Here is a 915,624-nt window from a genome sequence, read left to right on the forward strand (position 1 = left end):
TCATGCGATCCTCCCCGGCCATTGGCCGGGGAGTTCAACTGAAGAAAATGAACCATTCACAACGGATCGTCCGGCACGTACCTGCCGGTGAAGGGATTGATAACTGTGGCTACAGTTACTTTTGATAACGCTACGCGTCTGTACCCGGGCACAGATAAGCCCGCCGTCGATAAGCTCAACATCGACATCGCCGATGGCGAATTCCTGGTCCTCGTTGGACCCTCCGGTTGCGGTAAGTCCACCTCCCTGCGCATGCTCGCAGGTCTTGAGGACGTCAACGCAGGCCGCATCCTGATCGGCGACCGCGACGTCACGGACGTTCCGCCGAAGGACCGCGACATCGCCATGGTCTTCCAGAACTACGCCCTGTACCCGCACATGACTGTTGCGGACAACATGGGCTTCGCACTGAAGATCGCCGGCGTCTCCAAGGAAGAGCGCGCCGAGCGTGTTCGCGAAGCCGCCAAGCTTCTTGACCTTGAGCAGTACCTGGACCGCAAGCCGAAGGCACTCTCCGGTGGTCAGCGCCAGCGTGTTGCCATGGGCCGTGCAATCGTCCGTAACCCGCAGGTCTTCCTCATGGATGAGCCGCTCTCCAACCTTGACGCCAAGCTCCGCGTCCAGACCCGTACGCAGATCGCATCCCTGACCCGCCGCCTCGGCGTCACCACGGTCTACGTGACCCACGACCAGGTCGAGGCAATGACCATGGGTGACCGCGTCGCAGTGCTGAAGGACGGTCTGCTCCAGCAGGTCGACACCCCGCGCAACCTTTACGACCGTCCGCAGAACGTCTTCGTTGCAGGCTTCATCGGCTCCCCGGCCATGAACCTGCTGGAACTGCCGGTCGTCGACGGCGGCGTACAGTTCGGCGGAACGGTTTACCCCGTGCCGCGCGACGTTCTCGAAGAGGCTCACGGCCGGACCGTCACCGTCGGTTCGCGTCCGGAAGACCTTGAGACGGTCGGCAACGGCGAGGGCCTGCAGGTTGAGGTTGACGTGGTTGAAGAACTCGGCGCCGACGCTTACGTTTACGGCCACACCATCCTTGATGGCAAGAGCCACGACATCGTTGCACGCGTCGACGGTCGTCGTCCCCCGATGAAGGGCGAGTCCATCTTCGTTCGTCCGCAGTCCGGCCACGTGCACCTGTTCGACACCAAGACCGGCCTCCGCCTGGGCGACTAGTCCAGGCCGGCGCTGACGCGCCATTCATTTCCGCATCTTGATAGCGGCCCGACCCCTCCAGGTCGGGCCGCTCTCGCGTTAACCTTTCTCCCGGAAAGAACGGTATGAACACCACAGATAACCTGGTCCCCCGCCCCTCCCACGTCGCACTCCAGGAAACCCCTGCCTTCACCCTCGCCCCCACAGCACGGATCGCAGCGGCAGACTCAGCTGCCGCGGTCGCTGAACAGCTGGCCCTGGTGCTGCGCGCCGGCACTGGTTTCGAGTTGCCCGTCGTCGAGGACACCCGCACCGGGGACATTGCCCTCGAGTTGGCGGACGCGTTCGACGGCGGCCCGGAAGCCTATACCCTCAGCGTCACCGAAAGCGGAGTCGGGCTCACGGCTTCCACTCCGGCCGGACTTTTCAATGGAGTCCAGACGCTCCGGCAGCTTTTCCCAGCCACTCTCGAGAGCGGTAGGCCAGACGGCGACTGGGTGATTCCCGCCGTCGAGATTGCCGACGCACCCAGGTTCGCCTACCGGGGCCTCATGCTTGATGTTGCCCGCAGCTTCTTCACCGTGGAGGAGGTCAAGGAACAGATTGACGTCATGACCCAGTTCAAGCTGAACGCCCTCCACCTTCACCTCACGGACGATCAGGCGTGGCGCATCGAGATCCACGAACCGGAACAAAACCCGTCGGGATTGCCGTACGCGGATCTCACCGTTGTGGGAGGACAGGGTGCCGTTGAGGTCCCTACCGCGGCTCCTGCCCGTGGCCGCGAGGGCTTCTACACGCAAGAGGATTTCAAGGACATCCAGGCCTACGCCGCCACCAAGAACGTCCTGGTGATACCGGAGATTGACCTGCCCGGGCACGTCAATGCCGCCCTCGCAGCGATTCCGCAACTTAACGCCGATGGCCTGGCCAAGCCCATGAGCACCACCGCCGCCGTCGGTTGGTCGACACTGGACGGTTCCCTTCCTGCCACGTACGAGTTCGTCCGCGAGGTCCTGGCTCAGCTCGCCGCGATCACTGCAGGCCCGTACATCCATATCGGCGGTGACGAAGCGAAGGTCACCGACCACGACGACTACGTTGCCATGGTGCAGGAATTCGCAAAGATTGCCGCCGCGACCGGCAAGACAGCCATGGGCTGGAACGAGTACGCCGCGGGTGAGCTCCCCCAAGGTTCAGTCATCCAGTATTGGTTCGGCGATCTCACCCCGGTGGTCAAGCAGGCAGAGACCGGTGGTTCGCCGGTGATCATGTCGCCGGCCGCCAACACGTATCTGGACCAGAAGTACTCCCCGGAGAGTCCTGTTGGGCTCGAATGGGTGGAAGGCGGGCCGTTCACATGGGCGGAGTACTACAACTGGGATCCGGCCCAGGGCGGCCTGACGGACCAGCACATCCTGGGCATCGAGGGCCCCTTGTGGACTGAAACCGTCCGCAACAACGCCCAGGCCCAGTGGCTCCTCTACCCCAGGGCTGTCTCGTTGGCGGAAGTCGCGTGGTCGGGCCAGGAGGTCCGCAACGCAGGTGACTTCCGACGTCGGCTCGGCGCCTTGGGCGAGCGGCTCGCCTACCAGGGCGTCGCTTTCGAAGCAGCGCCCGACGTCGAATGGTCAGCAACGTCGAGGTGGCCGTTCCCGGACGCCGGGACGGCGGCCACCGCTGAGTACGGAACAATTGAGGCATGAGCGAGCAAAACGGAGCCCAGTGGCACGACGAACCGACCGACTACGGGCAGATCGGCAAGCTCCCCCGCACTGAAGCGGCGAGTGCACAGGACACCGCGCCTCCCGCCAGTGTTATCGGTTCCCTGAATATCACAGCGGCGTCTGCGGACCCGGAGCTGTTGGACCTTCCGTGGCATATCGCCTTGGAGGATTGGCCGGCCGAAAACCTTGCGGCACTCCCCCGCGGTATCTCCCGGCACATCGTGCGTTTCGCGCACCTGGGTGGTTCGGTGATCGCCATCAAGGAAACCTCCGAGCACGTGGCCCGCCATGAGTACCACATGCTCCGGAAGCTGGCCCGGCTGGATGTTCCCTGCGTGGAGCCGGTGGCTGTGATCACCGGACGCACCACCGCGGATGGCCGGCCGCTGAACCCGGTGCTGGTCACCCGGCACCTGAAGTTCTCCATGCCGTACCGTGCACTGTTCTCCCAGATGCTCCGCAAGGACACCTTGACGCGCCTCATTGACGCCCAGGCACTCCTGCTGGTTCGCCTGCACCTTGTGGGCTTCTACTGGGGAGATGTTTCACTGTCCAACACCTTGTTCCGCCGCGACGCCGGCGCGTTCGCCGCCTACCTGGTGGACGCTGAAACCGGCGAGCTCTACCCGGACCTGTCCATGGGACAGCGCGAGTACGATCTCGAGATCGCCCGAGTGAACATTGCCGGCGAACTGATGGACCTGCTGGACGGCGGGCTCATCGAGGAGAAGGTGGACCCCGTGGCCACCAGTGAGCTGATTATGGACAGCTACCGCCGGCTCTGGACTGAGCTGACGGAGAAGGAGTCCTTCGAACTCGGCGAACGGTGGCGTGTGGCCGCCCGCATCCGCCGCCTCAACGAGCTCGGCTTCGATGTGGAGGAGTACGCCATCAAGACCACGGCGGACGGCTCCACCATCCAGCTCCAGCCAAAAGTCGTCGACGCCGGCCACCACCAGCGTCGTTTGCTGCGCCTGACCGGCCTGGACGCCCAGGAGAACCAGGCACGCCGGCTCCTGAACGACATGGACCAGTTCCGGGCGGACAACAACCCGGAACTGGACGAGGAGATCAGCGCCCACATCTGGGTCAGCCAAATCTTCGAGCCCATTGTGCGTTCCATTCCGCGTCACTTGGCCGGGAAGCTGGAGCCGGCCGAAGTGGTCCACGAGGTCCTGGAGCACCGCTGGTACATGAGCCAGAAGCAGGACAGGTACGTCCCCTTGGCCGAGACGGTGCAGTCCTACCTGGATACGGTGCTGCAGCACCGCCGCGACGAGGCCGCCATCATGCTGAACCCGGACACTGAGCTGCTGAAGATCCTTGAGGTCGAGGTGGAGGAATCCGGGCGCTACGACGATGAAGACGAGGAAGAGTACCCGGACGCCGACGACTAGCGGAGTTTTTGTACAGATAACGCCCGGAAGAGGGCCTCTAAAGGGCGTTATCTGTACGAAAACTCACGGTTCCAGGGTTTCGGCCAGGCCGGCCAGGACCGGCTCACGGCCCAACTCAATGTGCGAGTACGCCAGGGAGTACGCCAAATCCGGCTTGCCCTTCAGGATCGCGTTGCATAATTCGGTGTGTTCATCACGCTGGAGTTCGTTGCTGCGGTTGTGGGCCAGTCCGAAGATCCAGCGCATCCGGCCAAAGAGGGGCTTCACGGACTCGATCAGCAGCCGGTTGCCGGACAGGCGCACAATTTCGGCGTGCAACTCGGCGCTGATGACGGCAACGTCGTCAGTCCGGTCCTCGTCAATGGCAATCTTGGACGCTTCCATGAGTTCCTGGAGACGTCCGCCGTCGCTTCCCTCGGCAACCCTGGTGGCAGCCATCCGTGCAGCAAAGGTCTCCAGGCACAGGCGGATGTCGAACAACTCGTTGACATCGGTCAGGGTCAGTTGCCGGACCACAGCACCCCGGCGTGGGAACGTCGCCACGAACCCGTCCTGTTCCAAGCGCTGGATGGCCTCCCGGACCGGAATGCGGGAGACGTTGTAGAGCTCGGAAAGCTCGCGTTCGCGCAGCCGCATACCCTGCGCGTAAGTCCCCGTGACAATGCCTTCCAACACCAGTTGGTAGACGTTCTCCGCACGGGCCTCATCATCACGGCCGTTTCCGTTGTCCGGCATCGCCTCAGCCACTGTAAAACTTCCCTTCATGCCGGCGTCCGCTCCCTGTGCCGGACGGCGCCGGTCAGCGTTCCAACCGAGCATACACGGGAGGAAACAGCTCATCGGCCGGTCGGTTCCGGGCATCGCGGACTGTGTAGGCGCGGCGCATCTTGTCGAAGAGTTCCTGGCCCTTCGCCCGCCAGAAACCCAGGTCCACACCGTCGATTTCGCCGTCCGCCATGATGGTCCTGCCGGCCACCACGGAAAGCACCGCCTGGCGGGCCGTACCGTTCAGGATGAGGGTCCGCAACGGGTCCTCATGGACGCCGTCGCGGATGTCTCCGAGTTGGAAGGCCACCATATCTGCTTGGGCGCCGGGCTCGAGGCGACCCAAGTCAGGACGGCGTAATGCCTGTGCCCCGCCCAAGGTGGCGGCGTCGAAGTATCCGGCGACGTCACCGGCGTCGTTCCTCCCGGCCAGGATTTTGGCGAGTTGCACGCCGGCGTCAATTCCCCTGAGGAGGTCCGGTGGGAACGAGTCCGTTCCCAGCGAGATGTTGATGCCCGCTTCCTTGTAGGCCTGGAAGGAATCCAGCGTGCTGCCGTAACGCATGGACGTCAACGGGCAGTGGATGATGCTGGCGCCACTGTCCGCGAGCTTTTTGAGATCACCCCGGTCTTCACCGAACACCGCAGGGTTCCGGTCAGTGTAGGTGGCATGCGGGATCAGGAGCCGCTCGTTGAGCAAGCCCGTCTGGTCCAACAGTTCCAAGGGCGTCACACCGTGCCATTGCAGGATCAGCTCGCGTTCCACCAGGCCCTGGAGCGAATGCAGGCGGACCAGGACATCCCGTTGCCGGGAAGCCACGGCGGTCTCCTTAAGCAGCCCGACGTCCAGGGTCTCTATGCGGCACGGGAGCAGGACACCGTTGACCAGGGGGTCGTTGAGTTCCGTTGCATGGTCCAGGAAGCGCAAGGCGTCCGCCAGCCCCTCACAGCCGCGGTCGTCGTCGAACATGACCGAGCGTTCGCCGTTGTCCAACACGACGTTCACGCCCGAGCGGTAGGCGGGGCCAAGGTAGCCACGCAGGCCCAGGCGTCGGCTGGTCTCTGCCATCCCCGCCAGTTCCTCGAAGGACTCGGCCCATTCGGAATGCACTTCGGAGGCAATCGGCATGTACGTGGTGACGCCGTGGAGGAGAAGCTGGATCAACGCATACTCGCGGATCTCCTGGCGTTCCTGGGCGCTAAAGACATCCGCCCGGTGGTTGCGGAAGTAGTCCTCGGACCACTGGTGGCCCTTGGCCTGCTCCGGGCTTGCCCAGCTGTCCAGGATGAGGTGGTCGATGTCGGTCAGGGCATCGAGGTCGATCAATCCAGGCATCAGCAGGGCCTCCCCTGTGTGGAGTTCCTCGTCCACGGGCCCGTTGTAGTCATGGCCGACGTACTCAATGACATCCCCGCTGTAGACAACGCACGCGTCATCCAGCAGCACATGGCGTCCGTGGTGATGGCCCAGCACATAGCGGGCAGTGACCTTGGTGCGCACGGCAGCTCCTCTTCCTGTTTGTGGTTCAGATCCCAAAAGAGAAGTCTCTGGTATTCCAAACAGTACATTATTTGTGATTTACATCGCATGAATCCTGCTCTAGTCTATTTTGGTATACAAGAACTCCGGAGCCAGCTCCTTGGATCATGAATCGAGCAGAACCGTTGACCCAGTTACAGTCAGAACCAAGCATCGGCAGCCCGCCGCCTCCTCCGGCAACGTCGCCGGAGGGGAAAGCGGCCGCGCCCGCCGAGGCCCGCTCACTGCTCGCCACCGCCTGGATGCGGATCCGGCGGAGCAAAATCGCTTTCCTTAGCCTCTGCGTTGTTGTGGCCATCATGTTGTTCGCCATCCTGGCTCCCGTCCTCAGCGCCATGTCCGGCAACGATCCCTTCACGTCCAACACCAGCCCGGATGTCCTGGACGACTTTCAGACCCCGGGACTTCCATTGCCCGGCTACATGTATCCGTCCGCCCAGCACTGGTTGGGCGTGGAACCCGGCCTGGGACGCGACCTCTTCGCCCGGCTTGCCTACGGCGGACAGGTCTCCTTGACCATCGCGTTGCTCTCCACAGCAGTCTCCGTGGTCCTCGGAACGGTCCTCGGCGCGGCGGCAGGCTACTTCGGCGGCAAGACCGACGCCATCATCAGCCGCATCATGGACTTGTTCCTGGCATTCCCGCACCTTCTGCTGGTGCTGTCCCTGACCCCCATTTTGCAGTCACGGCTCCGGGACACCCCCTTGGGCGAAGGCAGCTTCCTGCCCATGGCCTCGCTGGTGATCATCCTGGGTTTCTTTGGCTGGGCCTACCTGGCACGAATCGTCCGGGGACAAGTGCTCAGCCTCCGCGAGCGCGAATTCGTGGAAGCTGCCCGGTCCTTCGGCGCTTCCCACCTCAGTGTCCTGTTCCGGCAGATCATTCCCAACGTCATGGGCGTCGTCCTGGTTTATGCCACCATGCTGATCCCCACCAACATTTCGGCAGAAGCCGCACTGTCCTTCCTGGGTGTCGGCGTCAAGGACCCCACACCGTCGTGGGGCCAGATGCTCAACGCAGCCCAATCCGGCAACTGGTACCTCAGCGATCCGTGGTTCCTCGCCGTTCCCGGCATCATGCTCATCGTCACCGTCCTGGCCTTCAACCTCCTGGGCGACGCAGTCCGCGACGCCCTTGACCCCAAGTCCTCCCGCTAGCAAATTTCGCACTGACCCTCATCCCCGCATCGCCTTACACCCTCACAAGGAGCACCATGAAAACCCCTGCAAGAGCTCTGGCACTTTCGGTGTTGATCGCCATGGCCGCCACCGGCTGCGGAGCCGGCCAAAGCCAGCCCGGCAGTTCACAGACGGCCGGCTCAGTCACTGAGTTGGCCCCCAACGTGGTCAAGTCCGGCTTCAACGGCAAGGGCGGCAACATCAACGTCCTCATGTCATCAGACTTCCAGACCCTGGACCCGGGCAACAGCAACTATGTCCAGACCGCCAACGTCGGCCAGTTGTACTACCGAACGCTGACCATGGCCAAGGAAACGGCCGGCCAGCCACCAACAGTGGTCCCGGACCTCGCCACGGATACCGGCAAAGTCTCCGACGACGGCCTCAGCTGGACCTTCACGCTCAAGGAAGGCGTGAAGTTCGAGGACGGCACGCCCATCACTTCGGCCGATATCAAGTACGGCGTGGAGCGCACCTTTGCCCAGGACGTCTACACCCAGGCGCCCCAGGAATTGAATGCAGCGCTCGACGCCGGTGGGTACAAGGGGCCGTACAAGGATCCTTCCGCTGTGCTCAAGGCGGTGGAAACACCCGATGACCGCACGGTGGTCTTCCATTTGAAGAAGCCGTTTGCGGAGTTCCCCGCCCTGGCATCACGCTCCAACACGGCCCCGGTGCCCAAGGCCAAGGACACCAAGCTGGACTACACCAACCACCCTGTGTCCTCCGGGCCCTACATGGTGGAGTCCTACAACCGCGGCAAGTCCCTGAAGCTGGTCCGCAACCCGCACTGGGATCCGGCCACGGACCCCAACCGTTCGGCACTTCCTGACACGTTCAGCTTCTCGCTCTCCACGTCCCAGGCCACCATCAGCCAGCAGCTTTTGGCCGACTCGGACCCCAACGCCATCACCTTGGACTCCAACGGTGCGCTTCAGACCTCGGATTCTGCCAAACTGGCGGACGCCAAAGTCAAAGACCGCGTGGCCTCGGGCCTGCTCGGATGCAACGATGTCCTGAGCCTGAACACCGAAAAGATCAAGGATCCGGACGTCCGCAAGGCCATCGCCTTGGCGCTGGACCGCCAGTCCATCCTGGTCCAGTACGGTGGACGACGCTTTGGTGAGCTCACCCAGAGCCCGTTGAACTCCAAAATGCGCGGCTATGTGGAGACCGAGCTGGAGCTGGACCCCACCGGCAAGCCCAAGCTGGAGGAAGCCAAGAAACTCCTCGAAGGCAAGGACTACCCCAAGAGCCTGACCTATGGTTACGCCAACAACCGGGATGCCTTCAAGAACACAGGCACCGTGGTGCAGCAGAACCTGAAGGCCCTGGGCATCGATGTTGAACTGGTGGCGATTCCGGCACCCAACTACTACTCGGTCCTGGCCAGCGAACAGCTCCCGGACATGGGCCGATCCGGCTGGTGCGGCGGTGCCGACCCCGCGTCCATCCGTACGTCCGCAGATCCCTTGCTGGGTCCGAACAACGAGGGCACCAGCTACGGCTTCTCCAACACGTCCCGCTACTTCGATCCCGTAGTTTCCAAGGCCATGTTCGATCTCCGCAATACGGACGGCACCTCCGAGGAACTGGGCAAGAAGTGGTCCGAGGCCTTCGGGTCTGCTTTGAAGACCTACCCGATCGTCCCGCTCATCCGCAGCCACACCAACAGCGTGGTGGGCTCGAATGTCCGCAATGCCCAAGTGGGCTACTTCTTCGGCGGCATCGACCTCTCGATCGTCGGCGTCGAGCAATAACCGGACTACGAAAAACTATTCGGGCATAGTCCAGAAGGAGAAGCGGGCCGCCTGCACCAACGGGCGGCCCGCAACCACCACCATGATGACTTTCATTCTTCGCCGGACCGGATCACTGGTCCTTCTTCTCGCCGCAGTCAGCTTCATCACCTTCACGCTCTTCCAGTTGGGCCCCTCGGATCCTGCCGCTGCTGCCTGCGGACAGGAATGCACGCCCGAGCGCGTTGCCGAGGCCCGCGTTGCCTTGGGCATGGACCAGCCTTTCCTGGTCCAGTACGCCGACTACATCCGGGGGCTCTTTTCGCCGCGGATGATTGGTGCTCCCGGCGCACAAACGCTGTGCGAATGGCCTTGCCTTGGCAAGTCCTTCCAGACCAATGAGAACGTAGCGGACATCATTGCCCGTTCACTCCCTTACACCTTCTCCATGGCTATCGGCGCGTTGGTCCTGTGGACCATCACCGGCGTTGGCCTGGGTCTTTTGGCTGCCCTGCGGAAAGGAACGCCGATGGACAAGTTCATTGTTGGCGCGGCTTCCGTGGGCGTCTCACTGCCCATCCCCGTGACGGGCCTGTTCCTGCTGCTCCTGTTCGTCAACCAACTCCACTTGCTGCCGTTCACCACCAACGAGATCAACAGCCCCTTTGGCCCCCAAGGCCCCGGAGCATGGGTAGCCAACTACCTGTTGCCGTGGATTGCGTTGGCTGTCCTCTTCAGCGCGTCCTATATCCGGGTCACCCGCACCAACATGATCGAGACATTTGGCGAGGACTTCATCCGGACAGCCCGCGCCAAAGGCCTGGCACCGCGCACTGTCACGTTCAAGCACGGCGTGCGGGCAGGCATCACCCCAGTGGTCACCATGCTCGGCATGGACATCGGCCTGCTGCTGGGCGGAGCGGTCCTGACCGAACAGATCTTCTCCGTCCCCGGCCTGGGCTTCACGGCAGTGCATGCCGCCATCTCCGGTGACCTCCCTGTCACCATGGCCATCACCATGCTGGCAGCGTTCTTCGTGATCGTCGCCAACGTTGTGGTGGACCTCGCCTACGCCGCCATCGATCCCCGAGTGAGGCTCCAATGACCCCAGCACACAGCACAACCCAGACCGCTGGTGCCCGGCCCGGCGGTCCTGCAGCCGGCACTGCTCCCTTCCTGGAGATCCGCGACCTTACCGTGAAATTCCCAACGGACGACGGCGTAGTCTCCGCAGTGAACGGCATGGACTTTACGCTCGAACGTGGGCAAACCCTTGGCATAGTCGGCGAATCGGGATCGGGAAAATCCGTCACCAGCCAGGCCCTCATGGGCCTGCTCAAGGGCACCTCGGCGCAGGTAACTGGCCAGGCGATGTTCCAGGGCAAGGACCTTGTTGCCCTCCCCGAGTCCGCCATGCGCCAGCTCCGTGGCCGCAACATCGGCATGATCTTCCAGGACCCGCTCTCAGCACTGCACCCTTTCTACACCGTGGGCCACCAGATCGCCGAGGCATACCTGGTCCACAACAAGGCAAGCAAAAAGCAGGCCCGGGCGGCCGCCGTCGACATGCTGGGAAGGGTGGGTATCCCCAGCCCCGATCAGCGCTATGACGAGTACCCCCACCACTTCTCCGGCGGCATGCGGCAGCGTGCCATGATCGCCATGGCGTTGATCTGCGAGCCGGAGTTGTTGATCGCCGATGAGCCCACCACAGCCCTGGACGTGACGGTCCAAGCCCAGATCCTGGATTTGATGTCGGAGCTCCAGGAGGAAACCAACTCCGCGCTGATCCTCATCACGCACGACCTCGGGGTGGTGGCCGAGGCATGCAACGACGTCCTGGTCATGTACGGCGGCCAATGCGTGGAGTCCGGCCCGGTTGATGACATTTTCTACGACACCCGGCACCCCTACACCCTGGGCCTGCTCAACTCGATGCCCACGCTGACCAGTTCCTCCGGCAGGCTCGATCCCATACCCGGCCAGCCGCCGTCGCTCCTTGACCTGCCCAAAGGCTGCATCTTCAGCGCGCGGTGCCAGTACGCCGAACTCGCCGGCGACGGCGTCTGCGTCAGTCAACGCCCTGAGCTGCGGGTCGAGGACGGGCACGGCAAGCGGTGCCACTTGAGCGGCCCGCAGATCATCACCATCCGGAATTCGCGTTAGGACCCGCCATGGAACATCAGCCCATTCTCCAGGTGGAGAACCTGCAGAAACACTTCCCGCTCAAGGGCGGCTTCCTCCCGGGGACTGCCAAACGCTCAGTCAAAGCGGTCGACGGCGTATCGTTCAGTCTTGCCCGCGGCCAGACTTTGGGGCTCGTGGGCGAGTCCGGGTGCGGTAAGTCCACCACTGGCCGGATGGTTGCGCGCCTTTTGGATCCGACCGGCGGACGGATTGTGATCGACGGCGTGGACATCAGCGGGTTGCGTGGCAAGGACCTGTACAACTTCCGGCGCAAGGTCCAGATGATCTTCCAGGATCCTTTCGCTTCCCTCAATCCCCGGCAGACCGTGGGAACGGCCATCGCAGCGCCCATGGTGGCACAGAAAATCAACCCGCCGGGCGGACTCAAGAACCGGGTCAAGGAGCTGCTGGAGCAGGTGGGGCTCAAACCCGAGCACTACAACCGGTTCCCGCATGAATTCTCCGGCGGACAACGTCAGCGCGTGGGCATTGCCCGGGCCATTTCCTTGAACCCGTCAGTGATTGTGTGTGATGAGCCCGTATCCGCGCTGGACGTCTCCGTTCAGGCACAGGTGGTCAACCTGCTGCAGCAGATCCAGCGCGATACCGGTGTTTCCTACATCTTCATTGCCCATGACCTGTCCGTGGTGCGGCACATCTCCCATGAGGTCGCGGTGATGTACTTGGGAAAAATTGTTGAACAGGGGCCGCGCGAGGCCTTGTTCAGCGACCCGGGACACCCCTACACCAAGGCGCTTCTCTCCGCGGTGCCGCTGCCGGATCCCCGCGCTGCACGGGAACAAGTGAAGATCCGGCTTCGCGGCGATCTGCCCTCACCCGCCAACCCGCCCAGCGGCTGCGTCTTCCGGACCCGCTGCCCGCTGATCGGCACCTTGCCTGAGGATCAGCGGCAACGCTGCATCGACCAGATCCCCACTCCAGCCACGCCCGCTGCCCCCGCCTGCCACCACACAGGTATGGCGGAATCGGTGCTGGCAGGCGTGCAATAGATTCACTACCGAAGGAGTACCCATTGAACACCCTGATTCTCGCCGCCCGTCCTTGGGGTCAAGGGCTCAGCGACGTGAGCATCGCTGACGGCAAGATCACCGCCGTCGAACCCCATGACCCGGCCCGCAGCGTTCCGGACGGTGTCACGCTCATCTATGGCCGGGGACGGATTCTGGTGCCGTCCTTCTCCGACGTCCACGTCCACCTGGATTCCACGCGCATCGGCTTGCCGTTCCGGGAACACACCGGCGGACCGGGCGTGTGGACCATGATGATGAACGACCGCCAAAACTGGCGCAACGCGGAGGTTCCCCTGCAGGATCGCGTGAACGACACCCTGGGACGGATGATCGCACGCGGCACCACACGGGTCCGCTCCTACGCCCAGGTTGACGTGGACTGCCGGCTGGAACGCTTCGACGCCGTTGCTGCCGCCAAGGAAAAGTTTGCCGGCCAGGCGTCGGTGGAGATCATTGCCTTCCCCCAAGCCGGACTCTTGCTGGAGGAGGGCACTGTTGAACTGATGGAAGAGGCGCTCAAGGCCGGGGCCAACGTGATGGGCGGCATTGATCCGTGCACCCTGGACCGTGATCCAGCCAAGCACCTGGACATCGTCTTCGGCCTCGCGGAAAAGTACCAGGTCCCCATCGACATCCACTTGCACGAACCCGGCGAGCTGGGGGTCTTCAGCACCGACCTGGTGCTTGAGCGCACCCGTGCACTGGGCATGCAGGGCAAGGTCACCATGTCCCACGCCTATCAACTGGGCAGCGTCAACGAGGCCACCACCCGCAGGCTGATTGATGCGTTCGCGGAGCTGGACGTTTCCCTGGCCTCTGTTGCTCCTTCGGCTGCCGGGCAGTTGCCCATTCCCCTGCTGACCGAGGCCGGGGTACGGCTGGGCCTGGGCGAGGACGGCCAGCGCGATTACTGGTCCCCCTACGGCAACACCGACATGCTGGACCGCACCTGGCAGCTCGCCTTCACCCACGGCTTCCGCAAGGACGAGCTGATCGAGCACTGCCTGGCCATCGCCACCATAGGTGGCGCCAGCATCCTTGACCCGAACGCCACCAGGCTCAAGGACATAACCCACCGCCCCGGCGTCGAGGTTGGCGACCCCGCGGAACTGCTGCTGGTGGACGGCGAAACAGTGGCCTCCACCGTCATGGACCGTGGCAAGGACCGGACAGTAATCCACCAGGGCAAGATCGTGGCTGACCAGCTGGAGCTGGTCTAACCTCTGCCGAACCGCCCTTGGCCGATCCCCCGCAGTTGAACGCGGGGGATCGGCCAAGGGCGGGTTTCGTCGTTAAGCGCTACTCGCTCCGCGCTGTGGGAGCATCGTCCAGCGGCGTCCACCAGGTTACTGGCGGCGTCACCTTGAAGCGGCGGCCCGTCACCGCACTGGGTGTGATCCGGATGAACTGGTCCTTTTGCCCTGCCTCCCAGGGGAAGAGGAGGAGCCCCACGGTGTCGAGGACGTCCTGGGTGAGCTTCACAGCGGCTGCCTGGCCTTTGACCACCACGCTCCACGCCACACCCGTCTCCGCGTTAACACCGTCAGCCTCTATCGCGACGGGAGCATCGCTGAGGGCTGCGTGGAGTTTGGTGCCTTCACCTGTCCGGAACACCATGGTGCCGTGGTCTACCTTGTAGTTCACAGGAAAGATGTCCGGATGGTCCTCCACCCACACCGCGAGCCGGCCTACGGAGACACCCCTGAGGAGCTCCCAGCATTCGTTGGTTTCCAGGACTTCGGTGGCGGGCTTGCCTGGCTGATCGGTCCCCGATGGTGAGTTCGTCATACCGCCGAGGATACGCCGCGCAGGTGCGCCCGGACAGGGCAGGGCATACTGGATGGGTAGGGCTACCGAACCAAGCTGTGTTTGGACGCAAGGTCAGCTGGTGCCGGTGCCCGCCCAACACTGACCAGCGGCCCGCGGATGGCGAGGAACCCGGCGATGGCCAGCACCACGGCTTCAGCGGCGAGCGCCAGGAACGTCACTTCCCAACCACCGGTCATGGTGTGCAGCAATCCCGCTCCCAGCGGGCCGAGCGATGCGACGGCGAAACCTATCCCCTGGCTCATGGCGGAGAGCCGTCCTGCCGATTGGGGTCCGGCCGAGCGGATCACCACCAGGGCCATGGCGAGTCCGAAGCCTGCGCTCTGGACTACCCCGAGGATCCCGACCATGAGGAATTGCAGTTCAGCCGGCGCTGCCAATACGCCCACCAAGGCAAGCGCCACTGACAGCCCGAGCCCCGGCGCCATGATCCTCAAGATGCCGGGCCTGCCTGCGAGAACAGGGGCCAGCAAACTGGCCGGCAGCCCTGCGAGGCTGAACCACGCGAGCAGGGCGGCCGACTCTGCAGCCGGGATTCCCCGGGACACCAGATACACCGCCAGCCAGGAAGTGATGGCGAAGTACAGCATTGCTTGAAGGCCGAAAAACGCCGTCACCGCCCACGCGGTGCGCTGCTTCCTGAGGGGCAGCGCCGACTCAGCGAGGACAGGCTCGGTGTGGCCCGGCTTCGTGGTGATAGCCGACGACGTCGTGTCCCCGGCCGCCGCGCGGTTGGCACCTTCCGCTGGGGTACCTGCCGTCGGAGTACCTGCCGCCGTGGAACCTGCCACCGTGACGCTTCCTGAACGTTGGATGAGGAGGGCACCCAGGAGGGCGGGCAGCGCCCATATGACCAAAGCCCAGGGCAAGCTGCCACCGAGGAGGTGCTGCAGTGGCTGGACCAGTCCGGCACCAAGGGCTGCACCCAACCCGAATCCCATGGTGCACAGTCCTGTCCACCATCCCGTGCCCCGGTTTGCTTTGACGATCTGCGGTACCAATACGCTGGCACTCATGATGGCCATGCCGGCCAGGAAGGTTCCCGGCAGGAGAAGGGCCGGGACCAGCACACGGACGATCAGCGCCAAGGCCAGGACCACCAATGCAAGGGCAACGGCCCGTCCGGTACCCAGGCGCCTGGCCAGCCACGGCCCAATGGGACCTGAAACCCCAAAGGCCAGCACAGGCAGAGTTCCCAGCAGGGGCAGCAAAGCGGCGTCGAGCCCGAAGACCACCGGCACCTGGTTCATGACTCCGGCAACGGTGGTGATTGCGGGTCGAAGGTTAACCGACACCATCACCAGCGCAAGCAAAACCAACCCCGTTGTCAGCCGCGGACCCAGTCCAGCACCACCCTGCCGCTTCTCGCGCACGTCATTCCCCTCATAGCAACTTTGGTATACCAAGCAAGCCTAAGAGGAGAACAGGAGAAAGTAAATACCGCCAAACAAGGCAACAGGGTACAACAGTGATCCACGCCCGCCGACTTTGGAATACCAAGAAAGCCTTGCGGGCATGAGAGAACGCCCCAAACCGCCCGGGGACCTGAGAGAGCGTCCCACAAAACCCCCGGGGACCTGAAAGAGCGTCCGACCAAACCACCAGGGGAAGTGAGAGAACGTCCCCCAAAACCCAAGGGGATGTGAGAGAGCGCGGCCCGCAGGGCCGGAACGCGGCAGCGCGCGTCTAAGGGAGGAACGACCGAGCGCGCCGAGCGTTGCGGCCCTGCGGGCCACTGGCCCCACCCCACAGGCCCCACCCCGGGCATCACCCCGGGCCACACCCAAAAAAGCAGGCCTAGATAGCCTTCCCCGGGTTCAGAATCCCCTGAGGATCGAACAACTCCTTGATCCGCCGCTGCAGCTCCCGCACAGGCTCCGGCTGCTCCAGCCCGAGCCAGCGGAGTTTGTATTGGCCCACACCGTGTTCCCCTGTGATGGTCCCGCCCATATCCAGGCCCACCCGGATGGATTCATCAAGGGCAGCGTTGAGGCGCACCAAGGCGTCGGCATCGGTGGCTGGATCTACGCGGTCCATCCAAAACGTGGGGTGCAGGTTGCCGTCGCCTGCGTGGGCCACCACCTTGAGGCGTACCTGGAACCGCGCGGCCATGGCTTCGAGTTCGGCAACGAAGTCCACCAGACGGGAGCGCGGGACTGCGATGTCTTCGCCCACCCTGAATTCGTCGTCTACCTCTACGCCGCGGCTGTTGCGCCTGAGTTCCACGAGCATTTCGGCTTCGGCACTGGCTTCGGTGGTCACGGTGGCGCCGCCGTCGGCGAGTACTTGCCGGACGACGTCGGCTTCTGCCGCCGCCCCGAAGCCGTCTGTCTGGATGAGCAGGAGGGATTTGCCGCGCTTTTGGAGGTCGCCGCCGTGGAGTTCGTCGAGCTGGACCAGGGTCCCGTTGTCCAGGAGTTCCATGATGGCGGGCTGGACACGGGCCCGGCCAACCGCGAGCACGCCGGCGGCGGCGCTGCGGAAGTCCTGGTAGAACGCGGCAATGGTGTGCACTTCGCGGGGCAGGTATTTCAGGCGGACGGTCACGCCCACCACGATTCCCAGGGTCCCTTCGGAACCTACCAGCAGCGCGGTGAGGTCGTACCCGGCAACCCCTTTGAAGGTTAGGTGGCCGGTGTGCATGAGGGAGCCGTCGGCCATGACAACGTCCAGGGCCAGCACGGAATCGCGGGTTACTCCGTATTTTGCGCAGCGCAATCCGCCTGCGTTGGTGGCCACGTTGCCGCCGATGGTGGACATTTTGTAGCTGGCCGGATCGGGCGCGTACATCAGGCCGTGCTTGGCTGCTGCGGCGTTGAGGTCAGCGTTGATGACACCGGGTTCGACGACGGCGGTTTCGTCGTCGGGATTGAGCTCAAGGATACGGTTCATCCGTTCAAGGCCCAGCACGATGCATCCTTTGGTGGCGTGCGCACCTCCGGAAACGCCGGTTCCCGCGCCCCGCGCGACGATCGGTACCTGATGTGCGGCACAGGTGCGGACGATGTGTTGGACGTCTTCCACCGATTCGGCCCAGACGACGGTCAGGGGCAGATGCCTTTCCAGCATCGGGCCTTGGTCGATGGAGTAGATGGTGAGGGTTTCTTCATCATCGGCCATTTGCCCGGCCCGAAGCCCGGCCGCCAACTCCTGCAGGAAAGCCCGTTGCCCGGTTGTCGGCCGGGTCTGTTCAGCATGCCCGACCGTGCGGTCTTTGATGCGTTCCTCTGATGTACCGGCTACAGCCGTTTCGTCCGACAAAGCACTACCTCCACATGGGTGCCGCGGACACGCCAAACCGGCAGTCTTCGCAGCGTTTTCAGTGCTCACAGTCTAGCCAGAGCGGCATGGGGTCGATGCCGCGGGCTTCAGTGTCACCAGCAGGGATCACCAGGCAGGGGTCACCAGGCAGGGATAAACAGGCGGGCCTTTGCTATGGTCCGGCTCAGGGGGTGGGAAACGTTGTCCCCGGCATCGCCCAGAATCCTGCGGAGATACCACCGGCACGCACAGGCAAACACCGGCACGCAGGCAAACACTGTCGCGCAGGAAAACACCGTCGACGCCGGATGGCCCGGCAGGTGCCGAGGTCACCTTTCCGGTCCCGTACTGTGGGGCGGCAAGCAATGCCTGTCGCTGGGCAATATTGAGCATGGCGTCGGGAAGGGCTCCAAGGCCACTCCAACGCTGGTGATATGGCTCACAACTGCAAGCGCTTCCACAGCCCATCATGCGGATATGAAAACCCCACCCTGCGGAGCGGTCGAAAAGCCAGCACCCTTAGGACTGGAAACGTTTACAATTTTCCAAAATCTCTTTTACGATGTGTTCATGTCCGTTGATTCAATGCTCTCGGTTGCGACCCAAGAGCCCACTGCAGCTTTCACCCAGCTGACCCCGGTCCACGACGCCTCCACGGCGCACGGATGGTGGCGTTCGGCTGTGATTTACCAGATCTACCCGCGCTCGTTCCGCGACCTCAACGGCGACGGCGTCGGCGATCTGGCAGGGATTACCGCCGAGCTCTCCCAGTTGGCCGGATTGGGCGTCGACGCCGTGTGGTTGTCGCCGTTCTACCGCTCACCCCAACGGGACGCAGGCTACGACGTCAGCGACTACTGCGACGTCGATCCCCTGTTCGGCACCCTGGCCGACTTCGATGCCCTGATCGCCGAGGCCAACAGGCTCAACCTGCGCGTTATCGCGGACCTCGTTCCCAACCACTGCTCAGACCAGCACGTGGCCTTCCAGGCAGCACTCACTGCGGGCGCCCACAGCGCCGAGCGGGACATGTTCATTTTCCGCGACGGCCAGGGACCTAACGGCAGCGAGCCACCGAACAACTGGCAGTCCCATTTTGGCGGCCCGGCATGGACACGCATCACGGAGCCAAACGGCCGGCCGGGGCAATGGTTCCTCCACCTCTTCGATTCCTCGCAGCCTGACTTCAACTGGGACAACCCGGCGGTGCACGCTGAGTTCGAACGCGTCCTCCGCTTCTGGCTGGACCGCGGAATTTCCGGGTTCCGCGTCGACGTCGCCCACGCGCTGGTCAAGGCAGCCGGACTGCCCAACTGGGGCGGACGCCCCGACGGCAACAGCTCCGATGGCTTCCCCGGCCAGGATGCCCCGATGTTCGGCCAGCCGGCCCTCCATGACATTTACCGCCGCTGGCGTTCCATCCTGGAAGAATACGGTCCTGACCGCATCCTCTGCGCCGAAGCAAATGTGGATCCGCTCCCCCGGCTGGCCCAGTGGGTCCGCCCCGATGAAATGCACCAGGCGTTCAATTTCCCCTACCTGCATGCCGGGCTGGACGTTAACCGCCTGCGCCACATCATCACCGATTCCCTGGTGTCCCTCGACGCCGTGGGCGCTCCCAGCACCTGGGTTCTGTCCAACCACGATGTTGTCCGACACGTCTCACGGTTCGGGTACGACGGACCGGGGCCCCGCGACGGCGACGGCATCGGCCCGGACGACGCGCAGCCCAACGAAGAACTCGGACGACGCCGGGCTGCCGCGGCAACGTTGTTCATGCTCGGGCTCCCGGGCGGTGCCTACCTCTACCAAGGCGAAGAACTGGGCCTCCCCGATTCCTCCAGCATTCCAGGCAGCATGCGCCAGGACCCAACCTTCGTCCGCACGGGCGGAGCCCGCATTGGCCGCGACGGCTGCCGGGTGCCGCTGCCTTGGCGTTCGTCCGAACCCCACTCCGGGTTCGGCAGCGGCAGTGATCCCTGGTTGCCCCAGCCCGAGTCCTGGCCCGCACTGGCAAGGGACAAGCAGGAGTCCGATCCGGCGTCGCACCTTAACCTTTACCGTGCCATGCTCGCTGAACGCGCCACGCACCGGCTCGGCGAGGGCTCCCTCGCCTGGGTGGAGGACTACTGCACGGAGTCCGCACTGGCCTACCTGAACGGGAACACGCTGGTGGTCATGAACGTCGGTGCCGATCCGCTGCCACTCCCGGATGGTGCCACCATCCTGCGCAGTGCTGCGGCACTGGGTTCAGATCAAGCAGGCCCGGATCAACTAGGCTCAGGGGAGACAATCTGGCTGACAGTCAGCTGATTTTTCACCAAGGAGCGGCATGACGGGCATCAAGGACGTAGCCGAGCGCGCAGGGCTGTCCGTTGCCACGGTTTCACGGGCGCTTAGCGGCAAGGGCAACGTATCGCCCGCAAGCCGTGAGCGTGCACGCGCAGCCGCCGCCGAGCTGGGCTTTGTTCTGTCCTACCATGCTTCAAGCCTGGCCTCCGGGCGCACGCACAACGTCGGCTTGGTGGTGCCCTCGGTCCACCGCTGGTTCTTCTCAGCGGTGATCGAGGGCGTCTCGGCCGCGCTTCTCGAAGCCGGCTACGACCTCACCCTTTACAACATCGGCGAAAATACCGAGCACCGGCACAGCGTCTTCAACGACTTCCTCCTGCGCAAACGGGTTGACGCGGTGATCGCCGTGTCACTGGAACTGAGCGAAGCCGAACTTCAGCAGCTCCACGCGATGCACCGGCCAATCGTCGGCATCGGAGGTCCTTTGCCCGGAGCCTCTACCATCAGGATCGACGACTCCGCTATCGCGCGAAAGGCCACCAACCACTTGCTCGGCCTGGGTCACACCAAGATCGCGCACATTACCGGCAACGAGGCCTACGACCAAGACTTCCATCTTCCGGGAACCCGCCGGAGCGGATTCGAAGACGCAATGAACGACGCCGGATGTCCCGTCAGTCCCGAATGGATCGTTTCCGCTGACTTCACCATTGAAGGCGCCTACGCCGCAGCCAGACAGCTGCTTGCCGGCGCCCCTGACAGGCCCACAGCTGTTTTTGCCGCTTCCGACGAGATGGCCATCGGCACTATCCTGGCTGCCCGGGACTTCGGGCTCCGAATTCCGGATGACCTTTCCGTCATGGGAATCGACGGACACGACCTTGGCAACGTCCTTGGCCTGACCACCATTGACCAGGATGCCAAAGGCCAGGGAGCATTGGCTGTCCGTACACTTCTGGGTGCGATCGCCGAGGGAATGGTCCTGGAACCAGCTGACACCGAACATCCCACTAAGTTGGTGGTCCGCTCAAGCACCGCTGTTCCCAGGGCAGGGACCTCCTAGGCGTTCAGTCCTTGCCGGGATATGCCGGTGGCTCCCTCAGCAAGCCGCCGTTCCATGGTGAGCTCGCGTTTGGACGTGTCTTGCGGATAAGCCCGGCTGGCGCCTGTTGCCTCAAAGCCATGACGCCGGTAAAACGCCAGAGCCCGTGCATTGTCCTCGTGGACCCCGAGCTCGATAGTCTGTGCCCCGAGTTCTTCCCCGGCCGCTTTGCAGGCCTCGTTGAGGAGCTCATCGGCCAGACCCAAGCCGCGGAGCCGCGGAGCCACGTAAACGCTGATGAGCATGGCCTGCAGCGGCTTCTCCGGGCTTTGGGGGTGCTTGAGGACCACACGCATCAACGCGCAGAAATTGCTGCCTTCATGACCGGCATCGGCCACCAAGGTCAAGCTGTTGTCCCCGGACATGGCCGCGGCACGTTCCTGCCACTGGGTGTCGGTCTGCCGGCGTGCTGACTCAAGGCTCTCAATGTAGGCCATGGGGGTGTCCGCGAGCATTTCCAGCCGAACCTCACGCAGCAACTGCCAGTCACTCGAATGAAGCCTGCGGATCCTAGGCAATGGCTCCGCCCATGAACCTGGCGTAGCGATCCAGAACACGCGGCCAACCTTCGGCGTAGGACGCACGCGAAGCCGCGGGATCCTCGGCGCCTTCCCACCCGTCGTGGATCAGACGTACTTCGGTCCCGTCCTCCACAGCGCCAAAGACCACGCGGATCTCGGTGGACCACAGCGGAGTGCCGGCCGGATACCAGCTGGCATGGAAAGACAGTGGGGGCTGCCAGTCGTCGATGGTGCCCCAGACCGAGGTACGCCCGTCCTCGGCCGTCTCAAGAATCAGGTTCTCTTCGAACTCCACATGGGACCCAACGCCGTAGACACTCTCTTGCTCCAGCGGCCACCACAGGTGCGGATGATCGGTGAATCCTTGGAAAGCGTGCGAAATGTTGGTGGGCACTACAACGCTGAAGATGAGAGGCTCCAGTGCACCGCCCACTGGCTGTGACGGCTCGGACTCAGAGGCTGGGTGGCTGAAGAGGTTTTCCATGACCACCAACTCTACCGGTGCCGGCAGAAAGCTACCTGGCCGGTGTTCTGGTGGCGACCGGGGCCGTGCTGGTCTGGTCCGGTCCGGTCCGTGAAACGGTGGTTGCGAGGGTGGTCCGTAAAAGGTGGTTGTGGTGGTTAAAGGGGAAGAGCCCCGACCTGTGGTCGGGGCTCTTGCCTAATGTGTGTCCGGCGGTGTCCTACTCTCCCACACCCTCCCGGGTGCAGTACCATCGGCGCTGTGGGTCTTAGCTTCCGGGTTCGGAATGGGACCGGGCGTTTCCCCCACGCTATGACCGCCGTAACCTTTTTACCCGTCCCGGTCTGACCGGACACCCTGTGTTGGGGGTGTGGTTGTCCTGGGTGGGAAGTTTGTGGTTACAACTGTGGTGCTTGGTTGTTATTCAGTTGTTTGGTTCCTGTGAACGGTTGTTGTTCGGGAACCACATAGTGGACGCGTGCAGTGTGTTTGTGTGGTGTAAGTTGTTGGCCTATTAGTACCGGTCAGCTTCACGAGTCTTTAGTCCTCGCTTCCACATCCGGCCTATCAACCCAGTGGTCTGGCTGGGGGCCTCTCACACATAATGTGTATGGAAATCTCATCTTGAAGCGAGCTTCCCGCTTAGATGCTTTCAGCGGTTATCCCATCCGAACGTAGCTAATCAGCGATGCACTTGGCAGTACAACTGACACACCAGAGGTTCGTCCGTCCCGGTCCTCTCGTACTAAGGACAGCCCTTCTCAAATTTCCTGCGCGCGCAGCGGATAGGGACCGAACTGTCTCACGACGTTCTAAACCCAGCTCGCGTACCGCTTTAATGGGCGAACAGCCCAACCCTTGGGACCTACTCCAGCCCCAGGATGCGACGAGCCGACATCGAGGTGCCAAACCATGCCGTCGATATGGACTCTTGGGCAAGATCAGCCTGTTATCCCCGAGGTACCTTTTATCCGTTGAGCGACGGCCATTCCACAATGTACCGCCGGATCACTAGTCCCGACTTTCGTCCCTGCTTGAGATGTCTCTCTCACAGTCAAGCTCCCTTGTGCACTTACACTCGACACCTGATTGCCAACCAGGCTGAGGGAACCTTTGGGCGCCTCCGTTACTTTTTAGGAGGCAACCGCCCCAGTTAAACTACCCATCAGGCACTGTCCCTGACCCGGATCACGGGCCGAAGTTAGATGTCCAAAGTGACCAGAGTGGTATTTCAACGATGACTCCACCCGAACTGGCGTCCGGGTTTCAACGTCTCCCACCTATCCTACACAAGCCACTCCGAACACCAATACCAAACTATAGTAAAGGTCTCGGGGTCTTTCCGTCCTGCTGCGCGTAACGAGCATCTTTACTCGTACTGCAATTTCGCCGAGTTTATGGTTGAGACAGCGGGGAAGTCGTTACTCCATTCGTGCAGGTCGGAACTTACCCGACAAGGAATTTCGCTACCTTAGGATGGTTATAGTTACCACCGCCGTTTACTGGGGCTTAAATTCTCAGCTTCGCCCACAAGGGGCTAACCGGTCCTCTTAACCTTCCAGCACCGGGCAGGAGTCAGTCCGTATACATCGTCTTGCGACTTCGCACGGACCTGTGTTTTTAGTAAACAGTCGCTTCCCCCTGGTCTCTGCGGCCCACACCCGCTCACGGAGAGCAAGTCTCCATCACGGGGCAGGCCCCCCTTCTCCCGAAGTTACGGGGGCATTTTGCCGAGTTCCTTAACCATAATTCTCTCGATCGCCTTGGTATTCTCTACCTGATCACCTGTGTCGGTTTGGGGTACGGGCGGCTAAAACCTCGCGTCGATGCTTTTCTTGGCAGCATAGGATCACCGGATCCCCCCTTACGGGAGTCCCATCAGATCTCAGGCACGTGCTCGAAGCACACAGGAACGGATTTGCCTATCCCTGACCCTACATCCTTAGACCGGGGCAACCATCGCCCGGCCCGGCTACCTTCCTGCGTCACACCTGTTAATACGCTTACCTCCCAGGATCAGGTCCCGCGCTCGGCCAAAACCCACAACACCACAAGGGTGAGCGGGCAGGCTCCGGGCGGTTAGTATCCCCCGCTTGGCATGGGCGGTTTTTCGCCGGTACGGGAATATCAACCCGTTGTCCATCGACTACGCCTGTCGGCCTCGCCTTAGGTCCCGACTTACCCAGGGCAGATTAGCTTGACCCTGGAACCCTTGATCATTCGGCGGACGGGTTTCTCACCCGTCTTTCGCTACTCATGCCTGCATTCTCACTCGTGTAGGCTCCACCGCTGGTTTACACCGCGACTTCACTGCCCACACGACGCTCCCCTACCACTCCACACCCCTGAACCACGAAGGCTAGGGCAATGTGTGAAATCCACAACTTCGGCGGTGTACTTGAGCCCCGCTACATTGTCGGCGCGGAATCACTTGACCAGTGAGCTATTACGCACTCTTTCAAGGATGGCTGCTTCTAAGCCAACCTCCTGGTTGTCTTCGCAACTCCACATCCTTTCCCACTTAGCACACGCTTAGGGGCCTTAGTTGGTGGTCTGGGCTGTTTCCCTCTCGACTATGAAGCTTATCCCCCACAGTCTCACTGCTGCGCTCTCACTTACCGGCATTCGGAGTTTGGCTGACGTCAGTAACCTTGTAGGGCCCATCGGCCATCCAGTAGCTCTACCTCCGGCAAGAAACACGCAACGCTGCACCTAAATGCATTTCGGGGAGAACCAGCTATCACGGAGTTTGATTGGCCTTTCACCCCTACCCACAGCTCATCCCCTCCATTTTCAACTGAAGTGGGTTCGGTCCTCCACGACGTCTTACCGTCGCTTCAACCTGGCCATGGGTAGATCACTCCGCTTCGGGTCTAGATCACGCCACTACACTCGCCCTATTCAGACTCGCTTTCGCTACGGCTACCCCACACGGGTTAACCTCGCGACGTAACACTAACTCGCAGGCTCATTCTTCAAAAGGCACGCCGTCACCAGAATCAGACTGGCTCCGACGGATTGTAAGCACACGGTTTCAGGTACTGTTTCACTCCCCTCCCGGGGTACTTTTCACCTTTCCCTCACGGTACTGGTCCGCTATCGGTCATTAGGAAGTATTTAGGCTTATCAGGTGGTCCTGACAGATTCGCACGGGATTTCTCGGGCCCCGTGCTACTTGGGATACTCTCCAGGCTGCACACAACATTACGGTTACGGGGCTCACACCCTCTCTGGCCGGCCTTTCAAGACCGTTCACCTATGCACGCACATCACCCCACTGGTCCGGCAGAACCAGAACGGAAAGTCCCACAACCCCGCCCATGCAACGCCCGCCGGCTATCACACATGGAAACGGTTTAGCCTGATCCGCGTTCGCTCGCCACTACTAACGGAATCACTATTGTTTTCTCTTCCTGCGGGTACTGAGATGTTTCACTTCCCCGCGTTCCCCCCACGCACCCTATGTGTTCAGATGCGGGTCACACAATCACCTTGCAGCGTTGTGCGGGGTTTCCCCATTCGGACATCCTGGGATCAACGCTCGGTTATCAACTCCCCCAGGCTTATCGCAGATTCCTACGTCCTTCTTCGGCTCCTAATGCCAAGGCATCCACCGTGTGCCCTTAAAAACTTGACCACACAAGATCAATAAACTTACTCGAGAGAACCACGAGCCACTTGGGCCCAAGGTTCATTCATAAGAAATTGCTGTAGAAACACACACACCAACCACCCCCACCCACCCAAAAAAGGGAAGGACAAAAGGATAATCAGCCACCGTGCATGTTTCAGATGCTCGCGTCCACTATGTAGTTCTCAAACAACAACCCCATCAACCAGCCCCCCACCCACCACAACCCACACACCAACGTGCACGGACCATGACAAACAGACAAGGAAAACCGGAAGCAGGAACAAAAGAAACACCAGAAGATGCCCCCCTGCATTGCTGCAAAAAGGTCCTGTTGCCTCAGGACCCAACAGTGCGCCAAACACAACCCACCAACCACGCCCCAGCAGCGTTCCACACACCCCACACCCCCCAAAAGAGGACACAAGATGCCGTACTAACACCAGGACACAACCAGCAAAGGCCATGCCAAAAAATGATTTGTTGATATTCCACCCATGAGCACCCACCGCAGAACAAACGCCTGCGCAATGGGCAACACTGGCAACCCGTCATCCACCCATGCAGGCAAACAACACGACTGCTAGCAGCTCCTTAGAAAGGAGGTGATCCAGCCGCACCTTCCGGTACGGCTACCTTGTTACGACTTAGTCCCAATCGCCGGTCCCACCTTCGACGGCTCCCCCCACAAGGGTTAGGCCACCGGCTTCGGGTGTTACCAACTTTCGTGACTTGACGGGCGGTGTGTACAAGGCCCGGGAACGTATTCACCGCAGCGTTGCTGATCTGCGATTACTAGCGACTCCGACTTCATGGGGTCGAGTTGCAGACCCCAATCCGAACTGAGACCGGCTTTTTGGGATTAGCTCCACCTCACAGTATCGCAACCCTTTGTACCGGCCATTGTAGCATGCGTGAAGCCCAAGACATAAGGGGCATGATGATTTGACGTCGTCCCCACCTTCCTCCGAGTTGACCCCGGCAGTCTCCTATGAGTCCCCGCCATAACGCGCTGGCAACATAGAACGAGGGTTGCGCTCGTTGCGGGACTTAACCCAACATCTCACGACACGAGCTGACGACAACCATGCACCACCTGTAAACCGACCGCAAGCGGGGCACCTGTTTCCAGGTATTACCGGTTCATGTCAAGCCTTGGTAAGGTTCTTCGCGTTGCATCGAATTAATCCGCATGCTCCGCCGCTTGTGCGGGCCCCCGTCAATTCCTTTGAGTTTTAGCCTTGCGGCCGTACTCCCCAGGCGGGGCACTTAATGCGTTAGCTACGGCGCGGAAAACGTGGAATGTCCCCCACACCTAGTGCCCAACGTTTACGGCATGGACTACCAGGGTATCTAATCCTGTTCGCTCCCCATGCTTTCGCTCCTCAGCGTCAGTTACAGCCCAGAGACCTGCCTTCGCCATCGGTGTTCCTCCTGATATCTGCGCATTTCACCGCTACACCAGGAATTCCAGTCTCCCCTACTGCACTCTAGTCTGCCCGTACCCACTGCAGAACCGGAGTTGAGCCCCGGTCTTTCACAGCAGACGCGACAAACCGCCTACGAGCTCTTTACGCCCAATAATTCCGGATAACGCTTGCGCCCTACGTATTACCGCGGCTGCTGGCACGTAGTTAGCCGGCGCTTCTTCTGCAGGTACCGTCACTTTCGCTTCTTCCCTACTGAAAGAGGTTTACAACCCGAAGGCCGTCATCCCTCACGCGGCGTCGCTGCATCAGGCTTGCGCCCATTGTGCAATATTCCCCACTGCTGCCTCCCGTAGGAGTCTGGGCCGTGTCTCAGTCCCAGTGTGGCCGGTCACCCTCTCAGGCCGGCTACCCGTCGTCGCCTTGGTAGGCCATTACCCCACCAACAAGCTGATAGGCCGCGAGTCCATCCAAAACCACAAAAGCTTTCCACCCCCCACCATGCGATGAGGAGTCATATCCGGTATTAGACCCAGTTTCCCAGGCTTATCCCAGAGTCAAGGGCAGGTTACTCACGTGTTACTCACCCGTTCGCCACTAATCCCCCAGCAAGCTGGGATCATCGTTCGACTTGCATGTGTTAAGCACGCCGCCAGCGTTCATCCTGAGCCAGGATCAAACTCTCCGTTGAAGTAAAACAAATCAAACAGACACAACCACACCCACCGGAAATAACGACAGGACGCGGCTGCACAAAATTCGAAACCAGCTGAAAACCAGACCACCACACACGGGGGTGCGCAGCAATCCGGCCATAATTTCAACCAATCAATAAAACAATCGGCATCAACAAACTTGGCACACTATTGAGTTCTCAAACAACAGACACTACCGGCACCACCCACACCCACCAGGGTCCAGGATCGCTCCGGAGCAACTTTTCAAACTTACCGGCTAGCTTCACCTGAGTCAAATCGTCAAGACTGACTTGATTTTTCCTTGCGGTTTCTTGTCAGTTTGCGGTCTCAACCAGTGGAGCAGCGCGGGTACTAACTATACCCACACTTTGCCCCCGTTGGCAAAGCCACCTTGGTGAGGGCCGCCGTCGTCGGACGTTTGCCCCTGAACCGGGCCGCAAACCAAAGCCGGGCGGAACCAGCAACGCTCCCCCACCTGAGTGAGAGAGCGTTGCTCGAAAGCGGCCGTTATGTGAGAGAGGGACGCTGGAAAAGGGCGGTGACGTGGGAGAGGGTCAGTCCGCCAGGGTGAACCACGAAGCGCCGAGCGGTGGCAGGGTGACTGTCAACGCTGCGGGCTGCCCATCTGCTCCGGGAGTCGATGCCGTCAGGGATCCTGCATTCAGGACTCCGGAGCCGCCGTAGGTTTCGGAGTCGGTATTGAGGACTTCGGTCCATTCCCCGGCAGCAGGCACACCAAGGATGTAGTCCTTGTGCGGAGCACCGGAGAAGTTCACTGCGCACACCAAGGGTTTGCCCTCGTGGTCCCAACGGATGAAGGTGAGGACGTTGTGGTCAGCGTCCGCGCCGTTGATCCACTGGAAACCGCCGGCCTCGTTGTCCCGCTGGTACAAGGATGGTGTGGAGGTGTAAAGCCCGTTCAAATCCTTGATCAAGAGTTGCAGTCCGCGGTGTGCGGGAATGTCAGCGAGGAACCAATCCAGTCCGTACTGTTCGGACCACTCTGCTTCCTGGCCGAACTCGGTACCCATGAAGATCAGCTGCTTGCCCGGGTGCGCCCACTGGTAGGCGAAGAACGCACGCAGGTTTGCCAGCTGCTGCCAACGGTCCCCTGGCATCTTCCGCAGCATGGAGCCCTTGCCGTGAACTACTTCATCGTGGCTGATGGGCAGCAGGAAGTTCTCGGTGAAAGCGTAAACCAGGGAGAACGTGATGGTGCCGTGGTGCCACTTGCGGTTGATGGGGTCCTCTGAAATGTACTTGAGGGAATCGTGCATCCACCCCATGTTCCATTTGAGTCCGAAGCCCAGCCCGCCGTGGTTGGTGGGAGCGGTGACGCCGGGGAATGCCGTGGATTCCTCGGCAATGATGATGGCTCCCGGGTGCGACTTGTAGACCGTGGCGTTGACTTCCTGCATGAAGGAAATCGCTTCAAGGTTTTCGCGGCCGCCAAACTTGTTGGGCCTCCACTGGCCTTCCTCGCGGGAATAGTCCAGGTAAATCATGGACGCCACAGCGTCTACGCGCAGGCCGTCGATGTGGAATTCCTCCAGCCAGTACAGCGCGTTGGCCACCAGGAAGTTCCGGACCTCGCTGCGTCCAAAGTCGAAGATCAAGGTTCCCCAGTCCGGGTGCTCCCCCAGCGCGGGATCGGAGTGCTCATAGAGCGGCTGGCCGTCGAACTGCGCCAGGGCCCAGGAATCCTTGGGGAAATGGGCGGGGACCCAGTCCAAGAGCACACCAATTCCGGCCTGGTGGAGGGAGTCCACCAGGAACCGGAACTCATCCGGATGGCCGAAGCGTGACGTCGGCGCGAAGTAGGAGGTCACCTGGTAACCCCACGAACCACCGAAGGGGTGCTCGGCCACCGGCATGAACTCGACGTGCGAGAAGCCAAGCCATTTGACGTAGTCAACCAGCTCTTTGGCGAGCTCTTTGTAGCCAAGGCCCAGCCGCCATGAGCCCAAGTGGACTTCGTAGACGCTCATCGGCGAATTGTGCGGGTCCTTTTGGGCCCGGGCCGCCATCCATTCCGCATCCTTGAAGCGGTAGCCGGGTTCAACCACGCGCGATGCCGTCAACGGCGGGACCTCGGTACCGAACGCCAGGGGGTCGGCCTTCTCTATCCAGTGACCGGCCTTGGTCAGGATCTCGTATTTGTAGCACGCCCCTGCTACAACGCCCGGAATGAAGATTTCCCACACCCCGGAGGAGCCCAGGGACCGCATGCCGTGGGATCGACCGTCCCACCCGTTGAAATCGCCCTTCACCCGGACGGCTTGGGCATTGGGAGCCCAGACGGCGAAGGAGACACCGTCCACCTCGCTGAGCGCGGAGCGATAATGCTGGACGTGCGCACCAAGCACATCCCAGAGGCGCTCGTGGCGTCCTTCGCCGATCAGGTGCAGGTCCACCTCACCCACGGTAGGCAGGTAGTGGTACGGGTCATCGATGGTGACGGGTTCGACGTCGTACACCACTTCCAGACGGTAGTCCGGCACGTGGCCCGCCTGCAGGGGTTCAAGGACGGCAGTCCAGACGCCGTGGGACTCGTGCGTGGCCTCGGTACGGCCCGCCTCGGTCACCACTGCCACGGACTTGGCGAGGTGCTTCACAGTACGGATGGTGACGTGTCCGTGGTCGTCCAAGTGGGCGCCGAGGACCGAATGCGGCGCGTGGTAGGCGCCGGCTGCCACGCGTTCCAAGGTCTCGGAGTCCACGTGCAGGGGAACTCGGGGCCGTTCGGTGCGTGCAGAGCCAGTCATGTCATTACCTTCCGCTATAGCTGCCGCGTGCTTTCCGCGGTTTGTGTTGTCGAGGATTCGTCGCGATGCATTCACCGGGATGGCCAGCCAATCCGGCCGGTTCCGCAGCTCGTACACCACCTCGTATAAGGCCTTGTCCAGCCACAATGCCACAAAGAGCGGCGAGCGGCGGTCTATGGTTCCCGGGGTGACATCGCTGTACCCCTCGAGGAACGCTGCAGCACAGTCATCCACCCAGGTTTCGGGCACCTTGGCTGCGGTTTCCTCGTTTTCGCGTTCGGCAGCACCGGCGGCGTAGTCGAATGACCGCAGCATGCCCGTCACGTCGCGCAGGGGAAGATCGGGGCTGTTGCGCTCGTCGATGGTCCGGAGCGGCTCACCCTCGAAGTCGAGGATGGCCCAGCGGCCGGCCTGCCCATCGCTGCCGGACACGGACCCTTCGCCGGGAACCAGCAGAATCTGTCCCAGGTGGAGATCACCATGGACGCGCTGCAACTGCCCTACGTCCCTGGGATCCAGAGCCGCCAGCAGTTCCTCAAGGTTCCCGTCATAAGGCCCGACGGCGGACGCGGCCTCCGCCCAGGACTGGCGGACGCGCCGGGCTACAGTGGCAATGATGTCCGGGCCCTGTTCCTGTCCGTCCTGGGTGCCGAAAGTTTCTGCAAGCCTGGCATGAACGGTCGCCGTGGCGGCTCCGAGACCCCGGGCCTCTGCAGTGAAATCCTTGCCTGCAGCGGCCGCTTCCACCGCCAACCGCCAGGCATCCAGCCCACCGAGCAGGAATTCGTGCGCCACGGTCAGTTCGCCGGTGGCCACCGTGGATCCGCTCGTTCCCGGCCCATCCCAGGAACCGGTGATCCAACCCAGCGTGGCGGGAACCTCACTGGTCCCGGCTGCGGTCAGGGCAGCGCCAAGTTCAACCTCAGGGTTTTTTCCGGCCGCCAGCACGCGGAAGATCTTCAGGATGGCGGCAGAGTCACCGTCGTCGATGATGACTGAGGTGTTGGACTGCTCACCGGACAGGACACGGACCGAGGTGGGGTCTCCCGGTAGCGAAACGCGGCCACGGGTCAGGTGCCCCTGGGCGCCGGCCGTGCCTTGGCCCGGAACAGTTCCTTCGCTCCGCATGAGCTTCAGCCACGCGGTGACGAATTCCGAATCGTAGACGGCGTCGTACACCAGGCGCAGGCCGGAATCGTCAGTAAACTCGCCCAACAGTGCTGCCGGAGCATCCACCAGTGGTTGTTTCCTGTAACTCAGCGGAACCTGCACCACGTCAGTCCGGGGACCGCCGTCGGCCGTCCGGTAGGTGACCGCCAGCAACACCACCTCAAACGCGGTATCGCCGTCGGCACCGGGCAGCCTGAAGCCACCCACCTGCTTCAGGGCAAAGTCGGGGCTCTTGACGGGGAACCAGCGCTTGCCTGGCAGCCAGGTCAGGAGAAGTCCTTCAATGGAGGGGTTCAAGTTGTCCTTGCTCATCTCATCCTTTGGAGGTCACCACGGGAATCGCCTGGGTAAAAGGCGACGAGGGATTGGAAAAGGCCGAGCGCACCCGCAGCCAATAGAAGCTGTGGCTGCCCAGCATCACGGTCAGGTGACCGTTGTCTCCGACGGCCGGGAAGGGCTGGCCGCCGAAAATATCGCGCAGGCCGCGGCCCGCGAATTCGGGGATGTCCAACGTTGCCGCGACTGGGTGCTGCGAGAGGTTGAAGACGCACAAAATGGTCTCTGCGTCCTCGCCCTCGGGATTGCCCGCCGGCAATTCCCGTACGTAGGCCAGCACCACTTCATGGTCGGCTTCGATGTGCCGGAAGCCGCCCAGGCCGAACACCGGATGGTTCTTGCGGACGCTGAGGATCTGCCGGGTCCAGCGCAGCAGTGAACCGGAGTGCGCGGCCTCGGCCTCAACGTTGGCCATGCTGTAGTTGTAAACCAGGGACTGGATGACCGGAAGGTACAGCTTGCCCGGATCAGCTCCGGAGAACCCCGCATTGCGATCCGGGTTCCATTGCATCGGAGTCCTGACGGCATCGCGGTCATCGAGCCAGATGTTGTCCCCCATGCCGATCTCGTCGCCGTAGTACAAGAAGGGACTGCCCGGAAGGGAAAGAAGCAGGGCATTGATGAGTTCGATCTCGGAACGGGAGTTGTCCAGCAACGGCGCCAGTCTCCGCCGGATGCCGATGTTTGCCCGCATCCGGGGATCAGGGGCATACCATCCCAGCATGGCGGCCCGTTCCTCGGCCGGCACCATCTCCAGCGTGAGTTCATCGTGGTTGCGAAGGAACGTCCCCCACTGGGCACCCTTGGGAATTTCCGGAGTGTCCCGCAAGGTCTCGATGATCGGAGCGGCTTTCTGGTCCCGGAGGGCGTAGTACAGCCTGGGCATGATGGGGAAATGGAACGCCATATGGCACTCAGGCGCTTCCTCCGTGCCGAAGTACTCCACCACTTCATGCGGCGGCTGGTTGGCCTCGGCAATGATCACCCGGCCGGGATAATTCGCGTCCACCATGCGGCGAAGATCCTGCAGGAACGTGTGTGTTGCCGGCAGGTTCTCGCAGTTGGTGCCGTCTTCCTCGAACAGGTACGGAATGGCATCCGCACGGAAGCCATCGATCCCCTGGTCCAGCCAGAACCGGATCACGTCATAGAGGGCTTCAATGACCTTGGGGTTCTCGAAGTTCAGGTCCGGCTGGTGGGAGAAGAAACGGTGCCAGAAGAACTGGCGCCGGATGGGATCGAACGTCCAGTTGGATTCCTCGGTGTCAACGAAGATGATGCGGGCGTCCTGGTACTTCTCGTCCGTATCGCTCCATACGTAGAAATCTCCATAGGGACCCGTGGGGTCCTTCCGGGATTCCTGGAACCAGGGATGCTGGTCCGAGGTGTGGTTCAGCGGAAGATCGATGATGACCCGAACGCCCCTGGCGTGGGCCTCGGCCACCAGCCGCTTGAAGTCGCTGATGGTGCCGAACTCGTCCAGGACCGAGGTGTAGTCCGCAATGTCATAGCCGCCATCGCGCAACGGGGAATGGAAGAACGGCGGCAACCACAGGCAGTCGACGCCCAGCCACTGCAGGTAGTCCAGTTTCTCGATCAAGCCATGGAAATCACCGGAACCATCCCCGTTGGCATCCGCAAAGGCCCGCACCAGTACCTCGTAGAAGACTGCCTTCCGGTACCAGTGTGGATCATGCTGGAGACCGGGGGCGTTCAACTCGAAGGTGTTCTTCGGAGTGAAGTACTGGCTCGGGTTCTGCGGAGAAAAACTCACTAAGGCTGCCTCCGGATGCTCAGGATGTGCGCGGGTTCACCATGGGCATCCAGCCGGACGTAGTTGTGCTCGCCCCACTCCCAGCTCTGGCCGGTGATCAGGTCATCCACCCAGAACCGGCCGTCCTCGTTGAGGTCGCCCGGGTCCAGTTGCAGGGCGGCAAGATTCAGCGAAACCGTGCTTTCGCGGGCGCTGTGCGGATCCACGTTGACCACCATGATCAAGGTGTCCTTGGTGCCGTCCGGCAACGTCTTGTGCTTGGAGTACACGATCGTGGCGTCATCTGTGCTGCTGTGCAGGGTCAGGTTCTGCAGGTCACCCAGGGCTACGTGATCCTTGCGGATGGTGTTGAGCCTGGTGATGTACGGCGTCAGGGTGCGCCCGGATTCCGCTGCGCCTTCCCAGTCCCTGGCCTTGTACTCGTACTTTTCGTTGTCGATGTACTCCTCGGCGCCCGGGCGGGCCACGTGCTCGTAGAGCTCGTACCCTGCGTAGACGCCCCAGAGGGGGCTGGCCGTTGCAGCAAGTGCAGCCCGGATGCGGAAGGCTGCCGGACCGCCATACTGCAGGTACTCGGTGAGGATGTCCGGGGTGTTCACAAAGAAGTTCGGCCGGAAGAACGCCGCGGTCTCACGGCTGACCTCGTGGAAGTACTGCTCCAGCTCAGTCTTGGTGTTCCGCCACGTGAAGTAGGTGTAGGACTGCTGGAATCCGGCACGGCCCAGGGCGTGCATCATGGGCGGACGGGTAAAGGCCTCCGCCAGGAAGACAACCTCGGGGTTCTTTTTGTTGATCTTGCCGATCAACCATTCCCAGAACCACACGGGCTTGGTGTGCGGGTTGTCCACACGGAAAACCTTGACGCCGTGGCTGATCCACAGCTGGACGATCCGCAGGATTTCCTTGGAAAGGCCGGCCGGATCGTTGTCAAAGTTCAGCGGATAGATGTCCTGGTACTTCTTCGGCGGGTTCTCTGCGTAGGCGATGGAACCATCCACGCGCGTAGTGAACCACTCAGGGTTGGACGTCACCCAAGGGTGGTCGGGCGCCGCTTGCAAGGCAAGGTCCAGGGCAACTTCGAGTCCAAGCTCATTGGCGCGTGCCACGAACGCATCAAAGTCCTCAAACGTCCCCAGCTCCGGGTGGATGGCGTCATGGCCGCCGTCCTTGGAACCGATGGCCCAGGGCGAACCCGGATCCTGCGGTCCCGGCGTGAGCGTGTTGTTGCGTCCCTTGCGGTGCTGGAAACCGATCGGGTGGATGGGTGGCAGGTAGATGATGTCGAAGCCCATGTCCGCAACGGCGTCGAGCCTCCTGGCCGCCGTACGGAAATTGCCTGACGTCCACGCTCCGGTGGAGTGATCCAGCACGGCACCCTCGGAGCGGGGGAAGAACTCGTACCAGGAGCCACGTCCCGCGAGGTCGCGCTCCACCTGCAGCGGGAAGCGCTCGGACACGGTCACCAGTTCGCGGATCGGAACGCGTCCGACGGCGGCCTGCACCTCAGGGCTGAAACCGGCGCCAAGGCGCTCCTCGGCGGTCTTGGTGGTGTCGCCAAGCACAACGGAAGCGGCACGCAAGGTGCGCTTTTCCGCAGCGCTGCGTCCGGCGTCGTCATCGGCTGCTTCGGCCAGGAGGGCAGCGCCCTCGGCGAGCATCAACTCGACGTCGATGCCGGCTCCGACCTTGACTTCGGCATTGTGGTGCCAGGTGCCGTAGCGGTCATGCCAGGCTTCAATGACGAAGGACCAGGCTCCGGTGCCGGTGGGCGTGATCAGGCCCTCCCAGCGGTCCAGGCCCTTCCACTGCTCGCCCTCGGCCGGGGACAGGCGGACGCGCTGGCGCTCCTTGCCCCTGGGATCGAGCAGGACAGCGGACACGCCGAGCTGGTCATGGCCTTCCCGGAAGACCGTGGCGCCGACAACGAGGTCCTCTCCCGGCAATGCCTTCGCCGGGAAACGGCCACCCTCAACCACCGGCTGCACGGCAGTGATGGGGAACCGGCCGAAGCGGAGTCCCTGGGTGATGTCCGTAGTCGTCTTGGATTTCAGAGCGGTGATGGTTCGCGCGGTTTTCGTCACAACCACGACGTTAGCGAGAAAAATCACAGAATGCTAAGCACACGACCTATCTACCCGACGCAAGATGACTTTTACCTAAAAGAAACCCAATCCAGTTCCGGCTGCCATGTGAGTCCGTTAGTGTGGCGCTCGTGAAGGCTATTCGAAGGTTTACAGTCCGTACCGTCCTCCCCGAGCCCATCCGGCCCCTGGCCCGATTGGCGACCAATCTGCGCTGGTCCTGGCACCGGCCCACACGGGAACTTTTCGCGAGCCTCAACCCGGCTCTCTGGGAGGCCTCGCAGCACGACCCCATAGCGCTTCTGGGGTCCATCAGCCGCGAACAACTGCAGGACCTCGCAAACGACGGCGAACTGGTGGGCCGCGTCCAGGACGCCGCCTCCGACCTGGACCGTTACCTCAGCGAGCCCCGCTGGTACCAGGGCCTCGGTGAAGATGCACCGGCCTGCATTGCGTACTTCTCCCCCGAGTTCGGCATCACTGAAGTTCTGCCCCAGTACTCCGGCGGCCTTGGCATCCTCGCCGGAGACCACCTCAAAGCCGCCTCGGACCTCGGCGTGCCGCTGATCGGCGTCGGGCTCCTCTACCAGGCCGGCTACTTCAAGCAGTCCCTGTCCCGCGACGCCTGGCAGCAGGAAACATACCCGGTACTGGACCCCGACGGATTGCCGCTGACCCTCCTCCGCCACCCCGGCAAGGACGGCATGCCCGGCAAGCCCGTCCACATCTCCCTTCCCTTGCCCAACGGCCGCGAGCTCCACGCGCACGTCTGGCGTGCCGACGTCGGGCGCGTTCCGCTGCTGCTGCTGGACTCCAACGTTCCCTCCAACGACGAAGCCGCCCGCGGCATCACGGACCGCCTGTACGGCGGCGGAGGCGACCACCGGCTCCAGCAGGAACTGCTCCTGGGCATGGGCGGCGTCAAGGCCCTCCGCGTCTACCAGGAACTCACCGGCACCCCCGCGCCGGAAGTGTTCCACACCAACGAAGGCCACGCCGGGTTCCTGGGCATCGAACGGATCCAGGAAGCGATGTCCGATCCCGCCGAGCCCCTCAGCTGGGACGAGGCCCTGGCCGCCGGACGCGCATCCACCGTCTTCACGACGCACACGCCCGTCCCCGCCGGCATTGACCGTTTCGAGACCGTCCAGATCAAGCACTTCTTCGAAGCCGGCCTGGCTCCGGCCGTGCCCACGGACCGCATCCTGGAACTCGGCCGTGAAAACTTCGACGGCGGCAACCCTTCGGTCTTCAACATGGCAGTGATGGGTTTGCGCCTGGCGCAGCGTGCCAACGGCGTGGCCAAGCTTCACGGCGTGGTCTCCCGTGAAATGTTTGCCGGCCTGTGGCCAGGATTCGACCACTCGGAAATCCCCATCACCTCCGTCACCAACGGCGTCCACGTCCCCACCTGGGTGGACCCCCGCATCTCCACTCTTGCCCGCACCCAGTTCGGTGCCGAAGCCGAGGCGTTGGGCCGCTGGGACCTTGCCTACAACGTCAGCGACGAAGACGTCTGGGCACTGCGCCGGGAGCTGCGCGCCCAGCTCATCGAGGACGTCCGACGCCGGCTCCGGGCCTCCTGGAAAAAGCGCGGCGCAGCCGACGCCGAACTCGGCTGGACCGACTCCGTACTGGACCCGGACGTGCTCACCATTGGCTTCGCACGCCGCGTACCCACCTACAAGCGCCTCACCCTCATGCTCCGCGATCCCGCCCGCCTGAAGGCCCTCCTGCTGGATCCCAAACACCCCATCCAACTGGTCATCGCCGGCAAGTCGCATCCCGCAGACGACGCCGGCAAGAAAATGATCCAGGACCTGGTCCGCTTCACCGACGATCCCGAAGTCCGGCACAGGATTGTGTTCCTGCCCAACTACGACATCGCCATGGCACGGACCCTGTTCCCCGGCTGCGACGTGTGGCTCAACAACCCCCTCCGCCCGCTCGAAGCCTGCGGCACTTCCGGCATGAAAGCCGCCATCAACGGCTCGCTCAACCTCTCCGTCCTGGACGGCTGGTGGGACGAAATGTTCGACGGCGAAAACGGGTGGGCAATCCCCACCGCCAACAACGGTGCCTCAGCCGACGAACGCGACGACATCGAAGCGTCCGCGCTCTACGAACTCCTCGAAAACCAGGTAGCCCCGCGCTTCTACGGCACCACCGTGGCCCAAGGCGCCGGAGCTGCAGGACCGTCCGAGTCCAGCCGCGAAACAGTGCCCACGCACTGGGTGTCCATGATCAAGCACACCCTGGCGAACCTCGGCCCCGCCGTTTCCGCTGAACGCATGCTCCACGATTACGTCAACAACCTCTACTGCCCCGCCGCTGTTTCCGGGCGCAGGGCTGTTGCCGAAGCCTTCAAGGAAGCCAAGGAACTCGCCGCCTGGACCACCAAGGTCCGGAACGCCTGGCCCCAGGTTGTGGTGGAACACGTTGACTCCGTGGGCGTCTCCGAGGAACCCCAAGTGGGCGACAGCCTTCAGGTCAACGCCTACGTGGCCCTCAACAGCCTCACCCCGGACGACGTGTCAGTGGAGGTAGCTTTTGGACGCGCGGAGGACTCCGACGAGCTCGAGGACGTAGTGGTTGCAGAACTGGACTCCCTGGAAGACCTCGGCGGCGGACGCCACCTCTTCCACGGCTCCCTGGTCATCAACCGGTCCGGCTCCTTCGGCTACACCGTCCGGGTGTTCCCGAAGCACTCGGCGCTGGCATCGAAGGCTGAACTGGGATTGATCGCGAACGCCTAAGCCCTAACCAGACGACATCCGCCGGATGTCAGTCATCCTCCGCGTGCTGCTCCTTCGTCGCTTTGACGCACGCTTCCGGATAACTGGCATCCGGCTTGTTGTTTGGCGGGCCGCTACGGTTGGGATCCATAGGGCCCGTTGGCGCGACTAGTTTTCGAAAACGGCGATCACTGCGAGGTCTCGGCCGGCGTAGCGCTCGGCGTCCTGGAGTACTTCGCAGACCACGCCGAAGGAACGGTCCGTGCGGTAGGCGGCCGGGACCTGCCAGATCATGGTGACCGGGCTGCCGTCGTCCTCTGAAAGGGCGTCTGCGTAGTCGTGCAGGGAGTCGTTCAGGGCGTCGAGGTTCACGCCGTAGTACTCAGGGAAGTCCAGTACCTGGGCGAAGACTTCCAGCACGGCCTGCTTGGTGTTTGCCGGCGGGACCATCACTGTCCTGCGGCCGGCGTCGGAAATTTGTTCCTGCAGTTCTTCCAAGGTCCAGGTGTCTGCGGAATAGATCTTCATGGGCTCCTACTTGTCTTCGACGATGAACTTGAACGACTCGTAATGGTCCGCGGTGTAGTACTTTGCTGAGTCCTTGCCCACGATGATGCGGCGGGCTCCACGGTCGGACTCTCCTGGTGTCCTGACCGTGTACTCCTTATAGAAGCCGCTGGTCTTCTTGGGCAGGAGGCCTTCAAGATTGCGGAAATTTCCGTCGTCTTCCCTGTATGGATACGGGCCGCCCTTGGCGATCAGGGCCAGGGTTTGACGGGCTTCCCTGGGCAGCTGAGAGGCGTTGATGGCCGGCAGCGTTGAGGGGTTTGCCACGGCGGCAGCCGACGACGGGAACGCAGGGCCAGGTGACGGCGTCGTGCTTTGCGCTGTTGTTTCTCCGCCGGATGGCGGCGCACTGCTTGGCGCCGTCAGCGAGCCTCCGCCCACCATGGCGACAACCAGCACGACGACGGCGATCACCAACCCCGCGAATGCCACCAGTTTGCTGCGGCTGCGGTTCATCTGAAGTGCTCCTGGGGTAAGTGCCTACGTGCGGTAAATGTTGATGGTGTTGGCTTGCAGGATATCCCGCTCGCCGGAGGCCACCAACGCGCCCTTCCGGCGCTCGTGCAGCACAGATGTAGTGAAGCGGAGCTCGAACATGCGCTTGCCGATTCCGGTTTCGCTGAGGATCTCCGGCAGGACCATCTTGACGTCCTGGTTGCTGCCGTTTACCGAGATCAAGCCACGGATTTCGCTGTCCTCATGCCCCATCAGGAGCTGGACGGAACGCACATTGGGATCATTCCAGCGTGCTGGAGTCATCTGCTGGCCTTTGTCGTCAAACCACTGGAGGCTGGAATTGTTTGCGTTGCCAGGGAAACTCTCGGGCTGGTGACGCAGGAACCAGCGGCGGAGCCGGACCAACTCCCGTGTGGTCTTGAACATGGCGTTGGCTTCCTGCGTGCGGCTCCAATCCAGCCATGCCGTGGGATTGTCCTGGCAGTAGGCGTTGTTGTTGCCCTGCTGGGTCCTGCCGATTTCGTCGCCGGCCGTGATCATCGGGACGCCGAAGGACAGCAACAGGGTAGCCATCAGGTTCCGGACGGACAGGGCGCGGGCAGCCACAATGGCCTCGTTCTCGCTCCGGCCCTCCACGCCGTGGTTGTAGCTGCGGTTATCGCCGTGGCCGTCGCGGTTCTGCTCACCGTTGGCCTCGTTGTGCTTACGGTCGTAGCTCACCAGGTCCTTGAGCGTGAAGCCGTCGTGCGCCGTGATGAAGTTGACGCTGGCCAGCCGTGTACGCCCTGATGATGCGAAGAGATTTGCGGAGCCTGCCATGAGTTCAGCCAACGAGGCCACGGAACCACCTTGGCCACCGGCCTCAATCGCAGCGCGGTCGGACAGCCAGAAGCTGCGGACGCCGTCACGGAAGTGATCGTTCCAATCCGACCAGCCCTGCGGGAAACGCCCCGTCTGCCAGCCCCCATAGCCAACGTCCCACGGCTCGGCGATCAGCTTGACCTCGGACAACACCGGGTCCTCCGCAATCGCCTGGAGGAAGGGGTGCCGGGGGTCAAAGGTGTTGCCGGCGTCCCTGCAGAGCGTCACGGCCAGGTCAAAGCGGAAGCCATCGACGTGGAAGTCGTTCACCCAGTACCGCAGGGAATCGAGGGCCAGGTCCACCACTACAGGATCACTGAAGTCCAAGGTGTTGCCGCAGCCGGTGGTATCCAGGTAGCGCCCGTGGGCATCGTGCCGGTAGTAGCGTTTTTCCGCCAGCCCACGGAAGCTCAAGGCCGGCCCATCGGGACCTGCCTCGGCGGTGTGGTTGTACACAACATCGAGGATGACCTCGATTCCCGCCGCATGGAGCAACTTGATCATGCCCTTGAGTTCATCCTGTACCGCGTGGGGGCCGGCGTTGCGGGCAGCCTCCGTGGCGTAATCCGCATGAGGGGCGAAGAAGGCCGCCGTGTTGTAGCCCCAGTAATTGGTCATGCCCAGGTCCTGCAAGTGGGACTCGTCCAAGTGGAAATGGATGGGCAGGAGCTGGACAGCGGTGATGCCAAGTTCCGTGAGGTGCTGGATCATCACCGGGTGGGCCATGCCTGCGTACGTGCCCCGGAGGTGCTCCGGGATGTCCGGATGCAACATGGTCTGGCCGCGCACGTGCGCTTCGTAAATGACGGAAGTCCGCAAAGGGACGCGGGGCGGCTGGTCATCGCCCCAGTCAAAACCTGTTTCCACATGCACGCTGGTGAGGAACTCTCCCCGCTGGTCCACAGCGCGGCCGTAAGGGTCCAGCAGCAGGCGGTGTTCGCCGTCGTCGTCCAGGTCCACCGCCGGCAGGGACATAGGGAAGGTGCCCTCGGAGGGAGCCGCGCGGAAACCATAGCGGGTACCCGGCGGCATACCGCTGACCACTCCGAAGTGCACGCCGTCCTCAGCGTTCGGAAGGATGTGGGCCCGCCAAGGTTCTCCGGGGGCTTGGAAGGCGATTTCAACCGCTTCCAAGTCGGGTGCGAAAACCGCCACGTTCACCTGGTGGTCCTGCGTTTTTTCGGCATCGTCAAGGCCGGGCTGGGGCAGGCTCAGTCCGAGGGGCCGTGGCCGGGAGGCGTCGACGGCAGCTGCTGTGTCAAAAATAGGCATAACCATTGCTTGCAAGTTTAGTTCCACGCAGAGTAAGTGCCGCGCCGACCCCGCATGTGACGACGTTCCCCATCGCGATTTGATTACTTGCCTGGGGACGGCCGGATTCCTCGGGCCGTTCACGTGCTGCAACGCGGTTTCAGCCTGCGCATGCATACATTTGCAGTTGCGCGAATAAGTCGCAGGCTCAGTCTTTCGGCGCGAGCACTTGGCATACTGGGACGGAGACAACTGGAGGTTCTATCGTGCGTGTGGCACTCGCCCAAGTCATCACCGGCAGGGACGTTGCCGGCAACCTGCGGCTCCTGGAGGAGTACGCCCGCCTGGCAAAGGAGGGTGGAGCCGGGCTGGTGGTCTTCCCTGAGGCCATGATGCGCGCATTCGGGAACTCGCTGCTGGATATCGCCGAACCACTGGATGGACCGTGGGCCAGCCGGGTCCGCGATCTCGCCCAAGAACTGCAACTGGTGATCGTGGCAGGCATGTTCACTCCCGGCGCTCCCTCATCCTCAGGGTCGCGCCGTGTGCGGAACACGCTTCTGGCCACTGGACCCGGAGTCGAAACAAGCTACGACAAGATCCACCTCTTTGATGCGTTCGGCTTCGCGGAATCAGACACTGTTGAGGCGGGTACTGAACCTGTGACGTTCGACGCCGGTGGCCTCACCTTTGGCTTGGCCACCTGCTACGACATCCGTTTCCCTGCCTTGTTCACGGCCAACGCCGACCACGGAGCAGTGGTCAACATAGTCTCGGCCTCCTGGGGATCCGGGCCTGGCAAAGCAGAGCAATGGCAACTCCTGGCCCGTGCACGCGCCGTGGACACCACCACATTCGTGCTCGCCTGCGGCCAGGGTGATCCGGCAACGCAAGGTGTTGAGGCCAAGGGTTCCGCGCCCACAGGAGTGGGGTACTCCGCCGTCGTGTCCCCCTTCGGCCAAGTGCTGGAAGCCCTCGAGGGCGAACCCGGCCTCATCTTCCACGACCTCGACTCCGCAGCGGTGGAAGAAGCGCGTGCGAAGCTGCCGGTGCTGGCCAACCGCCACCACTTCTAACCCTCTCCCACATCCCCCACCCTTCACCGGAACGCTCTCCCACATCCCCCACCCTTCCGGCCACAAAACCCGAGGGACGTGAAAGAGCGACCGGCCCAACCCCAGGGGATGTGCGAGAGCGTCCAGCCCACACCCAGGGGAACTGATAGAGCGTCCAGCCCACACCCAGGGGAACTGATAGAGCGTCCGGCCCAAACCCAGGGGATGTGCGAGAGCATCCGCCCCACACCCAGGGGATGTGCGAGAGCGTCCAGCCCACACCCGGGGGATGTGCGAGAGCGTTGGGCACGGAAAAGGCGCCGCAAGGGCCATCCGGAAGCATGCGTCTAAGCGAGGTACGAGCGAGCATGCGGAGGATGGCGCTTGCGGCGCCTTAGCCAGGTGGATGGCGCTTGCGGCGCCTTAGCGAAGACTACTTGGCGGCGCGCTGCCTCGACACTTCGTACAGCGAGATACCAACGGCCATGGACGCGTTGAGCGATTCCATGGCGGAGTCGATCGGGATGGAGACGATCTGGTCGCAGTTTTCGCGGACCAGCCGGCTCAGGCCCTTGCCTTCGGAGCCCACCACGATGCACACGGGCTCGGTTGCAACGGTGAGGTCGGGCAACGAAACGTCGCCGTCGCCATCGAGGCCAAGCACGTAAATGCCCATGTTCTTGAACTGCTTGAGGGCGTTGTTCAGGTTCGACGCGCGGGCCACCGGCACGCGGACAGCGGCACCGGCGCTGGTCTTCCAAGCGGACGCAGTGACGCCGACGGAGCGACGTTCGGGCACGATGACGCCGTGGCCGCTGAACGCGGACACGGAGCGGATGATCGCACCGAGGTTGCGAGGGTCCGTAATGCCATCCAGTGCCACGAAGATGGGTGCGTTGGAGATGTGCCCCTTCTTCCACTTGGCCAGCGTCGTCTCGGCGAGGTCGTAGGCGTCCTCGTACTCGTACGGCGGGATCTGCAGGACCAGGCCCTGGTGGACGGCGTCCTCGGTCATGCGGTCCAGTTCAACCTTGCCGGTTTCGAGCAAGGGGATGCCACGCTCGGCCGCAAGCTTGAGGGATTCCTTGACGCGGTCGTCCATCTCAATGCGGATGGCCACGTGCAGTGCCTTGGCCGGGATGCCGGCGCGGAGGGCTTCGACCACCGAGTTGCGGCCGGTGACCAGTTCTTCGGTTGCACGGCCCTTGGGGCCCGAGCGCGCACCGGCGCCACCCTGACGGGGACCTGTGCCGCGCTTGGCAGCTGAGCGCTCAGCCAGCTGCTTGTTCTTGTATGCCTTGTGGTAGGTGCGGTCCTCCGCCTTGGGCGTGGGACCCTTGCCCTCCAGGGCCTTGCGGCCGTGGCCACCGGTTCCGGTGGAGGGGCCCTTCTTCTGCTTGACCGACCGGCGACCGTTGTTGGCCATGAGATTCCATCCTTGATTTTGTGAGTAAGTCTGGAATCAAGTCTACTGACCCGATGCAATTCGGCCGCCGCGGCCTTTTGTCAGTCGCGTTTGAGGCTCCAGGTTGCCCCGTCCGCACCATCTTCGACCACGACGCCCGCGGCAGCCAGGGTGTCCCGGATCGCGTCCGAGGCAGCCCAGTCCTTGGCGGCCCTGGCAGCAGCCCGGGCGCCGAGTTGGGCATCGATCAGCACTTCCAATGCGGCGTGCTCGCGTCCTTGAACAGCTTCGGGGCGCTTGACCGCATCCAGGCCAAGCACTTCGGTCATGGAGAGCACGCTGTACAGGGCAACTTTGGCAGCGTCGAGATCGCCCGAAGCCAACGCCGTGTTGCCTGCCCGCACCGTTTCGTGAAGTACGCCGAGGGCCTGGGGCACGTTGAGATCGTCGTCCATGGCCGCAATGAAAGCAGCGGGCATGTTGGCCTGCGGGGAAACGTCCGAGACGGCTGCCCCGACTTTCGCCGACGCCTTGTGGATGAACCCGTCAATGCGTTCGACGGCGGCCGCAGCCTCCTGCAACGACGTCGGCCGGTAATCCAGGATGGAGCGGTAGTGCGCCTGGCCCAGGTAGTAGCGGACCACGCGGGGCGATGCGAGCTCCAGCATTTCGGCCGGGCTCACCGTATTGCCGATGGACTTGGACATCTTTTCACCCTCGTAGGTGACCATGCCGTTGTGCATCCAGAAGTTGGCGAAGTCGTCGCCGGCCGCCTGGGACTGGGCCATCTCGTTCTCGTGGTGCGGGAAGCGCAGATCCAATCCCCCACCGTGGATATCGAACCGGGACCCGAGGTATTTAGTGACCATCGCAGAGCACTCGAGGTGCCAGCCGGGACGTCCGGCACCCCAAGGGGACTCCCACTTGGCGGTGACGGGTTCACCGTCCTTGAAACCCTTCCACAGCGCGAAGTCGCGGGGATCCCGCTTACCGCGGGGGTCCGCGTCGGCGGCTCCCTGCATGTCATCAATATTCTGCCGCGTCAACGAGCCGTACTTGCTCCAGGAGCGGACATCGAAGTAGACGTCGCCGGAATCGTCCAGTGCGGGGTAGGCGTGGCCGCGGTCGATGAGGCGCTGGATGAGCGCGTGCATTTCGGGAATGTGGCCCGTGGCCCGGGGTTCGTAGGTTGGCCGTTGAACACCAAGGGAGTCGTAGGCGTTCTGGAATTCCTGCTCGTAGCGGTAGGCCAGGGCCCACCACTCTTCAGCCTGGCGCGCGCTGGGCTCGGCGTCCCAGTCCGGTCCGAACGACTGGGCGGACTTGGCAAGGATCTTGTCGTCAATGTCAGTGACATTGCGCACCACTGTGACGCGGAGGCCGCGGAATTCAAGCCACCGGGTCAGTTGGTCAAAGGCGATGGCGGACCGGACGTGGCCCACGTGCGGCATTCCCTGAACAGTTGCCCCGCAGTAGTACACGCTGGCCTTGCCGTCTTCGAGGGGAACGAAGTCACGGACTTCGGCGGAGGCGGTGTCATAGAAGCGCAGGGTCACCGCTCCAGATTAGCCGATGACGCGGCGTGACCTGCCTACTTGCAGTATTCGCCGATCTTATTGAACTGAACCTTGAGCTTTTCCTGCTGGTCCTTGGTGGCCGCACCGAGCGATGAAGCCGCAGCGTCATCCATGATCGCCGCCATCTCCTTGATGGGGTTTCCGATCTCCGGAGCAAGCTTGCCCGCGATCTCGTGGTAGTGCGCTGCGATCTGTTTGGACTGCTGTTGCTGGTTGCCATCGGGCTTGAAGGTGTCGTTGTTCAGGAATTCGCAACTGGCCGCCACGTCCATGGTGGAGGAACCCGCACAACCGCCCAGCAAGAGCGCGGCCGCAAGGCCGGCGGAAAGCACCACCGCCGAACGCACGACGCCGGCACGCGGCTTATCCATGCGGCGCACCTTTCGCCGGTCCCGGCTCCGCTACGGTGGCCTCGTGTCCGGAAACCGGATACACCAGGGCTGTTGCAACAGCGGAGATCCCGTCCCCACGGCCGGTGAAACCCAGTCCGTCGCTGGTGGTGGCGGTGACGCTGACAGGAGCGCCGGCTGCTTCGCTGAGGACGCGTTGGGACTCTTCGCGCCGCGGCCCGAATTTGGGACGGTTGGCCACAAACTGCACTGCGACGTTGCCAATCGCGAATCCGGCCTCGCGCACAATGCGCGCCGCTTCCCCGAGCAACATCACTCCCGAGGCGCCGGCAAACTCGGGGCGGTCCGTGCCGAAGTGCGTGCCGAGGTCACCGATTCCGCAGGCGGAGAAGAGTGCGTCCGCCGCAGCATGGGCCACGCAATCGCCGTCGGAATGCCCTGAAAGTCCTTGCTCACCTTCCCAGAAGAGCCCGCCAAGCCAGAGCGGCTGGGGGTCGTCCGCGGGGGCAAATGCATGGACATCAATGCCGATACCGGTGCGGGGCAGGATCACGTTGCGGTCCGGTGCCATCAGCCCTCCACCCAACGAATACCCAAAGGTCCCTCCAGGAGTCCTTCGGCGATGATGAGGTCCAATGGCGTGGTGATCTTCAGGGACTGGCTGGCTCCCCGGACGGCATGGACCGGAACACCCAACAGCTCAACCAGCATGGCGTCATCAGTGACGGACGCGGCTTGCTTGTCGTCAAAGACTGCAGCAGCCTCGTGGGCACGGCGCAGAGTGGCCCACTCGAAGCCTTGCGGAGTCTGTACGGCCCTGAGCTGTTCGCGTGGCGCCGTCCCAGTGACAACTTCCGGAGCGATGGAGGAGTCAGCCTCGGACGTCCCGGAGACTGTCTTGATGGTGTCCACCACGGGCATGGCGGGAATGACGGCTTTCGCACCCGCAGCCAGGGCGTCGGCGACGCGCTGGAAGACGCGCTCCGGGGCCAAGGCACGGGCAGCATCGTGCACGAGGACGAATTCCGTGCCGTCTTCCAAAGCACCCAAAGCGGAGCGGACGGAATCCGCGCGGGACGATCCGCCGTCGACCACGGAGATCTCCGGGCCGCCGTCCACCAGATCAACGGTGAAGTCGGCGATCAACTCACGGAGCTCCGTGTCGCCTTTGGGGACGGCGATGCAGATCTGCCGGGCTACGTCTGCTGCCACTACTCCCCGAAGGGCATGCATCAGGATGGCTTCACCGCCGAGCGGGACCTGGGCTTTGGGCATGCCGTAGCCCAGACGCTCACCGGAACCGGCGGCAACCAGGATCACGGCCGTAACGGCGCGCTTGGAAGGAGTACTCATGCGCCCAACGTTACTGGGAAAGTACCTGCAGATACTTGATGATCATGCGTCTCCGGGCACTTTTCCGCCTGAAGATACTTGATGATCAAGTACCTCCGACCCTATTTGGGCAAAAAGAAACCCGGCGGCGCTTTCGCACCACCGGGGCTCAATTCTTAGGAAGCCAAGACCTCGTCAAGAACGCTTGCAGCCTTCTCTTCGTCCGTCTTCTCCGCCAGGGCCAGTTCTGAAATCAGAATCTGCCGCGCCTTGGCCAGCATCCGCTTCTCGCCTGCGGAAAGGCCGCGATCGTGATCACGACGCCAAAGATCGCGAACGACCTCCGCCACCTTGATGACATCGCCTGAAGCAAGCTTCTCCAGGTTCGCCTTGTAACGACGTGACCAGTTGGTAGGCTCTTCAGTGAACTCGGCGCGGAGAACGTCAAACACGTGCTCCAAGCCTTCTTTGCCCACTACGTCCCGGACCCCAACAAGGTCAACGTTCTCTGCTGGAACTTCAATGGTCAGATCACCCTGAGCCACCTTGAGCTTGAGATACATCTTCTCTTCGCCCTTGATGGTGCGCATCTTGATTTCCTCAATTTTTGCTGCACCGTGGTGAGGGTAAACTACTGTCTCGCCGACCTCAAAAACCATGTGGACTTTCCCCTTTCCCGCAGATTAGTCTATCACGATTAAGGCATACGACTGGCACCCGGAAGGCGCTTCTGCCGCGCCAATACAGGGGGAAAGGCCTTAAACGACTTCCTCCAAGGTCTTGACGTATTCGCCTAAAGATGCTTCGAGGAAGCGAAGTGCGAGCAAGATCTCCCCCGCAGGCCGCGCCATAATGCCTCCTCGAATCCTTATTTCGACCTGTTTGCCGATAGGCTATGGCTGAAAAGTGTTCCAATGACTCTTGAGGAGTAGGTGTCGTGCGCAATACTGCGATGAACCCTGTCCAGCGCGGCAAGCTGGCAATTGCGGCGGCTGCAATCGGCGTCGGTCTTCTGTCCGTCACCGGCTGCGGATTCGTCAACGCCCAGCAGACTACCCACCAGTACTCGGCATCGGACGGGGTCAAAGCTGATCTCGGCAAGCTGCAGTTGCGCAACATGCTGATCGTTGCCTCGGGTGAGAACGAGCCCGGCCGCGTTATCGGCGCTGTGTTCAACCAGTCCAGCTCGGATGCGACGCTCACCATCAGCGGTGCGAACGGCGCCCAGACCGAGATCCCGGTCAAGGCAAACTCGGAAACGTACCTGAACGACTCCGCCGACGCCGCCATCCTGAGCACAGCAGGCGTGATCCCCGGTGGTCTTACCCCGATCACGATCCGCAGCGGATCCGACTCCGCCACGATCAACGTCCCGGTAGTAGACGGCACCCTGCCCGAGTACGCCAAGTACCTGCCCGCCACGGCCAGCTCATCGGCAACGCCTACGTCGACGGAGTCCGGTACGCCGACGTCGACGTCGTCCGCGACGCCCTCCGAGTCTGCAGCAGCCGGACACTAGCAGGCAATACGCTACAAGCCTTACAACAAAGGAAGGGTCCCGCCTCGGCGGGACCCTTCCTTTGTTGTTGCAGCTGTTATTGGCAGGAGGCCTTTACGGCTCGAACTTGTAGCCCAGCCCACGCACCGTGACCAGGTAGCGTGGAGCAGAGGGATCGGGCTCAATCTTGCTGCGGAGCCGCTTCACGTGCACATCCAGGGTCTTGGTGTCGCCAACGTAGTCCGAACCCCACACGCGGTCGATCAACTGGCCACGCGTCAGCACCCGACCTGAATTGCGAAGCAGCATTTCCAGCAGTTCGAATTCCTTCAGCGGCAACGACACCTGTTCGCCGTTGACGCTGACCACGTGCCGCTCAATGTCCATGCGGACCGGCCCGGCCTGGACGGTGGAGGTGATGAGTTCCTCCGGTTCACCCTGGCGTCGCAAGACCGCGCGGACACGGGCCACGAGTTCCCGGGAGGAATACGGCTTGGTGACGTAGTCGTCGGCGCCGAGTTCCAGGCCTACGACCTTGTCGATCTCGGAGTCCTTGGCAGTCAACATGATCACAGGCACACTGGAACGCTGGCGCAGCTGGCGGCAGACTTCGGTGCCCGGGGTGCCGGGCAACTGCAGATCCAGGAGGACCAGGTCCGCTCCGTTCCTGTCGAACTCCACCAAGGCATCACTGCCGTTGTCCACTACCTCGACGTCGAACCCTTCCTTGCCCAGGAGATAGGACAGGGGGTCGCTGAAGGACTCTTCGTCCTCCACAATCAAAATCCGGCTCAAGCGCTGGCTCCTTGCTCTTGGACGCCGCTGGCGCCCCTTTGTTGACCCGCGATAGGGGTTTGCTGAATCGCATTGTTGGCTTGGTGAACGGTCCGCTGGGGCTCGACGGCGACGCCTGGTGCCGCAGGTTCCGCGGCGGAAACCGTTGTTGCAGCGGCAGCCGGCTGGCCGCCGTCGTCGTCCTGGCCTTCCATTTCCGGAAGGCGGATGGTGAAAGTGGACCCCTGGCCGGGCTGGGACCATACGGTCACCTCGCCGCCGTGGTTGGAGACCACATGCTTGACGATGCTCAGGCCAAGGCCGGTGCCGCCGGTATGCCGGGAACGGGCGGCGTCAACGCGGTAGAAGCGTTCAAAGACCCGTTCCTGGTCCTCGGGGGTCAGGCCCTCGCCCTGGTCAGTCACGGAGATGGCGACGACACCTTCCCGGGTTCGGATACCAACCCCCACGCGCGTGTTTTCCGGTGAGTAGCGGATGGCGTTGTCGATCAGGTTGCGCAGTGCGGTGACCAGCAGGTCCCTGTCGCCGAAGACCAGCGAGTCCGAGTGGCCGCCCACCACAATCTGGATGTTCTTGCTCTCTGCCGGCAGCTGCGAACGGTCCACGGCCTCGGTAATCACAGTGTTGATATCCACCGAGTGACCTTGCTGGGCGACGTTGGCACCCTGGAGGCGGGACAGTTCAATGATGTCCTGGACCAAGGCTGCGAGCCGGCCGGATTCCTTGTGCATGCGCTTGGCGAAGCGGCGTACTGCTTCTTCGTCGTCCGGCGAGGCTTCAAGGGCCTCAGCAAGGAGCGAGATGGCGCCAACGGGAGTCTTAAGCTCATGGGAGACGTTGGCCACGAAGTCGTTGCGGATCTCTTCGGTACGGGTAATTTCGGTGCGGTCATCGGCCAGGAGGACGATGTATTCCTGACCCAGCATGGCCGCACGCACCTGCACCACAATGGTGCCCTTGCCCAGCGGACCGCGGGGAAGCTCATACTGCTCCTCCAGGATCACGCCATCGCGGCGTACCTTGGCAGTCATGTCCAGCAGTTGCTTATGCACCACCGTGTGCCCGCGGACCAGCCCGTAGGCGTATGCGGCGGGACTGGCACGGACGACGCCGTCGATCACGTCCACTACGACAAACGCACGCCCGACGACGGCAAGCACCTCGGCGGCACCCTCAGGCAGGCGGGGCTCGGTAACGTCAAGGTCCACGATGCTCCGCTGACGTTCGCTGATCCTGAACGCGAGCATGCCAAAGACGCCCAACGACAAGCCAACGAGGCCGGCGACGACACCTATGAGCAATGGATCCACGGCTCCAGCTTATGCTGTGGAAAGACGGGCAAGCAGTGATCCGGCGCCAAACGCGGACGGTTCAACTAACGTTCATCTAAAGGTGCCGAACAGTTCACTGGGCCCTGACACAGTTACTGGTTGGACTGCCAATGGTTTTGAAGTCCGGCCCATCCCCCGGGAACCGGATTTCCAAGGAAAGGACGCCTTAGTGCGCAAGGTTTTTCAGGAGGAACTCACCCAGGTAGGTGACGACCTCATCGAGATCTCCAAGCTGGTTCACGAAGCAATCACGAAGGCCACAACATCCTTCGAAGGTGCCGATGTGGATCTGGCACGGATCGACTTCCTCCAGAACAGCCTCGACGAACGCGCCATCGACATCCTTGCACTGCAGGGTCCGGTGGCCAGCGACCTCCGTATGATCGTAGGTTCCCTGCGCATGAGTGCCTCGCTGGAGCGCATGGGCGACCTCGCCCGCCACGTAGCCCAGCTGGCCCGACTGCGCTACCCGGCTACTGTGATCCCCGCTTCGCTGACCCAGACCTTCAAGGCCATGGCCCAGCACGACATCGAGATCACCGCCAAGGTCATCGAGCTCCTGGAAACCCGGGACCTCGAAGTGGCCCGGGACATCCTCAAGATCAACATCGCCGTGGACGACCTCCACCTCAGCGTTTTCAAGGCCATCGCCGCCCCAGAGTGGAGCGAGAGCCCGTCAACCACCGTGGACGTTGCCCTGGCAAGCCGCTACTTCGAGCGCTTCGCCGATCACGGCGTCTCGGTTGCCCGCAAGGTCACCTACCTGGTGACGGGCGAATGGCAGCCTGAAGGCTTCTAGCCTCACCCGCAAAAAAACGACGGCGGCCGGTCACGTAAAGTGACCGGCCGCCGTCGTTCAATCCAGCTCCGTAGCAGGTGCCGCGGGCGAACTGCGTCCAAGGGAGGGACGACCGAGCAGTCGCCGCGGCAGCAGCGGAGGAATTATTTCTTGCCCTGGTTCGCCACCGCGAGGATGGCCTGCGCTGCTGCGTCGGGGTCCAGGTATGTTCCACCGGGGTTGACCGGCTGGAAGTCCTCGTCCAGTTCGTACACCAGCGGGATGCCCGTGGGGATGTTCAGTCCTGCAATGGCTTCATCGCTGATGCCATCCAGGTGCTTGACCAGGGCCCGCAGCGAGTTACCGTGGGCGGTGACCAGGACGGTCTTGCCCGCCTTGAGGTCTTCCTTGATGTCCGATTCCCAGTAAGGGAGCAGGCGGACAAGGACGTCCTTAAGGCACTCGGTGCGCGGCAGGGCGTCGCCGAGATCCGCGTAGCGGGGATCGTGCGCCTGGGAGAATTCACTGTCGTCGGACAGGGGCGGCGGCGGGGTGTCGTAGCTCCGGCGCCATTCCATGAATTGCTCTTCACCGAACTCGGCGAGGGTCTGGGCCTTGTCCTTGCCCTGCAGGGCGCCGTAGTGGCGCTCGTTGAGCCTCCAGTCGCGCTTGACGGGGATCCAACCGCGGTTGGCCTTGTCCAGCGCCATGTTGGCAGTGTTGATGGCCCGCTTCAGGAGCGAGGTGTAGAGGACGTCCGGGAGGATGTTGTTCTCAACCAGCAGTTCCCCACCGCGTACTGCTTCTTTGCGGCCTTGATCGTTCAGGTCAACGTCCACCCAACCGGTGAACAGGTTCTTGGCGTTCCAGTCGCTGTGGCCGTGGCGCAGCAGAATCAGCTTGTAAGTCATGGTTTTCATCCTAGCTGAGCGGTTCCGTTGCCTGCCCGGCGTTACGAAGAGCAACGCGGGGTCACTTATGGCCCCTTTGAAAGCCCTCAAGGGGCCATAAGTGACCCCGGGTTGCAGGATAAAGTGGTGGCCGTGGTGCAAAAGGCGGAACGGGTGGGCTCTCCCCGAAGCAGGGGCGGCAAGCCGGTTGGCAACATCACCCGGGGTACCACCAACCCCAACCGCATGCGCCGCTTGGACCGATGGCTCGCCGGTCCGCAGTCTTGGCGGCTGCGCACCGCCGTCGACCCCCTTGTAGTGGATCTGGGCTATGGCGCCTCGCCCACCACAGCGGTTGAACTTTTCGAACGGCTGCAGGCCGTGCGTCCGGATGTGCGGCTCTGCGGCATCGAGATTGAACCGGAGCGGGTCCGGAGCGCCATGGCTCTCGAGCGGCCCGGGCTGAGCTTCCACGTGGGCGGTTTCGAGATTCCGGTGCCGGGAAAGCCCGTGCTGGTCCGCGCCTTCAACGTGCTGCGGCAATACGAGGAAGCCGACGTCGCCGGGATCTGGCATCTGGTGCAGTCGCGGCTCGCGCCGGGCGGACTGTTCATTGACGGCACGTGCGATGAGATCGGCCGCCGCGTCACGTGGGTGGCCCTGGACTCCGAGCGCCCATTGAGCCTCAGTTTTTCGGTGCGGTTCGGCAGTTTCGAGCTGCCTTCGGAGATAGCTGAGAGGCTGCCTAAAGCCCTGATTCACCGGAACGTTCCCGGCGAACCCATCCACGCGTTCCTCCAGGCGATGGACAAGGCCTGGCTGGAGGCGGCCCCGCTGGCATCGTTCGGGAACCGGCAGCGATGGACCGCCATGTGCCATTCACTGCGTGACGCCGGGTGGCCGCTTCAGGATGGTCCGGCGCGGTGGCGCCTCGGTGAAGTGACAGTGGCGTGGGACGCGGTGGCGCCCAGGTAGAGCCTTCTACCAGGGACCGTAAGGGCCCACATTGCGGTTGCCGCCACTGCCGGCCTCGCGCAGGGCGGGACGGACATCGGCGAGGTACACGCAGGCCGCGGTCACGGCTGCGATGCCGAAGAGGCCCAGTCCGTTTCCGCCGGTGAAGACCGTCAGCGCACCGATAGCAAAAGCGATGCCGGTCAGCGCAGTCCAAAACGTCTTGGTCCGCTTGGAAGCAGCCACGAAGAGCGTCGGACGATGGCGCAGGCAGTCCGCGAAGGCCCACACTTCCAAGGCAAGGGCCACCAGCCCAAGGATCAAGTAGATCCCGCTGGTGACAAAGCTGATCAAGAGTTTTCCGTCCACGCCCTTTAGCCTATATGTCCAGCGACTTCAGCGCTTGCTCAAGGTCGGACCAGAGGTCTTCCACGTTCTCGATCCCAACGCTCAACCGGACCAGATTCTCCGGGACGCTCAGCGGCTCGGCCGTGTGCCGGCGTCGGCGTTCAATCAATGATTCGACTCCGCCCAGGGATGTTGCAGGCAGCCAGAGCTGCAGGGCGCGGACCAGTTCGTCCGCGGCGTCGGCACCGCTGCGCTGCTCATCACCGGCAATCTGGATGCAGAGGATGGAACCGAAACCCTTCATCTGTTCTTTGGCGCGCTGGTGCCCGGGATCGCCGGGGAGGCCCGGGTACCGGATTGTTTCGACGCACGGGTGGCTGCTGAGCCGTTCGGCAAGGGTTGCCGCCGAGGCCTGCGAGCGCTCAATCCGCAGCGCCAGCGTGCGGAGGCCGCGCAGCGCGAGCCAGGCCTCGAACGGTCCGGCGATTCCGCCGTGGATGATCCGGTGGTGCAGGAGCGTGGCGCGCAGTTCCGGGTTGGAGGTCACCAAGGCGCCCAGCACGACGTCCGAATGTCCGGCCAGGTACTTGGTCACCGAGTGAAGTACGACGTCGGCACCCAGGCTCAGTGGCTGCTGCACCAAGGGCGTTGAGAAGGTATTGTCCGTCACCACGATTGCGCCCACCGCGTGCGCGGCATCTGCCAGTGCCTGGATGTCGGCGATGCCGAGCATGGGGTTGGTGGGGCTTTCCAGCCAGAGGAGATCGGCTGCCTTGCCGTTTTCCGGGCTGATGAGGGCCTTCACTGCGTCCGTGTCCGTGATGTCCACCGTTCGCAGCTCCAGGAATCCCTTCTCTGCCAGCTCCGTTGCCATCACCAACGAACCGGCGTAACTATGCGAGGGCATCACCACGACGCCCCCGGCCGGCACCAGGGACAGTGCCGAACTGACTGCTGCCAGCCCGGACGCATAAAGCAGGCCGGGGAGGGTGGCACCCTCAAGCTTGGCCAGTGCGTCCTCGAAGGGATCCCACGTGGGGTTGGCGTAGCGTCCGTAGCCACGGTCACCGTCGCTGAGGGAGCCGGTACCGAAGTATGTGGAGGACAGGACGATGGGCGGATTGACCGGCTCATCGTGGGCGCGGTCCGGGCGGCCGGCTGCAACAACCACGGTTTCCGGCGACAATTCGGCGGCATGCTGATCGGAAAGGCTCATGGTGTCAGCGTAGTAGGGGTGCAGGCTGTGGATGAAAGGCATGACGCGCTTGGAAGTCAGTGAAGCTCGGTAGGCTAGACGGGTGAGTATTCAGAGCCCAGGTCTATTTATCGCCTTCGAAGGCGGGGACGGAGCGGGTAAGTCCACGCAGGCGGCCCGGCTCTCTGAGACCCTCCAGTCGCGGGGACTTTCCGTGCTGCGTACCCGCGAACCCGGCGGCACTCCCATCGGTGAAAAGTTGCGCTCCCTGGTCCTGGACCACGGGCACGGCACGATCGATGCCCGCACCGAAGCCCTCATGTTTGCTGCTGCACGCGCCGCCCATGCAAGCCAGGTGATCCGTCCGGCCCTCGCAGAGGGAACTGTGGTCATTACTGACCGCTACATTGACTCCTCCGTCGCCTACCAGGGTGCCGGACGCGGCCTGGGTGCCGAAGGAGTTCTTGCGCTGAACCAGTGGGCGACGGAAGGCCTGCACCCGGACCTGACGGTACTGCTCGACGTCGACCCCTCCGACGGCCGCCGACGGCGGACCGCGGGGGACGCCACGGAAGACCGGCTGGAGTCCGAACCTGATGAGTTCCACTCCGCCATCCGCCAGGCTTTCCTGCAACGTGCCGGGGCCGCGCCCTCGAGCTATCTCGTCTTGCCCGCCAACGCCGATATTGAAACACTCGCAGCGCAGATCCTGGAGCGGGTGGAATCCCTCCTGGCCGGCCACGGTGATGGTGAACCCGTGAACCCTGTGTTGCGCACCGGCGAAACTGTTCCAGGCGACCGTCCGTGAGTGTCTGGGACGACCTCCAGGGGCAGGCGCCGGTTGTAGCTCAATTGAAGCAGGCGGCTCAGGGTGAAACCGGGCTGACCCATGCATGGCTGTTTACCGGTCCTCCCGGATCCGGCCGTTCGAACGCAGCAAAGGCCTTCGCCGCTGCCCTGAACTGCCAGCAGGATGATGTAACCCTTCGCGGCTGCGGAGAATGCGCGGCCTGCCACACGATCCTTGGCGAAACCCACTCCGACGTCACGTTCGTGCGGACCGAAAAAGTCACCATCACCATCGACGAAGCCCGGGAACTGGTCTCCAAAGCCGGCGACAGGCCTGCCACTGGCCGCTGGCGCATCATCGTGGTGGAGGACGCGGACCGCATGGCCGAGCGGACCACCAACGTACTACTCAAGGCGATCGAGGAACCGACGCCCCGCACCATTTGGATGCTGTGCGCCCCCTCCCCCGCCGACGTCCTGGTCACCATCCGTTCCAGGTGCCGCCCGGTAAGCCTCCGTCTCCCACCTGCCTCCGACGTCGCCGATCTCCTGGTGAGGCGCGACGGCGTCGAACGTCAACTCGCTGACCGCGCAGCCCGGGCTGCGCAGAGCCACATTGGCATCGCACGGCGGCTGGCCCGCGACGCCGATGCCAGGCAGCGCCGGCTGGATACCGTGAGGATTCCGCTGGGTTTGCGGGGCGTCACGGCAGCGGTAATGATGGCCGAGAAGCTGGTGAAGATCGCCACCGAGGAAGCCAACAGCTCCAATGACGAACGCGATGCCGCGGAAAAGATTGCGCTGCTGGCAAGCCTGGGCGCTCCGGAGTCGGGCACGCTGCCCCCTTCCATGCGCAGCCAGGTCAAACAGCTTGAGGACGACCAGAAACGGCGGGCCAAGCGGTCCATTACCGATTCCCTGGACCGTACCCTGACGGATCTTTTGTCCTTCTACCGCGACGTGCTGATCATCCAGCTGGGGAACGCCGTGGAGCTGGTCAACGTTGAGCTCAAGAGCGAACTGGAAGACTACGCCGGCAGTTCAACCCCGGAAACCACGCTGGCCCGGATGGATGCCATCAACAAAGCCCGTGTCCGAATCACCACCACCAACGTGGCTCCCTTGTTGGCGGTCGAGTCCATGGCCACGAGCCTCATCCAGCAATAGGAGAACCCCATGACGTCCGCACCCCGCCGGTTCGCCGGTGCCCCTTCAAGGGACCGGTCCGCCAAGCGTGGGGCCGGTCGCGGCTTCGTGGCTGCCTGTGTTGCCGTTGCGGCCGCGCTGGTTCTGAGCGCGTGCACTGTGCCGTTCCTTCCGGCGCCTACGGCCAAGCCGTCCACCAGCACGGTTGATCCGTCCATCGCAGCTTCTGCACCCAAGGGCCTGGAGAAGTTCTACTCCCAGCCGGTGGAGTGGAGCTCTTGCGAAAACGGCTTCCAGTGCGGCAAAGTCCAGGTACCCAAGGACTACGCCAACCCTGGCAATGGTGAAATTTCGCTCGGCGTCATCAAGTTGGCCAGCACCGGCAACAAACAGGGGTCCATCCTGGTAAATCCCGGTGGTCCCGGTGGCTCGGGCGTGGATTACCTCAAGGATGCGGGCAACACCAATTTCACCGAGAAGCTGAAGAACAACTTCGATCTGGTGGGCTTTGATCCCCGCGGTGTGAAACGCTCCGCTCCTGTCACCTGCATGACCGACGCCGAACGTGACGCTGCCCGCGAAAAGGTATTCCGGAAAAACACGGACGAAGGGTTGGAAGCTGCACTGGCTTTCAACAAGTCCTTCGCGGAGCAGTGCTCGGAGCAGACCGGTGATGTCCTGGGGCACATCGATACCGTCAGTGCGGCCAAGGACCTGGACGTCCTGCGTGCGGTGCTAAATGACGCCAAGCTCAACTACCTGGGCTTCTCCTACGGCACCTTCCTGGGATCCACCTACGCAACACTGTTCCCGGACAACGTCGGCCACCTGGTGCTCGATGGTGCCGTGGATCCCTCCATCAGCAACGAGGAACTGACGGCCGGGCAGGCCCGCGCCTTCGAACGGGCCATCCGCACCTACGTGGCCAGTTGCCAGGGCCAGAACCAGTGCCCGCTCAGCGGCTCCGTAGACAACGGGGTCCAGGAAATCCGTGAACTCATCAACGCCGTGGACCAGAACCCACAAACGGCCAAGGACGGCCGGTTGGTGACGGGCAACGACTTCGTCAACGGCTTGATCCTCCCCCTCTACAACGACCAAAGCTGGCCCGCCCTGACCCAGGCATTGGAGAGCGCATTCTCCGGCGACGCCTCCCAGATGATGCGGCTCGCTGACCTTGGCGCCGACCGCGAGCCAAACGGCACCTACAGCTCAAACTCCGCCTTTGCCTTCCAAGCCATCAACTGCCTGGACTACCCCATGGTCACTGACACCGCAGGCATGCGCGCAGAGGAAGCCCGACTGATCCAGGACTCCCCCACCTTCGGCGCTTTCTTTGCCTACGGCGGAGTCAACTGCAAGGACTGGCCGTACAAAAACACCCGGACCCCTGCACCGGTTGACTACAAGGGCTCCGCTCCGATCGTGGTGGTAGGCACCACCGGCGATCCCGCCACTCCCTTGGAGTGGGCCCAGTCGCTGCGGAAGCAGTTGGAGAACGCCTCACTGGTCACGTGGGAAGGCGAGGGGCACACCGCCTACGGCCGCTCGAACTCGTGCGTCAGCACCGCCGTCGACGAGTACTTTGTGGACGGAAAGCTGCCGCAGGACGGCCTCACCTGCTAAAGGCGGCTGGCTTCCCGCTTCTCCACCAGCAGCGGGAGGTGCTTGATGGAATCCACGACGGCGGTGGCGCCGGCCGCGCGCAGCGTCGCCTCGGAGTGGGATCCTGTCAGGACGCCCGCAACAAGGGAGGCTCCTGAACGGACGCCGGAGAGCATGTCCGAGCTCGTATCGCCCACCACGGCCACCTCGCGGACGTCGTCAAGGTCCAGGGCGAGGACGGCGGTCAGGATCATGTCCGGGTAGGGCCGCCCGCGCCCCGCATCCGCCGGGCACAGGCTCAAGTCCGCCAGGCCCATCCACCCCAGGGATTCCAAAACCATGTTCTGCGTATGCCTGCCGAAGCCCGTGGCCAGGCAGACCTGCATCCCGGACTCACGCATCCACAGGATGGCGTCCTCAGCACCGGGAATGGCCCGGACGCCGCCGTCGTCAATCATTTCGTCGTAGGCCTTCTCGAAGACCTTGTTGGCGCTGGCTGCCACCGCAGCGTCGTCGAAAAGGTGGCCGAACACGGTCATTTTCGAGAAGCCCATGGTGTCCCGGGCATAGCCCAGCATGCTCTCGAAGGTGGTGCTGCCGGGTTCGACGCCGTGCTCCACCAATGCCCGCGACATGGCCCGCTCCGTGCGGCCGTCATCGGTGATGGTGGTACCCACCATGTCCACTACCGCCAGCCGCAGCCGGTTGGTGGTGTGGCTGGCGTCCCTGGTCAATGCGTCCCCGGTCATTGAGCGGCTCCTTTGGCTTGTCTGTGTGGCGGGTGTACCCGCCCAGTTGATTCCCCAGCTTCCGGCGGCAGGGAAACGCCCGCCTGAACCCGGCCCGACGCGTGAGTGAACATCCCCGCAACTGCCGCCACCGCCCTCGTTTTGACCCGGGTGCGGTGCCTCTATTACAGTTATGTCTTGCGTGATCGCCGGGAAACCGGGGATGGACGCGGTGCTTCCTTAGCTCAGTCGGTAGAGCGTTTCACTCGTAATGAAAAGGTCATCAGTTCGATTCTGATAGGAAGCTCGGGCCAAGCCCCGGACAAACCTTGTTGGGTAGTCCGGGGCTTTTCGCTTTAAGCCCGGCCCGCGCGGCAGAGGTGATGTTGGAAATATCGAACATTTACCGTAATTTACAAAATGTTCGAGATATAGGACATTTCAGGAAGTGGGCCGGGCTGTCGACGCCGCCTCCCTAGGGAGGTCCATCGCAGATGCGCGCAAAGAAGCCGCAATCACGCAGCAGGATCTCGCCGTGAAACTGGGCGTCACCCGGGGAACCATCGTACGTCTCGAAGCCGGCGGAGCAGTCTCCGTCGTCGTTGCCATGCAGGCCATCAGGGCAGTGGGCCGCGACGTGGCTTTGGTACCGCGCTTTTCCAAGCTGGAGGTGCGGCCGTGACCTAGGCGGGTGCTGGCCCCGAAGCACGAATAGGGGTTCTGCTCCCCCTGGGTTGCCACGCCCTCCATCCATTCGGGACGTCCTGCAGCCGCTTCTCAGCAGCGGCGAGCTGATCAGGTGAGGCCGACCGAGGACCCGAACCGCTGCGGCTGCCGGATCCATCGGCAGCAAAGAGCGCATACTCCGCCCAGCGCTTCCGGCCCACAGGATAGCGCTCCCCGTAACCGCCTGCTGCAACGCCAAGGACCAACTCCTCCAAACGCGGAGCTTCGCTCTCTGCGGTCTCGTCACAGGCGTCGCAACCGCAGATGGGGAACGGAAAGTCGTGCAGCACTCCAGCACGGACCACCACTGACGGAAGACTGGTCAGCACGAACGTCAATGGGGCCGCAAGCGGGTCCCGGGGTGCCAAACGAACGACGTCGATCACCTCACCGGCGCTCACTGACACCTCCGCCGCGTGTGCCGGGACCTGACTGACATCTACGTGGGGTCGCCGTAGTAACCAGGAAAAATCGGGCGGATATGACTGGGTAGGCTTCTGATCAGGGGATTTTTTGGCTCTGGTGGGAGGTTGCTGGGTGGTCGTTCAGTTTTTCACGGATGAGGAGCTGGAGGGGCTGCGGCGGTTTCCGGAGATCGGCCGGGAGGAGCTGTTCCGGTTCTTCACCTTGACTCCGGCTGATGTCGCGTTCATCGATCCTGGGCGGGGTCGGGGCCCGTCGGACCGGTTGGGGCTTGCTCTGGCCGTTTGCACGTTGCCGTGGCTGGGATTTGTGCCGGACGAGGTGGTGTCGGCGCCGTGGGCTGCAGTGGTGCGGCTGGCCGGGCAGCTTGGGGTGGATCCGGATGCGGTCCGGTCATACGGGCGTCGGGCGAAGACCCGGACCGATCATTTTCGGCTGGCGGCACGGTATCTGGGGTGGCGGGCGCCGGCGAGCCTGGAGTTGAAGGAGCTGGACGAGTTCCTGCTGGCGCGGGCGATGGAGCATGACTCCCCGACGTTGCTTGTCCGGCTGGCGTGCGAGTATTTGATCTCGGCGCGTGTGATCCGGCCGGGGCCGGTGACGGTGGTGAAGCGGGTCGCCCACGCCCGGGAGGCCGCGCAGCGGGAGACGTTCGACCGGCTGGCGCACGAGTTCACCGACGAGCGTCGCGTCGGCCTGGACGGGTTGTTGGTGGTGGACGCGGGGATCGGGATGACGCGCCTGCGGTGGCTGGGCACGGGGCCGGTGGAGGCCTCGCCCGCGGCGGTGAAGGCCGAGATCGCGAAGTTGGAGTTCCTGCGCGGGATGGACGCTCACACCCTGGATTTGTCGGTGTTGCCGGCGGAGCGGCGCCGGTTCCTGGCCACGGTGGGCCGCCGGCTGACGGCGCAGGCGTTGACAAGGCGTGAGCCGGAGCGCCGGTACCCGATCCTGCTGACGCTGTTGGCGCAGTCTGCGACCGAGGTGCTTGACGAGGTGGTGCAGTTGTTCGATCAGGCGGTTTCCGCCGGGAGAGCAAGGCCGCGCAGAAGATGCGGGACGCGCTGGCTGAGCGGGGCAGGGCCGGGGAGGACCGGCAGGCGCTGCTGGATGCGATCCTGGCCGTCGTCGCGGACCCGGCGGTGCCGGACGAGGAAGTCGGCGGCCTGATCCGCGGGGAACTGATCGGGTGGGAACGGCTGCGTTCGGCGCAGTCGGCCGCCCTGCCCCCGTTGCCGCGCGATCATGGGCATCTGGTCGCTCTGGATGGCTCGTACGGGTATCTGCGGCAGTTCACCCCGCAGGTGCTGGAAGCGGTGCGGTTCGCCGGCGGTACCGCCGCGGCCGAGCTGGTGAAGGCGGTGGAGATCCTGCGGGAGCTCAACGTGACCGGTGCCCGCAAGGTCCCCGAGGACGCGCCGACGGGGTTCGTCCCGGCACGCTGGTGCGGCTACCTGGAGACCGCGGCGAAGACGGGCAGCATCACCGCGTACCGGCATTACTGGGAGTTGTGCACGCTGCTGGCGTTGCGGGACGGGCTGCGCACCGGGGATGTGTTCGTGCCCGGGTCGCGCCGCTACTCCGACCCGGCCGCCTACGTGCTCACCCCGGACAAGTGGGCAGATCAGCGGGTGGAGTTCTGCCGGTTGGTCGGCAAACCCGCTGACGCCGCCACGGGGCTGGCCGAGGTCGAGCAGGAGCTGCACACGGCGCTGGGTGAGCTGGAACATGCCCTCGGCGAGGGCGACGGGCCGGTCCGCCTGGACGAGGCGGGCGACCTGGTGATCTCCCCACTGAGTGCCGAGGACATCCCGGCCGAGGCGGTGTCGTTGAAGGCTGAGCTGACCGAGATGCTGCCGTTCGCGCCGATCGTGTCGCTGGTGATCGAGATGGACAAACGCACCGGGTTCCTGGACTGCTTCACCCACGCCGGCGGCAAGCAGACCCGCAGCCCGGAGGTGAAGCGGAACCTGATCGCGGTGCTGCTCAGCCACTCCACCAACCTTGGACTGACCAGGATGGCCGACGCCTGCGGCATCTCCTACGACATCCTGGCCTGGACCGCCGAGTGGTACGTGCGGGAGGAGACGCTGAGGGCGGCGAACCTGGCGCTCATTGGCTACCACCAGAAGCTGCCGCTGACCCCGGTTTTCGGTTCCGGTACCTTGTCCTCATCGGACGGTCAGCGGTTCCCCACCCGCGGGAAGTCCGTCACGGCCAGGGCTTTGAGCAGGTATTTCGCCCATGAAGGGCTGAGCACCTACACGCACGTGACCGACCAGCACACCACCTACGGCACGAAGATCATCGTCGCGACGAAACGCGAGGCACACTACGTCCTCGATGAAATCCTGGGCAACGCCACCGACATTCCCATCACCGAGCACGCGACCGACACGCACGGGGTGACGCTGGTCAACTTCGGCCTGTTCGACCTGCTGGGATTGCAGCTGTCCCCGCGCATCCGGGACCTGGGCAAGATCACCCTGTACCGGACCGCGCAGAAGCCGGAGATCGAGTCGGCGTTCCCCCTGGCCGGGCTGTTGTTGACCCGGCGGTGCAACATGGATCTGATCGCCGGGCACTGGGACGACCTGCTCCGGCTGGCCGGGGCGCTGAAGTTCGGGCATGCCACCGCGTCGCTTCTGGTCGGCAAGCTCTCCGCATCCGGCCGGCAGAACGCACTGGCCGCGGCACTCAAGGAATACGGGGCGCTGCGGAGGACGATCTACGCCGCCCGGTACTTGGCGGACCCCGCATATCGCCGCAAGATCTCGCGTCAACTAAACAAGGGCGAGACACTCCATGCCCTGAAACGGGATCTGCTCTACGCCCACGAGGGCACCATCCGGGCCCGCCACCTCGAACAACAAACCGAGCAGGCCTGGTGCCTAACGCTCGTGACGAACGCCGTGGTGACCTGGACGACGGAGTACTACGGACTGGCGGTGGAATCGATGCGACGGTCCGGGCGGCGCGTCGACGAGGAGGTCCTGGCCCACATCTCCCCGGCCCACAGCGAGAACATCAACTTCTTCGGCTCCATCGACGTCGACATCGAAGGCGAGCTGGCCCAGCTCGGCCCACCGGATACCGGCCGCTGCGGGTGCAGGACACCCTGTTCTGACCCCTGACAGCGGTGTTGAGTGGCGGCGAGTTGCGCGGCCGTAGGCGTGTCTCGCGCGCCCCAAAAGCCGCCCATCCCTCTCCCAAACGGTCCATTCTGAGACAATCTCGCCACGCCGCCCGGAGGACAGTCGCGAGACCCTGATTTGTGGACGTTGGCACTAATTGGCGGTCTCTTTGCGTCGGTTTGTGTCACTTAGTCTTCTACGACGCCAATGCTGGGAGCAGAGGTTTAACGCTTGGTGCTCAAGGAGCGAGCACCAGTCTCCCACTTGATCCACGAAGCACCAGACGCGTGTCGATGTGGAGAAAGCTGGGTGGAGTTCCTGTTCCCGCGAGCATGCTGAGCAGCAGTGTAACTGCCCAAGATCCGCACTCGCCCAGTGGCGACCGGATGGTAGTCAACGGAGGAGTGGTGAAGCCAGCGCCAAATATGTCATCGAAACCCACTACGCTGATTTCGTCTGGTATCAATATTCCGGCAGCCTGCAACTCGTGCATGAGACCTATCGCCAGCAGATCGTTGTAGGCTAAAACGGCTGTAGCTCCGCAAGCGCGGATGTCCGGCGCTACCCGTCTGCCGCCGTCGACCGTGGGTTTACTCGACGACAGTCGAACCGCTTCGAGGCCCGATCGCTCGCAGGCGAGCTGCATCCCCTCCCACCGCTGGATGGACATCCAGGATTCCGCGGGGCCTGCGACAAAGGCGACCTTTTGATGCCCATTGGCAACCAGGCTCCGTATTGCCTCACCGATGCCTATATTAACGTCCGGCACTACGCGGGGAACGTCATTGACCTCTCGGTTTATGACAACCACTGCACGATCTTGGGCCAGTGCTTGGATGTCCACATCATGCATACGGGGACTGGCGAGAATAAGCCCGTCCACCCTAGATATGATACGGCGGGCTGCCGTAAGCTCTGCGGGGGCCCGTTCAGCGGATTCCGCCAACACGAGCGCGTAGCCATGTCTTGCGGCTGTCGCTTCAGCGCCTCGAATGACGTCAAAGAACGTGGGGTTGGTCATGTCCGCAACGATTAGCCCAAGGGTTCTCGTTTGTCCGGTAAGGAGTGCCCTAGCGTATGGATTGACATGGAAATCTAGTTCTTGTGCAGCTTCCTGCACTTGTTCGCGAGTTTTTGCGCTTACCCGGCTCGGCTCGCTCAGGGCCCGGGAAACAGTGGAAGGATTGACGCCGACAACCTTGGCAATATCGTAGATCGTGGCACGGCCAGGTTGAAATCGATTCGGAGCTGGCACAATTGAGGCCGAGTTATCGGTCCCTATAGGTTCCTCCATTAGGAGGGTCGCGAGTTCAACCTGCTTCGACTGGACGGTGCGCGTGGATCTCCGGCTGCTGCGCCCTCGTGCAAGCTCCGATGCTGCGGAGGACGGGACGTACCCTAGGTTGGCTGCGATCACCTCGATTCTTTCCCTGGTGGCCGTTGCAACACGCGGGAGCCGGCGGAGGGCCCGTGAGACTGTAGCAGTAGATACCCCAGCAGCGGCCGCTACTTCTCGGATGCTGGGTGCGGGCAAAGATTGGCCGGGGCAGGTGTCGGACGCCGCGGCCGCGTGCTTGCCAAAGTCGGTCATGGAACTATCCCTCCTCTAGCCTAATAAAGCCACTGAGCAATTCCTCTCGGCCCCCATCCTTCAAGAACGCCGGCAACGAGTGTTTTGGCGTTCTTGACCGGGTCTGGATTGCCGATCGGAACCATCAGTAGCCAGGTGCGTTAGCGGTGAAACGTGGGCATGAGTTGGCCGCCGTACCTCTTTTCGCCCGAGTAGTAGGATTGGACCCTCAGCCTAGATTCCAAGTACGAATGTGTTCCCACGTCATGTTCGTCCACCAGCGGCCGGCCCAGTCCCTGCTTTCGGTGCGGTACAGGGCAACCTTGCGCGCTTTGAAGTCTGAGGGAACCGGTATCTCCAGTTCTCTGATGTACTCACCTACCTCAGCCGTAAGATCCGGCCGGGTGAAGAGATCATGTGAGGCCAGCGACAAATGGCCGGAGAAGGTGCGGGGATCGAAGTCATTTGTTGGGGAACCGGGATCATTGATTCGAAGCGGTGCAACCGCGGCTTGGATCCTCTGAGCGAGATCATGGAATGGTTCGTTGACCGAGCCATCTTCACGATGGTTGACATCAAAGACGAAACCGCGACCGTGCTGCACTGCGCCGGCATTGTGTACGTCGAAAGAGTGAACGTTGGCCAGCGCGGTTGTAATCCGAGAGATTATCGCATCTTCATCGAGCCGGAGATGTTGTCGTCCCACAAGGGTGGCATGTGGAGGAAAGGCGCCGGCAGAGACAAGGCCGAATTGCGCGCGCAACTGCGTGGTGACTTCAGTGACCGCGCGGCACGTACGTGCATCAGGTACAAGATATACCCCGTATCTGAAGGGATCCCCTACTTTGCGTGGTTGCATGGCTGGAAGCCGGGGGTCGTTAATCAGGTGGGCATGGTCGCTTGTCGATCCGCCCTGGACAGCTTGCCTTGTTTCAGTTGTCACGCACGTACACCTTAATTAATCAGAGTTGCCTAAGTTTGGAGTAGCCACCAGCATATAGGGAACGTTCCCTAAAGGGAATTTCGTGAGAAGCAATGCTGTGAAGACTCGTGAAGGACGGCTACCGAACGGGGGGAGGGCCGCCGGTACGCCCGACGATGAGTTCCCCATTTAGAGATTGATGGATAGGGTGCGAGAGGGCACCTTCTATCTGGTCGGCGATGCTGTTGATGGCCAGGACGCCGATCTCGCCCACTGGCTGACGCCAGGTCGTGAGGCCGATGAGATCCGTCGTGAATGGCCATATGCCGTCGTAACCTGTGACGGAGAGATGCCCTGGTGCAGTCAAATTACGTGACCGCATGTTTTCCAGGACCGCAATGGCCCATCGGTCACTGGGAGTGAGGAGTGCCGTGTATTCCGGGTGTTTTAACATCTGCGAAACGACGGCGGGAGCGCCAGCGATTCTAGCCTCTGAATATTCTTCTGCCGACAGTCGCAGTGTTTCGATATTTAGGTCTCCTAGTCGACGGATCATCGCTTCGGACCGCATGAATTGCGGAATGGATGTCTCCCTGGCCAACGACAGGACCGCGACTCGGGTGTGGCCCAGTGCAGCGATGTGATCTGCCATGGAAGCACCGCCTACGTTTTCATCACAGTAAATGCTGCTGAACGTGGGATTTTGCTCCGGGCGCCCGGCAAGGACTATGGGAATCCGGCTTGCGTATTGGGCAATGAGTTCAGACGGGAGAAGGCCTGAGCTCACCACGAGTCCTTCGACCCTAAGTGACACCAGCCGGGCGATGGCAGTATTCTCGTCCGGACCTGCGAACCGCCCGGCGCCTGTAGCGGTGACCACCCCGTAGCCGCGGATAGCTGCCTGCTCCTGAAGAGAAGTTAGGAGCTGACTGTAAAACGGCGCGGCGGCATCGCGGACGAACACGCCAATGGTCCGGGTTCGGTTCGTCACCATACTTTGAGCAACGGAGTTGACAACGTATCCCAGTTCTTGCGCGGCTGCCCGCACTTTGTCCCGGGTCGCAACCGCAACGCCATACTCTCCACGTAAGACACGGGAGACTACTGACTTGGACACGCCCGCCCGCGCGGCAACGTCAAGGATGGTTGGCGCGGAGGGGGTGTTAAGCATGGCTCTAGTCTCCAAGAACTCCTCTGGCGCGGAGGTAGGTCCTCGCGTCTTCGGGACCATCCCACAGGCGCGCGTGCCAACCACGCAATGTCGCCGCTTCCACGTTGACCTTACGGTCATCGAAGAACACGATAGCATCCTGGGCAACGCCGAACGTTCGCTCGGTTTCCTCGTACATGTGTGGGTCCGGCTTTGCACTGCCAACCTCGCATGAGAACAACAGATGGGTGAGCCGGTCGGACCACGCAGCTTGACGGACTACTTTCGCGAATGTGTGCGGGGCATTGGATAGGACGCCGGTAAGAACTGTGGTGGACTCGATGACGTCTTGGAGAAGTGATCGTGCGCTTGGAACGACTTCGGCCCACCGTGAGCTGTCCACTAGGTCCAATTCTGCTGACAAGTCGGGGCCGATGGGGATCCCGAGGTGGTCTCCGACCGAGCGCCAGTAGGCCTCGCGGTCGGATCCTTTATCGTAAGCCCCGCGGTCGGCCCAGTAGGCCGGAGCCACAACCTGGGGATCAAGCCCCAGCACATCGGCAACTTCTTTGATTCCCCCCTCGGGAGCGGAAAGGACTCCGCCGATGTCGAATACGACCGCTTCGATCGCCTGCGGGCAACTGTTCATTGGTGGTACCAATCGTTCGTAACTAGAGGGTGGCCGGGCGGACACCCTCAATTGGCTGTCTTCTCGCCATTTGGTTGAGGTTCGGAAGTGGGCGCCGGGGTGCTCTCCCCCTTCCGAGGCATTACTTGACTCGCTCGTTCTAGGCGTCTAGCGTCTTCCCTTCCCTCGCGGCGACCGTTTTCAGCATCTGTTCACCGTCGGCGCCGTTCGCGGTGGACTGGACTCAGAACATCCAGTGCCTCTCTGCGAATGCACCGCTGTGACGTGCCTACCGGGATCGGAATTGCCTCTCCCGCGAAACCGGCGCCCTTCAGCGTTGCCCCAACATTCGCAGACGAAGCCAGATATACGGAAGAACCCTGCCCGGCACCGTCAGGAGACCGCCCTGTGCCGTGAACGGGGAGGGCGGCACGGCCCAACCCGGCCAACGGGGGAAGGCGCCGTAGCGGTATGGGTCTGCGAGATTCTCAAGTACTCGCCGGCGCCTCCTCCAGGGCATTGGCGGTGGCCGCCGTCATTTTCCGGCCCGCGCGTTGTAGGTCTCTATGGCGCTTGTGGCTTTGGCTTCGGCCTGCTGGAAGGCGGCCTCGACCGGTGTTCCTGCCGCGATCTGTTCGAGCACTGGCTGTAGCTCCAGCCGGATGCTGTTCAGCGCCCCGCTGTGGCAGCCCGCGGTCACCACGTTGGATTTGGTGACGGCGACCTGATCAAGGAGGACCTTCTGCGCGGGGGTTGCCGACGTTGCTGCGGTTGCCTGGGCGTCCGTGGATGCGGGCAGGTAGCCGGAGCCCTGGAAGCTCGCCACCTGGCTGTCCGGGGAGGCCAGGAAGGCTGCAAAGCGTGCGGCGGCTCGTTGCGTCGCGCCGGACTTGTCCTTCCCGATGATCCAGACGGAGTTGCCGCCGGGGACGGCGCCTCCCTTGGCGGCGTCATCGACCGGGAAGGGCGCGGTCAGGAAGTCAGTGCCTTTGGCTTTCACCACATTTCCCAGGCTGCCGGAGGATGACAGCAGCATGGCTGCGCTGCCCCCGGTGAACGCGTTCTGTGCTGCTGAGCCGTCCTTTCCCACATTGAAGATGGCCTTGGACGTAAAGAGTTCCTGGATCGTGTTCCACACGCCCACCTGGCTGGCTGCCGTGTAGCGGACGGCGTCCACCGGTGCGCCCGTGGTGCCGTTGCCGGGCGTGCAGTACTCGATGCCGGCGCTGGAGGCAAACTCTTCGTTCCACCAGGGATTGAGGTGGAACGTCAGTCCGGCCACGCCGGTCTTTTCCTTGATGATCCGGGCCCAGTTGAACAGTTCGGCCGTGGTTGCAGGCAGCTTGGAGGCATCGAGTCCGGCCTTCGCGATCAGGTCCGGGTTGAAGTACACCAGGGGCTGTGAAACCTGGAAGGGAACGGACCACAGCTTGCCGTCAATAGTGTAGTAGTTCTTTACAGCGGGGGAGACTTTCTCCGCTGCGTAGGGCACCTGGTAGGCGGCCATGGCATCTTCGGCGGGCGTCACGAGACCGGAATCCACCATGAATGAGGTGTTCACATCGCTGGCCTGCATAAGGTCCGGAGTTCCTCCGGACGTCACGGCATTGGTGAACTTGGAAATGGCATCTTCGTAGCTGCCCTGATAGATGGCCTTGACGGTGACGCCGTCGGTGTTGCTGGCGTTGTACTTGGCAACCAGGTCCTCCACGACCTTCCCGGCAGCGCCGGAGGACGAGTGCCAGAAGTCGATTACCACGGGACCGTCCGTGGCCGCAGGGGCCGATACGGTGTTGGTGGCGGACCCCGCCCCGGTCCCGGCTGAGCATCCGGTGACAGCCAGTAGTGCTGCCGTGAGCACCGCAGCTGCCACCCTGCGGCGCCTGGTCGCGGTGGTTAGAGGGTTGGGAATCATTTGCCTGCTCCTTGGGTGAGTCCTTTTGCAAGGAATTTCTGTCCGAAAATGACGAGAAGAATGGTGGGGATGGAAACGAGAATGAGACCCGCCAGAACGGATCCGATGTCAACGCTGGCCTCATCAGCAAGACTCGAAACACCGACCTGCACCGTCCGCATCTCTGGTGACTCGGTGACGATCAGCGGCCACATGTACCCGTTCCAAGCGCCGATGGCGCTGGTCAGGGCGACCGTCATGAGCGCTGGACGGCACAACGGCACCAGAAAACGGAACAGGAAGCCGAGTGGGGACGTGCCGTCGAGGATGGCGGCTTCATGGATCTCCCTGGGGAAATTCAGGAAGGCCTGCCGCAGCAGGAAAATCGCATAGCCTGAGGCGCCGAAAGGGATGAATACAGCCAGAAGGGTGTCGAACAAACCCATGGACCGGATGGTCAGATAGTTGGCCACCACGTTTGTTTCGCCGGGAATCATGAGCGTGACCAGGAAGATACCGAACCACAGCGAAGGCCGTTTGAGGTTGCCGAAAACCAGTGCGTAGGCGGCCAGGATGGCGGTGAGTAGCTGCAGGCCGGTCTGGGCCAGTGTCACGACCGCCGAGTTGAGCCCCTGCCGGAGGAGCGGTGCGCGCTCCAGGGCCGTGGCAAAGTTCTCGAGTCCCCAGCGCCCCAGGCCGCCGGATCCCGGCACGGTCTGGAAGGCCCCGACCGCAGCGTAAACCACCGGGAACACCACGAGGACCGCGGTTACCGCGACATAGGCGTAGAGCGCTGCGCGGGGTGCCTTCTTGAGGAACGGGGCTTTCATGAGTAAGTCACCTTCTTCTCGAGTACGCGGAACTGCACGACGGAGATCGCCAGGATGATGAGCAGCAGCACCACACCGCGTGCCGAGGACGCGCCGTAGTCTGCAGTTCCACCCCCAAATGCCGTGCGGTAGATGTCGATGACGAGAGTGTGGGTGGCGTTGGCCGGGCCACCGCCGGTGAGAATCTGGATGGCAGTGAACTCCCGCAGCCCGCTGATGGACTGTGTCACCACGATAAAGAACAAAGTGGGGCTGATCAGGGGAAGAGTCATGTGCCAGGCCTTGCGGACCGGGCCGGCACCGTCCAGGCCGGCCGCTTCCATCACGTCCTCAGACACACCGTCCAGGGCAGCCAACAAGAGGAGCACCGTGAAGCCGATCCCGGTCCAGGCATCCAACGCGATCACCGAAACCATGGCCACGTCAGGACTCGTCAGCCAACCCACCTCGCCGCCGCCAAAGAAGGCCGCGATCCTGTCGCCGGCCCCGAGCTGCGGCTGGTAAATGGCCTTGAAAATGAGGCCTGCCACTGCCACCGAGACGGCCATGGGCACCAGTACTGCGGCCCGCAGGAATCCGGTTCCTCGCAGCCGCTGGGCCAGCGGGAGCGCTATGGCCAGCCCGATGATGAGTTTCGCGGCCACCGAACCGATAGTGAACACGAGAGTCACCCACAGCGTGTGCCGGAAATCGGTAGAGACAAACATTGAGGCGTAGTTCGCCAGACCCACAAATCCCGTGGGCTGACCGAAAATGTTCGTCCCCTGCGCCGACATGTACAAAGTGCGCAGCAGCGGCCAATAGTCGAACGCGATGACAAACACCAGTGCGGGAAGCAGGGCCAGCACCGGCCATAGCTGCCGCCGCCTGCCGCGCCGCGTGGCCAGACGGGGGCCTTTGAGCCGGCGCGGCTTGCCAAGGTCTGAGGCCCGTATGGCGGTTGATTCAAGAGTCATGGGGAATCCATTTGAGTAGGGGCCAATAATCGAAGTTGGCTACAGAAGCCAGGCTAGGCAGTAAGAAAAGTGGAACCCAGCCAGCGAGACGAGCACGGCGCCGGCGCGGGGGTATGGAAGTTCTCAGGCGTTTACGCGGGGGCGCGATTGTTGTCATGGTCACTCCGTTGGGATAGCCGTCCATTAGAGTGTAGGGAACGTTCCCTACGCGTGGCAACCCCTTTTTCGTTCACTCGGGGAAACAGTAAACGAACAATAAAAGTTCTCATCACCATCAGGAGGCCGCGTGCTGCAAGTGGAATGGATCTCTCCCTCGACACTTACCGAAATCGTCCTACTGGTCCTGGCATTCGTGTTGTCCGCTATCGTCGGCTTGGAGCGTCACCGACAGGTGAAAAGCGCAGGACTCCGCACTCATACGCTCGTCGGGCTCGGTGCAGCCACTTTCACTCTCGTCTCCAGCTATGGCTTTAGTGCCATAATCGGGGCAGATGTTGTCCTCGACCCGTCTCGCATTGCAGCGCAGATCGTGTCCGGCGTCGGCTTCCTCGGCGGTGGCGTCATATTCGTGAAGCAGAACATTGTCAGCGGACTGACGACGGCCGCTTCCATCTGGGTCGTGGCTGCAATAGGCATGGCGTGCGGTGCAGGCATGCCTATCCTCGCAACGTTGGCGACAGCTCTACACCTATGTGCAGTGACAGCACTATCGTGGGTTGGCCGACGCATTCCGGTCGCGGGAACCGGCCGAGAACTGATCGTCACCTACAAGGACGGTCGTGGAGCGCTTAGGGACATATTGACTGAGGCGACAGGCTTGGGTTACGAAGTCGCGCTGAACAGCACTTCCCGGATCGATTCTGTTCCCGGTCCTGATCTAATCGAGGCGCGTATGCGGTTCAATCGCGGCAGGGCACGGATAGATGAGCTGATCGTTCAGCTCCAGGCTGTATCTGGCGTACAGATGGTCCGCGCGGCAAATGACGACAGCGATTGAACCGAGACCTTAGACAAGTCGCCTAACAGTGCGTAAAGCATGAATCTTCACGGCATGGTTGCGCGTGAAAGCCAGCCCGGCTACTTCAGAACAACGAGTCGAACGTGCACCCTCTTCCAGTAAGCGTTGTCTCGAAAAGCTACAGTTTTTCAAGACACGGACGTCATGTCTTTGAGGATCGAAGGAATCGGCGGCGTGCCGGGCCGCCCCGCGTCTTGGAAAGGTGTCTCACCGTAAATCGTCTCAGGCGGGTGCTGACTGAGGGTTTCTGAGGCACAATGGCCGGGTGAGACATCTCGGGTATACGCGTGTGAGTACGTCGAGTCAGGATGCGAAGTTGCAGCTCGACGCGCTCGTCGACGCCGGGGTGCAGAAACGCGACGTGTTCGCCGACCTCACCTCCGGAAGCAAGACGGCTATTGAGCGACCCGGGATGAAGAAGCTCCTCGCGTATGTGGAGCCGGGCGATACCGTCGTCGTGTGGCGGGTGGACAGGCTCGGCCGATCCTTGATCGATGTCTTGAACACGGTGAACCTGCTGCGGGAACGCGGTGTGCACTTGAGGTCCATCTCGGACGGGATTGACCCCACAACAACGTCGGGCCGCCTCATGCTGAACATGCTCGCGACCCTTGCTGAGTACGAACGGGAGTTGATCGTCGAACGGGTCAACGCGGGCATCGCCGCTGCGAGACAGGGCGGAACCCGCTTCGGCCGGCCCTTGTCCGACCCGCTCGTCATCGCCGACAAGCTCGCGATCGCCCAAGACGCTCGCGCGAAGGGACGCACCGCTGAGGACGCGGCCCGACTCGTCGGCTGGAGCCGCGCGACGCTCTACCGCCACCGGCAGGCGGCCGAAGACCTCCGGTCATGAAGCACCAGCTGTCGGCCGAAGACCGCGCGGCACTGCTCCGGCAGCACCTCGACGACGGTGTTCCCCTCGCCAGGATCTCCAGTCAGGCCGGCATCCCCCTCCGCACGCTGCAACGGTGGACGGCAGGATTCCGCGCCGGCGGCTCTGTCGAGGCCCTGGGCCGCCAGCCACGCTCGGACCGCGGGAGCCATTCGCTCCCGCCCCAAATAGAGCGATCGAAGGCTCGCGCTCCGCCACCCGCAAGGGACACCACGGTGGCCGGCCGCCCGTGTTCACCACCGACATGCTGCACACCGAACTCCGCCCCGGCGAGAACGGCGAATCCATCGAGGACATCCGTCCGGACCTGATCAATCCCGCCGGCCAGCGCAAAGGTCACTACCTGATCGCTGCCGCTGGCCGACCGGACCATCACCGGTCAGCGATATCCGCCCGATTTTTCCCGAGAACTACGGCGACCCCTACGTCATAGGTTTTGTCGAGGAACCCCATCAAGGCCCGGGCAACCAAGTGCAGCCCTTCGAAGCGTTCGCCGTGGGTGTCAACGCTGTAGGAGTCCTCCGGAGGGCTGTCCGAACCCCATCTGCTCCCGTATTCGATCGCCTGGCCGTTGATGTCCCGGTACTCGCGTGATGGCAACTCCGGCCGTATGAAAAGCTCAGGAGCTTGCCCCGTGGGAACCGGCCGCAATTCGGCGGGCGCGGGACCGTCCGGCTCTTCGCTGGCCCACTCCATAAGGTGGGCCAGGAGGCCGGCCACCATCTCGTCGTCGGCCTTCCGCAATCCCTCAACCAAGCGGTCCACCGTCACCACCATGCCGCGGTCTCCGACTTCGCGGGAACCGTCCGGCATGATTCTCCAGGATGCTGCCGGGCGCATGGCCGCAATGGCGTTTCCCACGAATATTGTGGCGGCCTCGCTCAAACCCGGTTCAACGGAGATATCGCCGATAGTGGAGCGAAGGAATTCCAGCAACGCTGATATGTCCACGGCAAGCCGGCCGCCGGGGACTCCCTTGCTTCCGCAGAACAGCACGAACGGCGCGTACCCGCCAAGGTGCCTAACCGGGGCTGCTTCCTCCTGCGCCGGCAAGTACCCGGCAGTGCGTCGATTCAGCACGGCCTTGCTGGAAAGCGCTGCCGGCAATGCAGATGCCGGCCCGTCAAAAAGATCCTCGGTATCCCCCATGCGCCCATCCTAGGCCGAGCCCGTAGGTTTGGCCCTGCGTCCGGATTATGGGCACCGGATCAAAGGCTGACTCCCAGCCGGGACATCAACACTGCGACGGCGGCCGCGACTCCTCCGGCCAGCGAACCTTCCAACTCCGGTGCGAAGAACGGCGAATGGTTGACGGGAATTGAGCCGGGGCCTTCGTGCCCGGAGGCAGGGGTACCGCCGAACATCCAAAACACTGACGGGACCCCGATAGCGGTGCCCAAGTGCCCGAAGTCTTCGCTGCCCATCATGGGCGGAGTGATTTCAACTGCCTCAGTCCCCAACGCCAGCCGCAGTGCCTCAACCACGTCAGGGACGGCGTCGGGGTCGTTGAAGCATTGGGGGAAGCGGTACATTTCCTCGATGACCGGCGCCGGCGCCCCGGATGCTGCGGCCTCTGCCTCAATGATTCGGCGAACGGCGGAGAGAACCTGCCCGCGGACGTCGTCGTCGAAGGTGCGGATGTTGAGCGTGAACTCGGCCGAGGCGGGAATGATGTTCTCTTTCAGTCCTGCGTGGAAGGTCCCCACCGTGACGACGGCGGACTTGCGTGGGTCAAGTTCCCGGGAAACTATCCCCTGGAGCCGCGTGACCATGTGCGCGGCCATGACGATGGGATCGATGGAGTCCTGCGGCTGGGATCCATGGGACTGTTGGCCGTGGACCGTCACCCGGAGCGAATCCGCCATGGCGGCTACCGGACCGTTGGAGATCGCGACAGTACCCACAGGCCGGGGCATGACGTGCTGTCCGAACACCACCTCCGGACGCGGTGCTTTGTCCCAAAGCCCATCGTCCAGCATGGCAAGTGCTCCTGCTGCAGTTTCCTCGCCGGGCTGGAAGATGAGTACCAGCGTGCCGGACCAGGACTCCAGGTTGCCAGCGAGGACTTCGGCGGCACCCAGCAGAGACGCAACATGGGTGTCGTGCCCGCAACCATGCATGACGGGCACCACCGTGCCGTCCGGAAGGGTGCCGGTGTCCGTGCTGGCGTAATCCAGCCCCGTGGCTTCCTCGATGGGAAGCCCGTCCGAGTCGGCGCGGAACGCCACTACCGGACCGTCGCCGTTCCGCAGGATGCCCACCACCCCTGTCCCGCCGCACCGGAAGTGCTCGATCCCCAGTTCGTCCAGGTGATCTTCAATCAATCCTGCTGTGGCGAACTCCTGCATGGACAGTTCCGGATGCGCATGCAGGTGCCGGTACAAGGAGTGCAGTTTGGCGGTCTGTTCGGCATCGAGTGGCGTGGCGGTGGCGGTGGCTGTGGCTGTCTGGGTCATTGGCCTGTCTTCCTGGGTGGTTTTTAGGGCTGCTGCGTGTGGCGCTGGAGGGTGCTATTCCATGTGGATCGGCTTCGCTTCGGTGAAGGATGTCTTGCCGCGGAAGAACCACCCCAGCAAGATGGTGCCCAGGACGGCGATGGCGGTGGAGACCATGGCCAGCGCGGGCACCAGCGGCAACACCACGAACACGACCACGGCTGAGACCAGCAGGGCGAATACCGTAGTGCGGGGCTGCTTCAGGGACACGATGGCCTGCACCAGCACCGCGCCAAGGACGGCGGGCAGCACGTATGAACGCGTCACCAGCAGCACCGACGGCGGGATGACGCTGATCAGCCAGCTCCCCAGGAGGCCCACGAAAATGGCGAGCGAAACCAGATGCACTGCTGCGGCACCACAGATAGCGACGACGGCGGCCAGCTCGGCGCGCTTGCTTCCCGGCTTGGCGCCGATGTTGGTTTGGGCGATCAGGGCGGCGGGCAGGAGTTTGTTGGAGATGTTCCCGATCATGAAGGCCTGGTACATCGCTGCAGGGCCAAGGATGGGGTAGTAGGTGAGGGGCTCAACGATCCAGATGATGCCGAAGGTTGCAGCCACTGCGGCGAAAGCGATCCACAGTTGCGCGGGTCCTATATCCAGGCCACTGGCGAAGACGAGAAACAGGGGCCCGGCTACCGAGATCAGCAGGCCGCAGATCATGGTGATCTGGCCCCAGCGGGAGGTGGTGCGGTTGAAATCAGCCATTGTGGAGCTGCTGGTACTGGCAGGAGCGGAAGTGATGGAGGACATGAGGGTGTTCCTTTCGTGCTCAAGAATCAAGGCTTTTGACCGGAAGCGCGATCACGCGGACGGGATCACGCAGGCGGGATCACGCAGGCGGGATCACGCGCCGACGGCGAGGTAGGCGGCTCCCAGCCCGATGACGATGGAGAAACCAAGCCCCCACTCGCGCAGCCAGCTCTTGCCGAGTTTCCTGGCCAGCAGCAGGCACAGGCCCATCACCGCGGCCGAGACCATGAACGACAACACATGGACACCGGATTTGGGGAGCTCGGTGAAGCCCAGGCAAGAGAAAGCTCCAATCAGGGCAGCGGCCGGAACAATGGCCATGGCCGCAGGATTTACCGAGCGGATCTTGGCGTCTCCTTTGCGGAGCAGTGGCGTCAGGATCAGGGTGGCGAGCATCCACATGGCACCGCCAATGCTCATGGCAAAGAAGGCCACGGCGAAGACGCTCTGTGTGTAGCTGGCATCACCGAGCTTGGCCCCCATGGAGCCTGCGGCAATGCCGGCGGCCGATACGTCATAGGCTGCTGAACCGATGAGGCCGATCCTGGAGAGCACTGCGGGAGCACCAAAGAGGCCCAGCAGGGCAATGGCTACGAGCGACACCGCCAAGGAAGGTCCGATCGCGGAGACCGCACCGGAACGGAACGAGGTCTTGATGTCCTGCGGGCTCATCTCTACCGACGGCGCTGCCCGGCGGGCGGCCTTCATGAAGATGACTGACTGGATGATGATGACGCCGAAGACGCCGGCGACGCAGATCCACAGGACGGGATTGTTGGCGACGGACATGATGTCGGTTGATTCGGTGGGCACTTGCAGGGCCGCTTGTTGGGCCAGGAGTCGGTGCATGGAAACCTCCGGTGTGTGCCCCGCAGCACTTCCACCTCCGGACGACGTTGTCCGGCGTGTGGCGCAATGGGGCAAATCCATTCCCACCAGCCGGATCGGCCGTGGGGTTACCAACACCTTTGACTATGAGCCTGATCACCTTCAATAGCTGACGGAATCAGCCTGAATCATGGCCGAATCCGTCATACCCTTGTTTCGCTTCGCATGGGCTTCCGGCAGCGCGGTGTGACGCGGCACACTTCAAGCAGTACACATCCAGCAAAGGAGCACCATGCCCGAGTCCATTGGCGAGCTGTCCGCCGTCGAACTTTCCGCAGCGATCCGCAACAAGAAGATCTCGGCACGCGAAGCCCTGGCCGATCACCTGGAGCGGATTGCCGCGGTCAACCCCGTGGTCAATGCAGTGGTCACCCTGGACGCCGAAAGTGCCCAGGCCTTGGCGCATCGTGCGGACCAGATGACCGCAACGGGAGCAGAGCTGCCGCCGCTTCACGGTGTGCCGATGACCCACAAGGACACCAACAACACCGCTGGAATGCGCACCACGCAGGGCTCGCTCGCCTTGCGCGACTTCGTTCCCGACGCCGATGACCTCATCATCGCGCGGTTGAAGGCGGCCGGCGTGGTCAGTACCGGAAAGTCGAACGTTCCCGAGTTCGGAGCCGGCTCCCACACATTCAACGACCTCTTCGGTACCACCACCAACCCCTACGCGCCCACCCTCAGCGCCGGCGGCAGCAGTGGCGGGGTGGCCGCCGTCGTCGCATCCCGCGTCCAAAGCATCGGCGACGGCAGCGACATGGGCGGCTCGCTCCGCATCCCGGCCTCCTTCTGCAACGTGGTGGGTTTCAGGCCCTCGACGGCGGTGATCCCCATGCCGTCCGACGTCAACGCCTACGCGTGGTTGGGAAGGACTGGCCCCATGGCTCGGAGCGTGGAGGACATCGCTTTGTTCATGTCCGTGACTACGGGCAAGGATTCCCGCGTTCCGCACCCTGCGGTTCTGGAACCGGGCGTTTTCCGGGCAGGGCTCGAGGCGGACATGCGCGGGGTCCGGATCGGCTGGTCCAGGGACTTCGGAATCGGAGTTCCCGTGGATCCCGAAATCCTGGAGCACCTCGAACGGCAACTAAAGGTCTTCGAAGGCCTGGGCGCAATCGTGGAAGAAGCCACCCCCGATTTCAGCGAGGCAGACCTCGTGTTCGGCAATACCCGGGCCATGGACTTCGCCGCAGGGCTGGGACCGATCCTGGAACGCGCCGGAGACGTCATCAAGCCCGAGGTGCATTGGAACGTCCGGAAGGGCTTCGATCTCACTGCCCGGGACCTGATTGAGACCGCGGCGGCCCGAACACGGCTGGAACAAAGCGTCCAGTCATTCTTTGGGCAGTACCACCTCTTCGCCAGCCCGTGCGCCCAGGTCCTCCCCTTCGATGCCTCGCAGCGGTACCCGGCGGACATTGCCGGGGTGCCTTCCGAAACGTATCTGGACTGGATGCGCTCGGCCTGCCTGTTGTCGGCAACGGGGCTGCCTGTGCTTAGCGTGCCGGCAGGCTTTGGACCTTCCGGCCTCCCCATCGGGCTGCAACTGGCCACCAACCACTACACGGACATGCAGTTGCTCCGGTATGGCCGCGCCTTCGAACAGCAGACCGGCTACGCCGCCGTCGCACCCGTTGTTACCCCGGCCCGGGAGCCACTGACTACCGTGAACGCATAACCCGGCCGCCGCGTTTTCCAGCGTCCAGCAGGATGGAAACATCAACCGTGACAGCATGCTGTGCCCACTCGGAGTCGGTGATGAAGCGGTAGAGGGCGGCCATGTCCTCCACCGTCACATCCGCCATGATCTGGTAGTCGCCGGCAATGGCCGCTGCATAGCGGACGGTGGGCAGCTCGGCCAAGCTCCGGCCCACTTGTTCGACATGTTGGGGAGAAGCCCGGACCCACAGCAATGCCTCGACGTCCAGCCCAAAGGATGCGGGCTCGACGATCGCGCGCAGGTGAACCTGGTTGTTGGCCAGGAGCCAGTCGGTGCGGCGGCGGGCTGTCGCTTCCGAAACGCCGACCCGCCGGCCCAACGCTTCAAAACTCATCCGACCATCAGCGCAGAGGGCGTCCACGATCTCGTGGTCCTGACGGCTGAGATCCTGCCGCGCCACCAGGCTTCCTGAGTCCGGCGTGAGGCTCGAGCGGAGCGCCTCCGCCTTGTCATTGCCGAGGATTTCCGGCCGCCAGCCGCGAATGGTGCGGAAGTACCGGAGCACAGGGTAGCTGGTGGAGTCACGCAGGCCGATGGTGGCGGGCAACCCGTCAGAGAGGACGTCGCCCATGCGTGAAGGTTCCGTAAGGATCTCCGCCACGCAATCCCCGGCACCGGTGGTGGTGTATACGAAGGTGGTGTCCAGCCGTTGGCACAGGGCATGGCTTGCCGCCCGCACCGTACCGGGCAGGCAGCGCATCTGCACCAGGACCACGGCCGGCTGGGGCCGGATACCCACCACCGCGACGGCACCGGACTCCAAAAGCTGTGACCCACGGCGGGCGACAGTTCGCTCCGCCTCGCCCAGGACGGCTGCCATTTTCCGCCAGGGGCAGCGGGGATCAAGTTGGAGCGCAGCAACGATCTGCCGTTCCAGGGCGTCAAAGACCACCATGCAAGTTCCGTCCTTCGTGGGCTGGGTTTGCTCAATTTCACCACGGACTTTGGTGCGGTGCGTCACGACGCCGAGTGCCGGCGTCGTGCGTTAACGGCAAGTGCCCCGCCCCCGGCGAGGGGGACGGGGCACTGATGACCAGGCTTCGGCTCTAGGCGAAGTCGGAGACTGCCGGGTCGGGTCCAATGCGTCCTTCGGCACCGCGGTCAAGACCGTTGATGGCCTCGATGTCCGTGGCGTCCAGCGTGACATTGAGCGCCGCGAAGTTCTCCTGGATGCGGGACTCGGTGACGGACTTGGGAATGACCACGTTGCCGATGGCCAGGTGCCAGGCGATGACCACCTGGGCGGGGGTTGCCTGGTGCTTGGCGGCAATCTCAGCAACCGTGGCGCTTTCGAGCAGCTCGCCACCCTGTCCCAGCGGGGACCAGGCCTGGGTCAGGATGCCCTTGGACGCGTTGAATTCGCGAAGCTCGGCCTGGTTGAAGAAGGGGTGAAGCTCCACTTGGTTGATGGCCGGAACAACGCCGGTTTCATCGATGATGTGCTGCAGGCCTTCCTTGGTGAAGTTGGAGACACCGATGGACTTGACCCGGCCGCGCTTCTTGAGCTCGATGAGGGCCTTCCAGGTGTCAACGTACTTTTCCTGCTTGGGCTGCTGCCAGTGGATCAGGTACAGGTCCAGCGTCTCGAGGCCGAGGCGGTCCATGGACTCCTCGAAGGCAGCCAGGGTGGATTCGTAGCCTTGGTCGGCGTTCCACAGCTTGGTGGTAATGAAGATGTCCTCGGCTGAGAGGCCGGAGGAAGCAATGGCGCGGCCGACGCCTGCCTCGTTGCCGTAGATCTTGGCGGTATCGATGTGGCGGAACCCGGCGTCGAACGCTTGGCGTACTACCTTTTCGGCTACATCGTCTTCAACTTGCCACACCCCGTAGCCGAGCTGGGGGATGGTGTTGCCGTCGTTGAAAGTAAGTGTTGGTGACGAAGTCATGTTTGCCATCCTGCCAGCAAGAAGCTCCCAAAAGCTCGGTTTGTTACGCATATAAGCTATGCGCTTAACTTCTTGCACCTGAGGAATATCGGCGCACGCGTGTAGTTGCGCACGCGCTGCTTATTTCTCCGGCCTACTCCGCAGCGAGCAGACGCTCCGCATCAGCAACCTGCTCGAAAACTGACTCCGCACGCCGCCGGACGGAGAGCGCACCCACTGGAACAGGCCCCACCGCCAACCTCAACATGGCAGCAGCCTCGGCAGTGGTGGCGAGGGAATTTCCGGCTTTCGACAACGCCCGGTGTACTCCCGCCAGAGCCCCGGGGACATCCAGCCCATCACTGGGCGAGCGCCTCTGCGCCTCCACGCAAATGGTCCTGACACGGGGCGACAACTCCGCGAGTTCGTTCGCGATCTGCACCAACTCGTTGTAGAGCTGGTCGTCATCGACGCCCTCGAGGACCTGGTGGTACCGATCCAGGCCACGGTGGAAACGGTCGTGCGCGCGGCGCCACAACCCCTTGCCAAGCTCCAGATCGTCTTTTCGTCCTTGGCGGACTGCCCCAAAGAAACCCACCTGGGAACTCAGAGGTACTGACCCGGACCGTGATCGGGGTCTTCCGGCCGGCCGTGCTGGGGAGCAGCACCGGGAGCTCCCGGGGCAGCGGCGCGCTGCGGCTGGCCATTCTCGCCGATGACGATTCCCGGAGCAATCATGGTCCCCGGCGGGAGCTGACGAAGCTGCATCTGTGCCGCGGCATGTTCCTTGGCAGCCTGCTGGGCCGCGATCGCCGCTTGAATGCCGTGGAACAAGCCCTCCAACCAGCCAACCAGTTGTGCCTGGGCGATACGCAGCTCAGCATCCGAAGGCGCCTTTTCATCAGGGAAAGGCAAGCTGATGCGCTCCAGCTCCTCAATAAGTTCGGGCGCGAGCCCGTCCTCGAGTTCCTTGATGGAGCGCTCGTGGATTTCGGCGAGGCGCCCACGGGCAGCGTCATCCAAAGGAGCGGCCTTAACTTCCTCCAAGAGCTGGCGGACCATGGTCCCGATCCTCATGACCTTGGCCGGCTCATCAACAAGTTCGTGAAGATTCCCACCCTTGGGCTTGGCAGTCTTCCCGGACTCTCCCCCGCCCGATTGCTGCGCAGGGGACGTCTCAAGGCCCTCTTCCAGCATGGTTCCCTCCACGGGGGTGTCATCCGAAGCGTCATCCGTGGGCTGAATGTTGTTCAGATCGCTCATTCGTTCATACTCTCATGGGGTTCCCCGGAACCGCCGTCCGGTCCCTCAATTTGGACTTCGTTCGTAGCGAAACCTGGTTTCCGCTCAGCAGCACCGCCCCTGGGGGTTGCTGTCCTGCCGGTCCATGCGGTCCCGCCAGAACTCACGCTCCGTCATGGCGGGACCGGCATGGCCACTGGCGTTGAAGTGTTCAAGGTACTTCCGGTACGCATCCGCCCCCATGAGTGAGCCCATGTAGGCAGCGAACCCGCGGAGCCCTTTGGCCACGGCCTTCATCAGTGGTGTCCGGCTGGTTGCGTTCGCTTCTCCGCAGGCAGGGCATTCCACTCGGCCAGCAGTGCCTTCTCCGCGGCTGTGGGAATCAAGCCCGCGGGCGCATACACCTTGGAGGGCACGGCGGGGTCTTCATGGTCCTGTCCGCCACCGGCACGAATGGCCTTGACGGTTGCCAGCAGGGCCGCCACGATCACGATGATGCTCAGGGTCACGAAGATGACCGACAACACGCCCTGGATCATGGTGTTCCGGACCACCGCCTCCATGGCGGCCACGGTCTTGGCGGTGCCAAACTCCGTCTTGCCATCAGCCAGGGCCTTGGAGAACGCCTGGTTGTTGGCGAAGTAACCGACTGCCGGAACCGGCGAGAAGATCTTGTGGAAGCTGGCCGTGATGGTCACCACTGCGGCAAAGGCCAGCGGCACAGCAACGATCCACAACCACTTGAACACTCCCCTCTTGGCCGTGATGGCCATGCACACGGCCAAAGCGATTGCGGCCAGGAGCTGGTTGGCAATCCCGAACAGCGGGAACAAGGTGTTGATGCCGCCCAGCGGATCCGTCACGCCCATGATCAGCACCGCGCCCCAGGCTGCCACCATGATGGCGGTGCACAGCCAGGCACCGGGACGCCAGGAGGCTTCCTTGAACTTGGGAACAAAGTTGCCGATGGAGTCCTGCAGCATGAAGCGGGCAACACGCGTGCCGGCGTCCACTGCGGTGAGGATGAACAACGCTTCGAACATGATGGCGAAGTGGTACCAGAAGGCCATCATGCCGGGCCCGCCGATGAACTGCTGCATGATGTGCGCCAGGCCCACCGCCAAGGTGGGTGCGCCGCCGGAACGGGAGATAATGCTTTCCTCGCCCACGTCCTTGGCTGTCTGGGCCAGGACGTCGGGAGTGATGTTCACGTTGGCCAGGCCGAGGCTGTTCACCCATTGCGCCGCGGATTCGACCGTTCCGCCGGTGAGCGCAAGGGGTGCGTTCATGGCGAAATAGATGCCACGGTCGATCGAAATGGCAGCCACCAGGGCCATGATGGCCACGAAGGATTCCATCAGCATGCCGCCGTAGCCAATGAAACGGGTCTGCCGTTCCTTCTCGATCAACTTGGGCGTGGTGCCGGAAGAAATGAGGGCGTGGAAGCCTGACAAGGCACCACAGGCGATGGTGACGAACAGGAACGGGAAGAGCGCACCGGAGAAGACCGGACCGTTCTCGCGGCTGGCGAACTCGCTGAACGCCGGGACGTTGATTTCGGGCCGCACCACGATGATGGCGAGGGCGAGCATCACGATCACGCCGATCTTCATGAAGGTGGAGAGGTAATCACGCGGCGCCAGGAGCAGCCAGACCGGCAAGATGGCGGCAATGAAGCCGTAAACGATGATGCCCCAGGCGATGGTGACCTTGTCCAGGTGGAAGAAGGCCGCACCCCATTCGGTTCCGGCCACTGCCCCGCCGCCAATGATGGCAGCCATGAGCAGGACAAAGCCGATGATGGACACTTCCATCACCTTGCCGGGCCGGATGAAGCGCAGGTAGACACCCATGAACAGCGCGATGGGGATGGTCATCCCCACGGAGAAGACGCCCCAGGGGCTCTCTCCCAAGGCGTTGACCACCACAAGCGCCAGGATGGCCACAATGATGATCATGATCAGCAGCGTGGCTACCAGGGCCGCCGTTCCGCCAATGACGCCCAGCTCTTCACGTGCCATCTGGCCGAGGGAACGGCCGCCGCGGCGCATGGAGAAGAACATGACCAGGTAGTCCTGGACTGCGCCGGCAAGAACGACGCCGATGATGATCCAGATAGTGCCTGGCAGGTACCCCATCTGGGCTGCGATGACGGGTCCCACCAGCGGACCTGCGCCGGCAATGGCGGCGAAGTGGTGACCAAAGAGCACGTTGCGGTCAGTGCGGACGTAGTCCTTGCCATCGGCCTTGTATTCGGCAGGAGTGGCGCGCCGGTCATCGGGCTTGAGCAAGTAGCGCTCAATGACCTTGGAATAGAACCGGTAGCCGATCAGGTAGGTGCATACCGCGGCGAAAACGAACCAGATCGCATTCACGGTTTCGCCCCGGACCAGCGCCAGCATGAACCATGCCACCGCACCCAGCAACGAAATTGCTATCCACAGCCCGATTTTGGCCGGAGTCCAGTTCCGCTCTTCGGCCTCCCGTGCGGCGTCGTCAACGGCCGGCGAAGGAAGTGTGGGGTCCAGTCCTTCCGCGGGTCCGGTCTTGTCAGGAACCTTGGCCATATCTCCTCCTTGAGAACCACTGCGCTGCCGTGGCACGGGCGCGTGTCACGGGCAAGCTAGCAATGAGGTACCCCTTGGAGGGACAAAACCCACCGGAACACCGATGCTGTTGCGACGAGCGGTATCCCTGGTGCGACGAACGGTCCTTAGCTGGCGCCGGACTCCCCCGGACGTCCTTGGGCCTGCACCATGCGCGCCTCGCACAGGTCCAGCCAGCGCACTTCGGCTTCGGCCTGGAAAATCAACGAGTCGAGGACCAGGAGTCCGGCAGTATCCACAGCGCGCTGATTGGTGGTCACTGACTTCCTCGCTTGCGTATGCTCCTGCAGCGCCCTGACGGAGACCTCCCGCTGGGACTGGATCACAGCGGATGTATCAACACCAGGCAAGGTCACGGCAAGGGCCAGCTTGATGGCCACCTCGTTTCGCGCTGGAGTGCCGCGCTCCACGGCGCCTGCAAACCAAGCCACCACTTCCTCAGCCCCGGCGTCAGTGATGCTGTAGATGACGTGGCCACCGCCGTCGTCGCCGTCTTTACTGACCAGGCCATCGCGCTCAAGGCGGTCCAGGGTGGTGTAGACCTGCCCGATGTTCAGCGGCCAGGCGGCGCCGGTCCGGTCTTCGAATTCGACCCTGAGCTCATAGCCGTACCGGGGCTGGTCCTGGAGCAGGGCCAGCAGGCTGTGCCGGATGGACATAAAGCTCCTCGCTGCGGATTGGACGGACAGGTCAGAGAAGCAGCAGGACCTTGCCCACATGCTCACCGGAATCAAAATACCGGTGGGCTTCACGGACTTGGTCCAGCGGGAAGGACTTGGCTACCAGGGGCTTGATCCTGCCATCGGTGAGCATCGGCCACACGGACTCGCGGACGGCGGACATGATGATGCCCTTTTCCGCCACCGAGCGCGGCCGAAGCGCTGTGCCAATCACCGCAGCACGCTTGCTGAGGAGTTGTCCAAGGTTGATCTCGGCCGTGGTCCCGCCCTGGAGGCCGATGACGATGAGCCGGCCGTAGTCGGCGAGCGCCTCAATGTTCTGCTGGAGGTACTTGGCACCCACGACGTCGAGGATCACGTCCGCGCCTTTGCCCCCGTTTTGTGCCTTAAGGCTTTGGGCGAAGTCCTCTTCGGTGTAGTTGATGGCGATGTCCGCACCCAGGAAAGCCTTGGCGGTTCCCACCTTCTCGTCCGTTCCAGCGGTGGTGGCCACTGTTGCGCCGTACGCTTTGGCCAACTGGATGGCCATGGTGCCGATGCCTCCGGTGGCACCGTGGATGAGTACCGTCTCCCCGGGCTGCAGCTGAGCGGTCATGATGAGGTTTGAGTAAACGGTGGCGGCCACTTCGGGCAGGGCAGCGGCAGTAATCAGGTCCACGCCCTCGGGAATTCGCAGCACTTGCTCAGCGGGAACGGCCACCTGCTGGGCGTAGCCACCGCCGGAGAGCAGCGCCACGACCTTGTCTCCCACGGAGAATGCCTTGGTGACTCCGGGTCCAAAGGCTGCGATGCGTCCGGAGACTTCAAGGCCGGGGATCTCCGAAGCTCCCGGTGGCGGCGGATAGAAGCCGCGCCGCTGCTGGACATCGGCACGGTTCAGGCCGGCAGCGACGACGTCGATGAGCACCTCGCCGGTGCCCGGCACCGGCGCAGGGACCTCGCGGATTTCGAGGACTTCGGGCCCGCCTGGCTCTGGGATGTAGACGGCTTTCATGACGAACTCCCGGTTTCTTGCTGGTCCTCGGGCCCCCGGGGCAGGGGTTGGAGGACGTGATGTTTTGGAACAGCCAACTCCCTATGAAACACTACTAGGCGAGGAAGGTTGTCCGAGCGGCCTAAGGAGCTGGTCTTGAAAACCAGTGTGCGGTAACCCCGCACCAAGGGTTCAAATCCCTTACCTTCCGCCAAGACCGAGCATTTATGCAGGTCAGAGGCCGGTTGAGTCGATCTGAGTGGATTGATTCAACCGGCCTTCTGCGATCCTCAAGGTAAATTTGTGGCCGATCCGTGGCCGCTGGTTTTCCTCCCAGCGTTTCGCGGAATGAGTGCGGCGCGCTTGTCTGCCGCCTCTTCCCCCACGCCAGGGAGTAAGTGACCGTAGGAATCCACGGTCAGTTTGATGGTGGAGTGACGGAGCACCTTGGACACGATGGCGATATCGACACCGGCCGCGATCATCAACGATGCGGTGCCATGTCGCAGATCATGTAGGCGCACCCTCCTCACGGGCCGCAGTGCGCTGTCGGGCTTTCGCGAATCGGTTGGGACCAGGATGCCTCCCTGAAGGTCTTCGAAGTGGCGGGAGACCCCGTTGGGCACGAGCGGGTTTCCGTCCTCCTTTGCGAACACCAGCCCATGGTCTACATATGCGTCGCCCCATTGAGCGCGCTCGTCGCCTTGGCGCAGTTGCTCCCCAAGTAGAACGGCCACTGTGCTGGCGTCCAGATGAACAATGGCAGAGCTGTCTTCTGTCTTAGGGCTGTCAAACTTCAACCCGCCATGGACAACGCCGCAATAGGGACACGGAACCTCGGACGCGCTCCGGTTTACTTGGACGATCTGCTGCCGGATGGTTAGCGTCCGCTTAACCAGGTCCACGTCATCCCAGCGGAGGCCGATGCCCTCGCCACGCCGGAGCCCACAGTACGCGACGACGTGAAACAGGCCAATTAGGCGATCCTCCTGGTTTCCATCGAGGAACGCGCCTATCTCCGCAGGCTCCCAGGGGTGCACTTTCCGCCTAGTCTCTTTTGGCATCTGCAGATCACGGGCGGGATTCCACGTCAGCAAGCGCTCCTTCACTGCAGATGCCAAGGCCGTACGCAATGTAGAGCGGACCCTATGGACCATGGCAGCACTTCGGCCAACAGCCACGACGTCCAGCATGGAGTAGACGTGCTCCGGGCGCAGCTCTCGCAGCTTGTAGTGGCCAAGTTCCGGCTTTAGATACTTCTCTAGGTGAGTCCGGTAAGTGTCGGCAGTAGTGGCCTTCAGTGCCAGAGATTTACGCGCCAGCCACCTGTCAAGATACTCGGACACGGTTTGCCTACCATCATCAGTCCAAGTTCCGGCGTTCACCTCAGAAATCTTGCGACTGAGCGCTTCCTCAGCGTCTTCTTTGGTTGCGAAGCCACCGGCGGACGGTCGTCGGCGCTTTTGTGATTGCGGATCCAGTCCAGCGTCCAGGCGATAGGACCAGGTGCCATGCTTTTTCTTGCAGGCCAGAACCTGCCCCGCAGCGTTTCGCTTTAGGTCGGAGGGTGGGCATGGGCAGCGCTTAAAGACCGATCCCTTCACAGCTGGTCCTCGAGGATCGCATGAAGGGTGGACTTGATGCTTTCCATCGATGAGCGGGCTTCATCGTCCCAGGAAGCAAAAGCTTGATTATTCAGGCGCCGCGAATAAGCCTCAACTTCAAAGTCCTCGCGGAGGGGATACATTTCCACGCGGAGTTCGCGAAGCGTGCTGTATCGCCTGTGCAGATCTGCGAGCTTCGAAGCTATCTGCATTAGTGTGCTCTTCTGCCTCGCAGTGGGTGGCGTAGATTCGTCAACTTTGTCCAGTAAGGATATGAGGTCGTCCAAGATATTGAACGACCGTTCGGCTTCGCGCCTTTCATGCAGCGATATCCAGGCGTCCTTCGAAGAGTCCGTGAGCCGGTCATCCTCAAGTCGGAAGGTGCTCGCCCAAGGATCGGCGTTGAACCAGTTGACGAACTCATAGACCTTTCCGGCCTGGCCTGGGAGGCCTTCGATGTCGGCAGTGGGCGTTTGAGCCGGGAAAGCCAGGTAGACGGGCGGGATTTTCAGGGCATGGGCGAAGATCAGGAGCTCAGCGACCGTAACGGTGTTCCGCTTGCCGGTCTCGATACCGGTGATGATGTTGCGCGTTATGTTGACCCCCGAACCGAAGGCGTTACAAAGCGACGCCAGTTCCTCTGCGGATAAGCCTGCGCGCTTTCGCATGAACTGCAGCTGTTTGCCAACCGAACGATGGAAATTTGCAGGCCACTCACCATGTGTCATATCGGCACAATACCAAACTTCGGCGTGTCAGTGTGTGCCGTTTTGAATCTTGTAGGTGCTACGCTGTTTCTATCGTTCCGATTTGGAGCGAAACGCAGTGACAAGAGGAGTTATGTTCTGATATGACACAAAATATGAGTGTTGCCCCCACTGAACCGAGGGACATGCCCCTTACCCTCTCGGTTTGGCCAGACGCTGCCAGAGCTCTCGGAATTGGCCGCGCTACAGCATATGACCTGATCAAGCGGGGTGAGTTTCCAGTCCGGGTTCTTCGATTGGGGCGAAAGTTTCGGGTCAGTCGGGCAGACCTGCTTTCATACCTCGGGGAAACGCAACCATGAGCTCATCAGCCAAGGTCCAGCAGGTGCCACTTAAAACAAACGACCGTGACGCTCTCGCCAAAGAACACGTCACGGCCCTAGAACCAACCACTACCAAGTAGGAGATTCACTATGCAGACTATCAAAACCCTCACGCTCTTGCAGAACAATTCAGGCAGCATCCCTACCGACTTCTATGACGAGGACGAGCGCAGCCTGTGGCTCCGTGAAATCGAATCTGCCGCCCATCATTGGCAGGTGCGTCAGATGACGGAGTGGTTGGCTAGGCCGATCGGGCGCAAGGTCACTCCCGGAGATGAGGTGCATAGAGTCATCTGCGCTGTTCAGATTATCCGGGAGCAGGTGCCCGCATATTCCATCAACAGGCTGGCGGCGGAAGCCGGGATCCCGCGATCCACGCTCAAAGACAGGCTGAACGGCAATAGTGTGCTGACCGTGAAGGACGTCTTCCTGATTGCCAGGGCCCTGGACGTCAGCGCAGTGGACATCCTCCAACTCTCAGCTAAGGGGACCAAATGAGCACGCCACCGGTCGGATATGTTTTGGCAGAAGGATGCGCTGATCATTGGGTCGGACCCGAGGTGATGAACCGAGGATGGATCATCACTCCCGCGTGGAATGCGACCACAGATACCCATTCTGTCGAGTTCTGGGCTGCTAATCATGAGCCGCCAGACTACGCCAACCTCTCACTTGCAGATGCCGTGCAATTGGCCGCGGATCTTGCTGCCACAGCTGCGGCTGTGCTTGCCGCAGGATCAACGGGCACTACTACTGTCGAAGGGACGAACTGATGCTCAGAGTTGAAATTGACGCCGTGTTGGGGAAGCTTGAATTGCTCGGAGCTCGAAAGTTCACGGACGCTCAGGCCGATGCCTGGTTTGAAATCCTCGGGCAGCACGCCCCCGACGATGCCATGGACGCTGTGTTGAAGTTTCATTCCAAACCCTTCAAGCGCCCCGCCTATCCCGGGGACATCAAGTCTTTGATCGAAGAGGTGGAAGACATTCGTCTTCGCCGGTGCGGCACGGTGGAGGCCAACGAAGCCGACCTTGACGGGGCCGGTCGAAGGGCAGCCAACGCACGTCTACGCACTCTGATCGCGACCGGCCAGTGGTCGGCCACGGACTACCGGGAGTACCGCCGATCCAAGCTTTCAACTGACGGGTTCATGTCAGAGAGGGGAGCGCTGCCTGTTGGCTAGGGACCGTGCAAATATTCGTGTGGATCTGTGGGCGGACGGTGACTGGCGCGGCCTTTCAATGGGCGCTCAGCATCTTTACCAGCAGATCCTTACGCACCCGACCTTGAACTATGCCGGTGTGGCTGACTGGCGGCCTGGGCGGCTTGCCGCACTCACCAAGGACCGGTCAGCGGCCGATGTGCGGCGGGATGCTTGCGAGCTGGCTGAAGCCCACTTCATTCACGCTGACGACACCACTGAGGAGGTGCTTGTGCGCTCTTTCGCTCGCCACGACGGAGTAATCAGGCACCCTCGCCTTCATGTCACTATGGCGAACGCATTCGCCGGGATCGCCTCGGCGGACATCAAGGAGTTCTTCGCCTTCGAGATCCAGAAGCTTTACAAGGAGCAGCCGGAATTGGCTCTCTGGAACCACCCAAAGGTGCAGACCATCCTCAAGTCCAAGGCAACGGACATGAAAGGCATGACACAAGGGGTTAGGCAAGAGGTTGCCATAGCTTTTGGAAGCTCTACGGCTAAACCTTTGGCAAAGGATTCGAATAGCGTTTCCATGCGTACAGCTACTGCTACTGCTACATCTTCTAAAGAAGATACTCCTTCGTCGGAGATTTCTGACGAAATCCCGCGACCCGAAGTTGAGGAACTTCTTGATCTCCTTGATTCCTGCTTGGTGGCTAACGGATCCAAGAAGCCCTCGAGGAACAAGAAGAACCGCGACGCAGCTCGGCTGCTGCTCGACCGGGACGGTTACAAGGTCGAGCAGGTCGTTTGGATGATCCGATGGGCTACGGCTGACGAATTCTGGCGGGCCAACATCCTGTCCATGTCCAAGCTCCGCGAGAAGTTTGATCAGCTCAAGCTCAAGGCGGGAGTCGCTACCACGACACCATTGGCCGGGTTCCACGGAGAGATCGACGTCGAAGCCATCTTGGGCCGAGACGTGTGGACGCCCGGGACCCCGCCTGAAGGTATGGATGTCGCCGGCGAGATTGCTTGGAAAAAGGAGCAGCGGAACTTACACAACGCCGAACGGCTGGCCGAGGCCAAGCAGAAACTGGGGATCTCATGACGAACGACGTGAAACTGCGGCAGGACATCGACGCTGAGCGTGCAGTCATCGGCGCCGTGCTTCTGGATCAGCGAACCCTGGACGAAGTCGAACTGAAAGCAGAGGACTTCTACCTTCCACAGCATGAGCATCTCTGGCACATGATCCTGACGGAATCGAGGGCCGGGCGACCTGCCTCAGCGCTGGCCATGTCCCAAAAGCTTGTGTCTAACCCAATCGTCGGCATGGAGCCGACGTACCTGCATCAGTGTTTGGAGGTTGCGCCCGTCCGCTCGGCAGCGGCCCACTACGCGAGCATCATCACGGGGACTGCCAGGCTTCGAAGGTTGGCAGAGGTTGGCCGGAAGCTGCAGCAGATGTCTGACACTGCGGGTTGGGACGAAGCGGAGGCTGCGCTGGACCAGGCCCGCGTGGCCCTGGATGCCGCAGCCAACGAAGCAACAGGCATCAGAGTCCGGACGTTCTCGGCGGCGCTGGAGGATGCCGTGAATCTTTGGTCGGCGCCCCAGGGTAAGAGTTACCCCACTGGGTGGTCTGAGCTCGATCACAAGTTCAACGGCGGATGGCACCCAGGGCAACTGACCGTCATGGGCGCTCGTCCAGCGGTTGGCAAGTCCTTGGTCGCAGGTTGCGCGGCTGTGGCGGCCGCGAAGTACGGCGCCGGGTTCTTCTCACTCGAGATGAAAGAACACGAAGTCGTAGGCCGTATGGCCGCTGCCTCCGAAGGAATTGACCTCCACAAGATCAACTCACACAGCCTCGGGGACGCTGACTGGGCGAAGATCGCACGCCTAACGACGAAAGCCGCGGACTGGCCGGTCTACATCGAAGAGGCCTCCCGAATCACCATGGCGCAAATACGGGCCACGGTCCGCACATGGGTTCGTCGGCAGCCGGTCCCCCTGATCATCATCGACTACCTGCAGCTATGCGCCCCAGCAGATCCAAGGGACATGCGCGAACGCCAAGTGTCCCGGATCGCTGAGGACTGCAAGCACCTCGCAAAGGAATTCGATACCCACGTTCTGGCCCTCGCCCAAGTCAACCGCGGATCCACTCAGCGGGCGGATACGCGCCCCACAATGGCCGACCTCCGAGAGTCCGGCGGTATCGAAGCCCACGCCGACAACATCATCCTTCTCCATCGAGACGACCAAGAGATGGAAGGCGAGCTCGAACTCATCATCGAAAAGAACCGCCACGGCCAAACAGGCAAGATACGTCTCGCCTGGCGCCCACACTTCGCCTCAGTCAACAGTATGTCCCTCGGCCCCAACGACTACCGCTACGGAATGGAAGCATCTTGAACATCGATACTCTCAACGACAACGTTCACCGTCTGACCCGGGAACACCGTGCCATCCACATCGATAGCGAGACCGGTGCGAAGTCGTTCCCGACCGAGCTGAGCCTCTTCGATCAGCTCCGGCAGGAAATCCAATCCGGCCGGCGTGCAAACGGCGGTGGTGGAGGTTCGGGATCCCGTTCACCCATCGCAATCCCCGCATTCAGTCTCTGGTCCGAAATCCGCGAAATCCTCGCAACCATGCACATCGCCACAACAGGCAAGGATGAGCCCACGCTCAGCCCGGAAAGCAAGCTCCAAAAGTGGGCTGTGTGGACGCAGCTCGACAACAGTGGGCAAGCTGCAAGGAAATGCCTCGAGAACACCACCAAGTGGATGCTCGCCATTCAGCAGATGCTGAACCCCGTCCGGCGCACGGAAATTGTCGGAGCTTGCCCCCAGGCTGACTGCGGAGCCACCCACGCATGGACCTGGGACGAAGACGAATACGTCCGCAACACCGCCATCACCGCAACTGGAACTGAGGCCCAGTGCGGGGCTTGCGGAGCGACATGGGTGGGCATCGAACTGCACGAACTCGCATTCCAACTCAGGAAGGACGCAGCATGACCCCGAATCTTCCGGAACCAATCTACAAAGCTGGGCTAACCCGTTGGGAGGAGCCCCGCGATATGCAAGCCGGCGCGAGAGCACCCCAGGTCCCTGACGACCCCGGGCCAATCCACGCAGTTCGTCCCACAACCAGAGAGCTGACAATGCTTGGCCCTTCCTTCTTGGAAGACACGTACAACTACCGGGCAGCACTCTGCGGCGCCAGAGTAAAAGTCGTCATGCCAAACTCCTTCAAACCAACCGAAACGGGAGCCTGCCAGGATTGCGTTGAAGAGGCCAGCAAACCGGTACCAAGCAAGTTCGTACACCCCAAGGGCGGGATCACCACCGCGTTCACCGACCGCTGGAACCCAGCGCGATGGCGCCGGCTCAGCCGGAAGCGACAAGGGAAATGACACGCTTGTAAGTAAGCCGTTTATTTAATACACTGGTGCCACAGCCCACAGCTGTAACCAAATCCTTTCAGAAGCCCCGGACGCTGACCGCTCCGGGGCTTCTGCTTTTTCGCTCAGACTGCCGCTTGAGTTCGACCTGTCGTGGGCGTGGGAGGGCATCAGCCAACACGCGCCGGGTCCCACAAGTCAGGCTCGATTCGATTGACTCTTGTTTTGTAAGCGATTTCAGGACGCCAAAGAGGAGCACGAACATGGCAGTGGACAAATTCCCGGCGGTGCGCGTAAAGGCAACCGGCGAGGTTGGGCGAATCTCGGAGAAGAGCGGCGCGACATTCTTCATGCACACCCATATTGAGTACAACGCGACATCAGTCTGGGTCTTTTTCGAAGAGACGGGAGAGTTTCGCGTTTACCGCAAAGATTCTCTTGAGTACCTGACTGAGTAAGAACGCCGCAGTCCAGCGAAACGGACACCGCCGCTCGTCGTGACGACGCCGGCAACACGGGGAATTAGCTCAACTGGAAGAGCAACGGTCCTGCAAACCGTAGGTTGCGAGTTCGAATCTCGCATTCTCCACGGAAGCTCCATAGCTTCTGAATGAGGTGTTCCCTCAACACAGCGTGCGCCCGTCAACGGCATCACTTCGAACCGAAGGTTGAACCGGGCGCCTCTCGGATGTGCCTGCAATGGGACCTCCTGCGGGCGCACGCAACACCCACACAGCATCCCCAAGAACACTTGATGGTCAGCCCAACAGGGGCCCACCGGAACTGGTACGGGGCAAAGACCTTGGAACGTCCGGCCCGTTGTGGATCCCCGGCAAGCCAAGGCACCACAACCGGCCACCGTCTCAGGCAAACCGGAAGCACAACCAGAGACCCTGCCCCAGAGCTGACGGATGGGTAAGACCGCAGCAACGCTGGGCGGCGGTTCGGTGCACCTGCCGCCGTCTGGCACCAATGCCAGGAGGTGGACAACCTTGAGCTCCCCACGTGATGGCCGCGGACACCGCGCCTACCGACGCAAGCAAGCCGCACTCAAACGTAAAGGGCTGGACTGCACATGGTGTGGCAAGCCTATCGACTACACACTCCCCAAGACAGACGCCATGTCATTCACAGCTGACCACCCAGACGCAGTGAACAACGGCGGACACCTGTACAAGCAAGACCTCAAACCAATGCACCGCAGCTGCAACTCAAAGAAGAGCGACAGTGCAGCACCCATCATCAGACCAGCACAGTAGGAGCACACCATGGCAGCAGCCCAGTACCGCAAGAAGCCCGTTGTCATCGAAGCTATGCAGTGGGACGGCAGCGCAGAAAGTGCCACACCCATCATCGACTGGGCACTTGACTCAGACGGCGCTGCAATCCGCTACCACGAACACCTCATGGACGGCGACCTCATCGGCCATCCAGATCCATACCTTTGGGTGGACACACTCGAAGGCCGCATGATCGCGAACCCTGGTGACTGGATCATCAAGGGCGTGAATGGAGAGTTCTACCCGTGCAAGCCTGACATCTTCGAGAAGACCTACGAAGGGGTGGGGGTAGGCCCCCAAGCCTGATCTCCTGCCCACCTCCCGCCTGGTCTGGGCATTTTTTCCTGCACACCAAATCAGGCACTTCACACCAATTCAGCCTTCACACCAATTGGAGGTGTTCGGATGCCGCGCCCACCAGCTCCGTGCGGTTCCTACACCGCCTACAAGAGGCACCTTCGCAAGGGTGAGCCCGTGGATGAGGCTTGCCGGCGAGCTTCCGATGAGCGGGTAGCTGAACAGGCCGCATCTCGGCGGTGGGATAAGCCGCAAGAGTCCGAGCCCACGCCAGTCGATGAGTTTGAGGGCTGGGAAGACTTCGATTCGGAGCGCAGGGATAAGCCTGAAACTCCACCGGCCCATCGCACTCGGGCTGAACGCCTCCAGTGGGGATTGTCCCTTGTGGAAGCTGCGATGGCGCATGTTGCCGATGACGATCCAGCCAAGCTGGCGCCGCTGTCCAAGCGTCATTCTGAGCTGCTGGCTGAAATTGAGTCGCTTGCAGGTCCTGCCGCGGCTAAGGAGGTTGACCCGTTTGATGAGTTCTTCAACGGTGACCTTTCAAATGTTGCCCGGTTCCCAACGTCCTCGGATCGAGAAGCGTCCTGAGGCGATTGGCACTCTTGGTCCGAAGGTGACTCAGTTCGCCAGGTTGTGTGGCGTCGTCCTGGATGAGTGGCAGTCATATGTGATTGACGGCTTGTTCGCTGTTGATGAGGCGAATGAGTGGGCCGCGACCGAGTTTGGTGCTCTGGTTGCTCGTCAGAACGGCAAGGGCGAGATCCTTGTCGCGTATGACCTCGCGCACTTGTTCTTGTTCCCGCGCTTGGACCGCCGGCGTAAGTCCATTCTGCACACGGCGCACGAGTTCAAGACGGCCATGGACGGCTTCGACCGTCTCCGGGGTGTCATTGAGTCTGTACCGCGCCTGAATGACCGTGTTGAGCAGATTTACCGGGGAAATACCGCTGAGATCCTGCTGAAGCGTGCGCCAGGGCAGAAGAGCTTGGGTAACCGCATCAAGTTTGTGGCGCGGTCGAAGAACTCCGGCCGTGGCTTCTCCGCTGATGTGATCGTGTATGACGAGGCCCAGGAACTGAGTGTTCCGGCCCGCAATGCGCTGACTTACACCCAGTCGGCTGTCCCGAACCGTCAGGAGCTCTACACCGGGACCGTCCCTGAAGAGGGATTGAATGATTCCGAGGTGTTTGAGGGTGTCCGCGACCGTGGGCGTTCATCGGAGCCGAACAGGACGGGCTGGGCGGAGTGGTCGCCAGAGGGTTCGGAGGATCCGGACCTTGCTGAGCTCATTGATTTGGGTAGTGAGAAGGTTTGGGCTGACTCGAACCCAGCCAAGGACATTCGTATCCGTACGGAGACCATCGCTGAGCAGCATGACCGTGACAAGAGCCTGAACAAGCAGGACTTCGCCCGTGAGCGTTGCAGCGTGTGGCCCAACCGGCGCCCGGTGCAGGACGTCAGCCATAACGAGGTCAGCCTGCCGACGTGGAAGGCTTCCGCTGACGCTGAGGCGTCCTTGGGTGACCGTCCGGTCTTGGCCGTGGCTCTGGGGCGCGGTGGAGGTTATGCAACCATCGCGGCGGCTTCTCGCGCTGGCCAGAAGATCTTTGTCGAGACTCTGGACACCCGCATGCAGACGCTTTGGGTGCCATCCGCGCTGAAAGAGCTTGTTGATTCCCTCGGCCCGGCCCTTGTGGTGCTGGATGAGAAGAACTGCGCGCCGATTCTCACAGACCTGACTGCCGCTGGCATCAAGTACATGGCCGTGAACGCCGGTGAAGTTGCTGGCGCGTTCGGCCTGATGGTCGAGTCCATCAACCAATCGCTCGTGGTCCACCGCGGCCAGGACGACCTCTACCAGTCCCTGAAGAACGCGACCACCCGCCCACTGGTGGGTGGCCAGACGTGGGACCAGTCAGACCCCTCGGAACCCATCACGCAGATCCAGTCCGGCACTCTGGCGCACTGGGGCGTGAAGAAGTCCGAATCCAGCCCGGCGAAAGAAGAAGCCGTCATTACAGGAATCAGGTGATCACGTGGTGCTGAGTGCAGTTGAGCTTTCCCAAGTAATCACTGACGAAGTCCTTCCCGAAGCCAACAAAGAATGGGCGCGGCTGCGCTTCCTTCAGAAGAACATTGACGGCGGTCTTGCCCGGACGTGGATGCCGGACCACGCGGACCTTGAGTACAAGGACATGTTCCGGAAGGCGTCCACTCCGTGGCTCCAGTTCGTCCGGGACTGCATCGCTCAGGGCCTGATTGTTGACGGTTACAGTGACTCTGATGTTTGGCGTGAAGCATGGCAGGCCAATGGCATGGACGGACGCCAGGGCGCGCTGCACCGTGAGGTGATCGGGCTCGGCTACAGCTACATGATGGACCTGCCGGCGGCCAACGGTGGCGTGGTCATGCGTCCGCTGTCCTGCCTCCAGACCTTCCAGGTCAAGGCGGATCCGTGGGACGAGTTCCCCCAGTACGTCCTTCACCGAGTGTCCAAGGACAGTTGGCAGTTCCTCGATGAGGAAGCCCGCTACGTCATCAAGGGCACGCCGAAGAGCATCCAGAAGCTTGAAGTTGCCCCGCATGACTTGGGATTCACTCCCGTTTCGATGATCGCCAACGAGTTCGCTATGGACGGGCTGCCGAAATCGCAGCTCGCGCCGGCGTTCCCCGTCTACAAGCGCATCGTTGACGCTACTTTCACCCTGCAAATGGTCCAGCGTTACGGCGCATTCCCGCAGAAGTGGCAGTCCGGTGGCAAGATCGGCACCGACGCCAACGGCAATGCGTTGGTCAGGCCGGCCATTGACTCGCTCCTGCACGGATCCGGCGAGGGTGAAGTGCGCTTTGGCGACTTCGCAGCTGCGAACATCACCCAAGTTGCCAACGCCGTGGATACGCACATCAAGCACCTGTCCGCTGTGTGCCAGGTTCCGCCGCATTACCTACTCGGGGCCATCGTGAACATGTCCGCTGAAGGCATCGCAGCCGCCGAGTCGGGATACTTCCGCAACATTGATGACCACAAGGTGGTCATGGGTGAAGGTCACGAGCTCAACATGCGCGCTGCGGCCGCGATCCTCGGCTATGAGGACGCAGCTCAGGATTCATCGGCGCAAATGCACTGGCAGGACACCTCGACGCGGTCGCTGGCACAGATCAGCGACTCCATGGTGAAGCTCCGGACGCTGAACGCGCCTCTGGAGATGCTTTTCGCGATGATTCCGGGCTGGTCGAAGGCTGACGCCCTCGAAGCAGCGGATTTTGCGCGGAAGAACGGTGATCAGTCCATCCCGGCCCGGATTCAGGCCAAAACGGACGACACCATGCGTGCCATTGGTGCGCAACTACAAACCCCACCCGAATAGCGGGGACGCAGTGACGGCAACTGCTCATTTTGCCGGTATATCGACGGATTTACGGAGGAACCCATGACTGGAGCAGCCCCAGAAGGTGCAGCAACGACTGAAGACAGTGGTGCAGGCGCGGAAGGCGCTGGCGGAGAGAGTAACTACACTCCTCCCGCAACGCAGGCCGACCTGGACCGGATCATTCAGGACCGGCTGAAGCGTGCCAAGCCTGCTGATTACGACGACCTGAAGTCGAAAGCAGCCGAGTACGACAAGTACAAGGAGTCCAGCAAGACCGAGCAGCAGAAAGCAATCGACGCTGCACGAGCTGAAGGCGCCCAGGAGGTCACCGGCAAGTTCACGACACGAATCGTGAACGCCGACATCCGGGCAACCGCCGCAACTCTCGGCTTCTCCGACCCGCAGGACGCCATCGCGCTCTTCGGGGACATTTCCAAGGTTGAAATCAACGACGACGGCCCTGATGCGAAAGCTATCAAGGCCCGCCTCGATGAGATCGCCAAGGACAAGCCTTACCTGCTCAAGTCCAGCACGGGTCCCAAAGTCGTCACGAAGCCGAAACCGGTCAAGGGCGAAGAATCTGACGCCGACAACAAGCCTGGCAAGTCCAAGGCTGCTGCTGCTTTGCGGCAGTTGGGCGCTGCACGCCGCGGCGAATAGAGCCAACGCAGTCATTCATCCCGGCCGCCACAAGGTGGCCTCAACGCTTGAAGGAGCGAAACCATGGCCGATATCTCTCGCGCCGACGTCGCCACTCTGATCCAGGAGGAGTACAGCAGCTCGCTGCTGACCACCGCCGCGGCAGAGTCGGCCGTCCTGTCCGTCTTCGAAAATGTCCCGCTGGGAACGAAGATCACCAACCTGCCCGTCCTCGCGGGCCTCCCGGAAGCCTCTTGGGTCACTGAGAGCGTCTCCACGTCAGCCGGCACCAAGCCGACGTCCGAGGCGATCTGGGACAACAAGAAGTTCGTCGTTGAGGAAGTCGCCGTGATCATCCCGATCCACGAAGACGTCCTTGAGGACTCCACGGAGAACCTGCTTGAGTCCCTGACCCGGCTCGGCGGTGCCGCTCTCGGCAAGAAGCTTGACCAGGCTGTGCTGTTCGGCCTGAACAAGCCCAGCACCTGGACGGATCTGGACCTGCTCGCCGCTGCTACGGCTGCTGGCAACATCTTCCAGATCGGCGCCACCGCGGGAACGAGCGACCTTGGCGGTCAGATCCTCAACGCCGCTGGCGCTGTGGCTGATTCCGGTGGTGAGCCTTCGGCCCTGCTGTCCGGCTCCGGCCTGCGCTACCGCCTCGCGAACCTTCGCGACTCCCAGGGTGGCGCAGTGTTCACCCCGGGCCTGTCCAACGCTCTCGGCTCCGATGACGTGTTCGGCCTGAAGGCTGGCTACGCCAAGAACGGCTCCTGGAACAACACTCTGGCCACGGCCATGGTTGTTGACGCCGGCCGCGTGAAGATCGGCGTCCGTCAGGATGTCACAGTCAAGTTCCTCGACCAGGCGACCGTCAACGGCATCAACCTTGCCGAGAAGGACATGGTCGCACTGCGCTTCAAGGCACGCTACGCCTACGCGCTGGGCAACGTGCTCACGGCAAACGGCACCGCGGCTGAGCCTGTCGCTGCCATCACCCCGGCAGCCTAAGGAGGCAACCAGTGACTGTTCTCAAGCATGAGAAGTCCGGCCTGACCGTAGACGTCAGCGGAGACGTATTGAAGCTCTACACCAAGCACGGCTGGAACGCCGTGGAAGAGTCCGAAGCTACCGACCCGGAAGCCGAAGCCAAGGCAGCTGCCGACGCGCAGGCCAAGGCAGAAGCGGAAGCCGCAGAAGCAGAAGCAAAGGCCAAGGCGGAAGCCGAAGCCAAGGCAGCTGCCGACGCCAAGAGCGAGGCAGGGGACGCTGATGGATCTGACGCTGGCGAAGGTGACACCTCTGCTCGCCAAACCACCAAGCGCGGCACAAGCACCAAGGGTTGAGGCCTGGCTCGCCGGACTGAAAGTTCTTCTGACCAATCGGTACGGCGACACCCTGACCACTGATGTTGAGCCGCTCTTCCTGGTCTACGTCGCAGACGCCGTCCAACGGCGCCTCGACAAGATGCGGCAGATGCTCGAATCCGAAGGGGCTGGCCCGTTCTCCGCAAGGTGGAGCGCGGCCAGCTCGCTTGGGGCGTGGTTTCTTCAGGCGGAGCTGGACGAAATGGACGCAGTTACAGGTGGGGGCGGTACGCGCACGTATCGCACGGCCGCTCCCGACGCGGTCCGCTACGGCAACCTTTCCCGCGCCACTATCTGGGAGGAAGAAGGCATCGATGTTCCCTTTAGCTGACGGCCAGACCGTCATCAGGGAACGCCGACGCCTCATCACGGATCCTTATTCGGAGGAAGCCACGCTGGCGGACTGGTCCGACCCGCTGGAACTCACGCTGGAGGGCGTTGCTATTGCCCCGTCCTCCAGTGTCGAGTCCACGGCCGTTGACCGCAATCAGGTCATCACACAGATGAGTATCTACTGCGGGCCCGATGAGGACATTCTCGCTGGCGACCGCATCCGCGACGGGGCAACACTCTGGGATGTTCAGGGTGAAGTCGCGAACTGGAAGAACCCACTCACAGGCTGGGCCCCGGGCGCAGAATTCCGCATCAAGAAGGTGGCCGGCTGATGGAGTTCAACGACAAGTTCTTTGAGGACATCGGCAAATCCGCCGGCGTGACGCAGATGTGCCGCGACGTCGCTGACAAGGTCCTTGCCGCGGCCCAAGCCTCGGCCCCTGTGGATGAGGGCGACTACCGCGACGGCCTGCACATTGAGGAAAAGACGGTGGAGAAACGCAACGTGGCTCTCGTCGTCGGCAGTGACCCCAAGACAATGCTTATCGAGTCCAAGACCGGCAACCTCGCCCGGGCGCTGAACCAGGTGAAGAAGAGTGGCTGACCGTGTCATCTACTCCGATCTGGAGCTGTTCCTCACCGGGTATATCCGGCGAGAGCTGGCCGCGATGCCGGGGCAGCCGTCTCCAGGCGGCTTCATCTCCAATGAGTTCTGGGTGAACAGCCCGACCGTCCCGAAACCTGCGCCGCCGTTCCAGATCATCGTCAGGGATGACAGCGGTCCCCGGACCAGCAGAGTCACCAAGGCCCCCACCGTGGGAATCACCATCCTCGGCTCGGATACGGTCAACAAGATCATCATCACGAACCTCGGACACACGGTCTTCGCCATCATGGAAGGCTGCGCACGCGTGGAGCCCGGCAACCCGGTTGCCGCCGTGCTGGACGCCACCGGCCCCTACAAAGTCGTGGACGAATCCGGGCAGCCCCGCCGGTACATGACCTTCGAGCTGTCCGTTGTGGGAACACCCTTCCCCTAAGCACTACCCAAACCAATCAACCAGCCATTCACGCCTGTGGATGGTTTTTCTATTTGGAGGCAAATAATGGCTGCTGATGAACTCGGCAACGATGTTTCCGCCGTTGGTGTACCGGTAACCGGTCACATCGGCTTCGCACCTGAGGGCACTACTGGCCCGACCCCGTCCGCTGGGGCTTCCCGCTCCTACGTCCTGCCCGCGGCGTACAAGGTCCCGGGCCTGTTGACGGAGGATGGCGGCTTCGAGTGGACGCTGGAGCCGGACGGTGACCCCATCGTGTTCTACCAGGAGGGCTATTCGCTCCCCACCGGCATCGCGACCGCCGAGCTGGTCCTGAAGCTGGCCCAGACGGACGAGATTGTCCGTTCGATCATCCGCGGCAAGACAGCGGACGAGAACGGCTACATGACCGTTGACGCCGGCGGTCACGCTGTGCAGTACTCGGTGTTCACTGAGGAGATCTTCAAGAACGGTGTCATTCGCCGTCGCTGGGCTCCCAAGGTCAGCATCAAGTCCGTCAAGGAAGACAAGAGCGAACGCGGCAACGTGCTCGGCTACGAAGTCACCCTGACCATTCACCGCTCCCCGCTGGTGGGCAACGAGCACTTCGGTGAGTGGCTTCTCCCGGCTGGCAGCCCCGCCGCTGCGGCTCCTGCCATCACTGCTGTGGAGGGTGACCCGGATCCGGCTGGCGCTGGCGAGCTGATCACCATCACCGGCACCGGCTTCTTCACCGCCACCGCGGTGACTGTTGGCGGCACGCCCGTGACGGACTTCGACGTCGAGTCGGACACCCAGATCACCGCCGTGATGCCTGCCGGTCCTGCCGGGTCCGCTCCGGTCATCGTGACCAACCCGCTCGGCTCCTCTGCCGCGAAGGCATACACCCGCGACGTTTAGTCGCCCAACGAACCTGTGGTCCTGCGCTCCGTGATGGGTGGGCGCAGGACCACAGCACCAACCCATCACCACCCATCGGATAGCGAGACAAGAAATGACTGCTCCCAAAGCCTCCGCAGTAAAGCCCCGCTTCCTCGTGGTCGAGGACAAACTGATGTGCCAGACCACCGAGGGCGAGATCGCGCTTCCGCTGCGCTTCAAAACCAAGCTCCTCCGCCAGTTCGGCAGCCTGGACCAGATGGACGCCTTCTTCCTGATCCTGGACGAAATCGCCGGCGAGGAAACCGTGGCCACCGTCGATGAACTCGACATCATGGAGACCACCGAAATCATGGTCGAGTTCTTCAAGGTCTTCGAGAGCAAGGTGCAGGCGACCATGGGGGAATTGCAGGGCTCCTTGAAGTAGTCGAGGAGCACCGCCCCGCGCTCACATACGACTTCCGCCACCGGCTCCACTGTTCCATCGAGGACATCGGAGGATCGGTGGGCTACCGCGAAGCCATTGACCTGATAGCCCAGCTCCGCACGGAGATGGGCTCGCACCTGTTCGCTTCCATGAGCGGCTGGGCTTTCCCGATGGACCGGGAAGGCTTCCACACGGCCCTGCTGCTCACCAAGGTCGTCAACGCTCTCGCATCCCGAGGTGACCCGCAGTTCAAACTGCAATGGCCCTGGGACGACGTCGCGACTCCCGAAGCGGAGCAGGTCACCCCCGAAGAGCGCGAGCACCTGACGTCACAACTGAATCAGAGCAGCGCCTTCGGTCAACTACGCACATAGAGGAGGGCGGATGACTGCTGAGGTTGGGTCCGGCCAGGTAGCCATCTTCCCCACTTTCCGGGGTTTCCGCAGCAAAACCAATGCTGAAATGTCCGGCGCTGGCCGCGATGGCGGGAAGACGTTCAACTCCGCTTTCAACGTCGGCGCCGGCGACCCCGGGCAAGCCCTCATCAAGAAACTCAACGCCCAGATAGCTTCCGGCTCAAAGGCACTGTCCAGTGCCCGCCTTGCTGAGCAGGACGCGGCCGGTAAAGTCCGTGTTGCCGAGACGGCACTGGCTGAGGCCCGCGCTAAGGGCGGCGAAACCAGCTCACGCGCCGTAGCTGCTGAGGAGCGGCTGGCAACGGCCCAGCGCAAGCTGGTGGACGCCCAGGCCAAGACCCGCCAGTCCACAGACCAGCTCAAAGACTCACAAGCCAAGCTGGCAGAAGCAACAGGCGCGGCAGGCAGCTCCGGCGAACAGTCCGGATCACGCTTCCTGCGGGGCTGGCAGTCGGTCAAGCAGAAGCTCTCCTCCACTGTCCATGGTGCCGTTGATGAGGCTGGGGACGCGGCCAAGAAGTCCGCTGATGGCGCCGGCAAGAAATCCGGCGGCGCTTTCAGCTCCGGATTCAAGGGTGCCATGGGCGCTCTGGCCGGCGTCTTCGCTGTGGATAAGGTCTCAAGCTTCTTCTCCAGCGCTGTCCAAGGCGCCGGTGAGCTCGAACAGTCCGCCGGGGCTATCCAGTCTGTCTTCAAGGGCAGCGCCTCGGACATGCTCAAGTGGTCCACCCAGGCGCAGAACTCCGTGGGCCTGACGCAGAACGAGTTCAACGAGCTCGGAACGCTGATCGGCGCGCAGCTGAAAAACGGCGGCACCGCCATGGACCAGCTCGCCCCGAAAACAAACGAGCTGATCGGCCTGGGCGCTGACCTGTCGTCCATGTTCGGCGGCACATCCCGCGAAGCCATCGAGGCCCTGTCCTCGGCGCTCAAGGGCGAACGTGATCCCATCGAGCGATATGGTGTCTCGCTCACCCAGGCCAAGATCGACGCTGAAGCCCTCGCTATGGGCGCCCAGAAGGTCGATGGCGCTTTCAGCAATCAAGCTCAGCAGGCAGCAACCCTGTCGCTGATCATGAAGCAGACCTCCGACGCGCAGGGCAACTTCGCCAAGGAATCGGACACCCTGGCAGGGCAACAGCAGCGCGCCTCGGCCGGCTGGAAGAACATCACCACCTCCATCGGTGGGCTGTTCCTCCCGATCCTGACCAAGGCCTTCGGCTTCATCAACACCAGCGTCCTCCCAACGATTCAGAACCTTGTGGACAGGCTGGGCACCGGTGGCCTTGCCGGGATCTTCCCGCAGCTTGGTGGATTCATCACTGAGTTCACCGGCGGCATCCGTGCCTTTGGTGCTGCTTGGAAGGCCAACGACGGAGACATAACCTCCAGCGGATTCCCGGGCTTCATGGAGATACTGGCCAACGGGCTCAGGACAGTGACCGGGTTGCTGGGGCCGTTGTTCCAGCACTTCGGCTCTGTGTTCGGCGGACTGGCGCCTACAGTGCTTCAGTTCCTTTCTGCGTTCTCACCCGTTGGGCTGATCTTCGAAGCGCTCATGCCGGTCCTGCCACAGATTGCGTCTCTGCTCAGCAGCTTGGCAACCGTCATCAGTGCCGTGCTGACGCAGGCCATGGTGCAGCTGGCACCGCTGGTGCAGCAGCTGGTCACCATGCTGGCGGAGAACTTCGTCAGCATGATGCCGCTCGTGACATCACTGTTCACGCTGTTCGAACAGGTCCTGGCTGCGATCATCCCCGTGGTGATGGGGCTGCTGGCTGCGATCCTGCCACTGGTCACAACCCTGCTGACTCAGCTGGCGCCGATCTTCACCCAACTGATCACCGCTGTCCTGCCCCCGCTGATTTCGATCATCGGGAACATCGTCACGGCCATCGCACCGCTGATCACCACCATAGCCAGCCTGCTGATCCCCATCATCCAGGCACTGATGCCCATTATCGTCACCGTTTTCGGTGTCATCGTGGAAATCATCACCGCGGCCATGCAGATCGTGCAGGGCATCATCGAGGTTGTCACCGGGATCATCTCGGGGAACTGGGCGCAGGTCTGGTCCGGGATCCTGAACATCGTCGGTGGCGTCTTCAATCTGGTCATCAGCATCATCTCTGGCGCGATCCAGCTGGTGATGTCGGTAGTGATCAACGGGCTGAATGCTCTGGTGGGATTCTTCTCCGCAGCGTTCACGGGCATCGTCAACTATGTCGTGACCTCGTTCATGTCCATTGTCACCGGCGCCCAAGGGATGCTCAACGACCTGCTGGGCTTCTTCGGCGGCATCGGTGACGCGGTTCTCGGCGCGCTGGGCAACATCGGAAACCTGTTGCTCGACTCCGGCAAGGCCCTGATCCAAGGCTTCATTGACGGCATCATGGGCATGGCCGGCGCCATCGGGGACGCTGTCGGCGGGGTCCTGGAGGGTGTCGCGGACTTCTTCCCGCATTCACCCGCCAAGCGAGGCCCGTTCTCCGGATCCGGGTACACCACCCATTCCGGCAAGGCGCTGGCAGGCGACTTCGCCAAGGGCATCGTCAGCGAACAGGAAAAGGTAAACGCGGCCGCGAACACCATCATGACCGCGGCTTCATTGACCAGTTCACCGACCACGACCGCCGGGCAGCGTTCCTCTCAGCAGGCCGCTGGCACTTCCGCTTTGGCTGGGGCGCAAGTCACCGTCAACATGCCGATCAGGGATCAGATGACCCCCGATTCGGTGGCGCGGGCGTTCGATAACCAGTTCAACTACAAAATGAGGACAGTGAATGCGTGACGAACTGTACGTAGTGGTTGATGGGCTGGAGTTCCATGGGCGCCCGGGGCTGGGTCCTTTCGCGATCACCGCTGAGGGTATTGATGGCTGGGACGATAGCGTGCCGCTGCGCGGCGAGAAACTTGCGTGGCCGCAGGGGCATGGCTCGCTGGTCCTGCCCCGCTACCAAGAGTCCCGGACAGTCACGATTCCCGGCGTGGTCCTCGGAAAGAACTACGAGGACCGCGAGATGCAGAAGAACCTGCTGTCCGGGCTGCTCGCTTACGGGCAGCTCGGACGGTTGCAGGTCACCAAGGGAGGCCTCACCCAGTGGGCGGACGCTTCCCGCGACAACCTCAGCATCGATGACGTACGTGGCAGCGGCAAATACGCCACCTTCCAGTTGCAGCTTTGGTGCCCGGACCCTCGGAAGTTTGGTGAAGCGCGGGGCCCGTTTGTGGCGTCCGTGGGATCAAATGCCCTCAACGTGCACCACAAGGGCAACGCTGGGGCGACCGCTCTGTTTGAGGTGGCTGGCAACATGCCGGGCGGTTACATCCTCACCATCAAGGGGCAGGTCTTTACGGTCATTCAGCCGCTCGTACCGGGTCAGCCGCACACCGTTGACTACGGGGACGGGCGGGTGCGGATCAACGGGGTGGTCATCCATGGCGGCATTGGCTACGGCTTCACGCCGCTGGTGACGCCTGGCCTGCCCACGGCGGTATCAATCGCACCGCGGCCCCCGTTCACTGGCACGGCCACAGCCACGCTGACGCTTTTTGACACCTACATCTAGGAGGCACGTGTGTGGAAGTACTACTCCATCAGCACGGCCAACTGGGCTGACAAGATCGAGCTCCCAGCGATGGCGTTTACCGGCGGGCGGGCGCTGAATACGGGCAGCCGAGGCTCAGCAACATTCAAGGTCAAGGAGCCGTCCGTTGCCGAGGTATTGAGCTTGTCCTCGATCCAGCTGATGGAACGTGCTTTGGTGGCCACTTGGAATGAGAATGCAGTCTATGCGGGCTTCCTCGTGGACGCTGACGAGGACCAAGACGCAGGAACACTGACCGTGCAGCACGAGGACATCTGGTGGATACTCGCACGCCGGTATCTCCTGTCCATACGCGGCAACGGGGATCAGTCAGCCCCACCGATCAAGTGGAGCAACGTCACGCTTGCCTCATTGGCGAACCTCATCGTGAAGAGGCTCCTAACCGGCGAACCGGCAGCCCGCTACAACCTGCCCGTCATCACCACGGCAACGGTAGCCGGCAGCGAAACCCGGGAGTACTTCGGTTACGAATTCCTCAACGGCGCCGCGGCCCTGGACGACATCATTACCGCTGACGGCGGCCCGAACGTGGAGTTCGACTGCAACTGGAACGGGCCAAGCCTTGAATGGGTGATGCGCTCCGGTCTCCTCAACGCTGGGCTGTGGGAATGGGACTCCACGGCTGCGAAAACCGAAGTGCACAAGCTGAAACTTCAGACCAACGCCCAGAACATGGTGAACAAGGTCATCGGCACTGGTGAAGGCTCCGAACGTGACCGGCTGGTGCGCGATGCAGCTGACTTCAGCCGGCCTATCCCGGCGCTTGAGCGCGTCACGAACTTCGGCAGCAAGACCGGCGAGGAACTACAGGCACGCACCACATCCGGCTTGCTGGCCAGCAACGACCCGACGCAGCAGCTCAGCTTCAGCATCCCCACCACAGGCACGGTTTCAGTGGCTGACCTCCGACTAGGGGGTACAGCGCGGGTGAAGTCTTCCGGCTTCTACTACCTTGACGCCGGCTGGCATGACTGGCGCCTTATCTCCTTCGACTTCGACAAGGACTGGATCAATCTCCAGTTCCAGCAGATAGGCGGTTGACCTGTGGCAGCGATCGATAACCTGGCTGATGCCATGCGGGCAATCCAGATGCTGGTACGGCGAGTTGAGCGCCTGGAGAACGTCACGCCACTAGCTAGCTCGTCCATTGGGCGCGGTGGACTCCGCGTCTACGACGGCGGCGTGATTACCATCGAGAACGGCGGACTCAGGGTCACCGGGACGGCAGAAATTATCGGACGCCTCATAGCCTCCGGTCTCGTGACGTTTGTCGGAGAAGTCGTTATCTCGGGACCATTGGACGTGTCAGGAACGGTGGATGTTTCCGGCGTTATGACCGTCCTCAACAATCTGGAGATTGCATCCGGCGGGTTGTTCAAGGCCGGTGACATCGAGCTCCGGCCCGATGGATCCGCAAAGTTCGGCGGCATGGAGATCGACCCTTCGGGAAAGATCACCAGCGGCTCAGCCACGATAAACCCAGACGGATCGGCTACATTCGGTCAGTTCACTATTGCAGCCAACGGTGACTTGGAATCTGACGGCAGCTTGGACATCAACGGCCCAGCAACCTTGAACAATGACCTGACGGTTGCGCCTGGCAAGACAATCAAGCTAGGCGGATTGACTCTGGAGAACACTGGAACTGGCGGTGGAACTGTGAACTTCCCCAACGGCTCAGTGTCTTCCAGCGCGCTCTTGGGAATGCTGATCGTGAGTTCGGTGGCCATTCAGATAGGCGCGCCTACGATCAAGCTCAGCGGGTTGCCTCAGATCTCGGACGTCACTTCAAATGTCTACCTAGACAACAACGGCAACCTGAAGAAAATCGTTTAGCTGAACCTGTTGTATTTCGTGCACAGATATCGGCCAGCGTAGGCGGCCACGGCGTACGCGTTGTCGCCAGTAATGCTGTCAGGCCCAGCAAGTGCGGAGATCTCCTCAGTCGTCTTGCCTTGTTCATAGAGTCCGCACGAGACTTCTGCGCCCTTGAGAAGTTCATCGTCTGAGGGTATGACGCCGTCACGCCAGGCGTTCACGGCTTTCTTCACGCCGGCAAGGTACTGACCGCGAGCGCTGTCGTCGTAGAACTCGGGCGGCAGGCTGGCCGTTGCCGTGGGTGTAGCCGAAGCGCTCTCTGATGGGATCGACAGCAGTGGGGCGATCTTCGACGCCGAAGCGGATTCCGTGGCAGTTGCAGTCGGCGCGGCATCCCCGGCGGGCGCAGAGCATGCCGTGAGTCCAAGCAAGCCGAGCAGGACGAGGCCCCCAATTTTTCGCATGCGCTGATTTTATCCGGCAGCCACCGACATTAATACATCCAAGGTCCCACAATCGGGGCCATTTTTATGCCCAGGAGGCAGCCCATGGCAACTGTAACCGTCAGTGGCAAGCTCTCGGATTTTGAACTTGAACCCATCGCGGGTCTATCTCCGGAGATCGAGTTTCTGCCGAGTGAGCCTGCGGTGGGCAACGGTGGCCGCCTGTTGGCTACGAAGCCGATCCGTGTGCCGCCTGACGCTAACGGTGAGTTCGCGGTGCAGCTGCACACGACCGATGACCTGCTTCCCTTCGGCGTCTACTACCAGATTGTCATCCGGTGGCTTGACGGCGATGGGAGGTTCATCAAGGCGGATAACCCGAATTGGAAGCTTCGCGTTCCTGCCGGCGGTGGCGCCATTGCGGATTTGATTCGACTTCCGGTCAGCCCCGGGTTGGTGATCACTTCACCAACCGCGCCGCCGCTCTGGGTGGGCCTCGCTGCCATGTGGCTCCAGATGGACCCCAACGACCCTGACAACCCTGATAACCCGGCGAACACGGGCGACCTTTACGAATTGGAGAACATCTGATGGCGCTGCAATGGGTGAAGATCGGGAATCTGAAGGGGCCCAAGGGGAATCTGGGTACGTGGTTGCAGGGTCTGCTTCCGGATGGCACGGACCTGAACAGCGTCACTCTGACGACGCAGACCGGCCTCTGGTACATCGCGAACACCGCAGCCGTGTTGACGATGACGAACCTGCCCCCGGGTGTTGTCACTGGCCCGGGCACTCTGGTTGTTGAGCGCGGCCCGGCCAGCTACGGCTACACCACCCAGACGTACACCGTCATGGGTACTGGTCCGCAGCGGTGGTGGCGGCAGATGCTCACCAGCTCGACGTGGTCTGCATGGAAGCGCCTGGATAACGGTTCGACAGTCTTGGCCGACGGCACGGACCTGAACACCCTCACCGGGTACAACGGCGCTGGGCAGTACTACATCCCGAACGAGGCGACCGCGACGACGCTGGTGAACAAGCCGGCCGGGGCCGCCAACAAGGCTTCCTACCTTGTAGTGCGTTCTGGGAACGCTTCGGGGTCCTCGTACACGGAACAGGTGTACACGGTCCTGCAAACCACCCCGTCGCGGTGGTGGAGGACGCTAATTGCGGCCGGCGTGTGGTCCGAGTGGGAGCGCATCGACGGCGCCGGGTACTTTGTCCTGGACTCAGGTCACTACGGCACCCCTAACGCTTACCTGATTGACGAGTTCAACGCCCGCCACCCCGTGGTCTCCACTGGGGGTAAGGGTGTCGTGACGATCCGCCTTGACCATGGCTTGACGGTCATCAAGTCCACGATCATGCCAATGCTTAACTCAGGCGGCCGTAACTGGAAGTGCTTGATCGCGATGAACTCCCGCAACTGGGCCAAGGCGGAGAACTCTGGAGCGTCTCAGGCGGACGCTACGGCGTGGATTGACGCGGGGCACGAGTTCGCGAATCACACCGCGGACGGGAACGCCACCGGCACTCACAAGGACCTGGACACCAAGGCCGCACTGTGGGACGGCATCGTGGTGGGCAAGCAGGAGCTCGAAGCGCAGCTTGGTCGGCCTGTGGAGCACTTCATCATGCCAGGCACAACCAACGGCTTGGGTGGTCTCTCGACCGGGGCCAGCATGAACGCTTTCTCCAGCACCTACGCGGGTTCGGTGATCATGGCCTTCCACGCGGTGTTCTCAGGGTCCATCCCGAACACGCGGTTCCGGGTGCTGGATGGCCGGATCAAGCAGGGCGCACAGCACTACACCATCGAGGACCAGACGGTCACGGCCATCAAGGCCCAGATCGACATCGCCGCGTCCACGAAGACCGCGCTTCAGCTCATGCTCCACCCGCGCAACCTCGATCAGCCCGGATACCTCACGACGGCGAACCTCACTGAGATTTTCGCGTACCTCGACACCAAAATTGCGGCCGGGCAGCTTGTCGTGCTGGGCGCGAGCGACACCCACCGGGCAACTCTGGAGCCTGTCGGGGCAGCTCTCGTGCGCTAACCCACCACAACCCACACATCTTCGGGGCGGATCCATAACGGGTCCGCCCCACGCATTTAAGGAGGCCATCCGTGGCTCATGTTGCAGGAATTCCGGGCCTCATCCGGTGGGTGCCCAACTTGGCTGTCAAGGCTGGTGAAAGGGTGGCGGCCCCGAATGGTGACATCGTTACCGCAAACATCGACTTCATCACTGGTGCAACCTATAGCGCCACGAATTTCACGCAGTCCACCCAGTCGGCACGAATTGGCACAGTGGAAGTGGCTGCCAGTAGTGCCCTCAAGCATGTTGGCGTGCTTCCTGATGGTACGGACATCAACACGTTGCGCACTCCGGGTATTTACACCATTGGTTCGTCGGCTTCCGCGGCGACTATGCTGAACCTTCCGTTCGCTGTGCCTGCCGAGCTTCGGGTTAGCAAGAATGACGCGGCTACTCTGACTACCCAGCGGCTGACTGGCATCCCGTTGTCTAACGGGAATTTTGAGTTGTGGACCCGCACCACACGGTCTGCTTCCACTTGGGACACGACGTGGACGTCTGACAGGTATGGGCAGGGGGTCCTTCCTGACGGAACTAACTTGAACACGTTCCGTAAGCCTGGGGCGTATCTCATTAGCACCGCCACTTCGGCGGCGACGATGACAGGTATGCCGACCATCAATGGGGTGGCGGTCAATAATACGGCTGCGTTCCATGTGATGACGTCAACCAACTCCAGCGCCGGTGAACAGCGCATCGAGATTTATCAGGCTGACGGAACCTACGCGAAGTTCAGCCGGATCACCCGGTCTGCGTCTTCGTGGCCTGCATGGCAGAACGATACGCCCGCCGCGGTAACGCCGACGCCTCCTTCCGCACTGGCTAACGCTGGCACTCGGCACGCAATGCTCCAGCAGTTGGCCTACGCTCGCCGCGGCCCGTTGGGGATCAAGGGCAAGATCGGCGTCTCTATACGGATGGACCACTGGCTGAATGACACCTTCGCCAAAGCTCTTCCCCTGTTGGATAAGCACGGGCTTCCCGCGAGTATCTGCCTCAACGTAGACAACATGGCTGACCCCCAGAACAACCAGATCACGTGGCCAATGGTTACTGACATGGCGCTACACAAAGGCGTCGAGATTCAGAACCACGGCGGGGATCATCTGGATCATACGACGCCCGAGTCAATCATTGACGCCATCGTAGGTGGTCAGCAAAGGCTGCAAGCCGCTGTGGGTCCGAAACTGGTTGTGGACGGCTGGATGTCCAACGGGTCTTCCTACTACGACAACTTCACGTTCGGGCGCACCTTCGCAGCATGGACTGACACCGTTGCGGCTAGGGCGATCATGTATGCCCATGCGTTCGCGGATGGTAAGAACTCTGGGTTCTTGCAGCCGCTAGATGGGCGGATCAAGCTTGGAGGTTCGCACTACAGTGCCGAGTCTGGTGGCTCCGTCCCGACGATTGCCCGGATTGAGGAAGCGAAAAAGGTTGGTCGAGGGATTACCATCTACTTCCATCCCGGCCTGATTGATCAGCCTGGAGGGTTCACCTTGACCGACCTCGACAACCTGTTTGCCTACCTCGCAGCGGAAAGAGACGCAGGGCGAATCGAAGTCCTGACGGTCTCCAGCATGGCAGTTGCTGACACAACCCATGACCGCCGCGAGAACCTGCTGACTAATACCCAGTTCGCGGACGGGTGGACGGGCTGGACCAAGAGCCCCACGGGCTACACCACTCGAACTGTTGGTACAGGAGAGAACACTAAGACTCTTCTCTCTGCGTCTGACACCGCCACCACGTTCTACCAGAACATCACCACCAGCAACAACGGGTGGGCAATGGGCGGAATGTTCGAGCTCATAGTCCCAGCAAGGGCCTCCAGTAACGTCCCGGCGACGTTGCGGCTGCAAGTGCATGACGTAAACGATGACACACGCCTCAAGCGAGAGAAGCTTTTCACTCTCCCAGCAGATGGAGACTTGTCAGCCGAGGTGCCCGTGCCTAACTCGCAGGTGAATGCGCGCATTTTTGTGACGATCCCCGCAGATTTTGACGCTGAGGGTAAACCGATTACCACGAATATCCGGGCGACCCTCCAGCGAGAATCTGGCGGCTCAATCGACTACATGGACGAGCCGTTCTTTCGGCCGGTTTAGGAGGCCCCATGATTGACGGACTCCCCGCATGGGTTGGCCTCGCCTCCCCGGTAACCGCAACGCTCGTGGTGTTCTGGCTGGTATTCACCCACCGGCTGGTCACCCGGGCGGCGCACACCGAAATGGTGAAGGTTCTACAGGAGCACAACGCTGAAGTCATCAAGCAACGTGACCTGTGGCAGTCAGCCGCCAACTTGGCCAACAAAACCAACGGCGACCTCGCAAAGACCAACAGTGACTTCATCGAGAACGCGAAGTTCTCGGCGCATGTCATGTCCGCTATCCAGGAGAACGCGGCTGGGGGTGGTGCCCATGCTGTTCAGCAAGCTACGGGCTAAGTGGACGGCCGCTCGCCAGCTTCCGCAATTGGAACCGGTTGACCACACGTTGGCTGAAGCTGCTCTTGAGCAAGCCGTGGACGCTCATATGGCTGCTCAGGAGCAGCGAGCCGAAGCAACCCAGGTGGTCACGAATCTCCGTGAGGTGAACATCCGCAATGGATTCGCGCCGGCCATCGAAGCACAAATCATGAGGAAGTTAGGAGGGGCCACGTGAAGCGGACCATCTTCAAGGCGTTCACTTGGGCCCTGATCGGAGCAGCGTTTCTGACCACGTATTCGATGCTCGGCCTCCCAGGCTTGTACATCGGCTACGTGGCCGGATCGTTCTGGGTTGCCCTGCCAATCATCTACTGGATCACGGCGCCGGACTGGTGGAAAACGCGGACCGGCCGGGCGCTCATGATGCTGCTGGCGTCCTTGGCGTCCCTGTTCATCCTGATCATCACCAGCGGACTCTTCGGTGCCACACCTTTGCGGGAGGTCTTCCGCCTCGTGATCTACAGCGCAGTTCTGGTGGCCGCCGTCCGCCTGGCTGTCCTGTTCTTCCAGCTCCGCCTCGGCGCCGAATGGAACTCAAACGATAAGGACAAGCGATGAAGCAGCTGATCACCCCGAATCCGCACATCAAGTGCTACCCGGGCTGGTGCCTGATGTACGTCCGCCAGGCGTTCGGACTGAATGGCCTCTACCCCAGCGCAACTGCCGGGTGGAACGCGGCCCGGTATAAGCACCGTGACCGCAACTTCCCCGCCGGCCGGTGGGTTCCCGTTTGGTTCCACCTCGGGGAGGAACCACTGGGCCACGTCGCCCTCATGGCGCCTGACGGGTCGGTGTTCTCCACCAGCGACCCCAGCAATACCCCGCACCACCACCCAAACCTTGACCATCTCCTGTCCTACTACAGGGCACTCCGCCCCACGTATCTGGGCTGGACGGAAGACATCGAAGGCGTAGCCGTAGTCAAGGCTGCCGACACCATCAACCTCTCAGGCTCCACCACATCAGAAGGAGACGCCGACATGGCCGCACTCGATTACATCCAGGACATCGCCTACGAAGGCTGGACTGACAAGGACGGTAAGAAGCATCCCGGCTTCATGCTGGTCATCGAAGAGAACCAGCGGCGTCTGGACGGCCTCACTGAGCTGATCCTCCCGGGCGTGAGTGGGGAACGTAACGCCGGCCCCATCCCCGCGATGCTGGCTGAGCTGCAGGGTGGGCAGGCTGCCATCCTCTCCGCCTTGGAGAACCTCGGCAAGGGCGAACCCGTGGACGTCGAAGCCATGCGGGAAGCGGCCAAGCAAGGCGCCAAAGAAGCACTGGCCGGACTGGAAGCCATCGCCACCGTCACACTGAGCCAGGAAGGCTAACCATGTTCACGTCCATTCTCCGCACCATCGTCCCGGCCCTGTGGGGCTCGTTCATAGCATGGGCCATTGGGCTCCTGCCCGCTCTTGAGCCACACCGTGAAGCCCTACTGGAGTACGGCACCCCACTTTCCGCGATCATCGCGGCCGTTCTGATTGCTGCTTGGTACGCTTTCTGGCGCTGGCTGGAACCGCGACTGCCCGACTGGTTGACCCGCGCTGTTCTCGGATCCGCCATGACTCCTGAATATGGGAAGCACGAAGTTGGGCGGCCCTCCAGTTCAGTTCAAATCAGGAACTCGGGAGAAGCACGCACGCCCGAATAGATCAGAGCAGGTGGAAATCTGCCGGTATTGTGTCTGGGGCCGACTCCCGAATCTGCCAAGTAAGGGAGTCGCTCCAGGCCAGTTCACCGTCAATAAAGACGTCAATGAACGTCTGCCCATCTGACTTCGCAAGCACCGGCAAAACCAAGTGCTCCTTCCAAGGCTGGATTCCGTTTGGGAACCATGGAGCATCCCAATGTCGGATTACTTTGCCTGTGGCGGTCCGGCCTTGGGCTTGGCTATCAATGAGCAGTGCCCCGCCAGCGTTGTCTCGGAACTCGGCGTGCACAGTCTTCGTGCTTCCAGCATCCACAGAGAACCAGTTGATTTTGACGATAGCCACAACCGGCCCCTTGATTGGCCTTTTGTTGACTGAGAACCCTTGGACGGGAACAAAATAGGAAGTATCGCGAGGGTGTGGGTTTTGAGGGTTGAGAGACGTTCCCCCTGGTAAGCCAAGGAGGCCATATTGAATCCTGTCGGAGGCCTTTAGCCTGTTCTCTTCCAGCCACTCTGCAACCTTCGGAGACTCGAACTTGGTCTTGTCGCTTGCGACCAAGAGCACCATGGATTCATAGGTGATTGTCGGCATGTCCAGCAGTTCATAACCGTTGAGTCCGAGGAAGGCTTCCATTGCAAGCCATGCAGTGCGTTTGTTCCCGTCGGTGAAGCACTGAGTGGTGGCGATTGCGTGCAAGAGCACCGCGGCCTTTTCCCAGATGGTCACGTATTCCTCGTGATCACCCCACCCTGCAGACGGTCGATCAGCCGCGGCAAAAACGCCGAGCCGGTCGAGAACGCCTGCGCCGGCACCTCCGTGCTCTGCATTGATTGCAATAATTGTTTCAGCGGCGAGGTACTTCGTCACTGCTCAGCCAGCCGGTCCAGCAGTTCTTTGCGCTTGACCGCAATCCTGCGGACAAGCTCCAAGGCATCATCCTGATCGACAAAAGTGCGGCCGTCAGGGCTGCCATAAGTCCGCGCCGTCGCGAACTCGACCGGAGGCCTAACGTCGTTCTGAATGATGGTGACCATTACAACAGGTTAGCAAAGCCATGAAAATTGAGCCCCACCTTCACCGGGTGGGGCTCTTCAGCCATTTAAGGGTTCGTCCGGATCGCGAGAGCTTTGCAGCCCTCGGGCATAAGCGCCCGTGCTGCTTCGTAGGCAGTGGGATAGTCCTTGCCTGTTGCGGAGACGGTTCCCCGCTCCCCCTTTGGCGTCTTCAATGGTCAGTGTGACTTCCATGGTCTATCGTCTCCCGTCCCTGATTTGGTAGAGCCTTGATCTAGATAGGCCGGTGGCTTCGATGATGTCTTTGAGGCGGATGTTGTCGTCTGCGATGGCATGCCTGACGAGCTCACGGAATTCCTCATCAGCACGCTCGGCCTCAGCGGCGGCCTTTGCTTTCGCTTCGGCCGCCGCCTTGATCTGTTGCATATCAACCATGCCAGCGCTTCTTCGCGAGGATGACGCTAGCGATCACTGCAGCGACAACCCATGCCGCCAGGAAACCTAGGCTCAGCGCCGGGTACTTGCTGCCGGAGACGATCGCGCCAGCCCCGATAGCGATACCTGCGCACACGATGGTGATGAAAAGCGGATCCTTGGTGATCTTCATATGCTCTCGAATGGTCGGTAGTCTGGGAAGGGGCCGGACCACTTACCCTAACCCGCTTTCAATATGGCTTTCTCCTAGGCGCATAGCCTCTCCGTTGCGAGCCCGATCTTATGCTCGTGGACGAATCGCTGCCACATTCGTAATCGGAAGACGCCAAATCCCGTGGTCTCACAGAGGGCATTAACTTCTCGGGACCCGAGAGTCGAAACATCGTCCTGTGAGCTCCCGGTAGTATCCGATAGGTGGCTAATGGACAGAACCAACAAGACGGCGCAGGGCTTGAAGCCGATTCGCAGCCGAAGCGCCTCCATGAACTGGAAGTTTTTCTTCAGCAGGACCTTGACGAGATCGCGTCCGAGTACTCACGCATATTCTCGAGAGCCACTGAAGATCCGGGGACAGCGGGCGACGAAGGTGAAGAAAACTGGGCGCACCTACTAAGGGAATGGCTTCCCGCGTCTTACACGGTCGTTACTAAGGGCAGGATCCTGGGCACCGACGGCAAAGCAACCCGACAGATTGACCTCGTTGTGCTAAAGCCCTCATACCCCAAACGGTTGATCGACAAGAAGATGTACTTGGTCACCGGGGTGGCTGCTGCGTTTGAGTGCAAGACCACGCTCAAGAGGGCTCACCTCACACAAGCCGCATCAACTGCACGGGATTTGCGCCATTTGACTGCACGAAGGACTGGTTCTCCGTATCGCGAGGTAACGGGCCTTCCACTTTACGGCGTCCTTGCCCACAGTCACGTCTGGAACTCACCCAATTCGACGCCCCTCAGCAATGTTGACGAAGCCCTCTACGAGGAAGCGCAGAAAGCCGCTCATCCTCGTGAGCTCCTGAATCTCGTTTGCGTGGCCGACCTAGGAACCTGGAACCTGATGACGACAACCTATATGGGTCGGGCAGTCATGGGCGATAGCTGGACAGAAATGCATAAGCGGTACGGTGTTGGCGAGGCCGGCGGCCCGGTCACCTCCTTCATGGGCCCGATGGCCGGCATGCCGGACAGCCAGTCAAATCCCATCGCGGTGGTCATTTCGCAACTGCTGCAAACCCTGGCCTGGGAGGACACGTCCGTGCGCCCAATGGCAGACTACTTCCGCTTGGCTGGTGTATCCGGTGCCAGCAGTGGGATACAACACCACTGGCCGGTTGCTGATGTGTACTCACCCGCAGTTGCGGAGCGATTGATGAACGGCGAATATGTCCAGCCCTTCGAGTGGAGCGAATGGCAGCTCACACTTCCGTAAACTCCTAGAACAGCTCAATTGCCACCCAGCACCCGGGCGCCGAACAGCTCTCACTCAGCATGCATCGCGAAGATTTCTATATGACCACTGCGCTGCGCCCAGGATCGGGCGACAAACTTGCCGACATCCATCAGTTCGCCGAAGACCTCAAAGCCTCCGGGGACGCCCATGAGGTTTCGATTGGGCTGAACCTAACCCTGATATTGAAGGGTAAGAATAGATAGCGCTGGTGGTCGGACTTAGGGGCGACTCCGCATACTTTCCCTTCGCAGATTCCGCCATGGTTGAGCATCCGTAAGTATTATCAACTCGCTTTCTACTGGTGCGGCGAGGCAGAGATCAGGCGGCCCATACCAAGTGAGAGACTCAGCGTATGGGTCTTGATTTCTCGGAAGCCGGCAATGGTCCGGAGGTTCTTTGGGCTGGAGTCTTCACTCTTATCGCTGTTTTCGGATCCGTCTTGCTGAGTCTCTGGTCGCAGCGAAGAGACTTTCGGAGACGGGAAGACGAGCTGAAAGCAACATTCGCCGCCCAAGAACAAGCCGCATGGGCAGACTGGCGAAGGCACATTGCTGAACGTGCCTTGTTGCTGGTGTCAAAGGCGTGCGACGCGGTATTTCACCTCGAGGAACCAGATGCGGAAGTGTTCCGATTGCACCAGGAAACAAGCGAACTTGAGGCCCTGATGAGCCTTGACCGTAGCGGCTCGGGCAAGATCCTGGGGGGATGGCTCCGGTCCCAAGTATTCGAACTGCTACAGCTCGGATACGGCGACGACATGGCCAAAACTATGTACGACGTTGCCGCCGACACACGACAACGCATCGTGAAATGGTCCTTGGATCCGTCCTCAACACTCCTTGATTTCAAGACCAGTTCGAAGCTGGTTTCGGGAGTCTCCGGTGTCTGATCCCGGCATTTGGACCGCGGTGGGGGCCACTGCCGCTACGGCCAGCGCCCTCACCGGCCTGACGATCCATGTGATCAACAAGGTCGCGGAGGCCCGGTCGCGTCCTGAAGCTGATTGGATCGTTCAGCTTTGGGCTTGGGCTTTGGAGGACGATCCTCACAGCCCAGAAGTTGTGCCACCCGACATGATTTCTTTCCGCGGTGAGGCGATGAATTGCGGCGACGCTAAGGCCTTCAGTGTCGTGGTGACGACCTCTGATGGTTCGAAGGTATCGATGTCCACCCCACTGTCCAAAGCCTCAGCCTCTGGCGTTACAGCTTCCTATCATGAAGCCTTTGCCGTGCTAGAGCCCGGCGACAAGTTCAATTTCACGGGGCGCATGCACAAATCGGAATGGTCAAATGCCGGCATCGTCATAGATTGGATCACGTCCCCGACGCGGCTCAAGAAACACCTCACGCACGCTACGAGATGCTCCGACCAGGTCCCGGAGCCTGGCGGCCTTTACGACGATGCTGAGTAACCTCCCCTAAGGGGCACCCGACTGATAGATTCCACCAATGGTCAAACAGCCCTCTGAATTGCTCCTCGGCTCTAACTGGGCTTATCGGGCTCGCAAGAACGCCGACCTCCAAGAGGTGCGGGTAGTCAAGCTTGGCGTGAAGCATCCGAAACGTGCCTACATCGCCTTTGTGGACATTGAAGAAGAAGGCGAAGAGATGTGGGCGCCTATTGGCAGGCTCAAATGCCGGTGGGAGGACGTTGACCACTTCAAGCAGATCGAAGCGAACTGGGAGGCGATAGCCGGCGTGTCAGACCACGCATCGGACGTGGATGCTGAAGTCGCTGAACTGGTATTCGGGTGCTTCGACAAGACGAACTCGCTCAACTACTGGGCTTGGAATTACGCCGGCGTTACAGCAGTGAGTGACCCCGCGGCCTTCCAGAAACTTCACTCGATTCATTGGGAAGAGTTCCTAGATAGTTTGTGCTTCGAGGACGACGGCGAGTTGATCCTGTCGTTGGAGGCCTCTCTGGAACTGGCTCGAAGGCTGGCCATGAATGATCCGTCGAAAGTTCAGTTGGAGCTCACAAAGGTGCTGGATGAGGCCCGGGAAGAGCACCTTGAACTGGTCTCCCTAGGCAGGTTGGGAAAGAAGAGATGGACGGTCAGCGGATCGTCTACCCGGCCGCGCATCGAAGATCTGACCGAAGCAGCTCACATCATCGAAGGATGGCTTGGTGCATCGCAAATCGAGGATTGGAACGAGGTCCAGGCCCTGCGATCAGAGATCGTCCGGCTCAGCTCCATCATTTCAAAAGCCTCCGGGGTGCTCCACGACCACGGGCTGACTCGTGACGCGGCCATCATCCGCCGTCTCCACGGGCTGACCCGGTACCCGGTACCCAAGCTCAAGTCCTACTACGAGATGACGAAGGAAATGGCACGAGATATGTCGTCCAGCCAATAGCATGGTTGCATTTCTTCTAGTCCCAATTGAACGCCGACCTATGCAAGCACTGACAAGCAACGGGGCCACGGGGTCGCGACTGTAGTGACAGGACGACGGATTGAACCGTTTGCAACCCTGAGAGGAACTTCCGAAGCATGGCAAAGGCACCACCAACAGAGCTTCAGGTTGAGGTCTTGAAGTGGATCGCTGACGGATGTCCGCCGGGTGCTATGACGGATCCCAAGTTCAAAGTAAGCGTCTATGCGCTGGATCGTCGCGACCTTGTTCGAGTCAAGCGCAAAAGGAATCCGTGGGTTGTTGAAATCACCGACGCCGGCAAGCAGTTTCTTGCCAAGAGGGAAGATGTCTCATCAATACCTGTCAAGGTGCCGAGCGTCCGCGCCAAGAGTGCTACGCAACAGATGGTGGATCGCCTGATGGTGCAAGACACTATCGAATTCGCCAGGGCGGAAACCGGGCGGTATAGACAACTCGCCACGGTAGCCCGAAGGAAGAATCTGCTTCCGGAAGACATGGAACTTGTCGTCACAACCAGCTGGAAAGAACCATGCAGCATTGCGTTGAAACGACGCCCGGAGTGGCAGCTGGTGGTTCTTGCTCCAATCGACGTGCCCTCGGTTGTCCGTACGCCCCATCCCGTAGTGGTGGAACTTATGGAACAGCGCCAGGACCGCTTAGGCATGGATAGACCCCGCTGGCGCTGGACCCTGCGTCTCATCCAAGGGCTGACGACGGAAGCTGAACGGCGGGGCTACGCAGTAACAGCGGTACCAGAGCCGAAGCCCGATTACTGGGGGCGCATTAGCCGCGAAGAGCAGAAGAACGGTCAAGTCAAAGTCAGCCGCCTAGACCACGAAGTTCATTTGAGCTTTAGTCGGGCCGCCGAGACCGACAAGCACGTCAAGGAGGAGTCTCTCACCATCCGGCTCACGGGCCTTGAACCGCCGTTTTGGCAGTCTGAATGGACAGAAACTGAAGCCAGCCCGGCAGATTTGCTGCTGCCACGAATACTTCAAGAAATCGAACTGCGGGTCGAACGGGCGGTCGAGCAGCGAAAGGCGAAGCAGCGCCGTGAAGATGAAAAGCGCCGTCAATGGGAGCACGTTCGAGAGCAGGCCATAGAGCGCCTCAACGAGGACCATCGCGCAGCCGTGCTTCTAGACCAAGCTGACCGTTTCCAGAAGGTGAAAGTACTCACCGAATACATAGCTGCAATGCGGCGCCACATCGAGTCCATGAACGCTACGGAAACTGCAGCCCCCATTGACTGGGTGCAATGGGCCGAAGCTCATGTAAGGGCCATCGATCCTTTGCTAGGTGAACTCCGCGTGCCGCAGGATCCGAGGCCAGATGCCGAAGCTATCAAGCCGTATATGAACGGCTGGAGCCCACATGGGCCAGAGCGTACCTTGTGGCGTTAGCCGAGTGGCACACCGCGATAGATATCGCGGGCTCTTCCTCAACCGCTCCATCGTGGCCAGTGACCTTAGAGGCCGCCCACCGGCTGTTAGATGCCGACAGTCGAATCGTCATCCCAAAGTGGTAGTTGGCTGGTTGAGGCAACCTCCGGGTGTACTTGGTCAAGCTTTCCCTTGAAGTCAATCCAATTGTTGCTGAGCTTCATGATTGTTGTGACCGATGCTATGTGCTCTCGCAGCTTAGGATGTCCAACTTCGGCAGTCAGTTGTTGGTGGAACTTTGCCTTCCGCTTCTTTTCGTCAATCGCCCTCTGGGATTTGATCTCATCGAAGATGCCAGGAGCCACACGCTTGTAAACGACATCGTTCGTCAGGTGCCCAAAGTAGGCCGGGCGCTTCACGGATGACGGGTCAAACTGGATTCCTCGTAGCCTGAACATTTGCTTGTAGAACTCAACGTCGAATGTCTTCACCCAGGGCTGCAGCTCGGCAGCCACATAGGCCTCCAGGATTTTCGCCAGAGCATCACGTGCCCGCACATCTTGATAGCCAGTGGCCTCATCAACAAGAGCGATGATTCCTACACGCGACAACCCGCGCACAAGAATCTCGGCATGTTGTGCCGTGGGTAGCTGCTGCGGCGTGAGCACGCCAGCTTCCCTAGCTGCAAGGTAAACCTCGCAGACCAATGGAAGGATCTCAGCCTCATAGCCCAACCGAGTGCCCTTGACCCCATCAAGCCTGTACTCCACCCGCTCAAACTTACTCATGAGATCTTCTGTGAAGAACGGCACGAGATTACCCGCCTCCACAAAGGGTGGGCGGTTGTCGTTTCTGGTCCGCCTGCCGCTGGAATCGGACCGTCCCAGAGACGAGAGGATCGAGCCTTGGGAGATGACTCGGCGTCCATCGGAAAGGACGACGCACTCGAGACTAACGTCCGCGACTGGAAGCGTCCCCACGTACTCTGCGTTCATCACCGTCTTCCCCCAACGAGCGTCAGCAGCCTTCCGAGCTACTTCGCTGCGCTCGGCCGAGGTCAATTGCTGAGCCCTCGCCTTCCCACCCTTTGATCCGTTCGCTACCGGATCTTCATCCACGCCATGCTTAGCCTGCAAGCGACTCCCCCATCTTGTTGTCAGCGGCACGCTGCGCGTCGCATATTTCCCAGTATTGCCGCAGAGGGTCGGGTAAACAGCCCATTCCTGCGCGGCATGCTTAGCCTAGCCAAGCATGCCGTTTAGGTCAATGCGTTTCGGGGCGTCCATCCGATGTGACGGGCTACTTGGGGCTTGTCGGGGCCCCTGCCAAAGCCGGCCTTCCTCCCGGATGGGTCTATGGAAGTAAACCGTAGGCCCTCAAGCTCGGGTGTTCTTGACTCACCTCGGCCCGCTGACGACTGCTCTGCTGTGGCCAAACTGTGGCCGGACGATGCAGTTGGAGCAGGAATAACCCATCATCAGACAGCACCAGGAGGCCGCTAGATTCCGATGAAATCAGCTGTTTCGGACTGGAGCGAACCGAAGCGGAACACAACCGACAAAACTTGAAAACCAGTGTGCGGTAACCCCGCACCAAGGGTTCAAATCCCTTACCTTCCGCCAAGCAGGTGCCCCGGGTCCCAGGACCCGGGGCATTTTTGTGCCCTCGGAGCACTTTTCTTCCGGGTGTCCGAGCCGTCTGCGGGTCCTTTTGCGGGCCGCCTGCGGGCGTCTTTGCGGGCCCTTACAAGGCCCTTACAAGGGCGGCGAAACCCGGAAGCGGGAACTGGCTCCCGGAAGATCATTGAAACTGTCTGACCCCCCGCATAGTGTTCTGTCTGTCTCCACACCACTGACATATGCCGTAGCTTCCGCCGCGGAAAGACAACAGGAGCCTGACCCATGCCTAAGCCTGACATCACTCCCGGCGCACCCTGCTGGATTGATCTGATGACGTCTGACACCGAGAAAGCGAAGACGTTCTACAACGCGCTGTTCGGGTGGACGTACGAGACCGGGGACGAGGAAAAGTACGGCGGCTACATCACGGCACTCAAAGACGGCCGGATGGTGGCAGGCATTATGGCCAAGCAGGCTGACATGGGAGCCATGCCGGACGTGTGGTCCACTTACCTGCGCACAGACGACATCAAGGCAACCACCGAGGCAGCAGCTGCCAATGGCGGACAGGTGTACCTGGAACCCATGGAGGTCCCGGAACAGGGCAGCATGGCCATGTACGGCGATGCCTCAGGTGCCTCAATCGGCGCCTGGGAGTTCGGTGAAATGACTGGCTACGAGCTCGCGGCTGAGGCCGGTGCTCCCGCCTGGCATGAACTCCTTTCCAAGGACTACGACGCCGCGGTCACGTTCTACCAGAAGGTCTTCGGCTGGAACACGGATGTCATGAGCGATACCCCGGAGTTCAGGTACACCACCCTCGGCGCCGGGGATGAGGCCAAGGCGGGCATTATGGATGCCTCCGGTTTCCTCCCGGAACAGGTCCCTTCCATGTGGAGCGTCTATTTCGCCGTTGAGGACACGGACGCCGCCGTGGAACAAGCCACAGCCTTGGGCGCAACCATCACACAGCCCGCCGAGGACACGCCCTTTGGCCGTTTGGCCACTCTCCAGGACCCCACGGGCGCTGTCTTCAAGGTCATTCAGGACCTGGGCCAAACCGTCTAGATTTAACCCATTGGGCCCGGCCGTCTGCCTCCTACCCAGGGGCGCCGGCCGGATCCGCTCATTGTCGGCGTTGGGGGATCCGCCGGCGTGGGTCCTTGTCTGGTCCCTCACTGCCGACCATAGGCCTGGCGCCTGTGATCATTTCGGGAACGAGGACCCATATGCACCACTTTTCACGAGGCCTGAAGACTGCCGCCGCACTTGGCATGGCATCGATCGCGCTGGCGGGCTGTTCGTTGATAAGCAGCGGCGATGCCAAACGGGACGAATCAGGAAAGCCCACGGAATCGTCCAAGGCCGATGCCTTCAAGGTCAAACTTGGCGACTGCATCGCCAATCCGGACAGCCAGGAAGTTGTGGATGTCACCATTATTCCGTGCGATCAGAGCCACGACCTTGAGGCCTACGGGGTAACCAATATGGACGCCTCAACGTTCCCCGGCGACACGGAAGTCGGTGCCGAGGCCGAAAAGTACTGCGGTGCCCAATTCACCACCTTCGTTGGCTTGCCGTTCGACGAATCCGAGCTGGAGGTCACCTTCCTGCACCCCACCAGTGATTCCTGGAAAAACGGCGACCGCGAAATCGTCTGCCTGGTCGGCGGAGCGTCCGGAGCCGCCACCACCGGGTCACTCAAGGGCGCCGCCAAATAGTCCTTGTGACCCAAGGAACCGTCCGGCCACCCCCGGTCCACCTCCCATTCATTCCACCGTGTTCTGCTATGCCCGAGCAACAGGTTTACCCCGGAGTAACTTCCGGAACAACGCCCACTTCACAAGAGCGTGGGCGTCGTCCAAAGGGCCCCACAGGGCCCCCTAATGAAAGTTAGAGCGGATGCACCAACAACATTGGAAAGTACTGGCAGGATCGGTCCTGTCGGCGGGGTTGCTTGCGGCCCCGCTGACAGCCGCTCCGGCTATGGCAGCGGATGATCCCTCGGCGTCTGCCGGCGGGTCGCCGGTGGTCATCAACGAGGCCTACCTCAGCGGTGGCAGCGCCGGTACCGCCTACAAGAACAAATTCGTGGAGCTCTACAACTCCTCCGACTCTCCCGTCAGTCTGGCGGGATGGTCGCTGCAGTACCGGTCCGGCACTGCCACCGCTGCTCCCACGGGGATCACCCCGCTGACCGGCAGCATCCCCGCCAAGGGCTATTTCCTGGTCCAGGGCGCCACCAACAGCGGAACCTCCACAGCTCCGGCCCTTCCCACGGCCGATGTGCAGGCCACCGGAACACTGAACCCCAGTGGAACCACCGGAACGCTGGTCCTGGCACGGCAGGCCACCGCCGTTAACCCGCTTCCTGCAGGCCCGATAACAGAGAACGCATCAATTGCCGACCTTCTGGGCTACGGTACCTCCAACACTTTCGAAACGGCTGCGGCAACTGCACCCACCGGCAACTCGGACGTCAAGAGCCTGAACCGCACCAACGGCGTTGACACCAATTCCAACGCGGCCGATTTCAGCCTCAGCGCCACCATCACCCCCACTTCCTCCAACGGCGGCGGAACTCCGCCCGTTGACCCGGGCCCTGACCCGGAGCCCGGTGTCAAGACCATTGCCGAGGTCCAGGGAACCGGCACGGCCAGCCCATTGGTGGGCAGCACGGTCACTACCCGGGGCAAGGTCACCGCGGTGTATGCCACGGGCGGCCTTAACGGCTACTACGTCCAGACTCCCGGAACCGGCGGCGGGACCGCCGGGGCGGCCAGGCCGGCGTCGGACGCTGTATTTATCTACTCACCGTCAACGGCCACCACAGTCCAGGCAGGCGACTATCTGGAACTCACAGGCGTGGTCAGCGAATTCGCCAACCAGACCCAGCTCACGGTTGAAGCTGCCGGTTTGAAGAAGCTCGCTGAGGCCGCCCCCGAGGTCAAGTCCACACCGTTCACGTTGCCGGCCAATGAGGCCGCCAGGGAAAGCCTCGAAGGCATGCTCGTGGCACCCCAGGGCGACTTCACCGTCACGGACAACTACTCCTTGAACCAGTACGGCGAAATCGGCCTCGCGGCCGGGAAGTCGCCCCTGGTCCAGCCCACGGCTGTGGCCGCTTACGGCTCGGCCGAGTACGCGGCACTCGTGGCGGACAACGCCCTCCGGGCCATCAAGCTCGACGACGGCGCGTCCACCAACTTCCTCAAGGACGCAACCACCAAAGCCCAGGCCCTGCCGTACCTGACAACCACAGATCCGGTACGCGTCGGTTCAGCCGCGCAGTTCCGCACGGACGTCATCCTGGGCTACGGCAACAACTCCTGGAAATTCCAGCCCCTTGCTGCCTTGAGCCCGGCCAATGCTGAGTCCGTCCAACCGGCCGGCTTCACCGCCAGCCGGCCCGACGGTCCGTCCGATGTTGGCGGCAACCTCAAGTTGGCTTCGTTCAACGTGCTGAACTACTTCCCCACCACCGGGGACCAGCTCACGGGCTGCAACTTCTACACTGACCGCGACGGCAACCCGATCACTGTCAAGGACGGCTGCAATGCTCGCGGCGCTGCCAACGCAGAGAACTTTGAGCGCCAGCAGGACAAAATCGTAGCGGCCATCACCAAGTCGGGTGCCGACGTCGTGTCCCTTGAGGAAATCGAGAACTCGGCTCAGTTCGGCAAGAACCGTGATGACGCCCTGTCCAAGCTGGTGGACGCGCTCAACGTCAAGACACCTGGGGTGTGGGACTACGTGCGCACTCCCGCAAACGCTCCGCCGTTGAGCGATGAGGACATGATCCGGACCGCATTCATCTTCAAGAAGGCCGCGGCAGAGCCTGTGGGCGAGTCAGTCATCCACAACGACACCGTGGCATTCGCCAGCGCCCGCAAGCCCCTCGCGCAGGTTTTCAAGCCGGTGGGCGGAGCCGATGACAGGAAGTTCATCGCGATCGTGAACCACTTCAAGTCCAAGGGCTCGGCCGCCACCGCGGACGATACCGACAAGGGCCAGGGTGCCTCGAACATTGCCCGCACCAAGCAGGCCGAATCATTGCTCGCTTTCTCCAAGGACCTCCAGGCCTCAAAGGGCACCGATAAGGTCTTCCTGATCGGCGACTTCAATGCCTACGCCAAGGAAGACCCCATCAACGTCCTCACCGGAGCCGGGTACACCGACCTTGAGGCAGGCACGGGCAAGCACTCGTACCTCTTTGGCGGCATGGTGGGTTCTTTGGACCACATCCTCGCCTCCCCGGCCGCCCACAAGGTGGTCACCGGCACCGACATCTGGAATATCAACTCCGTGGAGTCCGTCGCACTGGAGTACAGCAGGTATAACAACAATGTGACCAACTACTACGCCGCGGACGAGTTCCGGGCCAGCGACCACGACCCCGTGGTGGTGGGCCTGAACCTGGCCACGGACGCACCGGCAAGCGTTGACCTGCAGTTCCTGGGGATCAACGACTTCCACGGACGCATCGACACCAACACGGTGCTTTTTGCCGGAACGGTTGAAAAGCTCAGGGCCGCAGCCGCCCCCGGCGCTACGGCCTTCATCTCGGCCGGTGACAACATCGGAGCCTCACTCTTCGCCTCTGCGGTGGCAAAGGACCAGCCCACCATTGACGTCCTGAACACTTTGGAACTGCAGGCCTCTGCTGTGGGCAACCACGAGTTCGACGGCGGTTGGCCGGACCTGCGCGACCGCGTCGTCGCTGGAGGCGCCAACGCGAAGTTTGCCTACCTCGGAGCCAACGTGTACCAGAAGGGCACCACCACACCGGTCCTGCCGGAGTACAAGGTCCTGGACATGAACGGGATGAAGGTGGCCGTTATCGGCACAGTCACACAGGAAGTTCCTTCGCTGGTGACACCCGCCGGAATCGCGGACCTCGAATTCGGCGATCCCGTGGAGGCCATCAACCGGGTGGCGGCCAAGATCAAGGCCGGCAACCTCGCCGACCTCATCATCGTGGAAAACCACGACGGCGCGGCTTCCGGGACCCCCGAGGGTGCCACGTTGGAGCAGGAAGTCGCAGCGGGCGGTCCGTTCGCCAAACTGGTCAACGAAACCACTCCGGACGTGGCGGCGATCTTCACCGGCCACACGCATAAGGAATACGCCTGGGACGCCCCGGTACTGGACTCCAACGGCCAGCCGACCGGCAAGACCCGCCCCATCGTTCAGACCGGCAACTACGGCGAGAATGTGGGCAGCGTGACGCTCACGGTGGATACCGCAAGCAAAACTGTGACTGCTTACAAGGCAGCCGTGGTGGACCGGACCACCGAAACCGCGGAGGCCTTGGTGGCTGCCTACCCACGGGTTGCCGCGGTAAAGACGATCGTGGACAAGGCACTGGCCCAGGCAGCGGAAATTGGCAACCAGCCAGTAGGCGCAGTCACCGCTGATATCACCACGGCGTTCACTCCCGATCCTGCCGGCGGGGCCCCTAAGCGCGACGATCGCGCGAACGAGTCCACGCTGGGCAACCTGGTGGCGGACTCCCTGGTGGATACGCTCAAGGCGCCAGAACTGGGAGCCGCGGAGATCGGCGTCGTCAACCCCGGCGGCCTGCGCAACGAGCTCTACTACGCGCCGGACGGCACCATCACCTACGCCGAGGCCAATGCGGTCCTGCCGTTCGTGAACAACCTGTGGACCACCTCCCTGACGGGCGCACAGTTCAAGATCCTTCTTGAGCAGCAGTGGCAGACAAACCCTGACGGAACCGTACCCAGCCGCCCCTACCAGCAGTTGGGTCTGTCCAAGAACGTCAATTACACCTACGACGCCGCACGCGCTGCCGGAGACCGGATTACGGGCATTTGGGTGAACGGCGCCGTGATTGACCCCGCCAAGCAGTACAGGATCGGCACCTTCAGCTTCCTGGCTACCGGTGGTGACAACTTCCGGGTCTTCAAGGAGGGGAACAACACGAAGGACACCGGGCTGGTGGACCGTGATGCGTGGATCAAGTATCTGCAGGGGCACAAGCCTGTGTCGCCGGACTTCGCCCGCCGTTCCGTCGCCGTGGTGAACTCCACCGCAGCAGAGGTCAAAGCAGGTGGATCCATCACGCTGGCTGTCTCCAAGCTGAACCTCACCTCGATCGGCAGCCCAGCCAACGCAACACTGAACGCAGTCTTTGTTGACAGCAAGGGTGCCACGTTGGCCCTCGGATCCGTGCCGGTAACAGCAGGGGCGGCCACCGTGGACCTCAAGGTGCCCACAGCGGCGGCCGCAGGTACCGGCACCGTGGTGCTGACCGCCGTCGAAAGCGGGACCGTGGTGAAGGCACTCGTGAAGGTTGCCGCGACCGGCCCGAACCCGCCCCAGTGCACCGCACCCACCAAACCCTCCAAGTGGTACGACATCGTGGGCTGGCTCAGGTATGGGTTCGCCTGGTTGGAGTACCAGAGGTGCCTGAGGGGCTAACCGCTTCCGGGCATGAACAATAAAGGCAGGGCCCCTCACGATCTTGGTCGTGAGGGGCCCTGCCTCGTGCTTGGGAGATACTTGTGCTTGGGAGATACTTGTGCTTGGCAGCCACTTGGTGGCCGGGTACATTCCACCCGGAGAACCGCACGCGTTGAAGGGCGGGTGCCCCACAACCTGAAGCCGTCAGCGACCCAGAATGCTTCGGGCGATCTCGTCGGCATCGCGCAGGGTCCGCTGTCCGCTGGCGTAGGCGGGGCCCTTCTTTGGCCGGGCCTCGGCAGCAATGGCAGTGCCCCACTGGGTTGCGGACAGCTGAAGGCCCAGGACGTACAGGTTCCGGGTGATGGAACCATTCGCGGCCAACGGCCTGTACGGATGTGGTTCCACGTCCAGTCCGGTGGTCTGCACGGGCGCACCCTCACCACCCATCATGATCTTGGGGCGTACCAGGCCATCGGCGAGCATCTGCTCCAGCAGGGGGGAAACATTCATGGCCACCCGGTTCGCCGGCGACATCGCCTCAATAAGGGTGGGGGCTTCCACCGGAGCGTCATGCACCCACGGGGACGCGGCCCGGAAAACCTTGGCGGTCCGGTCCACGCTGAACTTCGGATCCGGACCGACAAAACTCACGACGCCGGCACGCGCCAAGGCTGCCAACTGCTCCGAACGCAGCGCAGGGGCTCCGCTGGCCAGTCCTTCCACGAAGGACTCGAACCAGCCACGCAAGCCGGAGAGCCATGATTCGTCAGTGATGCCGCCATCGGCCACCACCGATTTGAGGATGGCCCGGCCGGTGTGGAGCGCTCCGATGGCCATCTTGACGGGGTCTGCCTCGCCGAGGGCGGAGCGCCGGGCATCGTCATCCAAATAGGCCGTGATGGCAAGGTCCAGCTCGTGCCGGGAGGCAAACGTCCGTCCCGCTAGCGGTGCGGCCAGCCCCCGGAGGTTTAAGCGGCGTGAGGGGACAACGTGTTTTTCGACGAGGTCGCCCACGCTGCTTTCCCAATGCGTGGTGGTATGGGCGTGGACCTGGAGCGCATCCTCAAGATCGGCCAGGAACTGCGCGGGATCCTTGATGGCCGCGGGCTGGGAACGGGCCAGGGTTGAATAGTAGGCCCACAAAGCGTCACGGTGCAGCAGCGGCCACAGATCATGGTCAAAACCAGGCTGGATTCCTGCTGCCCGGAAAACATCCACGGCATCTTCGGTCAAGTACCTCATGGTGATGCTGGCCGGATAGTAGCCATCAAGGCCCGCCTTGGCCCGGTACGGCGTGCCGCGGCGGGAAGCTGCGATGATTTTGGGTTCCCTCCCCGACGCCCGGTACTCCAGAACCCCGGCTCCCGGGGCACCGGCCTCAACAAACTTCCCGCCCCGGCCTTCCGTCAACTGGCCCATGACGTCAAAGAAATTCAGGCCCATGCCGCGGACCAGTACAGGCTCGTTGTCCGGCACCCCCTGCCAGTCCACGTCCGCCGGCGGGGCAGGCGGGAAATACAGCAGGCCCTGGTCCTCGGCTGCGCGCTGGAAAGAACGCTGCTCCGGATTCAGGCGGGACTCAATGTGCCCCAGCGCGAGGACCAGCGAGCCGACGGTGAGGGTGTCGCCGTTGGCGAGTTCGACGTCGAATCCGTCCTGCGTGCCGCGGCTTACCGGCCGCGCAGCAACGGCGAGCGTTTGATGGAAGGTGACTTCGACGCCGTCGGGCAGCCGTTCCAGCACGCCCGCCAAAGTCTGGCGGAGGTACCTGCCGTACAGGGCGCGGCTGGGGAAGTCGCGCGATTCCAGCGTGGCCAGCTCCGCCTTTTCGGCCTCGTTGAGTCCCTCGCCATCACGACGCCGGGCTTCACGCCATTGGTCGAAGGAACCACCCGCCAAGGGCTCAGCCAGCTGCGGGTCTTCGGGGATGAGCGTCGGATAAAACGATTGGGTGTTCATCAGGTACAGGCGCGACTGCTCCGGCTGCCACACGTGGCCCGAACCGGCAGGAAAGGGATCCACCACATCGATCCGGAGGCTTGATCCCCGTGGTGTCGCTGCAGCCCAATTCGCAAGCAGCCGCTCAAGGACACTGGTGCCCCTGGGGCCGGCCCCTACCAGGGCAACACGGATGGTTTGCGATTTAGCCACGCTCAAGCCTAACTTCTGTGTGACTTGCTTCCAGTCGAACACTGTTGCTTGGATGGGGCGATGACCACCACAGAAGCTGATCAGACGCCACTTCCCGGGACGGGCACCACTACCTCCGGGCCGCGCCATGCCGCAGACCTCGCGCCTGAGCCCACCGATGAGAACGTCTGGCTCGAGGACATCCACGGCGAAGAACAGCTGGCGTGGGTCCGTGAACAGAACGCCCGCACCGAGGAACTGCTCGAAGACGCCGGGTACGCCGCTGTTGAAGCCGGGATCCTGGAAGTCCTCGACTCAACGGACCGCATCGCCATGGTTTCCAAACGCGGGGACTACTACTACAACTTCTGGAAAGACCAGGAACACCCGAAAGGCCTCTGGCGCCGCACCACCTGGGAAAGCTACCTCACTGAGCAGCCGGAATGGGATGTCCTGCTGGACATCGACGCTCTTTCCGCCGCCGAAGGCGTGGAGTGGGTCTTCCACGGCGCCGGCTTCCTCCGGCCGGCCGACGGCGGGGAGTACCGGCTGGCCATGGTCTCGCTCTCCCCCGACGGCGGGGATGCGGACCGGCACCGCGAGTTCGACGTCGAATCCCGCACCTTTGTGGAGGGCGGCTTCGACCTCCCCACCGCCAAAGGAAATGTGAGCTGGCTCGATGCGGACACTTTGCTGGTATCCAGCACAGCGGACGGGCTGCCTGCAACGACGTCCTCCTACGCCCGGACCGGCGTAAAGCTCCGACGCGGCCAAACGCTGGCCGAGGCGGAGCGACTTTTCGAGATCCCCCAAGACCACATGCTGGCCATGGTGGCCCACGACTCAACCCCCGGCTACGAGCGCACCTTCGCCGTGGACTACATCGATTTCTACAACAGGAGCACCTGGCTGCTGCGCGATGACTCGTGGGTGGCAATCGACGTTCCCACGGACGTCAACATCAGTGCACACCGCGACTGGTTGCTGTTCCGTCCGCAGAAAGACTGGGAGCTGTCCGGTTCCCTCTACCCTGCCGGATCGCTGTTGGCTGCCGATTTTGAGTCCTACCTGGCCGGGTCCCGTGCACTGCTGGTCCTGTTCACACCGGATACCCAGACCTCGCTGCAGTCCTGGAGTTGGACCAAGGACTACCTGCTGCTGAACCTCCTGCGTGACGTTTCTTCGGAGATCCGGGTACTGGATCCTTCCACGGTTGACTCCGCAGGTGCCTGGGCGTCCACCCTCCTGGACGCCTGCCCGCCCCTGCATGACGTCAACGCCTACGCCGTGGATGACGAAGACCAAGGCCCTGCCGGCAATGACTTCTGGCTGGTGGCCACCGGCTTCATCACACCCACCACCCTGACCCGGGGAACCCTCACCACCGCCGGGGACAAGCAGTCCGGCGGCGTGGTGAGCCGGCATGCGGAAGTGAAGCGGTCGCCGTCGTTCTTCAACGAAGCCGCGTACGAGGTCCAGCAGCACTTTGCCGTCTCCGCGGATGGAACAAAGGTTCCGTACTTCCAGATAGCGTCCAGGGATCTGGTGCTCGACGGCCAAAACCCCACCCAACTCTCCGGCTACGGCGGATTCGAAATCTCCCGGACCCCGGCCTACAGCGGAACCATCGGCCGCGCATGGCTTGAACGGCGAACTGCTGGTCCTTCCGCTGGAGACGGCGCCGGACCACACTCGCGCGGCGGCGTATATGTGGTGGCCAACATCCGGGGCGGCGGCGAATACGGACCTTCCTGGCACCGGGCTGCACTCCAGGAAAACCGTCACCGGGCCTATGAGGACTTCGCTGCCGTGGCCCGCGACCTGATCTCCCGCGGGGTCACCAGCCGGGCACGCCTGGGATGCGTCGGCGGCTCCAACGGCGGGCTGCTGGTGGGGAACATGCTCACCCAATACCCCGAACTGTTCGGTGCCGTGTCCTGCGGAGTGCCGCTCCTGGACATGCGCCGTTACACCAAGCTCTCCGCCGGTTACTCATGGATTGCCGAATACGGGGACCCCGATGTCCCCGCACAATGGGAGTTCATCCGAACCTTCTCGCCGTACCACCTCCTTCGCGATGGCGTGGAGTACCCGGAGACGTTCATCTGGACTGCCACTTCCGATGACCGGGTGGGACCCGTCCAAGCCCGCAAGATGGCTGCCCGCATGCAGGCCATGGGCATCCCGAACGTCTGGTTCCACGAGGCCCTTGAAGGTGGCCACGCCGGCGCATCTGACAACAGGCAGGCCGCGGCGTTGCAGGCGCGGAGCAACCACTTCCTGTGGCGTTCGTTGGCTGGAAGCGACTGACCCTCCCATTTCGTGGGAGAGGCCCTCCCCGTTTCGGGGGTTCCCTGCTGAGAGTGCCGAGCGAACGGCACGGCTGGCAGGGAACCATCGAATTGGGGAGCTTGGCAAAGGCTGTTTTGCGCTGGACGCCACGTTCTGCGTATCCTTGGTGGGCTAGCAATAGCAAAGGGAGACGTGCCAGAGCGGCCGAATGGGCTTCACTGCTAATGAAGTGTGGGGCACAACTCCACCGGGGGTTCAAATCCCCCCGTCTCCGCGAATTGGTCCCGGTTTTTCGAAACCGGGACCTTTTGCGTTTAAGCGTGCTTCCTCCGGCCGAAATCCGGAGGTATAGCCGACGTGCATGAATTCCGGATGCGCAAAGGGCAGGAGCTCAGCCGCGCTTCACTCTGCCGCCGGGCTTAGCTCCCCCGCTGTGCTTTGCTGGTTTTGCCTCTTCCGGTTTTGACGCCGCCACTGACCTCAGCCCCCGCATGGCGGTGCAGGGTGAGGCTGTCCACGGTGCTGATCAGCATCAAGGCAGCCATGGCCACGAAAGCACCCTTGTACGCCGCCACCTGGTCCGGGCCGAAGGCATCAGTGGCCTCGAACAAGCGCAGGAACAAAGCGCCCACCGCAATCCCGGCCGCGGCCGCCAACTGGACAAGCGTTGCCGAGATGGCGTTGGCGGAGGGCAACTGCCCGGGAACGATGTCCGCGTACTGAACCGAGGCGTAGGCAGAGAAACCGATGGAACGGAAGGCGCCGCTGAACAGCAACAGGGCGAAAATGAGGGGCTCTGGTGTCTGGGCGTCAAGGAAAGCGCACAGGGCAAACGTCACAGCCGAGGCGAACGAGGCGAAGACCAGCACCGGTTTGAACCCAAAACGCCTGATCAAAGGCGTAGTCGCCGGCTTGATTCCTATGTTGCCAACAAACACGGCCGCCACCATCACTCCTGCTTTCAGGGGATCCCAGCCAAACCCGTCCTGGAACATCAACGGCAACAGGAATGGGACGGAGCTGATGGTGAGCCTGTAAATAAACCCACCCGTGGAGGTAGCCCTGAAGGTCCGGGTGCCAAAGACGCCGAGGTTGAACAGGGGTACCTTCGCTTTCCCCATCCACCAGACTGCGCCTGCAAGGGACAGGACCCCCGCGAAGACCACTCCTGCGGCAAGGAGGTTGGATGCATGCCCACCCAAAGTCTCCAGGCCCACCACCAACGCACCTACGCCCAGGGTCGTCAGGAGGAGTCCGAACCAGTCCAAACGCCGTTTCCCGTCAAGCTGGGTCCGCGGTACCAGCCTCAGGGCGGCGATGAAAGCAGCCAGGCCGAGTGGAACGTTGATGATGAAGATCCAGTGCCAAGACAGGAAGGTAGTCAGTGCCCCGCCCACCATCGGCGCCAAGACAGGTGCAAGGAGCCCCGGCCACACGAGGTAGGCGGTGGCGCGCAGAAGCTCGGACTTGGGTGTGCCCCGAAGCACCACCAGGGTGCCCACGGGTACCATCATGGCTCCGCCCATCCCCTGGGCTACCCGGCTGAGGGTGAGCATGGTCAGGTCGGTGCTGATCGCGCAGAGCAGGGAGGCAATGGTGAAGACCGAAATTGCGAGACAGAAGATCCTACGGGCACCAAAACGCTCCGCCAGCCAACTGCTCAAGGGGATGCCCATGGCCACCGTCACCAGGTACGCGGTCATGGTGATATTGATGTCGGCCGGCGCTACCCGGAAATCGGAGGCGATGCTGGGAATGGCCGTGGTGAGGATGGTCCCGTCCAGGAACTCCATGAAAAACGTCGCAGCCACCAGCAGTGCCAGGCGCGGCCGCCACGTCGTATGTTCGGTGGCGTCGACGTCGGTATCGCTCGGGTTTGCGCTCATGGCTCCGGTCCGGGTTCTGGCGTAGGCCTGCGACGGGCAGCAGGCTGTTTGCTCGATCCTATAGATGCAGCGTGGGAGCGATCACAACATGACGTAGTTCTACCGGTGAGCGACCAGTGCACCACTCTGTTTGGGCGGCACTACCCGGGATGGGTCGGCACTACCCGGCTTGGGCCAGCGCGAGCGGCAGCACCGCGCCCACTCCGGCCTGGCGCAACGCTCTGGCCGAGACCGTCATGGTCCAGCGGCTGTCAATGAGGTCATCGACCAACAGCACGGGTTGGCCACCGAGACCTGCCAAAGCCTGGGCGAGGTCCGGTCCGACCTGGAGCCTGTCCCACACCCCTGCCAAGCGGTAAGCACTGTTGCCGCCACGTGCGCCGGTGGGCCCGCCATGCTGGGGTTGGAGCTGCCCGAGGTACGGCATCCGCCCGATGCCCGCTATTCCTTGAGCCAGGGATTCGACCAACTGCGGCTTACTTCGTGAAGGAATGCTGACAACTGCCGCCGGACGTCCGGCTCCGCTCCACGGGGTTCCGCCCTCCGCTCCGGACCATTCGCGAAGGACCTGGACACACGCTTGCAGCATGGCAGGGTCAACGGGCCGATCAGGGGCACCGGCAGCAAACAACTCCCGCAATGCTCCACCCCAGCCAAGGTCGGTGAGCCTGGCCAGAATCCGCCCCTCGGCCACGCTTTCGTCCGGCTTGATCTTTCCCTTGACCGGTACTCCGAGACGGTCCATGCCACTTGGCCACTGCAGCCGTGGTTCCAACGCTATTCCTGCACGGCGCAGGGTTTGCCCGGCGGCGTCGGATGCCGAGGCCGCGACGTCCACGGGGAACCACCGGCCGGCGCAGTTGTCACAGCGCCCACAAGCGGCAGCCGTTTCGTCGTCCAGCACCGAGGTGATGTATTCCATGCGGCATCCCGCGGTGTCCTGGTAGATCACCATGGAATCCTGCTCATCCACCCGGGCCTCGGCGATACGGGCGTAGCGCTCGGCGTCGTAGTTCCACGGCAAGCCTGTGGAACGCCATCCTCCGCCAACGCGTTCCACAGCCCCATCTACCGCCAGGACCTTGAGGAGGAGTTCCAAAGGCGTACGGCGAAGGTCCACCCTGGCTTCCAGCGCCACCGTTGACAGGGCCGAACCGGCTTCACCGAGGACTGCCAGTACGGCGTTCGCCTTCTCGGCGGACGGCATGGATGCCGTGGCGAAATATTGCCAGATCTCACGGTCCTCGGAGCCGGGAAGCAGCAGGACATCGGCGTTGGCCGCCCCACGTCCTGCACGGCCAACCTGCTGGTAATAGGCAACTGGCGACGATGGCGCGCCAAGGTGGATGACGAAGCCCAGGTCCGGCTTGTCGAAGCCCATTCCCAGGGCGGAGGTGGCCACGAGGGCCTTCACCTGGTTGTCCTTGAGGAGCTGTTCGGCACGCTCCCTGTCTGCTGGGTCCGTCCTGCCAGTGTAGGAAAGGACATTGTGTCCGGCTTCAGCAAGGAGCCTGGCAGTATCCTCGGCCGCCGAGACCGTGAGTGTGTAGATAATCCCGCTCCCGGGCATGTCCGCAAGGTGGGTCAACAACCAACCAAGCCGGTCCCGGGAATCGGGCAGTGTCAGCACTCCGAGCCGCAGCGATTCACGGCCCAGCGCACCACGGATGGTCAGCACGCCCTCGCCAAGTTGCTCTTCGATATCGTGGACCACCCTGGAGTTGGCCGTAGCGGTGGTTGCCAGGACAGGCACGGATGGCGGCAGCTGGGCTATGAGGTCTGCGATGCGGCGGTAGTCCGGGCGGAAATCGTGTCCCCAGTCCGATATGCAGTGGGCTTCATCGATGACCAGCAGACCGGTACGCCGGATGAGCTCCGGAAGCTGGTTCTCCCTGAAGGAAGGGTTGGTCAGCCGTTCGGGCGAGACCAGGAGAACGTCAACCTCGTCAGCGGCCAACTGGGCCAGTACGGTATCCCACTCCAAGGCATTTGCGGAGTTGATGGCAACAGCCCGCACTCCAGCCCGGGCGGCTGCGGCGACCTGGTCACGCATGAGCGCCAGCAGGGGCGAAACAATCAGGGTAGGGCCCGCTCCACGCTTTCGCAGCAACAAGGATGCAACGAAGTAGACAGCGGACTTTCCCCACCCCGTGCGCTGGACCACCAAGGCCCTGCGCCCGGCATCAACCAACGCTTCAATGGCCTCATATTGGCCATCATGGAACCGGGCTTCGGGGTGCCCCACCAACTCCCGCAGGCAGGCCAATGCTTGCTGCTGGGTGGGTGATTGCACGGAAACTGCAGTGTTTTGGGGTTCGTTGGCCATCACCCCAGTATTCCAGCCGGCCCTGACAGCCATCACCCGCAGACCCCGCTATGTGGACAACAATTATCCACAAGGAAGGTCCGTGCGTGCCTGCCCGTTTGCGTTGCCACAGTAGGATTGAGCGCGTGACTAGCGAGCAGAACAAGACATTCGACCTCTCGGCCTCCTTCAAGGCGTATGACGTCCGTGGGATCGTGGGTGAATCCATTACGGCTGAAATCGTCGAGGCCGTCGGTGCTGCCTTCATCGACGTCCTCGGACTTGAAGGCCAGACGGTCCTGGTCGGTGGCGACATGCGTCCGTCCTCCCCCGAGTTCAGCCAGGCATTCGCCAACGGTGCGGCCACGCGTGGCGCTGATGTCCTTTTGCTGGACCTTATTTCCACCGATGAGCTGTACTACGCGTGCGGCGCCTTGAACGCAGCAGGGGCAACGTTCACCGCCAGCCACAACCCTGCCGAGTACAACGGCATCAAAATGGCCAAGGCCGGCGCCCAACCCATTTCCTCGGAGTCCGGCCTGAAGGAAATCCAGGCCCTGGCCGAGCAATACCTGAACTCAGGCACCATCCCGGACGCGGGCACCCGCGGTGAAATCGGCGTGCGCGATGTCTTGAAGGATTACTCGGAATACCTGCGCCAGTTGGTGGATCTCTCCGGTTCCCGTCCACTGAAAATGGTGGTGGACGCCGGCAACGGCATGGCCGGACTGACCACTCCCGCAGTCCTCGGCGACAAACTGCTCCCCGCCCTGCCGTTCGAGATCGTCCCGCTCTACTTCGAGTTGGACGGCTCCTTCCCCAACCACCCGGCCAACCCCTTGGAACCGGAAAACCTCCGGGACCTGCAGGCCGCCGTCATCAAACACGGCGCGGACATTGGCCTGGCGTTCGACGGCGACGCTGACCGCTGCTTTGTGATCGATGAGAAGGGTGAGTCCGTCTCCCCGTCTGCGATCACCGGAATGGTGGCCCGCCGGGAAATTGCCCGTGCACAAGCTGCGGGCGAAGAAACCCCTGTGATCATTCACAATTTGCTCACCTCCAAGGCCGTGCCCGAGCTTGTCGCCAAGGATGGCGGCCGTGCGGTACGGACCCGCGTGGGTCACTCCTTCATCAAAGCGGTCATGGCCGAGGAAGGTGCGGTCTTCGGCGGAGAGCACTCCGCCCACTTTTATTTCCGCGATTTCTGGAACGCTGACACCGGCATGCTTGCCGCCATGCACGTCCTGGCCGCCCTCGGCGAGCAGGACGGTCCGCTGTCCGAATTGGGCCGCCAGTACGAGCCCTACGTATCCTCCGGCGAGATCAACTCGGAGATCGAGGACAAAGCAGGCGCCGTGGAACGCGTTCGCGTCGACTTTGAAACCGAGGACGTCGAGATCGACCACATGGACGGCAGCACCTTCACGGCCAAGGATGGCAGCTGGTGGTTCAACCTGCGCCCATCCAACACCGAGCCCTTCCTCCGACTGAACGCAGAAGCCAAGGACCAGCCCACCATGGAGAAGATCCGCGACCGCGTCCTCGCACTGGTCCGGGCGTAGGTCTGTCATGAACCACCAGTCCACCAACGAGGGCGTCCCGGAGGAATCAGACCAGGATCGCGAACTCCGCGAAACCCTGGGCACTGCTTTGGGAACCGCCCAGGAGCACATCCAGCAAAATGGCGGCTTTTTCCCGTTCGGAATCACGATGTCCAATGATGGTGAACTCCGGATAGTGATGATTGCCCCCGGCGAGCCGGATGAAAACGGCGACGTCGATGCCGGCCAAATGCTGAATGATGTTCATGACCTGCTGCGCCAGGGCCGGGATGATTTCCGGGCCATAGCCGTGGTCAGTGACGTCAGCCTGCCCGACCATGGGTCAGACGGCATTCACGGCGCAGCCGAGCACCGGAACGGCGACGTCCTGGCGGCTATCATTCCCTACTCTCCTACCGCCGACGGTTTTGCCTTCAGCGCAATGGAACCTGATACACACGAGCCATCCATCTGGGTGGACTAGACCCTGACCGTTAGCCGGACCCTAGCCGGAAGTTGATGCCATGAAAATCAACGCGTTTGCAGATGTCAGCCTCCGGGCCATCATGGTGTTGGCCGCCGCTCCAGAAGGTGTGCTCCTGACCACCCAAGCGGTGGCAGACGCCGTGGGAACACCGTACAACCATGTCAGCAAAGCGATGGTCCGCTTGCGCGCACTGGGCTACATTGACGTTGAACGGGGACGCCTGGGCGGTTCCAGACTGAATGAAACCGGACGCAAGGCTACCGTTGGCGAAGTCTTGCGTCATTTGGACAGCAGGCAGGACCCGGCAGAGTGCCAATCCCCCACCAAGAGTTGTCCGCTCATCACGGAATGCGGCCTGCGCCACGCGATGAACCGGGCCAGGGAAGCCTTCTACCGCGAGTTGGACACCGTGGTCATTGCTTCGCTTCCCCACGCCCGCCAGATGAATCCGGTGTTCCATTCCATTGGGCTGCGTCCGGAATTCAGGTTGCCGGCTACCCAGCCTTAGGGCTCCCCAAAGCGCCTATCAGGGACCTCCCTCCCAGTTTGCACATCACTTCTACGAGGTGTAGAAATTGAGGTATCAATATAAGCATTTCAAATGCTTATATATTTTGGCCGGCAAGCCCTGCCCCTAACACCCAGGAGAACCATGCTCTCGGAAAAGTCCCGCCCCATCATCGAAGCAACCCTTCCCTTGGTGGGCTCACGGATCGGCGCGATCACCGTGGACTTCTACCAGCGGCTTTTCTCGGCGCACCCCCAGCTGCTTGACGGCCTCTTCAGCCGTTCCAACCAGCGTTCAGGTGACCAGCAACGGGCACTGGCCGGAAGCATCGCAGCTTTCGCCACCCACCTGGTCAACAACCCAGGCACCCTTCCGGAGAAAGTCCTGTCCAGGATCGCGCACAAGCATGCCTCCCTCGGAATCACCGAAGAGCAGTATGACGTGGTCTACGAGCACTTGTTCGCCGCGATCGCCGCAGACCTGGCAGAGGTCATCACGCCCGGGATCGCTGAGGCCTGGACTGAGGTCTATTGGCTCATGGCTGACGCGCTGATCAAGCTGGAAAAGGACCTCTACGCCTCGCAGGCAAACAGCAAAATGTGGATGCCCTGGCGTGTTACGGCCAAGGAACCGGCAGGCACCGACGCCATGACCTTCACTCTGGAACCGGCCGATGACACCCCGGTCACCCCTGCGGTTCCCGGTCAGTACATCAGCGTCAAGGTCCGCCTCAGTGACGGGCTCCGTCAGGTGCGCCAGTATTCGCTGTCCGGCGACTCGGGCACCAGCCGGACCTTCACTACCAAACTGAACGACGGCGGTGAGGTATCCACGGCCCTGCACGCCGGCGTCGAACCTGGCGACATTCTGGAAATCTCCAACCCTTACGGCGAAATCACCCTCAAAGAGGGAGCGGGACCGGTCATTCTCGCCTCGGCAGGCATCGGTTGCACCCCGACGGCGTCCATCCTGCGTTCACTCGCCGAGGCTGGAACGGACCGGCAGGTCCTGGTCCTCCACGCCGAGAAGGCCATGGACAACTGGGCACTCAGCGGGCAAATGACGGCAGACGCCGCGGCAATCGACGCAGACCTGAAACTTTGGCTGGAAACTCCGTATGCCGCGGCCACGCAGGGTTTCATGTCACTGCGGGAAGTTGACGTCCCTGCCGATGCCTCGTTGTACCTCTGCGGACCGCTTCCCTTCATGAAGAAGATCCGCGACGAAGCCATTGAGGCTGGAATTCCGGCCACGCGGATCCACTACGAGGTCTTTGGCCCGGACGTTTGGCTCGCCAACTAGGTCTGGCTCGCAAGCACACTGGCCAGGGATCGGAAACGACGGCGGCCCGCCACCTTCCAACGGAAGGTGACGGGCCGTCGTCGTTCACTTAAGAACGCCGTTGTTCCTAAGAGGTCTAGCCCAGACGGGTCTTGAGACCGTCCAGTTCGGACTGAAGCGCCGCCGGGAGGGACTCGCCAAAGTTGGCGAACCATTCCTCGATGGACGCCAGCTCGGTTGCCCATTCCTCCGGGTCCACACGCACAGCCGACTCAACCTCAGCCGGTGTCATGTCCAGGCCCTCGAGGTCGATTGATTCGCCGGTCGGAACAAAGCCGATCGGGGTCTCAATGGCGTCGGCCTTGCCTTCAAGGCGCTCGATGGCCCACTTGAGCACACGGGCGTTGTCCCCGAAGCCAGGCCAGGCGAAGCCGCCTTCAGCCGTGCGGCGGAACCAGTTGACCAGGAAGATCTTGGGCAGGCGCTCGGGGTTTGCCTTCGCGGACAGGTTTACCCAGTGGTTCAGGTAGTCCCCTGCGTCGTAGCCGATGAACGGCAGCATGGCCATGGGATCGCGGCGGACCACGCCTACGGCACCAGCGGCAGCAGCGGTGGTTTCGGAGGACAGGGTGGAACCCATGAAGATGCCGTTTGACCAGTCGCGGGCTTCGGTGACCAGCGGGATGGTGGTCTTGCGTCGGCCGCCGAACAGGATCGCGGAGAGCTCCACGCCTTCCGGGCTGAAGTATTCCTCTGCCAGCATGTCGATCTGGTCGATCGGCGTGCAGAAACGGGAGTTCGGGTGGGCCGCCGGGGAGTCGGAGTCCGGAGTCCAGGACTCACCACGCCAGTCGGTCAGGTGTGCCGGAGTTTCCTCCGTCATGCCTTCCCACCACACGCCACCGTCGTCGGTCAGCGCCACGTTGGTGAAGATGCTGTTGCCCTTGGCAATAGCGCGCATGGCGTTGGGGTTGGTGCCCCAGCCGGTGCCCGGCGCAACGCCGAACAGGCCTGCCTCGGGGTTGACGGCGCGGAGTTCGCCTTCCTTGCCGAAGCGCATCCAGGTGATGTCATCGCCAAGGGTCTCAACTTTCCAGCCCTTGATGGTGGGGTCGAGCAGCGCGAGGTTGGTCTTGCCGCAGGCGGAGGGGAAGGCTGCAGAAACGTAGTACGTCTTCTGCTCCGGGGAGGTCAGCTTGAGGATGAGCATGTGCTCGGCCAGCCAACCTTCATCGCGGGCCATGACCGAAGCGATGCGCAGTGCGTAGCACTTCTTGCCCAGGAGGGCGTTTCCGCCGTAGCCGGAGCCGAAGGACCAGATGGAGCGCTCTTCGGGGAAGTGCACAATCCATTTGTCCGTGTTGCAGGGCCACGCGACATCAGCCTGGCCGGCTTCCAGGGGTGCGCCCAGCGAGTGGAGGGCGGGGACAAAGAAAGCGTCGGTCTGGGTGATGCGGTCCAGGACGTCGGTTCCAATGCGGGCCATGATGCGCATGGAGGCGACAACGTAGGCGGAGTCGGTGATCTCGACGCCAAACTTGGGATCTTCTGCATCAAGGTGGCCCATGACGAACGGAATGACGTACATGGTGCGCCCACGCATGGAGCCGGCGAACAGGCCGCGCAGCTTCTGCTTCATCTCGGCCGGGGCCATCCAGTTGTTGGTGAAGCCTGCGTCGCGTTCGTTCTCGGAGCAGATGAAGGTCTGCTCTTCCACACGGGCGACGTCGGCCGGGTCCGAGAACGCCGCGAAGGAGTTCGGGAACGTTTCCGGGTTGAGCCTCTTCAGTGTGCCGGCCTCAACCAGCTCGTCCGTGAGTTTCTTGTTTTCTGCTTCGCTGCCATCGACCCAGTGGATGCGGTCCGGCTGAGTCAGCTCGGCAACTTCCTCAACCCAGGCCAGCAGGCGTGCATGCGTAGTAGGTGCCTTCTCAAGCAGCGGCAGTCGCGCCAGATCGCCCATTGCGGTTCCCTTCCTCGGGTTCAGTGGTGTGTCCTAAACGATAGGGGCCGCGGACCAGACCAATCCGCTGTCAGACATCGGACATCCAAAGCCTTCAAAAGCAAAAACCGCTAGAAATAAGGGGTTGGCATCCCAGACGAGTGAATTTAAGTGACTAAGGTCACGTAGACCGGTCTAGTTGCGCAGATTACAGCTTTTCGATTTGGAACTTCTCATGAACTTCTGTAAAGTTTATTGAGGTTCGAGGGGGTCAGAGAAACAGACCGCCGAGAATCACACGAAATGCGCCCATAGCTCAGCTGGATAGAGCGTCTGTCTACGGAACAGAAGGTCAGGGGTTCGAATCCCTTTGGGCGCACAAATGAAGACCCGCACCGGTTCGCCGGTGCGGGTCTTTTTTCATGCCCGGCGAGCCCAATTACGTAACAGCAGATGCTCTATTGAGCGCTCATAACGACATGTGCTGTTACTTGGTTGGGTGGGCGCGGCGGCAGGTGACCCGCGCTCAGAACGGAAAGGGCCGCCGTCGTACTTTTCAAGAAGTACGACGGCGGCCCTTGCGTTAAGTGCCGAACGCTTAGTCGGCGACGGCCTCGCTGATCCGGCGGCGGATCCCATCGAAGTGGCGGTTGAGCAGCTCGGAGGCCAGGACCTTGTCCCCCGAGGCTACGGCGGCATAAATTCCCCGATGCATCGCGGCAGTCTTCACCAAGTCCTCGTTGCCCGGGCCGATTTCCACGTGGATCTTCCGGTAGACCTTCCAGAAGACGCCCATGAGGTTGATCAGGAGTTCGTTGTTAAGGGGTTCGAAGAGCCGGCGATGGAACTCGGCGTCCGCAGCAACAAAGTTTTCGCCGGCAGCGGCGAGCTCTTCCATCTGCTTCACGGCTTCTTCGATGGAAGCGAGCTGCTCCTTGGTCATGACGTCAATGGAGGATCCAATCAGGCCGGACTCCAACGCCTGGCGGACATCCACCAACTGCAGGGCCTCCAAGCCCTGGTGCCGCAACGACAGCCGGCCGCGGAATGTCAGGCCATCGGCAAGGGCGTCGAAGTTGCTCGGTGCAACGAACATGCCAAAGCCGTGCCGGATTTCGATGACGCCCAAGGCCTGGAGTACTTTGAGCGACTCTCGCAGGGTATTGCGCCCCACTCCCAGCGCGCCGGAAAGCTCGCTTTCGGTTGGCAATGGATCGCCTGCCTCGAGCTCGCGCTCAAGGATCAATTCCATAATGTCCGACTGCAGGGCGCGCAGCCGGGCCTGTGCACTGAACCGCGCCTGCGGAACCACACCGGAAGTTGTCATGGCTTTCTCCTTGCCGATGCACCTGCTTCGATAACCCGGCGGAGACCGGTCCTTATGCATGTGCGGTGTTAATATTGAGGCGAGCCTAGTGCCCACCCAAGAATGAGTGACTCGCAACATACAATATCGGATGTCCCACCTCCGGCATAGCTATGTACGGTGAAATCGCTGGGATTTCCCGCCAGGACCGGCCGCAGCCGGCACACCGTCAGCGCGCGACGGCACCTCAAACGCTCCTTCTCACTTGACGTTCCCTTGTGACCGCCCTTACAGTTTCCATACGAGCATCGGACGTCCTACATCCGATAACCCACGAAACGCGATTGGTGAGGCACCCTATGAGCAAGACGATCCAAAGCCTGCCGCTGGTCAACGACGCCAGCCGCCGGAACTTCCTGAAGATAAGCGGCGCAGTTGGTGCAGCAGCCGCCTTCACGGCAACACTCTCTGCGTGCGGCGGCGCTGCCAGCACCACAACCGGAACCGCTGCCAACACTGCCGCAGTCAACAAGGACCTCACCATTGAGGCCGGCATCTCCTACGCCTTGTCCACCGGTTTCGATCCCCTGAGTTCCTCGGGTGCCACCCCGATGGCAGCAAACCTGCACATCTTCGAAGGCCTGATTGAGCTCCACCCGGCCACACGCCAGCCCTACAACGCCTTGGCTGCCACGGATCCCAAGAAGGTCAACGACACCACTTACCAGGTAACCATTCGCGATGGGGCCAAGTTCCATGACGGCTCCCCCGTCACCACCGAGGATGTCGCGTTCTCCTTCACCCGCGTGATGGATCCGGCCAACAAGTCCTTGTTCTCCCAGTTCATCCCCTTCATCCAGGACGTCAAGCCACTGGATGCAAAGACGGTGGAGTTCACCCTGAAGTACGCCTTCCCCGGTTTCGGCCCCCGCATCTCCGTGGTGAAGATTGTGCCCAAGGCACTCGCTACGGACCTGAAGGCCTTTGACGCTTCACCCATCGGCTCCGGTCCCTACAAACTGGTCTCCGCCGTCAAGGACGACAAGATCGTCTTCGAAGCTTTCGCCGACTACAACGGCCCCAAGCCCGCACTGGCCAAGGGCATGACCTGGCTGCTGCTTTCAGATGCAGCAGCCCGCGTCACCGCTGTACAGTCCGGCCGGGTCCAGGCAATCGAAGACGTTCCCTATCTGGATGTCGACGGGCTGAAGTCCAAGGTCAAGGTGGAATCGGTCCAGTCCTTCGGCCTGTTGTTCCTCATGTTCAACTGTGCAAAGGCACCGTTCGACAACAAGCTTGTCCGCCAGGCCCTGCACTACGGCCTGGACAAGGAAGCCATCATCAAGAAAGCACTGTTCGGCAACGCAAAAGCCGCTACTTCCTACTTCCAGGAAGGCCACCCGGACTACGTCAAGGCCAAGAACGTTTACGGCTTCGATACCTCCAAGGCTGAGGAACTGCTGAAGCAGGCCGGCGTTACCAGCCTCGAGTTCGAGCTCCTCACCACGGACACCGCCTGGGTCAAGGACGTTGCACCCCTGATCCTCGAATCCTGGAACAAGATCCCGGGCGTCAAGGTCACCGTCAAGAGCCTTCAGTCCGGAGCCTTGTACAGCGACCGTGTTGGCAAGGGCGATTACTCGGTTGTCGCAGCCCCCGGCGATCCGTCCGTGTTTGGCAATGATGCAGACCTCCTCCTGAGCTGGTTCTACTCAGGTGCAACCTGGATGGACAAGCGTGCCTTCTGGACAACCCCCGAACGCGCCAAGCTGCAGGAACTCATGAACAAGGGCTCCCAGGCTTCGGGCGAAGAGGCGAAGAAGATCGTTGGCGAAATCGTGGACATGGTCTCGGACGAAGTCCCCCTGTACCCGATCTTCCACCGCCAGCTGCCCAGCGCCTGGGACGAGAAGAAGCTCAACGGCTTCAAGCCGCTGCCCACCACCGGCTTGTCCTTCGTCGACGTCGGACGAACCGCCTAAGCACCCTTCGAGTTGCGGGGCCCGCTCTGCGGCGTAAATCCCCCGAATAACCCGCAGAGCGGGCCCCGCAACCAGCAGCACCCCAACCAACCGGAGAACAAATTGGTCACGATATTGCGTTTGCTTGGCCGCAGACTCGCAGCACTGCCATTGATGATCCTGGGCATTACGTTGCTCGTCTTCCTCGTCCTGCAGGCCGCTCCCGGCGATCAGGCAAGCTCCGCCCTCGGCGACGGCGCCAGCGAAGAAGCGAAGCAACAGTACCGCCAGGACAATGGCCTGAACGATCCCCTGGTCCTGCAGTACTTCCGCTTCCTCGGAAAGCTCCTGCAGTTCGACCTCGGCGTTACCACCCCGCCGGCAAAGTCGGTGGCCTCCATGATCGGCTCGGCCTTCCCCCTGACGCTGCAGCTCACGTTCCTGGGTGTCCTGATCGCGATCGTGCTCTCGCTCGCGTTCGGCATCCTCGGCGCCCTCTACCGCGACAAGTGGCAGGACCAGTTGGTCCGTGTCTTCTCCATCGCCGCGATCGCCACGCCATCGTTCTGGCTGGGCATCCTGCTCATCCAGTGGTTCGCGCTCGGTGAGAACCCGATGTTCCCCTCAGGCGGAATTGCGACGCCGGAATCCGGCTTCGGCGGTTGGCTCAACTCCATGGCCCTCCCGGCGCTTGCGCTCGGCATCCCTGTCTCGGCGTCGCTGATCCGTGTGGTCCGTACCTCCATGGTGGAAGAACTGGACCGCGACTACGTCCGCACCGCCATCGGCAACGGTGTCCCCTACCGCGAGGTTGTCTCCAAGAACGTCCTCCGCAACGCACTCGTCACCCCGGTGACCGTACTGGGACTGCGCGTGGGCTACCTGCTGGGCGGCGCCGTCGTGATTGAAATGATTTTCGCCCTCCCTGGCATGGGCCAGCTGATCCTCAACGGCATCACCAACCTGGACGTCAACCTGGTCCAGGGCGTGGTGCTCACCATCTCGGTCACCTTCGTTCTGGTGAACATCGTGGTGGACCTTCTCTACCTGCTCATCAACCCCCGAATCAGGACGGTATAGCTCATGCGCAGCAAGCTCGCAGAACGGCTGAGTGCCCCGGGCATTCGCTTCAAAGCCCTGCCCTGGGGTTCCCGTATCGCCCTGCTCTTCCTCATCGTGATTGTCCTGGCGGCCATTTTCGCCCCGGTCATTGCCCCGCACGATCCCTTGGAGACCTTCATCCCGGCCACACCGCCGGGCGCTGAACACTTCTTCGGCACCGACCGTTTGGGCCGGGATATCTTCTCCCGCCTCCTTTTCGGCGCACAGTCGTCGTTGATGATCGGCCTCGGCGCCGTGGCTTTGGCCATCCTGGCCGGCGCGCTCCTTGGCTCCTTCGCCGCAACGTCCAGCAAGTCCGTGAACGAAATCATCATGCGGCTCATGGACATCCTCATGGCATTCCCCGGCATCGCGCTGGCTGCCGTGCTGCTGGCGGCGTTCGGCAACTCGGTGCCCACCATCATCATCGCGATTGCCATCATCTACACACCCCAGCTGGCCCGCGTGGTCCGCGCCAACGTGCTGGCACAGTACGGCGAAGACTACGTCCGCGCCGAGCGCGTGATCGGTGCAGGCCGTTTCTACATCCTGGTCAAGCACATCGTCCGCAACACCGCCGCTCCGGTGCTGGTGTTCGCTACCGTGATGGTTGCCGACGCCATCATCCTCGAAGCCTCACTCTCCTTCCTGGGTGCCGGAGTGCAGGACCCCGCGCCGTCATGGGGCAACGTGATTTCCTACGGCCGCAACTTGGTCCTTTCCGGTGGCTGGTGGGCAACCACCTTCGCGGGCCTGACCATCCTGTTGACCGTGCTGTCACTGAATATCCTGGCCGAGGGCCTCACCGACGCCATGGTCAACCCGAAGCTGCGCCGCGCCCCGGCGGTGAAGGACGACGACGGCGCGTCAGCCGCCGTTGCTGTCGACGCCGAAGTGGCAACCTCCGTGGCCCAGCCCTCCGTAGTGGAGGAACACGAGCTCGACGGCGTCCGTGCCGCTTCCGGCGACACCGTCACCTCGGATGCAGGCACCTCAGCCGTCCTCACCGACGTGAAGGTGGCCGCCGCCAACCCGCACCTCCTCCTGGACCGTGAACTGGAACTGTTGGCCGCCATCGAAGCCAAACGCACCGACAGGCTCCCGCAGGTTTCCCCTGGCGCCCGCAACGTCCTTGAGGTGAAGAACCTGTCCATTCGCTTCCCGGGCCGTTTCGGCGAAATTGCGATCGTGGACAACGTCTCCTTTACAGTCCGCGAAGGCGAAACCATGGGTCTGGTGGGCGAGTCAGGTTGTGGCAAGTCGATCACCTCTCTGGCTGTCATGGGCCTGCTGCCCAAGACAGCCCAGGTCACCGGATCCATCACGTTCGATGGCAAGGAACTCCTGGACTCCAGCACCAAGCACAGCAGTCCCAAGGCCTATGAGGGCCTCCGCGGCGAGCAGATTGCCATGGTCTACCAGGATGCGTTGAGCTCCCTGAACCCGTCCATGAAGATCAAGGACCAGATGGAGCAACTCACCAAGCGTGGCGGCCGCAAGACTCCGGCAGAGCTGCTGGAGATGGTGAAACTGGATCCCGTCCGGACCCTCGCCAGCTACCCGCACGAGCTCTCCGGTGGGCAGCGCCAACGTGTGTTGATCGCCATGGCCCTCTCCCGCTCGCCCAGGATTGTGGTGGCCGATGAGCCCACCACTGCGTTGGACGTCACAGTCCAGAAGCAGGTGGTGGACCTCCTCAACGAACTCCGGGAGCAGCTCGGATTCGCCATGGTATTCGTCAGCCACGACCTCGCCCTGGTGGCTTCCCTCGCCCACCGGATCACCGTGATGTACGCCGGCCAGGTAGTGGAATCCGCACAGGCATCCGAGCTCCTGCAGAACCCCAAGCATGAGTACACCCGCGGCTTGCTCGGCGCTGTGCTCTCCATCGAGGCCGACGCCGTCCGGCTCCATCAGATCCCCGGCACGGTTCCCTCGCCCCGGGACTTCGCCACGGGCGACCGCTTCGCGGCCCGCTCGCTGAGGCCCGACGCCGATCCCCACCAGCCACTGGTCCTCACCAAGGTTTCTTCGGTTGACACCGTCAACGGCGGCGATGCCGACCACTACTGGGCAAGCCACTTGAAGGAGGACGCGAAATGAGCCTCTCAATCCAGCAAGACCCTAAGCCGGTCATCGAACTCAAGGACGTCAAGGTCTACCACCGCGCACGGACCGGTGGGCTGTTCCGTCCGAACATCGTCAAAGCCGTGGACGGCGTGGACTTCACCATCAGCCGTGGCGAAACCGTGGGCATCGTGGGTGAGTCCGGCTGCGGCAAGTCCACGCTCGCTTCAGTGCTTGTGGGACTCCAGCCGCCGACGTCGGGCGAGGTCTTGTTCCACGGAAAGCCAGCCATCAAGCGGAACGCGGCAATGCGCAAGGAATTCGGACGCTCGGTTTCGGTGGTGTTCCAGGACCCGGCAACAGCATTGAACCCGCGTATGACCATCCAGGACATCCTCACCGATCCCCTGCAGATCCACGGCATCGGCAACGCCGCCTCCCGCGCTGCCAAGGTCAAGGAACTGTTGGCGCTGGTTGGCTTGCCGGAATCGGCAGCCGAGGTGACGCCGTCGCAGGTCTCTGGTGGTCAACGCCAGCGTGTGGCGATCGCCCGCGCACTCGCGTTGGACCCGGACATCATCGTGGCGGACGAGCCGACGTCGGCCCTGGACGTCTCGGTCCGCGCGCAGGTCCTGAACCTGCTGTCCGACCTGAAGAAGCAGCTGAACCTGGGCATGGTTTTCATTTCCCATGACATCCAGACCGTCCGCTATGTCTCGGACCGCATCTGCGTCATGTACTTCGGCAAGATCGTGGAGCAAGGCACAGCCAGCCAAGTCTTCGACAACCCGAGCAACGACTACACCAAGAAGCTGCTGGGCGCCGCGCCGAGCCTGCTCCACATCTAGTTTTTCCCTTCACAAGCTACAAACAACGGAGAATTCTGTGTCCACTCAGTTCCAGGGCGTCATCCCCCCGGTCATCACCCCCCGCCACGCCGACGGCAGCATCGACACCGCGTCGCTGAAGAACGTCACCAAACACCTGATCGACGGCGGTGTGTCCGGACTTTTCGTCCTCGGCTCCTCCGGCGAAGTGCCCTACCTGACCAACGACGAGCGTGAGCTGGTGGTCTCCACCATCGCCGATGCCAACGCAGGAGCCGTCCCCCTGATCGTGGGGGCCAACGAGCAAACCACACACCGCGTGATCGAAGAAGCGCGGAAGGTAGTGGACCTCGGCGCCGACGCGATCGTTGTCACGTCCATGTACTACGCGATCGGCAATGCCGCGGAAACCGAGACCCACTTCCGCGGCATCCACGCCGCCATCGACAAGCCGATCTTCGCTTACGACGTCCCGGTCCGCACACACTTCAAGCTGCCCACCGACCTCTTGGTCCGCCTCGGCCGCGATGGAGTCATTGCCGGCGTCAAGGACTCCTCCGGGGACGACGTCTCCTTCCGCCAGCTCCTGCTCGCGGCGAAAGACATCCCCAACTTCTACATCTTCACAGGCCACGAAGTAGTAGTGGACGGCGCCCTCCTGGGCGGCGCGCAGGGCGTTGTTCCAGGCCTTGGCAACGTTGATCCGGCCGGTTACCGTCGGCTGTTCGACGCCGCCCAGGCCGGTGACTGGACTCTTGCTGCAAGGGAACAGGACCGCTTGGCCGATGTCTTCGAGATCGTTTACACCCCCAACGGCCGTGTCTCCGGAGGTGCTGCAGGCTTGGGCGCGTTCAAGACCGCTTTGCAGGTGATGGGCGTCATCGAGTCCAACACCATGAGCTCGCCGATGCTGTCTTTGAATGATGCTGAGACCGCCGCGATTCGCGAAATCCTGGAGCGGAACGGGCTGGTCTAGGTTTCAATGACCGCTCCCCTGACCCAAGCCGCCCACGTGATCGGCGTTGACCTCGGTGGCACCAAGACAGCCGCCGGGGTTGTCTCCCCTTCCGGCGACGTGCTCATCTCGGAGACCATTCCGACGTTGAACGGGGCCGGTGGCGAAGCCATCCTCGACGCCACCGCTGCGCTGATCACGGGCTTGGCGGAGCGCGCTGCCGACGCCGGAATTTCGGTTTCCGGCGTCGGCGTCGGCTCCGCGGGGGTTATTGACGCTTCTTCCGGGGTTGTTGTGTCAGCGACCGACGCGATTCATGGCTGGGCCGGGACTGCACTTGTCTCCGGGCTGTGTTCCCGGCTTGCCCTGCCGGGCGCCGCGGTGCGGGCCGTCAACGATGTCCATGCGCACGCCCTGGGTGAAGCCTGGCTGGGCGCGGCCGCTGGTTCCTCCAGCTCGCTCATGGTGGCGTTCGGTACGGGCGTAGGCGGCAGCTTTGTGGTGGACGGCGCTCCCGTTTTGGGGCACCGGTTTGTGGGCGGGCATGTTGGACATTTCGCTTCCCCTTACGCCTGCGCTGACGGTGCTCCCTTGCCGTGCGTCTGCGGTGCTTCCGGGCACGTCGAGGCCATTGCTTCCGGCCCTGCCTTGTATCAGGCCTACCTTCGCTTTGGCGGTTCGTCCCTGGACGCAGCCGACACGCGGGGCGTGTTTTCACTGGCGGCTTCGGCCTCAGACACGCACGACGACGGTGCTGCCGCAGCGTCCGCGGACAGCCGGGCCGCCGCTTTGCGTGCCATCGAGGTTGGCGCAGCAGCGGCAGGACAGGCCGTGGGCGGACTTATCAACATCCTTGATCCCGAAACCGTGGTGGTCTCCGGTGGTTTGGCCGATGCCGGCGACCCCTGGTGGAAGCCCATGGAGTCTGCCCTGCGTTTGGAACTACTTGCACCCCTGGCTGCGGTGCCCGTCATCCGGGCAACCCTTGGCAACACCGCTGCCATTGTTGGCGCCGCGAAACTCGTCCTTGAAATAAGGGAAACATCATGATCCTCACGCCCGAAGGCCTCGAAGCCCTCCGTTCCCAGCTGATCGTCTCTTGCCAGGCGTACCCCGGAGAGCCCATGCGCGATCCCCGGACCACGGCGCAAGTGGCGGCATCAGCGGTCATCGGCGGCGCGGCGGCGATCCGCGTCCAAGGGTTGGCCGACGTACAGTTCACGCGCACCGCCGTCGAGGTCCCTGTTATTGGCCTTTGGAAAGACGGTCACGACGGCGTTTTCATCACCCCGACGCTTCGGCATGCCTTTGCCGTTGCGAACGCCGGGGCCCATGTTGTTGCGATTGATGGAACCCGGCGTCCCCGGCCGGATGGGCTGTCCCTATCCGATACCGTGGCGGGTATCCACGCAGAATCACACGCGCTGGTCATGGCAGATTGTGGCTCGTTTGACGATGCCGTGGCAGCCGTCGAGGCCGGGGCTGACTTGATCGGCACCACGTTGTCCGGCTACACCGGCGAGCGCCCCAAGACGGACGGCCCGGATGTGGAGCTGTTGGAGCAGATTGCTTCTGCTGGGTTGGACAAGCCGCTCATCGCTGAGGGCCGGATCCACACCCCTGCCCACGCACGGCAAGCCCTGGACGCCGGAGCGTTCGCGGTGGTGGTTGGTACAGCGATCACCCACCCGGCGAGCATCACGGGCTGGTTCAAGGGTGCGATGCAGGCTTAACCCCTCGCGTTGCCCCTCGCGTTGCCCCTCGCGTTGCCCCTCGCGTTGCGGGGCCCGCTCTGCGCCCTAAAAGGCATGCGAAGCCCGCAAAGCAGGCCTCACAACGGGGCGTCAGGCTGGATCGTGGTCGCCACGGGCCTCTCCTGCGCGCGCGAGTACTGGGACCATCCGCCGACGAACAGCTTGCCCTGGCCCATTCCAAGCTGTTCCATCACCAGCAGGTTGTGGCAGGCCGTCACTCCGGAACCGCAGTAGGAGATGATGTTCTGCGCGGACTCGACGCCGGCGCGTTCAAAGTTGGCGCGAATCTGAAGCTCGGGAAGCAGCTGTCCCGAGGGGTCAAGGTTTCCACGGCAAGGGACATTCACGGCGCCGGGTATGTGCCCCGGACGAGGGTCCACAGGATCCTGACGCCCTTCAAAGCGGTCGGTGTTTCTCGCATCCAATCTCAGGTACGCGGTGGAAGAAGCCTCGGAGATGTCCGCCAGCAGGTGCGCCGGCCACGCGCGGGATGAGAAGTTTCCCTTCGGTCGGGACGAGGATTCCGTGCTGAGGCCGCCCGGATAAGCGGCTATGCCCCCGTTAAGGATGGCGGCTTTGTGCCCCGTGGACCGGAGCATCCAGACGAGCCTGGCGGCAATGACTCCCCCGGCGTCGTCATAGACAACCACCGTGTCAGCATCGCTGATGCCCGCATCCCGCATGCCTTGGGCAAAGACCTCGGGATCAGGCAACGGGTTTCTCCCGGCCCCAGGAGACGCAGGGCCGGACAACCACTGATCCAAGTCGATGAAAACGGCCCCGGGAAGATGGCCGCTCTCGTAGGCGTCCTTCCCTGAAGATCCATCGAGGTACCACCGGGAATCTGCGAGAACAAACGTCCCAGGGTTGGCCGCGCACCAGCTCCAGTCTACGAAAGGCTTCAGTTCTTCTTCCATGCACAGCAGCCTAGGCAGGAAATCCATATTTTGAGATATGTATCCCAATATATGGACAGAGGCGAGTTGCGAGGCCCACTCTGCACCCTCCAACGTACGCAAACCCTGCACACCGGGCCTCTCAACACACCACCCACACTTGCCAGGCCCGCTCTGCGCCCTCCAACCCACGCGAACCCTGCACACCGGCCTCCCAAGACAAGGGTGCGTCTTGCCAGGCCCGCTCTGCACCCTCCAACGCACGCAAACCCTGCACACCAGGCCTCTCAAGACAAGGGTGCGTCTTGCGAGGCCCGCTCTGCACCCTCCAACGCCCGCAAACCCTGCACACCAGGCCTCTCAACCGGCAGGGAGCGGCTGTAGGCTTTCCCCATGACTGCCGAGAGCTCCCGGGAATTCGACGTAATTGTGATCGGCGCGGGCGCCGTAGGGGAAAACGTGGCGGACCGGGTGGTCCGGGGCGGCTTGAAGGCGGTGATTGTTGAGAGCGAACTGGTAGGCGGCGAGTGCTCGTATTGGGCCTGCATACCCTCCAAGGCATTGCTCCGACCAGGGAATGTCCTCCACGCAGCGCAGGTGGTGCCCGGCGCCTCCGAGGCTGTGACCGGAGTGGTGGACCCCCAGGCCGTGCTGAAAAACCGGGACTGGTTCACCAATAACTGGCAGGACGGCAGCCAGGTCGAATGGCTGGACAGCGCCGGCATCGAGTTGATCCGTGGACGCGGCCGCATCACAGGCCCACGTGAGGTTCAGGTGGATGGGATCGATGGCACCAACTACGCGCTCAAGGCCCACCATGCCGTGGTCATCGCGACGGGGTCGATCCCCACCATCCCGGACATTGAGGGCTTGAAGGATGTTCCCTTCTGGACCACCCGCGGCGCCACGGCAGCCAAGGAAGTTCCCCGGCGATTCACAGTCCTCGGCGGTGGCGTGGCCGGTGTGGAGATGGCCCAGGCTTTCGCCCGCCTCGGCTCGGACGTCACACTGATTGCCCGCGGCCGCTTGCTGAGCAGCTACCCGGAAGAGGCCGCCGACCTGGTCATGGCCGGGCTCCGCGCCGATGGGGTGACAGTCCACGTCCACACCGATGTGGAGAAAACAGAGAAGAACGACGACGGCTCAGTGACTGTGACGTTCGACGGCAAAAAGGTCACAGCCGACAGACTTCTGGTCGCTTCCGGGCGGCACCCGGCCCTGTCCAATCTGGGACTGGACAACGTGGGCGTCGAAGCCCGGGACGGCAAACCGCTCCGCCTCACCACCGATCCAAGCGGGCTCGTGGAAGGTCCTGCAAGCGATGGCACCAGTGGGCTCTGGCTGTATGCCGCCGGAGACGCGGCCGGCAAGGTACTCCTGACCCACCAAGGTAAATACGAGGCCCGGGCCACCGGCGACGCAATCGTCGCCCGGGCCAATGGCAAGCTCAAAGGATCACCCGAACCGTGGAGCCCATGGGCCCACACCGCCAATGACCATGCTGTCCCAAGCGTCGTGTTCACCGATCCCGAAGTTGCCGCAGTGGGCCCAAGCCTTGAGCAGGCGCTCCTGCAGGGCAGGAATGTCACCGGAGTGGAACTTCCCATCAACGTCTCCGGCTCCCAACTGTATTCACCGGACTACAAGGGCTGGGCGCAGATCGTGGTGGATGAGGATCGGAAGGTGATCCTTGGAGCCACTTTTGTGGGCCCGGGTGTCGCCGAACTGCTCCACTCGGCCACCATAGCCATTGTGGGCGAAGTGCCGCTGGACCGCCTGTGGCATGCTGTTCCGTCGTATCCCACCATCAGCGAAGTGTGGCTGCGACTTCTGGAAAAGTACGGACTCTAAATCTCTATTTGAACTGACTGGTCAGTTTAGTTAGACTTTCTGCAGACACTATTTCTGCGAAAGGCTTCATTGTGCTGTCCGTACAGCAACTCCAGATCAACGGCCGCCGGGGCGATCTCCTTCCGGCAACGTCACTTCAAGTCCGCCGGGGCGAACTCCTGCTCGTCGCCGGAGAGGGCCAAGACCAGCGGACCGCTTTGGCGTTGGCTTTGAGCGGCCGCATGAAGCCAAGCAACGGCATCCTCAGCTGGGACACCACCACCAAGACCAAGAAGATCCGCCTGGCCAGCGCTTTGGTGGATTCCCCGGGCGTCAACGAGCCCGAGCAGCATCTCAGCGTCCGCGACCTCGTTACCGAGGATTTGTCCCTCATTCCCCGCCGTTACCGCGGCGCCCTGCTGAGCAAGCCCTGGCTGAAGGTCAACAGCTTTGAAGACATCGCCGGGCTCTGGATTGAACAAATTCCCGCCGCCCGGCGCCTGGAACTCCTGACGGCATTGGCCCTGGCAGATCCCGCCACCGACCTCCTCGTGGTGGACTCTCCCGACCGCCACAGCGCAGACCCCGCTGCCTGGCTGCCCCGGCTTCAGGCCTTGGCGTCCGACGCCGGGCGGCCGCTTGCCGTCGTCGCCGTCGTCGGTGCCCTCCCGGACAACTGGACCGGAGCCGCTGCGGTCATCGGCAACTCAGTGACGCATCCGCCCGAACCGGAGGCGGAGAGCACCGCCGTCGAGCCAGCCACCGCCGTCGGACCAGCCGAGCCCGAGCCAGCCACCGCCTTCGGACCAGCCGAGCCCAAGCCAGCCACCGCCGTCGAGCCCAAAGCAAAGCACGCTGCCGCAACGGCACTCGACAAGCCGGAAACGCCCGCAACATCTACAACACCTACGGCGCACCAATCAGCCGCCGACCCTGAAAACGAAACCCTTCAAAGGACTGTAAAGTGACTGTTCTGCGGCTCGCCCGCTCCGAACTCAAGCGCATGACCGGCGGGCTCCTGCCCAAGCTGACCATCCTCGCCCTGACCATGGTTCCGCTGCTCTACGGAGCCGTGTACCTCTACGCGAACTGGGATCCATACGGCAACCTGAACCAGATCGACGCTGCCCTGGTGGTCGAAGATACGGGGGCCACGTCCTCTGACGGCACGGAGCTTCAGGCCGGTAGGAAAGTGGCAGACAGCCTGGTTGAGGGCCACGTCTTCAACTGGAAGCAAGTCTCCAGCGCCGAGGACGCAGATGCCGGTGTCCGGACAGGTGAGTACGCTTTCGCCCTGCGGATCCCCAAGGACTTCTCCGCCAATCTGGCCTCCCCCGGCAGCTTCGACGCTGCCAACCAGGCCATGCTCCACGTCACCACAAACGATGCCAACAACTACCTCCTGAGCACCATCGTGGACAAGCTCACCACCGCAGTGCATTCCACCGTGGCCAAGGAAGTGGGCGAGGAAACAGCCAATCAGCTCCTCACCGGATTCGGCACCATCCACGCGTCCATCGTGAAGGCAGCCGACGGAGCCTCCGAGCTGGCCACGGGCGTGGGAAAACTCAGTGACGGCGCAGCTACCCTCCATGGCGGAACCACCCAACTGGTGACCGGCGCCGATCAACTCGTGGCCGGACAGACCCAATTGCGCGATGGTGCCGTTCAGCTCAACAACGGTGCAGGCCAACTCAGCTCAGGCCTCACCGAACTGAAAAACAAAACGGCAACCCTGCCTGCCGACTCCAAAAAGCTTGCCGACGGTGCCGCCCAGGTAGCTGCCGGAAACGCGGAGCTGAACGCGAAAGTCCAGGACGTCGTCGGGCAGTTGGAAGCGGCGGACAAGGGCCTGCGCACCAGGGTTGTTGAGTCCAACGCCCGGCTGGTCGCCGCCGGCGTTCTGACGCAGGAGCAGGCCAACAAGGTCCTGGCCGATTTCGATGCCGCCGCAGCATCGAGTCCGGTCACAGACGCCAAGGCGAAGATTTCGGGTGACGCCGCCAAGATCCAGCAACTCTCCGACGGCTCGGCCGCCGTGAGTGCCGGTGCCTCCAAGCTCGCCGCTGCCACGCCAACACTCACCGATGCCATCTCGAAGGCCGCTGCGGGTGCGGGCCAGCTCAGCACCGGCGCAGCAACGCTCACGGCCGGACAGCAGTCCGCTTTGGACGGCGCAGCCAAGCTCGACGACGGTGCCCGCCAACTGGACGACGGCGCAGGCCAGCTCGCCACGGGTGCAGTGACGGCAGCAGACGGTTCGCACACCCTGGCCACGGAACTTGCCAAGGGTGCCGGAGATATCCCCAATCCGAACGATGACCAGAAGAGCAGCGTGTCCAAGGTGATCGCTGATCCTGTAGCCGTGGACAACGTCTCGCAGGCCAAAGCGGGCTCCTACGGCGCAGGCCTGGCACCGTTCTTCCTGACCCTGGCCTTGTGGATCGGCGTGTTCATGCTGGTCCAGGCCATGCGCCCCATCACCCAGCGGGCCTTGGCGTCGAACGCCCCCGCGTGGAAAATCGCCGTCGGAGGCTGGCTGCCGTTCTTCGTGGTCTCGGTACTGCAGGCCACCATCCTCACCCTCGTGGTGAACCTGGGACTGGGGTTGAACCCCGCCCACCCCATCGGAATGTGGCTGTTCATGCTGGCCGCCGTGATGGCCTTCAGCGCGATCATCCAAGGCATCGTGGCGCTCATGGGAACACCCGGCAAGTTCGTGGTGCTGATTCTGCTGGTCCTGCAGCTGGTGTCCTCGGGCGGTACGTTCCCGTGGCAGACCACACCTATGCCGCTGCACGTGGTGCACGAAGTCCTGCCCATGGGCTACGTGGTCACCGGCATGCGCCACCTCATCTACGGTGGTGAGCTCAGCATGATCTGGCCTACTGTCCTTGGCCTGCTTGGATACACTTTGCTGGGAATGGCGTTGTCCACGCTCGCCGTCCGCAAGCACAAGGTGTGGACCCTCAAGACGCTGAAGCCGGAGATCGCAGTATGAGCACCACCGAGCCGGGCACTGCCGAGCCGGGCGCCGCCGAGGCAGGCGCCGCCGCCGCGGCCGTACCTGCCGAGCCGGGCGCCGCCGCCGCGGGAGAGAAGAAGCTCCGGCCCGGCCGCACCAACGCCACCAAGCAGCGCCTGTTCGAAGCCTCCATGGAACTGATCGGCGAGCGCGGAGCCGCCGGGGTGACGGTGGACGAGATCGCAGCCGCTGCCGGTGTGTCCAAAGGGACTGTCTATTACAACTTCGGCAGCAAATCGGACCTGATCGCCCAGTTGCTGCGCCATGGTGTGGACATCATGCTGGTCCGGCTCCAGGACGTTCGCGGCAAGGCCAACGATCCCCTGGAGTCCATGAACAACATGGTGGCCCAGGCCATGGAATTCATGGACGACTACCCTTCCTTCGCACGACTCTGGGTGAGCGAGAACTGGCGCACTCCCGGGGAATGGAGTGCTGTCTTTGCCGAACTCCGTGCCGAACTGCTTGCCGTGATCGGTTCCGCGGTGGAGAGCGTGGCATCCGGATACAAGGTGAACGAGTCCATTGCCCGCGGTTCGCTGGAGGCGGCAATTTTCGGGGCCATCTTTGTGGTGGGACTGGATCGCCAGACATACAACCCGGAACGGACCCGCGAGCAGAGCGTGGCGGCCGTGATGACCATCATGCACGGTTACGTCATCAAATAGCCTTGGCCGCCCCGTTGTGGGGCCCGTTCTGCGCACTCTCACTGGTGTTTAGGGCGCAGAGCGGGCCTCACAACGGTATCCAACTGCAATGTACGACGGCGTGGCGCGGCGACTGGGTCGGCGATGATTAACCTCATGCGTCACATGGGGAACAGCGGAAAGCTTGCGGTAGTGGCCGCCTTTGTATCCCTCGGGCTGTTGGTCCTGGCAGCCGCAGTCCTTGAAGAACTGGTGTTGTACCTGTTTTTGGGCTCCATGCTGGTCTGCTATCTGGCATCGCTCGTCCAGGTCTTCAGCCGCCGTCGTTACTTGGTGGTCCTGCTGGCCGCGGCGGGGACCAGCCTGTTCATCGGTTGCAGCATCGCTTTCCTGCGGATGTGGGGAATTGCCTTCAACCAGGATGCCAACGCTTTGGGCAGTGCCGTGGGCACCAAGGATTCGGACATCTACTTCTACCTTGCCGCCGCAGCCGGGCTGGGGACCCTGGCGGTGCTGTTCCTCGGAGCGGTGGTGCCGTCCTTTGGATCCCGTGCCCCCGCGCCGGGCAAGCGAACACCGGCTCCGGCAAAGCGTTCGGCTTCGGTGCGCAAACCCGTGCCTCGCGCGGGTACCCCCACCAAGCGCCCGGCCGGACCCCTTCCGCGTACTACCACTCCAGCTAAGGCTTCGACTGCAACGAAGAACCCTGCCGTGAAGCGCCCAGCGCCCCGTACGCCAACAGCACCAGGCAAGCGACCGGCGTCGAGCGCTCCCTCCCAACGCAAGCCAGCTCCCAAGCGCTAACCACCCCCACGTTGCGAGGCCCGCTCAACACCCATCCCCGCCACCAAACCCCGCAAAGCAGGCCCCACAACGCAACCACCCCCACGTTGCGAGGCCCGCTCCACACCCATCCCCGCCACCAAACCCCGCAAAGCGGGCCCCACAACGCAACCACCCCCACGTTGCGAGGCCCGCTCCACACCCATCGCCGCCACCAAACCCCGCAAAGCGGGCCACACAACGCAACCACGCGGCGGCGAGGTCAGGAGTCGAAACCCAGCCCCACGGCGTCGAGCGCTTTGAGGATGAGGTTCCGCTTTCCCTGGTTGTGGTCGGCCCTGTCCATGGACCATCGGGTGAGGTTGATGCCCAATGAAGCCAGCGGCTCGGGAGGGAACGGGAGCGGCCGTTTCCGGACCATCTCCACACGGGTACGCTCAGTATCCAGCCCGGCCAGCAGGTCCAGCAGAACGTCAGCGGCGAACGCTGTGGCGCCCACCCCGAGTCCCGTGAAGCCCGCCGCATAAGCCACCCGTCCCTTCCGCGCGGTGCCGAAGAAGGCGCAGAACTGCGTGCTGGAATCGATGGGACCGGCCCACTTGTGCGTAAATTTCACACCCTCCAATTGCGGGAACGTGGTGAAGAAGTGTGAGGCGATCCGCTCCCACGTCGCCGGTTGGTACTCGTGCCGCTGGTCCACGCGGCGGCCCCGGAAGTAGAGGGCGTCGTACCCGCCAAAGAGGATCCTGTGGTCCTTGGTGATGCGGTAGTAATGGAACTGGTTGGCCATGTCCCCAATTCCTTGGCGCTTGGTCCAGCCAATGGACTCCAACTGCTCCGCGGACAGGGGTTCGGTCATGAGCGCGTAGTCGTACACCGGCACGGTCATGAGTTGGTTCCGCTTGAGCAGGGAGGGAAAAACGTTGGTGCCAAGGACCACATGCCCGGCTTCGACGTTTCCCCGTTCCGTCACCACCGTGACACCGTCTTCGTGGTCCTTGAGTTCACGGACGCGGGTGCCCTCGTGGATCACTACTCCCAGCTCCGTTGCCACCCGCGCCAGTTCAAGGCCGAGTTTGTACGGATGGACCATGGCCACGGAGTCCTTGTGCCAGCGGCCCGCCAAATACGTGGGGGAATTGACCTCGCCCCGGACGGCCTCCTGGTCCAGGTAGACGCTGCCGGGGCTGTCGTCCTCCTGGAGCCAAGCCACCTGGTGCGGTTCGACGGCGACGTTGAGCTCCCCGGTCCGCTCCCAATCACATTCCATGCCGTACTTCTGAACGGCTTCCTCCATGCGGTCCAGGTTCTCCATGCCCAGCCGGTCCAAAATCTCCAGCTCATCGGGCCAGCGGTTCTTGCCGTTCTCATGGCCGTGCGTGAGGCTGGCCTCGCAGAAGCCGCCGTTGCGGCCCGACGCCGCCCAGGCCACGTGCTCTGCTTCCAGCAGGATCACAGTCCTGCCGGGGTCCCGTTCCTTGGCACGAAGTGCCGTCCACAGGCCGGTGTAGCCGCCGCCGATAATGACGAGGTCGGCGGCAGCATCGCCGTCGAGCCGGGGGTAGTGCGTTGCTGAGTCCTTCAGGTCGTCGATCCAGAAGGGCCGGTGGGCGGCACCTTCCAGCGCATGGGATACGACGGCGGCCTGCGGGACGTTCCGTTCGAAAACGGTGGTCTTCACGGGAGGTTCTCCTGTTTCAATCAGCGATATCTGCGTGCCGGTCAGGCAATGACCGGCTCGGCGTCCCACAAGGGCCGGGGACGGGAGGCGATGAGGTTCCGCGTGTACTCATCTCCGGGGTCCTCAAGGATCCGGCCTGTGGGACCTTGCTCCACGATCCGGCCCTGGTGCATCACGATGAGCCCGGCGCAGAGCCGGGACACCACAGCGAGGTCGTGCGTGACGAAGAGGAGGGTCAACCCGAGTTGTTCGCGCAGCTCCTCCACGAGTTCGAGCACTTGGGCCTGGACGGAGACGTCCAAAGCGCTGGTGGCTTCGTCCAGCACCAGGAGGCGCGGACGGGCTGCCAGCGCCTTTGCCAGGGCAACACGCTGCCGCTGGCCGCCTGACAGGGCGCGGGGCCCGGCATCGAACCGCTCAGCACCGATGCCCACGCGTGCCAGAAGGTCGCGTGCACTGTCCCTGGCCTCCTTGCGCCCTTGCTTTTGGTGAAGCCGGAAGACATCGGCCACAGCGTGGCCTACAGCGATCCGGGGGTCCAGTGACAGGTAGGGGTCCTGGAACACAATCTGGACTTCCTTGGCCAGCACCTTCCGCTCGGATGCCTTCAAAGGCCGGCGCGGCCGGGGGATACCGCGAAGGGTGAGTTCACCTGCTGTGGCAGTTTCGAGGGCCACCACCAGCCTGGCGAGCGTGGACTTCCCGGAGCCGGACTCGCCCACGATGCCCAGGGAACCGCCTTCGGGCAAGCTGAAGCTGACGTCCTCCAATGCTGCAATGACCTCTCCCCTGGGCAGTTCATAGCTCTTGGACAGCCCGGAGACCTCCAGCAGGGAAGACCCCGACGACTCAGGTCCTGGAGACACAGCCGGGACAGAACCGACGCCCACCTCAATGACAGGAGTCGCCTCCACCAACTGCCGCGTGTAGTCCTGCTGCGGTGTCAGGAAGACTGTCCTGGTTGGCCCGTGCTCCACCACTTCCCCGCGCCGGAGCACGTAGACCCGCTCACACAGGCTGGCCGCAAGGTTGAGGTCGTGGGTAATGAAGAGCATCCCCATCCCCCTGGACTGTTGTTCTTCACGCAATAGCTTCACGATCCCTGCTTGCGTTGTGACATCCAGGGCGGTGGTGGGCTCGTCGCACAGCAAGAGATCCGGTGAGTTCAGGAGGGCCGCGGCAATCATGACGCGCTGGAGCATGCCGCCGGAGAGCTGATGCGGGTACTGGCCCATGAGCTCCTTGGCCCGCCGAAGCCCCACCTGTTCCAATTGTTTGACGGCACGTTCGGTGGCCTCTGCCCGGGTCAGCCCGTCGAAGCGCACCAGGGTTTCGGTCAGGAAGTCCCCCACGGTCCGGACCGGGTTGATGCCCGCCCGGGGGTCCTGGAAGATCATCGAAGCATGCCTGCGGCGCAGCTCCATGAGCCGTTGCCTGGTGGCTGTCAGGGTGTTCAGGCCCTGGACGGAGACGCTGCCCGAGGACTCCGAGCCGCCGGGCAGCAACCCGAGCGCGGCACGCGTTGTCAGGGACTTACCTGAGCCGGACTCCCCCACCAGGGCGACCGCTTCGCCGTCGTCCACGTGCAGGGAAACGCTGTCCAGCAGCGGCGGCCTGCCGGGAAAGCCGAGCGTAAAGTTCTGAATCTGCAGCAGCTGGCTCATGAAAGTTTTCCTCCGATGCGGTCCGAGAGTTCCTCGCCGATGACGTTGACGGCCACTACCACCAGGACCACTACCAGTGCGGGCCAGAATGCGGGCAGGAGATATCCGCCCAGCAGTGCGCCGCGGGATTCCTCGATCATGGCGCCCCAGTCGCTGGTGGGCGGCTGGACCCCGAGTCCGATGAAGGACAGCGCCGCGAGGTCGGCCAGCACGTAGCCGAAGTTCAGTGTTGATTGTGCGCCGACAGTGGGAACCAGGTTGGGCAGAACGCGTCCCAGCACCACCCAGGGCGTCCGGAATCCGAGTACCCGGTAGGCCTGGACATACGGCCGGCTACGCTCGGCGACCACCAGGGACTGCGCGAGCCTGGCAACGTAGGGAACATAGGCGATGGTCATGGCCAGGATGGGTGCAAAGAGTCCCTTGCCGAACAATGCGATGGCAAGCATGGCCATGAGCAGCGCCGGGAATGCGAAGAGGAGGTCGAACAGGCGGCCCAGGACCTTGCCCAGCCAGCCTTCGGACCAACCGGCCACCAAGCCCAGGAGCAGCCCCAGGACCGTTGATCCGATCACCACGATGGTGGGTCCAAGCAGCGAGGTCCGTCCGCCATGCATGATCCGGCTCAAAAGGTCACGCCCCAGCGCGTCGGTCCCCAGCAGATGCTGTCCGCTGGGACCGGCAAGGACGTTGTTGAGGTCCACATAGTCAGGGTCGTACGGCGCCAGGGCCGGGGCGAACAAGGATAGAAGTACGACGGCGGCGGCAACAGCCAGCGCGCCCCACGCCATGGGTGAGAGGAGGCTGCCATAGCGGCGCAGGCCTGCCTGTGGCAGCTGGATGGCCAACGTCATCGGGACTCCGTTCCGGCCGCGATCCGCGGATCAATGAGGGGTTGGATGAGGTCCACCACGGTGTTCACTACGACAAATGCGGCAACCACCACCATGACGATTGCCTGGACGACGGCGAAGTCCAGGCGGTCGATGGACTGCACCAGGAGTTGTCCGATGCCGGAGAGGCCGAAGGTCCGCTCGATGATGGCGCTGGAGACCAGGAGCCCGGCCACGAGCACGCCGCTCACTGTCAGGATGGGTCCCAGGGCGTTGCGCAACACATGGCGTGCCACCACGGATCCGCGGGTCAGCCCACGGCTGGTTGCCACTTCCACATGCTCACGGAGCAGTTGTTCGTTCATGGAGGAGCGCGTCACCCTGGCCACCATGGCGATGTAGGTGATGCCCAAGGCGAGCGCCGGGAGGGTCAGGTGCCAGATCCGGTCCGCTCCGCCGTCGCCGCTTCCGAAGGAGGGGAACCAGCCCAGGCCTACGGAGAAGAGCGCAACCAAGGCGATGGCTGCCACGAACGGAGGCACTGCCCCGGCCGCGGTGAGGGTGATGAGGATGAAGCGGTCACCGAAGCCCCTGTTCAGGCTGGCCACGATGCCCGCGAACAACCCGAGTATGGTGATGAACACCGCGGCCAATGCCACGAGTTGCAGCGTGGTGGGCAGCCGGCCCAGCAGGACGTCGGAAACATCCTGGCGGTAGGTCAGGGAGCGGCCCCAGTCGCCGTGGAGTATGCCGCCGAGCCAATTAAGGTACTGTTCCCAGGCCGGTTTATCCAAGCCGAATTGGCGGGTGATTTCTTCGAGTGCTTCGGGCTTGGGGCTGCGTCCCCTCAGCAGGAAGCGGGCCGGATCTCCCGGAACGAGGAAGCGTGAGAAGAACACGGCCAGGGAGGCAACAAACAGTGTCAGCACCAGGGCCAACAACTTTTTCACGATATACATGGCCGGGCGTGCGGTGCCGGCTTTGGCCCGTTGACGGGTGGGACCTGCCGGGGAGGAAGCTGCCGGGAGCTTTTCTGCAACGGTCACGTCAGCGACCTCCTATCTGGGCTGCCCACGGGAAGTACATGTAATTGATGGACGGGTCCGCGCCGGTGATGCGCTTGCCCAGCCACATGGAGGTGACGGTCTCGTACAGCGGTCCCCAAACCACGTCTTCGCTGGCCAGCTTGGCCGCTTTGCCCGTGAGTTTTCCGCGGGCATCAGGGTCCTGCACTCCGTAGGCGGAGTTCACCACGTCATCGAATTCCGGGTTGCTCCACCCTCCGTAGTTGCTGAAGTCCCCGGTACGCAACACGCTGTACATCTCCAGGGGCTCTGTGCTGGACAGGTACCAGGAAGTGACCAGGAGATCGACGTTCCTGCGGGCCTCGGGGTCGGAGAACAAGGTGGTGTATTTGTCGTTGGACATGGTCTGGATTTCCGGTTCCAAGCCGATCTCCTTGGCCGCGGAGGCTATGGCCCGGGCTGCGATGTCGAAGGCTGCATTGAGCGAGGCCGTAGCGAAGACGAAGGTGCTGCCCTCGGCCCCCGCTTCCTTGATGAGCCTCTTGGCTTCGGCAAGGTCATAGGGCGTGGACAACAGTCCGTCGAAGGCCTCGTCCGTTGTTCCCGGTTGAATGTCCTTCCATACGCTTTTGGTGGTCAGGGCATCTGTCTTCTTCGCGTACCCCTGCTCCGCGGCCTTGATCAGCGCGTCCCGGTTGATGGCCATCATGAGCGCTTTGCGGACGCGGACATCCTTGAACGTTCCGGCCAGGTTGGTAAAGACCATGCTCTGCACAGAGGTGTCCTTGCCGAAGTAGAGGGATCCTGCGTCTTTGTTGGCTTTGAGGATGTCGATCGCGTTGGACGGGATCGCGAACCCGCCGTCGATTTCGCCGGTTTGGAAGGCGTTGATGCGGGAGGTGGCGTCCGGGAGGATGGTGAAGGTGACCTGCTTCGATTTGGCTTTGAGGTCCGGATCCCAGTAGTCGTCGAAGCGTTTGAGGGTGATGCTCTCCCCCGCTTCCCATTGATCGAACTGGAAGGGTCCGGTGCAGTTCACGCCGGCTTTGGAGTTGCCGTAGTCCTTTCCAGCGTCCTCAAGGGTTTTGGCTGACTCCACAACCCCAGGGGCACCAACCAGGGAAGCGTTGAACACGTAGTCCGGACGCGTGGTGGTAACAGTGACCTGGTAGTCGCCGGTCTTTACGATCGATTCCACATTTTGGTAGGACGACGCCCAGAACGAGCCCACTTCCGGATCGAGGTGGCGGCTCAAGGAAGCTACGACGTCGTCCGCCGTCATCTCAGTGCCATCGTGGAACTTCACCCCTTGGCGGATGGTGTAAACCCATGTCAGGGGATCAGGATTCTCTACTCCCGTGGCCAGGCCGGGAGAGGACGAGAGGTCCGCGTTCCATCTGAAGAGCGATTCGCACACGTTGGACAGGACCGTGTTGTCCGGATAGTCGAAGGCGTAGGCGTAGTCCAGGGAGAAAGGCTCCGCGTACATGGCCCAGGTGAAGTTGTCGATTTCCTTGGTGGGAGGCTCGGTGGAGTCCGACACGGTGTACTTGGCACCGTCGGCTGCGTCAGTCACGCCGGCGGGCCGCACGCCGCAGCCGCCCAGGACCAAGCCGAGTACGACGCCGGCGACCGTCACCGCGGTGATGCGCGACGGCGTCGTCCGCTGTTTGGGTCGTACGGCGCCCTGCGAAGGTGTGGGTGCAGGTGTCTGCGCTTTGGGCTGCCTCACTGCGTCACCGCCGGTTGATGGCTACGGCGTGTTTCCGTGAGTGGGCTTTGGGCTGCCGCACGGTCATAGACGCACTCGCCCCCAATCCACGTCTGCGTCACCACTGCCCGGTGCAGTTCTTCCTCGGGGAGTTCGAAGATGTTCAGGTCGAGCACCACCAGATCTGCGAGTTTTCCAGGTTCAAGGGTGCCTGTCGCGGCATCGAGGTGGTTGATCCAGGCCGTACCGTGCGTGTAGGCGTCCACGATCTGCTTGAGGCTGAGCTTTTGTGACGCCGGGCCAAGGGGAGGCAGGTCCTCGCCGGGAGCAGTGCGGTTGACTGCCACGTGAATGGCCGCGATGGGATCGGCAGTGGAGACCGGCCAGTCGCTGCCCGCCACTACAGTGGCCCCGGCGCTGGCCAGCTGGCCGAGGGGATAGTGCCGGTCCTCTGCGCCAGGCTCCAGGAAGGGGAGGGTCAGGGTGTCCATCTGTTCCTCATGGCAAGCCCAGAGCGCTTGCACGTTGGCGGCTGCGTCGAGCGCGGCAAAACGGGGAAGGTCTTCGTCCCGAACCACCTGAAGATGCGCAAGGTGGTGCCGGTGATCGTTGGCGCCGTTGGCCTCCCGGGCAGCCTGCAAGGCATCCAGTGCATCCGTCACAGCGCGGTCCCCGAGCGCATGGAAATGAACCTGCATGCCCTCGGCGTCAATGGCGGTCACGAACTCCTTCAGCTCCTCCGGTTCGAAGAACTCGATCCCGCGGTTGTCCGTGTGGTGTCCATGGTGGTCCAGGTAGACGTGGTGCATGGCTGCCGTGTAATTCTCCGCAACACCGTCCACCATCACTTTGACGGTGTTGGCATTGAGGCGGAGGGGGTCGAAGGCGCCGGCGACGCTGTCCCGGCGTTCCACGATTGCGTCCAGTTGGGACATCCCGGCGGTCCTGTCCCACCACTGGCATGCCGTGACCCGGACCTTGAGGTCCCCTGCCTTCGCGGCGTCCTGGTAGACCTCAAGGTGATCGGCATGCCCGCCTTCCGGGATGGGAACCCAAGCGTCCTGCCAGGCGGTGATGCCCTGGGCGAGAAGTAGTTTCTGGGAGGCCATGAGGCCCTGGTACGCCAACTCATAAGGGACCTCCGGCTTCACCGGATTGAACAGGTCCATGGCGCCCTCGTGAACAGTGCCAGCGGGTGTGCCATCTTCCTCACGCTCCAAGCGGCCACCCTCCGGATCACGCGTTTCCTTGGTGATCCCGGCGGCTTTGAACGCCGCAGTGTTGGCCCACGCCCCGTGGTGATCCCTGTTGACGAGGTAAACAGGGCGGTCCGGCACCACGGTGTCCAGCAGCTGCCGTGTGGGGGTGCCACCCGGAAACAGGTCCATGGACCACCCTGCGCCGAGGATCCATGGCTGGTCCGGGTTGTCCGCGGCGTAGCGGGCCACTGTTTCCACGGCTTCTTCGGCGCTGGCCACCTCGGTCAGGTCGCACTGGAGCAGCTCTATTCCGGCGAAAATGGGGTGGATGTGGGCATCTTGGAAACCGGGAAGCACCAGCTGTCCTTGGAGGTCCACGCGGCGGGTGTGCGGGGCGATGGTCTCCTGGATCCCTCCGGCGTCTCCTGCGTCCTGGGCATCCCGGGCATCCCGGGGGTCCTGGGCGTCCCGGGCGTCCTGGGCGTTTTCGACAGCGATGATCCGGCCGCCCGCAATTGCTATATCCGCCCGGATGGGTCCGGCGTCTTTGCCGGTGTACACCCATCCGTTCTCCAACAAAATCTCTGCGTGCACGATTCGAGTCCTTTCAAGGGAAATTCAACTCTGGAGACAGACTATGAGCCGGATCACATTAAAGTCAACAGTGTTGACATCAGTGATGACAAAGACTTTGACTAGTCCTCGAAAGGAGGTGGCCATGAATCATGTAGGTTGATAGTCAACCGGGGAACGCATGGAAGGCGGACAAGCAGATGGTGCAGCCAGCACAGTCGACGGACCGCCGCACACGCCTGGATCCAGCCACCATCATCGACGCTGTCCTCCGGATTTCCAGCCAGGAACCCGGAGACCGGCTCACTGTCCGGCGGCTGGGACAGGAACTCGAGGTCGACGCCACTGCTGTTTACCGGCATTTCCGGAATAGGGATGCGATTGTCAGGGCCGCCTTGGACAAGCTGTTCATGACCTCGGTGGAACGCACACTGGCAGTGACACGGGATAAGGACTGGCGCGCCCGGCTGGAGGCATACCTGGACGAACTCCTCAGGGTCTTCATGCAGCACCCCGCCCTGGGCAGCGAATCGTTCGCTACGGACACTTACGGTCCCGGCGAGTTGAAGGCCATCGAGTTCGTCCTCCAGTGCCTGACGGACGCCGGGCTGGAAGAAGACCGCGTGGTGCACTACTACGCAGCCCTTGAAAGCTACACCCTTGCACTCGGCGCCGGCATTGCCGTTGAAATCCAACGGCTTCCCGACTCCGAAGGCCACGATCCTTGGCTCAACCCACGGGTCTTCACCCGCATCACCGGTCACCCCCTCCTTGAAAAGCATCACGCCGCACTGCAAAACCTCGATTCCCTGAAGGCATTCCAGGCAGGCCTCGCCGCCATCCTGGACAGCGCCGAGCGCGAAAGCACTCAGGCCTGACGCACCGCCTTTCGGCACCTTCGCAAAAGCCCCCGGACTTTCACCGGGCTTTCAGCCCCGAACTTTCACTGCACCGAACCTTTACCGCCCGGGACTTTCACCGGATCCTCACCTCGCTGCGCCAGATTTATTGCCCGTTTTCTGACCGGCTTTTTCGAATAGCCGCCCCGAAACGCAACCCATCCTCCGCACGCACGCCGCCACCCGGCGTCGTTCCTTCACCACTGTTCCTTCACCACTGCCGGACAGCGACGCCCGGCAGGGAAAGCACGGCACACCATGCATCAGTTCATCAATGGACAACTACTGCCCGGCACGTCGGGCACCACCCTGGACGTCATCAATCCGGCAACCTCCGAAGTGGTTGAAACCGTGAGCCTGGCTTCCGTGGCGGACCTCGAATCCGCGGTCGCAGCAGCCCGTTCCGCTTACCCCGCGTGGTCCAGGACCACGGCCGGGGAACGGGCCGGTATGCTGCAAAGGTTTGCCAGGATCATGGAGGAACGGGCCGCAGAGTTCTCGCGCGTCGAGAGTTCCCAGACGGGCAAGCCGTTGCGCCTGACCCGGGAGTTCGACGTCCCCGGAACCATCGACAACATCGACTTCTTCGCCGGGGCAGCCCGCCACCTGGAGGGCAAAGCCACAGCTGAATACTCCCCTCAGCACACCTCGTCCATCCGCCGCGAATCCATTGGCGTGGTGGGCTCCATCGCTCCCTGGAACTACCCGCTGCAGATGGCGGCGTGGAAGATCTTGCCCGCAATCGCGGCCGGCAACACCATGGTCCTCAAGCCCGCCGAGATCACACCCTTGACGTCCCTCCTCTTCGCGCAGGCGCTCACTGATGCGGGATTGCCCGACGGCGTGGTGAACGTGGTTGTGGGCGACGGCGCCACTGTTGGAGCTGCCCTCATGCGGCATCCGGACGTGGATATGGTGTCCTTCACGGGTTCCACCGCTGTTGGCCGCACGGTTCTGGAAGCTGCTGCCGTCAATGCCAAGCGCGTGCATCTTGAATTGGGCGGAAAAGCACCCTTCGTGGTGTTCGACGACGCCACGCTGGACGCCGCAGTGCATGGCGCTGTTGCTGGTTCGCTCATCAATACCGGGCAGGACTGCACCGCAGCCACCCGCGCCATTGTGCACCGGAGCGTGTACGAGGAATTCGTGGCCAAGGTCGCAGCCCGCTTCGAGGGGATCACCCTGGGGGTTCCTGGGGATGAGGACGCGGACCTTGGCCCACTGGTGTCCTTCAAGCAGCGGGACCATGTGGCGGGGATGGTGGATCGCGCCCGGAGCTACAGCAAGGTGATGGCCGGCGGCTATGCGCCGACGGATGGGAGTTTGGGAAACGGCGCCTTCTACCGGCCCACCCTGGTGGTGGACGCAGGCCCGGACTCGGAAATCGTCAAGGATGAAGTGTTCGGCCCGGTCCTGGTGGTCCTTCCGTTCGATACGGATGACGAAGCGATCCACTTGGCCAACCACACCGTCTATGGACTGGCAGCGTCGGCCTGGACCAACAACCTGCAGCGGGCCATGCGTGCCACCCGCGAGATCAACGCCGGCTGCGTCTGGGTGAACGACCATATCCCGATCATTTCCGAGATGCCCCACGGCGGCTTCAAGCAATCCGGCTTCGGCAAGGACATGTCCGCCTACTCCTTTGAGGAATACACGCAGGTGAAGCATGTGATGGTCGAGCTGGACGGCGTTGTGGAGAAGGACTGGCACCGGACCATCTTCCGGCTGCGCTGATCCCCCACGTTGCGAGGCCCGCTCTACACCCATCCCCGCCACCAAACCCCGCAAAGCAGGCCCCACAACGCAACCACCCCACGTTGCGAGGCCCGCTCTGCGCGCTTTCCCGAGGTCTAAAGGCGTAGAGCGGGCCTCGCAACGGGAGTTTCCTTGCGGAAATTGCCTCGGGCGCCCAGCACAGCGATGGCCACTCCGAGGAGCAGTATCAGCCCGCCCATGATTTCGGTCAGCGTGGGAATCTCGTTGAGGACCAGCCACGCGGCTGTCATCCCTATCACCGGGACCAAAAGCGTGAAAGGCACGACGTCGGAACCCGGGTAGAGCGACAACAGCCGGTTCCAGATGCCGTAACCAACAAGGGACGCAAACACGGCAGTGTAGATCGCACTAAGAATGGTGGCCGGCTGCAGGTCCGTGAGCGTAGCCCAGACCGTGCCCGGGCCGTCAACCACCAGCGACAACCCCGCCAGGGGAACAGGTACCACCGCTCCCGACCACACCACCAGGCCCAAACCGGAGGCGGCTTTGGAATGCCTTGCCACCACGTTGCCGACAGCCCAGGACAAAGCCGCGGCCAGGACAATCATGAGGGGAAGCACCGGTGCCACAGCACTGCGCCCCAGCGCCACCACTCCCAGCCCTGCGATGCCGAGGACCACGCCGGCCAATTGACGCCGGCTGGGCCTCTCCCCCAGGAACTTCGAGGCCAGCAGGACGGTGAACAGCACCTGCGCTTGGAGCACCAGCGAGGCCAAACCTGCAGGCATCCCGAGCGCCATGCCCAGATACAGGAGGCCGAATTGTCCGGCGCTCATGAACAGTCCGACGCCGAGAATCGGCTTCCAGCCCACGTCCGGTTTTCGGATGAACAGGATGAAGGGGAAGACGACGAGGACAAAGCGCATCGCGACAAAAAGCAGTGGAGGAACTTCCCTGCCGTTGGTGTGCAGGCCGAGGTCGATGGCAACGAAATTGATGCCCCAAAGGACGGCGACCAGGACGGCGAGAGCAGAATGGCGAAGGTTCACAACTACACTCTGACTTCATTTAGCGTGAAGCACCAGCGTTGAATTGTGCATCCAACAGCGTAGATTTGCTTCATGATTGATATCCCCGCCTTGAGGGCGCTGGTTGCCGTTGAACAGCATGGCTCGGTAGTGGCGGCGTCCGAGGTGATGGGATTCAGCCCATCGGCGGTGTCGCAGCAGATCAAGAAACTGGAAAAGCAGACCGGCGTTGCGGTTCTGGAGCGGAATGGCCGCGGCGTGCTCCTCACTGAGCGCGGACTGGCACTGGCCGGGTATGGGCGCCGGATCATGGGCGAACTGGAAGAACTTCAGGCCACCTTGTTGGCTGATCCTGCGAAGCCGTCCGGCCTGCTGAGGCTGGTGGCATTCTCCACCGCGTGCCGCGGGCTCGTGGGGCCGATGCTCGGGCGCATAGCGGCCACCCATCCCGCTGTGAAGGTCACGGTGCTGGCAGAAGACCCCCGCGAAGCGGTTCAGAGAGTGGCCAGTGGCGAGGCGGAACTCGCAGTGGTCCACAACTGGAACTCGGTGCCGCTGGTGATACCGGAAAACCTGGTGCACGAGGACCTCTGCATTGACCAAGCCGATGTCCTGGTCAACAGCACCCACCCGCTGGCGTCCCGCACCGCCGTCGAGCGTGAAGACCTGCTGGATGAGACGTGGATCAGTACCCCGGCGGGGGCTATCTGCAACGAGGCCCTGCTGCAGATCTTCGCCGGACTGGGCCGCGTTCCCGACATCCGCATTTATGATCCCGACTTCTCGACGCACATTGCCATGGTGGAGCAGGGGGTGGCGGTGGCACTCGTCCCGCGTCTCGGAAGGCCGGAGCTGCCGCCGGGCGTCGTTGCGATTCCGGTCATCAACCCAGTGCAGCAACGATCCGTGGGCTTGGTCTACCGGAAAACGATGACCGCCAGCCCCACCATCCGGCAAGCAGTGCGCATGTTGCAGGAAGTCGCCGCTGAAGACTTGCCGCTGCCACCAGTTTGATCGAAGTCACACACGGGAACATTCGACGCCCGGCCAGTTGTTAGCTTAGGCTAACCTTACCTAGCTGTCCGCGCTGCTTGGAGCGCGATCGTCGAAACTCCTGAAGGGGCCCAACTGTGGAAGCAATCCTCTTTCCCACGGACATGAACCACCATCACACCTATGGCTTGGTCAGTTACCTCATGATCGATGACGGACTCTATCCGAGCGCCCACAACCGGCGGGACCCCTACGCCCTGCCGGCGTTCGATATCCGCGGGCAATGGGTCTATCCCAGCCGCTACAACGAATACATGGCACCCCAGTTGCCGGTGTACATGTTCGACGGCGAATACCTCGTCGCCACCGGACACGGCGATGAAGCAGCGGGCCTGCCCGTCTTTGAAATTCGCTGCATGTGCATGCCCCAGTTGGCCCACGGAGATTCGGGCAGCCAACAGTAGCCGGGGGCTGGGGGCTGGGGGCTGGGGGCAACGCCGCCGCTCCAGCAAGCACCGGCGCTTCGGCTGCGGCTTTGCTGTAGGCGCGGCCTCGCTCCAGCCACGCGCGCCGTCCTTGGGGAGTCCGCTAGGTGCGGGGAACCGCGAAGTGCGTCAGCCGCGCGTCCTGCCCGTCCAGTTCAGCCCAGGATTTCTCCGTTTCCATTACCGTCAACGCACTCGTTGGGTAGCGGGTGGCGGCGTCCATGTACGCGTCGTGGTCCGAATCGCGCGAGGCCAAGTGCATGGCGAGATCCTGGACCCCGGGCATGTGCGAGATGATCATCAACGTGGTGACGGTATCGGGGACATGATTGATGACCGTCAACATACGGTTCGCTGAGGCTGAGTACAGGCCGTCCTCAAGTTTGGGCGTCGGCGCTTTGTCGCCCAGTTCATCGCAGACCCATGTGCATGTTTGCCGGGTCCTCAGCGCAGACGAGCACAGGATGAAGTCGGGCACCACGCCTTGCTTGAGCAACCATTTGCCGGCAAGCGGGGCCTCCCTGTGGCCCCGTTCCTCGAGGGGACGCTCGTGATCAGGCACCCCCATGGGCCAATCAGCCTTGGCGTGCCGCATGATCACAAGGCGCTTGATGTGGTGATCGCTCATGGATCAACCCTATCCGCCCGAGGCCCCGGAGGTTCCTGACCTTCTTTGAGAGGGAACCGGCCCGATAGCAACCGGATGCGGTTGCCTATGGGCTGCCGGCGCATCAAAGAGGGTCACGGCCCCAGGCGCCCCGGTCCCCCACCACCCACTTTGAACTCCGTACGCCCCCAACACGCGGAGGCAGCGGGCGTGCCAGGGGGCTTCCCCAGCCAATGTAGGTGGTAGCCGCACACACACCTGGCGCCCCGGACCCTTCAGCCGCGGAGGCCAATCCTCGTCAGGGCACGAAAAAGCCGAAAGGCGGCATATCCGATAGCGCCGTTGTCGCAAGAAGAACGAGCGCTGGCGCAGGGGATGTTGCCGCCTTTCGGCTGCGGTGCTGCTTAGATCGAGTATTCCGGAGCGGCCCAGACGATGACCTCGGGGTGCTCGTAGAAACGGTAGCCCTGGCCGCGGACCGTGCGGACGGTGTTGGCAAGGCGGCCCAGCTTGGAGCGGAGGCGGCGGATGTGGACGTCGATGGTGCGCTCGTTGGGGACCTCTTCGGCGTTGCGCCACAGTCCTTCAAGGAGTTCGTCGCGGCCCACGGTGCGGGTGCCGTTCTCCACGAGGTAGTTGAGGAGTTCGAATTCCTTGAACGTCAGGTTCAGCGATTCGCCGTCCAGGTGCACTTCGCGGCGGGCGAGGTCGATCAGCACGCCGGAGGGGCGGGATTCCTGCTGCGGTGCCGGGCGGGCGGTTTCGGTGCGCTGGCGTGCGGCGACAGTCGGGTCACCGAAGGTTGAACGCACGACGTCGAGTGCGGACCCGGGCGCGCCGGCGGGGGCTACTGCCACGGCAGCATAGCTCTCTGCTCCAGTTACGAGGGACTGGGCGTAGGCACGGATTTCCTGGGCCAGCTTGGCAATGGAGGTGCCTGCGGCCGCTGCAGTTTCTTCGTCAATGCCCATGTAGAGCACGAAGCCACGGGCTACGTTGTCGTTGGCGACGGGGCGGAGCCTGTCGGACTGGGCAATGACCGGCGTAGGCGCAGTCATGGGTGCCGGCTCGGCAGCGGGCACTGCCCGCAACTGGCCATAGGAGTTGGGGTTGTAACCCTGCGGAACGTAACCGGGGGCCTGCTGGCCTGCGCCCTGCTGGGAGGGAGCGTAGCCGGGGCGGTTGCCGAAGCCGGGGCGGAGCCCTGCGTTCGATGCGGCCTTGTTGGCGTTACGGACGGAGATGTGGACGTATCCAGATGCAACTGACATGGAGTGCTTACCTCAAAAGTGAATAGCCGTCATCGCGGCTTCGAATGCTGGTTGTCCCCGCAATGAGTTTGGGGAGGGGCGCCCAACGCTGGGCTAGGGGGCGAATGCCTGAAACTTCTTGGGGTGGAAAGTTAGGCTTGCATTCGACAACAGCGGTCATCATGGCCAGCGGGTGTGCTGGGCCAGGTTGCTGCGGCTGCAGGTGCTGTTGAGTTCTTGTTCACATTGGAAGTGTGCAACGTAACAATGGCAACACGCAAGTAACAAAGCGCAGAACCGTCCACATTTTGAGACGGAGAGGTCTATTGTGCCGTAAATCACAATTCAGCCGAGGGGATGAATGAACGCCATTTCATTCGGCCCGGACAAGAAATAATCGCAATCCAGTGAACATTCTTCGGCCAATGGGGCATCATGTGCACGGACATTCCCGGGAACAGCCCGGCTGCGGAATCTCACGATCTGAAACACTTGTTGTCCAATCGTGGACGGCCCACTTCCGAAAAATCCGGACAAAAATCTGCTACAAGCCGTAGAAACAGGATTGCCAAGCGTTTCGGACACGCTGACTCCCACCTCGCTAGTGTTGACTTCACAGCATCCTCACAGGACGGGCAAAGCGCTGGCTAACCAGCAGAACGGAGAGTTGTCCCATGGCCTCCTCGCACTCCATGACCAACAACCTGCCCCAACTCTCCCACCCTGATGGTTCTCCGATCCGCGCCTTGGTGGTGGACGACGAACCCAGCCTCGCCGAACTCATGAGCATGGGACTGCGCATGGCCGGTTGGTCTGTGTCCGTTGCCGGCGATGGTCCCGAGGCCGTGAAGCTGGCCAAGGATTTCCGGCCCGACGTCCTGGTCCTTGATGTCATGCTGCCCGGTTTTGACGGCGTGGAGGTCCTCAACCGCATCCGCGCATTCGCCCCCGAAGTGCCCGCCCTCTTCCTCACCGCCAAGGATGCCGTGCAGGACAAGATCGTCGGATTGGCTGCCGGCGGCGATGACTACGTCACCAAACCTTTCAGCATGGAAGAAGTCCTCCTGCGACTCCACCGACTGGTCCAGCGTTCGGGCGTCGCTGCCATGGACACCGCGGAGCTGGTGGTGGGTGACCTCACCCTGAACGTGGACACCCGCGAAGTTACCCGTGCCGGAGAGGACATTCCCCTCACGGCAACCCAGTTCGAGCTTCTGCGCTACCTCATGGAGAACCCCAAACGGGTCATCAGCAAAGCCCAGATCCTGGACCGCGTGTGGGATTACGACTTCGGTGGGCAAGCCAACATCGTGGAGCTCTACATTTCATACCTTCGCAAGAAAATCGAAGCCAACCATCCGCCGATGATCCACACCATTCGCGGCGCCGGCTACGTCATCAAGCCCGCGGACTAGGCGTTGAGCACACTTTCAGGAGTGGCCAGAAAATCCGGCCGCAGCTGGCTGAACCCCTCCACGTGGCATTTGCGTACCCGGCTGGTCCTGGTGGCGATGGCACTGCTGGTCGCTATCTGCGGGGCGGTAGGTGTGGTCAGCTACGCCTCCATGGACATGGTGTTCAACAAGCAGCTCGACAGGCAGCTCGAGCAGGCGTCCAGCCGCGCGAATGACTTCGGCAGGCCGCCGTCGAACTTTCCCTCCTCACCTTCGGGGAAACCGGACCCGCTGGAGGCCAGGGGTCAGGCCGCCGGAACACTCAACGCCAGGATCGACGGGTCCACTGTCCGCAGTTCAGGGCTCATTGACGCCCAAGGCAACCGTGTTGGGCTGTCCCCCGCGGATGAGCAAGTGCTGTTGGCGCTGCCCAAGAGCGGTGATCCGGTGGATCGTTCCCTCTCCAACGGGGACTATCGGCTGGTAGCGGTCGAGGCACCCTATGGCGACGTGATCGTCACGGGTCTGCCTCTCGCGGACAAACAGAGCGCCGAGGCCTCACTGGTCTGGACAATGGTGTTGGTCTCGCTGGGCGGACTGGTGGTCATCGGCCTCGCCGGCACCGTCATCATCCGCCGGACCATGCGGCCTCTGGAGCAGCTCTCCGAGGTGGCCACCAAGGTTTCACGTCTTCCGCTCGACGCCGGTGAAGTGGCACTTGCGGTGCGCGTACCGCCGTCGGCCGCCCATCCCGGAACGGAAGTGGGCAGCGTAGGCCATGCCCTGAACCTGATGCTGAACAACGTCTCCAGCGCTTTGGACGCCCGCCAGGAAAGCGAAACCAAGGTACGCCAGTTCGTCGCGGACGCCTCACACGAGCTCCGAACGCCGCTCACTGCCATCCGCGGTTACACCGAACTGCTGAGGATGACCGAAAGCTTCACTGACGACGGCCGCAAATCCCTGGCCCGCGTGCAAAGCCAGTCAGAGCGGATGACAACGCTGGTGGAGGATCTCCTGCTGCTCGCCAGGTTGGACGAGGGCCAACCGGTCAAGGTTACCGATGTGGACCTCACCCAGTTGGTGATCGAAACGGTCAGTGATGAGAAGGTCATGGCGCCGGACCACATATGGCAACTGCAACTGCCGGACGAACCCGTCACGGTCCGCGGCGACTCCACCCAGCTGCACCAGGTCCTGGCCAATCTTTTGTCCAATGCCCGCAAACACACCGATGCCGGCACTACCGTGGTTACGGCCGTCATGCTGTCCGCCGATGGCAGCGCAGTGGTGACCGTGACAGACAACGGGCCGGGCATTCCAGAGGATTTCCAAGGCCGGATCTTCTCCCGCTTTGCCCGGGCGGATGCCGCGAGATCGGGGTCTGAAGGGACGTCGGGGCTGGGGTTGTCGATCGTGGAATCCATCGTGGAAGCGCACGGCGGTAGCGTGGAGGTCACGTCGCGTCCGGGTCGAACCGAATTCGCCCTGCGGCTACCTACCGTCACCGCCGAAGAGATGTAACGAACACGGCAAGGCGACTCACCGGCGCCGTGATCTCTGTTACCTAAATGTGACTTCTGCGAATTCCTCCTGTACCGTCGAAAGGGTGGGTCGCCCCAACTGGCCCGCATCCGGGATGCGCCGAGCTCTGCCACTTCCCGGAGTCCGTTCTTACTCCGAGGCAGAGACGGGGGACCCAGAGTCTCCGGGCCCAGGCATCATGCCGGGCCCTTGGGGTGAAGCCGCAGCGACATGCGCGGCCGGATGACCTCATCCGAACCCGACAGCTAACTCCGCAGGCGCTGAGAGGTAATCACACATGTCTGAATTTAACGATCAGACGCGCCCTTCCGCGCGTCACCGCGATGAGCACAACGCACCGTTGACCAAGTCGCAAACCGTCCTCAAGAACGCTGCCCGCCAAGGTAAGTCCGGCCACCGCATGTCGGTTGTTGCCGGCGTCGTGGCCGCCGCGTTGGGCGTCGCATCGCTCGGTACTGCTGCCAACGCCACCCTGAACCTCCCTGAGGCCAGCCGCGTTGCAGAGACCCAGGCAGCTGCCCAGGTCAGCACCAACAAGACAGCCGAAATCTCCGCTTCCTTGGACGCAGCCGCCGCAAAGGGCGCTGCCGACCGGGCCGCCGTGGACAAGGCCGCTGCTGAAAAGGCTGCCGCCGAGAAGGCCGCCGCCGATCAGGCTGCTGCTGAAAAGGCTGCCGCCGAGAAGGCCGCCGCCGACCAAGCCGCTGCGGAGAAGGCAGCTGCTGACGCTGCAGCCAAGCAGGCCGCCGACGCCGCTGCTGCCGCCGCCGCCGCCGAGGCCGCTGCTGCAGCCCCGAAAGCCGTGGATGACCCCGCCGCTGCCAAGGCCTACGCCGCAAGCATCCTGGGCAGCTACGGCTGGAGCGCCGGCGAAATGACTGCCCTGAACACCTTGTGGGAGAAGGAATCCAACTGGAAGACCACTGCCACAAACGCTTCCAGCGGCGCGTACGGCATCGTCCAGTCCCTGCCTGCTTCCAAGATGGCCTCTGCCGGTGCTGACTGGCAGACCAACTACCAGACCCAGATCAAATGGGGCCTGAACTACATCAAGGAGCGCTACGGATCCCCGTCGGCCGCCCTGGCCTTCCACCTGGCCAACAACTGGTACTAAACCAGGCAGTTTGAAGACCGCGCCGGTTGCCGCCGATCGCACCAGTCCCCACTGGAGCGAACGGCGGGAACCGGCGCGGTTTTTGCATTTCACAGGTGACCGCCGTAGCTCACAGTGACGTCACAGCTTCCGCCTAAAGCCCTCATAATCGGCCAGCCCATGCTGGAGATATGACGCTCACAAATCCAACCACCAGCGCTCCCCCACGACGGTTCCACTCCGCGCGCTTCGGTGGCGGGGCGTTGCTTGCTTCGCAGCCGGAACTCCCCAACGTAAGGCCGGAGAACCCGCAGTTGCCAAGGCGCTCCCCCGTGGACACCGGGGCCGGCGTCCCGGTCCTCGATCTCACCGTCCCCGTGTTCAATGAGGAAGCGCACCTGGAGAAGAACCTCCGCACGCTTCACGGCCATCTCTCCGGCACTTTTCCGCACACCTTCCGGATCACGGTCGCTGACAACTCCAGCACGGACAGCACCCTGAGGATCGCCGAACGCCTGGCACGGGAACTTCCGGAACTGCGGGTGGTCCGGTTCCAGGAAAGAGGGCGCGGAAACGCCCTCCGCCGCCTCTGGCAATCCTCACCGTCACCCGTGCTGGCCTATATGGAAGCGGATCTGTCCACCGACTTGTCCGCCTTGGCTCCCCTCCTTGCGCCGCTGCTTTCAGGCCACTCCGACCTGGCTGTCGGCACGCGCCTGGCACCTGCCTCGCGCGTGGTCCGCAGTGGTGGCCGCGAATTCACCTCCCGCAGCTACAACGCCCTGCTCCGCGCCGTCCTGGGCACACGCATTTCCGATGCCCAGTGCGGATTCAAAGCCGTCCGCGCGGACGTTGCGCACCTTCTCCTCCCGCATACCAAGGACGACGGCTGGTTTTTTGACACCGAGCTCCTCGTCATCGCCGAACGCTGTGGTTTACGCATTCATGAAGTCCCGGTCGACTGGACCGATGACCCCAACTCAAGTGTCGACGTCGTACGAACCGCGCTTGCCGACCTGCGGGGCATGGCGCGGCTGACCCGAGACCTTCGCCCCGGACGTTTTCCCGTCAGGGAGCTTCGGCCAGGACGGGACCGGACGGCTCCCGGAACCGGCCTTCCCGGGCGTGTGCTTGGTGCGGTGGCGTGGACGCTGCTTTATGCCCTGTTCTTCGTGCTGCTCCGCAGTGTCGTGGATCCTTTGCCGGCGAACTTCATCGCCCTTGCCCTCATGGCCTCGACTACCCGCCTGCGCATCCAAGGACCGGTCATGCTTCTCCTGACGACGCTGCTGAGTACGGCTGCGCTTGCGATCCTGCCGGTAATGACGACGGCGGACCGCTGGCTTGAAGGAGCCGTGATGGCTGCCGCTGGACTCGCCGGGCATATCGGCGGGTATGTGGCTGGCCGAAGAAGGCTTGCACCTGACGTTACGTGAGGATTTAGCGTAGTTCCCATGGGAACAGCGGAGAGCGGACAGTGGAGTATCGGCGAACTCGCCAAAGCCTGCGGAGTCAGCGTGCGGACGCTCCATCACTACGATGAGATCGGCCTGCTGACCGCGAGCGGCCGGACGCCTTCCGGTCATCGACGGTACGGGGAGGGCGATCTTCGACGACTGTACCGGATCAGGGCCCTTCACATGCTCGGGATTCCGCTTGCTTCCATTACGACAGCGCTGGATGGACCCGGGAACGATGATGATGATCTCGGTTCCATGCGTGTCCTGCTGGACCGGCAATTACGGCATGTTCAACAGCACGCCCAACAAGTCCAGGCGCTTCAGGACCGGCTGGGTGAGCTGCTCAACCGACTGGACGCTCCAGCCATGCCCACCGCCGCCCAATTCATGTCAACTTTGGAGATGATCACCGTGTTCGAAAAACACTTCACACCGGAACAGCGTCAACAGCTTGCGGAGAAACGCCAGGAGCTGGGAGCAGAGAAGATCGAGGACTCAAAACGTCAATGGACCGCGCTGGTGGAAGAAGGCCTGGAGCATGTCCGGGCCGGTACTTCCATCTCGGATCCGGCAGTGCAGGAGTGGGTGCATTCCTGGGACCGCATCGGGGAGATGTTCCATTCGGGCGAGGATACAAAAACCGCGGCCCGGGCAGCCTGGCAGGAGAACGCCCAAACGATCAGCGCAGACCTGCCCTGGAGCGCCGAAGACCTGGCCGGCCTGATGGGGTACCTGCACAAAGCGAGGGCGCACGAGCCCCAGGCCTAAACTTCGGGCTCGACCTCCACGGCACCCCTGACGGCTGCAATGGAGGCGGCAACATCTCCGGCGTCGGTGGTCCAGTTGCTCACGGAAATACGCAGGATTTCACGGCCACGCCACGAGGATCCGGACATCCATACCGCGCCCTCGGCCATGAGCCGCTGCGTCACCCGGTGCGTCCGGTCGTCGCTGCCGAAGCTCACCGAGACCTGCGTGAACACCACATCGTTGAGCACCTCGACGCCCGGAATGGCGGCGAGTCCTTCGGCCAATGCCCGGGCGTTGGCCGCGAGGCGCTCAACCATGGAGATCACGCCATCGCGGCCCAGTTGCCTGAGGGCGGCCCATACAGGAATGCCGCGGGCCCGGCGGGACATCTCAGGGACTTTCTCCAGCGGATCCCCCAGCCCGGTTTCGGTGGCTATGAGATAGCTGGTGTGGACACTGAAAGCACGCCTCAGGGATTCTGGCCTGGAGACAATCGCCAGGCCGCAGTCATAAGGGACGTTCAACGTCTTGTGGGCGTCCGTTGCCCAGGAGTCCGCTTCCTCCACTCCCGTCAGCCGACCCCGCAAGGTGGGGCTCACAGCGGCCCACAAACCGAACGCTCCATCCACGTGCACCCAGGCTCCCCGATCATGGGCCACCGCAATGGCTTCCTCCATGGGATCAAACGCACCGGAATGCAGATTTCCCGCTTGGAGGCAGACCAGCGAAGGCCCGGGCTGTTGGTCCATGGCCTCAGCCAGGGCATCGGGAAGGATCCGTCCTTGGTGGTCGGCATCTACCGGAACGCACGCCCCCAAGCCGAGGTACCGCAACGCCAAATCCACTGCGGCGTGCCGCTCCCGGCCGGCAAAGGTGGTGATGCGCGGGGCGCCGGTCAACCCAAGAGCCTCCAGGTCCCAGCCCGCCTCGTCCATCAGGTATTGGCGTCCTGCCGCCAATCCCACGAAGTTGGCGGTGGTGGCGCCGGTGGTGAATCCGACGTCGGCGGTGGCGGGCAGTCCCAAGAGTTCCAGCAGCCAGGCGGCTGCAGATTCCTCGATCGCGGCAGCGGCAGGGGTGGCGAACCGAAGCCCCGTGTTCTGGTCCCACGCCGAAACAAGCCAATCCGCGGCCATGGCCGCAGGCAGGGTTCCGCCCATGACCCACCCAAAGAACCGTCCGGACTGGATGGCCATCAGGCCCGGCTCGGCCAGCGCGGCGAGCTCATCAACTACCTCGGCCGCATCTGTCGCTTCATCCGGCAGGCGCGGCAGGATGCTCTTGGCCACCTGGTCGGCATCGGAGGACGGGCGGACTGGACGTGTTGGGACCGACGCAAGCCAGTCACCGGCGTGGACCATGGCCCGCTCCAGTGCAGCACGGTACGCCTCCGGCATCGCAGACATGCGCACAGCCTACGCCCGCTTGGTCCCTCGTGGAACAGTCTTTCGCCCGGCGGTACCAGCTGCGCTACTGGAGGGTCAGCGTAATGAGGTGCCCGCCGTCGTCGTCCTTGACAGCGGTGACGGTCACGGCCGAGTAGTCCGGAATCTGCCACATGCCAGGCTCCAGGTCCGAATTGTGAACGGCAGCGGCTTTGCCCACCACCACGGTCCGCATCCCCGCCGCGCGCGCAGCAGCGATCCCGGCGGGTGCGTCTTCGAAAACCACGACGTCGGCCGGGTCGGCTCCCAGGAGCGCCGCCGCCTTCAGATAGCCCTCCGGATGCGGCTTGCCACGGCTGACGGACTCTGCAGTCACAGCAGTGGATGGCATGGTGAGTCCGGCTGCCTGCATGCGGATATCGGCAAGGATTTGATCTGCCGAGGTGACCAAGGCGATGGCATCATCCGGGAGGCCCGCCAGCAGGGCTTCAGCACCGGGAAGGGCAATGACACCGTCCGTCCGGGAACGTTCCATCTCGCCAAGTTCGGCCGTCAAAGCGGCGAAGTCGGCTCCTTCGGGCGCGTAGCGTCGCACGGTATCGCCTGCTTGGACACCGTGGGACGTGCGGAGGATTTCGTTGTAATCCAGGCCGTAGCGCTCCGCGAACTCGAGCCACACCTGCTCCACGACGGCCGTGGAATCCACCAGCGTGCCGTCCATGTCGAAGAGGACGGCACGGACAGTCAGCACGGGTGCGGCAGGATGGCTCATGGTTCCATCCTGCCGCACGCTCATGGGGTGGTGCTGAAGTGTGACTTAGCCATTGGGCCGCTGTGGGAGGTACTGCACCGCCCACTGGTTGCCGTCCGGGTCGGCAAAGTACACAAAGTGACCCCAGTCCTGGACGTCGACGTCGCTGACGTCCACGCCGTTGGCCTTGAGGTGCTCGTGGGCCTTGTTGATGTCCGCCACCACCACTTGCAGGTTGGGAGCCGAACCCGGAGGGGCGTCCGTGAGGCCCTCGCCGATAGCGATGGAACACGCCGAACCCGGCGGCGTCAGTTGCACGAAGCGGATGCCGTCCGTGGGACGCTCATCGAAATCGGCGTTGAAACCGACCTTGTTGACGTAGAAGTCCTTCGCGCGATCGACGTCGGAGACAGGGACAAATACCAGTTCAAGTTTCCAGTCCATGCGCCACAGGCTAACGGGCTGGGTGGGAAACCGGTAGGGGTCAATCGTTCCCTGTGAAGACTAGCCAGCCACGCCGTAGAGGCGGTCTCCGGCGTCGCCCAGGCCCGGCACGATGTATGACTTCTCGTTGAGTTTCTCGTCAATCGATGCGAGGACAATGTTGACGTTTGCGTCCGAGAGTTCCTCTTCCAGCTTGGCCAGGCCCTCGGGAGCGGCCAGCAGGCAGATGCAGGTGACGTCCGAAGCGCCGCGCTTGAAGAGGAACTTGATGGCCTCACGCAGGGTGCCGCCGGTAGCGAGCATAGGGTCCAGGACAAAGATCTGGCGGCCGGTGAGGTCCTCGGGGAGGCGCTCGGCGTAGGTGATGATGTCCAGGGTTTCTTCGTCGCGGGCCATGCCCAGGAAGCCCACCTCAGCGGTGGGGACCAGCTTGGTCATGCCCTCGAGCATGCCGAGGCCTGCGCGCAGGATGGGAACCACCAGCGGCGTGGGCTTGGTGAACGCCGTGCCGATGGTCTTGGTGACAGGGGTCTCGATCTCCACTGGCTGCGTCTTGACCTCGCGGGTGGCTTCGTAGGCCAGGAGGGTGACGAGTTCTTCAGTGAGTTGCCGGAAGACCGGTGAAGGGGTGTTCTTATCCCGCAGAACGGTGAGCTTGTGGGCGACCAGCGGGTGGTCCACGACGAGTGTGCGCATCCCCCAAAACTATCATTGAGACATGAGCGCCACCGAGCCGTATCACGCAGACCAAATGGCCTGGATGGGCCTTGCCCTGGACGAGGCCCGGTTGGCGCTGAAAACGGACGACGTACCCATTGGCGCGGTGGTGTTGGGTCCCGACGGCGGCGTACTGGGTTCCGGACGCAACGAACGTGAGGCGCATGGGGACCCGACCGCCCACGCGGAAGTGGTGGCCATCCGCCAGGCGGCTGCTTCGCTGCGACTTCGCGCTCAGGCTATGGGCGGCTCGGGTGACGGTTGGCGGCTTGAGGACTGCACCCTGGTGGTGACCCTTGAGCCGTGTGCCATGTGTGCCGGTGCCATTGTCCTGGCGCGTATCCCCCGGGTGGTGTTTGGTGCCTGGGATGAGAAGGCAGGAGCGGCGGGATCAGTGTTCGATATCCTTCGCGAGCGCCGCCTCAACCACTGGGTGGAGGTCTATGCGGGCGTCCGTGAAGAGGAATGCGCGGCGCTTCTCAGGGAGTTCTTCGCCTCTCACCGGCTGCCGCCACCGGAGCACCGCCCACCCGCCTGACGAAGCCGAACATTTCGGGAGCAAGCCATGCCTGTCAGTTTCAACCACACCATCGTTTACGCCACGGACAAGCACCGTTCCGCGGAGTTCCTCGCCCGTATCTTCGGCCTTCCGAAGCCGCAACCCATGTGGTCCTTCGTCACGGTGGCGTTGGACAACGGTGTCACGTTGGACTTCCTTGAGGCGAGCGGTGCCATCGCCCCGCAGCACTACGCCTTTCTGGTGAGCGAAGAGGAATTCGACCAGATCTTCCTGCGAATCACCGCGGAGCACATTCCCTATTGGGCGGACCCTGCCCGTTCCCGAGCAAACCAGATCAACCACAACGACGGCGGCCGTGGAATCTACTTCTGCAACCCCGATGGGCATTTCCTTGAGGCGATCACGCGGCCGTACGGTTCGGGCTGACTTTGACCGTTTTGCCCGCGCGGCCGACGGTTGAGCTTAGACTGGCCCATGCTCGAAAAGTCGTGGGGAGCTTTTTGTCTTGCTGCTGTGGTGGTCGCAGGAACTATGACGGCATGCGGACAACAGGCATGCGATTCGATGCTTCGGCGCACTGACGTGAGCATCGATTTTTCCCGGCTTGGCGCGTCGTGGGAAACCTTGGAGTACACCGTCAACTGTCCGGGGCAGGAAGCATGTGTGTACACGCCGGACTCTGACACCAAGCGCCACGCCGCTGTGGCCGACAACCCCCTATGGATCGCCGCCGGAACAAAAACCATGGAAGTAACGGTCTACCTCACGGGCTCCACCACGCCCCTTGCGAAGACGACCGCCAAGTTGGAGTGGGATCCGCCGTTCGATCCCTCTGCCTGCTCGACCAGTGCTACAGCAAACTTTGTGGTTTAGTCGCCAGCGCGCTGAGGACAGTCGCGGCAGTGGCGTCCCAGCCTTGTAGATGCTCGCGGGCTTGGAGGGCATTGTTGCGCCAGCGCTTCTGCAGGGCGGGGTTGGTGAGCCAGGCGCGGAGCTTGTCGGCGAGAACTTTGGCGTCGGTGACAGCGCCAGCCCCGCTATCGCCAAGCGCTTCCTCCGCGCCCGTTCCCTGTCGTACCAGAACCGGAACCCCGTGGGCCAGCGATTCGGTGACCACCATGCCAAAAGATTCGGACTGCGACATGAGAACACTGAGGTCGGCCTTGTGCCACTCCTCATCGAAGGCGTTGCCGGTCAGCTCGCCGGTAACGCTGATGCGGTGGTGGAGCCCGTAGTGCTCGACGGCGGCCCTCACCTCAGCTGCGTACATCGGGTCTGCGTCCAGGGAACCGACCAGGGCTGCTGTCCAGGGCAGGTCCTGGACAGCGCTCAGCGCGTACACAATTGCGGTTTGGCTCTTGTTGGGGAGCAACGCGGCGACGGCCACGATGTGCTTGGGCTCTGAGCCTTGGCTGACCTGCCCTGGCTCTGCGCCCGGCCTGGCCACCACAACGTCCCGCATCCCATGCCTGGCCTGCAGTACCGCCGCGGAGTGGGCGCTCGGGCAGATGATCCCCGTGGCGGCAGCCAGCGCCTTGGCCTCAAGCTCGCCATGGTCCGCCAACGCCATATGGGACAGGATCCAGACTTTGGTTCCTTTGCCCACGGCACCGGCGACCTCCTCCGGTGCCCCACTCGCCACCAAGCCGTCGGCAATCACCGTTGTGCCGCCGTCGAGCGCTTCCGCGAATCGCTGCTTGTCCGCCGGGCTCCCAACCGGCCAGCCGCCGTCGACCTTTAGGGTCTCAACGTCCGCGCCCAGGACGGTCAGATGCTCGGCGAGCTTGGCGTTGTACTTGTTGCCGCCGGAGCCGTGCCTGACGTTCCCCGGGACAAGGAAGCGGATGCGCACCTACTTGACCGGGAGCTCCAGCGAGTAGCCGGCCCAGGCGTCAGGGTTTTCACGGAGGACGACGTCGATGCCGCTGAGCGCCGGCCCGTCGGCGGTGTCCTGGATCCGGGTGGCCATGGCGTCGGCGATGTGCTTGGCCAGAGCCTCCGTGGTGGAGAGCTTGCCCTTGAATGCCGGGTGCTCGTCGAGGTTCTTGTAGTTAAGGTCCTCCAGGATTTCCTCAAGGATTCCGCCCGCTGCGCCAATGTCCAGAACGATTGCGTCGTCATTGAGGTCCGGGCGACGGAAACTGACTTCGGCCACAAACGTTGCACCATGGAGGCCCTGGGCCGGGCCGAACGCTTCGCGGGGAAGGCTGTGGGCGATCATGAAGTGGCGTCGGACGGTCAGGCTGAACATGTACTAATCCTCCGGGGTGGGATAGGCGACCACGTGGCAGAAACCGCCGGGCCGTTCGAACAATTTAACGAGTGTGGTGGGCAGGTTCCGGAACTGGCATTCGCTGGTCAGGAATGTGTCGAACAGCGGGTCTTTCAGTTCTCTTGCCGCTTGCTCGAGTCGTTGGGCGTTGGTGCGCCTGTGCCGTCGCGGGAGCGCCACTGCACCCACCTGGCTGGAACGGATGTTCAGGCGGCGGGCATGGAAGTCCTCGCCGAGCGGCAGGGTAACTTCCTTATCGGCGAACCAGGAAAGCTCGATGACGTCGGAGTCATCGCCGGCCAGTTGCAGGCTCAATTTGAGGCCCTCGTTGGAAGCGGAACAGTGGAAGACGATGTCGTTATCGCTTTTTGCAACCTCTGGTTCGGCGAATTCGATGTTGATGGTTTCCGCCAGCTTTCGCTTCTCCGGATCCGCATCCACCAACTGCAGGCGGCCCAGCGGATACTTCCGCAGCAGCGTCGCCAGGACGCCGCCCACCAAACCACCACCGACGACGGCGACCCGGTCACCCAGCCTCGGTCCGGCTTCCCAGAGGGCATTGATGGCGACCTCAACGATGCCCGTGAGCACCGCGCGGCGGGCTGGGACGTCCTCGGGGATTGCGGTGAGCTGGCTGGTGGGGATCACGTAAAAGTCCTGATGGGGGTGCAGGCTGAAGACGGTTTTTCCTACCCATTCCTCCGGTCCTTGCTCGACCGTCCCCACACTCAGGTAGCCGTACTTCACCGGGCCCGGGAAGTCGCCCTCCTGGTGCGGGGCCTGCATGAGGTCAGCCACGCGCTCCGGGACCCGGCCTTCGTGGACCACGCGCTCCGTGCCCCGGCTGACGCCTGAGTACAGGGTCCTGACGAGGGCTTCGCCTTCCTGCCTTTCCGGCAGGGCTTCCTGGCGCAGCTCACCATCGCCCGTCTCAGTGACCCAGTAGGCGTGGGCTTCGTGCCCGTGTTTCCGTTCGTGTTCCTGCGAAATCGTCATGATGCTTACGAATCTATCGGTGCGGAGCTGTGGACGGAAGTTGGCGTGGATTGAAGGGTACGCCACCTGCCTTTTGGGGAGGGTCCAGAGGGGCTCGTTTTGGGGAACGGGGCCAATCTCGGGTAGCCTATTTCAGTTGGTGACGTGTCCGAGCGGCCGAAGGTGCAACACTCGAAATGTTGTTTGGTGTAAAAGCCAACGTGGGTTCAAATCCCACCGTCACCGCCAAATAGAGAGGCCCTGGTTCCCTTGTAAATCAAGGAGACCAGGGCCCTTTTACTTTGCCCGAACTAGGGCCGTGCCCACATTTTGCCCACACTGGCCCGTGATACCGCCTGATCCAGTGCATCCGAAACCGCGTCAAGGTCGCCGTCGAACAGGTCAGCATAAACGTCTAGCGTCATGGCCGCGGAGCTGTGCCCCAGCATCTTCTGCACGGCTTTAACGTTCGCTCCCGCCGACACCGCGAAGCTAGCCGCCGAATGCCTCAGATCATGCGGGGTAATCCGCGGGACGCCGGACCGCTTCACGGCTCCGGCGAACCAACTCATGTTGGCTGATAACTCAAAACCGCACGGAGGAAGCCGCCGTCATGCTGAACGAATCCGAAAACCCCGTGGAGCTGGCCCACGCCGCATCCAGCATGGCTGCGGCGCTACTGGTCACGCTGGGCCGCGGCAAAGCGGAAATGATCCTAGACAACTACACCCAGGCCGCGCTGCGGGAACAGCCATGACACCCCCGGCGGTGGGCTCCGCGGTATTAGCACGAGCGGGTTAAGATAGGGCTAGCAGGACAGCCGGGCGCTGAACAGTCAAGGAACGAGGAACCTTAGCGGGTCAAGTTCTGAGGAACCGGGAAGCGCCCGGCCCCTCCTGCCAGGGGCACGGCCAGCGGTCATACCGGAGTTTTTTTCCGGGTCAACCCGTCCGTCTATAAGGTCCCGCCGTGGAAAGTGTGCCCACCAGCGGTACTGGCCCGGTCACCAACGAGGGCGCGAAAGCGTCAAGTTGGACGATCCGGTCCTGAACCCGCCCGTAGGAGCCCGCCCGGTTTCCCCGTTCATTTTGTGCGCCCCGAATCAGCGCACGCTCCTGCCCAGGAGGGCATCCCATGGAAACCACCACCCGAATCGAAAACTACCGCGCCGCCGCAGCCACCGCCGCCAAGAGCGCCCCCGAAATCATGGAAAAGGCAGAAGCCGAAGGCAGGCAGCTCGACGGCCAGACGTTGGCCGACTACTAGGGCCACATGAAGACCGCCCGCGAAAACCTGGACAAGCTCAAGACAGCCAAGGCAGAGGAATCCTTCTACGCCGAAGCCAAGGCCATTAGCCGGGAGATTGACGGACCGGCAGGCCCGGACCGCCGTGGCGGGCGTGGGAAGGCCGCACGCGGCCAGTGGCTAAGGCCACCGCGGAACGCATGTCCAAGGTCATGACCTCGGAGGTGGACGGCCAGAAAGCCCTGGTCAGCGGCTCCATCGGCGTCCCCGTCCCGATTGAGACGGACATCGTTGCCATGTCCGACGCTCCCCGGACGCTGCTGGAGCTTATTCCCGTCCGGCCCCTTACCGGCGGATTCGGCACCGGCAACAGCTACAACTTCCTACGCCAGACCGTGCGGAATCACCAGGCAACTGTCGTCCCGGACGGCGCGGTGAAGCCCACGAGCATTTACACCATCCAGGAAATCGAAGACCGCGTCCGGGTCATTGCGACACTGTCGGAACCGGTGCCGGAGCGCTACCTGGCCGATTACGGCAACCTCCAGGATTTCCTGGCCTCCGAGATGGAAGCCGGTATCCAGCTCGCCCTGGAAGACCAGGTCCTCAACGGCGATGGGACCGGCGAAAACCTGAACGGCATTTTGGCCACGTCCGGTCTCATCACCCAGGCGTTCGCCACGGACCGCCTCACAAGCATCCGCAAGGGCCTGACGGCCCTCCAGGTGTACGGAATCACGCCCACGGCCTGGTGCTCCACCCCACCGATTTTGAGGCCTTGGACCTGCTGCGGGCGGACGGCGCAACCGGGGCGTTCCTGCTGGGGGACCCCGCCGGGGACTCGGCGGCGAACATCTGGCGTGTCCCGCGTATCCCCTCCACCGCCGTTACCCCGGGCACGGCGATTCTGGGCGACTTTGACCAGGCCGAAATCATCGTCCGGGAAGACGCCACGCTGGCGGTGGACCGGTCCGGGGAACTGTTCACGAAGAACCTGGTTGTCCTGCGGCTGGAGGGCAGGTTCGGCCTCGCGGTCAAACGGCCCAACGCGTTCGTGGAAATCGACCTGACCGCATAGCGGGCAGGAACAGGCGTCAACCTCACCCGCCGCAAAGTCGGTCCATCGCCCGCGGCGGGAAGGATGGATGATGAGCCCCTATGGCATGAGGGGCTGGGAGTCATCCAGCGCCCGTCTGAAGCCCTGCCGGAGGACCCCTCCACCGGCAGGGCTTCAACCTCAGCGGCGGAGGTACTCCAGCATGCCGGGTGTAGTCAGTAATACGCGCGGGGATGAGGCTTTGGCCTGGATGACAAGGCCGCTGAGCTCCTCCCCACCGTCCAACAATTCAGCCACCCACTTGGCGCGCTGCTTATTCACGTAACCAGCTTTCTGTGCTGCACGGCCAACGACGATCGCCACGGCGTTTGCGTCGTGCTCATTGCCCGGCTCACGCATTGCGGTAATTTTCTGGCCCACCCGGAACTTGAACGGTTTCTCCGGGTCCTCATAGAAGCCCATGCCGACCATGCGGAAAGCAAAGATGTTGAAGTGCCGCAACGCTAGGGTGTTGTAGTCCACGAGCGTGCCATCCGGAAGGGCGAAGTCCAGGCCGTTATTAGAGGAAACCAGTCTCAGCGGAGGCAGTCCATCCGGTCCGGCCACCAGAAGGGCCTTGGCCTCTTCCGCTGAGATGTAGCCCGCCCGGTATCCCTTCACGGTCTGACCCGCCGCCCGCGCTCGTGCCTTCTCCGCTTCATAAAACCTTTTCGTGGCCTCGGATTGCCGGAATGGTTCCGCGGCTCGTGGCTCCACCGGAGCGGGACGGGCAGGTGGAGCAGGGCGGGGCGGCTCTGCGGGCGGGGTGGATAGCTGCCTATCTGGAGAGGTTCCGCTGGTGGTGTCCACGCCGACAACTGCGTTCTTCAACCGCTCCCAAATCCCCATGCCCCTGACTATATAGGCCGTCCGCTGGCGATAGTGCGGGTCATCACGGAACGACCGGGGCGAGTCACCTAGCATGGCGGCATGACCATAACCGTGGACCCCAGCGGAAACTTCTACTCCAACATGGACTGCTTGCACTGTGACAACCAAGGCCCACACGCTCACTACGACGTGCGCGGCGACCAACACGTTTTCCAGTGCGGTCGCTGCTTTGGCATGTTTACGGATGCCTCGCCTGCCCCGTCTACTTGGTTACCGGGACCACGGGGGTAGGGGCGTCCTAATCTCCCGCTGCTTGCGGTCAGGGCCCCTTTGCCGGCAGTGGTCCCTCTCCCCCCGCTGACCCACCGGGGTCGCGCGCGCGAGGGCACAAGCGTCTAGATTTCATGGACGCCGGTATAGGCTCTCTTTGATACGGGCTTTCTATGGTCCGTTGCGGGGGACCGGGGGGCAAGAATCATGGGCTTATGGGCCAGACTGCGACAGGCCAAAAGCGGGACGCGTGAAGATGAGTCCATCATGGACGTCACCCCGGAACCAGCGGAAATTTACGCCAGCGAGCTCTTGGACGAACATACGTGCCAGAAGTGCGCCGCAATCGACGGTCACGAGTACGAGACGCTGGCGCAGGCACGAGCGGATTATCCGGATGGCGGCGGCTACAAGGATTGCGAGTCCGGATCGGGCTGCCGGGGATCCTTGATTTCCATGTATGACGAGTGAGAATTTAGTGCGAATTGCGGGGGAAATGAAAAAATTGTTACCGGTACTGGCCGCTACCTCATTGGTGCTGGTCGGGTGTGGAACCAGCGTCCAGAAGGATGCCAGCTACAAGAGCGCGCTTGACCTTCGTGATGCCTATGTAGCCTCGGGTGCGGTCAAGGAACCGGATTGTGACGAAAAGATCACCCAGGACGCTAAGGCGAAATGGGGATGGCAGACCGTAAATTGCGGCATGAACACCGTGCTCCTAGTTGCCGACTCCCAGAGCGCGCTCGATGAGCAGGTGGCGAAAGACCTAAAGTACGGGACCGCCCGGCAGGCGATTCTCGTGGGGCCAAACTGGCTGGTTCGCGGCCCCGAGTTCGAGGTCAAAGATGTCCAGAAGAGCCTCGGCGGTCAAATCAAGAGTTAGGTGTGTGCAGGACTAAGCGCCCACACGAGACCCCTCAAGAGGTCCTTGCACGCACCGTCCATGATTGCTATTGTGGTGAACGCAGGACGCGGAAACGTCTCCCGCATAAACCGAAACCCCGCTGCATGAGCACGGGGTTTCGCGTTTTAAGCCGGGCACTTCTGTTAGGTCACGGCCAGACGTAGCTCCACCTCGTTGCTCTGTCCAGGTTCCCCTTGATGTCCTGCATGGCCTTCTTGGCAGCCGGATGCTTCTCCGTGATGGTGACTGAGCGGTTGGTCAAAAACGTGGCCATGTCGGCCGCCTGGAGTAGCCGGCTGTGGTTCGACGGGCCGAAATAGATGGTGTCTATGAGGTCCCTCAAGGCGATGCTCGTAAATCCTCGCTGAGCAGCGGCCCTCATACCCCGGAACCTAGTCCTGCTATCCGGTGCCGTGTGATGCTCGTCGGCAAGAACCAGGACACTTTCGTCAGTGTGGTCAAGGTTGAGGACATGCTGGACGGACTCGAGTGCGTGCGAGAGTGCGAGGGCATGGGCTGGATGTGGATTTGTGTACTTATCGCTGAGCTTCTGAACATCGATTCCACGGAATACGAATTTCGCGCCGGAGTCGTGTATAGCTTTGGCGACTTGCTTACAAACCTTCACGGTGAGCCACACCGGGACGCCGTCCCAACCCTCCTTCTGGTGGAAGACTTCGTACCCATGAAGCTCCGTGGCAGGATCAAAACCAGGGACAGCAGCGGCAACGTCCGCAACAATCTCGTCTAAGCTCTTCTCAAGCTTTCTTGCTTCAGCAGCGCCCACCATCAGTGCGCCCATGTAGTAAAGCTCACCGCCCCGAGCGGATTCATCTAAAAATGCAAGGATCATGGGCTGATCCTATAGATAGCAAAACGAAGTTACTAAACAGCTACCTGTCCGAGGCCGGACGGCGACCGCAGCTTGCCCACGCTGTGCCCACATTTTGCCCACATATACGTTGAACTTGTGTGATCGCGGTTGATAAGAATCCGCGGATTACCGGCACTATATGATCCCAGCGTTGGTGTTCGAGAGGTTTCATATCCCACCGTCACCGCCAATGAGAAAGGCCCTGCTTCCCTTTGTTTATGAAGGAGGCGGGGCCTTTCTTCATGTCTGGACTACGCGTCTCGCGCTTTGGCGACTAGCCAGCCGGAGGAGTAAGGGTGAAGGTTGCAGCCTTGTTCCCGATGACATTGGTAATCACGATGGTCACTGGAACATTCTTGGTGTCCCACACAAGGTACCCACGGTTGCTTTCTCCAGCAGGCACGTCGGCGTCCAAGTGGAAACCATTCTCGTCGGGAGATGTGCCGGTCAACTTTTGGCCGCTAGGATCTGAGGCCTCGAAGTACGCGGGATTTGCGGGCGTAGTGCCAGTGAGGGTCTCCCAGGAGAACTCGACCATGAGGAAACCACCATTCATGGGCGTGTACCACTCTTTGCCCGGGTACTCGGTGACGTACTCGGACTTCAGAACAGTTACCCGGGCCGTTCGGCCGTCGTCCATGCGAACGGTCACGGCGCCAGCATCGCCTGCTGCTCCTGGCATGATGGACCGGTTTTGTTCAGCAGCCTGGGCAGCGGCGGAGCTCTCAATCCTGCTCGCCACGCCAGCCGCGAATGCTGTCGCCACGAGAATGCTCGTGGCAATGCTCACGACCCACACGATCGCAGTGATGATCCAGGCCTTCTTCTTGTGCTGCGGGAAACCTTCCAGCGCCCGGCCATCTTTGCTCGTTGCGTTTCCGGTCAGGGTGATGATCATGTCAACGAGCGTCCAAATGCCAAGCCCCCCGGCGGTCAGCAGCTTGGCGATTCCCGTGCCGATTTTGCCCAAGTAAAAGCGGTCCACACCAAGGTTGCCGAGCAGGAGGGCCAAGAGCCATGTCGTCAAAAACGATTTTCCCGGACCACTGGCATGGGAAAGATGCTGAGTCTGAGGGGACTGGTATCCCCCCCGGGTTTCGCCGGTCGAAGCCGGTGGGCGCATCCGCCTTGGATGCAAGGTTGTCTTCCTGCTGTGCATGGGGGTCACTGGGGTGGCTCATAGAACACTCTTCCTGTTGGAGGGGTGATGCCGCGACCGGCATGTTTTATCCATCGACCAGACTAACCAAATTCCCGCCCGGGGAGCGGTTTCATGACACTTGTCCACACCCTGATGGACAACTGGGCAGGTTTACCGGACTAGCCCGTGCTCCCATGCAGAAGGGATACCCTTTCTGGCCTTCGCGGAGACCATTTTGCATCGCAGACTCTCCACAGCGATGGAATCCAGCGCTGGCATCATGGCATAAAAGCCGTAAGTGCCAGAAGTGCGATACAAGGCCACTTCCGGTACCACTTCAATTTTGGCCTATCCGAACGACGCTCCGGGCTGTTGACTCCGTCCATCCCTTCGCCCCTATTTCCTGCGCGAGGACGTGCAATACGGGGAGGTCGCAGATCGGGGCTCCCTGCCGAAGCCTACTTATCCGCAATGACTATTGCAGCCGGATGCCCATCACTACCTGTCGAATATGCTTCAATGTCAAAGTCATTTGTTACCGAAGTAGCCGCCCGCAGTGAGAACCGATTCGCCCAAAACCAACTGCCCAACTACACACCCCAGGATCATGGCTGTCCCCAAGATGTAGGTCCCCGCTCGAGACCCTTTTCGCATACGGTGAGCATCAGGCTTTCTACCTGAACGCCAGAAAAGGAATAGAACGGCAAACACAATCAGCATCGCCATCTGCATCGGAATCCCACTTCCGGAGCGGTCAAACCTTCCATCGTAGGGCATTCTCGTATTCCACGGAACGTGAGCAAACACAAACCATGCAATACCCGCACACACAATTGCAGAAATTAAGCACAGGACGTCTACGTATTGGCAGGCTTTCCTACCCAACCGCAGGTCTTCATCCGTGAACTCCTCATCGGGAACCGAATTCTGCTTGGCATTATTTTCATCGTCATTTAATCCCACAATGAAATGCCCCCTCTCCTTTAGCACTGTAAAATACTCCACAGCAGGTTCCAGTGCGCTCCACAGCGACGATCAGTGTCCCGTCCACCGACGAGGACGATTCCCGCCCGGCAGCGTCACAGCTCCAAGTGATCGCGTGCCGGTCCGGCCCACCCGCGAGCTGCCACCCGACCAAGTGGGCTGCGTCTTAGGTCCGCACTCGCTTGGCCAGAACCCGGGGTAAACGCAGTTAGCTTTCCCGGGTGCAAGTCCTGTTCACCCCAGACGATCAACCGCTCTGGCCGTACCCAGCCCATGGTCCCAGATCCACCCCTATCGTCGAAGCCACAGCCGAGTCCGCAGACCCTACCCTGGCTGCGCCCGACTCTACCGCCGATCCTGCACGGCCCATGGCCGGCAGTAACTGCGTAGTTGCCGCCGTACCTGCCCGACCTGCCCCGGCCGTAAGAATACTGCTGAGCTCTCCGGCCCACGGCCCAGCCACCAGATCAACAGCACCTCATCGCCAAGTATTAGCAATCAAGGTCAGTTGGCGTGTAAGCCCGCACTCAGGCGTATTTTCCACTCAACTACCAACAACTAGTATCGCAATCTGCCGTGGTTGTTCTTCGGAAGTACCCGCCCTCTCCCAAGACTGTCAGCGAAAATTTCCACCGAACCTCAGGGCATTGACAGCGGCACTACGTGTCCCTGAGAAAGGCCCTGCTTCCCTTTGTTTATGAGGGAGGCAGGGCCTTTCTCTTTGCCCAAATCAGGCGGGTGGGCACATTTTGGGCACACCCGCCAGAGATACAGCGTGATCTAGAGCGTCTGAAACTGAGTCCAAGTCCCCGTCAAAGGGATCCGCGTAGACGTCCAACGTCATTGCGGCCGAGCTGTGGCCAAGCACTTTTTGGACGGCCTTCACGCTGGCGCCGGCCGACACGGCTAAGCCGACAGCGGAGTGCCGGAGATCGCGCGGAGCGATCCTGAGGATCCCGGAACGCTTCACAGCGCCAGCAACCAGCTCATGTTGTCCTCGTGCACTCGTGGCAGCCGCATATGGTTACCGTCTTTGCCCGGGAACACCAGGTCATTGCGGCCTTTCCCTTCACACCGAGCCGCCAGCTGGTCGCTGAGGAATCGCGGGAAAGGGACAGTACGCTTCTTGTGATTCTTCGGGCCCGTCAACGGGGGTCGAAGCGCCGACCTTCCGCCTTGGAGGGCATAAGCGCCAGAATCAAAACAGCCAGTCCGCCGACTAGGGGAACAAGCCCAACGAACGCAAGCGGACCCGCAAGATTTGCGTCGTGCAAACGCCGCCAAAGCAACGACAGCTGCGGCACCAAAATGGCCAGCCCCAGAATAACGACGAGAATGAAACCTACCACCATGAGACTTCCAGTCGGGGCATTCACGATACCAGGAGCGGCCTCATAGAACACTTCTTGCCCGGTGGCCGGATCGAAACCCATGGATTGCACATTAGGGTTCTGTTGAGCCCAGGCAGTACTGGCCACGAACCCGACCGTCATCACGAGGTACGGGACCACCATCACCAGGAAAACGAAAAGCTGACTCCACCAGAACTCACTCCGCGAGGCGCGACCAGAGAACTTCGCATACTTGGCAAAGAACCGCTTCACCGACCTACCAAACGACGCACCATAGAGAGGACCAGCCAGCTCACCCGAACCTTTAACCTCCGCAACGCCTCCGCCTGCAGGATCAACAGTCTTCATATCCATCTGTCTTCATGTCCTTCCCAGAAATATATATAGAAACCAACAAACAACCATCTTCCGAACGCAAACGTTCCGCGCCGCAATATTCTCACCCGTAGAAGATAATATGAATGAACAGAACGAATAAACCACTGACCAGAAATGGAAACCTCACGCGCCCAGAATCGAATACTTTCTTCCATTAGAGCTCCCCGCGAAGGCTGCGCTTTACGGCAGCTCAAGCACCTGGGGGCATTCAACACAAATCACAGTCACCAACTCAATGCTAACGACGTTCGCCTGCAGTCAGTGTCAGACCAATCAATAGACCGGCTGCTGCACCCGCCCATAACGAACCGTAAGCGACTACGATGACCGGCACAACATGGGAGAGTCCGGCGACAGCCAAGCTTCCTCCTATGATTACAACCCCAAAAGCAACCGCAGAAACAAAGTTTGATTTCAAGTAAGTCAGCCCGCCCACACATAATACGGCGACCGCAAAAACCACAATGTTTGCAACCCAGACGGAAAACCCAAACTCCGACGCTCTTCTAATACACGTAATTAGAACCAGGGCACCTGGAAATAGAACCCCCAACCAGTAGTACCATTCGGGGGCTACCCGTTTAGTTGGAACATACGCCTTTTTCTTGGACACTAATTTAGTTCACTTCCACGACTCGTCAACAACAGCATTTGCGGTCAAACCAATTGCTCCATTCAATACTTCAGTACTCACATTAGTCTTAGTGAAGTAGTCGATGGGAGCAGAGGTACTTGTTCCAACAAGTTCCCTATACCCTTGCGGAGCAAGGCCTCGCAGGGCGGACGCCGTAGAGGCGCTGGTACCCGCCATGCTAGATGAAAGCAGAGCCTTTGCCGGGTTAAAGGCTTCTCCATTCACCCCGCTCTTCACCATCTCACCCGCAAATCCAGCGCCTGTGTTGATGCCCATAGATGAAACAACCTGAAGTCCTTTTGTAGCTGCGTGCCCAGCCGCAGGACTCAGTGCCCCGCTGATGACACCCGTGGAGGCACCTCCAGCCGCGCTACCCAACAGTCCTTGGGCTGTCCAGGGACCGCCCTTCTGAACGCGTTCCCGGACATAATCTACGGTTCCGGCTACACCTCCTGCTGCACCACTGCCGACCATGTCTTTCAACAAATTAGCGCCGAACCTCCGTGCAATGACTGCGGCATTGCCTGTGGCACGAGTCAACGTCGAAGTCGCAACATTTGAAGCCATACTTCGCGCAGCTTGGCCCGCCACCACTCTTCCAACAACCAGTGAAGCAGACTTAGTAACCATCATTCCCACGCCACCGCCGGCCACACCCATAACACCGCTCCCGATGGCATTACCCCAGTTGACTTGGCCGGTGGTTGCTTTTTGGATGACGACGTCGGCGCCGAAGCTCATCAATCCCATGCCCGCGAGTTGTCCGCCGGGGACGAACATCAACACGGCCCCGCCGACCACAGCGGCCCCTCCGACGACGTATTCCCAGTTGTCTCCGAGCCAGTCTCCGGTGGCGGCGATGGCGCCGCGGGACGACCCGTCGTAGGCTTTCAGGTCGGCATCGGTGAGGGGTTTCAGGCCGGTGGGGTCGGTGGTGTTGAGGGGGTTGTTTCCGGCGTAGGAGTAGGGGTTCCCGTCCCAGCCCGCGCCGAGGACGGGGGCGAGGGGGTCGGTGGAGAGGAATCCCCGGGTGGCCGGGTCGTACGCGCGTTTGCCGAGCCATTCGAGCCCTGCGATGTCGATCCCGCCACCGGCGGTCAGGCCGATACCGGCGGGCAACACACCACCGAACCCAGCAGCGGAACCAACCCCGGTACTGGTTGTTGCGGGGCTGCCCGGGTTGGGGGTGGTGGGGGTGCCGAGGACGGCCCAGGGATCGTGCTGATCAGTGGGCCGGGCGGCACGCCACCCGGGCGCGGTCCACGCGTCGCCGATGCCGGTGACACCGCCGGGCAGGGACACCACCTGGGTGCTGTTGGCACCGGCGAGGGTCGGGACGGGCGCTGCGGTGTCCCACCACAATGGTGTGCCGTCCACGGTGGCGAGTTCACCGAGCGCGTCGACGTGGAGCCGGTGCCGGTTTTGTTCGGCCCCGTCCGGGTCTTTTTCGATGGTGCCGGTGAGGTACCCGGTGGGGCCCCAGGCGTATTCGGTCCAGGACCCGTCCGGGTCGATCACCCTGACCCTGCGGCCCAACCCGTCATACACGTACTCAGTCCGGGCACCGTCAGGGTCCGTGACAGCAAGTAACTGCCCTGCGGCGTCATAGGCGAAGGTGCGGGCCCCGGTGGGGGTGGTTTCGCGGAGAAGCCGCCCACCGGCGTCGTACTCCCACCCCACCACCGAACCCGACGCCTCCGAGCCAGTCATAGTGGTGGTGGCGGAGACCATTTGCCCGGCAGTGTCGTACCCGTACCTGGTCACGACTCCGCCCCTGGACAGACCGGTAATCCGGCCGCCGTCCTCACGACCGATCAACGTCACATCAGCAGCACCCGGAGGGTTGGTGCCGTTGTCGGCGGTGGTGGTGCGTGTGTGCTCGCTGAGGTTCCCTCCTCGATACACCCATTCCTGTGAGTATTGGCCGGCGGTCGCAGTAGTGATCCGCCCGGAGGCGTCGTGGGTGAAGGCCGCGTCCCCGAGCAACGGGTTCGACACCTTCACGACCCGGCCCGCGGCGTCGCGGGTGTAGCGGGTGGTGGTGCCGGTGGGGTCGGTGAAGGCGGTGCGGTTCCCGTCACCGTCATACTCCCACCCCAACACCTGACTCCCGGTCCCGGTCCCGTTGGACTTTCGGGTGAGGAGGCCGCGGCGGTCAAAGCACAGTTCGTGCTCCACCGCATACCCCGCCCCACTCAGGTGGTCGGTGATGACCACCCGCCGGCCGGCCAGGTCACGTTCGATCGCGGCGATCAGGGCACCGTCCACCGAGGTGGACGCTTCCCGGCCCGCGGCGTCGTAGGCCCAGGTGGTGGTGTGCCCGTCAGGGTCCGTCTGCGAGAGTTGCCGGCCTGCCGCGTCGTAGGTCGCCGTGGTCACCCTCCCGAGCGGGTCCGTCACCGAATCGACTTGGTCCGTGGCCGTATACGTCCGGGTGGTCACCCCACCGGTGGGGTCGGTGATGCGGGTGAGCCGGCCGCGGGTGTCGTACTCGAACTTGGTCCTGCCACCCACCCCGTTGATCGTGGCCACCAGTTCCCCGGCGAGGTTGTATTCGAAGCGGCGGGTCCCGTACCAGGAATCCTGGGCAAAACTCAGCCGCCCAACCTTGTCGTACCCGTACCGGGCCGTCCCGTCCCCGGGGGTGTGCTTCGCGGTCAACCGGCCACACGCGTCGTAAGCAAACGTTTCGACCTCACCGGTGGGCAGTCTCCTCGCGGTGAGGCGCTGGTCGACGTCGTAGGACAGTTCCGTGACCGCCCCGACCGGGTCAATGCTCTTCCACGGGCGGCCGCAGTGGTCGTACTCGAACCGGGTCACCGCCCCCGTCGGTGAGGTAATCGAGGTGATCTTCCCCGCAGCGTCACGGCCCAGGACCGTCAACCCGCCCTCACCATCGACCAACTCGACAGGATTGCCCGCACCGTCATACGTGATGAGTTCCGCGGACCCGTCGACAGATTCGATTTTCGTGGGCCGGCCGTACTCATCAAAACTCAACGTCGACGACGCGAAGGCGTCGGTCAGGGACGCCGTTCCGGCCGCCCGGTCGGTGACCGCCCCGGTCCGGACCCCGGTCGGATCCACGACGGCGGTCAGGGCACCGACCGTGTCGTACTCCCGCACCCAATCATGCCCCGCCGGGTCCGTGACCCCGACGAGCCGGGAGAGGTTGTCATGGGTGAACCCCCACCTGCCTCCGTCCGGCAACACCGCGCCGGTGAGGTTCCCGAGCTCATCAACCACCCGCTCGATACTGCGCCCGAGCGGGTCGGTGGTGCGGGACAACTCGCCGTTGGGGGCGTACTCGAACACCGTCCGGCCCCCATCCGGGGCGACCACCGCGGTGGTCCGGCCCGCGGTGTCGTGCTCGAACGCCCACACCGCCCCGTCCGGGTCCACCCGACGCACCAACATCCCGGCTTCGTCATAACCGAACTGTGTCTCAGCCCCCGACGGGCTCACCGCCGTCACCGGACGGCCCGCCCGGTCCCGCACAATCCTCGCGGTGTCACCTGCGGCGTTGCGGGTTGCGGTCAGGTCCCCGAACTCGTCGTACTCAAAACCAATCATGACCCCGACCGGGTCAGTGACCTGGGTCAGGAGCCCGTCCCGCCACTGAAGCTCGGTCCGGCCACCCAACGGATCCAGAACCACGGACGGGTCCCGGGACAGCTCATCGGCGTACTCATAGGTCACGGTGGCACCGGACGCGGTCACCAGGGTGGTGATACGGTCCTGCTCGTCCCAGCCGTAGCTCAGGTCCGCGCCTTCCGGGGTCACGGTCCGGATCTTCCGGCCCCGGGTGTCGTAACCGTGGACCGTGACCGCGCCGTCGCGCTCGGTCAAGGACACCAGGTTTCCGTGCCCGTCATAAGACATGGACTGGCGCCGGTCCTCGGCATCCAGCACCCCCACCAGGCGGCCCTTCGCGTCGGCGACCCAGGAATTCGACCGGGACCCGTCCTCATCAGAGACCACCGTGACCCGGCCCGGCAAATAGGCGAACCGCGTCCGCCGCCCATGCTGTGTGACCTGCATGATGACCCGGCCGGCCTCGTCATACGTGTTTTCGGCCTCCACCACACCCGCGGCCGAGACCACCGACCCGATCAAGCCTTGCTCGTTCCACCCATACCTACGGGTGCCGGTCTCCGTGCCCACGGTGACCAAACGGCCCTCGGCGTCGTACCCGTACTCAACCCGGCGCCCATCCGACCCCCGAACCACCCCGACCACACCATCAACGTAATCAAAATCCACGAACCGGCCCCGCACATGCACCAACCGGCACACCACACCCAACCCATCACCATCGACCGCAGTCTCCGCAACAGAAGCAGCCGGTTCACTGCGGTGGGCGGAGATGGTCCGGCCGGGCCCTGCCCCGGTCCCGAGCCACACCCCGGCAGTGGTGTAAGCCCACCAACCGCCCTGATTGTCGGTAACGACCAGCACCTCGGTAACACCTTCGGGGACCGAGGTCAGCTCCGCCAAGCACGGTTCCTCGACCGGGTGGCGGGTGAGCCAGTAGTTCTCCCCGACGGCGCGGGCCCAACCCGCGCCCTCACGGGGGAAGTCCACCGCCCGGCCGTCGGCCATCACCCACCGGCACCCCTCATCAGTCAAGGCCAGGTGCTGGTCCAGCACCGAGGCCCACCCCGGACCAAACACCCCAACAGTGTCCAGGCCCGAGCCGAGAGAGTTATACATCCTTGTGACCGCCAGGTCCGCGGCCGCCCCGGCGAACCCCAGATCCGTTTCGGGTTCAATGAAGTTCCCCGTGGCCGTGTTCACCGGATCATTGGCATACCCGGACGAGGGCATCGCCCCGGCCGCCGTGGGCGGGTCAATGACCAACCCCGTCCGGGTCCCCGAAACTCCCGCCGCGGCCAACGCCTCGTTCACCGCAGCATCCGACAGGGTCGAGACCGCACCCTCAGCACCGGCGGCAGCGAACGCGTCCGCGACCACCAACGCCCACCCCGCGTCCGCCTCATTGGCCTGCAAATACTGCCGGAACGCGCTCACCACACCAGCAGCGTCGATCCGGCCCCACCCGCACCGGTCCGCGAACGAGGACAACTCCGACTCCAAGGACCCCGGCACCGACGCAATCCCCTCATCCAGACCACGGGAACCCGCAGCGAAAGTCCGCAACGACTCCGGACGCGCCGAGGACACCCCGCCCCCAAACCCGCCACCCGGGCCAGGAGTCTCCCGCGACCCCGACGCCGGAGCCTCGGACGGGAACGACGGCCCACTCCCGGGCTCCATATTCGGACGCGCCTCCTCACCCCACAGGCTGTCACCAAACTGCTCAAGCCAGTTGCGGTTGTTATGCCGCCGCACCCACTCGTTGTTCTCCCGACGCCGGTCATCCTCTTCCCGCGCACGCTCGATCATGGTGCCCACATACTCCGCGACTTTCCGCAACGCCGCGGCCAAGGACTCCGCGTCCCGGGACGCCGTCACCGCGTTCGCCGCGAACACCTCCGAAAAATGCCCCCGGAAATCCTCCCCGGCCGAGGACACCAACGGCGTCCGCGATCCCGAATGCTCATCAACCCGCGACGCTGCGGACTCAAAAGCACCCTTCACCGACTCAGCAACCCCATACACAAACCGGCCACCATGGGCACCATCGGAATCCGGCAACAACGGCATCTCAACGAACTCGGTCACAACCACAGCCCCCCACAGAACAAGAACGCGAACAAAACCCAACAACCCACAAAAACCCGCACCACAACCCACACGGCACGACCCCGCACCACAACCACACGGCACGACCCCACACCACAGCCACCGGCGCTACAGCAACACAGTGCAACGGCCGGGCAACCCCACCACGCATCAACGCAGCACGATCACCCGGCCCCCACACTCACACCAAAAAAGAATCAGGCCCCGCCACCAGCAGAGAAAATATCCTGCGAAATCTTCTGCAACTGACCCCGCAACTGCTCCAGCTCTTCCTTGGCCTTATCCAACGCAGCCTTCGTCTCCGGCCACGTCGAACCACGGAACTCAGCAGCCAACGGACCATCCCACACATTCGGATCCGACAACACACGACCCTGCGCATCCAACGCCGAAATCTGATCCGTAAACCCACCAGTAATAATCGACTGCACCTGACCAATAGCAGCCTTGGCCTGCTCAGTAGACAACACACGCGACATAGAACTTTCCTCCCAATAAGAACAATCGCAACACCCAAGCCAAACCAGCCCAGGCAACCAGACGCCCCCAAACTACCAACACCAACCAATAAATCCAACAAACAGAGAAACGATTGTGGAAAAACATGAAACTGCCTGCCACCTGCGGTGATACTTAGTAGATGGATTAGTCCATTCGGGAGCGCAACCTTATGATACTCAAGGCACCGTGAACGGAAAGAGGGGGACGATCCATGCCCAGGCAGGCTAGTTTTAACCAGTACAAACCGGGGCGTCGTATCCCCCCGGTCCGTGCTCTGGGCATCGCCCTGATAGCGCTGGGACTGATCGCGACCACGTCGTGCACCCAGCCACCTGAGCCGGAGCCGGTGTCCAACCCGGTCAAACTCTTGCAGAGCGTCCGCGTGGGCCTGTCCCCGGCCGCCGGCGTGCAGAAGATCGAGGGCACCACCATCTCGGTGTCCGCTGCGGGTGACTCCTCGGCGGAAAACACCACATATGACACCGCCCAGGTTGTGGGCGAACTCCCGGTGCGCGTGAGCCTGCAGTACCGCGCCGGCGAGAAATCGGGTTCCGACCTCGCCGACTTGAAAGGCCATACCGGCCCGGTGGAGATCAACCTGACGCTTGAGAACCTCACGGTCAAACCACAGACCATCCAGTACGATGCCGCCGGCCAGGCCCGTTCTGACACGGCTTTGGTCGGTGCCCCGCTGACAATCGCCGCGTCTACCAAGCTCCCCGGCATCCGGGCGGACGACGTAACACCCGGCTCGGGCGACGGCACCACGGGTACCAACGGAGTCCTGAGCAGTACTGAAGACGGTGCCACCGTAGTCCAGTGGGCCACCGTCCTGGCTCCCCCGCGTTCCGGCGCCAGCACCACGCTGCGTCTCGCCGCCGACGTGAAAGACTTCCAGGTCCCCGAATTCGATGTCGCCGTCCAGCCGGGCCTCAATACAGACCTCAGTGCCAACGGTGTTCTTGCCAGCGCCTTCTCGTCCGGAACAGGCTCGGAGATGGAATTGCAGCGCCGCACCATTTCGCTGGTCTCTGATGTCAACACCGTCCTGGCGAAAGCCGGATCCACCATCACCGATGTCCGCCGGAACCTCCAGGCAACCTCGCAGACCCTTGGCGCAAAGACAGCCGGTGAACTGCGGGACAACTCCAAGGCCCTTGCCGCGACGATGTCGGACCTGAAGCAGCAACTGCAGGTTCTGGGCTCCGACCTGGAGTCTTCAACCACGGCCACCCAGTCCACCACCATGTCGCAGCTGAAACTGACGGTCTCCGCGGTGGATGCAATGCTGGGCGACACTTCCGCCACACCGCCGGTCACCCCCATTACAGGCGACGGCTGCACCGCTGAGGTGGCAACGGCCGCGCCCGCATCCACCGTCTATTCCAGCGTTCTCACCATGTCCTCGCAGCTGGATGCCTATGCAAAGGTCAGCGCTGGTTGCCGTGACACCGTGGCCGGCGCCCTCAAAGCGACGATGGGACCCGAGAACCCTACCCCTGCAGAGTGTGCTGAACAGGGTTCAATGACCTGCTCCCTCTACGGTTCCGCCGTCACTGTCACCGGAGCACTACTGGGCCTGGTCCAAGAAGGCGACAAACTCATCTCCGGCCTTCAGCCGCAGGTCGTGGAAGGTGCCATTAAAGACCAGGCGACGTCCGCCGTCGCACTTGAAAAGGTGCGCACGAACCTCGGTGCGATGCTTGACGGCTCCGGAACTTCGGAGGATTACAGCAAGGCACTCGCAGCGCTGGATGCAGCCATCAAGTCAGCCGAGGACTCTGGAACCGCAACCCGAAAAGCAGCCACCGCGGCGCAGAACAGTGTTGACACCCTCCGGCAGAAACTCATCGCTATCGCTTCCAATGCCAAGGCAGCAAAAGGCGAACTCGGTCAGGGAACCTGGCTGAACGGCTCCATGCTGCAGCAAAACCAGAAACTGGCCGACGAACTCTGCAAGCTGTCCGATGACGGACTCATCCCTGGCAAGGGCAAACTGTCCGCCAAGGACGTTGAGAGGTTGCGCTCCTACCTGACGTCTGTGCCGTGCGAACCGACTGATGAAGACGGCAACCCCTCACCTGCGCTGAATCCGCCGCCGGGGTTCAAGGAGCCTCTGGACGTTCGGCTCGAAGCTCAGTCAGCTGCCTGGGACGAAGTGCTCGCAGCGACTGACACCACCGCCGCCGACCAGGCAATTGGCCAGGCCTTCACGGCCTTGGAGACGACGTTCGACGCCGCCGACACCAAACTGGAAGCGATCAAGACCGCCGTCAAGACGCTCGACGGCGCCGCAACAGGAAACGTGAACGGAACCAAAAAGGGACTCGAGGCGCTCGACGCTGCCCTGGCTGACGCGATTGAATCTTCCGGCACGGTGACCACTGCACTTGCGAAATTGAAAGAGCAGCAGGATATGCTCGGCGACAAGATCAAGGAATCACTGCGCGACGTTTCGGCTGAAACTGCTGCAGAGGTCTACAAAACCGTGGACGAGCAAGTGCGGCAGGTTGCCGATATCGGCGATGCCAGTTCCGAAGCCGTGACGTCAGCGTTCAACCGGTCCATTTCCGGGCTTAAGTCCACCTCGGACGACGTTGTGAAAGACGCCGAGGGAACGGTCAATAAGCAGCGTGACGAACTCCTGGGGCAGAGCGGTGATCTGACAGCGGCGCTGTCCAAGAGCACGCAGGCGTCCTTGGACAACATCGCAGCCAGCACGTCGGGCTCCACCCGCGACGTCGAAGGTGCCAGTGCGCTTCTCGCGTCCAGCCTCAACAAGGTGATGCTGGACCTCGGGGACAGGGCGGTGAACGGTTCAGGCCTGCTCGGCTCGATGGCCACCAGCGCGGCAAAAGCGGACACCGCGGACTTCCAGTTGGCCCTTGCCTCGCAGAACGCCGAAGGCTACGCAAACATCCGTTCCCGGGACGTGGCAGGACTCCTGCTGCGCCAGGCCCAGTTCAAGGCCTCGCTCACCGCGGTGGATGAATTGCCGCCGTTCCAACTCGAAGTGCCGGCTGGCGCTACGTCTCAGACGCTTTACACACTGAAGATCGGCGGTGCAGCATGAGCCCCCGCGCACGTCTCATCGCTCTGATTGCTGGGGGAGCCGCCGTCGTCATTGCTGCAGCGGCAGTCCTGGTGATGACGCTGAACCGTCCTACGGAAGCTCCCCGGCCCGATCCTGTGGCCGCAACCGTTCCTGTTGCACTGAAGGCTGATGGCCTGCCAGCGGACCTTTCGATCGGCGTCGTCATGACGTTCGGCCAGTCCGGCGAGCCAGGTACCGAATACAACCGAGCAGCGCAGGGCGCCGTGGTGGCCGCGCAGCGCTTCGCCCAAAGCGGCGCAAAGGTCACCCTGCCCACCCAGAACGACCAAGGCACCGAAGACGGCGCACGTGCAGCCGTCGGCGCCCTTGCTGAGCAGGGTGTGTCCGGGGTCGTTGTTGCAAGCACCGGGCCTCAGGCCCTTGCCGCAGCGAAGGCGGCCGAGGAGCGCAACCTCCCGGTCATCCTGCCGTACGCCGAAGCATCCCAACCCGCTCAAACCACGTGGACCACCGGACCCACGGCAGCGTCAGTACAGGCCGCCCTGGGAACCGTACTTGCCGGCAAAAGCCGGGTGCTGCTGGTCAGTGACGGAGGCCAGGCCCCCGCGTCCGTGACGGCGGCTGACACCCTTGCGCTCGAGGGTTTCACTGAGGTAGCCGACCTTGCCCAGGAAGCAGCCATCCGTACAGGCGACCAGCTCCGACCTCCGGCCAAGGACGCGCCGGCGGATGCTGAAGGCATACGGATAGCCAACCCTGCTGACGCTGTTGTGGTGTCGGCGGCAACGCCGCAGCGCCTCGCCCGGCTGGTCCAAGCCCTCCAGTCACGCGATGTGTCAGTTCCGCTGGTACTTCCCGACGGCGCCATCACCCCCGCGTTCGCATCCTCGCTCGCGGAGCTGGACGGCACCGCTTCAGGACAACTCGTCAGCGTTGCCCCGGCCACCGGAGATGCAATCGCACTCCAGCAGGATGCCCAAGGGCGGGGAATGTCCGCGTTCCTCTCCGGCATCAGATTGGCTGGAGGGAATCCGGAGGTCAAGAACCTGACGGTCGATACCCCCTTCTCCGCGGATGCGTGGGCCGCGGACGCCCGAAGCCATGATGCCGTGGTGGCCTTGGTTCGGGCAGCTGCATTGGCCGGGAGCAAAGAACCGTCAAAGGTCGCAGCGTCGCTGCGCACCTTGTCCCTCGGCCCTGGAGAAGGCCTCGCCGGACCCACACTGGACTTCTCGCAATCCCAGGCACTGACCGCTGATGCAATCCCCGTCTTCGCGTCCCCACAGGACCTCGGTCTTCGTCCGGCAGACGAAAACGCTCCACGGCTCGTCTGGGTTCCGGCGCCTGCCAGCCCCTAACAACCCTTTCTGTCCCCACGCCTGAGGGGAACAGTTCCACTACAGGAGGAGCGCCCGGTGCGTGTGCTGATCGACCTGGACGATCGTCGTTTCGAGTGCGAGGTTGCCCACGCTGCGCCCGCCATCACGTTGTCCGACTTAGTGGAAGCCGCCGGAGGACCCCGTGTTGGCCCTGAGGAACCTGTGTTCGTCAATGAAACAGAGGTTCGTGGGGCCACACCGCTGTCCGAGCTGATTCTGCTGGAAGGCAGCCGCATCTCACGTGCACCGTGGGCAATGCCGCACCGCGTGAGTGATTGGAGCCTCACACTGGCCGGCGGTCAGCGTACTGGGGGCGTGGTGGACGTTCCGCAAGGACGCGACATGCTCATCGGCAGGTCACCCCACGCCGATCTCAGCCTCCCCACTGAAAGTGCCTCATGGGACCACTTCCGTCTTCGCCGTGAAGAGGAGGGGCTCCGCGTGGTGGATGGCGGGTCCACCAATGGCACTTTGGTCAACGGGGAACCTGTGGGCGAGGACGGGGTCCTGGTCACTCAAACGGCCACCATCACGGCAGGCGGCACGGTCCTTCTCCTCCGCCCTGCCTTGGACGAGACCCCGGCTCCCGCGCCAGGCAGCCTGCACAACCTCACGCCAGCAGCCACTGCACCCTTTAACAGGCCACCGCGTCCAGGGCGTGCACCGGCCGGTGATCCCTTGGTCCCGCCGAGCCGCAAGGACGTCCCCCCGGCCAACAAGTTCAGCTACATCACGGTGCTGGCTCCGCTGGTCATGGCGGTTGCGATGGTGATGATCCTCCGTGACATGCGGTTCGCCATGTTCGCCATGCTCAGTCCGGTGATGGCCGTGGGCATGTGGTTCGAGCAAAAGCGCCGCCATGCCCGTGGCTTGAAGGAAGAGGCCGAGCGCTTCGACGGAGCGCTCAAGGAGTTTGAGAAACAGATCCGCACTGCCGCCGAGGTGGAAACCGCCCGCCGGCACAAGATGGTCCCCGATCCCGCCACAGTGGTCCGTCGACCTGCGCTTCCGGCAACGTCACTGTGGCAGCGGCGTGCGGACTCGGACGACTTCCTGGCCCTGCATGCGGGCACCGGCGATGTGCCGTGGAAGCCGGAGGTGGACCGTGCTGCGGGCTCGCGCCCAGACGAAAAGGTCAAGGAAACCCTCACGGCAGCCCGTCTCCTGGCGGCACCCGTACTGGTGGACCTGACCGACGCCGGAGTAGTGGGCATCGTTGGCTCGCGGGAAGGCGCCCTGGCATTGGCCCGTTCCCTGGTGGCCCAAGCCGCCGTGCATGTTGGTCCGGCAGATCTGACAATCGGCGTTTTCTGCGACGCCGGACGGGCCGACGAATGGGAATGGGCCTCGTGGCTCCCCCACACGCGCCAAACCGGCAGCAGCACGGGTGAACGCTGGATGTCCGCGCACCGTGAGACCAGCCTGGCCATGCTGCGCATGCTCAAGGACTCAGTGGAAGAATTGCCCACTCCTGCACTGATGGTGGTCCTCGATTCCGACGTATTAACAGAGGGCAGGGATGCCCCGGCACGGGCCTTGCTCGGCATGGGACGTTCCCTGCCCGGCAGCCACGTCAACCCCCAGCAACGCCCACCCCGTGTGGCGGGCATCGTCATAGCGACGTCCGAGGAGCAGTTGCCAGCCTCCTGCACCGCCATCATCAGGGTTGGCACGGATGCTGCCGCGACCGTTGAGCAGCCTGAGGACCTCACTCGCGTGGAGGATGTGATTCTGGCAGGCCTCGACCAGGAGGAAGCCCTGCGCTGCGCCACGCGACTGGCACACTTCGACGATCCTGAACTCAGCGTTCCAGGGGCATCCCTGCCCGCTTTGGTGCGGATGCCGGGCCTTCTTGGCTATGAGCGCCCCGACGCCGCGACCATTCGCAGGCTGTGGCAGGCCCCCACCGGGATTTCCACCCCCATTGGTACCGGCGAAAACGGGCCACTCACCCTGGACCTGGTCAAAGACGGTCCACACGGCTTGGTGGGCGGTACCACCGGCTCTGGAAAGTCCGAGTTCCTACGGTCCCTGGTGGCCGGACTCGCGGCCCGCAACGATCCCACCCGGTTGAACTTCATTTTGGTGGACTTCAAGGGCGGGGCCGCTTTCAAGGCCTGCGAGCGTCTGCCGCACACTATCGGAACCATCTCCAACCTGGACGAACAGCTGGCCGACCGGGCCCTGATCGCACTTGAAGCAGAGATGGAGCGCCGCCAACGGGTTTTCGCGGAGGCAGGCGAGGGCATCGATAACCTCAACGCCTACCTGGCCACCAACCCGGCCGAGCCGATGCCACGCCTGCTGCTGGTGGTGGATGAGTTCGCCATGCTGGCCAAGGATTTCCCGGACGTCCTGACCGCCTTGGTCAGCATCGGCGCCGTCGGACGCACCTTGGGGGTGCACATGATCCTGGCTACGCAGCGCCCGGCCGGTGTGGTCAGTGATGACATCCTCGCCAATACCAACCTTCGGGTAGCGTTGCGCGTCCAGAGCCGCGATGACTCCAACAATGTGATTGGCGTTCCCGCTGCCTCGGCCATCGGCAGGGCCCAAATGGGCCGTGCCTTCGTGAAACTCGGCCAGGACGACATCACGCCCGTCCAGACCGCGCTGGTCACCGGACAGGCACAGCTCGACGGCGGTCCCGTCGTCGATGTCCGCGACATCCGGCAATTCGGTGTCCCGGCCCCCGCGCCTGCGGTAGCCCGGTCCGCTGCTATGGACGAGAACGACCTCGACCTGCTCATCGACGCCGTGGTTGATGCCAATGCTGAAGCCGGATACGCCCCTCCGAGGCAGGTCTGGCCGGAAGCGTTGGGCGAGCGGGTGGAACTGGAGGGATTCCTGACGGATGAGTCTCCGGAGGGCGCCGTGGCAGCCAGCCATCCAACAGTCGGCAGCGTGCAGGGGTCCACCGTTCTGGTGACCCTGCTGGACGAACCTGAGCTGCAGCGCCAGTCGCCCGCCGGCTGGGACTTGTCCGTGGGCAACCTGATGCTCATGGGCGTGGCAGGCTCAGGTACCAGCACAACCTTGGCGACCATCGCATTGACCCTTGCGAAGGACGCAGATCCGGCCGATTTGGACCTCATGGTCCTGGACATGGGTTCCGGTGATCTTGAGATGCTTAAACGCCTGCCGCACACAGTGGCCTATGTGGGGACCGGCGCCGGCGCGAAGGAGCAACAGGCGCGGTTCCTGCGGCACCTGAACACAGAGTTGGAAAGTCGCAGGGCGGCACCGGGTACGCATCGGCGCACGGTGGTCCTGCTTGACGGCCTGGCCTCCCTGCGCGATGAATTCCAGGACTTCGAAGGACAGCAACTCCTGGGCCTGTTGTACCGGGCCTATGCCGACGGACCGGCGCTGGGGCTCTCCTTCGCCGTGACCACCACCCGGGCCAAAGCAGTTCCTTCTGTGATGAACGAAGTGACACTGCAGAAGTGGCTCTTCCGTCTGGCCGATACCTACGACTACTCGTCGCTAGGGGTGCGGGCGAAACACGTCCCGGCTGCCCTCCCGGGACGCTGCGTGGATCCGCGGACCTCCCTGCAGATGCACGTTGCTACTCCCGGCATCGGGTTGGAGGCCGCTGTGGACCGTGTCCGGCAAAACTGGGCAGGTTCGCCCGTCAAGACCACGGCAATCCGGAGCCTGCCCACCAACGTCACCATGGCGGATCTGGGTGTGAAACCGCAACTGGAGACCGAACCGTGGCACATCCCTGTGGGCATCCGCGAAACGGACCTCTCGCCGGCCTTCCTGGAAATTTATGAGGGCGAGCATGCCCTCATTGCCGGCCCGGCCCGTTCCGGGAAGTCCACCGTGCTTCTTGCTTTGGCCGAGGCTGTCCGTGGCGTAGCCACTTCCCGGGGACCGGCCCAGGTCTGGGGCATTTGCGACCGCCGATCCCCGTTGGCCGCCGCTGATCTGGACCGGGTAGCCGTAGGCGCGGACGAAGTGCCTGCGTTGCTGGCTTCCCTGCGGATCGAGAGGGGCACGGTGTTCCTGCTGATCGACGACTCCGAACGCTTCGAGGATGCCGATCAGTCCATTGCGGGGATTATCGCTTCAGGGCCTCCGGGGCTCTGCATCGTTGCCTCGGGACGGGCTGCTGACCTGCGTGGGCTGTACAGCCACTGGACCAAGTCCATCCGCAAATCGCGCTTGGGCGTGGTGCTCCAGCCCGACGTCAACTACGACGGCGAACTGCTGGGCGCCACCCTTCCACGGAAGGCACCCGTGGCGCTGACCGCCGGTCGAGGCTACCTTGGCGTCGGCGGGCAGATGTCGCTGATCCAGTCCCTGAGCCCCGGGAGCTAGCTTTGCAGGGGACCACAGGATGGCCTCGGGAATCAGATCGATAGCTTTGGAGAGTACGGACATGCAATTGGCACAAACCGGTCAGGCACTGGGCGCGTCCTACCGCTTCGGCGAGCGCGTGGGCTCTGGCGCTGTTGGTGAAGTCTGGACCGTCACCTCCACCGATGGCCGCACCCTGGCAGCCAAAGTGCTGCGCCCGGAACATGCCGACGACCCCTCCCTGGTGGAACGGTTCGTTCGCGAGCGGTCCGTCCTGCTTGGTCTGCAGGACTCCGGCATCGTCACCGTACGTGACATGGTGGTGGAGGGTGAACGGCTGGCCATCGTCATGGACTACATCGCGGGTGGCTCGCTGCGAGACGTCGTCAAAGATAGTGGACCTTTGCCGTCCGAGGACGCCGCAAGAGTGGCCGCGGAGATTTTCGATGCCCTCGCCTTTGCCCACTCACGCGGCGTGACACACCGGGATATCAAGCCGGACAATGTGCTCCTGGCCCGCCCGTGGACTGAGTCTGAAAGCGGCGACGTGCGGGTCTCCGACTTCGGCATTTCCGACGTCGTGGGTGAGAAGATCCGTCAAACGACCGGCCTGATCGGCACTCCGCAGTACATGCCGCCCGAACTCATCAGCCAAGGGCGGTCCGGCCCCGCCGGAGATGTCTATTCCGCGGGCGTCCTGCTCTACGAGCTCCTGGCCGGCCGCACGCCCTTCGCAGGTCCGGGCACGGACTTTAGCGTGGCTTACCGCCATGTCTCTTCGCGACCGCCCCGTATTCCCGTCGACGATGCCTTGTGGGGCGTCCTCGAACGGATGTTGTCCAAGGATCCCGACCAACGCCCAACAGCGGGTGAGGCGGCTTCGAACCTCCGACGCTTGGCACCTGGACTTGCGGGCAAGCCCGCTCTCCCACGGAGTACAGCGCCTGAAGAGTTCGACGACGTCGAGCGCCCGGCTACCGTCGTCCGCGGCGCCTTCACAGATGACGAACTCACCGCGTTCGCGGCTGCCCCACCTGCCGGCGTCGATGTGGTTGCCCCGGACCTGGGACAAGCAGGCAGCGCTACTATTGCCCGTCCCATGCCGCGCCGCGAAGTCCGTCCCCAGGCTGAGGAGCCGGCAAAGGAAGAGGACGCGACCCCGTTCTGGCGGACACGCAAAGCGTTGCTTCTGGGCGTCGGCGCGATCTTCCTGATAGTGGCTATGGTGGTGGGCTTCATCCTTCTATCCCCCACCAGCACGCAGCCGGCCCCCACGCCGCCTGGACAACAGTTGTCGGCCCAGTTGCAGGACCCTGCCCTGCCGACCGGCCTCACCATTTCACGAAGCGCCACGTACGATCCTTCGTCCGGTCAGGTCCGTTTGACGGTGTCCTACTCGGCGCAGAAAGCGCCGTTGTCCGGTGAGTTCCTGGAGGTCATTCCAGGTCTTGCCGATGGCGAAACCTGCCCGGCTGTGACGTGGGATGGCGGCACCGTGAGCCGCAACCAGGCTTCCATCACTGGCCTCGATGTTGAGTGCGGCTGGAAGGTCTCCGGGGTGGAGATTCCTGCCGGAGGATCTGTGCAACTGACCGCAAAGGTACCTGTTCAACCCGCTGACCAGAAGGCAACGGATGCCTGGATTCGCAGCGGATCGGCCGCAACCACGGCTGCCACGCAAAATCCTGTAGTCAAAGGCACCGCGTACCCGGTGCAACGACTCAAGGGCGTAGAGGTCCGCACCCCTGCACGCGTTGTCACGCCCAGCCCCCTGAAAATCACGCTTGTCCCTGTGTGGGCCGGCGGTGCCGATGAACTCAATCCCCTCTACGTCAGCCCGGCCTCAGGTAAGGCATCCCAAATGCTCGCAGCCGTCACCGGTGGTGAGCAGGGGGTGCGGTTCGCCGATGGCTGCGGCGGGGCGCTGGCAGTGGACAGCTCAGGGCTCACCGTCACCGCCCTGCAGATCACGCCCCAATGCACGGTCCGGGCCAGCGTGGGAAACTTCACCGAGCTCAAGTCAGCCCCGTTCGGCATCACCTCGCGGGAGAACTCGGGCGAGTAGCTCCCCATGCGTCTCCGCCGAGGGGCGGGATCTCACCCCTTTCATGAGCTCAAAAGGCCGAAAGCTAACCCCTCGGCGAAGGGTTAGATCTCACCCCTTTGGGCCACTCAAAGAGACGAAAGCTAACCCCTCGGCGAAGGGTTAGATCCCACACCTTCCACAACCGCCGAGGGGCGGGATCTCAGCCCTTCCACAACCGCCGAGGGACGGGATCTCACCCCTTTCACGCCCGGCGAGGGGCGGGATCTCAACTCTTTCACCCACTCAAAAGGTCGAGAGCTAACCCCTCGGCGAGGCCAGGAGTAGATTAGCTCCGGATGCCATCAGACACCCTCGGAACCTGCCCACCTCGGAGGCAATAATGGCCGGGCCCAACAGAACGGGCAAAAGCACGGACTACGAGTTCGTCACCGTGTGGCGCGGGAACACGCCAGGAAGTGCTGGACGTCCTTGCCAACGCAGCGACGCTCCCCCAATGGTGGCCCTCCGTCTACCTGAAGGTCACTCCCGTGACCCCGGGCGGACCCGACGGCGTAGGCGCCACCTTCGACCTCCACACCAAGGACGGGCTTCCGTACACACTGCGTTGGCGGCTTACCGTCACCGAACCGGTGAGCCTCGACGGCTTCGCCCTCACCGCAGAAGGGGACCTCAACGGAACGGGTCACTGGACATTCGAGACCGACGGCCCGGAAGTCGTCATCACCTACGACTGGCGGGTCAGCGCAGCCAAACCACTGCTTCGGCGGCTTAGCTGGCTCCTGAAACCAGTGTTCTCGGCCAACCATCACTGGGCCATGGCGCGGGGTGAGGAGAGCCTCAAACTGGAGCTCCGCCGTCGTCGTTCTTCATCCGGTGTGAAGGTCCCCGAACCCCCGCAACCCACCTTCGTCCGACGTGCAAGGGGTTAGCTCTCACCTCTTTCAGCGCTGCCAAAGTGCCGAGAGCCAACCCCTCGGCGCGAGTATCCACATAGCGACCCATCCGAGGCCAGAGCGGCGCCGAACTCCCGATAGAATCAAGACGCCGGCAATCGAGCAAGCAAATAGGCCAGAGCGGCCACCGAGACCAGGGAGGACCACGTGCGCACATCGCGGACCCGTGCTCCCTTCCATGCGCTGCGATCGGGTGCCATCTCGCTTGTAGTGGTCCTGCTCGCCGCCGGCGCGCACGTGGTGGGCGGCGGAACGCTTCCAGCTGTTCCGGTCTTGCTTGCCCTTGTCGCATTGACGGCATTGGTTGCCACACTCGCTACGCGCTTCAAGCTGAACCTCGTCTTCATGGCGGGCCTCTTGGGCGCGGGACAATTGGCGCTGCACGAGGCCTTCACCGCCTTGGGGCCCATCAGAGCCACGGGTCCGGCAGCGAACCACCACCTCGGCGCCGAATCCTTGAGTCCCGGGATGGAGATTGCAGCAGCCCACACCCATGAGCTTGGGACCGCTTTTGGCACCCTGATGCTGGTTGGCCACGTGATCGCCACCCTCGCTTCTGCCGTGATTCTCACCAAGGGTGAGGAAGCCCTTTGGCAGTTGGCGGCCTGGCTGCGGCCCCTGCTCGCCCTTCCGGCGTTGGTCTTCAGGCCCGACGCCGGTGCCTCGCCTGTCGCAGTTGGCGCACCCGATGTCTTCATCCCCCGCCCCTGGCGGAACCTGAGGCAAGACAGCCGGCGCGGCCCGCCCGCCGTCGTCGTCGTACTTCCTTAGTTCCGCCCGGCACCAAGGCGACGCATAAGCGCCGCAAACGCGAAGCCTTCGCGAGGTGACGGGCTCCCAAACCCGTACCCGCGCCGCCTCTGCCGGCGCCCCCGAAAGGCATTCCCATGAACAAGTCCGCTCTCCGCCGCACCCTTTCTGCTACCGCCGTCGCTGGCGGAACCGCCGCCCTGATGATGGCAGGCCTGGCCGGAGCCTCAGCCCACGTATCCGCCGATCCGAACAAGACCGCTGCCAATTCCTACGCTTTGGTCACCTTCGGCATCCCCCACGGTTGCGACACGTTCGGCACCACAAAAGTTGCCATCTCACTCCCCGAAGAGCTGAATGACGCACAGCCGACCGTCAACCCGAACTGGACCGTTGAGAAGGTCACCGAAACCCTCGCCGAGCCCAAGAAGCTGGACGATGGCACCACCATCACCAAGCGCACCAGCCAGATCGTCTACACGGCCAAGGCGCCTTTGGATCCGCACCTGCGTGACGCGTTGGTCTTGTCGGTAAAGCTGCCCGATGCAGCCGGCAAGACCATCTACTTCCCCACCTTGCAGACTTGCGAGCAGGGCCAGACTGACTGGTCCGAGATCGCCAAGGAGGGGCAGGATGAGCATGAGCTTAAGGCACCGGCACCGTCGGTCACCATCACCCCCGCGGCAGCAGAAGGTGACCACCACGCCGCGACAGCTGTGTCTACTGAGCAGGCCGCCGCAGTAACCTCCGACGACGGTTCGCAGGCCCGCAGCTGGGCCGGCCTGATCGCCGGCGTCGCAGGCCTTGCCCTGGGCGGTGCCGCATTCTTCCGCAGCCGTGCTGCCAAGCCCGCAGTGGCCAAGGCTGATTCCGGCAAATAGCCGGCTCCGGGTTGGCGTCCGGAAGATTACGATCCGGACGCCAATCCAGGCTCTTGGCCGTGGCTCAATTGACTCCCGTCACAGCCGGGGCAAGGCTGGTGCCCATGTGGACTCAGCGCATCAAAACCGGACTTGTGACGACCACGGCAGCGGCATCACTGCTGCTTCTTGCAGCTTGCGGGCCAAGCCCCAGCCCCGCGGGAACCAGCAGTCCCCCGCCCACTTCCTCGACGCCGTCAGCGTCGTCGACGCCCAGTTCTCCTTCTGCGACGGCCACCACCACGCCATCGACTGCCCCTACGTCGGCTGCTCCGGCAGGCGCCACGGCATGCAAAGCAGCGTCCCTGACTGTGGCTACCGATTCAACCGGGGGCGGAGCAGCGGGCAGCATTTACGAGAAACTGATCCTGACGAACTCCGGCACCGCTCCCTGCATACTTGAGGGCTTCGCGGGTGTCTCACTGACCGCAGATGCCAACGGTGAGCCAATCGGCGAGCCGGCTACCCGTGAAACCACCACCCCCGTTACCAAGATCGAACTGGCCCCGGGCAAGTCGGCTTGGGCGGAGATCCGTTACACACAGGCCGGAAATTACGGCGATTGCACCAAGGTCCCGGCTGCCGGCTTCCGTATTTACCCGCCTAACGACACCGCTTCGCTGTTCGTCGCCGAGCCCCACGATGCCTGCAGCAACGCCGGTATCAAGCTCCTGACCATCACGGCATTCCAAGCAGTCTGACGCTGTCCCCACGGCTCCGTCTTATTCTGTCGGGGCCGTGGGGCATGATGGAGGAATGCAGGAGCCGCAGGCGTCGGATGGCGCCATCAGCCGTTTCAGCCAAGCAACCAGGGAATGGTTCCTCGGCGCTTTTTCCGAGCCCACGCCAGCGCAGGACGGGGCATGGAACGCCATCTCCTCAGGCTCGCATGCCCTGGTAGTAGCTCCTACCGGTTCCGGTAAAACCCTCGCAGCGTTCCTTTGGGCCTTGGACCGCCTGCACTCGACTCCATCAGACACCCTCCCCGGGCTGGAGAGCGTCCCGGCCAACGGCAAGGGCCGGGCCAAACGCCCCAAGACCAAAACCCGCGTCCTCTACATTTCACCGCTGAAGGCTCTGGGCGTGGACGTTGAGCGGAACCTCCGGGCACCGCTGATCGGTATCACCCAAACCGCAAAACGCTTGGGGCTGCCTGCACCACTGGTAACGGTCGGTGTCCGTTCAGGAGATACGACGGCGGCAGATCGCCGCACGCTGTTGACGAACCCACCCGATATCCTCATCACCACGCCGGAGTCCTTGTTCCTCATGCTGACCTCCCGTGCCCGGGAAACGCTCAGCGAAGTGGACACCATCATCATCGATGAAGTGCATGCCGTCGCGGGCACCAAGCGCGGGGCCCATCTCGCCGTCTCACTGGAACGTCTTGATGCCTTGCTGCCCAAGCCTGCGCAACGCATCGGACTCTCGGCCACGGTCCAACCGCGCGAGTTGGTGGCGCAGTTCCTGGCAGGCCAGGCCCCGGTGGAGATCGTGGCTCCGCCGTCCAAGAAGAACTGGAACCTCACCGTCACGGTGCCTGTGGAGGACATGTCAGACCTCCAGGGCGCTGCCGGCGCGTTCGATTCCGGCCCGGCTTCCGGACTGCAGCCCCAAGCCTCCATCTGGCCACATGTGGAGGAGCAGATTGTTGATCTGGTCCTTTCCAAGCAATCGACCATTGTGTTCGCCAATTCCCGCCGCCTCTCAGAGCGTCTAACGGCGCGACTGAACGAAATCTACGCCGAACGGCAGTTGATGGCTGTGGGCGGCGGGGAGTGGGCAGCACCAGAGGCTGGCCCCGGCACTCAGGCATCCACAAGCCCCGCGTCCACAGGCCCCGCGTCCGCAAGCACCGCGTCGACAGCTCCAGCCTCCACTGCCACTCCGGCTCATATGATGGCCCAGGCCGGCAGCACAACCGGCGCCGATCCCGTACTGGCCCGCGCCCACCATGGCTCGGTTTCCAAAGACCAGCGGGCCATGATCGAGGACGACCTTAAGTCCGGCAGGCTCCGGTGCGTGGTGGCAACATCCTCACTGGAACTTGGCATCGACATGGGCGCTGTGGACCTGGTCATACAAGTGGAGTCTCCGCCGTCGGTGGCCAGTGGCCTGCAGCGGGTAGGTCGTGCCGGACACCAGGTGGGCGAGATTTCCGAAGGCGTGCTGTTCCCCAAGCACAGGGCGGATCTCCTGCACACGAGCGTCACGGTGGAACGTATGCTCAGCGGGCAGATTGAACGCCTGAGCATCCCGACGAATCCCTTGGATATCCTTGCCCAGCAGACCGTGGCCGCAACTGCCTTGGGGAGCATCGACGTCGAGGACTGGTTCAGCACCGTACGGCGGTCAGCACCATTCGCGAGCCTGCCCCGGTCAGCTTTTGAAGCAACACTGGACCTGCTGGCGGGACGTTACCCGTCGGATGAGTTTGCGGAGCTGCGGCCACGCATCATTTGGGACAGGCACGCTGGAACCATCGAGGGCAGGCCCGGAGCCCAGCGCCTGGCGGTGACCTCCGGTGGAACCATCCCGGACCGCGGACTCTTCGGTGTCTACATCATCGGCACGGAAGTTGAGGGCTCCGCTTCCACTGGAAGCGCTGACGGCAGTGAGCCTACAGCCTCGGCCCGGGCGGCCAAGGGTGGGCGCCGTGTGGGTGAACTCGACGAGGAAATGGTCTATGAATCCCGCGTGGGTGACGTCTTTGCGCTGGGCGCCACCAGCTGGAAAATTGAGGACATCACGCACGACCGCGTGCTGGTATCCCCTGCCTTCGGCCAACCCGGCAAGCTCCCCTTCTGGAAAGGTGATTCACTCGGCAGGCCTGTTGACCTCGGCCGGGCCCTGGGAGCTTTCATTCGGGAGCTCTCGGCAGCGGACGAGGCACCAGCCATGGAACGCTGCCAAGCCAGCGGCCTGGATGCCTTCGCAGCAAGCAACCTGCTTCAGTACCTGCGGGAACAGAAGGACGCCACGGAGATTGTTCCCAGCGACAGAACCCTTGTGGTGGAGCGCTTCCACGACGAGCTTGGCGATTGGCGGGTAGTCCTCCACAGCCCCTTCGGGATGCCGGTCCATGCTCCATGGGCTCTGGCCGTAGGGCAACGGCTCCAACAACGGTACGGACTGGACGGCTCCGCAATGGCGGCCGACGACGGAATCGTCTTGCGGGTGCCCATGATGGAAGACGAACCACCCGGTGCTGAACTGTTCCTCTTTGACCCGGAGGAACTGGAGCAGATTGTCACAGCGGAAGTAGGCGGCAGCGCACTGTTTGCCTCACGTTTCCGCGAGTGTGCAGCCAGGGCTTTGTTGTTGCCCCGCCAGAATCCCGCCAAACGCCAGCCGCTGTGGCAGCAGCGGCAACGTTCAGCCCAATTGCTGGACGTCGCCCGAAAGTACCCGTCATTCCCCATCGTGCTCGAAACGGTGCGTGAATGCTTGCAGGATGTTTACGACCTCCCCGCACTCAAAGACATTGCCGCTTCTGTGGAGCGCCGTGAGCTAAGAATCGTGGAAACCACCACGCAGCAGCCTTCCCCGTTCGCGAAGTCGCTGTTGTTTGGCTACGTGGCCCAGTTCCTCTACGAGGGCGACTCCCCGCTGGCAGAACGCCGGGCTGCTGCCCTGGCCTTGGACTCGACGCTCCTCAATGAACTCCTGGGGCGTGTGGAACTGCGTGAGCTCCTGGACGCCGCGGTCATTGATTCCACGGAAAGGGAATTGCAGCGGCTCGCCTCCGACCGCAGGGTGCGCGGGATGGAGGGCGTAGCTGATCTGCTGCGTTTGCTCGGTCCGCTCAGTGTTGAGGAAGTCGCGGAACGGCTTCAAGGCGTGGAAACGGCTGAAACCATACAGCAGCTTGTCAGCGCAGATCACCCTGTCACCGCAGATCACTCTGACAGCACCGTTTCCCCGGACGGCACACTTCACCCTGACAGCACCGTTCCCCCGGACAGCACAGAGACGCTGGAGGGAACCGAACACTTGGACGCAACTCCCCCGGCCCCGCCGGGCACGGTCAAGGACGCCGGATCCCATCTCGCCGCGCTCCAGAAGGCCAACCGTGCACTCAAGGTGACCATCGGCGGCGTCGAGCGCTTCGCTGCGGTGGAGGATGCCGCGAGGCTCCGCGACGCAATCGGCGTGCCCCTGCCCATGGGTGTTCCGCTGGCGTTCATTGAGCCGGTCAATGATCCTTTGGGCGATCTGGTCTCCCGGTATGCCCGCACGCACGGACCTTTCACAGCCTCGGAAGCTGCCGCGAGGTTGGGGCTTGGCGTGGCGGTGGTCAACACAGCACTGAAGCGCCTGGCCGGGGACGGCCGGGTGGTGGAGGGCGAGTTCCGTCCGCATGCTGTTGCCGAACCCCAGCCCACGGCGCAAGGAACAGATCCGGAACTGATGTCGCCGGACGCACCACCGTCCAGCGAGTGGTGTGATGCGGAAGTCCTCCGAAAACTGCGTCGGCGTTCCCTCGCTGCACTCCGCGCCGAAGTGGAGCCCGTGGACACCGCCGCTTACGGGCGGTTCCTGCCGGCGTGGCAAAACATCACCGCTCCCGGCAAGTCCCGCAGCCAGGCGCTGCGCGGACTGGACGGGATCATCACGGCTGTGGACCAGCTCTCCGGAGTTCCCATCCCCGCCTCAGCCTGGGAGCCGCTGGTGCTGGCAAGCCGGGTGGCGGACTACAAACCGGCCATGCTGGACGAACTGATGGCCGCCGGCGAACTCCTCTGGTCCGGAGCGGGGTCGCTGCCCGGAAATGATGGCTGGATCAGCCTCCACGTGGCCGACTCCGCCGAACTCACGCTCAACCCCTCCCCGGAGTTCGAACCCGGCGATGCCCAGCAGCGGCTCCTGGAGCACTTCAGCGCAGGCGGTGGCTACTTCTTCCGGCAACTCACCGACGTGGCCGGTGGCATGGACTCAGTGTTGAGTGACGACGCCGTGGTCTCGGCGCTGTGGGACCTGGTCTGGGCCGGCCGGGTCACGGGTGACACTTTCGCTCCCGTACGCGCCATGATCGCCGGTGGAAAGACAGCCCACCGGCAAGTCGCGAAAGCACCAAGGGCACGGGCGCCACGGCTGAGCCGCCTGGGCCGCTCCCATGGCACAGGTCTGCTGGGCTCCCCCGGACTTACAGGTGGCCGGTACGGGGCGGTTTCAGGCGGAATAGCTGCTGCGCCGCCGTCGGCCGTGGGCCGCTGGTCCGCCCTGCCTGCCCCGGAACTGGATCCCACCATCCATGCCCGTGGCACGGCCGAACTGCTGCTGGACAGGTATGGCGTGGTCACCCGCGGTTCGGTCATGGCGGAGAACATCATTGGCGGCTTCGGGCTCATGTATAAGGTGCTGGCCCGGTTGGAGGAAGCAGGCCGTTGCCGCCGCGGCTACTTCATTGAACATTTGGGAGCTGCCCAGTTCGCCGTTCCTGCAACAGTGGACCGGTTGAGATCCTTCACGGAGGACGCCCGCATTTCCAAAGCGGAGCCGTCGGCCCTGGCGTTGGCAGCAACGGATCCCGCGAATCCGTACGGAGCGGCACTTCCTTGGCCTGCGTTGTCCGTAGATGCCGGCTCCGGGCACCGCCCCGGACGCAAAGCCGGTGCGCTGGTGGTGATGGTCGACGGCGCGTTGGTCCTTTACGTCGAACGCGGCGGCAAGACGCTGCTCACCTTCAGCCAGGACGATACCGTGCTCACACTGGCAGCGCAGGCGCTGGTGGATGTGGTGCGCCGGGGCGCGGTGGACAAGCTCTTCATGGAGAAGGTTAACGGCCATGACCTCCTCGAAACCCCTATAGCCGTCGCACTGGCTGCGGCCGGTGCCTACTCCACTCCGAAAGGACTCCGGATCCGTGCCTGAGGGCGATTCCATTTGGCGCGCTGCGTCCCGGCTGAACGAGGCCTTGGCCGGGCAAACCATCACAGCCTCCGACTTCCGTGTGCCCCGCTTCGCCACCTTGAACCTTGCGGGCTGGACCATGACCGAGGTGGTCCCCCGGGGAAAGCACCTCCTGATGCGCCTCGCCGGCCCCGTGGATGAGGAACCCGGTGCCAGCAAAAAGCCGCGCGCCCTGACAATCCACTCCCACCTGAAAATGGAGGGGAACTGGATGATCTATCCTCCGGGGGGACGATGGACCAAGCCCGGCCATACGGCACGGTGTGTGCTCCGCACAGCTTCGGCTGACGCGGTAGGGTTCTCGCTGGGCATCCTGGAAGTGGTGCCGACTGCTGAGGAAGACAAAATTGTTGGACATTTGGGGCCGGACCTCTTGGGCCCTGACTGGGACGAAGAAGAAGCCCTGCGCAGGCTCCGGGCCGAGCCGGACGTCACCGTCGGTTTCGCATTGCTGGACCAGCGGAAACTCGCTGGCATCGGCAACATCTACCGTTGCGAAGCCTGCTTCCTCTCCGGCATTCACCCCACACTCCCGGTTCGTGATGTTCCGGACCTGGCCAAAACAGTCAACGACGCCAAGCGACTCCTGGGTGAAAACCTCGGTCCCGGTCGGCGCACCACCCTCGGCCCGCGGGCCATGCGGCCCGGATACTGGGTTTACGGGCGGGAACGCCAGCCGTGCCGCCGATGCGGCACCACTGTCCGTCGCGCTCTCCTTGCTGCGCCGGATGGGACAGAGGAACGGGACATCTACTTCTGCCCGCGCTGCCAGCCGGCCCCGTAGCTTGTTGGGCGGATGGATTGACGGGCGTGGCTGGCTTGTGGGGCGCACCGCGGCTGGCTTGTTGTGCACGGCTAGCTTGTTGGGCCCGTAGCTTGCTGGGCGCAGCTGGCTTGTTGGGCGCACCGTGGCTGGCTTGTTGGCGGCACCGCTGGATTGACGGGCGCGGCAGGCTTGTTGTGCGCAGCTAGCTTGTTGGGTGCCGTAGCTCGTTTGGCCCCGTAGCTTGTTGTGCACGGCTGGATTGACGGGCGCAGCTGGTTTGTTCGCCGGGGCTACCTGTCGGGCCGGCCAGCGCCGCAGGCCAGCGCCGCAGGCCAGCGCGCCTCGAAGCAGCCTCTTCACGACGCTGTAGGAGCTGCCTCAACGGTTTCCACGGGGTCTGTTGCCGGACCAGAAGCCATGCCGTCAGTTGTCTTGGCCCGTTCCGGCACCATGAACTTCGGCAGCAGCACTTGCACGATCGGGCCAATCGCTACGGCATAAACGACGGTTCCCACGCCGACGGAGCCTCCCAACAGGAACCCCACGGCCAGGACCACCACTTCGATGCCCGTGCGCACCAACCTGACGGACCATCCGGTGCGGCGGACCAGACCCGTCATCAGGCCGTCGCGGGCACCGGGGCCAAGCCTGGCCCCGATGTAGCAGGCAGAGGCGATGCCGTTGAGTACCACGGCTCCCGCAAGCATGGCGATCTGGCCGCCAAGGTGGGTGACCTCAGGAATGAGCCACAGTCCCAGATCGGCGAAGAGTCCTACGAGCACCGCGTTGGCGATGGTTCCGATCCCCGGCATCTGCCGCAACGGAATCCAGAGGAGCAGGACCAGGAAGCTGACCGCGATGACCACCACTCCCATGCTGAAACCGGTCTTCTGGGACAGGCCTTGATGGAATACATCCCAAGGATCCAAGCCCAGGCCAGCCCGGATGAAAATGGCCAAGGAGATGCCATACATCGCTAGGCCGATCAGGAGTTGTGTGATTCTTCGGGTCATCATGGTGTCCATCTTCCAAGAGAACTGGCCTTGTAATCCATAGCCAGTTTGGAATACTGGTCTTATGTCCGGCTCACTGAACCCCACTGCCCTCCTCCGCCTCCTGGGCGCTTGGAATTCCGGCGTCCTGCCCGCCTACCGCGAGTTGGCCGACGTCGTGCGTTTGTTGGTAATGGATGGGCGCATCCCGCTGGACGTCGCGCTGCCCAGCGAACGCGCGCTGGCCCAGACACTTGGCGTCAGCCGCACCACGGTCACGGCGGCCTATGCGAGCCTGCGCGAGCAGGGGTTCCTCACCGCCGGGCAAGGCAGCCGCGGACGGACATGCATCCCGCATCGCTCAACGCCGGTCAGCGCGCCGGGGCTTGCGGTTCCGGACGGGCTGCTGGACCTCGCCTATGCATCGCTGCCCGCCGCGGGTGAAGTTGTGCACAGGGCATTCGCGGAAGCACTGACCGAACTCCCTGCGCTCTTGCCGGGTTTCGGGTACGACGCCGTCGGAGTACCCGCCCTGCGTGAAGCCATTGCGGAAAGGTACACGGCCGAGGGCGTACCCACCACGGCGGGTCAGATCCTGGTCACCTCGGGCGCCCAGCACGCCCTGAACATCGTGCTGCGCACGCTTGCCGGAAAGCAGGACCGGGTCATGGTGGAACACCCCACCTATCCCAATGCCTTGGACGCCATCCGCGCTGCCGGCTGTAAGCCTCTTCCGGTCGCGCTACCGGCATTGGAGTCAAGTACCTCGCCGGCCTGGGATATCGATGCGATGGTCGCCACCATGAACCAGCAGCGACCCGCCATGGCTTACCTCGTGCCGGACTTCCACAACCCGACAGGACGCATTATGTCGGATTTGCAGCGGAGGCGCCTTGCCCGCGCCGCAAGCGCGTCCGGGACGGTGCTGGTGGTGGACGAGACGCTGCGCGGGTTGAACCTCGACGGCGCCCGCACCGCTCCGATGTCATCGTTCAGTTCGTCAGTGGTGTCCATTGGGTCGCTGAGCAAGTCCCATTGGGCAGGTCTTAGGACCGGGTGGATCCGGGCTGACGAAGCCATGATTACCCGTTTTGTTGCGACGAGGACAGTCATGGACTTGGGCGGACCCGTGGTGGAGCAATTGGCAGCGGCACGCTTGGTGCGGGCCTACACCGAGCCCTTGGATGCCCGGCTGGAAGAACTTCGGCACAACAGGGACGCGTTGATGGGGTTGCTCGCCGAACACTTGCCGTCATGGGAGGTAGAGCGGCCACGTGGCGGCCTGACTCTCTGGTGCCGGCTTCCTTCGCCCTGCAGCACTGCATTGACCGTTCTGGCGCCGGACTTCGGCCTCCGCCTGGCCGCGGGCCCCCGCTTCGGAGTGGGCGGGGCGTTCGAGCAGTACATGCGCGTGCCCTTCACCTTGCCGCCTGCGCAGTTGGAGTTTGCCGTCGGTGCGCTCCGCGCCGCCCAGGACAAGCTCGACGCCGCTCCGCACCTGCGCCGGACCCTCAGGGCCGAGCGGCCCGCCGCCGTCGCGGTCGCCTAAGGGGTGGCCCGCACCACCTCCGAAGTGACCCAACTGAGTCACAGTTGATGCCGTTTTGAGGGTGCAAAACGGCATGTGCTGCTACTTGGTTTGGTTTGTGGATCGCGCCCGCGCGCCCATGCGTTGCTTCGCCGTGTTGCTGCCGGGGCCTACGGGAATATGCGAGGTTGCCTTGGCCAGGCCAAACTCCGGCATCCCGTTGTAAACCACTTCAATGCCCGACGCCGGAACCTGGTACGTCTCGTGCCATACGCCGATGTCCCCGCTGCCCGCGATCTCCTTCATGAATTTCCGCCAAGGGCCCAGATGCGGCGAGTCCCTGTCAGCGGCGAAGGCGCGGAGATGCTCCGGGCTTTCCCAATAGCTGAGCAAAATGGTGGTCCGCCCAAACCACTGTTCGCTTCCCAGCAGTCCAGCCTCTGGGTTCGACGCCAAGTGGCGCATCATCACGGGCATTGCGGAGGCCACCTGTGCCAGACGGCCCATCTTCCACCACCTGTTGGCACGCATTCCGATGAGGAAGACGGTCACGGCGTCCCGCTCGATGTCCGCGGTGTAGCGCCCGGGGAAAATCTCCTGTGCCATGTGCATCCTTCCAGGGTGCTGGTTTCATAACATTGTTATGAAACCATGTTATGAAACACTTGGAGACATGGCAAGACCCATCGTTCATGATCAACAGGTTCAGCAACGGCTTTTGGATGTCACCGCCGAACTCGTGGACCGGGAAGGACCTGCCCGCGTCACCCTTCGGGACGTCGCTGCCGCGGCGCAGACCTCCACTACCGCGATCTACTCCCTCTTCGGCGGGAAGGCGCAACTGCTGACGGCCGCCGTCGACGACGGTTTTCGCTCCTTCGGCGAGTCCCAAAAGGAAGCCGCCAAAGACGGACTCCTGGGACTCGGGCGGGCATACCGGGTGTGGGCGTTGGAACATCCGGCCCTGTACCGGCTCATGTTCGGCGGCGCCCTGGCCGCCTACGTGGATTGCAGCCCGACGCCGGAGGTCGCCTCGGATTCGATGCTCCCCCTGGTGGAGGCGGTCATGGCCGCCCAGTCAACGGGCACCCTGGGCAAGGAGGATCCCAACGTGGTGGCCATGGCCATCTGGGGGCAGGTCCACGGGCTGGTCAGCCTTGAACTGGCGCAAATGAATGACCCCGCCACGGACTGGGCCGGCATCTACGAGGCGGCCCTGGGATCCGTAGCACGGGCCTGGGCCGCCTAGTCGCGCAGGAAAACCGCCCGACTTATACGTACACCTTTTCAAAAAACGCACCCCAGGCCTTGGCCGTGAGTTCGGAATCTCCGGAACCACTGAAGTCGTGCACCGTCATGCCCACCGGAGCACCGAAGGCATTACGGCCAAAGAAGCGGTAGAGGGCATCGCCCGTCCGCAAGCCCAGGAAGTTCTCGTTGGAGAAGTCGACCTCGCCGCTGAGCCGCCCCACGCCTTCGACGTCCACGTCAACGGCCGTCCCTGCTGCAGTGCCATCCACGCCCAAGGCCCGCTTCAACTGCACGAAACCGTCGGAAGTCTGGGAGGCGGCGGGGGCCTGGATATCCGTGAAGACCACCGGCTTGCCGTCGAAGTACTGAAGATATTGGGCCAGCGTGTGGAGGTAGAACGCCGTGTGCTTGCTGGCGCCGTCGTACTGCTCGTCCCAGTTGTCAGCAAAGATGCCGCTATGGACGTAGTGGAGCTTGGCGCGGCCGCCTTCGAGCGGCTCCAGAACATGCTCCAACTGGTTGAACCAGCCATCCGGGCCGTCCATCCGGGACACCAAATGCGCGGGGAACTCCTCGGTGGTCTTCACGGCCGGCCACTGATCGGTGGGGAACATCCACGATGCCGTGTCTGCGGTGACGGCATTCCACACCCGCTCAGGGGTGCCGGGCAGTTCGGTGTCCGCCACGATTTCGAATTTCCGGTTGTCAGTCATTGCTGTGGTCCTTATCTGCTGTGTGATCGGTTGGGGTCTCTTGCTGCGATGTTGCTTTGAGTGCGGGATGAAGCACGACGACGAGCCGGTGCTTGCGCGCCCCGCCCGCCTCTGCGGCAGCGCCGCCGTCGTGGTACTTGTCCACCAGCCGGGTCACCGCCACCCCCAGCTCTTCGGCAAAGGCGGCGCGCTCCGCGGCAGAGCGGAAGGTAATCTCGCCGTCGATGGCGAAGCTGGCCAGCTTCTTCTTGGCCAGGGCTGCGCCGGAAATAAGCTTGCCCATTTCCTGGACGGTTCGCGAGGCCAGGGAGAGCAGCCAGAAGGCGGAAAAGCGGTCGGCAAAGCGTCGGGGGTCCGGCGCCACGGATGCCAGGGCGATGGGCGAAATCAGGTACGAGGCCGCCGTCGCACGCACCACGCGCTCGGTGACGTTGCCCTTGCGGCGCTCCTCCACCAGCTCAACCAGGCCGTGCCGCTCGAGCGACTTCAGGTGGTAGTTCACCTTTTGCCGCGGCAGGCCGACTTTGAGGGCCAGTTGCGTGGCGGACGCGGGCTCGGCGAGCTCGTGGAGGATGCGGGTACGGATCGGGTCCAGCGACGCTTCCGCCGCGGCCGGGTCCTCGATCACTTCAATGTCCAACATGCTTCAAGTATGCTCACCGACAACTTTTCTTGTCAAGAACTATTTTCTCGTCGGTGGTCCTAGCGTTGTGAGGTCCGCTCTCCACGCTTTAGCGCAGCCAAAGCACGCAAAGCGGGCCACGCAACGCAGCCACAGTAGAATTGTCCGGTGATGCAATCCCCCCTCCCCGTGCGCGACGGCGTAAACGCCACCCGCCTCCGCCTGCCGGACGAGGGCCCGTGGATCACCACCATGGACTACATGATGCACCGCTGGGGACACATAGATCCCCAAGGAATTGAAGATCGGTTCGACGCCGGCGAGATCGTTGGCGAAGGCGGCGTGCCGCTGGACCGGAGCACCAAACTGGAGGACCACACCTTCATTTGGTACTACCGCACCCTCCCGCCCGAGACTCGGCTGCCCGTGGAGATCAACATCCTCCACCAGGACGAGCACATCCTCGTAGTAGACAAGCCGCACTTCCTGCCCACCACTCCCGGGGGTACCTACATCCAGGAATCCGCCCTGGTCCGCCTCCGGAACCTGCTGGACCTCCCGGACCTCATCCCCATGCACCGCCTGGACCGCATGACCGCCGGACTCCTGCTCCTCTCCACCAACCCCGAAACCCGGGGAAAGTACCAGGTCCTCTTCGAGAAGCGCCAGGTCCAGAAGGAATACGAGTGCGTGTCCGCCGCGACGCCCGCCGCAGGGTATCCCGCCGTCGAATTCCCCGCCGTGGTCCGCAACCGCATGACCAAGTCGCGCAGCTACCTGCTTGCCGAAGTCATTGACGGCGAACCGAACGCAGAAACGCGCATCGAACAGACAAAAACGTTCGACGCCGGCACTCACCAGCGCGCGCTGTACCGGCTGGAGCCACACACCGGAAAAACGCATCAGCTCCGGGTCCACATGGCATCGTTGGGCCTGGGCATCATCAACGATGCTTTCTACCCTGAACTGCTGGACAAGGCTCCGGACGATTACACCAAGCCGCTCCAGCTTCTGGCCCGTGGCATCCGGTTCGTCGATCCAATCACCAGGCAACCCGTGGAGTACCGCAGCCGGTTGGAGCTCAGCGAAGCCCACGGCTAAGGAACCGGCCGCCGGCGTGGGGCGCCCGCGTTACTGCCTCCCGCGTCACGGCCGCCCGCGTCACTGCCCCGGCGTCAGGTGGTCGAATACCAGGTTCGTTTGAGTGTTTGCGATGGCCGGATCCGAGGCCAGATGCACTGCGATGAAATCCCTGAGCTCCTTGGGAGTGCCGCAGGCTACGTGCATGAGGAAATCTTGGTCTCCGGCCAACAGGAAAACGCTCTGGACGTTGGGCAATGCCCGCAAACGCTGACCAATGGCCAGCATTTTGTTGCGAGCTTGGGAATTCACCCGTACCGAAATCAACGCGTACACCAGGAGCCCCAGGGCCTCGAGGTCCACCGAAGCATGGAATCCGCGGATGATCCCGGCGTCACGCAAAGCCCGCACCCGCCCGAGGCACGTTGAAGGGGCGATCCCTGCCTTCGAGGCAAGGACATTATTGGGGATCCTGGCGTCCGCCATGAGTTCTTTGAGGATCAGCCGGTCTGTCTCGTCGAGCCGAACCCGGTTCGGAAGAGACCCGTGAGTCCGGGCTATCGGTGAATCGGGCACGAACACTCCTCCAATTATTTTGTGATGCTTCGAAATCCTTGGTAACTACCTGAGCTGGATTCTATCTTGAACCGATTTGCAGAATCGACGAGGAGGTCGCGATGGGCAGTTTCAACAAGATCCAGGAACGTGAAGGTGGGCTCAAACGGCAGCTCACATCCCGGCAGATGACCATGATTGCCCTGGGCGGTGCCATCGGCACGGGACTCTTCCTGGGGAGCAAGTTCGCCATCGGCCTTGCCGGCCCCAGCGTGATCATCAGCTATGCCATTGGTGGGCTGATTGCCCTGCTCCTGATGGGCAGTTTGTCGGAGATGACTGTGGCCCACCCGACGTCGGGCTCGTTCGGTGCGTTCGCAGAGCACTACGTGAGCCCGCTGGCCGGCTTCCTGGTGAAGTACATGTATTGGTCCTGCATTGTGCTGGCGGTGGGAACAGAGGTTACCGCCGTAGGTGAATACATGAAGCTCTGGTTCCCCAACGTGCCCTCACTACTCTGGGTCATCTTTTTCTCCGCGGTTCTGATCGCTGTCAACACCATGAACGTCAAGGTGTTCGGAACTCTGGAGTACTGGTTCTCCAGCATCAAGGTCTTCGCGATCATCGCCTTCATCGTGCTGGGCGCTTACATCGTGTTCGGCACCCGCACCGAAGGAACGGGTTTCCAGAACTACACAGCCGAAGGCGGCTTCTTCCCCAACGGCTTGTCCGGCACCTGGTTCGCCGTGATCGTGTCCATCTTCAGCTACCTCAGCATCGAAATGATCGCCATCGCGGCCGGGGAAGCAAAAGACCCCGCAACAGCTGTGAAGAAGGCCTTCCGCACCACCATCGCCCGGTTGCTTTTGTTCTACATCGTTACGCTTGCTCTCATCCTCGCCATCGCGCCAGTCAGCCAGATCCTGGCGGGCGGCAGCCCCTTCGTCACCGTCATGCAGAACCTTGGCATCCCCTTCGCGGACAGCCTGCTGACCTTCGTGGTCATCATCGCCGCGCTCTCGGCCATGAACAGCCAGCTGTACATCTCCACCCGGATGATCTTCAGTCTTTCCCGCAGCGGCGACGCTCCGGCCGTGTTCGGTAAGCTGCGTTCCAACGGGGCCCCCGTGAATGCCCTGGTGCTCTCCACGGCAGGAATCGCCATTGCCACGGTGGTCTACGCGATGTTCCCCGAGACTGCTTTCACTTTGATGATGGCCATCTCCATGTTCGGGGCAATGTTTACCTGGTTCATGATCTTCGTGACCCACTGGTTCTTCCGCCGCAGCATGAAGCGCAGCGGCACGGAACTTTCCTACAAGACCCGTTTCTACCCCGGCGGCACCATCCTCGGCGCCGTACTCATGCTCGCCATTGCCATCAGCACGCTGGGCACCTCGGCCTTCAACATGACGCTGGTCTTTGGCCTGCCGTCGTTGGCCCTCTTCACGGTCCTGTTCTATGTGGTCAAACGCCGCAAACGCCACTCCGAGGCTGGCACGTCCTCGGATCAGGGTGAGGAGTCGAACACAGTCCGGAAGACCGCCGTCGTTCCTTCCGAAAACAGCACGAACTCCACCACCTCAAGCCGGCTGTCCGCTGGCGCACCTGAGGAAGACGGCGACGAAAAGGACCTGACGGCGTCGAACGCTACCTCTGCGACCTGACGGGCGTCCCAGCCGTAGATACCGGCGCTGATCGCTGGGAAGGCGATGGAACGGGCACCAAGGCCGGCCGCCACCTTCAGGCTTTCGTGGAAACAGGACGCGAGCAGCGCCGGGTCCGTCTGTCCGGCGTGCCGGTTTGGGCCCACGGTATGGATCACCCACGTGGCAGGAAGCAAGAACCCGGGGGTCGCGACGGCGGCACCCACCGGCAGCCCGTCCGGCAACTCCGTGCGTCGTAGCTCGCGGCACGCGGCAAGGAGCTCCGGGCCCGCGGCCCTGTGAATCGCGCCGTCCACTCCCCCTCCACCGAACAATGAGGAATTGGCGGCGTTGACGATCGCATCCACCGTGCGGGTGGTGATGTCTCCTTGCAGGACTTCGATTTCCATGGCGCCAGTCTCCCGCCGAAGCGGCAGGAGCGGCAAGTGCGGTACCTTGTGCCCATGGACATCACCGCCCCGGCTACATGGGGATCCGCTATCTACCTGTGGATCGTTCCGATGGTGCTGGGCGACGCCTTCTTCCCGCCCATTCCCTCAGAGATGGTGGTGATCACCGGAGGCGCACTCGCCGCCGACGGCCACGCCAACTTCTGGCTGATCCTGGTGCTCGCCGCCTTCGCATCCTGGCTCGGGGACATGGCGGTCTATGCGTTGTTCAAGCGGCGCATCAGCCACGTCCTGGACCGATGGTCATGGGGTCGGCGTGTCCACCGCGGAATTCACGAGGCCATCGCCAAAGCCGGCCGATCCTCCACTTACGGCGCCATCATCGGCGCGCGGTTCATCCCCGGCGGCAGGCTCGCCACCTCGTCCGCCGCGGGCATCGCCAACGTTTCGGTCCGCGGTTTCAGCCTCTGCGCCGGCTTGGGCGCAGTCCTCTGGGCCGTATGGCAAGTCGGCCTTGGCTACTTCACCGGGTCCACCACCAGGCTTCCCTTTTGGGCGAGTTCGCTGATCGGAGTGGGTGTAGGGCTGGTGATCGGCGTAGTGGTTGGCCTGATCGTCACACGGCGTCGCGGGAGCCGCTCCCCCGTGGAAGAACCGTTCGACGCCGACAACCCCGGCGACGTGCCCCAGCCTGACTAAAGCCGCGGCGTTCCTAGACCGGAGACCAACGTCCGCGGTTGCGGCGCAGGACGTACAAACTTCCTGTAATGGCCACACGCTCCACGGCGTCACGCATCATGGCTGCCGACGTCCGGGCTTCGTCGTTCTCACCGCTGTAATCACGATCGCCCACGGTGAAGCGGAGGCTGATCTGGGGGACGCCGCCCACGATGTCCAACTGGTTCGACTCCACGTGGTGGCGGGTTTCCAGGGCTTCGACAGCTGCGGCCATCACTGATTCGGGCGCATTTCCCGGTCTGAGGCCAGTGATCTTCAATTTGGTTTGGAACGACGGCATCCCACCACCCTAACCCTCTGTCACATCCCCCACCCCAGGGCCGAACCCTCTGTCACATCCCCCACCCCGGGGCCGAACCCTCTGTCACATCCCCCACCCTTGGGCGGAACCCTCCGTCAGCAGGTGATATAGGGATCCGTCCGAACCCCGGGGGATGTGGGAGAGCGTTGCCTAGCCGGTGTTGCGAAGGCCTGCGGCCACGCCGTTGACGGTAATGAGCATGGCGCGCTGGAGCCGTTCATCGATTTCGGCCCCGGACACGGACTCTTCACGTACGCGGCGGAGCAGTTCCACCTGAAGGTAGCTGATCGGGTCCAGATACTGGTCACGGATTTCCAACGAGCGCTTGAGTGTCGGTTGAGCATCGAGGAGTTCAATCTCGCCGGTCAGCCGCTCAATCTCGGCCACGGTGAGCTCATACTCGTCGCGGATCATGTGGAACAAGCGGTGCAGCTCTTCCGGCACCAGAGAGGACACGTAATGTCCGGCGATCTCCATGTCGGTTTTGGCCAGCGTCATCTCCACATTCGAGATCACCGAGCGGAAGAAGTGCCAGCGGTCCATCATTTCGATGAGCTGATCGGTGTTGCCTGCCTCCCGGGCGGCCTTCAGCCCGGAGCCCACGCCGAACCAGCCCGGAACGATCTGCCGGGACTGGGTCCAGCCGAAGACCCAAGGAATGGCACGCAGACCACCCAGACCCGCGCCGGAGTCCGGCCGCTTGGACGGTCGCGACCCAATGTTCAACGAACCCAACTGCTCCACCGGAGTTGAAGCAAGGAAATAGGCGGGCAGATCGGGATCGTCGATCAGGGTCCGGTACCGGTGGAACGCTGAGTCCGAGATGGTTTCCATGACATTCGCGTAGCGCTCGCGCTCGTCCTCGGACGTACGGGGCGTCCGGTGCAGGGCCGAGCCCTGCATGACAGCTGCCAGGGAAAGTTCAAGATTTTCGCGGGCAAGTTCCGGCAGGGAGTACTTATCCGAAATGACCTCACCCTGCTCAGTGAACTTGATCTCACCTTCAAGGACACCATTCGGCTGGGCCATGATGGCGTCGTAGGTCGGTCCGCCACCGCGGCCCACGGAACCGCCCCGGCCATGGAACAGACGGACACGCACACCGTGTTTGGCCGCCACATCACGCAGTTTGCGCTGGGTCTTATGGATTTCCCACTGACTCGTCATGACGCCGGATTCCTTGTTGGAATCGGAGTAGCCCAGCATCACTTCCTGGACATCGCCGCGAAGGCGAACGAGTTCCCTGTACGACGGATCGGACAGCAGCTGGTCCACAATTTCCGCAGATGCGCGCAATTCCTCCACGGTTTCCAGTAGCGGGGCGAATCCGATCTTGGCGTGCGGTTTCGCGCCGAAGAGGTCGATCAAGCCGGCCTCACGGGCCAAAACCGCTGCGGCCAGGACGTCATCGGCTCCACGGGTCATGGAGATGATGTAAGTCTCCACAACATCCGGTCCATACGTGTGGAGCGCTTGCCGGATGCTCCGGAAGACGTCGTAGGTGCCGTCAGCGGTGCCCTCAAGCTTAATGGGGTGCCCCGAAAGTGGGCGGTGGGAAGCCAATTCAGCTCCCAGGAACGCGAAGCGCTCCTCACGGCTCAGGCCGCCATAGGGCTTTTCCGTGCCGAGCCGGTCCACGAGCTGACCCACGGCATCATGGTGGTAATCGGCGTGTTCGCGGATGTCCAGCGTGGCCAAGTGAAGGCCGAAGGCGGCGAGCGCCCGGCGAACGCGGGCCAGCGCGCCGTCGGCCACCAGCGCGGCCGAATGGTTGCGCAGCGAATCCTCGAGCAGCCCGAACTCTGCCAGCAACTCGGACGTGGTGGCATAGTCGCGGCCGGGCTCATGATAGGTCGAGGCAGAAACGCGGCGCCCGGTGTTGATGAGCTTGGCCTTGATGCACGTCAGTTTGAGCCTGTACGGTTCCTGCGCGTTCAGTTCAAGAATGCGCTTGTCCAGCCCGGGCAGGTTCTTGAGGTCCTCCGTGATGGAGTCCAACAGCACCTGGTCGGCGCCAAAGAGTGCCGTGGAGTTGGAGAGCACAGAAATGAGTTCGTCGATCAAGGCAATGCTGATGCGCACGGCGTTCTGGTTCTGCAGTTGCAGGATTTCGCGGGTTACAGCGGCCGTGACGTTCGGGTTGCCATCGCGGTCTCCGCCAATCCATGAACCGAAACGCAATGGCGCAGCCGCTGCCGGAAGTGTGACCCCGTGCTCAGCCAGAAGCTCAGACAAGTCCGTCAGCATCTCCGGCATGGCGTCGGTGAGAATGCTGTTCAAGTAATAGATGGCGTTTCGCGCCTCGTCCACGGGCGTCGGGCGTACCTGGCGCAGCTCATCTGTCTGCCACATCTGGTCGATGATTTCGGCGAGTTGCCGGTCCTGTCGACGACGTGCGGAGGTGCCCTCAGTCGTCGGCTCCGCCAGGACATCCGAAAGCTTACGGACCTTGTCCAGCACGGAACGGCGGGAAGCTTCGGTGGGGTGCGCCGTGAATATGGGGCGGACGTCGAGTTCATTGATCACGTCCTGCAGGACCTGTGGACCAGCCTGTCCGGCAATCTCAGAAACAGCCTTCGCCAGCCAGCCATCCTTCTCCTGCCGGGTGCGGAGTCCGCGAACGCGATGAACCTGTTCGGCTGCGTTGGTGAGGTGGAAGTAAAAGGCGAAGGCCCGTACAAGGTCGGTCGCCTGGTCCAGCGGCAGGGAGGCGAGCAATTCACGGACCTGGGCGACGACGTCGTGCGCGCTCCAAGGCCCGGTGGCATCGGCACCGCCGCGCGCCGCTTCCTTGGATTCCTTGGTCAGCAAACGGACCTGCTCTACGAGGTCGAGCAGTTCGGGACCGTGCTGACGGACCAGCGATTCGCCCAGGAGGGTGGAAATGCGGCGCACGTCCGCTCGCAGTTCGGCAGCGAGATCAGTGTCTTGCGGGGCAGTGTGAACCATGGATGCATACCTTCGGGATCTGGTTTTGGCCCGTACACTGCGCTGGATACTGTGAGCCGGATTACTAGGGTTTCCTACGGGATCTTACCCGCACCGAACTCCACCCATGGAATGCGTCTCAGATTTTGGCGTCACGCTGCGGGGTCCGTCCTGTCCGGCAGAACCACCTTGCCGCTCATGAGCTCTTCGTGCGCGGCAGCAGGCCCGGCGGAGAGTTGTTCGTGCCGGCGCTGGCGCATCTCTTCAATCGCAGCAGCAGCCTCCACCCTTGTGGGCGCACCGGTTGCAGGTTCAATCATGGACAGGACACTTCCCAACGTTCCTGTTGCACCCTTCGTTGGAACTCCTCGTTGGACAAGCCGTGTGCCGGCCCAAATCGAGCCAAGTATCAGGGCACTGCTGACCACGATTGCGACCACTGCATCCATCCCCATGCGGTCAGCGTACTCCCCGGGGAATCGGCTCAACAGCCCGCACCTCCCTGGTCCAGGCCTTCCTCAGTTCCTCCCAGTGCTGGTCCTCCATGAGGCTGGCCGGAGTCACAGACACCGAAGTGGCCCCGCCGAGCGCCGCCTCCCGCAAAGCTGTACCGAACACCCGCGCCGATATCCGGCCCTCATTGGACCAAAGTCCCACCGACAACGACATGCGGGAGCCCGCACGGCGGTTCATTGATTCAGCTAATTCCCTGGTCTTTGGTGACCGTTCGCTGTTGAGCCCCACGTACTCCCACACGTGAAGCCGGTCCGCCTCCGTGAGCAGGAGATCGTAGTCATGTCCGCTGTCCGCCCGGTCCCCGGACGGTGAATCGCGCGGCGAGCGCACGTCCATCTCCACCTTGACGCCGTGAGGTTCGACGGCGGCACTCACCTTGCGCACGATGTCCCCCATGGCTTCGCTGCGCCAGGTGTTGATACGCGGGTCTGACGCATCGATGGATCCGTCACCGTTCCGGGGCCAATCCGTGGAGCCGGTGGTGGCTTTGAAGTCCTCGAGGTCGTCGCGGCCAAACGTGAAGTCGTCGAACATGAGCTCAGTGATGTTCACCGCCGTGGGCGTGTACTTCATGGCGACTGCAGCAGCCAGGGAAGCCAGTCGTGTTCCGGCTTCTCCGTGCCTCAACGAGTTAACGCTCGCAAAGGAATCGGAAGCCGTCCCGTCAACACTGCGCCCCGCGATGGCGGGGTCGTCCTTCAGCGCGCGGCCCAAAAGGGCGTCGATGGTCAGGACGACATCGCGCTTGCTTCCGTCGTTCGCGGTCTCAAGCGCCGTGATGGACTCCGCCACAAAGTCCCGTCCTGATTGGGAGACCTCACTGGACTCCGAACCTGCGTGCCCGGGCCACGGGAAGGCCGTCCAGTCGGTGCGTCCAACGGAGATGGATACCGCCGTGGCACTGACTGAGTCCAAACGTTCTGAGAGTTTGCCAAGGTAGCCGGGCTCACTGTTCACCACGTCCTCAAAGCCCAGGTTGACCATGCGATCCCCTGGTACCGCAACTGGTTGGCCGGCACACCCGGCCAGCACCAGGCTCGAGGCCAATAGTGCTCCCGTTAACCCGGTAGCCGATCCGCGTTTCAAGCGCTCACCCCTTCCCGGATTTTGGCCTCTGCCGCTATCACGCTGACGACGCCGGTCCGCTGCAATTTGTTCCACTTGGCCGGGCTGCCCCTTATTTCCTTGACGATGGCGCTGGTCAGGGCCATCCCCACAAAGACTGAATAGAAGGGCCACAAAGGGAGGGTCCACAGGAAACGCAGATCCCGCCAGGAACGGTTGAGGCCGATGGAGAAACAGACCAGTGACAAGGACACGAAGAGTCCCAGCCAACCAAGAATCGCGAACACCTGCCCTGACACCGGACCCACCCCGGCGATATACAGGAAGGGCAGGACAGCCAGGATGGCCAACTGCAGAACCGGGATTACCACCATCGTGATGGCGTTGAAGACAAGAAACATGCCAAACAGCCCGTAACGGCGCCGCCCGAGCATGCCCGCATGCATTCGCAGTGTTTGCAACAGCCCGCGCGACCAGCGAACGCGCTGACGCCAAAGTCCGCCCATGGTGGAAGGTGACTCAGCGTAGACCAACGCATTGGGTTGGAATCGAACACGGAAGCCTGCCTTGTAGACCCTCCACGTCAGTTCAAGATCCTCGCCCAAGGTGTCCTCGTGGAATCCGCCCAACTGCCGGACCAGGTCACTCCGGAAGGCGCCGATGTTCCCGGAGACTATCGGGAGGCAGTGCAGCAATGAAAGTGCCCTGCGGACAAGGCCCGTTCCAACATGGCTCAGGACAGCAAGCATCATGGTTTGGATACGATCAAGATTAACGGGCCGGTCATCACCGCACACCGCACCAACCTTTGGATGGTCAAAACCTTCCAACATGTTCATCAGGGTGTCCGGAGCAAAGATCCCGTCGGCGTCAACGAACATCAGGATGTCGCCGTGCGCTGCGGCGATTCCATGGTTGAGCGCGGCGCCCTTCCCCGCGTTCGCCTGCGACAAAAAGCGCACTCTGTCGTACTGCTGCGACAGGCCCTTCATGATCTCTGCGGTGGAATCGGTGGAACCGTCATCCACCAGAATGACCTCAAGCCGCAGGTATCGGCTCGCCAGGATCGACTCCACACACTTGGTGATAACCACGGCCTCGTTATAACCGGGGACGATCACAGACACCAATGGCCGCTGGCTGAGGACAGAGTAGCGATGTTTTGGAGGCTTGGCGCGGTGGAACCAATTGAAATACAGGGCCAGCGGAACGTAGGCGATCTTGACCACTCCGAAGCTTAGGATCAGCAAGCCGCCGCACTGGACGAACATCAAAGCCGCGTCCAGCAATGTCACACAACCCGTCCCGCCAATGGACCTCTGGCACAACTCCGCAGGACCCGCTCCAGCAGTTCGGGAACGTAGGCGCTGTTGGCGCCGAACCTGGCGTTGACTTCCAGGACTACCGGCGTTCGGTCCCACATGCGGCGAATGTCAATGTCGACCGGACCCACCAAGCCCAGCGCGGCGGATGCTTCCTGCGCCAAGCCTGCGACGTCGGTGGTCTCTTGCCCATCCACTCTTTTGACCGATAGCGCATTTCCAATCCGCCCCTGTTTGAGCTCCACCTTCTCCAGCACACCCACGAGCTCTTCCTGCCCGGAGTCTTGCCAGGGCCGAAAAACCACGGGCGCGTACTCTGTACCCGGCGCAAACCGTTGCACTATCCAGGAATCATCCAGAAAGGACCACGCCTCAGCGGCTTTCCTTGCGCCGTCGGCAGTCCTTTCCAGCAGCTGGACTCCGCGGCCACCTCTCGACACCCTGGGCTTCACCACCAACGACCCGCCAAGGCGGGCCATTGCCTCGTTGATGGAGCTGAAGTCCCCGGGCAATGCGAAATCCGGAACAGACACATTGGCGTTGGCCAGGCACTTCATAGTGAGGTACTTGTCGTTCGCGATCCGCACCGGTGCCGGGTCTGCAATCATGACCTCTACCCCCGGAGCGAAACCATCCCTGGCGTCCGCCACCATCACCAGTTCGTCGCTGACCGTCGGCACTACCAGGTCTATTCCGTGGGCAGCGACGAGCCCGCGGAGTTCCCACAAGTAGCCGGGCGCGCTTGAGGGAGACACCACGGACAAGGCGTCCGCCGTCGACGCGGGAAACCGCTTCATATCGACACCCAGAACCCAGTGTCCGAGGTCCATCAATTGACGTGCCAGCGAGAAGCCTGCCGGCCCGCCAACACCCGTAACCAGCACGCGCACCATTAGAACTCCCCTACGGCTGAGCCGAGCAATCGAACAGGTTCGAAACCTTCTGCATACGCCGTCTTCACCTGTGAACCCCGGAAGGCCGCCAGACTGCGGACCCTTTCGGCGCTCATGTACGGCTTGCCCTTTTGATTCCGGTGCATGCCGACAGCATGGATTTTCACATCCACATATCCGGCGATGTCTACAAAAACGCTGGGATCAAACTGCCTGGTAGATGAGGGGCTCTCAAAACACAGGATCGAGGAGTGCCGCCGTGCCGCGCGCATGGTGGCGCTGTGGACCGCCTGATGATCCTGGTGGTAATCATGGCGGGAATGCGTGATGACGACGTCGGGATGGAAGTCCTCGATTGCTTTCTCGATCGCTTTCACCATCTCCTGCCCGTGCTCTGACAAGTTGGTGTCCTGGAATTGATGGACGTGAACTGCCGTTGCCCCCATGAAGTCCGAGCCTGCAGCAGCCTCAATCACCCGGATACTGCTGTCTCCGCCCTTGCTCCCAGTGCTCATCACCATGGTTCTGACGTCATGGCCGGCATCGGATAGCTTGGCGATCGTGGCTCCACAGGCCAATTCCAGATCATCAGGATGCGCGCCGATGGCGAGGACCCTTCGGGGTTGGAATGCCATTCTGGAAGGAATCCGGAACGCCGGTGCAACCAGGCACGCAAAGATCAAAGCTGTGCCTGCAACCACAACTACCGTGTTCAGCCAGGAAGGATGCGGCCGTCCGACGGCACACCCCGCCAGCGCCGCCAGCAGCAGAATGCCCAGCCCGGCCAGCGTCCAACGAAGCCGATGCGGTGAACTGAACTTCCGCACAAACCAGCTCCGGCCGGGCGGAATCAAAGCCCAGCCAGCCACCAGAATCCCCAACAATCCAGCAACGGCGAACAACGTTGCCTCCATAGTGCCCCCATAACGCATATCGAATCAGCACGGTTTCAATCTCCGAAGACCGCCGTAGAAGTAGTGGGTAGGGAAGAAAATTCGTGACGCCGCACGCCCAACCCGATTAGTAGCGGTAGTCAAACTCCCCCTTGGCCAGCCCGCTCCCGCTCAGGGAGTATGTCAGTACACCGTCGGTCTGGTGGCGCCTGGATTGCACAGTGACATGGAAGTGCAGATCGCTGCGCTGGACTGAATCCGTTGTGCATGTGACTTCAGCGCCGCCCGCCATGGAACAGGACCATCCGTCCGGCGCTTTGATGGAATCCTCCACGATCCGAGAGTCCCTGCCGACGGAAAAGACCGCCGTGCCCGCCCCAAGGGGCCCGGAGCCTGAGGCCTTGAAGTCTATTTCCATGGCCACACCGCGGAAGTAGCCTTCATCAGTGCGCCTGGCAGTACCGGAAACCTTTGCCGGTCCGGGCGCCGACGGCACCTCCGAGGGTGTGGGCGCCGGCGTGGTTGGAGTGGACGTGGGCGTCGGCAGCGGATCCGGAACAAGCGGCGCGACTGGCTCCGTTGGCGGCTCCGGTTGCGGCACTGGTGCCATGGTTTCGAGCGGCAGGGGCGGAACCAAGGCCGAAGGGGCTGGCTCCGATGTGCTTGTTGTGGACGGCGATGGGGTAGCCGGCACCGGGACCTTCTCCAGTGCCGGGGCGCCTGTTTCAACGGCACGCTCTTCCATATAGGCATCAGGGGTCAGTTGATCCACTATGCCCACGGCTCCCAGCGCCAGCCCCACCCCCGCCGCAGCAATGATGGCCATGACGGCGGGTTTGGCCAAGGCAGGAACGGCAAACACCGCTTTTGTTGGCGCCATTCCCCCGAGGACGCCGAGTCCGCCCCCATGGACGGCCCAGGCAGCAGCCGGTATGCCCGTCACCAGGGGAAGAAGGACCACCCTCATGCTGTTCTCAACGTCCTTGAGCTCCGCAAGGGCTGCTGTGCACTTGGAGCAACCATTCAAGTGTTCGCGGACTTTGCGCTCCGTCGCTGTGGAGAGCCCGCCCCGGAGGAAGTTTCCCAGCTTGGTGACGAATGCGGCGCAGCCGTCATCAGGCTGGTCGGCAATGTGGAACTGGAGGTAGTGCCGCCTCAACCCCTCACGCGCGCGAAGTGCCAGTGCGGAAACTGCGTTGGCGGAGAGCCCAAGAATCGGTGCGACCGCCGCGGGCTTCATGCGCTCAACGTCCAGGTACCACAGCACGGCCTGCCACCGTTCCGGCAGGGCCCGGAAGGCTTTTGCCACTGTGTGTGATTCAAAGGCGCTGACTGCAGAATCGGAGTTTGGCAACATTTGGTCCAGGACGGATTCGTCGCTGCTTGGGAGGACCCTGCCGGCCTTTCGATTCCTTTGGTGCGACAGCCTGGTCACGGTGGAGAGCAAGTAGGCCCGGAAAAAGGTATCCGGCCCCTTGCCGGCCACCAGGCTTTGGAGCACGGCTTGGAATGCCTCCGCAACAACGTCCTCGGCATCGCTGGGATTGTCAACGTTGCGCTTGGCTACCGTGGAGGCAATGGATATATGCCGCTCATAAAGCCCGTCGAATGCGGACAACTCGCCGGCACGGACCAACCCGATGAGGTGTCCGTCGCTGTCGACGTCGACATCCATCTGGCTGCCCGTTTGTGACCTTCGTGCCATCTAAGGCGCCCCCAACCCGTTAATAATCCTGCCCATATGTATTGAGTGGGGGTAGACGGCAAGACGTGACGCGATTTATACACTGTCTTTAGCAACGAATTGTGCTCTCTGCTTCGTCACGAAACGGCTTTTCTGCACACTCTTCGGATATGACATCGTTCCGGACAAAATCATTCGCAGAGTGTACGTTCTCGCGGCACCTTTTGCTGCGTAGATGGCAGACCACCAGTTACCAAACAGGTTGGCGGTTCCGCGCCGACTGGTTCCTGCCCGAGGTCCGGAGCGTCGTCACTTCGCTCGCATCCAGCGCAACCGTTCCGGCCCCTGCTGCCAAGTCGCTCGGCGCAGCCCGCGCCAGGAATGGCGTGAGCATCAGCGAAACGATGACCGATTTCCGGGCATTGTTCTCCGCTGCGGAAAGAGCATTGGACATCGATGCCCTGCAATCGCTGGCGGAAGGCTGGGCAGAAGTTGCAGAAATGGCGCCGTCGATCTCCTGCACGGATGTGTACACAGGGCTGGCCACCCAGGCGCATTTTCAGCGACGCATCCACGAAGTGTCGTCCATGGGGACAGGACCGGACTGCAGGGGTGCCCATGCCTTGGCCATCATCTCCCTTGCCGGGCCACGTGACAGCCGGAGCCATTGCTGGACTCTGCTGGCCCGCTTGGGAGAAGCCGTCAAAGGCCAACTGCACGGCACTGGAGCGATGGCCATGTACCAAAACTCGGCCGTGCATGTGCTCTTTCCCTTCAGCGAAAGCAACCTTTGCAGGTTGGTGGAGTGCAAGGCCGCCCTGGAAGCTTTAGGGGATGGCGCCATGGGTCCTGCAAGGCTTCGGTTCTACCCGCTGTCTTCGGCAGCTGCAGCGGCGGCTTCCGCCACGGCAACATCGGCACAGGACTCGGCTTGCTGAACAAAAGAAGCCGGTTTTACGTGACACCGTCACGAACCGGCGAGGCCCCCCACTCATCTATTGACGGAGCATCTCACCACGGATTTTAAGGACCATCCAGCACATGAAAAATCAGATCCATCTAAAAACCGCGTCATTGATAGCCGCCGTTCTGGCGGTTGTCATGGCCGTCCTGGGGCTGGGCATGTCCGCTTTGCCCGCCAATGCTGCAGAGCTGACGGATGCGGAAATCACCTTGACGACGGAATCAGTGGTTTCCAGTCAATGGGACCAAGTGGATCTGACATGTGAATGGTCCGTGCCGGACAATTCCCAGCCAGGTGATACTTTCAGCCTCCAGCTGCCGACGCAACTGCGCTGGTTTGGGGTCACGTCATTTGATCTGCAGAATCCCGACGGCGAAACGGTGGCCACCGCCACCGCAAACGACTCCGGCCTGGTGGTGTTCACCCTGACCGACTTCGTGGCAGAACAGCCACTCAATGTTGGGGGAACGTGTTCCTTCAGTACCCAGTATTCGGTTGATCCAGGCGACGGCGGGGTTGAAGAACTGAGCTTTACCGTAGGTTCCTCAGTGCTGCGCGTTCCAGTGGTTGTCCAGCCCTGCACGTCGGATTGCGGCCCCTCCGTCCCGACAGAGGCAGGCAAGGCGATGTGGTGGGTTGATCCCGCCCAGACGGTTCTTGAGTCGGTCTTCTACATGCCGCCCATGTCCGCGAAGACCAATGACGTGGTGGTCATCGATACCCCGTCCGCAGGTATGGAGATCGACTGCAGCCAGGTAACACCGCGCGTTGGGCGCGTGTTGAACGACGACGGGAACATCACCGAGCCTTACGCCAACGAAAAGTACCCGGCTACCCTCGACTGCACTCCGCAAAAGCTTACTGCGAGCTGGACCGGCCTTCCCGAAGGTCTTCACGTGGAGCTGTACGTAGTGACGCGCGTGACCGATCCGGCATTGGATGTCTACGAGAACAGCGGAATTGTCACGATCTCGGGCCAGGAAACACCTGTGGGCGCCCAAACCCGGCGGAGCAGCGGAAGCGGTACAGGCGACGGCAGCCCGACGCCCACCCCCACACCAACCCCAAGCACCACCACCCCCACGGCAACCGCGACGCCCACGCCTACCCCGAGCCCAAGCACCACCACCCCCACGGCAACCGCGACGGCCACGCCTACCTCGACGCCCACAGCAACAGTCAGCCCGAGCCCAACCCCGAGCCCAAGCACCACCACGGCAACCCCCACGGGTACTGCAACGCCCTTACCTAGCTCGAGCACCACCGAACCCATCGCTGTGGTGCCGACGGAAGCCCCATCGGCACCTGCCACGCCTGAGCCTGAGGAGCCGCTGGCAAACACGGGAGCGGAGGGAACGGCATTCGTCTTTATCGCGGCCGCCCTCTTGGCCCTTGGATCTTTGCTCGCCTTCGCGGGATCACGTTGGTCCGGCCGTAGGTCGCACTAACGCCGAAGGTGCACTAACAAGGCCCACTAAGGGCTGTATCGACTGATGGGCTGGGCACAAGTTGTCCGCCCATCAGTCGATTTCTTAGTCTCGGCCCGCGCTGGCATGAGTTGGGGGCCAGCGCGGGCCGTTCCACTCCACCGCCGTTCCACTTCAGGACCGTTCCACTTCAGCGCGGTTCCACTCCTGCGCCGTTCCACTCCGCAGCCGTTCCACTCCAGGGCCGTTCCACTCCAGCGTCCACCCCGCCACGCCATGGCCCCGGCTCAAATTCAGGGAATGTCCACGCCCGGCCCATAGTTGAGGGAAGTGCAGCACGCGATGTGACATCAAGACCAGTCCGAGGAGACCCATGAGCTCGCCCACCACAGCAACCGATGCCCAGCTTGCCCGTTGGGAGCGGTTCCGTGCGGGCCGGCACTCGGCGCTGGCTTCCGGGCATGGCTGGCTGACCTTGACCTCGTTCCAGTGGCTGGAGCCGGACCCGAGCGAAGTAGAACTCGCGCCCGGTCTTTGGTCTACCGACGGAACTACCGCCTTTCTGTCGGCGAGCGCAGCGGACGGCTTAACGTTCGTGGCCACAGGAGAGCCTGTCGAAGGGACCATCAGCGCAGCTCTTGAGGACGAAGAGTCATTGATGTGGGTTCAGTATGGTGGCGCCGACGGCAAGCAAGTGGTGGTTGAACTCGCCATGCGTGCGGACAAGTACGCCATCCGAACCCGTGACAACAGCTCTCCCGTGCTGACGGAGTTCAAAGGTGTTCCCAGCTACGACTACAACCCGGATTGGGTCATTCAGGGACGTTTCGAAGCGTATGACGAGCCCCGGGATGTTCCCATCGGCACTGCCAACCCTTTGGTGGACGGGGTCCACCGCTCCGTGGGTGAAGTGGTTTTCCGGGTCCCGGGTGTCCCCCATGAAGTCCGGCTCCATGCGGAGGAAGAGAAACTGGGTGCCCTCAACGTGACCTTCCACGATGAGACCAATGGCCAAACGACGGACGAGTGGCGAAAGGTCTTCATTCCGAAGCCCCGCCCCGATGGCTCGGTGGTGATCGATTTCAACCGCAGCATCAACTACCCCAGCGCCTTCACTCCGTACGGGACGTGCCCTATGCCGGTGCGGGGCAATTCAATTGATGTACGGGTGGAAGCCGGCGAGAAACTTCCCCAAGAGTGAAGAACCCGACCATGGCCGCCCGGACCCTAGGTGATCGCTGAAACCCCGGTTACTGCCCTGCCCACAATCAGCGAGTTGATCTCGTAGGAGCCCTCGTAGGTGTAGATGGCTTCGGCGTCGGCAAAGATCTTGGCGATCCGGTAGTCGGTGACGATTCCGTTCCCACCCAGAATGGACCGGCCCAAAGCCACGCTCTCCCGCGTCCGGGCGCTGCAGTAGGCCTTGGCGAGAGCCACTTGGGCCATGTCTGCCCCGCCGTGGCGAACGCCTTGCGCGTCCGTGGAGATGTCTTCCTGAAGCTGGGCGATCCTGACCATCATTCCCATGCTGGCTACCGCGTTGCCCAGCATGTCCACCAAGTGTTGTTGGATGAGTTGGAACTTGGCGAGCGGCTTTCCGAACTGCATGCGTTCGACGGCGTACTGCCGGGCGACGTCGAACGCGGCCAGTTGTTGGCCTACTGCTTGCCAGGCAACCATGATCCGGGAGCCGCGCAGCAGGTGGTTGGTGTCGGAGAAGCTGCTGATCCCGGCAAAGCGGTCAGCCTCGGCGACCTGCACGTCAACAAAGCGAATGTCAGCGTTCTGCACGGTCCGCAATGCGATTTTGTTCTCGATGCGGCTCCGGGTGATCCCCGGCAAGGTTGCGTCCACAATGAATGCGCGTACGGCTCCGTCGGCCTCGTCTTTGGCCCACACCAGCATGTAGTCGCAAAACGTCCCGTTGCCTATCCAGCGCTTGGCACCGTTGAGCACCCAGTAGTCGCCGCCGTCGGAAGTTGCCTGGCGGATCCTCCGGGCCGTGGTCTCCATGCCACCTGCGACGTCGGACCCGTGGTTGGGTTCGGTGAGCGCGAAGGCGCCGGTGGTGCGCAGGTTGGAGGCGTCGTCGAGGTAGCGGTCCTGTTGTGAGTCGCTGCCAAAGTCGTAGAGCGACTCCACGAAAAGATCGTGATGGACCATGAAGAACGTGGCAATCGAGGTATCTACCCGGGTCATTTCGGCGATGACCAGGCCGGCGAACAGATGGGTGTAGCCTCGCTGTGCCGGCGCGCTGAGCCGAAGCGCTGCGAGCTTGGGCAGGATGTGTTCCGGGAACTCGGCCTTCTCCCACCATTGCCCGGCGTAGGGTGCGATCTCAGAAGCCAGGAAAGCCCGAAGTTCGTTGAGTTTCCGCTGTTCCTGGACGCTGAGCAAGGACTCGAAGTCGAAGAAGTCGGCGGTGGGCAGGTCTGCCACCGAGGAAGGAGACACGCCACCGGCGCTCCCGGCAGTGCCACCGGCGCCCCTGATATTGCCCCCGGCAGGGGCCCCGGCGCTCCCGGCAGACGTGTCGCCGCTGTAGTCGCCCATCATTTGAGACCCATGCGGATGGCGCCGTCCAGCCGGATTGTTTCACCGTTGAGCATGGCGTTCTCCACGATGTGGGCGGCCAATTGGGCGTATTCGCCTGCACGGCCCAGCCTCGCGGGGTGTGGGACCTGTTGGCCCAGGGAGTCCTGCGCAGCCTGCGGAAGTCCGGCCATCATGGGTGTTTCAAAAATCCCTGGCGCGATAGTGGCCACCCTGATGAGCGAACGCGCGAATTCGCGTGCCAGCGGCAGGGTCATCGCAGCCACCGCACCTTTGGAGGCAGCATAGGCAGGCTGTCCGATCTGGCCTTCGAAGGCGGCAACCGAGGCGGTATTGATGATGACGCCCCGCTCGGGCCCGCCCAGTTCAGTGGCTACCGGCTCGGTTTCGACCATGGCTGCGGCGGCGAGCCGGATCACGTTGAAAGTTCCCACCAGGTTGATCTGGATGACTTTGTTGAACGTTTCCAGGGGCAGTACGCCGTCGCGTCCCAAGACCTTGCCGGGGGTGGCGATTCCGGCGCAGTTGACCACGATCCTCAGCGGTCCAAGGGCTGCGGCAGCGACGACGGCGGCCTGGACTTGTTGTTCATTGGTGACGTCGGCGGGGACAAAAACGGCGCGGGCATCGGCGCCGGAGGCATTCAGTTCTGCCGCGTAGGTCTCACCCGCTGATTGCGGCAGATCGACCAGCACTACCGACGCACCGGCGTCGAACAACCGCTTTGCGGTGGCGGCTCCCAGCCCTGAGGCCCCACCCGTAACCAGCGCGACCGTACCCTTGATGTCCATCCATCCTCCTTGATGCAGACTTGATGCAGAGCCAAAATCCGTTAATGCATGTTAACTGGAATTGTGAGCCAGCGCACCCTCGATAGGCTGGGGCCATGCCAGCCGACGCTTATCCTGCCGACCAGCCGCTCCCCTCCATAGAACCGGGCGAGTGGGCATCGCGCGCCAACCAAGCCGCCCGTTCAGTCACGCGGACCTTCGGCCGGCGCCTGTGTTTCCTCCCCGGAACGCACATCGGGGCGGTCACCCTCCCCACCAAACCCCTCCGCCAAATCGCCGGTCCTTGGCATTACTGGTGGCAGGCACACTATGTTGACTGCCTGGTGGACGCCGGCCGCCGCGAGCTGGCTGCGGCAACAAAGTTCGACGGCGCCTCCCGCCCCAGCGCGGGCCGGCTGGCTTCGCGGCTGGTCACCACCATCCGGCTGCGGAACCTGTTGAGGTTCGAGAACCACTTTTACGACGACATGGCCTGGCTGGCGCTCTCGACGTTGCGGTTGGAGAAGCTGGCCGAGGAAACCAGGAACCCGGGCCGTCGACGCAATGCCTACGTCCGCAAGAGGCTGACGTTGCAGTTCGATTCCGCCTCTACGGACGACCTCGGCGGAGGAACTTTCTGGAGCACCGCACGGGACTTCAAGAACACCCCGGCTACAGCTCCCGTGGCGCTCTACTTTGCGCGGACCGGCCGCAGCGAACGGGCCCAGTCGCTGGTGAACTGGCTCAACAGCAGGCTCTTGAACCCCCAACGGGGGGTCTACATGGATGGCCTCCGGATCCGCCGGGGTGAAACCGTCCTCGAGGAAGCCGTGTACACCTACAACCAGGGCCCGGTTCTTGGTGCCTTGCTGGAACTCGGCGGTCGGGAGAACCTGGAGCGCGCCGCCCAGCTGGTGCAGGCAGTGTCCCGAGAGCTGACAGTTCCCGGCACGCGCGTCATCCGTGGAGACGGGACCGGCGACGGTGGACTGTTCACCGGCGTCCTGGTCCGCTATCTGGCAGTTGCAGCGCGGGATCAGCGATTGCCCGCAACGGCCCGGGACACTGCCCGGGAGCTGGTGCACGCAACGGCCGCCGGTTTCTGGTCGGGCCGCCGCGAAGCTCCTGAACTGCGCGGCACCAAAGACGGCGACGGAGAACCGGCGGTTCTTTTCTCTCCCGACCCCCTTCGGCCGGCGGCCGAAACGTATCCGCCGGGTGCCGCCGTCGAACTTTCCACCCAGCTTCAGGCGTGGATGACGTTCGAAGCAGCAGCTACCCTCACGCCGGCTGCGACGGGCTAGGCCGGACGTTTCTTCTGGGGGTACGGCGTTTCGTGCCTGGCCAGCATCTCCACGAACCCTGCGATCTTGCGGGCCCGGGTTTCTGCCCGCTTCACGCCGTTGGTGCGGTGGATCAGGGCGAAGCGGTTCTGGGAGGTCAGGACGTCGAACATCGCCTGGGCTTCGGGCACGGCGGCGATGGCTGCGGCGAGGTCCTCCGGAACAACGGCGTCGGCAGGTCCGGCGTAGGCAGCTTCCCAGCGGCCATCGGCCTTGGCAGCGGCGACGGCGGCGCGTCCGGCGTCGGTCATCTTGCCCTCGGATTCCAGCCGGGCAATGTGCCCCACGTTCCGGGCCGACCAGATGCTTTTGCGGCCCCGCGGGGTCATCCGCTGCATGTAGCTTTGGTCGTCGCGGCTTTTCGACTGGCCATCGATCCAGCCGAAGCACAGGGCCTCATCCAGGGCGGCGTCGTAATCCAATTCGGTGATGCTGCCGCCCTTCTTGTGCAGGATCAGCCACACCCCGGGGCTCTCGGCGGCGTGCGCTGAAAGCCATTCGCGCCACGCGGCGCCGTCTTTGACAAGGAGTTCCGGGAGCTCAAGGGGCATGGGTCCATTCTGCTGCGAAAGAGCCCGCCCCCGACAAGGCCACGCGGCATAGGCTGGGAACTGACCGCCCACTCCAGGAGGACCCATGCTGCGATCCCGCCCCACCCACTACACGTCCCGCCCCGAGCTCTGGGTCGCGCTCCTCCAAGCACTGGGTTTGGTCAAGACTGTGGATGACGCCGGCTGGTGGGAGTTCGACGCCGGTTCGGGTCGCCTCGCGGTGGGGGCCGTAGAGCACGGACACCCGTTGGATGGCTCCACGATCTTCGGGGTGGAGGTGGGGAACCTGGAGGAGTTCGCGCGCCGCACCGAGGAAGCCGGCACCCAGGCAGAGGTCCAGGAAACCCCGGACGGGCCCACGGTGCAGATCTCTGCCGAGGACGGATTCGGGTTTTTCGCCTTCCCCGCCAGCCGTGCAGTAGATGGCACGTGGGCAACCTCCGCCGACGCCAACTCCGCCCTGACAGTGGTAGCCACCTGGGTCAGCCCCCTGGTTGGCCTGGCAGCGAACGACCTGCGTAACATCGGAGCCCGGCCCCGTTCGGAGGACGATGAATCAGCCACCTTCACTACCAAGAACGGCGGGATCCTGAGGATCATCCACGGTGCAGCCAGCACCCATGGCGACCTCGCTTTTGAGTACGACGGCGGCCTGGAACCGCTGCTGCGCCGGCTCAGCGAAGCGAACATCGAGGCCAGGATCAGCGACGACGTCCTGTACGTCGCCAACCCGGATGCCTCAGGTGGCGCTGCGCCGGCGTCGATTGTGATCGAACCACTCCGGCAGGCACCGGCGGCGTAGAATCCTTGCGCGCATAGCATCCAGGGAACCGCCCGCGTCCATTCCGGCCCTCCAATACCGCCGAGAGCGTAACCCCGCAGCTACGGCGACGCCTCCAAGGAAGTTCGGCGGGGGATGGGGTAGAACTTAACCATGAGCGTACGTACACCCGACCCGTATCCAGGCTGGCTTTCAGATGAAGACCTCTTCGAAGCCCGCGGCCGACTCCCCATGGTCTACGTGGAGGCTGTTCCGGTCAGGTTGGATCCGCTCGGTTATGTGAACGAGGTTGGCACGCTTCTCCAGGGCGACGCCGACGGAAACATGGTCCGCTACCTCGTCTCCGGCCGCGTCCTCTACCGCGAGACCATCCGTGCCGCCCTCCTGCGCCACATGGAAAAGGACCTCGGCCCCCTCGCATTTCCGCAGTTGCCCATCAGCCCCGTTCCCTTCACGGTGGCCGAGTACTTCCCGGCCCCGTCGCAGACAGGCTTCACCGATGACCGCCAGCACGCTGTTTCGCTTGCCTACATCATCCCCGTAACCGGCGAATGCGAGCCGCGCCAGGACGCCCTGGAACTGACCTGGATGACGCCGCAGGAAGTGTTGGGCGAGAACGTCCAGCAGGAATTCGACGGCGGCCGCGGGAACCTCGTGCGCCAGGCGTTGGCTTTCTCGGGCATCGTTCTCTAGCGGGTCCCGGCCCCCGCGCCGGCTGGTCTTTGTAGACTGGACGGCGGACCCCAAGAGAACCAAAGGACTTCCGATGACTCACAGCCCAGCCACACAGCAGTACAGAGAGAAGCAGGCTGGGGACCTGCGGCCCGGAGATTTTCTCTACCCGCCAGGGGACGGGCCAGCCGCTGAAATCGCCGGCATCGAGGTGCAGGACGACGACTACGGCGTTGCCGCAATGCTGTTGGTGACAATGGTCGACGGCGGCACGGTGCGGATCGCTGTTGGGTCCAGTGTGCCCGTGGGTGACGGAGCAGGGGTTGGCCCTGCACTGGACCCGGACGGCTCCGACGCCGCAGGCTCGAGCACCGCAGGCTCAAGCACCGCAGGCTCAAGCACCGCAGGCTCAAGCACCGCCGACGCAAGCACCGTCGACTCGAGCACCGCCGACTCCGACGTCGCCGGCTCCAACACCGCCGACGCAAGCACCCCGGACTCCAGCACCTCCGCAGGGCGCGACGAAGACACCCAGGCCGGACCCGCCGTCGTCGTGCCTCCACGCCCGGAAACGCCACCGTCGTACACCGGACCCAGCCCCGAAGAACTTGCCCTGATCCCTGAACCGGAGGGCACTCCGGAGGCCGTGGTGAGTGCCGCGGCCGCCAACCACAAGGGCAAAAACGGTGTGCAGGTCCTCGCTGACCGCCTGACGAAGGGCATCAACACCAAGTCCGGAAGCTGCCTCCGGGACCTCAGCAACCTGGCGTTCGACCTCTGCATCGTGCTGCGGGACCCGGACCATGCGCTGGCCGTTGCCGATCTGCTGAACGTCCTTCCTTTCGACGGCAACCTGGACCGATGGGCATCAATTGAACGTGCTCTGGCGCTGTCCAGTTTCATCTGCCGCGAAGCGGGCCAAAGCGATCGTGCAGCCGTTTACGAGAAACTGCTGCGGGCCCCCGAATCCCAGGAGGAAGATCCCTTCAAGGCCAGGATCAACGCCCGGGTCAGGCAGCGCTCACTGAACGAACCCAATCTCTATGACAAAGAAATCTTCCGCGCGATCGATAACGGCAACCACGAAGCCGAGCGTGAATGGCGGTTCCTCAGGCTCGAAGCACTCATGTTCCTCCGCGCGCACGGTGGATCCAAGACCATCGGTGAGGAAGAGTTGGCCCGTCGGATCGGCAACGAACTCGAATCGGTCCGCGCCTGACTTCCCCTGCCCGGTTTATCCAGGAAGATCAAGGCCTGTTTTGTGGACACGAACGGCGGTAGATTCGGGGCCATGACGAACAATCTGAGCGTTGTAATTAATGCCGACGCGCAGCAGGTTTGGACAATGCTGCGCGAACCGTCGCTGGTGGCTCAATGGCACGGCTGGGAAGCTGATGACCTCACCGACGAAATCAAACAGATCTACTTCAACACCGATGTCGTGGAAGGGCCGGATCACACCAGCCTGACCGTCAACGGCGGGGATGTCTTCGAACTCCACCCCGTTTCCGGCGGCACGGAAGTGAAGATCACCAGGGCCGCCCTGGACCACGATTCCGAATGGGCTGAGTGGGACGAAGACATCACCCAGGGGTGGCTCACGTTCCTGCATCAGCTCCGCTTTGCCTTGGAACGGCATCCCCACGGGCAGCGCCGGACCCACTTCATCTCCGTTCCAGGCAAAGGCGGGCCGGCCATTGAAAAACTCGGCATGGGCGATTTGCCGCCCGTTGGGGAGGAGTACTCGCTCACGCTTGCCACCGGAGAGAAGATATCCGGCAAGGTTTGGTTCAAGAGCCGGCACCAGGTGGGCCTCACCGTCCACAGCTACGCGGAGCACGGCGACGGACTCTTGATCGTCGCGGAGCAGTTGCCGATTCCGGAAAAGAGGCCCGACGGCGGATCCATGGTGATTGCCTCCACGTACGGTTTGGGGGCGCACACCTTGGCTGACATCCGGTCATCGTGGGACAACTGGAAGGCCGCGAACTCCGGGGCTTAGGGCTTTTTCGACAGGCTGCTCCCGGTAAAGCTGGCACACTTGATACCGTGCCAGCTTCCGTTCCTGCCTCCGCTTCTGCTTCTGCATCTTCCACGACCCCGGCCTTGCCTGACTTGGCTGGCTCGCCTGGCTCGCCTGGCTTGGCTGGCTTGGCGGGACCGTCTGGCTTGCCTGGCTTGGCTGCCCGGCAATCGGAGTTCTCGTTCTCGGTGGGCAAGCGCCTGACGGAAACGTGTTCGCCGTCGGACGCCCAAGTGGACGCCAACGGCGGCGCTTTCCTTGGCCGCACCGGCACCATCACCACCCCGCACGGGACCATCAAGACGCCCGCCTTCATTGCCGTCGGGACCAAAGCGACCGTCAAAGCCGTGCTCCCGGAGTCCATTGCCGAACTCGGTGCACAGGCTGTCCTTGCCAACGCCTACCACCTCTACTTGCAGCCGGGACCTGAAATCCTCGACGCCGCCGGCGGACTCGGTGCGTTCATGAACTGGTCGGGCCCCACCTTCACCGACTCCGGTGGATTCCAGGTCATGAGCCTTGGCTCCGGGTTCAAAAAAGTGATTGACATGAAGAACGTGGATTCTTCCGGGCCCGACGACGCAGTGGCGCCCGGCAAGGAACGGCTCGCCCACATCGACGACGACGGCGTCTGGTTCAAATCCCACCTGAACGGGGACAGGCACCGTTTCTCCCCCGAGATTTCCATGCAGGTCCAGCACCAGATCGGAGCGGACATCATGTTCGCCTTCGATGAGCTCACCACGCTGCAGAACTCGCGGGCGTACCAGGAGGAATCCCTCGAGCGCACGCGGCTCTGGGCCTTGCGCTGCCTGGAAGAGCACGCTGCGTTGACGTCATCCCGTGCGGGCAAGCCATACCAGGCTTTGTTCGGCGTGATCCAGGGCGCCCAGTACGAGGACCTGCGGCGCAAGGCCTGCCAGGATCTGGGGGCCATGCCGTTTGACGGGTACGGGATCGGCGGGGCGTTGGAGAAGGAAAACCTTGGCACGATTGTGCGCTGGTGCAACGAGGAACTGCCCGAAAACAAGCCGCGCCACCTGCTGGGTATCTCCGAACCGGATGACATCTTCACGGCCATCGAGAACGGCGCCGACACCTTTGACTGTGTCTCCCCCACACGGGTGGCGCGGAACTCTGCGTTCTACACGCCGTTTGGCCGGTTCAACTTGTCCGGGGCCAAGTACAAGACCGATTTCGGCCCCCTGCAGGACGGCTGCGACTGCTACACCTGCCTGAACTATTCGCGGGCCTACATCCACCACCTGTTCAAGGCCAAGGAAATGCTCTCGGCAACCCTGATCTCCATCCACAACGAGCGCTTCGTGGTGAAGATGGTGGACGACGCCCGCTTGGCCATCGAATCCGGGGATTTCTTCGAGTTCAAGGCCGAGACCTTGGGGCGGTACTACTCCTAGCACGTCCAGGCGCGCCGAGATCGCCGGAGGTGAACGGGATCGCCGGGCCTGTCCGGCTATCCCGCACAGGCCCGGCGTCCCCGGTAAAGGTCCGGCGATCTCGCGCGTTGTCCACATAACGACGGCGGGGGCTACTTTCGGCTGTGCGCGTGACCGAGGCTGGGTAGATGAGTCAGAAACAAGCTACCGCCCTCCCACAGCTGGGAACGCTCTGGCGCACCCAGCAGCTCAATGAACTGGGACTCAGTTCACGCGCAATCGGCGCACTGGTGCGGCAAGGTGACCTCCTCCGTGTGCGGCAAGGGTGCTATATACGTCGCGCGGCGTGGGACAAGCAGCCGGACGACGTCCGGGGAAAGCAACTGATCCACGCGCATGCACACGGAACGTTAACCACGTCCAACGGTGGCTACGTCTACAGCCACACGTCCGCGGCCAGGCTGCACGGGCTGTTTCTTTGGAACGTGGATCAAACCATCCACGTCGCGCTTCCGTCCAACCCATCCAGCGAGCGACTCGGCAAGGATGTTCGCGGACACAAGCTGCGATTGACTCCCTCGCAGATCACCACAGTGGAGTACCTAAAGGTCACCGATCTGGAACGAACCACCGTGGACTGTGCCAGGACCCTGAACTATAGGCAAGCGTTGATCATCATGGACCACGCACTGCGGCTCGGAGCGGACAAGCATCTCATGCACGCCCACGCGAATTCCTTGTCCGGACGCCGAGGAGTCCGAACCCTGCAGAGGTGCTTGGCTAATGCTGACCCCCTGTCCGAATCCCCTGGGGAGACTTTGACCCGCGAACTGCTTGCCCGCCTCAAATTGCCCATGCCCGCGGCTCAGGTGGAGGTGCAAAGCAGGATTGGCCGCCACCGGATGGACTTCGCATGGAAAAAGGAAAAGGTTGCCCTTGAGTTCGACGGTGAGGTCAAGTATTTCAGGTACGAACGCACGGACCGCGTGATCTTTGAGGAACGACGCCGGGAAAAGGCACTTGTTGAGGACGGATGGTCCTTCATCCGCGTCGAATGGCGCGACCTTTTTCAGGAGCAGGAGTTCAAAGCGCGGGTTCTGAAGGCCCTCCGTAGGTGACAGGAGCCGGGCGTCCTTCGAGAGTCCTGCGTCTCACTGGTTTTCGAGAACGCCGGACTGCGCGAACACGCGGGAGCCGCGCGAGGTCGCCGGGCTTTTCCGGCGATCTCGTACAGCTCCCGCGTCCTGGGCGTCTTCCGGTGAACTCAGCGCCGGGCCAGCCCAAGCCTAGGCTGCCGCTGCCCCGTAGCTCGGCTCGCGCTTCTTGATCCAGCCGACCACCAGCACGGTAACGGGTACGAACAGGAACTCCACGGCCGTCTTGTAGACGAAACCAGCCAGGGCGTAATTCAGGAATGAGCCGAAGTCCGTGATGCCGATGACCGACGCCGCGATGCTGCAGAAGATCAGGGTGTCCACCAATTCGCCCACCACGGAGGAGCCCATGAGTCGTGCCCACAGGCTCTTTTCACCGGTGCGGGCCTTCATCCTCACCAGGATCCAGGAGTTGATGGTCTGTCCGGCAAGGAAGGCCAGCAGCGAGGCGAGAACGATCTGCGGTACGGGTCCAAGCGCACCTTCGATGGCGGCCTGCTTGCTTGTGCCGTACTCGTCGCTGAAGCCGGGGAGCACAATGATGATCCAGTAGCAGAGGGAGGCAAACACCGAGAGTGCGAACGAGGTAATGATGGCCTTGCGCGCAACTTTGAAGCCATAAACCTCGCTCATCACATCGCCCAGGATGTACGCGATCGGGAACAGGAAGAACCCGCCATCGGTGATGATCGGTCCGAGAACCACCCCTTTGGAAGCGCCGATGTTGGACAGGATCAGCACCACGGCCATGATGGCCAGCATGATGCCGAAATACGGGGAGCCGATCGAAGCGAAGCGCGGCGCGGGCTTGCTCAAAGTACTGGAGCCTGAGGGCGAGGGCATGGGTCATCCATTTCTTAGTGGTTCGCGCAGGCTCCTTTCCGAAAGGGCGCCCCGCTGTATTAGCACTGTGGTTGGTGGGGCATCCGGCCCGGCACCGGTTCCATTCTCCCACTCCTTCAGCCAGCGCTCACTCACATCCCCCGGGCATCCCCACCCACCCTCACTCACCTCCCCCGGGCATCCCCCCCAACGCTCACTCACATCCCCCGGGCATCCCCACCAACCCTCATCCACCTCCCCCGGGCTTCCCCACCAACCCTCATCCACCTCCCCCGGGCATCCCCCCAACGCTCACTCACATCACCTTTTGAACACGTTCAGAAATGTGGCATACTCAAACTTGAACACGTTCAAAAACTTCCTGAGGAGCGACTCCATGGCAGCAAAGAGTGAGCAAACCCGCCAACTGGTAGCCGACGTCGCGCTGAAGATGTTCCGTGAGATCGGCTTCGAAAAGACCACCATGCGTGCCATCGCGCAGGAGGCCGGGGTGTCCGTGGGGAACGCCTATTACTACTTCGGCTCGAAAGATGAGCTCGTCCAGGAGCTCTACCTCCAGGTACAGGATGAGCACGCAGTCGTTGCAGCACAGGCACTGGAAGGCGTTCACGACCTCGGGGGCCGCCTGAAAGCAGTGCTGCACACCGGCATCGACGTCATGGCGCCCTACCACCAGTTCGGTGCCGATTTCATCGCGACGGCGATCCGGCCGACGTCGCCCGTCAACCCGTTCGGCGAGGCTTCCACCGCCGCCCGCGAGGCCTCGCTCGCGATCTTCCGGTCCGCCGTCGAAGGTTCCTCGCCCGCCGTCGCGAAGAAGCTGCGAGGGGATCTGCCCGAATTGTTGTGGCTGGCGTACATGGGCGTCGCACTGTTCTGGGTCTACGACCGCTCCCAAGGGCAGCGCCGCACGCGAAAGCTGATCGATGGCGCGGCTCCCCTTCTGGCTCGGGGCTTGTCCCTGGCGAAAATCCCCGGAGTCAGCAAAGTCTTCGACGACGTTCTGGGGCTCGTGCGCAGCGTCAAGGAAGACTCGTGATGCCGCGGACTGTGGTGATCGCCGGTGCTAGCGGGTTCATTGGCAGCTACTTCACGCGGCGGTTTATTGCTGACGGTTGGCATGTCAGGACGGTTGGGCGGGACGCCTCGGCTGACGCACAATGGGACGACGACGGCGCTATCGCCAAGGTGCTGAACGGCGTCGAACTGCTGGTGAACCTCGCCGGACGATCCGTGAATTGCCGTTACGACGAGCGGCACCGGAGGGAGATTCTGGACTCCCGGGTTTTGACGACACGTGCGTTGGGCCGGGCGGTTGCTGCGTGTGCCGAACCTCCCCGGACATGGATCAACTCGAGTACGGGCACAATCTACCGGCATGCTGAAGACCAGCCGCAGTCTGAGGCTTCGGGCGAGTTGGGTACTGGGTTCTCCGTCGACGTGGCCCGCGCATGGGAGGACGAGTTGGCGGCGGCCGGTGTTCCCCGTACAAGGAAAGTGCCGCTTCGAATTGCCATTGTGTTGGGAGCCGGGGGCGTCATGGAACCCCTCCACAACCTTGCGCGGTTGGGTCTGGGTGGGCATATGGGGCCCGGCACGCAGAAGTTCAGCTGGATCCATGTGGAGGACTTGTACCGCGTGGTGCTGTTCGTTCACGATCACGCCGAGCTGTCCGGTCCTGTGAACGCGGCGACGCCTTACCCCGTGGACAACCGCGAATTGATGTCGCTGGTCCGGAGGAGTTTGGGCGTACCTTTTGGAATTCCGACGCCCGCCTGGCTGCTCGAGGCCGGAGCCGTCCTCATCCGGACCCAGACCGAGCTGGTGCTGAAGAGCCGCTGGGTGGAGCCTCGGAAGTTGCTCGACGCCGGCTTCGCGTTTGAATACCCAACCCTGGCCGGTGCCCTCAACCAGATCGGGCATCGGCAGCCGAGACCCTCTCGCAGATGACCACCCCTCCAGCCCAAACCCTCTCGCACATGATTACCCCTCCAGCCCCAACCCTCTCGCACATCCTCGGGGACTGCCGATCTCCATCGCGCTCGCAGCCGGTACCGACCGCCTGGCATCTGGAAGCTCGTCCACATCAACGGACAACCATCGGTCTGCTAATCGAGCCTTTAGCCAAACCGTCTCTCATATGATCGGCGCCTCAGCCGATCCCCTCTCCCCTCACTTGGAGGTACTTATGAACCAGGAACCATGGACCGACGAGGACGAGTACGGGCTTGCGAGGCCACACACCGCGGCCGGGTGGCGGTACGCGTCCAGGGACCGGGTAGTACTCGGCGGCAAGGGGCTGGCCACGGGAATCGCCATAGCGCACGTCACCTTTTGCGTATTTTGGGGAATCCAAGCACCGGGATGGGCCATTATTTTCTTCGTTTACAGCCTGCTCCCGGCCTGGGCAATCGGCGCGGCGGTAGGGGCCCTTCTCGGCGTGGTCCTGCGTCCTGTCCGGAATCAGTGGGTTCACGTTTCCGTGTTTTTCGGCGGAGCCTTGCTCATGTGCGTCCCTTTTGGGGGACTTTCATCGACTGGTGCGATTCTCTTCTCGTCGTCAATTGCTCTGGCAGCCGGTGTTGGCCGCCTCGCCGCGTGGAAGCTCGTGCGCATCAACGAAGCGTCCACGCTTATCGTGTAGTTCGCCTTTGACTCATCGAAACCTGTGGATCCCCAGCGCGGGGACCTGAGAGAGCGACGCACCCCAACCAAGGGGATACGAAAGAGCGACGCACCCCAACCAAGGGGATGCGAAAGAGCGACGCACCCCAACACCGGGGATGTGAAAGAGCGACGCACCCAAACCAAGGGGATGCGAAAGAGCGACGCACCCCAACACCGGGGATGTGAAGGAGCGACGCACCCAAACCAAGGGGATGCGAAAGAGCGACGCACCCCAACACCGGGGGATGTGAAGGAGCGACGCACCCAAACCAAGGGGATGTGAAGGAGCGACGCACCCAAACCGGGGGGATGTGAGAGAGCGATCGATCCCAACACCGGGGATGTGAGCGAGCGTCGGCAAAGCGACCACGGGGCGGCGGTGACGACAGGCCGCTGGCCGACCACCGCCGTCGAGCCTTCCAGACGCAAGCCCGTCCAGACGCAAGCCCGTCCAGACGCAAGCCCGGTCCAGACGCAAGCCCGTCCAGACGCAAGCCCGTCCAGACGCAAGCCCGGCCAGACGCAAGCCCCGTCCAGACGCAAGCCCGGTCAGACGAAGCCCGGTCAGACGAAGCCCGGTCCGGACGCAACGACGGCTCGAACGCCAACTCCGAAACCGCCCCCACCCCAGCCGAAAACCTAAGGAAGTGTTAGGAAATCCCTTCCAGGCTAGGGCTGTGCCGTGCATCACCCATAGTTTGGAACATGTCCTCTTTCACCTTGGAGGACCTTTCTTAGTCGACGAAGAGCCATGCGCAAGGACGCCATGAGCACCCGCTTCATGGACAGAACGAACTCATGCAAGACACGGCCGCGGCAAAACGCTGCCGTCCAGGAAGGTTCATTGATGAGCACCCAACAAGCTGCGCCCCTGAGCGAAGCCGCCCAGACACGCAAGGCCGTGAGCAACATCCTCAAGGGCTCCGCGGGCAACCTCGTGGAGTGGTTCGACCTTTACGTCTATACCGTTTTCGCGGCGTATTTCCAGTCACACTTCTTCAACTCCTCGGACGATCTCCAGGCCGGGCTTGAGGCGATGGCTGTCTTTTCGACGTCGTTCCTCATGCGTCCCATCGGAAGCTGGTTCTTCGGCCGTTACGCCGATCGGAAGGGCCGCAAAGCTGCGCTGACGCTGAGTGTGACCATGATGTCGGCGGGCTCGTTCGCCATCGCCGTCTTGCCGACGCAGGACGTGATCGGCTTGTGGGCCTTGATCCTGCTGGTGTTCATCCGCTGTGTGCAGGGCTTCTCCGTGGGCGGTGAATACGGCACGAGTGCCACCTACATGTCCGAGGCCGCGACGGCCAAGCGGCGTGGTTTCTTCTCCAGTTTCCAGTACGTCACGTTGATCGGCGGGCAAATGCTTGCCCTCTTGGTGCTGGTGATCCTGCAGAACACCATGAACAAGGAAGACCTCACTGCATGGGGTTGGCGGATTCCGTTCGCCATTGGCGGCGTCGCTGCGCTGGTTGTTCTTTGGCTGCGCCGCTCAATGGAAGAGACCCTGTCCGCAGATCAGCTCCGTGCTGCACACGTCAAGGTTGAGGGCGAGGCACAGCCAGGCACCTTGAAGCTGCTGTTCACCAAGCACTGGAAGCCGCTGCTCATCTGCATCGGCATCACTTTGGGCGGCACGGTGGCGTTCTACACGTACACCAACTTCATCCTGAAGTTCATGAACGATACTTCGGGCATCGCCAAGACCGACACTTCCGTCATCAACTTCTGGGCGCTGTTCATCTTCATGCTGCTGCAGCCTGTGTACGGCATGCTCTCTGACAAGATCGGCCGGAAGCCGCTCCTGGTCTGGTTTGGTGTGACCGGGGTGCTGTTCACTTGGCCGCTGCTCTCCACGCTGGCCGGCACCAAGGATCCCTTCATCGCTTTCCTGCTGATGATGGGTGGGCTCCTGATGGTTGGTGGTTACACGTCCATCAATGCGTTGGTGAAGGCTGAACTGTTCCCGGCATCCATCCGTGCGCTTGGCGTGGGGCTCGGCTACGCGATTGCCAACTCGCTGTTCGGCGGCACGGTCCCGCTGATCGGCGCAGCTCTGCAGAAGTCGGGCCAGGTGGACATGTTCTTCACGTATGTCACGGCGGCCATTTTCATCTCGCTGCTGGTGTACATCTTCGCGCTGAAGAACAAGAAGGCCACGCATTTGGATACTGAGCAGGGCCATGCCTGGGTTGCGAAGGGCGCAGCGGACGACGGCGGCGCGAAGGATCGCGTCGACGCCTGACTTGGGTGCGTTGCGAGGCCCGTTCTGCACACTTTGGCTACTCCGAAGGGCGCAGGGCGGGCCTCACAACGTTAAGCTCTAGTAGCGAACCCCGCATGAACCACCCATAGCGACCCCCGCACCAACACCATCAAGCCAAAGGAACCCAGGACAGTGCACGTGCTCATCGTCGAGGATGATGACGCCATGGCGTCGGCCTTGAGCGCAGCCGTAGCCTCGGCCGGGCACAAACACACACGGGTGTCCCGGGGAGAGGACGCACTCCTGGCGCACCGGCAGCACGAGGTGATCCTGCTGGACCTTGGCCTCCCGGACCTTGATGGTTTGGATGTGCTGCGCAAACTCCGCCAGGTCACCCAGATCCCCATCCTGATCCTGACCGCGCGCGACGACGAACGCAGCGTGGTGCTGGGCCTGCGGTCCGGGGCTGATGACTACCTGGTCAAACCCGTGAAGCTGGTGGAATTGCTCGCCCGAATCGAGGCAGTGACGCGTCGCAGCAACCGCTCGGGGCCCGAAGCTCCACACACCATAGTTCTCGGGGAACTGGAAGTGGACCTCGACCGCCGCGTCGCATCAGTCAGCAACAAAGAGCTCGCCCTCACCGCAACCGAATTCGACCTCCTCAGCCTCTTGGTCAGGAACGCAGGGTCAGTGGTGACCCGTGAGCAAATCCTGGATGCACTGTGGGGTGACGCATTCCTGGCGCATTCCAGATCCTTGGACGTACACCTCACAGGATTGAGGTCCAAGCTCCAACTTCCCGGCTTCATCATCAACGTCCGGGGCGTCGGCTACCGGGTTGAACAGCCGTGAAAGTCCGGGTCCTTGGCATCCTGAGCCTGCTGGTGGTGATCATTGTGGCAACGGTGTCCAGCGTGATCCTCACATCTGCCGGCCGCGAACTCACCCAGGAGCTGCAAATCAACCGGGTGGCCGCCCTCAACCGCTTCGCCCAGCTCGCCAGCGACGCCGCCGAGGACAACAACACCACCCAACTCCAGCGGGAAATGGACCGGTACTCCGAGCTTTATGGTGAAGGACTCCTGATCCGCCTCCAGGAGAAAACCCTCCGGTCAGGGGACCTCAGCGAGGACCAACCCGAGGTCAGGGACGCGCTCAACCGGGCCAGCCTGAACCTCAGTGACACCACCCTGAATCCGGTCCGCGCCTTCGGCACCGGCAACGACTTCATCTCCAGGTCGTTCGGAACAGCCAGCCAGGTACTCGGGGAGGTAGTTCTTGAAGTCAACCTCGATGCAGCCCGGCAGAAACTACGGGAGCGTTGGCTCGTCGTCGTGCTTGCTGCCGTGGCGCTGGGGGCGCTGCTCCTGCTGGCCGCCGCGCGTATCACGGCTTGGGTTTTGCGCCCGGTCCACCGGCTGGGCAAGGCAGTCCATGAGCTCGAAGCCACCGGCAAAACCAGTCAGCTGCCCGAGGCTGGCCCGCCCGAGCTTCGCGAGCTGAGCCGGTCCTTCACGGCCATGGCCGCGACCGTCACCCAGAGCATGGAGTCCCAGCGCCGGCTCATTGCTGACACTTCACATCAGCTCCGGAACCCGGTGGGTGCGCTCCGGCTCCGGGTCGACCTGCTGCAGCTCGCCCTGCGGTCTGCGCCGGAGAAGGAAGCGGCGGCCGGCGTCGTGGCCGAACTTGAGCGAGTGGAGGAAATGCTCGACGGCGTGCTGAAGCTGGCTACCGCCGAACACCGCGCCTCGGAAGGATCTGCCCGTGAGTCGCCTGAATCCGAGCACAAACGCCTGTCCGTCATCGATCCCTACCCGGTCCTGCAAGGTGAAGTGGAGAGGGCTGCGCCGGCTGCCCTTCGGGCCGGTTCGGAGCTCACCCTGGAAGGCCCTGCGCCCGAAAGCCAGATCGTCTGCGATCCCGACGAGCTCGCACACATGGTCGGGGAACTCCTCGCCAACGCCATCAAGTACGCCCCCGGGGCCCGCATCAGCGTGGCGACCCGGCCGGCGCAAGGAGGCACCGCCGTCGAGATTTCCGACGACGGTCCCGGCCTCCCAGCCGATCAACTGGCTGCCTCCACCACCAGATTCTGGCGGGCTCCTCAGCACAGCAAAATTCCAGGCAACGGCCTGGGCATGACCATCGTGGAACGGTTGGCGGAAGCCAACGGGGCGCGGCTGGTCCTGGAAACCCGAAGTCCCCACGGCTTGATGGCCCGTCTGGAATTCGCGCGGCCGGGGGACGGTTCGCATGCCTGATCCAGCTGCAGTATCGAGGCGGAACGCCCTCAAAACCGCCGTCACTCTGGGGCTCGGTGGCGCCCTGCTCGCAGCAACAGCCGGCTGCACCACGGAGGACCGGCCACAGGAAATCACGGTCGCCGGTGGCGAATCGGGCGGCTTTTATCTGGAGTTTGCCACCCTCCTGGCCCACCTGCTGCAGCGGGAAGGGGTGGCTGACAGGGCCGTGGCGCAAACCACCGGCGGAAGTTTGGAGAACATCCAAAGGGTCCTCTCCGGTGAGGCCACGTTGGCGATCGCGCTCGCGGACGCCGCCGCGCAGGACACAGCCCGCGCTCAAACCTTCCCCGCCGGCACTGACGCCGGGCAGCTCGTGGCGCTGGGAAAGGTGTATCAGAACTATGTCCACTGCATCGTCCGGGAGGACAGCGGGATCCGTACTTTCGCCGACCTCGCCGGGAAGACTGCCGCCGTCGGCGAAGTGGGCTCGGGAACCACACTGACGGCCGGGCGAATCATCGCCGCGGCCGGACTGTCCGACCCGGGCCGCGCCATGCAGCAGGTCAACCTCGGTTTGAACCATGCCCTGGCGTCGCTGAAGGACCGTTCCATCGATGTGATGATCCAGTCCGGGGGTGTTCCCACTGCCCCCATAGCCGCCGCGGCGCAGGATTTTGGAGTGCGGCTCCTGGACCTTTCCGAGCTCATTCCCGCGACCCGGGGCAATTCGGGGTTCTTCTACGACCGTGTCCTCATCCCCGCCGGCAGCTACGGAACCGCTCCCGCTGTGTGGACCGTCGGGGTGGCCAACCTGCTCCTGTGCCGCAAGGACCTGGCCGATCACGTTGTCCGGCAGACCGTGGAACTCCTGGTGGAACAAGCACAGGACCTGGTTCCGAAATCCAGCACAGGCGTTCAGTTCCTTAGCCCGGAAACCTTGATCAACACCGCCGGCGTGCCCTTGCATCCGGCAGCGCAGGCCGCGTACCGGGCGCTGCACGGTTAGCGTACCGGGCGCTGCACAGTTAGCGGACCAGCCCGAAATCGGCACGGGGCCGCGCGAATGGCAAAATGGAGGACATGACTTCAGCCGTTGCCCCTGCCATTGCCCTGACCATCGCCGGCTCCGAAGCGACCGGTGGCGCCGGCGCGCAGGCCGACCTCAAAACCTTCCAGGAACTCGGAGTGTTCGGCATCGCGAACCTCACCTGCATTGTTTCCTTCAACCCGAAGGACAACTGGAACCACCGCTTTGTGCCGGTAGACCAGCAAGTTATCGCCGACCAATTGGAAGCCACGACGGCGGCCTATGGTGCCGCTTCGGGCGCACCGTCAGTGCTGGATACAGTGAAGATCGGCATGCTCGGAAGCCCGGCAACCATCAGCACCGTGGAGAAGGCCCTCGCCGCTGGCTCGTTTGCCAACGTGGTCCTGGACCCCGTCCTGATCTGCAAGGGCCAGGAACCCGGCCACGCACTGGACACGGACCAGGCGTTGAAGGCGCAGATATTGCCGCTGGCTACGTTCGTTACCCCGAACCACTTCGAGGCCGAGTCGCTTTCGGGCCTGACCATTACTGACGAAGAATCCCTGAAAGCCGCCGCCATCCGCATCCACGAGATCAGCGGCGCAGCAGTCCTGGCCAAAGGCGGGGTGCGGCTGGAAGGCCCCGACGCCGTCGACGTTTACTACGACGGCGAAACGCTGGAAGTCCTGCGCGCTCCGAAGGTGGGCGAAGTTGCCGTGTCCGGCGCTGGTTGCTCGTTGGCCGCTGCTGTGACGGCGGAGCTGGCCAAGGGTGCCACTCCTCTGGAAGCTGCGCGCACGGCGAAGGCTTTCGTGACGGCCGGCATCAAAAACCGCGTGTCCTCGGGCGCTCCGTTCGATGCCCTGTGGCAGGGCGGCGCAATGTCCTAGCTGTTCGAACTCAAACGAAAACAGCCGCCCCGGAGTGATTCCGGGGCGGCTGTTTTGTGTCCTTGTCAGCGCGAAACCTTGCCCATGAGCGAGGCGATCGGGCGCAGGAACAGGGGCCGGGCAAGGAACCACGCAGCCGCCGTGAAGACGATGGATGCCGCGAAAATGCCGAAGCCCCACCAGCTGTAGTCGTTGTTGGAGGCGTACATGTGGTTCAGGTTGTTCAGCGCGCCGGTAGCCAGCACCAGCGTTACGTGGACAATCACGAACGCCACGAAGTAGATCATCACCGGGAAGTGGACCTTGCGGGCAAGTTCGATCGGGTAGAACTTGTTGATCGCCGCCTTCTTGGGCCAGGCGCCGGACATCCGGATGCCGGTGATGATGGCCAGCGGGGCGGCGATAAAGACCGTGATGAAGTATGTCAGGAGCTGGAGGCTGTTGTAGTTGTTCCAGCCGTTTTCGACCGGCCAGTTCAGCGATGCATATTGCAGGCCCGCAGAGACAGCGTTGGGGAAGACGTCCCAGCTGGTGGGAACGATCCTCAGCCATTGGCCCGTGGCGAAGAGCAGCACTATGAAGATGATGCCGTTGAGCACCCACAGTGCATCCAGGGTCAGGTGGAACCAGAGGTCCAGGCTGATCTTTGTTGGCGGGTTTTTGGTCTTGATGAGTCCCTTGTTGTTCCGGGTCCAGTTGGCCGCCGGACGGGTGGTGGTGCGCACCTGCCAGCCGGACCGGATGATCAGGACGATGAAGAACATGTTAAGGAAGTGCTGCCAGCCAAGCCATGCCGGGAATCCGGTGGGAGTGCCTTCCGGAACGGCAGAGTGTCCGGGGTAGTCAGTGAGGAACTGTTGCACGGGCTGGAGGGTCCTGAGCCATTGCGCAACGAGCACCAGGATCAGTGCCACCACCAAAGCTCCTGCGGTGACGGCGACGGGTTTGAACCACCTGTTCGACGTGATCCCGGACGACTTGCTTGAAACGGACATCAGGCCGCGTTCCTCTCTGGCTTGTTTGGCTGCGACCAGTTGGCGCTATACAGCGATTCAACCAGTTGAAGCCCGACGGCGAAAACGGCACCCGGGTTTCGGGGCGTCAGACGTCAAAAATCGCAGCATTCGGATACATGCTGCAATACGTATTTCTAGAACAGACTTCCAGAATTATTTCCCGTACTGCATGAGTCAGTCAAGACCATATGTTGGCTACGTGGATTCTTTCAGGAGTAGGATTCCAAAAAATAGCCGGTCGACACTCCGGTGTCTGTTCTACCGCCGAGAGGAGCCCGCGTGGTTCGCAAAACATCCGAAGCCGCCACCACTACAGGCTCCTGGCAGTGGACCCGGACCGCCGCTACCCAACGCAATCTGCTGGATGCGGCCGCCGCCGTGTTCGTTGAGCACGGCTTTACGGATGCGAGCATCTCGGACATCGTGGCCCGCGCAGGTTCCAGCGTTGGCAGCCTCTATCACCATTTTGGCGGGAAGACCGAACTCTTCCTTGCCCTGTGGGATGACTACCAGAACGAGCACGAAAGGCTTGTTGCGGCAGCCGTAGCCAAGGCACGCAAAGGCGGCGAGGACGATCCCCTGGCGCTGTTCAATGTGGGCAGCCGCAGCTACTTCGAGTACACCTGGAAGCACAGAGACCTGGAACGTGTATTCATCGAGGGCGACACTCCCCCCGGCTTTGAACTCCTCCGACGCGAACGCGGGCGTGAATGGGTGCGCCAGAATTCCGTGCTCCTCGGGACCCGGGACGACACACTGGGGCGTTTGACGGTCGCTGTGATCACCGACATCGTGACCGTTTCCGGGCAGGAGGTTGCGTTGAGTGCCACCAAGCGTGCGGCCGATGAGGTTGTGGATGCTGCGGCGGTGCTGGTGGCCCGGCTGGTCCGCTGAGGCCCACTCCCGTTTGTTGCCGCGTCAGCGGTTCGCGGGCGGGATGTCTTTCAATCGTTCCGCAAAGTCCTTGATTTCACTGATGCTGAAAGAAAGGCCACGGCGCACGTCAGATGCCGGTTGCCTCTCCAGCGACAAGCCTTCACGCCACATCCGTGCCGGCCTAATCGGCCGGGGCGTGAACCCGCCACCGCAGTTCGGGCAAACATTCAGCAGCAGGTCATCCACGCAGTCAGCGCAAAACGTGCACTCGTAGGTGCAGATCCGTGCATCCAGCGACGCCGGCGGCAAATCCCGATCGCATGATTCGCAATTGGGTCGAAGTTCAAGGGCCATGTGCCAAGACTGCTGCACGCGCACAGGATAGGCAAACTACGGGCAAGAACTAGGGCAGTTTTGCCTTGAGCGCGAGCAAATGCTCTCGCGTGAGCGTGGCTGCCGCTGCCGCATCCCTGCCGGTAATCGCATCGAGGATGCGCATGTGGGTGAGTTGATCGGCGTCGCTGCCGTGTTCGCCGCGGCGCCGGAGCAGTTCGATCATCGCTTGCCTGCTGCGCGGGGTGAAGGTGTCGAACAATTCGGTGAGGATCGGATTATGTGCAGCCAGGATGATGCTGCGGTGAAGGACCGTGTCCGCGTCGACGTGTTCCTCCACGCCCGAGCGGTTCAGATCCCGCTCCCCCGCCGCCCGCCTCATGGCCCGGAGGTCGGCAGGGGTGCGCCTTTCCGCGGCCAGCGCCGACGCTTCAACCTCGATCGCGATTCGCGCCTCGATCACCGCGGCGATGTCCGCGCGTCGAAGGACCTGGTCCCAATCGTCGGGCTCGTCGAGCGCCGTGACGAAGACACCGGCACCTTGGCGGGAGGCGAGCACGCCGCGGCCGGCCAGGTGCCGTATGGCTTCGCGGATTGTGGACCGGCCTACGCCGAGCTGCGGAGCGAGCGTCGTCTCTCCCGGCAGCTTTTGACCGAGTGCCCATTCGCCGCCGCGGATACGTTCCAGAAGTGCTTCAGCGGCCTGTTCGGCGAGCGGTTCGCGGCGCAGTTGTGTCATGGGACCATCATCCCTTATCCCCCAAACTTATCTACTTGTCTGAGGAGTTGTGCTAGCGTAAACCCATGCTTTACGGACCTCTTCTTCTTCGCCGCCACGGCGGGGCATAGCCAGACCGGCTCCCCGACGTGGAGTCGAAACGCGCGCCGGTCTTCGGACTACAACGAATGAAGAAGGACCCACGTCATGACCACCAATGATTTCCCCCGCGTTTGCACCCCCGCCGGGCCAGTACCCGCCGTCGCGCCCTTTTGGAACCGCCAGCGAACCTCGCAAATGCCATCCCACCGCTATCGCGATGTCTATTCCCGCGTGGAGGTTCCGCTCACGGAACGGGACTGGCCTACCCGTCGCCTGGTTCAGGCGCCGTTGTGGGTACCCGTGGATTTGCGTGACGGCAACCAGGCCCTGGCCGAACCGATGGACCCGGAGCGCAAGCGCCGCTTCTTCGAGCTCATGGTGAAGATGGGCTACAAGGAGATCGAGGTCGGTTACCCATCCGCGTCGCAGACCGACTACGACTTCGTGCGCCTGATCGCTGAGACTGACATCGCGCCCGAGGATGTGACGATCGTCGTGTTCACCCCAGCCCGGCGCGATCTGATTGAGCGCACCGTCGCATCGATCCGCGGCATCCGCAACCAGGTCGTGATCCATATGTACACGGCCGCCGCACCCGTCTGGCGCGATGTGGTCCTCGATAAGGACCGGGACGAGCTGCGGGAGCTGATCCTGAACGGTGGGCGCGACGTGCTCGAGTTCGCCGGGCACCTGCCTAACGTGCGGTTCGAGTTCTCCCCCGAGGTGTTCAACCTCACCGAACCCGACTACGTCATTGAGCTCTGCGACGCCATGACTGAGCTGTGGGAGGCGACCCCCGATCGTCCGGTGATCCTGAACCTGCCCGCCACCGTGGAGATCGCGACACCGAACGTCTATGCCGATCAGATCGAGTACATGCACAAGCGCCTCGCCCGCCGGGACGCTGTGATCCTCTCCGTACATCCGCACAACGACCGAGGCACCGGCATCGCCTGCGCCGAACTGGCCATACTTGCCGGCGCCCAACGGGTGGAGGGCTGCATCTTCGGCAACGGAGAGCGCACCGGTAACGTTGATATCGCCACGCTTGCCCTGAACCTGCATGCCCAAGGCATCGATCCGATGATCGATTTCTCCGACATCGACGAGATTCGCCGCACGGTCGAGTACAGCAACCGCCTCGAAATCCACCCACGCCACCCCTACGTGGGCGACTTGGTGCACACCGCGTTCAGCGGAACCCACCAGGACGCGATCAAGAAGGGCTTCGCCGAGCACCGTGCACGGGCGGCTGATGAGGGGCGTCCCGAAGGCGGGCTGGAATGGCGGGTGCCCTACCTGCCGATCGACCCGGCCGACATCGGCCGCAGCTACGACGCCGTCATCCGCGTCAACTCCCAATCCGGCAAAGGCGGCATCGCCTATCTGCTCGAAACGGACTATGGCATCGAACTGCCGCGCCGCTTGCAGATTGATTTCGCCCGACGCGTACAGGAGCACGCCGACAGCACCGGACTCGAAATCAACGCGGCAACGCTGCTGGAACTCTTCGAAGACAACTATCTGAACCCGGGCACCGACGTCATCGAATTACTCGACCTCGGATCCCTGAGTGAAAACAACAAGACCACTACACGCGTCAGCGTCCTCATCGACGGCATCCAGCGGAGCGGCAGCTACGACACCATCGGCCCAGTGGAGGTGGTCACTCAGCTGCTCGGCGAACATGGAATCCCGATCGATGTCCTTTCGCTGCACCAAACTTCCCTCACGGCCGGCGCCGACAGCGAGGCCCTGACACTCATGGAGTACCGCGATGCTCAAGGCACACGCTGGGCGGCAGGCAAAGATCGCTCCATCCTGACGGCGAGCGTGAAGGCCGTGATATCGGCAGCTTCCAGCTCGGCCGCCGTCGCCGCCTCATGAAACAGAGGCAAAGGCACTGCCCGGTCCCCTACCCGGTTTCGCGCCGGCTACCGGCGCATCTTCCGGATCGAATAATCCTTGGTCGCGTAGTCCCCGCCCTGAGGCACGCCGGGATCGAAGTCCTCCCGCACTGCCCATTGGGCGGCATCGTCTTCGGGGAGGAACCCGACGTCGTATCCGGCCTTTAGGTCCCACCACCGGTCGGTGTTCGCGGACACTGCATAGAAGACGGCTGCGTGTTCGGTTGTCGTCATTGCGGCGAGGAACGCCCGGACCGCGTCTGATGGGCTAAGCCAGGTCCGCTGCTCACGCGCGGATCCTGGCCGGACCTCGTAGCTGCCAATGCGCACCGCGATGGTGCTCATCCCGAATTTGTCCGCGTACAGTCGGCAGAGAGCTTCGCCGGCCACCTTCGACACTCCATAGAAGCCATCCGGCCGGGGCGGCATCCCAGGTGAGACGGCGACGCCGGCTGGATACATACCGGTCAGGCGGTTGCTGCTGGCGTAGACCACACGGGACACACCAGCTCGCCGGGCAGCCTCAAGAACATGGTAGGTACCGACGATGTTCACCTCTGCCAGGTCGTGAAAGTCCGCCTCATCCGGGATCCCGCCGAGGTGGATCACACCATCTGCGCCCGTGAACATTTCCTCCAACAAACCCAGCTCGCTGAGATCCGCCGTCACGATTTCATCATGTGGGCCAGCCGGCAACACCGGGCGAATATCAGTGGATACCAAGTCAACCCTCAGTTCGGAAAGGGCAGTGCGAAGGGCAGCGCCGATCGTTCCAGCAGCACCCGTGACTACCCAGCGACTCCCCGCAACATCAAGCATGCTCCAACCGTACTGCGGCTTCATGCGCAGTACCGGTTGGACATTCCGCGTGAAGGAGCGTCTCACTCGAGCGCGGGGGATGTGAGCGAGCGTTGCACTCGAGCGCGGGGGATGTGAGAGAGCGACGGGGTCAGCGCTCGGAGTGGGCGGCCAGGAAGGAGTACACCTCGGTCTCGTCCACGCCGGGGAACGCGCCCGGAGGCATCGCGGCAAGCAGGTGCGAATGTGCGCGCGCGGAGGGCCAGGCGTTACCGGCCCATTCATTGGCCAAGGACTTCGGCGGACGCTTGCAGCAGTTCGGGTCCGGGCAGTTGGAGGTTGCCCGGGCCGTGGTTTCCCGGCCGCGGAACCATTTCACGTGCTGGTACGGCACTCCGATGCTCAACGAGAATTCCCCGGCAGCGGAGCGCTCCGTCCGCGCCGTGCACCAGTAAGTGCCCGATGGCGTGTCCGTGTACTGGCTGTAGGCGCTGAACTTGTCCGGCACGTCGAACACCGCGCGCGAGGTCCACGCTTTGCACGACGGCTGCCCCTCAATCGCACCGGTGTGGTCCTGGGGGAAGGTCACGCCGTCGTTCTCGTAGGCCTTGTAGATGATGCCGGACTGGTGGGTCTTCTGGAAATGCGTGGTGATGCCCAGGTGTTTGGTGGCGAGATTCGTGAAACGGTGCGCGGCAGTTTCGTAGGACACCGCGAAGGCATCCCGGATATCTTCCACGGCAATTTCCTTGGCGGCCTTGGCTTTCTGCAGGAACTCCACCGTGGCCTGCTCAGGCAGCAGCAGGGCCGCGGCAAAGTAATTGGTGGCCACCCGCTGCGCCAGGAAATCCCCGTAGTTGCGCGGGGTTTCGTGCCCCAGGACGTAGTGGCCCAGAGCCTGGAGGAGCACTGAGCGGGGATCGTGATCCTGGCGCTGGTTCTGCGTCAGGTAAATTCTGCGGTTCTTCAAATCAGTTACGGACCGGGTGGAGTGCGGCAAATCGCCCACATGGTGCAGGGAGAATCCAAGGTTCTCGGCGATGTCCGCAATGACGTGCTGGCTGAGCGGACCGGTGGTGTAGCCCACCCCTTTGAGGACCTTCTGCGCCTCGGCCTCATACTCGGGGAAATAGTTACCGCGCTCACGCATCATGGCACGCAACTCGCCGTTCGCGCGGCGGGCCTCCTCCGGCGTCGCGACTTGCTCATTAAGTTTGCGTTCGAGCTCCTGGAGCAGCCCCACCTGCGACTCGAGCACATCGAGCGGAAGCCGCGAGCTGATGCGGATTTTGGGGAGGTTGAGGGATTCGTACAGCGGCCCGCGCTGGTACCGTTCCAGCTCGATTTCCAGCGCGGCCCTGCGGCTCGGCGGCTCCGCTCCGAGCAGCTGATCGATGGTCACGTTCAGTGACGCAGCGAGCTGCTGAAGCAGCCCCAATTTTGGTTCGCGCTTACCGTTTTCGATCAGGCTCAGCTGGCTTGGCGCGGTCCCGACGGCGGCACTCAAGTCGTCCAGCGTCAGCCCGGCCTGCTTGCGAAGATGGCGCACGCGGCGGCCAAGGCTGATGACGTCCAGTTCAGGGGACGCAGCGGACAACGACGGCGATGCTACTTCGCGATTCCAGCTCACAGGCGACATTTCTTGAGAATACGCGAAGAAGTGCATTTCTTTCCATAGTTTTCCTCTAGTAACCCTCTTGGAAGTGCAGAAAAGTAGGACTTACGAAAAAGAAATACAGATCCCGGACAAGCCGGCCGACGCAGCAACGGCGCAGCGGAGGCCGGCCCGGGCACCACATAGGAGATAAAAATGACCGCATCATTTGTACCCGCAGAGCAGTCCGCAGAGCAGCAGGCCGCAGCGCTGGAACTTGAATGGTCTGCCAACCCGCGTTGGGAAGGCGTCACCCGTGATTACTCGGCCACCGACGTCGTCCGCCTCCGCGGTCGCGTCTCCGAAGAGCACACCCTGGCCCGGCGCGGTTCGGAGAAGCTCTGGAAGCAGCTCACCGAAGAAGCACCCAACGGTGGCTACACCAACGCTTTGGGTGCACTGACCGGAAACCAGGCAGTGCAGCAGGTCAAAGCGGGTCTCCGCGCCATCTACCTCTCCGGCTGGCAGGTGGCCGCAGACGCCAACCTCTCGGGCCAGACCTACCCGGACCAGTCCCTGTACCCGGCCAACTCGGTCCCCCAGGTTGTCCGTCGCATCAACAACGCCCTGCTCCGCGCAGACCAGATCGAATATGCAGAGGGCGTCAAGACTGTTGAGGACTGGTTGGTCCCGATCGTCGCCGACGCCGAAGCCGGCTTCGGTGGCCCGCTGAACGCCTACGAACTCATGAAATCCATGATCACAGCCGGCGCCTCGGGTGTTCACTGGGAAGACCAGCTCGCATCTGAGAAGAAGTGCGGCCACCTCGGCGGCAAGGTCCTGATTCCCACCCAGCAGCACATCCGGACCCTGAACGCAGCCCGTCTGGCAGCCGATGTCGCCGACACCCCCACCGTGGTCATCGCCCGTACCGACGCCGAAGCAGCAACCCTGATCACCTCGGACGTTGACGAGCGCGACCAGGAATTCATCCTCCGCGAAGGTGGACAACCGGTTCGCACTGCTGAAGGCTTCTACAAGGTCCGCAACGGCATCGAACCCTGCATCGCCCGTGCCAAGGCCTACGCACCTTACTCCGACCTCATCTGGATGGAGACCGGAACCCCGGATCTGGAACTGGCACGCAAGTTCGCCGAATCGGTCAAAGCCGACTTCCCGGACCAGATGCTCTCCTACAACTGCTCCCCGTCCTTCAACTGGCGCAAGCACCTGGACGACACCACCATCGCCAAGTTCCAGCGCGAACTCGGTGCCATGGGCTTCACGTTCCAGTTCATCACCCTGGCCGGCTTCCACGCCCTGAACTACTCGATGTTTGATCTCGCCCACGGATACGCCCGTGAAGGCATGAGCGCCTACGTCGAACTCCAGGAAAAGGAATTCGCCTCCGAGTCCCGCGGCTACACCGCCACCAAGCACCAACGCGAAGTCGGTACCGGCTACTTCGACGACATCGCCACCGCGCTCAACCCGAACGCATCCACCCTGGCCCTGGTGGGATCCACCGAAGAAGGCCAGTTCCACTAACCACTTCCGACGGCGCCTTGCCCTCGCTGGCCGCGGTTATCACCTCCGGCCTACGGACCGGCAACGCTCTGCCTGCTATCCCCAGATCCGCCCTTTGACCTCGTAGAACTCGGTCGAGGGCGGATATAGGGCCCCTTTACGCAGGCTGCCGCATTACCGGCCCTCCGGCCTCGTGCGGATCGCGCCTTCCGGACCATACCGACTGCCGGGTTGGGTGATCCGGAAGCGTGCGTAAAAGGGGCCCTGTCCCGGACGCCGGCCGAGCTCTGCGAGGCCAAGCGGGCGGGATGGGGAATAGCACGCGGAGGATTACCCACTCCGGCACCCCAGGTGACCCCCAGCCCGACGCGGCACCGCCGTCGAACTTTTGCTTCTCATAGGAGAGATTGAAATGAACAGCTTCACTGACAACTTCACTATCAACGGCATCACCATCACCGCGCAGCCCATTTGCCGGCAGAACGAGGTCTTGACGCCGGACGCCCTTGAGTTCATTGGCAAGTTGCACCGGGCTACGGCTGATCGTCGTCAGGAGCTGATGCAGGCACGGCACGCCCGCCGCAACCAGATTTCCGGTGGCCAGGATCCCCGGTTCCGCCCCGAAACCGAGGGCATCCGGAATGACCCGTCGTGGCGCGTGGCTCCCCCGGCTCCGGGTTTGGAGGACCGCCGCGTGGAGATCACGGGTCCGGTGGATAAGAAGATGACCATCAACGCCCTGAACTCGGGGGCGAAGGTCTGGCTCGCTGACATGGAAGACTCCTCCACGCCGACGTGGCGGAACGTGATCCAGGGTCAGCTGAACCTGACTGACGCTTTGGAGCGCCGCATCGATTTCACCTCTCCTGAGGGCAAGGAGTACAAGCTCAAGGCCGCAGAGGACCTGCCCACCATTGTGGTTCGTCCGCGTGGCTGGCACTTGCCGGAGAAGCACATGCTCGTGGATGGCAAGCCGATCGCCGGAGGAATCGTGGACTTCGGTTTGTTCTTCTTCCACAACGCCCGCCGCCTGCTGGCCCAGGGTAAGGGCCCGTACTTCTACCTGCCGAAGATCGAGAACCACCTCGAAGCCCGGCTGTGGAATGACATCTTCGTCCTGGCGCAGGATCTCTTGGGCATCCCGCAGGGCACCATCCGCGCCACCGTGCTGATCGAAACCATCACGGCGGCGTTCGAGATGGAAGAGATCCTGTATGAACTCCGTGACCACGCCGCGGGTTTGAACGCCGGCCGCTGGGACTACATCTTCTCTCTGATCAAGAATTTCCGTACCCGCGGACCCCGTTTTGTTCTCCCGGACCGCGGCCAGGTGACCATGACCCAGCCGTTCATGCGCGCATACACCGAGCAGCTGGTCAGGGCCTGCCACCGACGTGGTGCCATGGCTATTGGGGGCATGGCAGCAGCTGTTCCCAACCGGAAGGACGAGGCCGCCAACACTGCTTCGTTCGAGAAGGTTCGTGCGGACAAGACCCGCGAGGCCAACGACGGCTTTGACGGTTCGTGGGTGGCCCACCCGGATCTGGTGCCGGTATGCCGGGAAGTTTTTGACTCAGTTCTCGGAAACCGCCCCAACCAGCTGGACCGTTCCCGCGAGGACGTCACCCCGGATGACCGCGCGCTGATCGACATCGCCAGCACTGAGGGAACCATCACCGAGGGTGGGGTCCGCCTGAACATTGAGGTAGGCATCCGCTACATCGAGTCCTGGCTGCGGGGCAACGGGGCCGTGGCCATCCACAACCTCATGGAAGACGCCGCCACCGCGGAGATCTCCCGCTCCCAGCTGTGGCAGTGGATCCACGCCCACGCCATCACTGACCACGGCGACATCATCACCCGCGAATGGGTGGAGGACATGTTGGACGAGGAATACGCCCGGCTGGAACGCTTTGACGGAGACCGGTTCGCGGATGCCCGCGCCATCTTTGAAGAAGTCACCCTGGCCGAAGAATTCCCCACCTTCCTGACCATCCCCGCCTACGCCCGTTTCCTCACCGAGGCCCGTGAAGAGGCCACGGAGGAGGAACTCGTCGCCGCCTAGGTCCAGTGACCAGAAAGCGACACAAACAAGCCCCGACGCTGGGCTGCCTGCACTCTTCGCAACAAGTGACCCCGACCGCCGGGGAGGCAGCCCAGCAACGGGGCTTACCCATGCCCAGCCCGCACTGACCCCTGCTCCCGCCCGCACCACTTCGATGCCCCGCTGCACACCATGCCGTGCGCACGGCACACCCAGCAGGGAACCCCCGAATCAAGGGCCAAGGAAGCAGGAAGCGCACGACGACCCCACCCAGGGACCACGGACCACCCGCCACCTCGATGCCTCGCTGCACACCATGCCGTGCGCACGGCACGTTCTGCAGGGAACCCCCGAATCGGCGAAGAAACCAGGGACCAGACGCCAGGGACCAGCCTCGGCTCAGACGGCCCGCTGCCCACAGCTACCCGCGAAGATGCGAACGCGAGGGCAGACTCCACCACCGGACCACGGACCACCCGCGACCTCGATGCCCCGCTGCACACCATGCCCTGCGCACGGCACGTTCTGCAGGGAACCCCCGAATCGGCGAAGAAACCAGGGACCAGACGCCAGGGACCAGCCTCGGCTTAGACGGCCCGCTGCCCGCAGCTACCCACGAAGACGGGAACGCGAGGGCAGACCTGCCCAGGGCCACCGACCAGCCACCGCTTCGATGCCCCGCTGCACACCATGCCGTGCGCACGGCACGTTCTGCAGGGAACCCCCGAATCGGCGAAGAAACCAGGGACCAGACGCCAGGGACCAGCCTCGGCTCAGCCGGCCCGCTGCCCACAGCTACCCGCGAAGATGCGAACGCGAGGGCAGACCCACCGGACCACGGACCACCCGCGACCTCGATGCCCCGCTGCACACCATGCCCTGCGCACGGCACACCCAGCAGGGAACCCCCGAATCGAGGGCCAAGGAAGCAGGAAGCGCACGACGACGGCCCCCACGCGCGCAGCCGGCTCACCCACCTCGCGCAGACAGCCCACCGACCCGCACCCCTACCGCTGTCGGGCCACCCATCGCACGGACAACGTGGTGCACACGCAGAACATGAGCACCGAACCGAGGATCACGAGCAGCGGCACAGTCCAGCCGTCGGTCACACTGTGCACGAACCCAACAACCGTGGGTGCCAGCGCAGCGAAGCAGTAGCCCACCCCCTGCACCACGGCGGACATCTTCCCGGCTGCGGCCTGGGACTGGGCGAACTTGATGATGGCAATGAAAATCACCGTGATGCCGCCGCCCTGGGCAACTCCGCCCAGCGAAGACCACAGCCACCACCATGAAGGTGCCAGCAACAAACCAACGGGAACCGTCAGCCACAGCGCGCTCAAGGTGAACGCCACCGCCGTCGTACTGGCGAAACGGGCCAGGAGCGGCACGCCCAGGCCGCCCACAATGGCGAAGATCTGGAACAGCGAGGAGCCGGCACCGGCGTCGGCGGTGCCCATGGCGAGTTCATCGGACAGGAAACTGGGCAGCCAGGCGGTGACGCCGTAGTAGGAGAAGGCCTGCCCGGCGAAACCGAGGGTCAGGCCGACTGTCAGCCAGCGCACCCCCGCAACCGGTCCGGACAACGAGGCCGGTGGAGCGGGAACCGCACGGGGAACAAACGCCCGCCGCGCACCCACGGTTGGCACCCAAAAAAGGATCGCGGCCAACGCAAGCAGGGCACTGGCCGCAAGGGCAAGCCGCCAGCCCACCAGGTCAGCCAAGGGTGCGGTGACCACGGAGGTCAGGAATGATCCAATGTTGAGCGCAGCCGTATAGACGCCCATGGCCGTGGCCTGGCGCCGCGGGGCGAAGTCGCGCCGGATGATCAGCGGCACCGCGATGTTCCCGATGGTGATGGCCACGCCAATGACCACCGTGCCCACCATGACCGATGCCCCACCCCCACTGGAGCGGACCACCACTCCTGCCAGCACGCCAAGCAAGGTCAGCATCACGGCGAATTCGGCCCCGAACCGGCGCCCCGCCAGCGAAGCCAACGGAGAAGCGAGGGAGAAACACAGCACAGGAATGCCGGTCAGCAGGCCGAGTTCAACAGGCGAGAATCCAAGGTCCTGCTGCAGTGAATCGACCACGGGGGCCACCGCTACAAAGGGACCACGCATGTTCAGCGCTATGAGGCCGATGCACGCAAGAATCAGCCAACCGCGTGGAATTTTCGCGAGGAACTGGCTCACCGGATGGACCGATGCGGGGCAGGAAGCGTTTTCATCACTTTCATTGCTATCACGGCGCTACCCGCCAACGGGCATCGAGCAACCCTTAGCCCGCTGCTTGGAGCGTGGCCTCAATCACTGCCGGCGACAGGACATGCTGGGTGACCATCTGGCTGGCACCGAGGATGGCGGCGCGGTCACCGGCCATGGAAATACTGATGCGCAGGTGGGTGGTGGCCAGCGGCAAGGACCTCCGATAGACCACTTCGCGGATGCCGGCCACCAGGTGTTCACCGGCCTCCCCCACGCTGCCGCCGATGATGATCACGGACGGGTTCAGCAGGTTGACTACCGTGGCCAGTACGTCGCCGACATCGCGGCCGGCTTGCCTGAGCGCCTGGATCGCCTGCAGGTTGCCGTCGCCGACAAGTCGCAGGACATCGGCGCCGGTGGACGCTTCCAGCCCTTGGGACTGGAGGTGACGCGCGACGGCGGGCCCTGAGGCCAGCGCCTCAAGGCACCCATGGTTGCCGCATCGGCAGAGGACGTCGTCGCCGCGGGGGACGCGCACGTGCCCGAGGTCACCGGCTGTGCCGTTGGCTCCACGCTGCAGTTGACCGCTGCTGATGATCCCGGCACCGATCCCCGTGGCGACTTTGACGAACACGAAATTCCGATTGTCCGGCCAGTAGGCGGTGCGCTCGCCGAGGGCCATGATGTTGACGTCGTTGTCCACCAGGACAGGGACGTCGAGGGACTGCTGAACGTACGACACGACGTCGAATCCGTCCCAGCCCGGCATGATGGGCGGCTTCACGGGCCTCCCGGTATCGTGCTCCACGGGCCCCGGGAGTCCGATTCCGATGCCGGCGAGGTCGCCGGGTTCGCGCCCGGCTTCGGCCAGGAGTTCACGGCCGGCAGCTACCACCCGGCTGAGGACTGCGCCCGGCCCTTCGGCAACTTCCTGCGCCAAACGCCGCTCGGCGAGGACGCTGCCCCCGAGGTCGGTGACGGCGACAATCACGTGGGTGGCTCCGACGTCGACGGCCAGGACGACCCGCGCGGCGGGTTTGAACGCAAAGCGCGACGGCGGCCTGCCGCCACTGGAGGAGGCCTCACCTGCCGGGCCCACGAGGCCAGAAGCAATGAGGGCATCGATGCGGGAAGCCACCGTGGAGCGGGCAAGTCCGGTGGTTTCGGCGAGCTCGGCGCGGGTACGGGCTTTGCCGTCGCGGAGAAGCTGGAAGAGATTCCCGGCCCGCGAGAGATTACCGGCTTCTGGCGCGGAGCTGTTTCCGGCGTCAGATCCGGCAGTCGTAGTCATCCAATTAGTGAAGCATGATTGCTTATGCATGTCACCCAGTGGAAGTTTGTCGGAATTATCGTAACTTTTGCTGGACGCTCGGCAAAAGTCCCTCTAGGCTGAAATGAGTGCATGACCAGCCCATTCATGGGTGGAATCGGTGGCTCCCTGATAGGGCGCTCACTAGACTGGCGCCAAGTCCCTGATCTGCCGGAAATACCCACTCCCGAAAAGGAACCCGAATGTCTTACTCACTTCAGCTGTACACCCTCCGCGATGCCATCGGGGAGGACCTGCCGGGAACCATCAAGAAGGTGGCCGAGATCGGCTTCACGCAGGTGGAGCCGTATAACTTCGTGGCCACGGCCAAGGAGCTCGGCGCGGCGTTGAAGGAGAACGGCCTGACCGCGCCGTCCGGACACGCCCCGCTGCTGTCCCAGGACCAGGACGAGATCTTCGCCGCAGCCAAGGAACTGGGCATCACCACGGTGATCGATCCGTTCCTTCCGGCAGAGCACTGGCAGTCCGCCGAGGACATCCAGGCCACCGCCGCCAAGCTCAATGCTGCAGCGAAGAAGGGTGCCGGGTACGGCATCCGCGTCGGCTACCACAACCACGCCTGGGAGCTGGAGTCCACCATTGAGGGCAAGACCGCCCTGGAATACTTCGAGGGTCTGCTGGATCCGGAACTGGTCCTGGAAGTCGACACCTACTGGGTTGCCGTGGGAGGCCAGGACCCCGTGGAGCTCCTGGCCCGCTTGGGCGACCGCGTGAAACTCATCCACATCAAGGACGGCCCGGCCACCACCGACACCAAGGCCCAGCAGCCCGCCGGACAGGGCAGCATCCCTGTCCTGGACGTGATCGCCGCAGCGAAGTCCCTGGAGGTAGGAGTGGTGGAGTTCGATGACTACTCCGGCGATATCTTCGAAGGCATCACCCAGAGCCTGGCCTACCTGACCGCCGCGGCCAGCGCCGACGCGGCCGGCAAAGACCCAGCCAGCGCCGACGCAGCAAGCACAGAAGCAGCAGAAGGAGCGCAGGCATGAGCTACGCACCGTCAACCCGCAAAGGCCCCGTAGGGGTTGCCGTCATCGGTGCGGGCAACATCTCCAAGCAGTACCTGGACAACCTCACGGTCTTCCCGGACCTGAAAGTCCTGGTCATCGCGGACCTCTTTGTCGAGGCCGCCGAAGCCCGTGCCAAGGAATACGGGATCGCCGAATTCGGTACGCCCGAGCTGGCACTGAACCATCCCGACGTCGAACTCATCGTGAACCTGACCATCCCGGCAGCCCACGTCGAGGTGGCCACGGCCGCGGTCAGCGCCGGCAAGCACGTCTGGACAGAGAAGCCCTTCTCCCTGGACCGCGAATCCGGGCTCGGTCTGCTCAAAGCAGCCGACGCCGCCGGCATCCGCCTCGGCACCGCCCCGGATACGTTCCTCGGTGCCGGGCTGCAAACCGCACGCCGCATCATCGAACGCGGGGACATCGGCACCCCGCTGACCGGCATGACCACGTTCCAGACCCCCGGCCCGGAATCCTGGCACCCGAACCCGGCCTTCCTGTTCCAGCACGGCGCCGGTCCCCTGTTCGACATGGGCCCGTACTACCTCACCGCACTGATCCAGACCTTCGGCTCCATCCGCAAGGTGGCCGCTGTCGGGTCCTCCGCCAAAGCAACCCGCATCATCGGTTCCGGGCCCAAGGCCGGCGAGGAATTCGCCGTCGAGGTCCCCACGCACGTCTCCGCGATGGCGCAGTTCGAAGGCGGCCAGTCCAGCCACAGCGTCTTCTCCTTCGAGTCGCCGCGCCAGCGCATGGGCTTCGTCGAAATCACCGGCTCCGAAGCAACCCTGTCCCTTCCGGACCCGAACTATTTCGACGGCGACCTGAAACTCTGGCGGCCGGGCGCGGAAGAACCCGAAATCATCCCTGCCACCGGGCCAGCCAATGGCCGCGGCCTGGGCGTGCTGGACATGGCCCGCGCTCTCCGCGCAGGTACGGCCCACCGCGCCACAGGTGACCTCGCCTACCACGTGCTGGACAGCATGGTCTCCATCACCGAGTCCGTGGAATCAGGCACTTTCGTGGATGTCACCAGCAACGCTCCCACCTCCGCCGCCCTCCCCGAGGACTGGGCGCCCGAAACGGCGACCCTGTAGGGGCGGGGAACACTATGACTACCTCTGGAAACACCCCGCTGGGTGTTGCGGCAATCGGCTACGCGTTCATGGGCAAGGCCCACTCGAACGCATGGCGGAACGTCGCCAGTTTCTTCGACGTCCCGGCCTTCGAACAGAAAGTGCTTGTTGGCCGGGACGCAGACGCCGTTGCTGAAGCGGCCGCCAAGTACGGCTGGGCAGAATCGGCAACCGACTGGCGGTCGGTGATCGAACGGGACGACATCCACATCATCGACATCTGCGCACCGGGCTGGATGCACGCCGAAATCGCCATCGCGGCGTTGGAAGCCGGCAAGCACGTGCTCGTGGAGAAGCCGCTGGCCAACACTTTGGGTGAAGCCGAGTTGATGACCGCAGCCGCCGCGAAGGCCCGGTCCCGCGGTGTTCAGTCCATGATCGGCTTCAACTACCGGCGGGTTCCGGCCTTGGCGTTGGCACGCGAACTCATTTCCGAAGGCCGCCTCGGCACCATCCGCCACATCCGCGCCGCTTATCTGCAGGATTGGTTGACCGACCCCGAATCCCCTATGAGCTGGCGCCTCCGCAAGGAAACCGCGGGCTCCGGAGCCTTGGGCGACATCGCCTCGCATGCCATCGACCAGATTCTCTACCTTCTGGGTGATGACGTCACGGAGGTTTCGGGCCGCCTGCGCACCTTCGTGGACCAGCGCCCCGGCGCAGAAGGTCCAGAGGATGTCACGGTCGACGACGCCGCCTGGGTCAACCTCTCGCTCGCCTCCGGGGCAATCGCTTCGGTGGAAGCCTCCCGGGTAGCGACGGGCCAAAAGAACTCCCTCCGGCTCGAAATCTACGGTTCGCTCGGTGCGCTGACCTTTGACCTCGAGAACCTGAACGAACTGAACTTCCTGGACACCACAGTGCCCGTCCGCGAACAGGGTTTCCGGCGGATCCTGGTCAACGAACCCGAGCACCCGTACTTGGGCGCGTGGTGGCCTCAGGGACACATCATCGGCTGGGAGCACACGTTCACGCATCAGATCCGGGACTTCCTCACCGCGATCGCGGCCGGCGAGTCGCCGTCGCCGTCGTTTGAAGAGGGCCTGAACGTCCAGCACATCCTGGCCGCTGTGGAAGAGTCCGCAGCCGCAAACAGCTCACTGATCCAGCTCAACGCATCCGTTCTTGAAGGAGCCTGACATGCCCCGCCCGTATACCCTGTTCACCGGCCAGTGGGCCGACCTCCCGTTCGAGGAAGTCGCACGGCTGGCTTCCGGCTGGGGATATGACGGCCTGGAAATCGCCGTCTCCGGAGACCATTTGGACGCCTGGCGTTGGGATGAGCCCGGCTACGTCGAATCCAAGCTCGCCGTCCTGGAGAAGTACAACCTGAAGGTTTGGGCCATTTCCAACCACCTCAAGGGCCAGGCAGTTTGCGATGACCCCATCGACTTCCGCCATGAAGCCATTGTTGGTTCCAAGGTGTGGGGCGACGGCGATCCTGAAGGCGTCCGCCAGCGCGCCGCCGAGGAAATGAAGCACACGGCCCGCCTCGCCAAAGCGCTCGGGGTGGATACCGTCGTCGGGTTCACCGGTTCCTCCATCTGGCAGTACGTCGCCATGTTCCCGCCGGTACCGGAAAAGGTCATCGACGCCGGTTACCAGGACTTCGCCGACCGCTGGAACCCCATCCTGGATGTCTTCGACGAATGCGGTGTCCGCTTCGCCCACGAAGTCCACCCCTCCGAAATCGCCTACGACTACTGGACCACCGTCCGGACCCTCGAAGCGATCGGCCATCGTCCTGCGTTCGGCTTGAACTGGGATCCTTCCCACTTTATGTGGCAGGGCATCGACCCCGTGTCCTTCATCTGGGACTTCAAGGACCGGATTTACCATGTGGACTGCAAGGACACCAAGCTCCGCCCCACCGGCCGCAACACCGTGATGGGTTCCCACCTGCCGTGGGGCGATCCCCGACGCGGCTGGGACTTCGTCTCCGCAGGACGCGGCGACGTTCCGTGGGAATCGTCCTTCCGGGCCCTCACCGCCATCGGCTACGACGGCCCTATCTCCATAGAATGGGAGGACGCAAGAATGGACCGGCTCCACGGGGCCCCCGAAGCCCTGGCCGCACTGAAGAAGTTCGATTTCCCGGCGTCGCAAACCTCCTTCGACGCCGCGTTCAGCAGCAAGGACTAGACACGTGACCCTCAGCAACGGCACCTCCGACGGCACCATCCGCTGGGGCATCCTCGGCACGGGATTCATTGCCGGGCTCCAGGCCAAGGATTTGAAGGAGAACGGTTTCACGGTCCAAGCCGTGGGGTCGCGCTCGTTGGAGTCGAGTGGGTCGTTTGCTGGGGAGTACGGCGTGGCCACCGCCCACGGCAGCTATGAGGACCTGGTCGCCGACCCCATGGTTGACGTTGTGTACGTGGCCACGCCACACCCGTTCCACCACGCGAATGCCCTGCTGGCCTTGAACGCCGGCAAACACGTACTGGTGGAGAAGTCGTTCACCATGAACGCCCGCGAGGCACAGGAGATCGTTGACCTGGCCGGGTCCAAGGGGCTGGTGGTCCTGGAAGCGATGTGGACCAGGTTCCTTCCCCACATGATCCGCATCCGTGAGATCATCGCGGCCGGAACCATTGGTGAAGTGCGCAAGGTGGTGGCCACCCACAACCAAAGCCTCCCCAAGGACCCCGCCCACCGGCTGAATGATCCGGCACTGGGCGGCGGCGCACTGCTGGACCTGGGTATTTACCCGATCTCCTTTGCCTTCGACATCCTGGGTACGCCGGCGTCGATCAAGGCCAGCGCCTCGATGTCTGCCACAGGCGTTGACCGCCAAACGGCGGCCGTCTTTGAGTACCCCAACGGTGCCCAGGCGATTGTCGATTGCGAACTCGACGCCGCCAGCGCCAACCGTGCCATGGTCATCGGAACCGACGGGTGGATCGACATTGAACACACCTGGTACAACCCGGTGCCCTTCACGGTTTTCGCCGTCGACGGCACCGTTGTGGAGCGTTACGAGCAACCGGTCAACAGCCGGGGCATGCAGTACCAGGCTGCCGAGTTGGAGCGTCTGATCCGGGCCGGTTCCACTGCGGGCACCATCCTGCCGCCGGGTGAAACCGTGGCCATCATGGCGGCCATGGACGAAATCCGTCAGCAGATTGGGCTCCGCTACGCCGCTGACTCTGAAGAAGCAGGCTCTGAAGGAGGCCCACAATGACTGACTCCCCGCGCATCGCCGAGCTGAAGCAGCAGGAGGAAGAGCTGGTTTTCGCTTCCTTCGACCACCACGACGCCTGGCGTTTGGGCTCCTTGATCGCGAACCATGCGATCTCGTCAGGGTTCGGCGTGGCGATCGATATCCGCCGGCACAACCTCGTGCTCTTTCGGTGCGTCCTTCCCGGCGCCACGGCGGACCAGGAAGAGTGGATCCGCCGGAAATCCGCGTCCGTACTGAGGTTCGAGCACAGCACGGCCTTGTTGTCCGAGGAGTTCTCGGTCCGCGGGCACAGCCCACTGGGCGGCGGTTGGCTAGCCCACGAGGACTACACATTGGCCGGAGGTTCTTTTCCCGTCCGTGTTCGTGGGGCCGGCGTGGTCGGGGCCATCACCGTGTCCGGGCTGAGCTCTGACGAGGACCACCAAATGGTGGTGGACGGGATCCGGAATTACCTGAAGACCGTGGGAGCTTAGGCTTACAGGGACTTTTACTTGACAGTTCAAGCTTCTGCATCTATATTTAGTTGTAGCTTCAACAAACAACCACAGCAGAGCAGACTCCATGAAAAATTTCCTCGCCCGCATCCTCGGAAAGAAGACTCCCATGACCAACCTGACCATCATCGGTAACGGCAACATGGCACGTGGCATCGCCACCCGCGGTCTCGCAGGCGGCCTCACTGTGGAGATTCTCGGACAGGACCCCATCAAGGCCCAGGAACTGGCCGCTGAATTGGGCGCCCGCGTCACCTCCGGTACCACTGCGGCGGCTCCGCAAGGAGACATCGTGGTTCTCGCGGTTCCTTTCGACGCCGCCAAGACCATCGTCTCCACCTACGGCGAAGCCCTTGCCGGCAAGACGATTGTTGACATCACCAACCCGGTGAACTTCGAGACATTCGATTCCCTCGTGGTAGAGCCCGGCACGTCGGCCGCCGAGGAAATCGCCCAGCTCGCCCCATCCGGCTCCCACGTTGTGAAGGCTTTCAACACCACATTCGCCGGCACCCTGGTTGCCGGTGAGTCCGGGGGCAAGCCCTTGGACGTATTCATCGCGGGCGATGACGACGCAGCAACGGCCGCCGTCAGCGGCTTGGTCAGCGCGGGCGGCATGCGTCCCCTGGTGGTCGGACCCCTGAAGCGGGCTCGTGAACTTGAGGGCTTCCAGTTCGTCCTGATGACCATGCAGGCCAACCCGGCCTTCGAGGACTTCAACTGGGACACCGGCCTCCTGGTCACCAAGTAACGCGCGCCTGGAAGCACCCAAAGACAACTGAAGCGGACGACGCCGGGTTCCCACCCGGCGTCGTCCGCTTCAGTCGTTTTGTTGTCACCAACAGCTCACCGCCCCTTCAGGACGTATCGCCTTTCAGGACGCCCGACGCCGTACTTGAGCCTGACCTCCAGCGCACCTTCGTCGTGGAGGTACTCAAGGTAGCGCCGGGCACTGACGCGCGAGGTGCCAAGTTGCTCTGCGAGCTCAGCAGCTGAGAGGTCACCGGGCGCTGATTTCAGCGCCGATTCCACCAGTTCCAGTGTCTCCACGCTGCACCCCTTGGGCAGGGTCCGCTCGGAAATGCCCAGCCCGAAGACGCGGTTCACATCCGATTGCTCCGCCTCTACCTTGGACGCATCCAGGCCTTGGTAGGCGCTGAGGTAGTGCTGCAACCGTTCCTGCAGGTCGGACTGCGAAAACGGCTTGATCAGGTAGTGGACGATTCCGCCGCGCAGCGCCTTGCGCACGGTTTCCACCTCCCGGGCGGCGCTGATAACCAGAACGTCCAGGTCCGGAGCAACGTCGCGCAGTTGGTGCATGAGTTCCAACCCGTTGATATCGGGCAAATGGATGTCCAGCAGCACCAAGTCAGGCTGGAGCCGCCGGGTTTCGATCAGTGCCTGGGCGCCCGTGTGGGCAACCCCTACCACTCCGAAGCCGGGTGTCCGTTGAATGAATCCGGCGTGGACCTTGGCCACCATGAAGTCGTCATCGACAATCAGTACCTTGATCACGGCTGCGTTGCCCCTTTGTTGGAATTCCTGTCTTTCGTGGCTGGACCGGTTGCCCCTGGACCGGTCGTGCCTGGACCGGTTGCGCCGGCCTTGCCTGGACCCGTGTTGCCTGCGCCGGTCCTGCCTGGGTCGGCCGGGCCCGGATCCGCCTTCCTGAACCGCGCAGTGAACACTGCCCCGTTGTCGTTGGAGAAGGTCAGCCCGCCTCCGGAGCGCCGGCAGATCACGCGCGACAACGCCAACCCAAAGCCCCTTGCATCGCCGGGCCCGGGGTCTTTGGTGGAAAAACCCTGCCGGAAGATCTCCTCCGTTGCCCCGGAAGGGACTCCAGGCCCGTTGTCGCGGACGGTGACCGTAACGCCGTCGTGCGAGTCGACCACCAGCACCCGGACCAAAGCCCCGGCGCGGCCAGTCACGGCGTCGAACGCGTTGTCCACCAGGTTGCCCACCACGGTGGTGACGTCACGGGACAATTCCTCATCCACCCGGGGTAGGGCGGACTGCGGATCCAACTGCAGCTCAACGCCGCGCTCAGCGGCGAGGCTGGCTTTGGCGATGAGGAGGGCGGCGAGCGCCGGGTCTTCGATGCGGCTGGTGACGTCGTCGCTGAGCCGGGTGCGGTCCACGGTGGCGCCGTTGACGAATTGAACCACGGAGTCGTATTCGCCAATTTGGATGAGGCCGGAGATGACGTGGAGTTGGTTGGCGAACTCGTGTGCTTGGGCCCGCAAGGTGTCCGTGACAGTGCGGGTGGCACCGAGTTCGCTTTCCAACGAGGACAGCTCCGTCCGGTCCCTCAGTGTTGTCACGGAGCCAATGTCCCGTCCGTGGGAGTGCAGTGCCACCCTGTTCATGACCACCAGCCGTTCCCCGACAAGTACCAGTTGGTCCGGGTCTGATTGTTCGCGGGTGAGGACGGTTTTCAACGCCGGGTCCACGTGAAGGGAACGGAGTTTCTTTCCGACGCAGTCGGCGGGCAACCCGAGCAGTTGGCGGGCGCTCTGGTTCGCCACGGTGATCCGTTCGTGGGGGTCCAGGGCCACCACGCCTTCCTTCAAGCCCTGCAGCATTGCTTCCCTGTTTTCAACCAGGCCCGTGATTTCGCGCGGTTCCATACCCAGGGTCTGCCGTTTGACGCGCCGCGACAACAGCAGGGAGCCGGCCACTCCCAGGATGCTGGCCACACCAAGGTAGGTGAGGAGGTTTGGGACGGCATCGCCGAGTCTTTCCAGTGTGGAGGGGTAGTTGCGGCTGATGGAGGCGATGCCGATCATGTTTCCGGAATCGTCAATGACCGGCACGTGGGCCGAAAGGACTGCCCCGTTGCTGCCGTTGAGGACTCCGGTCCAGGCCCGTCCTTCCATGACCCTGCTCTCCCCCAGCGGCAAGGGCCGGCCGATCAGTCCCGGATCCGAGGCCGTGATCACGGTTCCGTCCAGTTTTGCGAGCGCAACGTGCGCTGAACCGGAGACCGTCCTGACCGATTCGGCCACGGCGGGCAGCGCCGATCCGCCGCGTGGTTCGGCGGTGGGCAGCAGCGCTCGCACGGTGGGGTTGTTCCCCAGCGCTTCTGCCGCGGACAATGCCCGGCGGCCTTCGGTCCGTTCGAAGGCGGCGGCCGACTGGGCCAGGGAGATCGCTACCACTGCCACCAGAACGGCCAGGACAATGAGCAACTGCAGCACCAGGTATTGCCCGGCCAGGGACATGCCTCTTCTTCGAGACAGTCGGGTCAGTCGAGTCACTGCTGAATCCTTTGATGGCGCCGGAGTAAGGAGTGGTCCGGGGTTGCTCCGCTTGGCGTATCGGAACTATACCCCAGAGCTCCACGGGGCCTTCGAAGACCGTGAACGCAATGAACTTAAAGATCACTGCGAACACAAGAGTGATAGCCGTCACGTGCGGACCTAGCATCAAATCAACGGGGCACAACGCTGATTGCCCTGCACCGAATTTTCGATGATGAGAAGAGGAACACCATGCGCCAGATCCGCGCATTGCGAATCGCCGCCGTCGCCGCCGGCATCGCCCTGATGGCCACCGGCTGCGGTGCCACAGGTAAGAGCTCCACCGGTACTGAAAGCTCCGGCGCTGCTGCCGGACCGATCACCGGCCTGCAGATCATGGTCCCGAATACTCCCGGTGGCGGTTATGACACCACCGCACGGGCAGCGGCCAAGGTCCTGGACGATGAGAAGATCGCCAACAACACCGAGGTGTTCAACCTTGCCGGTGCAGGCGGCACAGTGGGCCTGGCCCGTGTGGTGAACGAAAAGGGCAATGGCGACCTCACCATGCTCATGGGCCTGGGCGTTGTGGGTGCCAGCTACACCAACAAGTCCCAGTCCAAGCTGACGGACACCACTCCTTTGGCCAAGCTGATTGAAGAGCCCGGCGCCATCATGGTCAGCAAGGACTCCCCTTACAAGACCATTGATGATCTGGTGAAGGCATGGAAGGCCGATCCCGCTTCCATCTCCGTCGGCGGCGGCTCCTCCCCCGGCGGCCCGGACCACCTTCTGCCGATGCAGTTGGCAGGTGCTGTGGGCATTGACGCCACCAAGGTCAACTTTGTCTCCTACGACGGCGGCGGCGATCTCCTTCCCGCCATCCTGGGCAACAAGCTCGGCTTTGCAGCCTCGGGTGCCGGCGAGTACCTGGAGCAGATCAAGTCCGGAGAAGTCCGAGTCCTTGCCACCAGCGGCGAGAAGCGGCTTGAAGGCGTGGATGCCCCGACGCTCAAGGAATCCAACATTGACCTGGTGTTCAGCAACTGGCGCGGCGTTGTGGCCCCTCCCGGCATCAGCGATGCCGACAAGCAGTCCCTGATTGCCGCACTCGAGAAGATGCACGAGTCTGCCGGCTGGAAGGAAGCACTGAAGACCCACAGCTGGACCGATGCCTTTGTCACCGGCGATGAGTTCAAGACCTTCCTGACCGACCAGGACAAGCGGGTGGCGGACGTCCTCACCAAGCTTGGTTTGGCGTGAGCTCTCCAGCAACAGGCTTGAAAGGCCGCGCCGAGCTGGGGGTAGCCCTCCTGCTCGGCGTGGTTGGGGTCCTCGTCTTCCTGGACGCCAACGGCCTGGTAACCCCGTACTCGAAATCGGACCCCGTGGGTCCAAAGACTGTCCCGTTCATTGTTGCCGGGATTCTCCTGATCTGCGCTGTGATGCTGGCCGTCAACGTCCTCCGTGGCGGCAAAGGTGAAGCCGAAGAAGGCGAGGATGTGGACCTGACCCACCCTGCGGACTGGAAAACCATCCTTCCGCTGGCCGGCGCCTTCCTGTTGAACATCCTGCTCATCGACTGGGCCGGCTGGGTCATCTCCGGGACCATCCTGTTCTGGGGCAGCGTCCTTGCCTTGGGCAGCCGCCGGTACATCCGCGACGGAATCATCTCCGTGGCGCTTTCCCTGCTCACCTTCTACGGCTTCTACCTCGGCCTGGGCATTGCTTTGCCGGCCGGGCTCCTGGAAGGAATCCTCTGATGGACGTCTGGTCCTCCTTGATGGACGGTTTTTCCACCGCCCTGACCCCCTTGAACCTCATGTACGCCATGATCGGCGTCATCCTGGGCACCGCCGTCGGTGTCCTTCCGGGACTCGGCCCGGCCATGACCGTGGCTTTGCTGCTGCCGGTCACCTACGCCCTTGAACCCACCAGTGCCTTCATCATGTTCGCCGGTATCTACTACGGCGGCATGTACGGCGGCTCCACTACCTCCATCCTGTTAAACACTCCCGGGGAATCGTCGTCGGTGGTCACCGCTATTGAAGGCAACAAGATGGCCAAGGCGGGTCGCGCCGCCCAGGCACTTGCGACGGCGGCCATCGGCTCGTTCGTGGCGGGCACCATCGGCACCACCCTCCTTGCGGTCTGCGCGCCGATCGTTGTGAAGTTCGCCGTCAGCCTGGGCTCCCCCAGCTATTTCGCCATCATGATGCTGGCCTTGCTGGCCGTCACTGCCGTACTGGGCAAATCACGGCTGCGCGGCTTTGCCTCCTTGGGCCTTGGCCTGGCTATCGGCTTGGTGGGCCTCGATTCCGTGACGGGTCAAAGCCGCCTCACGTTCGGCATTCCGCTGCTCTCTGACGGACTGGACATTGTGGTGGTGGCCGTGGCCATCTTCGCCGTGGGCGAGGCACTCTGGGTAGCCGCCCACTTGCGTCGTACCCCGTTGCACATCATTCCGGTTGGCCGTCCTTGGATGGGCAAGAAGGACTGGCAGCGTTCCTGGAAGCCGTGGCTTCGCGGCACAGTGTTTGGGTTCCCGTTTGGGGCTTTGCCCGCGGGCGGCGCCGAGATCCCCACCTTCCTCTCCTACGTCACGGAAAAGCGCCTCAGCAAGCACCCCGAAGAATTCGGACACGGCGCCATTGAGGGTGTAGCCGGGCCGGAAGCTGCCAACAACGCAGCGGCGGCAGGCACTCTCACCCCCATGCTGGCGCTCGGCCTGCCCACCAACGCAACGGCCGCCGTCATGCTTGCAGCGTTCACGTCCTATGGCATCCAGCCCGGACCGCAGCTGTTTTCCAGTCAGGGACCCCTGGTGTGGGCCTTGATTGCCAGCCTTTTCATTGGCAATCTCCTGCTCCTGCTGATCAACCTGCCGCTGGCACCCCTGTGGGCCAAGCTCCTGCAGCTCCCCCGCCCGTACCTGTACGCAGGCATCCTGTTCTTCGCCACCCTGGGGGCCTACTCGGTGAACCTGCAGGCGTTCGACCTGGTGATCCTGCTGGTCCTCGGTGCACTTGGTTTCATGATGCGGCGGTTCGGCCTCCCCGTCCTGCCACTCATCCTGGGCGTCATCCTTGGCCCCCGTTTGGAAGGCCAGCTGCGCAAGACACTGCAGCTCAGTGCAGGCGACCCGGCAGGGCTCTTCAGTGAGCCGATCGCCATCGGAATCTACGTCATCATCGCGATCATCCTGGCCTGGCCGCTGGTCCTCAGGCTCATCCGCCGGAACCGCCCTGCAGCAGTTTTCGCAGGACCGTCCGAGCAGTTCGCAGGACCACCTGAGCAGGCAGCTCCCGTGGAAACAGCAACGGCTGCACCCATCGAACCGACAACAACAACCCACCGGAACCAGGAGAAACCATGACCATCGTGGTGGGATACGTCCCCACGCCGGAAGGCGAAGCGGCATTGACGCAAGCCATCGCCGAGGCCAAGAAAAGCAACGACACCCTGCTGGTCATCAACTCCTCCAAGGGTGATGCCCTGGTGGACAACCGTTATGCCCAGGAACCGGAGATCCAGAGCATCGAGGACCGGCTGGCGGAGCATGGCATCCAGCACATCATCAAGCAGCCCATCCGCGGCCATGATGCGGCAGCCGAGGTACTGGACGCAGCCGAAGAGCACGACGCCGGGCTGATTGTCATCGGTCTCCGCCGCCGCAGCCCGGTGGGCAAGCTCATCATGGGCAGCGTGTCCCAGCGGATCCTGCTGGAGGCGGACTGCCCGGTCCTGGCGGTCAAAGCCGACTAGGAGTTTTCATACAGCCAATGCCCTTAGGATTCCTTCTTAGGGGCATTTGCTGTGTAAAAAATCCAAGGGGGACCCACGTGACTGAAACCATCCGTACCGCAACAACGCACGACGCCGGGAAGCTGGCTGAGCTTGCGGCCGTCACCTTCCCGCTGGCGTGCCCGCCCGGCTCGTCCCCGGCGGATATCCAGGCCCACCTGGAAAAGACGCTGAGCGAAGCCAACTTCAAGGACTACCTGACCGACGCCAACATCACCATCCTGGTTCTCGATAACGACGGTCAGCTCACTGGGTACACCATGCTGATTGCCAAGCCGGCAAGCGACCCCGATGTCGCCGCAGTGCTTTCCGCGCTCCCTTCCACGGAGCTGAGCAAGTGCTACGTCCACCCCGACCATCATGGCAAGGGTGCAGCAACCCAGCTCATCAAGGCCTCACTGGCCCACGCCGCGGACAGGGGCGCAGCCGGCGTGTGGCTGGGCGTCAACAGCGAGAACGCGAAAGCCATCCGCTTTTACGAGAAGAGCGGCTTCCAACGGGTGGGCACCAAGTCATTCAAGCTCGGCAACACCGTGGAACACGACTACGTGATGGAACACCGGCTCTGAAAATCAGCTAGCCGAACATCTCCCCCGTCAACGGCGGCCTGGGATCTGACCGCAGCTCGAGCCCTGCCGGCAGTCCGGTCACCGTCCCGGAAGAACCGGCGGCCTGAACGGTAATACGGGAGTTCCCCAGCAGCACGTTGTCCGCGCGAAAGGACCCATACGCGTCGGGCAGAATCGGGGCCAGGTGCAGCACGTTCCTGGTGAAGTCGGGATCGAACCGCAACAGGATCCGGGCCAGTTGTACCGGCGCCGCAGCCGCCCACGCTTGGGGGGAACACGCCGTCGGATACGGGACCGGCTCGGAAAAGTCTCCCCGGTCGAAGCCGCAGAAGAGTTCGGGGAGCTGACCGCCGAAGTGTTCGGCGGCGTCGAACAATCCGCTGGCAACCCGGCTGGCTTCCTTTACGAAGCCGTATCGCATGAGTCCGGTGGCGGCGAGCGCCGTGTCGTGGGGCCATACGGAGCCGTTGTGGTAGCTGACGGGGTTGTACGCACCCATGTCGGAGCCCAACGTGCGGATGCCCCATCCGGTGAACATTTCCGGGGACATCAGTCGCTCGGCCACCAGCGGCGCCTTGTCCTCGTCCACGATGCCCACCCACAGGCAGTGCCCCATGTTGGAGGTGCACGAGTCCACGGGCTTCTTATCCTTATCCAGCGCCAGCGCAAAATAGCCGCGGTCCGGGAGCCAGAAGGCCTCGTTGAAGGCCTCTTTCAGCGTTTCGGCCCGGTCCGCGCAACGGCGTTCGACGGCGGTGTCCCCGGCCGCCCGGGCCAGCAGCGAGCGGCCCACGTAGGCCGCGTAGGCGTAGGCCTGCACCTCGCAGAGGGCTATGGGCGTCTCGGCCATGCGGCCGTCGGCGAAGTTGATGCCGTCCCAGGAGTCCTTCCAGCCCTGGTTGACGAGTCCGTGCTCGTTGGGCCGCTGGTATTCGATGAAGCCGTCGCCGTCGCGGTCTCCGTACTGTTCCATCCATTCGATGGCACGGTCGGCGTGCGGCAGGAGTGAGTCGATGATGTCCGCGCCAAGTCCCCACCTGCTCAGTTCGCCCAGCGTGGAGACGAACAGGGGTGTGGCGTCCGCGGTCCCGTAGTAGGCGGTCCCACCGAGGGACAAACCGGCAGTCACTCCGAGCCTGACTTCGTGGGGCATGCGGCCGGGCTCTTCCTCGGAGTCCGCATCCACTTTGCTGCCTTGCAGGGCCGCGAGTGTTTGCAAGGTTCCGGCGGCCAGCCGTGGATCCACCATGAGGGACATGTAGGAGGACAACAGCGAATCGCGCCCGAACAGTGCCATGAACCAGGGCGCCCCGGCTGCCACTGCTACGCGGTCGGGATGGGCGGGATCGAAGATGCGCAGGGAGCCCAAATCACGTTGACTCCGTTCCAGGACCTCTTCCACGTTGGTGTCTGTCACCGAGATCCGGGGGACGTGTTCTTCCCACGCAATGTGGCGGCGGACCCCTGGGGTGTGGTGGAGCGGTGTGGTTTCGGTGAAGGGATCAGTTGGCCCTTCACCGTTCACCAGTGGAAGGGCGATCACGCTGGTGGACCACTGGCTGCGCGCGGGGATGCTGACGTGGAACCGTAAACCATCCTCGGACACCGCCGCGCCGGAAGCCCTGAAGGCTACTCCCCGCCGCTGTCCGCTGGAGTGCAGGGAATCGATGTGAAGTTCATGGCCGTGGACGTTCCTGGTGGGTGCCCCGGCCTTGTTGGTCCGGCCACCCTTGACGTCGAAAAGGTCCGCCAGGTCGGCGTCGAGCAGCAGTTCAACCTCGCAGGGGGCGTCCATTCCGGAGTAGTTCCTGATGGTGATGTCGTCCCGCAGGCCCGCGCCCACGTTCCGTTGGTGCTGCACCACCAGTGGGCTGTCGAACCGGCCGTCCGCAGAGCAGGCCCGGCCCACGTATTCGGCTTGGAAGGCTGTGGGATTCCGGGCCACCAGCGGTTCCCTGAGCGCGCCGTTGATCCGCAGGATCCAGCGCGAGACGATCCTCGTGTCCTGATAATAGGAACCCTGGGAGCCGCCCCCGTGGATATCGCCCGAGTGCGAGGAAATACAGAAGGATGAACCTTCGACGACGGTAACGGCACCGAGCTCTGACGCTCCGGCTTCGGTGTCTTCGTTCCAAGCGGTCATGTCTGATTCTCTTGCAACAGGCTCCCGTCCGGAAGTGCCTTTTCCTTGAATTCTTCGATGACTCTGGCGTAGAGGTCCAGGTGGTCCGCAGCCATTCGTGCTGAGCTGAAGGACTCTTTCACTGATCGCCGGCAGGCATCCCGGCTGAGGAACGGAACCCGTTCAACACAGGCCGCCAACTCGCGGGGCGACCCCACAAAGCCCGTGATCCCATGCCGGACAATCTCCGGGGCGGCACCCATCGGCGTTGCCAGGACAGGGGTTCCGGTGGCGAGTGCTTCGATCATCACCAACCCAAAGGGTTCATGCCACTGAATGGGGTTGATCAGGGCGAGCGCATCGCCCATCAGCTCGAATTTCTCCGGATCCGAGAGCTCTCCCAGGAACTCCTCCTGATGACCCAGGGCCGGCCGCACCACGTCACGGAAGTACTCTTGCTCGTCCTTGGCGTGCATCTTTGCCGCGATCTTCAGGGGGACTCCGGCTTCCCGGGCAACGGCCACCGCTTCAAGGAGTCCTTTGTCCGGGCACATGCGGCCCACAAAGCAGGCATATCCCCCGGCGCCCCGGCCCACGCCCACTGCGGACAGGTCGATCCCGTGGTGGATGACGGCAGTTACCGGAACGTCCCGGGTCCTGCTGCATTGATCGTGGGAGATCGCAATGATGGCGGTGTCCTGTGCCATGGCCCGGTAGAGCGGTGTATACACGGGCGATAACGGCCCGTGAATGGTCGTAACCACGGGAATACCAGGTGGCCGGTGGGCGTAGAGCGGGCCAGCCAGGGTGTGGTCATGGATGATATCCACCTCCTGCATCCCTGCATAGGCCCGGATGACGTGCCCAAGTTCGCTGAAGGTCTGTCCCAGTTCCTCCGGGGCTGAGGGGCCAAAGCCGGGTACCTGGGGCACCGGGCAGGTGCTGTCCGAGGCGGTTGCCAGCAGGACATCGTGTCCCGCATCCGCCAGTGCCCGCGCGAGGGCATCAACTACGCGCTCTGTTCCGCCATATTTTTCCGGTGGCACGGTAAACCACGGGCCAACGATGAGTCCGATGCGCATGCTGGAGCCTCCGCGCAAAAACCCCCAGTCCAAGGGCTGGCTTCATAACCCATTCCAAGAGTATGAGGGCTGCGACCGGACGGCAACGGGTGAGCAAAATAACAGCCGTGTAAGGAATGCTCAGCCGGCGCAACGGGTTGACCAAAGCATGAAGATTGAGATCTGGTCAGACGTCGCGTGTCCGTGGTGCTACATCGGCAAGCGCCGTTTTGAGACTGCGCTGGCACAGTTCCCGCACCGCGATTCCGTGGACATCGAGTGGAAGAGCTACCAGCTGGATCCTTCCCTCCCCGAGCATTATGACGGCACGGAGCTGGACTACCTGAGCAAGCGCAAGGGCATGGCCCCGGAGCAGGTCAAGCAGATGTTCGCCCATGTCACCGAGACCGCCAAGGCCGAGGGCCTGGACTACCACTTCGACAAGGTGGTGGTGGCCAACAGCTTCACCGCCCACCGCCTGATCCACCTTGCCGCTACCCATGGCCGCCAGGATGCCGCAAAGGAGCAGTTGCTCAGCGACCACTTTGAGCACGGCAAGGACATCGGCAACCAGGAGTACATCACGGAACTCGGCGCCGCCCTTGAGCTGCCCGCCGATGAGGTTGCCGCGCTTTTCACCTCCGACAGGTTCGCCGAAGAGGTCACCCAGGACATTAACGAGGCCCGCGCCATCGGTGTCACCGGTGTTCCGTTCTTCGTCATCGACCGCAAGTACGGCATCTCCGGCGCCCAGCCCGCAGACCTCTTCAGCCAGGCGTTGAACCAGGCATGGCAGGAAGCAAACCCGCTGATCCCCGTGGGCGCCCCGGACGCCGAGGCCTGCGGCCCGGACGGCTGCGCGATCTAGCCAGCCAACCGCCGTCGGGCGTTAGCCCAACCAGGTAACAGCAAACGTCGCTATGAGTGCTCATAGCGACGTTTGCTGTCTCTCAGTTGGGTACGGGGCTAGCCTTTCACCACGTCAAGCTCGACGACGGCCCAGGACAGCGCGGGCAGCGTCAGGCGGAGTTCGGACCCGGTGGCCTTCACTCCTTCCAGGGCCGTCAGGCCAACACGGTCCTGCTGATCCTGGGAATTGATGGTCAGGCGGTCGCCGCCCTCAGGAATTTCGAGGACTTCGGCGCGGAGCACCTGCCGGGCGTCGAAACCGCGCAGGGCCACCTCGACGTCGGCCGCTTCTTCCAGGCCGCGGTTCGCGAAGAAGAGTGCCACGCGGCCCGTTTCCTCATTCCACGTAGCGCTGACATCCACCAGGTCCGTGTCGCCGAACCGTGCATTCGAGTACTTGTCCGAGTCCACGGACAGCCGCAGGATTTGGCCCTTGGCGAGTTCGGCCATGCGGGCGAACGGGTGGAAAATGGTCTGCTTCCACGCCGGGCCGTTTTCCTCCGAGAGGATCGGCGCGATCACGTTGACCAACTGCGCCTGGTTCGCGATCTTCACGCGGTCCCCATGCCGGAGCAGCGAGTTCAGCAGCGTCCCCACCACCACGGCATCGGTGACGTTGTACTTGTCCTCGATCACGCGCGGGTGCTCACGCCAACCGGCCTTGATCACGTTATGCGGCTGGTCCTCGGTGTCCAGGCCGCGCTGGTACCAAACGTTCCACTCATCAAAGGACAGGTTGATGTGCTTCTTGTGCTTGCCCTTGGCCCGCACTGCGTCTGCCGTGGCGATCACTGACTCGATGAAGTAGTCGGTGTCGACGGCGGAAGCCAGGAAGCTGCCGACGTCGCCGTCGTGTTCCTGGTAGTAGGCGTGGAGGGAGACGTAGTCCACCTCCTCGTAGGTGTGGGTGAGGACCGTCTGTTCCCAGGCGCCGAACGTCGGCATTCCGGAGTTGGAGCTGCCACAGGCTACCAGCTCAAGGGAGGGGTCCACAAAGCGCATGGCCTTGGCGGCTTCCTGCGCCAGACGGCCGTACTCGTCTGCGGTTTTGTGGCCGATCTGCCAGGGCCCGTCCATCTCGTTGCCCAGGCACCACAGCTTGATATCGAACGGGTCCTTGTGGCCGTTTTTGGCGCGGAGATCGGACCAGTAGCTGCCGCCGGGGTGGTTGGCGTACTCCACGATCTCCCGGGCAGCCTCCACTCCCCTGGTGCCCAGGTTGATGGCTTCCATGATTTCGGTGCCGGCCTGCTTGGACCAGTCCACAAACTCGTGCAGGCCAAAAGCGTTGGTTTCAACGGTGTGCCAGGCACCGTCGAGCCGGCGCGGCCTGGTGTCGCGGGGACCGATCCCGTCTTCCCAGTTGTAGCCCGAGACGAAGTTGCCGCCGGGGTACCGGATGACGGTGGCGCCCAGTTCCTTGACGAGTTTCAGGACGTCCTGGCGGAAGCCGTTCTCGTCGGCTTCGGGGTGTCCGGGTTCGTAGATGCCGGTGTAGACGCAGCGGCCCATGTGCTCCACGAAGGAGCCGAAGAGTCGTCGGGGTACCTCGCCAATGGTGAAGTCGCGGTCGAGGGTGATGCGTGCGCGGGACATGGATCTCCTTGGTTGTGTTCTGAAAACCGTTGTTCTGAATCTTTTGCTTGGCTAAAAGGTGCCGGTCAGGTTCCGGCGAGTCCCGTCGTCGCAACGCCCTTGATGATTTGGCGTTGGAAGAACAGGAAGACCACGATCAGCGGCAGCGCGGCAAGCAGTGCGGACGCCATATTCTGCGCGTACTGGATGCCGTAGGCGCTCTTGATGGTCTGCAGGCCCACCGGCAGGGTGAGCAGGTTGCCGTCGTTGGTGGCGATGAACGGCCACAGGAAGTTGTTCCACGCGCCGATGAAAACGAAGATCGCGACGGCGGCCAGGATGGGCCTGGACAACGGCAGGATGATTTGGGTGAAGATCCGCAGGCGGCTGGCGCCATCCATGATGGCCGCTTCTTCGAGCTCACGCGGGATCTGGTCGAAGAACTTCTTCAGCACGAACACCATAGCCGGGTGGATGACCTGGGGCAGGATGATCGCCCACGAGGTATCGATCAGGTGCAGGGCCAGCATTTGGTAGAACAGCGGAATGATCAATACGGGCGGCGGGATGATGATGGACGCGATGATCACTGTCATCAGCACCTTCTTGCCCCTGAAGTCGATCCTCGAGAGCGCATAGGCAACCAGCGCGGAGATCACCAGCGTGATGGCCGTGATGGCCGCCGAGGTGTAGAGCGAGTTCCAGGTCCACAGCGGGATGTTGCCGTCCTGGAACACCTTGACGAACGCGTCGGGGGTGAAGCCCGACGGCGGCAGCCAGGTCACGTCCGGGGCTGCGGCGTCCGTTTCGGTTTTGAAAGCGGTGGCGGTGGCCCAGGCGAAAGGAATCAGCCACAGCACTGCAATGAAGGCTGCAACGACGATGGCAGCGATCCTGCCAACTGTCAGCTTCTTGCGTGGCTGGCGGAGCTTGGGGTTCCTGGCGGTGGTGGAGCCGGGTGCGGGACGGGTCAGTGTAGGGGTTGCCATGGCTATGCGCTCCTGCGGCGGGTGATGACGAACTGCATGACCGAAACAACCACGATCAGTCCGAAGAAGATGTAGGAGATGGCTGCCGAGTAGCCCAGCCGGTATCCGGTGAACCCGGTTTCGAAGATGTACTGCACCACGGGGCGGGTGGATCCTCCCGGACCGCCGGCGGTCATCTGGTACACCTGATCGAAGATCTTCAGCGATGCCAGGATCTGGAGCAGCACGATCATTACGGTGGTGGGGGTCAGTTGCGGCAGCGTGATGGAAAAGAACTGCCGCCACGCTCCGGCGCCGTCCAAGGAAGCGGCCTCGTAGTGCTGGGCGGGAATGTTCTGCATGGCCGCCAAGTACAGCAGGAAGTTGAAGCCCACAGTCCACCAGAGCGTGGCGATCACGATCGCCCACATGGCCACGTTGGGGTCATTGAGCCAGGCAACCCTGGGGAGCCCGATTCCTGTCAGGAACTCGTTGATCAAGCCAAGCTGCGGGTTGTACATCCACGTGAAGAACAGTGAAACCACCGTGGAGGCCAGCAGGTAGGGCGCAAAGTAGGAGAGCCGCCACAGCCACTGGGCCGGAAGTCCGATGTTGAGCAGCGCGGCCATGACAAGGGCCACGAGGACAAGTGGAACAGTGCTGATCACCGTGAAGTACAGGGTGTTGCCCAGGGACCGCCACATATCGGCGTCGGCCAGGGCTTCGGCGTAGTTCGCAAAACCGATCAGGTTGTCATTGGCGCCAGTGAGGGATTTGCCCGTCAGGCTCATGTAGAAGCCGTAGATTATGGGCCAAACAAGGAAAACAAGGAAGAAGACGAGGAATGGTGCAGCGAATCCCCAGCCGCTGAGGTTGCTTCGGGTGCGGCTCCCGGATTTGCGCAGATTCTCCGGCCTCGGCCGGGACAGCGTAGAGGTACTCATTGAAGAACTCCTTTGTTCGCTCGGTACGGGGTCCGGCTAAACCGGGTTGGGACGGGAGAGGAGGGTGTTGGTGCGATGCTCGAAGGCATCCCACCCTGCGGCTGCCTTGTCCCTTCCCAGGAGGACGTTCTGTACCGTCTCCGCGAAGTAGGTTTGCCAGTCCGAGCCGGATCCGCTGAACCAGGATTCGGGATCGTAGGCGATGATGTCCGCCGCGTTGGCGTAGTGGATCTGCGGCGTCAGCTCGCGGTACGCCTGGGACCGGACCACGGGCTGGTAACCCGGGATGTGCCCGGCCTCCGCCCAGGACAGTGATCCCTTGAGGACATCGGTGACGAACTTGTAGACGTCCCGGCGCTTGTCCTCGTCCAGGTTCAGCTGGCGCGGGAGTACAAAGGAGTGCGAGTCAGCGTAGGAGGCCGGCGTCCCGTAGAGGGTAGGAATGGTGGCGGCGTCCACAGGTATTCCGGCCTTCTTCATGGTGGGCAGTTCCCACACGCCGCTGAACAGCATCCCCGATCCGCCGCGGGCAAACTCCGCGATGCCAGTGCTGATGTCTCCGGCCTGGGCGGCGATGGTGTCATCAAACAGGGATGCCATGAATTCCAGCGATTCAATGGCCGCGTCCCGATCCACTTCCATGGGCCGGCCTGGTGTGAGCACCATGTCCGCGCCGTGCTGCTTGTAGAGGGTGTAGAACAAACGCCACATTTGCGATCCACTGCCGAGGTAGCCGAAGGACAACCCGTGGGCCTTGGTGACCTTCTGCATTTCCAAGGCCATGGCTTTGAACTCGTCCGGAGAATTCACTTCCTGCAGTTGCCCGTTGCTGCCCAGGACACCGGCTTTTCCTGCAATGTCCGTGTTGTAGAACATGACGAACGGGTGCGAGTCCAAGGCAATGGAGAAGACCTTGCCGTCATGCTGGCTCTTCTCCCAGATCCTGGGGGCGAAATCGGACGCCGTAACGCCGTTCTCCGCCAGCAGGTCCAGATCCCACGGCTCAATAAGTCCGCCCGGTGCATATCCGGGAACCCGGCTTGCGTGCATGATGGCTACCTCGGGAGGACGGCCACCTGCGGAGGCCATAGCCAGTTTGGTGTAGTAGGGCGGTCCCCAGGCGAGCACTGTGGGGTGCACCTTGAAGCCCGGATTGGCCTGGTTGGCGGCGCTGATCATGGCCTGCATCTTGATGCCATCACCGCCGGAGAGGAGGTGCCAGAAAGCGATGTCCTGTACCGCTGCCGCCTGGGCCGCTCCTCCGCAGCCCGTGAGGCCGGTGGCCAGGAGGCCTCCGCCAAGAAGGGCCGAACCTGTTAATAACTGTCTCCGGGACAACCGCTTCCCGGTCAAAGATTCAAACTGCTTCACCCGTCACTCCTTTGGATGGGTCCGCTGAAAGGTCACTGCTGCATTGCTTTGTTGAATGCGTTATTGAAATGCGTGTTGAAAATGCAGGCAAAAGTGCGTCGCGTGCCTGCGTTGTTGCTGCAGCGCGTTGCGCGCCTGTGTAGTTGCTGCAACTGCTTCGCCGCTGCACTGCTGCGCTGCATAAAGTCCGGCTCCGGTGCGTCCCCGTTTCGGGTAATTGGTGGCCCGGGGGTGACGCAGGTCTCACATTACATCGTTGTAATAGGCAGGGCAAGAGAAAATTGTTAGCGCACACAATTTAGTGGAAGACTCTCGGATCAGCCCTTGCTGCTGTCCCGTTCCTCAATGGTGTAGTCGATTTCAACCAAACGCTGCCCGTGGGACCTGTCGGACATGCGCTCAGTCAGCAGGCGCAGGGCCTGGGTGGCAATGGCTCGCTTGTCAAAGGAGACGGTGGTCAACGAAGGCACGGCAAAACGCCCGTCGATCACGTCGTCGAAACCCGCCACGGCAATGTCATCCGGAACGCGGACTCCCCTTTTCCACAACGTGTTCAAGGCACCCAGGGCCATGGAGTCGGTGAAACAGAACAGTGCCTCGGGCAAAGGATTGGCATCCAAATACTCCGCCAGTGATTTCGCGGCTGAAGCGGGCGTCCAGCTGTCGCAAGAGATCATCAGCGATTCATCCTTGGCGATTCCCAGTGTTTGGAGCGCGGCTTCATAGCCGCCTGTCCGCTGGATCGCCGTGGCTGATTGCCTTCCCCGGTTGACGCCCAGAACAGCGATACGCCGGCGGCCGGGCCTGGCCAAGGCCAGGGTCATATCGCGTGCTGCGGCGAAGCTGTCCACAAAGACGCGGTCGGCCAGTTGCTGGGTAACCTCACCCAGCAGTACCACCGGAGGCAAAGCCACACCCATCTGAACGGCGCTCTCCTTGAGCACCACGGGATTAAGAATCAGCCCATCAATGAGGTTGGCCCGGGCGCGGGTCATCAGCTCATGCTCACGGTGGGGGTCGGAGCCGGTCTCCTCGATCTGAACGCTGAACCCTTGGGCGTGGGCAACCTCCACAATGCTCTGCGCAAGTTCAGCCGAGAACGGGGTGGCAAGGTCCGGCAGCGCCAGGCCAATAACACCCGACCGGCCATTTCGCAGTCCGCGCGCCGAAAGGTTGGGTACGTAGTCGAGCTCCTGCATGGCCTGCTCCACCCTGATCCGGGTGGGACCACTGACCGGAACGATCCCGTTCATGACGTTTGAGACCGTTTTAGGCGAAACCCCCGCACGGCGCGCTACGTCCTTGACCGTTGCGCGCAATACGCCCCCTTGCAGCAGTGTTGACCGGCGATGCGATTGACCGGGTTCCTTGATGCTACGCGAATTTCGCCGGTGAAGTCCGTGTTCCCCGCCCGCGGAGACCGCGCTCCCCCGCTCACTAAGGCTGCACCCCGCCGACCGGGAACGCGCTTCTTTGCCCGCACGCCCATGGACGCAGTGACGCCCTTCCGCATTGGCCGGCCATGGGCGCAGTTCCGCATTGGCCGGCCTTGGCGGAGCAAACGTTCCGCCAGCCGACCCGGGCCGCTGCTGCCGCCTAGTTCTCGGAGGCTGCGTTCTCGAAGACCGCGCTCTCGGAGACCGCGCTCTCGAAGGCGGCGCGGAAGGCAGCGAGTGCCGCATCGCCTGCGTCCACGCCGGCTCCTCCGGCGGCATTCGCTTCCAGGCCGACGACGCCCGTATACCCGACGTCCTGGAGAGCAGCCGCGACGCCCGGGTAGTTGATCTCCCCTGTCCCCGGTTCGCACCGGCCTGGAACGTCGGCCACCTGTATTTCTCCCACCCAGGGCAAAGCCGCCCGGACCAGTTCGATCAGGTTCCCCTCGCCGATTTGGGCGTGATACAGGTCCAGCATCATCCTGACGTGGGGGTGATCAACCGCCGAGACCAGCGCCAAGGTGTCTTTGGCCCGCGCCAACGGGATTCCCGGGTGGTCCAGGACGGTGTTCAGGTTCTCCAACGCGAAAACCACCCCGTACTTTTCACCCAACACCCCCAAACGCTCAAGGGTTCTCCTGCCCGTCAGCCACATTTCGCCGGTAGAACGATGAACGGGCCGGACAGCCCGGCCACCCTCGCCCAGTTCCGCAGGGTGGACCACCATGCGCTCGATGCCGAGTTCCAGTGCAGTCGGAATTAACTTCTCCGCCGATGCCAGCACTTCATCGGCGCTTTCAGGATCGGTGAGGCTACCGCCAAAATAGCCGCTCATTGAGGAGAACCGGGCTCCCGTGGATGCCAAAGCCGCGATGTCCCGGCCGCGGGTGTCCCACAACTCCACCTCGAAGCCTTGCCCGTGAATCCTTTCCACCCGCTCCGTCAAGGGCAGCTCCCCGTAGAGCATTTCGGCGCAGGCAGCCAGGCGGAAACTCACGCGTTTCCTCCTACGTTCAGAAGTGCAGGCTCCGCCGGCTGCAGTAAGGCAATTGCTGCCACCTCAACAGGCAGCCCTGTCTGAGCCGAACGGGAGGCGGCCAGGGCAACAGCCAGCGCGTTCCGTGCGTCGACCGCACCGGCCGCGCGGACGGTTCCAGCGGCAGCCCCCGCCGCGGCTTCACTACCGTCGCGGTCCGCCTTGACGGCATCCACAAAGTGCGCCAGTTGGGCCGTATAGGCGTCATGAAAGAGGTCTACGTTCAGGCGGACCGTATCCGAATGGATACCGGCGGCCGTGTAGCTCCTAGCCGTGCTGGCTTGGGGGCCTCCGGCCGTCACCATTCCGGCGGAGCCGAACACTTCTCCCCGTATGTCATAGCCGTAGAGGGCGTTGAAGTTGGCTTCGGCCACGGCTATGGCTCCATTGCTGTAGGTCACGGTGACCACGGCGGTGTCCAACAGCCCACCCTCCTTTGCTTCAGGGGCTACCAGCGCATCAGCCACGGCATGGACGCGAACGGGGACAGCCCCCGGGTTCAGCCAGTTCAAGGTGTCAAAGTCATGAATGAGGGTCTCAAGGAAGATGGTGCCCGGGGGAATCCGCTCAGGATTGGCAATCCCCTCCAGGCTGCCCGGATCACGGGTCAAGGAGCGCAGCAACTGCGGGGTTCCCACAGCCCCCTGGTCAATCAACCTGCGGGCGGCAGCGAAGTCCTCAGCGTAGCGCCGGTTGAAACCGAACTGGACCACCACGCCTGCAGCCTCTGCCGCTTCCATAGCCTCGTCGAGTTCTTCCAGGGTCCGGCCACCCGGCTTTTCGCAGAAGACATGCTTTCCAGCACGCGCTGCCGCGGCTATCAGCCCGGAATGAAAGCGGGCCGGAGCAGCAATGAGAACAGCGTCCACCTCGGGGTCATTCAGGACATCGGTGGGGTCAGTGCTGATTTTCCCGACGTCCAGGCGGTCGGCTAAGGCCTCGACGGCGGGAAGGGACGGATCCGCTATTGCCTCCAGTCGGGCATTGTGAATGCGCCGCGCGACGGACTCGGCGTGGAATCTCCCAATCCACCCCGCCCCGATCAGGCCAATGCGAACGGGCCGGTCTTCACTGACCGGATGCTGAAGGTATCCCATGGTAGCTCCTGAAGATGTTCATCTAGATCGTTCTAGTTCGACTATATTGACATGCGGTTGACGTCCCGTCTAGATCGTTCTATACACTGGTTGCAACTGGAGGAAATATGTCAGAACTGCAGCGCCGCCCCACCCTGATGGACGTAGCCGAAGCGGCCGGCGTCTCGCGCGCCCTGGTGTCCATCGTCATGCGGGGAGCTCCCGGAGCGGCCGAATCCACCCGGCAAAAGGTGCTTCAGGCAGCTAATGACCTTGGATACCGGGCAGACTCCCGTGCAAGGCTGCTGCGGAGCAGCCGGACCAAGCTCCTGGGCCTCTCTTTCTCCACCGCGCAGCCCTTTCATGCCGAAATTGTTGATGCCGCCTATGCCGAGGCGTCGGCCAAAGGCTATGAAATAACTCTTAGCGCCGTCGCCAACGGCAGGCCTGAGGCCCGCGCCATCGAGACCCTGCTGGATGTGGGCGCCGAGGCATTGATCGTCATAGCCCCCACCCTTGGCATGGAAGATCTCTCGCTGCACGCCCGCTCGGTGCCGGTGGTAAGCCTTCTGCGTGACGACGTGGGGCAGGCTGTGGATTCGGTCAGCAGCGACGACCAAGCCGGCATCGCCATGGCCGTTGACCACTTGGTGAGTTTGGGCCACCGGAGGATCGTTCACGTCGACGGCGGCACTGCGGTTTCGTCGGAAAATCGCTGGGAAGCCTACCGCGCGGAGATGATCCGGCGCGGACTGACCCCCTGGGTTGTTCCGGGTGGTCCTGGAGAGGAAGACGGCATGGACGCGGGCAGGATCCTCCAGGCTGACCTTCCCACGGCCGTCATCGCCTTCAACGACAGGTCGGCGCTCGGAATTATGGAGAGTTTCAAGGCCGCAGGGATCAGCATTCCTGCGGATGTGTCATTTATTGGCTACGACGACAGCCACTTCGCCAAGTTGAGCTACGTCCAACTGACCTCCGTCAGCCAGGACGCTCCGCTCCTTGCCGCCGCCGCCGTCGGCCGCGCCGTGGACCGGATCGAAGGAGTCTCGACGCCGGGCAGCGTGGTCCGGACGCCGCACTTGGTGCTTCGTAAAACGACTGCCCGGGTTCCTGAAGGAATCAGCAACACCTGACAAAGCCCCCTCTTAGTGACAGATAACTGTAAAGTGTCTATATGCCCAGGATCACGGCCGCCACGAACGCTGCCCAACGCGCCGAGACCCAACGGAGGATTCTCACTGCCTTCGGTGAACTCCTCTTCACCCACGGCCTCCCCGGCCTCACCATGACAGACGTCGCCCGCCACGCGGGCGTTGGCCGCACCGCCGTCTACAACTACTACGCGGACATGGAACAACTGCTGATCGCGTACGCCCTGGACGAGACCGAGCGCTTCATTGTTGATCTCCGGGAGTCACTGGCCGCGTTGGAAAACCCCGTGGACAGGCTGGCCCTTTACGTCCGCGCGCAAGTGGAGGACCTGAGCCGCCGCCATCTGCCCCCGGGACCTGCCATGGCCGCAGTCCTCTCCCCCGGCTCCTTTGCCAAGCTCGCGGACCACGTGGGCGATCTCAATATCCTTCTGCAGGACATACTTCAAGACGGCGTCCGCCAGGGCTACCTTCCCGACGTCGACGTCGCCCAGCTGGCTCGACTCATTCACGGAACGCTGTCTGCCAGCGCCGCACGACGCAACCGAACGCCCGACGGCGGGACTACCGCGCCTGCCCAGGCCTCCGACGTCGAGGTCAAGTCAGCTGTTGAAGCACGCGCATCTGTTGAAGCCCATACTGCGCAGACCGTACATTTCATCCAGCTCGGGGCCGGCGCACGCTTCGACGAAGCCGGGCGGCCGATCCGGCTTGAAGCAGCCGTCCAGGAAGCACCGATCCATGACGCCCTGGCGGGCTAGTGCAGGGTCGGCGGCCTGCCGTTACTGCCCCGCTGGAAGCGTCGGGATGATGGGCCACTTGGAGTTATCGGCAATACGCAGGTCCTCGCGCGGGCACAGCAGCTTCCCCGGAGTTTGATCCACCAGTTCCGGTTCCACCAGGCCTTCGTAGTCTGAGGTGAGGATGACATCCACGGACTCGTCCTCACGGTTGTCCTGGAAGTAGTCCGTGCCGGCAAGGTTGCGCTGGACATTGAACGCAGCCGCCTGGCCCTTGACGCCCGAAACCACCACGGCCACTCCGGCGTAGGCGGTCTCGCTGTTGTCCACCGAGGCCACTTTGAAGCCCCGGGCAGTAAATTGCTCAGCCACGGTACCTGCCAGGCCGCCGCGGGAGGTGGCGTTGAAGACGTTGAGGTTCACCGTTTCGTTCGGAACGTAGTCGAACGTGGTGGTGGGGCACAGGCTCACCGGGGCTTTACTGGCGATCGCGGTGGGGACTTTGATTACGCCGTTCATGATGGCCCAGGCTCCCACCGCCCCGGCAGCGATCACACCCACCAGCAGCACCAGGACAATTCCGTGGAGCAGCCGGCGCCGGAAACGGCTCTTCTGGGCCGCGGCATCCTCGGCAAAGGTGGCCCGGAGCTCCGGGCCGGTGACCACGTGGTGGCCATGGAGCAGCGTCACATCCTTGGGACGCTTACGTTTTTTTGCTGGGGGCTCCTCCGGACTGGTGGGACCCGTCCGCCTAGCCATCGATCACCAATACACGTGCGTGGATCGCGGTCCTCTGGTGGAGCGCCGTGCGGACGGCCCGGTGGAGTCCGTCCTCGAGGTACATGACGCCCTGGTACTGGACGACATGGGGGAACAGGTCGCCAAAGAAGGTTGAATCCTCAGCCAACAATGCCTCCAAATCCAAGGTCCGTTTGGTGGTTACCAGTTCATCGAGGCGGATAGGGCGCGGAGGCAAGGCAGCCCAGTCCCGCGGCGCCGAGTATCCATGGTCAGGGTACGGGCGTCCCTCGCCCACAGCTTTGAAGATCACCCTGCAAGCCTATGGAAGTTGGCGCCCTAACGGAACTTGTGACCCGCGGCACAGGCAGGTTGTAGCCAAAAGGTGACTTCCGGTTCCTGCTCCAAGGCCCCGGACCTGGACGACCGCAGATCACCGGCTCAAGCAACACCTTGCTCCGATTCACTGACATATTCAGTTCCTGGGCCACCCGCTCTGTCGTCAGGAACCGGTGCATCTTGGCATCCTCCGGCATACATAACCTCCTAAAGCCGTCCAGCACTACGACGTTCCCGTTGCTCAAACAGCAGTTATGCTAGTCGTTGGATTTATTGTTCCGGTTTGGGGGCAGGCATGGGAATTGCTTTTGATGAAGGCGCAGCCGACGCGCTGGTCAGTGCCGCGAACTCTGCCGACGAGGTTCTGCGGGCCGAGGGAGGCTTCCTCTGCGGGGCCATAGAGCAGGCAGTACAGGACTTCAACGGCGGCTACGGGCGTCTGTTCAAGGACGCCTGCGGCATCACCGGCGGCACGGACGGCATCTACGGGTACTTCGACAGGAGAACCGAGTCATGTAAAAACCAGGCCAGGATCGCCTTGGGCTGGGTCGAACAACTCACGAACGCGAAAACATGACAACCACACACCGCAGCCGGCACAGGCGAGTCCTTCCCGCGGCAATCCTTCTTCTCACCCTTGCAGGGTGCGGGACAGCGCCGAGCACCAATCCTCCTACCAGCACTGCGGAGCAGACCATGGGATCAGAACAAGCCCGCAAGGAATATCTCGACCTCTTCACCAAGATTCAAGCCCACGCCCCGGGCGACTGGTCAAAGGTCACGCCAGACAAACCCGGAGGGGTCTGTGATGGCCCTCTCGGCACTGAAGGCACCCAAGTCTCTTTCGATGCCACCCGAAGCCCGCTGAGCCGGGAAGAAATGGACGCTCTCCACGACAAGGTCAAGGCTGAGTTCGAAACCACAGGGTTCACCGTCACGCAACACACCGACGGAGGCGAAAACTTTGTCAGAAGAACCGACGTGTTCGGCCCCGAAAAGTTCGTCATGGGAATCACCACCGGCAAATACGGCATCGCCCTCGGCGGAAATACCCGCTGCGTTCCCGACCCGGAAAGCAAATTCCGGTAGGAAGCAATGACCACGACACACCGCCGCCGGTACTGGCGCGTCCTTCCCGCGGCAATCCTTCTTCTCACCCTTGCAGGGTGCGGGACAGCGCCGAGAACCAACCCACCTACCAGCACCGCGGAGCAGGCCATGGACCCGGAACAAGCCCGCAAGGAATACCTTGACCTCTTCACGGAAGTCCAAGCCCTCGCCCCCGACGACTGGACAAAAGTCACTCCAGAGGCACAGGGGGACGTCTGCCATCTGCCTCTGGGCATGGAAGGGACTCAATTCAGCTCCGACAGCACGCAGGGCGCGATCTCAGAAGATCAGGCTGAAGCGATACATAAGTCGGTAAAGGAAGTCTTTGAAAGCAATGGGCTAAGAGTTGTTCAAACCCAGCCTTCGGGGGCGAACCGAGACCAGACGACCACTGGCTTTGGCGATGGCAAGTTCTCCATGCAGCTTGGAACCAGCAGCTTGGGCACCACGCTCGGCGGCAACACCCGATGCTCGCCGGATCCCGAAGGAAAATTCCGGTAGGTAGCAGTGGCCTGCAAAGTCCGCCGGTACTGGCGCGCCCTTTCCACGGGTGTCGTCTTTCCCTCGTGTGGCGTCACAGACGTCACAGCTGTGAGCGCACCCGCGCGGACTGACAGAATAGGGGCATGACTCAACCGCTCCAAGGTACTGACCGGACCGCTGCCCACACCACGCCTGCCCTGGCGCTGCTGTTGGATGTCGACGGCCCCATCGCCAGCCCTGTGACGCGGGACGTCAAGCCGGACATCATCGCGGACCTGGTTGCCCTGGCCTCTGCCGGCATTCCCGTCATTTTCAACACGGGCCGCTCGGATGCGTTCATCAGCGAGCAGGTCATGGAGCCCATGATTGCCGCCGGGATGCCGTCCAACACCGTCATCCACGCCATCTGCGAGAAGGGTGCTGTGTGGTTCAGCTACACCGCCGAAGGCCCCGGTCCCATCCATGTGGACCACGAACTCGCCGTGCCCAAGGCCTACGGGGACGACATCCGGAGGCTGGTTGCCGAAGACTATTCCGCCCACATGTTCTTTGATGAGACCAAGCGCGCCATGGTTTCGGTGGAGCAGCACCTGAACGTAGCCAGCGCTGACTATTTGGCGGAAAAGAAACTCTTCGACGCCGATGCCCTGGACATCATGGGACGCCACGGCCTCAACGCGGCGATTCTGGACCACCATGCACCGGAATCCGATGACACGGCGGACTACCGGCTGGACCCCACCATCATCTCCACGGACATCGAATCCGTCCGCCTCGGCAAGGACCTCGGTGCCAGCCGCGCCGTCGAACTTCTCGCAGCCCAAGGCATTACGCCGCTTGCCTGGCGGACCGTGGGTGATTCCCGCACGGACTACGCCATGGCAGACTGGCTTCACCACAACGATCACGACGTAAAGCACGTGGACGTCCGGCCCGCAGACGGCGTACCGGTGAAGCCCTACACCATCCTGACGGCCGCTGACCTTCAACTGGCGGACGATGTCATCCACGACGACGCCGGCGGCGCTTTCCTTCGCAGCTGGCGCGAGGCGCTTTCCATCTAGCAACCAGTGAGACCAGTTCCACGCACCGACGATCCCGGAGAAACAGCCATCACACAAGCACAGGTCGATCCGATTTACCACGGCAGCCCGTCCATCGAAGAGGACACGATTGCTGAGGCGATTTCGCCTGCCGTCGTAGCGCATCTTAAACACAGGCCCGACGTCGTCCGTCACCGTGGGCGGTACGCCCTGGTCAACGCCGACCTCACCCCGCAACAAGCCATGGTGTCCGATCTTCTGGCTGTGAGGGCGGCGCTGGACGCTGCCGGCGTCGACTTCATCCTGGTGCGCGGCAACGATGAGCGGCCCGTCATCGCGGTGGACTGGGAGTCGCGCAAGGATGTCCGTGAGGCGCTGGTGTCAGCGTTCCGCAACGAGCCCTTCTACTCCATGACCGTGGACGCCAAGAAGAAGACCTCGGTTCTGGTAGCCGACGGTGAGTTGTCCGCCAACCGTAAAGCCCGCATCTTCCGTTTGTACCGCCCCCGCGTCGAAACCGGCGGTGGCCTCTGGTACGGCCCGGCCCTGGGCGTCCAGCTGGAGCTGTGGCGCTTTGAAGGCGACCACCTTGAGCTGCCCGTGGAGAATTCCCTGACCCGCCGCACCATGCTGCGGCAGGACGCGGTCCGTGGCACCGTCCAGCGGCACGGCCTGACCTGGCCCACCATCGAGAACATGTTTGCCGACCACGCCAGCGACATCGACTTTGATATCGACATGGTGTTCTCGTGGGTAGACGGCAGCGACCCCGAGTACATTGCTCGGCGCCGCGCCCAGCAGGCTGAGGCAGTGCTTGGCGAAGGCGATGACCATGAGGCACGCTTCCGCCAGATCAACGAACTGAAGTACGCGCTGCGCTCGGTGCACATGTTCGCGCCCTGGGTCCGGCGGATCTTCATCGCCACCGACTCCCCCGCACCGGAATGGCTGGCCGACCACCCGTCCGTCACCATTGTTCGGAGCGAGGAATTCTTCGCCGATACCTCGGTCCTGCCCACGCATAACTCGCAGGCCGTCGAATGCCAGCTCCACCACATTGAGGGACTTTCGGAGCATTTCCTGTACTCCAATGACGACATGTTCTTTGGCCGCCCCGTGGGCCCGGACATGTTCTTCACGCCCGGTGGCATCACCAAGTTCATTGAGGCTGACACCAGGATCGGGCTGGGCGAGAATGACGCCGAGCGCAGTGGCTTCGAAAACGCGGCACGCGTCAACCGCAAACTGCTCTGGGAACGCTTCGGCCGGATCACCACACGGCACCTCGAACACACTGCGGCTCCCCTGCGGCGCAGTGTGGTGGCTCAGATGGAGAAGGAATTCCCGGCCGAGTTCGCCAAGACCGCCGGAAGCCGTTTCCGCGCGGCGGACAACATCTCGGTCACCAACTCGTTCTACCACTACTACGCGCTGCTCACTGGCCGGGCAGTCACGCAGACCAGTGCCAAGGTCAGGTATGTGGACTCCACCATGTGGGCCGGCCTGCACTACCTGCCCAAGCTCCTGGCGAAGCGCCACATGGACTTCTTCTGCCTGAATGACGGCAGCTTCCCGGAGGTTGAGGCGAACGAGCGCGCCGACCTGGTGACGGACTTCCTGGAGAAGTACTTCCCGGTCAAGGCGCCTTGGGAGAAGTAAAGCCGCTGGGAGCAACAAGCGGCATCGAGGAGGTGTGCGTGCCCGGCGAAGTATGGGCACCCACCCGCGATTCGTGGGGAATGCGTATGCCTGCCTCAGCCAGCCTGCGCTGAACCTCGGCTGCGTCCACGGGCTCACCCACTGTGACGCCCCCGGACATGGGCACCACCGAGTGCACAATCGTGTGTTCGTACACGTGGATCATGTTGTACGACTGCGCGCCGTCCCTGCCCCGCTGTCCGCCCGCACGGACCCCAAGGTCCTGCGTGTAACACGTGGCCGAGGCGACCGATACCGGAATGCCGGCGAAGCCCGCCGTCGTGGAGTAGTGCAGGTGACCGGCCAGGATGGTGCGGACATCGGTATTACGCACGACGGCGGCCAGCGCGGCTTGGCCGCGCAGCTCCACCAGCACCGCGAGGTCCTGGACGCACGGGACGGGCGGGTGGTGCAGGGCCAGGATGGTGCCGTCGGGCGCCGGGGTGGCCAGTTCGGCGGCGAGCCATTCCAGCTGGGATTCGGAGAGTTCACCGTAGTGGTGTCCCGGAACGGTGGTGTCCAGCGTGATGATGCGCAGTCCGTTGACGAAGTAGCTGCGGTCCACCGGATCCTGGGGTTTGCTGGCCTCGGAAGCGTCGGCGAAGGCGGAGCGGAAGTTCGCACGGTTGTCGTGGTTGCCCATGGCCCAGATGGCCTTGGCTCCAAGGGCTTCGCAGACCGGTTCGATCATGTCGCGGAGCCGGTTGTAGGCTTCCAGCTCGCCCTTGTCCGCGAGGTCTCCGGTGAAGATGATGGCCTCAGGCCTGATCCTGGAGGCGACGATCTGGTCACAGATCTCCTGGAGCCTGGTGGCGCTGTCCACGGAGCCGTAGAGCGTGCCTGGACCACCCACCAGGTGCAGATCACTCAGGTGCAAAAGCACATGACCTGGTTTGGGGTACTCGGCCTCGATGAGCTCCATGGCTGCCTTAGCGTTTGGTGGGAGACGGCGCCTCCCGTGTCAATCCAGTAGGGCCAATCCAACCAGACAACCAGCCAACATCTGGCTAACATCCGGCGGAATGTTGGAAAATTACTTTCCTCCCTTCCAAATTGATGGCCTTATGCCAGCGCCTTTTCCACTGCGTTCACAAGGTCTTCGGAGTCAGGCTCCACTGTGGATGGGAACCTCGCCACAAGTTCACCCTCCCGGTTTATGACGAACTTCTCGAAGTTCCACTTCACCTTGACCGGCTGGCCGTCCTCATCCTGGGTCAACTCCGCGAAGAGTGGATGTTGCTCCTTGCCCAGGACGTTTGCTTTGCTGGTCAGTGGGAAGGTCACACCGAAATTCCGCTCGCAGAACTCCGCGATCTCCGCATCCGCGCCTGGTTCCTGGCCGCCGAACTGGTTGCAGGGCACTCCGAGGATCTCCAGGCCCTGCCCGCGGTATTTTCCATACAGCTCCTCGAGCCCGGCGTACTGGCGGGTGAAGCCGCATTCGGAAGCGACGTTGACCACCAGGACCGCTTTCCCCTCGAACCGGCCGAAGTCCGCTTCTGAGCCATCGTTGAAGGTGAGGGGAATGCTGTACAGGCTGGTCATGGGATTCGCTTCCTGACGTCGTCGGCTGGCGGGCTTGCCGCCATCGAGCTTACGGGAGCCTGCTTTGGGGCGCGAAACGCAGGAGCCTCTAGGGCGTCGGCGGCAGGACCAGGGTGGAGAGCAGAACCACCGTTCCGTTGGGCAGGCGGACCTTGTCCGGTGCCACCAGGACGTATCCGGGCGGAAGAACCACCGCCGGCGGGGTTGACGGCAGGACAGCAACGGGCGTTGGAGCCGGAACGGGAGCCACTGGTGCCACGGGGGCGGGAGCAGGCGCCACGGCCTGCGTCACGGCTGGGGCAACAGGCGCTGGAGCGACCACTACAGGAGCTACGGGAGCTACAGGAGCCGGGACTACTGCGGCGGGTGCTGCCGGGGCAACTACGGCCGGGGCCGGAGCGGGCGCGGCTGGCGCTGCGGGAGGCACGACGGCGGCCGGGGGTGCCACCGTTTTAGCGGCAGGTGCCGTGGTGGTGGTCGTCGCTGACGGAGCCGAGGTGCTCGGCGACGGTGTGGGAGTCGGGGTGGCGGTCTTCGTCGGGGTTGCGGTAGCAGTCTGCGTCGGCGTGGGCGTCGCTGTGGCAGTCGGGGTCGGTGTCGGCGTGGGCGTCGCGGTGGCGGTCGGCGTCGGGGTCGGCGTCGCCGTCGCGGACGGTGAGGAAGTCGCCGTCGGCGTCTGCGTTGCGGTTGGTGTCTGCGTTGCGGTTGGTGTCGTGGTGCCCGGCGGTGTGCTGGTGACAGGCGGCTTCGTGGTGACCGGTGGAACAACTACGGGCAGTGGCTCCGGCTCTTCGTGCTCTCCGCCGATGACGGCGCGGTTGGTGCCGTCGGCTACCGGAACAGCCCATACCGGGGCTGCGGACGTACCTGTTCCAACACCGGGTTGGTAGTTGACCATGGTGATGTTCTGCAGCGGATCAATCTGCCGCATCGGCAGGTAGGTCCAGCCATTGGGATTGGTGTGCAGGCCGTTGACGATTGTCTCGAAGTGGAGGTGGCACCCGGTGGACCAACCGGTGGTTCCGACCTCGGCAATTACTTCGCCGACGCGGACCGATTGTCCTTTGGTGACCCCGATGGCCTGCAAGTGGTTGTAGGTGGTGACCAGGCCGTTGCCGTGTTCGATTTCCACGCGGTTGCCGCCGCCCCACACGTGCCAGCCAACGGCCCTGACCACACCGGCGTCGGCAGCGTAGACGCGTGTTCCGCAGGCGGCGGCGTAGTCCTGTCCCCAGTGGAATTCGCCTGCAAGACCCGTCAGCGGGCTGTAGCGGTATCCGTAGGGCGAACTCGGGTTGAGGACTTCAAGGGGAGCATACAAAGCGCCGGCAGGAGGGCGGGACAGTCCGGCTGAAGCCACTGTCAGGCCTGTTGAGCCGTCTTTGCTGACGGTCCGGACCATGGCGCGGTCGAAAAATACCATCGGGGTGCCGGGGAGTTGTTCCGGGGGTTCGGGCGCGGGATCAATGACCAGAGTCTCGGCCTCGGGCGGCACCAGGCTGCCCAACGCTGCCGGCCCCACCACACCCTGTGCCAGGGAAGTATCAACGTTGCTCGAGAGGACCGCGTTCAGCGGTTGGAAGCCAAAAGCGAAGAAGGCCAGAACGGCCAGGCTCCCCGCGATCAGCACGCGACGGAAACCTCCGGCACGGATCAGGTCTATTGCCCGGTCTGAATCATGATGCTTGCCCACAAAACACTCCCCAAAAGCCAGCGGCACCAAACCCCAGCCTGGCGTGCAAGCACCATTGTTGCGGGTATCAGAGAAGAAATAAAGGCTTCGTGGGCGCTTGCCGCGGAAAGGTTGCATCAGTTTTTGCTCAAGATGTCTTGAGCAAGGTTGGGACCTGACGGAGGTTGGCGGCGCCTACACCCATAACCCGGGTCGGGCCATATTCGGAGGGCACGCCATGACCCGGAATGACACCTTTGCCATCAACCCGGGCGGAGACCTCCCGAAGTACTCCGGATTCGTTCCCACCGCCGAAACCATTGGAACGGGCTGGGACATCATCAGCTCACTGATCCAGGCGGATTCAGCCTCTAGCCCAGGTTTTCCTTCAGCAGGGCACGGTGCTCGACGGCGGCCGTGGAGTGGAGCGCGCGGCCGGCATCCGTCAATTCCAGGAAGAGGGAGCGGCGATCGTCAACGCAGGTTTGGCGCGACACCAGTCCTGCCTTTTCCAATCGGTCAACCACCTTGGACACGGCACTTTGCGTCATGGGGGTGCGCTCCCCCAAGGACTTCATGCGGCACGCGGACTCTTCGCTTTCGGCCACGAGATCCAGGATTTCGAACTCATTGAGTCCAATGTCGAACTTCGCTTCCAGGGCGCGGTCGATCGCTCCTGCGGTTCGGAAGTAGGAGCTCTGGATGCTGCGCCACTGCTCAACCAGTTGACGGTCACGCGTCGTTGCCATGTGCCTGATTCTAGTTCATGACGCCGTTTGAATCCACGTCATACGATTCTGCGTCATAAAATGACATGTCATCGTAGTCCTTGTCATTGAATGACGCGTCATATAGATTGAGCGCATGACATCACCCACCACCCTCAAATCCTCAACTGAGCCGCCTTTGGTTTCAGCCGTTCACTGGACCCGTGCCCAGTGGCTGCTGCTGATGGTCGTCTGCACCGTTTTGGCCCTCGACGGGCTGGACGTTTCCATGGTTGGCGTTGCCCTGCCTTCCATCGGACAGGAACTGAACCTGGGAACCGATTCCCTGCAGTGGATCGTCTCCGCCTACGTTCTCGGCTACGGGAGCCTGCTGCTCCTGGGCGGCCGACTCGCGGACCTGTTGGGCCGCCGTCGTATCTTCCTTATCGCCTTGTCGGTGTTCGCTGCTGCCTCGCTCCTGGGCGGACTGGTGGACGACCCCGCCATTCTAATCGCCACCCGGTTCGTTAAGGGACTTGCCGCCGCTTTCACCGCACCCACCGGCTTCTCCATCATCACCACCAACTTTGCAGAGGGACGCGAGCGCAACAAGGCGCTGTCCATCTTCACCACGTTCGGCGCCAGTGGGTTCTCGCTGGGCTTGGTGGTGGGCGGGCTGATGACCAGCCTCAGTTGGCGCTGGACGTTCCTGGTTTCGGTGCCGATCGCCGTGGTGGTGGTCCTCCTGGGCATGAAGTTCATTCCCAAGGACAAGCCCTCCGTTGAAGACAGCGGGCATGACGTCTGGGGCGCAGTCACCCTCGCGTTGGGCATGCTCGGCCTCGTGTACACCCTGGTATCAGCACCGGAACAGGGCTGGGGATCTGTGGCAACAATCGCCGGATTCGCAGTTTCCGTAGCCGTGCTGGCCGCCTTCGCTGTCATCGAGAACAAGGTCAAGCACCCCCTGATCCGCTTCAGCATCCTCAAGGAAGGCTGGGTAGCGAGGGCCAACCTCAGCGCGGTGGGACTGTTCGGGTCCTACCTGAGCTTCCAGTTCATCGTCACCATGTACCTGCAGTCGGTGCTCGGCTGGACACCGCTGGGCATGGCGCTGGCCCTGTTGCCCGCCGGCCTGTTGGTGGCCACCAGTGCCCCGTTCGCGGACCGGCTTATTGAGAAGTTCGGCGCCACGCAATTGATCCTGGCAGGCCTCACAGCCATGGGGTTGGGCTATGTCCTGTTCCTCCGAGTCGGCACCACGCCCAATTACGCCCTGGACATCCTGCCGTCGGTGGTGCTGCTGGGCGTCGGCTTTGCCTTGGCTTTCCCGTCCATCAACGTTCAGGCCACCGCAGGAATCAAGGACTCCGAACAGGGTCTTGCCGCCGGTTTGATCCAGACCAGCACCCAGGTGGGAGCCGCCCTCGTACTGGCGGTCACGACGGCTTTGGTCAGCGGTCACGGCCAGGCGGCCGGAACCGTCAGCGCCCAAGCCATGCTGGAACAGTACCGGCCGGGGCTGATCCTCAGTGCCGCCGTCGCGATCGCCGCCCTGTTGGTGGCAGCGGCCCCGAAACGGCGCCGCGTGCATTCCTGACTCCGCCTATTGCGCCGGTGTATTCCTGCTCTGTACACCGGCGCTAGACACCGCCTCTGTACACCGGCGCAATTGCGGGGTCGAATGGGATGCATGAGGAATTACCTCACCGAGTACAGGCACGAACTGCAGCGCACCTTCACAGGGACGTCGGGCACGCCTCCGGAGTGGGTGCCGCGTCTGGCAGACGGGAACGACGCCGGATATCACCTTCCGGGGTCGGCCGTCTGGGCGGTTCACGGGCACGTTGCCACCATCGTGGCCGGGATCAGGGTGCTGCTGATGCAGGCCCTGCATCCCGGTGCGCTGGCTGGTGTGTACGAGCACTCCGGATTCCAGAAAGACCCCTTGGGCCGGCTCGCCAACACCGTCCGCTGGATCTTCACCGTGACCTACGGCTCCACGGAAGCCGCCGAAGCCGCGACCGCCCGGGTCCGGAAAATCCACGAACGCGTCCGGGGAAGCTACCTTGACGGCAACGGCGTGAAGCATGACTATGCCGCCAACGACCCCGAACTCCTGCGCTGGGTCCACGTCACCTACGCGGACTCCTTCCTTACCGCCAACCGCATCTGGGGCAGGCCGATACCCGGGGGCGCGGACGCCTATGTCCGGGAATGGGCCGCAGCGGGACGACTCATGGGAGTTCTGGATCCGCCGCTGACCGAAGCCCAGGTCCGCGCCGAACTGGAGCAGTGGTACGCCTCAGGGGTCCTGCGGGCCGACGAACGCCTGGCCGAGACGGTTTCCTTCATCCGCAACCCGCCCCTGAGCCCCTTGCTGGCGCCCGGCTACCGCATCCTGTTCGCGGCCGCCGTCGCAAGCCTTGAGCCCAAGTATCGGGACTTACTCGGCCTGCGCGCCCCGCGGGTCGGGCCAGTTCCTTTGCCGGTGGTCACCGCTGCCAGGGCCGTGCTGGGCATGGTCCGGTTTGCCTTGGGCTCCCACGGACCGAGCGAGCAAGCCGCCCGCCGAAGATTGCAAAGGCTGGGGTACGCAGAAGCTTAAGTGCCTTTTCGCTCTCCCCACCTCCGCCGAGGGGTCAGCTCTCAACCCTTTGAAGCCCACTTACTGCCGAGAACTCACCCCTCGGCAGAACCCCTTAAAGCCGAAAGCCAACCCCTCGACGCAAGTCCACGCCATGTGGACCTCGCCGAGGGGTCAGCTCTCAACCCTTTGAAACGCACTTACTCCCGAGAACTCACCCCTCGGCAGAACCCCTAAAAGCCGAAAGCCAACCCCTGGACGCAAACCCACGTGGTGTGGACCTCGCCGAGGGGTCAGCTCTCAACCCTTTGAAGCCCACTTACTCCCGAGAACTCACCCCTCGGCAGAACCCCTAAACCCCCGGGAGCTCACCTCTTAAAGCCGAAAGCCAACCCCTCGACGCAAACCCACGTGGTGTGGACCTCGCCGAGGGGTCAGCTCTCAACTCTTTGAAACGCACTTACTCCCGAGAACTCACCCCTCGGCGGACGCCCTTGTGAACCCTAGATCAGGTGATCCGACAGGTGGTTCGGGGTGCCGAAGCGGTGGGCCGTGATGGACACAGCCTGTTCGCGGAGGAACGGCAGCATCTCGATCCGGCCGGCCTGGGTCACAGCACCGTGGTAAACGGCCACATCCGGCCGGCCACCCATGGCTGCACTCAGCGCGGCGAAGTCGCCACCGATCAGGCGGATCCGGCCGGCGTCGGAGTTGGCCGCACGGGCCAGCCACGCGGCGTCGTCCTCGATCCTGACGCTGACGCCCAGGTTCGCGAACACGGTCACCACAGCGTCGGGAAGTACGACGGCGGAGCTCACGGTGAGCTTCGAGCCCGCCACTGCGCCGGCTGCTGCCACGCGGAGCAGTTCGGCGAGCGGCTCGCCTTCGGAGAGCCGGATGGTGACAGGAAGGGAGCGGTAGCGGAAGACGTTGCGCTCTGCGGACAAAGCGGAGACGTCCTTGCGGGTGCCGAACTCGGATTCCCAAGCGGCGGCATCGCTGAAGAGCGACTGCTCGAGGGTCTGCAGCTCAACACCAGCAACCCCGGCGGACTTCGCAGCAGCGAGAACCTGCGCCGCCGCACCCTGGAGCACGGTGCCGCGCTTGGCCTTGGCTTCGGCGGGGAGCCAGCGGCCCAGGCCGATCAAGTAGTTCGGTCCACCGGCCTTGGTGCCGGCGCCGACGGCCGACTTCTTCCATCCACCGAACGGCTGACGCTGGACAATAGCACCGGTGATGCCACGGTTGACGTACAGGTTTCCGGCCTGGATGGTGTCCAGCCAGACACCCATTTCAGTGGAGTCCAGGGAGTGCAGGCCGGCGGTGAGGCCGTACTCGATCTCGTTCTGGATGGCGATGGCTTCCTCAAGGGTCTCAGCGGTCATGACACCCAGGACCGGGCCGAAGAACTCGGTGAGGTGGAAGTAGGAGCCGCGCTTGACGCCGGAGCGGATGCCCGGGGACCACAAACGTCCGGTTTCGTCGAGGCGCTCAGGCTTGATGGCCCAGGTCTCGCCGTCGCCCAGGGTGGTGAGGGCGTTGAGGAGCTTGCCGTTGGCCGGTTCGATGATCGGCCCCATCTGCGTGGTGGCGTCCTCCGGGTAGCCCACCGTCAGGGAGCGGGCGGCATCAATGAGCTGATTGTGGAAGCGGGCGCTCTTGGCCACCGAGCCCACCAGGATCACCAGCGAGGCTGCCGAGCACTTCTGGCCTGCGTGCCCGAAGGCCGAGTACACAACATCCTTGGCAGCGAGGTCCAGGTCGGCACTCGGGGTGACGATGATGGCGTTCTTGCCGGAGGTCTCCGCGAGCAGCGGCAGGTCCTGGCGGAAGGAACGGAACAGCTCAGCCGTTTCGTAGCCGCCGGTGAGGATGACCCGGTCAACGCTGGGGTGCGAGACCAACTGGGTGCCGAGCTCGCGCTCTTCGAGCTGCACCAGTGCCAGCACTTCGCGGGGCACGCCGGCTTCCCAGAGCGCATCCACCATGACCGAACCGGAGCGGCGGGCCTGCTTTGCAGGCTTGATCACGACGGCGGAGCCTGAGGCGAGCGCTGCAAGCGTCGAGCCTGCGGGGATCGCCACCGGGAAGTTCCACGGCGGGGTCACCACGGTGAGGTTGGCTGGGACGAACGTGGCGCCGTCGACCGTTTCCAGGTCCTTGGCGCGCTCGGCGTAGTAGTGCGCGAAGTCGATTGCTTCACTCACTTCGGGATCGCCCTGGTCAATGGTCTTGCCGGTTTCGGAGGCCATGACCTCAAGGAGCTCGGCGCGGCGGGATTCGAGGACCTCGCCGGCGCGGTGCAGGATCGCTGCACGCTCGGCGGCCGGACGTGCACCCCAGGCCTTGCCGTGGTCCACGGCGGTGGCGATGATGCGGTCAAGTTCAGCGGCGTCGGAAACCTTGGTGGATTCGACGATCTTGTTGCCTGCGGTGGAGCCCGGGATGCGGCTGAGGATGTCGCGGCCCCAGGCCCGGTTGGCAGGGAGGGCGGGGTCGGTGTCCGGGGTGTTGCTGAAGCCCTCGAGCAGTGCCGGCTCCGCGGGGAGACGGCGGTCCTGCTGGCGGTTGGGGCCTGGGACCTCGTCCTTCATGTTGGCCAGGGAGTCCAGGAAGCGCTTCTGCTCCCGCTTGAACAGGGCTTCATTTTCGCTCAGCTCGAAGACTGCGCTCATGAAGTTTTCCTGGCTGGCGCCCTCTTCGAGGCGGCGGATCAGGTAGGCGATGGCGACGTCGAACTCGCCCGGGTGAACCACGGGTGTGTACAGCAGGAGGCTGCCGACGTCCTTGCGGACTGCGGTGGCCTGACCGGTCGCCATGCCCAGGAGCATCTCGAACTCAATGGCCTTAGGCCCCTGCTGGGCGATCCCACGCTGCTTGGCGAGGAGCCAGGCGAAGGCGACATCAAACAGGTTGTGCCCGGCGACGCCGATGCGGACGGCGTCGATGCGCTCGGGGGTGAGGGCGTAGTTGATGACGTTCTTGTAGCTGGTGTCGGAGTCCTGCTTGCTACCCCAGGTAGCCAGCGGCCAGTCGTGGAGGGAGGCCTCGACCTGCTCCATGGGCAGGTTTGCGCCCTTGACCACACGGACCTTGATGGGAGCGCCGCCCTGGGCGCGGCGGGCGGAGGCCCACTCCTGCAATTCCTGCATGGCACCGAGTGCGTCCGGGAGGTAGGCCTGGAGGACGATGCCGGCCTCGAGGTTCTTGAACTCGGGCATGTCCAGGATGCGCTTGAACACCGCGATGGTCATGCTGAGGTCCTTGTATTCCTCCATGTCCAGGTTGATGAACTTGGGCTTGGGGAAGGAAGCGGCAAGGCGGTACAGCGGGGTGAGCTTCTCCACCACGTGGTCCACGGCTTCATCGAAGGCCCATGGGGAGTGCGGTGCCACGGTGGAGGATTCCTTGATGGAAACGTAGTCCACGTCGTCGCGGGCCAGGAGTTTCAGGGTGCCTTCGAGTCGACGCTGGGCCTCGTGTTCGCCCAGGACTGCTTCGCCAAGGAGGTTCACGTTCAGATGGACGCCGTCCTGGCGGATCTTGGCGATGGCGGGGCCAAGCTTGGCATCGGTGGCATCCACGATCAGGTGGCCCACCATTTCGCGGAGAACCCGGCGGGCGATCGGGATGACTACCTGCGGGAGGATCGGAGCCATGACGCCACCCACGCGGACAGCGCTGCGCATGTACCACGGGAGGAACTTGGGCACCTTGGGCGCAAGCTCGGCGAGTTTGCGGCCGGCGACCGACAGGTCTTCAGGGCGGATGACGCCGTCGACGAATCCGACAGTGAAGTCAAGGCCGTTGGGGTCCTTCAAGACGCCGGCGAGGCGCTGTGCGGAGACGTCCACGGGGATCTTGCCGGCTTCTGTCAGCCAGTGCCGGACCAAGGCGATGGCCTCTTGCGCCAAGGCGTCGAACTGTCCGGAATCCTGGGTGCTCGGGGCGGTGGCATCCGGGATGGTGCTGGTCATGGGGGCTCCTTCTGAGGCGGAGAAGTTTGTTTGTTTCCATCAGTATGGATCTACAATCACGTTAGGAAAAGCGATCTTTTCTGACGAATATTGATTACCCATCCCGACCTTTTGGAGGCCGCCGTGCTGGACGTCCGCAGGCTGCGTTTGCTGCACGAACTTAAAATCCGCGGGACCCTCGCGGAAGTGGCCGACGCTATGCAGTACAGCCCTTCTTCGGTGTCCCAGCAACTGACCCTGCTGGAGAAGGAAGCGGGGGTTGAACTGCTGCGAAAAGCCGGGCGCCGGGTGCAACTGACACCCCAGGCTGAGATCCTCGTGGCGCATACCGCAGCACTCCTGGAGACCCTTGAGCGCGCCGAAACCGAGCTCGCAGCGTCGCTGTCCATGGTGACCGGAACCGTTCGCCTGGCAGTCTTCCAATCCGCCGCCTTGGCGCTGCTGCCCGATTTCCTCACCATCATGCGCCAGGAGTATCCCGAAGTGCGGGTGGAAATGACCCAGCGCGAACCCGAAACCGCACTCTACGAAACGTGGGCGCGGGACTTCGACCTGGTGGTGGCCGAGCAGTATCCCGGCCATGCTGCCCCGCACCACAGCGGGCTGGATCGAGTCATCCTCACCAGCGACGCGATCCGGCTGGCCACTCCCCCCGTTGGGCTGGGGGGCGAAACCGTATCCTCCCTTGCCGACACCGCCTCGATGCCGTGGGTCATGGAACCCCGCGGCGCAGCGTCGCGGCACTGGGCTGAGCAAGCCTGCCGGTCTGCAGGCTTCGAGCCGGACGTGCGCTACGAAACTGCCGACCTCCAGGCACAGATCCGGCTCATCGAATCCGGTAACGCCGTGGCACTGATGCCGGACCTTGTGTGGACGGGGCGCAACCTGACCGTCCAACTGCTGGATCTTCCGAGCCTGCCGAAACGGACCGTCTTCACGTCCACCAGGACAGCTGGCCGTATCCACCCCGCCACCGCAGCCTGCCGTGAAGTACTGGAACGGGTGGCGGCCGCACAACAGCAGGATGCCGAGCAGCAGGCAGACGCCGGATAGCTTCCGGGAACGCAAAAGGCCCCAGTCCAAGGACTGGGGCCAACCGCGGAGAATGGGGGATTTGAACCCCCGAGGGCGTTAACCCAACACGCGTTCCAGGCGTGCGCCATAGGCCGCTAGGCGAATTCTCCTTGCTTCCGATTCGAAAGCAGATACTACTGTACCTGAGAATTTCAGCATCGTGTAATCGGGCTAAATGACCACCCCTGCGAAGCCTCGGAAACTCCCCGGATGCCGCCTCAAACACCCCCGTTAACGGAAAAATGGACGCCCCCAACGCGCCCATTCTTGCGGTACATCGTTGAGCTACCGGGTCCGGCCCCTCGCCCCCAGGCCCCGCAGCTCACAATCTTGAGATTGCCCCAATCGGTGTACATACCCATGGTCCGCTGTGGCTCCGGCTTTTGCAATGGTTGAGACCTGTTTGTAGCCGAACTTTATTGACACGATGTCTCCATGACGCAGCTGCACACCCTGGTTGTTTACGTTCCCGAGACACATATCGAGGAGGTTCTTCTGGCCATCGGCGACGCCGGCGCCGGCCGGATCGGCAACTACTCCCACTGTGCTTTCACCTCGCCCGGCACCGGCCGTTTTATGCCTTTGCCCGGTGCGCGTCCCGCTGTTGGCCAGGTGGGGATTGAGGAGCAAGTGCCCGAAACCCGGGTTGAGTGCGTGGTGGAGGAGGACAAGCTCGACGCCGTCGTGCGGGCTCTGCGGTCCGCCCACCCTTACGAGGAGCCGGCTTTCATGACGTGGCCGGTGAATGGTTGGCGATGATTCGGCGCAACCAAGCCACCCGCCGTCGAGCGTTATCCACAGACCTCCCGGCCGATTCGAACCCCAACCCAAGTTCGGGTAAGCTTGTCGACGGCCCCTCATGTGGCGTCATCCTGTTGAACTCCCCCAGGACCGGAAGGTAGCAAGGGTAGATGGGCTCTGGCGGGTGCATGAGGGGTCACTTATTTAAATGTCAGTCTCTATAGGTAGGTTTCACTTGTGACTGTTACAACTGCCCTGTATCGAAGGTATCGCCCGGACTCTTTCGCGGACGTTATCGGGCAGGAACACGTCACGGAGCCGCTGATGACAGCGCTCCGCAAGAACCGCGTGAACCACGCCTACCTTTTCTCCGGCCCCCGCGGTTGCGGCAAGACCACGTCCGCGCGCATCCTTGCACGCTGCCTGAACTGCGCCGAGGGCCCCACTGACACTCCCTGCGGCAAATGCCCCAGCTGCATCGAACTCGCTCGAGGCGGGTCCGGTTCCCTGGACGTCATCGAGATTGACGCGGCCAGCCACGGTGGCGTCGACGACGCCCGCGACCTCCGCGAACGCGCAACCTTCGCCCCTGTCCGCGACCGCTACAAGATCTTCATCATCGACGAAGCCCACATGGTCACGTCGGCAGGCTTCAATGCGCTCCTGAAGATCGTCGAAGAGCCGCCGGAACACATCAAGTTCATCTTTGCCACCACGGAGCCGGACAAGGTCATCGGCACCATCCGGTCCCGCACTCACCACTACCCCTTCCGGTTGGTGCCGCCGGAGCCGCTGATGCAGTACCTCGAGCTCCTCTGCCAGCAGGAGAACGTTCCCGTGGCACCCGGCGTGCTCTCGCTCGTCATCCGGGCAGGTGGGGGTTCCGTTCGAGATACTTTGTCCGTCCTGGACCAGCTGATGGCAGGCGCGGGCCCCAACGGCCTGGACTATGAACTCGCTGTTGCGCTGCTCGGTTACACGCACGCTTCACTGTTGGATGACATCGTGGACGCCGTTGCAGCCTCCGACGCCGCGGTGGTCTTCAAGGCTGTGGACCGCGTCATCCAGACCGGTCATGATCCCCGGCGGTTCGTTGAGGACCTGCTGGAACGCTTCCGCGACCTCATCATTGTCCAGGCGATGCCCGAGAGCGCCCAGGCGATCCTTCGCGGCATGCCGGCGGACCAGATCGCCCGGATGCGCAACCAGGCAACCAACCTCGGTGCGGCCGAGCTGTCCCGCGCAGCCGACGTCACCAACACCGCGCTGACGGAGATGACAGGCGCAACCTCGCCCCGGCTGCATCTCGAGCTGCTGTGCGCGCGGATCCTGCTCCCCAGCGCCGAACAAACCGAGCGCGGTATCGCCGCCCGGATCGACCGCGTCGAACGCCGCCTCAATTACGGGGCCGACGGCGGCACCCTGGCTGTTGCTGCTGCCCCACAGTCTGCTGCGGCTGCTGCTGCCCCGGTAGCTGCGACTGCGGCGGCACCGGCCAGCCAGCCGGCACCCGCGGTTCAGGCAACACCGGCCAGCCAGCCGACACCCGCGGTTCAGCCTGCACCAGCGCCTGCGGGTGCTCCCCAGCACAGCACCCCAGCCCCGCGTTCGGAAAGCGAACCCAACGAGGCAGGGTCCCGTGGCGCCCTGACAGCTCCGCGGGTCTCGACCAACGATTGGCCTGTTGAGGACCGACCCACAGGTGGTCGTCCTACGCAGGGTCCTTCAGCGGAAAGTGTCACGCAGGCCCCGCCCGCTTCGACGCCAGCGCAGCGGCCACAATCCGCACAGGCTCCAACAGCTCCAACGAAAACTGCCCAGCAAGCACAGCCTGCGGCAGCCCCGGAGCAGTCCGCACCAGCGCAAGCACCGGCAGCGCAGGCCCCAGCACCCCAAGCACCGGCAGCGCAGGCGCCGGCACCCCAGGCCCCAGCACACCAAGCACCGGCAGCGCAGCCGAACGCGGCCGGAGGAGCGCCTGCTCCCGCCCACGCTGGCGGGGGCGGAGACGTGGAGGCCCTGCGTCGTGCATGGCCCGATGTCCTGCAGACTCTGACCAAGATCAAGCGCAGCACTTGGGCATTGGTGGAACCCAACGCCCAGGTTGCGCAGTTCGACGGCCAGGTTCTGACTCTTGCCTTCACCACTGGTGGGTTGGCGGGTGCTTTCGGCCGTGCTGATCACTCCGAGAACCTTCGCCAGGCTATTCACAAGACCCTTGGCATCGACTGCCAGATCATGGCAGTCGCTGGCGGCAACAGCTCAGCGAGCTCTGAGCCAAACCCAAAAGCGCCTACTAGCCGGCCGACGCCGGCTGCTGCACCTGCGGGCGCCCCTCCGTGGGTTGGTGAGGAATCGCCCGCGGCAACAGCAGCAGGTGTAACGTCAGCGCCCGCTGAAACAGCAGTAACACCGGCACCGGTGTCAGCTGTCGACTCCGCGTGGGGCCTCGCACCGGCTTCCCCGCCTGCAGTAACTCCGCATGCCCCCGTCGCAGGAGCAGCAGCCCCGCATGCCCCCGTCGCAACGGCATCCGGGCAGCCAGCAGCAGCCCCGCATGCCCACGCCGCAGGAGCAGCCGAGTCAGCTGCGGCCACCCCTGCACGGGAAGAGCCCAGCGCTTCGGTAGCTCCCACCGCCACCGCGGAACCGAAAGCACCCGCGCAGGCTCATGCTGCTCCCGCTGCCTCCGCTCCCCCGGCTGCTCCGGCCGCCTCCGCTCCCACGGCTCCCCCGGCTCCCGAGCCGTCGCATCCGGCCGCCGAGCCGTCGCAGCCGTCCGGCGATTACTCGTACCCTGACGACGATTGGGGTCCACCGCTCGACGAGGATGCGCCGCCTCTGGATGAAGAGCCGCCAGCGGACTGGGAGCCGCCATCGGGCTATGGCCGTATGAGCTCACAACCGGCGACCTCCCCAGCGGCGAACCCCGTGAACACAGCTTCCCCGTCCACACCTCCGGCCTCAGCACCGGACAAAAACCCGGCCGCAAACACGACTCCGAGCGCAACCACGACTCCGCGCGCCTCGAGCGTCAGCACGTCCGACGACCCCTGGTCGCGGGCAGTCGAGCAGACGCCGGGCACATGGGTTGTGACCACCGAATCCAACGTGGGCAAGAACCCCGCCCAAACGGTCGAAGAGCCCTCACCGGCAACGGACACCCCTGACTACGCACCCGCGGCAGCCCAGGTCCCGGAGCAGGAGCGGACCCCGGAGCCGGAGCGGACCCCGGAGCCGGCCTCCGGAACTTACGGCCATCCGACCACTGCGGAGCAGAACCCAAGCTCCAGCTGGGACGTCGCACCGGCGTCGAGCTGGCCCGGCACGCAATCCATGCCCGCGGCGGCAACCACCAGCGTTTCCGGGGCGAGCCCCAGCGTCGCCCCTGCACCGTGGCCGTCCCTCGCCGCCCAACCCGAGGAAGCGCACGGTTCGGTTGCCACGCTCGAGGAGGACGCGCCGTCGGGCAGTCCGAATGGCCGCCAAAGCTTGTATCAGCGGCTGACCAACAGCCCCGAGGCCCAAGCCGGACGTGTCCAGGCGCCCGCGCGGACCCCGGCAGCACCCGCCGCCGTGACTGAGGACATCCCCAGTCCGGAGGACGAAACCATTGAGGAATCGAGGGTCTTTGGGCGTGCTGCGGTGGAGCGTATTCTGGGCGGAAAGCTGATCGAAGAGCGCGCCTTGGACGGTTCTCCCCTGCAAACCCGCTGACTCCAGCATTGATTTCAAACGAACGAGGACATTGTGTACGAAGGTGCAGTTCAAGAGCTGATTGATGAGCTTGGCCGGCTTCCCGGTGTGGGCCCTAAATCGGCACAGCGCCTGGCGTTCCATATCCTTGAGGCCGATCCGGAGGATATGAAGCGCCTGGTCACAGCGATCACCACGGTCAAGGAACGCGTAAAGTTCTGCTCCGTTTGCTTCAACGTTACTGAGCAGGAAACCTGCAATATTTGCCGTGATCCGCGCAGGGACCCCTCGGTCATCTGCGTCGTGGAGGAGTCCAAGGATGTCCTTGCCGTCGAGCGCACCCGGTCCTTCCGCGGCCGCTATCACGTGCTGGGCGGGGCCATTAATCCCATTGCGGGCATCGGGCCCGAGCAGTTGCGGATCCGTGAGCTCCTGACGCGCCTGAATGACGGCGCCATCCAGGAAATCATCATTGCCACGGACCCCAACCTTGAGGGTGAAGCCACAGCTACCTACCTGGCCCGCATGCTCAAGTCGATCGGCATCGCTGTGACCCGGTTGGCCTCCGGTTTGCCGGTGGGCGGAGACCTTGAGTACGCCGATGAAGTGACCCTCGGCAGGGCCTTCGAGGGCAGGCGCAACGCACTGCTCTAAAGGACGGAAGCGTCAGCTGGTTCGGGCCTTCCTTGCCCTCCACCAGCGGGCTGGAACGAGCACCGCTGCAGCCACCAGGGCTTGAAGCATGAGGCCGGTGATGGCCACCGGGACTGTCGGCGCAAGCCCTTCGCTGGACTCCCCGCCGAGGCAGGGCACGTCGCGGGAGGGGCCGTCGGCGGTCCATTGCAGCCCGGACAGCACCCAGCCCAGTTCGTTATCGGCCGGGACCATACCGGCGGCGACGCTTCCCAGGAGCAGCCCGGGGTTGGATGCGGCCAGCCATGCGACCCGCTCAGTGTGGGCAACCTCCACCGGGCGAAGATCGCCGACGCACTCGTAGGCATTGATCCTGCCGGAATCGTCGCGTTCCACGTTGACCGGCACGGAGGCCTGGTCAATGACGGTGGTTCCAGGCAGCAGCAGGATAGTCAGAACCACATTGCCTGCGCACAGGAAGGCGACCACCACCACAGCCAAGGCAGCGCCTGGCCCCACGGCGGCAAAGCAGCCCCTGGCGCCCGAACCGATCAGCCCGAACAGCACCACTTCCAGGACAATAACGACGACGGCGGCACCCGCCAGCGCGATCGGGCCACCAACGGTGAGGCCCACCACGAGCAACGCAGCGCATGCCAGGAAGGCCAAGGCCACGCCGCGCATGGCTCCGGAGAGAGCCAGGACAAGAATGCTTCCGGGGAAATGACGGAAACCCCAGAGGGTTCCCAGGATTGCGGCTGCCATGGCCAGGAACACCGCCATGATCAGGTGGACGGCGCTTCCGATCCTTACCTCGAACCAGCCGTTCGATTGCCCCAGGGTAGCCACTGCCAATGCCGCGCCCCAAGCGAGGGCAATCCCCAGCAGGCAGGCAAGCCAAAACCACCACGAGGCGAAAGACTTCCGGGTGTTCCCCCACGCCTCACGGACAGCAACAATGAAAGGACCCGGAGTTCCCGGCGGCCCGGGATCGCCCTTTGGGCCTGACCGGCTGGACGGTTGATCGTCGATCACGCCGCCGATCAGCTCATATTCGGGCTCGTTCCGTCCCGGGCCGGAGCCGCCCGTTTGTTCAGGTACGCCGGCCATCGCCGCTCGCTAACCTCATGAAGTGGATGGTACGCCCGGCGCGTCATCACGGATACGCCGGCAGGTTGAGGTTTCACGGGAAGATCCCAGCCGGGGGTGCCACCATAAGCCCATGGTCTCCAGCAATGGTCTGTTCAGGCGTCCCCGTCCCATCAAGCCCGCCCCGGGTCAGGAATCGGTGTGGGATTACCCGAGGCCGCCCAGGGTGGAGCCACGATCCGAGCGTGTTGTGGTCCGGCTTGGAGGACAGGTCATTGTTGATACCACCGATGCCGTGCGGGTCCTCGAAACCAGCCACCCTCCGGTCTACTACCTGCCCTTGGATGCTTTCCCTGCCGGGGTGCTCATCCCTGTTGAAGGCACCACTTTCTGCGAGTTCAAGGGGCAAGCCAGCTATTTCACCCTCACTGCCGGGGGCATCGTTGTTGAGCGTGGAGGCTGGACGTATCCGAGTCCCACCCGCGGCTTCGAAGCGCTGGCCGGCAAGGTGGCGCTTTACCCCGAACATATGGACTCGTGCGAGGTGGACGGAGAGCGGGTGACGTTCCAGGAGGGCAGCTTCTATGGAGGGTGGATTACCCGGGGAATCGTTGGTCCATTCAAGGGCGGTCCGGGCACTGCCGGATGGTAGTGATGGCAGGTGGCCGCCATGTGGTCACAATTCCTGCCGGGGCAGTGCGCGGCGATAAACTGGGCAAATAAGCTACGCAGGCGTGCCTGAATTGGAGCATGCCGCGTTCGAACCCTATTGATGCAGTGAGGGTGCGCGCATGACTATGCCCACTACCGAAGTGAAGATCGAAGAGCTCTCCAACGAGGCTGCCATTACCAAGCAGCTGATCGTTCAGAAGTTCGGCGGCTCCTCGGTTGCCGATGCTGATGGCATCAAGCGGGTCGCACAGCGCGTCGTGGATGCGCAGAAGGCCGGCAACGAGGTTGTGGTTGTTGTCTCCGCAATGGGTGACACCACAGATGAACTCCTGGACCTCGCGGGGCAAGTCACCGACTCGGCTCCCGCCCGCGAAATGGACATGCTGTTGTCCGCCGGCGAACGAATTTCCATGGCCCTGCTCGCCATGGCCATCAACAAGTTTGGCGCCTCGGCCCAGTCCTTCACGGGCTCCCAGGCCGGCATGATTACCGATGGCATCCACGGCAAGGCGCGGATTATCGACGTCGACCCCCACCGCATCCGCACCGCGCTGGACAAGGGCCACATTGCCATCGTGGCCGGTTTCCAGGGCATGAGCCGCAGCACCAATGAGATCACCACCCTGGGCCGCGGCGGCTCGGACACCACCGCTGTTGCTTTGGCCGCAGCGCTGGAAGCCGATGTCTGCGAGATCTACACGGACGTGGACGGCATCTACACCGCTGACCCCCGCGTGGTTGCCAGCGCCCAGAAGATCGACCGTATCTCCAGCGAGGAAATGCTGGAGCTGGCCGCTTCCGGAGCCAAGATCCTGCACTTGCGGTGCGTCGAGTACGCACGCCGCTTCGGGGTTCCCCTGCATGTCCGTTCGTCATTCAGCCAGCACGAAGGCACCTGGGTCATCCCGGGTGCCGAGGAAAAGTTCACCATTGAAGAGGGAGTTGCTTTGGAGCAGCCAATCATCTCCGGCGTTGCACACGACCGGTCCGAAGCCAAGGTCACCGTTGTGGGCGTACCGGATATCCCGGGCAAGGCTGCCGCGATCTTCCAGGTGATCGCGGATGCACACTCGAACATCGACATGATTGTCCAGAACGTTTCCACCCACGGCACGGGCCGCACGGATATCTCGTTCACCCTGCCGATCGTTGAAGGCGCAGATGCCCTGGCCGCCCTTCGCGCTGCCGAGGGCCAGATCGGCTTCGAGAGCATCGAGTACAACGAGAATGTTGGCAAGCTGTCCCTGATCGGCGCGGGCATGCGGTCGCACCCGGGCGTTTCTGCCACGTTCTTCAAAGCCCTCTCCGACGCCGGGATCAACATCGACATGATCTCCACCTCGGAAATCCGCATCTCCGTGGTGACCAGCGCCGACGCCTTGGATGACGCCGTCCGGGCCATCCACAATGCGTTCGAGCTCGACGGCGATGCCGAGGCTACCGTTTACGGCGGCACCGGCCGCTAAGCCAACCGCGGGCAACCGCCCCCAAAGTAAGTACCAGTTAAGGCCGTTCCGAGCTCTCGGAACGGCCTTAACTTTTACTTACTTGGATGCTCAGTTGGGTGGGCGGGGGCCAGCAGGACGTCGATGAGTTGCCGGAGCCCGTCAGCCATGTCCACGTTCTTGTCATACAGCCATTGCAGCTGAAGCCCGTCGAAAGCCGCCACTGTCAGCCGTGCCAGCATGACGGCGTCGACGTCGGTGCGCACCGCGCCGGAAGCCTGCCGCTGTGCGATGTCCTCGGCGATGTCGCTGACCACCGTCTGGTATCGCTCTTTGAAGTACCCGTGTGAGGCGTGTTCGGGATCGTTCGCGGTAGCTGAGGCTACTGCGTAAAGGGTTGTCAGTCCGGGTTCACGCACGTTCCGCTCCGCGATGGGCGGCATCAGCCCAAGGCCCACCCCGGCGTCGCCACCTACGGCCAGTGACCGGCGGTCCCGTTCGGCGAGGACGGCGGTGAGCAGTTCCTGCTTGCCCTTGAAGTAGTGGAACAGGGTTGCTTCCTTGACACCCACCAATTCGGCAACGCGCTTGAGGGCGGTGCCCTCAAAGCCCTCGGTGGCGAAAACATCGGTTGCCGTTTGGATGATCTGTTCGCGGCGTTCGGCTCCCTTGGCATACGGGCCACGGGCCTTGGACGTAGACATTTGTTCAGTCTATTTCACGGTTTGAATATCGAGGGTCACTCGACTTTTTCGACAAAAACCTAGTCACACTAGGTTTTTGTCGCTAGAGTCATTGCAGCGGCCTAACGGTGGGCCACCCGATTCATCAGGAGGCAATGTGGCCCTCAATCTCGATCAGCACACGGCCGGCACGGAAGCCCCCCGGGGCTGGAAACACCCCGCCAAAATCCGCTTCGCGCGCTTACGTCATCGGCATGCCCATCGCGAGCGCCGGCTTGTGGATGGCCGTCCTTGCACCAGCCTTGGTAGTTCTCGCCATCAAGGTTTCAGAGATCACCACCCCGGACACCCGCGCCGGGGCACTGAGCCTGGTGGCCGGCGTAGGAGCGGCAGTCGCTTTGCTCGCGAATCCCTTCGTCGGCCGCCTCAGTGACCGCACCACCTCCCGTTTCGGCATGCGTAAACCGTGGATCGTGGGCGGTGCCCTGGTGGGCTTGGCCGCCCTGTTCCTCCTGGGCTCGGCGACGAACGTGGGCACGGTCCTCATCGCCTGGGTAATAGCACAGCTGGGCTTCAACGCGGCACTGGCTGCCCTGGTCGCCACCCTTCCGGACCAAGCTGCCCCCGCCGAGCGCGGGCTGCTCTCCGGCCTGATAGGCATGACGCTGCCCATCGGCATGGTGGCGGCGGCTTTCTTCGCGCAGATGTTCGATAACGCGCTGCAGATGGCAGTAGTCCCCGGCATCGTGGGGACAGCCGTTGCCATCGTGTTCGCCTTTACGTTCAAGGACCGCGTCCTTGCCGAGAAACCTGCACCGCTGAATTTCAGGGAAATCGTGGGGTCCTTCTACTTCAATCCCAAGGCCCACCCGGGCCTGGGCTGGGCCTGGGTCACCAAGTTCCTGATCTACGTCGGCTACTGTGCCGGCCTGCTCTACCTGCCGTACTTCTTCACGGACCACCTCCATGTCCCCGAAACCCAGGTGACCACCTTGGTGTTCCAAGCAACTTTGGTGAGCTCCGCAGGCACAGTGGTCACCAGCCTTGCCGCCGGATGGATCAGCGACAAGCTCGGCAAGCGCAAAGCCATGGTCATCCTCTCTGCCTTGATCATGATGGGCGGCCTGATTGTCATCGCCACCAGCACCACCACCGGTCAAGTACTGGTGGGCCAGGGCATCCTCGGGCTGGGGGTCGGTGTCTTCAGCGCCGTCGACGTTGCCCTCATCACGGACCTCTTGCCCAAGGACCAGTCTGAGAACGCCAAGACCTTTGGGGTCTTCAACATCGCCCAAGCCCTCCCCCAGTCCTTGGTGCCCGCTATTGCCTTCCCTGTCATCGCCATGGGCGGCTACCCCGCATTGTTCCTCGGTGGTGCTGTTGTTGGCATCATCGGAGCCCTCCTCGTCACCCGAATCAAAGGAGTCAAGTAAATGAACCTATCGGCAGCAGTCACAGCACCGGAAACAGGAGCACCGAATGCTGAGGCCAGGATCCAGGAACTCGCCCGGAGCCTGACCCTCGAGCAGCAGGTGCAACTCCTGACCGGCGCAGATGTGTGGTCCACGCACGCCATCCCTGGGATCGGCTTGTCCCGCGTGGTCCTGTCCGACGGACCGGCAGGCGTCCGGGGCGAAGACTTCGATGAGCGCCATGACTCCATCTCCTTGCCGTCGTCGTCGGCCTTGTCCGCCACCTGGAGCGTCGAAACAGCTCACCGCTACGGGCAGGTCCTGGGCCAGGAGGCCCGCCGTAAAGGCGTGCATGCCGTGCTGGGCCCCACCATCAACTTGCACCGCTCCCCGTTGGGCGGCCGCCATTTTGAGTGCATGAGCGAGGACCCCCGGCTCACGGCCACCATGGCTGCCGGGTACGTTGCCGGCGTGCAGTCCATGGGTGTTGGTGCCACGCCCAAGCACTACCTCGCCAACGAGGCCGAAACCGAGCGTTTCACCGCTGACTCCGTAGTGGACGAACGGCCGCTGCGCGAGCTCTACCTGGCGGCCTTCGAGGACGCCATTGCAGAAGCCCGCGCCTGGCTGGTGATGAGCTCCTACAACTCCATCAACGGCACCACCGCAAGCGAGAACAAGCTGCTGGAGACCCCGCTGTCCACTGAGTGGGGCTTCGACGGCGTCGTAGTGTCCGACTGGACCGGCGTGCGCTCCGTGGAGGCCGCAAACGCCCACCAGGACCTGGAAATGCCCGGCCCCGTGGGCCACTGGGGTCCCAAACTCCTGGCAGCGGTCAATGATGGCCGCGTCAGCCGGGAGGCGATCCTTGAGAAGGTCACCCGGATCCTGCGCCTCGCAGCCCGCGTGGGCTCCCTCGAAGGCTTCGAACCTGCAGTATCCCAGCTCCCGACGCAACTGGACGGGGCCGCCGTCGCGCGTGAAGTGGCCGTCCGCGGCGCCGTACTGGTCCGCAACAAGGGCATCCTGCCGCTGGATGCCAGGACGCTCGGCAGCGTCGCCGTGATCGGCCACAACGCCGACGAAGCCCGTACCCAGGGCGGCGGTAGCGCCACCGTCATGCCCAAGTACACCGTCTCGCCCTTGGAAGGCCTGCGGAAAGCACTGCCCGACGACGTCACGGTCACCTACGCGCGCGGCGCAAAGGTGGCCGAGGGCATCCAGCCCTTCCCCCGCACGTCCCTCCACAACCCGGTTACCGACGTGCCCGGGCTTCGCGTGACATTCCTCGCCGACGACGGCACCGAAATCTCCGGTGAGGACCGTTTGGCCTCGCACCTGATCTGGTTCGGCATTGGAATTCCCGACGGCGCCGCCTCCATCCGCATGGAAGCGGACTGGACAGCCGAAACAGCAGGGGTCCATCACCTGGGCGTCGGCACGGTGGGCCACATCCGTTTTGTCCTGGACGGGACGGAAGTGTTCAACGACGAGATCAAGGACGATACCGAAGTTTTGGGCGCCGCCCTGTTCGATCCGCCCAAGACCGTCCATGCCGTGGAAACCACCGCCGGTCAGAAGGTCAGGATCGAGGCCGAGTACCAGTTGCCCAAGGAGCAGGTCATTCCGTTCACGGCCATCCTCCTGGGCGAGGAAACAGTGGTGGCGGATCCGCAGGCCGAGATCGATGCCGCCGTGGACGCTGCCCGGAACTCCGACGTAGCAGTGGTGGTTGTCGGCACCAACGCAGCCATCGAATCCGAGGGCTTCGACCGCAAGGACCTGGACCTGCCGGGGTACCAAAACCGCCTCGTTGAAGCTGTGGTTGCGGCCAACCCGCGCACGGTAGTGGTGGTCAACTCCGGTTCGCCGGTGCTGATGCCGTGGCTGGACACTGTGGAAGCAGTCCTGCTGGGCTGGTTCGGCGGCCAGGAGTTCGGCAATGCCATCGCTGACATCCTTCTGGGCATCGAAGAGCCCGGTGGCCGTCTTCCCACCACCTGGCCTGCCGCCCTGGAACACGTTCCGGTCCTGAACACCACTCCCGTTGACGGCAAGGTGGTTTACAGCGAAGGAATCCACATCGGCTACCGCGCGTGGCTCAAGCAGCAAGCCGCAGGCGGCGCCGCTCCGGCCGTGCCGTTCGGTTATGGACTGGGCTACACCACCTTTGAACTCGGCACGCCCCACGCCTCCCGGGTGGTCACTGCCGGTAACGGCGTGGTGGTGCACGTTGCGGTCAGGAACACCGGGACCCGTACCGGGCGGGAAGTCGTCCAGGTCTATCTGGAGCGCCCGGAATCGGACGTGGAACGACCTGTCCGCTGGCTTGCCGGCTACGCCGGAACGCACCTCGCCGCCAACGGCACCGAGAGCGTGGAAATACATATCCCCGCCAAGGCGTTTGGACATTACGACGGCGGCTGGCAGTTTGAGCAGGGCACGTTCCGGCTGTTGGTGGGTCGCCATGCGGCCGACCAATTCCAGTCCTTGGACATCGAACTCCGGTAATACATGAGTAAAATCACGCCGGGTGGCGGGCTTTTTTGGCCGTCACCCACGTGGTTTTCGCCACAAGCGATGGAACTGGGGTATGGTATGGAATTTTCGTGGCATGCTGTACGTTGCATACCCGGTAACCCCCTAACACGAAGAGGCATTAAAAAGTGGCAGCCGATTACGACGAACTCCGTACCGATGTAAAAGAGAACCAGGAGCAGTCCCTCCAGGCTCTCCAGTCCGCCAGCGCTCCCACGGCCAAGAGTGTCGTGCTTGAACTGGACGAAACCGATGGCCTCGACGCCAACGGCCCCGGCGGCGAAATCGTCGCCGAAGAATTGGTGATCCAGGTTATTCCGCAGGCCAGTGACGAATTCACTTGTCATTCCTGCTTCCTGGTCCGCCACCGCTCGCAGATCGCACGCGAAAAAGATGGCGTCGCCTACTGCACCGACTGCGAAGGCTAAGACAGCCCACCCACCCCGGCGGAATCAACATCGTCAGGGAGTGCCGCCGTCGGGATTAATTGCGGAAGGACCGGAGCAAACGCTCCGGTCCTTCCGCAATTAACGGCCCCTAAGGCCCAACTCCGGGACCGCCCATTGCCTTCTTACGGCGGTGGTTGGCGATCCTGAGTTGCAGGATCCTGGCCCCGCCCGCCAAGGCCACCAGCACGCCGCCGCCCACAGCAGCTATGAACAAGGTGGTGCCAAGGGCGAGCGTGCCTTCCAGGCCAAAGAACCGGACCGTGATCATGTCCTGGTTCTGGACGAAGAACACGATCAGCATCACCAGGACCACCAAGCCAACGGCCACGGCAACCCACAATGCGGCAGTACGTGTTGGCCTGTCGCGTCCCGTTGCCGGCGGCGGTATCGGGCGGCCCTGGTGCTCGGAACTACCTCGATCCGGGCGGGCGGAACTGCCCGGAACCCGTGCTGCATCTTCTTGGAAACTCATTGCGGCCCCCTCTGGACATCAGCATTTACCGTGCTTCCAACATAATAAGCATGCTGATTAGTTGCTCAACAGTGGCACGGTGGATTGACCGGGTCAAGGTGGCCCCAAAGCACAAGAGGAAGGGCCGGAGTTCGCGGTCCGGCCCTTCGGCATCTCACGCCCTGCTAGACGCTGTAATCGGTACTGGTGGGCCCGGGATCATTGTTCCGGACTGCATAGTGATGGCCTTCGGAATCTGTCTCGACGTCGAAGTTCTTCAGGTCCGCCTCGGAAGCGGTCTCGAAATCATCGTGCTTGTGCACCACGGGGCTGCCCGTGTCGCCGTGGGTCGCCGGTCCAAAAACAGACTGCAGCCGCTCGGTAACGTGGACGAAGCCTTCCATTCTGCGTCCCATGTTTCCACCTCCCTTCTTACCGGAGAGCGAAAAGCGGCAGGGCTGGCGCGTGCCGTTCAGTGAGGCAATATTACGCCCAAAACGCCGCTCCGAGGAGGGGTAATGCGGGGCCTACCGGAGGGACTTGTCGTCCGGATTGCGGGGCACAACGTAGGTGCTGCCATCGGGGCGCCGGAGGGTTTCCCACTGCTGGGTCTCGGCCTGGCGCTGGGCGAGCAGTTTCCGGTTGGCCTCCGTCATCTCATGGTCAAGGGAACTGCTGTGCGCGGGGCCGAAGACAACCCTGAACTTCCCCGTGGCACGCATGAACTTCCGGGTAAGAGATTCCTTGGCCACTGAAGATCGACTCCTTTTTAGACGGGTTCAATGAGTCCATAGTACGCTAATGATTAGTACACTAACTAATCAAGCAATCGTTCGGCGTAAGCTGATGGGTCCGCAAAAACAGGAGGCAGCCGTGACGGCCGTAGACGAGACCATCCAGGAAACAGACGACCTCCTGCTGGAGCGCCAACTGTGCTTCGCCCTGACTGTGGCGTCCCGGAGCGTGGTGGGGGTCTACAAGCCCGTGCTGGAACGGCTTGGCCTAACGCACCCCCAGTACTTGGTGATGCTGGCTCTGTGGGAGCGCAGCCCCCGGACGTTGAAGGACATCAGCGACAGCCTCCTCCACGAGCCCGCAACGCTCTCCCCGCTGCTCAAACGCCTGGAGGAAGCCGAGCTCATCACCCGCGAGCGCGTTCCGGGGAACGAACGCGCCCTGGCCATCACCCTGACGGAAAAGGGCGCCGCCCTCCGGGGACAAGCAACCGCCGTGCCGGGTGAAATCCGCGAGCGCCTGCAGCTCAGCAGGGCGGAAGTGGCCGAACTGCACCAAGCCATGACGGGCCTGATCGCGGCGACCCAGCGGCACGATCGACCCTAACGGCGGCAGGCCGCCCGCGTGGCCCCTAGCCAAGCACCCCGCGCCGGTGGTCTTCTTGAAGCGAACACAGACGCGGGCATCACAAGGGCCCCGTAAAATGGACGCAACCTAGGAGATTCCATGCGCATGCGATTTGTTCGGCCCCTGTTGGCAGTCCTGGCCGTCGCCGGCCTGGCCGCATGCTCCGGTTCCCCCACACCTGGTTCCACCAGCAGCGCAAGCCAAGCGCCGTCGTCGTCCGCCCCTTCGAGCGCGACCCAAAGCGCCACCCCAAGCGCAACCCCGTCGAGCAGCGCAACCGCAGCACCGGGAGCCGGCAACGCCGAACTTTCCATCACCCTGGTCGAGTCCACCGAAGCTGCGCCGCAGACTTTCACGCTCGTCTGCAAGGACGGCGTACCGGCCGCTGAAAGCAACCACCCGTCGGCCGCAGAAGCCTGCACCACCATCAAAAACAGCCCGGCCATCCTCAGCCCCGCCCCCACCGAAACGGATCAGGCCTGCACCATGCAGTACGGCGGCCCGGCCACGGCCAAGGTGACCGGCGCAGTGGACGGAAAGGAAGTCACAGCGGCCTTCAACCGCACCGACGGCTGCCAGATCGCGCTGTGGGACGCCGCGAAGAGTGTCCTCGGATCAGATGGCGGCCTCTAGGCTCCGGCACCTCCCCCAGGAGCAATGGCTCGGGCTGGAGGCAGCCCATCACGCCCGGGTGGCGCGTTACGCGGACCCCTACCTGGCGAGGCGTTCGGCCGGCAAAAAGCACCCCGTTGAGGACTTCCTGTTCACCTACTACACCCAGAAACCGGGGCAGTTGCTGCGCTGGCATCCCGGCGACGGTTCCGTCCTCAGCGGTCCGCGGGCCCTTGAGCGGGCGTCGTGGAAGTTCTACAGGACCCTCGACGACGCCGAACTCGCCTCACTGGGGCTGCCGGCAGGAACACCGGCGGTCACCTTTGATCGCGGCAGCTTCCTGGCCGACCGCGCCGAAGCTGTCCGCTTCGCCGGAATCATCCTTGCGGGCACGGCGAAGCGCCCAGCCCAGTTTGGCTGCTTCGGCCTGCACGAGTGGGCCATGGTGTACCGGCAGGAGAAGTTTGAACTCCGCCATGAATACCTGAAGCTGAGGCTTGGTGGTGAGGGCACGGATACCGTGGTGGAAGAGAACCGTATCCGGTGCTCGCACTTTGACGCGTTCCGCTTCTACACGCCGGACGCTACGCCACTGAATGAGCTCACCCCCACGCGCGAAAACCAACGGACCATGGAGCAGCCGGGCTGCCTGCATGCCAACATGGACCTTTACAAGTGGGCCTACAAGCTGGCCCCTGCGCTGCCCAGCGAGCTGGTGATGGACTGCTTTGAGCTCTCGTGGCGGATCCGCGCCATGGATATGAAGGCCTCGCCGTACGATCTCGAAGAATGGGGCTACCCGCCCATCAGGATCGAGACACCGCAGGGCAAGGCCGAGTACGTTGAATACCAGCGGGCTTTCGCGGCCGAATCCCAGGAGCTGCGGGCCCGCGTGCTGCAGGCAGTAGATCCGCTCCTCACCGAGCTGGCCGGATTGGCCGCCTGAGCACCCGACGCCACCAGCGAAAGGTCACTATGGTTTCCCCCACGAGCGAGTCACCCAACAGCGAGTACGACGTCGACCTCACCGTCACGCTGACGGAGGCACCTGACGCTGAACCACGCGAGTTCCGCCTTCGGTCCGCCGCCGGCGTCCTGTCACCGGACCCTGACTCCCTGGACTCAAACTTGCCGGACGCAGCCGCGGCGCTGGCCGCCGTCGAGCAATTCGGTGAGGAAGTCTTCTTTCCCGAGCCCCGCCCGGACCGGATCTGCACCCAGCAGTATGGCGGCCCGCAGGTAGCGGTGGTGACGGGTTGGTTCCGTGGGCGCAAAGTCCAGAGCCATTTCAGCCGCACGGACGGCTGCGAGATCGCACGCTGGAAGGCCCTGGCATCGTTGCTCGGGAACACCGGAGGCTCCACAGGCAACATCTGATACACGCAACAGTGGCCGGCGGGAATCCCGCCGGCCACTGTTGTTAAGGCATCAGTTACTGGAACAAGCGAACACTAGCCGGCGTTGTTGCTCTGCGTCGGCTCGTCACCACGGATCTTGCCGTGGTTCTTTTTGTCCTTCTTGTCCTTCTTCGGGTCTTCCTCATCCGGAACCACTACGGCCCCGCCCGGGTTGACCAGGACGGTGACGAAGCTCGGCTCGCTGGTACCGGCGAAGGTGAGGCGGCCGATGTAGGAACCGGGCTCCAGGTTCTTCCAGTTCAGCGAAATCTGGCCCGTCTTGCCGTTGGCAAGGCGGATCGGATTCGGCGTCACGGTGGCGTTGCCCTGGTTGGCGCCGAGGACTGCGGCATCAACGGTGGCCTTGGTGGCCTGGTTGTTGGGGCTCGCATAGAGGTTGGCGAAGATGTAGTAATCCCCTGCTGCAGGGTTGGGAACGGACAGCGTTTCACTGGCCGATGCCGTGGCTGCCGGCAGCTGCTGGCCGGAAGGCGTGAGCACCAGCATGTCGAAGTCCGCGGCATCGTTGGAGGAGATGACCGAGAACTTGGCCAAGGCACTGCCCTCGCCAACTGTCACCTTCTTGACGTAGTTCGATGCGTTGGTCTCACCAGCGAACGGGCCGGGAACCAGCTCGACAGCCGAGGAATCGGCCTTGGACAGGCCATCAACGGTGACGCCGACCGGCAGGTTGGTGCCGGAGGTGATGTTGATGGCAGCGGAGCCGTTGGGACCCGTTCCCGTGAAGGCCAGGGCCTTGTCCGCAATGACGGACTGCGGCCGGACGGCGATCGGCGAGGTCACGGTCTTGTTGGCACCTTGCCAGCTCAGTGAACCCATGGCGAACTTGCCCAGGGCTGCACTGTTGTTTTCGAACTGGACCTTGAACGTCTTCTTCTCTCCTGCTGCCCCAAAGTTCAGGACGGAGGGGGTGACCTTGACGTTGACGCCGGGTACGTTGGCCGTGGCCCGGTAGAGGCCCGGAGTCAGGGCTGTGACCGTACGGGTGACCTCAATCTTGCCTGCGAGGTTGCCCAGGGCGAACGAAGGAACGTTCATGTCACGCGGCGCCGTGGTGCCGAGCCCTTCCATGCCCAGGTCCATGCCCGTGCCCTGGATGAACTTCAGGTAGTCCTCGGTGGTGGCGTCATAGACGAGGCCCGGCGAGAGGACCTTGGCCGGATCAACCTGACCGGCACCTGTGGCGAAGACGTCCTTGTTGACTGAACCGTTGGCCAGCTTGACCGGGCCGGCGGTGGTCATCATGGCGGACTTCACCGTGGCCGGGGACCACTTCGGGTTCTTGCCCAGGATCAGCGCGCCGAAACCGGCGACGTGCGGTGAAGCCATGGATGTTCCGGACAGGAAGCCGAAGTTGTCTCCACCGGTTCCGATCGGCGAAACACCGGCGAGGATTGCGACGCCGGGAGCGGACACATCGGGCTTCAACAGGTCCGAGTCGGTGGCCAGCAGCGGGCCACGGGAAGAGAAGCCGGCGATCTGCGGCTGCGCTTCGGCAGGCAGGCCAGTAGTGTCGCGGTTCAGCAGGGAAACGGTGATGGCCGGGTTGGCCGTGACCTTGTCCTTGATGGTCTGCGTTGCCGGCGGATTCACGTGGACCGTGGGGATGACGTGCTTGTCCGTGTCCAGCGACGAATCAGTGAGGTTGACCAGGATCATGCCGACGCCACCGCCGCGCAGGACCTCAGCACTCTTGGCAGTGCGGTCAACCACGCCACGGTCGCAGACAACAACCTTGCCGGCTACCTTGGCCGGGTCCAACGAACCCGGGGCGCACAGTGCCGCGTTTCCTTCACCGCTTGCAGCGTTGGTGGACAGCACGACGCCGGCCCCGCTCACCTCACGGTTCATGATGGACGCTCCGCGGAATTTGCTGCCATCGGAGAACTCAACGGTGCCCTGGAGCTCCTGCGAGAACGAGGTCGCCGCAACCGTGGTCAGCCATGGGGCACCATGGTTGACGGTGCTTGCGGTCGGGCCGGAGTTGCCGGCCGAGGTAGCCACGAAGATACCTGCGGACGCTGCGGAGAGGAATGCCAGCGAGACCGGGTCGGTGGTGCTCGTTGTGGAACCGGAGATGGAGTAGTTCAGGACGTCCACACCGTCCAGGATGGCTTGCTCGATCGCGTCCACCGAGGCGGAGCCGTAGCAACCGCCCGTAGCAGGATCGGTGTCTTCCCAGCAGACCTTGTAGATGGAGAGTTTGGCGGCGGGTGCGATCCCGCTGGTGGTCCCGAAGCTGCGACCGTCCACTACGGCGTCCACGTTGGCGTTGCCGGCCGCGGTGCTGGCGGTGTGGGTGCCGTGGCTGTCCACGTCCACGGGGGAAATAACTTCCTCGGGAGCGCGGTTTTCCGGGGCGACGGTTTCGAGGAAGGCGTCTGCGAAGTAGTGGGTGCTGAGGACCTTGGAGTTGCAGGCGCTGCCATCGTAGTCGGCACCGGTGTCCTTGCCGGGCTGGCATTCACCGATGAAGGTGTCGCCGTCGGCCTTGAGCATGGCGATCTTGCCGTCGGCGGTGCGGTAGGGCACGCCGACCTGCGGATTGCCCACCAGCGGGCCTACAGGCTCACCGGCGAAGAAGGGGTTGGAGGGGGTGTAGCCGGTGTCGATCACACCAACAACGGTTCCCTTGCCGGCGTTGTCCTGGCCACCGTACTGGGTGGCCCAGGTGCCGTTGGGGCCGCTGAGCTTGAGGAAGTCGGTGGTGGAGTAGTCCGGCGCATACTGGGTGTCCGGTGCCACCATGAGGACTTTGGGGTCCTTGGCCAGGTTGATGGCCTGGTCTGCCGAGAGGTTGGCACTGAAGCCGTTGACGGCGGTGGTGAAGTCACGCTCAATGGTGATGTTTTCCTGGCTGGCAATTTCCTGCTGTTTCGTCTGCAGGTGCTGCTGGTATTCCTTCACCGGGGCGCTGTCGGCGTCGAGCTTCTTGCCTTCTTCCGGCTTGGTGGGGGCAAGGCCTGCCGTTCCGCCGTCGTAGGTTGCTGCAGGTTTCTCCGCCAGGACAACCATGTAGCGGCCATCCTTGTAGGCGCTGGGGTCAAGGTTCTTCTTGGCCACGCCTGCAACGTTCCCGGGCGTCTCCGGCGTGGGAGCGGCCTGGGCCGGCATCGCCATTGAAGAGAGAAGCAACGGCAAGCCCACGGCCAGTGCCGCGGCCTTTCGAAGCCCCCCGCTTCTGACGAAGCTCTTTCCTTGTGATTTCACGAGTGGTTGCACCTTTCACTGAGGGAGGACCAGGCTCCATCGCCTGGGCCTGTCAACTTTTAGTTGGTTGAACCTTTGACAGTTCTTGTCAAAGCCGCGCAACCAGCCGAGTCACAGAGTACCTAGTGAGAGACGAATATGACATAGAGCACATTTTGGGAAATTTGTCTTGTCACAATCACCCGGTCCTCCCCCGGAAAAGTGCTAGCCCTTGGGTCGGCGGTCACATTGCCAGAGATGACTTTTGGTCAACACCACCTGCCACCAGCCGGTAGCCTCAAAGACAAACCGCCCTCGCCCTGCGATCACAGGAGTTGCCGTGAAAATCCTCGTCCCCGACACCATCGAGTTGGACCTCGCCGACCTCACCGCGTCAGGGGATGAGGTTGCGGTTTACCAGGTAGACAAGCCCATTCCCGGCGAACTCCGGGACGCCGAGGTTCTGGTGGTGTGGCGCAACACTCCGGAGAACCTGGCCGACGCTGCACAGCAGATGGCATCGCTCAGGCTGGTCCAGACCCTCGCGGCCGGGCCGGACTCCGTCCTGGCGGCAGGCTTCGCAGAAAACGTGGCCATCACTTCAGGCCGCTCACTGCACGATGGCCCCGTGGCCGAACACGCGCTCGCCTTGGTCCTGGCTGCCGTCCGACGGCTGGACGTCCTGCTCGAATCCCAGAAGGACGCCACGTGGAACGCACCGTACAACGCGGCGCAGTCCAGCCCGGAGACTGAACAGCTCTACACGCTCGACGGCGCCAACGTCACCATCTGGGGCTTTGGTTCGATCGCCGGACGCCTCGCTCCCCTGCTGGCGGCTCTGGGAGCAAAGGTCACCGGGGTGGCCCATTCAAAGGGCGAACGTTACGGCTTCCCGGTGGTTTCAACGGACGATCTGACGGAAGTCCTGCGCACCACCAACGTCCTGATTTCCATCCTGCCGGCCACTGCGGAAACGGCCGACGCCCTGAACGCACAAGTCCTGGCCGGCCTGCCCGCAAGCGCCGTCTTTGTGAACGTGGGCCGTGGGGCAACGGTGGATGAGGACGCACTCCTGGCAGCGCTGCAGGAAGGCAGGCTGCGTGCGGCAGCGCTGGATGTGACCAAAGAAGAGCCCCTGCCCGAAGACTCCGCGCTATGGAACGCCCCCAACCTGATCATCACGCCCCATGTGGCAGGCAATCGGCCCAAGGGTTCGGCCAAGCTCGTCACCGCCAACATTGCGGCGCTCAAAGAAGGAGCAGCGCTGACCAACCGGGTGGCCTGAGAGTAGGGGTGGCCTGAGACGCAGCGGTGGCCTGAGACGCAAAAGGCGGGCCGGTCCCCCACGGGAGACCGGCCCGCCTCAGCGGAAGAGTCAGGGCATCAGGCGTGCTCGTACGTCAGGCAGTCGGCAGCCTCGCGGCCCGGACCAACCCGCACGTTGTGGGCCTCGCACATGAGGTTGTTGTTGTGGACGCATTCGGACCGCTGGCAAGCGCCCACGTGGGCGAGGACCTTGGGAAGGCCGCCCATGGCATTGGTGTCGATGAAGGTCGCGCAGGAAGCGTGGTCCTGGGTTCCACCAATGGTGATTCCAAAGGCGGTGCAGCCATCGTGGTTGAAACCGCAGCTGCCAACGCTACAGGCGGATACTTCGGCAATGTGTTCGGTCATTGTTCCTCCTGGTTGGATCCTGGAAAGTACTGGGGCTGAACCCCGCGTGTAATTTCCAAGCTACGCCGGAATGTGGCCATTTAACCGCTTTGAATAGCGCATTTGTATGTGCCGTAATCCGCGCCATTGCACCAAAAAACGGCCCTTGCCAGGTAAGCCTTTACTTACTTGGTGTCCGCAAAGCGTCGCTGATTTTGGCCCGCGTCTCCGCGTCCAGGGGCGCAGTCACGCGGCTGTTCCGGGCCGACCGGTCCGCCTTGATTTTCTGGATGACCATGCGGCCCAAACCAGCAAAAACTGCCGCGGCCACAACGCCCAGCACCATCGATTTCGGTTTCTCAGCCATTCCGCAATCCTAGTGACGCCGGCCACCCCCTGCCAGTACCTCCAGCGGCCGGGGACCAGCGCCGCCGTCGAGCCTTCACTTGGGTCTTTTTGCCCCGCCGCGGCGGGGTGCCCTCGCACAATCCGGCTGAATAGGGTATGTGCGCTGCTCCCGGTAGAATAGATGTGCAAGCTCGCGGAGCGCCCCCCATGCCGTTCAAACAATGCAGTTCACATCGTGGTCAGCCCTGTGCTGACCCGCTGTTTGAATGCGGCTGAACGGCGTGAGACGGCACCTCCGCGGCAGCCTTATTTAAGGTTCACCCAACTCACGCACAGGAGTTACCGGATGCCCCGGATCGTCGTTGACGTCATGCCCAAGCCCGAGATTCTGGACCCCCAGGGGAAGGCCATCGTGGGTGCACTGCCCCGCCTCGGCTTCAACAGCTTCAGCGCAGTCCGCCAAGGCAAGCGCTTCGAACTGACCGTCGACGGCGAGGTGACCGACGCTATCCTGGCCCAGGCCCGCGAAGCTGCCGAGACGCTCCTGTCCAACCCGGTGATCGAGGATGTTGTCAACGTCGAGGTCGTCGAGGCCTGATATGACGTCGATCCCCCTGATTGGCGAGGCTGTAGCCGTCGCCGCAGAACCCCGCCTCGCCGGCGCGAAGATCGGCGTCGTGACCTTCCCCGGCACCCTTGACGACCGCGACGCCGCCCGTGCAGTGCGGCTTGCAGGTGGCACGGCGGTGCCGCTGTGGCACGGAGATTCCGAACTCGGCGATGTTGACGCCGTCATCATCCCCGGCGGGTTCTCCTACGGTGACTACCTCCGCGCAGGCGCCATTTCGCGTTTCGCTCCGCTGATGTCCAAGATCATCGACGCCGCAAACTCCGAGGCGAAGCTCCCCGTGCTGGGTATCTGCAATGGCTTCCAGATCCTGACCGAATCGCACTTGCTCCCCGGTTCCATGATCAAGAACGACCACCTGAAGTTCATCTGCCGCGACCAGACGCTTCGCGTGGAGAACGCCAACACTGCCTGGACCGTGGACTACACGGACGGCCAGGAAATCATCGTGCCGTTGAAGAACCAGGACGGCCAGTACATCGCCGACGAGAAGACCCTGGATGCCCTTGAGGCTGAGGGCCGTGTGGTGTTCCGCTACGTGGGCTTCAACCCGAACGGCTCCCGCCGCGACATCGCCGGCATCTCCAACGCCGCCGGCAACGTGGTGGGCCTCATGCCGCACCCCGAGCACGCAGTGGAGGCCGGCTTCGGCCCCGAGTCGCTTGATGGTGCGCCCCGCGACACCGACGGCCTCGGCTTCTTCACCTCCGTACTGACCAAGATTGTGGGAGGCGACAAGTGACCACGGAAACCACCAAGAAGTTCAACATCGACACCGTTGAGCACGCTGCGAAGACCCCGGACACGGAACTCCCGTGGGCCGGGCTGGGCCTGAAGCAGAACGAATTCGACGAGATCGTCAAGGTCCTTGGCCGCCGCCCCACCGGCGCCGAGCTGGCCATGTACTCCGTCATGTGGAGCGAGCACTGCTCCTACAAGTCCTCCAAGAACCACCTCCGCCAGTTCGGCGAGAAGGTCACCGAGGAAATGAAGAAGGACATGCTGGTTGGCATCGGCGAGAACGCCGGCGTCACCAACCTCGGCGACGGCTGGGCCGTGACGTTCAAGATCGAGTCCCACAACTCGCCGTCGTTCGTTGAGCCTTACCAGGGTGCCGCTACCGGCATCGGCGGCATCGTCCGCGACATCATCTCCATGGGCGCCCGCCCGGTTGCCGTGATGGACCCGTTGCGTTTCGGCGCGATCGACCACCCGGACACCGCCCGCGTCATGCACGGTGCCGTTGCCGGCATCGGCGGCTATGGCAACTGCCTGGGCCTGCCGAACATCGGTGGCGAAATGGTCTTCGACTCCGTCTACCAGGGCAACCCGCTGGTCAACGCACTGGCAGTGGGCGTCATGCGCCACGAGGACATCCGCCTGGCCAACGCATCGGGCAAGGGCAACAAGGTTGTCCTGTTCGGTGCCCGCACCGGCGGCGACGGCATTGGCGGCGCCTCCGTGCTGGCCTCGGAGTCCTTCGATGACACCAAGCCCTCCAAGCGTCCGGCCGTCCAGGTGGGCGACCCCTTCGCTGAAAAGGTCCTCATTGAGTGCTGCCTGGAGCTCTTCAAGGGCTCCTTGGTTGAAGGCATCCAGGACCTGGGCGCTGCAGGTATTTCCTGCGCCACGTCCGAGCTTGCCTCCAACGGCGACGGCGGCATGGAGGTGGAGCTGACCTCGGTCCTGCTGCGCGACCCCACGCTGACCCCGGGCGAGATCCTCATGTCCGAGTCGCAGGAACGCATGATGGCCGTGGTCACCCCGGAGAACATCGCAGCGTTCGAAGCTGTGATGGACAAGTGGGCCGTGGAGTACTCCTGGTTGGGTGAGGTCACCGACACCGGCCGCCTCATCATCACCTGGGAAGGCGAAGTAATCGTCGACGTCGATCCCCGCACCGTTGCTCACGACGGTCCGGTCTACGACCGTCCGTTCGCCCGCCCGGAGTGGCAGGACTCGGTGCAGGCCAACACGTTCAGCGGTTCCGTTGAGGACGCCGGCCGTCCGTCGGCTCCTTCCGAGCTGGCCGCAGCCGTCACCGAACTCGTGGCATCGCCGAATATGTGCTCCAAGGCCTGGATCACCAACCAGTACGACCGCTACGTTGGCGGCAACACCGCCATGGCGTTCCCGGACGACTCCGGTGTGGTCCGCGTTGACGAGGAAACCGGCTTGGGCGTTGCCTTGGCCACCGACGCCAACGGCCGCTACACCTACCTTGAGCCGTACCAGGGCGCACAGTTGGCTTTGGCTGAGGCCTACCGCAACGTGGCCACGTCCGGCGCTGTTCCGATGGCTGTGAGTGACTGCCTGAACTTCGGCTCCCCCGAGGACCCGGACGTCATGTGGCAGCTCGCCGAGGCCATCCGCGGCCTGTCCGACGCCTGCATGGAGCTCGGAATCCCGGTCACCGGCGGCAACGTCTCCCTGTACAACCAGACCGGCACCACGCCCATCCACCCCTCCCCTGTGGTGGCAGTGCTGGGCAAGCTCGACGACGTCGCCCGCCGCACGCCGTCGGGTTGGCGCGAGGACGGCCAGGCCATCTACCTGCTGGGCACCACCGCAGCAGAGCTGGACGGTTCGGAATGGTCCAACCTCCGCGGACACCTTGGTGGCTTGCCGCCGAAGGTTGACCTTGCGGCCGAGCGCGCATTGGGCGAGATCCTGATCAACGCTTCACGTGACGGCATGGTTGACGCAGCACACGACCTCTCCGAGGGTGGCCTCGCGGCTGCGCTGGTGGAGTCCTCGCTGCGTTACGGCGTGGGCGCCCGCATCGCCCTTGAGGAACTCATGGAGCGCGACGGCGTGGACCTGTTCACGGCCCTCTTCTCCGAGTCCCAGGCCCGTGCGATCGTCTCCGTTCCGCGTTCGGAGGAAGTCCGTTTCAAGGACATGTGCACTGCCCGCGGCTTCGCCCACCTCCGGATCGGCGTCGTTGACGCTGCCGGCGGAAAGCTGGAGATCAACGGCGTGGACGAGCTCTCTCTGGACGCCCTCCGCGAAGCACACGAAGGAACCCTGCCGAAGTACTTCGGCTAAGGACAGCTGACATCGCAAGGCCCCGGCGCTCGTAGAGTGCCGGGGCCTTCGCGTGTCTGCGGGGGTTTCAGGCCGGCCAAACAGTCTGCCGCACCAGCTGCTCCGTGAACTCCGCCTCGGGCAGTGGCCTGCCGAAGTAGTACCCCTGCCCGCTGGCGCAGCCGATGCTGCGGAGCGCTTCTGCTTCTTCAGCGGTTTCGATGCCCTCCCAAACCCCTTCCAGCCCACAGGAGCGGATGACTTCCTGGATGGCTGCCAGGAACTTGAGCTGGGAAGGGTCCTTCCCCAGGTCCTTGACGAATTGCCGGTCCACTTTCACCCGGTCGACGGGCAGCTTGCGCAGGTATCCCATGGAGGAGTAGCCGGCACCGAAGTCATCGATTTCCAGTCCCACACCCAGTTTGTGCAGGCTCGCCAAGGTATAGCGGTCCAGCTCGTTGTTCTGGATGATGGCGCTCTCCGTCAATTCCAGGACCAGCGCCTCCGGGGGCAGGCTTTCCTCGGCAAGGGCCTCGCTGACATCGTCCACGAATTCCAGGCTTTGCAGGTCCGCGGCGGAAACATTGATCCGCATGGAGAAAAGGTGCTGTGCGGTGGCCGGGTTGTTCCGCCAGTGCCGCAACTGTCCCACGGCAGTGCGCAGGACCCATCGTCCCAGCTCGGCAATGAGCCCGGTAGCCTCGGCAACGGGGATGAACTGGTCCGGCATGATCAGGCCATGCACGGGGTGGTTCCAGCGGACCAAAGCCTCGCAGCCCTCGATTTTTCCGGTGGCCAGCTCCACAATCGGCTGATAGTTCAGGACCAGCTGGTCCGATCTGATGGCCTCGCGGAGTTCACCAACAATCTGCCGCTGAAGTTGGCGGGCATGCACCGTGGCAGGATCGAACATCTTGAGCTTGTTCCGGCCTTCGCTCTTGGATTCCTCCACGGCGAAATCGGCCTCCTGGAGCAGGTCCTCAAGGGTGTGGTGCGGCTCTGCGGTCCGCAGGCCCATGCTGGCGCCGCAACGGACGCTGTTGTTTCCCACGTCGATGTTCGGTTCAAGCGCGGCCAGGATCCGGTTCCCGACGGCGGTGGCCCGGGTTGGCGGCGTGGCGGGCAACAACACTGCGAATTCGTCGGCACCCAGGCGGGTGACGACGTCGTCCTCCCGGACGGCGGACTGGATGCGCATGGCCACGGCGACCAAAACCTGGTCTGCTGCGGCGTGGCCAGCCGAATTCTTCAGTGCCTTGAACCCGTCAAGGTTGATCAGGAGAAGCGCAGGCTGGGCGGATCCTGTTGCCGCGGCGTTCCGGGCTGCGGTGAAAGCGTCCATCAAGGCGTGGCGGTTGCCAAGTCCGGTGAGGGAATCGGTAAGGGCGTCCCGCCGTTGCTCGTTCCGGACGTGGTGAAGCTCTTCCATCAGGGCGCGGACGCGCTCCTCCAGTTGTTCAACACGGGAGTCGCTGGAAGCGAGCATCCTCCGGGGCTTCGTGCTGGTCACGACTCTTCCAGGCGTCGCAGCGTTGTGTCAGCGACTGCCTGGGGCATGGCGACCGGATTGCGCCGCTCGTCCAGGAACAAGCGGTAGGAGGCAACGTCCAACCGTCCGTTGGGCTCCACCTTCTTGCCGGCGCGGTAGACGTGCGTGATCCAGGAGCCTCCCATGATGGCCTCGATCCAGGCATCGCATTCGGCCAGCGGGAGGTGGACCCGGGTGCCGGTGTTCCTGCGGTGCCCTGCGATGGAGACTGTGATGCAGCTGCCCAAAAGGCCTTTGTCGGCCGTGAACCAGGCGAGTCCTTCGACGTCGGCCACGATGGTGAGGTTGGCGTTCGCATCCTCTACCGACTGGACCGGACCCATCCGGACCGACCGGCGGTCTGCATTGAGCAAGGTGGGCGTTCCCGCCATGTAGGGCGCACTGGTGATGTTCTGCCGGAAAGCGGACAGCTCCTGGGTGTGCTGGATCTGGATCCTGGTGGTGAGTTCGTTGAAGGTCATGATCGTGCCTCATCCGCAATAATGGCCGCCTGGGGACGGTCCGCTCCTACAATCCGGTTTCTTCCTTGTGCTTTGGCGCTGTACAGGGCGGCGTCGGCCACCTCAATCATGAAAGTCAGGTCCGAGCCGGCGGGGATGCTGGAGGTAACCCCGTAGCTGATGGTCGGGAAGGCCACGCCCTCCGGTGCCGGGGCGGCTGCCATTCGGCGGCTGATTTCGGCCGCGATGTCCTCTGCCCGTTCCTGGGTGGCCCCTGGCAGGAAGAGGATGAATTCCTCGCCGCCATAACGCCCGATCAGGTCGGTGGACCGCACCGAGTCGCCGCAGGCTTCCGCGAAGGCCTGCAGGGCCAGGTCCCCTGCTCCGTGGCCGAATTCGTCATTGACTGCTTTGAAATGGTCCAGGTCGGCCAGGACTATGGCGGCTCCGGAACCAGTGGAGTGGAGCCGGTGGAGTTCGGTGGTGGCCATGTCCAGGAAAGTCCCACGGTTGAGCAGGCCCGTCAGGTGGTCGCGGTCGGCCCGTTCCTTGAGGCCCTTGATGAGCTGGTCACTGGTCAGGGCGGTCATGCTGAAGGACACGGTCACCAGGAGGACCATGGAAATCAGGGCAGAGGGAGCCGGCCCAAAGTAGGTAGTGAAGCTCTGGCTGTAAGGACCTTCAAGGGTGTAGACCATCCACCGGCCCAGGTAATAGGTGGCCAGGAGACCGGCGGCAAGGGAGAGTGCCTTGTGGACCTGGGAGTGCGAGGACTTGATGAACCAGAGGTCGTAGGCGGCCAAGGCGATGCCCGCGGTCATCATGGCCAGATAAACAAAGCCACCGGACCACACGTTGCTTGCCGGGCTTTCCAGGACTGAGGCCACAGCCGTAACTGCCGGGCCTACTGCCAGTTGCCAGGGAGCGGCTTTCCTGTCCCGGAGGGTTTTTGCTCCAGCCCAGACGCTGAAAGCGCCGGCCACCACCAGGACGTTGCCCAACGGATTGGCCCACTGCTGGTGGGGGCTGCCATTGAGCAGGAAGGCAGTGTTGCCCACCATGAATTCGAGGAGGGCCAGGCTCCACCAGCCGGCATACGGCGAACGCGTGCGGTGGAAAGAGGCGCAGAACAGGATCAGGAGGGTCACGGTTATCACGCCTAGAGCAACCCGTACCGAGAAAGCATCGAGCACTGTGTCCAACCCCCTCAGCTGGTCATCCTGCAGCTTTGAGTTCAGTGTGGCGAGGCTTAATCAACCTCACTGCGGCATTTGCTCAAGATTTGATCAAGATCAGCTGTGGAACCCGGCCGGGTCCCGCTTAAGCGAGCCCGCCCTCACCCAACCCAGTGGCCGTCGTCGTGGTATTCGGCCTCAAGGCCGTGCGGCGTCTTCTCCCACTTGTGGGGGCTGGTAAGCATCTGCCATGCCGCCCGCCAGGCCGCTATGGAGTGCAGCACCCAGTAGAACGGATTGAGCAGGGCGAAGATGGCAATCCGCCAACCATGCCGGCGGAGTGTGGCCACGCCGGAGACGATGATCATCATGGCGTTGCCGAACAGCATGGACACCACGCCGCCCACCAGCAGCCATGTGGGCAGGACCAGTCCAACAATGTCGTAGCCGATGTACGTGACTACTGTGAAGCCCACCACCAGCGGGTAGGCCAGGAATGCCAGGGGCGTGCCCAGGATCAGGCCAAGGAACCCGACGGCGCCTGCAACGCCGGTGCTCTTGATGTAGCGCACCGTGTTCCGGGTGTTGACGGCCGAGGTCACCATATAGCCCTTGATCCAGCGGGTGCGCTGCTTGATCCATGCCGGAACCTGCGAGCACGCTTCTTCCCAGGTGGTGGAGTCGATCACGCCCACGCGGTATCCCTCCACGGCAGCCCGGAGCCCCAGGTCGGCGTCCTCCGTGACGTTCCATGGATCCCAGGCGCCCACTTCCTTGAGCAGCGAAGTGACAAAGTGGTTGGAGGTGCCGCCCAGGGGAAGCGGTATGCCTGAGTTGTCCAGGCCGGGGAGCATCGAGTCGAACCAATGCGTGTATTCGATGGTGAACATCCGGGTCAGGACATTCTGGTCCGCGTTGAAGTAATTCAGCGCAGCCTGGACGCAGATCAGGGGCTTACGGTCCGGGTTGAGGTGTTCGCGCTCGAAGGCGTCCTGCTTGAACGCGGCGATGGATGCACGCAGCTGGCCGGGTTCGGGCCGGTCCTCGGCGTCGTAGATGACCACATACTCACCGCGGGCGAACGTCAGTCCGTAGTTGCATGCCCTGGGCTTGGTCTGCGGTTCACCCTTGGGCACGATGAGGATCCGGACGTACTCCGGTGGCCGTGACGCTTTCGCGGCGGCAATGGTCTCGGCGTCGTCCTCTTCGAGGAGTACCAGGACGTCCAGCTTGGACCGGGGGTAGTCCAACTGGCCCAGGTTGGTCAGGAGTTTGTCAATGATGTTCGCTTCCCGGAACACCGGTACCAGGATGGTGTAGACGGGCAGTTCGCCGTCGGGAACCCGTTCCTCTGCCAAGGCCGGCAGGCCGCGGCTTACTCTTTCCTTGTCCCTGGCTTTGGCCACGGCTGCTTCATTCCTCCGGTCAAAGGGACTGCGAAGACTGGCCAGTGTCTTGAACCCGATGCTCACCAGGAACACGATGTTTGCTGCTGCCAACAGCACGATGACCGCCGTCAGCGGGGACAGCGCGAATCCTGCGGCAATTCCCAGGACCAGGACCACCGGAAGGACGCGCTGCCACTGGGTCAGCGCGGTGCGGGCAGATTCTCCCGGCCGCTCTTCGGCCAGTCGCTCGGCGGATTCGTAGAGGAGATGGCGGCGGAAGGACCGCTGGATTGACTGGTTGATGTCCCAATCGGTGGTGGTTCGGAAAAAGACCTCCCGGGCACCGAACGCCAGGGCCGCTTCCTCTGCGATGGCCGCGGAAGGAGCCACGGCAGTAGCCACCGTCAGCACTCCCGCGTCCATCTGCCATGGCAACCATTGCGGTTCGCCCACGGCGCTGTAGCCGAGCATCTCCATCAGCCGGTCATCCACCGGTTCGGCCACCAGGTCCACCAGCGGCGCGTCCCAGTGCTGCGCCAGGACTTCATAAATCCGACGGCGGTCCAGCCCGGCTTCCAGGATCAGGTGCCGGCCCAGCAATCCGCCCTCGCTGGCGGCCCGGTCCAACGCACGCTGGAGCTGTTCCGGGGTGACGAGTCCGGCTGCGAGCAGTGCCTGGCCGATGGATTGCCGGTTGAGCGTGCCGTCCGCAACGGGCGAAGAAGGCGTCATCAGTAGGAGGACCTTTCATAGATCCGGTGGGTGGGAGTCGAGAAAACCACGGAGTAGCGGACAGTGAACGATTTGTTCGCAGCGATTGCCTGGTACACCAGGTCCGTGGGCCCCGAATCCCGTGCCCCTGTTCCGGCTTCAACGTTGACGAAAACCCAGCGGGCGAATTTTGCGGGGTCCTCCAGCGCCGGGGAAAAGTAGTCTCCGGAGGCCCGGTTATAGATTTCCTTGAGCGGAATTCCCATGACGGGGAGCACGGCGTTGCCCCTGGCGCTCTCATCCATGAGGATTCCGCCGGACTGGTAATGCTCGTTGAGCCATCGCGCGGCGGCGGTGGAGTTCGCGGTGGATTCTGCGGACATCCGGCCCTCTGCCAACACGGCAAGCCGGCCTGCCGGGTCCGCACCCCACCACGCGTTTTGCATCACCAGCCCGGCCAGCAAAGCGCCGATCACAACGGCCCTGAGCCGCAACGGCCGGGTGACCTCCTCCACCAGGACAGCCACCAGGATGGTCACCAGGGGCAAGGCCGTCAGGGCGAACCGGTTGTTCCACCAAGTCGAGGGCAGGGAGTGATCGTTGTTGATGGCGGTCTGGCCCAGGAACAGGCTCAGCAGCGCAAAGGCGTACGCGCTGCCGGTCACCGCCACCAGCAGGGTGCTGTTGGAGAAGCCGCGCCGGAAGACCAGTACGATCGCGCCACAAGCCGCCAGGGCAAGGACGACGACGCCGGATGTCTCCAGCAGCGACCAATGGAAAGTAGACAACGTGAGCCCCAGGTTGCCCTTGGTAGGCAACAAGCCGCCGTCGGTGATGTTTTTTTGCTGGGCGTAAGCGGAGTATTGCCCGAACATGAACTCCAGCGGGTTTCCATAGATGGCCCAGTTGTAGGAAATCCACCAGAGAACTGCCGCGGCCGGGATCATCACATAGCCGCCGGCCATGATCAACGCTTCCCGCCAAGCCCGGGTACGGCGCATGGACACGACCAGGACAAAGATGGTCCCTGTCATCACCAGCGCCCAGCCCTCGTACCGTGACAGCACTGCCGCGGCCGACGGAATACCGGCGAAGACAGCCAGCTCTCCGGCACTCATTCGACGCCGGCTGGTTGCCCAATGCGCCAGGCCGGCCATGCCGCCCACCATGCACATGATCAGCACCGGTTCGGTCAACGCCGTGGTGTAGACGTACAGGATTGCGGGGTTCGCGAGCACCACCAGAGTGGTGGACAGTCGTCCGGCCCGGCCCAATCCGAGCCGGGCCGCGATCAAGTAGAGGCCGGTGGCAGTGGCGGACAGTGCCAGCATTCCCAGGATTCCCGCGGCCCAGCCTGTGCTGAACAACCACATGTTCAGCACGAACGGGGCCAGCAGCAGGTGTGGCATGGGCAGCCAAACGGTGCCCAGCTGTTCAAAGCCGGGCGCCTTGCTGTCAAAGATGCGCCGGGCGATGGTCAGGTGGCTTTGCGCGTCCGAATAGTCCAGGTTGGTGCCGTGGCCGATCGTGTACAGGCAAGCGAGGTAGCCCACCAGCAGCGACACCACCGCGACGATTCGAGTGCCGGGAACCTTGCGGCCCATCACAGGAGCGCCGAGCCGAACCCAGCCTTGCCGGACCAGCAGAGCCGCCGATCCCAGCAGAGCCGCCGGGGGCTGCCGGTGGGCTGCTCCCGGCCGGGTGGCGACGCTAGTTGCCATGATCCGGATTGCCCGCCGCCTGTTCAGCATCCACGTAGGCCCGCGCCGCCCGGGCACGCCGCCTCAAGAGCACGGTCCGTGCAGCATACGCCAGGCCGAGCACCACCACTGCCCCGGCGATCCACCAGGCATAGGGACGGTAATCGTCGGTAACGGCCTTCTGGGGAACCACCACATTGCTCTCCAGCAGGACGGGCGTTCCGGACGGCTGGGTGACCAGGAGGTTCCGGGACAACGATGCCCAGCCGCCTTCAACGCCACCCACGTGCGAGGCCAGAGAGGCCTGGAGCGTGCCGGCCGCAGCCGTGTCGCCCTCAGGCGCCCAGGCCCCGAGCAGCAGCAGGTCACGCCCACCCTGTTCAAAGGCTTCGAGCACGCCGTACGGAGCAGAAGCACCCACGCCGAATTCGACGTCGTCGGGCGAGATGGTGCGGAACTCCGCCAACCGCAGGGGTGCGGAAAGCTTGTTGGCAACCTCCGCGGTGGCACCCACCACCATCCCGGACTCGGTGGAGCCAGCCAGGGAGTCGATGCCCACCACCTTGGTCTCCAGCAGGGAAGCACTTCCACGTTGCAGGGAGGCTACCAACGTGGCCGCATTGATGGTGTTGGCTTGGGCGTTGCCATCGCCGAAGGCCACCGGAACGCTCTGGCCGAGGACCTGGGGGAACCGGGCGAAGCCGGCTTTGGTGGAGCCGCCACGGACAGCGGTGAGGGTGGATCCCGCGGTGTCCACGGTGACTTCCATGGGCATGACGCCGGCGGGTCCGTTGCAGTCGCCGCCGGCGGGAAGTGCCGCGAGCCGGATACGGAGTCCGTTCCTGGCCTGGAGCTGTCCAGCTGGAACGTCGGCATCCACCGTGAAGGTGTCACCGCCGTCGAGGTTCCTGGAGCTGAGCAGGTAGTCGTTCCAGAAAACCGAGAGCTGCGCCTTGGCGTTTTCCGGGACTGCGGTGTGTGTGCCTTTGAGCTGGACTTTTACGGAGGAAACGGGCCCACCGAACTGCGACTGGGTGACGCCGACATAGGATTCGGGCGTGCCGTAGCCGGACAGTTTGAGGGTGGTGCTGCCCAGGTCCTTGAGGCTCTGGGTCAGCCCGGCAGCGGCTGGCAGCGCAGAGGTCAGCCCGGTTACCGATGACGTCACGGCGAGCGCCGTCTTGTCACTGGCCAGGGCCCTGGCGGCGGTGCGGAGTTCGTCGTCGTGGCCGCTGAGGACCAGCTGCGGGAGGCCGGCCGCGGTGGCCAGTTTGGTGGCGGTTTCGCCTTGGTCGGCGACGACGCTGAGGATGCGGCTGCCCGCCGGAAGGCCGGCTGTGCGCGCCTCGAGTTCGGATTCGGGAACCGTGGTGATGGCAGCGTCCGGGTAGCGCTGGGCCATGGCGGCCGACGCCGTCATGATCGCTGCGGAGACATCCGCGCCGGGATCCGACGGCACAGGAAGTACGACGGCGGGCACGGAGGCCGGGAAGAACTCGCCAACTGTGGTGGGAGCCTTGGCTGTTCCGCTGAAGTCCACCTGGAGGTTGTTCAGGGTGGCGGTGGCGTTGGAGACGACGCACATGGTCTGGGTCACCGGGACGAACTGCAGCCCCACCGTGAGCTGCTGGCCCACGACGTCGGCGTTGCTGACTGCCTGGTCCAAGGCAACGGTGGCAGCTGCGTTGCTTTCAAGGACAATCCTGCCGTTGACTGTTGCCCGGACGGTGCCCTCGGGCTTCCCCGACACCGCGATGGTCCCCTTCACCCTGGTGGGTTCCAGCCCTGCCGTGACGGGCACCACGATGGTCTGCTCGGCCTGGCCCGCCAGGGCTGAGACGCTCGATGATGCCCGTACAGCTGCTCCATCAGCCGGTGCGCCGGCCGCCGGCGAGGCGGTGGCGGGTGAAGCGGCAATCCCCAACGCGCTGACGGTGGCCAGCGTGAGCGTTGCGGCGCAGGCGAGCAGGATCCTGACCGGGTGGGGTCGGGACAGACGGTGGAGGTGTGGTCCGGCGGGCGTTTGGGGCACGATTGCAGTCCTGGGTAGCTAGCAGCGAATGAGTCCGTCAGCCGTTGTGGGGCCAACCTCATAGACACTGCCGAACGGAACTCAAGGCCCCTTGCTGCATTGGCTCAAGATTCCCTCAAGAACGCATTCCTCCCGCCCTGACCTGCGGTGATAATGAATTATGTGGATCGGCTGGGTTGAATTCGATGTCCTTTTGGGAGATATCCATAGCCTCAAGGAGAAGCGCTCCCTGGTGAGGCCGCTGCTCGCCGAGTTGAAACGGCGCTTCGAGGTCTCAGCTGCCGAAACCGGGCTTCAGGACCAGCATCGGCGGGCACTGATCGGGGCTGCGCTGGTAGCCCCGGATCACGCCCACCTGCAGCAAATGCTCGACGCCGTCGAACGGTTCGTGGCTGCCCGGCCGGAGTTTGAGCTGCTCAGCGCACGGCAACGGGAGATCCACAGCGAGGACTAGTTAGTCGATGGTCAACTCGCCCATGCGGTCCCAGCCGCTGCCTTCGAGCTGGCGGCTGATGATGTGCGGAGTCTCCGCGAGGGCTTGGGGCATGTCCGCCATGGCCTTCTTGAAATGATCGCTGTTGACGTGGGCCTCCGCGGCGTCGTCCTGGAACGCTTCGAGCAGGACGAATTCGTGGGGGTTGTCCACACTGCGGGACCAGTCGAACCACAGGTTGCCGGGTTCAGCCCTGGTTGCCTCGGTGAAGTCGGCCACCAGGTCCAGCCAGCGCTCGGACCAGTCGGGCTTGACGTTGAACTTGACCACAATGAAGATCACGGGCTGCTGCCTTTCGTTGCACTACAGATTCCGTTCCATCCTGACAGAGTTTTTGTACAGGAAATGCCCTTAAACGGCCTTCTAAAGGGCGGGAGCTGTACAAAAACTCGACGGCGGCCCCCACCAAAAGGTGGGGACCGCCGTCGAACGCTGCTTGTTAGCTTGGGTGCACTACTTTTCGAACTACTTGGACGTGCCCTGCGAAACGGATCCCTGCAGCTGGCGCTGGAAGATCACGTAGACAATGAGCACCGGAATGACGGTGACGCTGACGGCTGCAAACAGCGCGCCGTAGTCCACCGCGTAGCCCATCTGGCCGGCGAAGGCTGCGAGTTCCTGGGAGAGGACACGCGGGCCGGCGGCGTTGATGGACACCGGAATCAGGAACTGGTTCCACAAACCCAGGAAGTTGAAGATGGCAACCGAGGCCAGGCCCGGCTTTGCCATCGGCAGCATGACCTGGAAGAACGTCCGCCACTCCCCCGCGCCGTCAAGGGCTGCTGCTTCGGTAATTTCGTGCGGCAGCGACTTGAAGAAGGAGAACAGGAAGAACACGGTGAACGGGAGCGCGAAGCCCACGTACACCAGGATCAGGCCGGGCAGGGTGTTCAGGAGTCCCATGTTCTTCAGGACGAAGAACAAAGGCACCATGGCCAGGAAGATCGGGAACGTCAGGCCTGCCAGCATCAGGTAGTAGATGGCCCTGCTGCCCCGGAAGGTGTACCGCGCCAGGACATAGGCACACATCGCGCCCAGGACCATGACGATCACCAGCGCTGCTGCCACAACAATGATCGAGTTCAGGAAGGCGCTGCCGATGCCGGCTTCGCTCCAGGCCTTGACGTAGTTGTCCAGCTTCCATTCACCGGGCAGGGCGAACGGCGAAGCGAAAATCTCGCTGGAGGTCTTGAAGGAGGACATGAACGTCCACAGGAGCGGCAGGATAACGATCAGCGTCCAGATGGTCAGCGCAGTGTGGGACACCGCTCCCACCACTTTGTCACCCTTTGTGGTTGCCGGGGTCCGGGGCTGGAAGTGCAGTGACTTCATTTCCGGAGTTGAGACTTTGGTACTCATTACAGGCTCACATCCTTATCGCCGCCGGTGAGCCGGTTGACCAGGAACACCAATCCGGAGAAGATCAGCGTGGCAATGGCCAGCACAACGCCCATGGCGCTGGCGAGACCGAACTGTCCCTTGCTGAAAGCCGTGAAGAACAACTGCTGTGCCATGACCAGCGTGGAATTGTCCGGACCACCGCCGGAGTTCAGCGCGGCCATGTAAACGAACGCGTCCAGTGCCAGGATGCCCATATAGATGTAGGCGGTCTGGATGTTGTCGCGGATCAGCGGGATGGTGATGGACATTGCGGTCCGGAAGCGGCCCGCGCCGTCGATCCTGGCGGCCTCGAAAAGCTCCGCAGGAATGCCCTTGATGCCGGCGACGAACAGGACCATATAGAAGCCTACGAAGCCCCACACAATCACGAACATCGTGGCGATCATGGCGGTGTTCTTGTCACCCAGCCAAGCGAAGTCCTTGAACTGGTCCAGGCCCATCCCGGTGAGGATGCCGTTCAGCAGCCCGCCGGAGGGATCGTAGATCTGCCCCCACATGATGCCGATGGCCACTGCGGGAATGGTGTACGGGAAGAACGAGACCACCCGGTAGAAGCTGGAATTGCGCAAGCCCTTGATCTGGCCTTTGCTGCTTCCGCCGACCGTTACCAGCGAGGCAAGGACCAAGCTGAGGATGATGGTGATGATCGGGAGGAAGATCACCAGGACGATGTTGTTGGACATCGCCTTCATGAAGATGTCGTCGGTAAAGATCTTCACGTAGTTTTCAAGGCCGATGAAGTTCTGGTTCGGCGAAAAACCGGACCAGTCCGTCAACGAATATCCGAACGCCTGGATGAACGGCCAAATGACGAACAAGAGGTAGATCGCCAACGGCAGTCCGAGGAAGACGGCAAAGAAACTGACCTTGTCCCACGTCAACGGCTTCCGCCGCCGCTTAATCACTTGCGGTGGAGCCGGCGCCGGAACGACGGCGGCCAGGCCGTCGTCGTTCCGGCTCTGCTGAGTTTTCACTGAAGTCACTTCACTTCGATCTTCTTGACCGAGCTGTCATTGCGGACCTTGTCGGTGATGTTCTGGAGTGCCGAGGTGAGGGTTGCAACGTCGGACTTGCCGTCCAGGAAGGTGTTCCAAACCACCAGCTGGTCCTTGTTGGTGCCGTACAGGTCGATGAAGTTCCAGGTGTAGATGTTCTCGCCGGCGTCGCTGAGCATCTTCGTCTGCGAAACCAGGGCCGTGGACCCGAAACCATCGGCCGGGACGGTGTCCTTGACGATCGTGGGTGCGAGCTTGGTTTTGGCGAAGTTGGTGGCAGCTTCCTTGGAGAGCATGATCCGGAGCAGCTCCTTGCCACCGGCGGCGTTCTTGCCCTGGCTCGGAACAATGAACGGCTCGCCTGCAGCGCTGTGAAGTGCTGTCTGCGGCATCTTGGGGCTGGCGCTCACGGACGGGGCCGGGGCACCCATCATGTTGAAGCCGGCCTTGGTCTGGTCCTTCATTTCGTTCTCGATCCAGGAACCCGAGGGGTAGAACACGGCCTCCTGGGCGTTGCTCCACTGTGCCTGGGCGGCTGTGAACTGGGTGCCGGAACCACCGGGCTTGAAGAAGCCGGCCTTGACGATCTTGTCCAGGGCCGTGAAGACGGACTGGATGGCCGGGTGCGACCAGCAATCGGCCTTGAGGTTCTCCAAGGCGAGGCGAACGTCGTCGCCGCCTTCCTTGATGGCGGAGGCAATGGCCAGTTCCTGGTAGTACGTGGCAGCTTCCTTGCCCCAGACAAAGAGGTACTTGCCCTTGGCTTTGGCCTGCTCGCCGAGTGCGTACATCTCATCCCAGGTCTTCGGAACGGTCCAGCCGTTTTCCTTGAGCAGGGAGTCCGAGTACCAAACAGCAAAGACGGTCAGGACGTAGTTCAGTGCAGCAAGCTTGCCGTCGAAGGTGCCCGGAGCCAGTACGCCTGTGTACAGGGTGTCCTTGATGACCTTGCCTTCAAGGTTCTTGGCCTCCACAACGCTGGTGAGGTCCTCGAGCTGGGCAAGGATGGTGCTGAAGCCAATGGCCTTGGCGCCGGAGTTGTCGATCAGGTCCGGCGGGTTGCCACCGACGAAGCGGGGCTGGAGTTCTTGGGCGATGTCCGTTGACGGGGAAATCTTGGCTGTGGAGCCCTCATGTGTCTTTTCGAAGATCTTGCCGGCGAACTCGACGTAGTCGATCCCGTAGCCACCCTTGAAGATCACGGCGTCGAGGGCGGCCTTGTCAGCCATGCCGAACGGGTTGGTGTCGGAGACGGTGCCCGTGGGGCCGGCGGTGGTGGTGCCGCCACCCGCGGCGCATGAAGCAATGGTTCCCCCCATGGGCACGAGCACGGCTGCAGCGAGTGCTCCACGCAGGAATCCACGGCGACCGACGGACTGGTGCTGAACGTTCATTTCTAAACCCTCCAGTGACTCGTAGTGTCGACTGTTGCGGCAGGAAGGCCGTTCAGTCAGACAGTCTGGGTTGGCGCTCTGGCAGCACCAACCTTCTGTGACATAATTCACCACGAATGATCGAAAATCAATATTTCGCGGCAGTTTCGATCAACATTTGTCAAAGCGTGATCTTTCTACGGGCCTTCGGCGAGGGCCTTTCCGCACTCAGTGATGGCTTCCCGGGCCAACGCCCCATGGGCCTCGGATCCCAGTCGTTCCGCCCATTGTTCGGCTAATTGGAACTCCACCAAGGCCTCCGTGAGCCGGTTTTTACCCCGCAGAAACGTCCCCAAGGCAACGTGCAAAACAATCATCCAGTGCTTGGTTCGCTCATCGTAGGCCGTGGAGGCATATTCCAAGGCACTTCGCATCCACACCTCGGCGTGTGCGGTGTCCGCAAGCGCGAGCATATGGAGTGCATCCACGGCCAGGAATTCCTCACCAAGGTGGTCCGCCAACTCGGCAGCCTGTTCCAACAACGGAACGGCCATGGCAGAGCGGCCACCGGCATTCAAAACCCGGCCACGCTCCAAAAGGATGCGTACGCCCACGGTGGGTTCGTCGTCGTCGATCCCGTCCAGGAGCGCGTCGGCTTCCTCGAAGCGGCCTTGCAGACTGATGGCCCGCCCAAGCTGGGTTGCGAGCTCGGCGCGTTCGTCGGCGTCGTACTTTTCCCCGGTCATCGCGGCCCTGAACGCGGCTTCCGAGGCTGCCGGATCGCGGAAATTCCATAGGTGGTCCAGTGTCTTCTGATCCAGCATCAAACCGCTCCTGACCAGCGCTTGGCTGAGGTCCTTAGGTATGCAGTATCAATCTAGTCCCATGTCAGCGCCGTGGGGAGGGTGTGCGCGGGTGTGTCAGCTGCCCTGCGGTTTTGCCAGCCGCGCCCAGCCCAGTTGCTCCTGCTGTTTGCGGCTGAGGGTGGCCACCACCAGGTCATAGGAGTCCTCCACCATGTCCCGCACCATGGCATCGGACAGCGCCCCATCCAGCCGCACGCCGTTCCAGTGGGTCTTGTTCATGTGCCAGGCGCCGGTGATCTCAGGATTTGCTGCCCTGAGTTGCTCTGCCAGCGCCGGCTCGCACTTGAGGCTCACAGACCAGTTGTCCGGATCCATGGTGGAGAGTGCGAACATCTTGGCTTCGTGGCGTGCACCACCGGCGACGGCGGCACGGACCTTGAAGACGGACGTTTCGGGTCCGAACGGAAAGTCTTCAAAGGCGCCGGGAAAGCCGAGGCAGATCGCACGGAGGGTGGAAACGTCCATGGAGCGAGCCTACTCAACCCCCAGGAAGTCCTCCAGCAGCACCACTTCCAGTCCTGCAGCCAATTGGGCGGCACGGAAAGCGGCGAGGTCTGCGGCAAACTCAGCACGGAAATGCATGAGCACAATGTCGCCGGGGCGCAAGGAGTTGCCCACCTGGTAGTCCATTTTTCCGGCGTTGGCCTTCGCTTCCCAGGTGATGATCGCTTTCATGCCCGACGCCGCAACGGCCTGGCGCATCACGGTGGAGTAGGCACCTCCCGGAGGCCTGAACAACGTGGGCCGGCGGCCATAGTGCGCGAAGGCGTACTCCTGCATTCCCACCATGTCGTTCACCTGCTGCTGGTAACCCCACTGCCGGACCATGTTGATGTTGTGGCTGACCGTGTGGTTCTCAACCAGGCTGCCCTGGGCCTTGAACGCGTTGAAGAAGGCCGGGTTATCGGCCACCGTGTCCCTGGTGAGGAAGAGTGAGGCGGGGTAGTCGTACTCCGCCATCAGCTTCACCGACTCCGGCGACTTGATGTTTCCGTCATCGATGGTCAGGAACACCACCGGGTGCTTGGTCTCGATCTTGGTAATCACGGGCGCCAATCCGCCCACGATCGGCGGCAGTTGGTAGTCCGGGATGAAGGTGCGCCGGATGCGCTTGGCCGGGGTCGGGCTTGGTGTGGCAGTTGGTGTGGGAGTAGCGGACGACGTCGGAATCTCGCCTCCGACGGCCAGCGCACCATTCGGACCCGGCGCTTCGGGCGAGGCGGCAGCGCCACTGGGCGTCAGCGCCGGCGTCGAACTTTCAGGTGGGGTGCTTTCAGGCGGCGTGCAGGCAGACAGGCCGGCCACCATGGACGCACCCAGGAGTCCGAAGGCCGCCCGTCTGCTGGGAGTGGAAAGTGGCACCGCAGAATGGCCGCCCGGCATGGCTGTCCCCCAAGACTCAAAAAATGATTCAGGTGCAATCTAACAGAGGAACAAGGCGCGGAATCACAAGCCGTAGTGCCAGCCTTCGCGTGCCGGACAGGAGTTCACTACCACTTCCAGGCCCGCGTCCTTGGCGCGCTGGGTGGCTTCGTCGTCGAATACGCCCAACTGGAGCCACACCGCCTTGGCGCCGATCGCAATGGCTTGGTCGATCACCGCGCCAACCCGCTGGGAATTGACGAAGCAGTCCACAACGTCAATCGGGTGCCTTGACTCCGGGATGTCGGCAAGGGTCTTGTATCCCTTCTCTCCGTGGACATCCTCCCCTTTGAGGTTGACGGGGATGATCTCCATGCCCATCTTGTCCCGGACGTAGAGGGAGACGTCGTAAGCGGAGCGCCATTGGTTGGTGCTGAGGCCAACGATGGCCCAGGTACCTTTTGTTCGCATCAAGCGTTCCACTACCGCCGGATCGTTGACATGCATCATGACCCAAGCCTACTCCCGCCTGTCAGTGAGCGGCTTTGCCGAATAATCTGCATCTTTTTGCGCCCAAGCTGCTTAGCCGCTGAATATTACGCATCGAGACCGGCCAATTAGGAGCCAAATGATCGATCCGGTTGAGTGGACTTCGACCATCCCGGCGGACCCAAGGGCGACCATCCCTTGACGCGCCCTGCGCCAATTCCAGGCATGGAGATTACGCATGACTTCTGCCGTACCCAAAATTACACATTCCACTTCGGACGCGACGGCCTCCGAAGCAGGGCTGCTTGACGCGCCCGGTTCCTCTCTTGGCTCTTCGGGATGGTCCTCGACTGAGCCTGCGGACGGCGCTGTGCACGGCGCCGGTTCCGGCGGGCGGGCGCGTCACGGCAGTTTCGACCAAGCCGGGTCCGCAGTGGATTTCTGGGAAGAGCAGGCCCGGCGATTGCACTGGGCGGCGCCTTGGCACACAGCGCATAGCTGGAAGCCGGTGGACGTCGAGGCGGGCCACGGCCCGGAGATCCGCTGGTTCGACGGCGGCAAGCTGAATGTTGCGTACAACTGCGTGGACCGGCATGTACTGGCCGGACGCGGTGGCAAGGTGGCTTTGCACTTTGAGGGCGAACCCGGTGACCGCCGCGCCATCACGTATGCCGAACTGCAGCGTGAAGTTTGCAAAGCGGCCAATGCCCTCCTGGATTTGGGCATTACCAAGGGTGACCGCGTGGTCATCTACCTCCCCGTGATTCCTGAAACCGTGATCATCACCCTGGCTGTGGCCCGCATCGGCGCGATCCATTCACTGGTCTTCGGCGGATTCTCCGCAGAGGCGCTGCGGTTCCGGGTGGAGGACACGGGGGCAAAACTCCTGGTCACCACGGATGGGCAGTACCGTCGCGGGGTTGCCGTGCCCGTCAAGGACAACGCAGATGCCGCCGTCGCCGGTGACAACGCGATCGAACACGTCCTGGTCATCAACCGGACCACCCCTGCCGGGGATCTCGCTTCCGTCCCTATGGAAGGAGGCCGTGATGTCTGGTGGCACGACGTCGTAGACACCGCCTCCGACGTTCACGAGCCCGAAGCCTTCGACGCCGAGACTCCCCTGTTCATCATGTACACCTCCGGGACCACCGGAAAGCCGAAAGGCCTGGTCCATACCTCCGGCGGCTACCTGACCCAGGCGTCCTGGAGCTTCGAGTACCTTTTCAGCAACCCGGATCCGGCCCTGCGGGACGGTGACGTCCATTGGTGCACCGCTGACCTCGCCTGGGTGACGGCGCACACGTACGAGATCTACGGGCCGCTCTCCAACGGCGTGACGCAGGTGATCTTCGAGGGTACACCCAACACCCCGCACCCGGGCCGCCACTTCGAGATCATCGAGCGCTACAAGGTCACCCAGTATTACACCGCTCCCACCTTGGTACGGTCCCTCATGGGCTGGTTTCCCGACGGTGTCCCTGACAGCTACGATTTCTCGTCCATCCGTGTCCTGGGAACCGTGGGCGAAGCGGTCAATCCCGAAGCCTGGCGCTGGCTCCGCGACAACATCGGCGGCGGCACCGCTCCCATGGTGGATACGTGGTGGCAATCCGAGACCGGCGCCTGCATCATGTCGCCTTCACCCACGGACACGGACTTCAAGCCTGGTTGCGCCGCGCGTTCATTGCCGGGTGTGAGCACGCGGGTAGTGGACCAGGCCGGGGTACTTTCAGCACCGGGCGTCCAAGGCTTCATCGTGGTGGACCGCCCCGGCCCCGCTATCGCCCGGACCGTGTGGGGCAACCCGCGCCGCTACTTCGATTCCTACTGGAGCCAGTACCCGGAGCAGGGGTGGTTCCTTGCCGGTGACGGTGCAAAATACGATTCCGACGGCGACATCTGGATCCTCGGGCGCGTGGACGACACCCTCAATGTTTCGGGCCACTTGCTGTCCACCATCGAGATCGAGTCCGCCCTCGTCTCCCACCCGGACGTGGTGGAGGCCGGAGTCTGTCCCGTCGCCGATCCCACAACCGGGCACGCAGTGGTGGCGTTCGTGGTCCTCCGCAGCAATGCCGTCATGGCCGCGGACGGCGACGCCACCGGCGGGCCGGCTGCGGACGTCACCAACGACCTCCGCAACCACGTTGCCAAGGAGATCGGCCCGATCGCCAAGCCGCGCGACGTCGTCGTGGTTGCCGACGTACCCAAGACCCGCAGCGGCAAGATCATGCGCCGGCTGCTGACCCAACTGTTCGAGGGAACCGCCCTGGGCGATACCACCTCGCTCCAGAACGAACCGGCGATCGCCGGCATCCAGGACGTCCTGCGCGAGCGGGCATTAGTAAAGGAAAATTCATGACCGAGATCAGCAACGTCGCCCGACTCTCCGAGCCGCTCAAATTCGCCTACTGGGTTCCCAACGTCTCCGGCGGCCTGGTGGTGTCCACCATCGAGCAGCGCACCGGCTGGGACTTCGACTACAACAAGAAGCTGGCACAGATCGCCGAGAACTCCGGCTTTGAATACGCGCTCACGCAGACCCGTTACGCGGCTTCCTACGGTGCGGACAAGCAGCACGAAGCTACGTCGTTCAGCCTTGCACTGCTGGCTGCGACGGAGCGACTCAAGGTCATAGCCGCCGTCCACCCGGGCATGTGGCACCCCGGTGTGCTGGCCAAGTACATCATCACCGCGGACCACATCTCCAATGGTCGAGCCGCCGTCAACATCGTCTCCGGCTGGCTCAAGAGCGAGTTCATCAACTTCGGCCTCGAATGGCTGGAGCACGACGAACGCTACGTCCGCACCGAGGAATTCATCAACGTCCTCCGGGGCCTCTGGACCGAACAGGGCTACAGCCAAGGCGGCAAGTACTACAACATCACCGACTTCACCCTGAACCCAGCACCCGTTGACGTTCCCGGCCGGACGCACCCGGAAATCTTCTTCGGCGGAAACTCGACGGCGGCACAGGCCACCGCGGGTCGAGTAGCGGACTGGTACTTCTCCAACGGCAAGGACCTTGAGGGCTTCAAGGACAACATTGCCGGCGTAGTTGCAGCGTCCGGCGAGACGAAGCGCGGCACCGAAGGGGCCCTTGCCGCCCCGCGCTTTGGGCTCAACGGCTTCGTGATTGCCCGCGACTCGGAGAAGGAAGCCCGCGATACCCTCCGCGAGATCGTGGAGAAAGCACACAAGCCCGCAGTCCAGGGGTTCCGCGATGCCGTGCAGGAAGCCGGCGCGTCCACCAAGGACGGCAAGGGCATGTGGGCCGACTCCACGTTCGAGGACCTGGTCCAGTACAACGACGGTTTCAAGACCCAGCTGATCGGAACGCCCGAGCAGATCGCCGAGAGGATCGTGGAATACAAGAAGATCGGCGTGAACCTGTTCCTCACCGGCTACCTGCACTTCCAGGAAGAGATCGCCGCGTTCGGGCAGGACATCCTCCCGATCGTCCGCGAACTCGAAGCCGACCTCGCACGCAGGAACGGCACCGAGCTGGACCTCTCCTCCACACCCGTCGCCTCCACACCTGTCGCAGAGTCGGTGGCCGTCTGATGGCTGACCGTACCTTTGGCTTCCGCACCCGCGCCCTGCACGCCGGCGGCACTCCCGACGCCGAGCACGGCGCCCGCGCGGTACCCATCTACCAGACCACGTCCTTCGTCTTCAAGGACACCAACGACGCCGCCAACCTCTTCGCGCTGCAGAAGTACGGCAACATCTACTCACGCATCGGCAACCCCACCGTCGCAGCTTTCGAAGAACGCATCGCATCCCTTGAGGGCGGAATCGGGGCGGTAGCAACGGCGTCGGGCATGGCCGCTGAATTCATCACCTTTGCCGCCTTGACGCAATCAGGTGACCACATTGTGGCCGCTTCGCAGCTCTACGGCGGCACCGTGACGCAGTTGGACGTTTCGCTGCGCCGCTTCGGCGTGGACACCACGTTCGTGCCCGGAACCGACCCGGCGGACTACGCTGCCGCCATCCAGGAAAACACCAAGGCACTGTTCGTCGAGGTGGTGGCCAACCCGTCCTCGGAAGTCCAGGACCTCGCGGGGCTGGCCAAGGTAGCGCACGACGCCGGTATCCCCTTGGTGGTTGACGCCACCTTGAGCACGCCTTACCTCGTGCGGCCGTTTGAGCACGGCGCCGACATTGTGATCCACTCGGCCACGAAGTTCCTCGGCGGCCATGGCACCACCCTGGGCGGTGTCATTGTGGAGAGCGGCCGCTTCAACTGGGGCAACGGTAAATTCCCCATGATGACCGAGCCCGTGGCGTCCTATGGGAACGTCTCGTGGTGGGGCAACTTCGGTGAGTATGGTTTCCTCACCAAACTCCGCTGCGAGCACCTGCGTGACATCGGCCCGGCGCTCTCTCCCTTATCCGCATTCCAGCTCCTGCAGGGCGTTGAGACACTCCCCCAGCGACTGGACGAGCACCTGAAGAACGCCCAGGCCGTGGCGGAGTGGCTGGACGCAGATCCCCGCGTGGCCTACGTGAACTACTCCGGTCTGCCGTCCCACCCGCACTTTGAACGGGCCCGCAAATACCTGCCCAAGGGGCCGGGATCGGTGTTCTCGTTCGGTGTTGCGGGTGGCCGTGCTGCCGGGCAAAAGTTCATTGAGTCCTTGCAACTGGCCTCCCACCTGGCCAACGTTGGCGACTCACGAACCCTCGTAATCCACCCTGGCTCCACCACGCACCAGCAACTCAGCGCCGAACAGCTGGAGTCTGCAGGCGTTCCGGAGGATCTGGTCCGTATTTCAGTTGGCTTGGAGGACCTGGAGGACATCCTTTGGGACCTTGACCAGGCGCTGACTGAGGCCCAATCTGCGGGCGATTCTGCAGATGATGAGGCCCTTGAAGTCCAGGGTGCCCTCGAAGCCCAGGGTGCCGGCTTTCACGCTGCGGGCGATTCAACAGTAGGAGTGAAGGCATGAGCACCGCTGCACGCACGTGGGAAGGCCCCTCCGCTCCGGAACGCCTGGCGCTCCTCCGGCAGGCGAAGTCCATCGCGATCGTTGGAGCCTCGGACAAACCGTCCCGGGCCAGTTACTTCGTGGCAACCTACCTTCAGTCGTCCACCCGCTACAAGGTGTACTTTGTGAACCCGGTGGTCAAGGAAATCCTGGGCCAGCCGACGTACGCCTCCCTGGCCGACCTCCCCGAATCCCCGGATATTGTGGATGTCTTCCGCAAGCACGACGACCTCCCCGGCGTCCTCGACGAAGCCATCGCGGCGGGAGCGAAGACCCTGTGGCTGCAACTCGGTTCGTGGCATGAAGAGGTTGCCCGTGATGCCGAAGCAGCGGGCCTGAATGTGGTGATGGACCGGTGCGTGAAGATCGAGCACGCCCGTTTCCACGGCGGCCTCCACTTGGCCGGCTTCGACACCGGGGTTATTTCCTCCAAGCGCCAGGTTCTGGCGTAGGGCCGGAGCCACGCACCGGGTTCTGGCATACGGCTGGAGCGACGCGCCGGGTTCTGGCGTACGACTGCAGCCCCGCGCCAAGTTCTGGCCTACCGCTGGAGCCACCCGCCAAGTTCTGGCCTACGGCCGGAGCCACGCGCCAAGTTCTGGCCTACGGCCGGAGCCACGCGCCAAGTTGTGGCGTACGGCTGGAGCCCCGCGCCGAGGAGCCTAGCGGTGACCCTGCTTCAGCCGCTTCTTCCATTCGTCGATCGCGGCCTGAAACTGTTCCTCGGTACTTTTTTGGGACACCGGAGGAAGCTGCGGCCCTTGCTTGACGTTGGTCCCGGGCTTGGCCGGCTTCCCGGCGTCGGTTTTTGGTGTTTCCGCCTTAGTGGCCTCCGCGCCTCGGCGAGTGACCTGGTTCAATCGTGGCTGGGGCTCGGGGGCTGGGCCTTGAACTAGTTGGTGTGGCAGGGCAGGGTTCGGGTTGGCATTGTTCGGCAGGGCAGGCTTCGGCAGGGCACGGTTCGCTGCCTCCTGCGAGGGATCTGCCGGCACGGGTGCCTGTGCCTGTGCCTGTGCCTGTGCCTGTGCCTGTGCCTGTGCCTGTGCCTGTGCCTGTGCCTGATTATCAGTGGGCGCTGCCGTGGGCACGGGAATTGACTGTGTCTTTGAGGCCGACGGAACTGACGTGGGATCTGAAGCAGACGCAGGATCCGGGGCGGGGGCCGGTTCCGTACTGACTCTGGGGGCGTCGGGCAGGGGCATTTCCGGGGCCGCTGCTGGTGACCGGGGTTGGAAGTTGCTGATGAGCTGGTCAATGAAGGACGGGTTCCGGGTGAAACCAGAGCTGGCGGCGGCAACGCCACTGACCCCAAGCCCCATGGCAGCCACAACAGCAATACTGACCACCGCGGTCCGGTGTTGGTGACGCCAACGGCGCTTGGACAATTCATCGTGTGGGCCTGCGATCATCGCAGCAAGCTCAGGACCGGGGGCAGGAGCAGGAAATGTTGCAAAGGCGCCCAGCGAAACCAGTGCCCGCCGCACGTCTGATTCGTCGGCAAGATCGGCGTCGAGCAGGAGCTCGTCCACGATCTCTTCGCGTTCAGTATCCCTGGATGTCATGGCGACACGTATTCCTTTACTGCCGAATGCTCACGGAGCGTTATGAGGGCCCGGCGCTGTAATTGCTTGACTGCGCCGGATGATTTCCCCATGATGTCGGCCACCTGTTCAACCGTCAGGCCGGCCACGATGCGGAGGTTCAGGACCTCCCGTTGCTCGTCACCCAGGCTGTCCAAGAGTGCGGCGACCTCAGATGGTGCCAGCCTGGACAGCGCTTCGGCCTCTGCGGAGCTCGATTCGCGGGTGTCCCGCTCGGGCTCGAACTCGTGCTGGATTGGCGCTCGACTTTGTTTCCTGTGCTCATCCACCATGCGTGCATGAGCAACTGAGAAGATGAAGGTCCGCAAGCCGTTGACCCCACCGCTCAAGTCATCAAGCCTCGGCAACACCGCCAGGAACACGTCCTGTGTACTTGCTTCAGGATCGGGCACGCCTTTGGCCGTCAGGTACCCGAGAACCTGGCCCGCATAGGCCTGGTAAACGGCGCTGAACAACTCCGCGGTATTGCCCTTGAGCGCATGCAGCGCTTCGTCGGTCAACGCGTCAGTCACAGTTGTGGGACTTTCGATCGGCGGCAGGTCCGTGGCTTTCCAGCCAGGTCACCCGACGTGTGCGACGGACGACCCCACCAAGGGTAACTGCTATGACGGGTCATCCCCAGGGAAGACCCGCTTGTCCGGAAAAACTGCTATGGACAAGGAAGAGCCGAGCTGGAACATGATGGGGGACAAATTCCAGCTCGGCCCTTTCACAGACGTAATCGACGGGACAACCCAAAGGGTTACGGCGGTGACAAACTTTTTTTGAAAACTTTTGCCGGGTGCTTCACGGCAGCCCGCCGGCACCCCGTGCAGTGTTTTCACAAACAGGCGCAAGGCCCCGAAACGTGTCCCGGCGCATCGGCATGAGGGCAGCCGCGAGTAGCACTTCAATAGCGCGAACTGCGCTTCATCATGTTCTGGAGGGTCGGTGTCCGGGTAGTGGTGGGGCTTTGGATTGGTAGGTGTGTCCGGTGGGGGTGCTGATACTCAGGGTGTGGGTGTCTTCGGGTAGGGGTGTGGCGGCCCAGCCGGGGTTTTCTTTGGTGTGGTTGCATGCTTCGCAGAGCCCTGCTGCGTTGTCCAGGGTGGTGGCCCCGCCGGAGTGCCACGGTACGACGTGATCGATGTGCCGGATGGGCGCGTCGCAGTACGGTGTCCTGCAGGTATGGTCGCGGGCTTCGATGAATCGTCGGTGCCGGTGCGGGAAGAGCCTGGCTTTGGAGTCCATGGCCAGCAGCTCACCGCTTTCGGGCGCGGTGTAGAGCCGCCGGAGCCAGACCTTGAACTCCTGGTCCTGTTCGGGTGTCGGCTGTAGGTCCTGTGCGGGGGCACCTCGTGCTGGTGTCTCTTCTGCTGCGCCGATCAGGGTTCGTGCCCAGGGTGCGGGGACGATGCCGTAGCCGTGGAGCCGGGCGGGTTCGGAATCGCTTTGGAACAGGGTGCGGTCGGTCATGACGACTTGGAGTTCAACCCCGGAGATCCCGCCTGGGGTGCCGGTGGTCCGTTCAACGAGGGTGTCGGCCATGACTTGGCCGCGGGTCCTGGGGTCACCGCTGGACCGGGCAGAGTCAGCGGTCCGGGTCAGTGCCGCGTACACGGCGACGCCTTGGGCGACCGGAAGCAGCGCGGTCAGATAGGTCATGGTGTCCGGTGCCGGGCGCAGGCTGACGGTTCGTTCCGTCGCGGCGTGGCTGGCGCGTTGGGCCACGGACCGTGGGTCACGGCGGTAAGCGGCAGCTTTCGCGGCGGCGATGATGGCTTTGTCTCCAGCACCCTCGAACGTTCCGGTGTCGGGGGCGAGTTCGGCGTCCACCGCCGCTCGGTCTTCCACGGACAGGCAGGCTGTTTCCTTGACCAGCAGCGTGGCCCGCCACTCGTTGAGCAGGCCTTTGTTCAACGCCGCCAGGGTCCGAGGCATCTCCGTCACCAGGGCTTTGGCAAGTCCCAGCAACCGTGAGCCGCGGTTCGGTGATTCCCGACGCGCCAACGCCACCTGCGCACCGACACCCTTGCCACGCTCGGCGGGCGGGACTCCCGCTTCGGCCTGTTCAGCGCGTTGGGCCAGATCAAAGGCCACGGCAATCTGGGCCTGCAAACCGGAGATAGCCGACTTCATCTCCTCCAGCACCCGCAATTGACCAATAAGGTCACCGCTGATGGTCCCGGGCTGAGCCACACCACGGGCCGAGGAAACAGCAGGCATAACAGGCACAGCAGAGACTGCTGCCAGTGCCCGCCCGTCCCCAAGATGCTTCATGCCCCAACTCTCGCAGGAGGCACTGACATTATTAGACCGGCCGCCAGAGACTGAGCTCGCACCATCCGGAGAAGCCCCTGGGCCGCAATGGTCCCTGGCTGAGCCACACCACGGGCCGAGGAAACACCAAGCACAGCAGGCATAACAGGCACAGCAGACACCGCTGCCCTTGCCCGCCCGTCCCGAAGATGCTTCACGCCTCAACTCTCGCAAGAGGCACCGACATTATTAGACCGGCCGCCCGGGACTTTCCTCGCACCATCCGGAGAAGCCCCTGGGCCGCAATGGTCCTTGGCTGAGCGACACCCCGGGCCGATGAAAATGCCGGGCGCAGCGCGGGCACCGTTGGGTCGCCCCGCCAACACAACAGGCACTCCAACCGGGTACCCCAGCGTGCACCCACCCCAGCACCAACGGGTACTCCACACCCACGAACCTTCCAAAGAAGGCGGGAACGCTAGTCTGGCGCGTCCGTAGGGGCCTCGTATCCTTCGGGGATCGTGGGCACTCCAGCATCCAGGGCTCCGGTGTAGACGCGCGCCGACTTAAGCCTTCCCCCGCCGCCCGTGCCCCCGCCCGGAACACTGCGGGCAACACTGCTGGCAAGACCGCCATCAGCTCCGGTATCGCCCGCTCCAGAAAGTTTCACGTGCAACCTATTTGCGGTGACAACGGGCAGTTGGTGGATGCGCCGGTTGCCTACCGTCTTCCCCTCACTAAGGACACCCCCATCACCAACATCACCAGCAAGGACGCCCCCATCACCAACGCCACCGGCAAACACCTCGTGCTGTGTGATCCGCTGCCCCGACCCCAGGTCCTCCACCAGCTCGAGGTGATTGAACGTCACCGCAGCGGGAAAGGTCAGGGTCGCTCCGCCGTCGTGATGTTCCACGGTTGCCTCTACAGCGCCGGAAAGGCGACGGTCCAGCTCAACTTTCCACTCCCGGAGCCTGGCCACATCCTGCTCAGGAATGAGCCCACGGGTGTCCGGCGTCAGGTTCAGCAGGAGGTTCGCCCCCATTCCCACCGATTGGTAGTAGATGGCGAGTAAGTGTTCCGTGGATTTGGGTTCATCGTCGGGGTGCCAGAACCAGCCGCGACGGAGTGAAACATCGCACTCCGGCGGCAGATAGTGTTCGGTCCGCAGCCCCGAGGTGGAATCGGTGTACTGGGTATCGGACGTTCGGTCCACCACATAGTTCACGGGGTCCGACGCCAGGCCGTTCTCGTTGCCCACCCAGCGGATGGTGGGTTGGCCCATGTTGAAGATCATGGCGTCGGGCTGATGCTCCTTAACGACGCCGATGATCCGGTCCCAGTCGTACTCCCGTCCCACGGACCCGGCACCGTCGAACCACAACTCCATGAGGGGCCCATAGCCGGTGCAGAGTTCCGTTAGTTGTTGGACGTAGAAGTCGTCATACGCTGCCGGGTCGCTGTAGCAGTCCGCGTTCCGGTCCCAAGGGGACAGGTAGAGGCCCAGTCCTACGCCCTGTTCTGCACAGGCCTCGGCAACCTCGCGGACGACATCGCCGGAACCACCGCGCCACGGGGACGACTCCACCGAGTAGTCAGTGGTGGCAGTGGGCCAGAGGCAGAATCCGTCGTGGTGTTTGGCTGTGAGGATCAAGTACCTCGCGCCGGCCTCCTTTGCCGTGCGGACCCAGCTGCCGGCGTCGAGCCCTTCAGGGTTAAACAAAGACGCCGGAAGGGTTCCGTCGCTCCACTCCTTGCCGGCAAAGGTGTTAATGCCGAAATGGATGAAGGCACCGAATTCGAGTTGTTGCCAACGGAGCTGTGCGGGAGTAGGCGTCAGGAGGGTCACTGGGCGGTTTCCTGTCCGTGGATCAACCACTGTGCGGTTCGGATGATGGCTTCGTCACCGGAGGCAGTCCGCAACCCGGCGATCTCGGATCGGGTGACGGCTGCTCCCTCAAAAAGGCTGACGATCGCGGCCGCCACCCCAGTGGGTGAGGACTCCGGCAGCTCCGGCCTTCCGCGCCTGACCACGCCTTCTACGTGCCCGGTGTACTGGGCGTAAAACGAACGCAAAGCACCGGCCGCGTGCTCATCCGAGGCCGCCAGCGCCCAGATCTCAAGGTGCATCCTCACCTCGGCCATCGCGGAATGCTCCTGAAGCAACGCTGTGAGCAGTCGATGGGAATCCTCGCGGGAGATGCTGCCTGTCGCATCGGAGCTGAGCTCGAATCCGGCCGTCTCCTCCAGCCGCCGCAGCGAGCGTTCCAAGGCCCGCTCAAGGACAGCCCGGAGGAGGTCGGAACGGGTTGGAAAGTAGTGCTGCAAATGTCCGATCCGCACCCCGGCGGCAGCGGCAAAGTCCCGCATTGCAGAGTTTGCGTTGCCCTTGCTGACCAGCACTTCTTCAGCGGCGTCAAGGAGCGCCGCCTTTCTCAGGGCGCCCTTGCTTTCGGTCATGACCTCAATATTGTCACACCGTGCGTTTCAAGCTTTGCGAGGGAAGCGCCCGGATCCTTATCCGATTCCGGGAACGAAACTCCCGGTGTGGCCCCGGCGGCCAGGACGTTGTGCAGCCCCAGCAATCCGCCCAATGCGGTCAGATGCGCCTGGCCCTGCGGATCTGAAATGACGGCCGTTCGCAGCCCTTTTGGCCCTTTCACATCGACTCGGATGTGGGCGGTTCCGCCGGCACCGGGCGAGTACAAAAGGGAACGCCGCAGCGGCGCCCACCGCTCACCGCTCCCCCAACGGAACAGTCCCACCGCGCCGGCGGCGAGCAGCGCCGTCGTGGATGTCTTTGAACTGAAACCGATCCTGGTGGCCACCGAACCTGCGCCGAGGGTGAGCGGGAGGGTGAACTGTTCGGGGGTGTCGAGCCTGGCCACTTTGGTGCGGTGCCCGGCGATGTCCACCCAGCGGGTATCGCCCAGAGGACGCACGACGGCGGCCTTACCGCCTTTTCGTACTTCGAAGTCCAGTCCCAGCCTGTCCATGAAGTCGACGGAATCGACTCCAGCGGTGTCGTTGATGTCGTAGCGGATGGCGACGTCGATTTGGTCCCCACCGCCGGCGTCCTGGGCCAGAGCTGCTGCCACGATGTTGACCACCCCGCCCATCCAGCCCGAGCTCAGCAGGACCGGAGCAGTGGGACGCATAAGTGTTGCCTGCGCGGTGGCCCTGGTGACGCGGCTGGTCCATCGGGTGACGTCAACATAGGGAATTCCGGCACTGACGGCTGCGCGGAGCACTCTGTCGTCAGGGTCGTTGACGGTGCTGATGACGGCCCTGGCTTTTGCTGCGAAGGGTTCCGGCTGGCCGAGGTCCCACCTTTCAACCGTCACGTTTCCGCCCGCAAGGTGGCTGCCCCGGCCCGGGTTCCTGCCGGTGAGGAGCAGCGGCCACTGCGTCCCGGCGAGATGCGTGAGTGCCGTGCCAACTGTGCCGTAGCCGCCCACGATCAGCACTGGACCGAGGGGATCAAGTTCTAGGAGATCATTCATGATGTTAATTCTAGGTCATATGACCTAGAAATATGCATTCAGGCAGACCTACAGCTGACGAGCCGCCCGGAGTAGGCTGCCGGTATCTGCCCGAAGCAAGACACCTGAGTGCGCCAAGGAGAGATCATGACCCTTCCGCCAACACATGAGCCCGAGCCGTTTCCCCCGGATCCGGGGCCGGTGCCACCGCCGCCGGACCCCACCACACCGTTCCCGCCCAGCCCCATTCCGGATCCAAACCCCACTCCCGGGCCCTCCCCCGTTCCGGACCCCGGGCCGATGCCGCCGCACCCGGACCCAACGCACTAGGCGGGGCGTCTAGGCGCAACGCGCTGGAGGCCCGCTACCCCACGGCCCTCTTGATCAGCTCCACGATCGTCGCTTCAACCTCCGGGGTGATCTCCTTGACGGCAAACGAGGTGGGCCACATGTCGCCGTCGTCGAGTGTGGCGTTCTCTTCGAAGCCGAGCGTGGCGTAACGGCTCTTGAATTTGTCGGCGCTCTTGAAGAAGACGATGTTCTTCCCGTCCCTGGCGTAGGCCGGCATTCCGTACCAGGTCTTGGGCGTGAGTTCCGGTGCGTGCTCCCTGACAATCGCGTGGAGTCGCTCCGCCATGACCTTGTCCGCCTCCGGCATCTCCGCGATCTTGGCCAGGACGTCAGCTTCTCCGTCCGCCGCGGATGCCTTCTTGCGCGGGGCTTTCTTCAGTTCCTGCGCGCGCTCCTTCATTGCGGCGCGCTCTTCCTCCGAAAAACCGTCGTAGGACTTGGTCTTGTTGGTGGTTCGTGTTTCAGCCATGGCGGGCTCCTCTTCGCGTACTGCTCGATAGTGATTGGATACTCCAAAACTACGGCGCCCCGGAGCTGCGGGCTTCTCCAAAACTGCTCATTTGGGGCGGTGCGGGAGTCTTGAGTTTTTCCTGAGGAAGTGTTGCGGGTTTGCAGGATTTGTTCTTGATCCTGCCCCGGCACAGTAGTTCTTGTCAGCCAGTCAGGCAGACACCAAAGAACAGGCCGGCCGGTCCCACGGTGGCCCACCGAAAGGACACTGATTCCCATGGCCATCAGCCTCAAGACCACCTCCGGCAAGATCCTCGCTTCCGTCGCACTGGTCGGCACCGCAGCCGCCGTCGCCGGAATGGGCACCTACGGCGCATTCACCTCCTCGACCTCCGCCTCCCAGGCCGTCACCGCCGGCACCGTCACCATCGCCCTGGGCACCGGCGCCGCGAACACCCTCAACGTCCCGGTCACCGGAATGCTCCCCGGCGACAAAGCCGAAAAACTCGTCACCCTGGCCAACACCGGCAACTCCGACCTGAACAACGTCACCCTCACCACCTCCGCCGGCGCCACCGCCTCCCTGCTGACAACCGACCCCACCAACGGCCTGCAACTTAGCATCGAGAACTGCTCCGTAGCCTGGACCGGTACCGCAGCGCCCTACACCTGCGCCGGAACCAAAACCACCGTCCTGGCCAACGGCCCGGTCATCACAGCGAACAAGGTCCTGAACAACCTGACCTCCCTGACCTCCACCAAAACCGACAACCTCAAAGTCACCACCACCCTACCCGCCACCGCAGACAACACCTTCCAAGGCGCCACCTCCACCCTCGCCTTCTCCTTCACCGGCACCCAACGCACCGAAACCACCAAATAACACCCACCAGTAACACCAAGAACACCCAGCAGCACCCGGCAAACCCCAGCCCTACCACCACCAAGCACAGGCAAGGAGAACGATCACCATGACACCGCGGAAAGGCTTCCTGCGCACCCTGGTGATCGCCGCCGCCGTCGTCCTGGGCCTTGCAGCGGCACCCACAGCCGCATTCGCTGCGTTCACTGGTACCGCACAATCCGCCCCGCAGTTCAGCACCGCCAGCCTGGCGGCTCCGGCCGCAGCCAACGTATCCATGGCATGCTCGTTCGGTATCCGCGCCACCATCACGGTCAATTCCTTCAGCACCGTGACCAACGCGAACTACCACGATGTCAAGATCTTCGACCGCTCCGGGAACCTCGAATTCACGGGTGATTTGAGCAAGGCCGCCGGCAAGACCTACACATCGGGTTACGAGATCATCGGAACGTGGAGCTACGAGATCCGCGGTTACTACAAAGTCCCCGGCACCACCAACACCTGGACGGGCAAAGTCCTCAAAGGCAGCCTGAGCTGCTGAACCGCCCTGGGACACCAAAAACTCCAACGGCCCCGACACGCTTATGCAGATGGCGTATCGGGGCCGTTGGCCTGTTTGGGAAGCGCGCCTAGGAGAAGCGCCCCGGCCGGAATGTGGCCAGCATCGGGTGCTTTTCACCGCTGAGGATCTCACCGGACAACAGTTCACCGGCAATCAGGCCCAGCGTGGCTCCCGAGTGCGTGAACGCAACAAAACAGCCAGGCACCTGGCCGAGCTCACCGAATACCGGTTCGCCGTCACCGGGAATGGGCTTGTAGCCGATCTTCCATGAGGCCGGCTTCAGCTCGGGGTTGCCCGCAATCAGCTTGGAGGACTCGTCCGCCAATTCCTGGACAATGTCATCGGGAATCGTGAAGGACCCGTCAGCGTGCTCAGTGATGCTCTCTTCGTACCAGTCGTGGTCCAAGGCAAACGTGTTGCCGGGGTTGGGGCGGACTGCGGCACGCGGCGTATTCATCACGGCGGTGACGTGGTGTTCCACCGGTTTGGTGACCACCAGCATGGACACGGGGGAACCGTTGGGGATCTCCACTCCCAAGGGCTTCACGACGGCGGGCGTCGCAGCACCGCAGGCAACCAATACGGCGTCCGCGGGGTACGTTTCACCGCCGGCAGTTTCGACGCCGGTGGCGCGTCCGCCGTCGACCATCACTGAGGCTTTTCCGGCGTTGAGGACCAGTTGGCCGCCCAGGGCGTGGAATTCCTCCATCAGGAAGTTCACCAGGTCCGGCAGGCTGACCCACCCTTCGCCGGGATTGAAGATGGCCTTCCCGGGGACTGCGCCGGAGTCGATGCCCGGGGTGACGCTGGCGATCTCTTCGGGGGCCAAGAGCTTGGAATCGTAGCCAATGGATTTCTCGTAAGCGTGGCGGGCTTCGGTGGCCTGGTCCTGGCCGGACGCGTTCCACATGAGCCCGCCACCGAACTGGAGCCATTCACGGCTTGGGTCCGCGGCGAACAGCGTGCGGTACCGGTCAACCCCGGCGACGCGCAGCTGGTGGTAGGGCGTGGAACGTTCCCCGGCTGAATTGAGCCAGGACAGGGACCGGCCGGTGGCTTCGCTGGCCAGCCCCTGCTCCGTCAGCAAGGTGACGGAAGCTCCTTGGCGGAGCAGGTGGACGGCAGTGGATACGCCCAGGATGCCGCCTCCGATGACGGCAACGTGCTTGGTGGAGGACATGGTTCTCCCTTTCTTTGGTGTTGAAGCTGTGAAATGCGCCTAGGCGAAGGCGTGGATGTTTTCGATGACTTTGAGGGTGGCCAGTGCTTCGGCCGGCTGCACGGGAAGGGGCCCCTGGCCGCGGAGCGAGGCGGCAAGCTCCCGGTAGAACTGTGGGTAGGCGCCCTTTTCCGCCGGGACTGGCGTAGCTGTTCCGTCCACACCCAGCAGCCCCCAAGACTCCTGGGGTTCGCGGCCGTAAGAGGCGTCCGACGGCGTGATGCCGGCGGCGAGGGCGGGTTCCTGGCTGTCCAGTCCCCACTTGGTGTACGCGGCTTTGGAGCCGAGGACGTGGAAGCGCGGGCCAACCTGGGCGGCCATGCCGTTCATCCACAACCGCGAGCGGACACCGGATTCATGGCGCAACGACACAAAGGCTTCAGTGTCCGCGGCATCAGGATGGGGGCCATGGTTGGCGGTCTCGCCGTAGCTCTCCTCCACAGGCCCGAACAGTTGGATGGCCTGGTCGATCAGGTGGGCGCCGAGGTCGTGGAGAATGCCTCCGCCTTCGGCCAGGGTGGCCGAATCGCGCCAGTTGCCGAAACCTTCGGGACGCCACCATTCAAAGCGTGATTCAAAGGTTCGCACCTCGCCAAGGGCGCCGTCCTTCAGCAGCTTTGACAGCGTCAGGAAATCGGCGTCCCACCGGCGGTTCTGGAAGACCGTCAGCTGCACACCGGCGTCGGACGCCCGCCCTGCCAGTTCCTCACCATGGGCGACCGTAGTGACGAAAGGCTTGTCCACCACAACGTTCAGGCCATGGGCGATCGCCGTGGCACCGAGCTCAAGGTGCGTCAGCGGCGGTGTTCCCAGCACCACGAGGTCCAGGTTGCCTGCAAGGGCGAACATGTCTTCCGGCGTGGGGACAATCCTTGCCTGCGGGTAGAGGCGTTCCGCTTCGGCTTTTCGTCGTGGATCCGCGGTCACAATGACATCCAGGGAGTAGTCCGGGTCCGCTTCGATGAGCGGCGCGTGGAACACCTTGCCCGAGACGCCGAACCCGACGACGGCGGTCCGGATGGGTGCCGCTGTTACCTCCCCCATCACAGGACCTCCGAGAGGAAGCGCTGCAGGCGTTCGCTGCGGGGGTTGTCGAAGAGTTCTGTGGGAGTACCGATTTCCACTACTTCGCCCTCATCCATGAACACCACCTGGTCAGCTACCTTCCGGGCAAAGCCCATCTCGTGCGTGACAACCAGCATGGTCATGCCGCGTCGGCCAAGGCCTGCCATGAGGTTAAGGACGCCTTTGACCAGCTCCGGGTCCAGGGCGCTGGTGGCCTCGTCGAAGAGCATCACTTCGGGCTCCATGGCCAGTGCCCGGGCGATCGCGACGCGTTGCTGCTGGCCGCCGGAGAGGTCGCGTGGCCGGTGGTCGGCCCGTTCGGCGAGCCCGACTTCGGCGAGACGGCGCCGGGCACGTTCCCGGGCTTCGGCCTTGGACATCCCCTTGACGCTCCATAGGGCCAGCGCCACGTTCTCAAGGGCAGTGTGGTCCGGGAAGAGGTTGAAGTGCTGGAAGACCATGCCGATCCGGGCGCGGAGGATGTCCGGCTTGACCTTGAGGGCACTTTCACCGGCCAGGAGGACGTCCCCGCTCTTGGGTTCGTGCAGGCGGTTGACGCCGCGCAGGAGCGTGGACTTCCCTGATCCCGAAGGCCCGATGATGCAGGTGGTGGTCCCCGGGGCGACGTTGAGGCTGACGTTCCGGAGCACCTCGACGTCGCCGTAGGCCATGGTCAGGTTCTGGAGTTCGAGGCTCGAGCCGTTGAACTTCTCAATATCCTGTGCTGAATTCTTGGTGCTGGTGGCGCTGCTGCTGGTGAGGTTCACGTGTTGCTCCCGGTGATGAGCGGCGAGGCCGCGTCGAGTTCCTTGACTTCCTTCAGTCCGCTGGTGGGTGCCGTGGGACGACGGCGGCCGGTGCGGAACTTGTTGTCGAAGTAGTTGACCAAGTGGGTCAGCGGCACGGTGATCACCAGGTAGAAGATGCCGGCCATGACCAACGGCGAGAGATTGCCGGACAACACTGCTGCGTCCTGGCCCACCCGGAACAGTTCGCGTTCACTGACGAGGAGTCCCAGGAAGTAGACCAGGGAGGAGTCCTTGACGATGGCGATGAACTGGTTGACCAGGGCCGGAAGCACCCGGCGTACACCCTGCGGGACTACCACCAGGGACATGGACTTGGCGTAGCTCATGCCCAGTGCGCGGCAGGCTTCTCCCTGGCCCTTGTCCACGCTGAGGATGCCGGCGCGGAAGATCTCTCCGATGTAGGCACTGGCGATCAGGCTCAGCGCGATGATGCCCAGGGGATAAGGAGAGGGGCCAAAGACCGACTGGCTCAACCGGGCAAAACCCTGGCCGATCAGCAGGATGGTCAAGATGGCGGGCAGACCGCGGAAGAGGTCGGTGTAGATCCTTGCGGGAATACGCAGCCACCTGGAGCGGGAGATGCCCATGACGGCCACCACCATTCCCATCACTACGCCGAGGATGGTTGCTGCGATGGAGATGATCAGGGTGTTCAGGAGGCCAACTCCGAGGAGTTGGGGCAGTACTTCGATCATGGCGTCAAAATCGAAGAACGTGCGGCTGATGGTGTTGAGCCAATCCATTGAGTGCTCTCAGACGTTGGTTGTTTGGTGCGGTTACTTGCTGGCGGTCGGGGCCGGGCTTGAGGTCTGCTCGGCTTTGGGGAGGTACTGCTCCGGCATCGGCGAGCCCGGGAACCACTTCTGGTAGAGCGTCTTCCACGTGCCGTCTTCCATTGCTTCGGCCAGGCCCTTGTTCAAGGCCTCTTTGAAAGCGGTCTTGTCCTTGGCAATGGCGAATCCGGCGGGGGCGTCGAACGACGGAATGTCCGCGGCGCTGACCAGTCCAAACTGCTCCTGGTATTCCTTGGCTGCCTCGTAATCGAGGAAGTGGGCGTCCACGGCCCCGCTGTTGACTGCGGAGATTGCCGTGTTGTTGTCCGGGAAGCGGACCAGCTGCGCAGAGGTGAAGTTCTTCACTGCGTAGGCTTCCTGCAGGGTTCCCTGGACAACTCCAAGCCGCTTGCCGTTGAGTGCGTCCGCGTCCTTGATGCCGGAGTCCTTGGTGGTGATGACCGTCAGGTAGCCGGCGAGGTAGCCATCGGAAAAGTCAACGGTTTCCTTGCGCTTGTCCGTGATGCCGATGGCAGCGACACCGACGTCGAACTGTCCGTTGGCCACGGCCGCGAGGAGCCCTGAGAAGTCCTGTCCGGTGAAGACCACGTTGTCTACGCCGGCGCGGTGGGCCACGTCCTTGAAGAGTTCCACGTCAAAGCCGGTGAAGTTTCCGGAGCCGTCGGTGAAGGTGTACGGCTTGGAGTCGCCCAGGCTGGCCACGCGGATGGTGCCGGGCTGGATCAGGCCATAAGGGTTTTCGGCGGACGGGGAGTTGGCGGCGGGCGACCCGCCGCAGCCCGAAAGCGCGAGGAGAGCCGCCACTGCTGCGGCTGCGAGCGCTGCCGGGCGGAAGTTCAGTTTAATCACAGCGTTGTCCAATCGTGGGAGGTCTAAGCGGTGCTGTCAGGAGCCGCTGGAAGTTATTTGCTCGATGCGGGGTCTTGTTGAGTCCGGTCTCAGCCCCTAAGATTGAGACCGGACTCACATCGATTGATAAGAAATGTAGCGGAACTCACAAAGCCGCGTCAACACCCCACTGAAAGGTGAACATGAGCACTGACGGATCCCGACGGCGGGACGTAACGGTTGCCGACGTCGCCAAAGCCGCAAAAGTGTCCAAGGCGCAAGCCGCCCGCGCGTTGGGCAACTACGGAGCAGTCAGCGACGACGTCCGGGAGCGTGTCCTGGCCGCGGCGGAAGAGCTCGAATACCGGCCCAACGAGCTGGCGCGGAGCATGAACACTGGAAGGTCCAACACCATTGGCGTGGTGGTGGGCGATATCGAAAACCCGCACTTTGGGCTCGCCATGAGGGGCATTACTGACACCGCCAAGAAGAGCGGCTACAACGTCATCCTCATCAATACCGACGAGGAAAGGGCTGCCGAGGTCGACGCCGTCCGCGTGCTGCTGGACAAGCGCGTGGACGGACTCATCGTGGCCCCGGCATCATCCGTGGAGACTTCGCATCTGCAGCAGGTCCAGGATTCGGGCCGCTCCCTGGTGCTCCTGGACCGCGCCGCCCAAGGGCTGGACGCAGAAACCTTCGCCGTGGACATGGGCGGCATTTCCTATGAGTCAACCAAGTACCTGATCGAGTCCGGGCATCAGCGGATCGCGTTCGTTTCCACTCTGAAAACAGACCGGCCTTACGAGGAAGGGATGGTGCTGGACTCCTCCCAGATTTCGGACCGCCTGGAGGGAATCCGCCGCGCGTTCAAGGACGAGGGACTCGCTTTACCCGCCGATCTGGTCCGCCTTAACGCCGGTGACTCCGAATCCGTGAAAGCCATTACCCGGGGGCTGCTCGAAGGGCCGGACCCGGCCACCGCCATCATCGCTTCCGACGGACTGATCGCCTTGGGCGTGGTGGAAGCCATCCAGGAGGCCGGACTTGCCATCCCCGCCGACGTCTCTTTCCTGATGTACGACGACTTCGCCTGGACACGCCTCACCACTCCCCCGCTCACCGTCATCGCACAGCCCGTCTATGACATGGGCATCGCGGCGGCAACCGCCCTGATCCGTCGGATCGAAGGCAGGAAAGCCGCCGCGCCAGCACCGGAACTGGTGGCCCGCTTAATCCAGCGCGGTTCGGTGGGAGCGCCTCAGCGGACGGCGGTCAGGGCGTCGTCGTAAATCGCCAGCGCCTGGCGTACTTCTTCGGGGGTCACGACGGCGGGAGGCACCACGTGCACGCGGTTGTCCGCCATAAAGGGCAACAGTCCGCGGTGGAGCAGTTCCGCTTTAAGCTTGCCCATGAAGGCGGCGCTGACCGGTGTGCGGCTTTGGCGGTCTTCGACGAGTTCCAAAGCCCAGAACACGCCGCGCCCGCGCACTTCGCCGATGACGTCGTGCTTGGCAGCAAGGGCTTTCAGGCCCGGTTCCAGGTGGTTGGCGCCAATGCGTGCGGCGTTCTGGACGATGCCCTCCTCCTCGAAGGCTTCGATGGAGGCAACGATCGAAGCTGCTGCGAGGGGATGGCCTGAATACGTAAGCCCGCCCGGGAAGACGCGCTCATCAAAGGTCCGGGAGATTTCTTCGGAGATGATGACGCCGCCTACCGGGACGTAGCCGGAGTTGACGCCCTTGGCGAAGGTGACCAGGTCCGGCCGGACGTTGAAGGCGTCAAGGGCCAACCAATCACCTGTGCGTCCAAAGCCGCACATGACTTCGTCCAGGATCAGGACGATTCCGTGCTGGTCGCAGAGCGCGCGGACACCTTCGAGGTACCCCGGCGGCGGAAGCAGTATCCCGGCGGTACCGGGAACGGTTTCCAGCAGCACGGCAGCAACGGAGTGCGGACCTTCGAGTTCGATGGTCCGGCGCAGGTGTTGCAGTGCCCGTTCTGCTTCCTGCTCCGGGGTTTCGGCCCAGAATTCGGAACGGTAAAGGTACGGCCCAAACACGTGGACGTGGCCGCGGGAGTATTCGTTGGGAATGCGGCGCCAGTCCCCGGTCGCCACGATCGCTGCCCCGGTGTTGCCGTGGTAGGAGCGGTAGCGGGAGATGACCTTGTCCCGGCCAGTGTGGAGCCGGGCCATCCGGATGGCGTTTTCGTTGGCGTCCGCGCCGCCATTGGTGAAGAACACCTTGTCCATGGTCTCCGGCGCATGGGAGAGGATCTTCTCGGCCGCCATGGCGCGCGTGCGGTTGGCGTGCGCGGGAGCAACGGTGGTGAGCGTGTCCAGCTGTTCCTTGATGGCTTCGATAAGCCGCGGGTGCTGGTGGCCGATGTTGGTGTTGACCAGTTGGCTTGAGAAGTCCAGGTAGGTCCTGCCCTCATGATCCCAAACCGTGCTGCCGGAACCGCCGGCGATCGCCAGTGGTTTCAACGAACCCTGGGCAGACCACGAATGGAACACGCTGGCGGTATCCCTTTCTGCGACCTCGGAGTTGCTTGCTGCCAAGGAAGCAGCCGGGGCGGTGCGGGTGGGTGACATGGGAGGGTCCTCTCTCTGGCGGGGCTGGATGTCCCTTCATCATGCGCCGGTGATAGCCGCAGTCCCTCTCGACATTTGTATAGTGAACTCCTGACGGAACTACGTTTTTCCAAGGAGCCCCGAGTATGCCACCGACCCTCAACGCCATCGTCCGCGACAGCACTTTGAACCTGCGGCTGGTAACGCCGGAGGCGGGCGATGCTGCTGCGGAGGTGCCGGTATCCTGGGTCCACAGTTCCGATCTTGGGGACCCCACTCCGTTCCTCGATCCAGGGCAGTTGCTCCTGACGGATGGGACACAATTTCCGGTGGGCGATGCTCCTGCTGCGCTCTATGGCGACTACGTGGAGCGGCTGGTGGCCCATGGGATCAGCGGCCTTGGTTTTGCCACCCAGGTGATCCATGGGGTGCTGCCTGCAGGGCTGGTCGAAGCCTGCAGGAACCGGGGTTTGCCGTTGCTTGAGGTCCCGGACAGGACTCCGTTCATCGCCGTCATCCGTTTCGTGGCCGATTGGCTCGCAACCGAACAGCATGCGCGCTCCGAGTGGTCGCTCCAGGCCCAGCGCGCCATCGCACGGGCTGCACTTCGTCCCGACGGCCTCAGGTCCATCCTGGCCGAACTCGAGCGCCAACTGCACGGCTGGGTTGCCCTCTTTGACGCCGCGGGCAACCACATCCTGATGCCCAACAACCGTCCCGTGCCATCGGCCCTGATGCCGGGTGTGGAAGAAGCCGTCCGAAAATCGCTGGACAAGGGATCGCGGTCGGTATCGCAACTGACCATCGACGGCGGACACGTCACCTTGCAGACGCTGGGCCGCAGGCACCATCTGCGTGGCGTCCTGGTCTTGGGCGCCATCGAGCCATTGGACCCGGCCCGCACCGACATCATCAACAGCGTTATCGCCTTGGCCAGCCTCGCCCTGGAGCAAACCCGGACCCTGGACACTGCCCGCCGCCATCTGCGTGCCGGCGTCTTGGAGCAGTTGCTGGCCGGCAGCTTCGATGTTGCCGAACGTACCGCACGCCAGGTTTGGGGCCGACTGCCGGCACAGCCCCTGCTGGTGACCCTGGCGCAGCCTCCCGGACAGGGACAGAACCTGCTCGAAGCGCTCGAACTGCTGTCCGATGACCACCGGGGTGCCATCTTCTACGCCCAGCGGAACGAAAACATCGTGGTGCTGGCCGGACCCGCCCTCCAGCCGAAAGTCAGCACCCTCCTGGACAAGTACGCCGCAACGGCGGGGGTTTCGGCCGAAACGGACTTCGCCCACCTGCCCAAGGCATTGGCGGAAGCCGAGCGGGCACTGAAACGCGCCACGGAGCTGAGCCGGCCCCTGGTGGCTTTCGAGGACATCTCCCAAGGCGGGATGCTCGGGCTGCTCCGACGTGACGAAGCGGCCTCCGTTGCCCGCCGGCTCCTTGAGCCCTTGACCAGGCATGACGACACCGAACAGACGCAGCTGCTGCCCACGGTGACGGCCTGGCTGGCCAACAACTGCGTCTGGGACCGCACGGCGAGGGAGCTGGGGATCCACCGGCACACCCTCCGGAACCGGATCGACGCCGCCGGGAACGTCCTGGGCCTCAACCTCGACAACCTGCGCGACAGGCTGGAACTGTTCGCCGCCGTCGAGTTTGTGGAAGAGCGCCCGCAGACATCGTCCTAGTTCTGCGGGAAGCCCAGGTTGATGCCGCCGTGGCTGGGGTCGAGCCAGCGTGAGGTGATGGCTTTTTCGCGGGTGAAGAACTGGAAGCCCTGCAAGCCGTACGCTTTGGAGCTGCCAAAAATGGAGTCCTTGAATCCGCCAAAGGAGTAATACGCCACCGGCACGGGAATGGGCACGTTGATGCCCACCATCCCCACCTCAACCTCGGTCTGGAAGCGGCGGGCTGCCCCGCCGTCGTTGGTGAAAATCGCCGTGCCGTTGCCAAAAGCGCCGGAGTTGATCAGGTGCAGGCCTTCTTCGTAGCTCTTGACGCGCACCACTGACAGGACCGGTCCAAAGATTTCCTCGGTGTACACACGGGAGGTGACCGGGACGTCGTCGATCAGCGTAGGCCCAAGCCAGAAGCCGTTCGCATCCCCGTCCACCTCGATGCCGCGGCCATCCACCACAACCTTGGCACCGTCCTCGAGGGCAACGTCGATGTAGGACGCCACCTTGTCGCGGTGCTGGCGGGTGACCAGTGGGCCCATGTCGCAGTTGCGGCGGCCGTCGCCGATCTTCAGGGTGGACATCCGGGCAGTGATCTTTTCGATCAACGCGTCAGCAACCGGCTCCACGGCCACCACCACACTGATCGCCATGCAGCGCTCCCCCGCCGAACCGAAGCCTGCGTTGATGGCGGCATCGGCGGTCAGCTCGAGGTCGGCGTCGGGCAGGACCAGCATGTGGTTCTTCGCACCGCCAAGGGCCTGGACGCGCTTGCCCTTGCGGGCTGCGGTCTCGTAGATGTACTGGGCAATCGGAGTGGAGCCGACGAAGGAAATGGCCTTCACATCGGGATGTTCCAGCAGGCCGTCCACTGCTTCCTTGTCGCCGTGCAGGACGTTGAAGACTCCGTCCGGAAGGCCCGCCTCAGTGAACAGGGCAGCGAGCCAGTTGGCCGCCGTCGGGTCCTTCTCGCTCGGCTTGAGGACCACAGTGTTGCCGGCCGCGATGGCGATCGGCAGGAACCACAACGGCACCATGGCAGGGAAGTTGAACGGGCTGATGATGCCCACCACGCCCAGCGGCGCTTTGGTGGAGTAGACGTCGACGCCGGTGGAGACGTTTTCTGAATGCTCGCCTTTGATCAGGTGAGGGAAGCCGGTAGCCAGTTCCACGACTTCCTGGCCCCGGGTGATTTCACCGAGGGCATCGGAGACTACTTTGCCGTGCTCGGAGGTGATGATCTCCGCGAGCTCACCCTTGCGCTCGTTCAGCAGCTCCCGGAAGCGGAAAATGATCTGCTGGCGTTTGGTGATGGACATATCCCGCCAGGCAGGAAATGCCTTGTGGGCCGATGCGATGGCCGACTCGATGTCCTCGGCGTTGCCAAGGTTGACCAGCTTGGTTTCACGGCCGAGGGCGGGATCGAATACGGGGGCGGTGCGGCCGCCGGCCGATGGCGAGCCGGCGCCTCCGATCCAGTGCGGGACCACGGGAAGCTGGTTGATGTCAGACACTGCGTTCTCTTCTCTTACGGGGGATGGATGTGTTCCACCGTAAGTTCGCAGGCTCGCCCACGTGTCAGTACATTGAGCGAAAGACAACGAGCTTGTTGGACATATGTCTATGGGGCGACTTCGCCTTCCTCGGGATCATCGGCGGAGCGGACTTCGTTCCGGATAATGCCGAGTTCCTCAAGCTGTGCGGACATCCCCGCTCCATCCGGTGCGTAGATCCACGGGACACCCGGCGTGGGTTGACCCCCGGACTTTGAACGGCCACCCGCCAGTACTGCTTCACCTGCCGAGAGTTGGCGGATGGCGATTGCCCGGACGTTTTCCGGATGACGCTGGGCGAATTCGGAGTAGATGGCTTCATCGTGCTGGCCGTCGTCGCCCACCAACAGCCATTTCATGGTGGGAAACTCCTCCGCCAGGCGTTCCAGGGAGTTCCGTTTGTGCTCCTGGCCGCTGCGGAACCAGCGGTCGGGAGTAGGACCCCAGTCGGTCAGGAGCTTGGGCCCGGCCGGGTACAAGTTGCGGGACAGGAAGCGGGACAGGGTTGGGGCGACGTTCCAGGCCCCGGTGGACAGATACAGCACAGGGGCAGAGGGCGCCGTCCTGGCGATCCGCTCATACAGCACAGCCATCCCCGGGGTGGGAGTCCTGGCGTGCTCGTTGAGCACGAAAGTGTTCCAGGCCGCCAGGAACGGACGTGGCAGCGCGGTCACCATCACGGTGTCGTCAATGTCGGACACGACGCCGAAGTCAGCGTCGTCCGCGACGATCTCCACGGGAGCCTCCACAGTTTCCGACTCCCCGGATTGCAGCGTGATGGTGTGCCAGCCGGCATCCAGGGCCACTGGAATACGGGCATCCACTACGCCGCCGCGGTCCGCCCGCACAGTGAAAACGGTACCGGCGACGGTCACGTTGACATCGGCGTGAGCCACAGGAGCACTCGTGAAATTCCGCCATCCGCGCATACTCTCCTGCAACGGCTTTGCATGCCCTGCCGCATCCCGGGGGTCACTGCGGACAACGCGCGCCAGCACCCGCACCCACTTGGTACTTCCATAGCCGGTGTAGGGAATCACCGTTTCCACCCGTCCACGCCGGATGGCTAGCTGCGTCTGGAAACCAAGCCACGCGTCATCGAGCCTCAACGCGAGGTGGCGGCGGGTTTTGCCGGGCTGCCTGGTGCCGCCGTTATCAACGGCGTCGGATGTGGGGCGCGGTTTCAGGGGACGGGAAGCCATGCGTCCAGTCTTCCACGACGACACACCGGAGCGTCACACCCCTTGTCACACGGCGGTAGTCGGCGCCCTGCCTTCGTCGCCGTGCAGCTTGCGCGCTTCAGCCAGGCGAAGGCGGTCCAACCGGTTCATCAGCGGTGCCGTGGTGGCGCCGTGCACCACAATGGACAACGCAATCACCAAACCGATGAAGGCCCAAAGTTGGTGTGCCTCGGCGTCAAAGTTGCCGTGGGTCAGCGCATAGCCGACGTAATAGATTGAGCCGATCCCGCGGATGCCGAAGTAGGAGATGGCCAGCCGTTCGCGCGGTCCGGTCTTGCCGCCCATCAACCCGAGCCATCCGGCCAGGGGCCTGACCAGGAGGAGGAATGCCAAGGCCACCACAAGCTCCGCCCAACCGATCCCCTCCAGGAGTCCACGGGCTATGGCTCCGCCAAGGAGCACCAGGATCACCACCGTCATCAAACGCTCGAGCTGCTCCACGTAGCCATGGAGAACCTGGTGGTAGCTGTGGTGGCGCTCGGCGGAACGGATGGTCAGAGCACAGACGAAGACCGCTACGAACCCGTAGCCTTCCAGCATTTCCGCAGCGCCGTACGCCAGGAATGTTGCTGCGAGTGCCACGAAACCCTCAGCGTGTTCGGACAGGCGGAAGCTCTTGCCTTTGGCGGCAAAGAAGATCAGGCTCAGGAGCTTGCCCGTTCCGAAGCCGAGCAGGACGCCGACGCCCATACGCCAAAACACATCCAAACCCACCCATTCCCCAAACCAGGCGCCCGGTGATGCGCCCACCACGCTGATGAGGATGGCAAGGTACACGAAGGGGAAGGCGAGCCCGTCATTCAGGCCGGCCTCGGAGGTCAGGGCGAACCGGACCTCGTCCTCGTCCGGGTCCTCTTCGGTATCGGCTGGCCTGCTGACTTGGACCTCTGAGGCCAGGACGGGGTCTGTGGGGGCAATGGCAGCGGCCACCAGGATGGCGGCCGCGAGCCCCAGGCCCAACACCCACAACCCCAGCAGGGTCATCACCAGGATGCACAGTGGCATCACGATGCCGAGCAGGCGCCAGGTGGTGGACCATCCGCGCCAGCGGAAGGGCCTGTCCAGGGCCAGCCCGGCGCCCATGAGGGAGATGATGACGCAGACCTCGGTGAGGTGGGTGGTGAAGTCCGCGTGCAGGATGGGGTCCGGGTCCGGAAGATCGGGCAGGAGGGTGAACGCCAGCATTCCGCTGCCGAGGAAAACCATCGGCATGGAGAGTGGCGTTTGCCGCAACAGTTTCGGCAGGACCGCTGCGGCCAACACGGCAACTCCTGCCGCGAGAAACAGGATGCTGGGGGCTTCAAACAAAATGGTCTTCTTCCTGCCTGCCGTTGGGCGGTGTCAGAAAGCCTAGTCCGCAGGCGGGGCTGCGTCGATCATGGCTGCCTCGATGAGGACCTGGGCGGCTTGGCGCGCCTGTCCGGCGGCCTCCGCTGTTCCTGCGATGGCGGCTGTGGTCTGGGCTCCTTCGGCGAGGATTGCCAGTTGCGGTGCAAGGTAGGCCGGGGCGCCGGCATCGAGGGCGAGCCGGGCCACGTATTCCTGGAACGATTCCTTGTGTTTTCGCGCGTACTCGGCCACCTCCGGGCTGACGGCTCCGAGTTCGGCGAAGCTGTTGATGAATCCGCACCCCCGGAAGGAGTCCTGGCAGAACCATCCTGCGAGGTAGTCGAAGATGGCGAGGAGCCGTTCCTTGGGGGTCGCGGCTTGTTGGACGGTGGCGTCCAACCCCTCGGTCCAGGACTGGTGCCGGTGTTCCATCACCGCCATGACGATGCTGCTCTTTGACGGGAATTCCCCGTAGAGCTTCTTCAGCGAGACCCCCGCCGCGGAACGGAGTTCATCCATGCCCACGGCTTGGATGCCCTTGGCGTTGTAGAGCTCGTCGGCAGTGGCAACGATTCGTTGGCGGACCTCGGAAATATCCATGTACCCATACTACTTGCATTGAGAACGAACGTTCTCTACTATGGAGAACACAGAGGGAGAACGATCGTTCTCCACTTCGAGAAAAGGGACACATCATGGGTTTCATCAAGGTCGGCACCGAGAACACCACGGACATTGAGCTCTACTACGAAGACCACGGAACGGGTCAGCCCGTAGTCCTGATCCACGGCTACCCGCTGGACGGCGGCTCCTGGGAAAAGCAGACCGCAGCCCTCCTCAACTCCGGCTACCGGGTCATCACCTACGATCGCCGCGGATTCGGCAAGTCCAGCAAGCCGACCACCGGCTACGACTACGACACCTTTGCAGCCGACCTCAACACGGTCCTTGAAACCCTGGACCTGCAGGACGTAGTGCTGGTTGGTTTCTCGATGGGCACCGGCGAAGTTGGACGCTACCTCGGCACCTACGGCGAAGCCCGCGTAGCCAAGGCCGCGTTCCTGGCATCCCTCGAGCCGTTCCTCCTCCAGACGGACGACAACCCCACCGGCGTTCCGTCATCAGTGTTCGACGGCATCCGCAACGCCGCCATTGAGGACCGCTACGCCTGGTTCACCAACTTCTACAACGACTTCTTCAACACCGATAACTTCCTGGGCAACCGCCTCAGCGAAGAAGCGCTGCGCAATTCCTGGAACGTCGCCGCCGGCTCTTCCTGGTACGCATCCTTCGCAGTAGTGGATTCCTGGCTCACCGACTTCCGCTCCGACATCGAGAAGGTCACGGTCCCGTCCCTGATTGTCCACGGCACCGATGACCGCATCCTGCCGATCGATGCCACCGGCCGCGAGTTCACCAAGCGCCTGCCCTCTGCCGAATACGTGGAGATCGAAGACGCGCCGCACGGCATGCTCTGGACGCACGGGGCTGAAATCAACGAGATCCTGCTGCGCTTCCTGGCCAAGTAGGCCAACACCGGACAAGACCTCAATAACGACGGCGGCAGCCCGCCTTTGGTTCCAACCGAACCAGAGGCGGGCTGCCGCCGTCGTGCGTTGACGTAGCGCACGTCACGACTTATGATTTATGAATCGATTCAAGATGTAACCTTCCTCACGCTGAATGACCACTTTGTTCAGTCCTGGATGGGAAGAGTTCTTGTTCCTTGCCAACGACGCCAGAGGAGTACAGCGACGTGACAGTCACGCACCGGAGGGATCTCAGCACCTCCCCCGAACCCAGCACAGGTCCGGAATCCAGCACCGGCGGGAAAGATCCGAAGAAGGCCGCCATGAGCGGCTGGATCGGAAGCGCGCTGGAGTACTACGACTTCGCGCTGTATTCCCTGGCAGCAACGCTCCTGTTTCCCACCATCTTCTTTCCCACGGAAAACCCCACGGTGGGCATCATCGCCTCGCTGGCAACCTACGCCGTGGGCTACGTTTCCCGCCCGCTCGGTGCCGTGATCCTGGGCGCCTACGGAGACCGGCACGGGCGCAAGAAAGTCCTTGTCTTCGCCATGCTGCTCATGGGCTTCGCCACGTTTGCGGTCGGCCTCCTGCCGACCTACGGACAGGTGGGCCTCCTGGCTCCCGTCCTCCTGGTAATCCTCCGCCTGATTCAAGGATTCGCCGTGGCAGGTGAACTCGGCGGTGCCAGCGCCATGATCGTGGAGCACTCCCCCGACGCCAAGCGCGGCTTCTTCGCGAGCTTCAGCCTCCAAGGCACGCAGGTGGGTTCAATCCTTGCAACCGCCGTCCTGATTCCGCTCGCCGCCTTCCTCCCTGACGAGCAATTCCATGCCTGGGGCTGGCGCCTGCCGTTCCTACTCAGCGCAGTAGTGATCCTGGCCGGGTACATCATCCGCCGCCGCGTGGACGAGCCCCCGGCCTATCTGGCCCAGTCCGGGGACGCCGGCGCCAAGCGCCGCTTCCCGCTGGTGGACCTCCTGCGTACCCACCCCTGGGTTCTGGTCCGGTGCGTCATCATGACCTTTACCAACGTGATCGGCATGGCCACCCTCATCTTCGGGGTCTCCTTCGCCACCCAAAAGGGCTACGGCATCGGCTTCTCCAGCAGCGAGTTCCTCTGGGTTACCTTGGCGGCCAACGTCGCAGCAGTGCTGACCATCCCGCTGTTCGGTGCGCTTTCCGACAAGATCGGCCGGCGTTCCCTGATGGTCGCCGGTGGCCTTGCGGGCGGACTGCTCACCGTGGGCTACCTGTGGGCCATCGAACAGCGCAGCCTGCCTTTGGTATTCGTCTGCGTCGTGATTGTCCAAGGCATCCTCTTCCAGATGTGGAACGCCACCTTCGCTACGTTCTTCCAGGAACAGTTCCCCATGCGGATGAGGGTCACCGGCTTCGCGGTCTCCCAGAACATCGGCCTCATGATCGCCTCGTTCTTCCCGAGCCTGTTCACCGCCATTGCTCCCCCGGGCTCAGCCAACATTCCCCTGGTTATTGGCCTGACCACCCTGGGAATCTGTGCTGTGTCCGCTGTGGCAACGCTCTTGTCCTCTGACACCCGGGGCAAGTCGCTCGAGGACCTTGAAGCGCGCTAGATCGCCGAAATCGCCTCTTGTGCACCGAGATCGCCGGAACGGCTCCAGCTCGCTGGTCCCTTCCGGCGATTTCGCGCGTTACCGGCGATCCCGTAGCTAGTCGCCGACCAGCTCTGTGGCACGATGACATACAGCTTGCAAACCCCAACGGGTACCCCGGATCAGCAAGGAGAACGTGACATGAGCACGCCCATCAAGATCGCTGTGACCGGCGCGGCCGGCCAGATCGGCTACAGCCTCCTTTTCCGGATCGCCAGCGGCGCCTTGTTCGGCGCCGATACTCCGGTGCAACTGAGGCTCCTGGAGATCACGCCCGCGTTGAAGGCACTTGAAGGTGTTGTCATGGAGCTCGATGACTGTGCGTTTCCCGCGCTCGACTCCGTGGAAATCGGCGACGACGCCGATCACATTTTCGACGGCGTGAACCTCGCCTTGCTCGTTGGCGCCCGTCCGCGCACCAAGGGCATGGAACGCGGCGACCTGCTCAGTGCCAATGGAGCTATTTTCACAGCACAAGGCAAGGCGCTGAACCGGGTCGCGGCCGACGATGTCCGCATTGGAGTGACAGGCAACCCGGCCAATACCAACGCCTTGATTGCGATGAGCAACGCCCCTGACATCCCCGCTGAGCGGTTCAGCGCCCTGACCCGGCTGGACCACAACCGCGCCCTTGGACAGCTCGCCAAAAAGCTCCAGGTCCCCGTACGGGATATCCGCAAAATGACGGTCTGGGGCAATCATTCCGCAACGCAGTATCCGGACATCTTTAATGCAGAGGTCGCCGGCCGGAACGCGGCCGAGGCGGTGAACGACCAGGACTGGATAGAGAACGAATTCATCCCCACGGTTGCCCGGCGGGGTGCGGCGATCATCGATGCCCGGGGTGCGTCCTCCGCGGCATCGGCAGCGTCGGCGACCATCGACGCAGCCCGCGACTGGCTGCTCGGCACACCGGAGGGCGATTGGGTTTCCATGGCCGTTGCCTCTGACGGATCATATGGAGTGCCCGAAGGCCTCATCTATTCGTACCCGGTGACAACCTCAGGCGGGAACTGGGAAATTGTTCAAGGACTGGAAGTGAACGACTTCAGCCGCAAAAGGATGGATGCGACAGCCGCCGAGCTTTCTGAGGAGCGGGCCGCCGTGGCTGAACTCGGCTTGATCTGAACTCGGCTTGATCTGATCTCCGTCAGTGACGTGCCGTTGGCGTGACCAGCCGGGCAAGCTCGGTGCCCGGCGCCGCCAGCCGGTCAACAGTGCTGAAGATGAACTCCTGCATTGCTGCGGTGGCTGCTGAAGGACCAATGTCATTCCGCCGGGCCAGATTGACGGTCCTTCTCAGCGAGGGGTTGACCAGGCGGACACTGCGCAGTCCGGGCCTGCCGATGACAACCATCGCCGGCACCACTGCCACGCCCAAGCCACGTTCGACGAACCTCAACACTGCGTCCATCTCGGCGCCCTCGACGGCGATCACCGGTTCCAGCCCCTTGGCGGCGAACGCGGCTTCCGTGGCCACCCGCAGGTCATAGCTTCGATTGAAGGCCACCTGGGGAATGTCCGCCAATTCCTCCAAGGTGAGTTCTTCCCGCCACGCTGATCCGGCGGCGGAGACAACCACCAGCTCTTCGGTCAGCAGCGGAACCAGTTCGGTGCCCTGTACTGCGGGATCTGTTCCGCGGGTGACCACCAGGGCCAGGTCCAGGGCGCTTTCGTTCAGGGCATCGACCAGGAAACGCGAGCCGCCTTCGGTGATATGCAGTTCCACCCCAGGGTGCGCACTCCGGAAAGCTGCCAGGACATCGGCCACCAATGAGACGCACAGCGTGGGCGGGGCGCCCAGGCGGACGCGGCCCCGGCGCAAACCCGCCAGCTCATTCATCTGCTCCCGGGCGGTCTCCGCGTCACCGAGCATGCGCCGGGCGATGGGCAAGAGCAGTTCTCCCGCATGCGTCAGCGTGGCTCCGGCGGGTCCACGGTGGAACAGCGCCGTTCCCAGATCTGCTTCCAGCGCAGCGATCTGCCTGCTCAGGGATGGCTGCGCCACGTAGAGTTGCTCGGCCGCGCGTGTGAAATGCCCCACCCTGGCAAGGGCCTCGAATGAGCGCAACTGCTCCAACTTCATCTTCATAGCATAAACACATCAGGTTGAACCAAATAATTCATTGGATACATGAAGAGGACCGTCCTAGCGTTGATGCCATGAACTTCAACGCCACTCCAGAACGACTCATGTCCACTTCGGTGCTTGTCATCGGCACCGGCGGCGCAGGCCTGCGCGCCTCCATTGAACTCGCCCAGCGGGGTGTGGAGGTACTGGCGGTAGGCAAGCGACGCAAACACGACGCCCACACCAGCCTGGCCGCCGGGGGCATCAACGCTGCCCTGGGAACGATGGATCCCGAAGACAGCTGGCAGCAGCACGCAGCCGACACCTTGCGGGAGTCGTACTTCCTTGCCGACCCGTCCATCGTCGAGACGGTAGCCCGGAACGCCGCCCAAGGCATTGAGGATCTTGAACGGTGGGGAATGCCCTTCGCCCGGGAGGATGATGGACGCATCTCCCAGCGTTTCTTCGGAGCACACAAGTATCGCCGCACCGCCTACGCCGGGGACTATACCGGGTTGGAGATCCAGCGAACGCTGATGCGCCGGGCCGCAGAGTTGAACGTGCCCATCATCGACACCGTCTACATCACGCGGTTGCTCGTGGCCGACGGCACCGTCTTCGGCGCTTATGGATTCGACGTCGTGGACGGCACTCCCGTTCAGATCCACGCCGATGCGGTCATCCTGGCTGCAGGCGGACATACCCGTATCTGGCGGCATACCTCCTCCCGGCGCGATGAGAACACCGGGGATTCCTTCCGGTTGGCAGCCCTGGCCGGGGCCGGCATCCGCGACGCCGAGCTGGTCCAGTTCCACCCCTCCGGCCTGTTGGAGCCCGACGACGCTGCCGGAACCTTGGTCTCCGAGGCCGCCCGCGGAGAAGGAGGCATCCTCACCAACGCCCTCGGCGAGCGCTTCATGGCACGTTACGACCCCGAGCGCATGGAACTTTCCACCCGGGATCGGGTTGCGCTGGCCGCATATACCGAGGTGGCCGAGGGGCGGGGCACGGCGAAGGGCGGCGTCTACCTGGACGTTTCGCACCTGCCGCGGGAAACCATCATGGAAAAGCTGCCACGGGTCTACCGCACCCTGATCGACCTGCAGATGCTGGACATCACCACCACCAAAATCGAAATCGCTCCCACAGCGCACTACTCCATGGGCGGGGTCTGGGTGGCACCGGAGGACCACGGAACAGGAGTGAACGGCCTTTACGCAATCGGCGAAGCCTCTTCCGGGCTTCACGGTGCCAACCGTTTGGGCGGCAATTCACTCATTGAGCTGCTGGTTTACGGCCGGATCACCGGTGGGCACGTTGCTGACTACGTCCATTCGCGCACGCACATCTTCCGGGATACTGCCGCCGTCGAGATCGCCCGCCGGGAAATGCAGACCCTGCTCAGTGAACGAGGAACAGAGTCCGCACGGCGGCTGCAGCGTGAACTCCGCAACCTCATGACCGAGCACGCAGGGGTAGTGCGCACCGAGAAAGGGCTGGAGCTGGGACTTGAGAAGTTGACCGCGTTGGAGGAACGCGCCCAACTGGTCACAGCCCATCCGGACATCGCAGGGTTTGATGACCTGGCCCACGCCTACGACCTCCTGGGCTCCCTGCTCGCGGCACGGGCCACCCTGGAGTGCGCGCTGGAACGCCGCGAAACCCGCGGAGCCCACAACCGTGCCGACTTTCCAACGGCAGATCCGGCATTGCAGGGGAACTTCATCTGGTCCACCGATGAGGGAGTCAGGTTCGAAAGCCTGCCGCCGGCTCCGGATTCGTTCCGGGCACTGGCCGAGGCCAATGCGGACGACTCCGTTGCCGGCAAGCTCGTGGAGTGAACCTTAGGGAACGGTGACCACGATCTTCCCGCGGGTGTGGCCCTCCATGTTGAGCCGGAAGGCATCAGCTGCCTCGGCCAGGGGCAGCGCGGTGGCTACTTCCACGCGGATCTTGTGCTCGTCCACCAGGTCAGCGAGTTGTTGCAGCTCGGCGCCTACGGGATTGACCCACATCCAGGTACCGCCGTGGGCCTCCACCTCGTTGTCGGCAATGGAGGCGTGGCGCCCGTTTTCGGCCAGGACCTCAAGCGTGGCTTCAAGGTTGCCGCCCACGAAGTCGGCCACCACGTCCACGCCTTCGGGACGCAGGGCCTTCACCCTGGCGGCAAGGCCTTCACCGTAGGCAACAGGTTCGGCACCCAGGGACCGCAGGAAGTCGTGGTTCTTTTCAGATGCCGTGGCGATCACCTTCGCGCCGCGCGCCACGGCGATCTGAATACCGAGGGAGCCCACCCCGCCGGCCCCGCCGTGGATCAGGACTGTCTCGCCCGACTGAAGGCCCAGGCGGTTGAGCACCTGGTACGCGGTGAGTCCGGCCAGGGGCAGCCCGGCCGACTCATTCCAGTCCAAGGATTCCGGCTTGCGGGCAAGCAGCCGCTCCGGCAGGGCGATGTACTCGGCGAAACTGCCGCCGTGGACATAGTCCTTCCGGCCGTAGGAGATCACTTCGTCGCCGGGCTTGAAGTGGGGAGCGTCAATACCAACAGCTTCCACAACGCCCGCGACGTCCCACCCGGGGATCGCCGGAAATTGGAGGTCCATGAGCGGATCAAGGTGGCCTCCCATGATTTTCCAGTCCACCGGATTGACGGAGGATGCCTTCACTTTGACCAGGACCATTCCCGGCCCCACCTTGGGCATTGGTTGCTCTGTCAGTTCAAGGACGTCGGGGTTTCCGTATTTGCTGTAAGTCATTGCCTTCATATGAGCGACAACTCCCGTTTAGCGCAGCGTATTCCTAATCGAAGAAGCCAACAATGTAGCCGATGAAGTACAGCAGCGAGAGCAGGACTCCGGCGCCGATGGCGGCAAGCCATAAGGCCTGGGTTCCCTTCCGGGGGCCGCCCTCGTCATGGCCTTGGGGGGGGTGCGGTGGAGGATTCGCCCGGAGGCGTTTCTCCCGGTGGCACTCCGCCGCCGGGCTCAAGGCCGGTGATCTTGTCCTCATACGGATCGGGATTGGGTCCTGACACGCTCACTCCCCTTGTAGCAGTGGTGACGCTTTGACCCAGCGTATCGAACCGGCACGGCCAGAACCACAGCAACCTTACAAATCCGGTGAAACTCTCAGCGACCCCACACTGTGTCACGCGTCGCCGTCCGCACACGATACAGGGATGTGGTGGCCGTGATGTAGAGGTCATGCCCGTCGACTCCGCCGAAACAGAGATTGGACACCCTTTCCGGAAGTTCGACGGCGGTCACCAGCCCGCCGTCGGGCGCGTAAACCCGCACCGAGGCCCCGGCCGAAGTCCACACCCTGCCCTCGACGTCAACGCGGAAACCGTCGGAGGCCCGGTCCTCTTCAAGTTCCACAAAGGTGGTTCCGGCCCCACACCGGCCATCCTCAACCGGATAGGCGGCAATGCGGAACGGGACTCCGTGGGACGCGCCGGCGGTATCGGAGACGTACAGCCGCGATTCATCCGGTGAAAAAGCCAAACCGTTCGGATGGACCAAATCGGTAATCACCGGCGTCAGGTCATTGGTTGCGGGGTTGAACCGAAACACGTAGCAGCCGCCGTACTCCTGCTCGCCCTCGTGGCCTTCCACCGTCCCGGGCAGGATTCCGTAGGGCGGATCCGTGAACCACACCGTTCCATCGGCGGCCACCACAACGTCGTTGGGCGAGTTGAGCCGATGCCCACCGAACGCTTCAACGATCGGTGACACGACGCCGTCGTGGTCCCGTTCCACCCGCCTGCGGCCGTGGCTGCACTGCACCACGCTGCCGTCATGGTCCAGCGTCCGGCCATTGGTGTATTCGACGCCGGTGGCGTACTCACGGGTTGCACCGGTTGCCGGGTTGAACTCCAGGCTGCGGTTGTTGGGGATGTCGCTCCAGCGGACTGTTTGCGATTCCGGTATCCAGGCCGGCCCTTCTGCCCACACGGTGCCTTCGAAGAGCTTTTCCAGAGTGCCGGTGATCAGTTCGTCCATGCGTTAGAGACTAGTCCTCCACAGGTCCCACTGCGGCCTTTGCGTCCGACGGGGTGTTGCTGTCCGCCCGCTGGGCAGCAGGCATGGCGATCACGGCCACAACAGTGAGGACGGCACTAACAAGCACGGCCAGGAACACCGCTGCGGAGGCGTTCACAGTTGTTTGGGGATCGACACCGCCGCTGGGACCACCGGCGTAAATGGCGTTGGCGATTGCACCGAAGACCGCCACACCCAAGGCGCTGCCGATCGAACGGGCAAACAGGTTTGTGCCCGTGACCACGCCGCGCTCGTTCCACTCCACGCTCGACTGGGCGGCAATGAGGCTGGGGGTAGCAACCAGCCCGAGCCCCAGGCCCACAATGAAGCAGGCCAGTGCCACCAACACCACATTGGGCGAGGACGCCGTGAAGGCAAGCACTGCCGCGCCCGCCACGGAGATGACGATTCCAATCAAGGCGGTGCGTTTGAAACCGATGCGGAGATAAAACCGTCCGGCCTGGGATGCGCTGATCGGCCAGCCCAGCGTCAGGGCAGCCAAGGCAAGGCCGGCGAGGATGGGAGAAGTCTTCAGGGCCCCCTCAAGGAACGTCGGAACATAGGACGTCAGGCCCAGCATGACCGCACCAACACCAAATGAAATCAACGCCGTTGTTGCCAGGAGCCGCCGGGAGAGCACCCATGCGGGCAGGATCGGCTCCGCCGCCCTCCGCTCGGCCAGGACGAAGGCCGCAAACAACAAACCACCCACCGCGAAGACAGTAATGCTGACCGGAGAGTTCCATGCCCACGCCTGGCCACCTTCCAAAGCCCCGAGAATCAGCAGGCTCAAGGAAACCGTGAGGAGACCGGCGCCCAGGTAGTCGATCCTGTGCTTGGCGCCCTCAATATTCTCGTGGAACGTCCTTATCAGCATCCAGCCCGCAAGGAAGCACAACGGAATGTTGATGAAGAAGATCCAGCGCCAAATTTCCAGGGAAGCGAAAACCCCTCCCAAAGTTGGCCCCACTACGGAAGAAATGGCCCACACGCTGGCCAGATAGCCCTGCACCTTGGCCCGCTCGGCAAGGGTATAGATATCCCCCGCGATGGTAATAGCCACCGGCTGCACCGCCCCCGCGCCCAAGCCCTGAAGGACGCGGAAGGCAATGAGCGCCGGCATGCTCCAGGCGAACCCACACAGGATAGATCCCAGCAGGAACAAGCCGATGCCGCTGAGGATGATGGGCTTCCGGCCTACGACGTCCGAAAGCTTGGCGTAAATCGGCACCGACACAGCCTGTGCCAACAAGTACGCGGAGAAAAGCCAGGGGAAGGAACTGAATCCGCCGATGTCTTCCACCATGGACGGAACCGCCGTGGCCACAATCGTCGAGTCGATGGCCACCAGGCCGGTAGCCAGCATCAGGGCAATCAGGATCGGTCCGCGCCGGGACCGGAATCCGACTCCTTCGGTGGTTTCCGTTGTCATGGTGCCCTCATTCCGTCATCATCACTGGTTTCGCTCCAAAAGGAGTAACCCCACGGGCCTGGAGATTAGTCCCTGGAAGGAAAGACCTGTGCGAACTGCTTCACTCGATGTAAGTTAGCCAATAATTAGGCTAGTTTCTGGCCTGAAGTTTGGCTAAAATACAGCTATGAGAACAGTGCCACTGAGTGAAGCCAAGGACAAGCTGTCCGCCTTGGTCGAAGAAGCAGACTCAACGCACGAGATCATTCAAATTACGCGACACGGCCATCCATCTGCCGTTCTCATGTCCGCGGACGACCTGGAATCTTTGCAGGAAACCATCCACTGGCTCTCGCAGCCAGGTATCCGTGAAGACCTGGACCAGGCTAAACGCGACATCGCCGCGGGCAACACCACCAGCGGGGACGATCTCCGCCGGGAGTTTGGACTCCCGGCCCGGTGACCGATTCGGCCGGCACCAGTCCAAGTCCATGGACGATCGAAGTCACAAGCCCGGCGTTGCGCGGCTTCAGGCGCTTACCGGAAAAGGCCGCTACCGCGATCATTGAGTTCGTCACCGGACCCCTGGCGGAGAATCCGCATCGGCTCAGCAAGCCTTTGACGAACGAACTCCTCGGACTCCGCACCGCTCGGCGAGGCGATTATCGGGTGCTATTCACTCTGGACCTTGAAGAACATGTCCTTTTTGTCCACCGCATCGAACATCGATCTGATCTTTACAAACCCCGATAAGCTCCACGCAGGATTATCGGCAGTCGCACCGCCCGAACCGGGATAAGAACGACGACGGCGGGTCACCTCCGGTTCCGTGAGGAACCAAGGTGACCCGCCGTCGTCGTGAATTGGCTGGTGGTGTCAGTCGTTGATGAGGTCGTGGACCACGATCGTCTGGTCGCGGTCCGGGCCGACGCCGATGGCCGAGAAACGGGTGCCGGAGAGCTTTTCCAGGGCCAGCACGTAGTTCCGCGCGTTCTCCGGGAGGTCTTCCAGGGTGCGGGCACCGGTGATGTCCTCAGTCCAACCGTCGAAGTACTCAAAGATGGGCACTGCGTGGTGGAACTCGGTCTGCGTCATGGGCATTTCGTCATGGCGCACGCCGTCGACGTCGTAGGCAACGCAGACCGGGATCTGCTCAATGCCCGTGAGGACGTCCAGCTTGGTGACGAAGTAGTCCGTGAAACCGTTCACGCGGGAAGCGTGGCGGGCCAGGACGGCGTCGTACCAACCGCAGCGGCGGGGGCGCCCGGTGTTCACGCCGAACTCGCCGCCGGTCTTCTGCAGGTACACGCCCATGTCATCGAACAGTTCCGTGGGGAACGGACCGGCGCCAACACGCGTGGTGTACGCCTTGATGATGCCGATGGACCGGGAAATGCGGGTGGGGCCAATGCCCGAGCCAACCGAAGCGCCGCCGGCGGTGGGGTTGGAGGAGGTGACGAACGGGTAGGTGCCGTGATCGACGTCCAGGAACGTTGCCTGCCCGCCTTCCATGAGCACAACCTTGCCCTCGTCCAAAGCGTTGTTGAGGACCAGTGTGCTGTCGATGACCAGCGGGCGGAGCCGCTCGGCGAAGGAAAGGAAGTACTCCACGATTTCGTCCGCAATGATGTCGCGGCGGTTGTAGACCTTGACCAGGAGTTCGTTCTTCTGACGCAGCGAACCTTCCACCTTCTGGCGGAGGATGGACTCGTCAAAGACGTCCTGGACACGGATACCCAGGCGGGCCACCTTGTCCATGTAGGCCGGGCCAATGCCGCGGCCCGTGGTACCGATGGCGCGGCTGCCAAGGAAGCGCTCCGTCACTTTGTCCAGGACCTGGTGGTACGGGGCAACCAGGTGGGCGTTGGCCGAAACGCGCAGGCGCGAGGTGTCCGCGCCACGGGCTTCAAGGCCGTCGATCTCCTGGAACAGGGCCTCGAGGTTCACCACGCAGCCGTTGCCAATAATGGGAATGGCGTTGGGGCTCAGGATGCCCGCGGGAAGGAGCTTCAGCTCATACTTCTCACCGCCAACAACCACGGTGTGCCCGGCGTTGTTGCCGCCGTTGGGCTTGACGACGTAGTCAACGCGGCCACCGAGCAGATCGGTTGCTTTGCCTTTGCCTTCGTCGCCCCACTGGGCTCCGACGATCACGATAGCGGGCATGGGATCCTCCCCCATTCTTTCGGGCGAGACACTGACCGGATGACCAGGACTCGACGCCGTACATGAGAATGCCCCGACGATACCGGTGCAGCCTGCCACGACGGCCGGCATACGCAAGAGTTCGGGGCTCTTACCAGCCAAGTTTAGCCGATGGGACCGCTTTCTCTGGTGTCAAGGTGTCTTGAACGGCAGCCTGGTGAAGTTTTCCCCAGGGAAACCCGGGCGCGCCGACGTCAGGCAGCGGGCAGATTGCGGCAGCTTCCGCCAAGACCGGCCACCAACCCTGCATTTGACGCCACGGAAGCAGCCTTCGACGTCCATCCTGACACCGGGTCCTTGACCGTAATCGCAATCTGGAGCTCGGTTCCCAGCCCCAGGAGCCCGCCCAGCAGGTTTGCCTGGACTTCGGTGCTGTACCCCGAGGCCGCATTTCCCGTGGTGTTGGCCGCCAGGTTGTACCCAGTCAGCGGGGCCAACGCCGAGCCCAGTCCGCTGGTGGATACCTGCAGTTCGGCATTCGCCAGGGAGTACCCCGCCGGCGCTTTCCACAGGATGCGGACATACGCCCCCAGGCCAAGAACGCCTGGGTTGTAGGTGCACTGGCCATTGAGTGTGGGAGCCGGAATGGTCACCGTCCCGAAGCTCCCGGACGCAAACTGTCCGCGCTGCCACGCCGCCTCCGTGGCAGCCGGCGGGTTCACCACGGAAAGCACCACGGCGAGTGGCACAGCCAGCACCAGCCCCGACCGCACTTTCGCCCATACCCTCACCGGCCACCACCCCGCAGGCGCGCCAGCCCAAAACCTGCCATGACCGCCACAATGCCGAGCAGCGCAAACCCGCCCAGCCTGAAACCCGTGTGGGCAAGAGCGTCCGACGGCGGTTCCGCCGGGTTTCCGGGTGAGCCTCCTGAACCAGCGCCGCCACCGGAACCAGCACCAGCACCAGAACCAGCACCAGCACCGTCACCGGAACCGTGAAAGCCCAGCACAATTTGTGTCCGGCTCCCCCGCACTTCAGGCGGAACATCCTCGGCCAGTGTTGCCCGCACCAAAACGTGGGCATGGGTGGATTCCAAAGCTCCTGGGCTCATGAGGTCCACCCGCACGCCGTCGGCCCTGTTCAGGGGCGTCCGCTTCATCAGAACACGGGGACCTTGGGCGCAGGAACTTCCCGTCCAGGGTTCGGAGCAGCCCTGGAGCTCCACGCTCAGGAAGTCACGCAGGGCCTCCGCATCCGCGGGACCGGGCTCCATGCCCACCTCCAGGGATGAGGCGGGTTCACCACGAACCTGGACATCCACCACCCAATCCGCGCTTCCACCAGGGGTGAGGCGATGCACTTGGCCGGTGGGTCCGGCGTCGAGCTCCAACCAACCGTCGGTGGCAACAGCCGGTGCGACTGCCGGTGCAGCGGGCACGGCGCCAAGCATTAATACGCCAGGAAGCAGCACGCCCAGCAGCCCCGCCGGACTAGGCCGCCACATGTTGTCCGGTCCTGCGTCGGCGAGTGCTCCTCGGCCACAGCACCCACGTCACCAATGCGGACACGGCAACCGTGGTGGAGCCGAGGACCACGGGGTTGGCCGCAGCCGCCAACGGGTGTGCGAGCCCCGGCGCGGACCAGATCACCAGACGGACTTTCTCCACCACGTAAGGGGCGGGATCGGCTTCAGTGTTGGCGTCGCCTTTCATGGTGATGGTCCGGGCGGCTCCCTCCGCAGGCTCCACGGATTGGACCCGGTGCGTGATGGGCAGCTTGCCGGGCCTGTCCACGGTGACTACATCCCCGATGCCGATATCAGCTGCCGGGATTTGGCGGACCACCGCCAGTGATCCGGCCGGAATGGCCGGGGACATGGACCCCGTTTTGAACATGACCAAGGTGATATTGAAGAGCAGGGCACACACCACCGCCAGGATGCAGACGGCGCCGCCCGCGGCAGCAAGGTTCAGCAATGTTTCACGCAGCCTGCTGCGGAATCGGCGGCCGCTCATGAGCTCGAGGTGGCAGTAAACTGCCAGGTTGCAGTAGCAGTCTGGCCTTGGAGCGCGTTGTTGGCACCAGCCGGCAGAGTGACCTCAAAGCAGAACTGCGTGGGCGTTCCAGGCAGCGTCGCCGACGCTGCCGACAAGGGATTGACGACGCCGGCCGCCTGCCCTTGCGTCAATGGCTTGGCGCCGTCGCTGCCCACCACGAAGGTGGGTGTTCCGCTGAAGGACGCAGCATCGCAGGTAGCCGAGCGGACCACCCTGTAGCGCAGGGCGGCGCCCAGGTCAGCGGTTCCCGTGCCGCTGCTGGTTACGGCCGGAATCCCGAGCACCACCTCGCCTGCCACCGAGTTTGCCTTGGTTCGGAGGGTGAAGGGGGCATAGACCACACTGCCCGGGCTCATGGAAGTGGCCGTGAACACCAACGCTGCACCGGGTGCAACGTCGTTGGCACTCCACGTCCCTGACGCGTTGTACGGTTTGGTGACGTTGGACTCGGTGACGAATACGCTCGCGCCAAAGGCACCGGTGGCAAAGTCGCTGTCAGTCCACGAAGCAAGGGTCACGGAACTGCCCAGCCCCAGCACCAAGGCCCCTGCCAGCAGTGCACGAATGCGGATCAGCGCCGCACCGCGCTTGGTTTCGGCTTCTCGTCTGCCCATGGGTTATTGCGATTGTGCGGCGAATTCCCAGGTGGTGGTCCCGGATTGGGATTGGACGAGGCCATCATCTGCGGTAATCCGGAAGCAGAGGTTCACGGCGGCGCCATTGGCCGTGCCGCTTCCCTGCACCAGGTCGAAGGTGACACTGGCCGGCGTGGTGCCCAGTGCCTGCCCGGCTGCCACCAACGTTTCCGTGACGGGTTCTCCACACCCGAAGCCAGCGGACTGCGTCAGTGCGTAGGTCAGGCCGGTGAGGGCTCCGGTGGAGGTCTCCGTAGTGACTGTGACGGTGGCGTCGTTGCTCGTGGTGTCGTCCAGCCTGACTGCGAAAGGCGCCGTGACGACGTCGCCGGGTGCCAGGTTGGCCGGCGCGGCAGTAAAGCCGAGCGTTGCCGGGTCGTCGACGGGGTTCTCTCCGAACGATGTCCCATCCGTGCTGCCCTCGAGGTTGAAGGCACCTGCCGTGAAGGTTCCCTGGGCGAATTCGGAGTCATTCCAAGCTGCCAAGGTGATGGCTGCGCCAACCCCCAGCACCAGTCCGCCGGCAAGGATGGCACGGATTTTCGGTGACTTTCGGGACCCGATGTCACGCTGGCCCGGGTCCGTCTCCGGCGACGCTGTTGATGCAACCACTATTACCCCCACGATTGTTGTTGCTGACGATCAAGGGATCGTCAGTCCGGAGGTGGGGGTCCCCGGTTGGTTTCCCCCAAAACCTTGGTTCCAACTGATCATTCCCGTGAAGGTATGTCAACGCTTTGACGTGGACAAATGCTTTTAGGTCCCCTGCTCCCCCGCGACGAACTCCAGGGCGGCTTCGGCGAAAGCAGGCCAATCTTCATGCTCGGCGAAGGGCAGCTCCACCCAGTCCTTGAAGGGACGGCCCATGCGTGAAGGGTCGAAGAGGACGGCTCCGGGAAGGGACAGTGCGCGGGCATGCTCCGCGGTGTCACGGCCCAATTTGAAGACCACTTTGTCGCCGTTCAAACAGGCCAGCGCCTTCTTGTTGAGCATGAGGGAGGTGGCGCCGAACATCTTTCCCATCACCACACCTGCCGGCGCCAAGTCCTCCCCCAGCCCCTCGAATGCGGCAACGGCAGCAGCCGACGATTCCTGTTTCTCCATAGGGCGCATCATGCACCATGCCGCGGGCCTTCGTCGAGACCACGGCTCCGGCCACGGCTCCGGCTCCTGCTCCTGCAAGGAGTTGGCCCCGCTGTCCGAGACGCCGGACACGTTTCCGGGCAACACGCCGCGTCGCATTTAAAGGGCGCGCCGGAGCAGGACCCGTTAACCCCCATAGTCCGGTAAGGTTAGTTAGCCCCCAACAGCACCCTTTGAGGTTCGGCCGCGGCATGCCCGCGGCCCCTTGGAACGGTGCGCTGTAACACCTAGGAGACCTAACCCCTGATGCAAGAACTGGCGACTGAATCACCCGAAGAAATCCTCTGGAACCGCCGCTACGAACCGCACATTGCCGAGGTCAACGAGCTGTGCGACTCCATCAAGGAGCAGAAGCCGGGCAGCGAGGTCCTTTACATCGACCCCGCCCACAGCATGGATGACTGCCGCATCGTCAGCCTTTTCTCCAACCAGCGCACCACCACCGGCGAGGGCTTCATCACCCCCGGCGACGAGGAAGCCGCCACCCGTATGCTCGGTATGCAGTGGCAGCTGGGCCTGCGTCCCGCGCTCATGATGCCCTGGAACGCGTACCCCTGGATCGAACCCAACGAGGAACCGGGCAAGCTCACACCTGCCAACATCACCGAGGGCTTGAAGCCGCTCCTGCGCCTCCTCCAGCTCCTGCCGCGCACGTCCGCCCTTGTGGCACACGGCAACGAGGCACACCGTCTGGCCGACCAGCTCATGAAGGCCGCACCGGCAAGCATCGCCCGCCGTGGCTTCAAGACCTTCAAGGTCCGCTCGCTCGGTGGCCGCTCCTTCGCCGGCACCCCGGCCCGCCAGCAGGAATACCTGGATGCCATCCACGGCGCCTACGCCGAGGCCATGGCCCGCACGGGTATCCCCCGCAAGGCCTAATTTCCTTCGTTGCGTGGCCCGCTTTGCGCCCCAAACCTCCGGGTAAGCGCGTAGACCAGGCCTCACAAAGCACACACCCTTCGTTGCGTGGCCCGCTTTGCGCTCCAAACCTCCGGGTAAGCGCGCAGACCGGGCCTCACAACGCACGCACCCTTCGTTGCGTGGCCCGCTTTGCGCCCCAAACCTCCGGGCAAGCGCGTAGACCGGGCCTCACAACGCACGCACGACGGCGGCCCCCACCTTTTGGTGAGGGCCGCCGTCGTCGTTGGGGTGCTTGTCGTTGGGGTGCTTGTCGTTGGGGTGCTTGTTGTTGGGCGGCCTTAGCCGGCCAGCATGCTGCGGAGGTCCTTGAGAATCAGCTGTGCGCCTGTCGGGCCAAGGCCCAGGAACCAGACGTCGTCGCTGACGGCCTTGGCCTGGCCGGCTTTGACTGCGCCGAGCTTGGGCCAGACAGCGCCTTCAACCACGGAGGTTTCGCCCGTGGCAGCGGGGTCGCCGTAGCTGCTGTAGAAGATCCAGTCGGCATCGCCCTGCTCGATGTTCTCGGCCGAGATCTCGGCTGCGAGTTCATCGATGTCCTGGTTCTCCGGACGGGCCAGACCGGCGTCCTTGAGGATCACGCCGATCAGCGACTTGTTCGCGTACAAACGGATCTTGCCCGGGAGGAAGCGCACCAGGGAGATCTTGGGATCGCCCTTCACGTCAGCCTTGAGCGCATCGGCTTCGGCCTGGTAGTCATTGAGTGCCTTGACGGCTTTGTCTTCCTCGCCCAGGGACTTGCCCACCAGCAGGAAGTTTTCCTTCCAAGGGAAGCCGGGGCGGATGCTGAATACCGTGGGAGCAATGGTGGAGAGCTGCTTGTAGAGTTTGTCGGCCCTGAGTTGGCTGCCCAAAATGAGGTCCGGCTTCAGCGCAGCGATTGCTTCAAGGTTGAGGTCCTGGATGGTGCCTACCGACGCCACATCCTTGACCTTGTCGGCCAGGTAGGTGGGGACCGGGTTGGCACCTTCGGTGGTTGCCATGCCCACCGGAGTGACGCCAAGGGTTACGACGTCGTCCAGTTCACCGGTGTCCAGAACCACCACGCGGGTGGGCTTCTTCTCCAACGTGGTTTCACCGTTGGCGTGCTTGAGCGTGCGGGGAAAGACACCGGGAGCGGCGTCGGTGCCCAATTTGGCCGTCTCCTGGTCCGCGGTGGTGAACTTGGAGCCGCCCGTGGCAACATCGGCGTTGCCGGCAGCAGACCCTGAGCCACCACTGGTGCCGCAGCCCGCGATCAGGCCAACCGCCAGGACGGCACCTGCCGCCTTCAGCACAAGCTTGCGCACTGCCATCCGGCGCTGGGGGGAAGCCTTGCCCGGCTGCACTTCAAAATCGTCATTTTTCACTGGGTAAGGCTAACCTAATTAAGGCACACTTCTGTGACGTTGTGACGACAGTCACCACAATGCCCGTCTTATTACCGCCCCTCTGCGAAATGGTCCCTGCTGTGTCCCCATCGACGGTGTCATGTCCCCGGTAGCCGCTCCTGCCCTTCCGGCTGTCCGCGCGGTTGCCGGTTCCGGCGTCGTCAATAAGTCCCGGTGGAGGGTCCTCTTCCTCGCCCTGGCAGCGGCCGCCCTGGTGGGTGCGGTGTTGCTCAGCCTGGGCGTTGGAGCCAAGTTCATCCCGGCATCGACGGTCCTTGAGGCCTTCACCAACCCACAGGACTCCGCCGATCACGCGATCATCCTGCAGAACCGGCTCCCGCGCACCCTGATGGGCATCGCCGTTGGAGTTTCGCTGGGTGTGGCCGGTGCGCTCATCCAAGCGATCACGCGCAATCCCTTGGCTGATCCGGGCATCCTGGGCGTCAACGCCGGTGCCTCGTTTGCCATTGTGGTGGCGATCGGAGTTTTTGGGATCGGCTCCCTCAGCGGTTACATCTGGTTTGCGTTCGCCGGCGCCATCCTCACCACGGCTGCCGTGTACCTGATTGGCACCTCCGGCAGGAACGTGGTGAATCCCATCAGGCTCACCTTGGCCGGTGTTGCCTTGGGCGCCGTCCTCACCGGCATCGGCTCAGGGCTGACGCTCCTGAACCCCAAGGCTTTTGACCACCTGCGCTCGTGGAGCATCGGCTCGTTGGACACCCGCAGCATGGAATCGGTCCTGACTGTGGCGCCGTTCATGGGCCTGGGCTTGGTGATCGCCGTGTTCTGCGTGGGCGGGCTCAACGCCATGGCGCTGGGCGACGACCTCGCCACTTCCTTGGGCGCCAACGTCAACCGCACCCGCATCCTGGGCGTCGTGGCCATCACCCTCCTCAGCGGAGCGGCAACAGCCGGTGCAGGTGCCATCGGTTTTGTGGGCCTCATGATTCCGCACGTAGCCCGCTGGATTGTCGGCCCGGACCAGCGGTGGATCCTTGCAACCACCGTGGTGCTCTCCCCCATCCTGCTGCTGGTGTCGGACGTAGTGGGCCGGATCGCTGCTCCCGGGGAACTCCAAGTGGGCGTGGTGACCGCATTCATTGGCGCGCCGGTGCTGATTGCCCTTGCACGGCGGCGGAAAGTGAGTGGGCTGTGACGCGCCTGGACCAGAGCAACCGCACCGACTTTGGCCGGTCCACCGCTGTGGTCCGAAACCGTTGGCTGAGCTTCCGTGTCGACATCCGCAGCATCCTTGTCTGCATCCCGTTGATCCTTGCCGCGCTGGCTGTGGCCGTGGCCAGCCTGGCAACCGGCGACTACGACGTCTCAGTCCAGCAAGTCCTCCAAGCCTTCGCCGGTGACGCACCGGGTCTTGCCCAAACCATCGTCATGGAGTGGCGGCTCCCGCGCGTCCTGGCAGCACTGGTCTTTGGTGCAGCACTTGGCATGAGCGGCGGAATCTTCCAATCCATGACCCGCAACCCACTGGGCAGCCCGGACATCATCGGCTTCAACACCGGCGCCTACACCGGAGCGCTGATCGTGATGCTGACCATCGGCGGCGGATATTTAGGCATCGCTGCAGGGGCCTTGGTTGGCGGAATCCTCACCGCGTTGGCCGTCTACTTGCTCGCCTACCGCCGCGGCTCCCAAGGTTTCCGGCTCATCATTGTGGGCATCGGCATCAGTGCCATGCTGGCCGCCTTCAACCACTGGCTGATCCTGCAGGCCGAGCTTGAGGCCGCGCTGGCGGCCGCTGTCTGGGGAGCCGGGTCCCTCAACGGCATCACCTGGGAGCAAGCGGCGCCCGCCGCCGTCGTGGTTGCAGTGGTTGGCTTGGGCACGCTGGCAGCCGCCCGCCGGATGCAGTTGCTGGAAATGGGCGACGACGCCGCACGCGCCTTGGGCGTCCGGGCGGAACCCACCCGCTTGCTGCTGCTGGTCCTCGGCGTCGCACTGACGGCTGCTGTCACCGCGGTTGCCGGTCCCATCGCTTTCGTTGCCCTCGCGGCACCGCAACTTGCGCGGCGGCTCACTCGAAGCGCGGGCATCACGTTGGTTCCCTCTGCCGTGATGGGAGCCTTCCTGCTGGCAGCGAGCGACCTCGCGGCCCAACGCCTCTTTGCCCCGATCCAGCTGCCAGTGGGCGTTGTGACGGTATGCATCGGCGGAATCTACCTCGTTTGGCTGCTGGCCAGGGAAGCAAGGAAATCATGAACCTCACCACCGCTGCCCCGCAGCTCCACGCCGAAGCACTCACCATCGGCTACGAGCAACGCGTCATTTCCGAGAACCTCAACGTCCGCATTCCGGAGGGGCAGTTCACGGTGATTGTCGGGCCCAATGCGTGCGGCAAATCAACGCTGTTGCGCGCCCTCGCCCGGCTCATCAAGCCCCGGAGCGGCAAGGTGCTGCTGGACGGGAAATCCGTGACCGCGCTTCCCGCGAAAGAACTTGCCCGGCGCCTCGGGCTGTTGCCGCAGTCGTCCATAGCCCCCGATGGCATCACCGTGGCGGACCTCGTGGCCCGTGGACGGTACCCGCACCAGAAGCTGCTGCGCCAGTGGTCCGAGGCTGACGAGAAGGCCGTTGTCGACGCCATGGAGGCCACCGGCGTCGCAGCCTTGTCCGGCCGGCTCGTGGACGAACTCTCCGGCGGCCAGCGGCAGCGCGTCTGGGTGGCGATGGTCCTGGCCCAGCAAACACCGCTGATGCTGCTCGACGAGCCCACCACTTTCCTGGACATCGCGCACCAGATCGAGCTGCTGGAACTCTTCCGCGAGCTCAACCTGGACAAGGGCCACACCCTGGTGGCCGTGCTCCACGACCTCAACCATGCCAGCCGCTACGCGGACCACATCATCGCCATGAAGGACGGCGTGGTGGTGGCCGAGGGCGCTCCCGCTGAGGTGATCACTGAGTCTTTGGTGGAGGAAGTGTTCGGCATGGCCTGCCGGATTATTGACGACCCCGTGACGCACACGCCGCTGGTGGTTCCGCTGGGGCGGCCGCGGCACTCCGCTGTTACTGACTGAGCGCTGTTACTGACTGAGCGCTGTTCGACTAACGCCCCTAACGACGACGGCGACCCTCGCCTTTCGGTGAGGGTCGCCGTCGTCGTGTGCTTTGTTGAGTCCGCTTTAGCGGGCTTCGAGCGCTGCCTTGGCCTTGGGGTCCGAGTCGTTCAGGAACTTCTCGATCCGCTCCGGCTCTTCAGCCTCGCCGATAGCCGATGCTGCCCGGCCCAAGGCGTAGAGGGCACGCAGGAAGCCCTGGTTGGGCTCGTGCTCCCACGGGATGGGTCCAACTCCGCGCCAACCATTACGGCGCAGGGAGTCCAGTCCGCGGTGGTAGCCCACGCGGGCGTAGGCGTAGGACTCGATGGTCCGGCCTTCGGCCCAGGCTTCCTCGGCGAGGATGGCCCACAGCAGGGACGACGTAGGGTTTTTGGCCACCAGGTCCAGCGCTTCGTTGCCGAGCGCCAGGTGCTGGTAGATCTCGGTTTCAGCGGGCAGGAGCGTAGGCTCCGGCCCCATCAGGTTCTTGCGGAATTCGTCAGACATTAGAAGGTCTTGCCCACCGAACCGAGCTGCTGTGCGGCTTCGACGATGCGCGCGGCCATGCCGGCTTCGGCCGAAGCACCCCAGACGCGGGGGTCGTAGGTCTTCTTGTTGCCCATTTCGCCGTCGACCTTCAGGACGCCGTCGTAGTTGGAGAACATGTGGCCGGCAACCGGGCGGGTGAAGGCGTACTGGGTGTCGGTGTCGATGTTCATCTTGATGACACCGTAGGAAACGGCGTCAGCGATTTCCTGCTCGGTGGAGCCTGAACCGCCGTGGAACACGAGGTCGAACGGGTTTTCCTTGCCGATCTTGGCGCCAACCTCGGACTGGATCTGCTTGAGCAGTTCCGGGCGGAGCTTGACGTTGCCCGGCTTGTAGACGCCGTGCACGTTGCCGAAGGTGAGCGCGGTGAGGTAGCGGCCGTGCTCGCCGGCGCCGAGTGCCTCGATCGTGGCGAGTGCGTCCTCGGTGGTGGTGTAGAGCTTCTCGTTGATCTCGTTCTCAACGCCGTCTTCTTCGCCACCAACGGTGCCGATTTCAACTTCGAGGATGATCTTCGCAGCAGCTGCACGTTCCAGCAGCTCGCGGCCGATGCGCAGGTTCTCCGGGAGGGTCTCGTGCGAGCCGTCCCACATGTGCGAGTTGAAGATGGGGTCGTTGCCGGCCTTGACGGCTTCCTCGGAAGCGGCGAGCAGCGGCAGGACGAAGTCCGCCAGCTTGTCCTGCGGGCAGTGGTCCGTGTGCAGGGCGATGTTGACGTTGTAGTTCTTGGCAACTTCACGGGCGAACGCGGCGAAACCGAGCGAGCCGGCAACCATGTCCTTAACCGAAGCGCCGGACCAGTAGGCTGCGCCACCGGTGGAAACCTGGATGATGCCGTCCGATTCGGCCTCAGCGAAACCGCGGATCGCAGCGTTCAGAGTCTGCGACGACGTCACGTTGACCGCGGGGAAAGCGAATCCGCCTGCCTTTGCGCGGTCGATCATCTCGGAGTAAATCTCTGGGGTTGCAATGGGCATGGTGACTCCTATGCTGAATTCGTCTGTGGGTTGGTAACCCTGGAGTAGACCGCTTACGGCTAGCACCCATCCTAGCGATATCCGCCCGGCCGCCGTGTTTCGGGTCACTGGTGGCTCTTAACACTTCCGCCGGATTCACAATCCGCCAGCTACCCCTGATTCATCGAGACGGTGGATATACTGCCGGAATGGAGTTCCCCCCGAGCGCAAACCATCAGCCCCGCCCAACGCCACCCCTGCCGCCCCAGGGCGGTACTTTTCCGGAAGCGCACCCCGGGCGGAAGCGGAGGATGATTATTGCCATTGCAGCTGGCGCGGCGGTAGTCCTCACCGCAGCCATCGTTGCTCTGGTTCTCCTGGTTTTACCGCTGTTCTCACCGGACCGGGGCATGAGCGTCACAGCAAAAACATACTTCCAGGCCCTGATCGATGGTGACGGTGAGAAAGCCCTCAGCGTATCGGACCCCGGCGTCCCGGAGAATGAACGGGCTCTCCTCCAAAACAACGTGTACAAAAATGCAAAGCAGCACATTGACGGTTACCGGATCCTGGAGGCAAGGTCGGAGTTCGTCACTGCCGAAGTCACCCAGAACGGCCGCAAGCAGGAAATCATTCTGAGGATGACCAAGTCACGTGAAGGCGAGTGGAAGGTTGGGCCCAAAAACTTCCAGAAAATCCGGATCAGTTCCAACCGTCCCGTGGGGTTGTTCACCGTGAACGGCGTGGTTGTTGCCGCCCCTGACTCCGGAACCGCTGCCACTGATTCCCTGCTGATGCCGGCCTTCCCCGGCGAGTACACCCTCGGCATTTCCGGAGACAAGTACACAATGGCAGAAGAGCAGAAGGCCTTGATCAGCATTGACCGGGCGATTTCCAAGAACACCGAACGTTTGAAAGTGTTACCCACCCAGCTGCTCCTGGACGAGACCCGGACACTTCTTGAGAACAAACGGACTGAATGCACTGCCTCCGCTCTGGCTAGTACCGCCGAAGCGACGCGTCGTGGCTGTTCCGGGTTTGCGATCTCCGAATACCGACCTACCCGCAACGTGAAATGGACCATCGAGAAGGAGCCCACCTTCACTCTCCTTCGCGGCGAGGACAGTTGGATCATTCAGTCGGCGCAATCGGGCGCGGCTTCGGTGAGCTACGAAGTGAACAGCGGCCGTGATGACGCCCCACAATGGGAGCCGAAGGTTGAGCTTGTAATACCCAGAGCCTCAGGTGAGATCCACATCGTCGACGGAAAAGCGACTCTCAAAGACCAATAGAACGGCAGCTGCCCGGGGTGATACTGACAGCTCGCCTAGCTCACGGGCTGTTGGAACACGTGGCGGCGGACCCAGGCGTGCATGGCGATGGCGGCCGCGGAAGCAGCATTCATGGACCGGGTGGAGCCGAACTGCTCGATGGAAAGCGTAGCGACGGCGGCATCGTGCACCTCGGGTGTCAGGCCGGGGCCTTCCTGCCCGAACACCAGCACGCAGTTCTTCGGGAGGTCGTACGTCTCCAACGGCACCGAATCCGGGAAGATATCGATGCCGATCACGGCAAGCCCCTCCCCCTCGGCCCACTGCACGAAGTCCTCGACCGTGGGGTGGTGGCGGACATGCTGGTAGCGGTCGGTGACCATGGCCCCGCGGCGGTTCCACCGGCGTCGTCCAATGATGTGGACCTCCTTGGCGAGGAAAGCGTTGGCGGTCCGGACCACCGTGCCGATGTTGAGGTCGTGCTGCCAGTTCTCTATGGCGATGTGGAAATCGTGCCGTTTGGAATCAAGGTCCGCGACGATCGCCTCGTGCTTCCAGTACCTGTACTGGTCCACCACGTTGCGGCGGTCACCATCCCTCAACAGGTCAGGGTCCCAGTGGTCGCCAACCGGCAGCTCACCTTCCCAAGGCCCGACGCCGACCTCGGGCTTCGCTTCCGCCTCGCCGTCCCCTGTGGTGTCGGCCGAGGACAGGGCAGGGGTGGGCAGGGCTGTAGTGGGGGGAAGGTCAGTCACCCCTCAACTTTAGCCCTGCCGCTTGGACCCGCCGGGACTAGCCCATCTTCCACTTGTTGATGCGGTAGGAGTTCGCCAGCTGCTCAAAGAGCCCGGGGTGCGCGTCCCAGTATTCCTTGTGGCCGCTGACGCCAAGCATCTGCGGTGTGCCCCAGGGAGTTACGGAGAACAGGTTGACGGCCTGGATGGCTTCACCACGGGCGTTGGCGCAGGTGAAGCCGACAACAACTGCTGCACCGCGGCGGAACTCACGGATTTCCGGCATTGAGGTCTTGAAGTTCGAAGCGCACTTGTGGCCCACCAGGTTCTGCGGCAGCTCGGTGGCCGACATGCCCTTGTAGCGGGCTTCAATGTCCTGGATGGCTTTCTTGACCTCAACAGGATCCTTGCCGAACTTGCCCTCCTCCGACTCGGCGAAGAACGCATAGGCGAGCGCGATGCCGTCACCGTCGGTCTCCACCGTGCCTTGGGCCTTCTTCTGGATTTCTTCACCCGTGGTGGGGTCCTTGGTGATTCCGAACGATTCGTCGTGGGTCCATTCGGCCAAGTACTGGAAGGATGATTCGCCCGTCACCCACCTGTTGAACAACGGATCACCGTCGGCGGGTACGTTGCTGGGGCCGGCGAGTTGCTCCCACACGGACGGCAGCGGGATGGCACCGGCGGGCATGGTGGAGGACGCCGAAGCCTCCCCCGACGGTTCGGAGGACGGTTCAGCGGACGGTTCAGCGGCTGCATCCGAGGCTTCATCCGAGGACGTCACCGACGGCGACGGGGACTCCACCGCGGTGGGCTTGGTCATGGACGGGATCAGCCACGTGAACGCCACCACCAGGGCAATAATCACGACGACGGCGACACCACCCAGGATGAGGAACAACGACTTCCGGTTGTGGTCGCCCGGGTTCTGGCCGGGTCCGCCGGGCTGGCCTGGGTAGCCGGGCTGGCCTGGGTAGCCGGGCTGGCCGGGCTGACCGGGGTAGCCTGCTCCGGGTCCGCCGGGCTGCGCCGGGTAGCCTGCGCCCGGGTAGCCTGGCTGGTCCTGCTGCGCTGATGGACCCTGCTGGGCCTCAGGGTAGCGGTGCACGGTCTCGGCATACTCGCCGTCGGGGTGGCCCGGCTGGTTCGCCTGCTGCTGGGTGGGATACGCCTGCGTCGGATAGGGCTGGGCCGGATACGCCTGCGTCGGATAGGGCTGGGCCGGATAGGCCTGCGTCGGCGGCTGCTGGGTGGGGAATACCTCGGTCTGGCCCTCGCCCGGCTGGCCCTCACCTGGCTGGTATTGGCCGGGCTGGCCCTGCCCTGGCTTGTACTGTCCGTACTGGCCTTGGCCGGTGTCGTAGCGGGGCTGCGGCACGCCGTCGGGGTTGTAGGGAGGCTGCGGCGCTCCGTTGTTGTTGCTCATGACAGGCCCTTTCGAAAGCAGTGGGTCACCGGGATGTTTCTGGGACATCCGGTGGATAAACCGTAAGAGGGGACCTGCTGAAGCGTGGACGACGCATAAAAACCACCATGTCGATCCCCCGACCCACGGTGGTGGCACGCCTGCGCCGCCACAAGCGTAATCGAGTTCGAGGCGCCGGGCGCAAGTCACAGCCGTTATCCACATGGGCAGAACTACCCACATAAGCGGGCTTCCAGGATGTTCGGGCCGCGGATTGATGGAAGACTGGTGGAAGTGCATGAACAACCCCAGCCGGAGGCAAATATGGCAGAAGAAACCACGTCCACATCGGTTTATCGGAACGGCCACGAAATCGAGTGCTGGCTCACGGACATGGACGGCGTCCTGGTCCATGAGAACCAGGCAATCCCCGGCGCGGCTGAACTCATCCAGCGCTGGGTAGATACGTCCAAGCGGTTCCTGGTCCTGACCAACAACTCCATCTTCACTCCCCGCGACCTCGCAGCCCGCCTGCGTGCGTCCGGCCTGGAGGTACCGGAAGAGAACATTTGGACGTCGGCACTGGCCACGGCCCAGTTCCTCAAGGACCAGGTCCAGTCCTCGGATTCGGGCAACCGCGCCTACACCATCGGTGAAGCCGGGCTTACAACCGCGCTGCACGAGGCCGGATTCATCCTCACGGACACCGATCCTGACTTCGTGGTGCTGGGTGAGACCCGCACCTACTCCTTCGAAGCGATCACCATGGCCGTCCGCCACATCCTGGCCGGTGCCCGGTTCATCGCCACCAACCCGGATGCCACCGGCCCTTCCAAGGACGGTCCCATGCCCGCCACCGGAGCCATAGCGGCCATGATCACCAAGGCCACGGGCCGCGAACCGTACATCGTAGGCAAGCCGAACCCCATGATGTTCCGTTCCGCCATGAACCAGATCGACGCCCATTCCGAGACCACTGCCATGATCGGTGACCGCATGGACACGGACATCGTTGCCGGCATGGAAGCGGGCCTGCACACGGTCCTGGTCCTCAGCGGAATCACCCAGCGTGAAGAAATCGTGTCCTTCCCGTTCCGGCCCAACCAGATCCTGAACTCTGTGGCCGACCTCAAGAGCCAGATTTAGGAACAAGAGATGGCTGTGCTCAATCTGCGTCCTCTGGCCGGTGGCCGGATACTCAGGGGGAGCCAGCCGTTCGGCTTGGATGCCGCTGCGACGTCGGCTTTCCTTGCGGAGCACGGCATCCAGGCGATCATGGACCTGCGCAGCGAGTTGGAGCGCTCATTGGTTCCCTGGCTGATCAATAGCGACGGTTCGACGGACGGCACCAGCTCAGCAGGCTCCGCCATGCCCGGCGTCGAACTCGTGAACAACCCGCTGGATCCCAACGCAATCGCCGGCTCGCTCCATGCTGTGGAGACCCCCGAAGACCTGGGCGGGCTCTACCTTGGCTGGATCAAGCTACGGCCGGAGTGGGTTGCTGATGCTCTCCGTCCCGCCGCCCGCGGTAAGCGCACGCTGGTTCATTGCTCCCTGGGCAAGGACCGGACGGGCGTGGTGTCGGCCATCGCGCTCCTAGCGGCGGGGGCCGCCGAGGACTCCATAGTGGAGGATTACACCGCCACTACCCTCAACCTTCCCACCATGCTGGACATCATGGCTGAAACATGGCGGTTGCATGTCCCTTCCACTCCTGCGGCATACTTCAGCCCCGAACTGATGGTCCTGCAGAGCCCTGAAGCTGCCATGCGGCACTTCCTGGCCGCTTTCGCAGAGGAGTTCGGTGACGCACGGAGCTTCCTGCGCGAGGCGGGCCTGACCGCCGTCGAGGTTCAATCACTGGCTCCGTAGCCTAGGCCGGACGGATGATTTTGCCATTCGGCTGCTCGTAGGAGGGTTCCTCGGGCTCCGGTGGGAGCGGCTGGAGCTCGTTCTGGATCCGTTCCAGCAAGGGCCGGTACACGCCGCCGTTCCATTGCGGGCTCGCGTGGGCCGGCCGGGCACCCTCTGTGCTGAGCGTGGGAAGGGCCATGTTGGCTCCGAAGACTTTGCTCCAGCCGGCCCGCGCCGACTCGTAGTCCACGGTGCCATCTTTGGCGTTGCCCATGAACGCCATCTTGGCGCCACCGATCTTTCCCGCCAACCTGAGCCCGTCGAAATGGTAGATGTACGCCGACTCGGTCTGGATGAGCACGCTGGAAGGGGCGATCGGAGAAAGCTGCTCCAGGCTTTGATCCAGGATTTGGCGCCATGTCCGCTCATCCTTGTGCGCCACACGCTCCCCCAGCTCATAGCCACCGCGCAGCACCGATGGGATCCGGAAACCGTTCTCGTACAGGAACACCACACCGTCGAACCAGCTCTGGTCCAGGACGTCGGCGCGGCTGAACGGGCTCGAATCCAGGACGATCAGTTGTGTTTCCACCCCGTGCAGTTCCAGCAGGCGGGCGGCCACCTGCGTGGCGAGCATGCCGCCGAAACTATGGCCATAAAAGTAGAGCTTCTCCAGTTCCAGTTCGCGGACATGGAGGATGATTTCGCGGACGATCTCGTCAACGTCCAGTCCCAGGTTGGAATAGCCGACGGCGGCAAGGCGGCCGCGCTGGTGCATGGCTGGGCGCAGTGAGTTGAGGATCCACTGGGCCTCTTCCCAGCTGGTTTTATACCCGGGGAACAGGATCCAACTGGCTTTGGGGAAGTACAGGTCCGAGTACGGATCCGGAACCCGGAGGATCTTGGTGGCTCGCCGTTCGGCCTGGACACGGCGGGTGAAAAGCATGTCCCCTGCCAGCGCTGCGGACGCTCCGGCGGTGATGAGGAAGTTGCGGCGGGATCTCTTCTTGACGCGGGCAGCGTAAGGCAGGATCCGGGCCCAGTCACCCGGATCCTCTGCCTCCTCCGGCTCGGGAGGGGCCGGCACGGCGGGGTTTTCTTCCACCTCCGCCGGTGCCGGGAACTTCCCTACTTGAACGTCCACGCAGCAAGCATAGGCTTCGGAAGGCGGTGACTCACAGCCCCGTAGTTTGTGTACAGCTGATGCCCTTAAGATGCGCCTATAAGGTCAAGTGCTGTACAAAAACTCCTTAGTCGAGGCCCAGCTCGCCCTTGCCGAAAGCGAAGAGGTACGGCACACCGGTTTCGGCTTCGATCTTCTCTTTGGCGCCGGTGTCGCGGTCAACGATCACAGCCACGGCCACAACATTGCCGCCGGCCTTACGGACACCTTCGACGGCGGTCAGCGCGGACCCGCCGGTGGTGGACGTGTCTTCCAGGACCACAACGTTTCGGCCTTCAACGGAAGGGCCTTCCACCTGGCGGCCCATGCCGTAGGACTTCTGGGCCTTGCGGACAACGAATGCGTCCACTGCGCGGCCGGCATCGGCGGCAGCGTGCATCACGGCGGTACCTACGGGGTCGGCGCCCATGGTGAGGCCGCCGGCGCACTCAACGGAAACGCCGGCGTCGTCGATCATGCCCAACATGACCTGGCCCACCAGCTTGGAGGCCTCGTGGTGCAAAGTGATGCGGCGGAGGTCGATGTAGTAGTCCGCTTCCTTGCCGCTGGAGAGGATCACCTTGCCGCGGACCACCGCCAGTTCTTTGATGAGTTCAAGAAGGCGGGCGCGGGCAGCTGCAGTGTCAGGCGAGGAAGTCATGGCTCCTAGTTTAGTAGGAGCGGAGTTCAGCGCGGCGCAGGGGCAGCCGTGGTGGAACGGATCACCAGGCGCGGGTTGACCATCTGTTCGTCACTTGCCGGTTCTCCGTCCAATTGCTGAAGGACAGCTTCCATGCAGCGGCGGCCGAGTTCTTCGAAATCCTGTTTGACGGAGGTCAAGGGCGGCATGAAAAATTCAGCTTCGGGTTGGTCGTCATATCCCACCACACTGATGTCGCCTGGCACGTGGCGTCCCGCTTCCTGGACGGCGCGAAGGACCCCCACGGCCATCTGGTCATTGGCGACGAAGACGGCAGTGATGCTGCGGTGATCCAGCAGATCGCGTCCGGCCCGATACCCCGACGCGGCATCCCAGCCACCCTCCAGAAGGACCTCGGCATCCAGCCCGGCCGTGCCCAGCGCCTCCTGCCAGCCTTTGATACGTTCCGCGGCGTCGATCCAGTGCGGCGGACCGGAAATGTGGGCAATATTGCGGTGCCCCAAACCGATCAGGTGCTCAACGGCAAGGCGGGCTCCCAAGCGTTGATCCAAGGAGGCCCCCGTTAATTGGTTGCCGGCTCCTGCGCCCACCGCCACGATCGGTACAGGCACGGAAACACCGCCCAGTACAGCCAGGACATCGGGGTGGGGAACCAGGATGACGATCCCGTCCACCGACTGGTTGCGGAAATGGGCAATGGCGTCGTTGATGCTCTCGCCGGTCACTTCACGGAGGTTGGCGATACTGACGAAGTACCCTGCTTCCCTTCCCGCTTGTTCTACTCCCAGCAGTGTGTTCGCCGGGCCGAACTGTCCCGTTTCGCACGCCAGCACGCCGATGGTCCGGGACCGCCGCGTTACCAGGCTGCGGGCTGCGGTGTTGCGTCGATAGCCAAGCTGGGCGATGGCCGATTCCACGCGCTCCCTGGTTTTCCCGCTGACGTTCGGATGGTTGTTCAGGACACGGGAAACAGTTTGATGCGAGACGCCCGCCATCTTCGCGACGTCGCCCATGACCGGAGGCCTCACCGGCGGGGCCGCCGAGCCCGGCGGGGCCCCGGACAATGCCCGGGACCCCGCTGGTGGCGGTTGGTCGCCGCGTGACATCCGTTCCTACTTCGCGTCCACGCCCACAGGCTCCACCTTGGCAGCCGGAGCTGCCTCGGTTGCCGGAGGCGTGGTCTTCCACTTGAAGCGGCGGCCCATGCCGGATCCGCCACCGGCACCGGTCCGGTTCTTGTTGAAGATGTCGAACCCGACGGCGAGCAGGAGCACAAGGCCCTTGATGAGCTGCTGGTAGTCCGTGCCGAGGCCGAGGATGGACATGCCGTTGTTCAGCACGCCCATGATCAGGCCACCGATCATGGCTCCGGCCACGGTGCCAATACCGCCTTGGACTGCCGCACCACCAATGAAGGCCGCGGCAATGGAGTCCAGCTCGAACCCGGTACCGCCGGCAGGCTGCGCCGAGTTCAGGCGGGCCGTGAACACCAGGCCTGCCAGTGCGGCCAGGACGCCCATGTTGACGAACAGGCGGAAGGTGACCTTCTTGGTCTTGATGCCGGAGAGCTCGGCGGCGTGGAGGTTGCCACCAATGGCGTAGGTGTGGCGGCCGAAAATGCTGTTGTTCATCAGCGCCGAGTAGAGGATCACCAGGACGGCGAGGACGATCAGGACAATCGGGGTTCCGCGGTAGCTGGCCAGCAGGAAGGTGATGATGAGCATCAGCACAGCGATGAAGCCGTTCTTGACGGCGAACCATGCCATCGGCTCGTTCTCGAGGTTGAACTTGCGGCGGACACGGCGTTCTTTCAGGGCCTGGAAGAGGATGGCGGCCGTACCGCCGACGCCGAGGATGACCGTCAGCCACTCAAGGACGGACGTGCCGCCGGTGAGGTCCGGAAGGAAGCCACCGCCGAGGGCCCTGAGCTCGCTGGGGAACGGGGTGATCTGCTGGTTCTTGAGGGTGATGAGGGTCAGCCCGCGGAAGATCAGCATGCCGGCCAGGGTGACAATGAACGCCGGGATGCCCACGTAGGCGATCCAGTAACCCTGCCAGGCACCCACCAACGCTCCGACCAGGAGGCAAGCGGGGATGGCGAGCCACCATGCCCAGCCCCAATGGACGATCATTACACCGGCTACGGCCCCGATGAAGCCTGCAATGGAGCCGACGGAGAGGTCGATGTGACCGGCGATGATGACCATGACCATGCCGATGGCCAGGATCAGGATGTAGCTGTTCTGGACCACCAGGTTGGTGACGTTCTGGGGTTCGAGCAGGATGCCGTTGGTCAGCACCTGGAAAAGGATCACGATGAGGATCAGGGCGACGAAGATGCCAACCTGGCGGAGGCGGCTTGTGAGGAAGCCAAGGGATTCTCGTAGGGCGGACATGTTCGCTATTCCTTCTCTTTGGTCATGTAGTGCATGAGGGTTTCCTGGGTGGCTTCGGCGATGGGGACCTCGCCGGTGATGTGCCCTGCGGACAGTGTGTAGATCCGGTCGCAGATACCCAGGAGCTCCGGCAGCTCAGAGGAGATCACAATGACTGCTTTCCCCGCCGCTGCGAGTTCAGCGATGATCGTGTAGATCTCGAATTTGGCGCCGACGTCGATTCCACGGGTGGGTTCGTCCAGGATCAGGACGTCGGGGTCCGAGAACATCCATTTACTCAGCACCACTTTTTGCTGGTTTCCACCGGAGAGCTTGCCGGTGATGGCAGCAACGGAGGGCGCTTTGATGTTCATGCTTTGGCGGTAGTGGTTGGCTATGGTGGTTTCCTTGTTGCCGTCCACCCAACCGCGTTTGGCCAGCTTGTTCAGCGCAGCCATGGAAATGTTCCGCTTGATGTCCTCGATCAGGTTCAGGCCGTAGTGCTTCCGGTCTTCGGTGGCGTAGGCGATCCCGTGTTCGATGGCGTCGGAGACGGTGGAAGTGTTGATTTCCTTGCCGTATTTGTAGACCTTGCCTGAGACGGCACGCCCGTAGGTCCGGCCGAAAACGCTCATGGCGAGCTCGGTCCTGCCTGCACCCATGAGCCCGGCCAGGCCAACTACTTCACCCTTGCGGACGTTGAGGCTGGCGTTGTTCACCACCATGCGGGAATGGTCCTGGGGGTGCTGGACAGTCCAATCCTCAATGCGGAGGACTTCCTCGCCGATGTTGGGGGTCCGGTCAGGGTAGAGGCTTTCGAGGTCGCGCCCCACCATTCCGCGGATGATGCGTTCCTGGGTGATTTGGCCCTGGTCCAGGCGGAGGGTCTCAATGGACTTGCCATCGCGGATGATGGTGACGGCGTCAGCCACTTTGCGGATCTCGTTGAGCTTGTGGCTGATGATGATGCTGGTAACGCCCTGGCCCTTCAGGTGCAGGATGAGGTCCAGCAGGTGGTCTGAGTCTTCGTCGTTCAGCGCCGCCGTGGGCTCGTCCAGGATCAGGAGCTTCACTTCCTTGGACAGCGCTTTGGCGATCTCCACCAGCTGTTGCTTTCCCACGCTGATGTGCTGGATGGGGGTGACCGGGTTTTCGCTGAGGCCCACCCTGGCCAGCAGCTTGGCTGCTTCCAGATTGGTTTTCCGCCAGTCCACCCAGCCGTTGTTGGCCAGCTCGTTTCCGAGGTAGATGTTCTCGGCAATGGACAGGTACGGGCTCAGCGCCAGCTCCTGGTGGATGATCACGATGCCGCGCTTCTCGCTGTCCGTGATGCTGGAAAATTCGCAGGGTTCGTTCTCGAAGAGGATGTCGCCGTCGAAGGTGTTGTGGGCGTAGACGCCGGACAGCACTTTCATCAAGGTGGACTTTCCGGCGCCGTTCTCGCCACAGATGGCATGAACCTCACCGCGGTTGACGTCCAGGGTGACGTCCTGCAGGGCTTTTACCCCGGGGAAGGTCTTGGTGATTCCTCGCATTTGAAGAATGGGTACGTTCATCGTCAATTCCCGCTGACTGGTTGAAACTTGGCCGGGCCGAGGACTCGACAGGCTCTAGGGGGAGGCTGTGGCCCCACCGCTGCGCATTCAGCACAAGACAGTGGGGCCACAGGCCAAGGAGTTACTTGACGTCGGCATCCTTGTAGTAGCCGGAGTCGATGAGTTCCTTCTTGTAGTTGTCCTTGGTGATGATGACGGACTTCAGGAGGTAAGCCGGAACAACCTTGACCTTGTTGTTGTAGGTCTTGGTGTCGTTGGTTTCCGGCTCGTTGCCCTTGAGCACGGCGTCTACCATTTTCACGGCCTGAGCGCCGAGCTGGCGGGTGTCCTTGAAGATGGTGGAGTACTGCTCGCCGGCGATGATGGACTTCACGGAGCCCTTCTCCGCATCCTGCCCGGTCACTACAGGCAGCTTGCCGGTGGAGTAGCCGCCGGTGCTGGTCAGTGCCGAGATGATGCCGATGGACAGGCCGTCGTACGGGGACAGGACGCCGTCGAGCTTGGTGCCGGAGCTGTAAGCCGAGGTGAGGATGTCTTCCATGCGCTTCTGGGCTACGGGTGCCTGCCAGCGAAGGATTGCTGCCTGCTCAAACTTGGTCTGGCCGCTGGGGACCTTCAAGGTGCCTGCGTCCATGTACGGCTTGAGGGTGTCCATGGCGCCGGTCCAGAAGAAGTTGGCGTTGTTGTCATCCGGGCTGCCCGCGAACAGCTCTACGTTGAACGGGCCTTTGCCTTCAACCTTCTTGCCGCTGGCGTCAACCAGGCCCAGGCCGGTCAGCAGCGAGGTGGCCTGCTGGACGCCCACGGTGTAGTTGTCGAACGTGGTGTAGTAGTCCACGTTCGGCGTTCCGTTGATGAGGCGGTCATAAGCGATGACCTTGACGTTCTGCTCCTTGGCCTTGGCCAGGACATCGGTCAGGGTGGTGCCGTCAATCGCAGCGATGATCAGGGCCTTTGCACCCTTGGTCAGCATGTTCTCAATCTGGGAAACCTGCGTGGGAATGTCATCGTTGGCGAACTGGAGGTCAGTCTTGTAGCCAAGGTCCTTCAGCGACTTCTCTACGTTGGCGCCATCTGCGATCCAACGCTCGGAGGTCTGGGTGGGCATCGAAATGCCTACCAGGGAATCGCTGGGATTGGCGCTGCTGGTGGATTCGGCGGTGCCACCGCGGCTGCCGCAGCCTGTGGCTCCCACCGTCAAGGTAAGGACAACCGCGACGGCGCCCAGGAGTTTCTTCAATCTCACGATGCTCTCCTTCCGCGGCAGCATTGCCGCGAACTCTGATGCAGCCGGAGCATCTGCGCGTCCGGCACGGTAAAGCGATGTGGGCTGCGCCTGCTGGGGGCAACACGAGCCACTGAAAGGTAATGCGAATGCCATTGTGAACGCTAACATTACCGTTGGTCAAGTGCCGTGGATCACGAAATGGTTGCAGACTTCCAGCACCCTTGAGGCTATTGACTTGAAACGTTGTTAGCGTTCACAATTGGCGCTCCAGCCCGGATGCCGGGAAGCCCAGATGCAGGAAACAGAAAAGCCCGGCACCGCCTTGTGGGCAGTGCCGGGCTGACGCCCCAGCCTGGTTTCTGAAGTCAGAGGCGGGTGTCGAACGAATCGCAGAACACGTTCTGGTTGAACGTTCCCTGGAACCCGGACTTGCCTTGGATCTTTTGGATGGTTGCGCGGATGGCCTCGCGGGTGGCTGCGTGCGCATGGATGGCCGTCTTGACCATGGGCACGTCGATCAGGTGGTTCGGCTGGTTCAGGGAAACAAACACCGTGGGAACTTCCGTGGCGTACCAGGGAATTTCGGCGGCCATGGGCGAGGACCACTTGATCCTGATGGAAGCCTCCTGCGCGAAACCCTTCACGTTGGCGAACACGAAGGCGGCGTCATACCGTTCCGCATAGTCCCCCGTAGCTTCCTCGGACACGACCCTCATGAAGTTCACGCCGGTCTCCCCCGCGGCTTCGCGCTGATCGGCGGTCTTGAACACGCTGACCTCAAAACCTGCCGCTTCCAGCTCTTCCCGGACAATGTCCAGGTAGGCCAGAGGATCCGCACGGGTGAAGTCGGCGCCGCCCGAGATCCCGTAGAGACGGATCCGCGGATGCGTTTCAGGGGTGATCGGCAAATTGTCCGCCGTGTCCTTCACCAGGGTGACGGTCTTATCAGCAATGTCCGCGGCAATAGCCCGGTGGGCCTCACTGCCGATAACAGCCAAGGCCCCAGCCGCCGGAAACAACGATTCCCGGGAAGCACGGTGCAGCCCCAGGCTGGCTTTCAACCCAAGAATCCGCCGCACAGCATCCTGCAAACGTCCCTCACTGATGATCCCGGACTTGTAGCCATCCAGCATGTAGCCGAAGTCCTCCTCCGGATTCCGGAAGAACAGGAACATGTCGCAGCCGGCCGCGATGGTTGCGGGAACCAGGTCGCGCCGCTTCATGGTTTGCGTCAGGCCAACCATCAAGGAAGCATCCGTGAGGACCAGCCCGTTGAAGCCAAGCTCACCCCGGAGCAGGTCCTGCAGGAGTTCCGGAGCAAGGGTCGCGGGCAGGATGTCAGCATCGGACAGACCTGGCCGGAAATGCCGGGACACCTCAGGCGCTCCGATGTGGCCCACCATGATGGACTGCACGCCGTGCCCGATCATTTCGCGGTACACATGCCCGTAGCTGGCATTCCACTCCTGGTAGCCAAGGGTGTTGTAGGAGGTCACCACGTGCTGGTCACGCTCATCAATGCCGTCGCCGGGAAAGTGCTTCATGGCGCAAACCGTGGGCGATTCGCTGATGCCGTCGAAGTACTCCTTGGCCCGTTCCACCACGATCTCGGGAGTGTTGCCGAAGGCCCGTGTGGAGATGACCGTGTTCCGCCAGTTGTAGTGGATGTCCACGATAGGCGCGAAGGCCCAGTTGCAGCCCAGTGCAGCAGTTTCGACACCGGCCACCTGCCCCATCTGCCGCGCAATGGACTTATCCGGATGCGAACCTGCCTGGAGATGCGTGGACACGAACGTGCCGTCGTCGCAGCTGCCCGCCCCACCCATCTCGGGATTGGACGCGATCAGGAGCGGGATTCGCGTTTTGGACTGCGCGTAGCGAATGTGCTCCTGCACCGCCGCCGAAGGGCCGGGCCGGTACCGCATGCCGCCCACATGGAAGTTCTCCAGAATGTCATCCAGGTACGCCGGGGAGTAGTCATTGTTGTGGTTGATGAACAGCTGGCCGATCTTCTCTTCCAACGTCATGGAGCCGAGGGTGCTCTCCACCCATTCCACGGCGGCGTCATCAAGGTTGTATGGAGCCGCTTTGAGGTCCACGAGGTACGCTCCATCGGGCGCCTGGGCCGAGCCGTTCAGCCCAGCATGTACGTCCTTCACTATGTCCTCCACAGTCAGTGCAATGTCCACAACGATCCCGGCTTCGTCATCCTGCAACGGTTCCAGCGTGGCCAGTTGCGAGTCCAGCAGCGAGGCAGGCATGAAGTGTCCGGGCCGGGCAGTCATGCGCGCGTTCAGCAGCTCGCGGCTGCCGTGCAGGTGAACAAACACCACTGACGGATCGGCGCTGCGGATGATGTCCCGGTAAGAGCGTTTGAGCGCGCTGCACGCGATGACAAGGGCAGAGTTCGACGCCGGGAACCGCCTGCCGATTTCGGCCAGCCATGGTGCGCGGTCGTCGTCGTTCAGCGGCGTACCGGAGGCCATCTTGTCGATGTTCGCCTGCGGGTGCAGCGAGTCGCCGTCGAGAAATCCAGCGCCGATGCGCTCGGCGAGGGCGGCACCAATAGTGCTCTTGCCGCAACCGGCCACGCCCATCACCACGATGTGGTGACGGGGCGCAACTCCAGCGGCAGCTGCCTCACCAATCATGAACAGTGCCGTCCACGAGGCGGTTGTAGGGCAGGTAGGCCTGCTGGTACGGGAAAGCGGCTGCGGCTTCTTCGTTGAATTCGACGCCGATGCCGGGGTTGTCGCCCGGGTGCAGGTAGCCGTCCTTGAAGGTCATGGACTGCTGGAAGACCTCGTTGGTCTTGTCCGAGTGCTGCATGTATTCCTGGATGCCGTAGTTGTGGATGGCCAGGCCGACGTGCAGCTGGGATGCGAATCCCACCGGGGAGATGTCCGTGGGGCCGTGGAAGCCGGACTTGATCTGGTACTGCGCGGCGAAGTCCATGACCTTTTTCAGTGGTGAGATGCCGCCGAAGTGGGTGGAGGCTGCGCGGACGTAGTCGATCAGCTGTTCCTTGATGAGGGTCTGGAAGTCGAACACGGTGTTGAAGATTTCGCCGATGGCCAGCGGGGTGGTGGTGTGCTGGCGGACCAGGCGCAGCCCTTCCTGGTTCTCGGCCGGGGTGCAGTCCTCGAGCCAGAAGAGGTCGTAAGGTTCCAGCGCCTTGCCCAGCTTGGCAGCCTGGATGGGGGTCATGCGGTGGTGGCCATCATGCAGCAGGGGGATTTCGGGGCCGAACTCGTTTCGTACGGCTTCAAAGACGGTGGGCAGGTGGCGAAGGTAAGCGCGGGTGTCCCAGTCTTCTTCCAGGGGGAAGTTGCCGCGGCCGGCGGGCTCGTAGTCATAGCGTTCACCCGAAGCCTGGGCCTGGGCGGCCACCCCATAGACAGCCTTGATGCCGGGGACTGCCGTTTGGATCCTGATGGACTTGTAGCCCAGCTCCAGGTGCTCCCGCACGGAGTCGAACAAGGACGGAATGTCGGCACCGGATGCGTGCCCGTAGGCGCGCAGCCCGTTCCGGGATGCACCACCGAGCAGCTGGTACACCGGCATTCCGGCAACCTTGCCCTTGATGTCCCACAGCGCCATGTCGACGGCGGCAATGGCCGCCATGGTGACTGGGCCGCGGCGCCAGTAGGAGCTGCGGTACAGGAACTGCCAGGTGTCCTCGATCCTGTGCGGGTCCTTCCCGATCAGCAGCTGCGCCACGTGTTCTTTGAGGTACGCGGCGACGGCGAGTTCACGGCCGTTGAGGGTAGCGTCACCGATGCCTGTCACACCGTCCTCCGTGGTGATGCGCAGAGTGACGAAGTTACGGGACGGGCTGGTCACAAAGACTTCAGCGGCAATGATTTTCACAGCTTTCCTTCCGGGATGTGGCTGGTGGTTAGGTTGTTAGTTCGGATTGCCGCTGGTGGCAACCGATTGCACGCGGGATGCGAATGCCTGGCTGAGGCGATGGACCAGCTCCACTACGGAGGGGTCCCCCGCGAGCCCTGTATCCAGCAGCGACACCAGTGCTGCTACGCGGTCAACGCCGGCCAGCCTGTTGGCCTGCTCCACGCCTGCAGCTTGGGGATCCTGAAGGCCCGGGTTGGACTCCACATAGGCAGCCCACACGGCGATCATCCGGGCTGCGGCTTCACCACTCCGGCCGGCCTCACGCTCAGCCCGCAGCACGGGAACTGCCCGCATTCGCAATTTGGTGCTGGCGTCCATGGCAATCTGGGCCAAGTGGTGGGCGATCCGGGAGTTGCCGAAGCGCTCCAGGAGTGCGGCCCTGTACTCGGGAATGTGGAGATCGTCACCGGAGAGGTGCCTGGATGCTTCGTCCCAGAAGTCCTCCACAGCCTGCAGGCACACCGGGTCGGCCAGTGCTTCGGCCACCGTGGAGTGTCCGCGCAGCTGGCCGGCATAGGCCAGGATGGAGTGCGCGCCGTTGAGCAGCCACAGCTTGCGGTTCTCGTAGGGCTCGATCCCGCCCACAAACACAGCCCCTGCGTCTTCCCAGCGGGGTCGCCCGGCAGGGAAATCACCGCTGAGCACCCAGTTGCGGAACGGCTCGGCAACCACGGGCGCCTCATCCCGGTAGCCGCACTCGCGGGCCACCAGCGCAATGTCGTCAGGGGTGGTGCGAGGCGTAATCCGGTCAACGGAGGTGCTCACGAAGCTGACGTTCGCCTCGATCCAGGCGGCCAGGCCGCCGTCGAGGTCCCGGGCGATACCCAGCACCCCTTCCTTGGCCACGTTGCCGTTGTCCGAGAGGTTGTCGCAGGAAACCACGGCGAGGGGTCCGGCGTCGGCGTCCTTGCGTGCGGCGAGGCCCAAGACCAAGCGGCCCAACGGCGTCGTGGGTTCCTGGCGGGCACGAAGCAACTCGACGTCGTCCGCACCGAGGCCGTAGGCCGCTTCCGTGATGGTCAGGGTGACCACCGATGTCTGCGGCGCGGCAAGCAATTCAACCAGGCGGCCAACGTCGGCGCCATCCACGGCCTCCACGATGCTGCCCACCACCTCAAAGGTGTCGCCCGAGTCCGAGCGCTCCACCACGGTGAACAAACCGTCCTGGGCGGCCAGGACCTCGGCTGCGTCCGGGCGTCGACCAGTGAAGGAGGCGATGCCCCACTCCCCCGCGTCACCGGCGTGCTGGGTGAACCAGGCCTGATGCGAACGGTGGAAGGCGCCAAGGCCCAGGTGAACGATGCGCACTGGCGCTTTGGGGCGGGGCGCAACGTCGCGGCCCAGGCGCGGAAGTCCGGCGGTCATAGCTTGAACACCCGTCGGGGCGAGGAATCGACGACGTCGAGGATCAGCTCATGCGCGCGGTCTTCAGTCACGCGGTGCTCGGCTACGAGACGCGCGAGGAAGGCGGCTTCGATCCTGCGGGAGGCGTCGTGCCGTGCCGGGATGGAGCAGAAGGCCCGGGTGTCATCAATGAACCCCGAGGAGCGGGAGAATCCGGCGGTTTCAGTGACGGCCGAACGGAAGCGCAACATGGCGTCCGGTGCGTCGAGGAACCACCAGGGGGCACCGATGTAGACGGATGGGTAGAAGCCGGCCAGAGGCGCCAGTTCGCGGGAGAACACCGTCTCATCCAGGGTGAAGAGCACCATGTGGAAATCCTTGGCCGTGCCGAAGTCCTGCAGCAACGGACGGACGGCCTCGGTGTAGTTCACGGCAAACGGAATATCGTGGCCGGTGTCGGCGCCAAAGTTCTCGAAGGTGGGCCCGTGGTGGTTCCGGTACGAGCCTGGGTGGATGGTCATGACCAGGCCGTCCTCCACGGACATCCGGGCCATCTGGTACATCATGTGGGCCTCGAACGCATCGCGGTCTGCGGCCGTTGCCTTGCCGGCGCGGGCCCGTTCGAAGAGCGCTTCAGCGTCGGCAGGGTCCAGCTTGAGCGTGGCCGGGGTGCGGACGCCGTGGTCTGCGGAGACAGCGCCATGCTCCACGAAATAACGACGCCGGTTTTCCAGCGCTGCGATGTAGCCGGCGTAGCCGGTGGCGCCGTCGGCAGCGGCCTCGATAAGCCGGTCCACGTTGGAGCTCCAGCTGGGGTGGGCCACGTTCAGGTAGGCGTCCGGGCGGAAGGTGGGCAGGACGCGGCCGTTGAAGCTCGGGTCCTCGGACAGGGCTTTGTGGCTGGCCAGGTTGTCCAGGGGATCGTCCGTGGTGGCCAGGACCTCGATGTTGAAGTCCTTGAAGAGTTGCCGCGGGCGGAAGTCCGGTTCCACCAGCTTGGCGGCAATGGCGTCGTAGCTTGCATCGGCAGGAAGCTCGCTGAGGTCCGCGCCGAGCTTGAAGACGTTGTCGAATTGCGTGCGGAGCCAGTAACCGGATGCCGTTCCCTCGAACAGGGGCCAGGCCTCCACGAAGGTGCGCCAGATCTGCCGGGACTCCGGTGCGGACGCGGTGCCGGCAAGCAGCTGATCCATCGGAACACCGTTGGCGTGGATCAGGCGGGTGACGTAGTGGTCCGGGCTGACCAGGAGGGCAGCGGGATCGGGGAACGGCGTGTTCTGCTCGATGACTGCGGCGTCAACGTGGCCGTGCGGGGAAATGATGGGCAGGTCCTGGACGCGCTCCAGCAAGGACCGCGCGATGCTGCGCGTCCCGGGATCTGCGGGCAGGAGCCGGTCAGGGTGTGCTGCGATGGACTGTGACATAGATCAATCTTGGCCGCCATGTCCAACTTTTGTCAACCGGTTGCCAAAAATTGCCAACTAGTTGCGACAGAGCTGTTCACACCACAGCAACTGTTGGGGAAACTACGCCAGCAGGCGCCCACTGGAGCCGCGCACCACGAGTTCCGTTTCCACCCGGACAGCTTCACCGGGTGCGTCATGGCCTTGGAGCATGTCCAGGAGGATCGTCACGGCGCGGGTGCCGCACTCCCCCAACGGCGAACGGACCGTAGTGAGGGCGGGAGTGGTGAAATCGGCGCCAAAGATGTCATCAAAGCCAACAATGCTGATCTGGTCCGGAACACGCATGCCGCCGGCCTGCAGTTCCTGCATCAGACCGATGGCCAGGAGGTCGTTGTAGGTGATCACCGCCGTCGCCCCGCTTTCCAGGACGTCGCGCGCAACCTGCCGGCCGCCGTCGACCGTTGGTTTGGACGACTCAAGGCGCACCGCGCTGAGCTTGGACCACTCGGCGGCGGCTTTGACGCCGTCCCAACGGCGGGCCGTCATCCAGGACTGCTTGGGGCCGGCCACGTACGCGAGCTTTTCGTGACCGTTGGCAGCCAGGCTGCGCACGGCCTCGCTGATGCCCTTGTTGACGTCCGGAACCACGCACGGAACGCCTTGGATCTCGCGGTTGATGACGGCGACGGGTTTGTCCGCAGCCAAAGCACGGATGTGGTCGTCGTCCATGCGCGGGCTGGCCAGGATAAGTCCGTCCACCGTGCTCAGGAGCCGGCGGGCCGCGGTCACTTCCGTTTCCGGCGACTCCGCTGACTCAGCCAGGACCAGAGTGTAGTCCCGGGCCGAACCAGTGGTTTCAGCGCCGCGGATGATGTCGAAGAACGTGGGGTTGGTGATGTCCGCAACGATCAAGCCGATGGTCTGTGTACGGCCTGTAGGCAGGGCACGTGCAAAAGGGTTCACCTGGTAGTTCAGCTCAGCGGCAGCATCCTCAATGATCTTCTGCGTCTTGGCGCTGACACGGCCGGGCTTGCTCAGGGCACGCGAGACGGTGGAGGGATTCACCCCCGCCAGCTTGGCGATGTCATAGATCGTGGCAGAAGACTTCTCCCCCCGCCCTCTTTTGGCAGGGGCGGGTGCTGCTCCGTTGCTCGTCACGTCAGTCACCGCTCCATCGTAGACCGCATGGCAACAAAAACAGGCCGGTTGCCAAAAGGAATCGGCAACCGGCCCCGCCCTCTGTGAAACGTCCCGCTTAGGATCGTTCGGCGAACTTGCCCTCTTCGGCGATTCGCTTGTTCAGTTCGTGCAGGAACTCGTCCTCGTCAAAGTCCAGCGCCACTTCCTTGCCCGTCCAGGCCGAGAGGTGGATGGCATTGGCCAGGCGGACACCGTTGATGCCATCGGAGCCCGGGGCCAGCAGCGGAGTACCGTCCAGGATGTTGGCAGCAAAGTTCTCCAGGACCCCTGCGTGCTGGCCGCCCCAGACGGACTCGAACTCAATGACTTCGGTGCTGTAGAGCTCTTCCCGGTTCAGCTGGCCCATGAAGAGCTTGCGGACATCGTCCATGCCCATCGAGTCGCTGATTTCCCTCTCCGGCTTGACCAGGCGGGTAACCGTGGCCACTTTGCTGTCTTCCACCACGATCTTGCCTTGGTCGCCCAGGATTTCGAACCTGTCGGTTCCCACGATGTCGTGGGTGGCCGTGACGAAAACGCCGGTGGCGCCGTCGCCATAATCCACGACGGCGGTCACTTCATCCTCGACGGCGATGTCACGGCGGAAACCGAACGCCACCTTCGAGTACACCGACTTCGGGACGCCACAGATCCACTGCCAGAGGTCCAGCTGGTGCGGGGCCTGGTTGACCAGGACGCCGCCGCCTTCGCCGCCCCACGTGGCACGCCATTCGCTGGAGTTGTAGTACCCCTGCGGACGCCACCAGTTGGTGATGATCCAGTTGGTGCGGCGGATGCTGCCGATTTCGCCGTTATCGACGATTTCCTTGAGCTTCTTGTACAACGGGTTGTTGCGCTGGTTGAACATGATGCCGAAGGAGAGCTCCGGCTTGGAGGCCGCGAACTCGTTGAGCTCCTTCACCTGCTTGGTGTAAACGCCGGCAGGTTTCTCCACGAGTGCGTGGATGTTGCGCTTGAGGGTTTCGATGGCCATTTCCGGGTGCAGGAAGTGCGGCACGCAGGTAACTATCGCATCCACCGCACCGCTCTCCAGCATCGTGATGTAGTCCTCAAAGAACGGGACACCCGGGTACTGGGAGGCTGCGAGCTCCTTCTTCGCGGGATCGATGTCGCAGATAGCGGCGATCTCCATGTTCGGGACCAGCCCATCATTGATGAACCGGGCATAGGCGCCGCCCTGCTGGCCAAGGCCGATGATGCCGAGGCGTACTTTTTTACTCATGAACGAAATCTCCTGTGTAGGAATCTAGAAAAGGTCGGCGTGGCCCATGGCCACCAGGTTGTCGTACGAGGTCTGGAGGGCATCCCACACAGTGCGTCCGTACAGTTCGTCCTGCTCCACCAGGAGGTACCGTGCGCCTGCAGCCACGGCAGCAGGAACGATCGAGGGGAAGTCCAGGTTGCCCTCTCCTACTTCGGCGAACTGCACCACGTTCCGGAACTCGGCATTGAACCCCGCGAAGTCGCCCTTCTCCAGCAGCCCGAAGGACGCTTCCGGCATTTGGCCGATCCTGTAGTCCTTCAGGTGCACCATCGCTGTGTTGCCGGCGTACTTCTCCAAGGTCCGCACCGGATCCAGGCCTCCACGCTGCACCCAGTGGACGTCAATCTCCATGCCCATGGCCGGGGAGTTTTCGGCGATGATGTCCAGCATGTACTTGCCGTCGAACTTCGCAAACTCGATGTGGTGGTTGTGGTAGTACAGGCTGATGCCGTGTTCCTGCAGCCGCTCCGCATAGCCGTTGGCCTGCTTGGCGAATTCAATCACTGAGTCCAGCGATTTCATGGCCCCGAATGGAAGCATGCCGATCCGAAGCAAAGAGGTGTCAAGGCGCTTGGCTTCGTCCACGATCTTGTCGAAGTGGTCAGCCAGCGTTTCCACCGCGAATCCTTTGCGGCCCTCCAGGTAGACCGAGAGGGCGGCGATGTCCATTCCCAGCTCCGCGCGGGAGCGGTCCAGCTCGTCCACGTTCGCAGGGGTCATGGGAATCTGGGAAATTTCGACGGCGTTATAGCCGATCGCGCTGACCTTGCGGAGCGTTTCGAACGCTCCAATGTCAGCAAAACTGTCCTTCAGCATCATGGCTTGGACGCCTATTGTGGCCACTTTTTCCTCCGGGGTTCTTGGGCCCTTCCGGACCCGGGGTCGCTGTTTGGGGTGCCTGGCTGTTCAGGCCACGGCACCTTGCTGTTCGATTTGGCTGTGCTGGTTCGCGAGCAAGCGGTGGCGGTCTGCCCGGCGCTGTTCCTGCCGGTCGGGATCGGGCACTGGCGAGGCCAGCAAGAGCCGCTGGGTGTAGGGGTGTTCGGGATCGCGGGTGACTACCTCGGCGGGGCCCTGCTCCACGATTTCGCCGTGGTACATGACGGCCACGCGGTGGCTGATGTGCCGGACCACGTCAAGATCGTGGGACACGAACAAGTACGAAACGCCGGTGTCCTTCTGGATTTGCAGGAAGAGGTCCAGCACGCGGGCCTGGGTGGAGAGGTCCAGCGCACTCACCGGCTCGTCACAGACAATCAACTTCGGGGACAGGGCAAGCGCCCGGGCAATCGCAACGCGCTGGCGCTGGCCGCCGCTGAACTCCCGCGGGAGCCGGTGGATCGCGTCGGTGGGCAGGCCCACCTGGTCCAGGAGTTCCTTGACACGCTTCTTCGCAGCGCCCGCCTCCATGCCCTGCACGCCCAGCGGCTCAGCGAGAATGTCGCCAATTTCCAGCGCCGGGTTCAGCGAGGTGTACGGGTCCTGGAAAACTACTTGCAGGTCCCGGCTCAGCGTGCGGCGTTCCTTTCGGGACGCGTTGCTGATGTCGTTGCCTTCGAAAATCACTTTGCCGGCGGTGACCGGGGCCAGGCCCAGGACGGCGCGGCCAAGGGTGGTCTTGCCCGAACCGGACTCCCCCACCAAACCCAGGGTCTCCCCCTGGCCGATGGTGATGTTGATGTCCGTCAGGGCGCGGAAAGGCTTGGCCCGGAACCGCTTGCTGGGGTACTCCACCACCAGGTTCTCCACGGACAGCAGCGGGGACTTGCCTGTTGACTCAAGAGAGGCACTCATGCGACAGGCTCCTTCTGTGCTGCTGATCCAGGCTGTGCTGCTGATCCAGGCTGTGACACAAGCATGGTCATGGGGGTCTTTCCTTCGAGCATGGACCCCAGCAGGGTCTGCGTGTAGGGCTCTTTGGGGTTCCTGAGGATCTCGCGGACCGTTCCTTCTTCCACGAGCCTGCCGTTCTGCATAACCGCTACGCGATCGCAGAGATCGGCAACGACGCCGAAGTTGTGGGTCACCAGGATCACGCCGATGTTCAGGCGCTGCTGCAGTTCGCGCAGCAGGTCCAGCACATCTGCCTGGACGGTGACGTCCAGCGCCGTGGTGGGTTCGTCAGCGATCACCAGGTCCGGTTCGCAGCTGATGGCACCGGCGATCAGCACGCGCTGGGCCATGCCGCCGGAGACCTCATGCGGGTAGGCGTTGAAAGTGCGTTCCGGGTTGGTAATTCCGACGTCGGTGAGCAGCTTGAGCGCACGCTGGCGGGCTTCTGCCTTGGAGATTCCCAGCACGCGGACCATGGGCGTGACCAGTTGGTAGCCGATGGTGAAGGCCGGGTCCAGGTTGCTCATGGGTTCCTGCGGGATGTAGGAGATCCGCTTGCCGCGCAGTTTGGACAACCGCTCCTGGCTGACGCGGTCCTCGCCCGGCGCAACGGTGTAGTTGCCGTCGAACTGGATGGAACCGCCCACAATCCGGGCGTTGTCCGGCAGCAGGCCAAGGATGGAGAACGCGGTCTGGGACTTGCCCGAACCCGATTCCCCCACGATGCCCAGGATTTCGCCGCGGTCAACATGGAAGGAAACGTCGTCCACTACCTTCTTGATGGACCCATCTGCCTGCGGATAGCCGACGCCGAGGTTGGTCACCTTGACCAGGTGGTGTTCGGTTCCGGCGTCGACGGCGGCCACGGACTTCCGTGACTGGCGCGCCTTGGCGGGGTCCGCCGTCGTGCTTGCAGCAGTGACAATCTTCTTGCGGTGCTTGATCTTTTCGCCGTCTTCGAGGGCGTCGCGGATGGCGTTGCCCAGCAGGACCAGGCCGCCGATGGTCAGTGCCATGGCAAGCGCCGGCCAGAGCAGCAAAATCGGGGTGAGATAGACGTTCTTGAAGCCTTCGGAGAGCATGACGCCCCACGTGGCTTTGGTGGGATCGCCCAGGCCCAGGAACTCGAGTCCGGACTGGATGGCGATGGCAACTCCGGCGATGGCGGCGGTTTGGATGATGATGGGTGCGCGGACTACGGAGAAGATGTGGCGGGCGATGATGCTGAGGTCGGACAGGCCCGAAACCCGGGCGGCGTCGACGTAGAGCTCGTTCCGGACCGACTGCACGGCGGTGCGGGTGAGCCGGAAGTAGGAAGGACTGATGAGGACGCCGAAGGCGATCATGGAGATCCATACCGAGGGGCCGAAGGCTGCACGGATGGTGAGCAGGACGATCAGGCCGGGCAGGCTCATGAGGATGCTGACTACCCAGTTGGAGACGGCTTCGAATTTGCCTGCGTAATAGCCGGCGATCAGGCCTGCCGGGAGCCCGATGGCAATGGCGACGCCGGCACACAGGAGCGCGGACAACAACGTCAACTGTGCGCCGAAAAGCAGCCGGCTCCAGGTATCGCGCCCCGCACTGTCCGTGCCCATGATGTTGACCGAATCCGGGGCAGCCAGGGTTTTGGAGATATTGGCGAAGTTCTCTTCGAAAGGCGCGATCACCGGCGCAAGGATGGCCAGGGCCGCAATGGTCAGCAGGATCACCAGCGAAGCGATGCCCATGGGGTTCTTCAGGAGGCGGCGCATCACGGTGGAACGGACCACTGTGCCGCTCTGTCCTGATCCCTGCTTCGCTGCGAGGTCGGCACTGGCCGTTGTTACTGCAGCTGAATCTACGGAGTCGCTCATGAGACACGTACTTTCGGGTTGAGCCAACCATTGAGGATGTCCACCAGGAGGTTCACGACGATGACCACCACCACGGTGTACATCACCACTCCCATGACCACGGGAAGATCGGTTTGGGTAGTAGCGGCTACAGCCAGCGGGCCCATTCCGGGGAGGGCGAAGATCTGCTCGATGATCACCACGCCTCCCAGCATGCCGATCAGCTGAAGGCTCAGGACGGTCAAGCCTGCCGGTGCGGCGCTGCGGAGCACGTGCTTGAAGAGGATTTCACGCTCTCCAATGCCTCGGCTGCGCAGCGTCCGGACGTAGTCGCGCTCGAGCTGCTTGATCACGGCGGAGCGGATCTGCTGGGCACCACCGGTCACGCCGTTGATCAGCAAGGCGATGACGGGAAGGGTCATGGAGTAGACCCAGGCCTCCGGCCCCACCTCCGGGGAGATGGTGCTGGTGGCGGGGAAGAAGCCGAGCTGGATGGCCAGGATGGTTACCAGGAACACGCCGATCACGTAGCCGGGGATGGAGTCCCCCACGATCGCGCCGATCTGGACCACCCTGTCCACCCAGCCGCGCTTCACGGCTGCGGCAACACCGATCAGTGCTGCGCAAATGGCGATCAGGATCATTGCGGTGAAAACCATGGTCATGGTCACCGGGATACGGGTGGCCAGGGAGTTGGCCACCGGCTCCGAGGTGAACCAGGAAGCTCCAAGGTTGCCTGTCAGGGCGTCGCCCAACCAGGCGAAGTAGCGGACAAAGAGGGGCTGGTCGAGTCCGAGCTCCTGTTCCTTCAGGGCCACCTGTTCAGGCGTGGCCTGATCACCCAGGATGTTCTGGGCAATACTTCCGCTGGAGGTATACAGCAGGGTGAAGGTGAGGACCGAGACGACGAACAACACCACCAGACCACTGCCCAGTCTTTTCGCAATGAACTTGATCATGGGGTCCTACTTGGCGGGCGAGTAGTTGTAGATGGACGGAACGGCCTGCTGGACCTGCGGCGTGACGTTCACTTTGTCGTTGTGGTAGTACATCTGGTTCACACGGAACAGCGGGGCGAACCAAGCCTGTTCCACCACATATTTGTTCACTTCCTGGGCCAGCTTGCCGGCATCCGCACCACCGGTGCGCACGGCGGCGATCTTGGCCTCCAGTTCCGGGCTGGTGGTCTTGAACGGGTTGTAGAGGGCCTTGGTGGAGACGATCTGGTCGATCGCCACGGTGGGCTGTCCCTGGAAGAGGTTGTAGAAGAGTGCCGGGTACTTCTGGGCGGCAACATCGGAGGTGAAGGTGTTGGTGATTGCCGCACCCGGGTTCAGGGTGATGCCAACATCTGCCAGTTGCTGCTTCATGACCGAGATCAGGGTTTCACCACCGGGGAGGGTGGGAACGTCGATGCTGACCTTGCCCTCGAAGCCGGACTCCTTCAGGAGCTGCTTGGCCTTCTCGGGATCGTAGCTGTAGTAGTTCTCCAGCTCCTCGGTCCAGGCACCACTGTCCTTGCCGAACGGCTGCGAGGTGGGAGTGCCCTGTCCCAGCATGACCTGGTCCAGGATGGTCTTACGGTCAAAGGCGTGGTTGATGGCCTGGCGGACCTTGACGTTGGCCAGTGCCGGGTTTTTGGTACCGTCGCGGTCCAGCAGAAGCAGGCCGGACCAGTCAACCTGGTTGGTTTCAAGCTTCATTTTGGCGCCCTCGGCCTGCTTGCCGTTCTTGGGATCCAGCAGGGTGGCGTCAATCTGGCCGGACACCAAGGCGTTGGTGCGGGCCGTGGGATCGAGGAGGATCTTGAGCGTGAGCTTCTTGAACTTCTGGAGGTCCTTGTTCCAGTAATCCTCGCGGGCGGTGAACACGGACTGGGAGTCCTTCACCGAGGCTGCCTTGTCCATCACGTAAGGGCCGGAACCTACGGGAACGGTCTTGATGGCGTCGGTTCCCAGTGCGGCGGGGCTTCCCATCAGGCCTGCAGCCTGGCTGAGGAAGAATTCCAGGGCGGGCTCGGGTGCGGTGAGGTTGATGTCGATCGTGTCGGCATCCACCACGGCGACGTCGGAGACTGAGCTCAGCTGGGCCATCTGCGGACCGTTGGCCTTCTTGAAGTGGTCCATGTTCGCCTTGGCCGCAGCGGCGTCGAACTTGGCTCCGTCGCTGAAAGTAACGTCCGTGCGGAGGTCAACGGTGAGCTTGGTGTTGGTGTCGTTGTACTTCCACGCGGTGGCGAGCATGGGGCTGAGCTTGCCGTCCGGTTCGCGGAGGATCAGGGAATCATAAGCTGCTTGGTAGGGCTGGAGTGCGTGGCCGACGTGGGCCTGTGCCGGATCCCATGAGGTGAGGTCCCGAAGGGTGCCCAGGGTCAGGGCCGTGACGGTTTTGCTGCCGGCAGTGGAGCCATTTCCGGCGCCGGCACCCCCGCCACCACATGCGGTGAGCGCCAGGGAGGCGCTAAGGACGATGGCGGCTGCTGCCGCCTTGGGACCTAACTTCATTGTCGGCTCCTACTGAGTCTTTGCCTGATGCGAGTCAGAGCTTGGAGTGTGTGGCCTGGACCACATTTTTATTGGGTGTGGGATTTACAGTACGGACTTTGCCTGGTCTTGGCAACCGATTGTCAAAAGTTTCTTATATTGTTGCCAAACGTCGGGGCGGGACGTCTGGATTCATCACCGTGGTGGGGTGAAAACGGCGCGAAATCCTTGGATTTCAGGCGTTTTTACGCGGTTTTTGCTGGGTTAGCTGGGTTGGCTGGGGTTGGCTGCGGTTGCCTCAGCCCACCCGGTCCAGCATGTCCGGGTAGCTCTGCGCGTAAATGTCCTTGATGATGCCCAAGGACTTGCCTGCCTCGGCAGGGTTGATCCAGAACTGGCCCGGCTCCCCCAGCGTTGCGTAGAAGTCGGCGATCAGCAGCTCATGGGATACGCCCCAGTACGACCTTCCACCGGTTTCCGCCACCCGCTCCTGGATGACGTCAACCCTTCCGTCCGCATAGGTCACAGTGAGGTCGCCCCGCAGGCTGAGCGTCGCCTTCTCGGTAACGATGTCCAAGGTCACCGGAGCGTTGGCGGCGTTGGCCAGGGTCGCGTAGAAAACGCTCCGCGCACCGTTGACGTGCTCGGCAACGAACTCGGCAGTGTCTTCCACTTCGATCACTCCACCCAGCGAGCGCGTAGAGGCGTGGCCCTCCACTTTGGCTACATCACCTACCAGCCATTGGAGCAGGTCTACCGTGTGGATGGCCTGGTTCATCATCAGGCCACCCCCGCCTTCAGCCCAGGTGCCGCGCCATGGGCGGCTGCGGTAGTAGCTGCCGTCCCGGTGCCACATCACGGTTGCCGAGGCGCCGACCACCTGACCCAACGTGCCGCCGTCGAGCAGTTCATGCATTGCTTGCGACGTCGCGTTGTAGCGGTTCTGGAAGCAGACGCCGATCCTCGCCGGACTGCGTTCGGCCACCTCGACCAGCCGCCGCCCCTCCTCCAGCGTATGGGCCAGCGGCTTTTCGACGATCACGTTGACGCCGCGCTCCAGGCAGTCAGCCGCCACCGAGGCATGGAGGTGGTGCGGTGTACAGACATGGACGACGTCGGGACGCACCTTCTGGATCATGTCCAGGTAGTCCGCGTAGCCGGGGACGCCATGGGTGGCTGCCGCCGCTTCCAGCCTTTCGGGGTCGGTGTCGCAAACGGCCACCAACTCCACGTCCCCCAACGCCGATAGTGCCTGGAAATGGACGGTCGAGATGTCGCCGCAACCGATAACTGCCGCTGTAGGCATGTCCTGCTCCTTCGAAGGATGATGCTGAATTGTTGGGGGCCGGCCGTCAGGCCAGGGTCACGCCGCTCTTGCTTGCCAGGCCGGCAAAGGCCCGGGCTGCGATGCCGAACGCCACCGGGCCGGAGTATCCGCCGAGTTCGTGGGCGCTGGCCAGATGAGGCTCCAGGGAAGCGAAGCCGGTGTAGCCATCGGCTGCGAGGGCAGCAATGGTGGCGTCCAGTTCGCCGTCGCCTTCGCCGGAGGGAACAACTTCGCCTGTAGTGGCGATCGCATCCTTGACCTGCAGGTATTCAAGGTAGGGGCGGAGCAGTGCATAGCCCTCGGTGTACGGCTTGACGCCTACCTGGACGAAGTTGGCGTTGTCCCAGGCGACCCGCAACGCCGGCGAGCCAACTGTTTCCATGATGTCCAGGACTCGTTCAGGGGTATCGCCGTAGATGCCCTTTTCGTTTTCGTGCAGCAGAACCACGCCGCTGGCCTCCGCTTCAGAGGCCAAGGCGGTCATCCGTTCCATCACGGCATCCCGGACCTCTTCCTGGCTCTGGTCCTCACCGCGGTAGAAGGAGAAGATGCGGACGTACTGGGTGTCCAGGGCTTTGGCGACGGAGATGATCTGGCGGAGCCGGGTGAGTTCGTGCTCCACTGGCAGGCTGACATCCACTTTGCCGATGGGGCTGGCCACGGCCGAGACCTTGAGTCCGTTCTGGTCCAGTATTTCCTTGAGTCGGTGGACAGCATCAGGCTCCAGCTCGGACACATTGGTGCCCCAGGCGCTGCGGACTTCAATGTGAACTGCGCCGAGGGCCAGCAGCACAGCGGCCTGGACAGAGGGATCTGGATCTACTTCGTCGCCGAAACCGGACAGGCTCCACACGGCTTGGGGGTGGGTCACGAATTCTCCTAGGTAGCCCGTGATGCCACCGGCCGGAGCACGGTGACGCAGTTCACAGGAGTGTCTTGTCCCCACGAGTTTAGCCATCTTGGCACGAAGTTGACAACCGATTGCCATATTCGGCCAAGCTGTGGCATTCTTGACCCACGGTGTGGCAGTGGTCACAGCCGGATGATCTTTTGTCGTTCCGGAAGGAACGCCCATGTTTGCTGTTCAGAGAGGAACGCCCATGGCGACGCAACCCATGGCGACAGGCCGGCCTGCCACCATCCATGACATCGCTGCGCTGTGCGGCGTTGCGGCGTCCACTGTTTCACGGGCCCTCGCCAATCCTGAGCGCGTCAATATCCGCACCCGGGAGCGGATCCAGGCTGCCGCCGTCGAACTCAACTACACGCCGAACTCCCAGGCGAAAGCCTTGAGTTCGGGGAAGACCGGAGCTGTTGGCGTCCTGGTTCCGGATATCACCAACCCCTTCTACTTCGACCTCATCCGCGGTACCCAGTTGCAGCTCAAGGCCGCCGGTTACACGCAGTTGCTGGTGGATACCGAGGAATCGGACGAAGTTGAGGCGAGCACGCTGGAGCAGCTGCGCAAGAGCGCCGACGGCGTCATTGTGGCAGCATCGCGACTCAACGACGACTCGCTTGCCGCTGCCGCCGCCCTGATGCCGATGGTCACCGTCAACCGCGACGTCGACGGCGTCCCGGCAGTCATCATCGACACCCCCTCGGCCATGCCACAAGCCCTGGACCACCTGATTTCCTGGGGCCACACATCCGTTGCCTATGTCTCCGGTCCGGCCGTGTCCCAGTCCAGCGCCCGGCGATGGGACGCACTCTCCGCAGCCGCGGAGGAACGCGGAGTCGAGGTCCGCCGGCTTGGACCGTTCGCGCCCAAGACCCAATCAGGCGCAGCCGCGGCCGACGCCGCCGTCCACAGCGGGGTCACTGCATGCATCGTCTTCAACGACCTCATTGCCATTGGCATGCTGCAACGGCTCCGCGAACGCGGCCTCCGGGTGCCCGAGGACATGAGCATCGTGGGCTGTGACGACATCTTCGGGGCGGATTTCTGCAATCCGCCGCTGACCACCATGAGCTCGCCCATTGAGCAGGCCGGCCGGGTGGCTGTGTCCATGCTGCTGGCCCAGTTGAATCCACTCGCCGGGGGCGGGAACCGGAACCGCTCCGTCATGCCCACCCACCTCACGGTCCGGGGCTCAACGGGTCCCGTGCCCACCACTTAGGGTGAATCGCCGCCCGTCTCCTCCACCTGAGCGAATCATCAGCGCAGCCGAATCACCAGCGCAATATGGTTGAGCGTTCGTGACACGGCTGACTAGTGTTGGACCATGCGCGAACTCCAGGAAAAGATCATTGAAGAAATGGGCGTCCAGCCCCGGATCGATCCCGCGGAGGAGATCCGGCAACGGGTTGCCTTCCTGAAGGATTACGTCAAGGCAACCGGCACCAAGGGCTTTGTCCTGGGTATCTCCGGAGGCCTTGATTCAACCCTTGCCGGGCGCTTGGCACAGCTGGCAGTCGAGGAGCTCCAGGCCGACGGCGTGGAAGCGAACTTCGTGGCTGTCCGGCTCCCCTACGGCGTCCAGCACGACGAAGACGACGCCCAGGCCGCACTGGACTTCATCAAAGCCAAGACCGAGTGGACCTTCAACATCGCCCCCGCCGTTGACGGTTTCGAGGACGAATTCCAGAAGACCACCGGCGCCGAAATTTCAGACTTCCATAAGGGCAACACCAAGGCCCGTGCCCGCATGATCGCGCAGTACGCTTTGGCCGGCGAACACAATTACCTGGTGATCGGTACCGATCACGGCGCCGAGTCCGTCACGGGCTTCTTCACCAAGTACGGCGACGGCGGTGCCGACATCCTTCCGCTGTTCGGCCTGAACAAGCGCCAGAACCGGACCCTCCTTGCCGAATTGGGCGCTCCCGCCCGCCTATGGCAGAAGGTTCCCACCGCCGACCTCTTGGACGACAAGCCCGGCCGCACCGACGAAGACGAGCTCGGCATCACCTACGACCAGATCGACGACTACCTCGAGGGGCGCGACGTCACCGACGCAGTGGCCGAACTCATCGAACAGAAGTACCTCCGGACGCGCCACAAGCGCACCGTTCCAGTGACCATCTTTGATACCTGGTGGAAATAGGCGCACCAAAACCACCGCATTCAGAACCACCGCGTTCAGAACCACCGCGCTGACAAACCACGACGGCGGGTGCCGGCTTCCGTACGGAAGTCCGCACCCGCCGTCGTGCTTTAACAAACCCTCTCGCACATCCCCCACCCCTCCGGCCAACCCTCTCGCACATCCCCCACCCCTCCGGCCAACCCTCTCGCACATCCCCCACCCCTCCGGCCAACCCTCTCGCACATCCCCCACCCCTCCGGCCAACCCTCTCGCACATCCCCCACCCACTTCCCCACGCTCAGCTCTTGACGTCCCGATAGTTACCGATATATCGTTAACTATCGCCGATACTTCTTCGGTGATTCACAACCGAAAGGACGATGCTGCTATGAAAGGCATCAACGAAAACAACAACTCATTCCCTGAGCACGACCACGGACATCCCGAACACGGGCATGGCAGAGGCCGCTTCAATCGAGGCAAAGGCCGGCGCGGTCCGGGCGGTCACGGTGGTGGCGGATTTGGTCCGGGCTTCGGTCCGGGCGGTTTCGGCCCAGGTTTTGGCCCCGGCTTCGGACCAAGGGGCTTCGGTCCCGGCGGTTCACGTCGAGCCAACCGTGGCGACGTCCGGGCAGCGATCCTCTCGCTCCTGGCAGAGGCCCCGTCCAACGGCTACGGCCTGATCAAGACCATCGCGGAGAAGACATCCGGTGCCTGGCGTCCCAGCCCCGGCTCGGTCTACCCCACGCTGCAGCAGCTGGTGGACGAGGAACTGATCGTCGCCGTCGGCGAAGGCCGCCGCACCGAGTTCACGCTTACTGACGACGGCAAGGCCTACGTCGCCGAGCACGAGGAAGAACTTGCCAACGCCTGGAACACCGAGGCCGATGGAACAGGGGCGGCCTTCCACCAAAGCGTCGGCAAGCTCATGGGAGTCATCCACCAGTTCCGCTCAGCGGCTACTGAGGAACAGCGGCAGGCAGCGATCGAAAAGCTCGACGAAACCCGCCGGGCGCTCTACCTGATCCTGGCCGACTAATGCCTGCTGAGGTCCTCTTGACCTTGACGTAACGTCAACCTCTACTGTCGAAGTACAAGCACAGAACGGGGGACGCATGGACTGGTCAATCCAGGAAATCGCCAGGATCGCAGGAACAACCAGCCGCACGCTGCGTCACTACGACGACATCGGGCTGCTGAAACCAAGCCGGACCGGGCATAACGGCTATCGCTACTATGACGGTCCGGCGCTGGTTCAGCTCCAGCGCATCCTCCTGCTCCGGGAACTCGGACTTGGCCTGCCGGCCATCGCCGAAGTACTGGATCGCGAGACGGACACCGTCAAAGCGCTGAGCAGCCATCTGGATTGGCTCGCACAGGAGCAGGACAGGCTGACCCGGCAGATCGCCTCCGTTCGGCAAACCATCGACACAATGAAAGGGGATGGAAAGTACATGGCACAGGACATGTTTGACGGCTTCGACCACACTCAGTACAAAGACGAGGTGGAGGAGCGCTGGGGCAAGGACGCCTATGCCGCCAGTGATTCATGGTGGCGCGGGATGAGCGCAGACCAAAAGACGGAATGGAAGGACCGCGTCCAGAGGCTTGGCGCGGACTGGATGTCTGCAGCAGAGTCCGGAGTTGCACCTGACAGCGCCGAAGCGCAGGACCTGGCTCGCCGTCACGTCGAGTGGCTCCGCGGCATCCCGGGAACCCCGACGGCGGTACCTGGCGGAGACGTCAAAGGTTACGTCACGGGACTCGGTGAAATGTATGTAGCGGACCCCCGGTTTGCGGCCAATTACGGCGGGGAAACGGGAGCGTCATTCGTCAGGGATGCCCTGCGGATCTATGCCGAAAAGAACCTCTAGGCGCTCAGGATGCGGTGACCGGGGTTAGGCAATAGTGTGGCGGAATGGGTACAAGCACCGCGAAGTCCGGCCAACAGGTAGACAGACAGAAGCGCATTCTCGAAGCGGCACTGGAGCTGCTGTCCCGCCACGGCATTTCGGGCATCAACATGCGGGCTGTGGCACGTGAAGCCGGCGTCGCACTCGGGCTGGTCAATTACTACTACGAAGACAAATCGAGTTTGATCCGCGCGGTGCTCCACCAGATCGAAGAGCATGACCTCCTGCTGGTGGAGCCGTCGCCTACCTCAACCCCGGACGAACAACTCCGCGGCTCCCTTCGTCGCGTTGCCGACCCGGGGCTCCTGACCACGCCGTACCTTTCACTCCGCCTCCACTTATGGGCCCTCGCCCAAGCCGACGAGGAGTTTGCCCGGATCAACGCCGCAGCCTTTGACAGGTATCTGCAAGGGCTTGCGGCATTGATCGGCAATGCCATTCCCGGACTGTCACCTGATGAGGGCCGGGAGCGGGCGGCCGACATCGTGGTGGTGCAGAACGGGATGTGGCTCACCACCCTCCTGGGGATCGACAAGGCAGCAATCGAGCGCGGAATTGCCCGCACCGAAGAGATTGCTTTCGCCCCTTCGCAGCACCAGCCCGGGTCTTAGTCCTCCGGAAGAAACGACGACGGCGGCAGCACCGCCGTCGTCGTCTGCCTTCCAAGGCGCGCCCATGGGCAATTCCGAGGTGACAACGCTGTCCAACTCGTTCTATTTCTTGGGATCAAATTCGAATACCGCCTAGACCGTTGACTTGTCCAGCGGACATATCGTAGCTTTCCAAGCACTGACAACGTTGTCTATTTGGGGATAGGCACGCGCGATGAAGGGCGCCTGGAAGACCATGACTAAATCAACGATGAATAGGGTGCGGGCAGCGACGTCTGCGCTAACGCTGGCGGGCCTGACGCTTTCCGGCATCATGGCCGGTGTTGCTCCGGCCTCTGCGGCATCGGAAGTGGGAAGCGAAGAGTTTCGACCTGCTTACCACTACACCCCCGCGAAGAATTGGATGAACGACCCCAACGGGATGGTTTTCCATAAGGGCGTTTACCACCTGTTCTACCAGCACAACCCTTCCGGGAACACATGGGGAAATATGTCATGGGGGCATGCGACCTCGAAGGACCTGGTGCACTGGGAGGAGCAGCCCCTTGCCCTCTCCACGGATGCGCAGGAGGACGTCTTCTCCGGCAGCATAGTGGTTGATAAAGACAACACATCGGGCTTCGGGACCAAGGAAAACCCGGCACTGGTAGCCATCTACACCAGCGCCTATAAGGAACCTTCCCCGTACCGCGGCCTGCAGGCCCAGTCCCTGGCCTACAGCGTCGATGATGGCCGGACGTGGACCAAGTACTCGGGAAACCCTGTGCTGAACCGCAATTCAGCCAACTTCCGGGACCCGAAGGTGTTCTGGTACGACAACCCGTCCGGCGGTGGCTACTGGGTCATGACGGCTGTCGAATCACAGGATCACAAGGTTGTCCTCTATAAGTCCGGCAACCTCAAGGACTGGACTGCCCTGAGCGAATTCGGGCCCGCCAACGCCACCGGCGGGCAGTGGGAATGTCCGGATCTGTTCCCGCTGGCGGTGGATGGGGACAAGAACAACATCAAGTGGGTCATGGTGGTCAATATCAACCCCGGCGGCGTCGCCGGAGGCTCGGCCGGTCAGTACTTCGTGGGGAACTTTGACGGCACCACCTTCACTTCCGAAACCACCGAGCCAGCGGCCGAGGCACCGACCGGCACGCCCCTGGCAGGCTTCAACGACGGCACCTATAACGGCTGGGCCCTCAACAACGAGGCAGGCAACTGGAAGAACGGGCCTTTTGGTGATGCTCCCGCTGCAGGCTCCCTGCCCGGGCAGAGTCCAGTGACCGGATTCGCCGGACCAGGGCTGATCAACTCATTCAACGACGGCGATTGGCCCATGGGTTCCATGCAGTCACCAACGTTTACGGTCACCGACGACTACCTGAACTTCCTCGTCGGCGGCGGCAAGCACCCCCGCGTCTCGGACAAACTGGACAACACCCCGCCCCCGGGAGAGTTGAAGTTTGACGGCTTCGAGGTTCCCGACGGCACAACGCTGGCCACTGCCGGCTGGACCGGAACAGGCGACCTGACCCCCAATTTCCAGCCAGCCACCAGCGGCGGGGATTACTACATCGGCGCCAAGAGAATCAACACGTTCGAAACCGGCGCCGTGCCCGGCGACGACCGCCAGGGCACCCTTACCTCCCCCGCCTTCCCGATCACAAAGAACTTCATGTCCATGCTGGTGGGAGGCGGCAACCGTGCGGCGGACTCCGGCCAGACCCTGGCCGTTCAGCTGCTCGTCAACGGCAATGTGGTCCGCTCCCTGGCCGGTGACAACGCGGGATTGCTGAACTGGAAAGGCTGGGACGTCTCGGAGTTCGCGGGACAGAATGCCCAACTGCGGATCGTTGACCAAGCTACGGGCGGGTGGGGCCATCTGACCCTTGACCACGTCATGTTTACGGACACCGCCGCGGTCCTCCGGTCCGACGAGGAGACGGTGAACTTGGTGGTCAACGGACAAGTTGTCCGTAGCACCACCGGCAACGACAGTGAAAGCCTGGATTGGGCCTCATGGGATGTGAAGGAATTCGTTGGCCAACAGGCACACATCAAGGTGGTCGACAACAACAGATTCGGGTGGGGGCACATCCTCGCTGACGAGTTCACGGCCAGCTCCACGGCAGCCAAGTCCCGGCTGGAGTCCTACGACTGGCTGGACTACGGCCGTGACTACTACGCGGCAGTGTCCTTCTCCAACATGCCCGATAACAGGCGGGTCATGCTCGGCTGGATGAACAACTGGGATTATGCCAACAACATCCCCACCAACCCTTGGCGCAGTGCGATGTCGCTGCCCCGGGAGGTGCAGCTGACCCAGACACCTGACGGGCCACGCCTGGCCCAAAACGTGGTCAAGCAAGTGGACAAGCTCGCGAAAAAGCCCAGCTACACGGACAAGAAGGGCGGCGCCATCAAGGCCGGAACAACCCCGCTGCCCGCGGCCACATCAGGTCAGGTACAACGCGTGGACCTCACTTTTGCGCCCGGCACGGCGAAAAAGTCAGGCATCACAGTACTGGGCGACGGCAACTCCTCCACCGTCATCGGCTACGACTCCAGCACCGGCAAAGTCTTTGTTGACCGCACAAAGTCCGGAAACACCACTTTCCATCCGGCCTTCCCTTCGGTTGAGGACGCCCCTGTCACCCTGGACAAGAAGGGCAATGTCACCCTGCAGGTGTATGTGGACCGCTCATCGGTGGAAGTATTCGCTGGTGACGGCCTCCGGACCATCACCGATCAAGTATTCCCCAACCCCGGAGCGGACAAGATGGCGCTCTTCGCGGAGGGTGGAAGTGCGCAGCTGAAGTCCCTCACCGTGACCCCCATGGAAGGATCGATGTTCCTTCCGGGAAAGAAGTAACACTCCCCGCATGACAAAGAAGGCGGCCGGCATTTGCCGGCCGCCTTCCTTTGCATCATGGCTATGCCAGTGGTTTCAGCCAGGTCAGCTCAGAGCCATTGCCTTCGATGTGTTCGGCCAGTTCCGCATTGAACTCCCGGCCGTAATCGGCACCGATGTGCTCCTGGAATGCTTGCTCGTCCTTGTAGACCTCGAAGACAAAGTACTCGCGCGCGTTGGTTTCCCGCGTGTAAGGCAGGAACATCACGTTCCCCGGTTCGTTCCGAACGTGCTCCGTGAGCGTAGCCATCATTTCCGCGACGCGGGATTCACTGCCTTCCTTGACGGTGAACTCTGCATACAGTGTTTTGGTCATAGCCAGTCCTTTACTTGGTTGCTGTGGGATTGTTTTTCTGGCCTGGAGGAGTATTTGTCCGGATCAGCTGAGGGGACGGATTTCACCGGAGCCACGCTGTATCAATTCGGTGGGGATGACATAGGTCCGGGCGGGGTTCGCGTCGCCGTCGATCCGTGCAAGGATCCGCTCAGCTGCAAGCTTGCCGATGCGTTCAGGGTGCTGGGCGATCACGGTGATCCCGGGGTCCATCATGTCGGCCAGCGTGAAATCATCGAACCCGATGAGGGCAATCTTGTGATGCAGTCCAAGGGCTTTAAGGGCCCGCATTGCGCCAAAGGTCACCAGGTTCTGACTGGAGAAAATCGCCGTCGGAGGGTTTTCCGAGGTGAGTAGTTCGTGAGCGGCCCGAAAGGCGGTTTCCTCATCGTGCAGGTTCTCCCGAACTGCGACACCGGAGGTGGAAATGCCTGCACGCCCGACGCCGTCCAGGAATCCGGTCCGGCGCTTCCCGGCAGTCTGGATATCCGTCCGGTCACCAAGGTAGGCCAGCCGGGTATGTCCGTGCTCGATGAGGTGGGCCGCCGCGTTTGCCGCACCGACTTCGTTGTCAGTGACTACCGCGTCAGCTTCGATACCCGCCGGCTCACGGTCAATGAATACCAGTGGCAGGTCCCGGGAGTGCTCCGGGATCATGTAGGCCTGGCTCTTGGCAATGGTGGTCAGGACAAGCCCGTCAACCCTGCGGCCCAGGAAAGCTGAAATAAGCTTCTTCTCCCGCTCGGGATCGTCATCCAGGCTGGCGGCGAAGACGGCAATTCCGCGCACAGCCAGGGCGTCTTCCATGGCCCTGTGGATTTCTCCACTGAACGGGTTGGACACGCTCGGGAGCAGCAGGCCTATGGACTGGGTCTTGCGTCCGGAACGCTTGAGGCTGCCCGCGGTGATGTCCAATTGGTACTGCAGTTGTTCGGTGGCCCGGATGACGCGCTGCCGCGTGGCCTCGGAGACCCCCGGCTCGTCGTTGACTACGCGGGAGACCGTCTTGATCCCAACGCCGGCAAGATCCGCCACGTTCTTCATCGTTGGGCGCTTGCGCCCGGAATCCGGTTGGTAACGATTAGACACCGTTGTCAACTTGCTGCTCCTCACCTTGATTTAATACTTGACTCTATCGTGTGAGCTTGCTTACATGTTACCTGACAACGTTGTCAGCCGCAGAAGATGCGCCGCCAACAGCCACAAAAACAGGAGTTTCAATGTTGAGTTCCACAGTCAAGCAGTCCGCCCGGACCCGCCTTCTTGCCGCCGGCGCAGTCCTGACGCTCGGCGCACTTAGCCTCACAGCCTGCGGAGGCGGCTCCACCCCTTCAGCCAGTGGGGGCTCCGATGAAAAGATCGGCGTTTCGCTGATCGTCAAGACCACGTCCAACCCGTTCTTCGTTTCCATGCAGGATGGCGCGAAGAAGGCTGCAGAGGCCGACGGCGTCGACCTCAAGCTTGCTGCTGGCAAGGCCGACGGCGACGAGGACACCCAGATCCAGGCTATTGAAAATGCTATTTCCAAGGGTGACAAGGGAATCCTCATCACCCCCAACGGCCCGTCCGTCGTCGATGCCCTGAAGAAGGCCAAGGACGCCGGCCTGTTCGTTATTGCGCTCGACACTCCCCCGGACCCGGCCGACGCCGCGGACATCACCTTCGCCACGGACAACTTCAACGCCGGCGAGCTGATCGGCAAGTGGACCGCTCAGCAACTGGCGGGCAAGAAAGCCGTCATCGCCCTCATTGACCTCTTTGACGACAAGGTGGTCTCGGTGGATTACAACCGCGACCAAGGCTTCCTGACCGGACTGGGCATCGACACCGCGGATAAGAAGAAGAACGGCGACGAAGCCAAGGCCGGAAAATACACCGGCGGCAAGGGCGGCGAGTACGAGATCGTCGGCAGCCAGGCATCCCAGGGCGCCGAAGACGGTGGACGTACGGCAATGGAAACCCTGCTGGCCAAGAACCCCAATGTCAACGTTGTCTACACGATCAATGAGCCGGCTGCAGCTGGCGCCTTCGAGGCCCTGAAGTCCGCCGGCAAGGAAAAGGATGTCCTGATCGTCTCCATTGACGGCGGCTGCACCGGCGTAAACAACGTCAAGTCCGGCGTGATCGGCGCAACTGCGCAGCAGTACCCGGTCAAGATGGCCGAGCTGGGCGTAAAGGCAATTGTTGACCTGGCAAAGACGGGTAAAAAGCCGGCCAACTCCGATGGCCTGGACTTCTTCAACACCGGGGTGGAGCTGGTCACTGACAAGCCCGCCGATGGCGTCAAGAGCATCACCACCACCGAAGCATCCCAGATCTGCTGGGGCAAGTAACCCCATTCCACCCCGGGGAGGCGCACGAAGCAGCGCCTAAAGCAGCGCCTCCCCGGGTACCAGCAGTTACAGAACATGGAAGTTCAGGAGCAACCTAAAGTGACCCAGCAACAGACCGCCGGCCCCCCGAGCGCCGGGCATGCTGACTTGGCCGAGGAATTCCTTGACCGACAGACCCCCCTCAGCAAAATCCGCAACATCCTCCACCGCTACCCGGCCCTCAGCCCGGCCATTGTCCTGCTGATCGCCGTGGTTGTCTTCGGGCTCCTCAATGACCGGTTCCTCCGCGTTGAGAACCTTTCCCTGATCACCCAGCAGGTTGCCGTGGTCGGCACCCTGGCGATCGCCCAGACCTTGATCATCCTGACAGCGGGAATCGACCTCTCCGTGGGCGCAGTGATGATCCTGTCGTCCATGGTGATCGCGCAGCTTGCCGTCAGCAACGGCCTCCCGGGTCCGATTGCGCTGTTGGCCGGCCTCGTCGTCGGGCTCGGTTCCGGTGCCCTGAACGGATTCCTGGTAACAAGGTTCCGGCTGCCCCCGTTCATCGTCACGCTGGGAACACTGAACATCTTCATCGCTTTGACGCTGCTTTACTCCGGCGGAAGCACCGTGCGTGGCTCGGCAATGCCGGACATGCTCACCTGGCTCGGAAGCACCTTCCCGATCGGGCCAGTCCGGATCTCAACCGGTGTGGTCATGATGCTGCTCCTGTATGTGGCCGTTGCCTTCATCCTGGGCAAGACCGCCTGGGGACGGCACGTCTACGCTGTGGGTGACGACAAGGAAGCGGCCCGCCTCGCCGGCATTCCCGTCAACCGGGTCCTGATGAGCGTCTACCTTGCCGCGGGTGCAGTCCTGGCTGTCGGTGCCTGGATCCAGATCGGCCGCACCAACGCTGCAAGCCCGAACGCCGGCGTCGATTTGAACCTGGACTCCATCACCGCCGTCGTGATTGGCGGCACCAGCCTCTTCGGTGGGCGCGGCTCGATCTGGGGCTCGTTGCTCGGTGCGCTGATTGTCGGTGTGTTCCGCAACGGCCTGTCCCTCGCCGGCCTGGACGTCCTCTATCAGACCCTCGCTGTAGGCATCCTGATCATCATTGCCGTGTCCGTCGATCAGTGGATCCGAAAGGTCAAGTCATGACCACCACAGAATTTGAAGCTCCCCGCACCGAAATCCGCGAGCCCATCCTCAAAGCGAGGAACCTCGTCAAGACGTTCGGCCGCGTTGTAGGTCTCGACGGCGTCAGCCTGGACCTCTACCCCGGCGAAGTCCTGGCCGTCATCGGCGACAACGGCGCCGGTAAGTCCACGCTCATCAAATGCCTTACGGGCGCTGAAGTTCCCGACACCGGGGAGCTTTTCGTCTCCGGACAACAGGTCCACTTCAAGCGGCCCCAGGACGCCCGCGTCCACGGCATCGAAACCGTCTACCAGAACCTGGCGGTTTCACCGGCCCTCGATGTCGCCTCCAACCTGTTCCTTGGCCGCGAAGAGCGCCTGCCCGGACTGTTGGGAAGCCTGTTCCGAATGCTCGACACCAAAGGCATGCGCAGAAAAGCCAAGGAAGAGCTGACCCGGCTGGGCATTTCCACGCTGCAGGACGTCACCGTACCGGTAGAGAACCTCTCCGGTGGCCAGCGTCAGGCAGTCGCCGTGGCCCGTGCAGCGGCGTTCGGATCCAAAGTGGTGGTTCTCGATGAGCCGACAGCCGCTTTGGGTGTCCGTGAATCCAACCAGGTGCTCCAACTGGTCCGGGACCTCCGCGACCGCGGCCTGCCGGTTATCCTGATCAGCCACAACATGCCGCATGTGTTCGATGTTGCAGACCGCATCCACATCCAGCGCCTGGGCAAGTGCGCGGCGACCATCACCCCGCAATCCCACACCATGACCGACGCCGTCGCCATCATGACAGGTGCGGCAAAAGCCTGACGGCCGCACCGGGCTTTCCGTTCCACACGGAACCCCTGTCCCCGTCCGCGGACCTGCCACCAGGTCCGCGGACGGATCCATCCCTGCCGCCCCACCGATCAGGCGGCAACCCGACGAAAGAACCAAGATGCACAACCCTTACCCGGGCGGATCAGCCCAAAACCCACTGGACGTCCTCGTTATCGGCGAGGCCTTGGTGGACATTGTGAATACCCGGGAAGGACGCATCAGCTACCCTGGCGGGTCACCCGCCAACGTCGCCTATGGCCTGGGCCGCCTCGGGGTGCCCACCGGGCTGCTCACAGCGATCGGCGAGGACGAACACGGCGCCGCCATCACGTCCCACCTTCACAGCGCCGGTGTCCAACTGCTTCCCGGATCTACTTCCCTCACGCGCACCGCCACAGCCACCGCCACCCTCGCAGCGGACGGCTCGGCCAGCTACGAGTTCGACATCCTGTGGGAACTCCCACCCGTGGCACCAGCCATGATCCCGAAAGTCCTGCACACCGGATCCATCGCCACGTTCCTCGCCCCGGGAGCGGCCAGCGTACGAACCCTCCTTGAGCAGAGCCACGACTCATGCCTGGTCACTTACGACCCCAACATCCGTCCAGCGCTCCTTGGCAGCCACGCCGAAGCACAGCAGACATTTGAGGACCTGCTCCCCCTCATTGACGTCATCAAACTCAGCGACGAGGACGCGCAGTGGCTCTATCCCGAATCCTCGCCGGACGACGTCGCTTCCCGCCTGCTCAACCACGGCGCCCGGATGGCCGTCATCACCCGTGGTGCCGAAGGTGCACTCCTTGCCACTCCGGGGGCGCGCGCCACCATTCCCTCTGTGAAGACCAACGTCGCGGACACCATCGGTGCCGGTGACTCCTACATGGCCGCCCTCATCTTTGAGCTGCTGGCCCGGGGTGAAAAGGCGTTTGCACCAACAGCCCTCGGCGACATCGGACAAACAGCAGCCGTGGCCGCAGCGATCACCGTCAGCAGGCCCGGCGCCAATCCTCCTACCTCCGCTGAACTTCAAGCGCGTTTGGAAGGGCTCAAACAGCAGCCGCTGGCCGTCGTCTAAGCCGGGGCAGAACTCCCCATGGCACTGCTGCGGGCCGACGCCTACGATGTCAGTGGACCACTCGGTCCCCTTTAGTCACTTTTTTGGGGAAAAGGACCATACCCATGCCGTTGCAGCGACGTGCCGCCCACCATCCGATTCGAAGTACGCGGCAGGGGGTGTGGGCCATCCTGACGGCAGTCGTCCTGGTGGCTGCGGGCCTCTTCGCCGGCGCCGCGCCCGCTTCGGCCGCGACGTACACCTTCAAGGGAGTCGTCAAGGGAAAACTGACAGCCACCGCAACGGCAACTCCGCTGGGCGACGTCTGGGTGGGTGCATACACCAACGACGAACGGGCCTCCTACGTGGCCGGCGCCTGGTCCGCGGCCGATGGCTCGTACAGTTTCACCGTGCCTGCGGCCGGCAGCTACAAGATCTGGACAACCTGCAGCACCGGGCCCTGTTCGGCCACCTACGCGGATGAGTGGAACGGCAACCAGTCCAGTTCCTACGGTTCGACGCCGGTTGCCGTCACCGACGCTGCCCCCACCACCACTTTCAACCCGCAGTTGGAAGCCTTCGGCAGCATGACCGGGCGGGTCACCAATAAGGCCGGCCAGCCACTGACTGCTGTGTCCGTTTCAGCCTCGCCCAACAACGGCGGACAGATCAGCAGCACCAAGCCCGATGCCAACGGCTACTTCACCCTGACAAAGATCCCGCCCAACCAGGCATACATCAGCGTCCGGGACGAGTCCGGCCAGCGCCTCTACCTGGAGCAATACTGGACCGGCACGGCAATGGTGGATACCTACACCGTTGCCACCGTCCCCGCGGGGGTCAAATGGACCAACGTGAACTTCGTCCTCAAGGATGAAACCGTCATGGAGGCCACCGTCGTCGATCCCGCGGGTGCGCCGATTGCCGACGTCGGCTACAGCCCGTACGTCTACAACGACGCAACGGCAGCATGGGAAGGTCCCCAAATGGGACCGCTGACCTCGGATGCGCAGGGCAAGATCTACTGGCGCATGACAGTAGGCAGGAAGTACAAGCTCTGCGTCTCGGACACTGTCTACGAGGGCGCACCCCGCGAAAAGCGATACAAGGCCGAGTGCTATGACAACACTGCCACGCTGGACACGGCCACCGTCCTGACGGCAACTGCTGCCGGACAGCGCATCAAGCTGACCATGCAGCTGGACGTTGCAGGGTTGTCGCTGACACCTGACAGGCCGTTTGTTTATGGTTCAGCCCAGGCCGGACAGAAACTCACGGTCGATCCCGGCGTTTGGGGTCCGGCTCCGGTGACGCTCGCCTACCAATGGCAGCGTTCCAAGGACGGCGCAGTCGCCCAAGACATTCCCGGCGCCACCACCACTGTCTACATTCCCACCGCCGCCGATGCCGGCTACGACATCTGGGCCAAAGTCACCGGGACCAAGACCGGCTATGCCTCCTACACCACCTCGGTTCACGGCGGTAAATCGGGAGCCGAGGCTGTCACGGCTTCGAAGCCCTTCACCCTTCTGGGCACCCCGGTCGCCGGGAACACCCTGACCGTTGACCACGGAACCTTGACCCCTGCACCTGATTTTGGCCCCTACTACGACTGGTTCGTCAACGGCGTGCAGGACCATAGGACCAATGGCCCCGCGTTCCTTCTCCAGGCTTCCGACGCCGGCAAGAAAGTCACGGTACGGCTCAGCGTCCACGACTGGCCGTTGCAGCCCTACTATGGCCAGGCCAGCGTCACTGTCGCCGCAGGGACCCTGACTGCTCCTGTTCCCACCGTTTCCGGAACAGCGAAAGTTGGCTCGACGCTCACCGCTGTTCCCGGGACATGGGGACCTGCCCCCGTGACGCTGGCCTACCAGTGGTTCCGCAGCGGCGTCGCCATCACAGGTGCCACGTCAGCTACTTACGCCTTGGCTGCCGCGGATCTGGGCAAGACCATGACCGTCAGGGTCACCGGAACCAAGACGGGATTCACGACGACGGCGAAGACTTCCGCTGCGACCGCAGCCGTCGCGGCGGGCACGTTGACCGCACCGGTGCCGACCGTATCCGGAACAGCGAAAGTTGGCTCGACGCTCACCGCTGTTCCCGGCGCATGGGGACCTGCCCCGGTGACGCTGGCCTACCAGTGGTTCCGCAGTGGCGTTGCGATCACAGGTGCCACATCGGCCACCTACGCCTTGGCTGCTGCCGACTTGGGCAAGACCATGACCGTTCAGGTCACGGGAACCAAGGCCGGATTCACCACCACGGCGAAAACCTCCACTGCCACTACTGCCGTGGCGGCAGGCACGCTGACCGCTCCCACCCCGACGATCTCCGGGACGGCAAAGGTGGGCTCTGCGCTCACAGCTGTTCCAGGGGCGTGGGGACCGGCTCCCGTAACGTTGGCTTACCAGTGGTACCGGACTGGTGTTGCCATTACCGGGGCTACGTCTGCCAGCTACACATTGACTGCCGCCGACCTTGGTAAAACCATGAGCGTCCGGGTCACCGGCACCAAGGCAGGATTCACGACGGCGGCCAAAACCTCCGCGGTCACCGCGGCTGTGGCGGTGGGAACCCTGACCGCGCCGACGCCGACGATCTCCGGGACGGTGAAGGTGGGCTCGACGCTTACGGCAGTGCCAGGAGCCTGGGGCCCAGCCCCTGTGACTCTGGCCTATCAGTGGTTCCGGAGTGGCATCGCGATCACGGGTGCCACCTCAGCTACTTACGCATTGACTGCCACCGATCTCGGCAAGACCATCACTGTCCGGGTCACGGGAAGCAAGACCGGATTCACGACGGCGGCCAAGACCTCCGCGGCGACTGCGGCCGTGGCGGCGGGCACGCTGACCGGGCCCACCCCAACCATCGCTGGTACCGCGACCGTGGGCAGCACGCTCACGGCGACCCCCGGTGTGTGGGGTCCGGCGCCTGTCACACTGACTTACCAGTGGTTCCGGGGCAGCACTGCGATTACCGGCGCCACCGCCCAGACGTACAAACTGGTTGCCGCGGACAAGGGAAGCGCCATCAAAGTACGCGTGACCGGGACCAAAACTGCTTACACCGCATTGGCCCGCTACTCTGCGGCCACTGCCCTGATCGGCTGATGTTGTCAATCTCCGGAAATTGAAAGGTCTACCAATGAAAATCATCAAGCGAATCACCGGGACCGTGTCATTGCTTGGATTGGCAGCAGGGGCGTTCCTTGCCGGCGCACCCGCGGCTCAAGCCGGCTCAACTTGCCCCTACGAGAGGCTGTGCTTGTACTTCAACAGCAACTACGAAGGGGCGCGCGCCGACACCCAGTACTCCGACGGTTGGCTGGGTGACGAACTGTTCAACAACGGCCCCGCCGGCGCGAACGGATGGAACGTCCAGGTCAACAACAACGCCGCCTCGATCATCAACAACACCAGCGAAACTGTCTGGGTCTACGACGATTCCCATTGCGGCGGAAACCCACTCAGCATCGGACCCGGCGGACGATGGAACCTCGAGGCCCTGGGATTGAAGAACAAGGTGTCCTCGTTCTTCATCGACAACAGAGGCAACTGCGCAAACCGATGAGTACCACAGCGAGAGGCCTCGAGCCGATGTCCGCATGGAACCTGGCCTTTCGCTGTGGCGACGGCGTCGGCAACGCGCCAGGACGAACTGCCGTTGCTGCACTGCCAAGCCAGCCGCCTTCAGGGTGGACAGGAGGCCATGGTCCGGGCGTTCGTTGGGAACACTGGCCGCGCAGCCTCAACACTGGGTTGCCCATGATGCATGTGCTGACTCTCTGGCTGCCCGCAGACTTCCTAAGGCGCGGGCCACAGTTCCCTGGGATAGCCATCTTTGCCGGCGAGGGCCAGTTTGCAGTGGAAGACACATCTGCCATTCCCAGCGCGGAATCAGCCGATCCTTTCCTGCGTGACCTTGCAGCAGCCCAGGACCATCCCGGCCTGCTGAGGCGAAGAGACGTGATCGACGGAGAATTCGCGATCCTTTGGCTCACCCACGATGAATTGGCAGCCGGACCAACAGCGCCCCGCCCGGATCTTCGTGCCGGGGGTGACCATGCGGATGAGTCAGAAGGTACAAACGCCTGGGACAACGTCGAGCCAACCACCGACATTTGGCTGATCCCGCGCGCCGATCCCAATGCCGGCAAGGCCCCCGTCGAACTCTGGGGAGATGAAGTTGGCCCGGATGGATATGTCAGTCCCTCAACAGGCGACGGACTCACAGACTGGGCAGAACCCCTGTTTGCCATGAGCCACCTGGGCGGGACGGCCTTTCCCATCCAAGCAATGCCTGACGGGCTTACTCCTTGGTACCTCGAATTGGAAGAAATTTCAGGGCTCAACTTTGGCGGTGGCGGCAATGCGCAATTCGACCTGGAATCCGCTACGTTCGACTGGGCTTGCGGATAGTACAAAGGTGGACGCTCACCCCTTGAGGCAGAAATACGCCATCCCGAGTACGCCCCGATAGCCCTCTTCATAGGCAGCGCGCTGTTCCTCGTATTGCCGACGGACCTGATCTGCGGCGGGATGGTCGGCATCATGTGCTTCCAGCCAGCGGGTAAACCGGTCGCGATATCCGGCTTCGAAAACGTCCCACTCCTGAATGCTCGCCTGGTCCTCATCCACCACCTCGAAACCGGCGGCGCGGATCTGCTCGCGTAACGCCTCGGTTGTCAGGTACTCGTCATCACGGCCAGCCAGAGGGGCGGTAGCAGCCGGGTGCGGTGTTGCCGACCAGATCGCTTCTCCGTAGACGAGCCGGCCGCCAGGAAGAACCAGAGTTCGAAGGGCACGGAGTGCTGCGGCGTAGTCGAGGGGCTGCGCGTCCTCTACCGGCGGTCCCCAGATCTGGCTCGCGCCGATGCAGATGACAGCGTCTGCGGGGCGGTGCTGGCCTTCTGCCCCAGGATTCGAATCAAACGTCGCCCTATCCAGCAGTCCACGGATGGATGCCTGCTGCGTCGCCCGGTCGATGAATGCGGAGGCACGGTCCACTCCGCGTCCCCGAGCCAGCGGGGCCGACGCCAAAACCCGAAGAAGCAGTTCTCCCCATCCGCACCCCATGTCCAGAACCTCAGCCGGCGCCGGGTTGGACAGGAACGCCACGAGGTGAGCGGCACGTTCCTCGGAAAGCGGGGTGAGCCAGGTGAGGGACTCATGCAGGGGCGGCAGTTTAAGCGAAGTGTCGTCGGTCACTCCATGATGCTCTCACGACTCAGGGATGCGAAACCTACTCCACCGTCACCATCACCGACGGCCAACCCGAGGCTCCATCGGGCACGGGATCGGCGAGCTTGTCGGTCTGGGTTTCGCCGGTGCCGTCGGTGGCGCGGGCTTTGACGTAGTGGAGGCCGGGTGTTGCGTCCCATTCATAGGACCACTGGCGCCAGGTGATGGTGGAGGCTTCGTCGGAGAGGGTTGCTTCCACCCATTCGCCGTCGTCGATCTGTACTTCCACTTTGGTGATGCCGCGGGTCTGGGCCCAGGCTGTGCCGCCCACGGCGACCTTTCCGGGAGGGAACTTGGCAAAGGATTTGGGTACGTCCACGCGTGCCATCGTCTTGATGGGGCCACGCTCGGACCAGCCGCGTTCGGTCCAGTAGGCCTTGCTGTCAGCGAAGCGGGTGACCTCCAGCTCCACTACCCATTTGGTGGCGGAAACGAAGCCGTACAGCCCGGGAACCACCATGCGCACGGGGTAACCATGCTCCACCGGAAGTGGCTCACCGTTCATGCCGATGGCCAGCATGGCATCACGGTCGTCCTGCAGGACGTCCAGCGGAGTGGAGGCGCTGAAACCGTCGATGGAGCGTGAGAGCACCATGTCCGCACCATCCTTGGGCTTGGCCCTTTTCAGGACTTCGCGGATGGGAAGGCCCAGCCATTTGGCGTTTCCAGCGAGCTTTCCACCCACCGGGTTGGAGACGCAGGTGAGGGTGACGTGTGATTCGATCAGGTCGGCGTCGAGCAGGTCCTGGAAGGTGAGGGTGACCTCTTCCTCGACCATTCCGTGTACACGCAGCGACCAATCGTTGACGTTGATTTCGGGGACGCTCAGGGCCGTATCAATGCGGTAGAACTCGTTGTTCGGCGTCAGCCAGGGGAAGACTCCTGCCACCGGGGACTGGACACCCGCCGGCACGGGAGCTGCCGCCTTGATCGGTGCCGGCAGCCGCAGCGCATCACGGGCCTGGGCAACGTTGTTCCGTGCTGCGCCCAAGAGCCGCCCACCGGTGGCCGCAATTCCGGCAGCAACGGCGGTGACTCCGGCAGCGGCGAAGAAGCGACGACGGCTGGTTCCGGCCCCGCCAACCTGCTTGTCGGCGTCGGCCGCCACGTCAGCCGGAGCCTCCGGCCATGCTTTCAGCCTCCACAGCGGCACTATGAGTCGGCGGAGGGCGACCAGGCCGGCGATGGTTCCCAGGACGGAGGGGATGGCGTCGACCAAGCCGACGCCTGCGCGGGTTAGAACGGCGGCCACAATCACGGCACCCATGAACAGCACGCCGAGGACGCCCAGCGCCCACTTCTTGTAGGCCACTATGCCCAGGACACAGGCCAGCAGAGCGATCGTCAAGCCCATGCCCACGAAGAGCGCGGCTTTGTCGTTGGTGCCGAACGTGGCAATCGCAAAGTCCTTCATCCACGGTGGAGTGAAGTCGATGAACGTTGATCCCAGGGCGAATACGGGGGTCGCCCTGGCGGTGAAGAAGGCACCGATCAGCTCGGCGACGGCCAGCACGACGGCGGCAGACACCACGCCTGCCAACGCTGCCATGGTTTCGGGGCCTTTGGTCCGGAGTCCGAGCTTTTTCATGCCAGTAGTTCGTAGCGCGCGGGAGCAGGGATGGGTGCAGCCAACTGATAGATTAATCCAGTCGATAGATATTCTCCCGAAGTAAATAACTTGCCTCGGGGTAAGCGCACAGGAAAAGGAACCACATGACCTCGCCAAGCCCATCCCGCACGCAGTTCTTTGCACTGTTCTCGTCCATTCTTGCCATCACGGCACTGGCAGGCTGCAGCATCGGAGCGCCGGCTCCAATCAACACCTCCACCCCCGTTGCAACAAACTCCACCGGATCACAGAGTCCGGACCCAAGCGCAGCTTCAGCCAGCGGGGAGGCAAAGACTGACAGCGACACCGCCACCGGGAGGCTCGATCCGGCAACCGAAGATCTTTCCTGGACCAACGGCAACAGAATCATGGGCGATGAAAATGGTGGACACACCCCCGATATCGCCAGCTCACTGACCGACCCAACTGCCGGCTGGGAAGCCGACTACAGCCGCATGGCAACGGACGGGATGATGACCTTCAGCTCCGGCAACACGCGCTGCAAGGTACGAACGGTCCAGGCACGCAACAATCCCGCCGAGCTCGTTGCCGGCGACGACAAGGCATCAACCCAGGAGATCCTCGCCATCCTCTTCCCCGGCAAGACGGACCTCATGGCCAATGCCAAGGACGCGACGCTGGGCTATGGCATCGGCGGCAGCCATGAAGTGGACATGCTGGCCGTGACATACACATCTGGCGACGCTTATGGATACACCGCGGTCAGGACCTTCAACAAGCCGGCGGTCACAGTCAGGGTTGAAGCCCTCTGCCCCACCCTCGACACCCTCAAGGCCACCCTTCCCGAGATCCGAAAGAGCATTTCCATCAATGCCCGTTGAGGCCTGCAGGGCCGCGTCACTTTGAACATTTGTTCATAATTTTCCTTGAACAGATGTTCAAGATGCACTAGCCTGCTTCGTATGACCCAAGCCACATTTTCCGATTCCGCCTCCACGCTTTTCATCAACGGCGCGTGGGAACCGGCCGCTTCCGGTGCGGTGCGCGCGATTCACAACCCGGCCGACGGCGAACTGGTCGCCACAGTGTCCGAGGCAGGCCGCGAGGACACCGAGCGTGCCATTTCCGCCGCCCGGGCAGCCTTCGATTCCGGCGTCTGGTCGAACGTTCCTGCCCCCGAAAGGGGTGCGTTCCTGCTCAAGGTCGCCGCTGAACTGCGCGAACGCCGGGAGAAGTTCGCCCGCGCCGAATCGCTGGACACCGGCAAGCGGATCATCGAGAGCCGCATCGACATGGACGACATCGCTGCCTGCTTTGAATACTTCGGACGCCTCGCCGGGCAGTCAGCTGGCCGCGTAGTTGACGCCGGGGACCCCGCCGTCGTGAGCAAAATCGTTTACGAACCCGTGGGCGTGTGCGGCCTGATCACACCATGGAACTACCCGCTGCTGCAGGCCGCCTGGAAGATCGCACCCGCACTGGCTGCCGGCTGCACCTTCATCCTGAAGCCTGCCGAACTGACCCCCTCCACCGCTATCCTCGCCATGCAGTTACTCCAGGATCTCGGCCTGCCGAACGGCGTCGCCAACCTGGTGACCGGCCCCGGTCCGCAAGCGGGCGCACCACTGTCGGATCACCCCGACATCGACCTGGTTTCCTTCACCGGCGGCCTGGAAACCGGCAAGCGCATCGCGGCTGCCGCAGCGGGCACCGTGAAAAAGGTGGCGCTGGAACTTGGCGGCAAGAACCCCAACGTGGTGTTCGCTGACGCTGACTTCGACGCCGCCGTCGACAATGCGCTGAACGGCGCCTTTGTGCATTCCGGGCAGGTCTGCTCTGCCGGGGCGCGGCTGGTGGTGGAAGAATCCATCGCCGGGCGCTTCGTTGACGAACTTGTCCGCAAGGCCAAGGACATCCGCCTCGGCGGTCCTTTCGATGAGTCCGCCGAAACCGGTCCGCTGATTTCCGCTGCGCATCGGGAGAAGGTGGACGCCTACGTCCAGCGCGGCGTGGCCGAAGGCGCGCGGCTGCGGTGCGGCGGCGCGGCCCCGGAAGGCGAAAAGTTCGACGCCGGGTTCTACTACCAGCCCACCGTCCTGGACCGCGTCCAACGGGGAATGTCGGTAGTCATCGACGAAGCCTTTGGCCCGGTAGTAACGGTGGAAACCTTCCGCACGGAAGACGAAGCCGTAGCTACAGCGAACGACACCATCTACGGGCTCGCGGGCGCCGTGTGGACCCAGGATGCCGGCAAAGCCCAGCGGGTAGCGGGCCGTTTGCGGCATGGCACGGTCTGGATCAACGACTACCACCCCTACCTTCCGCAGGCCGAGTGGGGTGGCTTCGGCCAGTCCGGCGTCGGCCGTGAACTCGGCCCCACCGGACTGGGCGAATACCAGGAAGCCAAGCACATCTACCAGAACACCAACCCCCAGGTGACCGGCTGGTTCGCAGATCACGGCAAGGAGAACTAAATGCACGTGGACAACATTGAGAACCTCAGCGAGCGCGGGTTCGATTACGTGGTCATCGGCGGAGGATCCGCTGGAGCTGCCGTTGCCGCCCGGCTTAGCGAAGATCCTGCCGTCACCGTGGCGCTGGTGGAAGCCGGCCCGGATGACCGGAACCTGCCGGAGATCCTGCAGTTGGACCGCTGGATGGAACTGCTGGAATCCGGCTACGACTGGGACTACCCCGTGGAACCGCAGGAAAACGGCAACTCCTTCATGCGCCATGCCCGCGCCAAGGTGATGGGTGGCTGCTCCAGCCACAACTCCTGCATCGCGTTCTGGGCTCCCCGCGAAGACCTGGATGAATGGGAGTCGAAATACGGCGCTACCGGCTGGAACGCTGCTGCTGCCTGGCCTGTCTACCAGCGCCTGGAAAGCAACGAAGACGCCGGTCCGGACGCTCCCCACCATGGCGATTCCGGTCCCGTGCATTTGATGAACGTTCCCCCGAACGATCCCGCCGGTGTCGCGCTCCTTAACGCCTGTGAGCAGACCGGCATCCCCCGCGCAAAGTTCAATGACGACACCACCGTGATCAACGGCGCCAACTTCTTCCAGATCAACCGACGTTCGGACGGCACCCGGTCCTCCAGTTCCGTCTCCTACATCCACCCCATCATGGAGCGTGAGAACTTCACGCTGCTGACCGGCCTGCGCGCCCGCCAACTGGTATTCGACGCGGATAAGCGCTGCACCGGCGTCGATGTCGTCGATTCGGCGTTCGGCCGGACGCACAGGCTGGACGCACATCGCGAAGTCATCCTGTCCACCGGCGCCATCGACTCCCCCAAGCTGCTCATGCTTTCCGGCATCGGCCCGGCCGCCCACCTGGCGGCGCATGGCATTGAGGTGTTGGTGGACTCACCGGGTGTCGGCGAGCACCTGCAGGACCACCCGGAAGGCGTGGTGCAGTTCGAGGCCAAGCAGCCCATGGTCCGGACCTCCACCCAGTGGTGGGAGATCGGTATCTTCACTCCCACCGAAGATGGCCTGGACCGCCCGGACCTCATGATGCACTACGGTTCGGTCCCGTTCGACATGAACACCCTGCGCTACGGCTATCCCACTACGGAGAACGGCTTCAGTCTCACTCCCAACGTCACTCACGCACGTTCCCGCGGCACGGTCCGGCTCCGCAGCCGGGACTTCCGCGACAAGCCCATGGTGGATCCCCGGTACTTCACCGATACCGAGGGCCACGACATGCGAGTGATGGTCGCGGGCATCCGCAAGGCGCGGGAAATCGCCGCGCAACCTGCCATGGCTGAATGGACCGGACGGGAGCTCTCCCCCGGCATCGAAGCCCAGAGCGACGAGGAACTGCAGGACTACATCCGCAAAACCCACAACACTGTGTACCACCCCGTAGGCACCGTGCGCATGGGGCCGGTGGAGGACGATATGTCGCCGCTGGATCCTGAGCTGAGGGTCAAGGGCGTCACTGGGCTGCGTGTGGCCGATGCCTCCGTCATGCCGGAGCACGTCACCGTAAACCCCAATATCACCGTGATGATGATCGGCGAGCGCTGCGCTGATTTCATCAAGGCCGACCTCCTCCGGGCCCACGGGACGGAGGAAACCACGACGGCGGAAGCCGGCTTCAGCTTGTCCCTCGCCTGAACAGGGACCCTGCTTTTAGACCCACGCAACAAAAAATGGGGGAAACAGCCGTTGGCACACCGTGGTGCCCGGCTTTTGATATACACCGCGTCCAATGACGGCCGCGGGCTATCACCATTCATGCATGTCTGAACTAGGAGTTCGAATGTCAGAACCCAGCAAATCAGGACCCTGCAAGAGCGATGCGAGCGGTATGGACGAGTTTGGCTATGCCCAGACCCTGGACCGCAGCATCGGCAAGTTTGCCAGTTTCGCCGCCGGCGTCAGTTACATCTCCATCCTCACCGGCGTTTTTCAACTGTTTTACTTCGGATTTTCGACGGCGGGACCCGCCTATGCGTGGTCGTGGCCCATTGTCTTCGTTGGCCAATTGATGGTGGCCTTGTGTTTTGCGGAATTGGCCGGGCGTTATCCGGTGGCCGGATCGGTCTACAACTGGGCGAAGAGGCTTTCGACAGGAACGTGGGCTTGGCTGGCGGGATGGCTGCTGCTGCTTTCCTCCATCATGGCCCTGGGTTCGGTTGCCTTGGCCCTCCAGATCACGTTGCCCCAGATCTGGGACGGCTTCCAGCTGGTGGGCGATGGCACGGGTCCCTACGACTTTGCCGTCAACGGGGTGATCCTGGCGAGCATCATGATCGGCATTTCCACCCTTATCAACGCGTTCGGCGTGAAGCTCATGACCATGATCAACAGTGTTGGCGTGTTCGTGGAGCTGGTGGCGGCCGTCCTGCTCATCATTGCGCTCATTTGGCACTCGGTCCGCGGGCCGGAAGTCCTCCTCGATACCGCCGGCTTCGGCGAAGATCATCCGCTGGGGTTCTTCGGGGTCTTCCTCATTGCCGCCATGGCATCCGGGTATGTCATGTACGGCTTCGATACCGCCAGTTCCCTGGGAGAAGAAACCAAAGACCCCAAACGCACCGCTCCCAAAGCGATCCTGCGTGCGGTCACGGCGTCATTCCTTTTGGGAGGGCTGCTTCTCCTGGGCGGAATCCTGGCGGCGCCGGATCTTTCCGATCCCAAGCTTGGAGCCGCTGACGGCGGTCTGCAGTACATCGTGTTGTCGGTGCTCGGTGGCCCGTTCGGCAAGGCGTTCCTGGCGTGCATCGTGGTAGCCGTAGTGGTCTGCACCTTGGCCGTCCACGCAGCTGCCATCCGAATGATGTTTGCCATGGCCAGGGACAACAACCTTCCCTTCAGCAGGCAACTCAGCAAGGTTCACCCCACGCGGAAGACCCCCACCGTGGCTGCGATCGTCATCGGTATAGTGGCCGTCATTCCCTTGATCGTGAACATCTCCCAGCCGGCCATCTTCACCATTCTCTCCAGCATCAGCATTGTCCTGATCTACCTGTCCTACCTGCTGGTGACGGTGCCCCTGCTGCGGCGGCGCTTCCTGAAGAAGTGGCCCTTGAAGGACGACGGATCAGAACCGGGATTCAGCCTGGGCAAATGGGGGCTGCCCGTGAACATCCTGGCCGTGCTGTGGGGAGGCGCCATGACGCTGAACCTGGTGTGGCCTCGGCCCGAAATCTACAACTCGGTGCCGCCGTTCGAGTGGTACCTGCAATGGGGTGGCGTGATCTTCGTCGGCACAGTCATCATTGGCGGAACGCTCCTCTACCGTCTCCGCATCCGTCACAAGACCGGAGTCCTGGCCGAGCACGCCGCCGTCGCTGCACCGTCCGGCGCGGGTCCGGAGGCTGATCCGAGCACAGACCCGGACGCCGATCCGGCCTTGGTGGCAGCACAGAACTCCTAGTCAGCCCAGCCCCCAACCATGGAGCATCCCCTCGCCTGTATTGATCCGGCGAAGGGATGCTCCTTTCGTTTCAACTGAACCGGCATCTCTAGACGAACGCAGACTTCCCCGTCACTGCACGGGCCACGATCATCGAGTTGATCTCGTAGCTGCCCTCATAGGTGTAGAGGATCTCGGCGTCGCCAAAGAGCTTGGCCATCTCATAGTCCGTGGTGATCCCGTTCCCGCCCAACAGCGACCTGCCCATGGCCACGGATGACCGGGCCAGCCGGGTAGTGGTGGCTTTGCACATTGCTGCCTGCACCATTTCGAGCTTCCCTGCCTGCTGGATCCGCGCGAGCTCCACCATCATGGACAGTGAGGCGTTGGCATTGCCCAGGATGTCTGCCAGCTGCTGCTGCACCAACTGGAAACGGGCCAACTCCTTGCCGAACTGTTTGCGTTCCAGAGCGTAGGAACGGGCAATATCGAAGGCCGCCAGCTGGATTCCTGCCGCTTGCCATCCCACCCAAGCCCGGGAATCACGCAGGAGTTCATTGGCCCGCGAGAACTCCGTGGCCCCCGGCAGGAGGTTTTCCACGGGGATGCGGACCTCGTCCAACACGATGTCCGCATTTTGCATGATGCGCAGGCCGATCTTGTGGGAGATCTTGGTGGCGGAGTACCCGGGGCGGTCACTCTCCACAATGAAGCCTTTGATGTGTCCGTCGGATTCGTCACGGGCCCAGACCAACGCGAAGTCGGCAATCGTCCCTGCCCCGATCCAGCGCTTGGCACCGTTGATGACCCATTCGCCGCCGTCGCGCCGCGCCGTCGTCGAGAGTCCTCCGGCGATGTCCGAACCGTGGTCCGGTTCGGTCAGGGCGAAGGCGCCCAGTTGGGTAAATGCCTCCAACCCCGGCAGCCATTTACGCTTCTGCTCCGGTGATCCGAGCTCGTCAATCATGCCGACGATCAACTCATTGTGGATGCCTACCAATGCCGAAAGTGAGACGTCCGCCCGGGCCACTTCGGTGTACATGAGGCCCTTGAACAGCTTGGAGGAGCCGTCGGTCTGCAACCCGCCCAGGCCGAACTTGGCCATGTCGGCCAACAGCCCGAACGGGAACTCCTCCCGGTTCCAGTAGTCGATGCTCGCAGCCCGGATCTGCGCCTGCAGGAATTCCCTGATCTCCAGGTAGCGCGCACGCTCGTCCGGGGGCAGCAGGTCCAGGACGTGCATTAAGTCCGCCTCCGGATAAGGAGGCAGGACGTGTTCTGGTGCCGCACCGCTGGTAACGGTGCCGGCAGCTTTATGATCGAGCATTTGACCCCTTCGTCATGTCCCGCGCAGGCTCTTCCAAACCCTTGGATGTCCTAGTATATTGCAAGGTGATGTGGATCACTAGGCGGGATGCTTCGGCAAAGGTGCCGGCATTACCCGAAGGCGAAAGGCGGACTATGACAGTCACAGAAGACTTCCGTGCGGCCCGCGACCGGCTGCTGGAACTACGCGAGGACTACAAGCAGGCGCACGCCGGGTTCCAATGGCCTCGCTTTGAGGAGTTCAACTTCGCCCTCGACTGGTTCGATCACATCGCGGCAGACCCGGCCCGGGGCGACCAGCCGGCCCTGGTGATCGTGGAACAGGACGGCAGCTCCACCCGCCGCACTTTCAAGGACCTCTCGCGCAGGTCTTCACAAGTGGCCAACTGGCTGCGCGGCCAAGGCGTCCAGCGTGGCGACCACATGATCATCATGCTCGGCAACCAGGTGGAACTCTGGGAACTCATGCTCGCCGGCATCAAGCTGGGCATCGTCATGATCCCTACCACCACCCTCATGGGCGCCCGCGATCTCCAGGACCGCGTGGAGCGTGGAGGGGCTGCCTGGGTGACCGTAGGAAGCGCCAACATCGGCAAGTTTGCCGACGTCGAGGGTAAATACACCCTGATTGAGGTCGGTTCCGAGCGCGCCAATGCGGACGCCATGCAGTACTCAGACTCGAACGACGCCGGCACGGACTTTACGCCCGACGCCCCCACCAAAGCCGACGAGACCCTCCTGCTCTACTTCACGTCCGGCACCACCTCCCGGGCCAAATTGGTGGAGCACACCCACACCTCCTACCCCGTGGGCCACCTCTCCACCATGTACTGGATCGGCCTGGAACCCGGCGACGTCCACCTCAACGTCGCCTCACCAGGCTGGGCCAAGCACGCCTGGTCCAACGTCTTCACGCCGTGGATTGCTGAAGCCACCGTTTTCATCTACAACTACCAGCGCTTCGACGCCGCCGCACTGATGAACCAGATGGGCCGGGAAGGAGTCACCAGCTTCTGCGCCCCGCCCACCGTGTGGCGCATGCTCATCCAGGCCGACCTCACGCAGCTCACCAGCCCGCCGTCGAAAGTGGTTTCGGCCGGCGAACCGCTCAACGCCGAGGTCATCGGCCAAGTGGAAGAAGCCTGGGGTGTCACCATTCGCGACGGCTTCGGCCAGACCGAATCCACCGTCCAGATCGCCAACACCCCTGCCCAGCCGGTGAAGATCGGCTCCATGGGACGGCCGCTGCCAGGATACGACGTCGTGCTGGTGGACCTGCTCACCGGACAGGAAGCCGACGACGGCGAACTCTGCTTGCGCTTGGACCCCCGGCCCGTGGGACTCATGAAAAGCTACTTCGGCGACGAAGCCAAAACGGCCGAGGCCTTCCGCGATGGCTACTATCACACCGGGGACATGGCGAGCCGTGATTCCGACGGCGTCATCACCTACGTCGGCCGGGATGACGATGTCTTCAAGTCCTCCGATTACCGTTTGTCGCCTTTTGAACTCGAGAGCGTCCTGATCGAACACCCCGCAGTGGCGGAGGCCGCCGTCGTGCCTTCACCAGATGCCGTGAAGCTGTCGGTGCCTAAGGCCTTTGTGGTGTTGGCCGCCGGATATGAAGCCGGACCGGCTGTTGCGGAGGACATTTTGAAGTACTGCCGCGAGCATCTGGCACCGTTCAAGCGCATCCGCCGCCTGGAGTTCGGCGAGCTGCCCAAGACCATTTCGGGCAAGATCAGGCGTGTTGAACTGCGCGGGACGGAAGTCGCCCGGCATGGCGATGGTCCATTGCCCGCTGGTTTGGGCGTGGAATACACCGAGGAAGAGTTCCCGAATCTGAAAGACTAGCCAACCGAACAGTAGGCCAAGCAAGCGGTAGAACTTGCAAGCGGTAGGCCAAGCAAGCAAACAAAGGAGGCCCATGGGCACGCCACTCCCCCGCGACCCCATCGCCGATGCCCAACGCAACTGGGAACGGCATGGCTGGGGTGATGTCGCCGCGCCCATGGCCGCCATTACCGCCATCATGCGGACCCAGCAGATCCTGCTTGCGCGTATTGAGACGGTCCTTAAGCCGTTCGGGCTGACCTTTGCACGCTACGAACTGCTCGCACTCCTGAGTTTCGCCCGCAGCGGCGCGCTGCCCATGAACAAAGCCAGCGCGCTCCTGCAGGTGCACCCCACCTCGGTGACCAACGCCGTCGACCGCTTGGAAAAGGCAGCCCTGGTTGCCCGGTCACCGCACCCCACCGATGGGCGCACCACCCTGATCGAGCTCACCCCTGAAGGCCGAACGCTCGCCAAGAAAGCGACGGCGGCCCTCAACGCCGAGGTCTTCGGACAGTCGGGATTCGCACCCGACGACGTGGACCACCTCATCCGCGTGCTGGGCAGCTTCCGCAGGGACGCCGGAGATTTCACCGAGGAATAGGGATTTTGCCGGCCTACGTTCTGGAGGGATCGTGGCCGGGCAGTGGTGGAGCCTTTGACTGGTATGTGTGACCGGTAGGGGTGCTGATTTCCAGGATGTGAACGTCCCCGGGCATGACCTTGGTGCTCCAACCGGCGTTTTCCTTGGTGTGGTTGCACGCTTCGCATAGACCGGCGCCGTTAGCCAGGCTGGTGCCTCCTCCGGAACGCCACGGAACCACATGGTCAATATGCCGTATGGGCGCATCGCAATAAGGAGTCCGGCAACTATCGTCGCGGGTTTCAATGAAGCGCCGAAGCCCACCCGTGAAGAGCCGGGCTTTGGAATCGGTAGCGAGCAGTTCCCCTGTGCCCGGCGCGGTGTAGAGCCGGCCAAGCCATACGGTGAACTCTGCGTTCAGCCCTGCCGGGGGACCTTGGCTGGGGTGCCCTGCTCTAGAGGCTGGGTTCACGCCCGCCTGACCCACGGCTGAGTCTTGCCCTGTTCGAGAGGCTGGGTTCACGCCCGCCTGACCCAGAGGTGCGGCTTGCCCTGTTCGAGAGGCTGGGTTCACGCCCGCCTGACCCACGGCTGAGTCTTGCCCCAACGCGAGCAGTTCCCTTCCCCATTCAGCGGGGACGATTCCGTAGCCTTTGAGCCTTGCTGGTTCGCTGTCGCCTTGGAAAAGGGTGCGGTCAGTCATGACGAGGTCCAGGTTGATCCCCGAAATCCCGCCCGGGGTGCCCGTAATGCGTGCGGTGAGGGTGTCGGCCATGAGCTGGCCCCGACCCCGGGTATCCCCGCTGGAACGGGCAGAATCAGCCGCTCGAGTCAATGCGGCGTAGACCGCTACGCCCTGGGCTACCGGAAGCAATGCCGTCAGGTATGTCATAGTGTCCGGGGCTGGTCGGAGGCTGACGGTCCGCTCGGCCGCAGCACGGCTGGCCCGCCCGACCACTGACCGCGGATCCCGTCGATATGCGGCAGCTTTCGCGGCGGCAATGATCGCCTTATCGCCTTTGCCGTCAAAGGTCCCGGTGTCTGGTGCTAGCTCCTCGTCCACCGCACAACGGTCCTCGACAGACAGGCAGGCCGTCTCCTTAACAAGGAGCGTGGCGCGCCATTCATTCAAGTTCCCCGATTTCAGGGCCGCCAAGGTGCGGGGCATCTCCGTGACAAGGGCTTTCGCCAAGCCCAGGAGACGCGACCCACGGTTCGGTGACTCGCGCCGGGCCAACGCAACCTGGGCTCCCACACCTTGTCCACGCTCGGCCGCAGGAACGCCTGCCTCGGCTTGCTCGGCACGCTGGGCGAGATCAAAGGCCACGGCTATCCGCGCCTGCAAAGCGGAGATGGCAGACTTCATCTCCTCCAGGACCCGCAACTGTTCAATGAGGTCGCTACTGACGGTGCTGGCGGGTGCAGATCGCGCTCCGCCCAGGGAGTGGGCGGACGTGGCAGCAGCAAGCGGACCCGCCACCCCGGCGGCCGCTCGCTTCTCCCCAATTCGCTCCATGCCCTAACTCTGGCAGCAGGCACCGACAAAATAACGTCGGTCATCCAGCCGAAGCCCAATTCAGTGGCCGCGACGTGAGGGAGTCCCTCGGAGGACCTCCCTTAAGCGGGACTCCCCCACGCTTAGAAAACCTGATGTTCTGGAGTCATGACCACAACTCTCCCCAGTACCAAGACCCGGCGCTTGCCTCTAGTGACCTACGTTCTGGCGGCGGGCGTGTTCCTGATGGGAACCACCGAGTTCATTGTTGCGGGCATCCTGCCGGAGATCGCCACTGATCTTGGCACGTCCGTAGCCGATGCGGGCCTCATGATCACGGTCTTCGCGGTGGGGATGATCGTGGGCACGCCCACGATGTCCATTTTGACGCTCAAGCTGCCACGCCGCCTGACGCTGAGCCTCGCACTGGTGGTCTTCGCCGTGGGCCACGTCATCGTGGCGCTAACCTCCGATTTCACGCTCATTCTTGGCGCACGTTTCCTCACTGCTTTGGCGACTGGCGCATTCTGGGCGGTAGCCGCCGTCGTGGGTGCCAAAGCGGCGGGTGCGGCTTCAGCGTCCCGGGCGCTGGGCGTTGTCCTCGGCGGTGGCATGCTCGCCAATGTGGTGGGTGTACCCCTTGGATCGTTTGCCGGGCAGGTGGTGGGCTGGCGGGGGCCGTTTTGGGCGTTGGCTGTCCTCGCGCTGGTGGCCTCCGGTGTTGTGTACCGGCTGGTCCCGGTCACCCCGGAATCCGGCGCTGCTCCGTCAGTGCGGGCCGAGCTTGCCAGCATGCGTGATGCCCGGGTCTGGCTTGTCCTGGCGGGCTGCGCGATCGTGTGCGGATCGTCCTTGGCCGCTTACAGCTTCATCGCTCCCCTGCTGACGGTAAATACCGGACTTGCCGTTACCGTGGTGCCATTGGTGCTGGTGGCCTACGGCGTGGGGGCGTTCATAGGCTCGAATTTGGGAGGCCGCTTCGGCGCCCGCCACCCCTATCCGGCGCTCTTCATCCCGGCCGGCATGACATTCCTGGTGCTGGGTGCCCTTGCACTGTTCTCCCGCTACGCGCTGGTCACCGTGGTGCTGATCTTCCTGCTGGGGCTTTTCGGCATGGCTACCAATCCGATCCTGATCAGCAAAGCCGTTGGTTATGCAGGCAACGCACCGACTTTGGCGTCGGCGTTGAGCACCTCAGCATTCAACTTCGGTACGGCAGTGGGCTCGTGGATCGCTGGTTACGCCTTGGAGTCGGCGCTTGGTGTCACAGGTCCTGTGGTGGTGGGAACAGTGATCGCCGCACTGTACTTAGTGCCCCTTACCTTGCTGATGCTCAAGGATCGAAAGGCAGGTGATTCGGCATGAGGCGCTCCATTCCTGGGCTGCAGGTGCCGGCAATAACGGTTACATTTGCCCTTGCCCTGCTTCTGGCACTGCCCGGTTGCAGCCCGGCACCAAAGGACGGGCCAGCTCCGCGACCAGACGATGGGACAGCACGACCCCGGGAAACAGCCACCACCGCAGGGACATCAGGACCCTGGGAGTCACCCACCACCGCCGTGGACAGCGTGGCAGGTACCGTGGTCCGCTTCAGCACCCATTCGGAAACACTGAATGTGACCATCGACGAGGACAGCCCCGCCACCCGGGACTTCCTGAGCATGCTGCCCCTCACCCTCACCATGGAAGAGTTCGCCGGCCGGGAGAAGATCGCGGACCTGCCCAGGCCTCTCCGCCACGAAGGCTCACCCGGATCCGACCCCGGGGACGGCGACCTCATCTACTTCATCCCTTGGGGAAACCTGGGGTTCTACTACAACGCATCGGGTATCGAATTCTCGGACCAAACCGTGCACCTGGGACGCTACGACGCCACCCCGCAAGAGCTCGCGCGTTTTGAGGGCCAGGAAGTGCACGTGGAAGTCGTGCGCTGACCCTCGCAGGCACCGCAGCCTGCGGCAGCGCGGGGCGGCAGCACCGCCGTCGCACGCTGTCCGGCGGTCAGCTGTCCGTTCGAGTCTTTTCCGACGCCGGGTGGGCGCCTTGCCGGTATTCGCTGGCCGCCCATGATGCCAACAGTTGCAGGCGCTCGGCCGACGGCGATCCGGGTTCCGCCGCGTAGATGGTGAGGGTCAATCCAGGTTCTGCTGCCATCTCCAGACCCTCAAACGCGAGCGTCATCTCGCCGACAACCGGGTGGTTGAACGTCTTGAACCCGGTGCCGTGATGGCGGACGTTGTGGGCGCCCCAGCGGGTGCGGAATTCCTCGCTGCGGGTGCTGAGCTCGCCAATGAGGTCGTGAAGTTCTTTGTTGTGCGGGTCGCGGCCAGCCTCAGTGCGCAGGATGGAAACGGTGACCTCGGCGAAGGCGTCCCAGTCCGGATAGAACTGATGGGCACGCTGGTCGAGGAAGGTGAACCTGGCGATGTTGGGTGACTGGCCGGGCATGTCGTAGCAGTCCTTATAAAACGCCCGGGCCAAGGGGTTAACAGCAAGCAGGTCCATCCGGCCGTTCCTGACGAAGGCGGGGCCGGCCGTGACGGCGTCCAGTGCCCATTGCAGGCTCTGGTGGGGAACATAGGACGTGGAGTTCCGGCGCCTCGGGGGCCGCGCTACGGGACTGGCGGCGTGGGCGAGATCGAACAGGTGCGCCCGCTCGGCGTCGTCCAGGTTCAGTGCCCTGGCCAGGCTCTCCAGTACTTGCGGCGAAGCTCCGCTGATGGCTCCGCGCTCCAAACGCGTGTAATACTCCACGCTCAGACCTGCAAGCGTGGCAACTTCGCTGCGACGCAATCCCTTGACCCGACGGTTGGATCCCGTGGGCAAACCAACCTGTTCCGGTGCCACCTGTGCCCGCCGGGAAATCAGGAATTCGCGTACTTCTGCCCTGTTGTCCATGCCCTCCATGCTAGGGCGGGCCCTTCACGGGAGGGAGTCCCTGAGAGGGCCTCCACCACGGCAACGCCGGAAGGGGACGGTTACGTCTCCTCGGAGGCGGCTTTGCGGCGTGAAACCAGCACGGGACTGTGGGCGTGGTGGAGCACAGCGTGGGCGGTTGAGCCGATGGTGCCTTTGATGAGGCCATGTCCTTTGGTCCCCACCACCGTGAGCCGAGCACTTTGTGAAGCTTTGACCACGGCACGGGAGAAGGATGAGTCCACCAGCAACTCGCCGGACACTGTGATCCCGGGGGCTTTGTGCCGGGCATGGCTCAGCACGGAGTCGAGCATCGCTTCAGCGTCCGGGTATGCCTCCACGGGCTCGCGCAACCGCCTGTAGCCCTCGGGCTCGTGCAGTACGTGAACGATCATGAGTTCAGCACCCGTTGCTTCAGCGAAATGGCAGGCATCCTCAAGTGCCGCCGGTGATCCAGCGTCATCCACGGCAAGCAACACAAAACCATCAGGGTTGTCGTCAGCACGGATCACTGCCACCGGGCACTCTGCCGTTGCGGCCATCTCCAGGCTGACGGATCCCACCAGCAAACCCATGAACCCGCCAAGTCCCCGGCTTCCGAGCACCAACATCGCAGCGCCGGCCGAAACGTGGGCCAGGTGATCGCGAGGCATCCCGTGCAACAAGGTGGTGTGGACTTCCAGCTCGGGGACGGTCTCCTTGGCGAGGGCAACACCTTCTTCCAGGACTTTCTGGGCAGCCCGTTCCAGGCCGCTGTCGGCAACCCCGGGAACGGGTCCCCTGTTGTGGGACAGCAGGACCCACAAGGAGCAGTGCACTACGTGGAGGGAACAGCCGCGCAGGATCGCATGTTTGGCGGCCCACTGGACGGCACGGTGCGATTCTTCGGATCCGTCATAGCCAACCACGATCGTCTTCGATGCGCCCTCGTTCGTCATGGCCAGAGCCTACGCCGGCACCGGGAGCGGCACCATAGCGTAACGCCCGACGCCACAACGCAACACGCTGCTAGGCTCCGATGCTGACACTTCAGGAGGAAACATCGTGGGCTTTGCCGAAGAACTCAGGAACCAGTCGGCCATTGATTGGGACGCAGCAGTGAACCATCCGTTCGTGGACCAGCTGCTGGACGGATCCCTTCCTGATGAGCGGCTGCGCCAGTACCTGGTGCAGGATTACCAGTTCTGCGATGCCTTCACCGCCCTGCTGGGACAGGCCGTCGCCTCAGCACCTTCGCTCCCTTCACGCCTGGTGTTTGCCCGGGTTCTGGGGGCTTTCGCCTCTGACGAGAACACGTACTTCCAGGACTGCTTCGATGAACTGTACGTCCCGGAAACGGAGCGGACATCGCCTGCCCTCGGAAGCGCCACCCAGGCCTTCGACGCCCTCATGCGGGAAGCCTTGGCGAGCCGCTCCTACCCAGAGGTCATCGCTGTGCTGCTGGTCGCTGAGTGGCTTTACGGAGAGTGGGCCGGCCGCGCCGGAGGTCCCGCGCAGTGGCCCTCCGAACCCAAGCACTCCGAATGGATCCGGCTCCACAACAACCCTGAGTACAACGCGTGGGTGACGTGGCTGCGCGACGAGTTCGACGCCGTCGAGCCTTCACGCCCGCAGGAGCGGCAACGCGTTGCCGTGGTCTTCGCCGAGGCCGTGCGGCTGGAGCGGGCGTTCTTCGACGCGGCGCTTGTCCCGGACGAGGCCTACGCCGCAAAGTAGGAGCGGACGGGCCCTTGCTTTTCGGCCCCGTGTTCATCAGAACCACGGCAGGCCTCGGGACTTCCCGTCAGGTCAGTCCAGTGCCAGCTCTCGGGGCAGTAATCGTTGTCGCAAAATTGCCAGGTCATGGGTCCCTCAGTCTCGCCTGCTTGTGTCTCCCTCAGTAGGAGCCGCGGGCAGGTGGAACGTGACGGAGGACGGGCCGTGAGCTGCGCCGCAATCTACGGACAAATGCAGCGGACTAAAGCAGCGGAACTCCCGGCACTACCCGGTAAACGCGAAGATCAGCGCCGAGCCGAGGGACAAGAGACCTATCCCGTAGCCCACCACCAAAGCGGCGATGGCAAAGCCCCGTCCACGTTCACCGCGCTGCTCGATCTGGTTCAGGGCCACGTGCCCCGCCCCGACTACGAAGACCGCGATCACTGCCATGCCCGCGAAGAACAGCCCCGCGAGGGCAAGGACGGCCATGGCCGCGGCAACCAGGGCCTGCCGGTTGATCGGCTGGGTGGACGCTTCAGTGTGGTTAGCCTGAACGATCTCCGTTGACATGTTCTCTCCCCATTTGTAAGTGCCCCGAGTCTATCCCCCGGCACGCCCGAAACCCGCGCGAATTACCGGTGTTTGAACTCCGGTTGGCGCTTCTCGCTGAATGCGGCCATGCCTTCCTTTTGGTCCTCGGTGGCGAAGAGCGAGTGGAACACGCGCCGTTCGAAGACCACCCCCTGGGACAGGCCCATTTCGAAGGCCGCGTTGACGGCTTCCTTGGCCACCATGGCGGCGGGTTTGGACTTGGAGGCGATGACTTCCGCTGCCTTGACCGCTTCGTCGATGACCTCAGCGGCGGGCACCACCCTGGAGACCAGGCCGGAGCGTTCGGCTTCATCAGCGTCCATGAACCTGCCGGTCAGGACCATGTCCATGGCCTTGGCCTTGCCGACGGCGCGGGTCAGCCGCTGGGAGCCTCCCATTCCAGGGATCACGCCCAGGTTGATCTCCGGCTGGCCGAACTTGGCGTTGTCCCCGGCGATGATGAAATCGGCCATCATGGCCAGCTCACACCCACCACCCAAAGCAAAGCCGGACACAGCCGCAACAACAGGGATCCGGAGGCGGGTGAGGTCCTCCCAGCGCCGGAACCAGTCCGCCGCGTACATGTCCATGTAGCTGTTGGAGGACATTTCCTTGATGTCGGCACCGGCAGCAAACGCCTTGGCCGATCCCGTGATTACTACTGCGCCCACGTCGGGATCGGTGTCCATTGAAGTGACGGCATCCACGAGTTCATTCATCAGTGCAGTGTTCAGCGCGTTCAATGCCTCCGGCCGGTTCAGGGTCACCAGCCCAACGCGTCCCCGACGCTCCACCACAATGTTCTGGTACTGCTCCGTCATACTCTCCCTCTCGCCAAGCTCCATCAATCCCTTACCCTTTCAAACCTCTCACGCGGACTTGTCGCGGATCTCCGTAATGATGCCGGAGAAGTCCCTTCCGGCGCCTTCGCCTGCAGCAAAGGCATCGTAAATCCGTGATGCCAGCGGCCCCATCTCCGCCGCGACACCCGTGCTTTCCAACGCGTTCAGGGCCAGGCGCAGGTCCTTGGCCATCAAAGCTCCGGCAAAACCAGGCTGGTAATCGCGGTTGGCCGGGCTGGTGGGCACAGGTCCCGGAACGGGGCAGTTGGTGGTCAACGCCCAGCATTGCCCCGAGGCGTTGGAAGCGACGTCGAACAACGCCTGATGCGTGAGGCCCAACTTTTCACCGAGAACAAACGCTTCGGCCACCGCAATCATGGACACTCCCAGGATCATGTTGTTGCACACCTTGGCAGCCTGCCCTGCGCCGTGGTCTCCGCAGTGGACAATCCGTTTGCCCATCAGTTCCAGGATGGGCTTCACGGTCTCGAAGTCCTCCGGCAAAGCACCCACCATGAACGTCAACGTGCCGGCTTCGGCCCCCACCACACCGCCGGAAACCGGGGCGTCCACTGAGCGGTGCCCGGCTTCAAGGGCAACGGCGGCAGCTTCCCGGGCTTCGTCCACATTGATGGTGGAACAGTCCAGGAAGAGTGTGTTTGGCCGGGCAATGGAAAGCAGTCCCGGGCCGTCAACTCCACGATAGGCATCCAGGACGTGCTTGCCGCTGGGCAGCATGGTCAGCACCACTGCCGCCTCCGCAGCAGCTTCATGTGCCGTGGCGGCCATGGGAATCCCATGGCCCACCGCTGCCTCGACGGCTGCCGGAACGGGATCATAGCCAATGACGTTGTGCCCGGCCTTGATCAGGTTGGCCGCCATCGGCCCACCCATATGTCCGAGTCCAAGGAACGCGATGAGTCCCGTTTCCGATCCTTGGATATCTGCCATGGCTGCATTCTCTGTCATACCGTCTCCTTCGACTCGCTGCCCAGTGTGGCCAAACCCAGTTCCCGTTCCCCGAGCGGCGCAAAGTAGCCCTCGACGTCGGACGGGCGGACGTCTGCCAGGATGGGCGGCTTCCATTGCGGATTCCTGTCCTTGTCCACCACCTGCGCCCGGATGCCCTCACGGAAGTCAGGACCGGCCAGGCAGCGAAGCCCCACGCGGTATTCCTGATCCAGCGCTTCCTCGAGCGGGAGTCCTCGGACCCGTCGCAACGACGCCAGAGCGACCTTCACGGACGTCGGTGACTTCGCCTCGATCGTGTCCGCCGCAGCGATCGCCTGATCGCCCAAAGAGCGAAGGCTCCGCACAATTTCTTCGGCGTCGTCATGCACGTATGCGGCGTCGATCCACTCGCGCTGTGCCGCCAAAGCTGACTCCGGCGCGGCTTGGGCAAAGCGCCCGACGGCGGCTTCCGGCGTCGAGCTTTCCAGCGCTTCGGCCAGTGCGGGCAGGTTTTCGGACGGCACGAAGTAATCGGCGAGCCCCATGAACAGGGCGTCGGCTCCCGAGAGGTGGGCGCCGGTCAGGGCTGCGTGGGTTCCCGTCTCCCCCGGCGAGCGGGACAGCAGCAGCGTGCCGCCGACGTCGGGCACAAAACCAATGGTGGTCTCGGGCATCCCGGTGCGGGTCCGTTCGGTGACAATCCGGACCGAGCCGTGGGCCGAGATTCCGACGCCGCCACCCAGCACCAGGCCGTCCATGAACGCCACATATGGTTTGGGGTACTGCGAAATGAGCAGGTTCAGGCGGTACTCCTCAGCCCAGAACTCCGCAGTTTCAGTGCCGCCGTGCAGCATGTCCTTGTAAATGGCCACGATGTCACCGCCTGCGCAGAGCCCGCGGTCACCGGCGCCGCGCACCAACACCGTGGCAACGGCGTCGTCGCCGGCCCAATCGGTCAGCTGCCGGAGCATGGCTTCCACCATTCCCGCGTTCAGCGCGTTGACCGCCTTGGGGCGGTTCAGGGTGACGATCCCCAAGTGGCCGCGACGCTCGAACAGGACTTCTTCCTCTGCCGCTTCGGCCCCCATTAGCTGCCTGCCGGCATGATGAAGCTGGCGCCCTGGCGGATGCCGGAGGGCCACCGCGACGTCACGGTCTTGGTCTTGGTGTAGAAGCGGAAGGCGTCTGCGCCGTGCTGGTTGAGGTCGCCGAAGCCGGAGGCCTTCCAGCCGCCGAACGTGTAGTACGCGATCGGCACCGGGATCGGCACGTTGATGCCCACCATGCCCACCTCCACGCGGCTGGCAAAGTCGCGGGCGGAGTCGCCGTCGCGGGTGAAAATAGCGACGCCGTTGCCAAACTCGTGCTCGCTGCAGAGCCGCAGCGCTTCGTCGTAGTCAGCGGCACGCAGCACACTGAGGACCGGACCGAAGATCTCTTCCTTGTAGATCTTCATGTCCTTGGTGACGTTGTCGAAGAGGGTGGGGCCTACCCAGAAGCCGCCGTCGTAACCGTCCACGGTCAGCCCGCGGCCATCGGCCACCAGGGTTGCGCCTTCGTCCACGCCGGACTGGATGTAGCCCTCAATCCGCTCCTTTGCAGAAGCTGCCACCACGGGACCGAAGTCTGAATCCTTATCCAGGCTGTGGCCCACCTTCAGGTCCTTGACGCGCTCGGTCAGCTTGGCCACCAACGCATCGGCAGTTTCCTGGCCCACCGGTACGGCCACGGAGATCGCCATGCAGCGTTCGCCGGCGGAACCATACCCGGCACCAATCAGCGCGTCGGCTGCCATGTCCAGATCGGCGTCGGGCATGATCACCATGTGGTTCTTTGCCCCGCCGAAGCACTGCGCCCGCTTGCCGTGCGCGGCCGCTGTGGCGTAGATGTACTGGGCAATGGGCGTGGAGCCGACGAAGCCGATGGCCTTGACCCGTGGATCCTCGAGCAGTGCATCCACGGCTTCCTTGTCGCCGTTGATGACGTTGAAGACGCCGTTGGGAACCCCTGCCTCGCTGTACAGCTCAGCAAGGCGAAGCGGCACTGAGGGATCCCGTTCGGAAGGCTTGAGGATAAAGGCGTTACCGGCGGCGAGCGCGGGACCGGACTTCCAAAGGGGAATCATGGCGGGGAAGTTGAACGGCGTAATACCTGCCACCACGCCCAGGGGCTGGCGAAGCGAGTGGACGTCGATCCCCTGGCCTGCGTTGTCCGAGAACTCGCCTTTGAGCAAGTGCGGCGCACCGGCCGAGAACTCCACAACCTCGATGCCGCGTTGGATATCGCCCTTGGCGTCGGCGAAGGTCTTGCCGTGCTCAGAGGACAGGAGTTTTGCCAGTTCATCCATGTTCTCGTTGACCAGGTCCACGAACTTGAGCAGGATGCGTCCGCGGCGTTGCGGGTTCATGGCCGCCCATTCCAGCTGGCCCTTCTCGGCATTTGCGACGGCGTTGCGGACCTCGTCCGCGCTGGCCAGCGGAAGCCGGGCCTGGACTTCGCCTGTGCAGGGATCGTAGACGTCACTGAAACGGCCGGACGTGCCGTCCACCCTTTGGCCGTCCATGTAGTGGGAAAGTTCGCGCACCATGGTGAAATGCTCCTTTGCATCGTGAATGACTGCCGTGCCGCTGGTTCTGGGACCACTGCGGGGAACACGTGACCAACTGTGATCCAGGTCATCTCTGAACCTGAATATACTCGGACTTCCTACTAATTTCCAGAGGGTGCCCTGAAGGCGCTCAGTGGACCTCCTTCATCCCCTTGTACGCCTCCAGGGCATCGGCCCGGGTAGCTTTCAGGTCAACGATTTCCTCCGGATAATCGGGCGTTCCGAACTCGGGAAGCCAGTGGGCAATGTACTTTCCCTGCGGATCGAACCTGGTCCGCTGGGCCTCAGGGTTAAAGATCCGGAAGAAGGGCGAGGCATCCGCCCCGGAGCCCGCCACCCACTGCCAATTGGCAGGATTCGACGCCGGATCGGCATCCACCAGGGTGTCCCAGAACCACTGCTCACCGAGCTGCCAATGGATGCCCAGGTTCTTGACGAGGAAGCTGGCAGCCACCATCCGGACACGGTTATGCATCCAGCCGGTGTGCCACAGCTGGCGTTGCCCGGCGTCCACCATGGGGAAGCCGGTGCGGCCCTGCTGCCATGCGCGGAACTCCTCCGGCGCGCTCTCATGCCCGGGGTGTTTCCCGTTTGCTCCGTTACTACCGGGCCAAGCCCACGGGAACCGGTCAAACTCGGGGCGAAGGTTGGCTGTGGCGATCTCCGGGTTGTGGAAATACTGATGCCAGCAGAATTCGCGCCAGCCGAGCTCGGAGGCATAGATGCTTGCACTTTCGGAACGTTTGGATCCCAGCGCATGCCACACTTCAAAGGGGCTCAGCTCGCCCCACCGCAGGTAGGGAGACAAGCAACTGCTGCCATCAGTGTCCGGGCGGTTCCTGCCCTCGCTGTAGTTATCCAGTCCGTCCGCCACGAACGCAGCGAGCCGCTTGTGCCCGGCAGCTGACCCAGGGGTCCACATCTCCGCCAATCCACCGGACCAGTCCGGGGTGGTGGGCAGCAGCTGCCAGGAATCCAGGTCATCGTACGCCGGCAATTTTCCGGTGAATCCGTGGCCTTTTGCCGGGACGGCCAGCGGTTCACGGAATTCCTGGGCTGACACTGTCCGCCAGAAAGGCGTAAAAACCTTGTATTGTCCGCCCGTTCTGGTGGTGACATTCCACGGTTCATGAAGGAGGGAGGCCTGGAAACTAGCCACATGCAGGCCGGCCTCGCCCGCCCAAGCCTTGAGTCCGGCGTCGACCGTCCGCTCGGCTGCACCGTAGCGACGGTTCCAGTACAGCGCGCCCGCGCCCAGCGTCGTCGCCGTTTTCTGCACGATGTCCGCGGCAGGACCGCGGCGGAGCAGCAGCGGGATGCCGAGTTTGTCCAGGTCCTCACGCAGCGCCGTCAGCGAATGGTGGAGCCACCAGCGTGCGGCGCCCCCGTGGGCCCGGATGCCCGGCGACTCTTCGTCGAGGACGAACAAAGCCACGGCTTCGCCGTCGTCGACGGCGGCCCGCAAGGCCGGATTGTCGGCGACCCTCAGGTCGTCCCGGAACCATACGATGGACGGTTTCATCAATTCCTTTCAGCGCACACTCCGGAAACGGGAACAGCCCGTGCCCCCTATGAAATCCTAGGGGCACGGGCTGGACGCTGGCTGTTGAATGAAATCAGGCGATGGACGGAACTGCTTCCTCCGCCATATCCGAAAGGGCGGCGGTGCTGGCCTCAGTCTCATGCCACATGGGAACGCTGTTCACCACATAGTCCCTGGCGGCCGGGCCTACCATGCTCATCCCGGCGTAGATCCTGTGGCCATTTTCTTTAGTGGGCCTGAGCCCCTCAAGTTCCAGGGCTGTCTTGAAAGCGGAGTCGGGAATGGGAATCTTACGTCCAAGAACGCACCAGCTGATGTACAGGCCGTAGAAAGTGTCAAAATCCAAGCCGTTCTCAGTGTCGTCCTCAAACACCACACAGTCGCGAATAAAGCTGCCAATTTGGGTGTCGGTCATTACGGGCCTCCGGCGTCGGAAGAAAAAGCGGGCCGCCGGGCTGCATCAGCGAATGTCCTATCCCTCACTATAGACCCGTTCGGGTTACCCGGACGACGAAATGAGGTTAACTCTGGGTTGAGGGGTGGAAAATCCCGTGTCGTGGCGGGAGATTATTGAATAGCTGCCTTAAGCTCTTTCGCCGCCAGTTCCGGGTCGGCCGCGCTGTAGATCGCGCTGCCGGCAACTGCCACGTCCGCACCGGCCAACTGCACGGCTCCAATGGTTGAGGCATTGACTCCTCCGGCCACGGAGAACGGCACGCGGGCCTCTTCACCGGCGTTGAGCAGGCCGCGGAGGTCGAAACCGGGTTGGGCCTGCTCATCAAGGCCGGCGTGGAACTCGACGAATTTCGCGCCCAAAGCCCGGGCTTCCTTGGCGCGGGTCACCTTGTCAGCCACACCAATGAGGTCCACCACGATGCCCTTGTTGTGGGATTGTGCAGCTTTTACTGCTCCGGCAATAGTGGAGTCGTCCGCCGTTCCAAGGACAGACACCAGGTCGGCGCCGGCCTTGAACGCGATATCGGCTTCGAGTTCCCCTGCGTCCATGGTCTTCATGTCTGCGAACACGATCTTGCCCGGGTGCGCTTCCTTGATTGCTGTCACAGCGGACAGGCCCTCGGCCTTGATCAGAGGCGTACCCAGCTCAATGATGTCCACGTGCGCGGCCACTTTGCCGGCCAGTTCCAGGGCGTCTTCGATGGTGAGGAGGTCGAGTGCAACTTGCAGCTTCATGGGGTGATGTCCTTCGTTGGATGGTTGGTAAATCTTGCGGGAACGGGAGCCTGGTGACGCCCTATTCGAGGTTGGCGTGGCGCAACCAGAGCTGCTCCGCAGGCTCCTTGGTGGCACCCCACAAAGAATGGAAAACAGCCTCTGTCACCAGGAAAAGCGATTGTTCAAAGAGGCTGCCGGAGTACTGCAGCGAAAGATCCGAACCATGGTCCGTCTTTTGGGCGGCAGGGATAATAACCACGGCATCGGCAAGACCTGCCAGGGGAGAAGATGCATCCGTAGTGATGGCGGCAAGCTGCGCCCCGGCGGAGAGTGCAGTTCGGGCCGCTTTGACCACTCCGGACGTTGTACCGGAACCGGAAGCGACCACCAGCAAATCCCCGGCAGTTATGGCCGGTGTTGTGGTGTCGCCGGCTACGTGGACAGTTTTCCCGAGGTGCATCAGGCGCATCGCCGCCATCCGCAGGACCAAACCACTCCGGCCGGCTCCGGCGAGGAAGACACGTTCAGCAGTACTGATCTTCTCCGCAAGACCTGACACATCGGCGTAGTCAATGCCTGAGGTGGTGCCGGCAAGCTCGCCCAGGATCAGGGATACGTTGCCGGCCACATCGTCATGGGTGCTTGCCGCTGGTTCTGCGGTGATGCTCATCGTCACTCCTTTTGCAGGTAGGTCATTGCCGTCTTTGAGGGGCTACCCATGATTCTTCCGGTCAGTTCAGGTAGGGGAAACGCTAAAAAAGGACGGTTGTCGCTACTCTTTTGGGTAGTCAGATCCGATGTCATTGGCCTAAGCTGCATGACATGTCCCATCCCACCGAGTTCCACTGGCCCCTCCTGGAGGCGGTTGCGTCCATCGCCAAAGCCCCCTTGACGGGCATTGCCGAGGAGCTTCGCGCAGGGATACATCCCTATCTGGAGTCAAGTGCCTTGGTCATCTTTACCGAGGACTGCACTGGCCGGCCGCAGAAGAAAACAGGCGCCGAGGACATCGTCAGCAGGGTCTCCATCCCCGAGCTGGAAGGCCTGCGCGCCGCCATGGAGGGCGACGGACCGTGGCGGGGGTCGGCCCGGATCGCCGGTGGGCCCAGGGAGGTCCTCGCTTTCCGCTACCCACCCAGCAACGCCCTGCTGGTGCTTACCGATCCGGCGCCAGTTGAGCCGGATGCAGGGGAAGGATCCCTACGGTTGATGGCCTACCTCTGGGGGCTTGCAGCGGCGCGGATCCAGGAAAAAGTCAGCGACGCACCGCCGTCGTACCTCTTGGAATCCCGGGCCGCATCCGCGGAGCGTGTTCGCGTCACCGGCGAGCTGGTAGACCAGCACTCGACAACCCTGGAGACAGTCCTCGCGGCGCTCAGGTCAAACTCGCTGGATGATCGGGCCGCCCGCACCTTCGTCACCGATCTGACTGCCAAAGCCCTGGTGGGGCTGCGGACCCTCAGTGACCACACCAACAACCTGGTGGAAGAGCCTGTGGCCAAAGCGTTCGAACGGCTCCGGGAAGACCTCCGGCCACTCATGCACTTCAGCAACATCGACATCCAGTTCATCGAACCACCGGCGAACGGCAGGGCACTGCCCGGAGAGGTGGCCCACGCCGCCAGGGCTGTGGTTCGGGGCTTGGTCCTGGCGATCGCAGAGCAGTCGGAGGTTCATCGGGTCCGGGCCCAGTGGGACTGCGACGGCGAGAACCTGCTGATCAATGTCAGGGACGACGGCGGCGGTGAGCTTTCCGCTCAGGGACCCAACCTGGAACGGTTGCTTCAACGCGTGCAGGCTGTGGACGGGACCATGAACGTGGAGATCATGCAGGGATGGGGAGCCGACATCTCCGTGGTCCTGCCGCTCGATCCGCCATCAACTCCGGCAGGGGATGCTGCCGGATGGGGGCTGGCCGCCCGGGAACTTGAAGTTCTTCAACTGCTGGCCGCGGGCCAGCGTAACCGGACGATCGCGACGGACCTCGGCATCAGCGAAAATACCGTGAAATTCCATCTCCGGAACCTCTTCCGGAAACTGGACGTCAGGTCCCGCACTGAGGCCATTGCGCTGGCCCACAGTGCGGGACTCCGGTAGCCGTACTAGGCGTCGATCACCATGTCGGTGAGCGCGGTGGAACAGCAGGGCAGGAACTTTCCGGCGTCGATTTCCCGGGCACGGATGCCGCCTTGGTGGTTCATCTCCACATCCCCTGAAAGCTTGACCACTTTGCAGGAGCCGCACATGCCTTCCTTGCAGTTGGCGCCGATCCTGACGCCCGCACGCTGGGCCGGGCCGAGGATGTGCTCGGTGGGGTCGACGCGCACGTTAATGCCCGTCCGCAGGAAGGACAGGGTGAGGCTTCCCGTTCCCACAGTGTCAAAGCTCGACGCGTCAGGGGCAGCGGCCTCCTGCCCGGCGTCCGGACCGGCGTCGGAAGCTTCAGTACCTGCCGCCTCCGGATCGGTGGTTTCCAGCGGCAGGCCGGTGGCCTTCAACGTTCCCTCGGCGTCGTAGCCTGGCTCGTAGAGTCCGAACGCCGTGGGCTGGCTTTCGTAGTAGTCCTCGGCGGAATCGGCGATCTCCTCGGCTATTTCCTCCGCAATGTCCGCTGCAAGGGCCAACTCCGCCTGGTATTCGAGGATGGTCTGGCGATCACCCGTGAAGAACTCCATGTGGATGGAGGTGTCGTCCACGCCCACCTTCCCCAGGAGCTCCGTGGCAGTGTTCAGGTAGCCTTCAGGACCGCAGGCATAGACCTGGCGGCCGTTGGCATCGGGTGCCACTTCCTCGAGCATGGCGGCCGTCAGCCGTCCCGTCAGGCCCTCCCAGTCCTCGGGCTTGCCGCGGTCACCCAGGGAATAGAAGACCTTGATGCGCGAGTCCACCGAGGCAATGTAGGCAAGCTCCTTATTAAAGGCAAAGCCTTCGGCTGCCGCGCCGTGATACAGCACCACCACATCGGCCTGTCCGGGCAAAGAGTGGATGGTCCGCACCATGGACATGATGGGCGTGATGCCTGCACCGGCGGCCAGCAGGAGGTACCGCGCCCGCCTGTCTGCATCAGGAAGGTGGAAGGCACCCACAGGCCCCAGCATCTCAAGGACCGTGCCGGGTTTGATGTTCTCGTGTACCCACGGCGAAACCAGCCCGGTGGGGTCCCGTTTGACCGTAATGTCAAAGGTCCACGGCTTGGTGGGCGCACTGGACAGCGAGTAGCTGCGGTCCGCAGGGTCCTGGTCCCCGCCGTTCACCGGGAAGGCAACATTGACGTACTGGCCGGCACGGAAGGCCAGGGGTGCGCCGTCGGAACGGCGGAACACGAAGGTCATCATGCCGCCCACTTCGGGAACAACTTCCACGCATTCGGCCATGAACTCCTGCGGATGCCAGGGACCCAGGGCACGGGCGGCACTGGCTGGCCCCTCGGTGCTGCCCATGACCCTGTTCCATGGCATTTCAAGACCACGGATGCGATGGGGCTCCTGGACCACTGTCTCGGTGAGGACTTCGGTCATGCCAAGTGCTCCTGGACACGCTGGACGTACCAGTTGATGAAGGCCTCCACCTGGTACTCGCTCTTCATGTACGGGCCGGGCTCGTAGGCAGGGCTGCCGGCACCGGTCTGGCACAGCTCCACGAACGCCTTGTCCTGCAGGTTGGTCTGCTTCCAGGTGTAGGTGAGCTTCTCGAGGTCATAGTCCACGCCTTCCACGGCGTCATCGGCAACCAGCCAGGTGGTGCGCACCAAGGACTGGTGTTCATTGATGGGGAAGACGCCGAAGGTGATGACGTGGTCGCTCTGGAAATGGAACCAGCTGTTGGGCTGCAGGTGCATCGAGCAGCGGCCCAGGCGGAAGTCCCGCAAGTCGCCGAGCAGCTTCTTGGAGAGCCTGCGGCCATCGGGCGAGAACGACTCGCCTTCGCCGTCGAGCGATTCGCGTGAAATGCGGATGCCGGCGATCCTGGTGTCGAGCTCCTCCACAACCTCGTACGGAAGGCCGTAGCGGCGGCAACGCTCCTCGAGGGAGGACTGTGCTTCCTTGTTGCGGTCCCACACTTCCTCAAGGTGGGCTGGAATCAGGCCCTCGGTCAGTCCCCACGTGGGGAAGAGCGAGCACGCGAGCTCCGGGTGGCCGTCGCAGTGGTAGCACTCACGGTTGTTTTCCATGACGAGCTTCCAGTTGCCCTCTTCGATGATGTTCTGCTGGTAGGCAATCTTCGTCTTGGACAGATCGTGGGGTGCGAGGTAGGGCTCGAAGATCTTGGAGGTCTCGTCAAAATCGGTGGGCGGCTCGTCCGCTACGCAGACGAAGATGAGTCCGGCCACTACCCGGCTGTGGGCACGCTTGAGGCCGAAGCAGCTCTTGTCAAACTTGGTCTCGCCCGGCGCCGAAGCGTGGATCAGGTTCCCTTCCGGTGAGTATGTCCAGGAGTGGTAGCCGCACACCAGGTTTCCTGTGGAGCCCGCGGTTTCGGTCAGGACGCGGGCACCGCGGTGGCGGCAGACGTTGTGCAGGACGTTCACGCCGCCGTCGTCATTGCGCAGCACGATCAGGGAGTAGGGACCATAGTCGACGGTGACGTAGTCGCCCGGCTCCGGCAGTTCGGCGATGCTGGCGGCGAAGATCCAATGTTGGCCAAAGATGGCCTCCATGTCGATCTTGAAGATCGTGGAATCGGTGTAGAAGGGCGCGTCCAGGGAAAATCCCTTACGCCGGAACTCGAACAAACCGCTGATCTCTGCCAGCTGCTCTGCAGGCAAGGATGAAGCGAGTTTTCCACGTGAGTTGAGGGGCAAGACTGGTGCAGACATATGTTTCCTCCCGGGAGGCGTGGGTCAGAGTGTGTTTCGTGGGGAGCACGGCTGCGTTTGGGGCGAGCGGCGTTGTCGAAAACCTTATAGTCATGAGATTAGGGACGATTGAACCGCAACAAAAGCGCAAGATTCAGAAGATAACCGTGCACAATAGGTGCATGATCGATGCGAGGCTCATCACACTCCGGGTGTTTGCCCGCTGCGGCACCATTGGCGCCACTGCGGAGCTCACCGGCTACTCCCCCTCCGCCGTCTCCGCGCAACTCCGCGAACTCCAGCGCATGCTGGGAATGCAGCTGCTGACCAAGGACGGCCGGGGCGTTCGATTGACCGCCACGGGACGCTTTCTGGTGACGGGTTCGGACGCCCTGATCGCCGAGTGGGAGCGCCTCCGGGCAGCGGCAATGGAAGCCGGCGATCAAGTACAGTCACGTTTCGGCCTGGGCGGATTCTCGACGGCGGCCGCACAGTTGCTGGCGCCGCTCGCCGCCACGCTGCGCTCGACGCGTCCCTTGCTGGAAGTCCAGGTGCTCGAGGCCAACCCGGCCCGTTGCTTCGACTTGTTGGTGGCAGAACGAATCGACCTCGCCGTGATCGTTGCCATGCAGTCCGAAACCTACGGTGAGGACGATCCCCGGTTCGAACAGACCGTACTGCTGGACGATCCCCTGGATGTGATCATTCCGGCGAACCATCCACTGGCACAGCAGGAATCGGTAACGCTCGAGGAGCTCGCATCGGAACCTTGGATTACTGAGGCCGCCGGCTCCACGTACCACTCCCTCTTCACGGCCGCCTTCACGGCCGTGGGGGTAACCCCGCGGGTGGCCCACGAGGCAGTTGAATGGGAAACCCAGATAGCGTTCGTGGGCGCGGGCTTGGGCGTCGGCCTGCTTCCAAGGTTGGCACCCCTGAACAACGCGGAGAATGTTGTCCGGTTGCGCATCACAGGCAAGGGCAAGCCCACCCGACGCATCGTGGCTGCAGCACGGCGGGGCAGCATCGCCTCACCACTGATCCAGGAATCCCTCAGCATCCTGCAGGAGAGCGCTCAAAGGATCCTTACGGCCCGGCCGGAAGACGAGCGCTGAACCCAAGAGCCGCCTAAGCCCACACCTGGTAGCCCGTGGACTTATCGAAGAGCTTCCGGGTGGACAGCCCCTCGCGCCCAACACACCAAAAACGGGACGGTGGGCGCTGATCCGGCAGTGTGCGTAAAAGGGCCCCCGCCCCAACCACCGCGAAAGTGGCGGCAGCGGTTGCGGGGAATAGCACACAGAGGATCAGCGCCCACCGGGCGCAGTGGAAACTTACCATCCACGTTCTGCGAGGCGGTGGGGCTGCGGGATGTCGTCCACGTTGATGCCCACCATGGCTTCGCCGAGGCCGCGGGAGACCTTGGCGATGACATCGGGGTCGTCGTAGTAGGCGGTGGCGTTGACGACGGCGGCGGCGCGCTCTGCCGGGTTGCCGGACTTGAAGATGCCCGAACCAACGAACACACCGTCGGCGCCGAGCTGCATCATCATCGCGGCATCAGCCGGAGTAGCGATGCCACCGGCAGTGAACAGCACGACGGGGAGCTTGCCGGTAGCGGCAACTTCCTTGACCAGCTCGTACGGGGCCTGCAGTTCCTTGGCCGCAACGTACAGCTCGTCCTCGGGGAGGGCTGCGAGCTTGGCGATTTCCGAGCGGATCTTGCGCATGTGTCCGGTGGCGTTGGAAACATCGCCGGTGCCGGCCTCGCCCTTGGAACGGATCATCGCCGCGCCCTCGTTGATGCGGCGCAGCGCCTCACCAAGGTTGGTGGCGCCACAAACGAACGGGACGGTGAAGTTCCACTTGTCGATGTGGTTGATGTAGTCGGCCGGGGTCAGGACCTCGGACTCGTCGATGTAGTCAACACCGAGGGACTGCAGGACCTGGGCTTCGACGAAGTGGCCGATGCGGGCCTTCGCCATGACCGGGATGGAGACCGCGGCGATGATCGCATCGATCATGTCCGGGTCCGACATGCGGGACACGCCGCCCTGGGCGCGGATATCGGCAGGCACTCGCTCGAGCGCCATGACAGCCACGGCACCGGCATCCTCGGCGATGCGGGCCTGCTCGACGTTAACGACGTCCATGATGACGCCGCCCTTGAGCATCTCCGCCATGCCCCGCTTGACGCGGCTGCTGCCCGTGAGCGGTATGTGTTCGAAAAGGTGGGGTCTTGTAAGCACGCGATACTCCAAGGGCTGAAGGCTGTGATTGCATCACAAGCGCCCGAAGGCAGGCGCTGGGAGCACGCCTGATATCCGGGTGATATATTAGTTGGAATCTTCAGTATGCGATCATGGAAGCGCGGAGTCAACAGCCGGATTGCGGTGGGATTCAGGCTGCGAAAAGCGCCTGGCGCACTGCCTGCTCGAAGCCGCTCACGTGGGCGCGGGCCAACTCGGCAGCCCTCTCCTCGTCGCCGTCGATGACCGCACGGAGCAGATCCAGATGCTCGCGCACATGATGTTCCAGGTTGGGCAGCCGGTCCAGCACCATGCACCAGATACGGGTGGCCAGGTTGTCATAGCGGATCAGGACGTCTTCAAGGTGGGGGTTGGCGGCAGCGGCGTAGATGCCCTGATGGACGCTGGCATCGAGCCTCAGCGTTTCAACTACCGACGCCGCCTTCACATCGAATTCCTCCACCGCACGCATCACCGCACGCAGGTGTTCCTTGGTAGAAGCGGAAGCAACCCGGGCAGCACGGGCGGCGGCAAGGGGCTCCAGCTGGGTCCGGATTTCGGAGATAAAGGCCAGATCGGTCACTTCCACCCGAGTGGCGAAAGTGCCACGCCGCGGGTAGGTGATGACGAGCCTGTCGAGCTCCAGCCGCTTCAGGGCTTCACGCACCGGAGTGCGGCCAATATCCAGGTCCTTGGCGAGCTGGTCGTCGTTAAGGAGGTCGCCGGGTTTGATCTCCAGCATCAGGAGTCGGTCGCGGAGGCGCTCATAGGCGACGTCGGCCAGTGACTTCCTGCCGGCGTCGTCCGTTATTGCCAGAGTTCCAAAGGCCACAGCGCCATCCCTTTCTTCACAACCCAAAAACCTATTGACCTGCCTGTGCGTCCAGTATACGCTGAATCCCAATCCTAATATATCAGTTCAGGACCCAGGAATATATCTAAAGGAGGAGACATGACCCTCGTGGCGACAGACTCACCAGTAAGCACCCTGCCAAAGCCCGCCTTGCTCAAAGAAGAGCAAGCACAGAAGTTCGTACTCACATTGTCGTGCGTCGAACGCGCCGGAATCGTTCAGGCAGTCACCACCTTCCTTTTCGAGCGCGGTTTCAACATCGAAGAGCACCAGCAGTTCGACGACGGCCTCCGCCAAACGCTGCACCTGCGGACCGCTTTCTCCGGACCGCTGTCCTACTCACCTGAGCGGCTCGAAGAGGAATTCAGCGCCATCGCTGACCGCTTCGAGATGAAGTTCAGCTTCCATGACCAGACCAAAAAGCGGGTCCTGGTGATGGTCTCCAAGTTCGGGCATTGCCTGAACGACCTCATCTTCCGGTGGCGCGGCGGCAGCCTCGGCGGCGACCTCGTAGTGGTTGCCTCCAACCATGAGACCCACAGGGCCATGGCGGAAGCAGCGGGACTGCCGTTCGTCTACATCCCCGTCGCCCCGGATACCAAGGCAGAGGCCGAACAGCGACTCCTGGACCTGGTGGAGGAATACAACGTGGACCTTGTGGTGCTGGCCCGCTACATGCAGGTTCTCTCCAACGACCTGTGCCGCGCCCTCGAAGGCCGTGCCATCAACATCCATCACTCGTTCCTTCCCGGCTTCAAGGGCGCCCGGCCCTACCACCAGGCCTATGACCGTGGCGTGAAGCTGGTAGGCGCCACCGCCCATTACGTCACCGCGGACCTGGATGAGGGACCCATCATCGAGCAGGAAGTCATCCGCGTCGACCACAGCTACGGACCCACCACACTCTCAACCGTGGGCCAGGATGCCGAAGCCCTGGCATTGTCCCGCGCAGTCAGGTGGCACTGCGAACACCGTGTGCTGCTCGACCAGACCAGCACCGTGGTTTTCCGCTAAGCCACCCGCCGCCCCAGACCCTCACGAACTTCAGCAGGAGAACCCCCATGGCATCCACGCCCCGCATTGTCATCATCGGAGCCGGGATCGTCGGCACCAACCTAGCCGACGAACTGGTCACCCGCGGATGGAACAACATCACCGTCCTGGACCAAGGGCCCTTGAACATGCCCGGTGGTTCCACGTCCCACGCACCTGGCCTGGTCTTCCAGACCAACCCGTCAAAGTCCATGGCCCTTTTCGCCAAGTACACGGTGGAAAAGCTCCTCTCGCTGACCGAGGACGGCCAGAGCTGCTTCAACCAAGTGGGCGGCCTGGAAGTTGCCACCACCGAGACCCGCCTGGCTGACCTGAAGCGCAAGCTCGGTTACGCACAGGCCTGGGGCATCGACGGCAAAATCCTCACCCGCGAGGAATGCAAGGAGCTCTACCCGCTGATTAACGAGGAAGACATCCTGGGCGGCCTCCACGTCCCCACCGATGGCCTGGCGCTGGCGGCCCGCGCCGTACAGTTGCTCATCAAGCGCACCGAAGCCGCCGGCGTTAAGTACATCGGCAACACCGAGGTGACCGGAATCGAGCAGTCGAACCGCCGCGTGACCGGCGTCGAGACCGCCGAAGGCGTCATCCCCGCGGACATCGTGGTTTCCTGCGCCGGTTTCTGGGGCGCCAAGGTGGGCGAGCTGATCGGAATGTCCGTTCCGCTCCTCCCGCTGGCGCACCAGTACGTAAAAACGACGCCGGTGCCCGCCCAGAAGGGCAAGAACGAGCTGCCCAACGGCGCCCAGCTGCCCATCCTGCGCCACCAGGACCAGGACCTCTACTACCGCGAGCACGGCGACCGTTACGGCATCGGCTCCTACGCCCACCGCCCCATGCCCGTGGATCTGGATGAATTGGGCAGCTACGAGCCCAGCAGCATCAGCGAACACAACATGCCCTCGCGCCTGGACTTCACACTGGAAGACTTCCTTCCCGCATGGGAAGCAACCAAGCAGATTCTTCCCGCCCTCCGCGAAAGCGAAATCGAGGACGGCTTCAACGGCATCTTCTCCTTCACCCCTGACGGCGGCTCGCTGGTAGGCGAATCCAAGGAAGTGGACGGCTTCTTCGTTGCCGAGGCCGTCTGGGTCACCCACTCCGCAGGCATCGCCCGCGCCGTGGCTGAACTGCTGACCACCGGCAAGTCGCAGATCGACCTCGGCGACTGCGATATCCACCGTTTCGAAGAGGTCCAGCTGACCCCTGAATACGTCAGCGAAACCTCCCAGCAGAACTTCGTGGAAATCTACGATGTCATGCACCCGCTCCAGCCCAAGCTTTCCCCGCGCAACCTTCGCGTCAGCCCCTTCCACGCCCGCCACAAGCAGCTCGGTGGCTACTTCCTGGAAGGCGCCGGATGGGAACGTCCCTACTGGTTCGAGGCCAACGCCGAACTCCTCAAGGAGATGCCGGATGACTGGCAGCCCCCGGCACGTGACGCCTGGTCCGGCATGTTCAGCTCGCCCATCGCCGCAGCCGAGGCCTGGAAGACCCGCACGGCAGTAGCCATGTACGACATGACACCGCTGAAGCGCCTTGAGGTATCGGGCCCGGGAGCTTTGAAGTTGCTCCAGGAGCTGACCACCGGCGACCTGGCCAAGAAGCCCGGCGCGGTCACTTACACGCTCCTCCTGGACGAGGCCGGCGGAGTCCGAAGCGACATCACCGTGGCCCGCCTCAGCGAAGACACGTTCCAGCTCGGAGCCAACGGCAACATGGACACCGCCTACTTTGAGCGCGCAGCCCGCCACCAGACCCAGAGCGGCGACGCCGGGGACTGGGTCCAGGTCCGTGACACCACCGGTGGCACCTGCTGCATCGGTTTGTGGGGTCCGCTGGCCCGCGACCTCATCAGCACGGTCAGCAGCGATGACTTCACCAACGACGGCCTGAAGTACTTCCGTGCCAAGCAGGTCACCATCGGCGGCGTCAACGTCACCGCCATGCGCCTGTCCTACGTGGGCGAACTCGGCTGGGAGCTCTACACCAGCGCGGACAACGGGCAGCGCCTTTGGGATGCCCTGTGGAAGGCCGGCCAGCCGTTCGGCGTCATCGCCGCAGGCCGTGCCGCTTTCAGCTCACTGCGCCTGGAAAAGGGCTACCGTTCCTGGGGCACGGATATGACCACGGAGCACGATCCCTTCGAGGCCGGCCTCGGGTTTGCCGTGAAGATGGCCAAGGAGAACTTTGTCGGCAAAGCCGCCCTTGAAGGCCGCACCGAGGAAGGCTCTGCGCGTCGCCTTCGCTGCCTGACGGTCGACGACGGCAGGAGCCTCGTGCTGGGCAAGGAACCGGTGTTCTACAAGGACCAGGCGGTGGGTTACGTCACCAGCGCCGCCTACGGTTACTCCGTCCGCAAACCGATCGCCTACGCCTACCTGCCTTCGGCAGTATCAATCGGAGACTCCGTGGAAATCGAGTACTTCGGACGCCGGATCCAGGCCACCGTGACCCAGGATCCGCTGTACGACCCCACCATGAGCCGGCTCCGTGGCTAGCACTGCCATGATCAGCTCAGAAACCATCAATGACTACCTCTCCCGGTTGGCTTCACGTCAACCCACCCCCGGTGGCGGGGCGGCTGCTGCACTGCATGCGGCCCAGGGTGCCGCGCTGGTTGCCATGGTGGCCAGGTACACCACGGGAGCAAAATATGAGCAGCATGCAGGGCTCGTCAACCGGATCACCAGCGCCGCCGACCACTTGGTCGTCCAAGCCCTGCGCCTCGCGGACGCTGATGAACACGCCTTCCAGTCCGTCATCGACTCCTACAAGCTGCCCTCGGACACGGAGGAACTGAAGACCGCGCGCACAGCGGCCATTCAGGACGCCCTGGTCCAGGCCGCCCATACCCCCGCACAGCTGGTCAAGGTTGCCGGTGAAGTGGTGGATCTGGCCACCGAACTTTTCGAGGTGGCCAACCCCAACGTCATCAGTGACGTCGCAGCCGCAGCCGATGCTGCCCGGGCAGCCGCCACCACGGCCCGGGTCAACATCGACATCAATGTGGTCGCCCTCAAACACGGCGAAGCCCGTTCACGTTTGGCGGAGCAGACGGACGGTATTGAGGACAAGGTGGTACTCGCCGCTGATGCCTTGGTGAAGCGCGTCCGGGAAAGGATCCTCTCATGACCACGGCCGTGCTTTCCGGAAAGGGACTCGCTTCCCGCATCCAACAGCAAGCCCGGGATGAGGCCCGCATCCTTCGCTCCGAGGGATTGAGGCCCACCCTGGCCGTTGTTGTCGCCACAGAGGACGAGGCAACCCACTGGTATGTCCGTTCAATCGAGCGGGCAGCTGGACGGGCCGGGATCGAGTGCCGCGTGGTCGATCTCGGGCCAAACGCCGGTGAAGCTGCGCTGGCAAACATCCTCGAGGACCTCAGCGCAGAACCGGCCGTTCATGGGATCATCCTCCAGACTCCCCTGCCGGCCGCCGTACGTGCAGACCGCTTGGTGGGGCTCATCGCCCCCGAAAAGGACGTCGACGGCGCCAATCCCCTCAGTCTCGGCCGTTTGGCCGTGGGCCAGCCTGCGTTCGCGCCGGCTACAGCCCGGGCCGTGGTGGAATTGCTGGACCACTTCGAGGTGCCGGTCGCGGGCCGGAAGGTGGCCGTCGTCGGGCGTTCCGCCGTGGTGGGCAAGCCGCTGTCCCTGCTCCTGCTCGACAAGGACGCAACCGTCACCATCTGCCATTCCAAATCGGGTCCGCTGGAGCGCCATACCCGGTACGCCGACGTCGTGGTTGTTGCCGCGGGCCGTACCGGCCTGCTCAAAGGCAGCGACATCTCCGAAGAGACGGTAGTGATCGACGTCGGGACGAACGTCCTGCCCGACGGTTCCCTGGTGGGGGACGTCGATGAGGCCAGCGTCACCGGCGTCGCTGCCGGGCTGAGTCCGGTTCCCGGCGGCGTGGGGTCGGTAACCACGGCCCTGTTGCTGCTGCAAACGGCCGAAGCTGCGCGGCAGCACTCCCCCGCCGCTTTGCTGACTGCGTCCACTTCCGGGATCTGAAGGGTTTACCCATGCATGCCAAAGCTCCGCGCGAGAACATTGATGAGTCGCAACTGACCGTCACCAAACCCAAAACCAAGGCCGTGGGCATCCCGGCTGTTGCCAACGCCCTGAAAATTTCCCTGGAACAGATGGGACCGCTGCGCAGCGTCCAAACCCTGCTGGCAGTAAACCAGCTGGACGGGTTCGACTGCATGGGATGCGCCTGGCCCGAGCACGAGAAGCGCAATGCAGCGGAGTTCTGTGAAAACGGCGCCAAGGCCGTGGCCGAGGAAGCCACCCGCCGCCGCGTCACACCGGAATTCTTCGCCCAGCACTCCATTGCCGATCTCAAGACCCGGGACGACTTCTGGTTGGGCCAGCAAGGCAGGCTCACCCACCCGATGTTCCTTGACGAAGGTGCTACGCACTACAGGGCCATTGACTGGGAAGACGCATACGACCTCATGGCCAAGGAACTGCGGGAGCTGGAACACCCCGACCAAGCAGTGTTCTACACCTCGGGCCGCACCTCCAACGAGGCAGCGTTTGTCTACCAGCTCCTGGTCCGGGGACTTGGGACCAACAACCTCCCGGACTGTTCGAACATGTGCCACGAATCCTCCGGTTCCGCACTGGTGGAGACCATCGGCATCGGCAAGGGCTCGGTCAGCCTGACGGACCTGGAAACGGCGTCGCTGATCTTCGTCGCGGGGCAGAATCCCGGGACCAACCACCCGCGCATGCTCAGCGCATTGGAGAAGGCGAAGAAGAACGGCGCGGTCATCGTTTCAGTCAACCCGCTTCCTGAGGCCGGGCTCCTGCATTTTGAGAACCCCCAGCATGTGGCCGGGATGATCCAGGGCACCCAACTGACGGACGACTTCCTGCAGATCCGTGCCGGCGGAGACCAGGCCCTCTTCCAAGGCCTGGGCAAATACCTGCTGGAAGCCGAAGCTGCCGGAAGGAACACCCCTGGCCTGCAGACGGTCCTGGACCATGACTTCATCGACAACCACACAGTCGGCCTCGATGACTACCTGCGCTACCTGGAAAAGGTGGAGTGGGATGACATTGTGGAGGCAACAGGGCTGACGTTGGAGCAGATCCATTCCACCGGTGAACGGCTGCTGGCTTCCAGCGCCACGATTGTCTGCTGGGCCATGGGATTGACCCAGCACAAGCACTCCGTGCCCACCCTCCGCGATGTGGTCAACGTCCTGCTCCTGCAAGGCAACATCGGCAAGCCCGGCGCGGGTGTCTGCCCGGTGCGCGGCCATTCCAACGTCCAGGGCGACCGGACCATGGGCATCTTCGAAAAGATGCCCGAGACCTTCCATGACCGGCTGGACCAGGAATTCGAGTTCCACTCCCCCCGGGAGCACGGCTATGACACAGTGGCAGCCATCCGGGCCATGCGCGACGGAAAAGTCCGGTTCTTCATGGGCATGGGCGGCAACTTCGTCCGGGCCGCTCCCGATTCGGAGGTCACTGAGCAGGCCTTGGCCAATACCCGGTTGACCGTCCAGATTTCCACCAAGCTCAACCACTCACACCTGTCCACGGGTCGCCGCGCGCTGATCCTTCCCACGCTGGGACGCACCGAGAAGGACACCCAACGCACCGGCGACCAGCGGGTCACAGTGGAAGACTCCATGAGTGCCGTCCACGCATCCCGCGGACGCCTCAAACCTGCAAGTGAACACCTGCACTCCGAGGTAGCAATCGTGTGCAACCTCGCGCACAGGGTGTTCACCGATGGCCACGGCCGCCTGCCCAACACACCCCAGGCTGCGTGGCTCGCCATGCGGGATGACTACACGCTGATCCGGAAGCACATTGAAGCGGTGTTTGACGGCTTTGAAGACTTTGAAGCACGGATCCAGCACCCTGGCGGCTTTGTGCTGCCCCACCCGCCCCGCGATGCCAGGAAGTTCGACACCGCGTCAGGAAAAGCACACTTCACGGGCAACGAGCTGGAGTTCATCAAGGTCCCGCCGGGCCGCTTGGTCCTTCAAACCTTGCGCTCACACGACCAGTACAACACCACCATCTATGGCAAGGACGACCGCTACCGCGGCATCCACGGTGGCCGGCGGGTGGTTCTCATCAACGCTGAAGACATCACCGGGCTGGGCTTTGCCGACGGCGACATGGTCCACCTGATTTCCGAATTCCAGGGAACAGACCGGCGGGCGGAGAACTTCCGGATCGTGTCCTACTCAACGCCCAAGGGGTGCGCCGCCGCCTACTACCCGGAAACCAACGTCCTGGTGCCCCTCGATTCCGTGGCGGACACCAGCGGCACGCCCACGTCCAAGTCCGTGATCATCAGGCTGGAGAAGGCCTGAGTTCCAACAAAAGTTCCAACAGTCAGATTTTTCACCCGTCAGATTTTTCACCGTTCCAATGATCCGTGAGGGGTGCTTCGGTGACCTGAAACCTGGGGAGGTATTTCTTCATCGAAGCACCGCTTACGGACCATTGGGCAGCATTTTTCAGTAACAGCCAGAGAACAGGGAGTGACCATGTCAGGAAACAGAGCAGTCGCCTACAAGGAACCCGGTGTCGTTGAGATCATCAACACCGACTACCCAACGTTTGAGCTCAAGGACGGGCCGGGCGTCAACCCTGCCAACGTGGGACGGAAGGTGCCGCACGGCGCGATCCTCCGGACGGTAACCACCAACATCTGCGGATCGGACCAGCACATGGTCCGTGGCCGCACCACCGCTCCGCAGGACCTGGTGCTGGGCCACGAAATCACCGGCGAAGTGGTGGAGGTAGGGCCCGACGTCGAGTTCATCAAGGTGGGCGACATCGTCTCGGTGCCGTTCAACATCTCCTGCGGCCGCTGCCGGAACTGCAAGGAACAGAAGACCGGCATCTGCCTCAACGTCAACCCTGACCGCCCCGGCAGCGCCTACGGCTACGTGGACATGGGCGGATGGGTGGGTGGCCAGGCCGAGTTCGTGCTGGTCCCCTACGCCGACTGGAACCTGCTGCGTTTCCCGGACCGCGACCAGGCCCTGGAAAAGATCATGGACCTGACCATGCTCTCGGACATCTTCCCCACCGGTTTCCACGGCGCCGTCACTGCCGGTGTAGGCGTGGGGTCCACTGTTTACGTCGCAGGCGCCGGGCCCGTGGGCCTTGCTGCCGCCGTCGGCGCCCAACTGCTGGGTGCCGCCGTCGTGATTGTGGGCGACATGAACGAGGACCGGCTGGCGCAGGCGCGCTCCTTCGGCTGCGAAACCGTCAATGTCTCCAACGGCGATCCAAAGGAACAAATCGCACAGATCCTCGGCGTTCCGGAAGTGGACTGCGGCGTTGACGCTGTGGGCTTCGAAGCCCGCGGCCACGGCAAGGATGCCTCCCACGAAGCTCCCGCCACCGTGCTGAACTCCCTCATGGACATCACTGCGGCCGGCGGATCCCTGGGCATCCCGGGCCTCTACGTCACCGGAGACCCGGGTGGAATCGACGACGCAGCCAAGCACGGTTCGCTCTCGCTCTCCCTGGGTACCGGCTGGGCCAAGTCCCTGTCCTTCACCACCGGCCAGTGCCCGGTCATGAAGTACAACCGTCAGTTGATGATGGCCATCCTTCATGACAAGGTCCAGATCGCCAAGGCAGTAAACGCCCAGGCAATCCCGCTCGAGGACGCTCCCCGCGGTTACGCAGAGTTCGACGCCGGAGCGGCAACCAAGTTCGTGCTGAACCCCAACGGCTACGTCAAGGCGTAGTACACCACCGGCTCAGTACGCATCAACTGATACCGGGGACTGCGCGGCAAGCATTACGGGAAGGCCGTGCAGTCCCCGGTATCAGTACTTAACCTCATTCCAGGGAGCGAACGATCCATGCTTACCCAAGTAGCCGCCGGCCCTGCCGTTTCAGTGCGGCACGCAGCCACCTGGGCTGAAGCCCGGGAGCTGGCGTACCACTGCGCCGGACCGCTGAACCCGTCCAAAGTCTCCCTCCGCGAAGCAATCGGGCACACCCTGACCCGCGCAGTCACCGCCCCGCGGGACCTTCCGCACTACGCGTCATCGGCAATGGACGGTTGGGCTGTGAATGGCAACGGCGGAAGCGGCAGCTTCGGCCCGTGGAAATTGACGACGGCGGGGCTCCCGCTTGCGCCGGGCGAAGCCAGCACCATTGCCACCGGCGGACTGGTCCCTGCGGGTGCCACAGCAGTCCTGCGGAAGGAAAGCGGAACAGTCGCCGAGGACGGCCGGCTCTTCCTCGCCCATGATGCCAGGCCAGAGGACACACTCCCCGGCCGGCACATCAGGGGAGCCGGGGAAGAAGCCGGAGCCGGCGACGTCCTCATTCCCGCCGGCACACTCCTTAATCCGGCCCACATTGCTCTGGCCGCCGTAGCAGGCCACGATTACCTCCACGTACAGCGCAAGCCGAGGGTCGCCGTCGTACTGACCGGCTCGGAAGTGGTGACCTCTGGTGAACCGGCAGCAGGACAGGTACGCGACGCGTTCGGTCCGCAGCTGGATGCCGTCATTTCCCAATTGGGCGGAACCCCCGGTGGCCAGCGCAGGATCGGCGACTCGTACCAAGAGTGGATGGCGGCGCTGGACGATGCTGATGTTGCCGGGGCCCTGCCGCCGGACGTCACCATCACCACCGGCGGGACCGGCAAATCCGGGACGGACCACTTCCGTGACGCCGTTGCTGCGCTCGGTGGCCGGATCCTCCTGGACGGCATCGACATGAGGCCTGGTCATCCCGCCGTGCTGGCCGTACTGCCGGATGGCAGGTTCATCATAGGTCTCCCGGGAAATCCGCTCGCCGCCATGATGGCGCTCATGACCCTCGGTGAGCCCCTGCTGGCCGCCTTGGGAGACCGGCCCATACCGTCAGCCAGCCTCATGACATCCGGGGCCGACGTTGATCCGGTCCCGGGAAAGACCCGCCTCATACCCTGCAGCGTGATCCACGACGTCGTGTTCCCGGCCTCCCATACCGCTCCGGGGATGATGCGGGGACTTGCCGGAGCCGATGGATACATGGCTGTTCCCCCCGAAGGCGTGGCAGCCGGGGCGCCCGTGCCGGTCCTGCCACTGCCCTGGAGGTAAACCATGCGAGTACCCATGGTGTGAAAGGGTCCGTGCAAAACTCCGTCTAGGATGAGGTCAGACGAGAGCGCAGGCCGGACAACCCAAGCCAGTAAAGGCGGCCTGCCTGGACTAACGACACGAGGCATCATGGCCGCACGGAATAACCCGGACATCGAAAAGGATGCGGACGCCCAAGGCGGTGGCGTCCAGTCCGTGGACCGGGCCCTCCAGATCCTGGAAATCCTTGCCCGTGAAGGTGACGCCGGCGTGAGTGAAATCGCCGAAGAAATGGGCATCCATAAGTCCACCGTGTCCAGGTTGGTGGGGTCCTTGGTCAGCCGGGAAATCGTGCGGCAAAACAGCGAGCGCGGCAAGTACCAGTTGGGCTTTGGGATACTTCGCCTGGCGTCGTCCATCCCCGGCCGGCTCAGCGTGGTCCATGAAGCACGGGAGGTCCTGGAGTCCTTGGCTGCCGAGTACAAGGAGACCGTGAACCTGGCTGTCCTGCGGTCCAACTACGCCGTCAACGTGGACCAGGCCATGGGCCCTTCGACGCTGGCCACCTATGACTGGGTGGGAAGCCTGACTCCCCTGCATGCCACGTCCAGCGGCAAGGTACTCCTTGCCGCGTTGACCGCCGACGAGAGGTCCCAGGTCCTCAAAACGGTGGGCCTGCCCGCCCGGACGCCGCGCACCGTGACCAACCGGGGCGAGCTGGAGAAGCAACTGCTGGACGTGGCCCGCAATGGCTACGCCATAGTCCATGAGGAGTTCGAAATCGGCCTCACGGCCGTGGCCGTGCCCATCTTCAACCACTCAGGAAACGTTATTGCCGCGGTCAGCATCTCCGGTCCGGCCTTCAGGTTTTCACCCGAGGACCAGCCAGGGCTTATTGAGGGGCTCCGAACGGCCGGACTGACCATCAGCGCCCGTATGGGCTACCGGCACAGCTAGGCCGCAGCGAACCCGCTGCTTCCACCAGCCCCAGGGGCAACATGCGGTACAAACACGTCCCCGGACCTCAAGGCCAATTGATATATCAATCTGCTGTCAAAGAGCGAAAAAACCTTGACTTTGGCTGTGACGCAGAGCACTCTGTTGCATAGCGCGAATGTTGTTGATTCATGCGGAACGCTCTCCACCCTTACGGATGGCCACCCCCCTTCAAGGGCCATGTATAAACGCAAGCCCATGACTCTCCGAGCAAAGGACCCGCTCATGGCTATAAACAGTGACACCAAACCCCTTACACCAGAGGAGTTACCTGCCGACGACCAGTTAGTGGACACTCCACCCGACACCTTGGCCGCCCTCGACGCTGAGGACGGAGGCGCAGAAGTCCTTCCCGATTCTGAAGAGTACGAACAGATCATGGAAGAACTGCGCCACGCCAAGACCGAGCAGGCCGTCTCGGCCCGCCGGAACCGCAAACTTACCCTCGACAAAGTCACCTTCGGGATCACGGGCGCCATCGCCGTCGCCTTCGTGGTCTGGGGATTTGTTGGACGGGACAGCCTCTCTGAAACCTCCAAAGGCGCCCTGAACTGGGTCATGGAATACACCGGCTGGCTCTTCATGGTCCTGGCCTCCTTGTTCGTAGTGTTCGTCCTCTGGCTTGCCCTCGGCAAGTTCGGCAACATCCCGCTGGGCAAGGACGGCGAGAAGCCCGAGTTCCGCACGGTCTCCTGGGTGGCCATGATGTTCGCCGCCGGCATGGGCATCGGCCTCATGTTCTACGGCGTGGCCGAACCGCTGTACCACTACATCTCCCCGCCACCTGGAACAGTGGACGGCCGCACACCTGCTGCCATCCAGACCGCCATGGCCACCTCGATCTTCCACTGGACCCTGCACCCCTGGGCCATGTACGCCGTGGTGGGCATCGCCATGGCTTATGGCACGTACCGGCTCGGCCGTAAGCAGCTGGTGTCCGCGGCCTTCACCTCGCTGTTCGGCATCCGCATGGTGGAAGGCCCCATCGGGAAGTTCATCAATATCCTGGCCATCTTCGCCACCCTCTTCGGGACCGCAGCTTCCCTGGGCCTTGGCGCCCTCCAGATCGGCAGCGGAATGACCTCCAACGGCTGGCTCGGCGAGGTCGGCACCCCTGTGCTGGTGGTCATCGTCGCCGTCTTGACCTTCTGCTTCGTTGCATCAGCCGTTTCAGGCATCAGCCGTGGCATCCAGTGGCTGTCCAACATCAACATGGTGCTGGCGGTGGTCCTGGCCTTGATCGTTTTCGTTGCCGGCCCCACCCTTTTCATCCTCAACCTGATTCCTTCCGCCGTGGGCGACTATGCCAGGGACCTGGCCGAGATGTCCTCACGGACCGAAGCTGTGGGAGACGATTCCCTCCGCAGCTGGATGACCAGCTGGACCATCTTCTACTGGGCCTGGTGGATCTCCTGGACGCCCTTCGTTGGCTTGTTCATTGCCCGGATCAGCCGGGGCCGGACCATCCGCCAATTCGTCACCGGCGTATTGCTGGTACCCAGCGTCGTGAGCGTCATCTGGTTCGGCATTTTCGGCGGGGCCGCGTTCCAGGTCCAGCAGGAAGCTGACAAGGCCGGCACTCCGGGGCTGGTGACCATGGTGGACGGTGCTCCCTCCATCAACTTCGACGGCGCCCTGTTCGATCTCGTAAAGAACCTGGGCATGCCCGGGTGGCTGACTGCCGCCGTCATCGTCCTGGCCATGGTCCTGGTGGCGATCTTCTTCATCACCGGCGCCGACGCGGCCTCGATCGTGATGGGATCCTTGAGCTCCAACGGTGCCGAGCACCCGCGCCGCGGCGTGGTGATCTTCTGGGGCAGCCTCACCGGTGCTGTCGCCGCGGTCATGCTCCTTGCCGGCGGTGACAAACCCTCCGAGGCTTTGGCAGGCCTCCAAAGAGTCACCATCGTGGCAGCCCTGCCGTTCGTGATCGTGATGCTGCTGCTCTGTTTCGCCTTGGTCAAGGATCTTCGCCGCGACCCCCTCTCGCTGCACCGCCGTCTGGCCACCTCAGTGGTGGACCGGGCCATCCGGGCCGGAGTTGAGCAGCACGGCGGGGTTCAGTTCGACCTCGTCACCAAGCACGAATGCGCCGAAAAGTGCACTGAGTCCGATTGCGCCGGTGGAACGCCCACGGGAACCATCCCCCTGGTGGGCAAACCAGCCCAGCACTCCGACCCCAAGTAACCGGCCTTTGGCCAGCCCATTCCCCACTTCAGGCCAGCCCATTCCCATTCCAGGAAGGTCCACCATGCCCAACACATCCACCCTCCGCCTCAACGCCAAGGCCGGCCGCAGCAGCCAGGTCGGCTCCAACGACCAGTCCGGCACCGCCAACCAGTCCGGCGAGGACGTGACCCTCACCCTGGACTCCTCCAAACCGGTGACGGTCCGCATTGAGGTTGACCACTGCCCTTGCGGATCCGAACACCGCCGGGCCGGGTCCTACACCGATAGCGACTTCAGCCGCTGACAGAGCACAACAAAACAGGCGACACAACAAAGCAGCACACAACAAAGCAGGCGCCGGATCCCGGCGCCTGCTTTGTTGTGTGGTGCTGTTTGTTGCTGGTTTGTTGCTGGTGATACTTGAGGCCTAAGGCCTATTTGGGCATCAGCACCGAGTCAACCAGGTAGACCGTGGCGTTGGCGGTCTGTACGCCGCCGCAGATCACGTTGGCGCCGTCAACCGTGAGGGCGTCCTTGGTGCCGGCTACGGTCACTTCGCCACCCTGGACAGTCTTGTGGGTGCCGACGATCTGGTCCGGGGTCAGCTGACCGGGGATTACGTGGTAGGTGAGAATCTTGCTCAGCAGGGCATCGTCCGTCTTGAGCGTCTCGATTGTTGCGGGGTCGATCTTGGCGAAGGCATCGTCAACCGGTGCGAACACCGTGAATTCGCTGCCGTTCAGGGTGGAAACCAGGTCAACCTTGGGGTTGAGCTTTCCCGAAACTGCGGCGGTCAGGGTCTTAAGCAGCGGGTTGTTCGATGCTGCTACGGCTACCGGATCCTTGGCCATGCCAGTTACCGAACCGGCACCGTCCGGAACCTGTGCAGCGTAACCGGCGCAGCCGGGGCCTACAAGGTTGGCGGCGGGATCCATCGCGGCGCTGGACATAGCGGACGACGACGGCGACGGTGCCATCGACGACGGAGCCGCCGAGGAACTCATCGGAGCCGGTGATGAAGACGACGGGGTGCTGGAGGTGCTGGAACCACCACAGGCAGTAAGACCGAGAAGGGCGGCTGCTGTGAGGCCAACGAAGGCGAGGGCGGGGCGCTTTGTGGACAACATGTCATTCTCCTTGTTTTTGGAACCAGGGCGTTGGCTCCATTGGTTGGTGGGACCTTGGCTGCTGATGCTGCTTTCGCTTCACCGGCGGTTTGTGTCTCACCATCTATTCGGAGGGTGGCACGGGGTGGATGGGTCCGGATTGAAAAAGTTTTTTTAAAACCCTGGCCGGCCACCCTGCGGCCCCCATCCACCGTTCGCGTTCCACTCAGAAGTACGGCTTGGTGATCAGCTCCAGGGCATGGCCGGATGGATCCTTGAAATAGACGCCGCGGCCGCCGTGCTCCGTGTTTGTTTCCCCCGGGCGGGTCATCTGCGGATCCGCCCAGTGTTCGACGCCGGCGCTCACCAAACGCCCATAGGCACGGTCGAAGTGCTGGTCGTCAACAAGGAAGGCGTAGTGCTGCATCTGGATCTCGACCGGCGGCTCGGCGAATTGCAGCATCACCCCTCCGGCCAGCGTGAGGTTGGTGAAGGGACCCCAGCTGGGAGCTTCCTCCGCTTCAAGGATGGATTGGTAGAACGCGGCGGAAGCGGCGCGGTCCAAGGACGCGATGATGGTGTGGTTGAAAAGTGCAGGCATGGATATCTCCTTTGTGGGTTGTTGTCGATGGTTTGAGGGTCATCGATCCACAAGGAGGTGCCCGAGGGGCAACTGCGCTGTACCTGCCAATGCGGCAGGGCAAAACGCGCGTCAGAGGTCGGCCGGGTAGCCGATCCGTGCAGGGCAGAAGCCCGATCCGGTCATCACGGCAGCCAGTCTAACCCGTTTTGGTCCCGCTCACCGTTGTGCGGCAGCTCCAGCCTTCCGGAGATCGAGGTGGCCCCATAGCGCGCATAGGAACAGAACCACGCTGAGGAAGGCCATGCCGGGAGTGATGCCGTCGACGAGGAGAACCACTACTCCAGCCACGCCACTGACTGCGCCCAGCAGGATCCTTGGGTGTGTGAGAGGACCTTTGCTCGAAGCGCTTACCAGTTCAAGACGTCCCAGCCGCCTCGAAACCGGCAAGAGCGCACATGCAACAGCCACGAGCCACACCGGCCGGCTCAACCACCATTCCCCCGTCCCCGGAACCGGGAGATGTACCGGGACCATGAGCAGCATGCCAGCGAGGGAAACCATCACCGGCATGTGCCAGAGATATATGGTCATCGCTTTGGAGCCCACCAACCTGACCAGGGACATGGCCCTGGACCTTTCGGCCCACCGTCTGATGCGCTTTTGGGCCAGGGAGAAAACCATCAGTTGTGCGATTGCCAGGAGCGCAAGGGCGCCCGTTGGCGGATTAAGGTTGCTGAACATATCCCCCGAATACCAGCCGGATGCGAAGAGATGGACCAAGAGGACCAGGGACAAACCCGCAATCCATTTCCGTGCCGCACGGGACATCCGCCCCACCCGCCCATCGGCCAGCCAGAAGCCCAGCTGCTGGATAAAGAGCCATACGAAGGCAAGGTTGGCGTACCCGAGGGCAGGAAGCTCCATGAACAAACGTCCCGTATCCACCGCAACAATGGCGAGCGCCAGCCCCACCAAAGTCCGGAGCCCCGCCTTCCCGTGAGCGGATGCCATCAGGGGAACAAGCGCCGAACATCCGAGGTAGACGGCCAGGAACCACAAGGGCTGGCTGATTCGATACCCGGCTGCTTCCACCATCTCCCCGGGAACGCCCGCTACGGCAAGTATCAGCAGCCCCGTTCCCACTGAGGCCACCAAGACCACAGCGGGAACCAGCAGCCGCACCAGCCTGAGCCGGACATAGTCACCGGCTGTGCTGCCCCGGAGCTGCATGCGGCGCCATTGCGAGACGGAACTGAAGCCGCCGGCAATGAAGAACAGCGGCATGACTTGAACAAGCCAGGACAGGGAGGAGAACCACGGATTTCCGTCCAGGGCATTCTCCAGTACAGGCCCCTGGGGACCAACGCTCACGCCCACCATCAGGGCGTGGAGTGCCACCACCACCACAAGGCAGAGACTCCGGATGACGTCCACACTGGCATCCCGCGCAGTGCCCGTTCCGTGCGGCCGGGCCATTTGTGCAGTTGTGTCACTTTTCATGCTTTCGACGCTACGGATCAGCGGATTCGGGCACGATGGTGCGGGCCACCCTGTTAAAGGTGGAGCTGGCTATACCGCCAAGGCCCTTGCTGCTGCGGCAGACTGAAGTCATGATCAAACCTCGTTTTCGGCCATGGCTTCGTGCCTACGGCTACCTTGTTGGTGAGCTGCTCGCCAGCGTCATCTCCATGGCCATGTTCATGGTTGCCGCGCTCCTTATCCCCTTGTTCCTTTTCAGCGGCGGATGGCTCGTAGCGCCCCGGGCGGTCGCCGGCCTGCGCTGGTGGGCGGCGATAGCCCGCCGTCGAACATCCAGCTACTCCGGTATGCCCGTGACCGAAAACTACGTTTCCATCCCCCGCAGGCCTTCCTTTGAAGAGCGCCTCCGTTTGGTGTTCTCCCGCAGCACCGGCCGCGATTTGCTGTGGTTGGTGGCTCACGGGCTGGGGATGCCGGTCGTCGCGCTCCTGTGTATCGGATTTCCCTTTGGCGCCTTGAACTCGGTGCTCATTCCCACGTACTGGTTCCTCCTCCCTGCCGACCAGCCTGTAGTCAACCTGTATCCGGTGACGTCATGGGAGGGTGCTTGGTGGATGCTGCTGATAGGCCTTGGATATGCAGTTGTCTCCTGGTGGCTGATTCCCGGAGCCGCTGCAGGCCTTGCCTGGATTCAGGGAAAGATGTTGTCGCTTCCTGCGAGCGCGTACCTGGCCGAGCGGGTGACTGCGTTGACGGCCAGCCGTGCCGCGGCGTTGGATGCCCATTCGGCGGAGCTCAAAAGGATAGAACGCGATTTGCATGATGGCGCGCAAAACCGGTTGGTGGGCGTCGTCATGATGCTCGGGCTGGCGGAGCGGACCCTTGAGAAAAGCCCGCAGGACGCACTTCCCCATGTCCGCAGGGCACAGCAAGCCGCCACCGACGCCCTGGCCGGGCTGCGAACAGCGGTTCACGATATTCACCCGCCCATCCTGGAGGAGCTGGGCCTGGAAGGAGCGCTCTCGGCTTTGACGGGCCGCTCGGCCATTCCCTGCAACCTCATGGTGTCGGACCTCCACCGGGTTCCGGCGGCATTGGAGTCGGCCAGCTACTTCATCGTGGCTGAGGCCTTGACCAATGCCAATAAGTACAGTGCCGCCACCCGCCTGTCCGTGGTGGTCAAACGGGACGGCTCTGCTGACCGGCTCCTGATCTCGGTGGAGGACAACGGCCGTGGCGGGGCGGTGGAACGTCCAGGTGGCGGGCTGGCAGGAATTCGACGCCGGGCGGCTGCTTTCGAGGGCGTCCTGGAGTTCCACAGTCCGGCCAACGGACCAACAACTGTGAGGGTGGAACTGCCGTGCGGGTTGTAATTGCCGAGGATGACGCACTCCTCCGCGAAGGGTTGTCGCTCCTGCTCAAGAGCGAAGGGTTCGATGTCATCGCTGCCGTGGACAACGCCGTCGACTTCCTTGCCGTCCTTGACGACGCCGACGCCGCCGTCCTTGACGTGAGGATGCCGCCCACCTTTACGAATGAAGGCTTGCTGGCCGCACGTGAGGCCCGACGACGACGACCCGGCTTTCCGGTGTTGGTCCTCTCCGCTTATGTTGAGGACCGCTACGCCGGTGATCTGTTGTCCGAAGGTGCTGCCGGGCTGGGGTACCTCTTGAAGGAGCGGGTGGGTAAGGTAGCGGAATTCACTGACACCCTCCGGCGCGTTGCCGGTGGCGCAACCGTCATGGATCCTGAAGTGATCTCCCAGCTGATGAGCCGCCGGGGAGCCAGTGATCCCATCAGTACGCTCACTCCCAGGGAGCGCGAGGTCCTTGGCCTGATGGCCGAGGGCCTGGACAACCACTCCATTGGCTCCCGTTTGGTGGTCACCGAAACGGCTGTCAGCAAGCACATAGGCAACATCTTCCAAAAGCTGCAACTGTCCGCCATGGACCGGGGCCATCGCAGGGTGCTGGCGGTGCTCGCTTATCTCCGGAGCTGAGCCCTGGAACCAAAGGCGGAATCCCGTTGCCTGCACCCGGCCCCGGTGACAGGATGGTCCGCATGGCTATCGAGGTTCGACCCGCGACGGTGTTCGATGACGTGAAGACCATGGTGGGGCCCAAGAGCCCCGATTCCAACGTGTGCTGGTGCCTGAGTTACAGGATCCCGTCGAAACTGAACCAGGAGCTCCAGAAGCAGGAACGCGGAAAGTTCGTGAAGAAGCTGGTTTCCGAGGACCCGCCTCCCGGCGTTTTGGCGTACGACGGCGACGAAGTGGTTGGGTGGGCAGCGGTCCACCCGCGCGCGGACACCAGTTTCGCGAAGAACCGCAAGATCCCCCACGTGGATGATGCCGAGGTCTGGTCCGTGTGGTGTATCCGCGTCCGGCCCGGGCATCGAGGGAAGGGGATCTCCCACGAACTCCTGCGAGGGGCGATCGACTTTGCCAAGAGCCACGGTGCGCCCGCCCTTGAGGGTTACCCGGTGGACAACAGGGGCGGCAAGGTGGATCTGACCATGGCCTACGTTGGCACGCGCAGGCTCTTTGAAAAGGCCGGTTTCAAGAAGGTCGCCGAAACCACCTCTGTATTGAACGGCTTCCCCAGGGTGTTGATGCGACTGGACCTCCGCCAGCCCAACTAGGTAACAGCACATGCTCCAATGCGGGCTCCAATGCGGGCCCATCAGGACGTTTACTGTCACCTAGTTGGGTCGGGCTCCCTGCAGCCTTGCACTCATCCGGTGCGCTTCCTCGAGCAGCAGTTTGCCCAGGAACTCCTGGCGGTCAGGACGGAAGCGCGGTTCGATTCCCGTCAGGGAGAGCGCCCAGGCCGGGCGACCCTGCTGGTCAAACACTGCGGCGCCCATACCCCAGCTGCCTTCGAGGATGAGTCCGGGATTAACGGCGTACCCCGCCAGGCGGGTGCGTTCCAGGTTGTCCCGCACTACGTTTTCAGGGTGGCCCACAGCAAAGTCGCCGGCGTGCGCAGGCCAGTCCCCCAGCAGTGCTTCCTGTTCCTCCGGGGGCAGGAAGGCCATGATCGCGGTTCCGGCCGAGGCCACTCCGAGCGGGAAGCGGACCCCTTCGTGCAGCACAAAGGATCGCACCGGAAACGCTCCCTCTTCGCGCAGGACGCAGATGGTTTCGTTCCCCCGGCGGAGGGAAAAGAACGCACTCTCACCCGTTTCGGCGGCCAACCTTCGCAGCGAGGGCCGGGCGATGTCTTCCATGGGGAAACGGGCGGCAGCAACCGATCCGAGCAGGAAGATCTCCGGCCCCAGCACCCACTTACCCGTGCCGGGATCGTGCTCCAGCAAACCTTCGGCAGCCAGGGATGTCAGCAGGCGGTGAACGGTTGGACGGGTCAGCCCGGACTCGCGCACCAGACCCGCCAAGGATGTTCCACCGGGCTTGCGGCCCACCAAGCGCAGCAGCAGCGCCACCCTGCCCACCACTTGGGCTCCTTGCACTGCCACAGCACCCTCCCTGCGATTTTGTCCACAATATGGATACAGCCAAGTCTAGCGTCCACAGCGTGAGTATTTGGTAAGTGCCTCCATTGATCTCTCACGTTGCCCTGCCTAGGCTCGATTCCAAGAGGAGACTCGTCCACAAAGTGGACCAACCAGCTCAACGAGGAGTTCGCAATGTCAACCATGTACGGGAGTGCAGCCGAAGCGCTGCGTGAGGTGATGGCAGACGGCTTGACCGTCGCCGTCGGGGGATTCGGTTTGAGTGGTATCCCCGCTGACCTGATCGATGCTGTTCGTGACTCCGGCGCCAAGGACCTCACCATCGTTTCAAACAACATGGGCGTGGACGGCAAGGGCCTTGGAGTCCTGATCGAAGCGGGCCAGGTCCGGAAGGTCATCGCTTCCTACGTGGGCGAGAACAAGCTGTTCGCCGAGCAGTACCTGGCAGGGAAGTTGGAGGTCGAGTTCACGCCGCAGGGCACCCTCGCTGAACGCCTGCGCGCCGGCGGCGCCGGCATTCCCGCGTTTTACACACGGACCGGCGTGGGAACCCTGGTTGCCGAAGGCAAACCGCTGGAAGAGTTCGACGGCGTCACGTACGTCCGCGAGCGCGCCATCACCGCCGACGTCGCACTGGTCCATGCCCACACCGCCGATACCGACGGCAACCTGATCTACCGCTACACGGCGCGGAACTTCAACCCGGTGGTAGCTACGGCAGGAGCTGTGACCATCGCCGAGGCCGAGGTCATTGTGCAGCCCGGAGAACTGGACCCCAACCACATTGTGACCCCTGGGGTCTACGTACAGCGGCTGGTCCAGGCCACCGCGCGCGTCAAGGACATTGAACAGCGCACAGTCCGGCAGCGGGCCGTAGCCCAAAACGCCGAAGCACTCACGGTTTAGCAGCAAAGGAGCTCATCACCATGGCATGGACACGAGACCAGATGGCCGCCATCGCGGCCGAAGAACTGAACGACGGCGACTACGTCAACCTCGGCATCGGCATTCCCACCTTGGTAGCCAACAACCTGCCCGACGGCGTGCGGGTGGTCCTCCAGAGCGAGAACGGACTGCTGGGCATGGGCCCGTTTCCCTATGAGGGCGAGGAAGACGCTGACCTCATCAACGCCGGCAAGCAGACCGTCACCATCACTCCCGGCGGCAGCATTTTCGATTCCGCAACATCGTTCGGCATGATCCGCGGCGGGCACGTCAAGGTGGCCATCCTTGGTGCCATGCAGGTGTCCGGTTCCGGGGACCTGGCCAACTGGACCATCCCCGGCAAGATGGTCAAAGGCATGGGCGGGGCCATGGACCTGGTGGCCGGGACACCGCGAGTCGTTGTCCTTACCGAGCACAACGCCAAGGACGGTTCTGCCAAGATCGTCACCGAATGCACCCTGCCCCTCACGGGCCTGAAGTGTGTTGACCGGATCATCACTGACCTCGCCGTTTTCGACATCGAAGAAGCACGGCTGCTGCTGACCCGCCTCGCCCCGGGGGTCACGGTGGAGGAAATCCGCAGCAAGACCGACGCAGAGTTCACCGTGGCGCTTGCCTCTGTTGGACCCACGCTTGTTGAACCCACGCTTGAAGGAGCACCCGCATGAGCCTGAAAGAGCAATTTGGCAAAGACATCCTGCTCACGGGATGGGGTCACAGCAAGTTCGGGAAGCTGACCGATGACACGCTGGAGTCGCTGATCGTCCAGGTGGCCGGCGAAGCCATCGAGAACTCGGGCCTGGACCCAAAGGACATTGACGAGATCTACCTCGGGCAGTTCAACTCGGGAATGCAGCCCCTGGGATTCACGTCCTCGTTGGCGCTTCAGGTATCCGCAGATCTGGCCAACGTTCCCGCAACCCGCACCGAAAATGCCTGCGCTTCGGGATCGGCGGCTTTCCAACAGGGTGTCAAAGCGGTCCTGGCCGGAACTGCCCGCAACGTCCTGGTGATCGGCGCGGAGAAGATGACCGACGCCGGAGCGGACGTCGTGGGGGCGGCCCTGCTGGGTGCTTCCTACGAGATGGCCGGAAAAGCGTCCTCCACCGGATTCACCGGCCTGTTCGCGGAGGTCGCCAAGCACTATGGCAAGCGCTATGGGGCAGGCATCAGCGGCCCGGGCTTCGAAGGCGGACTTGGCGACGTCCTCGGCTCCATCGCTGCCAAGAACCACCGCAACGGCATGGACAACCCCTACGCCCAGATGCACCGGGACTTCGGCGAGGAGTTCTGCCGGACCATCTCCGAGAAGAACCCCATGGTGGCCGAACCCCTGCGACGCACGGACTGTTCGCCGGTCTCCGACGGTGCTGCCGCCGTCGTGCTGTCCACCTCGGCTGCCGGCGGCGCAACCGCGCCTGTTCGCCTGGCCGGTTTTGGCCACGCCAACGACTTCTTCCCTGCGGAGAAGCGCGATCCCACCGAGTTCGCAGCAACCAGGGCTTCGTGGGAGCGGGCGCTGGGTATGGCAGGCATCGGACTTGAGGGCCTGGACTTCGCGGAGGTCCACGACTGCTTCACCATCGCCGAGCTCATCATGTATGAAGCCATGGGCCTCACACCCCGCGGCGAAGGTGCACGTGCTGTCCAGGAGGGCTGGGTATATAAGGACGGAAAGCTACCCATCAATGTCTCCGGAGGGCTGAAAGCCAAGGGACACCCCGTGGGCGCCACAGGCGTATCCCAACATGTCATTGCCGCCATGCAACTCACGGGCACCGCGGGTGACATGCAGTTGCCGAACGCCCGCCGCGGCGCTGTGCAGAACATGGGCGGCGTGGGCATCGCCAACTACGTCAGCGTCCTGGAGGCCTTCTAACCCGGGTAAGCAGCAGATCAGCGGTTCCGGATCAGCGCCGCGATCTCCGTAAACCCGAGCCGCTCTGCGTTCTGCAGGGCGGTTCGGCCTTGGGGGTCGCGGATATCCGGGTTCGCCCCGGCTGCCAGGAGCTGCCGGACCACCTCCTGCTGGTTGGGCCCGCCGTTGTTGAGCAGGATGGCTTCCTGCATGGCGGTCCAGCCAAGGTTGTTGACGTGATCCACCGGCACACCTGCGGCAATGAGGATCCGGACGGTGTCCGTATGTCCGTGCTCGCTCGCCGGGATCAACGCGGTGCCGCCGTATCTGTTGATGCTGCGAACATCCGCGCCCGCGGCCAACGTCAGTTCCAGGACCTCGTCGAAGCCTTCCGCCCCGGCGTACAGGAAGGCCGAGTCCTGGATGTCGTCTTTTGCGTTGACGTTGCCGCCGGCCGCGATCAGTTCACGGACGCGGCCGGCGTCGTTGGCTTTCGCGGCAAGGATCAGGAGACGGTCGGTTTCCAATTGGGCCTCCGGTGGGAGTTTGGGCGGTGTGCCCGGAGCCGACGACGACGGGGCCGGGTTTGAGCCTGGCGACGCCCCGGCCGGCGGGCCGGCCGCCGTCGTGCTTGCATCGGGCGTGCCGGAAGCCGGATCGGCGCGTTCCGACGGTGCGCAGCCGGCTACGAGCCCGGCGATCAGCAAACCCGCACCGATCACCCGGCCCGCCGCCCAGCTGCGCCCCTTCAGGGAATCCATACTGTCGAGGCTACTTTGCTGCCGTGGCCAAGGCATCGGCACCGGCGGTGGCGCAGGCTTCATCAAGGGCGCCATCGGGAGCGCCGCCGACTCCGATGCCGGCAACGGAGACTCCGTTGACCTTCAACGGGACGCCACCGGCAAGGAAGAGCGTGCCGGGAAGGTCGGCAATGGAGGGTCCGTTGCCGTTGATGCGCTTGGCGAGCTCGCTGGTGGGAGCACCGAAGGCAGCTGCTGTGTAGGCCTTCTGCTTGGCGGCTTCGATGGTGTGCTCGGCAGCGTTGTCGCCGCGCAGGAGCGCCTGGACAGTTCCGAATCGGTCCACCAGGGCAACTGTCACGAACGGAAGTTTGTCCGCCTGGCACTTGGCCAGCGCAGCAGTGACGGCAGCGCTCGAGGCGCCAACGGAGATCCTGTTCTGGGCCACCACGTTCTCCGGAGCGGGCTGGACCTCGGCTGCAACCTTCACGGGAGCGGCCTGGGCAGCAGCCGGCGCACCAGCAGGGGACACGGCGTTGGCCACGGCCGTGACACCGCCGGTGAGCAGCAATGCTCCGGCAGCGGCGGCGGCAATCATCTTGTTCGACTTCTTCACGGGGTTCTCCTTGTAGGGCATCGGGACCACAGTTTCGGGTACATCCCCATGCTTCCGTGGACCCACCAACCGCCACATCGCCCGGTTGCCGTTCCCGGACTCAGCCTTTCCGTCGGCGGTATCAGCCAAAAGGTGGACAGACCAATGCCCGCAAAGGGACCTAGCATGGGAGGATGCCCACTGTCCCTTCCCAGCCGGCGCCAGGCGTACGGCTCGATGGACGCATCGATGCTGTGGTGCATCTGGGCTTCGCCGTCCTGATGGTCGCTTCGGCTGTCCGCTATGTCATGCGGCACTCCCCCGCAGACAACCTGTGGACAGTTGCGTTGGCGGGGACTGTTTGTGCCCTCTATGCGGTTACCGCGGTGTTGGCCCGCCGACGGGAACCTGGCAGGCGTCCCCCCGGACCGGCTCGCGGGGTATGGATTCCGTGGATGGCCGCTTTGGTGGCAGCATGGGCGGCGCTTGTTATTGCCGCCCCCAGCTTCGCGTGGTGTTCCTTCGCGATCTTCTTCCTCACCCGGACCGCCTTCCGCGGGTGGGCCGCCTATGTAGCCGGTGGCGCGACGGCGGCCGCCACCGCCGTCGGACTCTTCCGGATGAGCGGCTGGACCGACGTCGCCATGCTTCTTGGCCCGCTCGCCGCGGGTGCGCTGCTGACCTTGATTTACGACAAGATCGAGCGCGACGCGGCGCTGCAACGCAAACTCCTCCATGACGTCACCCAGGCCCAGGAGCAACTCGCGGCGAAACAGCGGGAAGCCGGGATTGCCACCGAACGCGAGCGCGTTTCGCGGGAAATCCACGACACCGTAACCCAGGGCCTGGCCAGCAGCCTGCTCCTCCTCGAAGCCGCACAGCGCTCATGGCCGGCCGAAAGCGCCCACCATGACGTACGAAAGGCAACGGACCTGCTGCGGCGGAACCTCGCTGACACCCGCAGCCTGGTACATGAGCTCTCCGCCCCCGGCCTCGAGACCGGGCCCCTCCCCGAAGCCCTGGAACAGGCAGCACAGCAGTACGTGGACGGCATCCGTGTGCAAGTCACCGGGGATCTGCGGCCGCTCCCTTCGGAGGTCCGGCATGCCCTGCTCCGTGTCGCACAGAGCGCGGTGGCAAACATCAAACTCCACGCCCACGCCGGCCATGCCAGCGTGACCCTTGGCTACCTTCCGGACGCGGTCACCTTGGACGTGTACGACGACGGCCGCGGCTTTGATCCCGGAGCGGTACCTCCGCATTCTGAAACCGGAGGGTACGGACTGCGGGCCATGCGCCAACGCGTGGAACAGTTGGGCGGACAATTGTCGGTGGAAAGCACACCCGGCGAAGGCACCATCATCGCGGCCCAGTTTCCGCTGGCCCGACCTGCAGATCAGGCAAACGCCTTGAAGGAGGCTTTGTGAACACCATCTCCGTGCTGCTCGTGGACGACCACACCGTGGTCCGGAGCGGGCTCAAAGCGCTGTTGGGCACCCAGGGCGACATCGCCGTCGTCGGGGAAGCCGCATCCGGGGAGGACGCGCTGGAGGCGGCCCGGCAACATGCCCCGGACGTGGTCCTCATGGACCTGGCCATGGGTCCCGGCATGGACGGGATCGAAGCCATCAAACAGCTCCGTCGGCGAACCCCCAAACAGGCAATCATCGTCTTCACCACCTACGACTCGGACGCCGACATTGTCCGCGCCGTGGACGCCGGCGCCATGGGCTACCTGCTCAAGGATGCGGCGCCCGAGGAGATCTTCGCGGCCGTTCGTGGTGCCGTGCAGGGCAAGAGCGTCATGAGTGCGCCCGTCGCGTCGCGGCTGTTCCAACAGCTGCGGAATCCGGACGAGATCCTCACTCCGCGCGAGGCCGAACTGCTCAGCCTGTTGACTGAGGGCCTCAGCAACCGCGACCTCGGAAAGCGCCTCTTCATCTCCGAGGCCACCGTCAAGACCCACCTCGCCCACATCTACGCGAAACTGGGCGTCGAAACCCGTGCAGCAGCAATTGCCACAGCTATCCGGCGCGAGGGGATGCGGTAGGACACGCGGTTGGTTACTCTGGCCCTATGTCGGACGTAGCTGATCGCAAGATGTTCAAGAGCCCGGGAACTGCGTTGCTGGTCCGGGGAATCCTCGCCATTGTTTTTGGCCTGCTGATCTTTGCCCTGCCCAGCGCCACGGCGTTCGTGGTGGTCGTCATGTTCGGGGTCTTTGCGATCATTGACGGCATCACCAGCGTGGCCCATTACTTCTACGACCCCGCGGGCCGGTCCCGCTGGACCATTGTGGGTGGCCTCATCTCCATCGCGGCCGGCATTGTGGCCATTGCCTTGCCGGGAATTACGGCCGCGGCGATCGGCGTGCTCATCGGTTTGTGGGCGCTGGTGCTGGGGTTGTCACAAATTGTTTTGTCGCTGGCGGCCCGGACTTTCGTCAGCAGTTGGGGGCTCTGGCTGCTCACAGGCCTGATCACCACCATTTTTGGAATCGTGGTGCTGGTCAATCCGGGCTTGGGTTTCCTGGGCCTGGTGTGGATGCTTGGGGCCTTTGCGCTCGTGACAGGACTGCTGCTGGTCGCTTCCGGCATCGGGTTGCGTAAACTGGCCCGCTCGGAGCTGTTGTACGGCCACTAGGTCACCGTAAATAGTCTTCAGGGGATGCGCTCAGCGCCAAGTTCGGTAAGTTAGTGGCTGTGAAGATAGCTACCTGGAATGTGAACTCCCTCCGCGCCCGTGCAGACCGCGTTGAAGCCTGGCTTGAGCGCAGCGACTGCGATGTCCTGGCTATCCAGGAGACCAAGTGCAAGGACGAGAACTTCCCGTGGGAGCTCTTTGAGCGCATGGGATACGAGGTTGCCCACTTCGGTGTGAACCAGTGGAACGGCGTTGCCATCGCCTCCCGCGTGGGCCTTGAAGATGTCGAACGCACCTTCCTGGACCAGCCGGCGTTCGGCAAGGCCGGCAAGGATCCGGTGCAGGAAGCCCGGGCCATCGCAGCCACCTGTGGCGGCATCCGCATCTGGAGCCTCTACGTTCCCAACGGCCGCTCCCTGGACGATGAACACATGCCGTACAAGATCAAATGGCTGGACGTCCTGCAGGGCCACGCAGCCGAATGGGTCAAGTCCGACCCCACCGCCCAGGTGGCACTGATGGGTGACTGGAACATCGCACCGTTCGACGACGACGTCTGGGACATCGAGCTGTTCCGCACCAACAATTACACCCACGTCTCCGAACCCGAGCGCGCAGCGTTCCATGCGTTCGAAGCCGCCGGATTCACCGACGTCGTCCGTCCTTATACCCCCGGCCCCGGTGTCTACACGTACTGGGATTACACGCAGCTGCGCTTCCCCAAGAAGGAAGGCATGCGCATCGACTTCTGCCTCGCCTCCCCCGCGCTGGCTTCGCGGGTCACGGGCGCTTCCATTGACCGCGAGGAACGCAAGGGCAAGGGCGCCTCGGACCACGCTCCCGTGATTGTGGAGCTCGCAGACTAAAGGATCCAAAACCACCGGCGAAAGGGGCGGCTGCCATGACAGGAAACCTCTATCGGGGCCAGGCAGGGCTGCCGTTCTCTTCGTCGCTGCGCATTTACGAACCCCTCGAAGCGTTCCCGCCCGAGCAGCAGCGCAGGCTCCTGGCGCGGGGCAGCAAGAACGGTTCCCGGGCCGCCGTCGAGAATGCGGAGCTGCAGGCCTCGCTGGGCCGCATCACGCGGTCCGGCGGCGATCCCTTCCCCACCGGCCGCACGGACCTGGTACGCATGACGCGCGTGCCCACGGGCCGGCACGCGGCCACGCCGGACCAACCTGCAGTGGGCCAACCTGCAGCGGAGGACCAACCTGCAGCGACCGCCCAGGAAGGGCACGACGCCGGGCGGCTGCTTTACTGCCCCAGCCAACTGGTGATTCGGGCGGGTTTGGCGGCCAATGCGCTCATGGACGGCGTGCACAGTCCCCTCGCCGACCTCCTCATCCCCGTCTCGCAACGGGACAAGCACCAGGCAAGGATTGATCGGGTCAATGCGGGGGAAGATGCCAAACGCGTCCACACCCGTGCCTCAACATGGGGAATCCCGTTCAGCTGGTTCTCGCTCTTCGCCGAGTCGGACCGGAAGGACGTCGTGGAATCCGACGGGCGCATTCTGACGGTGCGGGTATGGACGCCCCTGACCGAGGCCCTGGACAGGGCACGCTTCGCAGTGGCGCACCTGGCCTTGGCCGCGCCGGACCTGGACATGCTCGATGACCTGACGCAGCTCACCGAATGGCTGGAACTGTTCCACATCCAGTCCATGGTGGAGCTGGACTACGGTGCAGTGGCAGACAAGGTTTACCCGGATGAATCCCCCATGGACGTGCGGCTGGGCATCGAGTGCCTGGCGGAGGGCGACATGACCGGCGCCGCTGCCGCCTACCGCCGGCTTGCCTCCCGGTGGATCCCCATCCGGCAGTTGGCACGGGCTTCCTGACCCGCGCACTTCCCTAGCGTTCGAGGACCACGTCCTCGGTGTTGGGGAAGAACACCTTGTAGGTGACGCCTGCAATGGCAGCCCCGATGACCGGGGCAAGAATGAACAACCACACCTGTCCCAATGCTTCGGGGCCGGCGAACCATGCCACTCCCAAGGAACGTGCCGGGTTGACGGAAGTGTTGGTCACCGGGATGGACACCAGGTGGATCAACGTCAAACCAAGCCCGATGGCGATGGGTGCGAAACCCTTCGGCGCCCGCGAATCGGTGCTGCCCAGGATGATGTAGAGAAAGACTGCGGTCAGGATGATCTCAATGACCAAAGCAGCCACCATTGAATACCCATCCGGGGACCTCTCGCCGTAACCATTGGAGGCGAATCCGGACTTAACAGCATCGAACCCGTCCTTTCCGGAGGCTATCGCAAAGAGCGCCAGCCCGGCCAAGGAGGCAGCAGCGACCTGCGTGACGATGTAGGGGCCAACGGCTTTCCATTCAATCCTGCCGGCCAGAGCGGCGCCGATGGTCACTGCGGGGTTGAAGTGTCCGCCCGAGATGTGTCCCACTGCGTATGCCATGGCCAGGACCGTCAGGCCGAATGCCAACGCAACACCCAGGAATCCGATGCCCATGTTGAGCTTGTCCTCCGAGAGAACTTTCGCAGCCAACACCGCGCTGCCGCATCCTCCGAAGACGAGGACAAAAGTCCCCAAAGCTTCGGCCCCAAGCCGGGACGGAAGTGATTTATGCATGATCCCTCTTTCATTAGACGAGCGCCTCCCGGGCCCAACCTCCAGTTCGGTCGGTGTCCGGATGCTTCGGCGCGGCCGCGGCACAGCAACTGCGCGGCACACAGTCGCGGCGCATTGATGCCGCGGCACAGTAACTATGTGGGCCCCGGAGGGGATTCATGACGGAGGTTTGCAGGTGGGCCCTGCGAAGAGGGTGGCTGCCCTAGCTTTCCGTTGGCGGGGCTGTGGTCTCGCGCACGATCAGCTCGTGTGGGGCAACCTCGGAATGGACAGCACCGGGGTTCCCATCCAGCTCGTCAAGCAGCATCTTGGTGGCGAGTTCAGCCTGGTTGTCGGGGCGTTGCCCCACCGTCGTCAAACCAATGGAAGACGAGAAATCATGATCGTCAATGCCGATCACTGAAAGGTCCTGGGGCACCTTGACGCCGTGGCGCCCCGCCTCGAAGATGACGCCCATGGCCATCTCATCGGACGAGCAGAAAATCGCTGTCGGTTTGCGTCCGGGCTGGTTCCACAAGCGGTTGAAGGCCTCTTGGCCACTGGCAACCGTGAAATCACCCCACTGGTCCCATTCGGGACGGACTTCCAGTCCGGCGTCGGTCATGACTTCCTGGAAGGCGCGGATCCGCACACGGGGAACGTCGAAGTTCAGGTCGGTTTCGTCGTCGCCATGGAGCAATGCGATGTCCTTGTGGCCCAAGTCCAAGAGGTGCCGCACAGCGGTGGACGCGGCGTCGTAATCGTTGATGCCGATATAGGCGCAATCCTCCACGTGCCCGCCTACTACCACCAGCGGAATGTCAATCTTGTGGAGGTGTTCCAGCTCTTCCTCGGTCAAGGACATACAAAGCACCAGCAGGGCGTCGATCTGTTTGTAGACCATGGTGGAGCTGAAGAGCCGCTCGCGGTTGCTGCCGTGGCCACCGAGGTTGAACAGGGAGAGGTTGTACTTGCGCGAATGCAGCTCCCGGTCCGCGCCTTCGATCGCTTTGGAGAAGAACCAGCGGCTGACGAACGGGGCCAGGACGCCGATGGTGCGTGTACGGCCGGTGGCCAGGCCGGATGCCGACGACGACGCGACGTAGCCCAGCGAACTGGCAACTTCGAGAATCTTTTCGCGGGTGGCCGGAGATACCCGCGGCAGGCCCCGGACGGCCCGTGAGACGGTCGCCGTCGAAACTCCAGCGGCAGCGGCGACGTCCTCGATACTGACGCCGGTATGGCCACCGCGTTGGGACCTACCCGTTGTTCGTGACACAGGCTCCCCTCTCCGGCCGCCGTTGCTCCGCCTTCACCTTAAAGGTGGACTTCTGCTTTGCAGCCCTCGGTTACGCAGCGGCGTAATGCGCTGCGCAACCGAGGCTGCGGATCCTAGCCCTTGAGGCCGCCGGAGAGCAGGCCGCGTACAAAGTAGCGCTGCAATCCGAAGAACACCAGGAGCGGGATGATGATGGAGACGAACGCTGCCGCCGGGTTGAGGTAGTCCCTGGCGCCACGCGTACCGGAAATTTCCGCCAAGCGCTGCGTAATGGGGGCCACGTCCGCCGTACCACCGGAGAACACCAGCGCCACCAGGAGGTCATTCCAGACCCACAGGAACTGGAAGATCGCCAGGGATGCCAGCGCCGGAACGGACAACGGGAGGATGATCCGCCAGAAGATGGTGCTGTGTCCGGCGCCGTCCACCCGTGCTGCCTCAATGACTTCACCAGGGATTTCGGAGATGAAGTTGTGGAGCAGGAAGATGCCCAGCGGAAGGCCGAACATGGTGTGGGCGATCCACAGCTGGGCGTACGAGCCCGCCGGAAGGTGCAGTGTCTGCGTGAAGAATTGCAGGAGCGGGATCAGTGCCATCTGGAGCGGAATGATCTGGAGGGCAAAGACGAAGATGAACATCGCGTCGCGGCCCTTGAACTTGCCCCAGGCAAAAACGTAGGCAGCCATGGATGCCAGCACGAGGACAAAGATCGTGACCGGAATGACGATCGCGATGGAATTGACGAAGTACTGGGACAGGTTGGCCGACTGGGAGCCTGCCGGAGTAAGGACGTCGGCATAGTTCTTGAACGTGAACTGCCAGTCGACGAAGGCATTCCACCAGCCGTCGGACCGGGGGCCCACCTGCTTGGCCGCTGGACGGAATGAGGTAACAAACAGGCCGAACGTCGGGACGGACCAGACGACGGCGATCACGATCGCTGCCGCTGTTGCCCACTTGGAGGTCAGTTTGCTCTTGACCCGTCGCATGATCGGCTGGGCGTCCTCCGTGGGGTCGGATCCAGGACGCTGCCGGGTGGCCTTGGCGGCCTCTTTCGGGGCTGGCGTGGCTGTCAATGGATCTCCCTTTGCTTGCGAAGGACTCGGGCGTTGTAGACCACAATGGGCAACACCATCAGGAACAGGATGAGGGCCAACGCGGCACCGCGTCCCGGCTCACCGGCACGGAATGCCTGGGTGTACATTTCGTTGGCTACCACCGACGTGTCGTAGTTGCCGGCGGTCATGGTCCGGACAATGTCGAACACCTTCAACGTGGCGATCGTGATGGTTGTCAGCACCACCACCAGCGCTCCACGAATACCCGGGACCGTGACATTACGGAATTGCTGCCAGGCATTCGCCCCGTCCAAGCGGGCTGCCTCGGTGAGTTCCACCGGGACGCCCTTGATGGCGGCCGAGAGAATCACCATGGCGAAGCCGGTCTGGATCCAGACCATCACGATGATCAGGAAGAACGTGTTTTCCGGCGCATCCAGGAGGAACTGCTTGGGGTCCATTCCCAGGGCGTCGCGGAAGAAGTTGATGACACCTGTTTGTTCGATGCCGGGCCCACGGTAGTCGTAGACGAGCTTCCAGATGATGCCGGCGCCTACGAAGGAGATCGCCATTGGCATGAAGACCAGTGACTTCAACACCTTTTCGCCCCGGGCCTTGTCAATGAACACGGCGTAGGCAAGGCCAAAGCTTGTGGACAGCAAAGGAACCAGGATGGTCCAGATAACGGTGTTTCGCAGTGTGGTCAGAGCCTCGGGCTGCGTGAACATCCACACGAAGTTGTCAAAGCCGTTGGCATTGCCGCCGGCATCCGTGAACGCCAGCATTGACGTTCGGATGGCCGGATAAACCAGGCCCACCAGCATCAGGATCGCGGCGGGGGCCAGGAAGCCGGCAACGGTGACTTTGTCCTTGACCGTTTTGGGTGCCCTGTCCACCAGCAACATGATGAGGCCGATAACCGCTGCGAATATCGCAAGGGCTATCACTACTTGAAGGAGTTTTTCTCCAATAAATTCCATACCCAACCTCCGGGGCGTGAGTGAATCACTAAGTTCCGGGAAAAGCACTGCCTCCCCGGCTGGGCAAACCAGTCAGGGGAGGCAGCACTTTGGGAGTTAGCTCTTGGGCCAGCTGGACTCGATGCTGTTGGCAACATCCTGCGAGGACGTGCCGTTGATCCACTGCACGATGCCCTTCCAGAAGGAGTTTGAACCCACAGCACTCGGCATCAGGTCGGATCCGTCGAAGCGGAAGACGGTGTCAGGGTCCTGGAGGATCTTGACGGTCAGCTTGTCGAGGTCGGACTGTGCGTTGTTCGGGTCCAGGCCCTTGTTTGCACTGACAACACCGCCCAGCTTCACGCGGTTGTTGGCGAAGTCGGCGCTGGCCAGGTAGGCCAGGAAGGACTGAACCTCGGGGGTGTCCTTGTAAGCGCCCACCATTTCGCCGCCACCGGTGACTGCCTTGCCCTTGCTTTCGTCGATCGGCGGGGTGATGAAGGCCCAAACATCGCCATCTTCAGCAACGTTGGTTCCTGCAGGCCAGTTGGCGGCCTGGAAGTTGGCCTGGTGGTGCATGGCGCAGGTACCGTCAAGAACCGGCTGGCCGGCCTGGGCGAAACCGGTGCTCAGGATCGAGCGGACGTCACCGAAGCCGCCGTTCACCATGTCCTGGTTGAGCAGGATGTCGCCGGCCTTGTTGAAGGAGTCGACGATCTTGGGGTCGTTGAACGGAATCTGGTGGGCTACCCACTGGTCGTAGACCTCCGGGCCGTGTGCACGCAGAACCACGTCTTCGATCCAGTCCGTGCCGGGCCAGCCGGTGGCTTCACCGGACTCGAATCCAGCACACCACGGCTTCATGTTCTTGTCATCGGCCGCGATCTTCTTGGACAGGTCAATCATTTCGTCCCACGTCTTGGGGACTTCCCAGCCCTTGTCCTTGAAGGTCTTGGGCGAGTACCAGACAAAGCCCTTGACGTTCGCGAGCATCGGGGCAGCGTAGTAAGTGCCGTCAACGGTGCCGTACTTCTTCCAGTCCGGGGACCAGTTCTTGTCCACGAGGTCGGAAACCGTCTTCGGAGCCGGCTTCAAGTAGCCTGCCTTTGCCTGGGTGGCCAGAAGGCCGGGCTGCGGGAAGATCGCTACGTCGGGCGCGGTCCCGGACTGGGCACGGACGCCGATCTGCGTCTCGAACTCCTTGCTGCCTTCGTACTTGACGGTGATGCCCGTGCAGTCTTCGAACTGCTTCCAGGACTCCTCGAGGTTGGTGGCCTCGATGTCTACGATCGTCGAGTAGACCGAGACGGTCTTGCCATCGTGCTTGCCATAGCTTTCGTAGCTGGCGCAGTCATTCGAGCCGGCGGTGGATCCCCCACCGCCACCATCTCCGCTACAGGCGGAAAGGGTAAGTGCCAGAACACCGGCGGCTGCGACCGGTAGCAGGTACTTGGTTTTCTTCATGCTAAAGACTCCTCGCTGAGTACAAGTGATTCGGCGGCGCAATTGATGTGGTGACGCTCACACTAGCTAGGAAGCGCGTCAAAATGCAAGCGCTTACACAGAACGTAACCGCATCGATACCAAGCAACCTGTTGATCTTGAAAACGCAGCCTTCTTCGCTCCATTTGGCCAACGCCCCATCAGTCCTGCACGCTCTTCAAGCTGCGGATCGATTTGTTTACCCAATGTTGCCTATGGAAAAATAGGAAGTGTGGATGAACTTGAAGCACTGCAGACCATCGGCCGATTGATCAAGGAAGAACGTCTGGCCCAAGGTTTGAGCCAAGTCCAGCTGGCCAAGCAGGCGGGAACTGCCATCAAGACCGTCCGTACGTTGGAATCGGGAACCCGCCGCACGCAGGAAATCAACCAGCGCAAGCTTGAGCACGCTTTGGGCTGGCGTGCAGGATCCGTCTCGGAGGTCCTCAAAGGAAAATCAACGTTTGCCCCGGAAATGATCACTCCTGACGACATGCGCTCAGGAGACGAACCCCGGCAGGGACCACCGCGCATCGCTGTCCCCGCTGCTCCCATCGCCAGGGCGTCACACCTGTCCGACGAAGAACTCCTCGCCGAACTCACCTACCGCATGATGCACCGAAACCGGGGCTAAATTCCCCGGCGGGCCTATGGCGGCTGGCTACAGGGCGGCCGGCTACGGGGCGGCTGGCTATGGGGCGGCTTGGCGCCGCACCATCTCGTTGATCCAAGTGGGCGCAAACGGTGAGGTGCAGTTGGGCGGCGTGGGATAGTCCTTCAGGACCTCCAAGCGCTCGCCAATGTCCAGAGCCCTGGCCCTGTGCTCCGGAAACTCGATGCCGATCATGGCAAGGCACTGGTTCATGGCCCACTGCAGACGTTCCGGTGCGTCCTTCATGGCGGCCTCGATGCTATCCAGCAGTGCCACCAGGTCCAGGCCCTCAGGCTTCTTGACCACGCGTTCCGACGTCAGCGCCCATCCTGCGCTGGCCACCACTGGATCAGCGTCGGCGAACCAGGCCACCCGCAGCTCTTCGCAATGCGGGCTCTTTTTGACCACGTAATTCACCAGCCAGTCGTGGACCTTGGGAGTCCGTGCCTCCCGGAGCATTCTGTCCAGTTCGTCGCGTTCAAAGGCTTTGGGCTTGCAGATCAGCAACGACAACAGCCTGGCAGCGGTGTCGTCCGTAGCCCACAATTCGCGTGAGAGCTCCTGCTGGGTTTTCAGCCTTTTGGCGACTGCCCGTAATTTGCTGAGGTTCACGCCATGGTCATCGCCGTGCTTTTCGTTGATTTCGCGCGCCCGGGGATCTTCGAGGGCGGCCAATTCGGCCATGAGTCCGGCCACCGGGGAGTCCAGCACCGCTGTTCCCGCCACTGGGGCTTCAACCGCAGCCGTTTCAATTACTGCCTCTTTAGCCACTGCAGCCTCCTGTCCATCGCGCATTGACCTCAGGTTACTAGCTCCAGACCGGCAAACGGACTGTCTCGGTTATCGGGCTGGCGGAGTTACCGGGGCTTGCGGAGTTATCGGGGCTGGCGGGGTCACCGGGCTGGCAGGGTCACCGGACTGGCAGGGTTACCGGACTGGCAGGGTTACCGGACTGGGACCGCTACTGGGCACTCACACAGCGATGGCAGCCCGCTCCCGCGCGGGTTTCCGCTGCGGATACGAACTGCCATCCTTTGCTGATGGGGCGTTTGCTACTTATCGCCCTTCAGCAGACCGGCGATCTTCGTGCCCAGTCCCTTGACGTTTTCGGCTACATCACCGGCAATTTCCTTGGACTTCTCCGCCACGTCTCCGGCCAGTTCCTTGGCATTTTCGCCGACATCACCGGAGAAGAATTCTTTGACGTTTTCCGCGGCCTCGCCTGCGAACTCTTTGACGTTCCCGGCTGCCTCCCCAGCGAATTCCTTGACGTTTTCAACAGCCTCGCCCGCAAATTCCTTCGCATTTTCCAGGGCTTCGCCTGCCGCCTCTTTGGCGTTTCCTGCTGCGCCGTTTACTGCTTCGGCTCCCGTGGTCTCTTCACTCATGGTGTTCTCCTCTGTAACGGTCGGATCTGTGACGTGGCGTGCCAAAGGAGGCATTCCCCCTCGGACTCAACTTAGGGGCCGGGACTTGCATTCCGCAATGTCAGCGGACACGTTCCGCCTTGGTAAACCTGGACCGGGCACCCGAAACCATGTGCACCAACACCGGCGTTTTTTGGCCGATAACCAGGTCCAATGCTTCAACGAGCTGGGATACTTCGGCGGCCAGCACGTGTGGCGCCACTCCTTGCCTGGGCTGGATCCGGATGCGCAGCCCCGGCTTCCCCCGCACCTCGTAGGTGGCCACGGAAGCGGCTGCGAGGTCGGTCCGCTCAGCCAGCGCAGCCCTCAGCGCCTGTTCCGCCACGCCTCCACCGATCCGCACTTCTCCATCGATATGGCTGTCGTCATCGCTTGCGACCAACAGGTTGGCCCGGCCCTTGCCCTGCTGGGAGAGCCAGGCGATCATGGCGACAATGACGGCCACCAGGACCGCTCCAGCCACAATCCACAGCCAGCTTTCCTCATGTCCTGGCAAGCGGGTTTGGCGGAAGGCATTTTCCATCCCGGCCCAGACACCGGCAGAGAATCCATGCCACCACGCCGCCACAGCGGGCACGGTCGCCAGCAGCACGAGCAACAGTCCGACGGCCAGGAGTTTCACCCCAATGATGAACAACAGCACACGGTTGAGGGCACGCGGTGTCCCGTTCACGCGCCAATCACCCCCGAGGACGCCACGTTGACCCGCACGGAAGGCATCGGCACCGGCGACATCTCCTCAAGTTCTGCCCGCACAGCAGTCAGCACAGCTTCCTCGCTCACCCTGCTGCCCGATGTAGGCCGGACATTGACCACCACCAATTGCCTGGAAACCACCACCATCACCTGCTCCTGGGTAACGTTCGCGGCAGTTCGCGCACGACGCGCCAGCGCTGAAGCCAGCACTTCGTCATCAACCACGACGGCGGTACGACGGTCCCGGAGCAAATGCCGGGCTCGCCTGCCGGGCAGCACTGCGTGCAAGAAGAAGAAGAGTCCCACCATGGCAACCACGGCACCACTGGCGCCTAGCAGCAAAGGGGAAATACCTTCCGGGAGAGCGATGATGCGCCCGGCCGCAGTGGTGGGGTCGATCAGCCAGGGAGGCTGCCCCACGGCCCGCACGCCCGCCTCGAGAAGTGCGTAGAGGCAGAGCACAATCACCAGGACGGCGGCAATGACAGCAGCACCGGCGCGGGAAGAATGGGTTTCACGCCGAAGGATACGGCTCATCTCAGGGTCCTCGCCGGCTACCGGTCCAGCTCCAGCTTGCTGCTCGATGCTGTTTTGATCCCGGGTTGGGCGGTGGGCTTTCTGGTCCTGCGTCAATGAACCCGGCCTCCTTCGGTGACGTGGGCACCGCTGATTCTGATGTCCACCCTGCTCAACTGGGATCCGCTGAGTCGCGTGACCGTTTCAAGGACAGTGGCTTTCGCAGCAACTGCCCGGTCCCAGATGGAGCCGCCGAAGCCTTGGACGCGCAACGGATCCCGCAAGACTTCGGTCAAAGCCGGGATGCTGATAGGTGCCACGATCGACAAAGCCAGCAGGCCGTCGTCGTCCGCCCAATCAGCACGGATGTCGCTGGCCTCAACGCCGAGGGCTTCAGCGGCGGCGGCGCGCGCCAAGGATGTCAAAGCCTGGGTACTGATCCGGTTGTGGCCGGCCAGGCTGGTGGTGGATTCCACAGCCTCAGCCACGCTCATGACGAGGAGCGCCGGCCCGTAATGGCGTCCAGGACGCTGCGAAGATCCAACTTTCCGTCAGCTGCCCGGCCCAGCAGTGCTCCGATGCCCATGAAGAGCAGTGAGATCAGGAATCCCCACAGCCCAAAGGAAAAGGACATGAAGGCTACGAAGGCGCCGATCGCGATGCCCACAACGGTCATGCTCACTGGAGTGCCTCCCTTTCCACTACGGCGGCCTTGCTTCCCGCGGGTTTAACAGGCGGGGCCACATAGACATCATTGATCTCGATATTGACTTCAATGACCTGCAGGCCAACAAGCTCTTCAACCGCGCGGAAGACTGCGCTGCGCACCTGGTTGGCGACGCCGTGCAGGGGGTGTCCATAGAGGGCTACAAGGTTGATGTCCACGGCCACCTGGGTCTCGCCCACTTCTGCGCGGACGCCCGCTGCATGGTCCGAGCTGCCGACGGCGTCGCGAATCGCGCCGAGCGCGCGGGACGGACCCGAGCCCAACGAGTAGACGCCCGGCACTGTGCGGGCAGCAATGCCTGCAACCTTGGCCACCGCCGCTTCGGAGATGATGGTGCGTCCAGTCCCCAGGATTTCGCCCCCAGGCACAGGATCAAGCTGCACGTTCTGGTCTTCCATGGAGCACTCCCCTTCTCTTGAGTACCACCCTAGCGTCTAGCTCCGACGCTTTGGGAGAAGCGTCTCTTCGGGCGCCTGTTTTGCCAGCAACCCGGCTTAAATGCCGGCTCCGGCAGCCACTCTGGGCGGGTTATCCATAAGGCACAATTCATGGCTAGGACCCGCTTGGCAGCCCACCTAGACTGGCCGAAACATCACAAAACAGCTGCTGGGGAGCCTGTCATGCCACGTCTTTCGTCTGCCATTTTTCCTGTTGCACTCCCACGGACGGCGGCCTTGGCAGTGGGACTGGCCCTGCTCCTCACGGGTTGCCAGGGCGGCACTCCGCCCGGCGCGCAAACCTCCGAATCAGGCTCGACGACGGCGTCCCCCACCTCGAGCAGCGCCGTTCCGGCTGCTTCGGCTACCTCCGGCGCACCGTCGCCGTCCGCCGTGTACAAGCCCGCAGATGCGAAGGGGAAGGCACAGAATGTGCCGGTTCCGGTGATGCCCGAGCTGGCGAAGGAGAACTCGAAGGCGGGGCTGGAGGCGTTTATTGGGTATTGGTACGCGCAGCAGAACTATGCAGATGAGACGGGCGATATTTCCGTCATCAGTACTTTGACCTCGCCAGCTTGTAAAGCATGCACTTACTATCAGCAAGCTTCTGTGGATGGTGCGCGGAACGGCCGGTGGATTGTTGGCGGAAAAGTACGGATCCCAAAAATTGAGATCTCATGGAATGCCGAACGGGTCACCCAGCAGGTCAAAGTCCAAGTAATCCAAGATGCGATCGCCTACTACAACGCAGACGGTACGGAAGGTCGCCCTGCGGATGCGGCCACAAATGATGCGTTTATTGTCGTTGCTTCGTTTGGATCGGAGTGGAAGGTGATGGACACAGGTGTCATTCGCTGACCGCGCTCGACGCCTTATTCTCTGCGTCGCGCTGATCTCTGCCTTGACAGCTGCTTCAATGCCCACCGATTCCGTTGGGCATGAAGATTGGGCTTCAACCAACAAAGCAGCCGGCGCCATAGACGTTGGATCCCGATGGGAGTTCGATCCAGCCACGGGCACGTCGTCTCCGAGCCTCAGCTCAACATCAACCTCGACCGAAACCGAGGACCCAAACCAGTACATGGCCGACACCCACTGCCGCGCCGATGGGCCCGACACCAAGGACCCCGGATGCGATGCCCTCGAATGCCCCGCCACCGAAACCAACACCGAAGCAGGCACCCCGGTCATCTGGAAGGAAGCCCCCAAAGCCATCACCAACCCAGGCTGGACCGACTGGATCCCCGTCACCGGACCCACCTGCCTCTACGCGGCCCAACCCGAGAACGTCCTGGCCAACATCGCAGCCCGGATCCTCAACGACTTCCAACAACTACCCATCAACCCCGGAACCCTCCAAGCCCAACCCTTCCCCCACACCCTCAAAGGCGCACCCACCAACTTCTACACCACCACAGGAGAACAAGACTTCAACCTCACCATCCTCGGCCAAGCAGTCCACCTCACCGCAACACCGGCCAACTACACCTACGCCTTCGGTGACGGCACAAGCCTCGGACCAACACCAGCAGCCGGATACTCCATCCCCGAAACCCAATGGCTCAACACCCAAACACGCACCAGCCACAGCTACACAGAAACCGGCAACTACCAGGCCACCCTCACCACCAGCTTCACCGGCACCTACTCCGTCAACAACGGCCCACCCCTACCCATCAACGGAACCCTGAACCTCACCACACCAGCCCAAACCATCCAAGTCTGGAAAACACAAAGAGCACTCGTCGCCGACACCTGCCAGGAAAACCCCAACTCCTGGGGCTGCCCCGGCGCAAAGTCCGGCTAGGACGAGATCGCCGTCAGGCTGGCCGCAACAGCTTCGAGGCACTTGGATACCGCGGCGCGGGGCTCCAATGAGTAGGAGCCGTCTCCAAAGAGTTCAAACGTCAGGGCCCCGCTGTAATTCAGCCGGCTTAGGTCGCGCAGGATCTCACTGAGATCCAGGAAACCATCACCCCACGCCAAGTGCCCGGTGGGAGTACCGTCAATCAAATGAACGTGTCGGATAGCTTTGCCGAAGGCCTTGGCATAGTCCGTGACGCTTTCCCCTGCCGCTGCCATGGCAACGGTGTCGACCACCACCCCCAAAGCCGGGGATCCGACGTCGTCGAGCATTGACCGGAGGGAACCGACATCAGTGACCAGGTTCGACTCAACACGCTGAAGGGGCTCAAGGACACAGTTCACACCAAGTTCGGCAGCGCGCTGGGTGATAGTCTGCAGGGCTTCGACGGACCTCGCCCACGCCGCCTCAACCGGCTGGTCCTCGTAGCCTCGTCCCGCTGTCAGGAACAACAGAGGCGACTCCAGCTCGCTGCACACTTCCGCGGCCCGCAAGAACAACTGAACGCTTTGATCTCTTAGCCATTTCTCCCCGGAGGCAATATTGACGGGGTAGGCCACCTGTTCGAGGGTAAGGCAATTGACTGCAAGCTCCCGCTCCCGCAGCTGTCGTCTGACTTTCAGCAGGTGTGCAGAATCAGCTTGTGGAATGTAAAGGTGCGGGGCAATTCCCCAAAGCTCCACCTCGGTCCTTCCCAGTTCGACCATGTCATCGAGGCACCGCTCAAAGGTGTGGTGCTGATAGGCGAAGTTCGATCCACCAACCTGGTCCAAGCGCAGTAAACCCATCCCGCTCATAACTACTTACCAACTCCGTCGGCGAGTCCACGGATGAAGTACCGCTGTCCGGCGAAGAAGAGCACAATCACCGGAATTGCCGCGATAGCCATACCCGCGAACACCACGGGATAGTCCGTACCGTGCTTGGACATCAAGTTGGTGAGCCCCACTGGCAGGGTTTGCAGCGCTCCCCCGCTGGTGAAGACCATGGCGAACAAGTACTCGTTCCAGGTGAACAGAATATTCAAGAGAACAGTCGAGACCAGGATCGGCTTACACATAGGCAGAATAACCTGCCAAAAGGCGCGGGCCTTCGACGCTCCATCCACGGATGCGGCTTCATCCACCTCCGCGGGCAGGTCCATCATGTAAGCCCTGATAAGGAAAGTTGTGAAGGGAACCCGAAATGCCGTGTACAGGATGAGCAACGCCCAGAGATTGTTGTAGAGCCCCAGGCTCTGGAACATCTTCACCAAAGGGATCAGGGCCACCGTGGGAGCGAGCATCAGGCCGCCCAGGATGAGAATGAGCACCACCCTGTTGAAGGGGATGTTCACCCTGGTCAGTCCGTAGGCCGCCCATGCGCTGATGAATACTGTCGCGATGGTGGACGCAACGGTCACCAGGACACTGGTGGTGAGGTAGTCGCCCACCCCTCGATTCCATGCAGTGATGTAGTTGTCCCATTTCCACGCAATGGGCAGTGCGAACGGATTGGAGAACAGCTCGGAGTTGGACTTCACACCGTTCAGCAGCATCCAGATCAAGGGATAAACGACGACGACGGCCAGGGCAATCAGGAAGGCTTTGACGAGGACCCGTCCGAGTACCAACAGCAGGGCTGAGCGCGTCACCATTGGACCCTCTTTTTCTTGGAGATACGTAGCTGGACGACTGCCAGGACCAGGGTGATGATGAAGACGGCGGTAGCGACGGCGGCCGCATAACCAAAGTCATTGCGGACGAATCCGCTCCTGTAGAGCCATGTACCAAGGACCTGGCTGGAATTGTTCGGCCCTCCGCTGGTCATCACCATGACTTCGTTGAACACTTGGAAGGCTCCGGAGACGGTGACAATCATCATCAGGCCGGTCATTTCCCTGACAAGCGGCAAGGAAATCGAAAAGAACCTCTGGAAGGGTCCAACGCCGTCGATGGACGCAGCTTCATACAGTTCGGAAGGGATGCGCTGAAGCGCCACCGAGAAGAGAAGCGTGCAGTATCCAAAGCCCTGCCATTGGCTCATGGCGATGATGGCAAAGATCGCCGTGTTTTCCTGTCCCAGCCAGGCTTGGGTGAAGTTTCCAAGGCCCAGGAAATCCAAGGCGGCGTTGAGGATACCCATCTCGGGTTCGTAGATGAAGTAGAACAGGAGGCCGGCAACTGTCAGGGAGATTGCGGACGGTACAAAGTACACGGCCCGGAGGATCCCCTTCCACCGCTGGCTCCGCAGTCCCTCGATCATCGCGGCGAGGATCACCGCCCCGAATACTTGGAAGGCGATTGAGATGACCGCGTACAGCGAGTTGTTGAGGAGTGACTTCCAGAAGATGGGGTCATTGAACATCCGCACGTAGTTGTCCGCACCCACAAAGGTCTGGCGGCCACTGTAGATATCCCACTTGAGGAAGCTGAACCCAAGATTCTGCACCAGGGGCAAGTACGCGAACACGCCCAGCAGCAGGACTGCCGGCAGCACCCACACCACATTGCGCCAGCGGGGACCCTGGACAGACCTGGGTTTGCGACCCTTGGAGTTTCCGGCGGAAACGGGCGCCGTGGGCGGCGCCGCAGGCTTCCAGTCAGTATGCGAAACAGTCATGGCGTCCCTTGCTACTTCGCTGCACTGGAAGCGGCCCGGACGGAGGCAAGTACCTGGTCCGGGGTCTGGGTTCCGGCCACCAGGGCTTCCCCACCGGCCAACCAGGCGTCAGCGACTGCAGGAACAGTAACGGAGTCCAGCCAGGTGATGGCCGCAGATGCTTCGTTTACCTGCTTGATGCCCTCGATCACAGGCCCTGAGGAGTTCTCGGTGGAAACCGCACCTTTGACGGCGCTGGGCTGCCCGTACGGCGGAGCGGAGAGCTTGGCAGCGTTCTGGCTGTTGGTAGCGAATTTCATGAAGTCAGCGGCAAGCGCGGCGTTCTTGGAACGCGCATTGATGATGTAACCCTCCGGGGAACCTTCAATGGCCTTCGGATCGCCCTTGGCGTCTGCTGCCGCCGGAAGCTTGAAAATGCCCAAACCATCCTGCTTGAGCTTCGAATCGGCGGAGGCGGTGGAGTCGAATTCGAGGATCTCCTGGTAGTACATACCGGACTTCCCCTCAGCCAGTGCCTGCTGCGCCGTGGTGTAGAGAACACCGTTCGAATCCTTGCCGCTGCCGGTGCACTCCTTGACCAGGGTGGTGAACTGGTCCATGGCCTTGAGGTAACCCTTGTCCTCGAGCTTGGCTGTTGAAGGGCTGAAATCCCCTTGCAGCGTTTCGGCGGGTACCTCGTAGGCGAAGAGTTGCTGCAGGTAGTGCAGGCCCGGCCAGCCGTCCTTGTTTCCAAACGAGATCGGCTCGTAGCCGGCTCCCTTGAGTACAGAGCACGATGAGATGAGCTCGTCGAAAGTGGACGGCGGGGTCAGTCCCAGTTCTTTGAAGATGCGCTGGTTGTAGCCCATGAACTTGCCGTTGTTGTAGAGGGGTACCGCATAGTACTTCCCGTCCTTCGCGAACGCCTTGAGGGCGGACTCTCCGAAGTTGTTTCCCCACTCGGTACCGGGGGCAATGACCGGGGTCAGGTCTGCTGCGAGGCCTCCGTCAATGAAGTTGTTGGCCCAGCTGCCGGCCCAGGTGAAGTAGATGTCGGGCATGGCCTGTGACGCAGTCAGCGTCTTGGTCTTGTCCTTGATGCTCTGGTCCGTCTCCTGGATGAGGTCGAAGGAAACCTCCGGGTGCAGCTTCTTGTACTCCGCTGCCAGGTCCTCGAAGTAGGGCTCAAGCGGGTCTCCGCCAAACTTCGTGAGGATGCTGAGGGTCCCGGTGTACTGCGGGGCAGCGTTGGGATCCAAGGCAGCGGCGGGCTGGCTGCCGCCGTCGGAACAACCGGTAAGCGCCAATGCGGCGCCGGCCAGCAATGCCATCAGTGATTGGGTGCTTTTACGCATCAGTTCTTCTTTCGGTCGAAGGGCCGATCAGCCGGGACTCCTCAAGGGGAGTAGGAAAGTTATGCCCGCCGTTGGGATGAACTCGGGTACGGGCTGAAGGGGTAACTCTTGATGGGACTTGGGGGTGAAACATGTGATACCGGTACCACAGTGAATCATGATTTGAGGCACCGGGGAAGAGAGCGGAGAAAATTAGGGGCGGGAAATTTCTATTCGCCGCTGGCGGCCCGCACCGGGCCATCCGACGAGCGGGCTACCAACAGCGAAGGCAGGACGTGCTTCTTTGGGGCAGACGTATCGCCGTCAATCCTGGCAATGAGCTGCTGGGAAGCAACCACTCCCATCTGACGCATAGGCTGCTGGATCATGGTCAGCGGCGGTTCCATGACGGCAGCCCACGGGCTGTCATCGAACCCGATCAGCGAGACATCCTTGAGCAGGCGCAGGTTTTTGGCGCGCAAGGAGTGCAGCGCCCCCACAGTTGCCTCAGTCTCGGTAGTGAAGATTGCCGTGGGCGGGTCCGCGAGGGCGAGCATTCCACTGACAGCCCGCGCGGCTTGGCCCTCATTCTTCAAAACGTGGGTGATGAGAGCAGTGTCAAAAGGAATCCCGGCCTCCTCGAGCGCGTCGAGGTAACCCCTCAACCGCTCGCCGTCACTCCAGAGCGCTTCGTCCAGAATGCTGTGCATCTGCTTCAAGTCCGTCGCCGGGCTCAGGGTCACCGGCCCCCACGCGAATGCTATGCGCCGATGACCATTCTGAATGAGCGAAGCAACGGCAGACCTCGCGGCCTCCCGGTTATCGATCACCACCGAGTCCGTCTCCAGTTTGTCCACCAGGCGGTCGATAAGAACCACCGGGGTTCCTCGATCAATGGCATTGGACAGATGCGAGACGTCATCACTTCGCCCCGCAGCTGAAGCCACAACGAGGCCATCCACTTGCTTTGCCAGCAAGACGGCGATCGCGTCGCGCTCCAGCTCAAGCTTCTCGTCAGTGCTGAGGATGATGGCATCGTAGCCGGCCGTTTTGGCGGTTTCCGAAATGCCTTTAAGCACTCCCGAGAAGAACGGGTTGGCCACATCAGCCAGCACGATTCCAAGGGTTTTGGTGACCCCCGTGGTCATGCTTCGGGCCAACGTATTCGGCTGATAGCCCAATTTCTCGGCCGCACGCATCACCTTGGCCCGTGTGGCTTCGCTGACCGACCCATAGTTCCCCAGGGTCCGGGCAACCGTCGCCCTGCCCACGCCGGCGGCTGCTGCCACCTCAGTGATGGTCGGGGCAGCCGGGTGGTTCTGATGATCCGTCGCCATCCGGCCCCCTTCAGTTGTGGAATCCGCGTTTGCGGTCTCCTGCGTTGATTCGTCTCTGCATCAGATCCTAGTAGTTACCTGGCCGGCTGGTAGTTACCTGGACGGCTGCTAGCTACCTCGACTGCCCGGCCGTAACCGAAGGCGCCCTCCACATAGCACTGGGCAGCGGCGGACCGCGCACCTCTGGCCAAGGCTTTTTGACACTCCTCAACCGGTGGCCGACGCGATCGACTCCAACCCGAACCCAACAGACTGACCACGAGTCCCGCCAGGAAAGCATCACCGCAACCCATCGTGTCCGCAAACCGGAGCGGATCGGTAGGTGCCGCCGCCTGCGTCAGGAAGCGTTCGCCGTCGTACATCATTGCGCCCGACTGGCCGCGCGTCCCGACCGCAAGCGAAACGCCCGCTGCGTGGACGCGTTTAAGGTCACTTTCGACGGCGGCAACGGTCATGTTTCCGCACGACAAAAGTGCAAGGTCCACGTAGGGCCCCGTCTGCGCCAAATAGGCGTCCGTCCTACGTTCCGGCTCGGATGAGTAGTCGAAACTGACCAGCGTCCCGGCGTTGCGCAGGGCAGGCAACTGGCTTTCGGAAGCGGAGTAGACGCTCGAATGCACCAAGTCGGCCGAGGCCAGGTACCGGAGGTGTTCATCCTCAAGCACGAAAGGATCACTTGTGGTGACGCCACCTTCGTTCCAGCCAAGGAAAACCCTGTCACCGTCCACAACTTTGATTTCAGTGACACCGTTGAGGCCATCGCGGATGACGCACTGGCTTGTATCGACGCCTTCTGCATCAATGGCATCGTGGACAAATGCGCCCAAGGAGTCCGAGCCAAAGACGCCGAGGTAGCCGGATTCAACGCCCATCCGTCGGGCAAAAACCGCAACGTTGACGCAGTTCCCCCCGGGGTACATCACTTTGCGGTCGAGAAAACGGTCCACAATGTTGTCCCCGAAACCGATTACTTTCATACTCTTCCTGTCTCGAAGCTGCGGGCCCGGGGAGGGCCGGGCCCGCAGCGCATTGCCCTAAGCCCCTCCCGGGTGCGCTTCTGGGTTAGTACTCGACCACGCGGTAATAGCGGCGGAGATCCAGGGAGTGGTTGCGGACGCGTTCGAGGTGCTTGCTGAAACGGTCGAGTACCGTGTCCAGGACCAACGGAGACAGGAGTGCGCGGAACCGCGGGCTAACGCCTGGAAGTTCGTAGGCCTTGCTGTCCAGAAGAGTGGTGTTCTTGTTGTAGTTTTCGGCGAATTTGGCCACACGGTCCATCAGCGGGCGCGTCTCGTCTTCGCCCATGAGCAGCATGAGGCTGGTGTCTTCCTCAATGAGTTCAAGGGATCCGTGGAAGAACTCCGCACCATGCACGCGGGTGGTCCGGAGCCACTGCATTTCTTCGAGGATGCACATGGAATACAGGTAGGTGAGGCCCCACAGATTCCCGGTGCCCACAAGGAAATGGTAGTCAGCGTCCTTGTTCTTCTCAGCGAACGCTTCAGCCACTGATTCTGCTTGGCGGGCGACGCCGACCAGGCCTTCGGGAACGGTCTGCAGTTCTGCGGCCAGTTCCTCATACCCTTCAAATTCATCCCGCACGGCGAGAAGCCGGGTGCTCAGGAGAATCATGGGGATATCGAACGGCCAGGTTTTGGGTTCGGTAACCAAGGCGACGTCCAGGGCTTTGGCGAACGGGCTGTCACCGAAACCCGTGAAGCCGATGGTGTAGGCGCCCTTGGCCTTAGCGAACTCGATGGCCTCGATAACGTCTTCCGTGGTGCCCGAGACTGAGGCGAAGACAGCTACGGAGCCGGGGCCGAATGTGGGATCCTCGGTCAACATCAGCTCTTTGCCGATGGACGCACGGACCGGCAAGGTGGAGCGGGACCGGATGAAGTGCTCGTACGGCAGCATCGCGGCATAGGTTCCACCTGCACCGATAAGGAACAGGTTGGTCATCCCATGCTGCTGGATGGAATCAACCACCGATTCGATCTGCCCCTGCAGTGCCAGTGCGCTGCGGGTCTGCGTGAGGAATTCCTCTTCTTTGAAGCCAAGCACGGATGGTCCTTTCGTATGACGACCTGAGACGGTTGAAACAAGTTGATACCGGTATCAAGATGTGGTCATCATAGTGTCATGGGGAATTGGAGGCGTCAATAGCTTGGCTCAGCCAATCGGAGGCAGCGGGATTCGTTGCAGGAATAAGTGGGAGGTGGAAGGCCAGGATTTACCTCGCTACGACCGCTTCCTGGTGGAGAATCTACTTTCCACCAACAACGCCGCGAACGGCTTCGCCAGTTTCTTCCGCTCGCCGGAGACTCCATTCCCCCCTCGGACACCACCCTCGACGCGCTGTTCGCGGTCTATCTTGAGAACTACGAGCAAGCCTGGGCCGCATTTCCCGACGCCGTGCCCGCCCTGCAGCACTTGCGCTCCATCGGTATCCCGGTTGGTGTCATTACCAACGGGAATCACCAGCAGCAAGTCTCCAAGATCAGGAGAATCGGCCTTGAGCGGCTCATTGACAGCGTCTTCAGCTCAGAGCTCACTGGTTTCGCCAAGCCGGACGCAAGGGCCTTCCTCCTGCCCTGCCGCAGCATGGGTGTGCAGCCGGCAGCGACCCTGTACGTAGGCGACAACTACCTCACCGACATCGCAGGCGCCCGCAACGCTGGCTTACGAGCAATCCACCTCAAGCGAGAAGGGTGCCAGACTCCAGAATCCATCGGCAGCTTGGAGGGCAGTTTGGAAGGAGTGATTAAGCTAACGAGCATCGAAGCGGCCAATTGAGATGCTCGGTATCAAAAGCCGGCGCTTGGGATGCCCGCTAAAATTCCAAGGGGCTTCGGCCGGAGGCGCGAATGTTAAAGCAAAAAACCCCCGGATAACCGAGGGTTCTAGCTGGTGGCTCCGACCGGCGTCGATCCGGTGACCTTTCGATTTTCAGTCGAACGCTCTACCAACTGAGCTACAGAGCCTAGGTGACATGTCACCTTGAGAACCGAATTTCTTCGGCGCTCAGAGCGACCCTGACGGGACTTGAACCCGCGACCTCCGCCGTGACAGGGCGGCGCGCTAACCAACTGCGCTACAGGGCCTTGCGTTTGCAGTATCTCTACCGCGTTTTTTTCAAGGCTTCTAGCTTACCAGACTTTTTTCATCCGGTTTACCACTTCCTTGCGTACCCCCAACGGGATTCGAACCCGTGCCGCCGCCGTGAAAGGGCGGTGTCCTAGGCCGCTAGACGATGGGGGCCTGAACTCAATTCGGATTTCACAAAACAAAAGCGACGCTTACGCGTTCTTTCCGTGTCTCGCTCGTCCGAACTGGACTCTAAAACTTTAGAGCATAGATGGCGATATTCCCAAATCGAGGATTTGCCGAGCACCTAGACCCCAACTCAAACCCCGCCGAGGGGCTGGATCCCAACCCTAAGAGACACCCAAAGAGCCGAGAACCCGCCCCTCGCGAGCAGGCAGGAAGACCCTGGGAGGGGCGGCCGTGGAATTTTGGCAGGATCTTGCCCTGACGCGTCCGAAAACCGCCAGCCGCGTCGGCCCGGCGGCGGCTAGATTTGGCTCTATGACAACCACCACCCCGGCCGAACCCGGCCAGCCCTCCCCGGACCTGCCCCAGCGCATCACCCCCGCGCCGGGAGCAGCCATCAGCAAACTCGGCATTGCCGCCGTGATCGTCACCGTCGTCCTCTGGGCCTCCGCGTTCGTGGGCATCCGCGCAGTGGGCCCCAGCTTCTCCCCCGGCTCCTTGACGTTGGGACGGTTGGTGGTGGCCGCCGTCGTGCTTGGAATCGTGGTGCTGCCCACCCTGAAGGTCTGGCCACGCGGCCGGGAATGGTTGCCGATCGTTGCGTATGGAGTGATGTGGTTCGGCGGCTACAACGTTGCCTTGAACGCTGCGGAGCACGTGCTCGACGCCGGCACCAGCGCCATGCTCATCAATGTCTCCCCCATCCTGATCGCAATCCTCGCTGGAATCTTCCTCAAGGAGGGTTTCCCGCGGTGGCTCCTGATCGGCAGCGGTGTTGCGTTCTGCGGGGTCGCGATGATCGCGTTGGGCTCCGGCCAGCGCTCGACGGCGGACGTCGCCGGTGTGCTGTTGTGCCTGCTTGCCGCTGTGCTCGCCTCTGTGAGCGCGATCCTGCAGAAACCCGTGCTGAGGAAGTTCACCGCTGGACAGGCGACGTGGTTCGGAATCATGGTGGGGGCAATCTGCTGCCTGCCTTGGACCGGGCAGTTGATTTCCGAGGTCCAGGCGGCACCGCTGCCGGCAACCCTGGGACTGGTGTATCTGGGGATCTTCCCCACAGCCATCGCCTTCACCACGTGGGCGTACGCGTTGTCCCTGATCTCGGCAGGGAAGCTGGCTGCCACCACCTACCTGGTTCCGGGCACCACCATCCTGATTTCCTGGGCTGTCCTTCAGGAAGTCCCCACGATCTGGGGGCTGATCGGCGGCGTGGTGTGCCTGATCGGCGTGGGCCTGACCCGTCGCCGGACCCGCCAGCCGTCCCGTTAGCGGACCCGCCAGCCGCTCCGTTAGCGGGCCATTCCCACCAGTAGTTCGCGGTGTGTGGGCGGGTTGGCGCCAGGACGTCCGACGGCGATGGATGCCGCCATGGAGGCAATGGTGCCGATCCGCTCCATGACGGTGGGGGCCAACCCGTCGCTGCCGCGCAGCAGCAGGCCCATGATGAGCGCTGCCATGTAGGAGTCCCCGGCACCAATGGTGTCCGCCACCGTGGCCGGGACGGCTGGGACGTTGAGCTGGATGTGCCGGGTGGCCATGAGCGAACCCTGGACGCCTTGGGTGACCACAACCAACCCGGCCCCCAGGGCGAGGAGGTGTTTGGCCGTGTCCTCAAGAGCCTTGCCCGGGTACAGCCATCGGGCATCGGTGCCGCTGAGCTTTACGACGTCGGTCAGCGGCACGATCTCCTCAAAGAGCGCCAGGGCTTCCTGATGGCTGCCGAGGAGGTCCGCGCGGATGTTGGGATCGTACGTGACCATGCAACCGCCTTGCGCTTGCTCCAGCAGGCTCCGGACAACGCTTGCGCCAGGCTCGAGGAACGTGGCGATGGAGCCCGTGTGCAGGATCCTCGGCGCGTACGGCAGGGCGAGCGGAGCCAATTTCCAGTCGATGTCGAAGGTGTAGTCAGCCGAACCGTCGGCAGCTATCCGGGCGGTCGCCGTCGCGGTCTTGCCTGCTGACATGGATCCGGGCAGCAGCACCACTCCGGCACTGTGCAGATGTGCTGCAATGGCATCGCCACGGGTATCGCGTCCAATGGCCGTCAGCAGGCCCGTTTTGACGTCCAGGCGGCCCAGGCCGAAGGCGACGTTGGCCGGAGAACCGCCGGGGTACTCCACCTGGCCTTCGGAGGACTCCACAATGTCGATCAACGCCTCGCCGACAACGACGACGTCAAGGGGTTCAGGCGCGAGGGAAGAGGTGCCGGTCATGCGGTTCCTGTGTCTGTCGAAGAGGATTGACTTTCAGTATCTCTCATCACACACGGCGCCGATGATGCCTGGGCGGACTAAAGTCGGATTATGCCCGCGAATCTTCCACCCGGCTTGCCCATTGTTCCGGACGGCGAGCGCCCATCATCGCCCCTGCGGGAACGCAACGCGGTCCATAGCCCGGTTGAGCAGACGCCTGTGGACGAGGCCTATGCGGACGGCGTCGCCCGGCCTTTCGACATGTCTGCCGAGGAATTCGAAGAAGCAGTGAGCGATGCCCTCCAGCTGATCCCGCCCAAGGCGGCCAGCGCCATGGACAACGTAGCCATTTTCATTGAAGACGACTACACACCCCAACCGGGTGAAAATCCGGATACCGTGCTGCTGGGCCTTTACGAAGGCGTGCCCCTGACCGAACGCGATTCCTGGTGGGAGGCCGGCTCCCTTCCTGACCGGATCACCATCTTCAGGCAGCCGATTCTGGACATTTGCAGTACGCGTGAGGAAGTCATTGACGAAGTGGCCATCACGGTGGTCCACGAGATCGCACACCACTTCGGGATTGACGACGATCGCTTGCACGAACTCGGCTGGGGCTAGCCTTATAGACATGGGGCACGACCACAACCACTCCCACGGAGTCACAGCAACCGGCAAGCACCGGAAGCGGCTTATTGCCGTCCTCGCCATCACCTTGGGGGTGGTGGGCATCCAGGTGATCGGCGCCGTCGTCTCCGGATCGTTGGCACTGCTGGCAGACGCAGGCCACATGCTCTCGGATGCCGCCGGTGTATTCATCGCCCTGATGGCGGCCTGGATTGCCACCCGCCCGGCCAGTGACCAACGGACGTACGGATACCAGCGGGCCGAGGTCCTGGCGGCCTTGGCCAATGCGTTGATCCTCATTGTGATCGCTGTAGTGATCATGATCGAGGCGATCCGCCGCTTCGGAGAGTCCCCGGAGATCCATACGGACGTCATGCTGTGGGCGGCCATCCTGGGTGCCGTGGCCAACCTTGTCTCGCTCCTGATCCTGCAGGGCGCACAAAAGGAAAGCCTCAACGTCCGCGGCGCCTACCTTGAAGTCCTTGGCGACCTCCTGGGTTCCATCGCTGTCATCATTGCGGCAATTGTGATCATGACAACCGGTTTCAGCGCTGCGGACCCCATCGCCTCAGTTTTGATCGCGGTGATGATCATCCCCCGCGCCTGGCACCTGCTTCGCGATGTGGTGGACGTCCTCCTGGAAGCCACCCCGAAGGGCGTGGACGTGAACATGATCCGCGAGCACATCCTGGCCGTGGACGGTGTGGTGGAAGCCCACGACATCCATATCTGGACCATCACCTCCGGCGTTCCGGTGTTCTCGGCACATGTTGTGGTGGAGGACGACGTCCTCAACGCCAGCGGTGCGGACAGCATCCTTGACCAGCTGGGGTCTTGCCTTGGCCGGCACTTCGATACTGAGCATTGCACGTTCCAGTTGGAGCCGGTGAGCCACTCCGAACACGAGTCACACCAGCATGCCTAGCCTGCCCCGCCAGCGGGGCTTTCAACGCTGACCGTCCCGGCGGCCCCGTCCACGGTGACGCGCTGGCCGGTGGCCAGACGCGACGTAGCATCCGGAACCCCAACAACAGCAGGGATGCCGTACTCCCTGGCCACCACGGCTCCGTGGGAGTTGGGTCCGCCCATCTCCATGACCAGCCCACCGGCCGTGAGGAACAACGGGGTCCAGCCGGGATCAGTTGAGGGTGCGACGAGGATTTCTCCGGGCTCCAGGTGCGCACCAACGGGGTCCATGATGACGCGCGCAGGCGCTGTGACCCGCCCCGCCGACGCCGGACTGCCGGACAAAGTGCCAGGGCGCTGGATACCGGCGTTCCGGGGTGCGGCTTCGGGTTCGGTCCCGTCAGACAAGAGCACACGCGGTATATGCCGCCTCCGCAGTTCTTGCTGGTAGGCTTCCCGGCGCTCAGCGACCAGCCCTTTGAGGTCATCTCCGGCCAATGCTGTCTCGGCTTCATCGAGATCCAGGAAGAAAATGTCCCGGGGATGTTCGATCCGCTGGGCGGCGGCAAGTTCCTCCCCGACAAGGAGCAACTGCTTTCGTGCAGCTGAGAGCCCCAGAACCAGGTTGTACTTGGGTAACTCGCGCAGGCCCGCGAATCTCCGTGTCCGGTCCAATGCCATGCGCACCACGGCCGCGTGCAACGGGCTCTTCAACCGGGCACGGGCGATGAACCGTGCAATCTGTTCATCAGCCTCGTGGGCTGCCCGCGCGAACTGTTGGTCAGGCGCCTCAGCACTTTCGGCCAGCCTCAAATAGTTGGTAACGACGCCAAGAATGTGGGTGGGGTCATCTGACCAGCGGGGCATGCCGAGATCGATCTCGGCCACGGCCCGGTGACCGAACATGGCCAGGAATGAAGTCAATCCGGCCTGGGCAACTGCCGGGAGCTCACCGTTTCGGTACTGCCCGGCCAATTCTGCTGCCGTGGAGCCTGCCATGGAGGCAACGGCGTCGGTGTCCTTCCGAATCCGGGAGGCGAGCTGCCACAAGGCCAGGTCCATCTCCGTGGTGACGTTGTTGGGCAGACCGCGGATCACAGCCTGCAGTTCCCCCTTGGGAGCCTGGTCTCCCAACAGGCGGCCAACCAAGGCCAGCATGGCGAAGCCGAGCGCGGGCAAGGGCAACACCTGCGGAACCGTGGCGAACAGCTCTTGGCCGAGGATCCGCTGGACGTGGCCGATCCTCTGGTGGGGCGTAGCTTGAGGCGGGACGGCCAAGGCGGCCCGCAGGTCCACTCCGAGCCTCTCCACCCGTTTCATGGCTGAAGCCGGGCGGAACAGTCCACGGAACAGTGACTCCGGGACGCGGTACCTGGCCGCGACGGGAGCTATGTGGCGAATCAGCTTCAAGGGCGTCCTTGACGTCACCCTAAAGCGAGGATCGTCAAAGAGGCCACGTATCAGGGTGGCCGAGCGGGCCTCCATGACGTCGAAAACGCGGGGCACGATCGCACGCCCCACCCTGCTCCGCACTACAGCCGTGAGGTCGAAAAAGATGCGCTGCCCGGCCTCGTAATACGGCGGCGGTCCGGAGCGGGGATCGGGGACGTCGAATGCGGCTGTCCTGGCTACCGAGGAGGCAATGAGCCGGATGCCGGCCAGGCCCATGGGCGTGAGGGGTCTGGTCAGTCCTTGGGCGAGGCTGAAGTTCAGGAAGGCGTGCTCTCCGGGTGCAGGAGGGGTTCGCGTGGTTTGCGGGTACAAGGTAGTGATGGGCCTGGCTTGCGTTAGCCATAGTTTTCCGTCTTGATCGATGGCCCATTCAGTGTCCTGCGGGGCCCCGTAATGGATTTGGACCTTCCGGCCCAAGTCCGCGAGCGCCAAAATCTGATGATCACTGAGGCAGGGCTGTGGATCCTCCTGCCCGTCCCGCCCGGATCCAGTGGCCCGTTCAAGGCGTTCCGTGCCGCCTCCAGGGATTGGCCTGATCTCCACTTGCCTGTCCCCGACGGCCCTTTTCACAATGGCGTTGTGGCGAACGTCAACAACGTACTGATCCGGATTCACGGCCCCGGAAACCACGGCCTCTCCCAGGCCCGGGCTGGCGTCAATCACTGTCTCGTGCCGGTTTCCCGTCACGGGGTTTGCAGTGAACATAACCCCAGCGATTGCTGAATCCACCATCTCCTGCACCACCACAGCCAGGGTGACCGATGCGTGATCGATCCCGTTGGTGGTCCTGTAGGTCACCGCACGGTCTGTCCACAGCGAAGCCCAGCAGCGGCTCACCGCGTCCAGAACCGACTCCACGCCAACGACATTCAGGAAAGTGTCCTGCTGGCCGGCGAAACTCGCGAAAGCCAGGTCCTCGGCGGTGGCAGAAGACCTGACGGCGACGGGGACATTGTCTCCCAACTGCCTGTAGGCGGCCCGCACCGCTTCGGAGATGACGGCAGGGAGGCCGGCCTCGAGCACCAGAGACCGGGCATCTGCGGCAAGCCCGTTCAACTGGTCCAGCTGGGAGGCAGAGGTCCCTTTCAATGCCGCAAAGACCTTATCCAAACCAATAGCGGACAAGGCGTAACGGTAAGCCGCGGTGGTCAGGCAGAAGCCGGGCGGTACTGGCAGGCCGGCACCGGCCAGCTCACCAAGGTTGGCTCCCTTGCCACCCACCTCCGGGAGCATTGGCCCCCGGATTCCGGCGATGTCCAGAATGAACAGGGAGCCGTGCGCGTCTGTGACGTGCCGATCCTGCTGCTGTTCCCCGGTCTCCTGACCTTCCATGGCGATGCAGGTTCCGCTCCCCTACGCTGCCCCGAGCATGGGGCCGAACTTGTCACGGTCAGCAAGCCGTGGGTCTTCACGGTCAGGGACAACCAGCACTGGTCCCTTTGCATGGTGCAGTACGCCGTCCGAGGTGGAACCCAGGAGCATGCCCGCGAAACCACCGCGGCCACGTGTTCCCAGCACCACCAACTCGACGCTGCGGCTTGTTTCCACCAGCACGTCCACCGGAGAGCCGTCCCGGAGGTCAGTCTCAATGGCCAACTGCGGGAAGTGGCTCCTGAGCCACGCCACCCCGGCGTCGAGCTGAACCCTGATGTCGGCAAAGAGGGCGTCGCGGTCCAATGGCGCCGGCACCCAGGCCAAAGACCCGCTGTACTGCGGTACGGCGCAAATGACGCGGAGCTTTGCTCCCATACGTTGTGCTTGCTCGGCTGCCTCAAGCACTGCCACACGGGCTTGCTCGGAGCCATCCACACCTACCGCAACCACGTTCTCCACGGTGCGGGACCCGGCTTTGGCGTGCTCGGCCTTGATGTGCTTGTCCTCCGTGTTTTCGCCCAGCCTGTCGGCGCAGTACAACGGGACAGTAACCGTGGGGCACTTGGCGTGGGCGGGCAACGCACTGCTCACAGAGCCCAAAAGGCGTCCCACAAAGCCACCGCGGCCCCGGCTTCCGGAAACGAGGAGTGCGGCGTCTTCCGAGAGATCCAGCAAAACACCGGCAGCGTCGCCGTTTTCCACGGAAGCGTCGACGTCGATGGCGTAACCGGAAACCTTGTCCAAGGCCTGCTTGATGATCGCGTCCGCGCCTTCGCGAATCACCGAATCATCCACGGTTGCGTAGCCACCATCCAGGCCTGACGCGGCAAAGATGGGCACGGAGTAGGCCGTCACGATGTGAAGCGGCAGCTGACGGCGCTCGGCCTCGCGTGCGGCCCAAACCAAGGCACATTGTCCGTGCTCTGAACCGTCCACTCCAACGACAATGCCACCTGGCGCCACTGCCTGGTCCTGGCCGTCCTGTGGCTCTTCAATGTCTCTGCTGTGCTGGTCCATGGGGCCCGCCTTCCACCTGCTGCTTGATGTTCCGGCCATTCTGCCAGAGGTTCTCCACCACGGATTCCCTCACGGCTTCATTGTCAATGGCCGGGGCAGAAGAAACCTGGTAATTCCTCCTCCCAAGGCCCACTATTCTCGGTCGGCACCGCCGAATCAAGGCGACTTTGGGCTATGTGCATAACGGTCCGGGCTCGGTTGCCGCGACCCCATTTTGCGCTGCGGATGAACACCGGAAACACGCAGACGTCCGAGGCTATCCATGGCAGAAAAAGTTCGGTAGTGTTCGAGTCACCGAATGGCCGGCAAACGTGTTCCAAACCACACTCCGGCCATTTATTTGCGGCCGCTTGGGGACTCGGACGCGAGCCCACGCGATGCCGAACGGCACACACGTCAAGGAGGAACCAAGCAGTGTCACTCACGCCTGATTCCGCCACGGAACGCACCACCACCGTGGTCATCGGAGCCGGCCTGTCCGGCTTGGCAGTTGCCAGTGAGCTCAGCCGCTACGGCGTGGGCTCCATAGTGGTGGACGGGTTCGGTGCGTTGTCGGCAACTGGCCCTTCAGTCCACACAGGCATGCTTCAACGCTGTGATGCCGGCGATCCCGCAGCCATGCAGGAACGCAACGAGATCCTCCGCCACCTGCGGAACTACGCCGCCAGCCATCACTTGGACGTCCGCAGCACCACACGGGCGGTGCGCCTTGATTTCCTGGGCTCGGACCCCTCCCAGCAGATTGGCTACGGCCTGGCCGCCAGTATGACCACTGCCGGCCTCAGGACAGGGCTCCACGCCTCCGGCCCCTTGGAATCCACGCGCCGCCAATGGGCTGTGCACACTGCCAGCGGCGTCCTTTTGGCCGACCACATTGTGGTGACACGCTGTGCGCAGAGCCAGTTGCGCCGCATGCTGGCGGAACTGGGCATAGCGATCGGCCAGAACCTGGCCGCGGCCATGCGGGCTGTCGGAATGCACCTCGTCGGAGTCGGCGAACTCATCACGCCCACACCGAAGGAAGTGCTTCGGCAGGCAAAGGCCGTAGGCCAGACGATCTCATCCAGGGTCGCCCTTGCCGCAGGGCCGGGCATAGCCACCGCTTAGCGGACAATGGCTCCGGGGCCGCCCCTGAAGCGCCGTTTGGGCGAAGAAGGCCCCGCCTGCGCCGGGATTCATGGCGCGCCCTACCGGCGTCGAACCTGACTCTGAACTTTTACTCACATAACTTAACGCCAAAGGCCGGTGTCCTCGAAGATTGGTTCTTCGAAGACACCGGCCTTTGAACTGAAGCGTGAGGCTTTATGCGCCAGCGCGTACGTAGGTCAGGGGACCCGTAGCAGTCAACCAGCTGATCGGGTGGATACCGGTCTGGTTGCCGTTGATGCCACCGCTGATTGCCTGGCCGTTGCCGATGTAGATGGCAACGTGGCCGGACTGGACGATCATGTCACCGGGCTGGGGTGAGCTGACAACCTTGCCGTAGTTCATGAACTGCATGGGACCGAGGTCGCCAACAGGGATGCCTGCGGAACCGAGGGCCCGCTCCACCATGGCGGTGCAGTCCTGCATGATGCCGATCTGGGCGTAAGCCGAGGCAACCATGGCAGCGTTGACGCCACCGACAGCCGGGGCAGCAGCTGCTGCAGGAGCAGGAGCAGCGGCGGCCGGAGCGGCAGCAGCAGCCTTGGCAACAGGAGCCGTTGCAGCTGCGGTGGTGACTGCAGCCTTCTTGGCGACGGGAGCCGGAGCAACCGGAGCCGGCTTTTCGATGACCGGAGCTGCTACGGAAGCAACAGCAGGACGCTCGAAGTTGACGGTGGCGGTGGCCAGTGCGGTCACAACCTGGGTGGGAGCCTCGGAAACGGTCTCAGCGACCGTGGCGGGGCTGGAGTCCCGCTGAACCGGAGCTTCAGCTGCGTGGGCAGCAATGGAGCCGGTCAGGACAAGGCCAGAGGCTGCTGCGATGACAGCTGCCTGGCGGCCAGCGCCGGAAGCGTTGCTGGCGACTGCCTTGGAGATCGAGATGAACGGATTAGGACGTACGCTGTCCGCCTTACGACGGCCGCGAAGAATGCGTGAAGACATGAAAGAGCCTCTCCCGATGCCTGCGAGGTTAGCTGTCGGATTCGGATGGGAGTCACCCGGCCACTACGCCCCGCTGTTACGCGGAAGCTTCGTGACTTCACCCCAAGGCACGCTCGAAAGCGACCTAAAATGGGTTCCCCGTCTCTGCCGTAAGGTTTGTCTGCGAACGGATTCCGGACTGCGGCAGAGCTAGGCAATCAGGCCGGAAGTGCCCGCTACGTGGAACAGGCACAGGTACAACCCTACGCGATGATCACGCCGAAGTCACATTTAAGTAACGAGAACCGCGCCTCTGGCGTGTCGCGGTGACCATTTCGAGATCTTCGCAGCTACGTAGAAAACCCCGTTATTCCGCGGCGGAATCGCCCTCAGAGTCGTTTGACGCAGCCAGTTTCCGGCGTGCAGTAACAGCCAGAAAAATAACGAGACCAACAGCAACCACTGCCAGCCCAACAATGCTCCAGGGGAAGGGCTGGGAGGCGTCGGCGGCAGGCTCGCTCTTGCCCGTTCCCGGCGCCCCGGTTCCTGCGGTGGGCACAGCTGCGGAGGATGAAGCCGGGGCCGACGGCGAGGCACCTGCCGAGCCACCCGGCGTCGTGCTTCCTGCGGTGGCGGTGAACGTAAAGGTGCCCTCGATGGGGTGGGAATCGCTGCTGACGACGCGCCACACGACCGTATATTCGCCGGCGGGAGCGCCTTCGCGCAGCTTCTGAACGGCCTGGTTGTCGATGATTTCCACAGGGCCGTCGGCCCAGTTTTCGCCGGCCGCCGTGACCGTCACGCCCGAACCGATCGCGAGCGGCCGGTTGTTGAACGTTATGGAGACCGACGCCGGAACTTCCGCCACCACTGTGCCGTTGGCCGGCGTCGTGGATTCTGCGACGTCGTGGGCAGATGCCGGGGCCGCGGAAAACAGCAGGGCAGAGGCGAAGGCAAGAGCGGCGACGACGGCGGCCAGAAGCGGGCGGATGGTACGCATGGGGCGGTTTCTCCTAGTGTTGGCTTCCTTACAGACTAGGCGAATCGTCCGGAGGCCCTTTACCGGACCGCATAGGATTTGAAAGCACACTCCCCTCGATCCCCGGAGTCCTTCATGCTTAAACAAGGTTCGGCAGTAGACCGCTACTTCAAAATTACTGAACGTGGATCCACGTACTCACGGGAAATTCGTGGCGGCTTCGCGACGTTCTTCGCCATGAGCTACATCGTGGTGCTGAACCCGTTGATCCTCTCCGGGGCTGATTCGAGCGGGGCGTCCCTCGGATTCACCGCCGTCGCCGCCACCACGGCGTTCGTAGCGGGCATCCTGACCATCCTCATGGGCGCCTGGGCAAAGCACCCGTTCGCCGTGGCAACAGGATTGGGCGTCAACGCGTTCGTCGCCGTAACAGTGGCCTCGCACCCGCAACTGACCTGGCCGGACATGATGGGCCTTGTGGTGTTGTCCGGTGTGACCATGCTCATCCTGGTGCTCACCGGTTTCCGCACTGCCGTGTTCAAGGCCGTTCCGGAAGCCCTGAAGACCGCCATCGTGGTGGGCATTGGTCTCTTCATTGCGTTGATCGGGCTGGTCAATGCAGGGTTTGTCCGGCGGATTCCGGATGCTGCCGGAACCACGGTTCCCCTGGGACTTGGCGTGGATGGCAAGCTCATGGGCTGGCCTACCCTGGTGTTCGCAGTGGGCCTGATCCTGACCATCGCGCTGGTGGTCCGCAAGGTCCGCGGCGCCATCCTGATCGGCATTGTGGTTTCCACTGCACTGGCCGCCATCCTCGAATTCACCCTCCACATCGGCCCCAGCTTTGACGGCAAGAACGTCAACCCCCGCGGCTGGTCCCTGGTTGCCCCCACCCTTTCGGAGTGGGGCGCCCCGGACCTGTCCCTCATTGGCAAGGCCAACCCGTTCGGCGCCTTCGAGCACTTGGGGTTCATCGCCGCGGCACTCCTGGCGTTCGTGATCCTGCTGAGCATCTTCTTCGACGCCATGGGCACCATGGTGGGCCTGGCCAACGAGGCCGGAACGGTGGACAAGGACGGCAACATCCCCAACGTTGACCGCGTCCTCCAAGTCGATGCCCTCGGGGCGATCGTGGGCGGCGGCGCTTCGGTTTCCTCCAACCAGATCTTTGTCGAGTCCGGCGCCGGGATCGGCGAAGGCGCCCGCACCGGCCTCGCCTCGATCGTCACCGGCTTGCTGTTCCTGGTGGCCATGTTCTTCACCCCGCTCATCAACCTTGTCCCGTTCGAAGCCGTAGCCCCGGCCCTGGTGGTTGTGGGCTTCATGATGGTTTCGCAGGTGGGCAAGATCGATTGGCAGGACTGGGGCGTTGGCATCCCGGCCTTCCTGACCATTTCCCTGATGCCGTTCACGTACTCGATCGCCAACGGCCTTGGTGCGGGCTTCATCTCCTACGTCCTCATCCGCACTTTCCAGGGCCGCGCCCGTGAAGTCCACCCCCTCATGTGGGCCGTGGCAGCTGCCTTCCTGCTGTTCTTCGGCATCGGAACTGTGGAGGAGTTGTTGGGGGTCAAGTAGGGAAGTCCGGGATTCCGGACACCCGGGTGATTGGATCGCTGGTTTTAGTGCCCGCCTTCGGGTGTGCTTAAGGCATGGAAACCAGCAGCATCCCCACTGTCGACGTCAGCCCCACACCTTGGACGGGCCGCTTTGACGGGGACGGCACCGACCACCGCCGCTGGTGGCAAGCAGTAGCACCCCTCACGTCCTCCGCGTCGGCAACGGCCTCGCGCCCCGCCGTCGTGCTTGGCTTCTGCAGCGACGCCGGTGTCCTCCGCAACAAGGGCCGCGTGGGCGCTGCCGCAGCACCTGCCGCCATCCGTTCAGCGCTGGGGCCGCTGGCGTTCCACCTTGACCGTGACGTGTTCGACGCCGGTGATGTGGTTGTGGAGGACGACTCACTGGAGTCGGGACAAGAGCGCGCTGGACGCGCCATATCGGGATTGCTCGACGCCGGAAACCTCACCGTGGTGCTGGGCGGCGGCCACGAGACCGCGTTCGCCAGCTACCTTGGGGTGGCCGGTTCTGAAGCAGTTCGCGGCAAAAGGCTCGGCGTGCTGAACCTGGATGCCCACTTTGACCTGCGCGATGAGCCCACGCCGAGCTCAGGCACGCCGTTCCTTCAGATGGCCCACGCAGAAGCGGCCGCCGGACGGGAACTGAAGTACGCCGTCGTCGGAATTTCGGAGCCCAACAACACGCGTGCCCTCTTTGACACGGCCGACCGCCTGGGCGTGAAGTATCTGCCGGACGAGCTGTGCACGCCCGAGGCTGTGGAGATTTTTGTTGCCGACTTCCTGGCCGGGGTGGACGTACTGTACTTGACCATCGATCTGGACGTGATGCCGGCTTCGGTGGCACCCGGGGTGAGCGCCCCTGCTGCTTACGGTGTGCCGTTGCCGGTAATCAGCGCAGTCTGCCGCCAGGTTGCTGCGAGCGGGAAGCTGCTGCACCTGGATGTCGCGGAGCTGAATCCGGAGTTCGACATAGATCATCGCACCGCCAAAGTCGCAGCACGCCTGGTGAACACCCTGCTCGTGTAGAGAGACGTTTAGCCGGGCCTGTTCCCGGGAACTTCCTCCGCATAGCCTGTGTGGAGGAAAGGAATGGCGATGCGTGCAGCGTCTGTGCAGGACAAGTGGGCCTGGGTGGCCGGCCTGGTGGCTGTAGCCCTGGGCCTGGTGGCGCACATGGTGGCCGGCGGGAGCGCCCCCGCCATTCCCGTTCTCCTGGCCTTCGCCGCACTCGGCTGTTTGGCCGCCCAGCTGATCGCCCGATGGGTGCACGGGCCCCTGTTGTTGCTGCTGCTCTCCGGCGTGGCCCAGCAGCTGTTGCACCTCGGATTCGACGCCTTTGGTGGCTACTTCCCCGGCAACGGTTTCCTCGACCACTTCCACGGAGGGCAGGCCCTGGGGGACGTACCTGAGGGTGCTGCGAGCAGTGGCGGGGATGTACATCTCCTTCTATACACACACATGGCAGCGGCCATTCTCACACTGCTGGTGGCGTCGGGAGTTTCCAAAGTGGCCCGGCTGCGCTCCCCTGCGGGATGAAGCCAGGGACCCCGCGGGGCCCGGGGCCGCTGCGCCGCTGGAGCCCGTCCGTCACCGGAAGCAACGCAGGGCAACTTTCGCGTAGCGCGGCGACACCACACAGTAGCGCGCCGACACCCTGGGTAGCCCGGCGACAGTCTTCGAAACCAACTTTGCAACGCCCACTTGCCGGACCCTAGTGTCGTTTGCACGTGGTGTACCCAAGAGGCCAGGGAGCTGCCTGCAAAGCAGCGTACGCGGGTTCGAATCCCGCCACCACGTCTCCTGGGCACACAGCAGATCTCCCTCCGTCAGCACGCATCCATACGCAGGCTCCATATGAGACCCACATCACGGGACTGCCGGTCATCTTACAAATTTTCAGCGCCGCCCACTATGATTGATGGGTCGCCCTCGCATGCGGCACGTAATAGGAGGCCCCCCAATGACCCCTGCAATGATTGCAGAACGCGAAATTCGCCTGTCCTTTTCCAAGGCAGACGAGATCCACGACGGCCTTGACCGCGCCGTGGATGCCCTGATCGAAAGCGCAGCAGCTGACGCTAACTGCGGCATTCTGGTGACCCGGCACGAGCCCGGCACCTACACCGTGGCTCTGGACGAATCCGTTCCCTTCGGTCAGACCCGCGAAGTACTCGCTGCCTGATACCCCAACGCATCGCCGGCAGCGACGCCAAAAACCGGGGCCCGTTCCCTTCCGCATCTACTACCCGCGGAAGGGAACGAGCCCCGGTTTCTGTTTAACAAGTACCTCGACGGTAACTGCAGCTACGCCCGGCGGAGAGTGACGCCGTCTGACTTCATGAACAGTTCCTTGCCCTCTTCGGTGACGCCCGAGCCGGAATGCTCAAGCCACACCACGTTTCCACTGCCGGAAACTTCCTCGACCCGGCCCGTCGCGATCACGTGGGCATACTTGACCACTTCCACCGCCTCGCCAACGTTCAGCGTCTTCCAGTCCGAAACCGTAGCCGAGTGAGCGCTTCGCCTGGACAGGACTGCTCCGCGTGCCTTCATTGAACTTCTACCCCTTTGTGGATGTTCTCTGTTGTGTATTGAGTTGTAACGGTTGACCGTCAAGCCCACGACATCGTTGGCGTGGACGTGACGTACACCATAAGTTTTACTACATTTGCCACGCCCCGGTGCTTGCGTTGCGAACAAAGACCGGGGCGTGACAAATATGCCCATCAAATGAGCGTTTTATTCGACGTCAGGCCAAAATCCCGACGGCGGATTCGGCGGCCGCACGGACCGCGCCGGAGCCAACCAAACGGTCAGCAGCTTCCAGTTCCGGCGACAGGAAACGGTCAGTGCCCGGCCCCTGAACTACTTCACGAAGCACCTCAAGCACTGCCGTACCGGCGGGACCCGGGGTGAGTTCGCCGTCGGACATTTGTGTCCGCATGTCGATGGCGCGGGCGCTGGTGACAAGTTCGACGGCGAGTACGCGGCGAAGGTTCTCCACGGCCTTGCGAAGCTTCCGGGCAGCGTGCCAGCCCATGGACACGTGGTCTTCCTGCATGGCGGAGCTCGGAATGGAGTCCACCGATGCGGGCACGGCCAGGCGCTTGTTGTCCGATACCAGGCCGGCCTGCGTGTACTGGGCGATCATCAGGCCGGAGTCAACGCCGGGATCTCCGGCGAGGAAGGCCGGGAGCCCATGCGAGCGTGCGGGATCCAACATCCGGTCCGTGCGGCGCTCGGCGATGGAGCTGAGGTCCGCTACGGCGATGGCCAGGAAGTCCAGGACGTAGGCCACGGGAGCACCGTGGAAGTTGCCGTTGGACGTAACGCGGCCGTCGGGCAGGACCACCGGGTTGTCGATCGCTGCGGCGAGTTCGCGGGAAGCCACCAGTGCGGCGTGGTCCACGGTGTCTCGGACAGCGCCGGCTACCTGCGGTGCACAGCGCAGGGAGTACGCGTCCTGGACCTTGGTGTCGTTGATCCGGTGGGACGCGACGATCGGCGAGTTGGACAGTACGCGGAGCATGTTGTCCGCGCTGGCAGCCTGGCCGGGGTGCGGCCGCAGGGCAGCGTGCAGCTCAGGCAGGAACACCTGATCCGTACCCAGGAGCGCCTCGACGCTCAGCGCAGCAGTGACGTCCGCCGTCGCAAGGAGCAAACGGATGTCGGCGATGGCCATCAGCAGCATGCCGAGCATGCCTTCGGTGCCGTTGACGAGGGCCAGGCCCTCCTTTTCGGCGAGGGTAACCGGCTCGATCCCGTGCTGCGCGAGCAGCTCAGCAACAGGTGCTTGTCCGGCGGTTCCGTACAGTTCGCCGTCGGGACCCATTGCTTCGCCTTCGCCCATGAGGACCAACGCGCAGTGGGACAGCGGCGCGAGGTCGCCGGAGCAACCCAGCGAGCCGAACTCGCGGACCAGTGGGGTGATGCCGGCGTTGAGGACATCCACCATGGTCTGCAGGACCACCGGACGGACGCCCGTGCGGCCGGAAGCCAGGGTCTTGGCGCGGAGGAACATGATGCCGCGGACCACTTCGCGTTCAACGGCCGGGCCCATGCCGGCGGCGTGGCTGCGGATCAGCGACTTCTGCAGCTGGGTGCGGAGGTCGTTGGGGATGTGGCGGTTGGCCAACGCACCGAAGCCTGTGGAAATCCCGTAGGCCGGGACGTCGCTGGTGGCGAGGTCGTCAATGTGGGCACGGACCTTGGCGACGTTGTCCAGGGCGTCCTGGGAGATGGTGACCTTGGCGTTGTGGCGGGCGACGGCGACGACGTCTTCCGGAGTGACGCCACTGGAACCAAGGGTGACGGTGAGCTGTTCGTTCGAGGTAATGGTCATGTTCTTACTTGCTCTCTGCGGATTCGTTCATGGGGATGCGGACGCCGCGTTCGTTGGCGACCTCGACGGCGCGGTCGTAGCCGGCGTCGACGTGGCGGATGACGCCCATGCCGGGGTCGTTGGTCAGGAGCCGTTCGAGCTTCTCTGCGGCGAGGTCGGTTCCGTCAGCAACGGAGACCTGTCCGGCGTGCAGGGAACGGCCAATGCCGACACCGCCGCCGTGGTGGATCGAGACCCAGGTAGCGCCCGAAGAGGTGTTGATCAGGGCGTTGAGCAACGGCCAGTCCGCAATCGCATCCGAACCATCGGCCATGGACTCGGTCTCACGGTACGGAGATGCCACGGAACCCGAATCCAGGTGGTCACGGCCGATCACGATCGGAGCCTTGACCTTGCCCTCCTTCACCAACTGGTTGAACAGCAGGCCGGCTTTGGCGCGTTCGCCATAACCCAGCCAGCAAATACGTGCCGGCAGGCCCTCGAACTCCACCCGGTCCGCAGCAGCGTCGAGCCACTTGTGCAGGTGCTTGTTCTCCGGGAACAGCTCCTTGATGGCCTTATCCGTCACGGCGATGTCTTCCGGGTCCCCGGACAGGGCAACCCAGCGGAATGGGCCAAGGCCCTCGCAGAACAACGGGCGGATGTAAGCCGGGACGAAGCCGGGGAACTCAAACGCGCGCTCGTAGCCGCCCTTACGTGCCTCATCACGGATGGAGTTGCCGTAATCGAACACCTCAGCACCGGCGTCCTGGAACTCCACCATCGCCTGGACGTGGCGGGCCATGGAAGCCTGGGCTTTCTTGGTGAACCCTTCCGGATCCGCCTCAGCTTCGGTGTGCCACTCGGCCACGGTGATGCCCTCCGGCAGGTAGGACAGGGGATCGTGCGCGCTTGTCTGGTCCGTGACCACATCGAAGGTCACTTCCCCGGCCTTGTGGCGGCGGAGCAGTTCCGGGAACACCTCGGCGGCGTTGCCCACGTAGCCCACGGACCAACCGCGGCGCTCGTCCTTGGCCTTCTGGACCTTCGCAATGGCCGTATCCAGGTCCGTTTCGACCTCGTCCAAGTACCGCTTGCCGGCCCGGCGACGCAGGCGGGTCTCATCGACGTCGACAATCAAGCACGCGCCGTCGTTCAACGTCACCGCCAACGGCTGGGCGCCGCCCATACCGCCGCAACCACCGGTCAGGGTCAGGGTGCCGGCCAGCGGGCCTTCGGAGGAACCCGCAGCGGCGGGTGCCGGGTGGCCGGCGGTGTTCTGCCTGGCGGCAATCAGCTTATTCCCGACGGCGGCAAAGGTCTCGTACGTGCCCTGCAGGATGCCCTGGGTACCGATGTAAATCCAGGACCCGGCCGTCATCTGGCCGTACATCATCAAACCCTCAGCCTCGAGGCGGCGGAACTCAGGCCACGTCGCCCAGTCCCCTACCAGGTTCGAGTTCGCCAGAAGAACACGCGGCGCCCACTCATGGGTGCGGAACACACCCACCGGTTTGCCCGACTGCACCAGGAGGGTTTCGTCCTTCTCCATGGTCTCCAGGGTCCGGGTGATCGCATCAAACGCGGCCCAGGACCGGACAGCACGGCCCGTGCCGCCGTAAACCACCAGGTCATCCGGGCGCTCAGCGACCTCCGGATCCAGGTTGTTCATCAACATGCGCAACGGCGCCTCGGTCTGCCATGACTTGGCAGTGAGCTCAGTACCCCGGGCGGCCTTAACCGGACGGGCACCAGTGGTGAAATCGGCGGGTGCCATGGTGACTCCTTCGTCTGTGGGAAAGTGTGGTGGAAAGATCTTCTACCTCTACTAAAGCCCCTTTATCCCGCGGCTGGAACGGGTTTTGGGGTGGTGCTGTCCGGGATTACAGACGCAGCCGAGCCCGGCTTGGTTGGCGCCTTTGGCGTGCCGGGAGGACCTGGCGGAAAGTTACTGCGCGGGCCGGCCGTGGATCCGGACCGAGAGCTCGTCTGCAGCCTTCCGGATCCGCGCAGCCAGCACCGGCCATTGCTCAGCAGGGACTTTGTCCTCCAGGAACGTGACGGCGACTGCCGCCGTCGGCCATCCCACATGGTCCGTCACGGCGACGGCAATGGAACCGAAACCGGGCGTCACTTCACCGTTTTCCGTCGCGTAGCCGCGCTGGCGTACCTGGTCCAGGTGAGAGGAAAGCGTTGAGTACTTCATGATGGGCGACTCCACCTCGTGCCGGGCAGCGAAGGCTGCGGCATTGGGGTACAGCGCCCGGACCTGGGACTTGGGCAGGGCAGCAAGAATGGCGCGGCCCGAAGCGGTGAGGTGGCTCGGCAGCCGGACTCCGACGTCGGTCACCAGACTGGGGCGGTTCTTGGCGCGTTCCTCCACGATGTAGAGGACATCGCGGCCATGGAGCACCGCGAGGTGCGCGCTCTCGCCAATCACGTCCACCAGCGACGCGAGCATGGGCCGGCCGAGCCGGGACAAGGGCTCTTGGCGGGAGTATGCGGAACTGAGTTCGAAGGCACTGATGCCAAGCCCATACCGTTGCTCTTCGTGCAGGTGCAGAACGAAGCCGTTGGCCTCCATCACACCCAACAGGTGATAGACGCTGGAACGCGGCAAACCCAGTGCAGTGGCAATATTCGACGCCGCCATAGGGCCCCGCCTCGAGGCCAGCAGTTTCAGGATCCTGAGGGTGTTTTCGGCGGCAGGGACCTTGGAACTGGCCTTGCCTGGTGCCACTGGCGACGTTGTCATGGTTCCTCACTGCTCGGGTCCGGGACCAGCGGACGCGGGGCTGTCCGGTATCCCGTACTCAAGCGTGCACCCTGCCGGGTCTCGCATCCAAGCCGCATGATCAGCATTGTGTCTGGGATGCCAGAACACTGCGAGGTGCCCGGGGCGGGCGGTGCCCGCGGCGGGCGGTGCCCGGGGCGGGCGGTGCCTCAGGCTCGGCGAAGCCTACGGCTTGGGCGTGGCCTTGGGCGAGGTAGTGCTGGCGGACGCCGGCGCTGTGGCAGGAACCGGAACCTTACGGCGCAGCAGGAAGGTAATTGCTCCCGCAGCCGCCAAGACCAGCGCCACGATCAAGGCGATGGTCCAAGCTCCCAGCCCAGTGGATGATGCGGCCAGGGGCGCGGCTGCCTCTTGCGACAACGACTCCGCCGTGGCCGATTCGCTGGGCCACGTAGCCGCCGGCGGGACACTGGCATCCGTTGCCTCCGGGCGCTCAGCAGCAACGGGCTCACCATCGGGCGCCTCACCTGTAACGTCAAGCGCGACGGCGGGAACCAGCGCCTGCGGCCACGGCACCACCGTGGGAGCTGCTGCGGAGAGTTCGGACGAATTACCCCTCGGCACGTTCAGCGGGAGTTTACCGCGAGCCTGCTCGGCCGCCGCTGCAGCCTCTGCCTGGCGTGCTGCTTCCGCGGCCCTCGCAGCGTCGGCTGCTATACCGGCGTCGAGCGCTGCCTTGTCCGCAAGTCCTGTGAGCTCGGTAAGCATGGCGTCAACCGACGCCACATGTGCTGCGGTGGCTTCGTCGCGCTTGGCGGCAGCAAACTGGCCGCTGGCGGCGAATGCCCGGAGATCCGCGCGACTGCCTTCTAGGGCCACTGTGGCGGCCGCCCGAAGTTCCGGCCCGGCCTTGTCCAAGGATGCGTAGGCAAGGATGCGGTTGTCCAGATCCTGCGCGGTAGCAAACCCGTACTCCAGGAAGTAACGGACATCTGCGTGGCTGGCGGAGCCCAGGGCAAGGTCAGCGGCCTTGTTGACGTGGCTGCCGCCGAGGCTCAGAAGCTGATAAACACGCTGACGGTCCGCACCGAAAGCCGATACTCCGCTTGAATCCCTCTCAATGGCCTCGTCGTGGCCCTTGGCTATAAAACTCTTGATCGCCGGGTCGCCCGCCAACAGGGCCTTTTCGGCAGCCTTTTTCACCTCAGGTGTGCCCACCAGCGCGAGATCCAGCGTCGCTTGACGGGCTTCCTTGATAAGGGCGTCAGGATCAGCATTGGCCGCAGCGAGGACTGCCAAAAGTCCCGGCAGCTCCTTGGCTGCAGCGGCAAACGCTTCCTTGGCAGGCTTCTCTGAAACCAGTGTCACGTTGTCGAGGGCGCCGCGCGGAACAGCATGGGCGCTCAGGAGGTCCCTGTCGGCAACCAAACGGGCCGAGTCTGCTGTGCGGGCAGCGGTTGCGGTGTTCCGCGCTTGCTCGACGGCGGTCTTCGCCCGGGCAGCGACGTCTGCGGTTCCCGCCGGGTTGGCCTTGATGTCAGCTTTGACCTGCTGGAGCAGCGAAGCAACGGCAGCCGATTCAGTGTGGTGGTCGCCTGCGACGAACTGGCCGTAGCGGAGGTAGTCGGCAACCTTCGCGGCATCGGCGGCGGGCTCTGCGGTGGCGAGTGCGGTCTTGGCTCCGGATGAAACCGCGGGATTGGGCGAGGCGATCAGTGCGTACGCCGCCTGCCGGTCCGACACCTGGGCCTTGACCATCCAGCCGCCCAGGACGAACTCTTCGACTGCTTGCTGGCCTTCGTCAAGGCTCTTCTGAGCCTCGCGCTGAACCAGGCCATTGCTGTACTCGGTGAAGTAGTAGGCAACTGTTTTGAGGTCCACCCTCCACGTGCTCTCCCAGCCGGAGACGAGGAATGCATCGATCAACGCGGGGTTGTTGGAGGCCAGAATCTCCTTCGCTTTCGAGCGCACATGCTCACTCCCCCGCTGCGTCAGCTCGGTGACCAACTGCTTGCGGTCCGCTGCCAGCGGAGCGTCCTGTCCGCCGTCGACGAATGCCTGGACGGCCTGCGGGCCTCCAGCCAAGGCGACATCGGCGGCAGCGCGTGTTGCGGGGCCGGCCGTCTTCCACAACTGAACCACGCCAGCGGCGTCAGCAGCCCGCTGCACATACGCCGAGGGAGCCTGGGACTGGGTCGGGACCTCAAAGGCCGGAATCTCGTAGGCCTGCGCAGGGGCGGCAAAGAGCAAGGATGCCCCGGCCACAAGAGCCACGGCGGCAGCGGCCCAACGGCGTCGGGTGTGACGAAGTACAGAAATCAAAGGTCCCCCAGAAGGATGCGATGGCAGCACTAAATTCAAGGGGGGCGACGCTGGAAGCGAGGGATGCCTGACCGGTTTGATGAGCTGTCCGCGGTCATCATATCCGACCCCGGACTATGACTTTGACCACCATCCTGCAAGGCAGCGCCCGCTCACAAAACGCACTGTCTGCGATCAAAGACACCAAACGTCCGTGAGTCCGATCACAAGGGGCCCAAAAGTGATCTGCTGGATAGCGATCCCCTCCCAAAGACGAGAAGGTTTTACTATGCAACAAACCAAGCTGGCCGCGGAGAACTCTGTCCTCCAGGCCGCGGGTACGGCGCTCAGCCGAGGCCTGAACGTCCGCCACATCCGCTTCATGGCCCTCGGATCCGCAATTGGTACGGGCCTCTTCTACGGCTCTGCCTCCGCCATCCAGAAAGCCGGCCCGGCTGTCCTGCTGGCCTACATCATCGGCGGCGCAGCCGTGTTCATGGTGATGCGCGCCCTCGGCGAAATGGCTGTCCGACACCCCGTGTCCGGCTCCTTCGGCCAGTACGCGTCCAAGTACCTGGGACCGTTCGCCGGCTTCGTGACCGGGTGGACCTACGTGTTCGAGATGGCGATTGTGGCTATTGCCGACGTCACCGCATTCAGCATCTATATGGGCTTCTGGTTCCCCCAAGTGGACAGATGGATCTGGGTGCTCGCGATCATCCTGTTCCTTGGCGCCATGAACCTGCTCAGCGTGAAGGTCTTCGGAGAGCTGGAATTCTGGTTCTCGCTGATCAAGGTGGTGGCGATCATCGCCATGATCGTCGGCGGTGCGGCGATTGTCGTGTTCGGTTTCCAAACGGGCGACGGCGGCGGCGTGGCACCGGGGCTGGGGAACCTCGTGAACCACGGCGGTTTCTTCCCGAACGGTTTTGAGGGGCTCCTGGCCGCTTTCGCCGTAGTGATGTTTGCCTTTGGCGGGATTGAAACCATCGGCATTACGGCCGGCGAAGCCACCAACCCCAAGAAGGTCATTCCGCAGGCAGTTAACACCGTGCCCGTCCGTGTGCTGCTCTTCTACGTGCTGACCCTCGGCGTGCTGATGAGCATCTTCCCTTGGAACGAGATCGGAAGCAGCGGCAGCCCGTTCGTGCAGATCTTCGACGGTTTGGGCATCCCTGCCGCGCCCCACATCCTCAACGCCGTGGTGATCACGGCTGCTTTGTCGGCGATCAACAGCGACATCTTCGGGGCCGGACGCATCCTGTTCGGCCTGGCACAGCAGGGTCATGCGCCCAAGAGCTTCAGCAAGATCTCCCGGCACGGAGTTCCCTGGATGACCGTGCTGATGATGGGCGGCATCCTGCTGGTGGGCGTCGTGCTGAACGCCATCATCCCGGAGGACGTATTCGTGCTCATCGCCTCGATCGCTACTTTTGCCACGGTGTGGGTCTGGGTGATGATCCTGGCGTCGCACGTTGCCATGAAACGGGAGATCAAGCGCAAGGGGCTGCCGGCGTCGGAATTCGGGTCGCCTTTGTGGCCCATCGCCTCAATCCTGACCATGGCGTTCATGGCAATGGTGATCGTGATCCTCGGCGTCTTCGAAGACACGCGCATTGCCTTGTACGTAGGTGGCACCTGGCTGGTTCTCCTGTTCGTGGCCTACAAACTGTGGGTCCGCGGGGGTGGCCTTCGCCGGGCAGAACTGGTGGACGAAACGGCCGCCATCCCCGTGGTGAAGGCAAGCTAATTTGTTGAAGGCCTCATATCGTTGAAGGCGCTCCAGCCTCAGCTTCTGAGGCGTGAGGACTTGTGCCCCGGCAACGGTGGTGCTTTGGATTGGTAGCTATGCCCGGTGGGAGTGCGGACCTGAAGTGTGTGCACCTCACCGGGCATGCTAGCGGCGTTCCAGCCCGGGTTTTCCTTGGTTTGGTTGCAGGCTTCGCAAAGACCGGCTCCGTTTTGGAGGTTTGTGCCGCCTTCCGAATGCCATGGAATGATGTGGTCGATGTGCCGGATGGGCGCGTCGCAGTAAGGGGTACGGCATGTGTTGTCCCGGATGTTGATGAAGCGCCGCAACCGTTGCGGGAAGAATCGAGCTCTGGAGTCCATCGTCAAGAGTTCGCCGCTGCCGGGAGCGGTGTAGAGGCGGCGGAGCAACACCGTGAATTCGCTGCGATGATGCTGGTCCTCGGACCCGGATGGTTCCTCAGCAAGAAGCGCCCTTGCCCATTCCGCGGGTACGATTCCGTAGCCTTCGAGTCGGGCCGGCTCGGGATCCCCTTGGAAGAGCGTGCGATCGGTCATGACGAGGTTGAGGTTGATACCTGAGACACCACCCGGTGTACCGGTAATGCGTTCAGTTAGGGTGTCTGCCATGGCCTGGCCGCGGGTTCGCGGGTCTCCGCTGGAGCGAAGGGAGTCAGCCGTCCGGGTCAGCGCGGCATAGACAGCCACGCCTTGGGCGACCGGGAGCAGGGCGGTGAGGTACGTCATGGTGTCCGGCGCAGGACGGAGGCTGACCGTCCGTTCCGTGGCTGCATGGCTGGCTCGTTGCGCCACCGAGCGCGGGTCACGGCGATACGCGGCGGCCTTGGCGGCAGCGATGATGGTTTTGTCCCCGACTCCTTCAAAGGTCCCGGAGTCAGGGGCGAGTTCCTCGTCCACAGCAGCCCGGTCTTCAACGGACAGGCAGGCTGTTTCCTTCACTAGCAGCGTTGCCCGCCATTCGTTCAACTGGCCCGAATCCAGCGCTGCCATGGTCCGGGGCATCTCCGTGACCAGCGCTTTGGCAAACCCTAAGAGCCTGGACCCTTTGTTTGGTGATTCCCGCCGTGCCAACGCCACCTGCGCAGCAACGCCCATGCCGCGTTCTGCTGCGGGAACCCCGGACTGGGCCTGCTCGGCCCGCTGCGTAAGATCAAACGCCACCGCAACCCGGGCCTGCCGAGCCGAAATTGCAGACGTCAGTTCCTCAAGTTCGCGCATCTCATCAATAAGCCCCGAGCTATCGGCGTTGATCGGAAGCCTCCTCAGATCAAAGATGAGCCCCTGAATGCCCGGTCCTCGTACGGCCGCGCCAGGTACCGCCGACCCGGTAGCCGCGGTAGCCGAGGGAGTCAGGACAACGGAAGAAGCTTCCGGTGGCGAAGCCACTGGCGCCTGCTGCGATCCCCGATTTCCGCCCATGAAGCCACTCTTCCAGCGACTCGGGCCGAACATCAGACCCCATGTTGTCTATGTGGACAACCTTCAAAACGCCCGGGAAGGGCAGGAAAACAAAAAGGCCAACAACGCCAATGTTCACGACGAGCATTGGGGCCAGCTGTCACCTCGCAGGCTCAAAATTGAACAGCAGTCCTCGTACCTCCTCCATGGCCTCGGGAAAGCCGGCCACGTCTATCACGCCCAAGGTTGTGTCCAGCTGGATCGAGCGAACACCCCGGCCAAGCAAGCTCGCATCGTTGGGATGAGGGTCCCAGAGATTGGGCTCCGCCCTCCCACTGATGAGGAAAGTGAAGAGCCTTTCTTGCGACGGTCTGGCGGGGCCCGTTCTGACAAAGTCCACCGCTGGAGTGCGAAACGACACCAGTCCGCGCTCCCAGCCCGTCCGGCGGCCGCTTTCCTGTGGCTCGTGGCAGCGGATCCAACACTCCAAACGCCCGCTTCGCAGCAGCCGTTTGAAGCGCAGCCGTGTAACGAATGCGTCGAGATACAGGACCGCGTAAGAACTAAAGACCCCAACAACAGCGAAGGTGACTGCCCAGTGCAGCGGCTTTCCCGTGATAACAAGCATCACCGTGAAGGCAGCCACCGCCGCGAGGTTTATCGCTGTAGCCCCGGCACGCCGTCCCCGCAAAGACATCACTTTAGCCATGCCACACTCTAAGCTTCCAGCCGTTCGCCCAGCGCCACCTACGGCGGGAAGGGACTTGCGCGCCGCAAAGGAGCTACCGGGCCGACCACCCGCCGTCCATGGTGTAGCTCGCGCCGGTGACCATACCGGCGTCGTCGGAGGCCATCCAGGCTGCCAGCGACGCAACTTCCTCCACCTCCACCAGCCGTTTCACCGCGGACTCCGTCAGCATCACCTTGGCCAGGACTTCGGCCTCGGGGATGCCGTGGAGCCGGGCCTGATCCGCGATCTGCTTCTCGACAAGCGGGGTGCGGACGTAGCCCGGGTTGATGCAGTTGGACGTCACGCCCCGCTCGCCGCCTTCCAGGGCGGTGACTTTGCTGAGCCCTTCGAGCCCGTGTTTGGCGGAGACGTAGGCGCTCTTGTAAGCGGAGGCCCGGAGCCCGTGGACGGAGGAAATGTTGATGATCCTGCCGAATCCGTTGGCGTACATGTGCGGGAGCGCGGCCCTGATGAGGAGGAACGGGGCCTCCAGCATCAGGGCCAGGATCCGCCGGAACTCCGCAGGCTCGAACTCCTCGATCGGGGCAACTTTTTGGATACCGGCGTTGTTGACCAGGATGTCGCAGTCCAGGCTCAGCGCAGCCAGGGAGTCCACGTCCAGCAGATCCACCGTCCAGGCTGTGCCGCCCAGCTCATCGGCGAGGGCCGCAGCTCCGGAGGCATCGACGTCGGCCACTACAACTTTCGCCCCCCGGGCGGCGAGCGCACGGGCACAGGCTGCCCCGATCCCGCTCGCCCCGCCGGTCACCAGTGCTTTGCGTCCGTTCAAGGAGTTCTCCATCGGATCAGCCTTTCGAGGTAGCGGTTGTCAGGCCGTGGCGGATCGCGTCGGCTTGGTCCACGTCCTGCAGGGCGATGCCCTTGGTCTCCTTCAACGAAACGACTGCGACGACGGTAATCGCGCAGGCGACCACGAGGTAAATGGCTGTGGGAACCCAGGATCCGGTGTCCTTGAGCCACTGGGTTGCCAGCAGCGGAGCCAGTGAACCGGCGAAGATCGAGGTGACCTGCGAGCCGAGCGAGACACCCGAGTAGCGCATGCGGGTGGGGAAGAGCTCGGACATGATGGCCGGCTGTCCTGCGTACATGAACGCGTGGAGGCAGAGACCGATGGTGACGGCCAGGACGATGACCACGGCGTTCTTGGTGTCGAACATGGGGAAGGCGAAGAACGGCCACGTTGCCCCGGTGATCGCGCCGATGAGGTAGACGGGTTTGCGTCCCCATGAATCCACCAGGCGTCCGATTTGCGGGATGACCAGGAAGTGGATGACGTGGGCGATCAGGAGTGCCAGCAGGAGCGAGGAGGTGTCGTACTTGTGGACGCTCTTGAGGTAGACGATCGCGAAGCTCACTACGAGGTAGTACATGATGTTCTCCGCGAAACGGAGCCCCATGGCCTGGAGGATGCCCTTGGGGTACTTGCGGATGACTTCGCCCACGCCGTAGCTGATTGCCTTGGACTCTTCCACCTGTGCCTTGGCTTCGAGGAAGATGGGGGCTTCGGTGACGTGGGTACGGATGTAGTAGCCCACGAACACGATCACTGCGGAGAGCCAGAACGCTACGCGCCAGCCCCAGCCGAGGAAGGCCTCGCTGCTGAGCGTGGTGGACATGACGAACAGGACCAGGGTGGCCAGGAGGTTACCGACCGGCACTGCTGCCTGGGGCCATGAGGACCAGAAGCCGCGGGACTTGTTGGGGCTGTGCTCAGCCACGAGCAGCACGGCGCCGCCCCATTCGCCGCCGAGGGCGAAGCCCTGGATGAAGCGCAGCGCCACGAGCATGGCCGGGGCCCAGTAGCCGATGTCCACGAAACCGGGGAGGCAGCCCATCAGGAAGGTGGAAACGCCCACGATCACGATTGTCAGCTGGAGAGTGGGTTTGCGGCCCAGTTTGTCGCCTATCTGGCCGAAGACAATGCCACCGAGCGGACGGGCTACGAAGCCCACCGCATAGGTGATGAAAGCCTGGATGATGCCATCCAGTTCGTTGCCGGTGCTCGGGAAGAAGTACTTGCCGAAAACCAGCGTGGCGGCCGTGGCGTAGAGGAAGAACTCGTACCACTCCACCACCGTGCCCACCATCGAGGCCGCGACGATCTTCTTCAGGCCGGAGCCTTGGCCGGCGCCTTTCCCGGCCTTTGACGCGGAGCGCTGCTCTACGCTCATATCCATCTCCTCAGTGTCCTCTTTGACCCTTTTGACCGTGTTGTGATCCACAACACGAATAGCTTCACTGAGTATTGCTGCAGATTCGTTATGCCTCAATGACCAATCAGGCACCTTAGGTGTGCAGAATTGCAGATATGGACCCGAACCCCGACGACCTCCTCATCTTCCTTGCCGTCTCACGTTCAGGAAAATTTACGACGGCGGCCCAGGCCTTGGGATTGAACCACACCACGGTTTCGCGCAGGATAGCGGCGCTGGAGAAAGCGCTGGGCGGCAGGGTCCTTGCGCGGGCTGCCGGTGGGTGGGAAGTGACGGAACTGGGCGCCGAAGCCGCACTGGTTGCTGAGCGGATCGAAGCGGCCGTGGGCTCGCTGGGACCGAGCGACACCGCACCCGACCCCATTACCGGCGTCGTACGCATGACCGCGACCGATGGCTTCAGCGCCTACGTCGCGGCGCCCGCCGTGGCGCGCTTGCGGAGGGAGCACCCAGGGCTGAGCGTGGAGATCGTGACGGTGACACGCAGGGCGTTGCAGCAACGTTCCGGCCTGGATATCGAAGTGGTGGTGGGGACGCCGCAGGTTCACCGCGCCGAAGCCATCAGGCTCGGAGAGTACCGGCTGGGCATGTACGCGTCCCGCGCTTACCTGGCAGACAAGGGCACGCCGGAGAGCGTCGAGGAACTGACGCAGCACCAGCTGGTCTATTTTGTTGACTCGATGCTGCAAGTGGATGACCTGGACGCTCCCCGCCGGCTGGTTCCCACCATGCGTGACGGACTGAGTTCAACCAACGTGTTTGTGCATGTGGAAGCCACCCGGGCCGGGGCAGGCGTGGGATTCCTTCCGTGCTTCATGGCTGACCGGCACCCGGATTTGGTGCGCCTGCTCCCGTCCGACTTCGCCGAGCTTCTCCCCTACTGGATGGTCCTCCGCCCGGACTCCATGCGCCGCCCCGCGGTAGCCGCCGTCGTGCAGGCCTTGCGGGAGGAGACGGAGCAGCGGCGGGAAGAGCTGCTGGGGGCGCAGTAGCGCGCCGAGGTGCGCAGACAGGGCGGGGGTGGGTCCGGGGTGGCGGTACTCAGGAGCCCAGCGGGATCACCAGCGGCGTGTGGCTCACGGGGTCATCGATCACCATGCACGGCAGGCCGAAGACATGCTCCACCAGCTCGGCTGTGATCACGTCGACGGGCCGTCCCTCGGCAATCACGGCACCGTCCTTCATGGCGATCAGGTGCGTGGCATAACGGCAGGCATGGTTGAGATCGTGGAGCACGGCAACCAGCGTGGTGCCATGGTTGTTGAGCCGCCGGAAGAGTTCCAGCAACTCAATCTGGTGTGCGATGTCCAGGAACGTAGTGGGCTCATCCAGCAGGAGCAGCGGGGTTTGCTGGGCCAGTACCATGGCCACCCACACCCTTTGCCGCTGCCCGCCGGAGAGCTCGTCCACCAAACGGCCGGACAGCGAAGTCACGTTTGTGGCCTCCAAGGCCGCCACCACAGCGGCTTCATCCGTTTCGGACCACTGCCGCAACAGCTTCTGGTGGGGGTAGCGTCCGCGCGCTACCAGGTCAGCTACGGTGATTCCGTCGGGGGCAATGGAGGTCTGCGGCAAGAGCCCCAGACGACGCGCGACTTCCTTTGCCCCATAGGAGGAAATGCTTGTCCCATCCAACAACACGGAACCGGTGCTGGGCTCAAGAAGCCGGGACAGCGCCCTCAACAACGTCGACTTTCCGCAGGCATTCGGCCCCACAATGACGGTGAACCCTCCATCGGGAATGCTCACGTCAAGGGCGGAAGACACCGTACGGCCTGCATATCCGAGGCTCACGTTGTGGGCGCTGAGGCGCCCCGACCCCGGCACCGCTGAACCCGGCAGCGCCGACCCCGGCAGCGGGCCAACCACAGCAGCGCTATCCAACACATCAGTCATGACAATCTCCTCGGAATTCATTGCCGCTTCACCTCGCGGGCAAGGAGCCAGACGAGGTAGCAGGCGCCGATGCTGACGGTCACCACTCCCACAGGCAGTTGGATGGGCGCGAACAGGTTCTGCGCCACGATGTCGCTGGCCACCAGCAGGAAGGCGCCCATGGCTGCGGAGGGGAGCATTCCCGCTTGCGCTGGCATCTGTTGTAGCGCAGCCGCTGAGGAGAAGGGCTGCTGATGCCAGGGCCACGACGGCGGCAGACATGGTTTTAGAGCGTGAAATCACTGCGGTCCTCTTGATTCTCAGGGGAGACGGAGAGCTCCCGATGGCTGCCGCGGCCCGTGTGATGGACTCTCGCAGCGGCTGCCGAAGTTAGGTATACCTACCCTAACAACGGCATGGTCTGAGAAACCGGTGGATTCTATTCGGTACCGGCCAAAGAGTGGTGGTTTCCGGCCTTAAGCGATGACACATACCACCCCGGAGTGTGCCCCATGACCTTCCTGAACACCTGCACGAAGGCACTCGGGTTGTTGTAACCCACGCGCCTGCTGACCGAGGAAACGGGGTAGCCGGCAGCGAGCAAACCCAAGGCGACCCGTACCCTGGCATGGATCCGCCATTGGGCAAACGTCATTCCGGTTTCCTTGTGGAACAAACGGGAAAGGTTGCGCACGCTGATGGCAACTTCCGCACTCCACTCCTCCAGCGAACGATCCAAGGCCGGATCATCCAGGAGCGCCCGGGCAATAAGTTCCAGCCGCGGATCAATGGGCATCGGCAGCAACATCGGCCGGGCGTCCACCACGTCCAGGAGTCCCACCACCACCTGCTCGGAACCGGCACGAAGGGAATCCTCCATGTCGTAAGCACTCATGTGGCGCAGCAACTCCTGCGCGGCGGCGGGCACCGTCACCGCCACGGTCCTCTCCGCCAAGTGCGGCATCACCTGGCCATCAATGTTGGAACAGTAGAACCCTGTGCCTTGCGTGGATTTCACGGCATGGACCACACCGGCCGGAATCCACAGCCCCAGTGTTGCCGGAACGGCGAAGAACCCGCCGTCGGCCTCCACAGTCAGGACTCCGCGGGCACCCCACAGCAGTTCGTGGGTAGCGTGGACGTGGTCAGTCCAGGTAGCCGGCGTCGCGCACTCGAAATACTGGGTCGAGATGCCCCTGACGTGGACTTCCACCTCCGGTGTCGCCCGTGGCACGGCCTGTCCGGATTGCGATATAGCTTGGCGGGTCATCTGGCCTTCTTGAAGTTAGGTGAGCCTTACTATGGTAAGCATGCCCTCCCGTTCCGCCATTCCGCCCTGCCCGCCCGGGCGCAACAAACAAGCACCCTGGAAAGCGTCCCGCCTCTTCAGGTTCACGTTGTTCGCCAACGGCCGTTGGAAGCTCTTGGTGGCTGGTTGCGCCGGACTCGCCCTTCACCAGGTCAGCGAGGCTCTGGTGCCGGCAACCATTGGCGCCGCGGTGGACAACGCGATTGAACCCAACGACGCCGGAGCCCTCCTGGGATGGCTGGGCGCCTTGGCCGCGGTGTTCGTGGTACTTGCACTCTCCTGGCGCTTCGGCACCCTGGCCACGGAACGTGCCTTCAATTACGGCTCGCACGACCTCCGCCAGTTGGTGGTGGAGCGGACCCTGCATCCCCGTGGAATGGCTGCCCGGCGCGCCCCCGGCGAAATCGTGGCGATTGCCTCTTCGGACGCCGACAGGGTGGCCGGACTGGCCTGGCTGATCAGCGGCGCCCTTGCTGCAGTGGCCGGTGTGGTGACCTCCGCCGTCACCCTCCTGCTCATTTCCGTCCCGCTGGGCCTTGCCGTCCTGGTGGCCACCCCGATCGTGCTCCTGGTGATGCACCGGCTGACCAAGCCCTTGGAAATCCGCAGCGACGTGGAGCAGTCCACGGCAGCCCGTGCCGGCGCGCTGGCCACGGATTTCATCACCGGCTCCCGCCCACTCAAAGGCCTGGGCGCGGAAGATGCCGCCTTGGCCCGCTACCGCAATGCGAGCCGGACGTCGCTGGCGTCCGCCTTGAAAGCAATCCGTGCAAAATCCGCCTACACAGGTGCAAGCACGGCCCTGTCGGCAGCGTTCCTGGCGGGCATCGCGTTCTTCGCGGCCTGGTTCGCGCTCCAGGGAAGCATCACGGTGGGCCAACTGGTAGCCGTTGTTGGTGTGGCCCAGTTTGTTCAGGGACCCATGACCTGGCTGGGATTCCTCAGCGTTGAACTCGCCCGCAAACGGGCCTCCGCGGCACGCATCGCAGTCCTGCTCGAGGAACCGGACGCGGTACCCGCCACCAGTTCCAGCACGACGACGTCCGCCGGGTCCGCGGCCCAGCCCACCTCCCCCGGACAGCCAGTCCCGCTCCTTGAACTCTTCGACACCCCGGAAAACAACGGATTCCCGCCGTTCACTGCCTCTCCCGGTGAAATCGTGGGTGTCGTTCTTCCCGACAGTTCCCAGGCCCGGCGCTTGGTGGACACACTCGGCTTCCGAACGCCGGCTCCCCGCGGCGTCGTGTCCATCCAGGGCCGCGATGCCGCGGACCTGGACCCCCTGGACGTCCGTGCCAAAGTCTTTGCCGACAGCCACGAGGGCGTACTTTTCCGGGGCAGCGTCCGCCACAACGTCGCAGCAGCCGGCACCCAACTGCAGGAACGGGCCATGGCGGCGGCCGCCGTCGGGGACTTTGTTTCGCAACTTCCGGAAGGCACCGAAACCGTTCTTTCCGGACATGGCCAAAGCCTGTCCGGCGGGCAGCGGCAGCGGCTGGTGCTGGGGCGCTCCCTGCACCAGCGGCAACCGGTGCTGGTCCTGCACGACCCCACCACCGCCGTCGATACCGCCACCGAAGCCGTCATTGCCGAGGGTCTCCGAAATTTCCCGGACAAAGCCCTGGTGTTGGTCACCACGAGCCCCACGCTGCTGGCCGTGTGCCACCGCGTGGTGGTGGGCCGCGCCGATGGGCCACCGGAAACAGGAACCCACCGGGAGTTGCTCGCGGCATCGGCCGGCTACCGCGAGGTGGTGGGCTCATGAGTGCCGGGATCCTCCCAATTGCCAGCCCGCGCGAGACCCGGAAGGCCATGTGGCGCCTGCTGGCGCAACGGCCCGGCAGGCTCGCCCTGACCATCCTGGTGTTGCTGGCGGCGTCCTGCTGTGGTTTGGCCGCCCCGGCAATCCTGGGGGTGATGGTCAATATCGCAGCATCCGGCGGAGACGTCATGTCCCTGCTGTGGCTGGCCATCGGGCTTTTGGTAGCTGGCGGCCTGGGTGCGTTGCTGGGCATTCTGGGCCAGAACCTGCTCGCCCGGATCTGTGAGGAAGCCCTCGCCGGCCTGCGCGAGGAAGTGTTTGCGGCCGCCATCCGCAAACCACTGGCACAGTTGGAAAAGGCGGGGATCGGCGACGTCGTGGCCCGGGTATCCGGCGACGTGGAAGCCGTCAGCGAAGCAATCTCGGGGGTGCTGCCGGCGTTCACCAGCGCGGCCTTCACCATCGGAGTGACCTTGCTGGGCTTGGGCGTCATCGACTGGCGCTTTGCCGTGGCCGTTCTCATTGTTGCGCCGCTGCAAATCTTCACCCTGCGCTGGTTCCTCAAGCGGACCGCGCCTATTTACCGCACCGTGCGGATCACCGAGGCCAACCGGACCGAGCAGATCATCGAAACCGTCCACGGTTCACCGTCCGTCCTGGCCTTGGGCCTGGGCCCCCACCATGCCGGATTGGTGGCAGCAGCCTCACACGAGAACATCGGCCATTCGCTGTACGGCGTGGGTTTCCTGACCAGGTTCTACAACCGCCTCAACCTTGCCGAACTGATTGGATTGTCCGCGGTGTTGGCGGTGGGATTCTGGCTTCACGCCGAAGGTGCCGTGACCATTGGAGCAGCCACGGCGGCGGCCTTGTACTTCTACCGGCTGTTCGATCCGATCGGGCTGGTCCTGGGCCAGTTCGACGAGCTCCAGAAGGCTGCCGCCGGATTGGGCCGCATGTTCGGGCTGACCATGAGTGCAGGATCACCCACCACGCCAGTGCCCTCCGCAGCAGCTGACTCCGGGATCATGGTGGAGAACGTCACCTTCGCCTATCCCGGCCAGCGGCCCGCGCTCCAGGAAGTCTCGCTGACGGTCCGCCCTGGCGAGCGCGTTGCGATCGTGGGGACCTCAGGCGCCGGTAAAACCACCTTGGCCAAGATCATCATGGGCCTGGAACACCCCGAGACAGGGACGGTCCGGGTGGGTGGGCTCGATTCCGTCCGCTCGGCAACGGAAGACCTGCATTCGCGGATCGCCATGGTCAGCCAGGAGGTGCATGTCTTCTCCGGCACGCTGGCCGAGGACCTCAGGCTCGCCAAAGAGGACGCTTCCAACGAGGAACTTTCCCATGCCCTGAAGGCTGTCGGGGCCACTTGGGTTGAAGCGCTCGACGACGGACTGGAGACTTCCGTAGGCGCCGGCGGCCATCAGCTCACGCCCGAGCAGGCGCAGCAACTGGCCCTGGCCCGGCTCATGCTCAAGGATCCGCCCATCGCAGTCCTCGACGAAGCCACTGCTGAAGCGGGAACCGGCTCGGCAGTCTTGCTGGACCGGGCTGCAGAGGCTGCGTTGGCGGGCCGGACGTCAGTGGTGATCGCGCACCGTTTGTCCCAGGCTGCCTCCGCGGACACCGTCGTGGTGATGGACCACGGGATGATCATCGAGTCCGGCCCGCATCAGCAGTTGCTGGCCACCGGAGGCAGGTACGCCACGTTGTGGGATGCCTGGAACAGCTCACTGAGCCGGAATTGACGTGGAGTTTTTGTAGTGCAGTAGCTCACCCCTGGGGGTCGTGCCGCACGGGGGTTCCTTTGGCGAATGCGCGCACTTTGGCGTCGTCCCAGATGTGCGCCGGAACTCCGCCTCCCAGGAGCCGGCGGGCCAATGTGGGGTCGTCGCCGAAAGGCGCATGGCTGCCGGCCATGATCATGTTGCCGTAGCGTCGCCCCTTGAGCATGGCGGGGTCGGCGATGATCATGGTGTGCTCAAACGTGTCCGCGATGGTGGCAGCATCGGCCCGGGCATTCTTGAGGTCAGGCGCATCCCCTGAATTGACCACGTACAGTCCGTCGGCTGCCAGGACAGCATCGGCATGCGCCGTGAACTCACGGGTGGTCAGTGCACGGGGCGTGAAGGCGCCGGCAAAGACATCGCGGATGATGAGGTCCCTGGTATCCGGAGTGAGGGATTCAGTGACTTGGCGGGCTTCGCCCACACGGAGCCTTAACAACGGTGCTTTGGGGAGGTCGAACCACCCGCGTACGTAATCGGCCAGCTTGCCATCGAGCTCCACCACGACCTGCCGCGCTTCGGGGTAGGCGGCGTGGAAGTAGCGGGCTATGGAGCACGCTCCCCCACCAAGGTGCAGTGCGCGCAGCTTCGGTTTCTGCTCGCGCGGCCACCGCGATTCCACTAAGGCGGCAATCCAGCGCATGTATTCAAAGTCCAGGAACAGGGGATCTGCGAGGTCGATGTGCGAGCTCATGACGCCATTGATCTTCAGCAGCCAGCCGTTGGAGTTGTCCTGGTCCGGGATGAGTTCGCAGTCGCCGGTATCGATATAGTAGACCCCCGCCACTGGACCGTCAGGGCGGGCGCCGGAAGGCACCTCGACGACTCCCGCCGTCGACCTTTTACCGCGTTTCGCCACTACTTCCGCCCCATCCGAGTCATGCGTCAAGCCTAGTGGAGCGACACATTTCCCCTAACTTCGCCTCAACACTAAGGGTACTTATGATTTGATGGGATTGGGTCCTATGATCTCTACATGGGTCTCGGAGAAACAGTGTGGGCGGAGGTGCTGACGGTGGCGGTAGCGTGGCTGACCGTCGTTTGCCTCATGCTGGCGCGGGTGCCCAAACCTCCGGGCCTCCTGGATCCACCACTTGATATGGATCCGTCCGACGACCCCGAATCCCGCCAAGCTCCCTAAGTGCTCCCTACCGCGGCAAGGTGCCTCACGCACTCCGGATGGAGGTTGGCTGGTAGATCACCACCGAGCCCTCCACCGCTGCCCGGCACGTCAACTGGCGCTGCGGTGTGCGCAGTGCGCGCAGTTCCACCTCGATACGTGCCGGATGGGGCGGCCGGCCATCGATGTGGATGAGCCACTGATCGCCCTCACGCAAGGCCTGCGTGACCACGTAATCATGCCTGCCGGCGGGCCCGAACTCTCCCAGTGCGGCCGCGACTGCTGCCTGCTGCGGCGGCAGGAGATCCGTGTAGCCGCGTAAATACCGGGCATGGATACGGCCGGAAAGATGCTCCTCTATGGTGGTGACGGAAGTCCCGGCGTCGAGTCCTCCGTAATACACGCCGTCAGGGGCGACCACCGCATTGGCCGCGAACCTGTCACCGCCAACGTGGGAGCATTCCCACACCAGTTCAGGCCAGCGCTCACTCAGGGCAAGCCCCACCGGCCGCCCCCACACCGCGCAGCAAGGGTCGTGCTGGCCATGCGCGCAGACCAGGATGGCCGGCGGCAACCCCGTCCCACCGGGCAGGGCCAAGGCCGAAGCAATCTCCGCCAGGTCCTCGTCCCGCTCCCACGTTCCCCAATGCTGGCGATATGCGCCGGAACTTTCATGGCGAAGGACCGCCCAGCTGGCCACTCCGTGGCGGCGCCGGGGACCGGGCCGCCGCACCAGGAGGACCCGTGCATTCGCCGCCCGCGCCGCAGAGAGGACCATGGCTTTGGTTCCGGCATCGAGGTCAAGGCCTTCGAAGCCGCTGGGCGGCCACGCACCCCGGTACTCCACCAGGACCCACACCAAGGAAGGCGACGCCGTGCCCGCCATTGAGTCTCCGCGAATCCGGGCGTTTTCGGCGCAGAAGAAACGTCCTGTTGGGGCCACCGGCGACGTCACGGCTCAACGGGGATGAGAACGCCTGCGCGCAACAGCCTTTCGACGAGTTCTACGCCAAGATCAGCCGCAATGTGGTCCCCGCCCTCCAGCAGGCGCCGCACCGATGACAGGTGGTCATCATGGAAATCGAGCCACCCCACCCGGGTAGTGAGGCGTGAGTCCTCAAGCCGTGCTTCCAGTGCTTCCCGAAGCCGCACCACCGACTCCGGCCCCAAGCGCTCGATGGCCGCGAGCTGGGCCACCGGACCAAGCGGGGCAGGGCGTCCTTGTCCCCTCCGGGTGCGGTGGAAAAGGGACGTGGTGTCCGCTTCCATGACAGCAGCGGCGAACCGTTCGCGAACAGCAGCGATCTCTTCTTCGGGCCCGCCCACACCCAAAGGCAAAGATCGGCGCATGGCGGGATCCTCACCCAACGCTGCGAGCGCGGCCTGCGCCAAGTGTTCGGCCAGGGCATGGCGGGTCCAGTTATGGACTCCCAGTGTGAGATGGATGGAGACTTTGCCTTGGGCCTGCGCGGCGTGCAACCAGCCTCGGGGCAGATACAAGACGTCACCGGGTTCCAGGATTGTGTCTATGTACGCCTCATCCTTGGCGGCCTGGGCCACTGCGTCGCTGCGATCGGTCCAGGGTTGGCTGCGCAACGGGTCCTCATGGACCGGTTCATGGATGATCCAGCGCTTGGTTCCCTCGATCTGCAGCACGAAAACGTCATGGACGTCGTAGTGGTCATCGAAACCGCGGTTCTGCGGCGGCGTGATGTAGGCGTTGGCCTGCACAGGATGGCCGAGCTCGGTACTTAGCCGCGAACTGAAAGTCGCCACCGGGTCCCACGTGCGGTGGAGGGCCTGCAGGACCAAAGTGGCCCCGTCAGCAAATTTGCGCCACAACGCGGTGTCGTCAAGTTGATCGGAAATGGTGGCGCCCACCCCCGCCTGCGAAGTGAAGGAGGACTCGGGAAGGGTGGATCCTCCCTTGGCGACACGCAGGAACGGTGTCCGGAGCCCGCGGCGTGAAATCAGCTCGTCAACGGCGCTGCTTGAGAACACATCGGCGAAATCACTGACACCCCTGGTCAGCAAGGCCGTCCGCCCCCAGACATCACTGGCGAACTGCTCCCGGCCGATATCGATCAAACGTGTTTCCAGGACCCCGCCGCCTTTCACCGCGCCGGGGTCCTGGAAATCAGTATTGGCAGCGCTCAAATTCAGCTGCCTTGCTGCCCGGCGCCGCCGTCGGCACCACCGTCAGCTCCACCATCGGCACCACCGTCGGCACCACCGTCATGAGTGCCAGGGACGCCGTCCGCGCCACCGTCTGCGGGGCCTTCGGCACCACCATCAGCACCGCCGTCGGCACCACCGTCATGAGTGCCAGGGACGCCGTCCGCGCCACCGTCCGCGGGGCCTTCAGCGCCGCCATCAGCACCGCCATCAGCGCCGCCGTCGGCACCACCGTCATGGGTACCGGGGACGCCGTCCGCGCCACCGTCCGCGGGGCCTTCCTGCTGGCTTGGATCCTGCTCTGGAATAGACATGCTTCCTCCCGGGAATCGGACCGGGCGGACCTCGTCGACACCGCCCGTGATCACCCTATCCAGATGAGTCGGCTCTGGGAACAGTTCAGTGGGCGGGAACTTGCTGCAGCCCGGGACGGACCATCCGATGCTCCGGCAGCGAGTACCAGGATGGGTCACACAGCTGCCGCTTTCCGTCCGGCACAAATCCGTTGCGCCGGTAAAAGGCCTGGGCGCGGGGGTTGTCGTCCAGAACCCATAGGTATGCCGGACCATCGCCGATCAGGGCATCCACCAGTGACTGCCCGACTCCCCTGCCGTGGATTCGCTCCAGGGTGTAGAGCATGAACAGTTCGGTCCCACAGGGGCTGTCCTCATCCCTGCCCGGGCCCGCGGCGCCGAGGCCAACCAGGAAACCGTCGGGGTCGTGGGCCAACATCCGGGTGTGCCCCGCAGCGATGTAGTCCCGGTAGCGCCGGATGCGGTCGGGCAGCGCCGCTTCCTGTTTTTCAAAGAACTCGGGAGGCAGCAGGTGCCCGTAGCTTTCGCGCCACGATTGGACATGCATGAGCGCCATGGCCTCGGCGTCGTCCACCGTGGCTGGGCGAAGCGTGAAATCCATGCGCTACCTGACCCTCGCGATCGCGAATCCATCCCAGCCCTTGCTGCCCACGGTCTGGATGGCAGTGGCGTCCAGGCGTGGATCCTGGCCCATCATTTCCAAGACCTTCACGATTCCAGGCGCGTTCACCTCGTCCCGTCCGGGTTCAAGGATGGCACCGTCCCAGATGACGTTATCCACCACAATCACGGTGCCGGGATGCCCCAGCCGGATGGCCCAGTCGAGGTAGTTGGCGTCATTCTCCTTGTCAGCGTCAATGAAGACGAAGTCGAACGATTCCTGCCCGGCCAGTGCGGGAAGCGTGTCCAGCGCGGCGCCCACGCGGATGTCCACCTTGTGCCCTACCCCGGCAGCATCGACGTTGGCGCGCGCAACATCGGCGTGCTTGCGGAGGAATTCGCACGTGACAATCCGACCGTCGTCGGGCAGTCCTTGTGCCATCCAGATGCTGCTGAAACCCGCCAACGTCCCAATCTCCAGCACACGCCTGGCTCCAGAGACCTGCACGAGCATCCTGAGCAGCTTGCCAGCGTTGGGTGCCACTTCAATCGCCGGCATACCGGCCTCTACCGCGGACGTCAGGGCGCGCCGATGTGCAGGTTCAGGACGCACGACGACGTCGGTCAAGTAACGCTCGGCGTCAACCCAACCAGGCTCTGTCACGTGTTCAATCATGGCCCCCAGTCTTGCACTGGCGGCTTCGGCAGGAAACCCTTTTTGACCCGCTGGTCAAAAATGGCCTAGGCTGCGGACATGGGCCGGCCAAGAAGCTTCGACGACGAAAAAGTGATCTCCGACGCCATGGACGCGTTTTGGACCCACGGCTATGCGGCAACGTCGCCCGCAAAACTCGCCGAAGCCACCGGCATTGCCAAGGGGAGCCTCTACAACGCTTTCACGAGCAAGCGGGATCTCTTCGACCGTTGCCTCACCCTGTACCAAGACCAGATGATGCGCATGGCCCAGGAGTTGCTGGAGCACCCCGGAACCACCAAGGAGTGTCTTCGCGCGGCCCTTCGCACGATCGTTGACAATGACCTGGCGCAGGCCCATCCCCGCGGGTGCCTGATCGGCAACACTGCAGTAGAGCTCGCCGGGCAGGATCCGGCGCTGGCGGGCAAGCTCCGGCTGATGCAGGACGAATCGACCGGATGGTTTGCTGCTCGAATCCAAAGCGGCCAGCTCAAGGGAGACATTTCCCCCGACCGAGACGCGCAGGCCTTGGCCGAGCATCTGGCCACAACCCTGGCCGGCCTTCGAGTGATGGCCATGACGCACGACGCACCAACTCTCCATCGCGTCATCGACACCGCCCTGGCGGTCCTCTAGTTCTCACGGCAAAGCAAAATCTGCTGAAATTTACGCTAATTTTTGACCAACTGTTCCAGAAAAGGATAGGTGCATGGATTACTCACTCAACGGGAAAGTTGCTGTTGTCACTGGCGCGAGTCGTGGCATCGGGCTGGCTACGTCACGGGCATTGGCATCGGAGGGTGTCCGGGTAGTCGGGGCGGCCCGCACCATCAGCCCCGAACTTCGGGAGGTGTGCAGCCTTGGCGTCTCTGTCGACCTGTCCACGAGGACCGGAGCCCAGGAGTTGATCGACACGGCCTTGGCCAAAGAGGGCAGGGTGGACATCCTGGTCAACAACGTAGGCGCCGGGGACGCCAACAGCTTGAAGCTGGGCGGATTCCTCGATGCCGACGAGGATCAGTGGCAGAGATTGCTGGACCTCAACCTGCTCAGCGCGGTACGGACCTCACGCGCTGCCCTGCCAAGCATCGTGGAACACCAAGGCGTCATCGTCAACGTCTCGTCAATCAATGCGCGCATCCCTTCTACCGGCCCGGTCGGATACAGCGAGGCCAAGGCCGCTCTGACAGCATTCAGCAAACGGCTCAGCGAAGAATTCGGACCGCAGGGGGTACGGGTGAACACAGTCTCGCCTGGCCCCGTGGGCACTGGGCTTTGGCGTGATTCCGATGGCTTCGGAGCAAGGGTCGCCGAAATGTACGGGGCAACCCACGAAGAATTCCTCGAAGCAATGCCAGCGACGTTCGGCGTTGCCTCCGGGCGCATTGCGGAACCGGAAGACGTGGCGGCGTTCATCACGTTTCTGGCCTCGCCAATTGCGAACAGCATCATTGGCGCGGACCTGGTCATCGACGGCGGAACAATCAAAACCAGTTGAAACACGTGCCCGCATGATGCCGTGGCGCCTGACACGGCATCATGCGATGTTCACGGCGAACTAGATGTTTTCCTCTTCCGAACCGGCGATCGCCTCTTCGAGCCGCTCCACCTTGCCGGTCAGTTCGCCGCTGTACCCGGGCCGGATGTCAGCCTTGATCACCAGTGAGACACGGCTGCCGTAGCGGCCCACCGCTTCGGTGGCGCGCTTGACGACGTCGAACACCTCGTCCCATTCGCCTTCGATCGTGGTGAACATGGAGTCGGTCTGGTTGGGCAGTCCAGACTCGCGGACGATCTTGACGGCGGCAGCGACGGCGTCGTGGACCGAAGCGTCGGGGGTGGGTCCGCCGTTGGCGGCGGATGCGGGCTGGCCCGAAGGGGCGACTGAGAAGGCAAGCAACATAAAATCCAGTGTTTCACGTACTGGTTTGTCATATAACGGCCTACTCCCGCGTAACAAGAGGCCTTCGACGCTCCGTTGCTACCCTGACAAGCATGGAACAGCCCTCTGAACGCAAGCCCCTCAGGGCAGACGCCGCACGCAATGTGGACAAAATCATCACCGCCGCCCGGCAGTGCTTCCGGGAACACGGACCCGAAGTGCCCTTGCAGACCATTGCAGCCACTGCCGGAGTTGGCCCCGCAACGCTGTTCCGCAACTTCTCGGACAAAGAGCAGCTGGTCCTCGCAGCCTTGTCCCGCCAGCTGCGCCTGCACGTGGACCCCGTCGCCACTGCCGCCCTGGACGGCATGGATGCGGCAGAAGGACTCATCAACGTCATCGACGCCGTGATGCAGGTTGCCAGCGAAGACGCCAACCTCCTTGACGCCGTCGCAGGCCGCAGGGGCCTGCTGATCGGCATCACCCGTGGCATCATCGGCTCCATGGCCACACTGCTGGAGCGCGGACAAGGCCAAGGTTCCTTGCGGCGCGATATCACCATTGAGGATATGGTCCGGCTGGTAGCCATGTTGATCGGTGCCGTTGACACCATGGAGCCGGGCTCCGCTGCATGGAAGCGTCCTGTGGCCCTGATCGAAGATGCCATCCGGAGTGAGCGTCCGTCCCGGCCGCTGCCGGAGCAGTCCGGCATCCCCGGCGTGACTCTGACAGACGCTCCCTGACAGCAACGGCGGGCTCAGCATGGTGAGTCCTGCCCATCGCGGAAGCCTCGTCAGGGCACTAGGCTCGAACGCATGGTTATTCCCTTGAGCTCATACTCATCCAGCGGTTCCGAGTCCGCCGCAGCAGCCGGCCTTGTCCTGCTGCTCATGGTCATTTACTTCGCAGTGGTCTTCGCGATCGTTGGCGTGCTCTACATGGGAATGTTCACCAAAGCAGGGCGTCCAGCCTGGGCAGCTTTTGTTCCGGTCTACAACAGCATCAAGCTCATGGAAATCGCAGGTCGACCCTGGTACTGGTTCCTGTTGACCCTCATCCCGTTCGCCGGAATCTACTTCGGCATCGTGGCCCTGCACGATCTCTCCAAGTCATTCGGCAAGGACGCCGGATATACCGTGGGGCTGGTCCTGCTGCCCGTGGTCTTCGTACCCATGCTGTCCTATGGTTCGGCACCGTACCTGGGACCGGCAGCCGGACGGCAGTTCGTGGCTTACCCGCAGACTTATGGCCAGGGCTACGGACAAGGTCATGGGCAGCCGTACGCGCAGCCGGCTCCGCAGGGGTACGCGCAGGGATATGCGCAACCGCCAGCCCAGCAGTACAACGGTCAGCCGTTCAACGCCCAGCAGTTCAGTGGCCAGCAGTTCAGTGGCCAGCAACCGCCGGCCCAGCAGCCGGATGGCCAGCAGTACCGCTAGCCAGCAACGGCGGCCCCAGCAATCCCTCCGCCCAGCAGCGCTACTCTAACCCCACCCGAGCAACCTGAGGAGCGCCGCTGCAGCAGCGCCCGAGATGACCACCACCAGGAACGGTGCCCTAAGCCACAGCGCGACGGCGGCCGCCACCAAGGCGCCGATACGGGCGTCAAGGACGAGGCCCTGCCCGGAAGCAACGGCATTGACAACTGTCAGGGACGCCAGCAGTCCGATGGTCATGGTTCCGGCCACATGCATGATGCGGGGGCTCTCCAACAGCTTGGCCGGCACGAAGTAGCCCACCAATTTGGTGAGGTAGGCCAGTACGCAGGCAATCAGGATCCACAGCCACAGGCTCATTTGCTGTCCCCATGATCGTGGTGTCGCCTTGCTGCGTAAGGATCCAGGTCCGGCTCCAGCCCTTCGTCAACGCGTGCGTGGCTGAACCATCCGATAACACCGGCCACTACCGCTGCCACCAGGATGGGGACGCCCGAGGGGACAAAGGGCACGGCCAGGATGGTTGCCAAGGCGCACGCAGCAGCGATCGCCCAGGGTTCCCGGCCTTTCAACCGCGGCCACAACAAGGCCAAGAATGCTGCCACAGCGGCTCCGTCCAAACCCCACTGCTTGGGATCACCCATGGCATCACCGGCCAACGCGCCGATGGCGGTAAAGATATTCCAGAGAATGAATATACCGATTCCGGCGGTCCAAAAGCCGCGTCGTTGCTCATCGGGATCGGACTGGCCGGACGCCGTCGCGGTTGATTCGTCGATGGTGACATGCGCGGAGACGTAACGTTTCCAGCCGCCCGGACGGAGCATGGCGTTGATCTGCATACCGTAGATGCCATTGCGCAGGCCCAACAGGGCGCTGGCCGTCATGGCCGCCACCCCGGAACCGCCACCGGCCACCACACCTATGAAGGCAAACTGCGATCCACCGCTGAACAGCAACAGGCTCAGCACCATGGTTTGCCAAAAGTCGAACCCGGATGCCACGGACAGGGCTCCAAAAGACACCCCGTAAAGACCTGTGGCGATACTCAAGGACACGGCCACCTTGAACGCAGGTGACTCCCCCAGCTTCATGGGAGCGGCACTGCCGCTCATTTCCTAAGACTCCAGGACCACAGGATCAGCGGAATCTGCAAGGGCAGGCGGACAGTGTGGATACGCCGTTCGGCCGCCGTTCCGTTGGGGCCATAGGCGCGACGAAGCGCGTCAATATGCCCTGCAAGGAATGCAGTGAACATTGCCGTGGTGGCATCTGCCGCGGCCCGCCGCGTGGCGGGGACCAGGAGTCCTATGGCAACAGCGGCCTCGATCAGGCCCGAGGAGGCTACCCATTCCTCGCGGGACATCACGGCAAGGGGACCGTTTGGGCGGCTTCCAGGCTCGTCCTTGCGGCACAAGTAGTCGGGGACCACCGGGTAGTAGAACTTAGGCGTGCGGAAATGCTTCGCGGCGCTGGCCAGGAGCAGGGCGCTCAAAGCTACTGCGGACGTGGTTCGGGTTGCTTGTGCTGACCAGCGAAATGACATGTGACCACTCAATCACAAGCGCGGTGGCCCCCAAAGTCAGCTCGATACCATCAACTGTTTGAGTACCTGCGCCGGCTTGTTGGTGGTGATCTCATGGATGCCGAGGCCCTGGCACAAGGCCACATCCTTTTCCGAATCGACAGTCCACACGCGGAATATACGTCCGGCATCCAACCACCGTTGGACGTTGCGTGCGTGCTCCCTGATGTAGTCGATTCCCGGGCCTGCAATGACCGCTTCGCCTTCATCCAGAACACGTTCGGCCTCGAGCTGCGTGGCCCGCATGACGTTGGCCACCGCGCTGCCAGTCAGGAAGCCCAGCCCAAGTTCCTCCCGCAACTCTTTGACTGTGAAGTCGTCCACCAATTGGCAGATGTACTCCTTGGGGACGCTGCGGAGCAGCCGCTGGACGGAATCGGTATCAAAGCTCATAAAGGAGATCCTGATGTTCTCCAACCGTGAGTCCTCCGGGGTCCAGCCTTCTTCTTCCAGCAGGGCCAACACCCTGTCCTCGAGCTTGAGCCGGTACGGGCTTGGGTGCTTGAGCTCGATCGCCAAACCGATCTCCCGGCCCGCACCCCGCAGAATGTCCAACAATTCAGGCAACGTCAGGAATTGATCGGACACTCCCCCGTACGCCTCCGGAATGCGGGCACCCTTCCAGGAGGAGAAATCCAGGGACCGGAGCTCTTCCAAAGTGTGCTCGGCTACCGGGCCGGTTCCCGTGGACGTCCGGTCAAGGTCTGCATCGTGGAGGAGCACCACGTGCTGGTCGCGGGTCAAGTGGACATCGCACTCCACACCGTCGGCGCCGTCGGCAATGGCCTGCAAATAGGCAGCCCGCGTGTGCTCAGCGTAGGCCGCACTGGCGCCGCGGTGGGCATAGACCTTGGGCCGGCCCGGGGCGAAGTCGTCGCTGGTCATGCAAACACGGTAGCCCACCTCGCTGCATCTTCGGGGGCTACGCTGGGCTCATGCAGGTGAACTCTGAACAAATCCCAACTGAAGACCTCACCAACCCCCAACAGATGCCGGACCAGTCGCGTTCGGCAGGCTCGACCAGCCCAGATTCTGCACGCGCAGGTTCCGGTCGCGCAGGTTCCGGTCGCGCCAGGGGCGATTCCGCCGTCGTCGACCTCACAACAGGTGACTTGGAAAAGGCGGCCGCGCTGCGCCGGATGAAGCGGTTGGCCTTGGCGTTGCTGATCGGCATGGCGGTGATCTTTACCGTGGCGTTTGCGTTCCAGAAGCAGTTTCCGTGGCTGGAATATGTTCGTGCGGCAGCCGAAGGTGGCATGGTGGGCGCGTTGGCCGACTGGTTCGCCGTGACTGCCCTCTTCAAGTACCCCATGGGCCTGAAGATCCCGCACACGGCCATCATCCCGCGCCGCAAGGACCAGATTGGTGAATCACTCAGTGACTTTGTGGAGAGCAACTTCCTCTCCCAGGAGGTTGTGCAGGACAAGTTGGCCAGCATTGATATTGCCCGGAAGGCAGGCACCTGGTTGTCGGCGCCGGGTGGAGCCGAACGCGTTGCCAAGGAAGGCGGCGCGATCATCCGTGGCGCGTTCACCGTACTGAACGACGACGACGTGCAGGCAGTCATCGAAGGAATGGTCCGCAAGCATCTACTCGCTCCGCCGTGGGGACCGCCCGTGGGCAGGATGGCTGAACGGATCTTCGCCGACGGGCACCACCACACGTTGGTTGACCTGTTGGTTGACCGGGCCGCCGATTGGGTGGAGGCCAACCATGCCACGGTGAACAGGCTCGTCTCGGACCGTTCTCCTTTGTGGGTCCCGACGTTCGTGGACGGTCTGGTGGGTGACAGGGTGTACGTGGAACTCTCCAAGTTCGTCCGCGCCGTCCAGTCGGACCAGAACCATCAGGTGCGTCAGTCGATCGATGCCTACCTCACGGATCTGGCCCAGGACCTGCAACACGATCCCGCCATGATTGAGCGCGCCGAAAGCATCAAAGCCCAGATCCTTGGTGATCCCGAGGTCCGCGAGTTGGCATCCCGCACCTGGGGAACCGTCAAGACAGCGCTGCTCAACGCCGTCGATGATCCCGAGAGTGAACTGAGCCAGCGCTTCAAGGGTGCCGTCCGTGACTTCGGTACGCGGCTGGTCAACGACGACGAACTGGCCGGCAAGGTCAACGCGTGGATCGGAGACGCCGCAGGCTACCTGGTAAACACCTACCGCTCGGACATCGCAGGGGTCATCTCCGATACCGTGGCGCGTTGGGATGCCGAAGAGACGTCCCAGAAGATCGAACTGCAGGTGGGCAAGGACCTTCAGTACATCCGCATCAACGGCACCGTGGTTGGTGCCTTGGCCGGGCTGGCGATCTTCACGGTGGCACACCTGCTGTTCGGCTAGCAGCATCCGCGGTACTGGAGCTATCCTGCGAGCCTTGGTACCTTCAACGCATGCCCATCAAACTTGAAAACGTTGGTATTGCGGTACGGGACCTGGAAGAAACCATCTCCTTTTTCACCGACCTCGGCCTGACGGTCCTTGGCCGGGACACGGTCAGTGGTGAATGGGCAGACACCGCGGTAGGCCTGGATGGAAACCACGCAAAAATCGCCGTGCTCCAAACTCCGGACGGCAATGGGCAACTGGAACTCTTCGAGTACATCCACCCTGACGCGATCGAGACAAACCCCACGCTTCCCAACGAGATCGGCATGCACAGGGTGGCTTTCTCGGTGGACGACATCGATCAAGCCCTGGACATCGCCGCACAACACGGGTGCTACCCATTGCGCGGCGTGGCGAACTACCAGGGCGTTTACAAGCTCACCTACCTCCGCGGTCCCAGCGGGATCCTGGTCATGCTCGCGCAGAAGCTCTAAAGCGAATCCTGCGTTCAGGGCCGGATTCGACGCCCAGCCCTTGCAGCGAAATCGTCCAGCGCTGCAACGATGTCGCTGGCGATCCATGCCCGGACTCCGCGCACTCTACCGGCAGGGCTCAATACTCCAGCCTCTTGGAGCCGTTGCACAGCCCGATATGCGGTTGCCGTTGATACTCCTGCGTATTCAGCGGCCATTTCCGCAGTGATCGCCGGCTCCCGCGGCAGCAACGCCAAGACCTTCAATACTGAGTCCCGTGCCGGCCCAACCCTGGTTCGAAACCCGGACTGGACAGCTTTGATGTCAGCAGCCAACAGGCGGCCATTGTCCACGGCCAGCAATGCCGACTCGGCGAAGCGCTGCACAATGGGCAGGATATTACCCATTCGGTACGCACCCAACGCATCGAAGTACAGGCGGGTATCAGTCAGGAGGCCTGACGACACCGGGATCGTGACATTCTCGGTGACGCCTTTGGCACGCAGCAGTGCGCTGACAATGGCCCTGCCTGTACGCCCATTGCCGTCTGCGAATGGATGGATGGTCTCGAACTGGGCATGGGCCACCGCCGCCTGGGTCAGCGCGGGAATATCGTCCCGTTTCATGAACTCCACCAGGTCGGTCATACCGCCAGGAACCAGATCATGGTGGGGCGGCACGAACTCGGCCGAATGGGGAGAGTTTCCGCGAATCCAGACCTGCGAGGTCCGGTATTCACCCGCGATGACCCTGTCCGATGCGGATAGGAGAGTGTGGTGCATCGCCCCGATATTGTCCACGCTGAGGTCCTCGGACAGTGCGATGGCCGCCTGCATCGCCTCAACGTTGGAAGCCACGAGAGAAGCATTGATACTGGACCTGTCACCCAACTGCGCCAGCACAATCTTTCGGGCGCCGGCCGTCAAATTCTCGATCTGGGAACTCGATGCGGACTCGCTCCTCAGCAGCAAGGCAGCGAATGGCGTGGAATCCTGTCCCAGTTCAGCATCGAAACGAACCATTTCCATCGTGGCTGTTTCAACCAAGGATTGCGTTGCAGAGTCAACACCGGGATCCAGATCAGAGATAGCAGGCGGCACGGCGGCCTCATACGGTCCTCTGGCGAGCAGACGCTGTCGTCTCGACACGCCCGGGGCAGGCTCAGTGGTCCACGAGCGCTGCTCAAAAGTCAGGGGCGGCCAGTCAGTTTCCTTGCTCACGGCACTCCTTGAGAATAATGTTGCCCTATTTTCTCATAGAGTGCTCTTACTGAGAAAATCACCATAGACGATTCTCAGAAGGGCCCCATTCTGAGAAAATCGGCATCACGTTTTCTCAGCCGAGCAAGTGCATCATCTGCCCTGGCCTTGCTTGGCCGATCAAGTCCAGGTCCTCGTCACGCACCAGCGCGATCACCGGCGATTTGGCCGTTGCCGGACGGCCGGCCAACGCAATGACGGGAAGGCCCGACGGCGGCAGCACCACCGAACCCAAGGCCAACGGTTGAGGATGGGCTGCTTGGGCTTTGGCTACTGGAGCCGTTTGGCCCACCTCAAGCGGCCGGCCAAGAAGCCGTGCACCCATGCGGTCCGATTCCTGCGAGAGGGTCCACGGTTCCGTGGTCAGCCGAAGCCACGTTCCGGCGTCGACATTTTGAGCCTGCGGGTCTTTCGGCACGCGTGAAACCCTGGCAACAACCGGTCGTTCCGGGTCCAGTGGCCGCCGGGCAGGGTGGGTGACGGGAGGTTGCCTGACGGTAGAGCGGTTGCCGGCAGAGCCGTTGCCGGCAGGGAGAGCCTGACCGCGGGGCTTCCCGAACGTCACGGCTGCACCGGCGGACAACACCTCACTGGCTTCCTGCACACCACCGTGAACCGCCACGTAGTAACGCAACCCAAACAGCGCCGGCCCGAACTCCAGCACTGCCCCGGGAGCTACCCTGACTGCTGTGTTCAGCGGAAACTCTGCTCCGTTGAGCGTCACGGCCCCGTCGGCTCCAGTGACCGCCACAGCGGACCCTGTCACGAACCGAAGCTTCAAACCGCCCAACAGGACCTCGAGTCCGGCGGTATGGTCGGGATTTCCCAGCAAGGCGTTGGCCAAGTGCATGGACATCCGGTCCAGGGCCTGATTGGGTTCCAGGGCCAGCGTCAACATTCCGGAAGCCACTACCACTGCGCCCATCCGAACAAACCCCTCCCTCAGAACCCGCTGAACCTGGCCCGCCCTGACTCAGGCCTAAGCGAACGCCCCTATCTGTACACCTGCCTCCTCCAGTCCTTCCCGGACAGCAGCTGCCATGCTGACGGCGCCCGGAGTATCTCCGTGAATGCACAGAGAATCAGCCACCACCGGGACAACAGTTCCGTCGATGGCCAGGATTTCCTTGCGGGTAGCCAACCGCACGGCTTGGGCCACCACGGCAGCGGGGTCATGAAGAACTGCACCTTCCTGGCTGCGCGGCACCAGTGTGCCGTCGGGAAGATAGGCGCGGTCCACAAATGCTTCCCGGAACACCGGGTGCCCTGCTTCCTCGGCGAATTTCAGCCACTCAGAGCCCGGCAGGCCAAGTACGGGCAGCCCGGGATCGTACGCGTGGACGGCGGCCACCACGGCTTCCGCTTGCTCGGAGTCATGGACAATCCGGTTGTACAACGCCCCGTGTGGCTTCACGTAATCCACCGATGCCCCCACAGCGTGGGCCATGCCGTCCAGGGCGCCGAGTTGGTACAAGACATCGCCGAAAAGCTCGTCGAACGTCATGTCCAGTGAGCGCCGGCCGAAGCCCGCCAAGTCCCGGTAACCCACGTGGGCTCCCACCCGGACATCCAGCTCAAACGCTGCCCGGCAGCTGTCCAGCATGGTGAGGGGATCGCCGGCGTGGAACCCGCAAGCGACATTGGCGCTGCTGACGATGCGGAACATCGAGGCATCATCGCCCATGGTCCACGATCCGAAGGACTCTCCCAGGTCAGCGTTCAGGTCCACTGTTACCGCCTTCCAGCGTAGGGGTTTCCGGTGCCGCTTCGGGAGCGGCCAGGGTCTGTGGTGCGTTGGGGAGCAGCTCACCGGGGACGGTGTCCGGCAGCGGGCCGAATGCTTCCTTGGCGGTGGCCACCACGGCGCGGCCCATCATCAGGTTGCCGCCACCGCCCACTACTGCGCCGATGCCGAACGGCAGGGCTCGGCCTAGGAACGCAGTTCCCTGGCGCTTCACGAGGTTCTTGAGGAAGGCCCGCTGGATGGAGTCGCGGATGACGCCGAATCCACTTCCCGGGATCTTCTTGGTAAGGGTCCTGCCCCACGCGTTGGTCACGCCCTTGCCACGGCCGAGCGATTGGCCGCTCAAAGCTCCGAGCATGGACGTGCCTTCCTCGCCCAGCATGATGGCCATGACCATGGTCTGCGCCCGCACAGGATCGGTAAGCCGGATGCCGTGGAGCTCGGCCAGTGAAGACGCGTACAGGGCCGTGGTCTCCAGGAAGCCCACGGTAGCCAACGCCGAAAGGCCCAGGGATGCCGCGGTTCCGATGCCGGGGACGACGGCGGTGGCACCCACTGCGGCGCCGCCACCGGAGATTGCCAGCAAGTAATGGCGCTCAAGTTTCGCGGCGAGCTGGGCCGGCGTGTCACGCGGGTGCTTTCGTTGCAGCCTGCGCAGGTTGGCCAGGACCAAAGGACGCTGGACCTCGACTGCCTTCAACAAGACGTTATGGACGCCGGGCTTGGTGTTGCCTTGCTCATCGAAGACAGCGTTGTGGGCTGTCTCCTGGGCGATCTTCACCGCCGGGTTGGGTCGCTTGGGCATCTTCACCTCTCCTTGGCAGCTGGTTCGTCATAAGGGGAACTACTGGATTCAGCCTATGCCACACCCCAGGCGGACGAGGCTTCGCCGGGGGCCTATGTGGATACTATTCCGCGCACAGCTGACCTCGCACCAGCCATTGTGCGGCGTAGACTGGGGGCACTCACGGAAGCAGTCCACGCAAGGACAGGGAGTATCCGCCATGAACACCCCGGACAAGAACGACGACGCTGCCAGGCGCCACGCCGACGCCCCTGCGGAGGGCCAGCCGGAGGGCTGGGTTCCGCACGATACCGGCCTCCATAGCCAGGACCCGGCGGAAGGTGCGGACACCGACGACGGCGACGCCCCGCCGTCGGACGCTTCATAACCGCAGGTTCCTTCCGCCCGCGCCCACCGGCACGAGTGCCTTCCACCCCGCGCCCACCGGCACGGGTGCCTTCCGCGGCATCCACGCGCAGGCATAGGGTGGTGAAATGGCCGCGTTGAGAGCGCTGCGTCCCTTTGCGCACAGGGAATTCAGGGTGTTGATTGCCGCGCTGTCCATTTCCATTTTCGGCTCCGGCATGTGGGCAGTGGCCATGGTCTACGAGGTCATCCACCTCGGGGGCGGCCCGCTGGAACTATCGCTGGTGGCAACTGCGGCCAGCGTCGGCCTGGTGGCTTTCGTGCTGGCCGGTGGCATCGCTGCGGACAGGCTCCCGCAACGGCTCCTGATCATCGCGGTAGAGGGCGCCAACCTGGCCGTCATTGCCACCATTGCGGCGTTGGCCATGGTCAATGTCCTGCAACTCTGGCATCTTGCCATCGGCGCTTTTGTCCTCGGCGTGGGGCAGGCCTTCTTCTTCCCTGCCTATTCGGCGATCCTTCCGCGGATCCTTCCCGCTGACGACCTCCTTGCCGCCAACGGTTTGGAGGGCACCGTGAGGCCTGTCCTCCAACAGGCAGCCGGCCCCGCGCTTGCCGGAATACTGGTGGCCTCCCTGTCCCCCGCCCATGCCGTCGCGGGGGTTGCCATGTGCCATTTGCTGGCGTTTGGAATCGTGAACTTCCTGAGCCGGCAAACCCCGGGGTTTCCGGTCCAGCAGGGCGCAGACGCTGCCGGCATGGTTGGTCCCGGTGAAGCCACGGCAAATTCGTCCCTGTTCAAGGATCTCGCAGAAGGTTTCAGCTACACCATCCGTACACCCTGGCTTCTGTGGACCCTGATCTGGGCATGTTTGTCCGTGCTGTTCCTCATTGGGCCCATTGAGGTTTTGTTGCCCTTCGTGGTGCGGGACCAACTGGGTGGGGACTCCAGGATGTTCGGTTTCCTGCTGGCCATCATGGGGGTTGGCAGTGCCATCGCTGCCCTGGCGACAGCGTCCCTGCGCCTTCCCCGCCGCTACCTGACCGTCATGGTGCTGACATGGGGCCTGGGAAGCCTGCCCGTTGCCGCGATTGGTTTCATGGACAGTTTCTGGATGCTCGGCGCCGCCATGCTCGTCTTCGGGGTTACGGAAGGAATTGGAACGGTTATCTGGGGCACGCTGCTGCAACGGCGCGTGCCGCGGCACTTGCTCGGCAGGATTTCCAGCCTGGACTTCTTTGTCTCCCTGGCCCTGATGCCCGTTTCCATGGCCCTCGCCGGACCCATGGCCCAGGTGGTTCCCCTGTGGCTGATCTTCCTCATCGGAGGCCTGGTGTGCCCCCTCATGGCTTTCGTTGCGCTCTTCGTGGCCCGCATGATGACCGATGAGATCGGAAATCCTTTGACCCCGGATGCCGCACCTGGCGAAGCTGCAGACACCCAGCCCGACGCTGTGTAGCGTGGGCATCACCACGAAAGGACACATCATGGCCGCAGGAACCAAGGACGATCCCTGGCAGCTCACCACTCCGCCGGGATCCTCCGATTACACCATGTACAGGGACGATGCTGCCGATCCCCCCGCCATTGTCTGCCAGGTTGGATCCACCAAGCTGCTGTACCAACTGCGTGCGATCGATGACCTCCATGCCTGGCTTATGGAACAGGGCGACTGGGTACCGCTGGGAGCCGCCGACGAAGGCAAGGAAGCCGCGGCCGGAACGGTGGAGGCTTGGGGCCGAAGCGAGGACAACCCCGTGGGTGGTTGGTACGGGCTGCGCAAGGGCTACCGGGGCCGCTTCGGAATGTACATGCCGCCGCTGCTCGAGGCCCTCGGCCTGGCAGAGCTGACGCATGAGAAGCGGAACAACAGCATGCGGGGCATCGCGCAGTAGCTTTCGCTCAGGCATTCCCGGGCTTGGGCTCCTGCGGATCGGGGATCTCGTGGGGCCGGTACTTGGGCAGCTTGGTGGCGGGAAGAATGGCGACGGCGCTCACGGCTGCCAGGATCAGCAGTCCCGTTTTGAGCGCCCTGAGCCGGGCGTCGGTATTGATGGCGACGGCGGTCTCCACCTGCGCTTCGGTGGCGTCGGTGATGTTGTTGAGGACTTCCCTGAGGTTGTCATTGCTGACGAAATTGACGTTGTCCAGATTCACCTGCTGTTTGAGCGGGTCCGGGAGTTCCACATTGTTCATGACCGCCTGGCCAACATTGAGGCTGAGGATGGTCACCAACAGTGCGCCGGCCAACGCGGTTGTTGAAGCCGGGCGTAAGGGAGACGATGCCCGCACCGATGAGGGCGGCAGCGACGACGTCGATCTTCACATCAGGGTTGCCGCGGTCTGAGCGGAGCTTGAAGCTGAACGCGAAGACCGCCACGGCGAGTCCCAGCACGATGCCGAACACGGGCCGCCAGCCCACCAGGGTGCCCAGGGTGCCGCCGATGAGGAAGGCGCTGACACCGGAGAGGGCACGGGCTGAACCGAGCGAGCCGATGGCGGTGGCCTGCTGGGCGCCGTGATAATTTTCGGCGATCAATGCCACCAGCGAGGGCACGATGATGGCCGCCGACGCTCCCGCGAATGCCTGGGCCGCAATGGCCCATCCCACCGTTGGCGCGAAGATCATCATCAAAGCCGATGCGGCGAACAGCGCCACCACCACCCTGAAGATGACCACCCATCCGATGCGCTGACCGAGTTTGGCACCCACCATGACCAGGGCTGCCACCACCAGCCCATAGGTCACGATGACGGTGCTGACGGTGGTGGGCGGAACACCGAAATCCTGGACCATTCCGCCCAGTGATACCGGGAGCGCTGCAACGTTGAAGGACATGAGGACCTGGGCCAGGAACAACCCGATCATGGGAATCCAGGACGCTTTTTGTTCCGTGCTGGAGGAGACCGCCGTACTAGTGGACATTCGAGGACCTCCCGGTTGGTGTGTGGGCTTGGGACGCAAAAATGTTCAGGCCCAGGACGCGCGACAGATACGCGGTGGCCTGCTGGCCACGGACACTGTTCCCCGCGGGATCAAGCCGGGGCGAAAAAGCGCCGATTCCGGCCTTCCCGGGCGAGATCGTGAGGAGCCCGCCGGACACCCCGGACTTACCCGGGAGCCCGATCTCGAACAGCCATTCCCCTGAGCGTTCGTACAGTCCGTTGGCCGCCAGGACAGCCAGGGTATCCCGGCAAACCTCGGCTGAAACCACCCGTTTGCCGGTTACGGGATTGACGCCGCCATCGGCCAGGGTGGCACCCATAATGGCGAGGTCGCGGGCACTGACTTTCAGCGAGCATTGCTTGGTATAAACGTCGACGACGCCCAGCGGGTCCCGCCCGATCCTGCCGTAGCTTTCCAAAAGCCGGGCAATGGCCCGGTTCCTGGTATTGGTGGCAGCCTCGGATTCATAGACTTCCCCATCCAGCACCAGGTCACGGCCCGCGAAGGCAGACAACCCGGATTGGATGGCGGCCCACTGCTCGTCCGGTGTTGTGCCTGGCATCAGCGCTGTTGTTGCCAGCGCGCCGGCGTTGACCATGGGATTCATGGGGTGTCCATCATTGAGCTCGATGGCTATCACCGAGTTGAAGGCCAGCCCGGTGTTGTTTACCCCCACCAGGTCAGCCACAGCCGCATGCCCGAATTCCTCACAGACCAGGGCGTAGACGAAAGCCTTGGAAATGGACTGGATGGAAAACTCCACGTCGGCATCGCCCACCACGTGCACTCCGCCGTCCACTTCAACCACGCAGACGCCGAACAGTTCAGGGTCGGCCTGCGCCAGGACGGGAATGTAGTCTGCCACCGCACCGTCCGTGCACCCGCGGTTCCGTTCATGGGCGGCCGCAACCAGGGAATCAACCTGCTCCCAGCCGGGCAATGTTCCCGTTGAGGCTGTCTGCTCAACGCCATCAGTATTTGAATCCAACACAGCTACCCCCAAAGATCTCGTTGGAAAACTTCCTGCTGAGGAACTCGCTTACTTGCCGGCGGTGAGCGTGCCGATCAGGTCTTCTCCCTGATCGAAAACCGCAAGCTTTCCGTCTTCCTGGATCTTGGCTGTGGCGGCGTTCGAAAGCCACGCATCTACCCCTGGACATGCCATGCGGGTGGAGGAGAACCCTCCGAACGAGATGGTTTTGCCGTCCTCTTTCCAGGAGCCGACGAGCCTGTTGCAGCCGTCAGTCCCAGTGGCGGTGCCATCTGATTTCAGGTCGAGGGAGGGCTGTTTGGTGTCGCCGGCGTCACCCCACACACCGACGAATGGACTTGTACCGCTTCCCGCGCAGCCGCCCAAAAATGTGGCAGCAAGGAATGCCAGGGAAACAGCGCTAAAAATGCGGATCCGGGTCTGCACCATGCGGCCAGTTTAGGTTTGCAGCCCGGATCTTCACCACCAATTTGTGAATTTATCTGTAAACATTTGATGGCGTTCACAATTCAGCATGCCGGATCGTGCGGCCGGTCGCGACTCAGACGACCGACCGCACTAGCCCGGTTTACGCAGCGACGGCGCCCCGGGCGGGCCCCAGAACCCACCACACCCATCGCTGCTAACTCCGTCCTTGAACCGCAACGCAGCCGAAAAGGGCAACGGCGCAGTCCGCGGTTCAACGACATGGGCACTCATTATGTGCCTTGACCTGCGGAAACGTGACGCGGAGTTTGAAGAAATGTTTGATTGGCGGAAAAGTGCTCTGCAATCCGATGGTGCAAGCCTGCCCCTGATTGAGGGCCGCCCCCTGTTTAATGTCTTCCATGAGCACCGTGGATCCGATCGCCGCCAGGAAACTCCGCGCGAACAAACGCCCGGGTCCGGTGGGCATTGTGCTGGCCCTGGGCTTCCAATTCATCGGAGGACTCGCGGCAGGTTACGGCTGGCCCCATCTGGCAGTACTGGAGGACGCCGAGCCTCCGGTCCTCGCCCTGACGGCCATCATTGTGAGCATCCCGATCCTTGTCCTGAGTTCCATTGCGTGGACGGCCCTGGCCATCAGGAGCAGCAATCTGGGCCTGGCCCTGGGCGGAACCTTGGCTTGGCTGGGTGCCACCTTGGGGGTGGGAACCGCCGCTGCCCAATTGGACTATCCGCCTCTCCTGACGTGGGCGGGCGGTGGCTGCCTGCTGATCTTCCTTCTTCTGGGTTGCCTGGGCATCATCGGCGCCAGGGCCCGCAGGAACGCCGCCCGGCGTGAGGCTGACGTCATGAGAACCGGCACCATGACCCCGGCGAGAGTCACTGACAAGGGCTACGTCTCGTTCAGTGACAGCGCGAAGATCCTGACCACCGTCACGTTCACATTCCATGATGCGGGCGGCGTCCAGCGGTGGGTCCAGAGGGCCTTGCTGATCACTGCCGCAGAGCCAGTGGTGGACGGCCAGGAGACCATGCTGTGGTACGACCCCACAGATCCGGGCAACGACAAGAAGATCGTTGTGCAGCTGGCAAAGGATATGCCCTTGCGCCGGTCCTGAAGAACATTGGGTCCCGGAAACCGCATCATGATTCCGCTGTTCCGCCTACGTATCAGGTGACGGAAGAACAGCCAACGGATGCGCCAGGAGCACGATTGTGAAGTCACCCAACGGAATGGCCCTGACGGCCGCCCTTGCGTCCACCGACGCACCGGATATCCACCTCATGTTCATGGCCGGGGTGCTGGTCCTTGCCGGCGTGGCCGGGCTGGGTACGGTGACCCTCCTGCTGCTCCTGGCACCATTCGCCGCGCTGTTGCTTCCCCGCCCCCACGCGAAAAAGCCCCAGGAACGCACCACCGAACACGGGGTAGTCCCCCTGCAGCTCCAGGGTCACGACGGCGGTGCGATGCGGCTTCCGCCTCCGCACAGCCGGCGGGACGAAGCTGCTTAGCGAGGCACCCACGGTAAAACGCAAGCGGACGACGGCGGGTGATTCCCGGCGTCGTCCGCTTGCGTTGAGGCGTAGTGGGTTATCCGGCTTTTCCAGAAAGGGCTACCAGCACGCCGGCTGCGGCGAAGAACTTATTGCTGCCGAGGTCCCGGACTGTCTTTATGCCCAGATCTGCGAGCAGTTCATTGTGTTTGTCAGTCAGGCCGGCAAGTGCCGATGGTGGGGCGGCGAGGATTTCATCCAGTGTTGAGTTTTCGTAGGCTTTGTCGAGTGCTTTGCCCAATTCAACAGAAACAGCCACAGCATTTCCTTTCATCGATACGGAACAATTGCAAACGTACTAAGTAGCCTGTCAATTTGTGATTTCTCCACATGAAAGGCCACATAACGATCAAGATAGCCCACCATTGCCCGCCTTTGGGGCAATATCCGCAAAGCAAAGGAAAATTCGCGGCGAAGGATCCGCAACCGCTCCCGGCGTGCCGCATAGCTAAGTATGCTTACTATGTCCTCAGGCAGTAACTCACCCCTACTGACGAGGAGCCCAAATGACGCAGCGAACAGTTTCAGACCTCATGGTGGAACGTCTCCAGGCCTGGGGCGTGGACAGGGTCTTCGGCTACAGCGGCGATGGCATCAACGGTTTCATGGGAGCCCTTCGCCGGGCCGAAGACACAGTGGAGTTTGTCCAGGCCAGGCACGAGGAAGCAGCAGCCTTCATGGCCGTAGGGCACGGCAAGTACACCGGCGGCGTAGGCGTCGTGACGTCCACACAAGGCCCAGGCGCCGTCCACCTGCTCAACGGACTCTACGACGCGAAGATGGACAGCGTGCCCGTCGTGGCAATCATCGGCCAACAGAGCACCACGGTTTTGGGCTCGGCCTACATGCAGGAGATCGACCTGCTGACACTGTTCAAGGATGTGGCAGCCCAGTTCGCCCAGCTTGCCAGCTCGCCCGAGCAGGTCCCCATGCTGATCGACCGGGCCTTCCGCACCGCGCTCGAGACCAAGTCCCCGTGCGTTGTGATTGTTCCGCACGATATCCAGTCCGCAGAGGCACCTGAGCTGGAACAACACCACGGCATTGTTGTCACGGCGCCCGTATGGCACCCGGCGCAGGTCATGCCCCGCGACGAGGACCTGGACGCAGCTGCGGAAATCCTCTCCGCGGGGGAACGGATCGCGCTGCTCGTCGGCCAAGGTGCCCGGGGCGCCCAAAAGGAAGTCGTGGAGTTGGCCGAACAACTGAACGCCGGAATCACCACCAGCCTCCTGGGCAAGCCGTGGGTTGACGAGACGCTCCCCTTGGCGGCGGGGACGATGGGCCACCTCGGCACCACTGCCAGCGCCTACCTTATGGAGAACTGCGACACCCTGCTCATCATCGGCTCCAACGATCCCTGGACCGAGTTCTACCCGAAGCCGGGCACCGCCAAGGCCGTACAAATCGACATCGACGGCCGGAAGATAGCCAACCGCTACCCTGTCGAGGTGGGCCTGGTGGGCGATGCCGCCGGAACACTCACCGCTTTGGGCAAGCGCCTTGCGGGCAGGACCCAACCGTCCCGCGCCACGTGGCGGGAGGACGTCGAACACCAGGTGCGTGCATGGCGCCGTCTCTCGGAAGAACGGGCAAACGTCCCTGCCCGGCCGGTCAATCCCGAACTGGTGGTCCGCGAACTCAACGGGAGGCTCCCCGGCGACGCCCAGCTGAGTATCGACGTCGGCAGTTGCGTTTACTGGTACGCCCGCCAACTGGTCCTTCCGCCCGGGGTTCCCGCCCACGTGAGCGGCACGCTCGCCAGCATGGGTTGCGCGATCCCCTACGGCCTGGCGGCGAAACTGGCCTACCCGGACCGGCCGTTGGTGGCACTGGCCGGGGACGGCGGCATGCAGATGCTGGGCGTCGCCGAGCTGATCACTGTTGCACACCGTTGGCGCGAGTGGGCTGATCCGCGGTTCGTGGTCTGCGTGTTCAATAACCGGGACCTTGCCGAGGTCTCGTGGGAGCAGCGGGAAAACGAGGTGGAACCAAGGTTCCCGGCCAGCCAGCAGATTCCCGACTTCCCCTACGCAGCCTATGGCGAACTGCTGGGCCTTGCCGGCGTCCGGGTGGAAGACCCCGCCAAGCTGGGCGAAGCGTGGGACTACGCCCTTGGCATGGACCGGCCCACCGTTTTGGAAGTACTGACCGATCCGAACACCCCGCTGCTGCCGCCTTTCCCTGCCGGCGAAGAAAAGCTTGAGGGCATGAGGTCCGCTTTGTCGCAGGAGGGCCCGGACGGAGAGCATGCGCGCAAGCTGCTGGACACCTATGCGGAGGGTGAATCGGAGTTACGGGGCAAGTAGCCACCAGGCACAATGCAAAAGCCGCCCGCCGTCGTCGTGCGTTGGATGAAGCACGACGGCGGCGGGCGGCTTAAGCGCGAACCGGAGCCTTAGAGGTTCTCGATCAGCGAAACGTCACGCACGGCGCCCTTGTCCGCGGACAGGGCCATGGCGGCGTAGGCGCGCAGGGCCGGGGACACGTGGCGGTCGCGGTCCTTCGGCTTGTAACCGCCGTTTACCTCCAGCTTTTCGCGGCGTTCGGCGAGGATCTCGTCGGAAACCTGCAGCTGGAGGGAGCGCTGGGTGATGTCGATGCTGATGATGTCGCCATCCTCCACCAGTGCGATGGCACCGCCGGAAGCAGCTTCCGGGGAGATGTGCCCGATCGACAGACCCGAGGTACCGCCGGAGAAGCGTCCATCGGTGATGAGGGCGCACTTTTTGCCCAGGCCCCTGCCCTTGAGGAAGGAGGTGGGGTAGAGCATTTCCTGCATGCCCGGCCCGCCCCGGGGGCCTTCGTAGCGGATGACCACCACGTCGCCTTCCTTGATGGACTTGTTCAGGATCTTCTCCACGGCTTCGTCCTGTGACTCGCAGACAACGGCGGGGCCCTCGAAGATCCAGATGGACTCATCCACCCCTGCGGTCTTCACCACGGCGCCGTCCACGGCAACGTTGCCGCGCAGAACGGCCAGGCCGCCGTCCTTGGAGAAAGCGTGCTCCACCGAACGGATGCAGCCACCCTCAGCGTCGGTGTCCAGGGAGGTCCACTGGTTCGACTGCGAGAAGGCTGTGGAGGAGCGGACTCCACCGGGAGCCGCGTGCCACAGTGCCTGCGCTTCCTCGGTGGCCTTGCCGCCGCGGATGTCCCAATCGTCCAGCCAGCCGTCGAGGTCGTTGGAGTGGACGGAGTGGACGTTCTTGTGCAGGAGTCCGCCGCGGTTCAGCTCGCCCAGCAGCGCGGGGATGCCGCCGGCGCGGTGCACGTCCTCCATATAGTAGGTCTTGTCCCCGGCGACGTTCGGGGCCACCTTGGCAAGGCACGGCACCTGGCGGGACTTGGCGTCCATCTCGGCAAGGCCGTAGTCAACGCCGGCTTCCTGGGCCGCGGCCAGCAGGTGCAGGATGGTGTTGGTGGAGCCGCCCATGGAGATGTCCAGGGCCATGGCGTTGTCAAAGGCCTCTTTGGTGGCGATGGAGCGCGGCAGCACGGAGTCGTCGTCGCCGTCGTAGTAACGCTTGACGAGATCAACCACGGTGGCGCCGGCCTTTTCGTACAGTGCCTTACGGGCCGTGTGGGTCGCGAGCACGGAGCCGTTGCCCGGCAAGGCCAGGCCGATCGCCTCGGCGAGGCAGTTCATGGAGTTCGCGGTGAACATGCCCGAGCACGATCCACACGTGGGGCAGGCGTTCTCTTCAATGAGGTTGATGTCTTCATCGGAGATGGATTCGTCCACGGCGTCGGAAATGGCGTTGACCAGGTCCAGGGAGCGCACGGAACCATCGGTCAGGGTTACCCGGCCGGCCTCCATGGGGCCGCCGGAGACGAACACTACGGGGATGTTCAGGCGCAGCGCGGCCATGAGCATGCCTGGGGTGATCTTGTCGCAGTTGGAGATGCAAACCAAGGCATCGGCACAGTGGGCGTTGACCATGTACTCCACGGAGTCGGCAATCAAATCCCGGGACGGCAGGGAGTAAAGCATGCCGGAGTGGCCCATGGCGATGCCGTCGTCCACGGCGATGGTGTTGAACTCGCGCGGCACGGCACCGGCTGCGAGGATCGCGTCGGAGACGATCCTGCCCACAGGGGCCAGGTGGGTGTGGCCGGGGACGAATTCGGTGAAGGAGTTGGCCACGGCAATGATCGGCTTGCCGATGTCCGTGTTGGCAACGCCGGAGGCACGCAGCAGTGCGCGGGCTCCGGCCATGTTGCGGCCGTGGGTAACTGTTCTGGAGCGGAGTGCAGGCATGAATACCATCCTGCTGTTCTTCTACGTCCGGCGGAAGACGGCGCTGCTACTAGTAGTGAAAGTACCAGAGTAATAGTGTTGGTCCGTGAAAGATGAGAGGCGCAAAGAACTGGGACTCTTCCTCAGGACCCGCCGCAACCAAGCCCTTCGCTCCGATTACGGCCTGCCCCCGGTGGGGCGTTCCCGCGAGCGCGGGCTCCGGCGCGAGGAGATCGCGTTCCTCTCAGGGGTGAGCGTCACCTGGTACACCTGGCTGGAACAGGGACGTGACATCAGCCCGTCGCGCCAGGTGCTGGAATCCATAGCGCGGGCCCTCCACCTTTCAGATACAGGGTTGAGTTACGTGCTTTCCCTGGGCGGCTATGCATCTGCCCTGCCCAAGGGGCCGGTGGCGGCCGATGCTCCTGCCCATGTGCAGCGGCTCCTTGATGCCTTGGACCCCAACCCTTCCTATGCCTTGTCGCCGGATTGGGGCATTGCCGGGTGGAACCGCGCCTACGAGGCGCTCTATCCGAACATTGGAACGTTCGACGCCGCCGACAGGAACCTTTTGTGGCTGGTCTTCACCGATCCCTACATCCGGGACCTCCTCCCGGACTGGGATGTGACCAGCAAGCGCTTTTTGGCTGAGTTCCGGGCCGAAACCGGGCAGCGCCTCGGCGATCCGGATGTGGCCTACCAAGTGGAGCGGCTCAAGGCAGCAAGCCCGGAATTCCAGGAGAGCTGGGACCGGTACGACATCCTGGGCTTTGAATCCCGCGAACGACAATTCCATCACCCGGCCGTTGGCGTGCTGCACATGGAACACCACCAGGTCTCGCCCTCGGACAGGCCCGACCTTCACATAGTGGTCTACACCCCCGCGCCGGGGAGTGACGCCGGGGAGCAGATGCAGCGGCTGAGGTCGGCCTCCGGCTAGGGAGAGAGGGCTGCCTCGTCCGAAGTGGCCAGTGTCAGCACAGCCTCTTCCACAGTTTCGTGGTCTTCGAGTTCGCGCTCGATCCTGCGCAGGGCCACGGCGACTTCGTGCTCCGGGTGGTCCCCCTGCAGGTCCACTGCCGCCACAAGGTAGAGCTTCCGCGGACCCACGAATTCCAGGTGCAGATAGGTGAGCCGGGCGATGTCCCGGTGTTCCAGAAGCCTCAGTGCCATGGAGCGCTCAATGTCCGGAGTGACACCCTGGCCCACCAGGAACCGCCGGTTGCGGTCGATCAGCACCACGGCAACTATTGCCAACAGGACCCCAACAACGATCGAGCCCACGGCATCCGGCAGGGGTGATCCGGTGATTTGATGCAGGAAAACACCTATGAAGGCCACTACCAGCCCGATCAGCGCGGCAGCATCCTCGGCGAAGACCGCGCGCAGGGTGGGATCGGAGCTGACCAGGACCTGCTCCAGGGTGCGGCGTTCCAGCTGCCGGGCGGCTTTCCTCGTCTGCCGGAAGGCCTGCGCAAAGGAGAATCCTTCCAGGACAAAAGCCACTGCGAGCACCACATACGCGATAGTGAAGTCCGAGGCCGGTTCCGGCTCAATGATTTCCTGGATGCCGTGCATGATGGACACCACCGCTCCGGCGGTGAAGAGCCCGAAAGCGGCAAACATCGACCACACGTACGCTTCGCGGCCATAGCCCATCGGATGGCCCTTGTCCCGCGGGCGTTGGGAGCGGCGTTCGGCGATGAACAGGAAAACCTGGTTGCCGGTGTCAGCCCAGGAGTGTGCGGCTTCGGCAGTCATCGACGCCGAACCCGTCAGGGCAGCCGCCACCGACTTTGCCGCCGCAACCAGCGCGTTCGCCACGAACGCGATGATGACCGTGAGCAAGGTGGAGCCGGACTCTGTTCGCTTCTGGGATGCCGCCATAGGGAAACCGTACCCAACCGCTGCCGGAAGGTGTCCCGGCGTCGCATATTTTCCTCAGTGGCGGCAGCCGGCACCAAGCGGACTCCGGAGACTGCTCAGTCGTCCAGAACGCGATAGTTGAAGTTCCTGAACCGCGCTTCCCCCGCCCCGGAAGCAAATAGTGCCGGGCGCAGGCTGAGGAGTTCGTCGGCCGTATTTGTGTTGTAACCCTCCACGTTGAAACGAAGTCCATGCCTGGTCCAGTCGATCCCGTCCAGGCTGTAGTACTGGGTGACGATGTGGTTGTCATTGACTATCCGCAGGTGCATGGTCCGGGCTGCAGGGGCTGGTTCACGCCAGTAAGGGATGGCCCTGCCGGCACGGTAACTCGTCATGCGGCCGCCGTCGTGGCCCATGCCGCAGAACAGGCGGTCGCTGTAGTACAACAGCATCCCGCCCTGGGCATCGCCACGCACTTCCATTTCCACCGTGATCTCGTAGCGCTTGTCGCCAACAATGCACGTTAGCGGCGAGCTGTCCGAGGGGGCGGTTCCGCGGGACTGCAGGACCAGTCCGTCGTCGAAGGATGCCCGAAGGTATTCATCCTTGGACGGTGAGTGGAACGACCACTGGGTTCCAAAGCGCTCCGTGGAAAAGTCGTCGGACAAGGGAGCTCCGTGGCCCTGGCCGGATGCCGGTGAGGCAGCCGGAGCTGAAACCGGCACTGGCAGTGGCGCAGGCAACGGCGCTGAAAGGTCTCCCCCGCCTGCCCTGGGCCATCCGTCCCCGTCCCATTCGATGGGTTCCAACAGTGTCTGCCGGCCAAGGGTGGCGAAGCCCTTCTCATAGCCGTGATAAATGCTCCACCATTGACCGTTGGGGCCCTCAAACAACGTGGCATGGCCCTTGCTCCACCAGGGCTCACCTGCATCCCACGTCCTGATGATGGGGTTGCGGGGACAGTCCTCCCATGGGCCATCAATGGAGCGGGACCGGGCCACGGTGACCATATGCCCGGTGGGCGGACCGGAGGTGCCGCCAACCGCCGTCGTGAGATAAAAGTACTCGCCGCGGCGGGTCAGTTTTGGCCCCTCCAGGGCGTAGGCCTCAACAACCCAATCGTCGGGGTAGCGCCAGCCATCGTAGGCATGTTCCACGTGGCCGGCTGTGGCCAATCCGTCGTCGGTAAGCCGGACGCGGCTGACACCGCTGAGGAAAAGATAGCGTTTCCCGTCCTCCCCCACCACATGCCCGGGATCGATGTGCCCTTCGATGCCGAGGCTGATGGGCTCGCTCCAGGGCCCGGCCATGTTTTCGGCATGGATGACATAGGTCAGGACAGGCGCTTTGGGGTCCGGGGAGACGGCAGTGGGGATGACCGGAATGTAGATGAAGTACCGGCCGTCCACCTTGCACATGTCCACCGCGAAGACACAGCCGATCGGCGTCGAAAGGGCCGGGCCCAGCGGTTGCCAGTTCAGCAGGTCCTTCGAGTGCCAGATGACCAGTCCGGGCGTGGATTCAAACGACGAGAAGGTCACGTAGTAGTCGTCACCGTCGCGCAGGATTGCCGGGTCCGGGTGGTCCCCGGCAAAGATCGGGTTCAGGTATGTTCCGTCGCCGAGGTCGGCCTGGCGTTGGCCCTCCAGGGCTGCGGCGGAAGTCATTGCTTGGTTTTTCATGCATCCAGTCTTTTCACTAGTGGGGATCATGGGCGGTCTCCGTAGACCAAATGCAGTGGTCCCAGTAACCCTGCGGGCAGGATCCCGGCTTCATTGTTGAACACGGCGGTCATGGGCGGGAAGAGCGTCCCGGTGCTGCTGCGGGCTTCAGCAATCAGCCGGTTGCGCCACGGGTTGGTGACGCTGATCCGGATGCGGTTCATCCCTGGCTTGAGCGCGTTGGTGGACACCCTGTAAGGAGCGGTCCAGAGAATTCCGGACTCTTCTCCGTTGATATTGACCTGCGCTACATCAGAAACCTCGGCGAACTGGATGGCGTGCGGGAGTTCGGGGCCGTGGAGCTGGAAATCAACCTCGTAAGTGGCCGTTCCAGAGAAGTCCACCGCCCCGATTCCGGGATCTGTCCAGAAGGCGGCGTGGGCCAGCTGCACAGGATCCGAGCCCGGGATGGTGAGGGTCCATTCTCCGCTGACCTCCGCGAGCCACTCCTTTTCGGGACGAGGCCCGGCTTCACCCGTGAGGATGAAGAGCGAACCATAAGGGGGCAGCCATACGTCGAAACCCTCTCCACCTTCCGCGGGTGTGAGGGCATGTTGTTCCAGTGTCACCGGGTTCCAGGCAACGAACGTGCCATCGGAGTCCGGCAGGGTCACGGTGGTGCGCAACTCTTCATTGGCTGGGTTGGCGATGAACAGCAGAGGCTGGTCATCACCGAGCCAACGGGCGATCCGCCTTACGCGGGGGTCCCCAATCGTCACCCGGGGTGGAAAACGATCCCGCAGCACGGATGCCAGGTCTGCGGTGGCGAAAACCTGGCCGCTGTTCCAGCTGCCCCAGATCGCGTCACAGAGCCGTTGATGTTCATGAGGGTCGTCAGCAAGTGAGCGCAGGGCCGTTGGACGTTGCCCAACGACCACAGCCCCCTGTTCCACCAGTCGCAGGATTGCGCGCAGGGCGCCTGTGCTCATCCGGTGGCAGGCGCCGCCCAGATAGAGCAGCTTGTAGCGGGAGGCGCCTGCCCGCAGCTCCCCCTCTTCAACATCCAGGACAGAACCGAGTGCGTCCGGGCCGATGAAGTCGTAGTCGTAGTCAACGGGAACATCGTGGTTGAAGGTGTTGCCGAAGAGGGCGGTGACAGGGGCTTCCTCCCCTATGAAGTAGGCAATATCCACCGCCGGCCTGCCCAAGGACAGCAGATGGGAGCACCGGGCCAAGTAGTCCACCCAAGGCCTGGCACTGGATGCCCAGGTTTCGTTGCGGGTAAAGGACTGCCCGAGCGAGGGCGCCAGGGCGATCCCGGGTGGCGGTACCTGGCTGGGTTGGTGCGGGGAAGTATGGAGGCAGAAGCGGGTCACCCCCAAGGTGAGCTGGAGGTCGGCGACGTGTTTCAACGACTTCGGCGAATCACTCCACGGGTTCCGTCCTGAGGTGAAAGCTTCAGCGCCCGTGTGGCTGCGCCCGTAAACGTGCGCCACCGACGACGCCCCTTTCAGGTCCGCCACGTAGGTGGGTGCCGGGCCTCCTTCAGGACTGAAGGTCCACATGGCTCCCATCGGAACGTCTGCGTGCGAGCGCATGGCAAGATCATCGCCGAGCTGCGGCCTGCGGTCTTCCAACGCCTCGGCATAGTAGATCGCGCCGCGCTTGTGCGCTTCTTCGGACAACGTTCCGTAGTACGACTCAGCGAATACCTCAGCGATCGTCCGCCGGAAATCGGCAAGGAAGAGGTCAGTGGATGCCGGGTCCTCCACCAAAAAGCCGGCCACGGAAAGCATCCAGGGGATCATGTCGTAGCCCCGGCGATCGAAGAACCGGTGGTGGAGCTGGTCCGTGATGTTCTGCAGCCCGGCCTCAATGCTGTCGCTCAGGAGGCCGTCAATCGGGGCGTCACCGAACTGTGCCAGATGGGTGGAGATATAGCGCCGCACCCTTTCGCTGTCGAGTTTGTCGACCTCGAGCCCGGTGGCTTCCGGGAGGGCCGGCCCGTTGGTCTGTCCCGTCAGGGAGGCCCCGAAGCGAATGACCCGCCACGTACCCTCCGGGAGGGGGCTCGAAAGCATTCCCCGTGAAATCCGGCTGCTGACATCAAGGATCCCCGCCAGCGGAACCACCCCGGTTCCTGCCCGCGGATCAGTCTCCAGCTCGTCGTAGTCGGTTGCCGTGGCGAAGCCGCTCTTGGCTTCCCGGTGCGCGGGCATGCCGGCTTCGTAGAGTGCAAAGGTGGTGACCACGTACTCGCTGAGCGGACGGAACACCGGCGGGGGCACCACGCCTTTCTCGAACGCTGCCAGGACGGTCGATATCCCGTCAGCCTCCAGCAGCAACCGGAAGTGGGTCCCGCTGACCGGGGCGAAAGACATGCTCCTGGACGGGCACTGCGTCGCCGGCAGGGTGCAGACGGTGACGTAACCGCCGTCGTCATTCCGGACCTGAAGCGTGGCACTGGCGGGCGGAGCCGCACCGAAGCCGTGGGGGCCAGGGAGCTCGATGACGCACGAACGCACCGTCACCGGCGCGGCAAAGGACTGTTCGACCCAGGCGACCGAATGGTTGTCAGGATCGCGTGCCAGGCGGAAACCTTCGACGACGGCGGCATGGCCGACGCTGACCGCTTCGGCGGGCGAATCGGAGGTGCGCACGAAAGCGGGCTCCAAAGCATCGTGGACGCTGTGGAACGGGATGGCCAAGGCAAACAGGTCTTTCGCATCTCCCGACCCTTCATCCGGCTCAACTCCGGGGCCCGATCCCCATTTCGGGATGTCCTGGTACGGCCCTGCGACGTCCGGCAGATGGTTGAGCTGGGCCGGTTCGCCGCCTTCGACCACAGTCTGCGACCACACCAGCTTGCGCATGGCATCGGCCTTATCAACCCACGGAGCCCCCGAGGCACTCCAACCGGCCGATGTGGCAACAGTGAAGTCCAAGCCGAGCTCGTGGGCGGTAGTGACGGCAACGTCAATGGCTTCGCGCCACTGCTTGCTTCCGGAAATCACGGCTTCCTCCACCACGAGCGGGTTCCCCAGCGCGCCGTCGAAGGCCTGGACGCCCCGGACGCCCACCGAGTGGAGCCAGCGGAGGTCAGCGCGGATGCCTTCATGTTCTACGTTGCCGTCCATCCAGTGCCACCAGGCACGTGGCCGCGCCGAATCCGGGGCATCGACGAACTCACTCCAGAAAACTTCGCCCGATTGATGTTTCCCGGTCATCCCGTTCACGTGCGCATTCCGGATTCGCTCCGGGAAGGTGATGGCAGGCTGAGGCCGGCACCATAGGGGTAGAGCGGATCTTCGGTGTCGTTGGGGACGTCAGGATGCGAAGCTTCGACGGCGGCCATGGACCGGGGAAGCTCAATCGGCAACCGGCCTTTGGGCGGGATAGCGCCCGTTAAGGCGTCGAACAGGGCAGCGTCGGAGGCACCGAAGTTGGCGGTGATGGCCGAGGCAATGTCCACGAAGGGGGTCAGGATTCCTGCCCGTTCCAAGTAGACGTCCAGGATGACAGGGAGTTCTTCTGCCAGGGCCCTCACCCGCGCGATGTCTTCCTCCGGGAAGTCGAGGCTTCCCTGGTGCGTCATGGCGTCCAGGAAATACTCGTTGCGTGGTTCGTAGGGGACCGTGAGGCGGACCAGAGCCATGTCGGCATCCTTCGCGTCATCCACAAGGGTGGCCCGGCCGCCGATAACTTCCGGGTTGACTCCTTCGACATAGACGCGGGTGTCCGCCCGGAGCGGCAGCAACCCATCGTTCTTGAGGATCGTCACTGATTCTGCCTGGGCACGGTGTCCGGCGTCGCGGAACCGGGCCGAACCGACCACCTCGCTGACAGCATCCGCGTCAACGTAGGGATTGTCGAAGAGACCGAGCTCGAATTTAACCCGCAGGATCCTCAGCACAGAAGCATCAACCCGTTCCGGGGACAACCTGCCGTCGGCCAGCAGCTCAAGCACCAACTCCGTGCAGGATTCACCGCCCAGCTGGTCCACACCGGCGTCGAAAAGCTTCTCCACCCGCTCCAGCGGGCTGAGGTGCTCCACGCCCCACGCTTTGGCAGGGAAGGGCAGGCCGAAGACCTCGAGGTCCGTGACCAGCTGCCAGTCAGTGAGGATAACCCCCTCGAAGCCGAGCTGCCCGCGAAGAAGCGAGGTGATCAGATACTTGTTGTACGAAAAGCCCACCTCCTCCACTTCGATACCGTCGATAACCAGGTCTTTCGCCAGTGAGTAGTAAGGCATGATCGCGCTGGTGCCGGCGGCGATCGCCTCCCGGAAGGGGGCCAGGTGCTCTTCGAAGTTGCCGCCGGGGTAGACCTGGGCTTTGCCCGAGGGGAAGTGTGGGTCCTCACCGTCTTCCTGCGCGCCACCGCCCGGGAAGTGCTTGGCGGTGCAGGCGACGCTCGTGGAGGACAGCTTTTGGCCCTGCAGTCCTGCGATGAGCAGCGCACCGTACTCCGAGGCAACCGCAGGAATTGAACTGAAGCTCTGCAGTTGACGGGCCCAGCGGGGATCAGATGCCAGGTCAAGCTGTGGATGAAGGGCCGCGCGGAGTCCGACCGCGACGTACTCGCTCCTGGCCGTCTGTGCGAAGTCGCTGACGACGGCGGCCTCGCCGAGAGCGGCCAGGCCCATGGGCTCAGGCCACTGCGAGAACGAGCCGGCGGCAAAGGCCATTCCGTCATTTTGTGCGAAACCATGGCGGGGATCGGTGCCAAAAGTAATGGGGATCCCGTGCGGGGTGAGCTCGGCGAGTTCCTGCATGGCGTTCTGCCAGCGGGCCATGTGCTCCGCCGAAGGGAAGTGGCCAACGTTGAAGTGGTTGATGGACCTGCCCACCACAAAGTCGCGGGGAGTCTCGGGCCCGAAGGGGCTGGCGGCATCGTGGTCCCCCGGCTCACCGACGACCATGACCGTGTTGAACAGCAGCCCGACTTTTTCTTCCACCGACAAACGCGACAGGAGATCCGCGGCGCGCGTTGCCGCATCCAGGCGGGGATCTTCGTAGGGATCCAGTACACCGTTCCCATTCAAGTCCCGGTACTGGACACCGTCTGCTGTGGTTGAAACAGATCGCCGCACGCGGCCTCCTTGTGTGATGGGTTTCATATAGTTTATCCGATGACCGGTATAAGTTGCTAGACTTTTATTGTTTGGCGACGCGAAGCTGGAGGATGATGGCACGTGGAAGTGCCCGAACGGCTTCGCTTTGCGGACTGGATTCATCACCACGGCACTGACGCGGTGGGCGACGGCATGCAGGAAGAGATCTGATGGCAATAGAGCGATACACCGGACTGGCATCCGTATTGGAAACCATCCGATGGGAAGAGGGCATAACCCAAGCCACCCTGACCGACCAGGTGGGCCTGGGCCGGAGCGTCGTTGCCGAGCGGGTTGCAGAACTCGAACAGATCGGGCTCATCCACTCCCCCGGCCGCGCCCCCTCTACAGGAGGGCGGACAGCAAAGCTCTTGTCCCTCAACGCCCAGGCGGGCTACGTGGTTGGCGTGGACATCGCATCAAATGAAATGGTTGTCAGCGCCTCGGACCTTGCCGGCGCCCTGCTCGGCACCCGCCACCGGGAACTATGCGACGTCGGCGAAGGGCCCGCCCGGATCCTGGACCAGGTCAACGTGATCATCCAGGAAGTGGTCAGGGAACAGGGCAACAACAACATGCTCGGAATCGGCGTAGGCCTCTCAGGGCCGGTCAATTTCGATACCGGCACCCCCGTTGGCGTGCCGGTCCTGCCCGGCTGGGACGACTACCCGGTGCGGGAAGAGTTCGCAGCGCGGTGGCCTGTTCCAGTATGGGTCGACAACCGCGTCAACCTCCTCGCCCTGGCTGAGATAGAGAGCAATCCGCGGGCCGCCAAGGCAAAGCACCTGCTCTATTTCGGAGCCGGAGCTGGAGTTGGAGCCGCCCTCATCACCGACAGCAGGCTCTACAGGGGCTCGCATGGACTGGCCGGCTCCATCGGGCACGTCGCCGTTCCCGAAGCCGGGGTAGTTGCCTGCAGGTGTGGACGCACAGGGTGCCTTGAAGCAGTCACCAGCGGGTGGGCGATCGAACGGGATGGCCTGATGCTGGCCGAAACCGGGCGCAGCCCCTACCTGGCGAAAGTGTTCAAGGAATCCGGGCGCGTTCGCGCCTACGACGTCACGCTGGCCGCCGAGCATGGGGACGCTGCGGCGACGGAACTGCTCAGCCGGACCGCTGCGCTCCTTGGCAGCAGCCTCGCAACGCTTGTCAGCTTCTTCGCGCCGCACATGCTGGTTGTGGGCGGTGGCATTGCCCGGGCGAAAGACATCGTGCTCAAGCCCATCCAGCAGGCGGTCCTGGAGCGACTGCCGTCAACGGGCGCACCTGACCTGATCGTGGAGTTGTCGGCAATCGACGAACAGGTGGGCGGGGTTGTCGGAGCAGCCCAGCTGGTGCTCGGGGAGCTCTTCTCCAAGCAAAACCTTCCCGGGCTCCTCGCCCGGCTGACCGAACCGCTGACGCGGTCCTTGGAGCAGGATCAGGGCCAGGATCAGGACCAGGGCCCGGTCACCGAGGACCTGTCCGCCTAAGTCCGCTCATCGGAATAAGTCATTGACTTATTCCGGTGACCGGATTATCTTTGTAATAGACGCCACAAAGCGTCCACTGAGCAACATTGACCTCGACGGCGAGGGAGACCGGGATGAAGCACACCACCTGCATCCCGTGGCCCTGCGCCAGTACAGCATTCAAGGAATCCGCAGGATTTCCTGTGAAGCAAGGCGCCTTCCAGAGGCATTCCAGCCAGCATTTACCGCCATACCTATCCATCTCCGTTGCGTCGTTGCCGGAGACCAGTCGAATCCCTCGAAGCTGAGCTTTCGACGCCTTGTCTAGGAGAAACATGCGCAAATTAGTCGGCATTGCCGCCGTCACAGCCGTTATGGCGCTTACCGCCTGCACCGGTTCTTCACCTGGCGGTTCCGCCGCCCCCACCGAATTGGACATTGCAGCCATTGCCCCGCCCGAGTCCTTCTCTCCGGGCAACTTCGGAACCGGCCCCACCACCCAGTTCCTCCAGCCCGTCTACGACTCCCTCTTCAGGAACACCAACGAGGGAGAACCGGCCGAGAACATCGTGACCAAGTGGTCTTACGATGACACCCGGACGAAGCTGTCCCTCACCATCAGGGAAGGCGTCAAATTTACCGATGGCACACCCCTGGATGCGGCTGCAGTCAAAGCCAACCTGGACTCGGCCCGCAAGGGGACGGGCGAAGCCGGCGGCCAGCTGCGCTTCATCCAGGAGGTAACCGTCACCGACGCCACCAACCTCATGGTCACCCTCTCCGCTCCGGACCCCTCGCTCGTGCCGAACCTGGGCGGAACCGCCGGTGTCCTTGCCAGCCCGAAGGCCTTGGGAACACCGGCGCTGGACACCACTCCCATCGGTTCCGGCCCTTACATCCTGGACGCAGCAAAGTCCCAGACCGGCATCAAGTACGTCTACACGCGGAACGCTGACTACTGGAACGCCAAAGACTTCCCGTTCGACACCGTCGAAGTCACGGTCTTCAACGACAACAACGCAATCCTCAACGCGCTGCGCGCCGGTGAAGCAGACTTCGCAGTAGTGACCGATAAGGATTCAAACAGCCTCAAGTCCGCCGGCCTGAATATCCAGACCAGCCCCGCCTACACCACCAGCGGCCTCTACTTGTTCGACCGCAAGGGTTCCCTGGTTCCTGCGCTCGCCGAGCCGAAGGTCCGCCAGGCGATCAACATGGCCCTGGATCGCGACGCCATCCACGCGAAGGTCTTCGGCGGTAAGGGCAAGGCCACCAGCCAGGTCTTCAGCTCCACCAGTGATGCGTTCATTCCTGAGCTGGATAAGAAATACCCCTTTGACGTCAACGCCGCGAAGAAGCTCCTGGCCGACGCCGGCTATGCGAACGGCTTCACGCTGCCGATGCCGGATGTATCCCCCGTCTACCCCGACCAGCAGGCAGCGGTGACCGAAGCGCTGACCGCCATCGGCGTCACACCGCAGTACCAGCCTGTGAACGGCCAGACCTTCATCTCGGACCTGCTGGCAGGAAAGTACCCGGCCGCAATCTTCGGACTCAACAGCCCGCGTCCGTGGGATTTCGCGCAGATCGCGCTCACGCCTGAATCACTGTGGAACCCGTTCCACGTCTCCGATCCCACCGTGGTTGACCTGATCAACAAGGCGCAGGGCGAAACCGGCGACGCACAGACCGAAACGTTCCGTCAGCTGAACACCTACTTGGTGGACCAGGCCTGGTTTGCACCGTACATCCAGTCCGACAACGTCTTCGCAAGCAACGCTGAGATCACTGTCACGCCGCAGCGCTATTCCACGCTGCCGCCGCTCTGGGGCTTCACAGCCTCGAAGAAGTAGGTGGGTGGCCGGCCCGTTCCCGGGCCGGCCTCCCCCTGCCAATCCATTCATCTTCCGAAGCCCAAGGAGCTGCCGTGCTGATGTTTATCCTTCGCCGCCTGGCCTCAGGACTGGTGCTCATGTTCGTTATTTCCACAGCGACGTTCTTCCTCTTGAACCTCACGGGGCAGGACCCTGTACGCCAGGTGCTGGGGCCTGTGGCTTCGGCCGAACAAGTGGAGGCCAAGCGCCAACAGCTGGGCCTTGATGAACCGTTGATCACCCAATACTTCCAGTGGCTCGGATCGGCCGTGCGCGGAGACTTGGGCCGGTCCTGGTTCACCAACCAGCCCGTAGGGGAATTGCTTTCCCAAACACTTCCTCCCACTTTGTCCATGGTGATCGGATCGCTGATCCTCGCCGCCTGTTTCGGAACGTTGATTGGTGTTACCGCGGCGTTGCGCCGGGGCCGCCTGGATCGCGGCCTCCAGGTGGCATCCACCCTGGTCCAGGCAATTCCCGGCTTCCTGGTAGCACTGGTCCTGGCTTTGGTTTTCGCTGTTCAACTTCGCCTGCTGCCGGCCACGGGGTTCACGGCCTTCACCGACTCCCCTGGCAAGTGGCTGGCCTCCATCACGCTCCCGGTCATTGCACTGGCGTTGGGTTCCCTGGCTTCCATTGCACTGCAGGTCCGTGGATCGATGATCGATGTCATGCAGCAGGACTTTGTCCGGACGCTTCGCAGCCGGGGCCTCCCCGAGCGAAGCGTCGTGGTCAAGCATGCCTTGCGCAGCGCAGCGGGTCCGAGCCTCACCACCGTGTCCCTGATGTTCATCGTGGCCATCTCCAGTTCGGTGATCGTTGAGAAAGTTTTCAATATCCCCGGAATCGGCACCCAGGCCAACAACTCTGCCGGCCGCGGCGACCTTCCCGTTGTGCTGGGGATTGTCCTGGTCACGGTGGTGCTGGTAGTCGTCGTCAACCTCCTCGTCGATCTGGCACAAGGCTGGATCAATCCGAAAGTTCGTGTCTCATGACCGATAACCTTGTCACCGGCACCCGAAAGTCGCTGGAAGTGGTCGGCTCCGCACCCCAGGCCGACAACCTGTTCAAGAAGTTTCTGCGTGAACCTGCCGCAGTGATTTCGCTGGTGTTCCTGGTCCTGCTGGCCGTGGTTGCGGTCCTCGCACCGTTGATCTCCTCCTACGACCCCACCGCCACGCGCCTCGCTGATGTGCTCGCGCCCCCTTTCACTCCCGAGCATCCGCTGGGCGCTGATGGTGTGGGCCGCGACGTCCTGGCAAACCTCGTGTACGGCGCCCAGACCAGCCTTTTGAGTGCCGCGATCGTCATTGCCGTGAGCTTGCTGATCGGCGTACCCACCGGGCTCCTGGCAGGGTACCGCCAGGGATGGATCGACGGCGTCAGCATGTGGATCAGTGGCGCGCTCCTCTCCCTGCCGGCCATCGTGGTGCTCCTGGTGGTGCTGGCCCGAGTTGGACGCAGTACCTCACTGGCGCTGGTGGTGTTCGGCATACTGATCGCCCCCTCGGTGTTCCTTCTGATCCGTGGCTCGGTCCGGGCCGTACGGGAAGAGCTGTACGTGGACGCTGCCCGGGTCTCCGGGTTGAGCGACATCCGCATCATGGTCCGCCACATCCTTCCGGTGGTCATCACGCCCACCATCATCCAGGCGGCCCTGTTGGCAGGTGCCGGCATCGGCATCGAGGCAGGCATTGCCTTCCTTGGCCTCGGCTCCTCCGACAAAGCCAGTTGGGGCCTGATGCTCAATGACGCATCGCAGAACATCTTCAACGCTCCCTGGTTGCTGCTCTGGCCAAGTGTCGCACTGGTGTTGACCGTCATGGCCTGCACCCTGGTGGGCAACGGCTTCCGCGACGCCCTGGCGAATTACGGCTCTTCGGCCGGCCGCGCCAAGACGGCAAAGACCGCAAAGACGTCAAAGACCGCCAAGCCGGCCAAACGCACCGCTTCCACTCTGGAACCGGCACGGCCGCTGGAAAAGGCACCCGTGGACCCGGGAGACACGCTCCTGGTCATCAACGACCTCCGGGTTTCCTATCTCCGCCCCAACGGTGGGAAGGCCGACGTCGTCAAGGGCATTTCCTTGAGGGTGGAGCGCGGCCAGATCCTTGGCCTGGTGGGAGAATCCGGTTCGGGCAAATCGCAAACTGCCTTCTCGGTCCTCGGGCTCCTGCCCGGACAAGCCGACATGACTGCGGGAACCTTGAGTTTCGCCGGAGCGGACCTGCTGGGGATGACTCCGAAAGAGCGCAACCGCCTGCGCGGCGCCCGGATCGGCTACATTCCCCAGGAACCGATGAGCAACCTCGATCCCGCCTTCCGCATAGGGTCCCAGCTCACCGAGCCAATGCAGCACCACCTGGGCATTTCGGCGAAGGCCGCCAAGGACGAAGCCCTCAAGCTCCTCGCCCGCGTTGGCATTCCCGATCCCGAGCGCGTCTTCAAGTCCTACCCGCATCAAGTCTCCGGCGGAATGGCGCAGAGGGTGCTCATCGCAGGAGCGGTTTCCTGCAATCCGGAGCTCCTGATCGCCGACGAACCCACCACCGCACTGGATGTCACAGTCCAGGCGGACGTGCTGGACCTCATCCGCAGCCTCCAGGCAGAACGCGGCATGGGCGTGGTCCTGGTGACGCACAACTTCGGTGTGGTAGCCGATCTCTGCGACCAAGTGGCCGTGATGCGCAACGGAGAAATCGTGGAAGTAGCCGCAGTCAATGACCTGTTCGCGAACCCCCGGGAAGAGTACACGCGCCTCCTCCTGGACTCTGCGCTCGATTCGACGTCGGACACTCCGGGCCACCACCCCATCGACCCCCTGACCGCCGAGACAGAAGGTGCACGATGACTTCCGTCAGCCAAACCCCAACCCTCGCAGAGCCCCTCCTGCGGATCACTGACCTGACCGTGGACTACAAGGTGGGCGGGTTCGGCCGCAAACGCACATTCCGGGCCTTGCAAGGGGTAAGCCTGGACATCAAGCCCGGCGAAACCCTGGGGCTGGTGGGCGAGTCCGGCTCGGGCAAATCAACAATCGGCCGTGCCGTGCTGGGCCTGGCTCCCGTGAGCGGTGGAGACATCCATTTCGATGGCAGGTCCATCACCAAGCTCAACAAGAAGGAACGCCGGGCCCTGAGCAGCGATATCCAGGTGGTGTTCCAGGATCCCTACACCTCCCTGAACCCTTCAATGACCATCAGCGACATCTTGTCGGAGCCCATGCAGGTATCGGGCACCTCCAGGGCTGATGCCCAACGGCGGGTCCGGGAACTCCTGGATGTGGTGAATCTGCCCTCCAACGCCAGCACCCGCTACCCCCGGGAGTTCTCCGGTGGCCAGCGGCAACGCATCGCAATCGCCCGGTCCTTGTGCCGGAGTCCCAAGCTCATTGTGTGTGATGAGCCCGTCAGTGCACTTGACCTGTCCACCCAGGCGCGGGTCCTCCAACTGTTCGCCAACATACAGGAGCAGACCGGTGTTTCGCTTTTGTTCGTCACGCACGACCTCGACGTGGTGCGGCATATCAGCCAGCGCGTCGCGGTGATGCGACGCGGAGAAATTGTGGAGGCAGGAGCCACGGACCACGTTATTGCCCAGCCGGACCACGCTTACACCAAGGCCCTCCTTCTCGCCTCGCCCATCGCCAACCCGGCCCGCCAAGCCGAGCGTCGTCGGGAACGGCGCCTGTTTCTCGACACTCAACCCGCACTTTCCACAAATGCCGGCTGAGTAATCCCCCAAGGGCCCTGGTGCCCTCCCTCCTACAGACTCCTGGAGAACAGCATGACCACCACAGCAGTACCTTCAGCGCGCCCTTATCCAGCCCGCGTCGACGTCGCAATCATCGGAAGCGGCCCCGCCGGTGCAACGTATGCACGCATCCTTTCCGAACTCAGCCCCGAGGCATCCATTGCCATCTTCGAGGCCGGTCCAACCATCAGCGATCCCCCCGGTTCGCACGTGAAGAACATCGCCAGCGTGGAGGACCGCGAAGCCGCCCAGCGCCGTTCGGAAGGAAAAGTCAGTGCCGTGCCAACAGGAGGGGACCTCGCTGAGTATGCCCGCGATGTTGCCCGGCCGGTGCGGCCAGGCACTTTCCTCCTCGACGACGGTTGGCAGCAGCCGGGCGAGGCCGGACTGCCAGGCCTTGCCTTCTCCAGCAATGTTGGCGGCATGGCAGCGCACTGGACCGGAGCATGCCCCCGCCCCGGTGGAAGCGAGCGCATCGCCTTCCTCCCGGACATGAATGAGCTCCTGACGGAGGCAGAACGCCTCCTCTCCGTGAGTGCTGAGGCCTTGGCTGACGCTCCGCTGGCCGACCTCGTCCGCTCGCGGTTGTCCGCAGCGCTCGACGGCGGCCGCGCACCCGGGCGTCAGGTCCAGCCCATGCCGCTGGCGGTCCGCCGCACCGATGACGGCCGGTTCATCTGGTCCGGAGCGGACGTGGTGTTCGGCGACGAAACGCGAAACAATCCCCGGGCACAGTTGTTCGACGAAAGCGTTGTCGTCCGGGTGCTGACCGCCGGGAACGAGGTCAGCGGCGTACGGGTGCGTGACGACAAGACCGGAGACGAGCACGAAATTGCGGCCCGGTACGTCGTGGTTGCCGCCGATGCCCTGCGCGGCCCGCAGCTGCTGTTCGCCTCCGGTATCCGCCCGGAAGCACTGGGCCGTTACCTCAATGACCAGCCGCAGATTGTCCACGCTGTCCGGCTGACCGGCGTCGGGGACGATACTCCGGCGGCCTCCTCACGCGACACCACCATCACTGCCCAGAGCGGTGTCAGCTGGGTGCCGTTCACCGATGAGCAGCCCTTCCATGGGCAGGTCATGCAGCTCGATGCCTCGCCGGTGCCGATCTCAGGTGACGTCATCCCGGGTTCGATCGTGGGGCTTGGATGGTTCTGCGCCAAGGACCTTCAGGCCTCCGATCGCGTTGAGTTCTCCGAAGACACCACGGACGCATACGGGCTGCCTGCGATGAACATCCACTACACCTTCACCGAACGTGATGAGCAGACGCTGTCTGCTGCGCGCGAATCGGTTGTAGCCGCTGCGCGGTCCCTGGGCGAGCCGCTCGGGGAGGAACCGCTCACGTTCCCTGCCGGGGCCTCTCTGCATTACCAAGGCACCTTGCGCATGGGTACCTCCAACGACGGAACTGCCGTTTGCGATCCCACCGGGCAGGTCTGGGATGTCAGGGGCTTGTTCGTTGCCGGCAACGGTGTCATTCCGACCCCCACGGCCTGCAACCCCACCTTGACCGGTGTGGCCCTGGCCGTCGCCGGCGCACGCCATATTGCTGAATCAATCAACACCACGTCAACAGAGAAGTGAGGAAAACATGGTCCTCGAACGAGAACTGATCCAAAGCCGGGGCTTTCGCAACGTCCAGGAAGGAACGGACACGGTGGGCTTCGAAATAGCCCTGCGCATGCCCAATTACCGGGGCGTCTGGGGAAGCCTCATCGACGGCGTGGCTGTCACCGTAGACGGCCAGGAATGGAGCCGGGAAGTACCGCGCTGGACACTCCAGGGACGAACTTTCAGCATCCAGGAACTGCGCCGGTCCACCGATGTCCGCTGGCAGCTCGATGAACTGGCCACCGTCATGGTGCCGCTCGCAGGCGGCCTGGCCGTAGGTGTCCACGATGTGCGCGTTGATATCGCGCTGCACGCACCCTACATTCCAGCTGAATTCCAACCGTCAATTTTCACGTCCCAGCGAAAGGTCACGGTCCTCGCATGAGCAACCTCAAGTACGGCGTCTCCCTCTACAGCTACACCGGTGATATGAACACCGTCCTCACCCTCGAAGACGCCATGGCACAAATAGCTGACATTGGCGCCACCGGGATCGAGATCCTGGGCGAAGGTCACGTGCCCAACTATCCGGAACCGTCCACCGCGTGGATTGACCAATGGTTCGGGCTGCTCGAAAAATACCAGCTGGAGCCTACCAACTACGGGTCCTGGATCGATTCCAGCATGTGGCGCCACCGTGACCTCACAGCTGATGAGGGTGCTGTGATGCTTGCCCGCGATCTCCGGCTGGCCCATCGGCTCGGATTCACCTCGGTTCGCCCCAAGATCGGTGTGGTGTCCATGGACCTGCGCCCCCATCCGATCTGGGAAGAGGTGATCGAACGCAATCTGGACCTGGCAGCCGAGCTGGACCTCATCATTTGCCCGGAAATCCATGCGCCCACTCCCATCAAGCACCCGGTGGTGGACGAGTACATCGCCTTCATCGAGCGGACCGGGTCGAAGAACTTCCGCCTGCTGATCGATACCGGCATCTTCCAAAGGGCAATCACCACCGCCAAGCATGACGGCCTCAGCGAAGAAGCACAGGAGGAAGGCTGGCGTAAACCCCTCGCCGTCCCGATGTCGGACCTGGTGGATGTCCTACCCTACGTGTCGTTCATCCAGGCGAAGTTCTTCGACATTGACGAGAACCTCGTTGACGGCCAGATACCGTGGCAGGAGATCCTTCAAACCTTGAAGGACAACGAATGGTCGGGCTACCTGTCCAGCGAGTATGAAGGTGACCGCCTGCCGTACCGTTCCATCGAACAGGTGCGCCGGCAGCATGCCCTTCTCCGCCAATTGGACGCCGGAATCGCCGGGGCGCCGTGACCGGAGTCCGCAACAGCACCAGCACCAGCACCAGCACCAAAAGGCTCCCGATCTCCGCCACACGCCTCCGGCTCCTCATGGCAGCGCTCCTGGCGGTGTCATTCCTTGGAGCCCTGGACCACACCATCGTTTCGACGTCATTGGCCACGGTGGCCGGCGAGCTTGGCGCCCTCCAGCACATGAGCTGGGTGGTGGTGGGCTATACGCTGGCCAGCACTGTCCTGCTCCCGGTGCTCGGAGGGCTGGGCGATCGGGTCGGCCCGCGGCTGGTCTTCCTGGCTGCGCTGGCCGGCTTTGTTGCTGCGTCGTTCCTTTGTGGCTTCGCGCATGACATGACGCAGCTGGTTGCGGCCCGGGTGTTCCAAGGCATGAGCGCCGCCGGCCTCCAACTGATGTCGCAGACGATCGTTGCCGAGGTCACCACGCCGAGGCAACGCCCGCAGTACCTCTCACTCATTGGAGCCGCTTTTCCGGTGGCAATTCTGATCGGGCCGCTCCTGGGAGGCCTGATCACGGACAACTGGGGGTGGCCCTGGGTCTTCTGGATCAATGTCCCGGTGGGGTTGGCCGCACTTGTCCTGGCGTTCATCGCCGTTCCGCACATCGAACCGGCAGGCAAAAAACGGTTCGACGGCGTTGGCGCACTTTTGCTTACAGCTGTCCTTGTGGCGGTGGTTCTGGCAGTTGCGTGGTTCAGCTCGGCAAACTCCTGGGCGTGGATCGCAGTGGGTGCCGGCGCCGCGGCGCTGGCGGGCCTGATCGCCGTCGAGCGTGGCCAACGCAACCCGATCATCCCGGTCCGCCTGTTCCGCAACCGTACGTTCAGTGCGGGTGTGGGTCTCTCGGCTGTCATGGGTGCCGGGCTCATCTCGGCCACGGCGTACCTGCCAACATATTTCCAGATGGCTTATGGCGTCAGTGCCACCATTTCAGGGTTGGTTCCCATCGCCACCGTGCTTGGCATGTTGGTGGGCAACCTTCTGACCGGTTGGCTGGCATCGCGGACGGGCCGCTACCGCGTCTTTCCGCTGGTCGGGACAATAATGGGAGCGCTCGGGCTTGGGGCCATGTCCTTGCTCCCGGCGGGCGTCCCGCTATGGGTTCCGGCGTCGATCATGGCGTTCGTGGGCCTGGGCACGGGAGCGTTCATGAGCCTTGCCGTTGCTATCGTGCAAAGTGCCGCACCCCGCAGTGAACTCGGCACCGCCACGGCAACTGCCGGGCTGAGCGGCCAGATCGGATCCACCATCGGATCCGCAGTCGTGGGTGGAGTGGTGGGGTTCGGTGTCGCGTCGCTGCTGCCGGCCGGGCTGGATGCCCACACTCTCACCCCGGCACTGGTCCATGCCGCCGGGCCGTCCGTGCAGGCAGAGATCGCCTCGATTTACCACGACGTGTTCTCTCCCGTTTTCCTGTCCCTGGCGGGCGTCTACGTCCTGGGCTTCATTGCCGCGCTGTTGCTGCCCAATGGACGCCTTTCCGATGAACCCGCGATCCCGGCAGAGGACTCTGGTCTGGACGGCGCTGCTGGTCTGGACGGCCCTGCCGATCTGAACGGCCCTGCCGATCTGGAGGACCCTGCCGATCTGGACAGGGCTGCCGATCTGGCACTGGAAGCAAAGGAATGACGTGCCCAACAACAACACCGTGAGATGGGGGCTCGCCGGCACGGGAACCATTGCCCGTGAATTCGCGCAGGCCCTTGCCGACGTCCCCTCTGCCTCCCTGGCTGCTGCAGCGTCCCGGACCGCCGCGGCCTCAGGGAAGTTCTGTTCCGAATTCGGCATCCCCAAACAGCACCTGTCCTTCCAGGACCTTGCCCATGACCCCACCATCGACGCGGTGTACGTTTCCACCCCTGCAGGATTGCATCACGAGCATGCCAGGCTGTTCCTGGAGGCGGGCAAACACGTCCTGGTGGAAAAACCCTTTACGTCCACCCACGCCGAAGCCCTCGATCTGTCCCAAACCGCCAAGCGAACCGGGACAGTGCTGATGGAGGCCATGTGGTCCCGGTTCCTTCCTGCGTTCGTTGAGCTGAAGCGGCTGGTGGACGACGGTGCGATCGGAAAGGTCCGGAAGGTTGAAGCGTCCTTCGGTTTCCCGATTCCGGAGGCTGGGCCGCGGGCGCGGCCACAGTTGTACGATCCCGCCCTTGGCGGCGGAAGCCTCCTGGAGATGGGCGTCTACCCTGTTCAGCTCTCGCACTGGCTCCTGGGCGATGAACCGGCCGTCGCCGCGTTCGGCCGCAGCAGCACCAGCGGGGTGGACCTGGACGCGACGGCGCTCTTGTCCTTCAGCGACGGTGCAACCGGATACATCAGCTCATCAATGTCCACAGTGCTGCCCAATAACGCACGGGTACTGGGGACCGAAGGCATCATTGAACTGCCGGCCCCGCATCATTGTCCCAACGAGCTGACCGTTTCTCGCTACAACCCCTCAGGGCCGGGACTCCAGCAGTCCCACACCATTCACGCGCCCATTGTTGGCGGCGGACTCAGGTACGAAATTCTCGAGTTCCATGGGCTTATCGAAGCCGGCAAACCCGAGGGCACCGTGATGCCCCTGAGCGACTCCCTGGCCATCATGCGCACACTGGACCTCATCAGGCACCAGATCCACCAACCGTCCCAGGAGGATCCTCACCGTGAAAGTTAGAGTACAGCCGGAACAGATCCTGGCATCAATGACCTACGCCGAGAAGCTCGCGCAGCTCCAGATCGTCTGGAGGCCCGACTCCGCAGAAGCGGGGGACCTTGCACGAAGCGGTGCCGGTGCGCTTTTCTGGCCCCCGTCGGCGAAGGCCACCAATGACCTCCAACGGATCGCCGTTGAGGAGAGCCGGCACGGCATCCCGCTCCTCATCGGCCTGGACGTTGTCCACGGACAGTTCACCATCTTCCCCACCCCTTTGGCGCAGGCGGCCAGCTTTGATCCCGAAGTCGCCGCAACAGATGCCAGGCTCTCTGCCAAAGAAGCCCGGTCCAGCGGGGTCAACTGGACTTTTTCACCCATGATCGATGTGTCCCGGGACCCGCGCTGGGGACGCGTGGTGGAAGGGTTCGGCGAAGACCCCTTCCTCAACGCCGTCTTCGGGGAGGCCAAGATCCGGGGGTACCAAGGTGGGGACCTTGCGTCGAATACCTCCATAGCCGCCTGCGCCAAGCACTTTGTTGGCTACAGCGCGGCAGAAGGAGGCCGCGACTACAACACCACGGACATCTCTGTTCAACGGCTCCGCAACGTGTATCTTGAGCCATTCAGGGTCGCGGTCAAGGCGGGGGTTGCCAGTGTCATGGCGAGCTTCAATGCAGTTTCAGGGGTGCCGATGCACGCCAACCGGGAGATGCTCACCACTGTCTTGAAGGACGAGTGGGGACACGCCGGGATCGTCGTTGCTGACGCCGGTGGCGTCGGCGAACTGGTTGAGCATGGCGTCGCCGCCAACGCGTCCGACGCCGGGCGGCTGGCACTTTCCGCCGGGCTCGATGTGGAGATGGGCGGCTCGTTGCTGAGCGGGGGTGAGCCCCTGATCGAGGAGGGCGCGGTGGATCCCGCGCGCCTGGACGACGCCGTACTCCGTGTGCTGCGGCTCAAGGAAGCGCTGGGCCTGTTCGAGAACCCTTATGTGGACGAGTCCGCAGCCGCAACCGGTCCTGATGAAGCCTCCCTGGCGGCCGCCAGGGCCACTGCCGCGCGTTGCACCGTCCTGCTGAAGAACGACTCCGACGTCCTGCCGTTGAAGCCAGGTGGACAACGCGTCCTGGTGGTGGGTCCTTACGCTGAAAGCAAAGACCATCTGGGCGCGTGGGTGCAGTACTTCGCCAGCCCCACCACCACCTCAATTGCCGAATCGCTCGCCGCAGCCCTGCCGGAGTCCGTAGTGACCACCTTGCCCGGTGCCACCTTCTTTGATTCCGATCCCGGCCTTCAGGCTGAAGCAGCTGCTGCCGCCGCTGAAGCGGACCTGGTGATCGTCGCCGTCGGGGAACCCAGTGACCTTTCCGGGGAGGCGAGCTCGCGGAGTTCATTGGACCTGCCGGGAGACCAGGAAAAATTGATCCATGCCATTGCCGGCTCGGGCACCCCATTTGCCGTAGTCCTGATGACGGGCCGTCCGTTGGTGGTCAGCGGATGGATTGACCAATGTCCTGCCCTTCTCCTGGCATGGCACCTGGGCACAGAGGCCGGAAAAGCGATCTCGGATGTCCTCACCGGCACTGTCAATCCCGCCGGCAAACTTCCCATGTCTTTCCCGCGATCAGTGGGTCAAGTGCCCGTCTATTACAACCACGAATCAACCGGCAGGCCCGCCCGCACGGGAGGCTCCCTCGCCCACCAACGGCCGGACGTGGGGCTGACCGGTCCCAACAACACCGATGACTACTTCAAGTCCAAATACCTGGACCTGGAGTTGGGCCCGCAATTCGGCTTCGGATACGGGCTTGGCTACACCACTTTTGAGCTGGAGTCGTCCCCGGACCAGGAACTATCACTGACCCTGGACGAGCTCAAAGCCGGAGCACGGCTCTCTTTCACAACCATCCTTCGCAACACCGGATCAAGGGACGGCGAAGAGGTGGTCCAGCTCTATGTCTCCGACCTCCTGGCAAGTGTGACCCAGCCCGTCAGGCGTTTGCGCGGCTTCAAACGCGTGTTCGTACCTGCTGGAGAAGAACGGCGGGTGTCACTGTCCGTGGGCTTCGATGACCTGGGGTTCTGGACCAACGATCCCGGGACCGGTTACGTCGTGGAGCCAGGTTCCTTCCGGATAGGAATTGGCGACGGCACTGCCACCCAGCTGTTCGACCTCATGGTCACACCCCCTTCCCCAGGTTTCCCTGCAGACATCCCTACCCGGCCCTCAAGCATTAAGGACTGATCACCATGCCACACCAGAACCTCCCGCACCTCGAACGCACAGGCAGCCACACCCGCCTCATTGTGGATGGGAAGCCGTTCCTCTGCATCGGAGGCGAACTGCACAACTCGAGTGCATCAAACCGGGATTACATGTCGCCCATCTGGGAGAAGCTGGCAAAGGCCGGAATCAATACCGTGATCGCTCCTGTGTCCTGGGAACAGGTGGAACCAGTGGAGGGGGAACTCGACTTTTCGATCGTGGACTGTCTGGTGGAGGACGCCCGGTCCACCGGCGTCCGCCTGGTCATGATCTGGTTCGGGGCCTTCAAGAACGCTTTCTCCACCTATGCCCCCAGGTGGGTTCGGGCAGATCGTGAACGTTTCCCTCGCGCTGACAGGGGCGCCAAACCCCTGAAGACACCCTTCTCCTACCCCGGGTCCATGCCGCGGCCAAGCTTGTCCGTCTTCTCCCGGGACCTTTTCGAAGCGGACCGGGCTGCCTACGTTGCCCTGTTGAAGCATGTGGCCACGATCGATCCGGACCACACAGTCATCATGGTCCAGGTTGAGAACGAAGTGGGCCTGCTGGGTGCGGGAAGGGACCACAGTCCGCTCGGCGAGGCCGCATGGAACGCACCGGTCCCTGAGAAATTGATTGCTGCGGTTTCCCAAGCTCCGGAATCCTTTGACCAGGAGTTTGTGGAGGCCCTTGGCTTCAGTCCGGACAGCAGCAAAAGCTGGGCGGACTGCTTCGGCGATGACAACCCTGTTGCTGAGGAAACCTTCATGGCGTGGGGATTCGCTTCCTTCGTAGGAGGTTTGGCGGCTGCTGGAAAGGAAGTGCTGCCCCTCCCCGCGTACGCAAACGCCTGGATCGGCCCGCAACGTGGCCAGGACCTGCCCGGCCAGTACCCCAGTGGGGGACCGACGGCCGGCATGGTCCCGGTCTGGCGGGCTGCCGCGCCGGCCCTCGACTTCCTGGCACCGGATATCTACGTTCCCAACGCAGAGGAGGTCATGCGCCAATATGCCTCCGCTTCCAATCCGTTGTTTATCCCGGAAGCGCGTTTCCGCGCCGGAGATGCATTCCTGGCAATTGGCGGCTTCGGAGGCCTGGGCTACAACGTCTTCGGCGTGGAAGAAGGCAGGGAAGGCAACCAGTTCAGTGCAGCCTGCTCCATCATTACTTCCCTGACTCCGGAGATTGTGGACGCCCAGCGCGACGACCGGATCTTTGGTTTCGCCCTTGACCCGGACCAGGAGTCCCTCAGTACCACCGTGGCCGGTACCGACATTACTGTCCGTAATTCAAGGAAGCTCCTCGAAGGCATGCTCCTGGACGCAGGTGTGCGGGTCCCCCCGGCGCCGGAACTCCTGGAAGAAACCGTGGCCGCCACCCATGGCCCCACTCCGGGGGACGCACGTCCCTTCGGGATGGTCCTTGCCATCAATCCCACTGAATTCATCGTGGTGGGCCAGGGGGCACAGGTGGACTTCCACAAAGCCGGTTGCGACGTTGAGCTTGACTCTGTGAGGGAGTTGACCGCTACCGGCTCCGGGCTGAAGGAAGGACGGTTCCTTAACGGGGACGAACGCCTGGAGATCCTCTCCGACAAGCACATCACCGCCGTGAGGGTCCGTATCCTCGTCAACGCCGAGATCCAGCCGTAAGCACAAGGACGCAAGCACCAGGAAAGGAACTCCATGCCGTTTCACCCTGACATCGCCGATCGGCTGCCCTTGCTGGACGGAATCCCATCATTGGAAGCCGGGCTCAGCGATCCGTCCATGAGGGCGCAGATGGAGGCCTTTGACGCCTACCCCGATGCGCCTCCCCCACCAGCTGCCACCACCCGGATGGTTTCCGTGCCCGGCCCCCACGGGCCGGTTCCCGTCCGCATTTACACCCCAGCAGGGCAGTCCCCCGCAGGACAGTCCCCTGCAGGGCAGTCCCCCGCAGGACAGTCCCTGGACACTCGTCCAGGACACGCACTGGTGTGGATGCATGGCGGTGCCTTCCAATTCGGGGACCTGGACACCAAGGAGGCCGACTGGACTGCCCGTCAATTGGTCCAACGGGCATCGGCGACGATCGTCAGCGTGAACTACCGGCTGGCAGTTAACGGCGTGCACTACCCGGTGCCCCTTGACGACGTCGTGGCCGCCATCCGATGGGTGCAGGCAAACATGGTGGAATTGGGCATCACGTCGCTTTCCCTCGGCGGTGCCAGCGCCGGTGCCAATCTGGCCGCTGGCGCTGCCCTGAGGCTCCGGGATGAGGACAACTGGGTGCCGGACCAGCTTGTGCTGGTGTATCCGTTGATGCATGCCGTGCCTCCTGCGCCCTCGGCCTCGCTCAGGACCGCATTATCGGAACTGCCGGACGCCATGCGGCTCACGCCGCGGATGATCGACTCTGCATCGGAGAACTATCTGGGAACGTCAAGCGATGTTCCCGCTCCCGGCTACGCCATGCCCGCCAACGCAGACCTGGACGGTCTCGGACCAACCTTGGTACTGAACGCCGAATACGACGAATTACGGGCTTCCGGTGAGGCGTTCAGTGCCTTGCTTGCCGCCTGCGGCGTGGACGTGGAGCAGGTCAGGATTCCGGGAATGCTGCACGGCTTCCTGAACCTGCCGGCAACTTTCGCCCCAGTGAACCAGGCACTGGAACGAATCGCAGACAGGCTGCGCCCGCGGGGTCGGTAACGTCAACTTCCGGAGCGGCCCCGCCGTTCCCGGGGCAAGAGCCGCCTGCCGCCGTCGTACTCCTGCTGGGAAGGCACGACGACGGCGGGCGCCCGCCGTTCCCGCGCGCAAAAGCCGCCTGCCGTCGTCGTACTCCTGCTGGGAAGGCACGACGACGGCGGGCGGCTTCGGCGCGAAAGTCCCAGGCAGGCAGTTGCTGGCAAACCGGAGGGGCGTCGGGAGCCGGCAAACCCGCCGGAAATCCCCGCAGCACCCCTTGGATCCAGGCCTTGATCCGCGCACTATGGGGAGATGAACGCTGGCCGGCACCCGTGGAGCCGTTATGTGGCGTTGGGTGACTCCTTCACCGAAGGCTTGGGCGATCCCGAGCCACGGAGCCCCGGCGGCCTTCGCGGCTGGGCGGACCGGGTTGCCGAGGAACTAAGCGTCGGCCATCAGGACTTCGCGTACGCCAACCTGGCCATCAGCGGGAAGTTGCTCCACCAGATCCTCGAGGAGCAGGTTGGACCGGCACTGGCCTTGAAACCGGACCTCATCACCCTCAACGCCGGCGGCAATGACCTGCTTTTCCATAGGAGCGATCCCGACAAATTGGCCCTGGAACTGGACGCCGGCGTGGAAACGCTCGCCTCCACCGGCGCCACGATTGTCCTGTTCACCGGGCCGGACTGGGGCGCCACCCCGGTGTTGGGGCTGGCCCGCGGCAAGGTGGCCATCTACAACGAGAACATCCGGGTGGTGGCCGCCCGCCATGATGCCGTGGTGGCCGATCTTTGGGCATTGCGGCAACTCACCGACCCGCAGATGTGGGACCCGGACCGGCTCCACTTCTCCCCGCTGGGGCAGCACACCATCGCCATCATGGTGCTCGACACCCTCAACGTCCACCATTCCCTGGAGCCCTTGATTCCCAAACAGTTGCCCGAGCGCAGTTGGCGCCAGGCACGGGCGGGCGACATCGTCTGGGCCCGCGAACACCTCGTCCCCTGGGTGGTGCGCCGCCTGAGGCATCACAACGACGACGACGGCAGGCACCCCAAGCGGCCTGAACCGGGGCCGGTCTTCGGCGCCGGGATGCTTCCCGGAACTTTCGTGGGCAGCGATCCCCACAACATGCCAGGGGGCGCCCTGAAGTAAGCCCCCGGCTTCACGTCAGCTTGCCGGTTGGGCTTCTGTCTGTGCCCGGATGCTCCACGCCGACCAGTCGAGGGGATGAACCGAAGGACGTCCAAGGAGGTATCCCTGTGCGGCCGTGATCTTGAGCGCCGTGACTTCCTCAAGTTCTTCAGCCGTCTCAACGCCAACGGCAATGACTTCGGCCCCGATTTCCCGTGCAAGCTCAACAATCGCCTTGGCCCGGACTCTTTGGCCTTGGCTGCTTTCGATGCCTTCGATCAGGTGGCGGTCCAGTTTGATGATGTCCGGGCGCAACTGTTCCACCCTTTCCAGGGAAACCAATGCCGCTCCGGAAGCGCTGATGGCCAGGCGCAGGCCCAAGGCGCGCAGCGGGCCAAGTCCCTCGCGGCCGGTTTGGCCTCCGACGTCGGCAAGGCTGCCTGTGAGTTCAACGATGATCCGGTCAGGGGCCAGTGCCGCGGCGGCCAGCAGGTTCCGGACCCGGGGATCACTTGAGGTTGCCGGGGTGAGGTTGAGGGCCACGGACATGGTGTGGGGAACGTCGTGCGCCGCGGTAAGGGCACAGTGGAGGGCTGCGATCTCCAGCTCGGTGCCCAGCCCCGCAGCAGCAGCCTCACTGAACCAGACATCGGCTCCGGCGCCGTCTTCACCGACAAACCGGGTGAGCGCCTCCACGCCCACTACCTCGCCGTTGGGCAGGGCATGGACGGGCTGGAATGCTGTCAGCAGGAGTTTGTCCGCAAGGACCGATTGGATTCCTTCGCGGACCTCATGGCTGACGGGGACCGATACCGTACGAGCCGCGTCTGCGGATTCCAGATGCACGCTGGCGGACTCGAGGTGAACCGGCACGGTGGACGCCGGTGGGGTCTCTTTGCGCGTTTCCAGCAAGTGCTCCAACAGTGCCCGCCGGGGGTCCTCGGGATACGCCTCAGTCAAGGCGCGGAGCCTGGTTCTGGCGGCTTCGCTGCGGGGCTCGGTGTCGGCAAGGATGGAGTCGATAATCTCCTCCACCTGCTCCTGCATGGTGGCATCAGCAGGTGGTGCCTCAGGCGTTTCAGTGTGTGGTGACGCTGCAGCAGGTGGTGACGCGCCGGCGTCGTCAGGGAGCGCGGAGTCCGCACCGCCATCCGGTGAAAGAGAGCCCTCTTCTTGAGCCATCAGCTATTCCTTTATGTGTATCCCCCGCTGGCAGAGCCAGACAACTACAAGACCGGCCCATGTGTGGGCCCTGTCACGAATAATACAGAAGAACACTTCGCCGTTGTGTCGCCGCCCCTCCGGAAGCGCAAAACCGGTGCGAGCAAAAACCCGCGCGCGCAAAAACCGGTGGAGGCAAAACCCATGCAGGCAAAACCGGTGCCGTCCAACCACCGGCCCTGAGATGCTTAGGGGGTGACGTCCCTTTCAACGGAAGCACCCAGGACCGCACTCAGCTGGAAACTGCTGCCGGCGGCGCTGCTTTCCCTGTCCGGCATCCCCCTCTTTGCGCTGGAAAATGACCTGCCGGGCTACGGTTTGCTGCTGGCAAGTGTTGCCACCGCCGCGGTTATTGACCGCGAATTGATGCGGCATCTGGCCTTGATCGCGGCAGGGATGACCATTTTCAGCCTGGTCCCGCTCAATGCGGACCTCAGTACGCAGCACATGGCCCTGATGGGTGGCGCGTTGGCGTTGGCAGTCCTGGTGCCGTGGCTGGTGTCCCGCTTCGTTTACCGGGAAGACATCATCAAGTTCCCCGTTAACACCGGACGGAAGTGGCCCCTCGCAGCGAAGCTGTACCTGGTGGGCGTGGTGGCGTTGGGCTACTTCATCCTGCCCGTGTACCTGGTCAGCACCGGCGTCTACCAAAACTGGCCGGACGCCTCGGATCCCGACATCTTCTGGCGGCTCTTCCTGGGCGTCAATGCCGTGGGAATCTGGGATGAGCTGTTCTTCATTTGCACCACGTTCACGCTGCTGCGCCGGCATTTTCCCGACTGGCTCGCCAACCTGCTGCAAGCCGTGGTCTTCTCCTCATTCCTGTGGGAGATCGGCTACCAGTCCTGGGGTCCTTTGCTGACGTTCCCCTTCGCGCTTCTCCAGGGCTACACGTTCAAGCTGACCAAGTCATTCACGTACGTCGTGTCCGTGCACCTGCTGTTCGACTTCGTGTTGTTCCTGGCGTTGGTGCACGCCCACAACAGGGATTGGCTGCCGATTTTCCTGTATTAGCCTCTTGCCGGTACCGGGACTACTGGATCCCTGACCATGCCTCTTCGGAGACTTCGATCTCCTGTGCCATGTCATCGAGGAAGCGCATCACGGTCCTGCGTTCATCCGGAGTGAGCCTGGCTGCAGCGAGGAACCGCTTTGCCTGCTGCCGCCCGACTGTCCGCATTGCTGCCTCGTGTGTTTCGGGAGTGATGGCGATCGCGAGCGCCCTGCGGTCCGAGGGGTGGGCGCGTCGGGTGACGTGACCCGCGCGTTCCAGCCGGTCGAGCAGCTTGGTGGTTGACGCCGTCGATATGTTCAGTCGTGAGGCGATTGCGCCAGGGGTGGCGATCACGCCGTGGTTGGCGCAGACAATCAGGTAGTGCAGCGCCCGCATGTCTGATTGGTTGAGCTTCATGTACCGGAGGGAGGCATCGGTGAGGCGCTGTTCGGCATCGCGGAGCCGCCCGAGCGCCGCCATGAGGTCGCTGATTTGCTGGACGTCCTGGTCCGAAAGTCCGGAGCGGTCCACAAGTTCCCCATGGGGATCGTTGGCGTCCAGGTGGTAGATGCCGGAGGAAACCGGGGTACCGGCTTCTTCAGGAATCTCTTCAGGACTGGACATGTTGAGTATGTTACACCTAACTTCCTACATGGTAGCCTTTCTTCTAGCTTGTCTAGCAATATTCAAGTTTCTCTAAGGCACCGGGTGTAGGAGGTAGGCGCAGGATGAACGCGACAGAGATGGTGGTCCTCCTGGACGACGCCGGAACACCCATCGGGGGGGCAGCAAAAGCGGGGGTGCACACAACCGACACCCCTCTGCACCTGGCCTTCTCCTGCTACCTGATCAACGACGCCGGCGAGGTCCTCCTCACCCGCCGCTCACCGGAAAAGAAGACCTGGCCCGGAGTATGGACCAACAGCTTCTGCGGCCACCCGGCACCCGGCGAGGAGTTCGAGGACGCCGTAATCCGGCGGGCACAGTTCGAACTCGGGGTGGATGCCAACAGGATCGAACTGGTCCTCCCGGACTTCCGCTACAGGGCGGTGGACCCCACCGGCATCGTCGAGAACGAGGTCTGCCCGGTATTCGTCGCCCGGATCAGCGGGCCGCTGAGACCGAATCCGGCCGAGGTTGCGGACTGGGCCTGGATCTCCCCGGCGCTGCTTGAAGATGCCCTGGCCCACACCCCCTCCGCCTTCAGCCCCTGGCTCGGGCTGCAGTTCCCCCAGCTGCTTGATGTGCAGGCCTTGCCGGTCCAGGACGCAGCCCACCTCCACCACGGGTCCCACCTCCACCACGGAGCCCAGGCATGACCGTCACCTCCGGAGCCGTCCGCAGCCGCACAGACCTTTGCGGCGCCATCGAGGACGAGCTGACCGGATTGATCGGGAAGCGGACCAGCGCCGCCACCGCATACGGACCCAGTTTCGCCAGGCTGTGGGGACTGGCCGGTCAGAACGTGCTCGGCGGCAAATTCGTCCGGCCCCTGCTGCTCATGGAAACCTACGACGCCCTCCAGCATGGCAGCTCCACCAGGAACCAGGAATCCGGCCAACGCGAAACCGCCATCAGCATCGCAGCCGCCATCGAGCTCCTTCACTACGCCTTCCTCCTGCACGATGACGTGATCGACGGCGACCTCGTCCGCCGCGGGCATCCCAACCTGATCGGCTCACTCCTTGCAGAAGCCGGGGAACTCCCCCGCCCGGACGGCGGCCTCCATTGGGCCCAGACCGGTGGAATCCTGATGGGAGACATGCTGCTCGCCGCCACCCACCAGGCGTTCGCCCGCGCGGACCTCCCGCACGAATTACGTCTCCGCCTCCTGGATCTCCTGGAACACACCATCAACGAGACCGTGGCCGGCGAACAACTGGACGTTGGACTCGGGGACGGCGTCATCGCCCCGGACCTCGAAACGATCCTGGTGATGTGCGGGTACAAAACCGCCACCTATACCTTCGAGCTCCCGTTGCGTGCCGCCGCGGCGCTCGCCGGTGCGGACTTCGCCGTCGAAACTGCGCTCGCAACTGCCGGCAGGCACCTCGGCCTGGCATTCCAGCTGCAGGATGACCTCTTGTCCACTTTCGGGGATCCCCGCCGCCACGGCAAGGATCCCTTTTCCGACCTGCGCGAAGGCAAGGAAACGGCCATCATCGCCCATGCACGGACCACCAGCACCTGGCCGCACATCGCTCCCCTCTTCGGCAGGCCCGGGCTCAACGGCGAGGAAGGCGAGCACGTTCGCCGCCACCTCACCGACTGCGGAGCGGAGGCGTTTGTCCAGGGCCTCATCGAGGAACAGATGGAGGCCTTCACCCATCAGCTCACCAGCACCATCCCGCAGGGTGCACGCAACGTACTGCTTGATCTCGCCGGGCAGCTGGAAGGACGGCAATCATGAGCGTCGCCACCGATACCTCGTTCACCCATTTCACCCGGACAGCCGAGCGCGCAGCCAATCAGGTGATCGCCGCCTATTCAACGTCCTTCGGCCTGGCCTGCAGGCTGCTGGGCAGCCGGCACCGCCAGCACGTCCGCAACATCTACGCCCTGGTGCGGGTGGCGGATGAACTGGTGGACGGCGTCACTGCCGAAGCCGGCCTCAGTTATCAGGAACAGTGCGATGCCCTGGCGCACTTCATCGATGAGACGCACCGCGCGGTCAAGCTCGGCTACAGCAGCGATCTCATCATCCATGCTTTTGCCCAGACCGCCAGGACCGCGGGGATCGACGAGTCACTCATCGATCCCTTCTTCGCTTCAATGCGGATGGACCTCGGCGAGCGCACCTCGGCCACCGCTTCCGTTCAGGAGCAAGCGCAGCCGCTCCGTTTCGACGCGGACGCCCACGACGGCTACGTGCACGGTTCCGCCGAGGTGGTGGGGTTGATGTGCCTGCGCGTTTTCATGCGGGATGAAAACATCGACGACGGCGACGCCGCCGCGTTGCGCTACGGTGCCAGCAGGTTGGGCGCTGCTTTCCAAAACATCAACTTCCTCCGTGACCTGGCGGACGACACCTCCCGGCTGGGCCGCAACTACCTGGGTACTTCGGACTTCCTTGAGGAGCACGACAGGGTGGAGTGGGTCAGGACCGTACGGGCGCAGCTGGCTGATGCCAACGCTGTTATTCCGATGCTTCCCCGCGACGCCAGGGCCGCCGTCCGGAGCGCGTTGGCATTGTTCCAGGCCCTCACGGACAGGATTGACCAGACCACGGTGGACGAGCTGTACCGTTCCCGGGTCCGCGTGCCGGACGCCGTGAAGGCCGGGCTCGCCGCCCGCGCCGTAGCCTCGACATGGATGGAGCTGCACCGATGACCCGGACCGTAGTGATCGGCGGCGGCATTGCCGGCCTTGCCACCGCCGCCCTGCTTGCCCACGAAGGCCACGAAGTCCAGCTCCTGGAGCAGCGCGACACCGTGGGCGGCCGCGCTGGAAGCCTCGAACGGGACGGCTTCCGCTTCGATACCGGCCCGTCCTGGTACTTGATGCCGGGAGTCTTCGACCACTTCTTCAAGCTGCTCGGTACCAGCGCAGCCGAACAACTGGACCTGCAGACCCTTAGTCCCGCGTACCGCGTCTTCAGCGAGCCAAACCACGACGGCATCCGGCCGGATCCGCTGACAGTACCGCTGACAATCCCGTTGGGTAGCGAACAGGTTCTGAAAACCTTCGAGCAGGTGGAGCCGGGCAGCGCCAAAGAGCTCAGCTCCTACCTCGCTTCTGCGCGGCGCACCACGGAAATGGCTGAACGGTTCTTCCTGTACAACCCGTTCACCAGGCCGCAGGGACTGCTGCATCCGGAAGTGCTGCGCAGCCTGCCCAAGCTGGCGCAACTGCTCCTCACACCGCTGGATAAGTTCGTGTCCCAGCGGTTCCAGCACCCCGTGCTCCGCCAGGTGCTGGGCTACCCGGCCGTCTTCCTTGGCACCAATCCGGCTGCTGCTCCCGCCATGTACCACCTGATGAGCGCCCTGGACCTGGGCGACGGCGTGCAGTATCCGATGGGTGGCTTTTGGGAGCTCGTGAACAGGCTTGAAGCCTTGGCCGTGGACGCAGGCGTCAGGATCCACACCAGTTCAGAAGCCTTGAAGATCACCACACGGGAAGCTCCGCTGACAAGGAAGGTGGGCCGCTTTGACGGCGTGAAGCTCCCGCCTGCGCTTTCAGGCAAGGACCGCCGCGAAGTCACGGGGGTCAAGTGGCGGGATGGTTCCGGCGCCGAGCACTACAGCGTTGCGGACCTGGTGGTTTCCGGGGCCGACCTGCACTACACCGAAACCCAGCTGCTGGGCGTCAGGGACCGGAGCTACAACAACAAGTACTGGTCCAGCCGCACCAGCGGGCCCGGCGCCGTCCTGGTGATGCTGGGCGTGAAGGGCGCAGTGCCGGAACTTCCCCACCATTCCCTGTTCTTCACCAAAGACTGGGAAGCTAACTTCGAGGCCATCTTTGGTGCGGAAACAAGCATCCCGGACCCCGCATCCATTTATGTCTGCAAACCCAGCGAGACCGACCCCGGCGTAGCGCCACAGGGGCACGAGAACCTCTTCGTCCTGGTTCCTGTCCCCGCAGATCCCCAGCTGGGAGCAGGTGGTCCCGACGGCAACGGAGACGCCCTCATAGAACGGACAGCGGACGCAGCGATCGATCAAATTGCCCAATGGGCCAACATCCCGGACCTCCGCAGCAGGATCGTGGTCCGGCACACCATTGGCCCGGCCGATTTCGCCCGGCAATACAACTCGTGGCGCGGCGGCATGCTGGGCCCGGCGCATACCCTGCGCCAAAGCGCCATGTTCAGGGCCCAGAACGCCTCCAAGCGTGTGCAAGGCCTGTACTACGCCGGCGCCACCACCGCGCCGGGCGTGGGAGTGCCCATGTGCCTGATCAGCGCAGAACTGGTCCTCAAGCGAATCCGCGGCGACCACAGTGCCGGACCTACCACTGTGAAGCCTGTAGCCAGCAGGATTGGCTGATGGGTGTTCTTTATCTTCTCTCGCTGCTGGCAGGCATCACCTGCATGCTCCTGCTCGACCACCGCTTCCGCCTGTTCTTCTGGCGCGATGCCACAGCGGCGGCGATCGTCACCGCCGTCGGCGTCTTGTTCCTGCTCGCTTGGGACCTCGCCGGAATCGGCCTGGGAATCTTCCTGCGAGGCCAAGGCACCATCGCCACGGGCTTGTTGATCGCCCCGGAACTGCCCATTGAAGAACCGGTGTTCCTGCTGTTCCTGGTGCTGTGCACCATGGTCCTCTACACGGGAGCCCGGCGGTTGATTGACAGGCGGGTTGCGCGGCATGGCGGGCCTGAGGGGACGACGGGCGGGATCGACACCACCCCCGCTGCCCCCGCAGGCACGACAGGCACCCCCGCCACGAAAGCGCGGGAGAACGTATGACGTACCTGTGGCTTGTGCTCGCCTTCATCGCCGCAGCAGCAGTTGCCGGCCTGGTCTTCGCACGCCGTGGCGCCCGCCCCGGGGAAACGGGCAAGCACTGGAAAGCCGTAGGACTCGCGTTCGCGGCGTTGGCCGTCCTGACCGCCGTGTTCGACTCGGTCATGATCGGCATGGAACTCTTCCACTACGACCCATCCCACATTCTCGGCATCAAAGCAGGGCTCGCTCCGATCGAGGACTTTGCTTACCCTCTGGCCGGCGTCGTGGCGCTTCCAGGGTTGTGGATGTGGCTGACACGCAAGCGGGAGCAACCCAGCGAAGGCCATGCCGAATCGAGTCTCAAAGGTCTCGTCCCCCAGGCGCTCCTCGCGTCCCGGCCCGTCAGCTGGATCAACACCGCCTACCCGTTCGCGGCGGCGATGCTGCTCACTACCCGCGAGATCGACTGGGTACTGATCGTGGGCACCTTCTACTTCCTCATTCCGTACAACCTGGCCATGTATGGGATCAACGACGTTTTCGACTACGAGTCGGACCTGAAAAACCCGCGCAAGGGCGGCATGGAAGGTGCCCTCCTCCAGCCCCGCCTGCACCGGCCCATGCTGTGGCTCGCGGCGATCACCAACGTGCCGTTCCTGCTGGTATTGGCGTTCGCGGGGGGACCTGCCGCGTGGATCAGCCTGGCAGTAAGCGCATTCGCCGTCGTGGCATACTCGGTGGCCGGACTCCGCTTCAAGGAACGCCCGGTCTTGGACTCGCTGACGTCCAGTACCCACTTTGTGAGTCCCGCCGTCGTCGGTTTGGCCATAGCGGGGGCCGATGTGACGCCGGGCCTGGTCATCGTGCTCGCGGCCTTCTTCCTGTGGGGCATGGCCGCGCACGCTTTTGGCGCCGTCCAGGACATCGAACCCGACCGTCAGGCCGGCATCGGCTCCATAGCAACAGTCTTCGGCGCCCGCCGGACGGTGAGGGTCGCCGTCGGGCTGTGGCTTGTTGCGGGGCTGGCCATGCTGGCCACGCCCTGGCCCGGGCCGCTCGCGGCGATTATCGCCATACCGTACATCGTCAATTGCGCGCCCTATTGGAACGTCACGGATACGACGGCGGCACGCACCAATGTGGCGTGGCGGCGGTTCATCTGGCTCAACTACGGGTCAGGGTTCCTGGTGACTCTCGTCTTCATTCTGCAGTGGAGCCTCACCTCATGATTCGGCGGGTTCTGCGGTTCCGGTCTTCACGGGGTGTCCGGTCTGTACGGGGTCGCCGGTCTGTGCAGAGTCTCCAGGCTCTTCATCGATGGTGTCCAATGCCTCGCGCATGTGCTGCAGGAAGTTCACCACGATCCGCGACTCGTCCGGGCTCAAGGCGGACGCCGCATCCAGCATCCGGCGGTGCATTCCGCCCAGGGTGTGCCGTACTTCCTGGTCCGAACCGGGCGTCGCCTTCAGCACCAAGGCACGACGGTCAGTGGGGTGGGGTTCGCGCCGGATATGGCCCGACTCCACCAAACGGTCGATCAGGGTGGTCATGGACGCCGACGTTATACCAAGCTTGTCGCCCAAATCCTTCGGCTTCATCACCGCCCCCGAGGCCTCGGCTTCGAACAGGTAACGCAAGGCCAGCAGGTCCTTCTCACCCATCCCCATGGACGAGCGGGTCCTGCGGCGCATCGCCTGTTCGGAGGCCCGGTAATCACGCAAGGCATTCAGCACGTCGATGGCTATGGCCTTCTGACCTGGGTCTTTGCCGTACCAGTAGCCCTTTGCGTGGCCTTCCGAGTCCATCCGATGTTCCTTTGGTAAGCGTAAAGCTTGTTTCACTAGCAATTTGATAGTAAGTCACGCGGGACCTGAATGCATGACAGTGCTCAGCGGCCCACGTGAACAGCGCGTCCCAGGCACGACCCACGCACGACCCACCCACGACCCCCGCACGACCCACAAGGAAAGAGGCACTGCACATGGCAACAGAACGTTCGGACCTCGCCCGGCAGATCACTGTCACCGCCAGCTTGGTGGTCTGCATCGTTGGCTCGATGATCGGCGTCGGAGTTTTCGGCGGAACCCCCATCGCGCAGGCAGCAGGCGGCGCGCTGGCCGCCGATTCCACCCTCCTGGCGCCCGCGACCCCTGCCTTCTCCATCTGGTCGGTGGTGTACACCGGGTTGCTGGCCTATACGGTGTGGCAGTGGTTGCCGTCGCAGCGGACCAATCCCCGGCAACGGTCCCTGGGTTGGATCGTGGCCGTGTCCATGATCCTGAATGCGGCCTGGATCCTGTCCGTTCAAGCCGGTTGGCTCCTGGTCAGCGTCGTCGTCATTCTGGCGTTGCTTGTGACGCTGGTTCTGTCATTCCTCCGCTACAGCCAGAGCCGTGCCGCCTCGTGGATTGAGGCAGTGGTGGTCGATGGAACGTTGGGCTTGTACCTCGGGTGGACCAGCGTGGCCGTATGCGCCAACATCGCAGCTGCGTTGAAGGCCTCCGGATTTGGAGGGTTCGGTTTGCGGCCCGAGTTCTGGTCAGTAGCGGTGTTGGTTGTAGTGGCCGCCGTGGGAGTCGCGTTGGCCATCAAAGGCCACGGGCGCCTGGCCTTGGCCGCCGCCATTGCCTGGGGCCTTGCCTGGATCACCGTCGGCCGCAGCGCTGACGCACCCGAGTCGTTCCCCACCGCGATTGCTGCGGCCGTCGCTGCTGCACTGGTCCTCGGGGCCGCGATCACCGTGCGTACCCGGGTGGTTCTGGCGGGGGCTGGGACGCGGGCTGGGGCCGGGACTCCGACGTCCGGCCTTAGGTAGCCCAGCTGTCGGAAGCAGAGCCCTCGGAAGCTGAGTCCGGAGGCTTGGCCCTGCTGACCCGGGCCCGGCGGGGGCCTGGACGGTGGTCATCCAGCCTTCCGACGCAAAGACCGGCGGGCTTGGCCCTGCGGTTCTGTTTGCGGGCCTGTGCAACCGGACAAGCACACAGCGGCTGCTGAAGCACGGCCTGTGTCGCTTCAACACCCGATGTTTTCCACATAGATGAATTCACACCTGATGGGCGCTTCCCGTGGCTGGAAGAGTTGGCACATGGAGCGGATTCGGCACGGGCAAGCGGGCGGCAACGAGCTGCCCCTGCCTGTCGAAGCCTCGACGCTTTATGAGCCGGCTCAGCCCGGTGTTGCGTTGAGTGCCCTGGCCGCCGCACTTGCTTCGGTGCCCGCGAGTTCCAACAGCCAAGAGCTCGTCAACGAGATTCGCGTCCTCGAAGACCTGAAATCCGCCATCACCGCCCGGCAGGCCAGGGCAGCTGTCGCGTTGGATCTTGCTCAGCGCAGGGAACAGGCCGAGGCCGGCGTCCCCACAGCGGAGCAGGGCCGGGGAGTCGCTGCGCAGGTAGCCCTGGCCCGGCGTGAATCGCCCAACCGTGGGTCCCGCCTGCTCGGACTTGCCAAGGCTCTTGTCACTGAAATGCCACGAACCATGGCAGCGCTTGAAACCGGTCAGCTCAATGAATGGCGTGCCACCCTGTTGGTCAAGGAGACTGCGTGCCTCAGCGTTGAAGACCGTTTCGCGGTGGATGAAGAACTTGCACCAGACACGGGAACATTCAACGGATCCGGTGACCGGAACATCGTCGCTGCGGCGAAAGCTGCCGCTTACAGGCGTGATCCGCGCTCGGTCACCCAGAGGGCCAGCCACGCCGCTGCAGAACGGAGGGTCAGTCTCCGCCCGGCTCCGGACACCATGACCATCCTGACCGCCTTGCTGCCGGTGGCTCAAGGTGTCGCGGCCTATGCTGCCCTTACCCGGCAGGCAGATTCGGCCCGTTCGACAGGCGACGGCCGAAACCGTGGACAGATTATGGCCGATACCCTCGTCGAGCGCGTCACCGGAACGCCAGGCGGGATCTCAGGGATCGACCTCCAGCTCGTCATGACAGACCGCACCCTCTTCCAAGGTGACAGCGAACCGGCCCGCATCCAAGGGTACGGAATCGTCCCCGCTGAATGGGCAAGAGCCCTGCTGACCGACGGCTCCGGCGGGCATGGAGCACCACCCGCATCAAAGAGGCAGGACACATCCGAAAAGCTGGTCTGGTCGGGCGCAGACTCCGCACGCACGCCGCTCACCACACCCCACGAACAGCCCGAACCCACGCGGCTATCCACATCCCGCGACCAACCCACCCCGCACACCACACCCCACGAACAACCCCAACCCACGTCCCGCAAGAGGGCTGGGTCCACGTCACTGGCCGGGACCCCGCCCGTGCCCTCGAATGCGGCGGTTGCCGGGTCCGCCAGCCAAAGCCATCTGGATACGGATGCGCTGGAGCAAGAAGAGTTCCGGGTCTTGATCCGTCGCCTTTACACCGCGCCGGGAAGTGGCGAACTCCTGACCATGGATTCCAAAGCGAGGATCTTCCCACATCGGTTACGTCGCTTCATCGAGACCCGCGACCACACCTGCCGGACCCCTTATTGCGATGCCCCCATCAGGCATCTGGATCACGTGGTTCCCTGGCACGACGGCGGGACCACCACCATGAACAACGGTGCAGGGCTGTGCGAGGCGTGCAATCACAACAAGGAAAACCCCGGATGGAGTTCGAGTACTTCCAACGGCCAAACGCACACCTTGGAGGTCCGAACTCCTACCGGACACATCTATCAGTCAAAAGCGCCACCGTTGCCGGGGCACGAAAACACCCTGGCACCGGCAGGGCACGGCAGCCTCCCACTGGCAGGGCACGAACACACCCTGCCACCTGCAGGGCACGGCAGCCTATCTCCGGTCGAACATCCCCAGCCAGCACGCGTGCGCCATGCCTGGGAGAACTGCCCAACTGACTCCGCAGGATCTTGAACAGCTTTAAGCCGGGCAAGCACTCTTCAGTGCCTGGACGGACTCGGCCGGAACCTGGTCTCCGGCGTCGGCGATCTGGCGAAGGGGCGTGGTGATGTCCGACGGCACGCCTGCGGCATCGGCAGCTGTTACCAGGCCCGCCAGCACCTGCTTATCCTCGACACCCACCAATCCGTCCTGGACCACGGCGCAGATCTGCTTGGTTACTTCATCGGCAGCTGCGGTAGCGACCTTGGATGCGGCGTCACTGGCCGCGCTGGTGGCTGCTTCCTCCACGGCTCCGCAGCCCGCGAGCAGCAACACGACGGGGACGGCGGACAGGGCTGCAAGGCGACGGGTCATGACTTCAGACTAGCAATCCCACACGCAGGGCCTTTTCGCCAGCGTCGGCTCATCTATGGTCCTCTGTGCCGGCAGCCAAAGCAGACCACCGGCACAGCGCAGCAAACCTCGCCTGTCACGCGGCTTGTCTGGCCTGCAGCACAATCCTCCTGCCCGGCAGCCCAGCCCTATCGGCCCGAAATGAGTTCCTTGACGGGGCCTTCGTGCAGGGCCAGGTAGACATCGTCCCGGACCCGATTCGCTTCTGGATCGGTCATTGTCCTGGCAAGGGGACGCATCACCATCCGAATCAGGGCGTTGGACTGCCCGTCGCGGATACGGAGCCGATTCCTCGCGGCCGCGGGAAGCTCCTGGCTTGGCGTGAGTGCCATCAGTTCCACGCTTTCCAGGTCCTCAGCCCTCTCCCCCAGAGCCGAACGAACCCGGTCTCCGAGCACCTCATCGTCCACACCGCTGTCAACAACAATGGAAAGGTCTCTTCGGATCGAAGGCTTCCTGGAGGACGGTTTCCATGGTGACAGGTCCAGCATTTGCTGTTGGATCCCGGGGTCCGATGACCTGAGCAGCCTGATATCGGGAATGCCTTTGCGGAGCATGAGGGCACGGTCCAATCCCATTCCCAGGGCCAGGCCCGACCACTTTCCCGGATCCAGACCCGCATCCAGGAAGAGCTTCGGGGCCATGAGCCCGCACTCCGCCAGTTCCAGCCACTCGCCGTCGCAGCGGACGTCAATCTGCAAGCCCCCGTACGTGTAAGGGTGCGGAGACGGGACTGCCCTCCATTGAGCGTCCGGGAGTACCGCTGTCACCAAGGAATCGATCATTTCCTGGAGATGCTTGGAGCCCAGGGCAGTGGTGGAACCAACGCGCCACAAGTCCACCTGATGGGGCGTGCCGACGTGGGTGCGGTCTATGGAGTCACGCCGATAGACGAGGCCGGGGATCACCCAGAGCTCGTCCAGGGGCTGGGACGGATCAAGCCCCCGCAGGAGCGCAGGAATGGAAGCCGACGTATGGCTCCGCAACATGACCGTAGGGCTGACGTAGCGGGAATACCGTTGGTCGCGAGTGACGTCCGCCGGGCTGAAACCCAGTCGATCGTAGTTGTCAGCAACACTGACCAATGGACTGTGTCGAACTGTTTGCTGGGGCACGTTCCACTGCTCGCGTAGACCGTGCACCACGTCGCTGAGGAGCGATTGCATTGCATGGTGGCCCTGGTCGGGATTCGAAAGGTCCCGGACGTTCAAGGCTGCGTGAAGCTGTGCAGGGGTGAGATAGGTAGGCATTGCTGGTCCTTGGATTGAGATGGGTGAGGGGCTTCCTCCCCCGACCCGCTCCGCCGCCAGGACCTAGGCGCGCGCCATCCAGCCCTCGCGACCGGAGACCGGTCGGGGGCAAGTAAATCGGCGCGTCGAAGGCATGCGCCGACTCTACCCCTGTCAGGGGAACTGGCACAGCCCCGGAGCGTTTCCTTAACCCGCGGCCTACCCACCCGCGGCCTACCCACCCGCAGGCTACCGACCCGCAGGCTACCGCGGGCTACCTGTTGATGGGTTTGTTGAGAGCCAGGCTGACGGTTTGTCCGGGCGCGAGCACCCCGTTCGGCCGGTCGACAACCTCGTACCAGGAGCCAGCGGTGCCCGACAGGGGCCTGTTCGCTGAACTGAGGTCAACTACGCTGAACCGGAAGGCGACTTGCCGCTCCGTGTCTCCAACCGCCGTCGTGTACGTCAAAGGGATTCCATCAGCGTCTGCGGTGAAGGTGCCCCGGGCGCCCTCGATGGCAAGATCTCCGGGAATCAACCTCATTTTCGTGCCGGCAGGGATGGGCATGCCGGCTGAGAGGGAAGGGTTGTACATCAGCAATTGTTCGGTGGTGGACCTGAACTGGTAGCCGAGGCTGTCAAAGGAATCGCCGTCCACTGTGGTGTAGAAAATGGGCTGACCGAAGGAATTGTGGATGGTGTCGCCGGCACCTGAACGGCTGTCCACGGGCTTCTTTTGCAGCTGGATGGTGTGTCCTGAACGGATGAAGTACGTGTTGCCTTGCTCGTACACGTAAGGGACCTTGTTGGCTTCGGCCAACTGCTTGCCGCTGATTCCGAAACGGTAGGAGATCCCGTCCAGGGTGTCGCCCGCCGCGATGACGTAGCTCGTAGGGATGCCGGATGCATCCTCGGTGGCTTCTCCCGTGGCACCAGTGATTGGCCCGGGTCCCGGGATGAGGCGGAGCTTGGTTCCGGATCCGAGTGGCGTGTCAGCTACGACTCCGTTGAAGCCGGCAAGCTTCGCGGAGGAGAGCCCAAAGGAGGCCGCGACGTTGGTGAGGGTGTCGCCGTCGACCGTCGTGTAAAAGAGCGCGTTGCCGAAGGAATCGGCAACGGTATCGCCCAGCGCAGGTAGGGCGTCGTCGGCAGCGGACGCTGTGGGGGCGTGCGCCGCGGCAGTGGGTGCGTCGGCGGCGGAGTCTGTGGGGGAAGCCTCCGTGGGCATCGGCGGATTCAGGTCAGTGGGTGCATCCTGCGAGGTGCACGCAACCAACCCGGTGGAAAGAACCACCGCGACCAAGGCAGCCTTGAATCTGAATTTCACTATTCCCCCAATACGGCGTGCCGCGGCGTCATGCCCGGCAACCATTCGAGCATACTGCCGCGCTGGTCATCCGCCGCCCTGGTCATCCGCCGCTCAGGTCATCCGCTGGTCAGGCAGCCGATACACGGACACGTGGCTGCGGGACTCTGCAGTGAACTCGCTGCGGTCCCAATCGGCCCAGCGGGATTCGAGCTCAAATCCGGCTATCCGCGCCATGAGGTCGAGTTCGGCCGGCCAGATGTAACGGTGTGGAGTCCGCCCGATCTGTGCTTCGCGCCCGTCCGAAAGTTCGGGGCCGAACTGCACGTGGTGTGAGATGACGTGCTGCCGAAGAACGTCATAGGTGTCCACAAGGAGGTACCCGGGCCGGCTCACTTCCACTGTCCCGCCGTGCCCGGGCGGCAGTGAACGCAACTGCGGTACCCAGAGCTCGACGACGAACCGGCCGCCGGGTGCCAAGTGGCGGGCGGCGTTGTGGAAACACCGGACTTGTTCCTCCTGTGTCAGGAGATTGGCGATGGTGTTGAAAACCAGGAATGCCAACGTGTAATCGGCACCTATCGAAGCCTCGGCCATATCGCCCTGGACCACCGGGATGCGTTCCTCCCCCACTTTCTCGCGCAGGCTCGCGATCATCGCGTGGGATAACTCAATACCGCTGACCGGCACCCCCGCTTCCTGCAGCGGTATTGCAACCCGTCCGGTACCAATGGCAAATTCGACGGCGGGACCGCCCGCCGCAAGTTCCGACAAGACCTCTACAGTGGGACCAAGCACCCCAGGGGAGAACATTCCCTCGTCGGGAGTGTCGTACTGCTTTGCGGCATGGTGGTCCCAGAGTTGTTGCTGGTTGATCATGCTGCGAGTATCGCAGGCGACGGCGGGCAGATTGAAGGGGTCCACCCCCACCTATGCTTGTGGAATGGGAAAAGAGACCGTGGACCATAAGGCCTTGGCCGCCTGCATGATCGACATCTCGTCCGACATCCGGCGCAAGTCGCTCAACGAGACCGGCCTGCCTCCCATTTCGAACGGCATGCTCGAGATACTGCGGGTTGTTGAATCGCATCCGGGCATCACCGTTGCCGAGGTAGCGGCCCGGCTCGGCAGGCAGCTGAGCAACGTGAGCTCGCAACTGCGCGAGCTTGTGGCGGTCGGGATGGTCACCCGGGTCAAGGATGCCACGGACAAGCGTTACGTCTCCCTCCACCCAACAGACGAGTCCCGGCGGATCAAATCGCTCCTGGAGGGTTCTTGGGCGGACGCCCTCAACGCCGCGAGCGCCCGCCTGCTTCCGGAAGAACGGGAGCAGATCGCGGCGAGCCTCCCGGCGTTGGAGCGGCTGGCGTCGTTCCTGGCCGAGCCTGAACAGACGCCTGCGCCAGTTGTCACTGCCGGGGTTGGCACGCCTCCCCGGGACCGAAGCGGAACCAGTCCGGGAGCGCTGCGGTAAAGGAATCACGAATCCCGGGCGCGTTGGTTACGGTCCAATCCACCCGGCCCTTTACTTCCACTTCCTCCTTGTCCCACTCGAACCAGTTGATCATCTTGAGTTGCGGGAATTGCTGATGCGTCCCGGGGCTGAAGAGCTGGCTCCACCACGCTTCCTTGATGGCGGCTTCGGACTCGCCACCGGCTGATGGTGCGAAGAGGGCGGCCGTCTCAGGGATAGCCACGGGTTTGCCACGTTGGGTGCCGTATACGCCGTAGAAATCCGGGAGCAGGCTGTCATCACCATTGGCACCGCGGTAGTTTCCGGTGAGTTGGTCGGCAAACTTGCGGGGTTCGGGGAGTTCATTTTCACCCCATGGATATGTGTTGCCCCAGTGGTACAGCGACATGCCGACCCAGTCCACAGCGTCATCGCCCGGGTAGTAGGGCGCGTAGGAGTCATCGTCCATGGTCAGTGCGGAGTCGCCGTTGGTGTCCAGGGCGGCAAATTCCGGCGTGCCTGGTTTGGCTTCGAACTGCCCTCCGGCGAAGGGGTAGCCGCCGCCGTAGTTGGGCGCCCACATCATTGCCGACCCCGGCGCGGTGGAGTGCACGGCGTTGGCAAGCGTCTGGAAAGCTTCCTTATACGCTTGGGGCTGCTGGGACCAGGCGTACCAGGAACCGTTCATCTCGTGGGCGAACCGCACGATGACGGGGACACCGTCGTCGTTGAATTCGGCGAGGTCCTTCGCCAAGGCTGCGGCGGTTTCCTCAGTGATGGTGGCAAGTCCATTGTGCGGTTCCAGCGTCAAAAGCATCATCTGGCCGTCGGCCCGAATCTGTTCTACTGCCCGCCGGAGATCATCCTCGTCCTTGGTAGTCAGCGGAAAGCCGGTGAACGAGACGCTGACTGCCGGTTTTTGGCCCAGGTCCTTGGCGAAATCGGCCAGCGATTTGTTATGCCAGTCCAGGTTTACGCCGAACAGTGCGCCGGACTCCGGAGCGAGGGCAGCACGGGGAAGGACTTCGCAGGCTTTCAACCCGGATGCGGTTTGGGCTTGCTTTTCCGTCAGGCCATTTGCGAAGTTCACTGCCGCAATTCCAAGGACTGCCAGACCAATCACAGCAGGCAAGGCAAAGGCCCGCCACAGTTCGGCGCGGTTAGCCTTCCGGGCATCCCGACCCGCTTCCGGTTGTTCCCCCACGATAAATCCCAACCCTTTCCCGCCTGCGGTTTTCCCCATCCTAGTAAGGTGCCTGCCTTTGATGGAACTGGGACGCATCTCACTGTCTGATCGCTTACGCCTGCATCTCAAGGTATTTATACTTTTATAAGTATTACTACTTTCAAGAATGGGTGACGCGTGGCATCACAAGTACTGGGGACATCGGGCACTCAAGCCCCAACAAGCAACGGGACCCAGCCGGGCGGGAAAAACAGCAAAAGCATCGGCTGGCGGGCCCTCCCCTTCCTGGCCCTCGCCCAGTTCATGGTGGTCCTGGACGGCACCATCGTGAACCTGGCGCTCCCCCGGCTCCAGCTGGAAATGGGCATCAGCGACTCCACCCGCTCATGGGTGGTCACGGCCTACGCCCTGGTTTTCGGCGCCTTCCTGCTGCTGGGCGGGCGGATCTCCGACTTCTGGGGACGGAAGCGGACCTTCATCACCGCCTCAGCAGGCTTCGCAGTGGCATCGCTCATCGGAGGTCTGGCCCAGCAGCCCTGGGAACTGATCGGTGCCCGCGCCCTGCAAGGCATCTTTGCAGCGCTCCTCGCCCCGGCCGCCCTGGCGCTCCTGACGGTGGCCTTTCCCGGCGGCAAGGACCGCGGTACCGCCTTCGCCATCTTTGGATCCATCAGTGGCGTCGGCGCAGCGGTGGGTGTCCTGCTGGGCGGCTTCCTGACCGAGTTCGTCTCATGGCGGTGGTGCTTCTTCGTCAATGTCCCCATCGCGATCATCGCGCTGATCGGCGTGTGGACTTTGGTGGGTGAAAGCAAAGCCGGAGGTTCCACCAAATACGACTGGCCCGGCGTCGTTCTTGCCGCTTTGGGCCTGGGCTCCCTGGTCTACGGCTTCGCCAACGCCGAGCACGGTTGGGGTGCAGTGGAATCCTGGGGCTTCATCGCGGCAGGTGTGCTGTTGCTGGTCCTGTTCGTCGCCGTCGAGCGCAAGGTCAAGAACCCCCTGCTGCCGCTGCACGTGGCCACCGAACGCAACCGCGCCGCTGCCTTCCTGGCCTCTTTCCTCGCCGGTGCAGTACTGATCGGCGGCATCCTCTTTATCAACTTCTATCTCCAAATTGTCCTGGGCTTCGCGCCGTTCGCGGCCGGAATCGCGTCGTTGCCCATGACAGTGGTGCTGATCATCACGGCGGGCATCGTTGCGAAAAACCTGCCAAAGCTGGGCGCCAAAATCCCGAGCGCACTTGGTCCGGTCTTCATGGCCGCAGCCATGCTGTGGCTCACCCAGGTCACGCCGGATGGGACGTATGCGGTAAACATGCTGCCTGCGTTGATCCTGATGGGCATCGGGCTGGGCCTGGTTTTTGTCCCCATGCAGAACCTCGCCCTCTTCGGCGTCGATAAGGACGACGCCGGAGTGGCCAGCGCCCTGGTCAACGCGTCACAGCAGATTGGCGGCTCGCTGGGCATCGCACTCTTCAGCGCCATCGCAGCCGCAGCCACCGTGGCCGCCGGCGGTGAGCCCCTGGCAGCGCTGACCGCGGGCTACTCGATGGTGTTCCTTTGGGCGGCCGGCGTAGCGGTTTTGATCGTACCGATCGCATTCCTCCTGATCAGGATCGCTCGTAAAACCTTCAGCGGAACAGGCGATACCCCGCACGTCCACTTGGGCTAGCTGCACGGCGCCGGCGCCGCATCGCGGGCGCCGGCGCCGATTTCTGCCTGCTGGGCCACACCAGGAATGGTTATTCATCCCGCCGGCGCGGGGCCGGTTTCCAAGCGGGTGATGCGGTCCGGGAGGGGTTTCGGGATGACGCCCGGCCAGGAACCGTCACGCTTGAAGTTCATGAGGTTCCGGGCCCCTTCGGGGTCGTCAGCGCTGAGTGGGATGATGACGGTGCTGTGTTGCGACGGAGTGGCCGAGGTCTTCGGGCTGACCCAGGCCGAGCCAACAGCTGCGGCTGCAAGGTCGAAAAACGGCTCCCCGTCAGCGGTACTCGCGCTGATCTGGATCTGGGTGTTCGGCATGTAGCCTTCCCCCACAGCCCAAACGTTGCGGATGATGTAGTCGATGAGCAAGTCGCCGTAGACGAGGGTGTATCCGGGTTCAATGGCGAACGCCACGGCGTACCCGGTGTTTCCCTTCACGTTCGGCGGCCCTCCGCCGGTAAAGCTGGTGACCGAAATTCCGGGGATGGCATCTATGGCCCCGCGGGCTTCGGCGATGGTCTGTCCACTGTCCGCGTCGTGTGGGATGGACTGTGAGGACGCCTCGGGCAATGGCACCGGAGCGGCACACGAGACGAGCGACAGAAGGATAACGGCAATCAGGGCAGCCTGGGTAGCGGTTCGGTTGGCGCGGCTCATTGCTCCACTATGTATTCATTGATTTTGAATCCGAGGCCGACCCGCCGACGCGCTCCGGCACGTTGGTTGGCAGCAGGCAATGACCAGATCCCACCGCAAACCGAACGATACTGGGATCATGCACAATCAAGAGCTGCACTACCTGCACGGCTTGGACGAGTTGCTGGCGGACCCCGAATCCCTGACCATGGCGAGGGTAGCGGAATATCTGGCCACAGTTCGCGTGGCAACTGCGAACTGGTTCGGTCGGACCGGCCGCGCCGAACGTTCGGCCTGGATCGATCGCGACGGCACGGGCTGGCGCGTGTGGGACACTGACGAGCGCGCTGGGATCATGGACTTCTCAATACTTCGTACCGAGTCGGAAACAGAGGCGCTCGGCAGCTTTCTCCGCCGGGCCCGGTATCACTTCGATCAAGACAAAACGGCGGTCCGGCGCGGCTTTTGACGCAGGCCGGGTCGCTTCACTGGTCGCCAACGTGGGATTCGGGCCGTAGGAATGGTGCCACGCCTGGACCTCATCACAAGCCCGCCGCAACAGCCCGCGGAACGGAATTGTAGATCACGACGACGGCAGCCTTACGTAATGATTGACATGACATAACTCACATTCTGTAAGCTGATTTCGTAGTCAGGCAACGGCTTCCTTCGCTCTACCCCGGGGAGGTCCCCCATGGCCCCGAATTCACTCAAGGCCGAGAATCTCATGGCCCACGGCGTTGCGCTCTCGGCAGCCAGTATCGCCAGACGACGAGCCGCTGCACAGCACGGAAACCACAACGCGGCAAACAAGCCCGATGCCCTCCTTGGAGCGATAGCAGTCCGGCAGCTGTTCCACCGCTGGCCGTTGGTGCCGTCCCGTGAACTGGAACGCATCCGCCACGTCCTCATTCACTGCGACCAGCTCGGCTCACCGGATACACATCACTTGTCCGAACCGGCACAGGCGCTGCTGGACCTGATCAACTGCGAGCTGGAGCGCCGACGTTTAGTGGGGGTCCAGGGCGTAGCGGGGGTCCAGGGCGTAGTGGGGGTCCAGGGCGCCGACGGGAGCCGGCCGGCTGATTTGGACCAGCCTGCCGGTGGGGATCCGTCTGCCGGCGGGGATCACATCAGCTCCGACGTCGCCTAGTACGGGCATTGGTACCTGCCGGAATGGACTGCTCCACGTCACGGCACGCGCTGCTCCGCCTACTTATTTGCGGTGGTCCGCATGGACGCCTGAAGCTCGCCGAGTTCCGCGAGGACGGCTGAACAGTGGGCGCAGCGTTCAGTGTGCTCCCGCACCCTGGCTTGGGCGTTTCCGCGCAGTCCGTTTCTAACATACCTGCCCAGATACCGCAGGTATTCGGTGCAGGACTGGACAGTGGCCTGGCCGACGTGCTTCTGCAGGTACATCTGGCGGAGGCCCTCGCGCGCCCGTATGGCCAAGGCGGAGAGCGCATTCGGGGTCAGGCCAAGAAGCGGACCAGCCTGCGCGGGTTTCAGTCCTTCGACGTCGACGTACCAGAGCACGTCCTGCCAGCGCCTGGGCAGCTCGCGGAAAGCACGCACCAAAATGATGGACTCGTGGGTCCCAAGGACGTGGTCGTCGCCGGAAAAAGCAAAGGCATCCACGGTACCCGAGTCGATCAGGACCAGCCTTGTTGCTTTCTGGTTCTTCCGGTGGGCCATCCGCCGGATTGTGGTCAACAGGTAGGACCGGAACGACTCCACCGGACCGCGGCCCTCAACGATCGCTTGGAAGACGGCGGCGAACGCTTCGCCCACAATGTCTGCGGCATCGCTGGGGTTGTCTGATTCCGCGCGGGCCACGAAACCTCCCACCCGCCGGTAACGGATGAACAGTTCGCCGAAGGCGGCAACGTCACCGCCACGAACCAATGCCAGCAACTGTTGGTCGTTCAATGGTTGGGCGGAAGCAGGGTCACCGCGGTTTGGGCAGGGCAGGGCTTGGGCGGACATGACGGCCTTTCAGGGTAGGGAGGCATGGATCAGGGTTGGAGGGAACTGCTGTTCTGCAGCCCTGATGAGGGCGCATTCAAGGAAGGCCCCGCCCAATGCGCAATGTCCGGCATCGGACGGGGCCGCGTGAAAGGTGCTGAAATACCCCCGCAAGTACCCCCGGCTGGTACCTCCGCCTGGTACCTCCGCCTGGTACCTCCGGCGGGGGTGGTCGGTTACGGGAGGGCCGCTACGACGTCGATCTCCACCAGGAAGTCTCCCAGGAACGAACCCACGGTGGTCCGCGCCGGGTAAGGGGCAACGACGTACTTTTCGTAGACGGCGTTGAAGCCGTCGATGTCACGGCGTGGGTGATGCAGGTGCACGGTGGCTTTGACCACGTGGGAGAAGTCCAGGCCGTGCGCGCCAAGTACTTTGGCCAGGTTCTCCATGGCCCGGATGGTCTGTTCCTCGATGGTGATTCCTACGCGCTCGTCCGTAGTGGGATCGTGGGGCGTCTGGCCGGCCGTGTACAGGAATCCGTTGGCCACGATGGCCTGGGAGTAAGGGCCGGCCGGGCTGGGTGCGAGGTCGGTGACCACCTGTTGACGCGTCATGTTGGTGATGCCTTTCGTTAAGCGGAGGGGACGTGTGCTGCGGAACGCACACTGGACAAATGTTTGGGGGTTACAGAACTTTTGAGAGGAATGCCTTGGTGCGGTCGTGTTGGGGGCTGCCCAGGACTTGCTCGGGTGGACCGCTTTCCACCACTACGCCGCCGTCCATGAACACCACTTGATCGGCAACCTGGCGCGCGAAACCGAGCTCGTGCGTGACCACCACCATGGTCATTCCGGCCTCCGCCAGGGACTTCATCACGTCCAGGACTTCGCCTACCAGCTCCGGGTCAAGGGCCGAGGTGGGCTCGTCGAAGAGCATCAGCTTGGGCTTCATGGCCAGCGCCCTGGCGATCGCGATGCGCTGCTGCTGACCGCCGGAAAGCTCCTGCGGGTAGGAGTGGCCGCGGTTGCCCAAGCCCACCCGGTCCAGCAGCACCTGCGCCTCCACCACCACTTCACGGCGGGGCCGGCCCAGAACATGCACCGGTGCCTCGATGATGTTCTCCAGGACGGTCATGTGCGGGAAGAGGTTGAAGCGCTGGAACACCATGCCGGCATTGAGCCTCGAGCGGGCTGTCTGGCGTTCCTTCATTTCGTAAAGCTTCCCGTTGCGCTCGGTGTAGCCCACCAGGTGCTCGTCGACGTAAAGCCGTCCGGCGTCGACTTTTTCAAGGTGGTTGATGCACCGCAGGAACGTGGTCTTGCCGGAACCGGACGGGCCGATCAGGCAGGTCACCGATCCCTTTTCAACCCTGAGGTCAATGCCTTTCAGGATTTCGATAACACCAAAGTTCTTCCGGACGCCCCGGGCTTCCACCATGGCCGTTGTCATCATGCTGTCCTTGTCCTGGGCTTGCGGATCCGTCGCGGTGCTGCATCAAAGCCGCGCCCGTACCTGCGTTCGAGTTTGTTTTGGAAGAAGCTCAGGACGGTGGTCATGAGCAGGTACCAGAGGCTGGCAACAATGAGCAGCGGGATGGTTTGGTAGTTGTTCGCGTAGATGATCTGGGCTGAGTAGAGAAGGTCGGAGATCGCAAGGACGCTCACCAGGGACGTGCCCTTCAGCATGGAGATGACCTGGTTGCCGGTGGGTGGCAGCACCACGCGCATGGCTTGCGGCAGGATCACCCGGCTCATGAGCTTCCCGCCGCTCATGCCCAGTGCACGGGCGGCATCGTATTGTCCCTTGTCCACGGAACCGATGCCGCCACGGATGATTTCGGCCATGTAGGCTGCCTCGTTCAAGGACAACCCCAGGAGCGCGGCCCCCAACGGGGAGATCAGGACGTTCGCTGATCCGAGGACCACTGACGGTCCGCCGAACGGAAGCCCGAAGGCAATCACCGGGTAGAGCGCTGCAATGTTGTACCAGAAGATCAACTGGACCAGCAGGGGCGTACCCCGGAAGAACCAGATGTAGCCGCGGCTGATGGTGCTCAGGATGGGGTTGTCGGAGAGCCTCATGATCGCCAGCAGCGTGCCAAGGGCGATACCCACCGTCATTGACACGACAGTGAGCACGATCGTCAGCCCGGCGCCGGCCAGGATCTGCGGGGCGAACAAGTAGGAGGCCACCACGTCCCACCTGTAGCGCTGGTTGACTGCGACGTCCCACGCGGCCCCCAAAGCCACCAGGACGAGGACCACAGCCAGGACCAAACGCACCGGATGTTTCAAGGGCACCACGGGAATCGCATCACCGGAAACCACTGCTGCGGAATCCTTGGTATCTGGAGTTGAGGGTTGCTGCTGCATAGCCACTGCCTCTTGTTTGGGAGTTTTCACTACTGGGTTCGAATTCAACTACTGCGCGACGTTGACGCGGGCTTCGGTGATGGCGCTGGTTTCAAGCCCGTACTTCCCAAGGACCTTGATGTATGAGTCGCTCTTGATCACGGCATCCAGTGCGGCGGAGACGGATTTCACCAGGCCGGATTCCTTCGGCACGCCCACCCCCACGGGAGCGAACTCGTAGGTGTGGGCAATCTCGATCTGCGGATTTTGGGTGGCGGCAAAGTTCAGGATGGGCGAGTCGGCCAGCACAGTGTCCAGTCGTCCGCTTCCCAGCGCGGAAATCGCCTGCCGGGTGTCCTGGAATTCACTCTTCTGGATGGCGTCCTTGCCGGCGGCAGCACAGGCAGCGTCGTAGTCGGGAACGTTGACGGTCAGCTGGTAGGAGCCGGTCAACAGGCCAACCTTCTTGCCGCAAAGCGCGTTCTGGTCCTTAATGCCTGCGGGATTGCCCTTGGGTACGGCGATCGCGCTGCCGATCTGCATGTAGTCGACAAAATCCAGGACTTCCATGCGTTTCTCCGTGGGGGTCATGGAGGACACGGTCATGTCATAACGGTTTGCCGCCAGGCCGGGAATGATGGAGTCGAAGTTGGCCACCTGGATCTCCACCTTGACACCCAATGCCTGGCCGATGAGACGGGCCACGTCCGGGTTGGTCCCGGTCATTTCCTGTGTGCCTTCGCGGTAGAACTGGGTTGGCTGCTCGTTGGTGGGGATGGCCACGCGCAGCACTTTGGATGTCTTGATGGATTCCGGAAGGAGCTCGACGGCGGCCTGGTTCACTTCCAGCGCGGGCACGCCTGTGCCTGCTGCTGCGGTTCCGCCGGAAGAGTCCGACGCCGGTGCGTTGCCGGCGGGGTTGCAAGCCGTCACTGCCAGCATGATCGCTGCTGTCAGAACGACGACGGGTAAGGCACGTTTGGTGCAGCGGGGTGCGGAGACATTCGTCATCAGGGAGTCCTCAGGTGTGCAAGGCCCATGGGGTCGGCCTTGGGGGTTGGTTGGGTGCGGGTGAACGCTTCATTGCGGTGCCGGATCAGGTCCCGGCCTTCGGTACGCAGTTCTTCAACGGTGGATACTCCCAGGAGCATCATGGTGCGGGTGATTTCGGATCGGAACATTTTCAGGACATGGGCCACGCCGGCTTCCCCGGCGGCCGCAAGCCCATAAAGATAGGGGCGCCCGATGGAACAGGCATCAGCACCCAGCGCCAGGGCCTTGACCACGTCCGAACCCCGGCGGATGCCGCCGTCGACGATGATTTCCAGCTGCCCGGCAGCCCTGTCCACGATGTCCGGAAGGACATCCAGCGCAGTGGCCATGTGGTCCAGTTGCCGTCCGCCGTGGTTGCTGACCTGGATGGCGTCGATGCCCAGCGCAACAGCCAGCGCGACGTCGTTCGGATTGACCACGCCTTTGAGGATGATCGGCCCGTTCCAGCGTTCGCGCAGATCCTGGATGTCGTCCCAGTCCGTGGGTTCGTAGGAACCGGCCAGCAGCGTGCGCCACATGTCCGGGGAGCTGGCCAAAGGACCCTCCGGGATGTCGGCATCGAGGTTGGGGAAAGCTATGGCGTCGTTGGCCAGGAACCCCAGCGCCCAGGCAGGGTGCAGCATTCCTTCCACCACGGTTTTCGGTTTGATGGACGGAGGTGCGGTAAACCCGTTGCGGTAGTCCCGCTCCCTGTGGCCGATGGCCCGGCAGTCAACGTTGACCAGCAGGGCTTCGTAGCCGGCCGCGGACACGCGGTCCAGGACGGCCTGCAGCAGCGCTTTGTCCGGCGTGGGCTCCAGGTTGAACCACCGGCGGAGGCCCGGCGCAGCGGCACTGACATTTTCCATGGTGGTGGTGCTGAGGTGGGCCAAGCCGTAGGGAATGCCATCGGCGAGCGCGGCCCGGGCCGCCGCGGACTCACCCTGGGGGTGGAACAGGCGCGTCCCGCCTGTGGGCGAGAGGGTCACCGGCATGGAGACGGGTCCGCCCAAGAGCGTTGAGCTGAGGTCCAGGTTGTCCACGGATCCCCACTTGGGAAGGAAGGACCACTCATCGAACGAGGACCGGTTGCGCCGGAGCGAAACCTCGTCCTCGCCCCCTCCTTCGATGTAGTCGAAGATGCTTTTGGGAAGGCGCTTGGCTGCCAGCTTCCGCATGTCCTCCACGCTGTAGCATTTCCGGGCCAGGCGCTCCCCGGTGGAGCGGGCCGGTCCCTGCACCGAGGCGAGTGCCTTGATGTCTTTGAATTTCATGGGAGTCCTCTGGGTTCATGCCGGGCTTACCGCCCAGCTCCTTTCCCAATAGTGACGTAGATCTCATGTCCTCTATATGTGAAATCCTCCACAAGATCACAAATAGCCCTGTGATAACGTCCAGCTATGGACGCAGCCCAGCAACCCGGGATCCAGCAGGCGGCAGTACGGCTCTCCGATTGCATCCAGCTGATGCAAGCGGACCTGGTCAACGCCAACCCCACCCCGGAAAACCTGGGCCATCCCGTATCGGACGTGCTGATGTACGATCCCCTGGACCACTGGTCCAGCGTGGATGACCGCATCATCCTTGCCGTCGGATGTACCTACGGCTCACCGGACTTCGATCAACTCCTCCACCGGGCAGCGAACAGCAACGCCGCTGCAGTGATCGTCAAAGCGCACGGAGCAAAGATGGAGCATCTCCGCTCGGCCGCCCTGGACTATGGACTTTCCGTGCTGGTGGCACCGGATAACGCGGACTGGACACGGCTGGTGGCACTGGCAAGGGCCTCCGTCATGGGTGCCGCGGCCGACTCAGTGGCCGGGGTCCGGCTGGGAGACCTCTACGCTTTCGCCAACGCCGCGGCGTCCATCACCAACGGCGCCGCCAGCATCGTGGATCCGCTGGGCCGCATCCTTGGCTACTCCACCCTGCCGGGCCAACCCATCGATGAGTTGCGGCGCATCACTACGCTCACCTTGGAAGAGACCACCCCTCCGGCGTTCGACCAGGACTTCAAGATCGTCTACGCCGCCCCGGGAGCGGTGCTGGTGCCGGCGCCCGAGGACGGCATGGCCCGCCTTGCGCTCGCCGTCCGGGCCGGAGGCGAGCTGCTGGGTTCCATCTGGATCATCGATCCCGGCGAGGAAAACCGGGCGGCTGCGCTTAACGCACTGGACCGGATGGCGCCGCTGGCCGGTTTGCACATGCTGCATGCCCGCTCCGCTTCGGACTTCGGGGAGCGACGCAACGCGGACCTGATCCGAACACTCATGGACGACACTCCGCACGCCGCGTTCGCCGCCGCCCAACTGGGACTGGACACTGCCAACGGGCTGGCCGTAGCAGCGTTTTCGATTGTCCGCCCGGAGACCGGAAGCCTGGAATCCGTCCGTGACATCCACCGGCTCCTGCATCTGGTGACCACGGTGTGCAATGTCCAGTTCGGCACCGGCCACAGCGCTCTGCTGGGTTCAGTGGTTTATGCGCTCCTGCCGGGCGGCAAGGGGAACTCGCCCCGGGCGGTGCATGGACGGATCATCCAGGAAATCCAGGCGTACTCGCACACCATCAGCTCCTACCCGGTCATCGCCACGGTAGGGGGCATCGCCGATGGCATTGAGGATCTTCCCCGATCCCGGTCCGAGGCAGTCCAGACGCTGAACCACCTGCTGAACCTGCACACCCGCAGCGGGAAGGGCCGGGGTGCCGGCAACTCGCGCAGTGGGAACGCACGGGTGTCCGGGAATCCGCCGGGGGTTGCCCTCTATGAGGACTTCCAGATCCCATTGAACCTGATCAAAGTGGGGGCGTTCATCGAGGAGAACGGGCTGGACGGCACGGATGAGATCGCCAGGATCCAGGCACGGGATGCCGAGCAGCAAACAGACTACCTGGACACCCTCCGCGCCTATCTGGCGAGCAACGGCAACATCTCGGCCATGGCCGCACAACTCCATGTCCACAACAACACGGTCAGGTACCGCGTGACCCGCCTGGCCGAGGACTTCAACCTGGACCTGGCGGATCCGCAGAAACGGCTCTGGCTGTGGCTGCGCCTGACCACCATGGACCTGGCCTCGAAGTGAGCCCGGTTCACAGTTATCCCACGCAGCCCGCGCCTTAGCGGATGATGGGAAGTCCCGCCGTCGGGAAGAGGCTGGGGAAGATCGACGGCGGTGGCACCGGTACCGTTTCGAGCGGAACAGTAACGGTGTCGGCGCCCACGGTGACCACGTGTTCCCGCACCTCAATGTGCAGGGGTTCGTCGCTGTAGCCGGGTCCGGAGACGAGCGTGAGCCCGATTGAACCCTGTGCCAGGTCTACGGCCAGCAGCCGTCCCTGGACCTTGAGCCGGAACGACAGCCCTTCCCATTCCACGGGAAGGCGCGGATCGAAGCGCAGCACCTCGCCCTGGTCCCGCATGCCCGCGAAACCACAGACCAAGGAGCTCCAGATCCCTCCGGTGGAGGCGATGTGGACGCCGTCGATCGTGTTGCCGTGCGAGTTGTCCAAGTCGATGAACAGGGCCTCGGTGAAGTGCTGGAGCGCGACGTCGCCGTAGCCCACCTCGGCGGCCATGATGCCCTGGACGCAGGCGGACAAGGTGGAGTCGCCTGTAGTGATGGGATCGTAGAAGTCGAAAGCTCGCTGCTTTTCCTCGGCTGAGAAGTCCTGCCACTGAAGGAACATCGCCAGTACGGTATCGGCCTGCTTGAGGACCTGGTGCCGGTAGATGACCAGCGGGTGGAAGTTCAGCAACAACGGGTACTTGGACTTGGGGGTGTTCCAGTCCCACGGCTCCAGTGTCATGAAGTCGTTGTCCTGGCTGTGGAGCTGCAGGTGTGGATCGTAGGGCAGGGACATCCGCTCCGCGGCCTGGCGCCACACCAAACGCTCGGTGTCGGCAATGCCCTCGTGTTCCAACGCAGCGGCGGCGCGGAGGTTAAAGCGCGCCATCACGTTGGTGTACAGGTTGTCATTGACCACCGCCGTGTACTCATCCGGGCCGGTGACGCCGTGGATGTGGAACATGCCGTCCTTGCCGAAGAAACCCAGCGATGCCCACATGCGGGCTGTCTCGATCAGCAGGTCCGCACCCAGTTCGTCGCGGAAGGTGGCATCGGCGCTGGCCCACTCATACCGGTTGGCCGCAAAGGCAATCGCCGCGGCAATGTGGAACTGGGCAGTTCCGGCCGCGTAGTAGGCGCTGGCTTCAAGGCCGTTGATGGTCCGCCAGGGGAATAATGCACCGTCCACGCTGAGTTCCTTGGCCCGTACCCGCGCATCGGGCAGCATGGCGTGCCGCGATTCCAGGACTTTCCGGGCACCACGGGGATTGGTGTACGTCAGGTAGGGCAGGAGGTAGATCTCCTGGTCCCAGAAGTAGTGGCCCTCGTAGCCGGAGCCGCTCACGCCCTTCGCCGGGATGCCCGCCACCCCTGCACGCGCGGTGGCCTGTGCCAGCTGGAAGAGTCCCCAGCGGACCGCCTGCTGCATTTCTGGCTGGCCACCGACCAGGATGTCGGCCGTGGTCCAGTACTCGTCGTAATGCGCCTTGCTCTGGGCCAGGATGTCCGCGAACGGCACCAGGTTCGCTTCGGCGTCGGCCGCCAGGCTTTCGCCCCGGTCTTCGGCGTCAGAGGACCCGGCCACCACGTAACTGACCGTTTTCTCCAAACGGAACGTCTCGCCGTCGTGGATTGCCAGAACGTAGCGGACGGATGAGTCGTCCTCGCCCACCAGGGTCTCGAACGGCTGGCCTTCGGCCGAGATCCAATGGTCCACGGCCATGGCGACGCGCTGGCGCGATTCGGAGGTCTCCCAGGCGAGGCGCAAGGAACCGTCGGCACCTTGAAGGTGCAGGGGCAGCAGCACACGCCCGGCGTGCCGGCCCGAACGGCGGGGGTCGTGGGCCGAGTGGTCCTCCACAGGCTGGTCCTGACGGTTCACAATGCCGGAGGTGATGTCCGCGGACACCACCCGGTCAGCCGTCAGAGACAGTTCCAGGCCCAGGCACCCGCGCGAATCGAATCCCACTGCGCGTCGCTCCACCGTGGTGACGGTAGCGCCCGAGCGGCAGGCCCAGGTGATGGATTCTTCGTAGATGCCTGTGGAAAAGTCGACGCTGCGGTGGTAGTCAACCACGGCAGACTCCGCCAAGCTCAGGGCTTCGCCATCAATGGAAACCGTGAAGTTGTTGGCATCGGGAACATACACAATCCGCTGGCCGGTCCGGGCAAAACCGTAGGCATTCTCGGCATGCTTGATATCCCAGATCTCGTGGAAACCGTTGATGAACGTACCGGGAAGTTCGGAATCGCCCGCTGTTGAATGCGAGCCGCGGATGCCAAGGTGGCCGTTGCCAAGCGCGAACAGCGTTTCCAGCGTCCCCTCGTCACCGGGGACGTGGATATTCTCCACGAGCTTCCAGGGCTCGCAGGGGAAGCGCAGCCGATCGGTGCTGATGAGTGCCATGGGCGGTTGAAGTCCTTCGAAAAAGTAGGGTCAGAGAAGATCGTTGAGGTCGTCGACCACCAGCGTGGCGCCGGCGTCGAGCAGTGTCTGGCGGCCCGCCCCGCGGTCCACACCGATCACGGCGTAAAAATTGGCGCCTGCACCGGCTTGGACGCCGGACACCGCGTCCTCCACCACAATGCATTCCTCCACAGGCACGCCCAGGATGCCCGCGCCATAGACGTACGTGGCCGGGTCCGGCTTACCGGGAAGTCCGACGGCGGCAGCCACCTGGCCGTCCACCACCACCTCGAAGTGGTGGTCAAGGCCGGCGGCCTTCAAGACAGCCGGCGCGTTCCGGGAGGACGAAACTACCGCCACCTTCAATCCAAGCTCCAGCGCGGCGTTGATGAACTTGACCGACCCCTCGTAGGGTTCTACACCGCGGGAGTTGACGATCTCGTTGAAGATGGCGTTCTTGCGGTTGCCCAGGCCCTGCACGGTCTGGTTCGCGGGGTCGTCGTGGACCGGGCCTTCTGGCAAGGTGATGCCACGGGATGCCAGGAAATCACGCACGCCATCGAACCGTGGCTTGCCGTCGATGTGGTCGAAGTAGTCACTCTCCCGGTACCCCTGCGGGTGACCGGCTTTGGCCAGATAGTCATCGAAAAGCTCCTGCCACGCATGCTCGTGCACCACGGCAGTGGGCGTCAGCACGCCGTCGAGGTCGAACAACAGTGCTGAAGCGCCTGTCCAGGCATTACGAAGATCAGTCATGTGCAGTAATCCGTTCAGCGCTTGTGGCGCGTGGTTTTGCGTTCGATGAGCTTGGTATCGAGCAGATGGTTGGAGGGCTGGTGGGGGGTTTCGGTATTCAGGAGTCGTTCGCACAGCAGGTTTGCTGCGAAGGCGCCTTGGTCTGCCACGGGCTGCGCCACGGTGCTCAAACCAAGGAACCCGCTCATGGGGTGGTTGTCCATTCCGATCACTGACACGTTCTTGGGCACGGATAAACCGTATTCGCGGAGCGCCTTCAACGCACCGAACGCGGCTTCGTCGCAATGTGCGAACACCGCCGTGGGGCTCGCGCCGCGGGCGATGAGTTCCGTCATTGCCCGCCGGCCGTCATCGATGCTTGGCCCCGCACACACCACAAGGTCCGGGTGGACGGTGAGGTGGTGTTCATCCAGTGCACGCTTGAAGCCGCGGAACCGTGGAGTCTCCGTCGCAACCGGGTGTTCATTGCTCGAGAGAACGGCCAAGTCCCAATGGCCCAGCCCCAGCAGGTGTTGGGTTGCCTGCCAGGCTGCGTGTTCGTCATCGATAGCTACATTGTCCCACGGAACATTTTCCATGCCCACGCTGGCTATCGCCAGTCCGCACGCCTCCAGCGCGGCCACCTCGCCGGGCACCAGGTCCATGGTGAGCAGGAGGAGCCCGTCCACTCTCTGCGCGAGCTTTCCCAGGTCCGCGAAGAACTGCCGCCGCACGCTGTCCTGGTTGCGCAGGCTGATCAGTACCGTGTCATAGCCGCTGTCGCCGAGGACTTCCTCAGCTGCCTCCACGGCCTGGGCGAAGAACCAGGAGGTGGCAGTGGGTGCCACGATGGCCACTGAACCCGTCCTGCCGGCCGCCGGCCTGGACGCTGCAGCCAGAGCCTTGTAGCCCAGCTTGGCGGCAGCACCGGCTGCCTGTTCTTGTTCCCGTTCGGAAACGTTCGGGAGGTTCCTGAGGGCCCGGGATACCGTGCAAATGGACAACCCGGAGAGGACGGCCACGTCCTGGATTGTCGCCCTGTGAGTGCTAACCATGCAACACGGCCTCAGCCCTTTCCACGCTCGCCTAACGCCTTCGCGTGCGACCCGTACCGGGTCACCAGCCAAAAGTGTAAGCGCTTACAATTTTGTCATTCAATAGAGTGCGGCCGAATGCGAAATTGTGACGCGAATCTCACCAAGAGATTGATTTGGGAGCCCGGATGCCGTCTAATCCGGGGATCAAACCCAGAACATCAACCCGTAACTTCGACCCGGAACATCACCCCAGAACTTCATCCCAAGACGTAGAACTTCAGGAACGCACTGACGTCCACCAGCTCCGGCGGTTCGATCCTGTGGCCCATCCCCGGATAAGTCCGTGCCGTCAACGCGACGTTGGCTTCCAGCCATTCCGCAGTGTGGGCGATCGCGTCCTCGTTGATCACGGGGTCGCCCTTATCCCGTCCCCAGAAGAACGGGGGCGGGCTGTCAAAGGACTCGCTCAGGGCAAGGAGGTCGTTCTCCAGCACAAAGCCGGACAGGCCCACCGTGGCCTTGAAGGCCTGGGGCCGCAACCGCAGGAGCGTACTGGCCATGGCCATACCCTGCGAATACCCCAGCAGGCTAACGCTGCTGTGATTGTCCTTGACCGAGTTGATCCAGTTGAACACCGCGTTGGTGGACGCAATCACATCAGCAAAGTCGTTGGTAAGGAAGTAGTCCAACAGGAACCAGCCGTAGTCATCGCCGATCACTTTCGGACCGCGAAGTGCAGCGCACGTGAACTCGCCGGGAAGATGCGGAAAGAGGTCCACCATGCGTTGCTCGCTGGTTCCATAACCGTGCATCATCACCAGCAACGGAGTGCCCGCGCGCTGGCTTTCGGGCTTTGACCACACCACTGAATCCATGGGCATGAGCCTAGTAGACTGGCGCCATGACTCCGCAGGAACTGGCCAACCTGGCTCATCTGCGGCGCGCCCGCGACTTCATTGACCGCGAGTATGCGCGTCCTCTGGATGTGCCCACCATGGCCGCCGGAGCACTCATGTCCCCCGCGCATTTCTCCCGCCAGTTCAAGGCCGCCTACGGCGAATCCCCCTACAACTACCTCATGACCCGGCGGATCGAACGGGCCATGGCCCTGCTCCGGGCGGGCACCAGCGTCACGGACGCCTGCATGGAAGTCGGCTGTACGTCGCTGGGCTCCTTCAGCACGCGATTCACGGAAATCGTTGGCATCAACCCCAGCGAATACCGCTCGCGCGAACACCACGCCGTCAAGGCCATGCCTTCCTGTATCGCCAAGCAGCACACGCGGCCCGAACGAAATGGGGGCAAAACTTCGGCTCCGGCTTCGGCTCCGGTTTCGGCTCCTGATGGACTGAGCAGGATTGAAGAAGCGCCCGCGCCACAGCTGCAATAGCGTGTGAGTCATGAACATTTCATTGAAGTATGCACATGTCACCGTCAACGATGTGGATGAGTCGCTCGCCTTCTACCGCGACGCCCTGGGTTTCGACGTAAGGAACGACGTCGGCTCGGATGGCCAGCGCTGGGTCACCATGGGCAGCGACGCCCAGCCGGATCTTGAACTGGTGCTTTCCCCGCCGCACGCCGGCCGTTCACAGGCCGACGGCGATGCCATCCAGGAACTCCTGACCAAGGGTGTTATGCCCATGCTGGTGTTCACCACGGATGACCTGGACGCTACGTTCGAGAAGCTCCGCGCGTCAGGAGCCGAAGTTCTCCAGGAACCCATCGATCAGCCCTGGGGACCGCGCGACTGCGCCTTCCGCGACCCATCCGGCAATATGATCCGTATCAACCAGGGCTGACGGGCTTAACGCCAGGGTTCTGCTCCGGCTGTACGCGGCCGGTTGCCGGGCTCAACCCTCGTCTTCCACGGCGGCATTACGACGGCGGCCGGTTGCCGCCGCACCCGAGGCGACCGCCGCCTCGTACTGTCTGCCGGTTGCCGTTCGTCTTCCGCGCTGTCTGCCCGCTGCCGCCGCACCCGCCGTACTTGTTCACCCGCCGGACTTCTTCGCCTGCAGTACTTTCCCTAGTGACTCAGCACCCCGGCGTCGGACCGTTCGCCGTCCTGGTGGGTGGAGGCAATGGCGGCGGATACGACGTCGGACAACCGGCGACGCTGGCTGTACGCCTGGCGTTGCAGCCGTTCGCCGGTGCCCCGGCGGAGAATGTTCGCCACGCCTGCCCGGGCGAGGGCAAGATCACCGGTGGCTGTGAGCGCCGGGCGAACGTGTCGGAGGAGGGCGCCGGCAACATCAGCAGCGGGATAAGGACGCTGTTCCAACGGGTGCAGCAACTGGTGGTTGGTGCCGAAGCGGCTGGCTTTCCAATTCGCCATCCGGATGACCGGCGTGAGCGTGCTTGACGCCGGTTTTCCCTGCCGCCACTCGGCCGCCGAGGTCTCCACCAAGGCCCGGGCAATCACGGCGATGGTGAGGGCGTCCTCGGCATAGAGGCACACGTCCGCTATGCGCAGTTCGACAGTGGGATGCCCTTTGGAGAGCCGGGCATCGAAGTAGATCATGCCCTCATCCAAAGGAACTCCAGTCCCCAGCAGCTCCGAGAGCATGGCTTGATACCCCTCCGCGGAACCGAAAACATCCATGGGACCCGCAGTGGGCCATCTGTTCCAGATCTGCGTGCGATAACTGGAAAAGCCTGTGTCGGCCCCCATCCAGAAGGGAGAATTGGCGCTCAAGGCCAGGAGCACGGGCAGCCAGTGCCGCATCCGGTCCAGGACGGCTACTCCTTCGTCCGGGGATTCGATGGACACGTGGACATGGAAACCGCAGGTGAGCTGCTCACGGGAAATCAGCCCGAATTCAGTCCCCATGGCCGCGTACCGCTGGTTCCCCATGGTGGGTGTGGCGTGGAAAACGGGTGGTGTGGCCAAGGCCGCCACTCGCGCCCCCACGGCCCGGGCAGCTTTGTCGGACAATGCGCGTCCGGCACGGATCTCGGCCCTGAGTTCGGCGGCAGTTCGGCAGGGCCGCGAGTTGACTTCCACCTGCTCCTGCTTGAACTCCGACTTCAGCGTCGCTTTTCCGGCACCGCTTCCATGGGCACCGCCTCCGTCTGCACCGGCGCTGTCCCCGTCCTGCGCCTCATCAAAGTGCGGGGCAGCAACGTCCAGGAGGTCTGCGGCCAGCGCCAACGGCATTCCGTCCGCGGGATCTGCGATCAACAGTTCCTCTTCGACACCAAACGTACGCATGGCCACCCCTCCCGCTGTTGGTTATTCAGAGACGGCGATCATCCAATGTGGCGTGGAACCTCCATTTGGAAACCGCAACGGCAATGCAGCACCTGCGTCTGCAAGTAGACCTCCAGGAGGCTGGGACTTTCCGGATCATCGGTGGTCCGGGGCGCCTCAATCACCCGTTCAGTGGGGCGTCCCAAGGTCATGGGATCGCCGCAGTGGGTGCAGCTGAACCAAAGTCCTGCTGCGGAAGTGGAAAGAAATTCCCGTTGGATCTCAGGCACCAAGGCCACCAGCGGCACAGCGTGGGCATAGAACGTATCGCACTCGCTGCAGGTGTAGCTGACTTCTACTACCTCGGACCGATTCGGTTGGGCCTCAACCACCGTTTCAACAAAAATGTACGAATCAGTGCCGCATACTGTGCACCAGGGCCGCGCTCCGGTTTCACCGGTTGCGGGATCCGTCCCTCTGGCAGGTTTTGGGACGGGCAGGGATCCAAGCGTCATTGCCGTTCTCCTTTTACTTCTCCAAGGAGCCAGCATGCCTGCACGTCAGTGCCGGCCGAAAGCGGCCGCGGCTAAAAGGTGCAGTTCTTGGACCATCCGTGATGGCACCAGGTGACATGAGGCTCCAAGGGCTATCTGCTTAACCCACCTAAAATGTAGATCACCAGTGGTGCGCGTCACAAGTCACGGTCTGGCCACAGGCCGGCCGGTCCTCCGGATCAGGGCTCGAAATGGGCCACGGGAGCCTGCTTGGCCACACTGGTGACCAGGGACTCTGCGACCTCACGCAGCTTCTGGTTCCGGGTGCTGGAGGCCTTCTTGAGGATCTCGAACGCTTCCTCCTGGGTACAGCGGTTCTGCCCCATGATGATGCCGCATGCCAGGTCAATGACGGTCCGGGACTGCATGGCATCCTGGAGGTCGTCGGCGTGCTGCTGCTTTACCCCGATGCGCACGGCCAACCTCAGCGAGCGCTCCGCCTGGCTTGCGTACAGTTCACAGTTTTGGATGGTGGCGTCATCAAAGACACCGGCCTGGGGAGCAAAGAAGTTCAGCGCAGCAGTTGCGCCTTCATCCAGTTCCAGCGGCACGCAGAGTGCAGATAGGTGCCCGCGTTCCGCGATCACCGTGCAGTACTCCTTCCACCGTTCCTCGATGGAGGTGTCAGGAACATGCACGGTGGAATGGCTTCTCATTGCCTCCAGGCACGGTCCGTCCCCGTAGGCCTGCTGGACTTCGTCGATCAGCTTGGCTTCCTGGGTGCTTCCGGCCACCGTTGCGGTGCGTCGACGGCGGCTGACGGTGATCCCGCAATGGACTGGCACGCCAACAGCCCTGGACACGGCTGCCGCCGAGAAGACTGCGAGATCGCCAAGGAACCCGCCCACGTCTTCGCTGTCAATCACCAGGTCCTGCAGCTGCTCCGGCACCGAAATTTCGTCTGGCGCCGACGCAGCATCAGGCAGCGCTAATTCAACGTTCATTTCGTCCATGCCTTAGTTTACGGTCGTACTGCTTCAGCTTGTCACCCCTTTTTGGATGCCTACAAAATCCTTGCATATGCGGTGCACCTATGTGCACAATCTAGCTAACAGTCCCCATCACAGGACCCAGGCTTTCCAGCTCATGCAGACGGGCGTCCCGCATTTTTTCGATGCAGAGGTACAGACCCATGCCGGCCCAGCCAGCGTCCAGAGTTCCAGACGAAGCCCACCAACCGCCTGATGAGCCGTTGTGGTGCCAGCGCTGCAACACCGACAAAGACCTGCTGGTGAACTCCATCCAATCGCACTACCCACCTGCGCCCAACATGGTCGAAGTGACCTACGAGTGCAATGCCTGCAGGTACGCCTATCAGCAGGTGGCATCGGTCCAGCGCGTGGCGCTGATCCTGAACCGTCCGGGCGTGAACCAGGGCGTATTGCAGTTTGGCGGGCAGTATCTGCACTGCGGCGAGCCCATGAAAACCAAGAGTTGTGAGCTTCGCAGGATCCAGGCCCCCTTGGTCCTCAAGCCCGGCGGCCAACTGCGGATATACGAAGTACTGATCAACACACGCATCCTCGGATGCCACTGCGGATTCCGCATGGAGATCCCGGAATGAGGATCAGCGGCCGCAACACCGTATCTGGAGCTACCGGGAGGGATAGCATGCACACGGAATCACAGAGGAAAGAATCTTCATCCACGGCCTCACAGCTCAGGCCGGCCAACAGGCGCAAGCTTCCCGATCCGCCGGATCCGGACAACCTGCCCATCGACTACCGGAGTTCCGGCTGGGATTCCAGCCGCTACCCGTCCTCTGTCCCGGAGAGCCTGAGGCCGCAGCATTCGTCGCGTCGAAGGAGCGCCTGACCATGAGCGAATTTCCTCCGGACCCGTCCCACCCTGGCCCCTCCCGCGGTCCGGGCACGGATCCAACCCGCGAGCCAGGACCTACCCCCGAGCCCGTTCCCTTGCCAGAGCCAGGGCCGCCGCCCGTTCCGGACCCCACGCCTGAACCCCCGACGCCGGGACCTGCGGTTCCGTCGCAGCCCGGCCAGGGCGAGCCACCGACTCCCTTGACCTAGGGGGCACACCACAGACCGGATCCCGGCAAATCCCCCAGTCAGGATCCGAACAAGGGCATGCTGCGCTACAGGGAGCACGGCATGCCCTTTGTTGTGCCCGGAAGTTGCTGCGACCAAAGCGGTGAGGCCTTCAATCTTTGTTTATGTTGGTTTCTCTTGACTTACCAACACAAACAAAGATAGAGTCAAGCAATTCCACATCGTTGTGACAGCAGTCACGGAAGTGGCCGTCTTGAATGTTTGGCTTGACCGCAATGGAGGGTAAGTGTTCGCCGAAGAACGCCAGCAACTGATCTCCGCACTCGTCGCAGAGCGCGGACGGGTGAGCGTCACTGACCTTGCCGACCGTTTCAGCATCACCACTGAGACAATCCGCCGGGATCTCGCAGCCCTTGAAGTTTCCGGGAACCTGCGCCGCGTCCACGGAGGCGCCGTACCCTCGGACCGCCTCAGCACCCGCGAGGAAAGCATCCTTGAACGCGCCGTACAGCGCCAGATCGAGAAACTCCGCATTGCCAACGCGGCCCTCGCCCTCATCCCGGAACCCACAACAGGCAGCATCCTCCTGGACGCAGGCTCCACCACGGAAACCCTGGCGGACCTCCTTGCCCAGCGGGCGCCATCGGTCAACGGAACCGATGAACTCGTGGTGATTACCCACGCCATTCCCATCGCCGGCAAGCTCTCCTCCACCCCCGGCATAGCACTCCAGATCCTCGGCGGCCGGGTCCGCGGCCTGACCCAGGCCGCCGTCGGGCAGTCCACAGTGGAGGCCGCCTACAAACTTCGCCCGGACATCGCTTTTGTGGGAGCCAATGGCATCCACGCAACCTTCGGTCTCAGCACCCCCGATCCTGAGGAAGCCGCGGTCAAGGCCGCCTTCGTCACCTCAGCCCGTCGCGTGGTGGCCTTGGCCGACTCTTCCAAGCTGGACTCCGAAACACTGGTCCAGTTCGCAACGTTGAAGGATGTTGACACCTTGATTACAGACAGCCAACCCTCCCCCGAGCTCGCCGCGGCGTTGGCCGATGCCGGCGTCGACGTGGTGATCGCATGATTGTCACCTTGACCGCCAACCCCAGCCTTGACCGCACGGTGGAACTCCCCGGCGCCCTGGCCCGCGGTGAAGTGCAGCGTGCGGTGGCCGTCCACCAGGAATCCGGTGGGAAGGGCGTCAACGTTTCGCGGGCGCTCGTGGCCTCCGGCCTCGACACCGTGGCAGTTCTTCCGGGCGCAGACTCGGACCCCGTCCTTTCCGGACTGCACGACGGCGGCGTGCCGTTCGCCGCGCTTCCCATCGGCCAGGCGCTGCGCAGCAACGTCACGCTCACCGAACCGGACGGTGTCACCACCAAGATCAACGAACCCGGCCCGGAACTGAGCGGTGAACAGCAGGAAGCCCTGATCGGGTTGCTGCTGGAGCGCTCCCGTGGCGCCAGCTGGGTAGTACTGGCAGGATCGCTCCCACCAGGAGTGCCTGCGGATTTCTACGCCACAATCGCGCGTCGGCTCCGGTCGAACGCGGACGGAACGGCAACGCCCGGCATCGCCATCGACTCCTCCGGGGCACCCCTTGCGGCCGCCTTGGTGGGCGACGCCGCGGGGAAACCGGACCTCCTCAAGCCGAACGCGGAAGAGCTCGCAGAGCTAGCTGCCGCCGCCGGCTTCACCAACGTCTCCACCGCTGACGAACTGGAAGCGGACCCGGCCAAAGCCGCTGAAGCCGCAGCCGCCGTCGTCGCCAGCGGTGTAGGTGCCGTTCTCGCAACACTCGGGTCCAAGGGAGCAATCCTGGTGACGGCGGACGGGGCGTGGCTCGCCACGCATCCGCCCATCAAAGCCGTCAGCACGGTGGGCGCCGGGGACTCTTCACTTGCCGGCTACTTGCTGGCTGCAACCCAAGGCGGCTCTGCGCAGGACTGCCTTCGTCAAGCCGTGGCACATGGTGCCGCTGCTGCTTCGCTGCCAGGCTCCACTGTCCCGGCAGTCCACCAGACAACCCCAGACGCCGTAACCATCACGGCCCTCCAGAAGGACTCACAGTGACCCAGCTGATCACACCCCAATTGGTCACCCTCGACCAAAACCTGGGCGACTCCCCCGCCGACGTCATCCGCGTCCTGGCCGGCAAGGTTGCCGCCTCCGGCCGTGCTTCCGAGGTTGAAGGCCTCTTCGCCGACGCCTTCGCCCGCGAGCAGAAGACAGCCACCGGCGTCCCCGGCGGCATCGCGATCCCGCACTGCCGTTCCGCAGCGGTCCAGGAACCTGCCCTTGCCATGGCCCGCTTGTCCCACAAGGTGGATTTCGGCGCCAAGGACGGTCCCGCGGACCTCATCTTCTTCATCGCAGCCCCGGACGGCGCGGACCAGGAACACCTGAAGCTGCTCTCCAAGCTGGCCCGGTCCCTGATCAAAAAGGACTTCACCGCAGCGCTGCGTGCGGCGGCCACTGAGCAGGACATTGTTGACCTCGTGGACGGCGCGCTGGCCGATAAGCCGGCTGCCGCACCCGCACATGCTGCCGCACCTGCCGCGGTTTCCGGCTCTGGCGCCGGCACGACGGCGGCTTCCGCACCCAAGCGCATTGTGGCCGTGACAGCTTGCCCCACCGGCATTGCGCACACGTACATGGCTGCCGACTCACTGGTGGCTGCTGCCAAGGAAATGGGCGTCGACCTCCAGGTGGAGACCCAGGGGTCATCCGGTGCCAAGCCGCTGGACCCGGCCGTGATTGCAGCAGCTGACGCCGTAATTTTCGCCGTCGACGTTGATGTTCGTGGCAAGGAGCGCTTCGCCGGCAAGCCGGTCATCAATGCTCCCGTCAAGCGCGGCATCGACGAACCCACCAAGATGGTGGAGGAAGCACTCGCTGCCGCCAACGATCCCCGGGCACGCCGCGTTCCCCATGCCGGCGCTGAAGACCAGGCTGAGCGCGCCGAGGAGGAGAAGGGCGAGCACATCGGCCAGAAGCTGAAGCGCGCCCTCCTGACCGGCGTGAGCTACATGATTCCGTTCGTGGCCGGCGGTGGCCTGCTGATTGCGCTTGGCTTCCTGCTCGGCGGCTACGACATCACCGGAGTCGCAGACAAGGTGGTTCTCGAGAACAACTTCGGCAACCTGCCCGAGGGCGGACTCACCATCTACCTCGGCGCGGTCTTGTTCAAAATTGGTGCCCTCTCCATGGGCTTCCTTGTCCCGGCGCTGGCCGGCTACATCGCCTACGCCATCGCCGACCGGCCCGGCATCGCCCCCGGCTTCGTTGCAGGCGCCGTTTCAGGGTTCATGGGTGCAGGGTTCCTTGGTGGCATTGTGGGCGGCCTCCTGGCCGGCTACATCGCGCACCTGATCGGAACCTGGCAGGTGCCGCGCTGGCTCCGTGGCCTGATGCCCGTGGTTATCATCCCGCTGCTTGCTTCAATCGTTGCCTCCGGCTTGATGTTCCTGGTCCTCGGCGGCCCCATCGCCGGCCTCACAGTAGCCTTGAACACTTGGTTGACCGGCATGAGCGGCGCCTCCGCCGTTGTTCTCGGCATCATTCTTGGCCTCATGATGTGTTTCGACCTCGGCGGCCCGGTCAACAAGGTTGCCTACGCGTTCGCAGTTGCCGGCCTGAGTGCCGGCAGTTCAGACAACCAGGCTCCGTGGATGATCATGGGCACGGTCATGGCTGCCGGCATGGTTCCCCCGCTTGCCATGGCATTGGCTACCGCCCTGGACAAGAGAGTCTTCACCCTCAACGAGCGTGAGAACGGCAAGGCAGCCTGGCTGCTGGGAGCCTCCTTCATCTCCGAAGGTGCCATTCCTTTCGCAGCAGCAGACCCGCTGCGCGTCATCCCGGCCAGCATGCTGGGCGGCGCCCTCACCGGAGCCCTTTGCATGGCTACCGGCGTAACGTCCCAAGCACCGCACGGGGGCCTGTTTGTCTTCTTCGCCATCGGCAACCTGCTGATGTTCATTGTCTCGATCGTCGCAGGCATGGTGGTCAGCGCCCTGGCCGTAATCGCCCTCAAGCGCTGGGCCGTCAAGAAGCCGGTGGAAGCAGCGGAACCCGCACCGGCCACAGCAAGCGTCTAGCGTCACCCCGTCCGGGCCTCCACGGTCTAGACTTCCCACAAAGCCACCACCGACAACCGCCACCCTTCACAAAAAGGAGCACCAATGCCAGAACGTACAGCCACCATCGCAAGCCGCGTCGGCCTGCACGCCCGCCCGGCAGCCATCTTCGCTGAGGCAGCCGGAGACCTGGATATCGACGTCACCATCGCACGCCAAGGTGAACCCGCCGATGACGCCATGGACGCTGCCAGCATCCTGTCGCTCATGAGCCTGGGCGCCTCCCACGGAGACGTCGTGGTGCTGCGCGCCGAGGGTGAAGGTGCGGACGCCGCACTGGACAGCCTGGTCAAGATCCTGGAAACGGACCACGACGCCGAGTAGCGATTACTTAATCTTCAGCGCCAAAGAAAGAGCCTGGTGACTTCCTGATGTGGGAGTCGCCAGGCTCTTTCTTTGTGGTGTGGATAAGTCGCGGTGTCGCCGTCATCCGGGATGGGTCTTCGTCCGCAGCCCTGTTTCGTCCGCAGTAACTGCGGGAGGGCTTACTGGTTGGCGAGTGAGTCGAGATGGCGCGCGAGCACACCGGGCATGTGGCTTGAAGCCGGCAACTCCCCGCTCCACAGTCCTTGCATGGCGATTCCATCAAGGAGTGCCCGCAGCCGCTGCGCTTCGTAGCCGGGATCGCGCCCGTTGTGGAACAGGCCCGCCTCGATCAGGATCTGCACAGCTGCGTGGCACGCTCGATCGACTGCTTCGCTCAGCCTGGTCGCCGCAGGACGGAGCTGGCTGTCGGTGAGGGAAAGAATGCCGAGTTGGACCTGCGCCACCAGTTCCAAGCGCCGCTCTTTGTCGAGGGGGAGCAGTTGCAACAGCAGCCCATCAACGAGTTCGCGGCCGGTCAGCCCGAGCGAGGAGATCCTGGCGGTGACCCGATCCTCGATGAGTTGCAGGCAGTACTCCCGAAGGGCGTGCTGCGTAGCAAATGACCGCCGCAACGAGGCAGCAGCAATGCCTGCTTCCGCTGCCACCCCGCGGACTGACAAGCCCACGAGCCCATGACGTTCGAGGACCCGTAAAGACGCCTCCGCTATCTCAGCGGTGCGTGCTTCGGCGTCGATTCTGCGCGGCATGGTGTTTCAGTGCGAAGAGGCAGCAGAGGACAAGGACCGGGCGGCCTTCTTGGGCCAGATTGTGTAACTCACAGCCCAGAGGAAGTCGATGGCAAAGATGATCCCCAGGATGCGAAAGAACCCGGCGAGGGCTGCGGTTCGCTCTGCGTCATTGACCAGAAGGATGATCGCGCCCAGGGTTGCGCCGGCGATGACTACCGCCAACGCAGTTAGAAGCACATCCCGCCAGCATTTGACCGTGTAGCGGGAGCCTGTGACGCGTTCCGGTGCGGGGCCGCCCGCAAACCGGTGGTGGAAGTGCCCATCGGCCCATGCCACCATGCGCTTGCCGTACGCGATGGAGACGCCGATGTAGATCGCCGCCAGCCCGTGCTGCCATGAGGCCGTTCCCCCGCCGAGCAGATCAACTGCCACCAAGGCGAGCAGGACGGCGTCGATCACCGGAGCAAGGATCAGCAGGGCTCCACCGAGTCGGGGCCTCCTGAGCAGGTACCGCGCTGCGAGTCCGGCGATAATCGCCACCCAAAACGCAACTTCGCACACCACGATTGCGACCAGAATCATTCACTGCTCCCCAAGGCTCGTTCATGCCGATCTTTATTAGTACGAGTGTACTCACAAAGCTCCTGGAACAAACCCAGGGCCCGGGACCGCCCTCAGGACCCGGGGCAGTTGGAGGGTGCCGGGGCAGTTGGAGGGTGCCAGGGCAGTTGGAGTGTGCCGGATAACCCTCCGGGCTACCCGCCCGGCGTTTCACCGTTAAGGAAGGCCGCAACCGAAGCTTCGGTGGGCTTGACTTCCTTCAGTTCCCCCTCGAGGTAGGCCTCGATGATGCGCGGGTCCACGTAGGAGGAGCGGGCCACGGACGGGGTGTTGCCCAATATCTCTGAGGCTTCCTTGATGGCCCGGACAATTGCTTGGCGGGGGGTTCCCTTATGGCCGGACTTGATCAGGCAAAGGGCCGCCGCGGCCGTACCCTTCCAGGTCCGGAAATCCTTGGATGAGTAGGCATCGCCGGTGATGCCTCGCAAGTATCCGTTAATCATGGAGGCATCCACGGAGACCCAGGTTCCCTCCGAAAGGTAGGCAAGCAGGCGCTCCTTGCCCGGGCGCTCGGCCAGTGGTTCCAGGAAGGCGGCCAAGGCGGGGTCGTGGATGGATTTGTCCCACAGTTGGCCGCTCTTGCCTGGGAACTTCAGGAAGACGTCCTGCCCTTGCACCCGCGCATGGCGGCACCGGAGTGTAGTGAGCCCGTAGGAACCGTTCTGCTTCATGTACACCTCGGAGCCAACCCGGAGCGCGCCGAGGTCCATCAGCCGCACGGCAGCGGCGAGGGTCTGTTGCCGGGGATCGTCCATGTTTTGCAGGTGGACGGTGACGTTGCGCCGGATCGCCGGCAGCACCAGTCCCAGCTTGGCGGCGCGAATGAATTTCTCGGTGTCTTTCCGCTCCCGCCAGGTGGGGTGGTAGATGTATTGGCTGCGCCCGGCGTCGTCGACTCCGGTAGCCAGGATGTGTCCGTTCTCGAAAGGACTGATCCACACATCGGTCCATGCAGGCGGGATCGCCAGCGCATTAATGCGCTGGCGATCCTCCTTGCTGACCAGACTCCCGTCCGGGTGCCGGTAGCTGAACCCTTTTCCTACCCTGCGGCGCACGATGCCGGGCTTGGACAAGTCACTGCGCTTCAGCCTGGGCACGGCTCTTCCGCCCTACTCGTGATCCACCCGGTCCGTGGCGTTCTAGGCTTCGTCCGGATCCGTGACGGAAGCGCCGGCGTTCATGATTTCTGCGTTGATCATCCACACCAACTGCTCAAGGCGGGAGATGAACGCGTGCAGCAGGTCAGCGGTGGTGGGATCTTCCTCATCCACCTCGTCATGGACATCGCGCATGGTCTGCACAGCCCGCTCTACGCGGTCCGTGACCAGCTTGACGGCGTTCTTGGTGTTGACCAGGCCGGCAGGGAACTCCTCCAGGCGCGTGCCCTTGGCGATGGTGGCACTGCGGCCATCCGGCAGGGCATGGAGTGCGCGCATACGTTCGGCGGTGTCGTCGGCAAACTGGCGCGTGGCCAGGACCAGCTCATCCAGTTGAAGGTGAAGATCCCGGAAGTTCGGTCCCACAATGTTCCAGTGCGCCTGCTTCCCCTGGAGCTGCAGCTCGATGAGGTCGGTCAGGACGATCTGAAGGTTGTCTGCAAGCTGCTGTGACGCTTTCATGTGTTCCTCTCATGGACGTTCATGTGAGCCAAAAATGCGCCGCAAAATTTCTGCGGCAACTGCCCAATCATCAAGTGACGACTGGCATAAGCCTTTCATAAGGATGCTTAGTAGTACAATGAGGAGTGTTAGTGTTCACAACTGGCGAACTTGGCTCCCAGCGGAGCTTGGGGAGCCAAATGCGGTAAAGGCACTTTGAGGCGGCCGAACGCCTTGGAGTACCGGCATAACTCAATCGAAGTAAATCGGAATGCATAGTTGGGAATCCGCGATTCATCAAAGATTCCCCCAGAAAGGAATGTGCTGACCATGAATACACTTCTGATCATTGCTGGTGTAGTAGCAATTGTTCTCCTCCTTGTAGGCGGCTTCTCCCAGGCCCTTAACTGGTTGCTGTGGGTTGGCGTCGTCCTCCTTGTTGTCGCAGCCATCGGCTGGTTGCTGAGCTTCATGTCAGGTCGCAGGGGACATACGGTTTAGGCACCGCTGGACCCCACCCGGACTCAACGGGTACTCCATCTGCACTTAAAGGCCACATCTGCACTTACAGACCACGAGGGCTGTTCCCACCACTGCAAGTGTGGCGGGAACGGCCCTCGGGCATCATCAGCCTCAGCCCGGGGCATCCCCGGTGGCTGAGGGCGGTGGGGCAGCATCGGAGTCCTGGGGTGTGGGAATCTCGTCCACGGCAGTATCGGGGACTCCCTGGGCCGGCCGTTCCGGCGTCTCGCGTTCATCACCCTGGCCAGGCATTTCCTGTTCCGGGGTGGGTGTACCGTAGCCGCCGGGCTCGCTGTCCGGTTCCACGCGGTGTTCGTCCTGGCTCATTGCTTCCTCCTTGGAAATGGCGATGAGGCCCCGATGCAAAATCGAGGAATGCTGACAGTTCGACCGTAGTCCCGTGTATGGTCGTCGTCCACCAAAACCATCTTGGAGGTGCAGAGATGATAGAGCCGGAGCAGGCTCCCAGAACCGGCCGCAACGAATCCGTTGAGGAGCGTATGGACCGCAACTGGATGGAATTGATCCAGGAATTGCGGGTGCTCCAGACCGGGGTCCAGATTCTGGGCGGTTTCCTGTTGACGCTGCCCTTCCAGGGACGCTTCGAATATCTGGACGACTGGCAACGGAGCCTCTACCTGTTCAACGTGATGGTGGCGGCGCTGACTACCGTCCTCATAGTGCTCCCCGTCAGTGTCCACCGCCGGCTGTTCCGCAGGGGCCTCAAAGCCACGCTGGTTTCGACAGCCGACGTCGTCACCAAGTGGGCATTGGCCGGTGTGGCGTTGCTGATCGTTGGATCGGCCACCTTGGTGTTCGATTTCACCGCCGGCCGGACATCCGGACTGGTGGCCGGAGGATTCATCATCCTGGTGCTTCTGCTCCTGGTGGTGGGAACCCCGGTATGGCTGCACCGCCGCGCCGTCCGCAACGGGGAAGGCAATAACGGAACTGCGCGAGAGGTGTGAAAAAGATGCTGCGACCTGCCCAACACGAACAGACATCCGGCAAGGCCCAAAAGCGCAATTGGGTCAAAGACCACGGCCTGCTGCTGGTCAATGCGGGCCTGTTCGTCTTTTTCCTCGGCGGAATGATCCTTTCAGGGGCCGCCAATTACAGCGAAGAACAGCAAGCGCATGGTGAACCGGCAACGAGCCTGACCGATTTCCTGACTTCGGGAAGCTTCTGGGAAGCCGTCTTCGAGAACTGGGAGTCGGAGTTCCTTCAAATGGCCATGTACGTGGTCCTGACGGTATTCCTGTTCCAGAGGGGATCGTCGGAGTCGAAGCCTGTGGATAAGGACGCGCCCCAGGATGAGGACCCCCGTGACGCCAAAATGACCGCAAAGACCCCTTGGCCGGTGCGCCGGGGCGGCTGGGTCCTGAAGGTCTACGAGCACTCGCTTTCCGGCCTCCTCGGCCTGCTTTTCCTGCTCTCGTTCACCTTGCACGCATTCGGCGGTACGGCCGCCTACAACGACGAACAGCGCAGCCACGGCCTTACCGAGGTCTCCACCTGGGAGTACATGGGTTCCAGCCAGTTCTGGTTCGAGTCCTTCCAGAACTGGCAAAGCGAATTCCTTGCCGTAGCCGTTCTGGTGGGTGCCTCCGTATACCTCCGGGAGCGGGGTTCACCCGAGTCAAAGCCTGTTGCGGAGCCCCACTATGAGACGGGCGCCTAGCCACATCCGAGAAAGGAATGCATCATGCCAGGAAAGAAAAACTCCAGTTTGAAAGACCCGGAACTTTATGAAGAGCTCCGCGAGGATGGCGCCTCCAAGGAGAAAGCTGCCCGCGTCTCCAATGCCGCTGCTGCCAAGGGCCGCAAGGAAGTAGGAAGCAAGGGTGGAAAGTCCGGTGATTACGATGACTGGACGGTGGACAAACTGAAGTCCCGCGCCAAGGAATTAGGCCTCAAAGGCTATTCCGACAAGAAGAAATCCGAGCTTATCTCCATGCTGAGAAATCACTGACAGCGGTTAAGAAGCAGCGGCCGCTCGCACCGCGGCCGCTGCTTTTTGGGATCTTGATGGGTTTATTTACGACGCCGGTTCACGCCTTTTTCTTGGCCCGCGCCTTTGGTTTGGTGGCGGTTTTGCCGGCGGCAGCGGCGTCGTCGTCCGCTTTTTCCTTGCCGCGTTTCTTGTCCAGGCTGCGCTTCAGTGCCTCCATGAGGTCGATGACGTCGCCACCCTCCCCTTCGCCTTCCACGGCACCGAAGGTGGCCTCGGTATCCAGGGCCTCGCCCTTTTCCAGCTTGGCCTCGATCAGCGTCTTCAACTGGACCTGGTAGTCATCGGTGTACTCATCGGGATCAAAGTCATGAGCCATGGATTCCACCAGGGCCGAGGACATCTCCAGTTCCTTGTCCGAGATCTTGATGTCGGTCTCCAACGACGGGAACTTGGCTTCACGGACCTCGTCGCCCCACAGCAATGCCTGCAGCAGGAGGACGTCGCCCCGCACGCGCAGTGCACCCAACCGCGTTTTCTGCCGAAGCGCGTACTGCACGATTGCGATCCTGTCCGTGTCCTCCAAGGTCTGCCGCAGCAACATATAAGCCTTGGGCGATTTGGAATCCGGTTCCAGGAAATAACTGCGCTCATACATGATGGGGTCCAGCTGCTCGGCGGGGATAAACTCCACCACCTCGATTTCCCGGCTGTTCTCCTCCGGCAACGACTTCAATTCGGTGGAGGTCAAAACCACCGTGCGGCCCTCTTCTTCGTAGGCCTTGTCAATATCCTCGTAGGCCACTACTTCGCCGCAAATTTCGCATTTCCGCTGGTACCGAATGCGCCCGCCGTCCTTATTGTGGACTTGGTGCAGGCTTATATCGTGATCCTCCGTGGCACTGTAGAGCTTCACTGGTACGTTGACCAGACCGAACGCGATAGATCCCTTCCATATAGCCCTCATGCACCCAGTCAACAGCACAACACAGCAGAGGAGAAGAGGTGGCAGGCAAGCAACAGGAGCGCGTGAACGTGGAAGGCCACGAACTCACGCTCACCAACCTGGGAAAAATCATCTACCCGGAAACCGGCACCACCAAGGCCGAAGTGCTGGAGTACTACGCCGCCGTGGCGCCCTTCCTCATCCCCGCCGCTGCCAACCGGCCCGTCACCCGCAAGCGCTGGGTCAATGGGGTGGGCACCGCCGAAAATCCCGGGCAGGTCTTCTTCCAAAAGAATCTCGAGGACTCCGCGCCCCGCTGGATTCCCCGGGCGGCCATCCAGCATTCGGACCACGTCAACGTTTACCCCATGGTGAACAACCTGGCCACGCTCACGTGGATGGCCCAGATCGCCTCGCTGGAAATCCATGTTCCGCAGTGGCAAGTCGACCCCTCCGGCAAGCCCCTCCGCCCCGACCGCTTTGTCCTTGACCTTGACCCCGGGCCGGGGGCAGGACTGCCCGAGTGCGTCGAGGTTGCCAAACTTGCCCGCTCCATCCTCCAGGACATGGGCATGGACCCCGTCCCGGTGACCAGCGGCAGCAAAGGCATTCACCTTTACACGGGCCTGGATGGAACCTTGAAGTCCGAACAAGTTTCGGCCTTCGCTCACGAACTGGCCCGCGCCTTGGAATCGGACCATCCCGATTTGGTGGTGAGCGATATGAAGAAGTCCCTGCGCCACGGCAAGGTGCTGGTGGACTGGAGCCAGAACAGCGGTAACAAAACCACGATCGTCCCCTACTCGCTCAGGGGCAAGGCACACCCCACAGTGGCCGCCCCGCGCACCTGGCGGGAGCTCGCCTCCGCATCCTTGGACCACTTGGACTTCCAGGCGGTGATGAAGCGGGTCAGGACGGGCAAAGACCATTTCGCGCCCATCTCGGACCGGCACCTGCCGCCCCACGGTGAGGACGACAATGACGACGACGGCGCCGCGGCGGCTTTGAGCGGTTCGGGCACCAGCGGTTCGGGCACCAGCGGTTCGGGCACCAGCGGTTCGGGCACCGACAGTTCCGGCACCAGCGGTTCCAACACAAACCGCGAGCGCGTGGTGACGGTGGAGAACCGTCTCGCCAAGTATGTCGGGATGCGCGATCCGCAGAAGACCCCGGAGCCGTTTCCGTCGTCGTCGGCTGCTGGTTCAGCCGAGCCCCGATCCGGAAACTCCTCCTCCGATCAGCCGAAGCCCGGCGACCCTCCGCCGCCCGGCGGCATCTTCGTCATCCAGGAGCACCACGCCCGCCGGTACCACCTGGACCTGCGCCTGGAGCACGGCGGAGCGCTGGCGTCATGGGCGCTTCCCCGCGGCGTCCCGGAAACACCGGACCGCAACAATCTGGCGGTGCACACCGAGGACCACCCCATGGAATACGCAAATTTTGCAGGCGTCATTCCCAAGGGTGAATACGGTGCAGGGACCATGACCATCTGGGACCGCGGTGAGTACACGTGTGAGAAGTGGCGCGACGGCAAGGAAGTCATCGCCACCCTCACGGGCGAACCCGGCGGGGGCTTGGGCGGAACCAAGCGGTTTGCGCTGATCAATACGGGCCAGAACTGGCTTATCCATCTGATGAAAGAGCAGCCCGGGGGTCGGCGGGCGTCCTCAAATACTGCGCCGAAGTCCGGGTCACAGCCCTCTGTAACCGCGCCTGCCGCTCCCCAACCCATTCCGAATTACAGCCCCATGCTGGCCACTTCCGGGACCACCGCTGATCTCCGTGGCGACGACTGGCTGTTTGAACTGAAATGGGACGGGATCCGGGCGATCATCACCGGCACCGAAGGCAGGATCCGCCTCATGAGCCGCAACGGAAATGACCTCACCGCCACGTACCCGGAACTGACGGACCGTGCGTGCTGGCCCGACGGCGACTTCGTGGCCGACGGAGAGATCGTGGCCCTGGGCAAGGGGTCCCGCCCCGACTTTGGCCGGCTCCAGGCCCGGATGAACCTGGTCAAGTCGGCCGACATAAAGCGCGCACAGGCATCGGTCCCGGTGCAGCTCATGCTCTTTGACCTGCTTTACGACGCCGGCACGGACCTGAGCGGGCTGCCGTTCAGCGAGCGCCACCAGAAGCTCTCCGGCTTTGCGAAGCGCCTGCGCAAGGGTTGCCCCCTGCACTTGTCAGCGGTGTTGGACCACGATGTGGAGGACCTCATGGCCAGTGCTGCCGAGCTTGGCCTGGAAGGTGTCATGGCGAAGAAGGCCGATAGCCGTTATGTGATCGGCCGCCGCAGCAGGTCCTGGATCAAGCTCAAGCTGGAGCAAAGCCAGGAGGTTGTGGTGGGCGGTTGGCGTCCGGGCGCCGGGGCCAGGAGCGGGACGTTCGGTGCGCTGCTGCTGGGCATTCCCGACGGCAACAAGCTGCACTATGTGGGAAGGGTCGGTACCGGCTTCAAGGACTGGCAACTCCGCGAGGTCATGGAGCAATTGGAGCCCCTGGTGGTAGCGGATTCCCCGTTCGCGGATATTCCGAGGGAGGACGCTGCCGGAGCCCGGTGGGTCTCCCCTGAGCTGGTGGCCGAAGTGACATTCGGGGAATGGACGGGCCCCGGCCGGTTGCGCCATCCCGTATGGCGGGGGTGGCGTCCGGACAAGTCCCCCAACGACGTAAGCCAGCCCAACTGAGTAAGAGATAACGCTCTATTGAGGGTTCGATAGGGCGTTTGCTGTCACTCAGTAGGGCTGGCTACGCGGGGTGGTGCGGGTGTTGTCAGGACGAGTGCGGCAGTTGTGGCCGGCTGGTCCTGTGGATCGCCGTTACAGCTGCGCCCTGGCCCATGCGGCCGTGGGCTTGGTCGCGGTCCTTCGGGTGGCGGCGTTTGCCGTTGCCGTCCGGCCACTGTTTAGTCTGGTCACCGCCCAGTGCGACGGCGATGGTTGTGGGCTCGGGCATCGGCGCCATTCCCATGGACTCCACCAAGTGGCTTGCAACCTCAGGATTGATGCGCTCAGACTCGTGATTCGCAGTCATGGTTCTTCCTTTCCAGTGTGCCTGTCTTTTCTTGTGTGCCTGTCTTTTCCAGTGCATGTCCGCCAGGTTTACCAGCGGACCTTCTTCTCGGTCTTGGCCTGCTTGCCGCTGGCGGACGTGGGTTTGTGTCCCTTGCCGGTGCTTTGCCAGCCAGCCGGCGCACCGCCTCCGGACTTGCTGGCCAGCATGGCCTTCTGGGCGTCGGTCAGCTTGGATTTGATACCGCCGGAAGCCGGGGTATTGGCTGCGGGCTCCTGTGCCGGGGTCTCGGGGGTGTTGTTTTCGGAAGGGTTGGCAGTCATATGTGGACTCCTTGAAGTGTGAGTCCTGAAGAGACACGTATCCCATGACGTTGCGGTTCTGGAAAGGCATTCGGGAACGGGAACGGCATGGAGGCAGGGCCTCAACAGGCGTGGATTTTTGTCAGGTGAAACTCGGGCAGTGCCGTGAGGCAAAGGCCGGTCTACTCAAAAATCAGTGTTCCCATGCCTCATACCCTAACCAAGAACCGGGAAGTTTGGGAACCCCTTGGCTAGCATGGCCTTCATGACCCGGGGATCCGACGTTGCCGCCACCCTTCGCGCTGCGGGGTGCGTTTTCGCAGAAGACGAAGCTAAGGTGCTCCTCGAGGCCGCCAACCATCCTGACGAGCTCAACCGCCTGGTGGAACAACGGGTCAAGGGGCAGCCCTTGGAACACATCGTCGGTTGGACGGATTTCTGCGGGACGCGCATGGCGGTCCGGCCTGGTGTGTTCGTGCCACGACGCCGCACGGAGTTCCTGGTGCGCAAGGCGGCCAAGCTCGCCAAGCCGGGTGCCGTCGTCGTTGATCTTTGCTGTGGTTCCGGAGCGCTGGGTGCGGCAGTGAGCGATCAGTTGGGGAGCTGTGAGCTGCACGCGGCGGACATCGATCCCGACGCCGTCCATTGCGCGCGCCTGAACATCGAACCCCGTGGTGGGACCGTCCATCACGGGGACTTGTACGCGGCGCTCCCGGCCGAGCTGCGCGGGACAGTGGACGTGCTGCTCGCCAACGCACCGTACGTTCCCACGGAGTCCATCTCAATGATGCCGGCCGAAGCGCGGCTGCACGAGCCTCGGATAGCGCTCGACGGCGGGACTGACGGCCTGGCGGTCCAGCGGCGGGTTGCGCTGGGGGCGGCCGGGTGGCTTGGGCCGGGCGGGGTGTTGTTGATGGAAACCTCGCAGGAGCAGTCGCAGCATACTGCGGGGATCATGGCAGAAGCTGGGTTGCTCCCGGAGGTGGTTTTCGATGAAGGCTTGGACGCCACCTTGGTTCTTGGATCACGCTCGCAGTCGGGTACTAGCGACTGAACAACCCGGGTCGGCCGTTCGCGTGCAATTTGCCTGCCTGAAGCTGCGCACGGATGTCCGTTGGGGGTGTCTCGTGGCCGTTACGCTGGGATCATCAGGCAAGAGCCTGAGGTGCCGTTAAAGAACAAAAGACCCGAGTGCAATCGGGTCTTTGTTCAGCGCGGTGCGCTCATTGGTGCGGTCAGAGGGTCATATCCTCAAATCCGAACACTTTGAGTGTATGGCCCTACGCACGTGGGGCGCAACGTTGTTGTGCTCCTAGACACGTGTAGCCCGTGCCCTGTTCCTCCGGGAGGAGGTGCCGGCATGGAATCCAAACGGAAACGTGAAGAACCATGGGGCGCCTGGAATCTGGCGGTGAACATCATCCGACTAGTCGTTGATGTCGTCCGCCTGTTCTGGCACAACATCCCCTAACCGGGAGCGGTGGCCATCGGTGTAGAGCCGGTGGCCGCCGTCAATATGCCATCGACTCATTGCTCTCACGCAACCGCTCGTCAGCCGCACTCGTGGGCACGACGATCTGCGCGGCTCCTCCCAAACCGTCAGCTTTTAGGCCCGAATCAGCCCCGTTACGTGGGTGTAGCTAAACAATTTGGTAACAACGCGCTCCGGAGGGCAAAAACGGCCAGACATCCGCATGATTGCAGGGCAAGAGCGGGTAATGAGATGCAACACACCTAGGCAATTTGCACCCTCAAAGAGCCCAAAAATCGGATCTCAACTCGGGTTTTCGGCCCAAAACCCGTAAAATTGAAACCCTGCCCAGAGCGGGGCAGCAGAAGTCGCAAGCAAATGACCTCCCTAGGAGAAGCCCAAATGCCCATAGACCAAAGCACGTCCGTCTCTCCGGATGGCGCAAGGAACGCCACCGGAACCCAGGAAACGGCAGCCCCCACGGGCGCCGCAAACGCAGTAAAGAACGCAACGAAGAAAACGAAGCTTCGCCCGAAGCGCCGGCTCAAAGAGTCCGACGTCAACGTGGTGAACAAGCCGATGCTGCGCAAAGCACTCGGCGGCACCATCGTCGGCAACACCATGGAATGGTACGACGTCGGCGTGTTCGGCTACCTCATCACCACCATGGGCCCTGTCTTCCTGCCCGAAGCAGACAAGTCCGTCCAGACACTCTTCCTTCTGGGCACCTTCGCCGCAACCTTCATCGCTCGCCCCCTCGGTGGCATCGTGTTCGGTTGGCTTGGCGACAAGGTGGGACGCCAGAAGGTCCTCGCAGCAACACTGATGCTCATGGCGGCCAGTACCTTCGCCGTCGGCCTCCTTCCCGGCTACGCGCAGATCGGCATCTGGGCCGCCGCACTGCTGGTGATCCTCAAGCTCATCCAGGGTTTCTCCACCGGTGGCGAATACGCCGGTGCCACAACCTTTGTCAGCGAGTACGCCCCGGATAAGCGCCGCGGCTACTTTGCCAGCTTCCTGGATATGGGCAGCTACATCGGCTTTGCACTCGGCGCCGCACTGGTTTCGGTCCTGCAGCTCACGCTCGGACAGGCAGCCATGGAGGAATGGGGTTGGAGGATTCCGTTCCTGATCGCCGGTCCTCTGGGCCTGATTGCCGTGTACTTCCGCAGCAAGATCGAGGAATCCCCCCAGTTCCAGGCAACTCTTGACGCCCAGGAAGCTTCCGCCAAGGATGCGGCCTCACAGGACGCCGCCGTGGCCAAGGGACCCATCGGCATTATCAAGGCGTACTGGCGCCAGATTGTGCTGGCCATGATCCTCGCAGCCGCAGCCAACACCGTTGGTTACGCCCTGACGTCGTACATGCCCACGTACCTCACGGACTCCAAGGGCTATGATCCCGTCCACGGCACCCTGCTGACCATCCCGGTCCTGGTGATCATGGCCGTGTGCATCCCGCTGACCGGTAAGCTCTCGGACCGCATCGGCCGCCGCCCCGTGCTGTGGGTTGGCGCAGGCAGCACCATCGTCTTCTCGGTTCCGGCCTTCATGCTGATCGGCATTGGCGAAATCTGGTCCACCCTGGCCGGGCTCGCACTGATCGCCTTCCCGGTGACGTTCTACATCGCCAACCTGGCCTCTGCCCTGCCGGCACTGTTCCCGACGTCCAGCCGCTATGGCGGAATGGGCATCGCGTACAACTTCTCGGTGGCGATCTTCGGTGGAACCACGCCGTTCATCGTGCAGGGCCTGATCGAGGGAACCGGCGATGACATGATGCCGGCGTACTACCTGATGGCCACGTCCATTGTGGGCGCAATCGCCATCTACTTCCTGCGCGAATCCGCCCAGCGTCCCCTGCCCGGATCCATGCCCAGCGTGGACACCCAGGCCGAGGCACGCGAGCTCGTCGAAACGCAGGACACCAACCCGCTCATCAACCTGGATGAGATGCCGTTCGACGGCCAGCCGATCGATGACGCAGTGTTCGGTAAAGGCAACAAGGACCTGACGCCCGCTTAGGAACTCTTTGCCTGCAACTTCTGCGCAGCGACGCTTACTTTCAAGCGTTTCGGATAGATCGCGGCCATCCCGCCGCCCACCGCAGCCACCAGCCCCAAGGCGCTCTCCTTGAGGTTGGTGGCTGCGGCTGTTAAAGCCCCAACTGGGCCTTCACTGCTGCGCCGATGATCCGCGCACCTTCCGGAAATCCGCCCGGGTTGGGCCCGGCGAAATTGAGCCGGATGTACGGCCCTTCCGGTTCCGCGGGGAACCACTCCGTGCCCGCGGCAATGAGCACCCCGGCCGCCTCGCAGTCCTTGGTGAGGCGATCGACGTCGAACCCGTCCGGCAACCGCAGCCACAGGTTCAAACCGCCCTTGGGCAGGTGGCTGAGGTGGGCCTGCGGAACATGCTCCCGGAGGCTGGTGACCAGGAGGTCGCGGCGTGACTGCAGCTGATGGCTGAGTCCGCGAAGATGCGTCTGCCACCCGGGCTGGGTGACGACGTCGAGCGCTGCCGCTTGAAGCAGCCCGCTGACGTACATCGATTCGGCGGCCTGTGCACCCATGATGCGTTCCCGGGCGGGCCCCCGGGCGATGACGGCGGCGACCCGGATCGATGGCGAAACGCTCTTGGTCAGCGAGCGGATGTAGACCACGTGGCCGGAATCGTCCCTGGCGGCCAGCGGAACCGACGGGGCCGTGATGCCGAAGTCGTGCGCCCAGTCGTCCTCCACAAGGAAAGCTCCGTGGCGTTGGACGATGCGCAGGACTTCCTCACCCCGTTCCGTCGACCATTGCGCGCCCGTGGGGTTGGCGAAGTTGGGCTGTGCGTAGAACAACCGGGCGCCCGATTCCTCGAACGCCCTGTCCAGTTCTTCCGGGTCCGGGCCTTCAGGACCGGACGGAACAGGAATGACGTTGACGCCGGCCTGGCCCGCCGCCAGCAGCGCACCCCAGTAGCTGGGCGACTCCACCAGCAGCGGTTGGCCGTGGCCCACCAGGCCGCGGAAAATCGAGCTGAGTCCGCTTTGGCTGCCGGGAAGAACCACGACGTCGCTGGGCTGGGGCGGCGTGACGCCCACCGGGGTTGAGGTACTGAGTTCCTGCGCGAACCAGGTCTGGAGTTCCGGAAGTCCTTGGGCCGGGGGCCTGGACAGGGCCGCGTCTCCCCTTGCGGCACGAGTGAGGGCGGCGCGGACGAGTCGTTCCGGAAGGAGTTCACGGTCCGGATAGCCGGAGTGGAAGGCGATAACGTCATTGGCGGCGCTACGCATGGCGGCAGAGTTCAGAGGCCGCGCGGTTTGGGCGGCACGCAATGCCGCTGTCTGCCAGCCGTAATCCGAGGGCCTGGCCGTCCGGTACGCCCTCACGAAGGTTCCAACGCCCGGACGACTTTCGATCAGCCCTTGCGCTGTAAGGGTCCGCAGCGCTTTTTGGACGGTGACCGGACTGGCCTGGTACTCGGTCACGAGGTGTCGGGTGGACGGCAGCCTCGCTCCCGGAGCAGCCCCGGCAATCCATTCCTTCAATCGCGAGACGATCCGGGAACTGCTATCGTTATTCATGAGTCACAATAGTAGCGCTACTACAATTTTACGGCCAGTGATATCCACCCGGACTTCGACCGGTATCTGGTGGGGCCTCCTCGGCGTCGTCGCTTTCTCCTTCACGGTGCCCCTCACCCGGGTAGCCGTGGCCGGCATGTCGCCACTGTTCATTGGCGCGGGCCGTGCAGTGGTGGCGGCCCTTCTTGCAGCGCTTGCCCTCGGCCTGACCCGGCAGCGGTTCCCCCGGGGCAGGCAATGGATTCGCCTGGCTGTGGTGGCCGGAGGAATCGTGGCAGGGTTCCCGCTGCTGACCACCTTCGCCTTGACCAGTACGTCCGCCAGCCATGGAGCAGTGGTGATCGCGCTGCTGCCGGCAGCCACGGCGACTGTTGCGGTGATCCGGGGGCGGGAACGTCCGCGGCTGCTCTTTTGGGCCCTCACGGCAGTGGGCGTGGTGGCCGCTGTGGTGTTCGCACTGGTGCAGTCCGGTGGTTTCGGTTCGCTGCACTGGGCCGACCTTCTGTTGCTGGGTGCCGTGGTGGCGGCGGCCATTGGCTACGCGGAAGGCGGGTTGCTGGCCAGGGAACTCGGGGCGTGGCAGACCATCTCCTGGGCTTTGGTGGTGGCTTCACCCGTCATGATCCTCCTGACGGCGCTGTCCCTGGGCTCCGGAATGCCTGGCGCTACTCCCCTCCAGTGGTTGTCCTTCGCGTACCTGGGCGTGGTGAGCATGTTCCTGGGCTTCTTCGCCTGGTACCGCGGGCTGGCCATCGGACCCATGGCCCAAGTCAGCCAGATCCAACTCGTCCAACCCGTCATGACCATCGCGTGGGCCGGCATCCTCCTGGGCGAGCCGATGACGTGGACCACCGTAGTGGGAGGGCTCGCGGTGATCCTCTGCGCCGGTGCCGCCGTACGTGTCAGGCTCAGGAAGTAGAAAGTACCCGCGGCGACCCGGCGAGCGCAGCGGATGTGGAACAGGCGCGGACCTCGTAGACTCGGCGCATGCATGAGGTTGCTTCGGAATCCCCAAGGCCCACAGGGTCCATCCACCATCTTGAAATCTGGGTACCGATCCTTGAACGGGCAAGGGAAGAGTGGGGGTGGCTGCTGGGCGAGCTCGGGTATGTGCCATTTCAAGAGTGGCCCACCGGGTGCAGCTGGAAGCTCGATGGCACTTACGTGGTGGTGGAACAGACCGATGCCATCACAGGGACAGCGCACAGGCGCACCGACCCTGGGTTGAACCACGTTGCCTTCCACGCAGGAACCCGCCAGAACGTGGACAGGATCCGTGCACTCGGCGCCGATGCGGGCTGGTATGAAATGTTCGAGTCCAAATACCCCCACGCCGGAGGACCGGACCACTACGCCGCGTACCTGCTCAACACGGACAGTTACGAGGTAGAGCTGGTGGCGGACTAACGCCTGGCTGATTGCCGTTTTACCGGGGCTTGCCGTTTTACCGGGCCGTTGACGGGTACATCACCTGCGATGGGCAAAGCACAGTGCGGCTTTGTCCGGGTTGCGTCGGAGGAGGTCCAGCATGTCACAGGTACCGGTCCTGGAACGGGCGAAAGCGACCGCTGGGGAGGTGGGCGCGGCCGGCTATGCCGCAATCCTGTGCCTCCTGGTCCTCGGAGCCGCCGGCCTTGTTGGCTTGATGACACACCTGCCGTGGTTGTTCCCGAGCCTGGGACCCACGGTGATGCTGTTTTTCGAGTCGCCGGAACAGAAATCGGCGCGGCCTCTCAATGCCCTGGTGGGTCACGGCGTCGGCCTGTTGGCGGGCGTGGGCTGTTTCTACGCGATGGGCCTCATGAACGCCGCTCCCGCTCCGGTCGGCGGACTCAATCCCCGCTTTGTGATTGCGGGTGCACTCTCCGTGGCCGTCACCACCATGGTGCTGACGGCCATCAAGATGCCCCATCCCCCGGCCGGAGCCACCACCCTGATTGTGAGCCTGGGGATACTTGCCGCACCAGCCCAACTCCTGAGCATGGCCGGCGCCATAGTGCTGGTCACCCTGCTCGGCTGGGCAATCAACATGGCCTTGGGCACCAAGCCGGCCAAAAAATCCAGCTAGTAGTCAGACCCTGGAGCCAGCTAGGCGCCGGGCCCGGAGTTGATCGGCGGAACCGCAGGACGCCACATCGCCACCCGCGGCCAGCGGGTCAGGCCCAACTCAGCTTCGTGCTCCATCAGGTGGGCCAGCTCCTGGCCCCAACTTCCGGCGTCGAGCACTTCAAAACCCAGCCGGCGGTAATACGGGGCATTCCATGGGACGTCGCGGAACGTGCAGAGGGTTTGACGCAGCATTCCGTGCCCCCTGGTCCACACACGCGCCGCATGCAGCAGTTCACGCCCCAATCCCTGGTGGGCATGGTCCGGGTGGACGCTGACCTGCTCCACATGGCCGTTGCCGTCAACAACGTCCGCCAGGAGGTAAGCCACCGGATAGTCGAGTCCGTCCACAAAAACCCAGGCGCGACCCCCTGCAGCATAAGCGTGCAGTTCCTCGACTGTCAGGGGCTCGTCCTCCGCCACGGAGTCCATGCCGAGCGACCGGAAAGCCTGGCCCGCGGCACGCTCGATGTCCTGCATCATCAGAAGATCGTCCGCATGCGCGAGCCTGATCATTGCCGGGAATCCGGACTGGGCGGAGTTGCAGCCGACGGCGCCTGCGCAACCAGGAATTCGTTTCGCTTCCCGATCAGGTTCTCCATGTAACGGGCCAGGACCAGCTTCTCCGCCAGCCTGCCCAAGGGGCCGAACGGTGCAGCGAATTCCACCGTGTCCACCATGAGCGTCCCGTCGCCGTCCGGCCGGAACTCGTGTGTGTGCCGGAGGTACTTGAAAGGGCCTTTCACCTGTTCGTCAGAGAACGATGCCGGCGCCTCCATGCCCGTGATGCGGCTGGTCATACGGAACCGGACTCCGAGGTGCCATGCCTGCCACGTCACCGTTTCGCCTTGGGAGATGAGGCCGCTGGTCACTCCACCGATTGCCTTCTCGCGGCTCTTGGTCATGGACCCCACATGGGCGTCGATGTTGCGGGAGAGATCGAACAGCTCCTGCGGTGACATGGAACTGCGGGTGCGGCATACGAAAGCTACGGGCATATCTCGATCTTCCCAGACGTTGCCCTGTCCGCGCGCCGGAGTCCGCTACGGCTTGTGACCGGGCTAATGGCGGCAGCTGGCAGGATCCTGATAATTTTCAAGGGCAGACCCTAACTGATCGGTGGTGTTTTCCGGTGCCCGCAATCATCACCCATGCCCGCGAATTGCACCGGCTTGGCCCTGCCAACAATGATCGCCTCTCCGCAGTCCGGGTTGCGCTCAGCGTCGCCGTGCCAGGGGTGTTCCTCATCCTCATCGGCCGCCCGGACCTCATGATGTACGCCGTTTTCGGCGCGCTGACCGGCATGTACGGGCGCAACGAGACGCACCAGCTCAGGCTCAAGCATCAAGCGCAGGCGGCCCTGTTCCTGGTGGGTGGGCTGGGCATCGGCGTCGTCCTTTCGGTCAACCACATTCACTCCTGGTGGCTTGTCCTGATAGCTACGGTGTTCGCAGGTGCCGGCTCGCTTTACGCCGATGCTGTCCGGCTCAAGCCCATTGGCCCGTTCTTCGGGATCCTCGCACTGGGCGCTTGCGCTTCGGTGCCAACCAGCGTGCCACCCACGACGGCGGTACTCATCGGGGCCGGGTCCGCCGCCTTTTCACTCGTAGTCGGCTTTGCCGGGTGGTTCCGGTACCGCAAGTGGGAATCCGGTGCGGCCCGCGATGTTCCCGTCCTCCGCGGTCCCCGGCGCCAGGCAGCGTTGGTCCAGGCTGCCTTGGTCCACGCCGCGCGCTACTCGCTCGCCGTCAGTGCGGCCGGGACCATCGGCGTACTGAGCGGAAGCGGGCATCCCCACTGGGCCATGGCTGCCGCGGCCGTGCCTCTTGCCGGAGCCGACCTCCCCAGCCGCGTCCACCGGGGTGTCCACCGCATCGTGGGGACGTTCCTCGGGTTGGCGGTGGTCGCCGTCGTACTTTTCCCCAGTCCGCTATCGCCGCTTCAGTACTTCCCCGGTCAAACCGCTGTGGTGCTGGCCGTACTGGTGGTCCTTTGCCAGTTTCCCACCGAGCTTTTCATGGCCCGGCACTATGGGTGGGCCATGGTGTTCTTTACGCCGGTGATACTGCTGATCGCGCAGCTGGCGGCGCCCATGGATCCTGGCGTGCTGGTGATGGAGCGCGCCATCGAGACCTTTGTTGGGGCGGTAGTCGGGATCGCGGTGGCGGTGCTGGTCCGGGCGCGACGGGTTCCGCAGTAAGGCCCCTCCCCTTCCAGCAGAGCTAGGGCTCCAGCGGTTTGCGGGGTGGGCCGGATGTCAGCTTGGCCGGGAGAACCCGGGCAAAGAAGGTGACCACTTTGTAGCGGCGCGTCGGGATGGAAACGCCCTTGCCGTTGGCATTGTCCTCGAGTCCTTCGCGCACTACACGTTCGGCCGTCAACCAGAGGAAGCGGGGGGCTACCGACTTGTCCATCCCCATGCGGTCATGGAATTCAGTGTGGGTGAAACCGGGGCAGACAGCAGTGACCTGCACCCCGGACTTCGCATACGTGATGTTGGCCCACCTGCTGAAGGTCACCTGCCAGGCCTTGGCCGCCGAATAGGTGCCGCGGTTGGCGAAGGCAGCAACGCTGGCCACGTTGATGATCCTTCCTTTGCCCCGGGCCAACATGACCTCCAACGCTGCGTGGCACAGCTCCATGGGCGTCTGCACATGCAGCCTCAGGTGCCGCCGTTCCTCGTCCAGGTCATTGCGTTCAAAAGACTTCAGAAGACCTATACCTGCGTTGTTGACCAGCACGTCCACGGGCCGGGCGGCATCCCTGAGGCGGTCGGCAACTGCCGAAACCCCGACGCCGGTGGTCAGGTCAGCGGGAAGGACCTCCGCCGAGATACTGAAGTCGCGTTCGAGCTCGGCGGCCTTTTCCTTCAAGCGGTCCTCGTCGCGGGCCACCAGCACCACGTGATGTCCGGCTTCGGCAAGCTGGCGCGCAAATTCAGCACCGAGCCCGGCCGTGGCCCCCGTGATCAAGGCAGTGAGTTCATTGGCTCGTGTCGTCATGCGCCAAGACTAGTAGGGCTGGAGCGAAGAACGCACCGGTTCAGGGATCGGCCCGGTCCAGGAGTTCGTCCAAAAGGGCGGATTCAGGTGCGGCTGCGTGCGCGGTTTCCGGCACGGATGCCTGCGCGGCTTCAGGGGCGGCTGCCCGGGCGGATTGGGGCGCGGCTGCCTGGGCGGATTCGGGCCGGGCTTCATGCGTGGCTGCATGCGCGGCTGCCTGCGCGGCTTCATGCCTGGCTGCGTGCGTGGCCGTTTCCACTTCCTGATCCTTGCGGGTACGTGGCCGGGTCGCCACCACAGCAACAACAATGATGCCCAGCATGGCCAAGGCCCACCAGGGAAAGCCGGGATCGATCGCGGTACTGGGTAGGACTTGCTGGCCATCACCGGTGGTCGGGGGCTCTGTGCGTTCGCCCCGCACCAGCAACCTGTGGCTGTTGACCCCCTTGGGCGTGCACGTAATGAGGGTGACGTAGTCCTTCCCCTCGACCTTCCGGAGCGCATCTGTCTCGTCCGGAAGGACCGTCAGGATCTGGTCCACCTTGTAGTACAGGGTTTCGTCCAGGGTCGAAATGCTGAAGACATCGCCTTTGGCCATCTGGTCTACGTGGTCAAAGAGGGTGGCGTTGACAAAGCCGGAGTGCCCCGTCAGGACACTGTGGGTGCCTTCGCCGCCTACGGGAAGCGCCGAGCCAAACAGGTGCCCGACTCCCTTGGAGAGCGCGTCCTCGTCGGTGCCGTGAAAAATCGGCAGGTCCGCATGGATGGAGGGAATGCTGATCCGGCCCATCATGCCGCCGGGTCCCACTGCGAGCATCTTCTTGTAGGCCTCGGACCCGGCACCGATGACAGTCTGTTCCCCCTTTTCATTGAGGGAGTAGGGATCGCGGAGGGGCCCTGCCGGGAGGCGGTCGTTGAAGGTGCGGGCCTCGTCCAGGAGCGCCTGCTGCTGGGAGGGATTGAGGTTCTCCACCGAGTCCACGTAGCCGCTGATTTCCGTGGCATGGACCCGGTCAGAGAACCAGGCGGCAGCGGTCGGATACAGGAGCACCCCCACACCGATCACAGCAGCAAGGACTATGAACAGCCGCTGTTTGCTCCAATGGTGGGGAAGGTTGCGGATACGGGCTGGGAGTTGTGGCATCTGAATCCTGGGCAGATAACGGTACATGCAGGAACCAAAGTGGGGGAAAACGCAGTTCATGCGTCTTCCCCCACCCTGTTGTTACCAGGAGCACGGCTTTGGCCGGCCCCAGGTGTTAGCTGTTGGTTGTCCTGCGTGTGCGGACGAACAGCAGGCTGGCACCGGCGACCAGGAGGAGGCCGGCTCCGTACAGCAGACCGGTTCCAACGCCACCGGTCAGCGGCAGCTCGAAGCCGCCGTTGGACGGTACGTTCTTGACCTCGAGGTCGATGCCCACCGCAGTGGTTGCGGCATCCACCAGGAAGGAGACCGGCTCTGCCAACAGCTCGTAGCCGGAGGGAGCGGTGGTTTCCACGAGGTAGTACGTGCGGTAGTCAGCCGAGCCGGGAGCAACAGCTGCGCCGTTGGCCCAACCCGAGTAACGCAGGCCGGAAATGGTCAGCGTGCCATCAGCAGCAACGGTGAAGGTGCTCGTGCCGTTGAGGGTGATGGGGTTGGTTCCGGCCAGGGCGTCAGCCTCGGTGGCGTACACCGAGAAGGAAGCACCAGCAAGTGCAGCACCGGTCTCGTTGACCTTCTGGAGGGTGATCTCGCCCCACTTGGTGACTACGGGAGGGGTGACGATCGGGCCGCCGGGCTGGCCCGGAGCGGTGGTGAAGCTGCCCAGGTTCGGGTAGATCAAGGCTTCGTTTTCGATCTCGCCAATGGTGTTGACGGTGGTGTTCACAACCAGCTGGACGCGGGTGTCGTTGTGTGCTGCAAGCACTGCCAGGCCGGCCGGCGTGAAGACTGCCGAAACAGTGTTCGTGGCGGCATCGAAGTTCACCGTGTAGTCGGTGCCCTTGGTGATGACCGTGCCATCAACCAGCGTTGCCGTGGCATCGACGTAGCTCAGCTTGGTATCGAGCTGATCAACAATCTTGTAGCCGTCGATGACTGCGTCGTTGGGGATGTCACCGGTGATCGTGTAGTCGATCTGGTCGCCCAGCTTGATGTCAGGAGCATCGGTGACAGTCTTCTCTGCACCCGTGACGGAGTTCTTGGGGTACACGTGGACGTCGTAAAGCCAGTTGTCCTTGTTGTCCGGGTCCGTCAACGGAACGGAAACCAGGAACGGTGCCGAAGGCGTGACGCCGGACGGGTACGCCGTTTCCGAGACCAGGTACAGGCCAACAGGGAGGTTTCCGAAAGCAGCAGTGCCGGCAGCGTCGGTGGTGTCCGTCTGCGCGGATCCAAGCGTGAAGCCTGCCCCGGAAATGGAACCTGCCGGGTCGCTTGCCGAGAAGACGCTGCTCAGGTTGTGTGCAGCTTCCCATCCGGCGTTGCTGGACAGGTCGATGGTGTTGACCTGCTGGATGGTGAATTCGATGCCTGCCAGCGGGTTAAGGCCGGTGGTATCAACCACGGTGCCGTTGTTGGGCAAGCCGGTGGGGGTGTCCGGACGTTCAAACTTGTGAACGGTGATGGACCCCGTCTGGTCACCGTCAACAAGGGGAGCGGCCGATGCCGGAGCCATGGAGAACGACATTGCCAGCACCGCCCCCGTAATGGTGGCGGCGGCGGTCTTCAAAAGCCGCCGTGAGCTGTGATTACTCACTTCTGTCCTCTTTCTTAGTGGTGGTGCGGTGTTCGGAGGTGAACATTTTTGGCATGCGTTTCCCCGGAAGCGGTGTCACGCATGGTGCCTTAGGTGGCCGGTTGGTCTTTCCTGCGGCGGAGGTTTCCGGAAGCCAGGACGGCGGCTGCGAGCAGCGTGGCGGAGCCTGCCAAGGCAAATGGCCAATAGCCGATGCCTCCGGTTTCGGGCATCTGCAGGGCCGGTACGTCCCGCACGCTGACCAGGAAGATCCCGTCACCGTCCTGGTCCGCGCTGGTGACCACACCGGAGCCGCTGCCTTGGCCCAGGGTGACAACGCCATCCGCTGCCACCGTGAACCTGACGGCCTCGGCCAACAGGTTGAAGCCGGCAGGGGCCTTGGTCTCTTCCAGCCAATAGGTGCCCGGCTTGATGCCTTCCACCTGGAACTGGCCTGTCTGTCCCGGGATGGCCGTCACCGTGTAGGCGGCGTTGGTTCCGGGCATACCCGCAGCGTCAGTCTTGAGCACCCAGGACGAACCGTTCATGGCAACCCAGGAGGAGTCCGAGGACTCGCCCAGCTTCTCAATCAGGAACTTGGCGGTTACGCGATGGGTGGTGATGCATTCCGGCGCAATCGGCGTCACGCCTGTTGCACACCGGGATGGAGGGACGCTGCCACTGCCGGTCACCGTATTGATCAATTCCTCGCTCCAGGCATCAGCCTTGACCACTACTGAGTAGCTCAGCGTTGCGGTGGCGCCCGCCGGGAGGGTGAAGGCCGCCGTCGTCAGGGTGGTTGAACCGTTGGCCGGATTCGCTACGGGAGTGGCCGCTGCCGTGCCGATCTTCAGCGTGGCTGATCCGGCAACGAAGGTTGCCTGGTCCAGGACGTTCGCCAGGTTGTCTGTGAGGACTACCCCGGTGATCTGTCCGCTGGTACTGGTGGCGGTCACGGTGTAGACGATTGTCTGCCCCGCGCTCACCAACGGATTAGTGACGCCGCCAACGGTGGCACCCTTGCTGATGACCCATGCCGGCGGCGCAGTAACCTGCGCCTTGCTGGTGGCCGTTACCGGGACGCCGACGGGAGGGGTTCCCGTAACCTTCGCGGTGTTGGTCAACAGACCAGACGTGACGTCGGCCTGCGTCACCACATATGTTGCGGTTGCCGTGACTGACTGGCCGGCAAGGAGGGTTCCGGCAATTCCGGGCCAGGTGTAGGTCAAGGAGGACATGGTTCCGGTACCGGAGAACTGTGTCTCAGTGATGACCACTCCGGTCAGCGTCACGTTGCCCGTGTTGGTGGCAACGAAGGTGTAGGTTGCCGTCTGGCCTGCCACCAAGGTGGTCTTGTCCACGGACTTGACCAAGGAAATCGCCGGCGCCGGAGCGGGGGCGATGGTAAAGACGTAGTCTTCCACTTCACCCGAGTTCGATGCACCGATCGGCGACTGGATCTGTGTGGCCGTGTAGCCGATGCGGAACCTGGCGTACGTTGTGCCTGCGGTCATGCCGCCGGGAATGGTGGCCCACGTCAGGGTTGCGGAAGTGGCTCCGGCTGCAAAGGTTGCGCAGGCCCGTTCGGCGGGGTTGTCGAAAATCGCGTCCTTGTCGAAGTCGATCCATCCACAGGTTGTGCCTGCTTTGCCGGCTCCGCTGATTGCCACAGTGGTGGAGTAACTCGTTGCGCCCAAGGTCATGGGGGTGAGCACCACCCCGTTGTCCTGATCCAAGGCAGCGGTGGCACTGGCATTGGGGGAAACGGTGCCGTTGGCCACCTGTGCGTTGTCTTCGGTCACAGAGGGTCCCAGAGTGACGTCGGAAAGGACGGCAGATGCGGCGTTGTTTTGGTCGTAGCTCGTGGGGGCGTCGCCAAAGTCCTGGGGCACGGTAAGAGTCATCACGTAGTTGTCTTCGCTGTGCAGCGAAGATTGGGGGTCGTTGTCCGAGTACCCCGGGAGGGCCGATGTGGTCCTGGTGAAGACGGCGGAGACATTGAAGGTCAGGGTGGACACGAGGCCGTTGATCCGGACGGATCCACAGGCAGCAGTCGCTCCCGCATCCGGCGGTTGCGGCGTTGAGGATTGGACCACGGTGTTGCACCGCGCGGATGTGCTGTCGTTCACGGCAGTGATGGTGTTACCTGACACTGAAAGGTTTCCGCCTGACAGCTTGGTCATGGTCAGCCCGGTGGTTGCGAGCCCAAGCACGGCGTGCAGTTGGGAGATACGGTCAATGCTGCCGTTGAGCCCCTCATCCCAGGCGGAGTTGCCGCCCAACCCTGCGAGGTTCAGCACGGGGTTCCGGACTGGCTGGCTGAAGTTGATGGTGATGCTGCCCAGTCCGGAGCACGGACCAGTGGTGGCGCAGTTGTTGACAGCATCGGTGGAGAATTCCACGGTCGGCAGGGTCCCAACGAGCCCTTGGTTGTAGTCGCTGGGCACGAAGCCTCGACTGCCCAGGGTCGATCCACCAAAGACGTCAGTCAGTCCGGATGCGGAATAGGTCGTAGTAAGCCCGGATCCGGGCATGGTGGTTGTGGCAATGCCATTGGAAATGACGGGGGCCGCGGTGGGCACCTGATATGCCTGGGCCGCCGTCCCGGGGCCAAAGACCCCGAATGACAGCGTCCCAAGTAACACCATGAGCACGGCGAAGAATGCCATTGCTTTCCCAAGGGGAGACTTCAAGGGAGATTCCTTCCAGAACTCGGAGTCATCCACGTCACTGGCAGCCCCCGTTTATTGATCGAACGCCGACGAATGACACAGCTGAATGTGTGTGCAAATCGTGTGCCGCTGCCTTCAGGCAGGCGGCTTCGATCGTCAAGTACCGCAAGGCCGAAAAACGTGTCACAGTTTCTGGAATTTTTTGAGAGTCGACTTCCGGAACCTCAAAAAGTGCTGCCTGGAGTCCCCCATATGGCCGGCGGAAAGCGTTAGGATGGCCTGATTGAAACGATGCAAAGGATGGCTATGGTCAACGATGCCCCCTCCCCGCAGGACGCACTTCTCCTCAACAACAACGGCGCCTGGTGCTGGTTCCAGGATGAACGCGCACTGATAGACCCCGCCAACAACACCCTGTTGCTTGGTTCAGTGGCCTCGCCGGACGGCCCCGGGGGTGCGCGGAGGGGCGGAAACATCGAAATTGCGGTGCTCGATCTTGCTACCGGGCAAAGCCGGGTCCACGTGCTCCATGAACAGCTGGAGGCCGATGACCATAATGCCCCTGCGCTCCTGATCCGGCCGGATGGGCGCTATGTGGCGATGTATGCCAAACATAAAACGGACAACTACTCGCGCTGGCGGGTTTCGGTCCGGCCCCACGACGCCTCAGAGTGGGAGCCGGAGCAGCAGTTCGACTGGACAGAACTGGCGCAGGGCCGTGGTGCCACATATTCCAACCTGCATTTCCTGAGCATGGAGGGCAGGGTTTACAACTTTGTCCGCGCCATCAACGACGACCCCACCATGATGGTTTCCGAGGACAACGGCAGCTCGTGGAGTTACGGCGGCAAGCTCTTCACACGGCCAAAGATCGGTTACGTCAACGGATACACCCGCTATGCCGGGAACGGTGCGGACAGGATCGACCTCATCACCACGGACCACCATCCGCGCGATTTCAACAACAGCATCTATCACGGCTATCTCCAGAACGACGCCCTTCACGACGCCTCGGGAACTGTGGTCAGCAAACCGGTGATCGGATCCGAAGGCATCAACCAGACGGCATTGACCACCGTTTTCGAGGCCGGAACAACGCTCGACGGCGATGTCCTCACCCACGGTTGGACTACTGACCTGCGCCGCCAAGGCAAGGAACTGGCTGCAATCGTCACTTGCCGGGCCAACGACGTCAACGGGCCGCTGCAGCGGGAGCAAATGCTCGACGTCGACGATCACCGCCTGCTGTACGCCCGCTTTGACGGGGCGCGCTGGAAGCTGCACCCCCTCGCCGTCGCCGGTCCCGGCCTGCTGCCGCACGAGCAGGACTACACAGGTCTGGGTGCTGTGGATCCCAATGACCTGAACCGCGTCTACATCTCCACACCCACGGATCCGCGGACGGGCGAAACCACGGAGCACTATGAAATCTATCGGGGCGTCACGGCGGATTCAGGTGCCAGTTGGACATGGGAAGCCATCACTGAGGGATCCGCAGCGGACAATCTCCGCCCCATGGTGGTCCCGGGCGATGAGTCCGTACACGCCGTGTGCTGGTTCCGTGGGTCCATGAAGTCCTCGCAGAGCTACTCCACGGAGATCGTGGCGCTCACTTCATCGCCGAGGGGTTAGCTCTCGACCCTTTCAACCTCCTGAAAGTGCCGAGAGCTAACCCCTCGCGGGGATTCCTAGGCGAACTTGGCCAAGGGGTTGGCCAAGCGTCCGGCCATCTGGAGCCCGCCGGAGGGGTCCGAAATGTCCAGCATCTGCTGGTTGTTCCTCAGCTGGAGGCGGTTGAGGCAGGAGAGCTCGAAGTCCGGCGCAAAAAGATCATGCATGGCGAACTGGTCCGCAAGTTCCGGGTGGCGTTGCTGGTATTCCCGCAGCACGGCGGCCGCGGTACCCCAGAACTCGTCCTCGCGCAGCGTCCCGTCCTCCACAAGGATCGCGCCCAGGAACCGGAAGATGCAGTCGAACACGTCGGTAAAAATGGCCAGGACCATTTCCTCGGCAGGGATCTCAGCCTTGATGCGGGAGACTTCCTCGGGAAGTTCCAGCCGGTCCCCCATCACCACGATTTCCTCGGCGATGTCCTTCATGATCGCCCGGACGGGGACGCCGTCTTCGAGGATCAGGATGACGTTTTCGCCGTGCGGCATGAACGCGAGCTCGTACTCATAGAGGCAATGGACAAGGGGCACGAGGTAGGCCTCAAAGTAGCGGCGAAGCCACTCGGTGGGAGCCAGGCCGGATCGCTGAATGAGCGCAGACACCACGGAGTTTCCGGCAGCATCCACGTGCAGCAACGACGCCATGGTCGCCAGCTGCTGCCCGTCTTTGAGCAACGGCAGCGGACTTTCCCTCCACAGGGCTGAGAGCATCTTCCGGTAGGGCGAACCCTTGGCCGAAGCAGCCTCGTAGTAGTGGTTGTGGTACCCGATGGCTGCAGTCTCACGGATCATGGCCAGGCCCCGGTCCTGGAGCTCTTGGTCACTGCCGATCAGTTCCTGCAGCCAGTCATTGATGGCCGGAGTGGCCTTCATGTACTGCGGGGACAGTCCACGCATGAAGCCCATGTTCAACACGGACATAGCCGTCTTGACGTAGGCCTTTTCCGGGTAGTCGGTGTTGAAGAACGTCCGGATGGACTGCTGTGCCTGGTACGCGTCTTCGCCCGTGCCAAGGTTCACGATGTGGCGCTGGGCGATTTCTGCCGCGAACGTCACCGTGAGCTTGTTGTCCCACTGCCAGGGGTGCACAGGCATGAGGAGGTAGTCCTCGGGGTCCAGGCCGGAGGCTGACAATTCGGCGTTGTACCAGGCGAGGGTTGCCGGACCCAGTTCGGCCTCGAAGTGCGTCCGGTAATCCAGCCCTGCGCTGGAGGTGAATACGGCCTTGCTGCGGTGCACGGCGATCCACTGCAGCTTCACAGTTGCCCCGGTTTCCGGTGCGAACGCATGGTAATCCGCGATCCCGAATCCCAGCCGGCCGTTGTTGGCCACGAAGCACGGATGGCCCTCTGTCATGCTGTGCTCGATGGCCTGGAAGTCCGCGGCCCGGTCAGCACCACCGGTGACACCGGCAGCCAATTCTGCCGAGCCGAAGGGCTTGCCCTGCTTGTAGGCGTGGCTGGCCAGCGTGCTGCTGATTTCCTCCAGGTACACGGGCAGCATTTCCTGGCGGATGGCCAGGGCCTCATGGAATTCGGCAATGAAGTCCAGTGCATCCACCGGAAGCTCTACGGCGTCCCGCAACCGAACGATGGATTCCGCGGGGACTGACCAGTGCTCGAGTTCCAGGATCCGTGCGCGAAAACGGTACTCCGTTGCGTCGTCATCGCTCACTACCTTGTACAGCCCGACGCCGGCGCCCTCCTGCCGGATCAGCTCAGGGACCAGGATGCGCTCGTGCGAGAACTCCGCGATCGCCTTGCGGACCAGGTGCCGGTTGGCGATGGCCCAGCGCTCCGGGGTCAGGTGGGACACAGGCGCGGCTGCCTGGTTCAGGGTCTCTTCGGTGGTGCCGGCGGTGGTGGTCACAGGGATTCTCCTCTGGTCGCCGCGGCGGGCGCGGCCAGAATCGGGGTCAGGGCAGCAAGGAAATCCTCGCGGGTGCAGAAGCTCAGGAGCCCCTGCTTATGGTCTTCGGCAGGATCGACGGCGGGAAGCGTCACCACGCCGTGTGGGCGGAAGCCCACCTTTTCGTTCAGGACGTGGATCTTGTCGTTCCGGGCGTCAGGCTCGACGACGACCCGCTGGGTTGCGGGGTCGGCGAACAGTTCCGCCATAACGGACTGCATGACGGCAGTGGTGAAACCGGGCCGGGGTTCGCCACTGGGCGGTGACACCAGCAGATGCATTCCCACGTCACCGGGCTGGACCTCGTAAACGTCCGCCAATGGCGAGGAACCGGGCCGGTACCGCTCCATCAGGAAGGTGGGAACGCCGTCGTCGAGCCCCAGGAACGCTTGGTGATGATCGGACCCGGCAATCCTTGAGTACTCCTCCACAACGTCCTGCTCACTGGCCGAGACCATGCCCCAGAACCGTGCGTATTCTTGGCTGACCCAGCTGTGGAGGACAGGTGCGTCAGCTACCGGGTCAACGGGGCGGAATGTGAAGTTCATACGGAGGCCCCCGCGGTTTCGGGCAGGCCGGCAGGTTCTGCGGGAGTGGACGGAGCCGGCGCCCCAAACTGTTGGAACGCGATGCTGCGCTCGATCGGGTAGACCTCGCGGCCGGTGATTTCGCGCAGGATGCACGAGTTGCGGTAGGCCGCCATGCCGAGGTCCGGAGTGACGAAGCCATGGGTGTGCAACTCTGCGTTCTGGACGAAGATTTCGCCGGGTTCGACGCCGGTCCCGTAGTTGCGCTCGACGTCGAAGCGACCCTTGGCGTCACGGCGGATCCGGTCCTGGATGCCGGACAGGAAGGCTGGCTCCTTGTAGGTGTAACCGGTAGCCAGGACTACGGCCTCGGACTCAAGGCTGTAATCGCGGCCGTGTTCTTCGTGGCGCAGCTGAAGAGTGTGGGTTCCCGTGGCCGGGTCCCACTCTGCTGCGGTCAGCGAGGAGTGCGTGTGCAACTGGGTGTCCACCATGCCGGAGAGGCTCTTGGTGTAGAGGAGGTCATAGATGTCATCGATCAGGTCCGAGTTGATGCCCTTGTACAGGTTCTTCTGGCTCTTGATCAGCGAATCGCGTTGCTCGCCCGGGAGTGAGTGGAAGTAGTCCACGTACTCCGGCGACGTCATCTCAAGGGTGAGCTTGGTGTACTCCAAGGGGAAGAAGCGGCCGGAGCGGGTGACCCAGTTGAGCTGGTAGCCGTACACGTCAATTTCCTGAAGCAACTCGTAGTACAGCTCGGCCGCACTCTGTCCGCTGCCCACGATCGTGATGCTTCGCTTGGACTGCAGCTCGCTCTTCCTCGACAGGTAGTCGGCGTTGTGGAGGACAAGTCCGCCGGCTTCCACTATTCCTGCGCAGGAATCCGGGACGTACGGCGAGGTGCCGGTACCAAGGACCAGTTTCCGGGCGCGAAGCACCTCAGCGCCGCCCGGGCCCTGCACCGAAAGCCGGTACACGCCGTCGTCGTACGTTACATCCAGCACATCCGTGCTAAAACGAACGGATTCAAGCTGTCCGGCCACCCACTGGCAGTACTGGTTGTACTCGGCGCGCAGCGGGTAGAAGTTCTCGCGGATATAGAAGCGGTACAGGCGGCCGGTCTGCTTGAGGAAGTTCAGGAAGGAGAACGGCGACGTCGGATCGGCGAGCGTGACGAGGTCCGCCATGAACGGAACCTGCAGATGGGCCGGCTCCAGCATCATGCCGGGGTGCCAGTCGAAGGACTCGCGGCGGTCCAGGAACACGCAGTCGAGGTTCTCAACCGGCTCGCTCAAGGCGGCCAGGCCCAGGTTGAAAGGTCCGACGCCGATTCCCGCGACGTCGTAGATGGTCTCTTGGGTGCTCACGCTGCGGCCTCCATGGTGTTCGCCAGCAGGGCGTTGCCCGTTCGGCGGATAAGTTCGATGATTTCCTGGATGTCCCCCAGGCTTGCCTCGGCGTTCAGGAGGGTGAATTTCAGGTAATGGCGGCCAGCGACCTTGGTGCCGGCCACGACGGCCTCGCCCGAAGCGAAGATCGCAGCACGAATGGCCGGGTTGAGGGTGTCTGCAGCGTCCTCGTCGAGCGGGGCACCGTTCACGGCAGGGCGGTAGCGGAACACCAGGGTGCTCAGCTGCGGTGCGGCGGCCAGTTCGAATTCCGCGTCATCGGCCAGCAGCGTTCCCACCCGGGCGGTGAGGTCGATTGCCTCATCGAACAGCGCACCGATGGCGTCGGCGCCCATGATGCGGAGGGTCAGCCACAGCTTCAGGGCATCGAAGCGGCGGGTGGTCTGGATGCTCTTGTCCACTTGGTTGGGGATCTCGGCCTTGGCCGCGCTTTCCGGGTTCAAGTAGTCGGCGTAGTAGGTGACGTGACCCATCATGGAACCGTTGCGGACCAGGACTGCGCTGGAGCTGACGGGCTGGAAGAAGGTCTTGTGGAAGTCCACGGTGACGGAGTCCGCAAGGTGGATTCCGTCCAGGAGGTGGCGGTGGCGGCCGGAAACGATCAGCCCTCCACCGTAGGCGCCGTCCACGTGCAACCAGGAATCGTAGGCGCGGACCAAGGCGGCCATTTCGGACAGCGGGTCAACCGAACCGAAGTCCGTGGTTCCGGCAGTGGCCACGACCGCCATCGGGGCCAGACCGGCGTCGTGCGCTTCCGCCAAAGCAGCCGCAAGGGCGGTGGGATCCATGCGGTGGTCATCGGTGGTGGGTACGGCGATGACTGCGTCGAAGCCCAGCCCCAGCATGGATGCTGACTTCTGGATGCTGAAGTGGCTGTCCACGGAGGTGAAGATCCGGAGCCTGTCCAGCAGCAGCGGCAGGCGGGCGTCCCCATTGGCTGCCCGCAGCTTGGCGACGGCATGATTGCGGGCGATCAGCAGCGCCTGGAAGTTGGACTGGCTGCCGCCGGACGTGAACACTCCGTCAGCGTCGTCCGTGAAGCCAATTCGCTCCGCGGTCCAGTCAATGAGGCGACGCTCGATCATGGTGGCGCCGGCGCTCTGGTCCCACGTATCCATGGAGGAGTTGACGGCAGAGAGGACGGCCTCCCCCACCAATGCGGGTATGACCACAGGGCAATTCAGGTGCGCCGCGTAGCGGGAATCATGGAAGTAGACAGCGTCCTTGAGGTAGAGCTCATCGAGCTCCTCCAGCGCTGCCGCAGTGTCCGGGAGCGGCTGTTCCAGATCGACGGCGCCAACCTTGGCTTTCAGCTCAGCATGCCCGACCCCGGTGAACGGCCGCGCGGTCCTCTGGACTTTGGTGGAGACAGCGTTGACTCCCTGCAGAACCTGCGCGACGTAACTGGGCGAATTTCGGGCGTTGAACAGCTGGTTGGTGGCAGCGAGGGCCAGCTCCACTTTGGAGCCAAAATCCTGCTCCTGAGCGATCCGCTCTTCGACACTGGGTGACGTCACGTCAGCTTCCTTCCATTGCGTTGGGGCGCTTGTTAGCAAGGTAAGCCTTACTTAGGTAAGCCTTTCCGTCAAACTTTTGTGACCTATTTCGCTTGGAAGGCGGTTTCTCGCATTTTTATGGTTCGGCAGCGCGTCATTGACTTTTTTTCGAGCCCCTTTGGGTGCAGAATGTGGCACTCTTTAGTGCAAGGACTATCCGCAGTCAACGGTTGGGGGACCTATGAAGGACCACGTCCACGAGCGCATCGGCTTCCGCGAAATCGACGAGCATGGCAATGCCGTGCAGGCCGTCAGCCCCCATGTGCCGGAGCCTGCGGACCGGGAACGCAGGAGAATCCCCATTAACCCGTTCATCATTGCGTTGTGGGTACTGGACGCGGGCCTTTTGTGGGTGGGAGTGTGGGCGGTGAATGAGACCGGAGCTGCGATGTCAGGTCCCACGATGTTCAATATGTCGGCCCAACTGAACTTCATGCTGATGACGTACACCCCGTACGCGTTTCTTGGTGCGCTGCTTCTGACATCTACGCTCCTGTTCTGGCACGCGGTTCAGTGGCAAAAACAGCGGCCGACCAGGTAATGGATACCTGACCGGCCGCTGAGGAATGGTGCTTGCTGGAACTGCTTTGCTGGAACTGCTTGCCTAGAGGACGGTGGCCCCCAGGACGCACTTGATCTCCGTGGCGGGTTTGGTCACCTCTGCGTTGGCGACCCAGTCAAGGGCCTTGCCCGCTGCAGCGTCCTTGAAGGTTTGCTCCCCGCGGGCGAGGACTGCCGAGGTTTTCGGGTCCACCCAGCTGACGGTGATCTTGACCGTGCCCTTGGTTCCCTCAGGAGGAGTCACGGTCCCCTTCGCCGTCACTTTTCCCTGCGCAGTATCGCAGGAGGTCATCTTGGTGGCCTCGATGATGCCGGTACCGGGGTTGGCAGGTTTTGCCTCACCGGTGGTGGCGGCCTGGGTTGTAGTTGACGACGGCGACGTCCCCGCCTCGTTGCTCGGGGACGACGAACAACCGGCGAGTGCGGCTGCCGAAACAAGCACCCCCGCAATGCACGCAACAGTCTTCTTCATGGTGTGGCTACCTGGTTCTTTCTGGGTTGTACGTTGGTTGAAAATGCGCGGCAACCGGGGTTGGGGCCCCGATTGCCGCGCACTTTTTGTCCTATGCCTCGGAACGCTTGCGGCGTCCAACGAGGAACAGGAACAGCCCCGCGCCAACTACCAGCAGGCTGATGGGCAACACGGTGAGGACAGCTCCCGTGTTGGCCAACGGACCCGAAGGCTGGCTCGGAACCACCGGCGGGAAGGTCACAACAGCACTTGCAGGTGGTGTGGTGACCGGGGGTCCCGTCGGAGGCGTACCCGTTGCGGTTGCCGTGTTGGCAACCTCACCGGCGTTGATATCCGCCTGGGTGATCGCATACGTTGCCGTAGCGGTCACGGTCTCACCGGGCAGCAGGGTTCCTGCAACGCCGGGCCAGGTGTATGCCAAGGCTGAGAGGCCCGGCATCGGATCGTTGATGGAGACGTCCGTCAGCGGGACGTTTCCGGTGTTCCTGGCGGTAAACGTGTACGTGATCACGTCACCCACCTGGGTGGGGTCTCCAACAGCCGAGGCATCGGCCGTCTTGGTGAACTCCAAGCCCGCGCTCGGGGTCAACGGGGTATCCGTTTCACCCGGCGGAGGCGTTACCGGCGGACCGGTGGGAGGAGTTCCGGTGGTGGTGGCCGAGTTGGCCACGTGACCGGCATTGATGTCGGCCTGGGTGATGGCGTACGTTGCCGTAGCCGTCACCGTCTGACCGGGCAGGAGCTCGCCGGGGGTACCCGGCCAGGTGTACGTCAGGGCCGAGAGACCAGCCAGCGGATCCGTGATGGATACGTTGGTCAGCTTCACATTGCCCGTGTTCTTGGCCGTGAAGTTGTAGGTGATCACGTCACCCACCTTCGACGGACCATCCGTTGCCGGAGCCACAGCTGTCTTGCTGAACTCCATGGCCGGAGCCGGGGTCAACGGAGTATCCGTCTCTCCCGGAGGAGGCGTCACCGGAGGACCAACGGGCGGTGTGCCCGTAGTGGTTGCCGAGTTCGCCACGTGGCCGGCATCAATGTCAGCCTGGGTGATGGCGTACGTTGCCGTAGCCTTCACTGTCTCACCGGGCAGCAGTGTTCCTGCTGCGCCGGGCCAGGTGTACGTCAATGCCGAGAGGCCAGCCAGCGGATCCGTGATGGAAACGTTGGTCAGAGTCACGTTGCCCGTGTTCTTGGCCGTGAAGTTGTAGGTGATCTTGTCACCCGCAACGGTGGGGTTCTGAACAGCGGAGACGTCCGCGGACTTGGTGAACTCCATTGCCGGCGCCGGGGTCAACGGAGTATCCGTGGTTCCCGGAGGAGGCGTTACAGGAGGACCAACCGGCGGAGTACCCGTGGTCGTCGCCGAGTTGGCGACGTGACCGGCGTCGATATCAGCCACTGTGATGGCGTATGTTGCCGTAGCCGTCACGGTCTGGCCCGGAAGCAACTCGCCGGGGGTACCCGGCCAGTTGTAAGCCAGTGCCGACAAGCCAGCCAGCGGATCGCTGATGGAGACGTTCTTCAGCGTCACGTTGCCCGTGTTCTTCGCCGTGAACGTGTAGGTGATCAGGTCACCTGCAACGGACGGATCGTGAACAGCCGAGGCGTCAGCCGACTTGGTGAACTCCATTGCCGGCGCCGGGGTCAACGGAGTATCCGTCGTTCCCGGAGGAGGCGTTACCGGCGGACCGGTAGGAGGAGTGCCAGTGGTCGTGGCGCTGTTCGCGACGTGACCGGCGTCGATATCAGCCTGGGTGATGGCGTACGTGGCCGAAGCCGTTACCGTCTGACCAGGCAGGAGAGTTCCTGCTGCTCCAGGCCAGGTGTACGTCAGAGCCGAGAGACCAGCCAGCGGATCCGTGATGGAAACGTTGGTCAGTGTCACGTTGCCAGTGTTCTTCGCGGAGAAGGTGTACGTGATCACGTCACCGGCCTTTGAAGGATCCTTGACTGCCGAGGCGTCAGCGGACTTGGTGAACTCCATTGCCGGAGCCGGGGTCAACGGGGTATCCGTGGTTCCCGGAGGAGGCGTTACCGGCGGACCGGTGGGAGGAGTGCCAGTCGTCGTGGCGCTGTTGGCGACATGACCGGCGTCGATATCAGCCTGCGTGATGGCGTACGTTGCCGAAGCCGTCACCGTCTGACCCGGAAGCAACTCACCCGGGGTACCGGGCCAGGTGTACGTCAGTGCCGAAAGACCAGCCAAAGGATCGGTGATCGTGACGTTCTTCAGCGTGACGTTGCCAGTGTTCTTCGCGGAGAAGGCATACGTGATGACGTCGCCCACCTTGGAAGGATCCTGGACTGCCGAATCATCCGCAGACTTGCTGAACTCCATCGCAGGCTTCGGGGTCAACGGAGTATCCGTGGTTCCCGGAGGAGGCGTCACCGGCGGGCCGGTGGGAGGAGTGCCGGTGGTGGTCGCCGCGTTGGCAACATGTCCGGCGTCGATATCAGCCTGTGTGATGGCGTACGTTGCCGTAGCCGTCACCGACTGACCAGGGAGCAGCTCGCCCGGAGTGCCCGGCCAAACGTACTCAAGGGCGGACAAACCGGCCAGCGGGTCCGTGATGGACACGTTGGTGAGGTTGACGTTGCCGGTGTTCTTTGCCGTGAACGTGTAAGTGATCTTGTCACCTGCAACGGACGGGTCCTGAACAGCGGAGGCGTCAGCGGTCTTGGTGAACTGCATCGCCGGAGCCGGGGTCAACGGGGTGTCCGTTGTTCCCGGAGGAGGCGTTACCGGCGGACCAACAGGCGGAGTGCCCGTAGTTGTTGCCGCGTTCACCACATGGCCGGCGTTGATATCAGCCTGGGTGATCGCGTACGTTGCCGTAGCGGTCACCGTCTGGCCCGGCTGCAACTCGCCCGGAGTACCCGGCCAGGTGTAAGCCAGTGCCGAAAGGCCAGCCAAAGGATCGTCAATGGTGACGTTCTTCAGTGTGACATTGCCGGAGTTCTTCGCCGTGAAGGTGTAAGTGATCTGGTCACCAACAACTGCAGGTTTCTGAATGGCCGAGGCATCCGAGCTCTTGGTGAACTCCATCGCAGGCGCCGGGGTCAACGGAGTATCCGTGGTTCCCGGAGGAGGCGTGACAGGAGGACCAACAGGAGGGGTACCCGTGGTGGTGGCGCTGTTGGCAACATGGCCGGCATCAATATCAGCCTGCGTGATGCCATACGACGCCGAAGCCGTCACCGTCTGGCCCGGCAGCAACTCGCCCGGAGTACCCGGCCAGGTGTAAGCCAGTGCCGAGAGGCCAGCCAGCGGATCCGTGATGGACACGTTGGTCAGCGTGACGTTGCCCGTGTTCTTGGCCGTAAAGGTGTAGACGATGCGATCGCCCACAACCGAGGGGTCCTGAACACCGGAAGCGTCAGCCGTCTTGGTGAACTCCATTGCCGGAGCCGGGGTCAACGGAGTATCCGTGGTTCCCGGAGGAGGCGTCACAGGAGGACCAACCGGCGGGGTGCCGGTGGTTGTCGCCGAGTTGGCGACGTGACCTGCATTGATGTCAGCCTGGGTAATTGCATACGTTGCCGTAGCGGTTACCGTCTGACCGGCTTGCAGCTCTCCGGGGGTACCCGGCCAGGTGTAGGTCAGAGCCGAGAGGCCAGCCAGCGGGTCAGTGATGACCACACCGGTGAGCTTCACGTTGCCCGTGTTCTTCGCGGAGAAGGTGTACGTGATCACGTCACCAACCTTTGAAGGATCCTGGACAGCCGAAGCATCAGCAGACTTGCTGAACTCCATTGCCGGAGCCGGAGTCAACGGGGTGTCCGTTGTTCCCGGAGGAGGCGTGACCGGAGGACCAACAGGCGGGGTGCCGGTGGTGGTCGCCGCATTGGCAACATGTCCGGCGTCGATATCAGCCTGGGTGACGGCGTATGTTGCCGTTGCCGTCACGGTCTGGCCCGGAAGCAACTCGCCGGGGGTACCCGGCCAGGTGTATTCAAGGGCAGACAAGCCGGCCAGCGGGTCATTGATGACCACACCGGTGAGCTTCACGTTGCCAGTGTTCTTCGAGGTGAAGGTGTACGTAATAACGTCGCCAACCTTCGAAGGATCCTGGACAGCCGAAGCGTCGGCAGACTTGCTGAACTCCATCGCCGGAGCCGGGGTCAACGGAGTATCCGTAGTTCCCGGAGGAGGCGTTACCGGCGGACCGGTAGGAGGAGTGCCCGTAGTCGTGGCGCTGTTGGCGACATGACCGGCGTCGATATCAGCCTGGGTAATCGCATACGTTGCCGTAGCGGTCACTGTCTGACCTGCTTGCAGCTCGCCCGGAGTACCCGGCCAGGTGTAAGCCAGCGCCGAGAGGCCAGCCAGCGGATCCGTGATGGATACGTTGGTGAGCTTCACGTTGCCGGTGTTCTTGGCCGTGAACGTGTAGGTGATCTGATCGCCTACAACAGACGGATCCTGGATTGCCGAGGCGTCAGCAGACTTGCTGAACTGCATTGCCGGCGCCGGGGTCAACGGAGTATCCGTCGTTCCCGGAGGAGGCGTCACAGGCGGACCAACAGGCGGGGTGCCAGTGGTGGTCGCAACGTTCGCGACGTGACCGGCGTCGATATCAGCCTGGGTGATGGCGTACGTTGCCGTAGCCGTCACGGTCTGCCCGGGCAGCAACTCACCGGGGGTACCCGGCCAGGTGTAAGCCAGCGCGGAGAGGCCAGCCAGCGGATCCGCGATGGATACGTTGGTGAGCTTGACGTTGCCAGTGTTCTTCGCGGAGAAGGTGTACGTAATGACGTCACCAACCTGTGAAGGATCCTTGACTGCCGAGGCATCTGCGGACTTGGTGAACTCCATTGCCGGAGCCGGGGTCAACGGGGTATCCGTGGTTCCCGGAGGAGGCGTTACCGGCGGACCGGTGGGAGGAGTGCCAGTCGTCGTGGCGCTGTTGGCGACATGACCGGCGTCGATATCAGCCTGTGTGATGGCGTACGTTGCCGTAGCCGTCACCGATTGGCCCGGAAGCAACTCGCCCGGAGTGCCCGGCCAGGTGTACGTCAGGGCTGACAGACCAGCCAGCGGGTCATTGATGACAACACCCGTCAGCTTCACGTTTCCGCTGTTCTTCGCCGTGAACGTGTAGGTGATCAGGTCACCTGCAACGGACGGGTTCTGGATAGCGGAGGCGTCGGCCGACTTGGTGAATTGCATCGCCGGAGCCGGAGTCAACGGGGTATCCGTTGTTCCCGGAGGAGGCGTTACAGGGGGACCAACCGGCGGAGTGCCGGTGGTGGTGGCCGCATTGGCGACATGGCCGGCGTCGATATCAGCCTGGGTGATGGCGTACGTTGCCGTAGCCGTCACGGTCTGGCCAGGCAGGAGGGTTCCCGCTGCACCGGGCCACGTGTAGGTCAGAGCCGAGAGACCAGCCAGCGGATCCGTAATGGACACGTTGGTCAGGGTCACGTTGCCGCTGTTCTTCGCCGTGAAGGAGTAAGTGATCAGGTCACCAACAACTGCCGGGTTCTGGATAGCGGAGGCGTCCGAGGACTTGGTGAACTCCATGGCCGGGCCCGGGGTCAACGGAGTATCCGTAGTTCCCGGAGGAGGCGTGACAGGAGGACCAACCGGCGGAGTACCCGTGGTGGTGGCGCTGTTGGCAACATGGCCGGCATCAATATCAGCCTGCGTGATGGCGTACGTTGCCGTAGCCGTCACGGTCTGGCCAGGCAGGAGGGTTCCTGCCACGCCGGGCCACGTGTACGTCAGAGCCGAGAGACCAGCCAGCGGATCCGTGATGGAAACGTTGGTCAGGGTCACGTTGCCGCTGTTCTTCGCCGTGAAGGTGTAGACGATGCGATCGCCCACAACTGAAGGGTCCTGAACACCGGAAGCGTCAGCGGATTTGCTGAATTCCATGGCCGGAGCGGGAGTCAGCGGGGTATCAGTACCGGCCGGAGGAGGCGTCACTGCGGGACCGGTGGGCGGAGTGCCCACGGTGGTTGCAGTGTTCGCGACATGGCCCGCATTGATGTCGGCCTGGGTGATCGCATACGTTGCCGTAGCGGTCACTGTCTGGCCCGGAAGCAACTCGCCAGGGGTACCCGGCCAGGTGTATTCCAGTGCCGAGAGGCCCGGCAGCGGGTCGTTGATGACCACACCAGTGAGCTTCACATTGCCGGTGTTTTTGGACGTGAACGTGTAGGTGATCTGGTCACCCACAACGGACGGATCCTGGATATCCGAGGCGTCAGCCGTCTTGGTGAACTCCATGGCCGGAGCCGGGGTCAACGGGGTATCCGTCGTTCCCGGAGGAGGCGTTACAGGAGGACCAACCGGAGGAGTTCCGGTGGTGGTCGCCGCATTGGCGACGTGACCGGCGTCGATATCAGCCTGCGTGATGCTGTACGTTGCCGTAGCTGTGACGGTCTGGCCCGGAAGCAACTCGCCCGGGGTTCCCGGCCAGGTGTACGTCAGTGCCGAAAGACCAGCCAGCGGATCCGTGATGGATACGTTGGTGAGCTTCACGTTACCGGTGTTCTTCGAGGTGAACGTGTAGGTGATCTGGTCACCCACAACAGACGGATCCTTGACAGCCGAAGCATCAGCGGACTTGCTGAACTCCATGGCCGGAGCCGGGGTCAACGGAGTATCCGTCGTTCCCGGAGGAGGCGTTACAGGAGGACCAACCGGCGGGGTGCCGGTTGTGGTTGCCGCGTTGGCGACGTGACCGGCGTCGATATCAGCCTGCGTGATGCTGTACGTTGCCGTGGCCGTGACGGTCTGGCCCGGAAGCAACTCGCCGGGAGTCCCCGGCCAGGTGTATGTCAGAGCCGAGAGACCAGCCAGCGGATCCGTGATGGATACGTTGGTGAGCTTCACGTTGCCCGTGTTCTTCGAGGTGAACGTGTAGGTGATCTGATCCCCTACAACGGACGGATCCTGGATAGCCGAAGCATCAGCAGACTTGCTGAACTCCAAGGCGGGGCCAGGAGTCAACGGGGTGTCCGTACCAGCCGGAGGCGGCGTCACAGCCGGACCAGTGGGCGGAGTGCCCGTGGTGGTCGCGACGTTGGCGACATGGCCGGCGTCGATATCAGCCTGAGTGATGGCGTACGTTGCCGTAGCCGTCACCGACTGACCCGGAAGCAACTCGCCCGGAGTTCCCGGCCAGGTGTACGTCAATGCAGACAAACCCGCGAGAGGGTCGTTGATGACCACGCCAGTGAGCTTGACGTTGCCCGTGTTCTTCGAGGTGAACGTGTAGGTGATCTGATCCCCTACAACGGACGGATCCTGGATAGCCGAAGCATCAGCAGACTTGGTCAGCTCCATGGCAGGACCGGCCGTCAACGGAGTGTCCGTACCAGCCGGAGGCGGCGTCACAGCCGGACCAGTGGGCGGAGTGCCCGTGGTGGTCGCGACGTTGGCGACATGGCCGGCGTCGATATCAGCCTGCGTGATGGCGTACGTCGCCGTAGCCGTCACCGACTGACCCGGAAGCAACTCGCCCGGGGTACCCGGCCAGGTGTAGGTCAGTGCCGACAGTCCTGCCAGCGGGTCATCAATGACCACACCAGTGAGCTTGACGTTGCCCGTGTTCTTGGACGTGAACGTGTAGGTGATCTGATCGCCCACAACAGACGGATTCTGGATATCCGAAGCATCTGCCGACTTGGTGAACTCCATGGCCGGAGCCGAGGTCAACGGAGTATCCGTTGTTCCCGGAGGAGGCGTGACAGGAGGACCAACCGGCGGAGTACCCGTGGTGGTGGCCGCGTTGGCAACATGTCCGGCATCAATGTCAGCCTGGGTGATGGCGTACGTTGCCGTCGCCGTCACGGTCTGGCCCGGGAGCAGTTCCCCGGGAGTGCCCGGCCAGGTGTACGTCAGTGCCGAGAGGCCAACCAGGGGATCGCTGATGGACACGTTGGTCAGCGGGACGTTGCCCGTGTTCTTGGACGTGAACGTGTAGGTGATCTGATCGCCAACAACGGACGGGTCCTGGATGGCAGACGCATCAGCGGACTTGCTGAACTGCATGGCCGGAGTGGACGTCAACGGGGTGTCAGTGGTTCCCGGAGGAGGCGTGACAGGAGGACCAACAGGCGGGGTGCCCGTAGTGGTTGCCGAGTTCGCGACGTGACCGGCCGTGATGTCAGCCTGGGTGATGGCGTACGTTGCCGTAGCCGTCACTGTCTCACCGGGCAGGAGGGTTCCTGCTGCGCCGGGCCAGGTGTACGTCAATGCCGAGAGGCCAGCCAGCGGATCCGTGATGGACACGTTGGTCAGCGGAACGTTGCCGGTGTTCTTCGAGGTGAACGTGTAGGTGATCTGGTCACCAACAACCGACGGGTCCTGGATGCCCGAGGCGTCCGCGGACTTGCTGAACTCCATGGCCGGAGCCGGAGTCAGCGGGGTATCCGTGCCAGCCGGAGGCGGCGTTACCGCGGGACCGGTGGGCGGAGTACCGGTGGTAGTCGCGGTGTTGGCGACGTGACCGGCGTTGATGTCAGCCTGAGTGATGGCATAGGTTGCCGTAGCCGTGACCGTCTGGCCGGGCAGGAGGGTTCCTGCCGCACCGGGCCAGGTGTACGTCAAGGCAGACAGGCCAGCCAACGGGTCATTGATGGACACGTTGGTCAGGGATACGTTGCCCGTGTTCTTGGACGTGAACGTGTAGGTGATCTGGTCACCAACAACAGATGGATCCTGGATATCCGAAGCATCAGCAGACTTGGTGAACTCCATGGCCGGAGCCGGAGTCAGCGGGGTATCAGTACCTGCAGGCGGCGGGGTGACAGGAGGACCTGTCGGAGGATTGCCCGTGGTGGTGGCAAGGTTGGCCACATGTCCTGCATCGATGTCCGCCTGGGTGATGGCGTAGGTAGCCATCGCCGTCACGGTTTCACCGGGCAGCAAAGTGCCCGGAGTTCCCGGCCAGGTGTAGGTCAGTGCAGACAAACCGGCCAGGGGGTCGTTGATGGTGACACCCGTCAGCGGCACGTTGCCGGTGTTTTTGGACGTGAACGTGTAGGTGATCTGGTCACCCACAACAGAGGGATCCTGGATGTCTGAAGCGTCAGCGGACTTGGTGAATTCCAACTCCGGGGCCGGGACGGCCGTGTTGGTGAGAACACAGCTGATATCGGCGCCGGCAACCGGAACCAAGGAATAAGCAGAATCCACTACCGCACCATTGGGCAGTCCGGTCTGGAGGCCGTTGGCATCAACACAGGTGATGACCTTGCTGTAACCGGAGAGGTTGGTTCCCGATTCCGTCAGGTAGTAGGTTGCACCTGCGTCGGCGACGTATTCGCCAGTGGTGCCCGTACCTGCGGTAACAGTGGAACCCGCACCGGTGGTGGTGGCGTTGGCAGTGTTGCTCACAACAGGACCCGTGGCCGATCCGGTGCGGATCTCAGTGGTGAACTGATCCGAATCCATCAGGCGGGTGGCATCCAGCGCCTTGGTCAGTTCAAGGCGCGGAGCCTTCACTACCAAAGTGGCGTCTGCCGGCGGGTTCAGGTTGGTGGCGATGTTGGCGGGGCCGTTGACGTAAGTGCCCTCGGCAGCTGCCGTGACATCCACCGTGATGGTGCAGGACGTCATTCCCAGGGCGAGGTCGCCGCCGGTTACCGAGAAGGAATTGCTGCCGGCAACAGCGGTGGTTACCAGAGGATTGGTTCCCGCTGCCTGCACACAGGTGCCGCCAATGTTGGGGGTACCGGCAATAACTACGCCGGCAGGGAGGGAGTCGGTGATGAACCAGTCGTTCTTGGCCATCAGGTCGTCCGTGTTGGTCACTGTCAGAGTGACCTTGGAAATTCCGCGCGGCCCAATAAGGGACGGGGTGAAGGACTTGTCTACCTGGGGGGTGACGTCCACGATCTGCGGAAGGTCAAAGGCTACGTCGTTGCCCGAGCCACTGGTGGCTTCATTCCTCAGTTCGAGACCGAGGGAAGGAGACGTGCCCATGGGAATCTGGAAGGCAGCCGACTGGAGCTTGGTGATTTCCGTAATGGCACCGTTGGTGGTGTTGGTTCCACAAGGATCCAACCCGGTGCTGAGGACCTGCCGCGTGCCGTTAATCAGGAGGCTGAAGGTCTCCTTGGCATGGGTCGAGTGACAGTTGACCTGCGCGAAGTAGGCCGATACTGCGTAGTAGTGGCCCTCAATCGCCGGAATCGTGTTGCCTTCAGTCCGGAACTGCACACCCGGGGTGATGCGGCCCGTGGGGCTGTTGGTGTACTCGGACAGGACTTGGTTGGTGGAGGATTGCGCAGCTGTCTGGCCCTGGGCCAAGCCCAGCGCGGCAGCCATTTGCCGTATCTGGTTCCAACCATCCGGCTGGTTGTTGGTACACCCTGCATCAGAGGTTGGCAACGGCGTGGAAGAGTTCAGGATCCAGCCATCGCACTGTCCGCCGGCCGGAGTGTACGGAGTATCGGCAAAGTACGTTTCGTTGGCAGCGTCAGCGCCGCCGGTGTAGTTGAGGATGCTGATGGCACCGCTGGAGGCATTCTCGTTGGAGAAATCCTCGGTGTAGACAGGCGTTCCTGGTTGGGCAATTCCCGGCGACCCCGGGACTGTCGCCAGGGCCGGTGGCGCTAACGCGCCGCCCACCCCCAGCGACATGATGGCTGTGGCGACTACTGCCGCCAACAGCTTCTGTGGACGTGTGTGTTTCACGGTCTCTCGCTTTTCTTTGTCACGCAAGAGGCCGACTCACAGAAGCGAATCGGCATCGAGCTAGGCTACTCGCCAGTACTCCAGTGGACGGAGACGAGTCTTCGTGACGCAAAAAACGTAGGGAATCCAAAAAAGTTGAAAAGACCCTGTGGAAGGACTTTGAGAAAAGGGGCCCCGACGGGTCATAAGGGTCGACGGCAGCACACAACGCAGGGCCGCCCTGGAGCGGCCCTGCGTTTGGGTAACTTACGGCTGAGGCTTGCTTAGCTGAAGGTGTTGGTGAAGTTCTTGGTCACAACGCCCTGCCCGGAGAACCGGTAGTCCAGCGTTCCTGTCGTGGCGGAAGCGGGCATGGCTACTCCCAGAACGAACGTAAGGTCATCGCCGGCCAGGGACGCGGTGCTGCAGCGGATGTTGCGGTCTCCCGACGAGACCGCGGCGCAGGTCCACCCTGCGGGTGCAACAGTTTTTCCAGCCAGGAATGTTGCCTGGTCCGGCAAGGCGAAGTCCACTTGGCCGGTGGTCGGTGTGCCCTGCCCCTGGAGCGAGAACTGCACTCCAAGTTCCCGTTCCGTAGGGTTCGCCCCCTGCGAGGCCGCGAACGTTGCGTTAACCGTTTGGGTGGCGGGTGCCCCCGGCGCGCCGGGAGGCACGGGGGTGGAGGTCACGGTACCGGAGTCCACCACAACAGCCTTCCGTGGCGCCACAACTGGTGGAACCACGACGGCGGGCGGCTGCGGCAGCGTTTCTACCGGACTGTCCGCGGAGGGCGTTTCCAGCGGAGCCACAACTGCGGGAACCTCCGGGGAGGCGGGCAAAGACTCCACGGGGCTCGGGGTTGCCGTTGGCATAGACGTTTCCTGGGCCGGCGCGAGGTTGAAGATGCCCTCCGACGCCGCCGTGGACTGGGAAGACGGGCTTGGCTGTAGGAACCACATCAAGCTTCCGGCCAAGGCCATGACGCCCACCACCAGCGCAGCAGCCAACTTCCACGCATTGCTGAGGCCCCGGATGCCATGGATGCCACTGTTCCCCGGGATGGCGGTACTTCCGGGGCTTGCGGGGATGCCCGTGCTTGCTGTGCTTCCGGTGGCTGCACCCATGGCGGTACCGCCGAGTCCGATCGCCGCCGCTCCCGCCGGGGTAAAGGTGATTCCCGTCAGCAACGGGAACAGGATGGAGCGCATACCGCCCTGGATGTCATTGAGTTCGATCAACAACGCCGTGCATTTGGCGCAGCTCTCCAGGTGCACACTGACTTTTTCCTTGGACGTACGCTTCAACGCATTCCGCGCGTACTTTCCCAACTGGCTGGCGTATTCGTCACAGGCTTCATCAACGGTCCGGCTGATGTGCTGTTGAAGGTAGGCCTGGCGGAGGCCTTCCCTTGCCCTCAGCGCCAAGGCTGAAACACCGTTCGGTGTCAGGCCAACGAAGGGAGCAGCCGCTGCAGGTTTCAGCCCTTCAATGTCCAGGTGCCACAGGACAGCTTGCCAGCGCTCCGGGAGGGATTTGAACGCCTTGGCCATCATGCTCGACTCGAGATCGCTGACTACTTGGTCGTTGTCGATCACCGGGGCGTCGAGGATGGCGTCTTCTTCCGCCATGGGCAGCCGGCGGGCTTTGCGGTTTCGATCGTGGGCGGTGCGCCGCACCACGGTGAGGAGATAGGACCGGAAGAACTCCTTTGGCCCTTTGCCTTCGGTCAGCAACTGAAAGATGGTGGCGAATGACTCGGCAACCACGTCATCGGCGTCGCTGGGGTTATCCGTTTGCGAGCGGGCCACGAATTGCGCCACTTTCATGTGCCGCTGGTAGAGGACGTCGAAGGCGTTCGTGTCACCTTCGCGGACTAAAGCGATGAGCTGCGGATCGCTGCCGGAAGCCGTCGCCGAAAGTGGTGACGCCGCATCGGCGCTGACCGCAACTACTTGATCCATAAACAATAGTGTGACATCACAAGCCGTGTGACTTGAATCGTCCGTCGCCAGCCTGTAGAGAACTCCCACTTTCGCATCACGTTTCACGCCTTGGCTGCACTAATAAACGTGACCCTGCCAAACCCTGGTGCGAATCGAGGAACCATGGACATCCGCCGCCCCCGCCCCTTCCTGAAACTGTTGCGTGCTGTCCATAAGGACGGAGCGCAGCAACCTGGCGCTATTGTCCGCGGATTGCCGCCCCACCGCTCAGCTCCACTGGCGCGCCGGAAGAATGCCGGACGTGCCACTTTGGTCTACGGAGCGGACCGGCCCGTAGCCATTCCGGGAGATACCGTCATCTTCACGGCGTGGATCACCAACAACTCCACCAGCCACCTCCGCGACGTCACATTGGTCCCCCGGTCCTTCACCAACGAAGGCATGGAGGTGTTGCGCTACAGCTCTGAGCCGGTTGAGCGCGACCTTCTCATCCCGCTCCTGGCTCCGGGCCAATCCGTGATGAGGACCTTCTCTTACCTGGTGACCGACGCAGACCATATCCACGGGGGCAGCCTGGTCAGCGCAATGCAGGTCCATGCCACCTGCCGCGGCCAGGTCGTTTTCGACGAAAACGACGCAATCGTCTCCCTCAGCGGCACACGAAAGGACTGGCCCTTCCCGGCTGAAAGGGCAGGGCAGATGCGAAAACGGCGGAAGAACGTTGAGCAGTCGGTGCCCGCGTAGGGCCTATTCGTTGTCCGGCTGGCCCACCGGCTTCTCGGCGGGCCAATCAACGTCCTGTTCGTAGCCTTCGTGCTTTTTCAGGTATGCAGCGATGTACGGGCAGTGCGGAATGATGCGCTTGCCGGAGGCCACAACATCGTCCAGGGCAAAGTGTGCGAGGACTTTTGCCAGGCCCTGGCCGTTGAACCCGGGCTTGGTTTCGGTGTGGATGAAATCGATGTGACCGGGCCGATCAAGGAACTGGGAAATCACGGCCAGCTCGCCATCTACGTGCAGCTCATAGCGGTGGAATTTGTCGTTGCGCACCGTAGTGACGCCAGGACGGAACGATTCTGCCAGTGAATCCGTGTACTCGGTCATGGTTCGAGATTGGCACTAAAACCTGGCTCTGGCAACGTGGACAGCGCTCCAACGCGCCGCCCCGCCAAGTCCGCGGCAAACGGTAGCCGGATGACCGGCGTCGGGACCCTGCCCAGCAGCAGGACCGAAAGGGCAAAGCACGCCGCTCCCCCACCCAACAATGCAAGCGTCTGTCCGTTGAAGGCTGCGTCTGCGACCGGGACTAAGACGACGACGGCGGCCGTCACCACAGCGGTACGCGAGGGCCCCCGCGCGTGGCTTGCCGCCGTCGGACGGTTCTCCAGGCGGCCAAAAAGCCACACCACCGGCACGAGCACCGCGACCACAGCCAGGAATACAGGGATCCGGGCCCACCACCACTCCCCCGTTCCCGCCAGGGGCTTGGGCAGGTCGGTGAGCAACAGCAGCCCTGACATGCCCACCAGCAGCGGAAGATGCCAAAGGTAGACCGTCATGGACCTGCGGCCCGCCACCGCAATAACGGTACGGACCCACCCGACTCCCGCAAGCCAGGTGATGCCGGGCCGGAGCATGTAGAGCGTGGCGGCCTGCGAGATGCCCAACAGCAGCATGCAAAGGTTGGGTGGGTTGATATTGACCACCATGTTTCCCGGGTACACGCCCACCCCGGTCACGAGTCCCAGCAACAAGTTGCTGGAGACAATGACCCCCACCAGCCACGTGCGGCTGCGGTGTTCGAAGAATCCGTCGGCCATCAGGAATCCCAACTGCTGGACCGCGCACCACACGAAGACCATGTTGGCAAAAGCCAGCACGGGAAGGGCGCCACGGAGGGAGTCGACGGTGATGATGAGCGCCACCAACGCTGCGAACGTCAGCAACGGTGCGCGTTCATGCAGGCGGGCCAGCAGCGGAACACTGAGCTGCGCTGTGAGGTAGGCGGCCAGGAACCATAGCGGCATGGCAGCGCCGGCGGTCATGAGCTGGATGACCTGGGGGTGGACACCCAGCAGGAGCGCCAACCACAAGCTCCCCCACATGACAGCCAGCAGCGCCATGGCGGGGCGGACCAGCCGCAGGAGACGGAGTTGGGCGAAATCGAATCCGGTACCACCGCGGGCTTTCAGGCGTCGCCATGACTGAAGTCCCGTCACGCCACCCAGCACAAAGAACAGCGGAACAATCATGAGGGCCCAGGCCACGGGAGTAAACCAGCTTTGCTCCATGAGCACATTCCCCGTGGTCACTGTCCCGTCCTTCTGCAGGACAGGGCTGACCATCATGCAATGCGCTGCCACCACAAGGAGCAGGCAAGTGAAGCGGACAAGGTCGATCGCCGGATCCCTCTGCGCCACCATGTCCCGGTCCGCGCGGGGCTGCGCTTGCGATTCCCGCTCCACGGCTCTCCCTTGGAATCCACGCCTCTGCGTGCTGTCTCCATTGTCCGCCCGGTGGAAGGGCGGAGCCAGCAGGCACGGGGTTAAGGGGTTTCGTCAATAATCCACAACGGGAAACAAAGGTCTGGACGAGGGGGTAAATCACCGGCAGGATCAGACGCATGACTACGTCGATTTTCGTGAACCTGCCCGTCAGCGACCTCGAGGCATCCAAAGCCTTCTACACAGCACTCGGTTACACCATCAACCCAAACTTCACCGATGAAACTGCCGCCTGTGTGGTCTTCAGCGACACCATCTACGCCATGCTCCTGACCCACGAGAAATTCAGCCAGTTCACCAAACAGCCCATCGCAGACACTAAGAACTCGACGGCGGCAATTGTTGCCCTTTCTGCCGACAGCCGCGAAGACGTGGATGCCTTGGCCACCAAGGCGCTGGAGGCCGGCGGATCCGAAACGTACGACGCCCAGGATCTCGGCTTCATGTACAGCCGCGCGTTCCGCGACCTGGACGGTCACCATTGGGAAGTTCTCTGGATGGACGCTGCCGCAGCGCAGGATGGTCCGCCGGAGTCGTAGCCGCGAGGAGGGCTACTGGCTGGCGGCCAAAGTCCTGCCGGCGGCCGGGTTCCTAGCTGATAGCCAGTGCCAGCACACCCAGCACGACGGCCAGCAAAGGCGTGGTTCCCTGGAGGGTCGCGGCGCGGAGGTACTTTTTGCCACTCGCTGCAAGGACCAGTGCCGCCAGGAGCATGGAGCCGCAACTGCTGAAGACCAAGGTCCAGCCCACCTGGGGTGCACCCATTGCCACGGCGATGATGCCGATCAGGGCGCCAATGGCCAGGAACAGGTTGTAGAAGCCCTGGTTGTAAGCGAGCGGCTTGGTGGTTTCAGCATCGGCTTGGGACGTGATGCTGAACGTCTTCCACGTTTTCGGCTTGGTCCAGGTGATGGACTCCATGGTGAAGATGTAGACGTGGAGCAGGGCAGCTATCGCAGCAAAAATCAGGGAGGCCAGGATCATGTTTTGATCCTAGCCTCCCTGTGATGACGGGCCCGGGCGCCGCGCTGCCGTCAGGTGCTGAGCAGCTCCAGCGTGGCCCCGGCAAACGTTGCTGCTGAGACGTTCCACCGGCCCAGCAGGCCTTGCAGATTCTCGCCATCGGCCCGGTGGGCTGTGGTTTCGGATTCGAGTGTGGCAAGAATCCCGGTGCGAAGTTCAGTGTTGAAGTTCACTTTGCCAACGTTCATGGAAGGTGCCTTTGAGAGCTCATCGGCCGGGATTCCCGAGGCACCGTGCAGCACCAGCGGGACTGCGGTCTGCGCGGCGACGTCCTGCAGGACATCCCAGCGGATGTCGGGCTCGCCCGTGTACTTTCCATGCACGTTGCCCACAGCCACAGCCAGGAGTTGGGCACCCGTCCGCTCCACGAAGTCCGCCACCTGCGCGGGGTCAGTGAGTCCCGCAACGGAAGCACCGGCGTCGAGCGCTGAATCAGCGGCGCTGAAAGCCTTGTCCTCATCGCCCGCGAGGCCGCCGAGTTCCGCTTCAATCACGACGTCGGCAGCACCGGCCGCGTCCAGCGCGGCACGGACTTGGCGGACCAGGGCGATGTTGTTCTCGTAGGGCAAGGACGAACCATCGGCCAGCACGGCGTCCGCACCGGCAGCCACGGATTCGAGAATGACCTCAAGGTCCGAGGCATGATCCAGCTGGACGGAGACCGGGACCGTGGCGTCGTCGGCCAGGCCGCGAAGGGCGGCGATGAGCCTCAAGCCGTTGGCGGTACATGCTGTTTTGGGCGCAACCAGCAGGATCACTCCCAAGCGGGCTTCCTCTGCGGCCGAAACTACAGCCAGGGCGGTGGTGAAGTCGTAGCAGGTGAAGGCGGGAACAGCGGAACCTGACGTCAGCGCCGAGCCAACCAGGTGGTCGAGTTTGGCACGCATCAGTGGCCAAGGCCTCCCACCAGGATCCAGGCGACGTACGTCAGCACGAAGCCGGCGAGGCCCAGGATGGTGGTGAGGACGGTCCAGGTCTTGAGTCCGTCGGAGACAGTGAGGCCGTAGTAGCGGATCACGGTCCAGAAGCCTGCGTCCGTCACATGGGACAGGCCCAGCGCACCGAAGCCGATGGCGATCACAATGACGGCGATCTGGGCAGGAGTGTAACCGCCCTCCATTACCGCGGAGGTGAGCAGGCCGGTTGTGGTCACGATTGCCACGGTGGCCGAACCCTGCGCGGCGCGCAATGCCAGGGAGATGATGAAGCCAAGGACGATCACCGGCAGGCCGAGGCTGTCCAGGGTGTGGGACAGGGCCGCGCCGATGCCCGAGGTGCGGAGGACTTCACCGAACACGCCACCGGCAGCAACAACCATCAGGATCGAAGCGATGGGAGGCAATGCGCCTTCGAAGATCTCACCGGTTTCCTTGAGGGACCAGTTGCGGCGGACGGCGAGCAGGAAGAAGGAGAGTGCCACGGCTACCAGGAGCGCGAAGAAGGGGTTGCCGATGAACGCGGCCACGCCATACCAGTAGTTCTCCTTGGGGATGGTCAGCGTGCCGACGGTTCCGAGGAGGATCTGGGCGATCGGTGCGGCGATCAGGAACATGATCAGGCCGGGACGTGGAGGGGCGATCGCACGGGCGCCGGGACCTTCGTGGCCAACGTGGACCAGGGACTCGGAGCCGAACTCTTCAACCTGCTTTTTGACGCCGGGCAGAAGCTCGTAGTCCTTGCGGTTCATGATGCTGGCAACCCAGTAGGACAGGAAGCCCAGGGGGATGCAGATGATGAGCGAGATCATGGTGATGAGCCCGATGTCCGCGCCGAAGACGCCTGCCCCTGCCACGATGCCCGGGTGCGGCGGGACAGCTACGTGGATGGACAGCATGATGCCGGCCATGGGCAGGCCGAATTTGATGGGGTGCACATTGGCGATCTTGGCGAAAGCGTAGACGATCGGGACCAGGACGATCACGCCCACTTCGAAGAACACGGGGATCGCCACAAGGAAGCCGACGGCGGTCAGCGCGACGGCGACGCGCTTGGCGCCGAGCTTCTGGGTGAAGTGGGTGGCGAGTGATTGCACCCCTCCTGATACTTCGATCATCCGGCCGAGGATGGCGCCAAGGGCGATCAGCAATGCGACCTTGCCCATGGTGCTGCCAACGCCGGTGGTCACCACGGTGAAGATGTCCTTCAGCGGAATCTGGGCTGCGACGCCTACCAGAATGCTGACGGCCAGCAGGGCAACGAAAGCCTGGATTTTGAAGCGGATGATCAGCACCAGCAGCAGGGCAATACCGGCAGCGGCGATGGTCAGCAGAAGGGGTGTTCCCAGCTCCACTGCGGGTTTGATGGGTGGGGCATCGGCCGCCCGGACCATCAAGGAGTTAACGAGGGGATTCATTGGGGGTGTCTCCTTTGACAAACCAGTCTAAAGAAGACCGGCGGGAGGTGGCGGCGACGGCGAAGGGGGGATCGCCGTCGTCGCGCGTTCTGGTGGGGTGCTTAGGCGGTGCGCTTTGAGGGCGCAACAACCTTGATGACGGCGGAGTCGTCTGCGGCGGCGAGGCCTTGGGCCTGGCCGAGGAGGTAAAGCTGTTCTGCTGCGGCGGCAACGGGGGCGGCCAGGCCTGCGGCCCGTGTTGCCTTGCCTACGATCCCCATGTCCTTGACGAAGATATCGAGCCGGCTCAGGACCTCTGCGCCGTCTTCGGAGTAGGCCTCCAGGATGCGCGGGCCGCGGTTGGAAAGCATGAAGGAGCCGGCGGCCCCGGCTTCGAGGGCGGCGAGGGTCTTGGCCTGGTCCAGGCCCAAGGCATCGGCGAGGGCCATGGCCTCGGCAGCAGCGGCAATGTGGACGCCGCAGAGGAGCTGGTTGACCGTCTTCAGCGCTTGGCCGTCGCCGGGCTTGTCTCCAACAATGCTCAGGGTGGATGCCAGCAGCTCCAGTGCGGGACGGGCCTTTTCAAGTGCCTCCGGTTCGGCGCCGACAACGATCAGCAGGTCGCCTTCTCCGGCGCGCTTCGGACCACCGGAAAGCGGCGCATCCACCAGGGCCACCCCGTATTCTGCAAGCTTCTCCACTGTGGCGGGGATGGCGTCGGTGCCTACGGTGCTGCCAAGGATCACTACAGCGCCCGGCTTCAACACCGAAGCGACGCCGTTCTCACCGAAGAGGACGTCGTTGAGTTGTTCGCCGTTGCGGACGGCCAGGAGCAGGGCGTCGGCGCCATCGGATGCCTCACGGGCAGAGGCGAAGGTCTTGATGCCGGCCGCTGCAGCGAGTTCCAGCCTGGGCTCGGCGATGTCGAAGCCGTGAACGGTGAGCTCGGAGGCGAGGCGGGTTGCCATGGGCAGGCCCATGGCGCCCAGGCCCAGGACGGTGACGGTGTAGTTGCTGCTGGTCATGGTGTTCTCCATTGAATTTTTCTGCGGCTGGGGTTCTAGAAAGTGGCGCTGAGCTTGCGGGTGACGTCGGTCAGGGATTGGTCATCGCCCACGTTGCCTGCAAAGACGATGTACGGGATGCCCTTGGCGAGGCCGTCCACCGGCTCCCAGAGCGAGACGATGCCTGGCAGCATGGGGCCGCGGACAATGGCGTGGCGGATTTCCAGGCCGTGCGCGGCCACGTCCGAGGACGTGATGCCGCCCTTGGCGATGACGAACCGCGGCGGGAAGGTCTTCAGAGTCCGGTTCACCACGGCGACGACGGCGGCCGAGACGGTGCGGGCGATCTTCAGGCTCGCTGCGGGATCGTCGGTCTTGATGAGCAGGCGGCTGGTGTGGACGATCACGTCGCCTTTGTGGAGGGCGTCGACGACGTCGGAGACGACGGTTTCGATGTAGGCTTCGGCGTCTGCTTCGCCCGCGGTTTCGGTTCCGGCGATCAGTTTCTCGACGTCGATCTCGATAGTCCGGGCCGAGCTGTGCTCTGCGGTCAGTGAGTTGAGCTGGCGGGTGGTGACACCCACATGGGAGCCCACCACGATCAGGCCGCCGGCTGTGGAGGGAGTGTTGCCTGCGTAGGCTTCCTCCGAGGTCAGCGCGCTGCGGATTTCCTGTCCGATCCGGCCCCTCACGAAGGGCGGGCCCACACGGTACAGGAGCTTCTTGCCGCGGCGTTCGGCTTCTTCGAGACCCAGGGCGAGGGCGCGGAAGTCGTTCTCGGTAACGATGTCGGCCACGATCGGGGTGGAGTTGGTGGCGTGCTCCAGGGCGTCGGCGATGGCCTTTGCGGAGATGGTGGGATCCTGTGCGGAAGCTCCGGCCCGGATGATGTTCAGGTCCAGGACGATCACGTCGGCGGCAGGGAATCGGCCGTGCGACTTCTCCTCCACATACTTGGCCATCTCTGAGTTGGCGAAGCCGAAGCTCGCGTCCTTGGCGAATTCCGTCTCGGCAACAGGGGTGAGGGTGCCTGCATTGTCGCCCGTCCCGCGCATGTAGTGGACGCCGCCGATGGTGACGCGACCGGCGTCGGGAAATGCCGGAACGATCACCACGCCGTCAGTGACTTCACCGGTTTCGGCCGCCACGGTGGCGGCGATGACGTCCGGCTCCAGGGGGTAGTGGCCACGGAGGGTGGAGTCGCTGCGGCTGACGAAACCCAGGCGCAGCCGAGGACCAACCCCATTGCCGGCCGCTGCGGCGAGGGCGTTGCGCACAATCTCCTCATTCCGCGCGGCGGCTTCGGCCGGGTCCAGGCTGCGGGTATTGGTGAGGACGTAGACAGCAGGCTTGGTCTTGTCTTCGTGGATGTGGGTGAAGGCCCAGGTGAAGTCTGCAACTTCCCAGCGGGTGAGCACAGCGAGATCGGCAACGGACTGCGTGCCCGTGGGGTCGTCGTCGAGGACCACCAGGATCCTGGGTGCGGCCGCAGACGACGCCGCAACGGCGTCGGCAACCAACTGGGCGGGAATCTGGACTTCCGCCGGGAAAGCGGCCAAAACGTCGGCTTCAAGGGTCACTGTGCACTCCATCGTGGGAAATCTCTGTAGCGGTTTTGTGAATGTAAGATGTCAGACATCTAACATTTGAATTAGTGTGACACACGGCTCTTCGCGGCGCAAGGTGCTGCGCATCACTAGGCTGGGTCCATGGCTGACAGTGTTGTTCCGCTCCCGTTCGTGAAAGTCCTCACGCCGGCCATTCCCGCAGGTCAGCCGCTTCCCGTGCTGCTGATCCACGGCTGGGCATCCGGCTCGGTGTACTGGGAGCCACTCGCAGCGAAACTGCTCGACGCCGGCCGCGAAGTCTGGATCCTGGACCTCCCCGGCTACCACCCAGGCGAGTCCCTGCCTCCGGATTTCGCGTGGACGCTGGACTCGGCAGCAGCTTCCGTGGCGGCAGCCCTGGACGCCCGAAGACCAGCCCGCGCCGCGCAGGAACCGGTCCACTTGGTGGGCCACTCGATGGGCGGCAGTGTCTCGTTGACCCTTGCGGCAGCCCGCCCCGACCTGGTGGCCTCGCTGACCCTGGTGGGCATGGCGCCGGTGCCGCAAAACCAGGGCTTCAAGGACGTACTCAGAACCCAGCTGAATCAGGGATTCTTCGACACCACGACCAAAGCGAAGCTCATGAATGCCTGGTACGGGGACCTTTCCGCAGAAGACATGGAGCGGCTCAGCACCGGTTTCGATGCCCCCTTCCCGGTTCTGTACGCCAGCGCGCTGGCGGCCATGACCGGCGTCGAGCCTTCAGTCCCCGGCCGCGTCCACGCACCACTGCTGGTGATCGCCGGAACTGATGACCGGGTCCGGCCCATGGAACAGATGCGCGCCTTCGTGGCCGAAGGCCCGGGGCGTCAGTTGAAAGCCATCAGCGGTGCGGGCCACAACGTCCACTGGGAACGACCCCGGGAATGCGTAGAGGCACTCACCGGATTTTGGGAAACAAGCCGGCCACGGCCAGCGTAAGATGTCTGACAACCGCCCGTCCCGAGGGAAATCCGCGGGGAGCCGGACGGTCTGAAGTACAGGAAATGGGGATACATGGCACGCAAGTCACTGGTGGGCGTGGTGGCAGATGAGTTGCTGGACCGCATCATCGCGGGTGAATTTCCACCCGGAACAGTGGTCCCCGGTGAGCTCGAGCTCAGTGCCAAACACGAGGTAAGCCGCATGACCGTGCGCGAGGCCATGAAAACCCTCGAGGCGCAGCGGATTCTCAGTGTGGAGCGCGGCCGTGGCACGTTCGTCAATCCCCTCAACCAGTGGGCTTCGCTGGAAGCCGTACTTCGTGCCGCTTCCGAAGGAACCAAAGACGCCGCCGCGGCGATCCAGCTTATTGAGCTCCGCCGCATGCTCGAAACAGGCGCATGCGAGCTCGCCGCAGAGCGCATTTCCGATGCCGAACTCGCGGCCCTGACCGAACACGTCAATAAGATGCAGGCCGCCCACGACGTCAACGACCTCGCAGGCTTCGTGGAGGCAGACCTGGCCTTCCACGACGTTATTCTGCACGCCTCCGGCAACGTCTTTGTTGCCGTACTTTTCGAACCGCTGCACCGGGTCCTCGAAGCCCGCCGCACGGAGACCTCGGCTTTCCCGGAGATCCAGGAACACGCGATCGGGCACCACCGGAAGATCGCTGCCGCCCTGGAATCCCGCAATCCGAACGAAGCCCGGCTTGCCATGGACGCGCACATGCAGCAGACACTGGATGACCTGAAGACGTACGTGCTGGAGGCGTAGCTGGCACAGGCGTAGCTAGCGGCGCAAGCTCTCGCTGGGCAGCTCGCCGAAGGCCTTCACATACAGCGCAGAGAAGCGCCCTTGGTGCGTGAAACCGCACAACTCCGCAACCGCCGTCACGCTTTGCTCACGGGGACTGGCCTCCAACAGCATCTCCCGGGCCCGGTCCAGGCGGATACTGCGGAGCATGTCCGACGGCGTCGCTCCCGTTTCCGCCCGCAGCGCGGTTTGGAGCGTGCGGACCGAAACGCCCAGGCACTCAGCGATGTCCGGGACAGTCAGTTCTTCGAAAGCGTGCTTTTCCAACAGTTCACGGCATTCCCGGACCAGACGGCTCTCGGAATCCACGTCCCGGGCTTCCCCGACGGCCGGCTCCATCGCCATCAGCAGGCGCGACACCATGCTGTCCGCCAACAATCCCTGCACAAAGGCCGGAGCCGTGGACTGCGGCTGGCTGATCATGTCGTCATGAAGTTCGACGACGGCCCTCAAGAATGCGCGGCCGGCCGCACCTGAAAGGTCCATGCCGTAGCCGAGTCCACCCGGCGCCGTGCCGTTGAGCTGCCAGGCAACCCGCTCCAGTGCTGAGCGTCTGACATACACAATCATGTGCGGACTGCCGCTGTCCCAGCTCATGGAGAAGGGCCTGTCCAGCGGAGGAACGGTGGCCATGGCCGGATTTGAGTCCACGGTGCTGGCACCCACTTGCATGGACGCATGCCCGGCCAAGGGGATCTGCACCAGGTGGAAATCCTGGAGGCCCTCCGGCTCAATCCGAACGTCCGCGCCGTAGTCCAGGAACTCGATTCCCACATCACCGCGGTGAAGGGAGCGTAGCTTCATGTCCACGGAGGCCTGGCGGGCCCTCGGGGCCAGCTCGTGGCTGCAGAACAGCTCAGCAATTTTGGCGTGCGCTTGGTCTACGTCGGTGGTGGCCATGGTTGGCCGCCCCCGCAGTACGTCACGAGGAAGAATCCTCACCATCCGCCACCTGCTTCACCGGTTTTCTGCTGCACGGGTCATTTTCGCTTTTCGGATGGTCCCCGCGCCGAGCGGATATTCCGGAGTCCAGCGACTCTCTAGAGTCGCTTTCAGGACCAGTATGACGCAGCTCACAGAACTGCAACAGTTACGGAAGCGAGGTGAGGACAAGTGAAGAACATCAAGCTGGTGCATGACCGGCGGGACGAATGGGATCAGAGTCACTTCGAACTCTGGGCGCCGGAGCTTCGGGCCAGGGAAACCCACCTCACTTCCGCGGCCTGGGTTGGCTGGCACGAAGAAGAGGAGGACCCTGCGTAATTCGGATAATCCCCGCACCAAATGGATATTCCGAAAGACCGCGCCTCCCTAGAGTCACTTGCAGGACAACTATGACGCACGTCATATTTCCGTAACATCATCGTCGCAGGAAAGGGTTTGGCACATGTCAGCACTCAAGGGCAGGACAGCGATAGTTACCGGTGGGGCCACCAAGGTGGGCCAGGGCGTGGTCACCGCCTTGCGGGACGCTGGAGCTGTGGTGGTGGTTGCGGATATAGACCCCGACGGCGCCTCCCTCGCCGCCGGGTTGGGCGAAGGAGTCCACTACTCCCACACAGATATCACCGACGATGCAGCCGTGGACCGGCTGGTCAGCGGGACCGCGGCCCGGCACGGCAGCCTGGACATCCTGGTCAATCTGGCCTGCACATACAAGGACGACGGCGGAGCATCAGGCCGGGCAGACTGGCTCGAAGCACTCAACGTCAACCTTGTCAGCGCGGTAGTGGCAAGCAACGCAGCCCGCCCCTACCTCAAGGCATCCGGACACGGTGCCATCATCAACTTCACCTCGATCTCCAGCTCAGTGGCCCAAACCGGTCGCTGGCTCTACCCGGCCAGCAAAGCAGCCCTGGTCCAGGTCACCCGCAGCATGGCCGTGGACTTCGCACCGGACGGCATTCGGGTCAACTCGGTCAGCCCCGGTTGGGTGTGGAGCAACATCATGGACTCCCTGAGCAACGGGAACCTCGAAAAGACCGACGCCGTGGCCGCCCCGTTCCATGCACTCAAGCGCGTTGGCCGCCCGCATGAGGTGGGCGACGTCGTCGCGTTCCTCGCCGGCGACCAGGCCAGTTTCGTGACCGGCGCGGATTGGGCCGTCGACGGCGGCTACTCCGCCCTGGGGCCGGAACGCGCCGAGGAAACCATCCCCCTCCTTGCCGCCAACTGAGAACAGCGACAGCCAAGCACAACAGCAACAGAGACCGCACAGACCAAGAGAAAAGGGCAACACCATGACGCAACGCCACATCACCATCGTCGGAGCGGGCCAGTCAGGACTGCAGCTCGGCATCGGCCTCCTCGACGCCGGGTTCCAGGTCACCACCATCTCCAACCGCACGCCTGAGGAAATCCATGATGGCAAAGTAGCCTCCAGCCAATGTATTTTCCACAACGCCCTGGAGCACGAGCGGGCCTTGGGCTTGGATTTCTGGCCGGACGCGCCCACCGTTGACGGCATTTCATTCACCATCCCCCACCCGGAGTTGCCGGGCGAGAAGGCCATCAGCTGGGCTTCCCGCCTGGACAACCACGCCAAGTCCATCGACCAGCGCGTGAAGTTCCCTAAATTCATGGAAGAGTTCACGGCACGGGGCGGCGAACTGGTGTTCGAGGACGCCGGAGTAGCCGAGCTGGAGAAGTACACGCAGAACTCGGATCTGGTGATTGTGGCGGCCGGCAAGGGCGAAATCGCGCAACTCTTCACCCGCGACGCCGAACGCAGCACCTACGACGCCCCGCAGCGCGCCTTGGCATTGACCTACGTCAAGGGCCTGAAACCCCGCGAAGAGTACTCGGCGGTCTCGTTCAACCTCATTCCCGGCGTGGGCGAATACTTCGTCTTCCCGGCCCTGACCACCACGGGTCCCTGCGAGATCATGGTGTTCGAAGGAGTTCCAGGCGGACCCATGGATACGTGGAAGGGCCTCTCCCCCGAGGAACACCTGCAGAACTCCAAAGACATCCTCAACACCTTCCTGCCGTGGGAAGCCGAACGGGCCACGGACGTGGAATTGACCGACCCCAATGGCATCCTTCAGGGACGCTTTGCCCCCACGGTCCGCCACCCCATTGCTACGCTGCCCAGCGGACGGCAGGTACTGGGCCTGGCCGACGTCGTGGTGTTGAACGATCCCATCACCGGGCAAGGCTCCAACAACGCCAGCAAGTGCGCGGCGTCGTACCTGGAAAGCATCCTCCAGCACGGAAGCGGGACGTTCGATGCCGGTTTCATGCAGGCCACGTTCGAGCGCTATTGGGATTACGCCCAGCACGTTGCACACTGGACAAATGCCCTCCTGGCTCCGCCGCCGCCCCACGTCCTTGAACTCCTTGGCGCCGCGAACAACGAGCCGGACATCGCGCACCGCTTCGCCAACGGCTTCAACCACCCGCCCGAATTCCAGGACTGGTTCATGTACCCGGACAAAGCCGCTGACTACCTTGCAGGCCTTTCCGCCGCCAAGGTTTCTTAGCACAACCCTGCTAAAAAGGACTCAACCATGCGAAAAATAGCAATCATTGGGGCAGGGGAATCGGGCGCCCAGCTGGCGCTCGGACTGCAACGGGACGGCTATGCGGTAACCCTTTTGTCCGACCGTTCCGCAGCCCAGATCCGCACCGGCAAAGTCATGTCCAGCCAGTGCATGTTTTCCACCGCCCTGGATGCCGAAGCCCAGCTGGGCACCTCCCTTAACGGGTTCTATGACTCCGGCTCCGTCCCTGAGATCACTTCCATCCGCCTCCGTGTGGATGCGGACGAGCCCATAGAGTGGGAAGCCCCCTTGGATGGCCCCGCCCGCTCAATTGATCAACGCATCAAGAGCGCCCTCTGGATCGAGACGTTCGTGGCCGCCGGGGGTGACTTCCGGATTGAGAAGGTCACCCCCCGCATGCTCGAAGAACTGGCCCGCGATTATGAGCTGGTCATTGTCAGCACTGGCAAGGGTGAGATCGGCCAGATCTTCCCGCGCGACAAGGCGAAATCGCCCTTCGACCGGCCGCAACGGGTGCTCGCGCTCAATTACGTCACGGCCGATGCCGGTGTGCCGGTCGCCGGCAATGAGTCACCGGACAGCGTCCCCAACAGCACCTCCAACAGCACCTCCAACAGCGCCGATGCCATCCGCATGTCCATGGCCCCCGGCGTCGGCGAGTTCTTTACCTTCCCCGGCCTGACCGTTTCCGGACCGTGCCGCATGATGGTGTTCGAAGGCGTGGTTGGTGGTCCCATGGACCGCTGGAGCGGCATCGAAACCCCTCAGGAACAACTGGACCGTTCGCTGGAAATCCTGCGCGAGCACTTCCCGCACGAGGCCGATAACTTCGCAACAGCCGAACTGACCGATAGCGGCGCCACGCTTCTGGGGCGCATCACGCCAACGGTGAGGTCCGCCGTCGGGGAGCTCGGGAACGGAAAGCTGGTGTTCGGGCTCGGCGACGCTGTGGTCCTCAACGATCCCCTCACCGGCCAAGGCTCAAACAATGCGACGCTGGCTGCAAAGTATTACCTCGACGCGATCATTCGCCGGGGCCAGCAGCCGTTCGACCGCAACTGGATGGAGCGGACGTTCGATGAGTTCTGGCGAGGCTGGGGCCAGTGGGCCGTGGAGTGGACCAATGATCTCCTCAAGCCGCGCCGGGACCACCAGAAGACGCTGCTCAGCGAAGCTGCGGAACACCCGGCTTTGGCAGCAGGCATCGCGGCAGGATTTGATGATCCCCGCACGTCCTACCCCTGGTGGTTCGATCCCACCGCCGCTGCCGACTTCATGCAGGCCCGCAAGGAGGAAGACACCGCGGTTTTCGACGTCCGGGACTTCAGGGGTGCGTTGGGCCAGTTCGCCACAGGCGTTACCGTGGTGACCACTGTTGCTGCAGACGGCCGAAAGGTGGGCATGACCGCGAACTCGTTCACGTCAGTCTCCATGGAACCCCCGTTGGTGCTGTGGTGCCCAGGCAAACGCTCACCCAGCCTGGGCGACTTCGAAAACGCCACCCACTTTGCCATCAACATCCTGGCCAGCGACCAGCACGTCCTGTCCCGCCAGTTCGCCACGCCGGCCACCGACAAATTCGCCGGCGCCGGGACCACCGAGGGCATCGCAGGGGTTCCGCTGCTGGACGGCGCGGTGGCCACCTTCCAGTGCCGCACGGTGTCCAGGTACGACGCCGGCGACCACGTCATCTACGTGGGTGAAGTGGAGAAATACGACTACGACGGCGGCGCTCCCCTGGTGTTCCATGCCGGTAAGTACCACGCCACAGCCAGCCACCCGGACTTCTAGCAACCCCCTTGAAAGGTGCGGACATGGACGATTCAGTTGACGTCGCGATCATAGGTTCGGGCATCAATTCCCTGGTTGCGGCAGCGGAGCTGGCGCTTGCCGGTAAGCGTGTGTGCATCATCGAACGCTCGGACCGGCTGGGTGGTTTCATTCATTCGGCGGAGCGGACGCTGCCCGGCTTCATCCATGATTCCTTCTCATCCTGGCACCCTCTGTTCGTGTCCGGCGGTGCCTACGCGGCGCTGGGAAAGGAACTGCATGCCAGGGGCTTGGAGTACTGCAACACCACCGAAGCTGTGACAGCCAGCGTTGCCGCGGATCCGGTGACCGGGGAGCATCGTGTGGTGATTGCGCAGCGGGATCCGGGTGAGACGGCTGCCGCGTTCACCCCCCCTGGCGACCAGGCTGCCTATGGGGCAATGCTGGACGACCTTGGACGGAATGCCGGCACGGTGTTCGGGGCGTTCGGGGCGGAACTCAGGTCCTTCGGGGAGGTCGCGAAGATTGCCTTTGGTGCTGTACGCCGGGGGCGTTTTGCGGGGACGGAAACATTCGTCAGGGACTCGGTGATGAGCGGCAGGAACTACACCCGCAGCCGCTTTGACGGGTGGGAAGCGGACCAGCTGTGGTCACCCTGGCTCCTGCACGCAGGGCTGGGCCCGGACCATGCAACCGGCGGTGTCATGTTGCCGGTGATGGCCATGAGCATGCACAGCTTCGGGATGCCGATCGTGAAGGGCGGGGCCTCCAGGTTCGTCGCGGCGTTTGAGTCGTTGCTGCGCGACAACGGCGTCCGGATCATGCTGGGCGCTGAGGCGGAGGAGATCCTGGTGGGGACCGGCAGCGGCTCCACGAAAGATGGCTCCGTCACCGGCGTCCGGACGTCGCAAGGAGTGGTTTCCGCAGGCACGGTGCTCGCCAACGTTTCCCCCCAGGCCCTGTACACCCGGCTCCTTCGCCAGCCACCGGCCGGCACTGCCGACGCAGCAGCCCGCTACCAGAACGGCCGGGGCGCCATGCAGATCCACCTGGCTCTGGATAAGCCTGTGGAGTGGCTTGATCCCCGGCTCAACACCGTCCCGCTGGTGCACATCAGCAGCGGCTCTGACAGCACGGGAATTGCGTGCGCCCAGGCTGAAGCAGGCCTGCTTCCCAGCGAACCCACGGTGGTGGTGGGGCAGCAATACGTGCTGGATCCATCGCGGGCTCCCGAAGGCAAGGCCACGTTGTGGCTGCAACTGCAGGAAGTCCCGTTCACGCCGGTAGGCGATGCGGCGGGCCAGTTGACCGTTGCGGAGGGCTGGACTGAGGAGTTGAAACAGGGCTACTTGGAACGGGTCCTGGCACGCCTGGAGAAGTTCGCACCGGGAACCAGGGCGACTGTCCTGGCCTCGGACATCATCGCTCCCACGGACCTGGCGGACGCGAATCCCAACGCCGTGAACGGCGACCCCTACGGAGGTTCCGCTGAGCTCTTCCAGAACCTTCTGTGGCGGCCGTTCCCCACGGCAGCCGGGCACCGCACCGCCGTCGACGGTCTTTGGCACATCGGCGCATCGACGCATCCCGGCCCTGGACTTTCCGGCGGTTCCGGACACCTGGTGGCGCAAAAACTGACCGCACCGCCTTCACGGCTTTCCCGCCTTCAAGCAGCACTTAAACCAAGCAAGCGATAGGAGAACAATGTCTGTTCTGGCCGGGCTCACTGCAGCCCTTTCGAGTGGTTCGGTGGAAATCATCGATCTCACCACGCCCCTGAGTTCTGAAACCCCCATCCTGAACCTGCCGCAGCCGTTCGCGAACACGGTGGGTTTGTCGGTCTCGCCGGTCAGTAATTTCGACGACGCCGGCCCGGCTTGGGCGTGGAACGACGTCACCGTGGGCGAACACGCCGGGACGCACCTGGACGCGCCGGTGCACTGGATCACCGGCAAGGACGGCAAGTCAGTGGACCAGATCGAACCGCACCGCCTGATGGGTCCGGTTGCGGTGATCGATAAGACCGCCGAGGTTGCCGCGGACCCGGATTTCCTGCTGGAACCGGAACATTTTGAGCAGTGGCAGGAGGAACACGGCTCTTTCCCGGAGAACTGCTGGATCATTTTCCGGACCGGTTGGGCTGCCCGCGGCACGGACCCGGCGGCTTTCGTCAACGCGGACGACGCCGGACCCCACACTCCCGGGGTCTCTGCCGCGGGCGCCAAGTGGCTCGCCGGGAACGCCTCGATCAGCGGTTTCGGTGTAGAAACGGTGGGGATCGACGCCGGCCAGGCCGGTTCGTTGGATCCGATGTTCCCCGTGCATTCGTTCCTCCTGGGAGCGGACAAGTACGGCGTGACCTCGCTGCGGAACGTGGACCGGCTCCCCGTCACCGGCGCCACCCTGGTGGTAGCGCCGCTGCCGATCGTGGGCGGCACGGGAAGCCCCAGCCGCGTGTACGCGCTGGTTGAAAAAGCATGAGCGGGCAAATACGGGTTTCCACGCTGGTGGGCAGGACGCTGGCGAAGCTCGGCGTCGGGCATGTTTTCGGGGTGGTTGGCAGCGGCAACTTCGATGTCACCGGCACCCTCATGGCCGAAGGCATCCCTTTCACCGCGGCCCGGCACGAGGGCGGCGCGGCGACCATGGCGGATGCTTACTCCCGGATGTCCAGCAAAGTGGGTGTGGTGACCACGCATCAGGGCTGCGGGCTAAGCAACGCCATCACCGGGATCGGGGAAGCAGCGAAAAGCCGGACGCCGATGATCGTGCTCACCGCCGATACCCAGGCCGCAGCCACCAGGTCCAACTTCAAGATCGACCAGGACGCCCTGGCCCGGAGCGTCGGCGCCGTGGCTGAGCGGATCCACTCCCCCGAAAGCGCTGTTGCGGACACTGTCAGGGCTTTCCGGACGGCGGTGAACGAGCGCCGCACGGTGGTCCTGAGCCTGCCGTTGGATATCCAAGGTGCCAGTTCGGCGGACGAGGTGGGTGCCGTCGTCGTGCCTGAACCCTTGAAGGTCCGCCCGGATACTGCCGGAGTGCAGCAACTGGTGGAGTTGATCGCCGCCGCGGAACGGCCCGTGTTCGTCGCCGGACGTGGCGGCAGGGGTGCCCGGGAGGAGATCCTGGAGCTGGCCCGGCACGCGGGCGCGCTGGTGGCAACCTCGGCAGTGGCCAGCGGGCTGTTCAATGGCGACTCCCACAACCTGGGAATTTCCGGCGGTTTCTCCTCACCCTTGACGGCCGAGCTGATCAGCGGCGCGGACCTGATTGTGGGCTGGGGTTGCGCGCTGAACATGTGGACCATGCGGCACGGGAGACTGATCTCCGCCGGCACCAAAGTGGTGCAGATCGACGTCGAAGATTCCGCGCTCGGCGCCAACCGGCCCATCACCCTCGGGCTGCTGGGTGACTCGGCCCTGACCGCTGTGGATGCGTTGGAGGCCCTGCGTTCCGTGCAGTCCGAGCCGGTTGAAAAGTACCGCACTGAAGCCAACGCCCTGGCCATCAAACAGGGCTCCAGGTGGCGGGACGTGGACACCGAAGACCTGTCCACGGAAACAGCCATCGATCCCCGCGTCCTCACCCGCGAACTCGACACCCTGCTCCCCACAGAGCGGATCGTGGCCGTGGATTCGGGCAACTTCATGGGCTACCCCAGCCAATACCTCGCCGTGCCCGACGAGTTCGGGTTCTGCTTCACGCAAGCGTTCCAGGCAATTGGCTTGGGCCTGTACACGGCCATCGGCGCGGCCCTGGCCCAACCACACCGACTGCCCGTGCTGGGCGCCGGCGACGGCGGCTTCCTCATGGGCATCAGCGAACTCGAAACCGCGGCCCGCCTGAAACTGCCCCTGGTCTGCATCGTGTACAACGACGCAGCTTACGGCGCCGAGGTGCATCACTTCGCTTCGGAACACTCCGAGGCAGAGCTCGCCAGCGTGGTGTTCACGGAGACGGACATTGCTGCAATCGCGCGCGGATTCGGGGCCGAAGGCGTGACCGTCCGGACTGTAGCAGACCTGGACGCCATCCGACCCTGGATCGCGGCCTACGAAGCCGGGACACAGGACCGGCCGCTGGTGATCGATGCGAAGATTGCCTCCGACGGCGGATCGTGGTGGCTGGCGGAGGCGTTCCAGGGCCACTAGCTAGGCGGGGCGGTGCTGGCGCGAATTACCAGTTCCGTGGCCACCTCAAGGGCTGCTGAGGAACCAAGGTCCGGCTGCTCGATCTGGTCCGCCAGAATGCCTACGGCCATCGACGCCAATTGGGCCAGGGGCTGCCGGACCGTGGTCAGGGGTGGTGAGGTCAGCGCAGCTTGGGCGATGTCGTCAACGCCCACAACACTGAGGTCGGCCGGAATGCGCAAGGACCGCTGTGCTGCTGCATTCATGACGCCCAGCGCCTGCAGGTCGCTTCCCGTGAAGATCGCGGTGGGCCGCTCGGGAAGGTCAAGGAGCTCGCCGCCCAGGCGAAGGCCGGACTCGATGCTGAAGTCGCCGTCGCGCACGAACTCCGGCAGTACCGGCAGCCCGGCTTCGTGCAGGGCGGCGGCGTAGGCAGCGTAGCGGGCGCGGCCATGGCCGGGGCTGTGTACCCGGCCTGTAATGATGCCGATGCGCTGATGGCCCAGGCTCAGCAGATGGGACACCGCTGCCAGTGCTCCGGAGAACGACGCCGGGCTGACGCTGGGAATCTGCAGCCCCTCCGACCCCTCGGGATCGATGGCGACGGCAGGAATGTTCAACGCCCGGGCTTGGTCCACCAGCGCCGACCCTTGGCGGGGCGCCAGCAGCATCACCCCGTCAAGGCGGTTGCTGGCGGGCTCCCGGAGTTTCTGCCAGTTCTCCACCGTGGCATTCACGGCCCGCGTGTACGCCACGGTATACCCGAGCCGCGCAGCGGCCGCTTCAACCCCTTCCATGGTTTCCAGGACCCAGGGGGAATCGAAGTTGTTCACCACCAGTTGCAGCAGGCCGGGCTCCGTGACGGTGTTCCGCTTGGTGTAGTCGAGCTCCTCCAACGCCTTCCGGACGCGTGCGCGCGTGGCTTCGGAGACGTGGGATCGGCCGTTCAGCACTTTGGAAACAGTGGGTACGGAGACACCCGCAGCCGCAGCCACATCAGCAATCCTGGGGCGTGGGGTGGCGGTCAACGGGGCGGTCCTTGAACTCATGGGGAAACTGCGGCGGCAATGCGCGGAGCGGTCGACCGGCGGACCGGCGAAGTTTCGACCCGCACGGGTCCAACGATAACACTGCCACTTTCGCGCGAACCCAGCGGTAAAGCCGTGAAAATCCCCAGCTCAGCCCCGATCCAGCGTCCCTCCACCACATCAAAATCCCAGAGCGGAATCTGCCAGGGATCCGTGGGACCCACCCGCCAGGCAAACGATGCCCGGGGGGTCTGGTCCGTGCGGATCTGCAGTTCGATCCGTGGCCCGGGAAGGTCCACGGCCCGCCCGACGGGAAGCTCGTGGGGACCTTCGCTGCCGGTGCCGCTGCCCAGGACGTACCCGTCGCCCGTCCGCACGATCCCCAACCAGGCGTACCGCTGGCCAAGAACCACGACGCCGGCCCTGGTGCCTGCCGGGACATCGTCAAGTTCCAGGGTGGTAGTGAAGGTGGACGGAACGCCGGGGAGGATCTGGCCCAGGACGTTGGGGAGCTCCCTGAGGTTGATGGGATCGTTGGCCTGCGGACGCAGGACCAGGTGCCCTCCTCCACAGGTGGAAAACCACTCCTTGCGGGGGTTGGCCTGCCAGTGCCACTGCGGCCCCAGTCCGGGAGTGGTGAAATTGTCGCTGGCTGGAGGTGCCACGGCTTCGGGCGAAGTACCCGCCGGATAGGGGTGGGTCAAAACCGGGGTTCCCGGTCCGCCGTCGTCCGCTGTTTTGCCCATCCATGGCCAGCCGTCCGCGTCCCAACCCATGGGTTGGAGATGGACAACCCGGCCGTAAGCTCCGCGGTCCTGGAAGTGCAGGAACCAATCCTGGCCCTCGGGAGTGGTGACCCAGGCGCCCTGGTGGGGGCCGTTCACCGGCGAATCGCCCTGCTCCAGCACCCGGCGTTCCTGATAAGGCCCGAACGGCGAGCGGGAACGGAACACCGACTGCCACCCGGTGGAGACCCCGCCGGCGGGCGCGAAGATCCAGTACCAGTCATCGCGCTTGTAGAACTTGGGGCCCTCCAGCGTGGTGAATCCGGGCAGGTCTTCGCCGTTGATGACGTGCGTCCCGTGGTCCAGCAATCGTGTGGCGTCGGGGCTCATCCGGTGGACTGTCAGCCGGTTCTTCACCCCGATGCGGCTTTTTGCCCAGCCGTGCACGAGGTACGCCTGCCCGTCGTCGTCCCACAGCGGGCACGGATCTATCAGGCCACGGCCTGCGTACAAAAGGTGCGGCGCGCTCCACGGCCCTTCGGCTTTGTCCGCGCTCAGGACGAAGATTCCATGGTCCGGGTCCGGGTAGAAGATCCAGAACTTCCCGTCGTGATAGCGGAGTGCGGGAGCCCATACGCCGCTTCCGTGGCGCACCAGGGAGTAGTGGCTTGTTTGTGGAAGTTCCGCGAGGGCATGCCCGATGTGTTCCCAATCCACCAGGTTGGTGGAGCGCAGAACGGGCAGGCCAGGGACCCGGTTGAAGCTGGAGGCAATCAGGTAATAGGTGCCCCCAACCTGGACGGCGTCCGGGTCCGGCCAGTCGGCGTTGAGGATGGGGTTGCTGTATTCGCGCGTGCGGTGTCGATTTCCCATGGTGGTCATGGTGTCCTGTCGGGTGAGTTGCTGAAGTGAAAGTGCTGCTGAAGGAGTTCCTGGGCGTGACTGCTGGTGGACACTGCGCCGTCATGGATCACTGCGTGGAGGCTGAGGATCAGTGGATTGTCCCGGTCCGCCGATGCTGCCTTGTCCCACGCGACGGCAGGGCCCGCGCCGATGTACCCCTCGGTCCTCACGAACCATGGACGCAGCTGGCTGGAGTCCTGGGCGAGGATCACGCTGGCATCCTGGCCTTGGTGCCGGAGTCCCACCACGAGCCATGGTGACAGGGAACCGTGCGCTGCCCCGGCGCCTGCCCCTGAGGAACAGAGCACATGCGACGGTGCGTCGCCGACGGGAAACCGCCAAAAGATGCCGCCGTAGCCGGCTCCCGCACGTCCCTTAACGGCCGACGACGATACGGACAGTTGCTCCACGGAACCGGCGGGGCGGATCACCGAGGTAAAGGAAAGACTCCACGTGCTAGGGGCCGGGTGCTCCCCGTAAAGGTAGCTCCGCTGTTCGCTGGCCACTGCCTCGTTGCTGTGGCTGATCCAGGTAATGGTTCCTTCTGCGCTGCCGGCTTCCGTCTGGCCTGCTCTGTGCTCCCAGCCAGAGGCGATCTGGCGCCCATGGTTGGGGAGGATCTCCGGGCCGTTCTGCGTGTACGTTGACCCTCCCCAGAAATTGCTTCCGTTCAGGTCGGAGAACGCCAGGGACAAGCCCAAGTGGTGTGGGTGGTCTTCCGGTGCGGCCTCGGTAAGGCCCACTCCGGTCATCGTCCGGATGGGGTGAAGGTAGGGCCTGGGAGCAACGATCCCCGGCAGGTCCTGCCCGGCGTTCTCCTGCATCACGCACGCTCCGTTGAGGTGGAAGCTTTCCATTCGGCCCCCTTCGGGATGTGTTGGATTGTGCAGCTGGGGCAGCTGTGGCAGTTGTGGACATCAGCATAAACACGACAGAAAGAGTTCGGCAACATGTAAAGAAAGTTTCTTCTATAAATTTCTCCCGAGCTCCCTCGATGTGTTGACAGTCACAGCAATTCCTTGCTAGAAATCGTTTACTCACTACTTTTCACCTCCCGAAACTCACCACTCGCGCCAGTTGCTTGGCTCACTATCAATTTTCAGTGCAGAAAGTTTCTGCACTCATGCGGCTGGAAAGTCATCATTCACCTCTGCTCATGAACATCAGAAAGGCGTCATTCAATGAAGAAGACAGCAAGCACTCCCATCCCACGCAGGATGGTCCTGGGGGCTGCAGTGGTCGCGGCCGGCTTGGCCCTCGCCGGTTGCGGAGGAGGTGGTGGCGCACAGGCCGGCAGCGGTGGAAACGTCGAGTTGAACTTCGTGTTCTGGGGCGATGCAAACCGTGCCAAAATGACCGAAGCGGCCCTGCGGATCTTTGAGAAGAAGAACCCCGGCATCACCGTCAAGACCGAATACCAGGACAGCGGCCCCTACGCCGACAAGCTCGCCACCCGGTTCGCCGGCGGCAACCCGCCCGATGTCCTGGCCATGGCCAACCGAAGCCTCCTGGAATACGCCCAACGCGGCACCCTGGCCGATCTCAAATCGTTCCCCGAGCTGAACCTGGACAAGGTTCCCGAAACCACGCTGAGCCGCGGCGAGGTGGACGGCAAGCTCTACGGCCTGGCCACCGGCGTCACCACCATTGGCATGGTGGTCAACAAAACCATCACGGACCAGGCAGGGGTGACCATCCCGGATGACAAGACCTGGAGCTGGGAGGACTACGCCAAGTTCGCCACCGAAGTCACCGAAAAGACCGGCGGAAAAGTCTACGGGGCCGGTTACGACGTCGCCACCGAAACGGGACCCATCATCCTGGCCCGCCAACGCGGCGAAGACTTCTACACCAAGGACAACAAGCTGGGTGTCAGCGCAAAAACCATCGAGGACTGGTTCCAGTACAGCGTGGACCTCCGCAAAGCCGGGGGCTACCCACCCGCCGGGTTCTTCGAACAAATAGGCGGTTCCCCCGCCCAGTCCTACCTGGCCAAGGGCACTGTGGCTTCCCAGATCATCCCCATCAACAACTTCCGGGGCTACAACGAGGCTGTTGAAGGTGAAGTGGTCCTGCTGCGTATTCCGGGCGAAACCACCGGCGAGCGCCGGGGCTACTCCGCGGACCCCACCATGTTGTGGTCCATCGCTGCCAAGTCCAAGCACCCCAAGGAAGCAGCCAAGTTGGTGGACTTCCTGACCAACGATGCCGAGGGCGCCGCCGAGGTCCTTACCCAGCGCGGCGTCCCCATCAACCCGGAGGTGGCCGAGGCCATCACCCCCAAGTTGAGTGCCGATGACAAGACGTTCGTGGACATGATGGCCGCCATCCAGGAAGACGAACTCCCTGCTGCCTACGTGTATCCGAAGGGCGCCAGCGTTGTGGCCGACACCCTCAAGCAGTTGACCACTGAAGTGGAGTTCGGCCGTGTAAGTCCCGCCGATGCCGCGAAGACCTTCATGGAGAAGAGCAATGCAGCCATCAACAAGTAGCTCCGGATCCACTCCCGAGGGGACGGTGGCACCATGTCGGTTCTGACCAAACAGCCGGCCGGCTCTTCCGCCCCGGCTTTGACAGGAAACGGCAAGCCCCGCATCCGGCCTTCCCGGCGGAAAAAGCAGCGGTCCGGATATCTGTTCCTGCTCCCCTGGTTCCTGGGGATGCTGTTCACTGTCATTCCGTTCTTCGCCTCGCTGTACCTGGCCTTCACGGACTACAACCTCTTCACCGAGCCGAACTTTGTGGGGCTCGCCAACTTCCAGGCGATGTTCGAGGACCCCCGGCTCCTTCAGTCGCTGAAGGTCACCTTCATTTACACGTTCGTGTCCGTGCCGATATCCCTGGCCGTTGCGTTGCTGGTGGCTTTGGTGCTGAACCGGGGACTCCAAGGCCTGTCCATCTACCGCTCGGTGTACTACCTTCCTTCCCTGCTGGGCGGGAGCGTGGCGATCGTGATGCTGTGGCGCTACATCTTCGGCAATGACGGGATCGTCAACGGGTTCCTCGGATTGTTCGGGATCCAGGGTCCGGCATGGGTCACCGACCCGCAGTTCTCACTGAGCACCCTGATTGTGCTGAACGTGTGGACCTTCGGCTCTCCCATGGTGATTTTCCTCGCGGGCCTGCGGCAGGTGCCGGGCATGTACTACGAGGCGGCATCCATTGACGGTGCCTCCAAGTGGCGGCAGTTCCGGAGCATTACCCTGCCGCTGATCAGCCCCATCATCTTCTTCAACCTCATCATGCAGCTCATCGGCTCGTTCCAGACGTTCACCCAGGGCTACGTGATGAGTGGTGGTACGGGTGGTCCGGCTGATTCAACGCTGTTCTACAACCTGTACCTGTACCAAAAGGGCTTCACAGAGTTCGAGATGGGGTATGCCTCGGCCATGGCCTGGCTGCTGTTGATGATCATCGCGATTTTCACCGCCATCAATTTCATCGCATCCAAGTTCTGGGTCTTCTACGACAATTAAGGCAACCTCATGGCACTCCTTGATCTACCCCTCAAGCGCAAGTTGGCCAAGCAGGAACAGCCCGAAGATGCCCTGACAGGCACGCCGGCTTCCCGCTTTTCGCGGCACCTGATCCTCTGCCTGGTGGGGCTGGTGATGCTCTATCCCCTGCTGTGGCTGATCTCCAGTTCGCTGAAGCCCAGCAACGATATCTTCCGGCAGCTGGGACTGTGGCCGGAAAACTGGGACTTCTCCAACTACGCCCAGGGTTGGACCGCCCTGGACCAGCCCTTCCACGTGTACCTGATCAACTCGATGGTGATCGTGGTCTTCTCCATCATCGGCAATATCTTCTCCTGCGCGCTGGCAGCCTACGCCTTCGCCCGGATGGAGTTCACCGGTCGGAAACTGTTCTTTGCCCTCATGCTGGGAACCCTGATGTTGCCGGGCCACGTTCTGTTGGTTCCGCAGTACATCATTTTCTCCCAACTGGGATGGCTGGACACCTACCTCCCGCTGATCGTCCCCAACTTCATGGCCACCAATGCCTTCTTCATCTTCCTGATGGTGCAGTTCATGAAGTCGCTGCCCAAGGAACTGGACGACGCCGCGCAGATTGACGGCTGTGGCCCCTTCCGGACCTTCATCCGGGTGATCCTGCCGCTGTGTGTTCCGGCCATGGCCACCACGGCGATCTTTACGTTCATCTCCACCTGGAACGAGTTCTTCGGGCCGCTCCTTTATATCCAGAACCAGGATTTGTACACCGTTCCCCTGGCCCTGCGCGCGTTCATGGATTCCGAAGGCCAGAGCATGTGGGGTCCCATGTTTGCGATGTCCGTGGTGTCCATTGCACCGATTATCGGTTTCTTCATCGCCGGGCAGAAGTACTTGATCAACGGCATTGCCACCACGGGGCTTAAGTAGGCCCTCCACCACGGGGCCAGCAAGACCACTACAGACAGATCAACACTGACAAGACAAAGGAGTTTTGCATGCGCCTGCGACGCCTGCTCGGCGCGGTGACCGCCGTCGTCATTCTTGGAAGCCTTACCGCTGTGCCCGCCAGGGCAGAGTCCCAGCCCGGCGGAACCGACGCGTCGACCGAAGCCGCCGCATTATGGAAGCAGCGGCCGGACGGATTCGCGTCCTTGCCCGGCAATGGACTGGAGGGGACCACCGGTGGCCAGGCCGGGCGGCACGTCAGCGCTTCTTCACTGGAAGAGCTGAAAACCTATGCCGCGGCTGAGGAGCCTCTGGTCATCTTCGTCAAGGGCAGCATCACCGCCGCGGACTACGTCAAGATTCCGGTCTCCTCCAACAAGAGTTTCATTGGCACCGGCGCAGGCGTGGAACTGGTCAATGCCGGGTTCAAACTCATCAATGTCTCCAACGTGATCTTCCGGAACTTCACAGTCCGTGACTCCTACATTCCAGGTGACTGGGATGGAAAGCGCCCGGACAACGACCGCGACGGGATCCAGCTCGATACCTCGCACCACGTGTGGGTGGACCACATGAAGTTTGAGCGCATGGGTGACGGCATGATCGACACCCGCAAGGACTCCGATTACCTCACGTACTCGTGGAACATTTTCGCGGACAACAACAAGGCACTCGGTGTGGGCTGGACCAGCAATGCCGTCACCAAAATGACCATCCACCACAACTGGATCCGCAACACCGTCCAACGGAACTTCAGCCTGGACAACACCGCGGCAGCCCACGTTTACAACAACTACCTGCAGGACATCGGGCAGTACGGAATGATGGGCCGCAACGCCGCCAAGGTGGTCCTGGAAGGCAACTACTTCACCGCTGTTGCTGATCCCGTCGTGGCCAAGGACCCGGCAACGGAGATCGTCAACCGCGACAACGTCTTCGATGCCACCCGCGGCCGCAAGGACAACATCGGCACCGCCTTCGACCCCACGCAGTCCTACGCCTACGCCAAGGACGAGGCCACCAACGTGCCACGCCTGGTCACTTCGAGCGCCGGACCACGCGGAAACAAGGCATCAAGCACGACGACGGAAGTCACCGTCGCGCTGGACGGCACCGGCGACTTCGGCAGCGTCCAAGCCGCCATCGGCTCGATTCCCGTGGGCAATACCGAACCCCGGACCATCACTATCAAGCCGGGCTTCTACAGGGAAGCGGTCAACATTTGGGCTGACCGGCCCAACGTGACGCTGCAAGGATCAACAGGTAACCCGTCCGACGTCGTGATCTCCTACGACACCCCCGCCAACGGTGCCAAGTTCTTCGGCGGCACGTGGGGCGCAGCGGGCAGCGCCACACTCAACGTCCTGGCGCAGGACACTACCGTCCGCAACCTCACCGTGGAGAACGCCTACGACGAAGCCGTCAACGGTGGAAGCCAGGCCCTCGCGGTCAGGACCGTGGCGGACCGCGTACTCTTCGAAAACACCAGGTTCCTGGGAAACCAAGACACCTACCTCGCCGACACTGCCGGCCGGGACGCGACCGCGCGGACCTACCTGAAGGACTGCTACATCGAAGGCGACGTGGACTTCCTCTACGGCCGGGGCACCGCTGTCTTTGACGCTTGCACCATCCACTCCCTGGACCGCGGAAGCGACACCAACAACGGCTACATCGTGGCTCCGAGCACCAAGAACTCCAACCCGTACGGCTTCCTGATCGTCAACAGCACCCTCACCTCCGATGCCGCTCCCGGGACCGTTAGCCTGGGCCGGCCCTGGTTTGCCAGCAGCGATCCCGAAGCCCACCCCATGGCCGTCATCCGCGAGTCACAGCTGGGCAGCCACATCGCGGTGCAGGGTTGGTCGGACATGAGCGGGCATGCGTGGACCGAGGGCCGGTTTGCCGAGTACAACAACACGGGGCCAGGGGCTTACGTCAACGGGTTCCATCCGCAGCTCACGCCCACAGACGCCCTCAAGTTCACCAAGGAAACATTCCTGGGTGACTGGACTCCGGCGGCAGGTGCTTGAGATGACGAACGCACACAACCCGGCCATCCGACGTCGAACGCTTCTTTCCGCCGGGCTTGCCGCCGGTACCTTGGCCTCCACGGGCCTGCTGGGAGCGGCTACGCGGGCTGCCGCGGCTGAAGACGTGCTGCCGGGCTTCGGTTCCAACGGGTTCAGGGAAGCCGGGCTGCCTGTCGAGCGCGGGCCCATCAACGGCGGGCCCATCAACCGCGGGCAAGGCGGCGCTTGGACCGCGGCACCCACCGGGTTCGCCGGCATCGCTGCGCATGGCCGGGACGGCACCACTGGCGGGGCCGGCGGCAGGCTGGTCCACGCAGGCACGCCGGATCAGCTCCGCGGATTCGCCAAGAGTGCCGAAGCGCTGGTGGTGATCCTGCACGGAGAGCTGGTCTTCCCGCAGTACGAAAAACTGACAGTGACATCCAACAAATCCTTCCTCGGGGCAGGCGAAGGAGCGGCGGTGGTCAATGCCGGGTTCAAGCTGGTGAACGTGGCCAACGTGGTGTTCCGCAACTTCACTGTCCGGGATTCCTACATTCCCGGAGATTTTGTGGGAAAGCGTCCTGACAATGACAGGGACGGGATCCAGATGGACACCAGCACGCACGTCTGGGTGGACCACATGCACTTCACCCGCTTGGGCGACGGCCTGGTGGACATCCGCAAGGACTGCGACAACGTCACGCTGTCCTGGAACGTCTTCTCGGACCACAACAAGGCCCTGGGCGAGGGGTGGACCCAGAACGTGGTCACCCGGCTGACACTGCATCACAACTGGATCCGGAACACCCACCAGCGCAACGCCAGCCTGGACAACACTGCGGCCTCCCACGTCTTCAACAACTATCTGGAGGACATCTCCAGTTATGGGATGTTGGGGCGGAACGCTGCCCTGTTGGTGGTGGAGGGAAACTATTTCCGGGACGTCCGGAACCCCCTGCACCACCAAGGTCCCGGCGGCGAACTGGTGGCCCGCAACAACGTCTTTGTCGAGTGCACGGGGAACACGGGCGAGGAACGGGGTACTGCGTTCGTGCCGCCGTATTCCTACGAGCTGACTCCACCAAAAGCGCTCCCTGCGCTGGTGCGTGCTTTCGGCGGGCCGTTGGGCGGGACCGGGCCCGCCCTCCGGGAGGTGTTGACCGTGGCGCTGGATGGCACGGGCGATTATGCCAGTATCCGCGCGGCGATCGGCGCCATTCCCGCCAACAACTCCCGCCCCGTCACGGTGCTCCTGCAGCCCGGTATTTATCACGAGCCGTCGGTGGTTTGGGGCGACCGCCGCAACATCACCCTGGCCGGGGCAACGGGGAACGCCTCGGACGTGACCCTGACCAACAGCGAAGGTGTCACGCTCCTGGTGGCGGCGGACGGTTCCACGCTGCGAGACCTCACCGTCACTTCCGATACCCCGCAGTCGGGCCCAGTGCTGCTGTCCACGGGAAGGGACGTGACGCGCTCCAATGTAACGGTGCTCAACGGTACGGTGCTCGACGGTGCGGCCGGGTAGATGCCGGGTAGATGCCGGGTAGATGCCGGGTAGATATATCAAGGGTGGACATCATTAATAAGTAGCCTTAGCATTTTTACCGTATATCGAAGGCCAGCTGTTGGAGGCGGCAAAAATGCGAGCAATGGTGTACCGCGGCCCTTATAAAGTCAGGGTCGAAGAAAAAGATATCCCCCGGATCGAGCATCCCAATGACGCCATAGTCCGGGTGACGGGAGCCGCGATCTGCGGCTCGGATCTTCACCTGTATCACGGCATGATGCCCGATACGCGGGTGGGGATGACGTTCGGGCATGAATTCGTGGGCGAGGTCCACCAAGTCGGCCCGTCCGTGGAGAACCTGAAGGTGGGCGACCGCGTCATGGTTCCCTTCAATGTGTACCGCGGGTCGTGCTACTTCTGCGCCCGCGGACTGTATTCCAACTGCCACAACGTCAACCCGAACGCGACGGCGGTGGGCGGCATTTACGGCTACTCCCACACCACCGGCGGTTACGACGGCGGCCAGGCGGAGTTTGTGCGGGTGCCGTTCGCCGACGTCGGGCCCGGCAAGATCCCCGAATGGATGGACCAGGAGGACGCGGTAATGCTCACCGACGCCCTCCCCACCGGCTACTTCGGGGCCCAGTTGGGAGACATTGAACAGGGCGACACGGTGGTGGTTTTTGGCGCCGGACCGGTGGGGCTGTACGCCGCGAAGTCGTCGTGGTTGATGGGCGCGGGGCGCGTAATCGTCATTGACCATCTGGAGTACCGCTTGGAGAAGGCCCGGGAGTTTGCCCCCGCCGAAACGTACAACTTCAATGAATACGACGACATTGTGGTGGAAATGAAGAAGGCCACGGACCATCTTGGCGCAGACGTGGTGATTGACGCCGTCGGAGCCGAAGCTGACGGCAACCTCACCCAACACATCACATCGTCCAAGTTCAAGCTGCAAGGCGGTTCGCCCGTTGCCTTGAACTGGGCCATCGATTCGGTCCGCAAAGGCGGAACGGTGTCGGTGGTGGGCGCTTATGGGCCGATGTTCAGCGCCGTGAAGTTCGGAGATGCCATGAACAAGGGGCTGACGCTGCGAATGAACCAATGTCCCGTGAAGCGGCAGTGGCCACGGCTGTTCGAGCACATTCAGAACGGCTACCTGAAGCCCAGCGACATCATTACGCATCGGATTCCGCTGGAACACATCGCCGAGGGGTATCACATCTTCTCGGCCAAGCTGGATGACTGAATCAAGCCGATCGTGACCACTGTCTAGGCGTCCGGATCAGGCATAGCAAGGAGGAACATCATGCCGTACACAGCAGAAAGGCCGATCCCGCGGCCAACGCCTGAAGAACTGCGGGCCAAAATTCCGGGCTGGGGCGTGGACCTTGACCCCAAGGACCGGCCGTCTTTCCCACGCGAGCAGCGCGGGATTCCCACCGGTGCGCACTGGGACTTCCCTGAGCGCCAGGAAGAGAAGTGGCCCCGGGAACGCTCTGTTGAGCACAAATTCCTGACGCCTGTTTTTGGAACATCCACCCCTCCGAAGGGCGTTTCAGGTGCCATCCGGAAGTACGCCTACAAGTACAGCGAAGGACGGGCCGCGCACTGGCTGCTCCTGATCGCGGGTGACCGGGTTGATGCCTGGGAAAGCCACCTGCGGTCCTTTGGCACGCTGCACCCGGATAACCCGATCACCGAAACAGGAGTCCTGAGCGAATTCAAGAACCACGGCCTGGCTTCACGGTGGGGCAGGAAGCGGGCGGATACCAAGCACCAGTGGATGGATCCGATCATCGTTGCCGGGCCGTGGCTGCTGGTGGGCACCGGCGTGGTCCTGGCCCTCAAGGGCATCACGAAGGCCACAAGAAAACCCCGACGCCGCTAAGCCCCACCGCTACCCAACTGAGTAGCAGCAGATGCCGTTTCGAGCGCTCAAACGGCATCTGCTGCTACCTACATGGGGTGGCTACGCGTCTACGTCCGTGTTCACGATGTAGACGTCGCACGGAGCACCGTGGGCCACGCTGTTGGCGATGCTGCCCAGGACGCGGCCCAGGCCCCTCATGCGCTTGTTGCCCACCACGATCAGCGAGGCGTTGTTGGTCTCGGCGTAGTTGATGAGGGCGTTGGCCGGTGTTCCACGGGCTGCGAAGTACTTGATGTTGCCTGCGGGGACGTCCAGCTCCTCGGAGACCTTACGTGCAACGTATTCCGCTGAGTCGGCGGAGGACACTGTGATGCGGTCGCTGCCGCTGCCGAATTCTTCGATCCGGTCATCGGAGAAGCCGCTGATTACGTGCAGTTCGGCGCCGAGTGCGGTGGCGAGCTTCGCTGCTGCCACTGCTGCCCGCTTGGCCGTCTCGCTGCTGTCAACGCCGACCACAATAACTTCTGACATGAGTACTCCTGGTTGTGGGGTTTCACTGGGTGCTGCTGCAAGAAAATCTACACTCGATCACCTTAGGCCGGGATAACCCTTTGAACCGGGAGTGTTTACGGCCGGTGTCACTGGGTAGGGATACAACTATCGGAACGATCACACGACCGAAAGGCAGGACCATGAGCAGCGCACCATTTTCTCCGCAGACCGCCATCGTCACAGGATCGGATTCAGGCATCGGAAAGGCCACTGCGGTGGCGTTGGCCAAAGCCGGCATGGACGTAGGCATCACGTGGCACTCAGACCAGCAGGGCGCGGAGGAAACAGCCGAGGAAGTCCGCGGTCTCGGCCGGAAAGCAGTGGTCCATCAACTGGACACCACGGATGTCCGCGGAACAGCTGACGCCATCGAGAAGCTGGCCGAGGAACTTGGCGGGGTGGATGTCTTCGTCAACAACTCCGGCACCGGCGATGGCACCAAGTTCCTTGAGTTGGACTACGACACCTGGATGTCCACCTTGGACACCAACCTCAACGGCGCCTTCGTGGCCATGCAAACAGCAGCCAAGCGGATGGTGAAGGCCGGCCGGGGCGGGCGGATCATCGCCGTCACCAGCGTCCATGAGTTCCAGCCACGCGTTGGGGCCTCGGCCTACGACGCTTCCAAGCACGGTCTGGGTGGCCTCATCAAGACCATGGCCCTGGAACTCGCTGAACACGGGATTACCGCCAACAATGTGGCACCGGGTGAGATCGCAACCCCAATGACCGGCCAGGAAGACGAGGACCCCAAGGGCAAGGAACGTCCCGGCGTGCCTGTTGGCCGTCCCGGTGACGCCCGCGAGATCGCAGCGGTGATTGCTTTCCTGGCGTCCCCGGATTCGAGCTACGTCAACGGCGCATCGTGGCCGGTGGACGGCGGAATGCTGCAGATGGGGCCGCAGGCGGGCTCGCACATCACCAGCAATGATTGGCGCGAAAGCTAGGCCGCTGCAGGCTCTGGCCGCGCGGTGATCCGTGGGCTAGTCTGCATAAACGGCCTGCCCGGCGGGCCGGATTTACCTTTCCAGAGATTCGTAAGACGTTGATGAGGAGCACCATGGCTGGCCACACCTATAGCGTTTCCGAAATTGTAGGAACTTCCACGGAGGGCGTTGACGACGCCATCAAGAACGGGATCGCCACCGCGTCCGAAACCTTGCGGAACCTCGACTGGTTTGAGGTCAAGGAAATCCGCGGGCACCTCGAGGACGGCGCAGTTGCCGACTGGCAGGTCACCATCAAGCTCGGTTTCCGCCTGGAGCGCTGACCCACCCCTCCGCCAGATGGCAGTTGGTGACAGTTCCGGGGCTTGCAGCGCTCGGGATTGTCATCAACTGGCATCTCGGTGAGAGGGTTCGGGCACGGCCGATGGGTTGGCGCCGGTGCCGACGTCGCCGAAGTTGAGCAGCGTCAAAGCGTCCGACGACGGCGAACCGGCCTTCGCGGAATACACCCTCAGCATCTGGTCGGGGTCGTCCGGGAGACTGAGGGTTTCAAAGTTCAGTTCCAGGTCCCCCACCACGGGGTGGTGCAGCCGAATGGTTCCCGCGGACCTCGACGTGACCCGGTGCCCGGCCCACCACTGACGGAAATGTTCACTGTGGACGGCAAGCTCCCCCACGAGTTGGTTGGTCTGGGGATCATTGGGATGCCGGCCTACGTCCATGCGCAGCGCCCCCACGGCCTCGGCCGCCACGGTCTTCCAGTCCCTGAACAGCAACCCTGCCGCGGGATCCAGGATGATCCAACGCGTGAGGTTCCGTTCCCCTGCGGGCAGCGCCGTGAAGTCGGTGAACAACAAATGGGCCAGGCGGTTTCCGGCCAGGACGTCGGCACGCCGCCCCAACACCAGGGCCGGAACATCCCCGACGGCGTCCAGCAGCTGCCGCACCGCGGGCCGCACCTTCTGGACGGGGCCGGGGTTTCCTGCCGAGCCGGCGCAGTGCTCCAGCAGGTCCATCATGTGCGCCTGCTCCCCTGCGTCCAGCCGAAGTGCGCGGGCCACGGATTCCAGCACAGCCTTGGAGGGGTGGATGTTGCGGCCTTGCTCAAGGCGCGTGTAGTAGTCCGTGCTCACTCCGGACAGGCGTGCCACTTCCTCGCGGCGGAGGCCGGGCACCCGGCGCGAACCACTGGATTCCAGGGTTCCGGCGTCTTCGGGTGTGAGGCGGGCACGCATGACTTTGAGGAATTTTCCGAACTCGGCGCTTTGACCCATTCGTCCATTCTGCCGTTTGGAACGTGTGAAAGACCACCTTTGTGGGTAGGACTACCAGACCTAGGAAAAACAGGATCAGGTTGGATTGCTGACTCTGCAGCCAAAAGTGCATAGGCTCGGTACAGAGCCTCCGAAAACGCTTTCTGGAGTGTCACCACCATCATCATCCCGTCGAAGGAGACCGTCATGCCAGAGCTGACATTGAACAACGGCGTCACCATTCCCCAGCTCGGATTCGGTGTCTTCCAGGTACCTGCTGAGGAAACGCAGAAGGTAGTGGAAGACGCCTTTGAAGCCGGCTACCGCCATATCGACACCGCTGCCGCGTACCGCAATGAGGCAGGAGTCGGCGCTGCCATTGCAGCTTCAGGGATTGCCCGCGAGGAACTCTTCATCACCACCAAGCTTCGCAACGGCGAACAGGGCGAGGCCTACGATGCCTTCCAGCGAAGCCGTGATGCCTTGGGCCTGGAAGTCATTGACCTCTACCTGATCCACTGGCCGGTCCCGTCGCAGGGCCTTTACACGCAGGCTTGGAAAGAGATGGAGAAGCTCTACCAGGACAAGCAGATCCGGGCGATCGGCGTCTCCAATTTCCTGTCCGAGCACCTGGACACGCTTCTTCGCGAGGCAGACGTGGTCCCGGCAGTGAACCAGATCGAGGTCCACCCCACCTACCAGCAGGGCGGGCTGGCCAACAAGTGCCGCGACCTGAGCATCGCGGTGGAGGCGTACAGCCCGCTGGGCCAAGGCAAGGACCTTAACGCCGAGCAGGTGGCATTGGTGGCCGCGGCACATGGCACCACTCCTGCACAGGTAATCCTGGCCTGGCACCTGGCGCAGGGGACCATCGTGATCCCCAAGTCTGCGGACTCCGCACGCATGCGCGAGAACTTCGGCGCAGCAGACCTTTCCCTCACCGAATCAGAACTGGCAGCCGTTACGGCACTTGAGGCGGGCGCCCGCATCGGTTCCGATCCCGCCGTCGCCGCTTTCACCCAGCTCTAGGAACCGCTTTCACCCAGCCCTAACAACTAAGGACGAACATGCAGTACACCCATCTTGGCCGTTCCGGCCTGAAAGTATCCCGCCTCTGCCTGGGCACCATGAATTTCGGCCCCCAGACGGACGAAGCGACAGCCCACTCGATCATGGATTCTGCGCTGGATTCCGGCATCAACTTCTTCGACACCGCCAACGTCTATGGCGGCGTGGAGCACCGGGGCTGGACCGAGGAAATCATCGGCCGCTGGTTCGCGAAGGGCGGCGAGCGCCGCGAGCGCACGGTCCTGGCCACCAAGTTGTACGGCACCATGACGGACCGGCCCAACGAGTCCAAGCTGTCCGCATTGAACATCCGCCGTGCACTGGACGCGAGCCTGAAGCGTTTGCAGACGGATTACATCGACATCTACCAGTTCCACCACATTGATCGCGAGACCCCGTGGGACGAAATCTGGCAGGCGATCGAGGTTGCCGTCCAGCAGGGCAAGATTCTGTACTCGGGCAGCAGCAACTTTGCGGGTTGGCATATCGCCCAGGCGCAGGAAGCTGCCCGGAGGCGGAATTACACGGGCCTGGTCAGCGAGCAGTCCATTTACAACCTGTTCCGGCGCGAACTTGAGCTTGAGGTCATTCCGGCGGCCCAACAATATGGCTTGGGCCTGATCCCGTGGTCGCCGCTGCAGGGAGGGCTGTTGGGTGGCGTGCTCAAGAAGGAAGAACAGGGGGTACGCCGCGCCGAGGGCCGCGCACTGGAGACCCTCAAGAAGCACGAGGACCAGATCCGCCGGTACGAGGATTTCGCGGACGAGCTGGGCCACGCACCCGGCGACGTCGCCCTGGCCTGGCTGCTGCACCAGCCGGCCGTCACGGCGCCGATTGTTGGGCCACGCACGCAGGAACAACTGGATGCGGCCATCCGGGCGCTGGACGTCACCTTGAACGAGGACGCCCTCAAGCGCTTGGACGATATTTTCCCGGGCCACCGCACCGCGCCGGAGGATTACGCCTGGTGAGCGATCTGTCGTCCCACAGCCTCGGGTTGGCAGCGGACACCGTCTCGCCACGGAACATCCTGTTCATTGGCGGGACCGGGGTCATCAGTGCGGCGGCGGCTGAACGCGCCGTCGCATTGGGCCACCGGCTGACCATCCTCAACAGGGGACGGTCAGCCGGGCGGCCGGTACCGGACGGGGCTGAGGTCCTCCACGCGGATGTCCGCGACGCCGACGCCGTGCGGGAAGTACTGCAAGGAAGGGAGTTCGACGCCGTTGCGGACTTTATCTCCTTCACCCCGGACCAGGCGCGGGCCGGCATGGAATTGTTCCGTGGGCGGACCGGCCAGTACGTGTTCATCAGTTCCGCCTCTGCGTACCAAAAACCGCCGACAACACTGCCCATCCGGGAATCGACCCCGCTGAAGAATCCGTTCTGGCAGTACTCCAGGGACAAGATCGCCTGCGAGGAGTTGCTGTTCCAGGCCTACCGCGAGCAGGACTTTCCGGTGACGGTGGTCCGTCCATCCCATACTTATGACCGCACCAAGATTGCGATGGTGGGCGGGTGGACCGATATTCACCGCATGCGCGCGGGGCTGCCCATCCTGGTTCATGGGGATGGAACATCGTTGTGGACTTTGACGCACAGCAGGGATTTCGCCAAGGCCTTCGTCGGCCTGCTGGGAAGGCCCCAGGCCATTGGTGAGAGCTACACGATTACTTCTGACGAGTTCCTGCCGTGGAACCAGGTCTATGGCCTCTTCGCGAGGGCGGCCGGCGTGGCGGAACCACGCCTGTTCCACGTTGCCTCCGAGACCATCGCCGCCCACAGCCCGGAGCTTGGCCCCAACCTGTTGGGCGACCGCTCCCATTCCGTGGTGTTCGACAACTCCAAGATCAAGGCGTTGGTTCCGGACTACAGGGCCACGATTCCTTTTGCGGACGGTGCCCGGGAGATCGTCGACTGGTATGACACCCATCCTGAACTTCAGGTGGTGAAGGAGGATTTCATGGAGCTGAGCGACCGGCTCCATGAGTGGTCGCGGCGGTAGCTGTTGCCAAGCAGCTGCCGCCCAGCGTAGAAACAGAGAAACCCGGAGGAGACCAAGCCCATGACACTTGCCCCACTCATTGAACTCAACGACGGCCAGAGGATCCCGCAGTTGGGACTGGGCACCTGGCCCCTGAATGACGCCGAGGTGGCCGACGCCGTGGTGGAAGCGGTGTCGCACGGCTACCGGCATGTGGATACGGCCAAAAAGTACGGCAATGAGAAGGGCGTCGGCAACGGCATCCGTGCGTGTGGAGTGGACCGCGAAGAACTTTTCATCACCACCAAGCTGGATGGGGAGTTCCAGGGCTCCGGCAAGGCTATTGCGGGACTGGAGGGATCGCTGGAACGGCTGGGGCTGGAATACGTTGACCTGCTCCTGATCCACTGGCCGCTCCCCCGGCGGGACGAGTTCGTTTCCACCTGGAAGACCTTCGAGGAACTCCAGGCCTCAGGCAAGGCCCGCTCCATTGGCGTCTCCAATTTCAAGCCCGGACACCTGGACCAGTTGTTCCGGGAAACTGACGTGGTGCCGGCGGTAAACCAGATCCAGGTCAGCCCTTCCATTCCCCGCCCGGCAGCCCGGGCCTACAACGAACGGCATGGGATCGTCACGGAGTCTTACAGTCCGCTGGGTGCCAGCAGCGATCTGCTCAACGCCCCGGTGTTGGCCGGCATCGGCGGGAAGTATGGGAAGACGCCGGGCCAGGTGGTGCTGCGGTGGCATGTCCAGCAGGGGCTGGTTGCCATTCCCAAGACCGCTAATCCGGAACGGATGAAGGAGAACTTGGAAGTGTTCGATTTCGAACTGGACCAGGAGGACCTTTCCAAACTGCAAACCCTCGACGCCGGACCTGACGCAGGCGTCGACTCGGACGTACAGGGGCACTGAACATGGCCAACGAAAACACACTGATCTGGGTGGGTTCCTACACCGCCGACAGGAACGCCAACGGCAAGGGCATCACCGCCCTATCGGCCGGCGATGACGGCCAACTGAGCTCACTCGGCTTGGCTGTGGTTGCAGATTCACCGTCGTTCCTTGCAGTGCATCCAACGCTGCCGGTGGTCTATGCGGTGGCCGAGGAAGCAAAGACCGTCCGCGCTTACCGCCGTACGGGCGAGTCGGAACTCGAGCCGCTGGGTGACCCCTGGCCGGCCGGTGAGGCCACGTGCCATGTTGCCGCGGACCCGCAAGGACGCTTTATTGTGGCCACCTGTTGGGGCGACGGTCAGGTCATCCTTTACGAATTGGACCACGACGGCGCCATCACCTCGCGCACCAGCGCGGCAGCCGCCGTCGATCCCCACACTGCAACGTCCCCGGACGGGCAGCGGCCAAGCCGCGGGCATTCAAGCCTGATGCTCCCGGACGGACGCGTGATGACCACCGACCTTGGGCATGACCTGGTCCGGGTGTGGAAATACGTTCCCGGTGAGGGGCTTCAACTGGATCATCAGGTGGTTTTGCCCAAGGGCTCCGGCCCGCGGCACATGGCACGCCATCACAGCGGGACCGTTTTTGTGGATACCGAATACTCCGTGGAAGTCGCCGCGATCCGGATGGAACCGGACGGCACGTACGAGCTGACGGCCGTGGTTCCGGCGACCGCGTCGGGGGTCAAAGACGGCGACGCCGGAGCGGAGATTGCGTTGTCACCGGATGGCCGATTCGCTTATGTGGGGGTGCGTGGGTCGGACCGCATCTGCGTGCTGAAAGTGAGCCACGACGGCACTGGACTTGAGCCCGTCGCCGACGTTCCCTGCGGCGGCGCCTGGCCACGGCACCACCTGGTCCGCGAAGGCTGGCTGTACGTCGCCAACGAAGGCTCGGACGACGTCGTGAGTTTCAGGCTGGACCCGGCCACAGGATTGCCGGACGGCCCCGCGGGCCGGGTGGAAACGGGTTCCCCCAGCGTGCTGGTCCCCGCCGGTTAACTGACACCGAGGTGGCACTCAATACCCATGATCCGCTCAGACATTGGTATTAAGCGCCACCTCGGCGGGCTTTTCAGGCGGACCAGACCTGGACGTCGTCGGTGCCGCAGATCAGTTTGCGGCCAGTGGGTTCAAGGATGACCCAGAGCAGTTCCTGATGCTTGGAGACCTCGTCCACACGGCCCGTGCCGGCACCCCAGGCGACGTCGTAGATCCACACAGGATCGCCGGAACTGAGCTCGGACCATTCTGCCGCGGGAACGTGCCGGTAATCTGCCGGCCGGTTCAGGATGGAGCTGGTCACGCTGATACTTCGGCAGCAGTGCGGCGCCGCCACAGAGTTGCCTCGCCATTGTGGGCGGGAAGCACGTGGCCCTCGGGGAACACCTGGACGGCGTCCGGATCGGAGTCCGGGCTCCACAGGCCCGACGCCGGGCAGTGGGACCCGGTAGGCATGGTGCGGGTGGCTCGTTCGCGCAGGAGGGCGATGCTCTTCATCGTTGAAACTCATCCTTGGGGGTAGATCGGGGCACTGCGTGGTGTGAAGCAGATCTCTTCAACCCTATGCAAGTCCTACCTGCTTGGTTATAGGCAAATGCATAGCGTCCCGTGATGTGGCTATGCAAAAGCACAGTGGCATTCCGAAGGGGATCAGCGCCCGCCGCACTTTAACCCACGCAGGGGGCAGGAAACGTCGCTATGGGAGCCCATAGCGACGTTTCCTCCTACCCGGATGGGTCTACTTGTAGCTCAGGCTCAGGAACATCGCCTTCAGCTGGGCGTACTGCGTAGTATTCATCCAGGCCTTGGCCGCTTCCGGGGTGGCGAAGGCGGGCTGCTTGGCGGGATCGAAAATCGCGTAAGCACTCATAATGCCATTAGGTACGCGGATCTGATTGATGCCTGAACCTGTCTCACCGGCTTGCATCTCCGAGGCCAGGCGAACGTCCATGATGTACGTGGGAGTCTGGTCCAGCGGCGTGGCCGGAGCTTCCTCTCCCGGGTGCGTCATGAGGGCCGACTGGTGGGCAAAGAACCCGAACTGCACCGGGTCATTGGGCGACGTCGAGGACACAACACCAGGTACTACGGCTCGGTCATAGACGGTTCTCTTCACCCAGCCGCCCGTACCATCGGCGTAGTTGCCATTGAACACGCGGGCTACCTCTGCCCCAGCGGCATCGAAGACAGTCACAATGCGCGAGGCTTCCGCAGTCCCGGGAGGATCGAATGGTCCTTGTTCCACCCGGATACTCCAGCCCACCGGATAGGTGAAGGACAAATGCCCGTCCGGGAAGGTGTAAGTCGGCACTACAGCGTGCGGCAGGGTCGTTGTCGAAATTGGTGTGGGCTCTGGGATCGGGACCGCGGGAGCCACGGGCGGGGTGGTTGCCGGTGCGGCCGCTGTGGGCGTCGCCGAGGGCGTGGCCGTGGGAGTTGGCGTGACGGAAACGCTGGGCGTGGGTGTCGCTTCAGTGGAGGTGACCGTGACAGCAGGTGCCGGCGCGGAGCTCACCGAGCCTAGGTTGGCGGCGACCAGCACTCCCGCGGTGACCGCCGCAGCTGCGAGCAACAGCCCTCCAGCGATCTGGGCCTTACGGCGTCTGCGCTGGTCAAGGGACGTCACTGCCGCCGCCGGGTGGCTGTCGCTGAACACCGTGGAGCCGGAGAGGATCCTGTGCAGCGCTTCTTCCCCATTGGGCTCGGCAATTGGATCGACTGTGAGCGGGTCAATCGCTGAAATCTGGTTCTTGATCGGATCCATTGTCTTCAGACCCCCATCTTGTGTGTGGTGGTTTCGGCCCCTGCAGGCATCTGTTTCCGGAACGCCGTTCGGGCCCGGTGGAGGCGGACTTTGGCCGCCGATTCACTGCACTGCAGCACGCCTGCTATTTCTGCGGTGCTCAAGTCGTCCCAGTAGGCCAGTTGGAGGATGTCCCGGTCCTGTTCACGCAACCGCATCATGGCGTCCTGGACCACGACGTTTTCGGACTCCTCGCCAAACCGCTCCACCGCCGTCGTCCGCAGCTTTTCCTGCAATGCCAGCCGCCGGTCGCGGCTCCTGTAGGCGTTTCCCACCAGGTTCCGCGCAACCGTTAAAAGGTACGGGAGTTCCGGGCGCGAGTCGTCGCTCCACTTTTGCCAGACGATGCGAAAGACGTCGGCTGCGATCTCCTCCGCCGCCTCAGCGGATTCGACGCGCCGGCAGACGAATTTGAAGACGGATGGGTAGCTGTCTTTGTGAATGGCGATGAACGCCAATTCGCGCTCGGAAAGCACGATTATTCCCCCTGATATAGAGCCCTGAACTGCAGGATACTTGTATAGTTTCCGGCCGGGCGGCATCGGTTACAGAGTCCCGGAAAATCTTCCGGAAGCTGCAGTTGCCTGGTTAGAAGTCCCGGTCCAGGACACCCGCTTCGGTGAGGGGCGCCAGCGAGCAAGCGACGCCTGTCAGGCCGGTGACGGCCGACGTCGGTGTCCAGACCATGTTTGCCGCCGCACCTGCCGTCCTCACACCGGAGCCGCCGCTGGCTGCACTGCCGAGGGTTACGGTCACCACTGTCCGCGGAACTCCGGCCACGGTTTCGGTGGCGGCGGTCATGATGGCGTTGAAAAGGACTGTCTTGCGGCTCTTGGCGTAGTTCTGCTTGAGGTTGACCGAGCCGAGGTTGACGCTGCTGCCGGTTCTCTGGACGTCAAGGACATCCGTGGAGTTGCCCAGGCCGGCAAGGTTGCCGTCCCTCAGGCGCACCGTCACCGGAAGCGCCGCACCGGACCAACCGGGTGTGACGCTGGCCAGGTTGACTTGCTGGCTGTAGACGAAGCTCATGGAGTCACCGCTTTCGAGCCTGCTTTGGGTACCTCCCCCGTTGGCTGTCCTGATCTCGGCTGCCCGGAGCGGGCTGTTGTCCACCCTCCTTGAAGCCACCGTGGCTGAGATGGTCTCTTTGCCAGTGCGGTCAGTGAGGACCGCCCTGAGGTCGTAAGCGCCGTCGGCATAGGTGCTGGTGTTCCAGTTGCAGCCGTAGGGAACCGCGGCTGACGTGCAGAGCGTGGTCCACGTGGCTGCTCCCGAAGGTGCCGACTGGATCCTGACTGAAGCCACCCCGGCGGTTGAATTGGCGGCGGCGGATAGGGGTACCGTTCCGGTGAGGTAGGCTCCCGGGTCTTCAAGGGAAATTGAGGCAATGGTGTTATCCACTGTCCTGCTGGTGGCCGCAGTGGTGGCGGTGTTTCCCGCAGCGTCGACGCTGACGGCCCGGAAGGAATAGGCGCCATCGGACACGGTGGTGGTGTCAAAGCGGCAGGAATAGGGAGTCTCGATGAGCGTGCACGCTGTGGACCAGGTGCTGGTTCCGGTCTTGGCATATTGAAGGCTTAATTGTGAGACGCCGGAGTGGGTATCCGTTGAGGTGGCAGCCAAGGTGCGTGTCCCGCTCAGGGGAGTGCCCGGGTCCGTCAATGCCACGGTGGGGGCAAGGTTGTCCACGATGATGTCGGTAACCACAGCGGAGTAGGTCGTGGTCAGTCCAGCGACGGCCACGGCGCGGAGATCGTATGTTTCATTCGTGAAGAGCGCAGTGTTCCACGTGCAGTTATAGGGACTGACCAGGTTCAGGCACAACGTGTTCCACTTGTTCGCCCCTGCCAACGAGTACTCCACGCGCCCGCTGTAAATGGTGGTACCTGCACCCAGGAGCGTGGTGGACAAGGGCACGTTCCCGCGCACCGCTTCGGCGGGGCTAGCGAGGACCACAGTGAAACTGTTGGCAATCGTAGTGCTGCGGATCGGGGTCACTGAGGTGAGTCCGGCGTTGTCCGTGGCCCGCGCACGGAGGCTGTAACCGCCGTCGGGCACTGCTTTGGTGTTCCACTGGCACGTGGCAGTGGCAGTGGCAGCGGTACAGAGATTGGTCCACGTGGACGTGCCGTCCCGGAGGTACTCGACGTCGATGCTCCTGATCCCGGACTCGGCGTCCTGGGCGGTGGCTGAGATGGCGGCGGTATCCCTGATGGAGACGCCGGGGTCCGCGAGGGTGACCGTGGGCGGGTTCCAGTCCGGGGCCGCGCCGAAGGTGTTCCCCGTATTGGAGGTGACAGAGGTGAAGGCTGCCGCTGTTGTCCCGGCCGTCGCGCCAAGGATCACCAGAACGGCGATGAGGGCCGCGAGGAGGAAGGCGGTTACCGCCTTGGTGCGGGGACTTGCCCACAGTGGGGGAATGCGGCCGGGAACAGCTGGGGTGGTAGCGACGGTGGTGGTAGCGGTAGCGACGGCGGCGGGGATCCTCCGCGTCCCGCCGCCGGGTGTGGAGCTGCCCAGGTAAATGGCGCACACCACCGCAAGCAACGTGCCCACGGACCATATGGCCAACTGGGGAAGGGTGCCGTGGGAGATCCATAATCCAGGCAAACCCACCATGGGCACCAAGAGGCGGGCCTGGCCGGTGATCTGCTCCCGCTTCATGGGGGTGCTGTCGGTCTCCACATTGGCGTCGCCGGCGGTGATGTAGGTTCCGTCGTCGTTGGCTCCGACAATGCGGTGAAGCCGGGTCTTCTCTTTCCCGTCGGGCTCGGCTTCTGCGGGACTGAGGAACTCCACCACGCCTCCCACCGGGACCGGGTGGTCATCCGGAAGCCCCGAGGAAAGGACGACGTCGCCGGGGCTGATGTGGGGTTCCATGGAACCGCTTTGCACCACGCTCCCGCTCCAGCCAAGCACAGCTGGAAACAGCGCGATAACCGCCAGCGTCAATGAGATGCCCAGGTACACGCGGGCCAGGAGCGCCACCACAAACGGCACCCATCCCTCAGCGGAGAACAGGGCTGTTCTGGCGCTGTCCTTGTATTCCAGGCTCACGACGCTGCGTTGGATCCCTTCAGCCTACGGAGTAGGCGCGGTGTCCGACTGCAGTTCCCAGACGAGGTCGATGCTGACCCTGGCACCCTGGAGCGCGTTCACTTGCTCCTGCGTGAGTCCCGTGGTGTTGAAACGCCACGTACCCCGGTAACTTTGGGTCTCTCCCGGGGTACCGGCAGTGTCCCAGGATGATCCGCCTGTTGCGTAGTCCCTGTTGGATGTGGCCAGTGTGGACAAAGGCAGCTCCGGGACGGTGTTGGCCGTGGGCGTGAAACCGGTGCAGTCATTGAATGACCCGCCGGTTCCCTGTTCCAAATCAAAGTAGATGCGGTCTTCCAGTCCGCGGTCCGTGATCAGGTTTTGCGTGTAGGCCCGCACTTCGCCGGGAACATTGGAATTGGACGTCACTACGATGCACTTTTGGCCCGTTTGGCCGGGAACGATGTTTTCCACCGTGAATGCTGCCGCACCGAGGTCGTCATCAGTCAATGTGACGTTGCCTGCGCTCCAGGAGCTGCCGGAGTTGCGCGTGGTGGCCGTGAATGCGGCCTGGGATCCTTGCCAAACCATTGCACCGGCAATGATGACCGCTATGGGCCCGGCTGTGAACCCGGCTATGGCCCTGGTTCGGGAAGAGGGGGTTTTCATGGCTGACATCCTTTGCTGAGACCACTGAATGACCGCACGCAGGGAAGTATCGAAACCAGGCACCCCATTTCTGCGCAACGACATGTTCAGGCTACGCGAATATAGGGAACCTATCTACAAGTTAGTCATGCAATTGCTGAAGTTTGTCATATGACTTTTCATTACTGTGCTTGACCTGCACAGGTGCGTTTTTCGGGCCGGGATCCACGGTAGATTCGACTGCACCGAAACCTAACGAGAGCGTGGAACAACCATGGTGGAAACAGGACCCTCCGCAGACTGGGCCCGCAAGCAGGTAGACCTGGGGCGCGTTCCCGTCGCGGTGTTGGGAATCGCATCCAGCCGTGGCATCGAGGACGTCGTGGCGTTCGGGACCGACGCCGGCAGGCAGGCAACTCCCGAAGACCACTTCGCGCTCTTCTCCGTTTCCAAACCGATCAGTGCCCTGACCGTGATGCGGCAGGTGGAGCAGGGGAAGTTGTCCTTGGGGGCACCTCTTAGCGCCGCCGTCCCCGCCTTCGGTGCCCGCCGTACGGACAGCGTGACTTTGGAACAGCTGCTTAGCCACCGTTCCGGGATTGCCGATCCAGCGCTCGACGCCGGCACTCCCCTCCGTGAGGCTCTCACCGAAGCGGACCAAGCCTTCTACGCGGGAAGCCTGGTCCAGTACTGCAACATAGCTTTTGAGGGAGCCGCCGCCATGGCCGAGTGGGCCGATGGGCGCCCGTTTGAGGAACAGTTGCTTTCTCTGGCCCGTGACACCGGCGCGGCATCGCTTACCTTTGATGCAAGCTGCAGCCCGCACACCGTCCATGGCACCGAGGCCGCGGGCCTGAATGTGCAGGCCATGTATAAGAACCGCCATCCCGGAGCGGGCTTGTTTGGCACGGCCACGGACCTGCTCAACCTGGGCTCGGAACTCCTGCGGGATTCCGGGAAGGCAGTCAAGCCCGCAACCCTTGCGGCCATGCGCCGGCCACGGACCACGGAGGTTTCACACATCACCACACGATCCACCCCGCTGAGGCACACGGGATTGGGTTTCCAACTGCCCGCCAATGAGTCCGAGCTCCTGGCCAAAGGGATCTACGGCCACCCTGGCTGGTCCGGGACAGAATGGTGGATGTTCCCGGAGCAGGACAGGTGCGTAGTGTTCCTGACGAATGTGCTGGACGCGCCGGACACTGGCGTAGACACCAACGAGCTCTTCAACGCTGTGGCAGCTTCCTAGACGCTGATCTTCCTGCTGCGCACCGCCGATACTGCCCACACGAGCACAAACAAGCCCACCAGGATCAGGCCGGCGTCGCCCAGGTCAATGCTGCCCAGCCAGCTGGTCAGCGGGTCCTCGAGTTCGAACGCCGAATTCACGAACCCACCCAACGTGATGACCGCAATGAAGAGCGCCGAAACAGCGGAGATTCCGGTGATGACGGCGTTGAAGCGAAGCTTGCGCTGCGGGTTGTGAATGGCTGAGGTGTACATCTTCATCATGGCTACACCATTGATTGAATCGCACAGTGTCATGGCCGCCGTGAACGCAAGCGGGAGGGCAAGCAGGGCGAGCGGAGAAACTCCGGCGAGTGACGCCGTCGTGGTGATGACCAGCAGCCCAATGGTGGTGGCGGTGTCGAATCCCAGGCCGAAAAGGAATCCGATGACGTAGATGTTCCGTGGCCGCTGCACTTTGGACAGGGGTTTGGCCAGGAGCCGGGCCACGAAGCCCTTGGCCTCCAGGTCCTCGTGCCGCACCTCGGCGCCGGCCCGCACCTTCCGGTACGCCTGCGTGGCACGGACGAACGCCGATCCGTTGAACAGGCCCATCGCCAGCAGGAACAGCCCGGAAACACCGGCGCCAATCAGCCCCAGCACCTTGTTGCCCGTGGTGCCGTCCTCCATGAACTGCCCGATCATGGATGCACCCGCCACCACCAACAGGCCCGCCGCGATCACCACGGAACTGTGCCCCAGGCTGAACGCGAACCCCACGCTCACAGGATCTTTGCGCTGTGCCACGAACTTTCTGGTGGAGTTGTCGATCGCCGCAATGTGGTCCCAGTCGTAGCTGTGTTTGATGCCGGCAACGTAGGCCGTGACCACCAGTCCGAGCGCCAGGGGTTGCGCGGCGCCGGCCGCACCGACCAACAGGAGCACGACGGCGGCGAGGTGCAATGCGGCGACGGCACCGAACGTGAAAAGCAACCGGGTCCGCAGGGGCAAGGCCTCCCGCTCCCGGTACATGGTGGCGAACCCGGTCAGGGCAGTCATTAGTACTTCCTCAAATTCAAGGGTTCCTGCCCGTACCAGCGTTCCCGCAGGAGGCCGGTGCAGGCACCCAGCAACGTGTTGAGTTCCTCGGTGCTGTTGGACAACGATCGCAGCACAATCCCGGTACTCCCGGCAATAGTCGTGGTCAAGGAAATACCCGTGAAAGCAGCAAAATCCTTGACTGTCCGGTCCAGCTCGTCAGCAAGCCCTTGATCCACCCGCGGGTCCACCACCACCAACGACCCCAAGTGGCTGAAGCCCTCCATGAACCCCATCCCGGTCACGTCGTTGAGGGGCGGCCGGATCAGGAGGTTGTCGAGCGCCAACAGTTTCGCTCCGTTCCCGCCCTCGATCCAGATCTCATTGCGCAGCCGCACCTCTTCATATTTAAAGGACGCCCCGTCCGGGGACCACCCCGGCGTGATGACTTCGGCCATGACAAGGCTCGACGTCGGGTGGAGGCTGATGTGCGAATTCTGCCGATAGCTCGCCTCCCGATACGCAATCAGCTGATCGGGCATCAGCTCCAACCGCGAGCCCTCCCCCAGCCGGACACTCATCCGCTGCTCAGCAAACGACCCCGGTGTCCGATAAACCTTCGTGGCCGACTGCGTGGTCAACAACAGCTCAGCCCCAGCCCCAACCTCCACGTCAACAACGAACAGATCGGCCCCCAGATACGCCCCACCCGGATTGACCATGACATAGCAAACCTGCCCGGAACCATCCAGATAATGCGGCCTAAGCACCCGCAAAGCGCCCTCATGGAACTGCCGCAAAGCAACGGACCGCCCACCGCGCACCCCAACCCCCAACTCCAACCGCCCCCGCACACCCCGCTCCCCCAAGGCCAACCCAGCGCCCGGCCCAACATTCCCAAAGGCCGACCGAGCGCCCGGCTCCACGACCCCCCAAGGACCAGCATCGACGCCCGAGCCCACTACGTGCGCAGTCATCGGCTATCCCCGAAGGACGCCCCGAACGTCGCGACGTTGCAGCCTGGGCCGGTCGTGAACGCCAGCCGAATGGCCGGCGACCAAACAGCCGAGGCGGCGTAGCCGGGGATAAGGGGCCGCGGCGTGGTGGGCACCGCGAAGCGGGCACGGCCCCTTATCTCCGGCGAAGCCGCCGGATCGGCGGCCCCAGGTGACTTAACTGCGAACCCTGGCCGGGTCATTGCGCCAAGTCGAGCATCAGGACGTCCCGCCGAATCCAGTTGAGGACGGCATCCAACCCTTCGTCTGTCTTCAGGTTCGTGAAGCAAAACGGCTTACTGCCGCGGAACTCCTTGGAATCCCTCTCCATGACGGCCAGGTCCGCCCCAACATGTGGCGCCAAATCGGTCTTGTTGATGATGAACAGGTCGGATTTGATCATCCCTTGGCCGGCTTTGCGGGGGATTTTTTCGCCTTGGGCTACGTCGATGATGTAGATGGAGAAGTCGACGAGTTCGGGGCTGAAGGTGGCGGAGAGGTTGTCGCCGCCTGATTCGACAAAGATGACCTGCAGATCGGGGTGCCTGGCTTTGAGTTCTTCGATGGCCGCGGTGTTCATGGAGGTGTCTTCGCGGATGGCTGTATGCGGGCAGCCGCCGGTTTCGACGCCGATGATGCGGTCTTCGGGGAGGATGCCGTTGGCCGCGAGGATTTTGGCGTCTTCGATCGTGTAGATGTCGTTGGTGATGGCGGCCATGGAGATGTCCCTGCTCATGTGCCGGGTGATGCGTTCCACCAACTGGGTTTTGCCGGCTCCGACGGGTCCGCCGACGCCGATTTTGATGGGTTCAGTCATGTTTTCTGTCCTTTGATCCAACTAGCTCATGAACATGCGGGCGCGTTGCCGTTCGTGCCGCATTTGTGAAATTTCCAGTCCGGGGCTGACGGCCCCGAAGTCGTTCCAGCACAGCCGTGCTATATCCTCGACGGCGGCAGCTACGGCGTCGTGCGCGTGGCGCAGTACCCGCTGCCCGGCGTTCTGCCCGAGCGGAATGGCGCGCACTGCGTTCTGGGTCAGGGAAGTCACTGCAGCAAACAAATAGGCAGAGAGCGCGGCCTCAAACGGAACACCCAGTGACCGTGCAATCACCCCAAAAGCCAAAGGCTGATGTCCCGCGGCCCCACCCCCACGAACCAACTCCCGGTACGCCGCCAACTCCGCCGACGGAAACACCTCCCCGCCGATCTCCAACAACCGCCCACCCATCTTGAGCGAAGCCTCCCGCACCTCCCGAGCCAACAACTGCGCAGAAAGAACAGAGTCCAACAAACCAACATCCAACCCGTCATACAAGAACCGCAGAGCCAACCCATCCGAATAGGTCAGCTGCTGCCCCACAAAAGCCCCCAACCACTCCCCAAAAGACCCCTCATCCCAAACCAACCCACGATGCACATAGCTCTCAAACCCCAAAGAATGAGCAAACGCCCCCGTAGGCAACGCAGAGTCAGTTAACTGTTGAAGAGCCAGCTGATATGTCGCACTCAAAGCGCACCGCCGGAGGTGACGTCTGCGCGCTGGAGCGGAGCTGGGAAGGGGGCCGCGGTGTGGAGGGCCACGCGGGGGGCCCACTGCCGCGAGGGCCCCGACCTGAGCTTGCGAAGGTTGGGAGCGGCTGGGGACGGGCACGGCCCCCTTCCCAGCGGAGCGCAAGCGTGCGCACCCAACCTGAAGCGGCACACAGCGTTAGTGCGAATGCTCAGCATGGCGGAAGGGCACCGGCATGACCCGCTCTTGCCTGTCGTAGGGGACGCCAACGCTCTTCAGATAATCTTCGACCGTGTGGTCATACTGACAAACCATGACTTCGGCCCCGTACTCGGAAGCGGCGTCGAAGAACTGCGCCTGCAAATGCCGGTTGCCGAGCGAATGCGCCACGATCCCCATTTCGTGGATTGTCCGCGCCCCGATAACCAGGACGTCGGTGGGCAGCACGGAGATGACGATGACGTTGCCGGGTTCGACGGCGAGGATGTCGCCGTCGCGGAGGTCGCCGGTGCCGGCGGGGAGGCGGATGCCGAGTTCTTTGCCGTGGTCGGTGGTGACGCGTTGGATGCGTTTCACCAGCAGGGAGCTCGGGAGTACGACTTTCTCTTTGTGCCGGCCCTCAAAGTCGTTGGGCTGTTCGTGGAGGTTGCCGAGGATTTTTTCGATGATCATGTGATTCCTAAGCGGCTTAGAAGAGGAAGTAGCGCTGCGCCATGGGCAGTACGTCGGAGGGCTGGGAGGTGACTTCGACGCCGTCGACGCTCACTTTGTAGGTTTCGGGGTCGACGGCGATCTCGGGCGTTTCGCCGTTGTATTTGAGGTCCGCTTTGGTGAGGTTGCGGATGCCGGAGACGGGTTTGATGATGCGTTCGAGCCCGAGTTCGGTGGGCACTCCGGCGTCGATTGCGGCTTTGGACAGGAACGTGATGGATGTCTGCTGCAAGGCCTTGCCGTACGTGGCGAACATGGGGCGCATGGTGCGGGGCTGGGGTGTGGGGATGGAGGCGTTGGCGTCGCCCATGAGGGCGTAGGCGATCTGTCCGCCTTTGATGACGAGTTCGGGTTTCACGCCGAAGAACGCGGGGTCCCAGAGCACCAGGTCCGCGAATTTGCCTTCTTCCACGGAACCGATGACATCTGCCATGCCTTGGGCGATGGCGGCGTTGATGGTGTATTTGGCCACGTAGCGTTTGAGCCGGAAGTTGTCGGATTCGGCGGATCCGTGGGTGGTGCCGGAGGGATCCTTCAACACGCCTCGTTGCCGTTTCATGGCGTCGGCTACCTGCCAGGTGCGGGTGACTACTTCGCCGACACGGCCCATGGCTTGGGAGTCGGAGGAGGTGATGGCGAAGATGCCGAGGTCGTGCAGGACGTCTTCGGCGGCGATGGTTTCGGCCCGGATGCGGGAGTCTGCGAAGGCTACGTCCTCGGGAATGTCCGGGTTGAGGTGGTGGCAGACCATGAGCATGTCCAGGTGCTCTTCGATGGTGTTGCGGGTGTACGGCAGGGTGGGGTTGGTGGAGGCCGGGAGCACGTTGGGCAGCCCGGCGATCTTGATGATGTCCGGGGCGTGCCCACCGCCTGCGCCTTCGGTGTGGAAGGTGTGGATGACGCGGCCGTCGATGGCCCGGATGGTGTCTTCCACAAAACCGCACTCGTTGAGGGTGTCGGTGTGGATGGCCACTTGGACGTCGTATTCGTCGGCCACGCGCAGGGACATGTCGATGGACGAGGCGGTGGAGCCCCAGTCTTCGTGCACCTTGAGCCCTACGGCGCCGGCGCGGATCTGCTCTGCGAGGGGCTCGACGGCGGATGCGTGGCCTTTGCCGAAGAGACCGATATTGACCGGTAGCCCTTCGGCGGCCTGCAGCATCCGGGAGATGTGCCAGGCGCCGGGCGTGACGGTAGTGGCTTTGGTTCCTTCGGCCGGACCGGTACCGCCGCCCACCATGGTGGTGATGCCGTTGCACAGGGCGGCCGGGACCTGTTCCGGGGAGATGAAGTGGATGTGGGTGTCGATGCCACCGGCTGTGAGGATTTTCCGTTCGCCGGCGATGATCTCCGTGCCGGCGCCAATCACGATGTCCACACCGTCAGTAATCTGCGGGTTGCCTGCCTTGCCGATTTTGAAAATGTACCCGTCCCTCAGGGCAACATCCGCCTTGTAAATGCCGGTGTAGTCCAGGACGATCACGTTGGTAATCACAGTGTCCGGGATGTCTTCCGAGCGGGTCAGTTGTCCATTCTGGCCCATGCCGTCGCGGATGACTTTGCCACCGCCGAACACCACCTCTTCGCCGTAAGCTGTGTAGTCCTTCTCGATTTCAAGGAACAGTTCGGTGTCCGCCAGCCGGATGGCGTCGCCGGTGGTTGGCCCGTACAGCTCGGCGTACTGTTTGCGGGGAATGTCGAAGCTCATTTGGCGTCTCCTTCGGAAGCCGGACCACCCTGGCGGGTGCCGCCGTCGAGCGTTCCGTTCACGGCGTTACTGAGCCCGAAAACTTCACGCCTCCCGGCAATCGCAATCAGTTGAACGGTCTTTCGATCGCCCGGTTCGAAGCGCGCGGCCGTGCCGGCCGGGATGTCCAGGCGACGGCCGTAAGCGGCGCCGCGGTCGAACTCGAGGGCACGGTTTGCCTCGGCGAAGTGGTAGTGCGAGCCGACTTGGACCGGACGGTCACCGCGGTTGACAACCTCGACGCCGATTGCGTCACGGCCGTCATTGCAGGTGATCGAACCGGGCTGGAGCCTGTATTCGCCGGGGATCATGGTGGCTCCTATCGGATGGGGTGGTGGACGGTGACGAGCTTGGTGCCGTCGGGGAACGTGGCTTCGATCTGGACGTCGTGGATCATCTCCGGCACGCCTTCCATCACATCTTCGCGGCGGAGGATGGTGGTTCCGTAGCTCATGAGCTCGGCCACTGTCCTGCCGTCCCGGGCACCTTCGATGAGTTCGTAGCTGATGATCGCCACAGACTCGGGATAGTTCAGCTTCAGTCCCCGTGCCTGGCGGCGCCGCGCGAGATCGGCGGCCACTACGATCATGAGTTTCTCCTGCTCGCGGGGCAGTAGATGCATGGTTACTCCTTGAACGCCGGGGACTTGGACAGATTGTGTTCAGCGTAAGGAGCGGAAGTTTCGGCTACGTTTCCAATTCGTCTCAGTCGGGGGTCGGATTTACCCGAATTGACCTCAAGTTAAGTTGAGGTCCTAGCATCAGTGGGGTGTGCGTCCATCAAGGCCGCCAGCCCTGGCCAGTCCCATGAAAGTGCGTTAATGACCTACCCCCAGCCCTTGCAGTCCGAACCAGTCGGCGATCTTTTCAGGGCCGCATTCCGCTCCCATCCGGCGGGAGTCGCCATTATTACCGCCTCGGGGCCGGATGGCGCAGTAGGCCTGACCGCGTCCTCGGTAGCGTCGGTTGCCGTGGATCCGGCCACGCTGGCATTCTCCGTAACCAGTGGCCGTTCGGCCTCGCACGTCGCCGCAGCGGAGAGAATCGTGGTGCACCTCATCGGTGCCGATCAGTTGGAGTTGGCACGCGCGTTCGCCGATCCCGCTGCCCCGCGGTTCACCCAGGACATGGACTGGGAGTTGCTTCCCACCGGCGAGCCATTGCTCAGGGAGGCTCAATGGGCGTTGCGCTGCGAAATTGTCCACCGGGCACCGCTGGGTGGTTCGGTCCTGCTGGCCGCGACAGTCCTCGACATCAGGCCCAACCTTGGCGGCTCGGCTCCACTGGTTTACCACGACCGGGAGTTCCACACCCTGCTCCGCAGCGTGCAGGCGGTTGGCTGACAGTACGGAACACGGCTGGGACGACCCTTCGATTGATCGCCGCGTGCAATCATGGTGCACGAAGCCCCGGCCGGATCCAAACCAGAGAGGCTACGGAAATGGACCCGTACCAACGCCACCAACCCCCGTACTCGCCTCAAGGGAACTATGCTCCCCAGGGTCAGCCTCCTCCCCAGCCCCACTACGGACTACCTCAGCCTGGATGGCAGGGACCTTCGCCACGGAAGAAGGGCACGCTTGGCTGGATCCTGGGCGGAATCGCACTGGCGGTGACCCTGCTCAGCGTTCTTGGAATCATGGGATGGTCCGCCCTCAGCCAAGGGATCAACGGCGGCGGAGGCACCCAGGCAGAGAAGGCCAACGAAATGATGGCCCGGGCGGACAACATACCGGAAGATGACTGGGTGGAGGTGTTCCGGAACGACCCCAAGGTCGATCCCGGATGTCTCTCCATTGACACTTCATGCCTTCGCCTGAGCGCCCGGTGGTCAGTGGATCACGAGGTCAGCCTGGACGAGGCCGCCAGCCGGTTCGGCATGGACTCCACCTCTAATGGTTCGGGTTCGGGGCCGTACACGGGCTGCGTCAGTGCCGAGTCCGGGGGATCAAGCAGGGAGTCTCTCTGCATCGAAGAGTCCTCGGGGGGATCCGGCTCTTATGAAGTCACCCTTCAAATGCAACGTGACTAGGTTCCTGCCCCTAGTTGTTCCTCCCCCGCGCCGCCACGGCCCACTGCTCCACCACGGCCCCGCCGCGGACCACAGTCACCTGGTCCACCAGGTTCATGGTGAGGCACACGTGGTTGGGGATCACGAGCAGCCTGGTACCCAGTGGCGGCAACTCCGAGGAGTCCGGCCAAACCACAGTGGCATGATGCTCTGACAAGGCAGTGACCTTGGCTTCGGGGTATTCCGGCAGCCGCGCAAACCCTGTGGCCCAATCCGGCCGGTCGCTGCCCAGGATCTTGCTGCCGGAATCCAGGACAACCCGGCGGACGTTCCCACCTGCAGCTTCGTGCCTGCTGACCACGGTGGCCGCAACCGTCAGCGCGATCTCGTCCCACGAGCACCGTTCGAGTTCCAGTTGCTGGGCGTCGCCGAACACGTAGACGCCCGGGCGCAGTTCGGTTGCTGCCGATTCCCCGGAGATCAGGGCCGTGGGCGTGGATCCGCCGCTGATGGTGGTGACCTCGAAGCCCGCCCCGGTCAACGCCGTCGCAGCCAGCCCCAAAGCATCGTTCTCGTTGCCGGCCGCGCCGGTGGGCATCCCAGGCCTGTAGCTGTGGCCGGGGAACGTAAAGACCCCGGATACGGTCAGCCCCGCGGCGGCCGCAGCATTGGCCACCTCCACCACTTCAGAGGGCAAAACGCCGCTGCGGTGATGACCGCTGTCCACTTCGATCAGCACCTCAATGCTGCCGGCATCCGCGCCAAGTTGGCGGCCCATCGTCGTCGCACTTTCAGCCGAATCCACACCGACTGCCAGGCGGCACGCCGTTGCCAGGGCGCGGAGCCGGTCAGCATGCGGGGCCTCCACCCAGAGCGGATAGGCGATGAAAATATCCTTGACGCCGTCCGCGGCGAAGACCTCGGCCTCGCCGATTGTGGCCACGGTGATCCCCACGGCACCGGCCGCCAACTGTTTCCGCGCGATCTCCAAGGTCTTGTGCGTTTTCACATGCGGCCGGAGCTTCAGTCCCCTGCCGAGCATGCTGGCCGCCATGCGTTCGATGTTCCGGTCCAGGACATCGACGTCAATCAGGACAGCAGGGGTCACAACTTCAGCGGGAATCACGTTCATTCCTCAAACACTAACGGCCCCGGGCACCGGCAGCGGCGGTCAGGGCGCCGACTGCCTGATCCGCAGCTCGAAGGCCGCCTGCGGCTGCTGCACGTGAAGCGGGGCGTCCTTGTTCTCGATGCGGTTAATAAGGAGTTCGACGGCGCGCTCCGCAATTTCCGCACGCCCCGGCGCCACCGTGGTCAGTGACGGCGAGGCAAACTTCGCCTCGTCAATGTCATCAAAACCAGCAACGGCGATCTCCTCCGGGACCTTCCTGCCACGGACCAAAAGCTCGTGAAGCGCACCCAGGGCGAGGGCGTCGTTGAGGCCGAAAACGGCGTCGAATTCCACGCCGCTGTCCAGTAACCTCGCGGTCCCCTCAGCACCGCCGTCGCGCCGCCAGTCGCAATCAATCACCAAAGCGGGATCGTAGGCAACGCCGGCGTCAGCGAGCGCAGCCTTGTACCCCTCAAGGCGGAGGCCGTTGCTGCCTGTCGTGTCGCCGTCGTGTGCGCCCAAAACGGCTATACGACGGCGGCCGCCCGCCAGCAGGTGCGCGGTGACCGCTGCCGCCGCCCGGTGGTTTTGGATGAGGACCATATTCAGCCGGGGATCCTGCACGTATTCACCGAGCAGAACCAGGGGCTTCTTGCCGGCGGCCTCCATGATCTGTTCCGCATCCAAGGCCAGGGGGATGAAAAGGAGGCCATCGGTGAGGGTCCGGAACTGGCCTTGCAGCGCTGCTTTCTCGTGCCCGGGACCATTCCCGGACTGCTCCACCAGAACACGGTAGCCCCGCGCCCATGCCGCTTTCATGATGTCCGATGCCAACTCCGCGTAATACGGAATGGAGAGGTCGGCCAACACCAAGCCGATCATGCTGGTCTTGCCTGAGCGGAGGCTGCGGGCTGTCAGGTTGGCCTCGTAGCCCAGCTCATCGATGGCATCCAGGACGCGCTGTTTGGTGGCGGGCCGGATGAACTCGTAGTTGTTGATCACGTTGGAAACCGTCTTCAAAGAGACCCCGGCAACGCGCGCGACGTCGTTCATGGTGACGGCCATCAAGGTGCTCCTTTTGTCCTGTTGGCATACATCGTTGCAGACGGGGGCAGTGCGGGCTTAGTCCATGACAGCGGCGACTGCCTCGATCTCCACCAGTTGATGGTCGTAGCCAAGGACAGTGACGCCCATGAGGGTGCTCGGGACGTCATGCTCACCGAACGCCGCGCGGACCACCTCCCATGCCGCCACCAGGTCGGACTGCTTGGAAGAGGCAACCAGGACGCGGGTGGAGATGACGTCCGCGATTCCTGCTCCGGCTGCTTCCAAGGCCAGGCGCATGTTCTCCACCGCCTTCCTGGCTTGGGCTTGATAGTCACCAATACCTGCAGTGGTCCCGTCCTCATTCAGCGGGCAGGACCCCGCCAGGAAGATCAGCCTCGCACCGGCTGGGGCGGTCGCGGCATAGGCATACTCTGCAGCAGAGCTGAGCAGGTTGGAACGAATGAGCGTCACGGCACTGGTCATGGGCATCCTTTGTTTGTAGCGTCAGTACATCCCATCACGGGTCCTCGCCCTGTCATGTTTCAGGGCAACGGCGTAGTGTCGGGAGTAGGAGATTTCGGGTGAAGCACAAGGTCCGGAGTTGAATATCCGGGCCGTGCGCGAACACGAGCGCACTGCCGCCAGCCGGACTCACACGCCCGGCATACCCGGGAATGAGGCCTTTATGGCCCTGAACGATGCAGTACCAACAGCTGAGCAGTTGCAGGACCTGCTGTTGGAGAGCCCCGGCTTCACGGAATTCCTCCTCGGCCTCACCACGATTTCGGCATCGCTGTTGGGCGGAGAAGCGCCAATGCTCTGCGCCATCACAGTGGAGCGCGACGGCGGCCCCTCCACAGTGGCCAGCAGCAGTGACGCTGCCCGGCGCCTCGATGAAAAGCAATACGAGTTCGACGACGGCCCATGCCTCACAGCGCTCCGGCAGCAACGCACAGTCCTCATCCCTGACCTTCAGACCGATCACCAGTGGCGGCACTATGCCGCCGCTATCGCCGACGAGGGCATCCGGAGCGTGCTGGCTGTCCCCATCACTACGGACAACGGCTCAAGGGCTGCCCTGAACTGTTATTCCACGGCACTGGGGACGTTCACCCCGGACACGGTGGAATTGGTAAAACAGCACGCGGACTCCCTTTCGCGGATTCTGCGGCTGGCACTGCGGCTGCACGCGGAGGAACCGTACCCCGGGCATTTGCGTTCAGCCTTGAAGTCACGGGCGATTGTGGACGCCGCTATTTCGCTGATCATGGTGCAAAACCATTGCAACCGCGAATCGGCGCTGCGACTCATCCAGCTGGCGTCGCGCAACAGCAATAAACGGCTGCATGAGATAGCCGGCGACATCCTGGATAGGGCCGGACACAGAGATCAGGGGGGCAGGTAGTGTCGATGAATGCAGGTCTTTTTTGGATGTGGAAAGAGCATGGAGAACTTGATCAACCTCTGCAGGCTGCACGGCAGTAGTAAGGAATAACCATGACTGAGACCCAGCCATCGGAGCAGATCCCCACCGCTGGCCCATTGGAGGACCACGTCGATCTGACGGACTTCCTGGTGCACTTGCAGGACCTCCTTGCGAATAATGCGGACATCCGCGAATTCCTTCAGGATCTGGCCGAGCTGGCTGCCCGCGAACTGACTAAACCCGGGAACACGATTGCTTGCGGGGTGACTGTCATCCGGCAAAAGAAACCTGTTGCCGTGGCAGACAGTGACCCCATGGCCCGCAAGCTTGACGATATCCAGAACAGCTTCGGGGACGGACCATGCCTTACGGCGCTTCGGACGCGAACCATCACCCACGTCCCTGATGTCCGGAATGAGGATAGATGGCGGGACTACATGGAAGCCGCTGCCTGCACCGATGTGGGCTCCATTCTGGCTTTGCCCATGGAGTTGAACAGCACCGCAGAGGCGGTGGTCAACCTCTATTCGACCCGCAGCCATGGTTTCTCCCATGACGACATGGTTGCGGCTGAGCGGGTGACAGCCACCGGGGCGAAAGCACTGTATTTGGCACTGAAGATCGCCCAACTCAGGGATGCGCGGGAGAATCTCGCGGCTGCCCTGGATTCACGCACGGCGATCGATACCGCCGTCGGAATTATCATGGCCCAGAACCGTTGCAGCAGGGACGCTGCCTTCCAAATTCTGGTCAACGCTTCAAGCCACCGCAACATCAAACTGCGCGTTGTAGCGGAAAACGTCATTGCCCATGTGGCCGGGGATCGAAACATCTCGGCCGCCTTTGAGGAGTAGCAATGGGGATGACGGGTTGAGGCATGAAGCAGGAAGGGCATTAGGCTTGAAATGCAACGTAGGAGTGCAGTGATTCACAGGATGTCCGTGTCGGCCAGCCGACATGAAGAGCCGGGGAGAAGACCATGACGAAGAAGCATCTTCCTCTTGACGAACTCTCGGGTGCCATCGGCAGGATATTGGGCCTGCTCCTCACCGAGGAAAAGGTGGACCAGGCCGTCCAGAGCCTGTCACAGGCCATCAAGGAATCCGTGCCGGGGTCAATCGGGGCCGGCGTTTCCATCCTGGATTCCCAGGGCCGCAGGACCAGTACCGGTTTTACGGACAGCATTGTGGAGCAAGTGGACCACCTGCAATATGACCTGGGCCAAGGTCCTTGCCTGACTGCGTGGGCCTCCGAGGAATCCGTACTCCTCACCGATGTCCGCACAGATACCCGCTGGCCGGAGTGGAGTGACGCCGTCAGCGCCCTGCCCATCCGATCGGTGGTCAGTGCGCCGCTCATGGCCAATGGTCACAGCATCGGCGCCATCAAAGTCTACGCATCCGAGACTGATGTTTTCGATGCTTCTTCCACGTACCTCATGGAGCTTTTTGCTTCCCCAGCCGCCACGCTTCTCTCCCATATCCAGAGCGCCGAGACACCCCGACGCATCTCCGAAGGGCTTCAGGCCGCACTTTACAGCCGGGACGTAGTCAACCGTGCCTGCGGAATCCTCATGGAACGCCACAAAACTACCCACGAGCGGGCCCTCCAACAACTCATCCTGCAATCGCGCGACAAGAACCAAAGCCTGCAGGAAGTCAGTGCGGAACTCGTAGCCGGGATACCGGCAAACGGGAACTAAGGCCGCAGGACATGGGCTTCGACAACAACGAACCCGAGCAACGCCGCAGACTCCATGCGGCACTCTCGGGCGCGGGTGTCACCACAGGCACTTTATGGCTGCAGTACTTCAGCATCGGTGGATCGGTGGGTGAGTACGAGGTTGAGGCGTACCTGCAAGGCATGCTTTCCCTCCCCGAATTGGAACGCGACCTCCTGGCCATGGCCGCCAACGAGCTTTCCAACAGCGGACCCGGACCGCACGCGCCATACGCTGACGAGCTTCCTTTGGACGAAACGCCTCGTCCCGCGGAAGGCGAATTGCCCGACGACGGCAGCGGCCCCCGGTAGGCGTCACACACCGCTCATCCCCGTGCAACGAGCCTGCAACAAACATGGGCAAAGCTGTAGTCAACCAGCGCACAGCTGACGGCAACCAGACAGCGAAGCGAGCCGAGGGGAGCAGACATGAGCATTGCAAACAGGGATCTATTTCAGGCACTGAAGACCCAAGCCAGCCTGGCGCAGGCATTTGGCACCATGCCTGGAAGCAAGGAAGAACCGCATCCACTAAGTCCGGGTGATTACATCGAGGCCTGGCACAACGGCCGCCTCTACCACCGCGGCAGCGTGGTGAAAACCGTTGCCGGCACGGACCTTTTCTGGCTCACGGACGATACCGGAAGCCGCCGGCTCCTGGACATGGAGTCCATGGAAATCGTGACCGTCGACCAGCCGGCCCCGGCGCCCGCACCGCAGGCACCGGAACCAACCCTGTCCGCAACAGTCACACCGATCTCCGCGTACCCCATGTTCCACGACGGCACGCAGCAGATCGCGTAGCGCTTCGGAAGGACTACGACTCCAGTGACAACCGGATCATGGTCCAGCTCACGGCCGGAAGACCAGCGGTGAGGCGACCGCCGTCGAGCTTTACACTGACGTTCTCAGTGGGCAGGACCGACGTCGAATCGTCGGCAGTGGCCTGCCAGTACGGATCCTTGTTGGTGTAAGTGACGGCCTCAATGACCTTGCCGGCGTTGAGGCTCCCGACGGCGGCATCCAACGTCAGGGCATCCGTTGCCGAGCGGTTCACGGCGAAAACCACGGCCTCCTTGGCTTCTGCGTCGTAGGTCGCGACGGCAGACAAGGCTGTGAAACCTGCCGTCTTTTCGGTCTCCAGCAGCGGGGATTCGACGGCGAGGTTCAGCACCGTACCGGAGGCATTTTGCGAGGTGAGCGCGAACGGGTGGAACGTTGTCTGCTTCCAGGCGCGGCCGCCCGGCTCGGTCATGATGGGGGCAATCACGTTGACCAATTGTGCGAGGCTCGCGGAGTGGACACGGTCCGTATTGCGCAGCAACGTGATGAGGAGATCCCCCACCACCACGGCGTCGGCAACGGTGTAGCGGTCCTCCAGCAGCACCGGCGCCACGGGCCAATCATCCCCTGTGGGCGCCTTGGATTCGTCGCGGGACATGTGCCAGACGTTCCACTCATCGAAGGAAATATTAATCTGCTTCCCAGACTTTTTGGCCGACTTCACGTGGTCGATGTGGGAGACCAAGTCCTTGATGAACGCCTCCATCCGGTGCCCGGCTGACAGGTGCTCCTGCAGGTCACCGAAATCCTCAAAGTACTGATGCGCCGAGATCAGGTCCACCAATTCGTATGTCTCATTGAGGACCACGCGCTCCCATTCGCCGAACGTGGGCATGGTGGGTCCGGAACTTCCACAGGCCACCAGTTCCAGGTCCGGGTTGACCATGCGCATCGCCCGCGCCGTTTCGGCGGCAACCCGCGCGTACTCGTCCGCCTTCTTGTGGCCGATCTGCCAGAAGCCGTCCATCTCGTTCCCGAGGCACCACATGGTGATGTTGTGAGGCTCGACGGCGCCATTCGCCTTGCGCTGTTCGGAAAGGGCCGTTCCACCCTTGATGGTGGAGTACTCCAGCAGGTCCAGAGCTTCCTGGGTTCCCCTGGTGCCCAGGTTCACGGCCATCATGGGTTCAACCCCGGCCTTCTCCGACCACTTGGCGAACTCGTCCACGCCCACCAGGTTGGGATCGCTGGAGTGCCAGGCGAGGTCGAGCCTTGTTGGGCGGTCCTCCTTGGGTCCCACTCCGTCTTCCCAGCGGTAGCCGGACACGAAGTTTCCGCCGGGGTACCTGACCGTGGAGACGCCGAGTTCCTTGGTGAGGTCGAGGACGTCGGTGCGGAAGCCGTCGTCGTCCGCTTTCGGGTGCTCAGGCTCGAAAATGCCCGTATAGACGCAGCGTCCGAGGTGCTCAACGAAGGCGCCGAAGGTCTTCCTCCTGACGGGGCCCACAACGAAAGTGGGGTCGATGGTGATTTTGGCCGTGGGGTTGTCTTGGTTTCCCAAAGGGTGGGTCCTTGTCTGCTGCGTGGGCTGCATTGCTTATTTACAACGTTATAGAAACCATGCTGACGTGGCCTTGGTGTGGGAGTCAAGAGATTTCTTGGCGGGACGCTTCCTTCCCACCGTTGTTCGCCGGGCACGCGGTGGTGCGGCAGTGATTCGAACACGTTGGAGTGCCGGCTGCCTCTAGGCTGGGACGCATGTCCCTAAGAGCAGTGAGAGCCGCCTATTCTGCGCGTTCCGCCGAGTACACCTCGTTGTTCGGATCCATCAGCAGTACGCATCCAGCCGACAGGGACCTCGTGCTGTCATGGGCCCAGGGATTGTCCGGGGAAGTCATCGATGCCGGCTGCGGGCCTGGGCAATGGACAGCCTTCCTGCACTCCACCGGGGTGGACGTCCAAGGCGTGGACCTGGTACCGGAGTTCATCGAGACGGCCAAGCGATTCTGTCCGGAGGCTCGGTTCTCTGTCGGGTCACTTCAACGGCTGCCTGCGCCGGATCACTCATTGGCGGGAATCCTCGCCTGGTACTCCCTGATTCACACTCCCCCTGCTGGGATCAGCCGGGTTTTGAACGAGTTTGCCCGCTGCCTCGCTCCCGGCGGGAGCCTCCTGCTCGGCTTCTTCGATGGCCCGGCGGGTGAACAGTTCCCGCATGCAGTGACGTCCGCCTATTTCTGGTCTGTGGAGGAGATGTCGGGACTGTTGCAGGAAGCCGGTTTCAGCATTGTCAGCAGGCACTCCCGCGTCGACCCTGGAGTGCGTCCCCACGCGGCTATCGTCGCGAAGCGGCTGCTCACTCCCGGTCGCGTTGGCTGAACCCACCCCCACTTTAATTGCTAGGGACCGGCCCAGAGTCAACAAGGGGCCGGGGCTCGTCAGCTCTACTTGGTACTCGGGGAGGGACTGGCACTCGCTTCCTGCCCGTCCAATTCCTTGTAGATTTCATGCTGATTCCCAGCGACGCAGGCGCTGTTCATCTCTAAGCTGAAGCCTTTAGTGGTAGCGGTGAAGGATACGAGATGTCCGCCGTTCTTATTGGCATAGAGACGGATGTTTCCTGGGTCCTTTGGATTTGATTCGACGCAGGTGGTGAAGCCTTTGGATTCCCAAAACGTCTTGACAACGTTGACCGACGATTCCATGTCGAGGGTTTCAAGGGTCTGACTCATGACGCTGTAGTTCACGCCCTCTTCTCCCTTAGGGGTGCTGCAGTCCATGTTTCGGAGGCTTTTATCCGCCCATTTCTGGGGTCCGATGGCTTGTTGGGTTTCGCTTTTGAAGGCGTGGAGATCCGCGAGGGCTTGTTTGAGCTCTTCTACCTGGGCTTTGACGGTTGCGGGGTCGCTGGGGTTGCTTGAGCCGGTCATGGGGATCTCCGTAGTGGCCGGCGTGCAGGCGCTGAGTGCAATACCGGCACAAAACAAGGCGGCAAGAATACCGCGGGCCTTTAGTCGGGCCCGGGATTCATAGGACATACGGTTCACTCTTCCTGAAATCGTTCCAGACTCACGCGCCAGCATGAGGCAGGACAGGACACCCCAGAAGCCAGCACTCTGCGTCAGCTCTCCTTGGTACTCGGCGAGGGACTGGCACTCGCTTTCTGCCTGTCCAATTCCTTGTAGATTTCATGCTGATTCCCGGCGATGCAGACGGTGTCCATTTCCAGGGTGGAGCCTTTGATGTTTGCGTAGTAGGACAGAAGGTGTCCGCCGCTCTCGTTCGCGTAGAGGCGGATGAGGCCCGGGTCCCGGGGGTTGGTTTCGGTGCGGGTAGTGAAGCCCTTGGATTCCCAGAACGCTCTGACCACGCTTACTGATGCCTCCAGTTCAACAGGGTCGGAAGTCTGGCTCAGGATGCTGTAGTTCACGCCGCTTTGCCCGTCGGATGTGGTGCAGGCACTGTTAACCGGGTTGTCGGTATCGGCCCACTGCTGGCTTCCGATGGCTTGTTGGGTTGCGGTTTTGAAGGCCTGGAGGTCGGCGAGGGCTTGCTTGAGTTCTTCAACCTCTGCTTTGACAGTTGCAGGGTCACTGGAACTATTTGAGCCGTTCATGGGATTCTCCGTGGTAGCGGGCGTGCAAGCGCTCAATGCAATGGTCGCGCAGAACAGTCCAGCGAGTATGCGACTGGCCTTTAGTCGGGCCTTGGATTCATAGGACATGTGGTTCACACTTCCTGAAGCCGTTCCACAGGCCAAAAGCCAGCACGAGGCGACATTGGCAGGCTCTTTTGGCGCACCAGACAGCCTAGTTAGCAGACGGAGAGGAGCTGGGGCTAGAAGGGGTCCCGTAAATTTCGGGATACAGCTCCTTGTAGATTGCGGTCTGGTCTCCGGCGACGCAGACAGTGTCCATTTCCAGGCCGGAGCCTTTGACATTCGCGGTGAAGGATATGAGGTTTCCGCCGTTCTGATTGGCGTAGAGACGGATGAGACCAGGGTCCAACGGGTTGGTTTCGACGCGGGTGGTAAAGCCCTTCGATTCCCAGAACATTTTGACGACGTTGACTGATGCTTCCAGGTCGACGGGATCAGAGGTTTGGCTCATGACGCTGTAATTCGCGCCCTCCCTTCCATCGCCTGCATTGCAGGCGCTGTTTCGGGTGCCTTTATCGACCCATTTCTGGGGTCCGATGGCTTTCTGGGTTTCGGTTTTGAACGCGTGGAGATCCTTGAGGGCTTGTTTTAGTTCTTCTACCTGGGCTTTGACAGTTGCAGGGTCACTGGAACTGTTTGAGCCGTTCATGGGATTCTCCGTGGTAGCGGGCATGCAGGCGCTCATCGCCATGGCCGCGCCGACCAACGCACCGAGGATGCAGCTAGTCACCGTACGCGTCTTAGGTTCATAAGACATGCGATTCACTCTTCCTGAAACTGTTCCACAGCCCACACACCGGCAGGAGGCAGGACTGGCCCCTCTCCCGGAAGGCATCACGCCGCAACGCCTCTACTCTGCAGTCGGTGAGGGGCTGTCGCTTGCTTCCTGCCTGTCCAGCTCTTTGTAGATTGCGCTGAGGTCTCCGGCGACGCAGGCGCTGTTCATTTCCAGGCCGGAGCCTTTGATGTTTGCGAAGTAGGACACGAGGTGTCCGCCATTCTCGTTGGCGTAGAGGCGGATAAGGCCCGGTTCTCGGGGGTTGGTTTCGGTACGGGTGGTGAAGCCCTTGGATTCCCAGAACGCTCTGACCACGCTTACTGATGCTTCCAGGTCCACGGGGTCAGGCGTTTGGGTCAGGATGCTGTAGTTCACGCCGTCTTGCCCGTCGGAGGTTCTGCAATCCATGTTACGAGTGCCCTTATCGACCCATTTTTGGGGTCCGATGGCTTGTTGGGTTTCGGTTTTGAAGGCGTGGAGATCCGCGAGGGCTTGTTTGAGCTCTTCAACCTGGGCTTTGACGGTCGCAGGGTCGCTGGGATTGGCTGAGCCGGTCATAGGGTTCTCCGTGGTGGGTGTGCAGGCGCTCAGTGCAACGGCCGCGCAGACTAACGCGGCGAGTATGCGACTGGTCTTTATGCGGGCCTTGGGTTCATGGGGCATATGGTTCACTCTTCCTGAGTTGTTCAACGGCCAGCAAATCCCGCCGGCGGTGATAGGGGTCGTGCGGCTGGCAGGATCTGGTCTCCGTTACCGGTTGTTGTTAGGGCAGCTTCATGCAGGGCCGTGGTGTCCCGATCGAGGTATCCGTAGCCATCGCGGGCATCTTTGTGTACCAGTGTGTTGTGTTCTGTGGTGCCTTGGTACTGGGGCCCGTCGATCGTGGCCTCTTCCGAGGAGAAGACTTTTGCGCCGAATGATTCCATGCGCGGATCCTGGCGTTGGAAGCGGCCCAATTGGGCCAGGCCGTCGCCGGCGGCTTCGGTGGCGTAGACCTGCCCGGCAGGGACGTGGAGATCTCCGGCGTTCCGGATCTCTTTCTCTATCCCGGCCGAGCCGAGCATCGTGAAAGAGGCGACGTTCAATGCCGCGGCGGCAAGGGCGTTGGACGTCACGGTGGTGCCGTAGGAATGGGCCAGTACGTTTAAGGTCTCCGGGGTCCTGTTGCCCAAGCCTTCCCTGACGGCGTTGAAACCTTGCAGGTCAACGATGAACCGGTCGGCGCCTGCCCGTGCTGCATCGCCGCTGTTCACAGTCGGAACCGTGGGCGGTTCATAGTTGATCCACGCCACCACAGCGAAGGTCTCGTTCTCGGAAAGCAACTGCTGGTGCCGCTGGAGGTTCGCGGCGTTTTTCGCCCAGTCGTTGAAACCGCTTTGAGGTGTGATGAGCATGCCGGACACAGCGTAGGTAACGTTGTCAGCCGTATCGGGATTACCCGCAGAGACCTGTGCCTTCGGTGAGCCGTGAGTCAGATCGAAACCCAGCAGGACAGCGTTGATTCCGCCCGCGTTCCTCAGTGCCTCGGTGATGCCATCCAGCGCTTTCTGCTGCGTTTGCAGCCGGGTCCAAGCCGGGTTGGTCATGGACATGCCCTGGCTGGCGGGCAGTAGTTGTGGCGTTCTGGCCAGTTCGGCGTTGATGCGTTCCTGCTCGGTGATGAGGCGTTTGCGGTTGGCGAGGTTCCGGGCGGTCGCGGTGATTCCGTTCAGATTCCCGATGACTCCGGGGATGGCCTCGATCAGGAGCAACTGGGCCTCGCCGGGTTCAAGTGTCCCGCCAGCGGCTGTCTGGCCGAACCCAGCCCACCACTTTGCTATCACCACGGGGTCCTGCCCTGGTTGTTCAAGCAGCCCCTGAAGTCGGTCCTTGTTCGCAGGTGCGGCGAGCCAGGCTTTCAATTGATCGGCGTTTAGGGCCCCGATGTCGTTCAAACCGACTTGCCCCGGTGGTGCGTACTGTATGAGGGCGCTGTTGAGCATGGTGTCGGCCATGGAGCCGCTGCCGGCTGTTTCGAATGCCGCGGCGATCTGTTCAAGCCACGTCGCGTCAGCGGCGTTCTCAGTCAGCAGTTGCTCGAATCCGGACACGAACGTGACACTGCCGCTATTCACCCAAGAACACGCGGAGGTGAAACCGCTCCACGCGTTTCGGATTCTCCCCAGCTCCGCGTTCAGGATGTTCGTGAAGGCGCGGGATTGGGACACAAATTCGCGCAGTTTTCCAGGATCAGCTGAGCTGATAGCGCCCCCCGCTCCGCCGGCGAACCGGGCCCGGGCCCCGCGGAGAACACCGCTGAAATCGTCGGAGCAGCCACCGGCCATTCCGCGGGCATCGGATCGCTCGCCACGCCCTGGAAAGTTTGAAAGTGTTGTTCACGGAAATCGGCGCGTTGCTGCCACGCAGCAAGTTCCTTCAGCCGGGACTTCTCTTCCCGTGCCTTGACCTTTGCTTGCCTGACGTCCTCCGCCAACGCCGCGAGGACACCGGCAAGCCGGCCCCGGTCATCGGCCCGGACGGCCAAAGCGTTGTTGAACAAGGTCGCATAGCCGCCCTTGAAGTCCTCCATCGCGTAACCCGTGGCGACACCAACGAAGCTACCCTCGGAGCGCAGGGTCTGATCCGCGGAATCAGCAGCGTTGATCAGAGCGTCGGCGGCACCATCGTCGAACGCAATCTCCACCGCCGTATCAAAGATCCCCACGCCTGGCCCCCTCGCTTGAACAGTTAATCCATCGAATAGCATAACCGATGGAATCGCAGCGTGGGACGTGACCGGGAAAATAAAAACAGGCCGGAGACTCAAGGTCTCCGGCCTGTCTTGGAGGGTGGGCCCTGTGGGGATCGAACCCACGACCCACGGATTAAAAGTCCGATGCTCTACCAACTGAGCTAAAGGCCCCTCCAGCTGTAGAAACAGCCATGAATACTGTACCCCAACGTCACGGCAGACGAGGAACTCAACCGGACACGCGCCGTCGTCACCTTCTTTGGGTGAACGTTCGACGGCGGCGTGGGGCGGCCGAGGCGTGTAGGGCCCGGGACGGGGGCAAAGTGGGTGGTGAAGGCACAGCGCCGGCAAGGGCGCAGCCCGGCAACCGTTACTCGACCCCACCAGAGCACAGGAGTACGGTGAACTCATGAGCGAACAGCCAGGACCACGCGCGTACGGCGGAGCAAACAGGCACCACAAGCCCAAGCCTTTTGCCCCGATCGATTTCGAACCGTTCGCCGGCGGGGCGGATCCCGCGCGGGTTTCCGAGGCAGCCCACCTTGCTGCACAGGCATTGGTGCGGCGGGGGCGCGACAGCGACGACCCCAAGGTCACCCACCGCCTGGTGAAACTGGCCGACGAACAGGGCTTGGAAGCCATCGCTGAGATGTGGGCCGAGAGCCCGGCACGGAGCCTCCCGGGCGCGCTGTGGCGCCTCTATGCCCTCCGCGCCGCCACCATCCAGAACCCTGAAAGAATCTCCGTCTATTTCCGGGCCGGACGCGATACGGCGCAGGTTGCCAATGTGGTAGCAGGTGCCGCGGAGCCGCCCGGAGCAGACGAAATGAAGACCATGGCTGACGCCATTTTGTCCGGTGCGTTCGACGGCGAGTTCGACGTCGCGCTGGAACGTTCCGCTGCTTTCTGCCGCGTAGTAGCACTCGGCCAGGCGACCCTGGCGGACGGGGCGGAGCACAGCAATGAAGGCCATGCGAGCAAGCTGACCCGCAACTCGCACCAGCTGGTCAAAACGGCCGAGGACCTTGAGCACGCGGCCAACGCATGGCGACTGGGCGAGCTGGACTAGCCGGCAAACAGGGCGAAACGTACCCACGCCGGCGCCGGACTGTCAATGTTGACTTAGGCCGCCGGACGGTGAAAACTAAAACTGGTGTCGAACCGCGAAACCCCCGGGCTTCAACTTATAGCCGCTTCGAGCGGCCTACCGCCGAGAGGCGTATCCGGTTCGGCACCATTTTAATGCCCAAACGCAGAATGCCCGGGCCGGCACTGGGCCAGACCCGGGCGAAGCCGCAAGGAACTACTTCAGCGTTACGGTGGTTTCTGCCTTTTCCTTCTTGGTGTGGTCCAGCTTGCCGTCAGCGCCGGCAGGAGTCATGGTCGCCGCGATCTCCGTTTCCTTGCCCGCCGTGTAGGCAAAGTTCTCGGCAATGTTGAACGACTCCCCCGGCTTCAGCACGAACGGGGCCTCTTCCTTCAGCTTGGTCCCGCTGCTGGAGAGCCCATGCTTCTTGTATCCATCACTGCTGGAATCCGAGGGCATACCGCCGAGGTACTTCCAGTCCGTGTACTTGGCCGACGGCGTGATCAGGGAATGGCTCAGGGGAATATCGGCCGAGGACGTGTTGGTGACAACGTAATTCAGGTACACCACCGGATCACCCTTCTTCAGCAGGTTCTCCTTGGTTTCCTTATCCACGAACATGCTGTCCTTGGACGCCACATCCGTGGCCACCTGGTAGACGTCCACACTGAAACTTTCGCCCTTGAAGTTCCCGAGCTTCTCGCCGGCATCTGAAATGGGGAGTGCCCAGGCCGCCGCGGTGTACTCACCCGAGGAAGTACCGGCACCCTCCGAAGAAGCTCCGGACGGCGAGGCCGACGACGACGAGGATGGTGCCGACGCGGACGAAGAAGGAGAAGACGATCCGGAACCACCCGTCGTCGAGCCCGCCGTGGTGGTGCCGCAGGCACTGAGCGCGAGCAGTCCAGCTGCTGCGATGCTGGTGATTTTTACAACATTATTGAGACGCATGGTTCCCCCATTGAGTGGATTAATCCGGAGCTTTGCCAGTCTTTCACAGTGCGGGCTGCACTGCGATGGGGACTTCTGCCCTCCATGCCCCTGCCCTTCGCGGGAGCACTCTACGGACCGGTAAAGTTGGGACCGAAATGGGCTGCGTCAAGTCAAGCTGCCCACGCCCATCCGTCCCCAGCCCGGAAAGCGATATGAAGCTGCGCCTTTTCCCACAGGAACCTGCCGGGCTCGTCCTCCTCGCGCAGATGGCCGGCGTGATCGTGGCCGGCACCGGGACGCTCTCCGAAATACTCGGAGCCCCCGCCAGCGAGCACGAGCGCCTGGCCGAAGAACTGCACGAGCACGAGTCCAAGTCCCTGGACCTGCACTTCGCCCTGCTCACGCATATGCGCACCAGCTTCGTGAACCCGCTCCCCCGCGAGGATATGTACACACTGTCCCGCCACCTCACCGAGGCCATGGAGAAGCTTGACGCCGCCGGAGACCTGGTGGCCATCTACAAGCTGGACCGGCTCCCCAAGCGCGCAGCCGATCAACTGGAGATCATCAGCCGGCAGGCCGAGCTCACCGTGGACGCGATGCGAAAGCTGGAGGACCTGGACGAGCTCGAGGATTATTGGATCGAGATCCTCCGGCTGGCCAAACGGGCTGAACGGACTCACCGCATCTGGGTTGCGGAGATGCTCAAGGACATGAAGTCCGCGCAGTACGCACGGCACCGGGACATCGCCAACCAGCTGGTGGAAGTTACCAAGGACATGCGGAAGGTCGCCACCCAGGTAGGCAGCATCATCGTCAAGGAATCATGACGTGACCATCGCTATCCTGGTCCTGGTAATTGGCCTGGCTTCCGGGTTCGCTTTCCTGAACGGCTTCCGGGATGTCTCCAACGCCGTTGCCCTGTCCACGCGGACCCGTGCTCTTACTCCTTCAATCGCCGTGCTCCTGGCCGCGATCTTCAACTTTGCAGGTGCCATGCTCAGCGGCACCTTCATCCTGGCCTTCACCCAGTCCTGGATCACGCTCCCCAGCGGCACCAGCGGCTTGACCATCCTCGCCTCAGCGCTCACCGCCTCCATCCTGTGGGGCGTTTATGCGTGGTGGAGGGGTATCCCTTTGTCCTCCACCAATTCCTTGGTTGGCGGGCTGATCGGCGCCGGCGCAGCCAGCGTGCTGGTGGGTGGTAACGCGGTGGACGGCATGGATAACGTCATGCTCACCCAGGTTGTGCTGCCATTGGTGCTGTCTCCGCTCATCGCGTTCGCAGCCGCGTACCTTTTGGTGTGGCCCGTCACGTGGGCAGCGCGTTACACGCAACCGAACGTGGTCAACCGGCGCTTCCGCCGTGCACAGGCGATCTCCGCCGCTGCCGTGGCTTTTGGCCACGGGCTCCAGGACGGTCAGCGCACCGCCGCGGTCATGGTTCTTGCAGTGGTGGCCGCGGGGTTGTCCGGTGGGAATGACGTGCCGCTCTGGATCCTGCTGCTCACGGCCCTCATGCTCACCGCGGGGACCATGTTCGGCGGTTGGAGGATTTCCCACACCCTTGGCCACAAACTGATCAGGGTGGATCCGCTGCGGGGCTTTGTGGCACAAACCTTGACGTCCGTGATGCTGTTTATCGGCGCAATCGGGTTCCACCTGCCGCTGTCCACCACCCATACGCTGACCGCGTCGGTGCTGGGTGCGGGTGTGAACCAACGGTTCCACACCGTCAACAGGCGCTTGGTCCGGAGAATCCTGTTGTTCTGGGTGGCTACGCCCCTGGTCACAGCCGCAGCCGCCTTCATCCTTGAGCTGGCGTTCTCGCCCCTCGCGGACCTGTAACCCCCGGGCCTCCCCCAACTGAGTAACAGCAAACGCGCAATGAGCGCCCATTGCGACGTTTGCTGTTACCTACTTGGGCAAGAAAAAACGACGGCGGCCGTACCCCCAAGGCGACGGCCGCCGTCGTTATCTGCCGACTCCCCCCATAGAAGCCGGAACCTGCGGAACCCTTTATCCGAAGCGGCCGGAGACGTAGTCTTCCGTTGCCTTCTGGCCGGGGTTGTTGAAAATGCTGGTGGTGTCAGCGAACTCGATCAGCTTGCCGGGCTTGCCCGTGCCTGCGATGTTGAAGAACGCGGTCTTGTCAGAGACACGGGCGGCCTGCTGCATGTTGTGGGTCACGATCACCACGGTGTACTGGTCCTTGAGCTCGTTGATGAGGTCCTCAACGGCCAGCGTGGAAATCGGGTCCAAGGCGGAGCACGGCTCGTCCATGAGGATCACCTGGGGCTCCACGGCGATGGCGCGGGCGATGCAAAGGCGCTGCTGCTGGCCACCTGAAAGGCCGGAGCCGGGCTTGTCCAGGCGGTCCTTGACCTCGTTCCACAGGTTGGCGCCCACCAAGGACTTCTCCACCAGGGCATCGGCTGCGCCCTTGGAGATCTTCTTGTTGTTCAGCTTCACGCCGGCCAGCACGTTGTCGCGGATGGACATGGTGGGGAACGGGTTGGGGCGCTGGAAAACCATGCCCACCTGGGTGCGGACAGTTACGGGGTCCACGCCGGGGCCGTAGAGGTTGTCGCCGTCCAGGAGGACTTCGCCTTCTACTCGCGCGCCGGGAAGGACCTCGTGCATGCGGTTCAGGGTGCGGAGGAACGTGGACTTGCCGCAGCCGGAGGGGCCGATGAAGGCCGTTACGGACTTGGCCTGGATGTTGATGTTGACGTCTTCGACGGCCAGGAAGTTGCCGTAGTAGACATTCAGGTCTTTGACGTCGATGCGCTTGGACATGGTGTTCCTTTGTTCCTTGGGGGTGTGGAAGTTTTTGTAGGGGCCGCTGCGGATCACCGCGCGGCCTGCCCGGTCAGCGTCCCGTCTTGGGAGCGAACAGGCGGGCGATGAGGCGGGCTCCGAGGTTCAGGAGCATCACCAGGATGATCAGCACCAGCGCGGCGCCCCAGGCACGCTGGTCCGACGGCTCAGGGTTGGACGGCGACGTCGGGTTGAGGATCTGCGTGTAAATGAAAGTGGGCAGCGAAGCCATCCATCCACCGAACACGTTGTTGTTGATGGTGGTGGCAAAACCCGCCGTCACCAGGATCGGGGCGGTTTCGCCGATCACGCGGGCGATCGCGAGGGTCACGCCTGAAGCGATGCCGGAGATCGCCGTCGGAATAACCACCTTGGTGATGGTGCGCCATTTACGGACGCCCAGCGCGTAGGACGCCTCGCGGAGCTCGTTCGGGACGATCTTGAGCATTTCCTCGCTGGAGCGGACCACAACAGGGATCATCAGGACTGAAAGCGCGACGGCGGCTACCGCACCGGTCTTGGTGCCGGGGCCCACGATGGCGAAGAAGAACGCTGCCGCGAAGAGGCCGGCCACGATCGACGGGATGCCGGTCATGACATCCACGAAGAACGTGATGGCGCGGGCCAGCGGACGGTCGTTGCCGTACTCCACCAGGTAGATGGATGTCAGGAGGCCTACGGGGACCGAGATCACCGTGGCAAGGAGCGTGATCTGGAGCGTCCCCATCAGTGCGTGGTAGATACCGCCCAGGACGGGGGCGCCTTCCTCCACTGCCTTGTTGTCGAAGGCGCCGGTGACACCGTTCATTGAGGTGCCGAGGAAGCCGGGGGTGATGAGCCCGGGGATGCCGTTGACCAGGACCGTGACGATGACGGAGACCAAAGGCAGGAGCGCAACAAGGAACGAGCCCACTACCAGGCAGGTGGCAAGCTTGTCCTTCGCTTTGCGGGAACCCTCAACGGCGGCACTCCAGGAGACCAGGCCCACGGCGAACAGGATGGCTGAGACAAGCCCCCAGCCGAAGGCATTGAAGCCGATGAGCGCCAGGATTGCCGCACCCACAACGAGCGCGACGGCCAGGACAATGTAGGGCGCGAACTTGGGCAGCTGGCCCTTGGTGAGCGCTGAGCGCTTGCGGACTACTGTGGCGGACATTTAGTTGGCTCCCGAGAATTCTTTGTGCCGGGTGATGATCCAGCGGGCGATCATGTTCACGCCCAGGGTGATGACGAACAGCACCAGGCCGGCGGCGATCAACGTGTTGACCTTGAGGCCGCTGGCTTCGGGGAAGTTCAGGGCGATTTCCGCGGCGATGGTCTGGTTTCCGGACTGGATGAGGCTGGCCGTCAGGACACCGGAGGAGAGCACCAAGGCAACGGCCATGGTCTCACCGAGTGCCCGGCCAAGGCCCAGCATGATGGCACTGATGATGCCCGGGCGGCCAAAGGGCAGCACAGCCATCTTGATCATTTCCCAGCGGGTGGCTCCCAGCGCAAGCGCTGCTTCCTCGTGCAGCTTGGGGGTCTGCAGGAAGATTTCACGGGACAGGGAGGTAATGATGGGCAGGACCATGACGGACAGGACGATGCCTGCGGTCAGGATGGTCTTGCCGGTAGCCGACGCCGGTCCTTCGAAGATCGGAATCCAGCCGAGGTAGGTGGCCAGCCAGTCGTAGGCGGGGGAGATTTCCTTGGCCAGGAAGGCTGCACCCCAGGCGCCATAGACAACGGAGGGGATGGCGGCGAGCAGGTCCACCACGTAGCCCAGGCCCGATGCGAGGCGGCGGGGAGCGTAGTGCGAGATGAACAGTGCCACGCCGATGGCCACGGGGGTGGCGATGACGAGCGCGATGACTGCGGCAATGAGGGTGCCCACCACGATCGGGGCAATGTAGGCGAAGAAGCCGTTGCCGCCCTGGATGTCTTCTGCGGGGGCGGTGAGCGCGGGGATCGCCTGCACCACAAGGAACAATGCGACTCCGAAGAGAACCGCGAGAATCAGGCACCCTGCGGCCATGGCGGCCCCGGAGAAAACCTTGTCCCCGGCGCGTCCTGCGCCTTGGGAGGTTGTCAGGGAGTTGGTGGTCACTTCACGTTCCTTCAGTCTGGAGTGAACTGGTCTTACATGGCTAAGTTCCCTGCCCCGGTCCGGTGCCGCGGCGGCCACCGGAGAGCGGGACAGGGAACTTCAGTGTTCAGCCGGGTTCAGTAAACCCGCCGGGAAACCTTAGGACTTGGCCTTGATGGTTTCGATAGCGGCCGTAGCTTTGTCCTGCAGCGTCTTGGACAGCGGTGCCGACTTTGCGGCGTCAGCTGCGGTCTTCTGTCCTTCGTCGGAAACGACGTAGCTTTCGAAGGCCTTGACCAGATCGGCAACTTCCTTCGTCTCGTAGGTGGTGCACACCACGTGGTAGGAGACGAGGACTACGGGGTAGGCGCCTGCTGCGGTGGTCTTGCGGTCCAGCTTGATGGCGACGTCGTTGGCGGCGCGGCCGTCAACGGGCTTGCCGGCTTCGACAGCCTTTGCGGCAGCGTCGGCGGAGATCTTGACGAACTCGTCGCCCACCTTGATGGAGGCGGTGCCCAGCTTGCCGGAGACAGCGGAGTCATCAGCGTAGGTCACGGCACCGGGGGTGTCGGTGACGGTCTTGACGACGCCGGAGGTGCCCTTGGCGTTCTCGCCGGCCAGGCTTGCGGGCCAAACGCCGGCAGCCTTGTCCGTCCAGACCTCAGGAGCGGCAGCTGCGAGGTAGTCGGTGAAGTTGGTGGTGGTTCCGGAGTCGTCGGAGCGGTTCACCGGAGTGACCTTAAGGTCCGGCAGGGTGACGCCTTCGTTGAGGGCGGCGATTGCGGGATCGTTCCACTTGGCGATCTGGCCGCGGAAAATCTTGGCGACCGTCGCGGCGTCGAGCTTCAGTTCCTTGACGTCAGGGATGTTGAAGGCGACGGCGATCGGGGAGATGTACACCGGAATGTTGATGGCGCCGTCGGGGCCGCACTTGGCCTTGGAGCTCTCCAGCTCCTCGTCCTTGAGGTAGGCGTCGGAGCCGGCGAACTGTGCCGAACCGTCGATGATGGCCTTGCGGCCTGCGCCGGAACCATCCGGGGAGTACTGGACCGTAGCGCCGGAGTTGGCAGTGGCGAAGCCGGCCTTCCAGGCATCCATGGCTGCGCCGGTGGAGGAGGCGCCGATGCCGGTCAGGGTGCCGGTCACCTTGGTGCCGGATGCTGAAGTCTGGGTGCCGCCAGTGGTGCCCGTTGCGTTGTCTGAACCGCAAGCAGTGAGCGCGAGAGCGCCGGCTGCGATGACCGCGATTGCCGCGTTGCGGCCGAAGTGAGTTGCCTTCACTTGGATGTGCCCCTTCCAGGGATTCTTCGATGCGGGCCGAACGGAGATTTCGGCGTGCGCGAGCTGAGGACCTTTTGTTCCTTTACTGAAGGTAAGGAGCGCAGGTAACGGGATCTGCGGTGAAAGGTAAACGGAAGGTGAACGACGGCGGACCATTGGGTTATGTGGCGCGCGCCACCTTGAGGGGCGGGCGGGTTGGGGTTTGCGCCTGCGCCGGAACCCAGGCCGGGCAAATAGACTGGAGGGCATGGCCGCCGCGAAGGGATTTTCCGCAAGCAAGAGGTTCCTGCGCGCAAGGGTTCGGACGGGTTTGGTCCGCAGCCGGAATTCCCTGACTCCTGCCATCCAGATGACGGTGTGCGCCGTGGGTGCCTACGCTTTCGCGGAATACGTGCTGGGCCATCAAGGACCGCTGTTCGCTGCTACTTCTTCCCTGATCGCCCTCGGCTTCTCGCGTGATCCCAGGCTTCGCCGGGTGATCGAGGTGGGCCTGGGCTGCACGTTGGGCATCGTGGTGGGTGACCTGCTGCTCCACTGGCTGGGCGCCGGGATCTGGCAGGCCGCCATCGTCCTGCTTTTCTCCATCCTGCTGGCCAGGTTCCTGGACAGCGGGACTATTTTTACCACCCAGCTGGGGCTTCAGTCGTTGTTGGTGGTGCTGCTGCCTGCGCCGGCCGGCGGGCCGTTCACCCGCAGCCTGGACGCGGTGGTGGGTGGCGTTTTCGCGTTGCTGGTGACCATCCTGGTGCCGAAGGATCCACGGCGTGAGCCCCGCAAGGACGTCCAGAAGATCCTCCATGAACTGGCGGAAGTGCTGCGTGAATGCGGCAAGGCACTGACGGAGAGTGACTCCACCATCGCCTGGCACGCCCTGATCCGCGGGCGCAACTGCCAGCCGCTGGTGGACCGGATGCGGCAGACGTTGCGCGCTTCCGGTGAAGTGGCGACCCTGGCACCGGCACACCGCAGGCACCGCGACGAGCTCGCCGGGCTGGAGCACTCCCTGGAGTACATCGATCTGGCCCTGCGTAACAGCCGGGTGTTTGCGCGGCGGCTCACCAGCGCGATCAACCACGCCGCCCTCTCCGATGAAGCGATCGACAGCATCTCCGAGGTCCTGCAGGAAACGGCCGCGGCGATCGATGAGATGACCATTGGATTGTCCGAGCAAAGCGAGGGGACCCGGCGGGTTCACCTGCGCCGGGCCCGGAACGACCTCTCGGACATAGCCGCCCGCCTTCATCCCAAGATGCTCGACGTCCAGAGGCTCGAGGGCGAAACCGTCGTCATGCTGTTCCGGCCCCTCATGGTTGACCTGCTGGAAGCCAGCGGCATGGAACCGGATGAAGCCCGCGCGGTGCTTCCGGCCCTGTAGCCTCCGCCGAGGTGGCAGTTAATCGCAATCCCCCGGCCTGGCATTGTCATTAAGTGCAAGCTCGCGGAGCCATTCAGAGAAGCCCCAGCCCTGTTTGGCAGAATGAACCGATGATCACTGCCATTTCCACGCGCTTCCGGCCCGCACCGGCTCTCCGTTTGCGGCAGCGGACCCTGTTCCTGTGGGCTGCCGGGTTGCTCGTTGCCGGGGATGCGGTGTTCTGGCTGATGTTTGCCGCCGTACTCTCCGAGACCGGCCTGGCCACCATGGATGGCACTGTCCACAGCTTCATGGTGGATTCCCGCAACCCGTTGCTCACCGCCGTGCTGACTGCCCTGAGCATTGTGACCTCGCCCGGCTGGGTAGCGGGCATCGGTGCAGCGGTGGCGGTTGCATGGATGGTGTGGAAGAGGGAATTTTGGCGGCCGGCGGTGCTGATGGGGGCCATGCTTCTGTCGGTCATTCTTTCCACCTTGGTCAAGCAGGATGTGGGCCGCTCCCGACCGTCGTCGTCCGATTTCCTCCTTGGCCCCGACGACGCACTCTCCTTCCCCTCGGGCCACACCCTGGGCGCAGGCATCTTCGCGCTGGTCCTGACGTACTTGCTCGTTTCACGTTCGGGTTCGCGGGCGACGGCGGTGCTCGCCTTCGCCGGCGCCGCTTTGCTGACGCTGATGGTCGCCTACAGCCGGCTTTACCTCGGGTACCACTGGCTCACCGACGTGGTTGCATCCCTTGGACTCGCGCTCGGAGTGACGGGGATCGCCGTCTTCGTCGACGCAGCCCGGCACGGTGGCCGGCGCGGCTAATACTGTCAGTCCCCGCCACTACGCTTGAACCCATGGCTTCCAAGACGTCCCGCGCATCCAAAACACCCGCCTACAAGTGTGCCGAATGTGGCTGGACTGCCATCAAATGGGTGGGTCGATGCGGGGAATGCCAGGCGTGGGGAACCGTTGAGGAGTACGGTGCCACGGTGGCGCGCACGACGGCGGCAGCTACGGTTTTGGAGCCGGCCCGCCGTATCGCCGAGGTGGATGGGACGACGGCGGCCTTCCTGCCTACCGGCGTGGACGAGCTGGACCGTGTTTTGGGCGGAGGGCTGGTCCCTGGTGCCGTCATCCTGCTTGCCGGCGAGCCCGGCGTAGGAAAATCCACGTTGCTGTTGGACGTAGCGGCAAAGTTCGCGCGCACCGGCCAAGACGTCCTCTACATCACGGGCGAGGAATCGGCGGCCCAGGTCAAACTCCGTGCGGAGCGGATCGACGCCGTCGCCCATACTCTTTACCTGTCCGCGGAAACGGATCTTGGCCAGGCGCTGGGGCAGGTGGAAAAGCTTGAACCCAAACTGCTCATTGTGGACTCGGTGCAGACCCTGAGCAGCGCGGACGTAGAAGGCAGCGCCGGTGGCGTGTCGCAGGTGCGCGAGGTTGCAGCGTCCATCATCTCCGCTGCCAAGCGGCGCAACATGACCACGCTGCTGGTGGGCCATGTGACCAAGGAAGGCACCATCGCTGGACCCCGTTTGCTGGAGCACCTGGTGGACGTGGTATGCCAGTTTGAAGGCGAACGCCACTCCCGCCTGCGGCTGCTCCGGGCCGTAAAGAACCGTTATGGTGCCACGGACGACGTCGGATGCTTTGACCTGAACGAGACCGGCATTGAGGGGTTGGCTGATCCCAGTGGTTTGTTCGTTTCACGGACCCGGGAACCCGTTTCGGGCACCTGCATCACGGTGACCATGGAAGGCCGCCGGCCCTTGCTGGCAGAGGTTCAGTCCCTTCTCGCCGAGAGCGCCAATTCGCAACCACGGCGGGCCACCAGCGGATTGGAGAGTTCCCGCGTAGCCATGCTGCTGGCAGTCCTCCAGCAGCGTGCCGGCTGCATGCTCCACAAGGACGATTCCTATGTGGCAACAGTGGGCGGCGTGAAGCTGACCGAACCGGCAACAGACCTGGCCGTTGCCCTGGCTGTTGCTTCGGCCAAGTCCCGGAAGGCCCTCCCCCAGCGTTTAATTGCGTTTGGAGAGGTGGGCTTGGCCGGTGAGGTCCGTCCTGTTCCCGGGATCAACCAGCGCATCCAGGAAGCACACCGGCTCGGCTTCACCCACGCCATTGTCCCGGCCAGTCCGGCAGGGGCGGGTGTTATTCCGGACGGCTTCTCCGTGCGCGAGGTGGGCCACCTTGCCGAGGCCTTGGAATTGCTGATCACGTAGCTGTTTCGGGGTGTCGGGGCTGTTCGTGGCGCGGGGTCGGCAAGGATGGGGAACATGACCAAACGGAACGTGCTTATCGGGGGACGCTTTTTCTTTGGCCTGCTGACCTTGGTGGCAGTGGGAACGCAGCTGACAGTTCACTTGGGCCTGGGCTATGACCTTTGGAACTTCTTCAGCTACTTCACCAACCTGTCCAACATCTTCGCAGCCTTGGTGCTCCTCATCAGCGGCTACCGGGTGCTGATCCGGAAGAGGCCCACCGAAGCGGACGATGTCACCCGTGGCACGGCCACGATCGCCATGGCCGTAGTGGGGCTGGTGTTTGGTGCGCTGCTGGCGGGCGAAGACCTCGGTTCCCTGCTCCCCTGGGTCAACTTTGTGGTCCACTACCTGATCCCCGTGGTGATGGTGGCTGACTGGCTCTTCCAACCGCCGCGGGCAACCCTGCAGCTCAAACACGTTTGGTACTGGCTGCTCTACCCCATCGGCTACCTGGTCTACAGCCTGGTCCGGGGCGCCTTCGTCAACTGGTACCCGTACTGGTTCATCGACCCGGCCCGCGCAGGCGGATGGGGTGGCGTGGTGGTGTTCGCCCTCGCTATTTCCGTTGGCTTCCTGGTGGTAAGCCTGGCGATGCTGTGGCTCGGGAACAAACTCAAGCGGCAGGTGGATTACTAGGCGCTTTTCGCTGGAAGGGCCGGATCAGAGGCGGCCGACGGCCCAATGGTCTACTGCCCAGCTAAGTGAGATGCGAATTTCAATAGGTTTACCGTCCGCGGCCGTTGCCCTAATTGTGGTGTGGTAGTAAGTAGTTCCGCCCGGGGACTCGTAAGAGACTTCGTAACCCGTGTCCTGCACGCCGCCCCAGGTGGCGACCCAGTCATTGGCGGAGTAAGCGACGCCAACAAACTCGTCGAAGGCCATGTTCTGGAGGCCTTCAACGTCCTTGGCGTGCAGGTAGGACATCACCTTCTGGACAGTGCCGTCCCGCAACTCTGGTTTAGGGATGGTGCCGGGAGTTGCGCTGTCTAACCCACATGCTGAGAACGCGGTCAGCACCAAGGCTAGGGCAATGACTTGGAATAGTCGCCTGAACATTCTGCGGCTCTCCAATCTATGTGCGCAGGCCATAGTAGGTGGCATAGCGAACGAGAAGGCCAGCACGTCCATCATTTGCCATCTCCGGCTGCTGTTCTCGCGATGAGTTCGTCGCTGGCAGCCCTCACCGCCGGGAGTTTTTCCCTCAGGCCGGCAAGGATCATCACCGTGTCGGCCGTGGTGGACGCCGAGTCCTTGGAGATCAGCCCGTCCGCGCGGAGGTTGATCAGCGACTCCACCAGCCGAAAAGCAGTGTCTCCGAGGTCCGGGTCCCCAGGGGAGGATGCAACGCCCCGCCCCAGCTCCCCGTAGATGGTCCGGAGTTCCGTCCGTGCCGCCATGAAGGGCTGGAAGATCTCCGCCCTGGCCTCCGGCAGGTGGTAGAGGACCCCGAGGTTCCAGCGGGAAGTGCAGAGCTGCGAACCGTCGAAGAGGACCACTGCGTGCAACTGTGCCGCAGAAGCTTCCAGGCCGTCGTCGGAATGATCCCGCATGGCGCGGGCGAAATCCAAGCTGGTGGAAACCGTCCCGCCGAGCAGCTCCCCGAGGATCTCGTCCTTGGTGGAGAAGTGGTGATAGAGCGATGACTGCCGGATTCCTACCGCGTCAGCAATAGCCCGGGTGGAGGTGTTGGCGAACCCCTGGCTTGTGAAGAGCTCAGCCGCAGCGTCGAGGATTTCGTCCCGTGCAGTAGCTCCCGGACGTACCGCTTGCTGTTTTCGGGGGCGTCCCGGTCCGGTTGTAGTCACGCTTTCATTCTTGCATCGCAGCATCACCAAAAAGGCCGTTCCGGGAGTCCCGCAGAGACGGTGAGAATTCCTTTACATTCCCGAAACGAGCGGTAACCAAGGCTTTACATTGCCGAAACGCCGTGGGGACACCGCGCTGGAAAACTATCAAGTGACCGATATTCCGGAAGGGCAGTCAAACCTTCTCCGGACTGGTCCTACATCCCGTTCCAGACACGGAGAAACCCGATGACTTCCACCCTTTCGACGACGGCCAACCGCACCGACGACGCAGACCTGACAGCCCTTGGCTACCAGCCCACGTTGCACCGCAAGCTGGGCCGTTACGCATCGTTTGCCGCAGGTTTTTCGTTCGTCTCCATCCTCACCACCATCTTCCAGCTCTTCGCCTTCGGCTATTCCTTCGCCGGACCGGCCTTCTTCTGGACCTGGCCGGTTGTGCTGGTCGGCCAGCTTCTGGTGGCCCTGAACTTCGCCGAACTCGCCGCCCGTTACCCACTGTCCGGCGCTGTCTACCAGTGGTCGCGCCGCATGGGCGGTGAGGTGGTGGGCTGGTTTGCCGGCTGGTTCATGTCGATCGCCCAGGTCATTACAGCTGCGGCGGCGGCAATCGCCCTCCAGGTGGTCCTCCCCCAGTTGTGGGACGGCTTCCAGATGGTGGGCGGTGACCCCGCGTTGGCGTCCCCCACCGGAGCAGCCAACGCCGTCATCCTCGGCGCCATCCTCCTGGTCATCACAACAGTGATCAATTGCCTCGGCGTGAAGCTGATGTCCCATGTGAACTCCATTGGCGTCACTTGCGAGATTGTGGGCGTCGCGGCGGTCATCCTGGCCCTGTTCTCAGCCGCACAGCGCGGCCCTGAGGTAGTGGCGGACGTCAGCGTTGTCACCACCTCAGACCTCGGCGCCGTGGGTGCCTTCCTCGTCTCCGGTTTGATGGCCGCCTACGTGATGGTGGGCTTCAACTCCGCCGGCGAACTGTCGGAGGAAACCAAGAACCCCCGCAAGACCGCACCGCGCACCATCCTGTCCGCGCTCATCATTTCGGGCATTGGTGGCGGATTCATGATTATCGCCTCACTGATGGCAGCGCCAAGCCTCGACGACGGCCGGCTCGCCACCGAAGGACTCCCCTACGTGCTGACTGCCGTGTTGGGCACGTTCTGGGGCAAGGTGCTCTTGGTGGACGTGGCAATCGCCATCTTCGTCTGCACCCTGGCCATCCAGACGGCAGGCTCACGGCTGGTGTTCTCCATGGCCCGGGACGGCAAGCTCCCGGCCTCGGCCAGCCTCGCAAAGGTCCATGCCAAGCGCGGAACTCCCATGTGGCCCTCCATCGCGATCGGCGCCCTGGCTGTGGGAATCCTGGCCATCAACATCGGCAACTCCGCGCTCTTCACCACCCTCTGCAGTGTGTGCATCGTGATGGTGTACTTGGCGTACCTGATGGTCACGGTCCCGCAGCTGCTCAGCCGTTTCCGGGGCGACTGGGACCGTGTGGGCCAGACCATGCCGGCAGGGCTCTTCTCCTTGGGCCGTTGGGGACTGCCCGTCAACATCCTGGCCGTGCTCTACGGCGCCCTGATGGTCATCAACCTTTCCTGGCCCCGTCCCGAGGTGTACGACCCCTCCGGCGAACACGGGATCCTGCTCTTCTCCGCTCCCCTCATGGTTGGCGCAGTCCTGCTCCTAGGCATCTGGGTGCGGCGGAATATCCGGATCCGCGAAAACAAGGCCGTAATAGCTGCGGAATCCACCAACGCCGGCTGATCCCGCCACCGCCGGTTCCGCCTGACCCCCACTGCCAGCACCAGCAGAGCCTCCGTACCAGCTCCTGTTCCAGCACCAGTACAGAAATGATTGCCATGACACAGACTCTCGAAAGCGCTCCCGGCACCGCCACAACAGCCGGCGCCAAACTGCACGCCCGGGCCCAGCACGGGCGCACGGCCGAAACCATGATCCACATCCCGCCCACATCGGCACCGGCGCGTCTCACGGAAGGCCTCCCCGTGGAGGCAGCGGGCGCGCTGACCTGGGCCGAAACGCTGGCCTTCGGCCGCTATACGCACCTGGAACTTGCCCGCGGGACCCGCATCAGGATCACAGACCTCGACGGCGACGCTTGCGTTCACGCTGTCATCATCCGCAGTGGAGCCCAGCACGAGAGGATCAATGTTGCGGACACCGTCAAGGTTCCCTGGCAGGCCTACATCACCGCAGGGCACCCGCTTCTCTCCGACGCCGGCCGGCTCATGGCAACCGTGGTGGCTGATTCTTCAGGCAAGCATGACGCCCTGACCGGCACCACGCACCTTGCCGGCAACACCGCCAAGTACGGTGCCGGATCAGCCCATAGTGCATCACCGGCAGGCCGCGAACTCCTCACCCTTGGCGGCATGAAGCACGGGGTCAGCCAAAGGCAACTGCCGCCGTCGATCTCGTTCTTCAAGGGCATCACCGTAGACCCTGATGGCCGCATCCGGTTCGTTGGCAGCGCCGGTGACGGTGCCGCCGTCGAACTTCTCCTCCACATGGATGCGGTGCTGGTCCTGGCCAATACCGCCCACCCGCTGGACCCGCGTGAGGAGTTCACCGGCAGCGCCGTGGACATCGTTGCCTGGCAGGCTCCACAGGACCTCGAGGCACTCAGGGACGGAACCCTCGGGATTGACCTTGGCCCCGAAGGGCGACTTGCCCTCCACAACACAGAATCCGACTACAACGCGAGGACTTCCGCATGAACGCCGTGGCAACAGCCCCTGCTTTGATCCCTGGGACAGTAATTCTGGACGAACTGGTGGAAGCCCGCGGCCCATGGTCCGCCGTGGTGGCGGCCGGCGATGTCCTCACGATCGTCGACCTCGACGGCAACCAGGCCGTTGACTGCATCCTCTACGCCGCCAAGGACACCAGTACGCGGTACTCCGCTGCTGTGACCATCGCAACCCAGGGTTCGATCTTCCTGACCAACGGCTCCGTACTCCGTGCAGACAGCGGCCAGGAACTCATGACGGTGGTGGCCGATGAAGTCGGTATCCACGACACCATCGGGGGCGCCTGCTCGCAGGAATCCAACACCCTCCGCTACGGCCAGCACACCCATGAACAGCACGCCTGCGTTGAGAACTTCCTCATTGAAGGCGCCAAGTGGGACCTCGGCAAGAAGGACCTGGTGTCCAACATCAACTGGTTCATGAACGTGCCGGTGGATCCCGACGGTGCTTTGGGGATCGTGGACGGGCTGTCCGCACCAGGCAAGCGGGTAGCCCTGCGCGCCGAGGTGGACACACTGGTGCTGGTGTCCAACTGCCCCCAGATCAACAACCCGTGCAACGGCTTCAACCCCACGCCGGTTCGCATGATCGTCACCCGACCGGAGGCCCGCGCATGAGCCGTTTCGACACCCTTCTTATTGCCAACCGCGGCGAGATCGCCTGCCGGATCATCGAATCCGCCCGGAAAGCAGGGCTGCGCACTGTGGCCGTCTTCTCCGAAGCTGACCGAGGCGCAAAGCATGTGAAGCTCGCCGACGAGGCTGTCCTCCTGGGACCTGCTCCGGCCAAAGAGTCCTACCTCAAGGTAGAAGCCATCCTCAAAGCGGCAGCAGCCACCGGGGCCGGCGCCATCCACCCCGGCTATGGATTCCTGTCCGAAGACGCTGCGTTCGCGGAAGCAGTGGAAGCGGCAGGGCTGGTGTTCGTGGGACCCACTCCGGCGCAGCTGAGGATCTTCGGGACCAAGCACACCGCCCGCGACGCTGCGCAACGGGCCGGCGTTCCCATGATCGCCGGGTCCGGCCTGCTGGCAGACCTGGATGAAGCTGTCGCGGCAGCAGAAACCATTGGCTACCCGCTCATGCTCAAGGCCACGGGCGGCGGAGGCGGCATTGGCATGGCTGTGTGCCGTGACGACGCCGAACTTCGCGACAACTACTCACGGGTGGCCCGCCTGGCCAGCTCCAGCTTTGGAACGGCAGGCGTTTTTGCCGAACGGTACATCGAGCACGCGCGACACGTCGAAGTCCAGGTATTCGGCGACGGCGAGGGCAGGGTAGTAAGCCTCGGTGACCGTGACTGCTCGCTGCAGCGCCGCCACCAGAAAGTAGTGGAAGAAGCGCCGGCGCCGGACTTACCGGAAGCCCTGCGCGAGGAACTGCACCGGAGCTCCCGGGCCTTGTGCGCCTCCGTGGGCTACCGTTCTGCAGGCACAGTGGAGTTTGTTTACGATCCCGTCCGCCAGGAAGCCTCCTTCCTGGAAGTCAACGCACGCTTGCAGGTGGAGCACCCGGTCACCGAAGCCATCACGGGTGTGGACCTGGTGCAGTGGATGCTGGACCTCGCACAGGAAAAGCCAGTGCTTGATGGCGTGCCGGACAGTGTGCCCGTTTCAGGACACGCCGTGGAAGCCCGCATCTATGCAGAAGACCCTGCCCGGAACTTCCAGCCCAGCGCCGGAACCGTCACCAACGCGCAATACCCAAGCTCCGACGTCGTACGCATTGACGCCTGGGTGGAGACCGGCAGCGAAGTCTCCACCAGTTACGATCCCCTGCTGGGCAAGGTCATTACTTCCGGGGCAACCCGCGACGCCGCCTTCGACGCCCTGGCTGATGCGCTGGCAGGAACACGAATTGACGGCATCGAAACCAATCTGGGCATGCTGCGGGCCGTGGCCGGGATGGGCGTGGTCCGGGACGCGAAGCATTCAACCGGGACCCTGAACACCGTGGGTGATCCCGAACCGCGGATCACTGTTGAACGGCCGGGGCTCCAGACCAGCGTGCAGGACTGGCCCGGCAGGACCGGGCTGTGGCAGATCGGCGTGCCGCCCAGTGGACCCATGGATGATTTGTCGTTCCGGCTGGGCAACACCGCGCTGGGCAACCCCGAAGGTGTCCCCGGCCTGGAATTCACCATGGCGGGTCCGGCGCTCCGCTTTACGCACGCAACCACGGTGTGCGTCACCGGTGCGGACGTCACCGTGACCGTCAACGGCAATCCGGCCAGCACCTGGGAACCCATCACCGTGCCGGACGACGGCCTCCTGGACGTCGGCTCCGCTGATGGATCGGGACTGAGGGGCTACGTCCTCTTTGAAGGCGGGCTGGACGTTCCCCAGTACCTCGGCAGCGCCTCAACCTTCACGCTGGGCCAGTTTGGCGGCCACGGCGGCAGGGTGCTCCGCGCCAGTGACGTCCTCCGCACAGTGGCCGGACACCTTCCTGAGACCGTCCCTGGTCCTGTTCCCGCGGAAAGCCGCCCCATGCTCACCACCGAATGGCAGCTGAAAGTGGTGGAAGGACCCCACGGTGCGCCCGAATTCTTCCAACGCGAGGACATCGAGGAGCTCTACGCCGCCGAATACGAGGTCCACTTCAACTCGGCGCGCACTGGTGTCCGCCTGATCGGACCCAAACCTCGCTGGGCCCGCAACGATGGCGGCGAAGCCGGACTGCACCCCTCCAACATCCACGACACCGCCTATTCCGTTGGTGCCCTGGACTTCACCGGCGACACCCCCATCCTGCTGGGTCCGGATGGCCCCAGCCTGGGCGGGTTCGTCTGCCCCGTAACCGTTGTGACCGGCGAGCGCTGGAAGCTGGGGCAGCTGCGTCCCGGGGACAAGGTGAGATTGGTGCCCATCCGCTCGGTGGAGGCGCCGTCGGTCAAGGAACTGGGCGCTGCGAGGCAGCTTGTTCTGCCAGGCAGCGCCGGTTTCACCACGGGCAGCGGCTCGGCATCCGGCGCGGCATCGAGCCCGGCTTCCGGCACGGCATCCGGCGCCGCCGGGTTGCTCCGCGGCGACGGCGACGACGGCGTGCTGGGCCGGGTGCCCGAAGGCGACGGCCGGCCTGCGGTCACCTATCGCCGATCCGGTGATGACAACCTTTTGGTGGAGTATGGCGACATGGTGCTGGACCTTGGCCTGCGTGCCCGCGTCCACGCGTTGCACCAGGAACTCGAGCGCCTCCGCGTGCCGGGCATTGTGGATCTGACCCCGGGCATCCGTTCCCTCCAGATCAAGGCCGACCCGTCAGTCCTTCCCACGTCCAAACTCCTGGGCCTGGTGCGGGAGGTGGACGCATCCCTCCCGGCAAGCTCGGAGCTGGTGGTGCCCAGCCGCAGCGTCCGCCTCCCGTTGTCCTGGGATGACCCCGCCACCCGCGAAGCAATCGAGCGGTACATGGCCGGTGTCCGCGATGATGCCCCGTGGTGCCCGTGGAACATCGAGTTCATTCGCAGGATCAACGGCCTGGACTCCGTGAACGAGGTTTTCGATACCGTCTTCAACGCCGAATACCTCGTGCTGGGACTGGGCGATGTCTATCTTGGCGCCCCTGTGGCAACACCCTTGGATCCCCGGCACAGGCTTGTCACTACCAAGTACAACCCCGCCCGCACCTGGACTCCTGAGAATGCCGTGGGCATCGGCGGGGCCTACATGTGCATCTACGGCATGGAGGGCCCAGGCGGCTACCAGTTCGTGGGCCGGACAACGCAGGTTTGGTCCCGCTACGCGGACGCCTCACCATTTGAGCCGGGCTCCCCGTGGTTGCTCCGGTTCTTCGACCGCATTTCCTGGTACCCCGTCAGCCCCGAGGAACTGCTGGACCTTCGGGCGGACATGGCTGCCGGCCGGGGCCGTGGCGTGGAGATTGAGGACGGCACCTTCTCCCTTGCCGAGCATGAGGAATTCCTGGACCGCAACAGTGTCTCCATTGCAGAGTTCCGGGAAACCCAGTCGGCCGCTTTCGCTGTGGAGCGCCAAGCGTGGGAGGAAGCCGGTGAGTTTGACCGTGCCGAGCAGGCTGTTTCCCCCGCTCCGCCGGCGGACGACGTCGTTGTGCCCGACGGCGGCACCCTGGTGACCTCTCCGTTCGCCGCGAGCGTGTGGAAAGTGGATGTGGAACCCGGCGACCTGGTGGTTGCAGGCCAGCCCTTGGTTTCCCTTGAGGCGATGAAGATGGAGACGGTCATCCAAGCTCCCGTGGACGGCGTCGTGCATCGCGTCCTGCCCTCGGCCGGCGCGCAGGTGGTCGCCGGCGAAGCCTTGGTGGTCCTGGAGCCTGCAGAGGTCCGGGAACCAGCCCTCGTCCTGGAAGGGAGCTCCTCATGACCGGGCGTCACGGAAGCACAGTGCAACGCGTCCTGGCCGCGCTCGAGGCGATTGACGCCGTCGACCGTCCTGAAATCTGGATCCACCTGCGCGGGCGGGATGAGCTGCTCGCGGAAGCATCACGGCTGGATGCCGCGACGGCCGCCGGGGAGGACCTGCCGTTGGCGGGCCTGTTGCTAGCCGTGAAGAACAACGTGGATGTTGCCGGGATGACCACGACGGCGGCGTGCCCCGGCTTTGGCGGGACAGCAACCCGGGATGCGGTGCCGGTGGCCAGGCTTCGCGCAGCTGGTGCGCTGGTGCTTGGGGCTGCCAACCTGGACCAGTTCGCCACGGGACTCGTGGGAACCCGGAGCCCGTACGGAGCCGTCCGCGATTCACGGCGACCCGACCGGATTTCGGGGGGCTCCAGTTCAGGCTCCGCGGTGGCGGTGGCCTTGGGTCTGGTGGACATTGCCATCGGCACGGACACCGCCGGTTCGGGCCGGATTCCCGCCGCTTTGCAGGGAATCGTGGGCATCAAACCGACACTGGGCGTGGTCTCTACCGAGGGCGTGGTCCCGGCCTGCCGTTCCTGGGATACCGCCACGATCTTTGCCCGGGACCTCGCCACTGCCGAACTGGCCATGGGCGTCATGGCAGGGGACGGCCGTGCCTGGCCCACGGACGTCAGGGTCGCCGCGCCTTCCACTCCGCGGGTGGCCTATCCCGCTGCGCTGCCGGCCCTTTCGGAGGCGTGGGCGGCGGAATTTCAGGCGCAGATTGAGCGGCTCCGTGCAACGGGGGTGGTGGCCGAAGCAATCGAGCTGGACGTCTTCCTGCAGGCGGCCCGGCTGCTGTACGACGGCGGACTGGTGGCCGAACGCTATGCCGCCGTCGGCAGCTTCATTGACTCGGTGACGATGGGCGGGGCAGATTCGTCCGACGGGACAGGTGCGTCCGGAGGGGCAGCCCAGTCCGGCGGGGTGGCTAATTCCGGCGGGGTGGCTAATTCCGGCGGGGTTGCCGCGACGCTGGACCCCACAGTCGCCGGCATCATCAGCGCCGCGGGCAAGGTACCGGCGCACCAATACGTTGCGGACACTGCGGCGTTGGAGCAACTCAAGTACCAGGCCATGGAGCGTCTGGACGGCTTCGACGCCTTGGTTGTTCCCACAGCGCCTTTCCACCCAACGCTTGCTGAGGTGGCGGCCGATCCTGTGGGGGCCAACTCCCGGATGGGCACCTATACCAATTTCTGCAACCTCTTCGACCTCAGCGCTGTTGCGGTACCGGCGGGCACCGTCACCGAGAACGGCGGCGTTGACGCAAGCGGCGTTGAAACAGGAGGCGTTGACGCAAGCGGCATTGACACACGCAGTAAGTCGCAGTTCGGCCTCACCGTGGTTGCCCGGACGTTCGAGGACGGCGTGGCCGCGGACATTGCCCGGCGGATCGAGCTCACCCCGGAGTTGCCCGAGCTGTTCGCTGCGGGAGCCGCGGGAGCCGTGGGAGCCGCGGCGGCTCAGTCCCCCGCTCCCGAGGTTCCCTGGCCGGTTGCTGCGGGAGCCGCCGTCGTACCTCTTGTAGTGGTGGGGGCGCATCGCAAAGGGCAGCCGCTGGCGTCCCAACTCGAAGACCGGGGAGCGTTCTGGGACGGGCATGTGACCACCGCGGCCCAGTACCGGATGGTGGCCTTGGAGACAACGCCACCCAAGCCGGGGGTGGTGCGATCAGCGCGCGGGGCCGGGCTCGTGGCCGAGAGGTGGCTGCTCTCCGAGGCAGCGCTGGGATCCTTCCTGGCTGAACTGCCCGAACCCATGCTGCTGGGATCCATCACGCTGGATGATGGCAGCAAAGCCGTGGGTTTTGCCTGTGACGCCGTGGCCGCAGCCGAAGGACGGGATATTACGGAGTACCGCGATTGGATTAGATATCTGGAACAGAACACAGCCGGATCGGGAAGCCATGGCTTGTGGCGCGAGGCCGGCGGGGCTCTTCTGACTGGCCTCGGACGCGGCCGGAATTAGAGGGCAGGCGGCCAATTGGCGGAAATAGGGTATCCGCCAATTGGCCGCCCCACCGTTTTCCGGGCACCGCCGAACATCACGAAATGACCCACTTTGGGGCTTGCTGGTGCGGTTAACGGTCCGCGGAAGCCCTATCATTGTGCTTGTCGTCATTCGGGCATTTTTTGCGAGCTCCGCTGACGCCGGATTCAGCATGTCTGTGAGCCGAGGCTTGCACATTCGAAGGGAAACCCTATGGCCCGGAGCCCGGAAGAGTCGCTCAAGGCGACCCTGGCCAGAGTCGCACCCGGAACTCCGCTGCGTGATGGCCTGGAACGCATCCTCCGCGGACGGACCGGTGCCCTGATCGTCCTGGGCTATGACCGCACCATCGATTCCATCTGTTCCGGCGGGTTCGATATCGGCATCGATTTCTCCCCCACCCGCCTGCGCGAGCTGGCCAAGATGGATGGCGCCATCATCTGTGACAAGGACGCCAGCAACATTGTCCGCGCTGCTGTCCAACTGGTCCCGGATTCAAGCATCGAAACCCAGGAATCAGGCACCCGGCACCGCACGGCTGAACGCGTGGCCATCCAGACCGGCGTTCCCGTAATCTCCGTCAGCCAGTCCATGCAGATCATCGCGCTGTACGTCAATGGCTTGCGCCACGTGCTGGAGGGCTCAGAGAAGGTTCTGGCCCGCGCCAACCAGGCCTTGGCAACGCTGGAACGGTACAGCGCCAGGCTGGACCAGGTCACCAGTTCCCTTTCGGCGCTGGAGATCGAGGCCCTGGTCACTGTCAGGGACGTTGCCGTCACCTTGCAGCGGCAGGAAATGGTCCGCCGCATCTCCGAGGAAATCGCACAGTACGTCCTGGAACTCGGTGAGGACGGCCGCCTGCTGTCACTCCAGGTGGAAGAACTGACCATGGGCCGCGGTCCTGGCAGCGACGTCATCATCCGCGACTACTCCGATCCGGACGCCACGCCCGAAGAAATTGAGGAAGCCGTCCAGGCTCTCCTCAATCTGGGCCCCACCGAACTGATCGACCTTAGCCGCATCGCCCACATCATCGGTTTCGCCGGCGGAGTGGAGCAGTTGGACGCAGTTGTCCAGCCGCGCGGTTACCGTCTGCTTTCGGGCTTGAAGTCCGTGCCCAAGGCTGTGGCTGATCGCTTGGTTGACTACTTCGGCGGGCTCCAGAACCTGATGGCCGCCACCATCGATGACCTCATGACAGTGGACGGCATTGGCGACCAGCGTGCCCGCACAGTGCGCGAAGGCCTGAGCCGCATGGCCGAGGCCAGCTTGCTGGACCGCTTCCTCTAAGCCGGCTGCCGTGGTCGGACGCTGGCCAGCCGGAACCTAGTTCAGCTGGAAGACTGCCTTGGGGCTGGCCTTGTTTCCCAGCCGGGCCTCAAACGTGTAATAGGCGCCGCCGCCACCTGGCTTGGCGTTGATCGCCCCGCAGCCTTCCAGTGTGCGGTTGCGCTGCCATGGGAAGTTCGCGGTTTCGCTCTTGCCGGGCTGGATGGTCTTGATGAGGTCTTCGCTACCGGCCTGGCAGTCCTTGGACGAAAAAATACGGTCCGCGCCGCTCATCACCAGGTACTCCATTTGGGATGTCCCCACATTGACCTCGCACGGGGCGGTGCCACCGTTGGTGATGGTCATGGTGAGCAGCGGTTTTTCCTCAGGACCGTAGGCGGGTTTATCGGTCTTGGCGGCGACCGTCATGAGGTTGAAGTCGCACACGGGCGTGGGCGAAGCAGACGGCGATGCGGTCCCGGACGGCACACTTCCCTGCGACGGCACCTGGGACGGCTCCGCTGTGCTGACAGCCTGCGGCCCGGGCTGCCCACCCATGGCACCGCCAATGGACACGACGGCGACCACGATCAAGGCGATCACCAGCAGCAGCCCACCGAAAACCACTTGGCGACGGCGACGATACACCGCAGGGCTCGGGCGGCGCTTTTTTGCGGGGGCAGTACTCTTCCCCGGCGCTGAGGAGCGCGCGGTGGACTGCTGCTTACCCTTGGTGGCCATGGTCCTAGGCTAGGCTCGTGGCCCGCAGCGCACCTAACCTACACGCCGCAGGCCCCTAATCCGGGGCTGTGTGACGTCGGCCATGGTCCGCGGTTCCACTAGAGTTGAGGGCAGTATGACACTTCCCGATGCCCACCAACTCACCGCGCTCCACAGCGCCCTGGATCAGTGGTTCGCCGATACCGCCCGGGACCTGCCGTGGCGCGAGCCGGACTGCAGCGCATGGGGAATCCTGGTCAGCGAAGTCATGCTCCAGCAGACTCCCGTGGTGCGGGTGCTCCCGGTATGGCGGGACTGGATGGGGCGCTGGCCCACGCCGGGCCACCTCGCCGCGGAGCCTTCGGGTGAAGCCGTACGTCATTGGGGTCGCCTTGGATATCCCCGCCGCGCCTTGCGGCTCCACGCTGCAGCAGTAGCCATCCGCGAAGAACATGGCGGCAACGTCCCTGACAACCATGCGGGACTTTTGGGTTTGCCGGGCGTCGGGAGTTACACAGCTGCCGCCGTCGCCGCCTTCGCTTTTGGGCAGCGGGAAACTGTGGTGGACACCAACATCAGGCGGGTCCATGCACGGCTCGTCCTGGGGAACGCACTCCCGGCTCCCGCGTTGACCGCGGCGGAAATGCGCCTGGCCGAGTCACTCCTACCCGCCGGGCAGGAGCTGTCCGTCCGTTGGAACGCGTCCGTGATGGAGTTGGGAGCCATGGTGTGCACGGCCCGCAGCCCCAAGTGCGCCGACTGTCCCGTCCGCTCAAGCTGCGCCTGGCTTGCCGCGGGTGAGCCACCGCCGTCGTACACTCCCAAGGGCCAGTCCTGGCACGGCACCGACCGCCAGGTCCGCGGCGCCGTGATGGCCGTCCTCCGCGAAGCTGCCACCCCTGTCCCGCGGGAAATGTTCGAGCAAGCGCCGGCGGATCTGGGGTTCGCGCCCTCCGGCATCGGGATCCCGCTTGCCGCGCTGCACCGGCTCAACTCGGCGCCGGAGCAACTCGAGCGCGCCCTGGATGGGCTGTTGGTTGACGGCCTGGCAGAAATGCACGACGGCGGATTGCGGCTTCCGGCCTAGCGTTCAGCCGGGGGCGGTATCGGTTCGGCAACGCCACCAAGCGGGCAGTAACAATGCAGGTGTTTCTTTCACATGCACCGGGCCAAGCCGATTAACCCTGGCCTACCCTGAAGCATGGGCAGAATCGCAGTGGCGTTGACCCTTGCAGGAACCGCAGCATTGCTTCCGGGCTGCTATCCCCAAGCAGTGGCCTGCCCGGCCATTGGGCACATAGCCGGAGTTTCCGTGACCGTGGCAGCGGGGTACACGGACCGAGTGGGGACGCTGCGGCTCAAGGCCTGCCAGGATGGCAGTTGCACCGAGAACGATGTGGTGCTGCATCCGGGAGCTACAGCCGTGGACCAGGGCTGCTCGCCTGAAGGCATATGCTCGGCCACCTCCTCCCCTGATGGGACGTTGGTGGGTTTCCTCGAGCTTCCATCGCTCAGTGAGAACCCCCTTGAAGCGACCCTTTCCGGCATGTCTCCGGCCGGAATCGCACTGCCGGTCCGGACGCTGACCTTCACCCCGAAGGGTGACTATCCCTACGGCGAGCAATGCGGACGGGTGATTTCTGCGGGCCTGATACTGGATGGTGGGGGTTTGCGGCAGCAGTAGGGCTGAGGCGCCGCCGTAGGATGGGTGCGTGCCTGACCACGATGTTCACCCAGACGTAGCCGAGGCATTGCGGGCCCTCACCCACCCATCCGGATCTCCCCCAGCGCCGGTACCCGAGGCCGACAACCACGAGTATGGAGCCGTCGTCGTTGATCTTGGGCAGGAACTGGTCCGGTTCCGCGTGGGTAAGCTGACTCCGGCCAAGGTGGGCTTGTTCGTTGCCGTCTGGCAACGCGCCCAGGACGGGTCCACTGAGCCCTTCCCCGCCGAAGACGGCGTGGATCTGCTGGTGATAACAGCCCGGGAAGGCAGCAGGGCCGGCTACTTCGCTTTCCCGAAACCGGTACTGGCCAAGCATGGAATCGTGTCCGTGAACGGTGCCGGCGGAAAACGCGGCTTCCGGGTGTATCCGCCATGGTCCGCGGTAAGCAACCGGCAGGCAACCCGGACCCAACTTTGGCAGTGCAACTACTTCACTGAAGGTAATGCCACATCGGATAATACTAAGCAACCTGTCTGTTACTGGGAACCGAAAGGCAGCAACCATGTCCACAACTGAACGGCCACTGGCGCTGGTCACCGGCGCCTCAAGCGGCATTGGATTCGACCTGGCGAGGCAGTTCCTCAGCAACGGATTCGACACCGTCATCGTTGCCGAAAACGACAAGATCCACACAGCGGCGGAGGAACTGAAGGGCCTCGACGGAGACGCCTACGCAGAGCAAATCGACCTCACCGACACGCAAGGCATGGCCCGGTTACACGCCGCCGTCGCGGCTTTGGGCCGGCCGCTGGAAGCAGTGGCCATCAACGCCGGCATCGGGGTGGGCGGCCCATTCGTGGAAACCGACCTCGAAGCCGAACTGAAGACCATCGACCTCAACGTGATCTCCACCGTGGTCATAGCCAAGTGGGTTGCCTCGGATATGGCCCAACGCAACCAGGGCAAAATCCTGTTTACGTCCTCGGTCATTTCCAGGGCACCCGCACCCTTCCAGGCCATCTACGGCGCATCCAAGGCGTTCGTGCAGTCTTTCGGGCAGGCACTTCGCAACGAATTGAAAGACACCGGGGTCACTGTCACCACGCTGCTGCCGGGGCCGACGGAGACCGACTTCTTTGAACGGGCCGACCTCCTGGACACCAAAGTGGGCAGTGATGACAAAGATGATCCCGCGTTGGTGGCCAAACAAGGATTCAAGGCCCTGATGGACGGCGACGGCAACGTGCTGGGTGGCTCCCTCAAATCCCGCACCATGGGCCTTGGCAGCAACGTCATGCCCGACGCCGCCGGAGCTGAATTCAACCGCAAGCTCAGCGAGCCCGGATCCGGAAAAGACAAGTAGGAACCAGAACAAACACCGCCTGCGAGGCCATCGAAGACGTCATCATTCGCCGGGACATCACGTCGCCTTGCCGAACGACTTCCGGTAGCCACTTGGCGTAAAGCCCAGGTACTTCCGGAAGTTGTTGGTCAGGTGCGCGTGGTCCGAATAACCAAGTTCGACGGCGATCGCGGCAAGGTCCGCTTCCGGGTCGGACCGGGTACGCTCGGCGGCGTCCTGGAGCCGGCGCCGCCGGATCAGGGCCGAGGGGCTCAGCCCGATGTACTTCCTTGCCAACCTCTGCAGCGTTCGTGGCGAGACGGACAACCGGGAAGCCGCATCCTCGATCAGGAGCACTCCGGGCTCCGAGGCAATGACGTCCATCATCCGGTTGGCGAGCAGGGCTTCCTCGGGGAGCTCTTCGCACCGGGAAGCCAGCCAGGCTGCAAAGGCTTCCACTGCCCGCGTGCGGTGGCCGCCGTCGTCGTGCGTGTTGGCATTCAGAGACGAAGACATGGCGGCCGAGACGGCGCTGTGCAGATCATCCAGGGACAACGCGGCTTCCTGGTCACGGAGGGCTCCGGGGTTGTCCGTGAAAAGCGGAACGGCCGCCGGGCGGAGCAGTGCGCCCACAGCCCAGCCGGTCCCGGCGAGGTCCCGGTGCGAGGCGCGCGTGGTGGGGCCGGAGAGGATGACATCAGCGGGCTGTACCACCAGGTTGGAGGCAGGGTAGGCGATGACGTGCTGGCGGGAGCTGCGGCCGGGCTCGATGTCCCATTCCGGAATCCAGAACCACTGGACCAGCTCCTGCAGGGGTTCGGGGGCAGGGATGCGGTTGAAGGTGGGAAGCCGCGCGGGGTACAGGATGCCCTTGAAGGAACCCTCCATGAGACCCTCCCGGATCGGCTTTAAGCTGTCGCGAATCTCCAAGCACCAGGCGCCCGCAGGCACGTAGCGTCGTATCCATGACCGATACTACAAGCACCGAATCAACCACGGCCGCCAACGGGGACCACACCACCAATGGCATTCCGAACGGCCTGACCAGCCTGACGCCATTCCTCGCGGTAGCCAACGCCAAGGAAGCCATTGCGTTCTATCGCGACGTGTTCGGCGCACGGGTAGTGGGCGAGACCGAGATGGGCGGAGTGGTGGTCCACGCCGAACTCGACTTCGGCAACGGCCACCTCCAGATCGGTGAGCCCAACCCCGAGTACCACCTCGTCCCCTCACCAAACGGAGAGGACGACTGCTACTCCATGGGCCTCTACTGCTCCGATGCGGACGGGCTGGTCCACAAAGCCGAGCAAGCCGGGGCCACTATCCGTGAGCCGTTGACCACGTTCGTTTCGGGTGACCGCTATGCCAGCATCCGCGATCCGTTCGGCGTCCGCTGGTCCATCATGACGCGCGTCGAAGACCTCTCCGAGGAAGAGAGCAACCGACGGGTCGAGGAATGGGCGGCCCAGCAAGGCTAGGCCGCCAGCCCTCCCCGGCCGAAGTGTGCCCACGCCGGAGTTAGCTCAGGCAGAGGCAGAACGGGTGCCCGGCGGGGTCCAGGAACACCCTGAAGGTGTCGCCGGGCTGGTGGTCGGCCTTGGTGGCTCCAAGTGAGAGCGCAACTTCCTCACCCTTGTCCAGGTCTTCCACCACCATGTCCAGGTGCATTTGCTGCGGGATCGTCTGTCCGGGCCACACGGGCGGCTGGTACACCTCCACCTGCTGGAAAGAGATGCAGTTGCTGCCGTCGCTGGGCCGGATATCGGACCAGTCGCCCTTGTCCTCGACTTCCCAGCCGAAGAGTTCGCCGTAGAAGGCGGCCAGCGCGGCCGCGTCGGGACAATCGATGACAACACTCGGGTATTTAGCTATAGCCATTTGTTAAACCTCGTCAGCAGTCTTCTTCATACGGGCCAGGGCGCTTTTGGTGCCCCGCTGGGTAAGAACGTGAACAACGGCGCCAACTCCTGCGGAGACAACCGCGAAAACCAGGACGCCCGGGAGCGAGTCCTGAAGATCGGTTCCGTCCTTGGGAGCGGGCTTGCCGGTCTTCTTCTCCCAGAGGCCCTCCAGCGTCTTGTTTGCGATCGCACCGGCGCCAAGGCTGACTGCCAGTCCGAAAATTTTCACCAGTATGTTCACGTAGATCCTCCATCAGGCATGGCGCCGAGGTACGGCGCACACACAACATTCGCCACACAAGACAAGGCAGGGCCGCTGCAAATGCAGCGGCCCTGGTTGGATGCCTAGTCTTTCTTGAAGGCGTCCTTCAGCTTCTCGCCGGCACCCTTGAGGTCGGCCTTCGTCTGGTCGCCCTTGCCTTCGGCTTCCAGGCGCTCATTGTCCGTCAGCTTTCCGGCAGCTTCTTTGGCCTTGCCGCCAAGCTTCTCGCCAGCGTTCTCCATCTTGTCGTCAGCACCCATGATTCGTACCTCTTCCTTGTAGTGAACCTGTACCTCTACAACATCACTAATCAGTGTACTTAGCAATATTTGGGAGAAAATCTTTCGGCCTACAGCTCCCCGAACCCTTCCTCCACAAGCCGGCCGACGTACTGGACCGCCTTCAACGCATCCTTGCCCCTCGCCTCAACATGCAGGCTGGAACCCTGTCCCGCGGCGAGCGCCATAAGCGCCATCATGGACATGCCATCGACGCCGTTTACGCTCACCTCCGCGTCCAGCCCTGATAGGCCGCCTGCGATCTTCGCCGCCGGCCGTGCATGCATGCCCAGGGTGTTGATGAGTTCGAAATCGCCGCTGGCGTCCGGTTCATCCTTGAGGTCGGGAAGCTCGGGACCGCCCACACCGGCGGGAGCGCTGCCAAAGACCACTGCCTCCGCCGCCTTGCAGACATCCGCGACGCCGGCGCCTCCTTGGGCAGCGACGGCAGCCGCCACGAGTCCCTCAACCAGCGGAGCGTCGGCCAGCCGTACGGCGTCGGGATCGCTGGCAAACTCCATGGCCGATTCGGCTGTCATGACTGCCGAACCCAGATCGGCCAGCACCACCACGCCGTCACCACCGGAATCCACCAGTGACTGCTCGACGGCGGCCAGCACCTTCTCAAGGCTGGTTCCGATCCGATCGTCCTCGGTGCCCCCGGCGGCGACCAGTTCGACGTCGGGCGCCATTTGGGCGGCGAGTTCCACCGCACCCTCGGCAATTTTGCTGCTGTGCGAAACCACCACGATTCCAACGGTCATACGGAGTCGGTCCCCGTGCCGCCCGTGGAGCCCGCCCCGCCCGCGTCGCCCGTGGAGCCTGCGGCTGCAGCGGCGGCCGCACGGAGGAGCAGTGCCGTGGATGCTGCACCGGGGTCCCGATGCCCTGCGCTGCGCTCCCCGAGGTAACTGGCCCGGCCCTTGCGGGCTACCAACGGGTCGGTGGCCATGGCACCGGTTTCGGCAGCTTCGGCGGCCGCTTCCAACACGCCAATGGGGTCAGCGCCGCTTGCCGCGGCTTGTTGGGCTGCTTCAACAGCGGGTGTCCAGGCATCGATCATGGTCTTGTCGCCAAGCTCGGCTTTTCCCCGCGCAACTACGCCGTCACGGGCTGCTGCGAGCGCAGCCACCAGCGTTTCGGCGTCGATGTCCGCAGAGTCTCCCAGCGCCGTAGCTGCGCGCAAATAGGCAGTCCCGTACAGCGGGCCGGCGGCTCCGCCCACCTTGGACATGAGGGCCATCGCGGCAGCCTTGAGCGCGGCGCCGGGAGTTTCCGGCGGTGTCTCGTCAAGCTTCTGCAGCACGGCCTGGAAACCACGGTCCATGTTCTCGCCGTGGTCCGAGTCGCCGATGGCCCGGTCCAGTTCGATCAGTTCCACCCGGTGTTCGGCCATGGCCTTGGCGGAGAGCTTCAACCAGTCCAGCGCCCAGTCAACGGTCAACCCCATCACTCAGGCTCCCCACCGCAAGGCGGCAGTGTGGACGGGCGCGTCCCACAGCCGGATCATGTCCTCATCCAGGCGCAGCACCGACACGGAGCAGCCCTGCATCTCAAGGGAGGTCACGTAGTTACCCACCAGCGAGCGCTCCACGGTGGCGCCGCGTTCGGCCAGGACCTGGGCGGCCCGCCGGTAGACGATGTACAACTCGCTTTGCGGCGTCCCGCCCATCCCGTTGACGAACAACAGCACCTTATCTCCAGAGGCCAGGGCAAGATCCTCCAGCACCGGCTCCAGCAAGCGGTCCGTGATGGCATCGGCGGGTTCCATGGCGATCTTGTGCCGGCCCGGTTCGCCGTGGATACCTATGCCGATCTCGATCTCGTCGTCTGCCAGCTCGAAGCTTGGCGTGCCTGCGTGCGGCACAGTGCAACCGGACAGGGCAACGCCCATGGTCCTCACATTGGCCACTACCCGCTCGGCGACGGCCGCGACGGCGTCAAGGTCGTCGCCGCGCTGGGCGGACGCTCCTGCGATCTTCTCCACCAGCACCGTTCCGCCCACCCCGCGCCGGCCCGCCGTGTAAAGCGAATCTTCCACCGCGACGTCGTCGTTCACCAGTACGGAACGAACCCGCACACCCTCGGCCTGGGCCATCTCGGCGGCGGTTTCAAAGTTCAGGACGTCGCCGGTGTAGTTCTTCACGATATGGACGACGCCGGCACCTGAGTCCACTGCGACCGTCGCCGGAATGATCTGGTCGGGGGTGGGCGAGGTGAAGACGGCGCCGGGGACAGCGGCGTCGAGCATGCCCAGCCCAACAAAGCCCGCGTGCAGGGGCTCGTGGCCGCTGCCGCCGCCCGAGACCAAGGCCACCTTGCCCGCTACCGGAGCGCCCTTCCGGATGACGTATTTGGGATCGGGATGGACGTCCACAATGTCGGCATGGGCCATGCCGAACCCTTCTACGGACTCGTCCACCACTGCGCGTGGATCATTAATGAGCTTTTTCATGGGATGCTCCTGGGCGTGCTGCGGCTGGTGCTCTGACCCTACTACCGGGGACCCGGCACAGGGTAGGGCCTGCACTACTGTGTTCGCAGCGATCCGGCCATTGCCGAACTTCCCAGGTCGCTCGTCTCCAAGGCGTTCCCCGAATTCAAGGCTTCGACCCACGCATCCGTGGTGCTGACGGCCGCCCAGTTCGAGTGCAGCAACGCCATCAGGGTTGTGTGGACTGTTTCCGCATCAGCAAACCCTGCCTCGTTGGCCAGGTTGATGGCGCCGGTCGCATCCGAGAGGACCTCGGTGCTGAACCCGATGAATTCCGCTTCCACGGCAGAGGCCAGGATGCAGTTGTTCGTCATGTAACCCACCAAGGTGACGGTGTCGACGTCGTTCTCCCGCAGCCACGCTGTCAGGTCAGTGTCGGCGTAGACCGAGCCATACTGCTTGACGACATCCTTCCAGGAGTCCTTCCTGCGGTCCTCGACCACTGGGTGGAGCTCGTACTCCGCGGTTCCCGGGGCGAAGACCGGCGCGCCCTCTCCAGAGCTGTGCTGGACGGCGGCAACCGGGATACCTGCGGCCGTCGCGGCATCAATGGCTTTGCCGATCATCGCGATCGATTCCCGGTGCGGCGGGTACTGGATCTCGAGGGGACCACCGAAGTACTGCTGCTGGATGTCTACAAGGACAAGGGCGCGGCGGGGGGTGCTCATGCTGGTCTCTTTCCGGAGTTGGTTCTTTGGCCGCCTTCTGGCAACCATTCCATCCTCTGCGCCTCCGGAGGTGATCGCCAGTGGCATAAATGCCCTTGTACGATTGATTCAGGCCAATTGAGATGAGGACCCTTGCGCATTGCCGTGTATGCCTTCGACGACGTGACAATGTTCCACCTCGCGGTCCCCCAGATGGTTTTCGACGAAGTCTCCCGGCAGGGACTTGCCGAATGGAACACCTGTCTTTTTGCCGATGAAGCGGGCCACATCCGCACCGCGGAGGGCTACCAGCTGGGTGGGATCCGTGGCCCCGAGGCCGCGGACGATGCCGACATCATCGTGGTGCCCTCATGGTTTGATGACGGCCGCGAACCCAACGGGCAACTCCGGGACGTACTCCAGCAGGCCCATCAGCGCGGCGTCGTCATCCTTGGCCTCTGCCTTGGCACCATCCCAGTTGCCGACGCCGGCCTGCTTGACGGCCGGTCTGCCGTCACCCACTGGGAAGCCTTCAGTTCGCTCTCGGCACGCCACCCCGACGTCTCCCTGGACCGGACCGTCCTGTACATCGATCACGGCGACGTATTGACGTCGGCGGGTACAGCTTCGGGGCTGGATGCATGCCTCCATCTGGTGAGGACCCGCCTGGGATCCGCAGCAGCCAACCAGGTGGCACGCAGCCTGGTCATCGCCCCGCACCGGGAGGGCGGACAGGCGCAGTACATTGAGCATCCGTTGCCACCCCGGTCCTCCGAGGACCCCATGGCATGCTTGCTTGAGTGGGCACTGGGACATTTGGACGAGGACCTCAGCATCGACACTCTCGCCGGCCAAGCCCACATGAGCCGCCGAACATTCATTCGTGCGTTCAGGGCTTCCACCGGCGCCACTCCATCTGCATGGGTGCGTTCCCAAAGGCTCGACGCCGCCCGGCATCTCCTGGAAAGCTCCAGCCTGCCCATAGACCAAGTAGCGGCCAAATGCGGCTTCGGCAGCGCCGTGACCCTTCGGCAGAACTTCGCCAGCGCCTTCTCCACTACACCCACGGATTATCGACGCCGCTTCGACGCCCAACCCCGGCACGCTTCCTGAGCCGACGCGCGGGATCTCCTGCGGATCGGCGACAAGGAAGCGGCAGGGGCAGCCCACTGGGAACTGCCCCTGCCGCTTCGACTAGTCCTCGGCTGCCGGTTTCTGTGGCTGTTCCCGTTCCCGTTCCTGACTGGTGGGGAACTCCGGCCAGAAGGCTGAGAACAGGTCCGGGTCGGGCCGGCGATCGCCGGCCCCGGGGGCTTCCTGCGGCCACGGCCCATGGGGGATGTCGATCTGGAAGGCGGAGAAGTCCGGGAACGTGACGCGGTTGTTCATGATCCCCGCTCCTCAGTTGCTCAGCACGGCGTCGCCACCGGCAGTCACAACGTCTTCCAGCAGGACAGTCTGGTCGATGACCGGAAGGCCCACCACGTGCCCGAAGCTGAACATGTTCTGCGGATCCAGCTCAGCCTTTGCCTTGCGGAGGCGATCCAGGGCCGCTGCCTGCCAGGGCCGTTCCCTGTCTTCGGCATCCACAAAGTGGCCGTGAAGGTTCACGAAGGTTCCGGCGTTGGCAGCGGGGCGAAGGTCTTCATGGACGGCCTTGAACAACGCCGGCAGCATTCCAACCACAGGCGGGACGGCAATGGCGCCCATGAAGAAGCTGAACGCGGCATCGCGACCACCCACAATATCGTCACCGTCTGCGCTCCTTGCCAGGGCGCCGCCCAGCAACCGCAGTTCAGCCAACAGGACAGGACTCTCGACGCCGGGGCCAAAGTGCCGCAATATGGCATCGGCCGAGGGGTCATCCAACCTGTCCAGCAGGAACCCGTGTTCCATGACGGGAACCGGCTGGTCCGGGTCCTGGTGGATCGAGTCGAACGCCGTGGCATCCAAAGGACCCGTGGCATCCATCATGAAAGGTGCGCTCTGACGCATCGGCTCAAGGAGCTCTGCCGCGAACGCCGGATCGCCCTGATAGGCGTAACGGAGATGGATCACGAATTTTCCGCGCAGGGGCTCGGGCACCATGTCCATGTCCGGCAGCCGCAGGAAAGCGAGTGATGCCGACGCCTCCACGGGCAAGTCAGGCACCCAATCCCTGAATGCCTGCAGCACTTCCGGAGCATGCCCACCGTCAAAGTAGATTCCTCCGGCATAGAGGTCGGAGCCCGGGAACAGGTGGAATTCCATGGCCGTGACGATTCCCAGATTGCCCTTGCCGCCGCGCAGCAGGAAGAACAACTCCGGGTCCTCGTCCTTGGTCACCCTCCGCAGCACGCCGTCAGCCGTGACGATCTCGAACGCAATCACGTGGTCAGAGGCAAAACCGTACTTGCGCCCGAGGATCGGCAATCCGCCGCCCAGCGTGTAGCCCACCACGCCAACATCGGTGGTGGACCCACAGAGCCCCATCAATCCGAAGGTCCCGGCGAGTTCCACCACAGCCTTCCAGCGGACGCCCGCACCCACGCGGGCCGTCTTCTCCAGGGGGTCGATACTGAGTTCGAGCATTCGGCGGGTGCTGATCAGCAAGCCACCTTCAATGGCATTGGTGGCACCGTGACCGGTGGACTGGACAGATACTGGCATACCGCGTTCCGCGGCCCAGCGTATTGCCGCCGAGACGTCCTCTGCGTCGAGGGCACCAAAGGCGAGATCGGGCTGGTGTTGCGTAGATAAATTGAAGGCCGCTACTTCAGCGGCAAAGCCGGGATCGGCAGGCGTGAACACTGGACCGCGCACGCTGAGTTGGAGTTCTGAAACATCTGAAAAGGACGCGTGGGACTGCATGATCTTCTCTCAATTGACCGATGTGGTGGAAGCTTCCCCAGCAAGCCACCATCAGTTTATCCATCAAGTTGAGATAAGAAAAGGGCATTAAATCACGCATAATCGTCGAGGGGTTGAACGACGCGGCCGATCGGGAAGCAGCCGGCGCGTAGATGCGGGGGTTGTGCCTAGAGTTGCTTGATCATGCGGGTGTTGCCCAAAGTGTTCGGCTTCACCCGGGCAAGGTCCAGGAACTCTGCCACGCCTTCATCATGCGAGCGCAGCAATTCGGAATACACCTGAGGATCCACGGCAGACTGATCGGCCATGACTTCGAATCCGTGGCGCTTGAAGAATTCCACTTCGAAGGTCAGGCAGAACACGCGGCTTACCCCCAACGCCCGGGCTTCCTCCAGCAGGTTCTCCACGAGGACGTGACCCACGCCCCGGCCCCGCCAGGAGCCCGCGGCGGCAAGAGTGCGGATCTCGGCCAGGTCCTCCCACATCACGTGGAGGGCGCCGCAGCCAATGACTTCACCCTCGTCAGACTCGGCGATCCGGAATTCCTGCAGGCTTTCGTAGTACGCCACTGTCTCCTTGGCCATGAGGATCCGTTCCTCAGCCAAGGGCGCCACAAGCCTCTTGATCGCTGCCACATCACTGGTGCGGGCAGGGCGGAGGCTGAAGGTCGGATTCACTCCCCCATCCTAGCGAGACAGACAGGCGCGGGCCGCGCCCAGTGCTGATGGTTACGCCCGCATCAACCCGGCCCGCCTGCACCCTATTGTGAACTTCTATTGTGACCTTCGGGGTGTCGGACTTTCATAGCCGGGGCGGTTGTCCCCTGTTGATGAACGCCACGTTGATGATGTGGTCCCCGCCCGTCTCGGAAATGTTCTGAAAAACAAGCTGATAGCGGACGCCCCCAATCAACAAGGCCAGCCCCAACGGGATCCTGGTTGGTGAATTTGCCGCCGTGAGGAGCATTTCCAGAAAGGACGCGTCTTCTTCGACTTGCCCACGGATGCCGGACTTCTCAAAGCCTTCCAGCGCCGACAACCAGACAGTTCCGTCCGCCTCACGGATAGCATGTGCGGGGTACACAATATGTCCGGTGGCGGTTTCGAAGCCGACGGCGGTGCGGAAGATCTTGAACTTCGCGCACCAATTCGTAAAGTGCCGGTTCAACACTCCGCTGGGGTCGGCCGCCGCTGCCGGGCCCGGCACGTCTTTCTCCTTGAGCACTTGATCCTGACTGTTCGCTCGCAGTCAATGCCGCGAATCCGTAGCGTCCTGGTCGGCCATGCGTCTCCCAACGATGACCGTCACCCATATCAAGTGCATCCAGGTGCCGAATCGTGACGCCAATCAGCGTTGGTGGCAAAGTCGTTGGAACGTTGGGGCGAAGGAGCCGGCGGCCCGGTATCAACGGCATGGAATGCTCAACTGAAGCAGCTGGAGCGACAAGGGACACTCTCGCCTGTACCCCACCGCGGTCGCAGGTACCCGTAGTTCCCAGCAGGACCACCTCGCGACGGACGCCCGCAACCGCCACTGCAGTGAACGGAAGCGGGCGTCCGGCGAGGACGTTGCTTGCCGGAGCTAAACCCCCAGTTCCTCCGGCAAGGCAACATCCTCGCCCAGCACCTGCTTGGCCAGGAAGTGCTCCACCACGCCGTACCAGATCTTTGCGTGCTGCGGCTGGAGGACCCAGTGGTTTTCGTCCGGGAAGTACAGGAAACGGTGCGGACTCCGGCCGTTGTCGTCGGCGGGCAGCTGCGAGGAGGACAGGAGCTCGTACCAGAGACGCAGCCCCTCGCCGATCGGGACCCTGTAGTCTTTGTCGCCGTGGATCACCAGCATGGGTGTCTTGATGTTGCCCACGTTGAGGTGCGGCGAGTTCTCCATGGCCATTTCCGCAGTCATTTCCTTTAGCCAGTACTGCGCTGCGTCGGTAGTTGGCCCGAACTGATCGAGTGCCCACAAGCTGGCGTGGGTGACAATTGCCTTGAAGCGGTCTGTTTGCCCGGCGACCCAGTTGGCCATGTACCCGCCGAACGACCCTCCCATGGCGGCGGTCCGCGACTCGTCGATGTCCGGACGTGCTACCACGGCATCGGTGATGGCCATGAGGTCGGTAAAGGGCTTCTTGCCCCACTCGCCCCAGCCGCGCTGGATGAATTCCTGACCGTAGCCGGTAGAGAGTGCGGGGTCCGGCAGGAGCACGGCGTAGCCCTTGGCCACCAACAGCCAAGGGTTCCAGCGCCACGTCCAGGCGTTCCACGAACCCAGGGGCCCGCCATGGATCCACAGCAGGAGCGGTGCGGGCTTGTCCGCGGAGGCACCATCGGGGAGGGCGAGGTAGGCGGGCACGCGCACGCCATCCTCCGCGGTTGTTTCCACGCGCTCCAAGTGGCCGCGATAAACGGGACGTTCAGCGGGGGCTTGCAGCCTGGTCACTTCTCCGGTGGCCAGGTCTATCCGGACTGCTTCGGATGGGAACTCATACGAGCTCCGCAGGGCATACGCCGTCGTCCCATCAGAAGAAACCACGACGTCGGAATAGGCGGAAGCGTCCCGCGTCACCCGGGTGACTCCACCGTTGGCGACGTCGACACGGAAGACCGGCGACGCGCCGTCGTCGTCCGCTTTGGCAAGGACTCCGCTGCCATCGGGGAGCCAGGCGAGCACGGTAGCCCAGCGGTCCCAGTCCTGGGCCAGCGGTTCAAGATCCGTGGTCTCGCCGCCGGCGACGTTGAGCAAGTGCAGCTTCACCTGCGGCGCCTGCGTGGGCGTGGTGTCGCTTTCGCTTTCGACCACAAGGGTGCGGTTGTCCGGGCTGACGGGCCCCGGGAAGTAGCTCATGCCTTCATGGTCCAGCAGCACTTTGATGTTCCCGGTGGCGACGTCGATGGCGGCGAGCACCTCACGGCTGTCCGCTTTCGCCAAAGGCTTGGTCATGCTGGTGTAGATGGTCTTGCCGTCCGGGCTCACCACCGTTTTTGACTCCCGCAGCGAACCGCCGACGCCGGTGGTCAGGTTGCGGAGCTTGAGCGGAGCGGCAGCGTCCACTGTCGAGGGCTTGCCGGGTTCCTGATTTTCTCCCTGCTCAACTGCGAAGATCCGAGGCTCGGCGGGGCCGAGGTCGGCATCCCAGTAGCGGACGGGGTAGCCACTGTGCAGGATGGCGGAGACCTTGTTGTCTTTGCGGGCCTTGCGGCGCTCGTCGTCGTTCTCCTCGTCCGCGGATCCGGCCAGGACTTCGGCGTTCACGAACGTGGCGTCCGCGTCCTTCGCGGTCATGACCGAACTGATGCCACCTGAGCGCGAGTGCACCACGCGGGCTTCTCCCCCGTCGGCGGGCAGGAGCCACAGGGCGTTCACCGGGTCAGCGTCGGGACTGTCCGGATCCGGGCGCGCCGAGGTGAAGTAGAGGTCGCCGTTGGCAGCGAACGCTGCACCCGCTTCCCCTTTGGAGCTGCGGGTGATCCGGCGTGCTTGCTTCCGGCCGGCGGGGTCGATTTCCCAGAGGGCTGAAGCGAACTCGGTGCCCTTGCCGTTCAGCGTTGAAACGGTGGTGACCAGGCGCGTGCCGTCCGGGCTGAGGGTGAGGCCGCTGACCCGCGGGATGGCGAGGTAGTGGTCCATGTCGTGAAAGGGAGTTTCGGGCTGCTCGCCCGGGGTGTGAGTGTCAGCAGAGTCCATGGTCCGATTCAACACGTAATGTGCCGCCGATCACAGAGTGGTTCACTCACAGTGAAACAGTACTTTCACATATTCACCCGTAGAGCACGTTTTGAGTTTTCAAACGTGCCCTACTGTCACGTGGTTCGGAGATTAGGTGGTTGGCAGATTTCGCAGGGCCGCAACCACGGGCGCGGTTCCGTCCTCCGTGGCGATGGCGGCCGCCACTTCGCGGGCCCGCCGCGCATACGACGGCGTGGTGCCGGCTTGCCGTATCGCGTCGCCGAGGCGCTCCGGAGTCAGCTTCTTATAAGGAATCGGCTGGGGCCCGGCACCCAGCGCTGCGATACGGGAGGCCCAGAGCGGCTGGTCCGTATAGACGGGGACACCGAGCGCCGGGACTCCTGCGCGGAACCCGGCCGCGGTGGTCCCCGCTCCGGCGTGATGCACCACAGCGGCCATCCTGGGGAAAAGCCACTGATGGGGAACACTTCCAACGCCCAGGGCATCATCGCCCAAAACACCCTCCGGACCCTGCACAACGGCCCTTACTCCGGCCCGACGCGTTGCCTCAAGGACGAACCCCGGGTCGAGGTCCGCGCTGCTGCCGAAGCCAACAAAAACCGGCGCCGGCCCGTCGGCCAGAAAATCCACCAACTCCGCGGAGGGTTCCCATTCTGTGTTTTCAGCTGGCCACCAGTACCCGGCCATGACCAGCCCCGAGTGCCAATCGGCCGGCCGCGGCAGGACAGAAGGGCTGATGCCGTGAAGTATGGTTGCCCGCGTTTTCCTCCGGCGGCGCTCACCGGCAGCCCGGCTTTGCCTGCCAAGCCCCAACTGTTTGCGAAGGCGGGCGCTCGGAGCATCATATGGAGCCGGGCCGGCCGCAGCCCTCTCCCCGATGACCCTATTCCCCACCGCCCCCAAACTGCGGGCCGAATTCATCAACACCGGCGGGTATGCCGCACTTGGCTCAGTCGGTTGCAAGTGTGCGCCTATGGCCGGAATGCCCAAAGCCTCGGCAATGTCATAGGCATAAGGCGCTACGGAATTCGCCAGGATCACATCGGTGCCGGCTTCGGCAGCCGCCAAGGTTCCTGTGGCGGCGTTCTCCATGTACGCGCCGAGCCTGCGCCAGAACGTCAGCACGCTTCCAGCGCCGGCTTTCGCACCAGGGGCGGGCTGTTTGATCAGTTCCGCCAAATCCCCAGGCAGCGGCCTGAATTCGCATCCCGACTCCACCACCAGCGGGGCATAAGCAGGGTTCGCGGCAATGGCAACCTCGTAGCCGAGCCCCTGGAGACGGCTGCCGAGCCCGGCCATCGGCGCAACATCGCCACGCGTCCCGGGAGCGACCATGAGTACCCTCATGCGATCCCCTCTCTTCCCTCGGAGTTTCTTGCAGACCTTCCAATCCACCCTAAGGGCTCCAGCTGGACAAGGGCTTTTGCTGGACAAAGGCGCCTGCTGGACAAAGGCTCCAGCACCAACGCAAAAGCCCCGCCTGCTCCTTGAAGGGAGCAGGCGGGGCTTGGCGCTGTAATGCCTTACGCGGTGGGAGCGATCTCCGGGATCCGCGGCTTGGCGTTGCCTTCGAACGTGAACTTGGCGTCGTCACCTTCACCGTCGACGTCCACCACAACGATGTCGCCGGAGTGGAGTTCGCCGAACAGGATCTTCTCGGACAGCTGGTCCTCGATCTCGCGCTGGATGGTGCGGCGCAGAGGCCGTGCACCCATGGCGGGATCGTAACCACGCGTGGCCAGGAGGACCTTGGCAGCGGGGGTGAGCTCGATGCCCATGTCCTTGTCCTTGAGGCGGCGCTCCAGGCGGGTCACGAACAGGTCCACGATCTCGATGATCTCGTCCTGCGTCAGCTGGGGGAACACCACGACGTCGTCAACACGGTTGAGGAACTCGGGGCGGAAGTGCTGCTTGAGCTCTTCCGTGACCCGGGCACGCATCCGGTTGTAGCCGGTCTGGGTGTCCGTGCCGGACTGGAAGCCCGTGGCCACGCTCTTGGAGATATCGCGGGTACCAAGGTTGGTGGTCATGATGATCACGGTGTTCTTGAAGTCCACCACGCGGCCCTGGGAGTCGGTCAGTCGACCGTCTTCCAGGATCTGCAGCAGCGAGTTGAAGAGGTCCGCGTGGGCCTTCTCCACTTCGTCGAACAGCACCACGGAGAACGGACGACGCCGGACCTTCTCGGTCAGCTGGCCGCCTTCTTCATAGCCGACGTAGCCCGGAGGTGCACCGAAGAGACGCGAAACCGTGTGCTTCTCGGAGTACTCGGACATGTCCAGCGTGATGAGGGCATCCTCTTCACCGAACAGGAACTCGGCAAGTGCCTTGGCGAGCTCGGTCTTGCCGACGCCGGTGGGGCCGGCGAAGATGAACGAGCCACCCGGACGCTTGGGATCCTTCAGGCCTGCACGGGTACGGCGGATGGCCTGGGACAGGGCCTTGATGGCCTCATCCTGTCCAACGACGCGCTTGTGCAGTTCGTCTTCCATCTTGAGCAGGCGTGAGGACTCTTCCTCGGTGAGCTTGAAGACCGGGATTCCGGTGGAGTTCGCAAGAACTTCGGCGATCAGGTCCTCGTCAACCTCGGAGATGTCGTCCATGCCGCCGGACTTCCACGTGCGTTCCTTCTCGGCGCGTTCGGCAATGAGCTTCTGCTCCTTGTCGCGCAGTGAAGCAGCACCTTCGAAGTCCTGGGCGTCGATGGCGGATTCCTTCTCCATCTTCACGTCCGCAATGCGCTCATCCATTGCTTTGAGCTCAGGCGGAGCGGTCATGCGGCGGATACGCAGGCGTGCGCCGGCTTCATCGATGAGGTCGATCGCCTTGTCCGGCAGGAAGCGGTCCGAGATGTAGCGTTCGGCCAGCTGCGCTGCGGAGGCCAGGGCGCCGTCGGTGATCGTTACGCGGTGGTGTGCCTCGTAGCGGTCGCGGAGTCCCTTGAGGATCTCGATCGCGTGGGCAACCGAGGGTTCCTTGACCTGGATCGGCTGGAAGCGGCGCTCAAGGGCCGCATCCTTCTCGATGTGCTTGCGGTACTCGTCAAGCGTGGTGGCACCGATGGTCTGGAGCTCACCGCGGGCGAGCATCGGCTTCAGGATCGACGCAGCATCGATGGCGCCTTCAGCAGCACCTGCACCGACGAGGGTGTGGATCTCGTCAATGAAGAGGATGATGTCGCCGCGGGTGCGGATTTCCTTGAGGACCTTCTTCAGGCGCTCTTCGAAGTCACCGCGGTAGCGGGAGCCGGCAACGAGCGAACCGAGGTCAAGCGTGTACAGCTGCTTGTCCTTGATGGTCTCCGGGACATCTCCGCGGACGATCGCCTGGGCGAGGCCTTCGACGACGGCTGTCTTACCGACGCCGGGCTCACCGATCAGCACCGGGTTGTTCTTGGTACGGCGGGAGAGGACCTGCATGACGCGTTCCATCTCCTGCTCGCGACCGATCACAGGGTCCAGCTTGTTCTCGCGGGCGGCCTGGGTAAGGTTGCGTCCGAACTGGTCAAGCACCACAGAACCTGCGGGGGTACCTTCCGGCTGGCCCTGGCCGGAGCCGCTGCCTGCGGTCTCCTTGCCCTGGTAGCCGGAGAGCAGCTGGATGACCTGCTGGCGGACCCGGTTCAGGTCTGCACCAAGCTTCACCAGCACCTGGGCGGCCACGCCTTCGCCTTCGCGAATGAGGCCGAGCAGGATGTGCTCAGTACCGATGTAGTTGTGGCCGAGCTGCAGTGCTTCACGAAGGGAAAGCTCAAGCACCTTCTTGGCACGCGGCGTGAAGGGGATGTGACCGGACGGGGCTTGCTGGCCCTGGCCGATGATCTCCTGCACCTGCTCGCGAACGCCATCGAGCGAAATGCTCAGGGACTCGAGCGCCTTGGCAGCAACGCCTTCACCCTCGTGGATCAGACCCAAGAGGATGTGCTCGGTACCGATGTAATTGTGGTTGAGCATCCGTGCCTCTTCTTGGGCAAGGACGACCACGCGACGGGCACGGTCCGTAAATCTCTCAAACATTTCGCCACACTCCTAGCTACGACGTACTTTGATGCTACGTGCCGGAGCAGCACTTTTGGAGCGTGTTCGCCACAGGGGAAACATGACGCCGTGGAGGAATAAAACCCGCACTTCCCCTTGACCCCGGCGGACTACGGTGACATCCTGCCGGCTGGCCGGCGGGGCTTCCCTCCGGACCGCGACTGAAATTCTCCAACAGCGCCCAAAGGGACGCCCTCCCAACTCCATGGGCGCAAGTCAACGCACCCTCGGGGCCGGGCGGGCCGGGGAGCATTTCCTTTGGGACGGGATGGCAGCCAACAATCCACAGCCCCGTTAAACAACCAATGCCCCGGCAGTGACTGCCGGGGCATTGAAGCGGTGAATCAGGAATTGGCCTTTTGGTAGGCTTCCTGAATTTCAGCCTGAATACGTCCGCGGCTGTTGACTGTGTAACCGTTATCACGGGCCCACTGCCGGATCTGCGCGGAATCCTGGTTGCGGGCCGGAGTAGCGCGACCCCGCGTCCCACGGCCGGAAGAAGTCTTCCGCGCCTTTGCCACAAATGGTTCCAGGGCCTTCCGAAGCGACGTAGCGTTTGCTGTGGACAGGTCCATTTCGTAGCTAACACCGTCCAGACCGAATCGGACAGTTTCGTCCGCAGATCCTTCATCCAGGTCATCGACGAGGATGATTTTTACTTTCTGTGCCATGAGTTGCCTCTCTTAGAGGGATGGATAATCAGAAATTCCCCGGGTTCCTTTGTCGATTATCGTTCACAGCAAGCACGCACGTCAAAGCACAATTGGATTCACGTGAAACTGGAACCCATTTAGGAGCCTATTTAGCGGCTGGACCTTCAGTTGCCGGCCCTGCGTTTTTTGAATTCGCTTCAGCTTGGGCGCGGGCTTCTGCCTGACGCTCGGATTTGTCTGCATTGAAGATCGACTTCATGGCAAACCAGAAGATCAAACCCACAACTACGGACGGCGCAAGGACTGCTATGTACTCCATGATCAGTGTCCTTCAGGCTTCAACAAGGGGAACAGAATCGTTTCGCGAATACCGGCCCCGGTGAACAGCATGACCAAACGGTCAATGCCGAGACCAATGCCACCCATGGGCGGTGCGCCGTATTCGAGGGCGCGGAGGAAGTCCTCGTCCAGCTGCATGGCTTCCTCATCACCGGCTGCGGAGCGGCGGGACTGCTCCGTGAGGCGTTCACGCTGGATGACGGGGTCGATGAGCTCGCTGAAGGCCGTACCGCGCTCCATGCCACCGATGATCAGGTCCCAGGCTTCGATCAGCCGTCCGTCTTCACGGTGCGGGCGGGCCAGCGGCTGCGCCGAGGGCGGGTAGTCGTAGACGAACGTCGGGTTCAGGAGGGTGGGTTCCACAATCTCGCCGAACAGCTCAACCACGATCTTCTCGGCATCCCATTTGGGATCAACCTTGACCTCGTGCTTGGCGGCAATTGCCAACAGTTCATCCACCGTGGTGTCCGGAGTAATTTCCACACCCACTGCTTCGGAAATACCGGGGTAAACCGAAACCCAGGCCCATTCGCCGTCGAGGTTGATTTCGCCGGCGTCAGTCTGGATGGTACGGGTGCCCACGACGTCCGCGACATTCAGGATGATTTCCTTCATGCGTTCGGCCATGACGAACTGGTCCGCCCAGGCTTCATAGCATTCCAGGGTGGTGAATTCGGGGCTGTGGGTGGAATCCACGCCTTCATTGCGGAAAACGCGGCCCATGTCGTAGACACGGTCAATGCCACCCACTACCGCACGCTTGAGGAAGAGCTCGGTTGCAATGCGCAGGGTCATCTTCTGGTCGAACGCGTTCATGTGCGTTTCGAACGGACGGGCCGTGGCACCGCCGTGAACCAGCTGAAGGATGGGGGTCTCAACCTCCACGTAACCATGGCTGTCCAAGGTATCGCGGACGGAGCGGGTGATTGCTGCGCGCTTGTAGACCATCTCGCGCGCTTCGTCGCGGACCATGAGGTCCACGTAGCGCTGGCGAACGCGGGTTTCCTCGTTCAGTTCGGCGTGCAGCACCGGAAGGGGCCGCAGCGCCTTGGAGGCCATGGACCAGGAGTCCGCCATGACAGACAGCTCGCCGCGGCGGGAGGAGATGACCTCGCCCTTGATGAACACGTGGTCGCCCAGGTCCACCAGGGCCTTCCATTCGGCGAGCGCTTCCTCGCCGACGTTGGCGAGGCTCAGCATGGCCTGCAACCGGACGCCCTTACCGTCCACGCCGCCCTCCTGGAGGGTGGCGAAGCACAGCTTTCCGGTGTTGCGGATGAACACGACGCGCCCGGTCACGCCAACGACGTCGCCTGTGGTTTCATCGGCTTCCAAGTGTGCGTATTTCCCGCGGATTTCACTGAGGGAATGGGTCCGTTCAACACCTACCGGATAAGCCTCTGTGCCGCGCTCGATCAGCTTGGCGCGCTTTTCCATACGGATGCGCATCTGCTCGCTGGCGTCGATGGGCTCTGCGGAGGTGTTCAGGGCTGGGGTGTTTGCGGAAGTCACAGTCCTTAAGTTTACCGGTGATTGCGCGCCTTCACTTCCGGGCCGCAAATCAGGCAAACGCATAGACTCGGGGCTGTGGAGACATGGACAGTTGAAACGATCGACGGCGGCGGGCAGCTTGAGGTGCACACCTTCCGGCCCGCGTCCGGCGCCTCAATTCCCGGTTCGAAAGCGCCTGCTGAACCGGCCGGCGTCGTGCTTATCCATGGCACTTTGGTGACGGACTCACTGTACTGGTCGTTTGCGCGGACCCTGAGCGTGATCCTTGGACGCCCTGTCCACAGCTACAACCGGCGCGGGCGCGGCAAATCTGCCCCGCAGCCGCCCGGCTATTCCGTTGAGACCGAAATCTCAGACCTTCACTCAGTGATGGAGAAGACCGGCTCCACAGACGTCGTGGGGCACAGTTACGGCGGCTTCGTTGCGCTGCAGGCAGCGAGGCAGGGCCGGATCAAGAAACTGGTCACCTACGACGCCGCGGTTTCCCTCTCCGGCAACCTCAGCAGCAGATGGCGTCCCGAGCTTGAAGAAGCAGTCACCGCCGGGCAGTTGGACAACGCCTGGGCGCATCTGGTGCAGGGGCTGGGGACAGCGGGGCCAATTTCCTACCTGCCCATGGGGGCGCTGCGTACGCTCAGTGTCCTGTCTGCCCGGACCCGCTTGGGTTTGGAGATGCGGTCCTTGCTCCCTACCGCAGTCACTGAAATGCGGGCGGTCCTGGACGCCGACGCGCAACTTCACGACTTCATGAAGCTCTCCACGCCCATCCTCATGCTCAGCGGCGGTTGGAGTCCGTCGTATTTCGCGGAAACCGGGCGGACCCTGGCTGGAGCGGTGCCGGCCATAAACTTTGCGGTGGTTCCCCTGCAGTTCCATGAGGGGCCGTTGCGTCCCGGTAAGCGCCTCGCCGTCAGGATTGCGCGGTTCCTTTCGGGCACCATGGTCCACGGCGGACCCACCGATGCCGCCTAGGATGTTCCGGTGAAGGAACGCGATATTCAGACGCACGACGGCGGACGGCTCGCCTTGTACAGCTACGGCGCCGAAGAGGCCCCCGGGGAACGCCGGGTTGTGCTGATCGGCGGCGCTTTCCTCACTGCCCTCATATACCGGCCGTTCTCCATAGCCTTGGCCAAGGGCCTGGGAGACGGCTGGGCGGTGGACGTGTACGACCGCCGCGGCAGGGGTAAATCCACCGAACAACCCAACCACTACTCCATGGATACGGAAATCGCCGATGTCCGCACCATCATGGACGCCACCGGCGCACGGAACATTTTTGGCCACAGCCTGGGTGGCTCCGTGGCGCTGAATGCCGCGCAGGCCTTTGCCGGCACCCGTCACCAGCCGGACAAACTTGCTGTCTACGACGCTGCCGTGAACATCGACGGCAGCATGGACACGGACTGGCTTGCCGGGTTCGAGGACTCCGTCAACAAGGGCGATGTTGGGCTGGCCCTGGCCCGGATGAAGCGCGGGATGCAGCCCGGAACTGCCTTGGCCCGGGTTCCCGAGCCGATTCTGGCGGGTCTCATGGCTGTGGTGTCGCGGACCAAAGTGAACAAGCTTTTCCGCGAGCTCATGCCTTCAGGCGTAGGTGAGCTGAAGGCAGCCTTCGAAGCCGCGGATACTCCGACCGATTTCTCCGTCCTGCCATCCAGCACGCACTTCATGGTGGGCAAGAAAAGCCCGCAGTTCTACAAGGTCACCGCAGCGCGGTTGAACAGGGCGGTTCCCGGCAGCACGCTGGAGGTCTCTCCCAAGGGATTCCACGGGTCCATCCCTGCAGCCGTCAACGAGCTGGTGACCGATATTTCGGACTACTTCAAGCGCTGAGGCCTTTTCCACACCGGCTCCTTTTTCCACATAGGGGCAGGGATGCTGCTTGCATTCAGGTCGCTCGGCTAGGCTCGAGTCATGACGCGCGACATCATCATGACCCCCGACGGCGGACATCTCGAAGTACTCACCACAGGCGGTGAGCTGGCAGCAGCAGGCTCCGGCGTCGTCGTCGTTCCGGCCTCCATGGTGACGGCCGCCGATTACACGCGTTTCGCGCAAAAGCTAAGTGAAGCCCTGGGACGTCCCGTCCATACGTTCAACCGGCGCGGACGTGGCGATTCATCCCCACAGTCCGAGGATTACACCCTCGAGGCCGACATCCGGGACCTGGACGCGGTCATGAAGCACACGTCCAGCACGGACGTCTTTGGACACAGCTTCGGTGGTGCCGTAGCGCTGCACGCCGCACGCACCCTGCCGGTGGAAAGACTGGCCGTGTACGATCCCGCGGTGTCCGTCAACCACAGCGTCAAAGCAGACTGGACACCCGATTATGAACGCGCGACGGCGGCCGGAGACTACGATCGCGCCCTCGCCATCCTCATCAAGGGAGTGGAAACCGGTGGCGCCTTCGCCAGAATGCCCCTGTCCATGTTGACCCTGGCGAACAAGCTTGCCGCCGGGACACCCCTGGGCAAGCAGATGCGCGAGCTGATGACCTGTGGCGTCCGTGAAATCAAGGCCGTCATCGCCGCGGACATGCCGGCCGAACCATTCGTTGAGCTTCCGTTGGAAACCTTGATCGTGGTGGGCGAAAAGAGCCCCGCATACTTCGGTGTTGCCTGCGGCCAAATTCACGACATCCTGTCCGGATCCAGCTACACCATCCTCCCCGGGTACGGCCATGACGGGCCCAACAAGGCCCCGGACAAGCTGGTCTCGGAGCTGTCGGAGTTCTTCTCAGGCTAGCCAAGCTGGATCGCAGCGATCCCGGCCACGGCCACAACCGTCAGGCCAAGCCGAAGCCGGCTGAACCCGGAGCTGTCGGAATTCTTCCCAGGCTAGCCAAGCTGGATCGCGGCGATCCCGGCCACGGCCACAACCGTCAGGCCAAGCCGAAGCCGGCTGAACCTTTCATTGAAGAATACGGCGCCGATGACGCCTGCAAGGAGGACACTGGTTTCGCGGAGCGCCGACACCAAGGCCAGCGGTGCCAGGCTCTGTGCCCAAACGACGATCCCGTAAGCCAGCATCGACACCAGTCCCCCGACGAATCCCGGCTTCCAGTACCGCATCACACGCTGCGGGAAGGAACGGCGATCGGCGGCCATTCGCCAGCAAACCACGGGAATCAGGAAACCCTGCAGCAGGAACAGCCACGAGACATAGGCCATCGGCTGCCCGGAAACCCGGACTCCCACACCGTCAACCAAGGTATAGGCCGCAATGGCCGCTCCAGTGAGCACGGCAAAAAGGGTACCTTTACGGTTCCTGCCCGGCCCGGCCGCTGCGCCCTGTCGTATCAGGGCAAGGCTAAGCAATGAGCCAGCGACCACTGCCACCCCCGTCAGCTGCCAAAGGCTCAATCTCTCGGCAAGCACGGTGGTGGCAATGACCGTGACCAGAAGCACGGCAAGGCCCCGGGCCAACGGATAGACCTGGGAAAAGTCGCCGTGCCTGTACGAGGTGGTCAACAGGATCAGGTAGCAGGTCTGCAAGGCAGCCGAGGCCACCACAAAGGGCCATGATTCCTGCACGGGAACTCCGAACACCGCCGCCCCCAACAACCCGGACGCCAGATAGGCCAGGGCAATCATGGTCGATGAAGCAAGTCGGTCCGGGATTGCCTTTGCCAGGGCGTTCCAGATGCTGTGCAGGACCGCCGCCCAGAGGACTGCGGCCGTCACCACAACGGTCAACGGAGAGCTGCTGTGCGGGCAGGCGGCTCCGGGGCGGCACCCCGGGTAGGCAGTTCCTCCGCGGTCCCCGGGGCGGCACTCCGGGTAGGCAGTTCCTCCGCGGTCCCCGGGGCGGCACTCCGGGTAGGCAGTTCCTCCGCGGTCCCCGGGGCGGCACCCCGGGTAGGCAGTTCCTCCGCGGTCCCCGGGGCGGCACCCCGGGTAGGCAGTTCCTCCGCGGTCCCCGGGGCGGGCGTCCCCGGCACGGGACTCCGGGCGGGCGGCTCCGGGGCCAGCTGCTCCGGCGCCAGCTGCTCCGGTCCTGCACACCGGGCACCGAACGGAACACCCCCCGCGGCTCCTGCAGTTACGCCAAATGCGGCGAGCACCTGGGTAAAAATGTCCGCGTGGTCCACGGCCTTGACGTCCTCCGGCACGCTTGCTCCGCACGCCGCGATCCAGGCAGTGCGCTCTTCCTCGCTCCAGCCCCCGTGTCCGCCGGCATCCAAGTGCCCGTGGTCGGTGACCACAATGATGGTCCAGACTTCGTTCCGGCGATTGGGTCTGGCCTTGATGGCTTCCAGCAGCGTCATGAGTCGCATGTCGCAGTTTTGAATAGCCAAGACATAGCCGGACCCCGTGCCGTTGTTATGTGCTTCAACATCCGCCTGGCCAAAGTACACAAAGGACGCCGAGATGTCCTCCTTCTCCAACCGCCCGGCTGCGTACCTTGCGACAGCGTCATCGGCACTTGCCCAACTGCCGCCGTCGTTGGCTTCCTCAGGGTCCTTGTCCGGCACCCAACCGCGGGAGGAGAAGAGCGGTCCACACGCAGTGGGCGCCGCCACCGGAAGCCAACTGGCAGCGATCATGGTGCGGGACCCCGGACGTGACGCGCGAAGCACCGCCGTGAAGTCCTGGAAATCAGCCAACTCCGGCGGATGCACACTGTTGCCGGTTACCTTGTGCCGGTCCGCGTAAACACCGGTGGCCACCGTGGCCCAAACCGGACCGGAAATGGTGACGTTCCTGGGGTGAACTGTCACTGGGAGGAGGAAACCTCCGCGGGCGATACAGTCCACAGCGGGAGTGGCCGCGGACAGGAGGGAGTCGTAACGGACACCGTCAATTCCGACGACCAGGACGTGGGGTTCTCTCTTCACAGCCAAGACGGTACGTGGATTCGTCGTCGACTCATAGGAGGGAGCGCCCCTGTCTATAGGAGACTTAGGCAATGCCTATGAATCTGACTCATCTCCGGGCGTTCCACCTCGTAGCGACACACGGCAGTTACGTCGCGGCGGCAGCAGCCGCAGGCGTGAGCCAACCAACCCTGTCCGAGCAGGTCCGCCTCCTGGAACGGCGCCACGGAGTACATCTGCTGCAACGATCGGGACGGTCCGTGGAACTGACGCCCTTGGGGAGCAAGATCCTGGTGATCACAGCGAGACTGTTCGGGGCCGAACTTGAGGCGGAGACCATTCTGGCCAAGGCCCGCAACGTCATGCAAGGAGAGCTGCGGTTCGGCACCGATGCGCCCATCAACGCAGTGGGCCTGCTGAGCATCTTCCGCCGGCAGAATCCCGGCGTCAATATCCAACTCATCAGCGGCAACTCCGCCGAAGTGCGCAAGCGGGTCCTGGCCGGAACTGTGGACGTCGGCATCATCGCTGACGAAACACCCCATCCTGACCTGGTGGCACGTGCCCTCGCAAAGCAGGACCTGGTTGCCTTCGTTCGCCAGGAGCATGCACTGGCCGGCAGCAAGATGATCCGGTTGCGGGACCTCGTGGAACATCCTCTGATCATTCGCGAGATCGGGTCGGTCACCCGCCGATCCATAGAAAACGCGCTCTCCAGCGCCCAACTCCAACCAACCGAAGTGCTCGAGACTGACAGCCGGGAAGCAGTCCACGCCGCCGTCATTGCAGGCTTGGGCATAGGTGTCATTGCGGAGGACGAGTTCAACGACGATCCACGGCTGGTTCTGCTGGACTTCGCCGATGCCATACCGCCCATCACTGAGTACCTGGTCTATCGGCAGGACAGGCAGCGAAGCCACGTGGTGGACGCGGTGTTGGAGTGTCTGGGTGGGTGATTGCTGGGCCGGCCTGTTGGCGGGCTGGGCCGGCTGTGGTGGTGAGCGGGGCTCCCTGTGGGTGACCGGGGCCGTGCTGTCTGGCTGGGGTTTTTGGTCCGTGTTGTGGTGGTTAAAGGGGAAGAGCCCCGACCTGTGGTCGGGGCTCTTGCCTAATGTGTGTCCGGCGGTGTCCTACTCTCCCACACCCTCCCGGGTGCAGTACCATCGGCGCTGTGGGTCTTAGCTTCCGGGTTCGGAATGGGACCGGGCGTTTCCCCCACGCTATGACCGCCGTAACCTTTTTACCCGTCCCGGTCTGACCGGACACCCTGTGTTGGGGGTGTGGTTGTCCTGGGTGGGAAGTTTGTGGTTACAACTGTGGTGCTTGGTTGTTATTCAGTTGTTTGGTTCCTGTGAACGGTTGTTGTTCGGGAACCACATAGTGGACGCGTGCAGTGTGTTTGTGTGGTGTAAGTTGTTGGCCTATTAGTACCGGTCAGCTTCACGAGTCTTTAGTCCTCGCTTCCACATCCGGCCTATCAACCCAGTGGTCTGGCTGGGGGCCTCTCACACATAATGTGTATGGAAATCTCATCTTGAAGCGAGCTTCCCGCTTAGATGCTTTCAGCGGTTATCCCATCCGAACGTAGCTAATCAGCGATGCACTTGGCAGTACAACTGACACACCAGAGGTTCGTCCGTCCCGGTCCTCTCGTACTAAGGACAGCCCTTCTCAAATTTCCTGCGCGCGCAGCGGATAGGGACCGAACTGTCTCACGACGTTCTAAACCCAGCTCGCGTACCGCTTTAATGGGCGAACAGCCCAACCCTTGGGACCTACTCCAGCCCCAGGATGCGACGAGCCGACATCGAGGTGCCAAACCATGCCGTCGATATGGACTCTTGGGCAAGATCAGCCTGTTATCCCCGAGGTACCTTTTATCCGTTGAGCGACGGCCATTCCACAATGTACCGCCGGATCACTAGTCCCGACTTTCGTCCCTGCTTGAGATGTCTCTCTCACAGTCAAGCTCCCTTGTGCACTTACACTCGACACCTGATTGCCAACCAGGCTGAGGGAACCTTTGGGCGCCTCCGTTACTTTTTAGGAGGCAACCGCCCCAGTTAAACTACCCATCAGGCACTGTCCCTGACCCGGATCACGGGCCGAAGTTAGATGTCCAAAGTGACCAGAGTGGTATTTCAACGATGACTCCACCCGAACTGGCGTCCGGGTTTCAACGTCTCCCACCTATCCTACACAAGCCACTCCGAACACCAATACCAAACTATAGTAAAGGTCTCGGGGTCTTTCCGTCCTGCTGCGCGTAACGAGCATCTTTACTCGTACTGCAATTTCGCCGAGTTTATGGTTGAGACAGCGGGGAAGTCGTTACTCCATTCGTGCAGGTCGGAACTTACCCGACAAGGAATTTCGCTACCTTAGGATGGTTATAGTTACCACCGCCGTTTACTGGGGCTTAAATTCTCAGCTTCGCCACCGAAGTGGCTAACCGGTCCTCTTAACCTTCCAGCACCGGGCAGGAGTCAGTCCGTATACATCGTCTTGCGACTTCGCACGGACCTGTGTTTTTAGTAAACAGTCGCTTCCCCCTGGTCTCTGCGGCCCACACCCGCTCACGGAGAGCAAGTCTCCATCACGGGGCAGGCCCCCCTTCTCCCGAAGTTACGGGGGCATTTTGCCGAGTTCCTTAACCATAATTCTCTCGATCGCCTTGGTATTCTCTACCTGATCACCTGTGTCGGTTTGGGGTACGGGCGGCTAAAACCTCGCGTCGATGCTTTTCTTGGCAGCATAGGATCACCGGATCCCCCCTTACGGGAGTCCCATCAGATCTCAGGCACGTGCTCGAAGCACACAGGAACGGATTTGCCTATCCCTGACCCTACATCCTTAGACCGGGGCAACCATCGCCCGGCCCGGCTACCTTCCTGCGTCACACCTGTTAATACGCTTACCTCCCAGGATCAGGTCCCGCGCTCGGCCAAAACCCACAACACCACAAGGGTGAGCGGGCAGGCTCCGGGCGGTTAGTATCCCCCGCTTGGCATGGGCGGTTTTTCGCCGGTACGGGAATATCAACCCGTTGTCCATCGACTACGCCTGTCGGCCTCGCCTTAGGTCCCGACTTACCCAGGGCAGATTAGCTTGACCCTGGAACCCTTGATCATTCGGCGGACGGGTTTCTCACCCGTCTTTCGCTACTCATGCCTGCATTCTCACTCGTGTAGGCTCCACCGCTGGTTTACACCGCGACTTCACTGCCCACACGACGCTCCCCTACCACTCCACACCCCTGAACCACGAAGGCTAGGGCAATGTGTGAAATCCACAACTTCGGCGGTGTACTTGAGCCCCGCTACATTGTCGGCGCGGAATCACTTGACCAGTGAGCTATTACGCACTCTTTCAAGGATGGCTGCTTCTAAGCCAACCTCCTGGTTGTCTTCGCAACTCCACATCCTTTCCCACTTAGCACACGCTTAGGGGCCTTAGTTGGTGGTCTGGGCTGTTTCCCTCTCGACTATGAAGCTTATCCCCCACAGTCTCACTGCTGCGCTCTCACTTACCGGCATTCGGAGTTTGGCTGACGTCAGTAACCTTGTAGGGCCCATCGGCCATCCAGTAGCTCTACCTCCGGCAAGAAACACGCAACGCTGCACCTAAATGCATTTCGGGGAGAACCAGCTATCACGGAGTTTGATTGGCCTTTCACCCCTACCCACAGCTCATCCCCTCCATTTTCAACTGAAGTGGGTTCGGTCCTCCACGACGTCTTACCGTCGCTTCAACCTGGCCATGGGTAGATCACTCCGCTTCGGGTCTAGATCACGCCACTACACTCGCCCTATTCAGACTCGCTTTCGCTACGGCTACCCCACACGGGTTAACCTCGCGACGTAACACTAACTCGCAGGCTCATTCTTCAAAAGGCACGCCGTCACCAGAATCAGACTGGCTCCGACGGATTGTAAGCACACGGTTTCAGGTACTGTTTCACTCCCCTCCCGGGGTACTTTTCACCTTTCCCTCACGGTACTGGTCCGCTATCGGTCATTAGGAAGTATTTAGGCTTATCAGGTGGTCCTGACAGATTCGCACGGGATTTCTCGGGCCCCGTGCTACTTGGGATACTCTCCAGGCTGCACACAACATTACGGTTACGGGGCTCACACCCTCTCTGGCCGGCCTTTCAAGACCGTTCACCTATGCACGCACATCACCCCACTGGTCCGGCAGAACCAGAACGGAAAGTCCCACAACCCCGCCCATGCAACGCCCGCCGGCTATCACACATGGAAACGGTTTAGCCTGATCCGCGTTCGCTCGCCACTACTAACGGAATCACTATTGTTTTCTCTTCCTGCGGGTACTGAGATGTTTCACTTCCCCGCGTTCCCCCCACGCACCCTATGTGTTCAGATGCGGGTCACACAATCACCTTGCAGCGTTGTGCGGGGTTTCCCCATTCGGACATCCTGGGATCAACGCTCGGTTATCAACTCCCCCAGGCTTATCGCAGATTCCTACGTCCTTCTTCGGCTCCTAATGCCAAGGCATCCACCGTGTGCCCTTAAAAACTTGACCACACAAGATCAATAAACTTACTCGAGAGAACCACGAGCCACTTGGGCCCAAGGTTCATTCATAAGAAATTGCTGTAGAAACACACACACCAACCACCCCCACCCACCCAAAAAAGGGAAGGACAAAAGGATAATCAGCCACCGTGCATGTTTCAGATGCTCGCGTCCACTATGTAGTTCTCAAACAACAACCCCATCAACCAGCCCCCCACCCACCACAACCCACACACCAACGTGCACGGACCATGACAAACAGACAAGGAAAACCGGAAGCAGGAACAAAAGAAACACCAGAAGATGCCCCCCTGCATTGCTGCAAAAAGGTCCTGTTGCCTCAGGACCCAACAGTGCGCCAAACACAACCCACCAACCACGCCCCAGCAGCGTTCCACACACCCCACACCCCCCAAAAGAAGGACACAAGATGCCGTACTAACACCAGGACACAACCAGCAAAGGCCATGCCAAAAAATGATTTGTTGATATTCCACCCATGAGCACCCACCGCAGAACAAACGCCTGCGCAATGGGCAACACTGGCAACCCGTCATCCACCCATGCAGGCAAACAACACGACTGCTAGCAGCTCCTTAGAAAGGAGGTGATCCAGCCGCACCTTCCGGTACGGCTACCTTGTTACGACTTAGTCCCAATCGCCGGTCCCACCTTCGACGGCTCCCCCCACAAGGGTTAGGCCACCGGCTTCGGGTGTTACCAACTTTCGTGACTTGACGGGCGGTGTGTACAAGGCCCGGGAACGTATTCACCGCAGCGTTGCTGATCTGCGATTACTAGCGACTCCGACTTCATGGGGTCGAGTTGCAGACCCCAATCCGAACTGAGACCGGCTTTTTGGGATTAGCTCCACCTCACAGTATCGCAACCCTTTGTACCGGCCATTGTAGCATGCGTGAAGCCCAAGACATAAGGGGCATGATGATTTGACGTCGTCCCCACCTTCCTCCGAGTTGACCCCGGCAGTCTCCTATGAGTCCCCGCCATAACGCGCTGGCAACATAGAACGAGGGTTGCGCTCGTTGCGGGACTTAACCCAACATCTCACGACACGAGCTGACGACAACCATGCACCACCTGTAAACCGACCGCAAGCGGGGCACCTGTTTCCAGGTATTACCGGTTCATGTCAAGCCTTGGTAAGGTTCTTCGCGTTGCATCGAATTAATCCGCATGCTCCGCCGCTTGTGCGGGCCCCCGTCAATTCCTTTGAGTTTTAGCCTTGCGGCCGTACTCCCCAGGCGGGGCACTTAATGCGTTAGCTACGGCGCGGAAAACGTGGAATGTCCCCCACACCTAGTGCCCAACGTTTACGGCATGGACTACCAGGGTATCTAATCCTGTTCGCTCCCCATGCTTTCGCTCCTCAGCGTCAGTTACAGCCCAGAGACCTGCCTTCGCCATCGGTGTTCCTCCTGATATCTGCGCATTTCACCGCTACACCAGGAATTCCAGTCTCCCCTACTGCACTCTAGTCTGCCCGTACCCACTGCAGAACCGGAGTTGAGCCCCGGTCTTTCACAGCAGACGCGACAAACCGCCTACGAGCTCTTTACGCCCAATAATTCCGGATAACGCTTGCGCCCTACGTATTACCGCGGCTGCTGGCACGTAGTTAGCCGGCGCTTCTTCTGCAGGTACCGTCACTTTCGCTTCTTCCCTACTGAAAGAGGTTTACAACCCGAAGGCCGTCATCCCTCACGCGGCGTCGCTGCATCAGGCTTGCGCCCATTGTGCAATATTCCCCACTGCTGCCTCCCGTAGGAGTCTGGGCCGTGTCTCAGTCCCAGTGTGGCCGGTCACCCTCTCAGGCCGGCTACCCGTCGTCGCCTTGGTAGGCCATTACCCCACCAACAAGCTGATAGGCCGCGAGTCCATCCAAAACCACAAAAGCTTTCCACCCCCCACCATGCGATGAGGAGTCATATCCGGTATTAGACCCAGTTTCCCAGGCTTATCCCAGAGTCAAGGGCAGGTTACTCACGTGTTACTCACCCGTTCGCCACTAATCCCCCAGCAAGCTGGGATCATCGTTCGACTTGCATGTGTTAAGCACGCCGCCAGCGTTCATCCTGAGCCAGGATCAAACTCTCCGTTGAAGTAAAACAAATCAAACAGACACAACCACACCCACCGGAAATAACGACAGGACGCGGCTGCACAAAATTCGAAACCAGCTGAAAACCAGACCACCACACACGGGGGTGCGCAGCAATCCGGCCATAATTTCAACCAATCAATAAAACAATCGGCATCAACAAACTTGGCACACTATTGAGTTCTCAAACAACAGACCCCCCAAAACATCACCCACAGCACACCACACAAAGCAGCGCACCCAACAGGGCCATTGGAAAAGAAGAGTTATTTTTGGCCGCCTACCGAACCGTACACACCTTCCGGCTTTCCGTTTCGCACCCGGCGACTCAGAAAACAATACACGCCCCCAACCCCCAACGCAAATCCACCCCACACGCCACCCCACCCACACCCAACCACCCACACAACCCCCACCAAACCGCCGTCGAACACCAACCCCCACCAACAGCAGGTAGCCGACAGTTGCCGGGCCCGATGTGTGCCACGTCCGCGGTCACAAGAGGTGGGACCCATGACGTCGACTCCACCTGGTGGGAGGATGGAAAGCATGGAACTGCACATCACCGGAGATGCCGCCGCCGACCAACTGCTCACCGACGACGCCTTTGCGTTGCTCACAGGCATGCTGCTCGATCAACAAGTCACCATGGAGTCGGCCTTTGCCGGTCCGGAGAAGATCCGCTCCCGGCTCGGGTCGCTGGAACCTGCTGTCATCGCAGAGCACGACCCCGCCGGCTTCGTTGAGGTCTTCAAGGAGAAGCCGGCAGTCCATCGCTTCCCTGGATCGATGGCCGGCAGAGTGCAGGCCCTGGCTGAAACGGTGCACAGCGATTGGAACGGGGATGCCGCAGCAATTTGGACCCGTGGCAACCCTGATGGTCCCGAGGTACTCCGCCGGCTGAAGGCATTGCCAGGCTTCGGCGAACAGAAGGCGAAGATCTTCCTGGCGCTGTTGGGCAAGCAGTGCGGTCTACAAGCCCAGGGGTGGCGTGAAGCCGCCGGCCACTACGGCGAGGAAGGAGCGTACTTGTCCGTGGCCGACATCGTCGATCCACAGTCCTTGATCAAAGTACGCGCCAGCAAGCAAGCGGCCAAGGCAGCTGCAAAGGCTGCGAAGTCATCCGGTGCTTGATTCGTCAGGAACTCGACCGCCAGCGAGGTGACACTGCACGGGAGTGCTGGGCTGCCTCTGCTGGCACGGTCACCCGGCTATAGCCCGTTGTCCGTCAAGCTCAGCTGGTAATGGATGCAGGGACGTCCCGAGTCTTCGAAGACTCCGTGACCTGCAGCCTTCCAACCGGCCGCTTCGTACAGCTTCCGCGCAGGCAGGTTGTCACTCACAACCCTGAGCGAGGCCGAGGTAAAACCCTCTGTTATGAGCCCCCGAGTGATGTTGGCCGGCAAGGCGCGCCCCACTCCACGGGCCTGGATGGACGGGTTCACGGCAAGCAGCGAGAGGTGGGCCGTGCGGGAGGAACCTCCCTGAGTGTCTTCCAAGACCAGTGCAAACCCGCTGATCGCTGACCGGCTTTCCACGATCGAAAGGACGCTCCCCGGGGAGGTTAGTTTCGTCAACGCCTTGCGTTTCACGTCGGGATCCGGGCGTGTGCCATCACGAAAGGCAATTGCCTGCATCCATAGGTCTGCATACCCTGGGTGGTCTTCCGCATTCCCCGAACGGAAAGTCCATGACGGCAGTGACTGCGTGTTTCGGTCCATCTCTTCCATCCCGACGTCGGCAGTGAAGAACAAGCCGTACTCAGCTTAAGACTGCCCTTCGGGGCGGATGCTGTTCGGACCAATGGGACAAGCCTGGTTCCTGGCGACTTGCCTGGTTTGGTTTGCCGTGTGGTGGTTAAAGGGGAAGAGCCCCGACCTTGGGTCGGGGCTCTTGCCTAATGTGTGTCCGGCGGTGTCCTACTCTCCCACACCCTCCCGGGTGCAGTACCATCGGCGCTGTGGGTCTTAGCTTCCGGGTTCGGAATGGGACCGGGCGTTTCCCCCACGCTATGACCGCCGTAACCTTTTTACCCGTCCCGGTCTGGCCGGACACCCTGTGTTGGGGTGTGGTTGTCCTGGGTGGGAAGTTTGTGGTTACAACTGTGGTGCTTGGTTGTTATTCAGTTATTTGGTTCCGGCAACCCGTGGTGGGTTGTTGTTCGGGAACCACATAGTGGACGCGTGCAGTGTGTTGTGTGGTGTAAGTTGTTGGCCTATTAGTACCGGTCAGCTTCACGAGTCTTTAGTCCTCGCTTCCACATCCGGCCTATCAACCCAGTGGTCTGGCTGGGGGCCTCTCACACATAATGTGTATGGAAATCTCATCTTGAAGCGAGCTTCCCGCTTAGATGCTTTCAGCGGTTATCCCATCCGAACGTAGCTAATCAGCGATGCACTTGGCAGTACAACTGACACACCAGAGGTTCGTCCGTCCCGGTCCTCTCGTACTAAGGACAGCCCTTCTCAAATTTCCTGCGCGCGCAGCGGATAGGGACCGAACTGTCTCACGACGTTCTAAACCCAGCTCGCGTACCGCTTTAATGGGCGAACAGCCCAACCCTTGGGACCTACTCCAGCCCCAGGATGCGACGAGCCGACATCGAGGTGCCAAACCATGCCGTCGATATGGACTCTTGGGCAAGATCAGCCTGTTATCCCCGAGGTACCTTTTATCCGTTGAGCGACGGCCATTCCACAATGTACCGCCGGATCACTAGTCCCGACTTTCGTCCCTGCTTGAGATGTCTCTCTCACAGTCAAGCTCCCTTGTGCACTTACACTCGACACCTGATTGCCAACCAGGCTGAGGGAACCTTTGGGCGCCTCCGTTACTTTTTAGGAGGCAACCGCCCCAGTTAAACTACCCATCAGGCACTGTCCCTGACCCGGATCACGGGCCGAAGTTAGATGTCCAAAGTGACCAGAGTGGTATTTCAACGATGACTCCACCCGAACTGGCGTCCGGGTTTCAACGTCTCCCACCTATCCTACACAAGCCACTCCGAACACCAATACCAAACTATAGTAAAGGTCTCGGGGTCTTTCCGTCCTGCTGCGCGTAACGAGCATCTTTACTCGTACTGCAATTTCGCCGAGTTTATGGTTGAGACAGCGGGGAAGTCGTTACTCCATTCGTGCAGGTCGGAACTTACCCGACAAGGAATTTCGCTACCTTAGGATGGTTATAGTTACCACCGCCGTTTACTGGGGCTTAAATTCTCAGCTTCGCCACCGAAGTGGCTAACCGGTCCTCTTAACCTTCCAGCACCGGGCAGGAGTCAGTCCGTATACATCGTCTTGCGACTTCGCACGGACCTGTGTTTTTAGTAAACAGTCGCTTCCCCCTGGTCTCTGCGGCCCACACCCGCTCACGGAGAGCAAGTCTCCATCACGGGGCAGGCCCCCCTTCTCCCGAAGTTACGGGGGCATTTTGCCGAGTTCCTTAACCATAATTCTCTCGATCGCCTTGGTATTCTCTACCTGATCACCTGTGTCGGTTTGGGGTACGGGCGGCTAAAACCTCGCGTCGATGCTTTTCTTGGCAGCATAGGATCACCGGATCCCCCCTTACGGGAGTCCCATCAGATCTCAGGCACGTGCTCGAAGCACACAGGAACGGATTTGCCTATCCCTGACCCTACATCCTTAGACCGGGGCAACCATCGCCCGGCCCGGCTACCTTCCTGCGTCACACCTGTTAATACGCTTACCTCCCAGGATCAGGTCCCGCGCTCGGCCAAAACCCACAACACCACAAGGGTGAGCGGGCAGGCTCCGGGCGGTTAGTATCCCCCGCTTGGCATGGGCGGTTTTTCGCCGGTACGGGAATATCAACCCGTTGTCCATCGACTACGCCTGTCGGCCTCGCCTTAGGTCCCGACTTACCCAGGGCAGATTAGCTTGACCCTGGAACCCTTGATCATTCGGCGGACGGGTTTCTCACCCGTCTTTCGCTACTCATGCCTGCATTCTCACTCGTGTAGGCTCCACCGCTGGTTTACACCGCGACTTCACTGCCCACACGACGCTCCCCTACCACTCCACACCCCTGAACCACGAAGGCTAGGGCAATGTGTGAAATCCACAACTTCGGCGGTGTACTTGAGCCCCGCTACATTGTCGGCGCGGAATCACTTGACCAGTGAGCTATTACGCACTCTTTCAAGGATGGCTGCTTCTAAGCCAACCTCCTGGTTGTCTTCGCAACTCCACATCCTTTCCCACTTAGCACACGCTTAGGGGCCTTAGTTGGTGGTCTGGGCTGTTTCCCTCTCGACTATGAAGCTTATCCCCCACAGTCTCACTGCTGCGCTCTCACTTACCGGCATTCGGAGTTTGGCTGACGTCAGTAACCTTGTAGGGCCCATCGGCCATCCAGTAGCTCTACCTCCGGCAAGAAACACGCAACGCTGCACCTAAATGCATTTCGGGGAGAACCAGCTATCACGGAGTTTGATTGGCCTTTCACCCCTACCCACAGCTCATCCCCTCCATTTTCAACTGAAGTGGGTTCGGTCCTCCACGACGTCTTACCGTCGCTTCAACCTGGCCATGGGTAGATCACTCCGCTTCGGGTCTAGATCACGCCACTACACTCGCCCTATTCAGACTCGCTTTCGCTACGGCTACCCCACACGGGTTAACCTCGCGACGTAACACTAACTCGCAGGCTCATTCTTCAAAAGGCACGCCGTCACCAGAATCAGACTGGCTCCGACGGATTGTAAGCACACGGTTTCAGGTACTGTTTCACTCCCCTCCCGGGGTACTTTTCACCTTTCCCTCACGGTACTGGTCCGCTATCGGTCATTAGGAAGTATTTAGGCTTATCAGGTGGTCCTGACAGATTCGCACGGGATTTCTCGGGCCCCGTGCTACTTGGGATACTCTCCAGGCTGCACACAACATTACGGTTACGGGGCTCACACCCTCTCTGGCCGGCCTTTCAAGACCGTTCACCTATGCACGCACATCACCCCACTGGTCCGGCAGAACCAGAACGGAAAGTCCCACAACCCCGCCCATGCAACGCCCGCCGGCTATCACACATGGAAACGGTTTAGCCTGATCCGCGTTCGCTCGCCACTACTAACGGAATCACTATTGTTTTCTCTTCCTGCGGGTACTGAGATGTTTCACTTCCCCGCGTTCCCCCCACGCACCCTATGTGTTCAGATGCGGGTCACACAATCACCTTGCAGCGTTGTGCGGGGTTTCCCCATTCGGACATCCTGGGATCAACGCTCGGTTATCAACTCCCCCAGGCTTATCGCAGATTCCTACGTCCTTCTTCGGCTCCTAATGCCAAGGCATCCACCGTGTGCCCTTAAAAACTTGACCACACAAGATCAATAAACTTACTCGAGAGAACCACGAGCCACTTGGGCCCAAGGTTCATTCATAAGAAATTGCTGTAGAAACACACACACCAACCACCCCCACCCACCCAAAAAAGGGAAGGACAAAAGGATAATCAGCCACCGTGCATGTTTCAGATGCTCGCGTCCACTATGTAGTTCTCAAACAACAACCCCATCAACCAGCCCCCCACCCACCACAACCCACACACCAACGTGCACGGACCATGACAAACAGACAAGGAAAACCGGAAGCAGGAACAAAAGAAACACCAGAAGATGCCCCCCTGCATTGCTGCAAAAAGGTCCTGTTGCCTCAGGACCCAACAGTGCGCCAAACACAACCCACCAACCACGCCCCAGCAGCGTTCCACACACCCCACACCCCCCAAAAGAGGACACAAGATGCCGTACTAACACCAGGACACAACCAGCAAAGGCCATGCCAAAAAATGATTTGTTGATATTCCACCCATGAGCACCCACCGCAGAACAAACGCCTGCGCAATGGGCAACACTGGCAACCCGTCATCCACCCATGCAGGCAAACAACACGACTGCTAGCAGCTCCTTAGAAAGGAGGTGATCCAGCCGCACCTTCCGGTACGGCTACCTTGTTACGACTTAGTCCCAATCGCCGGTCCCACCTTCGACGGCTCCCCCCACAAGGGTTAGGCCACCGGCTTCGGGTGTTACCAACTTTCGTGACTTGACGGGCGGTGTGTACAAGGCCCGGGAACGTATTCACCGCAGCGTTGCTGATCTGCGATTACTAGCGACTCCGACTTCATGGGGTCGAGTTGCAGACCCCAATCCGAACTGAGACCGGCTTTTTGGGATTAGCTCCACCTCACAGTATCGCAACCCTTTGTACCGGCCATTGTAGCATGCGTGAAGCCCAAGACATAAGGGGCATGATGATTTGACGTCGTCCCCACCTTCCTCCGAGTTGACCCCGGCAGTCTCCTATGAGTCCCCGCCATAACGCGCTGGCAACATAGAACGAGGGTTGCGCTCGTTGCGGGACTTAACCCAACATCTCACGACACGAGCTGACGACAACCATGCACCACCTGTAAACCGACCGCAAGCGGGGCACCTGTTTCCAGGTATTACCGGTTCATGTCAAGCCTTGGTAAGGTTCTTCGCGTTGCATCGAATTAATCCGCATGCTCCGCCGCTTGTGCGGGCCCCCGTCAATTCCTTTGAGTTTTAGCCTTGCGGCCGTACTCCCCAGGCGGGGCACTTAATGCGTTAGCTACGGCGCGGAAAACGTGGAATGTCCCCCACACCTAGTGCCCAACGTTTACGGCATGGACTACCAGGGTATCTAATCCTGTTCGCTCCCCATGCTTTCGCTCCTCAGCGTCAGTTACAGCCCAGAGACCTGCCTTCGCCATCGGTGTTCCTCCTGATATCTGCGCATTTCACCGCTACACCAGGAATTCCAGTCTCCCCTACTGCACTCTAGTCTGCCCGTACCCACTGCAGAACCGGAGTTGAGCCCCGGTCTTTCACAGCAGACGCGACAAACCGCCTACGAGCTCTTTACGCCCAATAATTCCGGATAACGCTTGCGCCCTACGTATTACCGCGGCTGCTGGCACGTAGTTAGCCGGCGCTTCTTCTGCAGGTACCGTCACTTTCGCTTCTTCCCTACTGAAAGAGGTTTACAACCCGAAGGCCGTCATCCCTCACGCGGCGTCGCTGCATCAGGCTTGCGCCCATTGTGCAATATTCCCCACTGCTGCCTCCCGTAGGAGTCTGGGCCGTGTCTCAGTCCCAGTGTGGCCGGTCACCCTCTCAGGCCGGCTACCCGTCGTCGCCTTGGTAGGCCATTACCCCACCAACAAGCTGATAGGCCGCGAGTCCATCCAAAACCACAAAAGCTTTCCACCCCCCACCATGCGATGAGGAGTCATATCCGGTATTAGACCCAGTTTCCCAGGCTTATCCCAGAGTCAAGGGCAGGTTACTCACGTGTTACTCACCCGTTCGCCACTAATCCCCCAGCAAGCTGGGATCATCGTTCGACTTGCATGTGTTAAGCACGCCGCCAGCGTTCATCCTGAGCCAGGATCAAACTCTCCGTTGAAGTAAAACAAATCAAACAGACACAACCACACCCACCGGAAATAACGACAGGACGCGGCTGCACAAAATTCGAAACCAGCTGAAAACCAGACCACCACACACGGGGGTGCGCAGCAATCCGGCCATAATTTCAACCAATCAATAAAACAATCGGCATCAACAAACTTGGCACACTATTGAGTTCTCAAACAACAGACACTACCGGCACCACCCACACCCACCAGGGTCCAGGATCGCTCCGGAGCAACTTTTCAAACTTACCCGAACCAGCCGCACAAAGCAAACCAACCCCAGGCCTCCCACACCAACCCGGAAGCGCACCAAAGCACCACCGAAACCGGCAATCTGAAGGGAGTCTGTCACCATCATTTCCGCATCAGCGGCGGCGACTCGAATAACTTTACACGCGCCCCACCCCCACACCAAATCCACACCAACACCACCCAAAAACCCCGAAAACACAACGAAAACACCAACCCCACCCCCACAAAACACCCCCAAACACCAAAAACAAACCCCCGTGAACCCCATCACACAACACAACCCCCAAGACATGAGACGCGACGCGACGTGAGAGAGGACCCGCCCCCGACCCCGGGGGTTGTGAGAGAGGACCCGCCCCCAACCCCGGGGAAGTGAAAGAGCATCGGAAGGTGCAGGGACATCCGGCAGCGCGCATCCAAAGGAAGAACGACCAAGCGCACCCCAGAATGTCCCACCCGACCAGCCGCCAACCCAACCCCTGGGAAGTGAGCGGGCATCCGGCCCAAGACCGGGGGACGTGAGAGAAGATCCGCCCCCAACCCCAGGGGAAGTGAAAGAGCGTCGGAAGGTACAGGGACATCTGGCAGCCCGCGCCCAAGGGAAGAACGACCAATCGCACCAAGGAAGACCCCCATCCAAACAACAGCCACCCCGCAACCCGGGAGACATGAGAGAGGATCCACCCCAAACCCGGGGAAGTGCGAGAGCGTTGGGAAGGGGCGGAGGCATCCCGCAGCGCGCATCCAAAGGAGAAACGACCAGGCGCACCTAGGAAGAGCCCCGCCCAGCCGCCAGCCAAACCCGGGGGACATGAGAGAGGATCCGCCCCAAACCCGGGGGACGTGAGAGAGGATCCGCCCCCAAACCCAGGGGACATGAAGGAGCGTTGGGAAGGGGCGGGGGCATCCGGCAGCGCGCGCCCAAGACAAGAACGACCAAGCGCACCAAGGAAGAGCCCCATCCAAACAACAGCCACCCCGCAACCCGGGGGACATGAGAGAGGATCCACCCCAAACCCGGGGGACATGAGAGAGGATCCGCCCCAAACACGGGGGATGTGAGAGAGCGTTGGGGAGGGGCGGGGGCATCCGGCAGCGCGCGTCCAAGGGAGGAACGACCGAGCGCGCCGAGGATGGCCCCGTCCAACCAGCAGCGCGCCGAGGATGACGCGGCCCCTCCAGCAGTGCGGCCCAACCAGCAGCGGGCCCCCGCCCCTCTGGCAGCCAATCGAACCCGGGAGGCCATGCCGCGCAGCACCCTTAAACCCAACAGCGCTCCCCCACCGAAGTGGAGGAGCGCTGCAGGAAGACGGGAGAAGCGCGGGTCAGTGGCCCCCGTGTCCTCCGGCCCCTTCGGTCTTGCGCATCATGGCGCCGAGCACCACTGCCGCTACAGCGATCACTGTTGCGGCCAGGAAAGCTGCCTGCATCCCGGCCACCAGACCGGACGATGCCGAAACCACTGCGTAGATGGACACAAGCAGTGCCGTGCCGGCTGCACCGGAAACCTGTTGGGCGGTGCTGATGATCGCCGAACCGTGTGAGTAAAGGTGCGGCGGCAATGGGTTCAAGCCCGTGGTGAACGCCGGCGTGAACAGCAGTGCCAGTCCAAGGCTCAGGGTGACGTGCAAGGCGATGACCCAGCCGAGCGCGCTGCCTTCGTCCAGGCGGGAGAACTGCCACAGTGTCAGGACCATGAGCACGGAGCCGGAGACGGTGAGCGGAAGGGGACCTACTTTGTCGAAAATCCGTCCGATGACAGGGCCCAGCAAGCCCATGGCCAGACCACCGGGCAGCAATGCCAGTCCGGTCTCCAGCGGCTGAAGGTGCAAGGTGTTCTGCAGGTACAGCGGCAACAGGATCACGCCGCCGAACAGGGCCATCATGGCAACGACCATCAACAGTGTGGATACCGTGAACATCCGGAACTTGAAAGCGCGAAGATCCAGCAGCGGGGCGTCGGACTTCTGGAGCTTGAGCTGCCGGAAGACAAACAACGCAAGGCAGAGAACACCAACTACCAGTGCGATGACGGGAACAACCCCGGCCTCGGCGCCGCCAATCTGGCTGAGGCCGTACACCAGCCCACCGAAGGCGGGAACGGTGAGGATCACTGAAGGAACGTCCAGCGTGGTCTTCTCCCGTTCGCCCACGTTGGTGAGGTACTTGGCACCAATTGCGAACGCAGCCAGGGCAACCGGCAGCACGAACACGAACATGAAGCGCCACGAGAAGTTGTCCAGGATGATGCCGGAAACGGTGGGGCCCATGGCCGGAGCAACCGAAATGGCAATGCTGACGTTGCCCAGGACGGCACCGCGTTTGGACATGGGTACCAGCGTCAGGATGGTGGTCATGAGCAGCGGCAGCATGATGGCAGTACCGCCGGCCTGGACAATGCGCGCCAGCAACAACACCAGGAAGCCCGGCGCCAGAGCCGCAAGCAGCGTTCCGCCGCTGAATAGTCCCATGGCCAGCATGAACGCCCCGCGGGTGCTCATCCGCTGAAGGATGAACCCGGTGGTGGGAATGACAACTGCCATGGTCAGCATGAACCCGGTGGCCAGCCACTGCACGGTGGATGCACTGACTTGGAGGTCCGTCATGAGCCGCTGGAGGGCGACGTTCATGATGGTCTCGTTAAGGATCACCACGAAGGTTGCCACCAGGAGGGTGACAATCACCGTCACGGATTCACGTGACATCTTCCCGGACACAGGGGCTTGGGACGCCGGAACCTGCGGAGCCTGGGAAGCCGCCGGCTCTGCTGAGGCGACGGAACCGGATGCACCGGATTCAGGCTTTCCGTTGGCGTCGGACGTGACGTCGGTAGACATGAGGATTCCCCAAGGGTTGGATTTGGTGTCCGGCGATCGATGCCGGTGAAGACTAGAACAGTCTAAGCGCCCAAGCAATTCCCGTCAGCAGGAAAATTTCAAACGTCAGGAGAACAATGGGGCGTTATCAATCAGGCGTACCGGCCCCACCTTTGCCGCAATGATCGCCAGGCCTTCCCCGCGGAACGGAGTCTCCTTGCAGTTCTCGGCGAGCGGCTCCAGCGTGACGGGATCGACGACGTCGAAATAGTCCAGTTCCACCAGCGGTTGGGATTCAACAAGCGCGACGGCGGAGTCAAGGTCAAGCGGTTCGCGCGCGTTTGCACGGGACTCAATAAGGCGCAAAGCCCGCGAAAGGACGAGGGCAGCCTCGCGTTCCTCCCCGGAAAGGAACCTGTTGCGGCTCGAGAGCGCCAGTCCGTCTTCACTGCGGACAATGGGCACAGGAACTATCTCGACCGGAAAGTTCAGGTCCGCGACCATCCGCTTCACCAATGCCAGCTGCTGCGCGTCCTTCTGTCCGAAGTAAGCCCGGTAGGCCGCCGTCGTGCCGTCCGCTGCAGCACCTCCGGGAAGCCCGTAGTGCAGCAGCTTGGCCACCACCGTGAGGGCTCCGTCGAAGTGGCCGGGGCGCGAGGCACCCTCCCACTTTTCCCCCAGTGGTCCGGAGGTTACGCGAACCAGCGGCTGGCCGCCGGGGTAAACCTCGTCAACGGGCGGGGCGAAGACGAGGTCGACGCCTTCGGCATCCAGCAGGGCCATGTCGGCATCGAGCGTGCGCGGGTAGCGGTCCAGGTCAACGGCGTCGCCGAATTGCAGCGGGTTGACGAAGATGGTGGCCACCACGACGTCGTTCTCCGCCACGGCGGTCCGGGCAAGCGATGCGTGGCCAGAGTGCAGGGCGCCCATGGTGGGCACCAGGCCCTGCGAGTTTCCGCCCTTGGCAGCAAGGAGGCGGGCGCTTTCGGCGCGCAGTTCGGCTGCAGTGGTCACGAGTTTGATGGCCATGATGTTCAGTTTCCTTCCGGCGACTTGGGTTCGCCGCCCAGCGCCTCGTCAATCTCGTTCAGTTGTTCGGGCCGCAGGATCCCACGGTTTCCTGCCCGGCGCGCGGTGGCGCGTGCCATGGCCTGGTAGGCCGCGAGGACATCGCCGCCGGCACCGCCGTCGTACTCTTTCAGCGCCTGGGCGTGCGCGGAAACGGTACCAACATCCCCGCGCGCTACCGGACCGGTGAGTGCGGATTCGCCGGAGGCAAGGGCGTTCTCAAGCGTCGCGCGAAGCAACGGACCGAGCATCGATTCAGGGGATTCGACGCCGATCTCCCGCAGCATCTGGGATGCCTGGGCCACCAGCGTGACCATGTGGTTCGAGCTATGCGCGAGGGCTGCGTGGTAAAGGGTGCGGTCGGCTTCGGCAATCACCACGGGCTCGGCACCCATCTCCACCACCAATGCCTGGGCGATCGGCAGCATGGCCGCATCGGCGGTGACTCCAAAGGTGCAATCCATGAGCCGGGTCAAATCCAGGCTCATGCCCGTGAAGGTCATGGCGGGATGCAGCGCCAAGGGAATCGCGCCCGCAGCCCGGACAGGGTTCAGGATTCCCACGCCGAACCGGCCGGACGTATGGGCCACGAGTTGACCGGGCTGCCAGGCACCAAGCTTCGCCAGCCCCGCCACCAACTCGCCGAGGGCATCGTCCGGAACTGCCAACAACACCAGTTCCGAGCGTTCCACAATGTCCTGGATCTCCAGGACCGGAACACCCGGCAGCAGGTTTTCGGCACGCTCACGGCTCGCCTCGGACACCGCTGAAACGCCGACGACGGCGTGCTCGGCTGCGCGCAAAGCCGCACCCAATACGGCACCCACCTTACCGGCACCGATGATTCCGACTCCGAGTCGTCCTGGCCTAGCCATCGTGGCGGTCCTCCTGTTGCGGTGAAGTTTGGGATTGTTCCGGCTGGATTGGCAGGGCCGGCTTCGCGGATTGTGCCGGCTGGGGCGGCTGGACCGGCTGTTCCGGTTGAGCTGGTTGGGGCGGCTGTTCTGCTGCGGCTGCAACCTCCGGAGCCTGGGACGCCACCTGCGCCAGCCATTGCTCGCTGGTCTGCCGCTTCCGGGCTTCGCGGGCTCGGGCGGCCTGCTGATCGAACAGCTCCACAGCCTGCCCAACGCCAGCCTGGTACACCCGGGGTGAAACAGGTCCGGCGGTAGTGTGCAGGACCAGGTCGGCTACCCCGAAGCGGCGGGCCAACGGTCCCTGGTGAAGTGCCATGGACTGGGTCCGCTGATGTGGCACAAGGACCAGCATGCGCCACCACCGACCGGACCGGATCAACAGCGCTGTGCGTGTGGCAAGGAACCCATTGCGACGCCGGCCAAGAGGGGCCAGCCAGCGTGCACGGCGGGGAGTCGTGACAAAACCATCCGTCGGGGCAACATCCGGGCCGGCCGGAGCCAACCCATCCAGCCCGGCCGTGAAGACGCGCTCCGGGTCTTCAACTCCCGGATCCGGCAGCACCAAGGACATCATCCGCAAGACATCCGGCTTCATGCCGACGGGCAACAGCATGGTGCGGGCGGCACCCTCGGTGCTGCCCGAGACCCCATAGCCCGCCACGTTGACATGCATTCGATACCAGCCGAAGATCCTCCACAGGGGCGGCTGCGTCACCATGACTGCCTGAATGCGGCCGGGAGGCACAGTCTGCGCCTGCGTATCAAGGAGGCCATACCGCAGGCGGATGCCGTCCGGGGAAATTGCGGCCGTGAAGTTGTAGCCCTTGTTGAAGGAGTTCCAATACGCCGCACCAATGCCCAGAATGGCAGGGATGAGCGCCAGGAACAGTGTCTGGTTTTCCGTGAAAACGGAGATGGCAACCACTGCGGCAGCACCAACGAGGATCCCCACGGTTTGCTCGCTCAACACCAGCGAACCGATGAGCCGCGCAGGAGGGACGGACAGCACCACGTGCTCGGGCGCCTCAGGAATTTCCTCCTCCTGACCGGGCTCGCTGACAACACCGGCGGCCCGCGCCAGGATGGTGGCGCGGAGCTGCTTGGCCTGCGCCAGCGGGAGGTACGCCAACCGCACAGCCGACTCGCCGGCGTCGGCCACTTCAAACCTGAGTTCCGCGAGGCCGAAAATCCTCGCTAAGAGGGGCTGAACGATGTCAATTGCCTGGACTCTGTCCAAACGGGCCTGCCGTTGCTGCTTGAAAAGGAAGCCGGTGTTGACGCGGACGTACCCTTCAGCCACCTGGTAGCGCGTGAAATACCAGCTCAGGATGAAGCTGCCCACCGTCAATAGGAGCACCACGGCACCGCCGGCCAGAAGCCACGGCACCCGGCTGTTCAGGTTCGGATCCAGGACATCCCGGCCCTGCAGCATTCGTTCAAAAGCGTCACGGCCAAAGAAGAAACCGACGGCGGCAAGCGCCACCCAGCCACGGACAAAAGGCGACGCCGGGTGGACGCGGTTCCAATCGCCGTCGACCTTTGCTGCCGTCTTATCCGGCGGGCCAACCGCCGCAGTGTCTTCCGGGCTCACAGCCCGGCCAGCCTGGCTTCTCCACGGGCCGAAAGTTGCTCGCGCAGCCGCGCACCTTCCTCGGCGGGAAGTCCGGGGAGGTGTGCGTTGGTACCCGTGGAAGCCGTGTGGAGTTTGAGGGTGCACAGTCCCAGGCTGCGCTCGACCGGTCCCACTGCAACGTCCACGTACTGCATCCGGCCGTAAGGGACCACCATGGTGCGCTGGAAGAAGATGCCGCGGCGGATGAGGAGGTCGTCGTCGCGTTCCGCGTAGCCTATTGCGCGCACTTGGCGGGGAATCAGCACCAGCCGCCACAGCGCCAGGACAAGCATCACCGACGGAACAGCAATGGCCAGCCACAACGGCGGCCATCGCCACCATCCCAGGAGCACAAAAACAAGCGGCAAACTGAGGATCGCCAGCAACAGCACGTTGCCGATGGCCCATTCCACCAAGCGCACCGTGACGTACTTTGGGGAAACCCGCAGCCACTGGACGCCGGGGGGATCAATCGCCACGGTATGCATATTCGCCTTCACCCTTGGTTTCGCCGCGACGGGTCCCAGGTCCTGCAGAACCACCTTCAAGGTCCTCCGGCGGAATCCGGCAAAAACGCTCCACCACGAGTCCAACCACCACCATCACCACGCCACCTCCGCCCATCAACAGGGCGTTCCAAAGAATTCCTTCGCCGCCCCGCAAGCTGCCAATACGGAGGAGGTCCATCGAAATGCCGGCATGCCAGCCAAAGAGGAGCGTTCCCGCATAAGCGCAGGCTTGTGCAAGGACCAGCGTCCTGGCCGCCAGGATCGGGTTGAGCATGTTCTTCTTTTTGCCGTTGCGCCAGCGCAGCACACGGATCCCCATGATGAGCGTGAGACCGGCAATAACAGCCATGGTCACCAGCGCTGAGACCGGCAGGACCGGAGTGGGCATGCTGTACCGGTTGGTGGTGGCGGTCGCCAACCAGCCAACGACCACAGCGACGACGGCGATGAGCACCAGAACTACCGGGCGCATGGCTTTCATGGCTGCTCCACCGCTCCCGTCGCAGGTACTCCGGCGACGTCGCCATAGCCGTCGAAACGCCGGATATCGGGCATGTCAGCGGCGACGGCGGCCAGCTCAGCAACGCCCTGCCCGTTCAATTGCGCGTGCGGTTCCAGCAGCGACCACGGGTAGAGCACGAATGCGCGCTCAGCCGCCCGCGGATGGGGCAGGGTCAGAACAGGGTCCCCGCTGACGACGTCGCCGTAAACAACGATGTCCACATCCAATGTTCGTGGGCCCCAGCGAACCTCACGCGTACGGTGGTGCTGCTGTTCAACCCGGTGGCAATGCTCCAGGAGCTGCATCGGGGTCAACGTTGTTTCCACCGCCATGACCATGTTCAGGAAGTCCGGCTGTCCTTCGGGGCCGCCCACTGCTTTGGTCTGCACCACGGGCGAAACACCCAGGAGACGCACTTCCGGCGGATCCACCAGGGCCGCCACTGCTGTGGACAAGGTGTCGTTGCGCTCCCCCAGGTTACTGCCGAGAGCCAGGATGGCCTTGGTGTAACCGGATGTCATGACCGCTCCCGATGCACGCTGACCGTAACATCGCCGAACGGCACCTCGATGGGGGCCTTGGGCTTGTGGACAGTGACGTCGACGGCGGCCACGCTGTAGTCCGCGAGGATGGCCTCGGCGATCCTGACAGCCAGGCCCTCGATCAGGTTCAAGGGCTCGCCCTCGATATGCCGGGTGATCAGCCCGGCAACCTCGCCGTAATGCGCCGTGTATTGGAGGTCATCGGTCTCGGCCGCCTTGGTGAAGTCCGTGTGCAATACGGCATCCACAACGAAAGGCTGGCCATCACGGCGCTCGAAATCGAACACTCCGTGATAACCGACGGCGGTGACGCCGGTCAGCGTGATCCTGTCCACAGCGTTTCCTATCAGCGGGCGATACGGGCGGCGACCTTGACGGCGTCAAGGCTGGGGCCGACGTCGTGAACGCGGACAGCCCAAGCGCCCTTGGTGGCGCTCAAAGCGGTGATGGCGGCAGTTGCGGCATCGCGCTCCAACGGGGCAGCAGACTTGCCGGCGACTGTGAGCAACGAGCCCAGGAAGCGCTTACGTGAAGCGGCCACCATCACCTTGTGGCCCAAAGTGAAGAGCTGATCCAGGTTCTTCAGGATCTCCCAGTTCTGGTTCTCGTTCTTGGAGAAACCCAGGCCGGGATCGATGATGACCTGCTCAGGGGCAACACCTGCCGCATAGAGCTTGTCGCGGACCCCGCTCAGCTCAGCCACCACATCTTCCGTCACGTTGTTGTAGTCCGTGAGGTTGTCCATGGTCAGGGCGTCGCCACGGCGGTGCGTAAGGATGTACGGAACCTTGGTCCGGGCAACGAGCTCGGGCATTCCGGGCTCAATGGTCAGGCCCGACACGTCATTGATGATGGCAGCACCGGCCTCGATCGCAGCGGCCGCAGTGGACGTGTGCATCGTATCGATGCTGACCAGGGCACCGGCCTTCACCAAGGCCTGGATCACCGGAATGACCCGGCGCTGTTCCTCCTCAGGGGAAACGGGCTCGGCGCCCGAGCGCGTGGATTCGCCCCCGACGTCGATGATGTCCGCGCCGGCGTAGAACATGCGCAAGCCGAGCGCGATGGCGGTATCCGGCGTCCGGTGCGTGCCGCCGTCGCTGAAGGAATCCGGGGTGACGTTCAGGATTCCCATGACGAGCGTACGGTCCGTTGGCAGGTCCTCGAACCTGGCCGCCGGACGCGGTTTGCGGAGAACCGGCAGCGGGCTTGTGGCCGGGCCGGTTCCGGGTGCTGCAGCGAGGGAGTCCATAGTGCTTACCTTCCGAGTATGAGGCTCATGGCCTCGGCGCGGGTGGCCGGGTCATGGAGTTGACCGCGCACCGCACTGGTGACGGTCTTTGCGCCGGGCTTGCGGATGCCGCGCATGGACATACACATGTGTTCGCATTCGACGACGACGATCGCGCCGCGCGGGTTGAGGTGCTTCACCAGCGCCTCGACGATCTGCGTGGTCAGGCGCTCCTGGACCTGGGGCCGGCGCGCATAGATATCCACCAACCGTGCCAGCTTGCTCAGGCCCGTCACCTTTCCGTCGTGTGACGGAATATAACCAACATGCGCCACGCCATGGAACGGCACAAGGTGGTGCTCACACGTCGAGTAGAAGGGGATGTCCTTCACCAGGACAAGCTCTTCATGGTCGAGGTCGAACGTGGTGGACAAGACATCCGCGGGGTGCTGGTGCAGACCCGCGAAGACCTCGGCGTATGCCTTGGCTACGCGCTTTGGCGTGTCCTGGAGCCCGCCACGGTCGGGGTCTTCACCGATGGCCAGGAGGATCTCCCGGACAGCGGCTTCAATGCGCGGACGGTCTACTTTATGGCTGTGCTGGGAGCCCACGGCGGAACCGTGGGCGGCGGCGAGGTCGTCGTCGTCGTCGAAATGAGTCACGGCAGATAGCTTAGCCGTGATGCGTGGAGTCGTTGCCGCCGTCAGGTCGCGGTGCCTGGAAGGATTCCTGGCTGCTGACCCCCTGGGCATGCGGAGCGACGACGTCCAGCGGCTCGTCCAGACGTGCCTTCTTGGCCTCTTCCTGGGCTTCGCGTTCAGCCTTTTCCGCACGGCTTTCAACCGGCGGGATGGACTGGACCGGGCGGGATTCCTTGGACAACCAGATCTCGCGGAAATCGCGCTTCCGGATGTCGTGGAAGATCTCTGCAATCTCGGCCTGGTTCAGGGTTTCCCGCTCAAGCAGTTCCAAGGCCAGGCGGTCCAGGACGTCCCGGTTTTCCGTGAGGATGGCGTAAGCCTCGTCGTGTGCCTGATCAATCAGGCGACGCACTTCCTCGTCCACAACGTAGGCGATCTGGTCCGAGAAGTTGCGCTCCTGCGCGGCGTCGCGGCCGAGGAACGGTTCCCCGCCACCCTGGCCCAGTTTCACCGCACCAACACGCTCGCTCATGCCGTACTGGGTGACCATCTTCCGGGCCGTGGAGGTGGCCTTTTCGATGTCGTTGGATGCTCCTGTGGAGGGATCGTGGAACACGATTTCCTCAGCAACACGACCGCCCATGGCGTAGGCCATCTGGTCCAGCAATTCGTTGCGGGTCACCGAGTACTTGTCGTCCTCGGGAATCACCATGGTGTAGCCCAGGGCGCGGCCGCGGGGAAGGATGGTGATCTTGGTGACCGGGGCGGAGTTGCGCAGGGCAGCAGCAACCAGTGCGTGGCCACCCTCGTGGTAAGCGGTGATCTTGCGCTCGAGTTCCTTCATGACGCGGCTGCGCTTCTGCGGGCCGGCCATGACGCGGTCGATTGCCTCGTCCAGTGCGCGGTCGTCAATCAGGTTGGCGTTGGAACGCGCGGTCAGCAGTGCGGCCTCGTTCAGCACGTTGGCCAGGTCAGCACCGGTGTAACCCGGGGTCTTCTTGGCCACAGCCCTGAGGTCGATGCCCTGGGCCATGGGCTTGCCCTTGGCGTGGACGTTCAGGATCTGCTCGCGGCCAATCATGTCCGGGGCTTCCACGGTGATCTGGCGGTCGAAACGGCCCGGGCGCAGCAGCGCAGGATCCAAGACGTCCGGACGGTTGGTGGCAGCGATGAGGATGACGTTGGTCTTGACGTCGAAACCGTCCATCTCCACGAGGAGCTGGTTCAACGTCTGCTCGCGCTCATCGTTGCCGCCGCCGATACCGGCACCACGGTGACGTCCAACGGCGTCGATCTCATCCACGAAGATGATCGCTGGAGAACTGGCCTTGGCCTGCTCAAACAGGTCACGGACACGGGAAGCACCAACACCGACGAACATTTCAACGAAGTCCGAGCCGGAGATGGAGAAGAAGGGAACGCCGGCCTCGCCTGCGACAGCGCGGGCCAGCAGGGTCTTACCGGTACCTGGAGGGCCGTAGAGCAGCACACCCTTGGGGATCTTGGCGCCCACGGCCTGGAACTTGGCCGGTTCCTGGAGGAACTCCTTGATTTCCTGGAGCTCTTCCACGGCTTCGTCGGCACCGGCGACGTCAGAGAATGTCACCTGCGGCATGTCCTTGTTGACCAGCTTGGCCTTGGACTTGCCGAACTGCATCACCTTGGAGCCGCCACCCTGCATACGGGAAAGCAGGAACCAGAAGAGGACACCGAGCAACAGCACCGGAATGAGCAGCGAGAACAGGCCGGAGAACCAGTTGTTCTCGATCGGCTGGTCCGTGAAGCCCTTGTCCGGGTTGGCGTTGGTGACTGCCTTCACTACATCCGGACCGCGATCGGTGACGTAGAAGAACTGGACGTTCTTGCCCTTGTCCTGGCCATCCAGGTTCAGGTTGTCCTTGAGCACCAGGTCAACGCGGTTCTCGGCGTCGAAAATCTTGGCCTGCTCAACCTTCCCGCTTTGGGAAAGGAGCTCAAGACCTTCCTTGGTGTCAATACGGGTTGAACCGCCCGGAGCCAGTGTTGCGAATGCCACCAGGAGCAAGCCAACAACGACAACAATCCAGATGCCCGGGCCCTTGAAGAAACTCTTAGCTTTCATCTGATCGGGGCTTTGCCCCGTCCCTCCTGGTAGTGCTGCAAGGCGCAACTTCTGCGCGCGAGTGGTGCTGCTTCAGTTTCAAGCTATACACCGTTCCCAGTAATTCACGCACCGGAAAGTCCAAAAGTTCCCTCTGGGCGTACACAGGATACTCGCGTCGGTGGCGTTGGAACAGGGCTTTTGCGCTTGGTGGGCGGGCGGGTTCCCACTGGCCTTCGCTTCCGGCGCACCCGTTGGCGCCGTGCGCACCCGTAACCACGGGCGCGAACGGCGGAAAAGGGTGCGGGCGTGCTGAGGAACGGGCGCGAACGGCGGAAACGGGTGCGGCCCGTGGGGCGCGTCGCCCCGCTAAGTGCTGTTAGCAGGGCACCACCTTGGCTACTTCCGTGTGGACTCGATGCTGTTTTTCCACATAGCTCGGACGGGTGCTTTCGACTTCGCGCTAGAACGGGAAGCGTGGAACCCATGACCATTCCAGAACTCATCCTCGCTGCAGATGCGACACGCATCGGGCATGACGCGCGGCACCTCGCGAAGCAGGCCAAGCGTGGCGAGCTGGTGCGGGTCCGACGGGGCGCTTATACACGCTCTGCTTATTGGGCGGAGTTGAACGAGCGTCAGCGGCACGGACTCCAAGCAGCCGCGCTGGTCAATGCAGCCAGGACTCCGCCCCTGTTCAACTTGCAGACGGCCGCACTCCTATGGGGGCTCGGCGTAGTGGGCGTACCTCAGGGCTTATGCACTGTCACTGAAGACCCAAGAGGCGGCAGGTCCAAGCACGGGATCCGGAGAAGCTTCGGGTCTCTTGACGCCGGGGTGGCCCAACTTGGTGACTTTCGAGTCACAGACAAGGTCCGCACCACAATAGAGCTTGCCGCCGCCCTCAATTTTGCTGAGGCCTTGGCCGTAGTGGACTCCAGCCGACGCAACCAAGGGTGGGGCGATGATTTAGAGGCCGACAATTGGAACAAGGATAAAGCGTGGGGTCCTCCGGCAAGCGTCGACGAACTTGCTGAAGCTGTCTCCGCTCTCACCAGGGTTTCCAGAAAGCGACGGGCCGAGTCGATTCTCGATCTTTCCTCAGACAAATCCGAATCAGTGGGGGAATCCATAAGCCGAGCACAAATGATCTTGCTCAACTTTCCCGTACCCAGCCTTCAAGGTTCTTTTACCCTGGGAAACGGACGCACTGCCCGAACTGACTTCTGGTGGCCCGAGCTGGACCTTGTCGGGGAATTCGATGGACACGGAAAGTACCTAAGAAAAAGGTTGCGGGGAAACCAGACCATCCAGCAGGCGGTCATGGCAGAGAAGGCCCGCGAGAATGGTCTGCGGGCGCTGGGCCTCACTGTCGTGCGCTGGGACTGGGCCGAGATGATGAACCCACGCGTGTTCGCACGTATTTTGAACGACGGCGGGCTTCGTTCCTTGCGTGCAGCGTAAGGCACCGGGTGGTCAGGCTGCGACCGGAAGCACCAGCAAATAACCTGTGGGCAGGTCCGAACTCCAGCGCCGGGGCTCACGGACCACGAACTGTGTGGCCAACTGCTCCGGAGTCAGCAGACTGTTGGGCTCCGGAGAGGGACCCCACTGTCCGCTGCCGTGAGGATAGAGCGGATCCAGGACCCGAATCCCCGTTACCTGAAACTCCGGGAACTGCGCAGGATCACCCATGGACTCAAAGCCGCTCATCACCCAAGCATGCCGACCACTCCACATGACCAACCCCACCGGCCGGCCAGTTTCAGCTATAGCGCGCGCCGCCGTCTGCAGCGTGTCCTCGTAGGTTGGGACGCTGACCACCGAGTAAGGGCCCAATCCAACCTCAGTCAACACCTGCGCCCAGCCCCGGGGGTTGGCGCCGTTGAATGAATTCGAGGACCTCGCACGGGCCATCTCCCACAGCTCACTTTGCTGCGCGGAGGAGGCCCAAGAGGCTCCGCCGGTGTCGTCGATGAGATTGTGCGCCATTTGGATGCTCGCAGCAACACACCAGTCGAACGTATATTGCGGGACGAAGTCACCCTCTTGGTAGAGGTTCAGGGCAAAAGCTTGAGGTACCACTGCCGGCGCGGGCGGAGGTGCGGGCTGCGGCGGCACAGGAGCCTGCGTGGCGCTCGGTGACGGGGCCGTTTCAAGGTGGCCCGTTGCCGGCGCAGCAGAAGCGGACGCGATTGGTTGACCGGAACCGGGCTCAGCGAGATCGACCCCAGGAGTGCAGGCCGTGAGGAGAGTCGCCATGACGGCGAGCCACGCCAGAAGGCGGGCAGGAGCACCGGTCATGGTCCAGTTTAGCGCGAGAGGGTGCGCAGCGGCAGGTTCACAAACCCAACAACCGCACCCACACCCGCCGAGCGCACCCCTTAAACGCAAACACCGCACCCACACCCGCCACACGCACCAGAGGTTACGGGCGCGAACGGCGGAAAAGGGCGCGACGGCGAGAGGGTGCGCAGCGGCAGGTTCACAAACCCAACAACCGCACCCACACCCGCCGAGCGCACCAGAGGTTACGGGCGCGAACGGCGGAAAAGGGCGCGACGGCGAGAGGGTGCGCGGCGGCAGGTTCAGAAACTCAATATCTGCACCCGCTACCGCCAAGCGCACCCCTTAAGCCAAGCGCACATCTTAAGCACGGACGCCGCCCCCACTCCCGCCAGAGGTTACAAGTGCAAATGGCGGAAAAGGCGCGGCGGCGTGAAGCGAAGAAGAGCGCTTACTCGTAAACGTGCGGGGCCAAAGTGCCCACGAAGTCCAGGTTGCGGTACTTCTCGGCGTAGTCGAGGCCGTAACCCACCACAAACTCGTTGGGGATGTCGTAGCCGACGTACTTGACGTCGATCTCCACCTTGGCGGCAGTCGGCTTGCGGAAAGCCGTGCAGATCTCGACGCTGGCCGTGCCACGCGACTCAAGGTTGGACTTGAGCCAGGAAAGGGTCAGGCCGGAGTCGATGATGTCTTCAACAATCAGGACATCCTTGCCCATGAGGTCGGTGTCGAGGTCCTTGAGGATACGGACGACGCCGGAGGACTGGGTACCGGAGCCGTAGGACGAGACAGCCATCCAGTCCATGCTGACGTGGCTGTGCAGTGCGCGCGCCAGGTCAGCCATGACCATCACCGCGCCCTTGAGGACGCCGACAACCAGTATGTCGCGGCCTTCGTAGTCCTTGTCGATCTGCGCTGCGAGTTCTGCAATGCGCGTCTGGATCTGTTCCTTGGTGTAAAGAACGTGCTTGAGATCTGCCTGGACGTCGTTTGAATCCACCAATGGCTCCTGTTTTGATGCTCGGGTGCGGCTACTGTTGGGACGGTTTCTGATGCCGGAATACTAGCTTCCCACAGCGCGCGGCTTCGCGGGGACCGGCGTCGGCCGAATCACGCGGGCCACCGGCTGCCGGAGCGCCGGCGGACACCGAACGCTCCTGCTCCAAATCGCTGAGGGACAAACGGTAAACACTGACATGGCCGGGAAGTTCCACGGGTCCGGCTGACCCTTGGCGCCGGAGCAGCGCTTCCGCTGCCTGGAGGCGTCCATAGCCCGGCTGCTGACCCCCGACGTCGGCGGCGGCCTTGGCGATGACACGGAACCTGAGGGCGGCCGGCAGCTCGCGTACGGCGTCCTCGGGAAGCCAGGCGTCATCGCCTTCGCGCCGGACAAGTGAGAGATAGGTCTCCTGGGCCAGGCCTTCGAGGAAATCAGCGTCCTGCTGCAGGATTGCGGCAGTCCTCGCCAATGATTCAGCCACCCCCGGGCCCAGTTTCTCTTCCAGGACCGGCATGACCTCAACACGGGTCCTGGAGCGCGCGAACGCGGGATCGGCGTTACTGGGGTCGTGCCAAGGGGAAAGTTCCTCCACCTCGCAGATTTCCAGGGTCTCCTCGCGACGAAGCCCAAGGAACGGCCGGAGGAGGCGGCCACGGGCGGACCTCATCCCTGCCAGGGACCGGGTCCCGGAACCGCGGGCCAGCCCCAGCAACACCTGCTCGGCTTGGTCGTCCAGGGTATGGCCCAGAAGGATCGCATCACAGGCCAGATCCTCGGCGGCAGAATCCAGCGCAGCGTGACGGGCGTCCCTGGCTGCGGCCTCGGGACCAAAGCCGGTGGGGGCGACTTCCACAGTGCGCACCTCCACGGGAGACAAGCCCAGCTCCCGCAGCACTCCGGCAGTCCGGGAGGCGACTTCTGCAGAACCTGGCTGCAGCTGATGATCCACCACCACTCCGGCAACAGCCACCGGGTGTCCATCAATGTGGCCGCGCCGGCCGAAATAGGCGGCGATGGCTGCCAAAGCCAACGAATCCGGTCCGCCGCTGCAGGCTACGAGCACCCGTTGGGGGTAGCCGGCGGAAGCCAAGGCGTTCTGCAACTGCTTCCGCGCCTTGCCGACGACGGGCGCGAGACGTCCAGGCCGCCGTCGCCCCTTCCCCGCGACTCCGGAACTGGACCCGGCAGGCCCGGCTACGGAACCCGCAGCAGGCCCGTCACTGGAACTTCCGACAGAACCAGGCGAAACGCTCAAAGCCCCATCCGCTCAAGCCACAGCTTGGAGTTGTGGATCTCTTCTTCGGTGGGAAGGTATTCGGCGGACGTCCACACCCGGTTGAAGCCTTCCATGCCTGCCACGGCAACCACTTCACGGACGAACTTGGCGCCATCGGTGTACTGGCGCATCTTGGCATCCAGGCCGAGGAGGTTGCGGATGAACTTCTCCACGACACCGCGGTCCTTGCCGCGCTCGTTGAAGCGCTGGCGGATGGTCCTCACGGACGGGACGATGCTCGAATCCACGGCATCCATGACCACGTTCGCATGGCCTTCGAGGAGGCTCATGACAGCCGTGATGTGGGACAGGGACGCTTTTTCCTCCGGGTCCTGCAGGATGTCGAGGATGGCGCCGCGTCCGGGTGCTTTCTCGGAGGGATTGCGGTCCCGCAGGGACTTGGCAACCGCGCCCGCGCGCTCCACCAGCGAGTCCATGTTGCCCAGGAGGTTGCCGCTGAGCTTTTCGATTTCGTCCAGCATGTGGTGCCGGAGCCACGGCGCGGCGGCGAACTGCACACGGTGTGTTTGCTCGTGCAGGCAGACCCAGAGCCGGAAGTCGTCGGGGTGGACGTTGAGTTCACGTTCCACGGAAATGATGTTCGGGGCAACGAGCAGGAGCCTGCCGCCCGGGGGAACGTTGGAGTCGGGGGCCAAGGCAGCAAAGGGGTCGTACTGACCCAGGACCTTGCTGGAGAGGAAAGCCAGCACGGCCCCGAGCTGGGTGCCGGTGATGGCACCGCTGGCTGCTGCGGCGGCCGGGGTCATGGCCGCACCGTTGCGGCTCTCCAGCATCTTCTTCAGCGCGGGCTGGAGCATCACTGAGAAACTCTGCGTATTGGCTTTGGACCAGGAGGCACGGTCAACCACCAGGACGTGCGAGTCCCGCAGGTCCCGGGCCGCTTCCAGGCCAGTGATGTCGTGGACGTGCGGAACCGAGATATCTGCGTTGAAGCGCAGGTTCTCCACCGCCTTGCCGATCTCCCCGGCGCTAAGCTCCGGACCGGGAGGGGCAAGCCGGGCAGCCGTAGAGGAGGCCAGGTCCCAATTGATCAGGGACGGGGCCCCTGCTGACGAATCGCGGGCAGATGACACCATAGGGACCATCACACCACATGAGACTGACTGTGGGCCCTTAAGTTCGCTCCACGCGGAGCATCAGCCCCGGCAACCGCACGAGGCCAGCACCGACGCCGAACGGTCCATGGCAACCTTGTTGGCAGCGGCACCGGGTTCAAGGTCATTGCCGATGAAGGAAAACACCAGCAGGCGCCCGTCGGCATCCACCACGTAGCCGCTCAACGCGATCACCGTATTAAGTGTCCCCGTCTTGGCCCGCACCAGCCCGGCTCCCACGGCAGTTCCGGCGTCCCCATACCTGTCATCAAGGGTGCCGGTCAGGCCGGCCACCGGGAAGCCATCCAACGCCGCCCGAAGGGATAGATCCGGTCCACTGGTGATGGCACGGACTACTTCGGCAAATTGCCGGGCACTGACCTGGTTCTCCAGGGCAAGGCCGGAAACATCGGCCAACTGCATCGAATCCGTGGCGATTCCCAGCTCCCCCAGCTTTTGCCGCACGGCGGCAGTGGCGCCGTCGTACGTCCCCTTCTGACCGGACGCCAAAGCGGTCATCCGCCCCAGCGCCTCGGCGAGGAAGTTGTCCGAGGACTCGAGCATGAGGTCAACCTGCTCGCTGACGGTGGCGGACCGGGCAGCAGCGAGCTCCCTTGCGGGGAGGCCTTTACCGCGTTCGACGCCGGGACTCACCGCCACGCCTGCGGCCGCCAACTGCTCGGCAAACGCCTGGGCGGCCGTGGCGGCGGAATCCTGGGGGCGCGGACCAGTCAGAACGTCCGGGGCGTAGCGGCCGGAGTTCAAAGCCAAGGAAAACAAGGGTGCTGTCTCCCCGGCGGCGACGTCATCCAGGCTCCAGGCAGGGTTGAGGGGTGCGCCGGGGAACAGTGAATCGTCCACTTTCACCGAGACCGGCCCCTTGATGCCTGCCTCAGTCAACGCAGTGGCAGTATCCACAGCCAGCGAACCGAGACCGGCCTGCCCAAGGACGGAGGACGGATCCGATGCGGCTGCACCCAGCAGGACGTCCCCTCCCCCGGCCAGCACCACGGTGGAAGGATCTTCGGAAGCGAGCACGCGTGTAGTGAAACGCGACTCCGGGCCAAGTGCCTTCAGCGCAGCAACAGCGGTCAGCAACTTCATGTTGGACGCAGGGATCCTGTTGGCGTTGGCATCGCGGTCAAAAAGGACCTGGCCCGTGGAGGCGTCCAGGACCACGCCGCTGATGGTGCCCCCGCCGGCGGGTTTCAGCGTGGCATCAAGTTGCCGGGCAACTTCGGCCGGCACTGGAACGGGAGCGCCGGTATTCAGGGGAAGCACGCCGCTCGTGTCGCTCAGGTGGTCCGGCACTTGCTGCCAGGAAGGAACGGAAGGGGACGGCTTGGGCGCTGTGAACAGTCCGGGCACCAGGCCTGCCACCACCAGCGCGGCGGCGCACAACAGGACTCCGGCCAACAGCACCGGCCATTTCAAGCGCCCCCACGCCGCGGATACCCAGCGGGCACCCCCGTTTTTATCGCCCATCATGGAACTTGCTTGGTCCTGTCAGTCCTGAAATGTCCCCGCCGTTTCAAGAAACCCGGGCCTCTCGCTATATCCTCAATAGTAGTCGGCGGCACCGGCTGCCCTTTTTGCCTGCCGCCAGCCCCGGGCTGAGCAGCCTGCCTGAGGCACCGTCACCCGTGACGGCCGCTTCGGCGGAGCGACGCCCCACCCACACCCGTCAAGGAGCATTCCATGAAGCACGACGTGACCATCGAGATCCCCAAGGGATCGCGCGTCAAGTACGAAGTTGACCACGAAACCGGCCGTGTCCGCCTGGACCGCGTCCTGTTCACCTCCATGCAGTACCCCACGCACTACGGTTTCTTCGAGAACACCCTGGGCGAAGACGGCGACCCGCTGGACGCACTGGTGCTCCTGCAGGACTTCGACCTCCACCCGGGCGTCATTGTTGAGTCCCGCCCCATCGGCGTCTTCAACATGACCGACGACGGCGGCGGAGACGCCAAGGTCCTCTGCGTCCCCGTTGACGCACGTTTCGACCACATCCAGGAAGTCAGCGACGTCAGCGAATACCTGATCAAGGAAATCGAGCACTTCTTCACGCGCTACAAGGACCTGGAGCCCGGCAAGTGGGTCAAGGCTGAGGGCTGGGGCGACCGCGCCGCTGCCGAGGCCGAGCTGGAAGCTTCCATCAAGCGCTACGTTCCGGCAGCACACTAGTCATCACCGATTGACGCCCGACGGCGGCCGGCGCGGTTCCCTGCGAACCGCACCGGCCGCCGTCGTACTTTTTAAGGCAACGCGGAGGTCGCGTTGCCGATGGGCATGTCTCCCCATCGCGGCGACGGCCTCCTCCGCCTAGGCTGGGACGAGACTTTTCGACGGCTTACACAGATGGCTTACACAGGGGGTTCACATGGCTGGGTTCTACGGCGCGGACATCACGCAGCTTCGCAGTCTGGCAGGCGTGATGGGCAAAGCTGCCGACGCCATCAGCCTGCAAAGCACGCAGTTGTCCAACGCCATCAATTCCACCACCGCGTGGCAGGGCAAAGACGCAACGGTGTTCAAGGGCGATTGGAACTCCCAGCACCGGCAGAGCCTGGTCAAGGCCGCCAACATGCTGCGCGAGAATGCCAGCCAGCTGAAGAAGCACGCCAACCAGCAGGAGTTCGCCAGCCACAATGATGGTTCGGGCTCCTCGGTGGGTGTCCTCAAGGACGTCTATGACACCGCGATGGGCGTCAAAGGCCTGGCCGCCCCGCTGTGGACTGCCTACAAATACCTCAAGCTCGGCAACGCCGAATGGGTGAAGACCCGCGAAGTCCTGACCAACTGGCGGGCCGGCGGGACGGTTGTCCGCGATGCCATGACCGCGCTGCGCAATGGGGAAAAGGTCACTGACGTCCTCACGGACTTCAAGGCCAACATCCCCTTCAGCCAGGCGTTCCAGGATGCCAGCAAATTCTCCAAGGGCCTCCGTGTGGCCGGAGCGCTGGCGGCACCGTTGAACATTGTGGGCGGCATCAGCGACATGATCAACCCGCAGCACGATGGCTGGCGCGGCACCGGTGACCGTGTGGCCGGCGGCCTTTCCGTGGTGGGTGGCGTTGGCAGCATCATGCTCATGACGGCCGGTGGCGCAGCTCTGCTCGGACCGATCGGTGCCCCCATTGTGATCGGCGCGGGCATCGTTGCCGGTGCCTGGGCCCTGGGCAACCTCGTAGCCGACAACTGGGACTCCATCAGCAACTTCGCACGCAATCCCGGCAGCTACATCGCCGATGGTGCCAAGGAAGTGGCGGGCTTCGCCAAGGACGTAGGCAGTAAGGTGGCAGACGGGGTCAGTGACGCCGCCAAGTCAGTCGGAAACTTTGTCGGAGGGATATTCGGATGACCACCAGCACCATGAAATGGACCCAGCGGGACGTTGAGGCAGCAGCCAAGGTCCTGGCCTCGGCCAGCGCCGTGGGCTCGGCCCTGCCCACGCTGACCGATGAAGAAGTTGTGGCCCTGGACGGCGTCCAGCACGAACAGCTGGTTGCCCTGCCATGGCTTTCGGCCCAGGATGCCAGCAAGGAACTGATGTGCGCCATCGCCTTGCGCGGCCTGCTGGCCAAGGAACTTGTGTATCCCGTGGTGTTCGAGGGCGAGACCGAGCCGTCCCGCCTGCACGCAACAGAGGAAATCACCGGTGCCCTCACCCTGCGCCGCAGCGGCAGCAGCGTGGTCTCGGTGGAACGGACAGTATCCACCGGCAAGCGCTGGCTCTACGGCTACCTTCATGACGAAGGCGTCCTGCTGGAGGAAGTGGACGAAAGCGGCCTGCACGGCTTCACCGTTGTCACCCGCGACCAGCTGGTCCCACGCCTGGCCGAATTCGTGGACCCCCAGCAGGCAGCTGCCCGCGACACCGAGGCCGCCCTCTACACCGAAGCCCAGTTCGAGGCACACGCCGCCACGGCTTTGGCGGACACCCAGGCAGCGAGCAACGTGGTGGCCTTCAATTCCGACACCAACGAGTTCCCCACCGTGACCGTATACACCGGCCCGTCCGGGGTCCACGTACTGACTCCGCGCGTGGAGGGTACGTCCGACAACGGTGCGGAACAGGCAGAATCCGTGGCGTTCGAGCTCCAGGAAACTTCTGCGGCAACGTTGGCCCGCGTCCTGGGCGGGCTGGCCGGACTGGCCTGACCTTCCGTACCCAAGCCGCAGACCGCCGTCGAGCTGAAAGTCCCTCATGAGCACTTCGAAGTCCACCACCCTCACCGGCCTGCTTGACCCTGTCAACGGCCGCCCTGTCCGCCGCCACCCTGACACCGGCGCGTACTTCGTCAAAGCGTCCGGGGTCGCCCACTTCTGGGGCCGGGTACTGGACGCCATGGTGTTCCTTGTTGGGTACGTGGTCCTGGCCGTAATCCTTGCAGTGGTCCGGGAATCCATGATGAACAGCGGCTCTGCGCTCGGGTACAACGACGGTTTGTGGCTGAGCCTCTACGTTGTCCTGTGGTTCGTGGGGCTGTTCGTGTACGGCATGATCTGGGGATCCGTGGGCAGCGTGGGAGACGCCGCCGCAGGGATGCGCTCAGTGCGGATCAAGAACGGCACGACGGCGGGCGCCTGGTTGGGCGGATGGCGCGCCATCTGCTGGTCCTTCTTCCCGTTCTTCGTGGTCATGCTCATTGCCTCCGCCATCAGCGGCGGCGGAGATGACACGTGGGACCCGAAGTTTGCCGCCATCGATCGCCGCTCCGGCATTGCCCAGGGCCAGGCGCCGGTTCCGGACCCCAAAGCGGCGGCAGCCGATCAGGCCGCTGCGGCCGAACGCCGGGATTTCCCCAACCTCTACGGCCAGCGCCCGGATGCACGGCCGTAACTGGCTGGTTCGCCGTGTTGAACGGGAGCTCTCCCCTGAACTGGGCCGGCTCCGGTATGTAGCGTCGTCGCGCCGCATCTACTGGAAGGTCCTCATCCCCTGCCTGGTGGTGGGGTTCGTTTTCGGGACCATCGCGGAGTTCGTCAGCCCGATCCGTTCCACCCGGGAAGCCGGGCACTTCAATGATCCCGCTTTCTTTGTGCTGACCAGCATGCTGACCGGCTTGGTGCTCTGGTCCATGACGTTCCTGGGCAGTTTCCGGAAGCTGTTGGTTTTCGACGGCGGTGTGGTCGCTAAGTATTCGCAGAAGCACACGCTCTTGGTCATCCCCTGGGACGAAATTGTGCCCGGGACCATCAAAGCGGTGACCACGGCTGACGGCACCGATCCCGACCATCGACTGGTGGCCCGACGCAAGATTTCCCTGGGCGCCGGCGGCCACAACGCCGTGGTTTTCCAAGCCCGCGGGACGTTCTGGATCTTCGCATCAAACCAGGATCCTGCCCCTTTGGTCCTTGCCATCCACGGAGCCTTGAATGATGCCGGAACACCCGGCGCCGCACGGGCAGCGGCAGGTGCGCTGCCCGCCGTCGTACTGACCGGGCGAATGGCGCTCGACTGACCGGTTCTGCTCAATAATGGGTAAATTTGGCCCTTGCAGACCGTCTACCAGCCGGTAGCATGTGATCCACTATGTTCACTCTCACCATCAACCAACGCGACAGCCGCCGCGACGGCGACCTTGTGCCGCAGCTGCTCAAGGACCTGCGGCACATCCCTGCGCGGCTCGACTTTGACCGCTCGGTTGAAGATGAGGTGCAGGGCATCGTCGAATCGGGCCACCAAGCCGTGGAGACTGCACTGATCGCCCTCCGCTCCAGCCAGTGGTACGTGGGTATCGGAGTGGGACCCATCAACGAGCCACTGCCAAACCTGGTGAAGGACGCGTCCGGGCATGGACTTGTCTACGCCCGCCGGGCCGTGGACCGGCTGCGCAACGGCAAAGAGCGGATTCCGGTTGCGGTGGACGGCCCGCTGGGTGCGTTGGCCTCGGAGGCCGAGGCCGTGCTGCGGCTCCTGGGGCACATCGTCCAACATCGCAGTGCCGCGGAATGGCGGGTCCTTGACCTGCTTACACCGGGCGTCCGCGGCCAGCAAAAAGCAGTGGCCCAGGAACTGGGCATCACCACGCAGGCGGTCAGCAAAGCCCTGGCCCGTGCACAGTGGTCCGAGGAACACGCTGCCCGTCCGGCCGCCGCCCGGCTCCTGCAACTGATCCTCGACGTACGCTGACTGTCACGTACCACACCCATCCAGCCTGACCAGGAGACCCATGCCCTACACCGTTGACTTCAAGAATGTCTCCACAACCGGCCTGGAGTCGTCGCCGGTGGCCGAGGCTGCCGCGGGACTGCGCGCCAACGAAGCCCGCTACTTCCACAACAAGTACCAACACGTTTTTACCGTGAGCCCGGCGGAAGAGGTTCCGGCCATAGTGGATCGGGTGAGCCGGATCCTTCGGGAAGAACGCGACATTGTTATCGAGTCCCGCCCCCTGGAAGCCACCGCCTTCCAGGTGGAAGACCTCCACATGGCGTACGTGTTTTATGAATCAGGGCTGTCCATCAACGTGATGTACAGCCTGGAAGACGGGAAGAGGGCGGTGGGCTTCAAGCTGGCCGACGGGATGGAGGTCCCGGCCGAGTTGGAAGCGAAGTTCAAGTTCGCACGGCAAAAATCCAAGCTCGCCGGAACTATCCGCGGCTCCTACTTCGTCATCAAGGGCGAGTATCCGCCCACCCCCGCCTAAACGCAGCCGTCACGCAACTGAGTCGCAGTTAATGCCTTTCTGAGGGTTCAAAAGGGCATCTGCTGCGACTCAGTTGGGTGAGGCGGGAACCTTACTGGTTACTGACGTTGTCCTTGGCCGTCTGCGCACGGTCCTGGACATCGGCTGCGGCTGCCTGGCCTTCGTCCTTGACGTTGGCCGCGGCTTCCGTGGCGGTGTCCTTCACGTTCTGCATGGCGTCCTGGGCTGGTTCACGAAGGTGCTCGGCAACTTCCTGGGCGGCGTGGCTCAGTTCCTCGGTCAAGGGTTGGGCTGCTTCCTTCAACGCCTGGGCAGCCTCGCGCTCCTTGTCCGACGGTGGAATCAGGGCTGAGACCAGCAAGCCCGCACCGAAGGCGATGAGTCCGGCCGCAATCGGGCTGCCTTGGGCCTTGCGCGTGATGGCCTGCGGTGCGTCGCTGATGTCCGAAACCACTCCGGAAACAGCGTCTCCTGCATGGTGCGCCGTTTCACTGGCACGGTACTGGACGTCGTCACGGGCTCCGAAGACGGCCGTCTTGATCTTGTCCACCCTGCGGTTGACGATGTGGGACGGCGTAACTTTGTCCGCTACAGCGTCAACGTTGGTGCTGAGCCGCCTGCGGGTTTCTTCGATATCGGCGCGCAGGGCGTCGGGGTTCTGCGTCATCGTGTCTCCTCAGTGTTCGGTTTCAGAGCGGGGGGTATTTCCTTGACGGTCTCGGCTGTCCGCGGCATGCCCTTGATGGCGTTCAGCTCCTTGCGGCCCATCTTGGCGAGGATCGCCGCGATGATTCCCCAGATCACCGCGACAATCACCGCGGACCAGCCCAGGCCAACCAGTTGCCCCAAAGCCCACCAGAGGGCGATGGAGAGGAACAGTACGGTGATGTGGCCGGCCCAAGCGGCTCCGGCCAGCATTCCGGCACCCTTGCCGGCCTTGGTGGCGGACTCTTTGAGTTCCACCTTGGCCAGCTCCACTTCCTGGCGCATCAACGTGGAAACATCGCGCGTCAGGTCGCTCAACAGCTCGCCGAGAGGAAGGTTTTCCGCTTTCTCGTGCGCTGTTGTGGAAGGCAGGTCGGCAGGACTACTCATCGGGGACCTCCGTACTGTGGGTCATCCGGATCAAGGGGGCTCTCCGGGTCGATCGGTCCGGCCAAGGGGTCACCCTGTGCCTTGACCCCGCCGGCGTCAGTTTCCGGGTAGGGAAGCGTCGATCCGTCATAGCCACCAGTGGTTCCAGCGTCGTAGCCAGTGGCTGCGCCACCGGTTGCTACTCCCGTGGTAGTTGCCGAGCCGTAACCGGCAGTGGTGGTGGTAGGACCGGGAAGGTCCACGGCCGGAGGAGTTACAGCTCCACCCTGGGTTGGGTAGTAAACGGCGCGTGGAGTTTCAGTGGTGGTCCCACTGGAAGTGTTGCCCTCCGGTGAATTGTCTGCCATGCCTCGGCCCAGCCGGCCTGCAAGGACACCGGCACCGGCGGCAAGAAGCAGGAAAGCTCCTGGCTTGCGGCGCGCGAACCCCTTGACTTCATCCAGCAGGGAACCGGGATCCCGGCCTTCCAACCACTGGGCGATCGAGGAAGAACGCTGGGCTGCCTGCTGGACCAGGTCCGTGGCAACGCCGCCGTTCTGGCTTGAATTGGCCATGGTGGACAGTTCATCGGAGATGGAGCGCAGGCCCTCGGCAACACGCTGCTGCTGGACCTGGGCCTGGTCAGTCAGTTCACCCTTGGTCTGCGTGAGCAGTTGGCGTGCATTTACCTTGACTTCGTGGGCTACATGGCCGGCCTCGGATTTGGCGGTATCCATTACTCCACCGGCGGCATCCTGCACGGCACCGGCAACTCCCGCGGCTTCCTCCTTGGCGGTGTCCACCTTTCCGGAATTGCCTGAAGTACCGGTTGTGCCAGTGGTGCCTGAAGTACCCGAAGTGCCGGAGTAGCCCGACCCTGCCGGGGTTCCGCTGATTCCCGTGGTTCCCGCAGTTTCTGTTTCAACGTCCGGCGAGTCGAGGTAGCTTCCGGAAAATGGTTCGGTGCCTGCATGGGCACCGGTGGTTGGCGCCGCGAAGCTTCCGTCCTGCGGCGATTGGCTCTCAGTCATTGTCGCTCTCTTTCCACAGTTGGCAGGCTGCGGACAGCAGCCGGGATAGTAAGTATCGTTACTATCAATGGGTGTGTACCCGCTTGCCGGGGATCTAATCACCCAATCGAACTAATTGATGTCCCTGCTCACGTTCGGCACTTTCCGCTCGACAGCCGGGACCAGACCTGCGAATGTGGGGTTGATGAGCCAATTGCCCACGAGGCGACGGCTGATTCCCGCGCTTCGAAAAACCGTCACCCGCCACCGACTCCTGTTTGCCGCCAAAACGGCCATTGCTGCAGGCCTCGCGTGGTACCTCGCACCCTTTATGCCCGGTCCTGCCGCCGCCTATCCGTACTATGCGCCGCTTGGCGCCCTGGTGAGCATGCACCCCACCGTGGCCGACTCGGCCAAGCATGGGCTCCAGAGCCTGGCGGGGTTGGTGTTGGGCATCGGCATGGCCTTCGCCATCACCACAGTTGCTGCCCCCACCGCCCTGGCCGTTGCCGTGGTGGTAGGACTCGGCGTGCTCATCGGCGGCCTCCCCCGCCTGGGTACTGCTTCTGAATGGATCCCCATGGCAGCACTGTTCGTGCTGGTGCTGGGCGACTCCAACGCCGAAGGCTTTTCCTTCGCCTACGTCCTCCAGATGGCATTGGGCGTCACGGTGGGATTTGCGGTGAACTGGCTGATATTTCCACCCCTGCACCTGGACGACATCGATCCCGCCATCGCCGGACACCAAAGCGCCTTGTCCCGCCAACTTAGGGATATGGCACGGGCCATGGAAGAGTCATGGCCGCCCAACCACGAGGCCTGGGCCAGCCGCAGCGACGAACTCTCGCTCACGGCAGCGGGCGTCCGGACTGCGGTGCATCAAGCGGAACTGAGCGCTAAAGCGAACCCCAGGTCCCGCCGTCGTGCGACCCGCCTGCCCAGCGACCTTGCCGGCCTGAGAACCCTTGAACGGCTCACCTTCCACGTCCAGGACATCACCGATGTCCTTGCCAGCGCCATTTGGGAAGAAGGCGCCGGAACGGTCATCCCGGATGCGGTGGTGACTCCGCTCGCAGAAGCCCTGGAATCGGTGGCGTCCGTTGTGGATCACTGGCGGGACGCCGAGAACGGCGAGCTGGCCAACCGGCTGGCGCGGGCCAAGGACAGCATCACTGCCCTGGGCGATGCCGTAGCCGGGGCGGCTGCCGACCAAGCCCCGGTGAACGCTCCGGCGTCGGTGGCCATGAGCCTGCGCCGCATCCTGACCGTGGTGCTGTCCTCCGAATAGGAAGCTACCGCGGCTTTAAGGGAGGAGAAGCTTCCCGCCCCTTCCCCGCACCGATTCCCTCCAGCATCTCCGCCAGGGACTCCAACGAAGAATGCTTGGGCGACCACCCCAAAACCGCGTGCGCCCGTGCCGTGTCCATGATGGGTGCGTTGGCCGCCATATCCACCCATCCGGCGTCGGTCACCTGCAGCCGCAGCCTCCAACTGACGTCGACGACGGCGCGGAGCACCTTGAGGGGGAACGGCATCAGCCTCCGGGCGTTGAGAATCCACGCCAAGGCGTTGGGGTCGATGACCGGTTCGGCGGCGATGTTGAAGGCACCTTCGGCCTTGCGTTCCACCACCCGCCAGTAGGCATCGGCGACGTCTGCGGTGTGGGCGGCTTGGAACACCATCTCCTTGGGGATGGCCAGGAACGGCAACCAGGGCTTACGCGGCACCAGCCGGGGCAGGACGCGTCCCAGGAAGTAGCGGCCAACCTCGCTCCCGCCCCCGGCGCTGAACATCAGCGCCGGGCGAAGCCGCGAGACCACGATGTCCGGGTTTTCCTGGGCAAAACGGTCCAGGAGCCTTTCCTGTGCCGCCTTGTCCACGCTGTAGTGCGAGCTGCGGACGCCGTCCGTCGGCCACTCTTCAGTGGTCCGCTGGTCTTTGGGAGCGGGCGAATACGCTCCCACGGACGAGGCACACACAATGTGGCCCACCCCGGATGCGCGCGCCGCGGCCAGCACGTGGGATGTCCCGGCCACATTGGTCCGGCGAAGCGCTTCCCGGTTGTGGTTGGGCTGAATCAGCCAGGCGAGGTGGACCACGGCATCGGCTCCCGCTAAAGCTGCCTCCAAAGCCGGCTGGTCCGCTGGGGAGCTGATGTCCACAGTGTGCCACTCCACACCGTGATAGGGCTCCGCGTCCGGATCCGGTTGCCGGCGGGCGATGCCCACCAACTCGAGGTCAGCGCCCTCTTCGGAACGCGCCCTCTGGAGCCGCTTCAGCAGTTCCGTGCCGCCATGTCCTGTTGCACCGGTGATCACAATACGCATGGTTGATGCCTCAGCCCTGCGGAGTTTCGCCCGTGGAACGGATGCGTTCCAAGACCGCCGTGGTGGAATGCTCCGGTACATAATCCAGGATCGTCACTATGCCGCCGTTGCGCTCCACCGCTTGGGTTTCCTGCAGCATCTCCGGTGTGTAATCCCCGCCCTTGGCATAGACGTCGGGCCGCAGGAGATCTATGAGCGGTATGGGAGTGGGGGTGTCGAACACGGTGACGTGGTCCACGCAGCTCAGTGCAGCGATGACTGCCGCACGGTCGGCCTCGTGATTGACCGGCCGGTCCGGGCCCTTGAGCTTTCGAACCGAGGAATCGCTGTTCAGCGCCACCACCAGGACATCACCCAATTGCTTGGCTTGGTTGAGGTAGCGGGTGTGGCCGCGGTGAAGGACATCGAAGCACCCGTTGGTCAGCACAATCCGCCGGCCCTCCCGGCGATGCTCCTCCACCTGAAGGGCCAGCTCGGCGTCCGTCAGCGCAGTATCGGCAAAACCACGGAGGTGTTTGGCCAGTTCGTCAGTGGTGCACACCGAGGTACCCGGCCGGTGCACCACAACATCGGCCGCGGCCTGGGCCAGATCCACACTGGTGGTGAGCGGCAATCCGGCTGCACGGGCAATGGTCAGGGCCGCCACGAACGTGTCCCCGGCCCCGGACGCCTGCTTCTCTGCCTGCGGCCGGGCCCACGTCCGGTGGGTTGCCGGTTTCTGGGCCTCACCTTGGGGGCGGATGGTCAGGGTCCCTTCCCGGTCCAAAGTCACGACGACGGCGGCCGCACCTGAGGTGCGAAGAAACTGCTCCGCGTGTGCTTCCACAAAGGGGCACCTGGCAGCGCCGCCGGGGAATTCTGTCCCGAGCAACCGTGCCGCTTCCTGCGCGTTCGGGGTTGCGAGGTCCGGATTGAGCTGGGCCCAACGTCCCGGATAGTGGGCGTCCACCACTACCAGCGTGTCTTGGCGGGCAATGGCAGGACCGTTCCCCTCGGATGCGTCTCCCTGTGGACCGAGGTGTTCATAAATTGCCTCCCGCACAGCGCCTTCCAGGGTGCCCGAGCCGTAGTCGCAGAGGACCACGGCTGACGAACCGCGGACTGCTTGGGGGATGGCGGCGGCCACCTGCCGGAGGCCATCCGCGGGGACCTCGTCTGCGGCATCGTCCAGGCGCAGCATCACCTGGCCGCCGCTGCTCACCCGGAATTTGGTGGTGGTGGTCATGCCGGCATGGGAGACCACGTGCGATACGTCCACGCCGGCGGCAGTGAGCTGTTCAAGGAGGGTTTGGCCGCCCTGGTCTTCGCCCACGAGGGATACGAAACGAACGTCCGCCCCCATTGCTGCGAGGTTCATGGCCGTATTGGCGGCACCTCCCGGGGCAAAATCGCGGCGCTGGACCTGGACTACGGGGGCCGGGGCCTCGCGACAGAACCGCTCGATGGTTCCATCCCACCAGCCGTCCAGGATGGAATCGCCGATGACGGTGATCACGGGATGCGGCTCGGCCAGGCGGCCAGGCAACCAGTCGGCCAAGCCTTCCTGGCGGGACAGGCTCGCTTGGGTGCTCAGGCCCTCTTGGTTTGCCCGGCCTTCCTGATTGGCCGGGCCCTCTTGATTGGATAGGCGTGCCATGGGGTACCTTCCGGTTGGGCTTACAGTTTCCTGTTCCCCTCAGGTACCCCGCGGCACGGGCTTCACACGCCGGCTCCGGGAGTTTCCCACGGAACCACTGCGGCTCCGGAACTACGGAAAGTACCGGCCCGCAGCATTGGCAGCGAAAGGAATGATCCATGGAGAAACCGCTGACGAATCCGAGCCCCGGCGTGGGCCCCGTGCTGGACAAGTTCAGCGGCGTCAAGCGGATTGCCGTCCTCAGGGGTGGCGGACTGGGCGACCTGATCTATACGTACCCCGCCCTTTATGCGCTGAAGAGCGCGTACCCCGAAGCCAACATCACGCTGCTTGGAACCCCCATCCATGCGGCGGTTGCCGCTGCCACGGAAGGTCCGGTAGACGACGTCGACATGCTTCCCGTGGCCCGGGGTGTACACGACGGCCCGCGCAACGGCGAGCGCTTCGAGGACGATGCCGAGGACGTTGCCGCGCAGGAAGCCTTCTTCGAGGCCATGCGGGCCAGGGAGTTCGATGTTGCGTTCCAAATGCATGGAGGCGGACGTTTTTCCAACCCGTTCCTGCTCCGCCTCGGTGCCCGGCATACCGTGGGCACGCGGACCAAGGACGCGGAGCCGTTGGAGCGGAACCTCGATTACGTCTATTACCAGAACGAGCCGGACCGTTGGTTGGAGGTCGCGGGCCTCGCGGGGGCTCCGAGCATCATCTCCCCTCCCTTGCTCCCCAGCCCCGAGCATCAGCAGAACATCGTGGGCCTGCGGGACCCCGGAAGGACCTCGCTGGTGGTGGTCCACCCGGGTGCCACCGATCCGCGGAGGCGATGGCCGGCGTCGAACTTTGCTGAAGCTGCGGCCGGATTGGCGCGGGAAGGGGCCCAGGTAGTGATCGTGGGCGACCGCTCGGAGAAGGCGCTGGCGCAGGAAGTGGCGGAATTGGCGGTCCGCCAGTTGCCGGCAGCAGAGCACAACGCGGTGCGCTCCGTGGCCGGGGAGCTGGACATTGGCGACCTGGCCGCCCTCCTGGCTGAGGCCACCGTGATGCTCGCCAGCGACAGCGGACCCCGGCACCTCGCCCAGGCAATGGGAACGCCGACGGTTGGCATCTTCTGGGTGGGGAACGTATTCAATGCCGGTCCCCGCGGCCGGAGCATGCACCGTGTCCACATGTCCTGGATGACCCGGTGTCCGCGCTGCGGGGCAGACATCACCCAGGTTGGCTGGACCGCACCGCACTGCGGCCACGACGACACCGTGGTGAGCGGCATCGCCGTGGCCGATGTTGTTCAGGACGTGCTGGACCTTACGGCCACGAGCCTTCTTCTGCGGGGCAGATAAGGAGTTCGCGGACTTCGCTGCCGAACGGCTGCGAAAGGGCGAACACCACGGCCTGTGCCACGTTGGCGGGGTCGTTGAGCTTGGAATCGTCCTGCGGCTTGTACTGCTCATCGCGGTCGTCGAAGAAGTGGGTCTTCATACCGCCCGGGATGATGGTGGTGACGCCAATGACGCCGCCCGTTTCGGCGGCAAGTGCGCGGCTGAAGCCGATTACGCCGAACTTTGAGGCGCAGTACGCCGTGGCATCCGGCAGTGCCCGGAGCCCAAGCGTGGAGGCGATGGTAATGGCCCGGCCCCGGGATTCCTTGAGGTAAGGCAGTGCCGCCCGGACTACGGAAACCGTGCCCATGAGGTTCACTCCGATGACCTTTTCCCATTCTTCCGCCGGGACGTCGCCGAGTTTTCCGCAACGGTCGATGCCGGCAGCGGTCACCACTCCGTCCAGCCCGCCAAGGGTTTCGGCGGCTTCCTTGACGGCGGCTTCCACTGCTTCACGGTTGGAGACGTCCACTTCCAAGGACTTTGCGCCTGCGACGTTGCTGACATCGCGGTCGAAAACGAACGGTGTGCCGCCGGCGTCGCGGATGGCTTCCACGATCGCAGCGCCCAGTCCGGAGCCGCCTCCAGTAACGATGACGCGGCCTGGTGTTTGCGAGTTCATGCGTTTCCTCTCGATTGATGGTTGCTTGTCAGCTGACCTTGGCCAGTGCTTCTGCCAGGCCGCTGGTGGAGCGTGCCGGGTGGAAGGGCACGGTGACGCAGCGCCCTCCCCAACCCGCCACCAGGCGGGCTTCCGGCAATTCTTCGGGGGTGTAGTCGCCACCCTTGACCCAGATATCGGGCTGTATTTGGGTGAGGCAGGCTTCAGGGGTGTCCTCGCCGAACACCACCACGGCGTCCACGCATTCGAGCGCCAGCAGCAGCTCCGCACGGTCTTCCGCGCTGACGATCGGCCGGTACCCGCCTTTGAGCCGCCTCACGGATTCATCCGAGTTCAGGCAAACGATCAGGCAGTCACCCATGCTGCGGGCGGCGGCCAGGGTGCGGGCGTGCCCTGCGTGGAGGAGGTCGAAGCACCCGCCGGTGGCCACCACCGTGCCGCCTCCCGCACGCACGGCCCGGGCGAGTTGGACGCCGTCGGGGTGGAGGTCGCCGGCGTCCACCAGTTCCAGGCCCTTAAGCTCGACGACGGGTCCGGGCTCTGGCGCTTCGGGCTCTGGTGCTTCGGGTCTCGGTGCTTCCACCACCGCCAGCGACGCTGCTCCCCCGTTGGCCAGGAATTCGGACGCATCCTCCACAGCCCGGGTGGCTGCCTGCGCGAGGTCCAGCCCGAGGCCCAGGTGCACGGCCAGGCTCCCAGCCAACCGGTCCCCGGCCCCGCAGGGATCACTGACGTTGGTCTTCGGTGCAGGGATGCCCTGTGCGGCATCACCGGCAGCGAGCAGAAGTGCCCCTTCTTCGCCCCTGGTCACCAGGACGGCAGCACTTCCCCACTTTTCCAGCAGGTACCGGCCGGCTTCTTCCGCACCTGTGCCGGATGGAGCCAAGCCACCGGCTTTTGCCGAGGCCAGTGCCTCAGCCAGGTTGGGCGTGACGACGGCGACCCCGGCCACCGGCTCGGAGCCGGCAGGATGCGGGTCCCACACCACCGGGACGCGGCGCACCGCAGCGGTGAGTGCCGCACGGATATCCGTGTTGGCGGTGATTCCCCGTCCGTAGTCGGCCACCACAATGGCCTCCGCCGAGGCGATGGCCTCGAGCATTTCCGCGGTGCCGGCCGGGACAGGAGCGGGTGAGCATCCTTCGTCGAACCGGACCATGGGATGTGTTCCGATCCGCACGCGCGTCTTGGTGGGCGTCGGGGCGAGCGGGGCTCCGGCGAGCACAGACACACCGGACAGTGCGCGCCGGAGGTGGCTGGCGCCGTCGTCGTTGGACAACGCGGTAACCAGCGAAACGCTGTGGCCGTCCTGGGCCAGCACCGTTGCCACCAGTCCAGCACCGCCTGCACGACGCCGGATGTCGGCTACGTCCACAACCGGCACCGGCGCGTCGGGGCTGAGGCGGGTGGCTGCCCCGTTGATGTCGACGTCAAGGAGGACGTCGCCTACCACTGTGATCCTCATGGCTGCCGCACTCCCACAGAATTCGAGCCGGCCCGCTTGGCGATCTCGGCGTCGAACGCCCGGCACACGGCGTGGATGGCGATGAGGTGGCCTTCCTGGGCGTTCGCCGGGATGGCGTCAACCGTGATGGCCTGATCGCAGGCCTCGGCCAGCGGGTTGGGACCGCTGCCGGTGAGCGCCCAGGTGGCGATGCCGCGTTCCTTGGCCGCACGGACGGCTTTGAGCAGGTTGGGGCTGCGGCCGCTGGTGGAAAGGAGGATGAGGACATCGCCGGCGCGGCCATGGGCCCGGACTTGGCGGGCGAAGACTTCCTCGTAGCCGTAGTCGTTGGCCAGGGCAGTGACGGCGGAGGACTCGGCGTGGAGGGAGATCGCGGAAAAGGGTGCACGCTCCTCATCGAACCTGCCCACGAGCTCGGCCGTCAGGTGCTGCGCCTCAGCCGCCGAGCCGCCGTTGCCCGCCGCCAGCAGGCGTTGGCCGGACAGCAACCGCTGGGCCAGGACAGTTCCCCACTGGGACAAAAGGCCGGACTGCGAGCGCAGGGAGTCCAGGGCGGGCAGGACGTTGTCCAGGTGCTTGGTGACCTCGGCGGCGTGGTTGGAGTCGGTGAGATCGGGCGTCCACCGTGCCGGTACCGTGTCCGGGACGCTGCGCCCGCTGGGAGCTGCGCTGCGTCCGGTGGGGGCTGCGCTGTGCCCGGCGGATATGGCGCCGTCAGCGGTGGAGGGGCGGCTGGTCTTGGTGGTCACAGAGCCTTTGGTGTTCACAGTGCCGTTCCTTCCAGTGGTTCCAAGCCTTCTCCGGCTTGCCGGGTCAATCCCGCGGCCAGGACGGATCGGTACGCTTTCTCGGTATCCGCTGCAATCCGTTCCCAGGAGTAGCGCGAGCGTGCCCGGCGTGCCCCGGCGCGGCCCATGTCCGCACGCAGATCCGGATCCCCCAGCAGCTTTCCGAGCGCTTCGGCCAGCGCTTCAGGATCACGCGGAGGGACGTGCAACCCGGTTTTCTGGTCCACCACGGTTTCCCGCAGGCCGCCCACGGCAGCTGCCACCACCGGAACTCCGCACGCCATGGCTTCAAGGGGCACAATGCCGAAGGGTTCGTACCAGGGTGTGCAGACCACGGCGTCGGCACTGCGGAAGATGGCCGGCATGGCATCCCGGGGAACTTGCCCCCGCATGGTCACCTTGTCCTCCACTCCGAGTTCCTTTGTCATGGCCCGCAGGCGCTGCGCTTCAGGATCTTCCTCGAGGTTCAGGGCATCGCCGGAACCTCCGACGATGAGGAGCTCGACGTCGTTGAAACCCGCCTCTGCCAGGAGAGGCAGGGCCTGGATGATGAGGTCCACGCCTTTGCGTTGCACGAGGCGTCCCACGCTCAGGATGCGGTGCGTGCGGGACTTGGGTTCGGCGTCGGACGTTCCGGGGAACAGCGTAAGGTCCACGCCGCAGGGGGCAATGGAGATTTTGGACCTGCTGATGCCCAGGGCCTTGAGTTCGAAGACCTCGTCCGGGCAGGTGGCAATGACCCAGTCGGCGGTGCGCCCTACCCAGGGTTCCAGCCATTCCCTGGCCGGCGGGCTGGTATCGGCAGCGCCTTGGTGCCGGCGTTTTACCGAGCCCAGGGCGTGGAACGTCTGCACTACGGGAACGGGATCGGCGGCCCCTGTGCGACGCGATGCCTGGATGGCGGCGAGGCCGGACATCCAGAAGTGCGCGTGGAGCACGTCCGGCAGGTCGCCGGCCCAGTCGGCGCAGATCCCGTCGGCCAGCTCTCCCATGTAGGGCAGCAGTTCGTCCTTGGGGATGCGGCGCGCGGGACCGGCATCCACGTGGACAACTGTGAGGCCCGGCCCCACCTCCACCCGCTCTGGTAGCTCGGGGTCATCACGCCGTGTGTACACAGTGACTTGATGGCCGCGATCTGCCAAGGCGGATGAAAGCGCCGCCACATGGACGTTCTGCCCTCCGGCATCAACGCCTCCCAAGGCAGCCAACGGACTGGCGTGTTCGGAGACCATGGAGATTTTCATGGGTGCGTCCTCTCTGTGTCATGGGTGGCGTTGGAGTCATGGGAAGCGTTGGTGTCATGGGTGGCGTTGGAGTCATCGCGGGCGTTGGCGTGATTGCCGGTGTTGGCCTCATGACCGGCGAAAGCTGTTCCGGATTGCGGACGGCTTCCCGGGCGCGTGCCCTTGGGGAGTTCGGCCAGGAGTTCGTCCCAGGCCCGAAGGAATTTGTTCAGCCCATAGCGCTGCAGCGCTGCCTCACGGGCGATCATGCCCATGGCATAGGCGTCGTCCGGATCGTCCAGCAGCCGCCGGGCGAACTTTTGGAGATCGTCGACGTCGTTGGAGACCAGGCCTGCACCGTGCGGGACGGCTCGGCCTGCCTCGGTGGTGGCCAGGGCCAGGACCGGCATGCCAAGGTGCATGGCTTCCAGCAGGGCCAGGCCCAGCGAGGTCCAGCGGAGCGGGTGGAGGTACAGGCGGCAGCGGGCCAGTTCCTGGTGCAGTTTGGGCGCCTGCACGTCACCGGCAATGTGGAGCCGCTCCTCACTGAGTCCGTAGCCCTTCAGGTTCAGCGCCGCGGGCAATGCTTCGGTGCCCATGCCGAACACCCGCAGCGGCCCAACCCCGGCGAATCCGGGCAGGAGGTCGGTTCCGGTGACCCGGCCGCGGCGGACGGGTTCATTGACAACCACTCCCATTTCTTCCTGTTCACCGGTGTACAGGTGCCCGGGATCGGGGATGCCGTGCTCGATCACCGTGGTGGTTGCAGTGCCGGTGTCCCAGAAGAGCTGGTTGAAGTGGGTTACGTGGACAACGGGGATGGTGCCCTGGTCCGCCAGGGGGTGCAAGGTAAAGGGGACGTCACCCTTGGGAGTGTTGTGTTCCAGGTACACGGCGGGGAGGTCAACGCCCGGCCGGCGGCCCAGCGACCGGGCTACCGCGGCGATTTCTTCAGGGCGCTGAAGCACAACAGCGTCAACGCTCGCAGGGTCCAACGTTTCCAGGTCAACTTCAATCGCGGCGGCAGGCCAGTCCCGGCCACCGCGCCCCAAACCCCATGCGCCGCCGTCGGACGATGCCGGCAGCAGGTATTCGTGCCGGCCACGGACGAACGCTTCCATCCATCCGCCGTGGACGTGCCACACCAGGATCCTCATGGTTTCCAAACCTTTCGTCGGGTGGACAGGGAGGACACGCCTCCCAGGAGCCTTTCAACAGCTTCGACAACCTGCTCCGGGGTTACCGAGCTCAGGCACGGATGCCCGGGAACCGGGCAAACACGGGCCCGGGAGTTCTTGCAGGCGGCTTCCTGGTCTCCCAGCAGTTCCAGCGGAACTCCGTAGGGCGCCCATCGGATAGCCGGAACAACCGGGGAGAACAGGCACACCACGGGTGTTCCGACTGCTGCGGCCAGGTGGGCGGGTCCGGTGTTGCCGGTGACCACGACGGCGGCTCCCGCCAGTACCGCTGCGAGCGTCCGCAGGTTGGTTCCGCCGCCGAGGTTCCTGGCGGAAGGGCCGGCCACCGTTGCCGTGAGTGAGGTTTCGCCCGGTCCGCCCGTGACCACTACCCGGTGTCCGTACGCTTCAAGGAGTTCCACGGTTGCTGCATGGTGAAGTGCCGGCCAGGCCCTGGCGGGAGCGGCGGATCCGGGGTGGACCACTATGTACGGTCCTTCATCAGCCAGTTCCCCGGCCACCCCTTCAGGGTCCGGGCCGGAGGTGATCCGCAGCTTTCCGTCGTCGCCATTGGGAAGCACATAGCCGCCGGCCTCAGCAATGGTGAGTGCACGGACTGCTTCGGGCTGGTCCTCGGGAAAGTCCTCCCCGGGCTTCAGCCGGACGTCCAGGAGCGAGCCGGCATAGTCCGTTGACGCACCCGTGATCTTCTTGACGCCCGCCAACCGCAACAACATGGCCAACGGAAGGGGCGACTGATGGAAGGACGTCAGGATGACTGCTTCCTGTATCCGGGAGCTGCGGACAAAATCGATCAGGCCACGGGTCATCTCTTCCGTGACAGGTGGTGCCGGGTTCACAATCCACGGGCAGGCCCACGTATGGACTTGGGTCACTCCGGGGAGCATTTCCGCCGCGCTGGATCCTTCCGGACCGCAGAGCAGGACCACGTCGTTGGGCCTGCTGCCATCGGGGCGGCTTCCGTTGGCCACGGCGCGAAGGGCCGGTCCCGAGAGGAGGACATCGCCCATGCTGTCCAGGCGGGCTACCAGGACGCGGCTCATACAGGGGCTCCCTGTTCTTTCAGGACCCCGGAGAGCAGGAGCTCAACGGCCTGGCCCAGGTCCTCGGCAACAATGGCGGCGGCCTCTACCTCCTCCTGCCGGGTCACTGCGGTGGGCACCAGCACAGAACGTGCTCCTGCCGCAGCGGCCGCTTCCATGTCGGCCCCGATGTCACCCACAACGGCAACCTCGTGCGGCATGAACCCCAAAGTGCTGCACGCTCCCAGGATCATTCCGGGCGCAGGCTTACGGCAGTTGCAGCCGTCCCGGGGTCCGTGCGGGCATACTTCCCACACGTCGAACGGACCCAGCACCTCGTCCACACGCTGGTTGACGGAGTGCATCTGCTCCAACGTCAACAGCCCACGCGCCACGCCCGACTGGTTGGTCACCACTCCTGTGGCCAGCCCTGCCCGGCGGACTTTCTGCAATGCTTCGAGAGCCCCGTCCATGGGCCGCACCAGCTGCGGATCACCGTTATAGGGCACGTCAACAACCAGTGTTCCATCGCGGTCAAACAGGACCGCCTTCAACGTTACGGTTCCTCCCATACCCGCAACGTTCCCCAGTTCTCCGGACGCTAAACAGCGCGGCGGTGAGAAGTTTCCTCCCGCTAGACTCCTAGCGGGAGGCCACTATGACCACAGCTTTGGACAATCTCGAGAACAACGATCAGCCCCTGCTGCTTGCCCTGCGCGCGCTCAAGCTTGGCGACCTCCTGGTCGCAGTTCCGGCGCTCCGTGGCTTGCGCCAGGCCTTTCCTGAACACAGGATCGTGTATGCGGCGCCCGCCTGGATCGGTGAGGCTTTGGAGCTGGTGGGCGGTATCGACCACCTGCCGACCCCCGGGCTTGATGACCCGTTGACAGTCCCACGGCGTGTTGTGGATATCGCGGTCAATCTTCATGGAAACGGTGCCGAGAGCCGGCTCCGGATCGAGGAATTGCAGGCCAACAGGGTGGTGGCGCATGCCTCCGCCGACACCGACGGCCCTGAATGGATCACCGGCATCCCTGAACGCGAGCGCTGGACGCGGCTGCTGAACTGGCACGGCATCGACGCCGATCCGCTGGACTACCGGCTGAACCGCCCGGCCGTTCCGTCACCGCGCCCCGGCGCCACGGTGATCCATGTTGGCGCCGCCTACGGCAGCCGTTTGTGGCCGGTGGAACGGTTCGCGGACGTGGCGGTGGAGCTGACTGCGGCCGGGCACGAGGTAGTTCTCACCGGCGGCAACTCCGAGCGTGCCCGGGCAGAGGAGACTGCTGCTTTGGCGAAACTCAAAGGAGCAAACCTCGACGACGGCCTGCTGGCGGGGCGGCAAGGCCTCGCCGAATTCGCGGCGACCATTGCCGAAGCCCGCTTGGTGGTCTCGGCCGACACCGGCGCGGCGCACTTGGCATCCGCCTATGAGCGGCCCTCGGTGGTGCTGTTTGGTCCCGCCCCGGCCAAAGAGTGGGGACCGCCGCCCGGACCGCACGTGGTGCTGACCGCCGTCGAACTCCGACGCGGCGATGTGTTCTCCGCCGATCCTGATCCGGCGCTGCTGGCGGTGGGTGTGGGCGACGTGTTGGAGGCCGTGGAGCGGCTCGATTGCTAGCGGGCTCTTTGCTGTTGCCTCCTCAGCGGGCCGTGGCGTCCTTCAGGTTGGCCTCTTCGTCCAGCAACTGGGTCTGGAGTGAGACCAGGATCTTGGACAACTTCCGCGATACCTGCATCTGCGACATCCCCAGGGCCTCCGCGATGGTGGACTGGGTTTCCTCGCGGTAGTAGCGCCTGTACAGCAGGTGCCGGTCTTCCGGGCTCAGGTCCCGGATGGCGTTGCGGAGGGCCAGCACGTCCTCGAGCCGCTCAGTGGGGCAGCCGAAAGCCGAGAGGGTGCCCGGCAGTCCGTCCCGGCCATCGGATGCCGGGGCGTCCAGGGAATCGGGTCGTTTGCTGGTACCGGCCATCAAGGCTTCACGCACTTGGCAGGGCTCCAGGTGGAGGTCTTCGGCCACTTCCTCGGGGGACGGCGTCCGTTGCAGGGATTGGGTCAGTTCCTCTGTCCGTGCCAGGACTTGGCGCCGGACGTCCTGGATGGTCCGGGGCGGGCGGACAACCCAGCAGTGGTCCCGGAGATAGCGTTTGACCTCGCCGGCGATGGTAGGTGCGGCGTAGGCCGGGAAACTGACGCCCTTGGATTCGTCATAGCCCCGCGATGCCTTGATGAGGCCCATGTACGCAACCTGCCTGACGTCGTCGAGGTCGTGCGTGTGGGCTGAGTATCTGGCGGCGATGGACTTGGCCAGATTGAGGTGGTCCAGGACCAGGCTGTCCTGAAAGCTCTGGCGAATGCTGCCTTCAGGTTTAGCTGCGGACGTCCTCTTGCGGAGGTCAAGTTGTTGGGTCTGTCCCATGGGGCTTCAATCCTCTGACCGGCTGAAAGTGAGCCCACGGCAAGACTCCTTAAAAAGAGAAGCACACTTACTATTAGCTTTCAACGGGTTCCCGGGGTTAGTCTCGAAAGGTAGCCGGAATCAGGGATCGGAGTTCCTCATGGAAGACCCCCAGCTTGCAGAGCCTTCTACGGTCGTGGCCGATATCCAGGACCTGCTGCTCGACACGCCTGATGTGGAAGCGTTCCTGGAGGAACTGGCAAGGCACTCAGCGGCCTTGTTCAGCTCCCCTGGCAACGAGGTTTACTGCGGCATCACCTTGATGCGGCATCGCTCCGCAGGCACCGTGGCCAGCAGCGGCGAGCGCGCCCGAATGCTCGATGAATTGCAGTACAACTTCAACGACGGGCCCTGCCTGCGCGCCTGCCGTGAAATTACCCAGGTCCACATCCCTGACTTCGACAAGGACAACACCTGGCCGGAGTACAACAAGCTGGTCACCGAAAACGGCATCCGGTCCGTGCTGGCCGTACCGTTCCCCCTCAGCGACGAGGCCGCCAGGGCTGGACTCAACCTCTATTCCGAGCACCCCAACGCCTTTGACCAGGCCGCCGTGCAACGCGCCAACGACTACGTGGAACAGGCATCCAAGGGCATGCGCCTGGCGGTCCTGATCGCACAGCACAGCCAAACTGCCGCTAACCTGCGGGCGGCCATGGAATCGCGGACCGTGATCGACATTGCCACCGGCATCATCATCGCCCAAAACCGCTGCACCCAGGAGGAGGCAATCGAACTCATCAAAAAAGCCTCAAGCAACCGGAACGTCAAGCTGCGGGTGGTTGCCCAGGCCATTGTTGAGTCGGCCGGCGGAGGGCAAATCCAGACCGTGTTTAAGTAGGAGCTGGGTTCAAACAGGCGCTGGGTTCAAACAGGCGCTGGCCAGTCCCACCCCGACGGTGGGCCGGGGCGGGACGAGTGGCTGTTACAGCAGGCTGCGCAAAACCTGCGCCGCGCCGTCGTCGAGCACTGACGCGGTGACCTCGTCCGCAACGGCGATGACCTCATCGGGAGCCTGGCCCATGGCGACGCCGCGACCGGCCCACGTGAGCATCTCGATGTCGTTGCGGCCATCGCCCACGGCAACCGTGTTGGCTTGGTCCGTGCCGAGCTTCCCACGCAACGCCTCAAGGGCACTGGCCTTGGTGACACCCTCGGCGGCAATGTCCAGCCAAGCCGTCCAGCCTACGGAGTACGTCACGCCTGACAGCCCGATGTGCTTGATGGCCTCGTTGAATTCATCAGAGGTGTTCTCGCTGCTGAAGACCACCACGCGGACCGCGGTGGCATCCAACATGGTCTGGAAATCCACGCCGATGGATTCAACGCCAAAGCTGGCATCCTGGAAACGCTCCGTGGAGAGGAAGTTTCCGTCCTCGTCTTCCAGCGCGTACTTGGCATTGGGAAGCCGTTCGCGCAGCGCCTTCAGGGCCGGAGCGGGATCGAAGGTTGCTTTGTGGATGATCTCGTAACCCTTGTCCAAAGAAGGATCCAGGTGAAGGGTCACGCCGCCGTTGCAGCACACCGCGTAGCCCCGCTCGAGGCCGATCTGCTGGATGATGGGCAGGGTTGCATTGAGTGAGCGGCCCGTGGCAATCATGACGTCGTGCCCGGCGGCAACCACTGCCTGCGCAGCGGAGCGGACAGCCGGGGACATGTGGCCGTCGTGGTCCACCAGGGTGCCGTCAACGTCCAAGGCGATCATGAGGTTGTTGTTGTTATTTGGCTGGTCATCGATGCCAGCAACTGGAGTATCAGTCAAAATAGTCATACTTACAGTAGAGCAGACACCTCCGACACTGAACTAGGACCGGCGCCACAGCGGTGGATTAACGCACCGTGAACAGTCGGGTCAGTCGGGTCAGTCGGGTCAGTCGCTCTGTTCCCGGCCGCTCCGAAGGATCACGAGTTGCCGGGTGGCCCGGGTCATGGCGACGTAGCGGTCCACGGCGCCTTCGATGCCCCCGGTTCCTGAGGTGGCACCGGTTCCTGAGCTGGCAGCGGTTCCCGAGCCGGCACCGGTTCCTGCACCGGCACCGAAATCCTCCGGATCAATGAGGACCACGAGGTCGAATTCCAGGCCCTTGGACAACTCAGGGCTGAGCCAACTGACGCGGTCCCGTTCGCCCGCGGCCATGGCTCCCGGCCGGCTGATAACGCAAGCGATGCCTTCGGGGTTTTGGCCGAGCCAGTCATCCAGGATGGTGCTGAGCGCTCCGGTTCCTGCATGGAGCACGGGAATGCCGGTCCTGCGGACCGACCTTGGCACGTTGGCGTCCGGGAGGGCGGCCCTGATGACCGGTTCAGCTTCAGCCATAACTTCCTGGGGAGTGCGGTAGTTGATGCTGAGGCCGGCCACCGTCACCGCGCCCAGGCCCACCCGCTCCAGCCGTTGCTCCCAGGTTTCCGTGAACCCGTGCCTGGCCTGGGCGCGGTCGCCCACCACCGTGAAACTCCGTGAAGGGCAGCGAAGCAGGAGCATCTGCCACTCAGCGTCCGTCAACTCCTGTGCCTCGTCCACCACGATGTGCGCAAACGGCCCGGCCAGGACGTCCGGATCGACGGACTCCACAGCGTCCAGGTCCACCAACTTTTCGCGCATGTCATCGCCGCGCAGCATGTACATCTCAAGGTTCTCGGAATCATCAGCAGCGATGAGGTCATCCACCACCCGATCCATCAGCTCCTTTTCAGAGGCGAGAGCTGCTGCCTGCTGCCGCTTTCGCCGTGAAGCTTCAGGGTCGCCGAGGCGTTGGCGGGCTGCGTCCAAAAGCGGCAGATCCGCCGTCGTCCATTCTTCCGCGCCGTGACGCTTCAGCGCTGCCCTTTCAGCGGGTTGCAGCCAGGGTGCACACATCGCCAGGTAAGCCGGTACCCGCCACAGGTCCGCCACCAACGCCGGGTAGTCAAGGAGTGGCCAGGCCTTGGCGAATGCTGTTCGCAGTTCCCCGTTGCCGGTTAGCGCGCGGCGAAGAATGCTGTCCGGAACGTCATACTCCGCCAGCTTGTCCACGAGGATCGCGAGCAGTGCATCCCACACGTCCTCGCGGGCTTCGTTGTGCGGGGTGCCGGCTTCTGCGGCGTCGAAGGCCTCTGCCCAGTCCTCGCTGCTGAGCCAAACGTCGGCATAGGGCGTCTCCACTTCCATGCCCTCGGCCGGCGGCTCCTCATAAAACGCCGCCGCACGCTCAATGGCTTTCACCATCCCGACGGACGACTTCAGCCGCACCACTTCAGGATCGCTTTCGACGACGGCCGTGGCACCTTCCGGAACCAGGTCCCGCAGCGTGCACGTCTGCACTCCTTCTTCGCCCAGGCTCGGAAGGATGTCGGCCACGTAGGCCAAATATTGCTGATGCGGGCCGACGAACAGGACATCACTCCTGCGGTGGTTGCCGCGGTGACTCAACCGGGGATCCGAATAGAGGAGGTATGCCGTCCTGTGCAGCGCCACCACCGTCTTTCCGGTACCGGGACCGCCGTCCACCACCAAGGCGCCACGCGAGCCGGCACGGATGATCCGGTCCTGGTCCGCCTGGATGGTCCCCAGCACGTCCCGCATCCGCGACGAGCGGCTGCTGCCCAAGCTGGCGATAAAAGCAGACTGGTCATCAAGGGCCGCGTTGTTTTCCAAGTCCTCGGCAGTAAACACCTCGTCCCAATAATCGCTGACCCTGCCGCGCGTCCAGCGGTACCTGCGGCGGTTGGCCAAGCCCATGGGATTCGCGTGGGTCGCTCCGAAGAAGGGTTCGGCTGCCGGTGAGCGCCAGTCGATCAGGAGCCGGCGGCCGTCCTTGTCAGTCAGGCCAAGCCTGCCGACATAGACCGCCTCTGAACTGTCCGCGCCCACCATCCTGCCCAGGCAAAGGTCCAGTCCGAACCGCCTTAGGGCCCGCAGCCGCGCAGTGATCCGATGGATCTCCTGGTCCCGGTCCAAAGCCGCCTGCCCACGGCCTCCAGGCTGCTTTCGCGCGGCATCGAGGCGGACGGACAACTCCATGATTTGTTCCGCCAGGCTGGCCCTGATGGCTTCGAACTGCTGCTCGTCATCGCCGATCAACGTCGGATCGGCCTTGCGTGCCAGATGCTGGGGCAAGGCGAAGGCACTGGTTTTCAATGGGCTGGTTTCGGGCATCACACGACTCCCTTTTCCTTTGGTGATGGGGTTCGTGGATCAATTGTTCGGCACGCAGGGGGCCTTGCCGCAAGCCCCCGTGTGGGTTATAAATTGAATATGGAAGGGATGATTTCCCTTCCTTTTTTGTGCCCGGTTTTGTGCCCGGTTTTGTGCCCGGTACCGAATTCAAGCAGCTTGGCTCGCGCGGGGCTTAGGGTAGGCGGATGTTCCCACGAATGACCGGTGCCCAGCTGTCAGCCCTCTACGACGCCAACAATGAGTGGGCCGGGGACGATGACTTCTTCCTTGCCTTCGTGAATGAGCGGCCAAGCAGCCGGGTGCTGGACCTGGGCTGCGGCACCGGGCGGATGACCTTGGCGGTTGCAGCCGCCGGCCATCGCGTTGTTGGCATCGACCCGAACCCTGATTCCCTGGCATCTGCCCGCATGAAACCGGGGGCTGAACAGGTGACGTGGATAGATGGCACATCGGCGGCGATCCCCGGCGGCGCCACGTTTGACGTGGCCATCATGACCGCGCACGTGGCCCAGGCGATTAACGACGACGGCGACTGGTCCCGCACGCTTGCCGACGTCCACCGTTCGCTCGTACCCGGGGGCCGGTTGGTGTTCGATTCCCGCGACCCTGCGGCGCGCGCATGGGAGCACTGGACTCCGGCCAGGACGCGTCGCGTACACACGCTTCCCGACTCATCCTTGGTGGAAGCATGGGCCAAAAGCACCCCGGAATTGGAAGGGCGCGTTACCCTCACCGAGTACCGGGCCGTCAACGGGAGCATCCCTGAAACGGAGACCTCGGTCCTCGCATTCCGCACCGAAGCCCAGCTGCGGCAGGATCTGGAAACGGCCGGTTTCACAGTTGAGCGTGTCTACGGCGGATGGGCCGGCGAAGACGTGGGCTCCGGGCAGGGCGAACTGATCGTGGTTGCGCACAAAGCCGCCTAGGGGTTACTCAGATACCCCACCCTGGTTTCGAAAAATCCCGCCCCTGTCCGTCACGCGGGCCATACAACGGCGGGCGCAACGAACGGGGACGGGATCCGCCAAAAACTAGAGAACCGGCAAAACCTCAAGCCCGCCAAGGTACTTCTGCAGTGCCTTGGGAACGTTGACGGAGCCGTCCGGGTTCTGGTGGTGCTCAAGGATGGCAACGATCCAGCGCGTGGTGGCCAGGGTGCCGTTCAGCGTGGCAACCGCGCGGGTTCCCTTGGCAACACCTTCGTCGTTGACCACGCGTTCGCGGATGTTGAGCCGGCGCGCCTGGAACGTGGTGCAGTTGGAGGTCGAGGTGAGCTCGCGGTAGGCATTTTGGGTGGGTACCCAGGCTTCGCAGTCGAACTTGCGGGCCGCGGACATGCCGAGGTCACCGGCGGCGGTGTCGATCACGCGGTAGGGAAGCTCGCACTTGGCCAGCATTTCCTCTTCCCACGCCAGCAGGCGCTCGTGCTCAGCTGCCGCTTCTTCAACCGTGGTGTAGATGAACATCTCCACCTTGTTGAACTGGTGCACACGGATGATGCCGCGGGTGTCCTTGCCATGCGAACCGGCCTCACGGCGGTAGCAGGAGCTCTGGCCCGCGTAACGGATGGGACCGGCAGAGAGGTCCAGGATCTCGTCCGCGTGGTAACCGGCGAGGGCCACCTCCGAGGTTCCCACAAGGTAAAGGTCGTCTTCAGCGAGACGGTAGATCTCGGCGTCGTGCTTGACATCAAAACCGGTGCCCTGCATGGTCTCGGGGCGCACCAGAGTGGGGGTGATCATGGGGACGAAGCCGGCGTCGATGGCCTGCTCCATGGCCATCTGCAGGAGCGCCATTTCCAGGCGGGCACCCACGCCGCGGAGGAAGTAGAAGCGTGAGCCCGAAACCTTGGCACCGCGTTCCATGTCGATCGCGCCGATCAGCTCACCGATTTCCAGGTGGTCCTTGGGCTCGAAGTCCGTGAATTCGCGGGGAGTACCAACGGTTTTGACCACCACGTAATCGTCCTCGCCGCCCTCGGGGACACCGTCCACTACGAGGTTGGGGATGACCCGGAGCAGCTCTTCCTGCTTGGCTTGCGCAGCGGATGCTTCAGCGGCAGCGGCTTTGACCGAGTTGGCCAGTTCCTTGACCTCGGCCAGCAAGGCCTGCTTTTCCTCGCCCTTGGCCTGCGCCACCTTCTTGCCGAACGCGTTCTGCTCGGCACGGAGCGTCTCGTGGCGGATCAGCGCAGCGCGGCGATCGGAGTCAGCGGAGATGATCGCGTCCACAACGGACTCGTCGGCGCCACGGGCGCGCTGGCTGGCACGGAACTTGTCCGGATTTTCGCTGAGGTCTTTTACGTCGATCACCAGACAAGAGTATCGAATCCGCCGCGGATTTCCGGTCCGCAGCGGGCAAAGGCCGCCGGTCCAGGACGCGCGGCAGGGATGGACCCGCCCAGGAGGATAGTGTTGGAGCACCATGAGCGACTGGATCCTGTACGTGATTCTCGCTGGGGGCGTGGCTTTTGCCGTCTCCAGTTGGTGGGGTGTGCGCCGATTGAAAGCCCGGCACATCAGGAGCGCGGTCCGGGAGGATGCCCACAAGCCAGGCGCCGGCGACCAACGCGTGGCCGTCATCCTCAACCCGGTGAAAAACAACGCCGAAGCCGCCCGCCAAGCCATCATCGACGCCTGCGACCTCGCCGGATGGGATGCACCCAAATTCTTTGAAACCACGGTGGAAGATCCCGGATACGGCCAGTCGCGCCAAGCGCTGGCTTACGGGGCCGACGTCGTACTGGCGTGCGGCGGTGACGGCACCGTGCGCGTTGTGGCGGAGTCGCTGGCGCACAAGAACGTTGCCATGGGCCTCATCCCGTTGGGGACCGGAAACCTGCTGGCGCGCAACGTGGATCTGGACGTCACAGACCTTGCCGATTGCATCCAGGTGGCACTGTTCGGCCACCAGCGCTACATCGACACCGCCACCATGGGCGTGGACAACGACATCACCGGTGAATCCGCGGAACATACATTCCTGGTCATCGCCGGGATGGGCCTGGATGCCGAGGTTGTTGGCGACACCAAGGACAATCTCAAGAAGAGCGTCGGATGGCTGGCCTACACCGAAGCCGGCGTCCGCCACCTGCCTGGCCGGCGTAAACGCGTCACCATCACCATGGATGACCAGCCCGAGCAATCACGGAAAATCCGCAGCGTGCTGTTCGCCAACTGCGGCTTGATTCCCGGCGGCATCGACTTCATTCCGCAGGCCATGATCGATGACGGAATGCTGGACATCGTGGTGATGAGCCCACGCAGCGCTTTCGGCTGGCTGGCCATGTACACCAAGGTCCTTTTCAAGCACAACGCAAACCTGCCGATGATGAGCTTCTACCGCTCCGGCAAGGTCATCATCCGCAGCCAGGAACCCATGGCAACACAGCTCGACGGCGACCCCTCAGGCGAGGCGACAACCGTCACCGTGCAAGTGGAGCCGTCGTCCCTGCTGGTACGCGTGCCGAAAGCCCGGACTGCCTAGCCTGACCTGGACCGCCTAAAGTGTGCCGGACTGCCTAGAGTGTGCCGACATCCGGCTGGGCGGCGTTCCTTTCGGCTTCCTCGGTAGCTGCCTTGGCTGCAGCGCGGGCCTCGGCCTGCTCCTTGATCATGGCTTGTTCTTCTTCAAAGCGGAGCCGGTCTGCACGATCGGCTTCATCGCCATTCCAGTCGTCCTGGTTTTCGCCTTTGGGCTTCGGATTGACGATCATGCCCTGGCCATCTTTGTCATCCCGGTGGACGGACATGACCGCTCCTTTCACTTGGCATTCATCCATCGTTTATGGATCAGGCAAGCATACGCACAGAAGCATCCTTGCGAAAGGGCAGACGCTTCGCTTGTGGACAGGTGGCTAGGAACCCTTCAGGATCGACTCAACCCACGCGTGTGCGGAGGCAAAAGCGGCGTCGGAAGTGTGCGGAGCTACCACTGCCGGCTGTTTGTCGGCCCGGGCGTAGGACCCCAGGAACCGCGTTGCCGGGCTGATGCGGTGGAGGCCCGCGAGGGCGTCCGCTACGCGTGAATCCGTGGCATGGCCATCAGCGTCGATGCTGAAGAAGTAGTGGCCCAGGTACTGCCCCGTGGGCCTTGATTCGATGCGGCTGAGGTTCACGCCGCGGGAGGCGAACTGGTCCAGGATTTCCATGAGGGCGCCGGGGTGGTCCTCCGGCAACGGGACCACAACCGTGGTTTTGTCCGCGCCGGTCCGGTCCGGGAGTAGGCCGGGCTTGCTCACCAGGATGAACCGCGTGACGGCTTCGGGGTTGTCGCCAATATCCTCAGCCAGGACGTTCAGGCCGGGTTGTCCTGCAGCAACCAACGGACCACATATGGCGGCGTCATACGGAGCGTCGTCCTCCAGCAGGCCCATGGCGGATGCCGCCGTCGACGATCCCGGAACGTAATCGGCGTCCGGAAGGTGCTCATCCGCCCAGAGGCGGCACTGCGCCCACGCGTGGCCATGGGTGGAGATTCGTTTGATGTCGGAAAGTCCGACGCCGGGCCTCGCCACGAGCACGAAGGTGATGGGCACCAGGGCCTCGCGGATGATCCGCAGCTCCTGGCCTGTGGCGATCGCGTCCAAGGTGGCAGTGACCCCGCCCTCCACCGAGTTCTCGATGGGGACCATGGCTGCGTCAGCCTCGCCGGCACGGACCCGTTCCAGTGCTGTGTTGACGTTGGTGCAAGGAATTCGATGAGCGTCAGCAGCCCCGGGAACCTGCAGGAGGGCGGCTTCGGTGAAGGTGCCCTCCGGGCCAAGGAAGGTATAGGTAACTGCGGTCATCTGTAAATATTCCTTGCTGGTTATATACGAAGGCTAGAGGACAACCGGCTTCAACCCGTTGTCCGAAACCATTGGCTTTCCGGCCTCGAACCACATATCCATGCCGCCGGCCACATTCACTGCCGAGTAGCCCTGGCCCACCAGCCACTGGACCGCGCGGAAGGAGCGGCCACCGGTCCGGCAGATGACAAAGAGGTCGTCGTCAGGATCAAGCTCGTCCAAGCGGGCAGGCAACTGGTCCAAGGGAATGTGGCGGGCGCCCTCAGCATGGCCGGCCACCCACTCGTAGTCTTCGCGGACGTCCAGAATGCTGGCGTCGGCCGGAATGTCGCCCACAGGCACGGTATCGAAGTCGCTCATGGCGGTCCTTTCCCATCGATTAAGTCCAGGATCCAGCCTAGTCCCCGGCACACGGCACCGTAACTTCACCGGTGGACCGAGCTTGCTTCCCGACGCGCTGAAGCTAAGACTGGGAGCCAAGCACTCCCCCACCACTGGCGCGTTAGGAGTACCCCATGGCTGCTGGGCACCCCACCATTCTGGCGACATCCGGCGGCTACAAGCCGGGCGGCCGCACCAGGATCGAGTTCAACCACTTGATGCACTATGCCGTGGAGTTGTCCGGCGTCACGGGCAGGGCGCCCCGCGTCACACATCTCGGCACGGCGTCCGGTGACCAACGTTGGTGGGCCGCCGAAATGGACCAGGCTGCGCGCATTGCCGGCTTCGATTTCAGCCATCTCAACCTTTTCACCATGCCAAATATTGAGGATCCTGAAGCCCATCTGCTGGAGCAGGACGTGGTGTGGGTCCATGGCGGTTCAGTGGTGAACCTGCTGGCGGTCTGGCGTGCCCACGGACTGGATGAAATCCTGCGAAAGGCCTGGGAAAGCGGCGTGGTGCTGGCCGGGGTCTCCGCCGGTTCCATCTGTTGGTACCAGGGCGGTGTTACCGATTCTTTTGGCCCTGAACTCAAGCCTGTCACCAACGCACTCGGCTTCCTCCCCTACGGAAACGGAGTCCACTATGACTCTGAACTGCGGCGCGCACCGGCCATCCACCGGCTCGTGGCCAACGGCACGTTGGGCGAGACGCACTGCACGGACGACGGGGTGGGGCTGGTTTACCGTGGCACGGAACTTGTGGAGGTGGTGTCCGAGGTGAAGAACAAAGCGGCCTTCCGGGTGACGGCAGGGGCCGGCGAGAGCGTGGATGCTGTTGCTGTGGAGGAACGGTTGGAGTCGCGTTTCCTTGGCTGATCCTTACGTGCATGACATATCGCGAATGACGGCTGTTGAGCTCCGTGATGCCCTGGCCTCCGGAGAGCTCTCCGCCAGCGAGGCCGCTACCCATTTCCTTGAGATCATCGAGTCCCGGAACAAGCAACTGGGCTCTTTTCTCACGGTCACAGCTGACCAGGCCTTGGCTGACGCCGCAGCAGCAGACCACCTGCACGCCGGGCTGGTGAAGGAAGGGCGCCGGGAAGACCTCCCCCTACTTCACGGCATGCCGATCGCGTTCAAGGACCTCACCGACGTTGCGGGTGTTCCCACCACCCATGGCAGCGCCGCGTTGGAACACAAACCTGCGCCCGAAGACGGTGCCCTTGCGGCAGGCCTGAAGGCCCAAGGTGTCATCTCCCTGGGCAAGACCCAGGTCCCGGAATTCGGGCTGACCGCCTACAGCGAAAACCGCGTGGCACCGCCGTCGCGCAATCCACACGCCTTGGGCCGCAGTTCCGGCGGGTCCTCCGGCGGGAGCGCTGCCGCGGTTGCTGCGGGACTTGTTCCGTTCGCGCCAGGGACCGACGGCGGCGGCTCCATCCGTATTCCGGCCGGCGCCTGCGGGCTGGTCGGCCTGAAACCCGGAAGGGGCTTGGTGCCGTCCGGTGCGGGCGCGGGCGATGCTGCCAAGCTCGTTGTCGCCGGCCCCCTCGCGAGGACCGCTGCGGATGCGGCGCTGCTGATGGACGCGCTGGTCCCCCGGCATGAAGCACCCGACGGCGGATACCTCGCCAATGTTGGGCGGGCGCCCGAAGCCCTGAGAATCGGAGTGACCCTGGATAGCCCATGGGCCGGTACCTACCCGTTCGAGGTCGAACAGGAAGCCATGGACGCCTTGGCTTTGGGGATCAAACTGCTGGAAAAGGCGGGCCACAGCGTTGGTGAAGCCGAAATCCGCTATGACAACCGCTATCCCGAAGCGTTTACGGCCGCCTGGACC

Annotated in this window: 832 protein-coding genes, 12 tRNA genes, 9 rRNA genes, 1 other RNA gene, 9 pseudogenes and 2 riboswitches (1 of these 865 running past the window's edge); of the genes and pseudogenes, 410 read left to right on the top strand and 453 right to left on the bottom strand. The window is 63.1% G+C overall.

Translation table 11 applies throughout. The features are described from left to right. The first annotated feature begins 105 nt into the window (after positions 1-105). The 3 genes from AC6JA3_RS16925 to AC6JA3_RS16935 all read left to right on the top strand — a co-directional run bounded on the left by AC6JA3_RS16925 (position 106) and on the right by AC6JA3_RS16935 (position 4,291). Positions 106-1,188 carry an ABC transporter ATP-binding protein gene (locus AC6JA3_RS16925; RefSeq protein ID WP_026542644.1) on the top strand — a complete coding sequence of 361 codons (1,083 nt, stop codon included), beginning with the start codon at positions 106-108 and terminating at the stop codon, positions 1,186-1,188. A 104-nt stretch (positions 1,189-1,292) separates the two neighbouring features. After that, positions 1,293-2,873: a beta-N-acetylhexosaminidase gene (locus AC6JA3_RS16930; protein ID WP_497920345.1), complete on the top strand. Its 1,581-nt coding sequence runs from the start codon at positions 1,293-1,295 to the stop codon at positions 2,871-2,873. Continuing rightward, positions 2,870-4,291, top strand: coding sequence for a DUF4032 domain-containing protein (locus AC6JA3_RS16935; protein ID WP_026548382.1), 1,422 nt, complete (start codon positions 2,870-2,872; stop codon positions 4,289-4,291). Before AC6JA3_RS16930 ends, AC6JA3_RS16935 begins: the two co-directional genes overlap by 4 nt. A gap of 63 nt (positions 4,292-4,354) precedes the next feature. On the opposite strand, the gene AC6JA3_RS16940 is transcribed toward AC6JA3_RS16935, so the two are convergent. Beyond that, positions 4,355-5,056 carry a GntR family transcriptional regulator gene (locus AC6JA3_RS16940; protein WP_245232966.1) on the bottom strand — a complete coding sequence of 234 codons (702 nt, stop codon included), beginning with the start codon at positions 5,054-5,056 and terminating at the stop codon, positions 4,355-4,357. A 34-nt stretch (positions 5,057-5,090) separates the two neighbouring features. Next, complete coding sequence (locus tag AC6JA3_RS16945; protein WP_497920346.1) at positions 5,091-6,557, bottom strand: chlorohydrolase family protein; 1,467 nt, start codon at positions 6,555-6,557, stop codon at positions 5,091-5,093. Between the two features lie 146 nt (positions 6,558-6,703). On the opposite strand from AC6JA3_RS16945, the gene AC6JA3_RS16950 reads away from it, so the two are divergent. The 6 genes from AC6JA3_RS16950 to AC6JA3_RS16975 all read left to right on the top strand — a co-directional run bounded on the left by AC6JA3_RS16950 (position 6,704) and on the right by AC6JA3_RS16975 (position 13,951). Then, positions 6,704-7,753, top strand: coding sequence for an ABC transporter permease (locus tag AC6JA3_RS16950; RefSeq protein ID WP_497920347.1), 1,050 nt, complete (start codon positions 6,704-6,706; stop codon positions 7,751-7,753). 56 nt (positions 7,754-7,809) lie between these two features. Further along, positions 7,810-9,534 carry an ABC transporter substrate-binding protein gene (locus tag AC6JA3_RS16955; protein WP_497920348.1) on the top strand — a complete coding sequence of 575 codons (1,725 nt, stop codon included), beginning with the start codon at positions 7,810-7,812 and terminating at the stop codon, positions 9,532-9,534. Between the two features lie 82 nt (positions 9,535-9,616). Continuing rightward, positions 9,617-10,618: an ABC transporter permease gene (locus tag AC6JA3_RS16960; RefSeq protein WP_026542637.1), complete on the top strand. Its 1,002-nt coding sequence runs from the start codon at positions 9,617-9,619 to the stop codon at positions 10,616-10,618. Next, on the top strand, positions 10,615-11,679 hold the full coding sequence (locus tag AC6JA3_RS16965) for an ABC transporter ATP-binding protein (protein WP_497920349.1): 1,065 nt from the start codon (positions 10,615-10,617) through the stop codon (positions 11,677-11,679). The genes AC6JA3_RS16960 and AC6JA3_RS16965 overlap by 4 nt, the downstream gene beginning before the upstream one ends. An 8-nt stretch (positions 11,680-11,687) precedes the next feature. Further along, positions 11,688-12,710 (top strand): ABC transporter ATP-binding protein, encoded by a 1,023-nt coding sequence (locus AC6JA3_RS16970; RefSeq protein ID WP_497920351.1) that lies wholly within the window; start codon positions 11,688-11,690, stop codon positions 12,708-12,710. A gap of 23 nt (positions 12,711-12,733) precedes the next feature. Then, on the top strand, positions 12,734-13,951 hold the full coding sequence (locus AC6JA3_RS16975) for an amidohydrolase family protein (protein ID WP_091554357.1): 1,218 nt from the start codon (positions 12,734-12,736) through the stop codon (positions 13,949-13,951). A 79-nt stretch (positions 13,952-14,030) separates the two neighbouring features. Here the strand turns inward: AC6JA3_RS16975 and AC6JA3_RS16980 are convergent, their stop codons facing one another. The 3 genes from AC6JA3_RS16980 to AC6JA3_RS16990 form a co-directional block, all read right to left on the bottom strand. Then, entirely contained in the window at positions 14,031-14,519 is a 489-nt protein-coding gene (locus AC6JA3_RS16980; RefSeq protein ID WP_497920352.1) for a pyridoxamine 5'-phosphate oxidase family protein, read from the bottom strand. 62 nt (positions 14,520-14,581) lie between these two features. Beyond that, positions 14,582-15,931, bottom strand: coding sequence for an MFS transporter (locus tag AC6JA3_RS16985; RefSeq protein ID WP_497920353.1), 1,350 nt, complete (start codon positions 15,929-15,931; stop codon positions 14,582-14,584). A 424-nt stretch (positions 15,932-16,355) separates the two neighbouring features. Beyond that, entirely contained in the window at positions 16,356-17,819 is a 1,464-nt protein-coding gene (locus tag AC6JA3_RS16990) for an FAD-binding oxidoreductase (RefSeq protein ID WP_497920354.1), read from the bottom strand. 570 nt (positions 17,820-18,389) lie between these two features. Here AC6JA3_RS16990 and AC6JA3_RS16995 point away from each other — a divergent pair. Together AC6JA3_RS16995 and AC6JA3_RS17000 are read left to right on the top strand one after the other, a co-directional pair. Further along, positions 18,390-20,132 carry a glycoside hydrolase family 13 protein gene (locus tag AC6JA3_RS16995; RefSeq protein WP_347781837.1) on the top strand — a complete coding sequence of 581 codons (1,743 nt, stop codon included), beginning with the start codon at positions 18,390-18,392 and terminating at the stop codon, positions 20,130-20,132. 19 nt (positions 20,133-20,151) lie between these two features. Further along, entirely contained in the window at positions 20,152-21,174 is a 1,023-nt protein-coding gene (locus AC6JA3_RS17000; RefSeq protein WP_026548371.1) for a LacI family DNA-binding transcriptional regulator, read from the top strand. Here AC6JA3_RS17000 and AC6JA3_RS17005 read toward each other — a convergent pair. The 8 genes from AC6JA3_RS17005 to AC6JA3_RS17040 form a co-directional block, all read right to left on the bottom strand. Next, entirely contained in the window at positions 21,171-21,731 is a 561-nt protein-coding gene (locus AC6JA3_RS17005; protein WP_497920355.1) for a GNAT family N-acetyltransferase, read from the bottom strand. The two genes, AC6JA3_RS17000 and AC6JA3_RS17005, sit on opposite strands and share 4 nt — an antisense overlap. Further along, complete coding sequence (locus AC6JA3_RS17010; protein WP_035761192.1) at positions 21,724-22,218, bottom strand: SRPBCC domain-containing protein; 495 nt, start codon at positions 22,216-22,218, stop codon at positions 21,724-21,726. Before AC6JA3_RS17010 ends, AC6JA3_RS17005 begins: the two co-directional genes overlap by 8 nt. 186 nt (positions 22,219-22,404) lie before the next feature. Further along, positions 22,405-22,521 (bottom strand): 5S ribosomal RNA (gene rrf, locus AC6JA3_RS17015). Positions 22,522-22,690: 169 nt separating this feature from the next. Beyond that, positions 22,691-25,834 (bottom strand): 23S ribosomal RNA (locus tag AC6JA3_RS17020). A 592-nt stretch (positions 25,835-26,426) separates the two neighbouring features. Continuing rightward, positions 26,427-27,946, bottom strand: a 16S ribosomal RNA gene (locus AC6JA3_RS17025). Together the 16S, 23S and 5S rRNA genes form the textbook arrangement of a ribosomal RNA operon. A 561-nt stretch (positions 27,947-28,507) precedes the next feature. Next, complete coding sequence (locus AC6JA3_RS17030) at positions 28,508-32,200, bottom strand: 1,4-alpha-glucan branching enzyme (RefSeq protein ID WP_347781839.1); 3,693 nt, start codon at positions 32,198-32,200, stop codon at positions 28,508-28,510. 1 nt (position 32,201) lies between these two features. Further along, positions 32,202-33,998 (bottom strand): maltose alpha-D-glucosyltransferase, encoded by a 1,797-nt coding sequence (treS, locus tag AC6JA3_RS17035; RefSeq protein ID WP_026542157.1) that lies wholly within the window; start codon positions 33,996-33,998, stop codon positions 32,202-32,204. Further along, entirely contained in the window at positions 33,998-36,085 is a 2,088-nt protein-coding gene (locus tag AC6JA3_RS17040) for an alpha-1,4-glucan--maltose-1-phosphate maltosyltransferase (protein ID WP_347781840.1), read from the bottom strand. The genes treS and AC6JA3_RS17040 overlap by 1 nt, the downstream gene beginning before the upstream one ends. Positions 36,086-36,210: 125 nt before the next feature. Here AC6JA3_RS17040 and glgP point away from each other — a divergent pair, with 125 nt between their 5' ends. After that, positions 36,211-38,835 (top strand): alpha-glucan family phosphorylase, encoded by a 2,625-nt coding sequence (gene glgP / locus AC6JA3_RS17045; RefSeq protein ID WP_209320107.1) that lies wholly within the window; start codon positions 36,211-36,213, stop codon positions 38,833-38,835. A gap of 147 nt (positions 38,836-38,982) precedes the next feature. On the opposite strand, the gene AC6JA3_RS17050 is transcribed toward glgP, so the two are convergent. The 3 genes from AC6JA3_RS17050 to glgX are packed head-to-tail and all read right to left on the bottom strand — an operon-like array spanning position 38,983 to position 41,976. Beyond that, positions 38,983-39,342 carry a barstar family protein gene (locus AC6JA3_RS17050; RefSeq protein ID WP_026542160.1) on the bottom strand — a complete coding sequence of 120 codons (360 nt, stop codon included), beginning with the start codon at positions 39,340-39,342 and terminating at the stop codon, positions 38,983-38,985. 6 nt (positions 39,343-39,348) lie between these two features. Next, positions 39,349-39,837 (bottom strand): guanyl-specific ribonuclease, encoded by a 489-nt coding sequence (locus tag AC6JA3_RS17055; protein WP_347781841.1) that lies wholly within the window; start codon positions 39,835-39,837, stop codon positions 39,349-39,351. Positions 39,838-39,861: 24 nt separating this feature from the next. Continuing rightward, positions 39,862-41,976: a glycogen debranching protein GlgX gene (gene glgX, locus AC6JA3_RS17060; RefSeq protein WP_347781842.1), complete on the bottom strand. Its 2,115-nt coding sequence runs from the start codon at positions 41,974-41,976 to the stop codon at positions 39,862-39,864. A 239-nt stretch (positions 41,977-42,215) separates the two neighbouring features. Between glgX and AC6JA3_RS17065 the strand changes: the two genes are divergently transcribed. Further along, positions 42,216-43,025: a carbon-nitrogen hydrolase family protein gene (locus AC6JA3_RS17065; RefSeq protein ID WP_347781843.1), complete on the top strand. Its 810-nt coding sequence runs from the start codon at positions 42,216-42,218 to the stop codon at positions 43,023-43,025. A 412-nt stretch (positions 43,026-43,437) separates the two neighbouring features. On the opposite strand, the gene rlmB is transcribed toward AC6JA3_RS17065, so the two are convergent. The 6 genes from rlmB to AC6JA3_RS17095 all read right to left on the bottom strand — a co-directional run bounded on the left by rlmB (position 43,438) and on the right by AC6JA3_RS17095 (position 48,327). Beyond that, the gene (rlmB, locus tag AC6JA3_RS17070; RefSeq protein WP_026542164.1) at positions 43,438-44,430 is read right to left on the bottom strand and encodes a 23S rRNA (guanosine(2251)-2'-O)-methyltransferase RlmB; all 993 of its coding nucleotides are present in this window, start codon (positions 44,428-44,430) and stop codon (positions 43,438-43,440) included. 80 nt (positions 44,431-44,510) lie between these two features. Further along, a complete protein-coding gene (gene cysS, locus AC6JA3_RS17075) occupies positions 44,511-45,965 on the bottom strand; it encodes a cysteine--tRNA ligase (protein ID WP_223944713.1) in 1,455 nt (484 codons plus the stop codon). A 35-nt stretch (positions 45,966-46,000) separates the two neighbouring features. Then, positions 46,001-46,357 (bottom strand): hypothetical protein, encoded by a 357-nt coding sequence (locus AC6JA3_RS17080; protein ID WP_223944712.1) that lies wholly within the window; start codon positions 46,355-46,357, stop codon positions 46,001-46,003. Next, entirely contained in the window at positions 46,350-46,907 is a 558-nt protein-coding gene (gene ispF / locus AC6JA3_RS17085; protein ID WP_347781844.1) for a 2-C-methyl-D-erythritol 2,4-cyclodiphosphate synthase, read from the bottom strand. Before ispF ends, AC6JA3_RS17080 begins: the two co-directional genes overlap by 8 nt. Beyond that, positions 46,907-47,689 (bottom strand): 2-C-methyl-D-erythritol 4-phosphate cytidylyltransferase, encoded by a 783-nt coding sequence (ispD, locus tag AC6JA3_RS17090; protein WP_347781845.1) that lies wholly within the window; start codon positions 47,687-47,689, stop codon positions 46,907-46,909. Before ispD ends, ispF begins: the two co-directional genes overlap by 1 nt. Before the next feature lie 155 nt (positions 47,690-47,844). Further along, positions 47,845-48,327 (bottom strand): CarD family transcriptional regulator, encoded by a 483-nt coding sequence (locus AC6JA3_RS17095; protein ID WP_011690592.1) that lies wholly within the window; start codon positions 48,325-48,327, stop codon positions 47,845-47,847. Between the two features lie 293 nt (positions 48,328-48,620). On the opposite strand from AC6JA3_RS17095, the gene AC6JA3_RS17100 reads away from it, so the two are divergent. After that, entirely contained in the window at positions 48,621-49,187 is a 567-nt protein-coding gene (locus tag AC6JA3_RS17100) for a hypothetical protein (RefSeq protein WP_091552814.1), read from the top strand. 93 nt (positions 49,188-49,280) lie between these two features. Here the strand turns inward: AC6JA3_RS17100 and AC6JA3_RS17105 are convergent, their stop codons facing one another. Further along, positions 49,281-49,961: a winged helix-turn-helix domain-containing protein gene (locus AC6JA3_RS17105; protein WP_020608526.1), complete on the bottom strand. Its 681-nt coding sequence runs from the start codon at positions 49,959-49,961 to the stop codon at positions 49,281-49,283. Beyond that, positions 49,958-51,262 carry a sensor histidine kinase gene (locus AC6JA3_RS17110; protein WP_175493470.1) on the bottom strand — a complete coding sequence of 435 codons (1,305 nt, stop codon included), beginning with the start codon at positions 51,260-51,262 and terminating at the stop codon, positions 49,958-49,960. The genes AC6JA3_RS17105 and AC6JA3_RS17110 overlap by 4 nt, the downstream gene beginning before the upstream one ends. 199 nt (positions 51,263-51,461) lie before the next feature. Between AC6JA3_RS17110 and phoU the strand changes: the two genes are divergently transcribed. Continuing rightward, the gene (gene phoU, locus AC6JA3_RS17115) at positions 51,462-52,091 is read left to right on the top strand and encodes a phosphate signaling complex protein PhoU (protein WP_497920356.1); all 630 of its coding nucleotides are present in this window, start codon (positions 51,462-51,464) and stop codon (positions 52,089-52,091) included. Positions 52,092-52,234: 143 nt separating this feature from the next. Here phoU and AC6JA3_RS17120 read toward each other — a convergent pair whose 3' ends face one another. Next, complete coding sequence (locus AC6JA3_RS17120) at positions 52,235-52,981, bottom strand: phosphoglyceromutase (RefSeq protein WP_223944710.1); 747 nt, start codon at positions 52,979-52,981, stop codon at positions 52,235-52,237. A 132-nt stretch (positions 52,982-53,113) separates the two neighbouring features. Between AC6JA3_RS17120 and AC6JA3_RS17125 the strand changes: the two genes are divergently transcribed. Continuing rightward, the gene (locus AC6JA3_RS17125; protein ID WP_223944709.1) at positions 53,114-53,935 is read left to right on the top strand and encodes a class I SAM-dependent methyltransferase; all 822 of its coding nucleotides are present in this window, start codon (positions 53,114-53,116) and stop codon (positions 53,933-53,935) included. Between the two features lie 6 nt (positions 53,936-53,941). Here the strand turns inward: AC6JA3_RS17125 and AC6JA3_RS17130 are convergent, their stop codons facing one another. Together AC6JA3_RS17130 and AC6JA3_RS17135 are read right to left on the bottom strand one after the other, a co-directional pair. Then, the gene (locus AC6JA3_RS17130; protein ID WP_026542174.1) at positions 53,942-54,283 is read right to left on the bottom strand and encodes a DUF2516 family protein; all 342 of its coding nucleotides are present in this window, start codon (positions 54,281-54,283) and stop codon (positions 53,942-53,944) included. Between the two features lie 10 nt (positions 54,284-54,293). After that, the gene (locus tag AC6JA3_RS17135) at positions 54,294-55,478 is read right to left on the bottom strand and encodes a trans-sulfuration enzyme family protein (protein ID WP_347781846.1); all 1,185 of its coding nucleotides are present in this window, start codon (positions 55,476-55,478) and stop codon (positions 54,294-54,296) included. Positions 55,479-55,560: 82 nt separating this feature from the next. On the opposite strand from AC6JA3_RS17135, the gene tmk reads away from it, so the two are divergent. Genes tmk through AC6JA3_RS17150 form a run of 3 tightly spaced genes read left to right on the top strand, consistent with a single transcriptional unit; the run spans position 55,561 to position 59,018 of the window. Further along, the gene (gene tmk, locus AC6JA3_RS17140) at positions 55,561-56,265 is read left to right on the top strand and encodes a dTMP kinase (RefSeq protein ID WP_347781847.1); all 705 of its coding nucleotides are present in this window, start codon (positions 55,561-55,563) and stop codon (positions 56,263-56,265) included. Next, a complete protein-coding gene (locus tag AC6JA3_RS17145; RefSeq protein WP_026542177.1) occupies positions 56,262-57,413 on the top strand; it encodes a DNA polymerase III subunit delta' in 1,152 nt (383 codons plus the stop codon). Before tmk ends, AC6JA3_RS17145 begins: the two co-directional genes overlap by 4 nt. 9 nt (positions 57,414-57,422) lie before the next feature. Continuing rightward, positions 57,423-59,018, top strand: coding sequence for an alpha/beta hydrolase (locus AC6JA3_RS17150; protein WP_347781848.1), 1,596 nt, complete (start codon positions 57,423-57,425; stop codon positions 59,016-59,018). Here the strand turns inward: AC6JA3_RS17150 and AC6JA3_RS17155 are convergent. After that, complete coding sequence (locus AC6JA3_RS17155) at positions 59,015-59,746, bottom strand: HAD family hydrolase (RefSeq protein WP_091552818.1); 732 nt, start codon at positions 59,744-59,746, stop codon at positions 59,015-59,017. The genes AC6JA3_RS17150 and AC6JA3_RS17155 overlap by 4 nt on opposite strands. A gap of 213 nt (positions 59,747-59,959) precedes the next feature. On the opposite strand from AC6JA3_RS17155, the gene AC6JA3_RS17160 reads away from it, so the two are divergent. Next, a tRNA-Thr gene (locus AC6JA3_RS17160) sits at positions 59,960-60,032 on the top strand. A 141-nt stretch (positions 60,033-60,173) separates the two neighbouring features. Beyond that, positions 60,174-60,407: a helix-turn-helix transcriptional regulator gene (locus AC6JA3_RS17165; protein WP_091552820.1), complete on the top strand. Its 234-nt coding sequence runs from the start codon at positions 60,174-60,176 to the stop codon at positions 60,405-60,407. Between the two features lies 1 nt (position 60,408). Here AC6JA3_RS17165 and AC6JA3_RS17170 read toward each other — a convergent pair. Next, positions 60,409-60,906, bottom strand: a pseudogene (locus AC6JA3_RS17170) (DUF6226 family protein); the annotation flags it as partial. 82 nt (positions 60,907-60,988) lie between these two features. Here AC6JA3_RS17170 and AC6JA3_RS17175 point away from each other — a divergent pair. Next, positions 60,989-62,044 carry a DUF4158 domain-containing protein gene (locus tag AC6JA3_RS17175; RefSeq protein ID WP_347781849.1) on the top strand — a complete coding sequence of 352 codons (1,056 nt, stop codon included), beginning with the start codon at positions 60,989-60,991 and terminating at the stop codon, positions 62,042-62,044. Beyond that, complete coding sequence (locus tag AC6JA3_RS17180) at positions 61,927-64,008, top strand: Tn3 family transposase (protein ID WP_347781850.1); 2,082 nt, start codon at positions 61,927-61,929, stop codon at positions 64,006-64,008. Before AC6JA3_RS17175 ends, AC6JA3_RS17180 begins: the two co-directional genes overlap by 118 nt. Before the next feature lie 238 nt (positions 64,009-64,246). Here AC6JA3_RS17180 and AC6JA3_RS17185 read toward each other — a convergent pair whose 3' ends face one another. From AC6JA3_RS17185 to AC6JA3_RS17215, 7 genes are all read right to left on the bottom strand, one after another. After that, positions 64,247-65,599, bottom strand: coding sequence for a substrate-binding domain-containing protein (locus AC6JA3_RS17185; protein ID WP_081733556.1), 1,353 nt, complete (start codon positions 65,597-65,599; stop codon positions 64,247-64,249). A gap of 208 nt (positions 65,600-65,807) precedes the next feature. Next, complete coding sequence (locus tag AC6JA3_RS17190; RefSeq protein ID WP_245232874.1) at positions 65,808-66,521, bottom strand: 2'-5' RNA ligase family protein; 714 nt, start codon at positions 66,519-66,521, stop codon at positions 65,808-65,810. A gap of 118 nt (positions 66,522-66,639) precedes the next feature. Further along, positions 66,640-67,671, bottom strand: coding sequence for a LacI family DNA-binding transcriptional regulator (locus tag AC6JA3_RS17195; protein WP_026547046.1), 1,032 nt, complete (start codon positions 67,669-67,671; stop codon positions 66,640-66,642). Positions 67,672-67,675: 4 nt separating this feature from the next. Further along, complete coding sequence (locus tag AC6JA3_RS17200; RefSeq protein WP_026547045.1) at positions 67,676-68,299, bottom strand: HAD family hydrolase; 624 nt, start codon at positions 68,297-68,299, stop codon at positions 67,676-67,678. 514 nt (positions 68,300-68,813) lie between these two features. Next, a complete protein-coding gene (locus tag AC6JA3_RS17205; protein WP_051420827.1) occupies positions 68,814-70,193 on the bottom strand; it encodes an extracellular solute-binding protein in 1,380 nt (459 codons plus the stop codon). Continuing rightward, a complete protein-coding gene (locus tag AC6JA3_RS17210) occupies positions 70,190-71,002 on the bottom strand; it encodes a carbohydrate ABC transporter permease (RefSeq protein ID WP_026547043.1) in 813 nt (270 codons plus the stop codon). The genes AC6JA3_RS17205 and AC6JA3_RS17210 overlap by 4 nt, the downstream gene beginning before the upstream one ends. Further along, complete coding sequence (locus AC6JA3_RS17215) at positions 70,999-71,958, bottom strand: carbohydrate ABC transporter permease (RefSeq protein ID WP_026547042.1); 960 nt, start codon at positions 71,956-71,958, stop codon at positions 70,999-71,001. The genes AC6JA3_RS17210 and AC6JA3_RS17215 overlap by 4 nt, the downstream gene beginning before the upstream one ends. Positions 71,959-72,244: 286 nt before the next feature. Between AC6JA3_RS17215 and AC6JA3_RS17220 the strand changes: the two genes are divergently transcribed. The 3 genes from AC6JA3_RS17220 to AC6JA3_RS17230 all read left to right on the top strand — a co-directional run bounded on the left by AC6JA3_RS17220 (position 72,245) and on the right by AC6JA3_RS17230 (position 74,179). Beyond that, the gene (locus AC6JA3_RS17220; protein WP_051420826.1) at positions 72,245-72,955 is read left to right on the top strand and encodes an MgtC/SapB family protein; all 711 of its coding nucleotides are present in this window, start codon (positions 72,245-72,247) and stop codon (positions 72,953-72,955) included. 286 nt (positions 72,956-73,241) lie between these two features. Then, a complete protein-coding gene (locus tag AC6JA3_RS17225) occupies positions 73,242-73,829 on the top strand; it encodes a recombinase family protein (protein ID WP_347781851.1) in 588 nt (195 codons plus the stop codon). Beyond that, complete coding sequence (locus AC6JA3_RS17230) at positions 73,826-74,179, top strand: helix-turn-helix domain-containing protein (RefSeq protein ID WP_081733555.1); 354 nt, start codon at positions 73,826-73,828, stop codon at positions 74,177-74,179. Before AC6JA3_RS17225 ends, AC6JA3_RS17230 begins: the two co-directional genes overlap by 4 nt. A 61-nt stretch (positions 74,180-74,240) precedes the next feature. On the opposite strand, the gene AC6JA3_RS17235 is transcribed toward AC6JA3_RS17230, so the two are convergent. From AC6JA3_RS17235 to AC6JA3_RS17250, 4 genes are all read right to left on the bottom strand, one after another. Further along, positions 74,241-75,017, bottom strand: coding sequence for a DUF6226 family protein (locus tag AC6JA3_RS17235; protein WP_497920357.1), 777 nt, complete (start codon positions 75,015-75,017; stop codon positions 74,241-74,243). A 59-nt stretch (positions 75,018-75,076) separates the two neighbouring features. Next, a complete protein-coding gene (locus tag AC6JA3_RS17240) occupies positions 75,077-76,324 on the bottom strand; it encodes an amidohydrolase (RefSeq protein WP_026547037.1) in 1,248 nt (415 codons plus the stop codon). 54 nt (positions 76,325-76,378) lie between these two features. Further along, the gene (locus AC6JA3_RS17245; protein ID WP_497920358.1) at positions 76,379-77,116 is read right to left on the bottom strand and encodes a hypothetical protein; all 738 of its coding nucleotides are present in this window, start codon (positions 77,114-77,116) and stop codon (positions 76,379-76,381) included. A gap of 93 nt (positions 77,117-77,209) precedes the next feature. Beyond that, on the bottom strand, positions 77,210-77,965 hold the full coding sequence (locus AC6JA3_RS17250; RefSeq protein ID WP_035761132.1) for a DUF5058 family protein: 756 nt from the start codon (positions 77,963-77,965) through the stop codon (positions 77,210-77,212). On the opposite strand from AC6JA3_RS17250, the gene AC6JA3_RS17255 reads away from it, so the two are divergent. Further along, entirely contained in the window at positions 77,964-78,113 is a 150-nt protein-coding gene (locus AC6JA3_RS17255; protein ID WP_175493464.1) for a hypothetical protein, read from the top strand. The genes AC6JA3_RS17250 and AC6JA3_RS17255 overlap by 2 nt on opposite strands. 123 nt (positions 78,114-78,236) lie before the next feature. After that, entirely contained in the window at positions 78,237-79,685 is a 1,449-nt protein-coding gene (locus AC6JA3_RS17260) for an amidase family protein (RefSeq protein ID WP_497920359.1), read from the top strand. Here AC6JA3_RS17260 and AC6JA3_RS17265 read toward each other — a convergent pair. From AC6JA3_RS17265 to AC6JA3_RS17300, 8 genes are all read right to left on the bottom strand, one after another. Next, complete coding sequence (locus tag AC6JA3_RS17265; RefSeq protein ID WP_026542185.1) at positions 79,669-80,622, bottom strand: Lrp/AsnC family transcriptional regulator; 954 nt, start codon at positions 80,620-80,622, stop codon at positions 79,669-79,671. The genes AC6JA3_RS17260 and AC6JA3_RS17265 overlap by 17 nt on opposite strands. Before the next feature lie 151 nt (positions 80,623-80,773). After that, entirely contained in the window at positions 80,774-81,613 is an 840-nt protein-coding gene (locus AC6JA3_RS17270; RefSeq protein ID WP_026542186.1) for an aldo/keto reductase, read from the bottom strand. Positions 81,614-81,746: 133 nt separating this feature from the next. Beyond that, positions 81,747-82,190 carry a hypothetical protein gene (locus tag AC6JA3_RS17275; RefSeq protein ID WP_026542187.1) on the bottom strand — a complete coding sequence of 148 codons (444 nt, stop codon included), beginning with the start codon at positions 82,188-82,190 and terminating at the stop codon, positions 81,747-81,749. Between the two features lie 8 nt (positions 82,191-82,198). Further along, entirely contained in the window at positions 82,199-82,855 is a 657-nt protein-coding gene (locus AC6JA3_RS17280; protein ID WP_026542188.1) for a bacterial proteasome activator family protein, read from the bottom strand. Between the two features lie 84 nt (positions 82,856-82,939). Beyond that, positions 82,940-83,131, bottom strand: a complete 192-nt coding sequence (locus AC6JA3_RS17285; RefSeq protein WP_347781856.1) for a YbdD/YjiX family protein — start codon at positions 83,129-83,131, stop codon at positions 82,940-82,942. Further along, on the bottom strand, positions 83,131-85,401 hold the full coding sequence (locus AC6JA3_RS17290; protein ID WP_497920360.1) for a carbon starvation CstA family protein: 2,271 nt from the start codon (positions 85,399-85,401) through the stop codon (positions 83,131-83,133). Before AC6JA3_RS17290 ends, AC6JA3_RS17285 begins: the two co-directional genes overlap by 1 nt. Before the next feature lie 146 nt (positions 85,402-85,547). Further along, complete coding sequence (locus AC6JA3_RS17295) at positions 85,548-86,099, bottom strand: PadR family transcriptional regulator (RefSeq protein WP_091552834.1); 552 nt, start codon at positions 86,097-86,099, stop codon at positions 85,548-85,550. Between the two features lie 31 nt (positions 86,100-86,130). Then, entirely contained in the window at positions 86,131-87,114 is a 984-nt protein-coding gene (locus AC6JA3_RS17300; RefSeq protein ID WP_497920361.1) for an NAD(P)H-quinone oxidoreductase, read from the bottom strand. Between the two features lie 102 nt (positions 87,115-87,216). On the opposite strand from AC6JA3_RS17300, the gene AC6JA3_RS17305 reads away from it, so the two are divergent. Next, a tRNA-Ser gene (locus AC6JA3_RS17305) sits at positions 87,217-87,307 on the top strand. Positions 87,308-87,383: 76 nt separating this feature from the next. Here the strand turns inward: AC6JA3_RS17305 and AC6JA3_RS17310 are convergent. From AC6JA3_RS17310 to AC6JA3_RS17320, 3 genes and pseudogenes are all read right to left on the bottom strand, one after another. Next, a complete protein-coding gene (locus AC6JA3_RS17310; protein WP_497920647.1) occupies positions 87,384-88,439 on the bottom strand; it encodes a tyrosine-type recombinase/integrase in 1,056 nt (351 codons plus the stop codon). A gap of 60 nt (positions 88,440-88,499) precedes the next feature. Continuing rightward, positions 88,500-88,697: pseudogene (locus AC6JA3_RS17315) on the bottom strand (Arm DNA-binding domain-containing protein); the annotation flags it as partial. Next, positions 88,694-89,365 carry a helix-turn-helix domain-containing protein gene (locus AC6JA3_RS17320; protein WP_497920362.1) on the bottom strand — a complete coding sequence of 224 codons (672 nt, stop codon included), beginning with the start codon at positions 89,363-89,365 and terminating at the stop codon, positions 88,694-88,696. The pseudogene AC6JA3_RS17315 and the gene AC6JA3_RS17320, both read right to left, overlap by 4 nt. A 224-nt stretch (positions 89,366-89,589) precedes the next feature. On the opposite strand from AC6JA3_RS17320, the gene AC6JA3_RS17325 reads away from it, so the two are divergent. The 28 genes from AC6JA3_RS17325 to AC6JA3_RS17460 all read left to right on the top strand — a co-directional run bounded on the left by AC6JA3_RS17325 (position 89,590) and on the right by AC6JA3_RS17460 (position 109,836). Beyond that, entirely contained in the window at positions 89,590-89,766 is a 177-nt protein-coding gene (locus tag AC6JA3_RS17325; RefSeq protein WP_497920648.1) for a helix-turn-helix domain-containing protein, read from the top strand. A 111-nt stretch (positions 89,767-89,877) separates the two neighbouring features. Next, positions 89,878-90,285 (top strand): helix-turn-helix domain-containing protein, encoded by a 408-nt coding sequence (locus tag AC6JA3_RS17330; RefSeq protein WP_497920363.1) that lies wholly within the window; start codon positions 89,878-89,880, stop codon positions 90,283-90,285. Beyond that, a complete protein-coding gene (locus AC6JA3_RS17335) occupies positions 90,282-90,560 on the top strand; it encodes a hypothetical protein (protein WP_497920364.1) in 279 nt (92 codons plus the stop codon). Before AC6JA3_RS17330 ends, AC6JA3_RS17335 begins: the two co-directional genes overlap by 4 nt. Then, positions 90,560-90,970 carry a hypothetical protein gene (locus tag AC6JA3_RS17340; RefSeq protein WP_497920365.1) on the top strand — a complete coding sequence of 137 codons (411 nt, stop codon included), beginning with the start codon at positions 90,560-90,562 and terminating at the stop codon, positions 90,968-90,970. Before AC6JA3_RS17335 ends, AC6JA3_RS17340 begins: the two co-directional genes overlap by 1 nt. Next, positions 90,963-92,039 carry a phage replication protein O gene (locus tag AC6JA3_RS17345; RefSeq protein ID WP_497920366.1) on the top strand — a complete coding sequence of 359 codons (1,077 nt, stop codon included), beginning with the start codon at positions 90,963-90,965 and terminating at the stop codon, positions 92,037-92,039. Before AC6JA3_RS17340 ends, AC6JA3_RS17345 begins: the two co-directional genes overlap by 8 nt. After that, entirely contained in the window at positions 92,036-93,346 is a 1,311-nt protein-coding gene (locus AC6JA3_RS17350) for a replicative DNA helicase (RefSeq protein ID WP_497920367.1), read from the top strand. Before AC6JA3_RS17345 ends, AC6JA3_RS17350 begins: the two co-directional genes overlap by 4 nt. Next, positions 93,343-93,954, top strand: a complete 612-nt coding sequence (locus tag AC6JA3_RS17355; protein ID WP_497920368.1) for a DUF7341 domain-containing protein — start codon at positions 93,343-93,345, stop codon at positions 93,952-93,954. Before AC6JA3_RS17350 ends, AC6JA3_RS17355 begins: the two co-directional genes overlap by 4 nt. 649 nt (positions 93,955-94,603) lie before the next feature. Then, positions 94,604-94,798, top strand: coding sequence for a hypothetical protein (locus AC6JA3_RS17360; protein ID WP_497920369.1), 195 nt, complete (start codon positions 94,604-94,606; stop codon positions 94,796-94,798). 58 nt (positions 94,799-94,856) lie between these two features. Further along, positions 94,857-94,929: transfer RNA gene (locus AC6JA3_RS17365), tRNA-Ala, on the top strand. A gap of 322 nt (positions 94,930-95,251) precedes the next feature. After that, the gene (locus tag AC6JA3_RS17370; protein WP_497920370.1) at positions 95,252-95,599 is read left to right on the top strand and encodes an HNH endonuclease; all 348 of its coding nucleotides are present in this window, start codon (positions 95,252-95,254) and stop codon (positions 95,597-95,599) included. A 9-nt stretch (positions 95,600-95,608) separates the two neighbouring features. Continuing rightward, positions 95,609-95,926 carry a hypothetical protein gene (locus AC6JA3_RS17375; RefSeq protein WP_497920371.1) on the top strand — a complete coding sequence of 106 codons (318 nt, stop codon included), beginning with the start codon at positions 95,609-95,611 and terminating at the stop codon, positions 95,924-95,926. Positions 95,927-96,025: 99 nt separating this feature from the next. Beyond that, entirely contained in the window at positions 96,026-96,508 is a 483-nt protein-coding gene (locus AC6JA3_RS17380) for a hypothetical protein (protein WP_497920372.1), read from the top strand. 25 nt (positions 96,509-96,533) lie between these two features. Further along, complete coding sequence (locus AC6JA3_RS17385) at positions 96,534-97,952, top strand: terminase large subunit domain-containing protein (RefSeq protein ID WP_497920373.1); 1,419 nt, start codon at positions 96,534-96,536, stop codon at positions 97,950-97,952. A gap of 4 nt (positions 97,953-97,956) precedes the next feature. Further along, entirely contained in the window at positions 97,957-99,288 is a 1,332-nt protein-coding gene (locus AC6JA3_RS17390; RefSeq protein ID WP_497920374.1) for a phage portal protein, read from the top strand. Between the two features lie 63 nt (positions 99,289-99,351). Continuing rightward, the gene (locus tag AC6JA3_RS17395) at positions 99,352-99,951 is read left to right on the top strand and encodes a hypothetical protein (protein WP_497920375.1); all 600 of its coding nucleotides are present in this window, start codon (positions 99,352-99,354) and stop codon (positions 99,949-99,951) included. Between the two features lie 63 nt (positions 99,952-100,014). Next, positions 100,015-100,941: a phage major capsid protein gene (locus AC6JA3_RS17400; RefSeq protein WP_497920376.1), complete on the top strand. Its 927-nt coding sequence runs from the start codon at positions 100,015-100,017 to the stop codon at positions 100,939-100,941. Between the two features lie 11 nt (positions 100,942-100,952). Then, positions 100,953-101,276, top strand: a complete 324-nt coding sequence (locus AC6JA3_RS17405) for a hypothetical protein (protein WP_497920377.1) — start codon at positions 100,953-100,955, stop codon at positions 101,274-101,276. Next, positions 101,224-101,628 carry a hypothetical protein gene (locus AC6JA3_RS17410; protein WP_497920378.1) on the top strand — a complete coding sequence of 135 codons (405 nt, stop codon included), beginning with the start codon at positions 101,224-101,226 and terminating at the stop codon, positions 101,626-101,628. The genes AC6JA3_RS17405 and AC6JA3_RS17410 overlap by 53 nt, the downstream gene beginning before the upstream one ends. Beyond that, entirely contained in the window at positions 101,612-101,962 is a 351-nt protein-coding gene (locus AC6JA3_RS17415) for a hypothetical protein (protein ID WP_497920379.1), read from the top strand. Before AC6JA3_RS17410 ends, AC6JA3_RS17415 begins: the two co-directional genes overlap by 17 nt. After that, positions 101,962-102,234 carry an HK97 gp10 family phage protein gene (locus AC6JA3_RS17420; protein WP_497920380.1) on the top strand — a complete coding sequence of 91 codons (273 nt, stop codon included), beginning with the start codon at positions 101,962-101,964 and terminating at the stop codon, positions 102,232-102,234. The genes AC6JA3_RS17415 and AC6JA3_RS17420 overlap by 1 nt, the downstream gene beginning before the upstream one ends. After that, positions 102,227-102,670 carry a hypothetical protein gene (locus AC6JA3_RS17425; protein WP_497920381.1) on the top strand — a complete coding sequence of 148 codons (444 nt, stop codon included), beginning with the start codon at positions 102,227-102,229 and terminating at the stop codon, positions 102,668-102,670. Before AC6JA3_RS17420 ends, AC6JA3_RS17425 begins: the two co-directional genes overlap by 8 nt. A 66-nt stretch (positions 102,671-102,736) precedes the next feature. Beyond that, on the top strand, positions 102,737-103,570 hold the full coding sequence (locus AC6JA3_RS17430) for an IPT/TIG domain-containing protein (RefSeq protein ID WP_497920382.1): 834 nt from the start codon (positions 102,737-102,739) through the stop codon (positions 103,568-103,570). Positions 103,571-103,664: 94 nt separating this feature from the next. Continuing rightward, the gene (locus AC6JA3_RS17435; RefSeq protein WP_207593988.1) at positions 103,665-103,976 is read left to right on the top strand and encodes a hypothetical protein; all 312 of its coding nucleotides are present in this window, start codon (positions 103,665-103,667) and stop codon (positions 103,974-103,976) included. Positions 103,977-104,053: 77 nt separating this feature from the next. Beyond that, entirely contained in the window at positions 104,054-104,350 is a 297-nt protein-coding gene (locus tag AC6JA3_RS17440) for a hypothetical protein (protein ID WP_497920383.1), read from the top strand. Positions 104,351-104,360: 10 nt separating this feature from the next. Beyond that, the gene (locus AC6JA3_RS17445) at positions 104,361-107,183 is read left to right on the top strand and encodes a phage tail protein (protein ID WP_497920384.1); all 2,823 of its coding nucleotides are present in this window, start codon (positions 104,361-104,363) and stop codon (positions 107,181-107,183) included. Next, complete coding sequence (locus AC6JA3_RS17450; RefSeq protein WP_497920385.1) at positions 107,176-107,961, top strand: phage tail family protein; 786 nt, start codon at positions 107,176-107,178, stop codon at positions 107,959-107,961. Before AC6JA3_RS17445 ends, AC6JA3_RS17450 begins: the two co-directional genes overlap by 8 nt. A 9-nt stretch (positions 107,962-107,970) precedes the next feature. Beyond that, entirely contained in the window at positions 107,971-109,041 is a 1,071-nt protein-coding gene (locus AC6JA3_RS17455; protein ID WP_497920386.1) for a hypothetical protein, read from the top strand. Positions 109,042-109,044: 3 nt separating this feature from the next. Then, a complete protein-coding gene (locus tag AC6JA3_RS17460; protein ID WP_497920387.1) occupies positions 109,045-109,836 on the top strand; it encodes a hypothetical protein in 792 nt (263 codons plus the stop codon). Here the strand turns inward: AC6JA3_RS17460 and AC6JA3_RS17465 are convergent. Beyond that, positions 109,833-110,282, bottom strand: a complete 450-nt coding sequence (locus AC6JA3_RS17465) for a hypothetical protein (RefSeq protein ID WP_497920388.1) — start codon at positions 110,280-110,282, stop codon at positions 109,833-109,835. The genes AC6JA3_RS17460 and AC6JA3_RS17465 overlap by 4 nt on opposite strands. 84 nt (positions 110,283-110,366) lie before the next feature. On the opposite strand from AC6JA3_RS17465, the gene AC6JA3_RS17470 reads away from it, so the two are divergent. From AC6JA3_RS17470 to AC6JA3_RS17505, 8 genes are all read left to right on the top strand, one after another. Next, entirely contained in the window at positions 110,367-110,852 is a 486-nt protein-coding gene (locus AC6JA3_RS17470; RefSeq protein WP_497920389.1) for a hypothetical protein, read from the top strand. Continuing rightward, positions 110,852-112,321 carry a hypothetical protein gene (locus AC6JA3_RS17475; RefSeq protein ID WP_497920390.1) on the top strand — a complete coding sequence of 490 codons (1,470 nt, stop codon included), beginning with the start codon at positions 110,852-110,854 and terminating at the stop codon, positions 112,319-112,321. The genes AC6JA3_RS17470 and AC6JA3_RS17475 overlap by 1 nt, the downstream gene beginning before the upstream one ends. A gap of 71 nt (positions 112,322-112,392) precedes the next feature. Continuing rightward, positions 112,393-114,471, top strand: coding sequence for a polysaccharide deacetylase family protein (locus tag AC6JA3_RS17480; RefSeq protein WP_497920392.1), 2,079 nt, complete (start codon positions 112,393-112,395; stop codon positions 114,469-114,471). A gap of 8 nt (positions 114,472-114,479) precedes the next feature. Beyond that, positions 114,480-114,809 carry a hypothetical protein gene (locus tag AC6JA3_RS17485; protein ID WP_497920393.1) on the top strand — a complete coding sequence of 110 codons (330 nt, stop codon included), beginning with the start codon at positions 114,480-114,482 and terminating at the stop codon, positions 114,807-114,809. Beyond that, positions 114,784-115,026, top strand: coding sequence for a DUF7620 family protein (locus AC6JA3_RS17490; RefSeq protein ID WP_497920394.1), 243 nt, complete (start codon positions 114,784-114,786; stop codon positions 115,024-115,026). The genes AC6JA3_RS17485 and AC6JA3_RS17490 overlap by 26 nt, the downstream gene beginning before the upstream one ends. Further along, positions 115,023-115,409 (top strand): putative phage holin, encoded by a 387-nt coding sequence (locus AC6JA3_RS17495; protein ID WP_497920395.1) that lies wholly within the window; start codon positions 115,023-115,025, stop codon positions 115,407-115,409. Before AC6JA3_RS17490 ends, AC6JA3_RS17495 begins: the two co-directional genes overlap by 4 nt. Continuing rightward, entirely contained in the window at positions 115,406-116,182 is a 777-nt protein-coding gene (locus AC6JA3_RS17500; protein ID WP_497920397.1) for a hypothetical protein, read from the top strand. The genes AC6JA3_RS17495 and AC6JA3_RS17500 overlap by 4 nt, the downstream gene beginning before the upstream one ends. Before the next feature lie 2 nt (positions 116,183-116,184). Next, a complete protein-coding gene (locus AC6JA3_RS17505; protein WP_497920398.1) occupies positions 116,185-116,505 on the top strand; it encodes a hypothetical protein in 321 nt (106 codons plus the stop codon). A 1-nt stretch (position 116,506) separates the two neighbouring features. On the opposite strand, the gene AC6JA3_RS17510 is transcribed toward AC6JA3_RS17505, so the two are convergent. The 4 genes from AC6JA3_RS17510 to AC6JA3_RS17525 form a co-directional block, all read right to left on the bottom strand. Then, a complete protein-coding gene (locus tag AC6JA3_RS17510) occupies positions 116,507-117,373 on the bottom strand; it encodes a type II toxin-antitoxin system death-on-curing family toxin (protein WP_497920399.1) in 867 nt (288 codons plus the stop codon). Next, positions 117,370-117,540: a hypothetical protein gene (locus AC6JA3_RS17515; protein ID WP_497920400.1), complete on the bottom strand. Its 171-nt coding sequence runs from the start codon at positions 117,538-117,540 to the stop codon at positions 117,370-117,372. Before AC6JA3_RS17515 ends, AC6JA3_RS17510 begins: the two co-directional genes overlap by 4 nt. Before the next feature lie 216 nt (positions 117,541-117,756). Further along, the gene (locus AC6JA3_RS17520) at positions 117,757-117,954 is read right to left on the bottom strand and encodes a hypothetical protein (RefSeq protein WP_497920401.1); all 198 of its coding nucleotides are present in this window, start codon (positions 117,952-117,954) and stop codon (positions 117,757-117,759) included. After that, on the bottom strand, positions 117,947-118,126 hold the full coding sequence (locus AC6JA3_RS17525; protein ID WP_497920402.1) for a hypothetical protein: 180 nt from the start codon (positions 118,124-118,126) through the stop codon (positions 117,947-117,949). Before AC6JA3_RS17525 ends, AC6JA3_RS17520 begins: the two co-directional genes overlap by 8 nt. Positions 118,127-118,368: 242 nt before the next feature. Between AC6JA3_RS17525 and AC6JA3_RS17530 the strand changes: the two genes are divergently transcribed. From AC6JA3_RS17530 to AC6JA3_RS17550, 5 genes are all read left to right on the top strand, one after another. Further along, positions 118,369-119,382 carry a DUF6602 domain-containing protein gene (locus AC6JA3_RS17530; RefSeq protein ID WP_497920403.1) on the top strand — a complete coding sequence of 338 codons (1,014 nt, stop codon included), beginning with the start codon at positions 118,369-118,371 and terminating at the stop codon, positions 119,380-119,382. Positions 119,383-120,025: 643 nt separating this feature from the next. Continuing rightward, entirely contained in the window at positions 120,026-120,292 is a 267-nt protein-coding gene (locus AC6JA3_RS17535) for a hypothetical protein (RefSeq protein WP_497920404.1), read from the top strand. Further along, positions 120,285-120,815 (top strand): hypothetical protein, encoded by a 531-nt coding sequence (locus AC6JA3_RS17540; protein ID WP_497920405.1) that lies wholly within the window; start codon positions 120,285-120,287, stop codon positions 120,813-120,815. Before AC6JA3_RS17535 ends, AC6JA3_RS17540 begins: the two co-directional genes overlap by 8 nt. 37 nt (positions 120,816-120,852) lie before the next feature. Next, the gene (locus tag AC6JA3_RS17545; protein ID WP_497920406.1) at positions 120,853-121,764 is read left to right on the top strand and encodes a hypothetical protein; all 912 of its coding nucleotides are present in this window, start codon (positions 120,853-120,855) and stop codon (positions 121,762-121,764) included. A gap of 137 nt (positions 121,765-121,901) precedes the next feature. After that, positions 121,902-123,188 (top strand): hypothetical protein, encoded by a 1,287-nt coding sequence (locus AC6JA3_RS17550; RefSeq protein ID WP_497920407.1) that lies wholly within the window; start codon positions 121,902-121,904, stop codon positions 123,186-123,188. 86 nt (positions 123,189-123,274) lie between these two features. Here the strand turns inward: AC6JA3_RS17550 and AC6JA3_RS17555 are convergent, their stop codons facing one another. Further along, positions 123,275-124,162, bottom strand: coding sequence for a P63C domain-containing protein (locus AC6JA3_RS17555; RefSeq protein ID WP_497920408.1), 888 nt, complete (start codon positions 124,160-124,162; stop codon positions 123,275-123,277). A gap of 906 nt (positions 124,163-125,068) precedes the next feature. Between AC6JA3_RS17555 and AC6JA3_RS17560 the strand changes: the two genes are divergently transcribed. The 3 genes from AC6JA3_RS17560 to AC6JA3_RS17570 all read left to right on the top strand — a co-directional run bounded on the left by AC6JA3_RS17560 (position 125,069) and on the right by AC6JA3_RS17570 (position 131,230). Then, positions 125,069-125,854 carry a VOC family protein gene (locus tag AC6JA3_RS17560; RefSeq protein WP_026547031.1) on the top strand — a complete coding sequence of 262 codons (786 nt, stop codon included), beginning with the start codon at positions 125,069-125,071 and terminating at the stop codon, positions 125,852-125,854. Between the two features lie 161 nt (positions 125,855-126,015). Beyond that, entirely contained in the window at positions 126,016-126,507 is a 492-nt protein-coding gene (locus AC6JA3_RS17565; protein ID WP_051420825.1) for a septum formation family protein, read from the top strand. Between the two features lie 181 nt (positions 126,508-126,688). Further along, positions 126,689-131,230, top strand: a complete 4,542-nt coding sequence (locus tag AC6JA3_RS17570) for an ExeM/NucH family extracellular endonuclease (RefSeq protein WP_497920409.1) — start codon at positions 126,689-126,691, stop codon at positions 131,228-131,230. Positions 131,231-131,416: 186 nt separating this feature from the next. On the opposite strand, the gene AC6JA3_RS17575 is transcribed toward AC6JA3_RS17570, so the two are convergent. Continuing rightward, positions 131,417-133,366, bottom strand: coding sequence for an FAD/NAD(P)-binding protein (locus AC6JA3_RS17575; protein WP_497920410.1), 1,950 nt, complete (start codon positions 133,364-133,366; stop codon positions 131,417-131,419). 60 nt (positions 133,367-133,426) lie between these two features. On the opposite strand from AC6JA3_RS17575, the gene AC6JA3_RS17580 reads away from it, so the two are divergent. Then, positions 133,427-135,655 carry a prolyl oligopeptidase family serine peptidase gene (locus AC6JA3_RS17580; protein ID WP_497920411.1) on the top strand — a complete coding sequence of 743 codons (2,229 nt, stop codon included), beginning with the start codon at positions 133,427-133,429 and terminating at the stop codon, positions 135,653-135,655. 168 nt (positions 135,656-135,823) lie between these two features. Continuing rightward, a tRNA-Ser gene (locus tag AC6JA3_RS17585) sits at positions 135,824-135,911 on the top strand. A gap of 145 nt (positions 135,912-136,056) precedes the next feature. Here AC6JA3_RS17585 and AC6JA3_RS17590 read toward each other — a convergent pair. Next, complete coding sequence (locus tag AC6JA3_RS17590; RefSeq protein WP_347781861.1) at positions 136,057-137,523, bottom strand: MFS transporter; 1,467 nt, start codon at positions 137,521-137,523, stop codon at positions 136,057-136,059. Between the two features lie 160 nt (positions 137,524-137,683). Then, positions 137,684-139,849 carry a RecQ family ATP-dependent DNA helicase gene (locus tag AC6JA3_RS17595; protein WP_026542198.1) on the bottom strand — a complete coding sequence of 722 codons (2,166 nt, stop codon included), beginning with the start codon at positions 139,847-139,849 and terminating at the stop codon, positions 137,684-137,686. A gap of 125 nt (positions 139,850-139,974) precedes the next feature. On the opposite strand from AC6JA3_RS17595, the gene AC6JA3_RS17600 reads away from it, so the two are divergent. From AC6JA3_RS17600 to AC6JA3_RS17615, 4 genes are all read left to right on the top strand, one after another. Next, positions 139,975-141,393 carry a phosphomannomutase/phosphoglucomutase gene (locus AC6JA3_RS17600; protein ID WP_347781862.1) on the top strand — a complete coding sequence of 473 codons (1,419 nt, stop codon included), beginning with the start codon at positions 139,975-139,977 and terminating at the stop codon, positions 141,391-141,393. 7 nt (positions 141,394-141,400) lie between these two features. Beyond that, entirely contained in the window at positions 141,401-141,856 is a 456-nt protein-coding gene (locus AC6JA3_RS17605; RefSeq protein ID WP_026542200.1) for a hypothetical protein, read from the top strand. A gap of 40 nt (positions 141,857-141,896) precedes the next feature. Continuing rightward, positions 141,897-142,367 (top strand): RrF2 family transcriptional regulator, encoded by a 471-nt coding sequence (locus AC6JA3_RS17610; RefSeq protein WP_026542201.1) that lies wholly within the window; start codon positions 141,897-141,899, stop codon positions 142,365-142,367. Positions 142,368-142,511: 144 nt separating this feature from the next. Then, positions 142,512-143,669 carry a globin domain-containing protein gene (locus AC6JA3_RS17615; RefSeq protein ID WP_347781863.1) on the top strand — a complete coding sequence of 386 codons (1,158 nt, stop codon included), beginning with the start codon at positions 142,512-142,514 and terminating at the stop codon, positions 143,667-143,669. A 115-nt stretch (positions 143,670-143,784) separates the two neighbouring features. On the opposite strand, the gene AC6JA3_RS17620 is transcribed toward AC6JA3_RS17615, so the two are convergent. Next, on the bottom strand, positions 143,785-145,611 hold the full coding sequence (locus AC6JA3_RS17620) for a phosphoenolpyruvate carboxykinase (GTP) (protein WP_026542203.1): 1,827 nt from the start codon (positions 145,609-145,611) through the stop codon (positions 143,785-143,787). A gap of 284 nt (positions 145,612-145,895) precedes the next feature. Between AC6JA3_RS17620 and AC6JA3_RS17625 the strand changes: the two genes are divergently transcribed. Next, positions 145,896-145,969, top strand: a tRNA-Arg gene (locus AC6JA3_RS17625). 219 nt (positions 145,970-146,188) lie between these two features. On the opposite strand, the gene AC6JA3_RS17630 is transcribed toward AC6JA3_RS17625, so the two are convergent. Next, entirely contained in the window at positions 146,189-146,917 is a 729-nt protein-coding gene (locus tag AC6JA3_RS17630) for a FadR/GntR family transcriptional regulator (RefSeq protein WP_026547684.1), read from the bottom strand. A 338-nt stretch (positions 146,918-147,255) separates the two neighbouring features. On the opposite strand from AC6JA3_RS17630, the gene AC6JA3_RS17635 reads away from it, so the two are divergent. The 7 genes from AC6JA3_RS17635 to AC6JA3_RS17665 all read left to right on the top strand — a co-directional run bounded on the left by AC6JA3_RS17635 (position 147,256) and on the right by AC6JA3_RS17665 (position 155,540). After that, positions 147,256-148,878 (top strand): ABC transporter substrate-binding protein, encoded by a 1,623-nt coding sequence (locus AC6JA3_RS17635; RefSeq protein WP_026542205.1) that lies wholly within the window; start codon positions 147,256-147,258, stop codon positions 148,876-148,878. A 102-nt stretch (positions 148,879-148,980) separates the two neighbouring features. Next, positions 148,981-149,937: an ABC transporter permease gene (locus AC6JA3_RS17640; protein WP_024819607.1), complete on the top strand. Its 957-nt coding sequence runs from the start codon at positions 148,981-148,983 to the stop codon at positions 149,935-149,937. 3 nt (positions 149,938-149,940) lie between these two features. Next, positions 149,941-152,061, top strand: a complete 2,121-nt coding sequence (locus AC6JA3_RS17645; protein WP_497920413.1) for a dipeptide/oligopeptide/nickel ABC transporter permease/ATP-binding protein — start codon at positions 149,941-149,943, stop codon at positions 152,059-152,061. Then, positions 152,058-152,873 (top strand): ABC transporter ATP-binding protein, encoded by an 816-nt coding sequence (locus tag AC6JA3_RS17650; RefSeq protein ID WP_026542208.1) that lies wholly within the window; start codon positions 152,058-152,060, stop codon positions 152,871-152,873. Before AC6JA3_RS17645 ends, AC6JA3_RS17650 begins: the two co-directional genes overlap by 4 nt. 37 nt (positions 152,874-152,910) lie before the next feature. Next, positions 152,911-153,828 carry a dihydrodipicolinate synthase family protein gene (locus tag AC6JA3_RS17655; protein WP_497920414.1) on the top strand — a complete coding sequence of 306 codons (918 nt, stop codon included), beginning with the start codon at positions 152,911-152,913 and terminating at the stop codon, positions 153,826-153,828. 6 nt (positions 153,829-153,834) lie between these two features. Then, positions 153,835-154,857 (top strand): ROK family protein, encoded by a 1,023-nt coding sequence (locus tag AC6JA3_RS17660; protein WP_497920415.1) that lies wholly within the window; start codon positions 153,835-153,837, stop codon positions 154,855-154,857. Continuing rightward, entirely contained in the window at positions 154,854-155,540 is a 687-nt protein-coding gene (locus tag AC6JA3_RS17665; protein ID WP_497920417.1) for an N-acetylmannosamine-6-phosphate 2-epimerase, read from the top strand. Before AC6JA3_RS17660 ends, AC6JA3_RS17665 begins: the two co-directional genes overlap by 4 nt. A 98-nt stretch (positions 155,541-155,638) precedes the next feature. On the opposite strand, the gene AC6JA3_RS17670 is transcribed toward AC6JA3_RS17665, so the two are convergent. Continuing rightward, a complete protein-coding gene (locus AC6JA3_RS17670; RefSeq protein ID WP_347781866.1) occupies positions 155,639-156,478 on the bottom strand; it encodes a sulfurtransferase in 840 nt (279 codons plus the stop codon). Positions 156,479-156,850: 372 nt separating this feature from the next. Here AC6JA3_RS17670 and AC6JA3_RS17675 point away from each other — a divergent pair, with 372 nt between their 5' ends. The 5 genes from AC6JA3_RS17675 to AC6JA3_RS17695 all read left to right on the top strand — a co-directional run bounded on the left by AC6JA3_RS17675 (position 156,851) and on the right by AC6JA3_RS17695 (position 162,763). After that, positions 156,851-158,308: a dihydrolipoyl dehydrogenase family protein gene (locus AC6JA3_RS17675; RefSeq protein ID WP_347781867.1), complete on the top strand. Its 1,458-nt coding sequence runs from the start codon at positions 156,851-156,853 to the stop codon at positions 158,306-158,308. Positions 158,309-158,379: 71 nt separating this feature from the next. Then, positions 158,380-159,255 carry a P-loop NTPase family protein gene (locus AC6JA3_RS17680; RefSeq protein WP_026542214.1) on the top strand — a complete coding sequence of 292 codons (876 nt, stop codon included), beginning with the start codon at positions 158,380-158,382 and terminating at the stop codon, positions 159,253-159,255. Then, positions 159,252-161,288, top strand: coding sequence for a YhgE/Pip family protein (locus AC6JA3_RS17685; protein ID WP_347781868.1), 2,037 nt, complete (start codon positions 159,252-159,254; stop codon positions 161,286-161,288). The genes AC6JA3_RS17680 and AC6JA3_RS17685 overlap by 4 nt, the downstream gene beginning before the upstream one ends. Then, positions 161,285-161,980, top strand: a complete 696-nt coding sequence (locus AC6JA3_RS17690) for a TetR/AcrR family transcriptional regulator (protein WP_347781869.1) — start codon at positions 161,285-161,287, stop codon at positions 161,978-161,980. Before AC6JA3_RS17685 ends, AC6JA3_RS17690 begins: the two co-directional genes overlap by 4 nt. 144 nt (positions 161,981-162,124) lie before the next feature. Continuing rightward, on the top strand, positions 162,125-162,763 hold the full coding sequence (locus tag AC6JA3_RS17695; protein WP_347781870.1) for a hypothetical protein: 639 nt from the start codon (positions 162,125-162,127) through the stop codon (positions 162,761-162,763). 241 nt (positions 162,764-163,004) lie between these two features. Here the strand turns inward: AC6JA3_RS17695 and AC6JA3_RS17700 are convergent, their stop codons facing one another. The 6 genes from AC6JA3_RS17700 to AC6JA3_RS17725 all read right to left on the bottom strand — a co-directional run bounded on the left by AC6JA3_RS17700 (position 163,005) and on the right by AC6JA3_RS17725 (position 171,449). After that, positions 163,005-164,423 carry an NAD(P)/FAD-dependent oxidoreductase gene (locus AC6JA3_RS17700; protein WP_347781871.1) on the bottom strand — a complete coding sequence of 473 codons (1,419 nt, stop codon included), beginning with the start codon at positions 164,421-164,423 and terminating at the stop codon, positions 163,005-163,007. A gap of 41 nt (positions 164,424-164,464) precedes the next feature. Beyond that, positions 164,465-166,087 carry a dipeptide ABC transporter ATP-binding protein gene (locus AC6JA3_RS17705; protein ID WP_497920418.1) on the bottom strand — a complete coding sequence of 541 codons (1,623 nt, stop codon included), beginning with the start codon at positions 166,085-166,087 and terminating at the stop codon, positions 164,465-164,467. Then, positions 166,084-166,941 carry an ABC transporter permease gene (locus AC6JA3_RS17710; protein WP_026547670.1) on the bottom strand — a complete coding sequence of 286 codons (858 nt, stop codon included), beginning with the start codon at positions 166,939-166,941 and terminating at the stop codon, positions 166,084-166,086. The genes AC6JA3_RS17705 and AC6JA3_RS17710 overlap by 4 nt, the downstream gene beginning before the upstream one ends. Continuing rightward, positions 166,938-167,879, bottom strand: a complete 942-nt coding sequence (locus tag AC6JA3_RS17715) for an ABC transporter permease (RefSeq protein WP_497920649.1) — start codon at positions 167,877-167,879, stop codon at positions 166,938-166,940. The genes AC6JA3_RS17710 and AC6JA3_RS17715 overlap by 4 nt, the downstream gene beginning before the upstream one ends. An 88-nt stretch (positions 167,880-167,967) precedes the next feature. Further along, positions 167,968-169,677 carry an ABC transporter substrate-binding protein gene (locus AC6JA3_RS17720; RefSeq protein ID WP_497920419.1) on the bottom strand — a complete coding sequence of 570 codons (1,710 nt, stop codon included), beginning with the start codon at positions 169,675-169,677 and terminating at the stop codon, positions 167,968-167,970. Next, the gene (locus tag AC6JA3_RS17725; RefSeq protein WP_497920420.1) at positions 169,674-171,449 is read right to left on the bottom strand and encodes an amidohydrolase; all 1,776 of its coding nucleotides are present in this window, start codon (positions 171,447-171,449) and stop codon (positions 169,674-169,676) included. The genes AC6JA3_RS17720 and AC6JA3_RS17725 overlap by 4 nt, the downstream gene beginning before the upstream one ends. A 179-nt stretch (positions 171,450-171,628) precedes the next feature. On the opposite strand from AC6JA3_RS17725, the gene AC6JA3_RS17730 reads away from it, so the two are divergent. Together AC6JA3_RS17730 and AC6JA3_RS17735 are read left to right on the top strand one after the other, a co-directional pair. After that, on the top strand, positions 171,629-172,306 hold the full coding sequence (locus AC6JA3_RS17730) for a TetR/AcrR family transcriptional regulator (RefSeq protein WP_497920421.1): 678 nt from the start codon (positions 171,629-171,631) through the stop codon (positions 172,304-172,306). 279 nt (positions 172,307-172,585) lie between these two features. Further along, positions 172,586-174,064, top strand: coding sequence for a gamma-aminobutyraldehyde dehydrogenase (locus AC6JA3_RS17735; RefSeq protein WP_497920422.1), 1,479 nt, complete (start codon positions 172,586-172,588; stop codon positions 174,062-174,064). Between the two features lie 116 nt (positions 174,065-174,180). Here the strand turns inward: AC6JA3_RS17735 and AC6JA3_RS17740 are convergent, their stop codons facing one another. Continuing rightward, the gene (locus AC6JA3_RS17740) at positions 174,181-175,095 is read right to left on the bottom strand and encodes an EamA family transporter (protein WP_497920423.1); all 915 of its coding nucleotides are present in this window, start codon (positions 175,093-175,095) and stop codon (positions 174,181-174,183) included. A 72-nt stretch (positions 175,096-175,167) separates the two neighbouring features. Between AC6JA3_RS17740 and AC6JA3_RS17745 the strand changes: the two genes are divergently transcribed. Beyond that, positions 175,168-176,088 (top strand): LysR family transcriptional regulator, encoded by a 921-nt coding sequence (locus AC6JA3_RS17745; protein WP_497920424.1) that lies wholly within the window; start codon positions 175,168-175,170, stop codon positions 176,086-176,088. A gap of 116 nt (positions 176,089-176,204) precedes the next feature. Continuing rightward, complete coding sequence (locus AC6JA3_RS17750; protein ID WP_223944674.1) at positions 176,205-176,531, top strand: hypothetical protein; 327 nt, start codon at positions 176,205-176,207, stop codon at positions 176,529-176,531. A 124-nt stretch (positions 176,532-176,655) separates the two neighbouring features. On the opposite strand, the gene AC6JA3_RS17755 is transcribed toward AC6JA3_RS17750, so the two are convergent. Both AC6JA3_RS17755 and AC6JA3_RS17760 read right to left on the bottom strand, forming a co-directional pair. Continuing rightward, positions 176,656-177,180, bottom strand: coding sequence for a SixA phosphatase family protein (locus AC6JA3_RS17755; protein ID WP_347781879.1), 525 nt, complete (start codon positions 177,178-177,180; stop codon positions 176,656-176,658). Between the two features lie 383 nt (positions 177,181-177,563). Then, on the bottom strand, positions 177,564-178,430 hold the full coding sequence (locus AC6JA3_RS17760) for a winged helix-turn-helix domain-containing protein (protein ID WP_026542230.1): 867 nt from the start codon (positions 178,428-178,430) through the stop codon (positions 177,564-177,566). Between the two features lie 653 nt (positions 178,431-179,083). On the opposite strand from AC6JA3_RS17760, the gene AC6JA3_RS17765 reads away from it, so the two are divergent. The 5 genes from AC6JA3_RS17765 (at position 179,084) to AC6JA3_RS17785 (ending at position 184,669) form a co-directional block, all read left to right on the top strand. Next, the gene (locus AC6JA3_RS17765; protein WP_497920425.1) at positions 179,084-179,824 is read left to right on the top strand and encodes a response regulator transcription factor; all 741 of its coding nucleotides are present in this window, start codon (positions 179,084-179,086) and stop codon (positions 179,822-179,824) included. Positions 179,825-179,827: 3 nt separating this feature from the next. Next, positions 179,828-181,327: a sensor histidine kinase gene (locus AC6JA3_RS17770; RefSeq protein ID WP_497920426.1), complete on the top strand. Its 1,500-nt coding sequence runs from the start codon at positions 179,828-179,830 to the stop codon at positions 181,325-181,327. A gap of 132 nt (positions 181,328-181,459) precedes the next feature. After that, positions 181,460-181,620: riboswitch (cyclic di-AMP (ydaO/yuaA leader) on the top strand. A 5-nt stretch (positions 181,621-181,625) separates the two neighbouring features. Continuing rightward, positions 181,626-182,462 carry an aggregation-promoting factor C-terminal-like domain-containing protein gene (locus AC6JA3_RS17775; protein ID WP_497920427.1) on the top strand — a complete coding sequence of 279 codons (837 nt, stop codon included), beginning with the start codon at positions 181,626-181,628 and terminating at the stop codon, positions 182,460-182,462. 170 nt (positions 182,463-182,632) lie between these two features. Next, positions 182,633-183,877: a glycosyltransferase gene (locus AC6JA3_RS17780; protein WP_497920428.1), complete on the top strand. Its 1,245-nt coding sequence runs from the start codon at positions 182,633-182,635 to the stop codon at positions 183,875-183,877. 18 nt (positions 183,878-183,895) lie between these two features. Beyond that, positions 183,896-184,669 (top strand): MerR family DNA-binding transcriptional regulator, encoded by a 774-nt coding sequence (locus tag AC6JA3_RS17785; RefSeq protein WP_026542234.1) that lies wholly within the window; start codon positions 183,896-183,898, stop codon positions 184,667-184,669. Here AC6JA3_RS17785 and AC6JA3_RS17790 read toward each other — a convergent pair. From AC6JA3_RS17790 to upp, 4 genes are all read right to left on the bottom strand, one after another. Further along, a complete protein-coding gene (locus AC6JA3_RS17790; RefSeq protein WP_497920429.1) occupies positions 184,666-186,057 on the bottom strand; it encodes a pyridoxal phosphate-dependent decarboxylase family protein in 1,392 nt (463 codons plus the stop codon). The genes AC6JA3_RS17785 and AC6JA3_RS17790 overlap by 4 nt on opposite strands. Positions 186,058-186,121: 64 nt before the next feature. Next, complete coding sequence (locus AC6JA3_RS17795; protein WP_497920430.1) at positions 186,122-186,808, bottom strand: HAD-IA family hydrolase; 687 nt, start codon at positions 186,806-186,808, stop codon at positions 186,122-186,124. A gap of 45 nt (positions 186,809-186,853) precedes the next feature. Then, the gene (locus AC6JA3_RS17800; protein WP_026542237.1) at positions 186,854-187,231 is read right to left on the bottom strand and encodes a glyoxalase superfamily protein; all 378 of its coding nucleotides are present in this window, start codon (positions 187,229-187,231) and stop codon (positions 186,854-186,856) included. A gap of 60 nt (positions 187,232-187,291) precedes the next feature. Continuing rightward, the gene (gene upp, locus AC6JA3_RS17805; protein ID WP_026542238.1) at positions 187,292-187,927 is read right to left on the bottom strand and encodes a uracil phosphoribosyltransferase; all 636 of its coding nucleotides are present in this window, start codon (positions 187,925-187,927) and stop codon (positions 187,292-187,294) included. Positions 187,928-187,949: 22 nt separating this feature from the next. Here upp and AC6JA3_RS17810 point away from each other — a divergent pair, with 22 nt between their 5' ends. The 3 genes from AC6JA3_RS17810 (at position 187,950) to AC6JA3_RS17820 (ending at position 189,341) form a co-directional block, all read left to right on the top strand. Then, the gene (locus tag AC6JA3_RS17810; protein ID WP_497920431.1) at positions 187,950-188,486 is read left to right on the top strand and encodes a nucleoside deaminase; all 537 of its coding nucleotides are present in this window, start codon (positions 187,950-187,952) and stop codon (positions 188,484-188,486) included. 27 nt (positions 188,487-188,513) lie between these two features. Further along, positions 188,514-188,894 carry a VOC family protein gene (locus AC6JA3_RS17815; RefSeq protein ID WP_026547656.1) on the top strand — a complete coding sequence of 127 codons (381 nt, stop codon included), beginning with the start codon at positions 188,514-188,516 and terminating at the stop codon, positions 188,892-188,894. A gap of 156 nt (positions 188,895-189,050) precedes the next feature. Continuing rightward, positions 189,051-189,341 carry a hypothetical protein gene (locus AC6JA3_RS17820; protein ID WP_155854130.1) on the top strand — a complete coding sequence of 97 codons (291 nt, stop codon included), beginning with the start codon at positions 189,051-189,053 and terminating at the stop codon, positions 189,339-189,341. Here AC6JA3_RS17820 and AC6JA3_RS17825 read toward each other — a convergent pair. The 3 genes from AC6JA3_RS17825 to AC6JA3_RS17835 are packed head-to-tail and all read right to left on the bottom strand — an operon-like array spanning position 189,319 to position 191,736. Next, complete coding sequence (locus AC6JA3_RS17825) at positions 189,319-190,320, bottom strand: glycosyltransferase family 4 protein (RefSeq protein WP_497920432.1); 1,002 nt, start codon at positions 190,318-190,320, stop codon at positions 189,319-189,321. The two genes, AC6JA3_RS17820 and AC6JA3_RS17825, sit on opposite strands and share 23 nt — an antisense overlap. Next, positions 190,321-190,719 (bottom strand): 6-pyruvoyl trahydropterin synthase family protein, encoded by a 399-nt coding sequence (locus AC6JA3_RS17830; RefSeq protein ID WP_026547653.1) that lies wholly within the window; start codon positions 190,717-190,719, stop codon positions 190,321-190,323. It lies immediately after the preceding gene. A 3-nt stretch (positions 190,720-190,722) separates the two neighbouring features. Next, positions 190,723-191,736 carry a zinc-dependent alcohol dehydrogenase gene (locus tag AC6JA3_RS17835; RefSeq protein ID WP_497920433.1) on the bottom strand — a complete coding sequence of 338 codons (1,014 nt, stop codon included), beginning with the start codon at positions 191,734-191,736 and terminating at the stop codon, positions 190,723-190,725. Between the two features lie 138 nt (positions 191,737-191,874). On the opposite strand from AC6JA3_RS17835, the gene AC6JA3_RS17840 reads away from it, so the two are divergent. Further along, positions 191,875-191,964 (top strand) — tRNA-Ser (locus tag AC6JA3_RS17840). Positions 191,965-192,026: 62 nt separating this feature from the next. On the opposite strand, the pseudogene AC6JA3_RS17845 reads toward AC6JA3_RS17840, so the two are convergent. Continuing rightward, a pseudogene (locus AC6JA3_RS17845) lies at positions 192,027-192,284 on the bottom strand (tyrosine-type recombinase/integrase); the annotation flags it as partial. A 44-nt stretch (positions 192,285-192,328) separates the two neighbouring features. Here AC6JA3_RS17845 and AC6JA3_RS17850 point away from each other — a divergent pair. Both AC6JA3_RS17850 and AC6JA3_RS17855 read left to right on the top strand, forming a co-directional pair. Continuing rightward, a complete protein-coding gene (locus AC6JA3_RS17850; protein ID WP_347781883.1) occupies positions 192,329-192,472 on the top strand; it encodes a hypothetical protein in 144 nt (47 codons plus the stop codon). Positions 192,473-192,849: 377 nt separating this feature from the next. Beyond that, the gene (locus AC6JA3_RS17855) at positions 192,850-192,981 is read left to right on the top strand and encodes a hypothetical protein (protein WP_347781884.1); all 132 of its coding nucleotides are present in this window, start codon (positions 192,850-192,852) and stop codon (positions 192,979-192,981) included. Between the two features lie 85 nt (positions 192,982-193,066). Here AC6JA3_RS17855 and AC6JA3_RS17860 read toward each other — a convergent pair whose 3' ends face one another. Beyond that, positions 193,067-193,258, bottom strand: coding sequence for a hypothetical protein (locus AC6JA3_RS17860; protein WP_347781885.1), 192 nt, complete (start codon positions 193,256-193,258; stop codon positions 193,067-193,069). Here AC6JA3_RS17860 and AC6JA3_RS17865 point away from each other — a divergent pair. Further along, positions 193,173-193,595: pseudogene (locus AC6JA3_RS17865) on the top strand (phage major capsid protein); the annotation flags it as partial. The gene AC6JA3_RS17860 and the pseudogene AC6JA3_RS17865 overlap by 86 nt on opposite strands. A 95-nt stretch (positions 193,596-193,690) precedes the next feature. Further along, positions 193,691-194,038, top strand: a pseudogene (locus AC6JA3_RS17870) (phage major capsid protein); the annotation flags it as partial. A 159-nt stretch (positions 194,039-194,197) separates the two neighbouring features. Here the strand turns inward: AC6JA3_RS17870 and AC6JA3_RS17875 are convergent. After that, positions 194,198-194,677 carry an HIRAN domain-containing protein gene (locus AC6JA3_RS17875; RefSeq protein WP_347781886.1) on the bottom strand — a complete coding sequence of 160 codons (480 nt, stop codon included), beginning with the start codon at positions 194,675-194,677 and terminating at the stop codon, positions 194,198-194,200. Between the two features lie 747 nt (positions 194,678-195,424). Between AC6JA3_RS17875 and AC6JA3_RS17880 the strand changes: the two genes are divergently transcribed. Beyond that, entirely contained in the window at positions 195,425-195,628 is a 204-nt protein-coding gene (locus AC6JA3_RS17880; RefSeq protein WP_347781887.1) for a hypothetical protein, read from the top strand. Continuing rightward, positions 195,618-196,040, top strand: coding sequence for a hypothetical protein (locus tag AC6JA3_RS17885; RefSeq protein WP_347781888.1), 423 nt, complete (start codon positions 195,618-195,620; stop codon positions 196,038-196,040). Before AC6JA3_RS17880 ends, AC6JA3_RS17885 begins: the two co-directional genes overlap by 11 nt. Before the next feature lie 169 nt (positions 196,041-196,209). Here AC6JA3_RS17885 and AC6JA3_RS17890 read toward each other — a convergent pair whose 3' ends face one another. The 8 genes from AC6JA3_RS17890 to AC6JA3_RS17925 form a co-directional block, all read right to left on the bottom strand. Next, a complete protein-coding gene (locus tag AC6JA3_RS17890) occupies positions 196,210-196,914 on the bottom strand; it encodes a DUF3800 domain-containing protein (RefSeq protein WP_347781889.1) in 705 nt (234 codons plus the stop codon). A 295-nt stretch (positions 196,915-197,209) separates the two neighbouring features. Further along, positions 197,210-197,962: a TM2 domain-containing protein gene (locus AC6JA3_RS17895; protein WP_497920434.1), complete on the bottom strand. Its 753-nt coding sequence runs from the start codon at positions 197,960-197,962 to the stop codon at positions 197,210-197,212. A gap of 642 nt (positions 197,963-198,604) precedes the next feature. Then, a complete protein-coding gene (locus tag AC6JA3_RS17900; RefSeq protein ID WP_347781891.1) occupies positions 198,605-199,081 on the bottom strand; it encodes a hypothetical protein in 477 nt (158 codons plus the stop codon). A 709-nt stretch (positions 199,082-199,790) separates the two neighbouring features. Further along, positions 199,791-200,030, bottom strand: a complete 240-nt coding sequence (locus AC6JA3_RS17905; protein WP_026542244.1) for a tyrosine-type recombinase/integrase — start codon at positions 200,028-200,030, stop codon at positions 199,791-199,793. Positions 200,031-200,205: 175 nt separating this feature from the next. Continuing rightward, complete coding sequence (locus tag AC6JA3_RS17910) at positions 200,206-200,760, bottom strand: DUF805 domain-containing protein (protein ID WP_155854131.1); 555 nt, start codon at positions 200,758-200,760, stop codon at positions 200,206-200,208. Between the two features lie 268 nt (positions 200,761-201,028). Further along, positions 201,029-201,403 (bottom strand): hypothetical protein, encoded by a 375-nt coding sequence (locus tag AC6JA3_RS17915; RefSeq protein WP_139183507.1) that lies wholly within the window; start codon positions 201,401-201,403, stop codon positions 201,029-201,031. A gap of 9 nt (positions 201,404-201,412) precedes the next feature. Further along, positions 201,413-207,109 carry a DUF6531 domain-containing protein gene (locus tag AC6JA3_RS17920; RefSeq protein ID WP_347781892.1) on the bottom strand — a complete coding sequence of 1,899 codons (5,697 nt, stop codon included), beginning with the start codon at positions 207,107-207,109 and terminating at the stop codon, positions 201,413-201,415. A gap of 218 nt (positions 207,110-207,327) precedes the next feature. Next, positions 207,328-207,609 carry a hypothetical protein gene (locus AC6JA3_RS17925; protein WP_026547649.1) on the bottom strand — a complete coding sequence of 94 codons (282 nt, stop codon included), beginning with the start codon at positions 207,607-207,609 and terminating at the stop codon, positions 207,328-207,330. A gap of 233 nt (positions 207,610-207,842) precedes the next feature. Here AC6JA3_RS17925 and AC6JA3_RS17930 point away from each other — a divergent pair, with 233 nt between their 5' ends. The 10 genes from AC6JA3_RS17930 (at position 207,843) to AC6JA3_RS17975 (ending at position 227,737) form a co-directional block, all read left to right on the top strand. After that, positions 207,843-210,704: a hypothetical protein gene (locus AC6JA3_RS17930; protein ID WP_497920435.1), complete on the top strand. Its 2,862-nt coding sequence runs from the start codon at positions 207,843-207,845 to the stop codon at positions 210,702-210,704. Continuing rightward, positions 210,701-212,044 (top strand): type 1 periplasmic-binding domain-containing protein, encoded by a 1,344-nt coding sequence (locus tag AC6JA3_RS17935; RefSeq protein WP_347781894.1) that lies wholly within the window; start codon positions 210,701-210,703, stop codon positions 212,042-212,044. Before AC6JA3_RS17930 ends, AC6JA3_RS17935 begins: the two co-directional genes overlap by 4 nt. 57 nt (positions 212,045-212,101) lie before the next feature. Then, entirely contained in the window at positions 212,102-216,391 is a 4,290-nt protein-coding gene (locus AC6JA3_RS17940) for a type VII secretion EssC family protein (RefSeq protein ID WP_347781895.1), read from the top strand. Between the two features lie 61 nt (positions 216,392-216,452). After that, on the top strand, positions 216,453-218,435 hold the full coding sequence (locus AC6JA3_RS17945) for a serine/threonine-protein kinase (protein WP_497920436.1): 1,983 nt from the start codon (positions 216,453-216,455) through the stop codon (positions 218,433-218,435). 437 nt (positions 218,436-218,872) lie between these two features. Further along, positions 218,873-219,346, top strand: a complete 474-nt coding sequence (locus AC6JA3_RS17950; protein WP_245232915.1) for an SRPBCC family protein — start codon at positions 218,873-218,875, stop codon at positions 219,344-219,346. 171 nt (positions 219,347-219,517) lie between these two features. Then, a complete protein-coding gene (locus AC6JA3_RS17955) occupies positions 219,518-220,141 on the top strand; it encodes a hypothetical protein (RefSeq protein ID WP_347781898.1) in 624 nt (207 codons plus the stop codon). A 116-nt stretch (positions 220,142-220,257) separates the two neighbouring features. After that, positions 220,258-221,001, top strand: coding sequence for a YcnI family copper-binding membrane protein (locus AC6JA3_RS17960; RefSeq protein WP_026541915.1), 744 nt, complete (start codon positions 220,258-220,260; stop codon positions 220,999-221,001). 104 nt (positions 221,002-221,105) lie between these two features. Further along, complete coding sequence (locus tag AC6JA3_RS17965; RefSeq protein WP_026541914.1) at positions 221,106-221,741, top strand: DUF4232 domain-containing protein; 636 nt, start codon at positions 221,106-221,108, stop codon at positions 221,739-221,741. 55 nt (positions 221,742-221,796) lie between these two features. Continuing rightward, a complete protein-coding gene (locus tag AC6JA3_RS17970; protein WP_026547644.1) occupies positions 221,797-226,914 on the top strand; it encodes an Lhr family helicase in 5,118 nt (1,705 codons plus the stop codon). Next, positions 226,907-227,737 carry a DNA-formamidopyrimidine glycosylase family protein gene (locus AC6JA3_RS17975; RefSeq protein WP_026541912.1) on the top strand — a complete coding sequence of 277 codons (831 nt, stop codon included), beginning with the start codon at positions 226,907-226,909 and terminating at the stop codon, positions 227,735-227,737. Before AC6JA3_RS17970 ends, AC6JA3_RS17975 begins: the two co-directional genes overlap by 8 nt. Before the next feature lie 338 nt (positions 227,738-228,075). Here the strand turns inward: AC6JA3_RS17975 and yczE are convergent, their stop codons facing one another. After that, the gene (yczE, locus tag AC6JA3_RS17980; protein WP_026541911.1) at positions 228,076-228,735 is read right to left on the bottom strand and encodes a membrane protein YczE; all 660 of its coding nucleotides are present in this window, start codon (positions 228,733-228,735) and stop codon (positions 228,076-228,078) included. 61 nt (positions 228,736-228,796) lie between these two features. Between yczE and yczR the strand changes: the two genes are divergently transcribed. Next, positions 228,797-230,260 carry a MocR-like transcription factor YczR gene (gene yczR, locus AC6JA3_RS17985; protein ID WP_091552922.1) on the top strand — a complete coding sequence of 488 codons (1,464 nt, stop codon included), beginning with the start codon at positions 228,797-228,799 and terminating at the stop codon, positions 230,258-230,260. 81 nt (positions 230,261-230,341) lie between these two features. Here yczR and AC6JA3_RS17990 read toward each other — a convergent pair whose 3' ends face one another. Then, positions 230,342-230,845: a DUF4188 domain-containing protein gene (locus AC6JA3_RS17990; RefSeq protein WP_026547641.1), complete on the bottom strand. Its 504-nt coding sequence runs from the start codon at positions 230,843-230,845 to the stop codon at positions 230,342-230,344. Between the two features lie 67 nt (positions 230,846-230,912). On the opposite strand from AC6JA3_RS17990, the gene AC6JA3_RS17995 reads away from it, so the two are divergent. Then, positions 230,913-231,488, top strand: a complete 576-nt coding sequence (locus AC6JA3_RS17995) for a TetR-like C-terminal domain-containing protein (RefSeq protein ID WP_091552924.1) — start codon at positions 230,913-230,915, stop codon at positions 231,486-231,488. A 22-nt stretch (positions 231,489-231,510) separates the two neighbouring features. Here AC6JA3_RS17995 and AC6JA3_RS18000 read toward each other — a convergent pair whose 3' ends face one another. Together AC6JA3_RS18000 and AC6JA3_RS18005 are read right to left on the bottom strand one after the other, a co-directional pair. After that, positions 231,511-232,203 carry an SRPBCC family protein gene (locus AC6JA3_RS18000; protein ID WP_347781900.1) on the bottom strand — a complete coding sequence of 231 codons (693 nt, stop codon included), beginning with the start codon at positions 232,201-232,203 and terminating at the stop codon, positions 231,511-231,513. After that, entirely contained in the window at positions 232,196-232,846 is a 651-nt protein-coding gene (locus tag AC6JA3_RS18005; RefSeq protein ID WP_347781901.1) for an ArsR/SmtB family transcription factor, read from the bottom strand. Before AC6JA3_RS18005 ends, AC6JA3_RS18000 begins: the two co-directional genes overlap by 8 nt. 150 nt (positions 232,847-232,996) lie before the next feature. Between AC6JA3_RS18005 and AC6JA3_RS18010 the strand changes: the two genes are divergently transcribed. Continuing rightward, the gene (locus AC6JA3_RS18010) at positions 232,997-233,926 is read left to right on the top strand and encodes an RluA family pseudouridine synthase (RefSeq protein WP_497920650.1); all 930 of its coding nucleotides are present in this window, start codon (positions 232,997-232,999) and stop codon (positions 233,924-233,926) included. A 60-nt stretch (positions 233,927-233,986) separates the two neighbouring features. Here AC6JA3_RS18010 and AC6JA3_RS18015 read toward each other — a convergent pair whose 3' ends face one another. Continuing rightward, positions 233,987-234,481 (bottom strand): Lrp/AsnC family transcriptional regulator, encoded by a 495-nt coding sequence (locus AC6JA3_RS18015; protein ID WP_051420909.1) that lies wholly within the window; start codon positions 234,479-234,481, stop codon positions 233,987-233,989. A 173-nt stretch (positions 234,482-234,654) separates the two neighbouring features. Here AC6JA3_RS18015 and AC6JA3_RS18020 point away from each other — a divergent pair. After that, positions 234,655-235,848: pseudogene (locus AC6JA3_RS18020) on the top strand (amino acid permease); the annotation flags it as partial. A 122-nt stretch (positions 235,849-235,970) separates the two neighbouring features. Here AC6JA3_RS18020 and AC6JA3_RS18025 read toward each other — a convergent pair. Continuing rightward, positions 235,971-236,516, bottom strand: a complete 546-nt coding sequence (locus AC6JA3_RS18025) for an O-acetyl-ADP-ribose deacetylase (protein WP_347781902.1) — start codon at positions 236,514-236,516, stop codon at positions 235,971-235,973. Positions 236,517-236,570: 54 nt separating this feature from the next. Here AC6JA3_RS18025 and AC6JA3_RS18030 point away from each other — a divergent pair, with 54 nt between their 5' ends. Next, complete coding sequence (locus AC6JA3_RS18030) at positions 236,571-237,215, top strand: DedA family protein (RefSeq protein WP_091553052.1); 645 nt, start codon at positions 236,571-236,573, stop codon at positions 237,213-237,215. Positions 237,216-237,228: 13 nt separating this feature from the next. Here AC6JA3_RS18030 and AC6JA3_RS18035 read toward each other — a convergent pair whose 3' ends face one another. The 8 genes from AC6JA3_RS18035 to AC6JA3_RS18070 form a co-directional block, all read right to left on the bottom strand. Further along, a complete protein-coding gene (locus tag AC6JA3_RS18035; RefSeq protein ID WP_347781903.1) occupies positions 237,229-237,534 on the bottom strand; it encodes a hypothetical protein in 306 nt (101 codons plus the stop codon). 171 nt (positions 237,535-237,705) lie between these two features. Beyond that, entirely contained in the window at positions 237,706-240,504 is a 2,799-nt protein-coding gene (gene ppc, locus AC6JA3_RS18040; protein ID WP_497920437.1) for a phosphoenolpyruvate carboxylase, read from the bottom strand. 131 nt (positions 240,505-240,635) lie between these two features. Continuing rightward, the gene (locus tag AC6JA3_RS18045; protein ID WP_347781904.1) at positions 240,636-240,938 is read right to left on the bottom strand and encodes a hypothetical protein; all 303 of its coding nucleotides are present in this window, start codon (positions 240,936-240,938) and stop codon (positions 240,636-240,638) included. Positions 240,939-240,942: 4 nt separating this feature from the next. Continuing rightward, complete coding sequence (locus AC6JA3_RS18050) at positions 240,943-241,983, bottom strand: hypothetical protein (RefSeq protein ID WP_223944649.1); 1,041 nt, start codon at positions 241,981-241,983, stop codon at positions 240,943-240,945. Positions 241,984-242,081: 98 nt separating this feature from the next. After that, positions 242,082-243,359, bottom strand: coding sequence for a glycosyltransferase family 2 protein (locus AC6JA3_RS18055; protein WP_238324928.1), 1,278 nt, complete (start codon positions 243,357-243,359; stop codon positions 242,082-242,084). Then, complete coding sequence (locus tag AC6JA3_RS18060) at positions 243,356-244,279, bottom strand: ATP-grasp domain-containing protein (RefSeq protein WP_026541899.1); 924 nt, start codon at positions 244,277-244,279, stop codon at positions 243,356-243,358. Before AC6JA3_RS18060 ends, AC6JA3_RS18055 begins: the two co-directional genes overlap by 4 nt. Beyond that, positions 244,279-245,193, bottom strand: a complete 915-nt coding sequence (locus AC6JA3_RS18065) for a PIG-L deacetylase family protein (RefSeq protein ID WP_223944647.1) — start codon at positions 245,191-245,193, stop codon at positions 244,279-244,281. The genes AC6JA3_RS18060 and AC6JA3_RS18065 overlap by 1 nt, the downstream gene beginning before the upstream one ends. A 106-nt stretch (positions 245,194-245,299) precedes the next feature. After that, the gene (locus AC6JA3_RS18070; protein WP_026541897.1) at positions 245,300-246,877 is read right to left on the bottom strand and encodes a sigma-70 family RNA polymerase sigma factor; all 1,578 of its coding nucleotides are present in this window, start codon (positions 246,875-246,877) and stop codon (positions 245,300-245,302) included. A gap of 149 nt (positions 246,878-247,026) precedes the next feature. Here AC6JA3_RS18070 and AC6JA3_RS18075 point away from each other — a divergent pair, with 149 nt between their 5' ends. From AC6JA3_RS18075 to AC6JA3_RS18085, 3 genes are all read left to right on the top strand, one after another. Beyond that, positions 247,027-247,794, top strand: a complete 768-nt coding sequence (locus AC6JA3_RS18075; RefSeq protein ID WP_026541896.1) for a hypothetical protein — start codon at positions 247,027-247,029, stop codon at positions 247,792-247,794. A 103-nt stretch (positions 247,795-247,897) separates the two neighbouring features. Continuing rightward, a complete protein-coding gene (locus AC6JA3_RS18080; protein WP_035761046.1) occupies positions 247,898-249,268 on the top strand; it encodes an Ig-like domain-containing protein in 1,371 nt (456 codons plus the stop codon). 352 nt (positions 249,269-249,620) lie between these two features. Next, entirely contained in the window at positions 249,621-250,448 is an 828-nt protein-coding gene (locus AC6JA3_RS18085) for a DUF1684 domain-containing protein (protein ID WP_026541894.1), read from the top strand. Positions 250,449-250,474: 26 nt separating this feature from the next. Here the strand turns inward: AC6JA3_RS18085 and AC6JA3_RS18090 are convergent, their stop codons facing one another. Next, entirely contained in the window at positions 250,475-251,803 is a 1,329-nt protein-coding gene (locus tag AC6JA3_RS18090) for an acyl-CoA dehydrogenase family protein (protein WP_497920438.1), read from the bottom strand. Then, on the bottom strand, positions 251,800-252,591 hold the full coding sequence (locus AC6JA3_RS18095) for an SDR family NAD(P)-dependent oxidoreductase (RefSeq protein WP_026541892.1): 792 nt from the start codon (positions 252,589-252,591) through the stop codon (positions 251,800-251,802). The genes AC6JA3_RS18090 and AC6JA3_RS18095 overlap by 4 nt, the downstream gene beginning before the upstream one ends. Positions 252,592-252,686: 95 nt before the next feature. On the opposite strand from AC6JA3_RS18095, the gene AC6JA3_RS18100 reads away from it, so the two are divergent. Continuing rightward, positions 252,687-253,874, top strand: a complete 1,188-nt coding sequence (locus AC6JA3_RS18100) for a glycoside hydrolase family 76 protein (RefSeq protein ID WP_035761045.1) — start codon at positions 252,687-252,689, stop codon at positions 253,872-253,874. On the opposite strand, the gene AC6JA3_RS18105 is transcribed toward AC6JA3_RS18100, so the two are convergent. Beyond that, a complete protein-coding gene (locus AC6JA3_RS18105; RefSeq protein WP_026541890.1) occupies positions 253,871-254,464 on the bottom strand; it encodes a YdeI/OmpD-associated family protein in 594 nt (197 codons plus the stop codon). The genes AC6JA3_RS18100 and AC6JA3_RS18105 overlap by 4 nt on opposite strands. 85 nt (positions 254,465-254,549) lie before the next feature. Between AC6JA3_RS18105 and AC6JA3_RS18110 the strand changes: the two genes are divergently transcribed. From AC6JA3_RS18110 to AC6JA3_RS18135, 6 genes are all read left to right on the top strand, one after another. Next, complete coding sequence (locus tag AC6JA3_RS18110; RefSeq protein WP_026541889.1) at positions 254,550-255,266, top strand: hypothetical protein; 717 nt, start codon at positions 254,550-254,552, stop codon at positions 255,264-255,266. Between the two features lie 132 nt (positions 255,267-255,398). After that, positions 255,399-255,938 carry an NUDIX hydrolase family protein gene (locus AC6JA3_RS18115; protein WP_026541888.1) on the top strand — a complete coding sequence of 180 codons (540 nt, stop codon included), beginning with the start codon at positions 255,399-255,401 and terminating at the stop codon, positions 255,936-255,938. Between the two features lie 73 nt (positions 255,939-256,011). Then, positions 256,012-257,136 carry a DUF6707 family protein gene (locus AC6JA3_RS18120; protein WP_026541887.1) on the top strand — a complete coding sequence of 375 codons (1,125 nt, stop codon included), beginning with the start codon at positions 256,012-256,014 and terminating at the stop codon, positions 257,134-257,136. Between the two features lie 72 nt (positions 257,137-257,208). Further along, positions 257,209-257,919, top strand: coding sequence for an SRPBCC family protein (locus AC6JA3_RS18125; protein ID WP_026541886.1), 711 nt, complete (start codon positions 257,209-257,211; stop codon positions 257,917-257,919). Between the two features lie 167 nt (positions 257,920-258,086). Then, on the top strand, positions 258,087-259,358 hold the full coding sequence (gene tgt, locus AC6JA3_RS18130) for a tRNA guanosine(34) transglycosylase Tgt (protein WP_202900180.1): 1,272 nt from the start codon (positions 258,087-258,089) through the stop codon (positions 259,356-259,358). Between the two features lie 167 nt (positions 259,359-259,525). Further along, positions 259,526-260,455, top strand: coding sequence for a type IV toxin-antitoxin system AbiEi family antitoxin domain-containing protein (locus AC6JA3_RS18135; RefSeq protein ID WP_026541884.1), 930 nt, complete (start codon positions 259,526-259,528; stop codon positions 260,453-260,455). Between the two features lie 168 nt (positions 260,456-260,623). On the opposite strand, the gene AC6JA3_RS18140 is transcribed toward AC6JA3_RS18135, so the two are convergent. Next, on the bottom strand, positions 260,624-261,334 hold the full coding sequence (locus tag AC6JA3_RS18140; RefSeq protein WP_026541883.1) for a queuosine precursor transporter: 711 nt from the start codon (positions 261,332-261,334) through the stop codon (positions 260,624-260,626). Between the two features lie 376 nt (positions 261,335-261,710). Between AC6JA3_RS18140 and AC6JA3_RS18145 the strand changes: the two genes are divergently transcribed. From AC6JA3_RS18145 to AC6JA3_RS18180, 8 genes are all read left to right on the top strand, one after another. After that, the gene (locus AC6JA3_RS18145; RefSeq protein ID WP_026541882.1) at positions 261,711-262,373 is read left to right on the top strand and encodes a TetR/AcrR family transcriptional regulator; all 663 of its coding nucleotides are present in this window, start codon (positions 261,711-261,713) and stop codon (positions 262,371-262,373) included. Continuing rightward, the gene (locus tag AC6JA3_RS18150) at positions 262,370-263,284 is read left to right on the top strand and encodes a TIGR01777 family oxidoreductase (protein ID WP_026541881.1); all 915 of its coding nucleotides are present in this window, start codon (positions 262,370-262,372) and stop codon (positions 263,282-263,284) included. The genes AC6JA3_RS18145 and AC6JA3_RS18150 overlap by 4 nt, the downstream gene beginning before the upstream one ends. A 238-nt stretch (positions 263,285-263,522) precedes the next feature. Next, the gene (locus AC6JA3_RS18155) at positions 263,523-263,978 is read left to right on the top strand and encodes a hypothetical protein (RefSeq protein ID WP_026541880.1); all 456 of its coding nucleotides are present in this window, start codon (positions 263,523-263,525) and stop codon (positions 263,976-263,978) included. A gap of 870 nt (positions 263,979-264,848) precedes the next feature. Then, positions 264,849-266,243 (top strand): MFS transporter, encoded by a 1,395-nt coding sequence (locus tag AC6JA3_RS18160; RefSeq protein WP_026541879.1) that lies wholly within the window; start codon positions 264,849-264,851, stop codon positions 266,241-266,243. A 153-nt stretch (positions 266,244-266,396) separates the two neighbouring features. Further along, positions 266,397-267,059 carry a response regulator transcription factor gene (locus AC6JA3_RS18165; RefSeq protein WP_026541878.1) on the top strand — a complete coding sequence of 221 codons (663 nt, stop codon included), beginning with the start codon at positions 266,397-266,399 and terminating at the stop codon, positions 267,057-267,059. Further along, the gene (locus tag AC6JA3_RS18170) at positions 267,056-268,471 is read left to right on the top strand and encodes a sensor histidine kinase (protein ID WP_347781906.1); all 1,416 of its coding nucleotides are present in this window, start codon (positions 267,056-267,058) and stop codon (positions 268,469-268,471) included. Before AC6JA3_RS18165 ends, AC6JA3_RS18170 begins: the two co-directional genes overlap by 4 nt. Beyond that, a complete protein-coding gene (locus AC6JA3_RS18175) occupies positions 268,464-269,459 on the top strand; it encodes a TAXI family TRAP transporter solute-binding subunit (protein ID WP_026541876.1) in 996 nt (331 codons plus the stop codon). The genes AC6JA3_RS18170 and AC6JA3_RS18175 overlap by 8 nt, the downstream gene beginning before the upstream one ends. 74 nt (positions 269,460-269,533) lie before the next feature. Next, positions 269,534-270,370: a hydroxymethylpyrimidine/phosphomethylpyrimidine kinase gene (locus AC6JA3_RS18180; protein WP_026541875.1), complete on the top strand. Its 837-nt coding sequence runs from the start codon at positions 269,534-269,536 to the stop codon at positions 270,368-270,370. Positions 270,371-270,435: 65 nt separating this feature from the next. Here the strand turns inward: AC6JA3_RS18180 and AC6JA3_RS18185 are convergent, their stop codons facing one another. Then, entirely contained in the window at positions 270,436-271,365 is a 930-nt protein-coding gene (locus tag AC6JA3_RS18185; protein WP_026541874.1) for a cytochrome b/b6 domain-containing protein, read from the bottom strand. A gap of 300 nt (positions 271,366-271,665) precedes the next feature. On the opposite strand from AC6JA3_RS18185, the gene AC6JA3_RS18190 reads away from it, so the two are divergent. Beyond that, positions 271,666-272,280 (top strand): TetR/AcrR family transcriptional regulator, encoded by a 615-nt coding sequence (locus AC6JA3_RS18190; RefSeq protein ID WP_026541873.1) that lies wholly within the window; start codon positions 271,666-271,668, stop codon positions 272,278-272,280. Between the two features lie 24 nt (positions 272,281-272,304). On the opposite strand, the gene AC6JA3_RS18195 is transcribed toward AC6JA3_RS18190, so the two are convergent. After that, positions 272,305-272,616 carry a DUF1272 domain-containing protein gene (locus AC6JA3_RS18195; protein ID WP_026541872.1) on the bottom strand — a complete coding sequence of 104 codons (312 nt, stop codon included), beginning with the start codon at positions 272,614-272,616 and terminating at the stop codon, positions 272,305-272,307. 49 nt (positions 272,617-272,665) lie between these two features. Further along, positions 272,666-273,334 carry a FadR/GntR family transcriptional regulator gene (locus AC6JA3_RS18200; protein ID WP_026541871.1) on the bottom strand — a complete coding sequence of 223 codons (669 nt, stop codon included), beginning with the start codon at positions 273,332-273,334 and terminating at the stop codon, positions 272,666-272,668. 186 nt (positions 273,335-273,520) lie between these two features. Here AC6JA3_RS18200 and AC6JA3_RS18205 point away from each other — a divergent pair, with 186 nt between their 5' ends. After that, complete coding sequence (locus AC6JA3_RS18205; RefSeq protein WP_035761043.1) at positions 273,521-275,302, top strand: 2-isopropylmalate synthase; 1,782 nt, start codon at positions 273,521-273,523, stop codon at positions 275,300-275,302. A gap of 47 nt (positions 275,303-275,349) precedes the next feature. Here AC6JA3_RS18205 and AC6JA3_RS18210 read toward each other — a convergent pair whose 3' ends face one another. Together AC6JA3_RS18210 and AC6JA3_RS18215 are read right to left on the bottom strand one after the other, a co-directional pair. Further along, positions 275,350-276,141, bottom strand: coding sequence for an NAD-dependent epimerase/dehydratase family protein (locus AC6JA3_RS18210; protein ID WP_035761051.1), 792 nt, complete (start codon positions 276,139-276,141; stop codon positions 275,350-275,352). Between the two features lie 130 nt (positions 276,142-276,271). Further along, entirely contained in the window at positions 276,272-277,786 is a 1,515-nt protein-coding gene (locus tag AC6JA3_RS18215) for an XRE family transcriptional regulator (protein WP_026541869.1), read from the bottom strand. A gap of 144 nt (positions 277,787-277,930) precedes the next feature. Between AC6JA3_RS18215 and aceA the strand changes: the two genes are divergently transcribed. From aceA to AC6JA3_RS18230, 3 genes are all read left to right on the top strand, one after another. After that, a complete protein-coding gene (gene aceA / locus AC6JA3_RS18220; protein ID WP_026541868.1) occupies positions 277,931-279,262 on the top strand; it encodes an isocitrate lyase in 1,332 nt (443 codons plus the stop codon). A gap of 391 nt (positions 279,263-279,653) precedes the next feature. Beyond that, a complete protein-coding gene (gene aceB, locus AC6JA3_RS18225) occupies positions 279,654-281,306 on the top strand; it encodes a malate synthase A (protein WP_026541867.1) in 1,653 nt (550 codons plus the stop codon). Between the two features lie 300 nt (positions 281,307-281,606). Continuing rightward, positions 281,607-281,876, top strand: a complete 270-nt coding sequence (locus AC6JA3_RS18230; protein ID WP_497920439.1) for a hypothetical protein — start codon at positions 281,607-281,609, stop codon at positions 281,874-281,876. A 416-nt stretch (positions 281,877-282,292) separates the two neighbouring features. On the opposite strand, the gene AC6JA3_RS18235 is transcribed toward AC6JA3_RS18230, so the two are convergent. Further along, positions 282,293-283,486 (bottom strand): MFS transporter, encoded by a 1,194-nt coding sequence (locus AC6JA3_RS18235; RefSeq protein ID WP_026541866.1) that lies wholly within the window; start codon positions 283,484-283,486, stop codon positions 282,293-282,295. Between the two features lie 85 nt (positions 283,487-283,571). Then, positions 283,572-284,789, bottom strand: a complete 1,218-nt coding sequence (locus tag AC6JA3_RS18240; RefSeq protein ID WP_026541865.1) for an ROK family transcriptional regulator — start codon at positions 284,787-284,789, stop codon at positions 283,572-283,574. Between the two features lie 221 nt (positions 284,790-285,010). Here AC6JA3_RS18240 and AC6JA3_RS18245 point away from each other — a divergent pair, with 221 nt between their 5' ends. The 7 genes from AC6JA3_RS18245 (at position 285,011) to AC6JA3_RS18275 (ending at position 291,403) form a co-directional block, all read left to right on the top strand. Then, positions 285,011-285,817 carry a sugar phosphate isomerase/epimerase family protein gene (locus tag AC6JA3_RS18245; protein WP_026541864.1) on the top strand — a complete coding sequence of 269 codons (807 nt, stop codon included), beginning with the start codon at positions 285,011-285,013 and terminating at the stop codon, positions 285,815-285,817. Further along, positions 285,814-286,935 carry a Gfo/Idh/MocA family protein gene (locus tag AC6JA3_RS18250; protein ID WP_026541863.1) on the top strand — a complete coding sequence of 374 codons (1,122 nt, stop codon included), beginning with the start codon at positions 285,814-285,816 and terminating at the stop codon, positions 286,933-286,935. Before AC6JA3_RS18245 ends, AC6JA3_RS18250 begins: the two co-directional genes overlap by 4 nt. A 14-nt stretch (positions 286,936-286,949) precedes the next feature. Next, the gene (locus AC6JA3_RS18255) at positions 286,950-288,113 is read left to right on the top strand and encodes a Gfo/Idh/MocA family protein (protein ID WP_026541862.1); all 1,164 of its coding nucleotides are present in this window, start codon (positions 286,950-286,952) and stop codon (positions 288,111-288,113) included. A gap of 1 nt (position 288,114) precedes the next feature. After that, positions 288,115-289,116 (top strand): sugar phosphate isomerase/epimerase family protein, encoded by a 1,002-nt coding sequence (locus AC6JA3_RS18260; protein ID WP_026541861.1) that lies wholly within the window; start codon positions 288,115-288,117, stop codon positions 289,114-289,116. Between the two features lie 4 nt (positions 289,117-289,120). Next, the gene (locus AC6JA3_RS18265; RefSeq protein ID WP_026541860.1) at positions 289,121-290,158 is read left to right on the top strand and encodes a Gfo/Idh/MocA family protein; all 1,038 of its coding nucleotides are present in this window, start codon (positions 289,121-289,123) and stop codon (positions 290,156-290,158) included. Continuing rightward, a complete protein-coding gene (locus AC6JA3_RS18270; protein WP_026541859.1) occupies positions 290,155-290,631 on the top strand; it encodes a heme-degrading domain-containing protein in 477 nt (158 codons plus the stop codon). The genes AC6JA3_RS18265 and AC6JA3_RS18270 overlap by 4 nt, the downstream gene beginning before the upstream one ends. Positions 290,632-290,719: 88 nt before the next feature. Then, complete coding sequence (locus tag AC6JA3_RS18275) at positions 290,720-291,403, top strand: NADPH-dependent F420 reductase (RefSeq protein WP_238324926.1); 684 nt, start codon at positions 290,720-290,722, stop codon at positions 291,401-291,403. 95 nt (positions 291,404-291,498) lie between these two features. On the opposite strand, the gene AC6JA3_RS18280 is transcribed toward AC6JA3_RS18275, so the two are convergent. Next, positions 291,499-292,167, bottom strand: a complete 669-nt coding sequence (locus AC6JA3_RS18280; protein ID WP_026541857.1) for a response regulator — start codon at positions 292,165-292,167, stop codon at positions 291,499-291,501. Continuing rightward, positions 292,164-293,876 (bottom strand): sensor histidine kinase, encoded by a 1,713-nt coding sequence (locus AC6JA3_RS18285; protein ID WP_347783602.1) that lies wholly within the window; start codon positions 293,874-293,876, stop codon positions 292,164-292,166. Before AC6JA3_RS18285 ends, AC6JA3_RS18280 begins: the two co-directional genes overlap by 4 nt. A 270-nt stretch (positions 293,877-294,146) precedes the next feature. Between AC6JA3_RS18285 and AC6JA3_RS18290 the strand changes: the two genes are divergently transcribed. The 5 genes from AC6JA3_RS18290 to AC6JA3_RS18310 all read left to right on the top strand — a co-directional run bounded on the left by AC6JA3_RS18290 (position 294,147) and on the right by AC6JA3_RS18310 (position 298,267). Continuing rightward, positions 294,147-295,157: a Bug family tripartite tricarboxylate transporter substrate binding protein gene (locus tag AC6JA3_RS18290; RefSeq protein ID WP_026541856.1), complete on the top strand. Its 1,011-nt coding sequence runs from the start codon at positions 294,147-294,149 to the stop codon at positions 295,155-295,157. Further along, positions 295,154-295,657 (top strand): tripartite tricarboxylate transporter TctB family protein, encoded by a 504-nt coding sequence (locus tag AC6JA3_RS18295; protein WP_347781909.1) that lies wholly within the window; start codon positions 295,154-295,156, stop codon positions 295,655-295,657. Before AC6JA3_RS18290 ends, AC6JA3_RS18295 begins: the two co-directional genes overlap by 4 nt. Continuing rightward, entirely contained in the window at positions 295,657-297,270 is a 1,614-nt protein-coding gene (locus AC6JA3_RS18300; RefSeq protein WP_347781910.1) for a tripartite tricarboxylate transporter permease, read from the top strand. Before AC6JA3_RS18295 ends, AC6JA3_RS18300 begins: the two co-directional genes overlap by 1 nt. Further along, the gene (locus AC6JA3_RS18305) at positions 297,267-297,659 is read left to right on the top strand and encodes a universal stress protein (protein ID WP_026541853.1); all 393 of its coding nucleotides are present in this window, start codon (positions 297,267-297,269) and stop codon (positions 297,657-297,659) included. Before AC6JA3_RS18300 ends, AC6JA3_RS18305 begins: the two co-directional genes overlap by 4 nt. A 77-nt stretch (positions 297,660-297,736) precedes the next feature. Continuing rightward, complete coding sequence (locus AC6JA3_RS18310; RefSeq protein ID WP_223944622.1) at positions 297,737-298,267, top strand: GNAT family N-acetyltransferase; 531 nt, start codon at positions 297,737-297,739, stop codon at positions 298,265-298,267. Between the two features lie 7 nt (positions 298,268-298,274). Here the strand turns inward: AC6JA3_RS18310 and AC6JA3_RS18315 are convergent, their stop codons facing one another. Both AC6JA3_RS18315 and AC6JA3_RS18320 read right to left on the bottom strand, forming a co-directional pair. Continuing rightward, on the bottom strand, positions 298,275-300,410 hold the full coding sequence (locus tag AC6JA3_RS18315; protein WP_347781911.1) for an amylo-alpha-1,6-glucosidase: 2,136 nt from the start codon (positions 300,408-300,410) through the stop codon (positions 298,275-298,277). Then, on the bottom strand, positions 300,407-301,471 hold the full coding sequence (locus tag AC6JA3_RS18320; RefSeq protein WP_347781912.1) for a glycosyltransferase family 4 protein: 1,065 nt from the start codon (positions 301,469-301,471) through the stop codon (positions 300,407-300,409). The genes AC6JA3_RS18315 and AC6JA3_RS18320 overlap by 4 nt, the downstream gene beginning before the upstream one ends. A 148-nt stretch (positions 301,472-301,619) precedes the next feature. On the opposite strand from AC6JA3_RS18320, the gene AC6JA3_RS18325 reads away from it, so the two are divergent. Next, complete coding sequence (locus AC6JA3_RS18325) at positions 301,620-302,318, top strand: DsbA family oxidoreductase (RefSeq protein WP_347781913.1); 699 nt, start codon at positions 301,620-301,622, stop codon at positions 302,316-302,318. 98 nt (positions 302,319-302,416) lie between these two features. On the opposite strand, the gene arfA (AC6JA3_RS18330) is transcribed toward AC6JA3_RS18325, so the two are convergent. The 7 genes from arfA (AC6JA3_RS18330) to AC6JA3_RS18360 all read right to left on the bottom strand — a co-directional run bounded on the left by arfA (AC6JA3_RS18330) (position 302,417) and on the right by AC6JA3_RS18360 (position 310,786). After that, positions 302,417-303,955 (bottom strand): arabinosylfuranosidase ArfA, encoded by a 1,539-nt coding sequence (gene arfA, locus AC6JA3_RS18330; protein ID WP_223944618.1) that lies wholly within the window; start codon positions 303,953-303,955, stop codon positions 302,417-302,419. A 65-nt stretch (positions 303,956-304,020) separates the two neighbouring features. Continuing rightward, positions 304,021-304,923: a carbohydrate ABC transporter permease gene (locus AC6JA3_RS18335; protein WP_497920441.1), complete on the bottom strand. Its 903-nt coding sequence runs from the start codon at positions 304,921-304,923 to the stop codon at positions 304,021-304,023. A 2-nt stretch (positions 304,924-304,925) separates the two neighbouring features. Beyond that, positions 304,926-305,846, bottom strand: coding sequence for a carbohydrate ABC transporter permease (locus tag AC6JA3_RS18340; protein WP_026541846.1), 921 nt, complete (start codon positions 305,844-305,846; stop codon positions 304,926-304,928). Positions 305,847-305,882: 36 nt separating this feature from the next. Further along, on the bottom strand, positions 305,883-307,217 hold the full coding sequence (locus AC6JA3_RS18345) for an extracellular solute-binding protein (RefSeq protein ID WP_347781914.1): 1,335 nt from the start codon (positions 307,215-307,217) through the stop codon (positions 305,883-305,885). Positions 307,218-307,534: 317 nt separating this feature from the next. Then, the gene (locus tag AC6JA3_RS18350) at positions 307,535-308,536 is read right to left on the bottom strand and encodes a LacI family DNA-binding transcriptional regulator (protein WP_347781915.1); all 1,002 of its coding nucleotides are present in this window, start codon (positions 308,534-308,536) and stop codon (positions 307,535-307,537) included. Positions 308,537-308,813: 277 nt separating this feature from the next. Beyond that, on the bottom strand, positions 308,814-309,650 hold the full coding sequence (locus tag AC6JA3_RS18355; RefSeq protein ID WP_347781916.1) for a TIM barrel protein: 837 nt from the start codon (positions 309,648-309,650) through the stop codon (positions 308,814-308,816). Beyond that, positions 309,647-310,786, bottom strand: a complete 1,140-nt coding sequence (locus AC6JA3_RS18360) for a Gfo/Idh/MocA family oxidoreductase (protein ID WP_347781917.1) — start codon at positions 310,784-310,786, stop codon at positions 309,647-309,649. The genes AC6JA3_RS18355 and AC6JA3_RS18360 overlap by 4 nt, the downstream gene beginning before the upstream one ends. Before the next feature lie 107 nt (positions 310,787-310,893). Here AC6JA3_RS18360 and AC6JA3_RS18365 point away from each other — a divergent pair, with 107 nt between their 5' ends. Both AC6JA3_RS18365 and AC6JA3_RS18370 read left to right on the top strand, forming a co-directional pair. After that, positions 310,894-311,901, top strand: coding sequence for a LacI family DNA-binding transcriptional regulator (locus tag AC6JA3_RS18365; RefSeq protein ID WP_497920442.1), 1,008 nt, complete (start codon positions 310,894-310,896; stop codon positions 311,899-311,901). Between the two features lie 41 nt (positions 311,902-311,942). Further along, entirely contained in the window at positions 311,943-312,680 is a 738-nt protein-coding gene (locus AC6JA3_RS18370; protein WP_026547596.1) for a TetR/AcrR family transcriptional regulator, read from the top strand. 21 nt (positions 312,681-312,701) lie between these two features. Here the strand turns inward: AC6JA3_RS18370 and AC6JA3_RS18375 are convergent, their stop codons facing one another. Beyond that, complete coding sequence (locus AC6JA3_RS18375) at positions 312,702-313,349, bottom strand: LytR C-terminal domain-containing protein (RefSeq protein WP_347781919.1); 648 nt, start codon at positions 313,347-313,349, stop codon at positions 312,702-312,704. Between the two features lie 61 nt (positions 313,350-313,410). After that, positions 313,411-313,710, bottom strand: coding sequence for a type II toxin-antitoxin system VapB family antitoxin (locus AC6JA3_RS18380; protein ID WP_011773432.1), 300 nt, complete (start codon positions 313,708-313,710; stop codon positions 313,411-313,413). Between the two features lie 321 nt (positions 313,711-314,031). On the opposite strand from AC6JA3_RS18380, the gene AC6JA3_RS18385 reads away from it, so the two are divergent. From AC6JA3_RS18385 to AC6JA3_RS18405, 5 genes are all read left to right on the top strand, one after another. Further along, positions 314,032-314,313 carry a hypothetical protein gene (locus AC6JA3_RS18385; RefSeq protein WP_026541839.1) on the top strand — a complete coding sequence of 94 codons (282 nt, stop codon included), beginning with the start codon at positions 314,032-314,034 and terminating at the stop codon, positions 314,311-314,313. A gap of 119 nt (positions 314,314-314,432) precedes the next feature. Beyond that, complete coding sequence (locus tag AC6JA3_RS18390; RefSeq protein ID WP_026541838.1) at positions 314,433-314,825, top strand: hypothetical protein; 393 nt, start codon at positions 314,433-314,435, stop codon at positions 314,823-314,825. A gap of 129 nt (positions 314,826-314,954) precedes the next feature. Next, positions 314,955-315,347: a hypothetical protein gene (locus AC6JA3_RS18395; protein ID WP_497920444.1), complete on the top strand. Its 393-nt coding sequence runs from the start codon at positions 314,955-314,957 to the stop codon at positions 315,345-315,347. A gap of 125 nt (positions 315,348-315,472) precedes the next feature. Next, complete coding sequence (locus AC6JA3_RS18400) at positions 315,473-316,393, top strand: Cof-type HAD-IIB family hydrolase (protein ID WP_497920445.1); 921 nt, start codon at positions 315,473-315,475, stop codon at positions 316,391-316,393. A 48-nt stretch (positions 316,394-316,441) separates the two neighbouring features. Further along, positions 316,442-318,031: a stealth family protein gene (locus AC6JA3_RS18405; RefSeq protein ID WP_397334596.1), complete on the top strand. Its 1,590-nt coding sequence runs from the start codon at positions 316,442-316,444 to the stop codon at positions 318,029-318,031. Here the strand turns inward: AC6JA3_RS18405 and AC6JA3_RS18410 are convergent. The 4 genes from AC6JA3_RS18410 to AC6JA3_RS18425 all read right to left on the bottom strand — a co-directional run bounded on the left by AC6JA3_RS18410 (position 318,009) and on the right by AC6JA3_RS18425 (position 322,036). After that, the gene (locus AC6JA3_RS18410; RefSeq protein WP_026548299.1) at positions 318,009-318,992 is read right to left on the bottom strand and encodes a phosphodiesterase; all 984 of its coding nucleotides are present in this window, start codon (positions 318,990-318,992) and stop codon (positions 318,009-318,011) included. The genes AC6JA3_RS18405 and AC6JA3_RS18410 overlap by 23 nt on opposite strands. A gap of 140 nt (positions 318,993-319,132) precedes the next feature. Then, positions 319,133-319,615: a glutathione peroxidase gene (locus AC6JA3_RS18415; protein WP_026548300.1), complete on the bottom strand. Its 483-nt coding sequence runs from the start codon at positions 319,613-319,615 to the stop codon at positions 319,133-319,135. 88 nt (positions 319,616-319,703) lie between these two features. Beyond that, entirely contained in the window at positions 319,704-321,308 is a 1,605-nt protein-coding gene (locus tag AC6JA3_RS18420) for a M23 family metallopeptidase (protein WP_347781922.1), read from the bottom strand. 350 nt (positions 321,309-321,658) lie between these two features. Beyond that, positions 321,659-322,036 carry a MarR family winged helix-turn-helix transcriptional regulator gene (locus tag AC6JA3_RS18425; protein WP_026541831.1) on the bottom strand — a complete coding sequence of 126 codons (378 nt, stop codon included), beginning with the start codon at positions 322,034-322,036 and terminating at the stop codon, positions 321,659-321,661. A 115-nt stretch (positions 322,037-322,151) separates the two neighbouring features. Here AC6JA3_RS18425 and AC6JA3_RS18430 point away from each other — a divergent pair, with 115 nt between their 5' ends. Then, positions 322,152-323,594 carry an MFS transporter gene (locus tag AC6JA3_RS18430; RefSeq protein ID WP_347781923.1) on the top strand — a complete coding sequence of 481 codons (1,443 nt, stop codon included), beginning with the start codon at positions 322,152-322,154 and terminating at the stop codon, positions 323,592-323,594. Between the two features lie 84 nt (positions 323,595-323,678). Next, positions 323,679-324,602 carry an oxygenase MpaB family protein gene (locus tag AC6JA3_RS18435; RefSeq protein ID WP_347781924.1) on the top strand — a complete coding sequence of 308 codons (924 nt, stop codon included), beginning with the start codon at positions 323,679-323,681 and terminating at the stop codon, positions 324,600-324,602. A gap of 482 nt (positions 324,603-325,084) precedes the next feature. Here AC6JA3_RS18435 and AC6JA3_RS18440 read toward each other — a convergent pair whose 3' ends face one another. Next, the gene (locus tag AC6JA3_RS18440; RefSeq protein ID WP_347781925.1) at positions 325,085-328,558 is read right to left on the bottom strand and encodes a proline dehydrogenase family protein; all 3,474 of its coding nucleotides are present in this window, start codon (positions 328,556-328,558) and stop codon (positions 325,085-325,087) included. Between the two features lie 123 nt (positions 328,559-328,681). Between AC6JA3_RS18440 and AC6JA3_RS18445 the strand changes: the two genes are divergently transcribed. Beyond that, a complete protein-coding gene (locus tag AC6JA3_RS18445; RefSeq protein ID WP_026548306.1) occupies positions 328,682-329,611 on the top strand; it encodes a LysR family transcriptional regulator in 930 nt (309 codons plus the stop codon). A 46-nt stretch (positions 329,612-329,657) separates the two neighbouring features. Here AC6JA3_RS18445 and AC6JA3_RS18450 read toward each other — a convergent pair. Next, positions 329,658-329,742 (bottom strand) — tRNA-Ser (locus AC6JA3_RS18450). 325 nt (positions 329,743-330,067) lie between these two features. Here AC6JA3_RS18450 and AC6JA3_RS18455 point away from each other — a divergent pair. From AC6JA3_RS18455 to recR, 4 genes are all read left to right on the top strand, one after another. Next, entirely contained in the window at positions 330,068-330,391 is a 324-nt protein-coding gene (locus AC6JA3_RS18455) for a YqfO family protein (protein WP_347781926.1), read from the top strand. An 89-nt stretch (positions 330,392-330,480) separates the two neighbouring features. Next, positions 330,481-330,577, top strand: an RNA gene (gene ffs, locus AC6JA3_RS18460) — signal recognition particle sRNA small type. A gap of 33 nt (positions 330,578-330,610) precedes the next feature. Next, the gene (locus AC6JA3_RS18465; protein ID WP_497920446.1) at positions 330,611-334,090 is read left to right on the top strand and encodes a DNA polymerase III subunit gamma and tau; all 3,480 of its coding nucleotides are present in this window, start codon (positions 330,611-330,613) and stop codon (positions 334,088-334,090) included. A gap of 33 nt (positions 334,091-334,123) precedes the next feature. Continuing rightward, positions 334,124-334,723: a recombination mediator RecR gene (gene recR, locus AC6JA3_RS18470; protein ID WP_026541824.1), complete on the top strand. Its 600-nt coding sequence runs from the start codon at positions 334,124-334,126 to the stop codon at positions 334,721-334,723. Positions 334,724-334,735: 12 nt separating this feature from the next. On the opposite strand, the gene AC6JA3_RS18475 is transcribed toward recR, so the two are convergent. Beyond that, the gene (locus AC6JA3_RS18475) at positions 334,736-335,812 is read right to left on the bottom strand and encodes a hypothetical protein (RefSeq protein ID WP_497920448.1); all 1,077 of its coding nucleotides are present in this window, start codon (positions 335,810-335,812) and stop codon (positions 334,736-334,738) included. A 112-nt stretch (positions 335,813-335,924) separates the two neighbouring features. Between AC6JA3_RS18475 and AC6JA3_RS18480 the strand changes: the two genes are divergently transcribed. After that, positions 335,925-336,443, top strand: a complete 519-nt coding sequence (locus AC6JA3_RS18480) for a DUF427 domain-containing protein (RefSeq protein ID WP_347781929.1) — start codon at positions 335,925-335,927, stop codon at positions 336,441-336,443. Positions 336,444-336,582: 139 nt separating this feature from the next. Further along, the gene (locus tag AC6JA3_RS18485; protein ID WP_026541822.1) at positions 336,583-337,929 is read left to right on the top strand and encodes an aspartate kinase; all 1,347 of its coding nucleotides are present in this window, start codon (positions 336,583-336,585) and stop codon (positions 337,927-337,929) included. A gap of 74 nt (positions 337,930-338,003) precedes the next feature. On the opposite strand, the gene AC6JA3_RS18490 is transcribed toward AC6JA3_RS18485, so the two are convergent. Then, positions 338,004-338,612 carry a TetR/AcrR family transcriptional regulator gene (locus AC6JA3_RS18490; RefSeq protein ID WP_026548310.1) on the bottom strand — a complete coding sequence of 203 codons (609 nt, stop codon included), beginning with the start codon at positions 338,610-338,612 and terminating at the stop codon, positions 338,004-338,006. 233 nt (positions 338,613-338,845) lie between these two features. Here AC6JA3_RS18490 and AC6JA3_RS18495 point away from each other — a divergent pair, with 233 nt between their 5' ends. The 3 genes from AC6JA3_RS18495 to AC6JA3_RS18505 all read left to right on the top strand — a co-directional run bounded on the left by AC6JA3_RS18495 (position 338,846) and on the right by AC6JA3_RS18505 (position 342,969). Further along, positions 338,846-340,024, top strand: a complete 1,179-nt coding sequence (locus AC6JA3_RS18495; protein WP_347781930.1) for an MFS transporter — start codon at positions 338,846-338,848, stop codon at positions 340,022-340,024. Beyond that, positions 340,025-342,514 (top strand): beta-glucosidase family protein, encoded by a 2,490-nt coding sequence (locus tag AC6JA3_RS18500; protein ID WP_497920449.1) that lies wholly within the window; start codon positions 340,025-340,027, stop codon positions 342,512-342,514. It abuts the gene before it with no gap. 155 nt (positions 342,515-342,669) lie between these two features. Continuing rightward, positions 342,670-342,969 (top strand): DUF4193 domain-containing protein, encoded by a 300-nt coding sequence (locus AC6JA3_RS18505; RefSeq protein ID WP_026541818.1) that lies wholly within the window; start codon positions 342,670-342,672, stop codon positions 342,967-342,969. A gap of 109 nt (positions 342,970-343,078) precedes the next feature. Here the strand turns inward: AC6JA3_RS18505 and AC6JA3_RS18510 are convergent, their stop codons facing one another. The 3 genes from AC6JA3_RS18510 to AC6JA3_RS18520 form a co-directional block, all read right to left on the bottom strand. After that, positions 343,079-343,462 (bottom strand): LapA family protein, encoded by a 384-nt coding sequence (locus tag AC6JA3_RS18510; RefSeq protein WP_497920450.1) that lies wholly within the window; start codon positions 343,460-343,462, stop codon positions 343,079-343,081. A gap of 164 nt (positions 343,463-343,626) precedes the next feature. Beyond that, positions 343,627-343,857: a hypothetical protein gene (locus AC6JA3_RS18515; RefSeq protein ID WP_026541817.1), complete on the bottom strand. Its 231-nt coding sequence runs from the start codon at positions 343,855-343,857 to the stop codon at positions 343,627-343,629. A 111-nt stretch (positions 343,858-343,968) separates the two neighbouring features. Then, positions 343,969-344,193, bottom strand: a complete 225-nt coding sequence (locus AC6JA3_RS18520; RefSeq protein WP_026541816.1) for a hypothetical protein — start codon at positions 344,191-344,193, stop codon at positions 343,969-343,971. Positions 344,194-344,287: 94 nt separating this feature from the next. Here AC6JA3_RS18520 and AC6JA3_RS18525 point away from each other — a divergent pair, with 94 nt between their 5' ends. From AC6JA3_RS18525 to AC6JA3_RS18540, 4 genes are all read left to right on the top strand, one after another. Next, complete coding sequence (locus AC6JA3_RS18525; RefSeq protein WP_397334595.1) at positions 344,288-344,782, top strand: MarR family winged helix-turn-helix transcriptional regulator; 495 nt, start codon at positions 344,288-344,290, stop codon at positions 344,780-344,782. A gap of 120 nt (positions 344,783-344,902) precedes the next feature. Further along, the gene (locus tag AC6JA3_RS18530; protein ID WP_497920451.1) at positions 344,903-345,436 is read left to right on the top strand and encodes an SSI family serine proteinase inhibitor; all 534 of its coding nucleotides are present in this window, start codon (positions 344,903-344,905) and stop codon (positions 345,434-345,436) included. Next, the gene (locus tag AC6JA3_RS18535) at positions 345,423-346,361 is read left to right on the top strand and encodes a 3-methyladenine DNA glycosylase (protein WP_497920452.1); all 939 of its coding nucleotides are present in this window, start codon (positions 345,423-345,425) and stop codon (positions 346,359-346,361) included. Before AC6JA3_RS18530 ends, AC6JA3_RS18535 begins: the two co-directional genes overlap by 14 nt. Positions 346,362-346,390: 29 nt before the next feature. Next, positions 346,391-346,792: a serine protease inhibitor gene (locus AC6JA3_RS18540; protein WP_497920453.1), complete on the top strand. Its 402-nt coding sequence runs from the start codon at positions 346,391-346,393 to the stop codon at positions 346,790-346,792. 74 nt (positions 346,793-346,866) lie between these two features. On the opposite strand, the gene AC6JA3_RS18545 is transcribed toward AC6JA3_RS18540, so the two are convergent. Then, positions 346,867-350,043: a S8 family serine peptidase gene (locus AC6JA3_RS18545; RefSeq protein WP_497920454.1), complete on the bottom strand. Its 3,177-nt coding sequence runs from the start codon at positions 350,041-350,043 to the stop codon at positions 346,867-346,869. Between the two features lie 319 nt (positions 350,044-350,362). On the opposite strand from AC6JA3_RS18545, the gene AC6JA3_RS18550 reads away from it, so the two are divergent. Further along, positions 350,363-351,307 carry an NAD(P)-dependent oxidoreductase gene (locus AC6JA3_RS18550; RefSeq protein ID WP_497920455.1) on the top strand — a complete coding sequence of 315 codons (945 nt, stop codon included), beginning with the start codon at positions 350,363-350,365 and terminating at the stop codon, positions 351,305-351,307. A gap of 98 nt (positions 351,308-351,405) precedes the next feature. On the opposite strand, the gene AC6JA3_RS18555 is transcribed toward AC6JA3_RS18550, so the two are convergent. Together AC6JA3_RS18555 and AC6JA3_RS18560 are read right to left on the bottom strand one after the other, a co-directional pair. Next, entirely contained in the window at positions 351,406-351,696 is a 291-nt protein-coding gene (locus AC6JA3_RS18555; protein ID WP_081733365.1) for a DUF1540 domain-containing protein, read from the bottom strand. 160 nt (positions 351,697-351,856) lie between these two features. Next, a complete protein-coding gene (locus tag AC6JA3_RS18560) occupies positions 351,857-352,042 on the bottom strand; it encodes a hypothetical protein (RefSeq protein WP_026541808.1) in 186 nt (61 codons plus the stop codon). Between the two features lie 327 nt (positions 352,043-352,369). On the opposite strand from AC6JA3_RS18560, the gene purS reads away from it, so the two are divergent. The 3 genes from purS to purL are packed head-to-tail and all read left to right on the top strand — an operon-like array spanning position 352,370 to position 355,699. Then, positions 352,370-352,621: a phosphoribosylformylglycinamidine synthase subunit PurS gene (gene purS, locus AC6JA3_RS18565; protein ID WP_011773385.1), complete on the top strand. Its 252-nt coding sequence runs from the start codon at positions 352,370-352,372 to the stop codon at positions 352,619-352,621. A gap of 1 nt (position 352,622) precedes the next feature. Beyond that, positions 352,623-353,393: a phosphoribosylformylglycinamidine synthase subunit PurQ gene (purQ, locus tag AC6JA3_RS18570; RefSeq protein WP_497920456.1), complete on the top strand. Its 771-nt coding sequence runs from the start codon at positions 352,623-352,625 to the stop codon at positions 353,391-353,393. Beyond that, the gene (purL, locus tag AC6JA3_RS18575) at positions 353,390-355,699 is read left to right on the top strand and encodes a phosphoribosylformylglycinamidine synthase subunit PurL (protein WP_497920457.1); all 2,310 of its coding nucleotides are present in this window, start codon (positions 353,390-353,392) and stop codon (positions 355,697-355,699) included. The genes purQ and purL overlap by 4 nt, the downstream gene beginning before the upstream one ends. Before the next feature lie 67 nt (positions 355,700-355,766). Here purL and AC6JA3_RS18580 read toward each other — a convergent pair whose 3' ends face one another. The 6 genes from AC6JA3_RS18580 to AC6JA3_RS18605 form a co-directional block, all read right to left on the bottom strand. Further along, complete coding sequence (locus tag AC6JA3_RS18580; RefSeq protein WP_091553019.1) at positions 355,767-357,188, bottom strand: putative bifunctional diguanylate cyclase/phosphodiesterase; 1,422 nt, start codon at positions 357,186-357,188, stop codon at positions 355,767-355,769. After that, entirely contained in the window at positions 357,185-357,688 is a 504-nt protein-coding gene (locus tag AC6JA3_RS18585) for a hypothetical protein (protein WP_026541804.1), read from the bottom strand. Before AC6JA3_RS18585 ends, AC6JA3_RS18580 begins: the two co-directional genes overlap by 4 nt. Beyond that, positions 357,685-358,869 carry a GGDEF domain-containing protein gene (locus AC6JA3_RS18590; RefSeq protein WP_223944595.1) on the bottom strand — a complete coding sequence of 395 codons (1,185 nt, stop codon included), beginning with the start codon at positions 358,867-358,869 and terminating at the stop codon, positions 357,685-357,687. The genes AC6JA3_RS18585 and AC6JA3_RS18590 overlap by 4 nt, the downstream gene beginning before the upstream one ends. 134 nt (positions 358,870-359,003) lie before the next feature. Then, complete coding sequence (locus tag AC6JA3_RS18595; RefSeq protein WP_026541802.1) at positions 359,004-360,962, bottom strand: glycosyltransferase; 1,959 nt, start codon at positions 360,960-360,962, stop codon at positions 359,004-359,006. After that, positions 360,962-362,662, bottom strand: coding sequence for an ArnT family glycosyltransferase (locus AC6JA3_RS18600; RefSeq protein WP_497920458.1), 1,701 nt, complete (start codon positions 362,660-362,662; stop codon positions 360,962-360,964). Before AC6JA3_RS18600 ends, AC6JA3_RS18595 begins: the two co-directional genes overlap by 1 nt. After that, positions 362,652-364,673: a hypothetical protein gene (locus AC6JA3_RS18605; protein ID WP_497920459.1), complete on the bottom strand. Its 2,022-nt coding sequence runs from the start codon at positions 364,671-364,673 to the stop codon at positions 362,652-362,654. The genes AC6JA3_RS18600 and AC6JA3_RS18605 overlap by 11 nt, the downstream gene beginning before the upstream one ends. 160 nt (positions 364,674-364,833) lie before the next feature. Here AC6JA3_RS18605 and AC6JA3_RS18610 point away from each other — a divergent pair, with 160 nt between their 5' ends. Further along, on the top strand, positions 364,834-365,127 hold the full coding sequence (locus AC6JA3_RS18610) for a DUF503 domain-containing protein (RefSeq protein ID WP_026541799.1): 294 nt from the start codon (positions 364,834-364,836) through the stop codon (positions 365,125-365,127). Here the strand turns inward: AC6JA3_RS18610 and AC6JA3_RS18615 are convergent, their stop codons facing one another. The 8 genes from AC6JA3_RS18615 to AC6JA3_RS18650 all read right to left on the bottom strand — a co-directional run bounded on the left by AC6JA3_RS18615 (position 365,128) and on the right by AC6JA3_RS18650 (position 371,673). Next, a complete protein-coding gene (locus tag AC6JA3_RS18615) occupies positions 365,128-365,448 on the bottom strand; it encodes a putative quinol monooxygenase (protein WP_026541798.1) in 321 nt (106 codons plus the stop codon). A 183-nt stretch (positions 365,449-365,631) separates the two neighbouring features. Continuing rightward, positions 365,632-366,525, bottom strand: coding sequence for a carbohydrate ABC transporter permease (locus tag AC6JA3_RS18620; protein WP_026541797.1), 894 nt, complete (start codon positions 366,523-366,525; stop codon positions 365,632-365,634). Continuing rightward, complete coding sequence (locus AC6JA3_RS18625; protein ID WP_026541796.1) at positions 366,525-367,541, bottom strand: carbohydrate ABC transporter permease; 1,017 nt, start codon at positions 367,539-367,541, stop codon at positions 366,525-366,527. Before AC6JA3_RS18625 ends, AC6JA3_RS18620 begins: the two co-directional genes overlap by 1 nt. 5 nt (positions 367,542-367,546) lie before the next feature. Beyond that, entirely contained in the window at positions 367,547-368,956 is a 1,410-nt protein-coding gene (gene ngcE / locus AC6JA3_RS18630) for an N-acetylglucosamine/diacetylchitobiose ABC transporter substrate-binding protein (protein ID WP_026541795.1), read from the bottom strand. Between the two features lie 176 nt (positions 368,957-369,132). Next, entirely contained in the window at positions 369,133-369,759 is a 627-nt protein-coding gene (locus AC6JA3_RS18635; protein WP_497920460.1) for a hypothetical protein, read from the bottom strand. A 96-nt stretch (positions 369,760-369,855) separates the two neighbouring features. Further along, positions 369,856-370,266: an MmcQ/YjbR family DNA-binding protein gene (locus AC6JA3_RS18640; protein ID WP_026548327.1), complete on the bottom strand. Its 411-nt coding sequence runs from the start codon at positions 370,264-370,266 to the stop codon at positions 369,856-369,858. 9 nt (positions 370,267-370,275) lie between these two features. Beyond that, positions 370,276-371,163 (bottom strand): polysaccharide deacetylase family protein, encoded by an 888-nt coding sequence (locus AC6JA3_RS18645; RefSeq protein ID WP_497920461.1) that lies wholly within the window; start codon positions 371,161-371,163, stop codon positions 370,276-370,278. A gap of 84 nt (positions 371,164-371,247) precedes the next feature. Then, positions 371,248-371,673 (bottom strand): CoA-binding protein, encoded by a 426-nt coding sequence (locus tag AC6JA3_RS18650; protein WP_026541791.1) that lies wholly within the window; start codon positions 371,671-371,673, stop codon positions 371,248-371,250. 217 nt (positions 371,674-371,890) lie between these two features. Between AC6JA3_RS18650 and acs the strand changes: the two genes are divergently transcribed. Genes acs through AC6JA3_RS18670 form a run of 4 tightly spaced genes read left to right on the top strand, consistent with a single transcriptional unit; the run spans position 371,891 to position 377,101 of the window. After that, positions 371,891-374,017, top strand: a complete 2,127-nt coding sequence (acs, locus tag AC6JA3_RS18655) for an acetate--CoA ligase (protein ID WP_497920462.1) — start codon at positions 371,891-371,893, stop codon at positions 374,015-374,017. Further along, positions 374,014-375,219, top strand: coding sequence for a dimethylsulfone monooxygenase SfnG (gene sfnG, locus AC6JA3_RS18660; RefSeq protein WP_026548330.1), 1,206 nt, complete (start codon positions 374,014-374,016; stop codon positions 375,217-375,219). Before acs ends, sfnG begins: the two co-directional genes overlap by 4 nt. After that, entirely contained in the window at positions 375,219-376,610 is a 1,392-nt protein-coding gene (locus AC6JA3_RS18665) for an O-acetylhomoserine aminocarboxypropyltransferase/cysteine synthase family protein (protein WP_497920463.1), read from the top strand. The genes sfnG and AC6JA3_RS18665 overlap by 1 nt, the downstream gene beginning before the upstream one ends. Beyond that, the gene (locus tag AC6JA3_RS18670; protein ID WP_497920464.1) at positions 376,607-377,101 is read left to right on the top strand and encodes a CoA-binding protein; all 495 of its coding nucleotides are present in this window, start codon (positions 376,607-376,609) and stop codon (positions 377,099-377,101) included. The genes AC6JA3_RS18665 and AC6JA3_RS18670 overlap by 4 nt, the downstream gene beginning before the upstream one ends. 210 nt (positions 377,102-377,311) lie before the next feature. On the opposite strand, the gene AC6JA3_RS18675 is transcribed toward AC6JA3_RS18670, so the two are convergent. The 7 genes from AC6JA3_RS18675 to AC6JA3_RS18705 form a co-directional block, all read right to left on the bottom strand. After that, the gene (locus AC6JA3_RS18675; RefSeq protein ID WP_497920465.1) at positions 377,312-378,211 is read right to left on the bottom strand and encodes a hypothetical protein; all 900 of its coding nucleotides are present in this window, start codon (positions 378,209-378,211) and stop codon (positions 377,312-377,314) included. Continuing rightward, positions 378,208-378,762, bottom strand: coding sequence for an RNA polymerase sigma factor (locus AC6JA3_RS18680; protein ID WP_026548334.1), 555 nt, complete (start codon positions 378,760-378,762; stop codon positions 378,208-378,210). Before AC6JA3_RS18680 ends, AC6JA3_RS18675 begins: the two co-directional genes overlap by 4 nt. Positions 378,763-379,162: 400 nt before the next feature. Beyond that, positions 379,163-380,455, bottom strand: a complete 1,293-nt coding sequence (locus tag AC6JA3_RS18685; RefSeq protein WP_497920651.1) for an HNH endonuclease — start codon at positions 380,453-380,455, stop codon at positions 379,163-379,165. Between the two features lie 511 nt (positions 380,456-380,966). Further along, on the bottom strand, positions 380,967-382,337 hold the full coding sequence (locus AC6JA3_RS18690; RefSeq protein WP_043433384.1) for an alpha-L-fucosidase: 1,371 nt from the start codon (positions 382,335-382,337) through the stop codon (positions 380,967-380,969). Further along, entirely contained in the window at positions 382,334-382,948 is a 615-nt protein-coding gene (locus AC6JA3_RS18695; protein ID WP_497920466.1) for a TetR/AcrR family transcriptional regulator, read from the bottom strand. The genes AC6JA3_RS18690 and AC6JA3_RS18695 overlap by 4 nt, the downstream gene beginning before the upstream one ends. Further along, complete coding sequence (locus tag AC6JA3_RS18700; protein ID WP_497920467.1) at positions 382,945-383,991, bottom strand: saccharopine dehydrogenase family protein; 1,047 nt, start codon at positions 383,989-383,991, stop codon at positions 382,945-382,947. Before AC6JA3_RS18700 ends, AC6JA3_RS18695 begins: the two co-directional genes overlap by 4 nt. Before the next feature lie 343 nt (positions 383,992-384,334). Next, a complete protein-coding gene (locus AC6JA3_RS18705; protein WP_497920468.1) occupies positions 384,335-384,790 on the bottom strand; it encodes an iron chaperone in 456 nt (151 codons plus the stop codon). Positions 384,791-385,048: 258 nt separating this feature from the next. Here AC6JA3_RS18705 and AC6JA3_RS18710 point away from each other — a divergent pair, with 258 nt between their 5' ends. Together AC6JA3_RS18710 and AC6JA3_RS18715 are read left to right on the top strand one after the other, a co-directional pair. Continuing rightward, entirely contained in the window at positions 385,049-385,654 is a 606-nt protein-coding gene (locus tag AC6JA3_RS18710) for a TasA family protein (RefSeq protein ID WP_223944119.1), read from the top strand. Between the two features lie 88 nt (positions 385,655-385,742). Next, complete coding sequence (locus tag AC6JA3_RS18715; RefSeq protein WP_497920469.1) at positions 385,743-386,177, top strand: SipW-dependent-type signal peptide-containing protein; 435 nt, start codon at positions 385,743-385,745, stop codon at positions 386,175-386,177. A gap of 88 nt (positions 386,178-386,265) precedes the next feature. Here the strand turns inward: AC6JA3_RS18715 and AC6JA3_RS18720 are convergent, their stop codons facing one another. The 5 genes from AC6JA3_RS18720 to AC6JA3_RS18740 are packed head-to-tail and all read right to left on the bottom strand — an operon-like array spanning position 386,266 to position 390,934. Then, positions 386,266-387,378 (bottom strand): NAD(P)/FAD-dependent oxidoreductase, encoded by a 1,113-nt coding sequence (locus AC6JA3_RS18720; protein ID WP_026548099.1) that lies wholly within the window; start codon positions 387,376-387,378, stop codon positions 386,266-386,268. A gap of 39 nt (positions 387,379-387,417) precedes the next feature. Next, positions 387,418-388,461, bottom strand: coding sequence for a Gfo/Idh/MocA family protein (locus tag AC6JA3_RS18725; RefSeq protein WP_026548100.1), 1,044 nt, complete (start codon positions 388,459-388,461; stop codon positions 387,418-387,420). Beyond that, on the bottom strand, positions 388,461-389,249 hold the full coding sequence (locus tag AC6JA3_RS18730; RefSeq protein ID WP_026542343.1) for an amino acid ABC transporter ATP-binding protein: 789 nt from the start codon (positions 389,247-389,249) through the stop codon (positions 388,461-388,463). The genes AC6JA3_RS18725 and AC6JA3_RS18730 overlap by 1 nt, the downstream gene beginning before the upstream one ends. Next, the gene (locus tag AC6JA3_RS18735) at positions 389,246-390,034 is read right to left on the bottom strand and encodes an amino acid ABC transporter permease (protein WP_026542342.1); all 789 of its coding nucleotides are present in this window, start codon (positions 390,032-390,034) and stop codon (positions 389,246-389,248) included. The genes AC6JA3_RS18730 and AC6JA3_RS18735 overlap by 4 nt, the downstream gene beginning before the upstream one ends. Positions 390,035-390,067: 33 nt before the next feature. Then, positions 390,068-390,934: an ABC transporter substrate-binding protein gene (locus AC6JA3_RS18740; RefSeq protein ID WP_026548101.1), complete on the bottom strand. Its 867-nt coding sequence runs from the start codon at positions 390,932-390,934 to the stop codon at positions 390,068-390,070. 182 nt (positions 390,935-391,116) lie between these two features. Between AC6JA3_RS18740 and AC6JA3_RS18745 the strand changes: the two genes are divergently transcribed. After that, positions 391,117-392,205: a LacI family DNA-binding transcriptional regulator gene (locus tag AC6JA3_RS18745; protein WP_497920470.1), complete on the top strand. Its 1,089-nt coding sequence runs from the start codon at positions 391,117-391,119 to the stop codon at positions 392,203-392,205. Here the strand turns inward: AC6JA3_RS18745 and AC6JA3_RS18750 are convergent. Beyond that, on the bottom strand, positions 392,175-393,509 hold the full coding sequence (locus tag AC6JA3_RS18750) for an aspartate aminotransferase family protein (RefSeq protein ID WP_497920471.1): 1,335 nt from the start codon (positions 393,507-393,509) through the stop codon (positions 392,175-392,177). The two genes, AC6JA3_RS18745 and AC6JA3_RS18750, sit on opposite strands and share 31 nt — an antisense overlap. 125 nt (positions 393,510-393,634) lie before the next feature. Between AC6JA3_RS18750 and AC6JA3_RS18755 the strand changes: the two genes are divergently transcribed. Then, a complete protein-coding gene (locus tag AC6JA3_RS18755; protein WP_497920472.1) occupies positions 393,635-395,179 on the top strand; it encodes a PucR family transcriptional regulator in 1,545 nt (514 codons plus the stop codon). On the opposite strand, the gene AC6JA3_RS18760 is transcribed toward AC6JA3_RS18755, so the two are convergent. The 4 genes from AC6JA3_RS18760 to AC6JA3_RS18775 all read right to left on the bottom strand — a co-directional run bounded on the left by AC6JA3_RS18760 (position 395,176) and on the right by AC6JA3_RS18775 (position 399,890). After that, positions 395,176-396,681, bottom strand: coding sequence for a CoA-acylating methylmalonate-semialdehyde dehydrogenase (locus AC6JA3_RS18760; RefSeq protein ID WP_497920473.1), 1,506 nt, complete (start codon positions 396,679-396,681; stop codon positions 395,176-395,178). The two genes, AC6JA3_RS18755 and AC6JA3_RS18760, sit on opposite strands and share 4 nt — an antisense overlap. Positions 396,682-396,788: 107 nt before the next feature. Next, positions 396,789-397,922 carry an App1 family protein phosphatidate phosphatase gene (locus tag AC6JA3_RS18765; protein WP_091553702.1) on the bottom strand — a complete coding sequence of 378 codons (1,134 nt, stop codon included), beginning with the start codon at positions 397,920-397,922 and terminating at the stop codon, positions 396,789-396,791. A 45-nt stretch (positions 397,923-397,967) separates the two neighbouring features. Continuing rightward, the gene (locus AC6JA3_RS18770; RefSeq protein WP_497920474.1) at positions 397,968-399,269 is read right to left on the bottom strand and encodes a cation:proton antiporter; all 1,302 of its coding nucleotides are present in this window, start codon (positions 399,267-399,269) and stop codon (positions 397,968-397,970) included. A gap of 42 nt (positions 399,270-399,311) precedes the next feature. After that, a complete protein-coding gene (locus AC6JA3_RS18775) occupies positions 399,312-399,890 on the bottom strand; it encodes a TetR/AcrR family transcriptional regulator (protein ID WP_026542334.1) in 579 nt (192 codons plus the stop codon). A gap of 95 nt (positions 399,891-399,985) precedes the next feature. On the opposite strand from AC6JA3_RS18775, the gene AC6JA3_RS18780 reads away from it, so the two are divergent. From AC6JA3_RS18780 to AC6JA3_RS18790, 3 genes are all read left to right on the top strand, one after another. Further along, positions 399,986-400,819: an alpha/beta fold hydrolase gene (locus AC6JA3_RS18780; RefSeq protein WP_497920475.1), complete on the top strand. Its 834-nt coding sequence runs from the start codon at positions 399,986-399,988 to the stop codon at positions 400,817-400,819. Positions 400,820-401,046: 227 nt separating this feature from the next. Further along, on the top strand, positions 401,047-402,414 hold the full coding sequence (locus AC6JA3_RS18785; protein ID WP_497920476.1) for an MFS transporter: 1,368 nt from the start codon (positions 401,047-401,049) through the stop codon (positions 402,412-402,414). 180 nt (positions 402,415-402,594) lie between these two features. After that, positions 402,595-403,581 carry a malate dehydrogenase gene (locus AC6JA3_RS18790; RefSeq protein WP_497920477.1) on the top strand — a complete coding sequence of 329 codons (987 nt, stop codon included), beginning with the start codon at positions 402,595-402,597 and terminating at the stop codon, positions 403,579-403,581. Positions 403,582-403,603: 22 nt separating this feature from the next. On the opposite strand, the gene AC6JA3_RS18795 is transcribed toward AC6JA3_RS18790, so the two are convergent. After that, on the bottom strand, positions 403,604-404,545 hold the full coding sequence (locus AC6JA3_RS18795) for a LysR family transcriptional regulator (RefSeq protein WP_026542330.1): 942 nt from the start codon (positions 404,543-404,545) through the stop codon (positions 403,604-403,606). 71 nt (positions 404,546-404,616) lie between these two features. Between AC6JA3_RS18795 and AC6JA3_RS18800 the strand changes: the two genes are divergently transcribed. Continuing rightward, on the top strand, positions 404,617-406,365 hold the full coding sequence (locus AC6JA3_RS18800) for an FAD-binding protein (protein WP_497920478.1): 1,749 nt from the start codon (positions 404,617-404,619) through the stop codon (positions 406,363-406,365). Positions 406,366-406,368: 3 nt separating this feature from the next. On the opposite strand, the gene AC6JA3_RS18805 is transcribed toward AC6JA3_RS18800, so the two are convergent. The 4 genes and pseudogenes from AC6JA3_RS18805 to AC6JA3_RS18820 all read right to left on the bottom strand — a co-directional run bounded on the left by AC6JA3_RS18805 (position 406,369) and on the right by AC6JA3_RS18820 (position 409,996). After that, on the bottom strand, positions 406,369-407,289 hold the full coding sequence (locus tag AC6JA3_RS18805) for an NADP-dependent oxidoreductase (RefSeq protein WP_026548113.1): 921 nt from the start codon (positions 407,287-407,289) through the stop codon (positions 406,369-406,371). A gap of 34 nt (positions 407,290-407,323) precedes the next feature. After that, positions 407,324-407,558 (bottom strand): annotated as a pseudogene (locus AC6JA3_RS18810) (DUF6480 family protein). Between the two features lie 94 nt (positions 407,559-407,652). Beyond that, positions 407,653-408,525 carry an SMP-30/gluconolactonase/LRE family protein gene (locus AC6JA3_RS18815; RefSeq protein ID WP_497920479.1) on the bottom strand — a complete coding sequence of 291 codons (873 nt, stop codon included), beginning with the start codon at positions 408,523-408,525 and terminating at the stop codon, positions 407,653-407,655. Between the two features lie 10 nt (positions 408,526-408,535). Further along, positions 408,536-409,996, bottom strand: a complete 1,461-nt coding sequence (locus AC6JA3_RS18820) for an MFS transporter (RefSeq protein WP_497920480.1) — start codon at positions 409,994-409,996, stop codon at positions 408,536-408,538. A gap of 166 nt (positions 409,997-410,162) precedes the next feature. On the opposite strand from AC6JA3_RS18820, the gene AC6JA3_RS18825 reads away from it, so the two are divergent. Then, positions 410,163-410,438 carry a type II toxin-antitoxin system Phd/YefM family antitoxin gene (locus tag AC6JA3_RS18825; protein ID WP_026548114.1) on the top strand — a complete coding sequence of 92 codons (276 nt, stop codon included), beginning with the start codon at positions 410,163-410,165 and terminating at the stop codon, positions 410,436-410,438. Further along, positions 410,435-410,728 (top strand): type II toxin-antitoxin system RelE family toxin, encoded by a 294-nt coding sequence (locus tag AC6JA3_RS18830; protein ID WP_091553723.1) that lies wholly within the window; start codon positions 410,435-410,437, stop codon positions 410,726-410,728. Before AC6JA3_RS18825 ends, AC6JA3_RS18830 begins: the two co-directional genes overlap by 4 nt. A gap of 123 nt (positions 410,729-410,851) precedes the next feature. On the opposite strand, the gene AC6JA3_RS18835 is transcribed toward AC6JA3_RS18830, so the two are convergent. The 7 genes from AC6JA3_RS18835 to AC6JA3_RS18865 form a co-directional block, all read right to left on the bottom strand. Next, the gene (locus tag AC6JA3_RS18835) at positions 410,852-412,141 is read right to left on the bottom strand and encodes an adenylosuccinate synthase (protein ID WP_144663349.1); all 1,290 of its coding nucleotides are present in this window, start codon (positions 412,139-412,141) and stop codon (positions 410,852-410,854) included. Between the two features lie 233 nt (positions 412,142-412,374). Then, positions 412,375-412,869 carry a hypothetical protein gene (locus AC6JA3_RS18840; protein WP_497920481.1) on the bottom strand — a complete coding sequence of 165 codons (495 nt, stop codon included), beginning with the start codon at positions 412,867-412,869 and terminating at the stop codon, positions 412,375-412,377. Positions 412,870-412,907: 38 nt separating this feature from the next. Continuing rightward, positions 412,908-413,561 carry a hypothetical protein gene (locus AC6JA3_RS18845; RefSeq protein ID WP_497920482.1) on the bottom strand — a complete coding sequence of 218 codons (654 nt, stop codon included), beginning with the start codon at positions 413,559-413,561 and terminating at the stop codon, positions 412,908-412,910. A gap of 52 nt (positions 413,562-413,613) precedes the next feature. Continuing rightward, complete coding sequence (locus tag AC6JA3_RS18850; RefSeq protein ID WP_497920483.1) at positions 413,614-414,138, bottom strand: signal peptidase I; 525 nt, start codon at positions 414,136-414,138, stop codon at positions 413,614-413,616. After that, positions 414,135-414,794, bottom strand: coding sequence for a SipW-dependent-type signal peptide-containing protein (locus AC6JA3_RS18855; protein ID WP_497920484.1), 660 nt, complete (start codon positions 414,792-414,794; stop codon positions 414,135-414,137). Before AC6JA3_RS18855 ends, AC6JA3_RS18850 begins: the two co-directional genes overlap by 4 nt. 3 nt (positions 414,795-414,797) lie before the next feature. After that, positions 414,798-415,427, bottom strand: a complete 630-nt coding sequence (locus AC6JA3_RS18860) for a SipW-dependent-type signal peptide-containing protein (protein ID WP_497920485.1) — start codon at positions 415,425-415,427, stop codon at positions 414,798-414,800. A 144-nt stretch (positions 415,428-415,571) separates the two neighbouring features. After that, positions 415,572-415,919: a hypothetical protein gene (locus AC6JA3_RS18865; protein ID WP_035761145.1), complete on the bottom strand. Its 348-nt coding sequence runs from the start codon at positions 415,917-415,919 to the stop codon at positions 415,572-415,574. Positions 415,920-416,204: 285 nt separating this feature from the next. Here AC6JA3_RS18865 and AC6JA3_RS18870 point away from each other — a divergent pair, with 285 nt between their 5' ends. Beyond that, on the top strand, positions 416,205-416,837 hold the full coding sequence (locus tag AC6JA3_RS18870; RefSeq protein WP_026542318.1) for a uracil-DNA glycosylase family protein: 633 nt from the start codon (positions 416,205-416,207) through the stop codon (positions 416,835-416,837). Positions 416,838-417,157: 320 nt separating this feature from the next. Here AC6JA3_RS18870 and AC6JA3_RS18875 read toward each other — a convergent pair whose 3' ends face one another. Then, positions 417,158-418,225, bottom strand: coding sequence for an ABC transporter substrate-binding protein (locus AC6JA3_RS18875; RefSeq protein WP_497920486.1), 1,068 nt, complete (start codon positions 418,223-418,225; stop codon positions 417,158-417,160). Positions 418,226-418,346: 121 nt separating this feature from the next. Here AC6JA3_RS18875 and AC6JA3_RS18880 point away from each other — a divergent pair, with 121 nt between their 5' ends. From AC6JA3_RS18880 to AC6JA3_RS18890, 3 genes are read left to right on the top strand one after another with little or no spacing between them, the layout of a single operon-like run. Then, entirely contained in the window at positions 418,347-419,405 is a 1,059-nt protein-coding gene (locus AC6JA3_RS18880) for an iron chelate uptake ABC transporter family permease subunit (RefSeq protein WP_497920487.1), read from the top strand. Further along, a complete protein-coding gene (gene fepG, locus AC6JA3_RS18885) occupies positions 419,402-420,466 on the top strand; it encodes an iron-enterobactin ABC transporter permease (RefSeq protein WP_497920489.1) in 1,065 nt (354 codons plus the stop codon). The genes AC6JA3_RS18880 and fepG overlap by 4 nt, the downstream gene beginning before the upstream one ends. Beyond that, positions 420,463-421,284, top strand: a complete 822-nt coding sequence (locus AC6JA3_RS18890; RefSeq protein WP_497920490.1) for an ABC transporter ATP-binding protein — start codon at positions 420,463-420,465, stop codon at positions 421,282-421,284. The genes fepG and AC6JA3_RS18890 overlap by 4 nt, the downstream gene beginning before the upstream one ends. A gap of 105 nt (positions 421,285-421,389) precedes the next feature. Here AC6JA3_RS18890 and AC6JA3_RS18895 read toward each other — a convergent pair whose 3' ends face one another. Together AC6JA3_RS18895 and fbaA are read right to left on the bottom strand one after the other, a co-directional pair. Then, positions 421,390-421,812: a DUF3151 domain-containing protein gene (locus AC6JA3_RS18895; protein ID WP_011773312.1), complete on the bottom strand. Its 423-nt coding sequence runs from the start codon at positions 421,810-421,812 to the stop codon at positions 421,390-421,392. Further along, positions 421,812-422,831, bottom strand: a complete 1,020-nt coding sequence (fbaA, locus tag AC6JA3_RS18900; protein WP_497920491.1) for a class II fructose-bisphosphate aldolase — start codon at positions 422,829-422,831, stop codon at positions 421,812-421,814. The genes AC6JA3_RS18895 and fbaA overlap by 1 nt, the downstream gene beginning before the upstream one ends. A gap of 290 nt (positions 422,832-423,121) precedes the next feature. Between fbaA and AC6JA3_RS18905 the strand changes: the two genes are divergently transcribed. Beyond that, positions 423,122-424,102: a hypothetical protein gene (locus AC6JA3_RS18905; protein ID WP_497920492.1), complete on the top strand. Its 981-nt coding sequence runs from the start codon at positions 423,122-423,124 to the stop codon at positions 424,100-424,102. 35 nt (positions 424,103-424,137) lie between these two features. Here the strand turns inward: AC6JA3_RS18905 and AC6JA3_RS18910 are convergent, their stop codons facing one another. Continuing rightward, entirely contained in the window at positions 424,138-424,836 is a 699-nt protein-coding gene (locus AC6JA3_RS18910; RefSeq protein ID WP_497920493.1) for a TrmH family RNA methyltransferase, read from the bottom strand. Positions 424,837-424,873: 37 nt separating this feature from the next. Then, a complete protein-coding gene (locus tag AC6JA3_RS18915) occupies positions 424,874-426,241 on the bottom strand; it encodes a hypothetical protein (protein ID WP_347781971.1) in 1,368 nt (455 codons plus the stop codon). Positions 426,242-426,544: 303 nt separating this feature from the next. Here AC6JA3_RS18915 and AC6JA3_RS18920 point away from each other — a divergent pair, with 303 nt between their 5' ends. Next, the gene (locus AC6JA3_RS18920) at positions 426,545-427,366 is read left to right on the top strand and encodes an HAD-IIA family hydrolase (RefSeq protein WP_035761154.1); all 822 of its coding nucleotides are present in this window, start codon (positions 426,545-426,547) and stop codon (positions 427,364-427,366) included. 9 nt (positions 427,367-427,375) lie between these two features. Next, positions 427,376-428,092: a tyrosine-protein phosphatase gene (locus tag AC6JA3_RS18925; RefSeq protein WP_026548129.1), complete on the top strand. Its 717-nt coding sequence runs from the start codon at positions 427,376-427,378 to the stop codon at positions 428,090-428,092. A 1-nt stretch (position 428,093) separates the two neighbouring features. On the opposite strand, the gene AC6JA3_RS18930 is transcribed toward AC6JA3_RS18925, so the two are convergent. The 19 genes from AC6JA3_RS18930 to AC6JA3_RS19020 form a co-directional block, all read right to left on the bottom strand. After that, positions 428,094-429,218, bottom strand: coding sequence for a thioesterase domain-containing protein (locus AC6JA3_RS18930; protein WP_026548130.1), 1,125 nt, complete (start codon positions 429,216-429,218; stop codon positions 428,094-428,096). Positions 429,219-429,324: 106 nt separating this feature from the next. Next, positions 429,325-429,897, bottom strand: a complete 573-nt coding sequence (gene pyrE, locus AC6JA3_RS18935; protein ID WP_026542306.1) for an orotate phosphoribosyltransferase — start codon at positions 429,895-429,897, stop codon at positions 429,325-429,327. Between the two features lie 26 nt (positions 429,898-429,923). Continuing rightward, positions 429,924-430,910 carry a LacI family DNA-binding transcriptional regulator gene (locus tag AC6JA3_RS18940; RefSeq protein ID WP_026548131.1) on the bottom strand — a complete coding sequence of 329 codons (987 nt, stop codon included), beginning with the start codon at positions 430,908-430,910 and terminating at the stop codon, positions 429,924-429,926. Between the two features lie 99 nt (positions 430,911-431,009). Then, entirely contained in the window at positions 431,010-432,293 is a 1,284-nt protein-coding gene (mmsB, locus tag AC6JA3_RS18945) for a multiple monosaccharide ABC transporter permease (protein WP_026542304.1), read from the bottom strand. A gap of 5 nt (positions 432,294-432,298) precedes the next feature. After that, positions 432,299-433,828 (bottom strand): multiple monosaccharide ABC transporter ATP-binding protein, encoded by a 1,530-nt coding sequence (gene mmsA / locus AC6JA3_RS18950; protein ID WP_497920494.1) that lies wholly within the window; start codon positions 433,826-433,828, stop codon positions 432,299-432,301. A 121-nt stretch (positions 433,829-433,949) separates the two neighbouring features. Further along, positions 433,950-435,098, bottom strand: coding sequence for a multiple monosaccharide ABC transporter substrate-binding protein (chvE, locus tag AC6JA3_RS18955; RefSeq protein ID WP_035761144.1), 1,149 nt, complete (start codon positions 435,096-435,098; stop codon positions 433,950-433,952). A 323-nt stretch (positions 435,099-435,421) separates the two neighbouring features. Next, positions 435,422-437,707, bottom strand: a complete 2,286-nt coding sequence (locus AC6JA3_RS18960; RefSeq protein ID WP_497920495.1) for a gluconokinase, GntK/IdnK-type — start codon at positions 437,705-437,707, stop codon at positions 435,422-435,424. Further along, positions 437,697-438,926 carry a D-mannonate dehydratase ManD gene (gene manD, locus AC6JA3_RS18965; RefSeq protein ID WP_497920496.1) on the bottom strand — a complete coding sequence of 410 codons (1,230 nt, stop codon included), beginning with the start codon at positions 438,924-438,926 and terminating at the stop codon, positions 437,697-437,699. The genes AC6JA3_RS18960 and manD overlap by 11 nt, the downstream gene beginning before the upstream one ends. A gap of 36 nt (positions 438,927-438,962) precedes the next feature. Beyond that, positions 438,963-440,333 carry a mannitol dehydrogenase family protein gene (locus AC6JA3_RS18970; protein ID WP_497920497.1) on the bottom strand — a complete coding sequence of 457 codons (1,371 nt, stop codon included), beginning with the start codon at positions 440,331-440,333 and terminating at the stop codon, positions 438,963-438,965. Continuing rightward, on the bottom strand, positions 440,330-441,736 hold the full coding sequence (uxaC, locus tag AC6JA3_RS18975) for a glucuronate isomerase (RefSeq protein ID WP_497920498.1): 1,407 nt from the start codon (positions 441,734-441,736) through the stop codon (positions 440,330-440,332). The genes AC6JA3_RS18970 and uxaC overlap by 4 nt, the downstream gene beginning before the upstream one ends. A gap of 102 nt (positions 441,737-441,838) precedes the next feature. Beyond that, on the bottom strand, positions 441,839-442,885 hold the full coding sequence (locus AC6JA3_RS18980; RefSeq protein ID WP_026542298.1) for a LacI family DNA-binding transcriptional regulator: 1,047 nt from the start codon (positions 442,883-442,885) through the stop codon (positions 441,839-441,841). Between the two features lie 88 nt (positions 442,886-442,973). Then, positions 442,974-444,140: a Gfo/Idh/MocA family protein gene (locus AC6JA3_RS18985; RefSeq protein ID WP_223944551.1), complete on the bottom strand. Its 1,167-nt coding sequence runs from the start codon at positions 444,138-444,140 to the stop codon at positions 442,974-442,976. 24 nt (positions 444,141-444,164) lie between these two features. Next, on the bottom strand, positions 444,165-445,025 hold the full coding sequence (locus AC6JA3_RS18990; protein WP_497920499.1) for a sugar phosphate isomerase/epimerase family protein: 861 nt from the start codon (positions 445,023-445,025) through the stop codon (positions 444,165-444,167). A gap of 63 nt (positions 445,026-445,088) precedes the next feature. Then, positions 445,089-445,976 carry an ATP-binding cassette domain-containing protein gene (locus tag AC6JA3_RS18995; RefSeq protein WP_026548136.1) on the bottom strand — a complete coding sequence of 296 codons (888 nt, stop codon included), beginning with the start codon at positions 445,974-445,976 and terminating at the stop codon, positions 445,089-445,091. After that, entirely contained in the window at positions 445,973-447,871 is a 1,899-nt protein-coding gene (locus AC6JA3_RS19000) for a dipeptide/oligopeptide/nickel ABC transporter permease/ATP-binding protein (RefSeq protein WP_497920500.1), read from the bottom strand. Before AC6JA3_RS19000 ends, AC6JA3_RS18995 begins: the two co-directional genes overlap by 4 nt. Continuing rightward, positions 447,868-448,809, bottom strand: a complete 942-nt coding sequence (locus AC6JA3_RS19005; RefSeq protein ID WP_026542293.1) for an ABC transporter permease — start codon at positions 448,807-448,809, stop codon at positions 447,868-447,870. Before AC6JA3_RS19005 ends, AC6JA3_RS19000 begins: the two co-directional genes overlap by 4 nt. 6 nt (positions 448,810-448,815) lie before the next feature. Next, positions 448,816-450,354, bottom strand: a complete 1,539-nt coding sequence (locus AC6JA3_RS19010) for an ABC transporter substrate-binding protein (RefSeq protein WP_026548138.1) — start codon at positions 450,352-450,354, stop codon at positions 448,816-448,818. Between the two features lie 277 nt (positions 450,355-450,631). Continuing rightward, positions 450,632-451,639, bottom strand: a complete 1,008-nt coding sequence (locus tag AC6JA3_RS19015) for a Gfo/Idh/MocA family protein (RefSeq protein ID WP_497920501.1) — start codon at positions 451,637-451,639, stop codon at positions 450,632-450,634. 46 nt (positions 451,640-451,685) lie between these two features. Then, on the bottom strand, positions 451,686-452,531 hold the full coding sequence (locus AC6JA3_RS19020; RefSeq protein ID WP_497920502.1) for a sugar phosphate isomerase/epimerase family protein: 846 nt from the start codon (positions 452,529-452,531) through the stop codon (positions 451,686-451,688). 229 nt (positions 452,532-452,760) lie between these two features. Here AC6JA3_RS19020 and AC6JA3_RS19025 point away from each other — a divergent pair, with 229 nt between their 5' ends. From AC6JA3_RS19025 to AC6JA3_RS19050, 6 genes are all read left to right on the top strand, one after another. Further along, a complete protein-coding gene (locus AC6JA3_RS19025) occupies positions 452,761-453,780 on the top strand; it encodes a LacI family DNA-binding transcriptional regulator (protein ID WP_497920503.1) in 1,020 nt (339 codons plus the stop codon). 105 nt (positions 453,781-453,885) lie between these two features. Next, positions 453,886-454,707, top strand: coding sequence for an NAD(+) synthase (nadE, locus tag AC6JA3_RS19030; protein WP_026542288.1), 822 nt, complete (start codon positions 453,886-453,888; stop codon positions 454,705-454,707). Between the two features lie 370 nt (positions 454,708-455,077). Then, on the top strand, positions 455,078-455,728 hold the full coding sequence (locus AC6JA3_RS19035) for a PadR family transcriptional regulator (RefSeq protein WP_026542287.1): 651 nt from the start codon (positions 455,078-455,080) through the stop codon (positions 455,726-455,728). A gap of 76 nt (positions 455,729-455,804) precedes the next feature. After that, the gene (locus AC6JA3_RS19040; protein WP_497920504.1) at positions 455,805-456,563 is read left to right on the top strand and encodes a MerR family transcriptional regulator; all 759 of its coding nucleotides are present in this window, start codon (positions 455,805-455,807) and stop codon (positions 456,561-456,563) included. Between the two features lie 44 nt (positions 456,564-456,607). Next, on the top strand, positions 456,608-457,213 hold the full coding sequence (locus AC6JA3_RS19045; protein WP_026542285.1) for a TetR/AcrR family transcriptional regulator: 606 nt from the start codon (positions 456,608-456,610) through the stop codon (positions 457,211-457,213). A gap of 235 nt (positions 457,214-457,448) precedes the next feature. Then, positions 457,449-460,076 (top strand): GH32 C-terminal domain-containing protein, encoded by a 2,628-nt coding sequence (locus AC6JA3_RS19050; RefSeq protein ID WP_497920505.1) that lies wholly within the window; start codon positions 457,449-457,451, stop codon positions 460,074-460,076. A 61-nt stretch (positions 460,077-460,137) separates the two neighbouring features. On the opposite strand, the gene AC6JA3_RS19055 is transcribed toward AC6JA3_RS19050, so the two are convergent. Together AC6JA3_RS19055 and AC6JA3_RS19060 are read right to left on the bottom strand one after the other, a co-directional pair. Further along, positions 460,138-460,431: a putative quinol monooxygenase gene (locus tag AC6JA3_RS19055; RefSeq protein ID WP_497920506.1), complete on the bottom strand. Its 294-nt coding sequence runs from the start codon at positions 460,429-460,431 to the stop codon at positions 460,138-460,140. Between the two features lie 63 nt (positions 460,432-460,494). Further along, positions 460,495-461,493, bottom strand: coding sequence for a LacI family DNA-binding transcriptional regulator (locus AC6JA3_RS19060; RefSeq protein ID WP_497920507.1), 999 nt, complete (start codon positions 461,491-461,493; stop codon positions 460,495-460,497). A gap of 176 nt (positions 461,494-461,669) precedes the next feature. On the opposite strand from AC6JA3_RS19060, the gene AC6JA3_RS19065 reads away from it, so the two are divergent. The 7 genes from AC6JA3_RS19065 to AC6JA3_RS19095 all read left to right on the top strand — a co-directional run bounded on the left by AC6JA3_RS19065 (position 461,670) and on the right by AC6JA3_RS19095 (position 470,206). Continuing rightward, positions 461,670-462,782, top strand: coding sequence for a substrate-binding domain-containing protein (locus AC6JA3_RS19065; RefSeq protein ID WP_497920508.1), 1,113 nt, complete (start codon positions 461,670-461,672; stop codon positions 462,780-462,782). Between the two features lie 99 nt (positions 462,783-462,881). After that, positions 462,882-463,928, top strand: coding sequence for an ABC transporter permease (locus AC6JA3_RS19070; RefSeq protein WP_026548149.1), 1,047 nt, complete (start codon positions 462,882-462,884; stop codon positions 463,926-463,928). Continuing rightward, the gene (locus AC6JA3_RS19075; RefSeq protein WP_347781986.1) at positions 463,925-464,719 is read left to right on the top strand and encodes an ATP-binding cassette domain-containing protein; all 795 of its coding nucleotides are present in this window, start codon (positions 463,925-463,927) and stop codon (positions 464,717-464,719) included. Before AC6JA3_RS19070 ends, AC6JA3_RS19075 begins: the two co-directional genes overlap by 4 nt. Before the next feature lie 127 nt (positions 464,720-464,846). Then, complete coding sequence (locus AC6JA3_RS19080; RefSeq protein ID WP_091553832.1) at positions 464,847-465,803, top strand: carbohydrate kinase family protein; 957 nt, start codon at positions 464,847-464,849, stop codon at positions 465,801-465,803. A gap of 104 nt (positions 465,804-465,907) precedes the next feature. After that, the gene (locus AC6JA3_RS19085) at positions 465,908-468,898 is read left to right on the top strand and encodes a carboxypeptidase regulatory-like domain-containing protein (protein WP_497920509.1); all 2,991 of its coding nucleotides are present in this window, start codon (positions 465,908-465,910) and stop codon (positions 468,896-468,898) included. A 34-nt stretch (positions 468,899-468,932) separates the two neighbouring features. Continuing rightward, a complete protein-coding gene (locus AC6JA3_RS19090) occupies positions 468,933-469,358 on the top strand; it encodes a peptidase inhibitor family I36 protein (RefSeq protein WP_347781988.1) in 426 nt (141 codons plus the stop codon). Next, positions 469,355-470,206: a hypothetical protein gene (locus tag AC6JA3_RS19095; RefSeq protein ID WP_497920510.1), complete on the top strand. Its 852-nt coding sequence runs from the start codon at positions 469,355-469,357 to the stop codon at positions 470,204-470,206. The genes AC6JA3_RS19090 and AC6JA3_RS19095 overlap by 4 nt, the downstream gene beginning before the upstream one ends. 15 nt (positions 470,207-470,221) lie before the next feature. Here the strand turns inward: AC6JA3_RS19095 and AC6JA3_RS19100 are convergent, their stop codons facing one another. Then, positions 470,222-470,995, bottom strand: coding sequence for an SAM-dependent methyltransferase (locus tag AC6JA3_RS19100; protein WP_497920511.1), 774 nt, complete (start codon positions 470,993-470,995; stop codon positions 470,222-470,224). Between the two features lie 34 nt (positions 470,996-471,029). Further along, entirely contained in the window at positions 471,030-472,616 is a 1,587-nt protein-coding gene (locus AC6JA3_RS19105) for a molybdopterin-dependent oxidoreductase (protein ID WP_026548153.1), read from the bottom strand. 125 nt (positions 472,617-472,741) lie between these two features. Here AC6JA3_RS19105 and AC6JA3_RS19110 point away from each other — a divergent pair, with 125 nt between their 5' ends. The 4 genes from AC6JA3_RS19110 to AC6JA3_RS19125 all read left to right on the top strand — a co-directional run bounded on the left by AC6JA3_RS19110 (position 472,742) and on the right by AC6JA3_RS19125 (position 478,493). Beyond that, on the top strand, positions 472,742-473,479 hold the full coding sequence (locus AC6JA3_RS19110; RefSeq protein WP_497920512.1) for a hypothetical protein: 738 nt from the start codon (positions 472,742-472,744) through the stop codon (positions 473,477-473,479). 81 nt (positions 473,480-473,560) lie between these two features. Further along, positions 473,561-475,072, top strand: a complete 1,512-nt coding sequence (locus AC6JA3_RS19115; protein ID WP_026548155.1) for an aldehyde dehydrogenase family protein — start codon at positions 473,561-473,563, stop codon at positions 475,070-475,072. Beyond that, a complete protein-coding gene (locus AC6JA3_RS19120) occupies positions 475,073-476,728 on the top strand; it encodes a GMC family oxidoreductase (protein WP_497920513.1) in 1,656 nt (551 codons plus the stop codon). Positions 476,729-476,873: 145 nt separating this feature from the next. Beyond that, on the top strand, positions 476,874-478,493 hold the full coding sequence (locus tag AC6JA3_RS19125; protein WP_035761143.1) for an APC family permease: 1,620 nt from the start codon (positions 476,874-476,876) through the stop codon (positions 478,491-478,493). Positions 478,494-478,581: 88 nt separating this feature from the next. On the opposite strand, the gene AC6JA3_RS19130 is transcribed toward AC6JA3_RS19125, so the two are convergent. After that, positions 478,582-479,799 (bottom strand): acyl-CoA dehydrogenase family protein, encoded by a 1,218-nt coding sequence (locus tag AC6JA3_RS19130; RefSeq protein ID WP_026548157.1) that lies wholly within the window; start codon positions 479,797-479,799, stop codon positions 478,582-478,584. Between the two features lie 134 nt (positions 479,800-479,933). Here AC6JA3_RS19130 and AC6JA3_RS19135 point away from each other — a divergent pair, with 134 nt between their 5' ends. Then, positions 479,934-481,652, top strand: coding sequence for an AMP-binding protein (locus AC6JA3_RS19135; RefSeq protein WP_497920514.1), 1,719 nt, complete (start codon positions 479,934-479,936; stop codon positions 481,650-481,652). Between the two features lie 73 nt (positions 481,653-481,725). After that, positions 481,726-482,235: a MarR family winged helix-turn-helix transcriptional regulator gene (locus AC6JA3_RS19140; RefSeq protein WP_497920515.1), complete on the top strand. Its 510-nt coding sequence runs from the start codon at positions 481,726-481,728 to the stop codon at positions 482,233-482,235. A 13-nt stretch (positions 482,236-482,248) separates the two neighbouring features. On the opposite strand, the gene AC6JA3_RS19145 is transcribed toward AC6JA3_RS19140, so the two are convergent. Next, the gene (locus AC6JA3_RS19145; RefSeq protein ID WP_497920516.1) at positions 482,249-483,730 is read right to left on the bottom strand and encodes an HNH endonuclease; all 1,482 of its coding nucleotides are present in this window, start codon (positions 483,728-483,730) and stop codon (positions 482,249-482,251) included. Positions 483,731-483,877: 147 nt separating this feature from the next. On the opposite strand from AC6JA3_RS19145, the gene AC6JA3_RS19150 reads away from it, so the two are divergent. Together AC6JA3_RS19150 and AC6JA3_RS19155 are read left to right on the top strand one after the other, a co-directional pair. Next, a complete protein-coding gene (locus AC6JA3_RS19150) occupies positions 483,878-485,074 on the top strand; it encodes an MFS transporter (RefSeq protein ID WP_026548160.1) in 1,197 nt (398 codons plus the stop codon). After that, entirely contained in the window at positions 485,071-485,643 is a 573-nt protein-coding gene (locus AC6JA3_RS19155; protein ID WP_051420989.1) for a cyclophilin-like fold protein, read from the top strand. The genes AC6JA3_RS19150 and AC6JA3_RS19155 overlap by 4 nt, the downstream gene beginning before the upstream one ends. A gap of 67 nt (positions 485,644-485,710) precedes the next feature. Here AC6JA3_RS19155 and AC6JA3_RS19160 read toward each other — a convergent pair whose 3' ends face one another. Together AC6JA3_RS19160 and AC6JA3_RS19165 are read right to left on the bottom strand one after the other, a co-directional pair. Beyond that, a complete protein-coding gene (locus tag AC6JA3_RS19160) occupies positions 485,711-486,607 on the bottom strand; it encodes a helix-turn-helix transcriptional regulator (protein WP_026542264.1) in 897 nt (298 codons plus the stop codon). An 80-nt stretch (positions 486,608-486,687) separates the two neighbouring features. Next, positions 486,688-487,563: a universal stress protein gene (locus AC6JA3_RS19165; RefSeq protein WP_026548162.1), complete on the bottom strand. Its 876-nt coding sequence runs from the start codon at positions 487,561-487,563 to the stop codon at positions 486,688-486,690. A gap of 106 nt (positions 487,564-487,669) precedes the next feature. Between AC6JA3_RS19165 and AC6JA3_RS19170 the strand changes: the two genes are divergently transcribed. Further along, complete coding sequence (locus AC6JA3_RS19170) at positions 487,670-488,341, top strand: TenA family protein (RefSeq protein WP_497920517.1); 672 nt, start codon at positions 487,670-487,672, stop codon at positions 488,339-488,341. 264 nt (positions 488,342-488,605) lie between these two features. Here AC6JA3_RS19170 and AC6JA3_RS19175 read toward each other — a convergent pair whose 3' ends face one another. The 9 genes from AC6JA3_RS19175 to hxlB all read right to left on the bottom strand — a co-directional run bounded on the left by AC6JA3_RS19175 (position 488,606) and on the right by hxlB (position 496,701). Beyond that, positions 488,606-488,893 (bottom strand): DUF4190 domain-containing protein, encoded by a 288-nt coding sequence (locus AC6JA3_RS19175; protein WP_051420990.1) that lies wholly within the window; start codon positions 488,891-488,893, stop codon positions 488,606-488,608. 62 nt (positions 488,894-488,955) lie between these two features. Beyond that, a complete protein-coding gene (locus tag AC6JA3_RS19180; protein WP_026542260.1) occupies positions 488,956-489,735 on the bottom strand; it encodes an enoyl-CoA hydratase in 780 nt (259 codons plus the stop codon). A 48-nt stretch (positions 489,736-489,783) separates the two neighbouring features. Then, positions 489,784-490,725: a 3-hydroxyisobutyrate dehydrogenase gene (gene mmsB / locus AC6JA3_RS19185; protein ID WP_043433298.1), complete on the bottom strand. Its 942-nt coding sequence runs from the start codon at positions 490,723-490,725 to the stop codon at positions 489,784-489,786. After that, positions 490,722-491,795, bottom strand: coding sequence for an enoyl-CoA hydratase/isomerase family protein (locus AC6JA3_RS19190; protein WP_026548165.1), 1,074 nt, complete (start codon positions 491,793-491,795; stop codon positions 490,722-490,724). The genes mmsB (AC6JA3_RS19185) and AC6JA3_RS19190 overlap by 4 nt, the downstream gene beginning before the upstream one ends. After that, the gene (locus AC6JA3_RS19195) at positions 491,795-493,294 is read right to left on the bottom strand and encodes a CoA-acylating methylmalonate-semialdehyde dehydrogenase (protein ID WP_026542257.1); all 1,500 of its coding nucleotides are present in this window, start codon (positions 493,292-493,294) and stop codon (positions 491,795-491,797) included. Before AC6JA3_RS19195 ends, AC6JA3_RS19190 begins: the two co-directional genes overlap by 1 nt. Positions 493,295-493,445: 151 nt before the next feature. Further along, the gene (locus tag AC6JA3_RS19200; RefSeq protein WP_347781995.1) at positions 493,446-494,837 is read right to left on the bottom strand and encodes a cryptochrome/photolyase family protein; all 1,392 of its coding nucleotides are present in this window, start codon (positions 494,835-494,837) and stop codon (positions 493,446-493,448) included. Positions 494,838-494,931: 94 nt separating this feature from the next. Then, a complete protein-coding gene (locus AC6JA3_RS19205; RefSeq protein WP_026542255.1) occupies positions 494,932-495,273 on the bottom strand; it encodes a hypothetical protein in 342 nt (113 codons plus the stop codon). A gap of 152 nt (positions 495,274-495,425) precedes the next feature. Next, on the bottom strand, positions 495,426-496,049 hold the full coding sequence (hxlA, locus tag AC6JA3_RS19210) for a 3-hexulose-6-phosphate synthase (RefSeq protein ID WP_026542254.1): 624 nt from the start codon (positions 496,047-496,049) through the stop codon (positions 495,426-495,428). 61 nt (positions 496,050-496,110) lie between these two features. Beyond that, positions 496,111-496,701 (bottom strand): 6-phospho-3-hexuloisomerase, encoded by a 591-nt coding sequence (gene hxlB / locus AC6JA3_RS19215; protein WP_026542253.1) that lies wholly within the window; start codon positions 496,699-496,701, stop codon positions 496,111-496,113. 152 nt (positions 496,702-496,853) lie between these two features. On the opposite strand from hxlB, the gene AC6JA3_RS19220 reads away from it, so the two are divergent. Then, positions 496,854-498,128, top strand: coding sequence for a helix-turn-helix transcriptional regulator (locus tag AC6JA3_RS19220; RefSeq protein ID WP_347781996.1), 1,275 nt, complete (start codon positions 496,854-496,856; stop codon positions 498,126-498,128). A gap of 5 nt (positions 498,129-498,133) precedes the next feature. Here the strand turns inward: AC6JA3_RS19220 and AC6JA3_RS19225 are convergent, their stop codons facing one another. Together AC6JA3_RS19225 and AC6JA3_RS19230 are read right to left on the bottom strand one after the other, a co-directional pair. Further along, positions 498,134-499,549 (bottom strand): ferredoxin reductase, encoded by a 1,416-nt coding sequence (locus tag AC6JA3_RS19225; RefSeq protein WP_347781997.1) that lies wholly within the window; start codon positions 499,547-499,549, stop codon positions 498,134-498,136. Continuing rightward, complete coding sequence (locus AC6JA3_RS19230) at positions 499,546-500,847, bottom strand: aromatic ring-hydroxylating oxygenase subunit alpha (RefSeq protein ID WP_026542250.1); 1,302 nt, start codon at positions 500,845-500,847, stop codon at positions 499,546-499,548. Before AC6JA3_RS19230 ends, AC6JA3_RS19225 begins: the two co-directional genes overlap by 4 nt. Before the next feature lie 161 nt (positions 500,848-501,008). Here AC6JA3_RS19230 and AC6JA3_RS19235 point away from each other — a divergent pair, with 161 nt between their 5' ends. Further along, positions 501,009-501,941: a LysR family transcriptional regulator gene (locus AC6JA3_RS19235; protein ID WP_347781998.1), complete on the top strand. Its 933-nt coding sequence runs from the start codon at positions 501,009-501,011 to the stop codon at positions 501,939-501,941. 219 nt (positions 501,942-502,160) lie between these two features. On the opposite strand, the gene pdxS is transcribed toward AC6JA3_RS19235, so the two are convergent. Further along, on the bottom strand, positions 502,161-503,075 hold the full coding sequence (gene pdxS / locus AC6JA3_RS19240; RefSeq protein WP_347781999.1) for a pyridoxal 5'-phosphate synthase lyase subunit PdxS: 915 nt from the start codon (positions 503,073-503,075) through the stop codon (positions 502,161-502,163). Between the two features lie 151 nt (positions 503,076-503,226). Continuing rightward, entirely contained in the window at positions 503,227-503,907 is a 681-nt protein-coding gene (locus tag AC6JA3_RS19245) for a GntR family transcriptional regulator (protein ID WP_497920519.1), read from the bottom strand. 120 nt (positions 503,908-504,027) lie between these two features. On the opposite strand from AC6JA3_RS19245, the gene purU reads away from it, so the two are divergent. The 10 genes from purU to AC6JA3_RS19295 all read left to right on the top strand — a co-directional run bounded on the left by purU (position 504,028) and on the right by AC6JA3_RS19295 (position 517,520). Continuing rightward, positions 504,028-504,942 (top strand): formyltetrahydrofolate deformylase, encoded by a 915-nt coding sequence (gene purU, locus AC6JA3_RS19250; RefSeq protein WP_497920520.1) that lies wholly within the window; start codon positions 504,028-504,030, stop codon positions 504,940-504,942. 47 nt (positions 504,943-504,989) lie between these two features. Further along, on the top strand, positions 504,990-507,482 hold the full coding sequence (locus AC6JA3_RS19255) for a GcvT family protein (protein ID WP_026542591.1): 2,493 nt from the start codon (positions 504,990-504,992) through the stop codon (positions 507,480-507,482). Between the two features lie 7 nt (positions 507,483-507,489). After that, a complete protein-coding gene (locus AC6JA3_RS19260) occupies positions 507,490-508,116 on the top strand; it encodes a cyclodeaminase/cyclohydrolase family protein (RefSeq protein ID WP_497920521.1) in 627 nt (208 codons plus the stop codon). Next, entirely contained in the window at positions 508,113-508,997 is an 885-nt protein-coding gene (locus tag AC6JA3_RS19265; protein WP_497920522.1) for a bifunctional 5,10-methylenetetrahydrofolate dehydrogenase/5,10-methenyltetrahydrofolate cyclohydrolase, read from the top strand. The genes AC6JA3_RS19260 and AC6JA3_RS19265 overlap by 4 nt, the downstream gene beginning before the upstream one ends. Positions 508,998-509,008: 11 nt before the next feature. Then, positions 509,009-511,327 (top strand): FdhF/YdeP family oxidoreductase, encoded by a 2,319-nt coding sequence (locus AC6JA3_RS19270; RefSeq protein ID WP_497920524.1) that lies wholly within the window; start codon positions 509,009-509,011, stop codon positions 511,325-511,327. A 177-nt stretch (positions 511,328-511,504) separates the two neighbouring features. After that, positions 511,505-512,722: a formaldehyde dehydrogenase, glutathione-independent gene (gene fdhA, locus AC6JA3_RS19275; protein WP_026542594.1), complete on the top strand. Its 1,218-nt coding sequence runs from the start codon at positions 511,505-511,507 to the stop codon at positions 512,720-512,722. 117 nt (positions 512,723-512,839) lie between these two features. Then, positions 512,840-514,072, top strand: coding sequence for a molybdopterin molybdotransferase MoeA (locus AC6JA3_RS19280; RefSeq protein ID WP_347782006.1), 1,233 nt, complete (start codon positions 512,840-512,842; stop codon positions 514,070-514,072). A gap of 129 nt (positions 514,073-514,201) precedes the next feature. Beyond that, positions 514,202-515,008 (top strand): IclR family transcriptional regulator, encoded by an 807-nt coding sequence (locus AC6JA3_RS19285; RefSeq protein ID WP_026542595.1) that lies wholly within the window; start codon positions 514,202-514,204, stop codon positions 515,006-515,008. Between the two features lie 264 nt (positions 515,009-515,272). After that, a complete protein-coding gene (locus tag AC6JA3_RS19290; RefSeq protein ID WP_026542596.1) occupies positions 515,273-517,234 on the top strand; it encodes a BCCT family transporter in 1,962 nt (653 codons plus the stop codon). Positions 517,235-517,298: 64 nt separating this feature from the next. Further along, positions 517,299-517,520 (top strand): hypothetical protein, encoded by a 222-nt coding sequence (locus AC6JA3_RS19295; protein ID WP_091552738.1) that lies wholly within the window; start codon positions 517,299-517,301, stop codon positions 517,518-517,520. A gap of 130 nt (positions 517,521-517,650) precedes the next feature. On the opposite strand, the gene AC6JA3_RS19300 is transcribed toward AC6JA3_RS19295, so the two are convergent. The 3 genes from AC6JA3_RS19300 to AC6JA3_RS19310 all read right to left on the bottom strand — a co-directional run bounded on the left by AC6JA3_RS19300 (position 517,651) and on the right by AC6JA3_RS19310 (position 520,405). Then, the gene (locus tag AC6JA3_RS19300) at positions 517,651-518,343 is read right to left on the bottom strand and encodes a fasciclin domain-containing protein (protein ID WP_026548349.1); all 693 of its coding nucleotides are present in this window, start codon (positions 518,341-518,343) and stop codon (positions 517,651-517,653) included. A gap of 205 nt (positions 518,344-518,548) precedes the next feature. Beyond that, positions 518,549-518,923: a VOC family protein gene (locus AC6JA3_RS19305; RefSeq protein ID WP_026542598.1), complete on the bottom strand. Its 375-nt coding sequence runs from the start codon at positions 518,921-518,923 to the stop codon at positions 518,549-518,551. A gap of 198 nt (positions 518,924-519,121) precedes the next feature. Beyond that, positions 519,122-520,405, bottom strand: a complete 1,284-nt coding sequence (locus tag AC6JA3_RS19310) for an acyltransferase family protein (RefSeq protein WP_347782007.1) — start codon at positions 520,403-520,405, stop codon at positions 519,122-519,124. A 110-nt stretch (positions 520,406-520,515) separates the two neighbouring features. On the opposite strand from AC6JA3_RS19310, the gene AC6JA3_RS19315 reads away from it, so the two are divergent. The 3 genes from AC6JA3_RS19315 (at position 520,516) to AC6JA3_RS19325 (ending at position 523,027) form a co-directional block, all read left to right on the top strand. Further along, the gene (locus AC6JA3_RS19315) at positions 520,516-521,757 is read left to right on the top strand and encodes a sensor histidine kinase (RefSeq protein WP_347782008.1); all 1,242 of its coding nucleotides are present in this window, start codon (positions 520,516-520,518) and stop codon (positions 521,755-521,757) included. After that, positions 521,745-522,383 carry a response regulator gene (locus tag AC6JA3_RS19320; protein WP_347782009.1) on the top strand — a complete coding sequence of 213 codons (639 nt, stop codon included), beginning with the start codon at positions 521,745-521,747 and terminating at the stop codon, positions 522,381-522,383. Before AC6JA3_RS19315 ends, AC6JA3_RS19320 begins: the two co-directional genes overlap by 13 nt. A 62-nt stretch (positions 522,384-522,445) precedes the next feature. Further along, positions 522,446-523,027 (top strand): GNAT family N-acetyltransferase, encoded by a 582-nt coding sequence (locus tag AC6JA3_RS19325; protein WP_347782010.1) that lies wholly within the window; start codon positions 522,446-522,448, stop codon positions 523,025-523,027. 60 nt (positions 523,028-523,087) lie between these two features. On the opposite strand, the gene AC6JA3_RS19330 is transcribed toward AC6JA3_RS19325, so the two are convergent. After that, positions 523,088-523,861, bottom strand: coding sequence for an IclR family transcriptional regulator (locus tag AC6JA3_RS19330; RefSeq protein WP_026548352.1), 774 nt, complete (start codon positions 523,859-523,861; stop codon positions 523,088-523,090). Positions 523,862-524,032: 171 nt separating this feature from the next. Here AC6JA3_RS19330 and AC6JA3_RS19335 point away from each other — a divergent pair, with 171 nt between their 5' ends. The 3 genes from AC6JA3_RS19335 to AC6JA3_RS19345 are packed head-to-tail and all read left to right on the top strand — an operon-like array spanning position 524,033 to position 526,682. Then, on the top strand, positions 524,033-524,764 hold the full coding sequence (locus AC6JA3_RS19335) for a CoA transferase subunit A (protein WP_347782011.1): 732 nt from the start codon (positions 524,033-524,035) through the stop codon (positions 524,762-524,764). A 20-nt stretch (positions 524,765-524,784) separates the two neighbouring features. Further along, on the top strand, positions 524,785-525,471 hold the full coding sequence (locus tag AC6JA3_RS19340) for a CoA transferase subunit B (protein ID WP_347782012.1): 687 nt from the start codon (positions 524,785-524,787) through the stop codon (positions 525,469-525,471). Continuing rightward, positions 525,468-526,682: an acetyl-CoA acetyltransferase gene (locus tag AC6JA3_RS19345; protein ID WP_347782013.1), complete on the top strand. Its 1,215-nt coding sequence runs from the start codon at positions 525,468-525,470 to the stop codon at positions 526,680-526,682. The genes AC6JA3_RS19340 and AC6JA3_RS19345 overlap by 4 nt, the downstream gene beginning before the upstream one ends. A 17-nt stretch (positions 526,683-526,699) precedes the next feature. Here AC6JA3_RS19345 and AC6JA3_RS19350 read toward each other — a convergent pair whose 3' ends face one another. Both AC6JA3_RS19350 and AC6JA3_RS19355 read right to left on the bottom strand, forming a co-directional pair. Next, the gene (locus tag AC6JA3_RS19350) at positions 526,700-527,422 is read right to left on the bottom strand and encodes an ankyrin repeat domain-containing protein (RefSeq protein ID WP_347782014.1); all 723 of its coding nucleotides are present in this window, start codon (positions 527,420-527,422) and stop codon (positions 526,700-526,702) included. A 10-nt stretch (positions 527,423-527,432) separates the two neighbouring features. Further along, complete coding sequence (locus AC6JA3_RS19355) at positions 527,433-528,017, bottom strand: GlcG/HbpS family heme-binding protein (RefSeq protein ID WP_223944508.1); 585 nt, start codon at positions 528,015-528,017, stop codon at positions 527,433-527,435. Positions 528,018-528,190: 173 nt separating this feature from the next. Here AC6JA3_RS19355 and AC6JA3_RS19360 point away from each other — a divergent pair, with 173 nt between their 5' ends. The 5 genes from AC6JA3_RS19360 to AC6JA3_RS19380 are packed head-to-tail and all read left to right on the top strand — an operon-like array spanning position 528,191 to position 532,479. After that, positions 528,191-529,423: a sensor histidine kinase gene (locus AC6JA3_RS19360; protein ID WP_497920525.1), complete on the top strand. Its 1,233-nt coding sequence runs from the start codon at positions 528,191-528,193 to the stop codon at positions 529,421-529,423. Next, positions 529,420-530,046, top strand: a complete 627-nt coding sequence (locus AC6JA3_RS19365; RefSeq protein WP_026542610.1) for a response regulator — start codon at positions 529,420-529,422, stop codon at positions 530,044-530,046. The genes AC6JA3_RS19360 and AC6JA3_RS19365 overlap by 4 nt, the downstream gene beginning before the upstream one ends. 26 nt (positions 530,047-530,072) lie before the next feature. Beyond that, the gene (locus tag AC6JA3_RS19370) at positions 530,073-530,639 is read left to right on the top strand and encodes an HdeD family acid-resistance protein (RefSeq protein WP_026548359.1); all 567 of its coding nucleotides are present in this window, start codon (positions 530,073-530,075) and stop codon (positions 530,637-530,639) included. 59 nt (positions 530,640-530,698) lie between these two features. After that, complete coding sequence (locus AC6JA3_RS19375; RefSeq protein WP_026542612.1) at positions 530,699-531,505, top strand: exodeoxyribonuclease III; 807 nt, start codon at positions 530,699-530,701, stop codon at positions 531,503-531,505. Between the two features lie 35 nt (positions 531,506-531,540). Next, positions 531,541-532,479 carry a DUF8083 family protein gene (locus AC6JA3_RS19380; protein ID WP_497920526.1) on the top strand — a complete coding sequence of 313 codons (939 nt, stop codon included), beginning with the start codon at positions 531,541-531,543 and terminating at the stop codon, positions 532,477-532,479. Between the two features lie 13 nt (positions 532,480-532,492). On the opposite strand, the gene aqpZ is transcribed toward AC6JA3_RS19380, so the two are convergent. The 5 genes from aqpZ to AC6JA3_RS19405 all read right to left on the bottom strand — a co-directional run bounded on the left by aqpZ (position 532,493) and on the right by AC6JA3_RS19405 (position 537,972). Continuing rightward, positions 532,493-533,233: an aquaporin Z gene (gene aqpZ, locus AC6JA3_RS19385; protein WP_497920527.1), complete on the bottom strand. Its 741-nt coding sequence runs from the start codon at positions 533,231-533,233 to the stop codon at positions 532,493-532,495. A 202-nt stretch (positions 533,234-533,435) separates the two neighbouring features. Continuing rightward, positions 533,436-534,491, bottom strand: coding sequence for a LacI family DNA-binding transcriptional regulator (locus AC6JA3_RS19390; protein ID WP_026542615.1), 1,056 nt, complete (start codon positions 534,489-534,491; stop codon positions 533,436-533,438). A gap of 113 nt (positions 534,492-534,604) precedes the next feature. Then, the gene (locus AC6JA3_RS19395; protein WP_026542616.1) at positions 534,605-535,567 is read right to left on the bottom strand and encodes a carbohydrate ABC transporter permease; all 963 of its coding nucleotides are present in this window, start codon (positions 535,565-535,567) and stop codon (positions 534,605-534,607) included. After that, positions 535,564-536,529 (bottom strand): carbohydrate ABC transporter permease, encoded by a 966-nt coding sequence (locus tag AC6JA3_RS19400; RefSeq protein ID WP_026542617.1) that lies wholly within the window; start codon positions 536,527-536,529, stop codon positions 535,564-535,566. Before AC6JA3_RS19400 ends, AC6JA3_RS19395 begins: the two co-directional genes overlap by 4 nt. Positions 536,530-536,625: 96 nt before the next feature. Continuing rightward, positions 536,626-537,972, bottom strand: coding sequence for an ABC transporter substrate-binding protein (locus AC6JA3_RS19405; RefSeq protein WP_026542618.1), 1,347 nt, complete (start codon positions 537,970-537,972; stop codon positions 536,626-536,628). Between the two features lie 250 nt (positions 537,973-538,222). On the opposite strand from AC6JA3_RS19405, the gene AC6JA3_RS19410 reads away from it, so the two are divergent. Then, positions 538,223-538,624 carry a helix-turn-helix domain-containing protein gene (locus tag AC6JA3_RS19410; protein WP_026542619.1) on the top strand — a complete coding sequence of 134 codons (402 nt, stop codon included), beginning with the start codon at positions 538,223-538,225 and terminating at the stop codon, positions 538,622-538,624. A 57-nt stretch (positions 538,625-538,681) separates the two neighbouring features. Here the strand turns inward: AC6JA3_RS19410 and AC6JA3_RS19415 are convergent, their stop codons facing one another. The 7 genes from AC6JA3_RS19415 to AC6JA3_RS19445 form a co-directional block, all read right to left on the bottom strand. Next, positions 538,682-539,326, bottom strand: coding sequence for a DNA alkylation repair protein (locus AC6JA3_RS19415; protein WP_347783607.1), 645 nt, complete (start codon positions 539,324-539,326; stop codon positions 538,682-538,684). Between the two features lie 368 nt (positions 539,327-539,694). Then, positions 539,695-540,030, bottom strand: a complete 336-nt coding sequence (locus AC6JA3_RS19420) for a hypothetical protein (RefSeq protein WP_139183505.1) — start codon at positions 540,028-540,030, stop codon at positions 539,695-539,697. 100 nt (positions 540,031-540,130) lie between these two features. Continuing rightward, positions 540,131-540,742 (bottom strand): hypothetical protein, encoded by a 612-nt coding sequence (locus AC6JA3_RS19425; protein ID WP_026548365.1) that lies wholly within the window; start codon positions 540,740-540,742, stop codon positions 540,131-540,133. Next, entirely contained in the window at positions 540,739-541,302 is a 564-nt protein-coding gene (locus AC6JA3_RS19430) for a DUF6286 domain-containing protein (RefSeq protein ID WP_397334576.1), read from the bottom strand. The genes AC6JA3_RS19425 and AC6JA3_RS19430 overlap by 4 nt, the downstream gene beginning before the upstream one ends. Before the next feature lie 92 nt (positions 541,303-541,394). Next, positions 541,395-541,775, bottom strand: coding sequence for a hypothetical protein (locus tag AC6JA3_RS19435; RefSeq protein WP_026542623.1), 381 nt, complete (start codon positions 541,773-541,775; stop codon positions 541,395-541,397). Continuing rightward, the gene (locus AC6JA3_RS19440) at positions 541,772-541,963 is read right to left on the bottom strand and encodes a DUF2273 domain-containing protein (RefSeq protein ID WP_026542624.1); all 192 of its coding nucleotides are present in this window, start codon (positions 541,961-541,963) and stop codon (positions 541,772-541,774) included. The genes AC6JA3_RS19435 and AC6JA3_RS19440 overlap by 4 nt, the downstream gene beginning before the upstream one ends. Next, positions 541,960-542,406 (bottom strand): Asp23/Gls24 family envelope stress response protein, encoded by a 447-nt coding sequence (locus tag AC6JA3_RS19445; protein WP_026542625.1) that lies wholly within the window; start codon positions 542,404-542,406, stop codon positions 541,960-541,962. Before AC6JA3_RS19445 ends, AC6JA3_RS19440 begins: the two co-directional genes overlap by 4 nt. Positions 542,407-542,838: 432 nt before the next feature. Between AC6JA3_RS19445 and AC6JA3_RS19450 the strand changes: the two genes are divergently transcribed. Further along, positions 542,839-543,303: a DUF6318 family protein gene (locus tag AC6JA3_RS19450; RefSeq protein ID WP_347782017.1), complete on the top strand. Its 465-nt coding sequence runs from the start codon at positions 542,839-542,841 to the stop codon at positions 543,301-543,303. 58 nt (positions 543,304-543,361) lie between these two features. Then, positions 543,362-544,252: a hypothetical protein gene (locus AC6JA3_RS19455; RefSeq protein ID WP_497920528.1), complete on the top strand. Its 891-nt coding sequence runs from the start codon at positions 543,362-543,364 to the stop codon at positions 544,250-544,252. Here AC6JA3_RS19455 and AC6JA3_RS19460 read toward each other — a convergent pair. The 7 genes from AC6JA3_RS19460 to AC6JA3_RS19490 all read right to left on the bottom strand — a co-directional run bounded on the left by AC6JA3_RS19460 (position 544,249) and on the right by AC6JA3_RS19490 (position 551,624). Continuing rightward, complete coding sequence (locus AC6JA3_RS19460; RefSeq protein WP_347782019.1) at positions 544,249-545,097, bottom strand: sugar phosphate isomerase/epimerase family protein; 849 nt, start codon at positions 545,095-545,097, stop codon at positions 544,249-544,251. The two genes, AC6JA3_RS19455 and AC6JA3_RS19460, sit on opposite strands and share 4 nt — an antisense overlap. Before the next feature lie 11 nt (positions 545,098-545,108). Continuing rightward, positions 545,109-545,945 (bottom strand): carbohydrate ABC transporter permease, encoded by an 837-nt coding sequence (locus tag AC6JA3_RS19465; RefSeq protein WP_347782020.1) that lies wholly within the window; start codon positions 545,943-545,945, stop codon positions 545,109-545,111. Continuing rightward, on the bottom strand, positions 545,939-546,910 hold the full coding sequence (locus tag AC6JA3_RS19470) for a carbohydrate ABC transporter permease (protein WP_223944501.1): 972 nt from the start codon (positions 546,908-546,910) through the stop codon (positions 545,939-545,941). Before AC6JA3_RS19470 ends, AC6JA3_RS19465 begins: the two co-directional genes overlap by 7 nt. 11 nt (positions 546,911-546,921) lie before the next feature. Continuing rightward, positions 546,922-548,244 carry an ABC transporter substrate-binding protein gene (locus tag AC6JA3_RS19475; protein ID WP_026542056.1) on the bottom strand — a complete coding sequence of 441 codons (1,323 nt, stop codon included), beginning with the start codon at positions 548,242-548,244 and terminating at the stop codon, positions 546,922-546,924. A 209-nt stretch (positions 548,245-548,453) separates the two neighbouring features. Beyond that, entirely contained in the window at positions 548,454-549,560 is a 1,107-nt protein-coding gene (locus AC6JA3_RS19480) for a LacI family DNA-binding transcriptional regulator (RefSeq protein ID WP_347782022.1), read from the bottom strand. 74 nt (positions 549,561-549,634) lie between these two features. Next, on the bottom strand, positions 549,635-550,537 hold the full coding sequence (locus AC6JA3_RS19485) for a PfkB family carbohydrate kinase (RefSeq protein ID WP_347782024.1): 903 nt from the start codon (positions 550,535-550,537) through the stop codon (positions 549,635-549,637). A gap of 85 nt (positions 550,538-550,622) precedes the next feature. Further along, entirely contained in the window at positions 550,623-551,624 is a 1,002-nt protein-coding gene (locus AC6JA3_RS19490) for an SIS domain-containing protein (protein WP_497920529.1), read from the bottom strand. A gap of 147 nt (positions 551,625-551,771) precedes the next feature. On the opposite strand from AC6JA3_RS19490, the gene AC6JA3_RS19495 reads away from it, so the two are divergent. Continuing rightward, complete coding sequence (locus AC6JA3_RS19495) at positions 551,772-552,356, top strand: HAD family hydrolase (protein WP_347782026.1); 585 nt, start codon at positions 551,772-551,774, stop codon at positions 552,354-552,356. A 112-nt stretch (positions 552,357-552,468) separates the two neighbouring features. Here the strand turns inward: AC6JA3_RS19495 and AC6JA3_RS19500 are convergent. The 3 genes from AC6JA3_RS19500 to AC6JA3_RS19510 form a co-directional block, all read right to left on the bottom strand. Further along, positions 552,469-552,544, bottom strand: a tRNA-Phe gene (locus AC6JA3_RS19500). Between the two features lie 46 nt (positions 552,545-552,590). Further along, positions 552,591-552,664: transfer RNA gene (locus AC6JA3_RS19505), tRNA-Asp, on the bottom strand. A gap of 84 nt (positions 552,665-552,748) precedes the next feature. After that, positions 552,749-552,821: transfer RNA gene (locus AC6JA3_RS19510), tRNA-Glu, on the bottom strand. 327 nt (positions 552,822-553,148) lie between these two features. Between AC6JA3_RS19510 and AC6JA3_RS19515 the strand changes: the two genes are divergently transcribed. Beyond that, entirely contained in the window at positions 553,149-554,102 is a 954-nt protein-coding gene (locus tag AC6JA3_RS19515) for a DMT family transporter (protein WP_347782027.1), read from the top strand. A gap of 20 nt (positions 554,103-554,122) precedes the next feature. On the opposite strand, the gene AC6JA3_RS19520 is transcribed toward AC6JA3_RS19515, so the two are convergent. Then, positions 554,123-555,046 carry a carbohydrate kinase family protein gene (locus tag AC6JA3_RS19520; protein ID WP_026547476.1) on the bottom strand — a complete coding sequence of 308 codons (924 nt, stop codon included), beginning with the start codon at positions 555,044-555,046 and terminating at the stop codon, positions 554,123-554,125. Between the two features lie 90 nt (positions 555,047-555,136). On the opposite strand from AC6JA3_RS19520, the gene AC6JA3_RS19525 reads away from it, so the two are divergent. Then, positions 555,137-555,646 carry a metallopeptidase family protein gene (locus tag AC6JA3_RS19525; protein WP_026547475.1) on the top strand — a complete coding sequence of 170 codons (510 nt, stop codon included), beginning with the start codon at positions 555,137-555,139 and terminating at the stop codon, positions 555,644-555,646. A gap of 10 nt (positions 555,647-555,656) precedes the next feature. Next, positions 555,657-556,577: a cation diffusion facilitator family transporter gene (locus tag AC6JA3_RS19530; protein WP_347782028.1), complete on the top strand. Its 921-nt coding sequence runs from the start codon at positions 555,657-555,659 to the stop codon at positions 556,575-556,577. Here AC6JA3_RS19530 and AC6JA3_RS19535 read toward each other — a convergent pair. After that, the gene (locus AC6JA3_RS19535) at positions 556,574-559,342 is read right to left on the bottom strand and encodes a PEP/pyruvate-binding domain-containing protein (RefSeq protein WP_347782029.1); all 2,769 of its coding nucleotides are present in this window, start codon (positions 559,340-559,342) and stop codon (positions 556,574-556,576) included. The two genes, AC6JA3_RS19530 and AC6JA3_RS19535, sit on opposite strands and share 4 nt — an antisense overlap. A 21-nt stretch (positions 559,343-559,363) precedes the next feature. Next, the gene (locus tag AC6JA3_RS19540; RefSeq protein ID WP_026547473.1) at positions 559,364-560,401 is read right to left on the bottom strand and encodes a universal stress protein; all 1,038 of its coding nucleotides are present in this window, start codon (positions 560,399-560,401) and stop codon (positions 559,364-559,366) included. A gap of 414 nt (positions 560,402-560,815) precedes the next feature. On the opposite strand from AC6JA3_RS19540, the gene AC6JA3_RS19545 reads away from it, so the two are divergent. Then, positions 560,816-561,508, top strand: a complete 693-nt coding sequence (locus AC6JA3_RS19545; protein WP_347782030.1) for an NAD(P)/FAD-dependent oxidoreductase — start codon at positions 560,816-560,818, stop codon at positions 561,506-561,508. 195 nt (positions 561,509-561,703) lie between these two features. On the opposite strand, the gene AC6JA3_RS19550 is transcribed toward AC6JA3_RS19545, so the two are convergent. Beyond that, on the bottom strand, positions 561,704-562,489 hold the full coding sequence (locus AC6JA3_RS19550) for an NlpC/P60 family protein (protein WP_026542066.1): 786 nt from the start codon (positions 562,487-562,489) through the stop codon (positions 561,704-561,706). Positions 562,490-562,492: 3 nt separating this feature from the next. Next, positions 562,493-562,661, bottom strand: a riboswitch (cyclic di-AMP (ydaO/yuaA leader). Positions 562,662-562,835: 174 nt separating this feature from the next. Continuing rightward, positions 562,836-563,468, bottom strand: coding sequence for a copper resistance CopC family protein (locus AC6JA3_RS19555; protein WP_347782031.1), 633 nt, complete (start codon positions 563,466-563,468; stop codon positions 562,836-562,838). 114 nt (positions 563,469-563,582) lie between these two features. Here AC6JA3_RS19555 and AC6JA3_RS19560 point away from each other — a divergent pair, with 114 nt between their 5' ends. The 5 genes from AC6JA3_RS19560 (at position 563,583) to AC6JA3_RS19580 (ending at position 567,206) form a co-directional block, all read left to right on the top strand. Further along, on the top strand, positions 563,583-565,025 hold the full coding sequence (locus tag AC6JA3_RS19560; protein WP_026542068.1) for an NCS2 family permease: 1,443 nt from the start codon (positions 563,583-563,585) through the stop codon (positions 565,023-565,025). 74 nt (positions 565,026-565,099) lie between these two features. Next, positions 565,100-566,050 carry a formimidoylglutamase gene (gene hutG / locus AC6JA3_RS19565; protein WP_347782032.1) on the top strand — a complete coding sequence of 317 codons (951 nt, stop codon included), beginning with the start codon at positions 565,100-565,102 and terminating at the stop codon, positions 566,048-566,050. A 69-nt stretch (positions 566,051-566,119) separates the two neighbouring features. Continuing rightward, positions 566,120-566,560 carry a hypothetical protein gene (locus tag AC6JA3_RS19570; RefSeq protein WP_347782033.1) on the top strand — a complete coding sequence of 147 codons (441 nt, stop codon included), beginning with the start codon at positions 566,120-566,122 and terminating at the stop codon, positions 566,558-566,560. A 190-nt stretch (positions 566,561-566,750) separates the two neighbouring features. Further along, positions 566,751-566,821: transfer RNA gene (locus AC6JA3_RS19575), tRNA-Cys, on the top strand. A 163-nt stretch (positions 566,822-566,984) separates the two neighbouring features. Then, complete coding sequence (locus tag AC6JA3_RS19580; protein WP_026542070.1) at positions 566,985-567,206, top strand: hypothetical protein; 222 nt, start codon at positions 566,985-566,987, stop codon at positions 567,204-567,206. A gap of 122 nt (positions 567,207-567,328) precedes the next feature. Here the strand turns inward: AC6JA3_RS19580 and AC6JA3_RS19585 are convergent, their stop codons facing one another. From AC6JA3_RS19585 to AC6JA3_RS19605, 5 genes are all read right to left on the bottom strand, one after another. Continuing rightward, positions 567,329-567,577 (bottom strand): hypothetical protein, encoded by a 249-nt coding sequence (locus AC6JA3_RS19585; RefSeq protein WP_347782034.1) that lies wholly within the window; start codon positions 567,575-567,577, stop codon positions 567,329-567,331. 196 nt (positions 567,578-567,773) lie between these two features. Beyond that, entirely contained in the window at positions 567,774-569,366 is a 1,593-nt protein-coding gene (gene hutH / locus AC6JA3_RS19590; protein WP_026542072.1) for a histidine ammonia-lyase, read from the bottom strand. A gap of 4 nt (positions 569,367-569,370) precedes the next feature. Beyond that, positions 569,371-571,122 carry a urocanate hydratase gene (gene hutU / locus AC6JA3_RS19595; RefSeq protein ID WP_347782035.1) on the bottom strand — a complete coding sequence of 584 codons (1,752 nt, stop codon included), beginning with the start codon at positions 571,120-571,122 and terminating at the stop codon, positions 569,371-569,373. Positions 571,123-571,293: 171 nt separating this feature from the next. Next, positions 571,294-572,100, bottom strand: coding sequence for an IclR family transcriptional regulator (locus tag AC6JA3_RS19600; protein WP_497920530.1), 807 nt, complete (start codon positions 572,098-572,100; stop codon positions 571,294-571,296). 204 nt (positions 572,101-572,304) lie between these two features. After that, complete coding sequence (locus AC6JA3_RS19605; RefSeq protein WP_347782037.1) at positions 572,305-574,401, bottom strand: ALF repeat-containing protein; 2,097 nt, start codon at positions 574,399-574,401, stop codon at positions 572,305-572,307. Between the two features lie 268 nt (positions 574,402-574,669). On the opposite strand from AC6JA3_RS19605, the gene AC6JA3_RS19610 reads away from it, so the two are divergent. Then, on the top strand, positions 574,670-576,130 hold the full coding sequence (locus tag AC6JA3_RS19610; protein WP_347782039.1) for an amino acid permease: 1,461 nt from the start codon (positions 574,670-574,672) through the stop codon (positions 576,128-576,130). 38 nt (positions 576,131-576,168) lie between these two features. On the opposite strand, the gene AC6JA3_RS19615 is transcribed toward AC6JA3_RS19610, so the two are convergent. The 4 genes from AC6JA3_RS19615 to AC6JA3_RS19630 all read right to left on the bottom strand — a co-directional run bounded on the left by AC6JA3_RS19615 (position 576,169) and on the right by AC6JA3_RS19630 (position 580,470). Beyond that, positions 576,169-577,602, bottom strand: a complete 1,434-nt coding sequence (locus AC6JA3_RS19615; protein ID WP_347782040.1) for an HNH endonuclease — start codon at positions 577,600-577,602, stop codon at positions 576,169-576,171. A gap of 106 nt (positions 577,603-577,708) precedes the next feature. Then, complete coding sequence (locus tag AC6JA3_RS19620; RefSeq protein ID WP_347782041.1) at positions 577,709-578,257, bottom strand: hypothetical protein; 549 nt, start codon at positions 578,255-578,257, stop codon at positions 577,709-577,711. 73 nt (positions 578,258-578,330) lie between these two features. Next, complete coding sequence (locus tag AC6JA3_RS19625; protein ID WP_347782042.1) at positions 578,331-579,080, bottom strand: 3-hydroxybutyrate dehydrogenase; 750 nt, start codon at positions 579,078-579,080, stop codon at positions 578,331-578,333. 4 nt (positions 579,081-579,084) lie between these two features. Further along, a complete protein-coding gene (locus AC6JA3_RS19630) occupies positions 579,085-580,470 on the bottom strand; it encodes an MFS transporter (RefSeq protein WP_026542079.1) in 1,386 nt (461 codons plus the stop codon). 137 nt (positions 580,471-580,607) lie between these two features. On the opposite strand from AC6JA3_RS19630, the gene AC6JA3_RS19635 reads away from it, so the two are divergent. Beyond that, complete coding sequence (locus AC6JA3_RS19635) at positions 580,608-581,504, top strand: LysR family transcriptional regulator (protein ID WP_347782044.1); 897 nt, start codon at positions 580,608-580,610, stop codon at positions 581,502-581,504. A gap of 49 nt (positions 581,505-581,553) precedes the next feature. Here AC6JA3_RS19635 and AC6JA3_RS19640 read toward each other — a convergent pair whose 3' ends face one another. From AC6JA3_RS19640 to AC6JA3_RS19650, 3 genes are all read right to left on the bottom strand, one after another. Then, a complete protein-coding gene (locus tag AC6JA3_RS19640) occupies positions 581,554-582,408 on the bottom strand; it encodes an ABC transporter ATP-binding protein (RefSeq protein ID WP_347782045.1) in 855 nt (284 codons plus the stop codon). 17 nt (positions 582,409-582,425) lie between these two features. Next, the gene (locus AC6JA3_RS19645) at positions 582,426-582,605 is read right to left on the bottom strand and encodes an iron chelate uptake ABC transporter family permease subunit (RefSeq protein WP_347782046.1); all 180 of its coding nucleotides are present in this window, start codon (positions 582,603-582,605) and stop codon (positions 582,426-582,428) included. A 221-nt stretch (positions 582,606-582,826) separates the two neighbouring features. Beyond that, on the bottom strand, positions 582,827-583,657 hold the full coding sequence (locus AC6JA3_RS19650) for an AraC family transcriptional regulator (RefSeq protein ID WP_347782047.1): 831 nt from the start codon (positions 583,655-583,657) through the stop codon (positions 582,827-582,829). 31 nt (positions 583,658-583,688) lie between these two features. Between AC6JA3_RS19650 and AC6JA3_RS19655 the strand changes: the two genes are divergently transcribed. Next, positions 583,689-585,461 (top strand): ABC transporter ATP-binding protein, encoded by a 1,773-nt coding sequence (locus tag AC6JA3_RS19655; protein WP_431768448.1) that lies wholly within the window; start codon positions 583,689-583,691, stop codon positions 585,459-585,461. Continuing rightward, a complete protein-coding gene (locus AC6JA3_RS19660; RefSeq protein ID WP_347782049.1) occupies positions 585,458-587,212 on the top strand; it encodes an ABC transporter ATP-binding protein in 1,755 nt (584 codons plus the stop codon). Before AC6JA3_RS19655 ends, AC6JA3_RS19660 begins: the two co-directional genes overlap by 4 nt. Positions 587,213-587,237: 25 nt before the next feature. Here the strand turns inward: AC6JA3_RS19660 and AC6JA3_RS19665 are convergent, their stop codons facing one another. Continuing rightward, complete coding sequence (locus AC6JA3_RS19665; RefSeq protein ID WP_347782050.1) at positions 587,238-588,110, bottom strand: spermidine synthase; 873 nt, start codon at positions 588,108-588,110, stop codon at positions 587,238-587,240. Between the two features lie 117 nt (positions 588,111-588,227). On the opposite strand from AC6JA3_RS19665, the gene AC6JA3_RS19670 reads away from it, so the two are divergent. After that, on the top strand, positions 588,228-588,392 hold the full coding sequence (locus AC6JA3_RS19670; RefSeq protein ID WP_167332887.1) for a hypothetical protein: 165 nt from the start codon (positions 588,228-588,230) through the stop codon (positions 588,390-588,392). A gap of 25 nt (positions 588,393-588,417) precedes the next feature. Here AC6JA3_RS19670 and AC6JA3_RS19675 read toward each other — a convergent pair whose 3' ends face one another. From AC6JA3_RS19675 to AC6JA3_RS19695, 5 genes are all read right to left on the bottom strand, one after another. Further along, positions 588,418-589,257 carry a sucrase ferredoxin gene (locus AC6JA3_RS19675; protein WP_347782051.1) on the bottom strand — a complete coding sequence of 280 codons (840 nt, stop codon included), beginning with the start codon at positions 589,255-589,257 and terminating at the stop codon, positions 588,418-588,420. A gap of 65 nt (positions 589,258-589,322) precedes the next feature. Beyond that, positions 589,323-590,528: a cupin domain-containing protein gene (locus AC6JA3_RS19680; RefSeq protein WP_431768449.1), complete on the bottom strand. Its 1,206-nt coding sequence runs from the start codon at positions 590,526-590,528 to the stop codon at positions 589,323-589,325. A gap of 2 nt (positions 590,529-590,530) precedes the next feature. Continuing rightward, entirely contained in the window at positions 590,531-590,860 is a 330-nt protein-coding gene (locus AC6JA3_RS19685; protein ID WP_347782052.1) for a BatC protein, read from the bottom strand. A gap of 85 nt (positions 590,861-590,945) precedes the next feature. Further along, complete coding sequence (locus tag AC6JA3_RS19690; RefSeq protein ID WP_026542092.1) at positions 590,946-591,461, bottom strand: GNAT family N-acetyltransferase; 516 nt, start codon at positions 591,459-591,461, stop codon at positions 590,946-590,948. Positions 591,462-591,464: 3 nt separating this feature from the next. Beyond that, the gene (locus tag AC6JA3_RS19695; RefSeq protein ID WP_347782053.1) at positions 591,465-592,136 is read right to left on the bottom strand and encodes an O-methyltransferase; all 672 of its coding nucleotides are present in this window, start codon (positions 592,134-592,136) and stop codon (positions 591,465-591,467) included. A 78-nt stretch (positions 592,137-592,214) separates the two neighbouring features. Here AC6JA3_RS19695 and AC6JA3_RS19700 point away from each other — a divergent pair, with 78 nt between their 5' ends. After that, positions 592,215-592,790, top strand: a complete 576-nt coding sequence (locus tag AC6JA3_RS19700; protein ID WP_026542094.1) for a TetR/AcrR family transcriptional regulator — start codon at positions 592,215-592,217, stop codon at positions 592,788-592,790. A 73-nt stretch (positions 592,791-592,863) separates the two neighbouring features. Continuing rightward, positions 592,864-593,652, top strand: a complete 789-nt coding sequence (locus AC6JA3_RS19705; protein WP_347782054.1) for an oxidoreductase — start codon at positions 592,864-592,866, stop codon at positions 593,650-593,652. A 60-nt stretch (positions 593,653-593,712) separates the two neighbouring features. Here AC6JA3_RS19705 and AC6JA3_RS19710 read toward each other — a convergent pair whose 3' ends face one another. Beyond that, on the bottom strand, positions 593,713-594,057 hold the full coding sequence (locus tag AC6JA3_RS19710; RefSeq protein ID WP_026542096.1) for a thiamine-binding protein: 345 nt from the start codon (positions 594,055-594,057) through the stop codon (positions 593,713-593,715). A gap of 92 nt (positions 594,058-594,149) precedes the next feature. Here AC6JA3_RS19710 and AC6JA3_RS19715 point away from each other — a divergent pair, with 92 nt between their 5' ends. Together AC6JA3_RS19715 and AC6JA3_RS19720 are read left to right on the top strand one after the other, a co-directional pair. Further along, the gene (locus tag AC6JA3_RS19715) at positions 594,150-594,779 is read left to right on the top strand and encodes a TetR/AcrR family transcriptional regulator (RefSeq protein WP_347782055.1); all 630 of its coding nucleotides are present in this window, start codon (positions 594,150-594,152) and stop codon (positions 594,777-594,779) included. 72 nt (positions 594,780-594,851) lie between these two features. Continuing rightward, positions 594,852-595,475 (top strand): DUF5684 domain-containing protein, encoded by a 624-nt coding sequence (locus tag AC6JA3_RS19720; protein WP_347782056.1) that lies wholly within the window; start codon positions 594,852-594,854, stop codon positions 595,473-595,475. A 45-nt stretch (positions 595,476-595,520) separates the two neighbouring features. Here AC6JA3_RS19720 and AC6JA3_RS19725 read toward each other — a convergent pair whose 3' ends face one another. The 4 genes from AC6JA3_RS19725 to AC6JA3_RS19740 are packed head-to-tail and all read right to left on the bottom strand — an operon-like array spanning position 595,521 to position 597,942. Further along, on the bottom strand, positions 595,521-595,832 hold the full coding sequence (locus AC6JA3_RS19725; protein ID WP_026542098.1) for an AzlD domain-containing protein: 312 nt from the start codon (positions 595,830-595,832) through the stop codon (positions 595,521-595,523). After that, the gene (locus AC6JA3_RS19730; RefSeq protein ID WP_347782057.1) at positions 595,829-596,587 is read right to left on the bottom strand and encodes an AzlC family ABC transporter permease; all 759 of its coding nucleotides are present in this window, start codon (positions 596,585-596,587) and stop codon (positions 595,829-595,831) included. The genes AC6JA3_RS19725 and AC6JA3_RS19730 overlap by 4 nt, the downstream gene beginning before the upstream one ends. Beyond that, positions 596,584-597,018: a DoxX-related protein gene (locus AC6JA3_RS19735; protein ID WP_026547445.1), complete on the bottom strand. Its 435-nt coding sequence runs from the start codon at positions 597,016-597,018 to the stop codon at positions 596,584-596,586. Before AC6JA3_RS19735 ends, AC6JA3_RS19730 begins: the two co-directional genes overlap by 4 nt. A gap of 36 nt (positions 597,019-597,054) precedes the next feature. Then, entirely contained in the window at positions 597,055-597,942 is an 888-nt protein-coding gene (locus AC6JA3_RS19740; RefSeq protein ID WP_347782058.1) for a glycerophosphodiester phosphodiesterase, read from the bottom strand. Between the two features lie 50 nt (positions 597,943-597,992). On the opposite strand from AC6JA3_RS19740, the gene AC6JA3_RS19745 reads away from it, so the two are divergent. After that, on the top strand, positions 597,993-599,402 hold the full coding sequence (locus AC6JA3_RS19745; RefSeq protein ID WP_347782059.1) for a DUF445 domain-containing protein: 1,410 nt from the start codon (positions 597,993-597,995) through the stop codon (positions 599,400-599,402). A gap of 50 nt (positions 599,403-599,452) precedes the next feature. Then, positions 599,453-599,881, top strand: a complete 429-nt coding sequence (locus AC6JA3_RS19750) for a VOC family protein (RefSeq protein ID WP_091552669.1) — start codon at positions 599,453-599,455, stop codon at positions 599,879-599,881. A gap of 14 nt (positions 599,882-599,895) precedes the next feature. Here AC6JA3_RS19750 and AC6JA3_RS19755 read toward each other — a convergent pair whose 3' ends face one another. From AC6JA3_RS19755 to AC6JA3_RS19770, 4 genes are all read right to left on the bottom strand, one after another. Next, the gene (locus AC6JA3_RS19755) at positions 599,896-601,080 is read right to left on the bottom strand and encodes a Fic family protein (RefSeq protein ID WP_347782060.1); all 1,185 of its coding nucleotides are present in this window, start codon (positions 601,078-601,080) and stop codon (positions 599,896-599,898) included. 115 nt (positions 601,081-601,195) lie between these two features. After that, the gene (locus tag AC6JA3_RS19760; RefSeq protein WP_347782061.1) at positions 601,196-602,044 is read right to left on the bottom strand and encodes a 5-oxoprolinase subunit C family protein; all 849 of its coding nucleotides are present in this window, start codon (positions 602,042-602,044) and stop codon (positions 601,196-601,198) included. Between the two features lie 54 nt (positions 602,045-602,098). Then, positions 602,099-602,848, bottom strand: a complete 750-nt coding sequence (locus AC6JA3_RS19765) for a LamB/YcsF family protein (RefSeq protein WP_347782062.1) — start codon at positions 602,846-602,848, stop codon at positions 602,099-602,101. Continuing rightward, a complete protein-coding gene (locus AC6JA3_RS19770) occupies positions 602,832-603,668 on the bottom strand; it encodes a hypothetical protein (RefSeq protein WP_043432745.1) in 837 nt (278 codons plus the stop codon). Before AC6JA3_RS19770 ends, AC6JA3_RS19765 begins: the two co-directional genes overlap by 17 nt. Before the next feature lie 199 nt (positions 603,669-603,867). On the opposite strand from AC6JA3_RS19770, the gene AC6JA3_RS19775 reads away from it, so the two are divergent. The 3 genes from AC6JA3_RS19775 to AC6JA3_RS19785 all read left to right on the top strand — a co-directional run bounded on the left by AC6JA3_RS19775 (position 603,868) and on the right by AC6JA3_RS19785 (position 605,909). Then, the gene (locus AC6JA3_RS19775) at positions 603,868-604,035 is read left to right on the top strand and encodes a hypothetical protein (RefSeq protein ID WP_175493455.1); all 168 of its coding nucleotides are present in this window, start codon (positions 603,868-603,870) and stop codon (positions 604,033-604,035) included. A gap of 106 nt (positions 604,036-604,141) precedes the next feature. Then, entirely contained in the window at positions 604,142-605,473 is a 1,332-nt protein-coding gene (locus AC6JA3_RS19780) for an MFS transporter (RefSeq protein WP_347782063.1), read from the top strand. 28 nt (positions 605,474-605,501) lie between these two features. Continuing rightward, positions 605,502-605,909 (top strand): DUF6855 family protein, encoded by a 408-nt coding sequence (locus tag AC6JA3_RS19785; RefSeq protein WP_026542109.1) that lies wholly within the window; start codon positions 605,502-605,504, stop codon positions 605,907-605,909. 7 nt (positions 605,910-605,916) lie between these two features. Here the strand turns inward: AC6JA3_RS19785 and AC6JA3_RS19790 are convergent, their stop codons facing one another. From AC6JA3_RS19790 to AC6JA3_RS19805, 4 genes are read right to left on the bottom strand one after another with little or no spacing between them, the layout of a single operon-like run. Next, entirely contained in the window at positions 605,917-606,171 is a 255-nt protein-coding gene (locus AC6JA3_RS19790) for a hypothetical protein (RefSeq protein WP_347782064.1), read from the bottom strand. Next, positions 606,137-606,940 (bottom strand): MFS transporter, encoded by an 804-nt coding sequence (locus tag AC6JA3_RS19795; protein ID WP_347782065.1) that lies wholly within the window; start codon positions 606,938-606,940, stop codon positions 606,137-606,139. Before AC6JA3_RS19795 ends, AC6JA3_RS19790 begins: the two co-directional genes overlap by 35 nt. After that, entirely contained in the window at positions 606,930-607,952 is a 1,023-nt protein-coding gene (gene glsA, locus AC6JA3_RS19800; protein ID WP_026542111.1) for a glutaminase A, read from the bottom strand. Before glsA ends, AC6JA3_RS19795 begins: the two co-directional genes overlap by 11 nt. A 48-nt stretch (positions 607,953-608,000) precedes the next feature. Continuing rightward, positions 608,001-608,381 (bottom strand): META domain-containing protein, encoded by a 381-nt coding sequence (locus AC6JA3_RS19805; RefSeq protein ID WP_497920531.1) that lies wholly within the window; start codon positions 608,379-608,381, stop codon positions 608,001-608,003. A 398-nt stretch (positions 608,382-608,779) separates the two neighbouring features. Between AC6JA3_RS19805 and AC6JA3_RS19810 the strand changes: the two genes are divergently transcribed. Next, positions 608,780-609,496: a DUF3592 domain-containing protein gene (locus AC6JA3_RS19810; RefSeq protein ID WP_347782066.1), complete on the top strand. Its 717-nt coding sequence runs from the start codon at positions 608,780-608,782 to the stop codon at positions 609,494-609,496. A gap of 97 nt (positions 609,497-609,593) precedes the next feature. Then, entirely contained in the window at positions 609,594-609,890 is a 297-nt protein-coding gene (locus tag AC6JA3_RS19815) for a hypothetical protein (RefSeq protein WP_347782067.1), read from the top strand. A 79-nt stretch (positions 609,891-609,969) separates the two neighbouring features. Here AC6JA3_RS19815 and AC6JA3_RS19820 read toward each other — a convergent pair whose 3' ends face one another. After that, positions 609,970-610,191, bottom strand: a complete 222-nt coding sequence (locus AC6JA3_RS19820) for a hypothetical protein (RefSeq protein ID WP_026542114.1) — start codon at positions 610,189-610,191, stop codon at positions 609,970-609,972. Between the two features lie 247 nt (positions 610,192-610,438). Here AC6JA3_RS19820 and AC6JA3_RS19825 point away from each other — a divergent pair, with 247 nt between their 5' ends. Next, on the top strand, positions 610,439-612,241 hold the full coding sequence (locus AC6JA3_RS19825) for a thiamine pyrophosphate-requiring protein (protein WP_347782068.1): 1,803 nt from the start codon (positions 610,439-610,441) through the stop codon (positions 612,239-612,241). A gap of 89 nt (positions 612,242-612,330) precedes the next feature. Here the strand turns inward: AC6JA3_RS19825 and ilvD are convergent, their stop codons facing one another. After that, positions 612,331-614,193: a dihydroxy-acid dehydratase gene (ilvD, locus tag AC6JA3_RS19830; RefSeq protein WP_026542116.1), complete on the bottom strand. Its 1,863-nt coding sequence runs from the start codon at positions 614,191-614,193 to the stop codon at positions 612,331-612,333. 85 nt (positions 614,194-614,278) lie between these two features. Here ilvD and AC6JA3_RS19835 point away from each other — a divergent pair, with 85 nt between their 5' ends. Beyond that, positions 614,279-615,112 (top strand): helix-turn-helix transcriptional regulator, encoded by an 834-nt coding sequence (locus AC6JA3_RS19835; RefSeq protein WP_026542117.1) that lies wholly within the window; start codon positions 614,279-614,281, stop codon positions 615,110-615,112. On the opposite strand, the gene AC6JA3_RS19840 is transcribed toward AC6JA3_RS19835, so the two are convergent. The 4 genes from AC6JA3_RS19840 to AC6JA3_RS19855 form a co-directional block, all read right to left on the bottom strand. After that, a complete protein-coding gene (locus AC6JA3_RS19840; protein ID WP_091552649.1) occupies positions 615,109-616,059 on the bottom strand; it encodes a cation diffusion facilitator family transporter in 951 nt (316 codons plus the stop codon). The two genes, AC6JA3_RS19835 and AC6JA3_RS19840, sit on opposite strands and share 4 nt — an antisense overlap. Before the next feature lie 95 nt (positions 616,060-616,154). After that, entirely contained in the window at positions 616,155-617,720 is a 1,566-nt protein-coding gene (locus AC6JA3_RS19845) for a family 43 glycosylhydrolase (protein WP_347782069.1), read from the bottom strand. Between the two features lie 26 nt (positions 617,721-617,746). Further along, on the bottom strand, positions 617,747-620,926 hold the full coding sequence (locus tag AC6JA3_RS19850) for a glycosyl hydrolase (RefSeq protein WP_347782070.1): 3,180 nt from the start codon (positions 620,924-620,926) through the stop codon (positions 617,747-617,749). A gap of 5 nt (positions 620,927-620,931) precedes the next feature. Then, positions 620,932-622,791 (bottom strand): glycoside hydrolase family 3 protein, encoded by a 1,860-nt coding sequence (locus AC6JA3_RS19855; protein WP_347782071.1) that lies wholly within the window; start codon positions 622,789-622,791, stop codon positions 620,932-620,934. Between the two features lie 191 nt (positions 622,792-622,982). On the opposite strand from AC6JA3_RS19855, the gene AC6JA3_RS19860 reads away from it, so the two are divergent. After that, positions 622,983-624,284, top strand: a complete 1,302-nt coding sequence (locus tag AC6JA3_RS19860) for an ROK family transcriptional regulator (protein ID WP_347782072.1) — start codon at positions 622,983-622,985, stop codon at positions 624,282-624,284. Between the two features lie 19 nt (positions 624,285-624,303). On the opposite strand, the gene AC6JA3_RS19865 is transcribed toward AC6JA3_RS19860, so the two are convergent. Continuing rightward, a complete protein-coding gene (locus AC6JA3_RS19865) occupies positions 624,304-624,600 on the bottom strand; it encodes a hypothetical protein (protein ID WP_026542122.1) in 297 nt (98 codons plus the stop codon). Between AC6JA3_RS19865 and AC6JA3_RS19870 the strand changes: the two genes are divergently transcribed. The 13 genes from AC6JA3_RS19870 to AC6JA3_RS19930 all read left to right on the top strand — a co-directional run bounded on the left by AC6JA3_RS19870 (position 624,599) and on the right by AC6JA3_RS19930 (position 641,494). Beyond that, positions 624,599-626,116 carry an ABC transporter substrate-binding protein gene (locus AC6JA3_RS19870; protein WP_347782073.1) on the top strand — a complete coding sequence of 506 codons (1,518 nt, stop codon included), beginning with the start codon at positions 624,599-624,601 and terminating at the stop codon, positions 626,114-626,116. The two genes, AC6JA3_RS19865 and AC6JA3_RS19870, sit on opposite strands and share 2 nt — an antisense overlap. Positions 626,117-626,196: 80 nt before the next feature. Then, positions 626,197-627,132, top strand: coding sequence for an ABC transporter permease (locus AC6JA3_RS19875; protein WP_245232899.1), 936 nt, complete (start codon positions 626,197-626,199; stop codon positions 627,130-627,132). After that, positions 627,129-628,988, top strand: coding sequence for a dipeptide/oligopeptide/nickel ABC transporter permease/ATP-binding protein (locus tag AC6JA3_RS19880; RefSeq protein WP_497920532.1), 1,860 nt, complete (start codon positions 627,129-627,131; stop codon positions 628,986-628,988). The genes AC6JA3_RS19875 and AC6JA3_RS19880 overlap by 4 nt, the downstream gene beginning before the upstream one ends. After that, positions 628,985-629,869, top strand: a complete 885-nt coding sequence (locus AC6JA3_RS19885; RefSeq protein WP_347782075.1) for an ATP-binding cassette domain-containing protein — start codon at positions 628,985-628,987, stop codon at positions 629,867-629,869. The genes AC6JA3_RS19880 and AC6JA3_RS19885 overlap by 4 nt, the downstream gene beginning before the upstream one ends. A 54-nt stretch (positions 629,870-629,923) precedes the next feature. Then, complete coding sequence (locus tag AC6JA3_RS19890) at positions 629,924-631,477, top strand: GMC oxidoreductase (protein WP_026547426.1); 1,554 nt, start codon at positions 629,924-629,926, stop codon at positions 631,475-631,477. Between the two features lie 7 nt (positions 631,478-631,484). Further along, the gene (locus AC6JA3_RS19895; RefSeq protein ID WP_026547425.1) at positions 631,485-631,889 is read left to right on the top strand and encodes a C-glycoside deglycosidase beta subunit domain-containing protein; all 405 of its coding nucleotides are present in this window, start codon (positions 631,485-631,487) and stop codon (positions 631,887-631,889) included. Next, a complete protein-coding gene (locus tag AC6JA3_RS19900) occupies positions 631,886-632,779 on the top strand; it encodes a sugar phosphate isomerase/epimerase family protein (protein ID WP_026547424.1) in 894 nt (297 codons plus the stop codon). Before AC6JA3_RS19895 ends, AC6JA3_RS19900 begins: the two co-directional genes overlap by 4 nt. After that, a complete protein-coding gene (locus AC6JA3_RS19905) occupies positions 632,776-634,407 on the top strand; it encodes an MDR family MFS transporter (protein WP_348537330.1) in 1,632 nt (543 codons plus the stop codon). Before AC6JA3_RS19900 ends, AC6JA3_RS19905 begins: the two co-directional genes overlap by 4 nt. Before the next feature lies 1 nt (position 634,408). Beyond that, complete coding sequence (locus tag AC6JA3_RS19910) at positions 634,409-635,440, top strand: Gfo/Idh/MocA family protein (RefSeq protein WP_026547423.1); 1,032 nt, start codon at positions 634,409-634,411, stop codon at positions 635,438-635,440. Continuing rightward, the gene (locus AC6JA3_RS19915; protein WP_497920533.1) at positions 635,430-637,664 is read left to right on the top strand and encodes a glycoside hydrolase family 3 N-terminal domain-containing protein; all 2,235 of its coding nucleotides are present in this window, start codon (positions 635,430-635,432) and stop codon (positions 637,662-637,664) included. The genes AC6JA3_RS19910 and AC6JA3_RS19915 overlap by 11 nt, the downstream gene beginning before the upstream one ends. A gap of 5 nt (positions 637,665-637,669) precedes the next feature. Next, the gene (locus tag AC6JA3_RS19920; RefSeq protein WP_497920534.1) at positions 637,670-639,316 is read left to right on the top strand and encodes a DUF5597 domain-containing protein; all 1,647 of its coding nucleotides are present in this window, start codon (positions 637,670-637,672) and stop codon (positions 639,314-639,316) included. A 33-nt stretch (positions 639,317-639,349) separates the two neighbouring features. After that, on the top strand, positions 639,350-640,357 hold the full coding sequence (locus tag AC6JA3_RS19925; RefSeq protein WP_497920535.1) for an alpha/beta hydrolase fold domain-containing protein: 1,008 nt from the start codon (positions 639,350-639,352) through the stop codon (positions 640,355-640,357). 291 nt (positions 640,358-640,648) lie between these two features. Beyond that, positions 640,649-641,494, top strand: a complete 846-nt coding sequence (locus tag AC6JA3_RS19930; RefSeq protein ID WP_026547420.1) for an SGNH/GDSL hydrolase family protein — start codon at positions 640,649-640,651, stop codon at positions 641,492-641,494. A gap of 15 nt (positions 641,495-641,509) precedes the next feature. Here the strand turns inward: AC6JA3_RS19930 and AC6JA3_RS19935 are convergent, their stop codons facing one another. Then, positions 641,510-642,655 (bottom strand): EAL domain-containing protein, encoded by a 1,146-nt coding sequence (locus tag AC6JA3_RS19935; RefSeq protein WP_347782080.1) that lies wholly within the window; start codon positions 642,653-642,655, stop codon positions 641,510-641,512. A gap of 234 nt (positions 642,656-642,889) precedes the next feature. Here AC6JA3_RS19935 and AC6JA3_RS19940 point away from each other — a divergent pair, with 234 nt between their 5' ends. After that, complete coding sequence (locus AC6JA3_RS19940) at positions 642,890-643,708, top strand: CPBP family intramembrane glutamic endopeptidase (RefSeq protein WP_347782081.1); 819 nt, start codon at positions 642,890-642,892, stop codon at positions 643,706-643,708. A 19-nt stretch (positions 643,709-643,727) separates the two neighbouring features. Here AC6JA3_RS19940 and AC6JA3_RS19945 read toward each other — a convergent pair whose 3' ends face one another. Beyond that, complete coding sequence (locus tag AC6JA3_RS19945) at positions 643,728-644,312, bottom strand: MarR family winged helix-turn-helix transcriptional regulator (RefSeq protein WP_026542133.1); 585 nt, start codon at positions 644,310-644,312, stop codon at positions 643,728-643,730. A gap of 104 nt (positions 644,313-644,416) precedes the next feature. Between AC6JA3_RS19945 and idi the strand changes: the two genes are divergently transcribed. The 6 genes and pseudogenes from idi to AC6JA3_RS19975 all read left to right on the top strand — a co-directional run bounded on the left by idi (position 644,417) and on the right by AC6JA3_RS19975 (position 650,309). Continuing rightward, a complete protein-coding gene (gene idi / locus AC6JA3_RS19950; RefSeq protein ID WP_497920536.1) occupies positions 644,417-645,007 on the top strand; it encodes an isopentenyl-diphosphate Delta-isomerase in 591 nt (196 codons plus the stop codon). Next, positions 645,004-646,098, top strand: a complete 1,095-nt coding sequence (locus AC6JA3_RS19955) for a polyprenyl synthetase family protein (RefSeq protein WP_223944443.1) — start codon at positions 645,004-645,006, stop codon at positions 646,096-646,098. Before idi ends, AC6JA3_RS19955 begins: the two co-directional genes overlap by 4 nt. Then, positions 646,095-647,018: a phytoene/squalene synthase family protein gene (locus AC6JA3_RS19960; RefSeq protein WP_497920537.1), complete on the top strand. Its 924-nt coding sequence runs from the start codon at positions 646,095-646,097 to the stop codon at positions 647,016-647,018. The genes AC6JA3_RS19955 and AC6JA3_RS19960 overlap by 4 nt, the downstream gene beginning before the upstream one ends. Further along, positions 647,015-648,679 carry a phytoene desaturase family protein gene (gene crtI / locus AC6JA3_RS19965; RefSeq protein ID WP_091552629.1) on the top strand — a complete coding sequence of 555 codons (1,665 nt, stop codon included), beginning with the start codon at positions 647,015-647,017 and terminating at the stop codon, positions 648,677-648,679. The genes AC6JA3_RS19960 and crtI overlap by 4 nt, the downstream gene beginning before the upstream one ends. Further along, a pseudogene (locus AC6JA3_RS19970) lies at positions 648,679-648,999 on the top strand (lycopene cyclase domain-containing protein); the annotation flags it as partial. The gene crtI and the pseudogene AC6JA3_RS19970, both read left to right, overlap by 1 nt. Before the next feature lie 98 nt (positions 649,000-649,097). Beyond that, positions 649,098-650,309, top strand: coding sequence for a prenyltransferase (locus AC6JA3_RS19975; protein ID WP_497920538.1), 1,212 nt, complete (start codon positions 649,098-649,100; stop codon positions 650,307-650,309). Here AC6JA3_RS19975 and AC6JA3_RS19980 read toward each other — a convergent pair. After that, positions 650,304-650,885 (bottom strand): MarR family winged helix-turn-helix transcriptional regulator, encoded by a 582-nt coding sequence (locus AC6JA3_RS19980; RefSeq protein WP_497920539.1) that lies wholly within the window; start codon positions 650,883-650,885, stop codon positions 650,304-650,306. The genes AC6JA3_RS19975 and AC6JA3_RS19980 overlap by 6 nt on opposite strands. A gap of 176 nt (positions 650,886-651,061) precedes the next feature. Here AC6JA3_RS19980 and AC6JA3_RS19985 point away from each other — a divergent pair, with 176 nt between their 5' ends. Continuing rightward, positions 651,062-651,895 (top strand): TspO/MBR family protein, encoded by an 834-nt coding sequence (locus tag AC6JA3_RS19985; protein ID WP_497920540.1) that lies wholly within the window; start codon positions 651,062-651,064, stop codon positions 651,893-651,895. 270 nt (positions 651,896-652,165) lie between these two features. Beyond that, positions 652,166-653,944: an HNH endonuclease gene (locus tag AC6JA3_RS19990; protein ID WP_497920541.1), complete on the top strand. Its 1,779-nt coding sequence runs from the start codon at positions 652,166-652,168 to the stop codon at positions 653,942-653,944. 6 nt (positions 653,945-653,950) lie between these two features. Here AC6JA3_RS19990 and AC6JA3_RS19995 read toward each other — a convergent pair whose 3' ends face one another. The 4 genes from AC6JA3_RS19995 to AC6JA3_RS20010 all read right to left on the bottom strand — a co-directional run bounded on the left by AC6JA3_RS19995 (position 653,951) and on the right by AC6JA3_RS20010 (position 657,739). Continuing rightward, positions 653,951-654,286, bottom strand: coding sequence for a hypothetical protein (locus tag AC6JA3_RS19995; RefSeq protein ID WP_026547411.1), 336 nt, complete (start codon positions 654,284-654,286; stop codon positions 653,951-653,953). A 167-nt stretch (positions 654,287-654,453) separates the two neighbouring features. Then, on the bottom strand, positions 654,454-655,575 hold the full coding sequence (srmL, locus tag AC6JA3_RS20000) for a PheS-related mystery ligase SrmL (RefSeq protein ID WP_497920542.1): 1,122 nt from the start codon (positions 655,573-655,575) through the stop codon (positions 654,454-654,456). A gap of 253 nt (positions 655,576-655,828) precedes the next feature. Beyond that, complete coding sequence (locus AC6JA3_RS20005) at positions 655,829-656,926, bottom strand: LysM peptidoglycan-binding domain-containing protein (protein ID WP_497920543.1); 1,098 nt, start codon at positions 656,924-656,926, stop codon at positions 655,829-655,831. A gap of 48 nt (positions 656,927-656,974) precedes the next feature. Further along, positions 656,975-657,739: a class I SAM-dependent methyltransferase gene (locus tag AC6JA3_RS20010; RefSeq protein ID WP_497920544.1), complete on the bottom strand. Its 765-nt coding sequence runs from the start codon at positions 657,737-657,739 to the stop codon at positions 656,975-656,977. Between the two features lie 64 nt (positions 657,740-657,803). Here AC6JA3_RS20010 and AC6JA3_RS20015 point away from each other — a divergent pair, with 64 nt between their 5' ends. Then, positions 657,804-658,334, top strand: coding sequence for a MarR family winged helix-turn-helix transcriptional regulator (locus tag AC6JA3_RS20015; protein ID WP_081733579.1), 531 nt, complete (start codon positions 657,804-657,806; stop codon positions 658,332-658,334). Here AC6JA3_RS20015 and AC6JA3_RS20020 read toward each other — a convergent pair. Beyond that, positions 658,270-659,520 (bottom strand): glycoside hydrolase family 26 protein, encoded by a 1,251-nt coding sequence (locus AC6JA3_RS20020; protein WP_432416462.1) that lies wholly within the window; start codon positions 659,518-659,520, stop codon positions 658,270-658,272. The genes AC6JA3_RS20015 and AC6JA3_RS20020 overlap by 65 nt on opposite strands. A 156-nt stretch (positions 659,521-659,676) precedes the next feature. Here AC6JA3_RS20020 and AC6JA3_RS20025 point away from each other — a divergent pair, with 156 nt between their 5' ends. Next, a complete protein-coding gene (locus AC6JA3_RS20025; protein ID WP_026547406.1) occupies positions 659,677-661,170 on the top strand; it encodes an MFS transporter in 1,494 nt (497 codons plus the stop codon). Positions 661,171-661,244: 74 nt separating this feature from the next. Here the strand turns inward: AC6JA3_RS20025 and AC6JA3_RS20030 are convergent, their stop codons facing one another. Further along, positions 661,245-661,862, bottom strand: coding sequence for a hypothetical protein (locus tag AC6JA3_RS20030; RefSeq protein WP_026547405.1), 618 nt, complete (start codon positions 661,860-661,862; stop codon positions 661,245-661,247). Between the two features lie 118 nt (positions 661,863-661,980). Here AC6JA3_RS20030 and AC6JA3_RS20035 point away from each other — a divergent pair, with 118 nt between their 5' ends. After that, positions 661,981-662,310, top strand: a complete 330-nt coding sequence (locus AC6JA3_RS20035; protein WP_026547404.1) for a hypothetical protein — start codon at positions 661,981-661,983, stop codon at positions 662,308-662,310. Positions 662,311-662,535: 225 nt separating this feature from the next. Then, complete coding sequence (locus AC6JA3_RS20040) at positions 662,536-662,994, top strand: hypothetical protein (protein ID WP_497920545.1); 459 nt, start codon at positions 662,536-662,538, stop codon at positions 662,992-662,994. A 59-nt stretch (positions 662,995-663,053) separates the two neighbouring features. Here AC6JA3_RS20040 and AC6JA3_RS20045 read toward each other — a convergent pair whose 3' ends face one another. The 6 genes from AC6JA3_RS20045 to AC6JA3_RS20070 all read right to left on the bottom strand — a co-directional run bounded on the left by AC6JA3_RS20045 (position 663,054) and on the right by AC6JA3_RS20070 (position 668,466). After that, the gene (locus AC6JA3_RS20045; RefSeq protein WP_497920546.1) at positions 663,054-663,827 is read right to left on the bottom strand and encodes a sigma-70 family RNA polymerase sigma factor; all 774 of its coding nucleotides are present in this window, start codon (positions 663,825-663,827) and stop codon (positions 663,054-663,056) included. 215 nt (positions 663,828-664,042) lie between these two features. Beyond that, a complete protein-coding gene (locus tag AC6JA3_RS20050) occupies positions 664,043-664,423 on the bottom strand; it encodes a RidA family protein (protein ID WP_223944428.1) in 381 nt (126 codons plus the stop codon). 70 nt (positions 664,424-664,493) lie between these two features. Beyond that, positions 664,494-665,258, bottom strand: a complete 765-nt coding sequence (locus AC6JA3_RS20055; protein ID WP_026542147.1) for an amino acid ABC transporter ATP-binding protein — start codon at positions 665,256-665,258, stop codon at positions 664,494-664,496. Then, positions 665,258-666,181, bottom strand: a complete 924-nt coding sequence (locus AC6JA3_RS20060; protein WP_043432735.1) for an amino acid ABC transporter permease — start codon at positions 666,179-666,181, stop codon at positions 665,258-665,260. Before AC6JA3_RS20060 ends, AC6JA3_RS20055 begins: the two co-directional genes overlap by 1 nt. A gap of 48 nt (positions 666,182-666,229) precedes the next feature. After that, the gene (locus tag AC6JA3_RS20065) at positions 666,230-667,171 is read right to left on the bottom strand and encodes a transporter substrate-binding domain-containing protein (RefSeq protein ID WP_026547402.1); all 942 of its coding nucleotides are present in this window, start codon (positions 667,169-667,171) and stop codon (positions 666,230-666,232) included. Then, positions 667,171-668,466 (bottom strand): alpha-hydroxy acid oxidase, encoded by a 1,296-nt coding sequence (locus tag AC6JA3_RS20070; RefSeq protein ID WP_026542149.1) that lies wholly within the window; start codon positions 668,464-668,466, stop codon positions 667,171-667,173. Before AC6JA3_RS20070 ends, AC6JA3_RS20065 begins: the two co-directional genes overlap by 1 nt. A 126-nt stretch (positions 668,467-668,592) precedes the next feature. Here AC6JA3_RS20070 and AC6JA3_RS20075 point away from each other — a divergent pair, with 126 nt between their 5' ends. Next, a complete protein-coding gene (locus AC6JA3_RS20075) occupies positions 668,593-670,278 on the top strand; it encodes a PucR family transcriptional regulator (RefSeq protein ID WP_497920547.1) in 1,686 nt (561 codons plus the stop codon). 34 nt (positions 670,279-670,312) lie between these two features. Here the strand turns inward: AC6JA3_RS20075 and AC6JA3_RS20080 are convergent, their stop codons facing one another. The 4 genes from AC6JA3_RS20080 to AC6JA3_RS20095 form a co-directional block, all read right to left on the bottom strand. Continuing rightward, complete coding sequence (locus AC6JA3_RS20080) at positions 670,313-672,667, bottom strand: glycoside hydrolase family 65 protein (RefSeq protein ID WP_497920548.1); 2,355 nt, start codon at positions 672,665-672,667, stop codon at positions 670,313-670,315. A gap of 30 nt (positions 672,668-672,697) precedes the next feature. Beyond that, complete coding sequence (locus AC6JA3_RS20085; RefSeq protein WP_497920549.1) at positions 672,698-673,423, bottom strand: HAD family hydrolase; 726 nt, start codon at positions 673,421-673,423, stop codon at positions 672,698-672,700. A 14-nt stretch (positions 673,424-673,437) separates the two neighbouring features. Then, entirely contained in the window at positions 673,438-674,457 is a 1,020-nt protein-coding gene (locus tag AC6JA3_RS20090; protein WP_497920550.1) for a LacI family DNA-binding transcriptional regulator, read from the bottom strand. A gap of 239 nt (positions 674,458-674,696) precedes the next feature. Further along, positions 674,697-675,314, bottom strand: coding sequence for an alpha/beta hydrolase (locus AC6JA3_RS20095; RefSeq protein WP_091552771.1), 618 nt, complete (start codon positions 675,312-675,314; stop codon positions 674,697-674,699). A 26-nt stretch (positions 675,315-675,340) separates the two neighbouring features. Here AC6JA3_RS20095 and AC6JA3_RS20100 point away from each other — a divergent pair, with 26 nt between their 5' ends. Together AC6JA3_RS20100 and AC6JA3_RS20105 are read left to right on the top strand one after the other, a co-directional pair. Beyond that, a complete protein-coding gene (locus AC6JA3_RS20100; protein WP_223944423.1) occupies positions 675,341-675,829 on the top strand; it encodes a helix-turn-helix transcriptional regulator in 489 nt (162 codons plus the stop codon). A 10-nt stretch (positions 675,830-675,839) separates the two neighbouring features. After that, positions 675,840-676,241, top strand: a complete 402-nt coding sequence (locus AC6JA3_RS20105) for a VOC family protein (protein WP_497920551.1) — start codon at positions 675,840-675,842, stop codon at positions 676,239-676,241. Between the two features lie 227 nt (positions 676,242-676,468). Here the strand turns inward: AC6JA3_RS20105 and AC6JA3_RS20110 are convergent, their stop codons facing one another. From AC6JA3_RS20110 to AC6JA3_RS20120, 3 genes are all read right to left on the bottom strand, one after another. Continuing rightward, on the bottom strand, positions 676,469-677,653 hold the full coding sequence (locus AC6JA3_RS20110) for a glutamate--cysteine ligase 2 (protein WP_026547396.1): 1,185 nt from the start codon (positions 677,651-677,653) through the stop codon (positions 676,469-676,471). A gap of 38 nt (positions 677,654-677,691) precedes the next feature. Further along, a complete protein-coding gene (locus tag AC6JA3_RS20115) occupies positions 677,692-678,147 on the bottom strand; it encodes a hypothetical protein (protein WP_026541779.1) in 456 nt (151 codons plus the stop codon). A gap of 218 nt (positions 678,148-678,365) precedes the next feature. Next, positions 678,366-679,130: a GAF and ANTAR domain-containing protein gene (locus AC6JA3_RS20120; RefSeq protein ID WP_397334573.1), complete on the bottom strand. Its 765-nt coding sequence runs from the start codon at positions 679,128-679,130 to the stop codon at positions 678,366-678,368. A gap of 188 nt (positions 679,131-679,318) precedes the next feature. Here AC6JA3_RS20120 and AC6JA3_RS20125 point away from each other — a divergent pair, with 188 nt between their 5' ends. From AC6JA3_RS20125 to AC6JA3_RS20150, 6 genes are all read left to right on the top strand, one after another. Further along, positions 679,319-679,750, top strand: coding sequence for a hypothetical protein (locus AC6JA3_RS20125; RefSeq protein ID WP_223944422.1), 432 nt, complete (start codon positions 679,319-679,321; stop codon positions 679,748-679,750). A gap of 47 nt (positions 679,751-679,797) precedes the next feature. Continuing rightward, positions 679,798-680,001 (top strand): hypothetical protein, encoded by a 204-nt coding sequence (locus AC6JA3_RS20130; RefSeq protein WP_155854619.1) that lies wholly within the window; start codon positions 679,798-679,800, stop codon positions 679,999-680,001. 480 nt (positions 680,002-680,481) lie between these two features. Further along, entirely contained in the window at positions 680,482-681,273 is a 792-nt protein-coding gene (locus tag AC6JA3_RS20135) for a DeoR/GlpR family DNA-binding transcription regulator (RefSeq protein ID WP_497920552.1), read from the top strand. Continuing rightward, complete coding sequence (locus AC6JA3_RS20140) at positions 681,270-682,262, top strand: 1-phosphofructokinase family hexose kinase (RefSeq protein ID WP_026541775.1); 993 nt, start codon at positions 681,270-681,272, stop codon at positions 682,260-682,262. The genes AC6JA3_RS20135 and AC6JA3_RS20140 overlap by 4 nt, the downstream gene beginning before the upstream one ends. Then, positions 682,259-684,289: a PTS fructose transporter subunit IIABC gene (locus tag AC6JA3_RS20145; RefSeq protein ID WP_026541774.1), complete on the top strand. Its 2,031-nt coding sequence runs from the start codon at positions 682,259-682,261 to the stop codon at positions 684,287-684,289. The genes AC6JA3_RS20140 and AC6JA3_RS20145 overlap by 4 nt, the downstream gene beginning before the upstream one ends. Before the next feature lie 84 nt (positions 684,290-684,373). Continuing rightward, complete coding sequence (locus AC6JA3_RS20150; RefSeq protein WP_024819123.1) at positions 684,374-684,652, top strand: HPr family phosphocarrier protein; 279 nt, start codon at positions 684,374-684,376, stop codon at positions 684,650-684,652. Positions 684,653-684,813: 161 nt separating this feature from the next. Here the strand turns inward: AC6JA3_RS20150 and AC6JA3_RS20155 are convergent, their stop codons facing one another. The 4 genes from AC6JA3_RS20155 to AC6JA3_RS20170 all read right to left on the bottom strand — a co-directional run bounded on the left by AC6JA3_RS20155 (position 684,814) and on the right by AC6JA3_RS20170 (position 687,623). Next, positions 684,814-685,401, bottom strand: coding sequence for a TetR/AcrR family transcriptional regulator (locus tag AC6JA3_RS20155; protein WP_497920553.1), 588 nt, complete (start codon positions 685,399-685,401; stop codon positions 684,814-684,816). A gap of 6 nt (positions 685,402-685,407) precedes the next feature. After that, on the bottom strand, positions 685,408-685,965 hold the full coding sequence (locus AC6JA3_RS20160; RefSeq protein ID WP_026547391.1) for a hypothetical protein: 558 nt from the start codon (positions 685,963-685,965) through the stop codon (positions 685,408-685,410). Between the two features lie 173 nt (positions 685,966-686,138). Further along, positions 686,139-687,101, bottom strand: a complete 963-nt coding sequence (locus AC6JA3_RS20165; protein ID WP_026541771.1) for a DNA topoisomerase IB — start codon at positions 687,099-687,101, stop codon at positions 686,139-686,141. Between the two features lie 42 nt (positions 687,102-687,143). After that, entirely contained in the window at positions 687,144-687,623 is a 480-nt protein-coding gene (locus AC6JA3_RS20170) for a Dps family protein (RefSeq protein WP_026541770.1), read from the bottom strand. Positions 687,624-687,932: 309 nt separating this feature from the next. Here AC6JA3_RS20170 and AC6JA3_RS20175 point away from each other — a divergent pair, with 309 nt between their 5' ends. Continuing rightward, positions 687,933-688,103 (top strand): hypothetical protein, encoded by a 171-nt coding sequence (locus AC6JA3_RS20175; RefSeq protein ID WP_167332885.1) that lies wholly within the window; start codon positions 687,933-687,935, stop codon positions 688,101-688,103. A 132-nt stretch (positions 688,104-688,235) separates the two neighbouring features. Here AC6JA3_RS20175 and AC6JA3_RS20180 read toward each other — a convergent pair whose 3' ends face one another. After that, complete coding sequence (locus AC6JA3_RS20180; protein WP_026541769.1) at positions 688,236-688,451, bottom strand: hypothetical protein; 216 nt, start codon at positions 688,449-688,451, stop codon at positions 688,236-688,238. A gap of 116 nt (positions 688,452-688,567) precedes the next feature. On the opposite strand from AC6JA3_RS20180, the gene AC6JA3_RS20185 reads away from it, so the two are divergent. From AC6JA3_RS20185 to AC6JA3_RS20195, 3 genes are read left to right on the top strand one after another with little or no spacing between them, the layout of a single operon-like run. Then, positions 688,568-689,092 (top strand): DUF6328 family protein, encoded by a 525-nt coding sequence (locus AC6JA3_RS20185; RefSeq protein WP_035761033.1) that lies wholly within the window; start codon positions 688,568-688,570, stop codon positions 689,090-689,092. A 5-nt stretch (positions 689,093-689,097) separates the two neighbouring features. Continuing rightward, positions 689,098-689,805 carry a DUF6766 family protein gene (locus AC6JA3_RS20190; RefSeq protein WP_091552769.1) on the top strand — a complete coding sequence of 236 codons (708 nt, stop codon included), beginning with the start codon at positions 689,098-689,100 and terminating at the stop codon, positions 689,803-689,805. Between the two features lie 24 nt (positions 689,806-689,829). Further along, positions 689,830-690,096: a DUF7218 family protein gene (locus tag AC6JA3_RS20195; protein ID WP_026541766.1), complete on the top strand. Its 267-nt coding sequence runs from the start codon at positions 689,830-689,832 to the stop codon at positions 690,094-690,096. 82 nt (positions 690,097-690,178) lie between these two features. Here AC6JA3_RS20195 and ku read toward each other — a convergent pair. Then, a pseudogene (ku, locus tag AC6JA3_RS20200) lies at positions 690,179-691,042 on the bottom strand (non-homologous end joining protein Ku); the annotation flags it as partial. Positions 691,043-691,080: 38 nt separating this feature from the next. Here ku and AC6JA3_RS20205 point away from each other — a divergent pair. Beyond that, positions 691,081-693,714, top strand: a complete 2,634-nt coding sequence (locus AC6JA3_RS20205) for an ATP-dependent DNA ligase (protein ID WP_497920554.1) — start codon at positions 691,081-691,083, stop codon at positions 693,712-693,714. An 85-nt stretch (positions 693,715-693,799) separates the two neighbouring features. On the opposite strand, the gene AC6JA3_RS20210 is transcribed toward AC6JA3_RS20205, so the two are convergent. After that, positions 693,800-694,060, bottom strand: coding sequence for a hypothetical protein (locus AC6JA3_RS20210; RefSeq protein ID WP_026547384.1), 261 nt, complete (start codon positions 694,058-694,060; stop codon positions 693,800-693,802). A 68-nt stretch (positions 694,061-694,128) separates the two neighbouring features. Next, a complete protein-coding gene (locus AC6JA3_RS20215) occupies positions 694,129-694,362 on the bottom strand; it encodes a hypothetical protein (RefSeq protein WP_497920555.1) in 234 nt (77 codons plus the stop codon). A 244-nt stretch (positions 694,363-694,606) separates the two neighbouring features. On the opposite strand from AC6JA3_RS20215, the gene AC6JA3_RS20220 reads away from it, so the two are divergent. Together AC6JA3_RS20220 and AC6JA3_RS20225 are read left to right on the top strand one after the other, a co-directional pair. Continuing rightward, the gene (locus tag AC6JA3_RS20220) at positions 694,607-695,395 is read left to right on the top strand and encodes a putative protein N(5)-glutamine methyltransferase (protein WP_497920556.1); all 789 of its coding nucleotides are present in this window, start codon (positions 694,607-694,609) and stop codon (positions 695,393-695,395) included. A gap of 819 nt (positions 695,396-696,214) precedes the next feature. Then, complete coding sequence (locus AC6JA3_RS20225; RefSeq protein WP_497920557.1) at positions 696,215-697,837, top strand: MFS transporter; 1,623 nt, start codon at positions 696,215-696,217, stop codon at positions 697,835-697,837. Between the two features lie 130 nt (positions 697,838-697,967). Here the strand turns inward: AC6JA3_RS20225 and AC6JA3_RS20230 are convergent, their stop codons facing one another. Continuing rightward, positions 697,968-699,383: an aminotransferase-like domain-containing protein gene (locus AC6JA3_RS20230; RefSeq protein ID WP_347782119.1), complete on the bottom strand. Its 1,416-nt coding sequence runs from the start codon at positions 699,381-699,383 to the stop codon at positions 697,968-697,970. Between AC6JA3_RS20230 and AC6JA3_RS20235 the strand changes: the two genes are divergently transcribed. From AC6JA3_RS20235 to AC6JA3_RS20245, 3 genes are all read left to right on the top strand, one after another. Beyond that, on the top strand, positions 699,382-700,302 hold the full coding sequence (locus AC6JA3_RS20235; RefSeq protein ID WP_347782120.1) for a DMT family transporter: 921 nt from the start codon (positions 699,382-699,384) through the stop codon (positions 700,300-700,302). The two genes, AC6JA3_RS20230 and AC6JA3_RS20235, sit on opposite strands and share 2 nt — an antisense overlap. Before the next feature lie 68 nt (positions 700,303-700,370). Beyond that, a complete protein-coding gene (locus AC6JA3_RS20240) occupies positions 700,371-700,790 on the top strand; it encodes a VOC family protein (RefSeq protein WP_347782121.1) in 420 nt (139 codons plus the stop codon). Positions 700,791-700,911: 121 nt separating this feature from the next. Further along, positions 700,912-701,451 (top strand): HPP family protein, encoded by a 540-nt coding sequence (locus AC6JA3_RS20245; protein WP_091552589.1) that lies wholly within the window; start codon positions 700,912-700,914, stop codon positions 701,449-701,451. Between the two features lie 20 nt (positions 701,452-701,471). On the opposite strand, the gene AC6JA3_RS20250 is transcribed toward AC6JA3_RS20245, so the two are convergent. Further along, a complete protein-coding gene (locus AC6JA3_RS20250; RefSeq protein WP_347782122.1) occupies positions 701,472-701,972 on the bottom strand; it encodes a GNAT family N-acetyltransferase in 501 nt (166 codons plus the stop codon). A 29-nt stretch (positions 701,973-702,001) separates the two neighbouring features. Further along, positions 702,002-702,487, bottom strand: coding sequence for an SRPBCC family protein (locus AC6JA3_RS20255; protein WP_347782123.1), 486 nt, complete (start codon positions 702,485-702,487; stop codon positions 702,002-702,004). A 134-nt stretch (positions 702,488-702,621) separates the two neighbouring features. On the opposite strand from AC6JA3_RS20255, the gene AC6JA3_RS20260 reads away from it, so the two are divergent. Continuing rightward, positions 702,622-703,689, top strand: coding sequence for an FUSC family protein (locus AC6JA3_RS20260; RefSeq protein WP_347782124.1), 1,068 nt, complete (start codon positions 702,622-702,624; stop codon positions 703,687-703,689). Between the two features lie 22 nt (positions 703,690-703,711). Here AC6JA3_RS20260 and AC6JA3_RS20265 read toward each other — a convergent pair whose 3' ends face one another. The 4 genes from AC6JA3_RS20265 to AC6JA3_RS20280 form a co-directional block, all read right to left on the bottom strand. Continuing rightward, complete coding sequence (locus tag AC6JA3_RS20265) at positions 703,712-704,491, bottom strand: SDR family NAD(P)-dependent oxidoreductase (protein ID WP_026541754.1); 780 nt, start codon at positions 704,489-704,491, stop codon at positions 703,712-703,714. 40 nt (positions 704,492-704,531) lie between these two features. Further along, positions 704,532-705,635 (bottom strand): class C sortase, encoded by a 1,104-nt coding sequence (locus AC6JA3_RS20270; protein ID WP_347782125.1) that lies wholly within the window; start codon positions 705,633-705,635, stop codon positions 704,532-704,534. 115 nt (positions 705,636-705,750) lie between these two features. Then, the gene (locus tag AC6JA3_RS20275) at positions 705,751-707,232 is read right to left on the bottom strand and encodes a SpaH/EbpB family LPXTG-anchored major pilin (protein WP_026547374.1); all 1,482 of its coding nucleotides are present in this window, start codon (positions 707,230-707,232) and stop codon (positions 705,751-705,753) included. 89 nt (positions 707,233-707,321) lie between these two features. After that, complete coding sequence (locus tag AC6JA3_RS20280; RefSeq protein ID WP_245232892.1) at positions 707,322-709,904, bottom strand: CLIPPER-2 domain-containing protein; 2,583 nt, start codon at positions 709,902-709,904, stop codon at positions 707,322-707,324. Positions 709,905-710,189: 285 nt separating this feature from the next. Between AC6JA3_RS20280 and AC6JA3_RS20285 the strand changes: the two genes are divergently transcribed. Continuing rightward, complete coding sequence (locus AC6JA3_RS20285) at positions 710,190-711,515, top strand: BNR-4 repeat-containing protein (RefSeq protein WP_347782127.1); 1,326 nt, start codon at positions 710,190-710,192, stop codon at positions 711,513-711,515. Between the two features lie 56 nt (positions 711,516-711,571). Here AC6JA3_RS20285 and AC6JA3_RS20290 read toward each other — a convergent pair whose 3' ends face one another. Genes AC6JA3_RS20290 through AC6JA3_RS20305 form a run of 4 tightly spaced genes read right to left on the bottom strand, consistent with a single transcriptional unit; the run spans position 711,572 to position 716,914 of the window. Beyond that, complete coding sequence (locus AC6JA3_RS20290; protein ID WP_238324918.1) at positions 711,572-713,422, bottom strand: IucA/IucC family protein; 1,851 nt, start codon at positions 713,420-713,422, stop codon at positions 711,572-711,574. Continuing rightward, the gene (locus tag AC6JA3_RS20295; protein ID WP_026541750.1) at positions 713,419-714,009 is read right to left on the bottom strand and encodes a GNAT family N-acetyltransferase; all 591 of its coding nucleotides are present in this window, start codon (positions 714,007-714,009) and stop codon (positions 713,419-713,421) included. Before AC6JA3_RS20295 ends, AC6JA3_RS20290 begins: the two co-directional genes overlap by 4 nt. Beyond that, a complete protein-coding gene (locus AC6JA3_RS20300; RefSeq protein WP_347782128.1) occupies positions 714,006-715,355 on the bottom strand; it encodes a lysine N(6)-hydroxylase/L-ornithine N(5)-oxygenase family protein in 1,350 nt (449 codons plus the stop codon). The genes AC6JA3_RS20295 and AC6JA3_RS20300 overlap by 4 nt, the downstream gene beginning before the upstream one ends. Continuing rightward, complete coding sequence (locus AC6JA3_RS20305; RefSeq protein ID WP_347782129.1) at positions 715,352-716,914, bottom strand: pyridoxal phosphate-dependent decarboxylase family protein; 1,563 nt, start codon at positions 716,912-716,914, stop codon at positions 715,352-715,354. The genes AC6JA3_RS20300 and AC6JA3_RS20305 overlap by 4 nt, the downstream gene beginning before the upstream one ends. A 220-nt stretch (positions 716,915-717,134) precedes the next feature. Between AC6JA3_RS20305 and AC6JA3_RS20310 the strand changes: the two genes are divergently transcribed. Beyond that, on the top strand, positions 717,135-717,494 hold the full coding sequence (locus tag AC6JA3_RS20310; RefSeq protein ID WP_026547368.1) for a hypothetical protein: 360 nt from the start codon (positions 717,135-717,137) through the stop codon (positions 717,492-717,494). A 63-nt stretch (positions 717,495-717,557) separates the two neighbouring features. Here AC6JA3_RS20310 and AC6JA3_RS20315 read toward each other — a convergent pair whose 3' ends face one another. From AC6JA3_RS20315 to AC6JA3_RS20325, 3 genes are all read right to left on the bottom strand, one after another. Then, a complete protein-coding gene (locus AC6JA3_RS20315) occupies positions 717,558-717,986 on the bottom strand; it encodes a hypothetical protein (protein WP_026541746.1) in 429 nt (142 codons plus the stop codon). Between the two features lie 91 nt (positions 717,987-718,077). Continuing rightward, positions 718,078-728,640, bottom strand: coding sequence for a CLIPPER-2 domain-containing protein (locus AC6JA3_RS20320; protein ID WP_081733359.1), 10,563 nt, complete (start codon positions 728,638-728,640; stop codon positions 718,078-718,080). A 263-nt stretch (positions 728,641-728,903) separates the two neighbouring features. Continuing rightward, positions 728,904-730,580, bottom strand: a complete 1,677-nt coding sequence (locus AC6JA3_RS20325; RefSeq protein ID WP_026541745.1) for a sigma-70 family RNA polymerase sigma factor — start codon at positions 730,578-730,580, stop codon at positions 728,904-728,906. 144 nt (positions 730,581-730,724) lie between these two features. Here AC6JA3_RS20325 and AC6JA3_RS20330 point away from each other — a divergent pair, with 144 nt between their 5' ends. Next, entirely contained in the window at positions 730,725-731,306 is a 582-nt protein-coding gene (locus tag AC6JA3_RS20330; protein ID WP_051420964.1) for a DUF11 domain-containing protein, read from the top strand. 3 nt (positions 731,307-731,309) lie between these two features. Here AC6JA3_RS20330 and AC6JA3_RS20335 read toward each other — a convergent pair whose 3' ends face one another. Together AC6JA3_RS20335 and AC6JA3_RS20340 are read right to left on the bottom strand one after the other, a co-directional pair. Then, positions 731,310-731,666: a GNAT family N-acetyltransferase gene (locus tag AC6JA3_RS20335; protein ID WP_026541744.1), complete on the bottom strand. Its 357-nt coding sequence runs from the start codon at positions 731,664-731,666 to the stop codon at positions 731,310-731,312. Beyond that, on the bottom strand, positions 731,663-732,985 hold the full coding sequence (locus AC6JA3_RS20340; RefSeq protein WP_223945403.1) for an acyltransferase family protein: 1,323 nt from the start codon (positions 732,983-732,985) through the stop codon (positions 731,663-731,665). Before AC6JA3_RS20340 ends, AC6JA3_RS20335 begins: the two co-directional genes overlap by 4 nt. Positions 732,986-733,185: 200 nt before the next feature. Between AC6JA3_RS20340 and AC6JA3_RS20345 the strand changes: the two genes are divergently transcribed. Beyond that, positions 733,186-733,605 (top strand): VOC family protein, encoded by a 420-nt coding sequence (locus AC6JA3_RS20345; RefSeq protein ID WP_223944395.1) that lies wholly within the window; start codon positions 733,186-733,188, stop codon positions 733,603-733,605. Between the two features lie 52 nt (positions 733,606-733,657). On the opposite strand, the gene AC6JA3_RS20350 is transcribed toward AC6JA3_RS20345, so the two are convergent. The 5 genes from AC6JA3_RS20350 to AC6JA3_RS20370 all read right to left on the bottom strand — a co-directional run bounded on the left by AC6JA3_RS20350 (position 733,658) and on the right by AC6JA3_RS20370 (position 739,005). Then, positions 733,658-734,050 carry a DUF1304 domain-containing protein gene (locus tag AC6JA3_RS20350; protein ID WP_026541741.1) on the bottom strand — a complete coding sequence of 131 codons (393 nt, stop codon included), beginning with the start codon at positions 734,048-734,050 and terminating at the stop codon, positions 733,658-733,660. Between the two features lie 50 nt (positions 734,051-734,100). Beyond that, entirely contained in the window at positions 734,101-734,976 is an 876-nt protein-coding gene (locus AC6JA3_RS20355) for a class II fructose-bisphosphate aldolase (protein WP_223944394.1), read from the bottom strand. Next, a complete protein-coding gene (locus AC6JA3_RS20360; RefSeq protein WP_026541739.1) occupies positions 734,976-736,442 on the bottom strand; it encodes a GntP family transporter in 1,467 nt (488 codons plus the stop codon). Before AC6JA3_RS20360 ends, AC6JA3_RS20355 begins: the two co-directional genes overlap by 1 nt. Positions 736,443-736,543: 101 nt before the next feature. Beyond that, complete coding sequence (locus tag AC6JA3_RS20365) at positions 736,544-737,446, bottom strand: NAD(P)-dependent oxidoreductase (protein WP_347782130.1); 903 nt, start codon at positions 737,444-737,446, stop codon at positions 736,544-736,546. A gap of 35 nt (positions 737,447-737,481) precedes the next feature. Further along, positions 737,482-739,005 (bottom strand): four-carbon acid sugar kinase family protein, encoded by a 1,524-nt coding sequence (locus tag AC6JA3_RS20370; protein ID WP_497920558.1) that lies wholly within the window; start codon positions 739,003-739,005, stop codon positions 737,482-737,484. 129 nt (positions 739,006-739,134) lie between these two features. On the opposite strand from AC6JA3_RS20370, the gene AC6JA3_RS20375 reads away from it, so the two are divergent. Both AC6JA3_RS20375 and AC6JA3_RS20380 read left to right on the top strand, forming a co-directional pair. After that, on the top strand, positions 739,135-739,953 hold the full coding sequence (locus AC6JA3_RS20375) for an alpha/beta fold hydrolase (RefSeq protein ID WP_347782132.1): 819 nt from the start codon (positions 739,135-739,137) through the stop codon (positions 739,951-739,953). Between the two features lie 75 nt (positions 739,954-740,028). Beyond that, positions 740,029-740,730 (top strand): FadR/GntR family transcriptional regulator, encoded by a 702-nt coding sequence (locus AC6JA3_RS20380; RefSeq protein WP_026548031.1) that lies wholly within the window; start codon positions 740,029-740,031, stop codon positions 740,728-740,730. A 15-nt stretch (positions 740,731-740,745) separates the two neighbouring features. On the opposite strand, the gene AC6JA3_RS20385 is transcribed toward AC6JA3_RS20380, so the two are convergent. Continuing rightward, positions 740,746-741,669 carry an AraC family transcriptional regulator gene (locus AC6JA3_RS20385; protein ID WP_347782133.1) on the bottom strand — a complete coding sequence of 308 codons (924 nt, stop codon included), beginning with the start codon at positions 741,667-741,669 and terminating at the stop codon, positions 740,746-740,748. A 213-nt stretch (positions 741,670-741,882) separates the two neighbouring features. On the opposite strand from AC6JA3_RS20385, the gene AC6JA3_RS20390 reads away from it, so the two are divergent. From AC6JA3_RS20390 to AC6JA3_RS20420, 7 genes are all read left to right on the top strand, one after another. Beyond that, positions 741,883-742,032, top strand: a complete 150-nt coding sequence (locus tag AC6JA3_RS20390) for a hypothetical protein (RefSeq protein WP_347782135.1) — start codon at positions 741,883-741,885, stop codon at positions 742,030-742,032. Between the two features lie 124 nt (positions 742,033-742,156). Next, a complete protein-coding gene (locus AC6JA3_RS20395) occupies positions 742,157-742,945 on the top strand; it encodes an SDR family oxidoreductase (RefSeq protein ID WP_026548029.1) in 789 nt (262 codons plus the stop codon). Positions 742,946-743,009: 64 nt separating this feature from the next. Continuing rightward, positions 743,010-744,251, top strand: a complete 1,242-nt coding sequence (locus AC6JA3_RS20400; RefSeq protein WP_223944388.1) for a styrene monooxygenase/indole monooxygenase family protein — start codon at positions 743,010-743,012, stop codon at positions 744,249-744,251. Between the two features lie 27 nt (positions 744,252-744,278). Then, positions 744,279-746,063: a flavin reductase gene (locus AC6JA3_RS20405; protein WP_223944387.1), complete on the top strand. Its 1,785-nt coding sequence runs from the start codon at positions 744,279-744,281 to the stop codon at positions 746,061-746,063. Between the two features lie 23 nt (positions 746,064-746,086). Next, positions 746,087-747,739 (top strand): phytoene desaturase family protein, encoded by a 1,653-nt coding sequence (locus AC6JA3_RS20410; protein ID WP_223944386.1) that lies wholly within the window; start codon positions 746,087-746,089, stop codon positions 747,737-747,739. Between the two features lie 7 nt (positions 747,740-747,746). Beyond that, positions 747,747-748,523: a cyclase family protein gene (locus tag AC6JA3_RS20415; RefSeq protein ID WP_223944385.1), complete on the top strand. Its 777-nt coding sequence runs from the start codon at positions 747,747-747,749 to the stop codon at positions 748,521-748,523. Next, on the top strand, positions 748,520-750,196 hold the full coding sequence (locus tag AC6JA3_RS20420; protein ID WP_347782136.1) for a thiamine pyrophosphate-binding protein: 1,677 nt from the start codon (positions 748,520-748,522) through the stop codon (positions 750,194-750,196). Before AC6JA3_RS20415 ends, AC6JA3_RS20420 begins: the two co-directional genes overlap by 4 nt. On the opposite strand, the gene AC6JA3_RS20425 is transcribed toward AC6JA3_RS20420, so the two are convergent. From AC6JA3_RS20425 to AC6JA3_RS20435, 3 genes are read right to left on the bottom strand one after another with little or no spacing between them, the layout of a single operon-like run. Then, complete coding sequence (locus AC6JA3_RS20425; RefSeq protein ID WP_497920559.1) at positions 750,193-751,224, bottom strand: LacI family DNA-binding transcriptional regulator; 1,032 nt, start codon at positions 751,222-751,224, stop codon at positions 750,193-750,195. The two genes, AC6JA3_RS20420 and AC6JA3_RS20425, sit on opposite strands and share 4 nt — an antisense overlap. Further along, a complete protein-coding gene (locus tag AC6JA3_RS20430; RefSeq protein ID WP_223944383.1) occupies positions 751,221-752,801 on the bottom strand; it encodes a glycoside hydrolase family 43 protein in 1,581 nt (526 codons plus the stop codon). Before AC6JA3_RS20430 ends, AC6JA3_RS20425 begins: the two co-directional genes overlap by 4 nt. Before the next feature lie 5 nt (positions 752,802-752,806). Then, a complete protein-coding gene (locus AC6JA3_RS20435) occupies positions 752,807-753,688 on the bottom strand; it encodes a DUF6807 family protein (protein WP_347782137.1) in 882 nt (293 codons plus the stop codon). A gap of 324 nt (positions 753,689-754,012) precedes the next feature. Between AC6JA3_RS20435 and AC6JA3_RS20440 the strand changes: the two genes are divergently transcribed. From AC6JA3_RS20440 to AC6JA3_RS20470, 7 genes are all read left to right on the top strand, one after another. Further along, complete coding sequence (locus AC6JA3_RS20440) at positions 754,013-755,323, top strand: ABC transporter substrate-binding protein (protein WP_026541724.1); 1,311 nt, start codon at positions 754,013-754,015, stop codon at positions 755,321-755,323. Between the two features lie 33 nt (positions 755,324-755,356). Further along, a complete protein-coding gene (locus tag AC6JA3_RS20445) occupies positions 755,357-756,307 on the top strand; it encodes a carbohydrate ABC transporter permease (protein ID WP_026541723.1) in 951 nt (316 codons plus the stop codon). Between the two features lie 9 nt (positions 756,308-756,316). Further along, on the top strand, positions 756,317-757,213 hold the full coding sequence (locus AC6JA3_RS20450; RefSeq protein WP_026541722.1) for a carbohydrate ABC transporter permease: 897 nt from the start codon (positions 756,317-756,319) through the stop codon (positions 757,211-757,213). A 68-nt stretch (positions 757,214-757,281) separates the two neighbouring features. Beyond that, a complete protein-coding gene (locus AC6JA3_RS20455; RefSeq protein ID WP_223944381.1) occupies positions 757,282-759,264 on the top strand; it encodes a pectinesterase family protein in 1,983 nt (660 codons plus the stop codon). 1 nt (position 759,265) lies between these two features. Next, positions 759,266-760,774 (top strand): pectate lyase family protein, encoded by a 1,509-nt coding sequence (locus AC6JA3_RS20460; RefSeq protein ID WP_347782138.1) that lies wholly within the window; start codon positions 759,266-759,268, stop codon positions 760,772-760,774. Between the two features lie 115 nt (positions 760,775-760,889). After that, on the top strand, positions 760,890-762,005 hold the full coding sequence (locus AC6JA3_RS20465; protein ID WP_347782139.1) for a zinc-dependent alcohol dehydrogenase: 1,116 nt from the start codon (positions 760,890-760,892) through the stop codon (positions 762,003-762,005). Positions 762,006-762,065: 60 nt separating this feature from the next. Beyond that, the gene (locus AC6JA3_RS20470) at positions 762,066-762,647 is read left to right on the top strand and encodes a hypothetical protein (RefSeq protein ID WP_347782140.1); all 582 of its coding nucleotides are present in this window, start codon (positions 762,066-762,068) and stop codon (positions 762,645-762,647) included. Positions 762,648-762,728: 81 nt separating this feature from the next. Here AC6JA3_RS20470 and AC6JA3_RS20475 read toward each other — a convergent pair whose 3' ends face one another. Then, positions 762,729-763,160, bottom strand: coding sequence for a universal stress protein (locus AC6JA3_RS20475; protein ID WP_026541718.1), 432 nt, complete (start codon positions 763,158-763,160; stop codon positions 762,729-762,731). A gap of 161 nt (positions 763,161-763,321) precedes the next feature. Between AC6JA3_RS20475 and AC6JA3_RS20480 the strand changes: the two genes are divergently transcribed. Then, positions 763,322-764,128, top strand: coding sequence for an SDR family oxidoreductase (locus AC6JA3_RS20480; RefSeq protein ID WP_347782142.1), 807 nt, complete (start codon positions 763,322-763,324; stop codon positions 764,126-764,128). Positions 764,129-764,241: 113 nt separating this feature from the next. After that, positions 764,242-764,451, top strand: coding sequence for a dodecin (locus AC6JA3_RS20485; RefSeq protein WP_026541717.1), 210 nt, complete (start codon positions 764,242-764,244; stop codon positions 764,449-764,451). A 63-nt stretch (positions 764,452-764,514) separates the two neighbouring features. Here AC6JA3_RS20485 and AC6JA3_RS20490 read toward each other — a convergent pair whose 3' ends face one another. Next, on the bottom strand, positions 764,515-765,402 hold the full coding sequence (locus AC6JA3_RS20490; protein WP_347782143.1) for a helix-turn-helix transcriptional regulator: 888 nt from the start codon (positions 765,400-765,402) through the stop codon (positions 764,515-764,517). Between the two features lie 186 nt (positions 765,403-765,588). On the opposite strand from AC6JA3_RS20490, the gene AC6JA3_RS20495 reads away from it, so the two are divergent. Genes AC6JA3_RS20495 through AC6JA3_RS20515 form a run of 5 tightly spaced genes read left to right on the top strand, consistent with a single transcriptional unit; the run spans position 765,589 to position 770,391 of the window. Further along, on the top strand, positions 765,589-766,410 hold the full coding sequence (locus AC6JA3_RS20495; RefSeq protein ID WP_223944378.1) for an aldo/keto reductase: 822 nt from the start codon (positions 765,589-765,591) through the stop codon (positions 766,408-766,410). Positions 766,411-766,448: 38 nt separating this feature from the next. Beyond that, complete coding sequence (locus AC6JA3_RS20500; RefSeq protein ID WP_026548015.1) at positions 766,449-767,420, top strand: aldo/keto reductase; 972 nt, start codon at positions 766,449-766,451, stop codon at positions 767,418-767,420. 5 nt (positions 767,421-767,425) lie between these two features. After that, positions 767,426-768,454: an NAD-dependent epimerase/dehydratase family protein gene (locus AC6JA3_RS20505; protein ID WP_347783609.1), complete on the top strand. Its 1,029-nt coding sequence runs from the start codon at positions 767,426-767,428 to the stop codon at positions 768,452-768,454. A 60-nt stretch (positions 768,455-768,514) separates the two neighbouring features. Further along, complete coding sequence (locus tag AC6JA3_RS20510; protein WP_347782145.1) at positions 768,515-769,345, top strand: aldo/keto reductase; 831 nt, start codon at positions 768,515-768,517, stop codon at positions 769,343-769,345. Between the two features lie 2 nt (positions 769,346-769,347). Next, positions 769,348-770,391 carry a lactonase family protein gene (locus tag AC6JA3_RS20515; protein WP_347782146.1) on the top strand — a complete coding sequence of 348 codons (1,044 nt, stop codon included), beginning with the start codon at positions 769,348-769,350 and terminating at the stop codon, positions 770,389-770,391. Between the two features lie 73 nt (positions 770,392-770,464). Here the strand turns inward: AC6JA3_RS20515 and AC6JA3_RS20520 are convergent, their stop codons facing one another. The 6 genes from AC6JA3_RS20520 to AC6JA3_RS20545 all read right to left on the bottom strand — a co-directional run bounded on the left by AC6JA3_RS20520 (position 770,465) and on the right by AC6JA3_RS20545 (position 775,900). Further along, entirely contained in the window at positions 770,465-770,695 is a 231-nt protein-coding gene (locus AC6JA3_RS20520; RefSeq protein WP_347782147.1) for a hypothetical protein, read from the bottom strand. Continuing rightward, positions 770,692-770,889 carry a hypothetical protein gene (locus AC6JA3_RS20525; protein ID WP_026541709.1) on the bottom strand — a complete coding sequence of 66 codons (198 nt, stop codon included), beginning with the start codon at positions 770,887-770,889 and terminating at the stop codon, positions 770,692-770,694. The genes AC6JA3_RS20520 and AC6JA3_RS20525 overlap by 4 nt, the downstream gene beginning before the upstream one ends. A gap of 241 nt (positions 770,890-771,130) precedes the next feature. Next, on the bottom strand, positions 771,131-772,156 hold the full coding sequence (locus tag AC6JA3_RS20530) for a hypothetical protein (protein WP_347782148.1): 1,026 nt from the start codon (positions 772,154-772,156) through the stop codon (positions 771,131-771,133). Between the two features lie 5 nt (positions 772,157-772,161). Continuing rightward, positions 772,162-772,671 (bottom strand): RNA polymerase sigma factor, encoded by a 510-nt coding sequence (locus AC6JA3_RS20535; RefSeq protein WP_026541707.1) that lies wholly within the window; start codon positions 772,669-772,671, stop codon positions 772,162-772,164. Between the two features lie 112 nt (positions 772,672-772,783). Then, a complete protein-coding gene (locus AC6JA3_RS20540; protein WP_497920560.1) occupies positions 772,784-775,252 on the bottom strand; it encodes a S26 family signal peptidase in 2,469 nt (822 codons plus the stop codon). A gap of 24 nt (positions 775,253-775,276) precedes the next feature. Further along, positions 775,277-775,900 carry a hypothetical protein gene (locus AC6JA3_RS20545; RefSeq protein WP_026541705.1) on the bottom strand — a complete coding sequence of 208 codons (624 nt, stop codon included), beginning with the start codon at positions 775,898-775,900 and terminating at the stop codon, positions 775,277-775,279. 253 nt (positions 775,901-776,153) lie between these two features. Here AC6JA3_RS20545 and AC6JA3_RS20550 point away from each other — a divergent pair, with 253 nt between their 5' ends. Beyond that, a complete protein-coding gene (locus tag AC6JA3_RS20550; RefSeq protein ID WP_347782151.1) occupies positions 776,154-777,131 on the top strand; it encodes a serine hydrolase domain-containing protein in 978 nt (325 codons plus the stop codon). On the opposite strand, the gene AC6JA3_RS20555 is transcribed toward AC6JA3_RS20550, so the two are convergent. The 8 genes from AC6JA3_RS20555 to AC6JA3_RS20590 all read right to left on the bottom strand — a co-directional run bounded on the left by AC6JA3_RS20555 (position 777,128) and on the right by AC6JA3_RS20590 (position 783,732). Further along, a complete protein-coding gene (locus AC6JA3_RS20555; RefSeq protein WP_347782152.1) occupies positions 777,128-778,168 on the bottom strand; it encodes a HoxN/HupN/NixA family nickel/cobalt transporter in 1,041 nt (346 codons plus the stop codon). The two genes, AC6JA3_RS20550 and AC6JA3_RS20555, sit on opposite strands and share 4 nt — an antisense overlap. Beyond that, positions 778,168-779,001, bottom strand: coding sequence for an urease accessory protein UreD (locus AC6JA3_RS20560; protein ID WP_431768472.1), 834 nt, complete (start codon positions 778,999-779,001; stop codon positions 778,168-778,170). The genes AC6JA3_RS20555 and AC6JA3_RS20560 overlap by 1 nt, the downstream gene beginning before the upstream one ends. Positions 779,002-779,341: 340 nt before the next feature. Continuing rightward, positions 779,342-779,959 (bottom strand): urease accessory protein UreG, encoded by a 618-nt coding sequence (gene ureG, locus AC6JA3_RS20565; RefSeq protein WP_347782154.1) that lies wholly within the window; start codon positions 779,957-779,959, stop codon positions 779,342-779,344. Positions 779,960-779,980: 21 nt separating this feature from the next. After that, positions 779,981-780,652 (bottom strand): urease accessory protein UreF, encoded by a 672-nt coding sequence (locus AC6JA3_RS20570; protein ID WP_347782155.1) that lies wholly within the window; start codon positions 780,650-780,652, stop codon positions 779,981-779,983. Positions 780,653-780,850: 198 nt separating this feature from the next. Continuing rightward, the gene (gene ureE / locus AC6JA3_RS20575; protein ID WP_026541699.1) at positions 780,851-781,324 is read right to left on the bottom strand and encodes an urease accessory protein UreE; all 474 of its coding nucleotides are present in this window, start codon (positions 781,322-781,324) and stop codon (positions 780,851-780,853) included. A 16-nt stretch (positions 781,325-781,340) separates the two neighbouring features. Beyond that, the gene (ureC, locus tag AC6JA3_RS20580) at positions 781,341-783,071 is read right to left on the bottom strand and encodes an urease subunit alpha (protein ID WP_347782156.1); all 1,731 of its coding nucleotides are present in this window, start codon (positions 783,069-783,071) and stop codon (positions 781,341-781,343) included. Beyond that, complete coding sequence (locus tag AC6JA3_RS20585; RefSeq protein WP_223944371.1) at positions 783,068-783,421, bottom strand: urease subunit beta; 354 nt, start codon at positions 783,419-783,421, stop codon at positions 783,068-783,070. Before AC6JA3_RS20585 ends, ureC begins: the two co-directional genes overlap by 4 nt. Positions 783,422-783,429: 8 nt before the next feature. Then, positions 783,430-783,732, bottom strand: a complete 303-nt coding sequence (locus tag AC6JA3_RS20590; protein WP_026541696.1) for an urease subunit gamma — start codon at positions 783,730-783,732, stop codon at positions 783,430-783,432. Positions 783,733-783,930: 198 nt separating this feature from the next. Between AC6JA3_RS20590 and AC6JA3_RS20595 the strand changes: the two genes are divergently transcribed. Both AC6JA3_RS20595 and AC6JA3_RS20600 read left to right on the top strand, forming a co-directional pair. Then, on the top strand, positions 783,931-784,452 hold the full coding sequence (locus tag AC6JA3_RS20595) for a flavin reductase family protein (protein WP_347782157.1): 522 nt from the start codon (positions 783,931-783,933) through the stop codon (positions 784,450-784,452). 98 nt (positions 784,453-784,550) lie between these two features. Continuing rightward, entirely contained in the window at positions 784,551-785,141 is a 591-nt protein-coding gene (locus AC6JA3_RS20600; RefSeq protein ID WP_497920561.1) for a hypothetical protein, read from the top strand. Positions 785,142-785,151: 10 nt separating this feature from the next. On the opposite strand, the gene AC6JA3_RS20605 is transcribed toward AC6JA3_RS20600, so the two are convergent. From AC6JA3_RS20605 to AC6JA3_RS20615, 3 genes are read right to left on the bottom strand one after another with little or no spacing between them, the layout of a single operon-like run. After that, a complete protein-coding gene (locus AC6JA3_RS20605; protein WP_347782159.1) occupies positions 785,152-786,252 on the bottom strand; it encodes a D-TA family PLP-dependent enzyme in 1,101 nt (366 codons plus the stop codon). Positions 786,253-786,291: 39 nt separating this feature from the next. Continuing rightward, positions 786,292-787,296 carry a LacI family DNA-binding transcriptional regulator gene (locus tag AC6JA3_RS20610; protein WP_026541693.1) on the bottom strand — a complete coding sequence of 335 codons (1,005 nt, stop codon included), beginning with the start codon at positions 787,294-787,296 and terminating at the stop codon, positions 786,292-786,294. A 57-nt stretch (positions 787,297-787,353) separates the two neighbouring features. Then, a complete protein-coding gene (locus AC6JA3_RS20615) occupies positions 787,354-787,761 on the bottom strand; it encodes a RidA family protein (protein WP_026547995.1) in 408 nt (135 codons plus the stop codon). Between the two features lie 202 nt (positions 787,762-787,963). Here AC6JA3_RS20615 and AC6JA3_RS20620 point away from each other — a divergent pair, with 202 nt between their 5' ends. The 5 genes from AC6JA3_RS20620 to AC6JA3_RS20640 all read left to right on the top strand — a co-directional run bounded on the left by AC6JA3_RS20620 (position 787,964) and on the right by AC6JA3_RS20640 (position 791,227). Then, positions 787,964-788,683 (top strand): GAF and ANTAR domain-containing protein, encoded by a 720-nt coding sequence (locus AC6JA3_RS20620; protein WP_347782161.1) that lies wholly within the window; start codon positions 787,964-787,966, stop codon positions 788,681-788,683. 92 nt (positions 788,684-788,775) lie between these two features. Beyond that, positions 788,776-789,558 carry an ANTAR domain-containing protein gene (locus AC6JA3_RS20625; RefSeq protein WP_347782162.1) on the top strand — a complete coding sequence of 261 codons (783 nt, stop codon included), beginning with the start codon at positions 788,776-788,778 and terminating at the stop codon, positions 789,556-789,558. 125 nt (positions 789,559-789,683) lie between these two features. Next, positions 789,684-790,406, top strand: a complete 723-nt coding sequence (locus AC6JA3_RS20630; protein ID WP_026547993.1) for a GAF and ANTAR domain-containing protein — start codon at positions 789,684-789,686, stop codon at positions 790,404-790,406. Positions 790,407-790,417: 11 nt separating this feature from the next. Further along, entirely contained in the window at positions 790,418-790,735 is a 318-nt protein-coding gene (locus tag AC6JA3_RS20635) for a hypothetical protein (RefSeq protein ID WP_347782163.1), read from the top strand. Between the two features lie 117 nt (positions 790,736-790,852). Next, positions 790,853-791,227, top strand: a complete 375-nt coding sequence (locus AC6JA3_RS20640) for a hypothetical protein (protein WP_026547992.1) — start codon at positions 790,853-790,855, stop codon at positions 791,225-791,227. A 13-nt stretch (positions 791,228-791,240) separates the two neighbouring features. Here the strand turns inward: AC6JA3_RS20640 and arfA (AC6JA3_RS20645) are convergent, their stop codons facing one another. Further along, complete coding sequence (arfA, locus tag AC6JA3_RS20645) at positions 791,241-792,767, bottom strand: arabinosylfuranosidase ArfA (RefSeq protein WP_347782164.1); 1,527 nt, start codon at positions 792,765-792,767, stop codon at positions 791,241-791,243. 197 nt (positions 792,768-792,964) lie between these two features. Between arfA (AC6JA3_RS20645) and AC6JA3_RS20650 the strand changes: the two genes are divergently transcribed. Next, positions 792,965-793,585, top strand: a complete 621-nt coding sequence (locus tag AC6JA3_RS20650; protein WP_347782166.1) for a class I SAM-dependent methyltransferase — start codon at positions 792,965-792,967, stop codon at positions 793,583-793,585. Between the two features lie 65 nt (positions 793,586-793,650). On the opposite strand, the gene AC6JA3_RS20655 is transcribed toward AC6JA3_RS20650, so the two are convergent. The 7 genes from AC6JA3_RS20655 to AC6JA3_RS20685 all read right to left on the bottom strand — a co-directional run bounded on the left by AC6JA3_RS20655 (position 793,651) and on the right by AC6JA3_RS20685 (position 798,544). Next, a complete protein-coding gene (locus AC6JA3_RS20655; RefSeq protein ID WP_347782168.1) occupies positions 793,651-794,244 on the bottom strand; it encodes a hypothetical protein in 594 nt (197 codons plus the stop codon). An 83-nt stretch (positions 794,245-794,327) separates the two neighbouring features. After that, positions 794,328-794,822, bottom strand: a complete 495-nt coding sequence (locus AC6JA3_RS20660) for a hypothetical protein (RefSeq protein ID WP_026541684.1) — start codon at positions 794,820-794,822, stop codon at positions 794,328-794,330. Between the two features lie 193 nt (positions 794,823-795,015). Next, a complete protein-coding gene (locus tag AC6JA3_RS20665) occupies positions 795,016-795,621 on the bottom strand; it encodes a hypothetical protein (protein ID WP_155854618.1) in 606 nt (201 codons plus the stop codon). Between the two features lie 93 nt (positions 795,622-795,714). Continuing rightward, positions 795,715-796,200, bottom strand: coding sequence for a hypothetical protein (locus AC6JA3_RS20670; RefSeq protein ID WP_026541682.1), 486 nt, complete (start codon positions 796,198-796,200; stop codon positions 795,715-795,717). Between the two features lie 128 nt (positions 796,201-796,328). Further along, the gene (locus AC6JA3_RS20675; RefSeq protein ID WP_497920562.1) at positions 796,329-797,732 is read right to left on the bottom strand and encodes an alpha/beta hydrolase; all 1,404 of its coding nucleotides are present in this window, start codon (positions 797,730-797,732) and stop codon (positions 796,329-796,331) included. Between the two features lie 83 nt (positions 797,733-797,815). Continuing rightward, the gene (locus AC6JA3_RS20680) at positions 797,816-798,346 is read right to left on the bottom strand and encodes a hypothetical protein (RefSeq protein ID WP_347782171.1); all 531 of its coding nucleotides are present in this window, start codon (positions 798,344-798,346) and stop codon (positions 797,816-797,818) included. Positions 798,347-798,471: 125 nt separating this feature from the next. Next, positions 798,472-798,544 (bottom strand) — tRNA-Lys (locus AC6JA3_RS20685). A 238-nt stretch (positions 798,545-798,782) separates the two neighbouring features. On the opposite strand from AC6JA3_RS20685, the gene AC6JA3_RS20690 reads away from it, so the two are divergent. Then, positions 798,783-799,442 carry a hypothetical protein gene (locus AC6JA3_RS20690; protein ID WP_026541680.1) on the top strand — a complete coding sequence of 220 codons (660 nt, stop codon included), beginning with the start codon at positions 798,783-798,785 and terminating at the stop codon, positions 799,440-799,442. A 234-nt stretch (positions 799,443-799,676) separates the two neighbouring features. Here AC6JA3_RS20690 and AC6JA3_RS20695 read toward each other — a convergent pair whose 3' ends face one another. Continuing rightward, positions 799,677-800,411, bottom strand: coding sequence for a hypothetical protein (locus AC6JA3_RS20695; RefSeq protein ID WP_347782173.1), 735 nt, complete (start codon positions 800,409-800,411; stop codon positions 799,677-799,679). Positions 800,412-800,605: 194 nt separating this feature from the next. Between AC6JA3_RS20695 and AC6JA3_RS20700 the strand changes: the two genes are divergently transcribed. Both AC6JA3_RS20700 and AC6JA3_RS20705 read left to right on the top strand, forming a co-directional pair. Next, positions 800,606-801,223, top strand: a complete 618-nt coding sequence (locus AC6JA3_RS20700; RefSeq protein ID WP_026547986.1) for a DUF47 domain-containing protein — start codon at positions 800,606-800,608, stop codon at positions 801,221-801,223. A gap of 1 nt (position 801,224) precedes the next feature. Next, positions 801,225-802,241 carry an inorganic phosphate transporter gene (locus tag AC6JA3_RS20705; RefSeq protein WP_347782174.1) on the top strand — a complete coding sequence of 339 codons (1,017 nt, stop codon included), beginning with the start codon at positions 801,225-801,227 and terminating at the stop codon, positions 802,239-802,241. A gap of 171 nt (positions 802,242-802,412) precedes the next feature. Here AC6JA3_RS20705 and pstB read toward each other — a convergent pair whose 3' ends face one another. The 4 genes from pstB to pstS all read right to left on the bottom strand — a co-directional run bounded on the left by pstB (position 802,413) and on the right by pstS (position 806,562). Then, positions 802,413-803,192, bottom strand: a complete 780-nt coding sequence (pstB, locus tag AC6JA3_RS20710) for a phosphate ABC transporter ATP-binding protein PstB (RefSeq protein ID WP_011772968.1) — start codon at positions 803,190-803,192, stop codon at positions 802,413-802,415. Between the two features lie 73 nt (positions 803,193-803,265). Further along, positions 803,266-804,369, bottom strand: a complete 1,104-nt coding sequence (gene pstA, locus AC6JA3_RS20715; RefSeq protein ID WP_026541676.1) for a phosphate ABC transporter permease PstA — start codon at positions 804,367-804,369, stop codon at positions 803,266-803,268. Beyond that, on the bottom strand, positions 804,370-805,302 hold the full coding sequence (gene pstC / locus AC6JA3_RS20720) for a phosphate ABC transporter permease subunit PstC (RefSeq protein WP_026541675.1): 933 nt from the start codon (positions 805,300-805,302) through the stop codon (positions 804,370-804,372). It lies immediately after the preceding gene. A gap of 138 nt (positions 805,303-805,440) precedes the next feature. Further along, entirely contained in the window at positions 805,441-806,562 is a 1,122-nt protein-coding gene (gene pstS / locus AC6JA3_RS20725) for a phosphate ABC transporter substrate-binding protein PstS (RefSeq protein ID WP_026541674.1), read from the bottom strand. A gap of 247 nt (positions 806,563-806,809) precedes the next feature. On the opposite strand from pstS, the gene AC6JA3_RS20730 reads away from it, so the two are divergent. The 4 genes from AC6JA3_RS20730 (at position 806,810) to AC6JA3_RS20745 (ending at position 810,830) form a co-directional block, all read left to right on the top strand. Next, a complete protein-coding gene (locus AC6JA3_RS20730) occupies positions 806,810-807,937 on the top strand; it encodes an FUSC family protein (protein ID WP_026541673.1) in 1,128 nt (375 codons plus the stop codon). Positions 807,938-808,047: 110 nt separating this feature from the next. Beyond that, positions 808,048-808,746, top strand: a complete 699-nt coding sequence (locus AC6JA3_RS20735; RefSeq protein ID WP_347782177.1) for a phosphatase PAP2 family protein — start codon at positions 808,048-808,050, stop codon at positions 808,744-808,746. Positions 808,747-808,778: 32 nt separating this feature from the next. Next, positions 808,779-810,152, top strand: coding sequence for a DNA repair protein RadA (radA, locus tag AC6JA3_RS20740; RefSeq protein ID WP_026541672.1), 1,374 nt, complete (start codon positions 808,779-808,781; stop codon positions 810,150-810,152). A 54-nt stretch (positions 810,153-810,206) separates the two neighbouring features. Continuing rightward, a complete protein-coding gene (locus AC6JA3_RS20745; RefSeq protein ID WP_026547984.1) occupies positions 810,207-810,830 on the top strand; it encodes a Pr6Pr family membrane protein in 624 nt (207 codons plus the stop codon). A 24-nt stretch (positions 810,831-810,854) separates the two neighbouring features. On the opposite strand, the gene AC6JA3_RS20750 is transcribed toward AC6JA3_RS20745, so the two are convergent. Together AC6JA3_RS20750 and AC6JA3_RS20755 are read right to left on the bottom strand one after the other, a co-directional pair. Next, positions 810,855-811,250 carry a hypothetical protein gene (locus AC6JA3_RS20750; protein ID WP_139183529.1) on the bottom strand — a complete coding sequence of 132 codons (396 nt, stop codon included), beginning with the start codon at positions 811,248-811,250 and terminating at the stop codon, positions 810,855-810,857. Between the two features lie 71 nt (positions 811,251-811,321). After that, on the bottom strand, positions 811,322-811,999 hold the full coding sequence (locus AC6JA3_RS20755) for a TetR/AcrR family transcriptional regulator (RefSeq protein WP_347782180.1): 678 nt from the start codon (positions 811,997-811,999) through the stop codon (positions 811,322-811,324). A 228-nt stretch (positions 812,000-812,227) separates the two neighbouring features. Here AC6JA3_RS20755 and AC6JA3_RS20760 point away from each other — a divergent pair, with 228 nt between their 5' ends. From AC6JA3_RS20760 to disA, 6 genes are all read left to right on the top strand, one after another. Further along, entirely contained in the window at positions 812,228-813,769 is a 1,542-nt protein-coding gene (locus tag AC6JA3_RS20760) for an amino acid permease (protein WP_347782182.1), read from the top strand. A gap of 95 nt (positions 813,770-813,864) precedes the next feature. Beyond that, entirely contained in the window at positions 813,865-814,743 is an 879-nt protein-coding gene (locus AC6JA3_RS20765) for an urea amidolyase associated protein UAAP1 (protein ID WP_347782184.1), read from the top strand. Beyond that, positions 814,740-815,393, top strand: coding sequence for an urea amidolyase associated protein UAAP2 (locus tag AC6JA3_RS20770; protein WP_347782186.1), 654 nt, complete (start codon positions 814,740-814,742; stop codon positions 815,391-815,393). Before AC6JA3_RS20765 ends, AC6JA3_RS20770 begins: the two co-directional genes overlap by 4 nt. Next, a complete protein-coding gene (uca, locus tag AC6JA3_RS20775; RefSeq protein WP_347782187.1) occupies positions 815,390-819,118 on the top strand; it encodes an urea carboxylase in 3,729 nt (1,242 codons plus the stop codon). Before AC6JA3_RS20770 ends, uca begins: the two co-directional genes overlap by 4 nt. Then, complete coding sequence (locus AC6JA3_RS20780) at positions 819,115-821,127, top strand: amidase family protein (RefSeq protein ID WP_223944368.1); 2,013 nt, start codon at positions 819,115-819,117, stop codon at positions 821,125-821,127. The genes uca and AC6JA3_RS20780 overlap by 4 nt, the downstream gene beginning before the upstream one ends. Positions 821,128-821,361: 234 nt before the next feature. After that, on the top strand, positions 821,362-822,438 hold the full coding sequence (disA, locus tag AC6JA3_RS20785) for a DNA integrity scanning diadenylate cyclase DisA (protein ID WP_024819020.1): 1,077 nt from the start codon (positions 821,362-821,364) through the stop codon (positions 822,436-822,438). A 36-nt stretch (positions 822,439-822,474) separates the two neighbouring features. Here disA and AC6JA3_RS20790 read toward each other — a convergent pair whose 3' ends face one another. Beyond that, the gene (locus tag AC6JA3_RS20790; protein ID WP_026541663.1) at positions 822,475-823,158 is read right to left on the bottom strand and encodes a hypothetical protein; all 684 of its coding nucleotides are present in this window, start codon (positions 823,156-823,158) and stop codon (positions 822,475-822,477) included. A 115-nt stretch (positions 823,159-823,273) separates the two neighbouring features. On the opposite strand from AC6JA3_RS20790, the gene AC6JA3_RS20795 reads away from it, so the two are divergent. From AC6JA3_RS20795 to AC6JA3_RS20810, 4 genes are all read left to right on the top strand, one after another. Further along, a complete protein-coding gene (locus tag AC6JA3_RS20795) occupies positions 823,274-824,224 on the top strand; it encodes an iron-sulfur binding domain-containing protein (protein WP_347782190.1) in 951 nt (316 codons plus the stop codon). Between the two features lie 114 nt (positions 824,225-824,338). Next, positions 824,339-824,821: a hypothetical protein gene (locus AC6JA3_RS20800; protein WP_223944367.1), complete on the top strand. Its 483-nt coding sequence runs from the start codon at positions 824,339-824,341 to the stop codon at positions 824,819-824,821. A gap of 28 nt (positions 824,822-824,849) precedes the next feature. Next, entirely contained in the window at positions 824,850-825,380 is a 531-nt protein-coding gene (locus AC6JA3_RS20805; protein ID WP_223944366.1) for a MepB family protein, read from the top strand. After that, a complete protein-coding gene (locus tag AC6JA3_RS20810; RefSeq protein WP_347782192.1) occupies positions 825,367-826,167 on the top strand; it encodes an SDR family NAD(P)-dependent oxidoreductase in 801 nt (266 codons plus the stop codon). Before AC6JA3_RS20805 ends, AC6JA3_RS20810 begins: the two co-directional genes overlap by 14 nt. Positions 826,168-826,224: 57 nt before the next feature. Here AC6JA3_RS20810 and AC6JA3_RS20815 read toward each other — a convergent pair whose 3' ends face one another. Beyond that, on the bottom strand, positions 826,225-827,034 hold the full coding sequence (locus tag AC6JA3_RS20815; RefSeq protein ID WP_026541646.1) for a helix-turn-helix domain-containing protein: 810 nt from the start codon (positions 827,032-827,034) through the stop codon (positions 826,225-826,227). A 77-nt stretch (positions 827,035-827,111) separates the two neighbouring features. On the opposite strand from AC6JA3_RS20815, the gene AC6JA3_RS20820 reads away from it, so the two are divergent. Then, positions 827,112-827,624, top strand: a complete 513-nt coding sequence (locus AC6JA3_RS20820) for a VOC family protein (protein ID WP_347782194.1) — start codon at positions 827,112-827,114, stop codon at positions 827,622-827,624. A gap of 40 nt (positions 827,625-827,664) precedes the next feature. On the opposite strand, the gene AC6JA3_RS20825 is transcribed toward AC6JA3_RS20820, so the two are convergent. The 7 genes from AC6JA3_RS20825 to AC6JA3_RS20855 form a co-directional block, all read right to left on the bottom strand. Continuing rightward, the gene (locus tag AC6JA3_RS20825; protein WP_026541644.1) at positions 827,665-828,024 is read right to left on the bottom strand and encodes a VOC family protein; all 360 of its coding nucleotides are present in this window, start codon (positions 828,022-828,024) and stop codon (positions 827,665-827,667) included. A 3-nt stretch (positions 828,025-828,027) separates the two neighbouring features. Next, positions 828,028-828,288, bottom strand: a complete 261-nt coding sequence (locus tag AC6JA3_RS20830) for a DUF4235 domain-containing protein (protein ID WP_026541643.1) — start codon at positions 828,286-828,288, stop codon at positions 828,028-828,030. Positions 828,289-828,392: 104 nt separating this feature from the next. Next, the gene (locus AC6JA3_RS20835; RefSeq protein WP_035760998.1) at positions 828,393-828,569 is read right to left on the bottom strand and encodes a CsbD family protein; all 177 of its coding nucleotides are present in this window, start codon (positions 828,567-828,569) and stop codon (positions 828,393-828,395) included. An 89-nt stretch (positions 828,570-828,658) separates the two neighbouring features. After that, positions 828,659-829,351, bottom strand: a complete 693-nt coding sequence (dhaM, locus tag AC6JA3_RS20840) for a dihydroxyacetone kinase phosphoryl donor subunit DhaM (protein WP_347782197.1) — start codon at positions 829,349-829,351, stop codon at positions 828,659-828,661. Next, on the bottom strand, positions 829,348-830,037 hold the full coding sequence (dhaL, locus tag AC6JA3_RS20845) for a dihydroxyacetone kinase subunit DhaL (RefSeq protein WP_347782198.1): 690 nt from the start codon (positions 830,035-830,037) through the stop codon (positions 829,348-829,350). Before dhaL ends, dhaM begins: the two co-directional genes overlap by 4 nt. A gap of 3 nt (positions 830,038-830,040) precedes the next feature. Continuing rightward, positions 830,041-831,042, bottom strand: a complete 1,002-nt coding sequence (gene dhaK, locus AC6JA3_RS20850) for a dihydroxyacetone kinase subunit DhaK (protein WP_223944359.1) — start codon at positions 831,040-831,042, stop codon at positions 830,041-830,043. A 74-nt stretch (positions 831,043-831,116) separates the two neighbouring features. Then, positions 831,117-831,749 carry an isochorismatase family protein gene (locus AC6JA3_RS20855; protein WP_347782200.1) on the bottom strand — a complete coding sequence of 211 codons (633 nt, stop codon included), beginning with the start codon at positions 831,747-831,749 and terminating at the stop codon, positions 831,117-831,119. A gap of 132 nt (positions 831,750-831,881) precedes the next feature. Between AC6JA3_RS20855 and AC6JA3_RS20860 the strand changes: the two genes are divergently transcribed. Further along, entirely contained in the window at positions 831,882-832,841 is a 960-nt protein-coding gene (locus AC6JA3_RS20860) for a GlxA family transcriptional regulator (RefSeq protein ID WP_347782202.1), read from the top strand. A gap of 81 nt (positions 832,842-832,922) precedes the next feature. On the opposite strand, the gene AC6JA3_RS20865 is transcribed toward AC6JA3_RS20860, so the two are convergent. The 10 genes from AC6JA3_RS20865 to lysS form a co-directional block, all read right to left on the bottom strand. Continuing rightward, positions 832,923-833,117: a hypothetical protein gene (locus AC6JA3_RS20865; protein ID WP_043433221.1), complete on the bottom strand. Its 195-nt coding sequence runs from the start codon at positions 833,115-833,117 to the stop codon at positions 832,923-832,925. A gap of 12 nt (positions 833,118-833,129) precedes the next feature. Next, positions 833,130-834,578 carry an FAD-binding oxidoreductase gene (locus AC6JA3_RS20870; protein WP_347782204.1) on the bottom strand — a complete coding sequence of 483 codons (1,449 nt, stop codon included), beginning with the start codon at positions 834,576-834,578 and terminating at the stop codon, positions 833,130-833,132. Between the two features lie 167 nt (positions 834,579-834,745). Further along, complete coding sequence (locus AC6JA3_RS20875; protein WP_347782206.1) at positions 834,746-835,255, bottom strand: amino-acid N-acetyltransferase; 510 nt, start codon at positions 835,253-835,255, stop codon at positions 834,746-834,748. A 124-nt stretch (positions 835,256-835,379) separates the two neighbouring features. Beyond that, positions 835,380-835,784 carry a hypothetical protein gene (locus tag AC6JA3_RS20880; RefSeq protein WP_155854146.1) on the bottom strand — a complete coding sequence of 135 codons (405 nt, stop codon included), beginning with the start codon at positions 835,782-835,784 and terminating at the stop codon, positions 835,380-835,382. 375 nt (positions 835,785-836,159) lie between these two features. Continuing rightward, positions 836,160-838,262, bottom strand: a complete 2,103-nt coding sequence (locus AC6JA3_RS20885; RefSeq protein WP_347782207.1) for a S9 family peptidase — start codon at positions 838,260-838,262, stop codon at positions 836,160-836,162. A gap of 132 nt (positions 838,263-838,394) precedes the next feature. Then, positions 838,395-839,612, bottom strand: coding sequence for a glycosyltransferase (locus AC6JA3_RS20890; protein WP_347782209.1), 1,218 nt, complete (start codon positions 839,610-839,612; stop codon positions 838,395-838,397). Between the two features lie 176 nt (positions 839,613-839,788). Further along, complete coding sequence (locus AC6JA3_RS20895) at positions 839,789-842,281, bottom strand: ATP-dependent Clp protease ATP-binding subunit (protein ID WP_026541632.1); 2,493 nt, start codon at positions 842,279-842,281, stop codon at positions 839,789-839,791. Positions 842,282-842,646: 365 nt separating this feature from the next. Next, positions 842,647-842,973, bottom strand: coding sequence for a histone-like nucleoid-structuring protein Lsr2 (locus tag AC6JA3_RS20900; protein ID WP_026547965.1), 327 nt, complete (start codon positions 842,971-842,973; stop codon positions 842,647-842,649). A 127-nt stretch (positions 842,974-843,100) separates the two neighbouring features. Beyond that, a complete protein-coding gene (locus AC6JA3_RS20905; protein WP_167332902.1) occupies positions 843,101-843,274 on the bottom strand; it encodes a hypothetical protein in 174 nt (57 codons plus the stop codon). Positions 843,275-843,276: 2 nt separating this feature from the next. Next, positions 843,277-844,806: a lysine--tRNA ligase gene (gene lysS / locus AC6JA3_RS20910; protein ID WP_347782211.1), complete on the bottom strand. Its 1,530-nt coding sequence runs from the start codon at positions 844,804-844,806 to the stop codon at positions 843,277-843,279. Positions 844,807-844,881: 75 nt separating this feature from the next. Here lysS and AC6JA3_RS20915 point away from each other — a divergent pair, with 75 nt between their 5' ends. From AC6JA3_RS20915 to AC6JA3_RS20925, 3 genes are all read left to right on the top strand, one after another. Beyond that, the gene (locus AC6JA3_RS20915) at positions 844,882-845,778 is read left to right on the top strand and encodes an alpha/beta fold hydrolase (RefSeq protein ID WP_026541629.1); all 897 of its coding nucleotides are present in this window, start codon (positions 844,882-844,884) and stop codon (positions 845,776-845,778) included. A 9-nt stretch (positions 845,779-845,787) separates the two neighbouring features. Continuing rightward, positions 845,788-846,642, top strand: coding sequence for an alpha/beta fold hydrolase (locus tag AC6JA3_RS20920; protein WP_026541628.1), 855 nt, complete (start codon positions 845,788-845,790; stop codon positions 846,640-846,642). A gap of 81 nt (positions 846,643-846,723) precedes the next feature. Then, on the top strand, positions 846,724-847,557 hold the full coding sequence (locus tag AC6JA3_RS20925) for an alpha/beta fold hydrolase (protein WP_026541627.1): 834 nt from the start codon (positions 846,724-846,726) through the stop codon (positions 847,555-847,557). A 92-nt stretch (positions 847,558-847,649) separates the two neighbouring features. Here AC6JA3_RS20925 and AC6JA3_RS20930 read toward each other — a convergent pair whose 3' ends face one another. After that, positions 847,650-848,495, bottom strand: coding sequence for an EamA family transporter (locus tag AC6JA3_RS20930; RefSeq protein ID WP_347782212.1), 846 nt, complete (start codon positions 848,493-848,495; stop codon positions 847,650-847,652). A gap of 8 nt (positions 848,496-848,503) precedes the next feature. Then, positions 848,504-849,649, bottom strand: a complete 1,146-nt coding sequence (locus AC6JA3_RS20935; protein WP_347782213.1) for an alkaline phosphatase family protein — start codon at positions 849,647-849,649, stop codon at positions 848,504-848,506. 77 nt (positions 849,650-849,726) lie between these two features. On the opposite strand from AC6JA3_RS20935, the gene AC6JA3_RS20940 reads away from it, so the two are divergent. Next, a complete protein-coding gene (locus tag AC6JA3_RS20940; RefSeq protein WP_497920563.1) occupies positions 849,727-850,584 on the top strand; it encodes a LysR substrate-binding domain-containing protein in 858 nt (285 codons plus the stop codon). A 161-nt stretch (positions 850,585-850,745) separates the two neighbouring features. Here the strand turns inward: AC6JA3_RS20940 and rrf (AC6JA3_RS20945) are convergent. From rrf (AC6JA3_RS20945) to AC6JA3_RS20955, 3 genes are all read right to left on the bottom strand, one after another. Further along, positions 850,746-850,862: ribosomal RNA gene (gene rrf / locus AC6JA3_RS20945) — 5S ribosomal RNA — on the bottom strand. Between the two features lie 169 nt (positions 850,863-851,031). Further along, a 23S ribosomal RNA gene (locus tag AC6JA3_RS20950) occupies positions 851,032-854,176 on the bottom strand. 593 nt (positions 854,177-854,769) lie between these two features. Continuing rightward, positions 854,770-856,289, bottom strand: a 16S ribosomal RNA gene (locus tag AC6JA3_RS20955). A 539-nt stretch (positions 856,290-856,828) separates the two neighbouring features. Here AC6JA3_RS20955 and AC6JA3_RS20960 point away from each other — a divergent pair. Further along, positions 856,829-857,422 (top strand): HhH-GPD-type base excision DNA repair protein, encoded by a 594-nt coding sequence (locus tag AC6JA3_RS20960; protein WP_347783610.1) that lies wholly within the window; start codon positions 856,829-856,831, stop codon positions 857,420-857,422. A gap of 77 nt (positions 857,423-857,499) precedes the next feature. Here the strand turns inward: AC6JA3_RS20960 and AC6JA3_RS20965 are convergent, their stop codons facing one another. The 15 genes from AC6JA3_RS20965 to ftsH form a co-directional block, all read right to left on the bottom strand. Next, positions 857,500-858,009 carry a GNAT family N-acetyltransferase gene (locus AC6JA3_RS20965; RefSeq protein ID WP_497920564.1) on the bottom strand — a complete coding sequence of 170 codons (510 nt, stop codon included), beginning with the start codon at positions 858,007-858,009 and terminating at the stop codon, positions 857,500-857,502. A gap of 185 nt (positions 858,010-858,194) precedes the next feature. Continuing rightward, positions 858,195-858,311, bottom strand: a 5S ribosomal RNA gene (rrf, locus tag AC6JA3_RS20970). Between the two features lie 174 nt (positions 858,312-858,485). Beyond that, a 23S ribosomal RNA gene (locus AC6JA3_RS20975) occupies positions 858,486-861,630 on the bottom strand. A 592-nt stretch (positions 861,631-862,222) separates the two neighbouring features. Next, positions 862,223-863,742, bottom strand: a 16S ribosomal RNA gene (locus AC6JA3_RS20980). Positions 863,743-865,329: 1,587 nt separating this feature from the next. Continuing rightward, complete coding sequence (locus tag AC6JA3_RS20985; protein WP_497920565.1) at positions 865,330-866,841, bottom strand: DHA2 family efflux MFS transporter permease subunit; 1,512 nt, start codon at positions 866,839-866,841, stop codon at positions 865,330-865,332. A gap of 105 nt (positions 866,842-866,946) precedes the next feature. Continuing rightward, a complete protein-coding gene (gene panC / locus AC6JA3_RS20990) occupies positions 866,947-867,849 on the bottom strand; it encodes a pantoate--beta-alanine ligase (protein WP_347782216.1) in 903 nt (300 codons plus the stop codon). Between the two features lie 5 nt (positions 867,850-867,854). Further along, positions 867,855-868,763, bottom strand: coding sequence for a Rossmann-like and DUF2520 domain-containing protein (locus AC6JA3_RS20995; protein ID WP_347782217.1), 909 nt, complete (start codon positions 868,761-868,763; stop codon positions 867,855-867,857). Further along, positions 868,756-870,396 carry a PH domain-containing protein gene (locus tag AC6JA3_RS21000; protein WP_347782218.1) on the bottom strand — a complete coding sequence of 547 codons (1,641 nt, stop codon included), beginning with the start codon at positions 870,394-870,396 and terminating at the stop codon, positions 868,756-868,758. Before AC6JA3_RS21000 ends, AC6JA3_RS20995 begins: the two co-directional genes overlap by 8 nt. Next, positions 870,393-870,905 carry a PH domain-containing protein gene (locus AC6JA3_RS21005; protein WP_347782219.1) on the bottom strand — a complete coding sequence of 171 codons (513 nt, stop codon included), beginning with the start codon at positions 870,903-870,905 and terminating at the stop codon, positions 870,393-870,395. Before AC6JA3_RS21005 ends, AC6JA3_RS21000 begins: the two co-directional genes overlap by 4 nt. Next, a complete protein-coding gene (locus tag AC6JA3_RS21010; protein ID WP_026540848.1) occupies positions 870,886-871,407 on the bottom strand; it encodes a DUF3180 domain-containing protein in 522 nt (173 codons plus the stop codon). Before AC6JA3_RS21010 ends, AC6JA3_RS21005 begins: the two co-directional genes overlap by 20 nt. Beyond that, positions 871,404-871,949: a 2-amino-4-hydroxy-6-hydroxymethyldihydropteridine diphosphokinase gene (gene folK / locus AC6JA3_RS21015; RefSeq protein ID WP_223944342.1), complete on the bottom strand. Its 546-nt coding sequence runs from the start codon at positions 871,947-871,949 to the stop codon at positions 871,404-871,406. The genes AC6JA3_RS21010 and folK overlap by 4 nt, the downstream gene beginning before the upstream one ends. After that, positions 871,946-872,305 carry a dihydroneopterin aldolase gene (gene folB / locus AC6JA3_RS21020; protein WP_026540850.1) on the bottom strand — a complete coding sequence of 120 codons (360 nt, stop codon included), beginning with the start codon at positions 872,303-872,305 and terminating at the stop codon, positions 871,946-871,948. The genes folK and folB overlap by 4 nt, the downstream gene beginning before the upstream one ends. A gap of 11 nt (positions 872,306-872,316) precedes the next feature. After that, a complete protein-coding gene (gene folP, locus AC6JA3_RS21025; protein WP_026547155.1) occupies positions 872,317-873,222 on the bottom strand; it encodes a dihydropteroate synthase in 906 nt (301 codons plus the stop codon). Positions 873,223-873,227: 5 nt separating this feature from the next. Next, positions 873,228-873,863 (bottom strand): GTP cyclohydrolase I FolE, encoded by a 636-nt coding sequence (folE, locus tag AC6JA3_RS21030; RefSeq protein ID WP_026540852.1) that lies wholly within the window; start codon positions 873,861-873,863, stop codon positions 873,228-873,230. 10 nt (positions 873,864-873,873) lie between these two features. Next, entirely contained in the window at positions 873,874-875,943 is a 2,070-nt protein-coding gene (ftsH, locus tag AC6JA3_RS21035; RefSeq protein ID WP_026540853.1) for an ATP-dependent zinc metalloprotease FtsH, read from the bottom strand. A 465-nt stretch (positions 875,944-876,408) separates the two neighbouring features. Between ftsH and AC6JA3_RS21040 the strand changes: the two genes are divergently transcribed. Next, positions 876,409-877,386 carry a type IV toxin-antitoxin system AbiEi family antitoxin domain-containing protein gene (locus AC6JA3_RS21040; protein WP_026540854.1) on the top strand — a complete coding sequence of 326 codons (978 nt, stop codon included), beginning with the start codon at positions 876,409-876,411 and terminating at the stop codon, positions 877,384-877,386. 12 nt (positions 877,387-877,398) lie between these two features. Here the strand turns inward: AC6JA3_RS21040 and AC6JA3_RS21045 are convergent, their stop codons facing one another. From AC6JA3_RS21045 to dacB, 5 genes are all read right to left on the bottom strand, one after another. Beyond that, the gene (locus tag AC6JA3_RS21045; RefSeq protein WP_026540855.1) at positions 877,399-878,226 is read right to left on the bottom strand and encodes a hypothetical protein; all 828 of its coding nucleotides are present in this window, start codon (positions 878,224-878,226) and stop codon (positions 877,399-877,401) included. A 433-nt stretch (positions 878,227-878,659) separates the two neighbouring features. After that, a complete protein-coding gene (gene hpt, locus AC6JA3_RS21050; protein ID WP_026540856.1) occupies positions 878,660-879,211 on the bottom strand; it encodes a hypoxanthine phosphoribosyltransferase in 552 nt (183 codons plus the stop codon). Between the two features lie 31 nt (positions 879,212-879,242). Continuing rightward, the gene (gene tilS / locus AC6JA3_RS21055) at positions 879,243-880,313 is read right to left on the bottom strand and encodes a tRNA lysidine(34) synthetase TilS (protein WP_347782220.1); all 1,071 of its coding nucleotides are present in this window, start codon (positions 880,311-880,313) and stop codon (positions 879,243-879,245) included. A gap of 149 nt (positions 880,314-880,462) precedes the next feature. Beyond that, positions 880,463-881,584, bottom strand: a complete 1,122-nt coding sequence (locus tag AC6JA3_RS21060) for a zinc-dependent metalloprotease (protein WP_026540858.1) — start codon at positions 881,582-881,584, stop codon at positions 880,463-880,465. A gap of 60 nt (positions 881,585-881,644) precedes the next feature. Then, positions 881,645-883,087: a D-alanyl-D-alanine carboxypeptidase/D-alanyl-D-alanine endopeptidase gene (dacB, locus tag AC6JA3_RS21065; RefSeq protein ID WP_347783611.1), complete on the bottom strand. Its 1,443-nt coding sequence runs from the start codon at positions 883,085-883,087 to the stop codon at positions 881,645-881,647. Between the two features lie 213 nt (positions 883,088-883,300). Here dacB and AC6JA3_RS21070 point away from each other — a divergent pair, with 213 nt between their 5' ends. The 7 genes from AC6JA3_RS21070 (at position 883,301) to AC6JA3_RS21100 (ending at position 888,258) form a co-directional block, all read left to right on the top strand. Then, positions 883,301-883,789: an inorganic diphosphatase gene (locus tag AC6JA3_RS21070; RefSeq protein ID WP_026540860.1), complete on the top strand. Its 489-nt coding sequence runs from the start codon at positions 883,301-883,303 to the stop codon at positions 883,787-883,789. Positions 883,790-883,985: 196 nt separating this feature from the next. Beyond that, complete coding sequence (locus AC6JA3_RS21075) at positions 883,986-884,966, top strand: hypothetical protein (protein WP_091550400.1); 981 nt, start codon at positions 883,986-883,988, stop codon at positions 884,964-884,966. Continuing rightward, complete coding sequence (locus AC6JA3_RS21080; protein WP_347782221.1) at positions 884,963-885,766, top strand: hypothetical protein; 804 nt, start codon at positions 884,963-884,965, stop codon at positions 885,764-885,766. Before AC6JA3_RS21075 ends, AC6JA3_RS21080 begins: the two co-directional genes overlap by 4 nt. 46 nt (positions 885,767-885,812) lie before the next feature. Then, positions 885,813-886,448, top strand: coding sequence for a hypothetical protein (locus AC6JA3_RS21085; protein WP_347782222.1), 636 nt, complete (start codon positions 885,813-885,815; stop codon positions 886,446-886,448). Continuing rightward, entirely contained in the window at positions 886,435-887,070 is a 636-nt protein-coding gene (locus AC6JA3_RS21090) for a hypothetical protein (protein ID WP_347782223.1), read from the top strand. Before AC6JA3_RS21085 ends, AC6JA3_RS21090 begins: the two co-directional genes overlap by 14 nt. A gap of 71 nt (positions 887,071-887,141) precedes the next feature. Continuing rightward, on the top strand, positions 887,142-887,741 hold the full coding sequence (locus AC6JA3_RS21095) for a hypothetical protein (protein ID WP_026540881.1): 600 nt from the start codon (positions 887,142-887,144) through the stop codon (positions 887,739-887,741). A gap of 40 nt (positions 887,742-887,781) precedes the next feature. After that, on the top strand, positions 887,782-888,258 hold the full coding sequence (locus AC6JA3_RS21100) for a DUF8821 family protein (RefSeq protein WP_347782224.1): 477 nt from the start codon (positions 887,782-887,784) through the stop codon (positions 888,256-888,258). A 91-nt stretch (positions 888,259-888,349) separates the two neighbouring features. Here the strand turns inward: AC6JA3_RS21100 and AC6JA3_RS21105 are convergent, their stop codons facing one another. Genes AC6JA3_RS21105 through AC6JA3_RS21115 form a run of 3 tightly spaced genes read right to left on the bottom strand, consistent with a single transcriptional unit; the run spans position 888,350 to position 890,363 of the window. After that, positions 888,350-888,925 carry a DUF3618 domain-containing protein gene (locus tag AC6JA3_RS21105; protein ID WP_026540883.1) on the bottom strand — a complete coding sequence of 192 codons (576 nt, stop codon included), beginning with the start codon at positions 888,923-888,925 and terminating at the stop codon, positions 888,350-888,352. Next, positions 888,922-889,353: a phage holin family protein gene (locus AC6JA3_RS21110; protein ID WP_347782225.1), complete on the bottom strand. Its 432-nt coding sequence runs from the start codon at positions 889,351-889,353 to the stop codon at positions 888,922-888,924. The genes AC6JA3_RS21105 and AC6JA3_RS21110 overlap by 4 nt, the downstream gene beginning before the upstream one ends. Beyond that, positions 889,350-890,363, bottom strand: coding sequence for a hypothetical protein (locus AC6JA3_RS21115; RefSeq protein WP_223944335.1), 1,014 nt, complete (start codon positions 890,361-890,363; stop codon positions 889,350-889,352). The genes AC6JA3_RS21110 and AC6JA3_RS21115 overlap by 4 nt, the downstream gene beginning before the upstream one ends. A 184-nt stretch (positions 890,364-890,547) precedes the next feature. Between AC6JA3_RS21115 and AC6JA3_RS21120 the strand changes: the two genes are divergently transcribed. Further along, entirely contained in the window at positions 890,548-891,630 is a 1,083-nt protein-coding gene (locus tag AC6JA3_RS21120; RefSeq protein WP_347782227.1) for an FUSC family protein, read from the top strand. A 4-nt stretch (positions 891,631-891,634) separates the two neighbouring features. Here the strand turns inward: AC6JA3_RS21120 and AC6JA3_RS21125 are convergent, their stop codons facing one another. Both AC6JA3_RS21125 and rfaE2 read right to left on the bottom strand, forming a co-directional pair. Next, a complete protein-coding gene (locus tag AC6JA3_RS21125; RefSeq protein WP_347782228.1) occupies positions 891,635-892,669 on the bottom strand; it encodes an NAD-dependent epimerase/dehydratase family protein in 1,035 nt (344 codons plus the stop codon). Between the two features lie 10 nt (positions 892,670-892,679). Continuing rightward, positions 892,680-894,305 (bottom strand): D-glycero-beta-D-manno-heptose 1-phosphate adenylyltransferase, encoded by a 1,626-nt coding sequence (gene rfaE2, locus AC6JA3_RS21130; RefSeq protein ID WP_347782229.1) that lies wholly within the window; start codon positions 894,303-894,305, stop codon positions 892,680-892,682. Positions 894,306-894,463: 158 nt separating this feature from the next. Between rfaE2 and AC6JA3_RS21135 the strand changes: the two genes are divergently transcribed. Continuing rightward, a complete protein-coding gene (locus tag AC6JA3_RS21135; RefSeq protein WP_347782230.1) occupies positions 894,464-895,639 on the top strand; it encodes a glycosyltransferase family 9 protein in 1,176 nt (391 codons plus the stop codon). Here AC6JA3_RS21135 and AC6JA3_RS21140 read toward each other — a convergent pair. From AC6JA3_RS21140 to AC6JA3_RS21170, 7 genes are read right to left on the bottom strand one after another with little or no spacing between them, the layout of a single operon-like run. After that, positions 895,605-896,300, bottom strand: a complete 696-nt coding sequence (locus tag AC6JA3_RS21140) for an SDR family oxidoreductase (protein WP_347782231.1) — start codon at positions 896,298-896,300, stop codon at positions 895,605-895,607. The two genes, AC6JA3_RS21135 and AC6JA3_RS21140, sit on opposite strands and share 35 nt — an antisense overlap. A 28-nt stretch (positions 896,301-896,328) precedes the next feature. Continuing rightward, positions 896,329-897,765, bottom strand: coding sequence for a PfkB family carbohydrate kinase (locus AC6JA3_RS21145; RefSeq protein ID WP_347782232.1), 1,437 nt, complete (start codon positions 897,763-897,765; stop codon positions 896,329-896,331). Further along, positions 897,762-898,472 (bottom strand): D-sedoheptulose-7-phosphate isomerase, encoded by a 711-nt coding sequence (locus tag AC6JA3_RS21150; protein WP_347783612.1) that lies wholly within the window; start codon positions 898,470-898,472, stop codon positions 897,762-897,764. Before AC6JA3_RS21150 ends, AC6JA3_RS21145 begins: the two co-directional genes overlap by 4 nt. Before the next feature lie 56 nt (positions 898,473-898,528). After that, complete coding sequence (locus AC6JA3_RS21155; RefSeq protein WP_347782233.1) at positions 898,529-899,797, bottom strand: glycosyltransferase; 1,269 nt, start codon at positions 899,795-899,797, stop codon at positions 898,529-898,531. Continuing rightward, complete coding sequence (locus AC6JA3_RS21160) at positions 899,794-900,933, bottom strand: glycosyltransferase (RefSeq protein ID WP_347782234.1); 1,140 nt, start codon at positions 900,931-900,933, stop codon at positions 899,794-899,796. The genes AC6JA3_RS21155 and AC6JA3_RS21160 overlap by 4 nt, the downstream gene beginning before the upstream one ends. Then, a complete protein-coding gene (locus tag AC6JA3_RS21165; protein WP_026540894.1) occupies positions 900,930-902,018 on the bottom strand; it encodes a glycosyltransferase family 9 protein in 1,089 nt (362 codons plus the stop codon). The genes AC6JA3_RS21160 and AC6JA3_RS21165 overlap by 4 nt, the downstream gene beginning before the upstream one ends. Next, positions 902,015-902,569, bottom strand: a complete 555-nt coding sequence (locus AC6JA3_RS21170) for a D-glycero-alpha-D-manno-heptose-1,7-bisphosphate 7-phosphatase (protein WP_347782235.1) — start codon at positions 902,567-902,569, stop codon at positions 902,015-902,017. The genes AC6JA3_RS21165 and AC6JA3_RS21170 overlap by 4 nt, the downstream gene beginning before the upstream one ends. Before the next feature lie 86 nt (positions 902,570-902,655). Here AC6JA3_RS21170 and AC6JA3_RS21175 point away from each other — a divergent pair, with 86 nt between their 5' ends. Then, the gene (locus AC6JA3_RS21175) at positions 902,656-903,618 is read left to right on the top strand and encodes a glycosyltransferase family 9 protein (RefSeq protein WP_347782236.1); all 963 of its coding nucleotides are present in this window, start codon (positions 902,656-902,658) and stop codon (positions 903,616-903,618) included. A gap of 22 nt (positions 903,619-903,640) precedes the next feature. Here the strand turns inward: AC6JA3_RS21175 and AC6JA3_RS21180 are convergent, their stop codons facing one another. Next, a complete protein-coding gene (locus tag AC6JA3_RS21180) occupies positions 903,641-904,417 on the bottom strand; it encodes a sigma-70 family RNA polymerase sigma factor (protein ID WP_347782237.1) in 777 nt (258 codons plus the stop codon). 139 nt (positions 904,418-904,556) lie between these two features. On the opposite strand from AC6JA3_RS21180, the gene AC6JA3_RS21185 reads away from it, so the two are divergent. Continuing rightward, positions 904,557-905,297 (top strand): GAF and ANTAR domain-containing protein, encoded by a 741-nt coding sequence (locus AC6JA3_RS21185; protein WP_026540898.1) that lies wholly within the window; start codon positions 904,557-904,559, stop codon positions 905,295-905,297. Positions 905,298-905,381: 84 nt separating this feature from the next. On the opposite strand, the gene AC6JA3_RS21190 is transcribed toward AC6JA3_RS21185, so the two are convergent. Continuing rightward, positions 905,382-906,227, bottom strand: a complete 846-nt coding sequence (locus AC6JA3_RS21190) for a Cof-type HAD-IIB family hydrolase (protein WP_026540899.1) — start codon at positions 906,225-906,227, stop codon at positions 905,382-905,384. 99 nt (positions 906,228-906,326) lie between these two features. Then, the gene (gene helR, locus AC6JA3_RS21195) at positions 906,327-908,591 is read right to left on the bottom strand and encodes an RNA polymerase recycling motor ATPase HelR (RefSeq protein WP_026540900.1); all 2,265 of its coding nucleotides are present in this window, start codon (positions 908,589-908,591) and stop codon (positions 906,327-906,329) included. A 206-nt stretch (positions 908,592-908,797) separates the two neighbouring features. On the opposite strand from helR, the gene AC6JA3_RS21200 reads away from it, so the two are divergent. After that, complete coding sequence (locus tag AC6JA3_RS21200; RefSeq protein WP_026540901.1) at positions 908,798-909,538, top strand: class I SAM-dependent methyltransferase; 741 nt, start codon at positions 908,798-908,800, stop codon at positions 909,536-909,538. Between the two features lie 105 nt (positions 909,539-909,643). On the opposite strand, the gene serS is transcribed toward AC6JA3_RS21200, so the two are convergent. Next, the gene (gene serS, locus AC6JA3_RS21205) at positions 909,644-910,924 is read right to left on the bottom strand and encodes a serine--tRNA ligase (protein WP_026540902.1); all 1,281 of its coding nucleotides are present in this window, start codon (positions 910,922-910,924) and stop codon (positions 909,644-909,646) included. A gap of 112 nt (positions 910,925-911,036) precedes the next feature. Between serS and AC6JA3_RS21210 the strand changes: the two genes are divergently transcribed. Beyond that, positions 911,037-912,098: a diacylglycerol/lipid kinase family protein gene (locus AC6JA3_RS21210; RefSeq protein ID WP_026540903.1), complete on the top strand. Its 1,062-nt coding sequence runs from the start codon at positions 911,037-911,039 to the stop codon at positions 912,096-912,098. A 34-nt stretch (positions 912,099-912,132) separates the two neighbouring features. On the opposite strand, the gene AC6JA3_RS21215 is transcribed toward AC6JA3_RS21210, so the two are convergent. The 3 genes from AC6JA3_RS21215 to AC6JA3_RS21225 form a co-directional block, all read right to left on the bottom strand. Continuing rightward, the gene (locus AC6JA3_RS21215) at positions 912,133-912,363 is read right to left on the bottom strand and encodes a hypothetical protein (protein ID WP_026540904.1); all 231 of its coding nucleotides are present in this window, start codon (positions 912,361-912,363) and stop codon (positions 912,133-912,135) included. A gap of 105 nt (positions 912,364-912,468) precedes the next feature. Beyond that, positions 912,469-913,401, bottom strand: a complete 933-nt coding sequence (gene pheA / locus AC6JA3_RS21220; protein ID WP_026540905.1) for a prephenate dehydratase — start codon at positions 913,399-913,401, stop codon at positions 912,469-912,471. A gap of 33 nt (positions 913,402-913,434) precedes the next feature. After that, complete coding sequence (locus tag AC6JA3_RS21225) at positions 913,435-913,761, bottom strand: rhodanese-like domain-containing protein (RefSeq protein WP_026540906.1); 327 nt, start codon at positions 913,759-913,761, stop codon at positions 913,435-913,437. 155 nt (positions 913,762-913,916) lie between these two features. Between AC6JA3_RS21225 and AC6JA3_RS21230 the strand changes: the two genes are divergently transcribed. Together AC6JA3_RS21230 and AC6JA3_RS21235 are read left to right on the top strand one after the other, a co-directional pair. Continuing rightward, positions 913,917-914,660 (top strand): Type 1 glutamine amidotransferase-like domain-containing protein, encoded by a 744-nt coding sequence (locus AC6JA3_RS21230; protein WP_026540907.1) that lies wholly within the window; start codon positions 913,917-913,919, stop codon positions 914,658-914,660. 25 nt (positions 914,661-914,685) lie between these two features. Continuing rightward, positions 914,686-915,624 carry the 5' portion of an amidase gene (locus AC6JA3_RS21235; RefSeq protein ID WP_347782239.1) on the top strand. It continues 465 nt past the right edge of the window, so the window shows 939 of its 1,404 coding nt (coding positions 1-939); it begins with the start codon at positions 914,686-914,688; its stop codon lies beyond the right edge, outside the window.

The organism is Arthrobacter sp. TmtSoilC79 (assembly GCF_059739405.1).

Excerpts from the sequence above, each read along its gene's own strand:
- AC6JA3_RS20800 (WP_223944367.1), top strand. The coding sequence starts at position 824,339 with ATGGGCAGAATCGCAGTGGCGTTGACCCTTGCAGGAACCGCAGCATTG.
- AC6JA3_RS17500 (WP_497920397.1), top strand. The coding sequence starts at position 115,406 with ATGAAGCAGCTGATCACCCCGAATCCGCACATCAAGTGCTACCCGGGC.
- AC6JA3_RS20270 (WP_347782125.1), bottom strand. The coding sequence starts at position 705,635 with ATGCCACAACTCCCAGCCCGTATCCGCAACCTTCCCCACCATTGGAGC.
- AC6JA3_RS20985 (WP_497920565.1), bottom strand. The coding sequence starts at position 866,841 with ATGTCTACCGACGTCACGTCCGACGCCAACGGAAAGCCTGAATCCGGT.
- AC6JA3_RS20245 (WP_091552589.1), top strand. The coding sequence starts at position 700,912 with ATGTCACAGGTACCGGTCCTGGAACGGGCGAAAGCGACCGCTGGGGAG.
- AC6JA3_RS19160 (WP_026542264.1), bottom strand. The coding sequence starts at position 486,607 with ATGGACAACAGGGCAGAAGTACGCGAATTCCTGATTTCCCGGCGGGCA.
- AC6JA3_RS20155 (WP_497920553.1), bottom strand. The coding sequence starts at position 685,401 with ATGCCGCGCAGAATCGACGCCGAAGCACGCACCGCTGAGATAGCGGAG.
- AC6JA3_RS19730 (WP_347782057.1), bottom strand. The coding sequence starts at position 596,587 with ATGAGCGGCAGTGCCGCTCCCATGAAGCTGGGGGAGTCACCTGCGTTC.
- AC6JA3_RS20090 (WP_497920550.1), bottom strand. The coding sequence starts at position 674,457 with ATGGTTAGCACTCACAGGGCGACAATCCAGGACGTGGCCGTCCTCTCC.
- AC6JA3_RS18250 (WP_026541863.1), top strand. The coding sequence starts at position 285,814 with ATGAGCTACGCACCGTCAACCCGCAAAGGCCCCGTAGGGGTTGCCGTC.
- AC6JA3_RS18610 (WP_026541799.1), top strand. The coding sequence starts at position 364,834 with ATGTGGATCGGCTGGGTTGAATTCGATGTCCTTTTGGGAGATATCCAT.
- AC6JA3_RS17340 (WP_497920365.1), top strand. The coding sequence starts at position 90,560 with ATGCTCAGAGTTGAAATTGACGCCGTGTTGGGGAAGCTTGAATTGCTC.
- AC6JA3_RS17135 (WP_347781846.1), bottom strand. The coding sequence starts at position 55,478 with ATGAGCCTTTCCGATCAGCATGCCGCCGAATTGTCGCCGGAAACCGTG.
- idi (WP_497920536.1), top strand. The coding sequence starts at position 644,417 with ATGAACGCGACAGAGATGGTGGTCCTCCTGGACGACGCCGGAACACCC.
- AC6JA3_RS20700 (WP_026547986.1), top strand. The coding sequence starts at position 800,606 with ATGAAGCTGCGCCTTTTCCCACAGGAACCTGCCGGGCTCGTCCTCCTC.
- AC6JA3_RS18410 (WP_026548299.1), bottom strand. The coding sequence starts at position 318,992 with ATGGAGCTCATCGAGGCCGAGTACCCCAAACCAGGTCATGTGCTTTTG.
- AC6JA3_RS18135 (WP_026541884.1), top strand. The coding sequence starts at position 259,526 with ATGAGTCAGAAACAAGCTACCGCCCTCCCACAGCTGGGAACGCTCTGG.
- AC6JA3_RS19650 (WP_347782047.1), bottom strand. The coding sequence starts at position 583,657 with ATGACCCGCCAAGCTATATCGCAATCCGGACAGGCCGTGCCACGGGCG.
- AC6JA3_RS17380 (WP_497920372.1), top strand. The coding sequence starts at position 96,026 with ATGCCGCGCCCACCAGCTCCGTGCGGTTCCTACACCGCCTACAAGAGG.
- AC6JA3_RS18180 (WP_026541875.1), top strand. The coding sequence starts at position 269,534 with ATGACTTCAGCCGTTGCCCCTGCCATTGCCCTGACCATCGCCGGCTCC.
- AC6JA3_RS20660 (WP_026541684.1), bottom strand. The coding sequence starts at position 794,822 with ATGAACGGCTCAAATAGTTCCAGTGACCCTGCAACTGTCAAAGCAGAG.
- AC6JA3_RS20045 (WP_497920546.1), bottom strand. The coding sequence starts at position 663,827 with ATGTCCGCCCAAGCCCTGCCCTGCCCAAACCGCGGTGACCCTGCTTCC.
- AC6JA3_RS19525 (WP_026547475.1), top strand. The coding sequence starts at position 555,137 with ATGCCCGCGAATCTTCCACCCGGCTTGCCCATTGTTCCGGACGGCGAG.
- AC6JA3_RS19975 (WP_497920538.1), top strand. The coding sequence starts at position 649,098 with ATGACGTACCTGTGGCTTGTGCTCGCCTTCATCGCCGCAGCAGCAGTT.
- AC6JA3_RS20865 (WP_043433221.1), bottom strand. The coding sequence starts at position 833,117 with ATGAACAACCGCGTCACGTTCCCGGACTTCTCCGCCTTCCAGATCGAC.
- AC6JA3_RS19570 (WP_347782033.1), top strand. The coding sequence starts at position 566,120 with ATGCGTGCAGCGTCTGTGCAGGACAAGTGGGCCTGGGTGGCCGGCCTG.
- AC6JA3_RS17250 (WP_035761132.1), bottom strand. The coding sequence starts at position 77,965 with ATGCACCGACTCCTGGCCCAACAAGCGGCCCTGCAAGTGCCCACCGAA.
- AC6JA3_RS16930 (WP_497920345.1), top strand. The coding sequence starts at position 1,293 with ATGAACACCACAGATAACCTGGTCCCCCGCCCCTCCCACGTCGCACTC.
- AC6JA3_RS20610 (WP_026541693.1), bottom strand. The coding sequence starts at position 787,296 with ATGGCCGTCACCATGAACGACGTCGCGCGCGTTGCCGGGGTCTCTTTG.
- AC6JA3_RS17730 (WP_497920421.1), top strand. The coding sequence starts at position 171,629 with ATGGTGCAGCCAGCACAGTCGACGGACCGCCGCACACGCCTGGATCCA.
- AC6JA3_RS20795 (WP_347782190.1), top strand. The coding sequence starts at position 823,274 with ATGACACTTCCCGATGCCCACCAACTCACCGCGCTCCACAGCGCCCTG.
- AC6JA3_RS19165 (WP_026548162.1), bottom strand. The coding sequence starts at position 487,563 with ATGACGAACGAGGGCGCATCGAAGACGATCGTGGTTGGCTATGACGGA.
- AC6JA3_RS18275 (WP_238324926.1), top strand. The coding sequence starts at position 290,720 with ATGAAAAATTTCCTCGCCCGCATCCTCGGAAAGAAGACTCCCATGACC.
- AC6JA3_RS20075 (WP_497920547.1), top strand. The coding sequence starts at position 668,593 with ATGGACGCAGCCCAGCAACCCGGGATCCAGCAGGCGGCAGTACGGCTC.
- AC6JA3_RS20735 (WP_347782177.1), top strand. The coding sequence starts at position 808,048 with ATGATCACTGCCATTTCCACGCGCTTCCGGCCCGCACCGGCTCTCCGT.
- AC6JA3_RS20310 (WP_026547368.1), top strand. The coding sequence starts at position 717,135 with ATGAAGGACCACGTCCACGAGCGCATCGGCTTCCGCGAAATCGACGAG.
- AC6JA3_RS18670 (WP_497920464.1), top strand. The coding sequence starts at position 376,607 with ATGAGCACCGCTGCACGCACGTGGGAAGGCCCCTCCGCTCCGGAACGC.
- AC6JA3_RS20425 (WP_497920559.1), bottom strand. The coding sequence starts at position 751,224 with ATGAGTTCAAGGACCGCCCCGTTGACCGCCACCCCACGCCCCAGGATT.
- AC6JA3_RS20215 (WP_497920555.1), bottom strand. The coding sequence starts at position 694,362 with ATGACTGCCAACCCTTCCGAAAACAACACCCCCGAGACCCCGGCACAG.
- AC6JA3_RS17830 (WP_026547653.1), bottom strand. The coding sequence starts at position 190,719 with ATGTTCAGCCTGACCGTCCGACGCCACTTCATGATCGCCCACAGCCTT.
- AC6JA3_RS19900 (WP_026547424.1), top strand. The coding sequence starts at position 631,886 with ATGAGCAACCTCAAGTACGGCGTCTCCCTCTACAGCTACACCGGTGAT.
- AC6JA3_RS20190 (WP_091552769.1), top strand. The coding sequence starts at position 689,098 with ATGCTGCGACCTGCCCAACACGAACAGACATCCGGCAAGGCCCAAAAG.
- AC6JA3_RS19600 (WP_497920530.1), bottom strand. The coding sequence starts at position 572,100 with ATGACAACGTCGCCAGTGGCACCAGGCAAGGCCAGTTCCAAGGTCCCT.
- AC6JA3_RS17525 (WP_497920402.1), bottom strand. The coding sequence starts at position 118,126 with ATGAAGATCACCAAGGATCCGCTTTTCATCACCATCGTGTGCGCAGGT.
- AC6JA3_RS20250 (WP_347782122.1), bottom strand. The coding sequence starts at position 701,972 with ATGATGCAGGACATCGAGCGTGCCGCGGGCCAGGCTTTCCGGTCGCTC.
- AC6JA3_RS20085 (WP_497920549.1), bottom strand. The coding sequence starts at position 673,423 with ATGACTGATCTTCGTAATGCCTGGACAGGCGCTTCAGCACTGTTGTTC.
- AC6JA3_RS21170 (WP_347782235.1), bottom strand. The coding sequence starts at position 902,569 with ATGGGAGGAACCGTAACGTTGAAGGCGGTCCTGTTTGACCGCGATGGA.
- AC6JA3_RS17055 (WP_347781841.1), bottom strand. The coding sequence starts at position 39,837 with ATGAACCGCAGCCGCAGCAAACTGGTGGCATTCGCGGGGTTGGTGATC.
- AC6JA3_RS19560 (WP_026542068.1), top strand. The coding sequence starts at position 563,583 with ATGCTTAAACAAGGTTCGGCAGTAGACCGCTACTTCAAAATTACTGAA.
- AC6JA3_RS20965 (WP_497920564.1), bottom strand. The coding sequence starts at position 858,009 with ATGGACCGAAACACGCAGTCACTGCCGTCATGGACTTTCCGTTCGGGG.
- AC6JA3_RS20445 (WP_026541723.1), top strand. The coding sequence starts at position 755,357 with ATGTCGGTTCTGACCAAACAGCCGGCCGGCTCTTCCGCCCCGGCTTTG.
- AC6JA3_RS17945 (WP_497920436.1), top strand. The coding sequence starts at position 216,453 with ATGCAATTGGCACAAACCGGTCAGGCACTGGGCGCGTCCTACCGCTTC.
- AC6JA3_RS20495 (WP_223944378.1), top strand. The coding sequence starts at position 765,589 with ATGCCAGAGCTGACATTGAACAACGGCGTCACCATTCCCCAGCTCGGA.
- AC6JA3_RS19980 (WP_497920539.1), bottom strand. The coding sequence starts at position 650,885 with ATGGACTCGGAAGGCCACGCAAAGGGCTACTGGTACGGCAAAGACCCA.
- AC6JA3_RS18085 (WP_026541894.1), top strand. The coding sequence starts at position 249,621 with ATGAGCTCGCCCACCACAGCAACCGATGCCCAGCTTGCCCGTTGGGAG.
- AC6JA3_RS18920 (WP_035761154.1), top strand. The coding sequence starts at position 426,545 with ATGGCAGAAGAAACCACGTCCACATCGGTTTATCGGAACGGCCACGAA.
- AC6JA3_RS20525 (WP_026541709.1), bottom strand. The coding sequence starts at position 770,889 with ATGAAGAGCATCGCCCTCCTGCGCGAACGAGCCACCCGCACCATGCCT.
- AC6JA3_RS19860 (WP_347782072.1), top strand. The coding sequence starts at position 622,983 with ATGGCAATAGAGCGATACACCGGACTGGCATCCGTATTGGAAACCATC.
- AC6JA3_RS18700 (WP_497920467.1), bottom strand. The coding sequence starts at position 383,991 with ATGAATGATCTCCTAGAACTTGATCCCCTCGGTCCAGTGCTGATCGTG.
- AC6JA3_RS18480 (WP_347781929.1), top strand. The coding sequence starts at position 335,925 with ATGGTCTCCAGCAATGGTCTGTTCAGGCGTCCCCGTCCCATCAAGCCC.
- AC6JA3_RS17765 (WP_497920425.1), top strand. The coding sequence starts at position 179,084 with ATGGCCTCCTCGCACTCCATGACCAACAACCTGCCCCAACTCTCCCAC.
- AC6JA3_RS20070 (WP_026542149.1), bottom strand. The coding sequence starts at position 668,466 with ATGAAATTCAAAGACATCAAGGCACTCGCCTCGGTGCAGGGACCGGCC.
- AC6JA3_RS18360 (WP_347781917.1), bottom strand. The coding sequence starts at position 310,786 with ATGGGATACCTTCAGCATCCGGTCAGTGAAGACCGGCCCGTTCGCATT.
- AC6JA3_RS17370 (WP_497920370.1), top strand. The coding sequence starts at position 95,252 with ATGGGTAAGACCGCAGCAACGCTGGGCGGCGGTTCGGTGCACCTGCCG.
- AC6JA3_RS17515 (WP_497920400.1), bottom strand. The coding sequence starts at position 117,540 with ATGGTCACCATCATTCAGAACGACGTTAGGCCTCCGGTCGAGTTCGCG.
- AC6JA3_RS19555 (WP_347782031.1), bottom strand. The coding sequence starts at position 563,468 with ATGCGTACCATCCGCCCGCTTCTGGCCGCCGTCGTCGCCGCTCTTGCC.
- AC6JA3_RS17800 (WP_026542237.1), bottom strand. The coding sequence starts at position 187,231 with ATGGACTGGAAACTTGAACTGGTATTTGTCCCTGTCTCCGACGTCGAT.
- AC6JA3_RS19285 (WP_026542595.1), top strand. The coding sequence starts at position 514,202 with ATGGCCGCACGGAATAACCCGGACATCGAAAAGGATGCGGACGCCCAA.
- AC6JA3_RS19295 (WP_091552738.1), top strand. The coding sequence starts at position 517,299 with ATGCCCAACACATCCACCCTCCGCCTCAACGCCAAGGCCGGCCGCAGC.
- AC6JA3_RS18560 (WP_026541808.1), bottom strand. The coding sequence starts at position 352,042 with ATGGCTGAGAAACCGAAATCGATGGTGCTGGGCGTTGTGGCCGCGGCA.
- AC6JA3_RS21120 (WP_347782227.1), top strand. The coding sequence starts at position 890,548 with ATGAGCCAATTGCCCACGAGGCGACGGCTGATTCCCGCGCTTCGAAAA.
- AC6JA3_RS19845 (WP_347782069.1), bottom strand. The coding sequence starts at position 617,720 with ATGAAAAACCAAGCAATGACTTCCGCCGCAGCCCTGGAGGGCCAACGC.
- AC6JA3_RS17645 (WP_497920413.1), top strand. The coding sequence starts at position 149,941 with ATGCGCAGCAAGCTCGCAGAACGGCTGAGTGCCCCGGGCATTCGCTTC.
- AC6JA3_RS20335 (WP_026541744.1), bottom strand. The coding sequence starts at position 731,666 with ATGACCGAGTACACGGATTCACTGGCAGAATCGTTCCGTCCTGGCGTC.
- AC6JA3_RS17850 (WP_347781883.1), top strand. The coding sequence starts at position 192,329 with ATGCTGAACGAATCCGAAAACCCCGTGGAGCTGGCCCACGCCGCATCC.
- AC6JA3_RS20065 (WP_026547402.1), bottom strand. The coding sequence starts at position 667,171 with ATGACGAATGTCTCCGCACCCCGCTGCACCAAACGTGCCTTACCCGTC.
- AC6JA3_RS20015 (WP_081733579.1), top strand. The coding sequence starts at position 657,804 with ATGGGAAAAGAGACCGTGGACCATAAGGCCTTGGCCGCCTGCATGATC.
- AC6JA3_RS19415 (WP_347783607.1), bottom strand. The coding sequence starts at position 539,326 with ATGGCCGAATTGGCCGCCCTCGAAGATCCCCGGGCGCGCGAAATCAAC.
- AC6JA3_RS18500 (WP_497920449.1), top strand. The coding sequence starts at position 340,025 with ATGAACCTATCGGCAGCAGTCACAGCACCGGAAACAGGAGCACCGAAT.
- AC6JA3_RS17790 (WP_497920429.1), bottom strand. The coding sequence starts at position 186,057 with ATGTCTGCGATGCCGGAGGCGTACCGTGCTGCACTGGAGCGGGCCATG.
- AC6JA3_RS20125 (WP_223944422.1), top strand. The coding sequence starts at position 679,319 with ATGCCGGCCCAGCCAGCGTCCAGAGTTCCAGACGAAGCCCACCAACCG.
- AC6JA3_RS18075 (WP_026541896.1), top strand. The coding sequence starts at position 247,027 with ATGACATCGTTCCGGACAAAATCATTCGCAGAGTGTACGTTCTCGCGG.
- AC6JA3_RS16935 (WP_026548382.1), top strand. The coding sequence starts at position 2,870 with ATGAGCGAGCAAAACGGAGCCCAGTGGCACGACGAACCGACCGACTAC.
- AC6JA3_RS17100 (WP_091552814.1), top strand. The coding sequence starts at position 48,621 with ATGAACCCTGTCCAGCGCGGCAAGCTGGCAATTGCGGCGGCTGCAATC.
- AC6JA3_RS17475 (WP_497920390.1), top strand. The coding sequence starts at position 110,852 with ATGGCGCTGCAATGGGTGAAGATCGGGAATCTGAAGGGGCCCAAGGGG.
- AC6JA3_RS20055 (WP_026542147.1), bottom strand. The coding sequence starts at position 665,258 with ATGACAACGGCCATGGTGGAAGCCCGGGGCGTCCGGAAGAACTTTGGT.
- AC6JA3_RS21060 (WP_026540858.1), bottom strand. The coding sequence starts at position 881,584 with ATGGTGTCATCTGCCCGCGATTCGTCAGCAGGGGCCCCGTCCCTGATC.
- acs (WP_497920462.1), top strand. The coding sequence starts at position 371,891 with ATGACTTCTGCCGTACCCAAAATTACACATTCCACTTCGGACGCGACG.
- AC6JA3_RS20835 (WP_035760998.1), bottom strand. The coding sequence starts at position 828,569 with ATGGGTGCTGACGACAAGATGGAGAACGCTGGCGAGAAGCTTGGCGGC.
- AC6JA3_RS18475 (WP_497920448.1), bottom strand. The coding sequence starts at position 335,812 with ATGGCCGGCGTACCTGAACAAACGGGCGGCTCCGGCCCGGGACGGAAC.
- AC6JA3_RS19310 (WP_347782007.1), bottom strand. The coding sequence starts at position 520,405 with ATGAAAAGTGACACAACTGCACAAATGGCCCGGCCGCACGGAACGGGC.
- AC6JA3_RS18795 (WP_026542330.1), bottom strand. The coding sequence starts at position 404,545 with ATGAAGATGAAGTTGGAGCAGTTGCGCTCATTCGAGGCCCTTGCCAGG.
- AC6JA3_RS21090 (WP_347782223.1), top strand. The coding sequence starts at position 886,435 with ATGCACGGCCGTAACTGGCTGGTTCGCCGTGTTGAACGGGAGCTCTCC.
- AC6JA3_RS18335 (WP_497920441.1), bottom strand. The coding sequence starts at position 304,923 with ATGGCAACCCCTACACTGACCCGTCCCGCACCCGGCTCCACCACCGCC.
- AC6JA3_RS19995 (WP_026547411.1), bottom strand. The coding sequence starts at position 654,286 with ATGACCCGTCGCCTTGCAGCCCTGTCCGCCGTCCCCGTCGTGTTGCTG.
- AC6JA3_RS20545 (WP_026541705.1), bottom strand. The coding sequence starts at position 775,900 with ATGAAAACCCCCTCTTCCCGAACCAGGGCCATAGCCGGGTTCACAGCC.
- AC6JA3_RS19380 (WP_497920526.1), top strand. The coding sequence starts at position 531,541 with ATGACAGGAAACCTCTATCGGGGCCAGGCAGGGCTGCCGTTCTCTTCG.
- AC6JA3_RS18395 (WP_497920444.1), top strand. The coding sequence starts at position 314,955 with ATGGACCCGGAACAAGCCCGCAAGGAATACCTTGACCTCTTCACGGAA.
- AC6JA3_RS19470 (WP_223944501.1), bottom strand. The coding sequence starts at position 546,910 with ATGACTGTTTCGCATACTGACTGGAAGCCTGCGGCGCCGCCCACGGCG.
- AC6JA3_RS18850 (WP_497920483.1), bottom strand. The coding sequence starts at position 414,138 with ATGAGCGGCCGCCGATTCCGCAGCAGGCTGCGTGAAACATTGCTGAAC.
- AC6JA3_RS18685 (WP_497920651.1), bottom strand. The coding sequence starts at position 380,455 with ATGCCTGCTGTTTCCTCGGCCCGTGGTGTGGCTCAGCCCGGGACCATC.
- AC6JA3_RS19235 (WP_347781998.1), top strand. The coding sequence starts at position 501,009 with ATGATCGATGCGAGGCTCATCACACTCCGGGTGTTTGCCCGCTGCGGC.
- AC6JA3_RS19145 (WP_497920516.1), bottom strand. The coding sequence starts at position 483,730 with ATGGAGCGAATTGGGGAGAAGCGAGCGGCCGCCGGGGTGGCGGGTCCG.
- AC6JA3_RS18540 (WP_497920453.1), top strand. The coding sequence starts at position 346,391 with ATGGTTTCCCCCACGAGCGAGTCACCCAACAGCGAGTACGACGTCGAC.
- AC6JA3_RS19895 (WP_026547425.1), top strand. The coding sequence starts at position 631,485 with ATGGTCCTCGAACGAGAACTGATCCAAAGCCGGGGCTTTCGCAACGTC.
- AC6JA3_RS17970 (WP_026547644.1), top strand. The coding sequence starts at position 221,797 with ATGCAGGAGCCGCAGGCGTCGGATGGCGCCATCAGCCGTTTCAGCCAA.
- AC6JA3_RS20465 (WP_347782139.1), top strand. The coding sequence starts at position 760,890 with ATGCGAGCAATGGTGTACCGCGGCCCTTATAAAGTCAGGGTCGAAGAA.
- AC6JA3_RS17660 (WP_497920415.1), top strand. The coding sequence starts at position 153,835 with ATGACCGCTCCCCTGACCCAAGCCGCCCACGTGATCGGCGTTGACCTC.
- AC6JA3_RS16995 (WP_347781837.1), top strand. The coding sequence starts at position 18,390 with ATGTCCGTTGATTCAATGCTCTCGGTTGCGACCCAAGAGCCCACTGCA.
- disA (WP_024819020.1), top strand. The coding sequence starts at position 821,362 with ATGGCCCGGAGCCCGGAAGAGTCGCTCAAGGCGACCCTGGCCAGAGTC.
- AC6JA3_RS19460 (WP_347782019.1), bottom strand. The coding sequence starts at position 545,097 with ATGGGTTTACTGCGCTTGGACCAGGTTGGTGGATCGAACTTCGCCTAT.
- AC6JA3_RS20780 (WP_223944368.1), top strand. The coding sequence starts at position 819,115 with ATGACCGGGCGTCACGGAAGCACAGTGCAACGCGTCCTGGCCGCGCTC.
- AC6JA3_RS20365 (WP_347782130.1), bottom strand. The coding sequence starts at position 737,446 with ATGACCAGCAGCAACTACACCGTCACCGTCCTGGGCCTGGGCGCCATG.
- AC6JA3_RS19195 (WP_026542257.1), bottom strand. The coding sequence starts at position 493,294 with ATGGTGCGCGAACTTTCCCACTACATGGACGGCCAAAGGGTGGACGGC.
- AC6JA3_RS17300 (WP_497920361.1), bottom strand. The coding sequence starts at position 87,114 with ATGAAAGCCGTCTACATCCCAGAGCCAGGCGGGCCCGAAGTCCTCGAA.
- AC6JA3_RS17990 (WP_026547641.1), bottom strand. The coding sequence starts at position 230,845 with ATGGCACAGGAGATTTTCCCCGGGCGCTACACCGCGGACATCGAGCGG.
- AC6JA3_RS17200 (WP_026547045.1), bottom strand. The coding sequence starts at position 68,299 with ATGAACAGTTGCCCGCAGGCGATCGAAGCGGTCGTATTCGACATCGGC.
- AC6JA3_RS17240 (WP_026547037.1), bottom strand. The coding sequence starts at position 76,324 with ATGACCCAGACAGCCACAGCCACCGCCACCGCCACGCCACTCGATGCC.
- AC6JA3_RS17270 (WP_026542186.1), bottom strand. The coding sequence starts at position 81,613 with ATGACTTCGTCACCAACACTTACTTTCAACGACGGCAACACCATCCCC.
- AC6JA3_RS20375 (WP_347782132.1), top strand. The coding sequence starts at position 739,135 with ATGGCTGACAGTGTTGTTCCGCTCCCGTTCGTGAAAGTCCTCACGCCG.
- AC6JA3_RS18060 (WP_026541899.1), bottom strand. The coding sequence starts at position 244,279 with ATGGTGCGCGTGCTGGTTACGGGTGTTGGCGGGCCGGCAGGCTTCTCG.
- AC6JA3_RS20095 (WP_091552771.1), bottom strand. The coding sequence starts at position 675,314 with ATGGATTCAGTGGTGTGGTCAAAGCCCGAAAGCCAGCGCGCGGGCACT.
- AC6JA3_RS19520 (WP_026547476.1), bottom strand. The coding sequence starts at position 555,046 with ATGACCGGCACCTCTTCCCTCGCGCCTGAACCCCTTGACGTCGTCGTT.
- AC6JA3_RS17555 (WP_497920408.1), bottom strand. The coding sequence starts at position 124,162 with ATGAACGCAGAGTACGTGGGGACGCTTCCAGTCGCGGACGTTAGTCTC.
- AC6JA3_RS17715 (WP_497920649.1), bottom strand. The coding sequence starts at position 167,879 with ATGTATATCGTGAAAAAGTTGTTGGCCCTGGTGCTGACACTGTTTGTT.
- AC6JA3_RS18715 (WP_497920469.1), top strand. The coding sequence starts at position 385,743 with ATGACACCGCGGAAAGGCTTCCTGCGCACCCTGGTGATCGCCGCCGCC.
- AC6JA3_RS18390 (WP_026541838.1), top strand. The coding sequence starts at position 314,433 with ATGGGATCAGAACAAGCCCGCAAGGAATATCTCGACCTCTTCACCAAG.
- AC6JA3_RS18100 (WP_035761045.1), top strand. The coding sequence starts at position 252,687 with ATGCCAGCCGACGCTTATCCTGCCGACCAGCCGCTCCCCTCCATAGAA.
- AC6JA3_RS17260 (WP_497920359.1), top strand. The coding sequence starts at position 78,237 with ATGCCCGAGTCCATTGGCGAGCTGTCCGCCGTCGAACTTTCCGCAGCG.
- AC6JA3_RS17930 (WP_497920435.1), top strand. The coding sequence starts at position 207,843 with ATGCCCAGGCAGGCTAGTTTTAACCAGTACAAACCGGGGCGTCGTATC.
- hutH (WP_026542072.1), bottom strand. The coding sequence starts at position 569,366 with ATGACCATTACCTCGAACGAACAGCTCACCGTCACCCTTGGTTCCAGT.
- ftsH (WP_026540853.1), bottom strand. The coding sequence starts at position 875,943 with ATGAAAGCTAAGAGTTTCTTCAAGGGCCCGGGCATCTGGATTGTTGTC.
- AC6JA3_RS19985 (WP_497920540.1), top strand. The coding sequence starts at position 651,062 with ATGGCAACAGAACGTTCGGACCTCGCCCGGCAGATCACTGTCACCGCC.
- AC6JA3_RS20960 (WP_347783610.1), top strand. The coding sequence starts at position 856,829 with ATGGAAAGCATGGAACTGCACATCACCGGAGATGCCGCCGCCGACCAA.
- AC6JA3_RS18665 (WP_497920463.1), top strand. The coding sequence starts at position 375,219 with ATGGCTGACCGTACCTTTGGCTTCCGCACCCGCGCCCTGCACGCCGGC.
- AC6JA3_RS18880 (WP_497920487.1), top strand. The coding sequence starts at position 418,347 with ATGTCCCCGGTAGCCGCTCCTGCCCTTCCGGCTGTCCGCGCGGTTGCC.
- AC6JA3_RS18800 (WP_497920478.1), top strand. The coding sequence starts at position 404,617 with ATGAACTTCAACGCCACTCCAGAACGACTCATGTCCACTTCGGTGCTT.
- AC6JA3_RS21045 (WP_026540855.1), bottom strand. The coding sequence starts at position 878,226 with ATGACCGGTGCTCCTGCCCGCCTTCTGGCGTGGCTCGCCGTCATGGCG.
- AC6JA3_RS21145 (WP_347782232.1), bottom strand. The coding sequence starts at position 897,765 with ATGAGGATCACAGTGGTAGGCGACGTCCTCCTTGACGTCGACATCAAC.
- AC6JA3_RS18870 (WP_026542318.1), top strand. The coding sequence starts at position 416,205 with ATGCAAGAACTGGCGACTGAATCACCCGAAGAAATCCTCTGGAACCGC.
- radA (WP_026541672.1), top strand. The coding sequence starts at position 808,779 with ATGGCTTCCAAGACGTCCCGCGCATCCAAAACACCCGCCTACAAGTGT.
- AC6JA3_RS21005 (WP_347782219.1), bottom strand. The coding sequence starts at position 870,905 with ATGCATACCGTGGCGATTGATCCCCCCGGCGTCCAGTGGCTGCGGGTT.
- rfaE2 (WP_347782229.1), bottom strand. The coding sequence starts at position 894,305 with ATGGCACGCCTATCCAATCAAGAGGGCCCGGCCAATCAGGAAGGCCGG.
- AC6JA3_RS18175 (WP_026541876.1), top strand. The coding sequence starts at position 268,464 with ATGCCTGATCCAGCTGCAGTATCGAGGCGGAACGCCCTCAAAACCGCC.
- AC6JA3_RS18155 (WP_026541880.1), top strand. The coding sequence starts at position 263,523 with ATGAACCAGGAACCATGGACCGACGAGGACGAGTACGGGCTTGCGAGG.
- AC6JA3_RS18895 (WP_011773312.1), bottom strand. The coding sequence starts at position 421,812 with ATGTCTGACGAATTCCGCAAGAACCTGATGGGGCCGGAGCCTACGCTC.
- yczR (WP_091552922.1), top strand. The coding sequence starts at position 228,797 with ATGTCCGGCTCACTGAACCCCACTGCCCTCCTCCGCCTCCTGGGCGCT.
- AC6JA3_RS20420 (WP_347782136.1), top strand. The coding sequence starts at position 748,520 with ATGAGCGGGCAAATACGGGTTTCCACGCTGGTGGGCAGGACGCTGGCG.
- AC6JA3_RS20130 (WP_155854619.1), top strand. The coding sequence starts at position 679,798 with ATGCACACGGAATCACAGAGGAAAGAATCTTCATCCACGGCCTCACAG.
- AC6JA3_RS20330 (WP_051420964.1), top strand. The coding sequence starts at position 730,725 with ATGGACATCCGCCGCCCCCGCCCCTTCCTGAAACTGTTGCGTGCTGTC.
- AC6JA3_RS20210 (WP_026547384.1), bottom strand. The coding sequence starts at position 694,060 with ATGACTGCGAATCACGAGTCTGAGCGCATCAATCCTGAGGTTGCAAGC.
- AC6JA3_RS20325 (WP_026541745.1), bottom strand. The coding sequence starts at position 730,580 with ATGGATCAAGTAGTTGCGGTCAGCGCCGATGCGGCGTCACCACTTTCG.
- AC6JA3_RS19535 (WP_347782029.1), bottom strand. The coding sequence starts at position 559,342 with ATGGAAGGTCAGGAGACCGGGGAACAGCAGCAGGATCGGCACGTCACA.
- AC6JA3_RS17235 (WP_497920357.1), bottom strand. The coding sequence starts at position 75,017 with ATGGGGGATACCGAGGATCTTTTTGACGGGCCGGCATCTGCATTGCCG.
- AC6JA3_RS19430 (WP_397334576.1), bottom strand. The coding sequence starts at position 541,302 with ATGAGCCGTATCCTTCGGCGTGAAACCCATTCTTCCCGCGCCGGTGCT.
- AC6JA3_RS17605 (WP_026542200.1), top strand. The coding sequence starts at position 141,401 with ATGAACCACCAGTCCACCAACGAGGGCGTCCCGGAGGAATCAGACCAG.
- AC6JA3_RS20995 (WP_347782217.1), bottom strand. The coding sequence starts at position 868,763 with ATGGCTAGGCCAGGACGACTCGGAGTCGGAATCATCGGTGCCGGTAAG.
- AC6JA3_RS19700 (WP_026542094.1), top strand. The coding sequence starts at position 592,215 with ATGGGCCGGCCAAGAAGCTTCGACGACGAAAAAGTGATCTCCGACGCC.
- AC6JA3_RS20225 (WP_497920557.1), top strand. The coding sequence starts at position 696,215 with ATGCCCATAGACCAAAGCACGTCCGTCTCTCCGGATGGCGCAAGGAAC.
- AC6JA3_RS18260 (WP_026541861.1), top strand. The coding sequence starts at position 288,115 with ATGCCCCGCCCGTATACCCTGTTCACCGGCCAGTGGGCCGACCTCCCG.
- AC6JA3_RS18340 (WP_026541846.1), bottom strand. The coding sequence starts at position 305,846 with ATGAGTACCTCTACGCTGTCCCGGCCGAGGCCGGAGAATCTGCGCAAA.
- AC6JA3_RS19655 (WP_431768448.1), top strand. The coding sequence starts at position 583,689 with ATGGTAAGCATGCCCTCCCGTTCCGCCATTCCGCCCTGCCCGCCCGGG.
- AC6JA3_RS20895 (WP_026541632.1), bottom strand. The coding sequence starts at position 842,281 with ATGTTTGAGAGATTTACGGACCGTGCCCGTCGCGTGGTCGTCCTTGCC.
- AC6JA3_RS21080 (WP_347782221.1), top strand. The coding sequence starts at position 884,963 with ATGACCACCAGCACCATGAAATGGACCCAGCGGGACGTTGAGGCAGCA.
- AC6JA3_RS17550 (WP_497920407.1), top strand. The coding sequence starts at position 121,902 with ATGGCAAAGGCACCACCAACAGAGCTTCAGGTTGAGGTCTTGAAGTGG.
- AC6JA3_RS20295 (WP_026541750.1), bottom strand. The coding sequence starts at position 714,009 with ATGAACTTCACATTCCGCCCCGTTGACCCGGTAGCTGACGCACCTGTC.
- dhaK (WP_223944359.1), bottom strand. The coding sequence starts at position 831,042 with ATGAAAAAGCTCATTAATGATCCACGCGCAGTGGTGGACGAGTCCGTA.
- AC6JA3_RS19805 (WP_497920531.1), bottom strand. The coding sequence starts at position 608,381 with ATGGTGCAGACCCGGATCCGCATTTTTAGCGCTGTTTCCCTGGCATTC.
- AC6JA3_RS20810 (WP_347782192.1), top strand. The coding sequence starts at position 825,367 with ATGTCCACAACTGAACGGCCACTGGCGCTGGTCACCGGCGCCTCAAGC.
- AC6JA3_RS20430 (WP_223944383.1), bottom strand. The coding sequence starts at position 752,801 with ATGGGAAATCGACACCGCACGCGCGAATACAGCAACCCCATCCTCAAC.
- AC6JA3_RS18985 (WP_223944551.1), bottom strand. The coding sequence starts at position 444,140 with ATGAGTAAAAAAGTACGCCTCGGCATCATCGGCCTTGGCCAGCAGGGC.
- AC6JA3_RS17470 (WP_497920389.1), top strand. The coding sequence starts at position 110,367 with ATGGCAACTGTAACCGTCAGTGGCAAGCTCTCGGATTTTGAACTTGAA.
- AC6JA3_RS20080 (WP_497920548.1), bottom strand. The coding sequence starts at position 672,667 with ATGGCACTCATCAGCACCGATCGGCTGCGCTTCCCCTGCGAGCCCTGG.
- AC6JA3_RS21185 (WP_026540898.1), top strand. The coding sequence starts at position 904,557 with ATGGAAGACCCCCAGCTTGCAGAGCCTTCTACGGTCGTGGCCGATATC.
- AC6JA3_RS20345 (WP_223944395.1), top strand. The coding sequence starts at position 733,186 with ATGACTACGTCGATTTTCGTGAACCTGCCCGTCAGCGACCTCGAGGCA.
- pheA (WP_026540905.1), bottom strand. The coding sequence starts at position 913,401 with ATGACCGCAGTTACCTATACCTTCCTTGGCCCGGAGGGCACCTTCACC.
- AC6JA3_RS19445 (WP_026542625.1), bottom strand. The coding sequence starts at position 542,406 with ATGGAAGACCAGAACGTGCAGCTTGATCCTGTGCCTGGGGGCGAAATC.
- AC6JA3_RS19230 (WP_026542250.1), bottom strand. The coding sequence starts at position 500,847 with ATGTCTGCACCAGTCTTGCCCCTCAACTCACGTGGAAAACTCGCTTCA.
- AC6JA3_RS19000 (WP_497920500.1), bottom strand. The coding sequence starts at position 447,871 with ATGAGCGACTCCGTAGATTCAGCTGCAGTAACAACGGCCAGTGCCGAC.
- AC6JA3_RS16965 (WP_497920349.1), top strand. The coding sequence starts at position 10,615 with ATGACCCCAGCACACAGCACAACCCAGACCGCTGGTGCCCGGCCCGGC.
- AC6JA3_RS18070 (WP_026541897.1), bottom strand. The coding sequence starts at position 246,877 with ATGGCACGAAGGTCACAAACGGGCAGCCAGATGGATGTCGACGTCGAC.
- AC6JA3_RS18240 (WP_026541865.1), bottom strand. The coding sequence starts at position 284,789 with ATGACTACGACTGCCGGATCTGACGCCGGAAACAGCTCCGCGCCAGAA.
- AC6JA3_RS17030 (WP_347781839.1), bottom strand. The coding sequence starts at position 32,200 with ATGAGCAAGGACAACTTGAACCCCTCCATTGAAGGACTTCTCCTGACC.
- ureE (WP_026541699.1), bottom strand. The coding sequence starts at position 781,324 with ATGATCATCGAAAAAATCCTCGGCAACCTCCACGAACAGCCCAACGAC.
- panC (WP_347782216.1), bottom strand. The coding sequence starts at position 867,849 with ATGGCCATCAAACTCGTGACCACTGCAGCCGAACTGCGCGCCGAAAGC.
- AC6JA3_RS21155 (WP_347782233.1), bottom strand. The coding sequence starts at position 899,797 with ATGAAAATCTCCATGGTCTCCGAACACGCCAGTCCGTTGGCTGCCTTG.
- AC6JA3_RS19825 (WP_347782068.1), top strand. The coding sequence starts at position 610,439 with ATGACGCAGCGAACAGTTTCAGACCTCATGGTGGAACGTCTCCAGGCC.
- AC6JA3_RS17590 (WP_347781861.1), bottom strand. The coding sequence starts at position 137,523 with ATGAGCGCAAACCCGAGCGATACCGACGTCGACGCCACCGAACATACG.
- AC6JA3_RS20765 (WP_347782184.1), top strand. The coding sequence starts at position 813,865 with ATGACACAGACTCTCGAAAGCGCTCCCGGCACCGCCACAACAGCCGGC.
- AC6JA3_RS18695 (WP_497920466.1), bottom strand. The coding sequence starts at position 382,948 with ATGACCGAAAGCAAGGGCGCCCTGAGAAAGGCGGCGCTCCTTGACGCC.
- AC6JA3_RS19740 (WP_347782058.1), bottom strand. The coding sequence starts at position 597,942 with ATGACCAGCGACGACTTCGCCCCGGGCCGGCCCAAGGTCTATGCCCAC.
- AC6JA3_RS19305 (WP_026542598.1), bottom strand. The coding sequence starts at position 518,923 with ATGCCTGCACTTTTCAACCACACCATCATCGCGTCCTTGGACCGCGCC.
- AC6JA3_RS17560 (WP_026547031.1), top strand. The coding sequence starts at position 125,069 with ATGCCTAAGCCTGACATCACTCCCGGCGCACCCTGCTGGATTGATCTG.
- AC6JA3_RS17255 (WP_175493464.1), top strand. The coding sequence starts at position 77,964 with ATGGAAACCTCCGGTGTGTGCCCCGCAGCACTTCCACCTCCGGACGAC.
- AC6JA3_RS18090 (WP_497920438.1), bottom strand. The coding sequence starts at position 251,803 with ATGATGGGCGACTACAGCGGCGACACGTCTGCCGGGAGCGCCGGGGCC.
- AC6JA3_RS18650 (WP_026541791.1), bottom strand. The coding sequence starts at position 371,673 with ATGATGCATGTCAACGATCCGGCGGTAGTGGAACGCTTGATGCGAACA.
- fdhA (WP_026542594.1), top strand. The coding sequence starts at position 511,505 with ATGTCAGGAAACAGAGCAGTCGCCTACAAGGAACCCGGTGTCGTTGAG.
- AC6JA3_RS18755 (WP_497920472.1), top strand. The coding sequence starts at position 393,635 with ATGCCACCGACCCTCAACGCCATCGTCCGCGACAGCACTTTGAACCTG.
- AC6JA3_RS19480 (WP_347782022.1), bottom strand. The coding sequence starts at position 549,560 with ATGGCGACGGATCATCAGAACCACCCGGCTGCCCCGACCATCACTGAG.
- AC6JA3_RS20110 (WP_026547396.1), bottom strand. The coding sequence starts at position 677,653 with ATGCGTACGTTTGGTGTCGAAGAGGAACTGTTGATCGCAGATCCCGCG.
- AC6JA3_RS17690 (WP_347781869.1), top strand. The coding sequence starts at position 161,285 with ATGAGCACCACCGAGCCGGGCACTGCCGAGCCGGGCGCCGCCGAGGCA.
- AC6JA3_RS18045 (WP_347781904.1), bottom strand. The coding sequence starts at position 240,938 with ATGGGGATGGATGCAGTGGTCGCAATCGTGGTCAGCAGTGCCCTGATA.
- AC6JA3_RS21230 (WP_026540907.1), top strand. The coding sequence starts at position 913,917 with ATGGCTGCTGGGCACCCCACCATTCTGGCGACATCCGGCGGCTACAAG.
- AC6JA3_RS20035 (WP_026547404.1), top strand. The coding sequence starts at position 661,981 with ATGCACAATCAAGAGCTGCACTACCTGCACGGCTTGGACGAGTTGCTG.
- AC6JA3_RS20585 (WP_223944371.1), bottom strand. The coding sequence starts at position 783,421 with ATGATCCCCGGCGAATACAGGCTCCAGCCCGGTTCGATCACCTGCAAT.
- AC6JA3_RS18675 (WP_497920465.1), bottom strand. The coding sequence starts at position 378,211 with ATGACATCCAGGGATACTGAACGCGAAGAGATCGTGGACGAGCTCCTG.
- purQ (WP_497920456.1), top strand. The coding sequence starts at position 352,623 with ATGACGTCGATCCCCCTGATTGGCGAGGCTGTAGCCGTCGCCGCAGAA.
- AC6JA3_RS18940 (WP_026548131.1), bottom strand. The coding sequence starts at position 430,910 with ATGGGCGACGTCGCGAAGATGGCGGGCGTCTCGCATCAAACTGTTTCC.
- AC6JA3_RS20820 (WP_347782194.1), top strand. The coding sequence starts at position 827,112 with ATGACCGATACTACAAGCACCGAATCAACCACGGCCGCCAACGGGGAC.
- AC6JA3_RS20855 (WP_347782200.1), bottom strand. The coding sequence starts at position 831,749 with ATGAGCACCCCCCGCCGCGCCCTTGTCCTTGTAGACATCCAGCAGCAG.
- AC6JA3_RS18185 (WP_026541874.1), bottom strand. The coding sequence starts at position 271,365 with ATGTCCGTTTCAAGCAAGTCGTCCGGGATCACGTCGAACAGGTGGTTC.
- AC6JA3_RS19540 (WP_026547473.1), bottom strand. The coding sequence starts at position 560,401 with ATGGACCAGCACAGCAGAGACATTGAAGAGCCACAGGACGGCCAGGAC.
- AC6JA3_RS16950 (WP_497920347.1), top strand. The coding sequence starts at position 6,704 with ATGAATCGAGCAGAACCGTTGACCCAGTTACAGTCAGAACCAAGCATC.
- AC6JA3_RS17710 (WP_026547670.1), bottom strand. The coding sequence starts at position 166,941 with ATGACGTTGGCCATCCAGCTGCCACAGGCAGGCCTGCGCCGCTATGGC.
- AC6JA3_RS20140 (WP_026541775.1), top strand. The coding sequence starts at position 681,270 with ATGATTGTCACCTTGACCGCCAACCCCAGCCTTGACCGCACGGTGGAA.
- folP (WP_026547155.1), bottom strand. The coding sequence starts at position 873,222 with ATGGACTCCCTCGCTGCAGCACCCGGAACCGGCCCGGCCACAAGCCCG.
- AC6JA3_RS20670 (WP_026541682.1), bottom strand. The coding sequence starts at position 796,200 with ATGACCGGCTCAGCCAATCCCAGCGACCCTGCGACCGTCAAAGCCCAG.
- AC6JA3_RS19955 (WP_223944443.1), top strand. The coding sequence starts at position 645,004 with ATGACCGTCACCTCCGGAGCCGTCCGCAGCCGCACAGACCTTTGCGGC.
- AC6JA3_RS19085 (WP_497920509.1), top strand. The coding sequence starts at position 465,908 with ATGCCGTTGCAGCGACGTGCCGCCCACCATCCGATTCGAAGTACGCGG.
- AC6JA3_RS18140 (WP_026541883.1), bottom strand. The coding sequence starts at position 261,334 with ATGCCCTCGCCCTCAGGCTCCAGTACTTTGAGCAAGCCCGCGCCGCGC.
- AC6JA3_RS17120 (WP_223944710.1), bottom strand. The coding sequence starts at position 52,981 with ATGACTTACAAGCTGATTCTGCTGCGCCACGGCCACAGCGACTGGAAC.
- AC6JA3_RS21215 (WP_026540904.1), bottom strand. The coding sequence starts at position 912,363 with ATGTCCGTCCACCGGGATGACAAAGATGGCCAGGGCATGATCGTCAAT.
- AC6JA3_RS20500 (WP_026548015.1), top strand. The coding sequence starts at position 766,449 with ATGCAGTACACCCATCTTGGCCGTTCCGGCCTGAAAGTATCCCGCCTC.
- AC6JA3_RS18025 (WP_347781902.1), bottom strand. The coding sequence starts at position 236,516 with ATGGAAATCGAAGTCCTGCAAGGAGACATCACCACCCGCACGGTGGAT.
- AC6JA3_RS17420 (WP_497920380.1), top strand. The coding sequence starts at position 101,962 with ATGGAGTTCAACGACAAGTTCTTTGAGGACATCGGCAAATCCGCCGGC.
- mmsB (WP_026542304.1), bottom strand. The coding sequence starts at position 432,293 with ATGTCCGCCCTACGAGAATCCCTTGGCTTCCTCACAAGCCGCCTCCGC.
- AC6JA3_RS19325 (WP_347782010.1), top strand. The coding sequence starts at position 522,446 with ATGGCTATCGAGGTTCGACCCGCGACGGTGTTCGATGACGTGAAGACC.
- AC6JA3_RS17545 (WP_497920406.1), top strand. The coding sequence starts at position 120,853 with ATGGTCAAACAGCCCTCTGAATTGCTCCTCGGCTCTAACTGGGCTTAT.
- AC6JA3_RS18245 (WP_026541864.1), top strand. The coding sequence starts at position 285,011 with ATGTCTTACTCACTTCAGCTGTACACCCTCCGCGATGCCATCGGGGAG.
- pstB (WP_011772968.1), bottom strand. The coding sequence starts at position 803,192 with ATGTCCAAGCGCATCGACGTCAAAGACCTGAATGTCTACTACGGCAAC.
- AC6JA3_RS17290 (WP_497920360.1), bottom strand. The coding sequence starts at position 85,401 with ATGGCCAAGGTTCCTGACAAGACCGGACCCGCGGAAGGACTGGACCCC.
- AC6JA3_RS20655 (WP_347782168.1), bottom strand. The coding sequence starts at position 794,244 with ATGTCCTATGAATCCCGGGCCCGACTAAAGGCCCGCGGTATTCTTGCC.
- AC6JA3_RS20435 (WP_347782137.1), bottom strand. The coding sequence starts at position 753,688 with ATGGAAAGCTTCCACCTCAACGGAGCGTGCGTGATGCAGGAGAACGCC.
- AC6JA3_RS18050 (WP_223944649.1), bottom strand. The coding sequence starts at position 241,983 with ATGGTCAACCTGGGCTTTGAGGACGTGGTGAACAGTGAGCCCGGCTAC.
- AC6JA3_RS17375 (WP_497920371.1), top strand. The coding sequence starts at position 95,609 with ATGGCAGCAGCCCAGTACCGCAAGAAGCCCGTTGTCATCGAAGCTATG.
- AC6JA3_RS20905 (WP_167332902.1), bottom strand. The coding sequence starts at position 843,274 with ATGGAGTACATAGCAGTCCTTGCGCCGTCCGTAGTTGTGGGTTTGATC.
- AC6JA3_RS17620 (WP_026542203.1), bottom strand. The coding sequence starts at position 145,611 with ATGGGCGATCTGGCGCGACTGCCGCTGCTTGAGAAGGCACCTACTACG.
- AC6JA3_RS18585 (WP_026541804.1), bottom strand. The coding sequence starts at position 357,688 with ATGACCTTCAACGAACTCACCACCAGGATCCAGATCCAGCACACCCAG.
- AC6JA3_RS20815 (WP_026541646.1), bottom strand. The coding sequence starts at position 827,034 with ATGGAGGGTTCCTTCAAGGGCATCCTGTACCCCGCGCGGCTTCCCACC.
- AC6JA3_RS19990 (WP_497920541.1), top strand. The coding sequence starts at position 652,166 with ATGGAGCGGATTCGGCACGGGCAAGCGGGCGGCAACGAGCTGCCCCTG.
- AC6JA3_RS18435 (WP_347781924.1), top strand. The coding sequence starts at position 323,679 with ATGGGATGCATGAGGAATTACCTCACCGAGTACAGGCACGAACTGCAG.
- AC6JA3_RS18145 (WP_026541882.1), top strand. The coding sequence starts at position 261,711 with ATGGCAGCAAAGAGTGAGCAAACCCGCCAACTGGTAGCCGACGTCGCG.
- AC6JA3_RS18765 (WP_091553702.1), bottom strand. The coding sequence starts at position 397,922 with ATGGCTTCCCGTCCCCTGAAACCGCGCCCCACATCCGACGCCGTTGAT.
- AC6JA3_RS20150 (WP_024819123.1), top strand. The coding sequence starts at position 684,374 with ATGCCAGAACGTACAGCCACCATCGCAAGCCGCGTCGGCCTGCACGCC.
- AC6JA3_RS19340 (WP_347782012.1), top strand. The coding sequence starts at position 524,785 with ATGGCATGGACACGAGACCAGATGGCCGCCATCGCGGCCGAAGAACTG.
- AC6JA3_RS19180 (WP_026542260.1), bottom strand. The coding sequence starts at position 489,735 with ATGACGGAGCAGTACCAGAACATTGTGGTGGAGCGTCGGGGACGCGTT.
- AC6JA3_RS19695 (WP_347782053.1), bottom strand. The coding sequence starts at position 592,136 with ATGATTGAACACGTGACAGAGCCTGGTTGGGTTGACGCCGAGCGTTAC.
- AC6JA3_RS17350 (WP_497920367.1), top strand. The coding sequence starts at position 92,036 with ATGACGAACGACGTGAAACTGCGGCAGGACATCGACGCTGAGCGTGCA.
- uca (WP_347782187.1), top strand. The coding sequence starts at position 815,390 with ATGAGCCGTTTCGACACCCTTCTTATTGCCAACCGCGGCGAGATCGCC.
- AC6JA3_RS19065 (WP_497920508.1), top strand. The coding sequence starts at position 461,670 with ATGTTGAGTTCCACAGTCAAGCAGTCCGCCCGGACCCGCCTTCTTGCC.
- AC6JA3_RS19090 (WP_347781988.1), top strand. The coding sequence starts at position 468,933 with ATGAAAATCATCAAGCGAATCACCGGGACCGTGTCATTGCTTGGATTG.
- AC6JA3_RS21110 (WP_347782225.1), bottom strand. The coding sequence starts at position 889,353 with ATGAGTAGTCCTGCCGACCTGCCTTCCACAACAGCGCACGAGAAAGCG.
- AC6JA3_RS19080 (WP_091553832.1), top strand. The coding sequence starts at position 464,847 with ATGCACAACCCTTACCCGGGCGGATCAGCCCAAAACCCACTGGACGTC.
- AC6JA3_RS20120 (WP_397334573.1), bottom strand. The coding sequence starts at position 679,130 with ATGAACGTTGAATTAGCGCTGCCTGATGCTGCGTCGGCGCCAGACGAA.
- AC6JA3_RS19840 (WP_091552649.1), bottom strand. The coding sequence starts at position 616,059 with ATGGCGGCATCCCAGAAGCGAACAGAGTCCGGCTCCACCTTGCTCACG.
- AC6JA3_RS17795 (WP_497920430.1), bottom strand. The coding sequence starts at position 186,808 with ATGAGCCATCCTGCCGCACCCGTGCTGACTGTCCGTGCCGTCCTCTTC.
- AC6JA3_RS18065 (WP_223944647.1), bottom strand. The coding sequence starts at position 245,193 with ATGGAGGCAACGTTGTTCGCCGTTGCTGGATTGTTGGGGATTCTGGTG.
- AC6JA3_RS20405 (WP_223944387.1), top strand. The coding sequence starts at position 744,279 with ATGCGAAAAATAGCAATCATTGGGGCAGGGGAATCGGGCGCCCAGCTG.
- AC6JA3_RS17935 (WP_347781894.1), top strand. The coding sequence starts at position 210,701 with ATGAGCCCCCGCGCACGTCTCATCGCTCTGATTGCTGGGGGAGCCGCC.
- AC6JA3_RS19585 (WP_347782034.1), bottom strand. The coding sequence starts at position 567,577 with ATGAAGGCACGCGGAGCAGTCCTGTCCAGGCGAAGCGCTCACTCGGCT.
- AC6JA3_RS20455 (WP_223944381.1), top strand. The coding sequence starts at position 757,282 with ATGCGCCTGCGACGCCTGCTCGGCGCGGTGACCGCCGTCGTCATTCTT.
- AC6JA3_RS20235 (WP_347782120.1), top strand. The coding sequence starts at position 699,382 with ATGAGTCACAATAGTAGCGCTACTACAATTTTACGGCCAGTGATATCC.
- AC6JA3_RS19890 (WP_026547426.1), top strand. The coding sequence starts at position 629,924 with ATGACCACCACAGCAGTACCTTCAGCGCGCCCTTATCCAGCCCGCGTC.
- AC6JA3_RS20635 (WP_347782163.1), top strand. The coding sequence starts at position 790,418 with ATGGGCTTCGACAACAACGAACCCGAGCAACGCCGCAGACTCCATGCG.
- AC6JA3_RS20195 (WP_026541766.1), top strand. The coding sequence starts at position 689,830 with ATGCCAGGAAAGAAAAACTCCAGTTTGAAAGACCCGGAACTTTATGAA.
- AC6JA3_RS17565 (WP_051420825.1), top strand. The coding sequence starts at position 126,016 with ATGCACCACTTTTCACGAGGCCTGAAGACTGCCGCCGCACTTGGCATG.
- AC6JA3_RS21095 (WP_026540881.1), top strand. The coding sequence starts at position 887,142 with ATGTTCACTCTCACCATCAACCAACGCGACAGCCGCCGCGACGGCGAC.
- AC6JA3_RS18290 (WP_026541856.1), top strand. The coding sequence starts at position 294,147 with ATGCGCCAGATCCGCGCATTGCGAATCGCCGCCGTCGCCGCCGGCATC.
- AC6JA3_RS18035 (WP_347781903.1), bottom strand. The coding sequence starts at position 237,534 with ATGCCGTCGTTCCAAACCAAATTGAAGATCACTGGCCTCAGACCGGGA.
- AC6JA3_RS20285 (WP_347782127.1), top strand. The coding sequence starts at position 710,190 with ATGGTCAACGATGCCCCCTCCCCGCAGGACGCACTTCTCCTCAACAAC.
- AC6JA3_RS19335 (WP_347782011.1), top strand. The coding sequence starts at position 524,033 with ATGTCAACCATGTACGGGAGTGCAGCCGAAGCGCTGCGTGAGGTGATG.
- AC6JA3_RS20605 (WP_347782159.1), bottom strand. The coding sequence starts at position 786,252 with ATGAACGTGATTCCCGCTGAAGTTGTGACCCCTGCTGTCCTGATTGAC.
- AC6JA3_RS19035 (WP_026542287.1), top strand. The coding sequence starts at position 455,078 with ATGAAAGGCATCAACGAAAACAACAACTCATTCCCTGAGCACGACCAC.
- AC6JA3_RS19120 (WP_497920513.1), top strand. The coding sequence starts at position 475,073 with ATGCACGTGGACAACATTGAGAACCTCAGCGAGCGCGGGTTCGATTAC.
- AC6JA3_RS20620 (WP_347782161.1), top strand. The coding sequence starts at position 787,964 with ATGGCCCTGAACGATGCAGTACCAACAGCTGAGCAGTTGCAGGACCTG.
- AC6JA3_RS18555 (WP_081733365.1), bottom strand. The coding sequence starts at position 351,696 with ATGACCGAACACATTGCCGAAGTATCCGCCTGTAGCGTTGGCAGCTGC.
- AC6JA3_RS20360 (WP_026541739.1), bottom strand. The coding sequence starts at position 736,442 with ATGAATCCCCTCGTTAACTCCTTGATGGTCCGGGCGGCCGATGCCCCA.
- AC6JA3_RS17445 (WP_497920384.1), top strand. The coding sequence starts at position 104,361 with ATGACTGCTGAGGTTGGGTCCGGCCAGGTAGCCATCTTCCCCACTTTC.
- AC6JA3_RS17010 (WP_035761192.1), bottom strand. The coding sequence starts at position 22,218 with ATGGAAAACCTCTTCAGCCACCCAGCCTCTGAGTCCGAGCCGTCACAG.
- AC6JA3_RS19960 (WP_497920537.1), top strand. The coding sequence starts at position 646,095 with ATGAGCGTCGCCACCGATACCTCGTTCACCCATTTCACCCGGACAGCC.
- AC6JA3_RS19885 (WP_347782075.1), top strand. The coding sequence starts at position 628,985 with ATGACTTCCGTCAGCCAAACCCCAACCCTCGCAGAGCCCCTCCTGCGG.
- AC6JA3_RS19710 (WP_026542096.1), bottom strand. The coding sequence starts at position 594,057 with ATGTTGCTTGCCTTCTCAGTCGCCCCTTCGGGCCAGCCCGCATCCGCC.
- AC6JA3_RS19875 (WP_245232899.1), top strand. The coding sequence starts at position 626,197 with ATGTTTATCCTTCGCCGCCTGGCCTCAGGACTGGTGCTCATGTTCGTT.
- AC6JA3_RS17435 (WP_207593988.1), top strand. The coding sequence starts at position 103,665 with ATGACTGCTCCCAAAGCCTCCGCAGTAAAGCCCCGCTTCCTCGTGGTC.
- AC6JA3_RS19260 (WP_497920521.1), top strand. The coding sequence starts at position 507,490 with ATGATCAGCTCAGAAACCATCAATGACTACCTCTCCCGGTTGGCTTCA.
- AC6JA3_RS19745 (WP_347782059.1), top strand. The coding sequence starts at position 597,993 with ATGCAGGTGAACTCTGAACAAATCCCAACTGAAGACCTCACCAACCCC.
- AC6JA3_RS19255 (WP_026542591.1), top strand. The coding sequence starts at position 504,990 with ATGGCATCCACGCCCCGCATTGTCATCATCGGAGCCGGGATCGTCGGC.
- dhaM (WP_347782197.1), bottom strand. The coding sequence starts at position 829,351 with ATGACCGTTGGAATCGTGGTGGTTTCGCACAGCAGCAAAATTGCCGAG.
- AC6JA3_RS18110 (WP_026541889.1), top strand. The coding sequence starts at position 254,550 with ATGCTGCGATCCCGCCCCACCCACTACACGTCCCGCCCCGAGCTCTGG.
- AC6JA3_RS17630 (WP_026547684.1), bottom strand. The coding sequence starts at position 146,917 with ATGACAACTTCCGGTGTGGTTCCGCAGGCGCGGTTCAGTGCACAGGCC.
- AC6JA3_RS19925 (WP_497920535.1), top strand. The coding sequence starts at position 639,350 with ATGCCGTTTCACCCTGACATCGCCGATCGGCTGCCCTTGCTGGACGGA.
- AC6JA3_RS18970 (WP_497920497.1), bottom strand. The coding sequence starts at position 440,333 with ATGACCGCCGGACTTCCGCGCCTGGGCCGCGACGTTGCGCCCCGCCCC.
- AC6JA3_RS17695 (WP_347781870.1), top strand. The coding sequence starts at position 162,125 with ATGGGGAACAGCGGAAAGCTTGCGGTAGTGGCCGCCTTTGTATCCCTC.
- AC6JA3_RS17735 (WP_497920422.1), top strand. The coding sequence starts at position 172,586 with ATGCATCAGTTCATCAATGGACAACTACTGCCCGGCACGTCGGGCACC.
- AC6JA3_RS19105 (WP_026548153.1), bottom strand. The coding sequence starts at position 472,616 with ATGAAAAAGCTCGGACTCCGGACCAAAGGCCCCGAAACCATGGCAGCG.
- AC6JA3_RS19640 (WP_347782045.1), bottom strand. The coding sequence starts at position 582,408 with ATGACTGATGTGTTGGATAGCGCTGCTGTGGTTGGCCCGCTGCCGGGG.
- AC6JA3_RS21175 (WP_347782236.1), top strand. The coding sequence starts at position 902,656 with ATGACCACAGCTTTGGACAATCTCGAGAACAACGATCAGCCCCTGCTG.
- AC6JA3_RS20625 (WP_347782162.1), top strand. The coding sequence starts at position 788,776 with ATGACTGAGACCCAGCCATCGGAGCAGATCCCCACCGCTGGCCCATTG.
- AC6JA3_RS19205 (WP_026542255.1), bottom strand. The coding sequence starts at position 495,273 with ATGACCGACACCCAAATTGGCAGCTTTATTCGCGACTGTGTGGTGTTT.
- AC6JA3_RS19810 (WP_347782066.1), top strand. The coding sequence starts at position 608,780 with ATGAGCACCGTGGATCCGATCGCCGCCAGGAAACTCCGCGCGAACAAA.
- AC6JA3_RS17815 (WP_026547656.1), top strand. The coding sequence starts at position 188,514 with ATGCCTGTCAGTTTCAACCACACCATCGTTTACGCCACGGACAAGCAC.
- AC6JA3_RS20040 (WP_497920545.1), top strand. The coding sequence starts at position 662,536 with ATGGCCCCGAATTCACTCAAGGCCGAGAATCTCATGGCCCACGGCGTT.
- AC6JA3_RS17960 (WP_026541915.1), top strand. The coding sequence starts at position 220,258 with ATGAACAAGTCCGCTCTCCGCCGCACCCTTTCTGCTACCGCCGTCGCT.
- AC6JA3_RS19135 (WP_497920514.1), top strand. The coding sequence starts at position 479,934 with ATGACAGTCACAGAAGACTTCCGTGCGGCCCGCGACCGGCTGCTGGAA.
- AC6JA3_RS17880 (WP_347781887.1), top strand. The coding sequence starts at position 195,425 with ATGGACGTCACCCCGGAACCAGCGGAAATTTACGCCAGCGAGCTCTTG.
- AC6JA3_RS21010 (WP_026540848.1), bottom strand. The coding sequence starts at position 871,407 with ATGAAAGCCATGCGCCCGGTAGTTCTGGTGCTCATCGCCGTCGTCGCT.
- AC6JA3_RS20160 (WP_026547391.1), bottom strand. The coding sequence starts at position 685,965 with ATGATTCTGGTCGCAATCGTGGTGTGCGAAGTTGCGTTTTGGGTGGCG.
- AC6JA3_RS20180 (WP_026541769.1), bottom strand. The coding sequence starts at position 688,451 with ATGAGCCAGGACGAACACCGCGTGGAACCGGACAGCGAGCCCGGCGGC.
- AC6JA3_RS18525 (WP_397334595.1), top strand. The coding sequence starts at position 344,288 with ATGGGTCCGCAAAAACAGGAGGCAGCCGTGACGGCCGTAGACGAGACC.
- AC6JA3_RS19175 (WP_051420990.1), bottom strand. The coding sequence starts at position 488,893 with ATGTCAACGGAGATCGTTCAGGCTAACCACACTGAAGCGTCCACCCAG.
- AC6JA3_RS21190 (WP_026540899.1), bottom strand. The coding sequence starts at position 906,227 with ATGACTATTTTGACTGATACTCCAGTTGCTGGCATCGATGACCAGCCA.
- AC6JA3_RS20530 (WP_347782148.1), bottom strand. The coding sequence starts at position 772,156 with ATGGATCCGATCAAGAACCAGATTTCAGCGATTGACCCGCTCACAGTC.
- AC6JA3_RS19675 (WP_347782051.1), bottom strand. The coding sequence starts at position 589,257 with ATGGCGGGCACGGCGTCGCCTTCCTTGGTGTGGGTCCTGGTGGAGTAC.
- uxaC (WP_497920498.1), bottom strand. The coding sequence starts at position 441,736 with ATGTCACAGTCCATCGCAGCACACCCTGACCGGCTCCTGCCCGCAGAT.
- AC6JA3_RS18440 (WP_347781925.1), bottom strand. The coding sequence starts at position 328,558 with ATGACCAGCACCATCCCGGATGCCACCGCCCCGAGCACCCAGGATTCC.
- ureG (WP_347782154.1), bottom strand. The coding sequence starts at position 779,959 with ATGACTGAACCCATCAAAATCGGCGTCGGCGGACCCGTCGGAGCCGGC.
- AC6JA3_RS17785 (WP_026542234.1), top strand. The coding sequence starts at position 183,896 with ATGGGAACAGCGGAGAGCGGACAGTGGAGTATCGGCGAACTCGCCAAA.
- AC6JA3_RS18725 (WP_026548100.1), bottom strand. The coding sequence starts at position 388,461 with ATGGGGGAGGTAACAGCGGCACCCATCCGGACCGCCGTCGTCGGGTTC.
- AC6JA3_RS21085 (WP_347782222.1), top strand. The coding sequence starts at position 885,813 with ATGAGCACTTCGAAGTCCACCACCCTCACCGGCCTGCTTGACCCTGTC.
- AC6JA3_RS16980 (WP_497920352.1), bottom strand. The coding sequence starts at position 14,519 with ATGACGAACTCACCATCGGGGACCGATCAGCCAGGCAAGCCCGCCACC.
- ppc (WP_497920437.1), bottom strand. The coding sequence starts at position 240,504 with ATGGTTCACACTGCCCCGCAAGACACTGATCTCGCTGCCGAACTGCGA.
- AC6JA3_RS18855 (WP_497920484.1), bottom strand. The coding sequence starts at position 414,794 with ATGGGCAGACGAGAAGCCGAAACCAAGCGCGGTGCGGCGCTGATCCGC.
- AC6JA3_RS19530 (WP_347782028.1), top strand. The coding sequence starts at position 555,657 with ATGGGGCACGACCACAACCACTCCCACGGAGTCACAGCAACCGGCAAG.
- AC6JA3_RS21140 (WP_347782231.1), bottom strand. The coding sequence starts at position 896,300 with ATGAACTCGCAAACACCAGGCCGCGTCATCGTTACTGGAGGCGGCTCC.
- AC6JA3_RS20665 (WP_155854618.1), bottom strand. The coding sequence starts at position 795,621 with ATGTCTTATGAACCTAAGACGCGTACGGTGACTAGCTGCATCCTCGGT.
- AC6JA3_RS17520 (WP_497920401.1), bottom strand. The coding sequence starts at position 117,954 with ATGGTTGATATGCAACAGATCAAGGCGGCGGCCGAAGCGAAAGCAAAG.
- AC6JA3_RS18125 (WP_026541886.1), top strand. The coding sequence starts at position 257,209 with ATGACGAACAATCTGAGCGTTGTAATTAATGCCGACGCGCAGCAGGTT.
- dhaL (WP_347782198.1), bottom strand. The coding sequence starts at position 830,037 with ATGGGGTTGACCGTTGACTGGGCGCTGGACTGGTTGAAGCTCTCCGCC.
- AC6JA3_RS18820 (WP_497920480.1), bottom strand. The coding sequence starts at position 409,996 with ATGACAACGGAAACCACCGAAGGAGTCGGATTCCGGTCCCGGCGCGGA.
- AC6JA3_RS19485 (WP_347782024.1), bottom strand. The coding sequence starts at position 550,537 with ATGAAAGTAATCGGTTTCGGGGACAACATTGTGGACCGTTTTCTCGAC.
- AC6JA3_RS19770 (WP_043432745.1), bottom strand. The coding sequence starts at position 603,668 with ATGCCCAAGCGACCCAACCCGGCGGTGAAGATCGCCCAGGAGACAGCC.
- AC6JA3_RS19290 (WP_026542596.1), top strand. The coding sequence starts at position 515,273 with ATGGCTATAAACAGTGACACCAAACCCCTTACACCAGAGGAGTTACCT.
- AC6JA3_RS20870 (WP_347782204.1), bottom strand. The coding sequence starts at position 834,578 with ATGCAGTCCCACGCGTCCTTTTCAGATGTTTCAGAACTCCAACTCAGC.
- aceA (WP_026541868.1), top strand. The coding sequence starts at position 277,931 with ATGACCGCATCATTTGTACCCGCAGAGCAGTCCGCAGAGCAGCAGGCC.
- AC6JA3_RS18805 (WP_026548113.1), bottom strand. The coding sequence starts at position 407,289 with ATGAAGGCAATGACTTACAGCAAATACGGAAACCCCGACGTCCTTGAA.
- AC6JA3_RS19200 (WP_347781995.1), bottom strand. The coding sequence starts at position 494,837 with ATGAAACCGTCCATCGTATGGTTCCGGGACGACCTGAGGGTCGCCGAC.
- AC6JA3_RS19685 (WP_347782052.1), bottom strand. The coding sequence starts at position 590,860 with ATGTCTATTCCAGAGCAGGATCCAAGCCAGCAGGAAGGCCCCGCGGAC.
- AC6JA3_RS20600 (WP_497920561.1), top strand. The coding sequence starts at position 784,551 with ATGGACCCGTACCAACGCCACCAACCCCCGTACTCGCCTCAAGGGAAC.
- AC6JA3_RS19615 (WP_347782040.1), bottom strand. The coding sequence starts at position 577,602 with ATGTTCGGCCCGAGTCGCTGGAAGAGTGGCTTCATGGGCGGAAATCGG.
- AC6JA3_RS18745 (WP_497920470.1), top strand. The coding sequence starts at position 391,117 with ATGAGCACTGACGGATCCCGACGGCGGGACGTAACGGTTGCCGACGTC.
- aceB (WP_026541867.1), top strand. The coding sequence starts at position 279,654 with ATGAACAGCTTCACTGACAACTTCACTATCAACGGCATCACCATCACC.
- AC6JA3_RS17325 (WP_497920648.1), top strand. The coding sequence starts at position 89,590 with ATGCCCCTTACCCTCTCGGTTTGGCCAGACGCTGCCAGAGCTCTCGGA.
- glgX (WP_347781842.1), bottom strand. The coding sequence starts at position 41,976 with ATGGTTATGCCTATTTTTGACACAGCAGCTGCCGTCGACGCCTCCCGG.
- AC6JA3_RS18200 (WP_026541871.1), bottom strand. The coding sequence starts at position 273,334 with ATGACACAACTGCGCCGCGAACCGCTCGCCGAACAGGCCGCTGAAGCA.
- AC6JA3_RS17670 (WP_347781866.1), bottom strand. The coding sequence starts at position 156,478 with ATGGAAGAAGAACTGAAGCCTTTCGTAGACTGGAGCTGGTGCGCGGCC.
- AC6JA3_RS20030 (WP_026547405.1), bottom strand. The coding sequence starts at position 661,862 with ATGAGCCGCGCCAACCGAACCGCTACCCAGGCTGCCCTGATTGCCGTT.
- AC6JA3_RS17285 (WP_347781856.1), bottom strand. The coding sequence starts at position 83,131 with ATGAAGGCCGTGGCCAAAGGGCTCCGCGGGTTCGCTGCCTACATGGGC.
- AC6JA3_RS19945 (WP_026542133.1), bottom strand. The coding sequence starts at position 644,312 with ATGTCCAGTCCTGAAGAGATTCCTGAAGAAGCCGGTACCCCGGTTTCC.
- AC6JA3_RS17705 (WP_497920418.1), bottom strand. The coding sequence starts at position 166,087 with ATGAGCCAGCTGCTGCAGATTCAGAACTTTACGCTCGGCTTTCCCGGC.
- AC6JA3_RS18595 (WP_026541802.1), bottom strand. The coding sequence starts at position 360,962 with ATGACGCCTTCTTCGCCCGTTGCGGACGGCACGCTCAACCGGCAATCC.
- AC6JA3_RS18300 (WP_347781910.1), top strand. The coding sequence starts at position 295,657 with ATGGACGTCTGGTCCTCCTTGATGGACGGTTTTTCCACCGCCCTGACC.
- AC6JA3_RS20760 (WP_347782182.1), top strand. The coding sequence starts at position 812,228 with ATGACTTCCACCCTTTCGACGACGGCCAACCGCACCGACGACGCAGAC.
- AC6JA3_RS18120 (WP_026541887.1), top strand. The coding sequence starts at position 256,012 with ATGACTCACAGCCCAGCCACACAGCAGTACAGAGAGAAGCAGGCTGGG.
- AC6JA3_RS19350 (WP_347782014.1), bottom strand. The coding sequence starts at position 527,422 with ATGGATTCCCTGAAGGGGCGCAGCTGGGCGGCGGGCCGGGTGATCGGT.
- AC6JA3_RS20185 (WP_035761033.1), top strand. The coding sequence starts at position 688,568 with ATGATAGAGCCGGAGCAGGCTCCCAGAACCGGCCGCAACGAATCCGTT.
- AC6JA3_RS19300 (WP_026548349.1), bottom strand. The coding sequence starts at position 518,343 with ATGTTGTCCACAAAGCGCCCCGCCCTCGCCTTCGTTGGCCTCACAGCA.
- AC6JA3_RS20640 (WP_026547992.1), top strand. The coding sequence starts at position 790,853 with ATGAGCATTGCAAACAGGGATCTATTTCAGGCACTGAAGACCCAAGCC.
- AC6JA3_RS20695 (WP_347782173.1), bottom strand. The coding sequence starts at position 800,411 with ATGCGTCTCAATAATGTTGTAAAAATCACCAGCATCGCAGCAGCTGGA.
- AC6JA3_RS18510 (WP_497920450.1), bottom strand. The coding sequence starts at position 343,462 with ATGAGTTTCCAAGAAGATGCAGCACGGGTTCCGGGCAGTTCCGCCCGC.
- AC6JA3_RS17925 (WP_026547649.1), bottom strand. The coding sequence starts at position 207,609 with ATGTCGCGTGTGTTGTCTACTGAGCAGGCCAAGGCTGCTATTGGTCAG.
- AC6JA3_RS17760 (WP_026542230.1), bottom strand. The coding sequence starts at position 178,430 with ATGTCAGTTGCATCTGGATACGTCCACATCTCCGTCCGTAACGCCAAC.
- AC6JA3_RS17185 (WP_081733556.1), bottom strand. The coding sequence starts at position 65,599 with ATGACCGACTTTGGCAAGCACGCGGCCGCGGCGTCCGACACCTGCCCC.
- AC6JA3_RS19465 (WP_347782020.1), bottom strand. The coding sequence starts at position 545,945 with ATGGTGACGCGCTCAGCCCTGCTGTTGGTACTCGGACGGGTCCTCGTC.
- AC6JA3_RS18720 (WP_026548099.1), bottom strand. The coding sequence starts at position 387,378 with ATGTCCTCCACCAAGCACGTTGCCGTCATCGGAGGCGGCATCCTGGGC.
- hxlA (WP_026542254.1), bottom strand. The coding sequence starts at position 496,049 with ATGAAGCTGCAAGTTGCACTCGACCTCCTCACCATCGAAGACGCCCTG.
- AC6JA3_RS17860 (WP_347781885.1), bottom strand. The coding sequence starts at position 193,258 with ATGGCAACGATGTCCGTCTCAATCGGGACGGGGACGCCGATGGAGCCG.
- AC6JA3_RS19220 (WP_347781996.1), top strand. The coding sequence starts at position 496,854 with ATGTCCCATCCCACCGAGTTCCACTGGCCCCTCCTGGAGGCGGTTGCG.
- AC6JA3_RS20630 (WP_026547993.1), top strand. The coding sequence starts at position 789,684 with ATGACGAAGAAGCATCTTCCTCTTGACGAACTCTCGGGTGCCATCGGC.
- AC6JA3_RS17835 (WP_497920433.1), bottom strand. The coding sequence starts at position 191,736 with ATGACGATTTCGCAGGAACACGAACGGAAACACGGGCACGAAGCCCAC.
- AC6JA3_RS19475 (WP_026542056.1), bottom strand. The coding sequence starts at position 548,244 with ATGCGTAAAAGCACCCAATCACTGATGGCATTGCTGGCCGGCGCCGCA.
- AC6JA3_RS17320 (WP_497920362.1), bottom strand. The coding sequence starts at position 89,365 with ATGCGAAAGCGCGCAGGCTTATCCGCAGAGGAACTGGCGTCGCTTTGT.
- AC6JA3_RS19115 (WP_026548155.1), top strand. The coding sequence starts at position 473,561 with ATGACCCAAGCCACATTTTCCGATTCCGCCTCCACGCTTTTCATCAAC.
- AC6JA3_RS18750 (WP_497920471.1), bottom strand. The coding sequence starts at position 393,509 with ATGTCACCCACCCGCACCGCCCCGGCTGCTTCCTTGGCAGCAAGCAAC.
- AC6JA3_RS20900 (WP_026547965.1), bottom strand. The coding sequence starts at position 842,973 with ATGGCACAGAAAGTAAAAATCATCCTCGTCGATGACCTGGATGAAGGA.
- AC6JA3_RS19190 (WP_026548165.1), bottom strand. The coding sequence starts at position 491,795 with ATGGGGGCCGAAGCGGCAGAGGAAGAAGTCCTGTTCGAGCGTCGCGGC.
- AC6JA3_RS18915 (WP_347781971.1), bottom strand. The coding sequence starts at position 426,241 with ATGAGCAACAACAACGGAGCGCCGCAGCCTCCCTACAACCCCGACGGC.
- AC6JA3_RS18735 (WP_026542342.1), bottom strand. The coding sequence starts at position 390,034 with ATGGATTGGCTCAACACCATCAGCCGCACGTTCTTCGATTTTGACGCC.
- AC6JA3_RS17400 (WP_497920376.1), top strand. The coding sequence starts at position 100,015 with ATGGCCGATATCTCTCGCGCCGACGTCGCCACTCTGATCCAGGAGGAG.
- AC6JA3_RS19045 (WP_026542285.1), top strand. The coding sequence starts at position 456,608 with ATGGGTACAAGCACCGCGAAGTCCGGCCAACAGGTAGACAGACAGAAG.
- AC6JA3_RS18490 (WP_026548310.1), bottom strand. The coding sequence starts at position 338,612 with ATGTCTACGTCCAAGGCCCGTGGCCCGTATGCCAAGGGAGCCGAACGC.
- chvE (WP_035761144.1), bottom strand. The coding sequence starts at position 435,098 with ATGCTGCCGCGGAAGGAGAGCATCGTGAGATTGAAGAAACTCCTGGGC.
- AC6JA3_RS17330 (WP_497920363.1), top strand. The coding sequence starts at position 89,878 with ATGCAGACTATCAAAACCCTCACGCTCTTGCAGAACAATTCAGGCAGC.
- AC6JA3_RS19775 (WP_175493455.1), top strand. The coding sequence starts at position 603,868 with ATGAACACCCCGGACAAGAACGACGACGCTGCCAGGCGCCACGCCGAC.
- AC6JA3_RS17755 (WP_347781879.1), bottom strand. The coding sequence starts at position 177,180 with ATGAGCGATCACCACATCAAGCGCCTTGTGATCATGCGGCACGCCAAG.
- AC6JA3_RS19280 (WP_347782006.1), top strand. The coding sequence starts at position 512,840 with ATGCTTACCCAAGTAGCCGCCGGCCCTGCCGTTTCAGTGCGGCACGCA.
- AC6JA3_RS20410 (WP_223944386.1), top strand. The coding sequence starts at position 746,087 with ATGGACGATTCAGTTGACGTCGCGATCATAGGTTCGGGCATCAATTCC.
- nadE (WP_026542288.1), top strand. The coding sequence starts at position 453,886 with ATGCGCGAACTCCAGGAAAAGATCATTGAAGAAATGGGCGTCCAGCCC.
- AC6JA3_RS20825 (WP_026541644.1), bottom strand. The coding sequence starts at position 828,024 with ATGGCTATAGCTAAATACCCGAGTGTTGTCATCGATTGTCCCGACGCG.
- AC6JA3_RS17490 (WP_497920394.1), top strand. The coding sequence starts at position 114,784 with ATGCTGTTCAGCAAGCTACGGGCTAAGTGGACGGCCGCTCGCCAGCTT.
- AC6JA3_RS20595 (WP_347782157.1), top strand. The coding sequence starts at position 783,931 with ATGACCTACCCCCAGCCCTTGCAGTCCGAACCAGTCGGCGATCTTTTC.
- ngcE (WP_026541795.1), bottom strand. The coding sequence starts at position 368,956 with ATGAACGTTCAGCACCAGTCCGTCGGTCGCCGTGGATTCCTGCGTGGA.
- AC6JA3_RS18425 (WP_026541831.1), bottom strand. The coding sequence starts at position 322,036 with ATGGCAACGACGCGTGACCGTCAACTGGTTGAGCAGTGGCGCAGCATC.
- AC6JA3_RS16955 (WP_497920348.1), top strand. The coding sequence starts at position 7,810 with ATGAAAACCCCTGCAAGAGCTCTGGCACTTTCGGTGTTGATCGCCATG.
- AC6JA3_RS19930 (WP_026547420.1), top strand. The coding sequence starts at position 640,649 with ATGAACGCTGGCCGGCACCCGTGGAGCCGTTATGTGGCGTTGGGTGAC.
- AC6JA3_RS20790 (WP_026541663.1), bottom strand. The coding sequence starts at position 823,158 with ATGGCCACCAAGGGTAAGCAGCAGTCCACCGCGCGCTCCTCAGCGCCG.
- AC6JA3_RS17430 (WP_497920382.1), top strand. The coding sequence starts at position 102,737 with ATGGCTGCTGATGAACTCGGCAACGATGTTTCCGCCGTTGGTGTACCG.
- AC6JA3_RS18430 (WP_347781923.1), top strand. The coding sequence starts at position 322,152 with ATGACATCACCCACCACCCTCAAATCCTCAACTGAGCCGCCTTTGGTT.
- purU (WP_497920520.1), top strand. The coding sequence starts at position 504,028 with ATGACCCTCGTGGCGACAGACTCACCAGTAAGCACCCTGCCAAAGCCC.
- AC6JA3_RS20745 (WP_026547984.1), top strand. The coding sequence starts at position 810,207 with ATGACCAAACGGAACGTGCTTATCGGGGGACGCTTTTTCTTTGGCCTG.
- AC6JA3_RS19130 (WP_026548157.1), bottom strand. The coding sequence starts at position 479,799 with ATGCTCGATCATAAAGCTGCCGGCACCGTTACCAGCGGTGCGGCACCA.
- AC6JA3_RS17485 (WP_497920393.1), top strand. The coding sequence starts at position 114,480 with ATGATTGACGGACTCCCCGCATGGGTTGGCCTCGCCTCCCCGGTAACC.
- yczE (WP_026541911.1), bottom strand. The coding sequence starts at position 228,735 with ATGATGACCCGAAGAATCACACAACTCCTGATCGGCCTAGCGATGTAT.
- AC6JA3_RS19850 (WP_347782070.1), bottom strand. The coding sequence starts at position 620,926 with ATGACCGGGAAACATCAATCGGGCGAAGTTTTCTGGAGTGAGTTCGTC.
- AC6JA3_RS19735 (WP_026547445.1), bottom strand. The coding sequence starts at position 597,018 with ATGTCATTTCGCTGGTCAGCACAAGCAACCCGAACCACGTCCGCAGTA.
- hutU (WP_347782035.1), bottom strand. The coding sequence starts at position 571,122 with ATGGCACCCGCCGATTTCACCACTGGTGCCCGTCCGGTTAAGGCCGCC.
- AC6JA3_RS20615 (WP_026547995.1), bottom strand. The coding sequence starts at position 787,761 with ATGACCAGTGCCGTGACGCTCATTCGTTCCAACCTGCTCAGCTCTGCT.
- ispD (WP_347781845.1), bottom strand. The coding sequence starts at position 47,689 with ATGAGTACTCCTTCCAAGCGCGCCGTTACGGCCGTGATCCTGGTTGCC.
- AC6JA3_RS20730 (WP_026541673.1), top strand. The coding sequence starts at position 806,810 with ATGGCCGCCGCGAAGGGATTTTCCGCAAGCAAGAGGTTCCTGCGCGCA.
- AC6JA3_RS21180 (WP_347782237.1), bottom strand. The coding sequence starts at position 904,417 with ATGGGACAGACCCAACAACTTGACCTCCGCAAGAGGACGTCCGCAGCT.
- AC6JA3_RS20255 (WP_347782123.1), bottom strand. The coding sequence starts at position 702,487 with ATGCCCGTAGCTTTCGTATGCCGCACCCGCAGTTCCATGTCACCGCAG.
- AC6JA3_RS19670 (WP_167332887.1), top strand. The coding sequence starts at position 588,228 with ATGGGTCTCGGAGAAACAGTGTGGGCGGAGGTGCTGACGGTGGCGGTA.
- AC6JA3_RS20115 (WP_026541779.1), bottom strand. The coding sequence starts at position 678,147 with ATGACGCTTGGATCCCTGCCCGTCCCAAAACCTGCCAGAGGGACGGAT.
- AC6JA3_RS18790 (WP_497920477.1), top strand. The coding sequence starts at position 402,595 with ATGAGCACGCCCATCAAGATCGCTGTGACCGGCGCGGCCGGCCAGATC.
- AC6JA3_RS19405 (WP_026542618.1), bottom strand. The coding sequence starts at position 537,972 with ATGAAGAAAACCAAGTACCTGCTACCGGTCGCAGCCGCCGGTGTTCTG.
- AC6JA3_RS19370 (WP_026548359.1), top strand. The coding sequence starts at position 530,073 with ATGTCGGACGTAGCTGATCGCAAGATGTTCAAGAGCCCGGGAACTGCG.
- AC6JA3_RS18385 (WP_026541839.1), top strand. The coding sequence starts at position 314,032 with ATGGGAATTGCTTTTGATGAAGGCGCAGCCGACGCGCTGGTCAGTGCC.
- AC6JA3_RS17595 (WP_026542198.1), bottom strand. The coding sequence starts at position 139,849 with ATGGCCAACGAACCCCAAAACACTGCAGTTTCCGTGCAATCACCCACC.
- AC6JA3_RS18325 (WP_347781913.1), top strand. The coding sequence starts at position 301,620 with ATGAAGATTGAGATCTGGTCAGACGTCGCGTGTCCGTGGTGCTACATC.
- AC6JA3_RS19620 (WP_347782041.1), bottom strand. The coding sequence starts at position 578,257 with ATGGCTAAAGTGATGTCTTTGCGGGGACGGCGTGCCGGGGCTACAGCG.
- AC6JA3_RS19025 (WP_497920503.1), top strand. The coding sequence starts at position 452,761 with ATGGCGACGCAACCCATGGCGACAGGCCGGCCTGCCACCATCCATGAC.
- crtI (WP_091552629.1), top strand. The coding sequence starts at position 647,015 with ATGACCCGGACCGTAGTGATCGGCGGCGGCATTGCCGGCCTTGCCACC.
- hutG (WP_347782032.1), top strand. The coding sequence starts at position 565,100 with ATGGAAACCAGCAGCATCCCCACTGTCGACGTCAGCCCCACACCTTGG.
- AC6JA3_RS18315 (WP_347781911.1), bottom strand. The coding sequence starts at position 300,410 with ATGACCGCTTGGAACGAAGACACCGAAGCCGGAGCGTCAGAGCTCGGT.
- AC6JA3_RS17580 (WP_497920411.1), top strand. The coding sequence starts at position 133,427 with ATGACCACCACAGAAGCTGATCAGACGCCACTTCCCGGGACGGGCACC.
- srmL (WP_497920542.1), bottom strand. The coding sequence starts at position 655,575 with ATGCCTACCTATCTCACCCCTGCACAGCTTCACGCAGCCTTGAACGTC.
- AC6JA3_RS19225 (WP_347781997.1), bottom strand. The coding sequence starts at position 499,549 with ATGACCGAAGTCCTCACCGAGACAGTGGTCCAGGAGCCCCATCGCATC.
- AC6JA3_RS17675 (WP_347781867.1), top strand. The coding sequence starts at position 156,851 with ATGACTGCCGAGAGCTCCCGGGAATTCGACGTAATTGTGATCGGCGCG.
- AC6JA3_RS21200 (WP_026540901.1), top strand. The coding sequence starts at position 908,798 with ATGTTCCCACGAATGACCGGTGCCCAGCTGTCAGCCCTCTACGACGCC.
- AC6JA3_RS18160 (WP_026541879.1), top strand. The coding sequence starts at position 264,849 with ATGAGCACCCAACAAGCTGCGCCCCTGAGCGAAGCCGCCCAGACACGC.
- AC6JA3_RS17230 (WP_081733555.1), top strand. The coding sequence starts at position 73,826 with ATGAAGCACCAGCTGTCGGCCGAAGACCGCGCGGCACTGCTCCGGCAG.
- AC6JA3_RS20010 (WP_497920544.1), bottom strand. The coding sequence starts at position 657,739 with ATGATCAACCAGCAACAACTCTGGGACCACCATGCCGCAAAGCAGTAC.
- AC6JA3_RS17570 (WP_497920409.1), top strand. The coding sequence starts at position 126,689 with ATGCACCAACAACATTGGAAAGTACTGGCAGGATCGGTCCTGTCGGCG.
- AC6JA3_RS21125 (WP_347782228.1), bottom strand. The coding sequence starts at position 892,669 with ATGCGTATTGTGATCACCGGTGCAACAGGACATGGCGGCACGGAACTG.
- AC6JA3_RS18535 (WP_497920452.1), top strand. The coding sequence starts at position 345,423 with ATGGCGGCCTCTAGGCTCCGGCACCTCCCCCAGGAGCAATGGCTCGGG.
- AC6JA3_RS18370 (WP_026547596.1), top strand. The coding sequence starts at position 311,943 with ATGCCCAGGATCACGGCCGCCACGAACGCTGCCCAACGCGCCGAGACC.
- AC6JA3_RS19865 (WP_026542122.1), bottom strand. The coding sequence starts at position 624,600 with ATGTTTCTCCTAGACAAGGCGTCGAAAGCTCAGCTTCGAGGGATTCGA.
- AC6JA3_RS16960 (WP_026542637.1), top strand. The coding sequence starts at position 9,617 with ATGATGACTTTCATTCTTCGCCGGACCGGATCACTGGTCCTTCTTCTC.
- AC6JA3_RS17910 (WP_155854131.1), bottom strand. The coding sequence starts at position 200,760 with ATGAAGACTGTTGATCCTGCAGGCGGAGGCGTTGCGGAGGTTAAAGGT.
- pstA (WP_026541676.1), bottom strand. The coding sequence starts at position 804,369 with ATGTCCGCCACAGTAGTCCGCAAGCGCTCAGCGCTCACCAAGGGCCAG.
- AC6JA3_RS18320 (WP_347781912.1), bottom strand. The coding sequence starts at position 301,471 with ATGCGCATCGGACTCATCGTTGGCCCGTGGTTTACCGTGCCACCGGAA.
- AC6JA3_RS18095 (WP_026541892.1), bottom strand. The coding sequence starts at position 252,591 with ATGGACATCAAGGGTACGGTCGCGCTGGTTACGGGTGGGGCCTCAGGG.
- AC6JA3_RS19660 (WP_347782049.1), top strand. The coding sequence starts at position 585,458 with ATGAGTGCCGGGATCCTCCCAATTGCCAGCCCGCGCGAGACCCGGAAG.
- AC6JA3_RS20340 (WP_223945403.1), bottom strand. The coding sequence starts at position 732,985 with ATGGTGGCGCAGAGGGATCCGGCGATCGACCTTGTCCGCTTCACTTGC.
- AC6JA3_RS19760 (WP_347782061.1), bottom strand. The coding sequence starts at position 602,044 with ATGGGCGCAGTGGTAGTGGCTTCCGGAATGTTGACGCTGGCCCTGGAA.
- AC6JA3_RS21210 (WP_026540903.1), top strand. The coding sequence starts at position 911,037 with ATGAGCGACTGGATCCTGTACGTGATTCTCGCTGGGGGCGTGGCTTTT.
- AC6JA3_RS17650 (WP_026542208.1), top strand. The coding sequence starts at position 152,058 with ATGAGCCTCTCAATCCAGCAAGACCCTAAGCCGGTCATCGAACTCAAG.
- AC6JA3_RS19720 (WP_347782056.1), top strand. The coding sequence starts at position 594,852 with ATGGTTATTCCCTTGAGCTCATACTCATCCAGCGGTTCCGAGTCCGCC.
- AC6JA3_RS20550 (WP_347782151.1), top strand. The coding sequence starts at position 776,154 with ATGGTGGAAACAGGACCCTCCGCAGACTGGGCCCGCAAGCAGGTAGAC.
- AC6JA3_RS17745 (WP_497920424.1), top strand. The coding sequence starts at position 175,168 with ATGATTGATATCCCCGCCTTGAGGGCGCTGGTTGCCGTTGAACAGCAT.
- ilvD (WP_026542116.1), bottom strand. The coding sequence starts at position 614,193 with ATGCCTGCACTCCGCTCCAGAACAGTTACCCACGGCCGCAACATGGCC.
- AC6JA3_RS20590 (WP_026541696.1), bottom strand. The coding sequence starts at position 783,732 with ATGCATCTACTGCCCCGCGAGCAGGAGAAACTCATGATCGTAGTGGCC.
- AC6JA3_RS20450 (WP_026541722.1), top strand. The coding sequence starts at position 756,317 with ATGGCACTCCTTGATCTACCCCTCAAGCGCAAGTTGGCCAAGCAGGAA.
- AC6JA3_RS20315 (WP_026541746.1), bottom strand. The coding sequence starts at position 717,986 with ATGAAGAAGACTGTTGCGTGCATTGCGGGGGTGCTTGTTTCGGCAGCC.
- AC6JA3_RS19345 (WP_347782013.1), top strand. The coding sequence starts at position 525,468 with ATGAGCCTGAAAGAGCAATTTGGCAAAGACATCCTGCTCACGGGATGG.
- AC6JA3_RS18080 (WP_035761046.1), top strand. The coding sequence starts at position 247,898 with ATGAAAAATCAGATCCATCTAAAAACCGCGTCATTGATAGCCGCCGTT.
- AC6JA3_RS17415 (WP_497920379.1), top strand. The coding sequence starts at position 101,612 with ATGTTCCCTTTAGCTGACGGCCAGACCGTCATCAGGGAACGCCGACGC.
- AC6JA3_RS18215 (WP_026541869.1), bottom strand. The coding sequence starts at position 277,786 with ATGCACTTCTTCGCGTATTCTCAAGAAATGTCGCCTGTGAGCTGGAAT.
- AC6JA3_RS20485 (WP_026541717.1), top strand. The coding sequence starts at position 764,242 with ATGGCTGGCCACACCTATAGCGTTTCCGAAATTGTAGGAACTTCCACG.
- AC6JA3_RS17335 (WP_497920364.1), top strand. The coding sequence starts at position 90,282 with ATGAGCACGCCACCGGTCGGATATGTTTTGGCAGAAGGATGCGCTGAT.
- AC6JA3_RS19095 (WP_497920510.1), top strand. The coding sequence starts at position 469,355 with ATGAGTACCACAGCGAGAGGCCTCGAGCCGATGTCCGCATGGAACCTG.
- arfA (WP_223944618.1), bottom strand. The coding sequence starts at position 303,955 with ATGTCCCGCGCACGCATCACCCTCGACCGCGACTTCACCATTGGCGAG.
- AC6JA3_RS20470 (WP_347782140.1), top strand. The coding sequence starts at position 762,066 with ATGCCGTACACAGCAGAAAGGCCGATCCCGCGGCCAACGCCTGAAGAA.
- AC6JA3_RS19610 (WP_347782039.1), top strand. The coding sequence starts at position 574,670 with ATGCAACAAACCAAGCTGGCCGCGGAGAACTCTGTCCTCCAGGCCGCG.
- AC6JA3_RS17810 (WP_497920431.1), top strand. The coding sequence starts at position 187,950 with ATGAGCGCCACCGAGCCGTATCACGCAGACCAAATGGCCTGGATGGGC.
- AC6JA3_RS20100 (WP_223944423.1), top strand. The coding sequence starts at position 675,341 with ATGACTCCGCAGGAACTGGCCAACCTGGCTCATCTGCGGCGCGCCCGC.
- AC6JA3_RS18600 (WP_497920458.1), bottom strand. The coding sequence starts at position 362,662 with ATGGCAACTAGCGTCGCCACCCGGCCGGGAGCAGCCCACCGGCAGCCC.
- AC6JA3_RS19785 (WP_026542109.1), top strand. The coding sequence starts at position 605,502 with ATGGCCGCAGGAACCAAGGACGATCCCTGGCAGCTCACCACTCCGCCG.
- AC6JA3_RS19005 (WP_026542293.1), bottom strand. The coding sequence starts at position 448,809 with ATGATCAAGTTCATTGCGAAAAGACTGGGCAGTGGTCTGGTGGTGTTG.
- dacB (WP_347783611.1), bottom strand. The coding sequence starts at position 883,087 with ATGGGCGATAAAAACGGGGGTGCCCGCTGGGTATCCGCGGCGTGGGGG.
- pyrE (WP_026542306.1), bottom strand. The coding sequence starts at position 429,897 with ATGACTTCCTCGCCTGACACTGCAGCTGCCCGCGCCCGCCTTCTTGAA.
- AC6JA3_RS19050 (WP_497920505.1), top strand. The coding sequence starts at position 457,449 with ATGACTAAATCAACGATGAATAGGGTGCGGGCAGCGACGTCTGCGCTA.
- AC6JA3_RS17665 (WP_497920417.1), top strand. The coding sequence starts at position 154,854 with ATGATCCTCACGCCCGAAGGCCTCGAAGCCCTCCGTTCCCAGCTGATC.
- AC6JA3_RS18775 (WP_026542334.1), bottom strand. The coding sequence starts at position 399,890 with ATGGATATTTCCGAGGTCCGCCAACGAATCGTTGCCACTGCCGACGAG.
- AC6JA3_RS17395 (WP_497920375.1), top strand. The coding sequence starts at position 99,352 with ATGACTGGAGCAGCCCCAGAAGGTGCAGCAACGACTGAAGACAGTGGT.
- sfnG (WP_026548330.1), top strand. The coding sequence starts at position 374,014 with ATGACCGAGATCAGCAACGTCGCCCGACTCTCCGAGCCGCTCAAATTC.
- ureC (WP_347782156.1), bottom strand. The coding sequence starts at position 783,071 with ATGAGCTTCGACATTCCCCGCAAACAGTACGCCGAGCTGTACGGGCCA.
- AC6JA3_RS18000 (WP_347781900.1), bottom strand. The coding sequence starts at position 232,203 with ATGACTGACAACCGGAAATTCGAAATCGTGGCGGACACCGAACTGCCC.
- AC6JA3_RS20885 (WP_347782207.1), bottom strand. The coding sequence starts at position 838,262 with ATGGACTCTGCTGACACTCACACCCCGGGCGAGCAGCCCGAAACTCCC.
- AC6JA3_RS21165 (WP_026540894.1), bottom strand. The coding sequence starts at position 902,018 with ATGAGCCGCGTCCTGGTAGCCCGCCTGGACAGCATGGGCGATGTCCTC.
- AC6JA3_RS20005 (WP_497920543.1), bottom strand. The coding sequence starts at position 656,926 with ATGGTTGCCGGGCATGACGCCGCGGCACGCCGTATTGGGGGAATAGTG.
- AC6JA3_RS18925 (WP_026548129.1), top strand. The coding sequence starts at position 427,376 with ATGGCTGTGCTCAATCTGCGTCCTCTGGCCGGTGGCCGGATACTCAGG.
- AC6JA3_RS19125 (WP_035761143.1), top strand. The coding sequence starts at position 476,874 with ATGTCAGAACCCAGCAAATCAGGACCCTGCAAGAGCGATGCGAGCGGT.
- AC6JA3_RS17095 (WP_011690592.1), bottom strand. The coding sequence starts at position 48,327 with ATGGTTTTTGAGGTCGGCGAGACAGTAGTTTACCCTCACCACGGTGCA.
- AC6JA3_RS18255 (WP_026541862.1), top strand. The coding sequence starts at position 286,950 with ATGACTACCTCTGGAAACACCCCGCTGGGTGTTGCGGCAATCGGCTAC.
- AC6JA3_RS19060 (WP_497920507.1), bottom strand. The coding sequence starts at position 461,493 with ATGAAGAACGTGGCGGATCTTGCCGGCGTTGGGATCAAGACGGTCTCC.
- AC6JA3_RS16970 (WP_497920351.1), top strand. The coding sequence starts at position 11,688 with ATGGAACATCAGCCCATTCTCCAGGTGGAGAACCTGCAGAAACACTTC.
- AC6JA3_RS19270 (WP_497920524.1), top strand. The coding sequence starts at position 509,009 with ATGCATGCCAAAGCTCCGCGCGAGAACATTGATGAGTCGCAACTGACC.
- AC6JA3_RS20175 (WP_167332885.1), top strand. The coding sequence starts at position 687,933 with ATGAATACACTTCTGATCATTGCTGGTGTAGTAGCAATTGTTCTCCTC.
- AC6JA3_RS17965 (WP_026541914.1), top strand. The coding sequence starts at position 221,106 with ATGTGGACTCAGCGCATCAAAACCGGACTTGTGACGACCACGGCAGCG.
- AC6JA3_RS18530 (WP_497920451.1), top strand. The coding sequence starts at position 344,903 with ATGCGCATGCGATTTGTTCGGCCCCTGTTGGCAGTCCTGGCCGTCGCC.
- rlmB (WP_026542164.1), bottom strand. The coding sequence starts at position 44,430 with ATGGCCAACAACGGTCGCCGGTCGGTCAAGCAGAAGAAGGGCCCCTCC.
- AC6JA3_RS19550 (WP_026542066.1), bottom strand. The coding sequence starts at position 562,489 with ATGTCTTCACGCATTCTTCGCGGCCGTCGTAAGGCGGACAGCGTACGT.
- AC6JA3_RS17855 (WP_347781884.1), top strand. The coding sequence starts at position 192,850 with ATGGAAACCACCACCCGAATCGAAAACTACCGCGCCGCCGCAGCCACC.
- AC6JA3_RS19150 (WP_026548160.1), top strand. The coding sequence starts at position 483,878 with ATGACCACAACTCTCCCCAGTACCAAGACCCGGCGCTTGCCTCTAGTG.
- AC6JA3_RS20750 (WP_139183529.1), bottom strand. The coding sequence starts at position 811,250 with ATGTTCAGGCGACTATTCCAAGTCATTGCCCTAGCCTTGGTGCTGACC.
- AC6JA3_RS18960 (WP_497920495.1), bottom strand. The coding sequence starts at position 437,707 with ATGATTGGTGAGGCAGCTGCCGCTGGAGTTGCGCCCCGTCACCACATC.
- AC6JA3_RS17195 (WP_026547046.1), bottom strand. The coding sequence starts at position 67,671 with ATGCTTAACACCCCCTCCGCGCCAACCATCCTTGACGTTGCCGCGCGG.
- AC6JA3_RS19360 (WP_497920525.1), top strand. The coding sequence starts at position 528,191 with ATGCCCACTGTCCCTTCCCAGCCGGCGCCAGGCGTACGGCTCGATGGA.
- AC6JA3_RS20940 (WP_497920563.1), top strand. The coding sequence starts at position 849,727 with ATGAATCTGACTCATCTCCGGGCGTTCCACCTCGTAGCGACACACGGC.
- AC6JA3_RS19750 (WP_091552669.1), top strand. The coding sequence starts at position 599,453 with ATGCCCATCAAACTTGAAAACGTTGGTATTGCGGTACGGGACCTGGAA.
- AC6JA3_RS20385 (WP_347782133.1), bottom strand. The coding sequence starts at position 741,669 with ATGGCCACCACCGACGTAGACCAAGCGCACGCCAAAATTGCTGAGCTG.
- AC6JA3_RS19315 (WP_347782008.1), top strand. The coding sequence starts at position 520,516 with ATGATCAAACCTCGTTTTCGGCCATGGCTTCGTGCCTACGGCTACCTT.
- AC6JA3_RS20395 (WP_026548029.1), top strand. The coding sequence starts at position 742,157 with ATGTCAGCACTCAAGGGCAGGACAGCGATAGTTACCGGTGGGGCCACC.
- AC6JA3_RS18825 (WP_026548114.1), top strand. The coding sequence starts at position 410,163 with ATGAGAACAGTGCCACTGAGTGAAGCCAAGGACAAGCTGTCCGCCTTG.
- AC6JA3_RS19780 (WP_347782063.1), top strand. The coding sequence starts at position 604,142 with ATGGCCGCGTTGAGAGCGCTGCGTCCCTTTGCGCACAGGGAATTCAGG.
- AC6JA3_RS17775 (WP_497920427.1), top strand. The coding sequence starts at position 181,626 with ATGTCTGAATTTAACGATCAGACGCGCCCTTCCGCGCGTCACCGCGAT.
- AC6JA3_RS18815 (WP_497920479.1), bottom strand. The coding sequence starts at position 408,525 with ATGGACGAACTGATCACCGGCACTCTGGAAAAGCTCTTCGAAGGCACC.
- AC6JA3_RS19455 (WP_497920528.1), top strand. The coding sequence starts at position 543,362 with ATGCCCACCGATTCCGTTGGGCATGAAGATTGGGCTTCAACCAACAAA.
- purS (WP_011773385.1), top strand. The coding sequence starts at position 352,370 with ATGCCCCGGATCGTCGTTGACGTCATGCCCAAGCCCGAGATTCTGGAC.
- AC6JA3_RS20690 (WP_026541680.1), top strand. The coding sequence starts at position 798,783 with ATGAGCGAACAGCCAGGACCACGCGCGTACGGCGGAGCAAACAGGCAC.
- upp (WP_026542238.1), bottom strand. The coding sequence starts at position 187,927 with ATGCGCACACTCGTCGTGGACCACCCGCTGGTCGCCCACAAGCTCACC.
- AC6JA3_RS20460 (WP_347782138.1), top strand. The coding sequence starts at position 759,266 with ATGACGAACGCACACAACCCGGCCATCCGACGTCGAACGCTTCTTTCC.
- AC6JA3_RS17245 (WP_497920358.1), bottom strand. The coding sequence starts at position 77,116 with ATGTCCTCCATCACTTCCGCTCCTGCCAGTACCAGCAGCTCCACAATG.
- AC6JA3_RS18485 (WP_026541822.1), top strand. The coding sequence starts at position 336,583 with ATGACTATGCCCACTACCGAAGTGAAGATCGAAGAGCTCTCCAACGAG.
- AC6JA3_RS18710 (WP_223944119.1), top strand. The coding sequence starts at position 385,049 with ATGGCCATCAGCCTCAAGACCACCTCCGGCAAGATCCTCGCTTCCGTC.
- AC6JA3_RS19155 (WP_051420989.1), top strand. The coding sequence starts at position 485,071 with ATGAGGCGCTCCATTCCTGGGCTGCAGGTGCCGGCAATAACGGTTACA.
- AC6JA3_RS20400 (WP_223944388.1), top strand. The coding sequence starts at position 743,010 with ATGACGCAACGCCACATCACCATCGTCGGAGCGGGCCAGTCAGGACTG.
- AC6JA3_RS18105 (WP_026541890.1), bottom strand. The coding sequence starts at position 254,464 with ATGCCCCTTGAGCTCCCGGAACTCCTTGTCAAAGACGGCGCCGCGTGG.
- AC6JA3_RS19420 (WP_139183505.1), bottom strand. The coding sequence starts at position 540,030 with ATGAGTGAAGAGACCACGGGAGCCGAAGCAGTAAACGGCGCAGCAGGA.
- AC6JA3_RS19725 (WP_026542098.1), bottom strand. The coding sequence starts at position 595,832 with ATGAGCCTGTGGCTGTGGATCCTGATTGCCTGCGTACTGGCCTACCTC.
- AC6JA3_RS20265 (WP_026541754.1), bottom strand. The coding sequence starts at position 704,491 with ATGACGACACGAGCCAATGAACTCACTGCCTTGATCACGGGGGCCACG.
- AC6JA3_RS20355 (WP_223944394.1), bottom strand. The coding sequence starts at position 734,976 with ATGCGTGCCAAACTCGACCACCTGGTTGGCTCGGCGCTGACGTCAGGT.
- AC6JA3_RS17050 (WP_026542160.1), bottom strand. The coding sequence starts at position 39,342 with ATGAAGATCTATTCCGCAGACACCTGGACCTTGGAAGAACTGCAGGAA.
- AC6JA3_RS17210 (WP_026547043.1), bottom strand. The coding sequence starts at position 71,002 with ATGAAAGCCCCGTTCCTCAAGAAGGCACCCCGCGCAGCGCTCTACGCC.
- AC6JA3_RS18620 (WP_026541797.1), bottom strand. The coding sequence starts at position 366,525 with ATGAGTACCAAAGTCTCAACTCCGGAAATGAAGTCACTGCACTTCCAG.
- AC6JA3_RS17180 (WP_347781850.1), top strand. The coding sequence starts at position 61,927 with ATGCGGGACGCGCTGGCTGAGCGGGGCAGGGCCGGGGAGGACCGGCAG.
- AC6JA3_RS21225 (WP_026540906.1), bottom strand. The coding sequence starts at position 913,761 with ATGAGCGACTTCGATACCGTGCCTGTGGGCGACATTCCGGCCGACGCC.
- AC6JA3_RS19075 (WP_347781986.1), top strand. The coding sequence starts at position 463,925 with ATGACCACCACAGAATTTGAAGCTCCCCGCACCGAAATCCGCGAGCCC.
- AC6JA3_RS18515 (WP_026541817.1), bottom strand. The coding sequence starts at position 343,857 with ATGGGACGCAGAATGGAAGGCTTCGTCCACGTTACCGAGCGGCTGCAG.
- AC6JA3_RS20350 (WP_026541741.1), bottom strand. The coding sequence starts at position 734,050 with ATGATCCTGGCCTCCCTGATTTTTGCTGCGATAGCTGCCCTGCTCCAC.
- AC6JA3_RS19690 (WP_026542092.1), bottom strand. The coding sequence starts at position 591,461 with ATGGATTTCACGCTTCGCCCAGCCACGGTGGACGACGCCGAGGCCATG.
- AC6JA3_RS19870 (WP_347782073.1), top strand. The coding sequence starts at position 624,599 with ATGCGCAAATTAGTCGGCATTGCCGCCGTCACAGCCGTTATGGCGCTT.
- AC6JA3_RS17890 (WP_347781889.1), bottom strand. The coding sequence starts at position 196,914 with ATGATCCTTGCATTTTTAGATGAATCCGCTCGGGGCGGTGAGCTTTAC.
- AC6JA3_RS18195 (WP_026541872.1), bottom strand. The coding sequence starts at position 272,616 with ATGGCCCTTGAACTTCGACCCAATTGCGAATCATGCGATCGGGATTTG.
- AC6JA3_RS19635 (WP_347782044.1), top strand. The coding sequence starts at position 580,608 with ATGGACCCGAACCCCGACGACCTCCTCATCTTCCTTGCCGTCTCACGT.
- AC6JA3_RS19515 (WP_347782027.1), top strand. The coding sequence starts at position 553,149 with ATGACAACCACCACCCCGGCCGAACCCGGCCAGCCCTCCCCGGACCTG.
- AC6JA3_RS17610 (WP_026542201.1), top strand. The coding sequence starts at position 141,897 with ATGAAAATCAACGCGTTTGCAGATGTCAGCCTCCGGGCCATCATGGTG.
- AC6JA3_RS19040 (WP_497920504.1), top strand. The coding sequence starts at position 455,805 with ATGGACTGGTCAATCCAGGAAATCGCCAGGATCGCAGGAACAACCAGC.
- AC6JA3_RS20220 (WP_497920556.1), top strand. The coding sequence starts at position 694,607 with ATGACCCGGGGATCCGACGTTGCCGCCACCCTTCGCGCTGCGGGGTGC.
- AC6JA3_RS20415 (WP_223944385.1), top strand. The coding sequence starts at position 747,747 with ATGTCTGTTCTGGCCGGGCTCACTGCAGCCCTTTCGAGTGGTTCGGTG.
- AC6JA3_RS20380 (WP_026548031.1), top strand. The coding sequence starts at position 740,029 with ATGGCACGCAAGTCACTGGTGGGCGTGGTGGCAGATGAGTTGCTGGAC.
- AC6JA3_RS18205 (WP_035761043.1), top strand. The coding sequence starts at position 273,521 with ATGACCACCAATGATTTCCCCCGCGTTTGCACCCCCGCCGGGCCAGTA.
- AC6JA3_RS17280 (WP_026542188.1), bottom strand. The coding sequence starts at position 82,855 with ATGAGCGATCTGAACAACATTCAGCCCACGGATGACGCTTCGGATGAC.
- AC6JA3_RS19435 (WP_026542623.1), bottom strand. The coding sequence starts at position 541,775 with ATGAGCGTGGCTGAGGCTGTGGAATCCACCACCAGCCTGGCCGGCCAC.
- AC6JA3_RS21040 (WP_026540854.1), top strand. The coding sequence starts at position 876,409 with ATGACCATTCCAGAACTCATCCTCGCTGCAGATGCGACACGCATCGGG.
- AC6JA3_RS17295 (WP_091552834.1), bottom strand. The coding sequence starts at position 86,099 with ATGTCCATCCGGCACAGCCTGCTGGCCCTGCTCCAGGACCAGCCCCGG.
- AC6JA3_RS20475 (WP_026541718.1), bottom strand. The coding sequence starts at position 763,160 with ATGTCAGAAGTTATTGTGGTCGGCGTTGACAGCAGCGAGACGGCCAAG.
- AC6JA3_RS19920 (WP_497920534.1), top strand. The coding sequence starts at position 637,670 with ATGCCACACCAGAACCTCCCGCACCTCGAACGCACAGGCAGCCACACC.
- AC6JA3_RS20050 (WP_223944428.1), bottom strand. The coding sequence starts at position 664,423 with ATGACGCGTCAACAGGTGGTCACCGACCTCGCACCCAGCCCGGCCGGC.
- AC6JA3_RS20105 (WP_497920551.1), top strand. The coding sequence starts at position 675,840 with ATGAACATTTCATTGAAGTATGCACATGTCACCGTCAACGATGTGGAT.
- AC6JA3_RS21160 (WP_347782234.1), bottom strand. The coding sequence starts at position 900,933 with ATGAGGATCCTGGTGTGGCACGTCCACGGCGGATGGATGGAAGCGTTC.
- AC6JA3_RS19580 (WP_026542070.1), top strand. The coding sequence starts at position 566,985 with ATGACCCCTGCAATGATTGCAGAACGCGAAATTCGCCTGTCCTTTTCC.
- AC6JA3_RS17450 (WP_497920385.1), top strand. The coding sequence starts at position 107,176 with ATGCGTGACGAACTGTACGTAGTGGTTGATGGGCTGGAGTTCCATGGG.
- AC6JA3_RS17150 (WP_347781848.1), top strand. The coding sequence starts at position 57,423 with ATGACGTCCGCACCCCGCCGGTTCGCCGGTGCCCCTTCAAGGGACCGG.
- AC6JA3_RS18635 (WP_497920460.1), bottom strand. The coding sequence starts at position 369,759 with ATGCTGGATCAGAAGACACTGGACCACCTATGGAATTTCCGCGATCCG.
- AC6JA3_RS18780 (WP_497920475.1), top strand. The coding sequence starts at position 399,986 with ATGGGTTTCATCAAGGTCGGCACCGAGAACACCACGGACATTGAGCTC.
- AC6JA3_RS18285 (WP_347783602.1), bottom strand. The coding sequence starts at position 293,876 with ATGTCCCTGGCCGGGCAATACCTGGTGCTGCAGTTGCTCATTGTCCTG.
- AC6JA3_RS19265 (WP_497920522.1), top strand. The coding sequence starts at position 508,113 with ATGACCACGGCCGTGCTTTCCGGAAAGGGACTCGCTTCCCGCATCCAA.
- folK (WP_223944342.1), bottom strand. The coding sequence starts at position 871,949 with ATGACATCCGGTTACACCAAGGCCATCCTGGCTCTCGGCAGTAACCTG.
- AC6JA3_RS19110 (WP_497920512.1), top strand. The coding sequence starts at position 472,742 with ATGACCTCGCCAAGCCCATCCCGCACGCAGTTCTTTGCACTGTTCTCG.
- AC6JA3_RS20480 (WP_347782142.1), top strand. The coding sequence starts at position 763,322 with ATGAGCAGCGCACCATTTTCTCCGCAGACCGCCATCGTCACAGGATCG.
- AC6JA3_RS18890 (WP_497920490.1), top strand. The coding sequence starts at position 420,463 with ATGAACCTCACCACCGCTGCCCCGCAGCTCCACGCCGAAGCACTCACC.
- AC6JA3_RS17995 (WP_091552924.1), top strand. The coding sequence starts at position 230,913 with ATGGCAAGACCCATCGTTCATGATCAACAGGTTCAGCAACGGCTTTTG.
- AC6JA3_RS20510 (WP_347782145.1), top strand. The coding sequence starts at position 768,515 with ATGACACTTGCCCCACTCATTGAACTCAACGACGGCCAGAGGATCCCG.
- AC6JA3_RS19055 (WP_497920506.1), bottom strand. The coding sequence starts at position 460,431 with ATGACCAAAACACTGTATGCAGAGTTCACCGTCAAGGAAGGCAGTGAA.
- AC6JA3_RS21135 (WP_347782230.1), top strand. The coding sequence starts at position 894,464 with ATGGAGAAACCGCTGACGAATCCGAGCCCCGGCGTGGGCCCCGTGCTG.
- AC6JA3_RS19935 (WP_347782080.1), bottom strand. The coding sequence starts at position 642,655 with ATGGCTCAAGAAGAGGGCTCTCTTTCACCGGATGGCGGTGCGGACTCC.
- AC6JA3_RS17635 (WP_026542205.1), top strand. The coding sequence starts at position 147,256 with ATGAGCAAGACGATCCAAAGCCTGCCGCTGGTCAACGACGCCAGCCGC.
- AC6JA3_RS18905 (WP_497920492.1), top strand. The coding sequence starts at position 423,122 with ATGATTATTGCCATTGCAGCTGGCGCGGCGGTAGTCCTCACCGCAGCC.
- AC6JA3_RS18305 (WP_026541853.1), top strand. The coding sequence starts at position 297,267 with ATGACCATCGTGGTGGGATACGTCCCCACGCCGGAAGGCGAAGCGGCA.
- AC6JA3_RS18365 (WP_497920442.1), top strand. The coding sequence starts at position 310,894 with ATGTCAGAACTGCAGCGCCGCCCCACCCTGATGGACGTAGCCGAAGCG.
- AC6JA3_RS18115 (WP_026541888.1), top strand. The coding sequence starts at position 255,399 with ATGAGCGTACGTACACCCGACCCGTATCCAGGCTGGCTTTCAGATGAA.
- AC6JA3_RS17780 (WP_497920428.1), top strand. The coding sequence starts at position 182,633 with ATGACGCTCACAAATCCAACCACCAGCGCTCCCCCACGACGGTTCCAC.
- AC6JA3_RS20650 (WP_347782166.1), top strand. The coding sequence starts at position 792,965 with ATGTCCCTAAGAGCAGTGAGAGCCGCCTATTCTGCGCGTTCCGCCGAG.
- AC6JA3_RS20490 (WP_347782143.1), bottom strand. The coding sequence starts at position 765,402 with ATGGGTCAAAGCGCCGAGTTCGGAAAATTCCTCAAAGTCATGCGTGCC.
- AC6JA3_RS19645 (WP_347782046.1), bottom strand. The coding sequence starts at position 582,605 with ATGCCAGCGCAAGCGGGAATGCTCCCCTCCGCAGCCATGGGCGCCTTC.
- AC6JA3_RS19705 (WP_347782054.1), top strand. The coding sequence starts at position 592,864 with ATGGATTACTCACTCAACGGGAAAGTTGCTGTTGTCACTGGCGCGAGT.
- AC6JA3_RS17000 (WP_026548371.1), top strand. The coding sequence starts at position 20,152 with ATGACGGGCATCAAGGACGTAGCCGAGCGCGCAGGGCTGTCCGTTGCC.
- AC6JA3_RS20515 (WP_347782146.1), top strand. The coding sequence starts at position 769,348 with ATGGCCAACGAAAACACACTGATCTGGGTGGGTTCCTACACCGCCGAC.
- AC6JA3_RS20925 (WP_026541627.1), top strand. The coding sequence starts at position 846,724 with ATGACGCGCGACATCATCATGACCCCCGACGGCGGACATCTCGAAGTA.
- AC6JA3_RS20170 (WP_026541770.1), bottom strand. The coding sequence starts at position 687,623 with ATGAAAGCGTCACAGCAGCTTGCAGACAACCTTCAGATCGTCCTGACC.
- AC6JA3_RS16940 (WP_245232966.1), bottom strand. The coding sequence starts at position 5,056 with ATGAAGGGAAGTTTTACAGTGGCTGAGGCGATGCCGGACAACGGAAAC.
- AC6JA3_RS17615 (WP_347781863.1), top strand. The coding sequence starts at position 142,512 with ATGCTCTCGGAAAAGTCCCGCCCCATCATCGAAGCAACCCTTCCCTTG.
- helR (WP_026540900.1), bottom strand. The coding sequence starts at position 908,591 with ATGCCCGAAACCAGCCCATTGAAAACCAGTGCCTTCGCCTTGCCCCAG.
- AC6JA3_RS17885 (WP_347781888.1), top strand. The coding sequence starts at position 195,618 with ATGACGAGTGAGAATTTAGTGCGAATTGCGGGGGAAATGAAAAAATTG.
- AC6JA3_RS18995 (WP_026548136.1), bottom strand. The coding sequence starts at position 445,976 with ATGAGTGCCTCTCTTGAGTCAACAGGCAAGTCCCCGCTGCTGTCCGTG.
- AC6JA3_RS19715 (WP_347782055.1), top strand. The coding sequence starts at position 594,150 with ATGGAACAGCCCTCTGAACGCAAGCCCCTCAGGGCAGACGCCGCACGC.
- AC6JA3_RS19625 (WP_347782042.1), bottom strand. The coding sequence starts at position 579,080 with ATGGAGAACTCCTTGAACGGACGCAAAGCACTGGTGACCGGCGGGGCG.
- AC6JA3_RS19140 (WP_497920515.1), top strand. The coding sequence starts at position 481,726 with ATGGGCACGCCACTCCCCCGCGACCCCATCGCCGATGCCCAACGCAAC.
- AC6JA3_RS18865 (WP_035761145.1), bottom strand. The coding sequence starts at position 415,919 with ATGGAGAAACAGGAATCGTCGGCTGCTGCCGTTGCCGCATTCGAGGGG.
- AC6JA3_RS21070 (WP_026540860.1), top strand. The coding sequence starts at position 883,301 with ATGAAGCACGACGTGACCATCGAGATCCCCAAGGGATCGCGCGTCAAG.
- AC6JA3_RS20240 (WP_347782121.1), top strand. The coding sequence starts at position 700,371 with ATGCATGAGGTTGCTTCGGAATCCCCAAGGCCCACAGGGTCCATCCAC.
- AC6JA3_RS17155 (WP_091552818.1), bottom strand. The coding sequence starts at position 59,746 with ATGACCGGGGACGCATTGACCAGGGACGCCAGCCACACCACCAACCGG.
- AC6JA3_RS18400 (WP_497920445.1), top strand. The coding sequence starts at position 315,473 with ATGACTCAACCGCTCCAAGGTACTGACCGGACCGCTGCCCACACCACG.
- AC6JA3_RS20230 (WP_347782119.1), bottom strand. The coding sequence starts at position 699,383 with ATGAATAACGATAGCAGTTCCCGGATCGTCTCGCGATTGAAGGAATGG.
- AC6JA3_RS19795 (WP_347782065.1), bottom strand. The coding sequence starts at position 606,940 with ATGTCCACTAGTACGGCGGTCTCCTCCAGCACGGAACAAAAAGCGTCC.
- AC6JA3_RS17080 (WP_223944712.1), bottom strand. The coding sequence starts at position 46,357 with ATGGATAAGCCGCGTGCCGGCGTCGTGCGTTCGGCGGTGGTGCTTTCC.
- AC6JA3_RS19015 (WP_497920501.1), bottom strand. The coding sequence starts at position 451,639 with ATGCCTACAGCGGCAGTTATCGGTTGCGGCGACATCTCGACCGTCCAT.
- AC6JA3_RS21100 (WP_347782224.1), top strand. The coding sequence starts at position 887,782 with ATGCCCTACACCGTTGACTTCAAGAATGTCTCCACAACCGGCCTGGAG.
- AC6JA3_RS21115 (WP_223944335.1), bottom strand. The coding sequence starts at position 890,363 with ATGACTGAGAGCCAATCGCCGCAGGACGGAAGCTTCGCGGCGCCAACC.
- AC6JA3_RS17360 (WP_497920369.1), top strand. The coding sequence starts at position 94,604 with ATGGCAGTGGACAAATTCCCGGCGGTGCGCGTAAAGGCAACCGGCGAG.
- AC6JA3_RS19010 (WP_026548138.1), bottom strand. The coding sequence starts at position 450,354 with ATGAAGTTAGGTCCCAAGGCGGCAGCAGCCGCCATCGTCCTTAGCGCC.
- AC6JA3_RS19400 (WP_026542617.1), bottom strand. The coding sequence starts at position 536,529 with ATGGAATTTATTGGAGAAAAACTCCTTCAAGTAGTGATAGCCCTTGCG.
- fbaA (WP_497920491.1), bottom strand. The coding sequence starts at position 422,831 with ATGCCCATTGCAACCCCAGAGATTTACTCCGAGATGATCGACCGCGCA.
- AC6JA3_RS18005 (WP_347781901.1), bottom strand. The coding sequence starts at position 232,846 with ATGTTGGACATTGAAGTGATCGAGGACCCGGCCGCGGCGGAAGCGTCG.
- AC6JA3_RS20440 (WP_026541724.1), top strand. The coding sequence starts at position 754,013 with ATGAAGAAGACAGCAAGCACTCCCATCCCACGCAGGATGGTCCTGGGG.
- AC6JA3_RS18210 (WP_035761051.1), bottom strand. The coding sequence starts at position 276,141 with ATGCTTGATGTTGCGGGGAGTCGCTGGGTAGTCACGGGTGCTGCTGGA.
- AC6JA3_RS17205 (WP_051420827.1), bottom strand. The coding sequence starts at position 70,193 with ATGATTCCCAACCCTCTAACCACCGCGACCAGGCGCCGCAGGGTGGCA.
- AC6JA3_RS20555 (WP_347782152.1), bottom strand. The coding sequence starts at position 778,168 with ATGACTGCCCTGACCGGGTTCGCCACCATGTACCGGGAGCGGGAGGCC.
- AC6JA3_RS20890 (WP_347782209.1), bottom strand. The coding sequence starts at position 839,612 with ATGAGGGTACTCATGGTCGCTCCCGGGACGCGTGGCGATGTTGCGCCG.
- mmsB (WP_043433298.1), bottom strand. The coding sequence starts at position 490,725 with ATGACAGAGAATGCAGCCATGGCAGATATCCAAGGATCGGAAACGGGA.
- AC6JA3_RS18705 (WP_497920468.1), bottom strand. The coding sequence starts at position 384,790 with ATGGCTGAAACACGAACCACCAACAAGACCAAGTCCTACGACGGTTTT.
- aqpZ (WP_497920527.1), bottom strand. The coding sequence starts at position 533,233 with ATGCATAAATCACTTCCGTCCCGGCTTGGGGCCGAAGCTTTGGGGACT.
- AC6JA3_RS18415 (WP_026548300.1), bottom strand. The coding sequence starts at position 319,615 with ATGACCAGCCTGTACAGCATTCCCCTCACCTTCAACGATGGCTCAGAA.
- AC6JA3_RS18270 (WP_026541859.1), top strand. The coding sequence starts at position 290,155 with ATGACTGACTCCCCGCGCATCGCCGAGCTGAAGCAGCAGGAGGAAGAG.
- AC6JA3_RS17465 (WP_497920388.1), bottom strand. The coding sequence starts at position 110,282 with ATGCGAAAAATTGGGGGCCTCGTCCTGCTCGGCTTGCTTGGACTCACG.
- AC6JA3_RS17215 (WP_026547042.1), bottom strand. The coding sequence starts at position 71,958 with ATGACTCTTGAATCAACCGCCATACGGGCCTCAGACCTTGGCAAGCCG.
- AC6JA3_RS17265 (WP_026542185.1), bottom strand. The coding sequence starts at position 80,622 with ATGGTGGTCTTTGACGCCCTGGAACGGCAGATCGTTGCTGCGCTCCAA.
- ispF (WP_347781844.1), bottom strand. The coding sequence starts at position 46,907 with ATGGCACCGGACCGCAACGTGATCCTGCCCCGCACCGGTATCGGCATT.
- AC6JA3_RS19630 (WP_026542079.1), bottom strand. The coding sequence starts at position 580,470 with ATGAGCGTAGAGCAGCGCTCCGCGTCAAAGGCCGGGAAAGGCGCCGGC.
- AC6JA3_RS21105 (WP_026540883.1), bottom strand. The coding sequence starts at position 888,925 with ATGACGCAGAACCCCGACGCCCTGCGCGCCGATATCGAAGAAACCCGC.
- AC6JA3_RS20770 (WP_347782186.1), top strand. The coding sequence starts at position 814,740 with ATGAACGCCGTGGCAACAGCCCCTGCTTTGATCCCTGGGACAGTAATT.
- AC6JA3_RS18455 (WP_347781926.1), top strand. The coding sequence starts at position 330,068 with ATGACGCAGCTGCACACCCTGGTTGTTTACGTTCCCGAGACACATATC.
- AC6JA3_RS20060 (WP_043432735.1), bottom strand. The coding sequence starts at position 666,181 with ATGCAGCAGCAACCCTCAACTCCAGATACCAAGGATTCCGCAGCAGTG.
- AC6JA3_RS21075 (WP_091550400.1), top strand. The coding sequence starts at position 883,986 with ATGGCTGGGTTCTACGGCGCGGACATCACGCAGCTTCGCAGTCTGGCA.
- AC6JA3_RS18010 (WP_497920650.1), top strand. The coding sequence starts at position 232,997 with ATGCAATCCCCCCTCCCCGTGCGCGACGGCGTAAACGCCACCCGCCTC.
- hxlB (WP_026542253.1), bottom strand. The coding sequence starts at position 496,701 with ATGAGCATCACCGCAGAACCAGCGGCAAGCACCCATGACGATGTGGCC.
- AC6JA3_RS18835 (WP_144663349.1), bottom strand. The coding sequence starts at position 412,141 with ATGCCCGCTATCGTGATCGTCGGAGCCCAGTGGGGCGACGAAGGCAAA.
- AC6JA3_RS18640 (WP_026548327.1), bottom strand. The coding sequence starts at position 370,266 with ATGGACGTTTCCACCCTCCGTGCGATCTGCCTCGGCTTTCCCGGCGCC.
- AC6JA3_RS19880 (WP_497920532.1), top strand. The coding sequence starts at position 627,129 with ATGACCGATAACCTTGTCACCGGCACCCGAAAGTCGCTGGAAGTGGTC.
- mmsA (WP_497920494.1), bottom strand. The coding sequence starts at position 433,828 with ATGAACGTACCCATTCTTCAAATGCGAGGAATCACCAAGACCTTCCCC.
- AC6JA3_RS18495 (WP_347781930.1), top strand. The coding sequence starts at position 338,846 with ATGCCCATCGCGAGCGCCGGCTTGTGGATGGCCGTCCTTGCACCAGCC.
- AC6JA3_RS17505 (WP_497920398.1), top strand. The coding sequence starts at position 116,185 with ATGTTCACGTCCATTCTCCGCACCATCGTCCCGGCCCTGTGGGGCTCG.
- AC6JA3_RS18030 (WP_091553052.1), top strand. The coding sequence starts at position 236,571 with ATGGACATCACCGCCCCGGCTACATGGGGATCCGCTATCTACCTGTGG.